The organism is Bacillus sp. NEAU-CP5 (assembly GCF_026420705.1).
In the GTDB taxonomy this organism is placed as follows: Bacteria; Bacillota; Bacilli; order Bacillales; family Bacillaceae; genus Bacillus; species Bacillus velezensis.
Window position 1 is genome coordinate 344,216 of the sequence record NZ_JAPMOV010000001.1, and the last position, 757,790, is coordinate 1,102,005.

The window sequence follows — 757,790 nt, forward strand, 5'->3', positions numbered from 1 at the left end:
GATGGAATTCATTTGATTCTACCCTGCAAATCGGTTCAGATGAGAGAACAGATCAGTTGTGAACGAAAGAATCGTCGATAGCATCCAAGGACCGAAAAAGATCAGTCCGAGCATCACCGCCACGATTTTCGGAATGAACGCAAGCGTCTGTTCCTGGATTTGAGTTGTCGCTTGAAAGATACTGACGAGCAAACCGACGATCAGCGCGATCGCAAGCAGCGGCCCGCTGATCATTAGTGTTACATATACGGCTTTTTCCGCCATGGAAATTACAAATTCTGAACTCACAATTAGCACCTACCCTAAAAGCTGTCAAGCAAAGATTTCACGATTAAATACCATCCATCGACCAAAACGAAAAGCAATATTTTAAAGGGCAGAGAGATCATAACCGGCGGTAGCATCATCATTCCCATTGACATTAAGACGCTCGCCACGACCATATCGATAATTAAAAACGGAATAAAAATCATAAAGCCCATTTGAAAAGCGGTTTTGAGTTCTGATATCGCATAAGCGGGCACCATCGTCGTCAATGGAATATCCTGAATCGATTCAGGTTTTTTCATTTTGGCATAGTTCATAAACAGCGCCAAATCCTTCTGCCTTGTATGCTTGCTCATATACTCTTTAATCGGCTTCTCGGCTTTTGTATATGCTTCATCGAGACTGATTTTATTGTCCATCAGCGGCGTTAAGGCTTCCTTATTAATCTCTGAAAAAGTCGGCGCCATAATAAAAAACGTCAAGAACAGCGCAAGGCCGATTAAAACCTGGTTGGGAGGCATGTTCTGCGTCGCCAGTGAGGTTCTTACAAAAGACAGGACGATGACGATTCTCGTAAAGCAGGTCATCAAAATCAGAATCCCCGGCGCCACTGAAAAGACAGTCAAAAGCAGCAGTAATTTAACAGTGGAGCTGACTTCGGTCGGACTGTTTGAATTAAAAAGATTAATAAATTCATTCATGATGATAAGGGCCTTTCTTCTTTCCTTCAGAACGGCTTTGTTTCAGCTCGTTCAGCTGTTCTTTCAGCGCTTTCGAAAACGACGGAAGCATCGTTTGCGGCTTTTTTTCTCCATCCTTACGCGGATTTACGAGCTTGGTCCATTCCACTTTTGAAGACATCGACTCTTCGTATTGGCTCAGAATCGCCTCGCGCTCTTTTTCATCTTCAATTTCTTTTAAAAGCTGTATCGTTTCGCCCACACCGACTACGAGAACGCTGTTTCCCACTTTAATCAGCTGCACGGAACGGTTTTGGCCGACTGACGTTCCGCCGATATTTTCTACATATTGAAACGGCTTCAGCAGACGGTTTCTTCTATTCATCAGTTTGACAAATCCATAGATCAGCAGAATGACGAATAATAACGCCCCAATCATCTTTACAAAATCAAAAGCGGAGACAGAAGATGCAGAAGCATCCCCTATCTCTTGATCAGCCGTTTGTTTCGATGTATCGCTTTTTTTCTCTGTTTTGTTTGTTGATTGTTTGTCAAACCATTCCTTGACGGTGGAATTGTCAGACTCCGCCGCAAAAGCAGGGAACGGATGTACATTGAGTAAAACGAAACAACAAATCAAAGCTAGTAAACCATGACTCTTTTTCAACAGTCGTACACCCTTTAGCTTAATGTTTTATTAATAGCTTCAAGCACGCGGTCCGCTTGGAACGGTTTCACGATAAAGTCTTTTGCGCCGGCTTGAATCGCGTCAATAACCATTGACTGCTGGCCCATAGCCGAACACATGATGATTTTCGCCTGCGGATCGATTTGTTTAATTTCCTTTAAAGCTGTAATCCCGTCCATTTCAGGCATTGTAATATCCATTGTCACAAGGTCGGGGGAATGTTCTTTGAATTTTTCGATTGCCTGCGCTCCGTCTGAAGCTTCAGCTACAACGTCAAAACCGTTCTTCACTAAAATATCCTTGATCATCATTCTCATAAATGCTGCATCGTCTACAATTAAAATTCTGTGTGCCATAATCTGTTTCTCTCCTCTATGTTCGCTTATTTTAAATTGTTAAGGCGGTCTGCCTGACTTAAAATATCAGTGACTCTCACGCCGAAGTTTTCTTCTATGACAACGACCTCGCCCTTTGCCACGATCCGCTGGTTGACCAGGATGTCAACAGGTTCACCAGCCAGCTTGTCAAGCTCAATAATGCTTCCCGCAGAAAGTTCAAGGATTTCTTTGACGCTTCTCTTCGTTCTGCCGAGCTCAACCGTAACGGAAAGCGGAATATCCATCAGCATATCAAGGTTATTCCTTGATCCTTGCGCCGCTTCGTTATGATCAAACGCCTGGAATTCTACCGGAGCGACTTGAACAGGAGCAGCTTTTTTTGCGGTTCCCTGTCTCTTCGGAAGCTCGGGTTTTGCCTGCGGCTCCGGCTGCATGGCAGGTTCCGGCTGCGGCGTTTCGTATGTTTGCTGAGGTTCTGATACGGTTTCTGCGGCCTCTGACTCATGCTGGTCTGCAGTCATCAGGTCTGCGATCAGATCTTTCGCAAACGTAATCGGATAAAGCTGCATGATGCTCGAATCGATTAATTCGCCGACTTTCAGACGGAATGACACTTTTACGAGCAGGTCATCCTCAGGTATTCTGTCGGTCCCTTTTTCTTCCGTCACATCCAGAAGTTCAACCCTTGGCGGAGAAATGTCAATCTTTTTACTGAACACGGTCGACATTGACGTAGCAGCCGAGCCCATCATTTGATTCATTGCTTCCTGCACGGCGCTCAGGTGGATTTCACCGAGTGACGGATCGGCGCCCCGGCCGTCCCCTCCGATCATCAAATCCGCGATGATGGCCGCGTCGCTTTGTTCGACGACGAGCAAATTGCTGCCGTCAAAGCCTTCTGTGTAGTTCACTTCAATGGCAACATACGGATGAGGAAATTCATCACTGATTTTGCTTTTTGAAATGACGGTCACACTCGGCGTCGTAATGTCCACTTTTTGATTTAAAAGAGTGGACAGCGCCGTAGCCGAGCTGCCGAACGAAATATTCCCGATTTCTCCGATCGCATCGCGCTCAAGTTCAGACAAGTTCGCCCCTTGAGGCTGTTCTGTATCCTCTGAGTGACTGTTTGTGCCGTTAAGAAGAGCATCGATTTCATCTTGAGATAATCTATTGTTCATCTTGTTCACCTCTTATGTCGTGATCTAAAATTTGCACTGCCTGTCTTCGATTCACCCGGCCGGCCTGCCCTAAAAACTTCGGTTTGTTTCCGACCAATACAGTAAGAGGATCAGTCACTGATTTGTCCAGAGTTATACAGTCCCCGACTTCCAAACTTAAAAATTCTTCTATTGTCAGTTCAGAAGCGCCCAAGAGAGCCACAACGGGAATTTGAGCCGTCATGATGCGCTTTTCAAGCAACTTCGTTTCTTCGGGCTTCGCTTCATTCCGGTCTGATTGCATCCAATAATGTACGGAAAGCTTAGGGATAATCGGCTCAAGTACGACATGGGGAATACAAAGATTAATGACACCGCTGATTTCACCTATCTGTGTATTGAGAGAAATGACAACGACTGTTTCATTTGGGGAAACCATCTGTACAAACTGAGGATTCACTTCAAATTCAGTCATTTCAGGGTCAATATCAGCAATCGATTGCCAAGCTTCTTTGTAGTTGCCCAGTGCATTTTCAAATAAGTTAGAAATAATATTCGTTTCAATTTCCGTAAGGCTGTCAGCTTTGTTATGAGTGATGCCGATGCCTCCCATGACGCGGTCAAGCATTGCGTATGCGATGGTGGGATTAACCTCCATCATGATTCTGCCTTCCATCGGATGAACATCGAATAAATTTAAAATCGTCATGTTCGGTATGGAACGGATAAATTCTTCATACGGCACCTGGTCAACTGAGCTGACGGATATATGAATATACGTTCTGAGCTTGGCGGAAAAGTGTGTTGTGAGAAGCCTCGCAAAGTTATCATGTATCCGGGTTAAACTGCGTATCTGATCTTTCGAGAATCTGAGAGCCCGTTTAAAATCATATACCTTTACTTTTTTCTCTTTAACTTCTTTTTTCAGCTCTTCCGCATCCGCCTCACCCGTGGAAATGGCGGAAAGCAGTGCGTCTATTTCATTTTGGGAGAGAACTTCTCCTGACATTTTCTTCACCTCCGTATTCTGTCAAATTTGTTTTTATTGCAGATTAAAGGAGGTAATGTATACTTTCTGAACTTTTCCTTCTTGGAGATAGCTGTTTACTTTCTCTTTTAATGATTGTTTAAACGCTTCTCTTCCTTTATCTCCCTCAATCTCTCCGGCGCTTGTGTCGGCTAAAATGGAAATGATGTTGTCTTTCACCTGAAAATCGCGTTTTTCAAGTTCTTCCTTCGCTTTAGCCGAGTCGGTTTCAAGCTTGATGCCGATACGGATGATGCTGTCAGACTTTAAGTTTGTCGTAATATCGTCGACAGACACAGTGGCTGCAACGACTTCGTCAATTGTCGGCTTTTTGTCTTTGCCGGAATTTCCGCTGACGACAAAATATGCTGCCGTTCCGAGGCCGGCGATGACAATTAAAATAATCAGCAAAATGATGACTAATTTTTTCTTCATTCTTCTTCCTCTATTCCCTGATCCAGTGAAAATATTTGTATGCTATGGTAAAACGATATGACTTTTTTGAGAACTGCTTCTTCCGGTTCTTTCACTACGAACTTTTTGCCGTTGGACAGTGTAATCGTCGTGTCGGGGAAGCACTCAATCTGTTCGATAAACAGCGCGTTCAGCGTAAAAGGCTGGCCGTTTAAACGGGTGACTTGAATCATGCAATCCGGAGAAGCGGCCTAACCGCCTCTCCTCCCTCCTTACCGTTTCAGATTAACCAGCTCCTGAAGGATTTCATCTGAAGTCGTAATGATTTTTGAATTTGATTGGAAACCGCGCTGAGCAACGATCATTTCGGTAAATTCATCTGTCAGATCTACGTTTGACATTTCAAGATAGCCTGCCAAAAGCTTACCCGTTCCGTTTTCGCCCGGAGTGGTGACTGCGCTCGCAGCTCCTGAACTTAATGATTCTCTGTAAAGGTTGCCTCCGATTTTTTCCAGACCGGCGCTGTTAGGGAACGTGACCAGACCGATTTGTCCGGCATCATGAACCTCATCCCCTGCATCAGTGTATGTAACCGTTCCGTCTGCACCGATGCTGTAATCTTTCGCATCAGTCGGAATATTGATTTTGCCGCCGCCGATTTTTTCAAGGTAGTACCCGTCAGTCGTAACAAGGTTCCCTTGATTGTCCTTTCCGAAATTCCCCGCACGTGTGTAAACAATTCCCGCGCCTGTATTAATCTGAAAGTAGCCGTCTCCGTCAATGGCTAGGTCGGTTTTATTCTGTGTAGCCTGCGGGGCGCCGGTTGAATGAACGACATCAATGGAAGAAGTCGCGGCACCTAAGCCGATTTGTTTTGAATTGGTCACGTTTGAACCGCCGGCGACTGTCTGGCTGATCATATCTTTAAATGTAACGCGGCTTTTCTTAAATCCTACTGTGTTGACGTTGGCGATGTTATTGCCGATTACATCTAGTTTTGTCTGAAAGTTTTTCATGCCGCTGATACCGGAATATAATGAACGTAACATGTTAAATTCCCCCTGGGTTTCTTTTTATTTAGATGTTTCGCTGACGGCCGTGACATTCCACGGACTGACCTCTTTGCCATTTTCAAGCACGAGCACGTAATTGCCGTTTGAATGCTTGACTGAATTGACTGGGCTTGTCTGATCCTTCCCGTCGCTGTCGCTGAATGTGACATTTTTACCGATCCAGTTCACATACATCGTAAACGGATCTTGATTTTCTACAAATTTAGTCATCGTCGTATTCATATTCATCATTTGCTCCAATGAAGAAAATGTCGCCATCTGGCTGATGAATTCTTTGTCATCAATCGGATTGAGCGGGTCCTGGTTTTGAACCTGTGTCATTAAGATCTTCAGAAATTCGTCTTTCCCTAAATTCGTGCTGCTGTTTACTGCGGAGGTGCTCTTCGCGCTTGAAGTGGTTGAAGCGCCCGCCGCGGCATAATCCGAGTTTACTGATGTCAACTATTCTTCCTCCATTTCATTGAGAGAAAGCTCCTCCAGCATATCTCCGAAATCGCCTGACTGCTGCTGGTTCTTCTGCTCTCTCTGTCCCTGATGCTGCTGTTTATTGTGATCGGCCGTCTGCCCGTAAACAGGCTGCTGATCCCCGCTTTGAAGCGGGACTGTAAAACGGTCGACTTGGACCGACATATTCGGAAGCGACTGTTTCAGCTGAGGAAGATGCTGTTCCAGCAGCTCTTTCGCGGACTGGCTGGATGCAATTATTTTGCTTTGAAACATCCCGTTTTCGTTTGTCACCTTAATTGTGACAAATCCGAGGTTCTCGGGATTAAGACGAATCGTAAAGCTTCCGGTTGTTTTCCCGAAAGGCGTGTATTTCATCTGTTTCCAGCCGCTGATGACCTGATCCGTTAACGGTTTATTTTCTGCCGGCTGCTGTTCAGCTCCTGCGGGCGTTTGCTGAATGCCGGCAAGGCTTCTCGTTCCCGAAAACAGGATATGTGCAGACAATTTGCTGTCAGGCGCCTTTGCGTGAGAAACCGTGCCGCCGTTTTGCTGTTCTGTTTTCCCGGCTGACTCTTGGGATGATTCAGATGATTGAGATAACACAAAAGCTTTCAGCTCAGTTTCAGCCATATCCCATTCCTTTGTTCCCTTTTGAGAAAGGCCCGCAAGCTGCTCCGCGACGCTTTGAAAGCTCTTCAGCTCAGCGGCTGTCATGGAGTAAAGTTTAGATGCAGATTCGTTTTTCGGAAAAAATGTCTGCCGCAGGTCTTGAATCACGCGGTCCGGAACGCCTTGTTTTTTCAATGCCTCTAATAAACGGGCGCCTTCCTGGTAAACCGCCTTTGCCTTCGCGCTGTCAGGCAGTTCCTGCTGAGATGTGAAGAGCTGGGATACGGCTTCTTGAATGAAAAGCAGACCCTTCTCAAGCGCATCCTTGACGGAATCCCCGTCTTTTGCGGAAGAATCCGGCTCATCCGTTTCAGGCTTCGCCCCATGCTGTTTGCCCGCTAACATGTCTTCAACAGATTCGGCAAGCTGTTTCAATAAAGGAAGAGCTGTTTCAGCCGTCTGCTTTCCTTCAAGAGCTTTTACCGCCTCAAGCAGCTGTTTTAGCTGCAATTCTTTATCTTCCGGGCCGGCTTTCAGCCAATCACCGATTTTCGATAGAGCATCATTCAGCTCTGCGTCACTTGTTTTTGTTTCATCTCCGGGCTGCCGGGGAGAAGTGATTTCCGACAGGAGCCAGTTCTGAAATAGACCTAAGCTGTTCACATTCATCTTCACATTGCTGTTTTGCGCAGTCTGCGTACGATTACCAGTTAATTCAAGCAGCTTCAACTTACATCACTCCTTATTTCCGTCAGCGGATAGTTTTTCTGTATATTTAGCCGCTTGTTCAGGAGTCATTTTCGTCAAGATTTCAGCAAGCTGCTTTTTACTTAATCCGTTTAAAATATCGAGGGCTTCTTTTTCTTTCAGCTTTACGATAATGCTTGCCGCTTTACCGCTGTCCATACTTTTATAGATGTTGATCATTTTATCTTTTCCGGCTGATTCCGAAGCGTCTTTTTTCATTTCATCCGTCTTCGTTTTCTGCTGCTGTTCAGCTTCCTGTTTCAGTGAACGGATTTTCTGATTCAGATCATCGATTTCGGACTTGCTTGTGTCTAAATCTTTATTCAAAATGTTAATTTCACTTTTTTGTTCCTTTATGGTCTTTTCAAGAGAAGCCGTTCTGTCTTCCTTCTGCTTTTCCGCCGCGCTTTTCATTTCTTTCGTTTCGGGAACCAATTCTTTTAAAACAGGCGTTTTAGCGGCTGTTTCCTGAATCGGCTTCATCACATCAACGCCGGCAGCCCAAAGGATGATGCTTGCGACGATGATCAGAAAAATCAGCGGGATCATGATAAAAAGCAGGATTGAACCGAACTTTCCAGATCTCTTTTCTTTATCGGCCATTTCATTCGCTCCTAATGCCCCTGAATCATAAACTGCTTGATTGAAATGTCGTCCATTTCCCTCATCTCTGCAGCTTTGTTTTCAAGTGCGAACATATTAAATTGTTTTTCCCGCATTTTTTCAAATTTCTTTACTTCAATGTTTTTTTCGGTGAGCTGTTCCTGCTTCTCATTCATTTCATTTCGTTTCATGATGACAAGCTTTTGATAATGATAGATGGTGTTCTCAAGATTGGAAACGAAGTGCTGATAATGTCTCATTTCCTGAACGCTCATCCCGCATTTCAGCTTTGATTCTTTGTCTTTTTCGAGCAATTCTTTTTTGCTCATATTTTCATATAGTTTTTCAGCCACTGTCTCAAATTCAGAAACCGATTGTCTGTATTCAGTCAATGTTTGGTCTTTTTCATTTTCTTTTAATTCCAGCAGCTTTTGAAATCTGAATTGGTATGCCACGATGTTTATTCCTCTTTTCCTGTCAGACTCGTCAATGCCGCAATGCTGTCTTCCAATTGAGCAGGTTCTTCCGTTCCTTGTTTTAAAAATTGAATAAGCTGCGGATAAAACTGAATCGCTTCATCAATTTCTCTTGATGATCCTCTTTTGTAAGCTCCGATATTAATGAGATCTTCAGAGTTTTGATAAGTTGACAAAAGATCGCGGAATTTGTTGGCCGCCTCTATATGCGATGTGTCTGAAATATTAGACATGACCCTGCTGATGCTTTTCAGGATGTTCACGGCCGGGAACTGCCCTTTGTTGGCAAGCGCCCGATCGAGAACGATATGGCCGTCTAATATTCCGCGCACCGTATCGGCAATCGGTTCGTTCATGTCATCTCCGTCAACGAGAACCGTATAAAAAGCGGTTATCGTTCCTTGTTCATTCGCGCCCGTTCTTTCCAGCAAACGGGGCAAAATAGCGAACACAGAAGGTGTATATCCTTTTGTTGTCGGCGGTTCTCCCGCTGCCAGGCCGATTTCCCGCTGAGCCATCGCGACCCTCGTGACAGAGTCCATCATGAACATCACATTCCGGCCTTTATCGCGGAAGTACTCTGCAATGGCGGTGGCCGTATACGCCGCTTTCAAACGCATTAAGGCAGGCTGATCAGAGGTCGCGACTACGACTATCGAGCGTTTCAGGCCTTCTTCGCCTAAATCCTTCTCGATGAATTCACGCACCTCGCGCCCCCGTTCACCGACGAGTGCGATAATGTTTAAATCAGCTTCAGTCTGCTTCGCGATCATTCCCATCAGGGTGCTTTTTCCGACTCCGCTTCCGGCAAAAATCCCGATTCTCTGCCCTTTTCCTACCGTCAGCAGACTGTCAATCGATCTGACGCCGACACCCATCTTTTCCCGTATCGGCGGGCGTTTCATCGGGTTTGGCGGCGGCTGCTCCGTCGAAACGGGGGACAAACCTTTCGGAAGCGCCCGGCCGTCAAGAGGTTCGCCGAACGCGTCGACAACCTGTCCGATTAAACCCGCGCCTACTTTGATGCGGAGCGACTCGCCAGTGGCCTCCACAATGCTGCCCGGCGCGATGCTGGCCGCTTCCAGATAAGGCATTAGCAGAATGTTTTCATCCTGGAAGCCTACAACCTCAGCTTTAATCGCTTTTTTCGCATGGCCTTTCGGATAAATGAGACAAACATCTCCGATTGAGCTTTCGGGCCCTTTTGATTCAATCATCAGCCCGATGACCCGTTTAACCTTGCCGTAGCGTTTGTACGGATCCGCTGTTTCAATTGAGTCTATTAAATACTGTGTCTTCATTGCTCCGCTCCCGCCTCAAGCGCCGTTAAAAGTTTTTGCTTTAATTGCATCAGCTGGGTGTCTACGCCTGCATCGACACGTCCGAACGGAGTTTCTATCGAGCACGTTCCCTTCGCGGCTTTTTCATCGGCATATAAGCTTAATCTGCATTCTTTGTATAACAGCTGCTGAATTTCGTCCATATGCTGATGAACCGTCTCATAATATTCAGGGTCCACATAGATGGAGATGTCATCATAATCTTTTACTTCGGCTACTACCTGTTTGACCAGCAGAAGGAAAGCCTCTTTATCATCACTTTTTTGCCGCCATACTTTTTTAGCGAGCGCAACGGAAAGCTCAATAATTTCTTCCTCAGCGCTTTCCAGTTTTTCCTCGACTGACTGTCTCGCCATTTCCATAACGGCATTGGCCCGGCTGATGAGATTAGCGTATTCAGCTTGAGCCTCGGCTTTTCCCAATGCCATGCCTTCTTCATATCCTTCTGCCTTTGCTTCTTCTATCAATCTTTGTTTTTCTTCCGCCCAGCGGTTTTTCTCTTCTTCAATCTGCTGAAGAGTGTGCTCAAATTGATTTTTCGCTTCTTCAGACACCCTGTCGGCTTCTGCTTTGGCAAAAGCCATGAGAGCCTCTGGATTTTCGGGTTCCTCCCGGTCTGGCTGGGAATGTGTTTTCCTGACTTCCTGCAAGGAAAGCTTGCGCCGTTTTTGTTCAGGAGAAAATGATGATTGCTGTTTAATGATATTAGACAATAATATCGTCTCCTCCGCCTCGCGCGATTACAATTTCACCGGCTTCTTCCAGCTTGCGGACGACGCCCACGATTCTTGATTGCGCCTCTTCCACATCACGCAAACGCACAGGCCCCATAATTTCCATTTCCTCTTTAAACGTTTCAACCATACGCTGTGACATATTGCTGAAGACGATTTCTTTGACTTCCTCGCTCGCAACCTTCAATGAAAGCAGGAGGTCGTCGTTTTCAACGTCTCTGATCACGCGCTGAATCGCACGGTTATCAAGGGTGACAATATCTTCAAAGACAAACATCCGTTTTTTGATTTCATCCGCCAATTCTGGATCTTGGATTTCTAATGAATCAAGGATCGTTTTTTCCGTTCCTCTGTCTACGCCGTTTAACACTTCAACAACGGCTTCTATGCCGCCGGTCTGCGTATAATCCTGCGTAAAGGAGGAGGACAGCTTTTGTTCAAGGACCCGCTCCACTTCATTTATGATTTCTGGAGACGTTCTGTCCATAACCGCAATCCTTCTTGCCACCTCAGCCTGAACGTCCGGGTTCAGCTCAGACAAAATCTGTCCGGCCTGCACCGGGTCAAGGTAGGATAAAATCAGCGCCATCGTTTGCGGATGTTCCTGCTGAATGAAATTTAAAATCTGTTCGGGCTCCGCTTTTCTCGCAAAATCAAACGGCTTTACCTGCAAAGAAGAGGTGAGCCTGTTTAAAATGCTTACCGCTTTGTCTTCTCCGAGCGCTTTTTCAAGCACTTGGCGGGCGTAATTTAAACCGCCTTGTGAAATATAGTCCTGAGCGATTGCGATATTATGAAATTCTTCAATGATTTCATCTTTTCTTTGATGATCGACGCTTCTGACTCCCGAAATCTCGAGTGTCAATCTTTCAATTTCTTCTTCAGACAAATGCTTGTATACAGAAGCTGATACATCAAGGCCTAAGGAAATCATGAGGATGGCTGCTTTTTGTTTTCCTGTAAGCTTGTTCTGATCACGTTTCGCCATTTTCCATTCCCCCCTAATCCTCGTCCAGCCAGCTTCGAAGCAATTTAGCAAAGTCTTCCGGTTTTTCTTTAGCCATTTTTTCAAGCTGTTTTCGTCTGACTGTTTCTTCCGTTTCAATTTTCTCTTCGTTGATATCAGGCAATCGAACCGGCTCCGGCGGTGTTTCATATTCATATTCTTCGTATTCATCCTCTTGTGAGCGTTTCTTTCTGATGAGGAGAATAATAAGCAGAATAATGGCCGCAAGCAGTACGCCGCCTGTAATGTATACCCAGATCGGAAGACCTGAAGATTGTGCCGAATCTGTGTTCAGGCTTGTTTTTCCGTCAAACGGCTGAACGGATACAACGATTTTATTGTTGATATCATTGTCTGTCAGGTTTTGATTTTGCGTTTCGTTTTTATCAAGAGACGTTCTGACGACCGTTCCTAAAATCTTCTGTATATCAGCCTGTCTCTGTGCTGATAAGGAAGCGGCATTTTTCGGATTAGGCGGCTCCACCATGACCTGAATGCCTAAATCACGCACTTTATACGGGCTTTCAGCGATTTCTTTATGAATGCGGTTGACTTCATAGTTGATTTTATTGCTGCTTTTTTCGTAGTCCCCGCTGTTTGAACCGCCGTTTGTCTCGGCATAGTTCGCGGTGTCATTGCTTCCAGTTCCGGCCGTGCCGCCGTTGGCCGCGCCGTCGCCTTTATACGTTTCCGCAACTTTTTCGGCGCTTACCGCTATGCCTTCCATGTTATCTTTATCGACAGGTTCGACAGTGTCTTCAGTGCGTTTTTCCTTCGTGAAGTCAATATCCGCCGTTACGGAAACAACGACCTTATCCTGCCCCATCATTGTGCCGAGCAGTGACTGAACATGTTTTTGAACATCCTTTTCGACCTGCGACTTAATACCTTGCTGAGAAGCATAACTGTCAGAAACGGACCCTGCACCGCTGTCACTTTTGTCATAATATGTAGAATTTTGATCCATTATGACGATATTATCTTCTTTTAAGTTCGGAACACTTTTAGAAACGAGATGGTACAGCCCGTTGATCTGGTTTTGATCAAGCGAGTAGCCCGGTTTAATCTGCAAAACGATTGAAGCGGATGCTGCCGGCTGATCTTCACCGACGAACACGGCTTCTTTCGGCATATTGATCATGACCTTCGAGCTTTTAATACCGTCCATTTCATTTATCAGGTTTGACAATTCGGTCTGAGTCGCCTCAACCTTTAAAACGTCAAACTCATTATCTGTCAGGCCGAAGCCCGCATTTTGTCCGAAGAACGAATAATCAATTGATCCCGTTTTCGGCAGGCCTTCTGCGGCAAGCTGGACTTTAAGCGAATCCACTTGGCTCTCAGGAACCTTAATGACCGTGCCGCCATCAGCAAGTTCAGAAGACACCTTTTTCGTATCGAGCTCTTCTTTAATCTTCCCCGCTTCTTCCGCGGACAAATCTTTATAAAGAGGCACCATCTTTTCAGACGAAGTAAAAATAATAACGACGATGAGTAAAATAATGAATGCGGCCAAGCCGCTTACCATGAGTATCTTCTGTGTTTTTGATCTGTTGTTCCAAAACGCTGCCGTTTTGGTTTTCATTTGCATTAGAGTACGATTCATGTTAACCCCCGGTCATTCCAGTCATTCTCTTCAATCTGACCACTACATCTGCATTCTCATGATTTCCTGATAGGCTTCCACGGCTTTATTGCGGAATTCGGTAGCGGCCGTCAGAGAAATATTTGCTTTTTGGGCAGCGATCATGACCTCGTCAAGGTTTACATCCTTTCCTGCAGCCAGTTCGTTCGTTATTTGGTCAGATTTTACTTGTGACTCATTTAACGAATCAATAGAGTTTTTTAAAAGCTCCGAAAAGCTTGTTTGGTTTGAAGAATCAGTTTTTTGAGTTTGGTTTAATTGATTCGTTACGTTTTGAGTGTTTTGGATTTGTTGAAGCTGAAAAGGAGTAATAGCGTTAACCACTTACATCACCTTACTTTCCGATTTCTAAAGCCTTCAAAAGCATGCCTTTGGAGGCGTTTAATGCAGTTACGTTTGCTTCATATGATCTCGAGCTGCTGACAAGATCCACCATTTCCTTTAATGGATCTACATTTGGTTTTTGTACATATCCGTCTTTATTCGCATCAGGATTCTCCGGATCATAAACGAGATTAAAAGCGGACGGGTCTTCCGTAACACCAGATACCTTTACGCCACTTCCCGCGCTTCCTGTTCCGTTCATCTTGGAATGTAAAAGGGACGAAAATGATTCGCCTCCGGATTGGAGAGATACCAACTTTCTTCTGTAAGGCACCCATTCGCCATTTACCTGCTTCGCTCTCGTTGTATCCATATTGGCCAGGTTGGACGATACGACGTCCATCCGGACACGCTGTGCAGTTAAAGCGGAACCCGAAATATTTAAGCTTTGAAAGCCACTCATTATTTTCCTCCTGTCAAGACGGTTTTCAGAGAATTGAATTTGCCGCTCATTCTTTCAACCAAAGCCTGATAATTAATTTGGTTTTCGGCTAAATCTGTCATTTCTTTGTCGATATCGACATTGTTTCCGTTTTGCTGGTACGATGTATCACTGCTGGACACGATAGAATAATCGTCCCCCGAACCCGTAAAGTCAACGTGCCGATAGTCGGTTTTTACAGCCTCAAGATTGGATGTTTCCTGATCTAACAAATTTCGGAAAGAGACTTTTTTTGCCTTGTAGTTCGGTGTATCTATATTGGCGATATTATTAGTTAAGACTTTTTGCTTAATGTCCGCTCTCCCCAAGGCATTCTCAAGATTTTGTATAGTTCCAGAAAATAAGTCCAAATCCACTTACCTCCATTTCAGATATTTTTCTCCTAAAAATCCTTGTCGAGAATTGTAAAACCATATGCTTATTGTAAGAAATAACAGGCTTAAAGTCTATGAAGTTAGGCTAAAAAAAAGTGCTCAATTATATCTATTTTGTATGTAGGTATTAAGTCCTAGAATATTTGTACTACAAGGATTTGTTTAATATTAGACTGAAAATAGCAGAATTTCTGTATCTTCCTCCTTTTTTCACACAGCAAGATGGATTATCTCAGATCAGATTCCAATAAGCAACTTTAAACTGCAACTTTTCACCTATTGTCCATAAAAAAAGCAGGACGCCCATTTTTAGGGATCCTGCTTTTGTCTTAATGAGATTTAAGGTTTTCCAATTCAATAAGGAATTTGTTGTTCAGAACTTTAATGTACGTCCCCTTCATTCCCAGTGATCTGGATTCAATGACGCCTGCGCTTTCCAGCTTTCTCAGCGCGTTAACGATTACTGAACGCGTAATGCCGACACGGTCCGCAATCTTACTTGCCACAAGCAAGCCTTCGTTTCCGTCAAGCTCTTCAAAGATATGCTCAATCGCTTCAAGTTCACTGTAAGACAGAGAACTGATCGCCATTTGAACAACCGCTTTGCTTCGCGCCTCTTCTTCGATTTCTTCCGCTTTTTCTCTTAAAATCTCCATTCCTACAACGGTTGCTCCGTATTCAGCAAGAATGAGATCATCATCTTCAAATTGATCCTGCAGACGGGACAGAATGAGCGTGCCCAGTCTCTCTCCTCCGCCGATGATCGGCACGATCGTTGTTAAGCCTGCTTGGAACAGGTCTCTGTTTTCTACAGGAAACGCCGTGTATTCGCTGTTGATATCAAGGTTTGAAGACGTCTCCGGAACATTGAACAGATTTCTCGTGTACTCTTCCGGGAACTGGCGGTCTTCAAGCATTTTTTTCATGCGGTCATTTTCAATCTGCTGATTAATAGAGTAGCCCAAAAGCTTTCCTCTGCGGCTGACGACGAAAATATTAGAATCAATGACGTCACGAAGCGTTTCAGCCATTTCTTTAAAGTTTACGGGTTTGCCTGCCGCAGCCTGCAGCATGCTGTTAATAATTCGTGTTTTTTGTAGTAAAGCCATGATAAATAATCCTCCTAGAATTCCTCTTATTAAATTTTCACAATATAAATTGACTTAGATCTTTGTTGTTTGCAATCGTTCCGAGCTTTTCTTCAACGTATTGCGGCGTGATAGCGACTTTTTCCATCGTCACGTCCGGCGCTTCAAACGACAGGTCTTCCAAGAGACGTTCCAATATCGTGTGAAGCCTTCTCGCTCCGATGTTGTCCGTATCCTGATTCACATGATAAGCTACTTCGGCGATCTTACGAATAGCTTCGTCAGAAAATTCAAGAGATATACCTTCTGTCTGCAATAAAGCCTGATATTGTTTTAACAGCGCGTTATCGGGTTCGACGAGAATCTTCACAAAATCATCTACTGTCAGCTTGCTCAATTCTACACGAATCGGAAAGCGGCCCTGCAGCTCCGGAATCAGATCAGACGGTTTGGCCATATGGAATGCCCCGGCTGCGATAAACAGCACGTGATCTGTTTTGACGGAGCCGTATTTCGTGACGACGGTAGATCCTTCGACAATCGGAAGGATATCTCTTTGAACGCCTTCTCTCGATACATCTGCTGAGGAAGAAGCCCCTCCGTTTTTTGCGATTTTATCTATTTCGTCAATAAAGATAATGCCGCCCTCTTCAGCTCTTAACACGGCCTCTTGGCCGACTTCATCCATATCGATTAATTTGCCTGCCTCTTCATTGGTCAGAACCTTCCTTGCTTCTCTGACCGTCATTTTGCGGCGTTTTTTCTTTTTTGGCACCAGATTGCTCAGCGCATCCTGCATATTCATGCCCATCTGCTCCATCCCGGAGCCTTGCAGCATGTCAAACATCGACGGCTGCTGCTCTTCCACCTCTACGGAGACGTAATGGTCTTCGAGCTCTCCCAATGCGAGCTGATGCGCCATGCGCTTTCTTTTCTCTTCAAGGCTTGCTTCTTCCTGCTGGTCGGCTTCATCATCATTTGCCGCCTGGCTTCCTCCGAAAAGCATTTCAAACGGATTTTTCACTCCCGCTTGTTTTTTCTTTCCCGGAACGAGAAGCCGCACTATACGTTTGTTTGCATTTTCTTCAGCCTGTTCTTTCACTTCGCTGATTTTTTCTTCTTTAATGAGCCGCACGGATGTCTCAACGAGGTCTCTGACCATTGATTCGACATCTCTGCCTACATAGCCGACTTCTGTAAATTTTGTCGCTTCAATTTTTATAAATGGCGCACCGGTAAGCTTGGCGATCCGTCTGGCGATCTCTGTTTTCCCCACCCCGGTCGGGCCCATCATCAGGATGTTTTTGGGAACGATCTCGTCTCTCAGTTTTTCATCAAGAAGACTTCTGCGATAGCGGTTTCTTAATGCCACGGCGACAGCTTTTTTTGCATCCTGCTGTCCTACAATGTATTGATCCAACCGATCTACGATTTGTCTCGGTGTTAACGGTTTGTTTTCCATGCGCCTCAAGTCCTTTCTATTCAAGTTCTTCCAAAATGATCTGATCGTTTGTGTACACACAAATCTCGCCCGCGATTTTCAAAGCGGCTTTTGCAATATCTTTGGCGGACAGATTCTCTCCGGCATAGGTTTTCAGCGCTCTTCCTGCTGACAGGGCGTAGTTTCCGCCGGAGCCGATTGCCAAAATGCCGTCATCCGGCTCAATCACTTCACCTGTTCCCGATACGAGAAGCAAGGTATCCTGGTTCATGACAATCAGCATGGCTTCCAGCTTGCGCAGCACTTTATCGCTGCGCCATTCTTTCGCAAGCTCAACCGACGCACGTTTTAAATTGCCGTTGTATTCTTCAAGCTTCGCCTCAAACATTTCAAAAAGTGTGAAAGCGTCTGCAACAGATCCTGCAAATCCGGCCAGAACCTTTCCATTAAACAGTTTTCTCACTTTTCTCGCGGTATGTTTCATGACTACAGCCTGACCGAATGTGACCTGGCCGTCTCCTGACATAGCGCTTTTCCCGTTATGCTGGACGGCAAAAATCGTTGTCGCATGAAAAGATGACATGAGAAGGGCCTCCTTTTAATTTTCTTTAAAAGCTCTCGGGTGGTGGGACATATATGTGTTTCTCAGCATTTCCTTCGATACATGCGTGTATATCTGCGTAGAAGACAGATTGGAATGGCCCAAAAGCTCCTGGACGCTTCTTAAATCAGCCCCTTCATTCAGCAGATGAGTCGCAAACGTGTGCCGAAGCATATGCGGGTGTATATGTAAAGTGCCGGATGCTTTTTTTACAAGCCCGCTTAAAATATACCGGATTCCTCTGGCGGTCAGCGGGCCGCCTCTTTGATTGACAAACAGCACATCATGAGGCTCTTTTGCTTTTTCAAGCAGGCACTGCCTTCCGCTGTTAATATACAGCTCCAGCGCATCACGGGCATATGAGCCGAACGGGATATAGCGCTGCTTCTTGCCTTTCCCGTGAACGAGCACCGTATCCATGAACAGGTCAAGATCGCCGACAGTGAGCGTACAGCACTCACTGACCCTCATTCCGGTCGCATAAAGAAGCTCAAGCAGGGCCTGATCGCGCATCCCTGACGGCTGACTTCTGTCTGAAACAGCGAATAGTTCCTCAAGTTCTTTTTCATAAAGAAACTTCGGAATCCGTTTCTCTTGTTTCGGCAGATGAACAAGCTGAAACGGATTCTCTTCAACAAGCTTTTCCCTCATTAAAAATTTATAGAAGCTTCTCAAAGCTGAAATTTTCTTGCTGATTGTTTTTCTTGACAGGCCTTTTTCATAAGCCTCTGTCAAAAATATTCTCACATCATGATATGCAGCTTCTTTCATTCCATTTATATTTTGAGCATGCAGAAACATCCCAAATTCTTCAATCGAATTAACATAATTCACAATAGTATATTGTGAATAATTTTTTTCAATTTGTAAATATTCAACGAATAACTTTAAAAAAAAGTTAACATTCTCAGTCATTATGAAGACCTCCCTCTCCGAAGGGCTTTTAAATGGTATCATATAATGCATCGAAGTTGCAATGAAAAGCTATATCGTTTTCGAAATAGTTTGAATAGTTTCAATTGCGCGTTTAGCGTATTCTTCATTTCTTTCTTTTTTGTTTTTAATTTTTACAGGCAATTCTTTTAAGAGGCCGAAGTTTGCATTCATCGGCTGGAAGTTCTTCTGATTTGTCGTCGTAATGTAGTGAGCCATGCTTCCGATTGCCGTCTCCTGCGGGAATGTCACAAGATCCTGACCGAGCACAAGTTTGGCGGCATTGATTCCCGCTACAAGACCTGAAGCGGCAGATTCAACATAACCCTCTACGCCGGTCATTTGGCCCGCGAAAAACAGATCGTTCCGCTGTTTAAATTGATATGTCGGGTTCAAAAGGCTCGGTGAGTTGATAAATGTGTTTCTGTGCATGACGCCGTATCTGACGATATCAACATTTTCAAGGCCGGGGATCAGTTTAAGCACTTCTTTTTGGTCTCCCCATTTTAAATGTGTCTGAAAACCTACAATATTATAAAGCGTTCCCGCCGCATCATCCTGTCTGAGCTGAACGACTGCATAAGGGCGCTTGCCTGTTTTCGGATCTTCCAGTCCGACCGGTTTCATCGGTCCGAACAGCATCGTTTTCTTGCCTCTTTTCGCCATGACTTCAATCGGCATGCAGCCTTCAAAGAAGATTTCTTTTTCGAATTCTTTTAAAGGTACCGTCTCAGCCGTCGTCAATGCTTCATAGAAACGGTCGAACTCTTCCTCTGTCATCGGGCAGTTTAAGTACGCCGCTTCTCCCTTGTCATAACGGGATTTTAAGTACACTTTCTCCATATCAAGGCTGTCTTTTTCGACAATCGGCGCAGCCGCGTCATAAAAATACAGATACTCTTCTCCCGTGAGCTCTTTCAGCTGCTGTGAAAGCGATTCTGACGTAAGCGGTCCGGTCGCGATAACAGTCGGGCCTTCCGGAATCTCTGTTACTTCCTCAGTAAGAACCGTTACGTTCGGATGGTTTTTCACAAGATCCGTCACGCTTTGCGCAAATTCATGACGGTCAACGGCAAGCGCTCCTCCGGCCGGAACCGAGCATTTATCAGCAGATTGAATGATTGCCGAGTCAAGCGCCCGCATTTCTTCCTTTAATACCCCTACCGCATTGGCGAGTGTATTTGAACGGAGGGAGTTGCTGCATACCAGTTCGGCGAATTTATCAGTATGATGGGCTGCCGTCTGCCTGACGGGCCGCATTTCATATAGTTTCACTTGAATTCCTCGTTTTGCAAGCTGCCATGCCGCTTCACTTCCGGCAAGGCCTGCTCCGATTACATTAACTGTTTGCTGGTTCATTTCTTTTCATCTCCTGTTGTTTGTCCCTTCCACACAAAGAAGGTGAGCAAGGCTCTGCTCACCGCTACTTCTGTGGTTCTTCCTTATAATCGCATTCGACGCATTGGACTTGTATGCCTTTTTTAAGCTTTTTCTCTACGAGCATATTTTCACATTTCGGGCATTTTCGTTCAATCGGTTTGTCCCAAGATACGAAGTCGCATTCAGGATAACGGTCACAGCCGTAAAAGATGCGTTTCTTTTTTGATTTTCGTTCGACAATGTTTCCTTCATGGCACTTAGGGCATTTTACGCCGATTTGTTTGACAATCGGTTTTGTATTCCGGCAGTCAGGGAAGTTGGAGCACGCCATAAATTTGCCGTATCGGCCCATTTTATAAACCATCCGGGAGCCGCATAACTCACAATCTTCATCGGCGTATTCAGGTTCAATTTCCACTTCTTTCATTTCGGCTTCCGCTTTTTTCACGCGTTTTTCGAAATCAGTATAGAAGCTGTCAATGATTTGAACCCATTCTGTCTGGCCATCTTCAACATGGTCAAGGTCTCTTTCCATTTTAGCCGTGAATTCAACGTTAATGATTTCCGGGAAAAACTCCATGATAAGATCCAGCACGATCTGCCCAAGCTCAGTCGGCACAAACCGTTTATTGTCTAATCCCACGTAACCGCGGCGCTGGATGGTGTCAAGAGTCGGCGCATATGTCGAAGGACGGCCGATCCCCAGTTCTTCAAGCGTTTTAACCAGGCGCGCCTCTGTATAACGCGGAGGCGGCTGAGTAAAGTGCTGCTCAGGCTCAATATCTTTCGATAAAACCGTGTCTCCCTCTTTAAGGTCCGGAAGCATGCGGTCTTTTTCTTCCAGCTGATCGTCTTTACCCTCTACATAGACTTTCATGAAGCCGGCGAATTTGACTTTACTTCCGTTTGCCCGGAATGTCAATCCGTTATTGCTGAGATCGACGCTCATCGTATCAAGGACGGCAGGCGCCATCTGGCTTGCAACAAAGCGCTCCCAAATCAGCTTGTATAATCTGAGCTGGTCTCTTCCAAGCACCGCTTTTAAGTCGGCAGGTTTTCTGAGCACCGAAGTCGGACGGATCGCTTCGTGGGCATCTTGAGCGTTTTCATTTTTCTTTGCCGGTTTCCGTTTTCCCGCTAAGTACTCTTTTCCGTACGCCTGATCAATAAAAGCTGACGCTTCTTCAACGGCTGTATTGGAAATCCGCGTTGAGTCCGTTCTCATATACGTGATGAGCCCGACTGTCCCTTCTTTGCCGAGATCAATTCCTTCATATAATTGCTGCGCGATCATCATCGTTTTCTTCGCTCTGAAATTCAGCTTTCTTGCAGCCTCCTGCTGCAGAGTGGACGTTGTAAACGGCAGAGCGGGATTTCGTTTGCGCTCTTTTTTCGTAACCTTGTCAACTGTATACTTATTGCCTTTCAGCTGAGCAAGGATGGCTTTTACGTCTTCTTCGCTTTTTAAAGGAAGCTTTTTGCCGTTTTTTCCGAAAAATCCGGCTTCAAACGTCTCTTTTCCCTTTAAAAATGAGCCGGTAATCGTCCAGTACTCTTCAGGTTTAAAGTCATTGATTTCCTTTTCCCGGTCGATGATCAGCCGGAGCGCAACGGATTGCACACGGCCCGCACTGAGGCCTTTTTTTACTTTTTTCCAAAGAATCGGGCTGATTTTGTATCCGACGAGTCTGTCTAGTATGCGGCGCGCCTGCTGCGCATCGACAAGATCCATATTAATCATGCGCGGATGTTTAAATGATTCTTTAATGGCGTCTTTCGTTATTTCATTAAAGACGACCCGGCAGTCCGAGCTGAGATCCAGATCAAGGCTGTGTGCGAGATGCCATGCAATCGCTTCCCCTTCTCTGTCGGGGTCGGCCGCGAGATAGACTTTTTTTGCTTTCTTTGCCGCTGTTTTTAATTCTTTTAAAACAGGGCCTTTTCCGCGGATCGTAATATATTTCGGTTCAAAGTTCTGTTCGATGTCAACTCCCATTTGACTTTTCGGAAGATCCCGGACATGTCCCATTGAAGCTTTGACTTTATATTTCTTCCCTAAATAACGTTCAATCGTTTTCGCCTTTGCCGGCGATTCCACGATGACTAGATAATCAGACATTTTCATCCCCCTCAAGAGGTGTTCTCTCTCTTTTCAAGTATCAATTCATTTTAGAGCTGCCTTTTTATGGCTTTCAACATTTCATTCTTTATGATGAACGTCATTTTATACATGAAAATAATGTGCAACTTTAAATCCTCACTATTATTAAATATTACAATACCGTTTGTCAAACGATATTTCAAAAGGGTTCCGTATACTGAACGCATCGGGCGGTCAGCTCTCCGTCAATATCCTCTGCGCATAATACAGCTTTCGCCCCTTCTTGAATGAGTTTTATAGGTCCTCCGGAATATGGATTAAATATGGAACCCGGAACGGCAAATACCTCTCTGCCTTGATCGAGAGCCTGGTAAGCTGTGATTAATGAACCGCTTTTTTCTTTTCCCTGCACGACCACAATTCCTTCACTTAGTCCGCTGATTATGCGGTTTCTCATCGGAAAGTGCCATTTTTTCGGCTTTGTTTCAGGAGGATGTTCTGAGAGTAGGAGATGGTGTTCAGCCATGTATTCTGCTAACAGGAGATTTTCCCGGGGATAGATGTGATGGAATCCGCCGGCTATCACGCCGATCGTAAGCCCTTTTGCCCTGATGCTCGCCTTATGAGACAATCCGTCTATACCGGATGCAAGCCCGCTTACAATGACCCAGCCTTTTTTTGAGAGTTCGGCGGAAAGATGCCCAACCGCTTTTATTCCGTCTTCCGTCGGTTTCCGCGTTCCTACAATCCCGATTTTTCTGCCTTTTTCAAGAAGCAGCGTGTTCCCTTTTGCATACAAGACAGCCGGCGGATCATAAATCGCTTTAAGCCATGTTGGATAACGGCTTGATGAAATCGGAATGACAGTAATGCCTTTGCGGCGGTAATCGGACAGAACTTCATCAAGTTCCGGATCCTTGCGCTCTATTTCCCGAAAAATTGCTTCCGGGGCTGTTTTCCCTTCTGATAAAACAGTTAATGGATGCGGATCCGGTAAAAAAGACAGAGAGTGATCAGCTTTCCACCATTTTAATAGAAGAGACGGGGAAATGATTTGATTAATACTGCAGACCATTAAACAGCGCGATGCTTGATCCAAATCTGGCAACCTCCTCTTTTTTTCAGCAAAAACAGGAACAGCCGTTACGGCTGCCCCTGCTTCGATCAGTGCGTTTTGCACGTTTCAAATAAGCCTTTTTCTTTTAACACCTTAATCAGCGTTTCACCCATTACAGAAGGGGTTTCCGCGACTTCAATTCCGCAGGCGTTCATCGTTTTGACTTTTTCTTCTGCCGTGCCTTTTCCTCCGGAGATGATGGCGCCCGCATGGCCCATGCGTTTTCCCGGAGGCGCGGTTTTACCGCCGATAAAGCCGACAACAGGCTTCGTCATGTTCGCTTTCACCCACTCAGCCGCTTCTTCTTCAGCTGTGCCGCCGATTTCTCCGATCATGATGACGGCATGTGTTTCTGGATCTTCATTGAACGCTTTTAACACGTCAATAAAGTTCGTGCCGTTGACCGGATCGCCGCCGATCCCTACAGCGGTAGATTGGCCTACGCCGGCTTCTGAAAGCTGATGGACGGCCTCGTATGTCAATGTTCCTGAACGGGATACAACGCCTACATGACCCTTTTTATGAATGTATCCCGGCATAATGCCGATCTTGCATTCTTCAGGTGTAATAACACCCGGGCAGTTCGGCCCTATTAATCTCGTTTTCTTGCCTTCCATAAAGCGCTTCACTTTCACCATGTCCAAAACCGGAATGTGCTCAGTGATACAAATGACAAGATCAATTTCCGCGTCAACCGCTTCCATAATTGCGTCCGCCGCAAACGGAGCCGGCACGTAAATAACTGACGCATCAGCGCCCGTTGTATGAACCGCTTCTGCGACCGTATTGAATACCGGTACGCCTTCCGCTTCCGTTCCGCCTTTTCCAGGTGTTACACCGCCAACGATATTCGTGCCGTATTCCAGCATCTGCTTTGTATGAAATAAAGCGGTAGAACCTGTAATCCCCTGTACAACAACTCTTGTATCTTTATTGATAAAAACACTCATTATCTGGTCCCCTGCCTTTCATTCTTTCCTAAACTAAGGATACGATTTTCTGTGCGCCGTCTGCCATTGATTCCGCAGATGTGATGTTTAAGCCTGATTCATTCAGGATTTTCTTTCCTAAATCTACGTTTGTCCCTTCAAGGCGCACGACCAGCGGCAATGTCAATCCGACTTGTCTCGTCGCTTCAACAACGCCCTCGGCGATGACATCACACTTCATGATGCCTCCGAAAATATTAACGAAAATTCCTTTTACGTTTTGATCGGAAAGAATGATTTTAAAAGCTTCCGTAACTTTTTCTGCGGTTGCGCCGCCCCCGACATCAAGGAAGTTTGCAGGTTCTCCGCCGTAGTGTTTAATGATATCCATTGTAGACATTGCAAGACCCGCGCCGTTTACCATGCAGCCGATATTTCCATCAAGGGAAATGTAGCTTAAATCGTATTTTGACGCTTCGATTTCTTTCGGATCTTCTTCATCTAAATCTCTGTATTCCATAATGTCTTTTTGTCTGTATAACGCATTGCTGTCGAAGTTCAGCTTAGCATCCAGCGCCATGACGTTTCCGTCCCCCGTAACGACGAGAGGGTTGATCTCGGCGATGGAGCAGTCCTTCTCAACAAATGCTTTATATAAGCCGAGCATAAATTTAGCGGCTTTGCCGACAAGCTCTTTCGGGATGTTAATTGCGAATGCAATTTCCCTTGCCTGATAGCCCTGAAGGCCGACAGCCGGATCAATTACCGCTTTTTTAATTTTTTCAGGTGTTTTTTCCGCTACTTCTTCAATCTCCGTTCCGCCTTCTTCAGACGCCATTAAAACGATTCTTGAAGTAGCGCGGTCAAGTACAAGCCCGACATAGTATTCCTTTTTAATATCGCAGCCTTCTTCAATAAGTAAGCGTTTTATTACTTGTCCGTCCGGACCCGTTTGATGTGTGACGAGCGTCTTGCCTAACAGTTCTTCGGCATACTCTTTCACTTCATCTTTTGTTTTTGCAATCTTTACCCCACCAGCTTTGCCGCGGCCGCCAGCATGGATTTGCGCCTTTACGACATAAACCGAGCTTGACAGGCTCTCTGCTTTTTCAACTGCTTCCTCTGCTGTAAAAGCCACTTTACCTTCAGGAACAGACACCCCGTATTTTCTGAGGACTTCTTTTCCCTGGTACTCATGGATATTCATTTCCCATCCTCCTAACTTATGTAGCAAAACTAAAAATAGACTGCGCTTTCATTCTATATAATACTGGAAGAATTGTCTAGGGTTCAAAACAAAATCTTTATATCCTTCCAAACATTCTAACTTTTATTTTATTGAAAATATAAATTTAAACGGAGTCTGGGAAATGAATGGTCCTTATTTTTCGTTTTTCAGGGTTTCGTCCAGTCTGTAAACAAATGAAAAAATTTCGGCAACGGTTTCATAAAGCGCCTCCGGTATCTGATCGTCAACCGTCAAATGGCGCATTAATTCGACAAGGGTTCTGTCTTCCTGAATAGGGACCCCAGCCTTCTCAGCTTCTTTTATAATATTTTCCGCCACGTGCCCCCTGCCTGTTGCGACAACCTTCGGGGCTTGGTCTTTCTGCCGGTCGTAATGCAGGGCGACAGCTCTTCTTAACGGCGTTTGCTCTTTCATATTTTCACATCCACTTTTCTTCCGCCGTCTTTTTCTATAAACTCTTCCACAAGAGCGCTCTGGTCTTTCGGGCGCCGTTTTTTAGACGTGACGCCTGACAGGCTGAAGCCCGTTTCTTTTACGGCTTCTTTTAAAGCCGGTACGAGAGGGTCGATGGCCGCCTGAAGCTCAAAATCAGTCTCAACCGTAATGGTCATTACATTTTGCTGAATCATGCAGTCCACAACGGTTTCTTGCAGTGTTTCAAGATGCAGCAAAAACAGGAGCCTGCAATGTGACGGATCGAGTTTTCCGTCCGGCTTCTTCCGTCCTTTAAAGAGAACTGTGATGTCATTCTCATACGCGGACGCTCCCAGCGGAAATGACAGCACCATCTGCGTAAAAGAAGGGTTATGCTGCTCAATAAACAGCTGGCCGTTTAATTTATGAATAAGCGGTTCCGCCTCTTGTTTAACGGATTGGGGCGCTTCTTGAAGCGTCCGGACGGCTTGGAGGGCTGTTTTCAGCGCTTGTTTCTCCGGCTGCGGAGACACGCCTTTTTCAAGCGCTGTAATGAATGATAATTCATCACGGGTGCCCAGTCCTTTTTTGATTTTCTGCAAAAGGCTTAATACATCATGTTTTTCCGCATATTTCAATTCGGTGAGCTGAACGGCTTTTTCGAAAACAGCCGCCTCCTGTTCTGTCAGATGTGCGTTTTGAAGAACAGGTGCTGTTTTTAATGTTCTTTCTTGAGAAATGAAAGCCTTAATGATCTCCGCCGTTACTTTTACGGGACGGTTTTCAGTTTTTTCTGCCGATGTCATTAATTTCTCTATAATCTGTTTTGCCGTTTTTTCAGGCAGTTCCGTATCTGTCCGTGCACTCGGAGGAGAAGGTTGGCTTGAGACTGCCTTTCCGTTTTCACGAGTCTCTCGGACAAATGGTGATTGTTTTGATTCCGTCCGTTCTCCTTCATTCATCAGCCCGGTTTCTGAAATCGGCATGCGTGCAGCCTCGGCAAGCTTCTTCAAGAGACGTTCTGCATGAAGATCCGTTTCCGCGTTTAACACGTCAGAAACCGCCTCTTTGAGCACAGACAGCTCTTTTGCCGATTGCGGAGCCTGATTGATTGCCTGAAGCAGTCCTGAGAGGAGGCGACGGGTCGGAACCGGATATTTAACGGCATGAATGGCTGACAAGACTTCCGGATGTGCGGGCAGTTCCCGTTTCAGCGCAAATACGATTGTTTCCGCCGCTTTTTTCAATTCGACCGCCGGAAGTGATTCAGCCCAGCGGATGCAGGCTTTGAGGCTGTTTTCCGTCATCGGCAGCTTCTGCTGCATAAATGTTTCGGCAATCTGCAGAGACACAGGACCTGATTTGACGGAAAGAGCGTTTAACAGTCTTCCCGCAGCTTCCTGAACGGTTTTCGGGCTTCCTTCGAATTGGTCGATGACATGAAGCCGGCCCGTTTTTTCCGCCGGCTGTTTGTCATAAGAAAACCAGTAATACGCCTGCGGACGAAGGGCGGTTTCAAGTTTTCCCTGCATCGTCCGGCCGCCGATTTGGATAAGAGCGCTTTGATCGTCCAGCAAACGGAGAACCTTCCCTAACAGCAGCCTTTGAGCGCCGCTGTCTTTACCGCCGTCTTGCCGGTCCGGAGGGATTTCCGCCGTCAGCTGTCTGAAAGCCGCTTGGATTTCGCCGCTTATGTTCATGTCTTAAGCCTCTTTTCTAACAATAAGATTGAACGGGAGCGAACGTTTTTCGGTGAATAGTTGTCGGTCCGTATGCCTGAAGAGCTTCAAGATGTTCTTTCGTTCCGTAGCCTTTATTTTTTTCAAAGCCGTACATGGGATAGGTTTTGGCGTACTCAGCCATGAGACGGTCCCGCGTTACTTTTGCTATGCAGGCTCCGGCGGCAATTGACACGCTTTTGGCATCCCCTTTTATAACTGATGACTGCGGAATGTCAAGCGGAAGGGTCATGGCATCAACAAGCAGATAATCAGGTGTTTCCGTTAAAGCATTGACGGCTTTTACCATCGCCAGTCTCGCGGCCTCATAAATGTTGATCCGGTCAATGACGTCCGCATGGACAATGCCGACTCCTACAGCGGCCGCTTCTTCCGTGATCCGGCTGTAATACTCCTCGAGCTTCTTTTCCGACAATTTCTTCGAGTCCGTGAGACCGAGAATCTCGCATTCTGCCGGCAAAATGACGGCGCCGGCGACAACCGGTCCGGCAAGCGGCCCTCTTCCGGCTTCGTCAACACCCGCAATCAGGCGAAAGCCCTTTTTGGATGACAGTCTTTCGTATGCCGTCATGTTCAGCCATTGCTCTTTAAGAGCTTTTTCCTTCGCGTGCTTTTTCAGCCATTGCTCTAAAAGCGTCTGTACGCTTTTTCTCGGGTCTTTCTCACATTGGGCAAGGAAGGGGTCGCTTTCGTCCCTGACCTCTTGCAGGCGTTCTTTTACGCTTTTTACGGTTAATGTATTCACGTTCTCTTCTCCCTTACATTATGTATATCGGTATTCTGCGGAAAAAATAAAGACCCGCATCGCTGCGCGTCTTTATTCTGATGGTGTTTCAAATGAAAGCCTGCCGAATTTTTCTGTCCGGATGTCCCGAATGATGACTTCCGTTGTTTTATCATAGTCAACCATTCCGCCGCCCATCAAACAGCCGCGTTTTTCACCGATCGCGTCGAAAAGAGCGGCGATATCCTCAGGGATTTCCTGAAGTTCGTAGCGCTCCTTCAAGCGGTCGGGATAATGCTCTTCCAGAAAGCGCAGCCCGAAGACGGCCACATCCTGCAGGTTGATAATCGTATCTTTAATCGCCCCGGTGATCGCCAGGCGCAAGCCGACAAGCTCATCTTCAAATTTAGGCCATAAAATTCCCGGTGTATCGAGCAGCTCTAATTCCTTGCCTACCTTTACCCACTGCTGTGAAGTGGTAATGCCGGGCCTGTCTCCCGTCTTGGCAATGTTTTTCTTGGCCAGCCGGTTAATGAGCGTAGATTTGCCGACATTCGGAATACCGATGATTAATGCGCGGATTGCTCTTGGCCTAATGCCTTTTGCTTTCATTTTATCGAACTTATCTTTCAGCAGCTCTTTTGAGGACGGCACGATTTGATGCAGTCCCTGCCCGTTAACGGAGTTTATTGAAAGAGAGGGAATGCCCTGTTCCTGAAAGTGGTCCTTCCACTGGGCAGTCACAGCCGCATCCGCCTTATCGGCTTTATTTAAAAGCATAATGCGCGGCTTATTTTTTAAAATCTCCTCAATCATCGGATTTCTCGATGACATCGGGATTCTCGCATCCACCAATTCGTATACGATATCAATTAATTTCAGTTTTTCTGTTACTTCCCGTCTCGCTTTAGCCATATGGCCTGGGAACCATTGAATGGTCATGTGACTTCGACACCTGCCTTATTTACCGGAACCGGATGTTCCGATGATCTCTTATGTATTTTACTTTGCTTGTTCTGCTTTTACAAATTTCATATAAAAAAAGAGCCTGTTACGGGTAACAAGCTCTTTTCGTTCGTTATCATTATCGTCTGATTTCTTTAATACGAGCCGCTTTTCCGCGAAGTTCACGCAGGTAGTAAAGCTTAGCGCGACGTACTTTACCGTAACGTACAACTTCGATTTTCGCGATTTTTGGTGTGTGTACAGGGAATGTACGTTCAACGCCAACACCGTAAGAAATCTTACGAACTGTGAACGTTTCGCTGATTCCACCACCACGACGCTTGATCACAACACCTTCGAAGATCTGGATACGCTCACGGTTACCCTCAACAACTTTTACGTGTACACGTAAAGTGTCACCAGGACGGAACGCAGGAAGATCAGTGCGAAGCTGTTCTTTTGTGATATCTTGAATTAGTTTTTGCATCGTTTTCAACTCCTTCCAACAGATGCTCTTGGCCACAACTGCAAGGCACAGCGGAACATCGTTTTCAAGCTTCTGAAGGATAAGCCTCCTTAAGCCACAAGTAGTATCTTATCATATCTTCATCGCCTGCGCAATAGAATCTATTCGTTTTCCCACTCGGAAATCCATTTTCTTTGCTCATCAGTGAGAGGATAGTTTTCAAGAAGATCCGGACGTCTTAAAAAGGTTCTTCTGATTGATTCTTTATTGCGCCATTCTTGTATTTTGGCATGGTTGCCGGACAGAAGGGTCTCAGGCACTTTTAAGCCTTTATAATCTGCTGGCCTCGTATAGTGAGGATGCTCTAAAAGCCCCGTGCTGAAGGAATCCTCCACGTGGGATGCTTCTTTTCCGAGGACGCCCGGCAAAAGCCTGACAACGCTGTCAGCGATCATCATGGCAGGGAGCTCTCCCCCGGTCAGCACAAAATCCCCGATGGAGATTTCATCAGTGACAAGATGTTCCCGGATCCGTTCATCATACCCTTCATAATGTCCGCAAATAAACATGAGATGTTCCTCTTCCGCCAGCTCCTCGGCTTTCTTCTGCGTATAACGCTCACCTTGCGGGCAGACGAGAATAATGCGCGGCTTGGCGTCCGTACCGGCTGTCAGCTTTTCAACCGCATCAAATACAGGCTGCGGCTTTAACACCATCCCGGCTCCCCCGCCGTACGGGTAATCATCAACCGTTTGGTGTTTATTATCCGAAAAAGCCCGGAAATTGATGACGTCAAAACGGACAGCCTCTTTTTCTTGTGCTTTTTGCAGAATGGATGAGCCGAGCACCCCTTGAAACATTTCGGGAAACAGTGTTAAAAAGTCGATTTTCATTCGTCTATTAACCCTTCCATTACATGAATCTTAATTTTCTTCTCATTTATATTAATATCCTTTACCACAGAAGCAATATACGGAATGAGCGCATCTTTTTTGCCTTTTCTTGCAACCACCCATACGTCATTAGCCCCGGGCGTCAAGATTTCCTTCACTGTGCCGATCAGTTCCCCGTCTTCTGACACAACCTCGCAGCCGATGATTTCATGAAAATAAAATTCATCTTCTTCAAGCTCTCCCAAGTCTTCTTCAGGGACTTTGATCACCATGTTTCTTAGGTGCTCGACTTCATTGAGACTCGGCATTTCTTTGAATTGCAGCAGGTGAAACTGCTTGTGAAGCCTGTGGGCGCTTACCGTTACTTTGATTGGCTCCGCAGCCCCTTCCGCAAACAAATAAAGCGTATTGCCGGGCTTGTACCGTTCTTCGGCAAAGTCCGTTTTAGAAATGACCCGCACTTCGCCTTTAATGCCGTGGGTATTTACAATTTTGCCTACATTAAACCATCTGTTTGTCATATTATCACCTCGGGCGGATTTCAATTACTACCCCGTCTTTTATGACGATGGTATTTGCCGCTGTTTTTTCATGCCAGTTATCACCGACGTTGATTGAAAGCAGCGCATCGATCTCCTTTTCCTTCACTTCGCTTCCAAGCGGGAGCGACTCTGTCTGGCTTATTTGGAAATCGATCATTTTGATTTTGTCTTGTCTTTTTTCAATGGCTTTTTTAAAAGATTCCGCTACATCGGGATTCTGCTGATCTTTTTCATGTTTTCTAAGCTGAAAATAGAGCTGGCTGCATTCTCGTTCAAGCGTTTGCTTTTTTTCTGCAAAAGAGGTCAAAAGCTTTTCCTTGCTTTGCTCGGTCAGAACCTGCATAACGGTTACCCTGTGAATAATCTGCATAGGACCAGACTCCCCACTCTTCCAACATATTTCTGTTCATTTGCCTTTTTTACGTGTAAAAAAAGGGGAGGTGCCGGCCCTCTCCCTTTTTCAGTCAAATATTTCAAATTGAACTTTCTTAGAAGACTGTGCGCCAGCTGCAAAAACGACGGTTCGAATCGCTCTTGCAGTCCGGCCTTGCTTTCCGATAATTTTACCGGTATCTGACTTATTGACAGATAAGCGCAGCGCAATCTTTTGATCAGTCTCTTCCTTTGTGACCGTTATGTCTTCCGGATGGTCGACAAGCGGAGCCACAATGCTGACAATCAAATCTTCCAAGTTCTGATCAGTCATTACTTACCTTGTTTAGCGTTGTGGAATTTTTCCATAATTCCTTGGTTTGAGAACAAGTTGCGGACTGTATCAGAAGGTTTAGCTCCTGTTTGAAGCCATTTAAGAGCAAGCTCTTCGTTGATTTTCACTTCAGCCGGCTTTGCAACCGGGTTGTATGTGCCGACTGTTTCGATGAAACGGCCGTCACGCGGTGAACGAGAATCTGCTACAACAATACGATAGAAAGGAGATTTTTTTGCTCCCATACGTTTTAAACGAATTTTTACTGCCATTTTACTAGCACCTCCGAAAATATTTCAACAAGATAGTATATTAACAATGATAAAAGTGTTTGTAAAGTGTTTTTTCTTAACAACGGTTTTATCATGTATAACCGATTACATAAAAGGTAATTTAAAGCCTTTTTTCTTCCCTTTTGTCATGTTGGTCATCTGCTTCATCATTTTTTTCATTTCCTCAAACTGCTTTAAAAGACGGTTGACTTCCTGAACGGACGTTCCGCTTCCTTTGGCAATCCGCTTCCGCCGGCTGGCGTTAATGATATCCGGCTGTTCTTTTTCAAGAACAGTCATTGATTTAATGATCGCTTCCACATGATTCAGCTGTTTTTCATCGACTTGGATGTTTTTTAAGCCTTTCATTTTGCCTGCGCCGGGCATCATTTGCAGCAGTTCGTCAAGAGGCCCCATGTTTCGGACCTGGCCGAGCTGCTCCAGAAAATCATCCAATGTGAAGCTCATCGTTCTCATTTTCTGCTCAAGCTCTTTGGCTTTGTCTTCATCAACGGTCGCCTGAGCTTTTTCAATCAGCGTCAGCACGTCACCCATTCCGAGAATCCGGGATGCCATCCGTTCAGGATGGAATGCTTCAAGAGCATCGAGCTTTTCTCCCATTCCGGCGAATTTAATCGGCGTTTCGGTGACCGCGCGGATAGAAAGCGCCGCACCTCCGCGGGTATCCCCGTCAAGCTTTGTTAAAATGACGCCCGTTAAACCGAGCTGGTCATTAAAGCTTTTGGCGACGTTCACCGCATCCTGACCGGTCATTGAGTCGACGACAAGGAAAATTTCCTCAGGATTTGCGACTTCCTTTACGCCGGAGAGCTCATCCATCAGTTCGTGATCGATGTGCAGCCGTCCGGCGGTATCTAAAATCACATAATCATGATGCTCTTCCTTCGCTTTTTCAATCGCCTGGCTGGCAATTTCCACCGGGCTGACCTGATCGCCAAGCGAAAAGACCGGCATATCAAGCTGTTTCCCCAGTGTTTCCAGCTGTTTAATCGCGGCGGGGCGGTAAATATCCGCAGCCACGAGCAGCGGTTTGCGGTTATGTTTTTTGCGCAGCAGGTTGGCAAGCTTCCCCGTGGTTGTCGTTTTACCGGCACCTTGGAGCCCGACCATCATAATAACGGTCGGGGGGCGTTTGGCGACGGCAATTTTGCTTTCTTCGCCGCCCATCAGCTCGGTAAGCTCTTCCTTTACGACTTTAATAACCTGCTGACCGGGTGTCAGACTCTGCATAACGTCCTGTCCGACAGCCCGTTCACTTACTTTTTTCACAAAATCCTTTACGACTTTAAAGTTAACGTCAGCCTCAAGAAGCGCAAGACGAACTTCACGCATCATCTCTTTTACGTCTTGTTCGCTGACTTTTCCTTTTCCGCGGATTTTTGAAATCGTCTTTTGCAGTCGGTCGGCTAATCCTTCAAATGCCATTGTTTGCCGCCTCCTAATCTAATTTCTCAAGCGCTTCAATCAGAGCCGTCATTTTTTCCTCTTCCTGCAACCCGGAAGCAAGCTCTTTCAGCTTTGTAAACATTTCTTTACGCTCCTGAAACTTTTTAAAAAGGAGCAGTTTTTCTTCATATTGTTCAAGCATCGCTTCAGTCCGTTTGATGTTATCGTAAACGGCTTGCCTTGAAACGTCATACTCTTCGGCTATTTCACCAAGGGAGAAATCGTCCAGATAATAAAGCGACATATAGCTCTTTTGTTTTGACGTCAGCAACGACTGATAGAAGTCAAATAAATAGTTCATTCTCGTCGTTTTTTCGAGCGACATTTGAGCTCTCCCCTTTGTTAAGTCAAATCCCTTTACAAAAACTTAGTTTACATGGTTTCAGAGCGTGTGTCAAGTTTTTATCTTGTCAAAGCATGATGCTCTTTTTACATAATAAGTTTTTTTAAAAAAATTCATATAGACCGTCGTTAAAATACTCGAATTCTTGTTTTGATACACGATAGCGGCAATAGCCTTCATAAAAAGCATTGAGGCATGCTTCATTTGTGATAAAATGACTGATCGCTAATGATTCATCATATCGCGGATCTCCCGCCGATATTCCCGCAGCATCGATAAACAGATAGACCTCTCCGTCTTTCACCAGCACATTATCAGTCGTGCAGTCACCGTGAATCATTGTCTGCTGAACAGGAACAGGTCTGTACCTGTCCAATTCCTTCAAAAGCTCTGCACTTCCTTCAGCCTGTCCTTTTTTGACATATACTCCGGCTCGTTTGATTTGCAGATCGAGCCAGTCTGTTTCCGGCTGTAAACCAGAGACCATTTCGGTTTCATGCAGCCGTTGCAGAAACTGGCCGAAACTTTTGATCAGCTTTTTCTTTTCAGTATCCCCTTCTGCTTTTCTTAAAGCCGAAGTCAGGGTGATTCCATCCTCAAATGACATTAGGATATGGCTGGCATGCTGTTCCTGTATCATCCCATAATAAATAGGAACAGGCAGACGACGAGTTTCCGTCAGTTTTTGTAAAACGAAGGCTTCTCTCATTAACCATTCCCGATACTTCTGTTGAAAAGAACTTTTCAGCAGAAATGCGTCTTGGCCGGTCACTATTTTTCGAACGGTTGAAGTGCCTCCCTGTTCATCCAACAGCGACATATGGTTTATCGCGCCGATCTTGCTTTCCAATTCAGCTTTCAGCCATTTGTCCAACAATTGCCCCCTCCATTCCGATCTATCAATGCGTATAAAAAAACGAGTATAAAACCGTCCATTTTATACTCGTTTTTATTCATTAATCCTCGGCTTTTTCAACTAAATCAGAAAAGAGACCGTATACGTAAGATTCTGCATCAAACCGCTGGAGATCGTCAACCTTTTCTCCGAGGCCGACCAGTTTCACGGGGATGTGAAGCTCATTGCGGATCGCCAGGACGATACCGCCTTTTGCGGTGCCGTCAAGCTTCGTTAACGCGATACCCGTCACATTCGTCGCTTTGGAGAATTCTTTCGCCTGCGCCATCGCATTTTGGCCTGTCGTCGCGTCCAGCGCAAGGAGAACCTCATGCGGAGCCTCAGGCACTTCGCGTTCGATGACGCGTTTGACTTTTTCAAGCTCTTTCATTAAGTTTACTTTATTCTGAAGGCGGCCGGCCGTATCACAAATCAGCACATCCGCTCCTCTTGCTTTAGCCGCGTGTACGGCATCATAAATAACCGCAGCAGGGTCGCTTCCGGCAGCCTGTTTAATGACAGGCACGCCTGTACGCTCCCCCCACACTTCAAGCTGTTCAATCGCCCCGGCTCTGAAGGTGTCTCCGGCAGCGAGCACAACGGATTTGCCTTCATTTTTCAGCTTATGGGCAAGTTTTCCGATCGTTGTCGTTTTTCCGACGCCGTTTACCCCGACAAGCAGAATAACGTTCAGGCGCCCGTCCTGAATATTTAATTCAGAAATCTGTTCGTCGCCGCTATTATAAATGTCGACAAGCTTTTCAGAAATGACGGACTGCACTTCCTGAGGATCCTGGATGTTTTTCAGCTTCACTTCTTTTTTGAGCTCATCAATCAGCTCCATAACGGTTGTAAAACCTACGTCAGCGCCAATCAGCACTTCCTCAAGCTCTTCGAAGAAATCCTCGTCGACTTTCCGGTAGCGGGAGACGAGTTCGTTCACTTTATTTGAGAAGGAATTTCTTGTTTTTTCAAGACCATCTTTAAATTTTTCAGAGACGGAGTCTGTCTGTTTCGTGATTTTCTCTTTTAATTTTTTAAAAAAGCTCATCTTTCAACCTCTTTCCTCGTTACTGAACGAATTCTTTTGTTTCTTCCAGTTTGACCGAAACCATTCGGGAAACGCCGGATTCCTGCATCGTAACACCGTAGAGGACATCCGCTTCTTCCATGGTGCCTTTTCTGTGGGTGATAACGATAAACTGGCTGTCCCCGCTGTATTTTTTTAAATATTGCGCAAACCTGAATACATTGGCTTCATCTAGCGCAGCTTCCACTTCATCAAGGACGCAGAACGGCACGGGCCTTACTTTCAGAATGGAGAATAAAAGGGCAATGGCAGTCAGCGCCCGTTCTCCCCCTGACAAAAGATTTAAGTTTTGCAGTTTTTTGCCCGGAGGCTGCGCGATAATGTCCACCCCGGAATTAAGAAGATCATTCGGATCAGTCAGCTTCAGTTCAGCCCGTCCTCCTCCGAATAAAGAACGGAACACGTCATTGAATTGAGAACGGATCTGGACAAACGTTTCATGGAATCGCTTCGTCATTTCAGAATCCATTTCTTCAATGACTTGAAACAGTGTGTTTTTCGCTTCCGTCAGGTCATTTTTCTGCTCTGTTAAAAACTGATACCGTTCGTTTACTCTTTCAAATTCATCGATGCTGCCGAGATTGACCGTTCCGAGCTCTTCAATTGAAAGCTTGATCAGTTTGACCCGTTTTCTCGCCTCTTCAGGCTCGAGTTCGAGCTGATATTGTTCTTTTGCCCCTTCAAAGGATAGGCTGTACTCCTCGCGTAAATACTGCAAGAGATTATCAAGCTCGACTTCCATCCGGCCGAGTTTTACCTCTTCATCTTTCAGAATGTCCGTTTTTTGCTTGTACAGACGCTTCATCTCTTTCAGCTCAAGCTCGTTCGTATCAAGCGCCCTCTGAAGCTTCACCCGCTGGTCACGCCGGCTGGCGATCAATTCGATCGTTCTCGTTTTATCGTGAAGCTTGTGATGGGCTGCTTCTTCAAGCTGCTCCTCACCGCTTGTGCTGGACGTCATCTCTGAGGTCAGGAGGCTTAAATCTTCCCGTGTTTCTTTCAGAGCGAGCTGCGTTTCTTCAAGCTCTTTTTTCAGTCTTTTGAGGTTGTCTTCCTCACTCGAGCACGCCTGTTCTTTTTTCGCAGCGGCCACTTTACATTCCGTCAGTTCATGAGAGAGCGTTTCTTTCGTTGAGGATAGGGTCTGCTTTTGTTTTGTCAGCCTTTCCATCTCTTCCTCAAGCTCTTTCAGCTGGCCGGATGCCTCACTCAGCTGTTCTTCCAGAGCTGATTTGCGCGTCTCTTTTTCCCGGCTGCTTTCCGTCAGCGATGCTTTCTCCTGATCGTAAAGCTCCAGATGGGTATTGATGTTCTTTTCAGCGACTTCGAGTTCATACAGCCTGCCTTTTACATCCTGCTGCTTTGTTCTGAAAGCTTCACCGTCTTCACGGAGACCGCTCAGCGTATGTTCAAGCTCTTGAATGGCCTGCTTCAGCGTTTTGACCTCTTTTTCAAGCAGAGCTGTTTTTTCTTCCATTTCGGCAAGCCGCGCAGTCACCGTCTCAAGCTCACGGCTTCTGCCGAGCAGAGAATTGTTTTTCTTTTTGACCGCGCCGCCTGTCATTGATCCGCCTGGATTGACGACATCACCCTCAAGCGTCACGATGCGGTAGCGGTGCCCGAGAAGCTTGGCCAGTTCATTTGCGCCTTTTAAATCTTCAGTGATCAGCACGGTGCCGAGAAGGTTTTGAATGACATTCCGATACGCGGCATCATATGTGACAAGCCCGCTCGCTGTGCCGAGGAAAGACGGATGCTTTGAAGCCGTCTGTTCATCACGGGTTTGGAGCTGGCGCGGTTTCATAACCGTAAGCGGCAGGAACGTCGCGCGGCCGAATGAATTCTGTTTTAAATATTGAATCGCTTTCCGCGCCGCCTGCTCGTCGTCTGTGACAACGTGCTGCGCCGCTGCGCCGAGTGCAATCTCGATCGCCGTTTCATATTTTTGTTCGGTGGCAATCAGTTCGAGAACGGCGCCGCGGATGCCGCCAAGCTGCTCTTTCTGCTTCAGCACTTCTTTTACGCCTTGGTAAAATCCTGAAAAATCGCCTTGCATCGTTTCAAGCATATCTTTTTTGGATCTGGCCTGCTGGACGAATTGATACGCCTGATACAGCGCAGATTCTTTCTTTTCATATTGGCGTTTTTTCTGTTCATATGCTGTCTGGACTTCGCGAAAGCGGACGACCTGATTGTGAATATCCTCTTCAACGGCGGCCAATTCTTCTTCGCACGCCGCTTTACGGACTGCAATATCGTTACGTTCTTCAAGGTATTTTTCATTGTTTGCGGTCAGTCTCGCCTGCTGGACCGCAGATTGGGACATCTGGTCATCTAAAAGCTGCAGCTCGTTGCGAATCGACGCCTGGCTGTTTAACAATTCAAAGTAATCGCTTTTTAATTGTTCAATTTTGTCTTCTACATTTTCATTATGCAGACTGAGAGCCTGCTGCTTTTCTTTCACCTGGGCGTTTAACCGCTTCACTTCCGCACGAAGTTTATCATAGACGGCAGACTGTTTTTCAATGTCCGCTTTCAGTTCGGCTTCTTTGTTCGTGTAATGTGTAACGGATTCCTCAAGCTGTTCCCGGTTTTGCGCGGCGTTTTTTTTGCGCTCTTTCAGCACTTCTTTCCGGCCTTCCAGCTTTTCCAGCTCTTCACTTGTCACGAGCAGAACCTGCTGCAGTTCGTTGACGGATTCATCAAGCGCGTGGATTTTATCTCTCGTCTCTTCTATCATCGCTTCTTTTGCGGACAGAGCCGATGATTCCGCCAATTCTTCTTCTTTAGCAGCCTGCACCTTGTCTTTTAAACCTGACCATCTGCCATGCAGTTGTTCGATGTCAAAGGCGGTAAGGGCGATTTCGACATGCTCAAGCTCTTTCTTTTTTTCTAAGTAGTCTTTGGCGATTGATGCCTGGATTTTCAGCGGTTCGACCTGATCTTCAAGCTCGTGGAGAATATCTTCCACCCTGTTTAAGTTATCCTGCGTCTCAAACAGTTTGTTTTCCGCTTTTTTCTTTCTTGTTTTATATTTCAGCACGCCGGCCGCTTCTTCAAAAATACTGCGGCGGTCTTCCGCTTTGCTGCTGAGAATCTCTTCGACTTTCCCCTGGCTGATAATAGAGAATGCTTCTTTCCCGAGCCCGGAGTCCATAAATAAGTCAATGATGTCTTTCAGGCGGCACTGCTGATTGTTGATGAGAAATTCACTTTCTCCGGAACGGTACACCCGTCTCGTCACGCTGACTTCGTGGTAATCGATCGGGAGAAAATGATCTTCATTATCAAGCGTTAACGTAACTTCGGCAAGGTTCAGCCGCTTGCGCGAATCACTTCCCGCAAAAATGATATCTTCCATTTTTCCGCCCCGAAGCGAGCGGGCTGATTGTTCGCCGAGCACCCAGCGGATGGCTTCGGTAATGTTGCTCTTTCCGCTGCCGTTCGGACCGACAACGGCCGTGACGCCTTTTACAAAGTCAACGGATATCCGTTCTGCAAATGATTTAAATCCTATAACGTCTAAACGTTTGAGGAACATCCCAGATCCTCCTTATCGTATAAGTATCTCAATATTATCATAATCACCCGCTTATATCAGGCGCAGACATACTGAAATCCCCCTAGGGAAACAGGGGGATTTTATTGTTTCGTATGATGTTTTTGCATTTTTGCAAGAGCTTCCTGTGCCGCATGCTGCTCGGCTTCTTTTTTGGAACGTCCGTTCCCGATACCGAGCGCCTCACCTTTAAGAGAGACAAGCGCCTCGAATTCCCGGTTGTGGGCAGGCCCTTTTTCATTGAGAATTTTGTACTCAAGCGATCCTTTTCCGTCCCGCTGTACAAATTCTTGAAGCTGGCTTTTGAAATCCATCACATGAGAAAAAGCACCATCGTTTATTTTAGGGAACACGTACACTTTCAGGAATTGCTGAACCGGGTCAAGGCCCTGATCCAGATACAGTGCGCCGATAAACGCTTCAAACACATCCGCTAAAAGCGCAGGACGCTTTCTGCCGCCCGTCATTTCTTCTCCTTTTCCCAAGAGAACAAGATCGCCGAATGACAATTCATGGGCAAGTGAGACGAGTGACGGCTCGCATACGATAGCGGCTCTCAGCTTCGTCAAATCTCCTTCACTCATGGCCGGATATTTGGCAAATAAGAATTGGGAGATCGTCAGTTCCAAAACAGCGTCACCTAAAAATTCAAGCCTTTCATTGTCTTCATACGGCTTTTTCCGATGCTCATTCACATAAGATGAATGTGTAAATGCTTGATACAAAAGTTTCTCGTTTTGAAAATGAACCGAAATCCGTTCTTGGAACTCTTTAAATTGCTCTATTTTTTTATAGAACTTTTTTTTATCTTTAAAATGTGAGTGTTTTGACATAGTAACCTCCATAGGCACATCAGGTTCACCGCGCTCCCCGCCGTAAACGGAATCGGCAGCGCGTACAGCGTCAGACGCCGGTAACCGAACGATTAAAGGGCTAAAGCCCCGCTGTCAGGCGGGACTTTTAGCATCAGCTTATTGCTGGTTTTGTATGTAGTTCACAGCGTCGCCGACTGTTGCAATCTTTTCAGCATCTTCGTCAGAAATCTCCATATCAAACTCGTCTTCAAGTTCCATAACAAGCTCAACTACATCTAGGGAATCAGCACCTAAGTCTTCCTTGAAAGAAGCTTCAAGTTTGACGTCAGCTTCATCAACGCCAAGGCGGTCTACGATGATTTTCGTTACACGCTCTAATGTATCTGCCATAGCAATTCACCTCCCCTCAAGTATTATAGAGGATTCGTTTTTAAAAAACTAGAGAAACTAGGATGAAATTTTAAAAACAAATCTTTACATCACCATTCCGCCGTCAATATGAAGGGTTTGGCCCGTCATATAACGCGATCCTTCAGACGCAAGGAACGTAACAACGCTGCTGATATCGGAAGGATCACCGAAACGCGCGAGCGGAATCTGCTTCAGCATTTCATCTTGGACTTCTTTAGAAAGCTTGTCCGTCATATCTGTAGAAATAAAGCCCGGAGCAATGGCATTGACCGTAATATTTCGGCTCGCAAGCTCTTTGGCTGATGACTTCGTTAAGCCGATTACACCGGCTTTTGCCGCCACATAGTTCGCCTGCCCAGGGTTTCCGCTGACGCCGACGATTGATGATACGTTGATAATCCGGCCGGAGCGCTGTTTCATCATCTGTCTTGTCACGGCTTTCGTGCAGTTGAATACACCTTTCAGGTTAATGTTAATGACATCATCCCATTCATTTTCTTTCATTCTCATCAGAAGATTGTCTTTTGTGATCCCCGCATTGTTCACGAGAATGTCGATTGAAGAAAATGCAGCGACAGCCTCTTTCATCATGTTTTGTACTTCTTCGGAATTTGATACATCGGCTTTTACCGCGATCGCGTTTTGGCCCAAAGATTTGATTTCATCTACGACTTCGTTCGCTTTCGCTTCATTCCCGGAGTAGTTGACTACTACGTTACAGCCGTTTTTCGCAAGATCAAGCGCGATCGCCCGCCCGATTCCGCGGGACGCTCCCGTTACCACTGCTGTTTTTTCATTAAGCATCCTGATTCTCCTCCTTCAGCGTTTGAATCGCCAGTTCGATGGTTTCATGGTCAGAAACCGAGATTGTTTTAAGGCGGCGGTTCACTTTTTTCACAAGGCCTGAAAGCACTTTTCCGGGCCCGATTTCAACAAACGTCGTGACGCCTTCGTCAATCAGTTTGTTAATGGTTTCTTCAAAGCGTACAGGTGAGTACAGCTGTTCGATCAATTTTTTCTTGATATCGTCTTTTTCTGTCATAACGTCAGCCGAAACGTTTGAAATCACGGGAACAGCCGCATTTTTTAACTCACAGGCGCTGAGCACCTCCTCGAGTTTTTGCGCTGCCGGCTTCATTAATTCAGAATGGAACGGTCCGCTTACTTCTAATGGGATCGCCCGTTTGGCTCCGTTGTTTTTCGCTTCTTCTGAAGCCAGCTCCACGCCTTTTGCCGTTCCGGAAATGACGATCTGGCCGGGGCAGTTCAGGTTTGCAAGCTGTACGAGATGACCGTTTTCCGTCACTTGATCCGTCACCTTTTTCAAGGACTCCGCATCCATTCCGAGAATAGCTGCCATGGCGCCTTCTCCGGCCGGCACGGCTTCATTCATGAATTCTCCCCGTTTTCTTACCGTGTAAACGGCATCTTTAAATGTCATCGCTCCCGCCGCAACAAGCGCCGAATATTCTCCGAGGCTGTGGCCGGCGGTGAAATCAGGGGTGATGCCGGATTCTTTAAACTTTTCCAATACGGCGATGCTCGTTGTCAACAGCGCGGGCTGCGCATTGTATGTAAGGGTCAATTCTTCGGCGTCACCTTCAAAAATGAGTGAGCTCAGCTTTGTTTCAAGCGTTTCATCCGCTTCATCAAAAATACGTTTTGACGCTTCTTCGCGTTCGTACAGGTCTTTTCCCATACCGATATATTGTGATCCCTGTCCGGGAAATAGAAATGCAATCTTACTCATGATGCGGTAACCTCCAGACTACTCATCTGTTTTTTCTTCTTTTACTTCTTCTTCTATAAATGCGGCCACGTTTTGGCTGACCATTTCTCTCGCCTGGCGCAGCGCATGGTAAACAGCGCGTGCGTCAGAAGAGCCGTGCGCTTTAACGACGGGCGCTTTCAAACCGAAAAGACTCGCCCCGCCGTACTCAGAATAGTCCATTTTCAATTTCATTTCCATCAGCTTCGGCTTCAGCACTCCCGCTGCGAGCTTAGAAACAAAACTTGAAGTCAGTGTATCTTTCAGCATTTTGAAAATCGATAACGCTGAACCTTCCAATGTTTTCAACGTGACGTTGCCCGTAAAGCCGTCTGTGACGATGACGTCAGCAGCGCCTTCGAGCAAGTCTCTCGCCTCTACGTTTCCGACAAAATTCACGTTTGTTTCTTTTAATAATTCAAACGTCTTTTTTGTCAGGTCGTTTCCCTTCTTTTCTTCCGTGCCGACATTTAACAAGCCGACGCGGGGCGAGCTGATTCCGAGAACCTGCCGGGCATATACAGATCCCATAATTCCGTACTGGACAAGATGCTCCGGTTTGGCATCGACATTGGCTCCCACGTCCAAAAGAAGGAAACCGTCGCCTGAAACAGTCGGAAGCGTCGGCGCAAGCGCAGGCCGGTCGATTCCTTTAATTCTGCCGACGATAAACAGTCCCGCTGTCATAAGTGCGCCTGTATTCCCCGCTGAGATGCAGGCGTCCGCTCTGTTTTCAGCCACTTCCTGCGCCATCAGCACCATAGAAGAGTTTTTCTTTCTGCGTACGGCGCGGACCGGTTCATCCGTCGGTTCAATCACTTCATCGGCGTGCAACACAGTGATGCGGTCTGATGTTGTTGGCAAGTGTGATTCTATCGTTGTCTTGTCACCGACCAGCGTAATATGGAGATCGTCAAATGCCTCAATACTCTTCATTACTCCGTCAATAACAGCTTTGGGTGCGTTGTCGCCTCCCATTGCATCTACAGCTATTCTCATGCATGCTCCACCTTTATGATTGTTTTGAACGGTACATGTCAAAGTTACCGGAGAACACGACTTCTTCTCCCACATAGCTGTTGACTTCAACTACCGTTCTGCCTTTTTCTTTTTCGACTGCCGTCACTTTGGCTTTCGCAACGACGCGCTCGCCTTCTTTCACCTGTCTTGTAAAGCGGATATTTGCGCTTGCGGTCAGCGCCAGCTCATCATCAATGACGGCTACGGCGAGTGAGTTCGCCTGCGCAAACAAATGATGCCCCCGCGCAATTTGATTGCGGCTGAAGACATGTTCGCGTCTTACTTCTAATATGGAAATGGCCTGGCCGTCAAGCTCCAGATCAATAATTTCACCGATCACTTCGTCTAAAGACAGTGATTTCACTTCATCATCAAGCGTTTGTTCTGCCACGTTTTTAATTCTTTCCCTCAGCTCCGGTATTGAGAGCTCTAAGCGGTCTAAACGGATCGTCTGAATGCTGACGCCGAATTTCCCCGCTAATTCTTCATCTGTGATGAAGGGTGTCGATTTGATCGTCTGCTGCAATAATTTTTGGCGTTCTTTTTTGCTTCTTCTCATCTGTAAACACCATCCGGACAATTAAGACTAGGTACTAATAGTAGTATATAATCTCATAGATTGGAATGCAATGATTGTTTTTTGAAAGCCGCCGAATTTTACAGAATCAGCTTAATTTCTCCCCTTCCAGGACGCCGCTTGAAAGTAATTGACCGCGCAGCATGCGGTATTCGTCATCTTTCCAAAAAGCCTCTGAAGACACCAGATTGGCCGCATCCTGGCGGGCCGTCTCCAAAGCTCTGTAGTCATGAACCATATCCGCCACCTTGAACTCGGGCATACCGCTCTGTTTTTTTCCGAAGAAATCCCCGGGGCCGCGCAGTTCAAGGTCCTTTTCAGACAGCTCAAAGCCGTCGTTTGTCTCCGACATGATTCTCATCCGTTCCTTCCCGGTTTCGGATTTCGGATCTGCCATCAAGATGCAGAAAGATTGGTGGTCTCCCCGCCCGACCCGGCCGCGGAGCTGGTGGAGCTGAGATAATCCGAAACGGTCGGCGTCATAGATGACCATAATCGTCGCATTCGGCACGTTCACCCCGACTTCTACGACGGTTGTTGACACAAGTACCTGACATTGATTGGCGCTGAATTCTCTCATCACCTGATCTTTTTCATCAGAATGGAGCTTCCCGTGCATCAGGCCGACATTCCATTTCCCGCGGTAAACGTCAGAAAGCATGTTATATACGTCAATGGCATTCTGTACATCCAGTTTATCCGACTCTTCAATGAGCGGGCAGATAATATAGGCTTGCCTTCCCTGTTTCAGCTCTTTTTCTATAAAAGCCAAAATCCGCTCCAGCATGTCGTGTTTCACCCAATACGTTTCGATTTGTTTTCGCCCCGCGGGCATTTCATCTATCACGGAAACATCCATTTCTCCGAAGACGGTAATGGCCAACGTTCTCGGAATCGGGGTGGCTGTCATAAACAGCACATCCGGATCCTGGCCTTTATTCTTGAGTTTTTTGCGCTGTTCGACTCCGAACCTGTGCTGCTCGTCCGTAATGACAAGGCTCAGTGCTTTAAATTCCACTTCGTCCTGGATTAAAGCATGGGTCCCTACTAAAATATCAATCTCTCCGAGAGCAAGCCGCTCCAAAAGCTCCCTGCGCCGCTTTCCTTTTACAGAACTCGTCAAAAGCGCGATATTCACATCTTCATTTGCAAACAACGATACGAGAGAATCTGCATGCTGTTCGGCCAGAATTTCAGTCGGCACCATTAATGCCCCCTGATACCCCGACAGAATCGCAGCGTACAAAGCGATGGCGGCGACGGCCGTTTTCCCTGAACCGACATCACCTTGCAGCAGACGGTTCATTCGGTAAGGAGATGTCATATCAGCGGTAATTTCCCGAAGCACGCGCGTCTGTGCGGTTGTGAGCGAAAACGGCAGGCTGTCTGTGAAAGCGGCGAGCTTTTCAGCAGGGAACACATGGCTGATGCCTTTTGACTGTTCCCTTTCCGCTTTACGGAACGCCTGCATTTTCAGCTGAAATAATAAGAATTCCTCGTAAACAAACCGGCGTCTTGCCTGCTGTAACGATTCCCTCGTTTCAGGCTGATGCATCGTCTGCAGGGCATGTTTGTAATCAGGCAGCTTGTAGCGGATTCTCAATTTTTCAGGAAGCGGATCGGCCGCACTGTCCAAATGATGCTGCAGCGCTTCCTTAATAAACCGTCTCATCATTTTTACGGTGACGTTTTCTTTAACGGAATAAACAGGCTCAATGCTTTTATCTTCTTGATGAGGACCGTTTTTTAATTCCTGCACGGAAACGGTCTGTCTGTGTTTATCCCATTTCCCAGATATTGTGACGACAGAACCTAACGTCAGTTTCTTTTTTAAGTAGGGACGGTTAAAGCAGACCGCGGTAATTAAATAATTGCCGACAAGCACCCTGAATGTCAGCCTGTTTCGTTTTTTGCCGTAATAGGTAAGAGAAGGTTCTGAATGAACCTTCCCTTCTACCGTCACTCTTTCTTCATGTTTTACTTCTTCTAAGTCCCTCAGCTCATAGTCGTCATAACGGTAAGGGAAATAATTCAGAAGATCAGAAATGTCATAGATACCAAGTTCGTGCAATGTTTTTTCTGTTTCCGGCCCAATGCCCTTAATCTCCGCTATACTAGTTTGCTGATGGTGTGTCACTTGATTTCAGCGCTCCTCCGAAAATTTTTTTCTCTAATTCTCTTCCCGTCGGTGTCGCGGCTAAACCGCCTTGTCCCGTTTCACGCAGTGCTGTCGGCATTGTCTGGCCGATTTTGTACATCGCGTCAATCACCTCATCGCAAGGAATGCGGCTTGTAATCCCGGCCAGCGCCATATCCGCCGCGATCATTGCGTTGGATGCTCCCATTGCGTTTCGTTTGACACACGGCACTTCTACCAATCCGGCGACCGGGTCACATACGAGACCGAGCATATTTTTCAGGGTAATCGCCATTGCTTCCGCTGATTGCTGTGGCGTTCCGCCCGCCATTTCCACAATCGCAGCCGCTGCCATGCCTGATGCTGACCCGACTTCCGCCTGACAGCCTCCTGCCGCTCCTGAAATACTCGCATTATTTGCTACGACAAAACCGAACGCGCCGGCTGTAAACAGAAAACGGATCATTTGTTCTGTCGTAGGGTTCAGCTTATGCTTTACGGCGAATAACGTTCCCGGCACAACCCCGGCAGAACCGGCGGTCGGTGTAGCGCAGATCGTTCCCATCGCCGCATTGACTTCATTTGTCGCGACAGCTTTAGAAACGGCGTCTAAAATCAGATTGCCCGACAGGCTTCTTCCCGATTGGATGTATGCCTGAAGTTTCACGGCATCTCCGCCTGTTAAACCAGTCTGACTCGTGACGCCCTTCAGCCCTTTTTCAACAGCTGCTTCCATGACGGAGAGATTGCGCTCCATTCCTTGAAAGATTTCTTCCCGCGTTTTTTGCGTCACTTCCATCTCTTGGGTGATCATCACTTCCGAAATCGGAATTTGTTTTTCTTGAGTGATTTCTATTAATTCTTTTACATTACGAAACATGTCATTTTCCTCCTGACTTTTTAGTCAGCTATCTTAGTAACCTGTATAATATTAGGAAGTGTTGAAAGCTCGTCAAGCACTTCTTCTTCAATATTCTGATCGACCTCAATCGTCATCAGCGCAAGCTGGCCGACGTCCTTACGCGCCACTTCCATATGTCCGACGTTGATGGAGAATTTCGCAAGCACATTGGCAACGCCTGCAATCGTGCCGAATTTATCATTGTGAACGACTAAAATAGCCGGATGGTTTCCGGAAAGACGCAGCTCAAAGCCGTTGAGCTCCGTGATTTCTATTTTTCCGCCGCCGATGGAAATACCGGTAAGGGCAAGCTCTCCCTCATCATCAGAAATGACGATACGCGCCGTATTCGGATGAACGGGCACGGCATCCTCTGTACGGAACTCTACATATATGCCCTTCTCTTCCGCAATTTGAATCGCTGTTTTAATCCGTTCATCAAATGTATCAAAATCAAGCAGGCCGCCGATAATCGCGACATCAGTGCCGTGACCCTTATACGTCTCCGCAAATGATCCGTAAAAAGACACAACGATCCGGCGGGGCTCCCGCCTGAATAGGCTTCTGGCCACTCTGCCGATCCGGGCGGCGCCTGCGGTATGTGAACTGGACGGACCGATCATTACCGGGCCGATAATATCAAAAACGCTTCTATACTTCATGCTGGTTTGTTCCTCCTTAACATCACTCTATTCAGCGCTTTTCTTTAGACTAATTGAACATTTCTCAATTGGCAAGCAGGCACATTGCCGCACTGCCGCAGGTAAATAAAGGCATAAGAATAGAAGGGCCTGATAAGCCCTTCTACTCTGCCGCAAATATATATGGATACAGAGGCTGTCTGCCGTTATGGATTTCAACCTCGATATCTTCACAGACGCTTGCAATATACTCAGCAAGTTTCTCAGCTTCTTCTTCCGGCGCGTCCTCTCCGTACAGGATGGTGACGATTTCATCTTCTTCCCCGATCATTTCATCCAGCAGCAATTTCGCCGCACTCATCCGATCTTCGGCGCTGCCGATAATTGAACTGTTTAAAATGCCGATAAAATCACCTTTTTTAATATCTTTACCGTCAATATGGGTGTCTCTGACTGAATATGTCACCTGTCCGCTTTTCACATTCCGGATGGCCTCAAGCATATGGGCTTCATTTACATCAGCCGGCTGGTCAGGGTTAAACGCAAGCAGGGCGGTCATGCCTTGAGGGACCGTTTTTGCCGGAATGACAATGACATTTTCTTCAGCCACGCTCGCCGCCTGATTGGCAGCCATCACAATATTGGAATTGTTCGGAAGAATGAAAACCGTCTCCGCATTGACAGACTGAACGGCTTCAACAATATCTTCCGTGCTCGGATTCATTGTCTGGCCGCCTTCGATTACGTGTGAAGCGCCGATGCTCGTAAACAATTCAGAAATGCCCTCTCCCATTGCCACAGTCACGATGCCAAAAGGCTTCCGGGCTTCTTTCATAACGCCGGCCGGCTTTTTTTCATCATGTTCTTGGCTGATGATTGAAGTATGCTGTTCCCTCATGTTTTCAATTTTAATTTTAATCAAATCGCCGTAACGCTGTGCGAGATTGAGTACGTTCCCTGGTTCTTCGGCATGAATATGGACTTTCGCCAGCGTATCATCAGCCACGACCAGCAATGAATCGCCGAAACGGCTCAGTTCGTTTCTGAACGTCTCTTCCTTGAACGTCCGTTTATCTTGATCCAGCCTTACCATCACTTCCGTACAAAATCCGAATTCAATATCTTCTGTACTCAGCATGCTCTGCGCGCTTTTATGATGCTCGGCATTCACCATATCATCGAGTGCCGGAAGAACCGCTTTTTTCGGTACGGCCTCTCCTTTTAAAGCAGACAAAAATCCTTCATATACACAAAGCAGACCTTTTCCGCCGCTGTCAACGACACCGACGTCCTTTAAAACAGGAAGCAGATCCGGCGTGCGGTTCAGCGACGCTTCCGCTTCTTCAATAACGGCCTCCATGAGAGCAATGATATCGGTTTCTTCTTTAGCCGAGGCGACCGCTTTTTTAGCCGCATCCTTGGCCACGGTTAAAATCGTTCCTTCAACCGGTTTCATGACCGCCTTATATGCCATATCCACTCCCGCTTGGAGTGCTGCGGCAAATTCTTGGGCGTCTATTTGGTTTTTGTTTTCAATGCTCTTTGTGAAACCTCTGAACAATTGGGACAAGATCACCCCTGAGTTTCCTCTCGCCCCCATAAGCAGGCCTTTTGACAGGGCGATGCCGACTTTGCCGATGTCGGGTGAGTCAATGTGCTCTACCTCTCTTGCACCGGATGACATCGATAAATTCATATTTGTTCCGGTATCGCCGTCAGGCACGGGAAACACGTTCAGCGCATCCACCGCGGATGCGTTTTGAGACAATGTCTCAGCCCCCGCCAGAATCATTGCCGCAAAAGCTCTCCCATCTAAGTTTCGTCTAGACAATACTCATCCTCCTCACTACGGGTTCGTTACTCGTACGCCTTGGACATAAATATTTACAGAATCAACTGCAAGTCCGATTGTTTGATTTACTGTGTATTTTACCTTCGTCTGAACATTGTGGGCTACTTCGGATATTTTAGTGCCGTAGCTGACAATAATGTACATGTCGATATGTATTTGTTCGGCTTCCTGACGGACATGTACGCCTTTTGCGAAGTTCTCTCTCCGGAGGATTTCAGACAAACCGTCTTTAATCTGGTTTTTTGAGGCCATCCCCACTATTCCGTAACAGTCAATGGCAGCGCCTCCGGCAACCATTGCGATGACTTCGTTGGATATATCAATCTGTCCGTATTTTGTCTTCATTTCAATGGACACACAGGTTCCTCCTTCAGGTGCATAGAGTTATCATTATTCTACTATATGTATCCCATTATGAAAAGAAAAGATACAGACAGCGGCCTTCAGCGCGGAAATGTGATTGGTTTTACATGTCAAGTGATTTTTCTTGAAAGTAAGGGAAACAATAGTTGCAAACGGTTTTTAGCTGTGGTAAATTATTTAAAGTATTGTATAACGAAAGCATCTGAGAAACTATGTTTGAAAAGATGTTTCGCGCAGTTAGGAGGGAAACAAATGGCACGTAAATGTTTTATTACAGGTAAAAAAACAAAAGCCGGAAACAACCGTTCTCACGCAATGAACGCTTCTAAGCGTACTTGGGGCGCCAACCTTCAAAAGGTCCGCATCCTTGTTGACGGCAAACCTAAAAAAGTGTATGTATCTGCCCGGGCTTTAAAATCCGGTAAAGTTGAGCGTGTATAAGCAAAAATGAACGCCTGCCCTTTTATGCGGCAGGCGTTTTTTATGCGTTCAAAGAGGGCAATTTCAGCTTCTTGGGCTTACTCTTTTCTAAATGAGCCCAGCATCGCCCGGACAATTCCTCCTAAAAACTTCGGCAATTTAATGGTATAAAATTTCATTTTGTCCCCTCCTATAAGTCCCGTATCCGCTGCGTTCATCACTTTAGGATTCATGGTTTTTTCCGCATATGGCAGAAGCCGCTTTTCTAATCCGCGCTCCTTACCATTATTAATATGCCTTTTGCAAACGAAAAAGTACCTCGTGAATGAATGAGTTCGTTACTAATACATAGTGTGGAACCCAGAGGAATATGACAATTATCAAGGGGATATTTAAAACCGTCGAGTGTCAGGCCGTCTGCCGCTTCCGTAAACGGAATGAAAGAAATATAGCGTCTGCCCGCTTTTTCTTCAATTGTATAACGGCCGGGCCCGAACATCTGAATGTCATTCTGCCGGTCGATCAGCTCGACATCGGTATTCTTATGTAAAGCTTTATACAGCAGCTGGATGTTCCCTAAAAAGTGATCGGCTCTTCCGCCCGTCACACCGAATATCCGAATGGTCTCCGGTTCTAGTTGTAAAGCCCAGTCAAGGGCGAGTTCAAGATCGGTATAATCTTTTTCCGCCTGATATACATGGAGGGCCGGCGCCGCTTTTTGAATCTGCATGAGCTCCTCTTCCGTAATGCTGTCAAAATCACCGAAAGCTTCCTGCGGAATAATTCCGGCCTCCAAAAGAGCAACCGTCCCTTTATCGACTCCGACCCATGTCGTATCTCCGTCTGTGTATTCGGATAGATCGGGAATAAGCTCCCGCGGGCCGCCCGCAACGATATTGATTGTCATCATATGTTTTCCTCTCTCTTAGACGCGAAAAGAGCCGGCGGCTTTCACCGGGCTCTTTTTCAGCATGTTTATTACACGTTTCGGATGTCAGCGATGGCTTTTTTCCGATCCGGCTGATTATATACGGCAGACCCGGCAACAAGCAGATTGGCGCCCGCTTCAGCGCATAATGGGGCTGTTTCTTTATTAACGCCTCCGTCCACCTCGATTAAAAGCTCAGACAGGCCTTTCTCCTCAGCCAGCTGTTTGACCTGACGGATTTTCGGCAGAACCGAATGAATGAAGCGCTGTCCGCCAAAACCGGGGTTAACCGTCATTAACAGCACAAGGTCAAGCTCCTCGATCACATGTTCAATCATTTGGACGGGCGTATGCGGATTGAGCACAACTCCCGCTTTTATCCCCTGCTCCTTTATCAATTGAATGGTCCGGTGAAGATGCGGACACGCTTCAGCATGAACGGAAAGGATGTCCGCACCGGCTTTTGCGAATGCCGGGATGTAGCGGTCCGGGTTTTCAATCATAAGATGGACATCCAGCGGCAGATCAGTCACCGGACGGACGGCTTCAACGATAAGCGGCCCGATTGTAATGTTAGGGACGAAATGGCCATCCATGACATCAATATGGATATAGTCCGCCCCTCCTTTTTCCACGTCTTTAATTTCCTCGCCCAGTGAAGCAAAATCGGCGGAAAGAATTGATGGCGCAACCTTAATCATATTAATACCTCGGCTTTCTCTCTTTTATTTCCTGCATAAATTCTTTGTAATGCTCATAGCGGTACGGCTGAATCTCTCCTTCTTCCACCGCTTGCTTTACCGCGCATTTCGGCTCCTTAAGATGCAGACAGCCTCTGAATTTGCAAGAGGCGCTTATTTCTCTGATCTCAGGGAACGTGCTGCCCAGCTCTTCTTCCTCAATGCCGGTAAATTCAAGCGAACTGAACCCCGGAGTATCCGCCACCAGACCGCCTGATGTATGAATGAGCTCCACATGGCGCGTCGTATGTTTTCCGCGTCCCAAATGCGCGGAAATCTCGTTTGTTTTCAGCTCAAGCTCCGGGCTGATCGCATTTAAAAGCGAAGATTTTCCGACTCCCGACTGACCGGCAAACACCGTTGTTTTGTTCTCGAAGTGTTTCACAATGCCTGTTAAACCGCTGTTTTCTTTTGATGACGTCACATATACGTCATAACCGATCCCCTGATAGTCTTTCACGTAAGAAAGTATCGCCTCTTTCGATTCCCCGTCTGCAGCTAAGTCCATTTTGGTTATGCAGATGATCGGGTGAATGCCGTTGGCTTCCACAAGGACGAGAAAACGGTCCAATAAAGACGTGCTGAACGCCGGCTGAACGGCAGAAAAGACGAGAACGGCCTGATCGACATTTGAAATCGGCGGCCTGATCAGCTCGTTTGTTCGTTCTTTGATTTCCAGCAGGTAGCCTTCTTTATCATTTTCAGCCTGATAAACGGCATAATCGCCGACCAGGGGCGTTATTTTATTTTTTCTGAAAATGCCCCGGCCCCTGCATTGAATGATCTTGTCCTGTGATTCATCCAAGACATAATAGAATCCGCTTAACGCTTTTATAATTTTGCCCTCAGGCATAGGGTCCCTCCTTGTCAGTCATTATCTTTCGGGTATTCAATCGTTTTGTAGCTGACGACTTTATGATCGACCATCACTTGATAATACCCCTTCTGTCCCTGATCAATCTTCAGTTCAATTGTTTTTTCAGTCGGCTCTTTTATTTTAAATGAGTCATACGTATCAGAGATGCTGTGGTCCTTATCATCGATGGCGATTTGCACTTCAAGCTCGTCCCCTTCATGTTCGGGTTCGTAAGGAATGCTGATTTTTTCTTTTACCGTTTTCGCCGGTTTTTCTTCAGGTCCGAGCGAGAACGTCACTTCAACATTACTTCCCGGCTTAACCGCAGTGCCGGCTGCCGGCTCTTGCTTCATGACTTGTCCTTTTGGCACGTCATCTGAATGGGCTTGTTTTTCAACAAGCTGCAGGCCGTTATCTTCAAGATACCCTGAAGCCGCTTCTTTGCTGTAAGTCTTTAAGTCCCTCAGCGTAACGTCCGCCGGGCCGAGGCTGACCGTTAGATTGACTTCATCGTCGCTTGCGACCATGTCGGTGCCGGCTGACGGGTTCTGATCAATTACGGTGCCGGCCTCGCTGTCATCGTTCTCTTCTTTGACATTGACATGTTTGAAGCCTTTTTCCTTCAGCGCTTTTTTTGCGTCGCCGATCTGCCGTCCTTTCACGTCGATCAGCTGGGTTTTCGGTTTTCCGATGCTTTTATACAGTTTTACAGAAGAGCCTTCTTTAACGGTAGACCCCGCTTTTGGGTCCGTTTTGACCATTAATTCCTCTTCTATTTTTTCATCTTCAATGTCCGTTATATCAGGATCCGCCCGGAGTCCGTTCTTTTCAAGCAGGGCTTCCGCTTTTTCGTACTTCATGCCCCGTACGTCGGGGACGCTTACATCTTTAGGCATAAATAAAGACGGAAACACGGTGACCGCAAGAACAGCCGCCATAATGAAAATGAAACAGACGGCCAGCAAAACCCACGGCCATTTCCGTTTTTTCTTTTTGGCGGGCTGCTGTTCCTTATCGTCCGTCTCCCCCGGCGTTTCCGCCTGAGGCGCGGCTTTTGCGCCGTCAGTAATAACGGGAATGGCTTTTGTCATTTCCTCATCATCCTGCACGGAAAACTTTTGTTCATTCAGCCTGCCGGCGTCAAAAGCCGTTCTGATGTCCGCTTCCATGTCCTCGGCGCTTTCATAGCGGTGAAACGGGTCTTTAGCGGTTGCCTTCAAAATAATGTTTTCGACGCTCTGCGGAATGGAAGGGTTCCACTTTCTGGCGGAAGGCGTTTCTGTTTGCAGATGCTTTAGCGCTATGCTGACGGCTGATTCTCCGTCAAAAGGAATTTTACCTGTTAAAAGCTCAAACAGCACGATGCCGAGCGCATAAATATCTGATTTTTTCGTTGCCAGACCGCCTCTCGCCTGCTCCGGAGACAAATAATGAACCGAGCCCAGCACAGAATTCGTATGTGTGATTGTCGTAGACGTAAGCGCTGTGGCGATGCCGAAATCCGTCACCTTGATATGCCCTAAATGATCTATCAATATATTGTGCGGTTTAATATCCCGGTGCACGATATGGTTTTGATGGGCATGGGCGATGGCCGAGGCGATTTGCTCCATAATGGACAGCGCTTCTTTCGGATGGAGCGGCCCGTGTGCGTTTATGTATTCCTTTAATGTCATGCCTTCCACATATTCCATGACAATGTAATAAATATCGCCTTCCTCCCCGATATCGTAAATACTGACGATATTCGGATGATCGAGGCTTGATGCCGACTGTGCTTCTCTTCTGAAACGCCTGATAAAATCAATGTCATTCACAAAGTCAAACCGCAGAATTTTAATTGCGACTTCACGTTCGAGAATGATGTCCTCAGCTAAAAAAACGTTTGCCATTCCGCCGCCGCCAATGGGCCGGAGGATATGATAACGCCCGCTGATCCGCTTGCCGGTTAGCACTTGTCTTCACCCTCTTTTGCATCTGCGGAAAACTCAATCAACACAGCCGTGATGTTATCTTCGCCGCCGTTTTGATTCGCTTTGCTGATGAGAAGGTCTACTTTTTCCTGAGGACCAGATTCGGCTTGAAGCATTTGTTTGATCTCGTGATCTTCTATTTTATTTGACAGTCCGTCAGAGCATAAAAGCAGCTGATCGCCGTCAGACAGTTCAAAAGAACGGGCGTCAGGACTGATGGTTTCATCTGTCCCCAGCGCTCTCGTCAATACATTTTTCCGCGGATGGTGCTCGGCGTCCTCTTTCGAAATTTCCCCCGTCTTGACCAGCTCATTCACAAGCGAATGGTCCTCAGTCAGCTGAGTGAATTCCCCCTCTTGAAGCAGGTAGCACCGGCTGTCACCGATATGAGCTACAGTGACAAACTTCCCGGTGAATAAGGCGCAAACAACGGTGGTGCCCATTCCCCGGCATTGTTCATTCGCTTTAGCGTGGTCATGTACTTTGAGATTCGCCTCATGAATCCGGTCTTTCAGCCAATCCTCGCAAGCAGACGGCAGAGAAGGAACCGTTTCGGTCCGGTTCCACTGCTCTTCCATCGCCGCAACCGCCATCCTGCTCGCTACATCTCCGGCAAGATGACCGCCCATGCCGTCGGCGACAACCGCAAGCACCGCGTCTTCTTTTGTGAAAATGCCCGCCGCATCTTCATTATGCCGGCGGACTTTACCTGTATCTGTTTTCAAGGCTGTAATCAACCTCTTCACCTCGTCTCGTCTTGACGCTCCTTCGCGCGAAGCTGACCGCAGGCCGCGTCAATGTCATGGCCTTGCTCTCTTCTGATCGTGACATTTACACCGCGGGATTTTAACGTTTTTTCAAATGCGAAAATCTGATCTCTCGGTGTGCGGACGTAATCCCGTTCAGGCACATAGTTTACCGGAATTAAATTGACATGGCATTTCACGTCTTTTAACAGTTCTGCAAGCTCTTCTGCATGTTCAACCTGATCATTTACGCCGCCGAACAGCCCGTATTCAAAGCTGATCCGTCTGCCTGTTTTCTCGATGTAATATTTGACGGCCTCCATAAGGTCAGGAAGCTTATAGGCTTTGTTAATCGGCATCAGACGGCTTCTGATTTCTGTATTCGGAGCATGCAGAGAAATCGCGAAATTGATCTGCATTTTTTGATCGGCGAAATCGTAAATCTTCGGAATGATTCCGCTGGTGGAAACTGTGATATGACGCGCTCCGATGTTCAGCCCTTTATCATGGTTAATGATTTTTAAGAAAGCGAGCATTTCATTGAAATTATCAAACGGCTCTCCGATTCCCATGATGACGACTGAGCTGACGCGTTCATCCGTTTCATCAAGCGCCTTTTGCACTTTCACGACTTGAGCGACGATTTCTCCCGCTTCAAGATTCCGTTTCAGTCCGCCGAGCGTTGACGCGCAAAATGTGCAGCCGATCCGGCAGCCGACCTGTGTCGTTACACATACAGAATTACCATACTCGTGTCTCATTAAAACCGTTTCGATCGTATAACCGTCATGAAGCTCAAATAAAAATTTCATCGTGCCGTCTTGAGATGTCTGTTTTACAGCCGTTTTCAGCGTTGTCAGCACAAAATTGCTCTCGAGTTTTTCACGCAGGCTTTTTGAGAGGTTTGTCATTTCATCAAATGAAGAAACCCGCTTTTCATAGAGCCATTCAAAAATCTGTGCCGCGCGGAACGGCTTTTCGCCATTCTCGGTCAGCCATTGTTTGATTTCATCTAATTCAAAAGAGTAAATGGACGGCTGCTCAGTCCGCAGCTCTTTCCGTACGCTTGTCTTTTTTAATTGTGTCATTTTTTATCCCTTCTTTCTCATGCTGCTAATAAAGAAACCGTCTGTTCCGAAATAATGCGGAAGAATTTGAAGGCTTCCATCCTGAACAAAGGGTCTCGCCTTTTCAGGCAGCCGCTTTTCAAGAGACAAATCGGGTTCAAACTCAGGGTGTTCTTGTATAAACGCATGCATAACTTCTTCATTTTCTGTCCGGTCCATTGTACACGTACTGTATACGAGTGTGCCACCTTTTTTTACTAATGGGGCGATTTCCCTTAAAATGCCGAGCTGGATTTCTGACAGCCGTCTGCTGTCCTCCGGCGTCTTCGTATATTTCATATCGGGTTTTCTTCTGATGACGCCGAAACCTGAGCAAGGGGCATCAACGAGAATACGGTCAAACCGTTCTGCGCCAAAGGCCTCTCCCGCTTTTCGCGCATCCATCGTTTGGGCGTCGATGATCGTAAGCCCGAGCCGTTCGGCGCCCTCTGTAATCAGCTTCACTTTATGGCGGTGAAGATCAAGCGATGTGAGGCTCCCCTCGTTCTCCATCAGTTCCGCAATGTGAGCCGACTTTCCGCCCGGTGCGGCGCATGCGTCTAAAACGGTTTCGCCCGGCTTCGGGTCCAGCGCCCGCGCGACAAGCATTGAGCTTTCATCCTGTATGGATACCCGGCCGTTTTGGAAAAATGCCGTGTTCGCGATGCTTCCTTTTAAAAGCTTAATCGCATCAGGAGAAAGGTCTCCGGCTTCTGCTTCCAGACCGGCATTCTCCATCTCATTCAGCACCGTTTCCCTCTCGCTCTTTATGTGATTGACACGGAGCGTCTGCTTCGGCGGAATGAGATGAATCCGGCAGATCTTTTCAGCTGCCTCAAAGCCGTACGCCTCGACCCACTCTTTTACGAGCCATTCGGGATGGCTTGTCTCTGTGGAAAGACGGAGAACCGGGTCTTCAATTTCAGCGAATGACGGCGCCCCTTCACGCTGCAGGGAGCGGAGGATGCCGTTGACAAAGGACGCAATGCCTTTATGCCCGCGTTTTTTGGCGATCTCAACCGCTTCATGAATGGCGGCGCGATCCGGTATTTTTTCTAAATACTCCATTTGATACGCGGACAGACGAAGCAGCTGAATCACCCACGGTTTCACTTTATTCGGCTTGCGGATAAAAGGCTTCAGCATATAGTCTAAGGCGATTTTATTTTGCAGCGTTCCGTAGACAAGCTCTGTCAGCAGTCCTCTGTCCTGATCGCTAAGCGTGTTCGTTTTGATAACCGATGTAAGAAGCAGGTTGCTGTATGCCTGATTTTGCTCAAGCTTCTCAAGCGCTTCAAGGGCGAGCTCCCGGACATTAATTTTCTTCATTTGCTTCTCCTAACACGTCACCGGTCTGCACATTTTTGCCTCTTACAAAATCTTCGCCCTTCATCCGTTTTTTTCCCGCCGGCTGCAGCTCTGTGATTAAAAGGGCGGTGCTGTTTCCTGCTGCGACGACAATGCCGTTTTGCTCCGTGCGGATGACTGTTCCGGGCGCAGCTTCAGTTTTTGCCGCAACTTTTTCAGAAGCCCATACTTTAATATTTTGACCGTTCAAAGTTGTATAGGCGACAGGCCAAGGGTTTAAACCTCTGATCTGGTTGTAAATTTCTTCTCCGGACTTTGCCCAATCAATCCGCTCCTGCTCACGCTTAATGTTAGGCGCGTAAGTCGCTTTTGATTCGTCCTGTTTGATCGGTTTAATATTTCCGGAAATGACGTTCGGGACGGTCTCTGACAAAAGCTTTGCCCCCGCCATGCTTAATTTGTCGTGTAGCGTGCCGACGTTATCCGTTTCATCAATTTCCACTTCGATTTTAGAAATCATATCGCCCGCATCAAGCTTTTCAACCATATACATGATCGTCACGCCCGTTTTCTTCTTCCCTTGGAGAATCGAATAATGTATCGGCGCTCCGCCTCTTAATTCAGGCAATAGTGACGCGTGTACGTTGATACAGCCGTATTTCGGGCCGTCCAGCAGCTGCTTGGGCAGGATCTGTCCGAATGCCGCCGTAACAATCAGGTCCGGCTTCAGGCTGAGCACTTTTTCTATTTCTTCTTCGAGCCTTACTTTTTCGGGCTGAAGCACGGGAATGCCGTGACGTTCAGCTTCAGCCTTTACAGGAGGGGGCGTCATGATTTTTTTTCTGCCTTTCGGGCGGTCAGGCTGCGTAACGACACCAACTACTTCATACCCGTCTTCAATAAGCGTGCGCAGGACGGGAACTGAAAAGTCGGGCGTTCCCATAAAAACGATCCTTGTCATCCAATCATCCTTCCATTTCTGCCAGTTCTTCTTCAGTGTAGTAAGCCGTAATTTTTGATGTGAATAAAATGCCGTCTAAATGATCCATTTCATGCTGAACGGCTCTGGCCAAAAAACCCTCCGCTTCTAAAATAAACGGTTTTCCTTTACGGTCGTGGGCTTTTACCTTTACGTAATCCGGGCGGGTGACATCGCCGTAAACCCCGGGAAAGCTTAAGCAGCCCTCGACTCCGGTCTGTTCACCGCTCTTTTCAAGAATAACCGGATTTACAAGGTCGATCCGGCCGCTTTCTTCACCGATGTCCACGACGGCCGCTCTTTTTAAAATACCGATTTGCGGCGCGGCGAGGCCGACGCCATCCATTTCAAGCATCGTATCGTACATATCGTCAAGCAGTTTTTTTAATTTTTTATCAAACACTGTCACTTCATCGGCAGGTGTTTCCAGAACCTCCGCCGGGTGTGTGACGATTTTTTTCACAGCCAAAATTTTGCCCTCCAAAAACTAATGTTACATCAGCATGTACGGATTCATATCGATTGAAATCATTACATGCTTTTGCGCAATGTCGCGTTTATAGTGCTCCAGTATCTTTTTCAACTGAATCTGCAACTCGTTTTCCTGTCTGTATTTTATCACGCATTGATAGCGATATCTATCTTTGATCCTGGCGATCGGGGAAGCCGCCGGCCCGAGAATTTTCGTATCAGGCCCGCATCCCGCTCTTAAATAGTTTGTAATCTTTTCTGCGGTGACCGCGGCTTTTGGCGCTTCTTCATGAGAAACAGTCACCAGCGCCACGTAATAATAAGGCGGGTATGACTGGGCCCGTCTGTGCGCCATTTCCTGCTGAAAAAAAGTTTCATAGTCGTGCGTTTTCGTCAGCTGAATGCTGTAATGAGACGGTGTATACGTTTGAATGACCACCGTTCCCGGCTTTTCATGCCGCCCGGCCCGTCCGCTTACCTGTGTCAGCAGCTGGAATGTCTTCTCCGCGGCCCTGAAATCAGGGATGTGAAGCGTCGTATCTGCGCTTAATACTCCGACGAGCGTCACGTTCGGAAAATCAAGCCCTTTTGCGATCATTTGCGTACCGAGCAGGATATCCGCCTTCCCTTCACCGAACGCTGACAACAGTTTTTCATGGGCGCCTTTTCTTGAAGTGGTGTCCACATCCATCCTGATTACGCGCGCCTGAGGCAGCACTTTGGTTAGCTCCTCCTCCACACGCTGCGTTCCCGTGCCGAAAAAGCGGATATGTTCGCTGCCGCATTCCGGGCATGTTCCCGGTACAGGTTCCTCATGGCCGCAGTAATGACATTTCAGCCTTTGTCCGTAGCGGTGATAAGTCATTGAAATGTCGCAATGCGGACATTGCGGCACATAACCGCAGTCCCGGCACATCACAAACGAGGAATACCCCCGTTTATTCAGAAAAAGGACGGCCTGCTCTTTTTTTGCAAGCTTCTCTTCCAGCTGTTCCATCAGCTCTCTTGAAAACATTGATCTGTTGCCGTTTCTCAGTTCTTCTCTCATATCAACGAGAGAAACGTCAGGCATGAGCTGGCGATTTACGCGATGTTTTAACGGAAGCAGCTCATAAACGCCTTTTTTCGCCCGCGCAAATGATTCCAATGTCGGCGTGGCGCTCCCGAGGACGACCGGACAGCTGTGATGCTCGGCCCGGCGGATGGCTACGTCCTTTGCATGATACCGCGGCATTTCCTCCTGCTTATAGGAAGATTCGTGCTCTTCATCAATAATGATCATGCCGAGATTTTCAAACGGGGCAAAGATGGCCGATCTGGCTCCGACGACAAGCCGGACTTCCTTGCGCTGAATCTTCCGCCATTCATCGTATTTTTCACCTGTGGATAATCCGCTGTGCATGACCGCAACCTGTGAGCCGAAGCGGCCTTTAAAACGGTTGACCATTTGCGGTGTCAACGAGATTTCCGGAACGAGCACGATGGCTTCTTGTCCTTTTGCCAGCACTTTTTCAATGGATTGCAGGTAAATTTCCGTCTTGCCGCTTCCCGTGACGCCGTGAAGCAGAAAGACGTGATGGACATGGTCGGCTACAGCTTGTTTAATCGGCTCAAAAGCGGCCCGCTGCTCTTCTGTAAGAGAGAGCGGCTCTGTTTTTTTGAACATTCTGTCCTGATAAGGATCGCGGTAAACCTCCTCAAAGCTTTCCGTAAGAAGCCCCTTTTTAAGAAGCGTTTTCAGCGTCGCTGAACTGGAATCGGTCTTTTTGCAAAGTTCGGCCGCGGAAATCTTTGCTCCCCCGCCGATAAAATAAGTAAGCACGGCGAGCTGTTTAGAAGCCTGCTTTGTCAATGAATCTGCGTGCCGGGCGAGTTCTTCTTTGTCTGCCCCCGCTTCGATCATGCGGATCATTTTTTTATTCGTTTTTTGGGCGACTTTATATGTGACATCAATGCTTCCTTTGCGCACGAATTTTTGAAGTGACGAAAGAATGCTTTCATCGGTAATATCCGAGTACAGAAGACTTTTTTGATTCCTGAAAAGCTGTTTGATGTCCGGTGTCAGCGCTTCTTCGTCAACGACTTTCAGCTCTTTCTCGTACTTCGCCTTCAGTGCGGCGGGCAGCATTGCCTGAAGCGCCGTGATTTTAAACGACAGCGTTTTGTCAGAAAGCCATGAAGACAGCTGCATCAGTTCCTCAGTCAGAACGGGCGTCAAATCAAGAAGCTTCTCGACTTCCTTCATTGAGCCGCCGTTTAATTCAGACGAATCTTTCAAACCGGTCACAAATCCTTGAAGCTTGCGCGGGCCAAACGGGACAATCACCCGCATGCCGACTTCGATCATCCCTTTTAAATGATCGGGAATTTTGTAATCAAAGGGTCTGTCAATGTTTTTGGAGCTTACATCGACAATGACTTCTGCTACATTCATACGGGTTTTCGGTCCTCGGTTTTCAAAGCGGTCATTTCCTTCAGCATTTCAAAGGAAACGTCAAGTTTAGACATAAGCGCAAGCTCCCGTTTTCTTCCGTCCCGGAAATAGAAGGTGACGACATTCGTATCCGTGCCAAATCCGGCCCCTTCTGCTTTCACATCATTCGCAACGATCATATCAAGGTTTTTCTGTTCGAGTTTTCTGCGCGCATAGCGTTCGACGTCTTGCGTTTCAGCCGCAAATCCGACCAGCAGCTGGTGTGTTTTCCGTTCGCCGAGTTCTTTCAGTATGTCTGCCGTACGGTTGAATTCGATCACGAGCGAACCGTCTTTCTTCTTCATTTTGTGATCAGAAACAGCCGCCGGCGTAAAATCGGCCACGGCCGCCGTCTTAATCACCATGTCGCATGAATCAAACACAGAAAGCACGGCTTCTCTCATATCGGCTGCCGATTGCACAGGAAGAAACTGATACAGCCCGACTGGCGGCTCTATTGACACCGGGCCTGAAATCAGCGTCACCCGCGCCCCGAGACGGACGGCGGCTTCAGCAGCGGCGTAGCCCATTTTGCCGGTGGATTTATTTGTGAAGAAGCGGACAGGGTCCACGGCTTCGCGCGTCGGACCGGCCGTAATGACAATATGTTTTCCTTTCAGCGGCGCATCGTCTTCAGGCTCCTTAAAATGCTCTCTGACACGCTCAACAATAAGCTCCGGCTCCTCCAGCCTTCCTTTGCCGACATATCCGCATGCCAAATAGCCTTCACTCGGCTCGATAAAGCGGACCCCGTCCTGATAAAGCACAGAAATGTTCCGTTTCACCGCCGGATGATCATACATATGGACATTCATCGCAGGCGCCACCCAGACCGGGGCCTCAGCCGCCAGCACCGTCGTTGTGAGCATATCGTCAGCAATTCCGTTGGCAAGCTTGCCGATGATATTTGCCGTAGCGGGCGCGACAATAATTAAATCCGCCCAGTCAGCGGCATCAATATGAGAAATCACCTTCGGATTTTGTTCATTAAATGTATCTGTATACACTTCATTCCGGCTCAGCGCCTGAAATGTCAGCGGAGAAACAAACTCACGCGCGGACTCAGTCATAATCACTTTGACGTTTGCGCCGGCCTGAACCAGCTTGCTCGTGAGTGCGGAAGCTTTATAAACGGCAATTCCTCCGCTTACGCATAGCAAAATGTTTCGGTTTTTCATGAAGTCTTCTCCCCTTTATGAAAGCATTGGACAAATCCCAAACGGAAAAAAATAACAACCTATGTAGAGATAGGTTGCTACGTGTGCTTGTTATTCGCTGTCTTCTCTTTCAAACGAAAGCAGGCCCGCGTCAATTTCTTCTAAAGCTTTGCCTACATATTTGTGAGAAATGGTATGTTCAATCTGCTGGTCTTTTTTGATCTGCATTTCACGCGCGCGTCTTGCAGACACGGTCACCAGCGTATATTTAGAATCTAATTTATTCATTAAAGAGTCAATTGACGGATCTAACATAAGTTATTCTACCTCCAGCATTTTCTTATATCTCGGAGCGACGCGTTCACGTTTTAAGTGCTCGGCGAGAACGATTGCGTTAATCTTATCACAAGCCGTTTGGATATCGTCGTTTTCAACGACATAATCATACGCGTCCATCATTTCGATTTCAGCTTTTGCGGCATTCATTCTGTTTTCGATTAAATCGTCGGTTTCAGTCCCTCTTGTCACGATTCTGTTTTTCAGCTCAGAAAGACTCGGCGGCGCTAAGAAGATAAACAGGCCTTCCGGAAATGCATTCCGCACTTGGAGCGCGCCCTGCACTTCAATCTCTAAGAAGACGTCTTTTCCTTCTTGAAGCGTCTGTTCGACATAATCAACGGGCGTTCCGTAATAGTTGCCGACATATTCCGCCCACTCAAGCAGTTTGTTGTTTTCAATCATGCGTTCGAATTCATCTCTAGATTTAAAGAAATAATCGACGCCGTCGACCTCGCCCTCTCTCGGGTTTCTCGTCGTGACTGAAATTGAGTATTCAAATTTCGTGTCCTGTTGTGAAAATATTGCTTGCCGAACCGTTCCTTTTCCAACTCCGGAGGGACCTGAGAGAACGATTAATAACCCTCTTTCTTTCATGCGGCAATTACCCCTGCCCTTCATCCATAATTTCTTCTTTCACAGAAAGTCTGTGTGCAACTGTCTCAGGCTGGACGGCAGATAAGATAATGTGATCACTATCCATGACGACAACTGCACGGGTTCTTCGTCCGTATGTAGCGTCTATTAGCATTCCGCGGTCTCTTGCATCCTGGATCATTCGCTTTATTGGCGCAGACTCCGGGCTGACAATCGAAATCATCCGATTGGCGGAGATGATATTGCCAAATCCGATATTAATCAGTTTAATCGTCATCTTCTACGTTCCCCCTGTAAAATAGACGTCTCTAGTGTAACCTGAAGAGACCGTCTGTAAACAATACGCACAGTCGCTATTCTATATTTTGCACTTGTTCCTTCAATTTTTCAATAGAACTTTTCATTTCAACGACAAGCTTTGTGATTTGATGATCATTGGCTTTTGAGCCGATCGTGTTCGCTTCCCGGTTAAGCTCCTGAACAAGGAAATCAAGTTTGCGGCCGACTGCCCCGCCTTCTTTTAATATATCACGGAATTGAACAAAATGGCTCTTCAATCTGGTAATTTCTTCCGTGATATCAGAACGGTCGGCGAAAATGGCGCATTCCGTGATCAGCCTGCTTTCGTCGAGCGCGTCCTCCGTCCATTCCTTCATTCGGGCGTAAAGACGCTCGCGATATTGAATAACAACGGCCGAAGCGCGCTCTTTCACCTGTTCGGACAGCGTCTCAAGCCGCTCAATGTGCAGAAAGCAGTCTTCCGCCAAAAGCCGTCCTTCTTTTTCCCTCATGTCACAAAGTTCCTTTACAGCCAGCTCAGCGGCTTCCCTGATGACTTCTTCAAGCTTGTCATCACGCATCTGTTCCTCGTGTATCTGCGCAATATGTTCAAATTTAAAGAAATCCATTGCATCGGGTTCTGCGGCCAGGCTGTAGCGCTCTTTCATGACGCGTGCGGCGCTCACATATTCATCAAGGAGCTCCCAATCGATGTTCAGGCTTCTTTTTATGAGCGCGTCACTGTTTACAGTGAGAAACAGCTCTACTCTTCCGCGCTGTATATGCTGCAATATCGTTTGTTTCAGCTTATCCTCTACATATAGCAAAGGCCGTGGCAGGCGGGCGTTCACTTCTTTGAACCGGTAATTGACGGATTTCAATTCAACGGTTGCCGAGAGATCGCCTTTTGTGCTGCTTGCGCTGCCGAAGCCTGTCATACTCCGTATCATATGAAACACCCAATTCTTTCCCGTTATCAAAATAAAAGGGCAATAGACATGCTATTACCCCTAAGATTATATCATATGGAATTATTTTTTTCTTGTCAAAAGTGAACCCGCCAGCAAAAAAGTAGGTATGCCCGACATACCGATAATCAGCATCCAATCGCCCGGCGTAATCGGCACTGTTTTGAAAATCGGCTGCAGCGGCGGATAATAGATGACGATGACCATCAGGAAGATAGAAGAAATGATGGCGCCGAGCAGATAGATATTTTCAAACGGATTCCGGGAGAAAACAGACGTTTCGCTCCGGCAGTCAAACACGTGTATAAGCTGAGCCAGGACAAGAGTCGCGAATGCAACGGTCTGTGCGTAGGGCAGATTTTCAGGATTGCGGTGATAGACGATGATAAACGCTAAAATGGTTGCGGCTCCGATTAAAAACCCTCTTGATACGACTTTCCAGCCCAGTTTTCTCGCAAACACTCCTTCTTTCGGATGCCGCGGCTTCCGCCTCATCAGATCTCCTTCCGGCTGATCCATACCGAGGGCCATCGCCGGCAGCCCGTCAGTGACTAAGTTCACCCACAATATCTGAATCGGAACGAGCGGCAGCGGCAGAGCGAGAAGCATCGCAAACAGCATCACTAAAATTTCACCGACGTTGGAGGCGAGCAAATACCGGACGAATTTTCTTATATTTTCATAGATATTCCGTCCCTCTTTTATGGCTGATTTAATCGTAGCAAAGTTATCATCTACCAGAATGAGAGAAGAGGCTTCCTTTGCCACATCCGTTCCCGTCACGCCCATGGCAACACCGATATCTGCCTGCTTTATGGCCGGCGCGTCATTAACCCCGTCTCCCGTCATGGCGACGACGTGTCCGTTTTCCTGGAACGCTTTGACGATTTTCAATTTATGTTCAGGCGACACGCGTGCGAAGACGTAGACATCATCGACCGTTTCGATAAGTTCTTTCTCCGTAAGCTCATTCAGCGTCTTGCCGTCCATCACACGCCCCTTTTTCGGAAGAAGACGCAAATCTTTCGCAATGGCCTTTGCCGTTTCAACGTGATCCCCTGTGATCATAACCGTTTTAATGCCGGCTTCACGGCATTCTTTAATCGCCTGTCTGACCTCCGGACGGGGCGGATCAATTATGCCTGACAAGCCGAGCATCGTCAGATTTTTTTCCGCCTGCTCCATTGTCGGCTTTTCTCCGGGCTTAAGCGGTTTATAAGCAATCGCGATCGTACGCAAAGCTTGCGACGCCAGCTCTTTCAGAACCGCTTCCGTTTCTGCTTTCTTTTCTCCTGAAAATGGCGCGCTTCTTGCGTCGTACATCAGATGTGACGAGCGGTCAATCAGCACATCGGGCGCTCCTTTAGTGATGACGAACTGCTTTTTTTCCTGATCCTCTACAATGACGGTCATCATTTTGCGGACGGAGTCAAACGGAAACTCGGCAACCACGCGGTATTGCCCGCTGAGCCAATCGTTTGAATAGCCGCCCTTTCTTGCAGCCGTCAGCAGCGCTCCTTCTGTCGGATCACCGTCGAGTACATAATGGCCGTCTTTCAGTGCGATTTCGGATGTGTTGCACAACGCGCCGAAAACCAGCATTTGTTCAAGAATCTTTTCATCTTTCGGCTTGATTTCCCGCTCATCTCGGGTGAAAACGCCCTCCGGCTCATAGCCGATGCCTGACACTTTAAATGTTTTTCCCCCTGACCACATATGGGTGACGGTCATTTTGTTTTGTGTCAGCGTGCCGGTTTTATCAGAACAAATGACAGAGGCGCACCCCAATGTTTCAACCGCCGGGAGCTTTCTGACAATTGATTTTTGTTTGATCATGCGCTGGACGCCGATTGATAATGCCACCGTAACAATGGCGGGAAGCCCTTCCGGAATCGCGGCGACGGCCAATGACACCCCGGCCAAAAACATGCTGTAAAGCTCATGTCCCTGTAAGACGCCGACTGCAACGACCAATACCGTTAAAAGGAGCGCGACGATAATTAAAATTTTGCCGAGCTCTTCAAGTCTTCGCTGCAGCGGTGTTGAAAGGCTGCCGGCGGATTCGAGCATATCGGCGATTTTCCCCATTGCCGTATTCATTCCTGTACCGACGACGACGCCGACACCGCTGCCGCGCGTTACGATCGTACCCATAAACGCCATATTGCTGATGTCGCCTAACGAAACATCCGGCTTTCTCAGTTTATCAGCTTGTTTAACCACCGGAATTGATTCCCCGGTCAGCGCCGATTCCTCAATTTCAAGGCTTTTCGCTTCAACGATCCGCACATCCGCGCCAATCCGGTCGCCGCTTGAAAATTTCATGATATCGCCGGGAACGAGCTCCTTGGACTGAATTTTCTTCCAGCTCCCGTCCCGCAACGCTGACACATACGGCGTTGACAGCTCTTTTAATGCATGTAAAGACTTTTCCGCACGCCGCTCTTGAAAAAAACCGAGAACCCCATTGACAAATACAATCGCCATAATCGCTACGGCATCTACATATTCGCCTAAAAACCCGGATATTAAGGTTGCCGCCAGCAGCACGAGCACCATAAAATCTTTAAATTGGGCGAAAAACACGGCGATCGCCGGTGTCCTCTTGCCCTCCTGAAGCTCGTTCGGTCCGTGCTTTTCAAGGCGTTTTTTCACCTCTTTTTCGGTCAACCCCTGTTTAATGGACGTATTTGTTGCTTTCAGCAAATCGGTTTGTCCCATTTCATGAAACTTCATTCTTCTCGTCCACTCCCCTGCCTCGCTTTAGAGATGTCACTCTGTAAACAAGCTTATTCTGACTCGTCCCTTTTCATGCTATAATTATCGAATGCAGGAAGAAGGAAAGGGTGTTTTATATGTCTTTTGATGGCATGTTTACATACGGAATGACACATGAATTAAACAGCCGGATCGCCGGAGGCCGGATTACGAGAGTCCATCAGCCTTTTAAGCACGATGTGATATTCCATATCCGCGCTAACGGAAAAAACCATAAATTATTATTATCGGCGCATCCGAGCTATTCACGGGTGCACACGACGAATCAGGCTTATGAAAATCCGAGCGAGCCGCCGATGTTTTGTATGCTGCTCAGAAAGCATATAGAAGGCGGATTTATTGAGAAAATAGAACAGGCCGGATTAGACCGGATTATGATATTCCGCATAAAAAGCAGAAATGAAATCGGCGACGAAACCGTCAGAACGCTGTATGTTGAAATTATGGGGCGGCACAGCAATATTATTCTGACTGACGGAGAAGGAGCCATCATCGACGGGCTGAAGCATTTATCTCCGTCGATGAACAGCTACCGGACCGTTCTGCCGGGCTATGATTACAAGCTTCCTCCCGCTCAGGAAAAAATTTCGCCGCTTGCCGCGGATGAAGAGGACGTTTTGCGTTATCTCAGTTTTCAGGAAGGACGGCTTGACCAGCAGATCGTCAGACATTTCTCCGGTGTTTCTCCTCTGTTTGCAAAAGAAGCCGTGCACAGAGCGGGTCTCGCTAACAAAATAACGCTGCCGAAGACGCTGATTGAAATGTTCCATGCTGTGAAAGATTGCAGGTTTACACCGAACATTACGACAGCCGGCGGAAAGGAATACTTTTATCTCCTGTCTCTCACACATGTAAACGGAGAGGAGCGCACCTTTCACTCACTGAGTGAGCTGTTGGACCGGTTTTATTTCGGCAAGGCGGAACGCGACCGCGTCAAACAGCAGGCTCAGGATCTCGAGCGGTTTGTCGCAAATGAACGGAAAAAGAACGCCAATAAGATAAAAAAGCTGGAAAAGACGCTCGACTACTCAGAGAATGCGAAGGAATTCCAGCTATACGGCGAACTGCTGACGGCGAATTTGTATATGCTGAAAAAAGGTGACAAAGAAGCGGAAGTCATCAATTATTATGATGAAGAAAGTAAGACAGTGACCATCCCTTTAAATCCGAACAAAACACCGTCAGAAAACGCGCAGATGTATTTTACAAAGTATCAAAAGGCGAAGAATTCCGTCGAGGTGGTAAAAGAACAGATCCGTCTGGCCGAGGAGGAAATCGCTTATTTCGATCAGCTGATCCAGCAGCTCTCCTCCGCGTCCACAAAGGATATTCACGAAATAAGGGAAGAGCTTGTGGAAGGCAAATATCTGCGACCGAAACAGCAGCGGGGACAGAAAAAACAGAAGCAGCACGTTCCTGTTTTGGAGCAATATGAATCTTCACGGGGATTGACGATTCTTGTCGGCAAAAACAATAAACAAAATGAGTACTTAACGACAAAAGCTGCCGCAAGGGATGATTTATGGTTCCACACGAAAGACATTCCGGGTTCCCACGTTGTGATTAAAAGCAGCGATCCGGATGAACAATCCATACTGGAGGCGGCTGCGATCGCCGCTTATTTTTCCAAAGCGAAAGATTCCGGCTCTGTTCCGGTTGATTATACAAAAATCAGACACGTGAAAAAGCCAAACGGCGCAAAGCCCGGATTTGTCACCTATGACAGCCAGCATACCGTATTTGTCACACCTGATGCCGACCTTGTCATACGGCTGAAAAAATAAACGCACCTCCAAGCTGAAACCCGCACTCAGCTTGGAGGTGTTTTTTATTACGGAGACGAAACTCCCCCAGCCGTCAGAACCGATCTTTACAGTATCTGATCAGTTTCCCGTCATGTCTGCCTGATCCGCCGGGGCCGCCTGTGATTAAAGCGGTCACACCTGATTTGGCGGCGGATGCTGTCAACTTCCCTCGCCGCACCTGAGCACATCCGGGCGGGTCTCTGGCCTTTCCTTTGTATGCGGGCGGAATCCAGGCGGAATTGGGATCAGATACATATTCCGCATCACTTCGCAACCCTGACCGCTTGTCGGCATATACCGTTCAAACTGCCCGCTTTCGTTTTGAATTGTTCACATTCGACGGACTGTCAGGACAGTATAAAAAACACCCTGCCCGATGACAGACAAGGTGTTTTTTATGGTCTTCTTCTTTTCTCAAATAATCGATCCACTTCTTCAGTCAAATCAGCAGTAATGAGAGGCTCTATGTCCTCAGCCAGTCTTTTCGTATGTGCCGGGCTTGCGCCGCTTGTTGATACGGATACTTGAATGCGCCCTTTGCGGATGATCTTCGGCATATACACGCTGCCCTGTTCAGCATCGCTTACACAATTGACCAGCTGCGTTTCAGAAGCGCTCGCGGCTATCTCCTGATTCACGCTGCGTTCATTTGTCGCGGCAATGATGAAAAAAGCGGGCGCGAGATCCTTCATTTCAATTTTACGGGAAACCCAGCGGATACGTCCTTCATCCGCCAGCTGTTTAATTTCAGGCAGGGCATCGGGACTGATTACAGTTATATCCGCGCCTTCCGGAAGCACCGTTTTGAGCCTTCTTAAGGCAACATTGCCTCCGCCCGCGATGATAATTCTTTTTCCGCTTAAATTAATGTGCAGAGGCAGCATACTGTCCCCCCTTAAAATCAAACTGACCGCCGGGGTTTCGAACAGCTTCTGACACACGGTTCAAAAACGCCTGCTTAATATGAGGGTGAAAACCTAAGTATGAAGCGAGATGAACATTTTGATTGATCGTTTGAAGCTTTTGAACTTCCCGTTCAATCTCAGTCATTAAAAGCCCGGTAAACAGAAGATATGGAACGATAAAAACGGGTGCTCCGTCATCCTCTTCAAGGCCGGCAAACACTTCTTTATAGTGCGGGTCACATGCTGTTAAAAAACAAGGGATGACTTCTTTAACAGGTGTAATCGCCTCAAGTTTTCCGGCAATCTCACCGACTGCGTTTTTAACTGCCGGATCTGTGCTTCCTCTTCCGATCAGCACCACTTTCGCCTGCTCAATGGGCACTCCGGTATCTTCAATGCGATGATGCACCGCTTTTACGACTTCATCGTCCACTCCGATCGGAACACCATATGTCACTTTTATATCGGGATGCAGGGCCGTCGCACGGGCGATTTCAGCCGGAATATCATGTTTTGCGTGGGCAGCGGTCAACAGCAGTAAAGGCACGGCCGCAATATGAGTGGCGCCTTGTCTGACACATGCTTCAAATCCCGCTTCAATAGACGGTTCCTGCAGTTCTAAAAAACAAATTTCCTGAATGGGAGCGTCAGCGTGCGGCATGCACCCTTTTAAAAACGCCTCCGACTCTGTCTGCGCTTTTTTCAGCCTGCTTCCGTGCCCGATGTATAAAATCGCCTGCTTCATTTACAACGCCTCGCTCAAATCCAGATTTTTCTGATCAGATGCATACCAGTCCAGTTTGCAGTGATAATTGACGACATCACCGATAACAATTAAGCTCGGGTTTTTGATTTCTTCTTTTATCACGGTGTCTGAAAGCGTGCCGACGGTGCAGACGACTGTTTTTTGCCTGGCCGTCGTTCCCCAATGAATAAAGGCTGCCGGGGTGCCGGCGTCTCTGCCGTTTTCCAGCAGCATTCTTTCAATCTGCCGGATATTTTTAATTCCCATATAAATCACCAGCGTATCAATGCCCGTCGCCAGCGCTTTCCATTTTTCTTCAAAGTCGTCTTCTTGTTTATAATGCCCCGTAACGAATGCGACATTGGAGCTCGCCTCTCTATGCGTCACGGGAATGCCGGCATAAGCAGCAGCCGCGATTCCTGATGTAATGCCGGGAACGATCTCAAACGGAATGGCGTTTTGCGCGAGAGCCTCCGCTTCTTCGCCTCCGCGGCCGAAAACAAACGGGTCGCCTCCCTTGAGCCTTACAACGGTTTTCCCTTTTTTCGCATACTTCACAAGGAAACGGTTGATCGTATCCTGTTTCATAATGTGAAAATCCGGGAGCTTGCCGCAGTAAACCAGATCCGCCTCTTCTCCGGCATACTGTAAAATCTCTTTGCTTACCAATCTGTCATATAATATAACATCCGCTTTTTGTATGGCTTTCATTGCCTTCACCGTTAATAAGTCCGGATCTCCCGGACCGGCTCCAACGATAAATACTTTCCCCATAGCATGTCTCCCCGATCCGTTTTGAAATCTTCCCAGAACAGCCGCGAGGCCGCACTTCAGCTATTTTACCATATCCCGCCATTGCGGGGGATATCCGGCTGATTGCGCGGCCTTTTTGGACCTATTATGCTAAGCTGTTTTTCACAAAGTCAACCAGTCTTCCGGTGCATTCTTCGCGTTCACATTTGCCTGAATCAAGTACGAGCTCAGGCGCTTTCGGCTCTTCATACGGTGAGTCGATCCCCGTAAAGAACGGAATTTCACCATTTCTTGCTTTTTTATATAAACCTTTCGGATCGCGCTTTTCACATATATCGAGGTCGCATTTAACATAGATTTCATTAAATTCGCCCTCTGCCACAAGCTCTCTCACCTGATCTCTGTCCTCACGGAACGGAGAAATAAAAGCCGTGATGACGATGGTTCCCTGCTGAACGAAAAGCTTCGCCACTTCCCCGATGCGGCGTATATTTTCCTTGCGGTCATCATCGGAAAAACCTAAGTCCTTGTTTAAGCCGTGGCGGATGTTATCACCATCAAGCACGATGACTTGATAGCCTTGTTCAAACAGCTCGCGCGCTGCGGCGTTTGCAATCGTGGATTTCCCTGAACCGCTTAACCCCGTCAGCCAGAGGATAGAGCTTTTATGCTTGTTTTTCTGCTGGTATTCTTCTTTCGTTATTGAGGCTTCATGCCACACGATATCACGATTTGTCACTCTATTTTCCTCCTTAAGAAACGCCTGCTTCTTCTTTCGTTTTCAGCCCTTTAATCAACACCTCGACAACTTCAGGACGGCTGAATTCCGCCGGCGGCATGACGCCGCTTCGCAGCATTTCTCTGACCTTTGTTCCTGACAGAATGACGTGGTCTTCTCTTTCATGCGGGCATGTTTTGGCCGTTCCCATGTTGCCGCATTTCTGGCAGAAGAAGCTGTGCTCGAATTTCATCGGTGTAATCCCGAGTTCATCCGCTGTAAATTGATCAAACAGCTCTTGCGCTTCATATGTGCCGTAGTAATCACCGACGCCGGCATGATCGCGGCCGACGATGAAATGCGTGCAGCCGTAGTTTTTGCGGACAAGCGCGTGGAAAATGGCTTCTCTCGGCCCCGCATACCGCATAGCCGCCAAAAATACGCCGAGGAAAACGCGGTCTTTCGGATAATAATGATCGAGCAGCACCTGGTAGCTTTCCATTCTGACATCCGCCGGAATATCATCTGATTTTGTTTCACCGACGAGCGGGTTCAAAAACAGGCCGTCTACCGTCTCAAGCGCGGTTTTTTGGATATATTCGTGGGCGCGGTGAACCGGATTTCTCGTTTGGAAACCGACGATGGTTTTCCAGCCCTTTTCTTCGAAGCTTCGTCTTGTATCGGCAGGTTCAAATGTAAACTCGGGAAACTGCTTTGACGCTTTTTTAATTAATGTGATCGGCCCGCCGACATACGTATCGCCGCGTGAAAATAATTTTTTCACGCCCGGATGCGCGGCATCATCGGTTTTATATACGTGAACGGCTTCTTTTTGTTTATCCGGCGTATAAATATCTTCGATGTCGACTACGCCGTATGTTTCTCCGCCGTAAGTCAGTTTCACCGTGTCGCCGACGGCAAGCTCAGCAGCTTTTTCTGAATCGACCGGAAGCGTGATCGGCAGGGACCAGACAACCCCGGATGCCAGACGCATATTTTCAACGACTGACACGTAATCTTTTTCTGTGAAAAATCCTTCAATCGGGCTGTATCCCCCGATCCCGATCAGCTCTAAATCAGCGAACGAAATCAAATCAAGCTCAATTTCTTTTTGGACGGATGTAAGATCATACTGCTCATTCACCCGGTTAATTAATGTTCCTCCGTGCGGTGCTAAACTCATAATACATGATTCCTCCCAGTTAACAGATAAATAAACTCAGATTAATAGTTAAATGCCTCCGCCTTGTTCATGGACAGAGCGTTTCTCTTTTCGGATGGCTTTCATCAGACTGGCGGCTCCGCCAGCTGCCAAAAGCACGCTGGCCATCATAAAGATGGAATAGTAATCTCCTTTTAACAGCAGGGAGACAAGCAGATACGAAATCGACAGTGACAAAAACGGCGAAACGACCCATACTTTGAGCATCGTTTTCACGACTTCTTTATGAAAAACGTTCGGCCCGTTTTTGGCCATTCCGATGCCGATAATTGATGATGATGTGACTTGCGCCAATGGGACCGGCAGACCGAAGACGGAACTGATAATGACAAGCCCCGCGCCGGTTCCTGAAAGCAGTATGCCTTCTCCGGCTGAAAATCTCGTAATCTTTTTCCCGTTGGTTTCAAGCACTTTACGCCCTAAAAGCAGAGCGCCGAGAGCGACAAAGATGCCTCCGTACAGCGTTCCTTTGGACACGCTGAGCACGCCCGCAGCAACCAAAGGGCCCACCGCATTTGCGACATTATTCATTCCGGCTGAAAAAGCTTCCCAAAACCCCGCAATCAGCAGCACAATCCCTAAAATCTTCTGTTTCCGACTCGAAATGACTCGAATATTCAGAGAACTGAATACCTTCGAGACGAGAAACGTGAAACAGAACGCGACGAACGGTACGAGCACCCAAAAACTCACGATGACCAAAAGATGCTGTAAAAACAATACTTTGTACGCGACGCCGACACCGACAATCGCCCCGACAGTGACCTCACTCGTCGACAGCGGAATGCCGAGCACATTCGCCGTGAATAGCGATAGCGCCGCCGATCCGATAATAATGCAGACAATGGTGAGCGTAATGGTTTGTTCGGGAATGATTCCGCCGCTGATCGTCTTAACGACTTCACCGCCGCCGATAACCGCCCCTGACAGGACTCCGGCCGCACAGATGATCAGCGCATACGTTTTCTTTTTAACGGCGCCGGACCCGTAAGCGACTCCCATTGATGCCGCGGCCCCGCTGGCTCCGATATTCATGGCAAAAAACAGGCAGAATAAAATAGCGGCTAATTCCATCGTGCAGCTCCTTTATTCATGCAGTCCGCATTCTGTTTTCGCCATGCCGTTCCATCTGCCGCTCCGCAAATCTTCCGCGGTAAACGCCGGTGAAGTGCACGGTTCACAGCCTATGCTCGGATACCCCTGATCATGGAGGATATTGTAATCCAGCTCATGCTTGGAAGTATATCTCCAGATGTCTTTCCATGTCCAATGGATCAGCGGGCATACTTTAATCGATTGAAACTTGTCGTCTTTATTCAGGAAATTCGTATTCGCCCGGCTCGGTCCTTGATCCCGGCGAAGGCCGGACAGCCATGCCGGATGCCCTGCGAGCGCTTCTCTTAACGGCAGAATTTTTCTGATGTAGCAGCACTGGTTCGGTTCTCTTTCCCACAGTTTATCTCCGTGAGCCTCGGCTTGTTCTTCAAGAGTAAGGCTTGGTTTTTTCAAGATAATGTTCAGTCCCGGGTAACGCTCTTTCACTTTTTCGATCGTTTCATATGTTTCTTTAAAGTGAAGACCCGTATCGAGAAACACGATTTCCGCGTCTTTCTTTACTTTAGAAATTAAATCGATCAGGACGATGCCTTCAATCCCGAAGCTGCACGCGTAAACAAGCTGGTCTCCGTAGTGGCCGTATGCCCATTTTAAAACGGACAGCGCGCCTTTATAGGAATCGTCTTCCGGAAATGTAATCGCCGGCTCTTCCCATGTGTCATACGTTAGCATTTTTCCTTTCCTCCTCCCGGAGACAATCAAACAGCTGTTGTTTTCTGCCGGTTGTCTTATCCCTCAATCTTTTTTTCATATAAAAAACTTTCAATCCAGCGGAATGAAAGACAGTGACCCGGTATAGCCCTTATCTTCAAAATGCTGTGCATTTTTCTGGATGCGGCACCTTGCATGACACGCAGGTTGCCGGGCGTCATCGGTCCAGTCCCTCAGCCGCTCTTGATAAGCTTTTTAGATTTGTACTAAATTTTAGCACAATTCTAACAGAAGTCAACCCGAGTTTTTTGATAGGAATAATAAAACAGGCCCTGAGGCCTGTTTTTATTGTCATTATTTTTTAAACCAATCTTTTGACTCGGGATTCTGTTTCCATGATTTCAGTTTTTCAATGTCAGCTGAATGAATCGTTCCGTTTTCAAGCGCGACTTCAATCAGCGTGTCATAATCCGTTAACGAGTAATAAGGAAGACCCGCTTTTTTAAAGGCTTCTTTTGCTTTCGGCAGTCCGTATGTAAAAATGGAAATGACGCCGAGGACTTCCGCGCCCTCTCTTTGAAGGGCCGCCGCAGCTTCAAGCACGCTGCCCCCGGTAGAAATCAAGTCTTCAATCACGACTGTTTTTTGTCCTTTCTTAATGGCGCCTTCTATTTGATTTCCTTTGCCGTGCGCTTTCGGTTTGCTTCTGACGTAGCACATCGGCGCGCCTGTACGATCTGCGAGAAGCGCAGCATGCGGAATGCCCGCCGTTGCAGTGCCCGCGATCATCTCCGCCTCGGGAAAATGCTCTTTCAGCAGTTTGCCGAGCCCTTCCGCCACATCATTTCTCACTTTTGGATACGACAATGTCAGACGGTTGTCACAATAGATCGGTGATAAAATGCCGCTCGCCCACGTAAACGGCTCATTCGGGCGTAAAAAGACAGCTTCAATGTGTAATAGATGTTTTGCGATAGCCTGTTTCATCGGCGAACGCCCTCCCATTCCAGTTTAATTGCTTCATATGCTTCAACGGGGTTTTCCGCTTTTGTAATTGAGCGGCCCACGACGATCGCTGACGAACCGTTTTCTTTCGCAAATGACGGAGTCGCCGTCCGGACTTGATCGTCAGCTGCGTCACTGGCCGTGCGGATGCCCGGCGTGACTGTCAGAAATGCAGGCCGGACCGCTTCATAAATGGCTTTTGTTTCATGTACCGAACATACCACTCCGTCCAGCCCGCACTCTTCCGCCATTTTGCCGTAATGCACAACCGTTTCTAACAGCGGCTTATGCAGCAGAAGCTCTTCCTTCGCCACCTGCTCTGAAGTGCTGGTCAGCTGCGTCACCGCGATTAGAGACGGGCGTTTTCTGCCTGCCGGCGTGCCTTCTTCAAGCCCCTCAAGGGCCGCGCGCATCATGCGTGCGCCCCCTGCCGCATGCACATTGACGAGATCAACGCCGAGTCCGGCCAGCCGCTTCATCGCTTTATTGACCGTAGTCGGGATATCATGAAGCTTTAAATCTAAAAATATATCACAGTTCCGTTCTTTTAATTGGTGAATGATGGCGGGGCCTTCCTGATAAAAAAGTTCCATCCCCGTTTTGACAAAAAGCCTTTCCTTTTCAAACAAGTCTAAAAACGTTAAAGTCTCTTCCCCTGATGCAAAATCAAGCGCGATGATGGGCAGGTTGTTTTTCATGTTTCCAGCTCCTTCCGATGCATTCACTTACAGATTGAAAGCCGTGTTGGCGCAGCACACGGGGAAGCTGTTCTATGATTTCCGGGCAGACGAACGGATTGACGAAGTTTGCCGTGCCGACGGCAACCGCACTTGCTCCCGCAAGAAGAAATTCTAATGCATCCTCTGCGGTCTGAACGCCGCCCATCCCGATAATCGGGATTTGAACGGCCTGGCTGACTTCGTATACCATCCGGATGGCGACCGGTTTGATCGCCGGGCCTGACAGTCCGCCCGTTTTATTTGCTAAGATCGGCCGGCCCGTCTTGAGATCGAGCCTCATCCCGATGAGAGTATTAATCATCGTCAGACCGTCAGCACCGGCCGCTTCAATCGCTTTGGCAATTTCGGTTATGTTTGCGACATTAGGCGAAAGCTTCACATACACAGGCACTGCGGAAACTTCTTTCACCGCTTTTGTCAGTTCGGCCGCCATGACGGGATCAGTACCAAAAGCAATCCCCCCCGTTTTGACATTCGGACATGAAATGTTAAGCTCAAGCGCATGCACATTCGGCGCTTGGCTGATGTGCTCGGCCACTTCTTTATAGTCGTCCACCTGAGAACCGGCGACATTTGCGATAATCGGCGTGTCAAATTGTTCGAGCCAAGGCAGCTCATGATTGAGCACATGCTCAAGGCCGGGATTTTGCAGTCCGATGGCATTCAGCATTCCCGCGCTTGTCTCCGCCACTCTCGGCGTCGGATTTCCGAAGCGGGCTTCGTTCGTCGTTGCTTTAATCATAATGCCTCCGAGGCATGATAAATCGTAAAATCCGGCATATTCTTTCCCGAAACCGAAACATCCGGAAGCGGGGATGATCGGGTTTTTCAATTGGAGACCCGGCAGATTCACCTCTAACATTACAGCGCCACCTCCTCAGCTTTAAATACCGGCCCGTCAAGGCAGACCTTTACATAGGATGTATCGCTTTCACCCGTGCGGCACACGCAGGCGAAGCAGGCACCGATGCCGCAGCCCATCCGCTCTTCCATCGAAAGATAAACCTCTTTATGGCCGTACTGCTGCTTCAGAGCTTTCAGCATCGGTGTCGGTCCGCAGCTTAGCAGGACATCGAATTCGAGCTGCTTTTCACGGATGACATCGGTGACAAACCCTTTCTCTCCATATGTTCCGTCAGCCGTCGCCACATAGGTGTCTCCGTACGCACGACATTCCTGTTCGTAAAAAACATCCTTTGCTGATTGAAATCCAAGCACATGAATGACGTTTACGCCTTTTTCCGTCAGGCGCTTTGACAGTTCCTGCAAAGGCGGAACCCCGACTCCGCCTCCGACTAACAGCGCGGTTTTGCCGGGTTCAATCCGCCGGACGGGGAACCCGTTGCCGAGAGGGCCGAGAACGTCTATCCTGCCGCCCTCTTTTTTCTCGGACAAAAGACGCGTTCCCTCACCGTCAGCTCTGTAGATAACGGATACTTCATTCGCAGCGAAATTGACGTCCGCAATGCTGAGCGGTCTTCTTAATAGCGGCGTGACCGCGTCACTCACCTTCAGATGAAGAAATTGACCCGGCTCGGTAAGGTGCCGGACAAGCTCTCCTTTCAGCACCATCTTATAAATCCGATCAGCAATTTCTAAGTTGGATTGAACAGTCAAATGCGCTTTTTTCATATCGTGACTGCCGCCTTTTGATTGGTTTCGGATGCAGGCATATGATCCGCCCGGAATGTCATGCTTTCCAATACCCGCAAAATGGCTTCGGCCGTATCTAAAGATGTCAGGCAGGCGACTCCGTTTTCAACAGATTCGCGGCGGATTCTGAAGCCGTCTCTGGCCGGCTGTTTGCCCTTTGTCAGCGTATTGATGACAAATTGCGCTTCGCCGTTTCTGATGACATCGAGCAGATTTTTCCCTTCTTCGCCGATCTTTCCGACGACCTGAGCCGGAATCTGAGCGTCTTTCAAATAAGCCGCCGTTCCTTCCGTCGCCAAGATTTTATAGCCGATGGCGTGGAACCGCTTGGCGATCAGCAGTCCTTCTTCTTTATCTTTATCGGCAACGGTCAACAGCACTGAGCCGTAGTTCGGAATTTGAATGCCAGAAGCAATCAGCGCTTTATAGAGCGCTTTTTCCAGGGTTGAATCTTTGCCCATGACCTCTCCCGTCGACTTCATTTCAGGGCCTAACGTGATATCCACTCTTCTCAGCTTCGCGAATGAGAAGACAGGCGCTTTCACGAATACCCCCTGCTGCTCAGGCTGCAGCCCCTCTTGATAGCCGAAATCAGCAAGCTTTTGACCGAGAATGACCTTTGTCGCCAGGTTCGCCATTGGGATTTTTGTGATTTTGCTTAAGAACGGCACGGTTCTGCTTGACCGCGGATTTACCTCAAGCACATACACCTCACCTTGCGACAGTACGAACTGGATGTTCAGCAACCCGATGATGTTAAGGCCTTTTGCCAAGGCTACAGTGTATTGTTCGATTTTTTTCTTAATGTCTTCGCTTAAAGTCTGAGGCGGATAGACGGCGATTGAATCCCCTGAATGGACGCCGGCCCGCTCGATATGCTCCATAATTCCCGGAATAACGACTGTTTCACCGTCAGATACAGCATCGACTTCGATTTCTTTCCCTGTCAGATAACGGTCGATTAACACGGGATGCTGCGGGTTGATTTTGACCGCATTTTTCATATAGTGAAGCAGCTCTTCTTCGTGATAGACGATTTCCATCGCCCGGCCGCCGAGCACATACGAAGGGCGGACAAGTACCGGATAACCGATGGATGCGGCGATTTTGACAGCTTCGTTCACCGACACGGCGGTTTTCCCGAGCGGCTGCGGCACATTCAGCGCCTCAAGCGCCTGCTCGAACTTATCCCGGTCTTCCGCACGGTCTAAATCTTCAAGTGATGTGCCGAGAATTTTGACGCCGCGGGCGCTCAATTCTTCCGCAAGGTTGATCGCCGTCTGGCCGCCGAATTGGACAACAACGCCTTCCGGCTGTTCCAAATCAATGATGTGCATGACATCTTCTACCGTCAGCGGTTCAAAATACAGTTTGTCTGATATGCTGAAATCAGTGGACACCGTCTCAGGGTTGTTGTTGATAATAATCGCTTCATAGCCTGCCTGCTTGATCGCCCAGACAGAATGAACGGTCGCATAGTCAAATTCGACTCCCTGTCCGATACGGATCGGCCCGGAACCGAGGACGACGACGCTTTTTCTTGATGTAACCTCAGACTCGTTCTCTTCCTCATATGTGCTGTAGAAGTACGGGGTTTCTGATTCGAATTCCGCCGCGCATGTATCCACCATTTTATATACAGGCTTGATGTCTGCTTCTTTTCGCATTTGATACAGCTCTTGTTCCGGCATATTCCATTCCCGGCTGATATATTTGTCGGAGAAACCGAGTTCCTTCGCTGTCTGAAGGACGGCGAGGCTGCCTTTTTCCGCTTTCAGCTCTGTTTCAAAAGCGACCAGCTTACAGAGCTTGTGCAAAAAGAATACGTCAATTGCGGAAAACTCATGAAGCTGCTCCACTGTGTAGCCTCTTCTGAACGCTTCAGCAAGATAAAACAGGCGTTCATCCCCGGCTTTTCTGATCCGTTTTTCCAAAAGTCCGTCAGAAATCTCTTCCGCATCCTTCAGTTCCAGGTGATAGACATCGGCTTCAAGTGAGCGGACCGCCTTTAACAGCGATTCTTCAAGGGTGCGTCCGATAGCCATGACCTCTCCGGTAGCTTTCATTTGCGTCCCGAGCCTGCGGTTTGCCGACTCAAATTTGTCGAACGGCCAGCGCGGGATTTTAGAAACGACATAGTCAAGTGCGGGCTCAAAAGCCGCATATGTTTTTCCCGTTACGGGATTCATCATTTCATCAAGAGAAAGCCCGACTGCGATTTTCGCCGCAAGCTTTGCGATCGGGTAACCCGTCGCTTTTGAGGCGAGGGCAGATGAGCGGCTCACCCGCGGATTCACTTCGATAATGTAATATTGGAAGCTATCGGGATCGAGTGCGAGCTGAACATTACAGCCGCCTTCAATGCCGAGCGCGCGGATCAGCTTTAATGAAACATTGCGCAAAAGCTGGTATTCCCGGTCGCTCAAAGTCTGGCTCGGGGCAACGACGATGCTGTCACCCGTATGGATGCCGACCGGATCGATATTTTCCATGTTGCAGACGACGATCGCGTGATCTCTGCTGTCTCTCATGACTTCATATTCGATCTCTTTGTAACCGGCAATGCTTTTTTCCAGAAGGCACTGATGGACGGGGCTGAGTTTTAATCCGTTTTCGACGATCTCTTTCAGTTCCGCTTCATTCGAGCAGATGCCGCCGCCCGTTCCGCCTAATGTGTAAGCAGGGCGCACGATAACCGGAAACCCGATCCGGCCGACAAATTCCTCGGCTTCCTGTAAAGTGCGGATGATCTCACTTTCCGGCACCGGTTCATTCAGCTCATTCATCAGCGTACGGAATAAGTCGCGGTCTTCCGCCTGCTGGATGGCGGACAGCTTTGTGCCGAGCACTTCCACTCCGCATTCCTCAAGAACCCCGAGTTCAGACAGCTCGACGGCAAGATTCAGTCCGGTCTGTCCTCCCAGAGTCGGCAGGATGGCGTCCGGCCGTTCTTTTCTGATAATACGCGTGAGAAACTCCGGCGTCAGCGGTTCTATGTATACCCGATCAGCCATTTCCGTATCCGTCATAATCGTTGCCGGATTCGAGTTGACGAGAATGACTTCATAGCCTTCTTCCTTTAAAGCGAGACACGCCTGTGTGCCCGCATAATCAAATTCCGCCGCCTGTCCGATAATAATCGGGCCTGATCCGATCACTAAAATCTTTTTAATATCTACGCGTTTTGGCATACCGCTTCCCCTTCTTTCTCAGTTGTTTCGATCAAGTCAATGAATCTGTCAAATAAATGATTGGCGTCTTCCGGCCCCGGTGAAGCTTCAGGGTGGTACTGAACCGTAAATGCCGGCAATGTTTTATGCTTGAGTCCTTCGATCGTTTGATCATTGATCGCAATGTGCGTCACTTCAAGCTCTGTATCATCTATTGAAGAAACTGTATATCCGTGGTTTTGGGCGGTTAAAGCGACTTTCCCTGTCGCAAGCTCTTTAACCGGATGATTGGAACCCCTGTGTCCGAATTTCATTTTTTCCGTTTCCGCTCCGGATGCCAGCGCAAATAATTGGTGGCCGAGGCAGATTCCGAATAACGGCACCTTCCCGAGTATGCCTTTTATCATTTCAATGGCTTCCGGCACATCTTTCGGATCTCCGGGTCCGTTAGAAAGCATGATGCCGTCCGGCTTGAGCTGAAGCACTTCTTCCGCCGTTACATTGTACGGCACAACGATGACATCGCATTTTCTTTTGTTTAACTCTCTTAAAATGCCGTGCTTCATACCGAAATCGACGAGTACGATGCGTTTGCCGCGGCCCGGACTCGGATATGCCGTTTTCGCAGATACTTGAGCGACTTGATTTCTCGGCAGTTCCGTTTCTTTCAGCCTTGCAAGAACCTCTCCGACATTCTCCTCACTTGAAGCAAACGTTCCTTTTAATGCGCCGGCCGTGCGGATCATTCTTGTGAGCTTTCTCGTGTCAATCCCTTGTAAGCCGGGGATATTTTTCATTTTCAAATACTCGTCAAGCGTGTAAGCCGAACGCCAGTTGGAAGGCAGCTCGCACAGTTCTTTTACGATCAGCCCTTTTACAAAAGGAGTGATGGATTCAAAGTCATCTCTGTTAATTCCGTAGTTGCCGATCAGAGGATACGTCAGCGTCACGATCTGCCCGCAGTAAGAAGGGTCTGATAAAATTTCCTGATAACCGGTCATTCCCGTGTTGAATACGACTTCACCCGCTGTATGTTCCAGGCTCCCGAATGCTTCACCCTCAAATACCGCTCCATTTTCCAGCACTAGTCTTCTTTTCATTTGACGAGTCTCCCTTCTTCGTATGCAAGCTTACCGGCAGCCATCGTTGCAACAGGCCAGCCGAAGCACTTCATCTTGTTGAATGGCGTATTTTTTCCTTTAGATGAAAATGTATCTTTGTCAATGGCTGCTTCTTTTTCCAGATCAATCAGGGTGATGTCAGCCGGCGCCCCCGGTGCAAGCGTTCCGTACGGAAGATCAAATGCCTCGCAAGGTTTCACCGTCATGAAATCAACCAGCTGCTTCAGCGTCCACGCCCCGTTTTTCACAAAATGTGTGTACAGAAGCGGAAAGGCAGTTTCTAAACCGACGATACCGAAAGGCGCAAGCTTCATGTCCGTGTTTTTCTCTTCTTCTGTATGCGGCGCATGGTCAGTGGCGATGAAATCAATCGTGCCGTCTAAAAGCCCTTCAATCAGCGCCTCCCTGTCCTCTTTGCTGCGAAGGGGCGGATTCATTTTAAAATTGGTATCAAGTCCCGGGATATCTTCGTCACAAAGCAGCAGGTGGTGCGGCGACACTTCCGCCGTAACGCGGATTCCCGCTTTTTTTGCGTCTCTTACGGCTCTGACGGATTCTTTCGTGCTGATATGACACACATGGTAATGGCAGCCCGCCGCTTCCGCCAGCAGCACGTCACGGGCGATATGTACCGCTTCACAAATGGAAGGTATGCCGTTCAGGCCGTTCGCTTTTGAAAAAGAACCTTCATGCACGCTTCCTCCGTAAATCAGCGAGTTATCCTCACAATGAGCGACAATCGCTTTATTTATTGAAGCCGCCCGTTTCATGGCTTCATACATCATTCCGGCAGTCTGAACGCCGACGCCGTCATCGGTGAAGGCGAATGCGCCGGCTTCATGAAGCGCCTCAAAATCTGTCATTTCTTGGCCGGTTTGTCTGATCGTAATGGATGCGTAAGGAAGAACTCTGACAGATGAGGTTTCTTTGATCCGGTTTTGCAGCCATTCCATCTGCTCTTTCGTATCCGGCACCGGTCTTGTATTCGGCATGGCTGCGACTGTGGTAAAGCCTCCCCGCGCCGCGGCTTTAGAGCCCGTCTCAATGGTTTCTTTTTTCTCGCCGCCCGGTTCTCTGAAGTGGACATGAAGGTCTACGAGTCCCGGTGAAACGAACAGTCCCCCAGCGTCGATCACCGTTTCTCCGTCTTTCGCTGTCAGAAGCCCGGTTTCCGAAATAAATTCACCCGTTACCCGGATATCCTGTGCCACTTTTTCTCCTTGTTCATTTAACATCCAGCCGTTTTTAATGAGATAAGACATAAGCCGCTTCTCCCCTTTTCACATTGGTTTGCAGTGCTCTTTTTAAGACTGCCATTCTGATATACACACCATTTTCCATTTGTTTAAAGATTCTTGATTTTCCGCATTCCACTAATGTTGTGTCAATTTCGACTCCTCTGTTCACCGGTGCGGGATGCATGATGATGGCATGCCGCTTCATGCTCTCCGCCCGCTTTGCGGTCAGCCCGTATGCTTCCAGGTAGCCTTTTTGGTCGGCTTCTGTCTGATGCCTTTCATTTTGGATGCGGAGCAGCATGACGACATCTGAAGCTTGTATGGCTTCATCCGTCTGAACACAGGTGCCGAAGGCGTTTTTCTCATCCTGCCATTGCGGCGGACCAGAAAACAGTACACGTGCGCCGAGCCTTGTCAGCACTTCGGCATTCGACCTTGCCACCCTGCTGTGTTTGATATCGCCATGAATGGAAACCGTCAGGCCCTGAAAGGTCTCAAATTCCTCTTGAATCGTCATTAAATCAAGCAACGACTGGGTAGGGTGCTGGCCGCAGCCGTCGCCGGCGTTTAAGATCGGAATATTGACTCTGCCGGTCAGATCTTTGTAATATTCATCCGTGCTGTGCCGGATGACGCAGGCGTCCGCTCCGATTGATTCCAGTGTTTTGACCGTGTCGTATAAGGACTCGCCTTTTTGAACGCTTGTGCTCGTGCCGTCTAAGCTGAGCACGTTCATCCCGAGTTTCTTTTCCGCCACTTCAAAGCTGAACCGCGTCCTCGTGCTCGGTTCAAAAAACAGATTCGCAACGAATTTTCCCGCGAGATCGGGACGGACTGTACCCTCTTTTATCGCTTTTGCCTCACGCAGCAGTTCTGCAATTTCAGCAGTGCTCAGTTCAGACATCGCCGTTAAATGATTCATGTTTTTCTCCTCCGTTTCCGCTTGAAGGCCGTAAAAAAACACCCCGGTCTATAGACTCGGGGTGCGGTTAAAGAGAGAAGCAGCGTACAGCTTCTTCCCGTTATAACCCTTCCAAGCCTCTCTGGACTTTCTTTAAAAGGTTTTACATATGATTTTGTTTTTCTGATGCCATCGCGTCTTCTTCATTTGCATGCGGCAGGATAAGGTTCAGGATGACTCCGACGATTGCCGCAAGCGCCATGCCGGATATTTGGAACCCGCCTTTTGATACTTGAATAAAAGCCCCTCCGACGCCGATCACGAGAATGACGGATGTGATAATTAAATTTCGCTTGTTTTCATAATCAATGTTGTTGTCAATCAGCATTCTTAAACCGCTGGAGGCGATAATTCCGAAGAGCAGGAAGGAAACGCCTCCCATAACTGCGGACGGAACAGAGCTGATCAGCGCTGATACTTTTCCGATAAATCCGAAGCACAGCGCAATCACTCCCGCGCCGCCGATGACAAAGACGCTGAAAACTCTCGTAATTGCCAGTACACCGATGTTTTCGCCGTATGTTGTCGTCGGCGGGCCTCCGATTAACGAAGCGATAATCGTCGCTATGCTGTCCCCCATTATGGACCGGTGCAGTCCCGGCTTTTTAATGAAATCCTGTCCGACGACTTTACTCAGCACCATTTGGTGGCCGATATGTTCTGACATGGTCACGAAAGCGACCGGCACCATCGCAGCCGCAATGCCCAATGTCACTGACGGCGTATAGTCTTTGAAAGGGATGATAAATTCAGGAACGGCGAACCACTTTGCATCAATGACCGGCTGAAAATTGACGATGCCCTGTGTCAGCGCAAACAGATATCCGCCTATAATGCCGATCAATACCGGAATCAGGCTTAAAAATCCCCGTAAAAAGATGGCGCAGATAATGGTGATTGCCAAAGTGACGCCGGCTACACTGAAATGTTTCAAGCTGTAGACGAGTTCCTTCGCATTCGGATCAGCATACATTGCCATATTGACGGCTGTGCTTGCCAGTCCGAGGCCGATGACGATGATGACCGGCCCGACGACCACCGGGGGCAGCAGCTTCATCAGCCACCCCGTTCCAAGCTGCCTGATGAGAAGCGCGATCAGGCCGTACACAATTCCCGCCAGAAAAGCGCCGACCATGGCAGCCCCCGGCCCTCCCGTCGCCTTCACCAAGATAATCGGTGATATAAAGGCGAATGATGAGCCGAGATAAGCGGGAATCTGGCCTTTTGTCACCAAGAGATAGGCGAGTGTCCCGATTCCGCTCGTGACAAGCGCCACTGCCGGGCTCATTCCGACCAGTTTCGGCACGAGTATGGTTGAACCGAACATGGCGAATAAATGCTGCAGGCTGAATGACAGCCAGGACAATGGATTGGGGACGTCCCTGACTCCCAGGTTTACTTTTTTCTTACTCATGGCGTTTTCCTCCCGGTTGACTTTCAAATGGTATAAAAAAACCTCTTTGCTTTTTGCGCAAAGAGGCATACAAAACCCGGCCGCGTCGATCCGCCCGGCTCTGTGTTTTAAAATCCTCTTTGCAAACTCTCTGGAATGCATTTAAAAAGGGTGATTATTCATTTTCGTAAATGGCGACCATATCAGTCTGATCAACTTCGCTCAGCTGAACCATCACTTTTTCAGCTTTTGAGGTCGGAATGTTTTTCCCGATATAGTCCGCTCTGATCGGCAGCTCCCGGTGCCCTCTGTCGACAAGCACGGCAAGCTGTATCGATGACGGCCGTCCGACATCAACGAGGGCATCCATCGCAGCTCTCACCGTCCGGCCGGTATAAAGCACATCATCAACCACAATGACCTTTTGGTCTGTGATATCGGCCGGAATGTCCGCGCCTTTTACAAGCGGCTCTTCATTGCTCGTTTTTTTCGTGAGATCGTCACGGTAAAGGGTGATATCAATTTCCCCGACGGTGACCGGATTTCCTTCAATCTGTTCGATCCGCTCGGCCAGCCGCTTCGCTAAATAAATGCCTCTTGTTTTAATCCCTACAAGAATGCAGTCATTCATTCCTTTATTCCGTTCGATCATTTCATGGGCTATCCTTGTCAGCGCCCGCCTGATCGCCTGTTCGTCGAGAATAACAGCTTTTTGATTCACTCGTGACACCTCTCCATTCGTATATAAGAAGAAAAAACCCCTCCTGCCAGAGCATAGAGGGGTTCCTTTCCAGGACGAAGACACATGCGTATCTCTTCTGTCCTATCCGTTATCCTTCTCAGCCTCTCTGGACTGTGTTAAAGAATCTATTCAGCTTGTTTTTATTATTTCAGAAAAGAAAGTCGCTGTCAATGGCTATTTCTTAAATCTTCAATGAGTTTTTTCATATCTTCAGGAAGGGGCGCTTCAAACTCCATGTATTCGCCCGTCCGCGGATGATCAAAACCTAATATTCCGGCATGAAGCGCCTGACCATTGAAATCAATGGTTTTTCTCGGTCCGTACTTCGGGTCGCCCGCCAAAGGAAACCCGATATATTTCATATGAACACGGATCTGATGCGTTCTTCCGGTCTCAAGCCGGCACTCTACGAGCGTGAAATCTTGAAAACGCTCAAGCACGTGGAAATGCGTGACGGCGTTTTTGCTGCTTTCTCTTGTTACGGTCATGCTTTGACGGTCTTTTTTATCTCTCCCGATCGGAGCGTCAATCGTTCCGTCATCATGTGAAATCAACCCGTGGACAACCGCTGTGTACTTTCTCGTCACGGTTTTATTGACGAGCTGATTAACGAGAGATTCATGCGCCATATCGTTTTTAGCGACCATTAACAGACCGGAAGTATCTTTATCAATCCGGTGCACGATTCCCGGACGCATGACACCGTTAATGCCGGAAAGGTCGTTGCAGTGAGCCATCAGTCCGTTTACAAGCGTCCCTGTCACATGGCCGGGCGCCGGGTGTACAACCATGCCGCGCGGTTTGTTCACAACCAAGACATCCTGGTCTTCATAGTAAATGTCCAAATCCATCGGTTCTGCAAGCACGTCTAATTCTTCCGGTTCAGGAATGGTGACGTTTACCTGATCGCCGGGCTGCATTTTATAATTCGCTTTTACGGATTTGCCGTTAACGGATACCAGTCCCTCTTTTACCCATTGCTGCACTTGAGTGCGTGACCAGTTTTCTCCCGTTGAAGCCAAAAATTTATCAATCCGTTCGCTCTTTTGTTCAGGCTGAACGGTTATCTCAAATTGATTCATGTTATTGCTCCTTCTTTTTCCCGCTGTCAAACAGCATATGAATAAATAAAAGTATTACACCGACGCACAGTGAGGAGTCCGCGATATTAAAAATCGGATAGTGATAATTCACGATGATGACATGAATAAAATCCACCACTTCCTGGCGCGCCGCCCGGTCAATAAAGTTTCCGGCCGCACCGCCCAGCATTAAACCGAGAGAAATTCCGAGTAACATCTGCCCTTTTGCATAACGCTGTATGTAATAAACGATTCCGATAATCACTGCGATGGTAATGACGTAGAAAAACCACATTTGGCCGGCTAAAATCCCCCACGCCGCTCCCGTGTTGCGATGAGATGTGATATAAAGCACCTGATCGATGACAGGTATGCTTTGTCCCAATTCCATATGGCTGACGACAAGCCATTTGGTCAATTGGTCGGCAATAATAATAAAAAGAGCGATAAGATAATAAAGCACACACGTTCCTCCAGTATACAGTTACTTTTATCCTTTATGAATTTTATCAGTAAAAGATGCCAGAGTAAAGGCAGATCATAAGCGCATGCAAACAGACGCTGTCACTCATACAGCGCCTGATCATATGCATAATCTCCGGGTTCCCAATATGGAAGGGTTTTCTTTTCAAATTGAGCGGGATAATAAAAATCATCAGCGGTTCTGGCCGTAGGCAACACCGCAAGTTTTTCAATCGGAATGGGGGCGCCTGTTTTTTCACAATAACCGTACGTATTGTTTTCAAACTTAGACAGGGCAAGAAGAACGTCCTGAAGTTCTTCTTTTATATGATAGATCAGAGTTGCTTCTTGGTCGTTCATTGAAGGTTCAACAGATGCTGACATTTGAAAGCAAGAATATTCGAATAATCTTGATTGAAGTTCTTCTTTCATCATGAGAAGCTCCGTGTGGATTGCGGTCAGTTGATCATTCATTCATCACAACTCCTGCTCTTGATGTTATAGCTTTATTGTTGCCCCCAGGGCGCCATTTGAAGCCCATAAGATTTTTCCTGTCGTTCTAATCGATGACATTGCTGGCATGTAAAAAAGCGCCCGGCTGACACCGGGCGCTTTCTCATTTATTATTTTTGATAATATTTTTCAACGATTTCCGCATTGCGCAGTGATAACGTCGGATATTTCGGATTGGCTCCGACATCTTTAGAAATGACGCGGGAACGTTCACACATCTGGCCTTCCGCTTTTTCTACGGTCATTTTTCCTGTTGTGAAGCTTTGCGCGTTTTCCGGCGCTTCACTTTCGTCTTTTACTGTCAGTTCTGAAACGATAAACAGCTGCGCGATATTTTCTTTAATGGATGACAAGAGGTCGCGGTTTTCTTTGTTCGGATACAAAGTCAGGCTCGCTTCCAATGATTTTCCGATAATTTTTTCGTTACGGGCTGTTTCCAAAGCTTTCAGCACGTCGTTTCGAAGCTCCATGAAGCGGTCGAATTTTTCTTCTGTCGCTTGACTGTCCGGAACAGCAATGGTTTCCGGCATATCTGTCAGCTGCACGCTCGCTTCTTCAACAAATGATAAGTGAGACCACATTTCATCCGCCGTGTGCGGGAGAATCGGCGCCGTCAGTTTCACTAACGCCAGCAGCGTTTCATAAAAGACGGTCTGCATGCTGCGGCGGTCCGGATGATTCGCATGCTCGATGTACACAACATCTTTTGCAAAATCAAGATAGAAGGAGCTGAGCTCGATCGTACAGAAATTGTGAATGCTGTGATAAACAACCGCAAATTCATATTCATCGTACGCTTTTTTCACCTTATCGATCAGCTTATTCAGCTTGATCAGCATATATTGATCCACTTCGCGGAGATCTTTTACATCAACGGCATTGACGCTTGGATTGAAATCGAACAGGTTGCCGTGAAGGAAGCGGAACGTGTTGCGGACTTTCCGGTATACTTCCGCGACCTGCTTCAGAATATCTTCAGAAACCGGGTGATCGGCCTGATAGTTTACGGAAGATACCCATAAACGCAGAATTTCAGCTCCAAGCTGTTTTGCGATTTTTGTCGGGTCAATCGTATTGCCGAGTGATTTACTCATTTTACGGCCGTTTGCATCAAGTGTAAATCCGTGGCTTAATACGCCTTTATACGGCGCTTTGCCGGTGACTGCAACAGCGGTGGAAAGAGATGAGTTAAACCAGCCGCGGTATTGGTCAGAGCCTTCAAGGTATAAATCAGCCGGACGGACAAGATCATCACGTTCTTCAAGAACAGCCTGATGGGAAGAACCTGAATCAAACCATACATCCATAATGTCTTGCTCTTTCGTGAAGATTCCATTCGGGCTTCCCGGATGTGTAAATCCTTCCGGCAGAAGGTCTTTTGCCTCTCTTTCAAACCAGACGTTTGAGCCGTGCTGTTTGAACAGCTCAGACACGTGTTCAATCGTTTCGTCAGTGATGACCGGCTCACCGTTTTCTGCATAAAATACCGGGATCGGAACGCCCCATACGCGCTGTCTTGAGATACACCAGTCACCGCGGTCGCGCACCATGTTGTAAAGGCGCTGTTCGCCCCACTCCGGCACCCACTTCGTTTGTTTGATGGCATCAAGCAGATCGGATCTGAAATCTTTAATTGACGCAAACCATTGCGCCGTCGCTCTGAAGATGGTCGGTTTTTTCGTTCTCCAGTCATGCGGATAGGAGTGTGTAATAAACTCGAGTTTCAAGAGCGCGCCGTTTTCTTCAAGCTTCTCCGTGATCGGTTTATTGGCTTTATCGTAAAACATTCCTTCAAAGCCCGGCGCTTCGTCGGTCATGTTTCCTTTTTCATCAACAGGGCACAGTACTTCTAAGCCGTACTTTTGGCCGACGATAAAGTCATCTTCCCCGTGGCCCGGAGCAGTATGAACACAGCCTGTTCCGGCATCGGTTGTGACGTGGTCACCGAGCATGACGAGTGAATCTCTGCCGTACAGCGGATGTTCTGCAGTGATGTATTCTAATTCTCTGCCTTTATATGATGCGACAACTTCAGGATTTTCAAAGCCGCATGCCTCCGCTACGTTTTCGATCAGTTCAGCAGCCACTACATAACGCTTGTCTCCAACCTTGATGACATTGTATTCAAGATCAGGATGAACGGAAATTCCGAGGTTGGCAGGCATCGTCCACGGCGTCGTCGTCCAGATGATGAAGCTTTCTCCGTTTTCCAGAACGCCTTTACCGTCTTTCACCTTAAACGCAACATAAATAGACGCGGAACGTTTGTCCTGATATTCAATTTCCGCTTCCGCTAAGGCAGATTCACTTGAAGGCGACCAGTTGACCGGCTTCAGACCTTTATAAATATAGCCTCTTTTCGCCATCTCGCCGAAAACGCGGATCTGCTGCGCTTCAAATTCAGGCTGAAGCGTAACATACGGGTTTTCCCAATCGCCTCTGACGCCGAGACGCTTGAATTGTTCGCGCTGTCTTTCGATCTGCTGCCATGCATAATCTTCGCAAAGCTTGCGGAAATCAGCGACGGACATTTCTTTCCGGTTTACTTTTTTGTTTTTCGTCAGCGCCGTTTCAATCGGCAGTCCGTGCGTATCCCAGCCCGGCACGTAAGGTGCGTTGTAGCCGCTCATTGATTTATAGCGGACGATGAAGTCTTTCAGGATTTTGTTCAGGGCATGGCCCATGTGGATGTCTCCGTTTGCATAAGGAGGTCCGTCATGCAGCACGAATTTCGGGCGGTCTTTCGTCCGTTCTTGAACAAGACGGTAAATGTCCTGCTCCTCCCAGTCTTTTTGCATGTCCGGCTCACGATTCGGCAGATTTCCCCGCATCGGAAAATCTGTTTTCGGCATTAACAGCGTATCTTTGTAATCCATTTTCATTCCTCCACAACATTTTTCAGAAAATAAAAAAAGCCCTCTCATCCCATAAGGGACGAGAAAGCTTATCTCGCGGTACCACCCTTTTAGAAAAAACGGATCATCCGTCTTTTCCTCTCGAACATCGTAACGTGATGGAACGTCCTATCCTACTCTCGGTTCAGAAAGGAAACTAAAGGGCTGATCTGCATGATTCCGGCCATCCCGGGCTTTCACCTTCCCCCGGGTCGCTTTATAGCCTGTTTTGAGTCATGCCGGTCCCTTTCAATCGTCTTTTCATCTGAATTTATGAACGTATTATATTCGAACGGGCCGGAGAATGTCAAGAAAATCAGAAAATTATTCTTTTTCCTCAAATACCGCGTCGACTTCGTATTCCAGCAGATGATCCCAATCATCGTTCTTCAGCAGGTCGAGCTGCGCCTCAATCAGCATTTGGAAACGTGTTCTGAAGACTTTAGACTGTTTTTTCAGCTCTTCAATTTCCATTGCGATTTTTCTTGATTTGGAAAGCGACTCATTGATGATGCGATCGGCATTTTTTTCTGCTTCACGGACGATCAGCTTCGCTTCTTTTTGCGAGTTGCGCTTTACGTCTTCTGCGGCTTCCTGGGCTACGAGAATTGATTTATTCAGCGTTTCTTCGATATTGGCAAAGTGGCCGATTTTTTCGTCCAGCTCGTTCACTTTCGCCTCAAGCTCCGTTTTTTTACGGAGTGCGATTTCGTAATCTTTTCTGACCTGCATTAAAAATTCATTTACTTCATCTTCATCATATCCGCGAAAACCTTTTGTAAACGTTTTGTTATGGATATCATTCGGCGTTAATGGCATATTGCCACCTCCATTTTTACATTTCAGTACGGTTATCTAGTTCACATTATAAAACAAATACGGCACAGATGGAGAAAAAAACTGAAAAAACGACTCATTTTTGCCGTTCAAATGTAACTTTCCATTTGTCTTTTTTCGTTTTTCCGTCAACTTTTGCCAAACTGCATCGTCCGAAGCCGCGAATCGAGAGCATGTCCCCTTCAGCAACCTGATAAGACGGATCTTCAATGGCTTTCCAATTCACCTTAACAAGCCCGTTTTTCACAAGCGCCTGCGCTTTCTGACGGGATTGCCTGCTCATTGAAGCGCAGACAGCGTCGAGACGCAATGAAGAAACCGTGTCATCCCTTATTTCGACATCTGAAGCGGGAATGTGAAGAGCGGAAAGCTCGATTTTCTCAAGCTTTACCGGCGCTTTGCCCGCCTTGGTCAGCTGAGTGCTGACAAAATCGGCGATTTCACCGGAGACGATCAGCTGCACGGCTTCCTCTGAGAAAATCAGATCGCCGTATTTCTGCCGCTTTAAGCCGATCCCCATTAATGATCCGAGAAGAGAGCGGTGGTCAATGCTGACGAATTTTTCAGCGTATTGAACGTCAAAAGCCCGAAGCTCAAAATCATCCTGTTCAGGTTCCATATATTCAGGGTATAAAATTGCGCGTTTTCGCTCAGCTCTGTCATATCCTCCGAAAAACGCAAGACCGCAGGCATCGCCGATAACGGCCTTTACAATGACCTGTTCTCTGGGATCTAAGAAATCAGTCAGCTTCATCCGATACTGGTCCAGGACAATCTGTTTCCATTCAAGCGCCTGATCAATAAAAGGCCGCTCGTCTTGTCTGAAGTGCTGGTAAATATCGCTCATGTTCTTTCCTTTCTATGTAAAGAGGCTTGGCTGGTGCCAAGCCCGTATCAAACTGTCGCATTCAAGTATACATTGCGATCATGCGGTATAGGCCCCAAAGTCCCGTCGTGGCAAACCGAAGCACGATAATCGCTACAATCGGGGATATATCCAGCATGGCAATGGGCGGAATGATCCTTCTGAACGGCTCTAAATACGGTTCGCAAATCGCTGCGAGAAACCGTCCGACCGCCGTTTCTCTCGTACTCGGCACCCATGACATAAAGATATAGATGATCAGGGCAAACGAGTAGATGTAAATTAAATAACTCAGAACGGAAAAAATTTGATAAAGAATCATCCTGCTTTACCACCTCTGATGTTCGTCTTCATTTATAAGCTCCGAAATCGTGCCGGAAACGTCGACATTATCAGGCGTGCACAGAAAAATATCTGAACCGATTCTCTGAATGTCGCCGCCGATGGCGTAGACGGTACCGCTTAAAAAGTCGACGATTCTTTTCGCCTGATCATGCTGGATGCGCTGCAGATTGACGACAACCGCACGCCTGTTCTTTAAATGATCGGCGATTTCCTGCGCTTCCGCATATACACGCGGTTCACTCAACACCACTTTAGAGGATTTCTGAACACTTTGCAAGCTTACTACGTTCTGCTTGCCCTGCGGCTTCTGAGCGTAAGCAGGCTGTTTATCTTTCTGCTGTTCATGCTCTTCCTGATGATCCTGCTCTGTTTCAATGTATTCGTACTCGTACTCCTCCTCATCCATTGAGAAAAAGTTTTTCAGTTTATTTTTCATGCTCATTTGTTTACACCCCCCGGTTCATTTCCGACTAATGAAGAGCCGATTCTGACAAAAGTTGCGCCCTCTTCAACAGCGATTTCATAATCATTTGACATGCCCATTGACAGTTCCCGGCACGGTGCGTTTGTCTGATTCAGTTTTTGCACCTGATCCCTCAGATCACGCAATTGCCGGAAGCAGGCTCTGATCGTTTCTGTATCGTCTGTCAGGGGAGCCATCGTCATCAGGCCCTCTACAGAAATGTTTCTAAACTCAGAAAGCTCTCTGATAAAGGGGATGACCTCCTCTGTTTTCAAACCGTGCTTAGACGGCTCAAGCGAAGTATTCACCTGCACAAAACAGCGAACCGTATGCTGCGCCCGTTTTTCAATCTCTTTTGCCAATGACAGTCTGTCTAAGGAATGAATATAAGATACACGGTCAACGACGGCCTTCACCTTTCTGGACTGAAGACTGCCGATAAAGTGCCACTCCGGGCTGCCTTTGATGACTTCCTGCTTATGGATAAGCTCGGCATCCCGGTTTTCTCCCAGACTTGTAATACCGGCATCAACGGCCTCTTGAGCCCTTTCGGCTGATACGTATTTTGTAACCGCGATGACGGTAACATCTTCGGGGCTTCGGCCCGATCTGTTACATGCTTCGTTTATTCTTTCGTTTATATGTCGTAATTGATCAGCAACACGCAAGATCTTACGCCTCCTTCATTCCGATAAAGGACATCATGCGTCCCGTTTTCCCTTTGTCGCGGCGGTGTGAAAAGAATAGTTCACGCTCTCGTTCGGTGCATAAACCGCTGACTGAAATGTTTTCTTCCGGAATGCCGCAATGTATCAGAAGAAGACGGTTGACCTCTTTTAAATCAAGCTGATACTGGCCTTTTTCCGTTTCGCATATAGCGGATTCAGCCGTAAAAGGCAGCGCCCGCACTTCATTGATGACGCGATCGTCGACTGTATAGCTTCCCGCACTGATGGACGGACCGATGACAGCCTGAATATCTGTTAAACGGGAGCCTTCTTCGTTTACCCAGCGTTCCGTCATGATGCGTCCGATTTGTTTGACCGTCCCCTTCCACCCGGCATGGGCAGCGCCGATAATGGATTTTACCGGGTCATAAAAATACAAGGGCACACAGTCCGCAAAACAAAGGGCCAAAAAAAGATTCGCATCTTTCGTGTAGAGCCCATCCGTCCCGCGGAATGCGGAAGAATAGTCTCTCGCTCCTTTTCCTTTATCCCCGGCTGTCACGCGCCGGACGCGGTTTTCATGTGTCTGGTCGGCGAACACCCAGGAATCCAGATCAGTACCGCATAAGGACGCTATGACTTCACGGTTTGTCACAACATCATGAGCTTCGTCCCGGACGTGCAATCCGGTATTTAATGACTCATACGGAGGATTGCTGACCCCGCCGTTTTTCGTTGTGAATCCGGCGATGACCTTTGTGTTAAGCTGATTCACACAGTTCCAGTCTTCTATCATGAGTGCCGAGGGGGTGGTAAGACTAAACGGGTGATATGTATTCATGGAGATCCAACCTTTCGACAAACATTAAAAAAGCGTAATTTCCCAATCATTTTAACACAATTTTGAGCATACGTTTAGCGGCTGATTGAAAAATGAGATAAATAAATGTGCCGGAAACATTGAGATTTCCGGCATTTTACAAGTAAAGGGAGGATTACGCTCCCCCCTTTGGTTCGTTTACACGCACTAAGATGACATCTTCCCCAATTTTAACTATATTTCGCCAAGGAATGATCATTTCCTCTTCTTTTCCGAAAAAACCGAGAACTTTTCCGCTGCCGCCTAAAATAATCGCCTGAATTTTTCCCGTTGTCACGTTAATATCAATATCACCGATGCTTCCGAGTTTTTTTCCGTTCGACACGTTTACCACATCTTTTATTTGAAATTCAGATATGCTGATCATCCATATCACGCCCTTTGCCCGTTCTTTTTCCTATTATATGAACGGCCGGGCTGAACCTTGTCACATCGGGCAATCTTTTTTGCGGCTGCACCAGCCGAGGATAAATCTCAGCATGATTTTCGTATAGTCCATAAGCTCATCAACAGACACTTCCTCGTTTACGGAGTGGGCGTTTTTTAAATCGCCGGGACCATATATGACGCTCGGAATCCCGGCATGATAAAGCCACCCTCCGTCAGTTACGGTTTGGGAAACATCAATGACGGGCTCCTGTTTTTTGACGGCTGAGTGTGATGCAGCCAAGACAGAAACTGCCGGATGGTCCGGGTCGATTTCCAGCGCCGGGAACACCTCTCCTCTGTCTTCAATCATCGAAGATCCGCCCCATTTGAACACCGGCCTGTTTTCTTTGAGCCACAGATCACTGTCAGCGACACGATTAATATAGTCTTCGATTTCTGCGGCTGCTTGTTCGTGCGTTTCGTTCGGATAAAAGTGGACGGTGATCCATAAACGGCATTCATCGGCGACAAACGCTGCGTGTCTTCCGCCTTCAATGACGGCGGGGTTGATCGTATTGGTGCCGGGCGCAAAGCCGGGATAGCTTTTCGTTACCGCCCAGTGGCGCTCCAGCTCTCCCAAGGCAGCGATGATTTTCGCCATTTTTTCGATGGCGCTCGCTCCGAATGTGCCTCCGCCCGCGTGAATCATATTGCGCCTCATGCCGTCATGAAATGTTTGTTTGCTTTTCAATTCTATCCAGCCGGTGATGACACCGCCCTGCCCTTGAATATGCAGGCTGCTCGTATCCGCGACAACCGCAAAATCCGCGTGATAGCCGCGTTTGCAGCATTCCAGCGTCCCCGCCTCACCGACTTCTTCTCCGATTACAGACTGTACAATGAGGTCGCCCGGAAGCTTAATGCCGGCATCATGGATCAGCTTCAGAGAGAAAAGAACACACGCCAAACCCCCTTTCATATCAGCGGCGCCCCTTCCGATCAGCATGCCGTCTTTTACGAGCGGCTGAAACGGGTCAGAGTGCCAGTCTTCGCCCCCGGCTTCTGCCACATCAATGTGTCCGTTTAAAATCAGGCTTTGATGCCTGCTTGAATCTGTCCCTTTTAAAACACCGACTACATTCGGATCTTCCGGATACACATCCCACATATCGACCGAGCAGCCCGTTTCTTTTAAAAAGCCGGCCACCCACTTTTGGGCTTCTGCCGTATTTCTTGCTGGCGGGGCCGGAGTGGGAAAAGCTATCAGTCTTTCAGCAATATGTATCAAGTCGTGCCGCCGTTTCTCCGCCTGATGTAACAGCATATCAATCTGATGCATTGGAAATCTCCCCTTTGGCTGTATCAAAAAACCCGTTCATTCATGAAATGAAACGGGTAAAAAACGGATCTTCCTCCGCTTTTTTCACCGCTTCCCTCCGCCGGCATGATCCGGATCAGGTCCGTTAAGGGTTGAGACAAACGTCTCTCTCAGCCGCATGGCAGCACCCCCAGGGTGAATTTATGTTATTTTACGGATGATGCCTCTTTTGCACGTGTTAAAAACGGGCGGCCATTGTTCCATAAGACATTGACAGGCATATCGAAAAACGCTGTAAGCCGCTCGTCAGAAAGCATGTCCCTGATTTTCCCGGAGGCGAACACCTCGCCCTTTTTTAAAAGCAGCGCCTGATCAAACACCGGCAGAATTTCTTCAGCGTGATGGGTGACATAAAGGATGGACGGCGCATTTTCTTTTTCGGCGATCGACGTAATCGTGTCCAGCAGCTGCTCCCTTGCCATAAAATCAAGACCCGTCACGGGTTCGTCCAAAATCAGCAGTTCCGGATCAGCCATAAGCGCCCGCGCAATCAGCGTTCTTTGTCTTTCCCCTTGTGATAATGTTTCATACCGTCTGTCGGCGTAACCGATGGCGCCCAAATCCTTCAGAAGACCGATCGCTTTTTCCCTTACCTGCTCACTCGGAGTTTCGTACAGCCCGATTGAGGCGTACGCGCCGCTGAGGGCGATTTCAAAAGCGGAGTCCGCGGCATATAATTTGTGCTGAAGACCTGCCGAAACAAGACCGATTTTCCTTCTGAGCCTGTCACCGAGCTCTGTTTTGCCGAATTGATGGCCGAGCACCTGCATCTCTCCTGAAGTGGGGAAGTAATAAGAGCATAACATATTCAGCAAAGCCGTTTTTCCGGCTCCGTTTAATCCGTACAGCACCCAATTTTCGTTTTTCTCGACGCGCCAGTTAATATCTTTCAAAATCCATTTCCCGTTTCTTTTTAATGACACACTGTCCAGCTGTAAAATCATTGCCGTTTCCCCCGTTTGCTTTGTTTAAATTTTCTAAAAACTTTTACACATTAGAATACATCACTTTTTTGCAAACGTAAACCATCGCATGAAAAAAGCCTTTAAACAAGGTTTAAAGGCTTTTTCCGTTATTGATGGATATTCTTATTCATTTGTTTAATGGCTGCTTTTTCAAGCCTTGAGACCTGAGCTTGGGATATGCCGATTTCTTCAGCGACTTCCATTTGGGTTTTCCCTTGGAAAAAGCGCTTTCGCAAAATCATTTTTTCCCGTTCGTTCAGTCTTCTCATGCCTTCTTTCAGAGCCAGCTCCTCAATCCATTGTGTATCCTTGTTGCGCTCATCGCTGATCTGGTCCATCACGTAAATCGGATCGCCGCCGTCATTATAAATCGGCTCAAACAGTGAAACCGGATCCTGGATGGCGTCAAGGGCAAACACAATTTCTTCATGGGGCACTTCAAGAACTTTGGCGATTTCCTCTGCTGTCGGCTCCCTGCTTGTCTCACTGATTAACCGCTCTCTTACTTGAAGCGCTTTATATGCGATATCGCGAAGCGACCTCGAGACGCGGATCGGATTGTTATCCCGCAAATATCTGCGGATTTCTCCGATGATCATCGGTACAGCGTATGTTGAAAACTTAACATTATGGCTTAGGTCAAAATTATCAATGGATTTCATTAGTCCGATGCAGCCGACCTGAAATAAGTCATCAACATACTCTCCTCTGTTGTTAAACCTCTGAATGACGCTTAAGACAAGGCGCAGATTGCCGTTTACAAGCTTTTCCCTCGCTGAATCATCGCCCTCATCCTGTAATTGCCTAAACAGCTTTCTCATCTCTTCATTCTTGAGCACCGGTAATTTGGAGGTATCCACCCCGCAAATTTCGACTTTATTTCTTGACACGTTTTTCCCTCCCACTAGGAGCTGCTGTACAACGTTAAGTATCTCCTCGGGTGGGAAAAATATGCACCGCCATTTTACAGAAATAAACATCCGGCTGCGGCAATCCTTGCAGCAGTAAGGGCTGTCAGATGGAAAAAATTTTACACCATTTTGTTAAACTCTTTTCTCAGTCTTTTGATAATCCGCTTTTCGAGCCGTGAGATATAAGATTGTGAAATCCCCATCATGTCGGCTACATCTTTTTGTGTTTTTTCTTCTTCTCCGACAAGCCCGAAACGCAGTTCCATAATCTGCTTTTCTCTTTCGTTTAATTGCTCAAGCGCTTTTTTCAAAAGTTTTTTATCCACATTGGCTTCAATGTCTTTTGTAATAATATCATCATCTGTGCCGAGCACATCCGAAAGCAGCAGCTCGTTTCCGTCCCAATCAATATTCAGCGGTTCATCAAAGGACACCTCTGAACGGATTTTGTTGTTTCGGCGCAAGTACATTAAAATTTCGTTTTCGATACATCGCGACGCGTAGGTGGCGAGTTTGATTTTCTTTTCCGGATTAAAAGTGTTTACCGCTTTGATCAAACCGATGGTGCCGATGCTGATTAAGTCCTCGATATTGATGCCGGTATTTTCGAATTTGCGGGCAATGTAAACGACAAGACGTAAGTTTCTCTCAATCAGAATGGCCCGCGCCGCCTGATCCCCGCTCGGCAGCTTTAATAAGAGCACCTGCTCCTCTTCTTTAGACAAAGGCGGCGGCAGCGCCTCGCTTCCTCCTATGTAATACACTTCATCGCTTTTCAGTCCGAGTTTCATCAGCCATTTATACCACAAATATGTCAGACGCAGCTTGAGTTTTTTCATCTTCCTCCCCCTTCTAAATACAACGCGTTTTGAGTATGATGAATAACAGACTTTTCGTCAGGAAACATGTTTTACAGCCTTCCCTGTCAGCATCTTCGGATGAACGATTCCGTCAAATTCACCGTCCGCGGATAATGGTTTCGTGCTGATGCCGATCAGGCATTTTTCACAAGCGATCATTTCGTCTTTTGTTAAAATCGTGACGTAATCCGGCTTTAAACAGAGTAAAAATTGATTGTCCTGGCCGACGCCCCTGTATGGAATCAGCCTCAGCTTATCCGCATGGCGGAACGAATCATCAAGCCGCTCTATCACTTCAAGCGGACTGGCGGATTTGATGAGGTCCGTTTCCTTTTCGCTGAGAATCGGAGCGAATTTGTCAATGTGAAGAATCATGACCGGCGTTTTCGTCAGCGGATCATACAGCTGATTCCCGGAATCCACCAATCCTTTCGCGCGGATTGTCTGTCCGCTGAATTCCGCCTGCACCATGACAAGTTCATCGTACTGAATGGACTTCGTCTCGATGTCTTCAATTCTCTTTTTCGAAAAAAACCATATGGCCGGAAATCCGATAACTACAAACATCCAGCTGATCGGGTCGCCGAATCCGGTCTGGCTTGTGACCATTACGCCTTGCTGCACAATTGATTCTGTCTGCAGCAGGGAATGTACGCCGATCATTCCCCCGCCGACGAGAAAAGTCGCGAAATAAAAGGCGAACAAATTTTGAAAAAAGTATCGGAACCGTTTAAAGCCAAAAGCCGCAAGCACGATGACTACTGAAAACGCCATTTTTCCCGCCGGATGCTCCACAAAGGGAGAAACAGGCGTAAACATCAGAAGCACAATGGCTGACCCGATGAAACCGCCGGCGGCCACTCTTCTTTTTTTCACCTGGCGTTTTAAAATAAAGGCGGTCAATAAAAGCAAAAGAGAATCAAAACAAAAGTTCAACAGCCAAATGACATCCAGATAGATTTTCACATCTGACCCCTTTCCTCTTTTGTCTTACATATCTGTTTCTCTCTCTTGTTTCATAAGTATAAAGCAAGCTCTGTGGGAAAGTCTGTCAATTAATGTTGAGGGTAAAGTACAATTTTTAAGGGATAACCGTTTTATTTGTCGAGGGCCGAAAGGGTTGCTTTCCTATTGTCCGCTTCAACTAAAAAAGCGCTGCCGTGATCTGGCAGCGCTCTGTTTTACTCATTGATATAAAGTTTTCCTTTAGCCGTCTGTCTCGTTTCATTTCCGTAGTCATCTCTAGCGATAACGTCAATTTTTGCTCCGCTTGCTTTGACGGAAGAAGTCACCGTCCAGTAACCCTCATATCGTCCCGGAGAAATTTCTCTCAGCGGAAGCTCTGTTGCGTTTTGGTTCCCTGCCCGGGCGTTTGTCAGAGGCAGACGGATAACGAAGGAAGCGTCTAATTTCTTTCCGCTTGAAAAAGCGATTTTCACTGATTCTCCGGCTTTTAATTCCTTATCCGCTCCGGGAACCAATCCGGAAATGACGGGAGCATTGTAATTGACATCGATCACCGTCTTTTTCGTTGTTTTGTTACCCGCTTCATCTGAGGCCGTCACCTTGATCTCATTGCTGCCGTTTTCCAGGAGGGTTCTCGCTTGATAAGAACCGTTATTTACTTCAGCTTTTTTTCCGTTCACCTTTACCCATTTTAAATGGGCGTCGTGCACTTTTCCTTTTACGGTCACTGTTTCTTTATTTGTTTTATCACCGTTTGCCGGACTGTCAATCGTCACATCCGGCTTATCCTCATCCAGTATGACCATGACAGGGCGTGACTCATCGGTTGACCCGCTGTCTGTCACAGATGCCGCCGTCAGCCGATTGGCATCTTTAGTGAGTGTGACGCCGGCCTGGAAATTGCCTTCTGCATCTGCTTTCGTTTCTGCGGCGGTTTTACCGTTATTGGTAAGACGGACAGCGGTTTTTGGTGAAGCCGTTCCTTTCACCGTGATTGACTTCTTGTTTGTAAATGACCGGTCTTCAGGCGACGTTATGTCAGGCACAGAAGCTTCGTAGTCGACCAAAGCCCTGATCATAAAGTTTCCGTCTGATTTATCGGTTTTAGACCAGCGGCCGTCGAGGTATTGCCAGTTTCTGTTCGAGTACGGACTGCCGTCATCAGATGACAGGGCAGGTGTATAAGGATCGGGTTTCGTCTGGCGGAACACAAGATAAAAATCCTTTCCGACCGCGATTCCTTTTGAGCTGAGATCCACTTTGGTCCATTCTCCGTTTCGAAGCGCTTCAGCTTGGAACGGGCCGGCAATTTTGCTGCCCGGAGCGCCGTCAGGGCCGGATGCATCATATACTTCTGCTTGAAATTCGGTACCTCCCGGATCAGGCCAGTCTGCGCCCCAAAATTTAAAAAGGCCTCCCGTCAGCATACCGTGTTCTTTTCCGTCTTTAAGCGTCATCTTAACGGCAGATTTGCTGCCGGCTTTAAAATATGACAGCGCGGCTTCTTCCGTCCCGTTATCATAGGCAATTTCCCCTTCATAACCGATATACGGCTTAAGCTTGACGTTTTTTTCAGCATCCCCTTTGATGTCAACAGAAAATTCGCTATTGTAAAAGCCTTTTGCCGCTACTTTGATTGTGTAGGAGCCTTCGTACGCCTTAAGCGAATATTCCCCTTTATCGTTTGTCACCGCCGGTTCAATTGCGGCATCCTCGGCCACATAAAGCGCAGCCCCTTTTACCGGTTTGCCTGTTGACTGATTGGTGATGGTTCCTTTTAGCGTGCCGGACGGCATTTGCTCCAGAGTAAAGTCTGCCTGTGCGGTTTTGTCTGATTGAATAGAAACTTGTTTCGAAGCGGACTTAAATCCGTAAGCCTCTGCTTTCAGCGTATAGCTTCCCGCCTTATGCGACAGGCTGTAGCTTCCGCTTGCAGGGTCGGAATATACGGATTTCCCCGTCTCGGCGACACTGATTTGCGCTCTGAGAGGCAGGAGGTTTGTTTCACGTTTTACTCTTTTTCCGGGTGATTTCACTGCCGGTTTGGCCTGTTTCGGACTGACAGCTTTTTTCTTCAGGTGGCCGGGAGGTGTTTGCCTATTGTGCTTACTTTTTTTAGCCGCCTTGCCGAGAGAGCTGCTTGAAAGCCGGACATCATCGATATACCATCCGTCTTCATTCAGTACTTCGTCTGACTGCATATTAAACATGAGCTTTATGTTTTGGCCTTTATACGCAGATAAATCTGCCTCTTCATCGTTCCATCCTGCGGAGTCACCATTGTAAACGGCCGCCTGCTCCCAATTTGATTTTCCTTCCGGAAGAACGAACACATACCCGTAATCAAAAAATTCTTCGAGCTTGTGCCAGCTTTTAAATTGCAAAAACAGCCGTCCTGTTTCCGGAACTTGAATCGGAGGCATCACCAAATTCATGTTGGCTGAATCTGCATAAGGGCCGGACAGATTCGTCGCATACACTTTATCTCCGGAAAATGCGGCGCCGGGCCCTGAACCCGGGATCCCCCATTCCCATTGGTCATGTGTCCCGTAACTGGACCAGCCCGCCGGCTGTGATTCAAAATCCTCTTTGTATCCCGCCGTAATGCTCGGTTTCACGTCAGCCCGGTACGTATCAGATTCTACAGAATGACCTCCGAAATCTTTTATGATCCATTTATAACTTATCTTGCTTCCCGTTACATCCGGAATTTCCGCCTGGTATGTTCCCTTTTTTTCATCACCGCTTTTTTGAACGGCGGCTGTCGTTTTCCGCTCTCCTTCATCAAACTGATAGGAAAGGATGACTTCAGTTACGCTTACATCGTCTTCTGCTGTAACCGTCAACGGAAGGTTTGCCCCTTTGTAAGCCACTGAGACCGGTTCATGGTGAAAGCTGGGCGGATTGTGATCTTCGCCCGCAGAAGTGACCTTGCCTTCTACGCTTCCGATTCCGTCCGTTACGGCAGAAACGGCATCAAAAGCGTTAACGAGACCGTGGCCGTAACCGTTATTCGGTGATTCCGGAAAAACGGAATCTGTCAGCTTTTCCGCGGTGCGCGTCAAAACGTCTTCCATTTCATCGACCGTAATAGAGGCGTTCGCCTGCCTTAACAAAGCCGCCGTCGCCGCCACATGCGGCCCGGCCATTGAAGTTCCGTCCCAGCCGCCTTCGTATGTTCCTCCAGGAATCGAAGAACGGATATTCACTCCCGGAGCCGAAATGTCCGGTTTTGTTTCATGATACGGTGAGGGGCCTTGAAGTGAGAAATCAGCGAGTTTCTTGTCGATGTCAGTCGCACCTGTCGCAAATGCTTCAGGATAATTGGCCGGATTTGCAATTGAACCCGGTCCTCCCGGTGTAAATAAGTCTTCATTTCCCGCAGAGAATTCCGGAAAAATCCCTGCCGCTCTCCACGCATTCACCATATCGCGGTACCACTCGTCCATTCCCGAACCGCCTGCCCAGGAATTATTAACAACATCCGGCGCCATCTCGGGATGCGGCGTGCCGTTTTTATCTTTAGGCGCGAGCACCCATTCACCGGCATCCAAAATATCGGCATCGGTTCCTCCGTCATCTGAAAATGCTTTTACTGCGATCCATTTCGCCCCCGGAGCCACACCGATTTGATTTGAGCCGTCAGGTTCTGAACCCGTCATGGTCCCTGTTACATGAGTGCCGTGTTCAAGATCATCGTAGGGAGCGTCTTTATGGGACACGGCATCATACCAGTTCATTTCATGATTCGGCGCTGCGGGATTTTCAGGATCGTAACCCCGGTATTTTTCTTTAAGCGCCGGATGATCCCACTGAACTCCCGTATCAATGGAGGCGACAACCGTGCCGGTTCCGTCGTATCCTGAGGCCCAGGCCTGCGGCGCATCAATTTGGCTGATATTCCATTCGATGCCTTCCTTTGCTTTGATCTCTTTTTGTTTTTTCTTCATTTGAAAAGGAGCTTTTGATTGTCGTTGAGTAAGCTGACGTTTTTCATTCGGAAGAACTTTTTCTACTTCAGGAAATGAGGCGGCTTTTTCCATTACCTCTTTCGAAGCAGTGACTGCCATTCCGTTGACAATATAATAGGAATGGATGTGATCAGCCTTGCCTTTCTTTTTTTGTTTTTCCAAATATGTTTTCAGATTCTGCTGCGCTTCATGAGCCGCCAGTTTTAAAGAAGAAACGACGGCTGACCGCTTTTGATATTCGGTTTTTGCTGCGGAAAGCGATTGAGACTTGGCGTTTTTTTCTGCTTCTTTGACCGCTTTTTTCGTATTGGCTTTCTCTTTAAATTTGATAAGAAACGTGACTTTATCATTTTTTTCAAAACGCTTCTTGACTGAATCGGAAATCTTATGCTGAATGCTCTTAGAGGAAGAAAGATCTTTGGTGAAAGAAACTGCCCCCGGTGTGCTGTTCGCTCCGGCTGCACCCGGAAACAACAGGGAACTGACGACAATCGCGCTTAAAACGGAGCCTGTCCATCTGTTTCTCGTTTTTTTCTTCAATCGTATCCCCCCTTATTTGGTAACGCCCTATAAAATGTGTATCCCTCCTTCATAATTGGAATCGTTTGTCATTTTCGATGCTGTACGTTAAATGTAGACAATCTTCCATCCAGATATTGTCACATTCTGTAGAAAACCGTATGAAACTAAAAAACAATCAATTCGTCATAGGTATAAAGTTGCTTTTTTCACTGTATAGATTACGGGGATAGGAAGGAAGACTGTGCACAAAAGAAAAAGGACAAAACCATGTGGTCTTGTCCTTTTTTACATCAGCCGCGTTTGTTGCGGTTTCTTAAAAATGTAGGAATGTCGAGGGCATCATCCGCCGGCTGTGATGTATGGCGGTTCACCGTGTTTTGATGCTGTGTTTCTTCTCGTTTCGGCTCACGTTTCGCAGCGTTTTGGCCTTGAGACTTCAATCCTTGGTTTAAAGTCGGACGCTGCGGTTTTGAGTCATCTTTTTCCTGTTCGATAAAACCGGTCGCAATAACGGTGACGACGATTTCATCTTTCAGATTTTCATTGATAACTGAACCGAAAATCATGTTGACATCAGGGTCAGATGCAGAAGCGACGATGTCGGCTGCTTCCTGCACTTCGTAGAGGCTCAGGTTTGTACCTCCCGTAATGTTCATCAAAACACCTTGCGCTCCGTCGATTGCCGCTTCCAGTAACGGACTGGAGATCGCCTTTTTGGCGGCTTCAGCAGCACGGCTTTCGCCCGTAGCGATCCCGATACCCATCAATGCTGAACCTTTGTTGGACATGATGGTTTTGACATCGGCAAAGTCCAAGTTGATTAAACCAGGCGTCGCGATGAGGTCAGAGATACCTTGCACCCCTTGGCGAAGCACGTTATCAGCTTCACGGAATGCTTCAAGCATCGGTGTGTTTTTATCGACAATTTCAAGAATGCGGTCATTCGGAATAACGATCAGTGTGTCAACGGCTTCTTTCATTGCCGTGATACCGCCTGCAGCCTGCAGCTGGCGTTTTCTTCCTTCAAATGTAAACGGTCTTGTTACGACACCGACAGTCAAAGCGCCTAAGTCCTTTGCGATTTGCGCGATAACCGGTGCGGCTCCCGTTCCGGTACCGCCTCCCATTCCGGCTGTAACGAACACCATGTCAGCGCCTTTCAGCGCTTCTTCGATTTGTTCCTTACTTTCTTCAGCGGCTTTTTTGCCGACTTCCGGATTCGCTCCCGCTCCGAGACCGCGGGTCAGCTTTTCCCCGATCTGCATTTTCACTTCCGCTTTTGACAGGTTAAGAGCTTGCGCGTCCGTGTTTACCGCAATGTACTCTACACCCTGTACTTCATTTTCAATCATTCGGTTGACCGCGTTATTACCGCCGCCTCCTACTCCGATTACTTTAATTGATGCTAAGCCGTCTATGTTTGTTTCGAAATCCAACATGCTAAATCCTCCTAATCTGCCGAATGACTATCAATCTATTCCCAAAACATGCTTAATAGTTTTTTCATTTTGCTCGGTTTGTTGTGTTCGGCTTGTGTTTTTTGTTTTGCTTTTGGACGCTGCTGCGCCTCTGGCCGCTGATGATGTTCTTCTTCGTGAGAGACCGCGATTTCCTGCACGGCTTCTTCCGGCATATGAAAGCCTATTTTTCTTCCCTGAATTCTGGCATTTCGGCAGGCAAATTGTATCAAGCCGACACCCGTCATATACTGAGGGTCTCTTACACCGATATAATTCGGGCTTGCGACCCTTACATTGTGCCTCAGCACTTCCTGTGCCAATGAAAGCACTCCGGGCATTGCGGCCTGTCCGCCGGTCAGCACAAAGCCGCCGGGCAGATCTGTAATTCCCATATGCTCAATTTCGGCTGCGGCAATCTCAAGAATCTCTTCCACTCTTGCTTCAATAATATTGGCAATTTCCTGCTGTGTAAAAGATTGCTTTTGATTCGTTCCTATGACGGTGACTTCAAATACTTCATCTTCTGAAGCCTCATCGTAGAATGCATGTCCGAATTGTTTTTTTACTCTTTCAGCCTCTTCGGTGGAAGTGCGCAATCCGATCGATACATCTTTCGTGATGTTTTCGCCTCCGAGCGGAATGACGGCTGTCTCCTTCAGGTGCCCCTGTTCAAATACCGCCACCGTCGTCGAGCCGCCGCCGATATCAATCATGGCGACTCCGAGGTTTTTTTCGTCTTTTGACAAAGCCGCCGAACCGGCCGCAAGCGGCTGCAGGCAGATATCAGTAATTTCAACGCCCGCTCTCTCCACACAGCGAAGTAAATTATGTAAGATCGTTTTGGAGCCGGTAATCAGCGTGCCTTCTACTTCCAGGCGCACGCCGAGCATTTTTTTCGGATCGGTAATTTCGTCTCTTCCGTCAACAATAAACTGTTTCGGAACGACGTCAACGATCAGCTGCTCATGCGGAACTGACACGACCTGTGCCGCTTCCATTACCCTGCGGACGTCTTCAACGTGAATTTCTTTGTTTTCACTGGAAACAGCGACAACGCCGTTCGTATCTTGAATATGAATATAATTTCCGTTAACGCCGACAATGGCTTTTTTCAGCGGAAAACCTACCATTCTTTCAGCTTGGTCAAACGCTTTTCTTATAGAATGAACGGTTTCATCTATATCAACGATTGAGCCTTTTTTCAACCCTTCAGACGGTACATTTCCCACTCCGATAATGTTAAGGGAATCATCTGTCATTTCTCCGACGATCACTTTTGTATTGGACGTACCGATGTCAAGACTGACGTAAAGTTCATTGTTGTTCATTCTATGGCACCTCCTCACATTTCGATCAAATTCTATTCTATTATTTGCGGAACAACAATACAATGAATGTGGCTTTACAAGTGTGTAACAAAAACAACAGCATCAACAAATTCTTATCTGATTTCTCACAATTTATGTTTAATGAAACTATTCGTTATATTCTATGTATATCCTCTTTTATATCGCATTTTTTTTATTTTTTTTAGAGACGGCCCACCTTACCGTAAGATTTCTTGTCACGGTGTCATACTGTGCAATCCAGATGCAAATATATCCGCTTTCCCTTAGTCTACACTAAGATGAACCTCCAGAAAAGCTATAGATATTGCCAGAAACATCCGAAAAAAGAAGAAACAGGAGGAAAATTCCAAATGCAATACTCACTGCAGAAGACACGCCCATTGCATTGAGAATTTTCCGCTTGTCCGGCAGCCATATCCCGCGCAAAAACAAACATAGTCATAATGATTCCGCTATCGGTTATATCGGCTGCCCCGCTGATTGTAATAGATTCTTTTGAACCGCCTTTAAATTAGTTCTTTAGAACTATTAATCATTTTCTTTTTTCTTGCCGGATTTACCTTTGTTAAATTCTTCAAAATACGTAGCGACTTCTAAGTGGATAATCCCCTTTTTCCCGCCATCCAGCTGGGAAACGATAGAAGGATAGGTCTTCATCCGGCCGGCAAACGTTTTAATAGAAGCGGTAACTACATACCCATCGTTCATATACAGCTTGATCCGGTCCTGATCCATTTTTACCGGTGTATAATAGATTTCAGAAATCGACTGCTTAAGCGAACCGGAAAGCTTATCAAGCTGCTCCGCCATTTTGACCCGCTTTTTCGCGTTTGTCCAGTCAACCAAAATCGGGCCCGCGTCATCCGGCGTGACTTCGTTCGGCAGCACAGTGCCGTTTTCGAGCACTTCATAATACACATCATGTCGCTGCAGATACGCGATCGTCTTGTATTCTTCAATGTGAATGCTGACTTTGTTAGGAAATACTTTTGAAAGTTCCGCCTTTTTCACCAGCTTATTCTGCTCAATCTTTTCTTCTGTTTGTTTCTTGTTCAGACTCCAGAACTCGGTTTGTCCGTTATGTATATCAGAAAGCGCGTTGATCTCTTTTACAGACACGTTTTCGTTTCCGGAAACGGTGACAGAAGACACTTTGCTGATCGGCATCTGCAAGTACACGATGATCAGCACCATCATAAAAAAGAGCACAATGAATGAAATCAGCCGGCGGTTTGCTTTTTGTTTCCGCTGCTCTTTGATTTTCGGAATCCGCTCTTCAATATTTACGATTTTTTCTCTTTCATGATTTGGGTTCACTGCCTGTCCACCTCACTAAGAATGAAACAGCTTGACATTCGTCTGATTGAAAAACAAACGGCATGCTGTGATGCCGTTTGACATTTGTTAAAAGTATATCACATGAGCTCATGTAATCAGAGAACCTTTTAACGATTCCCTCCGATGATTTCAACTTCTGTATGCATGTCAACATCATACTGCTCACGGATTGTCTTTTTCACATATTCAATCAGGTCGAGAACGTCCTTGGCAGTCGCTCCGCCGGCATTGACGATAAAATTCCCGTGCATTTCGGACACTTTTGCTCCGCCGATCTGATGTCCTTTTAATCCCGCTTTTTCAACGAGGTTTCCGGCATGATTCGGCAGCGGATTTCTGAATATGCTTCCGGCGCATGGGCTCGAATACGGCTGCGTATTTTTTCTGTAATCTTTGTTCTGCTGCATTTGCGCCGTAATGGCTTCCCGTTCCTTTTGCTCAAGCTGAAGAACTGCCTCGAGACAGACACCGGGGCGTTTTTTCTGTAAAACAGACGTTCTGTAGCTGAAATCCATCTCTTCGTTCGTCAGCCATTCGATTGTGCCGTCTTCAAATAAGATACGAGCTTTCACAAGAATCTCACTCATATCAGATCCGTGCGCCCCGGCATTCATATAGACGGCTCCGCCGATTGATCCGGGAATGCCCGCTGCAAATTCGAGACCGGACATTCCTTTTTTACTCATGGAAGTCGCAAGCCGGACGACCGAATAGCCGCCTCCGACCGTCACCTGATCACCGTCAATCTCCAAAAGATCCAGACCCGCGCCCAGTTTGATGACAACTCCTCTTATGCCTTCATCAAGCACGAGCAGATTTGAACCGCGGCCGATAACCGTCCATGGCAGATCATGTTTTTTCACAATATCCATAATATCTTTGACCGCTTCCACACGGTTGGGGATGATTAAAATGTCCGCCGGACCGCCGATTTTCATCGTTGTATGGTTCGCGAGCGGTTCTTGTTCCAGCACTTTGCCGACTTCGCGGTCTCTTAATTCCTGAATTACGTTCTCCATCATAAACCTCCGCATTCCATTTGCTCTATTTTTTTATGTCTTCCATGATACTGTACAGTCTGGCTGCCGCATCCGGAACACCGAGTGATTTTGTCCGCTCACTCATGTCTTTTAAGGTTTCTTCATTCATGACGATTTTGTCCAGCGCAGCGATCAGTTTTTCTCCGCTGAGCTCGGTTTCCTTCAGTACGATTGCAGCGTCATGCTGGCTGAGCGCCTTCGCATTGACTTCCTGGTGATTGGCTGTCACATACGGGCTCGGAATAAGCACGCTCGGAATGCCGAGAGCGGTGATCTCCGCAATCGTCGTCGCTCCGGCTCTTGCCACAATGACATCAATTGATTGTAAGTACTCCGGCATTTGGTGCAAAAACGGTTTTGTCACCATATTATCAGCGGCTTTTCCGCCTTTCAGCTCAGCCGTTACCTTCTCGTAATGCACTTCCCCGGTAATATAAAGGACTTGGTAAGGTCTCGTTTTCAATTCTTCCTGCATATCTATAACGGCACGGTTAATGGGAGCCGCGCCTCTGCTTCCGCCGAAAATGAGCACCGTTTTTTGATTGTCTTTCAGCCCGAACTCAGTTAATGAGCGGCCTGTCTTAATAGAGACGACTTCAGAGGCTCTCGGGTTTCCCGTAAACACAACTTTTTCAGCAGGAAAATGCGATTTTGCCTCTTCAAAGCAAATTGCCACCTTATTAACATATTTCGAGAGAAACTTATTTGTGATGCCGGGCAGGCTGTTTTGCTCATGAATGATCGTCGGAATTCCCATTTTTGCCGCCGCGTATACGACCGGACCGCATACATAGCCGCCTGTACCGATAACGGCATCTGGTTTAAACTCTTTTAAATATGATTTGCTTTTCTTCACGCCTTTTAAGAAGCGCATGACGGTTTTTACATTTTCAAAAGAAAGTTTTCGTTTGAAACCTGTAATTTCAATGGCGCGAAACGGAATATTTTCCCGTTCAACAATTTTTTTCTCAAGACCGTTCTCTGTTCCGATATACAAAAATTCCACATCCGGATGCCGGCGCTGAACTTCTTTAATAAAGGCCAGGGCCGGATAAATATGTCCTCCGGTTCCGCCTCCGCTTACTGCAATACGCATTCGTATGTCCCCCTTAATCACATAGCGATAACCCTGTTTTTTAGGACAGGGTTATTGATGTTGTCTGTTTTTTTATAGATAACGAATAAATCATGAGTGATGAGGCAAGATACAGATCAATACCTCGAGTACCGGCTGACATTTAAAAGCACGCCGACCGCTGCGAGCATCAGCGTCAGTGATGAGCCTCCGTAGCTTAAAAACGGCAGCGTAATTCCTGTTACCGGGATCAGCCCCGTCACAACGCCGATATTAATCATGACTTGAATAGCTATCATAGAAATAATACCGATGGCGACAAAGCTTCCGTATAAATCCGGCGCGCCGAGGGCAATCCTGACGCCCCGCCATAATAAAATACTGAACAGCAGCAATATAAGCGAACCGCCGATAAAGCCGAGTTCTTCAGATAAAATAGCAAAAATGAAATCGGTTTGCGGCTCCGGCAGGTAAAAAAACTTTTGCCGGCTTTGGCCGAGCCCCATCCCGAACAGTCCGCCCGGACCTACGGCATAGAGCGATTGAATGATCTGAAATCCGCTTCCAAGCGGATCCTCCCACGGGTTTAAGTAAGAGGTAATCCGTTTAATCCGATAAGGAGCGGACAGAACTAGTGCCGCAAATCCGCTTAAACCGATGAGTCCGAGGAACGCAAAATGAGCGATTCGCGCACCGGAAACAAAAATCATCACGATGCACGTGCCCACCATTACCGTCCCCGTTCCCAGATCCGGCTGGCACATAATAATAATAAATGCAGAAAACACGATTCCGAGCGCGGGAACGAATCCGCGTCTGAATGACGTAATATTCTTCTGTTTTTCAGAAAGAAATTTAGCCAGAAACGCAATCATCGCGAGTTTCATAAACTCCGAAGGCTGAATGCTGAACGCTCCCACTCCGATCCAGCTTCTTGAACCGTTCCGCACCATTCCGACTCCCGGAATCAGCACAAGCACAAGCAGAAAAAAACAAATGATCAGAAGCAGCTTCGACCATGTGCGCCATGTCCAATAATCCACATTCATAATGAAAAACATGGCAATGACGCCGATTCCCGCAAACAGCAGCTGCCGTTTCGCGAAGAAAAACGAGTCGTCAAATTTATAATCCGCCCATACCGCACTTGCACTGTAGACCATAATTAATCCTATTGTTAAAAGCAATAACGTAATGATAACTAATAACAAATCAGGCGCTGTTTTTTTAGTAGTCAAAGCAATCGACACCCCAAGCATAAGTCATTTAGGGCTGCCGATGAACAGAGACAAGCCCTTACTTAAGCATATGCACGGCATCTATAAACATGTCACCGCGTTCTTCAAATGTTTTGAACTGATCCCAGCTTGCACACGCGGGTGACAAGAGGATGACGTCTCCTTCATTTGAGAGCGCAAACGCCGCAGATACTGCTTGTTCAACATTATCGACACGTTTGACATGTTGTATTCCCAGCTCATTGCCCAGTTTTTCTATCTTCGGCGCTGTCTGTCCGAACGTCAGGACCGCTTTGACATTGTCCATATACGGTTTCAGGTCGTCAAAACCGTTGCCGCGGTCCAGTCCGCCTGCAAGCAGAATAACCGGAGCTTTGAACGCGGAGAGCGCTTTGCTTGTGGCCAAAATATTCGTCGCTTTGCTGTCATTATAAAATTTACGATTCTGGATCGCTGTTACATACTGCAGACGGTGTTTGACACCGGTAAAGCTTGTCAGCACCTTCTGAATCGCTTTATTAGACGCGCCCGCCGTTTTTGCCGCGGCTACAGCGGCTAAAATATTTTCTAAATTGTGCGCGCCCGGCAGTACGATGTCATCAACAGGCAGAATCGCTTCATCGCCGAACATCAGCATTCCGTCTTTAATGAATGCGCCGCTTGACAGTTCCTGGTGAACTGAAAACGGAACGGTGCCGGCTTTTCCGCTTTCGGCAAGCCGCACGACTGTTTCATCGCTTTGATTCACGATGGCCGTATCACTCTCAAGCTGATGAAGATACACGTTCTGCTTGGCTTTTTCATAGTTTTCACGGCTGTGATGGTAATCCAAATGAGCGTCGAACACATTTAAAATCAGGCCGATTTCAGGTCTGAACGCATGAGTCCCCATAAGCTGGAACGAAGAAAGCTCTGTGACGATCCATTCATCACCGTCAGCATGATAAGCCACTTCACTGGCGACAGTGCCGATATTCCCTGCGATCAGCGCCTTTATCGAGTCAGCTTTCAGCATTTCATAAATCAGGGTCGTCGTTGTTGTTTTCCCGTTTGAACCTGTAATGCCGATGAATTTTGCATTGGTGATATAATACGCAAGCTCGATTTCCGTCCAGACCGGGATGCCTCTTCTTTGCGCTTCCTCCACCATGATATTTTCATACGGGATTCCGGGATTTTTGATCAGAATGGTAATGTGATGCTGATCAAAAAGTGACGTCGGATGCTCACCGCAGATGACTTCAATTCCTCTTTCTGCAAGCCTTTGGGCAGGTTCGTTCTCTTCAAAGGCTTTTTGATCATTCACGACGACGTTAACGCCTTTTTCATGAAGAATCGACGCAGCCGCATATCCGCTTTTCGCCAGTCCGAGGACCAGAAAGTTTTGTTTTTGCAAAAAAAGTTCGTTTTCCACTTATAACCACACCTCGATGTAAATTCCTAAAACGGCAAGCAGCAGTCCCGCAGTCCAGAATGTGACGACAACTCTCCATTCAGACCATCCGACCAATTCGTAATGGTGGTGAAGCGGACTCATCTTAAAGATTCGTTTTCCTGTCGTTTTAAAGCTGATGACTTGTAAGATAACAGATAAGGTCTCAATAACAAATACTCCGCCGATAATGACGAGCAGAATTTCAAGCTTCGTCAAAATGGCAACGGTCACGATCGCTCCTCCGAGCGCAAGCGAACCGGTATCCCCCATAAATACCTTGGCGGGATGGGCGTTGAATACAAGAAAACCGAGAACGGCGCCGACAACGGCAACCGAGAAAATCGCAACGTCATATTGTGACTGGTTCCACGCAAGGATGGCGAAAGCGCCGAATGCGATAGCCGCGGTACCGGACAAGAGACCGTCCAGACCGTCTGTCAGGTTGACGGCATTTGAACCTCCGACAAGCATAAAGAGAACAAGGATAAAGTATCCCCAGCCGAGATCGATTGACAGATGTGTGCCCGGCACCCTGATGCCGGTTGAAAAATGGCAATAATGATATACTCCGTAAAATACAATGGCAATAATGATCTGGCCGATCAATTTCTGCTTCGACGTCAATCCGAGATTCCGTTTCATTACTACTTTAATATAGTCATCCAGAAAGCCGAGCAGGCCGTATCCGATCGTGACAAACAGCAGAAGAAACATTTCCGCGCTCAGATGCGAAAATTTCTGCGTCATGACAATCGCCGTAATGGCGATGGATACAATAATCATGACCCCGCCCATCGTCGGCGTCCCTGATTTTTTCATATGTGATTTCGGCCCCTCTTCCCTGATACTTTGGCCGAATTTTAAACGTCTTAAAAACGGGATAAGAATCGGAGATATCAGAACACTGATTAAAAATCCCATTATTATTGTAAATAAAATCACTTGCTCAAGCATTGCTCTTTTCTCCTCCCGTTTCGTTCAAACGACATACGTATTTATCATATTCACATTGTGTCCCCGTAATTCTATTCATTTCCCTCATTCTAACACTCTTTCCTGTTTTACTTTTTATTCAGCTCAACAATAGCTCTTCCCGCTACTTCGGCGTCATCAAAGTCGAATGTTTCATTGCCGATCTGCTGATAGGTTTCATGCCCTTTCCCGGCAATCAGAACCACATCTCCCTTTTTCGCGTTGGCAATGGCAAAAAAGATAGCCTGCTCGCGGTTTGCGATACTGTGATAGTAGGTGCCTTCTACCCCTCTTTCCATATCTCTTAATATGGCCAGCGGGTCCTCGCTTCTCGGGTTATCTGAAGTGAAAATCGGTTCGTCGGCAATCCGCACCGCAATTTCCGCCATTTTCGGGCGTTTCGTTTTGTCCCGGTCTCCGCCGCATCCGACGACGACGAAAAGCTTGCCCTCTGTCATGTCTTTGCATGTATTCAGAACGTTTTCCAGACTGTCAGGCGTGTGTGCGTAATCGACGACCACAGGAAACGGCTGATTGTGATTCACCAGTTCAAACCGGCCTCTGACACCTTGCAGCTCTTCAAGAGCGCTTGTGATCGTATCAAACGGCAGTCCCGCTGCGATCGCTGTCGCCGCTGCAGCCAGTACGTTATACACGTTGAAGCGGCCGACGAGTGAAACTGTGATCTGCTTTGTTCCTTTTGGCGTAACAAGTTCAAAGCTTGTGCCTTGCGCAGAGATCTCGATTTGTTTCGCCATGACATCGGCATCTTTCTCGATTCCGTATGTAAGGATGTGCGCCGCCGTCACTTTTTCAAAATAAGCACTGGCTTTGTCATCTGCGTTTAAAACGGCCCGCTTCGGCTTTTCATGGTTAAAGGAGCCGCCCAGCTGGGAAAACAGGAGGCTTTTAGCCTGTCTGTAGTCTTCCATCGTCTTGTGATAGTCTAAATGGTCCTGCGTCAGGTTCGTGAATACGGCGATATCATAATCGCAGCCGTGAACCCTGCCGAGTGACAGAGCGTGAGAAGACACTTCCATAATAGCTGTGTCAACATGCTCATCATTCATTTTCTTGAACGTTTTTTGCAGTGTGACGCTTTCGGGCGTTGTATTTTTGACCGGGAATGTCTCATCCCCGATTTTAATGTACATCGTTCCGATTAAACCGGTCTGTCTTCCCGCTTTTTTGAAAATCTCATCAACCATGTGCGTCGTTGATGTTTTGCCGTTTGTGCCGGTGATGCCGATAAGCTGAAGCTGCTTTGTCGGCTGCCCGTAAAACGCGTCAGAAAGAACGCTGAGCGCCCGCTGTGACCGGCGGACGATAATGACAGGAACATCGACGTCAAGCTCTTTCTCGGCAACGATGGCCGCCGCGCCGTTTTCTGCGGCTTTTTGGGCGAAATCATGTCCGTCTACCGTATACCCTTTTATACACACAAAAAGACTCCCTTTTCTCACTTCCCTGGAGTCCATCTCAATTGAAGTTATGTCAGGGTCATGAAAGTCATTTTGAACAGGTTCGGCCATTAAATATGTAAGCAGCTTTGTAAGTTTCATTGTATCAAACCTCTCAGAAATTCTATTCATTCTTTTATCATGATAACCGTTTATAAAAGTCAGAATGGCTTTTAAACATACAGTTCATATTTTAGCGTAAATAAAAGGATACATCCAGTTAATCTTAAAAGTTATCTTCTTTTTTTCTCTTTATGATAAGAGGCAGCCGAAAACAATCGGCTGCCTCAAAAAGACTCATTCTTCACTCAAGTAAACACGGATCTTTGAGCCTTCTTTTACTTTCGTTCCGGCTGCAGGTGATTGTTTCACAATTTTGCTTCCTTTTCCTGAGGAGTCAATATTCAAATTGACAAGCAGCGACTCAAGATCAGAGACAGACATCCCTACAACATTCGGAACCTCTATTGTTTTTGTGTCGTTCCATTGATATTTTTTCTCGATTTGATTTTTTCGCGGTTTCACGCCGAGCTCAGGCAGACTGTCTCTCATCATATTTCCGACAATCGGCGCGGCGACGGTTCCCCCGAATTGAATCGTGCCTTTCGGATTATCAACCGCGACATACACGACAAGGCTCGGGTCATCAGCCGGCGCAAAACCGATAAAGGAGACGATATGGTTGTTTTCGAGATATTTGCCGTCTTTGACCTTTTGTGCGGTACCTGTTTTTCCGCCGACGCGATACCCTTCCACAAAGGCGTTCCGCCCCGTTCCCTGAGCGACGACGCTTTCTAAAGCATATCTGATCTGCTTTGACGTTTCCTGGGAAATAACTTGCCTTTTCGCAATCGGTGATTGTTTCTTAACAGTTTTTTTCGTAACGGGATCAACCCACTCTTTGGCGATAAACGGAGTATAAAGCGTTCCGCCGTTTATTGCTGCGGAAACGGCTGCCACCTGCTGAATCGGCGTGACGGAAACCCCTTGTCCGAAAGCGGTTGTCGCCTGTTCGACCGGGCCGACTCTGTCAAGCGGGAATAAGATCCCCGTTCCTTCCCCTTGCAGATCAATGCCTGTTTTCTTTCCAAAGCCGAAGTCCTTAATATATTGAAACAGCTTTTGTTTTCCGAGCCGTTCCCCGAGCTGTACAAACCCGGGGTTGCAGGAATTTTGAACGACTTCAAGATAAGACTGCGAACCGTGGCCCCCCTTTTTCCAGCATCGGAGGCGGGCGCCGTCAACCTCGGCAAATCCTTTGTCATAAAAGTGGTCTCTTTGCAAGTTTACTTTTTGCTCTTGGAGAGCCGCCGCAAGCGTAATAATCTTAAAGGTCGAACCCGGTTCATATGTGCTCCATACCGGCAGGTTCCGGTTGTAAACGGACGGATCCACCGATTGATAGTCAGCCGGATCAAAATCAGGACGGCTTGACATGCCGAGCACTTCCCCGTTTTTCGGATTCATTGCGACCGCAATCATTCCGTCCGGGTTATATTTCGCCGCTGCATTGTCGAGCTCCCTTTCTATAATCGTCTGAACCTTGGCGTCAATCGTCAATTTCATATCAAGTCCGTCTTTCGGAGGGGTGTAATCATCCGCTTCATCAGGCATTTTCTTCCCCTTGGCATCCGTATAAAATTTCACAGATCCCTTGACACCTTTTAAGTCATCATCATAATAAGCCTCCAATCCGAGAAGGCCCTGGTTATCAATACCGGCAAAACCGAGAACATGGGACAAAAAGCTTCCGTACGGATAATGACGGATGCTGTCTTCAGCCACATAAACCCCTTTTAAGTCGAGCGCTTTGATTTCTTTCGCTTTTTTATTGGAAATTTTCCGCCCCTCGGGTGAGATTTTTTCTATGGAGGTTTTCTTAGTAATGTGTTTGTAGACCTTCTCTTCCGACATATTTAAAACTGACGCGAGAAGCTTGCCCGTTTTTATGGGATTTTGGATCTGGCGCGGTACGACAAAGACGGTCGGCGCGCTTTTATTAGTAGCCAGCTTCACGCCGTTTCGGTCAAGGATCTCTCCCCGCTCAGGCTCAAACGGCAAATTTCGGCTCCAGGAATCCTTAGCCAGTGAAGTCAGCTTTTCTCCCATCACAAATTGGACATAGCCTAATCTGCTGTCAATGATCAAAAAAATGATTACGCCAAAAAGCAAAACCAGTAATAAACGTTTTCGAACCGTTACATTTGAAACGCGCAAGGGACCGTCCACTCCTTATTTAGGCTTGTTTCAATTTATGCCTCAGCTTGGACACATAGAACGGCGGCGCATAAAAAAGAAGCCCGCGGGCATCGGCGGACTTCTCTGTCCCGTTAATCAGGATTTTTAAATTTCACCTTGATCACGGTATTTTCTTTCAGTTCTTTGCCTTTTTTCACACTTTGGCTTGAAGCGTAACCTTCACCGCTCACATCAATGTGAATGCCTGATACTTTGCTGAATTGAAGCACTTCCCGTCTCGACCATCCGGACATATCCGGCATCGTCATCTTTCCGTCTGTTTTTAAGAAGATTTTCTGATTGGTGATCACATCTTCTCCGGCTGTCGGATACTGCTCTTTTACGGCAACATCACTGCCGATGACAATCGGTGTGAGATGTTCATTTTTCGCTTCCTTCTCAGCGCTCTTGACCGTCTTATCTGTCAGGTCAGGCATCTTTTGGCTTTTCGTTTCTTCCTGACCGGAATCTGTTTTTTCCGTCGGTTCGATATTCATGTAGTGGAGGCTGTTTTTCATCGTCGGGTTAAAGATTTCCGCGACAGGATCAGAGCTGCTTTGCCCCGCTTTTAATTGCGGCTGCTGCACGGCTACATAGATGACGAGCTTAGGATCATTTTTCGGCGCCATGCCCATGAATGAAAACACATAGTTGCTCGTTCCTCTTAAATATCCGCCCGTCCCGGCAATTTGTGCGGTTCCCGTTTTACCCGCGACGTCAAATCCTTCAATTTTATAAGGTTTTCCCGTTCCGATGTCTGACGTCACGACTTCTCCGAGCAGATTCCGGACTTTTTTCGCCGTATCGGCTGAAATCGGCGTGCCTACTTGCTCTGGTTTTGTCTGCTTGACGACTTTTTTCGTATCGGGGTCGACAATATGATCAATGACGTAAGGTTTCATCATTTTGCCGTTATTGGCAATCGCCGTGACGGCCTGAAGCTGCTGGATCGGCGTTATCGCCGATGCTTGGCCGTAAGCCGTAGACGCTTTGTCAAAATCATATTTGTAGTTAATTTTACTTGATACTTCACCGGGCAGATCAATCCCTGTTTTTTGATAGAGCCCGAATTTGTGCAGGTACTCATTAAACCGGTCAAACCCCAGTTTTTCGTTGGCCAGTTTGGCAAAAGCAACATTTGAAGACCTCATAAGGCCGTCATGGAAGCTTGTCATGCCCCAGCCGGCGCCATCGTTCCAATCTTTAACAGGTCCGCCTCCCACTTTATATGTTCCTGATTTATATTTCTCGTTTGCAGAAAACACATTTTCCTGAATCGCCGCGGCAAGCGTAAAGATCTTCATCGTCGATCCCGGTTCATATGCGTACGACACTAAGTCGTTGTAATAATTGGTGACGTTTCTGATGTTCGGGTCAAAACTCGGACGCTGCCCCATCGCAAGCACTTTGCCTGTTTTCGGTTCTACGACAGCCGCCATAATTTTTTTCGGTTTATATTTTTCCGCTACTTTCGTCATGCTGTCTTCTAAAAAGGTTTGAATTTTCTGATCAATGGTTAAATATACATTGTCACCGTTTTTAGGTGCGGTGATTTTTTCGTTGCTGTTCGGAAGTTTCCAGCCGGATTTATCACTTTCGTAAGTGACGGATCCGTCGCGTTCCGTCAGATAGTTATTCAGTATTTTTTCAAGCCCTAAAGAGCCTTGTATCTCGTTTGTTTTTTCATTCACATCGGCATAGCCGAGAACATTTGACAAAAATATGCCGTTCGGATAGTAGCGCTTCGTATCTCTTAAGAAAGAGATACCCGGAAGATTCATTTTTTCGATCTTTTGTTTTTTCGCATAAGAGATATCGCGGCCGGCTGAACCGAATTCCACCTGCTTCGCGCCATCCCTGTTTAAGATGTCCAGAATCTTGCTTTTATCAAGATTGATAACGGTCGCCAGTTTTTCCGCCGTTTTCTCTTTGTCTTTGACATGCTGAGGATGCTTCGGATCACTCGTCATCTTTTTATCAAGCACGGCAATGAGCTTATATGTCGCCGTGTCCTCTGCAAGCACTTTGCCGTTCCGGTCAAGAATAGAGCCGCGGCTCGCTTCTATCGTCCGCTTTTTTTCGTGCTGCTCGGTCGCTTTTGTTGCAAGTTCTACACCGTTTGCTTTACCGGTTAATTGAATGTACGCCATTCTCCCAAGAATGACAAAGAAAAAGAGAGCGAAACAAATACTGAGTATCGCTGCTCCTCTGTTCATAAACTTATTTTTTTTCGGCATGGGTTATCATTCCTGTATGTTTTTCACTTTTTTATCTTTCAGATTCAAACCGTGCTTTTTGGCGATATCCATCAGGCGCTGCGGCTGGCTTAAGTCAGCAGCCGTCTTTTCGAGATCACCGATCTGCTTATTCTTCTCAGATACTTTCTCCTCCAGTTTTTGCACCTCAATATTGGATTGGTACGCCGCGTATGCCTTTGATACGATAAACATTGATGTGGAGAGAACGGCAATGGCAAACAGGACGAGCAGCACCTTTTCCCCGAGTGTAATGGAAGCCCTCTTTTTGACAATCACCTTTTTTTCGGGACTTATCACTGGCCGTTGTTGTTTTTCCTGCTGGTAAGCTAAGTTGCTCATAGGCTGATGACCTCCTTTAATGTTGTCATTTGCTGCCCGTTATTTTCGTTTCTCCGCAATGCGGAGCTTCGCTGACCGGGCGCGGTTATTTTCTTCAAGCTCCTCTTTTGATGCCGTAATGGGCTTTCTCGTAATCAGTTTTAATTCCGGTTCAAATTCTTCCGGTATCACGGGAAGACCCGGAGGCAGTTCGGGAAGTGATGATTTTTCCTTGAATGTCGTCTTGCACATTCTGTCTTCCAGCGAGTGAAAAGTGATCACAGACACCCTTCCGCCCGGCTTCAGCACCTCTATCGCTTGCAAGAGGGCCTCTTCAAATACTTGAAGCTCGTCGTTTACGGCGATTCGAATGGCTTGGAAAACACGTTTGGCCGGATGACCTCCGCTTCTTCTCGCCGGAGCCGGTATCGCGTCCTTTATTAGATCGACCAGTTGGCCGGTTGTTTGAATAGGCGATTTTTCTCTAGCCTCTTCAATTTTTCGGGCGATCTGCTTGCTGAATTTTTCTTCTCCGTATTTAAAGAAAATCCTCACAAGGTCCTCATACCGCCATTCATTTACGACTTCTTTCGCCGTAAGGGCGGCCGACTGGTCCATCCTCATGTCCAGCGGTGCGTCATGATGATAGCTGAATCCCCGTTCCGGTGTATCAAGCTGCGGAGAGGATACTCCTAAATCAAATAAAATTCCGTCGACACTCGTAATGCCGTGTTCATGTAAACACTCTTTTAAATAACGAAAGTTGCTTTTCACCAGAATAAGCTGTCCTTTGTATTCGGACAATGTTTTCTTTGCGTTTTCAAGTGCTGTGTCATCTTGGTCAAAGGCGATCAAGCGTCCTTTTTCCGATAATTGCTGCAATAAATATGTACTGTGCCCGGCGCCGCCAAGGGTGCAGTCCACATAGGTTCCGTCCGGTTTGATATTTAAACCGTCGACGGTTTCACGAAGAAGTACTGTCTTATGCTGAAACATTTGTGTCGGTCCCACCTTTATAAGGAATGAATTGAATTGTCAGTTGTTGTTGTGATGCACGAAGATCCATTATATATCAAATCCAATCATGTTTTCAGCAATTTCAGCGAATGAATCTTCTTGCTCTTCTGTGTATTGTTCCCATATTACCTTACTCCACAATTCAATTCGATTGGAAACCCCGATGACAACACATTCTTTTTCCAGTTTTGCGTAATTCAGAAGAGATGACGCAATATTAACCCTTCCCTGCTTGTCCAGTTCGCATTCGGTCGCACCGGAAAAAAAGAATCGGGTAAATGCGCGGGCGTCTTTTTTGGTGAGCGGCAGAGCCTTCAGCTTTTCTTCAATCAGCTTCCATTCATTCATCGGATAGCCGAAAAGGCATTGGTCCAGTCCTCTGGTCAGCACGAACTGCTCACCGAGGCCTTCTCTGAATTTTGCGGGTACGATCATGCGGCCCTTTGCATCAACAGTATGCCGGTATTCACCCATAAACATGATAAGGACCCCCACTTTCTCCCCTAAACTCACCACTATCCGCCACTTCTCTCCACAACCTCATTTTACACTGTTTACACATAAAAAAAAACCCTGAACTATTCAGGGTTCTTTAAAACTTTATTTCAAAGTTTGACAATCTGATGTTGGTTTTGAAAAGAAAATGGCAGATGTTTGAAGGTTGTGAAGAATTTTGGACCGTAGCGGTTCAGATAATACATCACATTCCAAATCCGTTCCTGCGGAGCGCCGAGCGGTCTGATGCTGTTTTGGATTCTTTCATAGTCACGCAGCACAAAGCCTTCTTTTTCTTCAATTCTTTTCGTTACCGTCCGTTCTAAAAAAAAGAGCTGATCTTGAATGAAGGCGGCATTCTTCTGTAAGAGCGGCTCAAGGCTTGAATCGACCTTCAGCGCTTCGTCCCTTGCGCGTTTATGGACAGCTTCAATCTGCGACTTCGCCTGTTCCATTACAGAAGAAAACTCTTCCGGAATCTGCTCTTCAAAATAAGTGTCTTTCAGGTGTCCGGTGCCGTGTTCAATCGCTTCCTGAAGCGGGATATTCCGTTCTGAAAGCTTCTTTTCAATATGGCGCTCAAGAATCGTAATGTTCAGTCTCGGCACTACCGGCGTCATGCGAAAGCCCATTAATGAGAAAGCCTGCTTCAGCTCACCCCAATAATTGATTTCCCCCGGCCCCGCGATAAACGCCAGAGTCGGAATGAGAAACTCCTGCATAAGCGGCCTTGTCACAACGTTATTGCTGAAACATTCCGGTTTTTCTTCCATATGAGTATGAAGCTCGTCGTTCGTCCACTTCAGGTCAAGCTCCTTAATGACAAAAACGCCGTTTTCTTTTTCAATTAAGAAACGCTCTCCCTCGTGTTCGTAAAACAGATTGGCCTGATCTTTGTCCGTTTCAATAATCGGGTGATAACCGGCTTCCCGCATAAGACTCTGCTGGTCTGACACGGCTTTGGCAAGCTCATGATTGTGTTTTAAAATCTGCTGAAACATACTCGTTTCCAGCTTTTTAATCCCCGGATCTCCCGAATTCATCAGAATAAGGCCTTCTTCTTGAAACAAGTCGGCGATCAACAGCTCAAAAAAGTCCGTGAATGTCTCTGATGAGCGTAAACATCGCTTCACGTTTTGAAGGAGTGTGTTTGTGTGATCCGTTTCCTCAAAAGCAGCGAACACTTCATCAATCCAAGCCGCGCATTTTTCCTGATCAAGCTCGGTTTTAGCCGCCGATGTTTTTTTCCAGTACGACTGCGGCAGTTTCTGTTTCACCGGACCTTTATTCTCTGCTGACGTATGCACAAAATTGATTTCTTCCAGATCGTGATCTTCACCCGCCACCCAGAAAATCGGAACAACAGGAATCTGTAACGCCTCTTCCTGCTGTCTGGCAAGTACGATAATGGAGATAATTTTATGTATGGTGTAAAGAGGCCCCGTTAAAAGACCGGCCTGCTGGCCGCCTACAACTGCTGCGCTTTTTGGATCTCTCAGTTTTTCGATGGAGGCCTGCATGGCGGCGGAGTGAAATTTTTCGTGATAGGAGGATAAATAATCCGCTAATTCCTCTCTGGCAAACGGCCGCGAAGACAAGTCATGAAGCCGCTTTTGCCATACGTCCTCTGAATGAATATCATAATCAAAAAATGAAGACATGTTTTCTCCATCTATATAGTGCTGCACAAACATATTTTGACTTTTGATGGAAAGTTCAGTTAGCTGCATCTGTCTGGAACTTCCTTTCTCCAATAAATAGTTAGGTTTCCGAAATGAGTATAGCATGTTACCGGAAAACCTCAAAAGACTTTGTTTCAGTTTCTTTCTAACGCTTTTATGCTGCGGTGTAAAAACGTGAGATGAACGGCCGGCAATCCGCGGCTTTCCGCTTCTTTTACAAGGTAGCCGATAATCGCATCGGCCTCTGTCCGCCTGCCTGCCATGATATCGACGAACATGGAAGAATGATTTTTTTCCGTCAGTCTGCACACTTCGCAAACCTTGTTCCACGCTTTTTCTCTATCGGCGAGGCCAAGTATTGTCTCCGCTTCTTCAAACACGTTTCTCATATATTTTTTGTAAGCGTCATTTGTTACCAGCTCTCCGTTTTTCACGCGCAGCAATGCAGTTAACGGGTTAATGCATACATTTATGATCAGTTTTCCCGTTAATAGCCGATACCAGTCGTTTTCATCATATACGGGAAAATCCCGGTGCATGCCGGAAAAGATGCTTTTGAGCGTTTCCGGCCGGGAAGCGCTGAATACACTCCACCTTACGGCTCCCGCTCCCGTATGTTCAACGGCATGATCTGAAATCTTTTTTGCTCCGTGCTCAACAGTGCCGGCATAAAGCGAATGATCCGTATGCCAATCTTTAATGTCGTGTATGTGTCCCATGCCGTTTTGCAAAAACAGCACATTCGTCCCTTTTATCGTCTCAAGATCCCGCAACACAGCACTTAGCTGGTGCTGTTTAACGGCTGCGATTAAGAGGTCGAATCCGGAAGTGATGCCTGTTTGCGCTCTGCATGCCGCCGTACATTCTATTCCGTCTTTCAAAAGCCGTATACCGCCTGAGTTAATCGCATCAGCCTGCTCCGTTCGCCGCGTAATGACCGTTACCTGATGGCGGGACGATAAGTAGTAAGCACATAAAAGGCCTACCGCTCCGCCGCCGATGATTCCGATTTTCACACTGTCACACCCTATATCTGCATTTTTCCATATTATCATAGCAGAAGCCGCCGCAAATTACTTCAATTTCGTTTTGAGCAAAAAGACTGGCAAGCATATTATAGTTGGAATTTTCAATTAAATCGTTTACAATAATGGTAGGACACAACAAAGGGGGAGTTTGTGTTGAAAATAGAGCGACTGCTCATCAACTTTAAGACACTCGAAGAATTTAAAAGGTTTAAGGAATACGGGATGCAGGAGCTGTCGATGCTTGAAGATCTTCAGGATAATATCATTGAAAATGACAGCACCTCGCCTTTTTACGGGATTTACTTCGGGGATAAACTAGTGGCGAGAATGAGTTTATATCAGGTAAACGGAGGCGCGAATCCGTATTTTGATCAGCGTCAGGACTTTTTGGAACTTTGGAAGCTTGAGGTTCTTCCGGGCTATCAAAACAACGGATACGGAAAAGCGCTTGTTGATTTTGCAAAATCCTTCAGAATGCCGATCAGGACAAATTCACGCATGAAATCAGCAGATTTCTGGGATAAGATGAATTTTGAGCCCGTTAAATATGATATGGCGCGTGATAAAGGAGAAAATCCTTATATCTGGCATCCCGATATGGACGGTGAAATGACAGCCGGAGAAACAGCATAATAAAAAACCGGCCGGGCGCCGCCCCCAGGCCGGTTCATTTTACAGGCTCTGCGCCGATTTTCTGTCGTCTTCTTTTGAATTGACCATTCTTCTCGCTCTGTCCATAATGTCAATTAGCGCTTTATAATCTTCTTCCGTCATCTCCAGCTTGTTTCTCAAGCTTTCATTTTCCTCACGCAGATCTTCGACTTCTTTTTGCAGCGCGGTCAGCTGTTCTGTGAGTTTTTCTTTTTCATGACGCACATCCGCTGCGGCCGGCGACTCTTTAAATTGCTGCAGAAACAAAATGACATCATCAATGGACAGCTCTTTTTCTCCTTCCGCCCTGCGGATCGGAGGCTGTTTGACGGTTCCCGGCAGATTGGCGGAATGCACCCCGATCTGCTTTCTTAATTCCTTCCGCTGTTTTTTCGCCAGTTCTATCCCTGACTGATATTGTTTTCTGACATAAGAATTCCATCTGAACCCGCAGGCGGCAGCCGTTCTCGTCAGCGCTCTGCCGACTTCTTCAAAAGCGGAAAGCTGGGTACCGCCTTCCCGAATATGCCTGAGCACCACTTCGGCCAGCAGCAAATCTTCATCTTGCGTCCACGCGTCTTGTCTCGTTATCGTCAATCGTATCTCCCTCCATATTTGCTCATTTACCTCATACATATGCCGCTGATAGATTAGATAGACTACTGGCGCTCACAATTTTTTCGGCGGAAGCAGACCGGAGGGGCAAAAAAAAAGAAAAGCGCAGGAACCGAGATTCCCGCGCTTTTCTTCATACATTAATTGCTTTTAACATTTATGTCTTTGCCGTTGTATGATCCGCATGCTTTACATACACGGTGAGACAATTTCATCTCTCCGCATGACGGGCATTCTGTCATACCAGGTACATTTAGTTTGAAATGTGTACGGCGCAATCTTTTTTTCATTTTAGAAGTTCTTCTAAAAGGTACAGCCATTATTCCCACCTCCTTAAAGAGTTAAGATTCATCATCTTGTGTTAAGAGCTTTTTCAGATCCGCAAGTCTGGGGTCGATTTGATTTTTCTTGTCTTCCTCAGAAATCACTTGCCAATCCTTCCCCACTTGGGGAGCGGCTCCTTCTTTTTGTTCAGTTTCACAAAAGACTTGCATAGGAATTTCTAAAAGAATCTCTTCTTTTATGATCGGAGTTAAGTCGACGATATCGTCTTCAGCAATATGAACGTCCTCATCTTCTATATCATCCGACTTATGAAATCTAAACAGTTCTTTTGTCGCGATTGTAAATGGATACGGCACATCAACTAAAGTTCTTGAGCACGGCAAAACCATTTCGCCTGAAATCGTAAAGTCAAACGAAACTTGCTTGGATTCAATCTCCGCGCGGCCCTTCACCCGGACGGGAGAAATGCGGCGGATGTCAGAATTCAATTTTGTCAGCTCATTTAACTCAACTGTTTCATCAAATTCAAAACTCTTTTTCGCCATTTGATGAAGCTGATAAATCGTCCATTTCATTTGTATCACCTCAGGAAAGCAACAAACATGATTATAGCTTTTCAGAATGTTTTTGTCAATATTTTTTCTTTACAGCATAATGCCGCCGTCATGCAATCGTTGACAGCCGGATAGGCTATGCATACACTAAACGAAACGGACTAAAATATGCACTTCATTTGCAAATGTACCACACGAAGCAAAACATAGCAAGAAAGGCGGGACAAATATGAAAGCAGTCGGCCTGGTTGTTGAATATAATCCCTTTCATAACGGACACCGCTATCATGCGGAACAAGCAAAAATCAAAACGGACAGCAGCGTCGCGGCGGCGGTGATGAGCGGCCCTTTTTTGCAGCGCGGGGAACCGGCCGCCGTCTCAAAGTGGGCCCGGACAAAAATGGCGCTGGAAAACGGCGTGGATATCGTCATTGAGCTCCCTTATATATATGCCGTACAAAAAGCGGAATTATTCGCGCGCGGCAGCGTTTCGCTTCTTCATCATTTAGGATGCAGCAGCTTGTTTTTCGGCAGCGAAAACGGGCGGATCGAGGCCTTTATTGAAGCGTCTGAAGCGTTCAGCCGAAAGGAAGATGACTGCAGCCTGATTCTGAAAGAGGAGCTGAAAAAGGGTCTCAGCTATCCGGCCGCCGCCTCAAAAGCTTTTTCACACATATTCAAAGGGCGGGACATGCTCGATTTGTCCAAGCCGAACAATATTCTCGGTTTTCACTACGTTAGAGCGATACACACCTCCGGTTCCGCTATGCAGCCTTATACGACAGCCAGAATCGCTTCCCAGTATCATGACGCCGAGCTTCCCGGAGATAACAGCCGGATAGCCAGCGCAACAAGCATCCGGAAAGCGCTGATAGAAAAAGGAACGGCGGCCGCAAGGAGCTTTCTCCCGGAAGCGTCTGCGCGTGAGCTGGAGGCATACAGAAATTCATCCGGCATATGGCACAGCACGGAAGACTATTTTTCATATGTAAAATACAGCCTCAGCACTCTTTCCGCTGAAGAATTGAGCCGAATCTATGAAGTGGAAGAAGGCCTTGAGCACAGAATTCTGCGCACCATCAGACAAGCCCGATCCTATCGCGAAATGATGGAACGATTGAAAACAAAACGATACACGTGGACGAGGCTGCAGCGGATGAATACGCACATTCTGACACGGACGAAAAAGGAAGACATGCATCGGCTCTTACAGCCTTCAAGCGCTCCTTATATCCGTCTTCTCGGAATGACGAAAAAAGGACAGGCGTACCTGTCAGCAAAGAAAAAAGAGCTTACCGCACCTCTCGTCAGCAAGCTCTCTTCTTTCTCTCATCCCGCTCTGGATCTGGACATACTGGCGGGACGGGTTTACAGCCTGCCGATAAACGAACCTGAACGCACATTGTTTGAGAAACAGGAATTTTCACAAGCGCCGATCCGCTATGATGAAGACGAAAAGCGTTTTTTGAATGCGTAAAAAAAGCACCTGTCTGTATCAGGTGCTTTTTACTTTCAGCTGATCCAAATAGTCAAGTGCGTCCTGCATGGTGTCAACAGGGACGATCTTCATATCGGACTTGATTGCTTTCGCCGTTTTTACCGCATTTTTGTAATCAGAATTTTCAGCTCCGTTTTGATTCGGCGCAAAGAAAATATCTTTTCCCGCTTTGTCTGCGGCGACGACTTTCTGATCGATTCCGCCGATCGGTCCGACTTTGCCGTCCACGTCGATTGTCCCCGTTCCGGCTATATTATAGCCTTTTGTTTCGTCAGGTTTTGTCAGCTGGTTGTAAATTTCTAAAGACATCATGAGACCCGCAGAAGGCCCGCCGATGTTTTCAATGCTGAAATGAAGATCCGGCTTCACTTTCACGTTCCGGTCCGTATATAATGCGACGCCGATTCCCGCTCTTTTCGGGTCGTCCGGGAATGATTTCAGCACAATGTCAACGGTCTTTTCTTTCGTGTCCCGTTCAATGTGAAACGTTACTTTTTCCCCCGCTTTTTTGCTGCTGATATAATCAATCAGCTTTTCAGCGGATTCGTATGTTTTCCCGTCCGCGCTGATGATTTTATCACCGACCTCTATTTTTCCTTTGGCCGGCATGTCAGAGACGACTGAGCTGGCATAAATGCCGTTAAATGAGTATTTCACCTGTTTCCCGGCTTTTTGATATGCGGCAATGACCGCGTTTTCTTGGGAGCTTTTCATCATTTGCAGCTGGCGCTTCATATAATCCGAGTCCGATTCGCCCTCTTCTTTTATGCTTTCATCAGAGACGATTTCATCGTAAGGATGCACTTTCGCCCAAAGATATGTATACGGATTGGCGGGGCCTACTTTGACAGTCATCAAGGAAAGGCTTCCTTTTTCAGGATAGCCTCCGTCCACCTTAATCAGCGGTCTCAGCTCTGATGCTTCTCCCGGCTGTGTGATGTAATACGGAAGCTTAATAAATGTAACAGCGATTAATAAGATCAGGATGATAAACACCCAGCGAAAATGTTTTGCTTTCATATGAGTTAGCCCTCCCAGTTCTCTATTTCTTGTTTAATCCGGCCGATCATCCGGTCTGCGGCTTCTTCGCCCGCTGTGATCATATGATCAATGTTGGCAAAAGAACTTGAGCTGAATGATTCAAGAGAAGGGCGGATCATGACGTCTGCGGCAATGGTCTGGTGACGGACCAATTCATTTTGCAGTATATCCATACTTTGCATGATTACATCAAAAATATGTGCCGCCTTTTCCGTTTTTTTCACCCGGGATACGTCAGAGGCGATAACGATATCAGCACCCATATCTTTTACGGCGGAAACCGGGATTCTGTCGACCACCGCGCCGTCGACTAACATACGTCCGTTCATTTTTTGCGGGACGAAAACGCCCGGTATGCTGATGCTCGCGCGGACGGCTTCGGATACTGAACCTTTCGTAAAAACAAGCTTTTCGCCGGTCTGAAGGTCGCAGGCCACGATGCCGAGCGGGATCCGCAGTTCTTCTATCGGCTTGCCGTACGTATAGGCATGAACGAGCTGCCTGATGCGGTCCCCTTTTAAAAATCCGAGCCTCGGCATCGTATAATCCGCGTACAGCCGCCGCTTAAATGCTTTGGCGACTTTTTTCATCGTGGCCACGTCATGCCCGGCCGCATAAAAGCTTCCGACTAATGCTCCCATGCTGCTGCCGGCAATCATATCAATTGGAATCTGATGCTTATGTAAACTGGATAACACTCCGAGATGAGCGATGCCTCTTGCCCCTCCCGAACCTAACGCTAACCCGATTGTAGGTTTGGCCAACGCGACGAACCCCCTAATAGACATCCTATACATGAATTCTATGGTCTAAATTGAACCCCTATGCTCGTATATTAGTACAGGATGACAAATAGGTACTTGCCGGGCCGCCTTTAAGGTCTGTTCTATATTTTATCATGATATAAATGTCAGTGTGCAATTTTAGCATCGGGGAGGTAAGAATGAATTTGTCTAAGTTTCATACATTTTTGATTTCATTGTTTTTCATTTTTTTGACGGCGACGGTTATTTCACACCCTCAGGCCTCATTCGAAGCCTCCAAAACCGGTCTTTCCATGTGGTGGGAGGTAGTTTTTCCTTCATTGCTTCCGTTTTTTATTCTATCTGAGCTTTTAATCGGATTCGGCATTGTCAAGTTTGTCGGCCTTTTACTCGAACCCTTTATGCGTCCCATTTTCAGAGTGCCGGGGGTCGGCGGATTTGTACTGGCTATGGGCATGGCTTCAGGCAATCCGGCCGGCGCGAAGCTGACTGCACGGCTGCGCCAGGATAAACAAATCTCCAGAGTAGAGGCTGAACGCCTCGTCTCTTTTACCAATTCATCCAATCCGTTATTTATATTCGCTGCTGTGGCGGTCGGCTTTTTTCATAACGCGTCTCTCGGCATTCTGCTGGCATCGGCTCACTATCTCGGAAACATCGCTGTCGGCCTGACGATGCGTTCATACGGACGGAAAGAAGAAGCGGCGTATACCGGTAAAAAGACGATCGCTCTTCCTTCTCTGAAGGAAGCATTTCTGGCCCTCCACAAGGCGCGGCTTTCGGAAAAGCGGCCGCTCGGAAAAATTTTGGGCGACGCCGTCACCTCTTCTGTACAAACCTTGCTGATGGTGGGCGGTTTTATTATATTGTTTTCGGTTTTCAGCCGGTTATTATCAATCGTACAAGTCATGGATGTGCTTTCTGTATTTACAAATGCGCTGCTTTCGCTTTTTCATCTTCCGGCAAATCTGGACATCCCTCTTATCAGCGGGATGTTTGAAATTACACTTGGGAGCAAGCTGGTCAGTGAAGCTGATGCCGCTTTGCTGCCGAAAGCCATGATTGTGAGTTTTATTCTCGGGTTCAGCGGCCTTTCCGTACAGGCCCAGGTAGCCGGCATTTTATCGGAAACAGATATCCGCTTTAAACCGTTTTTCGCGGCGCGTATCCTTCAGGGCATTTATGCCGCACTCTTTATTCTCTTACTGTGGAAGCCGCTTTACCTTGCGTTGGACGAACCTTACCAGTCCGTATTCCTCCCTTTCCGCGATCAGGAAGCGGGATCTGCTGCCGTCAGCGGTTGGAATACGCTTGTTGAAACCGGTCCCGCCATCACGCTGACAGCTCTCGCCGTATACGCATTGATTTATTGTTACAGGCTGTCAGTACGGACAAAAAAAGGATGAGACGCCAATCAGCGCTTCTCATCCTTTAAATTTCTGCTTCAGCGCCTGTTCAACTTCCGGAGGAACAAACTCTGAAACAGGCCCGTTATATTTTGCGACTTCTTTTACGATGCTTGAACTTAAAAAAGAGTACTGATTGTTCGTCATCATAAAAAAAGTTTCTATTGATTCGTCGAGCACGCGGTTGACGGAAGTCCCCTGCATCTCATATTCGAAGTCAGAAACGGCTCTGAGCCCCCTGATAATCGCCTTCGCCCGCTTTTTTTTCGCATAGTCGATTAACAGTCCCTGTGACGTCTCGACCGTAACATTCGGAATGTCTTTTGTCACTTCTCTTAACAGCTCACATCGTTCCTCAACTGTAAACAGCGGCTGCTTAGAAGAATTATTGAGCACGCATACGTACACCTGCTCAAACACGTTTGCCCCCCGTCTGATAATGTCCAGATGTCCGTAGGTAACGGGATCAAAACTTCCGGGACATACAGCTATACTTGCCACATCATTACCCCCTATTTCGGTATATCGTCACTCCTGTAAGCCCGTAAATTTCCCTTCTTGTTACAGAAAGCGCGCCGACGGCTTCAGGAAGCGCAACGGCTTTATCATGCTCGGCTACGACAAAACCGTCTTCATTCAGCATGTTCTGCTCATCAATCATTTCGATAAGCGCTTTCAGCTTTTGTTCCTTATACGGAGGATCTAAGAAAATTCCGTCAAAACCTTTTTCCCGTTTCGCCGCGGCATAGAGGGCCCGCTCTGCATCATTGCGGTATACTTCCGCTGAAGACAGCAGATCAAGCGCTTTGATATTCGCTTTTACCGTTTGGATGGCTTTGAAATCACGATCCACAAAGATACAGCGGTCAAATCCGCGCGACAGCGCTTCAATCCCGAGACCGCCGCTCCCCGCAAACAAATCCAGCCCCGTTCCTCCGTCAAAATAAGGGCCGATCATATTAAAAATAGACTCTTTTACTTTATCCGTCGTCGGCCTTGTTGATGTGCCCGGCACAGCCTTTAAGGCTCGTCCTTTTCTTGAACCGGAAATTACTCTCATTATTCACACCACTTTTTCTGAAAACTTTGATGTTTCTCATCGGCTGAGCCGTTATGTATAAAAACAATCCCTATCTTATCATAAAGCATTCTTTCAAACAATGAACGTGAAATCGTGTATACATATTCACATTCCTGTCAAGACTACGTGTAACAGCATCAATGAATGATGTTGTTGCCAACCGCGGAGAAGACTTACGTTTCCCCATAAGTTCTTCCTCCGGTTTCTCCTCTCCCTTTTCCTTCTCCTTAACTTGTTAAGGAATAGAAGGACCCCGCAGGTATCTGCGGGGATTTTTTTATATGCCGATTTTATAATCGTACTCTTTCGCTTTATCAAGCTTTGATTCAAATTCCAGCTTTAAAAAAGGTTTATAAGAAGGCTCTACCTTCTTCACATAAGAATAAGAAGAAATCTTTTCCATTGTTTTTTCGATTAGGTCCATATCGCAATACAGCACAACGTATTTCAGCCGCTTTGAAACATAATGAACGTTGCCGAATTTTCTCAGCATTTTGCTGTGTTTTAAGGAATGCAGATATACGATTATGCCTTGGCGCTTATTTTCCATCATGATCACCCGCCTGACTTTCTGTTCATTTTATGTAAAAGACGAGACGGCCGTCTCGTCAGGAAACTTTGCATCCGCAGCCGCCGCCGGAACCGCAGCCGCCGCCGCAGGATGACAGGCCGTCAAAATAAGGATTCCCCGTCGGCACTTTTACATGCTCCGAGACGGCCGTTCCGAGTTCAATGCTGATCTCGTCAAGCAGCGACTGAAGCTCAGTCTCCGCTTTTTTAAATTCGGCCACCTTATCGTTTAAATCCAGTTCCCGCTTCATTTCTCTCATTTTGCGGGAAATCTCTCTATAATCAGGATGGTATTTGCCAAAGCGCTGCACATCCTCATACTGCTCTTTAACGCTCATAAAAGAACGAATGATCCGCCCTGCCTCTTCATCTTCACGGAGACGCTTGTAACAATCGCGGTAATTTTCAGCCGTCTCAGACTGCAGAATCATGCCGGCAAGCTGCTCCGCTTCACTTTGAAGCTTGACGGACTCAATTGTTGCATACATAAATACGCACCTCCAGTTGCTAGTTTACCATGAAACCACCCAATTGGAAAATGCGGCGTTTAAACGCTTTTTAATCCTGTGAACGCATGGCGTGAACCATCTGCATCATCATCTGCGCCATTTGAATCCCGTTTGAGAATTGGCTTACCCGATGCGGTATCGTCTTTTCATAAAAATTCATCATGTCAAGCTGAAAGGAATTGAGATCGTCCGGTTTTCTCGCAAGTCTGCGGTACCAGACGGGGCGCTGCCGTATAAACCGTTTCCGTTCCTCATCTGCGGATATGAATTCCTGAACCTCTTTTCGCATACACGATCCCCTTCTTTAATCCTTCCTGAACGAAAAAGGATGTTGTCCGGAGCCTTGCCGGGGCTGCTTCGTGCTGCTCCCCGAAAATTGGCTTAAAAGGCTTTGCAATGATGAAATGGATTGGCTCATTTTATTGATCTGCTCATTCATTTGGTTGATATCCATCTTTTTGACGGCAGTGACCATTTTTGAAACGAAATCGTTTTTTTCAGCTGGTTCCTGTTTGGTTTCCGCGTCGGAAGAAGGCTGAACGGCCTCGTCTTTAAAAGGGGTCCATATCGGATCATCCTCGCCCAGAAGAACCCAGTTTTCATAGACTTCCTGCCAGCTTCTTTGTTCCTTGCGAACATTTTGGATCAGTTTGGGATGCTTTTTTACGAATTGTTTAAAATCATCGATTGATTGCCGTGATTGCTGATTCGCCACAATTCTCACCCCCTCCGAAAAGTTTTGCCTGCTATAATGTATCGGTTCATGCGCCTTAATGTTCGCCTAAATTGCGAAAAAAAGCAGGTATATATAAAAATTGTTTTTTTCAGCAGGACGCCGCTCGCGAAAAAACATAAAAAAACCGCAGGGGACGCGCCCCTCTGCGGTTTTTTACTGCCAAGGCTTAATGAAGTTTTGCGTATAATACTTCCGGTCCACGCCGACACCGAGGTGCGTATAATCCGGGCTTAACAGCGCCTTTCTGTGGCCTTCGCTGTTCAGCCAGCCCTCCACGGCTGCAGGACCGTCCACATAGTTGTAGGCAATATTTTCACCGGCCTCCCGGTATTTCACATCGCCTTTTTCCAAGCGATCCTTCAGAGTCCCGTATTTTTTTGAGACGTGAGAGAAATACTTGTTATCCTTCATGTCCTTGCTGTGACCGAATGCCACTTTTGCGGCGCCTTCGTCCCATTTCAGCCTTGCAAGTCCGTGTTTTACGCGGATGACATTTGTAATATCGAGAATCTGCTGCTCACTCGCTCGTTCAATGTCGTTCCATTTTTCATCAGAAACAGGTTCGGGTTCTGTCAGCTTTCCTCTATACATAACTTCATACGGCCTTTGTTTCACAAGTGTTTCCGCATCAAATGCCCTGATGCTTGACAGATTCCCGTCAAATTTGTCCATGTACAGCTGAACATACATTCCGCCTATCTTGACGGTGGGACGGGTATTGATATCTTCCTCGGAAAACTCGAAGCGATACGTGTTTCCCTTGTCAGTCACATTGACAAAAGGAGAAACCTGCGTCGTTTTAAAAACTTCGCCCGTCGATTCGCCGATCTTAAACGGTTTTGCGTTGATGCCGCTTCCCGAAGCGTATAAAGTCACGGCTTTATCATTCAAAATACCGACTTGTACGTATTGGTCTTTCCCCTGGTTGTACACCCACCACTCGTAATCGTAGGCAGAAGGATCTTTCCGAGACGGTTCCCCAAGTTTCTTTTTCACATCGGCGGCAGATTTCCCCATGAGAGAAAGCAGTCCGGATGACGGCATTTTCAGCCGTTTTCCGCTCTCTTCTTCATTGGAAACCTGAGGCTCCTCCTGATCCGTCTTTTTCTGAGGAGCCGATCCATATTGTATAAACAGAACATACGCTCCGTAAATAAGCAAAAGGATAACGAGAGCCCTTGCGATATTTTTCAACCTCTCACCCCCATATGTTCAAACCGTTCTGTTATTGTTTACTCTTATACAGTACAGCCTATTTGCATCGTCCGTGATTTATGTTTAATGGATAAACCCCTCCGGACCGCCGTCTTCAGAAATGTCAGACAGCGCCCGGCCTGCTTGCTCATTTGATTGCTCGGCCAACGAAAGATCGCCGAGCGTAACAATGCCGACCAGTTTTTTATCCTTTGTGACGGGAATTCTTCTGAGCTGATGTTCAGCCATCAAATGGAGCACCTCCTCCACAGAGGCGTCTTCTTCTGCACTGATAACCCGCTCTGTCATTGCGTCGGTTATTTTTTGAGAGTTCGGCTTTTTTGAAGCAATTCCCCGTAATACGAGATCTCTGTCTGTCACGATCCCGACAAGTGTGGCGCCGTCTTCATCCACTATCGGAATGGCGCCGACATCCGCGTCTTTCATCTTCACCGCAGCTTCATATACATTATCTAATACTGTACAATATTGCAAGTCTGACGTCATGAGCTTATTGATCTTTGTCATTGCGGAATTCCTCCTTTTTTCTGCTACTATTGTCGTCAAATTTTTCTTTTTGCATACTTTCACCGTATGAATCATTGAAAGTGTAACGCTTTCATACTATGATTGTCAGGAAAGGGCATTTTTAAAAGGAGGGGGAAGGTTTGAAGTTTGAAAACAGCGGTCTTGAAGGGGTAACAGCGGAGCTCAGCCGCTTGAATGATCTGATGGAAGGTAAAGGGCTCATTCTGGCTGGACAATGGGATTATGAAAGAGTGACTTACGACAAAAAGTTTTCAGTACCTGAGGGGACATTTTATCTGCGGATTCAAGGAACGGCAAAAGAGGGCGATGTCGGCGGCAGCCGGGCCGTGATTCAGCTGAAGGCCCCTCTTTTAGGAAAGCATTATTATCCGCACGGCGTAGAATACGGCAGCGCTGAAGAATTTCCGGAACATGTCGTCGCTGAAAGCAAAGCTTTACTGCTTGAATTGGAAGAGTCATTAAAAACAGTGCAAATGTAATAAAAAAGTACAGCATATTCTGCTGTACTTTTTTCATGAGACGGTATGCTCGATATACGGCGGCTCTGACGGCGTATCTTTTTCCCGTTCCGTTCTGACCCACTGAAAAAAGATGACAGCCAAATATGTTCCGTAGACCGCCTCTTGAATGATTTTCATCAGTACTGCCCCAAGCTGCTGATCTTCCAGAGGAGGGAGCGTGTTAAACATCTCCGGTCCGGATAAAGGGATCTCCTCCAGCAAATCTAAAGGAACGCAAAGCTTCATTGCTTCGGCCCAAGCCGCCGGATCTGTATACGTGGCATACATGGGCGCCCCGCTGAACATAATGAGCGCGCAGGCCGGCGTTAACAGAATCCCGTCTGCCATAATATACCCCAGCTTCATTAAACCGCTGAGACGGGGCAGACCGTCCACCTTATGCACAAGCGGCCACCACATAAAAAACGCCGTTACAAAGATGAGTCCGTTCATCAGCGTGTGATACAGCGAATCCGTTTTGACGAAATCAAATATAAACGGGATGTGATACAGTGAAAAAATACCGTTAAACAGCACTAATGCGATAAGCGGCATTGAAAAGAACGAAAACAGCGGCTTTACGACAGGACGGAAGATCAGTTTCTTCCATGCCCAGCCGGGAATTCCGGAAATCAACAGCGGCGGTACGACTAAAAACAGAACCGCCATCTGCGTCATATGAGCACTGAACATCACATGGCCCAATAAATCAACCGGACTTCCCGCAGCCGTGTAAAAAAATAGCGCGGAAAGCACAAACAGCACCTTCTCCTTAGCGGCCACACGTCCTTTATGCCGGCTGCACCAGTAAAAGTAAACACCTGTTATCACGGCAGTTATACAAAACAGATACGGGCTCCACATTGCGCGAAACCCGAACATTTCCAAATTAATCAAATCTCTCACTCCCCGCCGTCCCGATTACCACCAAATAATCGTGACAAATGCAAGCACGGTGATAAACGCGACAAATATTCCCGAATACAGAAATAATGACGGCGCTTCATGCCCCTTCTGGCTCATATGCATAAAGTAAAACAGCTGAAAGATGACCTGGATGACCGCAAGCAGGATCAGAAACGGCATCGTAAACCATCCGGCAATGCCGTCAGCAGCCACCGTCAAAAACGCGACAAGCGTAAGGCCGATCATCAAACCGAAGGATATGACCTGATATTTCATCTCCTCGGCATTTTTCTTTTTCCGATATTCGAGATCCGTACTGACAGTCCCTCTGTTTTTGTTATCGTCCATCGTTATCCCACCATCCCCATCAAATATACAACGGTAAAGATAAAGACCCACACGACATCGATAAAATGCCAATATAAGCTGGCCACATAATATTTCGGCGCATTATAAAGGCTGAGCCCTCTTTTCGCATTCCGAATCATAAGCGCGCTGATCCACAACAGCCCGAACGCCACGTGTGCTCCGTGTGTGCCGACGAGCGTGTAAAACGCTGAGCCGAGCGCAGAGCTTGTAATGGTAAAGCCGAATTCGTGAGTGTAATGCATAAATTCATAGATTTCCACCCCTAAAAATCCTGCTCCCAATAAAACGGTAACCAAAAGCCACACCTGCATTTTTTTAAAGGAGAAATTCTTCATATGATACATCGCATACACACTCGTTAAGCTGCTCGTTAAAAGAAGCATCGTCGCGATAAATACGATCGGCAGCTCAAACATCTCAGCCGTTGACGGCCCTCCGGCTTTAGATTCCCGTAAAGCAAGGAATGTTGCAAATAGCGAGGCGAACAGAACCGTTTCCCCGCCGAGAAACAGCCAAAATCCCAAAAACTTATTTTTCCCTTCCAGCGTTGCTTTTTCAGGAGAAGCCGGAAAGGTTTCAGCCGTCATTTTTTCCTGCAGCTGCATTACGCCTTCACCCCTTTATCATCATTCGGCAGATCTTCTTTGTGAATATGATAGCCGTAATCATCGACCACAGAGCGAAGCAGCATGGTAAAGAATGTGATGCCGAGCCCTATGAAGATAACCGGAAGCCCCCATGAATAATCGGAGTGGTATAGAAACCCGAACGCTGCGACAAACAGCCCGAAAGATATGATAAACGGCATGATGGATCCGTTCGGCATATGAATGTCCTCTACAGGCTCTGCAGGCGCCATCCCTTCATTTCCGGCCTGCTTTTCAATCCACAGCGGGTCAAGTCCCCGGACAAACGGAAGCTGTTTAAAATTATATTCCGGCGGCGGCGAAGAGACCGCCCATTCAAGCGTACGACCGTCCAGCCACGGGTCGTTCCCGACGTATTTCCCCTTTATTGAGGTATAAATAATATTGACGACGAGTAAAGCAGCCGCGCCCGCCATGAAAAACGCGCCGATTGAACTGATCAGGTTGCCGGTATCAAGCCCCTGGCCGGGCAGATATGTGTAAACGCGCCGCGGCATTCCCATCAAACCGAGGAAATGCTGAATGAAGAAGGTAAGATGAAACCCGATAAAAAATAAGACGAACGAAATTTTCCCCATCGTTTCATGAAGCACCTTCCCGAACATTTTCGGCCACCAGAAATGCACGCCCGCCAGGATGCCGAACACAACGCCGCCGATAATGACATAGTGGAAATGCGCTACGACAAAATAAGTATCGTGGAACTGATAATCTGCCGCTGCGGCCGCCAGCATGACACCCGTGACTCCTCCGAGTACGAAAGAAGGAATAAAGGCGACGGCATACAGCATAGGCGTCGTGAATTTGACGTTTCCTCCCCAGATGGTCAAAAGCCAGTTGAAAATTTTAATGCCGGTAGGCACCGCGATCGCCATCGTCGCAACCGCAAATATCGCATTAGCGATCGGTCCGAGTCCCGTCGTAAACATGTGGTGAACCCAAACCATGAACCCGAGAAAGCCGATCAGCACGATCGCAAAGACCATAGACGAATAACCGAACAGACGTTTCCTTGCAAATACGGGAATGATTTCTGAAAAAATCCCAAAGACGGGAAGAATTAAAATGTATACTTCCGGATGCCCGAAAATCCAAAACAGATGCTCCCAGATTATCGTATTGCCTCCCAATTCAGGATTAAAGAAATTCGTTCCGAACAAACGATCCAGCATCATCAGCGCCAAACCGACGGTGAGCGGAGGAAATGCGAATAAAATGAGTGCCGACGCCACAAATGTCGTCCACGTAAACAGCGGCAGTCTCATATACGTCAAACCCGGCGCCCTCATATTAATAATCGTGGCGAGAAAATTGATCCCCGCAATCAGTGTACCTAAGCCTGATATTTGCAGGCCGAGCACGAAAAAGTCTATGCCGTGCCCTTTCGAATTAAGCGCAAGCGACGCGTACGACGTCCAGCCTGCATCAGGAGCGCCTCCTAAAAACCAGCTCAGATTCAAAAAGATGCCTCCGAAGAAAAACAGCCAAAATCCGAGCGCATTCAAAAATGGGAATGATACGTCACGCGCCCCGATCTGCAGCGGCACAACCGCGTTCATCAGCCCGAATAACAGCGGCATCGCCGCCAGGAAGATCATTGTCGTGCCGTGCATCGTCATAATTTCATTAAATTGCTGCGCACCCATAAAATCGTTCCCCGGCCTCAAGAGCTGAATCCTGATAAGCATGGCCTCAAGTCCGCCGACGACGAAGAAAAATCCCCCGGCGATCATATATAAAATCGCGATTTTCTTATGGTCAACCGTCGTCAAATAATCCCAAAGCAAAGAGCTTTTTCTTTGCTGTACTGTAAGCGTATTCATCATTTACGACCTCCCCCCTGATATCTCCCTGTCCTCACTTGTTCTCCGCTTTCAGCCCTTTTAAATATTCATACAGCGCATCCGTTTCAGCGTCCGAGAGCTTCGGATAAGTGCCTGTCATTTTATTGCCCGGTTTAATGCTGTCCGGATTTTTCAGCCAGGCTTTTATATTCTCTTTATTCGCATCCTTAATGCCGGCCACTTTGACCCGTTCACCGAAGGTAGCGAGGTTCGGAGCCGTTCTTGCCGCTTCAGCCCGTTTATCATTGGGCTCAACCGCATGACAGCTCAGGCAGTTTTTTTCCTTAAACAGCTCTTCTCCTTGCGCGGCTAAACCGGAATCTGTTGTATGCTTATAATTTTTCATCGCTTTCGTCCATTGTTTAAATTCTTTTGACGGCAGCGGTTTCACTTTGAAATCCATCAGCGCATGTGAAGGTCCGCACAGCTCTGCGCATTTCCCGAAGAAATATTCTCCCGCTTCTTTGCTGCGTTTAGAATCGAAAGTCAGAAAGAAAGTATTATCATTATCCGTATTCGTATCGATTTTTCCCCCGGCTGACGGAATCCAGAAAGAGTGTTTCACATCTGAGGACTTCAGCTTGAAATAAACGCGTTCATCTGTGGGAACGATCAGCTCCTGACTTGTCACAAACCCGTAATCAGGATACTCGAATTCCCACCAGTATAAATTCGCCCTTACATTAATCACGAGCGCATCCTCTGCTTTACGGTTTTTCTTATCCATCGGCGACGTATCCGCCAGCGCCAATGTATCGATGACAACCGGAATGACAAGAATAATCAGAAGCAGGATCGGAATAACGGTCCAAGTGATTTCTAAAAAACGGTTCCCCTCCACCTGTTTCGGTATCGTGTCTTCCCCTATACGCGACCGTCTGAATCTCACAATGACGTAAAAGAAAATAACTGCTACGACCGCAACGACGACAACCATGATAAGTGTGCTGAGCACCGTCAGATCATATTGTTTATCAGCCACTTCGCCGGCAGGCTTGAGTGTGGACAGAAACGGTTTTCCACAGCCGCTCAATAAAAGCGGCACTAAGGCTAATAATGATAAAAGACGCCAACGCTTTAACATTTCACCCAACCCCTTTTTTGAATCAGTACGAGATGCACAAGCAGTAAAACTGCTTCCAGCCGAAATACTTCATTTCCTCATTTCTTAAAATATGAGATTTTTTACTTAAAATTCCATCTATGTATAAAAGCAAAGCCGCCTGATTAAACAAAAGGTCAAGGCGGCGTTTACTAGTTGTCATTGTTTGTTTTGGCGATCAAACAAGCTCATTATTCAATTAAAACAGCGTGAAGACCACCATCGCTACAAAATAAATGGTCATGTAATTAAGCGAATAGACAAACATAAGAGTTGCCCACTTCATGATGTTTTTCATGCGGAATCCCATCAGTCCGAGAACAAGCCATCCGACATTCAGCAAAGTGCCGAGAATGACGATCGGAAGACCGAGACTGCCGAGGAAAAACGGAAGCGGCAGCAGGCATGCGACCCAGACGATAATCTGTCTTTTCGTCACTTCAAAGCCGTGCACTACCGGAAGCATCGGAATATTCGCTGCTCTGTAATCTTCCGTCTTCTTAATCGCAAGCGCTAAAAAGTGCGGAATCTGCCAGATGAATAAAATCATGAATAAAACCCACGCGACAACACCGATGTGTCCTTCAACCGCTGTCCAGCCGATTAACGGCGGCACGGCGCCTGATACACTTCCGACAACCGTATTAATCGTATAACGGCGTTTCGTCCACATTGTATAAAGAACAACGTACGTAAACACGCCGATAAAACCGATGACTGCTGCCATCACGGTGGTCATCAAAAGCATGATAAGTCCTAAAGCAATGAGTAAAATTCCTGACCACAGCGCTTGATTCGGCTGAATCTTTCCGGTTACCGTCGGTCTTACTTTCGTGCGTTCCATTAAATGATCAATATCACGGTCATAATAGTTGTTAACCGCACAAGAACCGGCGATGATCAAAGATGATCCTATTAATGTAAGAAGCACGGTGTTTAAATTGCCTAAAAAACTCAGACCGGATATATGTAACGCAAGCCACATGCCGGTAAAAGTCGTAATTAAATTCGAATTGACGATTCCTATTTTGATAAGCGAAAGGAAATCCTTCCATGCCGTCGTCTCTTCAATCTGTCCGTCTATAGCTGTATCGTTTAAAATTCTGGAATTAGCCATAACGTAAACCTCCCTTACAAACCTAAAGCAGGTTTTTTAAGACCTGCAACTCTATCATACAAGATAATGACCTGTAAAAAAACATCCTCTTAAATATTAAACGAGAAACAGGAATTTATTTGTGAACTTTTTATGAATTTTACCATACCCGCCGGTTTCATAATAAAGCGGTTACTTTATTTCTATCAGACCCATCTGGAATAATCAACCCCATTATCTAAGAAGTCCTGATTCTATTATATTTTTGTGAACAAACAGAATTGAGAATTGCCACAAAACACATATTCGCTTACACTTGGTACGTATATCATTTTGTCCAGTTTGTTAAGAAGGTGAATGTAAAATGAATAAAGCTTTGAAAGCGCTCGGCGTACTGACGACATTCGTCATGCTCGTCGTGCTGATCGGCGGCGCTCTTGTCACAAAGACAGGATCGGGTCTCGGATGCGGACGGCAGTGGCCGCTTTGCCACGGTCGGTTTTTCCCGGAGCTTAACGCCGCTTCTATCATTGAATGGAGCCACAGACTCGCAAGCGGTGTCTCAATCGTTCTCGTGCTGAGTCTCGCTTTTTGGGCATGGAGAAAAGTCACGCCTGTTTTCCGTGAAACAACCTTTCTCGCCATTATGTCCATTATCTTTTTATTTTTACAGGCGCTTCTCGGCGCATTAGCGGTTGTTTTCGGATCAAATGCGCTCGTTATGGCGCTTCATTTCGGCATATCGCTGATTTCTTTCGCTTCTGTTCTGATTTTGACGCTGCTCATATTCGAAGCTGATAAATCAGACAAAAAGCTCGTCAAGCCGCTCAGAATCGGCAGGAAAATGCAGTTTCATATGATCGGCCTTTCGATTTACACGTATATCGTCGTTTATACGGGAGCTTATGTGCGCCATACGAAATCAAGCCTTGCCTGCCCTGACGTTCCGCTTTGCAGCAGGCTGAATCACGGGCTTCCGTCCCATTTTCAGGAATGGGTGCAGATGGGCCACAGAACGGCAGCGCTGCTTCTGTTCGTATGGATTCTTGTCGCTTTTGCGCATGCGGTGCGCTCCTACAAAGATCAAAAACAGATTCTTGGGGGCTGGATAGCAGCTCTTGCCTTTGTTGTATTACAGGCGCTCTCCGGAATCATGGTTGTTTATTCAGAAATGGCCACCGGCTTTGCACTTGCCCATTCGCTCTTTATTGCCGGCCTGTTCGGCGTCTTATGCTATTTCTTATTATTAATCGCCCGCTTCCGCTATGAATCAAAACAGCGGAACATCTGAGGCACATGAAAAGGCCGAAGCATTAGAGCTTCGGTCTTTTTACATATAAAAAACCTGATCGCACACGGGGGCGGATCAGGTTTTTTATGTTCATTTTTTACGCTTTTTCAATTTCGATCAGTAAATCGCCTGTCTGAATCGGTTCACCGTTTTTCACATGAATCTGCTGTATCGTCCCGGAGAACGGCGCCTGTACCGTCGTCTCCATTTTCATCGCTTCATTAATCATCAGATGATCGCCTTTATTCACCTTTGCCCCGGTTTCCGTTAACAATTTAATGACGGTTCCCGGCATGGATGCCGCAATGTGGCTTGGGTTTGTCCGATCTGCTTTTAATTTTTCCTGTACGGACGATTTAATGCTTTCATCTTTAATGACCACCTCGCGCGGCTGGCCGTTCAATTCGAAATAAACGACACGTGTCGCATCCGGCTGCGGTTCACCGATAGATACAAGCTTCACGATCAGCGTTTTTCCGCGCTCGATCTCCACTTCGATTTCTTCACCGAGTGTCATGCCATAGAAGAAAGTCGGTGTGTCTAATACGGAAATATCACCGAAGCGTTCTGCCGTTTTAACATATTCAGTAAACACCTTCGGATAAAGAGCATACGCGATTGCGTCCTGATCACTCAATTCCATCTGATGTGTTTCTTTCCATTCTTCTTTAATGCCTTCAAAAGATACCGGTTCAAGCAGCTCACCCGGTCTTACCGTGATCGGCGTCTGTCCTTTCAGAACGAGCTTTTGCAGTTTTTCCGGAAATCCGCCGTGCGGCTGGCCGATCTGCCCTTTAAAGAGCTCAACGACTGAATCCGGAAAATCAAGCGTTTCGCCTTTATCATAAACATCTTGTTCTGTTAAATTGTTTTGCACCATGTAAAGCGCCATATCTCCGACGACTTTGGAAGAAGGTGTTACTTTCACGACGTCGCCGAACATGCGGTTGACGACGCTGTACATGTCTTTCACCTCATTCCAGCGATCACCGAGGCCGACTCCTTTTGCCTGCTGCTGCAGATTGCTGTACTGGCCGCCCGGCATTTCATGATTATAAATCTCAGTATGCGGAGACTTCATCCCGCTTTCAAATTCACTGTAATACTGACGGACGGATTCCCAGTATTGCGACAGTCTTTCCACCTGCCGGACATCCATTTCAGGACGGCGGCTGTTTCCTTCAAGGGCATGATAAAATCCGCTTGCGCTCGGCTGTGAAGTCAGACCCGCCATTGAGCTGACGGCGACATCCACGATGTCCACACCCGCTTCAACAGCTTTGGCATAGAGAAAGACGCCATTGCCGCTCGTATCATGCGTGTGAAGATGAACGGGAATATCAATCGTTTCCTTCAGCGCTGAGATAAGTTCGTATGCGGCTTGAGGTTTCAAAAGACCGGCCATGTCTTTAATACCGAGAATGTGGGCACCAGACGCCTCAAGCTCTTTCGCCATAGAAAGATAATATTTCAAATCATATTTCGTCCGGGTCTTATCAAGAATATCTCCCGTGTAACAAATCGCAGCCTCCGCCACTTTTCCGGTTTCACGGACGGCATCGATGGCCAGCGTCATCCCTTTTACCCAGTTCAGGCTGTCAAAGATCCGGAATACGTCAATACCTGACTCCGCTGACTGCCGGACAAATTTTTGGATGACATTGTCCGGATAGTTTGTATAACCGACGGCATTTGATGAACGAAGGAGCATCTGGAACAATGTGTTCGGCACTTCTTTGCGAAGATCTTCAAGGCGTTTCCAAGGGTCTTCTTTTAAGAAACGGTACGCTACATCAAATGTCGCGCCTCCCCACATTTCAAGGCTGAACAGTTCAGGCCACAGGGCAGCCGTAGGATTCGCGATTTTTTTCAAATCATTGGATCTGATCCGGGTTGCAAGCAGAGACTGATGGGCATCCCTGAACGTTGTATCGGTCAGGAGCACGGATTTTTGCTCTTTCACCCAGTCAGCAAGCCCCTTAGCGCCTCTTTCGTCAAGGATCTGTTTCGTACCGCTTGCCGGCTTTTCTTCGATACCTAACGTAACGGTCTGAGGCTTATCAAATGCAGGTTTTTCTTTTTTCCCGATTCCCGGAAAACCGTTCACCGTGACATTGCCGATATAGGAAAGCATTTTTGTTCCGCGGTCCTTCTGTTTTGGGAAAACAAACAGCTCAGGCGTTGTGTCGATAAACGATGTGTCGTATTGGCCCGTCAGGAATTTTTCATGCTTTGCCACGTTTTCAAGAAACGGAATATTGGTCTTAATGCCTCTGATCCGGAATTCCTGCAGGTTGCGGACCATTTTTGCTGATGCCTGTTCAAACGTCAGCGCCCATGTCGACAGCTTGACGAGCAGTGAATCATAGTAAGGCGTAATGACGGCGCCCTGGAAGCTGTTTCCCGTATCAAGGCGGACGCCGAAGCCGCCGCCTGAGCGGTAAGCCATAATTTTACCCGTGTCAGGCATAAAGTCATTCAGCGGATCTTCAGTGGTCACACGTGATTGGATCGCATACCCGTTTGTAAAAATGTCTTTCTGCTCAGGGATATTGACGGCACGGCTGTGGAGTCCGTAGCCCTGCGCGACGAGGATTTGCGTCTGAACGATATCAACCCCCGTTATCATTTCCGTAATCGTATGCTCCACTTGCACGCGCGGGTTCACTTCAATAAAGTAAAATTCACCGCCCGCTACGAGAAATTCCACGGTCCCCGCGTTGATATAGCCGACATTTTTCGCAAGCGCCACAGCCGCTTCACAGATTTCGTCCCTTAATTCAGGCTGCAAAGATACACTCGGCGCCACCTCAATGACCTTTTGATGGCGTCTCTGAACGGAACAGTCCCGCTCATACAGATGGACGACATTGCCTTCTTTATCTCCGATCACCTGAACTTCAATATGCTTAGGATTTTCGATCAGTTTTTCAACATACACTTCATCGTTTCCGAATGCGGCTTTCGCTTCTGATTTGGCCCGCTCAAACGATTCTTTCAATTCGCTTTCACTTCGGACGATTCTCATTCCGCGGCCTCCGCCTCCGAGCGATGCTTTAATAATAAACGGAAATCCGTGGACTTTTGCGAATTGTTCGACATCTTTTAATGTTTCAGCCGGTCCGTCACTCCCCGGAATAACGGGGATGCCGGCTTTTTCTGCCTGCTCCCTCGCCTTTACCTTATCTCCGAACATATCCAAATGCGCTGACGTCGGTCCGATAAATACGATGCCCTCTTCTTCACAGCGTCTCGCAAATTGGATATTTTCAGAGAGAAATCCGTAGCCCGGATGAATGGCATCAACACCGTTTCTTTTTGCGATCTCAATAATCCCTTCAATATCAAGATACGCATCAATCGGTTTTTTGCCTTCTCCCACAAGATAAGCTTCATCCGCTTTATAGCGATGATAGGAGCCCGAATCTTCTTTTGAATAAACGGCTACCGTTCTGATGTTCAATTCTGTGCACGCCCGGAAAATCCGGATCGCAATTTCTCCCCTGTTTGCTACTAACACTTTTTGGATGGATTGTTGTGACAAACTTTTCTCCCCCTTGGCCTAATAAATATGTAGTTTATAATAAAGGAATATCCGTTCTGTGTATACACTTGTTTTTTAGAGATACACAGATTTTTCCGTCTGCCGTCTTTTTACCCCCTTAGACGGAACGGGCTCCCTCTTTTTCTTCTTTTCTGAGTACTTGACATGCATGCTGACATTCACCAATATACCGGCGCTCATTAATAACAACAACATTGATGAGCCCCCGTAGCTGATAAACGGCAGCGGAACACCTGTAATCGGAATTAAGCCGCTGACACCGCCGAGATTGATAAAAGTCTGAATCGCAATCATGCTGGATATCCCGATTGCCAAAAGGCTCCCGAACGGATCTTCACATTTTCTCGCAATATAAAAACCTTTTAACACGACAAAAGCCAGCAGTACAATGACAAACAGGACGCCGAAAATGCCGAGCTCCTCTGAAATAACCGCCATAATAAAGTCTGTATGCGATTCAGGCAGATAACCGTATTTTTGAATGCCTTCTCCAAGACCGAGACCGAAAAAACCGCCTGAGCCGATCGCATAATACGAATTTATAATCTGCAGGCCTGATGTGCTGGCGTATTTAAATGGATTTTCAAGGCTTTCAAACCGGCTCATACGACCGGGTGTCAAAATATCGTCCCATTTCAGATAGATGATCGGGCTGACAAGGAGCAATACGATTCCCGCCATGAGAACCAGCCTGAGCAGGGTCCTTCCGCTGAATCCCGAACACATAATGACGCAAAACGCGATCAGACCGATAATCATTGCCGTTCCGAAGTCGGGCTGAATGGCGATAAGCGCACAAATAACTACGGTGACGATCACCGGCGGAGCAACCCCCGTCAAAAGCTGATCGATGTAGCTTTGTTTCTTTGCATATACCGCGGCAAGGTACAGTATCAGGGTCAGCTTGACAAATTCCCCCGGCTGAATGGCCATTCCGCCGATTTTAAACCAGCTTTGCGCGTTTCCGGCAACATGTCCGAAAACAAACAGCGCGCAAAGCGCAGCCACTGACGCAAGCAGTATGAATTTCTGAATCTTTTGATGGGCGAACACTTTGTACGGAAAAACGGCCGCGATGATAAACAGCACAAACCCCGCGATGACGGCGAACAGCTGCCGTTTAAAGAAATAGTCGCTGCTCACGCCGTAACGCATAACGGCGGTAATCATGCTTGAGCTGTATACCATTACCAATCCGAAACAGCACAGCAGAATGATAGCGCATATCAATGAATAATCGTAAGATTTTAACATTCTTTTAAACATAACATCCTCTTTCCTGCTTAAAGCTTACGTTTAATACCTATAGCGTATTATATTTTACTATAATTCATAAACAATTTACGCAGTTTCTTTATAGTTTTTCGGATGAAATGCAGATTAAGAGACCGTCTTACGAAAAGAAGATGCAAAAAAACGGTTTACGGTTATAAAAAAACCCAAACCGTTGAATAGTTTGAGTTTGATCATTTATTTTCCTGTAAACGCGTCATGCAAAGCAGACAGTTCTCTTTCAAGTCTGTCCAGCAGCTCTTTGCCGTCGTTTTCGTCAACTAATCCCAGGCGGACAGCAAAATCGATTTCCCTCGACAGTCCGAACATCTGAGTATCCAAGACCTCTTCATACAGAGGACATTGAGGCATCGTTAAGTTATCCATTTGTACTCGGATCAGCTTCAAAATCTTCTCAGCATCTAACTTCAACAGCTCGAATGCTTTCTGCTGATGGTCAACTATAATCTCTGAAGCCAAAAGTATCCCTCCGTTCCCCAGGCGAGTACCTAATTCTTCTATTTATCATAAAGGGTATCAGGTGAAATTGCAAGAGGATTTAAGCAGATGTTATGATAAAAAATGTTTCAAAAAATACTCAGCCTGTATTTCTCAGACATGATTTCCAAAAGCTTCACACCCGCGATGCTGTTGCCTTTTTCATCAAGCGCCGGGCCGAATATACCGATCCCGAAGTTGTACGGCGAAATGCCCATGATTCCTCCCGAAACGCCGCTTTTAGCGGGAATGCCGACCTTGATTGCGAATTCCCCGCTCGCATTGTACATGCCGCATGTCACCATAAACGTCTTGCAGATTCTCGCCACATCTTTTTTAATGACCTGCTCCCCGGTTTCCGGATGCTTGCCGTCAAGGGCGAATACACAGCCGATTTTGGCTAAATCCAGACTGCTCATCTTAATCGCGCACTGTTTTGTATACAAATCCATGACCTCTTCAACATCGCCTTTAAAAATGTCATACTGCTTCATGTAATAACACATGGCCCGATTAATCATGGATGAACTGAATTCCGATTCCGCGACATGGCTGCAATATGTAATGTCCTGATTATTCGCAAGTCTTCTGATGAATCCGAGCAGGTAATCCAGGCGGTCTTTCGGCGAATGCCCTTTAATTAAGCCCGTAACGACGAGAGCCCCTGCATTAATCATCGGATTTAAAGGCTTACCCGGATTCACTGTTTCAAGCTTAATCATGGAATTAAACGGGTCGCCGGTCGGCTCCTGACCCACGCAGCTGAACACCTTTTCCTTTCCGTAATCCATCAGTACGAGCGCCAGAGAAAGCACTTTCGAAATGCTCTGCAGCGTAAATGTCCGGTCGGCGTCTCCTGCCGTCAGACATGTATTTTCCGCATGATAAATCGTGACCGAAAGGCTGTCTTGTTCAGATTCAGCCAGAGCCGGAATATAGTCTGCCACTTTGCCTTCTTCGGTTCTTTTTTTCGCTTCCTGAACTAATGCGTCCAGCTCTTGGTAATGCCGGCATACCATGTCGATCATCCTCACTTCGCTGCCGTTGTATACATCTAATTTGCGACGCAAAGTGACAATTCATGCGAAAACTTTTATACTTTAAGTAAAGGGGGGCTTCACCATGAGCGTTATTCAAGTAAAAGGCAATGTTACATACCCGATTACAATTGATCCGAGTGTCTGGATTTTCGATGACCGCAAGTTTCCGTTTGAAAAAAATCAGCCCGTTCATCCGGACGGCTCTGCAGAAACCCAGGAGCATACGCTTGATCCGGAACGGGTGATCAGAGAAGGGCGCATTTCGCCGCCGACTTTAAAAAGCGAAAAACGTTATGAAAAAGAAAGACTGATGAACGGCAGCTTCGCCATGAAGCTCGGCGCTGTTTTAGCAAATGCCGAGCCGAAAGAAAGCGCTGTCCTGTGCGCATTTATTTCAAAATCAGAAAGAACCGAAGTGCCGCTCGAAAAGGCGATGGACGCAATCGCGCATTTCAGCGATGCGGGGAAACCCCTTCAAGACGGCGGCCCGGTCCATTTTTACGTGGACGGAGACTTTGAAAAACCGATAACGGGCGTCACAGAAATCGAAGTTTTATAACAAATCGGCGGCAAGCTGTGCAAGGCCGGATCTCTCACCTTTCACAAGCTTCACGCTGCCGGAGACGGTTTGTTCTTTAAACCGTTCTACAACATAAGCAAGTCCGTTGTTTAAACTGTCTAAGTATGGGTGATCTATTTGCTCCGGATCGCCCATCAAGACAATTTTGCTGCCCTCTCCCACCCGAGTCAAAAGCGTTTTGACCTCGTGCCTCGTCAAATTCTGAGCCTCATCAATAATAATAAACTGATCCGGAATGCTTCTTCCCCGAATGTATGTCAGCGCCTCCACCTGAATCGATCCGATTCCTGCCAAAATCGCTTCAAGTTCACCCGGCTTTTTCGCATTGAATAAAAATTCAAGATTATCAAAGATCGGCTGCATCCACGGCTTGAGCTTTTCCTCTTTTTCGCCCGGCAAATATCCGATATCCTTTCCCACCGGGACGATGGGACGCGCGACGATCAGTTTTTTATAAATCCCGAGATCCTCCGTCTGCAGAAGCCCTGCCGCGAGAGCAAGCAAGGTTTTACCCGTTCCCGCTTTTCCGATCAGGGTGACAAGCGGGATATCTTCCCTCAGCAGGAGTTCAAGCGCCATTGTCTGCTGAACGTTCTTCGGCCTGATACCCCATACGTGCTCATCATCGAAAACGAGTCTTTTTACGGTCTCGCCTTTCTTATCTGTCATGCCGACCGCAGACGAAGATCCTCCTAATTCATCTTTCATCAGCACAAATTGATTCGGATAAACCTGATGCTGCTGGAGCTCCTTGACTGAAATTTGTTTGTTTTTATAAAACGAGGCAAACCGCTCTTTATTCATAAATATATCTTTGTACCCGCTATATATTTCATCATGGTCAACGACTCTGTCGTTTAAAAAGTCCTCCGCCAAAAGCCCGATGGCATCCGCCTTTACCCTGACAAGCACATCTTTGCTGACCAGGATGACGAGGCGGCCGTTTTCTTTCGTTTCCTCCTCAAGGCTTAAATTTTTTGCCACCGCCAAAATGCGGTTATCATTCGTTTTTTCGATAAAAATTTCTTGGAGCTGGTGAAACGACCGGTGGTTCAGTTCAATTCTGAGCGTTCCTCCGCTTTCAAGCGGAACTTTCTCGTGCAGCCTTCCTTTCTCCCTGAGCCCGTCTATCAGCTTAGATACGTGCCTCGCATTTCTCCCGACCTCGTCCATATACCGCTTTTTTGAATCGACCTCTTCCAGCACGACGGCGGGGATGACAACTTCGTTTTCTTCAAAGGAAAAAATGGCGTTAGGATCCTGCAAAAGTACATTCGTATCTAACACATAAATTTTACTCAAGTCTCAGCCTCCTGAAATAAGGATCAAAGCCCATCGTGTGCTTCTCTTTCCGCGAATAACGGGGATGCCTGCTAAAATATATGATTTGGTGCATAAAGATAGAAGGTTAATTCAACAATAAAATAAATGAAAGCATTCAAGGAGGAAATCTGACGTGCGAATTCTTTTCATTATTATACAAGCCTTGTTTATCCTTACCGGCTGCACTGCTGTACAGGACGGCCGCGGCCGCAATATTCAGAACGAATCAGCCGATCAGCGCGATGCAAAACCGATCCATGTGAAAAATACGGCTCCTGAGACAGCTGAAAATCCCGGCCGGACAGACATCGCTAAGCATCTCGTCGAGGTAACCGAAAAAATCCCCGGCATTTCAGATGCCACCGCGGTTGTACTCGGAAGATACTCCGTTGTCGGTATCGATGTGGATGACAATTTAGAAAGAAGCAAAGTGGAGAGCATTAAATACACGGTTGCCCAGGCGTTAAAAAACGATCCTTACGGCGCCAATGCCGTTGTCGTGGCTGATCCTGATACGGTTTCCCGTCTGAGAGGCATGGGCAGCGACATTAAGGCCGGCCGCCCCGTTTCAGGCATTTTGGACGAACTTGCCGCCATCGTCGGTCGTGTCATGCCGGAAGTCCCGAATGATGTGACCGACAATGAAAAAGAATCACCGACTCAATCGAATGATGATCAGCTGAACCAAAGAGACCAGAACAAGCTGCAGAACGAACAGAACGATCAATCGGATCATCATATGAAAAACCGCCGGTAAAAAGCAGCGCCCGCTCCAAAGGAAGGGCGCTGCTTTCTTTCCCTTTGGCAGGAGGGGCATCCATGATATAATGCTTGTCATAGTGAAAGAGGTGAAAAATCAATGAGAGTAAAATGTTCCATTTGCGACAAAATCGAACAAATTGATGATGAAACACTGACAGCCAAACGCCTCCGCAATCGTCCGATTCATACATATATGTGCCGGGAATGCCATGACCGAATCAAAGTCAAAACGGAGGCGCGGCTGAATACCGGACACTTTTCCTTTCATCCCGGACAAAAAGCGAAAAAAGATAAACTGAAAAAATAAACCGAATAAAAAATGACCCGCCGGAAGGCAAGGTCATTTTTTTATTGCGGTTTAGCTGACTGGCTTTTTTTGGACTGGTGCAGACGGATTTTGTAAACGATCAAAATCAAGGCGGCGACAACAAGCCCTTCTCCGACTGGCAGAAACACACCGAAAAAAGTCAGTACGGTGCAGCCGAGCACGAGAAAGAGATAAACTGCCGCAGCCTTCAACACCGGAAGCCGTTTGGCAAAGCCGAGTTTAAATACAATCACTGAAAGCACGACGATCGTTCCGTATAACAGCCACATTCCCGTCAGCGGATGCTCATCCACTTGGTAAAGAGCCGCAAAGAACGACAACCGTTCACTTACTTCATTCAAAAGGATCCCCCTCCCCTTTTCCGTTCGGGTTCTACCTCTTCAAATTCTGCAAGTGATTAAGACATTCCTGCTGTTTTTTTCTTTTTCGCCGCTTTTTCACGTTCGTTTTTATTCAGGATTTTCTTTCTTAAACGGATGGATTCCGGCGTTACTTCACAGTATTCATCTTCGTTTAAGTACTCGAGTGATTCTTCAAGCGACATAATGCGCGCTTTTTTAATCGTAGTCGTTTGATCCTTCGTAGCGGAACGGACGTTTGTCTGCTGTTTCATTTTGCTGACATTGACGACAAGGTCATTGTCACGGTTATGTTCGCCGACAATCATGCCTTCATATACTTCTGTTCCAGGCTCAACGAAGATGACGCCGCGGTCTTCAATACCTTGAATTCCGTAAGATGTCGCTTTTCCGTTTTCCATGGAAACGAGCACACCCTGACGTCGGCCTCCGACTTGGCCTTTTTGCATCGGCTGATAGCTGTCAAACGTGTGGTTCAGGATACCGAACCCGCGTGTCAGTGACAGAAACTCAGTAGAATAGCCGATGAGTCCGCGTGAAGGTACGGTAAAGATCAGGCGGACCTGGCCGTTTCCGTTATTAATCATATCAAGCATTTCGCCTTTTCTCGCACCCATTGATTCCATAACAGAACCGGTATGCTCTTCAGGCACGTCAATCTGTACGCGCTCAACAGGCTCGCAGCTTACGCCGTCGATTTCCTTAATGATAACTTCAGGTTTAGACACTTGAAGCTCATAGCCTTCACGGCGCATGTTTTCAATTAAAATGGACAGGTGAAGCTCACCGCGTCCTGAAACAACCCATGCGTCAGGTGATGCAGTCGGTTCGACACGAAGACTGACGTCTGTTTGAAGCTGCGCGTTCAGACGCTCTTCAATTTTGCGGGCTGTGACATATTTGCCTTCACGGCCTGCAAACGGGCTGTTGTTTACAACAAATGTCATTTGGAGCGTAGGCTCATCAATGCGCAGAACCGGCAGCGGCTCATGGTGGTCAGCCGGACAAACCGTTTCACCGACGTTGATGTCTTCCATGCCCGAAACGGCAACGAGGTCTCCCGCTCTCGCTTCTTCAATTTCCACGCGTTTCAATCCTTGGAAACCGAAGATTTTCGTTACGCGGAATGATTTTACCGTTCCATCAAGTTTCATCAATGAAACCTGCTGACCCACTTTCATCGTGCCGCGGAAAACGCGTCCGATACCGATACGGCCGACATAATCATTGTAATCAAGCAGCGCCACTTGGAATTGAAGAGGCTCTTCGGCGTTATCTACCGGGGCAGGGACATGTTCAAGAATCGTTTCATACAGTGATTCCATATTTTCGTCCTGCTTTTTCGGATCCAGACTTGCCGTTCCGTTAATCGCAGAAGCGTAGACGACAGGGAACTCAAGCTGTTGTTCGTTTGCGTCAAGCTCGATGAACAAATCAAGCACTTCATCAATGACTTCTTCCGGGCGGGCGAAATCACGGTCGATTTTGTTTACGACGACAACCGGATTTAAGTTCTGCTCAAGGGCTTTTTTCAGAACGAAACGGGTTTGCGGCATGCAGCCTTCATATGCGTCAACGACTAACAGAACGCCGTCAACCATTTTCATAATCCGTTCTACCTCTCCGCCGAAGTCGGCGTGTCCCGGAGTGTCCAAAATATTAATGCGTGTATCTTTATAGTTAATCGCAGTATTTTTCGCAAGAATTGTAATACCGCGTTCACGTTCAAGATCGTTTGAATCCATTGCGCGTTCGGCAATATTTTCGTTGGCACGGAATGTTCCGGCTTGGTGAAGCAATTGGTCTACCAAAGTCGTTTTCCCATGGTCAACGTGGGCAATAATCGCGATGTTGCGAAGATCGTTTCGAAGTTTCACATTTTCATCTCCTAAAAAAATTAGATAACTTTCATATTATACCACACATCCTCTTTAAAAGCGTTACGTTTTTCTGTAAACTGAAAGTATGACGTTAAAGGGGATGGAAATATGAAAAAATTGAATTGGCTCTTATTATTATTTGCATTCGCAGCAGTCTTCAGCATGATGCTGATCGGCGTATCAATCGCTGAGAAAAGCGCATGGGGCATCATCGGAAGCATTGTTCTCGTTATCGCCATGATGGGAAGCGGTTTCACCGTAAAGAAAAAAATGCGCGAACAGGGACTGCTTGATTAAAAGCATGACCCTTTGCAAAATTCCGTAAACATGAAAAGCACAATATCTAATGAAGCCTGAATCAAAGATTCAGGCTTTTTTACATCCTCAAAACAGGCTAAGATGTAAGGCTTATCTCCCCCGCCGCCTAGTCAGGAAGCCGGAAATGACGGCCCCCACTCTAGTTACATCAGCAGATTCCCTCAGAAAATGAAGTCTGAAATAGTCCGGCATCGTTATGCAGAAAATACCATACCTCCTATATCAATTCCATCATTGTCTTTTTATACTTGTGGCTGTAAGCAAATACACATGACAAGGAGAGAATGAAATGAAAACATCTTTTTTGAAGAAAACCGCTGTAACTGCCGCCGCAACCGCCTCAGCCGCCTTGCTTGCATTCAGTCCGCTTGATTCTGCCGGCGCAAAAACGATCCAGGCAAATGAACCGCATGTCCTGCAGGCTTCCGCAGAGAAAACACCGGAAGACGCGGTAAAACTCATTGACATCATCAGCCAATCGATTTACGAAAAAGACGGTGTCTATTATTTTGACGGTGAAAAAGCGGTTGAATTGGGATTAGATCAAGAACAAGCCCAGATCATTCAAAAGCTGTGGGACAGTTCAACCGAATTTTTAACCGTTCTTTCCCAATGTATTGAGAAAACGGACGGCGAATATACATTTAATAAAGAAAAAGCGGTGGAGCTCGGCTTTACGGAAAAAGAGGCCCTTATCGTTGATCAGCTGTTCACCGCTTTTTCCCAAAGTCTTCATATCCTTCAATCTGCGCTGATTGAAGAAGACGGTGTGTATACGTTTGATCAGGACCTTGCTGAAAAAGCAGGAGCAGGAAAAAAAGAAGCAAAGCTGTGTGCCGGATTCTTTAATTCACTGCCCCAGGAATTGCTTGAAGGCATTTATACAGCCTTTCATCCGGCTGAGTAAACGGATTAAAACGCCCGGTCATTCAGCCGGGCGTTTTTTTAAATCAGCAGTTTAAGGATCAGCATGATAAAGAAAACAGCACCGAACATACAGGCTGCTTTTATCAGCAGTTTCCCGTAATACCGTTCCTTAAACCGCCTTTCTTCTTCTGCATAACAAGCTGGCGCCTTCATCTTAGGGCTGCCGAGGTCAAGCGGCTCCTTCATCATATGATATAAACTCCCGCACTTACCGCATGATTCAAGATGGCGGGAAATAAACCGCTCCGTTTCTGTTTCACAATCGCCTTCAATATATAAAGGGAGTAAATCTCTCACTAAACAGCAAGTCATATCTGTCCGTCCTTCCTTTTTTCCGCCAAGTGCTGTTTCAGCTGCATTCTTGCCCTGTACAGGGTGCTCTTCACCTTCGAAAGACTCCAGTCCAAAACATCAGCAATCTCTTCGTAAGACAGCTCTTGAAATTCCCTTAAAATTAAAACGGTCTGCTGATCGCTTTTCAGACGCTGAATCTGCCCGGTCAGCGCATTCTGAGTGTCTGTCCGGGCGACGTAATGCTCCGGCAGTTCATATGTTGTTTGCTGAAGCCCTTCATTCAGAGTGATATCTGAAAATTGATATTTTCTATCACGTCTGTACCAATTGATGAAGGTATGATGGGCAATTGCATAGAGCCACGTTCTGATAGACGAATGGCCCTTAAACGAATCAAGCCCGTTAAATGCTTTCATAAATGTATCCTGAGCGAGGTCTTTAGCGGTCTCAGCATGATGTGTGCGTCTGTAAAGGTAATACATAATATCTTGATAATGTTCACGGTACAGCTGTTCAATTGACATCTTGTTTTTCATTTAAAAATAAAACCACACTGTCATCCAGATTGAGAGCACTATGAAGAATCCGTACAATCCATACGTCAGGCATTTCATGTATTTAATCTGGCGGATATCGCCGGACGGCGCATTCAAACCATGTTCATACTGCCCTTTTCTGTTTTCCGCCTCAGCTCCGAATAAATGCTCATGTTCTTTCATCCACTGGAGCGTGCCGCCTTCGAGTTCCCCCTCCTTATATAGGTCGTATAAATCGAAGAAGACAGCCTTTTTTTCTTTATTGTTCATAAAGGTTCACCGCCTCGTAAGTATCCGCGTTCACTACATATGCGTCATGACGGTTTGAACCGAACGGCTGAATAATGACGAGCCATGCGTTATATGTTACGCCGTCTTTCACCGCTATGACAGGCTTCACCCGCTTTTTGTAAATGATGCCGTTATAAGCTGCCGCCACTTTGTTGAAGGCTGTTTGTCCGTCTCTGTATGTATGCGGGAATGTTTTGGCACTTACCTGTCCGTAGAATGAAGCCTCTTTCATGCCTTCTTCATTCCGGAGCGTATAAACGAATGTGCCTTCAGAGTTTTCAAAAACGAGATTGCCTTCCGATTTATCAATTTGTCTAAGCTTTGAAGTATCCGCGTCCAGCAATGAAAAAAGCTTCTTCTGAAGTTTTGTTTTTGTTAAAACGGTGCTGTCAGGTGAGACTCTGATTTTCATAAGACGTCCGGATACTGCATCAAATATCAGCTCCGTTCCGTTATTCGCAGTTACGGTCAAACTGCTGCCGATCAGGCTGTTTATATTTGTATTTGTGATTTCAAATGTCTGATCAGGCATTTGCAGCGTACGAAAGGCGGCTTTTGATGCTTTCACTATGTCTTTTTCCGTCATATGCACCTGCGACAGTGACTCAAGCTGATAAATAGACGGATCTTCTGAAAAACCCATGATGGTGTCTTTTTCCCAGTAAAATACTGTGCCCGAATGTTCGTGTTTCGTCCCTTGTGTTTTCGGCGCAATCTCCACGACAAACTGTCCGTTTTCTTTTCTCACTGTTGTCTGAATCCCTTGTGTTTTTATTTTTCGGCCGTGCGCCGACAAGAAATCCAGCGACTTTTTCCGGTATTCCTCTTCTGTTAAAGTGCGGCCTTCCGGTTTTTTAAGATATTGGTAATTTGTAATCAATCGGGAAACCTCGTCCACTTCCGCTTCATAATCTTTCGTTTTAAAACGGTAAAAGTAATGGAGATCCTGATTGGTTTCTGTTAAATAAATCGGATTCTCTGCTGAAAAAAATGATGTAAGGATCCGTTCCGCTTGGTCTGAAGTGATATGTCCACCAACATCCTCAACAGTATCTTCAGCCAATGGCTTTGAAACCGCAAAAGCGGCATCTCCCGCATTGTATGCCGGATTCAAAAAGACAATAAAACCAGCGGCCGTTGCTCCCGCAAGAAAGTTTTTCGTCCGCTGTCTGATCCTGTCTGACCGATGAAATAAATGATGGGTCATCAGAAAACCGGCCATCGTTAAATACACCGTAAATGGGAGAAGTCTGCCGTAATCTTTTGTTACACCGGCCGAGGGCGCAGCGAGCACCCACACCAACAGCCCGATGACCCCAGCATAAAACACGCCGATAAAAACAGGTCTCGGTTTCCAATACATTTTAAAGAATAAAACATTCATAGAAATCAGCAGAAGTAAAACAACCGTAATAAAACATAGCATCGAAACTATATCCTCCCCCGCCATCGCATCGGGACTGATATTCCAGAAAGCGAAAAAGCTGAAGATCAGCTGAATGACCGGCAGTGTCACCACAGTGAGATCAAACGTATAAAACATGCCCTTTCCCCTCTGCTCCTGCGGCATGAGCATATAGTGAAACGCGGTGAGCAGCACATACCCATACATTAAGAGATGAACGATCGGAAGAAGCTCTCTTTCTTCCGATATCAAATAGTGCGCGCTAAAGTGAGTACTCTGCACCTGATGAACCAATTCAACTGTTATGCCCGCTAATAATACGGCCCTGAGCAGAATTCCTGAATAAAACCAAACTCTCTCACGGCTGATTTTCGGATGAAAAGTCAGCGCGTATAAAACAGCAAGGCAGACGGCTGACCACTGAATGATCAACACGCTCTGTCTGCTTAAAATGAAATACCTGTCGAAATGCTGAATAAAATGACTGAAAATCTCTGACATCTGAAACAATCCTTTTCGTTTATTAAGGCCTCACCCGTTTAGACAAACGGCTATAAAAAAAGTTTTACAGATCGGAACATTTTTCCCCTATCATTTTTCCCGACTTCATTTGTCATTTTTTTCAGAATAAATCGCATCATTCGACTCATGTCTGATTCAACACGTGCCTCTCGGCTTATCCCCCGATGCTGGCCGCCGGAAGCCTTTCCGGGACGATTCTATCAATTCATCAACGGAGTCTAGTTTTATATTGCAGAATGAGAGAATGCTGGTTTATTATAACAATATAAGTTTTCATTATTTTCAAAAAGGGGGATTTATTGTGGGTTTAGGTAAGAAATTGTCTGTTGCTGTCGCCGCTTCCTTTATGAGTTTAACCATCAGTCTTCCGGGTGTTCAGGCCGCTGAGAATCCTCAGCTTAAAGAAAACCTGACGAACTTTGTGCCGAAGCATTCTTTGGTGCAATCTGAATTGCCTTCAGTCAGTGACAAAGCAATCAAGCAATACTTGAAACAAAACGGCAAAGTCTTCAAAGGCAACCCTTCTGAGAGACTGAAGCTGATTGACCACACGACTGATGATCTCGGCTACAAGCACTTCCGTTATGTGCCTGTCGTTAACGGTGTGCCTGTGAAAGACTCGCAAGTCATTATTCACGTCGATAAATCCAACAATGTCTATGCGATTAACGGTGAATTAAACAACGATGCTTCTGCCAAAACGGCAAACAGCAAAAAATTATCTGCAAATCAGGCGCTGGATCATGCTTTTAAAGCAATCGGCAAATCACCTGAAGCCGTCTCTAACGGCAACGTTGCAAACAAAAACAAAGCTGAGCTGAAAGCAGCGGCCACAAAAGACGGTAAATACCGCCTCGCCTATGATGTAACCATCCGCTACATCGAACCGGAACCAGCTAACTGGGAAGTAACCGTTGATGCGGAAACAGGGAAAGTCCTGAAAAAGCAAAACAAAGTGGAGCATGCCGCTGCAACCGGAACAGGTACGACTCTTAAAGGAAAAACGGTCTCATTAAATATTTCTTCTGAAAGCGGCAAATACGTAATGCGTGATCTTTCTAAACCTACTGGAACGCAAATTATTACGTACGATCTGCAAAACCGACAATATAACCTGCCGGGCACGCTCGTATCAAGCACTACAAACCAGTTCACAACTTCTTCTCAGCGCGCTGCCGTTGATGCGCATTACAATCTCGGCAAAGTGTACGATTATTTCTATCAGACGTTTAAACGCAACAGCTATGACAATAAAGGCGGCAAAATCGTATCTTCCGTTCATTACGGCAGCAAATACAATAACGCGGCCTGGATCGGCGACCAAATGATTTACGGTGACGGTGACGGCTCATTCTTCTCGCCTCTTTCCGGTTCAATGGACGTAACGGCCCATGAAATGACACATGGTGTTACACAGGAAACAGCCAACCTGAACTATGAAAATCAGCCGGGCGCTTTAAACGAATCCTTCTCTGATGTATTCGGATACTTCAACGATACTGAGGACTGGGATATCGGTGAAGATATTACGGTCAGCCAGCCGGCTCTCCGCAGTTTATCCACTCCGACAAAATACGGACAGCCCGACCATTACAAAAATTATCGAAACCTTCCGAACACTGATGCCGGCGACTACGGCGGCGTGCATACAAACAGCGGAATTCCGAACAAAGCCGCTTACAACACGATTACAAAAATCGGCGTGAAAAAAGCGGAGCAGATTTACTATCGCGCACTAACGGTATATCTCACTCCGTCATCAAACTTTAAAGATGCAAAAGCAGCTTTGATTCAATCAGCGCGGGACCTTTACGGCTCTCAAGACGCTGCAAGCGTAGAAGCGGCCTGGAATGCGGTCGGTTTGTAAACAAGAAAAGAGACCGGAGAAATCCGGTCTCTTTTTTATATCTGAAACATTTCACAATGGCTTCACCATGATCATATATGTCTTTTCCCGATCGTCTTTTTCAAGCTTGAGCTGTTCAAAGCCGCATTGGCTTAAAAACAAAACCCATCCCTGCCTGTCCAGAGGAACGGCTGAAAACATTGCTTTATGCTCCCCTCTCAGCCGGCCCGCAATCTCTTCAATGACCGCGCGTCCGATTCCTTTCTCTTTTGTCTCCGGAGCGACGGCCACGGTTCCGAGCCACGGTTTTCCGTTTGAAGGGGCCCATTCCAAATGAAAACTGACGGCGGCAGGAGCGCCGTCAATCTCCCATACGAGCCACGTTCCATTGTACATGGAGTATGCAAGCATAAACTCCGCCGCATTTTTTGTTCCGAACTCTTCGTTTTTCCACACCGGGTGTGATGCCGCCAGCTGCTCCAGAAACCCGAGATCTTCTTCTACAAAATCTCTACCTGTCAGCATGTAAATAGTCGTTAAAGATAATTTTATGTATTGCCGGATTGCCCGCAAGCACGCTGTGGTTGTCTAAAAACGTAAACGGTTCGCCGTCTGTGGTCGTGTAAATGCCCCCGACTTCGTTCAGCAGCACGCAGCCGGCAGCGTAATCCCACGGTGCGAGCCTCATCGTAATGTATGCGTCAATGCGGCCGGCCGCAACACTGGCCAGCTCAAGTGCCGCCGAACCGTAGGAACGCGTTCCTCTGACCCGTTTTACGAGCGGCGCCAAAATACTCGGGTCAATCCTTCTGTTTTCCGTCACCCATGTGGCATTGATTGCAATAATGGCTTCTTCAATGGAAGCTTCTTTTAAAGGAGCAAGCGGCGTATTGTTCAGATAAGCTCCTTTTCCGCTGAATGCGTGATACAGCTCGTCCTGCATCACATCATAAATTAAGCCGATTTTGCCTTTTCCGTCTTCAAAGATGCCGATGGAGATCGCGAAATGCCGCTTTTGATGGACAAAATTCATCGTTCCGTCAATCGGATCAATGATCCAGACGATTCCGTCAAGGGAGCGGAGCTTATCTCCCTGCCCTTCTTCTCCGAGAATCCGGTGTCCGGGAAAAGTTCCCTGTATACGGTCAATGAAAAAGCGTTCCGTCTCTTTATCAATATTTGTGACTAAATCATTCGGATTTGATTTTGTTTCAATCGTCAAGCTTTCCTGCATGGATTGTCTGATTCTCGTTCCGGCTTCTTTTACCCATTTTTTTGCGATATCATCAATTTCCGTCCAATTTGTCATACCGTGTACCTCTTTTCTATGTATAGCTTATTCTATAGCATACTGATAAAGGCGATGAAAAAGCAAGGAAAATGAAAAAAATGCCTTCTCACGTAAAAACGAACCATTTCCTGCGGTTCGTTTTTACTATTCTTTATCCGTTAAGCCGAATCCATTCTTTTCTGAGACGTTCCAGTTTTCTTTTGCTGAGATCGATTTGATCTGCATTCTCTTTTTGCATGGCCTCATACAGGGTTGCCAATTCATAATCAACCTCTAGTCTCCAGACAGCTACACGGTTATTTTTTTCCTCCCTGAATCCTTCCTTCACCACTTGCCTCATTGTCTTTCGCCCCTTCCAGAGATCATTTGTTAAAAAAGCATCCCATTTTCCAATTTATTAATGATACTTCTTATATCGTATGGAAACTTATATTCGGCTGTAACAACATTCTTAAAATTGTGTGTTTACCTATTCGTTTTTTACCACCAATCCTCTCGGCTCAAACGTTCTCAATGTTTTTGCGGCCGGCGGCGGCTGTGGTAAAATATGAATACTTACGATAAGGAGGAAAAAGATGACTCAGATGCGTTTTACAAAAGAAGACTTCGATACATTTACAATAGAAGGTTTAGATCCGCGCATGGAGGTGTTAAAAGAACAAGTCCGTCCGAAGCTGACCTTGTTAGGAGAGCATTTCGCACCGACATTGTCAGCATTGACAGGAGATGAAATGTTCCCGCATGTCGCCAAGCACGCGAGAAGATCTGTCAACCCGCCGGCTGACAGCTGGGTTGCCTTTGCCAACAGCAAACGCGGGTATAAGAAACTCCCTCACTTTCAGATCGGTTTATGGGACACCCATATGTTTGTATGGTTTGCCATCATTTATGAATCTCCGATAAAAGAGGAATACGGCAGATTGCTGGAAGCGAAGCAGGAGGACATCACAAAACAGATTCCCGGTCATTTTGTATGGTCCCCGGATCATACGAAGCCAGGTGCGTACAAGCAGTCCGACATGGATCAGGAGCAGCTGAAAACATTATTTGAACGCCTGCAGACAGTGAAAAAAGCAGAGCTTTTGTGCGGCATTCAGCTGCAAAAAGAAGACGTGATCAACATGAACAACAATGAGTTCCTGCAAACCATTGAAGATGCTTTTAGGAAGCTTTCCTTTTTATACACACTGACTCAGAAAGTCTCATAACATAAAAAGCGGGCCGATTGCCGGCTCGCTTTGTCTACATTTTGATAATCGCTTGCTCTGATTGTTTCGCCTGTTTCACAGTCCGATAAGGGGAATAGGTGCTATCAGCTTCAAATTGGCTGCAGATTTTCTTTTCTTCCGCTTTCCCGGGAACGATTTCTTTAAAGCGGCGGTACGCATTCAGAAGTCTGTCTCGGTCAGCTCCTTTTTCATAGGCGTTTTCCACCTGCTGAAAAAAAGCAATAATATCCACGGCCTCCTCTGTCGTCCAGTCCTCATTCATCGGATATTGATATTCCAAATGTCTTCACTCCTTTATAATCATGCTCAAAATAAGCATCTTCCATAGATCATAAATTGTTCTTTACTTTCTTTCAAGTTCATAATATAATTCATTTGTTTTACGTTTAAAAAACGGGTAATAAAACTGAATGTAATACAAACTAATCCGTAGGTATTATGATAAAGGTGGGAAAACAATTGCCGCAACATGAAACACCCCTGTACAGCGGACTGAAAAAGCACGCGGACAGACAGCCTGTCCAATTCCACATTCCGGGCCATAAAAAAGGCGCGGGAATGGACCCGGAATTCAGACAATTTATCGGAGAAAACGCGTTAAGCATAGATTTAATTAATATCGAACCTCTGGATGATTTACATGCGCCAAAGGGCATCATTAAAGAAGCCCAGGATCTGGCCGCGGAAGCATTCGGCGCAGACCATACCTTCTTTTCCGTACAAGGGACGAGCGGCGCCATTATGACGATGGTCATGGCCGTATGCGGACCCGGAGATAAAATCATCATCCCGAGAAACGTTCATAAATCCATTATGTCGGCCATTGTATTTTCCGGAGCGGTGCCGATTTTTATACACCCGGAAATTGACGATGAGCTCGGAATTTCTCACGGCATTACGCTTGAGTCCGCAGAGCGGGCTTTGACGGAGCACCCTGACGCAAAAGGCCTGCTTGTCATAAATCCGACGTACTTCGGTGTGGCAGCGGACTTGAGCAGCATTGTAAAGCTCGCGCATTCTTTCAATGTGCCTGTGCTTGTCGATGAAGCGCACGGCGTTCATATTCATTTTCATGATAAGCTTCCTCTGTCCGCCATGCAGGCGGGCGCTGATATGGCAGCCACAAGCGTGCACAAATTGGGAGGCTCCCTGACGCAGAGCTCCATTTTAAATGTGAGAGAAGGTCTTGTTTCCAAAGAAAGAGTACAGTCGATTTTAAGCATGCTGACGACAACGTCAACATCCTATTTGCTTCTCGCTTCACTTGATGTCGCAAGAAAACGCCTCGCTACAGAAGGCCGCGATCTTCTTGAAGATACGATTCTGCTGGCGGATCAGACACGGGAACGTCTCAATCAAATCGAAGGCATCCGCTGTGTCGGCGAAGAAATCACAGGGTCTAAAGCTGCATTCAGTTATGATCCGACTAAATTAATCATTTCGGTCAAAAACCTCGGCCTGACGGGCCATGACGTTGAAAAATGGCTCCGCGAATCATATAATATCGAAGTCGAGCTGTCCGATTTGTATAATATTTTATGTATTTTCACCCCCGGAGACAGAGCGGGAGATGCCGACCGTCTTGTAAGCGCGCTTACAGACATTTCAAAGCAGGCTTCCGACAATGACTATGCTCATCAGCAAACCGAAGTTCTGCTTCCTGAAATTCCTCTGTTAGCGATGACGCCAAGAGACGCGTTTTACGCAAATACGGAAGTCATTCCGTTAAAAGAATCCGCGGGACGGATCATCGCAGAGTTTGTCATGGTGTACCCGCCGGGAATTCCGATCTTTATTCCGGGTGAGATCATTACTGAAGAAAATATCAGCTACATTTTTAAAAACTTGGACGCCGGCCTTCCTGTGCAGGGTCCCGAAGATGCAACGCTTGAAATGATCAGAGTCATCAAAGAGCAAAAAGCCATCCAATAAACATAAAGAAGCCCGAAACGAAATCGTTTCGGGCCTTTTTACGCTTTTTACTCTTCTTCAAGATGACACTGGCATTGTCCGCAGCATGTTCCGTATAACGTCGTGACCTTCTCATCCTCAAAGTAATGAATCGCTTCGTTACAGTCTTGGCAAACAATTGTACCCATCTGTCATTCCCCATTTCTCAGAATTTGAAAACGCTTAATTTTCACTTGTTGTTATTATATTATTATGTCACATTTAATATGTCAACCGATAAATTGTATAACACATTTATTTTTTTACGGTCTTTTTATAGCTCGAGGGTCAATCACAGTATATCCTTTATGACGCAATCCTTTTACAATGTCCGGCATGGCTTCCGCCGTCCATTTCCGGTCATGCATCAATATGTTGGCCCCGTCCCGCAGATAAGGACTGTTCAGTGTGATATCGGTAAGCGCTTTTTTGGATTGATATTTCTGATCCCAATCATACCCGAAGGTCCAGTTCATTTTCACCATACCTTCTTTTTTTATAAGTCTGTCACTGTAGTCTGTATTGCTTCCGAAAGGCGCCCTGAAAAATGCGGGCTTCTCTCCTATTACCTTTTCAACCGCTTTATTGACGCCAATGATTTCTTCCCGTTGTTTTTGTTCGGAAAGATCTTTTAAGTTTTGATGAGTCATTGTATGATTTCCGATCATAAAACCTAACTCATGAATATGCTTAAGCGCTTTCTTATTTTCATCTTTTTTCAAAAAATGTCCGTTCACAAAAAAGATCGCTGACGCATTGAGATCGTGCAGTTTGTCCGCAATCTCAGCGGCATGCTGATCAGGCGCGTCATCGATCGTTACCAATGCGATCGGTTTTTTCTCTTTCTGTTCATCCATTTTTTCCACAGAAAAACTTTTCGGATTGATATAGTAACGGGGCTCCGCCTTTTGTTTTTTCTGTTTTTCCTCTTTTGTATGGTGGTTTTCCCGTTTGGCGTGATTGGCCGCGGCTTGAGAATGGGGTTTGTTTGTTTGCATCTTTTCATTTGATTGGCAGCCGGCGAGTAAGCACATACACATGACGGCTGCAGCGGCTTTATACATGACAATCCCTCCTGATATGGTTTTGCCCCCAGTATAACGAAAAAACAGCGCTCTCACGAAAAACAATGTGCCTTTTTTACACATCGGCTGCGCAAGTTGTCACACGTATTATTTCTTCATTAAAAACGGTTTCAATTATATAACAATTCAGTAACAAGCCTTAGGTTTTTCACCTCTCGTGATACACTTGATATAGTCCTTATCAATGGATGAACCAATATATTATATAAAACAGAGGAGTAAGATAGATGCGCTACCGTACGGTGTTTCCCTTTTTTTTGATGCTGTTCGTTCTGTCAAGCTGTTCGGTTTCTACTGTCAGTCCATTCACAAAAAACCGGATCGACAGCATTCATCACACTCAAATCTTGTTTTTTTCCGATGAAAATCATATAGATAAAGAAGTGCCTTATTACGATGCGATCCTTGATTTAGAAAAGAAATATCCCCATCATGTCGATCAAATGAAGGTTTATGACAACAGAAAGGGATGGGAAGAGGAAATCAACACGTTCCCTGCGCTGATGGTGATCAATCATCGGCATGTGGTCATGAAGATTGAGGGATCCGTAAAGAAAAAAGAGGATATCATCAAACCTATGCAGCATGTGCTTGCACAATAAAAACAGCCCCCGCTTTTACAAACGGGGGCTGTTTCTTTGTTACATTATTATTTTACGATATGGATCGGGCTTCCGATTGCTACTTCGGCAGCTTCCATAGTGATTTCGCCCAATGTCGGGTGAGCGTGAATTGTCATTGCGATATCTTCAGCAGTCATTCCGCCTTCGATCGCCAGACTCAATTCAGAAATCATGTCAGAAGCGCTTGCGCCGGCAATTTGCGCACCGATTACAAGACCGTCTTCTTTACGAGTGATCAGCTTCATGAAGCCGTCAGTTTCGTTAAGAGACAGCGCACGTCCGTTCGCTGCAAACGGGAACTTAGCTGCAACGACTTCAATGCCTTCTTCTTTCGCCTGTGCTTCAGTGTAACCGACAGAAGCCAGTTCAGGCTCAGAGAATACAACCGCCGGAATACCGAGGTAATCGATTTCAGCCGGCTCTCCTGAAATAGCTTCCGCAGCGATTTTACCTTCGTAAGACGCTTTGTGAGCCAATGGAGGTCCGTCAATGATGTCACCGATTGCGTAGATGTTCGGTACGTTTGTGCGGCACTGCTTGTCTGTTTTAATGACACCGCGGTCAGTCATTTCGATACCAACTTGCTCAAGGCCGAGCTCATCAGTGTTCGGACGGCGTCCGACAGTGATTAATACGTAATCAGCATCAACCGTTTTTTCTTCGCCTTTTACTTCGAATGTAACTGTTACGCCGTCAGGTCTTTCCTCAACGCCTTTAGCCATGGCGCTTGTATGGATTTCAACGTTGCCTTTTTTCTTCAGTCTGCGGGTAACGAGAGAACTCATTTGTTTTTCGAAGCCAGGAAGAATTTCATCTCCGCCTTCTAAAATAACCAATTCAGTTCCGAAGTTCGCATACGCTGTTCCAAGCTCAGTACCGATATATCCGCCGCCGATAACAACGAGCTTTTTCGGAATTTCTTTAAGCGCAAGTGCGCCTGTAGAGTTCAGAACGCGTTCGCTATATTTGAAGTTTGGCAATTCGATAGGGCGAGAACCGGTAGCAATGATTGCGTTTTTAAATGTGTATGTTTGCGCAGAGTTCTCATCCATTACACGGACAGAGTTGCTGTCTACGAAATAAGCTTCCCCTTTTATAACGTCCACTTTATTTCCTTTTAAAAGACCTGCAACACCGCCGGTAAGCTTATTTACAACAGAAGCTTTCCATTCTTGGACTTTTGTAAAGTCAACCGTTACGTTCTCAGCAGTGATTCCCATGTCATCTGAATGTTTTGCATTCTCGTAACGATGGCCTGCATTGATGAGCGCTTTTGAAGGAATACAGCCGACGTTCAGACAAACGCCTCCAAGAGTTGCTTTTTCAACGACTGTTACTTTTTGTCCAAGCTGAGCAGCGCGGATGGCAGCTACATAGCCGCCGGGTCCCGCACCAATCACAAGAGTATCTGTTTCAATAGGGAAATCTCCTACTACCATAACATTACGCCTCCATTAAAATAAGTTGTGGATCGTTCAGTAAACGCTTGATGTGGTTTAACGCATTTTGTGCAGTTGCTCCGTCAATCATACGGTGGTCAAAGCTGAGAGAAAGAGCTAAGACAGGAGCAGCTACAATTTCACCGTCACGGACGATCGCTTTTTCAGCAATACGGCCGATACCGAGAATCGCAACCTCTGGGTGGTTGATAACCGGTGTGAACCATTGGCCTCCGGCAGAACCGATATTTGTGATCGTGCAAGAAGCGCCTTTCATTTCCGCAGGTGCAAGCTTGCCTTCACGCGCTTTTGTAGCAAGGCTGTTGATTTCATCAGAGATTTCGAAAACGGCTTTACGGTCGGCATTTTTCACTACCGGCACAAGCAGGCCTTTTTCGGTATCCGCTGCAATTCCGATGTTGAAGTAATGTTTTTGGATCACTTCATCTGTTTTATCATCAATAGATGTGTTTAAAACAGGGAATTTTTTCAAAGCGGATGTTAATGCTTTGACGACGTAAGGCAGATAAGTCAGCTTGATGCCTTGATCAGCAGCAACTTGTTTGAACTGTTTGCGGTGAGCAACAAGATTTGTTACGTCAACTTCATCCATAAGAGTTACGTGCGGTGCAGTATGCTTAGAGTTCACCATTGCTTTCGCGATCGCTTTACGGATACCGCTCATTTTTTCGCGTGTTTCAGGGAATTCGCCTTCAGGAGCCTGAGCCGCTGCAGGTTTAGCTGTTTCCTGAGGTGCAGCTGTTTCTTGCGGTGCCGCTTCTTGAGCCGCTCCTCCATTTGCAAAGCTGTCGATATCTTCTTTTACAACACGTCCGTTATTGCCTGAACCTGTTACTTTACGGATATCCACGCCTTTTTCACGGGCATATTTGCGTACGGAAGGCATCGCGATCACGCGTTTGTTCGGATCAGCTTCCGCTTGGTCCTGCTGTCCTGCGCCGGTTTCTTTTGCAGGCTCTTTAGGAGTCTCTTCTTTAGAGATATCCTGCCCTGCTTCAGCAGACGACTGAACTTGAGCCTCAGTTTTCGCATCTCCTGAATCATGGCTTCCTTTAAATTGAAGATCTTCGTAACCAGGTGCGTCAAACGTAATAATCGTTTGTCCAACAGTTGCAACTGTTCCCTCTTCAACTTTTAATTCTAATACTTTTCCTTTAACAGGTGAAGGAATTTCTACCACTGCTTTATCATTTTGCACTTCAGCCAGAACATCGTCTTCTTCTACCTCGTCGTTCGGCTTAACAAACCATTTTACGATTTCGCCTTCGTGGATACCTTCCCCGATATCCGGAAGTTTAAATTCAAATGCCACAGTTTTCGACCTCCTAGTTGATTAAGCAAATTTTAGTTATGCATACGCAAGCATTGAACCTAGTAAACAGACTCCTTCATAATAAGAGAAAAGGACTCTCTTTACCGTCTTTTATGATGCTTGATTAAAATTCAAGAACTTTTTTCGCAGTTTCAAGAACGTCTTTATGGTTTGGAAGCCATACGCTCTCAGCAAGCGAGAAAGGAAATACTGTATCAGGCGCCGCAACACGCAGAACCGGAGCTTCCAGGCTCAGAATCGCGCGATCATTGATTTCAGCTACAACGTTGGCAGCGATGCCGGCTTGTTTTTGAGCTTCCTGCACGACAATTGCGCGGCCTGTTTTTTCAACAGAAGCAATAATCGTATCAATATCAAGCGGACTTACAGTGCGAAGGTCGATAACTTCAGCAGAAACGCCTTCTTTTTCAAGCTCTTCAGCAGCCTTAAGCGACTCATGAACCATCGCGCCGTATGTGATGATAGAAAGGTCAGTACCTTCGCGTTTCACATCAGCTTTGCCAAGCTCGATTGTGTATTCCTCCTCAGGAACTTCCTGACGGAAAGAACGGTAAAGTTTCATATGCTCTAAGAAAACAACCGGATCATTGTCTCTGATAGAGGCAATCAGCAGTCCTTTTGCATCGTAAGGAGTGGAAGGGATAACAACTTTAATACCCGGCTGCTGAGCGATAAGGCCTTCCAAACTGTCAGCGTGAAGTTCAGGTGTATGAACCCCTCCGCCGAATGGAGAACGGATTGTCACCGGAGAAGTCCAGCGTCCGCCGGAACGGTAGCGGAGACGAGCCATTTGTCCTGAGATTGAATCCATTACTTCATATACGAATCCGAAGAATTGGATTTCCATAACAGGACGGTAATCTTGCAGGCCTAAACCGAGAGCGAGACCGCCGATACCGGATTCAGCAAGCGGCGTGTCAAATACGCGGTCCTCACCGAATTCTTTTTGAAGGCCTTCAGTTGCACGGAATACGCCTCCGGCAACGCCTACATCTTCCCCGAAAAGCAGAACGTTTTCATTGTTTTTCAGTTCTGTGCGTAACGCATCAGTGATTGCTTGAATCATTGTCATTTGCGCCATGGCTTACTTCGACTCCTTCGCTTTGTAAATTTCAAGTTGTTCTTTCAAGTTGAACGTCGGCTCTTCAAACATATTCTCAATCAGCTCTGTTACTTTCGGTTTTGATTCGCCGTCAGCCTTTTTGATAGCTTGTTTGATTTCTTCTTTGGCCTGTTCAATCACTTTGTTCTCTTCTTCTTCAGACCATAGTCCTTTGTTTTCCAAGAACTTGCGGAAACGTACGAGCGGGTCTTTTTGCTCCCATTCATTTTCTATTTCTTTCGTACGATATTTAGTCGGATCGTCACCGGACATTGTATGAGGTCCGTAACGGAATGTAAGAGTTTCAATCAGAGTCGGACCTTCACCGTTAATTGCGCGTTGGCGTGCTTCTGCGGTTGCAGCATAAACGGCTAGTGCATCCATTCCGTCTACTTGAACACCTGTAATACCGACGGCAACTGCTTTTTGGGCAATTGTCTGTGCGGATGATTGCTTTTCTACAGGAGTTGAAATCGCATAGCGGTTATTCTGAACAACGAAGATCGCTGGTGCTTTAAATGCTCCGGCAAAGTTCATTCCTTCATAGAAGTCACCTTGAGAAGCTCCGCCGTCACCAGTGTAAGTAATAGCTACCGCTTTTTTACCGCGCTTTTTAAGCCCTAAAGCTACACCTGCGGTTTGAATAATTTGAGCACCAATAATAATTTGAGGTGATAAAGCATTTACTCCCTCAGGCATCTGATTACCTTTAAAATGGCCTCTTGAGAACAGGAATGCCTGGTGTAAAGGAAGACCGTGCCAAATCAGCTGAGGAACGTCACGATAACCCGGAAGGATAAAGTCGTCCTGTTCAAGCGCGAAGTGTGATGCAATTTGAGAAGCTTCCTGGCCCGCTGTCGGTGCATAGAAACCTAAACGTCCTTGACGGGAAAGAGAAATTGAACGCTGGTCTAAAATGCGGATATACACCATTCTTCTCATTAATTCCTTTAACTGATCATCTGAAAGATCAGGCATTGCGTCTTTATTTACGACTTCTCCTTCAGCATTTAAAATTTGGAACGTTTCAAACTGCTTATGAATAGCATCAAATTGTTTTTTGCTATCAACAATTGAAGTTTTTGTCTTTGCAGCCATTTTTTAAACCACCTCTTCTTTTGATTTAACAGGGTTAGGATACCGTTTAGCCATCCGTATTAAAAACAGTCTTATCATGCTCTGCAATTCTAAAATTAATCATTCAGAAATTCACATAGCGCTTAAGCAAAGATAATGACGTTTAAACTGTACTAATAAAAAAAGATTTTTTATTAGTACAATATGATCAACAACCATAGTTTACAGTAATTAAACAAAGCCGTCAATCATTTATAACCTCATTTTGAAACCGCTTATAAAACTTAAGATCATATTGCGCCAAACTGTACTATAAAAGACTTTGAACTGTATTATAAAAATGCTCTACTGTACTATAATTAAAAAAAATTACAAAGAGTAAATTAAGTTATTTAACTTAGGGGCGGGCTTTGAAAAGATGCCGCGGGATAAAAACGGGCAGTTAGCAATCGTCCCGCCTGCCGAACAGACGGGACGATGCTTTTGTCTAATTATTCAATACCTGCCCACACGATATTCAGCGGCGTCAGCACGGCATGAGGATGAAACTCGGAAATCGGAGTGAAAAATACATACGTAAAATCTTCGGCTGGATCAGAAAACATGCCGCACCAACCCATTCCAAGATGTGAGAAGGTGCCTTCTGTCATGAAATAATGGTCACCGGCCGGCCACAAATTAATGCCTAAACCAAAGCCGCCTTCCTCTCTGGGCGCTCCGAAGAAGTAAAAAGGAAGACCCGGCTTTATTTGATTTCTCAGCATCGCCTCGACTGTTTTTCTTCCAAGCAGCTTCTTATCTTTCAATCTGCCTTTATTTCTAAACATTTCAGCCAACTTCCAAATATCTCGCAACGAAGAGTACAGACCGCTTGTCGCTTTATTCGGAAAATACGGGTGATGACTTTTTTCCAGCTGTACGCACTCGTGCTCATTGATCACACAAACTTCTTCTTTTAAAGCATCAGGCACATAAAAATACGTTCTTTCTAATCCGAGCGCTTCAATAATATGCTTTGTTACATACTGTTCGTAGGGTACGCCTGTTACTTTTGAAATAATGATGCCAAGTATAACAAAACCGGTTCTGGAATAGTTCCATGCTTCATCCGCTCCGTACTCCAAAGGCGTACTGACGAGATAGTTTATCCATTCTTCCTCATTCGTTAAGTCAATGCCTTCAGCCTTTTGAATATCCAGCTCAAAACTTAATCCCGCCGTATGAGTCAAAAGGTGCAAAATTTTAATTTCTCCGAAACCCGGTTTATCAAACGCAGGCAAAATGAGCTTGACCGGCATTTTCAGATCGAGCAAACCTTTTTCGACGAGCTGCATGACGGCTACAGCGGTAAACACTTTTGTCAAAGAACCGATTTCTCTGATTGTATCAAGCTCAAATGTTTGCTTTTCGTTTTGTCCGCCGGTAAATTCCCCTAACGACTCAGCTGCAAAAACCTTACCTCCTCTTGACATCATATAACTCGCACATTGCAGAACTCCATTGTCTATCATCGTCTGATAATGGCTGTTAAGAGCGTTAATTTGTTTCATATCAAATGCCGGATTGCTTATTGTTTGTTTCATTGTTTTCTCCCCCTGTACTGTATGTATCGTTTTCATCCCTTACTTACCGATTTCTTGATGAATTCTGACACCGCTTTATTAAATTCTTCCGGATGTGTGATGTTCGGAAGATGCCCCGCTCCCTTAATTTTCTTTAATTCTGCATTGCTCAGCAGTTTCCGCAGCCTTTTTGTTTCTTTCTGATCAACTACGCTTTCCTTCTCACCTGTAAGGATAAGCGTTCTTGTATGAATGTCTTTTAAAAAGCCGATTGTAGAATAGCCTTCTTGTTGATGTATCTTCATAAAACGTTCAATAGAAGCATTTAAGAATTGATTACTGTATAAACTTTCATATTCATGCGACTTTCCTATAGCTATAAAATCATTTTTCAGTTTTTCCTCGACACTGCTTTCGGGGTCTTCTTCGTATTCGGTGTAACTTCCGGAAAGAATGAGTGTTTTTACTTTTTCGGGGTATTCATAGGCTATCCTCTGCCCTATCATGCCTCCCCAAGAAGCTGCCGCAATGTGGATCGGCCAAGCAACCCCTATCTCGTTCAGCACTTCGATAAAAGTCTGAGCCAGCCCGCTCAGTGTAAAATCGGCGCTCCCCTCACTCAGCCCGTAACCCGGTGTGTGTATGACAATGACATTAAATTGATCTGCCCATTCCTTCATTTGTTCTTTCCACATGTAAGCAGTGGTAGCGAAACCGCAAATCAGTAAAATTGTTTCGCCCTTACCGCTCATCAATATTTCCATATGCCGGGCATTTTCTGTGTTTGCCAGAAAATGAACGGTTTCCGTTTCTTCTGCCTGGTAAAAAGCGATGAGTTTTTTTGCGGCATCGCTTTGATCGTGCTGAAGGGCTCCTTTCTTCAGTCTGCTCCAATAATGCAAATAATCGTCGAGATGACGATTGGAGGCCGTGCCGAGTATTCGGAAAGGACTTTCAGCTTCTTCCGTAACGAACGACGAAGCATCAAAATCGGCTGCAATCGCTGAATCTCTTACTAGAGGCGGTGCTGAACGGGCGGATAACGGCTTGAAATCGTTTTGTATTTTTTCTTTTTCTCCGTATAACACGATCAGCTGGTGGCCTTGGCCGAGAAGCGAGTGTTCAAACGCTTTGATTCCGGCAGTATTTTCCAATGGGTGAAGTCCGTACTCCCTTTTCATAATATCTTGAATGCCGGGATCAACTGACATGCCTCCGTCTTTCCAGAAAGGCCAATTTACAGCGATGGTTTTTCCTGATCTTCCCCCCGCCTTTCTCATACATTCCCTCCACTCGGCAAAATGCTCCAGAAAACGATTGGCGTAGGCGTAATCGGCTTGACCCAGACTTCCGATTTCTGAGGAGATGGAAGAAAACAAAACAAAAAAGTCTAAAGGCATATCTCTGAGCGCTTCATCCAAATGAATCACACCATTGACCTTTGATTGCAGCACCGCTTGAGCTTCCGCGTCTGTTTTATTCATAATGAGAGAGTCTTTTAACACGCCTGCACTGTAAATGACCCCGTTGATTTCGGAATAATCAGCATGAATTTTTTCCGCTAACTTGATGACCTGCTGCTTATCTGACATGTCAGCCTGAATATAAGAAATGCTTGCCCCGTCATAGCGGATGCTGTCTAATTTTTCTTCCATGTCTGCTGTCATTTTCGATCGTCCGGCAATGACAACGCTGGCTCCGTGATTTGCATAAAGAAACGCTGAAATAATCCAGCCGATGCCGCTTAACCCTCCGATGATGAGATACACCCCGTCTTTTGCAAACTTTGCGGCCTTTTGTCCTGTTTGCAGCGAAGCGTCTTTATATGCTGTCACCCACCTTTTTTGATCGCCGTCATATTTCACAGCCTGATGATGTCCGGCACTTAATTCATTGAGAAGCAAAGGTGCTTTTTTAATGGTTTGTCTTGAAGAAATCTCAACCGTTTTACACTTTATATTCGGCTGCTCCGCATTCAGCGTTTTAAAAAAGCCTCCAATCGCGGCGTAAACCGGATTTGTATATTGACCCTTGTCATGTACGTACAGAATGTTGATGTTTTCTTTTACTTTTTGATGGATCAAAGCTTTGCTCAAATAAAGAATTGAATAAAAGCTGTGAGTCAGATCTAACGCTGCTTCAGTATAAGCTTTTTTTGACAGGTAATGAATGATTGACGACGGAAACGCTCCGGAATTTTTCATATCTTCTAACAGTCTGGTGTAATGAGCAGACTGCTCCGGATTAAATTTATAATGCTTTTCATTTACCATTTCATATTCATCGGCGGCTTCCGCATAAATAACATTTTCACTGCCGATGTACTTTCGGATTTCATCACTCAATGAACTGTCGAAATCGAAAATCAATGTATTTTCCTTAGGTACTTCTCCGGACTTTAATGGCGATTCTATCCATTCTTTTTGTAAATACAAAGATTCAAGCATCGGCTTTTCAGACGGCTCTTTCGTTTGCGTTTTTTCTTTAAAAGCTGCGGCCGGCGTATTACGCACATCATATTTTTCTTCTAAATAAGCCGCTAAATCATGAATATTGTTATAATCAAAAAGCAATGTCGGATACAATTGTGTATCCAATCTTTCCTCGAGAATTTTCGATAAATGCAGCAGCTGTTTTGAGTCAAGACCCAGTTCGTAAAAAGATTGGTGTTTGTCCGCTTTATTTGGCGGTGTGTTTGTAACCTCTCCAATAATGGATGACAGCTCATCTGTTAATGTTTTATGACTGTCTTGGTGCAAAACTGTATCAGAGATAGAGTCTGTAATGTCGGCTCCGTATTTCTCCTGCAGATATTCCGTCAATTCACCGATTGTGGAGTAATCAAATAATAAAGTCGGGTACAGCTTTGTATCTAACATCAGTTCTAATTTTTTGGATAAGTCTAATAATTGTTTAGAATCCAAGCCCATCTCGTAAAAGGAAATATCATTCTTGACTGTTTCAGCAGGTTTTTCAATCATGCCGGCTATCTCTTGGATCAAATTATTTCTGATCATTTCTTTATTGTTCGTTGCGCTGCCGACCTCTTTAGCTTTTTGGGAATGCTCCAGCCTTTGTATTGATTTTTCATTTCTGACTCTTTTCACACCGAATCGCTCATAATAAAAAGCAAGCTCTCCATCAGGCCTGTATACTTCTATGTCCGCATATAAAATGTCTTTAGAAGGCGGCTGCGTTATACTGTTTTTATCAATATACACAAAACAAGATCCAGTTGTTTTATGCAGTGCCCGGAACGTCTCAATATATATAGGGATAAACGCATTTGTTCCTTCATCCGGCAAATCTGATGTAAGGATTCCCAACAAGCTGAGAGACCCATCCAAAAATGCGGGATGCATGTAAAAGTCATCTGTATATTCTTTTGAAAGTCCGCTTAAACTGACCTCTCCCAGAATATAATTTTCACCTTCATATACTGTACCTTCCAATTTCATAAAATCTTTATGAATCAGGCCGCCCCTGCGCAAATTACGATAGGCGGCTTCAGCCTCCGAAGTCCGGACGGCCCCTTTCATTAATGCTTCGATTGAAATTGTCTTTTCGTTTATCGCATTTTTTCTTATGATTTCCGCCTGCAAGTTGACTGACGCTTCACCTTCCGCCTTTTCAGCGACCCATTTCCTGCTTGTTGTTTCAACAAGCCAGCCGTTTTCTTGTTCCGTAAACTGGAAGCTGACTTTTTTATCAAAATGGACTGACGTCGCAACAGGTTCACGGAATAAAACATGTTTGATTTCAAAACTTTGGGGTGATATCCCTTTCTCAGCTAAAAATCGGGTTATTAAATCCAGATACGTTACGCCGGGTATCGTACGCACTTGATGAAGGACATGGTCTGAAACAATATAATCGTCATGTTTGACTAATACGCTGAACCTCATGCAACTCGACAACCTTTCTTCTTTTACAAAGTAAAGAAACAGAGCAGGTGCTACTCTGTTTCATCAATAATTTCAAGAAGCCGTTTTTTATTCTGTTTGATTTGTTTTTTCCGATTTGAATCCGGCCAGTACTCTTTTCTGACAAACTCGGCAGGCGGCAGCGGCGTTCTGACGGAATGATATGAATCATCCAGGCCGCTTACCAAAAGGTGGGCGTTTGTTCCGCCAAAACCGAAAGCGCTGATGCCCGCCCTCCGTTTTCCATCCTTCCAGCTTCTCAGTTCTGTATTCGGATAAAAAGGCGACTTTTCAAATTCAAAGCGGGGATTTGGCGTTTCACAATTCAATGTAGGCGGAATTTCCTTATGCCATATTGATAAAATCACTTTAATGAAACTTGCCGCTCCGGCAGCGCTTAATAAGTGTCCGATATTGGTTTTTACACTTCCTACTCCGCAAAATTGCGTTTTGTTTGTGTCTCTTCGGAATACTTTTGTCAGAGCCTGAAGCTCAATCGGATCTCCAATCATCGTGCCTGTGCCGTGAGTTTCGACGTAGCTGACTGATCCGGGAGTGATATCGGCTTTTTCAAATGCATCTTGAATAACCTGCTCTTGAAGCTTAGGATTCGGGGTCGTGATTCCCATTGTCGCACCGTCGTTATTAATAGCTGATGCTTCAATGATACCGTATATCCGATCTCCGTCAGCTTTCGCTTTATCCAGCGGTTTTAACAGAACAGCGCCAAAACCCTCTCCGGGTACAAAGCCGTTTGCCCTCTCATCAAAAGTAAAACACTGACCGTCCGGCGAAAGAGCTCCTCCTTCTGTTAACATCAGGTAAGGAATTTCATCCAAAAGCAGATCCGCCCCTCCTGCCAGCGCCATCTCTGAATCACCGTTTTTTATGCTTTGGCAGGCTAAATGAATGCTGACTAATGAAGAAGAACAAGCGGTATCAGAAACCATGCTTGGACCGTGAAAATTAAAGAAATGCGACACATGTGAAGCAATAAAGTTTTGACTAAGCCCGACGATGTGGCTGCTGCTTTCTTTCGGCAGTTTGTGACCGTAGCCGCCCATTCTGGAACCGACAAATACGCCGACTTTTTTTCCCGATAATTCCGTTTCTTCATAACCGGCATCCCGTACAGTCTGTACACTCGTTTCTAAGAAATGTCTTATCAGCGGGTCCGTTTGGATGGCTTTCTCCTCTTCCATGCGGAAATACTCCGGATCGAAGCTGCCGATTCCATTGATAAACCCTCCCCATTTGCTGATGCTTTTTCCCTTTTGCTGCACCGGAGAGTAATTTTCTTCTATATTCCACCGGGAATCAGGTACTTCTTTAATATGATTCTTCCCTTTTCTCAGATTGTCCCAAAATTCCTCTTTATCAGCCGCTCCAGGGAACTTACATCCGATTCCGATAACAGCTATCTTTGCAGAGGAAGCCGTCGGTTCTGTATTTCGGCTCGTCACAGACTGCATATCTTGCTGATTGCTGCTTTGAGAATCAGTCTGTTCAATTTGTTTTTTCAACGGCGGCGCCGTCTTACCGATATATTCCGCAAGACCATGAATCGTGTTGTGTTCAAGAAGCACAGTAGGGTCAATTTTTTTCTGAATCATTGCTTCTATACGATGTATAATGCTGACAAGAAGTATAGAATCTACACCGTATTCCTGAAAATCCGTATTTGGGTTAAGCTTTTCAAGGGGCATGCTCAATTCCTCGGCAAATACGGCAGAAAGTTCACTGACAAGCCCTTCTGAATGATCAAAAGTGTCGGGAGTCTCCTGTCTTCGGACTGGAACCGAAGCTCCGCCGGTTTTATTGATGTTCAGGAGACTGTCTGCATGAAACACTGTTCCTTTTTTCACGATAGGAATGATATTGGCCGATTTTCTCTCCAGTGCATGATACAAAATCGCCAGTCCTTCCCGTGTGGAAAGAGAGTCCAATCCCAATTCATCATATAAAGGACTCGTCACAGTACCCATTCCGACTTCTTTCCAGCTCGGCCAATTGATGGACGTGAAATACGTTCTCCCCTTTTGAAAATGATAAGCCGCGAAATAGTCCATATATGCGTTTGCAGACGCGTAATCAGTCATTCCTTTCGACAGTTTGGGTGACTGTGCAGCAATTGATGAAAATAGAATAAAGAAATCCAGCGGCCTATTATTAAAAATCCGCTCCAAATTCTGAAGTCCAGTGACTTTCGGCCCGTACACCGTCTTAAATTCACTCATTCTTTTATGAATAAAGGCCGGATTTCCGCCGCTGTGCAGTCCGGCACAGTGTATGACACCGCTTATATCTTTAAATTCAAGGCTTACTTGGTGAAAGAATGAACGCAGCTTCTCTTCATTTGTGAGAGAACCGCTGTAATACAGATAGTTGACACCTTTCTCTTCAAAACTTTGAAACAGTTTGATATTGCTGACTGTCTTTTCGTCCTGTCTGCCCTCTTTCAGCAAATGATCCCATTCACTTCGCAAAGGTAATGGACGCGTACCCGTCAGTACGAGTTTTTTCACTCCCCGTTTCACCAAATCTTCAGCTATTGCTCTGCCAATGCCCCCTGTCCCGCCGGTAATCACGATGGCTTTATCCGCAGGAAATGAAACAGGCCCGCCAGTATGGATTCTTTCTTCTTCAAAATACGGAACATATCTGACGCCGCCGCGGTAGCATACTTCATTCTCTCCGGTACATTGCGCCCTTTCATTCTCAAAGATTTGTTTCAGCTCATGCGTTTCTTTCATGCTGTCTATATCTATTGTTTTCACATGAACAAAGCCGTATTCCGCAGAAAGGGCTTTCAGAAAAGCCGCTGATTCTGCCCCCGTCAGCTTTGGTTTTTCCGCTTTAAATACCTGCAAGCCATTGGTGATTTGTAAAATGGATAATGGTGTTTCCTTTTTACTCCTCTTAATTATTTCTTGTATAAATAAGAATTTACCATATGGGATGCCGTTCTGATTTTCACTCTGGTTTCCGATATCTGAGAAATCAAATATATTTTCGACCTGCCGCTCACCGCCCGAGAAGATCTCACGGATAACGTCGTATGCGTGGTTTTCATCTAATAAAGAACACTCAAACATTTGATCAGAGTGTTTTATAAATGAAGAGTGATGTTTTATGACAATCAGATTCTCCTGATCTATATCCGAACAAATGGTGCGGGCAATTGATTCTGTGTCTTGATTTACAAATGCTACTGTCAGTTCGTACTCTTTTGTTTCGGATGGATTTACAAACGGATTCTCCCTCCATTTTTTTTGCAAGTGATGTTGAAAAGAATGCTGAGGGATCTCTGCCTTCTCAGTCCTGGACGGAACCCAATAACGTTCTTTCGCAAACGGATAAGTCGGAATTGAGATCCGTTTACCCGGCTGCTGTAAATGTTGATGAACGGATTTCCAGTCGATATCCGCCCCCCAAACCCATAATTGAGCCAGCTTTTCCGCTTCACCGTTCTCAATAATGGTCTTTACAAACAATTCACCTGCTCTGCCTTCCGTTAACGCCTTCATTTTTTCAGCAAATGCATCTGCTGATTGCTGATTAACATATACGCCTGGAACTTGCTTGTCACCGCGGCAAAACTCAAATAATTTATCTTTCATTTCTTTAAGAGAGGTACCGGTAATCGCTGCTCTGGCCTCCATCGCTTCTCTGCCCGATTGTGTAGTGTATGCCAGATCCCGTAAAACGACGCTTTCCGATTGGCCGGCTTCCATCACTTCATTCGGGAACATGTTTCTTATCGCTCCGGCATATTCCTTCAATAAGTATTCAGTAACCGCTTGAATGGAGGGGCAATCAGTTAATTCATACATCGTGAGTTCAATATGAAACATTTCGTTAATAAAATCCGCCATCCGGCTTAATTCCAAAGGTCCTACGCCAAATTCACTCAGGTGATCAGCAATATTAATTTCTTCCGGATGGATATGAAGCAATTCCGAAACAAACGGTTTGAGTACTTCATTCACCTTTTCTTTCATATCAGGCTGTTTATCCTTTACTTCAGAACTTAGTGAACGTTGGATAAAATCTCTCATGTTTTCGGCATACTCAAGAAGACGTTCATTGTCTTTGGCAGATAACAGGACAATATGCGGTTCATTCTCAACATGTTCTGTTGTGACGTTTGTTTCTTCATATTCTTCTATAATGATATGAACATTCGTTCCTCCCGCTCCGAATGAGCTGATCCCCGCTCTTCTCGGAACAGTTACTGTTTTTCCGTTTTCCTGCAGTTTCGGTTTCTTCCAGTCTTGCAATGACCGCTGTACATAAAAGGGAGATGCTTTAAAATCAATATTTGGATTCAACGTCTCCGCATGTATGGAAGGAAACAGTTTTTTCAGTTTCATTTGCAAAAGAACCTTTGTCAAACCGGCAATTCCCGCTGCGGCCTCAAGATGGCCGATATTTGATTTGACAGAACCGATTGAACAATATTGAGTGTGCTCCGTAAATTCCCGAAACGCTTTTGTTAACCCGGTGATCTCAATCGGGTCTCCCAGAGCAGTTCCCGTTCCGTGAGCTTCAATATAACTAATTGTACGAGGGTCAATACAAGCTTTCTCAAGCGCGTCCTGTATCAGTTCAGACTGACCATTCGGATTAGGAACCGTAAAACCGTTTGTTCTCCCTCCGTGATTGACCGCTGTCGCTTTAATCAGCGCATAAATATGATCTCCGTCCCTTACCGCTTCCGCCGCCGGCTTTAAAAGTACGGATCCCACTCCTTCTCCCGGTACATAACCGTCACCGCCCTCGCCGAATGTACGGCATCGGCCATCACTTGCAAAGAAGCGGCTTTGATTTAATAATGTATATTTATTCGGATGAAGCGTAAGATTGACCCCGCCCGCAACAGCAAGTGTGCTTTCTCCTCTTCGTATACTTTCACAGGCTAAGTGAATGGCGTTAAGAGAGGATGAACACATTGTATCAACCGCCATACTCGGCCCCTTAAAGTTAAAGAAATACGATATTCTGTTTGCTATTGCAGAAAATGGAGACCCGACGGCCAGTTCATTTCCTTTAAGTGATTCTTCAACGCCGAAAAATTGATAGCTTCCATATGTGACGCCTGCAAAAACTCCGACCTTTTTGCGGGTCAGATCTGAAGGTTTATAACCCGCATCCTCTATGGTATTGTACACTGTCTCTAAAAAGAGACGTTCCTGAGGATCAAGAAAAGCCGCTTCTTTCGGTGATATCCGGAAAAATAAAGGATCAAACCGATCTGGATTTTTCAGAAAACCTCCCCACTTATAGCAGCTTCCCTCCAGCATTTCCTTCCGGTCATCAGGAATTTCGCTTACGCAATCCTGTCCATTCATCAGCACATTTTGGAACTCCCTGATGTTTTCCGCACCCGGGTATCTGCCGCTGACACCGATAATGGCTATATCAGCAGAAAGGGGATCGGCCGCAATGTGCTCTTTTGAATCTTCTTCTTCAGAGCGTACCGGCGCTTTTGTTTCCACTGGTTTTCTTTTTTGCTTTTTTTGATATGAGACAAGTTCAGATGTGCCGGCCGGGTTCAGCAGTTTCATCATTCGTTCGCTGTGATGACTCAGGAAATATTCGGCTAACTGCGATATTGAATGATATTCAAAAAACAATGTTTTCGACAATCTGCCGATACTTTGCTCCAGCTTTTTGGTCAGACGCATGATCATCACTGAATCAATGCCGTATTTCTCCAGGTATTGTTTTTCATCTATGAGTGAGACCGGTAATTTCAATTCCTCTGACATTATATTTTTCAGATAACTGATGATATTTTGTCTTAATTCATCGTTTTTCAAATCAGCATCTTCCTGCTGGTCTGAATGTAAGCTGATTGTGCCGGTACGCTTCAGCACATCCTCAATCTTTTCTTTTCGGCCTTTCAGGGCAATCAGCTGTTCAGATGATTGACACAAGCTGTTCTCCAGGGCCTGTATTCCGTCACTGTCATCTAACGGGTCAAGACCGAGTTCCTGTTTCATGTAGGATATTCCTTCATCGTCAATACTCATCCCGCCGGAAGTCCATAGCGGCCAATTGACTGACACTACCCTTCCGGCAGACTCTTTTGCGGTCATAACTGCTGCATACTGATCCAAACAGGCATTGGCGAAAGCATAGTCACATTGGCCGGCTGAGCCGAAGACTGCCGATGTGGATGAAAACAAGACAAGTAATTCAACTTTCATTTTTCTGATTTCTTCCGCCAGCCACAGCGTGCCATAAACTTTCGAACCTGTGACTTGATCAATTTCTTCTTTTGTCTTTCTTAAGATAAAAGAGTCACGGAGTACGCCGGCACTGTGAAATACTCCATGTAAGGTGCCGAACTGCTCTTTTGCAAAAGCAAACATCCGTTCAGCATCACTTTGTTTTGAAACATCAGATCGGATATATTCAACTGTTGAACCTGAACTTCTTAAATATTCGATCTTTTTCTCCTGCTCTTCAGTTAAATCAGAGCGCCCCGTCAATATGAGATTCGCTTTCCATTTTTCCGACAGATGTTTTGCCAATATATAACCGAGACCGCCCAGGCCTCCTGTAATCAGATAATTCCCATGATGTTTCAGCGGCTGGGTTAAATCGAATGAGCCGGCTTTATTATAGCTTTTCGTAAAACGTCTGCCGTTTTCATAGCGCACTTCAAAATGGATATCCCGTTTTTCGTCACACTCTCTCTGATATATATCCGCTATTGCTGGAAGAGCGGCTCCCGCACCCTCTGATTGCGTGATATTGATAATCTGATAGTGAAAATTGGGGTGTTCCTGGTGAACGGTTTTCACCAATCCGCCGAGAGCATGATGCAGCGGCAGTTGTTCTTTATTCTCAGTTTGAAAAATATGCGTCAGCTTTATTATCTTTTTCCATTTTAGTTCAATCAGCGCCTGTGTAATATACAGAAGAGAAAACAATCCGTTTTCCAATTGTTTCTGTATACCTCCCTTACTCATGTCAGCCTGAGAATCAGACCACAAGTGAAGAATCTTTTCGGGCAGCTGATAATGATCATGAATGTACCGGAACAGCTTTAGATAATCGTCTTTTTTCACGGGATTCATACAAATCGTATCATCATGTAAAACAGCAAATTCTTTTCCGCGGATAACAAACAAGAGAGTACAGTCCTTAAACAAACCGCTCAATTCTTGTATTTGCCGTTCATTTTCTGCAAAAATCAGGAGCAATCCCGTCAAGGGTGCGCTCTTCTTATTCGGAATGAACGATTCTGTCCATTCCGGCTTGTAATAAAAAAGCGGATGGTTCGATGCCCGTGATTTTTGATTCTGAATGGATGTCACACGGGCATAGCCTTCGTCAGCCGATATCTGTCCTGATTGAATCAGATCAAGAATATCGCTGATTTGTTCACGTTTTCCGTTCATCATTCTTCCCCCATTAATTGTTTCAATACAGCCTTCTGATCAATATCATTGGTTTCCAATTGACGCAGGAGACGAATGAGTTCGTCGTCCGTCTGAACAGTGCTTTTTTCATGACCATATCTGAATCTCACATCTTTGCACTCTGCCAGAATGCTTCCGTTTTCATCTGTAAATGTCATACGACACGTTACATCACGGCTGTTCTGCCGGTTCTCTTTTTGAGTATAGACATAAAAATTTTGAGTGAGAGGCTGATAGACATCCGCCGCTCCCATTCCGATCAATTCCGGGAAGGTTTCTCCGCTGACAAAAAACGCACTGGCATGAATCGCGGACTCAAGCGCTTCAGGAGAGATCATAAAATTCTCTCTTTTTGCATAAAGCTCATCCGGCAATGAATGAAGCGACAGCATTCCGTCACTGTTTTTCGCTGATTCAATGACAAAAGGCGATTCAGCAGGATGTTCAGTCATTTCTGATTTGACTTCAGCAATATCAAGCGCTTCAGGAAGCATACCGCTTTCAGGCTTAACAATATGCGCATTTCCCCTGGCAAGACGTACTTTATTCTCATGTTTTGTGTTTGCATATATGTCAAACCGCGCAAAGTCGCGCTCAGGCGTCAGCGTAATCATCAGTTCCCGTATATCAGTCATTCCGTTCATGCTTTCGGTCCACAATAAATCAGTCAATGTATGAACTGGTTGTCCAAATGCCGCCGCTGCATTGACGATAGCCATTTCAGCCAAAGATGCATAAGGGAAAAAGGACACGTTTCCTTCAGACAGACTTAGTGCGAATGGATGATTACGGCTGATTTTTTTCGTGAAACTGAACTGATTAAAATCGGACGTGTTACTCCCCAAGAAAGGGTGAGTCGGCTTACTCACATCTGTTGAAACAAGCGTTTCCCCTTTTTCCGCTATCCAATACCGCTGTTTGATCAGCGGTTGTCCCGGAATAGAAATCCTGCGAGCATTCCGATTCACCTCAAAAGTCTCCCAATCTATCTTTCTTCCATTTACCCATTTTGATGCTGCTTCGGCGTAATCTGAACAAACGTGAGGCATTTCATTGTGAACTTCTGATTCGAATGTATTACCGGTATAGCTCAAGCTGCTTTTTTCACCCCTGATATAAGCTGAGAGCTCTTCAGCAATGACCTGCCCGGAATCTGCCACTATCGCCAGCCGTTCTTCCATATGATCGCGTCCCGTCTGAAGTGTATAGGCAATATCCTGAAGACGCAGTTTATGATTGTTATCCTTCGATTCATTTTCTGATAGAAAATCAGCCATAACCTTCGCATATTTTATCAGCCGTTGTTTGTCTTGAGCCGATAAAACAAAGATCACTCGGCCGCTTTGATGATCAAAAGCGTTTGGCGGCTCATACGCTTCCAATATAAGATGCGCGTTTGTCCCTCCTGCTCCAAAAGCGCTTACCCCGGCTCTCAAAGGATGAACAGCATTGCTGTTTTGCGGAATATTCCATTCAGCCGCTTTCCGCTGCACTTGAAAAGGAACCTGCTCAAAATCTATAAACGGATTAACAATATCGGAATGCAGAGAAGGAACAAGCTGCTTATTCTTCATTTGGAGAAGCACTTTCGTTACCGCAGCGATTCCTGCCGCAGATTCTAAATGTCCGATATTTGATTTCACCGAACCGATGGCGCAAGGATGATTCAGTTGATAGGAATCTTTCAGTCCTTGAATTTCAATCGGATCGCCTAATGACGTACCCGTTCCATGCGCTTCAATATAATTGACGGTATTCGGATCAATGTCAGCTTTACGAAGCGCTTCTGAAATGACCTCCGCCTGCGCATCCGGATTCGGTATGGAATACCCGCTCGTCTTTCCTCCGTGATTAACGGCGCTTCCCTTAATCACACCGTATATTTGATCTTGATCTTCTATTGCTTTTTTCAATGGTTTTAACAATACGGCTCCGACTCCCTCACCGGGAACATAACCGCTTCCGTCTTTTCCAAAACTCCGGCATCTGCCGTCACTTGATAGGAACTGCCCCATGCTGAGGAACTTATATTTATTCGGATGTATTGACAAATTCACTCCGCCGGCCAATGCCATATCGCTCTCTCCGCAATGTATGCTTTGGCATGCGTAATGAATAGAGGTCAGTGATGAAGAGCACATTGTATCCAGAGCCAAACTCGGACCTTTTAAATGAAAATAATAAGACACCCGATTGGCTATTGAAGAATAGACGGATGCCGGCGAGAAAGCCACTCCATTTTCTTCTCCTTCAAATAGTTGATATTGGCCCCACATTGCACCGACAAATACACCGACTTTCATCTTTTCCAGCATGTTTCTCGGGTACCCTGAGTCTTCAAAACAATTTTTGGCCGTTTCTAAAAAGAGCCTTTCCTGGGGATCCATAAGTTCTGCTTCCCTTGGGGAAATATGAAAGAAAAGCGGATCAAATTGATCGGCTCCGCTGATAAAACCTCCCCACTTGCTGTAAGACTTCCCTTTCATATCTCTGTCTTCGCTGAAGAAATCATCCATATTCCAGCGGTCAGGCGGGATTTCTGTAATACAATCTTTTCCGTTCTTTAAATTCTCCCAAAATTCAGGTAAGTCTTCAGCCATCGGATACTTCCCGCTTAATCCGATAATGGCAATGTCCTCATGCCTTGTATCAGCTGTTTCATTTATTTGGATCTCACGGCTTTCATCCTCCATGAAGGTATCTTGAAGTGCAGATTTCAATTTTTCTTTGTCACCTTCAAACACGATCAGCTGTGATGCGTTCAGAGAGAGTGAATCTTGAAAAGCTTTGATCCCATTGGTTTTACTAAGAGGAACCATACCGATTTTTTGTTTCATCCATTTTTCAGTTTGTTTATCCACTTTCATGCCGCCGTCTTCCCATAGCGGCCAGCCGATGGCTACTGAGACGCCGGAGCGTTCTTTTTTCCGCCTCATTCCTTCACGCCACTCAGCGAAAAGATCGATGAACCGGTTGGCCAATGCGTAATCCGTCTGTCCGATATTCCCGTACATTGAGGTGCTTGATGAAAACATCACAAAGAAGTCCAAAGGTTCGGTTTGCAGCAAGCTGTCCAATAAGACCGTCCCATTTATTTTCGGAGCGATCACTTCCTGGATTTCATCTTTTGATTTTTGAATCAATAAAGCGTCGTGCGTCACACCGGCACTGTGTATCACACCGTTGATTTCTCCGAATTGCCTTTTAATGGTTTTTATGATTCGCTCTGCATCGCGGCTATCTGAAAAATCACCTCTTATATATTGAACCGAAGAACCGCCTGCTTTCATTCGGCTGATTTTGTTCTTTTTGTCTTCCGTAAGTTCAGAACGGCCCGCTAAAATAATATTGGCTTTTGTTTGGGCTGCGATATGTTCTGCAAATATAAGGCCTAAGCCGCCGGACCCTCCTGTAATCATGTATACTCCGTTTTCTTTAAAGGAGAAACCTGAGTTTTGATCCGGTTCCGCTTCCCGTAAGGCACGGACCCAGCGCACATTTCCTTCATAATAAAGATCGGTTTCTCCCGGATGCGCTTCAGTTGATTCGCATCTGATGATTTCAGCTGTGAGATCCGGCAACGATGACTTGTCTGAAACTGATATCCCGATTGTCTTAAGGGCCAGTTTCGGGTTCTCAAGCAAAATAGACTGCCCTGCGCCATGGACTGAAGCGTAAAGCGGCTGATCATTTTTATGGTCCGCCGGATAAAGGAAAAGCGATACAACCTTTTTTTCCGCCTTGCTGCGCATCAATGCCCGGCTGAAAAAGAATAGCGGGTAAGCCCCTTTAGAAAGCTGTTCATTTATTTTTTCCGGGCCGGCAAATGACCCTTCCGGCCACCCGTAAACCACGGTGTCGGGCATTTGCCCCCTTTTTTTCAGATCAGCTGCAAGCCTGTCAAAGTGAGCTTCCTCCCTGTGATCTATCTCATAAACACCGTCTCCGTGATAGGAGAAACGATTCCCTGATAAAACGAGGATGATCTGTGTATTTTCGAATCCATTTTCAGCATTTTCCCGCATAAAATGAAAAAGCTCTCTGTCATATTGAAACAGCAGGCATGTTCTTTTCTTTTTATTTCCGCAATGCGGGTACCAAGCGGCCGTCTTTTGTCTCCAATGCGGCGTTAAATAGGTCAGATCCGTATGATTCTCTCCATGATGAAGAGGGCGGTCTTTGTCAACGGAGGTTTTTTCGCCGCTCTCTGCAAAATAGTTTGCAAGTTTTTGAATCGTCGGATACTCAAACAATAAAGTAGGGTACAGTTCCCTGCCTGTTTTCTCTTCCAATGCCTTTACGGCTTGCATAAGTGTTACGGAATCGAGGCCTTGTTCATAAAAACCTTTTACCACAGAGAGTGTTTCAGGGGCAGTCCCTTTGATATCTGCGATCAGCTGCTGAATGTCTCCTTCTGTTATAAGAGCGGAAAGATTTTCGTTCTTACTTTCTTTCATGTCAGGCTTTTCAGCCGGTTGATTTTGCGTTAAGAAATAACTGGAAATTCTTTGATTTTCTTTAATATACGCGGCGAGTTCCCGGATCGTTTTCTGCTCAAACAGGAGTGTAGGATACAGCTGTTCCCCTGTTTTGTTTTCAAGTTCTTTGACAATGGCAAGCAAAGAAGCTGAATCCAGGCCCTGTTCATAAAAACCAATGTCTGTCCTTATGTCACGCAGATCTATATGTGAAACCCCGGATATTAATTCTTTAAGGTGTGTCTCGATGCTTTCGCTTCGATTTATGATTGAATCTTTTCTGATCAGGCTGTCTTTTGGCTGAGAAGCCGTTTCAGTTTCCAAACGAGTCTGCTTCAGGTTTTCAATTAAATCTTTTGAGCGAATATGTTTCACAGACAGCCGCGTAAAATAAGCGATCATCTCCCCGTGTGCATCGTACAAACCGTAACTTACTTGGATGACATCCCCTGAATCATGATTTTGGTCTTGCTTCTCTATGTACACATAACACCTGTCTTCCAGGCGCTTCGTCATACGGAAAGATTCAATATGAATGGGAATATACGTTTTCATCCGGCTTGCCGGAGATCCTTGTGTAAAATATTCGGGACATGCCTGATAAAGGATCGATATGATGGTAGACGCATCAAGAAAAGTGGGATGCAATTGAAAATAGCCGGTATATTGATTGGCAATTTGGCTGAGCGTCAACTCTGCAAGTACAGAATGATCAGACGCATAAACTTTCCCCAAACTCTTCATAAATTCAAAATGCTCTATATCAACCTTTTTTAAATAGTCATAACATATCTCCATATCAGCTTCACGGGCGGAGGCATGTTTAATTTCATCAATATTGATTGAACTCATGCTTTCCGGAATTTTCGGCATGAGCCTGCAGTTCATATTCTCATCCCAGCTTTCATCCAGAATGCGGTCATCTTTTACCTTTCTGCTCTTCGCCTGAATTTCCCATCCCTGTTCCAATCCCTGAAAACGGATGCGGATTTCTCTGTCAAAGGTATCCGATGTTGCTACAGGTTCCAAATACAAAATATTCTGACACTCGAGTTCTTCAATAGGCAAACCTTTGCTCAGCGCCATACGGTATATCATATCTAAAAATGTGACACCGGGTATAATCCGGGTGCCATGCACCCGGTGATCCCTGACAATATAGTCCGTATGTTTAATTGTTAATGTGAACTGATAGTTTTGATTACTGGCCACCTGTCTCATTCCTTTTCTTTTCTTTATAATTCTTTGAAATCAAGTAAAGGAATCAGCAATTCTGACTCTTCCTTTTCTGGAGTTTCTCCATTGTCGATCCAGCATTGTTCCTTATTGAATATAATCGGAGAAAGCGGGTGTCTTTTTGTCTCTCCATATCCTAATGTGAGATGGCTGTCGCTCAATATCATATGTGCGTTCGTGCCCCCGAATCCAAAAGAGCTGATTCCGGCTCTCAAAACCCCTTTTCTGGGACGCCATTCTTTTAAAGACGTGTTCGGAAAGAATGGCGACTGATCAAATTTAAAACGCGGATTTGGCGTTTTACAATGTAATGTCGGCGGGAGCATCTGATTTTTTATGGATAAGGCAACCTTTATAATACTCGCTATCCCCGCTGCGCTCATTAAATGTCCGAAATTCGTTTTTACGCTGCCCACTCCGCAAAATTGCGTTTCTTCCGTAACCTCCCGGAACACTTCTGTCAGCGCTTTTAATTCAATCGGATCTCCTATCATCGTTCCGGTGCCATGCGTCTCGACATAACTGAGAGTATCTGCATCAATTCCGCCTTTTTTCAGGGCTTTTTTTATCACTGCGCTTTGCGCTTTCGGATTAGGTGTTGTCATTCCCATTGTCTGTCCGTCATTATTAACCGCGGATGAGTCAATTACCGCGTAAATTCTGTCACCTTCGGCAAGGGCGTCATCAAGTCTTTTCAAAAGGACTGCGCCGCATCCCTCTCCCGGTACAAATCCATCTGCCTTCTCATCAAATGTATGACACTTTCCTTCAGGTGAAAGCGCCCGAGCCTCACTCAGCATGACGTAAGGCTTTTGATCCAGCAAAATGTCAACTCCGCCCGCAATCGCCATATCTGACTCTTTTGACATCAGGCTTTGACAAGCGAGATGGACGCTGACCAATGAGGAAGAACAAGCCGTGTCTACAACCAGATTCGGTCCTTTCAGATTAAAAAAGTGTGAGATATGCGCGCCTATGAAATTTTGTCCTATACCCACGATCGTATTTTTTGAAGGGGAACCTATTTTGGACATAAACGTCCCGGTCCGCGAACCGATGAAGACGCCGACTTCTTTGTTTGATACTTCTTCTTTTGTATAGCCGCCGTCTCTCAATGTCTGGACGCTGACCTCAAGGCATTTTTTGATTAACGGATCAAGCTCTGATGCCTCACTTTTGTTCATATTAAAAAACGCGGGATCGAAAGACTCAATATCTTGAAGAAATCCGCCCCACTTACTGATACTTTTTCCCTTTTCATAGGTGTCAGAGTAGTATGAAGAAATATCCCATCGCGACGCCGGGACTTCGCGGACACTATTTTGTCCTTTCTTCAAATTTCTCCAGAACGTTTCTGTGTCCGGAGCATCCGGAAACTCACAGCCCATTCCGATAATAGCGATTTGGTTCAGACTGGTTTGTTGCATTTGAGATCCGCTGTCCCGTACTTCGGAAGCATTTTGATTTATATGTTGCTCTTTTTTCCGAATCTCAATGTTTTCTGAATCAATTTGAGGACTGATCCCCTCACTTGCAAATAATTCGTTTAAATAGACGCCCAGTTGTGAAAAACTCGGATACTCCAGAAAAGCTGATGGTTCAATTTTTATTTGAAATGCATCTTCCGCTTTTTTGACAAGCTGAACCAGTAAGATTGAATCAACTCCGTAATCCGCAAAAGACGTTTCCTGATCTAAATTCTCGTAAGGTATTTTCAGCTCCGCGGAAAAAATCTCCATTAACTTCCTGATCATAGCTTCATTGTCTCCCTGACCAGAGATCTCTTTTTCTTCAGCATCCGGCTTATTTATAGCAGCTTGAATTCTTGTCTGAAGCAGCTGCTCCAGCTTGAATTTCTCCGGATGTGTCTTTGCCGGTATAAGGCAGGGGTATCCGTTTATCGTCATCATTTCATCCAGCATGGCAATACCTGTTTCTGTTGAGTGTGAAAGTAAACCAAGTGCTTGATATGATGGACTTGTCACCTCGCCCATCCCAATGTCCCTCCAGCTCGGCCAGTTAATTGATTGATAATATGTTCTGCCGGCTGCATGCTGATACGCCGCAAAGTAATCCATAAAAGCGTTCGCTGCGGCATAGTCACTTGTTCCGGCGCCTAATAAAGGAAAGGCGCTCGCAACAGATGAAAACAAAATGAAGAAATCAAGTTTGTCATCAATAAAAATGTCATGAAGTACCTGCATCCCCTGTACCTTTGGCTCAAATACTTCTCTTATTTCTTGATCAGATTTATGAATAAAAGCCGGATTCGAATGATTGGCTGCACCAGCGCAATGAATGACCCCGCCGACTTTGCCGAACTTCAGTCTCACCTCTGAAAAGAAGCGTTGTAATGTTTCTTTTTCCGTGAGCGGCCCGGAATACACTTCCACCTGAACTCCCTTTTGATCCAACTCATGCAGCAGTTGTAATTTCGAATAAAGAGGTGACTTTTCATCGGTGTCTTTTAACATGCCGGCTATTTTATCAGATTCCGGAAGGTCGGTTACTCCCATCAACACAAGTTTTTTGACTCCCTTGCCGGCATAATGTCTGGCAAGTTCTGCTCCGATCCCTCTTGTTCCCCCTGTAATAACCAGGGTTTGATCCGTACGGCATACCGGCAGGCCGGATAGTTTCCGGTTTATTTCCGCTGCATGTAATTTCTCGACGTATGGAATATAACGTTCACCGTTCCGGTAGCAGATTTCACTATACAGCCCGTCAGCGCAAGCTTCATCTGTGATTACCTGTCTCAGTTCCGCCGCAGTCCCGACATGCCCGTCTACATCTATTGTTTTTGATTTTATCTTTTGATACTCCGCACTCAGCATTTTATATAGTCCGGCTGTTTCGGCTCCGGCTAACGACGGCTTGTCATTCAGAAATGTCTGCAGCCCTCTGGTCACATGTAAAACGAAAAGCTGTTTACGTGTCTTTATGATTTCCTGCAGCAGTGTCAGCTTCCCGATTGTGCCGGTGTGTGCCCCGTTTTGATCACTCCGCAAATCTGACAGGTCAATCATGCCGATGATTTCCGGATTTTCTTCTATGACTGCTAGAGCCGTTTTTTTGGCTTCTCCATTCGAATGATCCCAGTTATCTGCGCAAATGACAGCGGATTCAATCAGAGGTTCTGAATCAAACAATTCGAATGCAAGCCGCTCACTTTCACTATTAGCCAGGATCATCACCTGTCCTTTCGTAAAAGCGGAAGGCGCAGCCTTTTGTTTTTTCCACGATTTTTTTAATACATCAAATGATAAGTCAATCGGTGTATGGGGCAGACTTTGCGGTACACCTGTTTTTTTCTGTTTCTGTGTTGCTTTTGCGGCAGGCACCCAATATCTGTTCCGTTCAAAAGGATATACAGGAAGAGAGATAAGCTTCGGTAATTCCGCAGTGTACATCTCTTCCCATTCAACGTCTCCTCCGTTCACCCAGTGAATGGCCATATCTCTTGCATTTTCAAAGTGAGCGGCTGACAGGGCACCCTTTTGACCAGCGCCTCGGCGGGCCTTTCCCCTATATAAACCGTTTACCTTCTGATCTGACCGCAAATACATCGTCAGCTTATTGCGAAGATCGTCAATGCTGCTAACCTCAACAGCGAGCCGCTCTTCCATAGCGTTTCTCCCGGTCTGCGAAGTGTACGCAGCATCAGCTAGTGACGTTTTTGGCTCCAGTTCTTTTATATATGCATCAATCAAGAGTCTGAGCCGTTCTTCATTTTTGGCAGAAAGCAGAATAATTTGCGTCTTGTTGCTCTGTACCGTTTCCATCTTTTCTTCATTCTTATACTCTTCGATGATAATGTGAGCATTAGATCCTCCAGCGCCGAAAGAACTGATGCCTGACCTTCTGGCTTGATTTTGCGGCGTCTCCCAATCGGTCAGTTCAGACTGCACGTAAAACGGAGTTTCCCCAAAATCAATATTAGGATTTAAGTTATCGGAATGAAGGGAAGGAGCAAGCTGTTTATATTTCATTTGCATCAGCACTTTTGTGATAGAAGCAATTCCCGCCGCAGCCTCTAGGTGTCCGATATTTGACTTAACCGAACCAATTGCACAACGATAATCGCTTTTCGAGCTGTGCAAAGCTTTGGTTAAACCTGAAATTTCAATCGGGTCTCCCAAAGATGTGCCAGTGCCATGCGCTTCAATATAACTTATGCTGTCTGCATCAATCCCCGCCTTATCAAGAGTTTCAATGATGACGTTTGCCTGCTCGCCCGGATTTGGCACAGTGTATCCGTTTGTTTTTCCGCCGTGATTTACAGATGTTCCCTTAATCACACCGTAAATCCTGTCCCCGTCAGCCTTTGCGGCAGAAAGCGATTTTAAAAGAACGGCCCCGACTCCTTCTCCCGGCACATATCCGTCTCCTCCCGCTCCAAAGCTTCTGCAGCGCCCATCGCTTGAAACAAAATGGTTTTGTGAAAGCAAAGTATATTTATCCGGGTGTAAGGATAAATTCACTCCTCCGGCAATAGCGAGGGTGGATTCTCCCCTTTTTATACTTTCACATGCAAAATGAACAGCAGAAAGTGAAGAAGAACACATTGTATCAATTGCAAGGCTGGGTCCGTGCAGGTCAAAGAAATATGACACCCGGTTTGCGATAGACGAATAAGAAGACAGGAGCGCCTGACGTTCCTCATCATCTGAAGCACCGGCTGCAAATAACTGATAGTGGCTGTAGGTGACACCGACAAATACACCTGTCTTATGCCGTTTCAACTTTTTCTTTGTGTAACCCGCATCTTCAAACGTGTGCCACGCTGTCTCTAAAAATAACCGTTCCTGAGGATCAATTAACTCGGCATCACGGGGCGAAATTGAGAAGAACAGCGGATCGAATTTATCAGCGTCTTTTATAAAACCCCCCCATTTGCTGTCATGACGGGCATTGTCACCTGTGTGATAATATTTCCGAAAATCCCAGCGCTCTTTCGGTATTTCCGTTATACAATCTTTTCCGGAAGAAATATTTTCCCAAAACTGTTCCACATCCTTCGCCATCGGGTAGCGGCCGGCTATACCGATAATCGCAATATCTTCCTCGGAAGGTGCGGATGGTATGCGGGAAACGGAAAGCTTCTCTCGTTTCGCCGGCGCCGAATGATCAATTCGCTGTTCGGCTGCCGGTAAAAACGCCTTCTTCAACTCATGATGATAGTGTTCAAGAAAATACTCTGACAGCTCTTCAACACTGCTGTATTCAAAGAAAAGAGTCTTAGACACTCTTCCAAAATATTTTTCCAGACGGGAGTTAAGACCTAAAATCGTTAGAGAATCAATTCCATAACGGTCAAATGTATCCTCGGGTAAAATACTGTCCGCCTGTCTTCCCGTTTCCGCACCGACGATCTCTGTCAAAAGACGAACCGTTTGCTTTTTCAGATCTTTTTCATTTAATTGCGGCAGATTACTGTTGTTTTCAGGCACAGTCTCTATTTCTTTATGATCCGTTGAGAGTAATTCACTTATTCTATCTTTGTCTCCGCTGATAACAGCCAGCTGAGAAGCAGAGCGGCTCATACTGTCCTGAAAAGCAGCAAGTCCTGCTTGGGCGGATAAAAGTTCCAGCCCTGCATGTCTTAAAGCTTGCAGCTCTCCCGGCCCGACTGTCATATTCCCCGCATCCCATAACGGCCAATTAATAGAAAGTGTTTTCCCGGGACGTCCTTTAATGCTTCGATACTGGGTGAATCCGTCCATACATCCGTTAGCGAAGGCGTAGTCGCTTTGACCCGCATTAGGCAGAACGGACGAAAGGGACGAAAACATAACGAAGAAATCAAGAGGCTCTTCTTCAGCTGCTTTATCCAGCCAAACGGTTCCGAATACTTTAGGCGCTATAACTTCTTCTATGCTTTCTTTCGTTTTTTTTATGATAAATGAATCTTTAACAAGTCCGGCACTGTGCAAAATTCCGTTTAATTCTCCGAATGTCTGCTTAATGTGCTTAATCAAAGCGTCCGTCTCTTTTTCCTTTGAAATATCTGCCGGGACATATAAGGCTTCAGCGCCAAGATTTTCAAGAGCGCTCAATTTTTGCGCCGTTTCACGGGAGGCCGGGGAACGGCCGGTTAATACCAGCTTGACTTCTGCCTGTTTCGCCAGATATTCCGCAAACAGATACCCGAGACCGCCGGCTCCTCCCGTAATTAAATACACACCGTTCTTTTTTACACTGAAACTATGTTTCTCCCCATCTTCTTTTTTTACTCTTTGAAGCTGCCTTTTATAATAATGCCTCGGCTCATAGCAGGTAACGTGGTTCGTCTTACATTGATTGTTCCATTCAAAAGAGATGACATCTGCAATATGCTGCTTTGTAAACGGCTCGTCAAACATTGATTTCAGCTCTGCAGCCTTACATGTGAAATTCGGATTTTCGGCCTGTACGGTCTTAAGAAAACTTTCAACCGCGTTATAAATCGGCTGAACCTCGCCCTCGGTATTTTCATACAGGTACAAAATTTCTGCTTTCGGACAAAGTTTGTTCGCCATGAAGGCCTGAAACATGTGAAACAAGGAAAACAGACTTTTATTGAGCTGCTTTCTCATTGCATCTTCTGTATTTTTGAAGAGCCCGGCAGCCAAAAAATGAATAATATGACGGGGTCTTATATTTTGAGAACGCAGAACCCCGCATAACGCATCATAATCCTCATCTTTTGCAAAGTTCATTCTAAAACGACCGTTCCGGCAATCTTCGAAACGCTCGCCGGAAGTCACGTAAATGAAAGGTGCCTCATAGCCTTCAAGCTGCCTCTTCATTACGGTATACATGCTGTCGTCTTCGCAAAAAAATAAAATTGGCTCTTTCGTATGCGGGAATTTTTCACTGCCTTTAAATTCATGTCTATCCCATACCATTTCATATAGATGGGTTTTCCCCAAGCTCTTAATTAATTCCAGCCCTTCTTCAGGCGTCAGGCTGCATTCTTTCACCTTTTTCACGATTTGCTCAATTTGCATCGTTTTTTCATTCATGGAAAAGCAACTCCTCTATCAGCTCTGACGTCTCTTTCGTATTCATCTCACCTGTTTGTGCTTTTTCAAGAAGCGACATGATTTCTCCATCTGCTGTATCTTTATTTGAGTTGTGAAGCTCAGTAACCGAGAAAGCCTCAGCCTTCTGCGCTTCATCTTTATTTAAATGAATCCAATGTCTGTTCTTGCTGAAAGGATAGAGAGGAAGAGACAGTTTAACCGGTTTGAGTTCCTCCTCATACAAGTCTTCCCAGCTGATTTCACAACCGATCGTCCACAACTGAGCCAGTTTGGCCGGCTTGTTTTGCTGAATCAGTGATTGAACATATGCATGACCTTCGGGGCCGCCGAATAAAGGAGCGTACAGACTATCAAAATCCGTTACATTTCCTTCATAAACACCTTGCAGCCTGCTCCCGTGAATGTAACCGTTTAATTTTTCAAGAAGATCTCCGGTATTCGAGCAAGTGATCGCAAGGCGGCATTCAAATGGTTCCCTTCCGGTTTGCAGCGTATATGCTATTTCTTCAAGACCGATTCCGGACTTTTCTCTAAAATTGCCGTTATGCGGTTTATCAGCTGATCGATTCCGGACGCTGCTGATATAGCGGCACAGCTCGCTCAGGGTCATTAATTCCTGAAATATATCTAGTGATATTTCTGTGCCGTACATTTGGTTTATATAAGAGATTAATTCGGAATAAGCCAACGGATCAAATCCGAATTCAGAAAGAGGTGTCTTTGCATCTATATCTGCGGTATCTAAACGCAGGATACCCGCTGCCGCTTCCCGAACCGCCTCTTGCAAATCACGTTCCTGCACCTCTTGCTGACTGAATTGAACTGATAGTTCTTCATGTAAAAACGTTGTAAACTCTTTGGCTTTAACCATCAGCCTTTCCTTTGTTTTGGCCGATAGAACAATGATTTGTTCCCGCTTGGCAGTTACTGCTTTATCTTGGCCGTATTCAAATTCTTCCACGATGACATGAGCATTTGCCCCGCCGAATCCAAAGGAACTGACTCCCGCGCGGCGCGGAATTTCATTTCCTTTTCGATCTATTAATCTGGCCCACTTCATAGTTTTATTGACAATATGAAACGGCGTTCCGCTTAATTGAATGTAAGGGTTCAGTTCCTTGACATGTAGTGTGGCAGGCAGTGTTTTATACTTCATGGATAGTAATACTTTAATCAGCCCCGGCATTCCAGAGGCGGGCTCTAAATGACCGATATTCGTTTTTACTGAACCGATGCCGCAATATTGATCATGATTCTTTCCTGAATGCGGCTCAAAAGATCCAAATGCTTTTTTCAAGCCTTCAATCTCAATCGGATCTCCCAGTTCTGTCCCGGTTCCGTGTGCTTCAATATAAGATATCGTATCAACAGGAATATCGGCATTTTTGTAAACAGACGTTAACAGTTCTGCCTGAGCTTCCGGGTTCGGAGCGGTCAATGAAGCAGATCTTCCTCCGTGATTTTCTCCGGTTCCTCTCAGAACTCCGTAAATATTGTCTCTGTCATTCATTGCCGCTTGCAATGGTTTCAATAACAGAACAGCTGCACCTTCACCGCGGACATAACCGTCGGCAAGTTTATCAAACGTCTTACACCGGCCGTCCCTAGACAAAATACCGAGTTTATCAGTATACATATGCGTGACTGGATCTAAGAGCAGCGAAACCCCGCCTGCTACCGCCAGCTCACTTTCGCCATTTTGAATCGAGCGCACAGCTCTGTGGATTGCTACAAGACTGCTTGAGCAGGCTGTATCAATGGACTCACTCGGACCTCTGAAATTAAAATAGTGGGATACACGGTTGCTGATGAGCGCCTGGCTGTTTCCGGTTCCCGCAAACGCATGCGCCCCGTCCGAATGCCTCATCAGCAGCTGGCGGTAATCATTAAATTGAATGCCCGTAAACACCCCGATATTTTTGCCAGACAGCTTTGAAGCTTTGTAACCCGCATCTTCTATCGCTTTCCAGGTTTCCTGCAAATAAATTCTGTGCTGAGGATCCATGAGTTCTGCTTCCCGCGGATTAATATTGAAAAACGCCTCATCGAATTTATCGGCATCTGTGATAAAGCCGCCCCATTTCGAATGTACTTCGCTGCTTCCTTTGCCTTCGGCGTATTTTTTCCAATCCCAGCGATCCGGGGGAATTTCCTGAATCAAATCTTTTTCATTGATTAAATTGATCCAAAACTCATCTGCATTTTTTGCTCCCGGAAAAACACAACTCATCCCGATAATGGCAACTGGCTGCTTCTCTGGATGATGGTCAGCCTGTCTTGTTGTCTTTTTTTCAAACGGAAAACTTCGCGGCGGCTTTACGGTTTTCCCGGTGGTTTTCTCGGCGTGCACTTTCCTTTTTTCAGAAATGTTTTTTTCTGCATCTGTATTCCCTTTTGCAACAGTACGTAGTTCACTGTTTAGAAATTCTGAAAGAGACTTAATATGGCTGTAAGTAAAGAAAACGGCAGGTGTCAGCTTAAGCTTGTATTTTTTATTCAGTCGGACAGCTAATGTTTTCAAACTGATAGAATCAAAGCCGAGATTACCGAAATTCTCTGCCGTATCCAGCTGTTCAATGTTAATTTTCAATAATTCCGATACCATTTGCTTCAGTTCTTCCAGGACATTGTCTGCAGACACCGGTGCTGTATAAGAAATTTCCTCTTGACGAACCGGAAGCGTATTTACTTTTTGATGCGGCAGATCTTTTTTTGCTGGTGTTGTTCCGGCATCCCCGGTAACAACCGAAATTTGCGGGCAGTCACTTGCCAAAATCGTCTCAAAAGCCGCTATCCCTTCTTCCGTTTCCAAATAATCAAACCCGGATGCAGAAAGATATGCTTCTTCAGCTTCTTTGTTTAAATGCATTCCGCCTTTACGCCACAACGGCCAGTTAATCGAAATGCTCTTGCCTTGTCTCTCTTGCCGGCGGCTCTGTTCGGATCTCCAATTTATATATTGATCTTGAAAATAATTGCCCAACGCATAATTAACCTGTCCAAAATCTCCGAAGACCGAAGAAATAGAAGAAAATACGATAAAGAAATCAAGCGGCTCATCTTTCGTTAATTCATCTAAGCATACCGTTCCTTCAATTTTAGCAGTCATGCCTTCTGAAAAATCAGTCAGATTCATCTCTGTAAATAACCGATCATCGGCATGACCAGCTGAATGAATAACACCTTGAATGGAACCCCAAGTCCGTTTCGTTTCTTCTATGACCCGTCCCATCGTCTTTTGATCTGCGGCATCAGCTTGATAATATACCGCATCTCCTCCAAGTGCCTGCAGCCGGTCAATGCTATGGCGTTTATCAGCTGTTAACGGTGACCTTCCCGTCAATACTAATTTTGCTTGATACTGAGAGGCTAAATATTTTGCAAAAATCAGGCCCAGACCGCCCAAACCGCCCGTTATGAGGTAAACCCCTTTCTGTTTCAGCAGATGAGAGTGCTCTGTATGATTGAACACATACTCCTTTAATGTCTTAATATACCTCTTGTTCTTTATATATTTAACTTCTTCCGCCTGCCGTTCCATGCCTGAAACCATTTCGTTAAGGCAAAACTCAGCCATTTTTTCAATTGATATACGTTCTGAAAAGCCGATTGACTTCACATTCTCTGCGGATGGCACCAACATATTTGCCGTTTTTAAACAGCCTGCAAGAGCGCCCGTATACGGATCATTCACGCCTTCTTTAAAAGAGTGAATAAGAAGCAAAGAATGAAGATAAAGAAAGGCGTCACTGCGGGCGCTCAGGGCTTTTAATAAATAAAAAATTGATTCCAGGCCGCTGAGAAGGTGGTCACCCGCGTAAAATGTTTCTCCCGTGTGCAAGATGACATCAGGAGAACATCCCTTTTTCTCCAATTCTTCAAATAAACGAATGTAATCTGACGTCACTTCCGGGTTTACACAGAATGTCAGCAGATTTTGATCGGTCTGCCGCTGATCCGGCGTGACGAGAATGACACGGCTGTCTGATTGATTTTTCAGAGCTTCAGCTAATGCTTCATCTTTTGCAAAGACCAGAATTGTTTTTGGCTCCCTATCTTTGATTTCAATCAGAGGGTTTTTTTGATCCCACTTATGCTCATAAAAACGTACATTTTTATTAGGCTTTTCGCCAAAAACCAGCCCGCTCAGTTCCATCAAAATCCCGCCGGCATTGTCTAATACATACACATCATAAGCCGAATCGCTTTCTCCAGTTTGTTCTGCATATACATAAACGGGTTCAGTCTCATGATCAAAAATCATACATTCTTTAATGTTTTCCGGGAGCTCTCCGGCATTTTCCCCCGCAAGGTATATGACGGCTTGATATACGCTCTCAATAACTTCCGGTTTGATTATGCACCCTTTCGGCTCGGCCTTTGCTTTTATCTTTAAAAGTACCTGTCCGTTCCTGCTGACGCAGTGCTCTGCCGCTTTCAGACTGTCACTGCAGCTGTATCCGAATTCGGCAAGCCGCTGATAAAACGCTTCGTACGGTATGCGGTCTGCATGCTGAGACAGGAACGGCTCAAGATGAATATTTCCGTTCTCGTACACTCCGCCTTCTAATTCAAGCCGCCCTGAGGAATAAATGGATGAGTCGCTCTGTTTTTCTATAGAATACGATGCACCCTGATTATCCGGGGTTAATACAATCCGGATCTGCTCATTGCTTCCGCTTTGTAACATCGGTTCTCTAAAGGAGAGCTCTGTTAATTTAATAATCGGATTCCCTGAAGCCATCGCTCCGGCAGCTCTCGCCATTTCAATCTGGCTGAGAAACGGAAACATTTCCTTGTCTTGATACTTTGTTTTTATATACAAACCGGTATCGCTTACATTGATAAGAAACTTCTGTGCTTTAAAATCAGATATATTGCATGAAATGTAAGGATGCAGATCGTTATTAACGTTCATCCGGCGGCTTCCCGTATTTTGCACATCTATTCTGCATAGCTCTTTGGCAAATGGATATCCGGGTGCTGAAATCCGTCTCAAAGTGACATCTTTATAAAGTGACGGCCAATCTACTCCGTTACCGCCAACCCAGTATTCAGCAATCTTCACAAGATCCCTATTTGCGGCTGCTTCTTCAATCTCAGCTTTGTTCATCCTTTGAGCTTCTGTTGTGTCTTTGCCGCTTGTAAAAATATGATCCATCGCGTTTCCGAGAATGTAGTCTTTCAGTCCTTTAAGCAATTCATCTCTTGTGGAGGCGATAACAGCCAATCTGTGCGGCATTTCTTCTCTGCCGGTTTGTAAAGTAAATGCTGTATTTCTAAGTGTTTCTAATGGATAATCTCTGCCTGCTATATGTTCTTTTGCGCGTTTTGCATATTCTGCCAGCCTGTCGGCATTTTTTGCAGAAAAAACAAATAAAAGCTGTTCAGGTTCTTCAGCCGCGTGAGGAGAGATAGCTTCATCCGCAAATTCTTCTAAAATAACATGGGCATTAGCTCCTCCTGCCCCGAAAGAACTGATTCCGGCACGCCTGGGAACGGATGACTCCCATTTTTCGGCACTGTCCGGTACATAAAAAGGTGTTTTTTGAAACGGTATATTTTCATTCAATTCAGCAGAATGAGTCAGTGACGGAACAATCGTTTTATGTTTCATTTGAAGAATAACTTTCGTAATGCCCGCTATGCCTGCAGCAGCCTCAAGATGTCCGATATTTGATTTAATCGATCCGATCGCGCATGTTTTCTTATCGCGTTCGGCATCTGAAAATGCTCTGGTCAGACCGGTGATTTCAATCGGATCTCCTAACGCGGTGCCTGTTCCGTGAGCTTCTATATAGCTGATGCTTTTTGGATCAATAAATCCTTTTTTTAAGGCTCTCGTAATGACCTCACTTTGAGCTTTGGGATTCGGCACGGTATACCCATTCGTCTTAGCACCGTGGTTGATGGCTGTTGCCTTAATAACTGAATAAATCTGATCACCGTCCGCAATAGCCTTTTTCACAGGTTTCAGCAGCACGGCACCTGTCCCTTCTCCCGGCACATAGCCGTCTCCTCCTGAACCGAAGCTTCTGCACCGGCCATCACTGGATAAAAATCCGCCTTGGGTCAGGAGTTCATATTTATGAGGATGAATGGATAAATTGACGCCTCCTGCAATTGCAATTTCACATTCATTCCTGATTAAACTTTCACAGGCAAAATGAACAGCCGTTAATGATGAGGAACACATCGTGTCCAAAGCAATACTTGGCCCGCTGAAATTAAAGAAGTAGGATACCCGGTTGGCGATTGATGCATACGAGGAAGAAACGGCCGCTTCGTGACCAACGCTGTACAGCTGATATTGGCCGTACATAACCCCTGCAAAAACACCGACGTTTTTTCTTTCAAGCGTTTTCTTTGCGTACCCCGCATCTTCTATGGTGTGCCAAACCGTCTCTAAAAACAGTCTCTCCTGCGGATCAATTAATTCAGCTTCGGCAGGAGAAATATTAAAGAACAACGGATCAAAATGATACACATCGTCAATAAATCCCCCCCATTTGCTTTGGTTTTTTACTTCATCGCCCGCTGCGGGCTGATAGTGCAGCCCCGAATCCCACCGATCCTTAGGTATCTCAGTTATACAGTCTTTACCGTTCAATAAGTTTTCCCACAGAGTATCAAGATCATTTGCCATCGGGTAACGTCCGCTGATACCGATAATCGCGATATCATTATCATGATACTTCTCCTGCTGCACCTGATTTTTCATCTGGATTTTCTGTTTCCCGTTAACATCGGCTGTCTGTTTATTATCTTTTTTCTTCTGAGATGGGGCGCTGCTCCCGTTTTCTCCTAACCGGAGTTTATGAAGAAGAGTATCCCTGTGCTCCTCAACGAAATACTGTGACAATTCTGCCGCAGTCTGATATTCGAATAACAGCGTTTTTGAGAGCGCGCCGAAATGTTTTTCAAGCTCATTCGTCATATTGATAATCATAACGGAATCAAGTCCGTATTTTTCCAATGCCTCTTCTGCATCTATTTTGTCCGCAGGCATCCTGAATTCTGCAGCAATCATTTTTATGATGAAATCAGATGTTTCAGCTGTCAGTTTCTCTGAATCAAATGATTCGATATTTCTCCCTGTTCCTTCATCTGCCTGAATGCTGTCTTTTCGTTCATATAATTGATGAACATGATTGTCAATTTGCTCATCTCCGTAAAATACAGTAAATTGCGAAAAACCGGAGGACAATGCGACTGCAAACGCTTCTTTACCTTCTTCTTTTTCTAAAGGATAAAAACCCGCCTTTTTCATTGTCTCTACCGTTCGTTCATCCACTTGCATGCCGACTTCTTTCCACAGCGGCCAGTTCAGAGAGAGAGAAATCTTATCAGAATGCTGGGCAGAACGCATATTCATGAAATGATCCATATAACTGTTTCCGAACGCGTAATCAGATTGCCCGACATTTCCCAACACTGCGGAAGTAGAGGAGAAGCAAATGAAAAAGTCAGGATTTTCTTTCTCAACAGCATCATTCAGCCACATCGTACCCAATACTTTCGGTCTGATTACCTGATCGAATTCCTCTCGTGACTTGTTAAGAAGGAAAGAGTCACGGATGATTCCCGCGCCCTGAATGACCCCGTTTACTTTTCCATAAGAAGTTTTGGCTTTTTTGACTACATATTCGGCTTCTTCCTTATTGGTAATATCAGCCTGAACATAAACAGCTGAAGAACCGGCATCCTCTAATCGTCTCAGCTGTTTTCTTATATGATCTGAAAGCGGAGATCTCCCCGTTAAAACAAGGCAGCATTTTGTTTGAAAAGCCAAATATTCTGCAAAGGTAAATCCTAATCCGCCCGCGCCTCCTGCGATAATATATACTCCATTTTCTCTCAGCGGCACATCACCGCTTCCGGAATTTTTTTCGGGTTCATACGTTTTGAGCTGTTTGACATAACGCTGCATGTCTTTATAACGGATCTCTACATCTGAAGGCTGGAAATCACTCAGCTCATTGCGTATGATATCAGCTGCGTGAACGGCTGCTATTGACTGCTCCATTTCAATGGTTTTTGCTGAGATTAACGGATTTTCCAGCTGCAATGTCCGCAAAAATCCGCTTGCCGCCGCGTAAAGAGGCTGTTCTCCAGAAAGATGCGAAAAATATCCATATAACAGCTTGATTGGTTTGCGGCAGTTATTTTTGAAGAGCGCCTGTTGTAGTAAAAACAAAGAATAGACTCCGCTGTCGCATTGTTCACGAATCGCTCTCTCTGTCTTTTCAAACGGCATGTCTGACCACAAATGCACCGCTTCCCGTATATCTGACTTCTCTTCTTCTATAAGCCATCCTAACAGGTTTATGTAATCTCTTTCAGAGCGGGGGTCGATTTCAAATACACCGTCCCCGGTTTTTCGAAACTCCTTCCCCGGCTTAACCAAAATAACCCTTGTATCATGCAATGCAGCAAGTTCTTTACTCACATCTTCACTTTTATCAAATAATAAAAGGCTGCCCTCACGTCGGCCGCCTTTTACATGAATGCTGAGATCTGTCCGCTGCCAGACCGTCTGATAATATATCGACTGTCCGTTAACCCCTGCGGAATGAGAACCAAGCTGCTGTATCCGCTTTACTCCTTCTTCCAAAGAAATGATGCCGCTTTCTATGTCAGAAAGTACTTTTTTTCTAATATGACGGGCTTCTTTCATAAAAACCTTCATCCCCTTTACAAATGGCACTGCCGCAAAATGATAAACTAATCCTGCATACGCTCCAGCGCATAATCTGCTTCCTCCGCAGTCAGTTCGCCCGCTTTTAATTGTCTGAGGAGCTCTTTTACTCTCTCGTTCTTTCCATTGGAATCCGCTGTTGCATGATTCTGTGCCTCCGCGGAAAACGTTTCTTTTTTACGAATGGTTACATCCTTTAAACCTGCAAGTCTCTCTCCGTGTTCATTAAGCAGCTGAATATCGTAAATAAGCTCGGAGTGACCTTTTTGGCCTGTTTTACGCGCATAAGCCCAGCATTCTGCTGAAACTTTTTTCCGAATCGTAATCTCTCCTATTGAAAAAGGAACATAAACAGATGCCTCTTCTCTTCCGTCCGTAATGCCGAACAAAGATTGCAGAGCCCCATCAATTAGAGACGGATGCAATGTATAATTTTCAAGAGCATATGCGGCTTCTTTTGGCAGCAATAAGTGTGCAACCGCTTCCGTTCCGCCGCCCCATAAACGTTGAATCGGCTGAAAAGCGCGCCCATACTGGAACCCGTTTTCCCGAAAATACTCGTAACATTCATCTTGTTCACGGACAAAAGCACTTCTGTTTATCATCTCTTGTCTGTCGATGTTCTCTATATCATCACTGTAATGATGATCATAATCTAATTCCCCCGTCACAAATCCAGTCCTTACAGCAGCATCCTCGTCAGGTGACATGTTAAATAATATGCTGCCGTCTTTTACGGAAATGTGAGTGTAAATGGTCAGGCTCTCTTGCAAAAGCATGGCCGGTCTGGCAAATATCACGTTTTTTAAACGAGTGACCTTTTTCTTTCGATATGACCGCGTTCCCGCTGCGCATGCCATTTCAAGAAAAGCAGCTGCCGGGAGAATGCTCTTGTTTTTTACAATGTGGTCTTTTAACCAAATCTCTTTGTCTCTTAATGTCGTTTTAAAAAACTGCTGTTCCAGAGTAGATTCATTCGAATCCAGAAGCGGGTGCAGTGAAGACTGCTGCGGCAATATTTCCGGAAATACTGCACTTTGGCTTCCAGGCACCCAGTAAGACTCCTCAGCAAATGGATATAAAGGAAGCTTGACCTTCTGCGGGGTATATTCTTCATATAACTCTCTCCATTGAATATCAGCCCCAAAAGACCATAATTTTGCAAGAAGATTCAAGTCCTTTGTCTCCATCATCACCTCGAGGAATTTATCTTTCATCTTTTGATCATGAAAGATAAAGACTTTATCAAAATCTTTCGTAACATTGCCTTTGTATACGCCCTCTCCAATTGTTCCTTCAGTACAGAAAGTTCTCAGCTTCTCCTTAAGTTCCGGCAAATCGGAAGCTACAACAGCAAGTCTGTCTTCCATCGGTTCCCTGCATGTCTGCAATGTAAAAGCGATATCAGCTGCCGAGGCCTTTGTCTCCCGCTCTGTGAATTGCAGAAGGCGCCGGGCGTATTCTTTCAGTCTGTCTTCATTTTTGGCAGAGAGAACTGCGGCAAACGGACCGCTTATTGTTTGTGTGTCCGCATGGTTTTGATATTCTTCCACAATGACATGGGCATTTGCTCCTCCCGCTCCGAACGAACTGATTGCTGCTCTCCTGTTGGAGGCGCCTGATTCTTTCCGCCACTCTTCTTCTTTCTGCTGAACGTAAAAAGGCGTCTTTTCAAATCGGATATTTTGGTTCAGCTGTTCCGAGTGAATGGATGGCGCCAATTTCTGGTGCCTAAATTGTAAAAGAACTTTTGTAAGGGCTGCTATACCTGCGGCAGACTCCAAATGTCCGATATTAGACTTCACTGAACCTATGGCACAAAATTGTTTATCGTCCGTAAATTTCTCAAACGCTTTTGTCAATCCTGCGATCTCAATCGGATCTCCGAGCGAAGTACCCGTTCCGTGTGCTTCCAAGTAGCTGACGGATCGCGGACTGATGCCCGATTTCTTGAAATTTTCAGCAATCAGCTCAGCTTGTGCATTCGGATTCGGAACCGTAAATCCATTGGTTTTTCCGCCATGATTTACAGATGTTCCTTTAATCACTCCGTATATATGATCCTGATCAGCAATTGCTTTTTCCAGAGGTTTCAACAGGACGGCTCCCGAACCTTCTCCCGGGACATAGCCGTCTCCGCCCTCTCCGAAACTTCTGCACAATCCTTCGGTGGAAACAAAATTACCTTGACTCAGCCAAAGGTATTTGCTGGGGTGTATGGATACATTAACGCCGCCCGCAAGCGCAATTTCACTTTCCCCTCTTTTAATGCTCTCACATGCCAAGTGAATGGCCGTCAGCGATGATGAACACATCGTATCCAGTGCAATGCTCGGGCCGGAGAGATTAAAAAAGTATGAAACCCTGTTCGCAATGGATGAAAAGAAGGAACTGAGCGCAATCGGATTGCCCCGCGCAGTTTCTTCTGCGCCGAATAATTGATATTGTCCGTACATGGCTCCGACAAACACACCGGCTTTCATACCGTTAAGCTTCTCTTTTGTATATCCTGAATCTTCAAACGTATGCCAGGAGGTTTCGAGAAAAATTCGCTCCTGAGGGTCCATCAGCTCAGCTTCTTTATGAGAAATGTGGAAAAACAGCGGATCGAATTGATCAACACCGCTGATAAAACCGCCCCACTTACTGTTGATTTTCCCCTTCTCCATTCTGTCGGAACTGTAATTTGATCTGAAATCCCAACGTTCCTCGGGGATTTCAATAATACAGTTTTTCCCTCCGGCAATGTTTTCCCAGAACTCCTCAAGAGTATCGGAATTCGGATATCTTCCGCTCACACCGATAATGGCAATATCCTCACCCGGCTGAACCATGCTCGGTGCAGGTGTATCCTTCTGCTGCCGGTGCTGTTTTTTACTCGGATTTTCTCTTTTCTTCTGCACTCTTGTTACCGGAGCTGCCCCTGCGGCCTTAAGCACTTTTTCTTTAAAAGATGTTAGGAAGAAGTTTGAAAGCTCTTCAATGTTCTGATATTCAAAAAAGATTGTTTTTGGAAGATCCCCGAAAGTATCTTCAAGCTTTGAAATAAGTGACATGATCATAAGTGAGTTGATTCCGAATTTCTCAAAAGAGTCTTTCGCATTTATTTTATGAGCTTGGATTTTCAAGACACCGCTGATGATCTTGATTAAATAGTCATTGACTTTTTCTTTCGCAGCATATTCCTCTTCTTCATCGTGTTCCGCCGTGAGTGTATCTTGATCTGCTGCAGCTGTGTTTCTTTGAATCGAAAGCGCTTTTATCATTTTATCCCGCTCTCCTTCTGCAGGCATTAAGCTGGTAAATGAAGACCGCAGCATTTTCAGAAACGCTTCCAGAACAGAGGAAGTTCGCATCGGAGTCATTCCATATTTTTCTTTTATTTGGTTGATTCCATTGCTGTCGAGACTCATCCCGCCATCTTTCAATAACGGCCAATTGATTGAAAGGGTTTTTCCGTTTCGGGAGAGCTGAGATCGAAGCACTGCAAAACTGTCCATAAAATGATTTGCGTACGCATAGTCACTTTGGCCGGCATTTCCGTAAGCGGAAAAAGAAGAAAAGAGAACAAAAAAATCAAGATCTTCGTCTTTTGTCAGCTCATCCAGCCAGATTGTCCCGTAAACTTTCGGTTTCAGTACGTCCGTAAAATCACTGAGACTTTTATTTACAAGAAATGAGTCACGAAGGATGCCGGCAGCATGAATGATCCCGTTTATGCTGCCGTACCGCTGTTTAACGCCGAAAATGAATCGCTCTGCCTCTGTTCGATCTGTTATGTCCGTCCGCTGATATTCAACAATAGAGCCGCTCTCATTAAGCTTACTGATCCGTTCTTTTTGATCAGCTGTTAAAACAGAACGGCCTGTAAGTATAATCACGGCTTGGTTTTCTTTAGCGATGTGTTCCGCAAACAGCAGCCCGAGTTTTCCGGCTCCTCCGGTAATGATATATATGCCGCCTTTTTGATACGTTACAGATCCTTTATTGTGTTCCGGAATATCAATATGCTGCAGTCCTTTCACAAAACGGGTATGTGAGTCTATTAAAATCTCACATTCATCCGTTTGAATGCGCTGCATTTCACTGATTGCAGCATCCCATATCTCGGAAACCGGAGGATTTATGTCAGAATGCTCATGGCGAATCTGTATGGTTTTCGCTTTAAGCTTGGAGCTTTCCATGTTTACCGTTTTCATGAAACCTCCGACAGCTTCATGAAACGGCTGATTCAGATCCCTTGTCCAATAAATATGCAATAACGTAACAGGTTCGTTTCTCCGCATTAAAGCTTTTGATAATAAAAAGAGCGAGTTTATCCCTCTGCAAAGAGTTTCGTTAACGGATTCTTCAGTGAATTCTCTGATTTCTCCGTTCCATAAATAAAGCACGACATCAGGTGTAAATCCGTTTTCATCCAAATCAGACAGCAGCATTTCGACATGACTTTCATCAGAAGGATTGATTGTGCATCTATTCCGTTCAATTCTATAATCAGAATCGGGCGTTACGAGAATGACACGGTTATGATCTCCATTCATCATCTCGGCATGCTGAAAAAGACGGTTATCCTGATCAAAAATCAGCATATTCCCCGGTGCCTGCTGATTCGGCATATCAATGTTATTTGTCCTTACCCAATCGTTCTTAAAAAAAATGGTTGGGGACGGAGCTTGCTCCGCCTTTTTTTCCATTTGTTCTTTTCTGTAAGTGCGAATTAGCTCCAGTCCTGCATCAGGAGACATTTGCTGTTCTTCAATTAAGGAAAGTATTTGTTTGATCTGCACTATTTTCCCTCCAGCAGCTGATAAACTTGGTCAGCAGAAAGTTCACCGTTTTTCAATTGTTCTAATAAGAAGAGAATTTCCTGATCTTCATTTTTACGTCCTGCGGTTAATTCTCCCCCGGTCACTTTTCTGACAGAAAAGTCTTTCATGCTCACGGCTATTTCGCCGCTCTCGTTAATAAAATCAATGTTATACGTATAAAAACCGGTTTCTCTCACCGAAACATGGCATCGGGCAGTAAGCGCCCTCTTAATGTGAAGCTCTCTAAGTGAATATGGAACAAATAAGCCCTCTTTCTCATTATCTCTTAACAAAAATGCCGCCGCTTGAAAACCGCCGTCAATTAATGAAGGATGGAGTGTAAAATGTGAAAACCCGTTCGCTAAATGAGCCGGAAGCTCCAATTCTGCCATTAACTCCATATCACTGCGGTATACGGCTTTCAACGTTTGAAAACTGCTATGATATGTCAGGCCCATACGACTGAAGCGGTGATAACACTCTTCCCGGCTTATGACCGGCCCACTGCTGCGTTTGAACTTATCAATATCGACATACTCAGGATTGCTGTTTATGTCTCCGAATACTGTTTCACTTCGTGTGCAGATTTGCTGCACGCCATCCGGACCCTCTTTACATATCGTTACGTTCAACTTATCTTGTTTCATGTCCAAGTCGGTATAAATGTGCAGCGTTTTTCCTTTATATAATATAGGTCTGTTCCACATCACGTCTTTTATTTTATATACTTTACTTTCTCCGCTTATTTCCGCACAAACAAGAGCCATTTCAAGCGAAGCGGCTCCTGGCAGCACATAGTCTCCTGAAACAAGATGATCAGTGACGAAAAATTCAGTTCCGGAAATAACAGTTTTAAATGCTTGTTTCTTTAATGTTGAGACATTCTCGCTGATTAATGGGTGAAGACTTTTGCTATTAACCTCGCTTTTGTTCTTTTTCGGGGTAAACCAATAACTCTCTTTTGCAAACGGATAAGTTGGCAGCGGCACTCTATTCAATTTCTTATTGCCGATTGTCTTCCATTCAAACTCGGCTCCATTGGCCCACCATTGTGCGAGCAGCTCCTCTTTTCCGCTTTGAAGAGCCTCCTCAATCATATATTCAGAAACAGCTGTGCGCTCTTCAGTGTTTTCGCTTATAAATACGCCTTTTTGCACCTTGCTGTCATCAAGAAAGCTGACGTATTTATCTCTCAGCTCAGTCAGACTCGCTGCACATACGGCAATTCTTTCGTTCATTGCTTCCCGGCCGTTTTGCAATGTAAATTCCATGTCACTGGCATTAACGGTCATTTCACCGGCAATCACGCGATCCAAGTACTGACGCATAAGCCGGATATACTCAAGTAATTGATCTTTTGTTTTCGCAGATAAAACAAAAATATGTGTGTTACCGTTGTTTTCCGGCACTTCTTTTTGAGGTTCCCTATATTCCTCTAAAACAATATGCGCGTTCACACCGCCGAATCCGAATGAGCTGACACCTGCTCTCCTCGGCAGATCGTTGTTCTCTTCATCTTTTATCGGATGCCACTTTTGAGCGGTTTCTGTGATATAAAATGGCGTTTTTTCCAGTTTGATGTATGGATTGAGTTCTGAAAAATGGGCGAGTCCCGGAAGTTTGCGATATTTAAAAGCCAGTAACACTTTCATCACTCCGGCTATTCCGGCAGCGGTTTCGAGATGGCCGATGTTTGTTTTCACAGACCCGATTCCGCAGCATTTCTGTTTCGCAAAAGGAATGTCCCATTCTTGATATAACGTTTTAAATGCCTTTATGATGCTGTTTACTTCAATCGGATCGCCAAGACTTGTCCCAGTGCCATGCGCTTCTATATATCCCGCAGTGGCAGGGCTGACCCCCGCCTTCCGCCAAGCTTCGGTTAATAAGTCCGCCTGAGCGTTCGGATTCGGAGCTGTCAAAGAATTGGCGCGGCCGCCGTGATTTACAGCTGACCCTTTAATCAAACCATATATATGATCACCGTCTGCCTGTGCTTTGCTGAGCGGCTTAAGCAATACTGCAGCCGCCCCTTCACTCCTTACATAGCCGTCAGCGCTTTTATCAAACGTTTTGCACTTTCCGTCTTTGGAAAGCATACCTGCTTTATCAAAAGCTATAAACAGAGTAGGGCTTGTCATAATATGCACACCGCCTGCAATCGCCATTTCAAAATCGCCTCTTTGAATCCCCTCAGCCGCACGATGAAGCGCAACTAACGAACTTGAACAGGCAGTGTCAATCGGTTCGCTCGGACCCGTCAGATTCAGCTGATAAGAAATACGATTTGCCAATATACAATGATTTAAACCGGTTGCGGTCTGCGCCTGAACAGAGACGCCATTTTCATTCAGACGTTCAGCATAATCCGTTGTGGCGACCCCTGCAAACACCGCGGTTTTCGTCCCTGCCAAATCAGACGGCTTATAGCCCGCATCTTCTATTGTTTTCCATACAGTCTCCATAAAAATTCTTTGCTGGGGATCCATTAATTCTGCTTCGGCGGGAGAAATCCCGAAAAACAACGGATCAAAACTGTCTGCGCCTTTGATAAATCCGCCTTTTTTTATTTTTGTTCTATTGACGTCCCTGATCGGATCGCCGTCAAACTCTTTCCAGTCCCAACGGTCTTCAGGAATGTCTGTAATCATATCCCGCCCTTTTTCAATTCCTTCCCAAAAGTCTTCCAGCGTATCTGTTTGGGGGAAACGGCCGCTTATTCCCACTATTGCAACCGGCTCATTCATATGTCTTTCCTCTTGCCTGGTTTTGTTTTCAGGCTCAGGGGAATGTTCATAAGATTCCGGCGGAGGCGTGCTGTACAATGTTTTTTCGTCAGCTGCAGAAAAAGATTCTGTCTCAGCAAAAAGGATTTCTCCGTATTGCTCGATTACATAATCAGTCATTTCAGCCAGTGAATTGCATTCAAAGAAAATGGACGGCAATAATTCCGTACCATATTGTTGATTGATTTCATTTCCGAGTCTGGTAAACGTAATCGAATCAAATCCGTACTCGCCGAATGAAGTCTCTTCTTCTATTTCCTTTCTGTCAATCTTCAAAATACTTGACATCATCTTTGCGATGCCCTCAATCAGATTTTCTCTCCTGTCTTTCGCCGCAGATTCATCTGAAGAAAAAGAGCCGCAGAGATGAAGCTCCTCGGAATACTCACTCTTTAAAAACTCAAGAAGTTCATTAAAATCAGTAAGACCGAAAAAATCTGACGGCATCATTGATATTCCTAATGACTCGTTTAATTCGTTGCCCAGCATTGTAAACATAATTGAATCAAATCCGTATTCACTTATCGGCAGTTCAAAATCAAATTCCCGTTCTTCAATTTTTAATACGCCGGTGATGATGCGCGTCAAAGTGCTTTTTAAAGATTCAGTTATTGACAGCTCTTTCGGTTCTTGATTTTCGTCGGCGATTGCCGGGTCACTTTTTCCGCTGTCAATCGTTATCATTCGTTCCAGCTTTAATTCATTACCGCTAAATACCATTATTTGATGTTCACACCCTGTCATTGCTTGATCAAATGCTGCAAGGCCTTCCCGTTTTTCCAGAGGCAGCATTCCGAAACGGTCATAAAGGAACTTCTCTGAATGAATATCAATTTGCATACCGCCTTCTTTCCATAAAGGCCAATTAATCGAGACTGTTTTTCCAGGTTTATTTTCCGCCGCTCTCATTTCCGCAAAATAATCCATAAACCGGTTTGCATAAGCATAATCAGTTTGTCCGGCATTCCCGATTATTGCGCTGATAGATGAAAACATAACAAAAAAGTCCAGAGGTTCTCTGTCTGTATACCGGTCAAGCCATATCGTTCCGTAAACCTTGCTGGCCAAGACTGAATCGAGATCCTCTTCACGCTTATTGATGAGTAATGAATCTTTTATCACACCGGCGCTGTGAATAATTCCTTTAACAGGACCTAATTTGTTTTTGACGAGTTTTATCAGGTTGTCGACATTTTCCTTATCAGAAATATCGGTTCTTACATAAAAAACTTCTGATCCGTTTTTTTCGAGCTCTTTTACATTGCTTATGGCTTCCTCAGAAAGCTCTGACCTGCCGATAAGGACAAGTTTTATTCTCCCTTTTCGCACAAGATGTCTGGCGAAAATCAGTCCCAGACCGCCTGTTCCTCCTGTAATGAGGTAAACTCCCCCTTCTTTTACTTCCATCTTTTTGGGGGGCTCGGCACTTTCAATTTCTGCAGAGTGCTTTACCTGCCTGATTCCATCTCTGTATCTGATTTCTGAAGAAGTATCATCGCTGATAACTGTTTCTTTCACAAGGTTTTTTAATTCAGGCAGACCAGCGTTCAGCTGTAACTGAATTTCGTCGCTGTGTATTTCAATATTTTTACCGGACAACATTGGATGTTCTAAATGAAGTGACCTAAAAAAGCCGCTGATTGCCATTTGATAAGGTAAGATTTGATTTTCCCTTGTGAAAAATACATGTGATATCAGGATTTTATGTCTTGGGATTGTTGCTAGCAGAGCTTTCGTTACATTGAAAACCGGCAAAACAGCCTCTTCCAGCTTTTCATGAATGTTATGCTCAATTCCCGTTTCAGGGCTCATCCCGATTAAAATGACGCGGTCAATTGTCACTTGTCTTTCTTTGAGAATCGCCAGCAATTTCTTATAGCCGTCAAGTTTGACGCTGTTCAATTCAAAGGAATCAGTTTCTTTTTCTTGAAAACTGCCGCCATGGCGGACAAAGATCATATTCAAGCCGATATCTTTATATGCCTGGCGGATCAGCGGTTCTGATATATCCCGACGGAGTGAAATCACAAGGCAGCTGTTTAAACCGCTGGCTTCAGGCTGATGAAGCAGAGGGGCCCGCTTCCACATATCAGTGTAATACTTAACTGAATGCCGCTCACCCTGAGTCGGCGGTGTAGCCTTTAATGCCTTCAATGCTAAGTTTTTTATTTTAAGACTTACAGATCCGTTTTCATCCATAAATAGTATATGAAACCTTTTGACATCATCATGTTGTCTTTCATCGGCAGCTGTAATGTAAGCATAGCCGTTTGCCGAAGGTGCGTGAAGAATCTCCAGCTCACCTAATTCAAAAGGCAAATATGCGGTGTGATCCCCTTCTTGACCGGACATAAACCCGGTTGTGGATTGAAAAATGCCATCCAATAAACACGGTTCCAGCAGCGTGCCGGATTTTTTATGAATGCTCTCAGGAAGTGATATTCGTGCAAGAACAGCATTTTCATGGATAAACAGCTGTTTTATTACCTGAAAGCTGGCTCCATAGTCCAAACCGCTCTGCCGGAAGGTCCTATAACACTCAGCGCCGCTGATTAATCTCTTCTGTCCGGTTAACCAGCTGTCCAATTGAAAACGCTCTGTATGAGAGGCATCTTTATCTCCGCATGTGATAATGTTTCCTTGGCAGTGAACTGCCGCTTCAGGTTGCAGATCGGTTTTCACCACAAATCTGCCGTCTTTTTGATTCGGCAGCAGATCTATCATTATCGTCTTTTCTTTTTCAACGGTTATTGGAACCGGCCATACAACCTGACTCAGTTTTATGACTGATTTTCCGTACAGCCTCTCTCCCGCTTCTCTGGCCGCTTCGATGATTGCCGCTCCGGGCAGAACCATATTCCCATGCACAACATGATCTTTTAAATAATATTCAGAATCAGAAAGCGTTTTATAAAATCGGCACTCACCTGCAGAAAAATCAAATAAAGGAGCTGTACCGGCTGCTGATTTTGTTTGCGCCTTATTTGACACCCACAGTCTGTTTTTTAAGAAAGGGTAAGTCGGAAGCGCAATTTTTGCCGGTTTTCTGCCGGTGCGGAAATCTTCCCAGCTTAAATTGCCTCCTGATACCCAGAATTCAGCCATTTCGGCTAATGTGGTTCTGCCGGATTTGAGCGGAGAATCCGATTGCTGCTGTCTGCGTTTATGATTCGGTTTTTTCCCTCTAAATATTTCGTGATCGTCAATTCCATTATAAAAGTGATTTAATTTCAACATCAGATCATCGATATTATTTGAAATGACAGCAAGCCTTTCCGGCATGGCTTCGCGCCCTTCAAGAAGGGTATACGCAATATCAGAAAGGTGAAGCGGCTTGTTTGTTCCCGCTTGCTGCCAAAACTCGTCCTGCTTATGACGAGCCTTTTGAAGATATTCCTCCAGCTGTTTTGCCGATTCCCGTAAACTCAGTGAATGCTTGGCTGAGAGTACGATAAGTTCCTCACTTTCCTCACAATCCGTATGACAGTCAGCAGCAGACTCATACTCTTCCACAAGGATATGAGCATTTGCCCCGCCCGCTCCGAAAGAACTTAATCCCGCGCGCCGCGGATATTTGCTGTCAGAATGTTTTTCATTCGCGGGTTTTATCCAGTCGGCGGTTTCCTGCTGAAGACAAAAAGGTGTCTCTTCCAGATAAAGATCCGGATGCACCCGTTCAGCATGCAGTGTTGCGGCTATTTTTTTATACTTCATTTGTAAGATAATCTTTGTCAGGCCGGCAATACCCGCAGCCGCTTCGAGATGACCGATGTTAGATTTAATCGATCCGAGAGAGCAATATGAAACATCTTCGGTATAAGCTCTAAACGCCTTGGTCAGGCCTCGGACTTCAATCGGGTCACCCAGCGGCGTTCCCGTCCCGTGGGCTTCAATAAAGCTGACACTTCTGGCGCTCCAACCGGCCGCTTTAAGAGCTCCTTGAATTAAATCCGCCTGTGCGGCAGGATTAGGCACCGTATAGCCATTCGTCTTTCCGCCATGATTAATTGCCGTTCCTTTAATGACGGCGTACACAGTATCATTATCACGTATGGCATCTTTAAGCGGTTTAAGAATAACGGCCCCGACACCTTCCCCGGGTACGAAACCGTCGCCGCCTTCTCCAAAACTTCTGCATTTTCCCGATTTTGAAAGCATCCCCATCTGACATCGGTATAAATAGTCAGAAGGATGAAGATACAAATTTACTCCTCCCGCAACCGCAACCGAGCACTCACCCTTTGTTAAACTTTGGCAAGCCATGTGAATTGCCGTTAAGGATGAAGAGCAAGCCGTATCTACAGGGACACTGGGACCCGTAAAGTCAAATGTGTAAGACACTCTGTTCGCGAGAGACCATGGGAACGAATTTGGAAGTACATCGTTTTTATCCGTCGGTATTCTTTCGCCGAGCAGCTTGTAGGAATTGGTTGTCACTCCCGCAAATACACCGACATGTTTTTCAGTCTGCTTTCTCAACCCTTCAATGGTATATCCCGAATCTTCAAATGCTTTCCACACGGTTTCGAGGAATATTCGTTCCTGAGGATCCATCGCTTCTGCTTCTCTCGGCGATATTTGGAAAAACAAAGAATCAAATGATTCAGCATTCTTTAAAAATCCGCCCCATTTGCAATAAATTTTCCCCTCATGCGCTTTAGCGGGGTCTGGATCATAGTAGGTCTCATAATTCCATCGTTCTTTCGGAATTTCTGTGATTGCGGTTCTCTCTTTTGATAGAAGCTCCCACAATTCTTCGATATTTTCAGCCCCGGGATAACGGCCGCTGATACCGATTACCGCTATCCCGTCAAGATGTTCTTTTTCCTCCGCCGCAGGTGCAGTGATGTTTTGTTCCGGCCTGGCGGGGGTAATGCTCTGAATCTGTTTTCCTTCTTCCTCCCGTGAAAATAAACGCCCCAGCCGATCCGGATATTCCTTTACAAGATGATCTGCTAAATCTCTGATTGTATGAAATTCAAATAAAAGCGTTTTCGAAATTGCTCCCAGTGACTGCTCCAGCTTTGTGTTGCATTGATGAATCATAACCGAATCCATTCCATATTCAGCCAGATGCACATCTTGATCGATCTCTTCCCGTTCTGCACCGACCTCAGAGGAGATGATATTGGTTAAAAACAAAACTGTCTGATTCAAAATATCGCCTTGAGCCAAAGGAATGGCCCTGCCTGTCTCTGTTTCGTCCGTCAAAAATCTCTGCCGCATAAATTGTTCAAAGCGCTCATGATCACCGCAGACTGCAATATTATGCAGCTGACCCGAAGTTACAATCCGCGAAAACCATTGCGTTCCGTCTTCAGCAGGAAGTTCTTCGAGCCCGGAACCATGAAAAAGAGACGTCCGCCCTTGACCTGACAGGTTCGCTCCCATTCCGATGTCTTTCCATAAAGGCCAATTGATTGTCAGCGTGCGGCCGCTGCGCAGAGAATTTTGCCGTTTCTGTTCCCGATATTCTGCAAAATGATCTAAAAAGCCGTTTGCATATGCATAATCACACTGTCCTTCGTTCCCTGCAATAGAGACGACTGAAGAAAAAACGGCGAAAAAATCCAATTCCAGCGACTTCGTTGCATGATCAAGATTCAATGCGCCATGAACTTTTGGAGCAATCACCTCTGAAAGTTCCTGCTTTGTTTTTCGAAAAAGCAGCGAGTCTCTGATAACTCCTGCACAATGAATGACGCCATGAAGACCTGCATGCTGATCGGTAATACCGTCAATCATTTTTTTTACCGCTTCTTTATCGGATATATTCGCCTGTACATAATAAACCTTTGCTTTAAAGCTGTTCAGGTATTCTAAATGTTTCTGCTTATCTCCGTTTAAAGCAGATCGCCCCGATAGAATAATGGTGGATCTTTCAGTTTTCGCGCAATATTCAGCGACTTTACTGCCAATCCCCCCAAATCCCCCTGTAATTAAATACACTTTATCTTTTTCAGGGTATTGAATGGCCTTTCCGTTTGTTTCTCGCTGCTTTTCTAACATCCGTGCATATCTTACGCAGCCTCTGTACTTGATATAAAGATGCCGATCAGGCGCTGTGTTTATTTCTTTATGAAGAATGTCAGCCTTCTCTGAAAATGAAACGGATGCAGAATCATGTTCAAAGCAAACCGTCTTACAATGCAACTGCGGATATTCTTGTTTTACCGATTTTAAAAAACCGTTCACACCTTCAAAATACGGCAATTTTTCTTTTTGATCTGCGCTGAATGTATAAATGAACGTTACTTTGTTTATAAGGTTCTCGCTGATTAAAGCCTTAGTCAGATAAAACACGGAATAAATTCCTGATTCGAGTGTTTCTTCCAGTTCAGGCTGTTTTTCAGACCACGTATGCAAAATTGCATCAGGCGCTGCGCCTTTTTCTTTTAATAGACGAATGACACTTTGATAATCTTCGTGACGCTGCCTGTTGATCGTGAAAACACTGTCGCTTATCTGCTCTAAACGGTCACCGGGCATAATAAGATATGCGGACGTATTCTCTCTTTTTTTCAGCTCTTCAAAATAGTCTTTGTTACCGGAGAACAACAAAATAGTACAGGCTTGTCCGCTGTCCGCTTCATTCTCAAGTGCGGTTTCTTTCCATACCGGCGTATAAAGTGCCTGATTCTTCTTTTCTGAAAAAGCCGCGTCTGATTTTACCTGCTGAGGGTTTAAAGAAAATTGAGAGCGCTCAAACGGATAAGGCGGAAGCGGGGCTTTTCTTTTATGATAGTCACCCAGTTTCGCCCATTCAATCTCTTCTCCTGAAAGCCACATTTGCATAAATGAATGATAAAGAGCCTCATCAGCTGCTTTGTCCGTTTCAAAAGCAGCCGCTTTGTTTAGTTTTGCTGATGGAGGGAGCGATCCGAATTGAAAAACTGAAAAGTCAGAAATATCCACATCCGGCTCCGTTCCCTTTTCTTCCGTGTGATGCGGCATATGATCAGCTATCTCCTGAGACACGGCATCCATTTGATTGTATTCTGTCATCAACGGAAAACGAGTCTTATCATAAAAACCTGCCGGCTGCTTATTAATACAAGCAACAGCCTGTTTAATTCCGTCTTGCTTTTTCAATAACATGCTCAGAAAAAGTTCTTTAGACAAGATTCCTTCATCAAGTAAATTTAATATTTCCAGAACATAATCATTATTAAAGAATCCATCATGATCTGTTAAATCCCATCTCTTATACAGTCTTCTCATAGAGGCAAGGATAGCCATGATCGCTGCTTCCTCATCAGCCGGCAATGCATTTCTTTTAACCGCCGTGCGATTCACAATATAAGATAAAATCTCGATTTCCTGAGTCTTCCCCGCTTTATCCCACTCTTCTAAAAACCCTTTAAACGTATATTGGTGCTCAAGAAGCAGCCGTGTTTTCCCGTACAGGCGGTCTGTAAAATCAGCCGGGAAGCTCAGACCGTTCAGCAGCATCCTTACATAATCTTCATTTAATCGAACCGGCGGGTACGTTTTTGAAGTGTACGGATTGACAAATGGAATGGACGGCGGCTTACAGGATATGTGCGAAGGTTTTTCAGCGCCTGTGATTACAGAAATGGCCTTTTCAATTTTGATGATATCCGCTGCTGCAAGAGCGACGTAATATCCGTCTCCGGCGCCTGTAATGAGGCTTGGCTTAAAACCGGATGCCAGGATACTTTTTATGATTTCCGTATTGATAACTAAAGAATACAAGCGGATTTTCTCAGGTGCCCATTTTCTTTTAAATGAACTGTGCAATGTTGGTATATCTTTCAGCACCGACCTTACGTTCTTTTCTAAATCAGGGAATACCCGTTTCAAAACGGCAAATTGTTTATAACTTTCCCATTTGAAGTCACCGATGGCAAGCGCCCATTCAGAATCTTGTTTCCTCCGAAAACTTAATCCCTCTTTAAGCTGATTTTTAAATTCCTCCTTGCTGCCTGCCAATAAACCAGCCCTGTAATCAAACGATGTCCTCCCCGTTAAAAGGGTGCTGCTGATCACTTCATTTGATATTTTGCAAAATTCCTCAGAATCGTCAGCAAAGGTTCTCCAATGATGTATCATTTGTTTCATGCTTTCTTCACTTTTAGCGGAAAAAAGGAAGGGTACCCTTCCTTTTCTGTCAGATTCGTCTTTTGTATGTATAAATTCTTCGATGATGACGTGAGAGTTAACACCCCCAAAACCGAAGGAGCTGATTCCCGCCCTGAGCGGAGCCCCGTCTGCCGCCTTCCAATCACTTGAATCAAGTGCCGGCCTGAACGGTGTTTTTTCAAACTGTATAATTGGATTTACCGTATGTACATTCAGGCTTTTCGGCACCCTCCGGTGTTTCATCATCATTAGAACTTTTATCAATCCGGCCATTCCCGCCGCTGCTTCTGTATGACCGATATTTGTTTTCACACTTCCGATCCTGCAATATTGAGTATCCTCAGTATATTGCCGATACGCTTTTGTCAATGCTTCTATTTCTATCGGATCGCCCAGAGATGTACCTGTGCCATGTGCTTCTACATAAGAAACCGTCGCAGCATCGACAGCAGCGTTGTGTAAAGCTTCTGAGATGACCCGGCACTGCGCTTCTGCTCTGGGAGCGGTTATGGAACGGGATTTACCGCCATGATTAACAGCTGTCCCTTTTATGATCCCGTATATATGGTGACCGGCTTTTACTGCATCACCAAGGCGCTGCAGCAATACAACGCCTGCCCCTTCTCCGGGAACGTACCCATTCGCCGCTGCGTCAAAAGTTTTACATTTGCCGTCAGGACTCAGCATTCTAGCTTTAGAAAAAGAAATATATTTTCCGGGTTGGAAATTCAAGTTTACTCCCGATGCGATTGCATAATCGCTTTCTTTTGTCCGCAGTGACTTAACCGCTTCATGTAAAGCAACAAGCGACGATGCACAAGCGGCATTTACAGACATGCTTTTTCCGGTCAAACCGAATGTGTATGAAAGCCGGTTGGAAAGCATAGCTTCGAAACTTCCTAAACAGGCATAACTGTCGATTTCCGATTCAGCTTTACCTGTCTGCCGGTAGTCAGAATTCATAATACCCGCAAAAACAGAAGTGGTTTTACGCTGGAGATCCTGCAAAGAAACCCCGGAATCTTCGATGCACCGCCAGGTTTCTTCTAAAAGGATTCTTTGCTCAGGATCCATGTTTTTCGCTTCCCGGGGAGAGATATTAAAAAACTTATGGTCGAAATGGTCAGCTTTATGAATAAAACCTCCCCACTTGCTGATTGTTTTGTTCGGTATACTGATATCAGCTGAATAATAAAGTTCGGGATCCCACCGTTCAATCGGCACTTCCCGGATGGAATCTTTGCCGCTATTTATGTTTTCCCAGAATTCATGATAATGATCTGCATCGGGGAATCTGCAAGCAACCCCGATTATCGCGATATCCGCATTCTGTTTATTCAAATGAACCATTGGCCTCCACCCGCTCCTTCTTTAGTGTAGAAATAACGTATCCAATCTGCGCCTTAGCAGACTTTCGGTCTCATTCATCAATTTTTCACCAATGTCATCGACATGTCTGTTTCTCCATGATTCCAAATCCGTGCCCTTTACCCAATGATTAAAAGCGCCTAAAGACGGGCCGCAATGAACTTGGAAATTCACCTTTTGTTCTTCCTGCCCTTCCAAAGCAAGCAGACATCCTCTTTGCAAATACCACTTAAATAGTAACAGCATCTTATATTTTTGATTGCGCTCAGCTTTTTGGGCCAGGTTCGGCTGTTTATCTATTATGCTTTCGTAGATTTCATCAAAAGTCTTGTTAAAATAATCATTTTCGAGCTGAATCTTTGTCTTTTCATCTATCTCACTCAAAGACTCGTATTGTTGGTAGATTTGAAATAATTTATTTGCCCTGACCGGAAACAGCGTGCCCTTTTTCAGCACCTGAACCTTTGTTCCGAACTCAAACAGAGTCTCCGAAGGCGCATAAGCAGTATCGCATATTCCTGTCTCACTCAGCATTTCTTTAACAAAACCGCTTGTTTCGGCTTCAACTGTACATTGATTAATGGATCCCGTCATAATAAAATCAGCGCCCATTAAAAAAGCAGACGCCGCAGACTCGGGAGTCCCGATTCCTCCCGCAGCCCCGATCCTTATCTTCCTTGCGTATTTGTGTGTTTCCATCATCTCATCCCGCAGGTTAACAAAAAACGGCAGCATCGCCGTCAATGAGCCCTGTTCAGTATTACTTCCGCAATCTGCTTCAATAATGATATCGTCTGCTGCCGGAATACGGCTGAGCCACTCCGCCTGCTCTTCCGTCAGCATACCGTTCTGACACATTCTCTTTACGATACTTTGAGGAGGCGGACTCAGAAATGCGGCCGCAACTTCCGGCCGTGAAACTTTGGCAATGATCCGATTATGAGGTATAACCCTGCCGCTTTTGTCTATCTTCAACTGATGCGCCTTGTAATAAATTAATGGTGCGCTGACGGAAAGATACGAAGACGCTTCTATTACTCGTACGTCATGCTTGATATATAAATCGATCAATTCCTTTTCTCTATCTTGATGATCCGGCTCAAATCGCAGATTCATTCCGTAGGGCTGACCATTTTTGAGTGTCTTCTTAATAGAAATAAGGGCCTGTTCAATTTCCCTTATCGTTAAACCTGCTGTGCCAAAGAACCCAAGCATTCCTTTCTTCCCGAGGCGGATCAGCATTTCAGCAGAAGAGATCCCTCTATGCATCGCACCTGCCAAATACGCGTATGTCAAACCGTAATCTTCTTTGAAAGATTGATCACCCAATCGGGACACCGGTGAAGCTGCACCGCTCTCTATATTTTCGGCCAAGAGGCTATGCTCTTTCCCGCTTTCCGAATTGTCCTTGTTCCCTTCAGAAAAAAAGAGACTGTCTTCCGGCGCACTGATAGTAAGCGGTTCCTCATCTCTTTGTATGGTGTGAATTAATTTAGTCAGAATGTTGCCGGGACCGATCTCTTCAAACACAGTTACGCCTTGTCCCATTAGATACCTGATGCTTTCAGTCCATTTCACCGAGTTTGTTATTTGTTCAATTAAATTCCGTTTGATATCTTCTTGTTTATAAGGTCTTACCGTATAGTTAGAGATGACCGGGAAATTCAATTCAGAAAAATGAAACTCCTCGATAAATTCCGCAAATTCACGCTGTGCACTTTCCATGAAACGAGAATGAAAAGCTCCGCCGACTTGCAATACGATATAAGCTTTCGCCCCTTCTTTTTCAAAAATAGAGGCTGCCCGCTTTATCTCATCTGCAGCCCCTGCTATCACAATTTGTGAAGATGTATTGTAATTGGCGATATCTATTTGGCCGAATTCATACTTCTGAAGTATTTTTTTTATGTGATGCTCATCCAGTCCGATCACGGCAGCCATTCCGCCCTCGGAAGCCTCACTCATTAACTCGCCTCTTTTAGCAACCAGCCGGAGACCTGTTTCAAAATTAAAAACGCCGGCCGCAAAAAGCGCAGTATATTCACCCAGACTATGTCCTGCAGCAGCATCAGGGCGTGTATGACCTTCTTTTAAACCCTTTAAATATTGCAGTGCGCTCACTGTATAAATTGCAGGTTGTGTATACTTCGTATCAGTCAGCCTCTCTTTTTCATCTGAAAGGCATAAATCCTTTATGGAGTATCCTAAAATATGATCTGCCTTTTTAATGAGCTCACTGAATTCATCGAATAAGTCTCTGCCCATTCCTTTAAACTGCGCTCCCTGTCCGGGAAAGACGTAAGCAAGCATTTGTTTTCCTCCTGTTCCGTATTTCTGCCGTTTCTTTTCGTTCCGATTTGATTAACGTTTTTCACTTCAATTTTAAAATTGTCGTTTACTCTCAGCACACTTACTTAATAAGCATTACTAAGCAAAATAAAAAAACCTTTATGCCGGATAAAGGTTTAAAAGCAAAAAGCATGTACAAATATCATATTACCGCAAATATAAATAGATAGAATTTTCCGATAATTAAAATCACATTTTCATTCTGTTTTATATATATATCAATATAATAAAAACATTCCAACGTGCCGAAACAACGATTGGTTTTATGTGAATATTTCCCTAAATAAATACTATACCATGATTTACTTGTTGTCAATGGGAAACACACGTATATACCAATTCTTCAGCCGCCTTTTTACAGGCGGCTGAACTCGGTTGTTATCAGTTCATCAGCCCATGCCGATATGCCTTCACTATACTATTTACGGAATAATAGTTCTTTCTCTTTGTTGTAGTCTTTAGTAAATTGATTGAACTCATCTGCTTGTTTATGCACCTTTTCGTAAACTGAGTTTACTTTGCTGATTTGCTCTTCCAGCTGCGCTAATGTGAGCTTTTTATCTTTAATCAGTTTATAAAGGTCCTTATCAAGTGAAATGGCTTTTTCGTACTTTTTGTACAAAAGATCATAAGATGCATACCTTTTCCCCATTAAAGCGACAGCATGCCCGGCTTTTTCTTTTACTTTCTTATCCTTTATTTCTTGAGAAGTTTTTTTTGCGGATTCAAACGCTTTTTTTGAATCATCAATACTGTCTTTTTCTGCTTTCAGATGTTTTTTTCGCTGATTTGCATTGCTCAGAGCCTGATCAGACAGTGTGACAATTTTCTGGTAATCATCCATATTCAGTTTAACCGCGCTGTCGTATAGCTGATGCTCTTTTTTCTCCAATTTTTCTAATGTTTTCTGCTCTTTTTGAAACGGTTTTTCCGCTTGAACGGCTTTTTCCATCGAGTCATGAAGCGATTCAACCGGATCTTTTCCCCCGCAGCCGGCAAGCAGCATACTTGCGGCGCCGAGCGCTCCGATTCCTGCTAATACCTTTTTTTGAATCATATTCACTTAAAATCCCCCAATCTTGACAATTTCCACTATAGAAGCCCGAACGCTTTTTGACAATAGCTGAGCTGTAATTGACATGACCGGGTAAAAAGACGCTTACGGTGCTGTCAAAGAATACTTGCATAAAAAATTGAGAAAACAGGGCGGATGACCATACATCTTTTTGGCTTTTACATAGTTTATAGTAGACGCCGGCCCTGCTGACAGAGGGTCAGCGTAATTAAAAGAGGAGGTTTTTTTATGTACGGATATGGATTTGGCGGCGGATTTGGCGGCGGTTGCTGCGGCGGCGGATATGGTTATGGCGGCGGTTACGGTTACGGCTGCGGCGGCGGTTACGGCCGCACATTCGCATTAATCGTCGTATTGTTTATCTTATTAATCATCGTCGGTGCCGCTTATTTAGGCTGCGGCTGCTGACCCTATACAACATGAACATCGGCCGGCCTGCTATGGCCGGCCAATTGTTTCGTTGCGCCGCGATAAAGAAATTCGCTATAATTTACATATTAAGCTTTAGGAGTGAAGTTTCTTGATTACTATGGAAAATATTGTACGCGACGGACATCCCGCGCTCAGAGAGATCGCTGAAGAAGTTCAGCTTCCCGCTTCTGACGAAGAAAAACAGCATCTTGCTGATATGATTGAGTTTGTGAAAAACAGCCAAAATCCTGAATTAGCCGAGAAATACAAGCTTCGTCCGGGCGTCGGCCTTGCCGCTCCCCAAACAGACGTAAAAAAACGGATGATCGCCGTCCATGCAGAAGATGCGAAAGGCACTTTATACAGCTATGCTCTTTTTAACCCTAAGATCGTCAGCCACTCAGTGGAAAAAAGCTACTTGACGAGCGGAGAAGGCTGCCTGTCGGTAGACGAACCCATTCCCGGCTATGTGCCGCGCTACGCCCGCATCCGCGTAAAGGCGGTGACGCTTGAAGGAGAACAGATTGACATCCGCCTCAAAGGTTTTCCGGCCATCGTGTTTCAGCACGAAATCGATCATCTGAACGGCGTGATGTTTTACGACCATATCGATAAAGAAAATCCGTTCAAAGAACCTGAAAACGCCATTGCCATTGACCGTTAAAAATAACCGGCACTTCCCAAAGTGCCGGTTTTCTTTATTTCAAAAGGCCCAGTTCTTTGACGGCCCAGCTGATTCCCTCTTCATCCACCGGTTTTGTGACGAAATCGGCGGCACCTTTTAATTCCGGAACCGCATTTCCCATCGCCACCCCGGTGCCGACAAAACGGATCATCTCAAGGTCATTTAATCCGTCGCCGAATGCATAAGTGTCATTTACGCCGTACGGAAGCCGCTCAAGCACTCTTTTAATGCCTTCCGCTTTTGAACCGCCTTTCGGAAGCACATCCGTTGACAATTCGTGCCAGCGGACGTAATCAAACTCCGGAAAAGCGGCATATGCTTTTTCTTCATGTCCGCGGCAGAATAAAAGCAGCTGATAAATTTCTTTTCCTTTATAAAAAGTTTCATCAACTTCGGGATAAGGCGCTTTCAGACTGCCGATTCCTTCCGAGACGTGCGGATGTCCGGGGGCGGTCGTTTTCATCGTGTCTTCCGCCATAAATACGACGGGGTGCTCCCCTTCTGCCGCCTGCTTTAATAAACGCGCAACCGCATCTTCAGGAAGCGGATTTTTATAAATGACCTCACCTTCAAATACGACATACTGGCCGTTGTATGAAATAAATGATTCAATCTCAAGCTCTTCCAGAATCGGTTTTACCATAAACGGGGACCTTCCGCTGGCGATAAAAACGTGATGGCCAGCCTCTTTAAGCGCCTTCACGGCGTTTCTTGCGCTATCGGGAATATGTTTATCATGGTCATAGATCGTGCCGTCAATATCAAAAAAGATCAGTTTTGGATTCATGTCAATTTCTCCTTTTTCCCGTTTATCAGTCGTGTCTTTTTCAATATCATCATACAGAAAGTTTTTCTTCCGGAAAACCGCCTTGATGAAATTCCAGTTTTACCCACGAAAACAAATTCATTTTTTCCGCATACTACTTCTATAAAGGGCTTTAAAGGAGGTATACGATGCTGCGCCGATTACGGAAGAAACTCAGAAGACAGTGGGGCGGAATGCTCCGGAAAAAAGTCATCGCGTAGAAGGGATCTTTCGTTTTTTGAAAGTCCCTTTTTTGCTCGAGACTTTCCTTATAATCCGTTTTCGAATATAATAGAATAAGCGAGTCTAACATACGGCATTTAAGGAGAGATTTGGATGATTTATAAGGTATTTTATCAAGAGAAGGCTGACGAAGTACCTGTTCGGGAAAAAACAGATTCACTTTACATTGAGGGCGTTTCAGAACGGGACGTCAGAACGAAACTGAAAGATCAGAAATACAACATTGAATTTGTTCAGCCTGTGGACGGTGCTTTTTTAGAATATGAGAAGCAGAGCGAAAATTTTAAAGTATTGGAGTTATGAGCGGAATGAAATTTGTAAAAAATGACCAGACTGCCGTTTTCGCCCTCGGCGGATTGGGCGAGATCGGAAAAAATACGTACGGGGTGCAGTTTCAGGATGAAATTGTACTGATTGATGCGGGAATCAAGTTCCCGGAAGATGAACTTCTCGGCATTGATTACGTAATCCCCGATTACACGTATTTAGTAAAAAATGAAGATAAAATTAAAGGTCTGTTTATCACCCACGGTCACGAAGACCATATCGGCGGTATTCCGTACCTGCTCAGACAAGTAAATATTCCCGTTTACGGCGGTAAACTCGCGATCGGCTTACTTCGGAATAAACTTGAAGAGCACGGGCTGTTAAGACAGACCAAATTAAACATCATCGGTGAAGACGACATCGTGAAGTTCCGCAAGACATCTGTATCCTTCTTCAGAACGACACACAGCATTCCGGATTCATACGGAATCGTCGTCAAAACACCGCCGGGCAATATCGTACATACCGGGGACTTTAAGTTCGATTTCACACCGGTAGGCGAACCGGCAAACTTGACAAAGATGGCTGAAATCGGGAAAGAAGGCGTTCTGTGCCTGCTTTCTGACAGTACAAACAGTGAGGTTCCTGATTTCACCATGTCAGAACGCCGCGTAGGCGAAAGCATTCACGATATTTTCCGAAAAGTGGACGGCAGAATTATATTTGCGACATTTGCTTCGAATATACACCGTCTTCAGCAGGTGATTGAAGCAGCCGTTTTAAAAGGCAGAAAAGTTGCCGTATTCGGACGCAGTATGGAATCGGCTATTGAAATCGGACAAAATCTCGGCTACATTACCTGTCCTAAAAATACGTTTATTGAGCATAACGAAATCAATCGTTTGCCTGCCAATAAAGTAACAATTTTATGTACGGGAAGCCAAGGTGAACCGATGGCGGCGTTATCACGCATCGCTAACGGGACGCACCGGCAGATTTCCATTAATCCCGGAGATACGGTCGTCTTTTCTTCCTCTCCGATTCCCGGAAACACAATCAGCGTAAGCCGCACCATCAACCAGCTGTACCGTGCGGGCGCAGAAGTCATTCACGGTTCATTGAATGACATTCATACATCCGGACACGGCGGACAGGAAGAGCAGAAATTAATGCTCCGCCTGATCAAACCGAAGTTCTTTATGCCGATTCACGGTGAGTACAGAATGCAGAAAATGCACGTCAAACTCGCGACTGATTGCGGTATACCTGAAGAAAACTGCTTTATCATGGATAATGGCGAAGTGCTGGCCCTCAAAGGCGAAGAAGCCGCTGTGGCAGGCAAAATTCCGTCCGGCTCCGTTTACATTGACGGAAGCGGAATCGGTGATATCGGCAATATCGTGCTCCGCGACCGCCGCATTCTTTCAGAAGAAGGCCTTGTTATCGTTGTTGTCAGCATCAATATGGACGACTTTAAGGTTTCGGCGGGGCCTGATTTAATCTCAAGAGGTTTTGTATACATGAGAGAATCCGGTGATTTGATCAATGACGCGCAGCAACTGATTTCGAACCATTTGGAGAAAGTAATGGATCGGAAAACAACGCAGTGGTCCGAAATTAAAAACGAAATTACCGATACGCTTGCTCCGTTCCTATACGAAAAAACAAAACGCCGCCCGATGATCCTTCCGATCATTATGGAGGTCTAAAAAAAACTGCACTCATTACGAGTGCAGTTTTTTTATTGCAGCGGAATATGCTGAAAGGCTTTGACATCAAATAGACCGGCTGCTGTCATTTTAATATCCGGAATCACCGGAAGCGCTAAAAACGATAATGTGAGAAACGGATTGAAATCACCGGTGAATCCGAGCAGAGGAAGCTTCTCATGAAGCACGCCCAAGCTGTCATTGACCCATTCCGCCGACTTATCAGACAAAAGCCCGGCGATCGGAAGCGGAACGGAATGAAGCAATTCTCCGTTTTTCACGGCTGTTAATCCTCCTCCGGTGTCACGGAGCCTGTTGATTGCTTTTGCCAAATCGGCATCGTTTGTACCGATGGCGATGATATTATGGGAATCGTGAGAAATGGTTGTGGCGATGGCGCCTTCTTTTAACCCGAACCCTTGTACAATCCCGAGTCCTATCATTTTTTCGCCGCTGTGCCGCTCTGCGACGGCGATTTTTAATAAATCATTTTCTGTATCAGGACGAAACGCGTCAGCAGACGGTGCAGGCACTTCTTTTTTTCTCGTCTCCAAATGATTCGGTATCATTTCGATTACATTCATTTTCTTGCCTTCTTGAATCGGTATATGAAAATCCGATTCAGTCAGCGGCGCTTTCAGCCGCACTGTATCCAACAGCGCCTGGTCCGGCGAATAGGAACCGGCAGACTGTTCATAAACCGTGCGTCCGTTCTCGGCAACGGTCCGGCCGGCGACCATGGTCTTCGTGACGGCAGCCTCCCGTACATCTGAAATGAACAGCAGATCTGCGTCAAAACCCGGCGCTACCGCCCCTTTTGTTTCAAGGCCGTAGCACTCAGCCGCATTTAAGCTGGCGAGCTGATACGCAAGGAATGGATCAAGTCCAGCCTTTATGGCCATTTTGACTTGGTGGTTCACACTTCCTTCTGAAAGCAGATCATCTACATGCTTATCATCCGTGCAAAAGAAAAAGCGCCGCGCGTTTTTTTCATTCACCGCCGGCAGCACATTGAGCGTATTTTTCGCCACCGATCCTTCGCGCAGCATGACATACATTCCCCGTCTGATTCTGTCCAACGCTTCTTCTTTTGTCGTCACTTCATGATCATTTGACACCATTGCGGTTCTGTATATATTGATGATCTCTGAAGACAGTCCGGCTAAATGCCCGTCGATCCGTTTTCCATGACGCTTGGCATCAAGCAGTTTCTGAAGCATATCCTCTTCACCTTCCGCAACAGACACATAATCCATTACTTCCGCAAGTCCGAGCACCTCTTTCTCCTGATAAAAAGACTTTAAATCCTCGGCTTTTAATACGGCTCCCGAGCGTTCAAAGCTAGCAGCGGGAACACAGGAAGGAAGCATGAAACGGATGTTCAGCGGCGCCTTTTTTGCCTGCTCTATCATAAATGAAATGCCTTTTGCTCCGGAAACGTTCGCAATTTCGTGAGGATCAGTAATGACAGTAGTCACTCCGTGTGGGAGGACGGCTTTAGCAAATTCAATCGGAGTAACCATAGAGGACTCGATATGAACATGTCCGTCAATAAAGCCCGGAACGATCATTTGACCTTCTGCATCAATGACTTCTTCCCCTTCATATTCGCCCAGCCCGACGATCACTCCGCCCGTAATGGCGATATCTGCAGAAATCCATTCCTGGTTAAATACATCCATGATTTTTCCGTTTTTAATGACGGTATCGGCTTTTTGTCTGCCGGCTGATGCGTTCAGCCGTTCAGCCAGTGTTTCTTTGTTCAAAATGAGGCCTCCTCTTTTTCTTTATATGGTACAATATGCTATCGGATCGCCTGATCATAGTCAATAAAAATTGCAGAAAATACCGCTTACATGATAAATGTCTTTCTATTCTGACATAATAAAAGACCATCCTTTTACGGACGGCTTTTCACTTTGTATGAAGCACTCTTTTTTCAAATCGGGAAATGTCCGTAAGAGAGCCGATAACGATGAGAATATCTTCTTTTTGGATCATTTCAGTCGCCAGGGGAGATACGATCACTTCTTTTTCTCTCTTGATGGCCACGATATTAATGCCGTACTTCGCCCGGATGTCCAGATCAAGCAGTGTGTTGCCCGCAAGCCTGCTGTTGGCCACGATCTCCACAATGCTGTGTTCGTCGGACAGCTCCAAATAATCAAGCACATTATTTGATACGATGTTGTGGGCGATGCGTTTTGCCATGTCACGTTCAGGATGGACGATGTGGTCGGCCCCGATTTTCGCAAGCACTTTCTCATGATAATCGTTCTGCGCTTTAACCGTGATCGTGTTCACGCCGAGTTCCTTTAAGATCAGCGTCGTTAAAATGCTCGCCTGTATATTTTCGCCGATTGCCACAATGACGTGGTCAAAGTTGCGCAGCCCTAAGTTTTTCAGCACTGATTCATCGGTTGAATCGCCGATGACCGCGTGTGATGCGATTTTGGCGTATTCATTTACTTTATCTTCATCAATATCCATCGCCATGACCTCAAGGCCTTCTTCACTTAATGCTTTGCAAATACTTCCGCCGAAGCGTCCGAGACCGATAACAGCAAACTCTTTTCTCATAACAGTACTCCTTTAAACAATATCTCTAATAGGAATAGTATCACATTTTCGGCAATGAGTTCATATAGCGTTTAAGCTTTTCTGAAAAGGCGGGCGATAAATACAGGTCCGCTCCGCGTTCGATTTCTTCCTGATAGTGACCAGGAGGCGCAATTTCCTCAGCTTTATCAAGAACGAGAAACGTCAGGACGCCTCTGTATACACGGCCGCCGGCACACACTTCTATGAACGCGGGACGGTATGTGTGGTTATCAACACCTTCTCTTTTGTACAGATAGGTTGCCGCTTCAAACGGAAGCTTGTACAGCACGCCTTCAGTTCGTCCCCCGTCTTCAACAAGATCGGCTCTGGAACCGTCAGGACGCCTTAACGTGAATCTCGTCGAATACCCTTCAACAACCGCCCCTCCGACCGGCTCGGCAAAAAAGTGATCGACCCCCGCCTGTTTAAACCGGGCATTGTCCATACAGGAGCCGTATGCGAAATAATAAACCGGACTGTCATCCTCCCGTTTCATAAAACGGTATTCTTTCCAGTCTCCGCTTTTGATACGGCTGAATGAGGCACACTGGTCGGGCTTTACGACATATGCGAAGGCGGTTTTATTCCCGGCATCCGTCGTCACGGCAACCTCTTTCCGATCAAAATCAGCATAATACGCATCCAGCTTACGGATCATCTGATGATCTGTTTCATACAATTCCCCGTACACAAAAGCTGTTTCTGCTAAAGACGCCGCAGGCTGACCTTTATCCGTTTCGTACAGCACGGCGTTTATCGCAGCCTGCTCGCACACACACGGAGCGCCTTTCAGCAGTTCATGGTTTTCTTCACGCTTCCGTAACAAACCGTATACAAAAAGAAGCAAGTTATTTTTCCTCCTTTTGGACAGCAGCCGCTTCTAACGGCAGAATCACCTGAAACGTACTGCCTTCTCCATTTTTGCTCTTAATGTTAAGTTTACCATTATGCTCCTTCAGAATTCGTAAACAAATCGGAAGACCGAGACCCGTTCCCTGATCTTTTGTTGAGAAAAACGGTTTCCCGATGTTTTCAAGCTTTTCTTTCGACATGCCGTTTCCTTCATCCTGTATGCTGATCACCGCGTATTCTTCATCCCGTTTTGTATAAATATGAATATTCCCGCCGTCAGGCATCGCTTCAATCGCATTTTTAATAATATTGATAAATACCTGTTTCAGCTGGTTTTCGTCACCGTTGACCATACAGGACTCAGTCTGCCTGAAATCCTTCTCAATCACAGTGTTCGACAGCACCGCGTTCGTGTCAAGAAGCGTCGCCACCTGCCGTAAAATATGGTTGAGATGATGAGCGGTAAACGTCACGGTCTGCGGCTTGGCGAGCAGAAGCAGCTCCCCCAGCACGAGGTCAATTCTTTTAATCTCCGAAAAAATAATATCAAAATAATCCGTTCTTTCCGGATACTGGGCTTTCATCAGCTGGAGAAAGCCGCTGACTGACGTTAAAGGATTTCTTACTTCATGGGCGATTCCTGCCGCAAGCTCCCCGGCAATGGCCAGCTTTTGAGATTGCATGGCGAGGCGTTCGTTCGTTTCCAGAAGCTCGTCGACCGCTTTTTTCCGTTCACTGATATCAGACATCGTCCCCAGGCTTCCGACAAATTTCTGTCTGCGGTCATAATACAGCTTATAATGGACTTCTCCCCAAAAGATCGTGCCGTCTCTTTTAATATATTTGGCCGTAAACATTCCTGACGGGGACTGCTGCTTGATTTGGGAGATAATATAATCAATGATATGTTTTTCTTTTATAAAATAATCATTATACATCGTGCCCATACATTCGCTGATAGAGTGGCCCGTAATCGCCGTCCAGGCCTGATTCAAATATGTAATATTCCCTTGTGCATCCGTCTGAAAAACGATTTCCTGCAGATTGTCCATGATCCGGTTTTTCTCATCTGAAAGCGCCTTTGCTTTCTGCTCGCTGTCCTTCAGCTCCGCCAGCAGCTGCTTTTTATTATCCACATAATAAGCCAGCAGCCAGACGCTGATTAATGTGACGGCGGTAAAGGTGATGTCAACGGGCCAGTTAATCGGATTCCGTTCAATCATATAAAATAAATAATCCCAAAACATAATAAAAATCATTGCCAAGATTAAGGAAATGATACGCGCTTGATATTTTCCCATAGTCCCACCTGCCGCTAGCATTTCTACATATATTGTAACATTGTTGACTGCATTATTGACTAAAAAATGATAACTATTCCCAATTAATTGAGCAGGTTCGCTTACTTTTCCCGTGAGTTTTTGCACAAGTTCATAATAAAAGGACGGAATGATGCTCCGCCCTTTTTGCTGATTATGATCTATCTTTTAACGCTTCCTCGATTTCCTCAAGCAGCATTTTCGCTCCTTCAGGACTTAAGATAATTTTGCCGTTGCCGTACTCCTGATTTTCGGGAGTAATTTCCCCCGTCATTAAGCAAATGCCGTGCGGCTTGTATTTTTTCAAGACAATTTTGTCTCCGTCAACGAAAAATTCAATACTATCTTTAATAGCGATATCCAATGCTCTTCTCAATTCAATCGGCATGACAATACGCCCGAGTTCGTCTACTTTTCTTACTACACCAATTGATTTCATAGAAATCCCCTACTTCCTTTAATGTCTCTTCTTTATGTCCAAGGAAAATCCTTCATAAACGTAGACGAAAGGAACAGAGCAAAAGTTTCTCAGTATCCGGAACTGAATGTTTTTTTACAAAAAGAAAATCCTTTTGAAATATGGGATACAGACTTTCCCTCCTTTTTTACAAAAACATTTCATTCCCGGCGGAAACCCCCAAAAATCGTGGTTTTTCTCAGAAACTTTAAATGTAGAATCAATTAAATCAGGATAGGGATTGGGTGAAAACATGTTTCAATCAACTGAGATCGGAATCGACTTAGGAACCGCTAATATACTTGTTTACAGTAAAAATAAAGGAATTATTTTAAACGAGCCTTCCGTTGTCGCTGTAGATACAACAACGAAAGCGGTGCTTGCCATCGGAACGGATGCCAAAAACATGATCGGAAAGACGCCGGGGAAAATCGTCGCCGTACGGCCGATGAAAGACGGTGTCATTGCTGATTATGATATGACAACTGACTTATTAAAACACATTATGAAAAAAGCCGGAAAAAAAATCGGAATGACCTTCCGCAAACCGAATGTCGTCGTCTGCACGCCTTCAGGTTCAACAGCCGTTGAACGCCGCGCCATCAGTGACGCTGTCAAAAACTGCGGAGCGAAAAACGTTCACTTGATTGAAGAACCCGTAGCCGCTGCAATCGGAGCCGACCTCCCTGTTGACGAGCCGGTCGCAAACGTCGTCGTAGATATCGGAGGCGGTACGACTGAAGTCGCCATCATCTCATTCGGGGGCGTCGTATCCTGCCATTCGATCAGAATCGGCGGCGACCAGCTTGATGAAGATATCGCCTCGTTCGTCAGAAAAAAATACAACCTGCTGATCGGGGAACGTACGGCAGAACAAGTGAAAATGGAAATCGGCTTTGCATTGATCGAACATGTGCCGGAAACGATGGAAATCCGCGGGCGTGACCTTGTAACCGGTCTGCCGAAGACAATCAGACTGCAGTCTAATGAAATTCAGCAGGCGATGCGTGAATCGCTCCTGCATATTCTTGAAGCGATCAGAGCGACACTTGAAGATTGTCCGCCGGAGCTCAGCGGTGATATCGTTGACCGCGGCGTCGTGTTAACCGGCGGAGGCTCCCTTTTAAACGGGATGAAAGAATGGCTGACAGATGAAATCGTCGTTCCCGTTCATTTGGCGGCAAATCCGCTTGAATCAGTGGCTATCGGCACGGGGCGTTCATTAGACGTCATCGACAAGCTGCAAAAAGCAATTAAATAATAAGATTGTGCTTCTTTTTTCTCCAGCCGGCTCATATTGTGAGAACTGGAGAAACATTAAGGAGGAAGCATATGCTTAGAGATGTGGGAAGACGCGTAGCAGTAGCCGTCATTTTAAGCGGAATTATTTTGGGGGGGATGAGCATTTCACTGGCCAATATGCCCCATTCTCCGGCCGGCGGTACCGTAAAACTGAATCACCCGTAAAGACGCAGCAAAAGCTGTGTCTTTTGCGTTTGTACTCCTTTCTTTCCTTTATGAGGCGATATTTGATATGATGAGAAAAACCGATGAGGAGGAATGAACGATGAGTTCGTTTACTGAAAAGTTACATACATATGCTCAGCTGGCGGTAGAAGTCGGCGTCAATGTCCAAAAAGGACAGCATGTCGTAATCAATGCCTCAACTGATGTCCGGGAACTTGTCAGACTGCTTGCCAAACATTCTTATGAAAAAGGCGCAAAAAACGTCACCGTAAATTGGCAGGACGATGAACTGTCCAGATTAAAATACGAGATGGCACCTTTTGAAGCGTTTGAAGAGTATCCTGAATGGGAAGCAAAAGGCAAAGAAGAGCTCGCGAAAAAAGGGGCTGCGTTTATTTCTGTCGTCTCATCCGACCCCGACCTGTTAAAAGGCACTGACGGCAAACGGATTGCAGCGTTCCAAAAAGCCGCCGGAAAAGCATTGCATACATACAGACAATATATTCAATCAGATAAGGTCAGCTGGACGGTGATCGGAGCCGCTTCAACAGGCTGGGCGAAAAAAGTGTTCCCGGATCAGCCGGAAGAAACAGCCGTTCAGCTTTTATGGGAAGAAATTTTCAAAACGACCCGCGTAAATGAAGAAAACCCTGTGGAAGCATGGAAAAAACATGATCAAAACCTTCATGAAAAAGTGGAACACTTAAACAAAAAACATTACAGCGCCCTGCATTATCAGGCTGAAGGAACAGACTTAACCATTGAACTGCCGAAAAAACATGTATGGGCAGGCGCGGGAAGCGTGAATGAGAGCGGGCACGAATTCATGGCCAACATGCCGACAGAAGAGGTTTTCACCCTTCCGCAGCGTGACGGGGTGAACGGCATGGTTTCCAGCACGAAACCGCTGAGCTACGGCGGCAACATTATTGATAACTTCACTCTTACCTTTGAAAACGGCCGCATTGTCGATGTGAAAGCTGAAAAAGGCGAGGAGATTTTAAAAGGCATCGTCGAAACCGATGAAGGCTCACACTATCTCGGAGAAGTGGCCTTAGTGCCGTACGATTCACCGATTTCACAATCAAATATTTTATTTTACAACACACTGTACGATGAAAACGCCTCTAACCACTTGGCGATCGGCAGTGCGTATGCCTTTAATATTGAGGGCGGTAAACAAATGACACGGGAAGAGCTTGTCAAAGAGGGCTTAAATGAAAGCATTACACACGTAGATTTTATGGTCGGTTCCAAAGATATGAATATCGACGGCATTACGGCGGACGGCAAAAGAGAACCGATCTTCAGAAACGGAAACTGGGCATTTTAATAAAAAAAAAGGAGGCGATTAGGCCTCCTTTTTTTATTTCGCTTCATACATTTGCAAGTTGGCGCAGACGGTTTCCAAAACAGGTGTATCAACTGACAAGCCTTTCGCTTTCTCAAGCAAAAATCCGTGTAAATGATCACCTTCCGTCACCCTGCCCTTTTCCATATCTCTCAGCATCGACGATTTCATATGGTAAGACATGCTTGTCAATGTGCGATAACTCTCTTCTTCCAGACCAGGATCTTTCGGGATGCCGGCAGCCTTGAAAATGGCTCCGATTTCAGCAAAGAGGCGCTTTGCCGTTTTGCGGCCGCCTTCTGTTTCTAAAATCGGTCCGACCGGCTGTTGAAACAGAGTGGTCACTCCCGCCTGCGCGGCAATAAACATATATTTTTTCCAAATGTCCTTTTCAATATCCCGGCTGATGATGACATCCGCTTTCACACCTGCAAATGCGTTTTCCAGCTCATTCATACGTTCCGTGCGTTCCCCGTTCCATTCACCGAAAACAAAGCGGTGAGCAGCGCTCGTATGAAGAATGTCCCCTTTGTCGTTAAGGGCGCTCTCAATAAAGCAGAGGCCGCCCAGCACCTGCCGTTTTGAAAAAGCTTCAAACAGCTGGTTATAGTGCCTGTATCCGTTTAAAAAAGGAATAATGACCGACGAAGGTTTGACAAACGGTTTGACATCCCGAATGACGTCCTGCAAAGAATACGCTTTTGAAGCGATGATAACCGCGTCAAATGCTCCTTCTTCGCCCGCCATCATTAATTTCGGCTTGATTGAAACATCACCTTTTGCACTTTTGACGGTCAAACCCGTTTCTTGTAATTGTTCCGCCCGTTTCTTGCGGACGAGAAACGTAACGTCATTTCCCTTTTCTGCAAGACGCGCGCCGATATATCCGCCCACTCCTCCAGCTCCGACAATTAAAAACTTCATGATGCATTCCTCCGTCTCTTTTCAAATATGTATTTCATTTATTGTAACGGGAAGTCAGAAGATTGAAAACTTTTTTCATAAATAAAAAAGCAGAGTCTCCCCCTGCTTCTTTATTACGCGTATAGCTCTTCAAGCTTTTTCTGTACATCCGCGTTTTCAAGAAATTCGTCATAAGACATTTGTTTGTCAACAATGCCTTTAGGCGTTAATTCAATGATGCGGTTGGCAATTGTCTGTACAAACTGATGGTCATGAGATGAAAACAGCATAGCGCCTTTAAAGCTGATTAAGCCGTTGTTAAGCGCCGTAATGGATTCCAAATCTAAGTGGTTGGTCGGTTCATCCAGAATTAAGATATTCGCGCCGGAAAGCATCGCTTTTGAAAGCATGCAGCGCACTTTTTCTCCTCCGGAAAGGACGTTTGATTTTTTGTTGACTTCTTCTCCTGAGAACAGCATGCGTCCTAAGAAACCGCGCAGAAAGCTTTCACTTTGGTCATGCGGCGAGTATTGGCGGAGCCAGTCAACAAGGTTTGCATCGCTGCCGTCAAAATATTCGCTGTTGTCTTTAGGGAAGTACGCCTGAGAAGTGGTCACGCCCCATTTAAATGTGCCGCTGTCTGCTTCCATTTCCCCGGAAATGATTTTAAACAATGTTGTAACGGCAAGTTCGTTGCGGCCCGTAAAAGCGATTTTATCTTCTCTGTTCATAATAAAGCTGACGTTATCAAGCACCTTAACCCCGTCAATCGTTTTTGTTAAGCCTTCAACCCGCAGCACGTCATTTCCGATCTCGCGTTCCGGCGTGAAATTGACATAAGGATAACGGCGTGATGACGGTTTGATATCATCAAGCGTGATTTTATCAAGGAGTTTCTTTCTTGATGTCGCCTGCTTTGATTTAGAGGCGTTGGCGCTGAATCTGGCCACGAACTCCTGAAGCTGTTTAATCTGCTCTTCTTTTTTCTTGTTGGCTTCCTGAGAAAGCTTTAAAGCAAGCTGGCTGGATTCATACCAGAAATCATAGTTGCCGACGTACACTTGAATTTTATTAAAATCAAGATCGGCGATGTGCGTGCACACTTTATTTAAAAAGTGACGGTCATGGGATACGACGATGACTGTGTTCTCAAAGTTGATTAAAAACTCTTCCAGCCACTGAATCGCTTTCAGATCCAAGTGGTTGGTCGGTTCATCAAGCAGCAGAACGTCCGGCTTGCCGAACAGCGCCTGTGCCAAAAGCACTTTCACCTTTTCTGAACCGCCTAAGTCCGCCATTTTCTTCGTATGCAGGTCTTCAGAGATGCCGAGACCCTTTAACAAAATAGCGGCTTCACTTTCAGCTTCCCATCCGTTTAATTCCGCAAACTCTCCTTCAAGCTCAGCGGCGCGGATGCCGTCTTCATCTGAAAAATCAGGCTTCATATAAATCGCGTCTTTTTCCTGCATGACTTCGTATAAACGTTTATGTCCCATAATGACGACTTTCAGTACTTCGAACTCTTCATATTCAAAGTGGTTCTGCTTCAGAATGGCAAGACGTTCGCCCGGGCTCATATGGACATCGCCGGTCTGCGGCTCCAGCTCACCGGATAAAATTTTCAAGAATGTTGATTTTCCGGCACCGTTTGCGCCTATTAATCCGTAGCAATTGCCCGGCGTAAATTTAATATTGACATCTTCAAATAACTTGCGATCCGCAAAACGCAAGCTCACATTATTTACAGCAATCATTTATAATCCTCCATCGTGTCTAACATCAATAAAAGTATACCATGAATAAAGGGGAAGAGAAATGTTTCCCTGCGAATATAAGGGTTTTGAAAAGACGCAAGCGCCAAACCCGAAGCCCTGTGATACAATAGATATATATACATATTCATCACGGAGGAACAAGTTGAAGCTTTTAACACTCACAGAATACTGTCTTATGATTTTCTTCACCGGGGTTTTTCTGGCCGTCACAGGCTTTACGGCCCGTGACATCGGCTTGTACGTCGGAATCGCCCTCATTTATACGTTTTCGCATCTCTTTTCAAAACGGATGCTTGAAAAACGCGGCAAAGAGAAGAAGCAGGTGAACCTTTTTTTCAGCGTTCTGGCCATTGTCGGATCAGTGCTGGCCACGGTATTGTTCATCGCCGTCGCCGCCTCGTTTGCCAAATAAAAAACGCCTGCTGTCCAAATCGGGCAGCGCGGCGTTTTTATTTTGTCTGACGCATATCATGAAACGGGAAGAACACAAACTTCGAGGTGCCGACGATCCGGTTTTCGGCAATTAAACCGAGTCCGTTCCGGCTGTCCATTGAGTTCAGCCGATTGTCGCCCATGACGAAGTATTTGCCTTTCGGAACCTTTACGGGGCCGAAATCTCCCGTCAGGTTGACTCCCAGTTTTTTCGCTTCTTTTTTATTGCTCGCGAGGTACGGTTCTGCGATTTTTTTGCCGTTTATATAAAGCGTGTCATTTTTCATTTCCACCGTTTCTCCCGGTTTTCCGATGAGCCGCTTTACATAATGGACTTTCGATGTATCGCCGTTAATAATGACGATGTCCCCCCGCTCGATTTCTCCGATATAATTGACGCTTTTGTTGACAAACAGCCTTTCACCGTCATGTAATGTCGGGTACATTGATGATCCTTCCACTAAGTACGGTTCAAACAGGAAATGGCGGATTAACAGCGCAAGTGCAACCGCTATAATGATGGCCTTTCCCCATTCCCAATACGTGTTGGATTTTCTTTTTACCGATTTTTCAGAAGTAGGTTTTTGTTCTTCAGTCAACGTGGTTCCTCCTAGACGATCACTGTTACGGTTTCATGTACTATCTTTACTTTATCACAACTCATCACAAAATACATAACGCTTCTATGCGCATATGATTGAAAAAAGCGCCCGTAAAGGACGCTTTTTGCTTATTTCTCTACAACCGGTTTTTTGACGATTCCCAAGATAACCGCCGTTACAACCGCTCCGATCACGATGCTCATTAAGTAAAGCAGCGGATGGTTCGTAATGAATGCAACGAATATTCCTCCGTGCGGTGCAGGAAGCGTTACCCGGAAAAACTCTGTCAGTCCGCCCGCTACCGCAGAACCGACAACGGCTGCAGGGATGACGCGAAGCGGATCAGCCGCTGCAAACGGGATGGCGCCTTCTGTAACGAAAGCTGCTCCCATGAAGTAGCACGTAATACCGGCTTCACGGTCACGTTTAGAGAATTTGTGTTTAAAGAATGTTGTCGCCAGTGCGATTCCAAGCGGCGGAGCCATTCCGCCCGCCATGATGGCCGCATGCGGCGCATAGTTTCCGGCCCCGATCATCGCGATACCGAAAGTGAACGCCGCTTTATTGAGCGGGCCGCCCATGTCGATAGCCATCATACCGCCTAAAATAATACCCATTAAGACAAGGTTTCCAGTTCCAAGGCTTTCAAGCCAATTTGTTAAGAAATTCATAAACGCTGCGACAGGTGTGTTTATGACAAACTGCATCAGGACACCGGTGATAAAAATACCGAGCAGCGGATAAATCAGTACAGGTTTTAATCCGTCAAGAGTCTGGGGAATAAAGACAAACAGCTTTTTCAAAAGGACTACGACATAACCGGCTAAGAATCCGGCAATCAGTCCGCCCAAGAATCCGGCATTCGCCTGCGTAGCCATAAATCCGCCGACCATACCCGGCGCAAATCCCGGACGGTCCGCAATACTCATTGCGATAAATCCGGCAAGAACTGCAACAATCAGTTTTAACGCATTATCGCCGCCGATAAAGTTCAGCGCTGCGGCAAACGTGTTGTATGTCGGGTCTTTCGGATCAGCTGAATGAATTCCCCAGAAGAATGAAATCGCAACGAGAATTCCGCCGCCGACGACAAATGGCAGCATGTTGCTGACACCGCTCATTAAGTGTTTATAGAAAGTACTTCCGATACTTGTGCCTGATTTCTGTTTCGGGCCGTCTTCATCTGAAGCGGAAGATCCTCCGCCGCTGCCCTCGTAAATCGGCGCATCTTGGTTAACGGCTTTTTCAATCAGTTCCTGAGGACGTCTGATACCGGCCGTCACAGGCACTTGAAGAACATGTTTGCCTTTAAAGCGTTCCATTTCAACCTGTTTATCAGCCGCCACGATGATCGCAGGCGCGTCTTCAATTTCTTGAGCCGTCAGCTTATGTTTGATACCGCTTGAGCCGTTTGTCTCTACTTTAATGTCAACGCCGAGCTCTTTCGCTTTTTCCTTCAGTGCGTCAGCTGCCATGAACGTATGGGCGATACCTGTCGGACATGCCGTAACGGCAAGGATTTTGCCTTTTCCTGACGGCGCTGCCTGTTCTTCCTGCTCTTCTTCTTCCTCATCGTCATCTTTGTCATGCTGATTGATGATGTCAATGATCGCATCTTCTGATTCAGCTTCAAGAAGCTGTTTGCGGATCTCCTCACGCATGAGAAGCGTTGAAAGTCTTGATAATGCCTCAAGGTGCGTATTATTCGCTCCTTCGGTTGCCGCAATCATAAAGACCAGGTGTGCCGGCTGACCGTCTAATGATTCATAATCCACACCATCTTTTGAACGGCCGAATGCGATGGCCGGGTTAATGACGCTCGCCGTCTTCGCATGAGGAATGGCAATGCCTTCGCCGATTCCCGTTGAGCTTTGGCTTTCACGATTTAAAATGGCTGCTTTGTAAGCCTCTCTGTCATTTAATCTGCCGGCTTTGTCAAGCACTGTCACCATTTCATCGATAACGTTTTCTTTCTCTTTGCTTTCTATATTGAGATGAATTGTATCTCTTGTTAACAGCTCAGTTATCTTCACTTTTCTTTCCTCCTCTATAGACGTGTGACTTTAACTTCAGGAAGAAGCTGCTGTACAAACTCTTCAGTTCCGAGTTCTTCAGAAAATGCCGTCGCGCTTCCGGAAGCAACTCCTAAACGGAACGCATCTTCCAAAGGCAGCTGTTTTGAAATTCCCGCAAGGAATCCCGCGACGACGGAATCACCCGCGCCTACCGAATTGACAAGCTTTCCTTTAGGAACATTGGCGAGGAAAACCGCCTCTTTCGTAAATAAAAGCGCACCGTCGCCAGCCATCGAAACAATCGCGTGTTCAGCGCCTTGTTCAATCAATTTTTTACCGTAAGGAACGGCAGCTTCGGCTGAATCAATGACTGTATTGAACATTTCCCCAAGCTCATGATGATTCGGCTTCATCAAAAACGGTTTCATTTCTGTCGCTTTCATCAGCGCTTCACCGGAGATGTCCACCACTACCCGGGCATTCTGCTTTCTGCATGCCTCAGCAATTTTTTCATACGTGTTATGCGGCAGGGAAGATGGGATGCTTCCCGCTAAAACGACGATGTCTCCCTCTTCCAGAGCGGAGAACTGTTCTAAAAAGGTATTGAACACTTCGTCTGAAATCGTCGGGCCCTGTCCGTTAATTTCCGTTTCATCGCCCGTTTTCAGTTTTACATTTATACGCGTGTCTTCATCTACCTCAGAAAAAGCCGTTTCCAGACCTTCCTGCTGCAAAAATGACGTAATATAATTTCCGGTAAATCCGCCGACAAACCCCAATGCTTTTGACGGCACATGGTGTCTTTTCAGTAATCTCGAAACGTTGATGCCTTTTCCGCCGGGATACTTCGTGTCATAGCTGGAACGGTTTAAACCGCCTACGGCAAAATCTTCAACGTGAACGATATAGTCAACAGACGGATTGAGGGTTACAGTGTAAATCATGGTTTCACTACCTTTACGACAGTTTTTTCTTGGTAATTATCGAATGCAAGTTCTTCAGCTTCAGTGGTAATGATAGCTGCATCGCCCAAGGCGGCGAACGCTGCGAAAGAAATCTCGCCGAATTTAGAAGGATCGGCTAAAACATACGCGTTTTTCGCCTGTCTCACAGCCTTTGTCTTCAGAAGAGCCTCATCCGGATCGGGTGTTGTAAAGCCGGCTTCAATGTGCACGCCGTTCACCCCGAGGAAGCTTTTGTCAAAACGGTACTGGCTGACCGCCGTTAATGAGGCGCCGCCGATCATCGCACCTGTTCTATGCTTCACATATCCTCCGAGAAGATAAAAAGGAATCCCTTTCCTTATTAAAGCGTCGATATGCATAACTCCGTTTGTGACAACCACAATGTCCTTTGTATGATCTATAAAATCAATCATGTGCAATGTAGTTGTTCCCGCATCAAGATAAATACAGTCACCTTCTTCTAATAAAGATGCCGCTTCTTCTGCGATCTTCAGTTTATCTTGAAGGTTTTTGGAGGATTTTTCAAGCATATCGGGTTCTTGCCTGCTGTTGGAAAGTTTAGACGCCCCGCCGTGAACGCGCTTTAAAAATCCGCGCTCTTCGAGTGTTGATAAATCTCTTCTGATCGTTGATTCAGAAGCATTTGTCATGCTTATCAGCTCTTGAATCTTCACCACATCACGCTTTTCAATTTGATCAATAATCAGCTGATACCTTTCAGGAGTGAGCATATTCCGCCTCCTTTGGAAACGTATTCATTTCGGCTGCAAGATAATTGTAAACGCTTTTTTTACTTCTAGCAACTAAAATCACTCAAATTCATTCAATAACTATCAAAATCTTTCACATTTGTTCATATTAACGTATGTACATAGGGTTTGTAAACTGTAAATTCGACAAAAAGGGGGACAATTGTATGACATTTTCTTTTTATCATAAATGAAAAAAGTCTATTATATTCATTCAATCATTAAAACACAAAAAAACCCCATGCAGACTGCATGGGGTACAGGTTATTCATACCGTAACGCTTCAATCGGATCTAAGCGTGATGCTTTGTTGGCGGGCAGCATGCCGAAAATGACACCGATCAGCATACTGAACAGTACGCCGATACAAACCACCTGCCAAGAAACGAGCGACGGCCAGCCTGCGATAAGGGAAACGAGTGATGCTCCCCCGTAGCCGAGACCGATTCCGATTAAGCCGCCGATTAATGTAAGCACAACAGATTCAATTAAGAATTGTGTCAGAATCTGTCCTCTCGTGGCACCGAGCGATTTGCGGATGCCGATTTCTCTTGTCCGTTCCGTCACTGATACGAGCATAATATTCATGACCCCGATCCCGCCGACAATGAGAGAAATACCGGCGATCGAACCGATGATCGTCGTCATGACGGTCGTGACCTGACCGATTCCCGCCGCGATTTCTTCCATATTCATAACTTGATAGGCCTCTTTTGTACCGTGATTGTCATTTAAGAGACGAGCCGCTTCTTTTCCTGTTGATTTGATTTGATCAGCGGACTCCGTCTGAACGGAAACGTTGCTGTAGTCGTTAGTACCGAAAGACGTTTTCAGCATGTTGAACGGCACATACATTTCACTGAGTCCTAACGATAAAAAACCGCTCTCTTCTTTCAGTACGCCGATTACTTCTACGGGCTGTCCGCCGGCCCAGACGATTTTTCCGAGCGGAGACGTTTTCCCGAACAGCTTTTCAGCCATTTTTTTTGAGATGATTCCCGCTCTTTTCCCGGAAAGAAAATCATTGTCCGTAAATGCCCGTCCATCTTGAACGTCCAGCTTTTTTACGTCCATGTAGCCGCTGTTAATGCCGTTCAGCGTAATATCCGTGTCTTCTTCATGGTAACGGGCCGTCATGGATTTTACAGCGGAAGCGACAACCTGCTTTACGCCGTCCACTCCTTTTAATCCATTAATATCTTCTTCTGTGAAACTCGCTTCCTGTAAGGCGTTCGGATTGGCTGTTAATTCTTCATCACTCGGAAGGTAAAACAATTCAATCGTATTGCCCGGCCCGCTGATGGATTGCTTCAGCATTTGCTCTCCGCCTTGGCCGACAGCCACAACAACGATTACTGAACCGACGCCGATAATGATTCCGAGCATTGTCAGAATCGATCTCAGCTTGTGAGCTCTTACGGAACTGAGGGCCATCCGGAGATTTTCTGACAGGCTCATTCCCCCACTCTCCTCTGCTCAGCATCGCGGGAAACGATCATGCCGTCACGGACGAAAATCACTCTGTTTGTACAGTCCGCCACTTCAGGCTCATGAGTCACAAGCACCACGGTCACGCCCTCTGCATTAAGCTCTGTGAACTGCTCCATAATGGAAATGCTTGTTTTCGTATCCAGTGCGCCGGTCGGTTCATCAGCTAAAATGAGCTTCGGTTCGTTCACGATGGCTCTTGCAATCGCGACACGCTGCTTCTGGCCGCCTGACAGCTCATTCGGCATGTGACGCATCCGATCCGCCAAACCGACTTTTTCCAGTGCATACTCAGCCCGTTCCTCACGCTCTTTTTTGCCGATACCGGCGTAGATCATGGGGAGTTCGACATTTTTTCTTGCATTCAATCGCGGCAGCAGCTGAAACTGCTGAAAGACAAATCCGATTGATTTGTTCCGGACCGCCGCAAGCTCTTTTTCAGTGCATGAAGAAACATCTTCGCCCGCAAGCCTGTAACTGCCGGACGTCGGTCTGTCCAGACAGCCGATGATATTCATGATCGTAGATTTCCCCGATCCCGACGGTCCCATAATTGACACATATTCTCCTTCTTCAATCGTCAAGTCGATTGAACGAAGAACATCAAACGTCTCCTTGCCGATCTGATAGCTTTTTTTCACCTTTGAAAGCTGAATCATCTATGCTTTCACATCCGTTCCGTCAGTCAAATCGTCAGCCGGATTCAGAATGACTTTATCATCCTTTGAAAGCCCCTCTTTTATCTCCGTAAGCTGATTTGCGGTATCGCCGACTTTAACTTTCACGCGTTTGGCCTTCCCGTCTTTTACCGTAAAGACCCAGTGCTCATCTCCGTCTTTTTTGACTGCGGAGGACGGCAGCGTATCGGCTTTCCGTTTGTCTGTTTCAATGTTCATAATTAATTTAAACCCCGGCTTGCCCTCCGGAAGGTTTCCGATCAGCTTAACCTGGAACGGATACTGCACGGCCTGTTCCGTACTTTCCCCGGAAGCAGCGCTTGACTTTTGATCAGGAACGAGGCCGACAGCCGTCACTCTCCCTTTCCACGTTTTACCTGGAATGGCGTCTGAGGTAATTGTAACGCTTTGTCCCTTTTTCACTTTCAGCGTGTCGTATTCGGACAAATTGCCGGCAACGATCAGGTGTTCCGGGTCTCCTATATGTATAACCGGTTCTTGAATATCCGATTTTTTAGAAGCCGCTTCTTGATTTACCGAGATAACCGTCCCGTCCATCTCACTCTTAACATTGAGATTCGCCACTTGATTTTCAAGAGACTGCTTTTGCAAATCAGATTGCTTTAATTCGATTTCCGCCGTTTTTTGCTGAAGCTGCAGATCAGTCCGTTCGGTTTCAATTTGTTTTTTGGCTTCCGCTTCTCCCACTTGTTTTGCCAGATCTTGTTCCTTGCTGTTTAATGCTCTGAGTTTTTCTTCAACTTGTTCGATTTGCATACGTTTTGATTGTTCTGTCAACTCATTTTGTTCCTTATCAAGATTGAGCTGCTCATTTGTATACGTGACTAACGACGACCCTTTTTTTACTTTGTCGCCTTCTTTTACTTTCACTTTATCAAGAGTTCCTTTATCCGCTTCATAAAAAACATACTGTTCTTTAGAGAATTTAAGTGTTCCCGGAACCATAACCGTAGATGAGATTTCTCTGTTTTCCATGGTTCCGGTTTCGATTTTTTTCCCGGCGCTGCCGCCCGCGGGAGCGGCAGACTTATAAATATTGATACCGATGAATACTGCAACAATTACGGCGATGCCGATTCCAATCCAAATTTTTTTCATGTTATACACCTGCTGTCACTGAACTTAACAGTCCTCCGACTGCCGAAACCAAAAGCATAATAACAAACAGGACAATCGCGGAAGTCCAGGCCGCTTTTTTCGAAATGCCGCCTGTATAGCGAAGTCCCAAAGCGAGCAGAATATAGCTCCAAATGCTGAAAATGTCGAACGCGCTTAAAAAGACCGCGACGCCGTCTCCGGCCGGTATGACACTCGCCAAAGATGTAACGGCATACAGTGAGCCCGCACCGGTAAAATAAGTAACAAGACCGTTAATAACTAAGCCGATATTGGTAATAAATGCCGTAAATAGGCTGAGTGAGAGCATTTTTTTGTAAGTTGTCACGCCGCCTGAAATTTTGACGCACAGCCAATAAATGAGCGGAACGATAAACAGAGCGATAATGCCCCCGAAGATTCCTCCGAACATCGAGCCGAATTTAGCAATGGTTTTGGTCATTTCAATCTGATCATCCGACAACCCGTCAAGAGATGAGTTGTTCAGCACTTCTTCATAATTCATCCCAAGCCCGCGCAAAATACTGCCGGCCGCGATGAGAATGATGACAATCAGGAGAGGAATGCCGATGACCGGCTTCTCTTTTAATCTTTTAAACTGCACAACAGGACTTGTAATGACGCCGAAAATTGACGGCTTTTCCGTTACTGCCGTATTGCTTTTTTCCAGGTTTGGTTCCATATTGCTGATGCCTCCTATGTATTATTCTGTTTATACGTACGCTTTAGGCTGAGAGAAGTTTCAATTTTTTTGCCGTTTGCGTATTTATGCTAAATTGTAACACAAATTCTCAGCTTTACGTTCCATAATTATGTAAAAAAAAAGCATTGTCAGCCCGGTATGACGGGAGGCTCAAAGCCTTGTAAGGGTACTGTCTTCAGCCTATTCATGTAATCAAAACCGCCTCAACCACAAATCCCTTTAAATCCCATTTAGATGTTCTCTGGAATTCAGCTTCTATATACAAAAAGCCGGATGGCAATGATGCACATCCGGCTCTTTTTTCACCCTCCGCTTACAGGAGGGATAAAGGCAATGGTATCACCTTCTGTTACGATGCTGTTGTCTTTTACATATGTTTCATTGATTGCGATCATGGCATTGTCAATCGTCTGAAGGCCGTACCGTTCCTTTAGCAGCGTTTTTACAGCAGACGCCGCCGTCTCTTTTTCGTCAAGTTCAATGACCGGTGTTCCCGCCTGCTCCGCAAGCCCGGCAAACAATAATACTTTAATCATCGCGATTCCCCTTTATCCAAATCCGGTTTTCCGTTCGGATAGGGCGTTGTTTCCAGCTGATCGCCTATCCATTCTTCTCCGTCTTCCCAGATTTCTTTTTTCCATATCGGCACAATCTGTTTTATCCGTTCAATTGCATATTCATTCGCCTCATATGCCGCCTTTCTGTGCGGTGAAGACACGGCGATTACGACCGCTGCTTCTCCGATATCAAGGACGCCGACACGGTGAGTGATTGCAGCTTCGGCTCCTTCCCATTTCGCACTGATTTCATCGCCGATTTGAGAAAGCATTTGAACAGCCATCGGTTCATACGCTTCATATTCGAGCCGTACCGTCCGCCGCCCGGCAGTCCACTCTCTGACCGTGCCGATAAACGTTGTGATGGCGCCGGCTTCACGCTTTTCAACTTTTTTTACGATATTTTCCGCAATGATAGGTTCCCTTGTAATTTGAAAACGTTCCATTTAAGCAGATTCCCCTTTCAGCTGTGAAAGCACAAACATCATGGCAGCCGGATCGTCCGCATGGAATACGGGCATGCCTGCGTCTGCCGGCATATGTTCCGTATTTCTGCTGACAACTGCGATCACGCGCTCCAAATGCTTCAGCTTTTGCCAATCTTCGCTGTCTTTGATCATAATGATTTTCGGATGAGGCGCATGTTTAAATCCCTCTATGAGAAGACCGTCAATTCCCAGACATTCATACAGACTGATCAAACCCGCCAGATCCCATTTTTTTCGCGCCGTAAGCTGCAGGACGCCGTCCCCTTCCACTGCCGTAACCGCGGCTCCGGCTTTTGAAAAACGCTCCGAGTCTTTTCCGTCAGAAAAAGGCTCCGGTTCTCCGCCATGTCCGTGATGTTTTAAACATCCAATATCACACTCTTTCGGCGCCGCTTTCAGCACACGTTCAATAAACGTTGTTTTACCGCTGTTTTGAAAACCTACGATCTGGACGATCGGGAAAGAATTGACCACGGCCATTCACTTCCATTCTCATCACGGATGAGGAGCGCGTGAACCGTCCGGCCCGCTTCATACCCCCTCGTTCCTCCCGGCAGAAGGATAAACGCGTTTGCTTCGGCTAGAGATGTGACTGAGCTTGATTTGTCGAGACCGACCGGTGACGCCATCATCTTTCCGTCCTTATGATAAACAAATGCCCTCACAAATCTTGTAAACGGATTCGGTTTCGGAAAGTCGTTTGTTAACACGGCTTCCACCCATCCGGAATGAGGTTTTTCATTCAGAAGCCATGTCTGAATCATCGGTTTGACAAACAGGGTGAATCCGACATAACATGCGGACGGATTGCCTGAAAGGCCGAACAGCAGCATGTCATCGGCCCGGGCGACAGTTGTCACGCTCCCCGGGCGCATTGCCACTTTGTTAAAAAGAACTTCCGCTCCTAGCTTATTATAAATGTCTGGAAGAAAATCAAAATCGCCGACTGACACGCCGCCGGTCGTGATCAGGAAATCAACTTTTTTCATAGCTTCCTTCACCGCAGCATAGCTGTCATCAAAATCATCGGGAATTTTCCCTAAGTTCAGCGGTACCGCGCCCGCTTCAATGACCTGGGCATACACCATGGCTGCGTTGCTGTTGCGGATTTTCCCCGGCTCAAGCGGATCGCTGACATGAAGTAGCTCGGTTCCCGTTGCGATAATGCCGACAACCGGTTTTCTGACCACGGGAACGGAAGCATAGCCGAAGGTTGCTAAAAGAGCGGTTACGCCCGGCGTGATTTTCGTCCCTTTTTTTAATAGCGAGCTGCCTTTTTTCGCGTCTTCTCCTTGATATGAAATATTATCACCCGCATGAAAAGGGCGTTTCACTGACATGTAATTCGTCCCGTTTTCAGAAAACGTTTTTGTCAGCTCAAGCATCACTACGGCATCCGCACCTTTTGGAATCTGCGCCCCCGTCATAATGCGGACCGCTTCATAAGGCCCGAGTTCTTTTTCTGACACGGCGCCTGCTCCGATATGGTCAATGACTTCAAAGGTGACTGCATTGTCACGGGAAGCCGTTTTTGAATCGCTCGCCCTGATGGCAAACCCGTCATACGGGGAACGGTTAAAAGCCGGCACATCATGATCCGCCTTAACATCCTCCGCCAAATAGCGGTGGAGACTGTCCTCAAGCGCCACCCATTCGGTATCCCCCTGTTTTTTATACCGGCTCACCCGGCGGACTGCTTCGTCCACCTGAATCGGCGTTCTTTTTTCAAGCATAGCAATATCTCCCCTTCCTACAGTCCGATCACCCTGGCCAGAACTGAATTTGCTTCTTTTATATCGTTTGTACCGTGAATCAGAGCCCGTCCGTCCTGAAAAATAACGATTCTGAAGCGCTCATACGCCATGTGCAGCAGAAATTCATTTGCTTCCACTTTACCGATCTGCTTCAGACGTTTGACAAGCTCTTCTTTATCCAGCCTCTTTAAGGCTTCCGATCTGATTTGAACGGTGTCTCTTCCGCACAGCACGCTTGCTTTCGGCCTGTTTTCAGGCTGCAGATACGGATATACGGGCTCCGCGCCGCAGGAAGGGCAATGATCCCGTTTGATCTGATCCACATTTATGCTCATATTGGTGTTATTCCACACGTCAAACGTGAAAAAGCGCCGATTTACCGCCGCATGATTTCCTGTCAGCAATTTCAGCGCCTCAGCCTGCTGATAAGCGGAGACGATATGAACCGCCGGAGGTATGATGCCTGCTGTATCACATGTCGCTCCGCCCACGGGCATTTGCTCAAACAGGCAGGATAAACACGGCGTAACCCCCGGAATAATCGTCATGCACATTCCCTGACTGCTGACACAGGCACCGTAAATCCAAGGTGTTTTCGTTTTCAGCGCCAGATCATTGATGACCATCCTCGTTTCAAAATTATCTGTCGCATCCACGATGCAATCCGCTTGTTCGATCAGCGGTTCGAGCGTTTCCGCCGTACCTTCCGCCGCGTAAGCATCGATATGTATATCACTGTTTACCGCCAAAAGACGCGCCTTAGCCGCCATTGCTTTCGGCAGGCGCTGTCTCGCGTCTTCTTCTGTATACAGCTGCTGTCTTTGTAAATTGCTCCATTCCACATAATCCCGGTCAATAATCGCCATACGGCCCGCTCCGGCTCTTGCCAGGCCCTCTGCCGCGGCTGTTCCGAGGGCTCCGGCTCCGACAATCAGGACACTGCTGTCAGCCAGCGCCTGCTGCCCTTTTTCCCCTATCGGCTTAAATCTTGTCTGCCGCGAATAGCGCTCTTCCATCTGTGTTGTCCCCTTGCATTTTTATTTCCATCATACCATGTTTCTTCCCGATCAGTCTTGATTTGAAGACTCGACATGCGCCAAAAGTCTGGTGTAATCGTCCTGTGTGTTGATATTAGCGAACTCCTCCGGCCCGGCGTCGATGTCTTCAGCCTGCACATAACAGACAGACAGCCGTTTCAGCGTGTCTGTCATTTTCAGTGTGTTTTGTGTCAGCTGATCAAAAAGCACATCCTGCACCCGCTTATGATAAACCGCCAAGAGGGGCTGCTCTCTGTTTTCACAAACCGGTATGACAGCGTCCAGGTTTCCGGTCAGCTTCATTTCAAGCGCCGCCATCGTTTTTCTTGTCACGAGCGGCGTGTCACAGGATATGACCGTATATATTTCGCCTTCCGTTTGTTTCATTGCCGTATAGATGCCGGCAAGCGGGCCCATTCCCCGAAACCGCGGCTCATCGGCCAAAACATGCCGCTCCCTGTTTGATAAGAACTTTTTTATATGCTCAGGGCGGCTGATAATTACCGTTTCTCCGCCGCCGAAGGCTTTTTTCGCCTGTTCATAAAACATGCCGCCCTTCCACTTTGCAAAAGCTTTCGGTTCTCCGAATCTTCGGGAAGCTCCCCCCGCTAATATTACATTCACCCGTTTCATGTCATCTCTCTCCCATTCTATATAAAAGCATAGCAAACGCCTCAGCCGAAATACAATATTACGGTGCTTGTCTGTTTAATTAATAGGAATAGCCGTTGATCCTTTCCCATATTGTAGTGTTAACATCATGAGGGAGATGGTTCTTATGAAAATATCCGGTCCGTTTTTCCACGACACTTCTCAAGAGAACCTTTACTTGAAATCTGAACTTTCCAGATGCAGAAAATTAATTTCAGAATTTGAAGCAAGCTACTTCCATCAAAAAAATAATAAGCTTCAGGAGGAAAACGCCAATATTAAAGAGCGGCTTCACAAGCTTTCTGACGAATTGAAAGCCATGGCTCAAAAACACAAACAGACAAGTGACACGGAACGTTCTTTGCATGAAATCAGAGCCGGGCTGCTCGATAAAATCGTCATTCTGCAAGAACTGCTTCAGCAGGAAACGTTTCGGCGGAAAAATGAGATGGAAGAAAAGCACCGTCTGCATCTTACAAATGTAAAATTTGAAGAAGAAAATAAAAACTTACATACCCGCATCCGCTCACTTGAGACCGCCATTCAGACTGAACGGACTTCTCACGAAGATATGAAACAGCGTTATCATGCCGCTGCAGACGAAAATACCCGGCTCCAAACACAAATGATAGAAAAAGAATACCAGCTCAAACATATTAAAATAGAAATTAATCATATGAGAGATCGAATACTAGAAACAAAAGAACGGCTTGTAGAAATAGAAAAAACGAAAGAAAAGTTATTTCAAGAAACCATTCTTTCGTATAAACGGCAGCTGGACGAAAGTGATGCTTGGATTGCCGGCCATTTTGCTGATATTGACAGCCGCACGGCGGAACCGGCGGAACAAGCTCTGGAAATCCCTTCTATTTCCAAAGAGACTGTTCAGGCAGAAGACTTGCTTAAAGCCGTTACCGAACAAGTCATCTCCCTGCAAAAACAATTTGTACAATCAGAGTCCCGCGATCAGTCGTTTGATGAAAAACTGGATGCGTTGAAAGAACGTGCTGACGGCGAAAAGCCTTTCCAAAAATATGTCGTCAAGCTTGAAAAAAAGCCGGGAAAAGATGCGTCACTTCCGCAGAATAAGCGGGAAAACGCAAAAAAACTGCTTGAGTAACGCAAGCAGTTTTTACTGTTTTATTATTCAGCAGCCGTATCATTTGCCGTTTCTGCTGTTTCCTGAGAAATTTCTCCCTCAAGAATATATTGGCCGCGGTATGGTTTTTTCACTTCCGGATACATTTTAATTAAGCTTTGCATAAATGTTGTCATATTAGGAATTTCAAGGCCGCTTTCCTTTTCAATTTCCTTTTGCAGTTCGGAACTTTTGATCGCTGCATTGTGGCGTTTCAATGTTTTAATCGCTGCTTCGCGCAGTTTTGCCGCTTTTGATCCCGGTCTCGCCGTCCCTCTTCTTCTTCTTGTAGAACCGTCTGGAATGCCGGCGGGAAGAGACGTAATAGACTGCATCTGCGGCTGGGAGGATTGAGGCTGTGTCTGCGGCTTTTGATAGCTTCTCATTTCCTGTGCTGCAAGCTCTGCAAGCACCGGGAGAGAGTCACTTTTTTTCTCCGGACGAAACTCTTTTTTTGTATCGGACAGGCTGCCTGTATTGTCTAATTCTCTCAGTTTTGCATATATTTTATCACGTTCTATTTGATATTCACGAATGACTTTTACCTCTGCTTCGTTCAATTGTTCTAAACGTAAGCGCAGCGCTTCTCTTTCATTAAACATGTGTAAAACCCCCTGTCAAAAATTTAAACGCTTTTATTAAGATATTAGATTACAAAAGTAATTTTATCAACTATTATTTTATCATTTTACTATTTTATTTACTCTATGAAAAATTGCTTATTTTCTGAAAATGGTACTTTATATACAAAAATCCCTTATCATATAGGGGATTCTGGACAAAGTTCCAATTTATTCAACCATTTCAAAATATAACTTGAAATTACTTGTTTAATGAAAATTAGCGTAATATCTACAATTTTCGACTATAATATGTAAAAGATTATGATATGGATAAAACAAGCGGTACAGCGTGTTTACGGCTGTTTCTCTTATTTTTTAAGCCACACATGTCATATTGGAATTTTTTATCCAATAGACACAAAAAAACCCTGTTACCTAACAGCAAAGGGTTTGCGGAACCGAGACAATAGTCCGACGGAGATTGTCCCGATTACTCAGAAGCCTGCTCCGATTCTAAAAGTACTCGGCTGACGCGTTTTTCAAGCATTCTCATCCCGCTTCCTCCCGCTTGAAAATGGCGGAGCTGTCCGCTTTTATCAAAAACGTAATAAGCCGGCACATATTCATTTTCAAATGCTTCAGTCAGCGGTATGATCGCTGTCGACGTAAATCGGCTGAGAGATATCGTGTGCAGCCGCTGTTTTCTTGATTTTCTCAAGATCAAGATCGTCTTCGGAACGGGGCATGTGAACGGCCACCACATTCAGCTGATCTTTATATTTATCACGAAATTCGTTCATCTCAGGCATCGCTTCTTTACACATGCGGCAGCTGGCGGACCAGAAGTGAATCAGTGCCGGCTTTCCGCCGACCAGCTGTTCCTTCGTGACTTCTCTGTTAATCCATGCTTTAGCGCCTGTCAATTCAGACATTTGCTGACGTAATTTCATCTTATTTCCCTCCTTATCAAAAAGGTTTTTTGCCGGGGCTTTCAGTTTCGCCGGGCAACGTACTCCTGTTTTCCCTCCAAAGGATATGATTTGGCTGAATCACCATGTTAAAATGAGTGTGGCGATTTCTTAGTTCATATCTTCACAAAAATGATGATATTGAAACCGGCAATATGAACAAATCATAAATGAAATAACTGATTTCTATTAAAAGGTTTATTTTATTTTAAAAACGGGTATATCACTTTTAGCTTTTTCTGCAATAGACTTGAAAGGAAGACATCACTATGATTGATTTAAAACACTTTGATTGGGCCGGGCTTCTCACATCTGCCGGGATTTTCATCATAAAGCTGGCTCTCATTATTTTAGCGTACTTTATTTTCCGGACGGCAGGAAAAAAGCTGATCAAGCATCTGTTTCAGAAATTCGAGCAACAAAACAACCTCTCCAAAGGCCGTGCTTATACTTTGCGAAGCCTCGCGCTTAATGTATATGGATACATCCTGATTTTCGTTTTTATCGTAATGATTTTAGATTTATTTCATTACAATCCGAGCGCTCTCATTGCCGGCGCCGGCGTGGTCGGTCTCGCAGTCGGCTTCGGGGCTCAGGGGCTCGTCAGTGACATCGTCACCGGATTTTTTATCCTTTTGGAAAAACAGATCGACGTCGGCGATTATATTACGGTTGCCGGCTACAGCGGCATTGTCGAGCAGGTCGGTCTCCGTACGACGCAAATCCGGAGCTTTGACGGCACGCTTCACTATCTTCCCAACCGGGGCATTACGAATGTGAGCAACCATTCCCGCGGAACGATGCAGGCGCTTGTCGATATTAAAGTGCCGCTTGAAAAAAATCTTGATGAAACCATTCAAATCCTGCAAACCGCGTGTGACAAAGCAGCCGCTGAGCTCCCGCAGATTAAGGAAGGGCCGGACGTCATCGGGGTTCAGGATTTAAGCTCGTCAGAAATGGTGCTCAGAATCATTGCCAAAACTGAAAATATGGAGCAATGGCGGGTTGAACGCGTACTGCGGAGAGAAATAAAAATCGCGCTCGACCGTTTTAAAAACGCCGCATCCGCCGAATAGAAAAACCGAAGCGTAAGCTTCGGTTTTTTCTTTTTAATGAAATTTTTTTTCCACTTCGCTGCAGATTTCGTCGGCGGTCATTCCGGAAGCCGTAATGACGGGAGCCTGAGTTGACGTATCGGCAATTCCTTGGACATTGCTGTCAAGTCCGGTTACGACACAGCAGTCACAATTCTTCGCATCCTCAGGAGTCTTCATCATCACTACGTCATATCCTTTTTGTTTTAACGCCTGTTCTACATCCGATAAAGATTGTTCAATTCCAATTTTTTTCGTCATATTGAACACCTCCGTTATGTAGAATGCTCAATTTTTGTTAGATTATTCTTCTTTTCGGATTTAATTGGCATACTTCGAAAAATATCCGACCATGACATTGACCGCGGTTTCCATCGCATCTTCATCCGGGTTCAGCTTTGCGTGATGAAGCCCGTGGGATGAATCGGCCCCCAGCCAGAACATAAAGCCGGGATATTTTTTCAGCATGTACCCGAAATCTTCTCCGGTCATCGCTTCTTTCGCCGTTCTCACGTCAGCAAGCTGATGATCGCTGACAAATTGCATAAATTCTTCGGTCAGGCCGCTTGTATTATAAACTTGATGATAAACGGACGGATATGTAACTTTTCCTTTGCATCGGAAGCCGATTTCAATTCCTTTGACAAGCTCTTCAATCCGCTTTTTCACCATACGCATTGATTCCTCGGAAAGCGTCCGGATGGTTCCCTCCAGATGAGCATGCTCTGCGATGATATTTTGCGCCGTGCCCCCGGTAATCGTTCCGACAGTGATCACAGCGCTGTCAAGCGGATCCGTATTTCTGGATATGACCGTCTGCAGCTGCGTGACAAGCGTGCTCGCGGCGACGACCATGTCGTCTGCTGTATGCGGATATGCCGCATGCCCGCCTTTCCCCTCGAGATCGATGACGAGTTCGCTCGTATTGGCAAACAGCAAGCCGCTTTTGGTGGAGATTGTGCCTACAGGAAGCTCAGGTGCTATATGGAGAGCGGTAATCAAATCCGGCGTCCATTTTTTCAGCACATCGCTTTCAAGCATCGGTTCCGCTCCGCCCGGTCCTTCTTCAGCCGGCTGGAATAAAAAGAGCAGATCATGTTTGACGGGATGATGGACAAAATGATCAATAATGCCGAGCGCGATGGTCATGTGCATATCGTGGCCGCATGCGTGCATAAAACCGGGGTGTTCAGATGCAAACGGAAGCCCCGTCTGCTCTTCAATCGACAGAGCGTCTATATCCGCTCTGTAGGCGAGCATTTTTTCCGGAGCCGTGCCGTTGACTTTGACAAAGATGCCGGTTCTCCAAGTTTCGATTTCAATTCTTTCCTCCGGATATTGGTTCAATAGATTCAGCAGGTACTGTTGGGTTTTATATTCCTGAAAGCCGATCTCCGGAATGCGATGCAGATCTCTTCGGATGGCAATGAGCCGCTCTTTTTCCATATGTATTCCTCCTTGAGATAAGAATAAGGCGTGGATTTTATCATCCACGCCCATTCTATCAAACCATTCCTTACAGCTGGCGTAATTCCTGTTTGATTTCTGTTTTGCCTTTTGTTTTTTCATCGATATCTTTGATTTTTTTCGCAGGTGTTCCCGCTACAACGGTATATGGCTCGACGTCATTTACAACGATGGCTCCGGCAGCGACAACCGCGCCTTTACCGATTGTTACGCCTTCAAGCACAACCGCATTTGCGCCGATCACAACGTCGTCTTCCACGACAACAGGCTTAGCGCTAGGCGGCTCAATAACGCCCGCTAATACAGAACCCGCTCCGATGTGGCAGTTTTTGCCGACAGTCGCGCGTCCACCGAGAACAACGTTCATATCAATCATCGTACCTTCGCCGATGACTGAACCGATATTAATAGATGCACCCATCATGATAACGGCATTGTCGCCGATTTCGACTTGGTCGCGGATAATAGCGCCGGGCTCGATTCTCGCTTTAACATCTTTTAAATCAAGCATCGGGATCGCAGAGTTGCGGCGGTCATTTTCAATGACGTAATCCTCAATTTTGTCTTTGTTTTCTTCGATTGCGCTTTTAATTTCAGCCCACTCGCCAAAAACGACGCCGGATTGGCCGTTCAGGAATGTTTTAGCGGAATCGCCAAAGCTGATTCCTTCGAGATCGCCTTTTACATACACTTTTACAGGCGTTGATTTTGTACTATTTTGAATAAATGAAATAATTTCATTTGCATCCATCATTTTCATATGTATTGTCCTCCTCTGATTTTCTACCTCATTACTGTAACAAAGGAAGGATACAAAGACAAGAAAAAAAGGAACAAGCCTTTATTCTGCCGGCTGGCTGCACAGCGCGGCAAACTGTCTTCCGAATTCCCGGAGCTCTTCTTCCTCACTGCCCTCAGGGTTGTTTTCAATTTTGACCGACGGCAGCACCACCCGCCCGCCGCGGGCCGTGATTACTTTTTCCAATTCGTCAAGCGCTCCGCAAAAAAACTCATAGGACGTATCTCCGGAACCGAACAAAGCAAATGTTTTTCCCGTAAACTCCAGGTTTTCCATATCTTCAGCAATATCGAGCATTTCATCAGGAAGATCCCCGTCTCCCCACGTATATGTGCCTAATAAAATATACTCGTAATCATTAAAAAGTTCGGCATGAATATCCATCGCTTCATATCTGTCTACGGATGCTTGTGCTTCGATCAGCCCTTTTTCAATTAAATCCGCCATCGCCTCGGTGTTTCCTGACATTGTAGCGTAAACAAGCAATACATTCCCCATCTTCGTCTCTCCTTTATGCATAAAAACTAATGTGCGAGCCGTACCGCCTCATACGGTCTGACAAACTTACTTTCGTAAAGGCCCGCGCAAAAAAAGTTTTCTTCCCGGTTGGCCACCCGCCATCCGTGACCGCGGATCGTATCAAACCACTTTAATTCACCGGCGGCGAGATCAGCTTGATAAATACGCGAAAATCCGTTTTCGTCCTGTGACGATGTGACATAAATAACCCCGTTATCCTCAGAAACGTCGAGAAATGATTTTTCCCGTACGGCGGGCCCGGCTGTAATGGCAAACTCCTCTTGCGTCCGCACGTTTCGGACGGCAACCTCGCCCCGTTCTCCCTTTGCCGCGCCCTTTACTGCAATGAGCCAGTCATTCTGATACATCATCATTGAAGCCGTCATGCGCTGCCTTTCGCGGCTTATACGCCGGATGCGGTCTTCCGTCAGATCATACGCCCAAATGCCGCCATGATTCATATGAATCCGGGTGCCGATATAAATCGTCTGACCGTGTAAACAAAGCGAACGGATGACAGGCGGCTCCTTTAATTGTGAAAAGGGCTTAGCCACATGCCAAGTGACGCCGAAATCATCAGATAAGTAGAGGCAGTATGCGCCATGCGCACAGACAAACCCGTCATTCCGCCCGGCAACGGCCCATACGGAGGCGCTGGTCGGAAATCGGGAGGCCGTCCAAGTCTTTCCCTGATCGGCTGATCTGAGGACGGCGCCTTTTTCTCCAGCGGCGAATATGTAAGGCCCTATGTAAGTCAGCACATGAACCCTGCTTTTCACTCGGAATAGTCTTTTCCAGCCTTCTTCCGCGGAAAAATGAAAAATACCTTCGTCTTTCACTGCGACAAAATATCCTGAAGTCACTGATGCCATGACAGCCGTCGCGCCTTTATGAAACATGGCACCGGTCTCCGTGGTGAGCGGCCCATGCAAGAAAACCGCGGACAAATTCTTTGCAGCATTCTTGATCTTCAGCCGTCTCGGGCGCCAGCTCGATTTTCAGTGTTTCCGGATATAAATTGGCTCCGGCCTGTTCAAACGCATCGTAAAACAGCGTGACCGCTTCGCAAAACTTCGGGTAGGCGTGATCGCCTGAACCGAAACAGGCCGTTTTCAGTCCGTTGAGCTGGCTGTGCAGAATATCTTCGTAAAAATCTTCCGCTTCGTAAGGAAGATCACCGTCCCCCCATGTGTACGTGCCGACAAAAACATAATCATATGCTTCGAGAGAATCCGCACCTGCTTCGTCCATGTCGAGACAGTCAACTGCTATCTGATGCCCGCTCAGTGTTTCTTTTATAATGCCGGCAATATCCTCTGTATTTCCCGACATGCTTGCATATATCATTAATGCTTTCTGCATATGATCACCTCGTAATTGATAATGATTTTCATTAACATATATAACACTTTAAATGATAATGATTTTCATTGTCAATAAAAAATAAAAAAAGACAGCATGATTGCTGTCTTTCTAAAATGGGCGTTCCTGCTTCAGCATATCTTTAATAACAGAAACAAAAGCCTGCACCTGTTTTAATTCAAATGCCGGCTCATATCCGAGCAGCCATGTGTCACGGCCGATCGGATGGTCCTTTGTATCAAGCAGGGGCATTTTATTTACTTTATCTTCCTCTTCTAAGGTGACTGACGGCAGAATGGCATAACCGATCCCGTGCAGCGCCATCTGCTTGCACGTTTCAATCTGATCGACGAGGATGGTCTGTTTCGGCGAGGTTTTGAATTTTTGATGCCACCAATGCTGAATTTCCTGAAAATATGTACTGTCACTTTTGAATTGGATAAACGGCCGATCGGTATGGGCTATATCATCAATACAGGAAATTTCCGTATCGACCAAATATAAATGATCGGTCATTAAATAATCTTTCCGGCCTTTCCATTCCGGATTTCCCCGGATAATGCCGATATGTACCTGGTCTTCATACAGACTTTTCAGCATTTCGCTGCTCCACCCTGTAATGAGAGAGACCTTTGCATTCGGATATCGTTCCACATATGTTTTTAACACTTTCGGAAGCCAGTGCTGCCCGATAATGGAGGCGACGGCAAGCTTTAATGTGCCGTGAATCTCACCCTCAAGTTCATCAATGTTTTCTCTGATTCTTTCTTGCCGATCCGTGACGTCATTTGCAAATTGTATGATTTTTTCTCCTGCCGGCGTTACCGTAAGTCCTTTTTGAGATCTTAGAAAGATCTTTGTTCCCCAGGCTTTTTCAATGGTCTGCAATCGCTGGGACAGAGCCGGCTGTGACACGAATAACCGTTCGGCAGCCTTCCTCATGTTTAATTCCTCAGCTAAAACTACGAGCATATGAAGCTCTTGAAGCTGCATGTCGTCCTCCTTTTCAATGCCTTTTCGTATTTCTTATCTACCATTCTAATAAAATAAAGGCTGCCGAGGCAAGCGCCACTCATATGTATGCGTTTTCTTTTTCCGGCATGCAAAAGAACAAATAGGCTGATCGTGCAAGCCTACTTATTCAATGATCTGATATGGCTGCTCAACTGTTTTAACACGACTCTTCTCGTGAAAATGCCTTCAAAGACGCCTTCATCATTTTCAACGCAGACAAAGCCGTTGTTAATGACCATGCTGAACCCTTTGATAATCGGATCATTGATGTGGAGACGGGGAATGTCTTTCAGCATGACTTCCTCAACCGTAATTTGATCCAGCTTCTCAAACTCGATCCGTTCAAGTCCGAAAATGCTGTTCATAATCATATTTGTCCCGATCAAACCGTGCAGACGGTACGAAGCGTCAAGGACGGGAATGGCGGTATAGCCGGTTTTCGTCAGCACTAATAGAGCATGCTCAAGGTTGTTTCCGACTTGAACGTGCGCCACTTTATCCGCCTCGATCATAAATTGTCCGACTGTTGCATCAAGAAGCTGATCTGATTGTAAGCTAATCATGTCACTTCGACCCCTTTACATTTTTCATCAAAGCATGTATTCCCTATATTGCAATAATATAAACATTATCATTTTTTGTCGAAAAGTTTCCGTCAATAAAAAAGATACTCTTTGCAATCGAGTATCAATTTATAGGCCGCTGATTAATTTTCATTCCGAAAACGGTCATAGAGCGTTACGAGTTTTTTATAAGTGGTTCCATCAACGCTTTTTGACCCTGCTTCTATATCGTTGATTTCGCTGGTCAAAAGCTCAATGGCATATTCTTGATTGATCAGGATATTCAGCAGAAGTTTCTGTTCTTCTTCCGTAAATCGTTCACTGATAAGACTCATACGTAATCAGGCCCCCTATTTTTAACTGAATACCTCTGAAAGCAATGTGAAATTTGCTTTCAGCTCTACCGCTAGAATAAGTAAACAGAAAAAAATCGTCAACCGCATAATTCGACATTTTGCGGATTCTGTATGAAATATTATTTTGTGTAACGATTGGCATAACTGAATGCTGTGCAGGAATCAGGCTTGATTTTCGCTTCAATGCCCATCGAGGTAATGCGGCCGGTCATTTCTTGTATCAATTCTTTTGTCAGCCCTTTTTGACCGATATCCAGATGCACTTCAAATGAAAGATCCGCCCCTTCATCCGTAAAAGGCAAGAGCAAATCTGTCAGTTCCATAAGACGGCCGTCGAGGATATGCGCTGCCATCTCCTGGCTGAACGCGGTTTCCAGCGAAATTTTTTCGCGAAGGCTATGTATCGGTCTTGCAAGATCATGATTTTTCAAACAGCCCCAAGCTCCCTTGCCTGTACGGTGCAAGTGTATAGCCGTAATAAACTTTGTGAAGTCGCGGTAAACTTGTGAATCAGTCCCTACAGACAGCACGTATGCTGAACGGGGGTCTTTATTGACAAAGCGTTTCAGCCGCTCCGTCACGTCTTGAAAGGTCATCTGTGCCTCAGAAAGATTATAAAACAGAAAAGAATCAGCCATGTACGGACACTCCTCTTTCCAGAGTCTACAACCAAACGAACAAGCACGTTCCTTTGCATAATTTAATAAAGCTCCGCTTGCGGAAGACCGGAAGCTTGGTCAGCCTGAAAAATCAAATCAAATTACTGAAGGAGCTCAAAAATTTCAATAGAAATCATGTCAATGTTATCAAACGGATATGTGTTAGGTTTTTCACCTTTTTGGAAAACCGTCAGTTCAAACGTTTGATTTTTTTCGAAATATTTAACACTGCAAATTTTTTCGCCGTTAACTTCAAAATAACGCTGCATCGGCTCGTTAGCCGCTTCCGCTGTTTCTTGCAGACTTTGCAGCCGCGTGATGATACCCATTAATTGTGACATTCTAAAAAAAGACTCCTTTCAAAAAACAACTTCAAATCAACAAGTATTTATTATAATACAAGTTCTACAGAGCATCATACCATAAAGTAGACCGGGATGGCATTTTCCCGCTGGATTTTCAAAAAGAAATAAACGGGAAAACCGTGTTTTCGAATAGTTTGAAGCTTTTTTCGGAATGTCATACACCTTTCAAAAATAATTTTTCGCTTTTTGAGCCGCCATTGTCAGATGTATGTGAGGAGAAGCCCTTTTATGAGGAAACAGCATAAAAAAACTTGGCGGGGGTAGCGCCAAGTTTTTTCGGATCTTGATCTGATAGAGGGGTTGGGGAACAGAGAGTAACTTCTCTCTATAACCAAATGATAATGATTATCAGTATCATTGTCAAACGTTTTTTAAAACTTTTTTCAAATGAACAAAAAAAGCGGCATACAGCAGCCGCTTTAAAGTAATCCGTCCTGTTCATATAAATAAGAGTAAGGCAGATCGATAAATAAATACATATTGTCATCCATCGGGTATGAAAAGGTTCTGATCATCTCACCTGTCTCAATATCACTGTACAGGTCACTGAAAAAGCCTTTTCTTGAATTCCGCATCTTCATGATGTTTTCTAAAAAGTACGGACGCCAGCTCCAGTTTTTCTCCATGTATTCAGGCTGATAAAGCCATTCGCCGGACTGCTTGAACACATTTCCCGTCAGCTGATAGCCTTCTTCATCACACATATAAATTCTGAAGCAGCAGTCGGACAGGTTTTCCGCCAGTTTTTTAATAAACTCATCGTCCGCCTGATGGGTTTTCTTCAGCTCGGAAACTGCCTGATTGACCCGCTTATAAAAATTCTCAGAGTGTTCATAGACCGTTTCCAGCTTCTTTTTTTCTCTCGTGATAAATTGCTGAAACTCCGTTTTCAAGCGTGCTTTTAACAGGCTCCGGTCTATAAAATCGCCGCTCGGCGCCTGCAGATAATAGCCTTGAAAAAATCGGCCTCCGTTTCTCCATGCGTACTGGAGCTGGAAATCAGCTTCTATATCTTCATACAGCAGCGCGGCGCCGATTTTTCTCGCCAGCAATGAAATGCTGTACAGCACATGCTCATATGATGGTGACGGCTGAGATACCTTCAGCGCCTGCAAATCTATTTTCAGAAGGTCCGGTGAAAGGAGCGCGATTCTGTCCAGGTTGCTGCTCTCCTTACCTATATTGTCCACCGCGATTTTAATGCCGTATGTACGATAGTAGGCAAGCATATGGTACAGCTGTTCAATGTCGCCTTCGAAATTGTGCTCGGTGATCTCAAGCACAATACGGTTCAATTCAATGCCCTGCTCTTCGTATTCTTTCAAAAGCTCAAGAAAGCTTTCGCCGTGGTCAAGCATCAATACATTCGCATCCTGATTGATAAAAATCAACAGATCACGATCAGCTTCTTTAAACCGCTCCAGCGCCTGCCTGATGACTCTGTCATCGACCTCAAGCTTATATTCTTCCGGAATGCCGGAATCTAAGAAAAACGGCCCAAGGCTCTCAATCTCCGCATCTGCCAAAATCCGGCCAAGCACTTCGTAGCCTACGACTCTTTGTTCCTCAGCGTTAAAAATCGCTTGGTAATACGGAATGACATCTTCAATATTCGTCAGTATATCAAGTGGGTCCAACATGTTATCACCTGCTTCTCTATCTTTGTCTGATTATACACAATTATATCAGCACCACAAATGTTTAGATTAGGGGAAAAGGAGGCAGTATGGCAGCAGCTTAAAATAAAAGGGGAAAACTTTTTAAGATACTCTTCCGGTTAATTAAGGACGTTATTCATTTGTTTCACAATCACAAATAAAAGTATAAATATAAGAGCATTATAACCGGCAGCTGTCCAAAAATAATGGCTCCAATCAATTCTGTTATATATCCAATCATCCTCATGTTCCAACTGAAAGAAAGTTCCTTTTTTATCTAAAGTGCCAAATGTAAGAGTTGTTAACCCGCCAACACTCTTGGAAACGTCAACTCCATACATTGAACCGGCATGATCAGTATGATTTATTGGCATATACGTATAATCAGATAAAATTGTTTCCGCCAGCTTAGTTGGCAGAGACACATATAATACAGCCGATGTATCGCCTCCGAGCCCACTCAAATACTCCCTGGCTTTAATAAATTTCGTTTCATCAGGAAAATCTATGTGATATAGCTTTTCAAATCTGATTATTTCATCAGATGTAAGATTGGTATTTTGATAATACTCCGGAGTAAAAGCGCAAATGATAAAGTACCAAATATTAAAGATGATAACGAAACTGCTTACAAATAGTACAACGAACCATTTTAATAATTTCCAATTAATCGCCCCTTAATCTTTCAAAATTATATCATAATTTTGAATAGAAAATAAAACAAGCGAGCGGCGGCTTTAACGTTCGCTTGTTTTGCAAAATAATCAATATATGAAAAATTAAAACGGATAAGGATTCAGCCATTGCCCCCCGTCCATTGTGATACAGTCCCCGTTTATGTAGGACGCTTCATCAGATAGCAAAAACGCTGCCAACGCGGCGATTTCTTCCGGTGTGCCCAGCCGGCCGAGCGGCACACTGTTCATAGTGCGGGACACCGCTTTTTCCGATTCAAACAGCTTCTCCGCACCGCCTGTCCGTTCAATCGGGCCGGGGGCTATCGCGTTTGTGCGGATGCCGTATTTGCTCCCCCATTCAACGGCCAGCGTTCTTGTCAGTGACAATACCCCCGCTTTGGCTGCAGCGGAATGAACGACACCCGCTCCCGCTCCCCATGCGTATGTAGCGGCCATATTTAAGATGACGCCCTTCTGCTCCTGCTCGATCCAATGCCTTGCCGCGGCTTGGCTGCAGAAAAATGTGCCGTTTAAAACAATCTCAATAACAGCTTTCCATCCATTGGGCGTCAGCTTCTCTGCCGGGCAAATAAAGTTGCCGGCCGCATTGTTAATCAGCGCATCAAGCCGGCCAAAGACTTTTTTCGCTTCTGTAATCATGTCTGAAGCGGCGGAATCAGAACGGACATCCATTTGAAAACAGGCGACCTGCCCCTCAAAGGTCTCAATTTCTTTTTTTGTTTCCTCAAGTGCTTCATGGTTCCTCCCTGTCACCATGACGTGCCATCCTAATTCAGCCTGTTTTTTCGCCATTGCTTTTCCCATGCCGCTTGAACCGCCTGTAATGATTACCGCTTTCTTATCCATAACAAACCCACCCCTTTTATTGAATGAATAATCATTCATAATTTTATCACAGATGTCTTTCCGCGTCATTACATGCTGAGAAGGGATTTTTCAGCCCGGCTGATGATATAATAGAACAACTCTGACAAAGGTTGGTTTTACATATGGAGAAAATGACCAGAAGAACATTTTTAAAAAGAGGATTCGGCATTTTGGGTGCAGCTCTCGCAATGGCTTGCGGAGGTTACGGCTATGCCCGGTATATTGAACCGCGCATGATTGAGGTCACCCGGCATACAATCACCAACCGTCTGATCCCCCGCGGCTTTGACAATTTTAAAATCGTTCAATTCAGCGATACGCACCTCAGTGATGTGTTTACATCCGGTGACATGAATAAAGCAGCGGAAAAGATCAATCAGCTGAAACCCGATTTGCTCATCTTTACGGGAGATTTAATTGATAAGCCGCATTTATTTAATGATCACCAGCATGCACTCGCCGTGCTGCAAAATCTTGAAGCTCCCTTCGGCAAACTTTGTGTTTACGGAAACCATGACCACGGAGGCTACGGTACGAACACGTACAAGGCTCTGATGGAAGCGGCTGATTTTCAAGTGTTTCGAAACGGCTATCGTCAGGTGCAGCTGACAGACGGAAGCCGGATTGAACTCGCGTTTTTGGATGATGTAATGCTCGGAAAACCCGATTATGAAGGCACCCTGTCCCGCCTTTCCGAAGATGCGTTTTCCATTTTAATCGTCCACGAGCCTGATGCCGCTCTCAAGATAGGCGAATATCCCGTAAACCTCCAGCTGTCGGGACACACTCACGGCGGCCAGGTCCAGCTCCCGTTTTTCGGCCCTCTCATTACGCCCCCTTACGGAAAAACGTATACCGACGGCATGTATACGCTGCATGACACAGCCGTTTACGTCAATCGCGGGCTCGGTACGACAAGACTGCCGTATCGATTTTTAGCCAGACCGGAAATCACGCTGTTCACATTGAAAACCGAACAAAAATAAGACTTTTATCCTGATGCACAGACACCCCCTCCGTAATATGTATATGGAAAAGAGCAAAAAGGAGGGTGATGAAACTGCTGACATATCAAGTGAAACAAGGAGAAACCATCTCAAGCATTGCGCAAGACTTCAGAATAAGCACTGCTGCTCTCCTTCAGGCAAATCCCTCAATCCAATCGGTCATATACGCGGGACAGCATATTATCATACCGAATCTTCCCGATCCATCCACCATTCCCTACTCCATCATCGTGTATATCGGAGCGAAAAAACTGGAGTTATACCGCCTTGGCAGGCTCATCCGTACGTACCCCATCGCAGTCGGAAAAATATTGACGACCACGCCGACCGGAGAATTTTACATCGTGAACCGCCAGCCTAAGCCCGGCGGCCCGTTCGGCGCTTATTGGCTCAGCCTCTCTAAAATTCATTACGGCATTCACGGAACAAATAATCCTTCCTCCATCGGCAAAGCGGTATCAAAAGGATGCATCCGGATGTATAATCAGGACGTCACTGAACTTGCCGCTACCGTTCCTAATGGAACAAGAGTGACTATTATAAGATAGAAAGATCTTATTTGTTAATGGAACGAGCTGATGATAATATATTACAGTGGGACCTTTAGGGTAAGGAGCGTGTTTATGGATATATTTAAAAATCGCAATTTTGTCCGTCTCTTTTTCGCAGCACTCGCTTCTCAAATGGGAACGACTGTAGGTAATATGGCTTTCGCTTTTTACTTGCTGGACCATTTTTCAAACCAGCCGGCATACACGACTTTGGCTGAGCTGATGTATTCACTGCCGACAGTTTTCGTATTTCTGATTGTCGGTGTCGCAGCTGACCGGCTTGACAGGAAAAAGGTCGCAGAGAATTGTGACTGGATCAGAGCCGGACTGACGATCGTATTGTTTGCCGCATTATACACCGGGAGCATCCCTCTCGTGTTCTGTATTTTGTTCATCAGAAGCGCCGTGACCAAGTTCTTTTTCCCGGCGGAAGCCAGCCTTGTACAAGCTATTCTGCCTAAGGAGCATTACGCGAAAGCGGCGGGACTTAACCAGATCCTGTTCAGCATCTTCATGGTATTCGGCGTCGGTATAGGCGCGTTTATGTATAAAACGATCGGTATTCACGGAGCCATTATCCTTGATTTTGTCAGCTTTATTGTATCAGGCTTTCTGATCCGCGCCTGCCGCATTCCGAAAGAAGCCCGTCAGCCGAATGGCCCTTTTAAATGGGGAGATTCGTTTCTGAAAGACTCGGTCGCTGATTTTAAGGAAGGGATCGTATATATTGTTAAAAACAAATTGCTTGCTTCCCTTATTTTCGGCTTTTTTATCTTTGGTTTTGTCAACGGCGGCTTTGCCGTACTGCCGATGTTTACGATGAAATACGGACTTGCGCCTGATCATTACGAATCACATACTTCCATCTTCACCGTCGCACTCGGCTTCGGCCTGCTTGCAGGAAGTGTGATCGGAACGATGATCGCAAAAAAAGTCAAACCGCATCATTTGATGTCGATTCCTATTTTGGCAGCCGGACTGCTCATTTTTGTCCTCGGCTATACGGATAAGCTGTGGATTTATTATGCGGCGGCTTTCGTCCTCGGCATGTGCATCGGCCCTGTCAATATCGCCATCGGCGGCTGGATGCCGAAAATCGTTCATCCGAAAATAATGGGCCGGGTCAGCGGCTGGCAGGATCCTTTTATGATGTTTGCCCAATCGATTACACTCGGACTGGTTGCCCTGTTATTTCCGAAATTCGTTACCAATATTGATTACCTTTATTACGGCATGGGAATCGTGATTTTAGCGGTATTTGTGTTCTATTTTATCGCTCTTCCGAAATACAGCGCCGAGGCAGCAGAGGTCGATGTGCAGCAATCATTAAAGGCTGATTCCGAAAAACATGCGAATCCTGTCTAATAAAGGAAAAAGATGCGCCCTTTTCATCAGAAAAAGGCGTATTTTTATAATCAATATTTGCATTTCAACGCTAAAAAAGTATAATCTATATATGAACTTGATCAATGCAAAGGAGAGAAATAATGGACGACCACGCTTATTCGAAAGAGCTGCAGCCAACCATCGAGAATCTTTCAAAAGCTGTTTATACTGTGAACCGCCATGCAAAAACCGCCCCCAACCCTAAATACCTTTATCTGCTGAAAAAACGGGCATTACAAAAGCTTGTGAAAGAAGGCAAAGGGAAAAAAATAGGGCTTCATTTTTCAAATAATCCCAGGTTTAGCCAACAGCAGTCAGACGTACTTATCTCTATCGGAGACTACTATTTTCACATGCCTCCAACAAAAGAAGACTTCCAGCATCTTCCGCATTTAGGTACGTTAAATCAATCGTACCGCAATCCTAAAGCACAAATGTCTTTGACAAAAGCGAAAAACGTATTGCAAAAATATGTGGGCTTAAAGGAAAAACCGCTTGCCGCCAACAGGCAGCAGCCCGCTTATCATAAACCCGTATTTAAAAAACTTGGTGAGAGTTATTTTTAATTCCGCCGCAAAAAAAGCCGATGCGTCATGCATCGGCTTTTTTCTATTCAATCACGTACGTATCCACTTTTTTAATGAGCTCGCTGATTTCAGGCTTGCTGATCTGTTCATCCGCTCCGACTACTTCGCCCCGGTGGCGCAGGTCGTCCGTAATCAGGGACGAGAAAATCATAATCGGCACATCAGAGCTTTGCGGGTTATCCTTAAGGAGCTTCGTCAAACGATGCCCGTCCATTTTCGGCATCTCAATGTCACTGATAATCATGTCAATATGGTCTGACAGGTTTTCTCCGTTATCCGTCAGTTCCACGACGTAATCATACGCTTCTTTTCCGTTTTCAAACGTAACGATTTCACTGTACCCCGCCTCAGTCAGCTCATCCGTCAAAAGACGCATCAGAAGCGGCGAATCTTCAACGATGATCAGTTTTTTACCCGCCCGTCTTTCATCAAATCCTTCCTGATGGACATGATAAGTCTCAACTCCCGATGCCGATTCAATATCGTAAATGATCTTTTCATAATCGGGCAGAAAGATCATCGTGTCTTCCAGTTTGATGATTCCCGTTAAATGCCGCTCCATGCCCTGGTTCAGGGAAGTCGGCTTTTCAATCGCCTCCCAGGACACCCTGTGGATTTGTGAAACGGAACCGACGTGAAAGACGATTTTCCGTTTGTTGAATTCCGTTACGATATATTTATCGTCTTTTGCTCCTTCGGCATCAACGCCGAAAAAGGAATACAGACTGATGACGGGAAGAATTTCGCCTCTCAGCTTAATCATCCCTTCTACGTCTTTATGAGACTGAGGCACAGATGTGACCTCTACCGGCTGAATGATTTCCCGGACTTTCATCACATTTATGCCAAATGTATTGACGCCTACTTCAAATTTGACGATTTCTAATTCGTTTGTGCCTGAATCCAATAAAATATCGTATTGTTGTAAAGACAATTCAATCCCTCGCTATCCGCATTCAGTATTGTACTGTATATATCGGCTGGAAACGGAAAAAGTGAATGTATTCGGTCCAACTGGCCATGAACTCTTTATAAAAAAATGCTTTTTTCTGATATCCCATTGACTTTTTGACATCGAGTGGTAAAATAGTCAAGGATTTTTCAGGAAGAAGGGTGTAATAAATGGGTACAGTAGTCATATTCGACCAAGATCAAATGACGGTGTTAGAAGATATCAGCAAAACGGCTTACCTGCAAATGAAAAAAGAGGCGAAAGAGCGTCCCGACAAGCCCGCTCCATACATCTTATGGCGGGAAGACGTCAGCTTTGAATACGGGTATTAATGACATTCGCCACATATCACAATAGATAGATCATGATACAATGAAGACAATCATTTCAGCTGGTTGTCTTATTTTTTTCTGAAAGAAGGTATGTTTTCACATATCGGACATATACTCGGGATAGTTCAATAAAAAGATGACAAATGCTCAGCTAGTGGTAAAATAGGATAAACTCAATATATAGTATAAGGTGATGAATTATGGAACATTTGCTTAATCCGAATGTAAAAGAAATTGAAATTTCAGGAATTCGCAAATTCTCAAATCTTGTAGCTCAGCACGACAATGTCATTTCGCTTACGATCGGTCAGCCGGATTTCTTCACGCCGCACCATGTCAAAGCGGCTGCCAAAAAGGCAATCGACGAGAACGCAACGGCATATACTCCGAATGCGGGCGGCCTTGAGCTGAGACAGGCCGTACAGCTTTATATGAAGAAAAAAGCTGATTTGAATTATGAAGCTGAAACTGAAATCATCGTCACAACCGGGGCAAGCCAAGCGATTGACGCGTCTTTGCGGACGATTTTATCTCCGGGCGATGAAGTTATTCTCCCCGGACCGATATATCCGGGCTACGAACCGATCATTCGCATGTCGGGCGCCGTTCCGGTCCATGTGGATACGACGACACACGGATTTAAGCTGACGGCGCGGCTCATTGAAGAATCGCTGACACCAAAAACAAAATGCGTCATTCTTCCTTATCCGTCAAATCCGACCGGAGTGACATTGTCTGAGGAAGAGCTGCAAAACATCGCAGCCGTCCTGAAAGGCAGAAATGTTTTTGTCCTGTCTGATGAGATTTACAGCGAATTAACCTATGACAGACCGCATTATTCGATCGCGTCTTATTTGAGAGACCAGACGATCGTTATCAACGGCCTGTCAAAATCACACAGCATGACGGGCTGGAGAATCGGTTTCATTTTCGCACCGAAAGAAATTGCCAAGCACATCTTAAAAGTTCACCAATACAGTGTGACATGCGCGTCTTCAATCTCTCAGAAAGCGGCTCTTGAAGCGGTGACAAACGGTGTTGATGATGCGCTTATTATGAGAGAACAGTATAAAAAGCGGCTTGACTATGTATATGACCGTCTAGTTTCAATGGGGCTTGACGTCGTAAAGCCGTCAGGCGCATTTTATATCTTCCCTTCCATTAAGTCATTCGGAATGTCATCGTTTGATTTTAGTATGGCTCTTTTAGAGGATGCAGGTGTGGCTCTTGTGCCCGGCAGCTCGTTTTCAAAGTTGGGTGAAGGGTATGTGAGGCTGTCATTCGCATATTCACTGGATACATTGAGAGAAGGCTTGGACCGGCTGGAAGCATTTATTTTAAAAACGAGAGAATCCATGCAGACTATTTAAACAACGGCATAACGCCGTTGTTTTTTATTGTTTCGGGAATGTAATATGAAAGGCCGTGCCTCTATCCGGTTTGCTGTCTACTTGGATGGCTCCCTGATGGTTTTTAATAAGGTTGAATGTGACCATCAGCCCCAGGCCGGTTCCTTTTTCTTTCGTTGTCAAAAACGGTTCGCCTATTCGTTTCAGCACGTTTTCCGGTATTCCGTCACCCTCGTCTTTCACCGTCACATTAACGGAATACTCATCTTCTGTCATAAGAATGTGAACCGTTCCCCCATCCGGCATCGACTCAACGGCATTTTTAATCAGATTGATAAACACCTGTTTCAGCTGATTTTGATCACCGTTAATATACATGCTGTCATGTTCATAATCCGTTTTGATAAAAATCCCTTTAAGATTTGCCTGCGTCTCTAAAAGAGCGGTCACTTCACTTATAATTTTCTTTAAGTTTACACGCTCTTTCACGGCGTTTTGCTGAGGTTTGGCAAGCATTAAAAGCTCACTTAAAATTAATTCGATTCTGCTCAGTTCAGAAAACACAATTTCAAAGTAATGTTCGTTTTCCCCCATCGTCGGCTTCATGAGCTGTAAAAATCCTTTGATCGCCGTCAGCGGATTGCGGATTTCGTGGGCGATTCCCGCCGCCAGCTGCCCTGCGATAGACAGCTTCTCCGACTTCAGCATTAATTCCTCCGTCTGCTTCCGCTCAGAAATATCACGCAGAATGACCTGCACGGCCGTTTCTCCGAAAAACGTCGTCGGAATGCAGACCATTTCCGTGTAGATCAGCCGGTTTTTAAAGGTAAACCACGATTGCTTAATAATTTCTGACTCGGTCTTTCGGTTGATAATATTTTGGATCCGCTGTTTCACGCCGTCATGATCACAGGGATGAAGCTGATCATAGACGTTTTTCCCAATTAAATCTTCATATGTTTCAGCCTCAAACAGCGAAATGCCCGACTCATTCATGAATACCCATTTATCATTGTGAATCACAGCGATCGTGTCAATTGAATTCTGAATGAGGAGCTGATAACGCTCTCTGCTTTTTTGCAGAATCGTTTGGAATTTTTTCCGTGAAGAAATATCAATCAGAAGCAGCAATTCCGCCCGCTGATTTTTATATGTCGTCGGTGCCGCCTTCACTTCTAAATGAACGGGCGTGCCGTCAAGCCTTCTCCACGTCTGTTCGATCATTCCGACTTCCATTCCTTTTTGCATCCGCACAATTCGGTTTTTCACAATGTCGTGATACTCTTCTTCAATAAACTCATAACAGCGCCTGCCGATTACCTCGTCTTTGCTTTCGGCTCCCAGCATGGCAAGCATCGCATTGTTGGTGTAGGCGATTGTGCCGTTGATGCTGACATATAAAGGATTCGGCAGCATTTCGACAAGACGCTCGAATTCGCCGTTTCCAGCCGCATCTTCCGACTGTTGTTCTGCCTTTTGCTTCTTTTGTTCATACATATAAGGCCGGCGGGGCGTCTTCTCCTCAAGCACCTTGATTTTGAGGATGATTTCCCGATCCGTCCCCTCCATTTGCGGTGTGACAATTTCCACACCCGCTTCAAGCCATACGATGGTATGATCTTTTTTAATAAGACGAAAGGTGCAAGGCATCAAATGATGCTCATTATAGAAGTAACTTTCAACCAAAAATTGATCTTCTTCATGCAGGAACGTTTTGAGAAATGACCCGATCATCTCTTCCTGAGAATAACTGAAATACGATTTGCAATTTGCAGAAATATACATAATACGCCCGTTAGACGTCAAAACGGCATGAAGATCGGTTTTCGATTGAAACTGTTTGACATGCTGAGTATCCTGTTCCACAGAATCCCTCCTTTGCATTATACTCGCACTGCAGGCTGGACACGGACTGATATAAAAAGAAATTCCACTAGATTGATTCGCTAAAAAATAAGCATTCTCCTTCTATTCTTATTGTGAACGTCAATTTTCCTGAATGAAAGAAAGGGCGCACGATATGTTCGGCCGCCCTTTCATTTGTTATTTTTTATTGTATTTCTTTTCAAGTTCTTTGTAAGCGTCAATTGCTCCTTTGGCAATGTTTTTGCTGACATGATCGTGATCATCCTGAACAGTCGGTACGACGACGCTGAATGCCACTCGTGGATGTTCTGACGGATAATAACCGACAAAGGTCAGGTTATACGTCTCTTTCCCCCACCAATTTTTGTTCGTGCCGTAATAGCGCGTCTGCGCGGTTCCCGTTTTTCCGGATACATCAGCGCCGGACCCCTGGAATGTTGAATAAGCCGTTCCTTGAGGTGAGCTTGTAACCAATTTCATCCCTTTATGAACTTGGTCAAAATCGCTCGGGCTGTTATTTACTTTGTTCAAAATTTTACTATCTCGCTGTTCAATCGCTTTTCCAATCTTGTTTTTGCTGTCCGGTTCATGAATGCTTGTGACGATCCGCGGTTGGACGCGATACCCGCCGTTTGCGATGGCTGAAATATATTGAGCCATTTGAAGCGGCGTATACGTATCAAACTGTCCGATCGCAAAGTCAAGCAGCAATCCCCCGACCATTTGCGGATTTGACTGCATGCCCGCTGATTCCTGCGGAAGATCAATCCCGGTCTTCACACCCAAACCGAATTGGGCGTAGTAGTTGCGCATTTTTTTAATATCGTCTAATCCGGCAGGCAGCGTGCCGTACGGCCTGTAGTTAATGCCGGCGATATGCATGGCCACATGAAACATATACACGTTTGAACTTCTTTGCAGCGCGGTCAGCTCAGTAATGGCTCCCATTTGTGTCCACGATTGTTTTCTCGTTTTGCCTTTAAATACAAGCGGTGCATCGACAAACGTTTTATAATGCGGGAGGCCGCTTTGGTAACCTGCGAGAACAGTCGCTCCTTTAACAGAAGAGCCCATCTCATATTGGGTCGTAAATGCTCCGATCGCAAAATCCTGTGTTTTATTTGTTTCGAGATCGATGCGTTTCCCCGCCATTGAGAGAATATCCCCGTTGTTCGGGTCCATCATGACGGCAAATCCTCTGTCAACCATATAGTTGCCTGCGGCGCGGCTTCTTCTCAGCTCTTTTTCAATGACTTTTTCGACTTTCGACTGTAATTCCATATCGAGCGAGAGTTGCAGATCGTAGCCTCTGCTGCCTTCATCGACGGGCTTTTGGCTGACGACCTCACCTTTGCTGTTTTCCACATACTCTACTTTTTCTTTATGCGCGTTTAAATAGTCCTCATACTGATATTCGATGTAGCTTTTTCCCACCCGGTCATTCAGTGAGTAGCCTCTTGTGACATAGTAATCTTTCCGTTCGCCCAACAATCCCTGTTCCGGTGTCGTCACACCGCCGAACAGAGAGTACAGCGTTTTGTCGTATGGATATTTTCGCGTCCAGTCATTGATCACGTCAATGCCGGGGAGCTCTTTCAGGTGCTCGGATACGACGGAAACTTCTTCATATGTCAGATCGCTTTTTGGTTTTTGCTTGTTGTTTTCATGCTCGTCAAGCAATGAACCGCTGTTTCCGTTTCCGTTCAGCTTATTCGGGTCCATTGATTTGACGACTTGCGGCTGATAGGCGTTGCCGCTTGAAAAACGCGTATAAATCGCCGCGATTTCCAGCTCTTTTTTATTTTGTTTGATCGCATCAATCTCCTGCTTCGGGACGCGTTCAATCTGGCGTTTGTACACTTCTTGCGGCTTCAGGCTGTTTTCTGAATCCTTCATAAGCTTTTCCGCCTTCTTCGGATGTGCGGCAAGCCAGTAATCAATGATATTTCGATCCTTCATAAATTCAGTATCAATATGAATCAGTGCGGCGAGATTTTTTGCCGTTTTCAATTTGTCCTTTGCCGAGGTTTTTGAGGTGGATACATATACAATTTCAGGCACAGCCTGGTTATCAACCGCCACCCTATTCCGCTTGTCATACATCTTTCCCCGCGGTGTTGGATAATAGGCGGTTTTTGCATTTGCCTTCTCCGCATCCTGGCGGTGTTTATCCCCTTCGACAATCTGGACGATGCCGAGTTTAAAAATCAGTGCCGTAAAGAGAAGAAAAACAATCAAAAAATAGAGATTCATTCTCAGCGCTCTGTAACGTTTCGTTTTTTTCTTTGGTTCGCGCGCAACTTCAGCCACTTTCTGTTACACCTCTCAAATCATTGAATATATTTACATAAACAGATTTTAATTGTAACATTTTTGTAAAAGTTGTTACAGCGAAAACGGGTAAAAAAAACTGTCAAGATCAAATTATCTTAAAATATATCTAACACTTCAAATAATTTGAAGAGATGTAACAGATTTTTAAAAATAAATACAGATCGTTTTTCCCGGTTTAGAGCCATTTTTCTGCGCTCAATTACAATTATGACAAGAGTTTGTTGTCAAAGGAAATGGCTGCCTGCATTATGACAAAAAAGCTGTGATAAGATTTTTCATGTAGAAAAAAACTTCTCTGGGAGGCTATTAACTTATGAAAAAAGCATTTCTCTTATCTGCCGCCGCGGCAGTCAGTTTGATTACATTCGGAGGCATTCAGCAGGCATCTGCAAAAGAGCTGTCATGCCAGCACGTCGTTACTGTGAAAAAAGGAAACACCGTACAGCATCTGACTCTTCAAGAGGCTGTTGAAAAACTACATATGAAAACGAGCGTGAAAAAGCTGAACGTTAAAAATGAGAAAGAGCTGACTCAGCTGCTGCAAAAACACGCAAAGCATTCTGACATGACAGTTAAAGACGTTCAAAAAGAAACACCGGCAAAAACGGCTCCGGCAGCTGCCGAAAAACCGAAAGCCGATCAAAACCAGACGGCTGACAATGCAAAGCAGACAGATAACACAAACAACAGCAGCGAGAAAACTCCTTCATCTGTCAGTGCGTATGAAAAGAAAGTCGTTGAATTGACAAATGCAGAGAGACAAAAGCAAGGCTTAAAACCTCTGCAGATTGATGAAAAATTAAGCAAATCAGCTCACGCAAAATCACAAGATATGAAAGACAAAAACTATTTCGATCACCAAAGCCCTACTTACGGCTCACCTTTCGATATGATGAAGTCTTTCGGAATCACTTATAAAACTGCCGGTGAAAATATCGCCAAAGGACAGCCGACTCCTGAAGCTGTCGTTAAAGCTTGGATGAACAGTGAAGGCCACAGAAAGAACATCATGAATCCTGAGTTCACTCAAATCGGTGTCGGTTACGTAGAATCAGGAAACATCTGGACACAGCAATTCATCGGAAAATAAATAATAAAAAAGATTGCCCCTGCGGGCAATCTTTTTTATTTCACCCAAAGCTTATAAATACTTTGAGTTCCGCTGTTTTCTTCACCTTGCGCGGAAAGCTTGTCGTATAATGATTTGGCAAGCGCCAATCCGGGCATTTCTTCTCCCATGAGCTCCGCTTCTTCTAGGGCAATTCCCATGTCTTTAATAAAGTGTTTCACGTAGAATCCGGGCGCAAAATCGCCTTTCAGCATACGGGGGGCGAGATTTGACAATGACCAGCTGCCAGCCGCTCCGGTTGTAATGCTTTTCAGCACTTGTTCCGGGTTCAGACCGGATTTTTCAGCGTAAGCCATCGCTTCAGCCACTCCGACCATTCCCGCTGCAATCGCGATCTGATTGCACATTTTCGTATGCTGGCCGCTGCCGGCCGGCCCTTGATACTGAATGTTTTCCCCCATAACGGAGAAAAGCGGCAGGCTTGCTTCAAACGCTTCTTTTTCTCCTCCGGCCATAATGGCAAGCGTTCCGTTCCTCGCGCCGATGTCTCCGCCGGAAACAGGTGCATCCAAGGCGTGAATGGACTTTTCTTTGGCTTTCTCCGCTATCTTCTTCGCCAGAGACGGTTTTGATGTCGTCATGTCAATGACAAACGCCCCTTCTTTTGCGTGCCGGAGAATGCCGTTTTCGCCGAGATAGATTTCCTCGACATCACTCGGGTAGCCGACCATGGTAATAATGATGTCAGCTTTCTCCGAAAGGTCTTTGACCGTCTCCTGCCAGACCGCTCCCTTATTCAGAATCTCTTCCGCTTTTTGTTTCGTCCGCGTGTAGACTAAAACAGGATAGCCCGCTTCTAAAATGTGCGATGCCATACTGTTTCCCATGACACCTAAACCGATAAATCCGACCGTTTTGTTCACTGCGCTTTCCTCCCCTGCTGCGATTCATATATACGATTTCATGTCTATATTACCATATGACAGGCTGATAGAGTCCGCGTTACAAGGTGAATTTAGAAATGGCGCTGATCAGATCTTCGCTCGCGCTCTTTAACATATCAGTCGATTGCTTCACTTTTTCAAGCGTAACGAGCTGTTCATCTGTTGAAGCGTTCACTTCTTCCGCCGCTGCCGCTGATTCTTGAGAAATGGCGGAGATGCTTTGAATCGCTTCTTGAATCGCGGCTTGTTCTTCACTCATTTTTTGAATGTCATTGTAAATATGATCTATACCTTGAACGAGAGACTGCATTTCCGTCGTAATCAGATTGAGGACCTCACCCGTTTCATGAATGGTGCTGTTTTGTTCATCATTCATTCTGCTTGCCTCAATCATCGCGTGTGACGCTTCTTTTGTCTCAGATTGAATCAGACGGACCGTCTCACTGATATGGCCGGAAGAAAGAGCTGATTGTTCAGCAAGCTTGCGGACTTCTTCCGCGACGACGGCAAAGCCCCGGCCGCTTTCTCCCGCTCTTGCGGCTTCAATGCTCGCATTCAGCGCCAAGAGGTTCGTCTGGTCTGAAATGGCGGATATTGCCGTCACGACTTCTTCTATGTTTTTCGTTTGTTCTTCCAGGTCATTCAGCATTGCCTCTACTTTTTTCGTTTCTGAATTGGCTTCGTTTGACTTCATCAGCAGCTGCCCGAGCGCGTCCAGTCCTTTGTAGCTGGCATCCTCTGAAGATTTTGAGAGTTGTTTTATGCTGCCTGCGCGATCTGCGATTCCTTTTATTTTGACCGAGAGATTTTCTGATTTTTCGTTGATTGTCTCAACCTCTGACGCTTGCTCTGTCGCTCCGGCGGCGACTTCCTCTATCGCTTTTGCGATTTGTCCGCTCGTTTCATTTGTTTCTTGTGAAATGACGGTTAGTTGGTCAGATGTATCGGACACATTTTCCGAAGAGGTCTTGACCTGTTCGACCATCTCTTTCATATTTTCAACCATTTGGTTAAAGTCTTTTGTTAACTCGCCTACTTCATCTTTTGATTTCGTCTGGGCGCGGACGGTTAAATCTCCCGCTGAGACTGAATTTGTTTTGGCGATCAGCTGCTGAATCGGCCCGGTTATCGTTTTTGCGAGGAAATAACTGAGTCCGATCGTAATCACAAGGGCGATCAGTGACATAAAAATGCTCACCGTGTTCATTTTGTCGGCTACTCCCATCAGCTGATCTTTTTCAAACTGCGTTCCGACTTTCCACCCTGTTTCTTTTACCGTTTGGTAGACGACCATGTTCCCCTGCAGCTCTTTGACACCTTCTTTATCCGCAGTGATGTCTTTTAACGTCTGATCTTCCGAAATATTTTTCCCCTGTTTTTCCGGATGCGCCAGAAGAGAGCCATTTTCATCCGCTAAAAAGGCAAATCCTTTATACGGGACCTTTTGCTCGTTGACCATGCTCTGAATGGAGGACAGCTTCAGATCTAAGCTCGCCACTCCGACGACGGTTCCGCTGTTTTGAATGGCTTTTGACGCCGTCACGATCATGTCTCCCGTCACTGCATCTTTATAAGGGTCGGTCCAGACAACCTTATCGGGTTTTTCAGCCGCCATCTTATACCACGTTCTATTTGTCGGATCATAGTCTTTGGCAAAATCGGCCTTTGGATATGTAAACATTTGTTTGTTTGCGGTTCCGACGTACGCAAGCGCGACATATTTGTCATTCTGTCCGATCTGCTTTAACTCATCGTTAAAAAGCCGCGCGGTTTCTTTCTTCCCATCTGATAGAAAAGACCGGGACAATTCACCGTCTGCTAATCTCAATAATACGGTCTCATCATTTTTCAGCTGAAGCTCAATGTTCTGACCGAGTGAATTGGTGACATTCTCTGTCGTACGTTTTGCTTCCTCCGTCATCATCGGCTTTAATGTCAAATATGAAGAAACCGTTAAAAAAACAACCGTTACGATAAGCATTGCCGAGACAAACACAGCAATTTTGATATGCATTTTTTTAAACATAACCATCCCCTCCTGAGAGTTATATCGGTCTTTCGGCCAAGAAAATGAATAAATCTTGAAATAAATATCAAACATTTCCGTCATTTGGCGCAGCAAAAAAAAGAGCCGTCCTGCCGACAGCTCCGCCTTACGTAAAATATTCGATTTTCGCTTTCGGAAAATAGGTTTCGATATAAGATTCGAGTGTTTCCCTTAAGTCATGTTCTTCGTCTTTTTGGTATATATACTTGCCGATTCCGTAGCGTCCCCATTTGTATCTGCGCTTCTCTTCATCAAGCTCAAGCTTTGTTTTCGGATAGTTCTTCTCAATCACCCGTTTGGCCGGTTTTGTAAAACGGTGCTGGATCAGTTCAAATGTGATGTCATGCCGAACGTTTTCATCAAGCGCCGCGTCAAGTTTCTCAAACAGTTCCTTATAGCCTTCCTCCCAGCCATCGTGAATATAAATCGGCGCCACGATGAAGCCGAGCGGATAGCCCGCTTTAGCGACTTTGACGGCGGCTTCTATCCGTTTGTCGAGCGGAGAAGTTCCCGGTTCAAAGTTTTTAATGACATAGTCCGCATTGATGCTGAATCTGAACCTTGTCTTTCCGTTATGCTTTGCATCAAGCAAATGATCGACGTGGTGAAATTTAGTCACGAATCTGAGCTGTCCCAATTCGCTTTGTCCGAAATGTTCAATGGCTCTTTTTAATGTATGTGTCAGATGATCGATTCCGACGATATCAGACGTACAAGAGGCTTCAAATCTTGTAAATTCCGGCGCCCGTTCTTTCATATACTCATCAGCCTGATCCAGAATCTCTTCCACATTGACATATGTCCGGATGTAAGGCTTTGACCCCATCGTCGTCTGCAGGTAGCAATAGTGGCAATGCCCCATACAGCCCGTCGCAAACGGAATGGCATATTCGGCGGACGGCTTTGAAGAATCGAATTTCAGTGTTTTCCGGACGCCGATTACCAATGTTGATTTCGCGTTCCGGTATTGCTGCAAGTGATTTTTCCCCGGAATATTCCGGACTTGATTATGCGATGTCGTTTCTCTGATCTCAAGCCCCATGTTTTCAAACTTATTCTTCAGCTCTTGTCCTAACGGGTATTCGAGCGCTCTCGGTTCAATATAAACAAGCTGGGGCACAAACGGCTTCAGCATAGACAGACACTCCCTTTACATATTCTCATATTGTTACTTTCCGTTTAAAAGAGAGTGAATATGCGTTGTAAACATTTCCTTTGATCAATGATACCGGTCTTCTTCAAAAAGCTCGCTGTAAAGCGCTTCCGCTTCCTCATATGTCGAAAAGACCGCGTCATCTTCGGCCAGCGGATGATAGGTTTCGTATAAAAACAGAGACAGTTCTCCCTCATGATACGGGTGATGGACGATCTCCGCCTCTTTAATATGGGCAACATTGGCGGCATGCGGATTGCGGTAAATCACATAGACCGTATCCCCCGCTGCAAATGATTTTGTCATGATAATCCCTCCTGTTGAAAGTTATTGTTCCCCCTTTTTTTCCGAATATGAAAAAACCAGACGGCTTACACCGTCTGGCTGTTGTATTACTTATTGAATGTTTCTTTAACGAATGCGACAACCTCTTCTGTCGTGCTCATAGACAAGATTGTTTCTTTGAATGATTCAGCTTCTTTTTTAGAAAGCTTGCTGATCTGCGTTCTTGCCGGAAGGATGGATGTAGCGCTCATCGAGAACTCATCTAAGCCTAAGCCGAGAAGAATCGGAATCGCAATTTCGTCTCCCGCCATTTCTCCGCACATGCCGACCCATTTGCCCTCTTTGTGAGCGGCTTCAATAACAAGGGTGATCAGACGGAGAATCGCCGGATTGTATGGCTGATACAGATAAGCTACGCGCTCGTTCATGCGGTCAGCAGCCATCGTGTATTGGATCAAGTCATTTGTTCCGATACTGAAGAAGTCAACTTCTGCGGCAAACTGATCTGCGATAACGGCTGTAGACGGAATCTCTACCATCATACCGACTTCAATATCGTCAGAAACCGCTACGCCGGCTTCGACGAGTTTTTCTTTTTCTTCGAGAAGAATCGCTTTCGCCTGTTTAAACTCGTTTACTGTCGCAATCATCGGGAACATGATTTTTAAGTTTCCGTATGTACTTGCACGAAGCAGCGCACGAAGCTGAGTTCTGAAGATTTCTTGCTCTTCAAGGCAAAGGCGGATGGCTCTGTAGCCTAAGAACGGGTTCATTTCTTTAGGGAGCTGCAGGTAAGGAAGCTCTTTGTCGCCGCCGATATCCAATGTCCGAACGACAACTGATTTTCCTTCCATACGCTCAAGAACCGTTTTATAAGCGTCAAACTGCTCGTCTTCCGTCGGAAGCTGGTCGCGTCCCATGTAAAGGAATTCCGTACGGTAAAGCCCTACAGCTTCTCCTCCGTTTTCAAGAACGCCTTTTACATCATCCGGGGTGCCGATGTTTGCGGCAAGCTCTACATGATGGCCGTCTTTTGAAACAGTCGGTTCATTGACGAGCTTCGCCCACTCAGCTTTTTGCGCCAGGTAAGCACTGTGCTTTTCTTCATATTTCTTTAACGTTTCACTGGAAGGATCGATGATCACATCGCCATCGATGCCGTCTACGATTACCGTAACACCGTTTTCAATTGTCCCTGTAGCCGCTTTTGTGCCGACAACAGCCGGAATTTCAAGCGAACGGGCCATGATCGCGGAGTGTGAAGTGCGTCCGCCGATATCAGTTGTAAAACCTTTTACAAACTGGCGGTTTAATTGCGCCGTATCAGACGGTGTCAAATCTTCAGCCACGATAACAACCTCTTCTGAGATCATGCTCGGATTCGGAATTTCCACGCCCAGCAGGTGCCCCGTCACACGTTTTGTTACGTCCCGGATATCCGCCGCACGCTCTTTCATGTATTCGTTATCCATTGATTCAAACATAGTAACGAACATGGAAGCTGTTTCTTTCAAAGCGAATTCAGCATTGACTGAATCTGCGCTGATTTTCTCCTTTACCGGGTTCAACAGCTCAGGATCACTCAGAACTAAAAGGTGCGCGGAGAAAATGTCAGCTTTGTCTTGTCCCAGTTCTTTTAAAGCATGCTCTTTAATTTTTTCAAGCTCTTCTTTAGAACGTACAATCGCTTCATCAAAACGGCTTACTTCAGCCGCAGCATCAGCAATGTTTTTCTTTTCAACCGTTAAGTCCGGCTCTTCAAGCCGGTATGCTTTCGCAATCGCAATTCCGGCTGAAGCGCCTATTCCTTTTAATTCTTGCATTACTCGCCGAGTCCTTCGCTTTTCATTGTTTCTTCTAAAGCGTTAAGAGCATCGTTTTCGTCAGCGCCTGAAGCGGAAATTGTGATTTCAGCGCCTTTAGCAATACCTAGAGACATAACGCCCATGATTGACTTAAGGTTTACTGTTTTGCCGTTATATTCTAAGTTTACGTCAGCATCGTATTTGCTTGCAGTCTGTACAAGAACTGTCGCAGGACGAGCGTGGATTCCGGAATCTGCTGTTACTTTAAATGTTTTTTGTGCCATGATTATCATTCTCCTTTAAATTAAAGCTATTTTACTACACAATATTATATCATACAGCCGTACTTGTCATCTGACAAGCACGGCGTATTTATATGCTTATTTTCCGATTTTCACAATATCTTTTTGTTCCCGTTTTACGGTACCTTCGGCCGAAAGGGAAATCGCTTCACCCTCGGCAAGATTTGTAAAGACAATCGGTGTCATTAATGAAGGAACATGAGGTTTAACCGCTTCAAGATCAACTTCAAGCAGCTTTTGCCCCGGTTCAACCCGGTCACCCTCAGAAACAAAAGAAGTGAATCCTTCGCCTTTCAGGCTGACTGTGTCGATTCCGAAATGAATGAGGATCTCTCTTCCGCCGTCAGACTGAAGGCCGATCGCATGTTTTGTCGGGAAAACATTCAGCACTTTTCCGCGGACAGGCGATACGACAATTCCTTCTTCAGGAAGAATCGCAAAACCGTCGCCCATCATTTTTCCTGAGAACACCTGGTCAGGCACATCGGTAATCGGATGGATTTCGCCGGTGATCGGAGAAGCGAACACTTCTTCACCCTGCTCGTTTCGGAGCGGATCTGCGATAACCTCTTCAACCTGCTGGCTGACTTCTTCTTGCGCGGATACTTTCGGTTCAGGGCGCGGCGTGCGTCCGGCGATAATATCCTGCATCTGTGTTTTTAAACCGTCAGAACGCGGGCCGAAAATGGCCTGAATGTTGTTTCCGACTTCAAGAACGCCTGAGGCGCCAAGCTGTTTCAAACGAGTCTTATCCACTTTCTTCTGGTCGTTGACCGTAACGCGGAGTCTCGTGATACAAGCGTCAAGGTGCTTAATGTTTTCCTGATCACCCATTGCCTGCAGGATTTCATAAGGAAGGTCCCCGGCTTCGCCTGAGGCGCCCGCACCTTCATCCGCAGCCTCTTCTTCACGGCCCGGCGTTTTCAGATTGAACTTTCTGATCGCAAACCGGAAACCGAAGTAGTAAATGACGGCTAATCCTAAGCCGACCGGAATGACAAGCCACCAAGCCGTCCGGTTAGGCAGAATTCCGAACAGGAAGTAGTCAATCAGACCGCCTGAGAAGGTCATACCGATTTTTACATGCAGCAGCTGCATGACCATAAAGGAAAGTCCCGCGAATACGCAGTGAATCGCAAACAGGATAGGAGCCACAAACAAGAATGAGAATTCAAGCGGCTCGGTAATTCCCGTTAAGAAACTTGTCAGAGCGGCAGAACCCATGATTCCGGCTACAAGTTTTTTCTTTTCGGGCTTCGCTTCATGATAGATTGCAAGCGCTGCCGCCGGAAGACCGAACATCATAAACGGATATTTCCCCGTCATAAATGTTCCCGCCGTCAGCTGTACGCCGTCTTTGATCTGAGCCATGAAAATCCGCTGATCTCCGCGGATGATGTCTCCGGCCGCATCTTTATAGCTGAAAAATTCATACCAGAACGGCGAGTAGAAAATGTGATGAAGACCGAACGGAATCAATGACCGCTCAATCATCCCGAAAATAAAGGCCGCCAAGGTTGGATTCGCTTCCACAAGACCCGTGGAGAAGGAATTCAGACCGTGCTGGATCGGAGGCCAGATCACTAACATAATAAGACCGAGAATTAATGCGGAAATTGATGTGATAATCGGGACGAACCGCTTACCCGCAAAGAATCCGAGGTACTGCGGAAGTTCAATTTTATAAAACTTGTTGAACAATAACGCGGCCAGAACCCCGACGATAATACCGCCGAACACGCCCGTCGCCAAAGTGGGTATCCCCAGCATGTTAATATAGGCCGGATGGTTTTCCGCAAAAAACTTTGCCCGTTCAATTTTGTCAGACGGAATACTGCCGTTTGCCATAAGCACGGCGCTCATGGATACGTTCATGACCAAGTATCCGATAATAGCCGCGATTCCGGCAACACCGTCTCCGTTGGCAAGACCGATCGCAACCCCTACTGCAAAAAGAAGCGGCAGGTTGTCAAATACGATTTGGCCGGCGCTTTCCATGACGTTCGCCACAAGCTGAACGTTATCATTGCTTAAGAAATGCATGACTTGAATCATATCTTTGTTCTGCATGGCATTCCCTAACGCAAGCAAGATCCCCGCAGCCGGTAAAATCGCAACCGGAAGCATAAGAGCACGGCCGATTTTCTGGAGAACGCCAAATAATGCTTTAAACATAAAAGATGTACCTCCTCTGTTAGCTAGTGTGACCTTACAGCGAAAATTCATGACAACGAATTCACTGGCGCAAGTCTTCAGTTTAACCGTTTACATTTGCCCTTTTACACAACAAAAAAGGCATGAGTAAAAAGGGTGTGCAAAATAACGGGATCGTTCTTCCCGTTTTTTACCCTCAATCACTCATGCCTGATCGAATCAGTGACACGTTTTTAAGGTTTCAACTGAAATTATGAAATTTTATTGGTTAATCGGTACAAATGAAGCGTTAGATAAACCGCTTCCGCCTCATGAACTGGTTTTTTCAGTATTTGCTGCAAGATTTTTATCAGTTTCCAAGCAGTATTGTAGCATAGCGGGTATTCATTTTTCAATAATAACATTAACTTTTCTGGTTCTTTTGTCTGCTCTTCCCGATTAATCCTGTCTATGGTAAATCTGATATGCCGGATCAGCCGCAAATAGTGGACGCTTTCTTTATTCACTTTCATCTGGAAAGATTCCTCAATCACCTGAACGAGCCGGGACATCAGCTGTGAATGCTGATTGACCTCTGAAAGGGGCCGATTACTCAGGGCGGAGTGGATATGCAGAGCGATAAAGCCGATCTCTCCTTCCGGAAGGCAGATTCCCGTCTTTTCATTAATCATGCCGACGACTTCACGGGCAATTTGGAATTCTTCCGGATAAAGCGTTTCGGTTTCCATGAGAAACGGGTTTTTAATGTCAAAACCCTGCTGCAGCCGCTTTACCGCAAAGGCGATATGGTCAGTCAGCGCAATATGAATGTGCTCATTTAACGGTTGGCTTGTCCGCTTCTTGATATGATAAATGACGTCATTGGAGATGTCGACAAGTGTCTCGTCCACATAACCGAGGAGCTTTTTAAATTGTTTTTGTTCTTTTTCATCCTTTAAGATGAACATCTTGTCATACCCTTTATCTTCAATGACATCCGCTTGTTTTTTTCCAAAGCCGATCCCTTTTCCGATTAAGACGACCTCATTGTATCTATCATGTGTTGCGATGAGCACATTGTTATTTAATACCTTTTCAACTGTAAAGGACCCCTTCATGATCCTCAGCTCCTTTGTCATTCAATACATCATATCGTACAAAACGAACGGAAAGCGCGTCAATTCTTTTTTTAGACGGTTGATCGTTCAATAAGGCGGTAATCAAGAACTTTCCTTGCCGGAGGCCCGCCGCTGATCCGGTTCTCAAGCATGTGAAAAGCCTGCTTTCCCATTTCTTTTGTTTGTATATCTATTGTAGAAATACCTAACATCTTGCTAATATCATGATTGTCGATGCTCAAAATCGCAAGCTCTTCCGGGATGCGTGTCCCATTTGCCTTGGCTTCAAGGTAAAGACCTGCGGATACTTGATCATTCGCCGCAAACAGCGCAGTCGGTTTGTCATCCCAGCTCTTCCATCTATGAAAAAGGGCTTTCCCGTCAAGCAGCGTCAGCGCCTTTTCCACAACCAGCTCTTCCCTGTAAGGGTGTCCGATCTTCTTGAGCGCCTCTTTGTATGCGGCGATGCGGACTTGACTGTTTTTTCCCTTTTTTCTGGCCAGGCTGATCGCTATTTTCCGGTGTCCCTTTTCTATCAGATAATCCAGACCGTGCCGAAATGCTTCCCGATGCGGATTACTGATGGAGGAAAGCCCTGCCGCATCAGTGTACTGGCAGAGGATGAGCGGTTCTTTCACGGTAAGCAGATGCTCATCAGGAATTGCTTTGGAGCAGATAATCAGGCCGTCCACTTGGCGCTCCTGTAATTGTGATAAAGCAAAACGTTCTTTTTGCTGCTGATAATCTGTCTGGTATAAAGAAAGATGCACGCCTGACGCTTCGGCAGCCTCGGCAATACCTGCAACAAGGTCTGCAAAATACGGAAGATTCACCGACGGAAGCACAACGCCGATCATATCGGAAAAACCTTTGGATAAATGCACAGCATGAATGTTGCGCGTATATCCGAGCGATTGCATCGCTTTTTTCACTCTTTCTCTTTTGTCCTTACTTACATAAGGATGATCGTTTAAAACTCTTGATACCGTTGTAACAGAAACCCCGGCAGCGCCGGCAATGTCTCTGATCGTAGCCATTGCGTCCCCCCTTTCTTTTTTCCCTTGATCTGGAATGCGTTTCATACAGTAAGCTAGAAACAGATACATCCTATTCGTTTGAAAGGAGAAGAACAGCGATGGGGATTCTTTGCTTAATCGGTTTGTGTCTGGCCATACTCGGCGGCAGTTACCTTGCCCTGCGGCCCCTGAATGAAAAGCATGAAATCAAACCATTTCAGCATTTTGATGATTTTTTCATTTAAAAGGTGATAAAAAAGGACGCTGCGTTCCAGAACCGTCCTTTTTTATCACAAAGCTTTCTATTTCAGAATCGTTAATTCTTTCGGATACTGCGTTAATGCTTCGGCGCCGTCTTTTGTGACAAACACATCGTCTTCTATGCGCACGCCGCCGACATCCGGCACGTAAATCCCCGGTTCTATCGTGTAGACCATGCCTTCTTTGAGGAGTGTGTCGTTCGCGCTGCTCATTGATGGATATTCGTGAACCGAAATCCCGAGTCCGTGGCCGAGGCGGTGCGGGAAATAGTCTCCGTATCCGGCTTTTTCAATAATGCCGCGGGCTTTTAAATCAAGGTCGCCGATTCTGACACCTGGTTTGCTTAATTGAAGCGCCGCCTGTTCAGCTTTAAGCACCGTTTCGTAAATCTCTTCCTGCTTCGGGCTGATTGATTGGTATGCGAATGTTCTCGTAATGTCTGAACAGTAGCCGTCAAGAATAACGCCCAGATCAAACAGAACGAAATCACCTTTTTTCAACCGGTCTGCACCCGGATTCCCATGGGGCTGACCTGATTTTTCCCCGAACAGCACCATCGTTGAAAATGACATGCCCTGCACACCTTTTTTCTTCAGCTCAAACTCAATCTGCGCAAGTACTTCGGTTTCACTCACACCCTCTTTAAGCGCCGCGACACCGACTTCAACTCCGTAATCCGCGAGTTTTGCCGCTTCCCTGAGAATGCTGATTTCCTTCTCATCTTTTACGAGACGGAATTGGTTGAGCGTTTCTTCTGCCGAAACAAATGCCGCGCCCCCTGAAGCTTGTTTGAGCTGTTCTGAACGGGAAAGAGAGATCGAATCCTTTTCAACCGCGATGGAATCAAGCCGCACATTTCGTTTTGTGAGCTCGGCTTTGATCAGCTCCCACGGATCTTCGTGATCGCTGTAGCCGATAATACCATGCTCCCACCCGGCGCTGCGGGCTTGTCCGGCTTCCATTCCCGGACAAACGAAAAACGGCTCCTGTTCCTGAAACAGGAACAATCCCATTAACCGCTCATGCGGATCCGTGTAAAAATCAGTTAAATAAAATACGTTTTCCTTTGTATGTATAAATGCCGCATCATGTCCTTCTTTTTTCAGCCAAGATGAAACACGTTCTAATCTGTTCATTTTTTGCTTTTCCTCCTTACCAAAGTGACTCTTTATTCATTCTATCAGTTTTCCGGCGTTTATGCTGTGAACGAACATTAAAAAAACAGCCGCCCGATGTGCGGCTGTCATGTTTATTTTAATAATCTCAGTCCGTTCAATATGACCAGAATCGTGCTCCCCTCATGCCCGATCACACCAAACGGCAGTTCCATCACCTGCAGAAAGTTAGCGCAGATCAAAAGGCAGATGACCGAGAGCGAGAAAACAATATTCTGCTTAATAATCCGGTTCATTTTCCTTGAGAGTCTGCACATTTTCACAAGCTTGTGAAGATCATTTTTCATAAGGACTAAGTCAGCCGTTTCAAGAGCCACGTCCGTTCCCCCGCCCATCGCAATACCGACGTCAGCGGTTTTCAGAGCGGGCGCGTCATTAATGCCGTCTCCCACCATGGCGATTGTGCCGTACGTTTCTTTCAGCTTCTTCACTTCCTTTGCCTTTTGGTCCGGCAGACAATCGGCAACAACCGTCGTCATGCCCGCCTCTTTTGCAATGGCAGCCGCAGTTTCAGACTGATCGCCGGTGAGCATGGCTGTTTGAATGCCCAGTGATTCAAGCTCAGCCATCACGGCTTTGGCTTCAGGTCGGATTTGATCCTTTAAGGCGAAGCAGCCCGCAATCCGGTCATCTTTTTTAACAAAGACCAGTGTAAAACCTTTATCCTTTAATTCTTTTCCCGATGTCTGCAAAAAAGCATCTGCCGCATCTTCACCTGCAAACCCCGCTTTTCCGACCATCCATTTGACGCCTTCTATTTCAGCCTGAACACCGAATCCGGACGTCTCGTCAATCGATAGATATCCTGCGGGCGCGGCGCCCCGGCTTTCGGCAAATTCAGCTATCGCTTTTGCAAGCGGGTGGCTTGATTGCTTTTCCATCGCATACACCGCCTGCATGATCTCATCTTCACTCACATGTTCCGCAGCTTGAAATGCCGCGACTGCCGGCTGTCCCTTTGTGACCGTGCCGGTTTTGTCAAAAGCGATCATCCGGACGCTTCCCAGCTGCTCTAAAAACACACTTCCTTTAACCAATAATCCGTTGCGGGCCCCATTTGAGATAAGGGAAAGCGCAGCGGGCATAATAGAAGCGACAAGCGCGCACGGGGAGGCGACCACCATAAACACCATCGCCCTGTAAAAGGTTTCACTCCAGCTCCAGCCTAAAGCGAAATGAGGAATGAATAAAAGCAAAGCCACGGCTAACAGCACGCCTTTTACATAGACACTTTCGAATCGTTCAATAAATGCCTGAGCCGGTGACACGCTGTTTTGGGCTGATTCCACCAGCCGGATGATTTTTCTGAATAAAGACTGTTCATTTGTTTTCGTCACACGGACCGTTAAGGAGCCGTTTCCGTTTACCGTTCCTGTAAACACAGAATCTCCTGCTGTTTTTTCCGCCGGCATCGCTTCACCCGTCAGCGCCGATTCATCGAGGCTCGTCACGCCAGACTCAATGATCCCGTCTGCTGCTACGCGTTCGCCCGGCTTAATGACGATCATGTCACCGATCTTAAGTTCAGCAGCCGGCACCCGCTTTTCCCGTCCGTCCGCAAGCAGTGTCGCTTCCTCCGGTTCCAGTTTCATTAAAGATGTTAAATCACGGCTGCTTTTATTCATCGTATATGTTTCGAGCGCGCCGCTTAACGAAAAAATAAAGATAAGAACAGCGCCTTCAGCCCAATAACCGATCAGGGCGGAGCCGACAGCCGCAAAAATCATCAGCAGTTCCACATTTAACGCCTTCGTCTCAATGGTATCCTCAATTCCCTCTTTCGCTTTTGCAAATCCCCCGATCAGGAAGGCAAGGATATACAAAGTGACGGACAGGCCTTTTGTTTCGGTAAAAAACCAGGCCGCAAGAATAAGGACGCCGGATACGAGCGCCGCAATGAGTTCTGCATGCTGGAGCCACTTTTTTCCGGCCCGCTCTTCTTGTATGTGCTGTTGTGAATGGGTTTGTGTCATCACTTGTTCATTCATTATGAATTCTCCTCTCTAATTGAGAACGCAAATCATCTTCAATTCCCCGATAAAAGTAAAACAGCCGCCTGACAGGCAGCATTTTCACAGTGTTATCGCAGTGTTTTCTTTATTATAGCATGCCGACGGAAGATTTCAATTATAATTGTTTTAATTTCTTTTTGATAATAATTATCAATAGTGTTTCTTCAGCTGTTCATTATATGCAAAAAAGGTGCGGGAGGAATTCCTCCCGCACCTTTTTATTTCTCTGACCATTCTTTTAATTGTGAGGCGGTCATCGGACCGACGATCTTTTTTTCGATTTCTCCTTTTTCATTCAGCAGAAATGACGTGGGAATCGTCATGACATCGTATTCCTTCATAAGCTCGCCTTTCGTGTCAAGAACAATCGGGAATGTGAGATGGTGCTGACTGACAAAGTTTTGAACGGTATTTTTATTTCGCTCGGCATTCATCAAATTTACCGTTACAAGGCTTACATCATCGGACTGATGCTGTTCAAAATACGTTTGGAACTGCGGCAGTTCTTTTTTGCACGGCGGACACCACGATGTCCAAAAATGCAAAATCGTTTTCCGCCCTTTATTCGGAATCGATATCTCGTCTCCTTCAATCGTCTTCATCAGAAACACGGCGGGAACTGCCTGTTTTTCTGATGAGGCTTTTGCTTCAGGCATCCAGACGGCGGCAGCTATCAAAAGGACTGCACATACAATTAGGCGGTTTTTATGCATATGATCTTCCTTTCACGCGTTTCGGATAGCTTGCCCTTCCTTATTGAAATGTATCAGCCTTTTCAGCTTTCGATCCGGGGCGCTGTTCTTCCGCCGCCCGTCAAAAACACGGAGACACCGAGGTCTTTGCAGATCGTCGCGTAATGTAAACTTGTCAGAAGAATCATGCCGGTATTCATGCCGAGTATAATGCCGAGCATTTGCAATTCCGGCATAGAACCGAGCACATACATCATCGAAAGCCCTACAATGCTGCTCCATACGTTATGATAAAACGCCGTTTTCACGTGGCCGATACCGATCAGACAGGCCTGAAGCGGCATCACAAACAGATGAAAAAGAAAAAACGGCCACAAAAGCTGCAAATAATACTGCGCTTCCGGAGACTGAAAAAACAAATGGGTCAGCGGGCCCGCGAACTGAAACATGACCCAGACTGCCGGAATGCCGTAGCCGAATGTAATAAAAATCGCTTGTCTGAGCCGTTTCAGCACAATATCATATTGGGACAGCGCATACGCTTCTGAAATGCTGGGAATCATGACGACCATCAGCGAATGGGCGATAAATGCGGGAAACGAACCGATTGTCATCGCTACACCGGCAAGCATGCCGTATTGATCAATCGCGGCTGTCCCGGCTGCCCCGGACGCCAGCAGCGCTCCTTTCACTAAAAAGGGTTCAATGGCGTTTGTCACCGCATGAAATATACGAAGTCCCGTTGTCGGGATGGATACGGCCAGGAGGCGTTTCCGCACGTCTTTCCCGCGAAGATGAATGTGCTGATGGCCGGAAAGCGCCCTCCGCGCCAAAATAAACTGCGTATACAAGTAAACGAACACCACGACATCGCTTGCGACCAGCACAAATAATGAAATGAGCACGGCCATATCAATTTCAAAAGAGTACCATTGAAAAAAGATAAACAGACAAAGCACTTGAATGATTTTTTTCATGACATTCGCAACCGCAATTTTTCCCATTTGCTGCACACCCATAAAATAACCTCTGGCGATGGATGTAAAAGCGACGACTGGAATCAGCCCGATGACAATCCCTTTAATAAACGGGTGATACGTATCGAATACAGGAATGAACGGCAGCGCGATGCTTGCGGCCGCGGTTGAAAACGCGGTAAAAACGGCGGTCATTCTGAAGGCATGCCGGAGCATGCTTTCATGCAGCTTCTGATTGGATTCCGCGATGAATTTTGAAATGGAGATCGGAAGCTCCAGACTGGCGATGACGATAATTAAAAAAATGGTGGGCAGAATGCTCATGTAAAGTCCCATCCCATGCTCGCCAAGCTCCCGCGCCAGTATCATATTCACGACAAATTCCAGACATTCCGCGAAAAAGGCGGCGATGGATAAAAGAATGATCCCTTTCACAAATCGATTCATGGTGTCTCTCCTTGTCTCTCGTTCTTCCATCATCATATGAGACAAGTTCTGAAAATATTTTCAATTTCTCAAAATTGAAAAAAGCATAGCCGGGATATTTTTGATCCCGCTATGCTTACATCGCAAATACGTGTCTGCCGATCCGTTCGATAATTTTTCGGGAACGAATCCAGTGGTCAGATGCCGTTTTCGGATTGTAGAAAAACAACGCGTTCGTTTCTCTGCCCGGATGGTCAAGCGCCTCATTTGCGGCGGCGATGGAATCCTTATCCGGCTTTTGATTAATGCTTCCGTTTGCTACCGGTTCAAATGCATTCCTTTGATAGATCACGCCCCGAATGGTATCCGGGAAGCCGTTTTTTTCAGTCCGGTTCAGCACTACGCTGGCTACCGCAACCTTCCCTTTATAAGACTCGCCCTTCGCTTCTGCGTGAACGAGACGCGACAGAAGTTGTCTGTCAGCGCGGGAATACGTTTTTTTCGGCGGCTGATAAGCCGTCTCTTCCGGTTTGGCTTTCTTCTCTTGGTGAGATGACAGCTTTATCGGTTGGATAGAATGCTTATGATCCGTTTTTGAAAGCTTCGGAACCGAGCTTTTTTTATTTAAATCAGCAACCAGTGTGCTGGGTTCTTGCTTTGGCTTCTTCGCAAAAGTAAACAGAGCTTCTGTATGTTCAATTTTTGATGCAGGCATAAAACATAGAAAAAAGACAGCCAAGGCAGCAAATTTTGTCGTCATACGATTTCCTCCTTAAATACTTCACTACCTTAACAAGAGCTGTGCGCAAATTCACGGTTAAAGATTTTCCAGTGCTCCCAATCAGCTTTTATAATGGAAGAAGTTCGTTAACAGCCTTGTTATTGGCAGGAAAACAGCCGTCATTTTCACAACATTAACCAAATAGCAGTAAAAGTATCCATCGGAGGGATTTTACATTTTGTTTACATCTGTTACAGCCAGATGAAATGAGAAACTGAAACCAAAAAAAAGACTCCTCAAGTGTGAGGAGCCATCAGCTTCTTGGCTGTTCTAAATACTGGAAGATAACATCTCCGCCCTGCTGTGCAATACCACGGAAATGCTTAAAATCTTCCTGCTTCGATAAAACTGCTCGAAATGCAAGAAAATGTTCTTTCTGCACCCTGAATTCTTTGATTTCACCGGTGCGCATTTGGTTGATAGATTCTGAAATTTCCTCAGGCAGCAACGAACACAGCCTCCTTTTCTCGGCTTTTTCCCGAAAATCAATATACCATCTTTCCCCCGCCGGGACAATGATTGAGCGGGCTGATACCCATATCGCTTTACTTCTTAAAGAAAATACTGCAAAATATTTTCAAACAGGATTTATGATAAAGGAGAGGAAGCTCGTGAAAATTGCTAAGGTTGGAAACGTCATTGAATTTAAAAACGGATTAACCGGTATTGTTGAAAAAGTAAATGAAAATTCCGTCATCGTTGATGTAACCATCATGGATAATTATCGTGATCTTGAATTAGATTCCCTCACTGTCGTCAACCATAAGAATTATAAAATCATCAGAGACTCCTATTAAACCCCCTCGAACAATCCGAACCATTTACATATCCCGCACAAAAGCTGCCGCCCGGCAGCTTTTTCAAATGAACTCAGATCTCCGTCATTTCTACAAAAAAATCACCGGTCTGATCTTTATTGTAAAGATTTGTGACGGATGTATGGTAGTTGGTTATTTTACCGCGGAATTCAAGCCCTCGCTCGGGCGCCTTGATGTCAAATGTTTTTTCATACAAAAGGACGGCAATATCATGATACGTTTCAGAGGTCACCTTCAATACAAATGAAATCATGCGGCCGTTTTTACCCGCACTTTCTTTACAATCATACATTTTCAGCCTTACACCGTTTAACTCTAACGGCTCCATAACGAACACTCCTTCTTTTTACAGGACATGCTATCATGCTGACCATTCCTTTACAATTGATCCGATCCGAATGAGAAAAAACAGCGCAGGCCTTTACAAACGTATGTTCCCTATTTTATAATGAAACAGACGAGCTGCCATCCAGCACCCGTCACGTATTGAAGCGGCGAGTACACTCCCCCCGGGTTTACTCGTCTTTTTCTTTTCTCCAAATGATCTCTCTTTTCCTTATAGAAGTTCTGTGCAAATATCATGCACCTTTTTGGCTGCGCGGCACAGACGAAAAATACCCCCGCTTAAAAGGCGGGGGTATTTAGGTTATATTCCGAGACCGTACTCCGTCTGAAAATTAACGGTTGTCAATCGTCTCCGGGTACATATCATAATTCATCATCCGATGTTTCATATTTTGTTCCCGGTCTGCCGTAGTTTGTATACGGGTCAATCGAGATTCCGCCTTTTGGCGTGAATTTGCCCCATACTTCAATGTAGCGGGGGTCCATTAATTCGATCAAATCATTCATGATGATGTTCATGCAGTCCTCGTGGAAGAAAAGGCAGGTCAAAGTCTTGTCCCATAAGTACTTGCTCTAGACATTAATCATGAAGTCACACCAATTTTACACCTTACCAAACGATTGATTTTAACCTTTTTTGGGGACTATTTGTCATCTCTGCGCAGTGAAATTATACCTGTGCTAGCCCGCCATCTACGAACAATTCAACACCCGTCAAGTAACTGCTTTCGTCTGAAGCAAGGAAAGATACAGCGTTTGCTACTTCTTCAGGTGTCCCAACTTTTCCAGCTGGAACAGTATTTCTGGTATTTTCCATTGCTCCTTCAAGTGCATCACCAAAAAGCTCATCGTATGCAGGTGTAAGAATAGCTCCTGGACTAACCACATTTACACGGATTTCAGTACCTTTTAGGTCAAGAATCCAGTTGCGAACTAGTGCTCTTAATGCTGCTTTAGATGCTCCATATACACTAAACGCTGGGTTGCCAATTGATCCAGCAGTAGAGCCCGTTACAATAATAGAACCTGCTTTGTCCGGGAATAGTGATAACGCTTTTTGAACAGTAAAGATGGTTCCTTTAACGTTAATGTCGAACGTTCTATCAACCTGCTCTTCAGTAATTTCACCTAATGGAAGGAAGTTGCCGATGCCTGCATTAGCAAAAAGAATGTCCAACTTACCTTTTTCCTGCTTTATCATGTCATATAGTTTGTCTAAGTCTTCAAGCTTAGAAATATCACCTTGAACACCGGTTACGTTCTTGCCAATTTGGTTAACAGCTTTATCAAGTTCGTTTTGTCTGCGTCCCGTGATATAAACATATGCACCTTCGTTTACAAATTTTTGTGCTGCAGCAAGACCAATCCCACTTGTTCCACCCGTTACAAGCGCTATTTTACCTTCAAATTTACCCATACTTAACACTCCTTTAGAATTCATTTTATTTTACGTCTAGTACCTTTAAGTACTTGAAGAACAACTTACAAGATATAGTATCCTTCAGTAAGCACATTATCGGAAGTACCCACTTTTTTGTGATATAGTAACTAAAAAGTAATAAATGTGGAATGGAGAGCTTTAGACATGAAAAAATTTAGCTGTGGGTTTGAAGTGACAAAGGAAGTTATTGGCGGAAAATGGAAAGGTATTGTATTATACTTTTTAATGAATGGACCAAAGAGAACGAGTGAATTAAAGCGCATTATCCCAAATATAACTCAGAAAATGCTGATTCAAACACTTAGAGAGCTTGAAGCCAGTGGACTTGTGAGCAGAAAGATGTATAATCAAGTACCGCCGAAGGTTGAATATTCATCCACTGAACTTGGAGAATCTCTTAAACCTATCTTGCAGGAGCTCTGTCAATGGGGAAGCCATTATGCGGAGCAAGAGTATGCAGAAGGTGAATATGAAATTGTACGTTAGGATTGATGTAGCTGCTGAAGTAAATGCTAAACAACTTCAATACCATCGCCTAACAGATGAAGAACAGTCAGAAATAAATGAGATATTCAATTTTGAAAGTGAAGTTCTAATAAGAAGTGTCATGGACTATATTCAGGAGAACTTTGATGAAATTCAAAAAAGAGCTGTTTCAAATGTTAAAGAGAAGGTTCAGAAACTTAGCCAAAAAATAAATGAAGATATTGATAATAATATTTAATGCCTATGATCTCTAGATAGGCATTTTTTCTTTCGGATAAAAAAGAAAAGACGTACAAATTGTACGCCTTAATCTGCTTCTGTACTATCAATTTTTCACTGCATAAAAGTCACAGTTCAGGTTGCACCTCAGGTCACAATTCGCTGTGACTCGGTCACAATTCCGCTGAAAATTAGCACTGAATGTTCGGATTTTACTGTGACTCCACTTCGTTTCACACTCCGTATCACACAACGGAATAATTACCGATTATCAATCGTCTCCGGATACATATCATGATTCATCATCCGATGTTCGGCCATTTTTTCATATTTTGTTCCCGGTCTGCCGTAGTTTGTATACGGGTCAATGGAGATTCCGCCTCTAGGCGTGAATTTGCCCCATACTTCAATGTAGCGGGGGTCCATTAATTCGATCAAATCATTCATGATGATGTTCATGCAGTCCTCGTGGAAATCTCCGTGGTTGCGGAAGCTGAAAAGATACAGCTTCAGCGATTTGCTTTCCACCATTTTTTCGTCCGGAATATAGCTGATGTAGATGGTTGCAAAGTCCGGCTGTCCCGTTTTCGGGCAAAGTGACGTAAATTCCGGGCAGTTGAATTTAACGAAATAATCACGGTTCACGTGTTTATTCGGAAATGATTCCAAAACCTCCGGCGCATATTCAAATAAATAGTTTGTCCCTTGATTCCCCAGGAGCGTAACTCCTTCTAATTCTGATTCTTTTCTTGTCATATAAATCTCCCTTTCTATTAAACTCCCCGTTTATTGCCCCAAAGCAGCGTATGCAGCTGAGGCAGGACTCTGACGAGATTCAGATCCGAATCGGCTGAAACCTTATCAACGAGTGATTCGTATTTTCCGAGCAGATGTGCGATCAATGCCCGGTCGTCCGTCGTATGGACGTTATCGTTTCCGACCTGAAGATAAAACGGGATATTCGGATACCGCTTGTGCACGGTTTTCGCGAATTGCAGATCTTCATCATTAAAAATGACGACCTTTAAGCTGACCGCGTTAAGCCTTTCTGCCGCATCAAGCGAAGACACAATGTGATCGAGCTTTGCAAAATCGGTTGTCATCCCCGAACTTGGCGGCTTCGGTGAAATCGTCAGGTCGTTAATCATTGTGAACCAATCCTGATAGACCGTTCCCTGCGTTTCTAAAGCGGCGCGCACCCCGTGCTCTTTCAGCAGCAGAATCAGCGCGTCAAGCTGCTTTAACAGCGCCGGGTTTCCTCCTGAGATGGTGACATGGGAAAAGGCGTCTCCGCCGATTTCTCTCAGCTCGCGGTAAATGTCTTCCGCCGTCATCCAGCGGATATCTTTTTTGGCTGAGCCGTCCCATGTAAAAGCGGAGTCGCACCAGCTGCAGGAGTAGTCGCAGCCCGCCGTGCGGACGAACATGGTTTTCTGGCCGATAACCATGCCCTCCCCTTGTATCGTCGGTCCGAAAATTTCTAATACCGGAATTCCTTTAGCCATTCCTATCACCTTTTTTCGGGCGGTATACGCAATAGCTTGTCGGGGTTTCCCTGACAAAAATCTGCACGCAGACCGGCTGATTCTCCAGTGTTTCAAGGTAGGACTGCACCTTATCGTAAATCGTTTTGGCCACGACCTCGGTCGTCGGCAGTGAATATCTGTCATCTTCAGAAAATTCGTCATGGTCATTCAGCAATGTATGATCGTAAGCGCCGTGCACCAATTTCTTCAGCACGCTGAAATTCACGAGAAAGCCTGAATCGTCCAGTTCATCCCCCGCAACTGTAATATTTACTGTATACGTGTGCCCGTGGACTCTGCTGCACGCTCCGGCGCTTTCGCGGGGAATAAAGTGCGCGGCTGAAATGTGCATATCCTTATTCAACTCAAACGAATAAGGATGCTGAACCTGCGGGTAAATTTGAGAAAGCAATTAGTTCCGCTCTCCTTTCATTTTCATATATTCATCATATCCTTTATTGCGGAGCAGGCATGCCGGGCATTCGCCGCATCCGTCCGCAATGATGCCGTTATAGCAAGTCAGTGTGTTATTCTTTACAAAATCAAGCGCGCCGAGCTCATCCGCAAGTTTCCACGTTTCTGCTTTGTTCAGCCACATAAGCGGCGTATGAATGACGAACGGCTTTTCCATCGCCAGGTTGACGGTGACGTTGCAGGATTTGACAAACTCGTCACGGCAGTCCGGGTAGCCGCTGAAATCAGTCTCGCAAACACCGGTGATAATGTGGCGCGCGCCGATTTGATATGCAAGAATCGATGCAAAGGATAAAAATACAAGGTTGCGTCCCGGTACAAAGGTTGTCGGCAGTTCCCCGTCCTTCGCTTCAATTTCGATATCATCTCTTGTCAGCGCATTCGGCGCGAGCTGATTTAAAAGAGACATATCAAGCAAGTGATTTTTGACACCGAGCTTTTCAGCAATCGATTTTGCCACATCGATTTCTTCTTGGTGACGCTGATTATAATGGAATGTAACGGTTTCCACTTCTTCAAAGTTTTGCAAAGCCCATAATAAACAAGTCGTGCTGTCTTGGCCTCCGCTGAACACCACAACTGCTTTTTCTTTTTTCATGTCTTTCTCTCCCTTATCTATCATTCCATAAAAAAAGCGCCTTTTTCGGAGAAGGCGCCCTAAAAAACATAAAAAAACCGTATCCAAGGATACAGCTCGTCCTTAGTTTTTTATAGAGGGTGTAGCTAGAACCTCTCCCGCATCAATACGGATTTTCTTCTTTTTTCACTTTTGCTATCATACCATAATGTTGTTTCCCGTGACAATAAAAAAACAGCCTGAACCCTGTGTCAGGCTGCAAAAGCGGGATTAAGCCCCGCGTTTTTTCCCGGGAAATACCATCAGCGCAATCCCGATCAGAACAAATAAAGCAGGCCAGAAAACAGAAACCGGAATGATCGGCTGATTCGTCATCATAAAAGAAAGTGCTGTCAAGGTCAGCACCGCAACCGGGATGAGCAGCGCCTTCTCTTTCCCGCCGAACAGCCACAGCTCAAATAAACCGAATGCCGTTGCAAGCAGATAAACAGGCCATGTCACACCGGAGTAGGACCAATTGGTTGCCGTTTCAAAGACAAACAAGATCCCCGTAATCAATAAGATGCCGCCCGGTACGAGAAGTCCCGCGTTTTTGACAGGTTTCGGGCCGAAAATCGGAATGTGAAAAGCGGCGCCCAGCAAAAGAATGAGAGCGGGCCAGCCGCGTTCGCTGATGACTTCATTTGCAGTGGTGAATATGGCGAAAATGCCCGCGGCGCACAGAACCGCAGCAGCAGTCAAAAGCCCTCTTTGCCTTCTGCCGAACAGCCAGGCTTCAAACAGGCCGAACGCAACGGCAAAGAGGTAGACAGGCGATGTCACATTTGCGTATGTCCAATCCGTCAGCGTTTCAAACCATAACAACCCGCCCGTCACAAGCAAAATGCCGCCCGGAATAAGAAGGCCCGATCTTTTTTTCGGCTGCATAAAGGCAGCGGCGTGAAACAAAAGCGCGGCTGCGATGATCAAAAGCGGCCACAGCCCCGTCATCAGCATACCGGCAAAGCATAGTGCTCCCACGGCTGTCAGGATGAAAGCAGGAATCAATACACCTAACTTCCTCCCGCCGAAATACCACAGCTCAAACAGACCGAGAGCAGGCGCCCATATATAAACAGGCCACGTCACGCCTGAATACGTCCATCCTGTTGCGGTCTCAAAACAAAAGAGGCAGCCCAGCACAAGAAACATACCGCCCGGAACGAGCAGTCCCGCCTGGTCAGGCGTTTTTTTCGCAAAAATAAATCCGGCGTGAAACCCTGCGGACATTATAATGAAAAGAAACGGCCACGCCGAACCTGCGGATATATGTATAACTCCCGCCTTCTGTAAAAAAAACGCAATGCCGATACAAATAAAAATAAATCCCAATAATACACGTCGAGCTTTCATCTCTTACTCCTCCCCATCATTTCCCAATTCATTATACAGAAATGCCAGGAAAAAAGAAGGGGAATTCCCAAAAAATACAGACATTTTCCTTATATCCTTATTTTTCTTTCGGGATTTTTTTGCAAATTAATGCGCCGATGAAAGCGAGGCTCACATATCCAAACACCGGATAAACGGTGGAAATCAGCTGTCCGTAGCCGATTTGGCTGATAATGAAAGCAAACGCCAAAATGCCGCCGTAAATATATGTACTTCTTATATGAAGAAAACTGTTTAATTGTTTTTCCAATCCGTATAAATTGCCGATGACCGACGTAAACACTTCCCCGAAAATAATAAACAAATAAATGATATGAAGCGAACGCGAATACGAATAGACAACTTGAGCCATCGGAATGTCAAACTCCAGCACATCCGGCAGCACCGATAATGATAAAAAGCTCGCGGCAAGCACCAGTGTCAACAGAATGCCGCCTATATAAGCCCCCCTTCTGATCACCTTCTCTGAAGACATTTCATTCGCAAGCGGCACAAGGACGGCTTGGGCGAGCGATAAATTTAACGCGCCGTAAGAGACGGCGGACAAAAGCCAATTCCACTTGTCAGGCCATACCCATTCGTCCGCGTTTCTCGTGCTTGTAAATACAAATGAATCAGCTGTCACGATAAAAGAGAAAGAAATTAAAAGCGGCACAACCAATATATTGACGCCGAACACACCTTTAACGCCGCTTGTCATGACGGCAAAGCTCAGTACGATCGTCAGAAGGATCCCCGCTTGTGCGGGCCAGCCAAGCTGTTCATGAAACAGCGCTCCCGCTCCGGACAGCATGACAGAGGTCACTCCCAGCAATATAAACATCATAAACATGTTTACGGCGCGGCCGATGGACTGGCCGAATAAATATGTGTTCAATTCCTGATAAGATGCTGCGTGAATCCGTTTGGAAATGATCATGATTTTGGCGCCTAAATATGTAAACATCAGACCGCTTAACACGATACCCAACAGACCGATCCAGCCAAACTTCAGAAAAAACTCAACGATTTCCCGTCCCGTGGCAAAACCGGCTCCTACAACTGTGCCTACGTATACAAATGCAAGCTGACTCGCAGAACCTTTTGTTTGTCCCATTTCACCCTCCGGCTAAGCGCAGATTTGTCCAGGCCTTTATATATGCTTATGAGACAAGTCGCCTGAAAAGACGAACAAATCGCTCTTCCCCTGAGAAACAGATTCAGCTCTCTCCTCCAAGCAAAAATATTGAAAGAAAAAAAGGGCCGGCGTATACTCTTCATCAAGAAAGGTCAAAGTATTTCATTTCCTTTCTGACTATATTGGTCAAAAATAATCAAACCTCACGAATATCACTTATCATGCTGTAAACATTTATTTTTCGGGGTTTGAAACAAAACACTTGAAAGTCAAAGAAGGTCAAAGTATACTATTAATCAAAGAAGGTCAAAGTTAAGACCTTATTTTCTAATCCATTTGGTCAAAGATGATCAAACATTTTTCGAGGAGGTTTTGGCAAATGCGTTGTCAACATTGTCAGAAAAACGAGGCGACGATTCGCCTGAACATGCAAGTCAATTCCATTCAAAAACAATTCGTTTTATGTGAAACATGTTATACAGAATTAACCCGAAAACCGTCTATGAGCATGGGGCCGCAATCATTCGGATTCCCGTTTGAGCAAGGTTTCGCTCCCAATCAAAATAAACAGCAGGCCGGCCCTGAAAAAGGCCTGCTCGACGAGCTCGCTCAAAACGTCACAAACGGCGCAAAAGCAGGTCTGATTGACCCTGTGATCGGCCGCGATAATGAAGTGGCGCGCGTAATTGAAATTTTGAACCGCCGGAATAAAAACAATCCGGTGCTGATCGGTGAGCCAGGCGTCGGTAAAACGGCTATTGCAGAAGGCCTCGCGCTTAAAATCGCTGAAGGCGATGTGCCGAACAAATTGAAAAACAAAGAGCTTTACCTGCTTGACGTCGCTTCTCTCGTCGCCAATACAGGGATCAGAGGCCAGTTTGAAGAAAGAATGAAACAATTAATGAACGAATTAAAAGAACGGAAAAACGTTATCTTGTTCATTGATGAGATTCACCTTCTTGTAGGCGCCGGCTCTGCCGAGGGATCAATGGATGCCGGGAACATCCTGAAACCGGCGCTTGCCAGAGGCGAGCTGCAGGTCATCGGGGCGACAACGCTGAAAGAGTACCGCCAGATTGAAAAAGATGCGGCGCTTGAAAGACGCTTCCAGCCTGTCATGGTTCACGAGCCTACAATAGAACAAGCCATCAGCATTCTGGAAGGCATTAAAGATAAATACGAGAAATACCACGGCGTCACATTCAGCAATGAAGCGATAAACGCCTGTGTTACGCTTTCATCCCGTTACATTCAGGACCGCCACCTGCCGGATAAAGCGATCGACTTATTAGATGAAGCCGGCTCTAAGGCGAACCTGGAGCTTGATACCGTAAATGAAGAAGATGCGGCTGAGAGACTCAAAGCAATTGACGCGGAGAAAACAAAAGCGCTTCATGAAGAAAATTATGAGCTTGCCGCGAAACTGCGTGATGAAGAAGCGGCGTTGGAAAAGCAGCTGGCGCATGAAACACCGGCCTCTTCACCTGAAATCGGGGCGGAGCATATTCAAGCCATCATTGAACAGAAAACAGGCATTCCGGTCGGAAAACTCCAGGCTGATGAACAAGTCAAAATGAAGGAACTTGAAGAGCATCTTCATCAGCGCGTCATCGGTCAGGAAAAAGCCGTGAAAAAAGTGGCGAAAGCGGTCAGACGAAGCCGCGCCGGCTTAAAATCCAAAAACAGACCTGTCGGCTCCTTCCTCTTTGTCGGACCGACCGGAGTCGGAAAAACCGAGTTATCAAAGACACTCGCAGATGAACTGTTCGGTACAAAAGATTCCATTATCCGTCTCGATATGAGTGAATACATGGAAAAACACGCCGTATCAAAAATTATCGGTTCACCGCCGGGATATGTCGGACACGATGAAGCCGGGCAATTAACGGAAAAAGTGCGCCGCAATCCGTACAGCATCGTGCTGCTCGATGAGATTGAAAAAGCCCACCCTGATGTCCAGCATATGTTTCTGCAGATTATGGAGGACGGCCGTCTGACAGACAGCCAGGGCAGAACGGTCAGCTTCAAAGATACCGTTTTGATTATGACAAGCAACGCTGGAACCGGCGAAAAACAGGTGAAAGTCGGATTCCAATCTGAAGAGAGCGTCCTGGAAGAACAAACGCTGATTGATTCACTGAGCGCGTTCTTCAAACCGGAGTTTTTAAACCGGTTTGACAGCATTATTGAATTCCAATCCCTGAAAAAAGAACATCTCGTGAAAATCGTCAGCCTGCTTCTCACAGAGCTTGAAGACACATTAAAAGAGCGCGGCATCAGCCTGAACGTCACAGATGATGCGAAAGAAAAAATCGCTGAAATCGGCTACCACCCAGCTTTCGGAGCACGCCCGCTCAGAAGAACCATCCAAGAATTGATCGAGGACGAAATGACAGATCTCTTATTGGATGACAACGAAATAAAAGCCTTCCATGTCGTAATGGAAGAGGACGGCATCAAAGTCCGGGCACAATAAGAAAAAAGCGGTTCCCTCCTTGCGGGGAGCCGCTTTTTTGTTTCTTTCTCCATGCCGGAAGGGAGAAACTGTGAAGAATTCGGGAACAATTTCTCAATCACCCTAAAGTTCCATGCACTGCCACCGATATTAACCATAGAAAGCTAGTATAAAGGATTTGGTGAAAACTATGGATAAAACATCGATTATCGGTATCATCCTCGCCTTGATTGCTTTAAGCGTGGGCATGGTGCTGAAAGGGGTCAGCTTAAGCGCACTCGCTAACCCGGCAGCTATTCTGATTATTTTGTTCGGTACGATTTCTGCGGTGATCATCGCATTCCCCGGAAAAGAAATCAAAAAAGTACCTGCCCTTTTTAAAGTGCTGTTTAAAGAAAACAAACAGCTGACAATTGCGCAATTAATTCCTATGTTCTCTCAATGGGCGCAAATCGCCAGACGTGAAGGTCTGCTCGCATTGGAAGCAAGCATTGAAGACGTGGATGACGCATTTTTGAAAAACGGCCTGAGCATGGCGGTTGACGGACAAAGCGCAGAATTTATCAGAGATATTATGACTGAGGAAGTTGAAGCGATGGAAGACAGACACCAGGCCGGCGCAGCCATCTTTACACAAGCCGGCACATATGCGCCGACACTCGGCGTTTTGGGTGCGGTCATCGGCCTTATCGCCGCTCTTTCCAACATGAACAATACCGAGGCGCTCGGACATGCCATCAGTGCGGCGTTTGTCGCCACCCTTCTCGGGATTTTCACAGGATATGTACTATGGCATCCCTTCGCCAACAAACTGAAACGCAAATCAAAGCAGGAAGTCAAACTGCGTGAAATCATGATCGAAGGCGTTCTGTCAGTGCTTGAAGGACAGGCCCCTAAAGTGATCGAACAAAAACTTCTCATGTATCTTCCTGCGAATGAACGCGCAAAAGTCGCTGAACAAGAAGGAGAGACAAACAATGGCGAGAAAAAAGAAGAAGAAGCATGATGACGAGCATGTGGATGAGTCTTGGCTGATCCCGTACGCGGATTTGCTCACCCTTCTTTTGGCTCTGTTCATTGTATTGTTCGCCATGAGCTCGGTCGATGCGGCGAAATTCCAAATGCTGTCTAAATCATTTAACGCCGTGTTTACCGGAGGCACGGGTGTTCTTGAATATTCAAGCGTCACCCCTCCTGAAAACGAAAAAGACGGCGTTGATCAGTTAAAAAAAGACAAGGAAAAAGATAAAGAACAGAAAAAGAAAGAAAGAGAAGCAGCCGACCGCGAAGAACTTGAAGGCGTGCAAAAGCAAGTCAATCAATTTATAAAAAATAAAAAGCTTGAAACTCAGCTGGAAACAAAGCTGACTAAAGAAGGACTCTTAATTACGATTAAAGACAGTATCTTTTTTGATTCCGGACGGGCGGATATCCGTCAGGAAGATATTCCGCTTGCCAAGGAAATCTCGAATCTCCTTGTGCTGAATCCGCCGAGGAACATTATCATCAGCGGACATACGGACAATGTGCCGATTAAAAACTCACAATATCAATCTAACTGGCATTTAAGCGTCATGCGGGCCGTCAACTTCATGGCTATTCTGACAGAAAACCCGAAACTTGACGCAAAAGTATTCAGCGCCAAAGGTTTCGGAGAGTATAAACCGGCCGTGTCAAACAAAACCGCTGAAGGTCGCAGCAAAAACAGGCGCGTCGAGGTATTGATACAGCCTAGAAACGCCGCGACTGACCAAAATCAGTAATATAAAAAAGGAAGCCTTTCAAATGGCTTCCTTTTTTATTTCTGATGAAAATGTTTTGCGTTTAACCCCACTCTTTTCAGCATTTCCGTACACATTTCTATCTCTTCATCACTCAGCACACTGATCATTTCCTTAATTTCTTCAGCATGATCAGGGAAAATATCGTCCAAAAGACGGATTCCCTTTTCAGAAATCTGCGCGAAAGTCACTCTTCTGTCAGTCGGCGAGGCTTTTCTGATGAGAAGTTCTTTTTTCTCTAATTTGTCAACAACGTATGTAATACTTCCGCTCGCTAATAAAATTTTGTCGCCGATCTGCTGAAGCGGCTGGTTGCCTTTGTGGTACAGCAGCTCAAGCACCGCAAATTCCGTCGGGTTCAGACCGTGCTTATGAATATGTTTATTCATATGGTCGTTAATAGATCGGTACGCACGTGACAGTACAATAAATAATTTCAATGAGTTTTCTGTTTTATCCGTCATACATTCAATCATCCTTTTACAAAAGAAACCGTTACAGAGAAACATTAATAAACAAAATGAAAAATGTCAACAAAAATGTTTCCAAAATTTCTCTTCTTTTTGTCTGACCTTAATAAAATAATTTGTTTTTCTATCATTTTGGTTATTTTTTCTTATTAAAGAAGTATAAAGATGATATAATACCTCTATTCAAGTGTAATGTTGGAGCGATGCAGAGTGAATACATTTAAAGGTGCCCGGGGAAAGATCAAGCTTTATCTCATATTGGTGATCATCCCGGCACTTATTATCAGCTTTTTCATTTATGAAAAAGAAAAGCAGAAAATAGCCGATAAACACATACAGGAAGCCAGTATGATGCTCAACCTTCACCGCAATAAGCTCAATTATTTAATCGGTGAAACAAAAGCCCGGATGACAACACTTGCGATCGCTGTCGATAAGCCTGTCAATGAAGAAAAGATCATTGACATTCTCGATCAGGCTTTTGAGGATGAACCTAGATTCAGCGGACTGTATATGCTGAATTCCAAAGGTGATGTCATCGCAAGCACGACTGATCTGAAATCAAAGGTGAATTTGGCCGACAGACCATATTTTACGAAGGCGAAAAAGACGAAAAAAACGGTCATCACAAATGACTACTCCAGCAGAATTACAGGCCAGCGCATCTTCACGATCTGCGTGCCGGTGTTAGACGCAAAACGGGAGGTCACGGATTATTTAGTAGCCGCCATACAAGTCGATTATTTGAGAAATATGATCAATATGCTGAGCCCTGACGTTTATGTCAAGGCAACCAATCAGAATAAAGTGATATTTGCCAGCGGACGGGCTGATCAATCAGAAGGTGTGAAACCGGTCAGCGGCTATCTGGATGATATTAATTGGAATATCAATGTTTATCCGAAACCGGTTGAGCTGAATGAGCTGACCAAAAGCGTGCTGCTGCCGATGTCCAGTATTGCCGTGCTGCTGAATATTCTGTTCATTCTCGTTCAATATTATCTGCTTAAGCGCAAGACCCAGCTGGAGCGCGCTCAAAATGAAGCGCAGAAATTGGAGCTGATCGGAACGCTTGCCGCCAGCACCGCCCATGAAATCCGCAACCCGCTTACAGGGATCAGCGGCTTCATTCAGCTTTTGCAGAAAAAATACAAATCGGAGGAAGATCAGCTGTATTTCTCAATTATTGAGCAGGAGATTAAACGGATCAATCAGATTGTCAGTGAGTTTTTAGTGCTTGGAAAACCCACTGCTGAACGGTTGGAAGTGAACTCGCTGCAGGATATTCTTGATGAGATTATGCCGATTATTTATTCTGAAGGGAATCTGTATAATGTGGAAGTGAATGTGGAGATTCTCGTCAATCGGCCGCTCAAGGTCAACTGCACGAAAGACCATATTAAACAGGTGATTTTAAATGTCGCGAAAAACGCTTTGGAATCCATGCAGGAAGGCGGCCGGCTGTCCATCTATTTAGAAGCCCGCGATCATAAAGCAGTCATTAAGGTGGCCGACAACGGAATGGGCATTTCTGAAGATATGCTTGAACACATTTTTCTTCCGTTTGTAACGTCAAAGGAAAAAGGCACCGGCCTCGGCCTTGTCGTATGTAAACGAATCATGCTGATGTACGGCGGTTCGATTGACATTCAAAGCGAAGTCGATAAGGGCACAGAGGTCACCATTACCCTCCCTGCCGCTTCTCGATGAAAAAAACACCCTAGATCGGGGTGTTTTTTAATTAAAGAAGAATATGTGTAAGAGGATATACCAGAGGAACGGCATCATAGCCGGCAGATAGTACGAGGCGCTTCGTGAGCCGTGCCAGCGGAAAAATGTGCTGACTGTACGCGGTCATCTTTCGGATGCGGCGCTTGATCAGGAAGCGCATTCAGTCTTCGTTATCTGTTTTATCATCAATCATTTGTTTGCTTCATATGCAGGCATGACGTCACCGCGGGAGAACAAGCCTATTTTCTTCACAAGGCCCTGTATTCCTTGGTGATGTGTGCGATCACGGTTTACCAGCTGCTGATACGCGTTCATCAGACAGTCCAGTTCCTGGCTGTGCCTGATCGTGTCATATCCTGTAAACCCTTGCCTGTTAGCCGCATCTATCATCATTTTTCTTTTTTTATCAATAGATACAAGCAATTTTTCTTGTTCAGAATAACTGCCCATTCACTTCACCCCTCACCGCTAAAAGAATAGGAAACAAGTTTGATTGGGTTATTGAGCATTATTACAGATTATACTTTATTTGTAAACATTTTTTTACTAAATAACTTATTTTTTCATTTCGTATTGGAATCTTTGCATGAATACGAGAATAATACCCATTCGGGTAATGATATAAACAGAATGCGGCATATTCAAGATTTAAAAAACAGCCACAGCTGACTTTACATTACAATAAAAAACCTCTCATGCCGGCGGGGGCATGAGAGGTTCGGGCGTCTATCAGTTTTGCACACTTTCATTCTCGTAAATCGGCACCCAGCCCTCAGTCGTCACGAAGATTCGGATTGCGACGACCCGGCGGTCTTCCTGAAGCGTAAAGTAGTGGCGGATGTTCTCCGGAACTGAAATCAAATCTCCCGGATTTAAACGGACGTCGAAAAATGTGCCGTCTTTGCCTTGAATGACGAAGATGCCGTGTCCGCTGACGATAAAGCGAACTTCATCATCCGTGTGGTGATGTTCTCTTTGGAAATTTTTTAATAATTCATCAAGATTCGGCGTGGTATCTGATAAAGAAATGACATCCTGAGACTGATATCCGCGCCGGGCTGAAATGTCCTGAATCTCCGTGTCAAACGCCGCGAGAATCCGTTCTTTTTCATCTTCGGTTAGATCGAATTTTTCCGAAAGCCCAGACGGAAGTTTTTCAATGTTCCACTGCTCATAGATCACCTCTTGTTCGTCTAAGAAGCGCGCTACTTCTTCCTGTTTTTCAATGAGCGTATTCTTTTCGTCATGAATTCTGATGGTCGCCATTTTCTATTCCTCCTTTTATTTTACCAGCTGCGGACGAAGTGACAGAAGCTTGAGGTGACAGCTGAATAAAAATTCATAGGCTTCCAGCACCCTTTTCGCTTCAAATGCGGTCCGCCCCCATGCCGTAATGCCGTGATTGCGGATTAACACCGCGCCTGAGCCGGCGTCCGCATGGTGCGCGAAGTTTTCGGCCAATGCCGGGATATGCGCCGGATTGTCAATGATCGGAACGGTCACGGACGCGTTTTCCTCCCATAATCCGAGCGCCTTAATCATCTCCTGCCCCTGAAAAGTGATTTGTTTTTCATCCCCGTAAAGCTCTGAGATGACATTATTATTGACGGTATGGACATGCAGACAGCAGCCGGCGTCTGTCTTTTGGTATAAGTAAGTATGGAGAAGCGTTTCCGCTGAGGGTTTTAAAGAATGGCCGGTCTCAGCGGACTTCCCGTACTCATCGATTAAGAGAAAATCTTCGTCTGTTTCTTTTCGTTTGTCTTTTCCGCTCGCCGTAACGAGAAAAGTCAGCGGCCCGTCGGATACTTTGATGGAAAGATTCCCGCTCGTTGCCGGGAACCAGTCTCTTTCGGCCAGCTCGCGTTTTACCTCGGCAAGTTCGCGCCAGCGTTCTTCTTTTGCAGCCATGCCTGCACCTCCCCGATGTTTTCAATGCCTGTTTTCACCTCATGAAAATCTTGAAAAGGCAGATGCCGGAGGCCGAGTTCTTTGCATTCAGTCAAAAGATAATCTCTCGCAAAGCACATATCGGATAACTTTGCAGCCTCGACATCCGTGACCGAATCACCGATCATAACGAGAAATTTCTGCTGATCGGATAGCTTCCGGATGACTGACGGTTTGCAGCAGCCGCATTGATTGGTACAGTCTCCGTCACAGGCGTGCGGCCAGTCTATATGAATATATTCATTGTCAAAGGATGCATGATTGCAGAAAATCCGCTCCTTTTCTACGATCCCTTCCAAAAGCGGATGCACAAAAAAGTCCATTCCCCCGCTTACGATATAAAACGGGAGGCCGTTTGACCGGACAAACGAGACAAAATCCAAAAAGCCGTCCCGTATTTTCGCATCCTTCAGGATAAAGCCGGTCAGTTCTTCTTTTAAGCTGCTCGGCAGCAGTCCGAACATCCGTCCGACTCCTTCTTGGATTGATATGCTTTTAGACAGAACACCGTCTTTTATTTCAAGCCACTCAGGAGGCGCGAATTCTTTCATCATGCTGACAATGTTGTCGTTCATGGTGACCGTTCCGTCGAAATCACAAATAATCAGCGGCGTGCGGGTCATACGGCTTCCACCCTTCCCCATTTGTCTAATGCGAGCTGAAGATCTTTGCACGACGCGGCTTTTTCTTCAATCGGCTGCGCTTCAAGCACCGCATCAATGATGGCGCGGAACGCTCTTCCGCCGCCCTCGGCTCCTTTCGGATGCCCGTGAATGCCTCCGCCGGCATTGATGATGTGATCGATGCCGAAATCGCGCATCAATAATGGCACCATACCGGGGTGAATGCCTGCTGACGGGACGGCAAACGACGGATGAAAGACATCGTCTTTTACACATTCATCATGGATTGCAAGTGCGGACTCCTTCGGAAGAGCAACGGATCCGTAAGGTGACGGAAATAAACTGAAATCAGCGCCGCAATAGCGGTTCAGCTTGCCGAGCAAAAGCGCATGCGACAAGCCGTAAACGGGAGATGATGTGAACGCGCCGCTGACTGCCGGATGCGCCATGATCGGAAGCGGGATTTCCCTGTCTTCAGCAAGGCTCTGCATCACATCTAAACCGTAAGCGAACACATTCAATAAAAGCGCGTCCGCCCCGAGTTCTGCCGCGCGCCTCGCTTTATCCCGCAATTCAGCGGTCCTTCCCGTAAGGTTTACGGCATACAGCGTTTTATGCCCCGTCTCCTCCCGGGTTTCCTTCAAGACTTGTTTTCCTTCGATAATGCGGGTTTCAAACGGAGCCAGTTCATTTTCAAAGAAAATTTCGTCATCTTTAATCAGATCCACGCCGCCGAGCGCCTGCTGTCTGAGCTGTTCTTTAATGTCGGCGAGATCCCGTCCGATCACGCCTTTAAATATGCTCATCAGAAGCGGTCTTTCAAATTCGCCCAGCAGTTTGCGGATGCCGTATATACCGAATTTCGGCCCGGGAAGGGAGCGTTTAAACCCTTCGGAAAATTCAAGATCAGTCAATTTTATTTTTCCGTCCAGTGACAGCTTTCCGAATACCGTCGTCAGGACGGCCGGAATATCTCTTGAAAAGTTCGCCTCGGGATAGGCGATGGTGATGACGGATTGTGTTTCGTTTTCTGAGGTTCCTTCTTTCTCCTCAACTTTTACGACCCGCCCTTTATGTTTTCTGAGCTGTTCCTGCTTCACCAGAGGCAGGTCAGTCCAGGAGCCTACCGTCAGCCCCGTCGCAATCTGTTCCGCCCGCTTTTCACTGTCCGTTGTGTCTGTCAGAAGATATGTTGCCAATACTTCGCTCATGCGTGAACGCCTCTCTTTCTTTCGCAAAACATAAAAAAACCTCTTCCGTATGAGCAGAAAGAGGCTTCGTGTTATGTCCGAATCTTATCTCTCAGCTCCTGCTGCAAGAATTAGCACCGTGCTTTATCAGTCGGTTGCCGGGCTTCATCGGGCTCGTCCCTCTGCCTGCTCTTGATAAGAATAATGATTTTATAAAGTATTTTGAATTATCGCATTGTTATCCTGATATGTCAATGCTTTTTCGGGTGAAAAGATTCAGTTTCCCGATCCGTTCCGCAGCTTCTTTAAGTCTTTCTTCACTTGTCAGAAGACCGACTCTTATATAGCCTTCCCCCCATTTTCCGAACCCGTTTCCGGCAGCGACCGCGACATCCGCTTTCTCGAGCAGCAGATCTGAAAACGACTGTGACGTATAACCGTCAGGCACAGGGAGCCATGCAAAAAAGGAGCCCGCCGGAGCCGTCACATCCCAGCCAATATCGCGGCAGGCTTCAATCCATGCATTGCGTCTCGATTCATATCTGTCATTTTGCGTTGCGACGCATGTCTGATCCGCTAAAAGAGCGGCTGCCGCCGCCTGCTGCGCCGCGGGAAACAGGCTGACAAACATATGATCCTGATAAAGGTTGATCGCTTCAATGACAGAAGCGTTTCCGACGGCAAATCCGACCCGCCAGCCCGCCATATTATACGTTTTGGACAAGGTATAGATTTCGATTCCCGTCTCTTTTGCGCCTTCAGTCTGCAAAAAGCTCAGCGGTTTATGACCGTCAAAGCCGACGGCTCCGTACGCGAAATCATGAACGACACAAATGCCGTTTTGCTCCGCAAAGCCGACCGTCTCCTCGAAAAACGCCTCAGTCGCCACAGCGCCGGTCGGATTATTCGGATAATTGAGATACAGCAGCTTCGCCTCGCTCCGCACCTTTTCAGGAATTACGCTGTAATCAGGGAGAAACCCTCTTTCTTCTGTCAGCGGCATCATTTCCATTTTCGCTTTCGCAAGGGCGACGCCCGACCAGTAATCAGGATATCCGGGATCAGGCACCAGAATGGTATCTCCCGGGTTTAAAAGACATTGCGGAAGCTCAACAAGTCCCGCCTTGCCTCCGAACAGCACGGCGACTTCCGTTTCCGGATCAAGCGTGACCCCGTACTCCCTTTCATAAAATGCAGCGGCTGCTTTTTTGAAGCTGTAAGCGCCCCGGAATGATGAGTATTTATGATTTTCCGGCCTTTCGACGGCGCGCTTCATTTCTTCAACGATATGCTGAGGCGTCGGCTGATCAGGGTTTCCCTGCCCTAAATTGATGACGTCTCTGCCTTCTTTCAGCTTTTGATTCACTTTTTGCACCAATGATGCGAAAAATTGTTCCGGCAGCTGTTTGAGTACATCTGAGATTTCAAAGTTCATATTTTCACCTTCTAAAAATGTCTTGAAATGATAGTCCATCATCATATATGGTTAAATAAAAAAAGTAAAGAGAAACTTGAGGTGTTAAAAAATGAAATGGACCGTTTCCTGTTTGCAATTTGATATTTCATACGGAAATCCTTCAGAAAACTTTAAAAAAGCAGAATCTTTGATTGAGCAAGAAAGCCGCCATGCGGATGTAATCGTGCTTCCTGAGTTGTGGACGACCGGCTATGATCTCACACGGCTAGACCAGCTGGCGGATGAAAACGGCAAAGTTTCGGAACAATGGCTTAGAGAAACGGCAAAAACATACAACGTACACCTCGTTGCCGGATCTTTTGCGGTCAAAGAAGGCGAAAATGTCTATAACACCATGTACATCGCCGATAACAGCGGACAGATCGTGAAGCGGTATCAGAAAGCCCATCTGTTTCAGCTGATGGATGAACACCTTTACTTGGCAGCAGGAAACAGCGACGGTTCCTTTGAGCTTGACGGTGTCAAGTGCGCCGGGCTGATCTGCTATGATATCCGTTTCCCCGAATGGATCAGAAAGCATACGTCCCAGGGCGCGAATGTCCTGTTTATCTCTGCGGAATGGCCTCTGCCCCGCCTTGATCATTGGCGAAGCCTGCTTATCGCCAGAGCAATTGAAAACCAATGTTTTGTCGCAGCCTCTAACTGCACGGGGTCCAATCCCGATAATGAATTTGCCGGCCACAGCCTGATTATTGACCCGTGGGGCCGGATTTTAGCCGAAGGAGACCGGACGGAAGGCGCAGTCCGGGCGGAAATCGATGTGTCAGAAAGCGCGGACGTGCGGGAAGCCATTCCGGTTTTCCAAGACTTGCGGCGTGATTTATATTAATTTTCAAAAAAATGTTGACAAGAATATCCGGCACCTGCTAATATTTTCATCAACTGATTAATCCGAATTGTGATACAAATCAATATATTTTTCTCTTATCGAGAGTTGGGCGAGGGATTGGCCTTTTGACCCCAACAGCAACCGACCGTAATTCCATTGTGAAATGGGGCGCGTACATTTTGCGCCGAGACGATTGTCTCATAAGGCACGGTGCTAATTCCATCAGATGTTATCTGAGAGATAAGAGGCGGACTGCACTGTTTCAGCCTCCTTCTCTTTCAGAGAAGGAGGCTTTTTTTCGGGCGTATTCTCCGTCACGATCTCTTACTGCCACTACATAATTGGAGGGTAAATCCATGTCAGCAACTAAAACAAGTCTTTATGAACAATTAACAGAAAGCTCCGCCGCCGCGTTAGCCGTCAAGCTCGGCTTGTTCCAAAGCAAAAGCACTCTGACATGCCGTGAAATCGGCGACGGCAATTTAAATTACGTCTTTCATGTTTACGATAAAGAAAACAAAAAAGGACTGATTATTAAACAGGCAATCCCTTACGCGAAAGTCGTCGGTGAAAGCTGGCCGCTTACCATTGATCGGGCGAGAATCGAAAGCAGCGCCCTCATCCGCCAGGGCGAACACGTGCCGCACCTCGTTCCGGCCGTTTACTATTCCGATACTGAAATGGCCGTCACGGTTATGGAAGACCTCTCCCATTTGCGGATTTCAAGAAAAGGGCTGCTGGAAGGGCAGCGTTATCCGAACTTATCGGTTCATATCGGTGAATTTTTAGGGAAAACGCTTTTTTACTCATCCGATTATGCGCTTGATGCGAAAGTAAAGCAGCAGCTCGCAAAGCAGTTTACAAATCCTGAGCTTTGCAATATTACAGAAAGGCTTGTGTTTACAGAACCGTTTCTCGACCATGAGACAAACGATTTTGAAGAGGAGCTGCGCCCATACGCAGAAAAAGTTTGGAACAATTCCCGGCTGAAAGAAGGCGCTGACGAATTGAAAGCCATCTTTCTGAATTCCGCGGAAACATTGGTTCACGGCGATCTGCACACGGGAAGCATCTTCGCAGATGAACATGAAACAAAGGTGATTGATCCCGAGTTTGCTTTCTTTGGACCGATCGGGTTTGACATCGGCCAATTTATCGCCAATCTGCTCTTAAACGCCCTCAGCCGCGACGGTGACGACAGACAGCCGTTATATGACCATACTGCCGCCGTATGGGATACATTTGTGAAAACATTCAGTGAAGCATGGGAGAAAGACTGCCTGCCTTCCCGCAGACACCTGCTGGAAGACACACTGAAAAACGCGTTTGAGGAAGCGGTCGGTTTTGCGGGATGCGAATTGATCCGGCGCACGATCGGACTCGCCCATGTGGCTGACTTAGATGAAATCACTCCGTTTGACAAACGAATCGAACGGAAGAAGCTGGCGCTTGACATCGGCGCCTATTATATCGAAAACAGAAAAAAACTGAAGCATATCACCGAGGTTCTGGACCAATTTAAGCTCCGTGTAAAGGAATGATGCAGCATGACCAATGAATTTGCCATCCCCCGTTCTGTAGAATGGAAAGAAACCTACATTCGCATTTTAAATCAGCAAAAGCTTCCCGACGTCACTGAATATGCGGAACTTGAAACAAAGGAAGATGTATTCGACGCGATTGTCACGCTGAAAGTAAGGGGCGCCCCGGCCATCGGTATAACCGCGGCGTTCGGACTCGCGCTCTCCGCCAAGTCGTTTGAAGCCCGCGACCTTTCAGATTTCCGACGTCAGTTCGCGGATGTCAAAGCGTATTTAAACAGTTCGAGGCCCACTGCCGTCAACCTCGCGTGGGCGCTTGACAGACTGACGGATTCCATCAGGGATGCGATCTCAATCAATGAAGCGAAGACAACGCTCGTCCATGAAGCCATTCAAATTCAGATTGAGGATGAAGAAACATGCCGTATGATCGGCCAAAATGCGCTGCACCTTTTTAAAAAAGGCGACCAGATCATGACCATCTGCAATGCGGGCTCGATCGCCACAAGCCGGTACGGTACGGCGCTTGCTCCCTTTTACTTAGCGAAACAAAAAGACCTCGGCCTTCATATCTACGCATGTGAAACAAGACCCGTTCTCCAAGGATCACGGCTGACGGCGTGGGAGCTGATGCAGGGCGGAATTGATGTCACGCTCATTACCGACAGCATGGCCGCCCATACAATGAAGGAAAAACATATTTCTGCAGTCATTGTCGGCGCTGACAGAATTGCAAAAAACGGTGATACGGCCAACAAAATCGGAACGTACGGCCTCGCTATTTTGGCAAACGCCTTTCAAATTCCGTTTTTTGTGGCCGCACCGCTTTCGACATTTGACTTGCAGATTGAAAACGGCGATCAGATTCCGATTGAAGAAAGAGATCCGGATGAAGTCAGACAGATCTCCGGCATACGCACCGCTCCCGAGGATGTTCCGGTCTTCAATCCGGCCTTTGACATCACACCGGGCAGCCTGATTTCCGGCATTATAACCGAGAAAGGAATTGTGACCGGTTCTTACACGGAAGAAATTGAACAATTATTCGCTGACTGCCAGCTGAGCTGAAAAACCGCTGATGATGTTGCCTCAGGCAATGTCAGCGGTTTTTTTGTCTGCACAATGTAATCACTTCATCTTTTTGGACGGCTGTAATGAGATGCATTTTAAAAAACAGTTCTGCATAACCGGCTATCTTTTGCGGGCGGCTCATTTTCATCAGGCTTCGTCCTCCTTTTTCATCAGACCAACTTTTTTCACTTAATAAAATGATATGTCGGACGTAAAAAAACGGAACGTGCCATACGCTTTATTTTTCTTTATAGGATATTTGTTCGATGTTCAGCAGCACCGCTTTTACATCCGTCTTCGTGCCCGCGTATCCCGTTAAGGCGCTGTTTTTGCCGATTACCCGATGGCACGGGATCAAAATCGGCAGCCGGTTTCGTTTATTGGCTTGTCCGATGGCGCGCACCGCTTTCGGTTTTCCGATCGCTTCAGCCATATCGCCGTAGCTTCGGGATTCCCCGTAAGGAATCATCGTCAGCGCGTTCCATACTCTTTCCTGAAAGGGTGTGCCTTTTTGTCTCAGAGGCAGAGAGAATTGCTTTCTTTCTCCTGAAAAATATGATGTCAGCTGCTGTTTCGCCTCCGACAGCAAAGCGGTTTCGCACGGCTTTGCGCCGGGCGCGTCTTTCCGCCATTCCTCGAAATCTTCCCCGGTGAGAAACAGGCCGGTAATAAAGCTCTCTTCCTCTGTTACGATGACGGTCCCAAACGGCGCTCTCACACTTGTAAAACAGATCATTCCCCGCTCCTTCTTTCTTCCGTATTCTGCCGGACCGGAAGCGTCAAATGAAAAACGGTGCCCTTCCCTTCTTCACTTTCCACATGAATGCGGCCCTGATGCTCTTCGATGATTTTATAACTGACCATGAGGCCGAGGCCCGTTCCCCTGTCTTTTGTCGTGTAAAATGGTTCACCCAGACGTTTTAATTTGTCTTCGGAAATGCCTGTTCCTTCATCTTGAATAGAAATCAAAATGTGGTCTTGATCAGAAGACTGAATGGTCACGTAGATATTGCCGCCGCCCGGCATGACTTCAATTGCGTTTTTTAAAATATTGATAAACACCTGTTTTAATTGATTCGGTTCACAGTAAATCGGCGGGATGTTTCCGGTCAGGTTCAGATGGATCTGCACATTGACAAGATTGGCCTGGGCATTCAAAAGATCAGCCGTGTCTTTCATAATCTGCGTCACGTCTTTTTCTTCATATAATATCGCCTGGGGTTTCGCTAAAATTAAAAATTCAGTGATGATAGACTCGATGCGTTTTAATTCTGAGGTAATGACGTTAAAGTACAGAGAATATTCACCTTCAATGCTTCCTTGAAGAAGCTGAATGAACCCTTTCAGCGCCGTCATCGGGTTTCTGATTTCGTGGGCGATGCCCGCCGCCAGCTCCCCTACAACATGAAGAGTGTCGGATTTCCGCAGCCTCTCTTCAAGCTCTTTGGCCTCTGTGACATCTTTAAAGATGGCCAGATTCATATTTTGAATGATATTTCTTTTGAAGGAGAATTCCAGTTTGCGGCTGTCGCTGCTGCTTAACAGGAAGGGGATTTCATTATCCATTCCTTCTAAATCAATCTTTCTGGCGGGAACACCCGCGTTTTCAATATCAAATAAAGAAAGAATATCTGGAACGGTGTACGCTCTCAGCTCCTCATCCGGCATACCGAGTATACGGCTTGCGAGAGGATTCGCGTCAATAATGCGGAATTGGTTGTCAAATAAGACCTTGCCGTCCATTGAGCCGTTGAATACTTTTCTGAATTTCAGCTCGCTTTCCCGCAATTCTTTTTCCATCCGCTTACGATCGCTGACATTTCTTAAAATGGTTAAATGCTGACCTTCAAGTATGGTTCGTTTTGATGTGAATTCCAGCTCTTTAAATTGGCCGTTTGCCATCTGAAACAGCATCTCTTCACGGATTTCTCCGTATTTTTCATATTTTTTCTTAATCTGCTTATATTTTTTCTGCGGATCAACGATAAACGTACATAAATTCCGCTCCACCAGCTTATCCATCGGCAGTTCGAAAATGCGGCACGCCGATTCGTTTGCTTTGGCAATCTTTCCGTCATCAGACCAAATGACAATCGCGTCCATGGCGTTTTCAAAAATTTCGCGGAATCGCTCTTCGCTTTTAAAGAGTTTCAATTCCATCAATCGTTTCTCTGTTATGTCTCTCATAATAGACATGTAGAACCCGCTGATTAAGTTGGACGTAATCGTAAATTCAAACAGCTTCTCTTCGCCGGACCGAAGCTTGACAGGCAGTTCTCCTTTGGCGTTTCCTTTTCTGCGGAGGGTTTCCCAGATTTCTTTCAGATGCTTTTTGTTTTCTCCGTCGGTAAAATGGCGGAGCGACAGATGGGACAATTCATTCTGGCCGATCTCAAAGCTTTTGCAAAAAGAGAGGTTCGCATCAATAAACCCGCCGTCCTTATCAAACAGCACGATGCCGTCGACAGCCCTGTCAAACAAATCTTTAAACAGCTGCTCGTTCATGGAGAATTCGCGCTCTAATATTTTTTTAGAGGAGATATCCCTCATCACCACAAAAAAATAATCCTCCCCAATTCCGTCTCTGGCGAGGAATTCAATGTATTTCGTCGCGCCGCTGTCAAGCTTAATCGGCACCTCTTTCCACAGATGGCCTTTTTTTAAAAACTTTTTCACGGCCTTATTCAGTTCTTCCTGAGGCACGGAATATAAAAAATCCAGGACGGAGCGGTTAATGAGGCTCTCTGCCTCAATCTGCATCATCCGGGCCGCAGCCTCGTTCGCCTGGACGATTTTCATTTCCTTACGGCATATAAAAATGGCATCAAGCGTGTTATTCATAATCACGTGATACCGGTTCAAATCACTCTTCAGGCGGTCATTTTCCTCTTTCATCCGCTTCAGCTGCTCTTTCAGCGACTCTTTTGTTTGCAAATCCAGAGTTTCAGCCATTCAGTACACTCCTTCTTCAAAAACCTATCCTTCAATATTTCTACAAAATACCTCATCTTCCTTCATTCGCCCTATACATTTCAGAAAATTTCAATGATATGACAAGTTAAAGTCTTTTTCTACGATCCTTACCTCCCCATTACATCATCCTAACAATCCCTTTTGTCCTCCTTCAATTTTTTATTTTTTATTTTAAAATGAACAACAACAGGAAATAATCATGCAGTGGATGATTTTTGAAGAGAAGGTGATGCTATGACAAAATCGCGAGACAGTTACTTTGACAACGCCAAGTTTATCTTGATTTTTCTGGTGGTGTTCGGCCATATCCTCCGGTCATTTATTAACGGAAATGAGTTTATGCTCCATCTCTACAAATTCATTTATACTTTTCATATGCCGGCCTTTATCCTGGTTTCCGGCTATTTCGCAAAAAACTTTAAGCGGAAAGGTTATGTGAAGAAGCTGGCTGTGAAGCTGATTATTCCGTACTTGATTTTTCAGGGCATTTACTCAGTTTTTTACTATTTGATTCAGGATGAAAGCATGACAAGCGTCAATCCGATTGATCCGCAGTGGTCTCTCTGGTTTTTAGTCAGCTTATTCTTTTGGAATCTGCTGCTTTATCCTTTTACAAAGCTGCCGAAGATGTGGGCGCTTGGGGCGAGCTGCGGGCTTGCCGTCATGATCGGGTATCTTGATTTTATCAGCAGCACGCTGAGTCTTTCACGGACGTTTGTCTTTCTTCCGATGTTTCTCGTCGGGTTTTATTTAAAGAAACAGCACTTTGATTTGCTTCGGGCTAAAAGAGGCAGGCAGATTGCCGCCGGCGTACTGGGGATTGTTTTCCTGTTATGCTGGTGTATTGATTTTGATTACTCGTGGCTGTTCGGATCGGAGCCTTATTCCACATTCGGCACAGTGTCGCTGTTGAGCGGTCTGTCGCGCATCGGCTGGTATGTTTTGGCCTTTGCCGCCACTTTCAGCTTTTTGGCGCTCGTTCCGCAAAAGCGTTATTTCTTTACGAAATGGGGTACGAGAACGTTTTACGTGTACCTGCTGCATGGATTCATTATAAAAACGCTGCGGCAGATCGGGCTTGAAGATCACTTGTCTGATTATCAGAATTTAGTCATGCTCTTAATTTTAACGGCCGCTCTTACGTCCATTCTCTCCAGCAACGCGGTGAAAACGGCCGCACAGCCGTTTATTGAGCTGCGGATAACCGGCTTGCTTGAAGCGGTGAAAGGAACAAGAAACGGTGCTTATTCGAAATAATGCAAAATACCTCTTAAGCGTTGCCGCCTAAGAGGTATTTTTTATTGTTTGCCGTCTTCTTTTTTCTTTGGCTTCGTCTGTTCAAGCGTTTCAATCCATTTTCCGGCGTTATAATCACCGAGCTCGCTTGCAAACTCTTCTTCAAGCAATTTAGGGTCCATCGGCTTTTTATGGTTTTGCATGTCTTTGCTGTGGCGGTTTTTTTTCGTCATGTTACTCGCCTCCTTGTTTGCCGTGTTTTGATTTGCGGTTTGCGCCTCTCAGTCCGGGATCACCGTCATATTGTGTTTTGTATGCATCTTTGTCCATGCTCTCAGTCGGTGTGTTGTTGTTGGTCAAAGCTTCATTCTTTGCTGCTTTGCGTTTCATTTGATTTCCTCCTTCTGTCAGCAAATCTGTTTTGAATTCATCAAGCATTTTTTTCAAGTCGCGCACTGTCACGTTTTTGGCCTCATCAATGAGTTCATAGCCGATCTGTCCGTTCGGCTCAAGCAGCACATATTTAAAATCTTGAATGTCTCCGAGGCCTTCCTGCCTGATCCTCATTGACAGCTGAGCTTCGGTAAAACGCATTTTTTTTAAATTTTCCGGGATGATTTTTCCGTTTCTGACAACAGCGACGGTTTTTCCTGAAAATAAAAACTCAAAAAAGCTTGATTTGATTTCTAAATATTCCATCAGGATTAATACCGCAATAAAAATCGCCGCCGCGAAAATGGTTTCCCGTAAATTATGTTCAATAAACGGCTGAATAATAATCGAGCCGATCGAAATCATGATGACTGTCTGGGTCACCGACAGCTGGCTGATTGATTTCCGTCCGGCAATCCGCAATAAAAAGGTACCGACCGCTATCATAACTACCGACTTCCAAAATACGGCAAACAATGACGTCACCTCTTTACAAGTAGAATCTCCAAAGAAACTGTTTCCACTCATCCATTTTACGGCAATAAAAAACACCGCTTTCTAAAAAGCGGTGTCAGCCGATAATCATTCTTTCCTTCGGATAGTGATAATTTGCTTCGATTTCTTTTCGGCCGATCAAATAAAGGAACGTCAAAATGCCGATCCGGCCGATAAACATGACAATCATGATCACACATTTTCCGATGTCGCTTAAATGCGGAGTAATCCCAAGCGACAGGCCGGTCGTTCCGAATGCGGAACACACTTCAAAAAGCAGTCCGAGGAGCGTCTGATTTTTCTCCGTCACGGATAGAATCAGCGTCGATCCGAACACGAGCAGAATCGCCATCATCGTGACGACCAGCGACTTCATGACATCAGCCTGATGAAGCTCGCGTTTAAAGACCTTGACCGCTTTATTCCCCCGGGCAAAATGAAACAGGGCAAGCAGGTTAAGCGCAAATGTCGTCGTACGGATTCCGCCGCCGACCGAGCTCGGTGATGCGCCGATAAACATGAGGGCACAGATGAAAAATAATGTCGGCGCCGACAGCTGGCTGATATCAATTGTCGCAAGCCCGCCGCTTCGCGTAGCGGTTGATTGAAAGAGACATAAAAATAAAACATCATGCCAGCTTTTCCCCTTCATGACATGGCTTGCTTCAAGCGCGTAAATGCCCACGGCTCCGAACAAAACGAGCATTCCGAACGTAACGGTCGTAATTTTCGTAAACAGCGTGAATGAGTATCTGCGCTGTTTTGAAAACAAAAAGTCTTTTACTTCTACGAGCACCGGAAAACCGATCGCACCGAAAATAATCAAAAGCATCGTAATAAACTGCACGAAATAGTCATGTCTGAACGGGACGAGTGAATTTCCCGTAATATCAAAACCGCCGTTTGTCGTGGCGCTGACGCTCGCAAAGAATCCGTGCAAGTACGCCTGTTCAAACGAATCATAATACGTTAAAAAATATGTTCCTAAGATGATGCCGCCTAAAAACTCGATTAATAAAATCAAAAACAGCACTTGCTTCATCAGGTTGACGATACCGGAAAACTGCGATTGATTCTGATCCACCATGATGAGCTTCCGTTCCCGCAGACCGATCCGTTTGCCCATAATGAGCCAGACGAATGTTCCGAGCGTCATGATGCCGATTCCGCCGAATTGAAGCACGAAAGCCAAAATGACAATCCCGGCCGTGCTGAATGTATCAGCCGTGTTGACGACCGTTAAACCGGTGACACTGACTGAGCTGACAGCCGTAAACAGCGCGTCTATAAACGACCAGCTGGCCCCTTGTTTGTGGGCGGCCGGCAGACTTAGCAAAATAAATGCCACCGTTACAGCAAGAAAATAATATAATGCAATCAGCTGTGCAGGCGACAAGATCTGTATGAATTTCTTCAGTTTTAATTTCATAAGATAGTTCCTTCTGCCTCTCAAATGTAGTACGTAATTATTCTAATGATATTGGGAGAATTTTTAAAGGTCTTTTAGAAAGATTTTTCATTACCTTATGTAATTTGCCGATCTTTAAACAAAAAACCTCTGAAACGATTGTCAGAGGTTTTGTTGATTATTTTGCTTCCAGCCTGCGGATGCGCTCATCGAGATCAGGGTGTGTGGAGAACAGTGACGAATGCTTTTTGCCGTTAATTTTTAACGTCTGCACCGCCGTCTGGTCCTCTTCATTCACATGTCCTGTATAAGACTTCAGCGTACGCAGGGCGTGAATCATTTTATCCTTGCCGGCAAGGTCTGCACCGCCGCGGTCAGCGTGAAACTCTCTATGGCGCGAGTAGGCGAAGACGACAAGACTGCCGAGAATGGAAAAGATAATCTGAAACACGATCATCGCGATAAAATGAACGACCGGCGCGAGGTCTTCTTTGACAAAGCGGCTTGCAACCCATGCCGCGATTCGGGAAAGGAATACGACGAACGTATTGACGATTCCCTGCAGCAGCGTCATCGTGACCATATCACCGTTTGTGATGTGTGCGACTTCATGGGCAAGAACCCCTTCCACCGCAGCATCATCCATCTGCTGCAATAAACCTGAAGAAACCGCGACAAGCGAACGGCGCTTAGAAGGTCCGGTCGCAAAAGCATTGACCTCCGGGGAATGATAAATACCGACTTCAGGCATTTTCGTCATCCCTGCGGCACGGGCCAATCTGTGCACACGGTCAACCAATTGCTGTTCTTCATAGCTGAGCGACTGTTTCTTCGGATTTAACACCCGGACGCCCATCATCGTTTTGGCCATCCATCTGGACATTCCGAGAGAAATAAAAGAACCGACAAAACCGACGACAAGACTGAACACGAGCAATGCCATCAGATCAATGCGGCCATTTTGTATATACGAGCCGACACCGGTAACGCTTGTAATAATCGTAAGCACAATTCCGATTGTCGTAATGACCAAAAGGTTCGTTAAAATAAACAGAAATATTCTTTTCGCCATAATTACCTCCGTCTTTTTTAAGATCAAAAGAACTTATTTACTTAAATTATAAATGATCTGTTTGAAAATGCAACAATTTCGACGTATGATGTTAATGTAATTCTCATTGATATTAGAAAGTAACACGTAATCAATCAGAGGTGAACCATGAACACGTTTAAACTGACCCGAACTGATATGGTCCGGCTTCTTTACGCGTTAAAAGGCCAAGGAGACGCAACCCCTCTCCAAATCTTATTGCAATCAGCGGATATGACCTTGGATGAAGCGGAAAGCCGTCTGCATATTCCTGAATTTCTGACGAGATTCGAACGAAAAAAAGAGAAAAAGGAATACGGGCTTTCAACTAACGAGATTGTCGAGCTGGGAAATCTGTGCGAGCTGACGTCTTTAAAATCAACCGCCGTCCAAAACTGGGTGAAGCGCGATATTAAAGATTTAATCGGCCACCCCTTACTCGGCAAAAAATATACAATTGAACAAGCTGTCATCCTTCTCATTGTACGTGATTTAAAATCAATTTATGACTTCGAACATATACGCGGCATATTAAAAATCGCTTTTAACACGATCACAGACAGATCAGATGACATCATCAGCCCGATCAGCTACTATGAAAGCTGCGCCCAAGTGATTGATTATCTTCATCATAAGGCAAACCCGCCGATGAAGGAAACGAGCCTGCAGGAGCTCGTCGAAGAGCAGACGGACAAGCTCAAAGGCTGCTTTAAAGAACTCGGAAGCGGACAATGGAACAATATCAGATCCATAATCGCCGTCACGGTGCTCTCCGTTTTGACTTTCCATATTCAAGCCTCAGCCTACAAAATGATCAGCCATTTATTATAATTCATAACGCTTCTTCGCCCCGGTGTCTGCGCCGGGGTTTTTTTGCTGTACAACAATTGCCAGCATAATCAATACCGTTCCGTTTGAAACTAAAATGCGAAAACACATCTTGCCAGAGAAAAGGAGATGAAAAAGATGGCGAGCAGAAATAAACTCTTAGTTCCAGGGGCTGAGCAGGCACTTGACCAATTTAAATACGAAGTGGCTCAAGAATTCGGCGTGAACCTTAGCTCTGATACAGCAGCACGCGCAAACGGCTCTGTAGGCGGGGAAATGACAAAACGTCTTGTACAGCAGGCTCAATCACAATTAAACGGGAAAAATCAATAATGCAGCTTATTCGCCGGGACTTCTCGGCGAATTTTGATATTTATCGGCATTCTCCTTTCCGTGCCGGTAGCCGTTCGGATTCCTTCGGTCTGACGAATCTTCATGATGCCGATAGGATTCCCAATGTTCATTGCGATCATGATTCCAGTAATGATTGTAATACTTTTGCTTAGGCTCTTTGTCATTTCCGTTTTCCTGAGGATTTTGTGTTGGGGGCTGCTCTGTTTCCCCATCTTGTTCCTTTTGTGTGTTTTCCTCTGATCCGGAAGCTGCATTTTTTTCGGTTTGCTGATTGCCGTCCTGACTGTCCGGCTTCGCTTCTTCCGTACCGGGCGTTGTTTCATTGTTTCCCGGCTTCTCTGCTGCCTTTTCTTCATCAGGAGCTGTCTTTTCATCAGCCGCCGGCTTTTCTGTGTCCGGCTGCTCGCTTTGATCAGCGTCTGTTTCGGTATCTTTTTGATCTGTTTCATTGCCGTCGGTTTGCTTTTCAGGCTGTTTTTCTTCTGTTTTCTTTTCGTTTCTTCTTATGTAGCTGCCTGTTGACATCCCTTCCTGTTTTGCTTTTTCTCTTGTTTCCATATCAGATTCAAGCGATTGGACCTGGTAGGTGCCCTTATATTTTTCAGTCATGTCAGCCAGCTGTTTTTTAACGCCTTTTTTATATGTATTGTCATCTGTATTTTCATAAACCGTGGAAATTAAAATCTCTTTTGATTCCTTTACATATCCATGCTTGCTGCAATCGGTAATAATATTACTGATGACTTCCTTAAAATCGCTGCTTTTCCAATCTCCAATGTCACTGATGACCTGTTTGGCGTCATGGTTCAGCGGTGTCAGTTCAATGACTTCATATTTGCTGTTTAAAGCCATTTCAATGCTGGGATTAATGTCAAGCGTCATATACGCGTAAGCTTTGTTATCAGAAAAAACCGGGAGCAAAATTAAAATAAACAAAATAATAGCAGTCATCGTAAACACTCCCAATTTAAAAGGGCGCAGTTTCAGAAAATCAAAAAAGCTGGCCCTTCTTCCCATACGCGTTTCGCCTTCGAACGTAATTTCCTCTCCGATTTCACAAGTGCGGTGATCATTTTTTGTTTTTAAAAATTGTCCGTCAGGGGTTAGCAACGTGACGAATTTTTTATTTTTCTCTACTATGATCCCTCTTCTCATGAGTGCAACACCCCTTTAAGATAATCTTTTAAATAAATATAATCACCGGTAATAATAATACTCATGGCGATGATATATTTTCGGTTCCGTTCGATCGTTTTTCTGCTGACCGACACGAGCTGCTCCAGCTGTTTGACAGGAAGCTGTTTTTTATGGTGCAAAATGGACGCCAGCTCTTCATTTTCAACAAGCGTGTAGGCTACCTTAATCGCATTCTGCCTCGCATCTGTATGCTTCGGCGATTGTTCCAGCAGCTCTTTAAAAGACAGGCCGTATTCTTTCAGCTGCTTCTGAAAAAAAAGAATTTCTTCCCGGCGCTGTTCCTGTTCTATCTGTTTGCGGTATTCATCAATGGAAAGCTCCGCTTCGATAAGGCTCTGCGAAGATTCCTGGTCGTCGCCTTCCTGCACATCCATATTGATATGCTGAGCGGTTCTTGCTTCTTTTCTGATATAGTCTATCACTTTTCTTTTTATAATCAGCTCTGCAAATGCAAGCAGCGAATTACCTTTTTCAGCCGAATACTTTTCAATAGCTTCGTTAAACGCGATCAGCCCGATGCTGAATTCGTCGTCTTTTTCATCTATATATCGTTTACAAACGGATGAAACCGTCTTCGCGATAAAAGGCTTATATTGCTGTATTAAATCGTTCTGCAGATCTTTGTCGCCTTTTTGTATTTTTTCAACAGATGTTTCAAGCGTTTGCTTCTTTTTTCCCAATTTAAACAAAAGGCTAAGCACTGGTTTCACCTCAGTTCCTCCCTATAACTACTCATAATCATAGCTAATTTAGTAGGGATTCGCAAAGGAAGAAAAAGAGAAATCGATTTCATTTGTCTCAATTATGACAAGCCAATAAGACGTACTATACATGATTTCGTGCCCCCATGCAGAATTAAGGGGGTTTTCTCTGTGTTTTTTGTAACAATGCTGTTATAAAATTGTTATCATATGTCTTAAATGTAAGCGTTTCAAACAAAAAAGGGAACCTGCTTTTTAAAAAGTCAGACTCCCTTTTTGATCATTTTACGCGTGTTCTCTTTTTTCCGATTCCGCGCCAGACTCTATTTGTTTTGCTCCTGACATAAACCATCCGCAAACCGCAATGGCAGCCAGAACCGCCCAGAAAATGATTTTCCAGGCCGCCGAATGGATGACATCTGCCGGAATTATACCGAGTTCCTCATGAGCCAATGTATAAAGAGCGAGCTTCACGCCTACCCATCCGACAATCACAAATGCCGCCGTTTCAAGGCCCGGCCTGGTTTTCAGTAAGGATACGAACATTGATGCCGCAAAACGCATAATGATTAAACCGATTACGCCGCCGGCTAAAATAACGAGAAACTGACCGCCGTCCAAGCCGCCGATGGCAGGAAGCTGTGTTCCCGGGAGCGTTACGGCAAGCGCGACCGCCGCTAAAATGGAGTCAACGGCAAAAGCGATGTCCGCGAGCTCCACTTTCAAGACAGTCTGCCAAAACCCGCTTTCTTTCTGCGTTTTCTGACCGTTGTTATCTTTAAATACATACCGCTTCAGCAAATGGCTGACCGCAATGTAAAACAGATATAAAGCGCCGACGGCCTGGACCTGCCAAACATTCACCAGAAAAGAAATGGCGAACAGCGACCCGAAACGCAAAATAAATGCGCCCGCCAATCCGTAAAATAAAGCCTTCTTCCTTTGTTTTTCAGGAAGATGCTTCACCATCACAGCCATCACCAGCGCGTTATCCGCCGCCAAAATTCCTTCCAGCCCGATTAAAACGAGAAGAACCCATCCATACTCCAATAATAATGCAAAGTCCAATCCATTCCCTCCGTTTCTTTTTTCTATCATCCGAGCTTATACCGGCGGTTTTTTACGCAAAAAAGACCTTTGCCGATATAAGGCAAAGGTCTTGCTAGACATGAATGATTGGCATGCCAACAAAGCCGATGGATATGATCCATGAATTGACGACTTTGTTTCCGGAATATCCGGACGCTACTCCCCTTTGGGATTTCAAGAAATATTTGTTTATACGCTCATGATAAAGCCTGTTTCATCATTTGTCAACGCTTAACTTTTTTAACAAATTGAGAAATTTTTTCTGTTTTGGCCCGCTGTTTTCTTCTCTTTAAAAACACCCAAAGAATGAGAAGCAACACAATGAATATACCGAGCGGCAGCATATATTGATCGAGAATGGAACCGACGCTTTTCCAATTTTCCCCGAGTTTCATTCCGAGGTATACGTAAGCAAATGTAATCGGCAGCATCGCTGCATATGTATATAGAGAGAACACCCAGACATTCATCTTCGCAATGCCGCACGGTAAAGAAATCAGCGTCCTGACCCCCGGTATAAAACGGCCGCTGAACGCGACCAAACCTCCGTGCTTCTGAAAGAAATCATCTGATTTCTGCAGGGATTCGGGTTTTATCCATATATACTTTCCATATTTCAGCAAAAACGGCCGACCGCCCAGCCTGCCGATTCCATATAAGACAAGCGGACCTGAAACACCGCCGAGCGAACCGGCAAACACGGTCCCGGCAAGCGTCATATCCCCTTTTGAGACCCAATAGCCCGCAAGCGGAAGAACAATTTCCGCCGGGATGAATTCTATACTGAGCGCCAAAAAAATCCCGGCGTAAGATAAGCTTTTAAACGCTTCAATTATTGATATGATGAAATCTTCGATGATTTATCACTCCCGACTTACGTCTATATTCTGAAACTTAAGAATGATTTTAACACAAAACCTTGAGTCTGAAATATCTTTTAGACATGCCCGTTATAAATGTGAGTCGTTTCAGATCGGTATAGCGGGAGGGAATGACATGCGCAATACAACGTCCCGCCTGTCTCCTGATTGCTTGTCTGGCGGCGGTTATATCACTTAAGTTCTCCAGAAAAATTACCCTTCGCGGTAAGCGGCGGCTGACCGCAGATTCAGTTCATATGGGAGCGGGAAATTTTCTCAGTCACTACATGGGAATGCGGGGCATTTCCCGGGGAATGATTTTCAGGGACTTCAGCGCTTTAAAGAACTTACCGATTCACTAATTGTAAATAATGAATTCATTTCCTTTTCAGCCGACCATTTCCGCCTGAGGAAATGGAACAGCCGCTCCATGAAGCGCCGCATCACCCATAAGTTGCTACACATGGAACGGACCTGTTTATCCACAATAAAGACAAAAAGGAGTTTTTATTCATGCACACGATGTGGAAGGGTTCGATCAGTTTCGGCCTCGTCAATATCCCGGTTAAGCTCTTTGCGGCCACTGAAGATAAAGATATAAAATTCCGCAGTCTTCATAAAGAAGACCATGCGCCGATTAAATACGAAAAAATCTGCACCGGATGTGAAAAGAGTCTGGAGCCTGATGAAATCGTGAAAGGCTATGAGTATGTAAAAGGGAAATACGTCATTATGACAGACGATGACTTGAAAGACGTAAAACAGGAACATGAAGAAAAGGCGGTTGAGATTGTTGACTTTGTCCAGCTGCAGGAAATTGATCCGATTTATTTTAACCGGTCGTATTATGTCGGGCCGGGAGATAACGGCACAAAAGCCTATACACTTTTACGGGAAGCGCTGAGGACGACGGGTAAAATCGGGATTGCCTCCATTACGATCCGCTCTAAACAGCAGCTTGCGATTCTTCGCGTGTATGACAACTGCATCGTGATGGAATCCATTCATTATCCGGATGAAGTCAGAAATGCCGGACATGTGCCGGGCGTTCCCGAGCAGACAGCCGTTAATGAAAAAGAGCTGCAGACGGCGATTACGTTAATTAATGAGCTGACAACCGAGTTTGACCCGGAACAATACGAAGACACATACCGGAAAGCCCTTCTCGCTAAAATTAACGATAAGCTCGAACATGAAGAAGCGGGCGTGACACCGGCTGCTGCCGGCCCGCGCGAAGATGTCATCGATCTTGTCAGCGCGCTTCAGGCAAGCATTGACCGGACGAAGCGGCCGGATCGCGAACAGGCTGCACCGGCGCGGACAAAAGACGCCGCGTCAGCAGGCGGCGGAGGCAAAAAGCAGAAGACGACCAGACAAAAAGCCGGAACGTCTTAATCATGGTGCTGACGATGCAGCCGATTTTGACCTCTGTACCGCCTGAAGGCAGTGAGTGGCGCTATGAGGTAAAGTATGACGGGTTCCGCTGTCTTCTCCGCATAGACGAAAGCGGCGTTACATTAACCAGCAGAAACGGACAGACGCTGACGAATCAATTTCCGGAAATCACGGCTTTTGCGGCCCGGTGTTTTCAGCACATGAAAGACAAGTTCCCCATTACGCTTGACGGAGAGCTTGTCTATTTAATCAATCCGTACAGAGCGGACTTTGAGCATCTTCAAATCCGCGGACGTTTAAAACGGACGGAAGCAATTGAAAGCATCGCTGATAGACGGCCGTGCCGCTTTCTGGCGTTTGATCTCCTCGTTCTGGAAGGCGCGGGCACCGTCTCATTACCGTATGTGAAACGGAAACGCGCCCTTTCCAAACTGCTTAAAGAAGCAAATCTTCCCGCCTGCCCTCATCACTTAGCGGAAGAAGCGATTCAATACATTCCGGAGCACACTGACTTTGATGCGCTTTGGGACAAGGTCGTCCGCCATGACGGAGAAGGTATCGTAGCAAAAAGGGCTTCCAGCGGCTGGGCGGAAAATAAACGCTCTCCCGACTGGCAAAAGTATAAACATATGAAAACGGCACATGTGCTATTAACCGGGTTTAACCCGAAGAACGGGTATGTAACGGCCTCTGTTTTAAAAGACGGCACCGCCGTCCCGATCGCTTCCGTTTCCCACGGCATGCAGGCGGAAGAAAAAAACGCCGTCAGAACCATTATGGAGACCCACGGGAAAAAACAAAAAAGCGGCGAGTATACACTTGAGCCTTCTATCTGCATGACCGTGCAGTATTTAACCATATTGCAGGACACGCTGCGTGAAGTATCTTTTGTGTCTTTTCAGTTTGAAATGGATTGGACGGAATGCACGTATCAGCAGCTTATCCTTCACTCTAAAACGCTGCCGCCGAAGCTGCAGTTCACAAGCCTGGATAAGATTGTTTTTAAAAAACGTGAAAAAACGAAAGCAGATTTCCTTAGTTATATGGTGAAAATGAGCGATTTTCTTATGCCCTTTCTTAAAGATCGGGCCGTCACGGTGATCCGTTATCCGCACGGCGCGCCCGGCGAATCTTTTTTTCAAAAAAACAAACCGGACTACACGCCGGACTTTGTCTCAAGCGTGTTTGACGGGAGCCACGAGCACATCGTATGCAGCAGCATACCGTCACTTTTATGGCTGGCTAATCAGCTGGCGCTTGAATTTCACGTTCCGTTTCAGACAGTGCATTCCGAAAGGCCCGCAGAGATTGTCATTGACCTTGATCCCCCGTCAAGGAATGATTTCCCTATGGCTGTGGAGGCTGCCCATGTGCTGAAACAGCTGTTTGACTCATTCAGCATTACGTCATTCCCGAAGCTCTCCGGAAATAAAGGCATTCAGCTCTACATCCCGCTTTCACCGGAAGCATTCACCTATGAAGAAACCCGTGCGTTCACAATGCTCATCGCCGATTATTGCGTCAGGACGCGCCCGGATCTTTTTACGACAGAGCGGTTTATCAAAAACCGAAACGGCAGACTCTACCTAGATTATTTGCAGCATGCCGAAGGGAAAACCATTATCGCCCCCTATTCGACCCGGGGCAACGAATTGGGAACGGTTGCGGCTCCCCTTTATTGGAGCGAAGTCAACTCCTCTTTAACACCTGATGATTATACGATCGATACAGTAGTGAACCGCGTCAGGACAGAGGGAGATCCGTTCTATGATTTTTACCGGAATCCGCAGGACGGCCCGCTTTCAATCGTGCTTGAGCAAATCAAGAGAAAGAGCTGACGCTTTTTGTCAGCTCTTTTCAGTCTGATACGTGCACATCAATTTTTCTTTGGAAATAAATAAATAGCAGGAATAAGGAATGTTTTTGAGGGTGAGCTGTTTTGCAGTAAAGTATAAAATGGGAATATGGGCCGCTTTCTTAAACAGCCTGTAGCAGCCGCTGGACGGTTTTATCACATCAAAACCGAGTCTCGCCGCTCCTTTATGAAGCATTGTAATGCCGACGACTCCCTTAATCTCGTCTTTCCGTTTATGTTGGTTAATATAATCCGCTAAATGAGGCATGGATTGATATACCTTCTGATATAGCATAATCCCCCTTCTGACCGCGCTTTCAATAGGCTGCAGCTCTTTCAGGAGTTTGACATTATGAAGATGAATCTTAACTAACACGTCGTTTTTTTTAATTCTGGTCCCGTCGCTCAGGATGACTTCTTTTCCTTTATATCTAGTCAAACGGACGCGGAATACATTCGATTGCCGTTTATCAATCAGCGTCAGCCGGGTAAAGAAGAAATAAAGCGGATCAAGTAAGTACCATATAGACAGCAGACAGCTTCTCACATGTTCACCTTCTTTATATTCAAAGCACCCTCATATTTTGGCATGGGGCATGTCACATTATGATTGGTAAATAATGATGCCGACCTGTATCAGCTTATGCAAAAACCGCTTCAGGCTCTACTGTCCGGAACAGAAAAAAAACACTCTTCGTGAAGAAGAGTGTCTGTATCCGCTTTCTTTTAACGGAAAAGCAAATGCTGGCTGTGAATTCCCGCTTTTTTCAGCAGGGCTATCAGCTGTTCCTGTTCCTCAGGCATAAGTCCTGAAAACGCTCTCGCAATTCTCAATGAATGAATCGGATAAATTTTATCCAAATACTCGTTTCCTTTATCAGTTAAATGGGCGTAAACAGAACGTTTGTCCTTCGGGTCTTGTTCTCTGACCAAAAACCCGTTTCTTTCAAGCTTGTCGATGACATAGGTGACATTCCCGCTGACAAGCAAAAGGCGCGACCCGATTTGCTGAAGCTTTTGCGGTCCTCTCGTATAGAGCAGCTCCAAAACGGCAAATTCAGTCGGATTAAAACCGTGTTCTTTACTGTCTCGGATGCTGTGTTCAGACACACTCTTGAAAGCCCTTGCAAAAACTTTGTACAAATTCATCGAACGCATCACTTCTTCTTCGTTAAATGATAATCTCATCATATCTACCCCGTATTTAAGATTTTTATAAAAAAATAATGTAAACCCTTACAATTCATAAGAGTCGTTCTTTGTTTTATATTCTATTCGTGCCGTTTTTCAGAATTCCTTCTTTTTTATATAAAAAAATACCCTTATACATCATTTAATTTGTATAAGGGTTCCGTTCTTTATAGGGAATGTTCCGAAAAAAATACGCGTATTCCTTTCTCAGCTCCGTAATTGTCATGGAATTGAGTATTTCTTTCGTATAGACTCCGATCTGCAGAAGCTTTTTGGAATAATGGTTTCTCTCTTTGTCCAATGCATTTTGAAGCAAACGACTCATGGCGGCCTCCTTTGTTTTCCGTTATTCTATGATCAGAATAACGCTTTTATATCAAAGATGTATAAAGCCATTGTAAAACTTCTGTAGATTATGATGTTTTTCGGTAAAGTCCGTTCTGGACGGCTCTGAGCAGCGGAAAAGCGTGTTCCCCGGCAAGCTGCATGAACGCCTCCAGCATTTCATCGCGTTTCATATCTAATTCAATGATTTCTTTTGCCAGCGAAACCGCTTTTTCTTTCTCCATTCCTATCCTTCCTCCTCATTGTGTCTGTACAGTAAGCATAAAACGGGGCAAAGGACCATGCATTAACCTTGTCAATTTTTCTGCCGCTTTTTTTCTAAAATTTTCTATTCCGTGTCAGAAAACCTGACAAGCGTCAGGTTTTTTCTCTTTTTTTCTTATATAATATGAGTAAAAGACATCCAGGGGTGGGGAAAATGACGACAGACGAACAATCTTACAAAGATAAAAAAGTAATCTCGATCGGCATTGTAAGCGAATTAACCGGATTGTCAGTCAGACAGATCAGATACTATGAAGAACGGAAATTAATCTACCCGCAGCGTTCATCACGGGGAACGAGAAAGTATTCCTTCGCGGACGTTGAGCGGCTGATGGATATTGCCAACAAGCGGGAAGACGGCGTGCAGACGGCTGAGATTTTAAAAGACATGCGAAAAAAAGAACAAGCTCTCAAAAACGACCCGCAGCTCCGCAAAAAAATGCTGGAAGGACAGCTTAATGCTCATTTTAAGTATAAAAACCGCTGATCAAAAAAGTCCGCCTCCTGTGAGACGGACTTTTTTTATAAAGCATGAAGAAATGCAGTTGCAATGCCGAAATAAATTAATAAGGACAAAATATCGTTCAGCGTCGTAATCAGCGGTCCTGATGCAATCGCCGGGTCAATGTTCAGTTTATGAAGAATAATAGGGACGATCGTTCCGGCCATCGTACCGATAATCAACGTTGCAAGCAGCGATGAACCGACGACAAAACCGAGCGTTAAGTCTTTCTGCCAGACGGTTGCGACAATCGTAATCGCGATCGCACAGACGATGCCGATATAGATACCGGTTCTTAGTTCACGGAAAATCAGTTTAAAGATGGTTTTTTTATTCATTTCTTCTTTAGCCAGTCCTCTGATGACGACGGCGAGTGACTGTGTGCCTGTATTACCCGTCGTTCCCGCGATCATCGGCATGAAAAACGCGAGGGCGACGACTTTTTGCAATGTATCTTCAAAATAATTCAGAATGCTTCCGGAAATCAATCCGATAAACAAAAGCAGAATGAGCCACGGCAAACGGCGGTACGCCGCAACGTACGCTTTCGTATCAAATGTAATCGCCTTACCGGAGGCTGCGAATTTTTCGTAATCTTCATCGGCTTCTTTAATCACGACGTCAATAATATCATCGACAGTGACAATACCGACAAGCACATGATTTTCTTCCACGATGGGAATGGCTAAAAAGTCATACCGCTGGATCAGCCGGGCGACTTCTTCCTGGTCTTGGAGCACCCCGGCCGAGATGACACGCGTAAACATGAGATCCTGCACTTTATCCTCAGGCTCGCCGAGAATTAAATCTCTGTATGAGAGCACTCCGACAAGCTGCTTGCTGTCATTAATCACGTACAAATAATTTATTGATTCTGCGATTTCTGCAAAGCTTTTCAGCTTCACGACCGCATCTTTTACTGTATAATGCTGCGGAATCCAGACGAAGCGGTTCGTCATCATCCGGCCCGCCGATTCTTGCGGATAGTTCATCAAAAGCTGTACGGCCTTTGATTCCTCAGCCTCCATGCTGGATAAAAGCTGTTCTTTCAGTTCTTCATCCATCTCTTCCAGCAATGCGGCGAGATCGTCGTTATCCATTTTATTCATTGCGAGAGTGGCTTTCGTTTTACCGACTTTATGCAAAACGGCAAGCTGAAATTCCCGCTCCAGCTCTCCGATCATATCGGTGATGTCATCAACCGTCATATATGACAGATAGCGGGCCCGGTGCTTTTCCGGCATTTCTTTAAACAAAAATGCCATGTCATAGGGCTGAAGCTCATCTATCATGTTTCGGAATTCTTTTATTTTTCCGTCCCGCAATAAAATGATAATGCGTAATATGAGTTCGTCATAGGTCATGTTTTGGACCATCGGGACTCGTACCTCCTTTACGGAGACGCGCCGTCCGTCAAGGGAAGTGCGGCGGTTTGTCTCCTCATCATGTCGTCACTGGTTATCTGGCTGTATATGGGTACTTCTTCTGACATACTCGAATGGGGAGAATCCATACTCCGCACCTCCTTATCATGCTCAGTCGTGTACGTTTTGAGGCATAAAAAAAACCTTCTGATATGAAGGCGAAAACAAGCACGGCAAATAAACGTGCGGGGCCTCCAATCGTAGAGCTTTAGCACTGTATGGCATAGGACAGCCATCCAGCTGCGTTAAGAATCACCTTATGTCGATGATTCCTGTTGACCCATTGGCGTCTTTGGACATTTTTGGGCAGCAGCGTATCTCCATACAGGAGCCTCACCTAACGAAGTTCTTATTTGAATTGACACACTGAGATTACAGAAAAAAAAGGAATGTGTCAACCTTAAATTTGTGATTTCAGCACATGCCTATAAAATAAACGGAATAAAGGCATAAAGCCCTTATTCCGGCAAATCGCTTTCATCCTCTTCTGAAAGGAAATGATAGGATTCATGCAGCATGAGCGCGTACTCCCCTTCTTTTGTCGGATGCGGTACATACTCAGCCTCGTTGATATACTGCTCTTCCCTTTTCTTCATATGACAGACCTCCTGTTCAATTTTAGATTGTCCAAAAGAAGACCCGTTATCATAGGAAAAAAATCACTTGCGGAGCGGGACATGCAGCTATATTTTTCGGATCGTGAAAAAGTTCCTAAGCAGCCACGGGCCCGGTTTGAAACCGAGCGTTAATTGCCACGCGCCGATCGCCTGCAGTCCGAACTCCCGAACGAGAACCATTTTTTCACTCATGCTCCGTACATCCTCAAACCACACTTCATGCGTTCTTCCATTTTCATCAGTATACCGGAAGTAAGGGGAACGCTCCTGCTGAGAATAACGGATCACTGATTGATGCTTCATGGCCGTTTCCATGGCGCGCTGATTGGAGATGGCGGATCCGATCGTTCCCGGACGGTACGGAATCACCCAATCATACCCGTACAGCGGAACACCGAGAATCACTTTTCTTCTCGGCACCCTGCTGATAGCAAAATTGATCGTTTGCCTGACCTCTGTCAAAGGCGCCACGGGTCCCGGCTCACTGCCGGCGTGGTGCCAGTCGTACGCCATAATGAACATATAATCGACGACAGCTCCGATTCCGCCGTAATCATATCCCCTCAGCCACGGCACTGCATCACTTGTTTTCGCCGGAACCGATATCGTTAACGCGAGGTGATGCTCTGAAAGCCGGGTTTTTAACTGCCGGAGAAATCCTGTGAAGAGGTCCCTGTCAGCTTCTCTGACCCGTTCAAAATCGATATTTACACCGCCGTACCCCTTTCTTACGGTTAAGGAGACGATATTGTTGACGAGATTCGTTCTTGCCGTCGGATTTTGCAGCACTTGATGGGCTAATTCCGGACTGAATCCCCCTTCTGTCAGATTCGTAATGACGGCAAGCGGGCGCACTCTGTTCTGCCATGTGGTTTCTATTGCGGTTCTGTCGTTTAAATCGTTAATGATATCTCCGTTCGGGCCAAAATGATATTCAAACAAAGAAATCGCCGAAGAATACGGCGCAAAATCATTAATTAACTCTCTATCCGCTTCAGGCGTCCGAATGACATAAAATTGCAGGGTTCCCGCAAGATAGTTAGAGATATCAGGGATCTTCACTTTCATACCCGCCCGCAGCCGGTTCGGCGGAATATCCGGGTTTGCCTGCATCAGCTGCATCTGCGGCACATAAGCCTTACCTGCGATAACGGCATACGTATCATTCGGCTGAACCGTATATTCATTAAGAGGGATTAAAAGCGCCTGCCCCGGAACGATATTCGTTTCCTCAAGCCCGTTGACGCTTCTGATGCTGTCAACAGGGTATCCGTACTTTCTGCTGATGGAAAATAACGAGTCGCCAGACTGCACTGTATGAACAAACATAGATGTCCTCCGTTTCCTTTTGATCAAAAGGGCTCTTCTTATCTTTATGAATGATCTTCCGGTCCGATTCCAAACTCTGTTCGGAGAAAGGCTGTTTACAAATCAGACATGATCAACTATGATGATGTCATTATAAAAAACTGTATAGGAAACGCACTAGGGGTGCTGTTATCGGCTGAGATAAAACATGCGGCAGGCGTGTTTTGATCCCTTATAACCCGATCTGGATAATACCAGCGTGGGGAAGTGCAGATTGACCGGAGCGCAGGGTTTTTCCCCATGCGTTTTCGTTCTGCTGCTGCATATTCCCTCGGATATGCAGTTTTTTATTTTTCATTAAAAAACGGGGGAGGACACCGCAATATGAAACTGAATATGAACCGCCTGTAAAATCAACTCTTTCATACATACGACTATCCGATAAGAAAGCAGGAGATCACAATGAAAAATTGGAAAATGAGAGAAATTGTTGTCATGTCAGTCATCAGTGTTGTATTTGCTGTCATTTATTTAGTATCAACTCATGCAAGCAATATAGCGGCAGGATTTTTCGGCCGGATGAGCTACGAACCGATTTACGGTATCTGGTTTATCGTCTCGGTAATTGCCGCGTACATTATTCAAAAACCGGGAGCGGCTCTCGTTTCTGAAATCATCGCCGCGTTTGTGGAGTGCTTACTCGGAAATCCGTCAGGACCGATGGTGATTCTGATCGGGATCGCACAGGGAATCGGTGCGGAAGCGGTCTTTTTAGCGACACGCTGGCGGATTTATACCCTGCCCGTGCTTCTTTTATCCGGTATGGGGTCTTCTGTGACAAGCTTCATTTATGACTTGTTCGTTTCCGGATACTCTGTTTTGAATCCGGGTTTATTAGCCGTCATGCTTCTCATCCGTCTGGTCTCAGGTGCGCTTCTTGCCGGCCTTCTCGGCAAAGCAATCAGTGATGCGCTGGCTTACACAGGGGTGCTGAACGGCATGGCGCTCGGAAAACAATTCAAGAAGAAAAAGAAACAGGTGAACCAAGATGCAGGCATCTGAACCCCTTCTATCGGCCGGCCGTCTTACCTTTTCTTATGATCAGAATGAAAAGCCGATTCTTCAAAACGTGTCCTTTCAGCTCCGCAAAGGAGAGCGGGCTTTATTGCTCGGGCCGAGCGGATGCGGCAAAAGCTCGCTCGCTCTCTGTTTAAACGGTCTGTACCCGGAAGCATGCGATGGGATTCAATCGGGAACCGTTTCTTTATACGGAACACCTCTTTCACATCTGACAGAACCCGCCGCCAGATCCATCGGCGTCGTGTTTCAAGATCCGGACCAGCAGTTTTGCATGCTGACGGTTGAAGATGAAATCGCCTTCGGCCTGGAAAATTTGCAATATACAAAAGAAGATATGGACGCAATCATCGATGACGTTTTAGAAAAATTAGAGATCACTCATCTGAAAACGCGAACGATCGCTTCGCTGTCAGGCGGTTCAAAACAAAAAGTGGCGCTTGCCTGTATCATTGCGATGGAACCGGAACTCATTATTTTGGACGAACCGACTGCACAGCTTGATCCATATTCCGCACGTGAATTAGTGCGGCTGATCAAAGATCTTCAAGCAAAAAAAGGCTTCGGCCTTCTCGTTATCGAACATCAGCTTGATCATTGGGCGCCGTGGATGGACAGGACGATTGTCCTTGACGAAACGGGTCAGAAGGTGATGGACGGAGAGACGGACGTTATCTTTGAAACAAAGATTGAAGAGCTGATGGAGCTCGGCATTCCGATCCCGCGTGTGATCTCATTGCAGGAGCACGTCAGCATTCCTTTTACATTGTGTAAAGAAAAGCTGTTTCACGAACCTGTACCATCTCTGCCCGAACCCCGGCCCGCCGCGCTTTCGGCAGAAGACGCGCTGAGCGTTCACGAGCTGTCATTCTCAAGAGGAGCAGACGTCATTTTTCAGGATGTGAGCTTTTCCGTAAAAAAAGGTTCAATCACCGCGATTGCCGGCCCTAACGGAACAGGAAAATCCACGCTCCTTTCTGCCGCGGCCAAGCTCATCCGTCCGCTGAGCGGAGACATCAAAATAGACGGCAGACCGATTGATGCCTATTCTGAAAAAGAGCTGCGGCGGCTGATCGGATATGTTTTCCAAAATCCTGAACACCAGTTTGTCACAGATTCCGTCATTCAAGAGCTGATGTTCGGTTTTGAAAGCAGCAGAGCCGCAAAGGAGAAAGCTCTTCAGCTGTTAACCCGATTCGGCCTGAGACGCCATGCCTCACAGCATCCGTTTTCTTTAAGCCAAGGACAAAAACGCAGGCTCAGCGTCGCGACGATGCTTATGCACAATGTGAAAGTTTTGATGCTTGATGAACCGACTTTCGGACAGGATGCCAAAACGGCGCGGGAGTGTATGCAAATGCTCCGTGAGATTCAAAAGGAAGGAACGGCTGTTTTAATGGTGACACACGATATGGAACTCGTCTCAGATTATGCCGACACGATCCTTGTGCTCTGCGGCACGAAACTGGTATTCCGGGGAACTCCCGACGCTTTGTTTTCTGATAACACCGGGATCGCCGAGCAGGCGCATTTGGCTTTGCCGCTGCGGTATGAATGGATGAAACACGACAGGAGGCGGAGAAATGAACTTGCGGCTGGAGGCTGTTAACCCGTCAATAAAGGCGGCGGCTGTATTGTTATGCGTCATTATGCTGTCGTTTATTTATAATCCGTACACCCCTGCTTTGTTTTATATCATCATTGCGGGAGGCGTCCTCTCGGCGGGGCGTGTGCCGCTGAAAAAATGGCTGCTGTTCACGATTCCGTTTGTCATTCTGGCCTTCGGTTCTTTATGGACAGCCGCCGTATTCGGAAACATCCCGACAACCGGAAGCAACCTGCTGTTTAAGCTCGGGCCGATTGCCGTCAACAGTGATAACGCGGCGCTCGGGATTTCTATCGCGTTTCGTATTTTATGTTTTTCCGCTTTGTCGATGATGTTTCTTTTCACAACCGATCCGATTCTGTTCATGCTCAGTCTGATTCAGCAGTGTAAGCTGCCGCCAAAGCTTGCATACGGCGTTATCGCGGGGTTCCAGTTTCTCCCTCTTCTGAAAGATGAAATCCTGATCATCCGGCAGGCGCACAGAATCAGGGGCGCGGCGTCTGATTCCGGGCTGAAAGGAAAGCTCTCCGCCGTCAGGCGCTTCACCATTCCGCTATTGGCAGGCGCAATCAGAAAGGCGGAACGCACGGCGATCGCGATGGAATCTAAAGGCTTTACGGGGAGCCGAAACCGCACGTTTTACAGAACTGTTACTGTGCGCCGCGCCGACTGGTGCTTTTTCCTGCTCGTGCTTCTGTTATTCGGCGCAAGCTGGCTCATTTCATTGTTGTTTGTATAAAAACAGGCCGCCGGAGTGATTCGGCAGCCTGTTTTGTTATGTATGTTATTGATGATAATTGAGAGCCTGAGCGAGATTGGACTTGATCGTAATATCTGAGAAATTAATGCCGAGCTGTACGGCGGTTTGAGCCATTTCCGGCCTGATTCCGGATAAAGTGGACGTGACGCCGATCAGGTTCAGCGCCTCAATTAATTTAAAAATCTGATGCGCCACCATCGTATCGACAACTACTACACCCGACAGGTCAATAAACAGATGTTCAATCAGCCGTTTGGCACATGTGCTCAGCGTATTTTCAAGAATGAATTTGGCGCGCTCCGTGTCAATATCGCCGACAAGCGGCAGCAGCGCCGTCCGTTTGCTCAGCGTGATAACCGGCGAGCTTAACTCCAAAATCATTTCTCTTTGCGCGTTCAGCTGCATTTTTGAGTTATGCTCGGCATGATCGACAAACGTGTAAATCGTAAAATCAAATACTTGTACAATTAAATTCTCCCATTTCTTCCTTTCTCCCTGTGCAAACGAAGATTCATGTTTATCGGCAAACGCATCATAATAACTGATGTATAGTCTCCGGTTTCTCATGAATTCACGGACCACATACTGGACGGGTGTATCCAGATGCTTCTGGTCTTTCGCGAGCTCAATCACCCACTGCTCGAACTCTTCTAAAAATTCTTTTTGCGGCATAATATACATTTTATTAATATGCCGGTAAAATTCTTTATCCTGCTCCGTCAGTTCTTCTGTGATGACAGGATTTGTCAAAGAATAAATCGAATTCGGATCCGAATCTTCCATCGTTTCGATCCACTCTTTCGCAATTTGATCCACTTGTTCTGAGAAATAGCTGTATAATGCTTCACTTATCTTCATATCTCTTCTCCTTTCCCATTTCCAATTATAGCGTCAGCAGGTCATGAATGAAAATGAAAGCTGTCAAACTATCCATATATTTGAAATTTTTTAGTACGATAGATTACGCCTTTTTTATGAAAATGCTTCAAATGACTCTTTCCGGCCGGCATGCTCTGCCATAAAATAGTAGCAACACCCTTGTATCCACTCGCAAGCATAAAAAAGGAGGGCTTTTTTATGAATGGTGAAATGCATTTGATTCCTTATGTCACGGATGAACAGATCATGGATGTGAACGAGCTTCCTGAGGGGATTAAAGTGATTAAGGCGCCAGAGTTGTGGGCAAAAGGGTTTAAAGGCAAGGATATTAAAATCGCGGTGCTTGACACAGGCTGCGACATCAATCATCCTGATTTGAAAGACCGGATTGTCGGCGGGAAAAACTTCACCGATGATGACGGAGGCAAAGAAGACGCGATTTCCGATTATAACGGACACGGGACACACGTTTCCGGAACGATTGCCGCCAATGATTCAAACGGCGGAATTTCGGGTGTCGCGCCGGAAGCAAGCCTTTTAATCGTTAAAGTTCTCGGCGGTCAAAACGGCAGCGGCAAATACGAATGGATCATTAACGGCATCAACTACGCCGTTGAACAAAAGGCCGATATCATTTCCATGTCACTCGGCGGGCCAAGCGATGTGCCTGAATTGAAAGAAGCCGTCACAAATGCGGTAAAAAGCGGTGTTCTGGTCGTTTGCGCAGCAGGAAACGAAGGCGACGGAGACGAGCGTACAGAGGAACTGTCGTATCCGGCCGCTTACAACGAAGTGATCGCAGTCGGATCAGTCTCAATCGCCCGTAAATCGTCTGAATTTTCAAACGCCAATAAAGAGATTGACCTGGTGGCTCCGGGAGAAAATATTCTCTCCACCCTTCCCAACCATAAATACGGGAAGCTGACGGGCACTTCAATGGCCGCCCCGCATGTGAGCGGAGCGCTTGCCTTAATAAAAGGGCTTGAACAGGACGCGTTTCAGCGGACGCTTTCTGAGGCTGAAATCTACGCCCAGCTCGTGCGGCGGACCCTTCCTTTGGACATCTCCAAAACATTGGCCGGGAACGGATTTCTGTATTTAGACGCGCCTGAAGTGCTGATGGAAAGAGCCGAACAGGCCCAGCTGCTGTCTTTCTGATATTTTTCTCGTATAATGATTAATCAGCTTGTCATATCACCAATTTTTAAATTGTGAGATTTTCTATTGACAGTGATCTGAATAAGCTGATAAGATAACCAACAAATGATGTAACTTTTCAAAAAAATTGAAATATTTTCTCTTATCGAGAGTTGGGCGAGGGATTGGCCTTTTGACCCCAACAGCAACCGACCGTAATTCCATTGTGAAATGGGGCGCGTGATTTTTGCGCCGAGACGATTGTCTCATAAGGCACGGTGCTAATTCCATCAGACGTGATCTGAGAGATAAGAGAGGCTTGCATTTTGAAGTTAAAGCCTCTTTCTCTCATGAGAAAGAGGCTTTTTTGTTACATCTCACTTAAAGGAGGAAACTTAATGACAACAATCAAAACTTCGAACCTCGGTTTTCCGAGAATCGGCTTGAACAGAGAATGGAAAAAAGCGCTTGAGGCTTATTGGAAAGGTAACACTGATAAAGAAACGTTTCTTAAAGAGCTTGACGGTTTATTCTTATCAGCTGTCAAAACACAGCTTGACCAACATATCGATATCGTGCCGGTCTCTGATTTCACCCATTATGACCATGTGCTTGATACAGCCGTCAGCTTTAACTGGATTCCGGAAAGATTCCGCAGCATCACGGATCCCGTTGATACATACTTTGCGATTGCCCGTGGTGTAAAAGACGCCGTTTCCAGTGAAATGACGAAATGGTTCAATACCAACTACCATTACATCGTTCCTGAATATGACGAAAGCATTGAATTCCGTCTGACGAGAAACAAACAGCTTGACGACTACCGCCGGATCAAAGAAAAATTCGGAGCGGAAACAAAACCTGTCATCGTCGGTCCGTACACATTCGTCACACTTGCGAAAGGATACGAAGAATCAGAAGCGAAAGCGATTCAAAAGCGCCTTGTTCCTCTTTATGTGCAGCTGCTGAAAGAGCTTGAAGCAGAAGGCGTCAAATGGGTTCAGATTGATGAGCCTGCCCTTGTGACAGCTTCTTCTGAAGATGTCCGCGCCGCCAAAGACCTCTATGAGGCGATCACAAAAGAGCTTTCAGGACTGAATGTCCTCCTGCAGACATACTTCGATTCGGTTGATGCATATGAAGAACTCGTTTCTTATCCTGTACAGGGAATCGGGCTTGACTTCGTACATGATAAAGGCAGAAACCTTGAGCAGCTGAAAAAGCACGGCTTCCCGAAAGATAAAGTACTGGCAGCCGGTGTGGTCGACGGCCGGAACATTTGGAAAATCGATGTTGAAGAACGCCTTGACGCGGCTTTGGATATCCTCAGCCACGCTGATGTTGAGGAGTTATGGATTCAGCCTTCAAGCAGCCTTCTGCACGTGCCGGTGGCGAAACACCCTGACGAGCATCTTGAAAAGGATTTGCTGAACGGCCTGTCATACGCTAAAGAAAAACTGGCGGAACTCGGCGTCTTAAAAGAAGGGCTTCTGTCCGGAAAAGCGGCCGTCAGTGAGCAGATCGAAGAATCAAAAGCGGCACTTAAGGCTTTAAAAGCATTCGCAACAGGAGCGAACTCAGCTCAAAAAGAAGAGCTGAATCAGCTGACGGAAAAAGATTTCTCCCGTCCGGCAAGCTTTGAAGAACGATTGGCGCTGCAGAATGAATCACTCGGTCTTCCTCTTCTGCCGACGACGACAATCGGAAGCTTCCCTCAATCTGCCGAGGTGCGGAGCGCACGGCAAAAATGGCGCAAAAAAGATTGGACTGATGAACAGTACCAAGCCTTTATTAATGCGGAAACGAAGCGCTGGGTTGACATTCAGGAAGAAATCGGCTTAGACGTGCTCGTTCACGGAGAATTTGAGCGTACGGACATGGTCGAATACTTCGGTGAAAAACTTGCCGGATTCGCCTTTACGAAATATGCATGGGTGCAGTCTTACGGTTCACGCTGCGTACGTCCGCCTGTCATTTTCGGAGATGTCGAATTTATCGAACCGATGACGGTAAAAGATACGGTCTACGCCCAATCGCTGACGGAAAAACACATGAAAGGCATGCTGACGGGACCTGTCACCATCTTAAACTGGTCATTCCCGCGTGTGGATATTTCAAGAAAAGAAATCGCCTTCCAGATCGGGCTTGCCCTCAGAAAAGAAGTAAAAGCGCTTGAAGATGCCGGTATACAGATTATCCAAGTGGATGAACCCGCGCTCCGCGAAGGACTGCCGTTAAAAACGCAGGATTGGGATGAATATTTAACTTGGGCTGCAGAAGCATTCCGGTTAACGACGTCTTCTGTGCAAAATGAGACGCAGATTCATACGCATATGTGTTACAGCAACTTTGAAGATATCGTAGATACGATCAATGATCTTGACGCGGATGTCATTACAATCGAACACAGCAGAAGCCACGGAGGATTTTTAGAATATTTGAAAGAACATCCTTACGTAAAAGGCCTCGGACTCGGTGTATACGACATTCACAGCCCGCGTGTGCCGGCAACTGAAGAAATCTATCAAATTATTGATGACGCGCTTGAAGTGTGTCCGACTGACCGCTTCTGGGTAAACCCGGACTGCGGACTGAAAACAAGACAGCAGGAAGAAACCGTTGCGGCATTAAAAAATATGGTCGACGCCGCGAAACAGGCACGAAAAAAACAAGCTCAGCTTGTATAATGAAAACAGCCATCCGCAAATCGCGGGTGGCTGTTTTTTCTGGGCGTGCTACTTATTCTTCAGCGCCTCCCCAAGTTCACTTAGTGAATCATGCTGCTTAATTTGATAGCCCCGCCCTTCTTTTTGCAAATACCCTTTTTGGCAAAATTGCGTCAGCACATGCAAGAGATGACGGTAAGATACACCCAAATAATCACAGACCGTTACGTGCTTCTCTTTATAAACCCCTTCATAAGCCGTCTGCAAAATAAAATCAGCCAGCCGGTTTTCAAGCGGGAACGCCAGACTCTGTGAATATTTCGAAGCCATAAGCGTTGCCTTAGCACTTAAAAACTTAGCCAACTCACGCAGGAATTTCGCATCCTGCAGCAATTGCGCGCGACAGCGGTAAATAGGCAGAGCAAAACAAACAGTCTTCGCTGAGGCTTGAATTCCTTTTGTGTAATACACTTCATGTAATAGTTCCATCTCTCCGATGTAATCATTTTTGTTGATAAAATTAATTAAAGAAACTTTTCCGTTTTGATGGGTTACATATATTTTCGCTTTTCCTTCAATCACGTAAAACAGGAAGTCAGGCCTCCTGCCCTCTTGAATAATCCATTCGTCCCGCTCATATTCGCGCACTTCCATAAACTCTTCAGCGGGGAAAGAGAATAAATGCGCGATTGAGTGTTTTTCTAACTGATGCCGCTTTTTCTCGCCTTTATAAAATTCCATCGTCCACCCCAAAAATATGAGATATCTCATATTGTCTTTATGTCCTTACATGATAACATGCCAATTAAAGGAGGAACGGGAATGAAAGCATATCGCTGGATGAGTCTGCATTTTTTTAGTTTTTTTATGACATGGGGTGTTTTTCTGCCCTATTGGACGGGATGGATGGTGCATATAAAAGGGGTTTCCGTATCCGAAGCCAGTTTCATTATGAGCCTGGGCTTGGCGGCAAGAGGGATTTCCACATTATTTTTCTTCCCTTATTTATCAGGAAAATTCAGCAGCAAAGCCTTATTAAACGGCGCCAGAATCGGGACGCTTCTCGCACTTTTATGTTATATTCCCGCTGATTCTTTTCAAAGCCTGCTTCTTGTCACATTAGTGCTGCATGTGTTTTACCCTGCTTTAATGCCTGCTTTAGACAGCGCTTGCGGCGTCCTTGTACAGCATAACGAATTAAAGGCTTATGGGACAAGCCGCCAGTGGGGGTCCGCGGGTTTTGTTTCAGCCGGCGTCATCCTGTCCGTCTTTACAGGTATATTCGGAGATCAAGCGATTTTATGGGCACTGCTTTTGGGCACCCTGATATTCGCATGCCTCAGCTTTATGCATGCGCCAGCTGTTCTTTCAAAACGGCCGGAAACAGACCGCGCAATAAAAGAGGGTATGTTTGCCTTATTCCGCATCAAATATTTCGGTCTGGTGCTCGCAATCGTTATCTTACTGCAGGCGGCACATGCATCTTACTACAATTACGGTTATCTCTTTTTGCAGGAAATCGATGCGCCCGCATATGCCATCGGAATCATCATCAACATCGCCGTTATCGCGGAGATTATCTTCTTTGCAATCGCTGACCGATACTTTCATCAATTTACGGCAGGCTCTTTGCTCGCTCTGGCGGCGCTTGGTGCTACCGTACGCTGGATACTCGTATTTGCCTTTCCGCATGTCATCATTTTCTGTATTGCGCAGACGCTGCATGCCTGTTCATTCGCGATGGGACACTATGCATTTATGAAATACTTAATTAAAAATATTTCACCCGCGCAAATCCCGAAAGCCCAAGGCATATATTCAGCGCTTGCGCTCAGCTGGAGCACTGCGGCATTTACTATTTTCGGAGGTTTTTTATATGAAATTGAACCCCGGTATGCCTTTATCGGAATGATTGTTTGTACGATCCCATCCATGCTACTCGCCCTTGTATACAGAAAACTTGAAATGAAAAAGAGAGTTTTTGCAGGAAACGCACAAGATATATAGCCATCGCTTTATAGACGATCACATGTCCCGCTGTCATTTTGACCGATTTGCGAATGCTGTGCGATGTATTTTCTCTATATTTAAAGTATTTCCTTCATATATGATGAAATCAAAAACAGCGGTATAGCCCGCTCAATTGGTTAATGAAGGGAATCAGAAACTTGGACAGAATCCGTGAATATAATGATACAGTACTGCTTACGCTCATTTCGGGGAACTTTGTTCGTAATAAAATGATTTTCAGCCAACTCATAAGGAGGGACATTGTGTCACAGCCTAATTTGCCCAATATCACCCCTGTCGTTACACTTTCCAGAGACGATACCATTAACCTTCTTCTTTCGTCAATTGCTATGGAAGAGCTGGGAATGGCACATATTCTGAATGCGGAAGGGGAAAAAATCCAATACGCGCTCGGAACGATTCCCGGATTAACAGGACCCCCGTCAAGTCTTGCTGATATTCTTAACCTGAATGAGAGCGTCCGGGATACGCTTGACAGCTTAATGAAACAGGAGCTTCTTCTCGGTTCAAAATTGGACAGTATCTCAAATATCCCTACACTGGCGGGACCGACTGGTGCTACGGGGCCGACCGGGGCAATAGGACCGGCCGGAGCGACGGGGCCAACCGGACCGACGGGGGTCACCGGTGCGGGCCTTCAAGGAATTGTTGCTTTTAATCCGCTGAGCGCCCCCACTTACACAACCGGACAGGTTGTCTTGTATAACGGAAGCTCTTACGTCGCAAACGTAAACAGCCCTGTGGGAACCCCTGGAGCCTCAGCTGACTATACACTTTTAGCTGCGGCGGGAAGCACCGGCACTACTGGCGGTACCGGGCCGACTGGAATCACCGGCGCTACTGGCGGTACCGGGCCGACTGGAATCACCGGCGCTACTGGCGGTACCGGACCGACCGGAATCACCGGCGCTACTGGCGGCACCGGACCGACCGGGATCACCGGCGCTACTGGCGGCACCGGACCGACCGGGATCACCGGCGCTACTGGCGGCACCGGACCGACCGGGATCACCGGCGCTACTGGCGGCACCGGACCGACCGGGATCACCGGAACAAGTCTGACAGCAACTTCCGGCTATGCGAGCAATACGGGCGGCGGTGTTGTCGCAGTTATTGCCGGCGGCACGACCATTTCCTTACCGAATGAACAAAACCTTTCGGCAGATATTACGGCTAATGCCGCAAATACCATATTTACCGTTGCTCCGGCAGGACGGTACTATATTTCCTACCATATTAATTTAACGGCCGGCCTGCTTGTAAGTTCGCGTATTTTAATCAACGGCACTCCTCCTGCAAGTTCGATTATCGCCCCGGTCGCGTCTTTGGCAAACTTTAATAACTCCTTTATTGTGACTTTGCCAGCACGCAGCACCATCCAGCTTCAGCTGTTCGGATTATTGGGTGCGGTCACATTGCTTGGAGGAAGCGCCGGTGCAGCTTTAAACATTATTCGATTATCTTAATGGAACATGCAAAAAAAGGATCAGGCGTTTGTCCGCTGATCCTTTTTTAATTGAGACAGAAGCTCTTGTGCGGGTTTAAATTGAGGATTGAACTTCACCGATTTTTTGGCGTAGGCGATGGCCGTCATATCATGGTTTAATGCAGCATGGCATTTCGCCATATAATAAAAAGCTCTGAAATCGGCGGCACCTTTTAAAATGAAGTGATCAGCGTTTTCTCCTTCAACCTGCGTTCCGTTTTCAAATGCTTTGATTGCCGCTCTGTACTTTTCCAAATGATATAATACAAGGCCTTTATAATAATGAAGATTGCTGTAATCAGGATATAGCTTGAGCACTTTTTCAATCCCTTGTTCGGCTTCTTCATACCGTTTGAGCTCAAGCAATATTGTATATTTCAAATAATACAGGAGAGACGGAGGCATTCGTTTTTCGCTTAAAAATTGAAAAATTGAGCCTTTGACAAGATGTAATGCTTTTTCATAGTCTTTTATTCTGTAGCATTCACTTGCCAAATGATAGACAAGCCACGGGTCAGGATTTTCCTCTGAAAGCTCTTCATTTAAAATGCTGATATTCCGTTTATGTTTTTGCTTGATCTTTTCTTCCTGCTCCAAGTAGCCGTAGTGATGAATCACACATGGGAGCGCGAAAAAAGCATTGTTTTCTTCCTCATTGGAAGCCGAGATATTCTCGTGAATTCTGCCTTGATACAGAAGGCCTTTATGATTGCGGAACAGTCTCGGCTGCATGCTTTCAAACGCTTCGTTTTCATCGAGCAGCTTCCCTGTATAATTGATGATTTTCAAAAGCCCCCGGCTCGGTAATCCGTCATGAAGCAGCGAAGTTAAAAAGCGGCCCGTCTCCTGATCGAGCTCTTCATCCGCGTCAAGCACTAAAATCCAATCTCCTTCGGCATGCTGCAGGGCGTAATTTCTGGCCTTTGCGAAATCATTCTCCCATTTGAAATCAAATACTCTTGCCTGAAAGCTTTTGCATATATCTTTTGTATTATCTTGTGATCCGGTGTCTGCGATGACAATCTCATCAACGATGTCTTGTACACTTGATAAACAACGGGAGATGTATCTCTCCTCGTTTTTCACAATCATGCAAAGAGTCAGTTTACATTCAGTATTTCCGCTCATTTTCTCACCTTTCCCGATTTTGGAGTTGTTGATTGAACCAAGGCCGTTCAGGAGTGCCGTTCATCGTTATAATGACAGGCCGCACCCATCTGACGGCAGGTTCGGCAGTTTCCGCATCCCATTCCTGAAGCTGCCTGACAGCCCGCTTCGTAATGGGATGCGCCCGGAATTCGCGCGGGCTTTCAAAAATGAATTTTTTCGTTCGTTCCGTAACTGTCTTCATTTCAAGAAAGTGCCGCTCATACATCTGCTTCTGCTCTTCTTCCAAGCTGATCATTAAAAACAGACGGCCGCCTGTTTCCTTCTGCCAGCGGCACAATGCGGAGAACAGCCTGATTTCTTCTTTGTAATTTGAACCCCTTCTTTTATCCACGGTCACAGATAATATATGTAACAGCGCAATCGTGAGACAATGCATGGCTTCAAAAGATGCCTGTTTCGCTTTTGAAATGCTTGGATACGGCATATGCTTCACCCGTCTCTTTTTTTATGAACGCTCCCCGCCTTTTTTCTTCCAACCGCAGTCCTCACAATCCCCACACTCACAGCAGCCAATGCGGCCGTAAAACAGGCCGTCACACGGATCTTCCGGATCACTGGGATCGTCTGGATTCCACGGGTCATCAGGATCGCCCGGATCACTCGGATTACTTGGGTCATCCGGATTCCACGGGTCATCAGGGTCGCCCGGATCACTCGGATTACTTGGGTCGTCCGGATTCCACGGGTCATCAGGATCGCCCGGATTACTCGGATTGCTTGGGTCGTCCGGGTCCATACAGGCTTCAGAATCCTGTAAGAAGATAATGTCCTCAAGCTTCGTCTGCAAAAGGAGTTGTGATTTCATGACGGTGCGCAGGAGCCGTTCAGTGCTTCTATTGATTGATGACAATTCCTCCAAAGAGGGATCGCCGGAAGCGCCGAGAAACATTTGAATCCTTTCCGCTTCCGCCTGCAGAATATGGGATAGTCCGATTTCTTCCATAGCCACGGATGAAAGAAGGAGGTTCAGGGTCTCACATCTGGAGAGTGTAATGTCGGGGGTGATGTTCGGTATGTTTGGAAGAGACATCGATATCTCCCTCTTTTCTCTTGGTGTCATTATGCAAAAGTGCTATATCGTATTCTTATTCCGGGAGAGAAGAGATCATTACTGATGTTTTCGTTAATAAAATATCCCGGATATAAAATCCGGGATATTCGTTCGTTGATTTATTTTAATTCAAGTTTGACGTCTACATTTCCTCTTGTTGCTTTTGAATACGGACAGAACTCGTGAGCAGCCTGCACAAGCTTCTCCGCCGTTTCTTTGTCAAGATCTTTTGTATCAATGACGAGCGTTACGCCGATTTTGTAACCTCCGTCACTCTCATCTTTTAAAAGGCTGACCTGTCCTTCAATTTCAGAGGTCATGTCGATTTTTTGTTTTTGGGCGGCGAGCTCAAGCGCTCCCCCGAAGCAGGCAGCATATCCTGCCGCAAAGAGCTGTTCAGGGTTTGTGCCGGTTTCTCCGTCTTTTTTTGCATTCGGCATGATGATGTCAAAATCCAGCACCCCGTCTTCGGATTTAATATGTCCTGCTCGTCCGCCGACTGCGGTCGCTTTTGAAGTAAATAATGCCATTATTATCAGCCTCCTCATTGTACTTACTGTATATATTGCCCCTGCTCATATTTTTAAACATGAGGAATAGGAAATGGGCCGTTTTTCGGCTACAATAGGGGTAACGTTAACAAACAAAGAGTTGGTGAAAGAAGTAATGGCAGAAAAAGAATTTGAACATATGAAACTGGAGAATCAGCTTTGTTTTTTGCTGTACGCAAGCTCAAGGGAAATGACGAAGCGGTACAAACCGCTGCTTGATAAGCTCAACGTAACTTATCCCCAGTATTTGGCACTGCTTTTATTATGGGAGCACGAAGAACTGAATGTGAAACGGATGGGTGAGCTTTTGTACCTGGATTCCGGAACGCTGACACCGATGCTGAAACGGATGGAGCAGCACGGAATCATCATGAGAAAGCGGTCGGCTGAAGACGAACGATCCGTGACGATCAGGCTCACAGATGAAGGGCGGGCCTTGCAGAAAACAGCGGCGGATATCCCCATTGCCATGCTGGAACAGACGGGACGGTCAAAAGAGGAATTAAAGCAGTTAAAGCAGTCGCTTTATGAGGTTTTGAATACGCTGCACGGCAAAAAATAAGGATGCCCCGAATGGGCATCCTTATTTTTATTCTGCTGCCAGAAGCTTCACTTCAATATTTCCCGCTGTCGCTTTTGAATACGGACAGACACCGTGCGCTTTTTGGATAAGGGCTTCAAGCTCCTGTTTATCAATGCCAGATGCTTTGACCTCAAGCGTAACGCCTAGTTTATATCCTTGGTCTGCTTCATCTTTCAACAGACTGACATGCGCAGTGACCTCTGTTGCAATACTCAGACGCTCTTTTCTCGCTACGAGCTGAAGAGCGCTGTCAAAGCAGGCTGAATATCCTGCGGCAAACAGCTGTTCAGGGTTTGTAGCATGCTCGAGCTTTTTTGCTCTTGGCGTTCCCGGCATGGCAACATCAAGATTCAGCACTCCGTCAGAAGACGTGACTTTCCCTTCACGTCCGCCGGCGGCTGATACGGTTGCAGTAAATAATGGTTTTGTCATGTAAATTCACCTCTATTATATTGTGTGCAATTTAATATTACACAATATAATAGAGGGCGTCAATCTTTCCTCATAAAAAAAGCCTACCCTTTTTGAAGGATAAGCTTAAAAGATTATACGCGGATTTGTCCGTTTCCTTTAATGATGTTTTTTGTAGATGTTAACGCCGGAAGCCCCATCGGCCCTCTCGCGTGAAGCTTTTGCGTGCTGATGCCGATTTCGGCTCCGTATCCGAATTCAAAACCGTCCGTAAACCGGGTTGAAGCATTATGATACACGGCGGCGGCGTCAACGGCGGTCTGGAAGTAAGCCGCATGCTCGGCGTTCTCCGTCAGAATGGCTTCTGAATGGTTTGTGCCGTACTGCTGAATGTGGCGGACCGCCTCCTGTACGTCCTGCACCGTTTTTACACTGAGAATCGGCGCCAAGTACTCCGCTCCCCAATCGGCTTCTTCTGCTTGTTTCGCTTGAGGCTCCAGCCCGCAAATCACCTGATCTCCTCGGAGCTCCACGCCTTTTTCTGTCAGCTGATTCAGCAGCTTTCGGCCGTGTTCTTCAGCCCATTTTTCATGAATCAAAAGAGATTCAATCGCGTTGCAGACCGAAGGACGCTGTGTTTTGGCGTTGATGACGACCTCGCTTGCCATAAGGGGATCTGCTGACTGATCTATGTACACGTGGCAATTGCCCGCTCCGGTTTCTAAAACGGGCACGGTTGATTCCCTGACCACAAGATCAATTAAATTTTTACCGCCGCGCGGGATCAATACATCCAGCCCGTCATTTAATGTAAAGAGCTGTTTGGCGGTTTCTTTGCTTGTATCTTCTATGAGCTGAACGACATCAATCGGAAGCTTTGACAGCCCAAGTGCGCGTTTCATCACACTGACAAGCGCTATGTTGCTGTGGATGGCGGAAGAACTTCCTCTGAGCACAACCGCGTTTCCGGTTTTCAGGCAGAGTGTGGCCGCGTCTACGGTAACGTTCGGTCTGGCCTCATAGATCATGCCCACTACTCCGAGGGGCACGCGGATTTTTTCAATGGATAATCCATTTTCTTTTTGAATGGTCTCCAGCGACTCACCGACGGGATCTTCAAGACCGATTAACAGTTCCACGGCGTCCGCGATATCGAGCAGGCGTTTTTCATCAAGAGTCAGCCTGTCAATAATGTCAGGTGTCAGTCCTCTGTTCCGTCCCGCTTCAATATCTTTCTGATTCTCTGTTAAAATCAGCCGGCGTTCATTTCTGAGTCCGTCTGCAATACATTGGAGCGCTTCGTTTTTTTCAGCCGTCGTTTTCATGACCATTTCGGCAGCCGCTTCTTTTGCCAAAGCCGCCTTTTGCAATACTTCACTCATTTCTGTTCCCCCTCGTCAAATAAATTCACCCAATCATCTCTGTGAATCACTTCCACCTGCTTCGTTCCTGAAAGCTGGTCGCTCCGCTTCCCTTTGGCTTCTAAAATTTCATCGGATGAGTACTGCGTCTGCCCTTTGCCGATAATGCCCCCGGGTCCTCTGACTTCCACTACGGCCCCTTTCGGAAAACTGCCGCAGACATCGGCGACGCCGGCCGGGAGGAGACTTGACCCGTTATGGATCATCGCCTGCTCCGCTCCCCCATCAATGATGATTTCCCCTGATATCGGAGAATGAAACATGATCCATTGCCGTGTATTATTCACTGAGGATAGGTCTTTATCACCGATATATGTGCCGTCGCCTTTTCCGTCTAAAATTCCCATCAGTTTTTCCCGTCCGGAGCCGGTTCCGATAAATACCTTCACCCCGAGCGACAATGCGGTCTGGGCGGCGAGAAGTTTTGACTTCATGCCTCCGGTGCCGACCTTTGAGCCTGCTGATCCGGCATACCCGAGCAATTCTGGTGTGATGTCATTCAGATAGTCGAACCGCTTTGCGTCCGGGTTTTCATTCGGATTGGCATCGTACAGCCCGTTAATGTCTGTGAGAATCATTAATTGGTCTGCATGAATCAAACCGCTTACAAGCGCCGACAGCATGTCGTTATCACCGAACGTCAGCTCTTCAACTGATGTGGAATCATTCTCATTAATAATCGGCACGACGCCGCGCTCCAACAGTTCCATTACAGTAGCATAAGCATTTCTGTACCGCTCTCTTTTTGAGAAATCATTTCTTGTTAATAAAATTTGTGCCGGCGTCAGACCGTATCTTTTTAAATGGTCCATATATTGCTGCATTAAAAGCGTCTGGCCGACTGCGGCAGCTGCCTGCTTTCCTTTTATCGTAACGGGTCGCGACGGATAGCCGAGAGCGGAAAAACCCGCTGCCACCGCGCCTGAGGTAATGAGGATCACTTCATGCCCGTTTTCTTTTAATAAAGAAATGGCTTCCGTATGTTCCTTGATTTTTGCTTCATCAATACTTCCGTTACTGTTGGTGAGCGAGCTGCTCCCGATTTTCACAACAATTCTTTGTTTTTTCATCGTTTCTCCTCCGTGGCAATCAATCCAAACCGGCTCTCGTCAATAAAAAAAGCCCATTCCGTCCTGAAAAATAAGGACGAAATGGGCTTTCCGTGGTACCACCTTGTTTGAACGCGTTTTTCACGCGTCCCGCTTTCCTGTAACGCCAGGTTATCGCGCCTGAGTTTTCCCCTCAGGACTCCAAGGCAGGTTCGGCAGGTTTCATGCGGCAAAATGTTTCAGCGGGCCATTTTGCTCTCTGTCACAGAAAGTTCTGCGTACTGATCCTCTTCAACGCTCAATGATTTTTTTATATTATGCAAAGAAAACAGGTTCTTGTCAAGACATTTTCATCCATAAAAAACAGTCCGCCTCCCCGGCGGACCGCCATTAATTAAATACGATCGTTTTGTTTCCGTGAACGATGACGCGGTCTTCCAGATGCCATTTTACGGCTCTTGCCAACACGCTCCGCTCAATCGTTCTGCCGATATTCTTCAGATCCTCTGCGTGATCTCTGTGATCGACGCGTTCAATATCCTGTTCAATAATCGGCCCTTCGTCAAGATCGTCCGTCACATAGTGAGAGGTCGCGCCGATTAATTTCACTCCGCGCTCATAAGCCCGTTTATACGGATTAGCGCCGATAAAGGCCGGCAGAAATGAATGGTGGATGTTAATAATCCGATTCGGATGGGCAGATACAAAATCAGACGTCAAGATCTGCATGTAGCGGGCAAGAACGATCACATCAATCTTATACCGCTCCAGCAGCTCAAGCTGGCGCCGTTCCACTTCGGCGCGGATGTCTTTGTTAGCTTTCATGTAATGGAACGGAATATTCAGCGGTTCGACCACTTCTTTGGCCTCTTCGTGGTTGCTGATGACGACCGCAATTTCGGCCATCATATTGCCGCTTTGCCATTCCCAAATCAGTTCATGAAGGCAGTGCAGCTCCTTCGATACAAAGATCGCCACTCGCTTCAACTCACTTGCCAGAGACAGGCTCCATGTCATGCCGAATGTCTGGGCGATTGAGGCGAAAGCCTGCTGTAAGTCTTCTTTTTTCTCACGAATGCCCTTGCAGTCGAATTCGATCCTAAGAAAAAATCGTCCGCCTTCAGGGTCAGTCGTGTATTGATTTGATTCAATAATGTTTGCGCCATGTTCAAACAAAAACGCCGACACGGCCGATACAATTCCCGGCTGGTCGGGGCAGCTGACGAGCAGGCGCCCTTTTTCCTCATTCCCGCGGCGGTATTCTTTCAGCCGCTGTGTCATATATGAATTCATCTGTTTTAATCCCTCGTATCTTCATAATTCGTAACTTACTAATAGATTATACTGAAGATTTGATAAAAATCAATTTACGAAAGAATTTTCAGCCCTACGGCAGCGCATAAAATAAGCGCAATGAAAAAGATGCGCTTCGCATCCTTCTGCTCGCCGTAGAAAAGAATGCCGGCTAGTGCGCCGCCCGCCGTGCCGATACCGGTCCAGATCGCATAGGCCGTGCCCATCGCGATTGTCTCCATCGCATAAGAAAGCAGGGAAAAAGAAGCCGCAAATCCGGCGATAATGAAAAGAATCCATTTGACTTTCTTTTCTTTTTGAAATTGATTCATTAAAATCACCCCGAGCATTTCACAAAGACCCGCGGCTATCAGGCTGATCCAATGCATTACGCCTTCTCCTCCTTCGTCTCAGGCTTATCCTGTGTGACCAGCTTTAACCCGATGACGCCGATCAGCAAAACGCCGATCAGCACGATTTTCACCGGATCGGCCTGTTCTTTGAAAAGCAGGATTTCACTGAGCACGGTGCCCGCTGTCCCGAGTCCGGTAAAGACTGCATATACCGTTCCTACGGGCAGGCTGTCTGTCGCCTTGATTAATAGATAAAAACTGATGATGATTCCCGTAATCGTGCCGCTCCACGCCAGTGCCGAATCAGCATGTTTCAGGCCGGTGACCCATACCACTTCAAATACGGCCGCTATGACCACTAAACCCCATTTCATGTTCTTCACCCTTTCAGTATCCGGACAATACAAAAAAGCCCGGATAGTCGTCTCTCATGAGATTGACTCTCCCGGGCTTTTTCCCCTCCGTGTGCATATGCGGAAATATGTGCGCATATGTGTTTTCTCTCGGACCAGGCCATGTATGAACATGCGGAACCCTAGAAAACATGTCTGTTCGTATCATACTACATTTCGCCGAAACGTTCAACGTCAGATGTGATGTCAAAAACCGTCAGCTGCCTCTCCCATTTGGTAACGGTCTCACCGGGCACCATACCGATTTTTTCCGCGACACGGACGGAGGCAGCGTTTTCCGGATCAATCAGCGCCGCTATACGTCCGTATTGCTGCGTGTGAAAACCGTAGTCCAGACAGGCGTTCGCCGCCTCTGTCGCATAGCCGCGGCCCCAGCGGCGGCGGGCAAACATATAGCCGATTTCCATCAAAGTGTTTCCGTTTACCGTCTGCGGAACGATTCCGCATTGACCGAGAAATGCGCCCGTCTCTTTATCCTCTGCGATCCAAAGACTGACGCCGTATCCTGCGGCCAATCGTTTGTTCCAGGCAATCCATTCCTTTGTTTCCCGTCTGCTTTTAAGAGAAGGATAATATTTCATGACCTCTCTGTCGGTAAACAGCCTGTACAAATTTTCTTCATCGTCATCCCGCATAGTCCGCAGACGGATACGCCCGGTTGTCAGGATGGTGCCGGAAGACTTATGTTTCATCATGCACGCCACGTCTCCTTTCCCTGTAATAGATTATGGATCCGGCAGGAAAAGTCCTTTCTCAGCATAAAAAAACCGCTTTTTAAAAAAGCGGTTTGACGATTACCAAGGTTTATCTGTTCCGAGCGCCTCGGCCAGGGCCTTGCTGTGTTTTAAGCGGTTTTTTCGTTCTCCGGCGCGCTGAACGGCCGTATTGTGAAGCATGACTTCTTCCTCGGTTTCCGGCACGATCCGCGGAACGGGTACCGATTTCCCGTTTGAATCAAGCGCGACAAAGGTCAGAAACGACGTTGCCGCAAGCTCGCGTTCGCCCGTCATCAGATGTTCTTTAATGACTTTGACAAACACCTCCATAGACGATGTGCCGACCCATGTGACGTAAGATTCAAGGCATACGGAATCCTGTTGGCCGATGGGGCGCAAAAAATCTACAGAATCCATTGAGGCCGTGACTGTTTCACACCGGCAGTGGCGGGCCGCGGAAATTGAAGCGATATCATCAATGTAGCTCATCAGCTTTCCGCCAAACAGCGTATTGTGATTATTCGTATCAAGCGGAAAAACCCTGCTTGTTTTAACAACCCTTGTTTCTTTGCAAAATCTTGATTCTGGCAACTTCATATTATTTAAACTCCCCTTTGGTGTCTGGTCGTTTTGACTCATTCATCTGTACCCTATTAAACAATACTTTGACCGTTTTGTCTAAAATTTTAAATATTAAGTTGGTTAGATATTCTCTCATAAATGTTTCATTATTCATCACATCCGGGAATAATAAACGCACATTGAATACCGATAGGAGGATATCACATGAACGTATCCATTCCCAAATCCACGCGGAAACCGGCTTGCCGCAGTGAGTTTGATGCTTTGCAGACAGTCATCTTATGCCGGCCGGAACACATGGCCATCAAGGATATTATTAACGGAACGCAGAAACATTTCAAACAAGAAAATATTAACATACCCGTTGCCCTCAAACAGCATAGTGAGTTTATTGACATTTTAAGATCTCATCAGATTGAAGTCGTCCTGCTGCCTGCCGATCCCGCATTGCCTGAGCAGGTATTCACCCGGGATATCGGATTTGTCTTAGGCGAGACGGCGTTTATTTCAAACATGGCGGCTTCAGTCCGGCAGGGAGAAGAAAAAGTGTTTCAAGACCTGCTTGACAATAAGAAAATCCCCTATACGCGATTGAAAAAAGCGAACATTGAAGGCGGCGACATCTTGATCGCAGACGGCACCGTTTACGCCGGGCTGAGCAAGCGCACGGATAAAGCGGCTGTCCGGGAGCTGCGGGAGGCGCTGCCGGAGATGACGGTTGTGCCGATCCCTCTCAAGGAGGATTTCTTACATTTGGACTGTGTATTTAATATGATCTCGGAAACGGAAGCGCTATACTGCAAAAATGGCTTGCGGCAGAAAGAAATTGATCTTCTCTCCGAACGTTTTGAGATGATAGAAGTGCCTGAAGAAGAGCAATTCACGCTCGGCCCGAATATCCTGTCAATCGGCAATCAGACAATTATCAGCCTGCCGCAGCACCGTCATACGAACCGCGAGCTCAGAAAAAGAGGTTATACAGTCATTGAAACCGAGTTTTCCGAAATTATTAAATCAGGCGGTTCCTTCCGCTGCTGCACCTTGCCGCTTGTCAGAACATCTTAAACATTTACAAGGCAGTTTCCTTCAAGATACGTTAATATAGAGAAGACAAGACTCTAAAGGGGGAAACCGAATGGCTAAGTACATAGGATACGCGGGAACATATACAAAAGGCGGAAGCGAAGGCATTTATTGTTTCGAACTTGATACAGAAGCGAAAAGGCTCAGCCGGCCGAAGCTGGCAGCAAAGCTCGGCAACCCGACATACGTCACTCCGAATTCTGATAACAGCATGCTGTATTCCATTGAAAAGGCAGACGGAAAAGGCGGTGTCGCAGCCTATCAGATTCATCAGAACAGCGGGGAATTAACTTTTGTGAACCACCAGCTGATTGAAGGCCCGTCTCCATGCCACGTCAGCATTGATGATAAACATGAATATGTGTTAACCGCTAATTACCACAGCGGGAAAGTGCACGCCTTTCCCGTCAATGAGGACGGAAGTCTGCAGGAGCCGGCTGCCGAAGCCGCTCATACGGGAACAGGTCCTCATGAAAGACAAGAGAAACCGCATACCCATTTCGCAGGCTATACACCTGAGCATAACTACATTGCAGCCGTCGATTTAGGGACGGATACGCTTTATACTTACCAAATGAAAAACGGTTCGCTCACAGAGGTGAAAACTCATTCTTTCACACCGGGTTCAGGGCCGCGCCACATCGTTTTCCATCCGGCGGAAAAATACGCCTATGTCATGACGGAAATCAGTAATGAAGTCATCGCGCTTGAATACAACCCGACCTTAGGTGAATTCAGAGAGCTTCAGGTCATTTCCGCTTTGCCTGAAGGCTTTACGGACAAATCGCAAGGCAGCGCGATCCGCATATCTAAAGACGGCAGATTTCTTTATGCCGCCAACCGCGGACATGACAGCATCGCCATCTTTAAGATCAACCAATATTCCGGTGAATTGTCTCTTATTGAATGGGTGCCGACAGAAGGAAACTGGCCGCGTGATTTCGCGTTTGACCCTTCCGAGACATTCCTTGTCGCGTCAAACGAAGAAACGGGAAATCTGGTTTTGTTTGAACGTGATCCGGAAACAGGCAAATTGACTCTGCTTCAATCTGACATTCCGGTTCCGTATCCGGTCTGCGTGTCATTTCTGCATCAGGTTTAATTAAAAAAGAAAGCTGACAATATAAAGTCAGCTTTCTTTTTTGTATAAATGGCAGGCGACAAAACGCCCCGCCTTCACTTCTTCAAGCTCAGGCGTTATCTTACCGCAGAGCTCCATCGCTTCAGGACACCGCGTCCTGAATACACAGCCGCTCGGCGGGTTAAGGGGGCTCGGCAGCTCCCCTTTCAGAATAATCCGTTCACGCTTGTCCTCAAGAAGCGGATCAGGAATCGGGATTGAGGATAAAAGCGCCTTCGTATAAGGGTGAAGCGGTTCCCGGTAAAGCGCAGCGCTTTCTGTAATTTCCATCATGCGGCCCAAATACATCACGCCGATCCGGTCGCTGATATGCTTGACCATTGATAAATCGTGGGCGATAAATAAAAATGTCAGCCCTTTCTCTTTCTGAAGCCTTTTTAAAAGGTTGACGACCTGAGCCTGTACCGACACATCCAGCGCGGAAATCGGCTCATCCGCCACGATAAATTCAGGATGCAGAGAGAGCGCTCTGGCAATCCCGATTCTCTGCCTCTGTCCGCCGCTGAATTCGTGGGGATACCGGCTGCCGAAATCCGGATGGAGCCCGACAGCTTCAAGCAGTTCATCCGCCATCATCAGACGGGCTTTTTTTGTATTGTAAAGATTGTGGATTTCCATCGGCTCCATAATAATTTCCCTTACGGTCAGGCGCGGATTTAACGAGGCGTAAGGGTCTTGGAAAATCATCTGCAGCTTGCGGAAGAAGACCGACCGCTGTTCTGCCGCGGCACGGTGTATATCCGTCCCTTCATATGATACCGAACCGGCCGTCGGGTCATACAGACGGAGAATAACCCTTCCGAGCGTCGATTTACCGCATCCCGATTCTCCGACAAGTCCGAATGTTTCCCCTCTTTTAATGTGAAAGCTGACACCGTCGACTGCTTTTACGGCTTTCTTTCTTCCTGCGTCAAAATGCATTTTCAGCCCGCTGACTTCAAGGAGCGGAGATGCCGTCATTTTCTATTCCCCCTTTTCACTTATACAGCGGCGTACGGTGCATAATTCTTTTTCATAGACGGTTCCTTCCAAAGACAGCACTTCGATTGTTTTTCCCGTTTTCGGGGAGTGCAGCATTCGACCGTCTCCCAGCGCCAAACCGACATGGTGGATCGCGCCTTTTCCTTCTTCATAGGCGAAAAACAAAAGGTCAGCCGGCCGGATATCGTTTACCGCCGCACTGCATCCGGCTTTTGCTTGGTCCTTTGCATCACGGGGAAGGGTATAGCCGTTTGCTTTAAATATCGAATACATAAACCCGGAACAGTCAAACCCGAAACCGCTCAGTCCTCCCCATAAATACGGAAGCCCGAGAAACATCATGCCCGTTTCGATGACATCGGCCGCCCGTCCTTCCGTATGCCGGCACTCGTCTGCGTCAGCTTCATTTACGAACCGTTCTCCGAGCGGCGTCACCACCCGGAAAAAGCCTTTCTCACGTCCTGATGCCCGAAGACGCGTTAAGAAACTTACTTCCAAGTCCGGTTTGCCATTTGTGTGATATAAAAAAGCTGTCGGTTTGGTAATCCATACAGCGGGGGAAGATGTATGAAAGCCGTCTTTTGAAAGCTGGCTTTTTTTCATCCACCCCGGATATCCGCGCACATCCTTGTTTGAAGGCTGGCCGGGAACGGCGACAAAAGCCCATTCCCCTTCCTCTTTGAGAATGATCACCTCTTCCCCGAAAAGCGCTTGCGTTTGGACAAGGTTGTCTGTGCATAATTGCAGCCGCTCTTCATATCCCATAGACGCTAACCATTTTCTGATCTGCGGCGGGTTTTCGAGCATCGGCGCATCATACGAACGGGGAGATGACGGCAGCGTCCATACATTGGCTGCCGCCGCTGTAACGGCTGCTCTCATCTTTTCGCCTCCTCTTGTATCGACACACCGGTAATGCCGAGACCCGGTTCATCGGGAATCGTAATCTGACTGCCGCTGTATGTGATGCCGCCTTGAATCAAATCATCTTTCAGCATAAGCGGCGCATCAAAATCAAACCTTGTCACATTCCGTTTGGCCGCGGCAAAATGAGCCGCGGCGGTGATGCCGAGCTTGGTCTCAATCATGCTGCCGACCATGCATTCCACGCCGCACGTTTCCGCCATCGCATTGATTGTTTCCGCCTGCTTTATGCCGCCCGCTTTCATCAGCTTAATATTAATTAAATCGGCGCTTCTCGTCTGCAGCACGTGAAAGGCCTGACGGGGGGTAAAGACGCTCTCATCCGCCATAATCGGCGTGTCTACGGCATCTGTGACCTGCTTCAGCCCGGCGATATCGTCTTTATGAACAGGCTGCTCGACAAGCTCAATGCCCAGGCCGGCGTCTTCCATCTTTCGGATCGCAGTCACGGCTTCTTTCGGCGTCCAGCCTTGGTTGGCGTCCAATCTCAGTTTGACGTTTCCGCCGACACGTGATCTGATCGCCTGAATCCGCGCAACATCGTCCGATATGTCACCTATGCCGACTTTTATTTTTAAAATATGAAATCCTTTGTTCACATAACGGTCTGCATCCCCCGCCATCTCTTCAGGAGAATTAACGCTGACGGTAAAATCTGTTTCCAGTGTATTCCGATAGCCGCCGAGAAGCCGGTAAAGCGGCTGTCCGTGCATTTGCGCCCATCCGTCATATACAGCCATATCTACCGCGGCTTTTGCGCTTTGATTTCTTTCCAACAGCCGGCTGATATCATACAGAACAGCTTCCGTGCCGGAAAGGCTCCGTCCCAAGAGAACAGGCTTCAGCACATCGTGGACGGCGCTTTCAATACCGTCCGCGCTGTCGCCTGTAATGACAACCGTCGGCGGCGCCTCCCCCCAGCCGGTCAGACCGTTGTCAAAAGTGAGCTTCACAATGACCGATTCAGCATTGTAAACCGTGCGTAAAGCGGTCTTAAACGGCTTTTTCAGCGGCACGGACATCCGTCCCGTTTGAATATCTGTAATCCTCACGCCTGATCACTCCCTTCCGGAAACCCCCGATTCAATCGTTACCGCTTTAGCCGCCGTATCCATAACCGCGCGGACTCCGATCGGAACGGCGAAGCTCGGTGAACAATGGCCGATTTTAAAACCTTTAAGCGCGGGCTTCCCTGATTTGACAATGTAATCATTCAGCACTTGCTCTAAGGTGAGGGACTTTTCTTTGTTTTTCGGTTCGCATTGGTGAAAATCACAGACCAGGATTCCGGCTGCGTCTGACAGTTTTCCGGCCATCTTTAATTGATTCAGCATTTTGTCGATTTGATACGGCTCCTCATCAATATCCTCGATAAACAGCAATTTGTCTTTCGTATCAATTTCAAACGGCGTGCCGAGCGTGGACGTAATGAGCGACAAATTTCCGCCCGCAAGCTCTCCCTCGGCCCTTCCGCCTGTCAGCACCTCAAGCGGAGAAATGTCCTCCGTATAGGTGAATTCCGTTTCTGTAAAAAGCTGATGATACGACGCTTTTGTCAGGGGATCAGCATCTTCAAGCCCGACATCCGTGCTCAGCATCGGGCCGTGAAATGTGACGAGCCCCGTATTTTGATGAATGGCGGTATGTAAAAACGTAATATCACTGTATCCCCAGAAAATTTTCGGATTGCGGCGGATTAAGCCGAAATCGATGTCGGCGGCAATGCGGCCCGTGCCGAATCCTCCGCACGCGCATATCACCGCTTTAACATTCTGATCACTAAACATGTCATGGAGATCATCGAGGCGCGCCCGGTCCTCTCCCGCCAAATAGCCGTGACGAGTCTTCAGCGCCCGGCCGAGTTTCACATGAAGGCCAAGCTCATTCTCTAAAAACAGCAGCGCGGTTTGCAGCGTCCCGCTCTCAGGCGGGCTTGCGGGCGCAATCACACCGACCGTGTCGCCTTTTTGCAATGCTTTCGGTTTATGGTTCATGACTTTTTCAATCTCCTTTCCGGATTGAAAAGTGAAACACGCCGCTCCTTTAACGGCAAAAGAGCGGCATATGTTTCCGCTGTAAGATCAGGACTTTTCCGCCCATTTCAGATCAATGTAACCGACGGGGTGCCGGACAATGCCCTTCACGCCGCTGTTCTGCAGATGCACCTGATTGTAAAAGTAAATCGGAATGATCGGAGCCTCATTCATGAGCAGCTTTTCCGCTTTATGCATGAGTGCAAAACGTTTTTTGGCATCGGCTTCCTGTTTTGCCTGCTTGATGTAGCCGTCGTATGCCGCGCTTCCCCAGCCGGTGCGGTTCATGGAATTATCCGTCTGGAAAGCCTCAAGAAAACTGATCGGATCTGCGTAATCCGGTAAAAATGAGCTTTGAGAGAACTGGAACTTCAGTCCTTTCTGCTCTTCTAAAAAGACGTTCCATTCCATATTGGCGAGCTTAACGTCTATACCGAGCACACTTTTGAGCTTCTGCTGAATCGCTTCCGCTATTTTCTTATGCTCCGGTTTTGTGCTGTATGTCAATGTAACGGCGGGCAGCTTGTCATAATGCTCTTCTGCCATGCCTTTTTCCAGCAGTTTTTTGGCTTCTGATTCATCCGGATTTAATAAACTGCCGCCCGCTTCGCGGAAATCTTTCCCGTCAGGCTGAGTAAATCCCGGGGATACAAAGGCATGTGCCGGCTTTTCACTGTTTTTGGTCACATAATCCGTGATTTCTTTCTGATCAATCGCTGCCGCGAACGCTTTTCTGATCTTTTCATTTTGAAACGGCTCCATTTTCACGTTAAAACGATAGAAATAGAGTCCGGCCTGATCCCACATGCGGACATTTTTCCCTCCCATCAGCTGCTCGCTCAGCTCTGCCGGCACAAAGGCGGTATCCAAATCCCCCGACTGAAACATCTGATAATCGGTATTCCGGTCACTGACCATCGCCCATGTGACTTTATCCAGTTTCACCGTCTTTTTATCCCAATACGTCTCGTTTTTGACCATCGTCATGCTGTCGTCATGCTTCCATTCCGTCAGTTTAAACGGCCCGTTGCCGACAAATGTTTTTGCTTCAGTGAACCATTTCGGATCAGCCTTGGCGACCTTCTCATTAATCGGGAAATACGCCGGATTGGACACGACGTTCAGAAAATAATCCTGCGGCGCCGCCAATGTGACGACAAGCGTTTTTTTATCTTTTGCCGTGACTTTCACGTCTTCGTGTTTGCCTTTTCCGCTGTTAAATTCTTCTCCGCCTTTGATCATGTAGCCGAGAAAAGCGGAAGATGCGCCCGTTTTCGGATCGAGCATCCGTTTCCAGGCGTACACGAAGTCTTCCGCCGTAACGGGATCGCCATTTGTCCATTCGGCGTTATCACGGATATTGAAGGTATATGTCAGCTTATCAGCGGACACCTTCCAGCTTTCCGCCATGGCCGGTTCGGGCTTATTATCTTTTCCGAGCCTCGTCAATCCTTCCATGATGTTATTCAGCGGCTGCCAGGAAACATTATTAAATCCGATCGGCGGATCAAGTGAGGTCGGCTCATTTTCGTTATTGAGCCGCAGCACCGTTTCACCCCCCTGTTCTTTTGCTTTGCCGGGTTCTGTCCCCGCCTGTTCATTGGCTGTACAGCCCATCAGAGCAAACGAAACAACAGCAATCACACCGATCGCCCATCTCTTTTTCATTTCAATCCCCCTTTTTCCTCTGCTGCCGTCAGCTGCTGCTTCAGCCGCTCTGCACGGTGATCCTGAAGCCAGCAGTTGACGATATGGCTTTTGGATTTCATGGTTGTTGCCGGGTATACCTTTTCACAGACGATCATCCTGTCCGGGCAGCGGGCGGCAAACGGGCAGCCCGGCGGCGGATCGAATAAATCAGGCGGCGTCCCGTCAATCGGCGAAAGCTCACTATCCTCCATATCCAGACGCGGCACTGAACGAAGCAGCCCCTTTGTGTATGGATGAGCCGGACGGTAAAAAATATCATGCCTCGTGCCGATTTCGGCGATTTTCCCCGCATACATGACGGCGACTCTGTCGGCGGTCTGAGCGACGACGCCGAGATCGTGTGTGATCAGAATAATAGACACGCCTGTTTTTCTTTGAATCTTCTTAAATAATTCAAGGATTTGTGCTTGAATCGTCACATCAAGGGCCGTTGTCGGTTCATCGGCGATCATAATTTCCGGCTCGCAGATCAGAGCCATTGCGATCACGATCCGCTGCCGCATGCCCCCGCTTAATTGGTGAGGGTACTGCTTCAGGCGGGATTTCGAGTCCGGGATACCGACCAGATCCAGCATGGCGAGAACTTCGGATTCAGCTTGTTTTCTTGTCATGGCGCGGTGTTCCAACAGCGCTTCTGAAAGCTGATTCCCTATGGTCAAAGTCGGATTGAGCGCCGTCATCGGGTCCTGAAAGATCATAGAAATATCGCGCCCCCGGATTGCCCGCATTTCCCGATCCGACATTTGGCAAAGGTCTTTCTGTTTAAATTGTATGCTTCCGGATTCAATCTTTGCCGAATGTTTCGGAAGAAGGCCCATCACGGCTTGTGACGTCACGCTTTTTCCGCAGCCAGATTCGCCGACGATCGCAAACGTTTCACCTTTATATAAATCGAAGCTGACGCCTCTGACGGCTTTTACAGTGCCTCCGTATGTTGAAAAAGTAACATGCAGATTTTGAACGGAAAGAACTTGCTGCGCCATTTTTCCTACCTCCTCAGTTTCGGGTCTAACGCGTCCTGCAAGCCGTCTCCAAGTACGTTAAACGCGTACATCGTCAAGGAAATGAAAAAAGCGGGGAAAAACAGCCGCCACCAATGGCCTGATAAAATCGCCGGCAGCCCGTCGTTTGCCATGACTCCCCAGCTTGCAAACGGCGCCTGAATGCCGAGTCCGAGAAAACTTAAAAATGATTCCGCAAAAATCGCCGCCGGCACCGTAAGCGTCATTTGGACGATAATGGCTCCCATCGTATTCGGCAGCAGATTTTTCTTAATAATCCGAAATGTTTTCGCTCCAAACGTTTTCGAAGACAATACGTGTTCATCATGCTTCATCCTCAGCACCTGCCCTCTGACAATCCGCGCCATGCCGACCCATCCCGTCACGGTCAGAGCGACGATAATGGAACTGAGCCCCGGCCCCATCAGCACCATTAACAAAATGACAACGAGCAGATACGGCAATCCGTAGAGAACCTCGATGATTCTCATCATGGCGCTGTCTGTCCGGCCCCCTTTGTAGCCGGCGACGCCTCCGTAGATAACGCCGATCAAAAAGTCGATCAGCGCCGCCATCACACCGACAAATAAAGAGATCCTCGCTCCGTACCATGTTCTTGTAAACACGTCCCGGCCAAGTTCATCGGTTCCGAACCAGTGTGAAAAAGACGGCGGAAGATTCTGCTCGGCGAGCGTCTGCCTTGTCACGCTGTGCGGTGATATCAGCGGACCGAACACAGCCGATAGAAACAGGCAGCATAAAATCACAAGCCCGGCCATCGCCAATTTGTTCTTTTTAAGCCGCCGCCACGCATCCTGAGTGTAAGACAGGCTCGGACGCTTGACCGACTCGGTTTCACCCTTTCTTTCCGCGCCCGGCTGAAACCAGTCATCAGGCACTTCTGTGTGTTTTACCGTTTCTTGCGGGAGATTCATCAGGATCACCCTTTCTTATGAAGTTTTATGCGCGGGTCTAACAGGCCGTATGCCAAATCAACCAGAAACAGCAGGACGATCAGAATCACACTGTAAAATACGGTCGTTCCCATGATGACCGGGTAATCACGCTGATTAATGCTTTCTACGAAATATTTGCCCATTCCCGGTATGGCAAAAATTTTCTCGATGACGAAACTGCCCGTTAAAATACTTGCGGCAAGCGTCCCGAGTACTGTCACAACAGGCATAAGAGCGTTTTTCAATGCGTGTTTGATCACAATTTTGACGGGAGAAAGCCCCTTTGCTTTTGCCGTGCGGATGTAATCCTGAGTCAGCACTTCGGCCATGCTTGATCTTGTCAGCCTCGCGATAATGGCCATGGGACCGACGGCAAGCGCAACAGTCGGCAGGACCATGTGAACGGGACTCGTCCAGGTAGCTGCCGGAAACCATTTCAGATGAACCGCAAATTGCTGAATCAGCAGTGTAGCCATAATAAAATTCGGAATGGAAATCCCGAGCACCGCAAGGCTCATGGCCGCGTAATCGAGAAAGCCGCCGCGCCTGAGAGCGGCCATTATGCCGAGCGCGAGCCCGGAAATAACAGCGATGATGATCGCCGTTATCCCAAGCTCAAATGAGACCGGAAACCCGCGTTCAAGCATAGCGTTTACACTGTCTGACGGTTTTTTAATTGAAGGACCGAAATCAAAGGTAAGAATGGATTTTAGATAGATGGCGTATTGAGTGATAAGAGGTTCGTTCAGATGGTAGTAGGATTCGAGATTTCGCTGGACCGCTTCGTTTGTGCCCCGCTCTTCGTTAAAAGGCGAGCCGGGTATCACTTTCATCATGACAAATGTCAGAGTGGTGATGACGAGGACGGTCATAATCATGGCGATAAAACGTTTGATAAAATACCGCAGCAATGCCGTTCACCCCTTTAACAGAATGTTGTTCTCATGGCGAGTTCTGTCATGACGAGCATGGCCTGATAGGCTTCCGGCATGTCTTTTGCCTGAAATTGAACGATTGTCGTTCCCGGGATGATTTCTGTGCCCGGCATTAAATGGGCCCATTCAGCCTGTCCGTAGTTGGCAAATTCAATGCCTAATACAGGTCTTTCAGGCGGAGTCAGCGGTTTGACCTTATCTTTATTTTTGAGCGCATAGGCTGTTTTTTCCGTCAGGAGCCGTCCGGCTTTTTGAGGGGACAGACATTTGACCGCGGTTCTTGAAATGGTTTGTTTGACGGCGGCAGTCGTCACATTCGGGATCAGCTCCTCCGCCTCTTTTGCGGCGCAATCATCTCCGGCAGCCATGATGACAGGGACATCGTAAAATCCGGCGAGATAGGCATTTAACCCCAGTTCACCGACCGGCTTATCATTTATGTAAAAGTGGCGGACGCCGAATATCATGCTGTGCGACATGACGCCCGGCATCGACGCTCTCGCATGATAGCCGATAAACATCACACCCGAATACGATTCATCAAGCCCCTGCATCATGGAAAACGGCTTGACATCCCCCGTAATCAGCTCTGCCTCAGGGTGAAGTTTTTCCGCGAGCAGATTATTCATCTTTGAGTGGCTGTCATTCACGGTCACTTCCGTGCATCCGTTATTAAACGCTTCTGCGATGCACCAGTTCGCTTCTTCGGTCATCAGAACCCTGCCGCGCTCATAATTGTGCATGCGGGAATTGACAAATGTTTCATCAGGCAGTCCGGAAATCCCTTCCATATCCACAGATAGATACAGTTTCATGTAATGCCTCCTTTTTTACTTAAAATTTCGATATTAAATTATGAATATTCTAACAAATTATATTAAAAAAGGATGAAACATGCAATATACCATTCTGCCATTATAGGAAAAAACAAACCCTTTTCACCGGGAAAAGGGTTTGCTGATAGAAAAAGTTACATACTGTTTTTGCTTATGTGATGACGCTGAAACTGTCTGACCGCACTTCTGTATTCATGATCGGGAATGACCTGATGCCTGATCGGTTCAGGAGCCTGCGGCGAAGGCTCTTCAGCCGCCTGCTTACGGACGGCATGCGGTTTATGCGCCAGCTTATGCCCCATGCCGGTCGCATTCATGACAAATGATAAACACACTAAAAGCAAACTTAAGATGAAAGCAATAAGAAACAAATCGCTGTATGTCCCCATCAGCAGGTCATGCGGCGATTGTGTGCCGCGCGCGCCCCGAAGCGTGCCGGAAGCATCTCTTTTCGTAAAATACCCTATTAAAACAGGAGCGCCCATATAAATGAACAGCCTTAAAAACTGAACTGCCGTCATGCGTTTCACCAGTTCCGGAAGCGGTCCGCCCAACGCGGCTCCCATCAGTCCGGCTGCCACAATAAGCCCTGTCCCGGCCGCCAGCATCACGAAAAGCCCCGCAAATAGAATAAGCGGTATATGATGATCTGCCGTCATCCATTGGAAATTCACGAACACCAGTATAACAGAGCCTGTTATGCCGAGCATGCCCGGACCGACTTTATCATATGCTAATGCACTGATGACAGCGGCGATGGCCACGCCTCCCAAAAGGCTCGCATATAGGAATATCAGTTGAGTTTGTGACATATGATATGCGGTCTGAAGCTCCCCGTGAAATGCCGAAAGACTGACCGCTATGGAAATACTGCCCGCAGCGATCATGAAAACACCCAGAATCGGCTTTGGAATCAGCATAAGTTTAATCGAAATCAGCGCATGTTCGTTTCTGTACTGCATGATCAGCAAGATGAGAAGAATGGCGATGCTTCCTCCAAATCCCGCCAATGTCTGCCATGATGAAAAGCCCCATTTCGGCAGATGAATAAATGTATAGGCGGTCAGCACGGCTGATACACCCGCTAACAGAAAACCGATGCCGTCAAATGGAGATTTTTCAGCATTTTTATGAGCGTCATCCCGCAGCCACATATAACTGAAAATGAGGCCGAAAAAAGACAGCAGGCTAAAAATGCCGAACAGCCAATGCCAATGGCCGGCGCTTGCCGCCGCCGTGCCTAAAACGGTCCCCATAATGACGGAACCGTAAAATCCGCCGATTAACACAAATAATGCGTAATTCCGGCGCTCAATCGGAAACGAAAGCACCAGCATGGGAATCATAATCATCAGCATAGTACCCGCCGCAGCTCCCTGTAAAAAACGGCCCGCGGCGAGCGGATAAATATCATTTGTCACAGCAGCAAGGAGCGCTCCGATGACACCCGCGGCCATCGAAATCATATAGACAGGCCGGGAGCCGAATCTTTTTCTTAAATACGGCCCCGCCGGCACGAATAAGGCAAATGCCATATTACCGATAATAATCGGATGAAAAGAGTCAAAGTTTTCCCCGCCGACCGTCTGCCGGACAAGGCTTTGGACAGCCGAAAGAGCGGTATTCGACATCAGCCCCGGCCCGACCGCCAATACAGCAAGCAGAGAAATGATCCAGTGATGTTTTTCTTTCATTTGACAGCTCCTTTCTGACTATTTGACAAAGTGAAAAAGCTAACAGATTTCCCCCATTAGCTTGACAGAATTTTCGTATCTATTCATGTGAAGGATTGAACATAATATCTCATTTATTATTTCAAATCCGATGGAAATTGTCAATATAAAGCGCCGCCGTCCGATTTCATCTTTTTCACAATTTCCCACAATCTTTTCATTATTATCCCACACTTTTTGTTTAAGATGGAGTCAGTAATAATAGGCAAATCATGCTATGATGAAATAGAGAAACGGAGTGAACATGATGGATAACTATCGTGATGAAAATCGGACAGACCAAAAAGAACAGGAAGTCCTTTTAGTAAAAGAAAACCCGCAGCCGGCCGGATATTCCGCGCCGGACGAGGACAAGAAAAAACGAAGCTTCGGCTGGTTCAGACCGCTTCTCGGCGGAGTGATCGGCGGAGGGCTCGCCCTCGGCATCTATACATTTACGCCGCTTGGAGACCATCAGACTCAAGATACTTCCAATCCGGCTCCCGCTCAGGAAACGTCATCGGTAACCGCCAAGCAGACATCTTCTGATTCCGGCAGCGGCAAATCGGCAAACAGCTCATCGGCAAATTCAAGTAGCATTTCGAATATGGTGGAAGACATTTCACCGGCGATCGTCGGGATCACCAATCTGCAGAAGCAGCAAAGCAGTTCCGATTTATTCGGTTTCGGATCAAGCTCAGATTCAAACTCAAATTCGTCGGGTGATGATGCGGAAACGGGATCGGGTTCAGGCGTTATTTTTAAGAAAGCAAACGGCAAAGCGTATATTATTACGAATAACCACGTGGTCGAAGGCGCCTCTTCCCTTAAAGTGTCATTATATGACGGCACCGATGTAACAGCTAAACTCGTCGGCAGCGACTCTCTGACAGACTTGGCCGTTTTAGAAATCAGTGATAAACACGTGACAAAAACGGCAAGCTTCGGCAGCTCATCCGCTCTCAGAACGGGTGAATCCGTCATCGCCATCGGTGATCCGCTCGGAAAAGACCTTTCCCGCACCGTCACACAGGGCATCGTGAGCGGTTTAAACAGAACCGTCTCGATTTCCACGTCAGCTGGTGAGTCAAGCATCAATGTCATCCAAACCGATGCCGCGATCAATCCTGGAAACAGCGGCGGGCCGCTCTTGAATACAGACGGCAAAATCATCGGCATCAACAGCATGAAAATCAGCGAAAGTGATGTAGAAGGCATCGGCTTTGCCATCCCGAGCAACGATGTAAAACCGATCGCCGAAGAGCTTCTCACGAAAGGACAGGTGGAGCGCCCTTATATCGGCGTGAGCATGATCGACTTGGAACAAGTGCCGCAAAACTATCAGGAAGGCACACTCGGGCTTTTCGGCAAACAGCTGAATAAAGGCGTTTATATTCGCGAAGTGGCGCAGGGCTCACCTGCAGCCAAAGCCGGATTAAAAGCAGAAGACATCATTATCAGCTTAAAAGGGAAAGAAACCGACACGGGCAGCGAACTTCGCAATATTCTCTACAAGAATACGAAAGTCGGCAGCACCGTTGACGTGAAGATTATCAGAAACGGCAAGGAAATGACGAAAAAAATGAAACTGACTCAAAAAGAAGAAACATCTTCTTAACAAAAATCCAAGGCAGCCGCCTTGGATTTTTTATATACAGATGAAACTTTAGGCCTGGATCAGCCGTATGACCTAGTGTACAAAGGAGGATACATACATATGAAACAAACCGGACTTTTGCTGGTCGTTACCGGCCTGATCTTGCTGCAGCTGAGCATTCAGCTTCCTCAGCAAAACGCTGCTTGGGGAATGACGCTTGGCGCAAGCATTTTACTGAACCTTTCGGGAACCGGACTGATCATGCGCTCTCTGCACACGCAGACCGGCCGCAGATGAATAAAAAAAGCACCCTGTCCGCTGGCCGGACAGGGTGTTTCGGTTAAGACATATGCTGGTCCCGATAAATCTTTTCGTTTTTCATGCCGTACGCTTTTTGCACGATATAGAGCGGACGGTCTTTTGCTTCGTCATAAATCCTTCCGATATATTCGCCGATCATTCCGAGCATTAATAGAACGATGCCGCTGAATAACAGCTGTATCACAATCAGAGAGGACCAGCCCGTAATGGTGCTGTTCGTAAACAGCTTCATGTATAAAACGATAAACATATAGAGAAAACCCGCTCCGGACATGATCATTCCCGCATAGCTTGCCGCCTTGAGCGGTTTATGAGAGAACGTTGTGATTCCGTCCATGGAAAGCTTCAGCATTTTTTTAAGCGGGTATTTCGTTTCCCCCGCAAGCCTCTCATCTCGTTCATATTCTACAGCAGTCTGCTTAAAGCCGACCCAGCTGACGAGTCCTCTGACAAAAGGATTTTTTTCTTTTAATCTTTTCATCTCATCACAGACTTTTCTGTCTAGCAGGCGGAAATCTCCGGTGTCGAGCGGAATATCAATATCAGTCACGCTCCGCAGCAGCCGGTAAAACATAGAGGCCGTCTGTTTCTTGAAAAAGGTTTCTCCCTTTCGTTTCGTTCTGACGGCGTACACCACATCGTAGCCTTCTTTCCACTGCTCAATCATATCAAGGATTAATTCAGGAGGGTCCTGCAAATCGGCGTCAATGACGGCGATTGCATTCCCCTCTGCATAATCCATACCCGCTGTGATCGCGATCTGATGTCCGAAGTTTCTGGAAAAATCAATAATTTTCACTCTCGGATCAATCAGACTTTGCTCTCTTAAAATCTCAATACTGCGGTCTTTGCTTCCATCATTGACAAAGATCAATTCATAATGCTCTTTTGTTTGATCCATGACTTCTTTCAGGCGCTGATAGGTTGTCTGAATGACGAGTTCCTCGTTATAAACCGGGACGACTATTGAATATTGAATATGTCTGCTCATGTTTTTTCCTCCTATTCATCAGATTGAAGTTCGTATAGTGAAGCTGACTGATTCATTCCGCCCGGCCCGCCGCTCATTCGGCTGTTTTTACCCGCGGCCTTGCTGCTTTTTGTATCAGCTGCATCATGATTTTTCGTTTTCTGATCTGTGCTTGATTGCCATTTATCTAAAGATACTTTCTTTCCGTTTTTCTCAACCCACTGCACAATATCGTTATTTCCGCCTTTGCCCATTCCGGATGTTAAGAAGTATTTTACTTTCCCTTGTTTTACGAGCTTTTTAAATTGAGTCAGCGTAATGGCCGGGTCAGACCCGCTGAATCCGCCGATCGCCATGACCGCTTTTTTCGTTTTAATAATGTAAGGCGCCGCCGTGTTGGAATCGGTTGTAGCAAATAGATAGTCCGCTCCGGCGTTGTGTTTCTCTAAATAGTTGATCAGTTTTGTATTGACAGATGCGTTATCCATTCCCATGCCTTTTCCGCTTGTTGAAGCGAGCTGAGGGCCTGTTTCAGGCAATGAGCTGTTGCCTCCGTACAGAAGCGGTGTGCTCGCCCAATAAATCGGCATGACCATCAAGACGAGAAGGGCTGCAAGTGAAACATAATAACTGAGCGGTTTTTGGCGCTGTTTGAATACGAACAGGGCGATTGCTGCCACTGCGCCGAGAACGCCTGCTCCGATGCTCCAGCCTGCGCCGATTTGATCATTGTAGTTTCTGAGGATAAACAGCTCAAATCCGGTTGTCACAAGAATAGCGGCCGGCAATAGCCAAGTTTTCCATCCCGCATGCTTGCGGTACAGATGAACGAGGGCGACCCATCCCGCACCGACAAGTGCCGCGATCGGAGGCGCCAGCATAATGAGATAATAATGGTGGAAAAATTCCGCCACACTGAAGAATCCGGCAATCGGCACAAGCCACGCTGCCCAAAAAATCGTTTCCTTCTGTTCTGCTGATAATCGTCTTCTTTCTCTTGCCCCGGCGATCAATAAACCGGCCATTCCAAAAATCGCAAACGGCAGGAGCCAGCTGATCTGATCAGATAATTCCGTTTGGAAAAGGCGCAGCGGACCAGGGGTTCCCGTACCGAACATTCCTGAACCTGATTGCATTTTCGAGCCGGTGCCTGCACCGCTTTTCCCTCCGCCGCCGGGACCGCCTCCATCTCCGCCGCTTGGAGGGCCTCCTTGACCGCCGCTTGGCATTTTCCCGTTAGATGGAGGTGCCGTCATACTGCCGTTTTGTGATTTGTCTCCGCTTGCTGAACTGCTGCTTGAAGACTGGCCAGGCGGTTTTTGCATTTGTGAAGAACCGCCGGAAGAAGTCATCTCTTTCGATGCGTTTCCGTCCGGCCCGCCCTGCCCGCCGCCGGAACTTTGCCCTGTCAGCCGCTGAATCCCGTTATATCCGAAAGCCAATTCCAATACGGAGTTTGTCTGGCTGCTTCCGACATATGGCCTTTTGCTGGCAGGAATATTGTCAACAATGAGCGGCCATGACAATGAAACGGCTGTTAAAACGGCTAACGCGCTTACCAATGAAATGATTTTTTTCTTAATCGTGGTGTTTGCCGCAATGATATAGAACAGCAAGAAGGCCGGCAAAATCATATAAGCCTGAAGCATTTTTGTGTTAAAGCCTGCTCCCACGACAAAAAATGCCGCCAAAAGCCAGATCAGTCTGCCTTTTCTGATCGCTTTAAAGAGAAGCCAAGTGGCGAACAAGAGGAAAAAGACCAGTAAAGCATCGACATTGTTCGTCCGCGCGACCGCTACTGCGATCGGTGTACACGCCATGACAAATGAGGCGATGCGCGCCGCCGTTTTTCCGAACGTCGGCTTTATTAATAAGTACATGAATAGAACTGAACCTACACCCGCCAATGCCTGAGGCAGGATGACGCTCCACCCGTGCATACCGAATATCAGCGCGCTGATCGTTTGTATCTGGTATGTAACAGGCGGTTTATCTACCGTGATAAACCCGGCTGCGTCAAATGAAGCGTAAAAGAAATTATGAAAGCTTTGAAGCATACTCGTTACCGCTGCGGTGTAATAAGGATTCACCGTATCGTCATTCCAGATGTTGTACATATTCAAGAATGCGGAAGCGAGTAAAATGAGAATTAAGACTGCGTCTATCTCGTGTTTTTTCATTTTCACCTATGTTTTCACTCCTTTTGTTTAACTTTGAACAAGTGTAACAACCAAATGTGAAAAATTTATTAATAAACAAAGACAATTATTTTGCCGTTTACAAATAGGTAAAAAGAATGACAAAACGGGTAAAAAAGCAAAAAAAAGATGCCCCCGTCAAGCCGGGAGGCATCTGTCATGATTTCTGATTTACTGAATCGGTTTCAGCCGCGCTTCTATTTCAGAACGGCGGTGTTCGAGATAAGGCGGGAGCGCAACCGTTTTGCCTAGCTCTTCAGGTTTTTCATCAACCATAAATCCCGGACCGTCCGTTGACAATTCAAACAGAATTCCGTTCGGCTCCCGGAAGTACAGCGCTTTGAAATAATAACGCTCTACAATGCCTGAGTTGCTGAAACCTTCTTTCGTAATGATGCGGTGCCATAAAGCAAGCTCCTCTTCATTCTGAACGCGGAAGGCCACATGGTGCACGCTGCCTTTTCCAGGACGCTCGCGCGGAAGATCGTTTCTTTCAATGAGATGGACTTCTGTACGCGCGCCTCCGTTTCCGGATTCGAGCACCGTAACCGTGCCCCGGTCTTCATGCGTTTCTTTCCCGATTTCAGTGAAGCCCAGCACATCGGTTAACACACGCAGGGTCGGTTCTGCATACGGGACGGTCAATTCAACGGGACCAAGACCGCGGAAAGAATATTCTTCCGGTATACCGCTTTGCTTCACCGCTTCACCGATGTCTTTTCCTTTTTCGTCAGCTGTCAGCACAAGCCGCTGTCCTTCATGATCCTGAAAAGCGAGTGTGTCCCTGCCCGCTATTTTCACGATCTCACTGTGAGAGACCTGGTGCTCTTCAAATCGTTTTTTCCAATATTGCAGCGCTTGTGCGTCAGGGACTCGCAGGCCGATTGATGAAATACTGTTTGTTCCCGCATGAAACGGCGCAATCCGCGGAATTTCGAAAAACGTCAATTCAGATCCCGGATTGGCTGTTTCATCACCGTAAAACAAATGATACATCGTCGGTTCATCTTGGTTTACGGACTTTTTCACAAGCTTCAGTCCCATGATGTTCCGATAGAAATCTAAATTTTTCTGCGCATCAGCCGTCAATGCTGATACATGGTGTATTCCATTAACTTTCATTATGTTATCCTCCAGTCAATTATCTCGATTTCGAGATATTTTATATATACAATTTATGTTATCCGGATCGTAAAGTCAACCCATCTGCTTCACAAACGGTCTGCAGACTGCCGTCCCCAAAATAACGAACCTTCTATATAAAAAAAACATTAACGTTCGTCTTTAAAACAGTATTTTTTCCTTCTCAAAAGCAGAAACCTTTATCTTTTAGGCAAAACGACAAAATCAGAAAATTTATTTTATTCGTGTTTCAGCAATTAGGGTTTACAATATGGAAAATAGTTTTTTCAGCATGACGATTTTACATCTGGAGGGAAAGGATATGCAGATTGAAGAGAACGGACTTAAAAAAGAGATCGGCCTTACCATCGCCCTCTCACTTGTTATCGGCACCATCATCGGTTCCGGCGTATTTATGAAACCAGGCGCCGTGCTTGCCTACTCCGGTGATGCGAAAACCGCGCTTATCGCGTGGCTGTTAGGAGGCATTTTGACGCTTGCCGGCGGCTTGACCGTTGCGGAAATCGGCACTCAGATCCCGAAAACGGGCGGACTTTATACATATCTCGAAGAAGTGTACGGCGAATTTTGGGGCTTTTTGTGCGGATGGGTTCAAATTATCATTTACGGCCCCGCGATTATCGGAGCAATCGGCTTGTATTTCGGCTCTTTGATGGCGCACTTGTTCAATTGGGATTCCGGCTGGTCTAAATTGATCGGGATTTCAGCCGTTTTGTTTTTAAGCATCATTAACATTATCGGAACGAAATATGGCGGCATCGTACAGGGAATTACGACTGTCGGCAAATTGATTCCGATTATCTGCATGATCGTGTTCGGCCTTTGGAAAGGCGATCAGCATATTTTTACAGCCGTTACAAGCAGCATGTCGGACATGAATTTCGGCGCTGCCATACTGGCCACCTTGTTTGCTTATGACGGATGGATTCTGCTTGCGGCACTCGGCGGCGAAATGAAAAATCCGGAAAAGCTGCTCCCGAGAGCGATGACGGGCGGACTGCTGGTCGTCACCGCCATTTATCTTTTCATTAACTTCGCACTGCTGCACATTCTTCCCGCGACCGACATTGTCAAACTCGGTGAAAATGCCACAGGCACCGCTGCCGGAATGCTGTTTGGCGACATCGGGGGAAAATTGATCAGCGTCGGGATCATCGTCAGCATTTTCGGCTGTTTAAACGGAAAGATTCTCGCCTTTCCGCGTGTCTCGTTTGCAATGGCGGAACGGAAACAGCTGCCGTTTGCCGGACAGATTTCGCGGGTGCATCCGACGTTCCGCACCCCGTGGATTGCCGTGTCATTTCAGATCGCGCTGGCCATTATTTTTATGATCGCCAGCAATCCCGATAAGCTGTCTGAAATCTCTATTTTCATGATTTATATTTTTTACGTCATGGCCTTTTTCGCCGTGTTTATCCTCAGAAAAAAAAGCGGCGGAAAACCGCGCGCCTACAGCGTGCCTCTGTATCCGGTCATTCCTGTTTTGGCCATCGCGGGTTCACTGTTTGTGCTGATCAGCACGATCATTACAGATACACTGAGCTGCGCGCTGTCCCTTTTGATCGGCCTCGCCGGGCTGCCGCTTTATTTTTGGCTGAAAAACAGCAGAAAAAACTGACAAAAACGGTTCCTTTTACGGGAGCCGTTTTTTTTCTGGCAAAATCACGTGCAAAAGTTGACAGCAAATTCACATCTTTTGTTATACTTTTTAAGCAAGATGTCTGAATTCGAAGTATGTTACGTTTTTTTGGCAAAGTGGGTAACATAAGAAAAACAGGATGAGACACGTTTTTACGAAAAAATCAAGAGGCGTTTTTTTCGACTTTATCTATTTTTTTTCGACAAAAGGCTATATAATAATTTGATGTGTGCATTGTCTCATTCAAACAATGGAGGGTTTTTAATGATAAAAAGAAAAAAAGATAAGTTCTCACTCCTTTTAACAGAAATCGCAAAAAATATAGATGAAACTGCAGAGTATTTTGTGAACTTTAAAGTCACAAACCAAACAACACTTAAAGAATTTGCAGATACGTTAAAAGAATACGAAACAAAAGGTGACAATCATGTTCATGTCATGATTAAAGAGCTTAACAAAGCATTCATCACTCCTATTGAACGCGAAGATATCCTTCAGCTGACAAACAGCCTGGATGATGTGCTTGACGGAATTGAACATTTCTCTGCCATGATGGAGATTTTCTCAATTACTTCATCAGACGAGCATATCGACAAATTCAGCGGATACATTAGAGAATGTGCGAAAGAAATTTTAATTGCAACTGAGCTGTTGGCAGAAAACCGCTTAAAGGACATTCAGCCTCACGCCATCAAAATTAAAGAGTATGAGCACAACTGTGACAACCTGCACAGAAAATCATTAAAAAATCTTTTCGGCCATGAAACAGATCCGATCAAAGTGATCCAATATCGTGAAATTTATGAAACGCTTGAAGAAATTGCTGACTCTTGCCAAAGCGTTGCCAATAATCTTGAAACCATCATTATGAAAAACGCGTAACGAGGGGTTAAAATGGATACTCTATTACTTTTAACGATATTAATTGTCATTTGCGCTTTGGTATTTGACTTCATTAACGGATTTCACGATACCGCCAACGCAATCGCCACCTCAGTTTCGACAAAAGCGCTGAAGCCGCGGCACGCGATTATCATGGCCGCCATCATGAACTTTCTCGGAGCGATGACGTTTACCGGTGTGGCGAAAACCATTACGAAAGATATTGTGAATCCTTATACATTAGACAACGGATCGGTTGTCATTCTTGCTGCTTTACTCGCCGCAATCGTCTGGAACTTGATCACATGGTATTTCGGCATTCCGAGCAGCTCTTCACATGCGATTATCGGAGCGATCGCCGGTGCGGCCATTGCAGCATCAGGTTTTGCGACGCTTAATTATAAAGGGTTCATTAAAATTATCGAAGCACTTATTTTATCACCGATCATCGCCTTTGTTCTCGGCTTTATCGTATATTCGATCGTGAAGCTGATTTTTAAAGACAGCAACCTGGCGAAAACAAATAAACGCTTCCGCAGAGTGCAGATTTTGACGGCTGCCATTCAGTCCTATACACACGGAACAAACGACGCGCAAAAAGCGATGGGTATCATTACGATGGCGCTTATGACGGCCAATTTACATAAAAGTGATACAATTCCTTTCTGGGTGCAGCTCTCCTGTGCCCTGGCAATGGGTCTCGGCACATCCATCGGCGGCTGGAAAATCATTAAAACCGTCGGCGGTAAAATTATGAAAATCCGTCCGGTAAACGGCGTATCTGCCGACTTAACCGGCGCAGCCATTATTTTCGGGGCCACGTTTATTCATCTCCCTGTCAGCACGACGCACGTCATTTCGTCTTCCATTCTCGGTGTGGGCGCTTCCCACCGCGTAAAAGGCGTAAACTGGGGAACGGCTAAACGGATGCTCATTACATGGGTCATCACCCTGCCGATTGCAGGTACACTCGGCGCCATCGCCTTTTTCATCTTAGATCTGTTTTTCTGATGACATCCGCTTCTTTACAGAAGCGGTTTTTTTTGTGACAGGAAAATGATGTCATGACATAGAATGAACATAGCAGACCATTTTTCAAATTGTGAGGGATGCTCATGCTTTTGTTTTTTCAGATCATGGTGTGGACGATGGCGGCCGCACTCATTTTATATGTGTACGCATCCTGGCGGTATGAGGCAAAGGTGAAAGAAAAAATGTTTGCCATCCGTAAAACGTGGTATTTACTATTTGTACTGGGCTCCATGGTCTATTGGACATATGATCCTGAATCGCTCTTTGCCGCATGGAGACAATATTTGATTGTTGCCGTCTGCTTTGCCCTTATTGATGCGTTTATCTTTTTGAGCGCGTATATCAAAAAGCTCGCCGGCAATGAATTAGAGACGGATACGCGGGAAATTTTAGAAGAAAATAACGAAATGCTTCACTCCTATCTTGAAAAACTGAAAACCTATCAATATCTGTTGAAAAATGAACCGATCCATGTATATTATGGAAGTACAGAAGCTTATGCGGAAGGCATCAGCAGACTGCTGGCCGCTTATGCCGAAAAAATGAATGTCACGGCTTCCTTGTGCGACTATTCCGCACAATCGGATAAGGACCGCTTGACGGAGCATATGCCTGATGCGGCAGACGTTCAGTCCCGTCTTAACCGTAAAGACGTCTACTATGATCAAAAAGGCAGGCTTGTGCTTATTCCGTTTACAGTCCAGAACCGCCATTACGTGATCAAACTCACGTCGGAAAACCTGTTGACGGAATTCGATTATTTGCTTTTCACATCGCTAACAAGCATTTATGATTTAATGCTGCCAATAGAAGAGGAAGGTGACGGTTAAATGGAGCAGGCATTTCAAAACGGGCAGCCGGAACAAAGAGCGAAACCGTTCAAAATGTTTAAAAAACGTTCAATGACAAGTATCGCAAGTTACCAGGTCAGCCCTCATACCGCCAGAATTTTCAAAGAAAACGAGCGGCTGATTGACAAGTATAAACAAAAAAAAGCTTGATTACACTAAGGACAGGAGACACGGCTCTTGTCCTTATTCCTTTTTTCCTTATCTTTCATATAATAAAACCAACAAAGAGATGCGACAGGTGATGATGTGAAGAAAATTGTCAGACGCGTAAAGTTTGTGGATTACGGACGCTTCGGGCTTTCCGCTTATTCGCTGAGGATGCGGGCGAGGAATCTCGGGCTATTGAACCGGTTAAAAAAGAAAAAAGGCTGAATCCCGCAATATGAACGGGACTCAGCCTTTTTTGTTAAAGCTGCATCAGAATTTTCGCTTTTACAGCGGGGCCGTAGACGCCGTCAGACGTCAGCCCGTTTACAGATTGGAAGCGGGCCACGGCATCTGCGGTTTTCGGACCGTAGATACCGTCAATTCCGTTATTGACAGCTCCTTTTTCAGGATAGAAATAAAGCGCGGCGAGCGCGTTTTGCACCTGGTATACCTTTTCACCGGACGTGTACGGCTCTGTCAGCTGAATCACCTCGTCCGGGAGAGAATACAGTGCTTCAACCGGCGGGCTGACGATCAGTACTTGTCCGACTTTAATCAAGTTCGGGTCAGCGATGTTATTCCATTTCTGCAGATCGGCCACGCTGACGCCGAATTTCCGCGCGATCGCCGACAGCGTATCTCCTTTTTGGACGGTATACGTCTGTCTTTCCCCAGAACCGATTCCCGCTTTAAACTCATCCCATGTATCCAACAGTCTTCTCGGACAAAGCTTTCCTGACCAATGCTTGTGCGCAACGACATTTGCAAGCGGGATGCCGTGCGACGTCATTAATGTGCGGATGAGCCATTGGGCGTTTGCCACGGCCTGTGAAAAGTTGCCGTCTGCGTTTTCACAAATTTCAATACCGATGGATTTACGGTTGCCGTCTCCGTTTCCGTCACCGGCATGCCAGCCGTTTTCATTCAGCGGAAGATGCTGATAAATTTCCGTATCATCGACTGTGAAATGCCAGCTTGTCGGTGTATCGGGATTTTTCACATAGCTTGCGTGACTTTTGGCGTTAGCTCCGACTGCAGTATTGGCTGTATTGTGCACCGTAATGTAAATCGGTGTCATTGCATAGCCTGGGCGGTTATTGTTTCCTGCCGGGATAAAATCCTGTGTGATTTTTACCATATTCTCATCTCTCCTATTTCGATAAATTGTTTATTTTTAATAAAGCCTGCTGTTTTTTCCCTTTTGCTGTAACGTAATTGTTTTTAAACCAGGCGGCGGCAGTCGTTATGATTGTAAAAACGGCCGACCCGGCGGCATACAGCGTATCTGCAAGCTGGCTGACCTGATCCTCCTGAATATTCAGCGGCGATTTGCCGAACATCAGCAAAGTTTGATTCAATAAAGCAAGCAAAAGAAGCACCGTCCTGACGACCGTGCCTTTGTCCGCGAATTTCATATCGGTTTCCCCCTTACTTTTGCAGCAGATTGTACATGATGGCGATGGCTCCGCCAATGACGCCCGTGCAGATTGCTGTCACGATCGCTCCTGTAATGGTCCGCTTAATCCATGTTGTGTTTTCGTCAATTTTGTTCAGTTTTTCATTCAGCGTCATGATTTGCTGATCCTGCCGGTCGGATACCCGCTCTAATGCGGCCACCCGCTGTTCAAGCACCTTTTGTTCACCTTTGATGCCCGCGAATTCTTTTTGCACCGCTTGTTCATCCAGAAGCACTTCCGCTCCCCCCCTCTTACATTGTTCTCACCTCCCTTCGGAAGTTTCATTCTTAAGAAAATGCCGTGCCTTTGACAGAAAGGCTCCCGCCGGAAATGCTTTTGATTTCCATGATGATTTCCTTAAAACCGGCAATATCAAATGACCACACTTCGTCTGTGCCTGATGTACCGGCTGCTGATGTTCCGTCTTCAGACCTGATTCCTCTGATCGGCACGTTTTTTCCCGAGATGGATCTCCCCCAAAACGCGACATGGCCCGACTCAGCCGTGCCGGTGATTTCGACGAGAAGTTTTTTCCAAGCGCCCGCCGAGAAGATGCTTCCCTCGCCAGCCTCTGCTGCATTTTCATGAAAAATCACGTCTGTATATGAAAACGCCATATCACCGCCCGTACCGACAGATTGGTATAAAACAAATTCGGACTGCTTTTGATTTCCATTTTCAAAACGGAATCGGTAATATCTTTTTGTCAGGCAGACCCAACCCGAAGCGGTCAGCACTCCGCCTTTGACTGCGACAGAATGTGAAGCCGTCCACGAATTGTTATCCTCGCTCTCTTCGATAAAAAGAGTTCCGCTGCGGTCCGAATAAGCCCACCCCTGTGCTCTGTCTATTAAGACGGCGCCTAAACGGTCTTGCCCGAATTGGCTGTAAACTTCAATCGCTTCTAGCGGCGTATTGGTAAGAAGCTCTGCCATTCCGGACAAATCAGCAACCGGTGTGACATAATCGTTTTTGTTACCGCGATAAGCTTTTACTGCGCCGGGTCTGCCAAGTTGATCGGCGGGAAATTCAAATGAATGCTTTTTCATCGGCCGTCCTCCTTTTCTCATTTACTAAAAATGACAAATAAAAAAAGCCGTTTGGCTTATGACACAGCATTTTTATAATTTTCGTATGTTTCACCCGTTATTTCTTGAAATTCCTCAGGCGTGATATACTTCGCGGCCACACCTTCCGCCAGATCTTCGGCAGAGCAGTCATCATAGCCCATAGCCTGTTTTACCATTTCTATTGAGGCCCACTTATAAAACAAAGCGTAAACCCAAAAGTTAAGTCTCTTCATTTTTTCATTCTCCTTTTACGTTTAATAATTCTAATTTTAAAGACGCTAATTGCCTGCCGAGTGACTGCTGCGCCTGTTCGGCTGCTTTTCTGGCCAATTTCTCATTCGCCAGCTGTCCCCCGAGGCCTGCAAGCTGGTTTGAATCGGGCGCCGTATCTTTTTTTAAGCTGTCTTTATATGCTTTGTCAGCCGTTTCCACCCATTCTTGTTTCTCTTCATCAAAAAATGGGCGCCACATGCCTTCGCCGTTTATTTCCGGCGGAACGTCCGCAGCGTTAGCCGGCATCAAATAATCTCCTGTCTCAGAATCCGGATAAAGCTCAATCGGAGTGCCTGTATAAATGTTGTCATTGTCATACGGAAATATTAATTTCATATTCTCGCTCCTTTACGTGAGTGCCAAAACAAGGTCAATATAATAGCCGTTCACATTATTTTCTATATTGGCCATAATTCCCGTCAGCTTCATATCTCCATTAGAATAAATAATAAATTTGCTGTAACCGGTGGTGCCGCTGGCTGCAACCATCGTTACAACGCCTTTGGCCGGCGCACAAGAGGATGGCACACTCCCGAATACCACTTCTCTGTCCGTAAGAACGTGTCCGTTCAGGTGAAGGGTGTTTCCCACTTTGCGGTATTGAAGCGGCCTGTCTCCTGATTTAGCGCCATTTTTATAAGGAACATTTATCCAAGGTACATTCTCAGTATCAAGTTCAGTAACGAGGCGCCGCCAGCCCTGCCAGCCCAAGTTCAAATCCAAATAGTTCGTGAACATATTATTTTTATAATCGACGGCAATGACATACCCAAACGTTCCCTTTCCCTCACTGTCAAGAGAGGTAAAATGAAACATGCCGCGGGTCGAAGCGTTGCTCGGACTGTTTGCCGCTTTGCCGGTTGAATAAAAGGTGCCGAACGCCCTGCCGTTTTTAACGATTTTTTCAAGAAAGTTATCATCATCACCAATTGTAAGAAGATAGCCGCCGTTATCGTTTGTTATTTTCGAAAGCTGTGCGCCGTTCCACATATTTTTATCCGCCTGTGTGACATGGATGTCTTTTTTATTGGCGTGAGCGTCTACTTTTGCTTGAGAGCCTGCATCTGTTTCTCTTTGGCTCCACTCCGACCAAACGCCTTTAGTGCTGAAACTTCGGACGTATATGGGATTTCCGGCGGTCGCTGTGTCTATAAACATTTGGACAAAAGTCGGCGATGCTCCGCGGGTTCTTTGCATTACAATTAATTGTCCGTATTCCGCAGGCTTATTTTCCGTATGCTGAACCGATATATAGTAGATACCGGACGTTTTTATATTGTCTAAGTTTGTTTCCGTTACCGTTTTAGCATTCCCGTCATTGTCAGTCAGATTGAATAACTGCCCTGCATTCCATTTGTCTTTGTCAGACTTGGTTACATGAAGATCTGTTTTGTCGGCATGCTCATTTATTTTTGCTTGTGCTCCGGCAGCTGTTTCAAATGGCATCCATTCCGTCCAGATGCCGTTTTTCAGCGTTTTTCTCCAAAATCCCCCGTCATCTGAGAAAGCGGCCGCCTCTCCGTTATTCTTTGAAGAATAAAGGTATATACCCTCTGACGGTTTAGGCGGGGTATTTACTCCAGTTGCAGCTGCTGAGAAAGTAAAGGTCTTATTCTGGCTGGCAGCGGTCTGATGAAAATCCTGTCCGTCAGAGATATCAATAAAAGCGGAGCCATTATCTTTTGTCATTTTAGACAATTGCCCGTTATTCCACTTCTGGCGCTCTTCCTTCGTCACATGCCGGTCCAGATCTTGATTGTGCTGATCAAAATCTTTTTTTGCTGCCTGCTGGACATTGTCCACGTTTCCGAGGCCGATTTGCGCCTTTGTCGTTTTGTGCGGGTTGTTCATGTCGTTTTTATGGGAAGCCAGATCCGCGTGGGCGTCTTTTATGCCTTTTTCCCAGCGGTTGACGTCATCTTCATTTATCGGATCGTCCGGAAGCCAGTCTGTTTTTTCTTCGTAAGCCATCGTTACACCACCTCAAAGGTAAATCTTAAATCAAGCGTTCTGTTATTGCTGAGATCTAAATTTGTTTTTCGTTCTGTGATGACGCTTCCTGTTTCGTCAAGCATCTGCACGGTTTCAATGTGTTTGATGTCTTCTTCCCTGCGTGTGAGAACGGTGACTGCGGCATCTTTTACGGAAATGTCCGCAATCGGAGTTTCTTTGCCGTTTAACAGCACTTTTGTGATCCTGTTTTTCAGATCGGCTGCGGCACGCTGTCTGTAAGCGGCTGATATCATGGTAAGACCACCTCGTTATTGTTGAGTGTGACGGAATAACCGACCTTCAGTTCACTGACTTTTCGGTATCTCCGATTGTTGAGAATGACCCGGTCTTTGATTTCCAGTGTTTCGTTTAATGCGGCTCTCAGTGTATACGCCAAATGAGCAGGTTTGATTTTTTCAAGCGTTTCAATCAGCTCGTTCATGTGCTGCAGGTCATCAAGCCCGATATCGGCATAAAAACGATACTGCCCCGGAAACATCCGAACGTAAGCTGACGGATGTTTTAAAAAACGGTTTAGCGCCTGCTCGATCGCTTGATGTGTGATGGGCGGAATATTCGACATCTTGGAAATCAGCCTGAGCCGTCTCATATCCTCCGTGTCACCTGATTCCCGCGGTATTTTTAATATTTTTTCCCAGCGGTCAAGCCCCCACGTCGCCGTCGTGATAAAGAGCTGATCTGTCAAATCGAAAATATCGTTATTCTGCCGCTCAAACTCAGGAGCTTCCGCCTCAAGCAGTTGTGCCATCTCCTTTAATCGGGTTAAAAACGGCGGGAGGTACGCCGTCATCTCATCGAGTCTGCTCAAGGATTGTCACCTCTTTGAGTTTAGGAATTTCCACGTCACTGAGCACGAGGTTTTCCGCCGCACCGTTCATTTTGATATCGGCGTAGTCACTGACGGATGCCGAGTTATAAACGATGTTGTTTATTTGTGATAAACGGACGGTGTTTTCTTCGAAGGCCATTTTCTTAAATAAATTCAGGACGCCTTTTTCAATCTCCGCTTTTACGTCATCGATCGAGCTGTTCAGCTCAGGCAGCACGGAAGCGGAGATTTCGATTTCTTTCCATACGGCGCTTTCCACCGTTACTGCCGCTCCGATCGGCGCCTGTCCTTCTCCCTGCCCTTCGTCCGGATCAATATAATCCTTTACTTTTTTGATCAGAATATCTGATGCCGGTTCCAAATTCGCATTTGTGATGACAACCTTCACCGTTCCGTCTCCGTTCCAAAGCGGAAAGATTTTTGCCCTGCCCACGCCGTCAACCTCTTCGGCCCATTGTTTATAGTGCTGTTTATTTGCGCTGACTGCCTCCCGGCGGACACGAGTAAAATAGCGCGCCCTTAAGCTGTTGTCATCTTCTTCCTCACGGCCGGGAATTAATATATCGCGCATGACTGCTTTCTCAAGCCCGGGTATCGTATCAAGCGGCAGCATGTTCTGCCCTGAAATGCCGGCATTGCCAGCTTCACCGGCTGTTTCACATTCAAGCGTTCCATCCCCCGTATATTGAAAATACAGGTTATCAACGAAGAAACGGGAGCCTGGCGGAATGGTGATGCCCGCTGTGAATTCTCCGGCTCTGACCGCTTTTGTGGCAGGTGTTCGTTCAATTCCCGCTTCAGCAGCACGCCTGTCCAGAAATTCTCCCTGAGCCGTATCGGAGAACACGAGCTCCAGCACGGTATCAAGCCAAATATAAGACTTTGCGAGCTCAGCGGCCGCAGGCGCGAGCGCATTGTAAATGACGCTGCCTTCTCTCGTATCAATATCCGCCGTAACGCGCGCCAGCATTCTGTCCATAATGTCGTCAAACGTCTGAGCTTCAAACATCCTCACCCAGCACCTCCTCTATCTCAAGCATGCCCTCATCAGTTTCAACGGTAAAAGAGACGATGAAGGCATCATCTTTTTTCTCAATCTCAAAATTGGTAACGGCCAAAATACGGTCATCATACAGCAAGGCTTCTTCTATCAGTCTTGGGATCTCCATTTTTTTATAAGCATCCGTCGTGTTCTGATCTGAAAGCACTTCCTGAAGTTCGTTTCCGATATCATGGCTGAAAACCGAATATGAATACCGTTCTGTGTGAAGAGCGATATAGACGAATTGTCTGATTGCGTCCAGTCCGTTTATCAGTTCATTGGTAATCCGGTTGTTTTCAAAATCAATTCGGTAGGTTTGTGAAGTCTCAACGGCCTCACTCGCATCCTCCAAATCTTCAAATTCGATTTCCGGTGTCAGGGCCATTGCACCCGCTCCTTTTAGATTTGTTCATGTAAAAAAGCCCTCTTCGGCAGATGAAGCGGCTTTAATAGGCTGATATTCTCGTACATCTCCGTCCGGATGCCGGTTAAATTTTGTCCAGTACAAAGAAAGACTGTCCTCCTGTTAAGGCAGCGGTCATCACCCGATCTCCCGCCTGGAGCTGATCATCTTCTCCGGATCTCAGCCGCTTCGGCACAATGAGTGCATCAGACGGAATCAAAAGTTTGTCGTGATCTTTCAGTTTCAGCTCGAGCGGCGAAACGGAGGTCACTTCGGCCGGCATCAGCTCCACCGGCGCTTCGGCGTCAACCGCTCAGACGGCTAAATGTTTAATGGCATCACTTAATCTCATCAGGATGTCCCCTCCGGAAGTGAATTTTTCTCCGTGACGTCAATCGTCATGGTATGTTTTGTTCCTTGGAATTCATGGCGGTCCGTATCTACATAATAGGTTTTCTTCAGCCCGATTTCCGGAATTGAAATATAGACCGGCAATCCGCTTTCCAACCCAGGAATACCGATCGCCTGTATATTTTTCAGCTCTTTCTTAACGCCTTTTTTCTCAGCCTGCTTCACTTTTGCGCGCTGTTTCAGCTGGGCTTCGTTAATGTCGTCAGAAACCGTTTCGGTATACTGCAAAACGCCGAATGTTTTCATGCCCGCGCTGTCTGAGGCGGAAGCCTTTATCGTTTTATTGTCTTTTTGCAGCCGCATGACGACACGGGTTGCGGTGTCATCAATTGAGGTGCTGTATTGATACCCTGTAATATTAACTCCTGTTTCCAGCACCCATATGTCAGACGGCTCCGGCCATTCACGCAAGCCGAGCCTGCCTTTTTCTGAATAGAGCTGATAATTGCGCCCCGTCTGGCTTTTTGTCTGCTTTAACGCTTTTAGCATCATATCGTAAAGGCTTGTATCATTTTTAAAAACGAGTGATTTAATGGTATGGCCTGTGTTAGCAATGGATGTGACGGGAATTTGAAAATCGCTGGCGATCCTTTTTAATATTTGATCGGCGCGCTTGTTGGAAAACACGTAAACGTCCTGGTTTTTCACAAGGTATTGAAGCATATCGTATGCGGTGAAGGCGACGGTATGCTCATCGGGCGTTCTTGCAAAAACAACGCCGCGGAACAGTTCTTTTCCGTTCCATTTGAACAAAACCGTATCCCCTTCTGATACGCCGTAATACGTCTGGCCGCCCTGCTTTACGACAATCGTCGCTTCGATGGAACGGGGCGCCTGATATCTGTGTCCTTCCAGCGTTACGCTTTCTGTGACAAGCTCGAGCCACTCCGTTTCTTTTATGACAAATAGTTCAATCATCTTTTCACCCGTTTCATTGCGGTATCTTCAGCTTCTGCCCCGGGAAGATCCAATGCCCCGGCTGCCGGATATTCCGTTTGCTGCGCTTAATCATGGCGGTTTTATTCGCGTTCCAGATTTTCCGCCACTCCGTGTGTTTTCCGTAAAACTTGCCGGCGATGTCCCAAAGCGTATCCCCTTTTTTGACGGTATATGTTTTGGGTGAAGCTTTGGACGGGCGCTTCGCTTTCGTTTTTTTCTTTTGTTTGATTTTTCTTGGCGAAGCGGTTTTATATTCTTTCAGTACGATATCAAAATTCCGGTCGCCGATTTCATTGTCACCTTCGCTGTAATTAAAGCTTTCAATGCTGCATGTGACATTGATTTTTGTCCCTGTAATCAAAAACTGAACGGGTTTTTTCGCTTTCATCCATGCTTCAATGGCTGAAATGGCTTTTTCCGGCGAAGGGATGCTTTGATATTCGGCAATCGGGCTGTACCGTTTCGGAAAAAAAGAAGAGAACGAAATTTCTTTCGCTCCCGGTTCTTCGATAAACGTCACCTCTCCAAGTCCGGTGACTTTCACGGAATCATTCTGCACGCTGTTTGCGATATCAATCGCTTCAGGGAGAATGGGAAGCCGAAGCTTGTCCTTTCCCTGAGACAGCCAAAATTCGTAAACAGATTTAGTCAAAAGCAACAGCCCCCTTTGCTCCGGTATAAATGTCTTTTTGCAGTTCATCAATCAGCGCCTGTTTGATTTTGGCGGCGAGGCCGTCGGCGTCCTGTCCGTTATGGAAATGCTGATCGCCGCTGAATTCGATTTTAATTTCTTTTGTTCCCGTTTTTTGAACGGTTTGGCCGCCGCCTTTAACGGCTGCGGAAACCGTGCCGGCTGAAAGCGCCGCCGGTTCCGTCTGGGACGGATCGGACACTTCCATGCCGAGCGCTTGAGCCGCTTTTTGCAGCAGATAACGGCCCCGGATGCCCCGCTCTTCAGGGATGATCCACTCTCGTTTGTTCCCTTCGCCGACACGGGCGATCTGCTCCTTGGTAATCAGACCCCCATTGGCATAACCGACATAAGGGCCTCCATGAGCCATACTTTTAATCCCGGGGACATTGCTGATCGAGCCGTATCGGCTTTTAATATAGCCGATAGCGGCAGCGGCGTTGTGAATTGGGTTTCTGATATCATTCATGCCCGGCGCTTTGTGATCTTCAAAGGTGCTTGGAATCGTCTGCATAAGCCCCTGTGACGGGTGTCCGGCTTTGGCGTTGCTGTCCCATAGATTAATGGAATTAGGGTTGCCGCCTGACTCATGCTGTGCGATCGTCATTAATCCCGGAAGCCAGCTGATCGGCGTATTGGTTGCTTTCATTGCGGCCAAAAGCCACTCTTTGACGCTTCCTCCCGCTGCACCCATGCCGGAAAAGGCTGCTGCAAGCGAGCCTGCCTGTTTTTCGGCGTATTTTTTCACGTCAACTGAGCTGAGCCCTTTGACGACGCCGACTGAAGCAAAGCGTCCGAGACTCATCATGACACGGGAAGGAGAGTGAATATCAAGCTCTTCCCTGAATGCGTCCTCGACTTTTTTGGCCATATCTTTGGCCGCCTGTTTGACTTCGCTTCCTTTTGCAGTCATCCCTGATACGAAGTGTCCGATCAGGCCTGACCCCCAGCCGTTCGCGGAATCTCTTGATTGCACAAACGGTTTATTGATATGTGTGCTTACGTATTGCGACGTTCCCGTATCTTTTGCATTCTGTCCGGCCGAATATCCTTTCACCGTTGCGGCGCCCCATGATGACGATTGGTTAACCGCCGATTGATAAGGTGTTTTCACCTTTGTTTTTAAAAATGAATCGGTGCCCGTCGGCGAAGTATTTTGACCTTTGGCATAGCCCGCAACGACTTGCTTTCCGTAACCGGATGAAGACGAAATGAGGGCATTGAACGGCGTTCCGATGTTTTTTTCCTTCCAGCCGTCCATATCCACCGCTTTTTTGCTGATTCCGCTGTCAAAGCCTTCAGTAAACTGTTTGCCGAGTGATGAAGCCGTCCCGGCAAATCCGGAAGAATCCACAGACGCTGCGGCCGATACAGATGCAGAAGAAGAAACACCGCCCGCTCCCGCCGGAACAGCAGAAGACTGAGCCGAAGCCGCGCCCATATCATCGACAACACGCATGCCGAGCTTAGACGCAGCTTGTGAAAGCAGCATCTTTCCGCGTCCGCGATTGTTGTCGACGGGGATGACAAATTCTTTTCCGGCTTCACCGATCCAGGAAATGGTCGGCTTTGTAATGTAGCCGCCTGTGGCGTTTTTGTCCGGTTTTTTCTTTTTATCTCCGCCGCCTCCTGTGACAAAGTTCATTATGCCTGAAATCATTTTGCCGCCGGTTTTATCCCAAATCTTTTTCACCCAGTCGAATGCTGCAGAAAAAGCATCTGATATGGCTGTTCCCACTTTTACAAGAGGTTCTTTTATATGTTTCTCAAACCAGCCGCTTAACCCTTTCCATATACCCTTTACCGTATCTAAAGCAGTCTGGAAAGCATCTGATATTCCTTTACCGACATTTTTCACCATGTCTTTCACCGGATTCCAGACAGTATCCATGAACCAGCCGGAAACCGTACTGAAAACAGATTTAATTTTATCCCAAGCTCCTGTGATTTTACTCCAAATGGACGTCGCCACTCCGACGACAGCCGATTTTACGGGCCCCCACACCGTGCTCATAAACCAGCCGGATACTGTGCTGAAGACACCTTGAATCGTCGTCCACGCATTCACGATATTTGACCAGATGCTGGTTGCCACTCCGACGACAGCCGATGAAACCGGCGTCCATACATTCTCCATGAACCAGGATGACACCGTGCTGAAAATCCCTTGAATCGTTGTCCACGCATTCACGATATTTGACCAGATGCTTGTCGCCACTCCGACGACAGCTGATGAAACCGGCGTCCATACATTTTCCATGAACCAGGATGAAACGCTTCCCCAAGTATCTTGTATTGTTGTCCAAGCACTTTGCGCCGCTTTGGAAATATCATTCCACGTGTCTTTCAAAGCTCCTGAATCAAAGGCCTCTCCCAAGCTGGAACCGCCTAAACTGCCGGCGATGCCGCCTACCGCGCCGCCGATTAATGTGCCCACTCCGGGAACAACGCTGCCGATTGCCGCTCCGGCCGCGGCTCCGGCAAGACCGCCGCCTGCTGAGCCGACCTTCTCTCCTGCATTATCTTTATTGATGCCGGCTAAATCTGTAAGTGATAACAATTCACCTATGCCGGGAATTCCTTTAGCGGCACCTTTTAACCCTTTCATACCGCCTTTTAGCGCCTTTGAATCTCCTAAGCCTTTCAAAAGCGCGCCGATGCCTTTACCTGCCCCTTTTGTTTTCGGCGTATTTACGGATGCCTGTTTGCTTCCCTTTGCGGATGAACCTCGTTTTGAAGATTTATTCCGCTCTTCGACTTTACTGCTTTTGCCCCTCGTCACTCCGGTACAGCAGCAGCAGCCCCCCAAAGCCCCGCCGGTTTTTTTGGCTGACTTTCCTGAAGATTTTGGCGCTGTTACCGTGCGTTGCGGACCCTTTGTCAGATCAGGACGCTTCGGGCTGTTGGTGCCGCCGGCAGAAAGGCCGCCCTTACTCTTTTCTTTTTTCGTGCCGCCTCCTAATAATCCGCCGATATTGAGTTTGCCTAATTTTTCAGCGATTCCTGAAAATATTTTTTCTATTAATTCCCCGGCTTTTTCGATGATTTTGTCCGGGCTGAATTTCTCAAATTTCTTTGCAATCTTGCTGACAATTTTATCAACAAATGCCTCGGCTTTTTCGATGATCGCATCAGGACTGAATTTGCCGAACTTTTTATCAATGCCTCCGAACAGTGAGGATGTAAACTGCTCCACTTTTTCCAAAATCTTATCCGGATTGAGAAAATCGAATTTCTCAGAAATTCGGTCAATCGTGTCATTTACAAATTGTTCGGCGCGGTCGATTAGCTTATCAGGACTGAATTTAACGACAACGTCGTCGACTTTCTTCATAAACGAATCAGTAAAATGATCCAGCTCTTTCAATATGTTCTCCGGACTGAATTTGCTGACAACGTCATCTATCTTTTTCATAAATGAATCAGTGAATTTATCCAGTTCTTTCAATATGGCTTCCGGACTGAATTTACTAACGACCCCGTCTACCTTTTTCATAAACGAATCAGCGAATTTATCCAGCTCTGATAATATCGTCTCCGGGCTGAACTTGCTCGCGATTTCGTCTACTTTTCCCATGAATGACGTTGTGAACTTGTCCAGTTCGGTTAAAATCGTTGCCGGGCTGAATTTGCTTGCGATTTCATCCACTTTTCCCATGAATGACGTTGTGAACTTGTCCAGTTCGGTTAATATCGTCTCAGGGCTGAATTTGCTTGCGATTTCGTCTACTTTTCCCATGAATGAGGTCGTGAACTTGTCCAGCTCTGCTAAAATCGTCTCAGGGCTGAATTTGCTCGCGATTTCGTCTACTTTTCCCATGAATGACGTTGTGAACTTGTCCAGTTCGGCTAATATCGTCTCCGGGCTGAATTTGCTCGCGATTTCGTCCACTTTTCCCATGAATGACGTTGTGAACTTGTCCAGTTCGGCTAATATCGTCTCCGGGCTGAATTTGCTCGCGATTTCGTCCACTTTTCCCATGAATGAGGTCGTGAACTTGTCCAGTTCGGCTAATATCGTTGCAGGGCTGAATTTGCTTGCGATCTCGTCCACTTTTCCCATGAATGAGCTCGTGAACTTGTCCAGCTCTGCTAAAATCGTCTCAGGACTGAATTTGCTTGCGATTTCGTCCACTTTTCCCATGAATGAGGTCGTGAACTTGTCCAGTTCGGTTAAAATCGTTGCAGGGCTGAACTTACTCGCGATTTCGTCCGCTTTCTTCATAAAGCTTGCAGCGAATTTATCCAGTTCCGCTATGATTGTTTCCGGATAAAATTTGGATGCGATGTCATTGACTTTTTTCATGAAGGTGTCTGCAATGGAGTCAAGCATTGAAAAATCGTTTTTCGGCGAAGCAGGAGCAGCAGATGCAGAAGCTTTTCCGACGTCCGGCATATTCTTTTGCATTGCAGCCAGCTGTGCTGTCACCTTTTCGTTTAACGATAATTGAATGACATTGTTTTTTCCCGTCAGCGAATCAATGCCCGCTGAAATTCGGCCGACTGTTGTCATGACGTGATCTATGACGCGTATAGTGACAGAGTACCCGTTCTTTAACGCAGATTGCATGTAGCGTTTGATACGTTCCATGGCAGGAGTCACTTCGTCTGACGCATACAGTGAAACGGTAAATCCTTTAAAACCCGCAGCCAGATCCCGCAATCTCTCAAATGCCGCTGTCGCGCTGTCTTTTGCTCCTATTTTAACGGTTAAAGACGCAGGCAGACCCGCTAATTGGGTTTGCACCTTTTGAATGACGGCACTGGCTCCGTCTTCAGCTGAAATAGAGATCATTTGTGCGCCCAGCTTTCTTTTCATAGAGCGCTGGATGCGGTCAATTGTTCTTAAAACAGATTTACTCTCTTTGCGTATATCAATTTCACTTTGGCGTTTTGTCATTTTCCTGTATTTCTCAAGCGCTCTGAAGCCATTTTGGATTTTCCTTATTTTCTTTGAAACCCGATCTTCCAATTCAAAACGGGCGGTCAGCTTTGCCATGATGTCGCTCCCCCTTTCTTCGCTTGTTTTTCAAGAATGTCCAGCTTGTAACCGATTAAACCGTACAACAGCGCCTTAAAATGTCTCGGTGCTTCATATAACTCTTTCAGTTCTGATGGAGAATAATGAAGCTCATGCATCGCGTAATAGAGATACACGGCTTCCTTATCCCCATCTTTTATCAGTTTTTTGCTTCTTGCTCCAGATCTTCTAATTCATCTTCAAAACCATTGATCTCAATCGCTTTATTCAGCCAATTTGCATACTCACCGCCGACTGAAAGCACGCGTTTTGCCACCTCGACCGGATCTGCCGTTTTGTAAGCGTCGCGGAGCTCCTTAGACCGGAAATCAGGGTAAATCGTAGATTCAACCGCGATCCGCGCATAGAAGCGCTGGCTGTCTAAGTCTTTTACGCGGCCTCTGCCCTTCACATTTTTATATGTCGTGCTTTCCTTCTCCAGTTCATCAATGCGCTCAGTCGTAATGGCTTTAAAAATAAAAGGCACGATGTTTCCTTTTTTATCGACAAAACGCTTTGAAAGCGGAACCCGAATCTCCTCAGCCTCGACTGTTTTACCCGGCATAAAGAATGATAGATCAAATACTTGTTCGTTTTTTTCGCTCATGATGAAAACTCCCTTACTCTTTTTTTATAAAAAACAGGCCTGTAAAAAGGCCTGTTTCACTCATACCGATCTTAATTAAAACGTTTCAGAAAGCTTTTCCGGCACATCGAAATCTTCAAAGGTAAACGGCACTTCTTCTTCGAGTGCTTCTGAGTCTACGTCCAGGCCGGCGATTTTTGCAGAATCAAAGTTGACGTCATACAGAGTGACGCGTTCTGTTCCGCGGCCAGATGATTTGTCATCAAGAACGGCTTGCAGCGTAAAATACGGGTCGCTGCCTTTTTTGACGTAATCCATCATAAGGACGGCGAATTTGGATGTGACCTTATAGAATGTTGCCGTGCCCGTTCCGTTGGCGCCTGTTGTTTTATGTCCCGTCATGCGGCGGCCCATGATGTTTACTTCTGATTTGTTTTTTTCCACGTTTGCTTCAAAGGTTTTAATATGCGCCATCTCTTCTCCGTCGAGAAATAAACGGCCTTCTTTTCCTGAAATCGTGTTTTGCGCTTTTAATGCCATCTTAGTTTACCTCCACGTTAAAGTAGAATTTTTCTGCCGCATCCACAGGCTGTACGGCGAGATCGATTAAAAAGCCGTCGCGGTCTTCATTCAGCCCGATTGCAATGTCTTTGTCTGAATCAAAGTTGGCGATGCCGCCCGCATCCTGAAGCGTAGTCAAATATTGAATGATCATCGTTTTAACGAATTGAAGGCCGTCATTTGTCGCAGGAAGATCGCTGCCCGTGCCTTTTTTCGATTTAATTAAGGCTTTCAGTTCACGTGTCAAATCGTTATTCACCGCATCAAGCACACGGACGATTTTGTTTTTCGCGAACTTTTTGTTTTTCTCTGCCGTAAATGTCACCAATGAGTTGATATCTTTTTCAACGCTGACTGACTTATCACGGGCATCATAAGAGAAAAGGAATTCACCTTTGGAAAGACGTTCGATTACTTCATCATGAGTCAGGCGGTGCAGCACATCGACGGCGCCTTCGTATTCAACGAATGTTAAGGATTGATTAAATGCGGCGCTGGCACTTGCGCCTGCCACCCAGGCGGTCGCATCTTCAGCTTTAATCTCGGTTCCGTCTTCCAGCAGCACACCTTCAGTCACATTGATAATACCTTCATAATCTCCGCTGTAATGGGCGGTCACCCCTTGCACTTTCTGTCCCTGCGCATCGCGAAGGCGTTTAATGAATGCGGCAAATGTCGCTTTCAGCTGATCGTTTTCCGCGACAGGAAGAGCGATGACATCGAAATTCTCCGTTTCAGCCGCAGCTAAAAAATCCGTATAGTCTGAGTTGACCGGTGCTTTATCAGTTCCGCCCGCAAGACGGATGCCTGCCTGCGGGTTTAACGTTTCCCCGGATTCTTCCTCAGTGCCTGTCAGCGGGATGGAAGCCGACAGTTCGCCCGTTCCCGTGAATGTGACATAGCCGTTTGCTTTTAATTCTTCGGCTTTTTTCACCGTTTGTTTGTCAACTTCCGCTTCATCCATGTAAGTGGTCACGTCGAAAGCGTTCTGATCAAGGACGTTTTCACTGATGCGGATGATGATGTCATTTCCTTTTGAACCGCCGTACAAAGCGGTTGCTTTAACACCTTGCGAAAGATCGGCGCTCGCTCTGATTCCCTCTGTCAGACGGTACATCAAAACGGTTTTTGCTTTCTTTTTCGCCTCACGAAGCAGAATCAGTGACGGATCTTCAATACTGAGCCCCACTTTTTTATTCAAATCTTCAATGCTTGAAATGGAAACGAATGTTTTCGCTTCCCCCCAGCTTGATGCGACGGGAAGGGCGACAATCCCGCGTTCACCGATCGATACCCGCTCCTGGGCGGTTGTTTTAAAATTAAAATAGATCCCGGCACGTTCTTTTTCTTTTCCTTGTGTAAATGTTCCGCCGTTCATTATTGCATGACCTCCTTGGTTAAAAATGCTTCAATGTAAGACTTGGCTTGCGCTTTTGTCATTTGTTTTTGCTTCACGCCGAATAAAGCCCCCTGGAGAATCTCAGGTTTTACGCCGAAAAGCTCCTTCGCGTGCTTTGTTAAATCCGCCGTGTCATAAAGAACCGCTCGTTCCGCCGCTGCGGCGTTTTTCTTTTTATGTTGTTTCACTTTTCTTTCACCCCGCTGTTAATGTCCACATCCCGCAGTGCGGGAGATGTTTGTTTCTGATAGTAGTAGCGGCTCGTCCAGCGGATTGTGATCACTGCCTCGCCTTTGTCTCCGACTCTTGTTTCGATACGGCTGATGCGGACGAAATCACCGGTGTCCTCCCCTGATTCCGTAAGCAGCGGAATCAGCTGTCTTGATTCTCTCACCGCATCGGCGATCCGGTCGGCTGCATAGAGCGCCTGCACCGAGTCGGCATGGAACAGCTTCACATTCAGACTGTATGTCTTCTTAAAGGTGGAGACTGTGTCATTCTCGTCAAAAACATACGGGGGCGGAATGTATAGTGACGGCACCTGAAATTGTTCAGGCAGTTCATTTTCATATACGGGCACGCCGCACTGCTGATACAAAAAAGCGGCGATTGAACCGGTTTCGCGATTCATCCGATATCTCCCCCTAACGTGTTAAGCCACTGATCGAAACGCTTGTCCAGCGATTCGGCGAAGAGTGTTTCATACAAAAGAAGGGCTTTGTCCCAGAACCCATTCCCGCTGATCCACTGTTTTTTGAGCGCCATTCCCGTTGAAGCTGACGGATCATAGATGAACCGGGAGCCTTGAAAATACCCGGGCACCCATCTGACATTTTCATCTGAGACGGTCCAATGTCCGTCATTTATGAATGAGGCATACTCTACATTGGTGCCGATTTCAAGGGTCAGACCCCCGTTTTCAATGATCCATACATGATCCTGCGCTCCTTTTCGGAAAGAAGACAGCAGGCCTTCTGTATCAATCCCTCCCGAATGAATAAGCTCCTCCCGTACCAAGTCGAGAAAATCCTCTCCTGACTGTTCCAGCCATTCGCCTGCCTGACGGGCAAATTCTCCGGATGATGCCTTTTGCAGCGACCGATTCCATTGTTCAAGGTTTTTTATGCTCATAGTCTGTCATCTCTCACAGCGATAACCTCCCAATGGTGCTGTCTTGCTTTCTTCGGCATTTCCAGAATATACGCCTGGCCTTCCCAAATGATTTTGTCATTGACACGCACAACGGCCTCTTTCGGAAAATGAACGAGAAACCGCTGATATACCTTATGATCAGGCTCAAGCTGAATAAGCTGCTGCTGTTTTTCAACAAACAGACACGGCACGTCTTCAGCATCCGGAACTTCCGGATAAGAAAAGACAGGCTGGAGCTTTTCGGCGGGAATCCCGAAGCGCCCGGCCTTCGGAACTGACACCGTCTCATGATAAATATCGCATCTGTCAGTGAGCAGCCGTTCGTAGCTCATAAAGGTCTCACCTTTGCGTGTGCAGAAACCGGGGAATAACCCGGCGCGATATATTCACAGAGCAGATGGTGCACCGCCGGTTTTCTGATTCCGCCTTCATCTGCCACCGTATACGAGTAGTCGCCTATCTTTTCAGATTGATAGGCGGAAGCGGCCGCTTCATTCTGGTTGATCAGCGCAAAATATTGAGTAAGCTTTAATAACGCAAGCTTAATCTTTTCGGGAAGCGGTGAGTATATAGGATCAGTGAACGAATGCCCCGCCATTCTGGCCGCTTCCGCCTCCGCCTCCAGAATGTCCTGTATAAGAAGCGGCTCCGGCCTGTTTTTGACTTGATCATAAACTGAATATGAAACAACGTCAGACGGCTGAATTAACATAACTGCCACCCCCGTCTTATTCTTTAACGTTTACGATTTTGGCGCTTGCATCTTCTTCTTCAAATTTGCTGTCAAGTTTAGCCGTCAGTACGATAATAAATTTGCGGCTGCGAATATCTTTATCTACTTCGATTCGGATATTTCGTGAAAAACCGAGAATGATATTTTTCGGGTGAGTCAGAATGATGTCAGACGCATCGTACTGGGAATCACCTTCTCCGACCGAGTAAGGCTGCAGATTGGACACTCCTTTGACCGGAACGCCGAATGCTGAAGACAAACCGCCCTGCACCGCAAGATCCCCCAGGTTGGTCTGACGGTCAGCTACACGGTCTTTCCATTCAATCTCCATGCCTTGAGATGTGTAAAATCTGAATTCCTGAGGCAGGCGCAAATATTTTGCCGGAATGGCTTTTAAGCCTTTTTTAAATGTGGCTCTGGACAGCTCTTCCCCGTTTCCGTCAATGACGTGAGATACAGTCTGCTTACGGATTCCGTCAAGCTGTGCCAAGTACGGATCAGAAGAAGATGTATCGCCGTTTACGACAAGCTCCTCAATATCGACTGCCGCCCGCTCCGCCAAAATCTGCATGATCGTCTGCTGCAGGCCGTCTTTTTCAATATTATTTTCAAGCGTGTCATAGGTGATATTAATTTCCGCAATGACTTCTTTCGTATTCAGCTGCACCGTACTTGTTGCCGGGACGGTCAGCTGATCGTCAGTTAAGGCTTTTCCTTCCTCAGCGGCACGCAGAATACGCTGGCCGAAACCGATTTTTTCAAATTTCTGCGAGTCATTTTCCATTTGAATCACACGCGATTCGCTGAAAATGGTCGGCGTGTTCTGCACCATGCGGATAAATGCTGAAGCTTGTGCGGGGTTCATTAAACCGCCGCTTTTTAAAGCGGAAAGTGACATTTCCGCCTTTCTGATAATATCTTGATTTCTCACTCTACAGTTCCTCCTTCTGACTGGGCTTAAAGCAGTCCGCTCCAAATGGATTTTTTAACAGGCTCTTGGCCGCCCGTCTCTTCTTCCGGCTGCTTTGATGCGCCTCTTACTTTTTCAAGCGCTTCAATGCGTTTAATAATCGGCGCGAGCATGTCCTCAACAAGCGTTTTCAGCTTTTCTTCATCAGACGGCGCAGCCGCCCCGTCTTTGTCTTCCGTGTTTTGGTCCAAGCTGTCAAGCCGCTTTAAAAGCGGGTGCAGCGCGTGTTCAATCGATTCTCTTACGTCTTCTTTTCTCATCTTGTTCAAGTCCTCTCCCTTGCGGTTTCTTGATTTGCGGTCACGGTCGAGAAATTGCTTGACCGCGCCGAATAAGCCGGCTTGCTTTTCTGCCGGCTCTTCGTAAACGTCAGCGGTTCCCGCCATGCTGTAGCCCGTAATGATACCGGCTTTAATCTGATCCCATACTTCATCGGAAGCTTTGGTGACAAGCACCCAAGATCCTTTCCGGATCACAGCATTCCCGATTTCAAAGTCATCCGGGGCGACGTACGACTCCACCACCTCGCCGGTCCCGCCTTCAAAATTATGATTTGTATCGATGTTGCGGGCGTCCGCCAAAAAACCGTGAGCGGCCTTTTCAATTTCTTCAGCCGTCATATAATCGCCATGGGCATCCGGGACATCCGGCTCGTAAACGATGCCGTAAACAAGCTTCTGCTCATCCGATTCGCTTTTTGTAAACACCTGCACCTTTTTTTCAAATGACGGAAGGCCTCCGGCTGATTTTGTAAAAAAGAATTCCGTTTGGTTCGCCGCCTTATCGACATAGCTCACAAAACTGATGACGGCATTTCTCAATTCTCTCGGCACGAGATGTTTTCACCCCCTTTCAGGATTGCTCCTTTTTCCCTTTCAGCACCGGCCGGCTGTAGTACTCTTCCGGCCACTCCTCAAGCGTCTTCCCGAGCACTCTTCCGGCCAGATCACGGAGGTCATTAGGAGAGACCGCGCCGGCGGAAATAAATGGCGTAAGCACCTTCGCAATTTCAAGCGGATCGCGAAAATCAGGCCCTTTTAATGTGAGCTGTACATCGTGGAGACCCAATTCTGGCAAAAATAACGTGTTGAGCTTATTAATCAGCGTTTTCCGCTCCGGCTGAAACACCTGTTCCTCCGTTATTTTCCGTGCCGTATCGGCGGTGGCTTTGTTGTATTCCTGCGCCTCGCCCGTATAAAGCGGCGGAAGACGAAACGCGGAGCGGAGTTTATTTCTGCTTTTGTCGTCATATTCAAGAAACAGCGCATCATCCTGCAGAATTTCGGCAAGTGATTTAATTTCCACAGACACGGGCGTAATGTCTTCGCCTCCGTGAAGGTCTTTTTCCTTCGCAATACCTTCCGCCTCAATCAGCAGAAACTTGTGGGCGTTTTCCACCCCTTCCAGGTCATTCATATAATCCTGGAGCTCTTTGTACGAGGTTTCTGACAGCATGCCGTTTTCAACCGTAATGGCGGCCGGCACGTGACGGCCCTGCTTGAAATACATAAAATTCAGTTCTTCCGCTTTCCGGGCGCCGTACAGATTGACGATATTGCCGACCCAGCGCGGAATTCCGTAAGTGCCGCTGCCGATTTTTAAGTGAATCGCTTCATTTGCCCGGTATTCTTCAGACAGGGTCTTTACGTATTCGCCGGTTCTCATGTCCATCATGCGGGGATCGCCGTATTCCTTAAAAAACACTTTCCGACCGTTCAGCATCTGAACATATTTACGGAACCGTTTTTGCCTTTTAATCGTTTTGGATGCGCCGTTTTCTTCATATGAAAATGTAACTTCAACGGGATCAGTCACACCGCAGACGCGCATATGTTTCACATCCAAATATTCAATCCCCGCCGGTTTTCCTGCCCCGTCCCGAAGCACTTCGAGAAAACCGTTGCCCGTTTTTTCGCGGTCTTCTATCGCATATCCGAGGACCGTCTCGGCCGATTCATCAAAATGAAGACATTTGTAAAAGCTCTCCAGCTTCATCCAGTTTTTTTCGGCCCGGGCCTTTTTTGACGGGGAGCAATCTGGGCTATTTACATCAAAGGTATATTCCACATCAAACCCAAAACCCGTAATATTGACCCGATACGCGTCAATGCACTGCTGAAGAATCGTCGAATATTCGGCGATTGTTTTCAGTTCAATGAGATTATAGGGCGGTGAAATGATGTCTTCGCCGTACAGATCGGCAAATTGATCTTCGTTCATCTGCCTTGCCTGCGGCGCGGCCATTTTTGATTTAAAGACGGTGGCTCTAACGTTTTGATAGTTCGGCAACGCCTACCTCCTCCTTTCCCGATTCGGACGTCTCCGTTTTTGTGATGCATCTTTCAAATCCGCCGCGTCATAGTCATCCAGCGCATACCAAATGGCTGAAAGTGTGTGGGGATCAATTGAAAACTCATCTTCCGACAGAACGCCGTTTTTGTTTTTTGCGTACGTTAAGTTCTGCAATTCGCGGATCGTATGTTGACAGCTGTCTGAGCAATAGATATGTTTGAACCGTTTCAGCTTTTTTGTATACTGAAGTCTTGAGCCCGGAAACTTTTTGGCCGCAACCATCCAAAAGCCCTGCCTGCGGAAATATTGGATGCTTTTCGGCTCAGCCGAATCCGCTTTGATCAGCTCTTTTTGATCCGCCAATTCCTGAAGCTCCTCAGCTGTCTGATCATCGGTCATTTTGTTTTTGTAATATTCCCAGAAAATATAAAGGTCTTTTTGATCCGGATCGACGGCAAGCCGGATGACCGCATTGTATGACTCTTCAAAACCGAAATCCATGCCCGTCCGAAACAGGGGGCGCCTGATGGAAGCAATCCGCTCCGTTACTTCGTTGTGCTCCATGACCTGAAACTGCGGAAACACGCGGATGCCATTGACGCCGAACTGTCCTTTGCGGGCGATCCGGTACAAATCAGGATCGTAATGCCGTAAGCTGTCCAGCTGCTTAATATAGCTTTTCGGCAAAAACAGATTATCGCACGCTGTGGAATGGTGGTAATACGTATCTCCCTTAACGACGGTGCCTTTTTCATACAGCGTCTGATCATCCAATACGAACCGTTTTTTTTGGTCATCACGGAAAAAATGCCGGTACGTCCAATTGGAGGTGCCGACGGGATTTGTGGTGCATATCATATGAAGCGAAAGCTCGGGATGGCGCAGACGCCCGATCAGCTCCTTAAATCCTTCATACTTCACTTCAGAGCATTCTTCAATCCAAATCAGTGAAATATGATGAATGGATTTCAATTTGGCCGGGTTGTCCATCCCTTTAAACATAATCCGGCTTCCGTTTGAAAATCTCAGCTGCATCGGCGAAGACACGGCCTTTACGGCATGTCCCAGCTCAAGCTCCCCGATAATATCTTCAAACAAGGCAAAAGTAGAATCTCTGTGCGTATCGAAAACTTCCCGCACGACAAGCGCCGTCCGCTTTTCACGAAGCAGCTTCAGGATGATTTTCAGCGCGGTATGATAGCTTTTTGACGAGCCATAGCCTCCGACGAGAAATTGGTACGTTTCATTCCAATTGAACAAATAATCTTCAAAGCGCGGGTTAACCGCTTTTTCAATCATGACCGTTCCTCTTTCCGCGTAATGACAATGTCAATCGGCTTTTGGCTGTCTTCTGTTTTTTCCATCTTCTGCTGTGCCAGCTTTAATTTTTCATTTTCGATTTTTTGTTTAAATTGATCGGGGAAAAGGTCAAAGTACAAGGACAGCTTTTCAAGAGCCTTCATCTTGTCGGCAAGCTTGATTGCAATGCCCTCTTTTCCGAGTTTTGCTTCTGTGACGATGGTTCCGTCCAGAAGGTGCGAATCTTTAACATCAACGTAGCTGATTTCCTGCATAATCGGATTATCATTTTCGTCAAAGAGCGGCCCTGATTTTCCGAAGGCCTGAACCTCTTTTTTTCCGAAGGTTACATAATCAGTAATGTCGGCGAAAGCGATTTTCACATAGACTTGAAGAACGTCCATCGCTTCGACAAACACTTTATTGACCATTTCCTTTTTCATGCGGCTGATTTCTTTGGCGACTTTTTCGTTTTTTAACAGCCTGCTTCCCGTCACATGCGCGCTTTCCGGTGAATACCCGGCTTTTATCGCAGATTGGGTGGCGTTAAAGCTTTTCACATAATAAAGACAAAACAGCCGCTGGCGTTCGTTTAACTCATCAACTTCGCCCGGGGTGTTTTTTCCGCCGCTTTCCGCGTTCTTATGGAGCGCCTCGTCCCAGCGCCCTTCTTTTTTCCATCTGCCGATCGTTCTTGCGGATACGCCTGATTTGCCGGCAAGGGCGCGATTTGTGATGCGGCCTTTATGAGACTGATAGATTGTAAATGCCTGTTCTCTTTTTGCGTTTTTCATGCTACGGCATCACCGCCACCTCCGACATGATTGTCTATAATAAAAAGCGGCTTCTAATCGGGCCGCTTTTTGTGATCGTCTATTCACTTCTAGGTGGCAAACGTATGACAACTTATGAAGCAGGCGATTGATTTCTTTGTTCCTGCTGTTTTTGAATTTTTAGAAGCGCCCGTTTGACCGTCGTCTGTACGGTTGATTTCTTTACGTTCAGCAAGGCGGCGATCCGTTCATACGAAAAGCATTCCGCTTTGTGGAGCAGCAGCATTTCTTTTTCTCTATCCGTTAAAACGGCTAATGCGTCCCGCAGTCTGATTCTGTCTTCTTCAGTCACATTTGCGGAAGGTTCAAACATCAGCGCCTGTGAATACGTTTCTATGATTCTAGGATCTTTAATCAGCATTCTCTGATAAGCGTCTCTGCGGTCTATCGCTCTTCTTATGCCGGGCTGCCGGCCTTTTTCAAGCCATTCGATGACATATTCCACATCTGTAATGATCGTTCTGATGATTTTTTTATCTTTCAGTTCTTCTGAAGTAAGCATCGTTTCATCGGCTTCCTCCAGCTGCTTGTACCACTTTTTCGTCTCTTTCAGCGTGCGTTTATATTCAAATAGTAAGTCTTCCATGTAGATCCTCCTCTTTTTCGGAACAAAAAAAGGACACCAACCAATGCGCAGCATGTGCGCGATTGATCAGTGTCCGCAGGCTTTCCGTCTTGGACGTATTCTGTTTTTAATTCAATTTAAAGCCGATTTCATATTCGACCCGGGCCAGATCCCCTTTTCGCGTTTCGACAAGCGTTTTGCCGTGCTCCGGCGCTTCGGCGAGCCATGCTTCCTTCTTCAGTCCGTCTACAATAATCACCCGAACCTTGCCTTCTTCCAGCTGGCTTTTTAATGTTGTATGTTCAATGTCAGTCAGTTTTTTAGGATTCATGTTTTACGTCCTCCGTCTTTTTCAGGATGTTTACTTCATGTATGAGGCTTCCGAGCTCATTTATGAACGCTTCTTTTTCTTCAGAACTTTCTCCCCGGAGCAGGCGGAGAGCCGTTTCGGCCGCCTCAAAAAGTTCCGGGGCTTTCGCCATCAATGCCGCGTTGATCTGCTGTGAGTATGAACTTAAGTTGAAAACGGCCGCGATGAGCCTTCCGTTTGAATAAGGGAACTTCTCTTTATCCGCTTCGCTGTAAGCGGAATAAATGTAAATGGGTTTTTCTTCTCCGCTGTTTACGGCCCGCCATGGAGCGGGGCTGTGTTTTTCTTGCAATGGTTATCCTCACTTTCCATCAGCCTCATGCCATGCTTCAATTTGCTTTTCTATCCGTTTCGCCCTGAACAGCAGGCAAAAAAGCCATTTGATATATTTATACACGTGCATCAAGCCTCGCTTTTGCGTCTTGAACCATTCGCTCAAGACGTTTAATGACCGGCGTTAAATCAGTGCCTGTTTTGCAGTTCGGGCAAGGGTGAAAGACAGCGCCGAAACCCGTTTCCGTCACAATGACCTTCTTCGGCCCGCACAGCTTACACATTATCTCGCCCCCTCTAATCTGTGGTTTACGTCAAATGAATTGCCATTAATGATGACTAAATAATCGCTGCACATCTCATAAATTCTTGTGCCTAAGGCTTCATCAACCTGCACCAGTCCGTCACAGGCCAGCTCGCTCGAGATAAGAACCGGCTTATGATTTAAATAGCGGTAATTCACGACGGCGTACATTTGTTCAATCTGCCAATCGGTCGCCCGGGGTTTTCCGTTCAGCGGTTTGAACAGATCGTCAATAAAAAGCACATCCGCCTGTTTCATACGGCCAAGCTTTTCATCAAGCAGATCAAAATCATTTTTTAAATCCGTAAAGCCCTCCACAAAAGGAAAATACAGCACCGGTGTCTGCTTCTGTCTCATGACATAATTGCTGAGAGCGGTCAAAAGATGGGTTTTTCCCGACCCCGGACGCCCTAAAAGGGCAATGCTGTTTTTCCGGCAGTTTTTAATCTTGTCGAAGTTTTCAACATATTCAAGGGCGCACTCATATGCGTCGACGACTGCCTGAGGCTTGCCCCGCGTGATAAATCCTTTGAAATCCAGCTTCCGAAAGGCGCCTGTAATCTCACTTGCGCTGAGGATGCGCTCTGCTTTTCGTTCGGCGGCGCAGCAGCACTTAACCCACACATCTATTCCAAGCTGGTTTTTGAGATAACCGCCCTGATCTTTACAGAGCGGACAGTCAAAGCGGCTTTCGTCTGATTCTTCCGGTCTGTCCGCCAGTAATGGACGTTTTCCGTTTTTCAGGTCGGCCAGTATCTGCTCGATCGTTCGTTTTGTCATGTATCGTATTCCTCTCTTTTTTTGTTGTGATTGTCCTTCCCGCAATTCGTGCATTCAAGCGGTCTTCCATATACTTGGCGCAATAGCTGAAAGCCTTGATCGTTTCAGCTGAAGAGGTGCGCCGCTGTTCAAAAGCGGTAAAGCATTCGCCGAGCCATTTGATTGCTTCTTGTGCTGACGCACCGAGGGAAACAATACGGGCGATGGCCTGATAATCCCGGGGCGACGGGTATACGCTCCGCCCCTCCTGTGCAGACCTTAATCTGATAAAATGGGCGGCAATGTCGTTAATCGCTTCTTCAGCAGTATGATTTTTTGTTATATCTATTTCTCTCCGGACATTTTTGTCCCGGTGATCCGCCGATATTGTCCGGTCTGTGACTTCCGGGCGGGTCAATGTCTTTTTCTGCGTGAATCTTTTCGAGTACTTTACGGAGACGATGAGTCCGTAAGGGGCGCGGACGGTTTTGATATATTCATGCTGTTCCAAAACCTCAAGCCACCGTCTGACGGTTTTTTCGCTGACGGCAAATACGTCGGCCATTTCTTTTGCTTTTACGGGCTTATGTCCGAGGACGATCCCCCACTTTATGCCGTCTTTTACGTGTTCCTTTGTCGTTGAGCTGATGAACCATAAAAACAGCCATATGGCGGACCCTATTTTGTCATAATGTTCTGAATTCAATAATCCGGAATAGATGAAAAACGGGTAGCTTTTACGATTCATATTGGACGTCTCCGTTTGTCTTCAGACTTATATAGCGTTCATACTGCAATCGGTTATCAAATCGGAATACCGGTAGTCCGCAAGCGGTAAAAGATATCGAACCGCCTGCTTTTCCTAAACATCTCTGATCAGCCGGATTGCTGCTGAAACGGATGATTATCGGCTGCATCTCTCACCCTCCTGATCAATTTCTTATCGTAATTTGATACATCTCGTATCCTTATGATGTTGATTATATATGATACAGTTCGTATCATCAAGACCTTTTTGATACTTTTTTTATCATCACTTTATTTTGATACATTTTGTATCTATAATCATAAGTAACTTAGGGTGTTGAAAAAAGAGAGGTCATTCGGATGATAGGCGGAAGATTAAAGAGTCTCAGAGGAAAGAAAACGCAGGAAGAAGTCGCAAATCATATCGGTGTCTCGCGCGCCAGATATTCTCATTATGAAAACGGCCGATCTGAACCCGATTACGACACGCTGCAAAAGCTTGCGGATTATTTCAAAGTGTCGACTGATTATTTGTTAACCGGAAAAGAACCTTCAGATGAAGACATGTTTGCCGATCCCGACCTGCAGATCGCATATCGGGACATGCAGGACTTTTCCCCGGAAAGCAAGCAGCAGGCCATTGAATTCATTAATTATTTAAAAGAAAAAGAGAAAAACCGCAGGCCGAAACATAAATAATCCGCTCTTTTCCTTTAAACTGCTTAACGTTCAGCCGATATAAAAGCTGAATGTTTATTTTTAAAAGAAAAGGGAATTGATTCAAAGTCCGATCAGGGCTTTTCTTTCTCGCTTAAAAAAGAACATATGTTCGAAAGGGTGTATTCAATTGGGCGATTTTTTAACACATCTTGAGGAATACGTCAAAAACTTATATTGCCGCATGGGAATGACCGCCCCTCTCCATATTGATATGCAGATGATTGCCAAGGAGCTTGACATTTGGATTCATTTTGAAGATACGCACAGTATGATGCTGAAGCGGGACGGCATGTACAGCATCGTCCTGAATCAAAAAAAGTCACCCGAAGAGCAATGGCAGGATTTTGCGCACGAACTGTGCCACGTGCTGAAGCATACCGGCAACCATTTTCATATGAACAAGCTGTTCAGGGAACTGCAGGAATTTCAGGCCAACCATTTTATGTACCACTTCTGTGTGCCGACCTTTATGCTGTTAAACATGGAGCTTCCCCAGCGGAGGAGCCACGCCGTCATTTTAATCGCAGCCGCTTTCCGGGTGACGGCATCATTTGCGGAAAAAAGGCTGGAGCTGTTTGAACGGCGTAAAGCAGGTATTCAATTTCAGAAGCGGCTCACTTGTCTGTTATCCGACAAGCGGCCGAATGGGTATTATGAAAGCGGACAGACACACTTGCATGCCGCTGAGGAAAAAACGCCGTATTTTATTGAAAATTAGCGATTCTCCGCCGGCAGAGTGTCAGCATTTTAAATCCGTGCTGCCCGCCAAGCACTTCTTGCGCCGCATAGCTCCAGTGAATGTAAGAACGGGCCCCCTGTTCATTTATCATAAAAACCGGCCTTCACGGCTTCTACATACCGAAAAAACAGATCGGTTGGCGTATATTTTTCTCCCCGGCAGCCAAAATTGCTGAACAGCGCGTGTCTCTGCGCCGTGCTCACTTCCAATTGCAGCCCCATTTTCCTTTTTGTCCGATTGACAATGTTGCCGGGATTTACACCTGCCAGCCGATCATTCTTCTCTGTCAGCTCGGCATCAAATCCCGCTTCACGCAGCAGATCACAAATCAGTCTTGCTTTTTCCAGATCCGCGCCCCCGACGAGTGTATTTGCCTTTTTCAGATCATGATACCCATGAAAAGCCAATGCGTAATGATGGGCGGTCACTTTTTCTAAAGCCAGGGGTTCGTCAAAGCGTGTGCTTGTCAAATGGAGAGAACGGTTATCGCACCGCTTCGTTCCTTCAAATAAATAAATTGAGCTTTGGTCAGAAAATACCCGCACCAGCTCACTGACTCCCGGCTCAATCCTGCCGCCGTGGGGAGCGAGGACGATACATTTACTTCCCTCTTTTTCTTCATAAATAATTCTGTATTCTGATTCAGCAGCTGAAAGGGCTGCGAAATTGTCATATCTATCTTTCATGTGTAACATGCTCTCCTTTTCCAGTCAGCACCAGTTTACTCTACTCATCTGGGAATGGAAACCTTTTTATAGTATGATTTGATAGAATACTTAACAGGGGGGATATATCATGGGGTTCATCAATGGATTGCTGGGCAATGCGTCAACAATATCGACGGCTGAAGCAAAAGCAGAACTGGCCCGTATTCTGCTGGAAGGTGAGAATGTCAACGCCGCATTTAAGCTTGTCCGAGATATCATTGTCTTTACGGATAAGCGTCTTATTCTTGTTGATAAACAGGGACTCACGGGGAAGAAAACGGAGATTCAATCCATTCCGTACAAGAGCATTTCCAGATTCAGCGTAGAAACCGCCGGCCGCTTTGACCTTGATTCAGAGCTGAAAATTTGGATTTCAGGCGCGGAACTTCCCGCTGTCTCAAAGCAGTTTAAAAAAGATGAAAGCATTTATGATATTCAAAAGGCCCTTGCCGCAGTTTGTATGTAAGAAGAAACGGAAGCCCGGGGAGCTTCCGTTTTATTGATTACAGTTTTTCTTCTATTTTCGCCTTCGTTTTCGGACCGTAAATTCCGTCTGCCGTTAATCCGCTGACGGATTGAAAACGTTTTACGGCATTTGCCGTTTTCGGGCCGTAAACGCCGTCCGCCCCATGATTTTTTGCTCCTTTATCGGGATAAAAATAAAGAGCGGATAAAGCGTTTTGCACTTGTTTTACGTTCTCCCCTTTCGTCAGCGGTTTCGTCACTTTGATCACACCGGATGGAAGCGGATAGGAAGACACAGCCTGACTTTTTGAAGAAGAACCCGTCTGAGCGAGCTTGATCACTTGTCCGACTGTAATGTGATTCGGATCGGTGATATGGTTGATGCTTTGCAGCGATTTTACGCTGACACCGTGCGATGCGGCGATTTCCGATAAGGTGTCGCCTTTTTTCACATGGTATTCAGACGCGGAAGAAGAAATAGAGGCTTTTTTCGCCGGCATACTCCCGCTTAATTTCTTTTCAATCTTCGCCTTCACTTCATCCCAGCGGCCTTCAGACAAAATGCGGTGCGGGCAGTACTTTCCGTTCCAGTCCTGATGCTTTCTGATTCTGTCAATCCCCCAGCCCCGTTCTTTCAAAAGCTGCGCCGCAAACGCAATTGCCAGTTCTTCTGCAGCTCTGTACCGTTCGCCGCCTGACTTACTGTAACAGATTTCTATAGCAATCGACTTACGGTTTCCGGTACCGTTCGTGCCGTCTCCCGAATGCCAGGCATTCCGGTCCAACGGAATTCCCTGGATCACTTCTTTGTCATCAACCGCAAAATGATAGCTCGTTGATTCGCTGTTTCCCGTCATATAGCTGATTTCATTAGCTGCGGATGCGTCGTTTGCCGTGTTATGAATGGTAATATACTCCGGTGTCATCGGATTCGGACATTTTAACGCATATTTATCAGCCGATACGAGCCGTTTTTTCACTTCAATCCCCACTCTTCATCTCTCCTTATGCCTTTTTCATCAATAGGTGGCATTCGTAGGACAGATAACTTGAGCATATAGACCCCGCATTCGGATAAAAATGGAATGGATACGCATGCAAAAAATAAGACCCTTCCAAAGAAGGGTCTTTATGTTATGTTTGGTTGCGCGCGGCAATATGGAATGTGCCGTCCGCTTGGTTTTCCAAATGGCTTTCATGGCCGATCACCTGTGTAAAGCTGAACCCGACAGCAACAAGCAGCAATCCTGACAACAGTTTAGATTTCATATAGACAATCTCCTCTCTGGATTTGTTTTTGGGCGTGCACCATTTTTTCATAAAACGTGAGCGCTTTTTCAGGCTGTCCGTGTTTCATGTAAAATTTGGCAGCGTCATGCGCCAATTCTTCCACATACGGATACAGCATGTGTTCTTCCAGAAAATCAAACGTGTGCCTGACGGATGCGTTATCCATTTCCTTGCCGTATAACGCATGTAAAAATTGGAACAGATTCACAAACAATTCATCATTGTATTCGCGGGCGATACTGAGCCCGAGGCGATATTGCTTCTCTGCTTCGGCTGTAGTGTTCTGTTTATAAAGAACCTGTGTTAATGAGTAAATAGAATGCGGAAGATTATCGAACTTTTCTGACCTGCAAATGGAAACGGATGTCTCAAAATATTCGGCTGCTTTAGAGAGGTCTCCCATTTTTTCGTAACAGTTTCCGAGATTATATAAGGCTGAACTGATAAGACGGGGATTGCCTTCTTGTTTTGCAAGATCTAAAGCAAGTTCTAAGTGGGGCAATGCTCTTTCTGGATACTGCATGTCATCATAATTCCCTGCAATAACGAATTCACATTGGATTCTGCGGACGTTGTACGTCTCATACGATTGGTACGTTTCAAGGGCTTGAACGGCATAACTCATGGAGACGTAGGTTTGTTTCAGGTTGTAAAATATCTCGGCCATTTTAAAAGCAAACTCAGCTTTCTCGATGTCATCAGAAACGAGTGCAAGGTTTTTTTCAGCCCGTTTGTAATACATCATGGCGTTTAGGAACATTTTCTGTTTAAATTCGTACATTCCTCGAAAAAAATTAAAGTAGTAATCAAGCAGTCCTGTCAGTTTATACTGGTTGCCTTCAATGTCTTCCAATAATTCTGAAAACTCAGGCTGAGAAGGGTCCTCCTTTAAGGGCTTGATGTAATCCAGCATGACACGGTGTCTGAATTCCATTAATGAATAATACAGCAGCAGATCCTGATCTTCTTCCATATCCTCGATCTCTCTCTCTACTTCACGTTTGACGCGCTCCGCCTCAAGGACGTGAAACTGCCGGATATGGGTATACCATTCATTAATTTTGAGCCCGACAAAAGAGGACGGAATAGTCTGCTTCATCCTCAATAAATCCCCCCTTTTGGAATGACCGAGATATGTCATATTTTATCATATTTGCTAGAAAAAGAAGAACGCAAAAAGACCGCAATTGTCGAATTTCGGATATCCGCAACGATTTATCTCCGTCACAAGCTTATTGCTTGTTTCTTCCGTGCCGTTGATATAGCATATCCTTGCAGCTTTTATTCTGTATTAAATGGGGGTTTTCACATGACAGCACAAAATCAATTGGTCAGCCACTTTCTGTCACATCGAAACGTGACGATTGAACTGGCGGAAAAAATCAGCCGCGAGCATTACGACTACAAACCGGCAGAGACATCAATGTCCGCTCAGGAACTTGTAAAACACATCGTTTATTCTTTTCTTATGTTTGCAAACGTCATTAACGACGGAAACGGATCAGCCATCCAGAACAAACCGAAAGAAGAAGCGGAAACAGACCTCGTCAAACTGGCGGAAGCATGTACTGAAAAAACGACAGACATCCTGTCACAGCTGACTGAAGAGCAGCTGAACCGCGAAATTGACCTGACCGCCTCTTTCGGCAGAAAAGTGACCGGCGCTGCTCTCCTTCAGCTTGCCATGGAGCATGAAATTCATCATAAAGGCAATCTTTTCGTGTATGTCAGAGAAATGGGCCACACGGAACTTCCGTTTTATCAGCAAAAATCATAATCCGGCCATCCGCCGGTCTGCGACATAACAGCAGGCTGGCGGATTTTTTGTTCTGTATAAAATTTTCCGAAAATTTAATTGATTACCGCCTCTTAATCATATATAATCTGATAAAAATAGTAGGATTATTCAGGAGGCACACAGATGACTGTAAGCATTGTGTTTATGGGTTTCTTTGTCGGAACGCTTGTCGGATTGACGGGTGTGGGAGGAGCGGCGCTTTTGACTCCTTTACTGATCGTTTTGGGGATCAACCCCTCAATCGCCGTCGGCACTGACCTTTTATATAACTCCATCACCAAACTGTTCGGTGTCGTTTCTCATTGGAAGCAGCGCACCGTTCAATTTAAACTTGTCGGCTATTTGGCGCTCGGGAGCGTTCCCAGCGCAACAGCCGCCATCGGTGTTCTTCACTTGTTTCCCGCTTTTCACCAGCATCAGGAGCAGATTATCAAACAGGCGCTCGGCTACGTGCTGACCCTTGTCGCCATTTCCATTATCGCCCGCCTTTTTTTCGATAAAAAACTGCGGCCGAACCGCTGGCAGCAAAAAACGCTTGAAGAAAAGCGGACACTCATGATACTGATCGGCGTCATTTTCGGCTTCATCGTCGGCCTGACATCTATTGGGTCCGGCTCGTTATTTGCAATCGCCATGTTATACCTGTTCAGAATGAAAACGGCAGAAGTAGTGGGAACGGATATCGCACATGCCTTTCTGCTCGTAACGGCTGCCGGTCTGTTAAACGCAAGCTTCGGAAGCGTCGATTACCTGCTTGTATTGAATCTGTTGATCGGCTCTGTGCCGGGTGTGCTTCTCGGCAGCTTCTTTTCGCCGAAATTCTCACCGCGCCCGCTGCAGTTTGTGATGGCGGCGATTATTTTAATCAGCGGAATAAAATTAATATAAAAAAGGCGGTCTGTTGTCAGATCGCCCTTTCCCTTATAACGTCACACCGGACTTGAAAATTGCAAGCTCCCGAAAATCGTTTTTTTCGTTATTGACGAATTCTCCGCTTGCAACTTTAATAATGTATTGAATAAAATCTCTTACAATGTGATCTTCTGTTGTTTGGTCTTCCGCCAATCTGCCCGCGTCGTAATCAATCCAATGAGGCTTTGATTGAAATAAATCAGTATTTGTTGATACTTTCACAGTCGGGACAAATGTGCCGAACGGCGTGCCTCTTCCGGTTGTAAACAAAACGATGTGACAGCCCGCCGCGGCGAGCGCTGAAGAAGCGATTAAATCATTGCCGGGCGCACTGAGCAGTGTCAATCCCTTTGTTTTCAGTGTTTCACCGTATGTCAGCACATCAGAAACCGGTGCAAGACCGGCTTTTTGGGTGCAGCCGAGCGACTTGTCTTCGAGCGTTGAAATGCCGCCTTCCTTATTCCCTGGTGACGGGTTTTCATAAATCGGCTGCTCGTGCTTCATAAAATATTGCTTGAAATCATTGATCAATCGGACTGTTTTATGAAACACTTCTTCACTCGCCGCACGCTGCATGAGAATCGTCTCAGCGCCGAACATCTCAGGCACCTCCGTTAAAACCGTGCTCCCTCCCTGTGCAATCAAGTAATCTGAAAATCTCCCTAATAAAGGGTTTGCCGTGATGCCGGAAAAACCGTCCGACCCGCCGCATTTCAATCCGATGCTCAATTCTGACAGCGGAATCTCCTCACGTTTATCTTCCTTTGCCGCAAGGTGTATCTCTTTAAGAAGCGCAGTCCCCGCTTCAATTTCATCTGTGACAGCCTGTGATTCGAGAAATTTCACCCGATCTCCATTCACTTCAGAAAGCGCTTTCCTAATCGCCGCCAGCTCATTATTTTCACAGCCGAGCCCTAAAACCAGCACACCGCCCGCATTTGGATGACGGATGGCGTTCATCAGCATTTGTTTCGTATTCTCATGATCATCGCCAAGCTGGGAGCAGCCGTATTGGTGCTTTAAAACCAGCACATTGTCAAAGGGCGCAATGTCTTTCGCCTCTTTTACGAAGCGCTGCAGGATTTTCTCAGCGACGCCGTTTACGCAGCCGACTGTAGGTACGATCCACAGTTCATTTCGGACGCCGGATGTACCGTTTTCTCTTCTGTAGCCTTTAAATGTCCGGTTCTCATTTGTAAAAGGATTGTCCTCGAAGCGCGGTGAATACGTGTATTCTTGCACATCGGATAAATTCGTTTGCAGATTATGGGTATGAATATGCTCGCCGGCCGAAATCCGCCTTGTTGCACGCCCGATCGAAAAACCGTATTTAATGATGCTGCCGTTTTCTTCAATGGTTTGCAGCGCGATTTTATGCCCCCGCTTTACAGAGTCCTTCACTTCAATCGTCAGTCCGTCTGTATGCAGCCGCTCCCCTTTGTTAAAATGGCGCATGGCGAGAAGCACGTTATCGTTTTTATGGATTTTTATGACCTCTTTCATTTCACTTCCCCCTTTTTTCCGCAGTATTCATGTAACGCATGCTTCATACCCCGCTTATGAATGACAGACAGAAAAAAAGCCGTTCGTTCAGTCAGCCCCGGAAGATGATTCAGATTCTCCCCCCACAATCGCTCTTCTCCTAATATGGCAGATGCCGCTTGAAACATATCATCTTTGCAACGGGACCGCGCCATTTGAAAACGGTGAAGAACCTCCTCGCCGTCAGCCGGGTTGTTCGGTCCGTTCCAGTATGAATAGATCATGGCGCTGAACGAAAATACCAGCTTCTCAGGTAGCCGGCCCTCCTGTTCGATATAAGCCTTCAGCGTCGGCAGGTTTCTTGTTTTGAATTTCACGGCAGCGTTAAGGGTAATGCTTTGCAGATAATGTTGGATATAAGGGTTTTTAAACCGCTGTAACACATCTGCCGCGTATTGGGTGACACCCTCCATTTGCAGCACAGGGAGGATTTCTTCATTGATCAGCTCTTCGATGAACCTGCCCGTCACCTCGTGCTCAGCCGCTTCCCGGACGGTTTGCAGTCCGTATAGTAAAGCCACTGGCGCCAATGCCGTATGAGCGCCGTTTAAGATTCTCACCTTTTTTGTCCTGTAAGGCGTAAGGTCAGACGTAATCAGTGCGTTCAGCCCGGCCTCAGCAAAAGGAAGCTCATTCTGAAGCTGTTCCGGCCCTTCTATCACCCACAAATAATAATGCTCACCAACCACAAGCAGACGGTCTTCGTACCCGAGAAAATTGGTAAGTTCTTCTACGGTATCAACAGGGAATCCGGGAACAATCCGATCCACGAGGGTATTGCAGAAGATGTTCGCGGCATGAATCCATTGAGTAAAATCAGGCTCCAGCTCCCACAGCCCGGCATATTGAAGCACGGCAGCCTTCAGTTTCCGTCCGTTTTCTTCGACCAGTTCACATGGAAGCACAATGCACCCTTTCTCGGCGTCACCCGCAAATGCCTTATAGCGGAAATAAAGGAACGCCGCTAATTTCCCGGGGAATGTTTTTTGAGGTCTATCCTCAAGCCGGTCGCCTTTCCCAAACGTAATTCCCGCTTCTGTCGTATTGGAAATGATAAAACGAAGCTCCTCTTGTGCTGCCAGCCGTTTAAAGGAATCATAGTCAGAAAAAAGATCAATGCCGCGGCTGATGGATTTGACGATCGTGTGTTCTTCAGCCGGTTTCCCGTCCTTTATCCCCTGCAAAAAAAGCGTAAATAAACCGTCCTGCTCGTTTAAACGTTTGATTTTCTCAGAGCCTCTCGGCTGTACGGCGACAACGCTTCCGTTAAAATCCGTCAATTGATTCAATTGATCGATCTGCCAGTCTGCGAAGGCCCGCAAAAAATTGCCTTCGCCGAACTGAAGGACTTTTTCAGGATATTGAATGTATTCGCCGCACATCTTTTTATTCAGCTGCCGCAAGCTGTCCGCCTCCTTCTGTATTTATGCACACGTTAACATTTTCCTGTACGAAAACCCGGATAATCAGACGGGCCGTTATGTGAGTTTTTTAATTGAATCTCTTATCATCACCTCGGTGTTTTCGTATATTTTTTCCGCCGCCGTATCCGGGTCGGCGATTAGCGCCAAGATCTTCTCTGCGCCGAGTATGCTGATGTTTTCAACCGGGCGTTTTACTGTCGAAAGCCTCGGCGTCATGTATTGGGAAATGCCGATGTCATCAAACCCGATAACGGATATATCTTCCGGAACGTTCAGGCCTTTGGCGAAAATGGCGTTCATCGCCCCGATCGCCATATCATCGTTTGAACAAAAAACAGCCGTAGGCGGTGATTGAAGCGCCAAGAGTTTTTCCATCGCCTGACTGCCGCTTTCCATATCATAGCGGCCTTTTACACTGTATTCATGCTTAATCGGGATAGAATGATCAATTAAAGATGTCAAATAGCCTTCTTTCCGCTGAGAAGTTGACCTGAATCCTTCCTTTCCCTCAATGATCGCGATATCTCTGTGTCCGTTTGCGATCAGGCAGTCGACCGCCTGTCTGGAGCCTTCTTTATCGTTTGACAGGATATTCGTGATGCTCCGGTCATCAATGTCCCGGTTCAGCACGACAAGCGGGATGTTTTTCTCGCGGATATGATAAATAAATGAATTATCACTGTCGCTTTGGCTCATTAAAATGATTCCGTCATATCTCATGGGCGTAATGGTTTCAAAGCTTTTCAGGTCGTCAATCGCGCGGACGAACAAATTGTATTCCTCACTGATTGTGCGGTTTACACCTTTGATGGTATCGGAAAAAAAGCTGTGTGAGGTTCCGTTTGTGATGCTTGTAAAAAACAGTCCGATCGTATGGGACTTTTGCATGGCAAGGCTTTTTGCATTTACATTCGGTGTGTAATTCAGCTGTGAAGCGAGCTCTAATATTTTCTGTTTTGTATGCTCTTTAATGTAGGGGCTGCCGTTAAGTGCCCGGGATACGGTTGTGTGGGATACGTTGGCGAGTTTTGCGATATCTTTTATGGTTACCATCGTTTTTCCTTTCTTTCTGTATGCTGTCATTTATTTCTATTGTACCATTAACGGACAGTCCATAAAATCACTAAAGTTGAGGTTTTGCATGATGTAAGTCCTGAACGAGCTCGGCATGCTGCCGGTCCGTCAGCTTATACATCAAACCGATAATCAGCATGGCGCACGCTAAAGCGAAAGCCGGGTACAGCAGCAGTAGCCCTTTAATCCCGATCAGCGTGCCTTTTGTCTGAGATGCATTCGGGATATAGCCGATAACGCTCAGCCCGATGCCTGAAAGAAAACCTGATAAAGATTGGGCGAGTTTTCTGGAGAAGTTGAAAAGCGAATATGTCGTCGCCTCCTTTCGTTCACCCGTCTTCCACTCTCCGTAATCAATAATGTCCGACACAAGCGCCCATGTAATGCCGTTTGGTATGCTGATCCCAATAAAAGCAATGCTCGCTAACGCCGTAAAGATATATACGTTTGACGGGAGACAGAAATTCAGCGCATCAGCCGCGGCGCTGACGGCAAAACCGATCATCACCGTTTGCTTTTTTCCGAAACGTTTGACGAGTTTCGGCATAAACAAAACACCTAAAAATGAAGAACCGATGATGATAAAACTCATGTAGGACATCAGCTCCGCATTGTTGAGATTGTACTGGGCGAAGTAAACAAGCATAGCGGATTTAATGTTATATGCCGATATTGAGAAAATCGTCATGAAAACGACGGTCAGAAGCGGTTTGTTGCCGATAAAGCATTTGAAAACCGACATAACGGACAGCTTTTCTTTCGGCGCTTCACGGACGATAATTCTTTCTTTGCAGTTTCGGTAGCAGATCATAAATCCCGCGATTCCGATTACGGCCATCATTCCCATGACTGCCGGGTAGCCGATGTGAACGTTATCAAAATGAACGAGAATCGGGATGACGATGACACTGGTAATGAGCAGCGCGCCGAGGGAGCCGATCTGGCGGAATGCGGAAAGCGCCGTTCTGTCCTCCGCATCCTGTGTAATGGCCGCGCCGAGGGAGCCGTACGGAATATTGACGAAAGAATAAGCGACCCCCCACAGCATGTAAGAAGCATAGGCGTACACAAGCTTCCAGGTGACGCTCACGTCCGGTGACACAAAAATCAATACGGTCATGACCGCAAGAATAATACTTCCGAATAATAAGTACGGCCTGAATTTCCCACGGGTTCCGATCTTTTTTCTGTAGTCAATGGCCGAGCCGACAATCGGATCAGTCAAAGCCGCAAACAGCTTGCTGACCAAAAAAATACTGCCGGCGAACGCTGCCGGAATGCCTGCGACATCTGTGAAAAACTTCAGCAAATAGATCTGCCCGAGATCAAACATAAATCCGTTCCCAAAATCTCCAAAACCATAGGATACTTTTTCTTTCAGACTCAGCTTATGCTCCTTCACTTTTACGGCAGGTGCTGTCACGACAGGCACATTACTCATAGGCCACCTCTTTCATTCCATTTTTTAAAAGCGGAAATATTCCTCAGCATTCCGGTAACAAATCCCCTCGACAATCTTTCCTAAAAGCTCCATATCGTAAGGCGCTTCGCCTTGTTCAGCCCAGCCGCCGATCAGCGTGCAGACAAGCCGCCTGAAGTATTCATGGCGGGGATAGGACAGGAAACTTCTTGAATCCGTCAGCATCCCGATAAAACGGCTGAACAGGCCCATATTTGATAACGCTTTCATTTGCTGGAGCATTCCATCTTTCGTGTCATTGAACCACCAGGCTGTGCCAAATTGAATTTTCCCCGGTGTTTTCCCATCCTGAAAGCTGTTGATCATGCTGGCGATAATATAGTTGTCATTCGGATTCAAAGAATACAAAATCGTTTTAGGCAATTGCCGCTTTTTTTCGGCGGAATCTAACAGCCGGGCAAGCGGTTTTGCGATACGTTCATCATTAATTGAGTCATATCCCGTATCAGGACCGAGGCTGCTGAACTTATTTGTATTGGTATTTCTTAACGCGTTAATATGGAACTGCATCGCCCAGTCCAGTTCGGCGTAAAGACCGCAAAGATATTGCAGCGTCCGTGTTTTGAATTTCTTTTCATCTTCAAAAGACACATGCTCTCCGCTTAATCCGGCTGCAAAAATCCGGGCCGCTTCCTCCTCGGTCGTCTCGGCATAAACCATTTGATCTAACGCATGATCCGACACTCTTCCCCCGGCATTGTGAAAAAAGCGGACGCGGGACTCTAACGCATCTAAATACGATTGGTAGGTGGTGACAGCCATTCCGGAAGCGCTCTCCAGCGAACGGACCCAATCGGCAAAACCCGGGCTGCTGATGTCCAGTCCTTTGTCAGGCCGAAATCCGGGCAGCACTTGAACCGGAAAATCACTTTCTTTCAACAGTTCGTGGTATGTCAGCGCATCGGCAGGATCGTCGGTTGTGCAAATGACTTTGACATTTGATTTCAGAATGAGATCCCTTGCGCCAAACCCGTCTCCCTGCAGGAGCTCATTCGTTTTTTTCCAAATGGCCGCGGCCGTTTTTTCATTCAATACGTCATAAATGCCGAACCAGCGCTGCAGCTCTAAATGCGTCCAGCTGTACAGCGGATTGCCTATCGCCATCGGCACCGTTTTTGCCCAGGCGAAAAACTTCTCTTCATCTGAAGCGTTTCCGGTAATGCAGCGCTCTTCAATGCCGTTGGCCCTCATGATCCGCCACTTATAGTGGTCACCGTAAAGCCATGCCTCCGTAATCGTTGCGAAGGTTTTATTTTCATAGATTTCCTTTGGGCTTAAGTGACAGTGATAATCAATGATCGGCATGTTTTCAGCGTATTCCCGGTACAGCTTTACGGCCGTTTTACTATCCAGTAAAAAATCATCACCCATAAAAGCTTTCACACTTTCATCCTCCCTCTTAAAAATGTTAACGTTAACAAAATGGTTCTTTTTTATTTTAGCTTCCTCTTTCTCACATATCAATCATTTTTATTTAACTTTTCAGAAAATTGTATATCCGTTAACATTTTCATACAAAAAAAGACACTGCCGAGAAAGTCCGGCAATGTCTTCTGTGTGATCTTAAGGATTAGTAAGCAAGGCTGAATAATCCTTTGATATGTGTTAAATAACGTACGTTACTTGCTTCTTTCATTAAAGATGCCGGAAGACCTTTCAGCGGAGTAGAGTTCGCTCCGATGATGGCAACCGCGTCTTTACGTCCGAGGCTTGCAAGCGTACCAGAGTTTACAGGCTTGAATGTTTCAAGCGTTTTTCCTTCTAAGTAAGCGAACAGGTTGTAACCGACAAGTTCACCCATCTGCCAAGCGATTTGCGCTGTCGGCGGGTACGGACGGCCGTCCGGCGCAAAGTATACAGCGCTGTCTCCGACAACGAATACATCTTCGTGAGAAGTAGATTGTAAGAAATCGTTAACCGTCGCACGGCCGCGGTTCACTTCAAGGCCGGATTCGCCGACTAACGGGTTGCCTTGTACGCCGCCTGTCCATACAAATGTGTTGGCAACGACTTTTGAACCGTCTTTCAGATCAATAACGTTTCCTTCAACATTTGTAACAGGAAGACCTGTTAAGAACTCAACGCCGCGTTTTTCAAGACTTTTTGTCGCGCGCTCGATAAGGTCATCAGGAAGAACAGGAAGAATTTTCGGACCTGCTTCTACTAATTTCAGTTTGATTTCTTTCGGATCTACGCCGTATTTTTTCGTAAGGTTCGGCATGATGTCAGCAAGCTCACCGACAAGCTCAACGCCTGTTAAGCCGCCGCCGCCGATAAGGATCGTTGCATCAGCTTCGTTTTTCGTTTTAGCGTATTCACGCACACGGTCTTCCACGTGTTTGTATACTTTGTTGGCATCAGCAGCAGATTTCAGCACCATGCTGTTTTCTTCAAGTCCAGGAATGCCGAAATAAGCCGTAACAGAACCAAGTCCGACAACAAGCGCGTCATAAGTCAGCTTAGAACCGTCAGAAAGGGCAACTTCTTTCTTATCAACTGAGAAAGAATTGACTTCTGCGATTTTAATGTCGACGTCTTTTCCTTTCAGAAGTTTTTCAAGCGGCATAGCAACAGCCTGTTCAGACACGTTGCCCGCTGCAAGGCGGTGCAGTTCTGTAATGATTTGGTGAGTCGGGTATTTGTTCACAACGGTTACGCGTGCTTCATCTTTACTGTAATGTTTGCGAACGGTTAAAGCAGAAAGAACTCCGCCGTAACCAGCGCCTAAAATGACAATATGTTTTGACATCGTATATCCTCCGTCCTTTATATCAATTTGAATCTGAGATTATTTTTGTTTTTCGTTCATGATTTCAAGATAGCTGTTAGCAAAACGGAACAGCTTTTGAGCTTGAGGATCTTTCAGCATGCGCAGCAGGCCGAAAAGTCCGATCGTTTCATTGCTTGCATCCGCGCGGTCTTTTGCTTCGATCGCAGTAGCCGCAACTTCTTTCGCTGTTTCTTTCACCGGCTCAAGAATTTCTGTAAGCGCACCCACTGTATCGCTCTTCAATACTTCGTCTGTCGCTACAGACTGTGCAAAATCATAAGACTTCGTTAAAATATTTACTAACTCAGTCAGTTTTGGAAGCTGATCCACTAAAACAGTCAGTGATTCTTGAACTTCAGGTTTTAGCAGCTGATCAATAAGATCGCGTTGGCCTTGGCTGACAGATGCATTTGTTTGATCGATTGTTTCTGGCATATCCGATTCTCCTTTACTATAAGCAGTATGCTGATTTTTTTGGAAAGGGTAGCCTTTCCCCCTTCATGCAAAAAAGCATGAAAAAGCAAGATTGTGAATTCATGCACAATCATTTACAAAAATAAATGTTTACTACCCAGTTTTTCACTTTGCCATATCCAGTATTATTTTTATATCAACAAAAACAATTGAATAAGTCAAAATTTCTTTTTCCTCTCTGAAAATAGCAAACATAAAAAACCCAAATTTGATTTACTCTTATATAATAACACTTTTTGAACAAAATTTGAACGTGAATTGTTTCGTTTATGAAATTATTTATATGGCGGGGGTGTAATAACGTTTCTTTCAGGCTATTTTTTTACAGACCATCCGCTTTTCCCCTGTCATTTTTCCCACAATTTTAATAGCGGGCCCGTTTTTCCCGTAAAGGGGTCGCATTCCGGGAGCGGGACACGGCTGATTTCTTCTGAAGTTCTATCATTTTTCTCCGTTTTTGTATCGTACTGCCGGCCGCCCGGATAAGCCCCGATCACGGTAAAATCAGAACTGCCCGACAGTTTTTTATGTCCGGTGCCGGCCGGAATGACCGCTGCATCCCCCGTTTGAAGAACGGCGTCTGCTCCTTGTTCTCCGCCGAACCTCAAAACCGCGGTTCCTTTTACCGCGACAAGAACTTCGTGCGTGGTGCTGTGAAAATGATGATACGGAAATACTCCGCCCGTCCAGCTGTTAGACCAATCGTGCCGGCGGAGGACGGACTCTGCTTTCTGTACCGTTTCTTCATTAAATACCGCTTTATAAATAACAAGCGGAAGATTCGGGTTATTCGGAATGCGGCCGTCATCTTCGAAATAAAGCACTTGAATATCCTCTTTCTGCATTGTGTTCACCTCCGTATATGTCTGTTTCCCATTCATCATTTATTAAAACGCTATTTTCTCATATTCCATTGCGAAGCCTGCCGGTGAATAGTATAGTATAAAAAAATATGTGTCAAAATGAGGGATTTAATGAAAGCCATCGTGATCGGAATATTGGCATCTCTGTTTTTCGCAGTCACATTTATTTTAAACAGGGCGATGGAGCTTTCCGGCGGAAGCTGGATGTGGAGCTCTTCCCTGCGTTTTCTTTTTATGATTCCGTTTTTATTTTTGATCGTTTATGCGAAAGGAAAATGGGCGCCGCTCTGGCATGAAATCCGAAAAAAACCGTTTTTTTGGCTGAAGTGGAGTTTTACCGGGTTCGTGCTTTTTTATGCCCCGATTACGTTTGCCGCGGCATATGGGCCGGGCTGGCTGATCGCGGGCACGTGGCAGATTACAATTGTCGCGGGTGTGCTTCTGTCGCCGTTTTTCTACGAAACAAAACATTCACCGGCGGGCCCGGTTTCCGCCAGACAAAAGATCCCGCTGATTTCGCTGGTTACTTCCGTCATCATTCTGATCGGAGCCGGTCTGATTCAGCTTCAGCATGCGGGTTCTCTGTCCGGCCGCACGATACTATTCAGCGTGGTGCCGGTCGTCATCGCCGCTTTTGCCTATCCGCTCGGCAACCGCAAAATGCTGGAACAATACGGCGGAAAACTCGATACATTTCAGCGGGTGCTCGGCATGACGCTCGCAAGCCTTCCGTTTTGGCTTTTGATCGCCGCTTTCGGCTGGCATAGAGACGGGCTTCCGTCAATGGGACAGACATTCCAATCCTTTATCGTCGCACTCAGCTCTGGCGTTATCGCAACAGTATTATTTTTCCGCGCCACCGATATGGTGAGGAATGAGCCGCAGAAGCTCGCTGCTGTTGAAGCGACTCAATCCGGAGAAGTTCTTTTTGCACTGATCGGCGAAATCGTCTTTTTATCCGCGGCGTTTCCGTCACTTCTTTCATTTGCCGGACTGTTCATTATTATTGCGGGAATGGTCATGCATACATTCGCTTCCCGGCAGACAGACCAGAAAACGGCTGAGCAAACGTCAGCCAATCTTACCGGTTCCTGATTTTTTTTACGAAAGGTGTCATCCTGTATGAAAGAAGAAATTCCGGCAATATCTTTTCTGTCAGCCGGCAAACGCTTTGAACAAAACAATACGTCCTTTGATGTCCTAAGCCGTGTAACCGGACATATTCAAAAAGGTTCTATCACAGCGTTGATAGGGCCTTCCGGCGCGGGAAAAAGCACATTGCTGTCGCTGTGCAATCTGATGAATACACCTGATGAAGGGGAAGTGCTTGTATTCGGAAAAGAAATAAGACACTGGGACATCAGAGAGCTCAGAAAAACCGCAGGCCTTGCATTTCAATCAGCTCCCGTCCTCGAGGGAACGGTGTGGGACAACCTTCTGCTCGCAGAAAAACTCCACGGCGCACAGCACTATACGCCTGAAGAGCTCGCAGATTTTACAGATCTTCCGCGCGGGCTTCTGGATCGGAATGCAAAAGAATTATCCGGCGGGCAGCGGCAGAAGCTCTCATTAGCGCGAACCCTCGCCGGACTGCCGTCCATCCTGCTGCTGGATGAAATCACCTCGGCGCTGGACCCGTCATCCGTTCTCATCATTGAGAAACTGATTACGAAACTCCATCGGCAAAAACAGCTGACGGTCCTGTGGATCACCCATAACCTTGAACAAGCGGAACGATTATCCGATACAGTATGGTTTATGGCTGAGGGACGGCTTTTAGAAACCGCGGAAACGAAAACGTTCTTTAAGGAACCGAAACATGAAAAGGCCCGGGCGCTTTTACAAGGGAGCGGGTGCTGATATGAATGATCTTTCTCTGTTATTGACAAGTATATTTGTCATTATCGCTTTATTCCTGTCTAAATCTTTTAAAGCCGGCGTCGAAAAGGATATGATCGTCGCAACCGTCAGGGCCGTCATTCAGCTGCTCATCATCGGCTATGTGCTGTCGCTGATTTTCCGCGGTGACCACCCGATATTTATCATATTAATGGTGCTTCTCATGCTCACGGCCGCTTCGCACAATGTCGCCAAACGGAAAAAAATGCGGATCGGCTCATTTTGGCGCGTTTTTCTGACACTGGCGATCGCGGAAACCGTGACGCAGGGACTTTTACTGACCCTTCACATCATTCCGTTCACTTCAAGATATGTCATTCCGATAAGCGGCATGGTCATCGGAAACTCCATGGTGCTCTCAAGCCTGTTTTTAAGCCGGCTCAGTTCGGAAGCAGACCTGCGGAAAGAAGAAATCCAGCTGATTCTCTCTCTCGGAGGAACGCCTAAGCAGGCCGTCCGGCAGATATTGACGTCCAGTATGAAGCTCAGTATGATCCCGACGCTTGAAAGCCAGAAAACATTGGGTCTCGTTCAGCTTCCCGGCATGATGACGGGGCAGATTTTAGCGGGGGCTGATCCGATACAGGCGGTGCGCTTTCAGCTGCTGATCGTTTTTACAACGATGGCCTCCGCTCTTCTTACATGTATCATACTCAGCGCCTTGACATATCCTTCCCTTTTCACGGAACACTGGCAATTAAAAAAATTCAGCAGGGAAGCGTAGGCTTTTTCCCTGCTGAATGATTATTTATGACAAGGTCAGAGATTCATAGTAACGGGATAATTCAATAATCATCGCTCCCATCCGCTCAATGTCCGGAGCAAGAACCCTCTTTATCCCTTCATCCCGGATCGCTTCAGCCGTCACTTTGCCGACTGCGGCGGCAAGCACTTGTTTTTCGAATGCCTGCTGCAATTCTTTTGTGAACTCTTTTTCTTTTGCATAATCAAAGAGAGAGCGCACTTGAATGGCTGTCGTAAAACATACGGCATCGACCTCTCCGTTTAACAGCTCTCCCAGCAGTTTATCGACCGTCTCCCTTTCCGGCGGAATATGCTGATACGGGAGAACAGGGAATACCTCCGCTCCGTTTTTCTCAAGGAACTCCGTTAAGACCGGCGCTTTTTCGCCATGAAGCTGTATCATGACTTTTTTATCTTTAAAGTCAAATCGTTCCAAGGAGCGGATCAGCCCTCTTGTTGTACCGTCTTCATCTGAGGCATGCGGCGTGATGCCGAGCTTTTTTAAGGCCGCATATGTTTTATAGCCTCTGCAGCCGATTTTCGCTTCATGAACGGCCGCTAAAAATTCTTCTTTCAGACCGATTTTTTCCGATACCGACAATAACGTTTCCGTACCGATGCCTGTGGTGAATATCGCCCAGTCGGCTTTTTGCCCGGCAAATGTTCTTACGTCGGGTTCAATTTGATCCTCCGCCAGGTATACGGTTCCTTGGAGGGAACGGACGACCGCCGTTCCGCCCTGCTTTTCTATTAATTTTGTGATCTCTTCTGTTTTCCGCGAACCGCCGATGGCAATCCGTTTCCCGTTCAATCCTTTTCCCATCGCTGTTTTCTTCTTCCCTTCAGATGCCGGGCGCCCTATGGCACGCCGTCATTTATTTCTATTATTGTTACGCAATCAGCCGGGAAAATCAAGCTATGCTCCCGTTGAATCCCTCGTGCAGTTGCTGTATCATTAACCGGGCAGAACGATTTGATTCGCGGAGGGATTTTCAATCATGGAAACAAAAAAAGAGTTCGAGACAAAAGGATACGATACTTCGGTCATTTATGAGTTCAATGAATATCCTGATGTTCATAGCGGCCGATGTGACAATTGCGACTACACGCTGTTTAAAAGCTCAGTGAAGGGCGGAAAATTTTTGAGGGAATGCCGGAGATGCGGCATGAAGAAAAACATATAACAAAACAGGCAGCCGTCTTCCGATGCGCTGCCTGTTTCTCAATCAATTTTCGACGGCCGCCGTTTTCAAAAATTCTTCAATGGCGCAAACAGCCTGTTTTGGGCCGCCGGTTTCTTCTATTTTCTGCTGCATGCTTTTCACGCGGCTGAGGATGTTTTTATCGCCGTATACGTTCTGGACGTCTTTTTGCAAACGGGCCACAGTGACTTCTTTCGGCGGCAGATGCACGCCAAGCCCCAATTCATCCACACGCTTTGCGGTGACCTCTTGTTCGTGCATTTGCGGAACGACAACGAGCGGGACACCCGCATTCATCGCCTCCATTGTACTGTTCATCCCGCCGTGAGATACGAACAGCTTTGCTTTCTCCAGCACATCAAGCTGAGGAACGTGCTGGCGGATGATAAAGTGTTCGGGGACATCCGAAAAACTTTCCGGATCAATTGTTGTGCCGACTGACATAATAACCCGCCAGTCCGAGTCCCGAAACGCGTCAATACACATCCGGTAAAATTCAGGCCAGGCGTTAAACGCCGTTCCCAGTGAAATGAGCATAAGCGGACGGTCATCGGCTGCATCAATTTCCAGACTTCCCGTATTTGTGCGTTCTCCAAGAGACGGACCCACAAAACAGAATCGTTCGTCAAAGGTTTCCTGTTTCGGCTGAAAGGCCCTTGGCATAAAGACAATATTCAGTTTTTCAGGCATAAAAAACTCTTCCATTGTCATCCGTTTCAATTGTTCATTTTCAATCTGCTCCTGGTATTCTTCTATCGCCTGTTTGGCCGCTTCCAGTGTTTCTTCGTCTCTTCCTAATTGAAAATACTCATTCATTGCATAGCTCGGGCAGAACTTTACGGCCGGGATGCCGCCATTATCCGCAAACAATTTTCCGGCAAGAGCTAAAAAATCAAACAGGACGATGTCAGGAAGGTCGTCTTTGTACAGCTCTTCCAGCTGCGGAAGCACTTCAACCGCTTCTTCCAGAAACATCACAAACGCGTCATTTTTGTTTACCCGTTCTTTTATCGTCTCCGGGTCCGCCTTTATGCTTGTGCGGTATAAAACGGGAATGGCGCCCGTTTTGGCAACGGAAGCTTCAAATTCCTCAGTCACAGCGAATGTCACTTTATACCCGCGATTGACAAGTTCCTCGGCTACAGGCAGCGTGGGATTGACATGACCGTGAGCGGCCACATTAATAATGGCGATGTGTGTTTTTCTCATCTTTTTTCTTCTCCCTCATTTTCGTTTATCTCCGCTTCTAAAGACTCCAGCCCGTACATGACACTGTTTCGGATCGGCTCAATCCGGACGGGCTCAAGGTGTGAAAAGGTTTTTACAATTCCTTTCAGCGCGGCTTCCGCTTCAAGTCTGGCAAGCGGAGCGCCTAAGCAGAAGTGTACGCCGAATCCGAAGGAAAGGTGCGGATTCGATTGGCGGTGAATATCAAATACGCCCGCCTTCTCAAATTTGTTTTCATCACGGTTGGCAGATGCAACGTAGCAGAGAACGATCTCCCCGCTTTTCAAGCGGCGTCCGCGCAGTTCAGTGTCGTGCCGGACCGTCCTTCTGACAAACGGAGCGGGAGCGCGAAAACGCAGCGTTTCTTCCACCGTTTGCGCGATGAGAGAAGGGTCCTGTCTCAGCTCTTCATAAAGGCCGGGCGTCTCTAATATGCTGTAAACCGCATTTGAAATGAGATTAGTCGTTGTTTCATTTCCCGCCACTAAAAGCAGGTTGCAAAACGGGATCAGATCTTCTGCCGTGAGCTTCTCTCCCTCTTCTTCCTCTTTTATCAAAATAGAAATAATGTCTTGGCCGGGCTTTTTTCGTTTGCTTTCTATTATTTCCGCAAAAAATGCCGCCAGCTCTGCCTCACATTGGTCACGTTCCTGCTGATTTTTCTCCGCCGCTTCAGGACTCGCATCTTTCGGCATGCTGACGAGAATGTCCGACCATTTTTTAAACTGATCCATACGTTCGGACGGAACGCCTAATAATTCTGAAATCACCATGACCGGCAAAGGGTAAGAGAGATCTTTAACGATATCAATCCGCCCTTTGTTCTTTGCCTGTTTTAGAAGATGATCGGTAATGTCTTTAATTCGCGGCTCCCATTCCTTCAAGACGCGGGGAGTGAAAGCGCGATTGACGGCAGATCTGATTTGGGTATGCTTCGGCGGGTCCATGTTCAGCATGGACTTTGCAATCGAGCTTTTCACATCAGTCATGAGGCTTGAGAACGTCTCTTTATCACTGATGACTTTTTTGACATCATCGTATAAAAACACACTCCAAACCTTCGTTTCTTCATCAAAGTGTATAGGGCTTTCCCGTCTCATTTTTTCGTACCAAGGAAAAGGGTTGTATACGTCCAGGCCGTTTTTTCCTTTCATCAGGGTTCTTTGGATGGCTTGTCTCGTGCTCCTCAGCTTACTCATGTTTCATCACTCCTGATTGTTTCATATTTGAATAGTTGACGTACCTTGAATTTTATCCTAGCACATATTTTCAATTTTTTTCTATTCATAACCTGAACTATTAACATAACACAACAAAAGTCATGAATCCGGAGGTGAAATTTCTCCCAAGAAAACAGCAGAAGCGCACAAAAAACCCGAGCCTTCGGCCAGGCTCGGGAGATATGTTCACTCATTCGTCTGCGGTTTCTGGTGCTGCTTTTGGTCTTCAAGAGGCTGCGTATTTCTTTCCATATCGTCCGTATCAGCGCCCATGCCTTTCAGGAAAGAAAACAGCAGAGTGACGGCCTTGTTGATTTCCGGGTCTTTTAAAGCGCGGACGATATCAAAATACCCGGTCTTCCTGCCGCTGTCTTTTTCCTCGACGGCCTTTGTGACGCCCGCATTGATTTTAACGATAAACGGCTCAAGCTGTTTTACATCGAGCATGCCGAGAACGCCGCTTAACAGCAGGAGATTTTTCAGCATATTGGCCGTTTCCGGAGTATTCGCCTTCTTCACGAGGATATCCATCACTTTGTCTCCCTGGCCGAAGAGCCCGCGCAGAAGCACCAAAACGCCGCGCTCGTTCATGTGCTGAAGAATGTGCAGAGATTCCAAAATCGCGTCTTTATTTTGTAAAAGAGCCGTCTCGATCTCTTCTAAGTCCTTTTTTCGTTTGTCTTCTTCTGTGACGGTCTGTTTTCGGATGCTGCTGATTGCTTTAGCCATTTTGCTGATTCCCCCTTTTTACCGCGTCTCCCGGAAATACATAATCTTTACGCGCCCATTTCCGATCAACCCGGACACCGATCTGCGGCTGCGGGTTTCCGTAACGGAAATTGATTTTCGGAAGCGGATTAACGCCTTCTTTTTTCAAAATCTCCATCTTCGCTGATGTTTCTTTATAAGCCGGTGTATCGGTATCCTTATCCGCATAGCTGCTTGTCAAAAGGTTAATGGCGGCGTCTTTTGAATCGTTCATCGGAAGATAGACTTGTTTGCCTTTTACCCTGTCTGTGATGACGCATTTGACTTTCACATTTCCGTACGGTGAAGTCAGACGGACAAGCGTTCCGTCTTCCAGCCCTCTTTCTTCGGCGAGTTCGGGCGAGACCTCAAGGAACACACTCGGTGTTTTTTCGGATATTCCTTTTGATCGGTAAGTCAGATTCCCTTCGTGAAAATGCTCGAGCAGCCTCCCATTATTCACATGGATATCATATTCTTCATCAAATTCTTTCGGCTCGGTCCACTGAACGGGATATAGAATCGCTTTGCCGTCTGAAAACGGGAACTTATCTGTAAATAAAAGCGGTGAATCGGTTCCGTCCGCTGCAACCGGCCATTGCAGTGAATTGTAGCCTTCGAGACGTTCGTAAGTGACGCCTGCGTAGAGCGGCGAAAGCATTGCCGCTTCTTCCATAATGTCTGCCGGATGTTCATAGTGCCAATCAGCGCCCAGACGGTTGGCGATGTCCGTAATGATCTGCCAATCAGGCTTTGAATCGCCCAGCGGTTCAAACACTTCGTAAAGGCGCTGCACCCTTCGTTCCGTATTCGTAAACGTCCCTTCTTTTTCAAGGCTCGGGCTTGCCGGAAGCACGACATCGGCGAACTCGGCCGTACGCGAAAGAAAGATGTCCTGCACAACGAAGAAATCAAGCTTTTCAAATGCGGCATGAACATGGTTAATATTGGAGTCGACAAGCCCCATTTCTTCTCCTTTTAAGTACATGGACTTCAGTTTTCCTGAGTGGATGCCTTCGATCATTTCATGATTTGTCATTCCGATTTCTTTCGGCAGGTCTGTTCCCCAGCCCTGTTCGTACTTTTTGCGGGCTTTTTCATCCGTTACTTTTTCATAGCCGGGGAAGCTGTCAGGCATACTGCCGAAATCACTGGCGCCCTGCACGTTATTATGGCCCCGAAGCGGATATGAGCCTGCGCCGGGCTTGCCGTAATTCCCGGTCACAAGAAGCATGTTGGAAATGGCTGTGCTCGTATCACTTCCTCCGATATGCTGGGTGACACCCATCGCCCACAGTGCGCACACGCTGCCGGCTTCATGAATCATCCGGGCCACTTTGATTAGGGTATCCTTGTCCACACCGGTATGTTTTTCCGCATATTCCATTGTATAAGGTTCAAGGCTTTTCACGAATTCATCTAATCCGTTCACTCTCTCCTTCAGAAATGCAGTATCCGCCAAATCGTGATCAAGCAGATATTTCGATACGGCATTCAGCCAGACAATATCTGATCCGGCACGCGGCTGGAAAAACACATCGGAGCGCTCGGCCATTTCATGTTTTCGCAAGTCAGCGACGACGAGCTTCTGTCCGTGCAGCTTATGAGAACGTTTAATACGTGTGGACAGGACGGGGTGAGACTCAGACGTATTTGAACCGATTATCAGAACGAGCTCAGCTTTTTCTATATCTGTAATCGACCCTGAATCACCGCCGTATCCGACCGTTCTGAACAATCCCGCCGTGGCGGGAGACTGGCAGTAGCGTGAGCAGTTGTCGACATTATTTGTGCCGATGACGGCTCTTGCAAGCTTCTGCATCACGTATGATTCTTCATTCGTGCATTTGGAAGATGTGATAAAGGCAAGCGCGTCCGAGCCGAAATGTTCTTTTATATCGGTAAATTTATCAGCGATCAGCTGCAGCGCTTCATCCCATTCCGCCTCCCGAAACGAGTCTCCTTCCCGGATAAGCGGTTTGGTAAGGCGCTTTTCACTATTGACGAAATCCCAGCCGAATTTCCCTTTCACACACGTCGAAATTCCATTTGCTGGCGCCTCAGCCTGAGGCTCGACCTTTAAAATGTCTCTTCCTTTCGTCCATATATCAAAACTGCAGCCGACACCGCAGTATGTGCATACGGTTTTCGTTTTTTTGATTCTTTCATCCCGCATGGCCGATTCCATGTCCGATATGGCCAAAATCGATCCGTACCCGGTTTCGACCCCTTTTGTGATGTCAATCATCGGCCGAAGCGTCTCTTGGCTGATGCCTGTTAAATACCCCGCTTCGCCTTCCATGCCTTTTTCCATCATGGCATTGCACGGACATACCGTTGAACAATGTCCGCAGGAAACACATGATGATTCATTGATCGGCACATCCTGATCCCAAATGACCCGCGGGCGTTTCCGCTCCCAATCAATGCTTAACGTTTCGGTTACCTGTACGTCCTGACAGGCTTCGACGCAGCGTCCGCACAAAATGCACTGGTCGGGATCATATCGGTAAAACGGATTTGATTCATCTTTAGGATACGGTTTTTGATCGAACGGAATGCTTTGATGATTGATTTTCATTTCCTTTACGGTATTATGTACTTCGCAGCTCCCATTGTTGTAATCACAGACCGTGCAGTACAATTCATGGTTGTGCAAAATGTTGTCCATGCCGATAATCTGCGCTTTTTTCACATCAGACGAAAGCGTATCGATGACATCTCCGTCCTTTATTTGCGCGGAACACGAACGCACCAGTTCCCCGTTAACATTGACGATACAAGTATCGCATGTTTCAATCGGCCCGAGACTCGGATGATAACACACGTGCGGCACGTCAATTGAACTATTATTCAAAAGCTGCAAAACGGTTTGACCGTCCGGCGCTTCCATTTCAACCCCATTGATTGTAACCTTCTTTGTATCAGCCATTTTCTTTTCCCCTTTCTGTACCCCTCTATACATCCTCTATGATTCCCAACCGGCCTTTCACTAAAACATCTCGTTTATCTCAGGAAACATACGGGTATGAGCGGTAAAAAGGAGGCGTTCACATATGTTGAAGAAAAAAACACTCGTCACGGGATTATCCGCCGTGATGCTCACGGGATTCGCATTCGGCGCAGAAGCATTTTCAGATACACAGCCCGTCCATGCCGCAGCCGCGTCAAAAACGGAAAACCAACGTGCACAAGAACTGGTGAACAGCCTTTACCAATCGGCGTTTAAAGGGGAAATGCCGCAACATGTGAAAGGCCTGAAAATCAACCAAAGCACAAGACAGGACGTTTACGATAAAATCGGCGAGCCGGAACAAAAAGCAGACAGCCGCAATCCATTTGATTTATACAGCTGGAACATGGGAAACCCCGGTTATGGATTTTCCTATCATAAAAACGGAAAAATCTCGGAAATTCGCTATTTCGGAACAGGGGTCGAGCGGCGCTTAAACCTCGGCAGCGTCACACCTGACGTCTTAAGCAAACAAATCGGCAGCGCTGACAAAATCCTGACAGTGCCAAAAACGGGCGAAACAGATTATATCTACCATACGGGGCAGTATGAGCTCCGCTTCGTCATCGGCAGTGACCAAAAAGCAGACCATGTCAGCTTAAAAGCAAGATAACGCGAAAAAAGCGGCCTCCCGGGCCGTTTTTTTCATAGACAGCTTCTCCGTCGTTCCTTACAATACATGGGAGTACAAAAAAAGGGGAACAGTGTGAAGTGAATAGACATCCATTGACATACGGAATATGTACCGTTTTTATCATCGCCCTCGGTTTGCTGTCCAGAACCGCATACATCACCGCCCTATTGCCCGGCATCATAAACGCTTATTTAGGAGATGCCTTGTGGGCGGCAATGATTTTTACAGGATTCGGGCTTTTATTTCGGCACATCCGGACGGAAACAGCCGCTATCCTGAGCCTATCGTTTTGCTGTCTGATTGAATGCAGCCAGCTGTATCACGCGCCGTGGATTGACGCAATCAGAAGCAGCACGCTCGGCGGGCTGATCCTCGGCTGGCAATTTGTCTGGAGTGACATTTTCGCCTATACCCTCGGGGTATGCGCTGCCGCATTTTTAGAATGGGCCGTAAAAAGAAACCGCCAGTCCCCTTCATAATCGGAGCACGCCGCCGATATGAAGGGATAAGGAGGTGGAAGCTATGGATATCCCTGCGTTATCAATCGCTATGCACCAGGCATCTCTGGCGCAGAATGTAAATATCGCTTTAACAAAAACGGTCATGCAGCATGCACAGGCTGCGGCGGAAGAAACAGTGAAAATGCTGCCGTCCCAGCACCCGACTGCCGGCCATTCAATTGATGTGAAAGTGTAAAAAAAGATGCCGGATGATAACCGGCGTCTTTTTTTTGCCCGTTGTACGTACACCATACCGGGCATACAGGAATAAGGTAAACGGAACCAACATTTGAAAAGGAGGTTTTCCTCTTGTACGATCCTTTCTATCATGAAGACACAGCCGAGAGCCACGAACGGGTGCCATATCATTATCCGCGGCCGCCTTATTATTTCCCCAGACCATATCCATACTACCCGCGGCCGCCTTATTATTTCCCCAGACCGTATCCATACTATCCGCGGCCGTATATCCCGTTCTATCCCTGGTATTAATATTTGAATAGAAATGACTGCAGACAGGAGGCTTCCCCTGTCTGCTATTCAACTTTGACCGACAGGATATACGGGAGGGCTTGAACTTTTTCCATTACCGCCGCTTTCCCGCTTTTGCTTTTCACCCTTCCCTTCACTTCAAGCACCGCCTTATTCAATTCATAGGACGTAATAAGAATTCCTTTTTCCTCAAGAGAAGTTAAAATATCATGCATGACGGCTTTCTCCTCAATCCTGAAACTGACAGACAAAGAATGCGCCGCCGGTTTAAACAGAAAATTTAACAGTTCAAGCCCGATTAACGCCAAAATCGTGCCGCTGATGCCAATGACATACATACCTGCCCCGATCGTCAGCCCGATCCCCGACGTAGCCCAAATCCCCGCGGCCGTCGTAAGCCCCCGCACGACATGCCGCTGCAAAATAATCGTGCCGGCTCCTAAAAATCCGACGCCGCTGACGACCTGCGCCGCCACCCGGCTCGGATCAAAGGACGTATGGCTGTTGGATAACAAATCAAAAAAGCCGTATTTGGAAACGATCATCATCAAGGCGCTGCCGACGGCCACTAAAAAATGCGTCCTCAAACCGGCTTCCTTCGCCCTGAATTCTCTCTCCAATCCAATAAGAGCCCCAAGCAGACCTGCAACCGCCAGACGAATCACAAAATCAAGTTCCATCCGTCTCTCTCCTTTCCTTATCTTCTTACCCGCTTTTTATCCCCCGTATCTTTTTCAATCAGCACAAGACTGCCCAGCTGAAAAAAACTGCATTTGAATATATACTTTGGTTCTTTATCATATTGTCAGTGCTCTTATTTATATGCGGAAGGTATTAAGCTGACGTTTCTAAAATAAGGAAAATAACTTATTGAGAGTATATTAAACAAGTTTATTCGTTGAAGCTACGGCCGCTTGTCTCTTCCAATCTTCTAAAAACAGAACGAATGCCGCTCCCTCATGCTCAAAAATTGCTTTCAATCCGCAAAAATATATCGTAATATGAGATATAATCTTAATAAACGATAGAAGGTGGATGATGATGTCAAACGAAATCATGCGATTAAATGACCTCTGGACAGATATTTACTACCTGCTCCGTTATCAGCACCATGAAAAAATTACTCACCAAGGTGTACGGATTCTGCAAGTCATTCAAAAAGAGAAGGCAGTCGGAATAAAAGACATTGCCGAAGCGATTCAAGTATCACATAATACCGCTTCGGAACATATAAAGCGGTTACTGCAGAAAAAGTACGTTTATAAAACCAGAAGCGTTGAGGATGAGCGGAAAGTCATTTTAAAACTTACCAGTTTGGGAGCTGATGTCCTTTACCGGCATTCCGGTCTTGATGAAGAAAAGCTTAAACAGCTTCTTTTTGACAGCATGAATAATGAAGAGAGAACACTTGTCTTAAAAGCATTCAGTTTGATGAAGGAGCGTGCTGAAGATGTTTACGATCGTTAAAATCATTGTCTCCGCTGCTATTATTGGGATTATCACTGAAATATCAAGAAGAAGCCCGAGTTATGGAGGTATTATAGCGGCTTTACCAATTGTCAGTATGCTGAGCATGGTTTGGCTGTACATCCAAGGCGAAACGAAGGAGACATTAAGTCATTTTGCATTCAGCGTGGCTTCCGGCATCCCCTCCACAGTCATTATGCTGGTCATTATCGGCATCGCCCTTCGCCATTCACTGTCTTTCATTGCCGCATCAGGACTTGGACTTACAGGATGGCTGGTTTTCTTGTATGCTCAGGATTTTATCGTAAAACATATAAACAGTCAGCAATAAGCACCTTAGCGCTTGTTTGTAAATACGAGGAATTAAAAAAAACAGGGATACCCCTGTCTTAAAAGTGACTCCGATTAAAAAGCGAAGCCCCTTTCTTCACGAAGCAGACACCGCCGAACACAAAAACATCCCGTGTTGCGAACGGAGTCCGCAGCCTGTACAGCCATATCGGCATGAAGAACCGGCTGATCTCTCAAACAGAATGTCCGGCAATCACCTCAAAAAACGAGGTGAAATCTGTCAGTATCCCGTCATCCGCCAGCTGCTTTTCTTCAAATAACGCGCGGTTTTTTCCGAGCGGGTCAATGGCCATAATCTTGCCTGCACCTGCTTTTTTCGCCGCTGTGAGCCCCGAAAAGGCATCTTCAATGACTAAGCAATCTTCAGGTCTGAGGCCTAACTTTTCCGATGCGATGAGAAAAATATCCGGCGCCGGTTTTCCGGGGAAGCTCCCGTCATCAAACGTGACTTTGTCAAAATCAAACCACCGATCCAACTGAAAGACGTCAAAGTAAAACTCGACATTTTCCTTTACCGTAGCCGTGGCGATGGTCATTGGCGTTTCTGATTTTTTCAGATGGTTCAATACGCCGGTCAGTCCTTTCGTCAGCTTTAACTCATCTTTGTTTTCAAGACATAATTCTCTGTAGTAGGCTTCTTTTTCAAAAGACAGCTTCTCGATTTCTTCATTTGTTAAATCGCCGGAAATAAAATACGTCAGGATTTCACTGTTTGTTCTCCCGTGAATGTTAACGAAAATGTCTTCATCAGAAATGGTTTTCGGCGCGTATTTTTTCACCATGAAAAACCATGCTTTTTCGTGCAGATGCGAATCTTGAAACATCGTGCCGTTGAAATCAAAAATAACCCCTTTCATCGAACCGCCCGCCTTTTTATTTTTTTGCGATTTTGACATCTACATATTGCTCGTAATGAATTTGAACATCTTTCATCACTTTATCATCCGTAATCAGATAATCCATATCGTGCAAGTTATAGAACACGTAAAAATCTTCCCGGTTGAATTTTTTATTATCCGCCAGCAAAAATTTCGTCCGCGAATTATTCAGCGCGATTTGATGAGCCTCCCCTTCTTCAATGCTGTAAGAAGAAATCTCATCATTATGTATGCCGTTGGCGCTGATGAAGGCTTTCGTAAAATTGAATTTCTGCAGATTGCCGTTCACGATGGGCCCGACGAAGGCACCGGTATTTTTTCGGAAATCGCCGCCAATCAGGATGGTATCCGCAGTGTCACCATGCTTTAAAATATCAAATACGGGATAGTTGTTTGTGATAATCCTGATTCGCTTATGCAGCAAGTGTTTGGCTAAAAGTTCAATCGTCGTGCCGGGCCCTAAAAAAACGGTATCGCCGTCATTTACATAGGAAGCTGCGAGTTCCGCGATCTTCCCCTTCTCCTCCATTTGAACACCCAGTTTTTCATTATGCGATAATTCGTGATCAATGGAATAAGAAATGCTCTGTGCGCCTCCGTGAATACGTACGATTTTTCCGGCCTTATCCAGCTCGTCCAGATCTCTTCTCACTGTCATATCAGAAACATCCAGTTCATCGATAATATCACTCACCGTAATAAACCCCCGCGAGTTTACGATATCGATGATTTTTAAAAGACGTTCTTTTTTTAACATGTTCAATCATCCCCTCAACTTTACACACAATCTAACACACCGCGGCAATCCGGTCAACAAAAACAAACACTAACAAACAACATAATCAACATATAAAACAACGAAAAACTTATAAAACCCCTATTAAAACAGATTTTATTTCTTTATGAAGCTATTGACAACAAAAATGTATGCGTTTACTATTAAACAAAAGATAACAATTACAAACATTAACAAACTTCAATTCACACATTGGCGAAGGAGGATTCAGTAATGCTCAAATTACCTCATGACTTTATTTTCGGCGGGGCGACTGCGGCATATCAAGCGGAAGGCGCCACAAAAGAAGGCGGCAAAGGGCCTGTGGCCTGGGATGAATTTCTTGAAAAACAGGGAAGATTCAGCCCTGATCCGGCAAGTGATTTTTACCGCCAGTTTCCGGAAGATATTAAACTATGTGAAAAATTCGGAATAAACGGCATCCGCCTTTCTATAGCCTGGACGAGAATTTTCCCTGACGGCACGGGCAAAATCAATCAGGAAGGTGTTGATTACTATCATCGTATTTTCTCAGAGTGCCATAAACGCAACGTCACCCCTTTTGTCACGCTGCATCATTTCGATACACCGAAAGGATTATTTGATCAGGGAGATTTCCTCAACCGCGCTGCAATAGAAGCGTTTGTCAGCTATGCGGAGTTTTGCTTTAAAGAATTCAGCGAAATCAGATATTGGAGCACGTTTAACGAAATTTATCCCACAGCCACCAACCAGTATTTACTCGGGGTTTTCCCGCCATCTATTAAAGGTGATATCACAAAAGTCATTCAATGCCTCCATCACATGATGGTAGCGCATGCGATGACCGTCAATCTTTTTAAAGACGGCGGCTATCCGGGAGAAATCGGTGTCGTCCACTCATTGGAAACAAAATATCCCGCCAGTGACTCAGAAAGAGACCGCCACGCCTGTTTTCTGGATGACGCGTTATCAGTGAGATTCCTCCTCGACGCCACCTACCTCGGCTATTATTCTGAGGAAACCATGCGGGCTCTGGATGAAATCTGTGATGCAAACGGCGCTTCATACGAGTTTTCAGACAGTGACTTTGACGTGATGAAAAAAGCTTCAACGCGCAATGATTATCTCGGCATCAATCATTATCAATGCCATTTCGTCAAAGCGTACGACGGAGAAACCGTTATTCACCATAACGGAACGGGCGATAAGGGCACTTCGGTCTATAAAGTAAAAGGAATCGGCGAAAGAATTTACAAAGAAGGCCTGAAGCGGACCGATTGGGACTGGCTCATTTATCCTGAAGGCATGTATGACATGCTGATGCGCATCAAACGGGACTATCCGCAATATAACAAAATTTACATTACCGAAAACGGCATGGGCTATAAAGATGAGTTTGAAGACGGCATCATTATGGATAAGGCAAGAATCGACTATTTAAAAGTCTATTTAGAAGCCGTCAGTAAAGCGATTACCGACGGAGTCAATGTAAAGGGGTATTTCTTATGGTCCTTAATGGATTTATTTTCATGGACCAACGGCTACAACAAACGTTACGGTCTTTTTTACGTCGACTTCGACACCCAAAAACGGTATCCGAAAGAATCGGCCTACTGGTACAAACTTGTAAGTGAAACAAAAACAATCATTTAACGATCATACATGGTGAAAAGAGTCTCTTTTCATCATGTGTGCCGTCTTTAGGAGGTTTTTTCATGACAAAGGAAGAATTGCAGATGCTCGGTTTTGAAATTGTCGCCTATGCCGGTGACGCCAGAAGCACTTTATTGAAAGTCCTGAAAGAAGTCCGTGCCGGAAACTTCGAAAACACGGAAGTAGCATTGAAAAGCGCCGATGAAAATTTAACCCTCGCCCACAATGCGCAAACGAAAATGTTAGCTGAAGAAGCTGACGGCAAGGACATGGAATTAGGGTTTATTTTCGTTCACGGTCAGGACCACTTGATGACAACCCTTTTGCTCCGTGATCTTATTCAGGATTTTATAGAACTCTACCGAAGCCGCCGATAAGGAGTGGAAAAATGAACGGTATCATCAAGCAAATCGAAAAGGGAAAACCGTTTTTTGAAAAAATCTCAAGAAACATTTATTTAGGCGCGATCCGCGACGGCTTCTTAACGGCCATGCCTGTTATTTTATTCGCCAGCATTTTTATCCTCACCGCCGCTGTGCCGGAAGTGTTGGGTTTCACTTGGCCTAAAAGTGTTTCTGAATGGCTTTGGAAAGTTTATAACTATTCAATGGGCGCCCTTGGTCTGATCGTTGCGGCAACAAGTGCGAAATGCCTGAGTGAATCAATGAACCGAAAAATGCCGAAAAACAAAGGGATCAACCCCGTTTCAGCGATGCTTGCGTCAGTCGTCGGGTTTCTCATTTTAAGTGTCACTCAAATCGACGGCGGATTCTCCACGGAATACCTCGGCACAAAAGGTCTTTTAGCCGCTTTTGTATCCGCTTTCATAACAGTGAACGTTTACAGATTCTGCGTGCTGAAAAATATTACGATTAAAATGCCTAAAGAAGTACCGGGTACCATTTCACAAACATTTAAAGATGTTTTTCCGTTCGCTTTTTCCGTTCTGGCCATGGTAATCATTGATTTATTGATCAGGAACACGCTGAACGTATCTTTTGCAGAGGCTCTCTCCTCTCTCTTATCGCCGTTTTTTACCGCCGCAGACGGTTATCTTGGGATTTGTGTCATTTGGGGAATGATGGCGCTGTTCTGGTTTGTCGGCGTTCACGGGCCTTCTATTGTGGAGCCGGCCATCGCAGCTATTATTTACGCAAATGTAGAGGCGAACCTTCAGCTTCATAATGCCGGTGAGCAGGCGTCCAACGTGCTGACCGTCGGACTCGGGAACTTCGTCGGCACAATGGGAGGAACCGGCGCAACCCTTGTTGTTCCGTTTATCTTTCTTCTTTTCGCGAAATCCAAGCAATTGAAAGCAGTCGGAAAAGCATCCGCGGTTCCGGTGTCTTTCGCAGTAAACGAACCTCTGCTCTTTGCTGCGCCGATCATTTTAAATCCTTATTTTTTCATTCCGTTTGTTGTAACGCCGATGGTGAATGTTTGTCTGTTTAAATTTTTCGTGGATGTCATCGGAATGAACAGTTTTATGTATGTTCTTCCGTGGGCCACCCCGGCGCCCGCCGGCTTGATTCTCGGAACCGGCATGGGGCTCTCGGCTTTTGTGCTGACGGCTGTATTAATCATTGTCGATTTCCTGATATACCTGCCATTCTGTAAAGCTTATGACAAAGTATTAGCGGCGAAAGAAGCCCAACACACCGAGCCTGAAAGCGCGCCGCAAACATTACAGCCCGCCATGGCCGGCGCCTCAGAAGACGCGGCCTCTGTCATCAGCACAAATTTTCAGGAATCCTCATCCGCCTTGGAACACGGCACCAATGTGTTAGTGCTGTGCGCCGGAGCGGGAACGAGCGCCATGCTTGCGAACGCACTGACAGAAGGAGCCGAAGAATACAACGTGCCGATTACCGCCTCAGCAGGCGCCTACGGATCCCATTACGACATCATGAAAGACTTCGATATGATCATTTTGGCTCCGCAGGTCGGCTCTTATTATGATGACATTAAAGAAGATGCGGACCGCCTGCATGTGAAACTCATCGCAACGAAAGGAGCGGAATATATCAGTCTCACAAGAAATTCACAAAAAGCCATTCAGTTCATACTGGAGCATACCTCAAAATAGAATCGGAGGTTTATCATGGATGCCAAACTTTTGAAATCAAGATTCGAAGACATTTTCCAGAGAAGTAACGGGGAACTGTTTTTCGCACCCGGCCGGATCAACCTGATCGGGGAACATACGGATTATATAGGCGGTCACGTTCTTCCATGCGCGATCACGATCGGAACATATGCCGTATGTGCAAAACGCGGAGATCATCAGATCCGGTTATACTCAGAAAACTTTCCTGACAGCGGCATTGTCTGTCTTGATCTTTCCGCCACAGCATACAAAAAAGAAGACGGCTGGGCCAATTATCCGAAGGGGATGATCCATTACCTTCTTAAAGCCGGCGGCCAAATAGACAGCGGAATGGATATTCTTTTTCACGGTACGATTCCAAACGGAGCCGGTTTAAGCTCCTCCGCTTCTATTGAAATGTTAACCGGTTCCATTTTAAGAAAGTTATTCAGTCTGGATGTTTCCGATACTGAACTGGCGCTTATCGGGAAAAGAGTCGAAAATGAATTTATCGGCGTGAATTCAGGCATTATGGATCAATTCGCAGTGCAAAAAGGCAAAAAGAACATGGCCATTCTGTTAAACTGCGATAAGCTTGAGCACGAAATGATTCCGGCTGCTTTTAACGGATATAAAATCGTCATTATGAATACGAACAAGCGCCGGGAGCTGGCGGCTTCAAAATATAATGAACGCCGCAGCGAATGCGACGCAGCTCTTTCAGAACTGCGGCAATATCGGAATATCGCATCACTTGCGGAATTGACGGGAGAAGAATTCAACAAACTCGAATCCCTTCTCTCCTGTGAAACTTTGCGTAAAAGAGCCCGGCACGCGGTCAATGAAAACGAGCGGACCCTCTCAGCCGCGGAGGCTCTCAAATCGAATGATTTGAAAACGTTCGGGGAGCTGATGAATGCGTCCCACCGTTCGTTACGCGATGATTATGAAGTGACCGGTGACGAATTAGACGCGCTCGCTGAAGCAGCCTGGAAAGAAGGAGCGCTCGGAGCGCGGATGACTGGCGCAGGGTTCGGAGGCTGCGCCATAGCCATTGTGGAAAGTGAAGAAACCGCCGGCTTTACCCGGGCCGTTTCATCTCACTACCGCAGCAGGACAGGACTTGAAGCTTCTTTCTACATCGCGGATATAAGCGATGGCGCGGCTGAATGGAGGAAAAAATAAATCATGGCGATTCTCGTTCTCGGCGGAGCCGGCTATATCGGTTCTCATGCAGTTGATCAATTATTAAACAAAGGATTGAAAACGATAGCTGTTGATCATCTGCAGACAGGCCACCGGAAAGCCGTTCATGAAAAAGCAGTCTTTTACTATGGAGATATCCGTGACAAACCGTTTCTTCGCTCTGTGTTTGCGAAGGAAAACGTAACAGGCGTTCTCCATTTTGCCGCTCAATCTCTTGTCGGCGAATCAATGAAAGACCCTCTTTCATATTTCAATAATAATGTGTACGGTACGCAAATTACGCTGGAGGTCATGCAGGAATTCGGAGTGAAACACATTGTGTTTTCTTCATCCGCCGCTGTATACGGCGAACCTGAAAAAGTGCCCATCACAGAAGACATGCCGGAAAAGCCGGAAAGCGCATACGGCGAATCAAAACTCATGGCAGAAAAAATGTTGAAGTGGTGCGAAACCGCCTGCGGCATAAAATATGTCTCGCTTCGGTATTTTAACGTTGCCGGCGCGAAAACGGACGGTTCCATCGGAGAAGATCATCATCCGGAAACCCACCTTATCCCTATCCTTTTACAAACCGCGCTCGGTCAGCGCGAGGAGGTTTTGATATTCGGCACTGACTATGATACAAAAGACGGCACGTGCATCCGCGATTATGTCCATGTTTCCGATTTAATCGATGCCCATATTCTCGCTCTGGAATATTTGCAAAACGGCGGAGACAGCGGCATTTTCAATTTAGGATCAAGCAGCGGGTTTTCCGTATCAGAAATGGCGGAAGCGGCCCGGCAAGTGACCGAAAGAGACATAAAAGTAAGAGCGGCCGCAAGAAGACCCGGTGATCCAAGCACTCTCATCGCTTCCAGCGATAAAGCGCGGAATATTCTGGGCTGGAATCCGAAACAAACGGACATATCGGAAATCATTGCGTCAGCATGGAATTGGCATCGGCAACATCCAAACGGATACAAGGACAAATGAAATGGAGGCGGCGGTCATTGAAGTTTTTGAATCAGTGGCAGGGTTTCTGAAAGAAAGCACTGTCTTAGGCGACATAAATGAAACGGATGTGATTTATACAAGAAACAGACTTCTCGATCTGCTCGGACTGACGGATTATGCAGAACCGAAACATATCAAGAAACAAAACAGGCTTTACTATTTGGATGAAATGGTGAAAGACGCGGTAAAACGGTCAATCATTAACGATACGCCGGCTGAAAGAGACATGCTGGGAAGCAGAATCATGGACGTGATCACACCGGCCCCTTCTCTGATCAATGCCGCATTCAGCAAATTGTTATCAGATTGTCCGAAAAAAGCAACAGATTATTTTTATAGATTGAGTCAAAACAACGACTATATTAAGACGCGGGCCATTCGAAAAAATATCGTGTACCGCTCACCAACACCTTTTGGAGAATTGGACATCACCATTAATTTATCAAAGCCCGAAAAAGATCCTAAAGACATCGCCGCGGTAAAAAACAGTCCGGAAAACCGGTATCCGACATGCCTGCTCTGTATGGAAAACGAGGGGTATCCCGGAACACCGCATCACCCTGCCCGTTCAAACCACCGCATCATCAGACTTGACTTAGCGGGAGAACAGTGGGGTTTTCAATACTCTCCTTATGCGTATTACAGCGAGCATGCCATCTTTCTTTCAAGCGTGCACAAGCCGATGAACATCAGCCGCGGCAGCTTCAGAAGGCTTCTGGCCATTACGGAAATCTTCCCGCATTATTTCGCGGGATCAAACGCAGACTTGCCGATCGTAGGAGGCTCCATTCTTTCTCACGATCATTATCAAGGCGGCGCCCATGAGTTTCCGATGGCAAAAGCGGGTTCCCTCTACCCTTTTCATATGCGTCATTTTCCAGACGTTCAGGCCGAAGCCGTGAAGTGGCCGGTATCAGTGATCCGCCTTCGCGCAAAAGATCCGGATTTGCTGACAGATGCCGCTGCGTATGTTTTTGAAAAGTGGCGGGAATATTCAGACGAAACCGTCAGCATCATCGCAAAGACAAATGAACCCCATAATACCGTCACCCCAATTGCCAGACGCAGGGGAACGGATTTCGAAATCGATCTCGCTCTCAGAAACAACCGCACCTCCGAAGATTATCCGGATGGCATTTTTCACCCGCATCAAGATGTCCATCACATCAAAAAAGAAAATATCGGTCTGATTGAAGTGATGGGGCTCGCCGTTTTACCTCCCCGCCTGAAAGATGAGCTGGCAGAAGTGAAAAAGTATTTACTGAATGAACCTCATGACATCAAAGACATTCATCTTCCGTGGGCTGAAAACATCAAAGCGGATGAAGACGTGACACCGGAAAATGCAGCCGCTGTTTTACAAAAAGAAACCGCGAATGTATTTTTACGCGCGCTGACCGATGCAGGCGTTTTTAAAATGACACCCGAAGGAATTCAGGCGTTTCAGCGTTTCACGACGTTATTGGAGAATGGCAGCTGAAACATTCAGAGTGAAATCAATCAACAATCTTTTTTATCAGGAGGTATTGTGATGTTAAAAAACCGATTGAAACGTGTATTTGTAAACGCAATCTGTCTTTCTCTCATTTTCACTGCTTTTACATTCTTTGAGAAGTCTCCTAAAGCAAAAGCGGATGCCCCGTTTGCCTATGGCGCTGATATAGGATGGCTGAAACAAATGGAGGACGAAGGTGTGCGCTGGCTGGATGACGGCGGAAAACAGAAAGATGCCTTGCAGATTCTTAAAGATCACGGAATAAATGCCGTGAGACTGAGAGTGTTTGTGAATCCGCCAAGCAGCTATTATTGGCTGAAAGACGGCACAACATGGACCATGCTCGGCTATAGTGACAAAGCGGGCGTACTTGCGGCGGCCAAAAGGGCAAAAGCGTTAGGAATGAAGGTAATGGTTGACTTCCATTACAGTGATGTGTTCGCTGATCCCGGCCACCAGATCAAGCCGAACAAATGGACCGGCTATTCAAACAGCCAGCTGCAGGCAGCCGTGTATAACCATACGTACGATGTCATGAAAGAACTTAAAAATCACGGCATCTCCCCTGATTGGGTGCAAGTAGGGAATGAAATGAATTCAGGAATTTTACTGCCCGACGGCAGCACGAACGATTTCAGCAAATTGACCGCCTTACTGAACAAAGGCTATGACGCCGTGAAATCCGTCAGCCCGGCCACCAAGGTCATCAGCCATTTGGCACACGGCACGGACAACAGCCTATTCAGATGGTGGTTTGATCAATTCTTTAAAAACGGAGGAAAAACCGACATCATCGGCGTTTCGTTCTATCCCTATTGGGAAGGTAAGCCGTACTGGGAGCTCACCAGCCATTTATCATCTAATTTGAATGACATCGCCTCACGCTACAACAAGGAAGTCATGGTGGTTGAACTGGGCGGAGATGAAAATAATCCGAAAGATTCCTACTGGACCATAAAAGACACCATAAAACTGGTGAAAGCCGTTCCGAACGGCAAAGGAATCGGCGTATTTTACTGGGAACCCGAAGCTCACTCCAGCGTTCTGTCAGACGCGTATCCATTAGGCGCAACCGCCAAAGTGTCTAAAAACGTCTTGAAATACACAACCGCAATTGACGCTTTTCATGACGCCGCAACAGGAAAATGATTGATGCGAATCTCAAGCAGGCTCATTGCGCAGCCTGCTTTTTTATAAGGCTGTAGTGTTGGCCTGTTATGAAACAGAGCAAGTAACGAATACGGAAAGAAAAATACCCGAAAACCCACGTTTCGGTTAAAAAGCCGCTTTTTAAATAGAATACTTCTTCTATCCCCCTCCTTCTTAATTTCAACGCACTATCTCTCAGTTCCTAAATAATAACTTTACGATTGTTGAAAAAGAAACAAAAATTTTATAATATTGTGTAAGCACCACCGAGCAGGAGGACGGGCCATGGACAAAAAAGAACAGCTCCTCACGAATTTCAGGGACTTTTTTAACAAGATGGTGTGGCTGAATAGGCTGAAGATGGAAGAAAGCCTTAAGGGGCATAAACCTTCTGAAGTGCATTGCATCGAATTCATCGAAAAAATTGAAGACGCCAATGTGACTAAACTTGCGGAGTCCCTTTATATGACAAGAGGCGCCATAAGTAAATTAACGAAGAAGCTTATCAATAAAGGCCTTATCGAAAGCTATCAGAAGCCGCTTAACAAGAAAGAAATCTATTTCAGGCTTACTGAGCAAGGAAAAGTCATTTATAAAATTCACGAGGAATTGCACAAAGAGTTTCAAGAACGGGACAAAATCGTGTTTGAACAAGTAACCGATGAACAATTTGACACGATGCTGAACTTCGTGGAAACATACAGCAGGCATTTGGATTCAGAAATAAAGAAACTTGGTGCAGACATGAAATCGGAATAAATATGAATAAAACCATAGGCAGCCCTTCTCCATGAAAACGGGCTGTCTTTTTATATCCCTCTTATTGTTGACAAAGAAACAAAATCACTCTATTATTTTGTTGACAAGGAAACAAAGACAACAATTTTGAGAGGAGAATAATATGTCAACACATAAAAGAAAGGAACTTCGGGTGCCAAAAGAAGTTCTCACAGCCGCCTGGGCTATTGCACTGGGAGCAATCGCTCCAATGCTTGACTCTACGATGGTAAACATCGCCATCGACAAACTGACCAAAGACTTCAACACGACATTGGATACCATTCAGTGGTCCGTTACAGGCTATGTCTTAGCACTTGCGATTGCAGTACCCGTATCCGGCTGGCTTATGAATAAATATAACGGTAAGAAAATCTTCATCGGCTCAGTCATCGCCTTTGGTGTCATTTCTGTTTTTGCGGGAATGAGCCGTGACGTTTCCAGCTTCATCTTCTTCCGTTTGCTTCAAGGATTCAGCGCCGGTATTATGACTCCGCTTATGTCAACACTCTTGGTTAAAACGGCAGGTCCGGAAAACCTGGGAAAAGTGATGGCAATCGTCAGCACCCCTATGATCTTCGGCCCGATTTTAGGACCTGTCATCGGAGGCTTCATCGTCCAAGGCGCTTCATGGCATTGGATTTTTTACATCAACGTGTTCATCGTTTTGATTGCTGCACCGCTTATGATGAAAACCATTCCAGACTTTGAACCATTCAACAAAGATCGTAAACTCGATATTTTCGGGATTATCAATTTGTCATTAATGAGCGCGGCATTGATGTACGGTATTACGAAAGCGGCGGATCATGCATCATTTAACAATAGCGACACCATTTTATGGACGGGCATCGGTCTTGTTTCAGCAGCCATTTATCTTGTATATAATCTGATCAAGAAAAACCAAACCGTGCTGCCTATGAATTTGTTTGCAAACAAGAGCTTCTTATCATCTTCGATCGGGTTGTTCTTAGCGAATGTTGCCATCATGGGGCCGATGTTAATACTTCCGCTGTTTTTTCAAAACATTCGTCATTTCACGGCAGTCGGAGCAGCACTCGCTTTAATCCCTCAAGGAGTCGGAATGCTCGTGACTCGTCCGCTGATCGGAAAATTGATTGATAAGATCGGTGCGAAATACGTGGTTACGGTCAGTCTTGTTCTTTCGCTGATCGGATCTATCCCGCTTATTTTTATCACCGATAACACAAGTATGATTTGGGTTTCCGTCGTATTATTTATCCGCGGCACCAGTTTTGGAGGAATTATGCTACCATTGATGAGTGACGCTTATACAGGCCTTGACAGCAAACAGCTTCCCGAAGCAGGTGTCGGTATTCATATGATTGAAAACCTCGGTTCCAGCTTTGGGTCAGCTGTGATCGCAACCGTTACCGCAACTGTCATACAAGGATTGCAGCCAACGATTCCGAACAGTTTAAAAGGCTACCATACCGGATTCTTAGTATCCGTCATCATCCTTGCGGCCATCTTCATTCCAAGTCTGTTCCTTACCCATAAAAAGACTGCGATATAAAGAACTTTTCAAAGTAAAAAACCCTTGCACAGCAAGGGTTTTAGTGAATGAAACTGATGATTGTTGCCGGCAGAGTCAGCCAACAACAGACAAAGCCTTTTACTCAGTCACATTGCTTTTCATTAACCATTCTACTTCCGTTAATTCTTGTTTTTGAACGTCTTTTGTATGTTTTTTCGTAAAATGGACTTTAACAGCTTCTTCGTTTTCCCAAATCTCCCAAAGCATGATTTTGCGTTCTGATGGTTCGAGCGGATAAGCATGGAACTGAATACAGCCGTCTTCTTTGTTCGTTTCTTCCTCAAGTTTTTTGAATTCCTTCATTATTTCATTAAGGTCTTTATCACTGATGATTTTTAAGCATGCCGTTATGTAATGCAACGAAATTCCCCCTCTTCCCATCTTTTTATGGCTTTACATTATAACATTTATCGAAAAACGAAACCGGCATACCGCATTCTCAACATATAAAAAACCGTCCATAAAAAATGAACGGCAATGTTTATTTAAGAGCATTAAGAGCGACTTTTGCAGTCTCAGCGATAAGAGCATTATTATAACTGGTATCTTCCGTAAACCGGTTTGACAGGATTGCCAAAACAATTGGGGCTCTGTCAGGCGGCCAAACGATCGCAATGTCGTTTCGCGTCCCGTAACTTCCGGCTCCGGATTTATCGCCGACTTCCCATCCTGCAGGAGCGCCTGCACGAATCAGTTCATCGCCGGTAGCGTTGCCCCGCATCCAATCCGTTAAGATCGTGCGCTTGTCAGTCGTGAGAGTGTTACCCAAAGCGAAAGTCTTAAGGTCAGTTGCCAGTGCTTTTGCGGTGCTTGTGTCACGACGATCCCCGGGAATCGCCGAGTTTAGATCCGTCTCGAATCGATCAGCTTTTGTTACATGATCCCCGATCTGTTTCAGTGATTTTTCGAAACCTTTAGGGCCGCCAAGCTGCTGCAGCAATAGGTTCCCGGCGGTATTATCGCTGTAACGGACAGCGGCTTCTGAGATTTCTTTCAGGCTCATGCCTGTATCCAGGTGTTTTTCTGTGATTGGAGAATATGTAACTAAATCGTCTTTGCTGTAGCGGATGATGGCATTAAGTTTTTCATTTGAGCTTTTCTTCAGAACAGCAGCTGCGGCCAGAACTTTATAGGTTGATGCGTAAGCAAACCGTTCATTCGGCCGATAAGCAATTGTCTTGTTTGAACCTGTATCAATCGCATAAACGCCGAGCCTGGCATCAAATTTTTTCTCAAGCTGAAGAAATTTTTGATTCGTTATACAGCTTGTCATTTTTGTGTTTTCTATAGACTTCGCTTCAGCATGCACTGAGCCGAATAAAGGATTGAAACCGGTAAAGCTTAAACATAAAAGTCCAATGCATATTCCAACTTGTATTCCCGCTTTATTTTTCACATTCAGGCCTCCTCATTATAATGATTTTGTATACATCTTCTAATTAACATTACAAACAGGATGAAAGTCAATATATTTCCTTTGAATGATTAAATCCTGCATTTTGATTTCCTCCCCTTATTTGCGCTTAATTGCGCCGCCCTTGCCGCGTCTGAATGTTTGCATGTCCGCTTCGTGTTCATCATCTATTTGTTATCCCTCCGTGCAAATAAAAACGGACACCAATCAGAGCACAGTGAGCTGTGCAATGATCAGTGTCCGCAGGCTTTCCGTCTTGGACCTATATACGTTTCTCTTGCAGACTATAAAAATCATAAGGTAAGTTAACAAACGCATTACCTTAATCTCGCCAGTCAAAAAATTATATCATTTTATATATTTCAATAAGATTATTATCTGGATCTCTGAAATGAGCAACTCGTGCACGCCATTCCTGACGATCATGTGGTTCATTGACGCATTTAATCCCTTGCTTGTGCAGATAGTCATACGTTTTATCAACATCTTCTACCTTAAACTGAAGCAAAAATCTTGATTGCGCATCTCCGTCTAAAGATTTTCTTTCTTCTCCAACTATTTCAGCCATATTTTCTCGAGATAAAAGCTCTATTTTCGTTTCTCCATTATCGAAAAGTGCATATTCCATTTCCTTCTCTAACCAACTTATTGGAAGTCCTAATGAATCTTTGTAAAACTCGACGCTTTTCTTAAAGTCATTAACCAATAGTCTAATTTGCAGCAACTTCATATTGAACGCCTCCTATCATTTTACTGGCCATTCATTTAATCATACAATAGGAACCTGACAGCATTATGTCAAGTTTTCATAATTTTTTTCCATACTGCACCAAAATTTCTGATGAAAGCCTTCGGAGATTCATGAAACTGCGTTTAATCAATTCACATTCTTAGTTTGAATTCTCCTCCTCTCCACCGTGGAGGCTCCGGCCATGTAAGTCGCGCATCCGTAAACATCCGGCCGCCGCTCCTGTAAGTAATACAGCTGATAGAATGATTGACTGAATAGTTTTTCACCGTCATTGCTTCCCCTGCTTTTTATATTCTGCGATTTCCTTAGGGGTAGCCTTTCGGACTCCGTCTGTGTCTGTCCTGTTTGCCACTTGAACGCCTTCCATGTTTTTTATCTCGCTGACTACTCCCAAATGCTCTAAATACACATGATCACCAATCTTGAAACGATTCAGTTTAGCCCGCTCCTCAGTCATGCTCCTGTATTCAGTCGCGGCTTTCATTTTTAATTCAGCCAGACACATTTGACAAAGTGTTACTGTTACAGAATTGCCGTTAAAATCAGTAAACGAAACCGATCTGACAGATTCCTTTTCCGGGTGCATCGTGCATGTTTTCTTCATAGGTGATGGCCGTGTAAATTCAATCATTCCGCTTCCTCCTCAAAAAAAGTCTTTTCGTCCCTCTGACATAACTCCGGATGAACGGAAGTTCCATGCACCCGCATTATAACCGTCACAATACATGGAGATTTGCCTTCCCTTCGCCGTCTGACGGATTTTCATACATCCTTCATAGCTGTAAGCTTATATTCCTTTATATTCCCAATGCTTGCCGCTCTTCCCTGTTAGGATGAAGTTTCTAAAGCTGTTGACCAGTTGCCGCATGTTGGTTCCATGCGAAAAGCCGTTTGGGCCGCCGTATCCCAATTCATACGGGTGAATTTCAGCCCTCTAATATGTGTGTATGTTTTTTAAAGGAGATGCATCACATGATGTTCTAACAACCGATTCAACCTGAAGCTAACTCTTCCCCAATTTCCGATCATAAAATAAGTAAATTTACCCAGAACAAATTAATCATTTTGCACTTTCAAAATACTTATTTGTCTTTTCCTTCATTCTTCCATGGTAATATCTTGTTGAAGTATTTCGAATGAAAGGATTATGGTCATGAAAGTTTTTGAAGCAAACAGCTTGTTGACCGCTGCCAAACAGCGTGCGAGTGAATACAAAGAACTGCGCGGCCAGATGGTCAATCTAAAAAAAGCGTTTCAAGGCATGGCTGATCTTGGTGACAATGATTTCTCCGGCCGGGGCGCAGACAACATCAAAGCTTTTTTCAAGGACCACGCCGGCGTCACAGACAGCTGGCTTGATCTGATCGACATGAAAATCGCATTTCTCACAAGCCTTCCCGGCAAGGTCGAAGACGCCGGACTTTCCGGTTCACATGTGGAGGAATCATTTCTGGAGCATGAGCTCACCCACGCCCTCAGTAAATCAAAGGCCATTATGGAAGGGCAAAAAAAGGACATGGGGTCCATCCTCAGAGAGATCGAAGACATCATCTCGCTTGATCTGTTTTCAACGGAAAGCACAGATCAGAAGCTTTCTTCAGCTGACAAAAAAAGAAGCGAAACGATACATAAACTCGGCAAGCTTGATCACGATCTAACGAAGGAATACACAGAAACCGAAGCGAACGAACAGTTCATCCAAGCAGATTTCCAGCAGCTCCAAAACGCCACGGGCAAAGGAAAAAGCGCCACGCCGCTTCACTACAACGCCAAAGCGTACCGTGAAAGCGACATCCATAAGAAAAAAGGCGAGATTGCAAGACATTCGGATGCTTATTTGACGATTAAAAAGGAAGAAGCGAAAGAGCGGGAAATCCAGGATCTTAAGAAAAAGCTGGCCGCTGGTGTCACCAATCCGGATGAATATTTGGAAATCGCGAAAAAGATCGGCTATGAAAATCTTGAACCCGCTCAGGTGCAATATGTGATGCAGCTTGAACAAGCAAAGCAGCTCGAAGAAGTCGGAGAAACAGCTTGGGATATCGTCAAAGGAATAGGCGTCGGCCTTTATGATGTGGGAAAAGACACCATAACCGGCGTCAAAGATCTGGCTGTCGGCGCATGGGATTTTTACCATCTCTCTGATGAACAAAAAGTCACTAAAACCATATCGGCTGTATTGAACACGCCCTCCTACGCAAAAATCATATGGACAAACCTGGCGGATTCATGGAATGATAAAATGGTTAACGGGGATGCGTATTCAAGATCACATTACATCACCTACGCCATCGGGAGCATCGTCGGATTAAAAGGTTCCGGCTCAGCTGTAAAAGTATCAAGCAAGCTCGCGAAAACAGGTGCAGCTAAAGTGGATAACGTCTTGGAAGCCGGAGAAAAAGCGGCTGCAAAACATGTGAAGACCGGGATTGAAAAAGGAAAAGACTATATCAATTCCGTTTCGAAAAATAAGTACCAACCCGCACTTGCCGGAATAGCACAGGATATTGAAAATACTCATAATGTGAAAAATACTCCTTTGTTGAAAAGTATTATTGAAGATCAGAAAGAGAGTATTTTCAGTAAATCTGTGTCTTCAAATTTTAGTACAGGAAAAAGCAAGTATACCGCCGGTACAATGAAACATATTTATCATGGAGAAGTTAATAAACGCGGTAAAGCAGTTGGCTACCACCATGAAAGCATGATGGGCGGGAAGATTATACCAGGTACAGAAAAGAAACCTGACAAAAATGGAGTGTATATGGCGAAAGTTGAAGTCGAGTCTGTAAAAAAGATAGCGGATTCAAGTTTCTTTCCAAGAGAATGGAACCGCGCTGATGTATTAAAAGCAATTGACGAAGCTTATCATACTAGAAAACAAGTACGTTCAAATAAGTATAGGGGAATCACTTCAACAGGAATTAAAATTGAAATGTATTTAAATAGTGACGGAACAATAGCAACAGCATATCCGTTATATCAAAAATAATCTTAAAGGTGACCGTGACACATGAAATATTCATACAGGTTTGATAAAGATCCATTTGGTGATATAAAAATAGTTCTACCAGAAGAAATCAGCATTTTCTCTGACTTCATTGAAAATATTACAACAATAGAACAAACTGATGAGTATATAGAATACATTCAGAATGTTTTAAATGGGATACATGAGGATTTTGAAATTGATTTAAATGGGATAAGTGTATTGATAAAAAAAGATGTTACCGATGTTGAAAACCCTTTTTTAATCGATGACCCTTATAAAAACTCAATAGAAACAGACCAATTTAAAAAGTTGTTATTAATATGGAGAAATAAAATTCCTGAGATATTTAAAGATTAAGTACATTCATTATTCTACGAGCCGGTATTCAAATTGCCCAGAGGACCAAAATATTAAAGCCTTTCTCATAAGAGAGGGGCTTATATAGTGCGTGAAATTTGAGTAACATGTCAGACAGCACTTGCCGAAAAGGTCGGAAAGTATAGTTCTGTTCTGAGTGATCAAAAAAACATTAGTAAAATAAAAAAAGGCTCTCTAATCCTGATAGTAGACCTCCTAATGCCTTAAACAAGTTACAGAATAAATAAAACAACACATTGAATGGCTCAAGATAAAAGAAAGCCCTTCTCTTATGAGAAGGGCTTTATCTATGTTTTAAATAGGATAGACTGTCTTCAGTCCGTAGAAAAGCACATCGAGATTGCTCGTAGTATTCCGTAAAGTACGTTCCTTTTTGACGAGTTTTCCTGTTCTATTTGCGGACATATTACCGCCTCCGTTCGGTTAAGTCACCGAAATAAAACCGCTACCTTGTCGTTGGTAGGACCGCTACCCTGCGCCTTAATACGCCTAAGTCATCGACTAAGTCAACGCAATAAAAAACGGCTAGAAACGTTGATATAACGCCTCTAACCGCCGTGGATGATTCCGACTGGGCTCGAACCAGCGACCTCTACCCTGTCAAGGTAGCGCTCTCCCAGCTGAGCTACGGAATCATGATATGTATGTGTTGCTGGGTATGTTGTTGTCTCTCTGACATTTATAATTATATATCCTGATTTCTCATTCGTCAACACTTTTTTTATCTAAAATAAAAAAAGGGCGCGTCGCAAAATTGACGGCGCCCTTTTCGTTTATGATCTCACTTGGGCGGGGGTTATTTTTTTCAATGCCTGTTCGAAGTCCCGTTCTAAATCTTCGGCGTTTTCGACTCCTACGCTCAGGCGCAGAAGGCCGTCTGTGATGCCGCGTTTCTCCCTCTCTGCTTTCGGCATGGCGGCATGCGACATGGCTGCAGGGTATGAGAGAATGGACTCGACAGCGCCGAGGCTGACGGCAAATACCGGAAGCGATACGTTTTCGACCAGCTTTTTGACGGCTTCTTTGCTTTCCAATTCAAAGGACAGGACGGCGCCCGCTCCGCTCGCTTGACGTTTATGGGTATCGGCTCCCGGGTGTCCGGCAAGGCCGGGATAGTAAACGTTTTTGACGGCGGGATGCCCGTCAAAATAGGCAGCCAGCCGCTCAGCCGTCCGGCTCGCTTTTTCCAGCCTGACCTGCAATGTTTTTAAGCCTCTCAATACGAGCCAGCAGTCCTGAACGCCGAGCACCGCTCCAAATGAGTTTTGCAGCTTATACAACTGATTGCCGAGCTCTTCATCCTTTACGGCGGCAAGGCCTGACAGCACGTCACTGTGGCCGCTTAAAAATTTCGTCGCGCTGTGAAGCACGATATCTACACCGAGATCAAGCGGACGCTGCAGAGCAGGCGTCATGAAAGTATTGTCAAGGTATGTCAGACAGCCGTGATCCTTTGCCAGTTTGACGACGCCCTTAATATCCGTGATGCCGAGCGTCGGGTTTGACGGTGTTTCCATATAAATGGCTTTCGTGTTCGGCCGGATGGCGCGGGCGACAGCTTCTGTGTCCGTCATATCGACAAAGGTATGTTCGATTCCGAAACGGGACAGAACCTCAGTCACCATGCGGAATGTTCCGCCGTACACATCCTCCGTGACGAGGACATGGTCGCCTTGGGATAAAAGCAGAAACGCCGTTGAAATCGCCGCCATTCCTGAGCTGAAAGCAAAACCTCTCGTTCCGCCTTCAAGACCTGCGATCGTTTCTTCAAGCGCTGTTCTTGTCGGTGTGCCTGAGCGGCTGTAGTCATATGTCCCGAATTCTTCAAATGAAGACTGATGGAATGTGGAAGCATGCTGGATCGGGACGCTGACGGCTCCGGTGGCTCCGTCTGTTTTAAATGGATTGTGCACGAGCTGGGTTTCCAGCGTCCAATTGTGATTACTCATATGACACGGCCCCCTCTTTTACTTGCTGTAATGCCTGCTTTACATCCCGCTTCAAATCTTCTGCATGTTCAATGCCCACTGAAAATCTCAGCAGACGGTTGCAGACACCGTTTGCGATACGGATGTCTTCCGGAATGTCCATGTGCGTCTGTGTCGCGGGGTATGTAATAAAGCTTTCCACCCCGCCGAGACTTTCTGCGAAACAGATCGTTTTCAGCGCCTTTAAAAACGGATTGACCCATTCCTCTTTTTGCAGCCGGAAAGACAGCATCCCGCCTTTTCCGGGATATAACACGTCGGCGATTTCTTCTTCCTGTTCTAAAAATTCTGCAAGTTCACGGGCGTTTTCTTCATGACGGCGCATTCTGAGTCCGAGTGTTTTCATCCCTCTCATTAAAAGCCACGAATCAAACGGCGGGAGAACCGCGCCGATCGCATTTTGGTGATTAAACATGATCTCGCCGAGCTCTTCATCCTTAACGACAGCCAGACCGGCAAGGAGATCATTGTGCCCCGCTAAATATTTTGTGGCGCTGTGAATGACGATGTCCGCTCCCAGTTCAAGCGGGCGCTGGAGCACCGGGGTATAAAACGTATTATCCACAATTAAAAGCAGGCCGGCTTCTTTCGTAATCCGGGCGATTTTTTCAATGTCCGCCTCCTGCATTAACGGGTTTGTCGGTGTTTCAACAAATACCGCTTTCGTATTTTCCGTTATTTTGGAGCGTAAACAGTCTTCATCGCTGAAATCATCGTAAATAAAGCTTAAGCCGTATTTTCTCCATTCGTTTTCAAACAAACGGTACGTGCCTCCGTATAAATCGGAGGATACAATCAATTCATCCCCGCTTTTAAATAAAGCCATAATGGTTTGAATGGCTGCCATTCCCGAGCTGAAAGCAAATCCTCTCGCACCGTTTTCCAACACGGCGATGGCGTCTTCGACGAGCTGGCGTGTCGGGTTTTTCGTGCGCACGTAATCAAAACCTGTAGATTCTCCTATTCCTCTATGGCGGTAAGCGGTGGACAGATAAATCGGCGGACTGACCGTTCCCGTTGCTTCTTCGCTTCTATTTCCGATTTGGGCTAATTTTGTATCAACATGCTGCGTCATCAGTAAGCACCATCCTTTTTCAAAAATAAAAAAGCCCCCTCTTCATAAGAAGAAGGAGCTTTTCTCTTCCTCTTATCTTCCAAGCATGTGAATCGCTTGCTGGATTTAGCACCTTGGCACTTTGCCTTCCCGCGGCAAAGCAAACCGGTTGCTGAGGTTTCAAAGGGCCAGTCCCTCCACCTCTCGTGATAAGAATATTGTTTTGTATTTTCTGATTGTTCTATATTAACGCACTATAAAATGAATTTCAATAACTTTTTATTTATCTGAACTCTCGCAAGAAGTGCATCTGAAGAAAGAAATTTCTAATAATTCATGGTACAATAGGAAAAAACCATCAAGACACTAAGCGGCCTGGAGGAATGCGATGTGGCATCAAAAAACGGAATCATTCATGAGAAAAAACTTTTCTCCCATGAGCTTGAAGAGGAAATGACCGTTTTGGTCTACCTGCCCGCCACCTTCTCCCCCCTGTATAAATATCATACGGTCATCGCTCAGGACGGCCATGATTATTTCAGATTAGGGAGAATCGGGCGGCAGGCGGAAGAGCTTATGTCAAAAGGGGAAATTGACCGTTGCATCATTATCGGCATCCCTTATAAAAATGTGCAGGAGCGAAGAAACACATACCATCCAGAAGGCTCTAAGTTCGCCTCATATAAGCGGTTTATCGCAAATGAGCTCGTTCCTTTTATCGACAAAGAATACCCGACTTATCAAGTCGGATACGGCCGCACCATGATCGGGGATTCCCTCGGCGGAACCGTTTCGCTCATGACGGCGATTGACTATCCGAACATGTTTGGAAACGTCATCATGCAGTCTCCGTATGTTGACGGTCACGTGCTGGATGCCGTCCGGCAGTCGGAGGATCTCAAACAGATTTCCGTTTATCATCAAATCGGAGAAAAAGAAACCGGCGTTCACACGACAGACGGCCAGGTTCTTGATTTCACCGCGCCGAACGAAGAGCTCAAACAGCTGCTGGAAAGCAAACAGTCTGAATACACGTATGAAACCTTCGACGGGGATCATAAATGGACCTACTGGCAGCCGCTCATCACGCCGGCGCTGAAAAAAATGCTGTAACCATTCATTTAAGGAGGGAACTTTCATGAAATACGGTATTGTTTTATTTCCATCAAAAAATTTACAGGACCTCGCAAATTCGTACCGGAAACGCTACGACCCGAGCTACGCGCTCATTCCTCCGCACCTGACGCTAAGAGATCCGTTTGAAGCGACAGAACAGGAAATCGAGCAGGTCGTATCACAGCTGAGACAGACGGCGAAAGAGTCGCATCCGCTCGTTCTGAAAATCACAAAATACAGCTCGTTTTCTCCTGTGAATAATGTGATATATATGAAAGCAGAGCCGACGGAGGAATTAAAATCTCTGAGTGAGAAATGCTACTCAGAAGCATTATCCGGCGAGCCGGAATACAGCTTCGTTCCGCATGTCACGGTCGGCCAGAAGCTGTCGTCAGATGAACATTCCGACGTACTCGGACAGCTGAAAATGCAGGACATTTCCCACGAAGAAGTCATCGACCGTTTTCACTTGCTCTATCAGCTGGATAACGGCTCATGGACTGTGTACGAAACATTTTTATTAGGCGGAGGAGAATAACTGTTTGGAATCCATCATCGCAAAAACTGAAAAACAGCTGAACGACGCTTTTTTCGTCAGAAAAGAGGTCTTCGTTAAAGAACAGCACGTTCCGGAAGAAGAAGAGATTGATCAATTCGAGGACACGTCAGAGCATATAGTCATATATGACGGCGGCCAGCCGGTCGGAGCCGGCAGATGGCGCATGAAAGACGGGCATGGAAAATTAGAGCGCATCTGCGTGATGAAAAGCCATCGTTCTTCAGGCGTCGGAGCCATCATTATGCAGGCGCTTGAAAAAGCGGCGGCAGCCAAGGGCGCCGACAGCTTTATCTTACATGCACAGACGCAGGCGGTTCCGTTTTACGAAAAACAAGGATACCGCGTCACATCCGGCGAAGAATTTCTCGATGCGGGCATCCCCCATCTGGAAATGATAAAGGAACACAAACGATAAAATCAAAAGCACTCCTGTTAATAGCAGGAGTGCTTTTTTTATGAAAATAATACTATTTCATGAATTTTATTGAATTTTATGGAAGGTTAATGTATATTAAGTATACGAAGTATTACAATTCATACAAAAAATACAATTCATATTGCGGAGGGATAAACATGACGGCACCAAAAGGAAAACACATATTCGGGACTGTTAAAGTGGGTACAAAAGGACAGATTGTCATTCCTAAAGAAGCAAGAGATGTTTTCGATATAAATCCGGGGGATTCACTGCTTATGCTTGGGGATGACCAGCAAGGTATCGCACTTGTTAAACAAGAACTCTTTTTCGAATTTGCAAAAGATATTTTAAACGCTAAGCAAATCGATGAAGATAGCGAGGATGAGTAAATGCACGCGATTGAGCTGAAGCAATTAACGAAACATTATAAAGAAACCGCCGCCGTTGACCGTCTTGAGTTCTCAGTTGAGAAAGGGGAATTTTTCGCTTTACTCGGTGAGAACGGAGCCGGAAAAACGACATTAATCAGTATGCTTTGCGGACTCCTTTCTCCGGATGACGGTGATGCATCAGTGCTTGGACACAGTATTTTGACTGATTTGGATAAAATAAAACCGAAATTGAATATGTCCCCGCAGGAAACAGCTATCGCTCCTCATCTAACCGTACGGGAAAACTTAGAGTTTATAGCCGGAGTCTACGGAATTCCAAAAAAAGAAGCAAAAAAAAGAACAGATGAGATGCTCGAATTGTTTCAATTAAAAGAGAAAGAAAGAGCAAAAACAAAAACATTATCAGGAGGAATGCAGCGCCGCCTCAGCATCGCAATGGGAATGATTACAAAACCGGATATTTATTTCTTAGATGAGCCGACATTAGGGCTGGACGTCCGTTCACGCCGCGAGTTGTGGAAAAATCTTGAGGCATTAAAGGGTGACATGACGATTATTTTAACGACACACTATTTAGAAGAGGCTGAAGCCCTGGCAGATCGTATTTGCATTTTAGAAAATGGGACTTTAAAAGCACTGGGCACGGCGGAGGCCCTGAAAAAGCAAACTCATTCAGCCACATTTGAAGATGCCTTTTTAGCGATTTGTGACGGGGAGGCGGGTCTTTATGCTTGATTTCGCCATTCGCAACCGCAAAGAAATTTTTCGTGACCCCCTGTCTATTATCCTTGGAATCGCACTGCCTGTTATTCTATTGTTTCTGTTTACGGCGATTGAAAAAAATGCGCCGCTTGATACCTTTAAAATTCAGCACTTAGCACCCGGACTCATTGTTTTCGGTTTCGCTTTCCTTACGATGTTCTCTGCATTGCTGATCGCAAAAGACAAACAGACCGCCCTTTTGACCCGTTTGTTTGCTTCCCCTTTAAAAACAGCCGATTATGTCATCGGTTATGCACTGCCGATGCTGCCGTTAGCCATTTTACAAATCGTCATTTGTTTTATCGCAGCAGCGGCTGCCGGTTTATCAGCCGAGTGGATGAATCTTCTCACAGGTATCGCTGTCTTGCTGCCGATTGCGATGATGTCCGTTTTCTTCGGTTTATGTTTAGGGGCTGTGTTTACGGACAAACAAATTTCAGGTATCGGAACGATTTATATTACACTCGTGCAATTTCTGGGCGGGGCTTGGATGGAGGTGGGCCTGCTCGGTGACACATTCAGACATATCGCTTATGCCTTACCGTTTATTCACTCGATCGAGCTGGCCCAGGAAGTCATATCCGGAGATTATTCTTCCTTTCATCAGCATATTTGGCCGATAGCGGGATATACCGTTTTGGCGCTTGCACTTGCTTTCCTCAGTTTTATGAAAATCAGGAAGAGATAAAAAAAGCCGGCACTCCGTAATGGGAGCGCCGGTCTTCTTTATTACGTTTCTTTCAGAAGGTTTATCGTATGCGGCAGCAGACGGTCATCCCCCGGGCTGCCATGGCCCGGAACGACAATACTGATGTCCTGATATCTTTTCATGACTTTGCGGACGGCGCGCGGCCACTGATCCGGATAAAAGCCCGGAGTAGGCACGATTTCCTTTGTTTCTAAAGCCTTGATTAAACATCCGCCGAATAAGAGCTTATCCTCAGGCAGCCAGACGGTCATATTGTCTTCCGTATGCCCTTTTCCCGGATAAAACGTTTCAATTTTCATATCGCCAAACTGCAGCTTTGTCACGTTTTTCAAATCTCCGAGCGGCCGGTCAAATCCCTGCTGTCGGGCGAAGTCGGCGGTCAGCTTCGTGCTGTGCACCTTTACACCGTATTTGTACAGGGTGTTCAGACCGCCGATACGATCGTCATGGGCGTGTGTCACAATGGCATCGGTCATCCTTTTGCCGGGAAACCGCTGTTTTATTTGTGTCATTAATTGCTCTGTGAGACTGTCATTCCACGGAGTATCAATCAGTACGATTCCTTTTGAAGTCTCAAGAAGCAATCCGTTCGCAGGGACGGGACTTCCGTCTGCCGTACCGGTGCTTGTATGCATCCAGACATGCGGCGCCAGCTGTGTGAGAGTGACATCTTTTGCTGCGGAGCCCTCCGCCGCGTGTGCCGGTTTCATTCCGGCAGTAAAGAGGCCGAATAGAAATAACCCCGCAATCAATAATGAAAGCTTTCTCAAATTGAATCATTCCTTTCCGCATCTTTCATATATACGACCCAAAAAAAACCCGGATATATCCGGGCTTTTTCACACGTATTGATTTATCAGCCGGCCTTTTCCCATGATTTGCGGCAGACGGGAAAGAGAGCGCTTACGTTTTTCCTCATGTACTTTCTTTTCTGCGGCTGCGGTATTTTCCTGGCGGCGCTCCACCTCTCTGTACAACCTGTCATTGGCGAGGGCGGCCGCTTTCGTAATGCCGGCGTAATCAGGCTTATAACCCGCTGCCCGGTTTGCGTATTGAGAATACTGCTGGTTTTGAATCCGTCCTGCATAAATCATATGTACCCCTCCCCTTCGCTTTTCATTTCCCTTAATCTTACTTTTTGAAACGCTGTTCTTTTGTTATGATATTCTTTGTCTATCAAATGGATGAACACCTTTTAATGGGAGGACCCCTTTTTGAAATGCGCCCGACTGAATAACCGAACGATACATTTACATACATATTCCAGAGAACATTACCAATTCCTTTTTGAAGAAGCTCAGAAAGGAAATATTTTTTGCGCACATTGTGACCAGCCCGTCTTGATGCGGCTTTCGATTTTAGAGCAGCCGGCATTTTATCACCGGCAAAAGGGAGACTTCACCGCCTGTGAAAAAGCATGCGCGGCCGAGGAACCGCAAGCGGAGAAAGAAAAAGAAGAGTATAAGGAAGCCGGCATGTTCCGCCTGCCGAAAGGAAAAGCGATTTCAGAGAATCCGAAACCGATCGTCTCAGAATGGAAAAGCCCGAAAAAAGTGCCTGCGGCCGAACCGTTTTCACCAACATCCGAGGCGGCTGATACATCTTTGTTCTCCGGCATCGGCCTGAACCGTGAACAAATGAGGGCAGTTACAGAAACGGACGGGCCTTTGTTAGTGCTTGCCGGAGCGGGAAGCGGAAAAACAAGGGTGCTGACAGCACGCGCCGCCCATATGATTGAACATCTCGGCATTTCACCCGAGAATATGCTGCTTGTGACCTTTACGACAAAAGCCGTCGCCGAAATGAAAGAGCGGATGGCGAATGAGTACGGTCTGGCCGCCGGAAAAGTCTCCCGTCTCGTGACCGGAACATTCCACAGTTTTTTCTATAAAATACTCTATCATTATGATTCTTCGAAATGGAACGGCAGCCAGCTTTTAAAAATGGAGTGGCAAAAAGAGCAATATGTGAAAAAGGCGCTCTATGAAGAAAATTTGGATGAAAAAGAGTTTCCCGTCGACCAGGCGCTTCAGCTTATCGGCTGCTGGAAAAACACGTATCTCTCCCATGAGACCATTCCGCTTGCGGACGACTGGGAGAAAAAAGTGTACAGGCTCTACGAACATTACGAGCGGCAGAAGCGGGAAAAACACCAATTTGATTTTGATGACATGGCCCAAGGCTGTTATGAACTGTTTCAAAGCCGGCCTGATATTCTCGCGCAGTACCAAAACAGATTTTCTCATATCTTGATTGATGAGTTTCAAGATATCAATCCTGTCCAGTACAACATTATGCAAATGATCGCAAGCCCAGAGAATAACCTGTGCTGCGTGGGTGATGACGACCAATCCATTTATGCGTTCCGCGGCAGCAGCCCGTCTTTCATTTTAGATTTTCAGAAAGATTATCCGGCAGCAAAGACCATTTACTTAACGGCAAATTACCGATCGCCGCATCCGATCGTCTCAAGCGCTCATACCGTCGTAAAGAAAAATAAAAAACGGTATGAAAAAACACTTTCTGCCGTCAAAGACGGCGTTCATAATCCCGTGATATTTTATCCTTACGATGAAGAAGAAGAAGCGACCATGATTGTTTCAGATATGAAAGAGAAGATTCAAAACGGGGCGAGCCCTGACGATTTTGCCGTGCTTTACCGGACAAACAGCGCCGGACGGGCCATTTATGAAAGACTGCATCAATCATCGATTCCTTATCATGCCGACCGGGGCGTGCAGACGTTCTACAGCCGCAGAATCGTACGCCAGATCCTCGCCTACTTATATGCGAGTCAGAATGAAGATGATCCGGATGCGGTGAAAGACCTGCTGCCCGCTTTATTTTTAAAGCAATCCGCCCTGCAAACGTTAAAGGCGCTGTCAATCACGGAAGATTGCACGATGATTAAGGCACTGACGAAACTGCCTGACCTGAAGCCTTTTCAAATAGGGAAGATCAAGCAGATCGTTCCGTTTTTCGCAAGCATCCGGACAATGAAGCCGGTTGAAGCCATCACCTTTGCAGAAAGCAAAATGGGTTTTTCCGAGTATTTAAAAAAACGGGGCAATGAGGGGAACAAACTGGAAAAAGGCTCTGATGATCTCAGGGATGTCAAAGTGGCCGCCAAAAAATTCAAAACCATTCCCGATTTTCTTGCGCATGTCGATCATATGCGCGCCGCTGAGAATCTGAAAACCGATGAAAACGGCGTCGAACTGCTGACCATTCATCGCTCTAAAGGTCTTGAATTCAATACGGTCTATATTTTAGGCGCGGCTGACGGCTCGATCCCTCATGACTTCGCGCTTGAGACGGCGAGACAGGGCGATCCTGCTCCGCTCGAAGAAGAAAGACGGCTTCTGTATGTCGCAATGACAAGGGCCATGCAGCATTTATATGTATCTTGTCCCTCGTACAGGCGGGGAAAAACAGCGCGCAGCTCAAGATTTCTCGAGCCCCTTCTTCGGACGGACAGACGGAGCGCACTCAGGATATAAAGAACCCGGCAGATCACTGCCGGGTTCTTCTCACATAAAAAGGCCTTTTTAGCAAGGCCGGCTGACGCCTATTTATTGTTCAGCATTTTAGAAATGGTGCCAAAATCAAGTTTCTCTTTACCGCTTGTAATAGATTGAACGATTTTGTCTTCCAATTCTTTCGGAACACGCTTGTTAGCCAGCTGGGACACCTTCTGAATGACGCCTCTCACCGTGTTTTCATCTTTGAAATTGGCATTTTGCAATGATCCTGCAAGGTTCATGACATCCTTCATGCTGACGCCTGTTTTCTTCTCAATATTTTTGAAAAATTGATTATCCATGGTGTGCCTCCTTTTGTGGAGTAATACGATATTGTATGAATAAAGAGCGGAACATGTGCCCGTAAGACAAGGAAAAAATTCCGAGTGCCCCGTCTCTATACTCCTTCATACATCAGGGAAGCACGGGACTGAACGGTCCCGCGCTTATCCAAGGTCTTGCTAAGGTTTAGCCAAAAAAGGATGCACCGACAATGATCAGAAGGATGAACAATACGACAACAAGAACAAATGTTGAGCCGTATCCGCCTCCGACATAGCCGCCTCCGTATCCGCCGCAGCCGCCATAACCGCCGTAGCCGCCGCCGAATCCGCCATATCCGAATCCCATATCTAAGCACCTCCTTTACTCTCTATACTCTATGTGAGCCGACTTGTTTGGCTTGGATAAATGCATAGGGCCGGTGCGGATTTCATTCATTTTAGTGAGAATGCTCATTTTTCTTCAGTTTTGCTTCTGTTTCGGCGGCAAACACATCTATCCATTCCTCAAAGCGCGATCCCGCTTCATCAAACTCAGACAGCTGCTTTTCAATAGATAAGATATATTTGTCATGCTCCCGCTGGTTTTGATTGTGCCGGCGGTATTTACCGTTTATGAATGATTCAAATATATTCATAACATCCCCTCCTCCTATGATCTATGCCGAACAGAGGCCGGCGTTCGGCAAAAAACAAAAAAAACCGGAAGTTCCGGTTTTTTAGAAAACGGCTATTTCGGTTTTTTCTTTTGGCCGCAGCCGCAGCCTTTTTTCTTAATTTTTTTTTCGTAAGGCTGATGCACAGTTGATTTGTATGGAGAATGTTGGGAAGGTTTGCTTGATTGATTCATGGTGATCCTTCCTTTCCTTATGTCATATATGCCAGTTTATGCCGAAAGTGACGGTAAGTTGCTGGTGGAACCGCCTTATTCCTGCAGAAGACGAGAAACCGCAGCTTCAATGATCCCGGCCGCGCCGGCTATGGCTAACAGCAAAATCAGCCATTGCGCAGCCTCGGGTACCAAAATCTGCGCCGCAATTAAAAAGGCCGCGCACCACACGCCCGTACACCAGTAGCAGCTGAGAAGTTCACCGATAAATGCCCTGATACCTTTTCCTTTTATGACAATGTAGGTTTCTGTCGTGCCGTCTGGTGCGGTTTCTGTTTTTTCCTCGTGAAAAAGGCTCCGAAGCGGCGCCATAATGGTGTCAAATACGAAAAGCCTGGCCAGCCGGAAAACGGCAAACGATAACAGAATAAATGAAAGCCAATTGATAACCACCTGTTCACTCCTTTTCAAAACTTGACCTCTTTATACATATGCGAAAACCCTGATCTTCATGAATCGCACCTTGTCCGGTAAAAAAATAGGTGCGATTTAGTTGTTTTTCTTATTCCGCTCGGCGTTTCATTTGCATTATATAAAGTATGAATGAGAAAGGAGTGAAGGTTATGTCGTTTGAAGAAAAAGTCGAAACACTGCAACCGCAAATATTCGAACAATTATCCAACGAATTCGAGCAGAAGATCGAAGTGATTGATTGCGAAAATGTCACAATAGATACAACACTTATAACGGCCGCTCTTTCAATACAAGCTTCAGTTACTACGGCGATTATCCTTGCGACACAGCTCGCGATCGCAGATGAAGACACAGCCGACCAAATGGCAACCGAACTGCTGATCCTCGATGATTGCCAAATAAAAAAGCGAACCCTCATTCAAGTCATTAACAGCCGCAATGTCAAAATCACACTGACAGCAGACGATATCATGGCCTTTGTACAAACTTTGTTTCAATTATTAAATATACTTTTTGCTGAACTAGACATCCTTTAACCTTTCTTTTCAAATATTTAAATAGAGGTGAGAACAAATGGCAGATAACGAAAAATTAAAAAAAGAACTCGAAAGTCTACCAGAAGTGGATCCGCTTTTAAAAGTGCTTGTCAGCAATGTCTTCAAAAAACACGGCGTGACAAAAGATAAAATGCGGGAAATCCCTGATGAAGAAAAAGAAATGCTGATCGCATTAGTCAAAGACATGCAGGCGAAATCAGAAGCTTTTCTTGAAAGCCAGAGACAGAAAAAAGAGCAGGAAAAAGCGCAAGAACAGCAGACAAATCCAAAAACCCGCAGAGAACAATTAATCGAACAGCTCCGGCAAAGACGCCAAAATCCCGGTCAATAACTAAAAAATAGTGATTTTTATCAGGATAGATGCCTGAGTCAAAGTAAGGGGCCGGCTCATTTAATATTAGTAAAAGAAAAGGAGGAATAGATATGGAAAGCAGACCATACTCTTGGGTTGCACTTGATCCTGAATGCGAACATCCGCGAGAAGAAAAAGAAGAAAAAGAAGGCAGAAGATGCAGTGTTTGCTGTAACGGAAACGGATTCGGCGAAGATAATGCCTTCATCGACCAGGACCTGGCTCAAGCGAATCTCAACAAACAAGTTTCTGAAGAAGCGATTATTATCAGAGACTCTTGTGATATTAACGTAACGTCAACAGACGTTCAGGCAGTCGCTTCAGTCATGACAGCTCTTAATGCAGCAGTCGTAACAGCCACTCTCACTTCAATCGCTGACGGAGTCATCGCTGAATTGGTCGCACAAGACTTATTGCAGCTAACAGCTAACAAACAAATCAACCGCCAAAAACTGCTCATCGAAAACTCCCGCGGCGTAAACGTGACAACAGTAGATGCCGATATCGCAGTGTTGATCTCAACAGCGACAAATACACTGGTTGCCATCTTAGTCATCACCCTGATCCTCTAAAAAGAAAAAGCAGAGCTAAAAATGCTCTGCTTTTTCTTATTTTCTCCGCATATGATGAATATATAGACGTTCACCCACACCAAGTGAGGCTCGCGTACATATGTTGTTAAAGACAAAAGTCAAATACCCTAAAAGAAGGAGCTGAAATCCATGAGCTGCGGAAAACACCATGGCCGAGATGAAAGTTGTGTATGCGATGCAGTCGAGAAGATTTTAGCAGAACAAGAGGCTGTTGAAGAACAATGCCCGACTGGATGCTATACCAATCTGTTAAGCCCGACGGTTACCGGTAAAGATACCATCCCGTTTCTCTTGTTTGATAAAAAAGGCGGTTTGTTCTCCACATTCGGGAACGTCGGAGGCTTTGCGGATGACAGCCAGTGCTTCGAGTCTATTTTCTTCCGGGCAGAAAGAGTTTGTGATTGCTGCGCAACGCTTTCAGTATTGCGCCCCGTAGATGTGCACGGCGACACCCTCAGCGTCTGCCATCCTTGTGACCCGGATTTCTTCGGTTTAGAAAAAACAGATTTTTGCATTGAAGTTGATCTGAGCTGCTTCAGCGCCATTCAATGCCTTTCACCGGAGCTTGTTGACCGGCCTGCGCCGCACAAAGAGAAAAAGCATCACGGATAGTCATTGATTCGCATCTTTCCTAAAGAAGAATCCCCTTCCAACCTTCTATTACAGATGCAATCATCAGCCCGCCCGGACTTCCGGGCGGCTGACTCTCCGATATCGTTTAATCCGGTATATAAAACGTGAAGTCAGGAGGGATATTATGAGCAAGCATACAACATACTGTGTGCGTGAAGCGGTAGAAAATATTGAAGACCTGCAAAATGCGGTCGAGGAAGATTGCCCGGCCGGATGCTATTCCAACCTTTTATCGCCGGGTTTTTCATTAGGCGATACAGTGCCGTTTGTGCTTTTCACTTCTAAATCATCACCGTTTACCGCATTCGGAAATGTCGGCGAGCTGGATAACGGTCCGTGTTTTAACACCGTTTTTTTCAGAGTTGAAAGGGTCTGTGACGGCTGTGCCACATTAAGCCTGCTTATTGCTTTTGACGAGCATAAGCACATTCTTGATTTTACAGATAAAGACTCTCTCTGCGATGTATTCCGTTTAGAAAAAACGAACTATTGCGTTGAAGTCGATCTCCATAGCTTCTGCGCCATCAATTGCCTGAACCCGAGACTGATCAACCGCACACATTCTTAAATCAAAAAGCATAAAAATAAGCTGCCGGATTAAAGAATTCAGGCAGCTTTTTGTATGGTTAAAATCCAAGCGGATGCAGCGAGGTAATATCGTCTATTGCGAGTTCTGCCGGCGCTCCGTTGCTTGTCGTCCGCAGGAAGATCGCATTATTTTTTCTGCCGACGATTACGCCTCTGTAGGTTTTCCCGTTGGCTTCTATCAGACAAAGGGTCCGCGGCATATTATGCGGCAGCTTCGTTAAGAAATCAATTTTTTCAAGAATGGACATTCTGCTCATCGGCTTTTTCACGCGCTTTGGCGGAACCTTTTCCTCTGGGGCGGCATTGTGAACCGCTTCAGGCTCTTTTTCAGCGGCATCAGGCTCTTTTTTAGCGGCGTCAGGCTTGGCAGTGTCCTGCTCCGCTTGCGCCGGAACTTCTTGAACGGCTTCTTCTGCGCGGCTGTGCTGTTCAGGTACTTGCTTTTCTGGTTCGACAGCCACTGCTCCTTCAGGCTGAGTTTGACATTCTTCCTCCCGCTTTCCATGCATCGGCTCTTCTTCCGGCGGCTGAGGCGCTTTCCTTTTTTTGATTAATATGTCCTGCATTGATGATTGCGTGTCTGAATAATCCGCCTGAACAATATACATGAGCGGTTTTTTTTCCGCGTTTCTGTTTTGTTTTGACATCTTCATCCCTCCGATTCTGTCATGTTTTATTTATATGACGGAATGATTAAAATCAGAAGAAAGAAAAAAAGCAATCCCTGAAAGGGACTGCTTGTTATTTAACGTGCGGTAATATGAAATCCTGAATCAACGTGAAGATTTTCGCCCGTGATGCCTCTTGACAGGTCACTGAACAAGAATGCAGCCGTGTCGCCCACTTCTTCAGGTGTTGTCGTGCGGCGCAGCGGCGCGCGCTCTTCAATTTCTTTCAGGATAGAGTTGAAATCACTGATTCCTTTTGCAGACAGCGTACGGATCGGTCCTGCTGAAATGCTGTTGACGCGGATGTTTTCTTTTCCTAGGTCAGCGGCTAAATATCTCACGCTCGCATCAAGAGACGCTTTTGCCACACCCATTACATTATAGTTTGAAACGACGCGCTCTCCGCCGAGGTAAGTGAGTGTAACGATGCTTCCGCCTTCAGTCATAATCGGACGCGCCGCTTTTGCGACCGCTGTCAGAGAGTAAGAACTGATGTTATGCGCAAGCAGGAATCCTTCGCGGTTCGTATTTAAATATTCGCCGACAAGCTCTTCTTTGTTTGCGAACGCGATGCAGTGCGCGATGCCGTGAATCACGCCGACCTGTTCTTTAATGCTTGCAAAGCAAGTTTCGATCTCAGCGTCATTTGTCACATCACACGGAAGGATGATAGAATCATTTCTTTCTAATGTAGCCGCAAGGTCATGAACTGATTTTTCCAAGCGCTCTCCCGCGTAAGTGAAAATGAGGCGCGCTCCGGCTTCATGCAGCGAACGGGCGATTCCCCATGCGATACTGCGTTTATTGGCAACGCCCATCACAACGATGTTGCGGCCTTCAAGTGAGAAATTCATATGTATAAAGCCTCCTGTAATCGTCTTAAAGACATAGTTTTAGTACCTGATCTTAATTTTTATCATATCATAACCTTGTCCAGATTGAAAGCATGGGAAAAAGACCGCGGATGTTGAAGCGGTCTCTTTTTTATCTCGTCTGCAGACTGTTCCTTTTAAAGGCAAAATGATTGGTCGGGCCGTGTCCCGCACCGATGCCGAGCGTATGTTCCACGGCTTCCCGCACAAAATTGACGGCTGTCTCAAACGCGGTCTGAATGTTTTTCCCCTTTGCCGTTTCCGCCGTCAGCGCGGCTGCGAACGTGCAGCCTGTTCCGTGGGTGTGTTTGGTGTCAATATAAGCGTGGCTGATTTGGGTAAAAGACGAACCGTCAAATAATAAATCAACGATCCTCCCCTGTTCAGGCTGATGTCCGCCTTTTATGATGACATGCTTTGCACCAAGCTTGCAAAGGCATTCGGCCGCTTTTTTCCGGTCCTCAAACGTGCGGATTTCCATTCCCGTCAATACCTCAGCTTCCGGAACATTCGGCGTCACCGCATAGCTGCGCGGAATTAACAGCTCTTTTAACGCGGCCTGAGATTCCTCACGCAGCAGGGAAGCGCCTCCTTTGGCAATCATGACGGGGTCGGTGATGACATGATCAAGCCCGTACTGATCCGTTTTTTCCGCAATTTCCGCAATCATTTCCGCGCTCCACAGCATTCCCGTTTTTACAGCGTCAGGCCGCAAATCTTCCGCCACCGCGTCAATCTGGCTGCCCAGCGCTTCCCGGGTGAGCGGATAAATGCCGTGAACACCCAAAGTGTTCTGGGCGGTTACCGCTGTAATGGCTGACATCCCGAAAACGCCGAGCTCCTGAAAGGTTTTGAGATCCGCCTGTATACCGGCGCCGCCTCCTGAATCTGATCCGGCAATCGTCAATGCTTTGCATATGCTCATGATGTTTTTCGCTCCTTTCGCATTATCCGATCCATTTATGATAAAAGGATTTCGCTCTGCTGATATCACTTGTGCCGTGTATTAATGCTCTGCCGTCACGAAACAGTACCATCTTGAAATTGTCTGTGCAAAACGAAATTAAATACGGGTTGGCTGAAACATCAAGCCCTGTCCGTCTGAGCTGTCCCGCAAGTTTTTGCAGATCAAACTGTTCGGAGATCCCCGTTCTGATCTGCACCGTGTTCCGCCCGCACAGAACCGCCGCTTTTGTCTGATTTTCATAGGATAAAAACGGAAAATCGTTTGTGCCGCAGCTTGGGCAATCAGCCGACTTAAGACTGCCGACGTTTATTTCTGACCGTTCATTTTTCCATAAATCAAAGGAACGGAGAACATGCTCGATAGATCCGCCCGTTAACAGCTTCAGCGCATCTGCTGCCTGAAAAACGGCCGTCTGCAATACAGCCGGGCTGATGATTCCCGCCGTATCGCATGTCATACCGCCTAAAGGCAATGTTTCAAGCAGACAGTGAAGGCACGGCGTGACACCGGGAATGACGGTAAAAGAGAGCCCGTAGCTGCCGACACAGGCGCCGTACAGAAAGGGAATTCCTTTCTGCACAGCCGCATCATTCACAATCAGCCTCGTTTCAAAGTTGTCGGCGGCATCCACGATGAGGGAGGCGCCACGAATCAATCCGGGTGCGTTTTCCGCAGTGACATCCATGACAAATCCCTCGACCTCTACATCACTATTTATAGATCGAAGCCGTTTTTCAGCCGCCGCGGCTTTCGGCATTTCCTGTCTGACATCGTCTTCGGTATAAAGCTGCTGGCGCTGGAGATTACTCCACTCCACATAATCTCTGTCAGCGATCGTTACCTTCCCGACCCCTGCTCTGACAAGCATCTCCGCACTTGCCGTCCCAAGCGCACCCGCGCCGATAATCACGGCATGAGACGACCGGAGCTTCTCTTGACCGGAGGGACCGATCGGCTGAAACAGCTCCTGTCTGGAATATCTGTCCGTCATACCGGAAGACCGTCTCGCGGACTGCTTGCAGTTCCGTAATCTTTCACCGGAATTCTCCCGGCTTCATAAGAAAGGCGGCCCGCTTCTACGGCAAGCTTCATCGCCCTGGCCATTTTGACCGGATCATCAGCGCCTGACACAGCGGTATTTAACAGCACACCGTCAGCCCCGAGCTCCATCGCGTAGGCGGCGTCTTTTGAAGATCCGACGCCGGCATCGACAATGACCGGCACCTTCGCCTGTTCAATGATAAAGGAAAGATTCAGCGGATTTAAAATTCCCTGACCGGAACCGATCGGCGAAGCGCCCGGCATAATGGCATGCACTCCGAGCTCCTCAAGACGTCTTGCGAGCACGACATCGTCTGACGTATACGGAAGCACGATAAATCCCTCTTCGAGCAGCTGTTCTGATGCTTTCAGCGTTTCAACCGGATCAGGCAAAAGTGACCGGCTGCATCCGATGACTTCTACTTTTATCATGTCACAAAGCCCTGAAGCTTTGGCAAGCCTTGCGATTCGGACCGCCTCTTCAGCCGTTGCGGCTCCGGCCGTATTCGGCAGAAGCGTGTATTTAGACAAATCAAGCTGTTCGAGAAAGTTAGGCTGAGACTCTTCAAAGATGTTCATCCGCCGCACCGCAAAGGTTAAAATATCTGATTCCGAGACAGCCACCGCCTCTTTCTGAATCTCAAAACTCGGATATTTTCCCGTTCCTAACAGCAATCTTGACTGAAACTGTTTTCCGCCTATTGTTAACATCCTCATCCGCCTCCTACAAAATGGACAATTTCTATGACATCGCGGTCACACAAACTCGTATTTTCATAATTCTTTTTTTCAATAATTTCTTTATTTCTCTCCACAACTACGATTCTTTGATCAAGCTGGTACGATTCAAGCAAATCCTGAACCGTCCCCTCTTTTCGATTCCAATCAATTTGTTTTCCGTTCAGCTGAAGGATCATATATGAACAGCCTCCTTGCGATCAATTCGAAACGCTTCTTCCCATTCCTGTTTAATCTGTCTTTCCATGATCATATCCCGCACCATTTCAGCCGTTGCCGGCGCCAACAGGATGCCGTTCCGAAAATGGCCGGCGGCGAAGATGATGCCGCTGTCTTCAGGATGCCGCCCGATAAACGGCTTTCCGTCTCTTGTTCCCGGCCTGAGCCCCGCCCAAAACCGGTCTATTTTCATATGTTCGATGGCGGGAAGCATGGTTTTCGCTTTTGCAATGACGGCCTCAATTCCTCCGATGTCAGGCGTATCGCTCCAGTCGCCCTGTTTCATCGTAGCGCCGATGACTAGCCGGCCGCTTTTTCTCGGGACGACATAACAATGATCATGGTAAAGGGTTTTGATCAGCGGGGTATCGTCATTCCACACGGAAAGGCATTCTCCTTTCACAGGAAAAAAAGGCTGTCCCAAGCCGAGCTGGCTGAAAAACCGGCCGCTCCATACACCGCTTGCAACTGCGACTTTGTCAGCATAAACATCCCCGCCGGACGTTGTGATGCAGTATTCTCCGTTCACCCGTTTTACGGAGGTGACTTGTGTGTGCTCATATATGTCAGCGCCATAGCGACGCGCCCCTTTTGCATACGCTTTGCAAACATAGTACGGTTCGACATGGACATCGTCTTTTATAAAACTTGCGCCGAGAATGTCTTTTGAAGCGTAAGGCTCTTTTTCAAGGGCATCTTCCGCTGAAAGCCAAGTGACGGAAGGCAGATCATCCATCTTCCGTAGACGGGCGATATCTTCTTCGGTATACGCCAGTTTAAGCATTCCGCCGTTATGGCGCCTGATGTCAATGCCGCAAGCTTCCTCAAGCTCTTGCCCCGCCGCTTCATACAGCCTTTGACTGTGCATGGCAAAATCAAAAAACGCATCCCGGTTTTCACATTCCGCATGAGCGCCCAGCATTCCGGCGGCAGCGCTTGTCGTTTTTCGGCCGACTTCTCCGGCTTCAAACAAGACAACGTTCTGCTGCGTCTTCGCCAGCTCATAAGAAATGGCGCATCCGATAATTCCGCCGCCGATCACCGCTGTATCATAGTGCTTCTTCATAATCGGCCTCCCTTACCGCGCGTGCATACCGTTTTGCCGCCTCCTCAGGATTTTCAGCTGAGAAAATACCTGACATGACGGCAATTCCGTCCGGTTTCGCCTGCTTTGTGTGTCCGATCGTCTGCAGTGTCATTCCGCCGATTGCGATGACGGGGATGGAAAGCGTGCGTTTGATCTCTGAAAGCAGGCTGATGCCTCTTGCTTCAAGTCCCTGTTTACATTCGGTTTCAAATACATGGCCGAACACCACATAATCCGCATCTTCCTTTTCAGCTTGGATGGCTTCTTTCAGCGAATGAACCGAACGTCCGATATGAAGATGGGGAAATCTGCTTCGCACCTGCTTTACGGAAAAGCTGCGGGACGGAAGCTGAACACGGTGTATATTGGCAAAAAGCGCGATATCCGCCCTGTCATTGATGATCAATTTGTCCTTATCCGCACCGCCCTTTTTCAAAAGGGACAAAAGCTGCATGATTTCTCCCGCTGTTTTATCCCGCTCACGGATATGGATAAAGCTTACTTCGCGCTGAATCGAAAGAATATCCTCGGCCAGCTCGGCAACGGGTTTGCGATTATCAGTTACCGCGTGCAGCTCCAAAAGATTCCACCTCTTTTCCGCCCTTCTCGGACCAGCCTTCTTTTTGATAGGCCATTCCCCAAAATTGATATTCATAATAGCTTGAAATCACAAAATTCTCTTTCATTTTCGCGCGGATGTCCTCTGTGCTGTTTTCAGCAATCTCATCAAAACGGCTGATCTGTTCTTCGACCTGCTGTCTGAACCAGTCTCCGCCGTATGTACCGATCCATTTTTCATAAATCGGATGCTCCGGTTTGCACTCTTTTAAGTGTTCGCCGACTTCATAATAAAGCCAATAACAGGGCAGAAGCGCAGCTAATATTTCTCCAAAATTGCCGCTCATCACCGATCTGTACATATGAGACGTATAAGAATAGGCGGTCGGTGCCGGTTTAAATGCCGCACGCTCTTCTTCCGTAATCCCTAAAAGCTCCGTAAACTCGCGGTGCAGCGCCATTTCCGCTTCATATGTCCCTTGAGCGTGGCCCGCCATCCTGCCCGTCGTAAACAAGTCTTCGGCATATGCGGCGCCGAACGCCTGAACTTTTGCAAAATGCGTCAAATAGTAGGAATCTTGCAACACGTAATAGCTGAAACGGTCTATCGGCAGGCTTCCGTCACCGATTCCCGTTACAAACGGATGAACAAAACTTCCGTCCCACCATTCGGCAGCCGCCAGTCTGCATTCTTTAGAAAATGTCATCATGTCTTCCCCCCTGTTAAAATAAAAAAACCACTTTCCCGCATCGGAAAAGTGGTTTGGAATTTAAATGGATAAAAGGAACCCCAAAAAAATACCGCTCCACTTCCCTACGCAGGTCTGAACCTGTTCAAGTTATGAGGGTCTAAAAGTCTCACTTTTATCTCAGCCCTTATGAAGGACACCCCTAGTGGTCATACGATTAATGATTTATTTGTTATGCCTTCTATATTATCACGAATTGCAATTTGGTCAAGCTTCAAGAATTTTTCTCAGTTCCGACACGTAGTTGCGCGAGCCCGTGACGATGAGACGGTCTCCTGTTTTCAGCCGCGTGTCTCCGTGCGGAACGATGCTGTCCACACCTCTGAATATCCGGACGAAAATCACATCGCCCATCAGCGGAAATTCCCGCAGAATGATGCCGTTATACGCCGGATTTTCCAGATTGATCTGATATAGCGAAGACTCCTCATTCGTCAGGAGGCTCATCACGCCCGGCGCCTCAATTAATGCGCGCAAGAGCGTCTTTGTAGACAGAAGGATAGAAAAAATACTGATGCCCTCTTCTTTCAGTTTTGTTTCATGCTCAACCGAGCCGACGCTTGCGATGATACGCTCAGTCCCTTTCTCTTTCGCTATTAAGGCGATTTCAGCGTTCACATCTTCATTTCCCGTCGCCACGACAAGAATATCCGTTTTGAAAATACCGTGCGACTCAAGCGTGCCGGGCTCGTAATCAGAAATCGTGTCAACCGAAAAAACGGATTCCGCAAGCGTTTCCCCGGCATTTTCCTGATACACATGGACGACCCGTACTTCATATTCCTCCTCAGGCAATTCCAGCGTAACCGGAAGCGTCATTTGGTTGGCGCCGATAAATGTAATGCGCTTTTTTTCCTGCGGCGCACTTTGCCGTTTGTATAATTTCTTAAAGCCGATCGGCGTGATGATGCTGGCAATAACCGCAACTAAAGTCAGCGCGCCGGACATATTGGCGCTGATAATGTGGAGCCTTTCTCCGATCGTAGCCGCCGCGATAACAAGCGACAGCGTGGACGTCAGCAAAAAGCCCGAAGCAAACACGGTTCTTTTGTCATACCATTTCTTTAAATAAAACACCGGGAACATTTTGCTGATAAACAGCGCAAGCAGAAGCAGCGGAATCATCGTTAATGTTTTCGGATCTTGGAAAAGCGTCCAAATGTCCAATTTCACCCCGACCATGACGAAAAAGATCGGAATTAAAAACCCGTAGCCGAATGAATCCAGCTGTTCCACCATTTCTTTATTCGGAGACAGAAGCGATACCAGAACGCCTGCCAAAAACGCGCCGAGAATATTTTCCGCCCCGAGAGATTCCGATAAAGCGACAAGCACGATAATCAGTGTGAAAATGGCTCTCGTGCCGATCTGCACGGTGCCTTTGGACATCGACTGCACAAATGAACGGTGTTTAAAGATCCTGCCGAAGAAATACAACACGACCCCCGCGGCAAAGAGAATCAACAGAAGCCACATATTTCCGCTGTCTTCTCCGTAAAGAGAAGAGAAAAAAGCGAGCAGAATCATCGTAGCCAAGTCCGCGATAACGGCGACAAGCAGGATGATCTGGCCGATATTGGAGTTCATGATCCGTTCTTCCTTTAAAGTCGGGACCACCACACCGAGTGATATCGTCGAAATAATAAGCGTCATTAAAAATGCGTTTTGAATAAAACCGGCTAATACAAAGGCATAGGACAGCAGCAATGATAAAATAAAGATGCCGAAAAAGATAATCAGTGCGGCTGAAAACGTGTTGGGCGCTTCCTTGCCATTCGGAAGGAATTGTTTTTTCTTCCCTTTCTCAAATGAAGAAAAATCAATTTCCAAGCCGCTTAAAAACATTAAAAAGATAAAGCCGAGAACAGACAGCGTCTCCAGCCACGTATCTCCCTGAACGACAAGATTCAGGCCGCTTTTTCCGATAATAAGCCCCATGATGATCTCCGCGACGACGACGGGGATGCTGAGCTTAAACCGATGTAAAAGGAGCGGCGTCAAAAAAGCGACGATCAGAACGACGACTAAAGATGCGACTGATGTGTGTTCCATTCGTAAATACCTCCTTAAAACAAGGGTTATAAAAGCCCGCTTAAAGCGGGCGAAACCTTACTTTTTTTTAAAAACATAACGCATATTCTAACAAGGCTGAACGCGAAAAAAAAGTGATAAGGCTTTATTTCTTTAATTCTTTTTTTAATTTGTGCAAAAACAGCGTAATTAGGTATAGGAATTAGCCCCATAATAAATAAAAAACCGTTAATAAGGAGGCTGACACGAATGGCTTATGACATCATCAGCGATATACACGGATGTTATGACGAAATGATCGCGTTAATGCAAAAGCTCGGATATGAAGTCAAAGACGGAACGCCCGTTCATTCTGAAGGCAGGACGCTTGTCTTTGCGGGGGATTTAACGGACAGAGGCCCAAAATCCGTAGAAGTGATGCGTTTTGTGGCAAAAGCATATGAAAAAGGAGCCGTCCGTTATGTCCCGGGAAATCATTGCAACAAACTGTATCGTTACTTAAAAGGAAACCCCGTAAAAGTGATGCACGGACTGGAAACGACGGCAGCCGAACTGAAAGAGCTGTCTCCCGCCGACAGAACGGAAGTCTCCAGACAATTTATCCGATTATATGAGTCAGCGCCGCTTTATGACATTTTACATAATGGCGATCTCGTTGTCGCCCACGCCGGCATAAAAGCTGACGATATCGGTAAATACTCGCGTAAGGTAAAAGAATTTGTTCTGTACGGCGATATCACGGGTGAAACGTATCCCGACGGCAGGCCCGTCAGAAGAGACTGGGCCGCCGCTTACGAAGGCAAGGCATGGATTGTTTACGGCCATACCCCGGTAAAACGCCCCCGGATCGTCAACCGTACGATCAACATTGATACAGGATGCGTCTTCGGGAATCAACTGACAGGCTTTCGTTTTCCGGAGCATGAAACCGTCTCTGTGGAAAGCTCAATGCCCTATGATGCTTCACGATTTCGCGAGGATCACGGCAGGCAGGCATGAAAAAAAGCCCGAAACCGGTAAACGGTTCGGGCTTTACATGTGTTCAATTAATGTTTTCATATCGTCAGGCACCGGAGCGTGAAAAACGAGCGTTTCTCCGGTCATGGGGTGTACGAATGAAAGCCGCTCACTGTGAAGAGCCTGCCGCGCAATTCCCTCATTTTTTCCGCCGTACAGTGTATCACCGACTAAAGGATGGCCGAGGTAGCTCATGTGCACCCGGATTTGATGCGTCCGCCCCGTTTCCAGCCGCAGGGCTGCAAGCGTAAACGCATGTCCCGCTTTTTCCGTTTGAAAATGCGTCACCGCTCGTTGTCCCTCCGGCGTTACCATCCGCTCAATAATACTGTCGTGTTTTCTTCCGATGGGCGCGTCCACCGTTCCTTCCTTCTGCAGCATGATCCCGTGTACGACAGCGAGATACCGCCTGCTGACAAGCCCCTTCTTCTGCGCTGCCGACAAAAGAGAATGGGAAAGCCGATGTTTGGCGATGAGCATCGCCCCCGATGTATCCCTGTCAAGGCGGGTGACAAGATGAACCGTTGATTGCACGCCGCTTTTTCGGTAGTGGCTGATCACTCCGTTAGCGATGCTTTCCGACGGGTGTTCTCTTGATGGAATTGAGGAGACATACGGCTGTTTATTGACCACAAGCACATGGTCATCTTCATAAAGAATATCAAGCGGAACCGGCTCAGGCAAAAGCGTTTCACTCACATGCTCCTTCGGAAATTCAATCTTAAGCACATCTCCGTCCGTTAACACGGTGCGGACGGTTACATGCTCTCCGTTCACAAGCAGGTCTCCCCCGCCGAATTTAATGTCAGCGAGAAGCCGCTTTGAAATGCCGAGCTGCGCCGTATATTCTTTTACCGTCATGCCAGCTTCCCGGGCAGTCATGTTCTTTTGGATAAAAAAGTTGTCCAATCCGTTTCCTCTTTCTATTCGCCTTTTCCGATAAAGGAATCCTGCACCCTTTTCCAAAACGGAAAAGGACGGAATCTTGCAAATCTGACTTTTTCATTTGCCACACGGCATAGAATGGACTTCACATCCTTATGCAGCAAGGTTAAATGGTCAATTGTGACTTGAAAGTCGACGTCGTTTCTCGGTTTGATGACACAGTTATGATGATCGGGAAGCAAAAGCGGCGAGCCGACAGTCCTGAACACTCTGTTGTTGATGGAGGCCATTTCCGCAAGCTGAATCGCTCTGATGGAAGGGTGGATGATTGCGCCGCCTAACGCCTTATTATAAGCCGTGCTTCCGGAAGGCGTGGACAGACATAAACCGTCTCCCCTGAACGTTTCAAACAGCTGGCCTTTAATTTCCACGTCAGCGACGAGACTGCCTTCTATGCTTTTGATCGTACATTCGTTCAAAGCCAGATACCGCTCCTCACGCTCTTCATCATGATAAGTGACAATCACCTCAAGAAGGGGATACTCCACGGTATGATACGGCGTTTTGGCAATGGCCAGAACGAGCTTTTCTATCTCCTGCGGAACCCAATCGGCATAAAAACCCAAATGCCCCGTGTGAACTCCGACAAACGCCGTTTTATCGAGACGGTCGCTGTACCTGTGAAATGCGTAAAGAAGCGTTCCGTCACCGCCGACGGAAATAACGATTTCCGGCTCTTTTTCATCCAAGGTCATATCAAAATCGAGTAAATACGCCTGTATTTTGCTTTTCAGTGTATCTGAAACCTCGTCTCCTTTTGAAGAAACGGCAAATTTCATGCCATTCCCCTCCTTTCCTACTGGTGGTCTCCCGCTTTTTTCTTTCGCGAGAACGCGGCTTGAGCTTCCTGGATTTCTCCGCGGATTTCTGACATTTCTTCATCGAGCCGTGATGCGGCTTCTGAGGCCCGCTGCAGCCTCAGCTTTACTTTTTCGGGAATGTTCCCGCTGTATTTGTAATTCAGTGAATGCTCAATGGTTGCCCAAAAGTTCATGGCAAGCGTCCGAATCTGTATTTCCACAAGAACGTGCTTTTCTCCGGACGTTGTTTGTAAAGGATATAAAACGACAAGGTGGTAAGACCGATATCCGCTTTCCTTATGCTCTGCTATGTAATCCCGCTTATCGACAACGGTAAAATCTTTTCTGGCAAACAGCATATTTTTGACGATCTGGATATCATCGACAAATTGGCACATAATACGCAGCCCCGCGATATCCTGCATCGTTTCAATCTGATGAAGCGGTATGCTTTTTCGTCTCGCTTTTTCAAGTATGCTCGCCACCGGCTTCACGCGGCCTGTCACAAACTCAATCGGTGAGTGGTCATCTTCATACTCATAAAGGGTTCTGACGCCTTTCAGCTTCACCTTTAATTCTTCAACAGCCTGGCGGTATGGCGCTAGAAGTTGCTCCCATTGTTTGTCATCCATCGTACATCCCCCAATTCCGAACCTGTTCTAAAGAAATACGCTTTTCACTTTTTCTTCCATATCTCCGTAGTTTGCATTATCTTTAATATTTTCAAGAAGATAATCGAGTTCTTCATGCAGCCCTGAAAGTTCAACCATTTTTCCGCCGGCCTCAAGGACCGCCGGTTTTCTTTGGTCTAAGGCTTTTTTCAGATCCGGCCAGATATGTTCTTTTATAATGACATATTCAAAAGAGTCAGCTGATTCAAGTATGTATACAAAAGCAAAGTGATCGGAATCAACAAGCATTTGACCTGAGGCTTTGCATTCCGCTCCGCTTAAGTCCTCTCCGCACTTCAAGCGGAGCGCGTCTTCTGTTAATGATGCATTTTGGATTTCAATTCTCTTTTGCATAATGTTCTCCTTTTTTAACAAAGTACAGCATTTATTTTATCATATCAAGGTCGATATTGATAAACGTAACCTCTAAAGAGATAATGGGAATTATACAATTTTTCGTCCTGAAAGGAAGACTGTCATGACCCAAGAAATAGAAATTGAATTCAAAAACCTGCTGACAAAATCAGAATTTCTGAAGCTGAGTGAAGCACTCTGCATGAAAGAACATGATTTTAAACAGCAGGTCAATCATTATTTCGACACGAAAGATTTTTCCCTGAAACAAAAAAAATCAGCACTCCGCATCCGAGAAAAAGACGGCGCGTTCGTTCTGACGTTAAAAGAGCCTGCCGCGGTCGGTCTGCTGGAAACCCACCAAGAGCTTGCGGCACCTGATCTTGACGTCTTCAAGATTCCGGAAGGCCCCGTCAAACGTCAGCTGGAAGGTCTCGGAATCAACTCAGAACACATTTGCTATTTCGGGACGCTGTCGACCGCACGCGCGGAAAAAGAATCAGAAAAAGGCTTAATCATTTTAGATCACAGCCGATATTTAGAGAAAGAAGACTTTGAATTGGAATTCGAGGCTGCTGACTGGGATGAAGGAAAACGGGCGTTTGAACAATTGCTCAAGCAATTCGGCATCCCAGAGCGGATCACGAAAAATAAAATCCAGCGTTTTTATGAACAGAAACAAAAAAAGGTGGAATGACACAGTGAATATAACGAATTGGGCGGCCCTTCTCCAGCTGCAATCAATGGCGCTGCAATCAATCTCTCATACAAGCACGGCTTCAGGCGGACAATCTTCAGAAAGCCCGCTTGCCAATTTCATCGCGCTTCTCAGCCAGTATACGGACACAGCCGTCCGGCAGCAGCCGGAATCAGGAATTTTAAACGGTGTGCGGACCGCTCACGCTTCATATTCACCGAGAATTCCCGTTTCATCGGGCTCCGCGGCTGCTTCACAGACCGCTTCCCCGGGCATAAAGTCTCGGGATGCGGCTTCTGATATCAGCACCGGAAACTTTTCAATAGACAGCGCCATTCAGAAAGCGGCCGAAAAATACGGAGTGGACGAAAAGCTGATCCGCGCGGTTATTAAACAGGAATCAGGCTTTAATCCGAAAGCGGTCAGCGGTGCGGGGGCAATGGGACTGATGCAGCTCATGCCTTCCACGGCAGAATCACTCGGGGTGTCAAACCCGCTTGATCCCGTCCAGAACGCTGAGGGCGGCACAAAGTACTTAAAGCAGATGCTCACGAAATACGACGGAAATGTATCTCTGGCGTTAGCCGCCTACAACGCAGGCCCCGGCAACGTAGATCGGTACGGAGGCATTCCGCCGTTTAAGGAAACACAGCAATATGTTAAAAACATAACCAAACAGTATTACGCGTAAACCAGAGAGGCTTCCTTCGCCCTCTGGTTTTTTTGCGGAGTGAAATCTTACACATGAATGAAGGCATGTGATATGATATGAAATACAAGCGCCTGACAGAAAGGCACTTTGTTTGTAGAAATAAAATGTTATTGCTAAAATATACAGTAACTGAAGATAGTAAAACTGAAAGATAAATTCGCAATGGGAATTATGATTCCTATTAGCCATATAAAGGAGTAGTCAACATGGGACAATCGTTTAACGCACCATATGAAGCGATTGGAGAGGAACTTCTATCGCAACTTGTTGATACTTTTTATGAGCGTGTCTCGTCTCATTCCTTGCTGAAGCCGATATTTCCAAGTGATTTGACTGAAACGGCCAGAAAACAAAAGCAATTTTTAACCCAGTATTTGGGCGGACCTCCTCTTTATACTGAAGAGCACGGACATCCCATGCTCAGGGCAAGGCATCTCCCCTTTCCGATTACGGACGAGAGGGCTGATGCGTGGCTAAGCTGTATGAGCAAAGCGATGGATGATGTCGGGCTGGAGGGCGATATTCGTGAATTTCTGTACGGGCGTCTGGAACTAACGGCCAGGCATATGGTAAACCAGTCAGAAGCGGAGGATCGATCATATTGACGAATTATCAGCATGAGCAATACTTCGCCCATTGCCACGGACATCCAAAAAAACCGCTCGAAATTTACATGTTTGTCGACCCTTTATGTCCTGAATGCTGGTCGCTGGAGCCCGCCATAAAAAAATTAAAAATCAAATACGGACGTTTTTTTACGCTGCGGATCATTGTTTCCGCGAGTATTACATCGCTGAATAAGCAAAAGCGGAAAAAACACCTTCTTGCCGAAGCTTGGGAAAAAATTGCGAACCGTTCCGGGATGCCCTGTGACGGAAGCCTTTGGCTTGAGCAGGATCAGCCTCTTTCATCGCCCTACCTTGCCGCACTCGCTTTAAAAGCGGCCGAACTGCAGGGAAGAAAAGCGGGCATTCTGTTTCTCCGCAGCATGCAGGAAAGCCTGTTTGTTTCCAAGCAGAATATTACGGATGAAGACGTTCTTTTAGAAATTGCCGAAAAGACGAAATTGGATGTTGAAGAATTCAAGCGTGACCTCCATTCGCAAAGCGCGGTAAAAGCGCTTCAGTGCGATATGAAAATCGCGGCGGAAATGGACGTCACCGTCAACCCGACATTGACGTTCTTTAACAGCCTGCATGATGATGAAGGGCTGAAGGTTCCCGGCAACTATTCTTATGACGTATACGAAGAGATCTTATTCGAAATGCTCGGGGATGAACCGAAGCCTTCTGAAACGCCGCCTTTGGAATGTTTCATTGAATATTTCCGGTTTGTCGCATCGAAAGAAATCGCACTCGTTTATGATTTGAGCCTAGAAGAAGTTGAAAAAGAAATGAAAAAACTGGCATTCGCCAAAAAGGTCGCCAGAGTGGAAGCAAAACACGGTCTGTTTTGGAAGTCTCTGGCCGGCACCCAGGAGGATGTCACCTGTTGTGATCATTAAAAAAAGCTGATTCCTTACGGAGCCGGCTTTTTTTGTGCAAATAAAGAAACCGCGCCGGGATAAGCGCGGTTTCATATGTCTTAACGACAACAAAGGGGATGGGAGAAATTTTTCACGGTCAAACAAAGGGGTAATGTTTGTTTGTGATCAATTTCACATCCTTATCATATCAAATCTTGTCGAGTTTTGACAAGCCATAAGATTAATGTTCATATTTTTGTCACAAAACATAACTGACTGCTTGTTTTCATAGAATATATCAATGAAAAACAAGGAGGGAAATCAATGCTCCGCACCGTATTGATCATCGGAATGATTGTGTTTTTCTTCTTTTTAAATCTGCTGGCCATGATGCACATGCTGCCGATTTACATTACATCTCCCCTGCTGTTTCTGTCCATATTGTTTGCCTTGTACCGGCTGAATCACAGAAAAACGTTTAAAGGGTTTTAGAAAAAGCCTGCGCAACTTATGCACAGGCTTTTTTAAATTACGAAGGGTTCACTTTCGAAAGAAGCTCTTCCATTTCGTTCAGCTTCTCTTCAAACATTTTGCAGGCCGCCTCGATCGGTTCAGGCGATGTCATATCGACTCCCGCTTTTTTCAGTATGTCGATCGGATATTCCGAACTTCCCGCTTTTAAGAATTCGGTATAGCGCTCCACCGCAGGCTTGCCTTCTTTTAAGATCTGGCTGCTCAGCGCTTGGGCCGCACTGTAGCCTGTCGCATATTGATACACATAATAATTGTAATAGAAATGCGGAATTCTTGACCATTCCAGACTGATTTCTTTATCAATCACCATGTTGTCACCGAAATACTTTTTATTCAGATCATAATAAAGTTCGTTCAGCAGTTCAGGCGTCAGCGGCTCGCCTTCCTGCGCTTTCGTATGAATCAGATGCTCAAATTCAGCGAACATCGTCTGTCTGAACACTGTGCCTCTGAATCCTTCAAGCATGTGGTTGAGCAGGTACAGACGCTGTTTTTCATCCTTTAAGCTGTTCAGCATATATTCACCGAGCAGCGCTTCATTAGTCGTTGAAGCGACTTCAGCGACAAAAATGCTGTAGTTACCGTACGGATACGGCTGATATTTTCTCGTATAGTAGCTGTGCACGGAATGGCCGAACTCGTGAACGAGCGTAAACAGATTATTGACATTATCATGCCAGTTCATCAAGATGTACGGATTCGTGCCGTATGTACCGGACGAATAAGCACCGCTGCGTTTTCCTTTGTTTTCGTATACATCGACCCAGCGGTTTTCAAGTCCTTCTTTTAAAATAGACGCGTATTCCTCGCCCAGCGGAGCAAGTCCTTTGAGCATATAATCTTTCGCTTCCTCATATGTGACCTTCATTCCCGAATCTTTTACAAGCGGTGTGTAAAGGTCATAAATATGGACTTCATCAAGGCCGAGAACCTTTTTCCGCAGGTCAATGTAACGGTGTAATAACGGAAGATGTTTATTGATCGTTTTAATAAGGTTATCGTAAACTTCTTCAGGGATGCTGTTATTGGATAAAGCCGCTTCCCGTGCCGATTTATACTTTTTCACACGGGCGTAAAAATTATCTTTTTTCACAGTGCCGCTGAGTGTAGTCGCCATCGTGTTTTTATACTGTCCGTATGTTTTATATACGGCTTCAAATGCGTTTTTACGGACTTCACGATTGCTGCTTTCCAGGAAATTAATAAAGTTGCCGTGTGTGATTTGAGTTTCCTTGCCGTTTTCATCTTTAATCGACGGAAACGTAATATCGGCGTTATTTAAAACGCTGAATGTATTGGAAGGCGACGACAGCGCTTCAGAGGCTTCCGCAAGCAGGGCCTCTTCTTGTTCGCTCAGCACGTGCGGACGCTGTTTTGTAATTTCTTCAATTGCATGGGAGTAAAGCTTAAGCTCCTCTTTTTCCAGAATAAACTGGTGCAGCTTGTCCTCCTGAATCGCCAGAATTTCCGGTTCAATGTAAGCAGTCGCGCTGGCAGCCTGAGAATACAGGCTTGCGGCTTTATCGTTCAGCCCTTGGTAGAAAGAATTTCCCGTATCCTGGTCTGAGCGCATATGCGCGTATGCATAAAGTTTCCCAAGGCGGTTCGTCACTTCATCCTGTGCCGTAAGCGCAGCGTATAAATTATCAGCCGAATGAGCAAGCGTGCCTTTAAAAGAAGATAAATTCGGGATTAATTCTTTAACTGCTTGAAATTCTTTATTCCAGGCCTCATCACTAGGAAAAATATCCTCTAGTCTCCATGTATGCTCTGCCTTTACTTTACTTCTGTCAGGCAGCTGTGCTGCTTTATTTTCCTCAGTCATGGTGATCCCCCTCGTTTTCTTTACTTCAAGCCAATTGAAAAAACGATTGTTTCTCCAAAAACTTGTGTTGTGATTATCTTCCGGCTTTTCACTGCCTTTTGTCAAATCATATGCGGCATATAAGACCGAGCATACCAATAATACAGTGAAAAAACGAAAACAAAATGCTTGTACGCCCCTCACATTCGCCACCACCTTGACGTTAGGGTGAACGAAATGAAGCATTCTCATTCCCCAAAAAAGAGCAGATCCCGCCGGCGCAGCTCTTCTGCCGTTTGAGGGAGCTTCCGTTGAGATGAGGGCATATATACTTCATTCTCAATTTCCCTTAAAAAATCCTGCAAGCATAAGAAATCAGCATATTGTTTTACCGCCATTCTGATAAGGCTATCTTGTGAACCATACCGCATCCGGATTTCCTTATGCCTGATTTTTTGCCGTAAATCATGAACAATGCCGGATAATCGGATCGGTGCGCCTTTTTTAGAAAGTTCCGCAAGCCGTAAGTATAAATGGCCCTGCCACACAAAAACGGGACTTGTAAACACAAAGCCCGCTGAAACGGGAATAAACACTTCGGATGGGAGAAATGGAAATGCAACCTGATGTCTTTCGTAAAAAAGACGCCGGATAAGATCGGCATCTTCTGATAAAAACCGCCCGCTTTTGTTGCGGAAGCCGGCTACGGCACGTCCCCACGAGGGAAGTCTGACGCTGTGCCGCCCTTCCGGATGACAAATGTCTTTCAGGTTTGCTTTGTGAAGAGGGATTGTGGTTAAGCCGGCATAAGAATAGCCGGTGTAAAACGGAGTGATGGAATGCAGCCTGTAAAAGGAGCGGGCGTCGGGGCAGTAAAACAGTAAGGAGGAAAATGAATTGGCTTCAAAGAACTGCCAGTGAAAAGCAGAAAGCCGGAAAAATTGCGCGGCCATCCGTTTTAACCGTTTTGCCCCGATGATCCAGACCGGCCGGTACCCGGCGTTTTTCAGGCCTGCCGTCCGGCTCTTTAAAGAGTCCGCCGAAAGGTTCGCACATTGAAATTCAAAAGCCAGCCTCTCGTCTCCGCTTTCTGCCGTCAAGTCAGGCCGCTGTCCCGCGGAAGTCAGATACGGTTCCAGGCTGACACTGCACCCTTGTGTCTTTAGCCAGAGAAAAAGCTGTCTTTTTCCTTCAAGATGGTATTCGCTTTCAGGTTCGGATTCCCCGGGACACAGCCTGCTTTTTTTATGAGCGAAGTGCGGCAGTTTCTCCCGTCCCAGTTTGATATCAAGCTCACTTTTGCAAACGGGGCAGAACCAGCGTTTCTTTCTCAGCTCCGCCGCTTTTTCCTTTGAATAGCTTCCGGCCAGCTGAATGAGCCGTCCATCGGCAGTCACAGCACTGAACATGTTGCATCTTCTCCTTTCCTGAATCTTGTTGTATTCAGCAGGAAGAAGATATAATCCTGTTTGCGGATGAGAGCCATTATACGGTTTTCAGCCGTTCATCCTGTCATTCAGAACAAAAAAAACCGATTTCTGCTGAGAGAAATCGGTTTGTTATGATGCAAAGTGTTTTTTTATTGTATATAACGCATGATCAGCGATCACCAATTTGCCGTATTCTTCAAGACGGTGAATGCTGACTGATGATTCGTGCGCGTACTCCAACAGGATGCTTAGCTGATTTTCAACCTCTTCATCAGTTTGCTCATAAAAATCTGCATATAAATAATATCGGTCTTCAAACGAATACAGGGTCGTTTTAATTCCGTTAAGATTCAATTTTGATAGCGAGATGAGATCCTCAAAATCATCGAACCGCAAAGTGAACTGAAGCTTTTGCTCCTTATCTTCCCGGCTCTCGGCCTGCTCTTCTTTCTGGAAATCATCAAGTAAAGCATCGAGATTTTCATCTGCCGGCTCTTGTTTTTTATCTTCCGGGATCGGCAGTTCGAGTTTTTGTCCGTCCTTGGAAAGCTGGGCTTTTGTTACGATTATTTCCAGTCCTTTGTCCAATGCCTGAACCTGAATCCAAAGAGGACCCTCGACAGCGAATTCCTCTTCATCATGCACTTCATCCATGACTTCCCAGAACAGTTCTTCACTGCGCTCGCGATTGTACCAGATTTCTTCTCTGTCAAAACCGCGATCTTCAATATCACCATAAGACATATAAAATTTTACAGTATGCTCATTAATTCTTTCTATTTCCATTTTGCCAACCTTCCCTTCTTTATAAGATGTTGAAGGGACATCTAAGCTCCCGATGAATAGTACTTTACTACACTTTACCCATTCCGTCCACATCTTAACCTTATAGAAGACAGCGCAAATTCTTTATATTTCTATTTTATGATAAAACAGTTATAAAAGAAATAAAAAAGCATTTTCACAGCGAAAAACAGGCTTTCTCCCGGTTCCCATCATAAATAGCGCACTGCTTCATATATTAGCTGTACAAGCAATCGATCTATAAGCGAGGTGTTACCATGCCGCACGATTACCTGCTGTCCCTTCTGCTTATTATCGGGATTGACCTTATTCTCGGCGGTGACAATGCCGTCGTCATCGCGATGGCCAGCCGGAATCTGGCCCATAAACAAAGACAGCAAGCGATCATCTTCGGAACGTTTATCGCAGTCGTCTTGAGAATCGTTCTGACGAGCGCTGCGGTCTATTTATTGAATGTTCCTTTTTTGCAATGCGCAGGCGGGGTATTTTTATTGTATCTCGGCTATCAGCTTCTGATTGAGAAGAAAGATGCGCAGCATGTGAAAAGCAGTTCTTCTCTTTGGAAAGCCATCCGCACAATCGTTCTGGCTGATATCTTTATGTCGCTTGACAATGTCATCGCAGTAGCCGGCGCTTCTCACGGTGAGCTGACACTTGTAGTGATCGGTCTCTTCATCTCGGTGCCGATTATCATTTGGGGCAGCAAGCTCGTTCATGCCGCCATGGAAAAAATGCCTTTATTGATGTATGCCGGGAGCGGTCTTCTCGCATTTACCGGCGGTGAAATGATTGCCAGAGACAGCAAGCTGTCATTTTTCATGGCTGAACACGGCATTATACAAATGATGCTGCCGATTTTGACCGTCGTATTTGTTATCCTCGCCAGTATGATTTACCAGCAGACTGAAAAATAAAAAAAGCCCAAACCGCGATGGTTTTGGGCTTTTTCCATGCTTATCGTAAGCTTATATCAGTTGGCAAGACGCTGTGCTTCTCTTAATTGGAAAGAACGCACTTTTCTTGGCAGGAATCGTCTGATTTCATCTTCGTTATAGCCGACTTGCAGACGTTTTTCATCAATGATGATCGGACGGCGGAGCAGTCCCGGATGCTCATTGATTAAAGTATATAAGTCTTGAAGCGGCATAGATTCAACATTTACGTTCAGTTTCTGGAATACTTTAGAACGGGTAGAGATAATTTCATCCGTACCGTCTTCAGTCATACGCAGAATCTGCTTGATCTCATCAATTGATAACGGCTCGGAGAAAATGTTTCTCTCTACAAAAGGAATCTCGTGCTCTTCAAGCCAAGCTCTTGCTTTTCTGCATGACGTACAGCTAGGTGATGTGTATAATGTAACCATTAATCTTCACTCCTCTAATTAGTAGGATGAACATGTTTGTATTCTCAAATTGAAATAACTTTAAAAAAGGAATCTTTATAGGTATTATACTATAAAAAAGTAAGTGTGAACAGTCTCCTGAGAAAAAAATGTGTCAATCCGGCAAATTTACGGCTGGCGGATGTTTCCCCATTCTCAATTAGCTCAGCTGATCGAAAATGTTTTTTCGTTTTTTCTCATCAATGACTTTGAGAACTTCATCCGTTTTTTCGTATGATTCTCCGTACCATTTTTCATCTTTATAAGTGTGAATGTTTTCATATGTCTGTTTCATTGCTTCAAACATTTCTTCTTCTGATTCCGTCTTAGGTGACCAGTACAGAATCTCCATTTTGTTCACTTCATTCGTAGCCAATGACCGGCGCCGATACCCGATTGACTGCGCGTGCTTGAAATGCTCTCTTTGATAAAAACGCAAGCGTTTCTGTGTATCCGTGTCATCCTCGTCAACAGGCTCCACCTCAAGCAGAATCGGCTTGTTTTTCTTTTTCAGCCTGCCGATCAGCTTGCTTCCGAGGCCTTGTCCTCTGGATTTCTTTGACACAAACAGGTAATCAATAAAGATGAAAGAGTCAAATTCCGCATACATCAGCACGTGGTACTGCCCCTCTTCTTTATGATAAACATCGCTTTGCTCCTTTAACAGAGCTTCCATATGCGCTTTTGATTTCATTTCTTCAATCGGAAAATATTCACTCAGCTTTTCGTACCAGTTCATTCATTTGCTCCTTATGGGTTCGTTGTCTTCACACTTTTAGATATACCCCATTTCCGATTGTTTAAACAATCTTACATCTATTAAGACGTGTGATCCTTTAACATGGTTTCAATTTTTTAAAAATGGTGTGTAATCGACGTTTTTGGTATAACGGTTTGCCGCGTCCCATAATAAAAATTCGTCAATTCCTTCATCATGCAGCGCTTTAACCTGGTCTTCCACCTGGCGTTTCCCGTACTTTTGATAATTTCCGCTGCCGAGATATGATGCCGTGAAGTCCTGAAGCCACGGACGCGATACAGGCGGGTGTTTCAGCTTAGACAGTTTTTTATTTTCCACCTTCGCGTATTCTTTGACGACTTTGTAAGGCTCAAGATCCGGTTTATCAATGCCGAAATAGCTTGTCCAATGGCTCGGATAAATCATGGATGAAATGACATCGACCTGTTCTGAAATTTTGCTGAAATTCTGGCCGATCCCAGGCGCTTCCGGCAGCGTGGCTGAATAGCCGAAAATATCAACCGACACATCCGCACCGTACGGCTTGAGTTTTTTCTTCGCATAACCGACAAAATCGGTGACGGCATGAACGCGTTTTTGCACATTGCTGTCTGCTGTTTTTCCGTAATCGCCGTGACCGTATGTCAGTTCGTCATCACGTTTTTCAAATCCTTCAGGAAAACGGACATAATCAAACTGAATTTCTTGAAAACCCATCTTTACGGCTTGTTTTGCAATCTTTACATTGTAATCCCATACTTCTTTCATAAACGGATTGACGAACGATTCGCCGCGGCCGTTTTTCCAGACACTTCCGTTTTTTTCTTTAAAGGACCACTCCGGCTTTTTGTTCGCGAGTTCGCTGTCTTTAAATACGACAATACGCGCGATCGGATAGATCTTTTTTTCCTCCAGCTTTTTCATCATCTTTTTTGGGTCTTTGATGTACGGCTTGGCGATTTCGGCATACTCAGAATGGCCGTCCGGCTTAAAGGTGAGGTTTCCGTTGTCATCCTTGACATCAATCACCATTGTATTGAGTTCCGTTTTGTCCACAAAGTCTGTCAGCTCCCCGAATTTGCTTCCTCCCGCTGAATGCCCTGTGACGTAAATGCCCCGCACCTTATCAGGATGTGAAAAATGCAGCCCTGACGGATAAGCGAACCGTGCATTTGATTTCGGCAGTTCTTTTTCGGCCAGCGCTATTTTTACAAGCGGCTGCTCCTCTTTCACAGTGGCGTGGGCCGGATAAGCGGCTGCACTGATAAACAGTCCCGCACAAATGGCGCACAAAATGGTTTTCATACTGATCTCCCCCTTTTTTTCCATTATAGAAAAACGGGAGCAGGCTTAATAAACTTGAATGTGCGCAAAAAAATCCTCCAAGACTGAGTCTTGGAGGTTGATAGGTTTATAGGTAGGTTTTAAATTCATCTTCAGTGCACATGACAAAATGTCCCGGTTTCACTTCTCTAAATTCCATTTTTTCTCCTTCTTGGAGTTGATGAACTGCCGGATCGTATTTCTTTCGCGTGCGATTTCTTTCATAGTCCGGATCAGGGAGCGGGATAGCGGACAGCAATGATTTCGTGTATGGGTGAAGCGGGTTTTCGTAAAGCTCATCCGCCGGCGCAAGCTCCACCAATTTTCCGAAATACATGACGCCGATGCGGTCGCTGATGTATTTGACCATTGATAAATCATGGGCTATAAACAGGTAAGTGAGCCCTTTTTCTTTCTGCAATTCTTTCATTAAATTGACGACTTGCGCCTGAATGGAGACATCAAGCGCCGAAATCGGTTCGTCCGCGATGATAAACTCCGGATCAACCGCCAGCGCTCTGGCGATTCCGATACGCTGTCTCTGTCCGCCCGAAAATTCATGCGGGTAGCGGTTGGCGTGCTCTTTATTTAAACCGACCGTTTCCAGCAGTTCGTGAACCCGCTGCATCCGCTCTTTTTTCGTTTTTGCCAGGCGGTGAATATCTATTCCCTCGGCAATAATGTCGGCGACTGTCATTCTCGGATTTAAAGATGCGTACGGATCCTGGAAAATCATCTGCATTTTCCGGTTAAACTCCAGCAGCTTCTTGCGGGATTTTTTCCCGTGCACATTTTCCCCGTTAAAGAGAACTTCCCCGTCGGTTGCCTCATACAGCCGGATAATACTGCGGCCCGTCGTTGATTTACCGCAGCCCGATTCTCCGACAAGGCCGAGCGTTTCGCCTTTATAAATATCAAATGACAAATCATCTACGGCTTTTACCGTTCCTTTTTGCGTGAAAAAATGCTGTTTTAAGTGTTTGATTTCGAGAAGCTTCTCAGTCATTTTTTTCACCTTCCTTCATTAAAACAGGATGCTGATACGTATTCGGAAGCTGACGGATTTTAGCCTTCACCGCTTCAGGCGGCTCGACCTTAGGTGCATCAGGATGCAGAAGCCACGATTTCACAAAATGCGTATCAGACACTTTATACATCGGCGGTTCCTGTTCAAAGTCGATTTTCATCGCATATGAGCTGCGGAGCGCAAATGCATCCCCTTTCGGAGGATTCGTCAGATCAGGCGGCGTGCCCGGGATGGCCGTCAGTTTTTCCTGATCGGTGCTGTCCAGGCTAGGCATTGAGGCAAGCAGTCCCCACGTATACGGATGGCGCGGATCATAAAAGATTTCATCCACCGTACCCGATTCGACGACCTGACCTGCGTACATGACGGCGACCCGGTCGGCGACATTGGCGACAACGCCGAGATCATGCGTGATAAAAATGATAGACGTATCAATTTTCTTTTGCAGATCTTTCATCAGCTCAAGGATCTGTGCCTGAATCGTCACATCAAGCGCTGTTGTCGGTTCATCGGCAATTAACAGCTTCGGATTTGCCGCAAGCGCCATCGCGATGACGACACGCTGTCTCATCCCGCCTGAAAATTCATGGGGGAATTGGCCGATCCGTTTTTCAGGCATCGGAATCCCGACGAGATCAAGCAGCTCTATGGCGCGCTTTTTCGCCGCTTCACTTGAGATTTTTTCATGTTTGAAAAGCACTTCCGTAATTTGTTTGCCGACTCTCATCGTCGGGTTCAGAGAGGTCATCGGATCTTGGAAAATCATTCCGATGTCCTTTCCTCTGATGGCCTGCATTTCTTTTTCAGACATCGGCACGATATCTCGTCCGTCAAAAAGAATCTGTCCTCTTTTAAAGTAGCCCGGCGGCATCGGGATCAGTTTCATAATCGCTTGGGAGGTCACACTTTTTCCGGAACCCGACTCCCCCACGATCGCCAGCGTCTCTCCTTTATTCAAATGGAAATTCACGCCGCGGATTGCCTGTACCTCTCCGCCGTATGTTTTAAATGAAATGGCTAAGTCTTTTACTTCTAGCAAGCGTGTCACTCATATCACTCCTTATTTGCGTAACTTAGGATCCAGCGCGTCTCTTAACCCGTCGCCGACAACGTTAAAGCCGAACATCGCCAGGCAGATAAAGCCGGCAGGGAAGAACAGACGCCAAGGGTAATAGGTTAATGCAGGCAATCCGTCTGAGGCCATCGTTCCCCAGCTCGCAAGCGGCGCAGGTACGCCGAGGCCCAAATAACTTAAAAACGCTTCTGTAAAAATCGCCGTCGGAACCGTCAGTGTCATCGTTACGAGGATAGATCCCATCGCGTTCGGGACGATATGCTTAAACAATAGCCGGCCAGTTTTGGCGCCGAGTGTCTGTGAAGCAAGCACATACTCCTGATTCTTTAATTGCAGCACCTGTCCGCGGACGATTCTCGCCATATTGATCCAGCCCGTGATCGTCATGGCGACGATAATGGTCAGCAATCCTTTCGGCAGGACAACCATCAGCAAAATAACCATTAATAATGAAGGAACAGCCCACAGAATGTCGGCGATGCGCATCATCACTTCATCTGTGCGTCCGCCGCGGAATCCGGAAATGCTGCCCCAGATTACGCCGATTAATAAATCAAGCACGGCAGCTGCGACACCGATAAATATGGAAATCCGCGCGCCTACCCATGTCCGGACGAATATATCCCTTCCAAGGTCATCCGTGCCGAACCAATGATCTTTCGACGGCGCTTTATCCGCATTTAATAGATTGGTAGTGGCATAATCATACCTTGAAAAGACAGGCGCAAAAATCGCCATCAGAATAATAAGTACGATCATTACGAACCCGACCATCGCAAGCTTATTGCTGCGGAAGCGGAGCATGGCGTCTTTCCAGAGGGAAAGGCTTTTTTTATTTATTTTTTCGGCATCGCCGGCATTAGCTGAAGCTGGTTCAAACATATTTTTAGGAATGTTCTGCATGGTCTAGGCTCCTTTCTTTGCTTTGGAAAGCTTGATTCTCGGATCGATTAATCCGTACAGCACGTCAACAATTAATACGCATAAAAGCAGGAGCACGCTGAAGAACACGGTAACTCCCATAATGACCGTATAATCACGGTTTGTAATGCTGTTTACAAAATGCGCGCCTAAACCGGGAATTCCGAAAATGGATTCAATGATGAAACTTCCCGTTAAAATGGATGCCGCCATCGGTCCCATATATGTCACGACCGGCAAAAGCGCATTTCGAAGCGCATGGCGCACGGTGACTGACGGACGGGAAAGTCCTTTAGCTTTTGCAGTCCGTATGTAATCGCTGTTTAACACTTCAATCATGCTTGAACGGGAGAGTCTGGCAATGAACGCCATCGGCATGGAAGCGAGCGCAATAGAGGGCAGAAAGGTGTATGCCCAGGATTCCCACCCTGCGACCGGGAACAGTTCTAATTTAATTGAGAAAATATATTGCAAAATCGTCGCCAATATAAAGCTCGGAACTGAGATCCCAAAGATCGTTAAAATCGCAATGGTATAATCCTGCCATTTATTATGGTACAGGGCAGCAAGCACCCCGAAAAGCACACCGAACGCTAAAGCGAGGAGAATAGCTTCTGCACCGAGAGTGAATGAGACGGGGAAGCCTGAATTGATTAAATCATTAACACTTTGGCCTTTATATTTAAAAGAAGGTCCGAAGTCCCACATCGCCACAGATTTTAAGTAGCTGGCATATTGAACGAAAAGAGGCTTGTCCAGGCCATAGTGTTCGTTTAAGTTTGCCTCAATTTCAGGCGGCAGCTTTCTTTCGCCGGAAAATGGTCCGCCCGGCGCTGCCTGCATTAAGAAGAATGTGGCGGTCACAATCACAAACAATGTGATGATCATGTAAATGAATCGTTTACCGATATATTTCAGCAAGGTGAACACCTCCATGTTTTTTACAATTTTATACTTAATCAGTAAGAAAGGTATATGGGGACATCCTCCCCATATACCTGGTCTTTTGTTTTCAGAACCGTCTTTTATTCAAAAGAAGCGTTTCTGAAGTAAACTTCGCCTGTTCCTGTCAAGATCACATTTTTGAGGTTTTTATCCTGCACCCAAGGATCCGTATAGAAATAAACTGGCGCGACCGGCATTGCGTCAATAAAGATCTTTTCTGCTTTTTTCAGCTCTTCGATACGTTTATCCGGATCCGTTTCAAGCTGAGATTGGTTCAGCAGCTTTTTAAACTCAGGATCTTCCCATCCGGTATCATTGTTTCCGCCTTCTTTATCACGGAACAATTCAAGGAAGTTGATCGGATCGTTGAAATCGCCGAGCCAGCCCATACGCGCGATTTGGTAGTTCTGGCTGTGCAGCTTGTCGATGTAAACATTCCATTCGGAGTTATCAAGCTCAACTTTGACGCCCAAGTTCTTTTTCCACATTTCCTGTACGGCCTGCGCGATTTTCGCATGCGCGTCATCCGTATTGTAGGACAGTTTGATCGCCGGAAGGTCAGAGGCATTCTTGACGCCTAATTCCTTCAGTCCTTTATTTAAGAATTCTTTAGCTGATTTGACGTCATTGTCTTTGAAATAACCTTTTGTGTTATCCTTGAATCCCTTCATTGACGGCGGCACCGCAGCCATGGCCGGGATTTGTTCGCCCTGCGTTACATTTTTCACGATGGACGAGCGGTCGATCGCATAAGCAAGGGCTTTACGGATGTTGACATTGTTCAGCGGTTTCTCTTCTGTGTTGAATTTGTACCAATACACGCCTGCGATCGGTTCAACGTGAAGAGATCCGTCTTTTTTCAATGTCGGCAGAGATTCAGTCGGAAGCTGGCCGAGCGGCATTCCTGCCCAGTCAAGCTCACCGGCCTGGAATTTTTTAAGTTCGGTATTGTTATTGTTAATCATCACCATGTTGATTTTCTTCAATTTCACAGCGTCTTTATCCCAATATTGATCGTTCTTTTCGAGCGTGATGGAACCGCTGTGTTTCCAGGCCGTCATTTTGAACGGGCCGTTTGACACATAATTTTCGCCCGCGTTTGTGTTCCAGTTTTTATGTTTTTCCGCGATTTTCTTGTTGATCGGCATATACGTATAGAATGAAGTTAATTGCGTGAAATAAGGTGTCGGGTTATTCAGTTCAACCTTTAATGTTTTGTCATTTACGGCTTTTACGCCTACATCATCAATCTTGCCTTTTCCTGTATTGGCAGCTTCAGCGCCTTTGATGTAGTAGAGCTGATAAGCGTATTGTGATTCGTTGTTCGGGTCAAGCGCCCATTTCCACGCATATTCAAAATCCTGCGCCGTCACAGGGTCGCCGTTAGACCATTTCGCACCGTCACGAATCGTAAATGTATAGGTCTTTCCGTCTTTGCTTGTTTCAATTTTAGATGCCATTCCTTCTTCAGGCTCACCTTTGGAGTTTACGCGTGTCAATCCTTCAAAAGTCTGGCGGATTACGCCTCCTGAAACGGAATCATTCGCTAAACCAGGATGCAGTGAGAACGGCTCGGTTTTAATATTGATATTAAGTGAAGTCTGTCCTTTGGTGTCTTTTTTACCGCCGCCTGATCCGCCGCTGAATCCGCCGCACGCACTTAATACAAGCGAAAAGATAAGCATCAAACCTACAATAGACCAACGCTTTTTCATGCACTAACCCCCTAATCAAATTTTTCAGCCTTTACTACTAAATACTCAGAAATATCAGACAAAATAACTTAATATTTTTCTAAACTTTAATTGTGTTCCGTCTTTTCTGATTATTTTATGTAAAGAAGCTGTAACAATAGAGTGAACAAGTTCATTATAATGAAATGAATAATTTATTGCAATACTATTTTCTCAATTTAAAATATTTAAATTTGGTCAGTTTTTCTGTCAAAAAGGTGATACACTTCTATAGTTTAAAGCATGACCTAACTAAATTTTTTTATTGCAATTTCCAGTTCATATTGCTTTTTACATATAATATTCGTTATACGAAATGTTGATATACGTTATCATTTAAGCATTTTCAGTTCTTTTTGAGGATTTCCATCCCTTAAGCAAACTGGAAATAAGCTTGTATTCCTCTGATGACATTTGGCTATAATTGATTTATAATAGATCAATCAAATACATTTGTTGTGATTGCGATGATGAAGAATAGTACACATTTTCATCCGTTTGAAGAGAGTCTGCGGTGCTGGGAGCAGGTAACGGGCAATGTGGAATGGACTTCTGAGCAGCTGACCGAACGTTAGTAGGCCCAGCCGGAGCAGCCTCCGTTACCAACGTCTCGAGCGATTCCATTGTAATGGAATAATCAGGGTGGCACCACGGTTCATTCGTCCCTTTTTTCTACGGGAAGAATGGGCTTTTTTTATTATGTTTTAAGAAATGAGGTAAGAACTATGAAGAAAACGATTTTTTCTGGCATTCAGCCGAGCGGTTCCGTTACCCTCGGCAACTACATCGGCGCAATGAAACAATTTGTCGATTTGCAGCATGACTACAACGGCTACTTCTGCATTGTCGATCAGCATGCGATAACGGTGCCGCAGGATCGGCTTGAACTGCGGAAGAACATCCGCAATCTCGCGGCTCTTTACGTGGCCGTCGGACTTGACCCCGAGAAAGCGACCCTCTTTATCCAGTCGGAGGTTCCCGCTCATGCCCAGGCGGGGTGGATGCTCCAATGCGTCGCATATATCGGCGAGCTTGAGCGGATGACGCAATTTAAAGATAAGTCAAAGGGCAAAGAAGCCGTCGTGTCAGGACTGTTAACCTATCCGCCGCTGATGGCCGGCGATATTTTACTGTACGGAACGGATCTTGTTCCGGTCGGAGAAGATCAAAAACAGCATCTTGAACTGACCCGCAACCTGGCGGAACGCTTTAATAAAAAATACAATGACATCTTCACGATTCCTGAGGTGAAAATTCCTGAATCAGGCGCGCGCATCATGTCACTGGCTGATCCTCTCAAAAAAATGAGCAAATCAGATCCGAACCAAAAGGCATACATCACGCTGCTTGATGAGCCGAAGCAGCTCGAGAAGAAAATCAAGAGCGCCGTGACTGATTCTGAAGGCATTGTAAAGTATGATAAAGAAAACAAACCGGGCGTTTCTAATCTTTTGACGATCTATTCTATTTTAGGAAACACATCAATTGAAGAATTAGAGGCTAAATATGAAGGCATAGGGTACGGTGAATTCAAAAGCGATTTAGCCGAAGTCGTTATCGGCGCATTGACACCGATCCAAGAGCGCTACCGTGAATTAATTGAGAGCGACGAGCTTGACCGCATTCTCGACGAAGGAGCGGCGCGCGCAAACAAAACGGCCGGCAAAATGGTGAAGAAAATGGAAAATGCCATGGGTCTCGGACGGAAAAGAAGATAAAGAAAAGAGGCGGGAGAATCCCCGCCTCTTTTTTTAGTTCACTTTTGATTCCTGCTCCATTTCCCAAAGCTTTTCGAAAAACGGCTGCCCTTTAATCAAATTTTCACAGAACGCAAGATGTTTATCTGACCAGCCTTCAATTGTTTCATTGTAAAGCATGTCCCAGATCTCTTCAAAGCTCATCCGTTTGATCTGCTCATACATATGCGGATTCCATTCCGTGTACCAATACACAATTTCCGCACGGTTTTTCAGCCCTTTCAGCTGGTCGAGCGCCATAAACATCAGCTGCTTGATCTGCCGCTCTTTTCTCGTCAGCCCTCTGACATGCTCCGGCGCCAATGACAAAATGTGATATTCCTTTGAAGACTCCAATTGCGCCGGCTCAAATTGAAACGATTCCGGTTCTACATCCTTTACCATTTCATAAACAAGCTGCTCCTGTCTCGGAATCAGGCGGCTTTTTCTGACCGGAATGGTATACCCGATCGTATCCACGGCAATGATGCCGATCCCGTCTGTCACGACAAAACAATACTCCAGCTTTGTCCGCTCATGATTTTTTCGCACGTATGACTTTTGGTGGACTTGGTCAAGCAGCTCTTTCGGAAGCTCTGATAAGTCGTTTTCTATGTAATGAAATAATACCGACGGCACTCTGAGCAGCGGCGTCTGATCCAAAAGCTCAACCGTGTCTTCCTTCCGCCATTCGTGAAAATGGCATACATTGTAGCCGTTTTCTTCCCCTTCAAACCAATTGACCCATACATCATGAAGAAATAACATATTCGACCCCTCACTTTATAAAAACTGTTGTCCACAGTATAGGCAAGGGATAGATAAATTATTCCATTTCGATATGAGATTTCCGCAATACGGAACTGGATTTCCGACTGCATTGCAACAAAAAAATCTCCCGTTCCGTCCGGGAGATCATTTCACATTTTTCGGATCAAGCGCATCACGCAGCCCGTCACCGACAAAGTTAAAGCACAATACGGTAAGAAGGATCAACAAACCCGGGAATAACGGGTACCACCAAGCCTGAATCATAAGCGTAAAGTTCTGTGCATCCTGAAGCATATTGCCCCAGCTTGCGATCGGCGGCTGAATCCCGAAACCGAGATAACTTAATGTAGATTCCGCCAAAATAACCGTTCCCACCTTTAATGTGGCTGAGACAATAATCGGTCCGAGCGCATTCGGCAATATATGAGAAAAGATGATGTGATGATTTTTTGTACCGATCGTCTTTGCAGCTAATACAAACTCTCTGGAACGAAGCGATAAAAACTCCCCTCGGACAAGACGTGCCGTTGTTGTCCAGCCTGTAAGGGAGAAAATTAAAATTAATTTATCCATTCCGGGCTGAAAAATCGTAACAAGTGTAATAAGCAAAAATATATCAGGTATGGATAATACGATATCAACGGTTCTCATGAGAACGGCATCGACAATCCCTTTAAAATATCCGGCAACGGCTCCGACAACTGTCCCGATTGTAATCGCGCCGATCACAGAAGCGAATCCGACAAGCAAGGAGACGCGCGCCCCGTACAGAACCCTCGTAAAGATGTCTCTTCCGAATTTATCAGTTCCCATTAGATGTTTTAAGCTCGGCGGCTTCAAACGATTGATAAGAGATTGACTCTCCGGAGAGTAAGGAGCGATTACCGAAGCGAATAAGGCTGACAAGATGATGATGGTTAATATAACGGCTCCGATTACAGCTAGTTTATTTTGAAAGAACTTTTCGAAAAAAATCTTCGCCATTGTTTCCGGTTTGGATTGAATATTTTCCTTTAATTTTACTTCGCTGGGGGGTGTGCCGGTATTTGGCTGTAACATTTGACTCTCACCTCTCTTTGTTAATATTCAATGCGGGGATCAACCAGCGCATATAAGATGTCCGCAATTAAATTCCCCACCACAACCAAAACAGCTGAAATGACCGTCATGGCCATGATAACCGGATAATCCCGCGAAAAGGCTGAATCAATAAACAATTTGCCGAGACCCGGCCAAGTAAAAATCTGTTCTACCACTACCGCTCCCCCGATAAATGACGGTATCATCAGACCAAAAATAGTGATGACAGGAAGAAGTCCGTTTCTCAAACCGTGTTTAAAAATCACTTTATTATCTCGGAATCCTTTCGCACGCGCCGTTCGTATATAATCCTGTTTTAACACATCAAGCATACTGGATCTTGTGTATCTCGTTATCCCTGCCATGTCTGCCGTGGCGAGCACAAAAGCAGGCAGAATCAAGTGATGCAATCGGTCAAATATGTTAAAGTCAGCATTCAAAGTGCTTACTCCGCCAGTGGGAAACCACCCCAGATTTACAGATAAAACCATAATTAAAATCAAACCGAACCAAAAATTCGGAATGGCAAGCCCTAAAAATGAAGTAACAGTTATCCCGTAATCCAATTTTGAATAAGGACGTTTCGCTGACAGAACACCAAATGGAATAGAAATCAGAAGAGCGACAAGGGTTGAGAAAAGCATTAGCACAATCGTATTCGGTAAACGGGATAAGATAAGTTCAGAAACTGGAGTGCCTTTCTTGACGATAGAAGTCCCGAAATCCCCTTGCAGCATATTCCCCAGCCATTTCACATATTGAACAGGTTCCGGATCATTCAACCCATATTTTTCAATGAATTTAGCCCTGTCCGCTTGACTGATTGTAGGGTCCATCATAAGTGACATCGGATCTCCCGGCGCTGCTTTCATGATGGCAAACGACAAAATTGTAATGCCTAAGAGAATCGGCAAGGACATTAATGTTCGCCGTAAAATATATGTAACCATATTCTTGTCCCCTTTTTAAATAGGATAAGAGAGGAAAGGAACCTCCTTCCCTCTCCAGGGCTTTTGCTATTTTTGATCCAGCCACCATTTTTCAATATTGTACAAGTCATTTTTAGGATGGAATACATAGCCTTGTAAATTATTCGGCATCGCTCTGTGGTAATTGTAATAGAATAAGAAGCTGTACGGCTGATCTTCAGCAATCAATTTGTATATCTCTTCATATTTCTTTTGGTATTCTTTTCTGTCTGTAATTGTCTTCGCTTCTTCAAGCAGCTTATCGACTTTCGGGTTTTTATACCAGATATTATTCAGCCCGTTTTTCGATTGGCTTGAATGGAAAATAGAGAACTGATCCGGGAACGTTGCAAGACTCCATCCGAGAAGAAGAGCGTCATAATCCCAATTAGGGGCACTTGTCTGTTCGATTAACGCACTGAATTCAACAATTCGCGGTTTAGCCTCAATTCCCACTTCTTTTAGTTGCTGCTGAACGACAACAGCTAAATCTTCACGAATTTTATTGCCTTGATTCGTTTTAATTTCAAACGAGAATTTTTTTCCGTCTTTATCAAGGTAGCCGTCACCGTCATGGTCTTCCCATCCGGCTTCTTTTAGCAGCTGCTTTGCTTTTTTCGGATTATAATCAAATGTCGGCACTTTAGACTTCGGATAATTCCATGACAGCGGACTCTCAGGAACATCCGCTACCTTACCGTCTCCGTTCAGCACTTGATCCACCATTGCCTGCCTGTCAAGAGCGTAAGTCAATGCCTGACGCACTTTTTTGTCTTTAAAGATCTCTTTTTTCTCATTCCAGCCGATATAGCTGTAGTTTAAGCCAAGGTCAGATTTGACCTTCACATTTCCAAACGTTTTAACCGTATCAAAATCTGTGCCCGGCACAACGAAGAAATCAATATCCCCCGCTTTTAACTGAGCCACGGCAGCGTTAGAATCAGGTATTGTTTTTACTGTAACTGTATCAAGGTAAGGTCTGCCGCCAAAGTAATCATCATTTGCTTCCAGTTTGACGTACTCGCCCTTTTTCCACTCAACAAACTTAAACGGACCGGAGCCGATTGGATTTTTACGGTTAAATTCATTCTCTCCCAGATCAGCAACCGGGACCTTACCCAATATATGTTTAGGCAAAATGCCGTAACTGTCGAGAACGACATTATAGAAATAGGCATCTTTTTTCTTCATTTTAAACTGAATTTCATATTTTCCTTTTTTCGTTACGGATTTAAGGGACTCAAAACCCGAGCCACGCTCACCGTTGTAATCTTTGTTAAGAGGGATGCTGTAGGTGAAAACAACATCATCGGCCGTCAGCTCTTTTCCATCATGGAATTTAACGCCTTTTTTCAGTTTTACATCATACGTTAATCCCCCGTCAGCTTCTGTTACTTTTTCAGCCAGCGACGGCTTGACGTTTAATTTCTCATCAGTTTCCAATAATGTACTGTAAAGCATTCCTTCAATATCAGAACTTGCAACATCGGTAGAATAAAGTGGATTAAAAAGTGTGGGTTCCCCGGTTGACCCGACAACCAAATCTCCGCCTTTTTGCGGTTTTCCTGCCGGTTTGGATTCGGTGCTTGTGGATTTTGAGCCGGAGCAGGCTGACAGGAAGATGGCGAGCGCCATAAAAACACTTAGCATCATCAGTGCGCTTTTACGTAATTTCATATCAATTCCCCCTTTGTGATATATATGCAGCAAACTGGTTATGTAATCCGGCATACCCCCTCTCGATGCTTGTCATTTCAGGCATATAAATGGCAGGCGACGTAATGGCCGGGAGCGGCTTCTTCAAATGCCGGGATTTGTTCCTTGCAGATCGGTTTGGCCATCGGGCACCGCGTGTGGAACACGCAGCCTTTCGGTGGGTTTGCCGGGCTTGGCAGTTCTCCTTTCAGGATGATTCGTTCCCGCTTGACGGCGTCTTTTTTTCTCGTGACGGGCACTGAAGACAAAAGCGCTTGCGTATAAGGGTGAAGCGGATTGCCGTACAGCTCGTGTTTATCGGTCAGCTCCATCATTTTTCCCAGATACATGACGCCGACTCTGTCGCTGATATGGCGGACAACACTCAAATCATGAGAAATAAACAAATAGGTCAGGTTGAATTCTTCCTGCAGTTCTTCCATCAGATTGATGACCTGGGCCTGAATGGAGACATCGAGTGCAGAAACGGGTTCATCCGCAATAATCAGCTCGGGATTCAACGTCAGAGCCCGCGCAATCCCGATCCGCTGGCGCTGCCCCCCGGAAAATTCGTGCGGATAGCGGTTTGCAAAGCTCGGATGAAGGCCGACTTTCGCCAGCAGCTCCTCCACTCGCTCGTTCCGCTCGCTCATGCTGTACATATGGTGAGTCTGGAACGGCTCTTTAATAATGGAACGCAGCGTTTTCCTCGGGTTAAGGGATGCGAAGGGATCTTGGAAGACCATCTGGATGTTTTTGCGGACGCTTTTTCTCAGCTTTTCTTCAGATAAGCCCGAGATATCCTGACCCTTAAAAAGAATCCGGCCGTCTGTCGGCTTGTATAAACGGATCATCGTCCTTCCCGCCGTTGATTTGCCGCATCCTGATTCACCGACGATGCCGAGCGTCTCCCCGCGCTTCAGTGAAAAAGAAACGCCGTCAACAGCCTTTATATCACCGACTTTCCTTTGAAAAAAACCGGAGCGGATCGGGAAATATTTTTTTACGTCTTTCAGCTCTAAAATCGTTTCTTGGCCTGCAGCTGTCATTTTGATTGGGCACCCTCTTCCTCATATAAAAAACATCTTACAGAACGGCCGCTTTCATGCGTTATCAGCTCCGGCTGCCCTGTTTTGCATTTGTCCATCGCTTTTGAACACCTCGGGGCGAATCGGCAGCCTTCCGGAAGATTATCCGGTGTCGGGACACTGCCTTTGATCGCTTTTAATGTATCAATCTCTCCATCTATCACCGGTATGGAGTTTAACAGCCCTTCGGTATACGGATGAAGAGGGTTTAAAAATAAGTCCTCCACACTCGCGCTCTCTACGACTTGTCCGCAGTACATCACGATCACCCTGTCGGCGGCTTCGGAAACCACACCTAAATCGTGAGTGATCAGCAGAATGGAAGTATCGAATTTTTTGCAGAGGTCTTTCATCAGCTCCAATACTTGGGCTTGTATCGTCACATCAAGCGCCGTCGTCGGCTCATCAGCGATCAGAAGCTTCGGATTGCAGCTGAGCGCAATGGCGATCATCACCCTCTGTCTCATCCCTCCGGAAAGACGGTGCGGATATTCTTTCATCACTTGTTCCGCTCTGGAGAATCCGACGAGCTCCAGAAGCTCAACGGCTTTTTTAGCCGCTTCTCTTTTATTCATTTTTTTATGGTATTCAAGCACCTCGGTAATTTGTTCGCCGATGGTCAGCACCGGATTCAGGGAAGTCATGGGCTCCTGAAAGATCATAGAGACGTCATTTCCGCGGATTTTGCAATATTCGTTTTCGGTGAAGGAGGCCAGGTCCCTGCCTTCAAGCTTAATCGAGCCGTCCATAATTTTTCCGCCCGAGCCTTGGACAAGTCCCATAATAGAAAGCGAGGTGATGCTTTTGCCCGAGCCGGATTCTCCTACAAGAGCGACGGTTTCGCCTTTGTTAATGTGAAAATCAACCCCGTCGACTGCGGGGATCGGCTGTTTCTTTCTGAAAAAATAGGTCTTTAAATTATTCACTTCTAATAGTGTGCTCATGATACGCCCCTTTCTCATTCCGCTGAAGCAGAGGGAAACATACGTTTCGCTATCACAAAATATAGAATAGTCGAAAAATTTTATAGTTGTATATTATTACATCATTATTACAAAAGCAAGAATTTTTTAGGATAAATGTAATATCCTTAAATAATTTCCATTCTTTTAATCTATTAATGCGTTGCCTCCAGAAAGGTTTTTGAAGGGATGGCCAATGCTTCTTTTACTGTTTTTTGATGGTCGGTTAAATATTTTTTTACTATATTGAATCCGACAGCATAGCCGAGCATTGAGGGGAAGTATCCTTTTCCGTATAACAGCTGGGAAAACATTCTGCTGTCTCTCGTTAAGCGGAGGTTCGGCTTGACTCTTTTTTCAAACAGAAAATCAAGCTGCTCAGGCGTATAGTAGGACGTCCATTCCGCCGTAAGACTTGAGCCGAACCGCTCATATACAGCATATTCTGCCAGCCCCTCCATCATGATTGTATCAAGAAATGTCTCATCTTTTTCGTCCTTTGTCACATGTTCTAACCGGCAGACGTGATTATATTCATGTGTCATAAGGGCGGATACAGCTGAATTGGAACTATCCGACGATAGAAAGAGGAACATTTTGTCCCGAAAGGCCAGACCGGATTTTGATCCGAATTCCTGACGGATTTTCCGGTTTCGTTCATCCACGGGCAAAACTACGATCGGCACGTCCGGCCCGTTCCACTTCTCCTTTAAATAGGCTTCCTCCTTTTGAATATGACTGTAGCATCCTTTTTCTTTCAGCCGTTTACTGGTCCTAACGCCATCCTTCAAATGGCGGAACATGCCGTGGTTTTGCAGCATCCCGAGTATCGGCTTCCACTCTTTCTTATCGGCCCCTGAAAAAAGCGGCAAAAGATGCGGGGCCAGATCATTTACGGATGCCGCCTTTTCCATCCATTGATATGTCTGCTTGACGCTCATACCGGTTCGCCTCCTCTTGTTGTTATCATATGCACGCACAAAAAAACCGGCCACCTTTTTCAGGCAGCCGGTCAAAACTGTACTATTGATATTTTTTAAAGATCAGAGTGGCATTATGTCCGCCGAAGCCGAGCGAGTTGCTGAGAACGACGTTGACATCCTGCTCGCGCGCTTTGTCCGGTACATAATCTAAATCACACTCTTCATCAGGTGTTTCGATGTTAATCGTCGGCGGGATAATGCCGTCTTTAATGGCCATGACGGAGAAGATTGCTTCAATTCCTCCGGCAGCGCCTAACAAATGACCCGTCATTGATTTTGTCGAACTGACGGCAAGCTTGTACGCATGATCACCGAAAACGGTCTTAATGGCTTTTGTCTCGTATTTATCATTGTAGTACGTGCTTGTCCCGTGAGCGTTGATGTAATCAATTTCTTCAGGCTTGATGCCCGCATCTTTGATTGCTTCCTGCATCGCTCTCGCACCGCCTTCCCCGTCTTGGGCAGGCGCGGTAATGTGGTAGGCGTCACCCGTTGAGCCGTAGCCGACAATTTCCCCGTAGATTTTCGCACCGCGGGCAAGGGCATGCTCCAGCTCTTCAAGCACGATGATCCCCGCGCCTTCTCCCATGACAAAGCCGTCACGGTTTTTATCAAACGGGCGGCTTGCCGTTTTCGGATCAGGATTTGTAGAAAGGGCTTTGTTTGCACTGAAGCCTGCAAATGACATTCTTGTCAGCGGCGCTTCTGTTCCGCCCGTAATCATCGCATCGGCATCGCCGCGCTGAATGACTTTAAACGCGTCACCGATAGAGTTCGTTCCCGTCGCACATGCCGTCACCGTACAGGAGTTGACTCCTTTTGCTCCGAGAGCGATTGAGATTTGGCCTGTCGCCATATCAGGAATCATCATCGGAACAAAGAACGGGCTGACCCTTCTCGGCCCTTTTGTCAGGAAGATTTCGAATTGGGATTCAAGCGTTTCAAGACCGCCGATTCCGGACCCGACCCAAACGCCGACTCTCGGCGCGATCTCGTCTGTGATGTTAAGACCGGCATCTTGAACGGCCATTTTCGCGGCTACGACAGCGTATTGCGTGAAGCGGTCCATTTTTCGCGCTTCTTTTTTATCCATGTGATTTTCAATATTGAAATCTTTCAGTTCAGCAGCTACTTTCGCCGGATACTCGTCCGATTCCACACGTGTGATCGGTCCGATTCCGGATACGCCGCCGATTGCATTTTTCCAGCTTGTTTCGGCGTCGTTTCCAAGCGGAGACAGGGCTCCAAGCCCTGTAACGACTACTCTTTTTTTACTCATCTTGTGTGCACCTCACTTTTTTTTATCGTCCCCAGCGTATTGCTATGGCGCCCCATGTCAATCCTCCGCCGAAACCGACCATGACGATGACGTCGCCGTCTTTAATTTTGCCTGCTTCCAGTTCCTCTACTAATGAAATCGGAATGGATGCTGCGGATGTGTTTCCATATTTATGGACTGTTTTAGACATCTTTTCAACCGGAAGCTCCAAACGTTCCCGTGCCGCTTCCATGATGCGGATGTTTGCTTGATGCGGAATCAAAAAGTCTACGTCCTCTTTGGAGAGGCCGGCTTTTTCAATGACATTTACACTCGATTCACCCATTTGCCGGACGGCGAATTTGAATACTTCTCTTCCATGCATGATTGTATGCCCTTTTTCATCTAAGTACAAGTGCTGACCGCCTGTACCGTCTGCTCCGAGCTCAAATGACAGTATGCCTCTGTCGTCGCTGACCGGTCCGATGACCGCCGCTCCGGCTCCGTCTCCGAACAGCACAGCCGTATTGCGGTCGTCCCAGTCGGTAATGCTTGAGAGCTTTTCCACGCCGACCACGAGGACATGTTTGTATGTTTGCGATTCAATGAATTGTTTGGCGGTTACGATACCGTACATAAAACCCGCACACGCGGCGCTGATATCCATCGCGCACGCTTTTTTGGCCCCGAGCTTCTCTTGTATCATACAGGAAACGGTCGGGAAAGACTGGTCAGGAGTAACCGTCGCCACGAGGATCATATCAAGCTCCTCAGCGGAAATGCCGGCCTGATCAAGCGCTTTTTGCGCAGCCTCAGCGGCCATGCCGGATGAATACATATCTTCCGCGGCGATTCTTCTTTCTTCTATACCTGTTCTCGTACGAATCCACTCGTCCGATGTATCTACCATTTGTTCAAGATCATGATTTGTCAGCACTTTTTCCGGGATGTAACGGCCGACGCCAAGAATTCCAGCTTTCATTGGAAAAGACTCCTTTTTTATAATGAATTTAAAACTAATTAGTTATGATCAATTATTAGTATCAGGTACTAATTCTACCCTATTTTTTTTCTGTTGGCAATATATTCGTCTAAACTATCGGACGCTGCTCCTCATAGAATAAAAGAAAGACGAAAGGAGGCTTCACTATGGATATTTTCTCCAAAATGATGTTCGGCGATTCCAGAGACCGGGATAAAGAACCGGAAGAAAACCCGGAGCAGCCTCAGGCTGAAAACGAAGAAGAAATCGATTACAACCACGTGATGAATCAGCTGGGGTCCATCATGAACTCTCTGGATCAATTAAAGCCCGTATTTAAAGACTTCGCGCCGATGGTGTCCGCTATAAAGAAAAAAATCATGTGAAAAGCCACTTCATGAAAAGTGGCTCTCTTTATTTATTCAGCTCCCCGGCATCAGATCTGCCAAGCTCATACGCTTCCGCCATGACCGATGTAAACAGGTCCATAAACGGCTGAATCATTTCCATAGACAGATCTATGCCGGATTTCTCAAGCTCCGCCTTTGCTTCCGGCAGGTATTTCATCGCGATCTGCATAAATTCAAGAGACTTTTCATGCTGCATGTGTATCCACCTCTATTCATTTGACGGCAGTTCATTTGTTCGGTTATACGTTTTTACAAGGTCTGAGATTTTGTCTTGAAATGCTTTGTCCACCAGAGGGCTGAACGTCCCCATTTCAACGACTCCTTCCCTGAAATCAAAGTTGTGATCTCCGCTCTTGAGCGTACCTTTATTATATTGCTCGGCAATTAATGTATAGGCTTTATCTACGTTTTGCACCGTGCTTGTCAGCACCGTGTTTTTGCCGAGATTCGATTGCTCGGCGACATAGCCGATGGCGTAAAGCCCGTCTTTTTTGATTTGCTGAATGACAGGAACATTATACCCGTCTCCGGCCGGATATACAACATCCGTGCCTTCCGCTTTTAACTTTTCGTAAAGATGCAGCGCTTCATTGCCGTTATCCCAGTGGTCCGTAAATTCAGTATTGACGGTGATATCGGGTTTTTCATATTTCGCCCCTTTGATAAAGCCGTCTACTTCAGGCTGCCACAAAAAGGAGGCGATGACGCCTACCTCATTGGTTTTTGACATATGGGCGGCCGTCATTCCCCCGAAAAAGCCCATTGCTTCACCCATAAGGTGAACGCTTGTGACATTATCGCTTTTCGCCGTTCCGTTTGCGACGACGAATTCCATGTCGGGATAATCCTTGCTGATCATATTGAAGATTTCCTCGTATTCATTTCCGTGCCCGTATAAAAGATTGACTCCTTTTTTATGAAAATCATCTATCGCTTTTAAAATATCTTCATCGGATCTGATATTTTCTTTATAATAAACGTCAACGTTAAATTCAGATTGTATCGCTAATAAACCTTTGTAACCTTTTGTGCCCCATACCAAGTCACTGATGGTATCGGGAAAAAGCATTCCGACCTTCTCAATTTTTCCTTTAAACGGAGTTTGTGCGCATCCGCTCAATAAAAGGAGGAGAGAAAAGATCATGACAAGCCTGGTGATCAAGCCATGTTCAACCCCTTTTCAAACTCATAACATATATAATTGATATACGTTTATTGTAGCGGTAATGCACATAACATGGAAGGTATTTCTTAAAAATTGTCGAATATTGATGAAAATTGTCTTTTCCACTCTTGAATTTTTTCTTCCGCTTCCGTTTTTTGCGTTTTTTCTTTTATTTCCAGGGTAATAATCTGATTTTCGTCTTCTGTGCCGTCAGCCTCAAGCTGATTCATCAGCCCGCAGACTGCGTCTTCTAAAAAGATCCTGCTCTCGCCATCTTCTTTTGCTTCCGTCCATGGACCGTAAAGGGGAGGAAGAATAATCGCTTTTGCCGTATCCCGCTGACCGTTTTTTTTCCAGTCTCCGTGATCCTCACTGTAAACAATCCAATAAAAAGGCTCAGCCCTTTCTTCAGGCAGACACCCGCTCCCGTATTGAACGCAGATACGATCGTATTCCTTTTCACCGATTTCATCTATTATTTGAAAAAGCCCGTTTCTCGCGAGCCACATTAAACGTTCTTCTAAATACAGCTGCCTCGTTTTGTCCTCCGGTTCTGCCAAAATGACATCGACATGCACACCCTCATCCATCAACCGTTCGCACAATGAAAGGCCGAGAAATTCATCTGCTCCAATGATCAGCGCTGTCTTCATCACATCTGCCGCCTTTCCGGTTTTTCATTCGCACACAAGCCAAACAGCCCTCTGAAAAGAGATGGCTGTTGTATTCTATTCATTACAAGTCTTTTTCATGACTGCGGAAAAACCGGCAGATGGCTCTGTACATACGCGCAGGGTTCTCAAGCAGGTGATACGTGATATCAGTCTTGCTTCCGGTCTTTTCCCGGGCTTCTTTATACGCGTTCGCATGCAGGGTGTACGGGTACGGCGCTCCGGTCGTTCTTTGCCATATATGTACCGGCACGCGGGTGCGGCAGCCGGTAATGGTCTGATAGCTCAGTGAGCTTGCCTCTTTTTCAGAAACACCGAAGCTTTGTGCCGTTTCCCTCAGAAACTGCTTATAAAAAAACTTATTTTCTTTCTCTGATTCAAAATGGGCTTGAAGATCAAGACAAGGATCTAACATTGCGGCTGAACGGATATGCTCCGGTGAAGACTGCAGCAATTGATCGGCGATAAGGGCGCCCATGCCTTCTGCGAGCAAGTGTATTTTCGGATTGAGGGTTTCTTGTTTCAGCACATAATGCATCAGTTGTCTGGCGTAAAGGACGGCTTTTTCCGAACCCCAATGCCGTCCGTATAAATTGCTGTTAAAAATGGTGTACCCTCTGTCAAGCAGCACATGTAACAGCTGCTTTCTCCCTTCATGTTCGAGCCAAAAGCTTGAGTCCCGGCTGACAAAGTGGGTTCTGTCCCCCAGAATAAAGATACAGAAGCCGTTCGGCCGATACGGCAGATGGATGACGTTCAGCTCAGATCCGAATTGGAAAAATCTTTCCGTAATCCCCATGCCTGCCCGCCTCCTTTTACTCCTAATCTCTCTATTGGCTATCATATGTAAGAAGAATGAAAACGGATCGGATAAACTCCTATTTGCTGCTATGTTTTGGCTATTATCCCAAGCACAGGAACCGAATTTTCCTTCAGACGGCGGGACAGGCGGGCACATGTCAGTTTCAGGCGCGCTTTTGATGAGAAAATGACCTTCCGCCCGCGCTTTATGTATGGTATGATACAACGTAGAATAAAATGAAGGACGAGGTGGAAACGTGCGGTTTATTATCGGTTTTATTTGGACGTTCCTTTTAACACATATGGCCTGTTATTTGGTCGCCTCCATGAACAGCGCGGCGTACAATTTCAAGCAATCATCCGTTATTGCCGTGGTTATTGCGGTGCTAGTCTTTGTTCTTGCGGAGATCATGCCTGTCAAACAGGATGCAAACCAGCATTAAATAAAAAAACCTGCTATTCAGCAGGTTTTTTTGTGTTCACGGTTTTCGTTGATACGTCCACAATCTGTTATGGTTTGAAGTTTCAGGGAACATTTCTCCCACCGTAAGCTTGATTTTTTGCGGGTTTTTGACCATGCTTCCCGTTTCGCCGATTTCAACGTACACACCGTTATTCGGCGCTTTTTGTCCCGGGCGGAATTGATGCTGCTGTCCCACGTCATTTCCTCCTTTTTCTTTTTTATGTAGTATGCGCTTGTATGCGGAGAAATATCAAAAACCGCTGAATGAGATTCAGCGGTTTTTTTGTTCATCCTGTTTGTAAAGAAGAGCTTTCAGGAGCGCTTTTTGCGCGTGAAGCCGGTTTTCCGCCTGCTGAAATACCGCAGAGTTCGGGCCGTCGATAATCTCGGACGTGACCTCTTCCTCCCGATGCGCGGGCAGGCAATGCAAAAATGTATAGTCGGGTTTGGCGAGACTGACGAGTGAGGCGTTGACTTGATACGGGGCAAACACATTCAGCCGCTGCTGCGTCTCTTCCTCCTGCCCCATGCTCGTGAAAACGTCGGAGTAAATCGCGTCTGCATCCCGCACCGCTTCCTGCGGATTTTCGGTAAGGGTGATTTTCGCTCCGGAAACAGCCGCCGCTTCTTTCGCGGCATTCACCGCCTCTTCCTCTACTTCATAGCCTTTCGGCGAAGCAACCGCAATGTCACAGCCCATTTTTGCGCAGCCGATCATAAGTGAATGCGCCACATTATTTCCGTCACCGATATAGGCAACTTTTACTCCTTTCAGTTCTCCTTTTATTTCTTGTATCGTTAACAGATCCGCGAGTGCCTGACACGGGTGATACCGGTCGGTCAGCCCGTTTATGACGGGAATGTCTGCATGCTCGGCAAGCTCTTCGACTTTTTCATGTTCAAAGGTGCGGATCATAATGGCATCAACGAATCCGGACAGCACCTTCGCCGTATCCGCGACCGTCTCCCCCCGCCCAAGCTGCAGGTCGCTGCTTGAAAGAAATAGTCCCGTTCCCCCGAGCTGGGCCATTCCCGCTTCAAAAGACACGCGTGTGCGGGTTGAAGATTTTTCAAAAATCATCGCCAATGTTTTCCCTTGGAAAATCGGCTGTATCGGATGTTGTTTTAATAATGAAGCTTCTGTCAGAAGCGCATTGATGTCTGACGGGCTGACATCTTTTAAGGAAAGAAAATCTTTGCCGTACAAATGGGTTAATGTGTGTTCCGCTTTTATTGTGTGCATGATGCCACTTCCTTTTGATAAAGATCTTTGAGCGATACAGGCTGAGGTTTGCCGGAGCCGCTTGCTAAAAATGCCTTTACGGTTTCCGGTTCAGTAAAGACCGTCACACCGTGCGTCATGGCTTCGATCCGTTGTTTACGCGCTTCTTCAGAGTGATTGAAATTGATATGGACCGCTTTATCCTTTCGCTCTGCCCATGCCGGGAACGCATCTTTGCATACGGTAAATCCCGCCTCTTGAGCCTGACGTTCCAATTCCGCATCACAGCCTTCCAGATAGATGCTGCCTTTTTTCTCCCAGACGTGCGCGTAGATTTTTTTCAGGGCGCTTTCTGCGTCAAACGCGACACACATGCCTTCTCCGGTCGACTTCATTTCCGGCCCGGGCTTTACGTCCACATCCTGAATGGCGTGCGAAGAAAAAACCGGGAATTTCACTGCCGTTCCGTGCTGGTTTTGAACCTCGGGCTTGATGTCTTTAAGGGAAGCGCCGGCCAGCAATCTGGCGGCAAGCGGGATCATCGGCACCCCCATCACCTTAGACACGACAGGAACCGTGCGGCTTGCCCGCGGGTTCACTTCAAGAACGAGAATATCCCCTTTGTCATCAATGACAAACTGAATGTTCATGATGCCTTTAAAAGCCAGTTTTACCGCGATTTTTTCGGCGGCCTCTTTTATATTCCGCTGCATATCAGGTGTGACAGACGGACCCGGAAGAATCGCAAAACTGTCGCCCGAATGGACGCCGGCGCGCTCAATGTGCTCTGTGTAAGTCGGCACGAATACGTCATGTCCGTCGGAAATCAGATCGATCTCCAATTCTTTTCCTGTAATGTACTGATCGATCAAAATCGGATACGGCATGCCCGCTTCATTTTCCAGCAGTTCTGACATTTGCGCTTCTGAATCAACGATGATCATGCCCATCCCACCGATGACATAAGACGGACGGATCAGCACGGGGTAGCCGATTCGGCTTGCTTTTTCCGTTGCTTCTTCTTTTGAATAAGCGGTTTCGCCTTTGGCATGTTTCAAGTCAAGGTCATCAAGCAGCTGATAAAACAGATCCCGATCCTCCAGCGCATCAAGGGTTTCAAAGGATGTTCCGAGCAGCGGAATGCCCGCTTTTTCCAGCGGTTCAGCGGCATTGATCGCGGTCTGTCCCCCAAACTGGACGATGGCAAAATCAATGTTTTCATGTTCCGCCACGTTTAAAATATGTTCTGTCGTCAGCGGTTCAAAATAAAGCCGGTCGGCGATTTCATAATCCGTGCTTACTGTTTCCGGATTGTTATTGATCATAATCGTTTCATACCCCAGCTTTTGCAGGGTCAGAACGCCGTGGACGGCACTGTAATCAAATTCCACTCCCTGACCGATGCGGATCGGGCCTGAGCCGATGATGAGGGCGCGTTTTTTCTCTTTTCGGCTGATATCTCCGTCGCTTTCCCCGATGTAGGTGGAGTAGAAATAATTCGTCTTGGCATCAAATTCAGCGGCGCATGTATCTACGATTTTAAACGACGGGACGATGCCTGATTTCTTTCTGAGAGCACGGATGTCTTCTTCCGTTTTTCCCGTGAGAGATGCGATCATGACATCCGTGAAGCCTTTTACCTTCGCCTGCTTTAAAAGCGGGACAGACAGATGATCCCCTTCTTCCATCAGCTTGTTTTCCAATGTGATGATATTTCGGAACACATGGAGAAAAAACGGGTCAATTTTCGTTTTGGCATGGATGTCTTCTATCGTTTCACCGCGGCTTAACAGTTCCATGACGACGAAAAATCTCCGGTCATCCGGCGTTACCGCTAATTCCCACAGCTGATTGATCGTACAGCCGCCGAGTTCAGGCAGGCGGGTGCCGATCGTTTTCAGCTCAAGGGAGGCCGCCGCTTTTTGAATGGCCGCTTCCATATTTCTTTCGATCGCCATGACCTCTCCCGTCGCTTTCATCTTCGTTCCGAGCGTGCGGTCGGCATGTTTAAATTTATCAAACGGCCAGCGCGGGAATTTGACGATGACATAATCAAGCGCCGGTTCAAAGCTTGCATAAGTAGAGCCCGTCAGCGGATTTTTCAGTTCATCAAGCGTATAGCCGACGGCAAGTTTCGCCGCCATTTTGGCAATCGGATAGCCGGTCGCTTTTGACGCGAGAGCTGAAGAGCGGCTGACACGCGGGTTCACTTCAATGACATAGTACTGTTTGCTGAACGGATCCAGCGCAAATTGAATGTTGCAGCCGCCGACTACATCCAGCGCCGAAATAATCGCCAGGCTTGCTGAACGCAGCATCTGATATTCTTCATCCGTTAACGTCTGGGACGGTGCGACGACGATGGAGTCTCCTGTATGCACGCCGACGGGATCGATGTTTTCCATATTGCAGACGGTGATGCATGTATGATTGCTGTCACGCATGACCTCATATTCGATTTCTTTAAAACCGGCGATGCTTTTTTCGACGAGGCATTGGCTGATCGGGCTTGCTAACAGCGCCTGTTTAATAAGCGTCTGAAACGATTCTTTCGTTTTCGCGATTCCGCCTCCCTTTCCGCCTAGCGTGTACGCCGGTCTCAGAATGACCGGAAACCCGATAGACTCAGCGAAACGGAGGGCGTCTTCTTCGTTGTCGACGATTTCGCTTTCCGGAACGGGCTGTTCGAGCTCTTTCATCAGGGCGCGGAACTGCTCCCGGTCTTCGCCTTTTTGAATGGTTTCCACCGATGTTCCCAAAAGCTTGACGTGATGCTTCTTCAGCACGCCTGCTTCTTCAAGCTTAACGGCTAAATTCAATGCCGTCTGGCCGCCCAAATTGGCAAGCAGACCGTCCGGTTTTTCTTTTTCAATAATGGCCTCGATGCTGTCGGTTGTGAGCGGTTCAAAATATATTTCATCGGCAAACGCCTCATCCGTCATAATCGTTGCCGGGTTGTTGTTGACTAGAATAACGCGGTATCCTTCTTCTTTCAGAGCCATGCAGCCCTGCGTTCCTGAATAATCAAATTCTGCCGCCTGGCCGATGATGATGGGGCCGGAGCCGATGACTAATATGCTGGAAATGGTTGTATCTTTAGGCATGAGCGATTTCTCTCCTTGCTGGTATCACTTTCTCTAGAAATTCATCAAATATCCACTCGCTCTCAGCCGGTCCGGGATGAGCTTCAGGGTGGAACTGGACGCTTAATACGGGAAGGCGCTTATGAATGAGCCCTTCCACTGATGTATCATTGACATGATGAAATCTGATGGACAGCTCGTTTTCGTCAATTGATGCTTCATCGACGACATAGCTGTGGTTCTGGCTTGTCATAAACACCCGTTTCGTTTTCCGGTCAATGACGGGATGGTTGGCACCCCTGTGGCCGAACGGCAGCTTATACGTATTTCCTCCGAAAGCCAGAGCAATCAGCTGATGCCCGAGGCAAATGCCGAGTGCGGGGAAATCACTGAGTAATGATGTAATCCGGTTCATGTACGGCGCAATCGCTTTCGGGTCGCCCGGGCCGTTCGAGAGCACGATTCCGTCAGGCTGAATGTCATAAACAGCGTTCATCTGCTGATACGGAATGACCGTTACTTTACAGCCGCGCTTTACAAGTGACGAGGCGATTGATTTTTTATAACCGAAATCAATCAGCGCAATATGCCGGTCTCCGTTCCCCATTGACGTGATGTCTTCAGACTGCGCCAGCTCCGCCGGGTTTTCTGTTCCGGATGCTGCGGGAATCTCTCCTGTTGTTGACACGGCAGCGTTCATCGTGCCGCCGGAGCGGATGGTTTTGACGACGGCCCGTGTGTCCACTTCGGTTAAGAGCGGGATGTTCCATTTATTTAAATACTCTCTCAAGCTTGAGACTGCTTCATGGTGAGAAAAATGTTCACACGCTTCATAGACGGCAACAGCCTTGACTTGAGGAATCTTACTTTCAAGGTCTTTTTCATTAATTCCGTAGTTTCCGATCAGCGGATACGTAAAAACGATGATCTGACCCTTATATGACGGGTCTGTAAGCACTTCCTGATAGCCCGTCATTCCGGTGAAAAAAACAGCTTCGCCAACACAGCGGGCTTCTTTTTCAAGTTCACCGCCGAATGATGTTCCGTCTTCTAATACTAAATAGCCTTTCATCTAAAGCCCACCTCTTGATGAATAATTAATTAAAAATATGAATTTTTATACTCTTATATCGAAAAAAATTACCGTTTCACTGCCGAATGCGCTTCGATCGCTGCTTTCAGCATACTGACGGCCGACAGCATTTCTTCTTCAGAAACCGTAAGCGGCGGGAGCAGCCTGATGACATTCGGTCCGGCCGGAAGCACGAGAAGCCCGCGTTCCTGCAGATCTCCGATGATGCCGGACACGGAACCTGCGCATTCAATGCCGATTAATAACCCTTTTCCGCGGATTTCTTTTACAAAAGGCCCTGTCAGTTCACGGTTCAGCTGCGCTTTTAAAAATGATCCTTTGTCTGCCGCCGCCTGGAGAAAGTCCGGCTGAAACACAATGTCCAAGGTTGCTTTCACAGCTGCCATGGCAAGCTTATTGCCGCCGAAAGTCGTACCATGCGTACCCGGCGTAAAGGCGTCGCCAAGCTTCTTTTTGCCGATCACGGCTCCGACGGGAAAACCGTTTCCAAGCCCTTTCGCAGCAGTGATGATGTCCGGAGAGATGCCGAAATGCTCATAGCCGAATGCCTTGCCCGTCCGGCCGATTCCGGTTTGAATCTCGTCTGCGATAAGCAGCGCCTGTTTGTCTTTGCAAAATGTCTGTAAGGCTTCGATGAATTCCGGATCGGCGGGATTGACTCCCCCTTCTCCCTGCACCGTCTCAAGCATGACGGCGGCGATATCATCCTCTTTTGAAAGCGTGCTGAATGCCGACGGATCATTGAACGGAAGATAGTGAAAGCCTTGAAGCATCGGTCCGAAACCGGTCTTGATTTTGTCTTGTCCGGTGGCGGCCATCCCCGCATAGGTCCGTCCGTGAAAGGATTGATGAAATGTTACGATTTTTGTCTTTCCCGTTGCTTTACGGGCAAGCTTAATGGCGCCTTCATTCGCTTCGGCTCCGCTGTTGCAGAAGAAAACGAGATCCCCCTCGCTATGTCCGGCAAGCTTTGCCGCGGCTTTTTCCTGAAGATCATTTTCAAACAGATTGGAAACGTGCCATACGCTGTCAAGCTGTTCTTTCACCGCTTCTGTGACCTCATCATGACAATGGCCGAGATTGGAAACGGCGATGCCCTGAATAAAATCGAGATACGTTTTTCCGTTTTCATCCTCTGCGATTGTCCCTTTCGCTTTTTTGATATCGATAGGCCAGCGGCTGTAGGTTTGAAATAGGCTGCTCATGACACGCTCTCCTTTTCTTTGACGATTTTTGTTCCTTGGAAGGCTTGATCGGTGAAAAACGCTCCTTTTCCGTTTACGATCATCACTTCCTCGACATCTTCACTCAGTGCCGATAATGCCGAGTTTACCTTCGGAATCATCCCTCCTGAAATCACGCCGTCATCGATGAGGGCCTGAATCTCTTGCGGCGTCAAAGTATCCAGCCTGTTCTCTCCGTCCATAATTCCTTCGACATCCGTGACAAATAAAAGTTTATCGGCGTGTAAGGCTGAAGCGACGGCCGATGCCGCGGCGTCTGCGTTGACGTTCAGCGTTTCGAAATCACTTGTCATGGAAAGCGGAGCGATAACGGGAATGATGCCTTCTTTCATTAATGCGTGAATGATTGACGGATCGGTTTTTTGTATTTCGCCGACTTCTCCGTATTTGTCTTGATTAAGGTAAGATGCTTGAAGGAGACCGCCGTCCTTTCCTGATATTCCCGCGGCTTTCAGGCCGTTTTTCGCGAGTTCGGTTACGAAAAATTTATTGATCATCCCTGACAAGACCATTTCCGCTGTTTCCAGCACCGGTTTGGTCGTTTTCCGCTGTCCATCGACAAATTCCGTTTCAATCTGCAATGTTTTCAGCATTCTTGAAATGTCCGGGCCGCCTCCATGCACGACGGCAATGTTCCAGCCCGATTGCATAAGCTCTTTTACATTTTGAAAAAAATCGGCGGATAACTCGCGGATTACGCTTCCGCCGCACTTAAAAACGATGGTTTTCTTCATGCCGCTCCCCTTTGTTATGTGCGATAGCTCGCATTGATTTTGATATAATCATAGGTTAAGTCACAGCCCCATGCCCGGCCGCTGCCGGAGCCTTCCTGCAGGCGGACTGCAATCGTAATCTCATCACCTGATAAGTACTCCTTAGCATCAGTTTCCGAAAACGGCTGAGGTTCGTTGTTTTTAAACAGACACTGGCCGCCGAGGAAAACTTCCACTTGTTCGGCCGTTACGCTTGCCGCACTGTGCCCGATTGCGCCGATGATGCGCCCCCAGTTGGCGTCTGTGCCGTAAACGGCGGTCTTCACAAGGCTTGAACCGACGATTTTTTTGGCGATAATATTCGCCTCAAGGTTATTTTTCGCGCCTTCGACTCTGGCTTCAATTAATTTCGTCGCTCCTTCACCGTCTCTGGCAATATCTTTGGCAAGGTCTTCGCATACAAGCTTTAACCCCTTTTTAAAAGCCGGCCAGTCAGGGTGATCCTCCGTCAGGCAATCATTCCCCGCGCAGCCGTTCGCCATCACAAGCACCATGTCATTCGTCGATGTTTCTCCGTCAACGGTGATTTGGTTAAATGAAACATCCGTAATCTCTCTGAGCGCGTTTTTGAGCGCCTGTTCTTCCACGGCCGCGTCCGTTGTGACAAAGCCGAGCATTGTCGCCATGTTGGGGTGGATCATGCCGGAGCCTTTCGCCGCTCCGCCGATCGTGATGATGTCTCCGCCGATCACCAGTTCATAACACGTCTGTTTCGTCACTGTATCCGTCGTCAAAATGGCCTCTTCAAATGCTCCGGACACGGACGGTGCTTGACCGAGCTGTTCGATGCCCGCTTGAATTTTTTTCATGTCTAAAAGCTCGCCGATCACCCCGGTTGACGAAACCGCAACAAGCTCCGGCTCAATGCCGAGCCGGCTCGCGAAGCCGTCCCGCATTTCATAGGCGTCCTTTAATCCTTGGTCTCCCGTACAGGCGTTGGCAATCGCGCTGTTGACAATAACCGCCTGAAGCACACCCTCTTTTTTCAAGCTGGCTTGTGTCACTTTCAAGGGCGCTGCCTGAAAATGGCTCTGCGTATATACCGCTGCACTGACTGCAGGCGCTTCGCTGATAATCGCTCCGAGATCTTTTTTTGAATAGCGCAGACCGCAGTGCACGCCCTTTGCCTCAAATCCTTTCGGCGAGGATACGCCGCCTTTTATTTTCGTGATTTCCTCACTCAGCTGAATCATATTTTCGAATCCCTCTTTCGTTCTATGGATAGACTGGCGTCATCGTAAGTCCCGTTTCTTCCTGCCAGCCATTCATGATATTTAAATTTTGAACCGCCTGCCCTGCGGCGCCTTTCATCAGATTATCTATGACAGAAACGATGGTGGCACGGTTTGTTCTTTCATCCACGGTGACACTGATATCACAAAAATTGCTGCCGTATACCTCTTTCGTCGCCGGAAATTCACCTTCCGGCCTGATTCTGACAAAATATGAATCTTTGTAGAATTCGGAATACAATTCTCTTACCTGTGCAGCAGACATACCCGGAGGAGCCTCCGTATACATCGTCGCCATAATGCCCCTTGTCATCGGCGCCAAATGTGCGGAAAACGTGATCGGGCCTGTGCCGGGCTGCCAAGCCGCTAATTGCTGTTCAATTTCCGGAGTATGCTGATGCTCATTAACCTTATAAATTTTGAAATTATCATTCAGCTCAGAATAATGAGTGCCCATGGATGCTTTTCGGCCGGCGCCGGATACGCCCGTTTTCGCATCAACAATCAGAAATGAATCTTGTAAAAGCTTATTCTTCGCCAGCGGGGCGAGCCCGAGCAGCACAGCCGTCGGAAAACATCCCGGATTGGCAATCAGCTTTGCAGTCTGAATCTCTTCTTTTTGCAGTTCAGCTAAACCGTAAACCGCGCTTTGAATCGTTCCTTTCGGAGCGGCCTTCCGCTTATACCACTTTTCATACACGGCCGGGTTTTGAATCCGCAGATCGCCGGATAGATCAATGACCGGGATACCCGCCTCCGCCAGCTTGGGCGACCACTCTCCGGAAACGCCGGGCGGCGCGGCTATGAAAATGACATCAATTTCGTTTCGGATCGTTTCTATATGAAGCGGCCGAAGTGATTGTGACGCTATATTCCTCAAATGCGGATATGAAGCGGCATATTCTTTTCCTTCGTCGCTCGATGAATATAATATACAATCTTCTGCATAAGGGTGATGGTTAAGAATCCTGACAAGTTCGGCGCCTCCATAACCAGTCGCGCCTATAATACCTATTTTCAACGGGTTCACCTTCTTGGTTTTTGTGAAATTATTTAACATTATAACATGAATAAAAATTAATTCAATTGTATATTTAATATTTTTTCATTCATTTTCCATCTGTTTTCGCTGACAAAAAACCCCCTCTCGATCGAGGGGGGGCATAAGAAAAACAGGCTGATCGGATCAGCCTGTTTTTTTCAGCATCATCAGCCCGCTTATAAAAAACAGCACGGAGCTGGCGTAAAAGATAATATAAACCGTAAAGAAATCAGCGAGAAACCCGCCGAGAATAATGGCGGCAGCTGAAAATACGGCCGTCCAGAAATGATAGCTGCCGACTTTTTTTCCCCGCTCCCCGCCGTCGGTGTAATCGGCGATCATGATTTTCTCGCCGTGTTTTTGCATCGCGCCGAACAGGCCCAAAAGCACCTGCACAACATAAACCTGGTGCACGCCGGTAATGTGCGGGAGCGTCAGAAGAAGCACCGCCATCCCCCACGAATTTGCCATAAGGAACCAGCGGGAATCCAGTCTTGCCGACAGCCGGCCGAGCAGCGGATGAATCAATGCGCCGCTCAAGCCGAACAAGCCGTATGAGAGACCGAATTGCGTGTAGCTGGAACCGATGTTTTTAATAAATAAAATATAAAACGGAAAGATCAGGCTGCCGGCAAAAAAGACACTGCTCTGTGACAGGATCAGCCATTTTAAATGGTTGTGTTTCATGATTTGTACCTCTGATAAAAATAATTCATAAACAAGTCATCCGGATCATATTTGTGTTTTTTCTGAAAGAACATATCGCTTTTCGGATATGCCTCACGCATCTGCTCTTTCGTTTGATACAGCATATACGGGAGATAATAACTGCCGCGGTGGCGCAATGCCGTATCCGTCATTTTTCTGACAATCCGCGCCGCACTCGCCTGGCTGTCTGTTGAAAACCCTTCATTGATTAAAAGAACGAGTGAAAACATGTCTTCCTTTGCGTATGACAGATCGGCTTTTTCATTTTTTTGCACGTAGCGGATCGTAATATTTACGAGGTTGAGATCTTCATGTGACAGCGTCTTGCGTAAATCATGAATGTACGGCGCAAATTCGCCGACGGGCACGAAGTATTCTTGCAGCACATCGGTGTTGTCCGTGTTTTCATATTCCAAAAATTTCGATTCTGACCGCATGACATTGTTCCTGGAGACTTTCACACCGTTTTGTCTGAGAAAATAAGACTGCTGGGTTGACCAGAACCAATTTCTTCCCCAGTCATACCGGCGGGAGAGGCCGAGCGCGAATTTCGTCAGCGCCGGATGCTCATCTTCTTTCAGTTCATTGTGCCGCTTTAATTCTTTCTGATTGTCTGAGAGTGTGTAATCAGTCACATACATATCGTGCAAAAAGCCTTTATCCCCTGTTGCGATCCGCGCGAGATGCATGCGCACGGCGGGGTTGCGCCGAACATGCTGCGCAAAATATTGACTGTATGTATCAGCGTTCATGCGTTTCGTTTTCATTTCATAAAGCTCATCATCCGTCAGCTCAATATCCGCGTCCAGGATGACGCCGAACAGGCCGTAGCCGCCGATGACGGCTGAAAACAGGTCATCTTTCGGAGTAACGGTGATGACTTTGCCGTCCGCCTTTAAAAGATGAAACGATTTGACCGTATCAATCAGCGAACCGTACCGGATATCCCGGCCGTGGGCGTTGGCGCTCAGTGAGCCGCCGATCGTAAAAATGTTTTGCGATTGCATGACTTTTACCGCGAGCCCGTACGGATTGACATAGCGCTGAATATCATTCCACGTCGCTCCCGCCTGCACCCTGATGATTTTTTTCTTTCGGTCGAGACCGAGTATTTTGTTGTAGCCCGTCATGTCGAGAACGATACCGTCTTCATAATACGTCTGGCCGCCCATTGAGTGCTGGGCGCCTGCGATTGAGATCTTCAGATGCTTTCTCTTTGCTTCCTTAATGGTTTCGACCAATGTTTCTTTCTCTTTTCCTTTGACCGTCTGCTTAATTTTCACGGGCATGAGACGGCTGACATCCGTCATTGTCCCTGCCTGCTGCACCGGCTCTTTGTGAAAAGCGGAAACAGCGAACAGCGCCGTATAAACAAGAATGCTAAGGATAATGAGAAGTAATTTTTTCTTCATGGATTCCTCCCTCGCATGCAGCCGGTCTATTATATCATGCCTCACGTCCGTTTTTTTCCTTTTTAACCCGATACCGTAAAACACACGGCATAAAAATACACAGAAATCCTTAAAATGATTTTTTGGTCAGTATATAATCGATATATATGCAGATGTATTACCAAAGGGGTTGTTTAAAACAAAGATGTTAAATGAGGTGGGGAAAATGAACATAAAAGGGATCAATCATCTTCTTTTTTCTGTTTCAAATTTGGAAAAATCAATAGAATTTTATGAGAAAGTATTTCATGCACAACTCCTGATTAAAGGGCAAAAGACAGCATATTTTGATTTGAACGGGCTTTGGCTTGCACTTAACTTAGAGGCGGATATACCAAGAAATGAAATACATAAATCCTACACACATATGGCCTTTACAATTGACCTAAAAGATTTTGATGCAATACATCAACGGCTAAAAAATCTAAATGTAAATATATTAAATGGACGTCCAAGAGATAAACAAGATCAAAAGTCAATTTATTTTACTGATCCCGATGGACATAAATTTGAATTCCACACAGGTACACTCCAAGACAGACTGTCCTATTACAAAAAAGATAAACCTCATATGAAATTTTATATATAAAGGTTTGTTTGCGATCCAAAACAAATATGCAGACAAAAGAAAAGCACCTCCAAACTTTAGGATGTACCTAAAATCCGAGGTGCATTTTCTTATTACTGAATCCCTAATGCGATTTTTGCATAGCGTGACATTTTGTCTCTCGTCCACGGCGGATTCCAGACGATGTGGACCTCCGTCTCTTTTACATCCGGAATGTCGGCGAGCGCTTTTTTCACCTCGTCGACGATGATCGGAGCGAGCGGGCACCCCATTGATGTCAGTGTCATCGTAACGTGCGTCAGGCCGTCGTCATCCATATCAACGTCGTATACAAGGCCGAGATTGACGATATCGACGCCGAGCTCAGGGTCAACAACCTGCTCCAAGGCGCCCATGATGTTTTCTTTTAATGCTTCTTCCACGTTCCATCACTCCTTTTTCCTCAGTATAACGTAAAAGCGGGTTTTGTTAACACCTTTGTGCTTTATAAATGCTTATCGAACCAGGCGACGGTTTCTAAAACGGCGTATCTCGGGACTTTATGGTCAGCCCGTTCGTCTTTCAGAAACTGAAGATGGTCAGGCCGGCTGCTGTAATGAGGTTTAATCGTTTCATAAAAGCCGCGGGTCGGTGCATACGGAACGACTTTGTCTTGAACGCCGTGCCAGAACAGCAGCGGGCGGCTCCGGAGTTTTTCCGGTTCCAGACTGAGATCAAACGGTTTGAGCCGCGCAAACAGTTCATCGACCTGTTCTTTTGTGACGTCAATGTCGATGTCCTGCTTTTGAATGTGGTCAATCTGCTGCTGAAAAAACGCCGTATAGTTCGGGCTTCCCATCAGGCTGACGCCGGCTTTGACCCAATCATACGCGGCCATCGCGCCGAATGTCGTAATTCCGCCCATTGACGTGCCCGCAAGACCGATCCGCCCGTCTTCAATCAGGCCGCGCGCTTCAAAATCCTTTTTCAGCACGTCAAGCTCCTCGATTTCATTTAATACAATGTCCCAAAAATGGACGGCGAGCTCTTCTGCTGACAGCTGTTCAGCGCGTTCACCGTGGTAAAGAGCTTCCGGCAGCACGGCTCTGAAACCCTTTTCAGCAAGCAGGTAAGCGAAATGAAGATTATGCTCCTTCGCGCTTGTAAAACCGTGAATAAAGAAAACAAGGGGAGCGGGACGGTCCCGATTTTCTTCTTTTACAATATGTAAAAACGGAATGCCTGATACGGTTTGATGATCAATAAGAATCACGTTGACTCCCTCCTTAGGATAACCATAATCATAAGTGTAACATGTAGACAATAAAGATGGTAAAAAGCTACACTGTACATAAGAGAAAAACAGCAAATTATATGACAAAAGGAGTTATTTATGGAGACAAAACCTTACCTCATCGCCTTAGATCTGGATGGAACTTTATTAAAAGATGATAAAACCATTTCCCCTGAAACGGCACGGACGATTCAGACGCTGAAAGAAGCGGGTCATCATGTCTGCATCTCAACCGGCCGCCCGTTCCGTTCCAGTTCGATGTATTATGACGAGCTCGGGCTGACAACGCCGATTGTCAATTTTAACGGGGCGTTTGTCCACCACCCGAAAGACGAGTCATGGGGACGCTACCACACGTCTTTATCTGTCGATGTGGTCAGACAGCTTGCCGAACTTACAGAGACCTATCAAATACATAATGTGCTCGCTGAGATCATTGATGATGTGTACTTCCATTATCATGATGAGCATTTAATTGAGGCGTTTCATATGAATACGGCGAATGTCACATTCGGCGATCTGCGCGAAACGGTCCAAGAGGATGTGACGTCCGTATTGATTCACGCGAAGGAAGAGGACGTCGCGGACATACGCGCGCATTTATCCGATGTGCACGCCGAGGTCATTGACCACAGAAGATGGGCGGCTCCTTGGCATGTGATTGAAATTATTAAACACGGGATGAATAAAGCGGTCGGCCTGAAGAAAATCAGCGACTATTACCAAGTGCCGAGAGAACGGATCATCGCGTTCGGCGACGAAGACAACGATCTTGAAATGCTCCGATTTGCCGGGTGCGGCGTAGCGATGGGAAATGGCACGGATGAAGTCAAACAGGCCGCCGATCGCGTCACGGGATCAAATGAAGCGGACGGAATCGCCGAATTTTTAAAATCCTATTTCTCCCTGTGAGGTTTTGCCGCTCATAACACAAAGCCTTCCGCCCATACTAAAACAGACGACTCATCTCGTCTAAATATGGAAGGGGGACATTGCAATGGGTAAACGAAACAAATCAAAACGGTTTATTCAGCAAGGCAAGGACTCTGTCAGTCTTCATGACGCAAGATTTCCATATCGGTCTACATTAGAGGAAGCACAGCATGATGCAGCAAAAGATTCGGCTGAAAGGCAGGTTGACTTTTAATGAGAAACGAACTGTTTTCTCAAGCCAAGTCATTTGTCCAGCAGGCCGTCATGATTGCTAACGGTTTCGAAGACGGCGATCAGGAAAAAGCTGTCTCACGCGCCAAAAATGCCGTATCTTCCGCGTACGCCAATTCGACAGATGCAGAACGTCAGCAGCTGCACCAATTTCAGGATCAGCTGGAGAAATTGCAATAAAAAAAGGCGCCCCGTTTAGACGAGGGCGCCGCTTTTTTATTTTACTTCAAATGTTTTTACCGTTTTCAGCCTTTTTCCGATCTGATCGGACTTCCCTAAAAACGTCACCGTCACCGTGTATGTTCCCGGACCGGGCACGTTTTTCCACACATCTGAAAAGTCATACGTTTCATTCGGCATTAAGGTCACGGTCTGAAACGCCTGAGTAAACATTTTGTCTTTTGAATAGCGGTACAGTTCTTTGTGATGTTGGTCATGTACGGTCAATTCGAATTTCTGCCCTGAGCTGAATGTGAAATCGATCGGGCTTTCGCTTTTGTTTTTTAAAGACATTTGAAATTCGATCTGCTGATCCGTCTGCACAGGGTTTACGGCTAATTCCGCTTGCTGTTCATTCATCTCTCCGGATACCTCCTCAGCGGGCTCCTTCTGCCCGGATTGACTGCTGCATCCGATCAGTAAAATGACCGGTAATAACAGGCCAAACAGCCACTTCATTCTATCCGCTCCTATCAGTCTTTCCTGAAGAAACCAAAGATCCCCGTCGTTTGCACGATGTTTGTGAAGGCTTTCGGGTCGACTTCTTTCACGATTTTCTCAAGGTCATACAATTCGTACCGCGTAATGACGATGATCATCATTTCTTTCTGTTCGTTTGTGTAAGCGCCTTTTGCCGGCACCGTCGTAATGCCGCGGACCATTTTCCCGTAAATCGCTTCTTTGATTTCATCGGCTTTTTTTGTAACGATCATGGCGGTCAGTTTCATGTGGCGGGTGTGAATGGCGTCAATCACCCTTGTTGTGACATACAGAGCGACAAGGGTATATAATGCTTTCTCCCATCCTTGCAATAATCCTGCCGTCAAAATGATAATCCCGTTCAAAATGAAGAAATATGTGCCGACCGGTTTATCCTTCCATTTGGCCAGCACCATCGACACGATATCAAGGCCGCCTGTCGAAGCGCCGAATTTCAGCGTTAAACCGATGCCGATAGCTGAGATGACTCCTCCGAATACGGTATTCAGAAGAATATCGTGCGACAGTCTCATTTCTGGGAGAATTCCCATAAAGACGGACGTCATCGCTACGCTTAATATGCTGTAAACGGTGAATGATCTGCCGACTTTCAGCCACCCTAACACACCGATGGGAATGTTTAAGAGGAACATGAGAACTCCTGTCGAAATATAAAAGGGGGCGTATTGATCAACGACGCTTGACAGCAGCTGGGCGACACCGGTAAAACCGCTGGCATATACATTCGCCGGTATCAGGAATAAATTCAGTCCCGCCGCATACAGAAACGCGCCGATGACGACGATTGCTAATTTTTTTGCTTGTTCTAGTACCATGGCTTGCTCCTCCGCTCATTTTCATTATTAGCTTTTCCCTTAAAACAAAGTTTTGAACACTATTTTGCCACATTTATATGATATAGTTGGCATCACTCTCACCAATCGGAAAGAAGGGAATTATGATGACAGTTCACCTTATTGCTGACAGCGCCTCTGACCTGCCGAAATCTTATATTGAAGAAAACCGGATCGGGTTCATTCCGCTGCACGTAACACTTGACGGAAACGAATATGAGGACACGGTCACCATTCAGGCGGATCATATCTTTCAAGCGATGCGGGACGGGAAAGTTCCGAAAACATCCCAGGCATCACCGGATACGATAAAAAAAGTATTTTTACAATACGCGGAACTGGGAGAACCGGCGATATACATCGCCTTTTCCTCAGGTCTTTCCGGCACCTATCAGACGGCCGTAATGATCGCCAATGAAGTAAAAGAGGAATTTCCCGATTTTGATTTACGGATTGTAGATTCCAAATGCGCTTCATTGGGCTGCGGCCTCGCGGTGATGCACGCGCAAACACTCTGTGTTAACGGGAATACAATACAAGAAATCGAAACGTCTGTAAAGAGCTTTTGCGCACGGATGAAACATATATTTACGGTCGATGATGTCGCTTATCTCGCGCGGGGCGGCAGAATTTCAAAAACGTCCGCTTTTGTCGGGGGGCTTTTGAACATCAAACCGATTCTGCATGTGGATGACGGCAGGCTCGTGCCGCTCGAAAAATTGCGCGGACAAAAGAAACTGTTTAAACGGATTATAGAAATGATGAAGGAAGAAGGCGGCGATTGGGCGGATCAAACCGTGGGGATCAGCTACGCAGATAACGAGGAGACGGCGCTTCGGATGAAGGAAATGATTGAAGAAGCGTTCCATCCGAAAGAGATCATTCTTCATTCAATCGGCTCTGCGATCGGCGCGCACTCCGGGCCGGGTACGCTCGCGATTTTTTTCCTGAAGCCATAATTTCAATGCGGGCGGGCATCCTAACGGACAGAAGGGAGGCTTTGCCGCATGAAAGATGATGACAAAAAACCGTTGGACAATAACGCCGTAAATCAGAAAAAGAACCGGCTTGCCGAAAAAAACCGGCAGGCGGGAAAAAACCAGAATTCCAAAAAACCGGACCATCTGTAAAAGCAAAACAGCCCTCTTGTGTATGAAGATAGAGGGCTGTTTTTTGTTCTATATGTGTCTAACATCACTTATCACAAATCCGCTTTCAGGCAATGCCGGCATTCTGGACAGGCTGAAGCTCAAATCTTGGGACGGAACATCGTACTCTATTTCATTAGCAAGAAACGCAAGGGAAGTTTTCATGACTTCCACGGTTATTCCCTCACCCGGACAGCGGTGGCCGTTAGCCGGATCACCTCCGCCCTGGGGAATGAAATCAAATTTATTTTCCTCCCGCCCCTGAAAACGTTCCGGGTGAAATTCATTCGGATTCTCCCAAAGCCGGGAATCATGGTTTGTCCCATATAGGTCAAGCATGACGGAGGCACCCTTTTTAAACTCACAGTTCTTCCATACGAAATCTTTTTTCACAACGGCTCCTAAAAACGGGGCAAACGGGTAATACCTCCGAACTTCATGTGCAAATCTTTCGGCCTCCTGATCATCTCTCGATCTCAGTTTGCCCCGATATTCAGGGTAATCATGCAATGCAAGAGCTGAAAACGTAATGAAGTAAGAAATGGCGGCAATCGGGCGCAGAACATTAATAAGCTCAACAGCAGCCATGTGAGAATTAAGTCTGTTCCCGTCAAGTTCTGTATGAAAAGCCATTTCATACAAGGCTGAGCCCTCCGGCGTTTGCAGCTTGCCGGACCGCACATCCTCAATGACCTCCTCTATCCATTTCTCCGTTTTCAGCCTCGCCCTTCTGCCTTTCCAATGACGCGGTCCGACAGCGCCGAATGCGTCTACCATATCGGTGAAATCCTCCGCCCGCTCTTTCACTTCTGAGTCTTTCAGCGGGACGCCGGCCCACTCACAGGCAGCCCGGCACAGCACTTTCTTCGCTTCATCAAAAAGGACAATTCGGTTTGAACCCTCCCACATTTCCGCAGATGCTTTCCACTGTTTTGCCACCGCTTCCGCAAGCCGTTTTTGCCGGGGCGGCGTCATCAGTGACATAAATAGAAGCTTCCTGTGCTTATGCCGTTCACCGTCCATTGCCTGGATTGCCCCTGTTCCGAATAACGTTTTCTGCACCCGTTTGGGGAGGGCCTGCTGCCGCTGAAATCGTTCTGTGTCATAAAAAAGCTTTGCGGCTTCCGCTCCGCTCATACAAATGAATGTCTTCCCTAATAAACGGGCGCGAAACACATCTGAGCGATAATTCTCCGCTCGGTTTTTCACAAATACATAACCATCGCGTAATAAAGCCAGACTATTATCAAGACCCTTTTCCTGCGGAATTTGTTCATCCATCCCGATTCCTCCCTTCTTTTTTCACCTTTCACGAAAAAGAATAAATATAAACACATGTATATTCAGTATTTGTGTTTCATTCAGAAGTTACTCATGTCAGGCTGCAAAAATCAGGGGCGGGGCAAAAGCCCGTTACAAAGTAAACCGGCGGACCTGATCGTTTAACCGCTCTGTCAGACTCACCAGATTATTGACGCTTTCCGCCATTTTATGAAAAGAAGACAGCTGCTCAAGCGCGGAGGCAGAAATCTCTTCGCTTCCCGCAGCCGTTTCCTGAACGACGGCGCTGATGCTCTCGGCATGATGCAGCACTTGCTCACCAAGCTGTTTCGATTCGATGATCCGTCCGTCCAATTGAGTAAGCTCCGCTTTAATATGGGCGGCTTTTTGTTCAATATGGGCGAATGATTCTGATGTTTTCTCCATCAGCTCCTGCTGTCTGTCCGCTAAAGCGACGCCGGTCGTGACAGCTCCGGTAATAGATGTGATGCCGTCTTCAATTTGCTTTACCATATCGAAAATCTGCGCGGTCGCTTTGGCTGATCCGTCTGCGAGCTTCCGTATCTCCTCGGCAACGACGGCAAATCCTTTTCCAGCCTCGCCTGCTCTGGCCGCCTCGATTGCGGCGTTTAATGACAGCAGATTGGTCTGGCCCGCAATGTCAGAAACGGTCTGCGCCATCATACTGATTCCTGCCGCATGCTCTATGAAGAGACCGGCGGCTTCGGAAATCTCTTTTGATGTCTCATTGCTTTTATCAATGGCTTGCTTGGTTTCGGCTAAAGCACCGCGCCCCGCAGCCACCGCCGCAATCGTCTCTTCACTGCTTCTCGTCGTTTGTTTTGAACGTTCGGCGTTCGCCTTTGAATGTTCATCCATTTGTTCAATGAATTGCACCGCATGCTGCAGATCTTCTGAAATGGTTTGGGAGCCTTGCGCCATTTCTTCCGTCGACACGGACACCTGCTCGGTCATGTCCTTCAGCGTCTGGTTTTCCTTCGTCAAACCTTCCGCGAAAGTCTCGACTTCACGGCCGACCTCTCCGATCGCCTGAATTAAGGTGCGGAGCTGTTCAGCCATCATTCCGAATGAGTCATTCAGCTCTTTCAGTTCGTCCTTCCCTTTATAATCAAGCATTTCAACAGTAAGGTTCCCTCCTGCAATAAGACGGGCATTTTCAGCCATACGGCGGATCGGCCCTGCAATTCTCTTCGTCAGCCTGATGGAAGATATGACGGTGACGGCAAGTATCACGATGGTCAGCACGGCTGCGCTGTAAACGATAAACTGAATCTGGTCAGCCGTCTGCTTCTGCATGTCTTCATAATGATCCCGGCTTTTCAGATTCAGCATATAAATATCATTCAGAAGACCGTTGATGCGGGCCGCCGTCCTTGTCGCTTCAGCCGGGCTTTTCGAATCAAGAGCAGCGTCCGCCTCCGCCTGCCATGTTTCGTATTTTTTGGCGAGTTTGTCATAAGCGGCTTTGTCCGCATCGTCCGTCATCGTTTTTTTGAGCGCCGCCAGTTTGTCTGAGCTGCTTTTCATATAGCTTCGCACATCTTCTTTCTGGGCGTCTGCGAGCGTATAGGAATAGCCGGTGATGCTTTCTTTTAACGTATTAAGGTCAGCTTTTGCTTCCTGGACGTTTAACAGCGCGTCCACTTCATCTTCATTTGAAGCCTGAATCTTCATCATGTTTACAATGGTAAAGCCGATGACGGCGGCGAAGCAAATCATCGTAACGGCTGCGTTAACGAGCAGCCTTGTCCGTAATGTCACTTCAGATCGCCTCCTTTTTCAATCAGGCTGTTTTTCATATCCGTGATCTTTTTCGTCAGCCCGCCTGCGTTTTTGACAACTCTGATCTTGGCTAAGTCCATGCCGTTTTCCTTCAGTCCGTAAACGATCTCTCCGCTTTTGATCTCCTTGTTGTCTTTTAAATCTTTCGCCAATTCATAGATGACTTGGTCGACGTTTTTCACTAAAGAAGAGATAACGGCGTGCTCGGCGGTGTAATATTGATCGCTGTCAACACCGATGGCGTATACTTTTTGCGCCTCCGCTTCTTTCAGTGCGCCGACGCCCGTGAAGCCGGCCGCCGTAAACAGGACATCGGCTTTTTTTCGGATCATGTTTTGGGCGATGCGCTTCCCGAGCTTATCATCGTCAAACGTACCGCTGATGTCCGACAGCACGCGGATATTCGGTTTGACTGATTTCGCCCCTTTCAGGTAGCCTTTCTTAAACCGTTTAATGACGTCGGCATCTGAACCGCCGATAAATCCGATCGTGCCGGTTTTGCTCGTCATGGCCGCCAGCGCTCCGGCTAAGAAGCTTCCTTCATCCTCTTTAAACGTGACGGAGGTGACATTATCCAGGTCTGATACGGAATCAATCAGCACAAACCGCTGCTTCGGATATTTTTTGGCGACCTTTTCTAAATCCGCCTGCATGCTGTAACCGAGCCCCACCACAAGATCATTGCCTTCCCGGACAAGCTGTGTCAGTCCTTTTTCGTATGTACCGGTATCTTTTATTTCCCGATAGTCAAATGTGATGCCGAGCTCGTCTCTCGCTTTCATCAAACCTTGAAAGCCTGAATCATTAAATGATTGGTCGCCGAGGCCGTTGTCTGTCAGCATGATGCCGATTGTTTTCGTTTTATCGGCCGCCGTTTCCTCAGATTTGCCGGCACATCCCGCCGTGCTGAGCGCAATCAGCAGTACAGCCGCAAATATCGCCATTTTTCTCATTGAAACTCTCCTTTTGTTTTTTTCTATAGTTATATATCGGTTCGGATGTCAGAATATTTTATTTCAATAAAATATGTATGTTCGGCAGGGTGATAAACAAATGAGGGCCATAGGAGCTTTTGAGAAAATAAAAAACATCGGTTTTGGTTCACCGATGTTTTTGCAGAAAATTTATTGTTTTTCGTATGTCCAGCCGTCTTCCTGATAGACCTTGCCGTTTTTCATCAGATGCCCGAGCGCCCGCTTAAAGGCGGCTTTGCTTAAATGAAACCGTTCGCGGATATCGTCAGGATGACTTTTGTCTCCGTATGGCATCGCGCCGTTTCTTGATCTCAGATAGGTCAGAATTTCTTCCGCGTCAACCGAAAGCGCATCCTGCTTTCTCGGCAGCAGGGACATGTTGACCGAGCCGTCTTCCTTCACCTCGATGACACGCCCTGTCACGCGGCTGCCGAGTCTCGGCTCTTCTTTTCTTTCTGAAGGGTGAATAAACGCGCGGATGCCTTCATCGGTAATCAGAAAAGAGCCTGATGCGATCAGTCTGTACACCGTACCCGTCAGGTCTTTATTCATGACGTCTTCCTCTGCATCCGTAAATAATTCACTGATGATATCTTCAGGCGCCGGCTTGGCAAACATGCGCCCGCGGCTTGTCACCTTCAGCATGCAATACAGTCTGTCTCCTTTTTGCGGCCAGACGGATTTGTACGGAGGCAGGTGCTCCGTTGCGACGAGCGCGTCTTTTGACAGACCGACGTCGACGAATACGCCCATATCTTCCACAGCGTCCGTCACTTCCACCCATCCGTAGTCATAAAAGCTGATGAGCGGCTTTTTCATCGTCGCCGCGAGTCTTTCCTGATGATCGACGTAAATAAATACGTCCACTTCATCTTTGTCTTCGATATCCTCTGTGATTTCACTGTTATGTAAAAGAACCGTATCCTCGCCGTCGGTTAAAAAATAACCGAAATCGGTTTGGTGATCTATACTAAGCGTGAGCTGCTGCCCTGGTCTCATGTTATCGTCCTTCCTGATTCGCCCGTATGAGGCTGATGTTTTTCTCATTTTTTCCAATACGCATAAATTCATGCCTTATGCTGTTGGACATTTCTCTTTATTCTACTATAATCAACTCATAAGTGAAATGTTATAGGAGGTTTTCTCATGGCAAAAGAAAGTTCTTTTGATATTGTATCGAAAGTTGAATTTCCCGAAGTGCAGAATGCGATTCAGATGACGCTGAAAGAAATCGGCACGCGCTATGACTTTAAAGGATCGAAAAGCGATGTAACTTTAGAAAAGGAAGAACTTGTCCTGATTTCTGATGACGAGTTTAAACTGAATCAGCTCAAAGATGTGCTGAGCGGCAAGCTGATCAAACGGGACGTGCCGACGAAAAACATTGAATACGGCAAAATCGAAAATGCATCGGGAGGCACGGTGCGCCAGCGCGCAAAGCTTGTACAGGGCATTGATAAAGACAGCGCCAAAAAAATCAACGCGGTGATTAAAAACTCCGGCTTGAAGGTCAAGTCGCAGATTCAGGACGACCAAGTGCGCGTCACCGGAAAAAATAAAGATGATCTGCAGCAGATTATTGCAGCCGTCCGCGGAGCAGACCTGCCGATTGACGTTCAATTTATTAATTTTAGATAAATTATGTAATTCCTATTGATTATTGTCTCTATTTTCGGTAAATTTGGAGAAAGGGATTTTCACAGTTAAGTTTTGGAAACCCATGACAATTACATGAACGTTCTTATCAAGAGAAGCCGAGGGACTGGCCCGACGACGCTTCAGCAACCGGTGTAGTGGTTTACCCAAACCATGACCAAGGTGCTAAATCCAGCAAGCTAAAAACAGCTTGGAAGATAAGAAGAGAGACAAATGATTACAAAGTCTTCTTCTTAAGAAGACTTTTTTTATTTCTCTTTTTTCCTTGCTGAATGTGACGAAGGAGGCAAACAATGGGACTATTACAAGACTTAAAAGAACGGATTTTAATCGGTGACGGCGCGATGGGCACTCTCCTCTATTCCTACGGCATTGACAGATGTTTTGAGGAACTGAACGTATCAAAGCCCGAGGAAATCAAGCGGATACATAAGGCTTACGTGGAAGCCGGGGCAGACATCATCCAGACAAATACGTACGGCGCGAATTTTATTAAGCTCTCAAGATACGGACTTGAGGATGAAACGAAAAAAATCAATCAGGAGGCGGTCAGAATCGCGCGCGCTTCCTCAGACGGCGCTTATGTATTGGGAACGATGGGCGGCATCCGCACCTTTAACAAAAACGCCTACAGCCTGGAGGAGATTAAACGCAGCTTTCGGGAGCAGCTTTATTTATTGCTGCATGAAGAGCCGGACGGTCTGCTTCTGGAAACATACTATGATTTAGAAGAGGCCCGCGAAGTGCTGAAGATAGCGAGAAAAGAAACGGAACTTCCGATTATGCTGAACGTATCCATGCACGAACAGGGCGTGCTGCAGGACGGAACGCCGCTTCGGGAAGCCCTCAGGTCCATTGCCGATCTCGGCGCTGACATAGCGGGAATCAATTGCCGGCTCGGCCCGTACCACATGATTGAAGCGCTCACCGAAGTGCCGATTTTCCGTGACGCTTATTTATCGGTCTATCCGAACAGCAGCCTTCCGTCTTTAGAAGAAGGCCGGCTTGTTTATGATACGGACGATGCCTATTTCCGGGAGAGCGCCGTACAGTTCCGCACTCAGGGCGCGCGCATTATCGGCGGCTGCTGCGGTACGACGCCAAACCATATCAGAGCCATGGCTGAAGCGGTTCGCGGCCTTTCCCCCGTCACTGAGAAAGAAGTGAAAATCAGACGGGAAGAAGAAGTCATCTCAGTCAGCAACGAACGGACCGAGCCGGGTTTAAACGAAATCGCCGCTCAAAAACGGTCAATTATCGTGGAGCTTGATCCGCCGAAAAAATTGAATTTTGAAAAATTTATGCAAGCGGCGGCTGAATTAAAAGAAACCGGCATAGAAGCGCTGACGCTCGCCGACAATTCATTGGCGACACCGCGGATCAGCAATGCCGCCTGCGGTTCATTGCTGAAAGAGCGCCTTGATATCCGTTCTCTCGTTCACATTACATGCAGAGACCGCAACATCATCGGCCTTCAGTCACATTTAATGGGGCTGGATACGCTCGGGCTCACCGACATTTTAGCCATCACGGGCGATCCTTCAAAAATCGGCGACTTTCCGGGGGCTACCTCCGTCTATGATTTAACGTCCTTTGACTTGATCAGGCTGATTAAACAATTCAACGAGGGCATTTCTTTATCAGGGAAACCGCTCGGCAAGAAAACGAACTTTTCCGTAGCCGGAGCATTTAATCCGAATGTCCGCCACCTTGATAAAGCAGTAAAACGGCTGGAGAAAAAAATCGAGTGCGGAGCTGACTACTTCGTGTCCCAGCCTGTCTACTCGGAGCAGCAGCTCATTGACATTCATCATGAAACGAAGCATCTCAAAACACCGGTGTATATCGGAATCATGCCGTTAACGAGCAGCCGCAACGCAGAGTTCATTCATCATGAAATCCCGGGCATTAAGCTGTCAGACAGCATCCGCGAAAAAATGGCGCTCGCCGGCGAAGACAAGCGAAAGCAGAAAGCCGAAGGCCTCGCCATCGCCAAATCGCTTCTCGACACGGCGTGCGAACTGTTTAACGGAATTTATTTAATCACCCCGTTTCTTCGTTCTGATTTGACGTCAGAGCTTGCAGCTTATATTAAGCAAAAGGATGAAAAGCGGGCTGGTGTATATTTGCATTGACGCGGAAGAGGCCGCCTGATATGACAGGCGGCTTTTTCATGGTACGATACAGAAAAAGAATCAAGCAAAGGAGGATTTTTTTCATGGTTGAAGTAAAACCCATTACCGCAGAAGATACGTACGCGATCAGACACAGCGTGCTGCGCCCCCACCAGACGATTGAGGATTGTAAATATGATCAGGACAGCGTCAAAGGAGCCTTTCATCTCGGAGGTTTTTACGACGGGACATTGATCAGCATCGCTTCTTTCTACCCGCAGAACCAGCAGGCTTTACAGGCAGCGCCCGCCTACCAGCTGCGCGGCATGGCGACGCTTGAGGAATACCGGACGCAAAAAGCGGGAAGCACGTTAATCGCCTATGCAGAACGGAAACTGGCAGATATGGGGGCGGCGCTTGTCTGGTGCAACGCCAGATGTCACGTAAAGGGATATTACGAGAAGCTCGGCTGGAAAAGCACGGGCAGCCCCTTTGACATACCCGGCATCGGCCCGCATGTGATCATGTATAAAGAACTCGCCTGAAACAGACTAAAGCCTTTGGGGACATGTCTCTAAGGGCATTACCTTGAAGGTCACGTCCGCTTTTATATGCGACACTATTGACGCCCTCCCGCTTTTTTAATACCCTTTGTACATTACACAACAGCAAGGATGGCAGGCAGAAAACAATATCTGTCAATTGCCGTTTTCAGCTATTAATTCAGAAAAGGAAGTATGAGATGAATACGATCCAAAAACCGAAAATCCCGAAAGAATTGCCGGTGCTTTCTTTCACAGAAGCGCTTCAGGACGACCTCATCAAAGAAGTCGTCATAGAAAACGCCGTGATAAGCGGCAAACTGGACGGCCTGCGCGCCGAAAAAGTCATTTTCAGAAACACCGTTTTTACGGATGTCTCTTTCAGACATATGGAATGTACGGATGTCCTATTTGACAAATGTGATGTCTCAAACGCTGATTTCAGCGGAAGCATCATCCATAGAACGGCGTTTCAGCATTCAAAACTTCTCGGCTTGAATCTGGCGGATTCCGCCATGCGTCATGTACGGTTTGAAGACTGCCTCGCACATTACAGCTCCTTCAGCTATTCCAATATGAAGCATGTCCGGTTTGACTCGTGCGGCCTTTCAGAAAGTGAGTGGAATGATGCCGTTCTTGAATACACAGATCTTGACGCCTGTGATTTGAACGGCTCAAATTTTATCGGCACGTCTCTTTTTAATATGGATATCAGCACGTGCACATTTGATCACCTGCACGTCTCACTTGAGAAGCTGAAAGGATGCCGCATCTCTCCGTCTCATGCCGTGACATTCGCAGAAGCGCTCGGAGCCATTGTGACGTGATCTTTTATTAAATGAAACGGCGGGCAATGTCCGCTATCGTTTGAATGCCTTTTTCCAAGTCCGGTAAGGATGCGTACGAATAGGAAAGACGCAGGCTTTGCCGGTCTTCGGGAAGATAGAGAGCTCCCGGATTGATCAGTACGCCGGCCTCCAAGGCACGGATGAAAAGCGTCTGAACAGTGAATGCTTTATGGAAGGTGACCCAAATATAAAAGCCCCCCTCCGGCACACGCCACTCCGCAATATCTCCCGCGTATCTTTCAAGAAAACGCAATGCCGCATCTCTCCTGATTTTGAGTTCCTTTCTGAGACGCAAAAGGCGCGCTTCATAGCGGCCGCTTGACAGCCATTGACATGCCGCCCATTGAGATAAACCACTGGAGCCGTAATCCGTCTGCATTTTAATATCGGCGAGCCTGTCTGCAACCGGCTCAGGGGCGACGACCCATCCGATGCGCAGACCCGGGCTTACGGTTTTTGACAGCGTGCCGATATACAGTACATTCCCCTCACCGTCCATCGATTTTAACGGAGGCGGCGGTTCTTTATCGATCCATAAATCACCGTATGCGTCATCTTCAATGACAGGCAGACGGTGATTTCTTGCGAGCGCGATGAGTTCCTGCCGCCGCTTAAGTGACATTACCGTTCCGGTCGGATTATGGAATGACGGAATGGTGTACAGCAGCCCTGCTTCGTATTGCCGACGGTAAGCGGGAAGATGATCCGTTTTGATTCCGCTCCCATCCATCGGCACTCCCTTAAGCCTGACGCCCGCTGATTGAAACACACGCAGGGAATGGAGATACGACGGGTTTTCAGTCAGCATGACGGAGTTTGGTTTTAGCAGCCCGATTGAAATAAGCTGAAGCGCCTGCAGCGCACCTGAGACGATTACGATGGATGCCGGGGACGCGTGAACCCCCTTTGTTTTCAAATGTTTCGCGACGCTTTGCCGAAGCTGCGGGCTGCCCTTCGGTTCTTCATAGCCGAGCGCAAAAATATTAGTTCCCGCTTCACGGAACAGTTCGGCCATCTCCTGCTCAGGCAGCAGCTCTTGACTCAGCTCACCCGTCCCCAGCCTGATCAGATTCAGACGCGGCTCGTTTTGATTAATGGCCTGAATCAAGGATGAATTCGGCTGATGACTCCCCGATGTAACGTATGTGCTCCAATCAAGGGGCTTAACCGCTGCCATGATGCTCCACGTATTGTTGACGACCTTTGTGCCTCCCCCTCTTTTTCCTTCCAGAAGACCTTGGGCGATTAACTCATCAACTGCTGCCGTCACTGTGCTTCGGTTGACCTGAAGCTCCTCGGCGAGCTTTCTTTGTGAGGGAATTTTCGTGCCGATGGTCCATTCGCCATGAAGTATTTTTTCTTTTATATGCAGTTCGATCTGGAGATAAAGCGGTATGTGCGACTCCCGATCCGGACGCCAGCGGTTCATACGTCATCCCTCCTTCTTTATTTATTATACATTTGGCTGGTTCAAGTACCAGCCAAATGGCCGGAGACATCAGCACACAGTGCGGCTACAATGAGATTTAGTTGACGATTGGAGGGTTTTACGAAATGAATGCCATTCTTCACGGAGTGATGCTCGCTTTCGGCCTTATTTTGCCATTGGGCGCGCAAAACGTGTTTATTTTTCAGCAGGGAGCCTGGCAAAAACATGTGTGGCAGGCGTTTCCCGCAGTGATTGCCGCCGCGGTATGCGATACGATTCTCATCAGCGCGGCCGTCGCAGGCGTGTCCATGATTATTGCAGAGATTCCCGTTTTTCAGACCGTCATGCTTATAGGCGGCTTTTTGTTTCTCAGTTTTTTAGGCTGGCAGACTTGGAGAAGCAAACCGCAGGCCGAACAGGTGAAAAAAACGGTTTTCTCGGCAAAAAAACAGGCGGTCACGGCCGCCATGGTATCCCTTTTAAACCCGCATGCGATTTTGGATACCGTCAGTGTCATCGGCACAAGCTCCTCCGCCTATCCGGGAATTGATAAATGGCTGTTTGCCGGTGCTTGTATCGCGGTTTCGTGGGTATGGTTCGCCGGACTGGCATTTGCGGGACGGCTCGTCCAAACGGCGGATACGGGCGGCCGGCTCCTCGGCATCCTGAATAAATGCTCGGCATTGGTGATGTGGGGTGCTGCTTTTTATTTTGCGGCGCTTTTGTTTCGATAAAAGGAATTCGGCCAGGTCATGTTGAATGTACCGGAAGGAAGAGGGGGGAATTGGAATGTCAGACATTTTAAAGCTGTATCACTACCACAGATGGGCAAATGAGCAAGTTATTCAGCATCTGAAGACCCTGCCCGCGGCAAGCTTACAGCAGAAACTGGATAGTGTTTTTCCGACTGTGAACGCCGTGCTTGTGCATATATACCGGGCTGATTACATTTGGCTTCACGTGCTTTACGGAGAAACTTTCGAACAAATCGTCTCGCAGTTTGATCAATTTGAAAAGCTTGACGGAGATTTTGAGGCGATTGAACATAGAATGACTGAACTGGACAAAGAATTCAGCGAATTTTTAAAAGAAATGGAGAACCCGGAAGGTCCGCTCTCTATTTCTCATCCGCGCCTGGGGACGCTTCAGACGACATATGCCGATGTGATCCGGCATGTTGTGAATCACGGCACATACCATCGCGGCAATATCACCGCGATGCTTCACCAAATGGGCTATAAAGGCGTGCCGACTGACTACATTTTTTTCTCATACGAATCATAAAAAAGCAAAGGCCTCCCGGGCCTTTGCTTTTTTACTTCGAATCTATCATAATCCGGCATAGCCGGAGGCGCCCGGGGTGAGCTTTACTGGCCTTCCGGTTTTAAAAGATTCCGTCGCGGCGATCCCGATTTCTAAGTTAATCGTGGCATCGATGTCTGTCACAATCGGCGTTTCCCCTTTTTTTACACATTCGGCAAAGTGCTCAAGCTCCAGACGGTAAGCGTCTTTAAAACGTGCTTGAAAATCCGGAATAATTTCGCAGCTGCTGCCTGACTCCGTTAAAACGGTGACATGGCTTTTCCGCAGCGTACCGACCAAGATGCTTCCCGCCGTCCCGATCACTTCGGCGCGGATAAACTGCCTCCTACTTTTTGTTCTCTGGTATTAGGTCAGTCCGTTTTCCGGCTTACGAATTTGCGGTATTCAAGCGGCGAAATGCCTTCAATCTGTTTAAACAGTTTGGAAAAATAGGTCGGGTCTTCCATACCGATGGCATCCGCGATTGTCCCCATTTTGTCATTGGTTGCGGACAAAAGACGTTTCGCCTCCGTCATTCTGACTTTGTTCGTATACTGGCCGGGCGTGACGCCGAGCACCTGCTGCATACAGCGGGTCACGTAGTCTTGGTTGTAATGAAGAGCCGATGAAAGCGCTTTGATGGTTGTTTTCTCCTGATAGTGCTCCTGCAGGTACCGGGCGGCCTCCCATGCGACTCTTTCCTTTGCGGACGGGATTTGGAACGCCTCCTTCTGAAGATGGAGCAGCAGCTCTTCAAACAGAATCTGCTTTCTGAGCGGCAGATCGGAGTTCTCTGCGCTGTCATCGGTCAGCACACTGAATTGCCCGGCCATAAACTGCGGACGTCTCACCTTCCCTTTTTGCGGCAGGGACAGGCGATAGCGGGACGGCTCTTCAAAGCTCCCTTTTTTTCGCCTCAGCTCTGACCAGTTGTTCCCGGTTGTTTCCGTCACCTCATAATCCGCTCCTTCAAAATGAAGCCACGAATAGGATGTCGTTTCTTCACTGCCTTTTGTCCCGTAATGTTCAAGGCCGGGAGAAAGCAGAATATATTCTCCGGCTTCAACGGAAAAGGCGTTTTCGTCTTCTGTAATGTAGAGGACGCCTTCTTTCACATACAGCAGATCAAACACCGGGAAGACCCGTCTCACATGGGTTTCGCCTTTTTTGAACACTCCTTCTCCCGCAGCGATAAAGACCGGGAACGGAGGAACTGTGAACTCGAGAAAGGACATATTTTCGGCCCTCCTTTTTAAGTCGGATTTTTGCAAGAAGTTTCGTTTCTCTCCCTTTTTATTATAAGAAAATGGAGGTACACTTTTAAACGTTGATTTTTTCAGGAAAGGGGTTAAAAGAAATGAAACAAGCGATTTTAAAACGGGCTGCATTCAAACAATCCTCTGATCACAAACTCTCATTATACGCGCTGACTTGGCCGATATTTATTGAGGTTTCATTATATATGTTTATGGGAAACGCCGACACTCTTATGCTTAGCCAATACTCTGACAACAGTGTGGCGGCCGTGGGTGTCAGCAATCAGATTTTAAATTTAATTATCGTGATGTTCAGCTTTATCGCAACGGGTACGACAATTGTGATTTCACAGTTTTTAGGATCTAAACAGAAAAAAGAGGCGCAGGAAGTGGCTTATGTATCAATAGGAGCGAACTTTGTCATCAGTCTCGCCATCAGCGCCGCCATATTTTTTGCGGCCGTTCCGCTGCTTCATGTGATGGGTCTTTCCAATGAATTGATGCCGGATGCCAAAGTCTTTTTGCAGGTGGTCGGCGGGCTGTCCTTCATTCAGGCTTTGATTATGACGTTCAGCGCCATTTTAAAAAGCTACGGTCATACGAAGGATACGATGTTCGTTACGATCGGGATGAATATTTTAAATATTGCCGGAAACTTTCTTGTCATTTTCGGGCCGCTCGGCCTTCCGGTGTTAGGCGTCGCCGGTGTTGCGATGTCAACGTCCTTTGCGCGGTTCATCGGGCTGATCGCGATGATTGTGATCGTCAAAAAACGCATCGGACTCGGTCTGACATGGCAAAAGATTTTTCACGTCCATAAAGAGCACTTGCGGAAACTCCTAAAAATCGGGATTCCGTCTGCCGGCGAACAGCTGTCTTACAACATTTCACAAATGGTTGTCACTTATTTTATCGCCATTATGGGCGCTCAGGCGCTTACAACAAAGGTTTATACACAAAACATCACCATGTTTATCCTGCTGTTCGGAACGGCGATCAGCCAGGGCACACAGATTTTAATCGGCAGATATATCGGCGCCAAACGGTTTGACGACGCTTATGACCGCTGCATGAAAAGTCTGTACTGGGCGCTTGGCATTGCCGCTTTGACATCCGTGATCATGACCTTGTTTTCAAAGCAGCTGATCGGAATTTTCACAAGCAGTCCTGACATTATTGCGACGGCGAGCATGCTGATCGCCATGACGATCATTCTTGAGCCCGGCCGTTCATTTAATGTCATTATCATCAACTCACTGCGGGCTGCCGGAGATGCAAAATTCCCCGTCTACATGGCGATGATTTCCATGTGGGGTATCGGACTGCCTCTCGCTTATCTGTTCGGCATCCATTTCGGATTAGGGCTTATGGGCATCTGGATTTCATTTATCGCGGATGAATGGGTCAGAGGCATTCTTATGTACAGAAGATGGCGGTCGCGGATTTGGATTCAAAAAGGGATTGCATAAACGCCCGAAGCTTCGTTATGAAGCCGGGCGTTTTTTTATGCTTGCGAAAGCTGTTTTCTCATGTCACCGAGCTCTGACCGGTAATGTGCCAGCAAACCGGTAACGGCGGGCCTTGAGTATAACGGAAACAGCTCCAGCTCTTCAGACGCCTCCTCGAAATACGCCTCGGCCTCGAATGCGATGTACTCCCATACATTCATAAAAGCTTTGTTGACGGTATGGCTCTCCAGCTCTTCTTCCGTATAGCCGAATTGCTTCATCACCTGGCGCGGGAGACGATTTTTCGCCCGCTCGTCCGTATGGCCCCCCAGAAGCACCCGGGTCAGCTGAATGGCTGCTCCTAATGAAACGGCTGCATGGCGGAGTTTCTCTTGGTTCCGGCGCGCACAAACCGGCAGCAGCAGCAGGCCGAGGGCTCCGCCTGTTTGGCCCGCGTACATCAGCAGGTCATCAAACTCTTGATAAGTTACTTTTTCTCTGTCAGAGATTTGGCCGGCGATAAACTCACGTAACGGCTCTTCTTCAAGCGCAAATTGCTGCCGCACATCGGTGAGCGCCTCCCACAAAAAGCCGTCGGCGCGTGTCCCGTTCAGAAAGTCTTGTGCCGCCTGTTCAAATCCTCCAAGTTCCTGCACATCAAGCCGATCAGCTTCGTGAAACAAAGCAAGCACCGCCCATGCGGCCCGCCTGTTTTTTGGCGGCAGGGATGAGAAAGTCCGTTTATATAAAGGAAAGTGCGCCTCGGCAAGCTGGGCGCATGTTTCGTATTCGGTCATGGTATCACTCCTCTGTTTTTTAGTGTACCATATGTTTCACAATAAAAAGACCGATATCCTTCAGCGGAAACCGGTCGCAGCACTGTTATTCTTCTATATCGATACGGTACGCCTCAAACCATGTATGGATCTGGGCAAGATGGGCGATCAGCTGCGGGCCTTTCATCAGCTGGCCGAACCACGGAACCTGAAAAGATGAACCTTCTGTCTCCAGCAGCATTTCCAGCTTCTTTCTGTCAAGCAGGGTGTGAAGCACGGAATCTTTCTGTTGTAAAATCGTTTTCAGCCATTCTGTGACCCCCTGGGTGTATTTCGGGTGATGCGTTTTCGGATAAGGGCTTTTTTTGCGGTACAAAATATCTTCAGGAAGCAGTCCTTCAAGCGCTTTCCGCAAGATGCCTTTTTCCCGGCTGCCATGCATTTTCATTTCCCAAGGAATATTCCAAACGTATTCCACAAGTCTGTGGTCGGCGAACGGCACCCGTACTTCAAGACTTGCGCCCATGCTCATGCGGTCTTTGCGGTCAAGCAGATTTGTCATAAACCAAAGCATATTTAAGTAGAACAGCTGCCGTCTCGCTTTATCTGTTCCCGTCTCACCGTCTAACAGCGGCGTTTCCGCAATGGTTTCTTCATATCTCGCATTCACGTATTCTCTAAGATTCAGCCGTTTTTGCCACTTTTCATCCAAGAGCGTGATTCTCTCCTCAGTCGATCTCATCCAAGGAAATCCGTCTTCTTCTGCCGCGGTGTGAAACCACGGATATCCGCCGAAAATTTCGTCCGCACATTCTCCGGAAAGGCTCACGACAAAATCTTTTTTAATTTCCCGGCAGAACCATAATAGCGAGGAATCAACATCAGCCATGCCCGGAAGGTCTCTGACGAGAACGGATTCCTCCAGATGTTCAACCAGCTGATCCTGCGTAATCACGCACTTATGATGCTGTGTGCCGAATGCATTTGTCATTTTATCGATCCACGGGCCGTCATCATTCGGCTGAAAGGCGCTCGCTTTAAAAAATTTGCTGTTCTCCTCATAATCAATTGAATAAGTATGAAGGGGATCTCTGCCTTGTTTCTCAAAATGAGCGGCGGCTATCGCGGTTATCGCGCTCGAATCAAGCCCCCCTGATAAAAACGTGCAAACCGGCACGTCAGATACGAGCTGGCGTGTCACTGCATCCTGAAATAAGTACCGAATGTGAGCCGCGGTTTCATCGAGGCTGTCTGTATGCTTTTCGCTCTTTACATTCCAATAACGCCATATGGACAAACCGTCCTTTGAGAAAGTGAACGCATGGGCGGGACGCACCTCGTGAATTCCTTTAAACACCCCGCAGCCCGGAGTTCTGGACGGCCCGAGTCCGAATACTTCCGCAAGTCCGCCGCTGTCTGTGCGGGCTTTCACATCAGGATGAGCAAGGATGGCTTTCAATTCCGACCCGAACAGAAAGGAAGAGCCGTGTTCTTTATAAAAAAACGGTTTGACGCCGAGCCGGTCTCTTGCCCCGAACAGCCGCTTGCGCTTTTCATCCCAGATGGCAAAAGCGAAAATACCATTCAAGCGGTCCACGCACTCCTCCCGCCACTCAATATAGCTGTGCAGCAGCACTTCTGTATCAGAGGTCCTCTCAAAACGGTGGCCCCTCGCCTGAAGCTCCTTCCGCAATTCCTCCGTGTTATACAGCTCGCCATTATAAATGATGGTGTACGTTTCCTCTTGATGCGTGCAGGCCATCGGCTGGCGGCCGCCTTCAATGTCAACGACCGAAAGTCTTTTATGTCCGAATAAAACATGGGGCTCTCCCCAGACGTTTGAATCATCAGGCCCTCGTTTTGAAAGAGTGTCTATCATATTGTTCATAATATGTTTCTCTTGGACGAGCTGCTTTTGAAAATCGACCCAACCCGCAATTCCACACATGTGATATCAGCTCCAATCCCGTTTCTGTCGGTATCAAATTCGTTTCTATCAGCACTTTACCCAGTTTATGCAAAGAAACGCAGATAGTTGATTTGTCCCACTAAGAGTTGTATGAGACAAGCCCGATTTGGAAAGAACGGAAGAGAAGAAACAAACAAAGGAGACCGGCACGGTTATGAAACGAAAACAGATTTTCTCAGAAAAAAACAAATGGGGGCGCGGCACCCTGATGATAGAGGACGGCATCTGCCTCGTCGAAAACGATGAAGGCGATATCCTGCTTGCAGACAGTCTAGGAAACGCAGACGTATTGATGAAACGCGACGGCAGATGGCAGCCGGCACGGATTTGCGGCGGCGCGGCCGAAATCGGCGCAGACACCATCCCCCTGCTCGGCGGGGAAGAAATCCGTTATGAAAAGGCGGTCAAACGGCCGCTGTTAACCTTGCTCGATTCGCTGGACGATGAAACGTTTCTGCTATTTCTCAGCCATCTTCACGGGTTCGGCCTGTCTGTATATGATTGCGTATTTTCCTACAATCAGGCGCTGTTTTCCGGTGAAGGCGTTTCGTTTTATCACTTCTCGGCGGATGACGCACAATGCGCCCTGCAGCATCACCGCGGCAGCTCGGGTAAACACGACAGATTTGAGTGGACGGCATCTGACGGGCGGCGCTCCATTATGTATTCAGCGGCAAGACAAGACGGAACCGCGTAACGAACAGGCGGCACCTTTTAAATAGGTGCCGCCTGATGTATTCAGCTTTGTTTTTCACGCTGATTGACGGCCGGCGTTTGCTTTTACCCTTTACAGCCGTAGCTTTTTCGGTAACGAGAGTGATTGACGCTTTTGGCATCCTGCAAATCTCCTTCGCCTCATCAACATCCCCCTGTCACGGTATTTCTCATTCAGCGGCACAGTTGCGCAACTAAAAAAACCCGGATGCATCCGGGTTTTTCAAGCGATTGATTAAAATACGTGAAAGCCGATCGGCAAGTGAAGGCCGAGCAGCACCGTCAGGACGAGCACGATAATAAAACCGATCCACAGTCCGCCGGTTGATTTGCCTTTTTTCTTGCGGATGACGAGCATTTCCATCAGTCCGATGGTAATGATGCCGAGCAGCATTTTTCCGGCGTACTCTCCGTTCCAATTCGCAAAACGGACGAAAAGCTCAGCTCCAGTCAGAATAATAATAATGTAGAATAAGCGCAGAATCATATGCGTAATTTTTGCGCCCTTCGCTTTTCCGGAACCGTACAGCCCGTAGCTGACAAACACCAGGATAAGCGCAACGACCCATGAAGTAATATGCCAATGTGTCATTATGTTCAATTCCCCCTATCAGATCAATCTGCCTCACTTATGGTACCACAACAAGCCGATCGGAGCATTATCAATCGTGCGAAAGACACACAATTATCCGATTTGGTTCGACAGCGTGCCGATCGGTTCAATTGTAATGTCAATGCGGTCCCCCGGCTTTAAAAATTTCGGCGGCTTAAACCCTTTTCCGACACCGGACGGCGTCCCCGTCGCTATAATGTCACCGGCTTCAAGCGTCATTCCTTTTGACAGCGTTTCGATTAATTCAGCTATCGGAAAAATCATGTCGCCCGTTGATCCTGATTGGCGCAGTTCTCCGTTCACCCGCGTTTCAACTTTCAGGCTTTGCGGATCACTGACGGCCGACTTATGTACAATGACCGGGCCCATCGGGCATGTCGTATCGAGGCTTTTGCCGATAAAAAACTGTTTATGTTTTTTCTGCAGATCGCGCGCTGTTATATCATTTACAATTGTATAGCCGAATATATGATCAAGCGCATGTTCTTTGGAGATGTGCGATCCGCTTTTTGATATGATTACCGCAAGCTCCCCTTCATAATCAAGCTGCTCCGTTACGTCCAAGTGGCTGTCCACTGTTTCTCCGTGTCCTGTAACGGCAGCGGGGGCTTTCGTAAAAACCATGGGATGCTCCGGTATATCCGCCTCACTCCCCATTTCAACGGCATGATCACGATAATTTTTCCCGATGCAGATCACGTTCTTTGAAGGTCTCGGAATAGGCGCGCAAAGCTTTACGTCAGACAGGGCATACATAAATGAACCCGACTCGTCATTCGGTTTTTTCGCCCATTCCGCAAGCTGTCCGGCATGCGCGACAAACTTATCTCCTTTTTGAATGCACTCGATCAGCGAACCCGGAATCGTCTCAAGTTCAAACAATTTTTTTTCAGCCTTTTGCAGATCTAAGATTTTGTCATCATCAATGATCAGACCGACAAATGTTCGGCTGTTCAGTTCCCCTGTCGCAAATTTCATGTTAATCCCCCATCATTTTTAAATCTGGCATTCCTTTATGTATTCTTCCTCCGGGCGGGAAATTCCTCTTTTAAACAGGCTGAAAATAAGTGTAAAAGAGTATCAAAAATTGTCACTTTTTTAGTCATATTGACGAAATAAAACCTTCGTGCACAAAATGGGTTATACTATTATCATCCTATGTTTTCCAAAATAATCGAGAATTGGAGATCACACGATGAACAAAATTGAAGAAAAAAGATTAACTTTATTCGAGACAGCGCAAAAATTCGGAATCAATGCGACGGAGACCATCAGGTGCAGCCAGGAGCTGGACAGCCTTTTAAACGGGTGCCGGGGCGGGCTCATCCAACAAACGAAAGACAGCGGGCTGAACCCGGCCGCACAAATTGAGCGCGGCCGCACCGCAGGAAAAAAAGAGGTTTTCTCATAAACGTGATATGTATATAAATCTGTATCATTTATGTATAAGACCCGGCATGCGTAAAGCGCCGGTGTTTTTACGTCTAAAGTTTTTTCCGCTCACAAAAATGTGCATTTGTCATAAGCTATTTTAGGCAGGCAGCCCAGATAAGCTCCTGGAGTGCAGTCATGAAAATCTTCACGAAAAGGATGTGCTCGTATGCCCGCAATTGTCGGAGCGTTTAAAATTAATGCCGTCGGTACGAGCGGAGTCGTTCATATAGGCGACTGCATCACCATTTCTCCAAAAGCAGAGGTTAAGACATTTGCCGGAGCGGGCAGCTTCAATACCGGAGACAATCTCACACTGACGAATTACAGGAATTCAACGAATGTGTACGATAATGATGTAATCGATCAGCCGATGGCAGGAAACGCATAAAGGAGGCGCCGTATGAATTTTTACGTCAATCAGTCGATCCATATCAATTACATGCGTGTAGAATCTGTCAGCAATTCCTCCATACTGCAAATCGGAAGCGCCGGTTCAATTAAATCTCTTTCCAATCTGTACAATACAGGGAGTTATGTTGAGCCGGCGCCGCCTGTCACCGCGGGGCAGCAGACTGTAACAACAGGGGGAGGTCCCGGCACCTCATCATTTGTACCGCTCCAGCCGCCAAGCCGGTAGTTTTAATGAAGGAAACGAGACGCGAGGTGAATGTCATGTATGATCAATCCGTTTCATCCTACCTGCAGAATTTAAATTCTTTCGTCCAGCAGCAGGCGCAGCAGATTCAGGAGCTCGAACGGCAGCTGAAAGAATTCCAAAATGAAATTTCAACGCTGAAGCAGCAGCCTTCTACAAGAATCGATCGGCTCGAGTATAAATTTGATCAGCTGAAAATTGAACGGCTGGAAGGAACGCTGAATATCGGATTGAATCCGACTGATCCGAATGCCGTGCAAAACTTCGAAGTCGGCCAGACATCTCCGCAGGTCGGAATGATGCAGCAGGAACAGGCGGGCCAGCAAATGCAGCAAATCCGCCAAAACGTCGATATGTACCTGAATGAAGAAATCCCCGCGCTTTTAGAGCAGCTCGAAACTCAGTATGAGAGCAGGCTGGACGAAACGAACAAATATCATATTATTGAAGATATCAGAAAGCAGATGGACAGCCGGATTCAGTATTATCTGTCCCATGTCCCGAAAGAAGAAAATACGGCGCCCGCGCAATATGCCGAGCAGATTGCCGAACATGTGAAGCGTGATATTGTCAGGGCCGTTGAGCACTTTATTAAGCACATACCTGGTGAAATGAAAGGTGATGATCCGTCATGATTTTTACAGTGATTAACCGGAATATTGAAGTCGGCGACATCCGGTCTACCGGTGTGTCCAGTTCTTCCTTATTATTAATCGGCGACACCGATTCCGTCTATCTGTCTTCCATCTTTGACACGCCTCCGGAATCTCTTATTATCGGGCCTTATGTGCCGCTGGCGCCGGAATAATGTTAAAGCGCATTTCACGCCTCCGGAACGCCAAAATCAATTCAGTCGGGATTGCGAGTGTCTTTCAAGCAGGCGATACGAATGAAATCAATATGCGGATCAAAGTATTGGCCGATCAGCGTACTATTGCCTTATACAGAGACGATGAAGGCTCATTTAACAAAAAAGAATACCAGATCTTTCGGCAGCCGGCTGTCATGCCGTTACCGGAAACGGGAGTCCAAAGCGCATTCTGCCATGAAAACCCTTCAATTCGGGTAAGGAATGTGAAAGTTCAAGGGGTATCGTCAGCGTCCGTGGTTCAAATCGGATCGACGTCGATCGTTCTGGGAGATTCGCGGCTGAAACATATTAGGCAGATTGTCACACCAAGCTCACAATCACAGCAGCCCTGACATATAATGACGGTGAGACTTCTATAAAGGGTGTCGTTTATGCCAGCAATTACCGGACCTATAGCTATCAATTCCATATCGGGCGGAGTCGTAAACTTTGGTGATTCCTTTTACCTTTCTCCAAAAAGCTCTTCTAAATCTGCGCTCGGTTCGGGAGCAGGCAATACCGGAGATTTCCTGTTATTAAACAACGTTGTCAATGCGACAAACTATATAGACCCCGATGTCAGCGATCAAAATGTGGTAGGAAACGCCTAAAAAGCAGCCGCTCTTTCAGAAGAGGGCTGCTTTTGGTTCAGCGTTATGTTCGTTCATTTGCTTTTTTGTTTTTACAAGCTTTTCCGGCGGCTGTTTTCTGATCCATTTCACAAACCGCGCGAGTTTCGGGTCACGCCGCAGCTCTTCTATTCCCGCGAGCCTTGCCGCAAGCTCCTGATTCGTATAGAGCGCGTGAACCTGTTTATGACAAGGGATGCAGAGCATTGCGGTCGGAAGGAATGTCCCGCCTTCTTCCTTAGGCGTTAAGTGGTGCTCCGTCAGCCGCACATGATGGCGGCCGCATAATTCACATGTGCCCTCGGCAGAATCGGCCATAATTCCTTCTCCTTTCTACATGATCTCCAATGTGACCCGGGTGCCTTTCCCGCCCGGTTCGGACGGATGAACGATTAATTTTTTCGGCAGACGCGCTCTCAGCTCCTGCACATGGCTGATCACTCCGACGGATAAGTTGTCCGATTGCAGCTTTTCAAGCGCTGTGACAACGGTGTCTAAGAGCCCTTGGTCAAGAGTCCCGAATCCTTCATCTAAGAAAAAGAATTGCAGCGGGTATTGCCCCCGCAGCTGAATCTGGGCGGACAAGGCAAGCGCAAGCGACAGCGATGTCAGAAACGTCTCCCCGCCGGAAAGGCTTGATACGGGCCGTTTGACGCCTCCGTTCGCGTCATCACGCATGACGAAACCGCCTTCTGAATCGACTAATATGGCATATCGCTGCCTTGTCAGCGCTCCGAGACGGGCAGAGGCGTCCCGAGCCACGCTTTCCAGCTGTTCTTCCGCTAAAAATTCGACGAATGTATTGCCTTTACATACAGACTGGAGCTTATCAAGCCTGTCAATCTGTGTCTGCCAGCTTTTCAGTTCGGCTTCAATCTCTTTAAAGCGCTTATGCTGTTTTTGCATAACCGCGAAGGCTTTTGCCTGTGCTCCTTTTTCCTCCATGGCGGCGCCTGACTCAGCCTCTGCCTGCTTCAGCAGAGAAACGGATGCTGTCCATTCTTCCTCCGATATCCGGCGCTCGGCTAATTTATCAGTAACACGGCTGATATTTGCCGATAGCTGTTTTGAGGTGTCCAGGAACTCATCAATTTCTTTTTTCATTTCCTCTGCACGCCCTTGCGGAAGCAGACTTTTTTTGACTTGGTCCGGGTCGGTAAACCCGGTGTCTTTTGACCTCACGCGCCAGTCGTTTTGCGCTTTCTCAAGGGAAGTCTCAGCATCCCTGAGTGACATGAGACTCCCTGATTCCCGGCCTTTTGCGTCATTCAGTGATTGCTGCGCCTGCTTCAGCGCGTCGAATAAGGACTGTTCTTTTGATTTTAACAGCTGTAATTCCTGCCGCACCGCTTCAAGCTTTGCGGAAATTGATGTTTCTTCAGCTGCTGTTCCGAGCTCTTGTTCATATCCGTCAATCACCTGCTGCAGGCGCTCAGACGCATAGTGAAGCTCGAGCCGTTCCCGTTCAAGCCGATGCTTCATCTCCTGCAGGCGTTCTTTCTCCTCTTCATGTTCCTTGAGGAATGCGATGCTTGTTTCAATGCGCTTCTCACATTCTTCTGCCTGCCTGTCCTTCTCATCTATCGAAGCCTGCCAGGCGTCAATCCGGTTTGGCGGAATATCACCGCAGACTTCGTTGTACTGATTCAATCGGCTTTCTGACAGCGATTCAAGCTCTTCTAATGAATGTCTGAGACGGTCGGCTTCTTTTTCCTCGTAGCGGATTCGTTCGGCAAGCTGCTCAGCTTGTCTCACCGTCTGCTGATGCGCGCTGATCAGTCTTGTGACCTTCTCTTTTACCGACAGCATATCCTGTTTCATTTGTTTCCATTCCAAGCGGACGGCGCTGAACGTTTCATCAAGCGGGCGTCCGCTGATGGAAGAAGCGGCTTCCAGCTCCGGAACCCGGGCGCTTTGCAGAAACGGACATTCTTCGGTAAAACGCCCCGACTGTTCTTCTAATGCAACCTTGGCTGTCAGCACTTCCTGAGAAAGAGCCGCCGCCTCAGAAAGCAGCGCTTCAACCTGCTGCAACTGTTCCTGTACAGCTGTATCAGGCGAGAATGTTTCATGAGCGGAACGCGGGCGGTCATGCTGCGTCGAGCCGCATACAGGACAAGGCTTTCCTTCGATTAGTTTTTCCGATAATTCTTTTGTTAATGCAGCCGTTCTCGCTTCCTCTGAGCGCCTGCGGAGATCGGCTTGCGTTTTGTCAGCCCGTTCGGCTGCGGCTTTCAGTGAACGCTCCGTTTCACAGACCATATGGTAAACGGTTTGAAGCGTTTGATAAGCGCGCGTAATGTCTTCCTCTTCCGTTTTCGCTTTCGCTGTGAGCGACTCGCTTTCTCCGTTCAGCTTCTCCATGTTTTTCAGCTGCGTTGTCAGATTGGCCCGTTCTTTCGTGATTTGTTCCTGTGTCTGCTGAAAGCCCGCCGCCAGCTGTGCTGCGGTCTGGCATTTTTTCCGTTCATCGGCGGTCACTTGAACTGCTTTCAGCTCTTCTTTCAGCTCATTCTGCCTGTTTTGGCCGCGGGTCAGGCGGTCTTTCACTCCGGCCAGCTGTTTCGAGGCGGCTTCGTATTCTTCCTCTTTTTTGCTGTGTTCCGCATTTGTTTTTTCCGCTTCTTTTTTCGCTTCAAGCAGTTTTTGTTCAATGGCTGAAAGTCTTTGATACAGCTCTTCTTCCTTGACAAGCTTCGGCTCCCGTTCGGCCTTATGGGCCCGCCATGCTTCATAGGCTTCATTTTGCCGGGTAAATGAAACGGTTTCCGCCTCTGATTTCCGTTTGGCCAGTTCGTGTTCCTGTTCGGCGCGCTGCTTCCGGCGGACGGCTTCTGTGTAGCGGTCTGCGTACGGCTCAAGGGCGAGAGCTGTTTCAGCCTCTTTAAGACGCTCAGTCAAATCCGTGATGTACGGGCGTCTTTCCTCAAGCTTTTTCTCCCGGCGCTCATATTCATCTCTTTCTGTCTGCAGGTTCCAAATTTCCTGGTGATTCTCAAAGCGCTCTTTTGCCCGGACCCGTTTCTTCTCAGCTGCTTCAAGCCGTTCGTTCGCTTCGTGGAACTGCTGTTCAGCCTGCTTCAGCGCATCTTCTCCTGCGTCTCCGAGGCCGGATTGTTCAGCCAGCATTTCATTTTTTTTCGCTGCCGCTTCCTGCGCCCGCCGCCGCAATTTTTTGACAAGCCTGTCCCCGTACTGTTCCAGATTAAACAGGCGCTGGAGCATATGTCTTCTTTCCGCGCCTTTAAGCGACAGAAACTCGGCAAACTTTCCTTGCGGCAGCACGACGGCTCTTGTAAAGTCGTCAATGGTCAGGCCAAGAAGCTCTTCCACCTTTTTGTTCACTTCATTCGCTTTATCGGCCAGCACCGTTTGTTCGTCTTTGATTTCAATCAGGCGGCAGAGGGCGGTTTTTACTTTCGTTTCATCCGTTCTCTTAAAAACGCGCTCGACCTTGTAGGAAACCCGGTGGCCGGATTGAAGCGCGAATGTAAATGAGACGGCGAGCTGATCTTCGGCATGATTCAGGATGCCGTGCGTATTATTTGCGGCGCGCTCCACTTTTCCGTATAAAGCGAGTGTCATGGCATCAAGGATCGACGATTTTCCGCTTCCGGTCGGCCCGAAAATCCCGAACACCCCGGCTCCTGACAGTCCGGCAAAATCAATGGTCTGTTCCTCCCTGAAGCTGTGGAGCCCTTTTATCGTTAACAGAATCGGCTTCATGTCGCATCCTCCTCATCATCTGCTGACGCAAGCTCTAAAAACAGCTTGACCATCTCCTCATCCGGCACGCCGCCGCCCGTTTGTTTTTCATAAAACTTCTTAAATCGATCCTCAATTGATGTGTGTTTCACTTCAATCCGGTCATTTTCGGTCTCTTTTTCTTCAAAAACCGGCCTGATATGGATAAAGCCGGGATGCGCCTTTCTCAGCCGATGAATTTCCTCGAGAGAAAGCTGATCCGTCAAATGGATATCAAGATCGATCCAGGCATTCCGGTCACGCCCTTCATCGAGCCAGCCGTGAACTTCGCTCAGCCCCTGCGCTTTCCATTTGACGAGCGGTTTACCGGAAGACAGGAAAATCTCTTCCCACTTCGCTTCTCCGCCGGGCTTCGCTTCTACCACCGTCACCGATTTGGCATAACCGGCTTCTGAAAAGCTGTATGCGAGCGGAGAGCCTGAATAACGGGCAGCCGTCTTGGCGCGCTTGATCGTTTGCGGACGGTGGAGATGGCCGAGAGCCACGTAAGCCGCATCAGCCGGCAGGCTGTCAGCGGCGACCGTGTAAGCGCCCCCGACTTCAATCGGACGCTCTGAATCGGTCTGATTTCCCCCCGCGACATAAATGTGGCTCGCCGCGATTTTCACGGCATCGTTCCGGCACAGTCCGCACATGTGAGCAAACGCCTCTCTGATTTTGACATCGTAATGATCGCGAAGAAGCTTTTCCTCAAACGTATCAGAAAGCACTTCGTTTAATCTCGCCTCTGACGGATATGCCAGCGCGGCTACGGCTAACAGCTCGTCCGCCGACGGCACCTCAATATGCACGGGTTCTGTCCGCGGATAGCCGATTAAATGAATGCCGCGCTCATTTGTTAACGGAGAAGCCGCCGCCAGCCTGTCGGGATTGTCATGGTTTCCGGCAATGACGACAACCGGGCGCTTTCCGCCGTCAGAAAGCGCGGAAAGACTTTCGTAATACAATTGTTCAGCGAGCGCAGGCGGGTTGACCGTATCAAATACATCCCCCGCCATAATGACCGCATCAATATTTTCTTCCTTGACAATGGTATTCAGCTCTTCCAATACCTCGGCCTGCTCGCTCAGCCGGCTTCTGCCTTCCAGCGTTTTGCCGAGGTGCCAGTCAGCTGTATGTAAAATGCGCATACCGCATTCACCTCACTTTTTGATAGAAAAAAAGATCCGCTCCAAAAAGGAGCTTCGGATCTTGTTACAGTGTAAGAACGTGACCTCCATCGAAGAAATAGAGCGCACGCCCTTTCACTTTCGTTTTTGTAATTTGTTCAACCGCTTTTGTATACAATTCGATTTGTGTTTCATACCTTTTTTGCAGAATCGGAGCCGCGCCTTCAAATCCGTTCCGGAATTTCCCCTCTATCCGATCTGTTTTATAGTCCAGCAAATAGAGACCGTCCGCAGTTTCGTAGAGGCAGTCAATAATCCCTTGCACGAGCAGCGGTTCACCGGCCGTTTCGGCATCCTTGTACACCTCGCCGGCCGGAAGCGCCATACTGAACGGCACTTCCCGGTCAATCCGCAGCGCCCCGAGAAGGTCTTTACCGATTTCAGTTCCGAAAAACTGAACAATTTCTTCTATATCAATAGCTTCCTGCTGTTCTTCTGTCAGCAGCTCTTTTTCGTAAAGCATCCGGACCGTCCGCTCCGCTTCTTCGGCAGTCGGAACGTGCGTCAGCGGTATGTGCTGCATCACCGTATGCATCGCCGTTCCTTTTTCGGCGGCTGTCAGCCCTTTTTTCATCATAAAACCGGGACGCCTGTATAAAAGCGTGTCTCCTGACGGTTTGATGAGAGAGCGGCCGCTGTATTCATCCTCGTATTCTTGCTTTCTCTTCAGCTCAGAAACTGACTGCTTCGTTCTGATAGCCGTCAGCTCTCGGTACGGATATTCCCATTCAAGCAGACGGCGCGCCTGATCATCAAATGAAAACGAATCAGGAATCGGCTCGCCCTGCTGAATCGCTTTGAGACGTTTGCTCTTTTCTTCAGCACGTTCTTTTGGATTCTCTTCCAGCAATTCACTTTGCTGCAGCATCCGGATGTGAAAACGCGACGGATCGCGCGCGATATCCTCAGGCGATGAAAGCCCCGGCGTCCTGTGCGCCTCCATGTCACGGTGGCGGATGAGCGCCGGCCCGATAAAGTCCAAATAAGATGACGCCTGATAGCGGTCGAATTCAGAAAGAAGCCAATCAGCCCGGTCTGCTTGCGCCTGCCATTTGGCCAGCTGTTTTTCCCGGTTTTTGCAGGAACCGACGAGAAACAGCTTTTCCTTCGCTCTGGTCAGCGCCACATACAATACGCGCAATTCTTCGGATAAGAGCTCTCTGCGCATCTTTTTCTTCATCGCCACAAGCGGAAGAGTCGGATAGCTGATTCTGAGTTCCGGATGAATGTACTTCGTGCCGAAACCGAGCTCTTTATCAAGCAGGTATGATTTGTTGAGATCCATCATATTAAAACTTCTGCCGAGTCCGGCGGTGAAAACGACGGGGAATTCAAGTCCTTTGCTGCTGTGGATCGTCATCAGCCGAACGACATCCTCCTGCTCGCTGAGCGCCCGGGCCGTCCCCAGATCATCGCCGCGCTCCTGCATCCGTTCAATGAACCGCAAAAAGCGGAATAACCCGCGGAACGCCGTCGCTTCGTACGAGCGCGCCCGGTCATACAAGACGCGCAGATTGGCCTGGCGCTGCTTTCCGCCAGGCATGCCGCCTGCATAGTCAAAATATCCGGTATCGCGGTATACTTCCCAAATCAGCTCTGACACCGAATGATTCGTCGAAAATGACCGCCACTTTTGCAGACTGTCATAAAAGGTTCTCAGTTTTTGATACAGGTCATCATGCCTGTCACCGTTCGCTATATATGCTTTAAGCGCTTCATAAAACGGCGCTTTTTTCTTTTCAAGGCGTATCAGCGCAAGTTCATTTTCGTCACATCCGACGATGGGCGAGCGCAGCACGGAAGCAAGCGGAATATCCTGATACGGATTATCAATCACCTTCAAGACTGAAAGCGCCGCAGCCACCTCCACGGCTTCAAAGTAACCCGACGTCAAATTGGCGTACACCGGAATGCCCTGGTTTTTCAGCTCTTCCATTAATTGCGGCGCCCACGGCATGGAGCGCAGCAAAATTACGATATCCCGGTACTGGATATTCCGGTGTGTTTTTGTTTTGCCGTCATATACCTTAAACGGAGATGAAACAAGCTTTCGGATCTCCCCGGCTATCGCTTTTGCTTCCCAGTGCACGGTTTCAAAGTCTTCGGCATCCTCGGAGCTGTCTGCGTCATCAGCGCTGTCAATGAGCAGCAGTTCCGTTTTTGCCGCTTCATTCGGCGGATACGATGCGCCGAGCTTCAATGCCGCCTGTTCATCGTAGTCCACTTCGCCGATTTTTCCGCCCATCAGTTGCTTAAACAAGAAATTCGTACTGTCCAAAATATCGGAGCGGCTGCGGAAATTTTGGTTCAGATCAATTTTCTGCCCCGCGCCTTCCCCGCTCTCTGTAAACCTTTTATATTTCCCGAGAAACAGCAGCGGCTCAGCAAGTCTGAAACGGTAGATCGATTGTTTGACGTCGCCTACCATAAACAGATTTCCCGTCTCTTCATTCCCGCTTTTAACAAGCTGCAGGATAGACTCCTGCACAAGGTTCGTATCTTGATATTCATCAACCAGAACTTCATGGAACTGGTCTTGATAATAAACGGCCGCTTCGCTCGGCACCCGCCGGCCTTCTTCATCAACCGCAGTTAAAATCGCCAGGCAGTAATGTTCCAAATCTGAGAAATCAATAATTGATTTTTCTTGTTTCGCCGCTTCAAATCGTTTTCCGTACGATATCACGAGCTGAACGAGCGTTTCGATGACAGACTTCATATCTGCTAAACTCTTTAAGTGATCTTGCGGACTTCTTGTAAAGTAATCATTCTTTAACTTTTCGATCAGTTTCTTCGCGCCGTTTCGCAAATCGGTCGCTTCGTCCAAAAGCGCTTTGTCAAATTCATCACCCTTTACCGCCTTCGCCCGCTTAAATGAGACTGCGGGAACCCGTTCATACAGCGCATCGAAGTCATGCCGGCAGCTGATCAGCTCTTCTATCTGCTGAAGGTCATCCAGAAAATTATCAGCGCGCGGCGCCGGCCCGCCGGGCGCTTTTGTCAGTTCAAGCGCCTTTTCAAGCTTTTGTTTTGCCCCGAAGAGCGCCATTTCAGCATCTTCTCTCACATATTGGTAAAACGGAAGCTCTTCCATTTTGCTTTCTTCCGTCACGTCATACAGGCGGACAAAGCTTTGCAGCCACGCTTCCGGGTCAGGATGCGACCGGGAATACTCGTACACCCGTTTGACAAGGTCTTGAAGATCCAGATCATGCCTGTCTGTCGTATATCTGTCCGCAAGCTCAAAAAACGCCTGATTCCCTTTTGCGTATTCATCTTCAAACAGCTCATCAAGCACTTCGTCTCCGAGCAATTCGCCTTCCGTCTGGTCAGCCATCCGAAAACCGGGGTCAAGATCAATCATATAATAATATTTTTTAAGCACTTGCAGACAGAAAGAGTGAAGCGTCGAAATGCTCGCCCGATTTAATAGAGAGAGCTGCCGTCTGATATGCAGAGATCCCGGATTTTTGGCGAGCTCTTTTTCTAATGCTTCCGCGATCCGATGCTTCATCTCCGCTGCTGAGGCGTTTGTAAAGGTCACCACAAGGAGCCTGTCAACATCAACCGGATCTTCCTCCGCGGTTATCTTTCTGATCATCCGTTCCACGAGCACGGCCGTTTTACCTGATCCGGCTGCGGCAGCGACCAAAATATCGCGGCCGGAAGAAACGATGGCGCTCCATTGGTCATCCGTCCATATGCTGTCTTTCGGTTTAGGAATTTGCATCATCATCCGCCTCCTTCTTCAGCCAATCCAGTATGGTGCCGTCTTTTTCCGCTTTCAGGCTGCGGTATTCATTTTCCTTAAGCGACTCATCAAACTGGCACACCGATTGAAACGCACAGTACGTACAAGGCGTCCTATCTTTCAGCTTATACGGGGTAATGGACACAAGTCCGTCCGTTATCGCTTCGCCCGCCTGTTCAAATGTCCGCCGCACATGGTCTGTCAGCAGATGAAAGTCCTGTTCGCTGACCGCGGCTGAGTCGGATCTTAAAGACCCGTCCTTTTTCAAACCGGCATTGACGATATTTGAACGCCCTTCCTCCAAAGTCGTGTCCATCAGACTGATCGCCTCCCGGTCACCGAGGAGAAGGCCTTTCATTTTAAATTTCTTGAAAATTTCCTGCTCGATTTCATCAAGCCCCATCGGCAGACTGGCCTGAATCATCGGATCATGGATATGGAAATACAAAACGCCTGCCGGGGTCGCTTTCATACCGAGCCAATCTTCGGAATGTGTAATCGATAAGTCAAGGTATGTGAGCATTTGCAGAGCGAGCCCGTAATACACCTCAGCCAGATCAAGCCCCCTGTCGCTTGATTTATAATCAACGATTCTCAGCAGCAGGCCTTTTGAACTTTCCGCTTTATCCACGCGGTCGATCCGTCCGACGAGTTCCATCGTACAGCCGTTTTTCAGCGTGAAAGTGAGCGGGGGCAGCGGCCCGCTTCCGCCGAAACCGAGTTCAAGACCGACCGGGACGAAACCGCTCGCCTTCGCATGCTCGCTTAATATGCCTGAAACACGCGTGACGATCTTCTGCAGTTTTTCCTTCACATAAAAGTGTCTGTTTGAGCTGAGCAGAATCTCTTTTTGCAGCTTTGGCGCAAGCCGTTCCACCGCTTCATAAGAGAAATTCCGGCACTGATCTTTCGTCAGATCGCGCCATTCCAGCTTCTGCTCACGAAGCCGGTCTGAAATCAGCTTCAGGCTGGAGTGAAACAGCTGGCCGATATCCGGCGCTTCCAGCTTGAAAAACTGCCGCTCTTTTAATTGAAGCCCGTGAGATGCAAAATGAGAGAACTGGCAGGCATTAAACGCCTCCATCCGGGAGACGCTTCCTTTAATATGCTCGCCGTAAAGCTGGCGCGAAACAGGCCGTTCAAGACGCTTCGCCTCATTGCGGAAAAACAAGCTTGAAAACAGCTTTTTCGCACGCCGGTGATCAGACTCTTTCATCAGCACATTGTATGCGCTCCACCATACGTCACTGATCTCGTACTCTCTTGTCCACAGCCTGAGCTGACTTGCCGTATATGTCTGAGCCACCTGTTTATTGACGAGATACTGAAGCTGCTCTTCTTCGCTTACCTGCTCGGGATCAGCCGCTGACAGCTTTTCCTGATGATCGGGAAACAGCTCGCCAAGCCTGTTTACAACGATTGACGGCAGGAGCGTTTTTCCTTCCGCATCGGCAATCGGGTATGACATATAAAGACGGTCAGACGGACTCGACAGCGCCATATAGATGAGAAAATGCTCATCAAGCAGCCGCTCACGCCCCGCGGAAGACAGCTCCACTCCGACCGCTTTCAGCCACTCCCGGTCATCATCAGACAGCACGCCGTTTTCATCCGGGCGCGCCGGAAGAACGCCGTCATTGGCTCCGATGACGAATGTGCAGGACGTGCCGTACATTCTTGAGAGATCCATATTCCCTACAAATACTTGGTCAAGCGCAGGCGGAATTAAAGAAAAATGAAGCGATTCCGTTCCCGTTTCAAGCATTTGCTGGAACAGCGCCAAAGATATTTCATCTTCACCCATCATGCCGGCAAACTCCTCGAGAAGCTGGATAACGGCATCCCAAGCCTGGCCGTGCTGCTGCGCTTCGATCATGTTTCCGGCCTCTTCGGCCCGCTGCCTTTTCCGGTCCAGCTTCAGGGGAACATCGGTATCTTCCAAAAAGAGATAAAGAGCCTCCGCCATGCTTTGAACCGTTTTCGCTTTTTTCATCCGGTTTTGAAGCCGGACGAGGGGCGCGGCTATCCACTCTCTCGTCTCATTCAGCATGTGTTCCATCTCTATTTCCTGATCCGTCTGCGCGAAATCCTCATCGAGCGATACGAAGCGCCTGTATACAAACCGCTCGCCGCTTGTCCAGCGCTCCCCTTTAATGCCGTAGGCGATACAGTAATTTTCAAGCTGATCAACCTGCTCTCTTATTTTCTGCTCCGGCTGATCAAGCGGGAATAACAGTTCGGTTTTCGCACAGCGGAACACTGCTTCATATCTCCAGTTCCCCTTCACGACATCGAGGCTTGAACGGATGAATTCAATAAGCGGGTGATGCTGCATAGAAGCTTTTCCGTCAATAAAATAAGGAAGCCCGTAATCGGCAAACACTTCCTTCAGCAAATCTTTATAATCTTCCGGCTGACGGATGAGAATCGCCATATCTTTGTACCGGTATCCTCCGTCCCGGACAAGCGATTGAATTTCCCGGGCAATACCTTCAAGCTCAGCTCTTCTGTTTTGCGCCTGCATGACGGTAAAAGCTTCCTGTCCGCCGGTATACGCCGCGGCGGGACGTACATCGTACTGCGACTCTATACAGGCAAGCTCCGGCGCATGCTGATGCCGCTTCGTGCCATGCAGTTCCTTGCAGGAAATATCAGCATTCAATTCCTTTGCCGTCTGATAAAGCTTATAGTATGTGCTTCCCGTCATTCTGAACAGATCGAGCTCATCAGGTGCCTGTTCCGCCGAAGGGCTGTCCGCCGTCAGCGAGAATGTGACATGTTCAGCATGCATGATCAGCTGCTCCAGCACCCTTAATTCCTGCGGCGTAAATTGATAGAATCCGTCGACGTAAACACGGGCGCCTTTTACAACGTCCGCCAAAGGAATCTGCTGAGCGAGCAGCGTCAAATAATCCTCTGAATGCAAATAGTGTCCGGCGAGGCTTCTTTCCATCTGCTGATATAAAATGCCTAAATCATGAAGTTTTTCAGACAGCATCCGCTCTCCGCGATATTCTGACGCCGTTCCGCTTTCCGCCATGCGGCGGACGTCTTCAGGCTCAATACAGTACCGCTTAAACTCTGTCAGCATCCGTTCCACCTGCTCAGTGAACCCGGTTTTGTCACTCGCTTTTTGATACACTTTAAACTCGTGCTTATATTCTTCAATCAGTTTCCTTAAAAGCATCTGCACACCCGTCGTCGTCACAAACGGGCGGTTCATGCCCCCGGTATGCTGAAGCACGCGCCACGCCAAACGCGAAAAACTAAACACTTGAGCGCGTATCATGCCGCCGATATCCGGCGTTTTAGCAAGCTCATATTCCATTAAAAACGTCATTTGATCCGGGACTAGAAAAATGATCGGTTTCCCGAACGGCTCCCGGCGCAGTTCATCTTGAATGCTGTCGATAATCAGCCTCGTTTTCCCACTCCCCGATCTGCCTACTAAAAACTCAACACCCAAATTAAAAGACCCCTCTCTTTTTATCTTTCTACATTTTATCGAAAGTTGACGAAAATGACCAATCTCATCTGCTGGTAAAAACGGGATGACTGTTTTAAAAAATTTCGTTTTTGACCAAAATAAAGAAAAAAGGACTAATGATGATGTCAGAATATCCCGAAGTAATTGTACGGACGGCTCTGTCGTTCAGCATTCTGTTTATCGGCGCCCGGATACTCGGTAAACAAACCATTTCACAGATGACGCTTTTTGATTTCATTGCGGCCATCTCGCTCGGCGCCATCACGGCAAATCTGTCGTTTAATACAAAGCTGCCGATTCATTATAATGTCATTGCCTACATTATTTTCGTGGCAATCATTTACCTTGTCGCATATCTTTCTATGAAAAACAGGGTCCTTAGGGGTTTCTTTGCAGGCAAACCGACCATTATCATTCAAAACGGTAAAATACTTGAGCATAATATGAAAACGATGCGTTATACCATCGACTACTTGAACCAGCAGCTGCGTGTAAATGACGTATTTGACATTTCTCAGGTTCAGACTGCCATCATTGAAACAAACGGCAGCATGTCAGTGGAGGTCAAACCGGAATTCGCGCCCGTTACAAGACAGGATCTCGGTATCTTTGCCGGACATGAAAAGAACTTTGCCGTTGAGCTGATTATGGACGGCCGGCTGGTGATGAAGAATCTGGAAGAAAACCACGTATCGGAAAAATGGCTGAGAGAAGAATTGGACAAGAGAAACCTCAAACCGGAAGACGTCGTATACGCTGTGCGCGGAAGCAACGGCCGGCTTTTTGTCGACACATACGACGACCATATTACATCGCCGCTAGATCAAGAATAAAAATGACATCCGCACATGTCACGGGCTGCCGCCGTATAATACCCTATAAACATCCGGGGGTGAGTCCAATGCACGAGAATTTTTTTCATTATACAGCCATCTGCAGTGACGATTCTGTGCTTATCAAGGATCTGGTAAAATCCATAAACGGTGAATACAGCGCTGTGATTTGCTACTCAATATTAGCCGAAAAAGCGCCGACCGCAGAAATCAGAAGACGAATCGAACATATCAGAGAGGAAGAAGTGCGCCACCTGCACGCTTTTTCTTCTCTGTATACGTCAATTACCGGAAAACAGTTGACGCCGAAACAGACGGAGCATTGTCCGCACACATACAGAGAAGGACTGAGGGCGGCGTTTTATGATGAGCAGAAAACGAATGATTTTTATTTACAGGCATCCGATAGAGCGGTGCATCCGGAAGCGAAGCAGTTATTTGCCCGCACGGCATTTGACGAGCAGCGTCATGCCGTCTGGTTTTTATACGATATGGCCCACTCTCCTTTCCACCATACAGGGGGAACGGTATCAAACGCGCCGAATACAAGCTACACCGAGGTAAATACCGGAAAATAACGGTTCAGGCAGATCACGCTCCCCCGCCGGGAGTCTTCAGACCGCAGACAAACCCCGTTCTTTCAACATGAGAGAATGGGGTTTACTTTTCGAGCCGTTTTTATACTCCCTCCAAACAATGGATAACTTCTTCATTGTATAATCAGCAAAAACCCTTTATAATAAAATAAACCAACCGGTCGGTTTTTAAGGAACCGAACCTCATTTGGCGGAAAGGATCTGTGTGAAGTGACAAATACAAAAGGCGGGGCCGGAAAGAGCGAAAAGACGAAGAACAGGCTCGTATCCGCTTCGCGTGACTTATTTGCAAAAAAAGGATATTCAGAAACATCGATTCGGGATATTTTAGAGGCGGCCGAAATCAGTAAAGGCAATCTATATCACCATTTTAAAGGAAAAGAGTTTCTGTTTCTTCATATCATGGAAGAGGATCACCGCGTGATGATCGAGACGTGGAGGAAAATGGAAGCTGATCTGAAAGATGCTGCCGAAAAGCTGGCGGGCTTTGCGGAGCTGCTCAGCCGGATGAGCATTAATTACCCGCTTATGAGAGCAAGCGAAGAGTTTTATGCGAGTGCGTTTACGTCAGAGGAGGTCGTAAAACGTCTCAATAAAATTGATATTGAATACGACGATGTGATGAGAGAGATCTTAACAGAGGGAAATCAAGACGGCAGCTGGTCCATTCATCATGTCGAATCAAAAGTGAAAATCCTGCTGTCCGTCTTTTACGGTTTAGATGTGTTATATAAAAACGATACCATTCAGCAAAGAATCGAATTGCAAAAAGAAGCCATCTCCGTGTTTATTCACGGAGTCATCAATGCTGATCAACAGAATCAAGACAGCTGACAAAGGAGAAACAACATGCAAAAACCGATCAGAGAACAAAAGGCTGTACTCATCATCTTATTAAGCAACATATTTATTGCGTTTTTAGGCATCGGATTGATCATTCCCGTTATGCCGCTGTTTATGAATGTGATGCACTTGACGGGGAGCACAATGGGATACCTTGTCGCTGCCTTCGCCGTCGCGCAATTAATTGCATCCCCCATTGCGGGGAGATGGGTTGACCGCTTCGGCAGAAAAATCATGATTCTCGCCGGACTGTTTTTATTCGCATTATCCGAACTGACCTTCGGATTGGGTACACATGTCTCCATTTTATATTTCGCAAGGGTGCTGGGGGGCATCAGTGCCGCTTTTATCATGCCCGCTGTTACAGCGTATGTCGCAGATATTACGACGGTGCAGGAAAGATCGAAGGCGATGGGCTATGTATCTGCCGCCATCAGCACAGGGTTTATCATCGGGCCCGGCATAGGAGGATTTATTGCCGATCACGGCGTTCGTATGCCGTTTTTCTTTGCGGCGGGAATTGCATTTATCGCAGTGATTTCCTCTGTCTTTATGCTGAAAGAGCCGTTAACTAAAGAAGAACGCGCAAAGCAGCTGGAAAGCGTCAAAGAATCAACCTTCTTAAAAGATTTGAAAAAGTCGATTCATCCAAACTACTTGATCGCCTTTATCATCGTTTTTGTTTTGGCATTCGGACTGTCGGCGTACGAAACGGTATTCAGCTTATTTACAAACCATAAATTCGGCTTCACACCAAAGGATATCGCCATTATTATTACGTTCAGCTCCATTGTGGCGGTCCTCATTCAAGTGCTCGCGTTCGGCAGACTTGTCAACTTCCTCGGGGAGAAAAAAGTCATCCAGCTTTGTCTGGTCAGCGGCGCTGTGCTGGCTTTCGTTTCTACGGTGATGTCAGGATTTTTGCCCGTGCTCGCTGTCACTTGCATCATTTTCCTTGCGTTTGATTTACTGCGCCCGGCACTGACTACTTATCTATCGAAAATCGCAGGAAACCAGCAAGGGTTTGTTGCCGGTATGAACTCAACATACACGAGTTTGGGCACCATTTTCGGCCCGGCTCTGGGCGGTATTTTATTTGATATGAATATTCATTTCCCGTTTCTGTTCGCAGGTGTGGTTTTATTTCTCGGTCTGGGATTGACCTTTATGTGGAAAGGAAAAGCGGGCGAGGTTTCGGAGTAGGGTGCACTCACCATCTCCGGAGCTTTTTTTATGTTTGTGATAAGAAAAATGAATGGATTATGAGAAATAATTCATTATTTATTTATCTCAAAATCTATACTATAGTAATAGTAAGGTTAACGAGCTTAACAATTTAATATGAATGTTTCAGGAAGAAGGGTTTTCATTGAAGAAAGACAAACATCTCCTTACGGATATCTGGTTTATTCTCATCAGTGCGGCAGGGGGGTTTCTTCTTTCGCTTACAGGGATGTCGATCGCCTGGATGCTCGGAACGCTGGCCGCCGGCTGCATCCTCTCCATGACGAGGCCCCGCTGGCTGTTCATGGCGCCTGACAGAAGAGGGATTCACCGCAGATGGCTTGCGGCGGGACAAATGATCCTCGGCATCGAACTCGGCCAGAAACTGAACCTGTCCGTTCTGTCGGTTTTACGGGAGCATTGGCTTCCGGTAGGCTTCATGCTGATTTTCTCTATCGTGATGGCGCTTGTTTCCGGATATGTGCTCTTTCGGTTCAGCCGGACGGACATGATGACAAGCTTTGTAGGCACGGCGCCGGGCGGTTTATCCGCCATGCCGGGTATCGCCCAGGAAGTCGGCGCAAACACCGCGATTGTAAGCCTTATTCAGCTGACGCGCGTCCTTTTGGTCGTCATGACAATACCGTTTCTCGTCATTTTCTTATTTACCAAACAAAACGGTGCGGCTCAGACATCAGCCGGAGCCGTTTCGGCAGGAGCTTCACATCCGGGCCTTATTCCCGTCTTGTTAACAGCCGGATTTATTTTGGCTGCCTGGCTTACAAGCAAAGGCGCAAAACGGCTGAAATTCCCCGCCCCTTGGCTGCTCGGCAGCATGATCGGCGTTGCTGCTGCGGAAATTGGCGTGTCCGCCTTGGCGGGCAAAGACATGCTGGCCTGGTGGCCGCCGGAAGCGAACCAGCTGTCACAAATTTTTCTCGGCGCCACAATCGGATCAAAAATGTACAAAAGCATGTTCACCGGCGTGACGAGAGTGCTGACCGTCGGATTTATTTCTTCCGTCGGATTAATCGCCGCCATGATTCTGAGCGCGGTTGCGGTTTCTAAATTAACGGGCATCTCCATGATTACATCTGTTCTCGCCTTTTCTCCCGGCGGGATCGCCGAGATGGCGGCGACTTCGATCACCCTGCACGAAGACTCGACTTTCGTCGTCGCAGTTCAGGTCATCCGGATCGTTCTCGTCATCGCCATGCTTCCGCCCTTCTATCGGCTGCTGCACCACCTTTCTCAGCTGAAACGGGCACACGGCGAAAGAGGCCGGGCAGAAAGAGGAACATGATCCGAATAAAAAACACGCATATGGATGCGTGTTTTTTATTTGAACAGCTCTCCGCAGCCATTTACAGACCGCCAGTTTGCTGAAAGATCACGGAACAGCCGTTCAGCAAATAACAGTTCTTCATCTGTATAGCGGTCTAAAAACGCCAAGAGCCGCTTTTTAATCAATTCATGATATTCACGATGAAGAGAATGCAGCTCTTTCCCGGCAGGAGTCAGCCGGAAATAGACTTCTTTTTTATTGTCGCTCAGCCGGGTTCTGCGCAGAAAGCCGGCTTCCAAAAACTTCGCGCAGCTTCTCGACACGGTCGGCTTTGTCGTCTTCATTTTTTCCGCTATTGACGTGACATTGATCGGTTCATGATCTCCGATACACGACAAAATGTGAATTTCCGTCAAGGTCAGCTGTAATTTTTTCCCGTTTTCTTCACGGAGTTCGTCCATCCGTCCGGCCAACGACGCCCTGATGTCCTCCTGACACCTCTCCTGCTCGTGAAAAATATCTGTCAGCCTTTCAAGAATCATGTGTTTTGCATGGTCTGGCTGTCTTCTGTCCAACTGCTGAGTCACCCTTCCGTATTGATTGTTTCTTTTACTATAACGTTTTGTTACACAAGAAACAATCACACAGGCGCATAAAAGGGTATCAGATGAATCCCCATCTCTCCAAACCGGCCAGAACGGCTTCTTCCGCTTCACATCCCGAGCCGCCGGCTGCCCATGCCGCGTGGCCGTCCGGCCGGATTAAAACGGAGTGGACGTCATCCCAATCGGCACGTGTTTCAGCAAGCTCCGCCTTGACAGCTGCCACACTGTCCGTATCAATACCGGCGGGAATGCTCCCTCTTAATGACAGAAGCACAAAGGCGCCCTTATGAAGAAAATCATACAGCCGGGCCGGCCGCCCGTCATGAAGGGTCAATTCGATATCCGGCAGACGTTTTCCGTTCAGGGTATGCGGCGGCAGCTCCGCATCCGGTTCATAATGCAGATCAAGCGCGGATACTTTTCCCGCCAATAAACGGTTGGACTCCTGAACATCCAGCAAAGCGGTCATCGTTTCTCTTAATGCCATCCCCGACTCGGTAAAATCCATGAGCTTTATCTGGGTTTTTATATTGTGCAACACTTCTTTTCCTGTGCTGTGCCTTTCCTGATGATAGCTGTCCAGAAGGTGAGGCGCCGCTTTCCCCTTCATTTGCGCCGCCAGCTTCCAGCCGAGGTTGAAGGCATCCTGAAGCCCCGTGTTCAGGCCTTGGCCGCCTGCGGGAAAATGAATGTGCGCCGCATCCCCGGCCACAAAAACCCGGCCGGAGCGATACTGCTCAGCCTGACGCTCGGCATTGCCGAACCGCGACATCCATACCGGATCACTTAATCCGAAATCAGCGCCGCATATCCGCCGCAGGTCTTCTTTCAGCTCATTTTCGGTGACCGGCTCTTCCTTCCGCTTTTGCGGGGCGTGCGGAGAAACGATGAGGACGCGGAAAAGTCCGTCCGTAAGAGGGATAATCACAACCGATCCCTCCAGGCGGCACGTTGAGAAAAAGGAAGATTCGGGCGGATGTTTCAAAGCGGCATCACAAAGGGTTCCTGTTAAGTCGGCATCAGTGCCCGAAAAAGCGATACCCGCCTGTTTCCTGACAATGCTCCCCGCTCCGTCTGTACCCGCGGCATATAAGCTGTGAAGAGTGCGGATCCCGCTTTCGTCCCGGAACACCGTCTCCACTCCGTCATCCGTCTGGGTGACAGCCACCGCTTCCGCCCCGCGGATGATGTCTGCGCCGAGACTTGATGCATACTCCTCCAAAATCCGCTCCGTTTCTGCCTGAGGCAGCATTAACGAATAATTCTGCTTCGTATCCAGCCGAGAAAAATCCAGCCGTGTATCCAGCATGGAAAAATGGCCGGAAGACACCTTCGTCCCTTTTTCCAAAAAGCGTTCCAGTATGCCTCTCATGGCAAAAAGCTCAAGTGTGCGCGGATGCATGATAAGCGCTTTGGAATATGGCATCGTCTTCTTCAATCGTTCAATGACAGTTGTTTTCACTCCGGCCAGCGCCAGTTCTGATGCAAGCATAAGCCCGACCGGACCTCCCCCGATAATGGCAGCCTGTGTTTTCATCTCATCAGCCCTCTTTCATATTTTTGTTACACACGTAACAAAATCACTAAAAAATAAACGCCTCTTTTTTTGTTTCACGCGTAACAATTTTCATTATAGTCTTTCCTCTGCTTTTTTACAATCATTTCCGAAAAAAAAGACGCCGTTCACTTGGCGTCTGATTCACTGATGACTCCGACAATATCTTTATCCTTAATCGGACCGAAATGACGGCTGTCGAGGCTGTATATGCGGTTGTCGCCAATAACAAAGTATTGTCCCTTCGGTATGCTTTTGCGCCCGGTCGTTTCCTTCAGCGTATAATCACCGGTCACATGGCTCCCGGCGGACAATGATGACTTTAACGGTTTTAAAAAGGGTTCTGCCACCCGTTTTCCATTCACATACAGCTGATCCTCCCTGTATGCGATTGACTCGCCGGGGAGCCCGATAACTCGTTTGATCAGCACTTTGCGGTGCGGGCCTTTAAACAGGACAATATCGAAACGGCGGATCGTTTTGTAACGATGGGAAAACTTGTTGACCAGCAGCTCATTTCCTTGTTTAAAGGTCGGATTCATGCTGATTCCTTCGACTTTATAATCAATAAAAATGGCATTCTTTAATTGTATGGCCAAAACAACGATAAGCACGCCGGCTATAAACCAAAATCGTTTTTTCAAGATTCCTGTCTCCCTCCGTCTTTCTCATGCTGACTGATTCTCGTCTGTAAACGCCGTTCGATATGCTTTCCGGCATACCACAGCACCCCGATCACCGTTATGGCGCCCGCCATCCTGAAAGGCTGTGTTATGAGTGCGTGAAGATCATACCCGATAAAGCTGATCATAAAGATCATGACCATTTTCCCCATAGCGGCTGCTGATATAAACTGCAGCGCCCCCACCCGTGACAGACCGGCAACGATATGAACCGCAGCGGACGGCGTAAAGGGGAAGCAAAGTAAAATAAACAGCGGACCGAAACCGTGCCGCTCAACCCAGAGCATCATCCGCCTTATGGTCTGATGCCTGCGGATGAAACCGAAAGCTCTTTTCTGTCCGAAACGGCGGACGGCATAAAACATCAGCATCGATCCTGCCGCAGACCCGAGCCATGACAGAAAAAAACCTTCCCACAAACCAAATGCATTCGTATTCGCCACCACAAATACAACGAGCGGCAAAAACGGAAGAAACGCTTCAATAAAAGGCAGTACAGCCGCAGCCGCCGGGCCGAAAGCTCTATAGCTTTGGAACCATTCCGTCAGCTGTTCCTCAGTCAAATATGATAAAAATTGCTCCAACGTTTATACTCCTTAACGAGTTTGTCTATCCTTATTCTACACATTATCTCCAAAAAACGAAAATGTTTACGAGATTTTCCGACTTGAAATATCGTGTAATCGAATATAAAATAGGAACAAACGTTCCCTTTTTTAAGAAAGAAGGAGTATTTATGCCTGACATCCGGAGCGGCACCCGCGATCTCATCGAAAAAGGGCTGTTTCTGCCCATGGCGGCTGCCATCCTGAACCGGGACCTCGAAGCGCTTGATTCGTGCCCGTTCAAATTAAAACAACCCTATAAACAGCTTATCGGCTGCTCTTTAAAATTAGCACAAAAGGATTTGAGTGATGTTCGAAAAGAGTTAAGAAAGCGTAAAATTAAAATATACGAAGCGGAAAGAGACGAAGCATTTACGCTTTATATATGCACCATTAACGGCTATGAAGAAAAACACCGTTATTTCAACCCGAGAATACGGGAACAGGTAACCGCCTTATTGGAATACTACCTGTCTCTTGCGACCATTTAAAAAGCAGCCGGGACTGCTTTTCCTTTTCAGTCGATAAATTTCAGACTATTCACACTATACATTCGACATGATTTTCTTTATAATCGGGACACGCTGTTTTCAATGAAAAGGAGGAATGTTATGAAACTGATTCATGTTCTCGCCGCCCTGCCCTTTTTCGGAATTCTCGCCGGCATTCCATTTGCCAACCGGGTGACGCCTTATGTTTTCGGAATGCCTTTCATTCTCGCGTATGTCGTCATCTGGGCGGTGCTGACTTCCGTACTGATGGCCGCCGTTTACAAATTGGACAAAGAAAACAAGGCGGGTGAGGCGGAATGAACGCAGCATTTCCCGTAATGGCCGCCGTGCTCCTGTTTTGTGTATATCTCGGAATCCGGGCCCGAAAAGGAAAAAATATGGACCTTGAACAATGGACGGTGGGCGGACGCGGCTTCGGCACGATGTTTGTCTTTTTATTAATGGCGGGAGAAATATACACGACCTTTACATTCCTCGGCGGAAGCGGATGGGCTTACGGAAAAGGAGGCCCCGCCTTTTATATTATCGCGTACGGCTGCCTTGCCTACATTTTGTCATATTGGCTTCTGCCAGCGGTGTGGACTTACGCCAAACAACACAAACTGATGTCGCAATCAGATTTTTTCATTTCAAAATACAACAGCCCGCTCCTCGGCATTCTCGTATCGCTCGTCGGCATCGCATCCCTCATCCCCTATCTCGTCCTGCAGCTGAAAGGACTCGGATTAATTGTTTCAGCAACGTCATACGGACAGATTCCGCCCTCAGCCGCTGTCTGGATCGGCGCTGTCTCCATCACGATTTATGTGATGATATCAGGAATCCACGGTTCAGCGTGGATATCAGTCGTTAAAGATATCATGATTTTAGGCATCGTCCTGTATTTAGGCATTTATTTGCCCATTCATTACTATGGCGGGTTTACGGAGATGTTCAAACAAATTGACGCCGCAAAACCCGGTTTTCTCACGCTGCCGGAAACCGGACAGAGCGTTTCCTGGTTCAGCTCAACGGTTTTGCTGACCGCCCTCGGCTTTTATATGTGGCCCCATACATTTGCCGCTTCCTATTCGGCGGAGCATCCGCGGGTGTTTCGGAAAAACGCAATCATCATGCCTCTTTATCAGCTCGTCCTGCTGTTTGTCATCTTTACCGGATTTGCGGCGATTCTGCAGGTGCCCGGTTTAAAAGGGGCGGACACGGATCTCGCCTTATTAAAGCTGTCTGTGAAAACCTTTGACCCCTGGTTTGTCGGACTGATCGGATCGGCGGGCATTCTGACGGCGCTTGTACCCGGTTCAATGATATTAATGGCCTCAAGCACGCTGTTCGCCAAAAATGTGTACAAAGCCATTCTGCCCGGCACGACTGACGAAAAAGTCTCACGGCTCGCAAAATACGCCGTACCCGTCATCGCGCTGATATCTGTATATTTTACGCTGAAAGGCGGAAATACCATCGTCACCTTGCTTTTAATGGGCTACAGCCTTGTCACCCAGCTTTTCCCCGCCCTCTTATTCAGCCTGCCGAAGCGGCGTTTCATCACAAGCCACGGCGCTTTTGCCGGCATAACGGCCGGGGTCGGAACGGTGGCCTTCATTACGCTGACCGAATCAACCATCGGAACCCTCTTTCCGTTTCTTCCGCAGATCGTTAAGGATATGAATACAGGCATCATCGCACTGGTTCTGAACATTGCCGTCATGTTTGCAGTCAGCGCCGCAGTCAGAAAAAAACAAATCGGCGCAGCCGAAAAGGCGGCTTAAATGGTAAGATAGCGGTAAGATACACGAAAGGGGAAAAACGCATGATCATGACAACGACCGAAACCGTCGCCGGAAAACAGATTACAGAAGTGAAAGGCTTGGTGACAAGCAGTATCGTCCAGTCCAGACACATCGGCAAAGACTTGCTTGCAGGCTTAAAATCTGTCGTCGGCGGCGAATTGAAAAGCTATACTGAAATGCTGGAAGACTCCAAAAAAGCGGTGAAAGAGCGGCTGACCAGAGAGGCGGAGCAGCTCGGAGCGAACGCCATCGTCGGCCTGCGGTTCGAACTGACCGCAGGACAGAACACATCCGAATTAATCGGATACGGAACCGCCGTCACCGCCGAATCCATTTAAAAAAACAAGCCTCTTTAAAGAGGCTTGTTTTTTTATTTCTCACATGCGATATAGTCTTTATCTCGGTCAAGTCTTTTATTTGCATTGTAAAGCGCTTTTGATACATACGGCTTGTACTTTGTTCTGCCGCCCTTGTTTTTCACTTTCGACGATTTGGCCACGCCGCCCTTATACACCTTATTCAGCGCCTTGCAGTTTTGATACGTTTTTACCTTTGTTTTCGCTTCTGCCGTCTGCCCCGCTCCGTATGAACAACCGAACACCAGACCGAAAGACAAAAGCACAGCTGCCGTCTTTTTCATTTCTATCCTATCCCCTTTCCTGAATCATGCTGTATTGCTGAACATATCATAGTTCAAATAATCTCCATTTACAAGATAAATAGGAAAATAGTTTTAATTTACGTTCGCCCGTATATCTTTTATGGAATTTTTCCCAAAACCTTTTATAATATGAATTGATAGCGCTATCTGACTATGATGATAGGAGGAGAAATGATGATGAAAAAAGGGCTTCTTGCGGGTGTTCTCACTTCAGCCGTTCTATTCGGCGCATGTACGGCGGATATTCCGGGGGTGATCAGTCCCAATACGGCGGAAGCGGCGTCCCAGCTCAGCAAAGGAATCGGCGGAAGGGCCTACCTGAACAGCACGGGCTCAGTTCTCGTCACGAAAATTCAGCTTCCAAGCTCGATTCAGGTGTCAAATGGGACAGCCTATATTTACTCAGGATTTACCGGAGGCACAGAGGCTGATATCGGACTTCAGTACAGTGACACCTATCATGTATGGAAACCGATCATGAAAGTCGGTTCAAAGGGACAAGGCCAGGTCCGGTATCTGGAAGGAGAAAGCCAATTCACCTATACGAAAGGCTTCCGGCCCGGCAGCACCGTACAGCTGACCATTTACAAAAATCTGAACGGCAATACCCGCGCGACATATTGGGGCACGAATAATGACGGATACACCGGCCGCATCATCTCAGAACTCGCCCAAACAAATGTAGGCTCTGTTTCAAAATGGAAAGCGCTCGCCACCGTCGCGGTCACATCAGAGGATCAGCGCCCTTACATCAAATCAAACTTCTCAACAGCCTTTACGAACATCACGATCGACAATAAAGCAGTCACACCTGTGATTGATACACAGGATTTTGCCAAATTGACAGTGTCAGGCAGCAGCGTCAGCATGTCTGTCGTCAAATAAAGAATGTTGAACGCACGATTTCTGACATCGTGCGTTTCGTGAGGGTCTGCCGGATACGCAAATCCCTTATTTTTCGGATGACGTTTAATAAACAAACTCTGTTACATTCAAAATGTCGATTTCTATATAACAATTAGAGGAACCTCATTTGTTGAGGTTCCCCGTTATTCTCCAACTCATGCACCGGTTAACTTCACATACTGTCAGCCGGCTCAGGGCTGTCCAATTTTAGTTAGAATATAGCTTTAACAGGTCTTGTGCCGGAAAACGATCTGCATCGTTCGCCTCAACAAAATATGCCAACTGCCATTTTTGTGTTTCGATAGCTTGTTTGCTGGTGGGATTTTCCCATTCAGGGTAAACTCTAATTGCCATTTTTCCTTTTGCAGCGGCTGTTTTAAGGATATTTTGCTTAACAAGAACTTCTTTTGGAAAAACAAATTGTCCAAAATGATGATTACTGGCAAAAGTATTGATAACCAATAAATCAGCAGCTTTTTCATATGAAAAGGCTTGGTTTTTACCATCTCCGTCTTTTTCCCAAAAAGCAACAAACTGTCCTATCTTGTTTGGCGTTATTTTTGCGACTCTGAATCGAACTGATGTTGAATTCAGTTGAAACATACCGGCCCCATACTCTGAGTTTTGAGCTTCTTCTTGAATATCATGTATCGTTAAGTGATTTGGTTCATAAAAAATTTTATTTACATATGTTAACGCCTTATAAAATTCATTCACTGCTTCGTACTCCTTATTTTTTATAGTACGTCATCCATTGCTTCTTGATTAAAATGGGCTGATCATGTGTTTCCAATAAAAAAACAGCCCTCCTCAGGGTTGTTTTTTAACATTTCTTTCATTATTTCCGCCAAAATACTGAGCAGTCCGCCTTATCCTGAATATTGAATTGAATCATGCGTTCAAGCAGCTCATAATGCACCGGTTCAGTCCATTGAATTCTGAACAAACGGGAAGTGGCGCTGTAGCCGGCACGGGCAATGTCGTCGGCAAAATGCGCAATTCCCGCTTCTTCGGGGGAAACACTTACATGATGCTTTGCTGCCGCAAAGCCGATAATAAAGGTGCCGTGATCGGTAAACATTGGCGTGTTCCACTTGATCTGCGCTTCTAAGTTCGGAAATTGGTCAGCCGTCCACGACAGGATTTCCTCCATTCGCAGACGATGATCAGGGCTGTCGATACTTGATAAATAGTCTTTGAAAACGTCCATGTCTTCCTCCTTCAACATCACGTCCGCTAGCGCCAAAACCCCGGATTTTCAGCTTTTTCCTTGATGTTAAATTCGATGATCTTCTTAAGCAGATCATAGTGCACCGGATCAGTCCATCGAATTCTGAACAGGCGCGAAGAAGCGCTGTACCCAGCCTGGGCGATGTCATCGGCAAAATGCTCCATCGTCTCTTTTTCAGGCAAAATGCTCAAATGATTTTTTGCCGCTGCAAACATAATGATATAGGTGCCGTGATCGGTAAATGTCGGTTTGTTCCACTTGATCTGCGCTTCTAAATTCGGAAATTGGCCAGCCGTCCACGACAAAATTTCCTCTGCTTTGAGACGGTGATCCGGGTTATCGATTCCTGATACATATTTTGCAAACACATCCATGCCCATCTCTCCTAAAATGAAATATCATTACTCTTTACATCATCATAGCCAACAGACGGACACGATACAACTCTGCCCGGGCATGTAAATCGAAAAAAGCCCTCCCCAAAAGGAGAGGACCCGTCCCTTCACATCACAGCTTTCTCTAATATCTCTCCCCCAGCTCCCGCAAAATAAAGTCGTAGATCATTCTTGTCCGCTCTTCTTTCGGATACAGCATGAATTCCTGCCGCTTCGGGATATGACTGCCCATCCTGTCCTGAAAAGTGGTTCTGAGATAGGCGGTTCTGTAAACCTGATTTTCAAAAGAATGATAGGATACTTCCAGTTCCATCGTTTTGCCGTTTGAGAACGTGACCGCTGTGTCATCAAATGCCGTCGGTTGAAAATCTTTAACGTGCATATGCGATATCCAGCCGCATTGAGGCCTTGCAGAAGAAAGTGTAGGGAATAAAAAGATGTGATTTGAAGGGTCCACCATAATCGGCGGCTTGTGAGAAATTTTAATCGCTTCATATGTTCCCGCTTTTCTCCCGGCATAGCTGGAGCCAAAGTAGCGGCAGCTTCTGTCGATGATGTGAATCGGCTTCATGCTGACATACAGAATGCAGTCTTTTTCAATGACCTTCGACCCCATTTTACCGTCTATTTCCTCAGGCAAAACAGCGATGGTTGAACGATTTACTTCATAGCTTTCTAAGGGTGCGTGTGTTTTCTGGCACATGATGTGCAGCCTCCAATCCTTTTCTTGAAAATTTATACTAATAATCTATCATCTGTCATTGAAAAACGACAGGTTTTTTTTGAATATAGCTAAAAATCACCTTTTAAAGATGTAATTTAGTCTTAAATTACTATTTAAATATTATTTTTCTTTTTCATTTCACCTCATTTATACAACGATCATTTTCGTTTTTTCGTCAATTTGCAGGATATGTCGATATATTTCCAAGTATTAGTTGTCTAAAGATTATAAAAATTAATTGATTTTTCCGGCCGTTATCCATATACTATAAAAAAGGCATTGGGGGGATTCTTTATGAAAGAGAAAAAGTCGTACACTGAGCTCATGAAGTCCCGCAACACGCAAAAAGCAAACGAATTCGATGTGACAATGGCCGATATTTACATTCAAATGGTGCTTGATGAATCCTTGTATAAACGCCGGATCGCCATACTGACAATGCAGATTAATAAGGCGCTTGATGATAAAAATAAAGAAGCGTTCCTCACGCTTTCAAAAGAATATGCAGCACTCAAACAGAGTGAATAAGCCAATCCATATGGATTGGCTTTTTTTACATTATCCGTTTACGATGGTGCCGCCGTTCACATGAATCGTCTGTCCAGTGACATAGGAAGAATCATCGCTTGCTAGGTACAAATAGCTCGGCGCCACTTCAACAGGCTCTCCCGGGCGCTGCATCGGTACGTCTGAGCCGAAGACTTCCACTTCCTTCGCCGAGAAGCTCGCCGGGATCAGCGGCGTCCAGATCGGCCCCGGCGCCACTGCGTTTACCCTGATGCCCTGAGTGACAAGAGATTGGGAAAGAGATCTTGTAAACGTGACGATCGCCCCTTTTGTCGCTGAATAGTCAATCAATGTTTTGTGGCCTTTATAGGCGGTAATGGAGGCCGTATTAATGATTGAACTTCCTTTTTTCAGGTGAGGGAGCGCGGCTTTCGTTAAGTAAAACATTGAAAAAATATTCGTCTGAAACGTTCTGATGAGCTGGTGGCTCGTGATTTTCTCAATCCCCGGCTGCACGTGCTGCTCACCTGCGTTGTTGACCAGGATGTCAATGGAAGGAAAGGCTTGGCCCGCCTGGCGGATGACATCGTTGCAAAAGGCTTCGTCGCCGACATCCCCTGCGATCAGCAGACACTTCGCCCCCTCTTTTTCTACATATTGCTTCGTCTCTTCGGCATCCTGATGCTCATCAAAGTAAACGATGACCACATTAGCGCCTTCCTTCGCGAATAAAACGGATACGGCGCGGCCGATCCCGCTGTCTCCGCCCGTGATGATCGCCGTTTTCCCTTCAAGTTTTTTCACCGCTTTCGGTTTGTCAAAAACGGGGCGCGGGTCCATTACATATTCAAAGCCCGGCTGCCGGTTTTGATGCTGCGGCGGCAAGGTTTTCTTCTTCTGATTAGCCATTTTGATCACTCCTTTACATTAATTACTATATTATGAGTAATTTGAGCATCTTATACGAATTTCATGTATGAATAGAGTCTTATTGGAAAAATTAAGAATATACAACAGAGGAGGTAAATCTGAATTGACTACTTTTTCAAACGAGGAACCGGCTTCCTATTGGAAAGCAACAGCTGACATTCCTACCTTTCCCGCCCTCACTGAAGATACGGAATGTGACGTTGCGGTTATCGGCGGAGGAATTACGGGCCTGACAACGGCATACGAACTGACGAAAAGAGGTTTTCGTGTCGCTGTCATTGAAGCAGACCGGATTTTAAACGGGACGACCGCGGGCACGACCGCAAAAATCACCGCCCAGCATGATTTCATCTATGCCGATCTTATTCAGCAGATCGGCCTGACCAGCGCAAGGCTGTATTTCGAAGCCCATCTCCGCGCCATGGAAGACATGAAGCAGATTATGAAGGACCTTTCGATTGAATGCAGACTGGCTGAACAAGACGCATATCTTTACACCAATACAGAATCAGGCGTCAAAAAAATCCGCAGCGAGCAGGAAGCTTATACCAAGCTCGGCATTGAACACGAGCTTGTGAAAGAACTTCCCGTCCCCGTTGATTGCAGGCTCGGTCTCGCCATGAAGAATCAGGCGCAATTCCATCCGCTTTTATATGGTGCGGCGCTCGTCAGAGAGATCGTTAAAAACGGGGCGCGGATTTTTGAACAGACGGCTGCGATCGACATAAAAAAAGAACCGCAGCCGGAAGTGGTCACGAAAAACAGACACGGCATCAAGTGCAGCTACATTGTCTGCTCTTCCCACTTTCCTTTTTATGACGGAGGCGGACTTTATGCCGCCAGAATGTATGCCAGCAGATCCTACGTACTCGCGGTAAAACCGAAACAAGCGTATCCGGACGGGATGTATCTCAGCATAGACAAGCCGTCCAGATCACTGCGATACACCGATTTGAACGGTGAAAAACTGGTTCTTGTCGGCGGCGAAAGCCACAAAACAGGCCAAGGAAAAGAAATGTCCGAGCATTACGAAGCGCTGAAACAATTTGCGGAAAACACAATCGGGGTTGAAAGCATCCCATATCATTGGTCTGCACAAGACCTTGTCACCATTGACAAAATTCCGTTCATCGGTCCCATCTCAGGCGATGAAGAACATATTTTGGCGGCGACCGGTTTTAAAAAATGGGGCATGACAAGCTCAGCGCTCGCCGCGAAGCTTTTGGCTGATCATATTCAAAACAAAAAGAACCCGTTTTCCGGCCTGTTTATTCCGTCACGCTTCCACGCAGATCCGGGACTGAAAAAACTGATTTCTTATAATGCCGACGTGGCCAAACACCTTATCTCGGGCAAACTTGAGAGGCCGGACGCTTCACCTGAGACTCTTCGGCCCGGGGAGGGAAAAATCGTAACGGTAAACGGCAAACGGGCCGGCGCCTATAAAGATGAAAAAGGCTGTCTGCATCTTGTCGATACGACATGCACCCATTTAGGCTGTGAGGTTGAATGGAATGACGGCGAACGGACGTGGGACTGTCCTTGTCACGGGTCCCGGTTCACACCCGACGGCGGGGTTGCCGAAGGTCCCGCCATCAAGCCGCTGAAACGCCTCAGCCAAGATTGACTAAACCATTCTGTACGAATGGTTTTATTTTTTTCTGCATTAAAATATTTTTATCAGATTCCTTCATTCAAGTTCCTTCCATACCGATAAAAAGAAAAAGAGAATATCTGGGGGAACTTATATTGTTATTTAAAAAAGACCGCAAAAAAGAAACAGCTTATTTTTCGGAAGCCGATGGAAAAAAACGCATCGCGCTTTCAAATCAATATGCAGATGTCCAAAAACAGCTGAAAATGGTCAGGCTTGGAAACGAAGAACTTCATGTGCTTGAAGAGCTGCAGCCGTTAATTAAAGAACATATCTCAACAATCGTCGATTCCTTTTACCGAAACCTGGATCACGAAAAATCATTAATGACGATCATTAACGACCACAGCACGGTCGAGCGCCTGAAAAAAACATTACGGCGTCATATCCATGAGATGTTTGCCGGCACGATTGATGATGAATTCATTGAAAAAAGACAGCGCATCGCTTCCATCCACTTGCGGATCGGCCTTGAACCGAAATGGTATATGGGAGCGTTTCAGGATCTGCTTCTGTCGATGATGAACATATATGAAGCAACCATTCCGGATTTGCATGAGCTTTTAAAAGCGATCAAAGCGACGACGAAAATATTGAATCTTGAACAGCAGCTCGTCCTTGAAGCATTCCAGAGCGAATATAACTGCCAGCGTGACGAACAAGAGGAAAAGAAAGCCCGCCTTCATCAAAAAATCCAGGAAACATCCGGATCACTCGCTGATTTGTTTTCAGAAACGAGCAGAGCCGTGCAAGAGCTGGTCGATAAATCCGAGGGCATTTCCGAGGCGTCAAAAGCCGGCACCGTCACTTCCGTACATGTCGAAGAAAAATCAATCGGCGGGAAAAAAGAGCTTGAAAGCCAGCAGCAGCAGATGAATAAAATCGACGCCAGTCTTCTGCAGATTGAAGAAGAAATGGACAAGCTGAATGACATCGCCCAGCAGATCGAAAAAATCTTCGGCATCGTGACGGGGATCGCCGAGCAAACGAATCTCCTGTCACTCAACGCTTCAATAGAATCCGCGAGAGCCGGGGAGCACGGCAAAGGGTTCGCCGTTGTGGCGACGGAGGTAAGAAAGCTTTCAGAGGATACGAAAAAAACCGTTTCCACCGTATCAGAGCTCGTGAACAATACCAATACACAAATCAACATCGTGTCCAAACATATTAAAGATGTAAACGGACTTGTAAGTGAAACGAAAGAAAAAATGGCGCAGATCAACCGTCTGTTTGATGACATCGTCCAAAGCATGAAAACGAGCAAAGACCAGACAGGCAAAATCGACGTTGATTTGCAGGCCTTTCTCGGCGGTCTTCAAGAAGTCAGCCGCGCCGTTTCCCACGTTGCATCATCCGTTGATTCACTTGTTATCCTTACAGAAGAATAAAGATAAACCGACCGGCCTTTTTCATAAAGGGCCGGTCTTTTTAATGTTAACTTAAAATATAATAGAGTTGACATATATAAAGACTCGCTTTATTGTATAAACATATTTTGATAAGCTGGAGGAATACATAATGAAATTGACAGAAATGATGCATATTGCCGTGTTTACCGCCATTATGGGACTTTTGGGGGTGCTCCCGCCGCTTTTCTTATCCTTTACGCCGGTTCCGATTACGCTCCAGACGATCGGTGTGCTCTTATCGGGAAGCATCCTAAAACCGAAAGCGGCGTTTTTAAGCCAATTGCTGTTCTTGCTGATTGTGGCATGCGGAGCGCCTCTCCTTTCAGGCGGCAGAGGCGGGTTCGGGGTTTTTTTCGGGCCGAGCGCCGGATATCTCATCGCATATCCGCTGGCGGCATTACTGCTGAGCCTCAGCATCCAAGGCCTTCGCTCAGCTGCTGTCCCCCATTTGTTTATCAGACAGTTCTTGTTCGGCGTGCTGTTTTTGTATGTCATCGGCATTCCCGTTCAGGCTTTTATGATGCACATTGATATCTTGACTGCCGTAAAGCTCAGCCTCATCTATGTGCCCGGAGATCTGCTTAAAGCGGCCGCAGCCTCATTCGCAGCCGTAAGAATCAGAAAAACTCTTCAAGCAAGCCGGCTTTTGCCGACGAAAGGAAGCTGATTTTAGTCATCATGATTACATCATCATATTCAGATACAGCCGGACAAGCGCCGGAACAGATCGCAATTCAGACAGAAACAGAACAGATCACCTATCAAACTTGGAACAGGCTAGTAAACCAAACCGCAAACTGGCTTGGCAGCCTTTCAGGTAAGCCGGAAAACATTGCAATATTACTGCCGAACGGCATCCCTTTTTTACAACTTTTCGCAGGGGCGGCGCATGCCGGCTGCACGGCGGTTCCGTTAGATCCCCGCTCGGCAGCGGCGGAACTCGCGGATCAGCTGAACATCAGCAAAACCGACCTCGTCATCTGTGACCGCCGGCTGAGCGGCAGACTGGACGGCGTCAAAACGCCTGTCATCCTGTGGGATGAATGCAGGCCTTTGATCGAGGCGGAAAAAACGGAAGGCGCTTTGATCAAAAACGCCGGCCTGCCCTTTTATACCGGATTCACCTCGGGATCGACCGGTAAGCCGAAAGCCTTCACCCGCTCTCACCGTTCGTGGCTGGAGAGCTTTTCTTGTACGAAACGTGAATTCGGCATTTCCCCTGATGACAAAGTGCTGGTACCGGGCACGCTTCGCTCGTCACACTTTTTATACGGCGCCGTCAGCACTTTGTTTATCGGCGGAACCGTCATCCTTCAAAGAAAATTCAATCCGGCCGGAATGAAAGACCGGCTCAGACAAGCTGACGTTCTATATACCGTTCCGACAATGACGGACGCCCTGCTCTCACTAGAGGCGTTTCCGGATACACCGCTCAAGGTGATTTCTTCCGGTGCAGACTGGCCCGCTTCGTCAAAACAAGCGCTGTCAGAGCGCTATCCCCATTTGCGGTTGTACGATTTTTACGGAACGTCTGAGCTGAGTTTCGTGGCGTTCTTATCGCCTGAAGACAGCGCCCAAAAGCCTGACGCCGCGGGCCGTCCGTTTGAAAATGTTACAATCGAAATCCGCCGCCCCGGAGGAGAACGCTGCATGCCGGGCGAAACGGGGAAGATTTTTGTGAACAGCCCGATGAAATTTTCCGGATACATCAACGGCGCAAAACCTGATGATTCCGGCTGGATAACGGTTGATGACATGGGATATATCGATCGTGAAGGCTATCTTTATATCGAAGGACGTGAAAACGGGATGATCGTATCAGGCGGCCTGAATGTATTCCCGGAAGAGATAGAACGTGTGCTCAACCGCTGTCCGGGCGTCAGAAAAGCGGCCGTCATCGGCATTCCTGATGATTATTGGGGCAGTATCGCCGTTGCGGTGATCGACGGACATGCAAATGTAAAGGAACTGAAGAAACAGTGCCGCGAGCAGCTGGCGGCATATAAAATCCCGAAAAAATGGCTGTTTTCAGAAATACCGGAAACAGCCGGCGGAAAGATCGCCCGTGCCGCCGTACAAAAGCTGGCAAAGGACATGATGGAATGGAAGCTGTAATTACGGATGCGAAACGGACGATTTTCGCCCGGGAAAACGGCCTGTTAAAAGACTGTCTCCCAGAAGATTTGGCAGCTCCGCTGATCCGCCATTTGAGCCGGAACATGCCCGAAGACATTGATGAAGTCCTGATCGGAAACGCGACGGGCCGCGGCGGGAATCTCGCCCGGCTGTCAGCCTTGGCCGCCGGACTTCCTTTGAGCGTGTCCGGTACGACCATCGACAGGCAGTGCGGCTCCGGACTGGACGCCGTGAGGGTCGCGTGCCACTTTGTCAAAGCCGGCGCGGGAAGCACGTACATCGCGGGAGGAGCGGAGAGCAGCAGCCGTTCCCCTTTCTCATCCCGGGCGCGCTTTTCTCCTGAACACATCGGCGATCCTGATATGGGCATAGCAGCCGAGTATACGGCACAGGCTTACGGCGTAACGAGAAAGATGCAGGATGAATATGCCCTTCTCAGCTATGAACGGAGCGTCAAAGCGCACGAAGACGGCTTGTACCGCCGGGAAATTCTTCCCTGTCACGGATTCGCCGCTGACGAAAACATGCTGAAAAAGCGGAACATGGAGCCTCTCATCTCCCGTGCCAAACCCGTCTTTCAGTCCGGAGGCTCTGTCACCGCCGCCAACAGCTGCGGAATTTCTGACGGGGCGGCGGCAGTTTGTGTGATGGAAGAACAAAAAGCGCAGTCTCTCGGTTTAAAGCCGGGATTGCGTTTTATCGGAAGCGCGGTAAGCGGCGTCCATCCGCATTATCCGTCAGCAGCTCCGGTATATGCCGTCAAAAAGCTTTTGAAGGAACGGGACCTGTCACCGGATGATATTGATATATACGAAATCAACGAGGCGTTTGCCGTCAAAATATGCGTTTTTTCACAGCAGCTTCAAGTGCCGTATTCTAAAATAAATGTCCGGGGCGGCGCTCTGGCGGTCGGGCATCCGTACGGGGCTTCCGGGGCAGCGCTTGTCACCCGGCTTTTTTATGAAGCAAAAAGACGCCCGGATGCCCGCTACGCAGCAGCAGCAATCGGCAGCGGAGGGGGAGTCGGACTGGCGCTTCTCTTTGAAGTGTTAACGTAACGGCAGTATAATAGATGATATCGATAAAAAATTGATCGGAGTGGAGACTTTATGACTGCCGTTTGTTTAGTAAGACATGGAGAGACTGATTGGAATGCCCAAAAGAAGCTTCAAGGCAAATCGGATATTCCGTTAAATGCGACGGGAGAGCGTCAGGCGAAAGAAACTGGAGAGTACTTAAAGGGGTCCGAATGGGATGTCATCGTCTCAAGCCCGATGAAACGGGCCAGAAAAACAGCTGACATTATTAACGGGTTTTTGAATCTTCCCATTGTCGTCATGGAAGATTTTAGAGAACGGAGCTACGGTGATGCGGAAGGAATGTCTTTACCGGAACGGTCGAAGCGCTACCCGGATAAAAACTACCCGAACATGGAGACCGCAGAAGAGCTGACAGACAGAATGCTTGCCGGTTTAGTGAAAGTTCAGGAGCGGTTTCCTGAGCAAAAAGTACTGATCGTCGCTCACGGCGCAGCCATTCACGCCCTCTTGTCCGCCATTTCTGACGGTGATACCGACATACAAAACGCTAAGCTTGTCAATGCGTGCCTGAGCAATATCGAACGAATTGAAAATAAGTGGCGCGTCAAAGATTACAATGTAAGCAGCCACCTATCAGAATCATAACAAAAAGGCCCGAATTCAGTTTTGGGCCTTTTTGGCGAGCATTTTTTTCTGAAGATCATGTAATATGGCGTCCGCCCCGTCAATGCTCCGGCGCTCCGTCCATACCGCCCTGTCCGCGCGGTAAACGTGTCCGTTTTTTACGGCCGTCAGCTGTTTCCAGAGGTGATTTTTTTCGGGTTCTTTCTCACCATCCAGCAGCACGATGTAATCAGGATCGATATGCAAAAGCTGCCCGGGCGTCATTTTGATAGAGTCTGATTTCCCGCCGAAATCCGTCTGGACCGCATATGTAAACCCTGCGAGCGTCAAAAGCCGGGATGTGAAAAACCGATCATCCTTTACGGAAATGCTGTCATTTGCAGCGTCAATTAATAAAATCGTGCCGCCTTCTGCATCCAGCTTTCTTTTGATGTCATTCAGCTTTTCTTCCTGAGCCGACAATTGTTTCTCTATGATGCCCTCTTTACCGACCGCCTTTTCAATAGTAAGGGCAGCGTCAACCGCATCCTGATAATCCGCAGCTTCATTTTTCAAAGCGATTGTCGGAGCGATCTTTGTCAGTTTTCGGTATATCCCCCTGTGAAGGCTTGAGTCTGCAATGATGAGATCGGGTTTTAACGAAGTGATCTTTTTCAAATCGGGATGTGACGGGGGCCCGACGGACGGACTGCCGTCGTTTCGCTCCGTCCGGTTATCCGCCGCGGCCGCCGGCTTTATGCCGAGATCATGGAGGGTGTCAATAAAGCCCTCATTCAATACGGCGATGCGCTGCGGGTGCGCAGTCACATGCGCGGTCCCCAGATCGTGCCTGACGGCGGTTTCATGTTCCTGTTCTGAGCATGCCGTTATGAAGAGAACGGATAAGATCATCAGCATACTGAAAATTGGTTTCATCTGTTCCTCCTCTTTCGTTTTTCCGCAATTATATCATTGACAATATAAGTATCAATGATATTCATTATCATTATTTTTATAAAATGGTTTCACAGCTTTTCTCCGTCAAGAAAGCCGAAGACTGATTCATGCCGGCCGCTTTATTTCATTCCGCTTTCGTTTCCATCAGACTTCTGCATTCAACAAAAGGTGACATTTATCCTGTTTTTGCCTCAGCTTCCAAAAATGGAATCAAACCGTTCGACCCAGCAAACAAGAGAGCGATTGCGGCTGTGTACAAATACTCATGTCCTTCCATCGGTTTTTTCCATTAAAATTTAAATATTTCGGGTTCCTATTAAACGAAAGAGAGATGATATACCTAAATAGAAATAAAACAAACTGAAAAAAATTGGGTCTACTAAAATATTATTCCATGCTATACAATTAATCCACAGAATAATCTGTCTATTGGTTGTTCTGCAAATGAAAAAAGGAGTGGATAAAGAGTGAGAGGCAAAAAGGTATGGATCAGTTTGCTGTTTGCTTTAGCGTTAATCTTTACGATGGCGTTCGGCAGCACGTCTCCTGCCCAGGCGGCAGGGAAATCAAACGGGGAAAAGAAATACATTGTCGGATTTAAACAGACAATGAGCACGATGAGCGCCGCTAAGAAAAAAGATGTCATTTCTGAAAAAGGCGGGAAAGTGCAAAAGCAATTCAAATATGTAGACGCAGCTTCCGCTACATTAAATGAAAAAGCTGTAAAAGAGCTGAAAAAAGACCCTAGCGTCGCTTACGTTGAAGAAGATCACGTTGCAAAAGCGTACGCGCAGTCCGTGCCTTACGGCGTATCACAAATTAAAGCCCCTGCTCTGCACTCTCAAGGCTTCACCGGATCAAATGTTAAAGTAGCGGTTATCGACAGCGGTATCGATTCTTCTCATTCTGATTTAAAGGTAGCAGGCGGAGCCAGCATGGTACCTTCTGAAACAAATCCTTTCCAAGACAACAACTCCCACGGAACTCACGTTGCCGGTACAGTTGCGGCTCTTAATAACTCAATCGGTGTATTAGGCGTTGCGCCAAGCGCATCTCTTTACGCTGTAAAAGTTCTCGGCGCTGACGGTTCCGGCCAGTACAGCTGGATCATTAACGGAATTGAGTGGGCGATCGCAAACAATATGGACGTTATTAACATGAGCCTCGGCGGACCTTCTGGTTCTGCAGCGTTAAAAGCGGCAGTTGACAAAGCCGTTGCTTCCGGCGTCGTAGTGGTTGCGGCAGCCGGTAACGAAGGCACTTCCGGCGGCTCAAGCACAGTGGGCTACCCTGGTAAATATCCTTCTGTCATCGCGGTAGGCGCTGTTAACAGCAGCAACCAAAGAGCATCTTTCTCAAGCGTAGGTTCTGAGCTTGATGTCATGGCACCAGGCGTCTCTATCCAAAGCACGCTTCCTGGAAACAAATACGGCGCGTACAATGGTACGTCAATGGCATCTCCGCACGTTGCCGGAGCGGCTGCTTTGATTCTTTCTAAGCACCCGAACTGGACAAACACTCAAGTCCGCAGCAGTTTAGAAAACACCACTACAAAACTTGGTGATGCTTTCTACTACGGAAAAGGGCTGATCAACGTACAGGCGGCAGCTCAGTAAAACATAAAAAAACCGGCGTCGGGCATGGCCCCGCCGGTTTTTTTATTATTTTTCTTCCTCCGCATGTTCAATCCGCTCCATGATCGATGGGTGGCTCCCTCTGAAAATTTTGACGAGAAACGGCGGGTTGACCCGGCTCAGTCCCGTATCGGCCAAGTCCTGAAACGTCTCAATCGCCGCTTCCCGGTTTCCGGTCAGCTCGATGCCGTAGCGGTCGGCGGCGTTTTCCTGATACCTGGAGACGGCATTCGTAATCGGATCAGAAGCAAAACTGAGAACGGATATGAGCAGCAATAACAGCGGGAGGGCGGCCAGATCTTCAGGCCCCTTTATATGAAGCATTCGGCCGAAGAATTTGGACAGCCGCTTATAAAGCTTGTCAATAATATAGAACCCGGCTAATGACAGCAGCAGATACCCGGCCAGTCCGATGTACACGTGCTTCATCACATAGTGCCCCATCTCATGCCCCATAATGAACAAAATTTCCCGATCCTTCAGTTTGTTAAGCGTCGTATCCCACAAAACGATTCGCTTATTCGAACCGATTCCCGTCACATACGCATTCAGCGCATTCGTTTTCTCCGACATATTGACTTCATAAACATGGCTGGCCGGAATGTCGGCCTTGTCGGCAAGCGACAAAATTTTGCTTTCCAGCTCCTTGTCTTTCAGCGGATAAAAATCATTGTATAAAGGATCAATCACGACCGGCTGCAGGAAAAACAAAAACAGGGTAAACGGCACAGTAAGACACCAAGCGTAAAACCACCATTTTTTTGTATGCTTTGTGATCAGCCAGTAAAACACAAGCACACACACGGCAAACAGCGGAAAACTGATCCAGAAATCAATGACATGGTCTCTTATCCAGCTTGCTGTTGTCTGCGTCGAAATATGATACGCAAGCGAAACCCGATATCCGATCCACTCAAGCGGAAGCGAAGCCGCCGTAACGATGAGTGAAATCACAAATACGAAGCTTACAATTTGCAGCACCCGAAAGCGCACCGCTGTTTCGAGCCAATGCTTTATTTTTTTGGCAAGCCCCGTAATGAGTAGCAGAAAAAATAAAAACCAATCTAACGGCGCTCCGATGAAAAATAAAAAATCTTTTACATTTGAAAAGTTTTCAGCGGCTGCCAGGCGGCCCGGGTCCATAAACGAGGACGGATCGGCTTTCGTTCCCTTTACGGCCTCCGGGACGGCGGAGTCTCCTGTCATAAAGAAATACCAATAGAAAAAAAGGCCGTACAGCACATAGGCAAGTCCCGCTGCCGCTATCCATTTGCGCATGGAAGTCTCCCTCCTTAGCCTTATGACTTACTCCTATTGTAAGCATAAATGCAAATAAATAGAACCAAGCCTCCGAAACGGATGTTAATCTTTTCACAACAGAAAAGAATGGAACAACAGGAAGCGGGAAAGACTAAAAGACGGAGTGATGAATATGAAAAAAATAATCGCGTTTATTGTAGTAATCGCCCTTTTGGTTATTGCTTTCTTCTATGTATACAGCCGGACCGGCGATGTGTTTCCATCAAGCAACGCAGATCTGATTATTCTGTCAGAGCACGGAAAAAAAGAAATCAAAATTAAAGACAGGCAGAATGTAAAAGATATGCTCGATATCTTGAACCAAGGAAAACAAGTCAAACTGACCAAAAGCGTGTCTCCCGATTACGACGGAACGGTCAAATACCATGAAGACCGTTTTGATTCATTCAGCATGTGGCTCGAAGGCGGCAATTATATGATGTACAAGTATAAAAACACGTATTACAAACTGACCCGGCATGATACGAAGCTTGTGCAAAGCATCATTAAGGAAGAATCACAGAGCTGACCGGATCAGCATGTAAAAGCGAAGCCCCCCGGCTTCGCTTTTCGTCCGTCATTTCGGAAGCATGTCCCGGACCGCCCGTCTCAGCAGCTTCCCGGTCGCGTTCTTCGGAATCTCATCAAGAAAAACCACTTCCGCCGGCCGTTTATATTTTGCCAAATGTGTTTCACAGTAATCAAAAACCGCCTGCTCTGTCAGCTCACCGTCCCCAGGCACTATATAAGCATGCACCGCTTCCCCCGTTTTGGCGTCAGGAACGCCGATGACCACGGCTTCTTTAATGCCCTCATGGCTGTAGAGCACTTCTTCTACTTCGCGCGGATAGACGTTGTATCCGCCGACGAGAATCATATCTTTTTTTCTGTCGACGATATAAAAATAACCGTCTTCATCGCGCTTCGCCAAATCACCCGTGTACAGCCAGCCGTCTTTCAACGCGTGCTCCGTCTCCTCGGGCATCTTGTAATAGCCTTTCATTACATTCGGCCCTTTCACGATCAATTCTCCCACTTGATGGTCGGGCAATTCGCGTCCGAGTGTATCGACGACTTTATTTTCGACATGTAAAATATTCGTCCCGATCGAGCCGGGCTTTCTCCCCCGGTCAAACGGATTAAAACAAGTAACCGGAGACGCTTCAGAAAGTCCGTACCCCTCCAGAATGGTGACGTCAAAGGTTTGTTCAAACGTCTGCAACAGAGCGACCGGCATGGAGGCCCCGCCTGAAATGCACAGTCTGACGGACGCAAAATCCTCCGCCTTGCCGTGCTCGTATTGATACAGATAGTTATACATCGTCGGTACGCCGGCAAAAATGGTTGCCTGACGGCTTTTAATCAGTTTAAACACAGAAGCCGGGCTGAATTGCGGCTCGATTAAGACACACGCTCCGCTCATCAGAGGCGCATTCATACAAACGGTTAAACAAAAAACGTGAAACATCGGCAATGCCGCCACAATTTTGTCTTTCTCATTCATTCCTAAGTATCCGGCGACATCATTTGCATTGGAGAAAAGATTCTGATGGGTGAGCATGGCGCCTTTCGGTTTTCCAGTCGTCCCTGAGGTGTATAAAATGACGGCAGTATCATCTTTGGACAATGTCGGATAAGTTCTGCTGCGCTCCGCCGGGCAGAACATTTTTGCAAACGTTGTCATTTTTAAGCGCAATTGAGGGTCTTCTGTCGATGGAGCGTTCTCTGCTGTCTGGCTGATAATGATATGCTCCAGCAGCGGCAGCGAGCCGTGCAGGCTTTCAAATACGGGAATTAAAAGGTCGATTCCTGCGATCGCTTTGACATCGCCGTTTTTCAGCATGTATGCGATTTCTGAAGGTGTATATGCCGGATTAACAGGTATGACGACAATTCCCGCTTTTAACGCGCCGAAAAACGCAATAACAAAATCAGGCGTATTTCCGAGCAGCAGTGCGAGATGATCCCCTTTTTTCAGTCCCCTGTCCTCCAAGCCGTTTGCAAATGCTTTGATTTTACCTGCCAGCTCCTCATACGTCATGTACTGATCTTGAAACAGACAAGCTGGTTTTTCCGGTTTCTGCGATGCCGTTTCTTCCAATTTGGAAACCAGATTCATTTTCCCACCCCTTTAAAAAAGTAATGAATGAATAGTCATTCATTTATCCGGAATAAACGTTCACTTTTATTATAGAAAAATATAGAAAAACACTCAAGGGCAAAAAGCCCCGAGTGCCGTAAAACCGGAAACTATAATTGTTTCAGCGCTTCACTGACCGGCGTGCCGCCCGCTGTCAGATCGAACGCTTTTTCATACGTATTCGGTTCATCAAGGGATGCGATAACGGTCTTGGCGACATCGTCTCTTGAAATGGAGCCTCTTTCTAAATCGGCCGCGGCTTTGATATTTCCCGTGCCGGGATCATTTAATAACCCGCCCGGCCGGATAATCGTATACGTCAGACCGCTCGCTTCAAGAATTTTGTCCGCATAATGCTTTGCGACGTAATACGGCTTCAGCGCTTCATTCCAATTGCCGCGGTTATGAGCCTGCAGGGCGCTTACCATAATGAACCGCTTGATGCCGGCTTTCTTTGCCGCTTCTATCGCTTTCGCGGCTCCGTCAAGATCAATCAAAAGCGTCTTATCGTATCCGGTGCTTCCCCCTGATCCGGCGGTAAACACAATCGCGTCACAGCCTTCAGCGGCTTTCGCGATGTCTTCCGTGCTTCCTTCCAAATCTGCAAGAACGGCTTCTGTTCCCGCGGCTTGAAGTGCTTCTTTCTGCTCTTGTTTCCGGACCATCGCCCGCAGCGTATGCGTGCCGTCTTTTTGAAACAGTCCGGTCAGCCGCTGTCCGATCTGTCCGTTTGCTCCGATGAGAAATACTTTCATCATGATCCCTCCCCATTCATTATGGTTCTATCATTTCACAAAAACGGGCGCTGATTCAAATCATGCGTTCGGCAGATGTTCTAATAAATCAGCTCGAGGAAATCTTCCATCTCTATTTTGCCGAAATACTGTTTCAGATCGATTCCGGCCAGCGCCTCCTTGATAGCGGTTCTGTCATACTGTTTTCCGGTCAGCGCCTGTTCGACTTCACTCACATCTTTCGCACCGAAGAAATCACCGAAAATTTTGCAGTCCTGAATGATTCCTTTTTTCACTTCAAGACGCAGATCAATCGATCCGACCGGATAACGTTTCGAATGCTGAAGGTTAAATGCGGGCGACCTGCCGAAATTCCAGTCCCAGTTTTGATAGCGCTCTTCGGAAATCTTCCGGATCGCTTTCCAGTCTTCATCGGTCAGTTTATATTCCGGCACTTCGGAAAGATCATTTGTATTAAAAATATGGTGAAGCAGATGCTTTTTGAATTCGTCCGCCGTCATTTTGTCATCAAGAAACTCGCTGATGTTGGCGACACGGCTTCTGATTGACTTAATGCCTTTTGATTCGATTTTGTCTTTTTTCACTTTCAAGGCTGACACAACATGATCAATGGCGGAATCCAGCATTAATGTTCCGTGGCTGAAAATACGGCCTTTCGTCGAAAATTGAGCGTTGCCGGAAATTTTTCTGCCGTCCGCGACGATGTCGTTTCGGCCGCTTAATTCAGCTTCCACACCGAGCTGACGCAGCGCCTGAATAACGGGTTCGGTGAATTTTTTGAAATTGTGAAAGCTGTCGCCGTCATCCTTGGTGATAAAACTGAAATTCAGATTCCCGAGGTCATGGTAAACCGCACCGCCTCCTGACAGCCTGCGGACGACGATGATTCCGTTATCTTCTACGTATTTCGTATTGATTTCTTCTATTGTGTTTTGGTTCTTCCCGATGATAATCGACGGCTGATTGACATAAAACAGCAGGTATGTCTGTTCAGGGTCGAGATGCTTCACGCAATATTCCTCGATCGCGAGGTTGATCCTCGGATCGGTTATGTTTTGGTTGTCGATAAATAACATGGTGCTCCTCCTTTATTTCTCCCACTTCAATCCGGAAGCGGCGATTGTCACTTCGCCCCCGAACACGGATTCCGCTTCTTCTTTCAGCTTCCGGTGCTCGCCGAAATGAGGCAGATGCGTGAGAATCAGCTCCCCCGCTCCGGCCTCCTTCGCGATACGTCCGGCTTCCAAACTGTTCATATGGCCGGCTGACGTGCCGTCCTGGTCTGCGTAAAAATTGCACTCGCAGATCAGCAGATCGGCATTTTCCGCAAACGGGATAAACGCGTCCTGGTAGCTTGAATCAGCCGTATACACAACAGAAGCTGAACCGTCAGTAATCCGCATCGCATAACAAGTGACCGGATGCACCGTTTTCAGAAAGGTAATGGTGAACGGCCCGGCAGAAAGCGGGCGGTCCGGCTGATAGGCCACTCCTTTTGTATGCGTTTTATATGTAAGACGCTCAAACTGTTCTATATCAGCATCATGCCCGTAAATCGGCAGTGCATGCGTCCCTTTTCCGAGAAAGGAGCCGACCTGTTTGGCAAATTGAAGCGGCCCGATATCAGCGATGTGATCATGGTGATAATGGGACAAAATGACGGCATCAAGCTCTTCTGCCGGAACATAGGCAAACAGCTTTGATAATACGGCGCTTCCGCAATCGACGAGCAGAGAATAGCCGCCGGACTGAAACAGATAGCCTGAAGTTGCTTCGTTTGCGGCCGGAAACCCGCCGCAGCATCCAATGACTGTAATTTTCATATGGTCCTCCGAATGTTTATGATAAAAAGATCCTTTCCTCCAATATACCTATTTTTCGTACAAATTGCATGTTTTAAACATTGTGCCAAAACAGCCGTTGATTTTCCAAAACTGTTATAATACAATATAGAGACAAAACAATGAAAGAGGGATGGGTATGTTGGAAAAGATGTCGGATTTTTTCAGAAATTTACCCGGTAAGAAATGCGAAGAATGCGGAAATGAGATTGTTGAGCAGTATGAGTGTCACATTAATTTGTGCAATGACTGCTTGAAAATTAAGGATATGTGACAATAGGGCGCCGCACAATTCTAAGTTGTGCGGCGCCCGTTTTTTTCGGCCCTCATCATACTTTCTGAATAGGGCGTTATTCACCATTATTAGCAATTATCTGTACGTTTTAAAAGATTCAGTATTTTCAATCTATATTTTTCTATAGACGGATTGTTTTCTTTTCTATTATAATTTGTTCTAATAGCTATCTTTTTAGATACTTATTGCACTTTTTTCTTCGGGAGGTAATCTATGAAAAAATTACGCTTTGGACTAGCGACGCAAATTTTCGTCGGACTCATACTAGGGGTTGTAGTCGGTGTCATCTGGTACGGCAATCCTGCCATTCCAACATATTTACAGCCTATCGGCGATTTGTTTTTACGCTTAATCAAAATGATAGTGATTCCAATTGTCGTCTCCAGCTTAATCATCGGCGTTGCCGGTGCGGGAAGCGGAAAACAAGTCGGAAAATTAGGCTTCAGAACGATTTTGTATTTTGAGATCATTACCACTTTTGCCATTATTCTCGGACTGGCTTTGGCGAATCTTTTTCAGCCGGGAGCAGGCGTTAATATACATGAAGCTCAAAAGACAGATATCAGTCAATATGTTGAAACAGAAAAAGAACAAAGCGGCAAATCCGTTGCGGACACATTCCTGCATATCGTACCGACAAACTTCTTCCAATCATTGGCCGAAGGAGATCTGCTTGCCATCATCTGCTTTACCGTGCTGTTTGCACTCGGCATCTCGGCAATCGGTGAAAAAGGAAAGCCTGTCTTGGCCTTCTTTGAAGGTGTTTCTCATGCGATGTTCCATGTTGTGAACCTCGTCATGAAAGTTGCGCCGTTTGGTGTTTTTGCATTGATTGGTGTTACCGTTTCCAAATTTGGGCTCAGTTCCCTGCTTTCACTCGGTAAACTGGTCGGTTTAGTATATGTAGCTTTGGCTTTCTTTCTCATTGTTGTATTCGGAATCGTCGGAAAGCTTGCCGGTTTAAACATTTTCAAATTCCTCGCCTATATGAAGGATGAAATTTTATTGGCGTTCAGTACGTCAAGCTCCGAAACCGTACTCCCCCGCATCATGGAGAAGATGGAGAAAATCGGCTGTCCGAAAGGTATTGTTTCCTTTGTTGTGCCGATCGGATATACCTTTAACTTAGACGGATCTGTGCTGTACCAATCAATCGCCGCTTTATTCCTCGCTCAGGTATACCACATTGACTTGACCATTTGGCAGCAGATTACCCTTGTGCTTGTCTTGATGGTCACTTCCAAAGGAATGGCTGCCGTGCCCGGGACTTCTTTCGTCGTCCTGCTTGCTACACTCGGCACAATCGGCGTTCCTGCAGAAGGCCTTGCATTCATCGCCGGTGTTGACCGGATTATGGACATGGCCCGTACGGTCGTCAATCTGACCGGAAACGCGCTGGCATCCGTTGTGATGTCAAAATGGGAAGGCCAGTATGATCCCGTTAAAGGCGCGAAGGTCATGAGCCTCGCCAAAACAGAACAAAACACAACCATCTCAGGTTAAAATGAAAACCCTGCACGGAATGATTTCCGCGCAGGGTTTTTTATGCCATCGGCGATAGAACATACCGGTGCAAAAGCTTCGCCGTATTAAGAAGCGATAATTCATGCGTGCGTTCAAAAGCGTGTGAAGCGTCAATTCCCGGGCCGATCAGCCCGTGGACGATGTCATGGCCCGAACGGATGGCTGCTGAGGCATCAGAACCGTAATACGGATAAATATCAAGCTGATAATCAATGCCATAGCGCTCCGCAAGCCCGGCCAGATGTTTTCTGAGCTGATAATGGTACGGGCCGCTCGCATCCTTCACGCAAATGGAGACGGTATATTCATCCGTAGACTGGCCGTCGCCGATCGCTCCCATATCAACAGCCAAGTATTCGACGGTCTCAGGAGGAATGTTGGAATTGCCGCCGTAGCCGATTTCTTCATTATTAGAAATCAGAAAATGCGTCGTATACGGAAGTTCGATTTTCTCTTCCGTGATGCGGCGGATTAAATTCAAGAGCAGAGCCACGCTCGCTTTGTCATCAAGATGCCGGGACTTAATAAAGCCGCTCGGCGTAATCTGCACGCGCGGGTCAAATGAGATGAAATCGCCGACCCTGATGCCGAGATCGGACGTCTCTTCCTTCGTCCGGACAGGCTCATCAAGGCGGACTTCCATATTCTCCTGATTCCGCTCTGCCTTGCCGGCGTCCTTGTAGACGTGCACTGAAGTCTGATGCATTAAGATGGTGCCTGTATAGGTTTTGCCGGAAGAAGTTTGGATCTCGCAATATTCCCCTTCAATCGAGTGATATCGGAAGCCGCCGATCAAGTCAATCTTCAGCCGGCCGTCCGCCTTTATCTCCTTTACCATCGCGCCGAGCGTATCGACATGCGCCGTCAGCAATCTGTGTTTCTTGTCATCACGGCCGGGAATTGTGACAAAAAGACCGCCTTTGCGGTTTCTGTAAGAGGAGACGCCCCATTCTTTTAAAAGACTTTCTGTATAGGCGATAACCTCGTATGTATTGCCCGTCGGACTCGGAATCGACACCAATTCTTTAATCAGTTCCATCGTATGTTTCATATTTTCCACAGGTCATTCCTCCTATCAATTTTATTCTTCTTAAAATATACTCTTTTGATCCACAACCCGTCCAATCTTTTCCTTCTCTTTTTTCATAGAATAAAGGGAGCATGAGCATAGGAGGGAAATGTATGATCAGCCGTAAACCGCACAAGCGGAAAAGATTTCATAATGATTGGTTTGAGGATTGGTTTGAGGATGATTGGTCTGGTGCAGCCTTCTGGGGCTGTAAAAAAGAAAAAGATCACTGTAAAAAGAAAAAAGAAGACCCTTGCAAAAAGAAGAAAGACAAAAAGAAGAAAGAAAAAAAGAAGCATCATCATTCATGCCGCCGCTGCTGCCGTCATTGGTAATCGTTCACACAAGCCCGTTTTACAAATAGATTCTCATGCTCCCCAAACAGCGGATGCTGCTTGGGTTTTTTTATTAAAATTAGTACCAAGTAATAATATCAGGTGTTATAATCTGATATAAAGGAGTGATTTTTTCATGTCAAAATCTAAAATTACAGCAATCGGTACATATGCTCCGGCACGCCGATTAACAAACGCGGATTTGGAGCGCATCGTCGATACATCTGATGAATGGATCGTCCAGCGCACCGGTATGAAGGAAAGACGCATTGCCGGCGAACATGAATTCACATCGGATTTGTGTGTGGAAGCGGTGAAAAACCTTGCAGAACGATACAGCGGAACTCTTGATGATGTCGATATGATCCTTGTCGCCACAACGACGGCGGACTATGCGTTTCCAAGCACCGCGGCACGCGTGCAGGCTTACTTCGGCTGGCCGCACACAGGGGCGCTTGATATTAACGCCACATGCGCCGGACTCACTTACGGCCTTCAGCTCGCAGACGCATTAATTACTGCCGGTTCCCATCAAAAAGTGATTGTCATTGCCGGCGAAACATTATCAAAGGTAACGGATTATACTGACCGGACGACCTGCGTTCTTTTCGGAGACGCTGCTGGCGCCCTATTGGTGGAACGCGACGAATCAGCGCCGGGCTTTTTGGCAGCCGTGCAAGGAACAGCGGGAGGCAGCGCGGACGTGCTGTATCGCACGGGACTGAGCGCAGAATTAAACGGCGAGCCGCTTAAAGGCGGAGGAAATATGGTGCAAAACGGGCGCGAAGTATATAAATGGGCGGCCAGAACCGTGCCTGAGGAATGCAATGCCCTTTTAGAAAAAGCCGGCTTTTCAAAAGACGATCTGGATTGGTTCGTTCCTCACAGCGCCAACATGCGGATGATCGAATCCATCTGTGAAAAACTGCCCTTCCCGCTTGAACGGACATTGACAAGCGTTGAATATTACGGCAACACTTCATCGGTTTCTATTATTCTCGCATTGGATGAAGCTGTGAAAGCGAAAAAACTGTCGGAAGGCCAGACGCTGGTATTATTCGGATTCGGCGGCGGATTGACGTATACCGGACTGTTGGTAAGATGGGGATTTTAATGGTACGACGATCGAAATCTAAAAAAAGAGGCCCTGAGCATCTGCTCAGGAGCCTCTTTTTCTTATGCTGTTATTTCTTCTTCCGTTTTGTGTTCTTTTTTGCTTTGCACCGTAAAATACACGATGGTCAGCGCGATCATGACAACGGCGATGCCCAACAGAATGGATGCCTGCTGCCACATATAGCCGTAATCGCCATTTGAAATGACGGCGCGGAACCCGTTGATGCTGTAAGTCATCGGCAGTGCCCCGTGAATCACTTGATAGAATCCCGGCAGGAGTTCAAGCGGGAAGGTTCCTCCGCTTGCCCCGAGCTGGAGCACCAGAATGATGACAGCGATAAAGCGTCCCGGATTCCCCATCGTTGTCGCCAATAATTGAATCATGGACAGGAACGCGATGCTGGTAATCATCGTAAAGAGATAGAATCTCCAAGTGCTCTCCACATCAAGCCCGATTCCTTTTAACAGAACCGTGGCGACAATTACGGATTGAATCAGTCCGACGAGCAGAATGACGCTGAATTTGCTGAGGAACCATTCAAAACCGTTTCTCGGACGCCCTGAAGCTTCACTCAGAGGGAATACGACCGTCAGCATCAATCCGCCGACATACAAGCCCATAGAGAGAATATAAGGCGTCAGTCCGGTACCGTAGTTAGGCACGGAATGAATCGCGTTATCGTCCGTTTTTACCGGATCGGCAAACATGCTGTACGTTTTGTCATCTGTCTTAATGTCCCCGGTTTGATCGGCCGCATCTTTCAGCTGGCTGGACAATTGTCCGGTGCCGTCTAAAAGTTTGCTTAAACCGGTGCCGAGAGACGCTTGACCCTGCTCAATTTTGGACGAGCCGTCATGGATTTTGTTTTGCGCGTCCAGCAGTTTCGTTAAGCCGCCTGATACCTGGCCGCTCCCTGACACTAACGCTTCTGATCCTGATTTGAGCTGTCCGAACTTGCTGTTGTATTCGCCGATACCGGCTGTCAATTTGTTTTGGCTTTCAAAAACGGTTTGCGCTCCGCTGTATAATTTATCAGTTCCAGCCGTCAGCTGGTTAATCGCGTCTTGTACCGCCGCTGCGCCGTTATACAGTTTCGATGTGGACTGAGGCAGTGCTTTCAGCTGATCAGCCTTCGCTTTTACATCTTTGAGCGCGCTTTTTATGACTGACATATCCGGAAGCTGAATATCTCCGCCGGACGGAAGCTGGCTGACGATATTGTCTAAATCCGGAAGGTCGGCCTTCGGAAGCTTCTCATTCAGAAGCTGAACAAGTTTCGCTTTTTGCTCATCCGTTAAGAAATCACTGTCCTTAATCACCTTTTTGACCGCGTCATCCCGGGCATCCAGGTTGTTTTTCAGATCAGAAAGCTTCTTCTTAAACTGCTGCAGGTCCTTTTCAGTCTGCTCGAGCTGCCCAACCGCGTTTTCAATGTCTGACAGGTTGACTGAATTGATCGCATCTTCAAATGCCGCCGCTTTTTGCGACACTTCCTGCGCCTTGCTGTTTAACGCGCTTAATCCATTCGTTAAATCCGGAAGCTTTTGCTGGAGCTGCTTTTGTGCGTCAAGGCTCGTTTTCAGCCCGCTGGCCACTTGGCCTCCTCCTGAAGCAATCTGTCCTGATTTATCTTGAATTTCGGCGCTTGCGCTCTGAAGTTTTGCGATAGAGCTGTCAAGCGTTTGAATTCCGCTTGTCACTTTCGCCGCTCCGTCTGCAAGCTGCTGCGTTTTATCGCTGATGGTAGCGGTGCTTTCAGTAAGCTTCGCTAAATTTTCCTTCAGCTTGGCGCTGCCGTCTTTCGCGTTTTTCGTGCCGTCGTCTATTTTCTTGGCTCCGCTGCTGGCTTTGCCGAGCCCTTTGGCAATATCTTTAAAGTTATCAAAAATGACTTTTGCGTATTGCTCCGTCACTTCTTTCGACACGGAGGCTTTCAGTTTGTCGATCGCCTTTTCCCCGATTGTCGCGCCGACATAGTTTGATCCGGCATTCGTATGATATTTCAGATCCAGCTTCTTCGGATTTTTATCCATTACCGTGCTGGCGTTTTTAGAAAAATCTTCAGGAATCTCGACCAATAAATAATATTTAGCATTTAATAAGTCCTTTAACGATTGATCAAGATCGCTTGAAAAATGCCAATCAAAATTATCATTTTTCTTTAACTCTTTCACAAGATCGTCACCGATCTGAAGATGTTTCCCTTCGTAGTCCGCCCCTTTATCCTGGTTGACAACGACAACCGGCAGCTGATCCACCGTGCCGTACGGGTCCCAGTACGCCTTCAAAAACACTCCGCTGTAAATCAGCGGAACGAATAATATGGCAATGATGGGGATTAACAGTTTCTTGTTCGTTACAATGTCTTTCCACTGGCTTTTTATTGTATTCAACCCTGTTGCCTCCTTCCGCAAACTGACTCATTTGACAAAACGGTCACGGCACCTAAAAAGTGAAGGATCATCTATTATTTAGATAATCCTTGACCAACATACATTTCCAGCAATTCAGCGATCGTCTCTTTTTCAAGAGGCGGATGGTTTTTTTCCCAGTCAAATATCAGTGCGATGTAGAGCTTGAGCATCACAAAAGCGGTCAGTTCCGGATCACACGGTTTAATGCTTCCGTTTTCAATGGCTGTTTCTATCTTTTCTTTAATGTATGACAGAATGGCCCGCTCCATTTTCACAATGACATCCTGAACGGCTATTGTACCAATCTCGGCGTTCTCCTGAAAAATTTTAATAGTCAGCTGGTGTGTTTTTCTGAATTCCAAAATCGCGACAAGCGCCCGGTGGACATTTTCGTGAAATGAAAGCTCCGGTTTCATCGCTTCGTCTGCGTGTTCCTTCATTTCTCTTAAAATAGTGGTGAAAATATCATCAAACAGTTCTTCTTTGTTTTTGAAAAACGTGTAGATGGTTCCCTTTCCCACATTTGCAAGCTTTGCCACCAGATCCATTGTCGTTGCTTTGTAGCCGAATTGTGTAAAAGACTTCGTTGCCGCTTCCAGAATGAGCTTTTTCCGATCGACGGACATGTTTCCCACCTCGTTAAATTGACCGTTTGAACGTTTTAGTCATTTTGTACATAAGATAACTTATCACAGTCGCAAAGAAGATTCAAATGTTTTTTCTCTTTATTGGTGTTCCCTTTACAGAACGGGAACATGCAAAAAAACCTCCGTTTTACGATAACGGAGGCTGGTACGTTTCAAATATATAAGCCAGTGAATCATATACGGCGGCTTTTCCCTGGTCGATACAGTCGGGGATGCCCACCCCTTCGAAAGACGCGCCCGTCGCGTATACGCCCGGATAGGAAGCTTTCAGCGCATCTCTGAACTCTTTGATGCGCTCCTTATGGCCGACATGGTATTGCGGCATGCTTTCGTTCCAGCGGGTCACACAGGTCATTTCCGGTTCGCCATTTATTTTCATTACTTTTTTCAAATCTTCCATTACGATTTTAATGATCTCGTTATCTGAAAGATCTACGATGGATTCATCTCCGGCCTTTCCGACGTACGCTCTGAGAAGCGTTTTGCCCTCCGGCGCCGCGTGCGGCCATTTTTTATTCGTCCATGTGCAGGCCGTGATGGAGAAGTCGCTGTTTCTTGAGATAACGAATCCCGTACCTTCATGCTCCATCTTGACGGCACCCTCAGGAAAACCTAAGGCGACGTTGGCAACGGACGTAGAATGCATGTCTTTGAGACATGAAACCGCCGGCAGATCAGAAAGCATTTTCGCCGCGGCTTTATGCGGGGCTGTCACTATGCATCCTTCCGCATAGAGCACTTTGCCGTTATCAAGCGTCACGGAGTATCCCTTCTCCTCGCGGCCGATATGGGTGACTTTCGTGCCTTTCATCACTTTTGTCAGCGTAAGCTGCTTTTCCAGCTCCTCCACCAACGTTTGAAGCCCTGTCGTCAGCGTTAAAAACTGGCCCTGCTTTTTGGCCGTCAGCTGCTGTCCCGAAGGCTGCGGACGCGATTTTTTCATGCCGAGAATCAGGCTTCTGTGCTTCTGCTCAGTCTGATAAAATTGCGGAAACGTGGACATGAGGCTCAGCTTATCAATATCTCCGGCATAAATCCCTGATAATAGCGGTTCTATTAAATTCTCAACGACTTCGTCACCGACGCGTCTGCGGAAAAATTCACCCAGAGACTGATCTTCCTTCGGTTTGCTCGCAGGCAGGACAAAGTCAAGCGCCGCCCGCGCTTTTCCGGGAACAGAAAATAAACCGGTGGAGATGAACGGAGCGATTTTGGTCGGAATGCCCATCACCGCGCCCTTCGGCATCGGATGAAGCGTCTCGTTGACGAGCACGTAAGACTGGCCGGTCGCATTGTTGACGAGCAGATGCTCAAGCCCCAAATCCTTGACGAGCTGCGGCGCGCTTTTTTTCCTTTCCAAAAAAGAATCCGGGCCCCGCTCAATGATGTAGCCGTCTTTATGCGCCGTCTGAATTTTGCCGCCGGCTCTCGGGCCTGCTTCGATCAGGGTGACCTCAAGCGGCAGCTGTTTTTCTTTGATTTCTTTTTCCATGTAGAAGGCGGCGGCTAATCCCGTTATGCCGCCGCCGATGATGACCAGATGTTTTTTATCGCCACTCATTTTTATCGCCTTCTTTACCGTTTAATTCTACTTGTCCAGCTCTTTCAGCACGACCGCTGCAAGCGCGTCGATAAATTCAGGCTGTGCGTTCGGCATAGCCGGACGATAGTAGCTTGCGCCGACTTCTTCGGTCACAGCTTTGCATTCATAATCATTATCGTAAAGCACCTCTAAATGATCGGCAACGAAGCCTGCGGGCACGTATACAAATGCTTTATAAGGATGCTTTTGATACAGCTCGCGCGTGAGATCCTGCACATCCGGCCCGAGCCACGGATCAGGGGTGTTCCCTTCGCTTTGCCAGCCGACTGCGTAATCGGTAATTCCGGCGCCTTCGGCAATCAGTTTTGCGGATTCCTCCAGCTGGTCAGGATACGGATCGCCGTATTCTTTTATTTTTTCAGGAAGGCTGTGCGCTGAGACGATCAGCATCGCGTCATCCCGTTCTTCTTTCGGCATTGATTCATACGTTTTCTTCACCTGGCCGACCCAATAATCAACGAATTTCGGTTCATCATACCAGCTTTCAACAGACTTGATGGTCAAGCCGCCGAGCTTCTCCGCTTCTTCTTTCGCGCGTTTGTTGTATGACTGAACGCTGAATGTTGAAAAATGAGGGGCGAGCACAAGGCTGACAGCTTCTGTAATGCCGTCTTTATGCATGTCCGCCACCGCGTCTTCAATAAACGGTTCAATATGTTTTAATCCGATGTACACTTTGAATGTTACGTCATCCTGGATTTCATTTAAACGCTGTGCGAGCTTCTCCGCCTGCTCCTGCGTAATTTTTGCAAGCGGCGAAATGCCTCCGATCGCTTCATATCTGTCTTTTAAATCTTGAAGCATATGAGGCTCCGGCTTTCTTCCGCGTCTGATATGCGTATAATAACGTTCTATGTCCTCTTCTTTGTAAGGCGTTCCGTAAGCCATGACAAGAAGTCCCATTTTCTTTTTGCTGCTCATTTTGTTAAACACCTCTTTTGATGGTCTGTCTACCTTGATTTTGACAGGAAAATCTTCTTATAACCAACGATCTGCTCAGGAAGATTGTTCCGTTTTTTTGGCCGCGGAATATTCATGTACAAACGCCGTCAGCTTTTTCAGCGTTGCCGGCTTGACATCAGGGAATACGCCATGCCCTAAATTGAAAATAAACCCGTCCGTTTTCATGCCTTGATCAAGTATCGCTTTCGCTTTTTTCTCGATGACTTCCCAAGGCGCAAGAAGAAGCGACGGATCAAGATTGCCCTGAACCGTTTTTGTAATGCCTTGTTTTCTGGCGTCATCTATGCCGAGTCTCCAATCAAGACCGACGACATCAAGAGGAAGGTCATGCCAATCCCCGGCCAGGTGGCTTGCCCCTACGCCGAACATGATCAGCGGAACTTGCTCTGCTGAAAGCTCCCGGAAAATTCTGTCCATCACCGGTTTTATAAACTGCCGGTAATCTTCGCGGTTCAGCGCGCCGACCCATGAATCAAAGATCTGAATGGCTTTTGCGCCGGCGTTAATCTGTGCTTTCGCATAAACGATAATCATGTCCGCGAGCTTGTCCATCAGCATTTGCCACGCTTGCGGCATACTGTGCATAAACGCTTTTGTTTTGTTGTAATTTTTAGAAGGCCCGCCTTCAATCATATAACTGGCCAGCGTAAAAGGCGCTCCCGAAAAACCGATGAGCGGAACATTCAGCTGTTCGTTTACGAGTAATCGGATCGTTTCCAGCACGTAAGGAACATCCTGTTCGGGATTCAGTTCGCCGAGCTTTTCAATATCCGCAGCAGAGCGCACCGGCTGATCGATCACCGGGCCGATTCCGTTTTTTATTTCAACATCCACTCCGATATAAGGAAGCGGCGTCATAATGTCTTTATATAAAATGGCAGCGTCCACTCCGTACTGCTCGACCGGAAGCCTCGTCACATACGCGCACAGCTCGGGCTGATGCGTAATTTCGACTAAGCCGTACTTTTCCTTCAGCTTGCGGTATTCCGGCTGAGACCTCCCCGCCTGTCTCATGTACCAGACAGGGACGTGATTTGTTTTTTCTCCCCGTGCCGCTTTTAAAAACGTATCATTAAACGCTTCTCGTTTACTCATCTGAATTTCCACCTTTCCTCCTGCAACCATACGTTCGTGTTCTTCGCCCATTACACTATACCTTGTTTTTTCAAAAGCGTATAGAATTGAGGCTTAATGTTCAAAAAATCGCCGAATTCATGATTAAGAAGAAAAAAGCTTCGGCTGAACGTATTCCGTTCCCTCTCCTTCTTGATCCGTCTGTGAATTATATGGAACGACTTTGTATGAAGCCCCTGAAAACAGATTGGCGTACGGTATGTCAAAGCTGCCTTTTCCTTTCACAGAATCCAGAAGCTTGTCTTTTCCGTCTTTCTTCTCATATATTCGGTAAACAACCCGATCATCCTTTTGAATATCCCATTTTAATTGAACCGTAATCAGTCCCATCGCCTTAAATGTATAACGGGCCGACAGGGACTTTACCGCCTCCAGCTCAATCGGGCTGCCCAGTTCCTTCACATTTTCAGGCTTTTTGAATGTCCGGCCGTTTTCCCCCGCTTTTGTGACGATATCTTTAAAGAGTCTGACCGGGTATTGGCTTCCGCCTTTCAGGTAATGGGTTTTATCCGTTTTGTCATAGCCCATCCAGACGGCTCCCGTCAGTCCGGGAGTGTATCCCGCAAACCAGGCGTCCTTTGTCGCGCCGGGGACGCCGGGAAATGTGGTCGTGCCGGTTTTCCCCGCCAGGTCACCTTGATAGCTGCCTTGTGAAGCGGTTCCTTCTTTTACGACCTGCTGAAGCATTCTCGTCATATTCCATGCCGTCTGTCCGCTGAAGACGCGCGTTTTGCCGTTTTTAGGCCCGGACAACGTTTCTCCGTCTTCGTCCGTGATGTTCTCTATAAAAAATGGCTTCGTATACATTCCGTTTGCCGCAAAGGTATGATAAGCTCCGGCAAGCTGAAGCGGAGTAACGCCTTCAGACAGACCGCCAAGCGCAATCGCGAGTCCGTTGTCAGAAACGTTCATGCCGTTTTTCTCAAGATACGATTTTCCCGTATCTACGCCGATCTGCTTCAATGTCCAGACAGCGGGCGCATTTATGCTGTAAGTGATCGCATCCTGCATCGTCACTTCCCCCTTGTACTGTCCGTCATAATTTTTCGGTTCATACCCGTCGTAGGACGTGAGTTTGTCTTGGAGAAGCGAATACGGTTTGAACTTGTCTTCCTGCATGGCGGGCCCGTATACGGCAATCGGCTTAAACGTTGAGCCCGGCTGACGCTTCGCCGTAACCCTGTTGTATCCTTTTGTCACGTAGTCGCGTCCGCCGACCGCCGCGCGCACGCCTCCGGTTTTATTATCAATAAAGACGGCGCTTCCCTCTGCCGCTTGATCCGTCCCCGGAAAATAGCCGCTTTCCTTCATGAGGGTGTATGCTGTTTTCTGCAGCTTGGAATCAAGTGACGTCCGGATCGTATAGCCGCCTTGAAGCAGCTGTTCACCTGACATCGAATAACGGTCTTCCGCCTCCTTGATGACAAGATCAATATAACTGTCAAACCAAGGCGTTTCTGATGTTTTCTTGACATGAAGCCCCAATGTCCGGCCCTGGGCTCTGACGGCTTCCTTGGCGCTGATATAGCCTTGGTCGTTCATCATTGCAAGAATCGTATCGCGGCGTTCTTTATTTTTATCCGGATGCTGAATCGGCGAATAAAGAGATGGCGCCTTCGGAATCGCTGCCAGAACGGCTCCTTCCGCAACGGTTAAATCTTTTACTTCTTTATTAAAGTAGTAGTGGGACGCGGCTTGAATGCCGTAAACGCCATGGCCGAAATAAAGCTGGTTCAGGTACATTTCAAGCAGCTTGTCCTTGCTGTAATCACGCTCAAGATTGATGGCGATAATGACTTCCTTCGTCTTGCGCAAAAATGTTTTATCATGAGTCAGAAAAATGTTTTTCGCCAGCTGCTGGGTGATCGTGCTTCCGCCCTCCACCTTGCCGCCTGCTAAAACATCCCGGAACACCGCCCGGCCGACAGACTTTACATCAATGCCGTGATGTTCGTAAAACCGTTTATCTTCAACGGCGATAAAGGCATCTCTCACATCTTCCGGAACCTGCTGAATGGATACCGGCTCGCGATTTTCCGTATAGAGGCTCGCGATTTCATCACCGTTTTGATCGACGATTTTTGAAGATGCGTGCAGTATTAATTTCTTTTCATCGATGACATAATGGCCGAGAAATATAATGATAATGTATCCGATTAACGCGAGAAAAGCGGTTGCCGCCGCAATTACAGCCGGAATAAAGAATCTTTTTTTCTTTTTCAGCATAAGTCACCTCGCCTTTCTTAACTTGTAGTATGGGAAATATTGTTTCGAATTATGTCAGAATGAGTCGCCAATAGAAACTTATACCACTCTTTTGATATACTAGCAAGCAGGAGGTGGCTGATATGAAGGTTTATATTACATACGGGACAGCCGATTTTTTAAAGACGATTGCAAAGAAACACCCGAGTGAGAATATGGTGCTGATGCAAGGGGAGGAAAATGCGGTCTTAATTCATGAAACAAATGGAGAAACCGTTTTTCAGGCGCCCCATTCATATGAGAGCATCGACAGCGTCGGGGAAATCAAAAAGCCGGGCTACGCCGTCCTCAACAACATCGCCGTTACCCAGGAAGGCCGTCCGCTGTTTGAAAACCGGTTTAAAAACCGCGCCGGAAAGGTGGAAAATGAACCCGGTTTTCAAGCCATCCGCGTATTAAGACCGCTCGAAGGCGATACGTATGTCATTTTGACCCTGTGGGAAGAGGAAAAAGCCTTTCAGGATTGGCAGCAGTCAAACTCTTATCAGGAAGCTCATAAAAAACGCGGAACATCTGCCGGCATCGACACGACGTCTATTTTCTCCCGGCCGTCTTATGTAACCGCTTATTACGCAATAGACTGAAAACCGCCGGAGATTCTCCGGCTTTTTTGATGTCCCGATTTTTCGCATCCTTCTTTGCACCTTCCGCCCGCCTATGAATAACCTGTAGCAATCCTATTTATAAACGGAGTGGTTCAATTGGGGATCGGCGTCTACTCGGTACATCTGCTTTATGTTGCTTTTATCGCGGCCATTATCGTTTTTATGCTTCTCAGAAAAGATACAACCTTTATTTCACTTGCCGGCATTTTTGTGATTGCGCTATGGACGACGCATTCATTCTCCGCTTCGGTCAGCAGCCTGTTTCACAGCTTCACGTATGCCGCCGGAGAATTACTGCCGACGATTTTTATCATTTGTTTTATCGTGGCGATGAGCGGCCTTTTGACCGAAACCGGTATTAATGAAGCGATGATTTCTCCGTTTGCAAAGCTGATGAAAGGGCCGGCTGTCGCGTATTGGGTTATCGGCTGTCTGATGTTTGCCATCTCTCTTTTTTTCTGGCCGTCACCAGGGGTGGCGCTGATCGGCGCTGTGCTGCTTCCCGCAGCGATCCGGGCGGGCCTTTCTCCGATCGCCGCGGCTATGGCGATGAACCTGTTCGGCCACGGATTCGCTTTATCGGGGGATTACGTCATTCAGGCGGCTCCGAAATTAACGGCCGATGCCGCGGGCATTCCCGTGAGCGATGTCATGCAGGCAAGTATTCCGCTCGTTTTGATCATGGGGTTAACGACGACAATCACCGCTTTCTTCCTCATCATGCGGGATCGAAAAAAAACGAAGGCCCCCCTCTCCTTGGACAGCTCCGGTTCTTTGGACACAAGTATGTATCTGCCGAAAAAACTCAGGGTGATCCTGGCGGTTTTCATTCCGCTTGTTTTTCTCGCCGATATTATCTGCATGATCGTATACCGTCTGCAAGGAAACGATGCGACGGCACTCGTCGGAGGAACCGCGATCGGCATTCTCCTGATCATTCATTTCATTGTATATAAAGAGCGGCATTTAGAAAAGATCACCGAGTATTTTATCGGCGGTTTTCAATTCGGCTTTAAAGTATTCGGCCCCGTCATTCCGATCGCGGCCTTCTTTTATCTCGGTGACGCGGGGTTTAAAAGTATTTTGAACACCCCGCTGCCGAAAGGATCTGCGGGGATCGTCAATGACCTCGGATTGGCCCTGTCCCATTCTTTTCCGATGTCCGGAGAATTCGCCGGCATCGCCCTGACCGCAGTCGGTGCGATTACCGGGCTCGACGGGTCAGGGTTTTCCGGTATATCTCTTGCAGGCTCGATGGCAAAGCTGTTTTCCGCCGCGCTTCATACGGACCCGGCCGTTTTAACAGCGCTGGGACAGATTTCAGCGATCTGGGTCGGGGGCGGAACATTGGTCCCTTGGGCACTGATTCCCGCTGCGGCTATTTGTAAAGTTGATCCGTTTGAGCTTGCCAGGAAAAACTTTATCCCGGTTGCGGCCGGGCTAGTCGTCACAACGATCGCCGCCATCATCATTCTTCCGTAGCAAAAGGATTGAAATCTTCTGACATTTTCTATACAATCATGGGAAAAGCAGACGAGGGGGCATCGCTTTTGACGTTAACGACACTTCAAAAAAGCTTAAACGCTCAGCTTGACGGGCTGTATGAGGAAATGGTTGAAATCAGGCGTCACCTTCACATGAATCCCGAGCCATCCTTTAAGGAGAAAAAAACACCGGCGTCCATCGCCTCATTTTATGAAAAGCTCGGCGTTCCCATCCGGACGAATGTCGGGGGCAACGGTGTCACAGCCTATATTGAAGGGAGTGAACCGGGACCGGTCGTGGCACTCAGAGCTGATTTTGACGCTTTGCCGATACAGGATGAAAAAGATGTGCCCTATGCTTCACAAATTCCCGGCGTCATGCACGCCTGCGGGCACGACGGCCATACGGCGGCTCTGCTTGCGGTCGGAAAAGTGCTGTACCGCAACCGGGAAAAACTGAAAGGGTCATTTGTGATGATCCACCAGCACGCCGAGGAATTATCTCCCGGCGGAGCAAAAGCAATGATTGAGGATGGCTGCCTCGAACATGTCAATGCCATTTTCGGCACACACCTATGGGCGACTGAACCCGTCGGAACGGTCTTATGCCGCCCGGGCGCAGTGATGGCCGCCGCTGACGGCTTTACGATTAAAGTCATCGGCAAAGGCGGCCACGGCGCGATTCCTCACGATACGAAGGACGCCGTTTTAATCGGCTCACAAATCGTCACGGCTCTTCAGCATATCGTCAGCCGGCGGGTAAATCCGGTGCAGCCGGCCGTCATCTCAGCCGGCTCGTTCATCGCTGAAAATCCGTTTAATGCGATTGCCGATCAGGCAGTTATATCAGGCACCGTCCGCTCGTTTGACGAAAGTGTGCGCAGCCTGCTCGAAGCAGAAATAGAAGCCGTCGTAAAAGGAATCTGTTCCATGCACTCCGCTTCCTATGAATATCGTTTCAAGCGCGGTTATCCCGCCGTCGTTAATCATCCTGAGGAAGCAGCGCACGCGGCGGCAGCCGCAGCGGAAACAGAGGGCGTCTCGAAGGTCATTGAAGGAGAGCCGCAGATGGCCGGAGAAGATTTTTCTTATTATCTGCAGCATACAAAAGGCGCATTTTTCTTTACGGGGGCCGCTTTAGAAAACGCGGAAACCATTTATCCTCATCATCATCCGAAATTTGATTTTAATGAAAAAGCGATGCTGACGGCCGCCAAGGTGCTTATCGGTGCCGCGGTGAGCTACCCCCGCTGACATAAAAAAAAACAGCCGGTACATTACGTACCGGCTGCTGTGATTCTTAAATGAAAAACGTGTCTTGCCGTCTCACCGAGCTGTGACAGCAGTTTATAATTGGCCGCTCCGCCCACGGCGGCTCCGACGACCGGCAAAAGCTGAAACAACTTCACCACGTCCAGATAATCGCGGTATTCCTGCTGAAAAACTCTCCAATCGACATCATGCTTTTTCGAATCCCATTGTTCAATCATTGAGTATATGCGTTTCCGCTGTTCACCGCTTGAGAAAGCCAGCTGAAAAATAAACAGCAAAAACAATCGCTCATCCCTGTCTTTGACATCATAGCCGTAAATGGAGGCAAGATCGAACAGACATTTCATTTTAATGGATAGCAGCAAAGGAAAATCAGCCATCCCTAAAAAAATTCCGCCGGCCCCCGTACCGATACCTTCGGCTGCCGCGACCTTTTGGTACGATGCGATGGTTTGTCTGGCGAGGGCATCTTTTTCAGCAAGCGTCATACCGTGTGTATCCCGCTTGCTTTTCACCAGATTTGAACCCGCCATTGTTGCTTCGGTCATTTTTTTTATGCTTTCTGTGATAACGGCATGAATTTTATCGGGAATCCGCTCATTTATTTTCGCCTGCATTCCTTTAGAAAAACGTTCAAGCATAGAATCTTTGCGCAAAAAACGCGCTTTCCATTGCAGTGCTTCCTGTATCAGCTGCTGATCGTCGGTCATCTGTGTCTCCTTCTTTCATTGAGGTTTCAAAAACCCGATAGATTACAGCTTGCCGTACTTTTTCAATCTTCCGCCCATATACGAAGGCATGATCACAAAAATCAGAACGGCTGAAGCAACAGCCGCATACAGCGCCCCGCTGACTCCCGCGGCATAGGCTGACGCTGCACAGAACAGCAGCGCCTGCACGGTTAACGCCGATTTCATCAGCGAAAAGAAACTTTGCAGCTTCGCTTTCTGATTGACCGGGTAAAGCTCCTGCAGAGAAAGATGATGAAAATGCCCGAACAGCGGCAGAAGCTGTATTCCCGTAATAAAGACGGTAAATACGGTTAACGCCGCCGTTATCCACGGATTTGCGGAAACGAGCATAATAATCAGGATAAAAATAATCGTGAGCCTGACCTGAATGCCAAGATAATCATTTGAACGCAGAAAGGCCCGCGCATACATATAGGAGAACGTTTTCCGCTGTTCAAACGGAATCATTCTGAGCAAAAAGTCGAGATACGCCCGGCGTTTTGCCTGTTTTTTCAGGTGAGGCACATCGGTAAACAGATTGGCGATTCTGTAAAACCGCTGCTTCCTTCTTAATTCATATTCAATATGGGCTTCCCATTTTAATGATTTATGTTTTGCGGCCGATGTAAAATACACATAAAGGCCGGCCATCACAATGTAGACGGCGGCAGCGTACACATAAAACGACTGTAAGACGAAGTATAAAAGCAGCATATTGCAGATAAAGCGTATGACCGCATCCATCATTTTCATGCTTCTGTCATTCATAAACGTCATCCGCCACTCCATGGCCTGATTCCACGCTTTTACCGCCAGCATCTGAATAAATACGGCGGCATACGACGCAAGCGACGCCCCCGGACTTACAGCGAAAAACAGGGGCATGCATACAACCGACAGGGCAATAAGCGGAAACAGCTGTGACAGATAGCTGTACTTAAATGAATTCTTAAAGTATGTCCCCATTTTCGGTTCAAGCGGCAGCAGAAACACGAGGTCCGCTTCCTTTAACAGCGTCCGGACGTATGAACCGGTCAGCACAAATGAAAAGAGCACCGCCATCACCCAAAATGACGGAAAATGAACGGGAATGTCTTTGACCCACTTGCTGTACCAGCTTGCCGCGCCGGCAATAAAAAAGATCAGCACAATGACGAGATGATCATTGAGCATATATTTCATATACATTCTGGTTTCCTTTATATGCTCTTCAAGCCGGGACTGCCAAATCGTAGACATATTATTCATGGCCGGCGTCTTCCTTCGTCAGTTCAATATACAAGTCATCAAGAGCTGCGTCTTCCATGCCGAACTGCTCTCTCAGTTCTTCCAGTGTGCCGCTTGCCCGCACTTCGCCGTTATGTAAAATAATGAAAGCGTCACAGTAGCGCTCTGCCGTAGCCAGGATATGCGTTGACATCAGCACGCTTGATCCGGCTTTTTTTGCGGCGTCCATCCGCTCCAGCAATGCATTGATCGCAAGCGGGTCAAGGCCGAGAAACGGCTCGTCAATGATATAAAGCGAAGGCTCCGCGAGAAACGCGCACATGATCATGACCTTCTGCTTCATCCCTTTGGAAAAGTGAGCGGGAAACCATTTCAGCCTTTTTTCCATTCTGAATTCTTTCAGAAGCGGAGGAAGCCTTTTTTCAAGCGTTTCTTTGGAAAGGCCGTACGCCATGGCCGTCAGCTCCAAATGCTCCTTGAGCGTCAGTTCTTCATACAGCACCGGCGTTTCTGGGATGTACGTAAATTGCGAGCGGTAGCTTTCCTTATCCTCCGAAAACGTCTTGCCGTTCAGCTCAATCGAGCCTTTATGCGGGTCCATTAATCCGATAATATGCCGGATCGTCGTGCTTTTGCCCGCGCCGTTTAATCCGATGAGTCCGACAATCTGGTTCGGCTCAAGGGTGAATGAAACATTTTTTAAGACCGGGTTTCTCGTATAACCGCCGGTTAAGTCTTTTACCGATAGCAGAGACATAATTTCTCCCCTTCTGATTCGTTTTTCTTCATAGTACCAAAAATAAAGTCTGATTTGAAACGATTCCCTTTTTTTCTCACGTGAAAAGTGTGCATAGTTATCGTTTTGGCGGACATCATAATGTATGTAGAAGGAAACAGCTTTAATCAACTGAAAATGAGGTGTTTATAAAAGACGTCTTAGAACAGTTGGATGAAAATCAACATGTCCTGTGCTTACAATTTCTTCACACACTGCTTTGATGATGTTCTTCATTCATGATGAAATAATCAAATGAGGTGTTTGTCCCAGGAATGATTAAGCAGACCCATAAGTCTTCATTTTAAAAACAAATGAGGTGCTTACAAAAGGCATATTCAATTTTCTGTGATAAAGCTCGTACTTCTGCATCAGGGTGAACGCGCAGCCGTTCATCCTGTTTTTTGTTTTGGCCGTTTTTGTGGTACGATGAGAATATACATATATTTCTTTTCAGGGAGGAAACCCATCTATGCACAAAGCGGACGATTGTATTTTCTGCAAAATCATTGCCGGTGACATTCCGTCTTCAAAAGTATACGAAAATGAACACGTCGTGGCGTTTCTTGATATCAGCCAGGTCACAAAAGGCCATACGCTCGTGATTCCGAAAACACATATCGAAAACGTGTACGAGTTTACGCCTGAGCTTTCTAAAGAATATTTTGAAGCGGTGCCGAAAATCGCACGCGCCATCCGCGATGAATTCGAGCCGATCGGGCTGAATATTCTCAATAACAACGGTGAAAAAGCGGGCCAATCGGTGTTCCATTTTCACATGCATATCATTCCGCGTTACGGAAAAGGCGACGGTTTCGGGGCTGTCTGGAAGACCCACGCCGATGACTATACGCCTGACGATCTTCAGGAGATCGCTTCAACCGTCAGAAAACGGCTTGCCTCATCTTAAAGATGAGGTTTTTTTGCGTCCGGAAACACAAAAAACATAAATTATATATTTTTATATCAAAAAAATCAAAAAATTGTGATAGGATAATTGTATTATTTCTTACACTAAAGCGGAAAACAGGGAGAGATCGTAAACATGGAACGTACAACGAATTTCAATGCAGGACCCGCAGCCCTTCCACTGGATGTGCTGCAAAAAGCACAAAAAGAATTTGTCAACTTCAATGATACCGGCATGTCCGTCATGGAGCTGTCCCACCGGAGCAAAGAATATGACGCGGTGCACCAAAAAGCCAAAAACCTTCTGAAAGAACTGATGGATATTCCCGACGATTATGATATTTTATTTCTTCAAGGCGGCGCAAGCCTTCAATTCTCCATGCTGCCGATGAACTTTTTAACGCCGGAAAAAACGGCGCACTTCATCGTAACGGGCGCATGGTCTGAAAAAGCACTCGCCGAGGCGAAACTGTTCGGAAACACATCCGTCACGGCAACAAGCGCAGATTCAAACCACAACCACATACCGGAAGCGGACCTCTCAGGAATCAAAGACGGCGCCTACTTGCATATTACGTCAAACAACACGATTTTCGGAACGCAGTGGAAAGAGTTCCCGAATTCACCGATCCCGCTCGTAGCCGACATGTCAAGCGACATCCTGAGCAGAAAAATTGATGTCAAAACGTTTGATGTCATCTATGGCGGAGCCCAAAAAAACCTCGGGCCGTCCGGCGTCACGGTCGTCATCATGAAAAAATCATGGCTTGAAAACGAAAACGCCAACGTCCCTAAAATTTTGAAATACTCCACTCACACAAAAGCCGATTCACTGTATAATACGCCGCCTACATTTGCGATTTATATGCTGAGCCTCGTCCTTGAATGGCTGGCTGAAAACGGCGGTGTCGAAGCGGCTGAACGGCGCAATCAGGAAAAGGCCGATGTCCTGTACGGCACAATCGACGCAAGCGGCGGGTTTTACGCGGGGCATGCCGCAAAAGACAGCCGTTCTCACATGAACGTCACGTTCACCCTCCGCGACAGCAGTCTTACGAAAAAATTCGTTGAAGAAGCGAAAGCGGCTAAAATGACCGGACTCGGCGGCCACCGCTCAGTCGGAGGCTGCAGGGCGTCTATCTACAACGCCGTCAGCCTGGCTGATTGTGAAAAACTGGCTCAGTTTATGAGAAAGTTCCAGCAGGAAAACGAATAAATTTCTTCTAACATAACGGTTCCTTTGATATACTGTTTGCATATCAATTTTTCCGGCCATCGCAATAAATGACGAGCATATTATTGGATGGCGAAAAAGCTTAGCAGAGGAGAGCTTAGTATGAAAACAAAAGAATTAGTCATTATGGCCCTGTTTGCGGCAATCGGAGCGGTGCTTCATTCCATTATGCCGCCGGTATTATTCGGAATGAAACCCGATATGATGCTTGTGATGATGTTTATGGGTATTCTGTTATTCCCCCGTGTGCAGAACGTGCTGATGATCGGGATTGTTACGGGAATCATTTCCGCACTCACGACATCTTTTCCGGGCGGACAGCTTCCGAATATCATTGAAAAACCGGTAACGGCGTTTCTGTTTCTCGCGCTGGCGCTTTTGGTGAAGAAGAGCGTGAAAACAGCGGCCGCCGCCGTCATTACGATAGCCGGCACCTTCATCTCCGGTTTGCTCTTTTTGGCGCTGGCCCTTCTGATTGTCGGCCTGCCGGGCGGATTCACCGCATTGGTGCTCGCGGTCGTCCTTCCGGCGGCTGCGCTGAATACGATCGCCATTATCATTATGCATCCGATTGTGCAGACGATCTTAAAACGGTCCAATATGATTGAAACGGTGTAATAACCGCATACCGAAACCTCTTCCGGCCGGAAGAGGTTTTTTAATGTGTTTCAGCATGTTTTATACGAGAAGTTTTGTGAAAAAGATAAGGAACAATGCGAGGGCGGTTCCTGCTGAGCAGACAATGGCCTTCTGGCGGACGACCCGCTTCGGCGGATAAGAAGCGGCCTGGCCGAGCAGTTTCAGGTAATAAACGGCGCCCGCCGCAAAGACAAGAGCCATACAAGATAAAACAATCATAAAGACAGACAACCTTCTCCCTCCTTTTCCCTTAAAAAATATGCTAAAATAAAGCAAGCTATGTATAGAAGTTTATTCTTCTGAACAAAAATGATAAAAGTTATGAGAAAAAAAACGGGGTGATTTCAAATGGCTGACGGACGTTCCCTTTTAACAGGCCTTTTCGTAGGCGGATTGATCGGAGGCGCAGCGGTGTTACTCTCGGCTCCTTCATCCGGAAAAGAGCTGCGGGGCAAAATCAAAGCGAATTGCAATTCAATTGAGGACACAATCAAACGGTTAAAAAAAGACGGAATGGCGCTTAAGGATCAGCTTGTCCAAACGGCGAAAGAAAGCGCAGAAGTCATTAAAGACGTAGGCGGAGAGCTTCAGACCAGCATTAAAAGGTGGCAGGAGGAAATCAAGCCGCACCAGCAGGATCTCCAAAAGGAAATCGCTGATATCGAAGAGAAAATCAGACAGCTGGAGAAAACCTTACAAAACTAATATCCTATACAACCAAAAAAAGTGCGGACATATTGCGTTCCGCACTTTTTTTTGCGGTTTAAAGCCTTTCCCAGCAACGGATTAAGAATTTATTATAAAATTCTTAAATTTTCATCTTTATTAATCTTTATTTTATTGGCATAATAGAGGAAAAGAAAATGTGAAGCAGGTGATCTGTATTGAATCGTGTTGAACCGCCTTACGATCTAAAAGAAGCTTTAATCTATACCCAAAAAATGGCGCAGCTGTCCAAAGCGCTCTGGAAATCTATCGAGAAAGACTGGCAGAATTGGCTGAAGCCGTACGACCTTAATATTAATGAGCATCATATATTATGGATTGCCTATCAGCTTAAAGGAGCTTCTATTTCAGAAATCGCCAAATTCGGCGTTATGCACGTATCAACTGCATTTAACTTTTCAAAAAAGCTTGAAGAACGGGGATATCTGAAATTTTCCAAGCGGCTGAATGATAAACGGAACACGTACATTCAGTTAACAGAAGAAGGGGAAAATGTATTCGAAAGCCTGCTTGAGGAGTTTGATCCGTCGAGAAACGCTGTGTTTAAAGGCTCACAGCCGATCTACCACTTATTCGGGAAGTTTCCTGAGGTTGAAGAATTAACCTGTGTCATCCGCCACATTTACGGAGAAGATTTTATGGAGATATTCGAGAAATCATTGACAAACATAAACAATGATTTTGATAGTGAAGACGGAAGGCTGAAGAAAAAAACGGACGAATCGGCTGTCCATGAAACGGCTGAAGAGCTGGAACCGATCAACAGTTAATCAAAGTGCTTCATAATCTCAATAAATTCTTCCATCAGCGCTGTATAAAGCCCCTGCTCATACAGAGCAAAAATCGTTTCATGAACATCTAATTTTTCGTTCAGCTGTCCCGCAAAAAGCGCAAGGAGCTTGTCAAACGTCACAAAGCCTTGCGCTTTTTGCGACTCCAGCTCGTCCTCCAATTCGCGGCAGATCCGCCCGACCTCTTCTCCTTCTTCTTCGGTCAGCCCTTTTTCAATCATCATCGCATAAAAAGGGTACTTATCCATATCCACCGTTTTCACCAGCAATTGTATGTAATATTCTAAACGCCCGATACGCTGATCCATTGAATCCATCCGTTTCACTTCTTTCTATCTTTAATCTTATTTTAGCTGATAATGAACGGAGAAGAAAGGTTAAACCGTACATTTCCATGTTTCACCGAGCTCTTCTGTTCTTCTCTTTCCAGGTTTATTTTTTTCTTTAAAAAAGGATTGATTTTTTCTCCTGAAGAGAGTAAATTATTTTGAGATTGTATTCCATCTTTGTACGGAAGGATGACTCTGATGAATTGCTGGAAAACCATTAATCTGATCAAAGATTATGGTGCGGTTCGTTTATTATTGACTGCTGTAGGTTTTATGATCCTGTTTTTTATATGCAACTTCTTGGCATTCGGGCTGCTGCGTCCGAATATCAGTTTAAGTGACGGGCACGTGTTTGCTTTTTGTGTTCTGCTCGTTGTTACTTTATTTGTACATAAAGTCATACATGTCCTGCCGATGATCTGTAAAAAAAGAAAAAAGGAAATGAAAATGTACTTCTTGCGGATGCCGACATGGAAAGGCATACCAAAAACAACGATGCTGATTTCAACGATCAGCCCGTTTTTATTCATTACGCCGTTATTGTTTTATGCCGGACTGGCATTTCCGAGACACGCTCATTACTTTTATATGATTTCGAGTATTCATGCGGGGTATTGCCTGCCTGATCTTCTGTTTGCGCTCCATCTGGTCAAAGCGCCCAAATCATGTCTGATTGACCAGGAATCCGACGGTTTTGATATTTTAGTAAAAAAAGTGCCGGAGTCTTGATGTCCCGCTGATTTTTCAGGTTACATTCTATCTTTTTTAATAAATATTTGGTAATGTAATATGGGAGCAGTTCAGAGAGAGGGGGAATCTCCCATCATTTTATTCTATTTTATCGTGGCTGCCCTGTTTATTCTTTATTTCATAAACAGGCTCACAAATACATTATGCCTTGTCAGAGAGATTCCTGAAGACCGGCAGGATAAGGTATTCCGTTTTATTAATGTATCTATTTTAATTTTACTGATCTCTTCATTCGTCGAGATCTCCTTTACTGTGTAAACAGGCAAAAAATATGGCTGACGGAGGTCTGACCCCCGACAGCCATATTTTTTTCTTAATAAAGCCAAGAAGCGCCGATGATGATCAATAAGATGAACAGAACAACCAATAATGCAAAACCGCCTGCAAATACTTCACCCATCTCCAAAAGCACCTCCTACAAAACGTTTTATTTTTCCAATTACATCATATGCAATTTACTTCTGAAACGATTAGGCGCCCGGGTAAGAAAACGGACCGCTTTTAGAAAAAGCGATCCGTTTCGCTTAACAAATGTAAGCTGCACCTACGATGATAAGCAATATGAACAGTACTACGAGCAGTGCGAAACCGTTTGAATATCCTCCGCCCATGGTTCATTACCTCCTTTTCATGATCAATATATTTGTATGTATCAGGAAAAAGTTTGACTAGACGAATGCCCTTTATTTAAAATCTTTTTACAGAAAGCCACAATATGTTATGATACGCATATGCAATTTAATTTGGATGATTAGGAGTGTTTAATGGAATGAAGAAAATCGCGATAGCAGCTATTACGGCAACGAGCGTCCTGGCTCTCAGCGCTTGCAGCAGCGGCGACAACGACGTGATTGCCAAGACGGATGCCGGAAATGTAACAAAAGGCGAGCTCTACACGAACATGAAAAAAACCGCGGGCGCAAGTGTGCTGACACAGCTCGTACAAGAAAAAGTATTAGCAAAAAAATACAAAGTATCGGATAAAGAAATCGATACCAAGCTGAAAGAGTACAAAACGCAGCTCGGCGATCAGTACAGCGCCCTTAAACAGCAGTACGGCGAAGATTACCTGAAAGATCAGGTGAAGTATGAACTGCTTGCACAAAAAGCGGCGAAAGACAACATCAAAGTGACTGACTCCGATACGAAAGAATATTACGACGGCTTAAAAGGTAAGATCCGCGCGAGCCACATCCTTGTCGCTGACAAAAAGACAGCTGACGAAGTGGAGAAAAAGCTGAAAAAAGGCGAGAAGTTTGAAACGCTTGCGAAAGAATATTCAACTGACAGCTCAAAAGACAACGGCGGCGACCTTGGCTGGTTCGATAAAAAGTCAATGGATGAAACATTCAGCAAAGCTGCATTCGGCCTGAAAGTCGGACAAGTCAGCGATCCGGTCAAAACAAAATTCGGTTATCATATCATCAAAAAGACAGAAGAACGCGGCAAATATGATGACATGAAAAAAGAACTGAAAGAAGAAGTTCTTAAGCAGAAATTAAACGACAACTCAGCTGTACAGGCGGCGATTCAAAAAGTCATGAAAAAAGCTGACGTAAAAGTTGAAGACAAAGACTTAAAAGACACGTTTAACACTTCAACATCATCATCTTCTCAATCTAAATAAAAAAAACTGTGCGGGCTCTCGGCGAGCCGCACAGTTTTTTTATGCGATCGAATGATTGGAGTTTTCTTCCGCATCCCCGTTTTCACTTGCGGGCGCCGCCATACGGCGCTCGCGTTCCTGTTCCATCCGTTCAATATACACCCTTCCTTCTTTTTCAATAAACGACTGATCAAGCTTTTCCTCTTCTTTAGCTGTTGTGAAAAGCTTATAAGCGCTGAAAATAATTCCGATAATGCAAAGGTATACCCACCAAGGAAAAAATAGCACGTCGGTTTCCTCCCTTTTTCACCCAGAGTCTTTATTCTAAGCTATGCTTGATAAAGACAAGTTATGAGAGCTGAACGTAAAAAAGACCGATCATAGAGAATCGGCCTTTTTATCTTATTGATGGAAAGTCGGTTTGTAGAAAGAACGGTTTTCAAGCGCAAATACACGCTCTGTGTATTCGCCCGGCTTCACCCGTTCCAGCGCTCTGTCCATCATGATCATTTTTGCATCCAGATTATCAATGTAGTGCAGAATTTCCGCTTCTTTCACCATCGGCGGTTTCGGGCTTCCCCATTCCGCTTTTCCGTGATGGCTTAAAATCAAATGCTTCAGAATCAGCACTTCTTCAGCGTCAATCTGAAGCTCTTCGGCTGCTTTTGAAAGCTCTGTCACCATGATCGAAATGTGCCCGAGCAGATTCCCTTCCACGGTGTACGTTGTGGAGACGGGGCCCGAAAGCTCTTTTACTTTGCCGAGATCATGCAGAATGACTCCGGCATACAGTAAATCCCGGTCAAGAGACGGATACAGATCGGCAATCGCTTTTGCCAGGTTCAGCATGGACACTACATGATACGCGAGCCCGGAGACGAACTCATGGTGGTTTTTAGCCGCAGCCGGGTAATCCATAAACTCAGCCGCATATTTTTTGACCAGATGTCTCGTGATCCGCTGGATGTTTGGGTTTTTCATTTCAAAAATGTATTGAGTGACGGTTTCCATCATTTCATTTTTCGGAATCGGCGCCGTTTCCAGAAAATCATCAATGCTGACATTTTCATTTTCGCCGGCCGGCCGGATGTTTCTGAGCTTAAGCTGGTTTCGTCCGCGATAGTGATGGACATCTCCGATCACCTTCACGATCGTCTGCGCCGCGTACGTTACTTCATCAGTCGGCTTGGCATCCCACAGCTTCGCTTCGATATCTCCCGATTGGTCCTGCAGCATTAACGTCAGGAATGGTTTTCCGTTGCTTGCGATTCCCTTAGTCGAAGATTTAATCAGAAAGTATTGATCGACCTGCTCGCCGACCTCGTGCAGCATAATACCTTTTGCCATTCTATTAAAAGCTCCCTCCATATCTTACATAATACCAGTATAGCACATACCTCTTTTTTGAAAATAAACTCTTTTATGACAGGAGCCGCATGACTTGTCCGCTGTGAAAAGACCGGCTGACATGCTCATGGCAGGTGAAATAAAGTATCTGCCGCCCGCCTTCTGAAAGCTGATTCAGCACATCAAACAGCCGCTGCAGCCGCTGCCTGTCAAAATGGACAAAACTGTCATCAAGTAAAAACGGCAGTGATACCGCAGATTCCCTCTCTGACGCAAGGGCAAAACGAATCGCCGCATAAAGCTGCTCGCATGCCGCCTGTGAGAGTTCGCCTGCAGAAAACACCGTTCCGTCTTTCCGCATGACCATAATGGAATCATCAGCCTCGGAGAAATACAATTTGTGATAGCGTCCGTCCGTAAGCGGTCCGTATAAGGCACCGGCGGTTTCTAACAGACGGGGAAGCGTCACTTTTTTATGCCGCTCCATTTTTTCCCTTATAATGTGTCTGACCGTCTGTAATGCAGCCCACTCTTTTGCGGTTTTTTTCACGCGCTCCTTCTGCATTTCTGTCTGCTGTTTTAAATCGGATACAAGCCCCGAGGACTCCAGCTGCTCTTGTTTCACCGTTAATAAAGCGGTTTGCTCACGGAGCTGGGCGCTTTTTTCCTCAAGCGTTCTTTTCTCTGTTTCCTTCTGAACGACTGTATGTTCAAGTTCGGACACTGTGCGGCTCATGTACGTCTCCAGCTGTTTTCCGCCTATGCCGGACAAGTGCGTTTTGATTTCGCGCAGCTGCCGCTCTGTTTCCCGGCGGCTTTCATTCAGCCTGGCGAGTTCACAAAAGTGTTCGCGGTTTTTTGCGCCTGCCGCCATGAAAAGCTGTTTGACCTGCTGTTCGTAATAATGAACTTCTTCGTTTAATTCACGCATTTGCTCTTGTGCATGCAGCAGATCCGTTTCGAGCGCCTGTTTTCGTTTTGCTTCCTCACGGGCCCGTTCCGCCTGCGCCAGCAAAACGTGCAGTCTTTCTTTTACGGACAGCTCCCTTCCGTCTGAAGGACTCAGCTTTTTGACCCGGTCCTCAAATGCTCTTTGCAGCTTTTGCAGCCTGCCCGCTTCAATGGTCAGCTCATGCTTGTTAAGGATTTCTTTTTTGACATCTTTCATCACATGATATGCGTCAAGAAGATGGGAAGGACTTCCTGAAAACCCCAGTTCATTCATAAAAAGTTCCGCCTGTTTTTCAGACGGCGCCATTTCGGCCTCCCATTCTTCATATTGGCGGATGACTCTTTCATATGCCGCTTCTTTCTGTTCAAGCACGGCTTGATCCGCAATCAGCTGCTGCCGGTGCCGGCCGTCACGCCAAAGCTCTTCCTGCAGAAGATCAGCCGCTTCTTTGGAGATCGTGGGCTTCTTTTTCTTGTGTCCGGGTCCTCCTCTTTCTGACGGCAGCGGTTTTTGCATGCCTGACAGCATATACAGCAGCAGAGCACCGGTAAAAAGGGCGGCGGGCAGCCATTCCTTTAACATAGCGAAAATCGCAATGAACAGAATGCCCGCACCGAGAAAGAGCTTTTTTTGTTTGGCGCGCTGTTTTTCCAGATGCTGAACATGTGCCTGCCATTCGTTCCCTTCTGTATCAGCCGTTTGCTTATATGATTGTAAAGCGGCTTCTTTTTCTTTCCTGACAGCGGGGTCCAAAATGTTTTCCGCCGTCACGGCATGTTTTCGTTCGGCTTCTTCCAGCTCCAGCCGCGCTTGTTCGAAAATCGCATCAAGCTGTGTCTTTCTTTCTCTTGCCTGTCCGGCGCTCTGCACGGCTTCCTGCAGCCGCCATTCATATTCATAATCGGTGTTCAGTGAAAGAATGCCGTCTTCCTCATGTCTTCCGAGCTGCTGCAATCCTGACGAAACGCGGGCAGATGTCTGCCGGATCTGTGATTGGATGGCAGCAAGCTGTTCGCCGCGCGATTCATACATATGCTGCTCGCCGGAAAGCTCCTGCAGCTGCCGCTCTTTTTGCAGCAAGTCCTCATTTGGAGCGAGCAGATCAGCCTGCCGCCTGAGTTCAGCCGCTTTTGCCCGAAGTCCCTCAAGACGGGCCGCTTTCGGATGGAGATGCGATTCGTATTTTTCAAGCTGATGCATTCCGTCCTTCGGGAATTGCTTCAATGCTTCCGGATAAGAAGAAAGTTCGCTTTCCAAGGCTGTTTTTTTGTCTGCAAGCGGCTTTGCTTCTATCGCCGATTTTACTGTTTTGATTTCTTCAGTTATGTCTTTCAATCGTGCTTCGGCATCCTGCAAACGGCCGCCGGCGCTTTTTTTCTCTTCCAGAAGGCTGTGATAGCCCGCTTCCGCAGCTTCCGCCTGTTTCAGCTGGGCGCTGAGCCGCTTTAATGTATCCAACTCCTGATTTAAGCGGGGGTTCCGCCCGTTCGGCTTATACATCCTGTCAAGTTCTTTTGCCAGTCGCCCGTCAAGCTTTGCTGCCGCTTCCGACCCGAATAAGCTCGAATACAGGAGAAACTCGCCGATTTTGTCCCGGTTAAAAGCTTGAATCTCCTGCAGTCCGAATACATCAAACGAATAGATCGCTTCGTACAGCGCCCGGTCTGTATCGGAGAGAAGCTGTTTGAGCCATTCTCCGTCCTTGATTTCACCTGAAGCCGTATACACTCTGACTTTTTCGGCAGCGCCTTTTGTCCGTTCGATTTTGACAGCACCGTGATCGCCATGCTTCAATTCCACAGTGCCGCCGTAAACCCCGCCGTTTTTCGGTTCGTATTTTTTTGATTTCGGAAAACCGAACAGCACGCTTTTGATGAAGGACATCAATGTCGTTTTCCCCGCTTCATTTAATCCGTAGATCACTTGCACGGGAGAATCTGACAGCTGAAAACTTCGGTCAGAAAATTTTCCATATTGGTAAATATGCATCGCCGTTATTTTCATCGCTGAAGCTCCTTCATTTGGCGTCTTAAAACGGCTTGAGCCTGCCGCTTAATATCCAGTATCTCTTCATCTGTAAATGAAGCCATCTGACGCCGGTATACGGGATGACGCTCCAGGGCTTCAAATACACCGCTCATGTCCGCGCATTGTTCTATGTCCTGAAGCAGCCCTTTAAAAAACGGATCGGGCGGCACGCTGTCTGTTTCGTCCGTCCGATCCTCAAGCGCAAGCGGCCAGACGAAACATTCCTCTTCGGCCTCTTCCTCCTGTAAAGCGGAAAGAAGCTCCTCCGCGATGCCTGCGGGCGCCTCCGTCCAAAAGCGGGGCGCTGCGCCGCGAAGCACCAGCCTGACACATGCCGGGCGGCCCGCCGCGCGCAAGCCGGAGAATGTATCCGATGCGGTTTTCAGAAGTGAAGTCATATGTTCAGCTCCGGAGATATCAAGATCAATCTCCTCCCATAACACATCATGCGCTTCTTTGAATTCCCAAGACATCTCACCGTTTGCCGCCCGGACGAGAAAATATCCCTTAGGTCCGGTTTCTTTTAAATGCCGGGCTTGAATATTCCCCGGGTAAATAGCGGCGGGATGCTGGGCGGACAGAACCTGCCGTTTATGAATGTGTCCGAGCGCCCAGTAATCCATGCCGCTTTTTTCAAGGTCTTCTTTCGTAAACGGGCAGTACGGGTCATGCCCTTCCGCTCCTGATAACATGCCGTGGAGCATGCCGATATGATAAGGCGCGCCGGTCATTTTCCGGTAACGGGCCGCCTGATTGACCGTTACGCTTCTTTCCTGATAGCTGCATCCGTATATGCTTGCCGCAAGCTCCCCGTTTTTAAAGAAAGATTTTTCCTCCGGTGTATCCGAGGTGAAGATATGTACATTTTCCGGCCATTCAATCGGCGTCCACTTACCGCCCAAATGATCATGGTTGCCGAATATGACGAACACTTGGATATCCGCTTCCTGTAATCTCGCAAACTGTTTTCTCAAAAACAGCTGGGCTTTTAAACTTCTGTTGGCTTCGTCAAACAGATCCCCCGAAAGCAGCACGAAATCTGCCTGCTCCCGGAGTGCCCCGTCCGTCAGTCGGCGGACGCTGTGAAATGTGCTTTCTTTAATACGCGCATATACCGGTTCAGGCAGATTCGAAATGCCGTAAAACGGGCTGTCCAGATGCAGGTCAGCGGCATGAATAAACGTCAGATCAGCCATCTCGCCCTCCCCTTTCTGCAAATTGAATTACCCTTATTTTAGCACCGTTTTTATACGAATGCACGTTCTGCAAAATAAAAAAACAGCCCGGCTGTTCCGGGCTGTTTCACTTATTTCTTGGAGATGCGCAGCGCTTGTTTGATCGCTTTGAATCCGCTGGCGTTTCCGTAAATCAAAACGCCGCCTTTGTAAATTTTCGCGCCGACCGCCGCAAAGATCACGATAGTGAGCAGTGTCAGGGCGATTCCGGCCGCAGCCTGCCAAAACGGGATATCGAGCATCCCGACGCGTAAAAACATAATCATCGGCGTGAAAAACGGAATGTAAGATGTAACGGTAATAAAACCGGCGTCAGGATTGCCGATGCCGAACATGGCGATCATAAAACCTGCCACGACTAAAAAAACCATCGGCTGAATCGTCTGCTGTACGTCCTCTATCCGGCTGACAACACTGCCTAGAAACGCGGCAAGCGTCGCGTAAAGAAAATAGCCGAGCAAATAGAAAATGACGGCATAGACTATCGTCGAGACGGGAACATCCGTAAAATTGAGAAATGCACTGATCGGCGACGACGCATCATTTTGAGGGTTCAGCTTCAGTGAGAGATAACCCGCTGCAATCAGCACCGCAAACTGTGTGATCCCCACGAGCGCGATACCGAACAGTTTGGCAAACATCTGCTGAATCGGCGGCATGCTTGAAATTAAAATTTCCATGACGCGGGACGATTTTTCTGTCGCCACTTCCATCGCAATCATGCTTGCGTACATGATAACTGAGAAGTAGATGACAAACAGCATGATGTATACAAGCCCCATTACCTGACCGAGCTCTTCCTCAGACTTCGCCCCTTTTTCCAGCGCGTCTTTGCTGACTTCCGGCGGAGTGTAGAGGCTGCTGACTTTTTCTGCCGAAATGCCGAGCTTGGCGGTTTCAACAGCGGTTTTTGTCTGGGTTAAAGCCTGCTTGAGCAGTTTATACGCTGATTCATCAGAAATGGTCAGCGCTTTGTAGGCACCTGTTATCGTTCCTTTTTGATCTTGTCTGATGATAAACAGTCCGTCCCATTCACCGTCTTTGACACGCTTTACGGCATCTTTTTCGGACTCCTTCGTCTCCATTGCCTGCAGATCATTGTCTGTATCCGCCGCTTTAAGCTGTTTTGCAAACGCCGGGTACAGCCCGCCCGTTTCATCAATCACCGCGATTTGCTGCTTGCCGTCATCCGATTGAAACACGGATATAATCGATTGCAGGTTGGTCACCGCTAATACTAATAAAACGGTAATGGCGGTCGAAATAATGAATGACTTTGTCGTGATTTTGTTTTTATATGTATGAAACAGCATAATCCAAAATTTATTCATAAATGGCCCCCACCTTTTCTATAAAAATATCATGCAGTGACGGCTCTTCCAATTCGAACTTCCGTATAAAACCTTTCCCTTGCAGCGCCCGGAAAATATCCTGAGAAACCGGTTCATTCGCGACCTGCAGTCTGATCCCGTCATTTGTTTCCTTCCATTTCACGACGCCTTCATGCGTTTTTAAAAAGCTGAGGTCATCATCTGAATGAACGGTGACATTTTTTTTGCCGAAAGACCGCTTAATGTCTTTCAGATTGCCTTGAACGACGGGTTTTCCCTTCTGGAGAATGCACAAATTCTCGCAAAGCTCTTCCACATGCTCCATTCGGTGGCTTGAAAAAACGATAGAAACGCCGCTGTTTTTCAAAGAAATAACCGCTTCTTTCAGCAGCTCGACATTCACCGGATCAAGACCGCTGAAAGGTTCATCGAGAATCAGCAGTTCAGGCTTATGCAGGACGGCCGAAATGAACTGGATTTTCTGCTGGTTTCCTTTCGACAGCTCTTCGACTTTCTTATTCTTGTAATCTGTAATGCCGAACCGCTCGAGCCATGTCATGAGCTCTTTTTCCGCCTCTTTTTTGCCCATTCCTTTTAATCTCGCCAGATAGACAAGCTGGTCACTCACCTTCACTTTCGGGTACAGCCCCCGCTCTTCCGGGAGATAGCCGATTTTTTCACTGATGGAATAATTGACCGGCTGCCCTTTCCAGGTGATATGCCCGTCAGTCAGGCTTAAAAGACCTAAAATCATCCGAAAGGTCGTCGTTTTTCCCGCGCCGTTTGCGCCGAGCAGCCCGAACATTTCCCTTTCAGGTATTTGCAGATTCAAATTGTCAACAGCGGTAAAGCTGCCGAATGTTTTCGTTACGTTTTCAATTGTAAGCACGAATCCAACTCCTCCCTTGACCCATTATATACTAATAATGGGTAAAAATTAATGGAGGATTTTAAATTCTTTATTAGAATATCATTCTATAAAGGGGGTGACATGATGGGACAATATGTATTGACCGCATTCCATGCGTCGGGAGAAACGCTGCTGAATGAACGGATCGAAGCAGATAATGAGGCGGAGGCGAAGGCCGCCGGAGAGGCTTTGTTAAAGGAAAAAAAGCTTGAGAACAGTACTCATCGCTTGGTAAATGAAGCCGGAAAGCTGATTTTATTCCACAGATAACAGAAGCTTTCCGGCTTCTGTATTTTACCGGTTAAATTGCGGCGTCCGTTTTTCTAAAAAGGCGCGGATGCCCTCTTTATGATCATCCGTTTTTCTCATATTTTCCTGGGCCTTTCGTTCAAGAGACAAAACGTCTTTTAACCGGCTGATATGGAGGCTCTGATAAATAGCCTTCGTTTCAATCATCGCTGACAGCGGCGCATGCAGCAATCGGTCGATATACGGTTGTGCCCCCTCCGCAGGACCGCCGCTGAACAGCCCGTCGGCCAGCTTGAGCCGCACCGCTTTTTCAGCAGGCAATTTTTCACCGCTCCAAATCAGTTTTTTCGCTTCGATCTCACCGACGCGTCTCATTAATAAATAATGGCCTCCTCCGTCGGGAACCAATCCGATGCCGATGAAATTCATCGCGAGGCGGGCGTTTTCTTCGGCGAGCACCACATCGGCGCACAGCGCGAAACTCAGCCCGAGCCCCGCCGCGGCTCCGTGGATGGCGGCAATCACAATTTTTTTCATATCATAGAGGGTCAGCGTAATGGATTCGATCATTTTCATGAGCCGTTCATATTCTCCTGAATCATGATCCGACGTCATCATCTGAATATCACCGCCCGCGGAAAATCCCCGGCCTTCCCCCCGTAAAAGCACGATAAGCGCTTCGCTGTCGGCTGCCATCACGCATGCATTTTCCAATTCCCGGAGCATTTGTTCATTCAGCGCGTTGTAACTGTCAGGCCGGTTCAACACAATCTCTGCGATCTTTCCCTTTTCTTCATAACGAATATACTGCATGTTTACATCCCCCTTGAATCCGCTTACATATTTTGTTCAAATGATATATTCCTTTCCCCGAAGCAAAACTCCTTTATTTTTCAAGGTCAACGGATACCGAAAAATGCATATCATTTGAAACTGAACATACATTTTTATATAGTGAAATTGATATACAAAACAAAAGGGGGGAAAAACACCGATAATGAAATATGTGATACTCAGCTTGTTACTGAGCTTTTTTATGGTGCTGTTCCCCCCTTCGGATGTCGCTCTTCCTTCCCAATTGGTGACAGAAACAGACAGCCATGTACAAATTTCGGTTTACCCGCAGGAAACGGAATCGGCAAAGACGCCGGTTCAAACCAAAACCGCTCCGCAAGGCCTGTCAAAAGGATACGGTGCGTTATCCCGGATGATCTCCCTGTTATCTGTCAAACCTCTTGATCAATTCATTGATTCCACAATGGAAAGGACATGCGCCATTCCGATACAATACCAGTCAAATTACCTCCGGCATCAGACCATTTCTCATTGCCAATCTGTATTTACGGTGTAAAAACAGTATATTCCGGAGGGATTTTTTATGAATATTAAAGAAAACGATCTGCCCGGCATCGGGAAAAAATTCGAAATCGAAACGAGAAATCATGAAAAAATGACGATCATCATTCATGATGACGGCAGGCGGGAAATTTACAGATTTGATGACCGCGACCCTGATGAGCTTCTGGCAAGCATTTCACTTGATGATGCGGAAGCAAGACAGATTGCCGCGATTATCGGCGGGATGGTGTACAAACCGCAGGCGCTTGAATCGATTGAAATGGCGTTCAGCGATCTGATTATCGAATGGTTTAAAGTTGAAAAAGGGGCAAAAGCGGCAGGGCGTACGCTCGGCGAACTGGATGTGCGCCAAAACTATGACGTGACGGTCATCGCCATCATTAAGCATGACCAGAAAAAGTTTTTAAACCCGGGCGCTGATTCGCTCCTTGAAACAAACGATACACTCGTCCTCTCAGGTGAAAGAAAGCATCTGAAAAAGCTGATCCAAGACTTCCTCTCCAGAGACGGAGTGTGATCTGTTTATGGACCATCTCGTATTTGAAGTCGGTACGGCGTTAGTTCTTGTGGCCATTGCGAGTGTCATCGCCAATAAAATTAAATTCTCGATCATCCCCTTCCTGATCATTTTAGGAATGCTTGTCGGGCCGCACGCGCCCCAAGCGGGCATCATTGACCTGACGTTTATCGAAAGCCGGGAAGTGATTGAATTTTTCGGGCGGATGGGCGTCCTGTTCCTCCTCTTTTACCTCGGGCTTGAATTCTCGGTCGGAAAATTAGTCAAATCCGGAGGTTCAATCGCCGCCGGCGGAACGATTTATATTCTGATTAATTTCAGTTTAGGGCTGATCTACGGCTTTATCACGGGCTTTTCCTTTTTGGAAGTGCTTGTATTGGCGGGCGTCATCACGATATCATCAAGCGCCATTGTCGCAAAGGTGCTTGTGGACTTAAAGCGCACGGCCAATCCGGAAACGGAGCTGATTCTCGGCATCATTATGTTTGAGGATATCTTTCTGGCGGTTTACTTGTCCGTCGTTTCCGGGCTTGTTCTGGGAGACGCGACGTCTGTCGGAGGCGCGCTGATGTCAATCGTGATCGCTTTCGGATATATGCTGCTGTTTTTCATTGCCGCCCGAAAATTGCCGCCTCTCCTGAACAAGCTGCTTGATATCCGTTCAAACGAGGTATTTGTCATCGTCATTTTCGCCGCGCTCTTTTTCATTGCCGGCTTTTCCGAAACGATTCATGTCGCTGAAGCGATCGGCGCGCTCTTGCTCGGACTCGTATTTTCGGAGACGGCCCATTCTGACAGGATTGAGCACCTTGTCGTGCCGTTCCGTGACTTTTTCGGAGCCATGTTTTTCTTCAGTTTCGGTCTCAGCATTGATCCGTTTTCACTCGGAGATGCGGTATGGCTCGCCCTCGGCGCCGTTCTGCTGACGATTGCCGGAAACTTTATCGCCGGCATGATCGCCGGGCGCCGGGCGGGGCTTTCTCATAAAGCATCGTCCAATATCGGGCTGACCATTGTGTCCCGCGGCGAATTCTCCATTATCGTCGCAAATCTCGGCATCGCCGGCGGCCTGTCCGCTTCACTTAAACCTTTCGCCGCCTTATATGTTCTGATACTGGCCATCTTCGGCCCTTTGCTCACGAAAGAATCGAAGCGGATATATCTCCTGTTGAACAGCGTGTTCAAATGGAAGACGCCTGAAAAGAAGCCGCAGAAATCATAAAAAAACTGACCTCTTCATAAGGGGTCAGTTTTTTTGAGCGGGAAGAAATTGCTGAAAAGCCGTTTTTTTATTAATGGAGAAATGCTCTTTTCCCAGAATGGTATTGATGATTTTTTGATTTCTGTAAACAGACAGCTTCAAATTCGTAGCGCCCGTTCCGTGAGCATGATCAAGATTCGTTAATGTGAAAAAATGATGCCGCCTGTCGTCCTTAAAGACAAGACGGGAATCTGCCGTCACTTTAAACCGTTTCTCATCCTCCCATTCGATATCGGGGGCAATTGCCGTAAACCATTCCGGAATATGAGGTTTAAAACCGGTCGCCAATATCACTTTTTCTGAATCGGCCGTAAAGGTTTCATCCATCTGCCATTGATGAAAGCTCAGTACGCAGCGCCCGTTTTGCTTTTCAATTTTTTCAAGCTCCGCCATCGGCTGAATATACACGTCAGGCGAACCTCCGCTGATCGATCTGTGATACAGGGCATCGTAAATGGCGGCAAGTGTGTCAGAATCAATGCCGTGGCGCAGTCCGTCCAGCTCAGGGAGTGTGTTCAGCCGTTCTTTAAAAGGCAGGCGGTTAAAATATTCCACATAATCAGGTGTAAACATTTCCTGCCCGAGCTTGGCGGTTTCCAATTCTCGAAATCCGGCGGAGCGTGTCACCCATTGCAGCCGGCTGCGGCGGTATTGTTCATCGTGCAATAAGTCAGAAAAGATCTCCGCGGCGCTCTGTCCGGAACCGACCACTGTAATTGATTCGGCGCCGGCGAGCTCGTCTTTCCGAAACAAATATTCCGTGCTGACCATCGTGTCCTGACGCGCTTCGTCAGCAATCTCTGCGGGAATAAGCGGCTCAGACCCCGTCCCCATGACGAAATGCTTCGTTTGATAGACACTGATGCTTCCGTCCTCAATGTTCTTGACGCTGACGTCATAATGGTCGCCGGCATTTTTCACACCGATTACCTCTGAGCCGAAACGGCATGATTTGATTTCTGAAGCCGCCCAGCTCAAATAGTCGTTAAATTCCCGTCTCGGAATATCAAATTCATTAAACGTATAAAACCGGTACAGCCGGTCATGTTCATGGAGAAAGTTTAAAAACGTGTAGCGGCTTTTCGGATCGGCGAGCGTGACCAGGTCCGCCAGAAACGCCACCTGTAAATCCGTCCCTTTAATTAATAGACCGGGATGCCACGCAAATTCTTTCTTTTTATCGAAAAAAAGAGCGTCTGTTCCGGGTATATCCTCTAACAATGCGGCAAGCCCTAAATTAAACGGCCCGATTCCCGCTCCTATGACATCATACATATTATGCACCTCTTACGAATAACAGTCTAATGGTCTTTTCCCGTTTTTGCAGACGGTTAAACATAAAAAAACGGCACGCTGATTCCGTGCCGTTTTTGATATTATAATGCAGATTTGACGAACATCTCATCTAAGTATTTGATTTTCTCTTCTGTATAATGCTCGAATCGGTCATTATATGATTTCGGGTCTTTCGGATTGGCGAAGTGCGTGATTTTTCCGGTTTCCGGATGAATGAATTTGCTTGCCGCGCCGCAGCCGATACCGATAATCGTCTGCACTTCTTCCATAATCATAATGTTGTAGATGCTTTCCTGACCAGGGAAGGAGTAGCCGACATTTTCAAGGTTTCCAAGAATGTTTTTCTGCCGGTACAAGTAGTACGGCGTATAGCCGTGCTCTTTTGTCCAGCGGACGGCGTCATCCATCATGCGGGACACTTCCTGTCTGTCGGCAACTTTATACTTATGCTTGTTTCTCGTCATTTCTGACGCCCGTTTAAAAGAAAGCGTATGAACGGTCAAAGATTCAGGCATCAGCTTTTCCGTTTCCTCAAGACTGTGCCTGAACTCAGCCGTCCCTTCTCCCGGCAGGCCGATGATCAGGTCCATGTTGATGTTATTCATGCCGTGTTTGCGGGAAAAATGGTATTTTTCGATGGTTTCTTCAACTGTATGATGTCTGCCGATGGCCTTAAGCGTTTCGTTTTCATAAGATTGCGGGTTGATGCTGATTCTGTCAATCTTATACTTATTTAAAACGGCCAGCTTTTCCTCCGTAATCGTGTCGGGACGGCCCGCTTCAACGGTAATCTCCCTGATATTCGCGACATCCGGGAAAGAGCGGACCATTTCTTCATATAAAAGATCCATTTCCTCAGCGGTAATGCTTGTCGGCGTGCCGCCGCCGAAATAAATGGTCGTCACTTTGATATCATGCCGCTTCAGCCATTCTCCGATTTTCTGCATTTCATAGTGAAGCCCCCATAAAAAGGAGCCGACTCTTCCCGCCTGTCCTTGAATGGCATAAGCCGGAAACGTGCAGTAGGCGCATTTCGTCGGGCAGAACGGGATGCCGATATATATGCTGACTTCATCTTTGACCCGGTACAGATCGGGAACCGCAGCGAGCTGGCGGTCGACGATCTCCTGCATCAGATTGATTTTTTCATCATGGATCAGATAATCTTTTTTCAGATCGGCGTGCGCCTCTTCTTTTGTCAGGCCGCTCTGCAGCTTTTTATGAAGAAGTTTAGTAGGCCTGATGCCGGTTAAGATTCCCCATTTTTGTGTCATGCCCGTATGCGATTGAAGAAGATTTAAGTAGACGTACGACAGCGTGTTTTTCACCTGTTTAAATACTTCTTTTTCGCTCCATCCGGCAAGAAGCGGTTTCGTATGATGTTCCTTTTCGCCGGTTCCTTTGATTTCTCCGGATACCGACACGCTGTCTGCATCTTGAGAAATGGCAAGTGAGATGACGAGATCAGAGGGCTCCTCCGTTTCGCCGTATGCAAGAACACACTCTTCAAAAAATAAATTCGCGATGTTTTGCAGCGGACGATGCAGCCTGTCATCCGTGATGCCGTCTATTTTTATTTGCAATGTGATCACCTTATTTTTCAGATTCAAAACTTTCTTTAGTGTACAGAAAGAACAGGCTAAAATCAATCCGCGAAAAAGCCGCAGACCGGCGGTTCGCGTCTGCGGCTCTTGATTACGGCCGTTTCATATGGAACTTATCGAGAAAGCCTTTGCGGTGCTGCATGCGGAAATATTCCTTAATCATATAGGCGACTCCCTGTTCATCATTTGACCTTGTCACCCAGTCCGCTTTTCTTTTTAATTCATTTGAGGCATTCCCCATCGCGACGCCGAGACCGGCCAGCTCGATCATCGGCAGATCATCTTCCTGATGGCCGATAGCCACAACCTCTTCCATTGAAAGCCCGAGATCAGCGGCGACCATCGAAAGTCCGCTTTCTTTTGAAACCCCTTTAGGCACGATGTTCAGTTTTTCTCCGTTGACGCGGATCACATCGACGGCCGGGAATGCTTTCATTATCGTATCCGTTATATCAGCCTGCAGGCCATCTTCGGCATGCACTTCAATGACAGGCGCTGAAACCGGCTCATCAAGGAGCAGGTCACTTAATGATTCGACAAACTGCACCGGATAAAAAATCGGGTCAGACGGGTGAATCATCGTTTTCCCGACCAGATTGGAGTTCACTTTCTTCTTGTTTCCGATCGAATATTTTTCGTGAAGAAGCCGGATATTGCATGGATAGCTTTCCAGCACCTGAACAATATTAAACGTGTGATCTTCTGATATTTTCTTTTCAAAAAACGGCTCATCTATTTTTTCAGAAATGTATGCGCCGCTGTGGGTAATCAATTTCGCATTCAGCTTTAATATTTTCGCCACTTTTTGAGCGGAGCGAAAATGGCGGTTTGTGACCAGTGTGACGTAAATTCCTTTTTTCTTGACGTATTCGATGGCATCCTTTGTCGTTTGATGAAGTTTGCCGTTGGAGCGAAGAAGCGCTCCGTCTATATTTAACGCCAGCATTTGTTTTGACACAGAGAAGTCCCCCTCCTTGATGACTGTACTTGTCATTAGGATATGACCCTGTCTCTTTGTTTAGAACAACCTTTTCTCCGCAGCAAAAAAGCCTGCCTCAAGCAGACTTTGAACTGTCGTTTTGTTGGGATACGATCGATTTGCTGCCTTCTCCCCAATGTGTATTTCTATTTACGAAATATATCAGGAACCCCTTATTTGACCGTTGATGCGCTCGTTTCACTTACTCTCTGTTGCTACCCCTTATCATACCAGGCAGTATAGGCGACCGTATCCTTAGATCATCTGTAAGTGTAAGTGTAGGCGCTTTCAGAGTTATTATCTCAATTATATTGCTAAAAAACAAGGGTTTTTTTAACTAAAAAAATTAGAGGAAATATCTGTGCTGAATGTATGATAAAGTTGAAAGGGAACATACATTCTCATATAATAAAAGAAAAAAAAGCGGTGACTGTCATGTCTCTATTAAAAGATATTTATAACGAAGAATTTGCAGAAGCACTGTTCAACAGAATCAAATCGGCGTATCCGGCTTTTGAGCGGGACAAGTGCCGGGCGCTGATGTTTCAGGAAGATTGGCCCGGACTGACGTTAAAACAGCGGATGCGCCGGATCACAGACTCTCTATATGAAACACTGCCGAAGGATTACATACGGGCGCTTGACGTCTTATACGAGATAGCTCCCCACTTCTCAGGGCTCGCCGGGATTATTTTTCCCGATTATGTCCAACAGTACGGAACGGATCACTGGGACGAATCAATGAAGGCGCTTCAGTATTTCACTCGTTTTTCCACTTCTGAATTTGCGGTCCGCCCGTATATCAGGCTTGACCGGGAGCGGATGTTCAAAGAGTTCCTTTCCTGGACGGAGCATCCGGACGAACATGTCAGAAGGCTGGCCAGCGAAGGCTCAAGACCGCGCCTGCCGTGGGGAATCTCCATTCCGGCTCTTCTTGACGATCCTTCCCCGATTCTCCCTGTTCTGGACCGCTTGATGCAGGATGACTCGCTATATGTCAGAAAAAGCGTGGCGAATAACCTGAATGACATCTCCAAAACACATCCGGATCTTCTGGCACAGATCGCAGCCGAGCGGTTCGGAAGCTGTCCGCACACGGACTGGATTTTGAAGCACGCCTGCAGGACACTGTTAAAAAGAGGAGACAAACAGGCGCTTGCGGTTTTCGGGTTTGAAGACGCCACCCGGATTTCATTGGAACGTTTTACATTGAATTCGGAAACGGCCGCCATCGGAACAAGCATACATTTTTCTTTTCAGATCCGCTCATCCGCCCGGCAAAAAGTCAGGGTTGAATACGCGATTGATTTTGTAAAGAAAAGGTGGCACCGCAGCCGCAAGGTGTTTAAGATGTCGGAGTCCGCCATGGATAACGGAGACGTAAAAGCCTTCAGCAAACATCATTCCCTTAAAGATTTAACCACCCGCAAGCATTATCGGGGAATTCACACTCTGTCTGTCATCATTAACGGTACGGTAAAAGGTTCGCTTGATTTTTCTGTTGAATAAAAAAACCCCTCCATTTCATAGATGGAGGGGTGTGGAGCTTATTCCGGGCTGCCGTAAAGCTCTTCAAGAGGTTTCATAATAATTTTGTTTAACTCGCCGATCAGCATGCTCATGCGCTGTTCCGCTTCCATCAGCTGAGAAATCAATTCATGCTGCTGTACGAGAGCAACCGTTTTTTGTGCCTGCTCTACCTCTTCCTGAGTGATTTCTTCACCTGACATCTGTTTCTGCTGCAGCTGCAGCTGTACATTGCGGAAGTTATCAAACATGCGTTTTGCGGATTCATCTGCGTTTACTTGATCATAAAGCCCTCTCAGACGGCTGTATTCATCACTGTTTCGCAAAGCTTTTTCAAGATCATATGCTGCATCATAAAAATGAACTGCCATAGTAACCGCTCCTTTCTTCCTTTCGGACATACCACTCCACTATAACAGACTGCGGAGCGACTTTCATCATCGGCGTATGTTTTCCTTAGAAAAGAATGACAAACAAAGCCTGAATTGCTCCGATTATCCCGCCGAGCAGACCGCCTAAATACGTTATCATCTTAAATTCTCTCTTGGAAATCGACAGCACCATTTCCTCCAGCCGTTCAACGGGAAACTGATCAACCTGCTCTTTGACCACTTCCTCAAGACGCAGCCGTTTCAGCACATCCTCCAAATGAGCGGCAATACTGCCGAGTGCCGCATCAAGCAGCTTCGGCGCGTACGTTCCCGTAATCTCCCCTTCATAACGGGAGATGATGTCACCGAGCCGGCATTCGAAAAAGGGCGCGGTTTGAAGTGCGGCCAAAGCCCGCTTTTTCATGCTGAACAGCAGATCTTTCGCATTCCACTTTTCATCGGCCTCATAAAGTGTATAAGATTTGAGCTTGCCCCATTCTTGAGAAAGCAGATCAGCCAGAAGCTTTTTCGTTTCCTCATTGCGCAAAAACTTTAACAGCTCAGGCAGCACACGGTCTGCCAAGCTTGAATTGCCGAGGAACATCTGCACCATGCTGCCGAGCATCCCCCGGGAATTCAAAAAGTCGTCAATCATATTTCCGAGCCTTTCTTTCCCTTCTTCGCTCTCAAAATAATCAATGCTCCGCTTCAGAATATAATCTGCGGCCAGCGGGACTTTTTCATCCAGCTTTTCCTGAAGCTCATCAGGAAGCCAGTCTTTTATGGCGCGGTGCTCATATTTCCGGTACAGTTCCGAAAGCTTTTCATCGGTAAAACGGTCAATCCAGGCATCCGTCTTTTCCTGCGGATTCCCGATGCCCGCGGCGGCCAAAGCTTCGTGCACCGTCATCTCGGAAGCGGCCATTTTTTGCGTGAATTGTTCGGCGAAAAGAAGCGCCTGGTTTTTAACGGTATCTGATAAAAGCCGCTTTTTTATTCCTTCCGGGGTTAAAAGGTGGTTCGTCACCATGAGCCCCATTTGTTTTGCCAATTCATCCCGTCTTTTCGGGATCAGCCCCGGCGTAAACGGAACCCGTTTTCCGAACAGGTAATACGGCCGGTACGGACGAAATAACATCTGAATGGCAAGATGATTCGTCACCGCGCCGATCGCGGCTCCGATCACAATCATAAATAGAAACGTTCCTGCTATGCCCATTCCTTTTCTTCTGCCTCCATCTTATGTTCTATTTTCTTGATGATATATCTATTCGTATTATAGAGGCTGGCGGGCATGCGGGCAAATGAAGAACCTGAATTGTTGTTTGTGAGGAATAAGGCAAGATGCTGTTTCGTACTCTTTACAGTAGATCATCTTTTATAACGCGCTTAGCATATTTATTGGATGGAAGGGCCGTTCCATCAGCGGCTTTTTGAATAAAGGGGGAGTAATAATATGACAACACTCGGTTTTATGTCTGTATCCCGCCGGCACGAGGAAGATTACGCCGGGGAATTGGCTGAAAGAGCGCCTCAATATAATGTGCGCTTAGCCCGCTTTACACCGTTTGATATATTTCCGGATTCTTTGCGCGTGAAAGCGCTCGTCTATCACCCGCAAAGCGGAAAGTGGAACGAAACGGAAATCGATATTCCCGAATATATTTACGACCGCTGTTTTTACGGAAAATCCGCTGAAGCGCAAAAAGCCAAACCGATCGTCGAATGGCTGAAAAAATATCCGAAAACGGAATTTATCGGCCGGGGGCTTCCTGATAAATGGACGATCACGGATGCGCTCCAAAAGCATCATCTGATCAGTCCCTATATTCCTGAAACGGCCGAAGTCAGCCGCTATGAACAGGTGCAATCATACTTAGCCAAGGAAAAAGCATGTATACTTAAGCCCGCTTTCGGCGCGGGAGGCAGAGGCATCATCCTGCTTGAAACAGGCAAAAAATCAATTACGGCCACTTACTATATCGGAAAAAACAAACAAACAAAATCATTTTCCAATCACGTGTCTTTTAAGTCTTGGTGCAAAAAAGTGCTGCAGCACCGCTATTTGCTTCAATCCTACTTAAATATCCAGGATAAAGAGCGGCATCCGTGCGACATCCGCATTTTCATGCGTAAAACTGAGTCAGGCGTTTGGGAAACGGTCGGAAAAGCGGTCAGAAGGGGCTATCAGAACGGTCTTTTATCTCATTTGCCCGGAGGATCAGAACCGATTAAGTTTGACACATGGTTTGAGGAAATTCCGAGAAAGCAGCAGGCCGTTTTATTGGATGATGTCTTTTCGATCACCCAATCCGTCCCTTATTTCCTTGACGAACGGTTCGGGCCGCTGTTTGAGCTGGGGCTCGATATTTGTTATGCCAAAGACGGACGCATCTGGCTTTTGGATGTCAATTCAAAGCCGGGACGGAAAGCTATTTTAAGCGTGGCTCCGGAGGCGAAAGAGGATTTGTATACGAATCCGCTGAGACGCTTCCGCGAGCTTCAGTCACAGGAAAGCCGGAAAGGAGTATTACCGCGTGAATCATAAAGGGATGATTGTCGGCATCGATAAAAAAAGCAAAAATACGCTGTTTCTCCCCTCCTCCATGAAACGGGAAGGGCTTTTATCCGCTGCCTTCGGGACCAAGGTTGTCAAATGCCGTGTAGCCTTTTCTCAATCACTTGAAAAAAGCGCGCTCCTTTCTGAAGATTTGTTTGAGGAGCTGCTGATACCGCATAAAAGCCGGGCTGACTTTCTCATACACGGCCAGACGGTGCACATCGGACCGCTGATCGGCGTTTTCACAGCCGGGTTCACATCATCGCCGTCCCGCCCATTAAGAGACCGTACAGCCTTCTTTTCCAAGATGCTCTCTCTTCATGAACAGGCGAACGGATATTGTTTCGTTTTCGGGGCCCATCAGATCAACTGGGAAGAAGGCACCGTCCAAGCGCTGATTTATAAAGAAAACAGCTGGAAACGGACGGCCGTCCCGCTTCCGAATGTCGTATATGACAGGCTCCCCAGCCGAAAAACAGAAGAAGTTCCGCTTTTACAGCAGACAAAACAAAGGCTGATGAATGACTATCAGATTCCGTGGTTTAATCCGCAATTCTTTAATAAGTGGGACATTCATAAGCTTCTGGAAAAAAACAGTCTCACCGCTTCACTACTGCCAAAATCTGTCCTGCACCCGAATGCGGAAGCGTTAGAGACGTTATGCAGCACGTTTGACACCGTCTATATCAAACCTGCAGACGGCGCACTCGGCACGGGGATTTACAAGGTGGAAAAAACAGATGCCGGCTTATCTGTCAAACACACGAATGAGGAAAAAACGGTGGTGACGGCAGAGTATTCAGATGCGGCATCCTTCATGACATCATTTAAAGAAAACAATGACCCGTCCGCATTTTTAATTCAGCAAGGCATTGACCTGATCCGGCTGGATGGGCGCCCCGTCGATTTCAGGGTGCACACGAATAAAAACGCCGAGGGGAAATGGACAGTGACGGCCATTGCGGCAAAAATTTCAGGTGAAAACAGCATCACGACGCATCTGGCAACCGGCGGAGAAGTCATGACGTTAGCTGAATTATACGGCGATCCGCGAGAGAGAGTCGGCATGATGCGGAAACTTTCAAAAGCCGCCTTGGCGGTCAGCCGCGTGTTAAATGAGCACATTGAAGGTTTTATCGGCGAAATCGGTTTTGACCTCGGCGTCGATCATTCAGGGAAAGTTTGGATGTTTGAAGCCAATTCCCGCCCCGGGCGCAGCATTTTTTCCCATCCGAAGCTGAGATCGGTCGATTACCTGACAAAACGGAGAAATTTTGAATACGCGTCGTATTTATCAGAACGGTCCATCACCGCCCCGGAAAAACTTTGGCGGTGAGGCTGTCTTTTTTTAGGTTTACCCGGGACAGGCAATGAACGATGAGCTACAATGAACAAGATCAACATTTCCCATAAGGAGCGTGAACGTCATGATTTCGCACTTCAGCTGGAAACCGTTATTCAAAAAAGAGAAACTGCCCGGATGGCGGATTTCATTTTACTGGCAGGGTACGCATTACGAAGGGATTTACCATAAGTCCGGAGACATTGAATGGGGACACACACATCCGGGAAAAGAAGAGCCGGCTCTCGTAAAAGAGCTGCATGAATTAATGCTTTATCACATATATGACTGAAAGCTAAAAGCTCAGCCGCACCAGGCTGGGCTTTTCTTTTTTCCTTCCGCTATTTACCACACCGTTTTCCGAATGAGATGCCGTTTGATTCACCATAATACGTAGTATAAAGCGGCAAACAGCATTGGGTGAAGCCGAGCTGGCAATGGTTTTCATTCCGAAAACCATCGGCTGGTGCAATTCCAGCAAACCCAACCATACTACTTTATAAAGGAGATCATACAAATGGCAAACAACAACTCTTCAAACCAACTAGTAGTACCCGGCGCTGCTCAAGCAATCGACCAAATGAAATACGAAATTGCTTCTGAGTTCGGCGTAAACCTTGGCGGAGAAACAACTTCTCGTGCAAACGGTTCTGTCGGAGGAGAAATCACTAAACGTTTAGTATCTTTCGCACAGCAGAACATGGGCGGCCAAGGCGTACAATAACTCAATAAATGGCTTACAGAAGGCGCGGGATACCGCGTCTTCTTTTATGCCGTCACCCTTTTTTCCTATTCCACATACCCTAGGAAAAAAGGAGGGAAAACATGTCATTCATTGCCTCAGTCAATTGGGAGCTGTTTCAGTTCGTAAGTGTTTCTTTGGTCAATGAATATGTTGCCCACCATTTCCCGTTTATCCACAGGTATTCTTTTCCCCGCTGCTTTGAATGATATAATGAGCGGCGAGGAGGTTTTTTACATGAACATCGCTTTACTCGGAGCAACGGGAAGAGTCGGACAGGCTTTTATAAAAGAATCGCAGAAACATGGACATATGGAGATATTCGCTCTTGTCAGATCAGCCGGTACAGTCCTTCCCATTCCTGAAAAACAAATCATAACAGGGAATGCGAGGCGGCGGGAAGATGTAAGCCGATTGATTTCCAAAGCGGACACAGTCGTGAGCTGTCTCGGCACGGACGGTGACGATACCCTTTCAGCCGCTATGACCCATATAATAGACAGCATGAAACGGCATCATGTTCAGCGTCTGATTACGATCGGAACCGCGGGTATCCTTCAGTCACGGCTTATGCCTGATCAATACCGTTTTGAATCGGCAGAATCAAAACGAAAATCAACAAGAGCCGCAAAGGAACACGCCCGCGTATACGAGATGCTGCTGGCAGAGGATCTTGACTGGACGATCATCTGTCCCACCTACCTTCCTGACGGAGATGCTGCCGGAGTTTACCGGTTCGAACAGGATCGCCTTCCTGAAGACGGCGCTGAAATCACCGTCGGAGACACGGCGCATTTTCTGTACCGTGAGCTGATCAGCCCGCAGTTTGTCAGAAAAAGGGTGGGACTGGCCTACTGAATGAAAAAAAGGCGAATCTTTAGATTCACCCTTTCCGATTACACCGCGGACTTCGCAGTTCCTTTCTGCAATTCATACATTTGGTGGTACTGCCCCTTTTGCGCCATTAATTCGTCATGGCTTCCCTTTTCAATAATACGGCCCTTTTCCAGCACGAGAATCTGGTCTGCGTGTCTGATCGTGGAAAGCCGATGGGCGATAATAAATGTCGTGCGCCCTTCTTGAACCACTTGCAGCGCTTTTTGAATGACTGCTTCTGTTTCGGTGTCAATGTGCGCCGTCGCCTCATCCAAAATTAAAATGGCCGGATCGAACACAAGCGCTCTTGCAAAAGAAATCAGCTGACGCTGGCCTGAGGACAGGGTGCCGCCTTTTTCGGTGACGGGCTCTCTGATGCCCTTCGGCAAAGATTGCAGAAGGCTTGCGGCGCCGACTTGGCGAAGCGCTTCTTCCGCCTGCTCCAGAGAAATACGCTGATCATCGAGCGTCACATTGGAGCCGATCGTGCCCGAGAAAAGATACGGGTCTTGCAGCACAATGCCCATATGCGACCTCAGCTCCTGCCTTGACATGCCGTATATGCTCTGACCATCCAGCAGAATATCCCCTTTTTGAGCATCATAAAAACGGAACAGAAGATTCAGGATGGAGCTTTTGCCGGACCCCGTATGGCCGACGAGGGCGACCGTCTCCCCTTTTTCAGCTGTAAAGCTGATGTGTTTCAGCACCTCTTCTCCCTTTCGATATCCAAAAGAAACATCGCGGAATTCCACAGTTCCTTTCGCCTTTCTGTCTGCGGGAGCGCCTTCTTCTTCCGTTTCCTCCTTCTGTAAAAGCTCGAATACCCTGGCGGCAGAGACACGGGCCAATTCAAGCTTTGAAAATTGGTTGACAATCCCCGTAACCGGCTGGAACAAACGGTTTAAATAATCAACAAATGCATATAAAACACCGATTGAAACAATTCCGGCCGCACTCAGACTCGCGCCCCCGAAATACCAGATCAGCCCGACAAACGCCAGATTGCGCAACACATTGACAAGACTGTGGGACATGAGGGAATTTAAGGACAGCATTTTGTTTTTGTAGCGGAAATGAGCTTCATTCAATTCTTCAAATTCCTTCATCGTTTCCTTCTCGCGGCGGAACGCCTGAATAATCGGCATCCCTTGAATGGACTCGTTCATTTTCGCATTGATGTCACTGTTAATGGAACGGATTTTTTGGTTGAAGACGGATGCGTATTTGCGGTAGACAACCGACCAGATCATTAAAATCGGAATAATCAGCAGGCAAACGGCGGCCAGCCTGACGTCAAGCATAAACAGCGCCGTAAAAATGCCGAGCATATAAACGCCGCTTGTGATAAATGTCGACAGCACCGTTACATATAAATCCCTCACCGCTTCTGTGTCATTCGTAATGCGGGCCACGACTTTTCCGGCAGGCAGATTATCAAAGTAGCGGATCGGCATTTTCTGAATGTGTGAAAATACATCCTGCCTCATGCGCTGTATGATTCGGTTCGCTCCCATCTGCAGCAGATAATGCTGGCCGTAATGAAAACATACGGAAAACATGAGCAGTCCCGCGTAAATGGCGGTCAACGTCAGCAATCCTTTTATTTCCGGACGGTAAAATTGAAAAATCTCCTGTCTTGATAACGTAATGGCGGGATATGACCTGCTTTCTTTACCGTTTGATATCGTCAGCCGGCCGTCAGACACTGAACGGTTTCCGTCAAAACTGACGGGACGGTCAACAAAATAGTAGCCCGCACCGACTTGATAAATGTGCGCCTCTCCGGTTTTGTCCGCCCCCGGTTTGAGCCGGTCCTCCCTGACATAATCATGCCCCCGGAACCTGACGGCGCCCGGATCGTCCGCAGAGGCTTTAACCCATGTTTTTTCAATGCCGAGAATGTGGTCGTCAATCATTTTTTTTCCGATAAACGGGCCGGTCAGCTCAGTGCCGACCGCAATAATGAGCAGGACGACCGCCCATATCAGCAGCTTCTTATATTGAAGCGCGTAATTCCATAATCTTCTTCCGGTCTTCATGCGCCCGTCCCCCCTTCTTCAAGAGAGGACAGCTGCTGCCTCTCATATTGTTTTCGATACCAGCCGTTCTGCGCCAATAGCTCCTGGTGCGTGCCTCTTTCAGACACCCGGCCTTCATCCATGACGAGAATGAGATCTGCGTGTTCAACTGCCGAGAGCCGATGGGTGGTGATAATCGTTGTTTTATGCCGCCGTTTTTTACGGATGCTGTCAATGATGGCGGCTTCCGTTTTCGCGTCTACGGCAGAAAGCGAATCATCTAATATGAGAATGTCAGGATCGGTCAAAAGCGCTCTCGCAATTGAGATGCGCTGCTTTTGTCCGCCAGAGAGCGCTACGCCCTTCTCGCCGACAAGCGTCTCAAGCCCGTCGGAAAGCATGCCGATATCGTTTTCAAAATGCGCATCTTTCAGCGCGCTGCCGATTTCCTCTTCGTTTGCATCCTGCCGGCCGTAAAGCAGATTCTCCTTTACAGTCTTTGAAAATAAAATATGATCCTGCGGCACATAGCCGATCCACCCGCGGAGCTCCTCGAGCGGAATCTCTTGAATCGGAACGCCTGTAAACGTGATTGCTCCCGCCCCGGGCGGATATTCACGCAACAGCTGCTTAATGATCGTCGTCTTTCCGCTTCCCGTCTTCCCGACGATGCCGAGTGTCTGCCCTTTTTCTACGGAAAAAGATACATCAGAAACCGCCGGTCCCGCTCCGCTCGGATACTTGAAAGTCACTTGTTCAAAAACAAGACGCCCGGGCTCCTTGATGCCGGCGGGGTGCTTGGGTCCTGTCACGTCAGGCTCATAGGAAAGCGTCTCATTGACACGATCCAAGGAGGCATTTCCGCGCTGCATGATATTGATTAATTCTCCGATCGCAAACATCGGCCAGATCATCATTCCGAGGTACACGTTAAACGATACCAGCTCTCCCAGCGTCAGCCGGTTTTGAAAAACGAGATAAGCGCCGTAGCCGAGACCGATGAGATAGCTGAGGCCGACGAGAAGTTTCACAGTCGGTTCAAAAAGTGAATCGATAAACGCCACCTTCATATTTTTCTCATATACATCCGCCGTCATATCACCGAACCGGCTGACATCATTTTTTTCCTGCACGAAAGCCCGGATGACCCGGACGCCGGATACCGACTCAAGCACCTTGTCATTTAATGATCCGAAAGCATCCTGCGCTTCCGTAAACCGCTCATGGATCTTTTTTCCGTACAGGCTGACCGCAGCCGCCATTATCGGCAGCGGAATAATCGCGGCAAATGTCAGCTTCCAGCTGATGAGAAGCCCCATTGTCAAAAATATCGTCAGCATATACATCGTCGAATCAACGAGCGTTAAGACCCCGAAGCCCGTCGTCATACTGACGGCCTGCAAGTCATTTGTCCCCCGCGCCATTAAATCGCCCGTTCTGTATTTCTCGTAAAACGGCGGTGACATTTGAAGAAGCCTTCCCATCAGCTTTGAACGGAGAATCTTCTCCATGACATTCGCCCCGCCGAAAAGCTGATACATCCAAAAATAAGACAGTAAATAGACGGCTGCCGTTAATGCGAGAAAAACACATATGTAAAACAGCATCCCGCTTTTTGTAAACACGCCCGCCTTCATATCGTCTATCGCGTTACCGAGAAGTTTAGGCGGAAACATTTCAATGACATTCACAATCAATAACAGAACAATCGCTGTCGTATAGCGCAGCCAATAGGCTTTAAAAAACCACGCGAGCTTTTTTAATACAGTAAACAAATACCGTCATCCCCTTTCATCAATCAGCCGCCCTCAAGCTTTTCCGGATTGTTTTTCATTGTTTTCGCTAATACCGCCACATGCATCACACCTGTCTTTCTTTCATTTTTTTGTATAAAAAAAGACATGAAGCCTCAGCTCCATGCCTCTTATTATTATAAATAAGGTACAGACCCGCCGTTTATGCGCGACTGCCCCGTTTTTAAGCAAATGTTCAGAAAACGGAAGCTGTATGGGAGTCACGCCGGTATTCAGCTGAAGATGAGTTGACAAGCTTTAGTTTTGACATGATCCATACCTCCTTTTTCCCTATATTGTTCCTTCATCATATAAACAAATCCTTTTTTTGTCAACGCAGGTTTTACATTTCTGCCATTCGGGTATTGTAAAACAAACCTTTTTTACTGAAAGGATGAGGCCGATGTTTCACGCGGACCGGTTGATAGCAGCTTTTGACGGAAGTGATGATAGTAAAAAAGCGCTCCAAAAAGCCATAGACCTTTCAAAAACATTTCACGCAGATTTAACGGTCGTACATTCCCACAATGCAAAAGATACCCGGACGATTGTTGATCCCCCGAGGCCGGGAGCCGGGGCAACGTATATCGGCGGCGGGATTGCAAGCGTTCCTGACCCGCTCCAGGCGGAAAGAATCTCCCCTGATCCGATGATTTATGAAGACCGTACGGAAGAAATCGTTGCGGAAGCGAGAATGCTGATGAACGACAGCCAGATTGACGGGGATATCGACATTTTAGAAGGTGATCCCGCTGATGCCATTATCGAGCATGCCGACCGTATATCGGCGGATTTGATCGTCATGGGGAGCCGGGACCAGAACAGGCTGAAAAAACTTTTATTCGGAAGTGTCAGTGAAAAACTGTCATCGAAATCTGATATTCCCGTGCTGATCGTAAAATAATTCTTTCTGTAAAGCAGCTTAATCAAAAGCTGCTTTTTTTACAGCTCCCGGCTGTTTCTTCTTTTTTTCGGCATCACAAAAAAACTCGCCATGATCAAAAAATCGATGCACAATACGACAGACCATCCCTTTAACAGTACGCTGAGCGCTTCGGTGCGGGAAGCGTCCTGAATGAGAAATACCGTTCCGGCTAAAAGAACGCCGCCGATGACAAATGCTAATACATGTCTTCCCCACCCTTTCGCATAATGTTTGGCATAATCCAGTCCGTACCGTTTGACCGGTTTTGCCCCTTCCTTGACCACATAATAGCGGAACCGCTCATCCGCCCATTGAATCATGCTTTTTCCGAAGGCGACAGACACTCCGATATAAATGGCCGCCACCGCATGCGCCATAGTCGCCGCCGCCCCTCTGTATAAATCAGCTGCAGCCGCCAGAAACAGTACGGCATCCAATAAAGGAATGAGAGCGAAAAAAAACATTCCGAGCTTTTGCCGCCTGAATATATAGCGCGTCGCCAATCCAAAGATGACAGCCGCCCAAAAAGCAGCCTCACAAATGACAATCAACCAAGCAATCGCGTTCAATCCGGTTCCCCCTTATCGTTTTCTAAAATGCATTGTATCACTGCTTTTTATTTAATACAACTGTATTACAAAATTGCAAGAAAAAATATTTCCTGTTACACTGGAACCATGCCTAAAATAATCGATCATGAAAAAAGAAGAAAACAAATAGCCGAAGCCACTTGGCGGACGATTTTGGAGCGGGGAATGGAAGGAGCGACAGTGAGAAACATCGCCCAGGAAGCGGGTCTTTCTTTAGGCGCGCTGAGGCACTATTTCACCACCCAGGATGAGCTTTTAGGGTATGCGATGACACTCGTAAAAGAAAAAGCGGCCGCCAGAATTAACGAAGTTGCCATGAAAGATCTGCCGCCGAAAGAAAAAGCGGTGCGTCTGATGCTTGAAATCATCCCGACAGATGAAGAAACGATGGCTGAAATGGAGGTATGGTTCGCTTTCACAGCTTATGCCAGACATAAGGGAGAAGAGTTTCAACCCCAGCAGGACGGGATCTTGGCATATATCCGCGGTCTGATTGACTGGCTGGATGAAAATAAGCTTCTGAAACCGAATCTTGATAAAGAGATCGAAGCGGAGAAAATGTACGCCATCGCCGACGGATTGGCGCTGCATGCCATGCTTGAACCTGAGCGTCTTTCAAAAGAGAAGATCTCCCGTGTGCTCGTTCAGCATATCGAATCTCTTTTTATCTGACTGAAGCAAAAAGGCCGGATGTGTTCCGGCCTTTTTTCAGCTTATGACTGAACGCCGAGCTCCTGCTGAATGTGCGACTGAAAAGCCTCCTGAATCGTTTTGGCTACAGGTCCCGGCACTCCGCTTCCGACCGGTTTTCCGTCAAGGGTTACGATCGGGATTAATTCAGCCGTCGTTGACGAGATGAAAATTTCATCCGCATCCCTGAGTTCGTCTTCGGTAAGAGCCTGCTCCCGCACCTCAATCCCGTTTTCTTTCATCAGCTCTAACAGTTTCATCCGCGTAATGCCGTTTAAAATCAGCTCATTTGCAGGATGCGTCCGGACAGTGCCGTTTATGACGGCATATACATTGGAAGAGGTTCCTTCCGTGACCGCTCCGTCCCTTATCAGCACCGCTTCATAAGCGCCTGCTTCATAGGCTTTTTGTTTAATCATCACATTATACAGTAAATTCAGACTCTTAATGTCACACCTCAGCCAGCGTTTGTCTTCCGCCGTTATGGCCTGCGCTCCGGCTTTTTGTTCATTTTCCGGTTTTTTCACTGAAAAGGTGTATGCCGTCGTCTGCGGTTCCAATCCTTCGTCATACTGGTGCTTCCGCGGCGCCTTCCCTCTCGTCGTCTGTATATAGACCCCGCCGTCAATGAGTTTGTTTTCCTGTACGAGCTTTTGCAGATCCCATTCTATGTCCTCTGCGGAGAAAGGCAGGGTGATGCCGATTTCTGCGGCGCTTCTGAAAAGACGGTCAATATGCTCGCGCAGACCGAATAAGGCGCCGTTGTACACTCTGATGACCTCATACACACCGTCACCGAATTGATATCCGCGGTCCTCAATATCAACTGCCGCTTCTTCACGATCAATCAACTGGCCGTTTACTAATGTCTTCATGTAAACCCTCCTCATCGTTATCTGCCGTGATGTGCATTCTCAGCTGTTATTGTCAACTATTCTATCATACTGAACGAGCCGGCTGCGGAGTTTATTTTTTTCTTAAAATCTTATTATTCGACATCTTTTCTATGTCTTTTCCAGTTTTGTTCCTGTATACTTGATTCGACATACATATGCTGTTAACTTATGGCACTTCGCAAGCCTCCGCTGTTATCGGCATTATGCAGAAACTTATGCTACTGGAGAGATTGTTATGCGCAACACAAAAGAAGGTGCTTCCCCTTCTCTGTTTTCATTGGCTTTTAAACTTACGAGTTTAGCAGTTTTGTGCGGACTGCTTCTGGTAATCGTCATAATGGGATATTCCGCTTCCGCCGCAAAAAACAAACAGGTCACCGTGACTGCAAACGGGCAGCTTCGGGATGAAGCAGAAAGCCTGCGGCTGAAAAATGATTCTCCTGACGTCTTAATGAAACATTTGCAGAGAGAGCGTGACCCAGGGAAAAAAACGGTATATTTAACCTTCGACGACGGGCCGTCTCCATATACTGAACAGCTGTTGAATGTATTGAAGGCAAATGGCGCAAAGGCCACTTTTTTTATGCTTGAACCGCGGATGAAAGCCTATCAGCATTCCGTGCAAAGAGCGAAGCAGGAAGGAATCGCGCTCGGCCTGCACGGCGTGACGCACGATAATCACCTGTTTTATCAAACACCGACATCACCGCTGAACGAAATGCAGCAGGGACGCGATACACTCGAGGCAATCACCGGGGTAAAAACGGATCTTGTCCGCACGCCTTACGGCAGTAAACCGTCATTGACGGATGCCCAAATTAAGAATCTTGAAAAAGGCGGATTCGTGTACTGGGACTGGACGATAGACAGTGAAGACTGGAAGTACAAAAATGCACGGTACGTGCCGGAAGTATTGAATCAGCTCGCATATTTGGAAAGCGTTCATACGAGCAGGCCGCATGTCATTTTAATGCACGATCTGCCTGCGACGGTGCACGCTTTGCCTAGCCTGATCCAAAAACTGAAAGCCCAGGGCTACTCCTTTGATGTTCTGACGGATCAAATGATTCCCGTCCATGAATAAGAAAAGCCGGATCTGTATATGATCCGGCTTTTTTATGTCGCGGCGCTGATCCGTTTTGCAAATTCACCGATCTTCTCATGGATGACAAGATCAAATAAATGGTCGCAATATGTCGGCTCAAGGTTAATGATCACCTGCTTCAAACCGGGAATCCGGGCCGCATCCTCAGGGACAAACCTTGCCGGCGCCACTTCAAGCGAAGTGCCGATCACAAGAAGAAGATCAGCTTTATCAAGCTTTTCATAAAGGGTTTCAAAATGCTGAACGAGATCACCGAACAGCACGACATCCGTTTTTAATACGGTGCCGCATACCGCATGATCACCGATTTCCGCCGTACATTCCGGCACTTCGTCCTTCAGCAGATGAGAAAGCCCGTAGCGCGCTCCGCAGCGGGGGCATGCGGCGGTCTGAATTGAACCGTGAAGCTCATAGACACTGCTGCTTCCCGCTTTCTTATGCAGCCCGTCAATATTCTGCGTGAAAATGTCTACCTGCTTTCCCCGCTTTTCAAGATCCGCCAAATACGTATGGCCGGCATTCGGCTCATAGCTTCCGCTCATTTTCATCTGAAAGAGCTGTTTGAATTTAGGCCAGAATTCACGCGGACGGCGTTCAAAGTATTCCCTGCTCATCGCTTCCATTCTGGAGGTGTCTTCGGTCCATATACCGCCCGCCGAACGAAAATCAGGAATGCCGGATTCCGTGCTCATTCCCGCCCCCGTCAGCACCACGATACGTTCCGCCTGATTGATCAATGTCATAAACGCTTCCACTCTTCCACCGCCTTTTCTTTTTATCATATCATGAAAAAAGAACGGCGCCTGTTATGCCCGTTCTTTTTCTCCGGAATGATCCTTCACATGAACCGGATCATCGTGGCTTTTCTGTTTTACGAATACATTCTGGCCCGGATAGGCGAACTCCACGCCTTCCTCAGCAAAAATATCAATAATCCGGCGGTTGATATCCTGCCGCACGTCCAGGCTTTCCGCCCAGACGATGGTCTTTGTGTAAAAGTTGAAAAACAGATTATAATAGCTGTCCGCAAACACGTCAAAGTTAACCATAATCGTATCATCATGCACGCCTTCATGTTCACGAAGCATTTCTCTGAGCCTTGTGATGCACCGCTCTAAACGATCAATCGGCGTCGCATAAGAAACACGAACGGAAAACGTGACCTGGCGCTTCGTCATCCTCGTCCAGTTTGTGATGGCTTCCATGGACAGCGTTGAATTGGGTACGGTAACAAGCGCCCCCTGCGCCGTGCGGAACCTTGTGCTTCGGAATGTGATATCTTCAACGCCCCCCGTCACAGATGACGTCTCGACCCAGTCGCCGATCGTAAACGGCTTTTCCGTAATGATGATAATGCCGCCGAAAAAATTGCTGATCGTATCTTTAGCCGCAAGCGCGAAGGCCAATCCGCCAAGTCCGAGTCCGGCCACGAACCCGTTTACATCATAATTGAATTCCTGCGCGATCACACTGACGCTGAGCGCGAGAATGACAAAGCGCAGCACCTTGGATAAAAACGGCGCCAAAATGTCATCCATATCAAGCTCAAAGCGCTGATTGACTTTATGAAATAAAAACGAAGACGCCGATGTCAGATTGCAAAGCCCCCAGGCGATCAGCGCAACGATCAGAGAGCGGTACAATTTTTTGACAATGTCCATCTGCCCGTCTAAAAACGGCGAATACTCAATCGCCAAAAACAGACCCAGCGCCGCGAAAAACCATCTGGCCGGCTTGTCAAACGCTACGGCAATCTGCTTGAATATGTCGGTTTTCGGCTTGTTCGCCAATTTGTAAATGAGCTGAAAAAAGTATTTGACAAACAGTTTTCTCAAAACGAGAAAAGCCGCTAAAATTCCGATGCTGATACTGATCTGCGAAATATGGTCAAGCGTAAAAAAGCTCTGAAATTGTGTCATCATAGCATATGCTCCTTTGTCTTGTCGAAAATCTATTATACTAAAACATTCGGACATCAGCTTCTTTTAATGTCTTTAGGCAGCCTGAAAAACCCCGGCATCAGAGCACAGCCGGGGTTTTCACACATTCGTTCATCTTTCAGCCAGATACAACAGGGTCAGGCACTATTTCTTCTTTGATTGTGTCTGTTTCAGGAGAGTCGCTTTTTGGATTTCAGCATCGGTTTCGGCCTTAATTCTTTCTTCCACTTTCAATCTCCCTTTTCCCATGATCTCGCCTCCTTTTTGCCATTATAAATCATCAATGCGGATTGTAAACCGAAAAAAGCACTATCTTTATTCCAAAAAAATACTGTTTTGCACATTCACCAGTTTGAATCGCTGTGCATATACGAATCTGATATAATAACAGAAATGCCCATGAGGGGAGCTGACAAGCTTGTATACCATCGCTCATCGCGGCGCCTCCGGTTACGCGCCCGAAAATACATTTGCGGCATTTGATATCGCTGCCGAAATGAACGCTGATTTCATTGAGCTTGACGTCCAGCTCACAAAAGACGGTCAGATTGTCGTCATCCATGATGACAAAGTCGACCGGACGACGGACGGCTCCGGTTTTGTAAAAGATTTTACGCTGAAGAAGCTACAGTCTCTGGATGCCGGCAGCTGGTATGGGGCTGAGTTTAAAGGGGAGCGGATTCCCGTGCTCGAAGAGGTTCTGAAGCGTTATCATTCTGAAATCGGATTTTTAATTGAACTGAAGGGGCACGTTTCTCAAGTCGGTCTTGAAAAAGCAGTCGGCCAGCTGTTAAGCAGGTTTTCCTTTTCCATCCACCCTATCGTTCAATCATTCAGCCTCAAGTCGATTCAGACCTTTCACGGCATGTATCCGTCCGTTCCGACTGCAATTATTGCAAGACCCAGCTTTGGGATGTTTTCCAAAAACCAGCTGAACGCCTACAAATCAGCCGTAAATTATGTCAATATTAAATATACCCGTCTGAATCGGTTCTTGATTTCCACCGCTCACAGACACGGCCTGAAAGTATTTGCCTGGACGGTCAGAAATCAAAAGACGGCCGAAAAGCTGCAAATGATGGCAGTTGACGGCATTGTAACTGATTTTCCGGATTTTATTTCTAAGGATGGCTGATATGAAACAATACATCGCAATTTTTATCGGAGGCGCGCTTGGCGCTTTGCTCCGCTTTGAAATGAGTGCGCACATTCACAGCGGTTCTTTCCCGGCGGCCACTTTCCTCGAAAACGCGGCGGGAAGCCTTTTACTTGGTCTTATTACGGGTTATTTCATCATTCGGGCTAAACGCCCTCTTATGACCGCCTTTTTAGGAACCGGTTTTTGCGGAGGTTTCACGACGATGTCAACCTTCGCAAAAGAAACCATTTTTCTGCTGCAATCGTCTCCCGCAGCGGCTTTTTGTTATGCTGCCGCGACTTTATTCGCTGGTCTTGCCCTTGCATACGCCGGCATTTTTTGGGGACGGCGGATTGCCCTTCACGCAGCGGGAAGGGGGCATGATACACCATGACGATTGTCCTGATGCTTATCGCAGCGGGTATCGGAGCGGTATTACGGTCTCTGCTGGGTAAAACAATTTCAGAAAGAACAAAAGGTTTTCCGATTCCGCTTGGAATGGCTGCGGTCAACCTGCTCGGCTCCTTCGGCCTCGGCATGTTCACCGGACTGGGCCTGGATAATCCTTCCGCCGGCATCATCATCGCGACAGGCTTTTTCGGTGCGTTTACGACCTTTTCCACGTTCAGTATTGAAGCCGTGCAGCTGATGATGAACAACCGCATAAAGGAAAGCCTGCTCTACATCGCTGTTTCAGCAGCCGGAAGCCTTTTGGGGTTCTGGTGCGGCTTCATTATCATGTCCATTTAAAAAAACCTTGAGCTTATTTTTCGCTCAAGGTTGCGTTATGAAGCATGACCGTTTCAGGCACGGGCAGCTGGCGGTTTATTGTTCCCTGACCGCCCGGGCGGCCCTGTTCTTCTTTGAATTCAAGCTGTTTAATAAACCGGCCGTCCATTTCTAATATGAGGGCAGTATATCCCCCGATTTGTATCGACTCACCCGCACGGATGTCAATATTCCGTTTCAGCACAAGACCGCCGATCGTGTCGACTTCCTCTTCAATCCCTGCGCCGAGAAGATGATTCACCTGATCAATCCGAACCTTTCCGTCCAGCACATAATGGCGTTCGGACAGCTTTTGAATCTGCGGCTGTTCGTCCTCATCAAATTCGTCTCTGATATCGCCGACGATTTCTTCAAGGATGTCTTCGGTCGTCACAAGACCGGACGTTCCGCCATATTCATCAGACAATATCGCCAAATGAATCCGTTCTCTCTGCATTTTTATCAGCAGGTCGTGTATCGGGATCGTCTCGATGACTTCAATCACCGGGCGGACGTAGGACGTGATGGATACTTCCGCTTTTTCATCTTCTGTCATAAACAGCAGATCTGAAAAGAGATGCTTCGTATTGATCATGCCGATGACACTGTCTTTGTCCCCGTCCGTTACGGGCCAGCGCGTATATTTGTCTTTCAGCATCATATCAAGCATTTCCGGCACGTCCATATCAGTGGAAACAGCCGCGATTTCTTTTCTCGGGATCATGATTTCCTTGGCGATCCGATTATCAAAATCAAAAATTTTATTCACAAACGTATATTCAGACGGATTGATTTCTCCGTTTTTTAAACTTTCTGACAGCAGGATCCGCAGCTCTTCTTCAGAGTGGGAGCCTTCATGCTCAGATGCCGGCTTTAATCCGGCCAAACCGGTCAGAATTCTCGCGGAGCCGTTCAGCACCCAAATAAACGGGAACATGAACACGTAAAATAACCGAAGCGGTCCGGCAATCCATAACGTCAGCTTTTCCGCTTTTTGAATCGCAACCGTTTTAGGCGCAAGCTCACCGACGACGACATGTAAAAACGTAATCAGACCGTACGCCGCAGCAAAAGCAATCACATGCTCAGCAGAATCCGGCAGCCCCATGCCCTGAAACACAGGATGAAGCATCCGCTCAAATGCAGGCTCTCCCAGTACGCCGAGCCCGATGGATGTGAGTGTAATGCCAAGCTGCGAGGCGGATAAATACTCATCAAGATCCGTAATGATACGCTTTGCGAGCACCGCCCGTCTGTTCCCTTCTGAGATGAGCTGATCGATTCTGGATCTTCTCACTCTGACGATCGCAAATTCACTCGCCACGAAAAATGCCGTTAACGCAATGAGCACACCGATTAAAATCAAACTGTCAATATCGTCCATTTCACCTTATCCCGAATTGAAGGATAAGGACGTCACCTCCTGATTTCATCGTTTTTTCTTAAGCGAGAGGAACGAAATGGGTGATTGACTACACAGAGGGCCCCATCCTGCCACCTCCTAAGTCAAAGCATGATTGTAATTTGTATATTTTATTGTATCACAACTCCATTCTTTCATCATTTTCAGATTTTTTTATCATATAAAAAACAGCCTTCAAAAAGAAGGCTGCCGTTATCTGCTTCGGAAATGATTTTCTAAACAAAGCGCCGTATTAATCCCCCCGAATCCCATGCTTAAGCTTAACGCATGGTGTACGGTATGGGCGCTCGGCCCGTCGGTCACCCACTGAAATGAATCGTCAATCGGCTCCGTTAAGTTTCGGATCGGATGAAGCTTGTTTTCCCGCATTTGCAAGAGAGCAGCAATGATTTCAACCGTTCCGGCCGCACTCAGACCGTGTCCGGTAATCGATTTTGTCGCATTAATCCGCGCGTGCGACAGGCCGCTTTCAGAAAGCGCCCGGCATTCAGTCTTATCACCGATCGGTGAACCGGTGCCGTGCGGGTTGATGTAATCGATCTCTTTTGCTGAAAGACCGGCCCGCTCCAGCGCCTGGCGGATCACCGTCATTTCGCCCTCTGCTGAAGGATTCGGGTTGCGGTTCGCATCGGAAGCCATCCCCCAGCCCTTTAAGCCGGCCCACGAACGTACGCCCCTCTCTTCGGCAGATTCAGCGCGTTCCAGCACAATCGCCCCGCACGCCTCTCCGAATATAAACCCGTCCGTATGCCGGTCAAACGGGCGGCAGGCGGCTTCAGGCCGTTCAGCGTATGTATCAGTGCCCATCGCTCCCAAAGAACGGAGAGCATGACACTCCATGTACGACAGATCGGCCAGCGCCCCGATCACGATACATCGGTCAAACAGGCCTCCTTTGATTCCTTGAGCAGCCTGGATAACTGCCGCCTGGCCGCTTGCCGACGCGCCGCCGACCGTAAAGGCCGGCCCTTTTATCCCGAATTGCTCCGTACAAAGCCCCGACAAATCACTATCCATAAAAGAAAGCCCGTATGTCGGATTTACAAATTGCGGCGTTTCACCGTTTTTCTCAAAGGTCTGCAGCAATTCGCGCTGCGTCATATTCGAGCCGCCGATGATCAGACCGGTGCGGCTGTGGTCAGCGCCGTCTAATTGAGCGTCATGCCACGCTTCATATAGAGCGATAAGTGCCGTCTTTCCTGATAATGCGGCCCTTCGGTACAAGCGCTTGGACAGCGCGTCCGGCGGCGTTAATTCGCTAAGCTCCGCGCCGATAAACGAACTGCCTTTCTGCCGGCCGGGCCGTTTCATCACATCAAAGGCGTGCCGCCCCTCCATAAGCGCATCGAGAAACGCCTCCTTGCATTGTCCGACCGCGGTTAAGACTCCGATTCCTGTAATGCTGATGTCTGACGTGCCATTATTTCTCCTCGACATTTGTCCGTTCTCCCATCTTTATGTATTGGAAGCTATGAAGAAAAATCTTGATACAGTGCTTTGAAAATATCGCGCGACTGTCTGATCTGTTCTGAAGGCACGCTGAAAGATAATCGGAAATAGCCGCTTTTTCCAAATCCGCTGCCGGGTACGATCAATAGTTTGTATTTCTGTGCGGCATGCATGCAGAACGCCACCTCGTCTTCAATCGGTGATTTCGGAAAGACGAAAAAGCCTCCTTTCGGCATTTCAAATTCGAAGCCGGCTTCTGTGAGGATGTCCACCATAAGGTCTCTCCGCTTTCTGTAAGGTTCAGCATCAATCGAAAGATCATCCATTTTCGCCACGGCGCGCTGCATCATGACCGGAGCGTTCACAAAGCCGAGCGTCCGGTTGCAGAAAACGAACGCATCCGTCAGAAGATCGCCCTCAGGCATTTGGGCGTCTGCCGCGATATACCCGAGCCTTTCCCCCGCAATGCCGAGATCTTTACTGAACGAACTGACTAAAATCACGCGGTGATACGCCTGAAACGGATTCGCCTGTTCTTCTCCGTAGATCAGCTGGCTGTACGGTTCATCAAATAAAATAAATATGCTTTGGCCGTTCCGCTCTTCGGCTTCTTTTAATAAGGCGCCTAATTCGTTAAGGTTTTTCTGGCTGAGCACAGTCCCCGTCGGATTATGCGGCGTATTAACGATCAGTCCTTTCGTACGGGGGGTGATCGCACCTTTAACCGCTTCAATATCAATCTCAAATGAGTCAGTCAGCGGGCAGATGACGGGTCTGCCGCGGTAATTTTCAACATACGCTTTATATTCCGCAAAATAAGGCGAAAGAAGGATGACTTCTTCCTCCGGGTTTAAAATGCTCTTCAGCGCGACATTCAGCGCCCCGCCGGCTCCGACCGTCATGACTGTATGCCTGGCGGAAATTTCTGTCTGAAACCGCTCTGACAAAAAGCGGGCAACCTTTTCTCTCGCCTCCGGAAGCCCTTGGTTTTGTATGTATCCGTGCCGCCCTGTTTCAGCCGCTTCGCAAAGCGCCTTTTTAAATGTTTCAGGCGGCTCCGCAACCGGATTTCCTATCGAAAAGTCAAATACCTTATCGGCGCCGAACTCTTTTTTCAGCTGAGCGCCTTCATCAAATAGTTTGCGTATCCATGAACCTTTCTCCAGATTCTGTGTCACTTCCCGTGATAAACCGGCCACTGTCATCTGTCCCTTCTGTCTTTTTCTGCCGTTTCTATTTACAATGATTATGAAAGATTTACATGGCGCAGTCAACGCTTTTTCAGACAGCCCGCCGCGCCATTTCAGGAGAAAGACGGAAAACAATAAACTTGTGCAAACTCCCCTTCATATATTAAACTATTCTCATAACTATAACGTGATGGTTGGGGAGGGATTTAGATGGGGCTGAGACTTATCGCATCAGTGAATTAGCAGAGCTTGCCGGTGTAACGAAACGCACGGTGGATTACTACACAAACCTCGGGCTTTTAAAGCCTGACAGGTCTTGTTCGAACTATCGTTACTACGATACACTTGCACTTAATCGGTTAAAGTTTATAGTCGCTTGTAAAAAGCAGCGATTGGCCCTGTCTGATATAAAAGATCGACTGGAGAACCAGTTTCCCTCTTCAGCCCTGCCTGACGATATTGGAAATCTGGCATCGGAAATTGATCACATGAATCAAAACATCTCCGTGATCTTGAATCGGTTTGAAAAGCTTGAACCAGAGGAGCGCGCCCAGCTGAAAAAAAGGCTGGCTCCTGAAAAGCTTGCAGTGCTTCAATCATTTATGCTGCTGTTAAGTTAAACCATTATCTTACTAACAGGAGGTGTTACCTTCATCTTCCCAAAAGAAGTGAAGGTTCTAATTGGACATTGTGAATTTGATTTTAGTCGCGGTTTTAATCGCGCTGACGGCATTTTTCGTAGCATCTGAGTTTGCGATAATCAGAATCAGAGGCTCACGGGTTGACCAGCTTATAGCAGAAGGAAATAAAGCCGCAATCGGTGTCAAAAAAGTGACCACGCATTTAGATGAGTATTTATCGGCGTGCCAGCTCGGCATAACATTGACTTCCATCGGTCTTGGTGTCTTAGGCGAATCAACGATTGAACGCTTGCTTCATCCGCTTTTCACAAAGATAAACGTACCAAGCTCATTATCGCATATTATTTCATTTATTCTCGCCTATGCGATCATTACATTCTTACACGTGGTCGTGGGAGAGTTGGCGCCGAAAACAGTCGCCATCCAGAAAGCGGAAGCCGTTTCAATGCTGTTTTCGAAACCGCTCATTTGGTTTTACCGCATCATGTTCCCGTTTATCTGGCTTCTGAACAACTCCGCCCGTCTTTTAACGAAGACGTTCGGTCTGGAGACAGTGTCTGAAAATGAGCTTGCCCACTCTGAAGAAGAGCTGCGCATCATTTTATCGGAAAGCTATAAAAGCGGTGAAATCAACCAGTCTGAATTTAAATATGTGAACAAAATCTTTGAATTTGACGACAGACTTGCAAAAGAAATCATGATTCCGCGTACGGAAATCGTCAGTCTGCCGCATGATATCAAAATTTCTGAAATGATGGACATCATTCAGATTGAAAAATATACCCGGTACCCTGTCGAAGAGGGTGACAAAGATAATATTATCGGCGTTATTAACATTAAAGAAGTGCTGACCGCCTGCATCAGCGGCGAAGTATCAGTCGACTCGCCGATTACCGATTTTGTCAATCCGATCATCCATGTGATTGAGTCGGCACCGATTCACGATCTGCTTGTAAAAATGCAGAAGGAACGGGTTCATATGGCGATTCTGTCGGATGAATACGGCGGAACCGCGGGGCTTGTCACCGTTGAAGACATTATTGAAGAAATCGTCGGGGAAATCCGTGATGAATTTGATATCGATGAAATCAATGAAATCCGCAAACTCGGCGACGGCCATTACATGCTTGACGGCAAGGTCCTGATTGATCAAGTGAACGAACTCCTCGGCATCCATTTAGAAAATGATGAGGTCGACACCATCGGCGGCTGGTTCCTTACCCAGAAATACGACGTCGAACAATACGACTCGATTATCGAAGAAGGCTGTGAATTTATCATTAATGAAATTGACGGCCACCATGTCGCATATATCGAAGTAAAAAAACTGGCGTTTGATGAACTGCTGGAAACCGCCGAACAAAAAGAAGCATAACAAAAAAGCTTGCGCGTCTGATAAAGACGGCAAGCTTTTTTTCATTTACAGTTGTTCAAGTTTTTTCTCAAGCTCTTTAATTCTGGCATTCAGCTCTTCTGTCATGGCCGCAAGCCTCTCCTTCGGCGCAAGATCGGAAAAGTCCTCCAAAAAAATCGGCTCGCCGATGATAAGCCGCATTTTTCCCTTTTTAAACAGCGCTTTTCCTGTAGACGGCCCTTTATATGCGGCCGGAACGAGCGGCGCTTTTCCCATTTGGGCGATGGTCACGGCCCCTCTTTTCAGCGGGACGTCTTCTGATGTTCTCGTACCGCTCGGAAAAATCCCGACAATCTTTCCTTCCTTCAGAAGCTTAATCGGCGTTTTAATGCTGCTCGGGCCCGGATTTTCACGGTCAACCGGGAACGCGTGAATCTTCTTCAAAAAACTACCGATCCACTTTTTCTGAAACAGCTCTTTTTTCGCCATATAATGAATCTGATGGGGCAATATCCCGACACCGAGCGTGAGGACGTCCACCCAGCCCGCATGCGTGCACGCGATAACGAATCCTTTATCAGACGGAAGATTCTCTTTATTGTACACTTTCACTCCTCCGCGCAGGGATAGAATGCATTTGATGGCATTTGCACAAAACTTATACATAACGCACTTCCTTTGTTGTAATGATCAAAAGTGTTCTCTCTCTATTATAACAATATTTTTTATTACCTGGTACTAATAATTATATTTTTCCTCCGCCGATCTCTATCTTTTATGACGGTTTTTGGGTACTATAGAGAAATGGTGTTTGATGAGGTGAAAATGAATTTAAGCCGTTTGCATGGAACGTGCAACTTTAAACCTTTCTTATGCGTGTATAACATAGAGGGGAGAAAAGGCAGTGACGATCGATGAAATTTACCAAATGTATATGAATGATGTTTACCGGTTCCTGCTCTCCATGACAAAAGACAAGCATCTCGCTGAAGATTTGCTGCAGGAAACCTTTATGAGGGCATACATACACATTCACTCCTACGACCACAGCAAAGTAAAGCCATGGCTTTTTCAAGTGGCGAGAAATGCGTTTATAGATTATGTCAGAAAACATAAAAAGGAAGTGACCATTTCCGATGACTTAATTGGGAGCCTTTTTCAGACGGCTGTTCAAAGCCCGGCTCATCAGATTGAAATCAAGGAAGTGCTGACAGGGTATATGTCCGAACTTCCCGACAATTATCGGGAGGCCTTAACACTGTATTATTTAAAAGAACTGAATTACAAAGAAGCATCCCATATTATGAATATTTCAGAGGCTAATTTTAAAAGTGTTTTATTTCGTGCCAGACAGCGGCTGAAAGCACTTTATAATAGAGGTGTTAATGATGAATGAAGAATTTAAAAAGCGTTTTTACCAATACAAAAATGGAGAAATGAGCGACCGGGAAATGGCCGCCTTTGAAGAAGAGCTGGAAAAGCTGGAAGTCTATCAGGAGTTGATTGAAAGCGAAATGCAGGACGACCGGGAATGGGACGTCGGCATCAGCCCGGAAAAACAGAAGGCCATTTTATCATACGGAAAACGCAAATCGTATTTGCGGATTTCAGTTCTCGCCGTCATTTCCACTTTGATGATTTTGCCGCTTTGCACTTTAGGAAGCTACCTCTATTACGGTCTGGGAGGAAAAGAAAGCACCGGCAATCAATTAATGGAGACCGCGGCAGTGACGGTGGCGACCACAATGCCGAACGTCCTCGTCGATACCTCCGGACTGAAAAGCCAGGTGAAGCTGTTTGGAATGAATACGGAATTTCCGCTGCAAAAGCAGATCGGCACAAAAACGAAATCCGTCGGCGGAGAACGGATTGAAATGTTTTTAGATACGGTCAAATCGCCTGCCGTTAACTACTATGATTTAGACGCGGCACAGGCAAAGCATTATTTCGCCCATCCTTCCGGCTTAAAGGAACGCACGATTGACAAAGCCGGACAGACATTAAAAAAATTGCCTGAAGGAAGCGTGGCGGAGGTCTATCTTTCTTATGACAGGGCCTACCCTTCTTCTCAAGTATATTCGACTTTTAAAAAATACGATGTGAAGTTTTTATGGAACGCGGTCGAAACGGAGAAAAATCTGAAAGACAGTCCTTATGCCGAGCCGTTAGGATTTCCCGGGAAAGATTCCAAGATGGTGTCCTCTTTCGAAACGCAAGGACAGACAGACCGTGAACAATTTATCAATGCCCTTGAATTTATGTCCCGCCATAAAAAATGGGCGCATGCAATATCGAAACGCAAAGACATGAATCTGGGCAGCCGAATCGACTATGTTGAACATCACGGAATGAACGTATACGGCTCTGTCGTGACGGGGCCGACAAAAGAAATCGAACGTCTGCTGAAAAACAAAACAGTAAAAGCAGCAAACATCGGTGAGGTGGAATTATGGAATTGGTAAGAATTTTTAAAGAGCATAATGTTTTCGGCTGGATATCAGTCGGTACCGCGATTTTGTCGCTGCTGCTTTTGAACGTGGCAATCATCAGCAATGTGACTTTCTATTCTTATCAGATGCTGCCGTTTGCGATGGCCGCCGTGCCGTTCGGCATCATTGAGCTGTTTATTAAAAAAGGACGGACGGGCCCGGGACTGCTCGGTGTCATTCTCAATCTGTTCGTCATTGTCTGTGTATATACGATCGTTGCGGTTGATACGAATCTGCAATTCGGTTTTTAAACATAAAAACAGGCCCTTTTACGGGGGCCTGTTTTTTTAAAATGAAAGAACGCCGATTAAATGCAGCAATACGACGATGATAGCCAGCGGCACGAGATATTTCAGAAGGAAATACCACACCTGAAAGAAACGATAGCCGATGGCTGAACCGCTTTTCATCTCGGCAAACAGCTCCTGCTTCGGTATTTTCAGCGGGACGAAGATTGATATTAATAAAGCGCCGAGCGGAATCAGCACATTGCTGACGGTGAAATCCGCAAGATCAAAAAACGTTTTTCCGAACAAATGAACATCACCGAGAACACCGTATGATAAACAGGACGGAATTCCGACTAAGAAAATGAGCAGACCGCTTGTCCACGACAGCTTCTTTCTTTTCGTTTCATCACCTTTCCCGACAGTCGCCACGATAATTTCCACCATCGAAAAGGCCGAAGTCAGCGCGGCGAAGAAAAAGACCGTCAGAAAGCTGATAAAAAACAGCGAGCCGAACGGCAGCCGGTCAAACACAGCCGGCAGCACGGTAAACAGCAGTGTAGGCCCTTCATCCGGTTTAAAGCCGAACGAAAAAACCGCCGGGAAAATGGCCAGTCCCGCAAACAGCGTGACGAGCACATTCATCATAACAATGGAACCCGCCGAACCCGGAAGATTTTGGGTTTTCGGCAGATACGAACTGTATGTCACCATGACCGAAACACCGAGCGTTAATGTAAAAAACGCCTGTCCTAAAGCATATAGGATGGATTCCGGCGTCAAATCTTCAAAGTGCGGAACCAATAAAAATTTAATCCCCTCAACGGCATGATCGAGCGTGACTGATCGCAGCACAAGCAATAGAAACAGCACGAATAAAATCGGCATCAGCACCGCACTGACACGTTCAATCCCTTTCTGCACGCCTTTTGCGACGACCGCCACCGTCATGATCATAAATACAAGCTGCGCAATGAGAGTCTGGATCGGATTTTCAATGACCGTCCCGAACACCGTGCCGTACTGCTCCTGAGTGAGCCCGGATAAAGAACCGGTAACGGCTTTTAACACATAAAGCAAAATCCACCCGCCGACAACACTGTAAAAAGACAAAACTAAAAAACAGGCCGCCACACCCACATAACCCGTGAGGTGCCATACCGACTTCGGCGCGGCTTGTTTGTAGGCATCAATCGCATTTGTCTGGCTCCGTCTTCCGAAAATAAATTCACCGAGCAAAAGCGGATAGCCTAAAAGCACGGTAAAGAGGACGAATACAAGAAAAAAAGCGCCTCCTCCGTTCGTACCCGCTACGTAAGGGAACTTCCAAATGGCTCCCAGGCCGATCGCCGAACCGGCAGCGGCCATAATAAATCCTATTTTTGAGGCCCATTGAACCCTTTTTTGGTCAGACACGACTTTCCACTTCCCTTCCGCCCTATATTATCCCTTATTCGCTGCGATAACTTAAGTCCATTTCAATATGTTTCATTATTCCGAAAAATAAAAAGGAGCGGCGGGTGCCGCTCCTTACAAATCCCCGTTTAATTTCGAATGCTTTCTCGAATATAAGAAATAAATCACCAGACCGATGATCAGCCAGATAAAGAAACGGAATATGGTGGTGGCGCCAAGGTTAATAATCAAAAACACGCAGAACAAAATGGACAATACCGGAATAAAGGGAACCCCCGGACATTTAAAAGCCCTTGGCAGATCAGGCTGTTTCTTTCTCAATACGATAACCGCCACGGAAATCAGGACAAACGCGGCAAGCGTGCCGATGTTCACCAGCTTCGCCAGTTCATCAAGCGGGACGAGCGAGCCGAGTAATGCCGACAGGATGCCGAATACCCATGTCACCACGTGCGGCGTTTTATGCTTCGGATGGACTTTTGAAAGCGACCCCGGCACCAAACCGTCACGGGACATGGCAAACATCACCCTCGTCTGGCCGTACAGCATGACGAGCATCACCGTTGTCATTCCCAACACTGCGCCGATATCAATAATCCCGGCCACCCAATTCTGTCCGGCCATCTGCAGGACGAGAGACACGGGATGGTCAACGCCCTCAAAGCGGGCAAACGGAACGACGCCCGTCATAATCGCCGATACGGTCACATACAGCACGGTGCAGATGATTAATGAAAAGATAATTCCTTTCGGCAGATCCTTCGCCGGATTTTTCGTTTCTTCAGCGGCGGAAGAGACGGCGTCAAAACCGATAAAAGAGAAGAAAACGAGCGCCGCGGCACTGAAAACACCGCCGAAACCCATCGGTATAAACGGCTGCCAGTTGTGAGGTTTGACATATACGGCCGCAACGGCGATAAACAATAGAACAACCAGAACCTTCAAAATGACCATGATATTATTGACCCGCTTCGATTCCCTAATGCCTAAGTAGAGGAGGAATGTAATCGCAAGCACGATAACAAATGCGGGGAGATTAAAGAATGTGACCGTGCCTTTAATGGATCCCGGCGCGGCCGTTAATGCGGTCGGAAGATGAATGCCGAAGCCCGCCAAGAATGATTGAAAATAGCCGGACCAGCCGACCGAAACCGCGCTGACGGCGAGCATATATTCCAAGATTAAATCCCATCCGATGATAAACGCGAGAAGTTCACCCAGTGTCGCATAAGTAAACGTGTAGACGGAACCTGAAACCGGGACGCTTGAAGCAAATTCAGCATATGACAGAGCCGCAAATAAACACGCAAGAGCGGCGATGACAAATGAAACGGTCAGCCCCGGCCCCGCCGTGACAGCGCCTGTTCCGGTTAATACAAAAATCCCCGTTCCGATGATGGCCCCTATCCCCAGAAGGGTCAGATCAAAGGCCCCTAACTCTCTTTTCAGCGACTTTTCCCCGCTCGTTGCGGCAAGCAGGTCCTGAATGCTTTTCTTTCTGAATACGCTCCCCTTCATCTGCTTCACTCCTTGTAAATCAATATATGTTAGAATATTCAGATAACAATAGCAATAATGACTAAATTCTTATTTTTCGCATGAAATGTTTCAGCACATCATCCCTTTCTCCTACATCATATTATAGCGAAAAATATAAAAATGAAAATAACTTTTTTGAAAATTCTATATATTATTTTTGGTTTTCATAAAGCAAAACTCAGCGGATTCTTTACTGCAAAATATTAACATTAGTGATTCTGCTGGCGACTTCCATTTTTTAAAAATCGTATTCATATGTACGTTCAAATAAAAATCCCGCACTTTTTAAAAGCGCGGGATAAAACTTGCGTATTATGTTGAAATAAATCTGCCGCCATTTACGTGAATGGTCTGCCCCGTCATATAGGAAGATTCGTCTGAAGCCAGAAGCACGTAAGCACCGGCGTGTTCCGCAGGCTGTCCCGGTCTTCCCATCGGAGTGTCCAGACCGTGCTTTTCTACCTTTTCTTCAGTAAACGTCGCCGGAATCAGAGCGGTCCAGATCGGTCCAGGGGCCACCGCATTTACTCTGATCCCCTGATCGGCCAATGACATCGCCATTGAACGCGTAAAGGAAACGATGCCGCCTTTCGTGCACGAATAGTCGATCAATGAAGTGTCTCCCTGATAAGCGGTAATAGACGTTGTATTAATGATGGCGCTCCCTCTTTTGAGATGAGGCAGCACGGCTTTTGTCATATGAAACATAGAAAACATGTTTGTACGGAATGTCTTCTCCAGCTGTTCAGCTGTAATATCAAGAATCCTGTTTTGCGGATGCTGCTCAGCCGCATTATTAACGAGAATATCTATTTTTCCATAGTGATCTAAGACTTGCCGGACCGCCTTCTGACAATGCGCCTCATCACCGACGTCTCCCGGAATTAACAGGCATTCGGCCTGGTATTCTTCCGCACGCTTTTTCGTTCTCTCGGCATCGGCATGTTCGTCTAGGTACAGGATGGCAAGATCCGCTCCCTCCTTCGCGTAAGCGATCGCAGCCGCTGCGCCGATGCCGCTGTCTCCGCCCGTGATGACGGCGACTTTTCCTTTTAATCTGCCCGACCCTTTTACATCCGGGTCCTCCAAGAGCGGTTTCGGCTCCATGTCTGACTCAATACCGGGCTGGCGCTTTTGCACCTGCGGCTTTTGTCCTTCCGTCTGTCTGTCCATCGGATTCATATTCTCACACTCCTGCAATTGGTATTACTGAGACGATACCACGCAATGCGGGGAGTTAAACGGACAAATATGCCGGTGATTAAAGCTGCTGAGCCGTTTCGGGAAAAGCGCCGGTGTATTTCGCAGACGGCCTGTAAATCATGTTGTCAGCGGACTGTTCAAGCACGTGTGCGCACCAGCCTGCCATTCTGCTTGCTGAAAAGGTCGGCGTAAATAAATCATTGTCGACATCAATGGCCTGCATCACAGCCGCTGCGTAAAACTCCACATTCGTATACAGCTTCCGTCCGGGCTTATATTGCTCTAACAGGCGGATGGCTTCCTTCTCCACATAAAGCGCCAAGTCAAGCGACGGATCATTTCCCGCCACTTCTTCAGCCTTTATGCGCAGCGCTTCCGCCCGCGGGTCTTTTGTTTTGTACACCCTATGCCCGAAGCCCATCAGGCGTTCTCCCTTCATAAGCTTCGCTGCCAAATACGCTTCTGCATTTTCTTTTTTCCCGATATCTTCAAGCATTTTCGTGACGCCTGAAGGTGCGCCTCCGTGCAGCGGCCCTTTCATCGTACCCAGTGCGGCAGTGACGGCAGACACTAAGTCCGATTCAGTCGAAACGGTGACTCTCGCTGAAAAAGTCGATGCATTCATCCCGTGCTCCATCGCCAGAATCATATACGTCTCAAGCGCTTTCTTTTGGGCTGCGGACGGCTGCCTGCCTGTCAGCATATACAAATAGTTTTCAACGTGTCCGTATCGCGCCTCAGGTGACAACGCTTCCTGCCCTTGTTTACGGCGGTATCTGTACGCAATAATCGTCGGTGTGACGGCAATCAGTTTAATCGCTTCTTCCGGCTTGGGCGGATATGTAAATGAATCTGTGCCCAAACCTGAAACAGCCGTTCTCAGCACCGCCATGTCGTCCATTTCATCCGGAAGCGTTTCCAGTAAGTCGATCAAATGTTTCGGAAGCCCGCGCTCGGCTGCAAGTTCTTCCTGAAACGCAAGCAATTGCCGCTCATCAGGAAGCGGCCCGTTCAAAATGAGATACGCCGCTTCTTCAAAACTGAATTGCAGCGCGATTTCCTTCGCGTCATAGCCGCGATATATTAAATGCCCCTTTTCTCCGTCAATATGGCTGATAGCCGTTTCTGCACAAGTAATCCCTTTCAATCCACGATAAATCAATTTCATTCCCCCTTATCCTCTTTCTGTTATTATAGTAAATATAATATTTAAAAAATAATGAATATTTTTAAGGGAATTAATTAAAACTTTTAATCAGAGGAGTGCATCTATGGATTTTAAATGGCTTCACACCTTCGTCACCGCGGCAAAATATGAGAATTTCAGAAAAACGGCGGAAACGCTTTTTTTATCTCAGCCGACCGTCACCGTTCATATAAAATTATTAGAGAAAGAAATCAGCTGCAAGCTGTTTCAGCGGAGCGGCCGGAAAATACAATTGACGGAAGAAGGAAAAGCATACGTGCCGTTTGCCATGAGGCTTTTGGAAGACTATGAAAACAGCATGGCGGAGCTGCACAGGGTGCGCCAGGGCTACTCGCACACGCTGACACTCGCTGTTTCGCCGCTTATCGCCGACACCGTTCTCCCGTCTGTCATGAAGCGTTATACAGAGGACAATAAAGAAACCGAGATGACGGTCACCATTTTCGAATCGGAAGAAATCGCCTCTCAAATCAGAAACGGCTCAGCCGATATCGGACTGAGCTGCTTAAAGGTGCAATCATCTTCCCTCACTTGCCGCCCCCTGTACAATGACCCCGTTGTCCTCGTCGCGCCGCCCGGCCGAAAACCCGGGACAGGGAAGGCGGATGAAGTGAAAGACCTGTTCGGACAATATCTGCTTTTGACCCATAACCATCCTGACTATTGGGATGATTTGCTCCGCCAGGTCAGAATACAGTTCCCTTTTGTCAGGACAATGAAGGTGACACAGACGCATATTACGAAACGATTTATTAAAGAGGGGCTGGGCGTCTCATTTCTGCCGCTGTCAGCGGTACGGTCCGAACTCGCCGCAGGCAGCATGATTGAAATTCCGTGCGAATTCGCCCAGATGCCGAGCGCGGGCGCGTACGCCATCGCCCTCTATGAAAATGAAAAAAAGAAAACCTTTTTAGATTTTTTATCACATTTTCATTTTTAGGTGAAACAAATGGAGCTCTGTCCCGTCTAAATAAAAAACCCGTTCTGATGAACGGGTTTCTATCGCTGCTAGAATCTTTTCGCGCCAAGGTAGCGAGGTTTCCAGTAGCTGTTATTCAGATCACTTGTTGTGACACCGTCAGAACCGGCATGGATGAACTTGTTGTTTCCGATGTACACACCCATGTGTGAAGGGCCGGCCTGATATGTTGTAAAGAAGACGAAGTCTCCTCTTGACGGGCTCGACACACTCTTCATTGAGCTCCAGTATCCCGCAGTGCTTGTTCTGCCGACACTCGTCTGTTTGTTTAACAGGTACCAGATAAATCCGCTGCAGTCAAAGCCGGAAGTTGTTGTTCCGCCCCATACATACGGCGTGCCGATTAAAGATTGCGCATCAGAAATCAGCTTGTTCACATTCAGGCTCGTCTGTGCAACATTATGGCTGGATGAAGGCTGCTTTGATGACGATGACGAAGATCCTGAAGACGTTGAACCGGAAGTTGATCCCTTTACTTTAAGAACTTGTCCGATGCGGATCAGATCCGTTTTTAAACCGTTTAAACTTTTTAATTGGTTTACCGTCATTTTATATTTATTCGCAATTTTCCAAAGGCTGTCGCCTTTTACGACTTTATATGTAGACGATGATGACTTGCTGCTTGAGCTTGAACCTGAGGATGATTTACCGTTAATCGAAAGCGTCTGACCGATGTAAATGATATCCGATTTTAATTTGTTCTCAGATTTAATGGAATTAATTGACGTTCCATACCGATTTGAAAGTCCCCATAATGTATCGCCTTTTTTTACCTTAATCGTTTGCGCAGATGCCGCGCCCGCAAACAAAGTCGTCCCCAAAACCACTGCCGTTGTTGCTGTAACAAGTTGCTTTTTCATATTTTCCTCCCTGAATGATTCTATCTATTTTATGTGTCTCTTTTTTAAAGTTTTTATCTGTTTCCTATTATAAGGTTCAATTTCCACTAGAAATAGACTTGACTTCCCGTGACAAATTTCTTACTAATTCGTTTTAGAAAAAAGTTTTTAAGGGTATTAAATATTTCAATTTGATTTCAAACGTGACGAAAAACGAGTCAATTTGTCATGTTTTTTTCCTGTGATCATCGTATTTTGGAAAAACAAAGCAGTTTACTTTCCAAATAACTCCTTGTTAAAAAAATCCTCATCTTTTTCAAAAAAGTGAATGGTTTTCACTCTTTCTTGAAAACATAAGTTACACCGGAATTTACATTTCTAACAATGTTTCACCTGAAATTTACAGGAGAAACAGGCGCTCTTTACAAACACCCCCTACCATTAGACATGCAGACACGATTAAAGGAGGACGAGTGAGAATGAGTCTATTTAAACAGGTTCGATCAAAACTTCTGCCGGCGGCAGCCGTATCCGTACTGACAGCCGGTCTGATTGCGGGCGCGGGGCTTCAGCACTCCGAACAGGCTGCGGCAAAAAAACAGCCTGACAAAAACGAGATCAGAAACGTCATCTTCATGGTCGGCGACGGAATGGGCGCTCCCTATATGAACGCCTACCGTTCGGTCATTAACAAAGGAAAACCTTCGGATGGTATGAAACTGACGGCATTCGATCCCAATCTCACCGGTATGATGATGACTTATCCTGACGATCCTGATTCCAATATTACCGATTCCGCGGCGGCTGGCACGGCAATGGCCACAGGCGTGAAAACGTATAACGCGGCGATCGGAGTCGATAAAAAAGGAAAGCGGGTAAAATCCGTCCTCGAAGAAGCGAAACAAAGAGGGAAATCCACCGGACTTGTCGCAACTTCGGAGATTGCGCACGCCACCCCTGCGGCATTCGGAGCCCATAACAAATCCCGAAAGAACATGGATGACATCGCAAGCAGCTACTTTGATGACCGCATCAACGGAAAACAGAAAGTCGATGTGCTCCTCGGAGGCGGCAAGTCAAACTTTATCCGTAAAGACCGCAATGTAACAAAGGATTTCAAAAAAGCGGGATACAGCTACGTGACATCAAAACAGGAGCTTAAAAAGGATCGTAATAAGAAGATTCTCGGCCTGTTTGCCGATGGCGGACTCGACAAAGCAATCGACCGCTCGAACGCCGTCCCTTCATTAGAAGACATGACAACGGCAGCGATCGACAAGCTGAACAAGAATAAAAAAGGGTTTTTCTTAATGGTCGAAGGCAGCCAAATTGACTGGGCGGGCCATGACAATGATATAGTCGGCGCAATGAGTGAAATGAAGGATTTTGAAAAAGCGTATAAAGCAGCGATCGCATTTGCCAAAAAGGACAAACATACGCTTGTCGTTGCCACGGCTGACCATACCACCGGCGGATTGACGATCGGCGCGAATGACGATAAAAACTGGCATGTTGAACCGATTCTTGCCGCAAAAAAAACCCCGGCGTTTATGGCTGACCAAATCAAAGCGGGTAAATCCGTATCTTCCGTGCTTGCGCGTTATACAGACCTGAAATGGTCAAAAGCGGAAATCAAACAGATCGAAACGGCCTCAAAACAGGATGCTGACAAGAGCGTCTACAAAGCGATCATTAAGCTCTTTAATGCGAAAACCAACAGCGGCTGGACAACCGGCGATCATACGGGCGAAGAAGTTCCCGTTTACGCATACGGTCCGGGAAGAGAGTCATTTACGGGGCTTTTAAACAACACGGATCAGGCCAAAAAGATCTTTCACATCCTGAAACACGGAAAATAAAAAAGGATGCGGGGGTTTCCCCGCATCCTTTCTTCTTTTACAGATATCTCCGGTGCACTCCTTTGCCGTCATAAGAAAACATCACTTCTCTGTCTTCAAGAACAGATTCGATGTGCACGCTCCTGCCCCACAGCTGGTACAGATACGGCAGCACTTTCTCCAAATATTTCAGATCAAGCTCAATTCCCTCATACCAATGTTTAATATAAAGCTCATTATTCTTCAGGTAATCCCCGTCATTGACGGTCAGATAAGGAAATCCCCCGTTGACCCGCATGTTCACGAGCTGATCTCGCACGGCCTTCCATTCTTTGTCGATCACTTTATAGTCCCTGCCCTGCTTTTGGAATAAATACAAATCCTCACGCATTACGAGATCTTTCGTCAAATAATTGCGGATAAATGATATATCCGATTCAATTTCCCTGACCTCAAACATTTTCTCGCGTCCGGAACCGGGCTTTACTCCTGTTTTTTTCATTTCATCTGTCGGGTTGTCATAACGCTCTTCAATGTCTTCAAAAATTTTCAGCCCTAAATAATACGGGTTGATTCCCGTTTTTGACGGCTGAACGACGCCTGCGTTCAGCTTCGCAAATTCGATGGCTTCATCTGAAGTCAGGTCAAGCTCGCGGATAATCCGCTGATGCCAATAGGATGCCCAGCCTTCGTTCATGATTTTCGTTTCCAGCTGTGGCCAGAAATACAGCATTTCTTCTCTCATCATGGTTAAAATGTCACGCTGCCACGGTTCAAGCTCCCGCGAATGTTCTTCGATAAACAGCAGAATATCTTTTTCCGGCCGGGGCGGAAACGGTTTTTTCCCTTTTTTCTTTTTCACCTGCTTCGGCTTATCCATTCCCCATAAATCATCGTAAGGCGATGGCGCGGTTTCTTCTTCGTCCTCCTCTTCGTCATCGACGCTCCACAGCAGCTTCGGCCTGACGAGCGACGGATCGATATGCTCCTGAACCGCCAGAATGGCATCTAAAAAGGACTCCACCTCTTTTATCCCGTGAATTCTTTCATAATGCTTAATCCGCTCCGCCGCAGCCGCCATACTCTCAACCATGTCCCGGTTCGTATTTTGAAAGCGGCAGTTATGTTTGAAAAAATCACAATGGGCAAGAACATGGGCTACAATTAATTTATTTTGGATCAGCGAATTGCTGTCCAGCAAAAAAGCGTAGCAAGGGTTGGAATTAATGACAAGTTCATAAATTTTGCTCAAACCGAGATCATAATGGAGTTTCATCTTATGAAATTGTTTGCCGAAACTCCAGTGGCTGAATCTCGTCGGCATGCCGTACGCGCCGAATGTATAAATAATTTCAGCCGGGCAAATTTCATATCTCATCGGGTAGAAATCAAGGCCGAAACCCTTCGCAATGTCGGTTATTTCCTCAATTGCCCGCTGTAAACCTTTTGTCTCCTCCGCGTTCAACCGAATCCCCCCTACTTGGACTTATTTATAATGTATGACCCCTCCTCTCAAAAGATGAAATAACAGACCGGTTTCCGGCTGAAAACTTTCGGCACATCCGCGCCGTTTGCTTTATATGTAAGTGGGTAAAACACACACCATACCCCAAAAAGAAAAGGAGCGATTCTACTTGAATACAGCAGACATGCTTACGACGTATCTCAGCAAACTCCCGAATCTGGTCATTGCACTGCTCGTCCTGCTTATCGGCTGGGGCATTGCCAAAATCATTGAAAAAGCCGTATACAAAGGCCTGCAAAAAACAAAAATTGACGACAGACTGTTCGCCGAAAAAAAGCCGGCGCGCTATTCCTCAGAAAAAGTCATCAGTAAAGTCATTTATTTTATCGCATTAATCATCGTTTTTATTCTATTCTTTAACATTCTGCATCTGACAACCGTGGCTTCGCCTTTTGTCAGCATGCTGTCAGCGATAACGGCGGCTGTGCCGAGCATTTTAAAAGCCGGCCTGATTCTGCTGTTGGGCTGGGCGGCCGCTTCGCTTTTCAGCTATCTCGTCAAAAAAGCGGGCATGAAACTCGCTGAAAACGGCCGGTTCAGAAAATGGACAATGGTGTCTGAAGAAGCGGAGATGAGCAGATCCGTTACGGCCGCTTCACGAATCGTTTTCTACTTCGTCTTGCTCTTGTTCCTGCCCGGCGTCTTGGCCGCTCTCCAAATCGGCGGAGTATCAGGGCCGTTTACAAATATGATCCAAAGCGTTTTGTCCTTTATACCGAAAGTATTCGCCGCGGCGCTGATTGTTCTAATCGGCTGGCTTGTTGCCCGTCTCGTCCGTGATATCGTCACAAACTTTCTGGCGAGTATCGGCACGGAAAGGCTCGCCGCACGTATGGGGCTTTCTATTTATCTGAAGGATACAAGCCTGTCGGCAATCATCGGAACGATTGTCTACGTGCTGATTTTCATTCCGGTGATCATTTCTGCGCTTGACCGGCTTGATGTGGCGGGTATTTCTGAACCGGCGTCAGCCATGCTGCACACGGTCTTCACAATGCTCCCTAATATCATCATCGGTATCGTGCTGATCATCGCCGGCATCTGGATTGGAAAATGGGTCAACAGCATTGTATCCGGGCTCTTGCACCGGGCCGGTTTCGACTCTCTTCTCGGTAAAATGGGCTTTGAACAGGCGGGTACCCCGAAGCTGACGCTTTCTCAGACGGTCGGCATGATTGTTCAGATCATCATCGTCCTGCTCTTTACGGCAGAGGCGCTGCAGCTTGTCCATCTTGAATTTCTCGTGGTTATCGCAACAGGTATTATCGCTTACCTGCCTAATGTTCTGGCCGCTGTATTTATTCTCGGAATCGGGCTTTTGGCCGGACAGCTCGTCAGCAGGCTGCTTGCCGGCATGCTGAGCGGAAAGGAATTCAGATTCCTGGCGCCGCTTGCGAAATATACCATTATCACTCTCTCAATCTTTATGGCGCTGGATCAGCTCGGTGTCGCCGACACGATCGTAAATGCCGCGTTTATTCTGATTCTGGGCGGTTTCGCGCTTGCCTTCGGACTTTCATTCGGTCTTGGCGGAAAAGAATTTGCCTCCCGTTATCTCGCAAAATTGGATCGCAAAATTGAAAAACATCAATCGGCTGACGATCGTAAGCCGCCGATGTCTTAACAAAAAAACGTGTGCTCAGAAGGAGCGCACGTTTTTTTTTGAGTTAAAGGGGCAAATTCCTTTTTTTTCATTTTAGATTCATATATGATAGACTGTAACAGAAGCAAAATCTCTTTTTCCGAGGTCATTCTATGAAATTAACGAACTATACCGATTATTCTTTACGCGTTTTGATTTTTTTGGCTTCCAAACATTCCGACGAACTTTCCAACATAAAAGAAATCGCAGATACTTATTCCATCTCTAAAAACCACCTCATGAAAGTCATTTACCGCCTCGGCCAGCTCGGGTATGTCGAAACGATCCGGGGCCGGGGAGGCGGAATCCGATTAGGAATGACACCGGAAGACATAAACATTGGAGAAGTCGTTCGAAATACAGAAGACGACTTTAACATCGTAGAATGCTTTGACTCCAAAAAAAATCTCTGTATCATATCTCCCGCCTGCAACTTAAAGAACCTTCTGAATGAAGCCCTGCAAGCTTACCTGGCCGTTTTAGACAAATATACGTTAAGGGATCTGGTCAAAAACAAAGAGGAGATTATGAGACTGCTCAGAAGCTGAAGGAATGTCCGCATTCCTTCTTTTTTTATGCCGGCATAAGAAAAAAGGACTATTTCTATTAATATGATAAACGATTGCAGACAAGTGCCGATATAAAGATTATCATTACTGATATCCTCACCTTGCGGCTGCAACGAATGGGGATAGTAAAATCATCGCAGGAAAAGGGAGATTCATTATGAAAAAAAAGGTAGCGATCGGTTTGACTGCATCTGCGATCGTCGGGTCTGCGTTAGCTGTAACACCGGCAGAAGCACAAACGATTAAGGTTAAAAGCGGAGATTCATTATGGAAGCTTGCCCAAAACTACAATACAAGCGTGGATGCCATTACATCAGCGAATCATCTAAAATCCACCGTTATTTCTATCGGGCAGACGCTCAACATTCCTAACGGCAAATCAGATTCCGGCAGCTCAAAGCCATCTTCAAAGAACAGCGGCACGACTAAAAGCGTTTATACAGTGAAAAGCGGAGACTCGCTGTGGCTGATCGCATCTGATTTTAAAATGTCCGTACAGGAACTGAAAAAATTGAACGGTCTGACAAGCGACTTAATCCGCGCCGGACAGAAGCTGCAAGTGACGGGGAAAGTTTCCTCAAGCACCGATCAGAAAAAAACCACACCGGGCAGCAGCTCAAACAGCAGCAAAAAGCAGTCATCATCTTCCGGGACGTATAAAGTCAAACTCGGCGATTCACTATGGAAGATCGCAAACAGCGTCAATATGACCATTGCGGAACTCAAAGTATTAAACAACTTAAAAACGGATACGATCTACGTAAACCAAGTCCTGAAAACAAAAGGAACGTCTTCTTCGGGAAACACGCCGTCAAAAGACAATTCAAACCAAAATAAAAACCAGACGCAAACGTCCTCTTATACAGTAAAAAGCGGAGACTCACTCTGGAAAATCGCAAACGCATACAACATGACGGTTCAGCAAATCAGAAGCATCAACAAACTGACGTCAGACATGCTTCGGGTCGGACAAGTGCTTAAGCTGACAAAAACGTCATCTTCCGGCTCTTCGACTTCACCGTCAACTCCGAACCAGTCCGGAGATACAGGGAAAACCACTACATATACCGTGAAAAGCGGGGATTCTTTATGGGTGATCGCCCAAAAGTTCAATGTGACGGCCCAGCAGATCCGCGAGAAAAACAATCTGAAAACAGATGTTCTTCAAATCGGACAAAAGCTGACGATTACCGGACAGCAGACAAACACGACACCGAATCAGTCCGGCAACACAGGCGGCACAGGTTCAACAAGCGCGAAGATTAATGTAATGATTGATGCCGCAAAAGCTCAACTGGGCGTACCGTATGTATGGGGCGGGACAACGCCGAGAGGCTTTGACTGCAGCGGTTTCATTTATTACGTTCTCAATAAGGTCACTTCTGTATCCAGACTTTCAGCCGCAGGCTACTGGAATACGATGACATCAGTCAGCCAGCCGGCGGTCGGTGACTTTGTCTTTTTCTCAACTTATAAAGCCGGACCTTCCCACGTCGGTATTTATCTCGGGAACGGCCAGTTTATTAATGCCAACGATTCGGGTGTCGTTATTTCCAGCATGAACAATTCCTATTGGAAACAGCGCTACCTCGGCGCAAAACGTTTCTTCTGATATCTGACAAGCTGTACGGCCTCAATTAAGCTGTGCAGCTTTTTTTACAGTCTGAAAATATTAATGCTGATCACATGCTTTGTCACGGGATGGAAATACACTTCAGCACGGGATGAAAATGTTTCTTTTGTTGTTTGCACCGTTACGCGAAACACATCTTTCGTCTGTTCCCGGTTCACTTTTGTACGGCCCATGTACGAATAATCAGTAAGCTCGGCCCCCTTGTATTCACGTTCAAGCTGGTTCCATGCGAGCTGCTCCCATTTTTCAACTGATGGATCAAGGTGTTCTGTATGCCCTTTTTCAGCGATCGAGGCAATGAGAATGCCGCAAAACAAGAGGGCAAGCGCAAATGGAAGGGATTTCATCTTATGTTCTCCTGAGTCGTTTTTTGTCAATCTTAGCGTGTCCAAAGAAGAGACGGATATGCGGTTTTATTTTATGTCTCCCTCATATTGCTATGCCGCAGTGATAAGGACACCAACTTTTCCCCCGTTGCATCCGGGCTTCAGCGGCATAAACTAACGGAGAACTTCTCATTGAAAGGAGAAGCGTTAGATGGATCATGCCGATTATGACAAAGCCTTGTATTACACACACCGATCTCAATGGGACAATTTGTTAATATTGATGGTTCGTACAAAAGATGATTTATTATCAAAGCGTATTGAGCACTTTCTGCACGCGTATCATTTCGAATATGATCATGCGGTGCTTGAAAAAGAGCTGTATTCTCTTCTCGGGTATATTGATCATGCGACAGAGCTCGCTTATGAAGATCAATTAGCCATGCTGACATAAAAACAATCCCGGCGTCAGACGCCGGGATTTCTTGTGTTTGTGAACATATTCAGCTCTTCGATCATCTCTTTCAGGCTGACCGCCATATCCTCAGATACGGTCCGGCGCTCCATGTCAATGTGAATCGGGTCTAAGACCAGCTGTTTCGGGATGACATTTGCATAAACGCCCCGCATGACCGTCCGCATATTCGCCAGCGCGTTCATGCCTCCTTTTCCTCCCCCCGCCGCGGCAATGATTGCCACCGGTTTGTATGCCCAGTGATCGCTGCTTAAAAAATCGATGGCGTTTTTTAAAGCGCCGCTCATGCCGCTGTGATACTCGGGAGATAATAAGACGACGGCCGCCGACTTTTTCACCTGCCGCCTTAACTCTTGCACTGAAGGCAGCTCGTTCTGTTCTTCTTCACCGTTATAAAGCGGCAGATCACTTTCGCTCAAATCAATATAATCGGTATGAAACCGATCTCTGATATAAGAAGCGGCAATTCTAGTCCGCCCGTTTTTTCTCGGTGTTCCGCTGATCACTAATATGCTCATGATTTTACCGCCTTTCCAAAAACATTATATTTTACCGCATACAATGCCGCCTGCGTCCGATCGGAAAGATTCAGCTTTGACAGCAGGTTGGACACGTGGGTCTTCACTGTTTTTTCTGAAATAAACAGTGCCGCCGCAATTTCCTTATTGCTATTTCCTTTGGCTATTTCTTGAAGAACATCTTTTTCACGAGGGGTCAGGTGATAATATTTTTCCTTATCCTGATCATCCTGAACCATATGGGTCAGCACATGAGGAACAATATCCGCCGACAGCCGGTAACGTCCGGAATATACTTCCCGGAGCGTTTTTACTAAATCATCGGGCTGGGCGTCTTTCAGCTGATACGCTTTTGCGCCGGCTTTAAGGGCGGGAATGACATGCTCCTGATCAGAATAGCTCGTCAAAACGACGATACCGATGTCCGGAAATCGTTCAGCCGCAATTTTTGCCGCTTCTATGCCGTCCATATCAGGCATTGATAAATCCATCAGAATGATGTCCGGCTCCGTCTTTTCAGCTTGCTGAAGTGCTTCAGCACCGGTGGACGCCTCACCGACAACTTCAATGTCTTCCTGAGTGGCGAAGAAATAGCGCAGTCCTTTGCGGACAACGTGATGATCATCAGCAATCACAATTTTCATCAATCAGACCTCCTGTCCCGAAACGGAAGCCGAACGGAGACAATCGTTCCGGCGCCAAGCTCGGATTGCAATGTAAAGCGGCCTCCGATTGCTTCGGCGCGCGCTTTCATGCCGGTCACGCCGAGCGATGGGAGCACAGCATGCGCATCAGCGCTGAAGCCCGCTCCACGGTCGCTAATGTGAAGCTCAGCGCAATCCGGCTTTTTAACGGCGGAAATGATAACCCGGTCCGTTCCCGCATGCTTTTTACAGTTATTCAAGGCTTCCTGGGCGATCCGCCAAAGCGCGTGTTCCTGTTCATCCGTAAGCTCCAGCTCATCCTCCATTTCACAAACGGCTTCCAGGCCGATAAGAGCGGCATAGCTTTTGATCGACGCATACAGCCCTTTCGTCAAACTTTCCGGCTTCAGCTGCCAAATAAGCGCCCTCATTTCTGTTAGCGCATCCTGAGACAGCTCTTGAATAAACGTAATCATCTGACGGAGCCGATCATCATCTGTAAAGCTCTTTGCGGCTTTTGCCGTTAAGCTGACAGAAAACAGCATCTGATTGACGGAATCATGCAGCTCTTGCGCAAGTCTGCTTCGTTCCACCAACAGGGCGTTCTGCTGCTCAAATTCGGCCAATTTCATCCGCTGGATCGCCGTTCCGATTTGAAATGCAACCGCTTCAAGAAGATGCAGTTCTTCTTCGTTGAAAAATGTCTTTTCACTTGCGGCGACGTTTAATAAACCGAACTTCCGGCCGCCGTCCTCAAGCGGTACGGTCGCATGATGGGTAATGCCCTCCGTATCGCGGCAGTTCGTCGCCTGTTCCGCAAATTCAATCCGTTTACAATTCATTGTGTTTACGGCCTTTGTCAATCCGCCATTGCTGAATTTGGTCAGACAATAGCATTCCCCGCTGCACATGAGTGCATTTTCCCGCTGACCGAGAGCCGGCGGTAAATAAGCGGCTGCGGCGAGCGTATAAGACCCGTCCGGCTCAATCAGAAAAATCCACCCTGTCTGCAGCCCGGTCAGGCTGAGCAGTTCGCGGAGCACTTTATCAAGCGCTTCCTTTAAATCGTGGCTTTGGTTTAAGGTTTCCGCAATCGCTTTTAACGTTTTTAACGTTTCTACCGTCGTTTTCGTCAATTTCCCTCACTCCGGCCAATCAGAATTATCCATATTATATCAATTCTATTCTGTATATTCCTTTGTTTTCAGCATGAATTTTCCTCATACTTTCGGATGAGACGTATAAAAAAACCGCCGGATGTCGCTTCCGGCGGTTTGTTGTTTATTTCGTTTTTTCCACTATGCCATCCACTGTTTTCATGACGGCTTCAGATAATGCGGCAAGACGCTGTTCGCTGTCTTGTAAAGAAGTTCCCTTCACGGCGAAATAGAACTTCACTTTCGGCTCCGTTCCCGATGGACGAAGACAGAACCAAGAGCCGTCTTCAAGGAAATATTTCAGGACATTTGACTTCGGCAGATCAATATCCTCTTCATGATGATCGGCAAATACAGTCCGTTTTCCCGTTGAATAGTCTTCAGCCTGCGTGATTTGTTTTCCGGCCATCTGCTTCGGCGGATCGTTTCGGAAGGAAGTCAGGATAGCGGAAATCTGCTCGGCTCCCTGTTTTCCTTTTAACGTCAATGACTTCAAGCCTTCACGGTAATATCCGTATTCTTTAAAAATGGACAGCAGTGCGTCATAAAGCGACATGCCCTGCTTTTTATAAAAGGCGCATACCTCGACGGCTAACAGCGCAGCCTGGATCGCGTCTTTGTCACGCGCGAAATCGCCGATTAAGTAGCCGTAGCTTTCTTCATACCCGAACTGGAACGTGTATTGGCCTGATTTTTCATATTCTTTGATCTTTTCACCGATAAATTTGAAGCCTGTCAGCGTGTCAACCGTATCTAATCCGAACGATGAAGCGACGGCGCGGCCCAATTCGCTCGTGACAATCGTTTTCATGACGACACCGTTTTCAGGAAGGGTGCCCTGTTTTTTCTTCTCGGAAAGCAGGTAATGCAATAAAAGCGCGCCTGTCTGGTTTCCCGTCAGCACTGTGTACTTGCCTTCGCTGTTTTTTACGGCAATGCCGAGACGGTCGGCATCCGGGTCCGTAGCGACGAGAATATCAGCGTTTTGTTCTTCTCCGAGTTTAATGGCATATTCGAATGCCGCGTGCTCTTCCGGATTCGGCGATTTGACGGTTGAAAAATCCGGGTCCGGCAGCTCTTGCTCCTTTACGACGGTGACGTTTTTGTAACCGAGTGCTTCAAGACCGCGGCGCACCGGTTTATTTGCCGTGCCGTGCAGCGGAGTGAACACGACGCTGACATCCACTTCATCCGAAAGCTCGGGATGTACGGAGATGGAAGTCAGTTCTTCAGTATACGGTTTATCAATTTCTTCACCGATTATTTTAATCAAACCTTTTTCTTTCAGTGACTGTTCATCTTCAACTTGAATCGTTAATTCATTTTCTATGGCATTCACTTCCGCAATGACGATGTCCGCTTCTTTCGGCGGCAGCTGTGCGCCGTCATCGCCATACACTTTATATCCGTTATATTCAGGCGGGTTATGGCTGGCCGTCACGACGATACCGGCATAAGCGTTCAGCTTTCTCACCGCAAAAGACAGCTCAGGCGTCGGGCGGAGCTCATCAAATACGTATGTTTGAATGCCTTGGGAAGCAAGAGTTTTTGCAGCTTCCATCGCAAACTCAGGAGATTTATGACGGGAGTCGTATGCGATCGCAACCCCTCTTTTTTTCGCGTCTTCCCCCTGTTTCGCGATATACGCCGCAAGTCCGGCGGATGCTTTGCGGACCGTGTAAATATTCATCCTGTTCGTACCCGGCCCGATTTCTCCTCTCATGCCTCCTGTTCCGAACTCAAGATTTTTGTAGAAAAAATCTTCCAGCAGCTGCTCATTTCCTTCTGCGTCCGCCAATAATTTTTTCAATTCTGAATCTAATTGTTCGGCCTGATTCCAGCGTTCGTAACTCTTACTCCAACTCATGTTCGTCCTCCTATAATTTCAGCTTATGACCATATTTTAATATGAAGCGGCTGCCCGTGTCACTTGATAACTTAACCAAATGCTTTATGTAAACAGATAAAAGAAGGGCTCATGCCTTTTCGGCACAGCCCTCCGGTTATTATTGTTCGAGCGGAACAACCGCGTCGTGCAGCAGCGTATTTAACCACTCAGTGTGTTTTTCTTTCGTTTCGTCATTCCATTGGAATCGGTCGCTCATGTAATCAATCACGGCCGTTTTATACGTTTGCACCCATTTGATGTCGAAGAACAGTCTTCCCGTTCTGCGGACGAAGAAATCGGCAGGTGTCGCAGCCATTTCTTCTTCGATGCTGTAAGCTGCTTCAGCCAAAATGTGAACCGGAATCTGGCGTTTTTCCGCTTCGTCTTTCAGACCCTCAATCCGGCTGAATACATTTTCAACGTTAGAGCCGTATCTGATGGCTAACTGCTTAGCGGTTTCCTGTGATAAACCGATTTTCAAGCCGTCTTTTGTCTTTGCTTCCACAAATGACTCGAAGTTTTTAGAGCCGCCGACATGTCCGCCGGAAATCGGCATCGTCTTCGTCTTGCAGCCGCCGAAGTCCTGGCCGCCCTCTTCTTTCAAGCGGTCGCGGACAAGATCGACAATGTGCTCAGCCATTTTACGGTAGCCCGTCAGTTTTCCTCCGGCGATCGTAATCAGGCCTGATTGAGATGTCCAGATTTCATCTTTACGGGAGATCTCAGACGGGTCTTTCCCTTCTTCGTGAATAAGCGGTCTGAGGCCGGCCCAGCTTGATTCAATATCGTCCGCCGTAATGTTCAGTTCCGGGAACATATAATTGATGGAGCTGACGACATAATCGCGATCCTGCACCGTCATGCGCGGGTGCTCAAGTTTTTGTTTGTAAACCGTATCGGTCGTACCCACGTATGTTTTTCCTTCACGCGGAATGGCGAACACCATCCGGCCGTCCGGCGTATCAAAGTACACCGCCTGTTTAAGCGGGAATACGGATTGGTCGAAAACGAGATGGACCCCTTTTGTGTGCTGAAGATGTTTTCCGCTTTTGCTGTGGTCTTTTTCTCTCAGCTCGTCGACCCACGGACCTGTCGCATTGACGATTTTTTTGGCGTAAACTTTGTATTCCTTGCCTGACAGCAGATCTTCAATTAAAACGCCGACAACTTTTCCTTTTTCATAAAGAAGTTCTTTCACTTTAGAATAGTTGACAGGCTCCGCACCGAATTTAACGGCTTCTTTCATGACTTCAATCGTCAGTCTCGCATCGTCCGTCCGGTACTCTACATAATAGCCTCCGCCTTTTAAGCCGTCTTTTTTGACGAGCGGCTCTTTTTGCAGCGTTTCTTTAGCAGACAGCATGCTTCTGCGCTCTGATTTTTTTACCCCTGCTAAATAGTCGTACACACGCAGGCCGATGGAAGTAGAGAATGAACCGAACGTGCCGCCTTTATGAAACGGCAGCAGCATCCATTCCGGCGTCGTGACGTGCGGGCCGTTTTCGTACACGATGGCACGTTCCTTACCGACTTCTGCAACCATTTTGACTTCAAATTGCTTCAGATAACGCAAACCGCCGTGGACAAGCTTTGTGGATCGGCTTGATGTGCCGGCCGCGAAATCCTGCATTTCGCTCAAAGCGACTTTCATTCCCCTTGAAGCAGCGTCAAGCGCCGTACCGGCACCCGTAATACCTCCGCCTATAATAAACAGATCGTATGTTTTTTTAGTCATGTCTTCCAGCATATGATCCCGTTCCAAACTTGAAAATTGGTGATTCATCATTACGTTTCCTCCTTGTTGTCACGGTATAGAAAAAGAGACCACAACAGCCAAAGCGCATGTCATCACTTTGGTGCTGTGGTCTCTCCTCATCTCAGGACCGTTCCTATTAACTTGTTTTCAGTATACCACATTTTTATCTTATTTAAAAGCCATAGCTGCATTTACTGCTTTTTTCCATCCGCCGTACAATTCATCGCGTTTTTCATCTTCCATTTCCGGTTTGAATTGCTTATCAAGGTTCCATTGATCAGCGATTTCAGTGCTGTCCTTCCAGTAGCCGACAGCGATTCCGGCCAAATACGCAGCACCGAGCGCCGTCGTTTCATTAATTTCCGGACGTTCGACCGGCACATCAAGCAAGTCGCTCTGGAACTGCATAAGGAAGTTATTTTTTACCGCTCCGCCGTCTACACGCAATGTTTTTAAAGAGATGCCTGAATCAGCCTCCATGGCATCAAGCACATCTTTCGCCTGATAAGCGAGAGATTCAAGCGTAGCCCGGATGAAATGCTCCTTCGTCGTTCCGCGTGTCAGGCCGAAAACTGAGCCGCGCACGTCACTGTCCCAGTACGGTGTGCCTAATCCGACGAAAGCGGGCACGACATAAACACCATCAGCGGAATCCACACGCTCTGCGTATGTCTCGCTTTCTTTCGAATCTTGGAACATCCGCATGCCGTCTCTCAGCCATTGGATGGCAGAACCTGCGACAAAGATGCTTCCTTCCAGTGCATACTCGACTTTTCCGTCTAATCCCCAGGCGATTGTCGTCAGAAGGCCGTGATCAGAAGTGATGGCTTTTTCTCCGGTATTCATCAGCATAAAGCAGCCTGTGCCGTATGTGTTTTTCCCCATGCCTTCTTCAAAGCACGCCTGGCCGAACAGCGCAGACTGCTGGTCTCCGGCCGCTCCCGCAATCGGAATGTTTTTACCGAAGAAATGATAATCAACCGTTTTCGCGTACACATGAGAAGACGGTTTCACTTCCGGCAGCATTGATTTCGGCACGCCTAAAATATCAAGCAGCTCGTCATCCCATTTTAATTCATGTATATTAAACATCAGGGTTCTTGAAGCGTTGGAATAATCCGTTACGTGCGCCGCCCCTCCGGACATTTTCCAGATGAGCCATGAATCAATCGTTCCGAACAGCAGATTTCCGTTTTCCGCTTTTTCCCGCGCGCCTTCTACATTGTCAAGAATCCATTTGACTTTCGTTCCTGAGAAATAAGGGTCGATCAAAAGTCCCGTTTTTTCTCTGAATGTATCATTATATCCTTTTTCACGAAGCTCTTCGCAAATGCCGGATGTTTGTCTCGATTGCCACACAATCGCATTGTATACCGGCTTTCCGGTATCTTTATCCCATACGACCGTCGTTTCCCTTTGGTTCGTGATGCCGATGCCGGCAATTTGATCAGCGCTGATTCCGGACTCGGAGATCACAGTCGCGATAACGGCGAGCACCGATCCCCAGATTTCGTTCGCATTGTGCTCCACCCAGCCCGGCTGAGGGAAATGCTGTGTGAATTCCTTTTGAGCGGAATGCACGATTTTTCCTTCTTTATTAAAAAGAATCGCTCTTGAACTTGTTGTGCCTTGGTCAATTGATAAAATATAGGTCTCCATGATGCCGCTCTCCTTTTTAAATATATTCAGAATTTGATAATGTTTTCTGTGATTGAGATTTCTTGGTATAAATATAGAGTATGAAAAGTACTACAACCATTATAACGCTTACAAACCAAAAGCTAGGTGTCACATTTCCTTTAAATGCGGCATTGTAAAATACGCCGCCGAACGCACCGCCCATGATCGGACCGACTACGGGAATCCAGGCATATTTCCAATTTGACGGCCCTTTTTTCGGAATCGGCAAAAAGGCGTGAGCGATTCTCGGCCCCAAATCCCGCGCAGGGTTGATCGCATATCCGGTCGTCCCTCCAAGAGAAATCCCGATGGCAACGATGAGGAATCCGACAATCAGCGGGTTCAGCCCTTTTGTAAATTCATTCGCTCCGATTGCCAAAATGCCGAGCACAAGCACAAACGTACCAATGACTTCACTTATCATATTCCCAAACGTATGAGGAATACTCGGGCCGGTCGAGAAAACGCCCAGTTTGGCGGCCGGATCATCCGTCGCCTTCCAATGCGGCAGATAATGAAGGAACACAACAACCGCACCGATCATTGCTCCGATCATCTGTCCCGCAATATAAACAGGGACCTCTTTCCAAGGAAAGCTGCCTTCAAGCGCAAGGCCTATCGTTAAAGCCGGATTCAAGTGGGCGCCGCTGATGCTGCCGACGGCATATGCCGCCATGGCTACTCCCAATCCCCAGCCGAATACAATAACAATCCATCCGGATTGGTATGAAAGCGATTTCTTTAAATTGACTCCCGCACAAACGCCGCCGCCGAAAATAACAAGCAGCATTGTACCGATTACTTCTCCCCAAAATGCTGTCATCATCATTCCTCCTAAATGACAAAATAGCAGGTTTGACAGAGTTATAGAGAATAAAAAACCCACAACAAACCGCTTTACGCTTTATTGCTTCCGTAAAGAGCTGTTGTGGGTCTCCGGATCTCCATCACATAGTATTAACCTAGGTCTATTGTAACAATGGGTGTAAGCGGTGTCAATCTTTTTTTGTCATAGAATGTTCATATTTAGCCCATAGTTCGGTGTCTGAAGTCGTCACGGCCGTGGCTCCTGCCTGCAAGGCGTTTTCAACGTCCTGCTCCGTGCGGATGAAGCCGCCGGCAAAAATAGGAATCCCCGTCATTTCTTTAATTTCTCTGATTAAAGTCGGAACAATGCCCGGGAGAACCTCGATAAAGTCAGGTTTATGCTTTCCGACGAATTCCATGCTTTTCTCCATGGCGCTCGTATCCAAGAGAAACAGACGCTGGATCGCGTATATTTTCTTTTGTTTCGCTTTGACGATGACTGATGATCTCGTCGAAATGATGCCCGCGGGCCGGATATCCTGACAAATAAACTCCGCACCGTATTCGTCATGCTTAATGCCGTGAATTAAATCGACGTGAACCATCAGAAGTTTTCCGTGTTTTTTTGCTTCATTCACGACACCTTTTAATTGACCGAGGTGGATATCTAAAATGACGCCGTATAAGAACGGACTTTCTAAAAATGCATCGAATTGCTTCATGTTCCGGATAGCCGGTAGAATCTGCTGGTTGTGAAAACTCATGTTTTACTCCTTTACATTAAAAATCAATGCTCAGCACGCTTTCCTTGACGGTCGAAATGATGAAAGAGAGCTCCTCGTCCGACAGGCAAAAAGGCGGAGACAGCTGAATGACATTATTATATCCCGCTACAGTATCACCATTTTTCCCGACAAGCAGGCCTTTTTCTCTGCACGCGGTGATGACGTGCTGCACAAGGACGGCATCAGCGGGTTCCTTCGTGACTTTGTCCTTGACGAGCTCAATGCCGGCAAGAAGGCCCTTGCCCCGTACATCTCCGACCGCCGGATGTTCTCTGAGCGGCTCAAGCTCACGGAGCAGCCTTTCTCCAAGCTCACGGGAGCGGGCGATCAGATTTTCGTCCTCCATCAATTGCAGGTTTTTCAAAGCCAGGGCGCAGGCTGCCGGATTGCCTCCGAATGTATTCACGTGCCGGAAGCGGCCGTACGGCTCACCGCCCGAATACGCCTCAAAAATCTCCCGTTTTACCGCCGTTGCCGACAGCGGCAGATAAGCGCTCGTAATGCCTTTTGCCATTGTGACGATGTCCGGTGAAACGCCGTAATGCTGAAATCCGAACGGCTCTCCCGTGCGGCCGAAACCGCAAATAACTTCATCACTGATCAGAAGCGCGCCGTGGCGGCGGCAAATGTCCTCTACCTTTGCCATATACCCGTCCGGGGGCATCAGTATCCCTCCGCCTGTAATAATCGGTTCCATAATCACGCCGGCAATCGTTTCGCTTAATTCCCACGTCATGATCCGGTCGATTTCATGCGCGCTTTCCAATGTGACGGCATCGCCGGGATTCCGATAAAGATCAGGCGGCGCCGCGTGCAAAAAACCTTGTGAGAGCGGCTCATATTTATATTTTCTCTGCGCCTGGCCGGTAGCGGCGAGCGCCCCCATCGTATTGCCGTGATAGCCTCTGTACCGGGAGATGAATTTGAAGCGGCTGTGATCGCCGTTTTCAATGTGGTATTGGCGGGCAATTTTGAACGCGGTTTCATTTGCTTCCGATCCGCTGTTGGAAAAGAAGATCACATAATCGCCGCCGAGCCATTCATTCAGTTTTTCCGCAAGCTCAATCGCGGGTTGATGGCTTTGGGTCAGCGGATAATAAGGAAGCTCCTTCAATTGGCTGTAAGCCGCATCGGCAAGCTCCTTTCTCCCGTATCCGATATTGACGCACCACAGTCCTGACATGCCGTCCAAATACCGTCTGCCGTCAATATCCGTAACCCAGGCGCCTTCCCCTTTTTGGACGATTATGCTGTCATCCGGCTCCGCCCCTTTCATCGCGTGCCAAATCAGCTCTTTATCCTTTTGTTTGAGTGACTGATTTTTTTGTACATGTTCCACACCGCTCATCTCCCTTTCAATATCATTGCACTGTATCGAAAGCTGCCCGGCTTCTGACGCCGATTCTCTTGGTGAAGTTTTCCTCTTAATAAGAATATAAAGGCGCGGCATGGGCGAGTCAATAAAGCGGCGGCAATTAAAAAAACGCTTTCTCCCAGAAAGCGAAAGGGCTACAAGAGCATATCCCGAAACCGGGGCCGGTGCAAGTGTTTTTATAAAAAAACCCGCCCCTTAAGCGGAGCGGGCGTTTTTTTATTTCAGGTGCGTAATCCGGTAAATATCTTTGCGCCGGTCTTTCAGCTGGCGCACGGTTCCGTTTTCACGCTGCCTTCTTAAGATTTCAAGGTCCACGTCCCCGATCACGACCATTTCGATATTCGGATTCGTTTCACCGACGATTCCGTCTCTGGCAAATTCAAAATCCGACGGAGCAAAAATGGCTGACTGCGCGTATTGAATATCCATATTTTCTGTTTGCGGCAGGTTTCCGACCGTACCTGAGATGACGGTGTAAATTTGGTTTTCAACCGCTCGCGCCTGAGAGCAGTACCTTACGCGCAAGTAGCCTTGGCGGTCTTCAGTACAGAACGGCGTAAAGATAATTTTCGCCCCTTGATCCGCGGCAATTCTCGCAAGCTCCGGAAATTCGATATCGTAACAGATCTGAATGGCAATCTTTCCGCAGTCCGTATCAAATACGCGCACCCTGTCTCCGGCGCTGATGCCCCACCATTTCCGCTCATTCGGCGTAATGTGAAGCTTATATTGTTTTTCAATCGTGCCGTCACGTCTGAATAAGTAGGCGATGTTATAAATTTTCCCCTCTTCTTCAACGAAGTGAGAGCCGCCGATGATGTTGACGTTATATTTCACCGCGAGATCTGTAAAGAGGCTGATATAGTCCTCGGTATATTCGGTAATCCTCTGAATGGCCAGACTCGGAGAACGCTCCTCGAGAAATGACATCAGCTGCGTCGTGAAAATTTCCGGGAACACCGCGAAATCAGATCTCGCATCGGAAGCCACATCGACATAATATTCAACCTGATTGGCAAATTCCTCGAAGGAGTAAATCTTTTTCATTTCATATTGAATGACGCAGATGCGCACCGGAAATGCCGATTTGTAATAGCGCTTCGACTGCGGCAGGTAATCGACATTGTTCCATTGCATTAATGTCGCATATTTTATGGACGCGGTGTCATCCGGGAGATAATTCGGATTGATCCGCATGAGCGTAAATCCGTTCATCAGCTGGAAAGAAAGCACCGGATCATAAATCTGATGGCGCGTCACCTGTTCGACATAGGCTCTCGCCGTCATTTCTTCCGCATACTTATGATAATTCGGAATCCGCCCGCCGATAATGATGCTTTTCAGATTCAATCGTCTCGCCAAGTCTTTTCTCGCCTCATACAGCCGGTGTCCGATTTTCATCCGTCTGTATTCCGGGTGAACCATTACCTCAATCCCGTACAGATTCAATCCGTCCGGGTTGTGGTTCGTGATATAACCGTCGTCTGTAATGTCCTGCCACGTGTGGCGGTCATCATATTCATCGAAATTGATGATCAGGCTTGAGCATGAACCGATAATTTCCCCTTCATACTCCGCACAGAACTGACCTTCCGGAAAGTGCGCGAGATGGCTGATTAAATGCTCAGGCTCCCACGGCTCCATCCCCGGAAAACAATCCTTTTGCAGCTCAATAATTTTGTTGATATCTTTCTCTTCCATATTCCGTATGACCATTTTCTTTTCAAAACGGGTCAGATCAAGTTTCTCAGACAATGCTGCTTCCCCCTGCCGGTTCGTTTTGATCGTTCAATCGCTGTAAGAGTAATTCAAGTTCCATTTCAGCCATCGATTCCAGTCTGTGATCGTACTCTTCAAATAACAGGGCGCTTGTTACCTTATTCGGGACGATGACACATTTCATGCCGGCCCGTTTGGCTGCGATTGAGCCGTTGACCGAATCCTCAAAGGCCAGACATTCAGATGGTTCAACGCCTAAATGTTCCGCAGCTTTCAGATAGAGTTCCGGATTCGGCTTCACTTCTTCTACGTCGTCAGCCGTCTGAATCACTTCAAATTCATCAAACAGGCCTAATTCCTTCAGATGACCCGACACCCATTTAAAATCTGAGCTGGAAGCGAGCCCCACCTTCAATCCTAATTCTTTTGCCGCGGCTAAATAAGCCTCCACCCCGGGGCGCGCCGTTTCCGTCTTCATCCGCTGTTCGAAGCGCCCGCGCCTGATCGCCGTCAGTTCATCATGATCGAGCTTTCTTCCCAGCTGCTCCTCTAAATATGCGAACGGCTTAAACCCCGCGGCCGTTCCGATCACCTTTCCCCAGACGGATAAAGGCAATGTTGAACCGTGTTCTTCAAACATTTCCTGCAGCACTTCATATTCATGGGTTTCTGTATCTAAAATTAACCCGTCAAAATCAAAGATTAATGCTTTTATCAATGGTTACAGCTCCTTTAGTTAAACGTACTGACCTATGTATACACTATACCGTGAATTTCTTTCGCGTTCAAAATGTAACATTCTGACGGAAAGAAGAGCCTGCATAAGTGCAAGCTCTCTTCATCGTTACTGTGTGTTTTGACTGGAAATATTGGAAAGAGCCGCTCCCGCAGACTCATTTGAACGCTGATCAACCGCTAAGTCTCCAAGCGCAACGATCCCGACCAGATGATTTTGATCGACAATGGGAAGGCGGCGGATTTGGTGTTGGGCCATCAGATGTGACGCCTCTTCAAGACTCATTTCCGGGTTTCCGGATACAACTGCAGAAGACATCACGTGTGAAACAGGTGTTTGGCCGTCGCGGCCTTGAGCCGTTGTTCTCAATGCGATATCACGGTCTGTCAGCATTCCTTTTAATTCCCCTCCGTCAACGACGGGAATTGCTCCGACATTATGCTGGTGCATCAGCGCAGCCGCTTCCTGGATCGTTTGATTGGGAGAAACGGTAGCCACGTGGGTAGTCATTGATTGTTTGATTGAACTCATTGTAAAGCACCCCTTTCGACATTTATTATGCTCGGGGATTTGTCTCAATATAAAGGGAGTTAGAGGAAAGAAATTGTGGTATCATGTCAAAGAAGCAAAAAAGAGCCTGTAAAAAGGCTCTTTACACCCGTCAGATCAGCCTTCTGCGACCGCAGGCTTCTGATCCGGCACCTGTCTCGAAATCATCATAGGTAAACGGAAAATTCATTCCGCATTCATTCAGCAAAGCGCAATTTTTATCAAACAGCGCCCGCTCTTTGACGTCATATACCGGGTGCGGCTTTGACAGCATGATATGTACCGTTTGCAGACAAGCCATAATTTGAAACGCTTCTTTTAAAGTTCCTTGGTAACGTTGGTTTTGTAATGATAATACGCCCCTTTTTTTAAAGCGCTGAATTTCCAGTTCGGAGAAATAAAGAGGAAAGACATTTTGAAACAATTCAGAGGAAAGCTCTTGTATCGCGCTTTCTTGTCCGTCAGTCGCTGCGTTCACAATTCTCACATCAATCACCTTTCTTGCCATGTGAATATCCTTAATCTTTATCAAGAATAGCATAGAAAAAAACGCGAAAGCTAAGGTAAGTGTTTCCTATTGAAACAGCCGCTTTCCGCTTGAAAAGGAGCTTTATGAAATGAAACAAAATGACCGCGGTTTGGAACTCCTGATTACGGAAAAGCACGCCGGACAATGGCTGTTTTCAGTCCTGAAATCTGAATTCCAGGCGTCAAAACCCGTAATTACGGAATGGATGAACCAAGAAAGCATCCAGGTGAATCGAACATCACCGAAAAACAACATCATACTGAAAACCGGAGATCGCTTATTCATTGATCTTCAGGAAAAAACGGGTTCTTCGGTAACTCCGGAATACGGAGAGCCGGACATTTTATTTGAGGACAATCATATGCTGATTGCAAATAAGCCGGCGGGAATGCCGACTCATCCAAATGAAGAGGGTCAGACCGGCACCCTCAGCAACCTGATCGCTTACCATTTTCAAATCAACGGCGAGCAGGCGAAAGTGCGCCACGTTCACCGTCTTGACCGTGACACGTCAGGCGCGGTCGTTTTCGCGAAACACCGCCTGGCCCATGCAATCCTTGACCGTCAGCTCGAAACCAAAACATTAAAACGCACCTATATCGCCGCGGCGGAAGGAAAAGTGACGCCTAAAAAAGGCACAGTTGACTCGCCGATCGGCCGCGACAGGTCACATTCCGTCAGACGGCGCGTCTCACCCGGCGGACAAGCCGCCGTCACCCATTACAAAGTGAAAGGCTATCATCCCGGTGCGCAGCTTACATTGGCAGAGCTTGAACTGGAAACCGGGAGAACACATCAAATCAGGGTGCATATGGCAAGCATCGGCCATCCGTTGGCGGGCGATGACCTGTACGGCGGAAGCAGGACGCTGTTTCACAGGCAGGCGCTTCACGCCAAAAAAGTCAGTGTCGTCCATCCGATCTCAGGAGAAGAAATCGTTGCCGAGGCGCCGATGCCGGCTGATCTGGCTCATTTTACGGAAACGTATTTTTCTTAAACCGGGTCGGCATATATAATATATCGTTTCGGCGCATTTCCAATGTAAGAAAACGGATAGCAAGTGGTCAGGATCAGTTCCTCCCGCTTGTGCTGAAGGGTGATGACAGATGTATCATCCCGGCTGACGATTTTTGTACGGCTGATTTTATAAGAAAACGTGCCGTAAGACAAAATCACGTTCAGTCTGTCTCCTTTTTTCAGTTCGCCGGTCCGGCGGAACACCGTGTCCCTGTGGCCGGATAACACAATTTGGCCGTGATCGCCCGGATAATAGCTGTCCTTATAATGTCCGACGCCTTTTGCTAAATCATCTGCGTCAGTCCCTTCGACGATCGGGAGCTCAGCGTCGATTTCAGGGATTTCTAAAATGCCGCTTGCCTCACCCGTTTCGGGGTGAAATTCTTTTTTGCGCTGTGTCAGCACAGCGCTTTTTGTTTTTTTCTTTTCCAAGACAGGTTCTGTTGCTTTTTTTGCTTCTTCAAGCGATTGGTTCGTTTTCATATGTGAATCAATGATCTTCCAGCTTCCGTAACATGTGATGATGATACCGACGATGATGACGAGAAGCGGAATATGTTTCAGTTTGTTCATCGTGTGCGGGTTCCCCTTTTCTTTCTGAAAAGCCAATATACGCCGGCACCCGTGATCACCAGTCCGGCCAATGCCGTCTGATGGCTGCCCGCTGAAGTATCAGGCAATGGGCGGCCTTTTGGTGTGCCGCTTTCAGTCTGTTCTGTGCTTTGTTCCAAATTTGCGGCAGACGCCGGACGGGATTCGGGAATTGGCTGCACTGTATCAGATGCTGTTTCTTCTGCGACAGGACGTTTAGGTTTTTTGGTTTGATCAGGCTGTTCTGCTGCATCCGGTTTTTTAGCGGGTTTTTCCGCTTGAGGTTTTTCTCCTTTATCAGGCCTGGTGCCGCCCGGTGTTTCCCCGCTTCCCGGCTGATTGCCGGTGTCATCAGGTGTTTCGGCGGCTGATGCCGTGCGGATGCGGCCGTCGGTCTGATAAGAAATCGGTGCGGAAAAGCTTTTGACATAGTCTACTGTCGCTTCCAAATCCTCAGGCCCCGTCACCGGATTCTTGCCGAGTTTCCCGATCGGACCGTATTTTGCCCCCGCTGCCGTCGCCATAAATTGATTGACTGTTACTGTATATCCTTTTTCGGGCTGTATGTCTGTACCGTCCGCCATTTTCATATCAACCGCTTGTCCGGTTTCCGGGTTCCATGTATAGGAAAATCCGCTGATGCTGTAATCCGGTCCGTACACCGGAGAAATTTGCGCGTTAATGATCTCCCGCAAATCTTTTCCTTTGATTTCAAGCTTCGTCAGCACATTGCCGAACGGCTGTACATTATAAAGGTCTCCCCATGTGATCGGCCCTTTTTTTAAGCCGTCCCGGATGCCTCCTCCATTCATAAGCGCAAAATCGGATTTCATCTTCGCTTTCATACCGTCGGCAATCAGATTTCCGAGCGCCGTGTCGCCGTCATTTGAATATCCGCCCGTTATATCATGGGCCGCTTCCCCGACCGTTTCGCTGATAATCGGTTTCACTTTCTCTTCATATTTGCTTAATATGCCTGCCGCAGCCGGGTCAGGCTTGATTTTACTTTGATCGATATATTGGATTTCCGCTGATTTTTTCACGATATCCTTCGACTCTTTATCAAGTTCAAGATCGGCGATTCCGATTGCTTTTCCGTATTCAAATGCCTGCACGATCAGCTTGCCGTCGATTTCTCCGTTTACGACTTTATGATTGTGCGCGGCGAAAATCACATCAATCTCTGAGTCTGTTCCGCTTGCAAGCTTTGCGGATTCTCCCGTGATGGCTGAGCCATTTTGTTCAGCAGACATATGGGCGAGCACGGCGATTGCTTTAATTCCTTTTTTCTTCAGGTTAGCGGCAGCGTCATTGACAGCCTTTACCTCATCCGTAAACGTAATATTTTTAATTCCGTCCGGGATGACCATGCCTGCCGCCGATCTGGTTACAACCCCGATAAATGCGACCGGAATTCCGGAAACGTATTTAATTTCATACGGCGGCAGAAAGGACTCCCCTGACTTCAGTTTACAGTTGGCGCAGACGAGCGGGAAATTTTGGCCGTCATAACCGCTTGTCCCCTTACCGTCCGGATGATCTCCTCCATTGATGATCCGTTTAAGCTCATTCGTTCCTTCATCGAATTCGTGATTGCCGACAGTTCCGACATCAAAACCGATGTCTTCCATCAGTTCTACTGTCGGTTCATCCTGAAAAAGGGCTGACACGGGAGAGCTGCCCCCGATCATATCGCCCGCATGTACCACGAGGGCGTGTTCTTTCTCGGCTTTCGCCTTTTTAATGTACGCTGCAGCGTAGTCCATTCGCCCGAAAGTGCCATCCGGTTTACCGTCTCCGTTTAGGTCAAGCTCATATTGCTGATCAATTTTTCCGTGCAGATCATTCATGCTGATGATTCTGAGCGGGACACGGCCGGAGTCTTCAGTCTGCCGTTCTTTATACGCTTTATCCGTTCCAGCTTCATTCAGTGATCCTGCTTGTCCGATTGCTTCCGCATCTTTCACGCTGAACATCATAAAACAAACCGTGAGCAAACAGCACGAAAGACGCATACCCCTTTTTTTCTTCATTTATTTCCCCCCTGTCTTCTAAGAAATACGTTAGCTTATTTTCTTAAAAATCACATCACTTTTTTGTAAAGATTGTCTTCGCTGGCGCAAAATAGTAAATAATCCCCACGTAACGAAACAGGTCTTGATGTATAACGGATCGGCTTTTTTCACATCTTAATGATGATTTGACATGAAGGAGGAAAACAACCAGTGGAACAGCAGCAGAATCAGCAGCAGCCGCCAGTAAATCAGGGGATCCCGGGTTCACCGCAAGTGAATCACGGAGGACATGAGCTTTTCGATATGCATGAAGTGCTGGCCGGAACAGTCGGTGTTTTGGATCAATTTATGATGCTCAGACAGTTTATACAGGATCAGCATCTGGCCGACATCCTTGACCGCCAGTATCAATTCATTCTCGGACTCTATAATCTGACGGCAGAATGCTTTAAGACCGGCCAAAAGCCTTCTCAGGAAACGTCGACATATATGATGAAGGAACAGAACCAGGCCGTCTACGGTATAAAACCGACGCAGCCGAAAAAACCGAATCAATCATTAAATAATGTCAAAGATCTCGGGATCAGCGGCCATATGCTCGGCCTGATTAAAGCTCAAGCTTCTCTCTTGACGATGAGCTCGCTTGAAATGACCAATCCCGTCACAAGAAGAGTGCTCTCCGCGCAAATTCAGCAATATGTCGAAATGGCGTTTGAAATCTTCTTATACCAAAATAAACACGGTTATTATCAGGTTCCTCAGCTCAATGCACAAGATATGCAGACCATGCTGAATTCATTTGCACCGGCCCAGGGACAGCCGCAAATGCCTCCGATTAAAGGACAAATGGGACAGCAGCAGCAAAACCTCCATTGATTAAAAAACGGCGTTGGAAACCTGACTCTCCAATGCCGTTTTCTTTTTTTCATATGCTTTTGTGAAATCATGTTCAAATTGTTTCAGGCTTTCTTTCGTAGCCGCTTCAAAGCCTTTTTCAAAATCCTGTGTTTCGGCGGTTTTGTTGATAATGGTTAAGATAATGCCTTCTCCGAATGTTTCGGTTAAGTCCTTTATCATATAGAAGCTTTGCAAATAGACATCCGTTTCATATTCCATACGCGATTTCTGCCATTTTCGGTCGGTCGTTAATTGATCAAACGGCACGACGGAAAATGCAATCGGATCAATGACTACATCATAATGCGCGACCCACTCGCTCAGCCCCTCATGAAACCAAAGCGGAAATACAGACGTATCCGTCCCCAATTGCCGCGTTTTTTGATGAAACGCGTAGTGTGTATATTCATGTATAATCAATTGCTTATACATGAAAACGGCCAGCTCATCTTTTTTCAAAAGCTGTTTTTTCTCTTCAGGCAAAAGCCCCATCATCTGCTCCTGTTCTGAATAAAAACCGACTACATTTTTCAATCCTGAATATTGCTCCATTTCAGCTTCATCCGAAAAGAAAATGAGTTCAAGTGGCGCTGCACCTTTATAGCCGACAATGATTTGATTGATACGCTTTGCGTGGTCCAGCGTAAGCTTGGTCAGATCCAAGAGCGGCTTTTCATCCGCCGTATAGTAAATCGCTGTATGTTTGTAAATTTCTTTATTCATGTGTTCAGTCACTTGTTCCTTCGTCGGAACAGAGCGGCTGTTTTGGCCTGACAGGACGTACATCATACTTACTGAAACGGCTGAACTGACAGCCAATATGACAAGGACTCCGCACAGGATCAGAGTGAATGCCGCCCGTTTCCCCATGCCGTCACGCAAACAAGCTCCCCTCCCCGATCCTTTAATTTTCATCTCATTCTTTACTTTATGCTCAGGAGCGCTGGGTCGTGACGGCAGATAAAATAAAAAAGCCGCATCAAATGCGGCTTTTCCATTCATTTATTTATTTATTGGGGTTTGGGAATACACGCTGCACCATTTGACCGAATTCATCAAACAGACCGGATACAGGATGTCCGTTTTGGATTCGTTTTCCGTAGCCTTGCATACGTTCAACGAAGTCCGGGTTCGCTGATACATATACAGTCCGGACATGTTTATCGGCCGATTTCACCTTATCGGTAATCTTATTTTTTAAATGGTTGGCGATGGCGCCTTTTTGTCCGTTTGTCAAAACAACGGCTACATAAGCGCTGTTTCCGGCAACGATCACAGTCGCATTTTTAACCTCTTTTAAATCAGTCACCTTGTCGGCGGCTTTATCAGCCACTCTCAGGTTACGATTGTCATTGTGATCGGTGTTTTGGTTATGACGGTTCACTGTATTCATATTTGTCGCACCGTCGTTAGGCGTGTTGCGGTAATTTACATTCTGGGTGCGGTTGTCATTTCGTTTTCCTTCTCCCTGGTTCCCCATACTGCACCCTGCGGTAATCAGCATCGGCAGAAGAAGGGCAGAGATAACTGCTTGCTTTTTTATCATGTGAATTCCTCCTTTCTCACTTTACGTATAGGTTTTTCTATTCGGCGGGATTTATGCACGCCGTTTGCATTCTGAGCGGTTTGGATAAATATCAGAAGGAAAGGGAAAGGTAAGCGTAATCAATTGAATGAGGAGGGATTTAACTTGTTCAGAAAAAAAAGCGGCGTCAGCCCGACAGCGCTGCTGATCGGATCATCGATTCTGATTGCAGCTTTATCACCCGAAATCCGCCGGAAAATCTCCGGAATGGTTTCAGGCCGAATGCAGCATAAAGATGGTACACACTCCATGCAGCCTGCTGACCTGATTCAACAGGCTTTCGGCGGGGAATCCGGCGGACAGCAGCACACAGACAAAGCCCGGCATTCACAAACCGGCTCCATGCAGCCTGCTGACCTGATTCAACAGGCGTTCAGCGGGGAATCCGGCGGACAGCAGCACACAGACAAAGCCCGGCATTCACAAACCGGCTCTACGCAGCCTGCCGAGCTGATCAAACAGGCGTTCGGCGGGGAATCCGGCGGACAGCAGCATGAGCAGACTTCCCGCAATCACTCCGGCTCATCCCATAAGGACGGACAGGCAGACCGCAGCCGCAGTAAAGAAACTTCGCCGAAGCCTCACTATACCGAGCCGATTCACTTCGAAGAAAGCGCGGTAAATGTTTTAAATGACAGCACCGTGATGAATATGCTGGAAGAAATTGAACCCGGAAATCATTAGAAACGAAAAAATCCTTCATTCGTTCAACGATGAAGGATTTTTTCGTTTTAGCGCTCTATCTCATATTTTTCTATAAGAGAATGAACCATTGATCTGCTTTTTTGTTAAGCTTCTTCAGTTTCAATGACGATTGAGGAATCATTGTACACCGCGGTATCGGTTTCCTTCGTCATTTTACTTGTTAACAGCCCTGCGGTCATACTGCCGCTGACATTTAAGGCGGTGCGCCCCATGTCAATTAACGGCTCAATTGAAATGAGCAGCCCGGCAAGCGCGACAGGCATGTTCAAAGCGGATAGGACGAGCAGAGCCGCAAATGTCGCGCCGCCTCCCACGCCTGCTACACCGAATGAACTGATTGCCACGATGGCGATGACGGAGATGATAAATCCCGGTTCAAACGGGTTTTGCCCTACTGTCGGCGCAATCATCATCGCGAGCATCGCCGGGTAAATGCCGGCACAGCCGTTTTGACCGATCGATAAGCCGAATGAACCGGCGAAGTTCGCAATTCCTTCCGGGACGCCCATGCTTTTTTGTGTTTTAATATTGAGCGGCAAAGCCCCTGCGCTTGAGCGGGACGTAAACGCAAACACCATGACAGGAAATGCTTTTTTCACGTATGTGATCGGATTTAAACCGCTGAACGTAATCAGCAGCAAGTGAATGATAAACATGACGATAAGCGCGGCGTATGAAGCGATCACAAACATCCCCAGTTTCGCAATGCTGTCGATGTCGCTTGTTGCGATCGTCTTTGTCATAATCGCCAATACCCCGTAAGGCGTCAGTCTTAAAATTAATGTCACGACGCGCATAATAATCGCGTATACCGCATCGACAATTCCGCTGAAAGTCGCAGCGTGCTCCGGCTGTTTCCGTTTCACGCCCAGAAAAGCGATGCCGAGGAAAGCGGCGAAAATAACGACTCCGATGGTGGAAGTCGGTCTGGCCCCCGTGAAATCAAGAAACGGATTTCCCGGCAGAAGCTCAACGATTTGCTGAGGCAGCGTTTTGGCCGTCATATCCTCAGATTTTTGCTGCAGCTCCTGGCCTCTTGATAACTCGGTGCTTCCCTGGTCGATATGAACGGCTTTCAGATCAAAGGATAGCGCCGAAGCAATTCCGACTGCCGCAGCAATTGCTGTCGTAGCGATCAAAATTCCGATGATCAGTCCGCTGATTTTCCCGATGTTATGGGTCAGTTTCAGCTTCGTAAATGCGCCGAGAATAGAAATAAAGACTAGCGGCATGACGATCATCTGAAGCAATTTGACATAACCGCCGCCGGCAATATTAAACCAATCGGCCGTTTGTGTCACGATATGTGAAGCCGGCCCGTAAATCAATTGCAGTGCAAAACCGAATACAATGCCTAGTCCGAGCGCGGTAAAGACACGTTTAGAAAAGGAAACGTGTTTCTTTTGCATGACAAACAGACCTGCTATAAGCAAAAGCATAATGAAAACATGTAAGACTATAAATAAATTCTCCAAAACAGGTAAACACTCCCTTGCTCATTATCCTTTAACACTATATTATATGAATTCCGATCGGTCAAGTAAGAATTGACAATATATGTATTTTTATAGACTTTTCTCTTTTCTTTCCACCCTTTCTCTAGTAACTTATATAAGGGTGATTGTTATGCTGAAGGAACTGTTTCTTAATTTAACGATTTTAATTACATTTAATTATCTCTTCACCCTTCTTTTTAAAGAGTCGCTTTCGTATAAAGAAGACCGTCTGATCTTTCAATTACTGAAGGGGACGGTCTGCGGGCTTTTAGGGGTTTTTCTGATTGCTTTCGGCTTTTCTTACTCCGATTCCATCATTGATCTCAGAAATATCCCCATTATCATCGCCGCTCTTTACGGAGGCTGGGTGTCTACGGCAGCCGCCTTTGCGATTATCGTCGCAGGCCGTATCTTGATCAATTTCAATACAAGCGCCATTTTTTCCATCGCCGCCGTCGGGGTTATTGCGATACTTTCTGCGGCCGTCCTCAGAGGAAAAAAGCCGGATCACAAAATGGCGTTCGTTATGCTGCTTTTTTCAAATGTTATTTTCACCCTGACGCTGCTGTTTCTTATGCCTGAACAGCCTGCCGGGGCCCTCGTTTATTATTGGCTTATTTCCACCTTGGGCGGAATGCTGTCGCTGTATATCATCAAACACGAAGCCGATGCCCGCCTTTTGTTCAAGCAATACAAGTTTCAAGCGAATTATGATTTTCTGACGGGGATTTTTAATAAGAGAAAATTCGAGGAAGTCTCGCGCGTTCTGTTCGATCGGGCGTCTCAATCCCCCTCGTCTCAGCTCGCGCTTATTTATTTGGATATTGATCACTTTAAGCAGATCAATGATCAATACGGCCATTATGAAGGGGATCGAGTACTGAAAGAACTGGGGACGCGTCTGAGGTTCTTACTCAGCAGTTCTGACCCGTCAGCCCGCATCGGCGGCGAAGAATTTGCCGTGCTTATGCCCAATTGCACGTATACAAAAGGGCTTCACCTCGCAGAAGAAATCAGGCACACGATTGACGCGAACCCGATTCTGCTGACGAGCGGAGATACAATTCCCGTGACCGTTTCCCTCGGCATCGCGCATTATCCGACAAATACATCGGATCCTCAGACATTGCCCCTGATCGCGGACCGGATGCTGTACAAAGCGAAAACATCAGGGCGCAATCAAGTGTGCAGCACTGAAAAAAAAGAATGATCGCCCGAAGAGGAAATCATTCTTTCTTTTCAGTGAGAAAGCCGCCCCTCAGGAAAACAGGAATCAGGCTGCCCTCATATTCTTTTTCAATAAACGCCGCGGTATCATCTGATTGATACAAAGACAGGAGTTTTTGCATCCGTTCATCATCTTTATCCTCAGCCCTGACGGCGATCAGATGAATATACGCTTCCTTCATTTGCGCCGATCGGATCAGCGCGTCCTTCTCCGCATGAAATCCTGCTCTTTTCGCCTCGCTTTGACTGAGAACTGCTGCGTCAGCATGTTCCGCCGCCTGATATGCGTTCTTTTTTGTTTCCGTTTTTAAGGTCAGATGCTTCGGGTTGTCCTTGATCATATCAGTTGAACCCGTACCGGTGAATCCCTTTTTCAATGTCATCAGTCCGGCCTCCTGCATGAGAAAAAGCGCCCTTCCGAAGTCCGCCGCTTCACCAGGCACGGCAATGACCGCTCCGTCCGGTATATCCTTCAGCCGTTTATGTTGCTTGGAATACACCCCCAGCGATGCCGCATATGTCGTTCCTAAAGGAGCCAGCTTCTTTTTCACATGAGGCGGCAAAGATTGAAAATAAGAAACGGATTGAAACGCATTGGCGTCGAGATCCCCGCCGGCAAGCGCCAAATCGGCCTCGGCATAATCCGAAAACGTTACCAAAGAAAGCTGCAATCCTTCCTCACCGGCTTTTTTCGCGACAAACTCCCAGATCGATTGATCAGATTCATTGATTCCGATAGTAATTGTCCGGTTCCCGTCAGGATAATGGCATGAAGTAAGTGATATGATCAAAATGAAAAGAAACAGACTGTTTATAAGCCGCAGGTTCAAGTTGACCTACTCCCTATCTATTTTTATGTACAGAGGCTGTAAAGCGGTTTTTATCAGCTGAAAATGGGCTGTTCTAGTCTCAAATCAGATTTCCGTATCAGAGCGTTCTCCTCTTAAAACATGTTATTTCGAAAAAAGTTACATTTAGCAGTTGTTTTTTCTTCGAATTACTGGTAGAGTAAAGGTAATTATTTTTGTTCGAACTATCTTTAAGAAGAAAGTTTTGTAAGAGTTTTCGTCTTGGAAGTTTGTTTTAGAGCAAGAATAGTGAATTTAAGCGTTATGTCGCTTTAGGAGGAAATTTCATGTTAGAAGGTAAAGTAAAATGGTTCAACTCTGAAAAAGGATTCGGATTCATCGAAGTAGAAGGTCAAGACGATGTATTCGTTCACTTCTCTGCTATTCAAGGCGAAGGCTTCAAAACTTTAGAAGAAGGCCAATCTGTTTCTTTCGAAATCGTTGAAGGAAACCGCGGACCACAAGCTGCTAACGTAACAAAAGCATAAATTGTTTAAAAAACCTGCCGGTGTATGCCGGCAGGTTTTTTTCATCTAAAACGAAAAGCTGTTTTGCAAAGGCAAAACAGCTTTTTTATATCAGGTGGCAATATCGCGTTTTAAGAAGACGCCGAATGCGAGCGCCAGAAAAATAACGAAGTAAATCACAAGCATCACAACCGAAAATGTCATCGTCATCCCCTCTACTAAAGGAGTCCCGTTCATATATTGCGACAAATCCGTGTTCGCAAATAAAATATATTTGGTCCATTCAAATTTCGCAGCAAGAAATACCGTCGCCGTGTTCCCCATAACCAATAGAAAAATAGAAAATCCGACCGCTAATGAGCTGTTCCGGAATACCGCAGACAGCATAAACGCCATCGTTGCAAGCATAAAAGCGGAGACAGATTCATAGACATATGTTTTAGCGAGGAAAGCGATGATATTTTGCTCAAAAACATGGCCGTCTTTGTATACGAGATGAACATCAGCCGCAGTATCTCCGCCTGTACCGAAAAAGACCAATCCCAACAGAGCGGAGCCGGCAAATAAAATCACAAGCATCAGCAGTCCGAACAGCAGCACCGTCATATATTTAGATAGCAAAATCTGAAAACGGCTGAGCGGACGGATAGCCAGCAGCTTGATCGTCCCCCAGTTGAACTCATTCGCCACGATGCCTGCGGCAATGATAATCGTAAACAGCCCGGTCAAAACAGTCATCATCGAAGAATCAGCTACGTATGACCACACTGTGTACCCTGTATCCTCGGGGATGTTATGATCCATACGGTATTGATTTATCGCGACATTCTGTTTCAGGTTATCAATGAGCGTCTGGTTTCCGGTTTCCTTCATCTGCTGTTTCATTTCTTTGTTTTCAGCCTGGAGCTCCTGTTTCCAATTCGGATTGGCTTCGCTGGAGGTGAAATGGTTTGACAGAAGCGCAAAACCGATCATCGAAACGCCTAAAATTACAATCATAGCCCACGTGCCGACGCGGCTGAAAATTTTTATCCATTCATTATAGATCAGCTTAAACATATTGAACCTCCTCTTTCGTCCCGCCGGTAATCTCCAAGAAACGGTCTTCCAAAGATTTTGTCATGATTTTCACTTCATATAAGCGGATGTTTTCACGGACGAGCAGTGATATCACATCAGGCACTTCCTGTTTTGACAGCCTGATTTCAATGCCGTCTGTCTTCTTCACACAGTCAAACTGACTCAGAACGGCAAGAGCCTCTTCTCTTTGTTCAATATGGAAGAAGTATGTATCTTTATCCTCTTTTCCTTCATCCCTTACTTTTTGAATATCGACAAGCTCCCCTTTTTGCAAAATGCCGATTCGGTCGCACATTAACTCCATTTCTGACAGCAGATGGCTTGAGACGATGACAGCCATTCCTTTTTCACGTGTCAGCTTTTTCAGATGGTCCCTGATTTCCCTGATGCCCGCGGGATCAAGGCCGTTTGTCGGTTCATCCAGAATCAGCACCTTAGGATTATGCAGCAGGCTTTGGGCAAGGCCGAGACGCTGTCTCATTCCGAGAGAGTAGGTTTTTACTTTGTCATGTATTCTGTCCTGCAACCCGACGAGCTCGATGACCTCATCTATTTTTTCTTTCGTAACGCCTTTTACCATCCTTGCGTACTGCTGTAAATTTTTATAGCCGCTCAGGAATTTGTACAGCTCCGGGTTTTCCACGATGGCCCCGACGTGCCTGACCGCTTTTGCATAGTTTTTCGTAATGGATTCTCCGCAGATTACGATGTCTCCCTGAGACAGTTTCATTAATCCGACCATCATTCTGATCGTAGTGGTTTTCCCCGCTCCATTCGGCCCTAAAAATCCAAACACTTCGCCCGCCCGGACGGAGAAGCTCAGATCATGAATAATCGTTCGTCCTTTTATCGTTTTCTTTACCTGTTGCAGTTCCAATACCGTTTCCAATTAGAATCCCCCTTCTATTTCGTGCGCCTGCATGACGCTTCTGTACCATTGCAGCACGGACATTCCTTCTTGTTCCCGAATTTCTTCGACCTCGCGCCGTTCAGCGATTTCCCCTTTTATGAAAACCATCACTTCGTCTAACAGCGTCTCAATCTCGCCGATCTCATGTGTGGCGATGACGACGATCTGGCTGTCAAAATCAATATAAGATACGAGACTGTTGACAATCGACTCTCTGACCGCCGGATCAAGACCTGAAAACGGCTCATCCAGCAGAATGACGGATGCTTTTCTCGACAGGGCCAAAACGATTTTCAGCCTGCCCCGGCTGCCTTTGGACAGCTCTTTTATCTTCTGCTTCGCTGAAAGATTCATTTCCGTTAATAGGTTATGTGCTTTTTCCAGCTGAAAATCCGGGAATTGCGAATGATAAAATGTGAGCATATCACCGACGGTCGTCCGGGCGGAAAACATATCATGTTCGGTTAAATATGCTGTACGAAACAGCATGTTCCTGCTTACTGCGCAGTCTCCCATCCGGACGGCGCCCGATGTCGGGAACGCAAGCCCGGCAAGCATTTTAAGCGTTGTTGATTTACCGCTTCCGTTCGGCCCTAACATTCCGTAGATTTTACCCGGAGACAATGAAAATGATACATCGCTGACCGCGAGCCTGCGGCCGTATTTTTTTGTTACGCGTTCAAAATCAAGATTCATCGTTTGCTTCCTCCGCATATCGTTTGATCCCGTCGAGCATTTCCTCAGGAGATAACCCCAGCTCCGCCATTTCCTGAATAAAGCGTTTGAAAACGTCTTTTGTCAGCCTGTCTTTCAGCTCCGCTTTCAGATCGGATCTTTCCGCTATAAAGGTTCCCTGTCCTCTTCTCGTCTCCACGATCCCCAGCCTTTCCATTTCACTGTACGTTCTTTGTATCGTGTTCGGGTTCACTTTCATCTGTACGGCCATCTCCCTTACGGACGGCAGTTTGTCCCCCGGTGAAAGCTCACTTCGGATCAGCCGGTAATATACACGATCGGCAATCTGCAGATAAATCGGCTTGGATGACTGAAATTCATTCTCCATCATTACACCTCAACCTTTCGATTCAGCAGCATAGAGGCCAGCGCGAGACAGAGCGCCGCAAGCACGATCACTGCCAGGAAACTGAAAAGCGAAATGTGGACGGCTTTCAGCTCCATCGTCCATCCGGTCAATTTTGTATAATGAAAATGAGAATCCGCATACACTTTTACCGGCCATATATCATATTGAGATGAAGTGAAAGGCGTAATGATTTTATCGTCAATATAGGTCCAGACAAACGCAAGCACGATGCAGATCACCCAACGGAGGACGGGAACATGTTTTAATGAGTGAAAAACAGTCCAAAATACGGCCACGATCACAGATAAGTACGCTGAACTGATCAGCAGGTAAGCATTCAGTCCGGTTAATGTGCCGGCCAGGGGAATGGTGTGTTCCAGCGCTCCTTTTGCAGAAAGCATCCGGTACATCCAAATGCCGTAGCCGGTCAGCGCCAGCTGCCCGATCAACTGATACAGCAGTGAGGCCGTCAGCTTGGAAGCCAGCAGATAAAATCCTCCATTCGGATTGTAAAGCCACAGCTGGTTTTTTCCTTCTTTATGAAGGTGATAGTACATAAACAGCGGCGCTACAAGAAATTGAAAAAACCCCATTGCCGCAAAAAAGCCGAAAATGACGAGCGGTTCTTTCTGACAGGCAGCGATGACGTGAGCTGCAAACGCCCAGCAAATCATGCCGCAAAGCCACACCGCGAGCCAAATCCATGAAACCTTCGCATCTTTTTTCAGCAAACCTAAAAACGATGTCATTCTTGCTCTCTCCATTCGGATCAAGTGTATGAGTAACATAGTACACTAGATCATCATGTATTACAATATCTTCAATAAAAAAAAGACAAATCCGCTATTACGCAGATTTGCCTTTTCAATTACTTCTTTTTGTTTTTTAAGGAGAGCAGCGCATCACGATAGCTGCTATCCTGCATTTTGCCGCCGCTATCAGGATCGTTTGGTTCCTGATCCGTCTCAGAAGTCTTAAACTTCTGAAGCGCCTGACGGTACACATCATCGCCCATTGTATTCTTTTTCTCACGGGGAGATTCAGATTTCACAACGACGGGAGCATGCTCGGTTGAGCGCTCCTCGGCCGGATCATGCTTTTCCGGCTGTTCGGCTGTAGTGCCGATCGCTTCTCTCTTTTCTTCTTTGACATTCTGTCCTGCAGAAGTGCTGCGGACATTGAATGTGATAAGAAGTGCAATCACAATGACAGCAGCAATAACCGCTATAATAATGGCCATATAACCCTCTCCTTACTGTCGTCCGGCAGTTAGATTACCTGTGACTTGGCTGACACGTCTGCCAAGCGCACGGCCTAATTGAAGGCCTTCTTCCGTCATCAGCACATCGCTGTCAACCGGGCATGTGACGCCCGCGCCGTAGTAAGAGCCGTACAGCGCGTTTTCAGGAACGTTGCCGGGAAGTCCGACAACAATCATGCCTTGGTGAAACATAGGAGTGATCAGATTGTGCATTGTCATTTCTAATCCGCCATGTGTTGTCGCCGTCGTACAGAATACGGCGCCGACTTTATCAATCAGCTCGCCTTCAGCCCACAGATAGCCGAGTCTGTCGATCCACGCTTTTAAGCCTGAACTGATGGTGCCAAAGTGTCCCGGGCATCCCCAGATAATGGCATCCATGTCTTTCAGCTTGCGGATGTCCGCTTGATCGACATGGTCGATCAGGACTTCAGCCTCAGCGTTTTCTCGTGCTCCTTCGGCAATGGCTTCAGCAAGGTGTTTTGTATGTTCGCCTTCACTATCGTACACTACGTAAATTTTCATTCAGGAAACCTCCCATTTCAGATGATTAAGATTCCTTCACTTCTTTAGGGGCCGGAAGCAATGACAGCTCCTCTTTTTTCTTCGCCCGCTGTTTGTCTTTCCGTACGTCACGCAAGAACAGGCTCAGGACTACGCCGATAACCGCAAAGATCGTCGCCCACATAAACGCGTCATTAATCCCCATAACGTTGGAATTAAGTGAAGCTGTTTTGTAGAGATATGAATAAACGGTTTGTTTCGCCGCATCAAGCGACATGTTCATGTTGACCATTAAATTCGAAACCGCGCTTTGGAACGACTGCATGAAGCTCGGATCAGCCGTGCTTGTTTTATCCGCAATCTGCGAATAGTGCATTGTCGTACGGTTCGTATAAATCGTTGTGATCAAACTTGTTCCGATTGAACCGCTGATCTGGCGGAGCGTGTTGCTCATCGCCGTGCCGTGGCTGTTCAACCGTGCCGGAAGCTGGTTCATTCCGGCTGTCATAACAGGCATCATTAACAGTGACATACCGAATGCGCGGATGGCATAGACAAGCATAATGTGCGTGTAAGGTGTGTCAATTGTCAATTTTGTGTACTGGAATGTCGTTGCGACCGTGATGACCAGCCCGATAATCGCAAGCGGTCTCGGACCGATTTTGTCAAACAGAATACCGGAAATCGGCGACATGATCAGCATGACAATCGCGCCCGGCAATAGCAAGAGACCCGATTGCAGCGCCGTAAAGCCGACTAAGTTCTGCAGGTAAATCGGAAGCAGGAACATTCCTGTGTAAAGCGCAACGGTAATAATGATGTTAATCACACTGGAAAGTGAGAAAATATCATATTTAAATACCCGGAAGTCGAGCATCGGTTTTTCAGAGCGCAATTGCTGAATGACAAACGCGGCAATCGCGATGACACCGACGATGACGGTAGACAGCACGATCGGATCTCCCCAGCCGTCGCTGCCCGCTTCACTGACTCCGTAGAGCAATGAGGCAAATCCGACAATGGATAGGATCGCACCCAAGCTGTCGAGTTTGATTTTTTGCGGTTCCACCAAGTTCTTAAAGAGGAAAAACGCTATGATAATAACGATTGCCCCGATCGGAACAAGGCCGTAGAACATAATGCGCCATGTGTAATGCTCGATGATCCAGCCGGAAAGAGTCGGTCCGACCGCCGGAGCAAACATCATCGCAAGACCGAAAATCCCCATTCCTTTCCCCCTGCTTTCAGGCGGGAAGATAAGCAGAATGGTTGTCATGACCAGCGGCTGCAGGATACCGCCGCCGACCGCTTGAATTAACCGGCCGATCAGCATGGTTGAGAAGTTAGGCGCGATTCCGCAGACTAACGTTCCCGCTGTAAAACAGAACATGGCTACGAGAAAGAGGCTTCTCTGTCCGAACCGGGTAATTAAGAACGCAGATAACGGAATCAAAACACCGTTGACCAGCATGTATCCGGTCGTAAGCCACTGAATCGTCGTCGCACTCACACCGAACTCGGTCATTAAGTGCGGCATCGCCACGTTAAGAAGCGTTTGGTTCAAGATCGCCAGGAATAACCCGGCCATAAGCACAATAAGCAATGTTTTAGGACTTTTTACTTGATTATCTGATTTAGCCACCTAAGACAACCTCCCTTCATGGTTTGATGACTGATCTGTATTATTCAGAGATTTTTACAGATGCGTTCATACCAGGAAGCACCTTGTCAGATGGGTTGCTGAGTGAAATTTTAACAGGAACTTTTTGCGTTACTTTTGTGTAGTTGCCGCTTGAGTTTGAAGAAGGCAGCATATCAAATGTTGAATTTGTCGCATAACCGATTTCTTCTACTGTTCCGTCAAATGTTGTATTAGGGTCGCCGTCAACAATTACGTCTACTTTGTTTCCTACTTCAATGTCTCTAATGTCTGTTTCTTTAATGTTTGCAGTGATGTAAAGGTGTTTCATGTCAATTTCTTGGGCAATTGTCGTACCGGCTTGCACCATTTGGCCGTTTTTCACTTCGTTTTTCACGATTGTTCCATCCATGATGGCTTTTACGTCAGCATTTTGCTGTCCTTTGATTTTTGCAACAACGTCGTTTTTGCTTACTTCTTTCCCCTCATCAAGGTTCCAGTCAGTTACTTTACCCGCAGCAGGAGCTGTGATAGCAGCCATGTCGCCGGCAACTTTTGCTTCATCGGTTTTGACATAGTGTGTGCTTTGATAATAGTAGTAAGCACCTCCGCCTATAATTGCAAGAACAACAATCAAACCGATAATGTTGGTCAGAATTAAACGTCCTCTGTTCATTTTGTTTTCTCCTTTCGTTTCTTCCTCTATCATTTTGTGGAATGATGATAAAAATATGTGGGGATTTTTTTATTTTCCGTTTTTCACTGCACAGCCGTTTGCAAGCTTCGTTAAACTTTCCGCAAGCTTGCGCAGGTACTGCAGTTCAGCGGTATTGAGCTGCCGGTATAAGACCGCCGCTTTTTCGGCATATTGAACAGCAGCTTTCTTTAGAAGTTCTTCCCCCTCTTCGGTTAACTGAATCATAACAACACGCCGGTCGTCGTGATAGTCGCTCCGAACCATTAGGCGGCGCTTATACAGAATATCGGTCATTCTCGTGACAGACGCCGGTTTCAGATCAAGCGACAAAGCCAGCCTTGAAAGCTGCGTGCTTTTGCTCTTATGTATTTTGAACATCAGCAGATACTGCAGCACTGTAATATCAAAAGGTTCAAGCACTGTCTCCAGAATCATTTTCTGCTTTTTGTAAATCGATCTGGAAGTATCAAACAGTTGTTCAAAACTGAGCAAAGCGAGCTCTGATTCAATCACCGTATTTTCACCTCATTCCCTTAATAATAGTTCACAAGATAAAATATTAATAAATGAAAGAAGGTTTGTAAAGAGAAAAGTTTCATTTTTTAAGGATTTTTTTTATGCCGTTTTTTCTCTTTATTTTTAATTTAAAAAAGCCGGGCGAAGAACCGCGGCCCACGATTCTTCACTCGGCTTTATATTTAATACGATGCTTTGCTTACACCGGCTTCCTCATTTTTAAAAAAGCTTTTCAGCGCTTGAAATACGTCTGATTTCTGTTTCAGGATGTAGTATTTAAATTTATCATCTTTGACATTTTTATAGGCGGACATGAGGGTGGAATGCCTGTTATATTGATTGACCTCACCGTAACAGAACAGATTCGATTTTTTCATGATGTCATTGACGAGCTTTACGCACCGGGCGTTATCCGAAGTCAGGTTATCTCCGTCTGAAAAATGAAACGGATAGATGTTGTAGCGGGCGGGGTCATATTTTTCATCAATTAATTCAAGAGACTTCCGGTAAACGGAGGAACAGATGGTGCCCCCGCTCTCGCCTTTCGAGAAAAAATCTTCTTCGGACACAACCTTCGCTTCCGTATGGTGGGCGATAAATTCGATATCAACCGTTTCATACTTTGTCCGTAAAAATCGTGTCATCCAAAAAAAGAAGCTCCTCGCCATATACTTTTCCCATACGCCCATCGAACCGCTTGTATCCATCATGGCTAAAACGACAGCTTTCGATTCCGGCTTCGTCACATCATTCCATGTTTTGTATTTCAGATCTTCCGGATAAATAGGGTAAAACGACGGCTTGCCTGTCATAGCGTTTCGTTTATAGGCCGACAGCATCGTCCTTTTCTTATCGATATTCCCTGTCAGCCCGGTTTTCCGGATATCATTGAACTCGATATCGGTATGGACGATATTGTCCCTTTCCTTTTGCTGCAGATTCGGCAGTTCTAATTCCTGAAACAGCGCTTCTTCCAGATCCATCAATGAAACTTCCGCTTCATAATAATCCTCGCCTGCCTGATCGCCTGCTCCCTGGCCTTTTCCGGCACCCTGCTTTTTATCTGCGCCGTCTCTTGCGACGACATCGCCGACTTCGCTGTCGCCGTCGCCTTGGCCGACATGTTTATTTTTATCATAGTTATAACGGATTTTATATTCATCAAGCGAACGAATCGGGATTTTCACGACATCTTTTCCGTTGGACATAATAATGCTTTCCTCAGTGACAAGATCCGGAAGGTTGTTTTTTATCGCTTCCTGTACTTTCTTTTGGTGGCGCTGCTGGTCGTCAAAGCCTTTGCGATGGAGGGACCAGTCTTCCTCTGAAATCAAAAAATTTCCGCTGTCATTACGGGACATGAATTCCCCTCCTTAACCGTTATGGTCGTTTTACATGTGTATTCCGGCTTGGTCCTGTTTATGAAACAAGTCCGGCGAAAAGATTTATTTTCATCTTATGCCGGACGGACTCTCCAATTGACAAACAATTGCGAAAAACAGCCAAAAGAACCCGTCCTTTTACAGACGGGCCTCTCAATGAAATCAAACATCAGCGGTTTAACAAGCTTCCGACATACCTCAGCAGTTCATTAGCGCTAGTCGAATTATAACCGTGTTCATCTATTAACCTTGCAACAACTTCATTGACCTTTTTAAGCTGCTGTTCATCCGGCGTTTTGGTTGAGGTCGTAATTTTCACCACATCTTTTAAGTCTGCGAACAGCTTTTTCTGAATCGCTTCGCGGAGTCTTTCGTGCGAATTATAGTCAAAGCGTTTTCCTTTTCTTGCATATGCGGATATGCGGATTAAAATTTCTTCGCGGAACGCTTTTTTCGCGTTTTCTGAAATGCCGATCTGCTCTTCAATGGATCTCATCAGTTTTTCGTCAGGATTCATTTCTTCTCCCGTCAGCGGATCGCGGAGCTTATTTTTATTGCAGTACGCTTCCACATTATCTAAATAATTGTCCATGAGAGTTTTAGCGGATTCTTCATATGAATAGACGAACGCCTTCTGCACTTCTTTTTTGGCGATGTCATCATACTCTTTCCTGGCGGCGGAAATAAAATTCATATACCGCTCTTTGTCCTCGGCGGAGATCGACGGATGCTGGTCAAGTCCTTCTTTTAAGGAACGCAGCACGTCAAGCGAATTGATCGATTCCATATTTTTTCGGATAATCGTTGAGGAAATGCGGTTGATGACATAGCGCGGGTCAATTCCGCTCATTCCTTCATCGTGGAATTCCTTCTTCATATCCTCCAGATCAACGGAATTGTAACCTTCAACGCTTTCTCCGTCATAGAGCCTCATTTTTTTGACGAGATCAATATCAGAACGGTTCGGTTCCTTCAGCCGGGTCAAAATAGAAAACATCGCGGCCACTTTTAATGTATGGGGGGCGATGTGTACGTCAGAAACATCACTTTCAGAAATCATTTTTTCATAAATCCGTTCTTCCTCTGACACCTTTAAATTATAAGGAACAGGCATCACGATGATCCTGGAGTGAAGGGCTTCATTTTTCTTATTGGCAATAAACGAGCGGTACTCCGTTTCGTTCGTATGCGCAACAACCAATTCGTCGGCTGAGATGAGCGCAAACCGTCCGGCTTTAAAATTCCCTTCCTGCGTGAGTGACAGAAGGTGCCACAGAAATTTTTCATCGCATTTCAGCATTTCCTGAAACTCCATCATTCCGCGGTTCGCTTTATTTAATTCACCGTCAAACCGATAAGCGCGCGGATCTGATTCTGAGCCATATTCGGCAATTGTTGAAAAATCAATACTCCCCGTCAAGTCGGCGATATCCTGTGATTTCGGATCAGACGGGCTGAAGGTTCCGATTCCGGTACGTTTATCCTCCGAGAAGAATATACGTTCAACCTTTACATCCTCAATTCTGCCGCCGTATTCTTCTTCAAGCCGCATGACATTAAGCGGAGAAAGGCTGCCCTCAATTCTGATGCCGTATTCTCTGTAGAAGTCGTCGCGCAGATGATGGGGAATGAGATGGAGAGGATCTTCATGCATCGGGCAGCCTTTAATGGCGTAAACAGCGCCGTTGTCTGTCAATGAGTAGGCTTCAAGCCCTTTTTTCAGCATGGTGACAAGAGTTGACTTTCCGCCGCTGACGGGTCCCATCAATAGTAAAATCCGTTTTCTTACATCGAGCCGCTTGGCAGCCGGGTGAAAGTATTCCTCCACGAGCCGTTCCAGAGATTCCTCAAGGCCGAACAGCTCCCGCGAGAAAAAGCTGTATGTCTTTTTACCGTCATCCTCCTCGATTCCGCTGTCTTTTATCATATTAAAAACGCGAGAATGAGCAGACTGCGCGACCAATGGATTTTCTTTTATGATCTCCAAATAATCAGCGAACGTCCCTTCCCATTTGAGACGCTGCTCTTCCTCTCTGTACTTTTCAATTTTCTTTAATATATCCATAAGAACCTCCTCTATCATGGTTGATGCACTAGAAATAAGGTACTTTGTTACAATCTATGCGGTGACGTGATAATACATGCTTTTCGTTTCTTAAAAATACAGACGTTATAAGGCCGTCATTGACAAGGGTCCGGTGCACCGTTCATAATGAAAGAAATACAGTTTCATCCAGACTCGGACATCAAATGGAAAAGCAAAGAGGAGGAGAAATGATGAAAACGATCATTTTACTTGGGGTCATTCTCACTTTTTTAGTATCCATTTTTACGGCGGGTTACGACAGCAAACCTGAAAACAAATAACGGCAAAAGGGTGCTCTTCATAAAGAGCACCCTTTCCTGTACAACATAACAATGTTTCATAGTTGAATATGTGCTTGGACAGTTGATTTTTCATGAGATTTGCAGCTTGTTTGATACTCGATTTTTCCGATTTTGCAGCCCGGGCCGATTTCCACATGCTTTCCTCTGACGATGTCTGCTTCCGTGTATTCGAGGTAAATTGCGTCTCCTTCGATCAATTCAGCAGAAAGCGTGCCGGCTTTCCGTTTAAGAAAACCGGGTTTCCGTCTGACGGTGATCGATGTGCCGCCGATTTCTTTCACGCGGCTTCGGTCATAACGCAAATGGATGTTTACGTCCCCCGCGTTTAACAATCCCGCCACATTGATATATCCTGTTACATGAAGCAGCTCCGTCTCGCAATCGCCGCCGACGGTGAGACTTCCTTTTATATGACACTGCTCTCCCGCGGCCCCGCCGCCAATTTCAGCAAGTCCTTTCAGCCTCATCGTGGCGAAACGCATGGAGCCGCCGACTTTCAATGTGCCCATCACATTTGCTGAACGTGCTGATAAATCTCCTGCAACTTCATGCTCTCCGAAAATTTTCAGCCTGTTGATCTCGGCATCTCCGAGAAAAAGTCCCGTACCGAATATCCGGCAGCGTTCGCTTTGAAGTCCTTCGCCGACAGTTCCTTCCCCTTTAATGCTTACATTTTGGTAGGAGCCGCCGGAGGCGTGTCCGGCTCCGTACATTTTTAAATGACTCAATTTTTTTGTCGTTTCCATCGCAGTTCCTCCTATCGTTTCACGACTTTGTTAACCAAAGCGGAAGGGTCACATGTAAAATCGCCGCTGTATTCCACAGTCCCAATGGTGCAGCCTGCGCCGATCCGCACATGATTTCCGCGGACTGTCTTCGCGTTCGTGTCCGCCAATTCAATGATGTCACCTTCAATCAGCTCCGCTGTCAGCACCGGGGCCGGCATCAGCTTAAAACGCGTAAGCACGCTCTTTCTGCTCATCACTTTCAAATGGCGGCAGCCGATCTCTTTCACATGGCTTTCTCCCGCCGCCAGCTTAATACTGACTTCATCGGCATTCAGCAGGCCGCCGATCTTGCATTTGCCTTCCGAACGGAACGTCTCTGTCTCGCAATCGCCTTCAAACCCGGCTTTCCCGGATATGAAAATATCATCAGCTTTCACACCGCCGCCGAAAGATGAAAATCCCGCGACGTTCAGCCGCTCTGTTTTGACATCACCTTTAATGACACCCGTTCCGTTGATACGGATGGATTCAGCTTCGGCACTGCCGGAAATTTTCCCCGAACCGCTGATCGTCAGCGTTTGCGTCTTGACATGTCCGTCGGTTTTTCCGCTGCCGTTAAACAAAAAGCTCGCGCACTCCACATCACCTGACACCGTGCCGCTTCCGTTGATCTCCACTGTATGAAAACGGCCTCCTTTTGAACTTCCTGAACCGTTGATGATTAATTTATCTGTTACTTCCATTGATGGTCCTCCTGCATCCATTTCGTTTTTAATTCTTCCGATGCCGCAGCAAGCGCCACCCGTTCAACCACTTTGACAGTCGGTTCAAATAAAATATGTTCCGCGTCTGCGATGAAGCACGTCGTTACGCCAAGCTTTCGGAGCATGACAAGCTCCGTATTTGCTTTCAGTTCGGAAGCCTCATACGTTTTCAGCACCCCTGCCGCCAATTTTCCTTCCTCAAGGCTGATATTGCCCGATCGCAAAAGTCCTTCAAGCACATATAAAGACAGCAGCGCGCGGGACGTGAATGTCACGCCGTCTTCGCCATAAACTTGCAGCGCAGCCTTTGAAATCAGTCCTTTTTGAAGCAGTTCCGCAGACGTTATATTGACATCAGTCATTTGCGGAGACAGCATTTCTCTCATTTCATCCAAAGACAGATTTTCTTTCATTTTCTGTATCTTTGAGATGCGTTTTAATATTTCCGCTCTCGGAAAAAATGTTTCCTGGCCTGTAAATGTTGATTTTCGGATAAACCATTCTTCAGGAATTAAATTTTTCCGTTTCCAGCGGTACAGCTGTCCGTATGAAATTGATGTTTCTTCCAGCAATTCTTTTTTAGAAATCAGTTGTTCCTCCATGAATCCAGCTCCTTCGATGAATGTATTGTAACATAACACTGTTACGTTGTTAAGCCTGGAAATATAAAAATGCCGTGAACCGCTGCTGTCCGTCTTTTTTATTGAATAAAAAAAACGCCCGAATGCGGGCGTTTTTTCTCACGTCAAATCTCTGTAATTTTGCTGGCGCAGCGCTTCATATACAAGAATCGCGGCCGTGTTGGACAGGTTTAATGATCTCACATGCTCGGTCATCGGCAGACGCAGGCAGCGGTCCATATTGTTTTCGATCAATTCTTTCGGAAGTCCGCTCGTTTCTCTGCCGAATACGAAGAAAAAGTCTTCCTCCGTATTTGAGTAATCAAATGATGTGTGCGGCTTTTGGCCGAATTTTGTAATGAAGAAAAACTTTCCGTTCTCATATGCCTCAAATAACTCTTCCAATGAATCATGATATACGACGTTGACGAACTCCCAATAATCGAGTCCGGCGCGCTTCAGCATTTTATCATCGGTCGAGAATCCGAGCGGGCGGATCAAATGAAGCGTTGTGTCTGTTGCCGCACAAGTACGTGCGATATTTCCCGTATTGGCCGGGATTTCGGGTTGATATAAAACGACATGTAATGCCACGATGTTCACCTCTGTTTTTTATTCCGCCCACCATTATATCATTAATTACTCTTTTGTCGTATCATCCGTAATATGAAAAAACGCATATCTGATGGAAGGAGTATACGCCGTTGAATCCTCATATGACCAATATCTCATTCTGCTGTCATACGTTTGGGCATTGACAAGCGGCATATTGCTTTTATCTTTCGCGACCACGATCGTCGTATGATTAAAACGGCCGTCTCCTTCAAAATCATAGCAAATGATATCTCCGGGCATCAGTTCTTCAGCTCTTGATACTTGCACCGCGCGAAGCCCGGCCTTGGATTGGGCCAGATACATCTTCATCGAATGCGCGACCGTCCAGCTGTAGCTCCACGAGCTTGCCTTCATCCACCAGCCTGAGCCTCTGTTCGGATGCCCCCGCATCGGCGCTTTTCCGGCATGTAAACATTGGGAAATAAAATTGGTGCAATTATCGCTGAAATTTTTATAAGCGGGATTTCGTTTATTCCAAAACTTCTCCGCGTACTGCACGGCAGCCAGACGGTCGTATTGAAACGCCCGCCCGAAATCTTCCCGTTCACTCCGCTCATATTCAATTACGCTGTTTCCGTCAGAAAATCCCGCCGGTTTTTTCTTTACTTCCCGGTCTTTAATCAACAGCTGATCATAGAGAAATGCAGTCCGTTCCTCAATCTGCTCTTCTAAGTAAAGGTGTCCGTCATGCTCCTTGCACAAATATTCGAAATGAATCGTGTACATGACGCATAACGTGCCGTCGTCCTCAAGGCTGCTTTTGACAATGACGGCTTTTGCCTTCGCTTTCACGATGTCAACTTTCCGTTTTTTAAACAGCTCTTTTTTTCTCGTCAGGACCTCAAGATCGCCGGGCTGCCCATTGTGCCTCATCTCGGTTCCGTTGATTAAATAATGAAGCCGGGCCTCCGCTAAATCTTCAATAATATGCTTCAAGCGCTCCACCCACCATACTGTTTTATAAAGAAAAAACACTTGAACTCCGGCCAAGTGCTTTTTCTCTATACATATGTCAGGACCGGCCGGTTTTAGTCTTATCAGAAACCGATAACAGCTCCAGTCCCTTTTCAATTTCCCGTATGGCTTCCTCATCCTGCTCCTTTTGAAGCGCTTTTTCTAATTCCCCCGCATAATCAGGGTCACCGATTTTCCCGATGGCCCAGGCGGCCGTCCCCCTGATGACGGGACGCGGATCTTGGTGCATCAAGGCCGTTAATTCCGGAAGAGACGAGGCATCTTTAAAATGAGCCAAAGCTAAAATCGCATTCCGCTGTATCGGCTTCTTGCCACGCCATGATCCCGATACATGTCCGAATTTTTCTTTGAATTCGCGGTTGCTTATGGTCAAAAGCGGCTTTAACAGCGGCTTTGCGATTTCCGGATCAGGCTCCATCTGCGGATGAAGATGAAAATCTTTCCCCTTATTAATCGGACAGACCGTCTGGCACGTGTCACAGCCATACAGACGGTTTCCGATTTTCGTGCGGAACTCATCCGGCAAAAATCCCTTTGTCTGGGTCAGGAACGAAATACAGCGCTGGGCGTTAAGCTGTCCGGGATTGACGAGTGCGCCGGTCGGACACGCGTCTAAACATTTTGTGCACGTACCGCACATATCTTCAATCGGCACATCCGGTTCAAAGGGCAGATTGGTGATCATTTCAGCCAGATAGACGTAAGAACCGTATTCAGGCGTGGTGATCATGCAGTTTTTGGCGCTGAAGCCGATTCCCGCCCGTTCAGCCACGGCCCTGTCAGACAATTCCCCTGTATCAACCATTGACTTTGTGCGGATATCCTCATGTTTGCTTTGGAGAAAATTCTCCAGCAGATCAAGCTTTTCGCGCAGCACGTCATGATAATCCTTCCCCCAGGAAGCTCTGCAAAAAATGCCGCGCCGCCCGTCCCTTGTGCTCCTCGGCGCATCTTTCATTTTGGAAGGATAAGCAAGGGCGATGGCGACAATCGATTTGGCTTTCGGGAGAAGCAAAGACGGAGTGACCCGTTTTTCAATATCCGGCTCTTCAAAACCGGATAAATAGCCGAGTGATTCCTGAAGAATCAGCCGGTCCCGCAGACTGTCGAACGTATCAGCCGTCGTAAACCCGATTTTGTCGACTCCGATGCTTTTGGCGTATTCGATTAATTCCTCTTTCAGTTTATGAATATTCATTTTTTGCACAGCCTCCTTTCTTTGTGATCAGGCTCCCGCACAGGTATAATAGAGTTTTATCATCCCGAAATGGAGTGAACACACTTGAACATCAGTTTAGATCCACTTATTGCTGAACGGGTGCCGGGGATCAAAGCGGCAGCCATCTTATATGAACAGATCGAAGTCGGGCCTGCTCCGCAAATGCTGAAAGGCCGCCTCCGTTTATTTCAAGAATCTCTTTACTTTGATTATGCTGACGGCGGTATAGATGAGCAGCCTTTTGTAAAAGAGTGGGCGCGTTTGATGGAACAGCTCAGTCCCGCCTTTTCAGGACAAAAAACGCCGATGGAGCTTATGCTCGGCGATATTTCCCGGGAACGATTCATTGAAAGTGTGAATTCAGCCCATGATACCATACTTTTTTTCTCCTTGAAATATTCATTGCCTATCATGGCGTATGATGCCGCAGAAATAGATGAACCAATTTCAATTACGATCGGAGAAAAAGAAAGCGTACTGTCCTTCTCCGGCCCGGACGGCGTTTTCGGCGACTTCACCGGACATATCAATACACGCCCTGTCACGCCCGGCACAAAGAAAATGCTGCAGCTGATCTTTTTCCCGCCTTCATTTCATGCCGACGCGGCGGATGAGCTGCTATCATCCTTAACAAAAATGTTTGAACAAATTCACGGAGGCACGCATACCGTCTCTTGGCTTTCATAAAAAGACACGCCTTCGTGTCTTTTTTCACATAAAAAAACGCAATACTTCGTTTATCAGAGAAACGAAACACTGCGTTAATAACGTATGTATGGAGCGGGTGATGAGAATCGAACTCACGACATCAGCTTGGAAGGCTGAGGTTTTACCACTAAACTACACCCGCATCAAAGTTCTATTTTGTCAGTAGCGATTTGATGTTTCTAATATTACATGTATATTTTTTTTTCGTCAAGGGAATGTTAAAAAATTTGTCGAAAAAAATTCTTTTTTTGTCCACATGTTAAGTTGGGTTTACATTTTGTTAAATATCTCATACAATATGAAAAAGAAGAAAACTTGAGGTACGCCTGATGATGAAAAATAAAGTAAAAGAGCTGAGAGCCAGATTCGGCTATTCTCAGGAAACGCTCGGAAAAGAAGCCGGAGCCACCAGACAGACGATTGCAGCGATTGAAAAAGGAGATTATGTGCCTTCACTTTTATTGGCGCTTAACATCTGCCGGGCTTTCTCCCTGCCGATGGAGGAAGTTTTCTGGCTGGAGGAGGAGAAAAAATGAGTTTGAAAATAAAAGCGTGTTTTCACCTTGCACTCTACGGATTGGCCTGCTGGACGCTTATTTCCTTAATGGAAGCGGCGCCGCGGATCGCTCAGTTTTTCCAAACGGAGGGGAGCGGTTCATTTGAGCTGAATATCACTCCGTTTCTGCTGTTTACCGTTTGTGCCGCATTGTATATCTATGCCGAAAAGAAAAAACGAAACGGCAAAAAGCACAGGCTTGTGCCCGATGAATTTGAGGAACAGGATGAAAGAGAACGAATGATGACGGCTAAAGCTTGCCGTTCCTCGTATATCGCCGTTTACTTCTCATTGCCGGCCGCAGCCGTTCTGCTTTTGTTTTATCCGCTGATTCAGCCGCATCTACCCTTTTTTCCAATTCTTTTGATTTTCATTCTGATGATGATTCAGCATTTGGCTTATGTTTTCACTTTTCATAAGCACGGCAAAAACTCCGGTTCATGACAGATCCGGAGTTTTTTACATTACCAGCTCGCTTTTTTCACCCCGGGAATCCGGCCTTTATGGGCCAGTTCCCTGAATGCGATTCTGGACAGTTTAAATTTTCTCATATATCCGCGGGGCCGCCCCGTCACCGTACAGCGGTTATGAAGCCTGGCCGGAGCAGAATCACGCGGCAGTTTGCTCAGCGCTTCCCAGTCTCCTTTTGCCTTTAATTCTCTTCGGATGTCCGCATATTGTTCAACAAGCTTCTGCCGCTTGAGCTCTTTGATCACTTTTGATTTTTTTGCCATTTCAGCACTCCTAACAAATCGTAATAATTACGTTTTGTATCATATCATCCATATGAGTATCGTGCAAGCTAAGCGCTTAAAAAGGCGGGTGAATACCCGCCTTCACTGCCGGCATTTCCCCGGAAATGAAACCGCAGAAAGCGCCCGCCGTCAATTATCCGCCCTGCGACGTCATCAGACTGTCGCTTTATTTCCTCTTGCAAAATGGTCGTTGCCCATTGCTTCACCCAGTCTGCGCTCAAGCTTTTTAGTCCGCTCATTCTGAAACGGCAGAAGCGGAAACACGAGTTCAGCCAGATAATAAGCTTCTTCCAGATGCGGGTAGCCTGAAAAGATAAACGACTCAATGCCGAGTGCCTGATACTCTAAAATTCGAGCAGCGACAATCTTCGGATCACCGACAAGCGCCGTGCCCGCTCCGCCTCTGACCAGTCCGATGCCGGCCCAGAGATTCGGGCTGATCTCAAGCTTCGAGCGGTCACCGTTATGGAGATCGGCCATCCGTTTTTGTCCCGATGAATCAGCGCGCCGGAGCGCAGCCTGCGCTTTCGCAATCGTCTCTTCGTCTAAGTGGCTGATTAACCGTTCAGCCGCTTCCCATGCCTCTTCTTCAGTCTCCCGGACAATCACGTGAAGTCTGATGCCAAAACGCATTGTCCTTCCTTCCTTGGCAGCCTGTTTTTTAACGGTTTCAATCTTTTCTTTTACCTGCTCCGGCGGCTCTCCCCATGTTAAATAGACATCTGTATGTTTTGCCGCAGCCTCAATTCCCGCCTGTGATGAACCGCCGAAATATAATGGCGGATGCGGAGACTGTTTTGGAGGAAACAGCAGATTGCTGTTTTCCACTTTGATATGGTCCCCTTCATATGTCACCGTTTCGCCCCGCATGAGTCCGCGCCAGACGGTTAAAAATTCTTCAGTCGCCTTATAACGTTCATCGTGGCTGATAAACATACCGTCTCCCGCCAGTTCATAAGGATCTCCGCCCGCTACGACATTTACGAGCAAACGGCCCTCTGACAGCCGATCCATTGTCGACGCCATTCTCGCGGCGACAGACGGCTGCATCAGTCCCGGACGGACCGCCACTAAAAATTTCAAGTCACTCGTTTCTCCCGCTAAAGCGGCAGCCGTCAGCCACGGGTCTTCACATGATCTCCCCGTCGGCAGCAGAACCCCCGTATACCCGAGTCTGTCCGCCGCCTGTGCCACTTGTTTAAAATAAAGATGATCCGCCGTCCTCCCTCCCGTTTGCGTCCCTAAATACCGGCCGTCACCATGCGTCGGAATAAACCAAAGAATCTCCATATGAATCTCTCCTTTTTTAATAGGTTACCCTTCATAACTGTTCCGCCATTTTAATAGTTTCCGTTCGAGCATTCTGACCAATGCATCTGTCAGCTTGCCGACAGCCGCAAAAATGATAATGCCGACAAACACCTTATTTGTCTGTGAAAATTGTCTGGCATCCATAATCATATAACCGACGCCCTCGCTCGATCCCATCAGTTCCGCCACCACGAGACCGAGCCACGCAATGCCCAGAGAGAGCCTGATGCCGAGCAGGATATTCGGCAGAGATGCCGGAAGAATTAATTTCGTCATCTGCTGATACCAGTTAAATTCCAGCACCCGCGCGACGTCAAACAGCTTCGCGTCCACACTGCGGATTCCGAGAAACGTATTAATGTACACGGGGAAAAAAGCCCCCAATGCGATCAGCAGAATTTTTGATGTCTCATCAAATCCGAACCACAAAATGAACAGAGGAGTCACGGCCAAGTGCGGAACCGTTCTGAGCATTTGCAGAGACGGATCAAGATATGCTTCCGTCCGCTTTGAAAAACCGACCAGCAGCCCGAAAACAAGCCCGAGGCCAGCGCCAAGCAGAAATCCGGCAGCCGCCCGGTATAAGCTGATCTCTAAATGACCCCAAAGTTCACCTGAAAGAAGAAGTTCCTGAAACGTCTGCAAGATGACGACAGGCGACGGGAGCACCGTGGCCGAGACGATGCCCAGACTTGCGATAAACTGCCATACTGCGATGACCGCAGCCGGGAGTACAACCCCCTTCATCCATTGGTATGAATACTTCCGGGATCTTGCCAGAGCTTTCTTTTCTGATTGGCTTATTGCGCCGGCAGCCGTTGATGCTTCTGCTTTCATTACTTGCCATCCCCCGTTTCAAGCGCTTTTTTAATAAATGAATTGTCAACAACGTCTTTTACATGAATTTTCTTATGAATCGCTTTTGTTTGATATTGAAAATCAGCGGTTTCCTGCTGGGCTTTGACAATATCATCATTGATCGGTTCATTGAGAGGCTCAGTATTGTTAAGCACGTTTCTGACGACTTTCGGATCAAGATGTTTGATTTTCGCATATAAGGAGACAGCTTCATCTTTGTGTTCCTTTTGCCATATAACTGCTTTATTGAACACTTTCAGAAAACGGACTACCTCATCCGGGTGTTCTTTGGAAAATCCCGTTCTGACTAACGTGAAACCGGGAGAATATAAATCTGTGCTTTCTCCGTTCGCCAATATTTCCGCCCCATGCTGCAGCGTTTCAATCGACAAATACGGCTCCCAAATGGACCATGCATCAACTGATTTGTTTTCAAAAGCGGAAACCGCCTCATCAGGCTGAAGCTGGATGATGGTGACGTCATCGGCGGAAAGCCCCGCTTTATCTAAAGCTTTATAGAGAAAATCAAAGCCGCTGCTGCCTTTGGCTACGGCGATTTTTTTACCTTTCAATTCTTTCAGGCTCTGAATCCCGCTGCCCTTGTTTACGAGAATGCCGTTTGCCTTTAACCCGTCCTGAGACAGCCCGATCTCTTTAAAATCAATTCCTGCCGCCTGACCGGAAATGACCGGTGAATTGCCGACCTGGGAAAAATCAAGCTTATCGGCGGCAAGACCTTCAAATTGCGGAGGACCGCTTTGGAATTCAACCCATTTTACTTTTATTCCGTCTTTTTTGAAGGCCTCTTCAAACCAGCCTTTTTCCTTGGCAATGAGAAGCGGGCTTAAACTCTGCTGGATGCCGATCCGGATTTCTTTCACCGTTTTCCCGCTCCCTCCTGTCCCGTCTGCACTGCATCCGGCTGATATCATGACTGCTGCGGCTAAAAGAATGATGATTTTTTTCACTTCGCTTCGTCCCTTCTATATCCCGGACCCATCCGCAAACCGGAGGTCTTCCGTTTTCTCAAACTCAGAAAGCACCTTCTGCCGGACGGCCTGAAAATCCGCTGACGTCCGATTGCGCGGATGCGGAAGCTGAATCGGCATCAGGCTGTGCAGCCGGCCGGGCTTTGCCCTGAGAATCGCCAGCTTATCGCCTAAATAGACGGATTCATCAATATCATGCGTGACCAGAATCATCGTCGTTTTTTTCTCGCGCCATATATCAAGCAGCACATCCTGCAAATGTTTTCTCGTAAAAGCGTCAAGCGCCCCGAACGGTTCATCTAAAAGCAGCACCTCCGGCTCGCGCAAAAGGGCTCTGGCGATGGCAACCCGCTGCGACATGCCGCCGGATAATTCGCGCGGATAAGCGTTCTCCGCTCCCTGCAGCCTGACAACCTCAATCAGATCATCCACTTTTTTCCGAACGGCCGGGTCGTTCATATTGAGATCGGCAGCGATGTTTTGTTTTACCGTCAGCCAGGGAAACAGCCGGTGCTCCTGAAAGATAAATCCCTGCCGGATGCCCGGTCCCGACACATTGCGGCCATTTATTGTGACAGAGCCTTTATAATCGGTATCAAGACCGGCAATCAATTTTAAAAGCGTGCTTTTGCCGCATCCGCTCGGCCCGATGACAGTCAAAAATTCTCCCGATGAAATTGACAGCTCAATATCATTCAGCACCGGCGTTTTCCGGCCTTCATGCTCAAAAGCTTTTTCTTGTATGCTGATGGTTAAAGCCATCTGTCTTCCCCCTCTCTTTTTGCCGCGTGCGATCGAAAAACAAAAAGGCCCCCATCTCCGATTGCTTGCAGAGATGGGAGCCTTCGGCGGTCCGATCGGCAACCCGTTTGTTTTTAAATTTGAATATCATGTTAATTCAAATTATTCCGACTTGTCAACTGTTTTTTATAAGGATTAAAATACGCCCTCCGGCATAACCCTGCCAGAGAGCGCATCGGCTGTATCACGTATTTACTTCCTTTTCTTGACGGGCGATTTTCAATAATGTCCGCGCGTTGTTACCGAAAATGTTTTCAATATCTTCTTCCCGCATATTGATTTCCCGGCAGGTCCTCACCTGCTCCTGAAGATATCTGTATACATATCCTCTCGGAAATCCGTTCGAATCCGTCCCGAAGATGATCCGTTCAGCACCGATTAATTCAGATGTCTTTCGAAACAGAATTTCCAAATCAAGCGGGTACGGCATCCACCTCATCCACTGATTTGAGCCGGACGTGTCAATATACACATTCGGGCAGCTCCAGCACAGCTGCAGCAGTTCCTGATAATATCCGGCGCCGAAATGCGGAATGATGAACGGTATATCAGCATACTCTCTCGCGACACGATAGATGGAGAGCGGGTTGATGTTGCGATGGCTGACAATGCCCCCCGCTCTTCCTAAAAGCCCAAAGTGAATTAATACAGGCAGCCTTTTGTCAGCTAAATAAGTCCACAGCTTTTTCAGCGACGGATCATGAAAATCGATGTCTGTCAGCGGCCCGAACAGTTTATATCCTTTCAGACCGAGCTCTTCTACCGCTCTTTTCAGCTCTTCATACGCATCCTCCCGCTCCAAGGGATGATATGCAAATCCGGTAAATCTCGCGGGATTGGCTTGAATAAACGCCGCCATCCGGTCATTGCTCTCTGCTGTTAAAAAATTCAGCACGTCAATGCCGTACTTATCTAATTCGTTCTCCCATCTTGTCATCAAAGCGATTTCGCCCTCATCGCCATCAACATCATGCGGACCAGGAAAGTCCCAAGTCAGATTCATTCTTTCTGACCGCTCCCGGTTATAATCGGAAAATGTCTTATCGTTTTTGCCGAAATAAAGGCTGTACGGCAGATGACCGTGAATATCGACAGGTTTAAAATGCTGTCGGAAAAGCATACAATCGCCGCCTCCCTTACCGCCTGACAATAAAAAAGGCCCTTATCCAGTGAAGAATAAGAGCCTCTTGTGTCCAAGTCAGCGGTTTCTATTTTTTCTCATCTTAAACCTATTATTCCCGTCAGTCAAGTAGGCTTTCAAAACCAAACTCTTTTTTCGATAATAAAAATAATTATTTTATAATCATTATAAAATAATATTGACTTTTTACTGATAGGTGATATTATGTTTTTATAAATCTAAAGAGGTGATCACATGAGTTCAAATAAATTGACAACCAGCTGGGGCGCTCCTGTCGGAGATAACCAAAACTCAATGACGGCCGGCGATCGCGGTCCTGCTTTAATACAAGACGTCCATCTGCTTGAGAAATTGGCGCACTTTAACAGAGAACGCGTTCCCGAGCGTGTCGTTCACGCAAAAGGCGCGGGCGCACACGGTTATTTTGAAGTCACAAATGACGTTACAAAATATACGAAAGCCGCATTTCTGTCAGAAGTCGGTAAACGCACGCCGCTCTTCATCCGTTTCTCAACCGTTGCGGGCGAACTGGGCTCTAGTGACACAGTGCGCGACCCGCGCGGATTTGCCGTTAAGTTTTATACAGAAGAAGGAAACTACGACATCGTCGGAAACAATACGCCCGTGTTCTTCATCCGCGATGCCATCAAGTTCCCTGACTTTATCCATACACAAAAAAGAGATCCGAGAACACATCTGAAAAATCCGACGGCCGTTTGGGATTTCTGGTCTCTGTCGCCAGAATCCCTGCACCAGGTAACCATTCTGATGTCAGATCGGGGCATTCCGGCGACTCTTCGCCATATGCACGGATTCGGAAGCCATACATTTAAATGGACAAATGATAAAGGCGAAGGCGTCTGGATTAAATATCACTTTAAAACAGAGCAAGGCGTGAAAAACCTTGATGTTAATACAGCCGCAAAAATCGCGGGTGAAAATCCTGATTACCATACGGAAGATTTGTTCAATGCGATTGAAAACGGCGATTTCCCCGCATGGAAATTATATGTTCAAATCATGCCGTTAGAAGACGCAAACACATATCGCTTTGATCCGTTTGACGTCACAAAAGTATGGTCTCAAAAAGATTATCCGCTCATTGAAGTCGGCCGCATGGTTCTGAACCGCAATCCGGAAAATTACTTTGCGGAAGTAGAACAGGCGACGTTCTCTCCCGGCACATTAGTCCCCGGCGTCGACGTCTCACCTGACAAAATGCTTCAAGGCCGGTTGTTCGCATACCATGACGCGCATCGCTACCGTGTCGGCGCGAACCATCAGGCGCTGCCGATCAACCGTTCCCGCAATGAAGTGAAAAACTATCAGCGTGACGGACAAATGCGTTTTGATGATAACGGCGGCCGCTCCGTCTATTACGAGCCTAACAGCTTCGGCGGCCCGACAGAGTCACCTGAAGATAAACAGGCGGCATATCCTGTATCAGGTTTCGCTGACAGTGTAAGCTATAATCATCATGATCATTACACACAAGCCGGCGACCTGTACCGCCTGATGAGCGAGGAAGAGCGCGCGCGCCTTGTCGCCAATATCGTCAGTGCGATGAAACCTGTGGAAAAAGAAGAAATTAAGCTGCGCCAGATCGGCCACTTCTACAAGGCTGATCCTGAGTACGGCAGACGCGTTGCCGAAGGACTCGGACTGCCATCACCAAAATAACATCAAAAAACCTGCCGGTCTGCCCGGCAGGTTTTTCCTGTTTATTATCAATAAAACCGTTTTTTTCTCAATTACACGAAGTGGCATGCCGCAAAATGATGAAGCCCTTTTTCTGACAGCGCCGGACTTTTCTCAGCACATATCTTCTTGGCTGCCGGGCATCTCGTTCGGAATTTACAGCCTGAAGGCGGATCAGAGGGGCTCGGTATATCACCCTTTAAAATTATCCGCTCCCTTTTCGCTCCGGGATCAGGATCAGGAACAGGCACGGCTGATAACAGCGCTTTCGTATAAGGGTGAAGCGGCCGTGAAAAGAGCTCCTCTTTTGACGCGTATTCCACAATCGTCCCTAAATACATAACGGCGACCTTCGTACATAAGTGCTCCACCACGCTTAAATCATGAGAAATGAACAAATATGACAGCCCGTGCTGTTTTTGAAGGCTGCTGAACAAATTGATCATCTGCGCCTGGATGGAGACATCTAACGCCGCCACGGGTTCATCCATAATGATAAATTGCGGCTTGAGCGCCATCGCTCTTGCAATCACGATCCGCTGCCGCTGCCCTCCGGAAAATTCATGCGGATATCGATCGATAAAGTTTGCGGAAAGTCCGCAGGCTTCAAGAACTTCCGCCGCTTTATCACGCACGTTCCGCTTCACCGCCAATTGATGCTCGATCATCGCTTCACCGATGGCTTCTCCGATCCGGCGCCGGGGATTTAAAGAACTGAACGGATCTTGAAAGATGAGCTGCGCTTCCGATCTGAAAGTTTTGAGCTCGCGCCGGCTCATCCGAAACACATCACGCCCCTGAAAAAACACCTCTCCCTCTGTTTTTTCATGAAGCCTCAAAATGGTCTTGCCGATTGATGACTTTCCGCTGCCCGATTCTCCCGCTAAGCCGAACACTTCTCCCTTTCCTATCGTAAAACTGACACCGTCGACCGCTTTTACAGGATTTTTGCGGGTCTTTCTCATCCCCCCATGCTCCTCGTAATATTTTTTCAGCCCCTTGACCTCCAGCAACACATCACTCATCTGCTTTCTCCTCTCTGTAAAGCCAGCACGCCGCCTGATGCCCCTTCCCGAATTCAGTAAAATGCGGGCTCGATTTCCGGCATATTTCCGTGCTGTGTTCACATCGCTCCGCAAAATAACAAGACGATCCCGACAGGTCCGCAAGCTCGGGGACCTGCCCCGGAATGGTGTACAGCATCTCCCTTCTTTGACCGATAACCGGCTTGGCCGCGAGCAGCCCTTTCGTATACGGATGCTTTGGATCAGAAAACAGCTTTGCAACCGGTCCTTCCTCCACAATTTTTCCCGCATACATGACAATCACATAATCAGCCATTTCAGCAACCACGCCAAGGTCATGAGTAATGAATAAAATAGACGTGCGAAATTGCTTTTTCATATCCCGCAATAAATCCAATATCTGCGCCTGAATGGTTACGTCAAGCGCTGTCGTCGGCTCGTCGGCAATGATCAATTTCGGTTCGCAGCTTAGCGCGACAGCCGTCATAATGCGCTGCAGCATGCCGCCGCTCAGCTCATGAGGATATCGGTGCATAACCTGCTCGGCATGCGGGATCTCCACTAACGTGATCAGTTCAACGGCCTTCCGCCATGCTTCTTTCTTACTCAGCAACAAATGTTCGCGAATCGGTTCGGTCAGCTGCTCACCGATCGTAAACACCGGATTCAAAGATGTCATCGGTTCCTGAAATATCATCCCGATTTCGCTGCCGCGGATTTTCTGCATGTCTTTTGGTTTCAATTCCAACAGGTTCCGTCCGGAAAAATGCACCGCTCCCCGTTCGATTCTCCCCGTCTCGGGAATAAGCTGCATAATGGACAATGACGCCATGCTTTTCCCGCAGCCGGACTCCCCTACAATACAAACCGTTTCCTCCTCATGTATCGTAAAGCTGACATCGTCCACGGCCCTTACCGCCCCCTCCTCTGTATAAAAAGCCGTTTCCAAATGCCTTACTTCTAAAAGCGGTTTTTTCATTTCATTTTCACCTGCCGTTTTACCTTAGGATCAAAAGCGTCTCTTAAACCGTCTCCAAGCAGATGAATCGCCACAACGGTCAGAAAAATGGCCGTTCCCGGCGGAATCCACAGCCACGGGCGGAGTGTAAAATCCATAAAATGATTCGCCGCTTCCATCATGTTTCCCCAAGAAGGTGTCGGCGGAGCAACGCCAAGCCCGAGAAAACTCAGCGCCGATTCACTCAGCATCGCTCCCGCCACATGCAAAGTCGCCGCTACCAGTAATAACGGCAATGTATTGGGAAGCAAATGATAGAGGATTTTCCGTTTATCACTAAGCCCCAAAACTTCCGCGGCCATCATAAACGGCTGCTCCTTCAGCGACAAAATCTGTCCGCGTACAAGCCGCGCCAAACCGGGCCATCCGATCAGGCTTAACATCATCATAATCAGGTACATTCTGTATTCAGAAGGCACTTTCCACTCCGACATCACCGCAGCCAAAATCAAAAGCAGCGGCAGGCCCGGGATGGACATGAGCATATCAGCGATGCGCATAATGATCATATCAGCGGCTCCCCGATAAAATCCGGCCGCAGCCCCGAGTAAAGAACCGATGACAAGCGACAGCACCATTGAAGCAAGCCCCACAGTCAGAGAAATCTGCCCCGCCAGCATCAGCCTCGTCAGCACATCTCTCCCGTACTGGTCGGTTCCCAGCCAATGATGGATTCCCGGCTGCTGATTGGCATTTGAAATATCCGTCCGATCTGTTATGTACGGAGAAAAAGACGGCCCGATAAAGCACAATAAAAACATAAAACATAAGAAAAGAAGACTGATGACCGTCAGCTTATGCTGCAGCAGGCGGCGGTACGTCTGCTTCCAAAGAGAAGGCGGCACCCCTTTTTGTTTTTTCATTCCGAACACCCCCTATTTCAGCCTGACCCGCGGATCAACCGCGGCATAAGCGATATCCGCCAAGAAGTTCCCCACAATCGTTAAACAAGACAAAAACAAGGTAAACGCCATCAAAACCGGATAATCACGATAATGCACAGATTCCAGCTGAATACGTCCGACACCCGGCCACCCGAAAATCTGTTCAATAATGATGGCTCCGGAAAACAGTCCCGGCAGTTCAAAAGCAAGCAGGGTGATGGCCGGAATGAGCGCGTTTTTCAACGCATGTTTCCAGATGACGGTGCGCTCTTTCAATCCCTTCGCTCTCGCCGTTCTGATATAATCCTGTCTGATCACGTCCAGCATGCCGGAGCGGAAATACCTTGTCAGCGAGCCGATGCCGAGCATAGATAAAATCACGACCGGAAGAATCATATGTCTGGCGGCTTCAAGCACGTACGAAAAACCTGTACTCGTGCTTCCGGTATCAATCATCCCGCCGGCGGGCAATATTTTCAAATCCACCCCAAACCACTTAATAAACAGAAGGCTGATAAAAAAAGACGGGAACGCCATGGAAGCAAAAACAAGAAACGTCACGATCCCATCAAACCATGAGTATTTCCTGACAGCGGATATGACACCCGTTATCATCGCGGCTGACCATGTGACAAGCAACGCCAAAAACGCGACAAAAAACGAATTCCAGACATATTTCCGAAGCAGTGACAGGACGTTCTCCTGATATTTCAAAGAAAACCCAAAATCTCCGCTAAGCACATTTCCGAGCCACGTCACATAGCGCTGCCAAATCGGCTGATCCAGCCCGTAAAGCGCTTTTAACTCCTTCGCTCTTTCCGGAGTCAGATTGACATTGGAATCAATATAGTCGCCCGGCAGCATGGCGAATAAGAAAAAAATAATAAAGGACGTACCGAATAAGATCACAAGCATTTGAATGAATCTTTCTGCGGCATACCGTTTCATAAAAAGCCCCTCCTTTCCGCTGAAAGGGCAAAATCCCCAGGATGCACCGGGTATTTTGCCCAACCGTTCTATTGAATTGAGACATTTGAGAGACTTGAACTGATTCCAGAATAATTGTCAGGCTCAAGCCCTTTTATTTTTCCGCTGACCGCCCTTGCGCTCTGACGGTAATGAATCAGAATGTAAGGCGGGTTTTCCCCGAGCTCCCGGTACAGCTGGTGATAAATCTCTTTTCTTTTGCTGATATCAAGCGTGCCGGCTCCTTTCTCTATCAGCCGGTCCGCTTTCGGATTGGAATATCCCGTTACATTATTGGGATGGCCGGAAGCCAGCTTTTCCACCGTGTCATTCGGATCAAGAATCTGCGAGGTGGAAACGGCGGCAAGGTCATATTGTTTGTCATTTATTTTCGCTACTTCCGTATTAAAATCCATCACTTCCGGTTTTAATGCGATTCCGATGTCCGCGTAATTTTCTTTCGCGATCGGGATGAAATCATCATCCGCTTTAGACGTGTAATAGCTGATTTCAAGCTTTTTTCCGTTTTTTTCACGTACACCGGCTTTGCCCGTTTTCCAGCCTGCTTTATCGAGAAGCTTTTTGGCTTTTTCAGGGTTAAACGCGTACCGATTGACACCTTTGTCATCATAAGCCCACGAAACCGGAGACACCGGAACATTTGCGACCTCTCCGTAGCGTTTAAAGCGGACATCGACGATTTTTTGACGGTCAAGTCCGTAAATAAGCGCCTGGGACACTTTCTTATCTTGAAAAGGCGGACGCTTGTGATTGACGTACACAAGCCCGTAATCATTCACGACAGATACGCTTATATTGGCAAAACCGAGACTTTTTAAGTGCTGAACCGTATCATCATCAGGTGAGAAAGAAGCGTAATCAAGGTCACCCGTTTCAAACAGCTGAAGGGAAGTTGACGGATCGATAATTTTATAAATCAGCTTTTCGGTTTTCGGTTTTCCGGCATAATAGTGTTCATTAGCCTGATAGCGTATTTCCTGTCCCGGAAGGTATTCTGTAAATTGATAAGGTCCCGCTCCGAGCGGTTTGGCATAAAGCTCTTTTAAATAGTCCAGTTTGCCGAATCGATAATTCTTTCCGTAGTAAGCTTCTGACAGCACCTGCCCGCCTAAAAGAAGCAGCGACTTCGCACTGACTTTCTCAGTCGTGATTTGAATGGTTCTGTCATCAAGGACGCGAATGCCCTCTATCGTCTTTGCCTTTCCTTCTTTGTAAGCCTTACCGCCTTTAATATAGGCCGTGGTGATATCTTCATAGCCCGCGTATGCAGGATCATGCAGCAGTGTTAAAGTGAATGCGGCATCCTTTGCGGTCAGCGGTGAACCGTCGCTGAAAACGAGACTTTTTCTTAAACGGAACGTGTATGTAAGCTGATCTTTGGAAATTTTCCAGCTTTCCGCAAGAGCCGGGGCAGGCTTCCCCGTTTTATCCAGTTTGACTAACGGTTCAAAAATAGGATCTGTCGCATTTCCGTCCCAGCCGTTTTCGTAAAAGTACGGCAGAAACACGCCGCCCGGCGCGGAAATCCCAGCAACAAAAGTGTCAGTTCTGGCTTTCGATTTAGCGGGAATCGCCGCCGGATGAGAAGCTTTAAATTCCTTTGTCTTGACATGGGCGATACGTGTTTCTTCCTTTTTATCCGCCGCAGATGACGGTTCTTCTCCAGCACTCCCTAACGCGCACCCTGATAACATGATGGATACCGACAGCCCGAGTACCGTTGTTTTTATCCTCCATTTTCTCTCCTTCATCTTTATCGAACCCCCGCATGCTTTTCATCTATCTTTATATAAATCTGCTCCATCTGTTCCTCATTTCTCATAATCTCCCGTTTGTTTTTCTCTACAAGCAGTTCGAAATTCAATGTGCGTTTTCTGTACTTTTTTCGTTTTTTGCTCTTTTTGCGCACATGTGATACCTTTTTTAACGCCACTTTTCATCCCTCCGCTTTTCATTTCATTCAATGACTTTCACGCAAAAAAGGCCCTTATCTGTTTAAAAGATAAGAGCCTTCGGTGATCCGATCAGCCATCGTTTGGAAATATGTAATGATTATGTTAATTCATACAATCCCTACCTGTCAACTATAATTTAAAATATCGTTTCCTTCCGGGGGGTTTTCCTCATACACTCTCTCATTTTTCCGCATATGCTAGAAAACATAGCAGATTACAAGTGAAAGTGAGTGAGAATGTGGAAAAGACAACATTGACCGGTCGCATCGTCAAAAAAGATGACCCGGACTATAATGCTGCGAGAACCAATATCAATTTAAGCCTGCAAAGATATCCAGACATCATTGTGTTTTGTCAAAATAAACATGACGCCCTCAATGCGCTGAGATGGGCACGTGAGAACAATGTGCCTTTCCGTATCAGAGGCGGAAGACACAGCTACGAAAATTTTTCCCTGTTAAATGACGGACTAGTCATTGATCTCAGTGAAATGAAGAAAATAAGAGTAAATGAGGATAAGCGGCTGGTCTCGATTGAAGCGGGAGCCGAATTGGGGGAAGTCTACCGGACACTCTGGCGGTACGGCTTGACCCTTCCTGCGGGAACCATTGCGAATGTGGGAATCACGGGGCTGACGCTCGGGGGAGGAATCGGATATTTAACAAGGACAGCCGGACTTACTTGCGATCGTCTCCTCCAGCTCGAAATGATCATAGCGGACGAAAAAGCGGGTGCTGAATTGATCACAGTCAACCGTTCAAAGCACTCTGATCTATTTTGGGCGTCTCAGGGAGGAGGGGGAGGCAACTTCGGCATTGTCACATCCATGATGTTTAAAGCCGTGCCGATCTCGTGCGTGTCTGTTTTTTCTGTCACTTGGGGCTGGGATGATTTTGAGGAAGTATTTAACACATGGCAGCGCTGGGCTCCATTTACAGACAACCGGCTTACCTCATCAATTCAGTTCTGGCCTAAGGAAGTCAACCGCATAGAAGCGCTCGGTCAATTTACCGGGACAAAGGATGAGCTGAAAGAACTGCTGGCCCCGTTAATGAAAGCGGGAAAACCGACAAGCGGCATGGTCAAGACAGTGCCATTTATTAAAGCGGCAGCCTTTTTTAACAGCCCGGGAGGCAATCAGCCGCAAAAGATGAAGCGGTCAGGATCCTTTATTGAAAAACCATTATCATCACGCGCGATTTCTACTTTAAAGCGCTATTTAGAGCACGCTCCGAACGAAAACGCCAGTGTCTGGCAGCAATCTCTCGGCGGGGCGGCCGGACGGATCGCTCCGGACCAAACGGCATTCTACTATCGCAACGCAATCATTGCCCAAGAATATATTACAACTTGGACATCTGCTGAAGAAGAAAGACAAAATGTCCGCTGGATCGAAGGACTGAGAACGTCCCTATCAAGAGAAACGATGGGAGATTACGTGAATTGGCCTGATAGAGAAATCAGAAACTGGCTGCAAACATATTACGGAGAAAATGTTCACCGCCTCCGTCAAGTCAAAACGAAATATGATCCGGAAAATATATTCCGCTTTGAACAGAGCATTCCTCCGCTTCGCCGTTCACCGTTTTTCTAAAAAAGATGAAGATGGGCAAACTCCATCTTCATCTTTTCTTTTATTGATATAAGCGGCTTCCCTTCTCTGCAAACTCTTTTGCTTTTTCTTTCAGCCCTTCATTGACGGCCTCGTCTTCAGTAAGTCCGTTTTCCTTCGCATAATCACGAATATCCTGAGAGATTCTCATACTGCAGAACTTCGGACCGCACATCGAACAGAAGTGAGCCGTTTTTGCGCCTTCAGCCGGCAGCGTTTCATCATGATATTCCATTGCTCTTTCAGGATCAAGAGACAAATGAAATTGATCACGCCAACGGAATTCAAACCGCGCCTTAGACAGAGCATCGTCACGGATCTGTGCACCCGGATGCCCTTTAGCAAGGTCTGCGGCATGTGCCGCGATTTTGTACGTAATGACGCCTTCTCTTACATCATCACGATTCGGCAGCCCCAAATGCTCCTTCGGCGTGACATAGCAAAGCATCGCCGTCCCGTACCAGCCGATCATCGCCGCGCCGATTGCTGAAGTAATGTGGTCATAACCCGGAGCGATATCCGTCGTTAATGGCCCGAGCGTGTAAAAAGGCGCCTCTTTACAAATTTCCAGCTGCTTGTCCATGTTTTCCTTAATTTTATGCATCGGCACATGACCCGGTCCTTCGATCATCACTTGCACATCGTGCTTCCACGCAATCTCCGTCAATTCTCCGAGAGTCTCCAATTCCGCAAATTGCGCTTCATCATTGGCATCCGCAATCGAACCGGGGCGAAGCCCGTCACCAAGTGAAAAAGCGATATCATAGGCCTTCATGATTTCACAAATTTCTTCAAAATGCGTGTACAGAAAGCTTTCCTGATGATGAGCGAGGCACCATTGCGCCATAATCGCCCCGCCGCGGGATACGATTCCCGTCGTGCGTTTGGCTGTTAACGGGACGTAACGAAGCAGTACGCCGGCATGGATGGTGAAATAATCCACGCCCTGCTCCGCCTGCTCAATCAATGTGTCACGATAAATGTCCCACGTTAAATCCTCGGCAATGCCATTAACTTTTTCAAGCGCCTGATAAATCGGTACCGTCCCCACAGGCACGGGGCAGTTGCGGATAATCCATTCACGCGTCGTATGAATGTCTTTTCCCGTTGATAAATCCATCATCGTATCGGCGCCCCAGCGAATCGCCCACGTCATTTTTTCGACTTCTTCTTCGATAGAAGATGTAACAGCCGAGTTGCCGATATTTGCATTGATTTTCACATGAAAATTCCGGCCGATAATCATCGGCTCGCTTTCCGGGTGGTTGACGTTAGAAGGAATAATCGCCCGTCCGCTCGCCACCTCTTCCCTGACAAATTCGGGAGACACATGCTCACGTATTGCGATAAACTCCATTTCCGGCGTAATGATGCCTTTTCTCGCATAATGCAATTGTGTTACATTTTTCCCCGGCTTGGCCCGAAGCGGTTTCCGCTGTAGGCCGGGGTATTCGGCAGTATGATCTTCTTTTTTATCACCGTTGTCTTCAGGCTTCACGGTCCGTCCGTTATATTCCTCTACATCTCCGCGCCCGGTAATCCACTTTGTGCGGAGCGCCCCCAGCCCTTTATGAATATCAATCTGTACATCCGGGTCTGTATACGGCCCGCTCGTATCATAAACACGGACCGGCGCATTCTCCTCTTCCCCGAATGCCCCCGTAGTCGCACTCAGACTGATTTCCCGCATCGGCACTCGTATATCGGGCGAAGAACCTTCTGCATAAACCTTTTTACTGCCGGAAAAACTCGACATAATGGAAATGTTCGCTTGCTGTACTGATTGATTTTGCATACAAATCTCTCCTTTATCATTTGAATAATAGAACCAAGCTCAGCACCAGCACAAAAAAACCGGGTTCAAAGAAGAACCCGGTTTTGCAGTCAGAAAGAAACTATTATTGTTGTCCTCAACAATAATAAAACCTCTACTTCCCCACGCTGGTACGAACCAGATCAGGTCCAAAGGGTTAAGAAGCCGCCGCTTCTCTCTCAGCCCGCTCAGACGGGCACCCCCAGTAACTATTGATTTCGCTCTCATCGTAACACAAGTTGTGTACAAAAAAAAGCATATTATCAAAATTCAGATAACGGGACAGTCATAAGCTCTGTTTCCCGAACACCTTCTTCGGTATTAAAAACCCGATAACCCTTTGCGGTTTCCCGGGAAGAGACAGCCCGGAACAGCTGACCGTCTTTATAATGAAGCGCAGCGCCGTCATCAGCGGCATAACCCTCCCTGAGTTTCTTTTCTGAAATCAGACGGTGATACACCGGCCGGCGCTCCGCTTCTCCGTCATAGTGCGGACAAAAGCTGCCCGGCAAAAATCCTAAAGCTCTTAACTCTCTCAAATCTCCAGCTGAATCTGTCAATCCTTCTTCATACCAGCAAATCGCCCCGGCGCTGAGACCCGCCAACATGATGCCGTTTTCCCAAGCCTCACGAAGAATAAGGTCAAGCCCCCACTCTTTCCATAAGACAAGCATATTGCGCGTATTTCCGCCTCCGACATATATAATATCTTTCTTCATGAGAAAGGATCTGAGATCAGAACCCGGCGGTTTAAACAACGACAAGTGATCCGGCTCACACCGCAGCTTTTGAAAGGCTTGATAAAACCTGCCGATATAATTCTCCGAATCTCCGCTTGCCGTCGGCAAAAAACAAACTTTCGGCTTTGACCGCGCCGACTGCTCTAAAATATACTGATCCAGCACAAGATGATCCGGCTCCATGGAAAAGCCTCCGCCGCCCATTGCAATAATCTGCTTCAATGTCATCACCTCTTTTTTTCTCTAGTATAACAGCTCATAAAAAGGCGTTATCCCATTTTCGGATAACGCCTTTAAAAAGTATTTGTTATCTGAAAAATGAAAACGCACCGTATAACACAACGGAGATCCCTGCGGCAATAAGCGCCGGAACAAGCTTCGAACGGGCATACTTCACAACATCGATCCCCAACACCGTACAGGTTGTCACCGTATTATCACTGAGAGGAGAAGCAAACGCTCCAAATGTTCCGCTCGCAAACACGGCCCCGATCGCTAATAATAAGCTGGTATGTGACTGAACCGCCAGCGTTACGCCGAGCGGCATTAAAAGCCCCCAAGTCCCCCAGGATGACCCGATAAAATAGGATATAACAGCCCCCAGTATAAAAAGAGACGGCGCAATAAACATATGGGGGATCCAGGACGTTAAATGAGAAGTAACATATTCCGAGAATCCAAGGTCTTCAGATACTGCTGTTACGGCCCAAATCAGCGATAACATAATAATAACGTTGACCAATTCGTTTCCGCCCTTAATAAAATGGGTAACAAGCTCGCCTGCATGAAAACGCTGAAACATAAAAAGAGCAAATGCTGCAATAACCGCTGCCAATAATGCGGTTAACATGACGCCAAGCATATCGCTTTTGACAAAAGCATTCAAAAACCCTTGTGCTTTTGAATGGCCGTCCCACCAGCTGAGAAAGAGTGTCAATAGCAAAAACAGCCCGATCGGAATGATTAAATTCCACGGCCGAATCGGTGTTTCCTTAATATAAGCACGGTGCGCCGAATCCAGCTCCTCCTGCTGGTCAGCATGCTCATCACTTTCGAACATTCCCGTATGTTCACCGTGAATATCTGAGATCGTCCCTGTTTCCATGTTGAATGAACCTGAGCCTTTTGAAAGCAACACACCGCTGTTCCGCGGAATTGGTTCCGTGTTTTTGTTATGTTTGCGAGCAAAAGTTTGTCCGCTCTTTTCTGTTTTTTCTAAGCTTTCATCCGCTTTTTGTTTCTTAAAAAAGCAGTAATAAATTCCGACTACTATAATCACAATGGAGAAAAAATTGAAGGGAATACTTTTCACATAAACCGTGTAAGCCGGCTGATCTATTCCTGACGTTTTGAGGGCCTGTCCGATAATGGAAACCATGTAGCCGACAAATGCCGTTGCTATCGGAATCAAGGCAATGACAGGGTTTGCCGTAAACTCAATGGCATACGCAATTTTCTGTTTCGACAGGTCCAGACGCTTGCTTAAAGCTTTCATGATCGGTGCAATTGTGACGATGCGAAAGTCCGGTTCACTGAACGTGCCAAATGTCGACAGCCATGCAAGCAGCATCGCACCTTTTTTGGTTTTAACTTTTTTACTGATCAAATGGACGAATCCTTTTATCCCGCCGGTCAGCTTTATAATCCCTACAAGACCGGCAAATGAATATAGAAACACAATGATTCTAATATTATTGGTGACGACAATATTACTGATTATATATTGAACCATATGTTCAATCCCGCCAAGCAAGCTGGGATGCAAAAGATAGCTTCCGACCAGCAAACCGACAAACAGACCGGATTGCACTTGCTTTGTAATGATTGAAATGGGAATGACCAGAATAAATGGGATAAGACAAGCCCAAGTCCCTTCCATAAAAAACACCTCTTTCAAAGAACTTGCTGTTAGTATCTTTGAAAAAAGCGGATTTATACAATCTGCACGCGTATCATGTTTTCACAAGCTTTGGAGGATATTTTCATACAACAAAAAAGGCTTCTACAATATGTAGAAGCCTTTGTATACCGGTGGCCGGGGTCGAACCGGCACTCCAGAAGGAACACGATTTTGAGTCGTGCGCGTCTGCCAATTCCGCCACACCGGCATGTAATGCGTCGTGTTCAACCGACGTATATAAATATAACATGTATTTCATAAAACGTCAACGATTTTAGCAAAGTTTTTTTAATGGTAATGCAGTATATACGATACAAGCAAGAAACTTATATTGATAGTCATTACGTTTTTATTATATAAAAAAAGTGATTTGCAATATGCAAATCACTCTCATATATGTTTTATAATGTGAAAACTGATGACCAATTTAACGTAGTTCGTTCAAAGTTAAATTGGTGCCGAGGGCCGGACTTGAACCGGCACGGTAGTCACCTACCGCAGGATTTTAAGTCCTGTGTGTCTGCCAATTCCACCACCCCGGCAATAGAAAGGCGACACCCGGATTCGAACCGGGGATAAAGGTTTTGCAGACCTCTGCCTTACCACTTGGCTATGCCGCCGTAATTTGGAGCGGAAGACGGGATTCGAACCCGCGACCCCCACCTTGGCAAGGTGATGTTCTACCACTGAACTACTTCCGCAACATGTAAAAGAACTTAATACATCTTATGCTGTTGTTTTTAAAAAAATGCAACTGGGCTAGCTGGATTCGAACCAACGCATGACGGAGTCAAAGTCCGTTGCCTTACCGCTTGGCTATAGCCCAATGATAAAATGGGGCGATTGATGGGAATCGAACCCACGAGTGCCAGAGCCACAATCTGGTGCGTTAACCACTTCGCCACAACCGCCATAATCTGAAGATGAATAAATAATATAGTGGCAGGGGCAGTAGGAATCGAACCCACACCGGAGGTTTTGGAGACCTCTGTTCTACCGTTAAACTATGCCCCTATTTATAAAATGGTGGAGGGGGGCAGATTCGAACTGCCGAACCCTGAGGGAGCGGATTTACAGTCCGCCGCGTTTAGCCACTTCGCTACCCCTCCATCATTTAGAGTGCCGGCCAGAGGACTTGAACCCCCAACCTACTGATTACAAGTCAGTTGCTCTACCAATTGAGCTAGACCGGCAAATGGTGGCTCGGGACGGAATCGAACCGCCGACACACGGATTTTCAGTCCGTTGCTCTACCAACTGAGCTACCGAGCCTTGTTATAAATGGCGGTCCGGACGGGACTCGAACCCGCGACCTCCTGCGTGACAGGCAGGCATTCTAACCAACTGAACTACCGGACCATTTTTTGGTTGCGGGGGCAGGATTTGAACCTGCGACCTTCGGGTTATGAGCCCGACGAGCTACCGAACTGCTCCACCCCGCGATGATAATGGTGGAGGATGACGGGCTCGAACCGCCGACCCTCTGCTTGTAAGGCAGATGCTCTCCCAGCTGAGCTAATCCTCCATCATATAAGTGACCCGTACGGGATTCGAACCCGTGTTACCGCCGTGAAAGGGCGGTGTCTTAACCGCTTGACCAACGGGCCCTGGTATTTTTTCGTTTGTTATGTATTGATAATTAGTGGCGGAGAGCAAGGGATTCGAACCCTTGAGACGGGGTTACCGCCTACACGATTTCCAATCGTGCTCCTTCGGCCACTCGGACAGCTCTCCATAAATGGCTCCGCAGGTAGGATTCGAACCTACGACCGATCGGTTAACAGCCGATAGCTCTACCACTGAGCTACTGCGGAATGAAGTCTGCCTGGCGATGTCCTACTCTCACAGGGGGAAACCCCCGACTACCATCGGCGCTGAAGAGCTTAACTTCCGTGTTCGGCATGGGAACGGGTGTGACCTCTTCGCCATCATCACCAGACGTTTTAGTGACATGTATTATTATACTATGTATTTCAGAAAAAGCAAGAGTTTTTTTGAAAAAATTCTCTCAAAACTAGATAACAATAAGCATACATTCAAATTGGTTAAGTCCTCGATCGATTAGTATCTGTCAGCTCCATGTGTCGCCACACTTCCACCTCAGACCTATCAACCTGATCATCTTTCAGGGATCTTACTTCCTTGCGGAATG

Annotated in this window: 741 protein-coding genes, 18 tRNA genes, 2 rRNA genes, 7 pseudogenes, 13 riboswitches and 2 other annotated features (1 of these 783 cut by a window edge); of the genes and pseudogenes, 210 read left to right on the top strand and 558 right to left on the bottom strand. The window is 46.6% G+C overall.

Annotation, left to right across the window (positions count from 1 at the left end; all coding sequences use genetic code 11):
• From fliR to OTK50_RS01475, 56 genes are all read right to left on the bottom strand, one after another.
• A protein-coding gene (fliR, locus tag OTK50_RS01200; RefSeq protein WP_017417780.1) for a flagellar biosynthetic protein FliR crosses the window boundary here: on the bottom strand, positions 1 to 12 show its start. 768 nt of this gene lie to the left of the window's left edge; only the first 12 of its 780 coding nucleotides appear in the window; it begins with the start codon at positions 10 to 12; the stop codon falls past the left edge of the window.
• Positions 13 to 18: 6 nt separating this feature from the next.
• On the bottom strand, positions 19 to 288 hold the full coding sequence (gene fliQ, locus OTK50_RS01205; protein WP_003154234.1) for a flagellar biosynthesis protein FliQ: 270 nt from the start codon (positions 286 to 288) through the stop codon (positions 19 to 21).
• A 14-nt stretch (positions 289 to 302) separates the two neighbouring features.
• On the bottom strand, positions 303 to 968 hold the full coding sequence (gene fliP / locus OTK50_RS01210) for a flagellar type III secretion system pore protein FliP (RefSeq protein ID WP_012117556.1): 666 nt from the start codon (positions 966 to 968) through the stop codon (positions 303 to 305).
• Complete coding sequence (fliZ, locus tag OTK50_RS01215) at positions 961 to 1,614, bottom strand: flagella biosynthesis regulatory protein FliZ (protein WP_224224262.1); 654 nt, start codon at positions 1,612 to 1,614, stop codon at positions 961 to 963. The genes fliP and fliZ overlap by 8 nt, the downstream gene beginning before the upstream one ends.
• Positions 1,615 to 1,628: 14 nt before the next feature.
• Positions 1,629 to 1,991, bottom strand: a complete 363-nt coding sequence (locus OTK50_RS01220; protein WP_224224261.1) for a response regulator — start codon at positions 1,989 to 1,991, stop codon at positions 1,629 to 1,631.
• 26 nt (positions 1,992 to 2,017) lie between these two features.
• Entirely contained in the window at positions 2,018 to 3,154 is a 1,137-nt protein-coding gene (gene fliY / locus OTK50_RS01225) for a flagellar motor switch phosphatase FliY (RefSeq protein ID WP_224224260.1), read from the bottom strand.
• Positions 3,144 to 4,142, bottom strand: a complete 999-nt coding sequence (gene fliM, locus OTK50_RS01230; RefSeq protein WP_003154240.1) for a flagellar motor switch protein FliM — start codon at positions 4,140 to 4,142, stop codon at positions 3,144 to 3,146. Before fliM ends, fliY begins: the two co-directional genes overlap by 11 nt.
• Before the next feature lie 33 nt (positions 4,143 to 4,175).
• On the bottom strand, positions 4,176 to 4,595 hold the full coding sequence (fliL, locus tag OTK50_RS01235; protein ID WP_014417773.1) for a flagellar basal body-associated protein FliL: 420 nt from the start codon (positions 4,593 to 4,595) through the stop codon (positions 4,176 to 4,178).
• Positions 4,592 to 4,807 (bottom strand): flagellar FlbD family protein, encoded by a 216-nt coding sequence (locus OTK50_RS01240; RefSeq protein WP_003154243.1) that lies wholly within the window; start codon positions 4,805 to 4,807, stop codon positions 4,592 to 4,594. The genes fliL and OTK50_RS01240 overlap by 4 nt, the downstream gene beginning before the upstream one ends.
• 39 nt (positions 4,808 to 4,846) lie before the next feature.
• Positions 4,847 to 5,623, bottom strand: coding sequence for a flagellar basal body rod protein FlgG (gene flgG, locus OTK50_RS01245; RefSeq protein ID WP_007409783.1), 777 nt, complete (start codon positions 5,621 to 5,623; stop codon positions 4,847 to 4,849).
• 24 nt (positions 5,624 to 5,647) lie between these two features.
• Positions 5,648 to 6,088, bottom strand: coding sequence for a flagellar hook assembly protein FlgD (flgD, locus tag OTK50_RS01250; protein WP_038458020.1), 441 nt, complete (start codon positions 6,086 to 6,088; stop codon positions 5,648 to 5,650).
• The gene (locus OTK50_RS01255) at positions 6,089 to 7,432 is read right to left on the bottom strand and encodes a flagellar hook-length control protein FliK (protein ID WP_038458018.1); all 1,344 of its coding nucleotides are present in this window, start codon (positions 7,430 to 7,432) and stop codon (positions 6,089 to 6,091) included.
• Between the two features lie 6 nt (positions 7,433 to 7,438).
• Positions 7,439 to 8,053, bottom strand: coding sequence for a MotE family protein (locus OTK50_RS01260; RefSeq protein WP_038458016.1), 615 nt, complete (start codon positions 8,051 to 8,053; stop codon positions 7,439 to 7,441).
• A gap of 11 nt (positions 8,054 to 8,064) precedes the next feature.
• Positions 8,065 to 8,508 (bottom strand): flagellar export protein FliJ, encoded by a 444-nt coding sequence (gene fliJ, locus OTK50_RS01265; RefSeq protein ID WP_105937726.1) that lies wholly within the window; start codon positions 8,506 to 8,508, stop codon positions 8,065 to 8,067.
• Between the two features lie 5 nt (positions 8,509 to 8,513).
• Positions 8,514 to 9,830 carry a flagellar protein export ATPase FliI gene (gene fliI, locus OTK50_RS01270; RefSeq protein WP_007611430.1) on the bottom strand — a complete coding sequence of 439 codons (1,317 nt, stop codon included), beginning with the start codon at positions 9,828 to 9,830 and terminating at the stop codon, positions 8,514 to 8,516.
• Positions 9,827 to 10,582, bottom strand: coding sequence for a flagellar assembly protein FliH (fliH, locus tag OTK50_RS01275; RefSeq protein WP_082998011.1), 756 nt, complete (start codon positions 10,580 to 10,582; stop codon positions 9,827 to 9,829). Before fliH ends, fliI begins: the two co-directional genes overlap by 4 nt.
• Entirely contained in the window at positions 10,575 to 11,591 is a 1,017-nt protein-coding gene (fliG, locus tag OTK50_RS01280) for a flagellar motor switch protein FliG (protein ID WP_003154256.1), read from the bottom strand. The genes fliH and fliG overlap by 8 nt, the downstream gene beginning before the upstream one ends.
• A 13-nt stretch (positions 11,592 to 11,604) precedes the next feature.
• On the bottom strand, positions 11,605 to 13,215 hold the full coding sequence (fliF, locus tag OTK50_RS01285) for a flagellar basal-body MS-ring/collar protein FliF (RefSeq protein ID WP_007611422.1): 1,611 nt from the start codon (positions 13,213 to 13,215) through the stop codon (positions 11,605 to 11,607).
• Positions 13,216 to 13,257: 42 nt separating this feature from the next.
• Entirely contained in the window at positions 13,258 to 13,578 is a 321-nt protein-coding gene (gene fliE / locus OTK50_RS01290) for a flagellar hook-basal body complex protein FliE (RefSeq protein ID WP_045207408.1), read from the bottom strand.
• Between the two features lie 10 nt (positions 13,579 to 13,588).
• Positions 13,589 to 14,041, bottom strand: a complete 453-nt coding sequence (flgC, locus tag OTK50_RS01295; protein ID WP_007409776.1) for a flagellar basal body rod protein FlgC — start codon at positions 14,039 to 14,041, stop codon at positions 13,589 to 13,591.
• A complete protein-coding gene (gene flgB, locus OTK50_RS01300; protein WP_003154260.1) occupies positions 14,041 to 14,430 on the bottom strand; it encodes a flagellar basal body rod protein FlgB in 390 nt (129 codons plus the stop codon). Before flgB ends, flgC begins: the two co-directional genes overlap by 1 nt.
• A gap of 353 nt (positions 14,431 to 14,783) precedes the next feature.
• The gene (codY, locus tag OTK50_RS01305) at positions 14,784 to 15,563 is read right to left on the bottom strand and encodes a GTP-sensing pleiotropic transcriptional regulator CodY (protein WP_003154263.1); all 780 of its coding nucleotides are present in this window, start codon (positions 15,561 to 15,563) and stop codon (positions 14,784 to 14,786) included.
• Between the two features lie 37 nt (positions 15,564 to 15,600).
• On the bottom strand, positions 15,601 to 17,004 hold the full coding sequence (gene hslU, locus OTK50_RS01310) for an HslU--HslV peptidase ATPase subunit (RefSeq protein ID WP_007611413.1): 1,404 nt from the start codon (positions 17,002 to 17,004) through the stop codon (positions 15,601 to 15,603).
• Between the two features lie 16 nt (positions 17,005 to 17,020).
• On the bottom strand, positions 17,021 to 17,566 hold the full coding sequence (gene hslV, locus OTK50_RS01315) for an ATP-dependent protease subunit HslV (RefSeq protein WP_003154267.1): 546 nt from the start codon (positions 17,564 to 17,566) through the stop codon (positions 17,021 to 17,023).
• Between the two features lie 15 nt (positions 17,567 to 17,581).
• Positions 17,582 to 18,499: a tyrosine recombinase XerC gene (xerC, locus tag OTK50_RS01320; protein ID WP_007409774.1), complete on the bottom strand. Its 918-nt coding sequence runs from the start codon at positions 18,497 to 18,499 to the stop codon at positions 17,582 to 17,584.
• A gap of 69 nt (positions 18,500 to 18,568) precedes the next feature.
• Entirely contained in the window at positions 18,569 to 19,876 is a 1,308-nt protein-coding gene (gene trmFO, locus OTK50_RS01325; protein ID WP_012117550.1) for an FADH(2)-oxidizing methylenetetrahydrofolate--tRNA-(uracil(54)-C(5))-methyltransferase TrmFO, read from the bottom strand.
• A 64-nt stretch (positions 19,877 to 19,940) separates the two neighbouring features.
• On the bottom strand, positions 19,941 to 22,016 hold the full coding sequence (gene topA, locus OTK50_RS01330; protein WP_007409771.1) for a type I DNA topoisomerase: 2,076 nt from the start codon (positions 22,014 to 22,016) through the stop codon (positions 19,941 to 19,943).
• Between the two features lie 181 nt (positions 22,017 to 22,197).
• Positions 22,198 to 23,097: a DNA-processing protein DprA gene (dprA, locus tag OTK50_RS01335; protein WP_029325906.1), complete on the bottom strand. Its 900-nt coding sequence runs from the start codon at positions 23,095 to 23,097 to the stop codon at positions 22,198 to 22,200.
• Between the two features lie 65 nt (positions 23,098 to 23,162).
• Positions 23,163 to 24,065: a succinate--CoA ligase subunit alpha gene (sucD, locus tag OTK50_RS01340; protein ID WP_224224259.1), complete on the bottom strand. Its 903-nt coding sequence runs from the start codon at positions 24,063 to 24,065 to the stop codon at positions 23,163 to 23,165.
• Between the two features lie 28 nt (positions 24,066 to 24,093).
• The gene (gene sucC / locus OTK50_RS01345) at positions 24,094 to 25,251 is read right to left on the bottom strand and encodes an ADP-forming succinate--CoA ligase subunit beta (protein WP_003154283.1); all 1,158 of its coding nucleotides are present in this window, start codon (positions 25,249 to 25,251) and stop codon (positions 24,094 to 24,096) included.
• A gap of 174 nt (positions 25,252 to 25,425) precedes the next feature.
• Complete coding sequence (locus tag OTK50_RS01350; RefSeq protein ID WP_007409769.1) at positions 25,426 to 25,707, bottom strand: FlhB-like flagellar biosynthesis protein; 282 nt, start codon at positions 25,705 to 25,707, stop codon at positions 25,426 to 25,428.
• Entirely contained in the window at positions 25,704 to 27,407 is a 1,704-nt protein-coding gene (locus tag OTK50_RS01355; protein ID WP_224224258.1) for a glycosyl transferase, read from the bottom strand. The genes OTK50_RS01350 and OTK50_RS01355 overlap by 4 nt, the downstream gene beginning before the upstream one ends.
• A gap of 16 nt (positions 27,408 to 27,423) precedes the next feature.
• The gene (locus OTK50_RS01360) at positions 27,424 to 28,191 is read right to left on the bottom strand and encodes a ribonuclease HII (RefSeq protein WP_007611398.1); all 768 of its coding nucleotides are present in this window, start codon (positions 28,189 to 28,191) and stop codon (positions 27,424 to 27,426) included.
• Positions 28,192 to 28,263: 72 nt separating this feature from the next.
• Positions 28,264 to 29,112 (bottom strand): ribosome biogenesis GTPase YlqF, encoded by an 849-nt coding sequence (ylqF, locus tag OTK50_RS01365; protein WP_224224257.1) that lies wholly within the window; start codon positions 29,110 to 29,112, stop codon positions 28,264 to 28,266.
• Between the two features lie 142 nt (positions 29,113 to 29,254).
• Complete coding sequence (rplS, locus tag OTK50_RS01370) at positions 29,255 to 29,602, bottom strand: 50S ribosomal protein L19 (RefSeq protein WP_003154288.1); 348 nt, start codon at positions 29,600 to 29,602, stop codon at positions 29,255 to 29,257.
• A gap of 140 nt (positions 29,603 to 29,742) precedes the next feature.
• Entirely contained in the window at positions 29,743 to 30,474 is a 732-nt protein-coding gene (trmD, locus tag OTK50_RS01375) for a tRNA (guanosine(37)-N1)-methyltransferase TrmD (RefSeq protein ID WP_003154289.1), read from the bottom strand.
• Entirely contained in the window at positions 30,471 to 30,995 is a 525-nt protein-coding gene (rimM, locus tag OTK50_RS01380) for a ribosome maturation factor RimM (protein ID WP_003154290.1), read from the bottom strand. The genes trmD and rimM overlap by 4 nt, the downstream gene beginning before the upstream one ends.
• 4 nt (positions 30,996 to 30,999) lie before the next feature.
• On the bottom strand, positions 31,000 to 31,386 hold the full coding sequence (locus tag OTK50_RS01385; protein ID WP_082998005.1) for a YlqD family protein: 387 nt from the start codon (positions 31,384 to 31,386) through the stop codon (positions 31,000 to 31,002).
• Between the two features lie 90 nt (positions 31,387 to 31,476).
• On the bottom strand, positions 31,477 to 31,722 hold the full coding sequence (locus OTK50_RS01390) for a KH domain-containing protein (RefSeq protein ID WP_007611392.1): 246 nt from the start codon (positions 31,720 to 31,722) through the stop codon (positions 31,477 to 31,479).
• The gene (rpsP, locus tag OTK50_RS01395; protein WP_007611384.1) at positions 31,722 to 31,994 is read right to left on the bottom strand and encodes a 30S ribosomal protein S16; all 273 of its coding nucleotides are present in this window, start codon (positions 31,992 to 31,994) and stop codon (positions 31,722 to 31,724) included. Before rpsP ends, OTK50_RS01390 begins: the two co-directional genes overlap by 1 nt.
• A gap of 105 nt (positions 31,995 to 32,099) precedes the next feature.
• Positions 32,100 to 33,440, bottom strand: a complete 1,341-nt coding sequence (gene ffh, locus OTK50_RS01400; protein ID WP_082998004.1) for a signal recognition particle protein — start codon at positions 33,438 to 33,440, stop codon at positions 32,100 to 32,102.
• A 13-nt stretch (positions 33,441 to 33,453) separates the two neighbouring features.
• The gene (locus OTK50_RS01405; protein WP_003154299.1) at positions 33,454 to 33,786 is read right to left on the bottom strand and encodes a putative DNA-binding protein; all 333 of its coding nucleotides are present in this window, start codon (positions 33,784 to 33,786) and stop codon (positions 33,454 to 33,456) included.
• A 121-nt stretch (positions 33,787 to 33,907) separates the two neighbouring features.
• Positions 33,908 to 34,678, bottom strand: a complete 771-nt coding sequence (locus OTK50_RS01410) for a phosphotransferase family protein (RefSeq protein ID WP_082998003.1) — start codon at positions 34,676 to 34,678, stop codon at positions 33,908 to 33,910.
• Positions 34,679 to 34,760: 82 nt separating this feature from the next.
• Positions 34,761 to 35,750, bottom strand: a complete 990-nt coding sequence (gene ftsY / locus OTK50_RS01415; protein WP_003154301.1) for a signal recognition particle-docking protein FtsY — start codon at positions 35,748 to 35,750, stop codon at positions 34,761 to 34,763.
• A gap of 19 nt (positions 35,751 to 35,769) precedes the next feature.
• The gene (smc, locus tag OTK50_RS01420; RefSeq protein ID WP_224224256.1) at positions 35,770 to 39,330 is read right to left on the bottom strand and encodes a chromosome segregation protein SMC; all 3,561 of its coding nucleotides are present in this window, start codon (positions 39,328 to 39,330) and stop codon (positions 35,770 to 35,772) included.
• A 101-nt stretch (positions 39,331 to 39,431) separates the two neighbouring features.
• Positions 39,432 to 40,181 carry a ribonuclease III gene (gene rncS / locus OTK50_RS01425; protein WP_012117543.1) on the bottom strand — a complete coding sequence of 250 codons (750 nt, stop codon included), beginning with the start codon at positions 40,179 to 40,181 and terminating at the stop codon, positions 39,432 to 39,434.
• A gap of 138 nt (positions 40,182 to 40,319) precedes the next feature.
• The gene (gene acpP / locus OTK50_RS01430; RefSeq protein ID WP_003154310.1) at positions 40,320 to 40,553 is read right to left on the bottom strand and encodes an acyl carrier protein; all 234 of its coding nucleotides are present in this window, start codon (positions 40,551 to 40,553) and stop codon (positions 40,320 to 40,322) included.
• An 84-nt stretch (positions 40,554 to 40,637) separates the two neighbouring features.
• Positions 40,638 to 41,378: a 3-oxoacyl-[acyl-carrier-protein] reductase gene (fabG, locus tag OTK50_RS01435; RefSeq protein WP_032874875.1), complete on the bottom strand. Its 741-nt coding sequence runs from the start codon at positions 41,376 to 41,378 to the stop codon at positions 40,638 to 40,640.
• Positions 41,371 to 42,324, bottom strand: a complete 954-nt coding sequence (gene fabD, locus OTK50_RS01440; protein ID WP_003154316.1) for an ACP S-malonyltransferase — start codon at positions 42,322 to 42,324, stop codon at positions 41,371 to 41,373. Before fabD (OTK50_RS01440) ends, fabG begins: the two co-directional genes overlap by 8 nt.
• Positions 42,325 to 42,342: 18 nt before the next feature.
• Entirely contained in the window at positions 42,343 to 43,341 is a 999-nt protein-coding gene (plsX, locus tag OTK50_RS01445) for a phosphate acyltransferase PlsX (protein ID WP_007409758.1), read from the bottom strand.
• Positions 43,342 to 43,354: 13 nt separating this feature from the next.
• Positions 43,355 to 43,921 (bottom strand): transcription factor FapR, encoded by a 567-nt coding sequence (fapR, locus tag OTK50_RS01450; RefSeq protein ID WP_007611377.1) that lies wholly within the window; start codon positions 43,919 to 43,921, stop codon positions 43,355 to 43,357.
• A 106-nt stretch (positions 43,922 to 44,027) separates the two neighbouring features.
• Complete coding sequence (gene recG / locus OTK50_RS01455) at positions 44,028 to 46,076, bottom strand: ATP-dependent DNA helicase RecG (protein ID WP_014417753.1); 2,049 nt, start codon at positions 46,074 to 46,076, stop codon at positions 44,028 to 44,030.
• Positions 46,054 to 46,956 carry an L-serine ammonia-lyase, iron-sulfur-dependent, subunit alpha gene (gene sdaAA, locus OTK50_RS01460; protein ID WP_003154324.1) on the bottom strand — a complete coding sequence of 301 codons (903 nt, stop codon included), beginning with the start codon at positions 46,954 to 46,956 and terminating at the stop codon, positions 46,054 to 46,056. Before sdaAA ends, recG begins: the two co-directional genes overlap by 23 nt.
• Positions 46,957 to 46,976: 20 nt before the next feature.
• Positions 46,977 to 47,639, bottom strand: coding sequence for an L-serine ammonia-lyase, iron-sulfur-dependent subunit beta (sdaAB, locus tag OTK50_RS01465; protein ID WP_003154325.1), 663 nt, complete (start codon positions 47,637 to 47,639; stop codon positions 46,977 to 46,979).
• 142 nt (positions 47,640 to 47,781) lie between these two features.
• Positions 47,782 to 49,449 (bottom strand): DAK2 domain-containing protein, encoded by a 1,668-nt coding sequence (locus OTK50_RS01470; protein ID WP_101669548.1) that lies wholly within the window; start codon positions 49,447 to 49,449, stop codon positions 47,782 to 47,784.
• A 15-nt stretch (positions 49,450 to 49,464) separates the two neighbouring features.
• Positions 49,465 to 49,827 carry an Asp23/Gls24 family envelope stress response protein gene (locus OTK50_RS01475; RefSeq protein ID WP_003154327.1) on the bottom strand — a complete coding sequence of 121 codons (363 nt, stop codon included), beginning with the start codon at positions 49,825 to 49,827 and terminating at the stop codon, positions 49,465 to 49,467.
• A gap of 258 nt (positions 49,828 to 50,085) precedes the next feature.
• Here OTK50_RS01475 and rpmB point away from each other — a divergent pair, with 258 nt between their 5' ends.
• Positions 50,086 to 50,274 carry a 50S ribosomal protein L28 gene (rpmB, locus tag OTK50_RS01480; RefSeq protein WP_003154328.1) on the top strand — a complete coding sequence of 63 codons (189 nt, stop codon included), beginning with the start codon at positions 50,086 to 50,088 and terminating at the stop codon, positions 50,272 to 50,274.
• Positions 50,275 to 50,351: 77 nt separating this feature from the next.
• On the opposite strand, the gene spoVM is transcribed toward rpmB, so the two are convergent.
• The 17 genes from spoVM to OTK50_RS01565 all read right to left on the bottom strand — a co-directional run bounded on the left by spoVM (position 50,352) and on the right by OTK50_RS01565 (position 67,906).
• Positions 50,352 to 50,432, bottom strand: coding sequence for a stage V sporulation protein SpoVM (spoVM, locus tag OTK50_RS01485; protein WP_003154329.1), 81 nt, complete (start codon positions 50,430 to 50,432; stop codon positions 50,352 to 50,354).
• Positions 50,433 to 50,518: 86 nt separating this feature from the next.
• Positions 50,519 to 51,163, bottom strand: a complete 645-nt coding sequence (locus OTK50_RS01490) for a thiamine diphosphokinase (RefSeq protein ID WP_224224255.1) — start codon at positions 51,161 to 51,163, stop codon at positions 50,519 to 50,521.
• A gap of 68 nt (positions 51,164 to 51,231) precedes the next feature.
• Positions 51,232 to 51,882: a ribulose-phosphate 3-epimerase gene (gene rpe, locus OTK50_RS01495; protein WP_224224254.1), complete on the bottom strand. Its 651-nt coding sequence runs from the start codon at positions 51,880 to 51,882 to the stop codon at positions 51,232 to 51,234.
• Between the two features lies 1 nt (position 51,883).
• Positions 51,884 to 52,774, bottom strand: coding sequence for a ribosome small subunit-dependent GTPase A (rsgA, locus tag OTK50_RS01500; RefSeq protein ID WP_007611350.1), 891 nt, complete (start codon positions 52,772 to 52,774; stop codon positions 51,884 to 51,886).
• Between the two features lie 14 nt (positions 52,775 to 52,788).
• Complete coding sequence (gene pknB / locus OTK50_RS01505; protein ID WP_224224253.1) at positions 52,789 to 54,732, bottom strand: Stk1 family PASTA domain-containing Ser/Thr kinase; 1,944 nt, start codon at positions 54,730 to 54,732, stop codon at positions 52,789 to 52,791.
• On the bottom strand, positions 54,726 to 55,487 hold the full coding sequence (locus OTK50_RS01510; RefSeq protein ID WP_224224252.1) for a Stp1/IreP family PP2C-type Ser/Thr phosphatase: 762 nt from the start codon (positions 55,485 to 55,487) through the stop codon (positions 54,726 to 54,728). Before OTK50_RS01510 ends, pknB begins: the two co-directional genes overlap by 7 nt.
• 5 nt (positions 55,488 to 55,492) lie before the next feature.
• The gene (rlmN, locus tag OTK50_RS01515) at positions 55,493 to 56,584 is read right to left on the bottom strand and encodes a 23S rRNA (adenine(2503)-C(2))-methyltransferase RlmN (RefSeq protein ID WP_003154339.1); all 1,092 of its coding nucleotides are present in this window, start codon (positions 56,582 to 56,584) and stop codon (positions 55,493 to 55,495) included.
• A 3-nt stretch (positions 56,585 to 56,587) separates the two neighbouring features.
• Entirely contained in the window at positions 56,588 to 57,931 is a 1,344-nt protein-coding gene (gene rsmB, locus OTK50_RS01520; protein WP_105937735.1) for a 16S rRNA (cytosine(967)-C(5))-methyltransferase RsmB, read from the bottom strand.
• A complete protein-coding gene (gene fmt / locus OTK50_RS01525; protein ID WP_224224251.1) occupies positions 57,918 to 58,871 on the bottom strand; it encodes a methionyl-tRNA formyltransferase in 954 nt (317 codons plus the stop codon). The genes rsmB and fmt overlap by 14 nt, the downstream gene beginning before the upstream one ends.
• 4 nt (positions 58,872 to 58,875) lie before the next feature.
• Complete coding sequence (gene def / locus OTK50_RS01530; protein ID WP_029325903.1) at positions 58,876 to 59,358, bottom strand: peptide deformylase; 483 nt, start codon at positions 59,356 to 59,358, stop codon at positions 58,876 to 58,878.
• A 24-nt stretch (positions 59,359 to 59,382) separates the two neighbouring features.
• Complete coding sequence (gene priA, locus OTK50_RS01535; protein ID WP_007611341.1) at positions 59,383 to 61,794, bottom strand: primosomal protein N'; 2,412 nt, start codon at positions 61,792 to 61,794, stop codon at positions 59,383 to 59,385.
• Positions 61,791 to 63,011 carry a bifunctional phosphopantothenoylcysteine decarboxylase/phosphopantothenate--cysteine ligase CoaBC gene (gene coaBC / locus OTK50_RS01540; RefSeq protein ID WP_044801411.1) on the bottom strand — a complete coding sequence of 407 codons (1,221 nt, stop codon included), beginning with the start codon at positions 63,009 to 63,011 and terminating at the stop codon, positions 61,791 to 61,793. The genes priA and coaBC overlap by 4 nt, the downstream gene beginning before the upstream one ends.
• A gap of 90 nt (positions 63,012 to 63,101) precedes the next feature.
• Positions 63,102 to 63,305: a DNA-directed RNA polymerase subunit omega gene (gene rpoZ / locus OTK50_RS01545; RefSeq protein ID WP_003154346.1), complete on the bottom strand. Its 204-nt coding sequence runs from the start codon at positions 63,303 to 63,305 to the stop codon at positions 63,102 to 63,104.
• 3 nt (positions 63,306 to 63,308) lie between these two features.
• Positions 63,309 to 63,923, bottom strand: coding sequence for a guanylate kinase (gene gmk, locus OTK50_RS01550; RefSeq protein ID WP_003154347.1), 615 nt, complete (start codon positions 63,921 to 63,923; stop codon positions 63,309 to 63,311).
• A gap of 7 nt (positions 63,924 to 63,930) precedes the next feature.
• Positions 63,931 to 64,200: an extracellular matrix/biofilm regulator RemA gene (remA, locus tag OTK50_RS01555; protein WP_003154355.1), complete on the bottom strand. Its 270-nt coding sequence runs from the start codon at positions 64,198 to 64,200 to the stop codon at positions 63,931 to 63,933.
• A gap of 76 nt (positions 64,201 to 64,276) precedes the next feature.
• Positions 64,277 to 65,152, bottom strand: a complete 876-nt coding sequence (locus OTK50_RS01560; protein ID WP_014417740.1) for a YicC/YloC family endoribonuclease — start codon at positions 65,150 to 65,152, stop codon at positions 64,277 to 64,279.
• Positions 65,153 to 65,233: 81 nt separating this feature from the next.
• On the bottom strand, positions 65,234 to 67,906 hold the full coding sequence (locus OTK50_RS01565) for a calcium-translocating P-type ATPase, SERCA-type (RefSeq protein ID WP_130571011.1): 2,673 nt from the start codon (positions 67,904 to 67,906) through the stop codon (positions 65,234 to 65,236).
• Positions 67,907 to 68,025: 119 nt separating this feature from the next.
• On the opposite strand from OTK50_RS01565, the gene OTK50_RS01570 reads away from it, so the two are divergent.
• Positions 68,026 to 69,732 (top strand): Rqc2 family fibronectin-binding protein, encoded by a 1,707-nt coding sequence (locus OTK50_RS01570; RefSeq protein ID WP_007611318.1) that lies wholly within the window; start codon positions 68,026 to 68,028, stop codon positions 69,730 to 69,732.
• A gap of 416 nt (positions 69,733 to 70,148) precedes the next feature.
• On the opposite strand, the gene OTK50_RS01575 is transcribed toward OTK50_RS01570, so the two are convergent.
• From OTK50_RS01575 to OTK50_RS01820, 50 genes are all read right to left on the bottom strand, one after another.
• Complete coding sequence (locus OTK50_RS01575) at positions 70,149 to 70,637, bottom strand: precorrin-2 dehydrogenase/sirohydrochlorin ferrochelatase family protein (RefSeq protein WP_224224250.1); 489 nt, start codon at positions 70,635 to 70,637, stop codon at positions 70,149 to 70,151.
• Positions 70,618 to 71,403: a sirohydrochlorin chelatase gene (locus OTK50_RS01580; protein ID WP_224224249.1), complete on the bottom strand. Its 786-nt coding sequence runs from the start codon at positions 71,401 to 71,403 to the stop codon at positions 70,618 to 70,620. Before OTK50_RS01580 ends, OTK50_RS01575 begins: the two co-directional genes overlap by 20 nt.
• The gene (gene cobA / locus OTK50_RS01585) at positions 71,404 to 72,177 is read right to left on the bottom strand and encodes a uroporphyrinogen-III C-methyltransferase (protein WP_130571013.1); all 774 of its coding nucleotides are present in this window, start codon (positions 72,175 to 72,177) and stop codon (positions 71,404 to 71,406) included.
• A 124-nt stretch (positions 72,178 to 72,301) separates the two neighbouring features.
• Positions 72,302 to 72,895, bottom strand: a complete 594-nt coding sequence (gene cysC / locus OTK50_RS01590; RefSeq protein ID WP_007611313.1) for an adenylyl-sulfate kinase — start codon at positions 72,893 to 72,895, stop codon at positions 72,302 to 72,304.
• A gap of 13 nt (positions 72,896 to 72,908) precedes the next feature.
• A complete protein-coding gene (gene sat / locus OTK50_RS01595) occupies positions 72,909 to 74,057 on the bottom strand; it encodes a sulfate adenylyltransferase (protein ID WP_082997990.1) in 1,149 nt (382 codons plus the stop codon).
• Positions 74,058 to 74,105: 48 nt separating this feature from the next.
• Positions 74,106 to 75,170, bottom strand: a complete 1,065-nt coding sequence (locus tag OTK50_RS01600) for an inorganic phosphate transporter (protein WP_045207385.1) — start codon at positions 75,168 to 75,170, stop codon at positions 74,106 to 74,108.
• 12 nt (positions 75,171 to 75,182) lie between these two features.
• Positions 75,183 to 75,884, bottom strand: coding sequence for a phosphoadenylyl-sulfate reductase (locus OTK50_RS01605; RefSeq protein ID WP_003154369.1), 702 nt, complete (start codon positions 75,882 to 75,884; stop codon positions 75,183 to 75,185).
• A gap of 127 nt (positions 75,885 to 76,011) precedes the next feature.
• A riboswitch (SAM riboswitch) is annotated at positions 76,012 to 76,116 on the bottom strand.
• A 101-nt stretch (positions 76,117 to 76,217) separates the two neighbouring features.
• A complete protein-coding gene (gene pyrE / locus OTK50_RS01610; protein WP_286280510.1) occupies positions 76,218 to 76,850 on the bottom strand; it encodes an orotate phosphoribosyltransferase in 633 nt (210 codons plus the stop codon).
• Positions 76,847 to 77,566, bottom strand: a complete 720-nt coding sequence (gene pyrF, locus OTK50_RS01615) for an orotidine-5'-phosphate decarboxylase (RefSeq protein WP_224224247.1) — start codon at positions 77,564 to 77,566, stop codon at positions 76,847 to 76,849. The genes pyrE and pyrF overlap by 4 nt, the downstream gene beginning before the upstream one ends.
• Positions 77,535 to 78,470 carry a dihydroorotate dehydrogenase gene (locus OTK50_RS01620; protein ID WP_003154377.1) on the bottom strand — a complete coding sequence of 312 codons (936 nt, stop codon included), beginning with the start codon at positions 78,468 to 78,470 and terminating at the stop codon, positions 77,535 to 77,537. Before OTK50_RS01620 ends, pyrF begins: the two co-directional genes overlap by 32 nt.
• Positions 78,470 to 79,240, bottom strand: coding sequence for a dihydroorotate dehydrogenase electron transfer subunit (locus tag OTK50_RS01625; RefSeq protein WP_014417732.1), 771 nt, complete (start codon positions 79,238 to 79,240; stop codon positions 78,470 to 78,472). Before OTK50_RS01625 ends, OTK50_RS01620 begins: the two co-directional genes overlap by 1 nt.
• Positions 79,237 to 82,452 (bottom strand): carbamoyl-phosphate synthase (glutamine-hydrolyzing) large subunit, encoded by a 3,216-nt coding sequence (carB, locus tag OTK50_RS01630; RefSeq protein WP_224224246.1) that lies wholly within the window; start codon positions 82,450 to 82,452, stop codon positions 79,237 to 79,239. Before carB ends, OTK50_RS01625 begins: the two co-directional genes overlap by 4 nt.
• A complete protein-coding gene (locus OTK50_RS01635; RefSeq protein WP_032874843.1) occupies positions 82,437 to 83,531 on the bottom strand; it encodes a carbamoyl phosphate synthase small subunit in 1,095 nt (364 codons plus the stop codon). The genes carB and OTK50_RS01635 overlap by 16 nt, the downstream gene beginning before the upstream one ends.
• Positions 83,528 to 84,814, bottom strand: a complete 1,287-nt coding sequence (locus OTK50_RS01640) for a dihydroorotase (protein WP_224224245.1) — start codon at positions 84,812 to 84,814, stop codon at positions 83,528 to 83,530. Before OTK50_RS01640 ends, OTK50_RS01635 begins: the two co-directional genes overlap by 4 nt.
• Positions 84,798 to 85,712 carry an aspartate carbamoyltransferase catalytic subunit gene (locus OTK50_RS01645; protein WP_045207377.1) on the bottom strand — a complete coding sequence of 305 codons (915 nt, stop codon included), beginning with the start codon at positions 85,710 to 85,712 and terminating at the stop codon, positions 84,798 to 84,800. Before OTK50_RS01645 ends, OTK50_RS01640 begins: the two co-directional genes overlap by 17 nt.
• Positions 85,713 to 85,854: 142 nt before the next feature.
• Positions 85,855 to 87,165: a uracil permease PyrP gene (gene pyrP / locus OTK50_RS01650; RefSeq protein ID WP_045207376.1), complete on the bottom strand. Its 1,311-nt coding sequence runs from the start codon at positions 87,163 to 87,165 to the stop codon at positions 85,855 to 85,857.
• 154 nt (positions 87,166 to 87,319) lie between these two features.
• On the bottom strand, positions 87,320 to 87,865 hold the full coding sequence (gene pyrR / locus OTK50_RS01655; protein ID WP_003154392.1) for a bifunctional pyrimidine operon transcriptional regulator/uracil phosphoribosyltransferase: 546 nt from the start codon (positions 87,863 to 87,865) through the stop codon (positions 87,320 to 87,322).
• Positions 87,866 to 88,053: 188 nt separating this feature from the next.
• A complete protein-coding gene (locus OTK50_RS01660; protein WP_224224244.1) occupies positions 88,054 to 88,968 on the bottom strand; it encodes an RluA family pseudouridine synthase in 915 nt (304 codons plus the stop codon).
• Position 88,969: 1 nt separating this feature from the next.
• Positions 88,970 to 89,431 (bottom strand): signal peptidase II, encoded by a 462-nt coding sequence (gene lspA, locus OTK50_RS01665; protein WP_016936189.1) that lies wholly within the window; start codon positions 89,429 to 89,431, stop codon positions 88,970 to 88,972.
• A gap of 101 nt (positions 89,432 to 89,532) precedes the next feature.
• Complete coding sequence (locus tag OTK50_RS01670; RefSeq protein WP_003154399.1) at positions 89,533 to 89,904, bottom strand: TraR/DksA family transcriptional regulator; 372 nt, start codon at positions 89,902 to 89,904, stop codon at positions 89,533 to 89,535.
• A gap of 149 nt (positions 89,905 to 90,053) precedes the next feature.
• Entirely contained in the window at positions 90,054 to 92,819 is a 2,766-nt protein-coding gene (ileS, locus tag OTK50_RS01675) for an isoleucine--tRNA ligase (RefSeq protein ID WP_224224243.1), read from the bottom strand.
• Positions 92,820 to 92,870: 51 nt separating this feature from the next.
• Positions 92,871 to 93,100: a binding site (T-box leader), on the bottom strand.
• Positions 93,101 to 93,161: 61 nt separating this feature from the next.
• A complete protein-coding gene (divIVA, locus tag OTK50_RS01680; RefSeq protein WP_003154406.1) occupies positions 93,162 to 93,656 on the bottom strand; it encodes a septum site-determining protein DivIVA in 495 nt (164 codons plus the stop codon).
• Positions 93,657 to 93,750: 94 nt separating this feature from the next.
• Complete coding sequence (locus OTK50_RS01685; RefSeq protein ID WP_007409722.1) at positions 93,751 to 94,521, bottom strand: RNA-binding protein; 771 nt, start codon at positions 94,519 to 94,521, stop codon at positions 93,751 to 93,753.
• 61 nt (positions 94,522 to 94,582) lie between these two features.
• Complete coding sequence (locus OTK50_RS01690; RefSeq protein ID WP_003154408.1) at positions 94,583 to 94,861, bottom strand: YggT family protein; 279 nt, start codon at positions 94,859 to 94,861, stop codon at positions 94,583 to 94,585.
• Between the two features lie 6 nt (positions 94,862 to 94,867).
• Entirely contained in the window at positions 94,868 to 95,326 is a 459-nt protein-coding gene (gene sepF / locus OTK50_RS01695) for a cell division protein SepF (protein WP_003154410.1), read from the bottom strand.
• Complete coding sequence (locus tag OTK50_RS01700) at positions 95,323 to 96,015, bottom strand: YggS family pyridoxal phosphate-dependent enzyme (RefSeq protein ID WP_038457938.1); 693 nt, start codon at positions 96,013 to 96,015, stop codon at positions 95,323 to 95,325. Before OTK50_RS01700 ends, sepF begins: the two co-directional genes overlap by 4 nt.
• A 4-nt stretch (positions 96,016 to 96,019) precedes the next feature.
• On the bottom strand, positions 96,020 to 96,856 hold the full coding sequence (gene pgeF / locus OTK50_RS01705; protein WP_014304972.1) for a peptidoglycan editing factor PgeF: 837 nt from the start codon (positions 96,854 to 96,856) through the stop codon (positions 96,020 to 96,022).
• 154 nt (positions 96,857 to 97,010) lie between these two features.
• Complete coding sequence (locus tag OTK50_RS01710; RefSeq protein WP_003154415.1) at positions 97,011 to 97,262, bottom strand: YlmC/YmxH family sporulation protein; 252 nt, start codon at positions 97,260 to 97,262, stop codon at positions 97,011 to 97,013.
• A gap of 60 nt (positions 97,263 to 97,322) precedes the next feature.
• Entirely contained in the window at positions 97,323 to 98,603 is a 1,281-nt protein-coding gene (locus tag OTK50_RS01715; protein ID WP_044801397.1) for an acetylornithine deacetylase, read from the bottom strand.
• 75 nt (positions 98,604 to 98,678) lie between these two features.
• Positions 98,679 to 98,784, bottom strand: a riboswitch (TPP riboswitch).
• 4 nt (positions 98,785 to 98,788) lie between these two features.
• A complete protein-coding gene (locus OTK50_RS01720; RefSeq protein ID WP_221664161.1) occupies positions 98,789 to 99,586 on the bottom strand; it encodes an ABC transporter ATP-binding protein in 798 nt (265 codons plus the stop codon).
• A 128-nt stretch (positions 99,587 to 99,714) separates the two neighbouring features.
• Positions 99,715 to 100,497 (bottom strand): RNA polymerase sporulation sigma factor SigG, encoded by a 783-nt coding sequence (gene sigG / locus OTK50_RS01725; protein ID WP_003154420.1) that lies wholly within the window; start codon positions 100,495 to 100,497, stop codon positions 99,715 to 99,717.
• 140 nt (positions 100,498 to 100,637) lie between these two features.
• Positions 100,638 to 101,357, bottom strand: coding sequence for an RNA polymerase sporulation sigma factor SigE (gene sigE / locus OTK50_RS01730; protein ID WP_007409714.1), 720 nt, complete (start codon positions 101,355 to 101,357; stop codon positions 100,638 to 100,640).
• A gap of 57 nt (positions 101,358 to 101,414) precedes the next feature.
• Positions 101,415 to 102,344 carry a sigma-E processing peptidase SpoIIGA gene (gene spoIIGA, locus OTK50_RS01735; protein WP_101669570.1) on the bottom strand — a complete coding sequence of 310 codons (930 nt, stop codon included), beginning with the start codon at positions 102,342 to 102,344 and terminating at the stop codon, positions 101,415 to 101,417.
• Between the two features lie 215 nt (positions 102,345 to 102,559).
• Complete coding sequence (locus OTK50_RS01740; protein ID WP_224224242.1) at positions 102,560 to 106,855, bottom strand: S8 family peptidase; 4,296 nt, start codon at positions 106,853 to 106,855, stop codon at positions 102,560 to 102,562.
• A gap of 272 nt (positions 106,856 to 107,127) precedes the next feature.
• Entirely contained in the window at positions 107,128 to 108,276 is a 1,149-nt protein-coding gene (gene ftsZ / locus OTK50_RS01745) for a cell division protein FtsZ (protein WP_044801395.1), read from the bottom strand.
• A 35-nt stretch (positions 108,277 to 108,311) separates the two neighbouring features.
• Positions 108,312 to 109,625 carry a cell division protein FtsA gene (ftsA, locus tag OTK50_RS01750; RefSeq protein ID WP_003154425.1) on the bottom strand — a complete coding sequence of 438 codons (1,314 nt, stop codon included), beginning with the start codon at positions 109,623 to 109,625 and terminating at the stop codon, positions 108,312 to 108,314.
• A gap of 549 nt (positions 109,626 to 110,174) precedes the next feature.
• Entirely contained in the window at positions 110,175 to 110,963 is a 789-nt protein-coding gene (locus OTK50_RS01755) for a cell division protein FtsQ/DivIB (RefSeq protein WP_007409710.1), read from the bottom strand.
• A gap of 128 nt (positions 110,964 to 111,091) precedes the next feature.
• Positions 111,092 to 112,003, bottom strand: coding sequence for a UDP-N-acetylmuramate dehydrogenase (gene murB, locus OTK50_RS01760; RefSeq protein WP_224224241.1), 912 nt, complete (start codon positions 112,001 to 112,003; stop codon positions 111,092 to 111,094).
• 25 nt (positions 112,004 to 112,028) lie between these two features.
• Entirely contained in the window at positions 112,029 to 113,120 is a 1,092-nt protein-coding gene (murG, locus tag OTK50_RS01765; RefSeq protein WP_003154428.1) for an undecaprenyldiphospho-muramoylpentapeptide beta-N-acetylglucosaminyltransferase, read from the bottom strand.
• 116 nt (positions 113,121 to 113,236) lie between these two features.
• The gene (gene spoVE, locus OTK50_RS01770; RefSeq protein WP_003154430.1) at positions 113,237 to 114,337 is read right to left on the bottom strand and encodes a stage V sporulation protein E; all 1,101 of its coding nucleotides are present in this window, start codon (positions 114,335 to 114,337) and stop codon (positions 113,237 to 113,239) included.
• Positions 114,338 to 114,395: 58 nt separating this feature from the next.
• A complete protein-coding gene (gene murD / locus OTK50_RS01775) occupies positions 114,396 to 115,751 on the bottom strand; it encodes a UDP-N-acetylmuramoyl-L-alanine--D-glutamate ligase (protein ID WP_025649484.1) in 1,356 nt (451 codons plus the stop codon).
• Entirely contained in the window at positions 115,752 to 116,726 is a 975-nt protein-coding gene (gene mraY, locus OTK50_RS01780) for a phospho-N-acetylmuramoyl-pentapeptide-transferase (protein ID WP_007409707.1), read from the bottom strand.
• Positions 116,727 to 116,833: 107 nt separating this feature from the next.
• Complete coding sequence (locus OTK50_RS01785) at positions 116,834 to 118,306, bottom strand: UDP-N-acetylmuramoyl-L-alanyl-D-glutamate--2,6-diaminopimelate ligase (RefSeq protein WP_130571019.1); 1,473 nt, start codon at positions 118,304 to 118,306, stop codon at positions 116,834 to 116,836.
• A 195-nt stretch (positions 118,307 to 118,501) separates the two neighbouring features.
• Positions 118,502 to 120,421 carry a stage V sporulation protein D gene (locus tag OTK50_RS01790; protein ID WP_003154438.1) on the bottom strand — a complete coding sequence of 640 codons (1,920 nt, stop codon included), beginning with the start codon at positions 120,419 to 120,421 and terminating at the stop codon, positions 118,502 to 118,504.
• Between the two features lie 113 nt (positions 120,422 to 120,534).
• Positions 120,535 to 122,679 carry a penicillin-binding protein 2B gene (gene pbpB, locus OTK50_RS01795; protein ID WP_224224240.1) on the bottom strand — a complete coding sequence of 715 codons (2,145 nt, stop codon included), beginning with the start codon at positions 122,677 to 122,679 and terminating at the stop codon, positions 120,535 to 120,537.
• A gap of 6 nt (positions 122,680 to 122,685) precedes the next feature.
• Positions 122,686 to 123,039: a cell division protein FtsL gene (ftsL, locus tag OTK50_RS01800; protein WP_003154442.1), complete on the bottom strand. Its 354-nt coding sequence runs from the start codon at positions 123,037 to 123,039 to the stop codon at positions 122,686 to 122,688.
• Positions 123,040 to 123,078: 39 nt separating this feature from the next.
• Positions 123,079 to 124,014, bottom strand: a complete 936-nt coding sequence (gene rsmH / locus OTK50_RS01805) for a 16S rRNA (cytosine(1402)-N(4))-methyltransferase RsmH (RefSeq protein ID WP_007409704.1) — start codon at positions 124,012 to 124,014, stop codon at positions 123,079 to 123,081.
• 69 nt (positions 124,015 to 124,083) lie between these two features.
• Positions 124,084 to 124,515 carry a division/cell wall cluster transcriptional repressor MraZ gene (mraZ, locus tag OTK50_RS01810; protein WP_007409703.1) on the bottom strand — a complete coding sequence of 144 codons (432 nt, stop codon included), beginning with the start codon at positions 124,513 to 124,515 and terminating at the stop codon, positions 124,084 to 124,086.
• 125 nt (positions 124,516 to 124,640) lie between these two features.
• Entirely contained in the window at positions 124,641 to 126,260 is a 1,620-nt protein-coding gene (gene bshC / locus OTK50_RS01815; protein ID WP_224224239.1) for a bacillithiol biosynthesis cysteine-adding enzyme BshC, read from the bottom strand.
• Between the two features lie 86 nt (positions 126,261 to 126,346).
• Positions 126,347 to 127,228 (bottom strand): 2-dehydropantoate 2-reductase, encoded by an 882-nt coding sequence (locus OTK50_RS01820; protein ID WP_224181672.1) that lies wholly within the window; start codon positions 127,226 to 127,228, stop codon positions 126,347 to 126,349.
• A gap of 162 nt (positions 127,229 to 127,390) precedes the next feature.
• Here OTK50_RS01820 and OTK50_RS01825 point away from each other — a divergent pair, with 162 nt between their 5' ends.
• Positions 127,391 to 127,873 (top strand): N-acetyltransferase, encoded by a 483-nt coding sequence (locus tag OTK50_RS01825; RefSeq protein WP_044801389.1) that lies wholly within the window; start codon positions 127,391 to 127,393, stop codon positions 127,871 to 127,873.
• A gap of 39 nt (positions 127,874 to 127,912) precedes the next feature.
• Here OTK50_RS01825 and gerR read toward each other — a convergent pair whose 3' ends face one another.
• The 3 genes from gerR to OTK50_RS01840 form a co-directional block, all read right to left on the bottom strand.
• Positions 127,913 to 128,488, bottom strand: coding sequence for a sporulation-specific transcriptional regulator GerR (gene gerR, locus OTK50_RS01830; RefSeq protein ID WP_003154450.1), 576 nt, complete (start codon positions 128,486 to 128,488; stop codon positions 127,913 to 127,915).
• Positions 128,489 to 128,646: 158 nt separating this feature from the next.
• Positions 128,647 to 128,826 (bottom strand): 50S ribosomal protein L32, encoded by a 180-nt coding sequence (gene rpmF, locus OTK50_RS01835; RefSeq protein WP_003154457.1) that lies wholly within the window; start codon positions 128,824 to 128,826, stop codon positions 128,647 to 128,649.
• Between the two features lie 21 nt (positions 128,827 to 128,847).
• Positions 128,848 to 129,366 (bottom strand): YceD family protein, encoded by a 519-nt coding sequence (locus OTK50_RS01840; RefSeq protein WP_007611260.1) that lies wholly within the window; start codon positions 129,364 to 129,366, stop codon positions 128,848 to 128,850.
• 208 nt (positions 129,367 to 129,574) lie between these two features.
• Here OTK50_RS01840 and OTK50_RS01845 point away from each other — a divergent pair, with 208 nt between their 5' ends.
• Positions 129,575 to 130,822, top strand: coding sequence for a nucleotidyltransferase (locus OTK50_RS01845; protein ID WP_224224238.1), 1,248 nt, complete (start codon positions 129,575 to 129,577; stop codon positions 130,820 to 130,822).
• A gap of 18 nt (positions 130,823 to 130,840) precedes the next feature.
• Here the strand turns inward: OTK50_RS01845 and OTK50_RS01850 are convergent, their stop codons facing one another.
• Both OTK50_RS01850 and OTK50_RS01855 read right to left on the bottom strand, forming a co-directional pair.
• The gene (locus OTK50_RS01850) at positions 130,841 to 131,863 is read right to left on the bottom strand and encodes a SepM family pheromone-processing serine protease (RefSeq protein WP_007611255.1); all 1,023 of its coding nucleotides are present in this window, start codon (positions 131,861 to 131,863) and stop codon (positions 130,841 to 130,843) included.
• 5 nt (positions 131,864 to 131,868) lie between these two features.
• Positions 131,869 to 132,648 carry a patatin family protein gene (locus OTK50_RS01855; protein ID WP_014304961.1) on the bottom strand — a complete coding sequence of 260 codons (780 nt, stop codon included), beginning with the start codon at positions 132,646 to 132,648 and terminating at the stop codon, positions 131,869 to 131,871.
• Positions 132,649 to 132,827: 179 nt separating this feature from the next.
• Here OTK50_RS01855 and ylbJ point away from each other — a divergent pair, with 179 nt between their 5' ends.
• Positions 132,828 to 134,054: a sporulation integral membrane protein YlbJ gene (gene ylbJ, locus OTK50_RS01860; protein ID WP_038457916.1), complete on the top strand. Its 1,227-nt coding sequence runs from the start codon at positions 132,828 to 132,830 to the stop codon at positions 134,052 to 134,054.
• A gap of 18 nt (positions 134,055 to 134,072) precedes the next feature.
• On the opposite strand, the gene coaD is transcribed toward ylbJ, so the two are convergent.
• The 8 genes from coaD to OTK50_RS01900 all read right to left on the bottom strand — a co-directional run bounded on the left by coaD (position 134,073) and on the right by OTK50_RS01900 (position 138,672).
• Positions 134,073 to 134,555 carry a pantetheine-phosphate adenylyltransferase gene (gene coaD, locus OTK50_RS01865; RefSeq protein ID WP_014417707.1) on the bottom strand — a complete coding sequence of 161 codons (483 nt, stop codon included), beginning with the start codon at positions 134,553 to 134,555 and terminating at the stop codon, positions 134,073 to 134,075.
• Positions 134,556 to 134,559: 4 nt separating this feature from the next.
• The gene (gene rsmD / locus OTK50_RS01870; RefSeq protein ID WP_007409693.1) at positions 134,560 to 135,114 is read right to left on the bottom strand and encodes a 16S rRNA (guanine(966)-N(2))-methyltransferase RsmD; all 555 of its coding nucleotides are present in this window, start codon (positions 135,112 to 135,114) and stop codon (positions 134,560 to 134,562) included.
• 298 nt (positions 135,115 to 135,412) lie between these two features.
• A complete protein-coding gene (locus OTK50_RS01875; protein WP_014417705.1) occupies positions 135,413 to 135,685 on the bottom strand; it encodes a YlbG family protein in 273 nt (90 codons plus the stop codon).
• A 58-nt stretch (positions 135,686 to 135,743) separates the two neighbouring features.
• Entirely contained in the window at positions 135,744 to 136,193 is a 450-nt protein-coding gene (locus OTK50_RS01880; protein ID WP_003154472.1) for a YlbF family regulator, read from the bottom strand.
• A gap of 70 nt (positions 136,194 to 136,263) precedes the next feature.
• A complete protein-coding gene (locus OTK50_RS01885; RefSeq protein WP_003154475.1) occupies positions 136,264 to 136,503 on the bottom strand; it encodes a YlbE-like family protein in 240 nt (79 codons plus the stop codon).
• A 15-nt stretch (positions 136,504 to 136,518) separates the two neighbouring features.
• On the bottom strand, positions 136,519 to 136,929 hold the full coding sequence (locus OTK50_RS01890; RefSeq protein ID WP_045207344.1) for a YlbD family protein: 411 nt from the start codon (positions 136,927 to 136,929) through the stop codon (positions 136,519 to 136,521).
• 174 nt (positions 136,930 to 137,103) lie between these two features.
• Positions 137,104 to 138,144, bottom strand: a complete 1,041-nt coding sequence (locus tag OTK50_RS01895; RefSeq protein ID WP_014417703.1) for a CAP domain-containing protein — start codon at positions 138,142 to 138,144, stop codon at positions 137,104 to 137,106.
• 84 nt (positions 138,145 to 138,228) lie between these two features.
• Positions 138,229 to 138,672 carry a CBS domain-containing protein gene (locus tag OTK50_RS01900; RefSeq protein ID WP_014417702.1) on the bottom strand — a complete coding sequence of 148 codons (444 nt, stop codon included), beginning with the start codon at positions 138,670 to 138,672 and terminating at the stop codon, positions 138,229 to 138,231.
• A gap of 140 nt (positions 138,673 to 138,812) precedes the next feature.
• Between OTK50_RS01900 and OTK50_RS01905 the strand changes: the two genes are divergently transcribed.
• A complete protein-coding gene (locus tag OTK50_RS01905) occupies positions 138,813 to 139,172 on the top strand; it encodes a YugN family protein (protein WP_007409688.1) in 360 nt (119 codons plus the stop codon).
• A 33-nt stretch (positions 139,173 to 139,205) separates the two neighbouring features.
• Here OTK50_RS01905 and ctaG read toward each other — a convergent pair whose 3' ends face one another.
• From ctaG to cyoE, 6 genes are all read right to left on the bottom strand, one after another.
• Complete coding sequence (ctaG, locus tag OTK50_RS01910; protein ID WP_007611233.1) at positions 139,206 to 140,090, bottom strand: cytochrome c oxidase assembly factor CtaG; 885 nt, start codon at positions 140,088 to 140,090, stop codon at positions 139,206 to 139,208.
• Positions 140,091 to 140,114: 24 nt separating this feature from the next.
• Positions 140,115 to 140,447: a cytochrome c oxidase subunit IVB gene (gene ctaF, locus OTK50_RS01915; protein WP_007409686.1), complete on the bottom strand. Its 333-nt coding sequence runs from the start codon at positions 140,445 to 140,447 to the stop codon at positions 140,115 to 140,117.
• Positions 140,448 to 140,449: 2 nt separating this feature from the next.
• Positions 140,450 to 141,073, bottom strand: coding sequence for a cytochrome c oxidase subunit III (ctaE, locus tag OTK50_RS01920; protein WP_003154482.1), 624 nt, complete (start codon positions 141,071 to 141,073; stop codon positions 140,450 to 140,452).
• Positions 141,073 to 142,941, bottom strand: coding sequence for a cytochrome c oxidase subunit I (gene ctaD / locus OTK50_RS01925; protein WP_224224237.1), 1,869 nt, complete (start codon positions 142,939 to 142,941; stop codon positions 141,073 to 141,075). Before ctaD ends, ctaE begins: the two co-directional genes overlap by 1 nt.
• A gap of 31 nt (positions 142,942 to 142,972) precedes the next feature.
• Complete coding sequence (gene coxB, locus OTK50_RS01930) at positions 142,973 to 144,043, bottom strand: cytochrome c oxidase subunit II (protein WP_003154484.1); 1,071 nt, start codon at positions 144,041 to 144,043, stop codon at positions 142,973 to 142,975.
• 217 nt (positions 144,044 to 144,260) lie between these two features.
• Entirely contained in the window at positions 144,261 to 145,178 is a 918-nt protein-coding gene (cyoE, locus tag OTK50_RS01935; protein WP_003154486.1) for a heme o synthase, read from the bottom strand.
• Between the two features lie 343 nt (positions 145,179 to 145,521).
• Between cyoE and ctaA the strand changes: the two genes are divergently transcribed.
• Positions 145,522 to 146,448: a heme A synthase CtaA gene (ctaA, locus tag OTK50_RS01940; protein ID WP_007611205.1), complete on the top strand. Its 927-nt coding sequence runs from the start codon at positions 145,522 to 145,524 to the stop codon at positions 146,446 to 146,448.
• Positions 146,449 to 146,545: 97 nt separating this feature from the next.
• Here the strand turns inward: ctaA and pyc are convergent, their stop codons facing one another.
• The 4 genes from pyc to glsA all read right to left on the bottom strand — a co-directional run bounded on the left by pyc (position 146,546) and on the right by glsA (position 152,802).
• Positions 146,546 to 149,992: a pyruvate carboxylase gene (gene pyc / locus OTK50_RS01945; RefSeq protein ID WP_038457904.1), complete on the bottom strand. Its 3,447-nt coding sequence runs from the start codon at positions 149,990 to 149,992 to the stop codon at positions 146,546 to 146,548.
• A 75-nt stretch (positions 149,993 to 150,067) separates the two neighbouring features.
• On the bottom strand, positions 150,068 to 151,279 hold the full coding sequence (locus OTK50_RS01950) for an FtsW/RodA/SpoVE family cell cycle protein (protein ID WP_015239798.1): 1,212 nt from the start codon (positions 151,277 to 151,279) through the stop codon (positions 150,068 to 150,070).
• A gap of 204 nt (positions 151,280 to 151,483) precedes the next feature.
• A complete protein-coding gene (locus tag OTK50_RS01955; protein ID WP_003154494.1) occupies positions 151,484 to 151,765 on the bottom strand; it encodes a YlaN family protein in 282 nt (93 codons plus the stop codon).
• A 107-nt stretch (positions 151,766 to 151,872) separates the two neighbouring features.
• Entirely contained in the window at positions 151,873 to 152,802 is a 930-nt protein-coding gene (glsA, locus tag OTK50_RS01960) for a glutaminase A (protein ID WP_038457903.1), read from the bottom strand.
• A gap of 103 nt (positions 152,803 to 152,905) precedes the next feature.
• On the opposite strand from glsA, the gene OTK50_RS01965 reads away from it, so the two are divergent.
• Complete coding sequence (locus tag OTK50_RS01965; RefSeq protein ID WP_007409680.1) at positions 152,906 to 153,382, top strand: hypothetical protein; 477 nt, start codon at positions 152,906 to 152,908, stop codon at positions 153,380 to 153,382.
• On the opposite strand, the gene OTK50_RS01970 is transcribed toward OTK50_RS01965, so the two are convergent.
• Positions 153,377 to 154,705, bottom strand: coding sequence for a PhoH family protein (locus tag OTK50_RS01970; RefSeq protein ID WP_007409679.1), 1,329 nt, complete (start codon positions 154,703 to 154,705; stop codon positions 153,377 to 153,379). The two genes, OTK50_RS01965 and OTK50_RS01970, sit on opposite strands and share 6 nt — an antisense overlap.
• A 154-nt stretch (positions 154,706 to 154,859) precedes the next feature.
• On the opposite strand from OTK50_RS01970, the gene OTK50_RS01975 reads away from it, so the two are divergent.
• Together OTK50_RS01975 and OTK50_RS01980 are read left to right on the top strand one after the other, a co-directional pair.
• A complete protein-coding gene (locus OTK50_RS01975; RefSeq protein WP_012117484.1) occupies positions 154,860 to 155,483 on the top strand; it encodes a YhcN/YlaJ family sporulation lipoprotein in 624 nt (207 codons plus the stop codon).
• A 102-nt stretch (positions 155,484 to 155,585) separates the two neighbouring features.
• On the top strand, positions 155,586 to 155,795 hold the full coding sequence (locus OTK50_RS01980; RefSeq protein WP_007409677.1) for a YlaI family protein: 210 nt from the start codon (positions 155,586 to 155,588) through the stop codon (positions 155,793 to 155,795).
• A gap of 41 nt (positions 155,796 to 155,836) precedes the next feature.
• On the opposite strand, the gene OTK50_RS01985 is transcribed toward OTK50_RS01980, so the two are convergent.
• Together OTK50_RS01985 and typA are read right to left on the bottom strand one after the other, a co-directional pair.
• Positions 155,837 to 156,157, bottom strand: a complete 321-nt coding sequence (locus tag OTK50_RS01985) for a YlaH-like family protein (RefSeq protein WP_007611192.1) — start codon at positions 156,155 to 156,157, stop codon at positions 155,837 to 155,839.
• Between the two features lie 56 nt (positions 156,158 to 156,213).
• Positions 156,214 to 158,052: a translational GTPase TypA gene (gene typA / locus OTK50_RS01990; protein ID WP_007409675.1), complete on the bottom strand. Its 1,839-nt coding sequence runs from the start codon at positions 158,050 to 158,052 to the stop codon at positions 156,214 to 156,216.
• 111 nt (positions 158,053 to 158,163) lie between these two features.
• On the opposite strand from typA, the gene OTK50_RS01995 reads away from it, so the two are divergent.
• Positions 158,164 to 158,352: a YlaF family protein gene (locus OTK50_RS01995; RefSeq protein WP_003154504.1), complete on the top strand. Its 189-nt coding sequence runs from the start codon at positions 158,164 to 158,166 to the stop codon at positions 158,350 to 158,352.
• A gap of 310 nt (positions 158,353 to 158,662) precedes the next feature.
• Entirely contained in the window at positions 158,663 to 159,280 is a 618-nt protein-coding gene (locus OTK50_RS02000; protein WP_045207335.1) for a hypothetical protein, read from the top strand.
• A gap of 38 nt (positions 159,281 to 159,318) precedes the next feature.
• Here OTK50_RS02000 and OTK50_RS02005 read toward each other — a convergent pair whose 3' ends face one another.
• From OTK50_RS02005 to OTK50_RS02020, 4 genes are read right to left on the bottom strand one after another with little or no spacing between them, the layout of a single operon-like run.
• Positions 159,319 to 159,612, bottom strand: a complete 294-nt coding sequence (locus OTK50_RS02005; RefSeq protein ID WP_032874797.1) for an anti-sigma factor family protein — start codon at positions 159,610 to 159,612, stop codon at positions 159,319 to 159,321.
• Positions 159,609 to 160,130: a sigma-70 family RNA polymerase sigma factor gene (locus OTK50_RS02010; protein WP_012117481.1), complete on the bottom strand. Its 522-nt coding sequence runs from the start codon at positions 160,128 to 160,130 to the stop codon at positions 159,609 to 159,611. The genes OTK50_RS02005 and OTK50_RS02010 overlap by 4 nt, the downstream gene beginning before the upstream one ends.
• A complete protein-coding gene (locus tag OTK50_RS02015) occupies positions 160,131 to 160,400 on the bottom strand; it encodes a hypothetical protein (protein ID WP_007611185.1) in 270 nt (89 codons plus the stop codon).
• Positions 160,390 to 162,327, bottom strand: a complete 1,938-nt coding sequence (locus OTK50_RS02020; protein ID WP_045207329.1) for a hypothetical protein — start codon at positions 162,325 to 162,327, stop codon at positions 160,390 to 160,392. The genes OTK50_RS02015 and OTK50_RS02020 overlap by 11 nt, the downstream gene beginning before the upstream one ends.
• 322 nt (positions 162,328 to 162,649) lie before the next feature.
• On the opposite strand from OTK50_RS02020, the gene OTK50_RS02025 reads away from it, so the two are divergent.
• Positions 162,650 to 164,215, top strand: a complete 1,566-nt coding sequence (locus tag OTK50_RS02025) for a M4 family metallopeptidase (protein WP_032874795.1) — start codon at positions 162,650 to 162,652, stop codon at positions 164,213 to 164,215.
• 51 nt (positions 164,216 to 164,266) lie between these two features.
• On the opposite strand, the gene OTK50_RS02030 is transcribed toward OTK50_RS02025, so the two are convergent.
• From OTK50_RS02030 to OTK50_RS02040, 3 genes are all read right to left on the bottom strand, one after another.
• Positions 164,267 to 164,719, bottom strand: coding sequence for a GNAT family N-acetyltransferase (locus OTK50_RS02030; protein WP_045207327.1), 453 nt, complete (start codon positions 164,717 to 164,719; stop codon positions 164,267 to 164,269).
• Positions 164,706 to 165,503 (bottom strand): inositol-1-monophosphatase, encoded by a 798-nt coding sequence (suhB, locus tag OTK50_RS02035; protein ID WP_045207326.1) that lies wholly within the window; start codon positions 165,501 to 165,503, stop codon positions 164,706 to 164,708. Before suhB ends, OTK50_RS02030 begins: the two co-directional genes overlap by 14 nt.
• Positions 165,504 to 165,636: 133 nt before the next feature.
• Positions 165,637 to 165,825: a hypothetical protein gene (locus OTK50_RS02040; protein WP_007409669.1), complete on the bottom strand. Its 189-nt coding sequence runs from the start codon at positions 165,823 to 165,825 to the stop codon at positions 165,637 to 165,639.
• 235 nt (positions 165,826 to 166,060) lie between these two features.
• Here OTK50_RS02040 and OTK50_RS02045 point away from each other — a divergent pair, with 235 nt between their 5' ends.
• Positions 166,061 to 166,693 carry a DUF1054 domain-containing protein gene (locus OTK50_RS02045; protein ID WP_007409668.1) on the top strand — a complete coding sequence of 211 codons (633 nt, stop codon included), beginning with the start codon at positions 166,061 to 166,063 and terminating at the stop codon, positions 166,691 to 166,693.
• Positions 166,694 to 166,727: 34 nt separating this feature from the next.
• On the opposite strand, the gene OTK50_RS02050 is transcribed toward OTK50_RS02045, so the two are convergent.
• Positions 166,728 to 166,994: a UPF0223 family protein gene (locus OTK50_RS02050; RefSeq protein ID WP_130571027.1), complete on the bottom strand. Its 267-nt coding sequence runs from the start codon at positions 166,992 to 166,994 to the stop codon at positions 166,728 to 166,730.
• A 179-nt stretch (positions 166,995 to 167,173) separates the two neighbouring features.
• Between OTK50_RS02050 and OTK50_RS02055 the strand changes: the two genes are divergently transcribed.
• The gene (locus tag OTK50_RS02055) at positions 167,174 to 168,646 is read left to right on the top strand and encodes an aminotransferase class I/II-fold pyridoxal phosphate-dependent enzyme (RefSeq protein WP_032874787.1); all 1,473 of its coding nucleotides are present in this window, start codon (positions 167,174 to 167,176) and stop codon (positions 168,644 to 168,646) included.
• 47 nt (positions 168,647 to 168,693) lie between these two features.
• Here OTK50_RS02055 and OTK50_RS02060 read toward each other — a convergent pair whose 3' ends face one another.
• Both OTK50_RS02060 and OTK50_RS02065 read right to left on the bottom strand, forming a co-directional pair.
• Positions 168,694 to 168,813 carry a GapA-binding peptide SR1P gene (locus tag OTK50_RS02060; protein WP_003154518.1) on the bottom strand — a complete coding sequence of 40 codons (120 nt, stop codon included), beginning with the start codon at positions 168,811 to 168,813 and terminating at the stop codon, positions 168,694 to 168,696.
• 114 nt (positions 168,814 to 168,927) lie between these two features.
• A complete protein-coding gene (locus OTK50_RS02065) occupies positions 168,928 to 169,728 on the bottom strand; it encodes a polysaccharide deacetylase family protein (protein ID WP_224224236.1) in 801 nt (266 codons plus the stop codon).
• Positions 169,729 to 169,976: 248 nt separating this feature from the next.
• Between OTK50_RS02065 and OTK50_RS02070 the strand changes: the two genes are divergently transcribed.
• Positions 169,977 to 170,351: a hypothetical protein gene (locus tag OTK50_RS02070; protein WP_038457893.1), complete on the top strand. Its 375-nt coding sequence runs from the start codon at positions 169,977 to 169,979 to the stop codon at positions 170,349 to 170,351.
• Between the two features lie 47 nt (positions 170,352 to 170,398).
• On the opposite strand, the gene lpdA is transcribed toward OTK50_RS02070, so the two are convergent.
• The 14 genes from lpdA to OTK50_RS02140 form a co-directional block, all read right to left on the bottom strand.
• Positions 170,399 to 171,811: a dihydrolipoyl dehydrogenase gene (gene lpdA, locus OTK50_RS02075; protein WP_007409663.1), complete on the bottom strand. Its 1,413-nt coding sequence runs from the start codon at positions 171,809 to 171,811 to the stop codon at positions 170,399 to 170,401.
• Between the two features lie 4 nt (positions 171,812 to 171,815).
• The gene (gene pdhC, locus OTK50_RS02080; protein WP_007611173.1) at positions 171,816 to 173,144 is read right to left on the bottom strand and encodes a pyruvate dehydrogenase complex dihydrolipoyllysine-residue acetyltransferase; all 1,329 of its coding nucleotides are present in this window, start codon (positions 173,142 to 173,144) and stop codon (positions 171,816 to 171,818) included.
• Between the two features lie 124 nt (positions 173,145 to 173,268).
• On the bottom strand, positions 173,269 to 174,246 hold the full coding sequence (pdhB, locus tag OTK50_RS02085; protein WP_003154528.1) for a pyruvate dehydrogenase complex E1 component subunit beta: 978 nt from the start codon (positions 174,244 to 174,246) through the stop codon (positions 173,269 to 173,271).
• A 3-nt stretch (positions 174,247 to 174,249) separates the two neighbouring features.
• Positions 174,250 to 175,365, bottom strand: coding sequence for a pyruvate dehydrogenase (acetyl-transferring) E1 component subunit alpha (gene pdhA / locus OTK50_RS02090; protein WP_007611171.1), 1,116 nt, complete (start codon positions 175,363 to 175,365; stop codon positions 174,250 to 174,252).
• Positions 175,366 to 175,835: 470 nt separating this feature from the next.
• Positions 175,836 to 176,927, bottom strand: a complete 1,092-nt coding sequence (locus OTK50_RS02095; protein ID WP_224224235.1) for a serine hydrolase domain-containing protein — start codon at positions 176,925 to 176,927, stop codon at positions 175,836 to 175,838.
• 32 nt (positions 176,928 to 176,959) lie between these two features.
• Positions 176,960 to 180,811, bottom strand: coding sequence for an alpha/beta fold hydrolase (locus tag OTK50_RS02100; protein WP_224224234.1), 3,852 nt, complete (start codon positions 180,809 to 180,811; stop codon positions 176,960 to 176,962).
• 50 nt (positions 180,812 to 180,861) lie between these two features.
• Positions 180,862 to 188,241, bottom strand: coding sequence for a type I polyketide synthase (locus tag OTK50_RS02105; protein WP_224224233.1), 7,380 nt, complete (start codon positions 188,239 to 188,241; stop codon positions 180,862 to 180,864).
• Entirely contained in the window at positions 188,241 to 193,952 is a 5,712-nt protein-coding gene (locus tag OTK50_RS02110) for a type I polyketide synthase (protein WP_317985575.1), read from the bottom strand. The genes OTK50_RS02105 and OTK50_RS02110 overlap by 1 nt, the downstream gene beginning before the upstream one ends.
• Positions 193,953 to 193,975: 23 nt before the next feature.
• Complete coding sequence (locus OTK50_RS02115) at positions 193,976 to 200,980, bottom strand: SDR family NAD(P)-dependent oxidoreductase (RefSeq protein WP_224224231.1); 7,005 nt, start codon at positions 200,978 to 200,980, stop codon at positions 193,976 to 193,978.
• Entirely contained in the window at positions 200,973 to 209,678 is an 8,706-nt protein-coding gene (locus OTK50_RS02120) for a type I polyketide synthase (protein WP_224224230.1), read from the bottom strand. Before OTK50_RS02120 ends, OTK50_RS02115 begins: the two co-directional genes overlap by 8 nt.
• A gap of 47 nt (positions 209,679 to 209,725) precedes the next feature.
• Positions 209,726 to 214,486, bottom strand: coding sequence for a type I polyketide synthase (locus OTK50_RS02125; RefSeq protein ID WP_130571034.1), 4,761 nt, complete (start codon positions 214,484 to 214,486; stop codon positions 209,726 to 209,728).
• Positions 214,486 to 226,746 (bottom strand): SDR family NAD(P)-dependent oxidoreductase, encoded by a 12,261-nt coding sequence (locus OTK50_RS02130; protein ID WP_224224229.1) that lies wholly within the window; start codon positions 226,744 to 226,746, stop codon positions 214,486 to 214,488. The genes OTK50_RS02125 and OTK50_RS02130 overlap by 1 nt, the downstream gene beginning before the upstream one ends.
• 21 nt (positions 226,747 to 226,767) lie before the next feature.
• Positions 226,768 to 229,074, bottom strand: coding sequence for an ACP S-malonyltransferase (fabD, locus tag OTK50_RS02135; RefSeq protein WP_224224228.1), 2,307 nt, complete (start codon positions 229,072 to 229,074; stop codon positions 226,768 to 226,770).
• A 457-nt stretch (positions 229,075 to 229,531) separates the two neighbouring features.
• Positions 229,532 to 230,170 carry a YkyA family protein gene (locus tag OTK50_RS02140; protein ID WP_032864631.1) on the bottom strand — a complete coding sequence of 213 codons (639 nt, stop codon included), beginning with the start codon at positions 230,168 to 230,170 and terminating at the stop codon, positions 229,532 to 229,534.
• A 246-nt stretch (positions 230,171 to 230,416) separates the two neighbouring features.
• Between OTK50_RS02140 and OTK50_RS02145 the strand changes: the two genes are divergently transcribed.
• On the top strand, positions 230,417 to 230,596 hold the full coding sequence (locus OTK50_RS02145; protein ID WP_007409651.1) for a YjcZ family sporulation protein: 180 nt from the start codon (positions 230,417 to 230,419) through the stop codon (positions 230,594 to 230,596).
• Between the two features lie 112 nt (positions 230,597 to 230,708).
• Positions 230,709 to 231,263 carry a peptide deformylase gene (def, locus tag OTK50_RS02150; protein WP_003154544.1) on the top strand — a complete coding sequence of 185 codons (555 nt, stop codon included), beginning with the start codon at positions 230,709 to 230,711 and terminating at the stop codon, positions 231,261 to 231,263.
• Between the two features lie 34 nt (positions 231,264 to 231,297).
• On the opposite strand, the gene OTK50_RS02155 is transcribed toward def (OTK50_RS02150), so the two are convergent.
• The gene (locus tag OTK50_RS02155) at positions 231,298 to 232,071 is read right to left on the bottom strand and encodes a Cof-type HAD-IIB family hydrolase (RefSeq protein ID WP_224224227.1); all 774 of its coding nucleotides are present in this window, start codon (positions 232,069 to 232,071) and stop codon (positions 231,298 to 231,300) included.
• Positions 232,072 to 232,425: 354 nt separating this feature from the next.
• Between OTK50_RS02155 and OTK50_RS02160 the strand changes: the two genes are divergently transcribed.
• Positions 232,426 to 232,635 carry a DNA-dependent RNA polymerase subunit epsilon gene (locus OTK50_RS02160; RefSeq protein WP_003154548.1) on the top strand — a complete coding sequence of 70 codons (210 nt, stop codon included), beginning with the start codon at positions 232,426 to 232,428 and terminating at the stop codon, positions 232,633 to 232,635.
• 5 nt (positions 232,636 to 232,640) lie between these two features.
• On the top strand, positions 232,641 to 234,308 hold the full coding sequence (rnjA, locus tag OTK50_RS02165) for a ribonuclease J1 (protein WP_007611151.1): 1,668 nt from the start codon (positions 232,641 to 232,643) through the stop codon (positions 234,306 to 234,308).
• A 32-nt stretch (positions 234,309 to 234,340) separates the two neighbouring features.
• On the opposite strand, the gene ade is transcribed toward rnjA, so the two are convergent.
• From ade to OTK50_RS02190, 5 genes are all read right to left on the bottom strand, one after another.
• The gene (ade, locus tag OTK50_RS02170; protein WP_224224226.1) at positions 234,341 to 236,074 is read right to left on the bottom strand and encodes an adenine deaminase; all 1,734 of its coding nucleotides are present in this window, start codon (positions 236,072 to 236,074) and stop codon (positions 234,341 to 234,343) included.
• Between the two features lie 148 nt (positions 236,075 to 236,222).
• Complete coding sequence (ktrC, locus tag OTK50_RS02175; protein WP_003154554.1) at positions 236,223 to 236,888, bottom strand: Ktr system potassium transporter KtrC; 666 nt, start codon at positions 236,886 to 236,888, stop codon at positions 236,223 to 236,225.
• A 40-nt stretch (positions 236,889 to 236,928) separates the two neighbouring features.
• Positions 236,929 to 237,756, bottom strand: a complete 828-nt coding sequence (locus OTK50_RS02180; protein WP_044801364.1) for a gamma-glutamylcyclotransferase — start codon at positions 237,754 to 237,756, stop codon at positions 236,929 to 236,931.
• A 1-nt stretch (position 237,757) separates the two neighbouring features.
• The gene (locus OTK50_RS02185) at positions 237,758 to 239,062 is read right to left on the bottom strand and encodes an ATP-binding protein (RefSeq protein WP_032874761.1); all 1,305 of its coding nucleotides are present in this window, start codon (positions 239,060 to 239,062) and stop codon (positions 237,758 to 237,760) included.
• A gap of 172 nt (positions 239,063 to 239,234) precedes the next feature.
• Entirely contained in the window at positions 239,235 to 239,519 is a 285-nt protein-coding gene (locus tag OTK50_RS02190) for an AbrB/MazE/SpoVT family DNA-binding domain-containing protein (RefSeq protein WP_003154557.1), read from the bottom strand.
• Between the two features lie 271 nt (positions 239,520 to 239,790).
• Between OTK50_RS02190 and mreBH the strand changes: the two genes are divergently transcribed.
• The 3 genes from mreBH to OTK50_RS02205 all read left to right on the top strand — a co-directional run bounded on the left by mreBH (position 239,791) and on the right by OTK50_RS02205 (position 242,337).
• Positions 239,791 to 240,798, top strand: coding sequence for a cell shape-determining protein MreBH (gene mreBH / locus OTK50_RS02195; protein ID WP_038460721.1), 1,008 nt, complete (start codon positions 239,791 to 239,793; stop codon positions 240,796 to 240,798).
• 71 nt (positions 240,799 to 240,869) lie between these two features.
• Positions 240,870 to 241,004: a protein YkpC gene (locus OTK50_RS02200; protein ID WP_013352107.1), complete on the top strand. Its 135-nt coding sequence runs from the start codon at positions 240,870 to 240,872 to the stop codon at positions 241,002 to 241,004.
• 100 nt (positions 241,005 to 241,104) lie between these two features.
• Positions 241,105 to 242,337: an aminopeptidase gene (locus OTK50_RS02205; RefSeq protein ID WP_045207302.1), complete on the top strand. Its 1,233-nt coding sequence runs from the start codon at positions 241,105 to 241,107 to the stop codon at positions 242,335 to 242,337.
• Positions 242,338 to 242,370: 33 nt separating this feature from the next.
• On the opposite strand, the gene OTK50_RS02210 is transcribed toward OTK50_RS02205, so the two are convergent.
• Both OTK50_RS02210 and OTK50_RS02215 read right to left on the bottom strand, forming a co-directional pair.
• Positions 242,371 to 243,279 (bottom strand): ketopantoate reductase family protein, encoded by a 909-nt coding sequence (locus OTK50_RS02210; protein WP_032874760.1) that lies wholly within the window; start codon positions 243,277 to 243,279, stop codon positions 242,371 to 242,373.
• Positions 243,280 to 243,392: 113 nt separating this feature from the next.
• Positions 243,393 to 245,012 carry an ABC-F family ATP-binding cassette domain-containing protein gene (locus OTK50_RS02215; RefSeq protein WP_007611134.1) on the bottom strand — a complete coding sequence of 540 codons (1,620 nt, stop codon included), beginning with the start codon at positions 245,010 to 245,012 and terminating at the stop codon, positions 243,393 to 243,395.
• Positions 245,013 to 245,175: 163 nt separating this feature from the next.
• Between OTK50_RS02215 and OTK50_RS02220 the strand changes: the two genes are divergently transcribed.
• Positions 245,176 to 245,445: a hypothetical protein gene (locus OTK50_RS02220; RefSeq protein ID WP_021493749.1), complete on the top strand. Its 270-nt coding sequence runs from the start codon at positions 245,176 to 245,178 to the stop codon at positions 245,443 to 245,445.
• Between the two features lie 37 nt (positions 245,446 to 245,482).
• On the opposite strand, the gene sipT is transcribed toward OTK50_RS02220, so the two are convergent.
• The 14 genes from sipT to OTK50_RS02290 all read right to left on the bottom strand — a co-directional run bounded on the left by sipT (position 245,483) and on the right by OTK50_RS02290 (position 258,270).
• Positions 245,483 to 246,064, bottom strand: a complete 582-nt coding sequence (gene sipT / locus OTK50_RS02225) for a signal peptidase I sipT (protein ID WP_003154568.1) — start codon at positions 246,062 to 246,064, stop codon at positions 245,483 to 245,485.
• 131 nt (positions 246,065 to 246,195) lie between these two features.
• Entirely contained in the window at positions 246,196 to 248,100 is a 1,905-nt protein-coding gene (locus OTK50_RS02230; RefSeq protein WP_095271792.1) for a PTS fructose transporter subunit IIABC, read from the bottom strand.
• 14 nt (positions 248,101 to 248,114) lie between these two features.
• Complete coding sequence (pfkB, locus tag OTK50_RS02235; protein ID WP_045207294.1) at positions 248,115 to 249,026, bottom strand: 1-phosphofructokinase; 912 nt, start codon at positions 249,024 to 249,026, stop codon at positions 248,115 to 248,117.
• On the bottom strand, positions 249,023 to 249,778 hold the full coding sequence (locus OTK50_RS02240; protein WP_007611128.1) for a DeoR/GlpR family DNA-binding transcription regulator: 756 nt from the start codon (positions 249,776 to 249,778) through the stop codon (positions 249,023 to 249,025). Before OTK50_RS02240 ends, pfkB begins: the two co-directional genes overlap by 4 nt.
• Before the next feature lie 282 nt (positions 249,779 to 250,060).
• Positions 250,061 to 251,254: an ABC transporter permease gene (locus OTK50_RS02245; RefSeq protein WP_239033832.1), complete on the bottom strand. Its 1,194-nt coding sequence runs from the start codon at positions 251,252 to 251,254 to the stop codon at positions 250,061 to 250,063.
• A complete protein-coding gene (locus tag OTK50_RS02250; RefSeq protein WP_007611126.1) occupies positions 251,251 to 251,943 on the bottom strand; it encodes an ABC transporter ATP-binding protein in 693 nt (230 codons plus the stop codon). The genes OTK50_RS02245 and OTK50_RS02250 overlap by 4 nt, the downstream gene beginning before the upstream one ends.
• Positions 251,944 to 253,080 carry an efflux RND transporter periplasmic adaptor subunit gene (locus OTK50_RS02255; protein ID WP_044801358.1) on the bottom strand — a complete coding sequence of 379 codons (1,137 nt, stop codon included), beginning with the start codon at positions 253,078 to 253,080 and terminating at the stop codon, positions 251,944 to 251,946.
• Position 253,081: 1 nt separating this feature from the next.
• Entirely contained in the window at positions 253,082 to 253,780 is a 699-nt protein-coding gene (locus OTK50_RS02260; protein ID WP_239033833.1) for a Yip1 family protein, read from the bottom strand.
• A 323-nt stretch (positions 253,781 to 254,103) separates the two neighbouring features.
• A complete protein-coding gene (gene moaD / locus OTK50_RS02265; protein WP_007409633.1) occupies positions 254,104 to 254,337 on the bottom strand; it encodes a molybdopterin converting factor subunit 1 in 234 nt (77 codons plus the stop codon).
• On the bottom strand, positions 254,334 to 254,804 hold the full coding sequence (locus tag OTK50_RS02270; RefSeq protein WP_007611116.1) for a molybdenum cofactor biosynthesis protein MoaE: 471 nt from the start codon (positions 254,802 to 254,804) through the stop codon (positions 254,334 to 254,336). Before OTK50_RS02270 ends, moaD begins: the two co-directional genes overlap by 4 nt.
• Positions 254,805 to 255,326 (bottom strand): molybdopterin-guanine dinucleotide biosynthesis protein B, encoded by a 522-nt coding sequence (gene mobB / locus OTK50_RS02275; protein ID WP_007409631.1) that lies wholly within the window; start codon positions 255,324 to 255,326, stop codon positions 254,805 to 254,807.
• On the bottom strand, positions 255,287 to 256,579 hold the full coding sequence (glp, locus tag OTK50_RS02280) for a gephyrin-like molybdotransferase Glp (protein ID WP_239033834.1): 1,293 nt from the start codon (positions 256,577 to 256,579) through the stop codon (positions 255,287 to 255,289). The genes mobB and glp overlap by 40 nt, the downstream gene beginning before the upstream one ends.
• A 17-nt stretch (positions 256,580 to 256,596) precedes the next feature.
• Positions 256,597 to 257,616, bottom strand: coding sequence for a molybdopterin-synthase adenylyltransferase MoeB (locus OTK50_RS02285; protein WP_007611113.1), 1,020 nt, complete (start codon positions 257,614 to 257,616; stop codon positions 256,597 to 256,599).
• A 51-nt stretch (positions 257,617 to 257,667) separates the two neighbouring features.
• Entirely contained in the window at positions 257,668 to 258,270 is a 603-nt protein-coding gene (locus OTK50_RS02290) for a molybdenum cofactor guanylyltransferase (protein ID WP_239033835.1), read from the bottom strand.
• A 145-nt stretch (positions 258,271 to 258,415) separates the two neighbouring features.
• Here OTK50_RS02290 and OTK50_RS02295 point away from each other — a divergent pair, with 145 nt between their 5' ends.
• Entirely contained in the window at positions 258,416 to 259,408 is a 993-nt protein-coding gene (locus OTK50_RS02295) for a sporulation protein (RefSeq protein ID WP_130571043.1), read from the top strand.
• Between the two features lie 23 nt (positions 259,409 to 259,431).
• On the opposite strand, the gene rok is transcribed toward OTK50_RS02295, so the two are convergent.
• Together rok and OTK50_RS02305 are read right to left on the bottom strand one after the other, a co-directional pair.
• A complete protein-coding gene (gene rok, locus OTK50_RS02300) occupies positions 259,432 to 260,028 on the bottom strand; it encodes a transcriptional regulator Rok (protein ID WP_003154591.1) in 597 nt (198 codons plus the stop codon).
• Between the two features lie 451 nt (positions 260,029 to 260,479).
• Positions 260,480 to 260,939 (bottom strand): annotated as a pseudogene (locus OTK50_RS02305) (TlpA disulfide reductase family protein).
• A gap of 287 nt (positions 260,940 to 261,226) precedes the next feature.
• Between OTK50_RS02305 and OTK50_RS02310 the strand changes: the two are divergent.
• On the top strand, positions 261,227 to 262,033 hold the full coding sequence (locus OTK50_RS02310) for a mechanosensitive ion channel family protein (protein WP_007611108.1): 807 nt from the start codon (positions 261,227 to 261,229) through the stop codon (positions 262,031 to 262,033).
• A gap of 33 nt (positions 262,034 to 262,066) precedes the next feature.
• Here OTK50_RS02310 and OTK50_RS02315 read toward each other — a convergent pair whose 3' ends face one another.
• The 14 genes from OTK50_RS02315 to fadH all read right to left on the bottom strand — a co-directional run bounded on the left by OTK50_RS02315 (position 262,067) and on the right by fadH (position 272,357).
• The gene (locus tag OTK50_RS02315; protein WP_003154596.1) at positions 262,067 to 262,312 is read right to left on the bottom strand and encodes a YkuS family protein; all 246 of its coding nucleotides are present in this window, start codon (positions 262,310 to 262,312) and stop codon (positions 262,067 to 262,069) included.
• 60 nt (positions 262,313 to 262,372) lie between these two features.
• A complete protein-coding gene (locus OTK50_RS02320) occupies positions 262,373 to 263,497 on the bottom strand; it encodes an N-acetyldiaminopimelate deacetylase (RefSeq protein WP_012117444.1) in 1,125 nt (374 codons plus the stop codon).
• Between the two features lie 70 nt (positions 263,498 to 263,567).
• Complete coding sequence (dapD, locus tag OTK50_RS02325; protein ID WP_007409623.1) at positions 263,568 to 264,278, bottom strand: 2,3,4,5-tetrahydropyridine-2,6-dicarboxylate N-acetyltransferase; 711 nt, start codon at positions 264,276 to 264,278, stop codon at positions 263,568 to 263,570.
• A gap of 81 nt (positions 264,279 to 264,359) precedes the next feature.
• Entirely contained in the window at positions 264,360 to 264,815 is a 456-nt protein-coding gene (locus tag OTK50_RS02330; protein ID WP_032874735.1) for a flavodoxin, read from the bottom strand.
• Positions 264,816 to 264,841: 26 nt separating this feature from the next.
• Positions 264,842 to 265,735, bottom strand: a complete 894-nt coding sequence (locus OTK50_RS02335; protein ID WP_224224223.1) for a WD40/YVTN/BNR-like repeat-containing protein — start codon at positions 265,733 to 265,735, stop codon at positions 264,842 to 264,844.
• Positions 265,725 to 266,198 (bottom strand): flavodoxin, encoded by a 474-nt coding sequence (locus tag OTK50_RS02340; RefSeq protein ID WP_032874731.1) that lies wholly within the window; start codon positions 266,196 to 266,198, stop codon positions 265,725 to 265,727. The genes OTK50_RS02335 and OTK50_RS02340 overlap by 11 nt, the downstream gene beginning before the upstream one ends.
• 111 nt (positions 266,199 to 266,309) lie before the next feature.
• On the bottom strand, positions 266,310 to 267,191 hold the full coding sequence (gene ccpC / locus OTK50_RS02345; protein WP_007611101.1) for a transcriptional regulator CcpC: 882 nt from the start codon (positions 267,189 to 267,191) through the stop codon (positions 266,310 to 266,312).
• A 140-nt stretch (positions 267,192 to 267,331) separates the two neighbouring features.
• On the bottom strand, positions 267,332 to 267,775 hold the full coding sequence (cbpB, locus tag OTK50_RS02350; RefSeq protein WP_003154608.1) for a cyclic-di-AMP-binding protein CbpB: 444 nt from the start codon (positions 267,773 to 267,775) through the stop codon (positions 267,332 to 267,334).
• A gap of 143 nt (positions 267,776 to 267,918) precedes the next feature.
• Entirely contained in the window at positions 267,919 to 268,110 is a 192-nt protein-coding gene (abbA, locus tag OTK50_RS02355; protein ID WP_003154609.1) for an antirepressor AbbA, read from the bottom strand.
• Positions 268,111 to 268,250: 140 nt separating this feature from the next.
• Positions 268,251 to 268,769 carry a ribonuclease H-like YkuK family protein gene (locus tag OTK50_RS02360; protein WP_007409617.1) on the bottom strand — a complete coding sequence of 173 codons (519 nt, stop codon included), beginning with the start codon at positions 268,767 to 268,769 and terminating at the stop codon, positions 268,251 to 268,253.
• Between the two features lie 122 nt (positions 268,770 to 268,891).
• Positions 268,892 to 269,131, bottom strand: a complete 240-nt coding sequence (locus tag OTK50_RS02365) for a YkuJ family protein (protein WP_003154613.1) — start codon at positions 269,129 to 269,131, stop codon at positions 268,892 to 268,894.
• Positions 269,132 to 269,574: 443 nt separating this feature from the next.
• Positions 269,575 to 270,795, bottom strand: a complete 1,221-nt coding sequence (locus OTK50_RS02370) for an EAL-associated domain-containing protein (protein ID WP_045207278.1) — start codon at positions 270,793 to 270,795, stop codon at positions 269,575 to 269,577.
• A gap of 137 nt (positions 270,796 to 270,932) precedes the next feature.
• On the bottom strand, positions 270,933 to 271,484 hold the full coding sequence (locus tag OTK50_RS02375; RefSeq protein WP_045207276.1) for a hypothetical protein: 552 nt from the start codon (positions 271,482 to 271,484) through the stop codon (positions 270,933 to 270,935).
• 108 nt (positions 271,485 to 271,592) lie between these two features.
• Positions 271,593 to 272,357, bottom strand: a complete 765-nt coding sequence (gene fadH / locus OTK50_RS02380) for a 2,4-dienoyl-CoA reductase (RefSeq protein WP_003154618.1) — start codon at positions 272,355 to 272,357, stop codon at positions 271,593 to 271,595.
• A gap of 143 nt (positions 272,358 to 272,500) precedes the next feature.
• On the opposite strand from fadH, the gene OTK50_RS02385 reads away from it, so the two are divergent.
• The 4 genes from OTK50_RS02385 to OTK50_RS02400 all read left to right on the top strand — a co-directional run bounded on the left by OTK50_RS02385 (position 272,501) and on the right by OTK50_RS02400 (position 275,888).
• A complete protein-coding gene (locus tag OTK50_RS02385) occupies positions 272,501 to 273,364 on the top strand; it encodes a metallophosphoesterase (RefSeq protein WP_045207275.1) in 864 nt (287 codons plus the stop codon).
• Positions 273,365 to 273,438: 74 nt separating this feature from the next.
• Positions 273,439 to 273,933: a L,D-transpeptidase family protein gene (locus tag OTK50_RS02390; protein WP_088462390.1), complete on the top strand. Its 495-nt coding sequence runs from the start codon at positions 273,439 to 273,441 to the stop codon at positions 273,931 to 273,933.
• 75 nt (positions 273,934 to 274,008) lie between these two features.
• Positions 274,009 to 275,301, top strand: coding sequence for an MFS transporter (locus OTK50_RS02395; protein WP_007611093.1), 1,293 nt, complete (start codon positions 274,009 to 274,011; stop codon positions 275,299 to 275,301).
• 122 nt (positions 275,302 to 275,423) lie between these two features.
• Complete coding sequence (locus OTK50_RS02400; RefSeq protein ID WP_003154622.1) at positions 275,424 to 275,888, top strand: YkyB family protein; 465 nt, start codon at positions 275,424 to 275,426, stop codon at positions 275,886 to 275,888.
• 43 nt (positions 275,889 to 275,931) lie between these two features.
• On the opposite strand, the gene cheV is transcribed toward OTK50_RS02400, so the two are convergent.
• Positions 275,932 to 276,843 carry a chemotaxis protein CheV gene (gene cheV / locus OTK50_RS02405; RefSeq protein WP_038457848.1) on the bottom strand — a complete coding sequence of 304 codons (912 nt, stop codon included), beginning with the start codon at positions 276,841 to 276,843 and terminating at the stop codon, positions 275,932 to 275,934.
• A 188-nt stretch (positions 276,844 to 277,031) separates the two neighbouring features.
• On the opposite strand from cheV, the gene OTK50_RS02410 reads away from it, so the two are divergent.
• The gene (locus OTK50_RS02410; RefSeq protein WP_007409608.1) at positions 277,032 to 277,193 is read left to right on the top strand and encodes a hypothetical protein; all 162 of its coding nucleotides are present in this window, start codon (positions 277,032 to 277,034) and stop codon (positions 277,191 to 277,193) included.
• Between the two features lie 200 nt (positions 277,194 to 277,393).
• A pseudogene (locus tag OTK50_RS02415) lies at positions 277,394 to 278,607 on the top strand (aminotransferase A).
• On the opposite strand, the gene OTK50_RS02420 reads toward OTK50_RS02415, so the two are convergent.
• Together OTK50_RS02420 and OTK50_RS02425 are read right to left on the bottom strand one after the other, a co-directional pair.
• Complete coding sequence (locus tag OTK50_RS02420) at positions 278,588 to 280,408, bottom strand: PAS domain-containing protein (RefSeq protein WP_045207272.1); 1,821 nt, start codon at positions 280,406 to 280,408, stop codon at positions 278,588 to 278,590. The pseudogene OTK50_RS02415 and the gene OTK50_RS02420 overlap by 20 nt on opposite strands.
• 177 nt (positions 280,409 to 280,585) lie before the next feature.
• Positions 280,586 to 282,718, bottom strand: a complete 2,133-nt coding sequence (locus OTK50_RS02425; RefSeq protein WP_045207270.1) for a peptidoglycan D,D-transpeptidase FtsI family protein — start codon at positions 282,716 to 282,718, stop codon at positions 280,586 to 280,588.
• A gap of 337 nt (positions 282,719 to 283,055) precedes the next feature.
• On the opposite strand from OTK50_RS02425, the gene OTK50_RS02430 reads away from it, so the two are divergent.
• Positions 283,056 to 283,832, top strand: a complete 777-nt coding sequence (locus OTK50_RS02430) for a CAP domain-containing protein (RefSeq protein WP_014417601.1) — start codon at positions 283,056 to 283,058, stop codon at positions 283,830 to 283,832.
• A 35-nt stretch (positions 283,833 to 283,867) separates the two neighbouring features.
• Here the strand turns inward: OTK50_RS02430 and OTK50_RS02435 are convergent, their stop codons facing one another.
• The 9 genes from OTK50_RS02435 to OTK50_RS02475 form a co-directional block, all read right to left on the bottom strand.
• A complete protein-coding gene (locus tag OTK50_RS02435; protein ID WP_045207267.1) occupies positions 283,868 to 284,734 on the bottom strand; it encodes an NAD(P)-dependent oxidoreductase in 867 nt (288 codons plus the stop codon).
• Between the two features lie 79 nt (positions 284,735 to 284,813).
• A complete protein-coding gene (locus tag OTK50_RS02440) occupies positions 284,814 to 286,781 on the bottom strand; it encodes a methyl-accepting chemotaxis protein (protein WP_266121821.1) in 1,968 nt (655 codons plus the stop codon).
• 127 nt (positions 286,782 to 286,908) lie between these two features.
• Entirely contained in the window at positions 286,909 to 287,937 is a 1,029-nt protein-coding gene (splB, locus tag OTK50_RS02445; RefSeq protein ID WP_045207264.1) for a spore photoproduct lyase, read from the bottom strand.
• Between the two features lie 84 nt (positions 287,938 to 288,021).
• The gene (locus OTK50_RS02450) at positions 288,022 to 288,261 is read right to left on the bottom strand and encodes a transcriptional regulator SplA domain-containing protein (protein ID WP_003154646.1); all 240 of its coding nucleotides are present in this window, start codon (positions 288,259 to 288,261) and stop codon (positions 288,022 to 288,024) included.
• 86 nt (positions 288,262 to 288,347) lie between these two features.
• Complete coding sequence (gene ptsP / locus OTK50_RS02455) at positions 288,348 to 290,063, bottom strand: phosphoenolpyruvate--protein phosphotransferase (protein WP_007611069.1); 1,716 nt, start codon at positions 290,061 to 290,063, stop codon at positions 288,348 to 288,350.
• Entirely contained in the window at positions 290,063 to 290,329 is a 267-nt protein-coding gene (locus tag OTK50_RS02460) for a phosphocarrier protein HPr (RefSeq protein WP_003154654.1), read from the bottom strand. Before OTK50_RS02460 ends, ptsP begins: the two co-directional genes overlap by 1 nt.
• A gap of 96 nt (positions 290,330 to 290,425) precedes the next feature.
• Positions 290,426 to 292,522: a glucose-specific PTS transporter subunit IIBC gene (gene ptsG / locus OTK50_RS02465; protein ID WP_003154656.1), complete on the bottom strand. Its 2,097-nt coding sequence runs from the start codon at positions 292,520 to 292,522 to the stop codon at positions 290,426 to 290,428.
• A 230-nt stretch (positions 292,523 to 292,752) separates the two neighbouring features.
• Complete coding sequence (glcT, locus tag OTK50_RS02470; RefSeq protein ID WP_007611051.1) at positions 292,753 to 293,619, bottom strand: glucose PTS transporter transcription antiterminator GlcT; 867 nt, start codon at positions 293,617 to 293,619, stop codon at positions 292,753 to 292,755.
• A gap of 50 nt (positions 293,620 to 293,669) precedes the next feature.
• On the bottom strand, positions 293,670 to 294,635 hold the full coding sequence (locus tag OTK50_RS02475) for a LacI family DNA-binding transcriptional regulator (RefSeq protein ID WP_045207262.1): 966 nt from the start codon (positions 294,633 to 294,635) through the stop codon (positions 293,670 to 293,672).
• Positions 294,636 to 294,733: 98 nt separating this feature from the next.
• Between OTK50_RS02475 and OTK50_RS02480 the strand changes: the two genes are divergently transcribed.
• Entirely contained in the window at positions 294,734 to 294,859 is a 126-nt protein-coding gene (locus tag OTK50_RS02480) for a hypothetical protein (protein WP_257720512.1), read from the top strand.
• 57 nt (positions 294,860 to 294,916) lie between these two features.
• On the opposite strand, the gene OTK50_RS02485 is transcribed toward OTK50_RS02480, so the two are convergent.
• The 6 genes from OTK50_RS02485 to OTK50_RS02510 all read right to left on the bottom strand — a co-directional run bounded on the left by OTK50_RS02485 (position 294,917) and on the right by OTK50_RS02510 (position 301,386).
• On the bottom strand, positions 294,917 to 296,011 hold the full coding sequence (locus OTK50_RS02485; protein ID WP_045207260.1) for a M24 family metallopeptidase: 1,095 nt from the start codon (positions 296,009 to 296,011) through the stop codon (positions 294,917 to 294,919).
• Between the two features lie 113 nt (positions 296,012 to 296,124).
• Positions 296,125 to 298,038 carry a heavy metal translocating P-type ATPase gene (locus OTK50_RS02490; RefSeq protein ID WP_224224220.1) on the bottom strand — a complete coding sequence of 638 codons (1,914 nt, stop codon included), beginning with the start codon at positions 298,036 to 298,038 and terminating at the stop codon, positions 296,125 to 296,127.
• A 242-nt stretch (positions 298,039 to 298,280) separates the two neighbouring features.
• A complete protein-coding gene (gene stoA / locus OTK50_RS02495) occupies positions 298,281 to 298,775 on the bottom strand; it encodes an endospore biogenesis thiol-disulfide oxidoreductase StoA (RefSeq protein WP_088462217.1) in 495 nt (164 codons plus the stop codon).
• A 62-nt stretch (positions 298,776 to 298,837) separates the two neighbouring features.
• Complete coding sequence (locus OTK50_RS02500; protein WP_007409593.1) at positions 298,838 to 300,178, bottom strand: polysaccharide biosynthesis protein; 1,341 nt, start codon at positions 300,176 to 300,178, stop codon at positions 298,838 to 298,840.
• A 115-nt stretch (positions 300,179 to 300,293) separates the two neighbouring features.
• Positions 300,294 to 300,917, bottom strand: a complete 624-nt coding sequence (locus OTK50_RS02505) for a cell wall hydrolase (protein WP_007409592.1) — start codon at positions 300,915 to 300,917, stop codon at positions 300,294 to 300,296.
• A gap of 274 nt (positions 300,918 to 301,191) precedes the next feature.
• Entirely contained in the window at positions 301,192 to 301,386 is a 195-nt protein-coding gene (locus OTK50_RS02510) for a hypothetical protein (RefSeq protein WP_029325879.1), read from the bottom strand.
• Between the two features lie 163 nt (positions 301,387 to 301,549).
• Here OTK50_RS02510 and OTK50_RS02515 point away from each other — a divergent pair, with 163 nt between their 5' ends.
• A complete protein-coding gene (locus tag OTK50_RS02515; RefSeq protein WP_003154669.1) occupies positions 301,550 to 301,735 on the top strand; it encodes a YkvS family protein in 186 nt (61 codons plus the stop codon).
• A gap of 73 nt (positions 301,736 to 301,808) precedes the next feature.
• Here OTK50_RS02515 and OTK50_RS02520 read toward each other — a convergent pair whose 3' ends face one another.
• The 3 genes and pseudogenes from OTK50_RS02520 to OTK50_RS02530 form a co-directional block, all read right to left on the bottom strand.
• Positions 301,809 to 302,084 carry a DUF3219 family protein gene (locus OTK50_RS02520; protein ID WP_032874712.1) on the bottom strand — a complete coding sequence of 92 codons (276 nt, stop codon included), beginning with the start codon at positions 302,082 to 302,084 and terminating at the stop codon, positions 301,809 to 301,811.
• Positions 302,085 to 302,433: 349 nt separating this feature from the next.
• Positions 302,434 to 302,635: pseudogene (locus OTK50_RS02525) on the bottom strand (NADPH-dependent 7-cyano-7-deazaguanine reductase QueF); the annotation flags it as partial.
• A 136-nt stretch (positions 302,636 to 302,771) separates the two neighbouring features.
• On the bottom strand, positions 302,772 to 303,518 hold the full coding sequence (locus OTK50_RS02530) for an SDR family NAD(P)-dependent oxidoreductase (protein ID WP_224224219.1): 747 nt from the start codon (positions 303,516 to 303,518) through the stop codon (positions 302,772 to 302,774).
• Positions 303,519 to 303,686: 168 nt separating this feature from the next.
• Here OTK50_RS02530 and OTK50_RS02535 point away from each other — a divergent pair, with 168 nt between their 5' ends.
• Positions 303,687 to 304,028 carry a winged helix-turn-helix transcriptional regulator gene (locus tag OTK50_RS02535; protein ID WP_088462221.1) on the top strand — a complete coding sequence of 114 codons (342 nt, stop codon included), beginning with the start codon at positions 303,687 to 303,689 and terminating at the stop codon, positions 304,026 to 304,028.
• Positions 304,012 to 304,266 (top strand): hypothetical protein, encoded by a 255-nt coding sequence (locus OTK50_RS02540; protein ID WP_088462222.1) that lies wholly within the window; start codon positions 304,012 to 304,014, stop codon positions 304,264 to 304,266. Before OTK50_RS02535 ends, OTK50_RS02540 begins: the two co-directional genes overlap by 17 nt.
• A 242-nt stretch (positions 304,267 to 304,508) precedes the next feature.
• Here the strand turns inward: OTK50_RS02540 and queF are convergent, their stop codons facing one another.
• The 6 genes from queF to OTK50_RS02570 all read right to left on the bottom strand — a co-directional run bounded on the left by queF (position 304,509) and on the right by OTK50_RS02570 (position 309,351).
• Positions 304,509 to 305,003, bottom strand: coding sequence for a preQ(1) synthase (gene queF, locus OTK50_RS02545; RefSeq protein WP_003154673.1), 495 nt, complete (start codon positions 305,001 to 305,003; stop codon positions 304,509 to 304,511).
• 17 nt (positions 305,004 to 305,020) lie between these two features.
• Positions 305,021 to 305,752, bottom strand: coding sequence for a 7-carboxy-7-deazaguanine synthase QueE (queE, locus tag OTK50_RS02550; RefSeq protein ID WP_088462223.1), 732 nt, complete (start codon positions 305,750 to 305,752; stop codon positions 305,021 to 305,023).
• Positions 305,745 to 306,185 carry a 6-carboxytetrahydropterin synthase QueD gene (gene queD / locus OTK50_RS02555; protein WP_007611020.1) on the bottom strand — a complete coding sequence of 147 codons (441 nt, stop codon included), beginning with the start codon at positions 306,183 to 306,185 and terminating at the stop codon, positions 305,745 to 305,747. The genes queE and queD overlap by 8 nt, the downstream gene beginning before the upstream one ends.
• Complete coding sequence (gene queC / locus OTK50_RS02560; RefSeq protein WP_003154679.1) at positions 306,186 to 306,845, bottom strand: 7-cyano-7-deazaguanine synthase QueC; 660 nt, start codon at positions 306,843 to 306,845, stop codon at positions 306,186 to 306,188. It abuts the gene before it with no gap.
• Positions 306,846 to 306,941: 96 nt separating this feature from the next.
• A riboswitch (PreQ1 riboswitch) is annotated at positions 306,942 to 306,986 on the bottom strand.
• A gap of 108 nt (positions 306,987 to 307,094) precedes the next feature.
• Positions 307,095 to 308,216 carry a hypothetical protein gene (locus tag OTK50_RS02565; protein WP_045207249.1) on the bottom strand — a complete coding sequence of 374 codons (1,122 nt, stop codon included), beginning with the start codon at positions 308,214 to 308,216 and terminating at the stop codon, positions 307,095 to 307,097.
• Between the two features lie 97 nt (positions 308,217 to 308,313).
• Positions 308,314 to 309,351: a hypothetical protein gene (locus OTK50_RS02570; RefSeq protein WP_088462224.1), complete on the bottom strand. Its 1,038-nt coding sequence runs from the start codon at positions 309,349 to 309,351 to the stop codon at positions 308,314 to 308,316.
• Between the two features lie 400 nt (positions 309,352 to 309,751).
• On the opposite strand from OTK50_RS02570, the gene clpE reads away from it, so the two are divergent.
• From clpE to motB, 3 genes are all read left to right on the top strand, one after another.
• Positions 309,752 to 311,848 (top strand): ATP-dependent protease ATP-binding subunit ClpE, encoded by a 2,097-nt coding sequence (gene clpE, locus OTK50_RS02575; protein ID WP_032874707.1) that lies wholly within the window; start codon positions 309,752 to 309,754, stop codon positions 311,846 to 311,848.
• A gap of 169 nt (positions 311,849 to 312,017) precedes the next feature.
• Positions 312,018 to 312,833 carry a flagellar motor stator protein MotA gene (gene motA / locus OTK50_RS02580; protein WP_007610974.1) on the top strand — a complete coding sequence of 272 codons (816 nt, stop codon included), beginning with the start codon at positions 312,018 to 312,020 and terminating at the stop codon, positions 312,831 to 312,833.
• The gene (motB, locus tag OTK50_RS02585; RefSeq protein ID WP_003154685.1) at positions 312,805 to 313,590 is read left to right on the top strand and encodes a flagellar motor protein MotB; all 786 of its coding nucleotides are present in this window, start codon (positions 312,805 to 312,807) and stop codon (positions 313,588 to 313,590) included. The genes motA and motB overlap by 29 nt, the downstream gene beginning before the upstream one ends.
• A 35-nt stretch (positions 313,591 to 313,625) precedes the next feature.
• Here motB and OTK50_RS02590 read toward each other — a convergent pair whose 3' ends face one another.
• Complete coding sequence (locus OTK50_RS02590; RefSeq protein ID WP_003154686.1) at positions 313,626 to 314,072, bottom strand: MarR family winged helix-turn-helix transcriptional regulator; 447 nt, start codon at positions 314,070 to 314,072, stop codon at positions 313,626 to 313,628.
• A gap of 198 nt (positions 314,073 to 314,270) precedes the next feature.
• Here OTK50_RS02590 and OTK50_RS02595 point away from each other — a divergent pair, with 198 nt between their 5' ends.
• The gene (locus tag OTK50_RS02595; RefSeq protein WP_046559543.1) at positions 314,271 to 315,788 is read left to right on the top strand and encodes an ATP-binding protein; all 1,518 of its coding nucleotides are present in this window, start codon (positions 314,271 to 314,273) and stop codon (positions 315,786 to 315,788) included.
• A 210-nt stretch (positions 315,789 to 315,998) separates the two neighbouring features.
• Here the strand turns inward: OTK50_RS02595 and OTK50_RS02600 are convergent, their stop codons facing one another.
• The 6 genes from OTK50_RS02600 to OTK50_RS02625 all read right to left on the bottom strand — a co-directional run bounded on the left by OTK50_RS02600 (position 315,999) and on the right by OTK50_RS02625 (position 321,007).
• Positions 315,999 to 316,259, bottom strand: a complete 261-nt coding sequence (locus OTK50_RS02600) for an aspartyl-phosphate phosphatase Spo0E family protein (protein WP_003154690.1) — start codon at positions 316,257 to 316,259, stop codon at positions 315,999 to 316,001.
• A 279-nt stretch (positions 316,260 to 316,538) separates the two neighbouring features.
• Positions 316,539 to 317,075: a 1,2-dihydroxy-3-keto-5-methylthiopentene dioxygenase gene (locus tag OTK50_RS02605; RefSeq protein ID WP_032874705.1), complete on the bottom strand. Its 537-nt coding sequence runs from the start codon at positions 317,073 to 317,075 to the stop codon at positions 316,539 to 316,541.
• Between the two features lie 15 nt (positions 317,076 to 317,090).
• A complete protein-coding gene (locus tag OTK50_RS02610) occupies positions 317,091 to 317,720 on the bottom strand; it encodes a methylthioribulose 1-phosphate dehydratase (RefSeq protein ID WP_088462225.1) in 630 nt (209 codons plus the stop codon).
• Positions 317,678 to 318,382, bottom strand: a complete 705-nt coding sequence (gene mtnX, locus OTK50_RS02615; protein WP_082997922.1) for a 2-hydroxy-3-keto-5-methylthiopentenyl-1-phosphate phosphatase — start codon at positions 318,380 to 318,382, stop codon at positions 317,678 to 317,680. Before mtnX ends, OTK50_RS02610 begins: the two co-directional genes overlap by 43 nt.
• Entirely contained in the window at positions 318,379 to 319,593 is a 1,215-nt protein-coding gene (mtnW, locus tag OTK50_RS02620) for a 2,3-diketo-5-methylthiopentyl-1-phosphate enolase (protein ID WP_045207238.1), read from the bottom strand. Before mtnW ends, mtnX begins: the two co-directional genes overlap by 4 nt.
• 81 nt (positions 319,594 to 319,674) lie before the next feature.
• Positions 319,675 to 319,774: riboswitch (SAM riboswitch) on the bottom strand.
• Positions 319,775 to 319,810: 36 nt separating this feature from the next.
• Positions 319,811 to 321,007 carry a pyridoxal phosphate-dependent aminotransferase gene (locus OTK50_RS02625; protein WP_045207236.1) on the bottom strand — a complete coding sequence of 399 codons (1,197 nt, stop codon included), beginning with the start codon at positions 321,005 to 321,007 and terminating at the stop codon, positions 319,811 to 319,813.
• A gap of 91 nt (positions 321,008 to 321,098) precedes the next feature.
• On the opposite strand from OTK50_RS02625, the gene OTK50_RS02630 reads away from it, so the two are divergent.
• From OTK50_RS02630 to mtnA, 3 genes are all read left to right on the top strand, one after another.
• Positions 321,099 to 321,878: a carbon-nitrogen family hydrolase gene (locus tag OTK50_RS02630; protein WP_045207235.1), complete on the top strand. Its 780-nt coding sequence runs from the start codon at positions 321,099 to 321,101 to the stop codon at positions 321,876 to 321,878.
• A gap of 92 nt (positions 321,879 to 321,970) precedes the next feature.
• A riboswitch (SAM riboswitch) is annotated at positions 321,971 to 322,125 on the top strand.
• Positions 322,126 to 322,234: 109 nt separating this feature from the next.
• Positions 322,235 to 323,419 (top strand): S-methyl-5-thioribose kinase, encoded by a 1,185-nt coding sequence (mtnK, locus tag OTK50_RS02635; protein WP_045207233.1) that lies wholly within the window; start codon positions 322,235 to 322,237, stop codon positions 323,417 to 323,419.
• A 6-nt stretch (positions 323,420 to 323,425) separates the two neighbouring features.
• Positions 323,426 to 324,487 carry an S-methyl-5-thioribose-1-phosphate isomerase gene (gene mtnA, locus OTK50_RS02640; RefSeq protein ID WP_007610944.1) on the top strand — a complete coding sequence of 354 codons (1,062 nt, stop codon included), beginning with the start codon at positions 323,426 to 323,428 and terminating at the stop codon, positions 324,485 to 324,487.
• Between the two features lie 241 nt (positions 324,488 to 324,728).
• Here mtnA and OTK50_RS02650 read toward each other — a convergent pair whose 3' ends face one another.
• Together OTK50_RS02650 and OTK50_RS02655 are read right to left on the bottom strand one after the other, a co-directional pair.
• Positions 324,729 to 325,226, bottom strand: a complete 498-nt coding sequence (locus OTK50_RS02650; protein ID WP_045207231.1) for a methylated-DNA--[protein]-cysteine S-methyltransferase — start codon at positions 325,224 to 325,226, stop codon at positions 324,729 to 324,731.
• Complete coding sequence (locus OTK50_RS02655; protein ID WP_032874693.1) at positions 325,223 to 327,442, bottom strand: PAS domain-containing sensor histidine kinase; 2,220 nt, start codon at positions 327,440 to 327,442, stop codon at positions 325,223 to 325,225. The genes OTK50_RS02650 and OTK50_RS02655 overlap by 4 nt, the downstream gene beginning before the upstream one ends.
• A gap of 255 nt (positions 327,443 to 327,697) precedes the next feature.
• Here OTK50_RS02655 and OTK50_RS02660 point away from each other — a divergent pair, with 255 nt between their 5' ends.
• Positions 327,698 to 328,720: an acyltransferase family protein gene (locus OTK50_RS02660; protein ID WP_045207229.1), complete on the top strand. Its 1,023-nt coding sequence runs from the start codon at positions 327,698 to 327,700 to the stop codon at positions 328,718 to 328,720.
• Between the two features lie 41 nt (positions 328,721 to 328,761).
• Here OTK50_RS02660 and OTK50_RS02665 read toward each other — a convergent pair whose 3' ends face one another.
• The 4 genes from OTK50_RS02665 to htpX all read right to left on the bottom strand — a co-directional run bounded on the left by OTK50_RS02665 (position 328,762) and on the right by htpX (position 332,106).
• The gene (locus tag OTK50_RS02665; protein WP_007610936.1) at positions 328,762 to 328,932 is read right to left on the bottom strand and encodes a hypothetical protein; all 171 of its coding nucleotides are present in this window, start codon (positions 328,930 to 328,932) and stop codon (positions 328,762 to 328,764) included.
• 1 nt (position 328,933) lies between these two features.
• Complete coding sequence (locus OTK50_RS02670; protein ID WP_038457799.1) at positions 328,934 to 329,608, bottom strand: DUF421 domain-containing protein; 675 nt, start codon at positions 329,606 to 329,608, stop codon at positions 328,934 to 328,936.
• 94 nt (positions 329,609 to 329,702) lie between these two features.
• Positions 329,703 to 331,055 (bottom strand): TrkH family potassium uptake protein, encoded by a 1,353-nt coding sequence (locus OTK50_RS02675; RefSeq protein WP_007610933.1) that lies wholly within the window; start codon positions 331,053 to 331,055, stop codon positions 329,703 to 329,705.
• Between the two features lie 157 nt (positions 331,056 to 331,212).
• Positions 331,213 to 332,106 carry a protease HtpX gene (gene htpX, locus OTK50_RS02680; protein WP_025284642.1) on the bottom strand — a complete coding sequence of 298 codons (894 nt, stop codon included), beginning with the start codon at positions 332,104 to 332,106 and terminating at the stop codon, positions 331,213 to 331,215.
• Between the two features lie 147 nt (positions 332,107 to 332,253).
• Here htpX and OTK50_RS02685 point away from each other — a divergent pair, with 147 nt between their 5' ends.
• On the top strand, positions 332,254 to 332,955 hold the full coding sequence (locus tag OTK50_RS02685) for a DUF1836 domain-containing protein (RefSeq protein WP_045207225.1): 702 nt from the start codon (positions 332,254 to 332,256) through the stop codon (positions 332,953 to 332,955).
• A gap of 135 nt (positions 332,956 to 333,090) precedes the next feature.
• On the top strand, positions 333,091 to 333,285 hold the full coding sequence (locus tag OTK50_RS02690; protein ID WP_003154717.1) for an alpha/beta-type small acid-soluble spore protein: 195 nt from the start codon (positions 333,091 to 333,093) through the stop codon (positions 333,283 to 333,285).
• Positions 333,286 to 333,291: 6 nt separating this feature from the next.
• On the opposite strand, the gene OTK50_RS02695 is transcribed toward OTK50_RS02690, so the two are convergent.
• The 4 genes from OTK50_RS02695 to OTK50_RS02710 all read right to left on the bottom strand — a co-directional run bounded on the left by OTK50_RS02695 (position 333,292) and on the right by OTK50_RS02710 (position 337,153).
• The gene (locus OTK50_RS02695) at positions 333,292 to 334,461 is read right to left on the bottom strand and encodes an anti-sigma factor domain-containing protein (protein WP_007407209.1); all 1,170 of its coding nucleotides are present in this window, start codon (positions 334,459 to 334,461) and stop codon (positions 333,292 to 333,294) included.
• Entirely contained in the window at positions 334,458 to 335,213 is a 756-nt protein-coding gene (gene sigI, locus OTK50_RS02700; RefSeq protein WP_044801321.1) for an RNA polymerase sigma factor SigI, read from the bottom strand. Before sigI ends, OTK50_RS02695 begins: the two co-directional genes overlap by 4 nt.
• Positions 335,214 to 335,489: 276 nt before the next feature.
• A complete protein-coding gene (locus OTK50_RS02705) occupies positions 335,490 to 336,272 on the bottom strand; it encodes a TerC family protein (RefSeq protein ID WP_032874684.1) in 783 nt (260 codons plus the stop codon).
• A 245-nt stretch (positions 336,273 to 336,517) separates the two neighbouring features.
• Positions 336,518 to 337,153, bottom strand: a complete 636-nt coding sequence (locus tag OTK50_RS02710) for a DedA family protein (RefSeq protein ID WP_396021784.1) — start codon at positions 337,151 to 337,153, stop codon at positions 336,518 to 336,520.
• Between the two features lie 513 nt (positions 337,154 to 337,666).
• On the opposite strand from OTK50_RS02710, the gene OTK50_RS02715 reads away from it, so the two are divergent.
• Complete coding sequence (locus tag OTK50_RS02715; protein WP_044801320.1) at positions 337,667 to 338,548, top strand: Ku protein; 882 nt, start codon at positions 337,667 to 337,669, stop codon at positions 338,546 to 338,548.
• A gap of 2 nt (positions 338,549 to 338,550) precedes the next feature.
• On the top strand, positions 338,551 to 340,386 hold the full coding sequence (locus OTK50_RS02720) for a DNA ligase D (RefSeq protein ID WP_088462228.1): 1,836 nt from the start codon (positions 338,551 to 338,553) through the stop codon (positions 340,384 to 340,386).
• A 9-nt stretch (positions 340,387 to 340,395) separates the two neighbouring features.
• Here the strand turns inward: OTK50_RS02720 and OTK50_RS02725 are convergent, their stop codons facing one another.
• From OTK50_RS02725 to OTK50_RS02740, 4 genes are all read right to left on the bottom strand, one after another.
• Positions 340,396 to 340,950 (bottom strand): YkoP family protein, encoded by a 555-nt coding sequence (locus OTK50_RS02725; protein ID WP_007407215.1) that lies wholly within the window; start codon positions 340,948 to 340,950, stop codon positions 340,396 to 340,398.
• 179 nt (positions 340,951 to 341,129) lie between these two features.
• The gene (locus OTK50_RS02730; RefSeq protein ID WP_007610911.1) at positions 341,130 to 341,594 is read right to left on the bottom strand and encodes a MarR family winged helix-turn-helix transcriptional regulator; all 465 of its coding nucleotides are present in this window, start codon (positions 341,592 to 341,594) and stop codon (positions 341,130 to 341,132) included.
• Positions 341,595 to 341,736: 142 nt separating this feature from the next.
• A complete protein-coding gene (locus OTK50_RS02735) occupies positions 341,737 to 341,919 on the bottom strand; it encodes a Fur-regulated basic protein FbpA (protein WP_003154731.1) in 183 nt (60 codons plus the stop codon).
• A gap of 88 nt (positions 341,920 to 342,007) precedes the next feature.
• Positions 342,008 to 342,163 (bottom strand): hypothetical protein, encoded by a 156-nt coding sequence (locus tag OTK50_RS02740; protein ID WP_003154733.1) that lies wholly within the window; start codon positions 342,161 to 342,163, stop codon positions 342,008 to 342,010.
• A 194-nt stretch (positions 342,164 to 342,357) separates the two neighbouring features.
• Between OTK50_RS02740 and tnrA the strand changes: the two genes are divergently transcribed.
• Positions 342,358 to 342,690: a MerR family transcriptional regulator TnrA gene (tnrA, locus tag OTK50_RS02745; protein WP_003154734.1), complete on the top strand. Its 333-nt coding sequence runs from the start codon at positions 342,358 to 342,360 to the stop codon at positions 342,688 to 342,690.
• Between the two features lie 35 nt (positions 342,691 to 342,725).
• On the opposite strand, the gene mgtE is transcribed toward tnrA, so the two are convergent.
• From mgtE to OTK50_RS02760, 3 genes are all read right to left on the bottom strand, one after another.
• A complete protein-coding gene (gene mgtE / locus OTK50_RS02750; protein WP_012117400.1) occupies positions 342,726 to 344,081 on the bottom strand; it encodes a magnesium transporter in 1,356 nt (451 codons plus the stop codon).
• 234 nt (positions 344,082 to 344,315) lie between these two features.
• A riboswitch (M-box (ykoK) riboswitch) is annotated at positions 344,316 to 344,481 on the bottom strand.
• A gap of 106 nt (positions 344,482 to 344,587) precedes the next feature.
• The gene (locus tag OTK50_RS02755; RefSeq protein WP_003154740.1) at positions 344,588 to 344,725 is read right to left on the bottom strand and encodes a transcriptional regulator SplA domain-containing protein; all 138 of its coding nucleotides are present in this window, start codon (positions 344,723 to 344,725) and stop codon (positions 344,588 to 344,590) included.
• Positions 344,726 to 344,812: 87 nt separating this feature from the next.
• Positions 344,813 to 346,075, bottom strand: coding sequence for a glycoside hydrolase family 18 protein (locus OTK50_RS02760; RefSeq protein WP_007610909.1), 1,263 nt, complete (start codon positions 346,073 to 346,075; stop codon positions 344,813 to 344,815).
• A 148-nt stretch (positions 346,076 to 346,223) separates the two neighbouring features.
• Positions 346,224 to 346,337, top strand: a riboswitch (TPP riboswitch).
• 179 nt (positions 346,338 to 346,516) lie between these two features.
• On the opposite strand from OTK50_RS02760, the gene OTK50_RS02765 reads away from it, so the two are divergent.
• Genes OTK50_RS02765 through OTK50_RS02775 form a run of 3 tightly spaced genes read left to right on the top strand, consistent with a single transcriptional unit; the run spans position 346,517 to position 349,476 of the window.
• Positions 346,517 to 347,116 (top strand): ECF transporter S component, encoded by a 600-nt coding sequence (locus OTK50_RS02765; RefSeq protein WP_032874674.1) that lies wholly within the window; start codon positions 346,517 to 346,519, stop codon positions 347,114 to 347,116.
• The gene (locus OTK50_RS02770) at positions 347,103 to 348,740 is read left to right on the top strand and encodes an ABC transporter ATP-binding protein (protein WP_045207217.1); all 1,638 of its coding nucleotides are present in this window, start codon (positions 347,103 to 347,105) and stop codon (positions 348,738 to 348,740) included. The genes OTK50_RS02765 and OTK50_RS02770 overlap by 14 nt, the downstream gene beginning before the upstream one ends.
• On the top strand, positions 348,715 to 349,476 hold the full coding sequence (locus tag OTK50_RS02775) for an energy-coupling factor transporter transmembrane component T family protein (protein WP_045207215.1): 762 nt from the start codon (positions 348,715 to 348,717) through the stop codon (positions 349,474 to 349,476). Before OTK50_RS02770 ends, OTK50_RS02775 begins: the two co-directional genes overlap by 26 nt.
• 45 nt (positions 349,477 to 349,521) lie before the next feature.
• On the opposite strand, the gene OTK50_RS02780 is transcribed toward OTK50_RS02775, so the two are convergent.
• A complete protein-coding gene (locus tag OTK50_RS02780; RefSeq protein ID WP_088462231.1) occupies positions 349,522 to 350,355 on the bottom strand; it encodes an STAS domain-containing protein in 834 nt (277 codons plus the stop codon).
• Between the two features lie 219 nt (positions 350,356 to 350,574).
• On the opposite strand from OTK50_RS02780, the gene OTK50_RS02785 reads away from it, so the two are divergent.
• Both OTK50_RS02785 and metE read left to right on the top strand, forming a co-directional pair.
• Positions 350,575 to 351,534 carry a S8 family peptidase gene (locus tag OTK50_RS02785; RefSeq protein WP_044801314.1) on the top strand — a complete coding sequence of 320 codons (960 nt, stop codon included), beginning with the start codon at positions 350,575 to 350,577 and terminating at the stop codon, positions 351,532 to 351,534.
• Between the two features lie 139 nt (positions 351,535 to 351,673).
• Positions 351,674 to 351,828, top strand: a riboswitch (SAM riboswitch).
• An 83-nt stretch (positions 351,829 to 351,911) separates the two neighbouring features.
• Positions 351,912 to 354,200, top strand: a complete 2,289-nt coding sequence (gene metE, locus OTK50_RS02790; protein ID WP_088462232.1) for a 5-methyltetrahydropteroyltriglutamate--homocysteine S-methyltransferase — start codon at positions 351,912 to 351,914, stop codon at positions 354,198 to 354,200.
• 48 nt (positions 354,201 to 354,248) lie between these two features.
• Here the strand turns inward: metE and yeiL are convergent, their stop codons facing one another.
• Positions 354,249 to 354,920, bottom strand: a complete 672-nt coding sequence (gene yeiL, locus OTK50_RS02795; protein WP_088462233.1) for a transcriptional regulator YeiL — start codon at positions 354,918 to 354,920, stop codon at positions 354,249 to 354,251.
• 81 nt (positions 354,921 to 355,001) lie between these two features.
• Between yeiL and OTK50_RS02800 the strand changes: the two genes are divergently transcribed.
• Both OTK50_RS02800 and OTK50_RS02805 read left to right on the top strand, forming a co-directional pair.
• The gene (locus OTK50_RS02800) at positions 355,002 to 356,186 is read left to right on the top strand and encodes an MFS transporter (protein ID WP_088462234.1); all 1,185 of its coding nucleotides are present in this window, start codon (positions 355,002 to 355,004) and stop codon (positions 356,184 to 356,186) included.
• Between the two features lie 266 nt (positions 356,187 to 356,452).
• Positions 356,453 to 357,676: a BclA C-terminal domain-containing protein gene (locus OTK50_RS02805; protein ID WP_239033836.1), complete on the top strand. Its 1,224-nt coding sequence runs from the start codon at positions 356,453 to 356,455 to the stop codon at positions 357,674 to 357,676.
• Between the two features lie 20 nt (positions 357,677 to 357,696).
• Here the strand turns inward: OTK50_RS02805 and OTK50_RS02810 are convergent, their stop codons facing one another.
• From OTK50_RS02810 to OTK50_RS02825, 4 genes are all read right to left on the bottom strand, one after another.
• Positions 357,697 to 358,824: a glycosyltransferase gene (locus OTK50_RS02810; protein WP_266121822.1), complete on the bottom strand. Its 1,128-nt coding sequence runs from the start codon at positions 358,822 to 358,824 to the stop codon at positions 357,697 to 357,699.
• A 4-nt stretch (positions 358,825 to 358,828) separates the two neighbouring features.
• Positions 358,829 to 359,290, bottom strand: a complete 462-nt coding sequence (locus tag OTK50_RS02815; protein WP_266121823.1) for a hypothetical protein — start codon at positions 359,288 to 359,290, stop codon at positions 358,829 to 358,831.
• A gap of 21 nt (positions 359,291 to 359,311) precedes the next feature.
• Complete coding sequence (locus OTK50_RS02820) at positions 359,312 to 359,896, bottom strand: hypothetical protein (protein WP_029325870.1); 585 nt, start codon at positions 359,894 to 359,896, stop codon at positions 359,312 to 359,314.
• A 140-nt stretch (positions 359,897 to 360,036) separates the two neighbouring features.
• Entirely contained in the window at positions 360,037 to 360,447 is a 411-nt protein-coding gene (locus OTK50_RS02825) for an organic hydroperoxide resistance protein (RefSeq protein WP_029325869.1), read from the bottom strand.
• 73 nt (positions 360,448 to 360,520) lie between these two features.
• Here OTK50_RS02825 and OTK50_RS02830 point away from each other — a divergent pair, with 73 nt between their 5' ends.
• A complete protein-coding gene (locus OTK50_RS02830) occupies positions 360,521 to 361,030 on the top strand; it encodes a MarR family winged helix-turn-helix transcriptional regulator (RefSeq protein WP_032874653.1) in 510 nt (169 codons plus the stop codon).
• 27 nt (positions 361,031 to 361,057) lie between these two features.
• Here OTK50_RS02830 and OTK50_RS02835 read toward each other — a convergent pair whose 3' ends face one another.
• The 8 genes from OTK50_RS02835 to OTK50_RS02870 all read right to left on the bottom strand — a co-directional run bounded on the left by OTK50_RS02835 (position 361,058) and on the right by OTK50_RS02870 (position 367,304).
• A complete protein-coding gene (locus OTK50_RS02835; RefSeq protein WP_045207197.1) occupies positions 361,058 to 361,483 on the bottom strand; it encodes an organic hydroperoxide resistance protein in 426 nt (141 codons plus the stop codon).
• A gap of 113 nt (positions 361,484 to 361,596) precedes the next feature.
• The gene (locus tag OTK50_RS02840; protein ID WP_266121824.1) at positions 361,597 to 362,844 is read right to left on the bottom strand and encodes a glutamate-5-semialdehyde dehydrogenase; all 1,248 of its coding nucleotides are present in this window, start codon (positions 362,842 to 362,844) and stop codon (positions 361,597 to 361,599) included.
• Positions 362,841 to 363,953: a glutamate 5-kinase gene (gene proB, locus OTK50_RS02845; protein WP_224224213.1), complete on the bottom strand. Its 1,113-nt coding sequence runs from the start codon at positions 363,951 to 363,953 to the stop codon at positions 362,841 to 362,843. Before proB ends, OTK50_RS02840 begins: the two co-directional genes overlap by 4 nt.
• 369 nt (positions 363,954 to 364,322) lie before the next feature.
• Entirely contained in the window at positions 364,323 to 365,225 is a 903-nt protein-coding gene (gene purU, locus OTK50_RS02850) for a formyltetrahydrofolate deformylase (RefSeq protein ID WP_007407234.1), read from the bottom strand.
• Between the two features lie 74 nt (positions 365,226 to 365,299).
• Complete coding sequence (locus tag OTK50_RS02855) at positions 365,300 to 365,614, bottom strand: DMT family transporter (protein WP_007407235.1); 315 nt, start codon at positions 365,612 to 365,614, stop codon at positions 365,300 to 365,302.
• Entirely contained in the window at positions 365,614 to 365,952 is a 339-nt protein-coding gene (locus OTK50_RS02860) for a DMT family transporter (RefSeq protein WP_007407236.1), read from the bottom strand. Before OTK50_RS02860 ends, OTK50_RS02855 begins: the two co-directional genes overlap by 1 nt.
• A gap of 66 nt (positions 365,953 to 366,018) precedes the next feature.
• A riboswitch (guanidine-I (ykkC/yxkD leader) is annotated at positions 366,019 to 366,128 on the bottom strand.
• A gap of 12 nt (positions 366,129 to 366,140) precedes the next feature.
• Positions 366,141 to 366,686: a GNAT family N-acetyltransferase gene (locus OTK50_RS02865; RefSeq protein WP_082997903.1), complete on the bottom strand. Its 546-nt coding sequence runs from the start codon at positions 366,684 to 366,686 to the stop codon at positions 366,141 to 366,143.
• A gap of 99 nt (positions 366,687 to 366,785) precedes the next feature.
• Positions 366,786 to 367,304, bottom strand: coding sequence for an acyl-CoA thioesterase (locus OTK50_RS02870; RefSeq protein ID WP_021493808.1), 519 nt, complete (start codon positions 367,302 to 367,304; stop codon positions 366,786 to 366,788).
• Between the two features lie 189 nt (positions 367,305 to 367,493).
• Here OTK50_RS02870 and OTK50_RS02875 point away from each other — a divergent pair, with 189 nt between their 5' ends.
• Together OTK50_RS02875 and OTK50_RS02880 are read left to right on the top strand one after the other, a co-directional pair.
• Positions 367,494 to 368,354 (top strand): dimethylarginine dimethylaminohydrolase family protein, encoded by an 861-nt coding sequence (locus OTK50_RS02875; RefSeq protein ID WP_032874643.1) that lies wholly within the window; start codon positions 367,494 to 367,496, stop codon positions 368,352 to 368,354.
• Positions 368,355 to 368,424: 70 nt separating this feature from the next.
• Entirely contained in the window at positions 368,425 to 369,474 is a 1,050-nt protein-coding gene (locus OTK50_RS02880; protein WP_224224212.1) for a lactonase family protein, read from the top strand.
• Between the two features lie 27 nt (positions 369,475 to 369,501).
• Here OTK50_RS02880 and OTK50_RS02885 read toward each other — a convergent pair whose 3' ends face one another.
• The 10 genes from OTK50_RS02885 to OTK50_RS02930 all read right to left on the bottom strand — a co-directional run bounded on the left by OTK50_RS02885 (position 369,502) and on the right by OTK50_RS02930 (position 380,583).
• Positions 369,502 to 370,473, bottom strand: a complete 972-nt coding sequence (locus OTK50_RS02885; protein ID WP_032874640.1) for an ABC transporter ATP-binding protein — start codon at positions 370,471 to 370,473, stop codon at positions 369,502 to 369,504.
• 3 nt (positions 370,474 to 370,476) lie between these two features.
• On the bottom strand, positions 370,477 to 371,376 hold the full coding sequence (locus OTK50_RS02890; RefSeq protein ID WP_239033838.1) for a C40 family peptidase: 900 nt from the start codon (positions 371,374 to 371,376) through the stop codon (positions 370,477 to 370,479).
• Positions 371,373 to 372,440, bottom strand: coding sequence for a dipeptide epimerase (locus OTK50_RS02895; RefSeq protein ID WP_410170608.1), 1,068 nt, complete (start codon positions 372,438 to 372,440; stop codon positions 371,373 to 371,375). Before OTK50_RS02895 ends, OTK50_RS02890 begins: the two co-directional genes overlap by 4 nt.
• A gap of 36 nt (positions 372,441 to 372,476) precedes the next feature.
• Positions 372,477 to 373,412: an LD-carboxypeptidase gene (locus tag OTK50_RS02900; protein ID WP_410170598.1), complete on the bottom strand. Its 936-nt coding sequence runs from the start codon at positions 373,410 to 373,412 to the stop codon at positions 372,477 to 372,479.
• An 87-nt stretch (positions 373,413 to 373,499) separates the two neighbouring features.
• A complete protein-coding gene (locus tag OTK50_RS02905) occupies positions 373,500 to 375,119 on the bottom strand; it encodes a peptide ABC transporter substrate-binding protein (RefSeq protein ID WP_239033840.1) in 1,620 nt (539 codons plus the stop codon).
• On the bottom strand, positions 375,116 to 376,144 hold the full coding sequence (locus tag OTK50_RS02910; protein WP_007610859.1) for an ABC transporter ATP-binding protein: 1,029 nt from the start codon (positions 376,142 to 376,144) through the stop codon (positions 375,116 to 375,118). The genes OTK50_RS02905 and OTK50_RS02910 overlap by 4 nt, the downstream gene beginning before the upstream one ends.
• Before the next feature lie 5 nt (positions 376,145 to 376,149).
• On the bottom strand, positions 376,150 to 377,097 hold the full coding sequence (locus tag OTK50_RS02915; protein ID WP_239033841.1) for an ABC transporter permease: 948 nt from the start codon (positions 377,095 to 377,097) through the stop codon (positions 376,150 to 376,152).
• 5 nt (positions 377,098 to 377,102) lie between these two features.
• Entirely contained in the window at positions 377,103 to 378,029 is a 927-nt protein-coding gene (locus OTK50_RS02920) for an ABC transporter permease (RefSeq protein ID WP_007610853.1), read from the bottom strand.
• 14 nt (positions 378,030 to 378,043) lie between these two features.
• Positions 378,044 to 378,868, bottom strand: a complete 825-nt coding sequence (locus OTK50_RS02925) for a M55 family metallopeptidase (protein WP_007407248.1) — start codon at positions 378,866 to 378,868, stop codon at positions 378,044 to 378,046.
• 155 nt (positions 378,869 to 379,023) lie between these two features.
• Positions 379,024 to 380,583, bottom strand: coding sequence for an MFS transporter (locus OTK50_RS02930; protein WP_032874624.1), 1,560 nt, complete (start codon positions 380,581 to 380,583; stop codon positions 379,024 to 379,026).
• A gap of 286 nt (positions 380,584 to 380,869) precedes the next feature.
• On the opposite strand from OTK50_RS02930, the gene OTK50_RS02935 reads away from it, so the two are divergent.
• Positions 380,870 to 382,219, top strand: a complete 1,350-nt coding sequence (locus tag OTK50_RS02935) for a S1C family serine protease (protein ID WP_158700715.1) — start codon at positions 380,870 to 380,872, stop codon at positions 382,217 to 382,219.
• 99 nt (positions 382,220 to 382,318) lie between these two features.
• The gene (locus tag OTK50_RS02940) at positions 382,319 to 382,495 is read left to right on the top strand and encodes a hypothetical protein (RefSeq protein ID WP_014417532.1); all 177 of its coding nucleotides are present in this window, start codon (positions 382,319 to 382,321) and stop codon (positions 382,493 to 382,495) included.
• A 43-nt stretch (positions 382,496 to 382,538) separates the two neighbouring features.
• Here OTK50_RS02940 and OTK50_RS02945 read toward each other — a convergent pair whose 3' ends face one another.
• The 3 genes from OTK50_RS02945 to OTK50_RS02955 form a co-directional block, all read right to left on the bottom strand.
• Positions 382,539 to 383,510: a glycosyltransferase family 2 protein gene (locus OTK50_RS02945; protein WP_007610846.1), complete on the bottom strand. Its 972-nt coding sequence runs from the start codon at positions 383,508 to 383,510 to the stop codon at positions 382,539 to 382,541.
• Between the two features lie 11 nt (positions 383,511 to 383,521).
• Positions 383,522 to 385,675 carry a glycosyltransferase family 39 protein gene (locus OTK50_RS02950; protein WP_224224210.1) on the bottom strand — a complete coding sequence of 718 codons (2,154 nt, stop codon included), beginning with the start codon at positions 385,673 to 385,675 and terminating at the stop codon, positions 383,522 to 383,524.
• 183 nt (positions 385,676 to 385,858) lie between these two features.
• The gene (locus OTK50_RS02955; protein ID WP_224224209.1) at positions 385,859 to 386,809 is read right to left on the bottom strand and encodes a ring-cleaving dioxygenase; all 951 of its coding nucleotides are present in this window, start codon (positions 386,807 to 386,809) and stop codon (positions 385,859 to 385,861) included.
• Positions 386,810 to 387,131: 322 nt separating this feature from the next.
• On the opposite strand from OTK50_RS02955, the gene OTK50_RS02960 reads away from it, so the two are divergent.
• The 6 genes from OTK50_RS02960 (at position 387,132) to OTK50_RS02985 (ending at position 391,606) form a co-directional block, all read left to right on the top strand.
• Positions 387,132 to 388,448, top strand: coding sequence for an APC family permease (locus tag OTK50_RS02960; RefSeq protein ID WP_224224208.1), 1,317 nt, complete (start codon positions 387,132 to 387,134; stop codon positions 388,446 to 388,448).
• Positions 388,449 to 388,733: 285 nt separating this feature from the next.
• On the top strand, positions 388,734 to 389,351 hold the full coding sequence (locus OTK50_RS02965; RefSeq protein WP_032874614.1) for a DUF47 domain-containing protein: 618 nt from the start codon (positions 388,734 to 388,736) through the stop codon (positions 389,349 to 389,351).
• A gap of 12 nt (positions 389,352 to 389,363) precedes the next feature.
• Entirely contained in the window at positions 389,364 to 390,362 is a 999-nt protein-coding gene (locus OTK50_RS02970) for an inorganic phosphate transporter (protein WP_044802872.1), read from the top strand.
• Between the two features lie 104 nt (positions 390,363 to 390,466).
• Positions 390,467 to 391,213 carry a type II toxin-antitoxin system SpoIISA family toxin gene (locus OTK50_RS02975; RefSeq protein WP_007407256.1) on the top strand — a complete coding sequence of 249 codons (747 nt, stop codon included), beginning with the start codon at positions 390,467 to 390,469 and terminating at the stop codon, positions 391,211 to 391,213.
• Positions 391,214 to 391,384 carry a type II toxin-antitoxin system SpoIISB family antitoxin gene (locus tag OTK50_RS02980; protein WP_003154807.1) on the top strand — a complete coding sequence of 57 codons (171 nt, stop codon included), beginning with the start codon at positions 391,214 to 391,216 and terminating at the stop codon, positions 391,382 to 391,384.
• A gap of 96 nt (positions 391,385 to 391,480) precedes the next feature.
• Positions 391,481 to 391,606, top strand: coding sequence for a hypothetical protein (locus OTK50_RS02985; RefSeq protein ID WP_003154809.1), 126 nt, complete (start codon positions 391,481 to 391,483; stop codon positions 391,604 to 391,606).
• Positions 391,607 to 391,640: 34 nt separating this feature from the next.
• On the opposite strand, the gene OTK50_RS02990 is transcribed toward OTK50_RS02985, so the two are convergent.
• From OTK50_RS02990 to OTK50_RS03165, 36 genes and pseudogenes are all read right to left on the bottom strand, one after another.
• On the bottom strand, positions 391,641 to 392,519 hold the full coding sequence (locus tag OTK50_RS02990) for an N-acetylmuramoyl-L-alanine amidase (RefSeq protein ID WP_007407257.1): 879 nt from the start codon (positions 392,517 to 392,519) through the stop codon (positions 391,641 to 391,643).
• A gap of 13 nt (positions 392,520 to 392,532) precedes the next feature.
• Positions 392,533 to 392,796 (bottom strand): phage holin, encoded by a 264-nt coding sequence (locus tag OTK50_RS02995; RefSeq protein ID WP_003154813.1) that lies wholly within the window; start codon positions 392,794 to 392,796, stop codon positions 392,533 to 392,535.
• A 13-nt stretch (positions 392,797 to 392,809) separates the two neighbouring features.
• Entirely contained in the window at positions 392,810 to 393,073 is a 264-nt protein-coding gene (locus OTK50_RS03000; RefSeq protein ID WP_003154815.1) for a hemolysin XhlA family protein, read from the bottom strand.
• A 52-nt stretch (positions 393,074 to 393,125) separates the two neighbouring features.
• Positions 393,126 to 393,887: a hypothetical protein gene (locus tag OTK50_RS03005; protein ID WP_045207175.1), complete on the bottom strand. Its 762-nt coding sequence runs from the start codon at positions 393,885 to 393,887 to the stop codon at positions 393,126 to 393,128.
• A gap of 56 nt (positions 393,888 to 393,943) precedes the next feature.
• Positions 393,944 to 394,141 (bottom strand): XkdX family protein, encoded by a 198-nt coding sequence (locus tag OTK50_RS03010; protein ID WP_007610833.1) that lies wholly within the window; start codon positions 394,139 to 394,141, stop codon positions 393,944 to 393,946.
• Between the two features lie 4 nt (positions 394,142 to 394,145).
• Positions 394,146 to 394,517, bottom strand: a complete 372-nt coding sequence (locus OTK50_RS03015; RefSeq protein ID WP_032874603.1) for an XkdW family protein — start codon at positions 394,515 to 394,517, stop codon at positions 394,146 to 394,148.
• A 12-nt stretch (positions 394,518 to 394,529) separates the two neighbouring features.
• Complete coding sequence (locus OTK50_RS03020; protein WP_224224207.1) at positions 394,530 to 396,152, bottom strand: pyocin knob domain-containing protein; 1,623 nt, start codon at positions 396,150 to 396,152, stop codon at positions 394,530 to 394,532.
• A gap of 2 nt (positions 396,153 to 396,154) precedes the next feature.
• Positions 396,155 to 396,427, bottom strand: coding sequence for a hypothetical protein (locus OTK50_RS03025; protein ID WP_015239690.1), 273 nt, complete (start codon positions 396,425 to 396,427; stop codon positions 396,155 to 396,157).
• Complete coding sequence (locus tag OTK50_RS03030) at positions 396,424 to 397,002, bottom strand: YmfQ family protein (protein ID WP_007407262.1); 579 nt, start codon at positions 397,000 to 397,002, stop codon at positions 396,424 to 396,426. Before OTK50_RS03030 ends, OTK50_RS03025 begins: the two co-directional genes overlap by 4 nt.
• Entirely contained in the window at positions 396,986 to 398,032 is a 1,047-nt protein-coding gene (locus OTK50_RS03035; protein WP_224224350.1) for a baseplate J/gp47 family protein, read from the bottom strand. Before OTK50_RS03035 ends, OTK50_RS03030 begins: the two co-directional genes overlap by 17 nt.
• Positions 398,025 to 398,450 carry a DUF2634 domain-containing protein gene (locus OTK50_RS03040; RefSeq protein ID WP_003154825.1) on the bottom strand — a complete coding sequence of 142 codons (426 nt, stop codon included), beginning with the start codon at positions 398,448 to 398,450 and terminating at the stop codon, positions 398,025 to 398,027. Before OTK50_RS03040 ends, OTK50_RS03035 begins: the two co-directional genes overlap by 8 nt.
• 103 nt (positions 398,451 to 398,553) lie before the next feature.
• Positions 398,554 to 398,820 (bottom strand): annotated as a pseudogene (locus OTK50_RS03045) (DUF2577 family protein).
• Positions 398,820 to 399,797, bottom strand: a complete 978-nt coding sequence (locus tag OTK50_RS03050; protein ID WP_224224205.1) for a phage portal protein — start codon at positions 399,795 to 399,797, stop codon at positions 398,820 to 398,822. Before OTK50_RS03050 ends, OTK50_RS03045 begins: the two are co-directional and overlap by 1 nt.
• A gap of 13 nt (positions 399,798 to 399,810) precedes the next feature.
• Entirely contained in the window at positions 399,811 to 400,470 is a 660-nt protein-coding gene (locus OTK50_RS03055) for a LysM peptidoglycan-binding domain-containing protein (RefSeq protein WP_224224204.1), read from the bottom strand.
• Positions 400,463 to 405,508 carry a transglycosylase SLT domain-containing protein gene (locus OTK50_RS03060; RefSeq protein WP_266121825.1) on the bottom strand — a complete coding sequence of 1,682 codons (5,046 nt, stop codon included), beginning with the start codon at positions 405,506 to 405,508 and terminating at the stop codon, positions 400,463 to 400,465. Before OTK50_RS03060 ends, OTK50_RS03055 begins: the two co-directional genes overlap by 8 nt.
• Positions 405,496 to 405,648, bottom strand: coding sequence for a hypothetical protein (locus tag OTK50_RS03065; protein ID WP_015239684.1), 153 nt, complete (start codon positions 405,646 to 405,648; stop codon positions 405,496 to 405,498). The genes OTK50_RS03060 and OTK50_RS03065 overlap by 13 nt, the downstream gene beginning before the upstream one ends.
• A 41-nt stretch (positions 405,649 to 405,689) precedes the next feature.
• The gene (locus OTK50_RS03070) at positions 405,690 to 406,136 is read right to left on the bottom strand and encodes a phage tail assembly chaperone (protein ID WP_032874591.1); all 447 of its coding nucleotides are present in this window, start codon (positions 406,134 to 406,136) and stop codon (positions 405,690 to 405,692) included.
• A gap of 75 nt (positions 406,137 to 406,211) precedes the next feature.
• Positions 406,212 to 406,655, bottom strand: a complete 444-nt coding sequence (locus OTK50_RS03075; RefSeq protein ID WP_003154837.1) for a phage tail tube protein — start codon at positions 406,653 to 406,655, stop codon at positions 406,212 to 406,214.
• 1 nt (position 406,656) lies between these two features.
• Positions 406,657 to 408,054 carry a phage tail sheath family protein gene (locus OTK50_RS03080; protein WP_224224202.1) on the bottom strand — a complete coding sequence of 466 codons (1,398 nt, stop codon included), beginning with the start codon at positions 408,052 to 408,054 and terminating at the stop codon, positions 406,657 to 406,659.
• Positions 408,054 to 408,263, bottom strand: coding sequence for a hypothetical protein (locus OTK50_RS03085; protein WP_007610809.1), 210 nt, complete (start codon positions 408,261 to 408,263; stop codon positions 408,054 to 408,056). Before OTK50_RS03085 ends, OTK50_RS03080 begins: the two co-directional genes overlap by 1 nt.
• Entirely contained in the window at positions 408,260 to 408,706 is a 447-nt protein-coding gene (locus OTK50_RS03090; RefSeq protein ID WP_007407270.1) for a hypothetical protein, read from the bottom strand. Before OTK50_RS03090 ends, OTK50_RS03085 begins: the two co-directional genes overlap by 4 nt.
• On the bottom strand, positions 408,703 to 409,206 hold the full coding sequence (locus OTK50_RS03095) for an HK97 gp10 family phage protein (protein WP_044802862.1): 504 nt from the start codon (positions 409,204 to 409,206) through the stop codon (positions 408,703 to 408,705). The genes OTK50_RS03090 and OTK50_RS03095 overlap by 4 nt, the downstream gene beginning before the upstream one ends.
• Positions 409,203 to 409,559 (bottom strand): DUF3599 family protein, encoded by a 357-nt coding sequence (locus OTK50_RS03100; protein WP_007610806.1) that lies wholly within the window; start codon positions 409,557 to 409,559, stop codon positions 409,203 to 409,205. Before OTK50_RS03100 ends, OTK50_RS03095 begins: the two co-directional genes overlap by 4 nt.
• Entirely contained in the window at positions 409,556 to 409,939 is a 384-nt protein-coding gene (locus OTK50_RS03105; protein WP_224224201.1) for a DUF3199 family protein, read from the bottom strand. The genes OTK50_RS03100 and OTK50_RS03105 overlap by 4 nt, the downstream gene beginning before the upstream one ends.
• A 16-nt stretch (positions 409,940 to 409,955) precedes the next feature.
• Positions 409,956 to 410,891 carry a phage major capsid protein gene (locus OTK50_RS03110; protein ID WP_007407274.1) on the bottom strand — a complete coding sequence of 312 codons (936 nt, stop codon included), beginning with the start codon at positions 410,889 to 410,891 and terminating at the stop codon, positions 409,956 to 409,958.
• Positions 410,892 to 410,917: 26 nt separating this feature from the next.
• Entirely contained in the window at positions 410,918 to 411,763 is an 846-nt protein-coding gene (locus OTK50_RS03115; protein ID WP_007407275.1) for an XkdF-like putative serine protease domain-containing protein, read from the bottom strand.
• A 19-nt stretch (positions 411,764 to 411,782) separates the two neighbouring features.
• Complete coding sequence (locus OTK50_RS03120; protein ID WP_088005490.1) at positions 411,783 to 413,174, bottom strand: phage portal protein; 1,392 nt, start codon at positions 413,172 to 413,174, stop codon at positions 411,783 to 411,785.
• A gap of 48 nt (positions 413,175 to 413,222) precedes the next feature.
• Positions 413,223 to 414,521, bottom strand: a complete 1,299-nt coding sequence (locus OTK50_RS03125) for a PBSX family phage terminase large subunit (protein ID WP_045207166.1) — start codon at positions 414,519 to 414,521, stop codon at positions 413,223 to 413,225.
• Entirely contained in the window at positions 414,518 to 415,315 is a 798-nt protein-coding gene (locus OTK50_RS03130; protein WP_045207165.1) for a terminase small subunit, read from the bottom strand. The genes OTK50_RS03125 and OTK50_RS03130 overlap by 4 nt, the downstream gene beginning before the upstream one ends.
• Before the next feature lie 112 nt (positions 415,316 to 415,427).
• Positions 415,428 to 415,940, bottom strand: a complete 513-nt coding sequence (locus OTK50_RS03135) for a sigma-70 family RNA polymerase sigma factor (RefSeq protein ID WP_032874577.1) — start codon at positions 415,938 to 415,940, stop codon at positions 415,428 to 415,430.
• 106 nt (positions 415,941 to 416,046) lie between these two features.
• Complete coding sequence (locus OTK50_RS03140) at positions 416,047 to 416,250, bottom strand: XtrA/YqaO family protein (protein ID WP_003154859.1); 204 nt, start codon at positions 416,248 to 416,250, stop codon at positions 416,047 to 416,049.
• Complete coding sequence (locus tag OTK50_RS03145; protein ID WP_045207164.1) at positions 416,240 to 416,581, bottom strand: hypothetical protein; 342 nt, start codon at positions 416,579 to 416,581, stop codon at positions 416,240 to 416,242. Before OTK50_RS03145 ends, OTK50_RS03140 begins: the two co-directional genes overlap by 11 nt.
• 97 nt (positions 416,582 to 416,678) lie before the next feature.
• Entirely contained in the window at positions 416,679 to 416,846 is a 168-nt protein-coding gene (locus OTK50_RS03150; protein ID WP_003154863.1) for a hypothetical protein, read from the bottom strand.
• Positions 416,846 to 417,646, bottom strand: a complete 801-nt coding sequence (locus tag OTK50_RS03155; protein WP_045207163.1) for an ATP-binding protein — start codon at positions 417,644 to 417,646, stop codon at positions 416,846 to 416,848. Before OTK50_RS03155 ends, OTK50_RS03150 begins: the two co-directional genes overlap by 1 nt.
• Positions 417,546 to 418,373: a phage portal protein gene (locus OTK50_RS03160; protein WP_224224200.1), complete on the bottom strand. Its 828-nt coding sequence runs from the start codon at positions 418,371 to 418,373 to the stop codon at positions 417,546 to 417,548. Before OTK50_RS03160 ends, OTK50_RS03155 begins: the two co-directional genes overlap by 101 nt.
• A complete protein-coding gene (locus tag OTK50_RS03165) occupies positions 418,363 to 418,542 on the bottom strand; it encodes a hypothetical protein (RefSeq protein ID WP_029325864.1) in 180 nt (59 codons plus the stop codon). Before OTK50_RS03165 ends, OTK50_RS03160 begins: the two co-directional genes overlap by 11 nt.
• 190 nt (positions 418,543 to 418,732) lie before the next feature.
• Between OTK50_RS03165 and xre the strand changes: the two genes are divergently transcribed.
• Both xre and OTK50_RS03175 read left to right on the top strand, forming a co-directional pair.
• The gene (gene xre, locus OTK50_RS03170; RefSeq protein ID WP_003154871.1) at positions 418,733 to 419,071 is read left to right on the top strand and encodes an HTH-type transcriptional regulator Xre; all 339 of its coding nucleotides are present in this window, start codon (positions 418,733 to 418,735) and stop codon (positions 419,069 to 419,071) included.
• 148 nt (positions 419,072 to 419,219) lie between these two features.
• The gene (locus OTK50_RS03175; protein ID WP_014417517.1) at positions 419,220 to 419,810 is read left to right on the top strand and encodes an ImmA/IrrE family metallo-endopeptidase; all 591 of its coding nucleotides are present in this window, start codon (positions 419,220 to 419,222) and stop codon (positions 419,808 to 419,810) included.
• On the opposite strand, the gene OTK50_RS03180 is transcribed toward OTK50_RS03175, so the two are convergent.
• Together OTK50_RS03180 and OTK50_RS03185 are read right to left on the bottom strand one after the other, a co-directional pair.
• On the bottom strand, positions 419,797 to 419,922 hold the full coding sequence (locus tag OTK50_RS03180; protein ID WP_263433484.1) for a hypothetical protein: 126 nt from the start codon (positions 419,920 to 419,922) through the stop codon (positions 419,797 to 419,799). The two genes, OTK50_RS03175 and OTK50_RS03180, sit on opposite strands and share 14 nt — an antisense overlap.
• Positions 419,912 to 420,517 carry a poly-gamma-glutamate hydrolase family protein gene (locus OTK50_RS03185; RefSeq protein ID WP_224224199.1) on the bottom strand — a complete coding sequence of 202 codons (606 nt, stop codon included), beginning with the start codon at positions 420,515 to 420,517 and terminating at the stop codon, positions 419,912 to 419,914. Before OTK50_RS03185 ends, OTK50_RS03180 begins: the two co-directional genes overlap by 11 nt.
• Before the next feature lie 109 nt (positions 420,518 to 420,626).
• Here OTK50_RS03185 and OTK50_RS03190 point away from each other — a divergent pair, with 109 nt between their 5' ends.
• Positions 420,627 to 421,004, top strand: coding sequence for a PH domain-containing protein (locus tag OTK50_RS03190; protein ID WP_007610770.1), 378 nt, complete (start codon positions 420,627 to 420,629; stop codon positions 421,002 to 421,004).
• A 37-nt stretch (positions 421,005 to 421,041) separates the two neighbouring features.
• Here the strand turns inward: OTK50_RS03190 and OTK50_RS03195 are convergent, their stop codons facing one another.
• From OTK50_RS03195 to OTK50_RS03205, 3 genes are all read right to left on the bottom strand, one after another.
• Complete coding sequence (locus OTK50_RS03195; protein ID WP_045207161.1) at positions 421,042 to 421,995, bottom strand: N-acetylmuramoyl-L-alanine amidase; 954 nt, start codon at positions 421,993 to 421,995, stop codon at positions 421,042 to 421,044.
• 142 nt (positions 421,996 to 422,137) lie between these two features.
• Positions 422,138 to 422,272 carry a PhrA family phosphatase inhibitor gene (locus tag OTK50_RS03200; protein ID WP_003154881.1) on the bottom strand — a complete coding sequence of 45 codons (135 nt, stop codon included), beginning with the start codon at positions 422,270 to 422,272 and terminating at the stop codon, positions 422,138 to 422,140.
• Positions 422,262 to 423,398, bottom strand: coding sequence for a Rap family tetratricopeptide repeat protein (locus OTK50_RS03205; protein WP_087920760.1), 1,137 nt, complete (start codon positions 423,396 to 423,398; stop codon positions 422,262 to 422,264). Before OTK50_RS03205 ends, OTK50_RS03200 begins: the two co-directional genes overlap by 11 nt.
• 204 nt (positions 423,399 to 423,602) lie before the next feature.
• Between OTK50_RS03205 and OTK50_RS03210 the strand changes: the two genes are divergently transcribed.
• Entirely contained in the window at positions 423,603 to 424,070 is a 468-nt protein-coding gene (locus OTK50_RS03210; RefSeq protein ID WP_021494037.1) for a DinB family protein, read from the top strand.
• Between the two features lie 144 nt (positions 424,071 to 424,214).
• Positions 424,215 to 424,979, top strand: coding sequence for a sulfite exporter TauE/SafE family protein (locus OTK50_RS03215; RefSeq protein WP_224224198.1), 765 nt, complete (start codon positions 424,215 to 424,217; stop codon positions 424,977 to 424,979).
• A 33-nt stretch (positions 424,980 to 425,012) separates the two neighbouring features.
• Here OTK50_RS03215 and OTK50_RS03220 read toward each other — a convergent pair whose 3' ends face one another.
• From OTK50_RS03220 to OTK50_RS03255, 8 genes are all read right to left on the bottom strand, one after another.
• Positions 425,013 to 426,506: a UxaA family hydrolase gene (locus OTK50_RS03220; protein WP_224224197.1), complete on the bottom strand. Its 1,494-nt coding sequence runs from the start codon at positions 426,504 to 426,506 to the stop codon at positions 425,013 to 425,015.
• Entirely contained in the window at positions 426,503 to 427,948 is a 1,446-nt protein-coding gene (locus OTK50_RS03225; RefSeq protein WP_224224196.1) for a tagaturonate reductase, read from the bottom strand. The genes OTK50_RS03220 and OTK50_RS03225 overlap by 4 nt, the downstream gene beginning before the upstream one ends.
• Positions 427,949 to 428,023: 75 nt before the next feature.
• A complete protein-coding gene (locus OTK50_RS03230) occupies positions 428,024 to 429,022 on the bottom strand; it encodes a LacI family DNA-binding transcriptional regulator (protein ID WP_007407297.1) in 999 nt (332 codons plus the stop codon).
• 70 nt (positions 429,023 to 429,092) lie between these two features.
• Positions 429,093 to 430,484, bottom strand: a complete 1,392-nt coding sequence (locus tag OTK50_RS03235; protein ID WP_224224195.1) for an MFS transporter — start codon at positions 430,482 to 430,484, stop codon at positions 429,093 to 429,095.
• 24 nt (positions 430,485 to 430,508) lie between these two features.
• Complete coding sequence (gene uxaC / locus OTK50_RS03240) at positions 430,509 to 431,906, bottom strand: glucuronate isomerase (RefSeq protein ID WP_132106218.1); 1,398 nt, start codon at positions 431,904 to 431,906, stop codon at positions 430,509 to 430,511.
• 187 nt (positions 431,907 to 432,093) lie between these two features.
• On the bottom strand, positions 432,094 to 433,272 hold the full coding sequence (locus OTK50_RS03245; protein WP_014417508.1) for an NAD(P)/FAD-dependent oxidoreductase: 1,179 nt from the start codon (positions 433,270 to 433,272) through the stop codon (positions 432,094 to 432,096).
• 39 nt (positions 433,273 to 433,311) lie between these two features.
• Positions 433,312 to 433,728 carry a DUF1641 domain-containing protein gene (locus tag OTK50_RS03250; protein ID WP_003154908.1) on the bottom strand — a complete coding sequence of 139 codons (417 nt, stop codon included), beginning with the start codon at positions 433,726 to 433,728 and terminating at the stop codon, positions 433,312 to 433,314.
• 386 nt (positions 433,729 to 434,114) lie between these two features.
• Positions 434,115 to 434,612 (bottom strand): cupin domain-containing protein, encoded by a 498-nt coding sequence (locus OTK50_RS03255; protein WP_015388368.1) that lies wholly within the window; start codon positions 434,610 to 434,612, stop codon positions 434,115 to 434,117.
• Between the two features lie 129 nt (positions 434,613 to 434,741).
• Here OTK50_RS03255 and OTK50_RS03260 point away from each other — a divergent pair, with 129 nt between their 5' ends.
• From OTK50_RS03260 to OTK50_RS03270, 3 genes are read left to right on the top strand one after another with little or no spacing between them, the layout of a single operon-like run.
• Positions 434,742 to 435,725, top strand: coding sequence for a multidrug resistance efflux transporter family protein (locus OTK50_RS03260; protein ID WP_029325858.1), 984 nt, complete (start codon positions 434,742 to 434,744; stop codon positions 435,723 to 435,725).
• A gap of 27 nt (positions 435,726 to 435,752) precedes the next feature.
• Positions 435,753 to 436,490, top strand: a complete 738-nt coding sequence (locus tag OTK50_RS03265; RefSeq protein WP_191974055.1) for a phosphate ABC transporter ATP-binding protein — start codon at positions 435,753 to 435,755, stop codon at positions 436,488 to 436,490.
• 1 nt (position 436,491) lies between these two features.
• The gene (locus OTK50_RS03270; RefSeq protein ID WP_003154915.1) at positions 436,492 to 437,253 is read left to right on the top strand and encodes an ABC transporter permease; all 762 of its coding nucleotides are present in this window, start codon (positions 436,492 to 436,494) and stop codon (positions 437,251 to 437,253) included.
• A gap of 24 nt (positions 437,254 to 437,277) precedes the next feature.
• On the opposite strand, the gene OTK50_RS03275 is transcribed toward OTK50_RS03270, so the two are convergent.
• A complete protein-coding gene (locus OTK50_RS03275) occupies positions 437,278 to 438,096 on the bottom strand; it encodes a uroporphyrinogen-III synthase (RefSeq protein ID WP_105937839.1) in 819 nt (272 codons plus the stop codon).
• Between the two features lie 175 nt (positions 438,097 to 438,271).
• On the opposite strand from OTK50_RS03275, the gene OTK50_RS03280 reads away from it, so the two are divergent.
• Positions 438,272 to 438,457, top strand: a complete 186-nt coding sequence (locus OTK50_RS03280) for a hypothetical protein (protein WP_003154919.1) — start codon at positions 438,272 to 438,274, stop codon at positions 438,455 to 438,457.
• Between the two features lie 42 nt (positions 438,458 to 438,499).
• On the opposite strand, the gene OTK50_RS03285 is transcribed toward OTK50_RS03280, so the two are convergent.
• The 4 genes from OTK50_RS03285 to fdhF all read right to left on the bottom strand — a co-directional run bounded on the left by OTK50_RS03285 (position 438,500) and on the right by fdhF (position 444,601).
• Positions 438,500 to 439,684 (bottom strand): macrolide family glycosyltransferase, encoded by a 1,185-nt coding sequence (locus OTK50_RS03285; protein ID WP_191974056.1) that lies wholly within the window; start codon positions 439,682 to 439,684, stop codon positions 438,500 to 438,502.
• Positions 439,681 to 440,901, bottom strand: a complete 1,221-nt coding sequence (locus OTK50_RS03290) for a cytochrome P450 (RefSeq protein ID WP_191974057.1) — start codon at positions 440,899 to 440,901, stop codon at positions 439,681 to 439,683. Before OTK50_RS03290 ends, OTK50_RS03285 begins: the two co-directional genes overlap by 4 nt.
• A 207-nt stretch (positions 440,902 to 441,108) precedes the next feature.
• A complete protein-coding gene (locus OTK50_RS03295) occupies positions 441,109 to 441,651 on the bottom strand; it encodes a DUF1641 domain-containing protein (protein ID WP_266121826.1) in 543 nt (180 codons plus the stop codon).
• Positions 441,644 to 444,601, bottom strand: coding sequence for a formate dehydrogenase subunit alpha (gene fdhF / locus OTK50_RS03300; RefSeq protein WP_266121827.1), 2,958 nt, complete (start codon positions 444,599 to 444,601; stop codon positions 441,644 to 441,646). Before fdhF ends, OTK50_RS03295 begins: the two co-directional genes overlap by 8 nt.
• A gap of 124 nt (positions 444,602 to 444,725) precedes the next feature.
• On the opposite strand from fdhF, the gene OTK50_RS03305 reads away from it, so the two are divergent.
• From OTK50_RS03305 to OTK50_RS03320, 4 genes are all read left to right on the top strand, one after another.
• Complete coding sequence (locus tag OTK50_RS03305; RefSeq protein ID WP_224224193.1) at positions 444,726 to 445,295, top strand: YjgB family protein; 570 nt, start codon at positions 444,726 to 444,728, stop codon at positions 445,293 to 445,295.
• A gap of 98 nt (positions 445,296 to 445,393) precedes the next feature.
• Complete coding sequence (locus OTK50_RS03310; RefSeq protein ID WP_029325856.1) at positions 445,394 to 445,795, top strand: DUF2809 domain-containing protein; 402 nt, start codon at positions 445,394 to 445,396, stop codon at positions 445,793 to 445,795.
• Between the two features lie 43 nt (positions 445,796 to 445,838).
• Positions 445,839 to 446,012, top strand: coding sequence for a YjfB family protein (locus tag OTK50_RS03315; RefSeq protein ID WP_012117340.1), 174 nt, complete (start codon positions 445,839 to 445,841; stop codon positions 446,010 to 446,012).
• A 113-nt stretch (positions 446,013 to 446,125) separates the two neighbouring features.
• On the top strand, positions 446,126 to 446,308 hold the full coding sequence (locus OTK50_RS03320) for a hypothetical protein (protein ID WP_074534190.1): 183 nt from the start codon (positions 446,126 to 446,128) through the stop codon (positions 446,306 to 446,308).
• 283 nt (positions 446,309 to 446,591) lie between these two features.
• Here the strand turns inward: OTK50_RS03320 and OTK50_RS19910 are convergent.
• Positions 446,592 to 446,988: pseudogene (locus OTK50_RS19910) on the bottom strand (MgtC/SapB family protein); the annotation flags it as partial.
• A 361-nt stretch (positions 446,989 to 447,349) separates the two neighbouring features.
• Here OTK50_RS19910 and OTK50_RS03330 point away from each other — a divergent pair.
• Complete coding sequence (locus OTK50_RS03330) at positions 447,350 to 447,775, top strand: MarR family winged helix-turn-helix transcriptional regulator (protein WP_105937845.1); 426 nt, start codon at positions 447,350 to 447,352, stop codon at positions 447,773 to 447,775.
• Positions 447,759 to 448,106: a DUF3147 family protein gene (locus OTK50_RS03335; RefSeq protein WP_007407319.1), complete on the top strand. Its 348-nt coding sequence runs from the start codon at positions 447,759 to 447,761 to the stop codon at positions 448,104 to 448,106. Before OTK50_RS03330 ends, OTK50_RS03335 begins: the two co-directional genes overlap by 17 nt.
• A 193-nt stretch (positions 448,107 to 448,299) precedes the next feature.
• On the opposite strand, the gene OTK50_RS03340 is transcribed toward OTK50_RS03335, so the two are convergent.
• Positions 448,300 to 448,983 (bottom strand): HAD family hydrolase, encoded by a 684-nt coding sequence (locus OTK50_RS03340; protein WP_029973099.1) that lies wholly within the window; start codon positions 448,981 to 448,983, stop codon positions 448,300 to 448,302.
• A gap of 16 nt (positions 448,984 to 448,999) precedes the next feature.
• Positions 449,000 to 449,761 carry a DeoR/GlpR family DNA-binding transcription regulator gene (locus OTK50_RS03345; RefSeq protein WP_033574547.1) on the bottom strand — a complete coding sequence of 254 codons (762 nt, stop codon included), beginning with the start codon at positions 449,759 to 449,761 and terminating at the stop codon, positions 449,000 to 449,002.
• Between the two features lie 252 nt (positions 449,762 to 450,013).
• Between OTK50_RS03345 and lacG the strand changes: the two genes are divergently transcribed.
• The 9 genes from lacG to OTK50_RS03390 all read left to right on the top strand — a co-directional run bounded on the left by lacG (position 450,014) and on the right by OTK50_RS03390 (position 460,660).
• Positions 450,014 to 451,414 carry a 6-phospho-beta-galactosidase gene (gene lacG / locus OTK50_RS03350; RefSeq protein ID WP_224224192.1) on the top strand — a complete coding sequence of 467 codons (1,401 nt, stop codon included), beginning with the start codon at positions 450,014 to 450,016 and terminating at the stop codon, positions 451,412 to 451,414.
• A 62-nt stretch (positions 451,415 to 451,476) separates the two neighbouring features.
• Positions 451,477 to 451,791, top strand: coding sequence for a PTS lactose/cellobiose transporter subunit IIA (locus tag OTK50_RS03355; RefSeq protein ID WP_224224191.1), 315 nt, complete (start codon positions 451,477 to 451,479; stop codon positions 451,789 to 451,791).
• Between the two features lie 11 nt (positions 451,792 to 451,802).
• A complete protein-coding gene (locus OTK50_RS03360; RefSeq protein WP_044802841.1) occupies positions 451,803 to 453,500 on the top strand; it encodes a PTS lactose transporter subunit IIBC in 1,698 nt (565 codons plus the stop codon).
• Positions 453,501 to 453,515: 15 nt separating this feature from the next.
• Positions 453,516 to 454,685, top strand: coding sequence for a galactokinase (locus OTK50_RS03365; protein ID WP_224224190.1), 1,170 nt, complete (start codon positions 453,516 to 453,518; stop codon positions 454,683 to 454,685).
• Between the two features lie 3 nt (positions 454,686 to 454,688).
• Complete coding sequence (gene galE, locus OTK50_RS03370) at positions 454,689 to 455,681, top strand: UDP-glucose 4-epimerase GalE (protein WP_130571107.1); 993 nt, start codon at positions 454,689 to 454,691, stop codon at positions 455,679 to 455,681.
• 1 nt (position 455,682) lies between these two features.
• Entirely contained in the window at positions 455,683 to 457,182 is a 1,500-nt protein-coding gene (galT, locus tag OTK50_RS03375) for a UDP-glucose--hexose-1-phosphate uridylyltransferase (RefSeq protein WP_266121828.1), read from the top strand.
• Positions 457,183 to 457,233: 51 nt separating this feature from the next.
• Positions 457,234 to 458,346, top strand: a complete 1,113-nt coding sequence (locus OTK50_RS03380) for a glycoside hydrolase family 53 protein (RefSeq protein ID WP_224224189.1) — start codon at positions 457,234 to 457,236, stop codon at positions 458,344 to 458,346.
• A 285-nt stretch (positions 458,347 to 458,631) separates the two neighbouring features.
• The gene (locus OTK50_RS03385; RefSeq protein ID WP_082997858.1) at positions 458,632 to 459,105 is read left to right on the top strand and encodes a MarR family transcriptional regulator; all 474 of its coding nucleotides are present in this window, start codon (positions 458,632 to 458,634) and stop codon (positions 459,103 to 459,105) included.
• Positions 459,106 to 459,247: 142 nt separating this feature from the next.
• Entirely contained in the window at positions 459,248 to 460,660 is a 1,413-nt protein-coding gene (locus OTK50_RS03390) for an MDR family MFS transporter (RefSeq protein WP_266121829.1), read from the top strand.
• A gap of 99 nt (positions 460,661 to 460,759) precedes the next feature.
• Here the strand turns inward: OTK50_RS03390 and OTK50_RS03395 are convergent, their stop codons facing one another.
• The 4 genes from OTK50_RS03395 to OTK50_RS03410 form a co-directional block, all read right to left on the bottom strand.
• Positions 460,760 to 461,062 carry a putative quinol monooxygenase gene (locus OTK50_RS03395; protein ID WP_239033844.1) on the bottom strand — a complete coding sequence of 101 codons (303 nt, stop codon included), beginning with the start codon at positions 461,060 to 461,062 and terminating at the stop codon, positions 460,760 to 460,762.
• A gap of 100 nt (positions 461,063 to 461,162) precedes the next feature.
• Positions 461,163 to 462,083 carry a class A beta-lactamase gene (bla, locus tag OTK50_RS03400; protein ID WP_224224349.1) on the bottom strand — a complete coding sequence of 307 codons (921 nt, stop codon included), beginning with the start codon at positions 462,081 to 462,083 and terminating at the stop codon, positions 461,163 to 461,165.
• Positions 462,084 to 462,438: 355 nt separating this feature from the next.
• A complete protein-coding gene (locus tag OTK50_RS03405) occupies positions 462,439 to 462,825 on the bottom strand; it encodes a VOC family protein (RefSeq protein WP_007407334.1) in 387 nt (128 codons plus the stop codon).
• A gap of 289 nt (positions 462,826 to 463,114) precedes the next feature.
• Positions 463,115 to 463,477 carry a hypothetical protein gene (locus OTK50_RS03410; RefSeq protein WP_007610709.1) on the bottom strand — a complete coding sequence of 121 codons (363 nt, stop codon included), beginning with the start codon at positions 463,475 to 463,477 and terminating at the stop codon, positions 463,115 to 463,117.
• Between the two features lie 522 nt (positions 463,478 to 463,999).
• On the opposite strand from OTK50_RS03410, the gene OTK50_RS03415 reads away from it, so the two are divergent.
• Positions 464,000 to 465,838: a T7SS effector LXG polymorphic toxin gene (locus tag OTK50_RS03415; protein WP_224224186.1), complete on the top strand. Its 1,839-nt coding sequence runs from the start codon at positions 464,000 to 464,002 to the stop codon at positions 465,836 to 465,838.
• A 21-nt stretch (positions 465,839 to 465,859) separates the two neighbouring features.
• A complete protein-coding gene (locus OTK50_RS03420; protein ID WP_224224185.1) occupies positions 465,860 to 466,195 on the top strand; it encodes a tRNA-Val4 in 336 nt (111 codons plus the stop codon).
• 583 nt (positions 466,196 to 466,778) lie between these two features.
• Here OTK50_RS03420 and OTK50_RS03425 read toward each other — a convergent pair.
• The 3 genes from OTK50_RS03425 to OTK50_RS03435 all read right to left on the bottom strand — a co-directional run bounded on the left by OTK50_RS03425 (position 466,779) and on the right by OTK50_RS03435 (position 469,279).
• A tRNA-Val gene (locus tag OTK50_RS03425) sits at positions 466,779 to 466,851 on the bottom strand.
• Between the two features lie 138 nt (positions 466,852 to 466,989).
• Positions 466,990 to 468,165, bottom strand: coding sequence for a cystathionine beta-lyase (gene metC, locus OTK50_RS03430; RefSeq protein ID WP_052827270.1), 1,176 nt, complete (start codon positions 468,163 to 468,165; stop codon positions 466,990 to 466,992).
• Positions 468,158 to 469,279, bottom strand: a complete 1,122-nt coding sequence (locus OTK50_RS03435; RefSeq protein WP_007610693.1) for a methionine biosynthesis PLP-dependent protein — start codon at positions 469,277 to 469,279, stop codon at positions 468,158 to 468,160. Before OTK50_RS03435 ends, metC begins: the two co-directional genes overlap by 8 nt.
• A gap of 69 nt (positions 469,280 to 469,348) precedes the next feature.
• Positions 469,349 to 469,474, bottom strand: a riboswitch (SAM riboswitch).
• Positions 469,475 to 469,648: 174 nt separating this feature from the next.
• Between OTK50_RS03435 and OTK50_RS03440 the strand changes: the two genes are divergently transcribed.
• From OTK50_RS03440 to OTK50_RS03465, 6 genes are all read left to right on the top strand, one after another.
• A complete protein-coding gene (locus OTK50_RS03440) occupies positions 469,649 to 470,371 on the top strand; it encodes an esterase family protein (protein ID WP_045207132.1) in 723 nt (240 codons plus the stop codon).
• A gap of 25 nt (positions 470,372 to 470,396) precedes the next feature.
• Entirely contained in the window at positions 470,397 to 470,912 is a 516-nt protein-coding gene (locus tag OTK50_RS03445; RefSeq protein WP_224224184.1) for a YjcG family protein, read from the top strand.
• 4 nt (positions 470,913 to 470,916) lie between these two features.
• Positions 470,917 to 471,348: a GNAT family N-acetyltransferase gene (locus OTK50_RS03450; RefSeq protein WP_224224183.1), complete on the top strand. Its 432-nt coding sequence runs from the start codon at positions 470,917 to 470,919 to the stop codon at positions 471,346 to 471,348.
• A gap of 158 nt (positions 471,349 to 471,506) precedes the next feature.
• Positions 471,507 to 471,740 carry an AbrB/MazE/SpoVT family DNA-binding domain-containing protein gene (locus OTK50_RS03455; protein WP_007409078.1) on the top strand — a complete coding sequence of 78 codons (234 nt, stop codon included), beginning with the start codon at positions 471,507 to 471,509 and terminating at the stop codon, positions 471,738 to 471,740.
• Positions 471,741 to 472,478, top strand: a complete 738-nt coding sequence (locus OTK50_RS03460) for an ABC transporter ATP-binding protein (RefSeq protein WP_007409079.1) — start codon at positions 471,741 to 471,743, stop codon at positions 472,476 to 472,478.
• Positions 472,471 to 473,193: an ABC transporter permease gene (locus tag OTK50_RS03465; RefSeq protein ID WP_105937859.1), complete on the top strand. Its 723-nt coding sequence runs from the start codon at positions 472,471 to 472,473 to the stop codon at positions 473,191 to 473,193. The genes OTK50_RS03460 and OTK50_RS03465 overlap by 8 nt, the downstream gene beginning before the upstream one ends.
• Before the next feature lie 41 nt (positions 473,194 to 473,234).
• On the opposite strand, the gene bla (OTK50_RS03470) is transcribed toward OTK50_RS03465, so the two are convergent.
• Together bla (OTK50_RS03470) and OTK50_RS03475 are read right to left on the bottom strand one after the other, a co-directional pair.
• Positions 473,235 to 473,984 (bottom strand): subclass B1 metallo-beta-lactamase, encoded by a 750-nt coding sequence (gene bla, locus OTK50_RS03470; RefSeq protein ID WP_088462280.1) that lies wholly within the window; start codon positions 473,982 to 473,984, stop codon positions 473,235 to 473,237.
• 69 nt (positions 473,985 to 474,053) lie between these two features.
• A complete protein-coding gene (locus OTK50_RS03475) occupies positions 474,054 to 474,308 on the bottom strand; it encodes a hypothetical protein (protein ID WP_032874485.1) in 255 nt (84 codons plus the stop codon).
• A gap of 120 nt (positions 474,309 to 474,428) precedes the next feature.
• Between OTK50_RS03475 and OTK50_RS03480 the strand changes: the two genes are divergently transcribed.
• The gene (locus OTK50_RS03480) at positions 474,429 to 476,714 is read left to right on the top strand and encodes an ATP-dependent helicase (RefSeq protein ID WP_088462281.1); all 2,286 of its coding nucleotides are present in this window, start codon (positions 474,429 to 474,431) and stop codon (positions 476,712 to 476,714) included.
• Positions 476,715 to 476,782: 68 nt separating this feature from the next.
• Here the strand turns inward: OTK50_RS03480 and OTK50_RS03485 are convergent, their stop codons facing one another.
• The 4 genes from OTK50_RS03485 to OTK50_RS03500 form a co-directional block, all read right to left on the bottom strand.
• Positions 476,783 to 477,037 (bottom strand): stage VI sporulation protein F, encoded by a 255-nt coding sequence (locus OTK50_RS03485; protein WP_003154986.1) that lies wholly within the window; start codon positions 477,035 to 477,037, stop codon positions 476,783 to 476,785.
• A gap of 166 nt (positions 477,038 to 477,203) precedes the next feature.
• A complete protein-coding gene (locus OTK50_RS03490) occupies positions 477,204 to 477,365 on the bottom strand; it encodes a YjcZ family sporulation protein (RefSeq protein ID WP_007610678.1) in 162 nt (53 codons plus the stop codon).
• 91 nt (positions 477,366 to 477,456) lie between these two features.
• The gene (locus OTK50_RS03495) at positions 477,457 to 477,654 is read right to left on the bottom strand and encodes a hypothetical protein (protein WP_012117306.1); all 198 of its coding nucleotides are present in this window, start codon (positions 477,652 to 477,654) and stop codon (positions 477,457 to 477,459) included.
• Between the two features lie 287 nt (positions 477,655 to 477,941).
• The gene (locus OTK50_RS03500; RefSeq protein WP_032875197.1) at positions 477,942 to 478,298 is read right to left on the bottom strand and encodes a DUF1360 domain-containing protein; all 357 of its coding nucleotides are present in this window, start codon (positions 478,296 to 478,298) and stop codon (positions 477,942 to 477,944) included.
• Between the two features lie 170 nt (positions 478,299 to 478,468).
• Between OTK50_RS03500 and OTK50_RS03505 the strand changes: the two genes are divergently transcribed.
• The 5 genes from OTK50_RS03505 (at position 478,469) to cotZ (ending at position 481,022) form a co-directional block, all read left to right on the top strand.
• Positions 478,469 to 478,855: a spore coat protein gene (locus tag OTK50_RS03505; RefSeq protein WP_014417436.1), complete on the top strand. Its 387-nt coding sequence runs from the start codon at positions 478,469 to 478,471 to the stop codon at positions 478,853 to 478,855.
• Between the two features lie 37 nt (positions 478,856 to 478,892).
• Complete coding sequence (locus tag OTK50_RS03510) at positions 478,893 to 479,207, top strand: hypothetical protein (RefSeq protein WP_038457653.1); 315 nt, start codon at positions 478,893 to 478,895, stop codon at positions 479,205 to 479,207.
• Positions 479,208 to 479,299: 92 nt separating this feature from the next.
• Positions 479,300 to 479,800, top strand: a complete 501-nt coding sequence (gene cotX / locus OTK50_RS03515; protein ID WP_014417434.1) for a spore coat protein CotX — start codon at positions 479,300 to 479,302, stop codon at positions 479,798 to 479,800.
• A 150-nt stretch (positions 479,801 to 479,950) separates the two neighbouring features.
• Positions 479,951 to 480,433: a CotY/CotZ family spore coat protein gene (locus OTK50_RS03520; protein ID WP_029973132.1), complete on the top strand. Its 483-nt coding sequence runs from the start codon at positions 479,951 to 479,953 to the stop codon at positions 480,431 to 480,433.
• A gap of 145 nt (positions 480,434 to 480,578) precedes the next feature.
• The gene (gene cotZ, locus OTK50_RS03525) at positions 480,579 to 481,022 is read left to right on the top strand and encodes a spore coat protein CotZ (RefSeq protein ID WP_003154997.1); all 444 of its coding nucleotides are present in this window, start codon (positions 480,579 to 480,581) and stop codon (positions 481,020 to 481,022) included.
• Between the two features lie 58 nt (positions 481,023 to 481,080).
• Here the strand turns inward: cotZ and OTK50_RS03530 are convergent, their stop codons facing one another.
• The 10 genes from OTK50_RS03530 to OTK50_RS03575 form a co-directional block, all read right to left on the bottom strand.
• Positions 481,081 to 481,689, bottom strand: a complete 609-nt coding sequence (locus tag OTK50_RS03530; RefSeq protein ID WP_007409092.1) for a CotO family spore coat protein — start codon at positions 481,687 to 481,689, stop codon at positions 481,081 to 481,083.
• Between the two features lie 98 nt (positions 481,690 to 481,787).
• Complete coding sequence (gene fabI / locus OTK50_RS03535) at positions 481,788 to 482,564, bottom strand: enoyl-ACP reductase FabI (RefSeq protein WP_003155001.1); 777 nt, start codon at positions 482,562 to 482,564, stop codon at positions 481,788 to 481,790.
• Between the two features lie 130 nt (positions 482,565 to 482,694).
• Complete coding sequence (gene thiD, locus OTK50_RS03540; RefSeq protein ID WP_045207126.1) at positions 482,695 to 483,507, bottom strand: bifunctional hydroxymethylpyrimidine kinase/phosphomethylpyrimidine kinase; 813 nt, start codon at positions 483,505 to 483,507, stop codon at positions 482,695 to 482,697.
• 22 nt (positions 483,508 to 483,529) lie between these two features.
• Positions 483,530 to 484,540 carry a thiazole biosynthesis adenylyltransferase ThiF gene (gene thiF / locus OTK50_RS03545; protein WP_266121830.1) on the bottom strand — a complete coding sequence of 337 codons (1,011 nt, stop codon included), beginning with the start codon at positions 484,538 to 484,540 and terminating at the stop codon, positions 483,530 to 483,532.
• Positions 484,537 to 485,307: a thiazole synthase gene (gene thiG, locus OTK50_RS03550; protein WP_007610655.1), complete on the bottom strand. Its 771-nt coding sequence runs from the start codon at positions 485,305 to 485,307 to the stop codon at positions 484,537 to 484,539. Before thiG ends, thiF begins: the two co-directional genes overlap by 4 nt.
• Positions 485,304 to 485,507 (bottom strand): sulfur carrier protein ThiS, encoded by a 204-nt coding sequence (gene thiS, locus OTK50_RS03555; RefSeq protein ID WP_003155008.1) that lies wholly within the window; start codon positions 485,505 to 485,507, stop codon positions 485,304 to 485,306. Before thiS ends, thiG begins: the two co-directional genes overlap by 4 nt.
• Positions 485,504 to 486,613 carry a glycine oxidase ThiO gene (thiO, locus tag OTK50_RS03560; protein ID WP_224224182.1) on the bottom strand — a complete coding sequence of 370 codons (1,110 nt, stop codon included), beginning with the start codon at positions 486,611 to 486,613 and terminating at the stop codon, positions 485,504 to 485,506. The genes thiS and thiO overlap by 4 nt, the downstream gene beginning before the upstream one ends.
• Positions 486,597 to 487,214 (bottom strand): thiazole tautomerase TenI, encoded by a 618-nt coding sequence (gene tenI, locus OTK50_RS03565; RefSeq protein ID WP_012117296.1) that lies wholly within the window; start codon positions 487,212 to 487,214, stop codon positions 486,597 to 486,599. The genes thiO and tenI overlap by 17 nt, the downstream gene beginning before the upstream one ends.
• Positions 487,192 to 487,899 (bottom strand): thiaminase II, encoded by a 708-nt coding sequence (tenA, locus tag OTK50_RS03570; RefSeq protein ID WP_224224348.1) that lies wholly within the window; start codon positions 487,897 to 487,899, stop codon positions 487,192 to 487,194. Before tenA ends, tenI begins: the two co-directional genes overlap by 23 nt.
• Positions 487,900 to 487,986: 87 nt before the next feature.
• Positions 487,987 to 488,095: riboswitch (TPP riboswitch) on the bottom strand.
• Between the two features lie 53 nt (positions 488,096 to 488,148).
• Positions 488,149 to 489,993, bottom strand: coding sequence for a monovalent cation:proton antiporter family protein (locus OTK50_RS03575; RefSeq protein ID WP_007610641.1), 1,845 nt, complete (start codon positions 489,991 to 489,993; stop codon positions 488,149 to 488,151).
• 228 nt (positions 489,994 to 490,221) lie between these two features.
• Here OTK50_RS03575 and prpE point away from each other — a divergent pair, with 228 nt between their 5' ends.
• Positions 490,222 to 490,971, top strand: coding sequence for a bis(5'-nucleosyl)-tetraphosphatase PrpE (prpE, locus tag OTK50_RS03580; RefSeq protein WP_007409101.1), 750 nt, complete (start codon positions 490,222 to 490,224; stop codon positions 490,969 to 490,971).
• A 33-nt stretch (positions 490,972 to 491,004) separates the two neighbouring features.
• On the opposite strand, the gene OTK50_RS03585 is transcribed toward prpE, so the two are convergent.
• From OTK50_RS03585 to OTK50_RS03600, 4 genes are read right to left on the bottom strand one after another with little or no spacing between them, the layout of a single operon-like run.
• Entirely contained in the window at positions 491,005 to 491,898 is an 894-nt protein-coding gene (locus OTK50_RS03585) for an RluA family pseudouridine synthase (RefSeq protein WP_038457642.1), read from the bottom strand.
• A gap of 14 nt (positions 491,899 to 491,912) precedes the next feature.
• Positions 491,913 to 492,713 carry an NAD kinase gene (locus tag OTK50_RS03590; protein WP_003155018.1) on the bottom strand — a complete coding sequence of 267 codons (801 nt, stop codon included), beginning with the start codon at positions 492,711 to 492,713 and terminating at the stop codon, positions 491,913 to 491,915.
• A gap of 17 nt (positions 492,714 to 492,730) precedes the next feature.
• Positions 492,731 to 493,366 (bottom strand): GTP pyrophosphokinase, encoded by a 636-nt coding sequence (locus tag OTK50_RS03595; RefSeq protein ID WP_224224180.1) that lies wholly within the window; start codon positions 493,364 to 493,366, stop codon positions 492,731 to 492,733.
• A gap of 27 nt (positions 493,367 to 493,393) precedes the next feature.
• Complete coding sequence (locus OTK50_RS03600; RefSeq protein ID WP_224224179.1) at positions 493,394 to 493,759, bottom strand: hypothetical protein; 366 nt, start codon at positions 493,757 to 493,759, stop codon at positions 493,394 to 493,396.
• 124 nt (positions 493,760 to 493,883) lie between these two features.
• On the opposite strand from OTK50_RS03600, the gene OTK50_RS03605 reads away from it, so the two are divergent.
• From OTK50_RS03605 to OTK50_RS03625, 5 genes are all read left to right on the top strand, one after another.
• A complete protein-coding gene (locus OTK50_RS03605; protein WP_021494986.1) occupies positions 493,884 to 494,456 on the top strand; it encodes a CYTH domain-containing protein in 573 nt (190 codons plus the stop codon).
• 4 nt (positions 494,457 to 494,460) lie between these two features.
• Positions 494,461 to 495,147 carry a lytic transglycosylase domain-containing protein gene (locus tag OTK50_RS03610; protein ID WP_224224178.1) on the top strand — a complete coding sequence of 229 codons (687 nt, stop codon included), beginning with the start codon at positions 494,461 to 494,463 and terminating at the stop codon, positions 495,145 to 495,147.
• Between the two features lie 227 nt (positions 495,148 to 495,374).
• Entirely contained in the window at positions 495,375 to 495,773 is a 399-nt protein-coding gene (locus tag OTK50_RS03615) for a thiol management oxidoreductase (protein WP_221664036.1), read from the top strand.
• Positions 495,770 to 496,672 carry a protease adaptor protein SpxH gene (spxH, locus tag OTK50_RS03620; RefSeq protein ID WP_003155024.1) on the top strand — a complete coding sequence of 301 codons (903 nt, stop codon included), beginning with the start codon at positions 495,770 to 495,772 and terminating at the stop codon, positions 496,670 to 496,672. Before OTK50_RS03615 ends, spxH begins: the two co-directional genes overlap by 4 nt.
• Before the next feature lie 285 nt (positions 496,673 to 496,957).
• Complete coding sequence (locus OTK50_RS03625; RefSeq protein ID WP_003155026.1) at positions 496,958 to 497,125, top strand: hypothetical protein; 168 nt, start codon at positions 496,958 to 496,960, stop codon at positions 497,123 to 497,125.
• A 37-nt stretch (positions 497,126 to 497,162) separates the two neighbouring features.
• On the opposite strand, the gene pepF is transcribed toward OTK50_RS03625, so the two are convergent.
• The 3 genes from pepF to mecA all read right to left on the bottom strand — a co-directional run bounded on the left by pepF (position 497,163) and on the right by mecA (position 501,187).
• Positions 497,163 to 498,992, bottom strand: coding sequence for an oligoendopeptidase F (pepF, locus tag OTK50_RS03630; RefSeq protein WP_130571257.1), 1,830 nt, complete (start codon positions 498,990 to 498,992; stop codon positions 497,163 to 497,165).
• 227 nt (positions 498,993 to 499,219) lie between these two features.
• The gene (locus tag OTK50_RS03635; RefSeq protein WP_224224177.1) at positions 499,220 to 500,380 is read right to left on the bottom strand and encodes a competence protein CoiA family protein; all 1,161 of its coding nucleotides are present in this window, start codon (positions 500,378 to 500,380) and stop codon (positions 499,220 to 499,222) included.
• Between the two features lie 150 nt (positions 500,381 to 500,530).
• On the bottom strand, positions 500,531 to 501,187 hold the full coding sequence (mecA, locus tag OTK50_RS03640) for an adaptor protein MecA (protein ID WP_003155032.1): 657 nt from the start codon (positions 501,185 to 501,187) through the stop codon (positions 500,531 to 500,533).
• 275 nt (positions 501,188 to 501,462) lie between these two features.
• On the opposite strand from mecA, the gene OTK50_RS03645 reads away from it, so the two are divergent.
• Positions 501,463 to 502,119, top strand: coding sequence for a TerC family protein (locus OTK50_RS03645; protein WP_007610610.1), 657 nt, complete (start codon positions 501,463 to 501,465; stop codon positions 502,117 to 502,119).
• 56 nt (positions 502,120 to 502,175) lie between these two features.
• Here OTK50_RS03645 and spx read toward each other — a convergent pair whose 3' ends face one another.
• From spx to OTK50_RS03685, 8 genes are all read right to left on the bottom strand, one after another.
• Entirely contained in the window at positions 502,176 to 502,571 is a 396-nt protein-coding gene (gene spx / locus OTK50_RS03650; RefSeq protein WP_003155034.1) for a transcriptional regulator Spx, read from the bottom strand.
• A 178-nt stretch (positions 502,572 to 502,749) separates the two neighbouring features.
• Positions 502,750 to 503,328 carry a GNAT family N-acetyltransferase gene (locus OTK50_RS03655; RefSeq protein WP_007409110.1) on the bottom strand — a complete coding sequence of 193 codons (579 nt, stop codon included), beginning with the start codon at positions 503,326 to 503,328 and terminating at the stop codon, positions 502,750 to 502,752.
• A gap of 108 nt (positions 503,329 to 503,436) precedes the next feature.
• Positions 503,437 to 504,633, bottom strand: a complete 1,197-nt coding sequence (locus OTK50_RS03660) for a putative glycoside hydrolase (protein ID WP_266121831.1) — start codon at positions 504,631 to 504,633, stop codon at positions 503,437 to 503,439.
• Between the two features lie 106 nt (positions 504,634 to 504,739).
• On the bottom strand, positions 504,740 to 505,657 hold the full coding sequence (gene oppF / locus OTK50_RS03665; protein ID WP_266121832.1) for an oligopeptide ABC transporter ATP-binding protein OppF: 918 nt from the start codon (positions 505,655 to 505,657) through the stop codon (positions 504,740 to 504,742).
• Positions 505,650 to 506,726 (bottom strand): ABC transporter ATP-binding protein, encoded by a 1,077-nt coding sequence (locus tag OTK50_RS03670; RefSeq protein ID WP_003155039.1) that lies wholly within the window; start codon positions 506,724 to 506,726, stop codon positions 505,650 to 505,652. Before OTK50_RS03670 ends, oppF begins: the two co-directional genes overlap by 8 nt.
• A 12-nt stretch (positions 506,727 to 506,738) precedes the next feature.
• Entirely contained in the window at positions 506,739 to 507,656 is a 918-nt protein-coding gene (gene oppC / locus OTK50_RS03675) for an oligopeptide ABC transporter permease OppC (protein ID WP_130571169.1), read from the bottom strand.
• Between the two features lie 3 nt (positions 507,657 to 507,659).
• On the bottom strand, positions 507,660 to 508,595 hold the full coding sequence (locus OTK50_RS03680; RefSeq protein ID WP_014417417.1) for an ABC transporter permease: 936 nt from the start codon (positions 508,593 to 508,595) through the stop codon (positions 507,660 to 507,662).
• Between the two features lie 104 nt (positions 508,596 to 508,699).
• Positions 508,700 to 510,334 (bottom strand): peptide ABC transporter substrate-binding protein, encoded by a 1,635-nt coding sequence (locus OTK50_RS03685; RefSeq protein ID WP_069013066.1) that lies wholly within the window; start codon positions 510,332 to 510,334, stop codon positions 508,700 to 508,702.
• 476 nt (positions 510,335 to 510,810) lie between these two features.
• Positions 510,811 to 511,022, top strand: a binding site (T-box leader).
• A 55-nt stretch (positions 511,023 to 511,077) separates the two neighbouring features.
• Here OTK50_RS03685 and trpS point away from each other — a divergent pair.
• Entirely contained in the window at positions 511,078 to 512,070 is a 993-nt protein-coding gene (gene trpS / locus OTK50_RS03690; RefSeq protein ID WP_044802808.1) for a tryptophan--tRNA ligase, read from the top strand.
• 33 nt (positions 512,071 to 512,103) lie between these two features.
• On the opposite strand, the gene OTK50_RS03695 is transcribed toward trpS, so the two are convergent.
• From OTK50_RS03695 to OTK50_RS03735, 9 genes are all read right to left on the bottom strand, one after another.
• Positions 512,104 to 512,856, bottom strand: coding sequence for a YjbA family protein (locus OTK50_RS03695; protein ID WP_007409116.1), 753 nt, complete (start codon positions 512,854 to 512,856; stop codon positions 512,104 to 512,106).
• A gap of 147 nt (positions 512,857 to 513,003) precedes the next feature.
• Positions 513,004 to 513,918, bottom strand: coding sequence for an oligopeptide ABC transporter permease (gene opp4C, locus OTK50_RS03700; RefSeq protein ID WP_082997834.1), 915 nt, complete (start codon positions 513,916 to 513,918; stop codon positions 513,004 to 513,006).
• Positions 513,919 to 513,938: 20 nt separating this feature from the next.
• The gene (locus OTK50_RS03705; protein WP_003155051.1) at positions 513,939 to 514,889 is read right to left on the bottom strand and encodes an ABC transporter permease; all 951 of its coding nucleotides are present in this window, start codon (positions 514,887 to 514,889) and stop codon (positions 513,939 to 513,941) included.
• Between the two features lie 66 nt (positions 514,890 to 514,955).
• The gene (locus OTK50_RS03710) at positions 514,956 to 516,584 is read right to left on the bottom strand and encodes a peptide-binding protein (RefSeq protein ID WP_015417208.1); all 1,629 of its coding nucleotides are present in this window, start codon (positions 516,582 to 516,584) and stop codon (positions 514,956 to 514,958) included.
• A 77-nt stretch (positions 516,585 to 516,661) separates the two neighbouring features.
• Entirely contained in the window at positions 516,662 to 517,651 is a 990-nt protein-coding gene (locus OTK50_RS03715) for an ABC transporter ATP-binding protein (RefSeq protein WP_007610590.1), read from the bottom strand.
• Entirely contained in the window at positions 517,648 to 518,634 is a 987-nt protein-coding gene (locus tag OTK50_RS03720; RefSeq protein WP_029325950.1) for an ABC transporter ATP-binding protein, read from the bottom strand. The genes OTK50_RS03715 and OTK50_RS03720 overlap by 4 nt, the downstream gene beginning before the upstream one ends.
• A 173-nt stretch (positions 518,635 to 518,807) precedes the next feature.
• Entirely contained in the window at positions 518,808 to 519,593 is a 786-nt protein-coding gene (locus tag OTK50_RS03725; RefSeq protein WP_029325951.1) for a DUF2268 domain-containing protein, read from the bottom strand.
• An 82-nt stretch (positions 519,594 to 519,675) separates the two neighbouring features.
• A complete protein-coding gene (fabF, locus tag OTK50_RS03730; protein WP_007610580.1) occupies positions 519,676 to 520,914 on the bottom strand; it encodes a beta-ketoacyl-ACP synthase II in 1,239 nt (412 codons plus the stop codon).
• Between the two features lie 22 nt (positions 520,915 to 520,936).
• The gene (locus OTK50_RS03735; RefSeq protein WP_007409122.1) at positions 520,937 to 521,875 is read right to left on the bottom strand and encodes a beta-ketoacyl-ACP synthase III; all 939 of its coding nucleotides are present in this window, start codon (positions 521,873 to 521,875) and stop codon (positions 520,937 to 520,939) included.
• Between the two features lie 167 nt (positions 521,876 to 522,042).
• Here OTK50_RS03735 and OTK50_RS03740 point away from each other — a divergent pair, with 167 nt between their 5' ends.
• Positions 522,043 to 522,261 carry a hypothetical protein gene (locus OTK50_RS03740; RefSeq protein WP_007409123.1) on the top strand — a complete coding sequence of 73 codons (219 nt, stop codon included), beginning with the start codon at positions 522,043 to 522,045 and terminating at the stop codon, positions 522,259 to 522,261.
• A gap of 28 nt (positions 522,262 to 522,289) precedes the next feature.
• On the opposite strand, the gene OTK50_RS03745 is transcribed toward OTK50_RS03740, so the two are convergent.
• The 4 genes from OTK50_RS03745 to OTK50_RS03760 form a co-directional block, all read right to left on the bottom strand.
• Positions 522,290 to 522,481, bottom strand: a complete 192-nt coding sequence (locus OTK50_RS03745; protein WP_003155061.1) for a ComZ family protein — start codon at positions 522,479 to 522,481, stop codon at positions 522,290 to 522,292.
• A 12-nt stretch (positions 522,482 to 522,493) separates the two neighbouring features.
• A complete protein-coding gene (locus OTK50_RS03750; RefSeq protein ID WP_007610578.1) occupies positions 522,494 to 523,447 on the bottom strand; it encodes a BMP family ABC transporter substrate-binding protein in 954 nt (317 codons plus the stop codon).
• Positions 523,448 to 523,536: 89 nt separating this feature from the next.
• Positions 523,537 to 524,103, bottom strand: a complete 567-nt coding sequence (locus OTK50_RS03755; protein WP_224224176.1) for a hypothetical protein — start codon at positions 524,101 to 524,103, stop codon at positions 523,537 to 523,539.
• A gap of 82 nt (positions 524,104 to 524,185) precedes the next feature.
• Positions 524,186 to 524,920: a hypothetical protein gene (locus OTK50_RS03760; protein ID WP_007610576.1), complete on the bottom strand. Its 735-nt coding sequence runs from the start codon at positions 524,918 to 524,920 to the stop codon at positions 524,186 to 524,188.
• A 259-nt stretch (positions 524,921 to 525,179) separates the two neighbouring features.
• On the opposite strand from OTK50_RS03760, the gene OTK50_RS03765 reads away from it, so the two are divergent.
• Positions 525,180 to 525,365 carry a YjzD family protein gene (locus tag OTK50_RS03765; protein ID WP_003155069.1) on the top strand — a complete coding sequence of 62 codons (186 nt, stop codon included), beginning with the start codon at positions 525,180 to 525,182 and terminating at the stop codon, positions 525,363 to 525,365.
• Between the two features lie 36 nt (positions 525,366 to 525,401).
• Here the strand turns inward: OTK50_RS03765 and OTK50_RS03770 are convergent, their stop codons facing one another.
• The 10 genes from OTK50_RS03770 to OTK50_RS03815 all read right to left on the bottom strand — a co-directional run bounded on the left by OTK50_RS03770 (position 525,402) and on the right by OTK50_RS03815 (position 537,194).
• Positions 525,402 to 525,581 (bottom strand): YjzC family protein, encoded by a 180-nt coding sequence (locus tag OTK50_RS03770; RefSeq protein ID WP_003155070.1) that lies wholly within the window; start codon positions 525,579 to 525,581, stop codon positions 525,402 to 525,404.
• A 75-nt stretch (positions 525,582 to 525,656) separates the two neighbouring features.
• Positions 525,657 to 526,628, bottom strand: coding sequence for an ornithine carbamoyltransferase (argF, locus tag OTK50_RS03775; RefSeq protein ID WP_224224175.1), 972 nt, complete (start codon positions 526,626 to 526,628; stop codon positions 525,657 to 525,659).
• Positions 526,616 to 529,711 (bottom strand): carbamoyl phosphate synthase large subunit, encoded by a 3,096-nt coding sequence (locus tag OTK50_RS03780; protein WP_224224174.1) that lies wholly within the window; start codon positions 529,709 to 529,711, stop codon positions 526,616 to 526,618. The genes argF and OTK50_RS03780 overlap by 13 nt, the downstream gene beginning before the upstream one ends.
• Positions 529,704 to 530,762 (bottom strand): carbamoyl phosphate synthase small subunit, encoded by a 1,059-nt coding sequence (locus OTK50_RS03785; protein ID WP_012117273.1) that lies wholly within the window; start codon positions 530,760 to 530,762, stop codon positions 529,704 to 529,706. Before OTK50_RS03785 ends, OTK50_RS03780 begins: the two co-directional genes overlap by 8 nt.
• Before the next feature lie 68 nt (positions 530,763 to 530,830).
• The gene (locus OTK50_RS03790; RefSeq protein ID WP_224224173.1) at positions 530,831 to 531,988 is read right to left on the bottom strand and encodes an acetylornithine transaminase; all 1,158 of its coding nucleotides are present in this window, start codon (positions 531,986 to 531,988) and stop codon (positions 530,831 to 530,833) included.
• A complete protein-coding gene (argB, locus tag OTK50_RS03795; protein ID WP_101670361.1) occupies positions 531,985 to 532,761 on the bottom strand; it encodes an acetylglutamate kinase in 777 nt (258 codons plus the stop codon). The genes OTK50_RS03790 and argB overlap by 4 nt, the downstream gene beginning before the upstream one ends.
• Before the next feature lie 14 nt (positions 532,762 to 532,775).
• A complete protein-coding gene (argJ, locus tag OTK50_RS03800) occupies positions 532,776 to 533,993 on the bottom strand; it encodes a bifunctional ornithine acetyltransferase/N-acetylglutamate synthase (RefSeq protein WP_224224172.1) in 1,218 nt (405 codons plus the stop codon).
• Positions 533,994 to 534,015: 22 nt separating this feature from the next.
• Positions 534,016 to 535,053 (bottom strand): N-acetyl-gamma-glutamyl-phosphate reductase, encoded by a 1,038-nt coding sequence (gene argC, locus OTK50_RS03805; protein ID WP_007409136.1) that lies wholly within the window; start codon positions 535,051 to 535,053, stop codon positions 534,016 to 534,018.
• 165 nt (positions 535,054 to 535,218) lie between these two features.
• Positions 535,219 to 535,761: an MFS transporter gene (locus OTK50_RS03810; protein WP_012117271.1), complete on the bottom strand. Its 543-nt coding sequence runs from the start codon at positions 535,759 to 535,761 to the stop codon at positions 535,219 to 535,221.
• Positions 535,758 to 537,194 (bottom strand): FAD-binding oxidoreductase, encoded by a 1,437-nt coding sequence (locus OTK50_RS03815; protein WP_216062198.1) that lies wholly within the window; start codon positions 537,192 to 537,194, stop codon positions 535,758 to 535,760. The genes OTK50_RS03810 and OTK50_RS03815 overlap by 4 nt, the downstream gene beginning before the upstream one ends.
• Positions 537,195 to 537,399: 205 nt before the next feature.
• On the opposite strand from OTK50_RS03815, the gene fosB reads away from it, so the two are divergent.
• Positions 537,400 to 537,822 (top strand): metallothiol transferase FosB, encoded by a 423-nt coding sequence (fosB, locus tag OTK50_RS03820; protein ID WP_130571258.1) that lies wholly within the window; start codon positions 537,400 to 537,402, stop codon positions 537,820 to 537,822.
• Positions 537,823 to 537,914: 92 nt separating this feature from the next.
• Here fosB and OTK50_RS03825 read toward each other — a convergent pair whose 3' ends face one another.
• Positions 537,915 to 538,223 (bottom strand): metal-sulfur cluster assembly factor, encoded by a 309-nt coding sequence (locus OTK50_RS03825; protein ID WP_003155088.1) that lies wholly within the window; start codon positions 538,221 to 538,223, stop codon positions 537,915 to 537,917.
• Positions 538,224 to 538,285: 62 nt separating this feature from the next.
• Entirely contained in the window at positions 538,286 to 539,053 is a 768-nt protein-coding gene (locus OTK50_RS03830; protein ID WP_007409140.1) for a prolyl oligopeptidase family serine peptidase, read from the bottom strand.
• Between the two features lie 120 nt (positions 539,054 to 539,173).
• Between OTK50_RS03830 and OTK50_RS03835 the strand changes: the two genes are divergently transcribed.
• The 3 genes from OTK50_RS03835 (at position 539,174) to OTK50_RS03845 (ending at position 540,418) form a co-directional block, all read left to right on the top strand.
• On the top strand, positions 539,174 to 539,986 hold the full coding sequence (locus tag OTK50_RS03835) for a Cof-type HAD-IIB family hydrolase (protein ID WP_007610550.1): 813 nt from the start codon (positions 539,174 to 539,176) through the stop codon (positions 539,984 to 539,986).
• 85 nt (positions 539,987 to 540,071) lie between these two features.
• Positions 540,072 to 540,221: a hypothetical protein gene (locus OTK50_RS03840; RefSeq protein ID WP_003155094.1), complete on the top strand. Its 150-nt coding sequence runs from the start codon at positions 540,072 to 540,074 to the stop codon at positions 540,219 to 540,221.
• Positions 540,221 to 540,418, top strand: coding sequence for a DUF3813 domain-containing protein (locus tag OTK50_RS03845; RefSeq protein WP_003155097.1), 198 nt, complete (start codon positions 540,221 to 540,223; stop codon positions 540,416 to 540,418). Before OTK50_RS03840 ends, OTK50_RS03845 begins: the two co-directional genes overlap by 1 nt.
• Positions 540,419 to 540,454: 36 nt before the next feature.
• Here OTK50_RS03845 and OTK50_RS03850 read toward each other — a convergent pair whose 3' ends face one another.
• Together OTK50_RS03850 and OTK50_RS03855 are read right to left on the bottom strand one after the other, a co-directional pair.
• On the bottom strand, positions 540,455 to 540,916 hold the full coding sequence (locus OTK50_RS03850; protein ID WP_003155099.1) for a BsuPI-related putative proteinase inhibitor: 462 nt from the start codon (positions 540,914 to 540,916) through the stop codon (positions 540,455 to 540,457).
• A gap of 14 nt (positions 540,917 to 540,930) precedes the next feature.
• Complete coding sequence (locus OTK50_RS03855; protein WP_007610547.1) at positions 540,931 to 541,773, bottom strand: YitT family protein; 843 nt, start codon at positions 541,771 to 541,773, stop codon at positions 540,931 to 540,933.
• A gap of 125 nt (positions 541,774 to 541,898) precedes the next feature.
• Between OTK50_RS03855 and OTK50_RS03860 the strand changes: the two genes are divergently transcribed.
• Both OTK50_RS03860 and OTK50_RS03865 read left to right on the top strand, forming a co-directional pair.
• Positions 541,899 to 542,750 (top strand): DegV family protein, encoded by an 852-nt coding sequence (locus tag OTK50_RS03860; RefSeq protein WP_029325952.1) that lies wholly within the window; start codon positions 541,899 to 541,901, stop codon positions 542,748 to 542,750.
• Between the two features lie 48 nt (positions 542,751 to 542,798).
• Positions 542,799 to 542,921 carry a hypothetical protein gene (locus tag OTK50_RS03865; protein ID WP_003155105.1) on the top strand — a complete coding sequence of 41 codons (123 nt, stop codon included), beginning with the start codon at positions 542,799 to 542,801 and terminating at the stop codon, positions 542,919 to 542,921.
• Between the two features lie 48 nt (positions 542,922 to 542,969).
• Here OTK50_RS03865 and OTK50_RS03870 read toward each other — a convergent pair whose 3' ends face one another.
• The 4 genes from OTK50_RS03870 to OTK50_RS03885 all read right to left on the bottom strand — a co-directional run bounded on the left by OTK50_RS03870 (position 542,970) and on the right by OTK50_RS03885 (position 548,044).
• Complete coding sequence (locus tag OTK50_RS03870; RefSeq protein ID WP_088462304.1) at positions 542,970 to 544,220, bottom strand: cytochrome P450; 1,251 nt, start codon at positions 544,218 to 544,220, stop codon at positions 542,970 to 542,972.
• Positions 544,221 to 544,352: 132 nt separating this feature from the next.
• Positions 544,353 to 546,002, bottom strand: a complete 1,650-nt coding sequence (locus tag OTK50_RS03875) for a methyl-accepting chemotaxis protein (RefSeq protein WP_224224169.1) — start codon at positions 546,000 to 546,002, stop codon at positions 544,353 to 544,355.
• The gene (locus tag OTK50_RS03880) at positions 545,999 to 546,976 is read right to left on the bottom strand and encodes a BMP family lipoprotein (RefSeq protein WP_224224168.1); all 978 of its coding nucleotides are present in this window, start codon (positions 546,974 to 546,976) and stop codon (positions 545,999 to 546,001) included. Before OTK50_RS03880 ends, OTK50_RS03875 begins: the two co-directional genes overlap by 4 nt.
• Positions 546,977 to 547,147: 171 nt before the next feature.
• Complete coding sequence (locus tag OTK50_RS03885; protein WP_170919537.1) at positions 547,148 to 548,044, bottom strand: S1 RNA-binding domain-containing protein; 897 nt, start codon at positions 548,042 to 548,044, stop codon at positions 547,148 to 547,150.
• A gap of 99 nt (positions 548,045 to 548,143) precedes the next feature.
• Here OTK50_RS03885 and OTK50_RS03890 point away from each other — a divergent pair, with 99 nt between their 5' ends.
• The 4 genes from OTK50_RS03890 to OTK50_RS03905 all read left to right on the top strand — a co-directional run bounded on the left by OTK50_RS03890 (position 548,144) and on the right by OTK50_RS03905 (position 552,136).
• The gene (locus tag OTK50_RS03890) at positions 548,144 to 548,635 is read left to right on the top strand and encodes a YajQ family cyclic di-GMP-binding protein (protein ID WP_003155112.1); all 492 of its coding nucleotides are present in this window, start codon (positions 548,144 to 548,146) and stop codon (positions 548,633 to 548,635) included.
• A gap of 100 nt (positions 548,636 to 548,735) precedes the next feature.
• Positions 548,736 to 548,857, top strand: a riboswitch (SAM riboswitch).
• 89 nt (positions 548,858 to 548,946) lie between these two features.
• Entirely contained in the window at positions 548,947 to 550,788 is a 1,842-nt protein-coding gene (locus tag OTK50_RS03895) for a bifunctional homocysteine S-methyltransferase/methylenetetrahydrofolate reductase (protein ID WP_045207098.1), read from the top strand.
• A gap of 83 nt (positions 550,789 to 550,871) precedes the next feature.
• The gene (locus OTK50_RS03900; protein ID WP_007409151.1) at positions 550,872 to 551,312 is read left to right on the top strand and encodes a GNAT family N-acetyltransferase; all 441 of its coding nucleotides are present in this window, start codon (positions 550,872 to 550,874) and stop codon (positions 551,310 to 551,312) included.
• Positions 551,313 to 551,509: 197 nt separating this feature from the next.
• Positions 551,510 to 552,136, top strand: coding sequence for a pentapeptide repeat-containing protein (locus OTK50_RS03905; protein ID WP_045207096.1), 627 nt, complete (start codon positions 551,510 to 551,512; stop codon positions 552,134 to 552,136).
• Between the two features lie 7 nt (positions 552,137 to 552,143).
• On the opposite strand, the gene OTK50_RS03910 is transcribed toward OTK50_RS03905, so the two are convergent.
• A complete protein-coding gene (locus OTK50_RS03910) occupies positions 552,144 to 553,586 on the bottom strand; it encodes a PLP-dependent aminotransferase family protein (RefSeq protein WP_266121833.1) in 1,443 nt (480 codons plus the stop codon).
• A 125-nt stretch (positions 553,587 to 553,711) separates the two neighbouring features.
• Here OTK50_RS03910 and OTK50_RS03915 point away from each other — a divergent pair, with 125 nt between their 5' ends.
• Both OTK50_RS03915 and OTK50_RS03920 read left to right on the top strand, forming a co-directional pair.
• On the top strand, positions 553,712 to 554,320 hold the full coding sequence (locus OTK50_RS03915; RefSeq protein WP_266121834.1) for a LysE/ArgO family amino acid transporter: 609 nt from the start codon (positions 553,712 to 553,714) through the stop codon (positions 554,318 to 554,320).
• A gap of 55 nt (positions 554,321 to 554,375) precedes the next feature.
• The gene (locus OTK50_RS03920) at positions 554,376 to 554,870 is read left to right on the top strand and encodes a DinB family protein (RefSeq protein WP_101670350.1); all 495 of its coding nucleotides are present in this window, start codon (positions 554,376 to 554,378) and stop codon (positions 554,868 to 554,870) included.
• A 45-nt stretch (positions 554,871 to 554,915) separates the two neighbouring features.
• Here OTK50_RS03920 and OTK50_RS03925 read toward each other — a convergent pair.
• Positions 554,916 to 555,224, bottom strand: a pseudogene (locus OTK50_RS03925) (Gfo/Idh/MocA family oxidoreductase); the annotation flags it as partial.
• Positions 555,225 to 555,259: 35 nt separating this feature from the next.
• Positions 555,260 to 556,123 (bottom strand): AraC family transcriptional regulator, encoded by an 864-nt coding sequence (locus OTK50_RS03930; protein WP_032874405.1) that lies wholly within the window; start codon positions 556,121 to 556,123, stop codon positions 555,260 to 555,262.
• Positions 556,124 to 556,245: 122 nt separating this feature from the next.
• Here OTK50_RS03930 and OTK50_RS03935 point away from each other — a divergent pair, with 122 nt between their 5' ends.
• Entirely contained in the window at positions 556,246 to 557,613 is a 1,368-nt protein-coding gene (locus tag OTK50_RS03935) for an MATE family efflux transporter (protein ID WP_032875187.1), read from the top strand.
• A 35-nt stretch (positions 557,614 to 557,648) separates the two neighbouring features.
• Here the strand turns inward: OTK50_RS03935 and OTK50_RS03940 are convergent, their stop codons facing one another.
• Both OTK50_RS03940 and asnB read right to left on the bottom strand, forming a co-directional pair.
• Positions 557,649 to 558,389 carry a squalene/phytoene synthase family protein gene (locus OTK50_RS03940; protein ID WP_224224165.1) on the bottom strand — a complete coding sequence of 247 codons (741 nt, stop codon included), beginning with the start codon at positions 558,387 to 558,389 and terminating at the stop codon, positions 557,649 to 557,651.
• An 85-nt stretch (positions 558,390 to 558,474) separates the two neighbouring features.
• Positions 558,475 to 560,316: an asparagine synthase (glutamine-hydrolyzing) gene (asnB, locus tag OTK50_RS03945; RefSeq protein ID WP_012117256.1), complete on the bottom strand. Its 1,842-nt coding sequence runs from the start codon at positions 560,314 to 560,316 to the stop codon at positions 558,475 to 558,477.
• A 175-nt stretch (positions 560,317 to 560,491) separates the two neighbouring features.
• On the opposite strand from asnB, the gene OTK50_RS03950 reads away from it, so the two are divergent.
• A complete protein-coding gene (locus OTK50_RS03950) occupies positions 560,492 to 561,034 on the top strand; it encodes a DUF2777 family protein (RefSeq protein ID WP_224224164.1) in 543 nt (180 codons plus the stop codon).
• A gap of 252 nt (positions 561,035 to 561,286) precedes the next feature.
• Here OTK50_RS03950 and OTK50_RS03955 read toward each other — a convergent pair whose 3' ends face one another.
• On the bottom strand, positions 561,287 to 561,643 hold the full coding sequence (locus tag OTK50_RS03955; protein ID WP_007409161.1) for a YisL family protein: 357 nt from the start codon (positions 561,641 to 561,643) through the stop codon (positions 561,287 to 561,289).
• Between the two features lie 93 nt (positions 561,644 to 561,736).
• A complete protein-coding gene (locus OTK50_RS03960; protein WP_031378473.1) occupies positions 561,737 to 562,642 on the bottom strand; it encodes a fumarylacetoacetate hydrolase family protein in 906 nt (301 codons plus the stop codon).
• A 217-nt stretch (positions 562,643 to 562,859) separates the two neighbouring features.
• Between OTK50_RS03960 and OTK50_RS03965 the strand changes: the two genes are divergently transcribed.
• The 7 genes from OTK50_RS03965 (at position 562,860) to OTK50_RS03995 (ending at position 565,214) form a co-directional block, all read left to right on the top strand.
• Positions 562,860 to 563,075, top strand: coding sequence for an aspartyl-phosphate phosphatase Spo0E family protein (locus OTK50_RS03965; protein WP_038457554.1), 216 nt, complete (start codon positions 562,860 to 562,862; stop codon positions 563,073 to 563,075).
• A 189-nt stretch (positions 563,076 to 563,264) separates the two neighbouring features.
• Complete coding sequence (locus OTK50_RS03970) at positions 563,265 to 563,486, top strand: spore germination protein (protein WP_003155135.1); 222 nt, start codon at positions 563,265 to 563,267, stop codon at positions 563,484 to 563,486.
• A gap of 12 nt (positions 563,487 to 563,498) precedes the next feature.
• Positions 563,499 to 563,735: a spore germination protein GerPB gene (locus tag OTK50_RS03975; RefSeq protein ID WP_007409164.1), complete on the top strand. Its 237-nt coding sequence runs from the start codon at positions 563,499 to 563,501 to the stop codon at positions 563,733 to 563,735.
• Positions 563,736 to 563,770: 35 nt separating this feature from the next.
• A complete protein-coding gene (locus OTK50_RS03980) occupies positions 563,771 to 564,388 on the top strand; it encodes a spore germination protein GerPC (protein ID WP_003155139.1) in 618 nt (205 codons plus the stop codon).
• On the top strand, positions 564,385 to 564,561 hold the full coding sequence (locus tag OTK50_RS03985) for a hypothetical protein (RefSeq protein ID WP_003155141.1): 177 nt from the start codon (positions 564,385 to 564,387) through the stop codon (positions 564,559 to 564,561). The genes OTK50_RS03980 and OTK50_RS03985 overlap by 4 nt, the downstream gene beginning before the upstream one ends.
• The gene (locus OTK50_RS03990) at positions 564,561 to 564,956 is read left to right on the top strand and encodes a spore germination protein GerPE (protein ID WP_007610514.1); all 396 of its coding nucleotides are present in this window, start codon (positions 564,561 to 564,563) and stop codon (positions 564,954 to 564,956) included. Before OTK50_RS03985 ends, OTK50_RS03990 begins: the two co-directional genes overlap by 1 nt.
• A 39-nt stretch (positions 564,957 to 564,995) precedes the next feature.
• On the top strand, positions 564,996 to 565,214 hold the full coding sequence (locus OTK50_RS03995; RefSeq protein ID WP_003155143.1) for a spore germination protein: 219 nt from the start codon (positions 564,996 to 564,998) through the stop codon (positions 565,212 to 565,214).
• Positions 565,215 to 565,229: 15 nt separating this feature from the next.
• On the opposite strand, the gene OTK50_RS04000 is transcribed toward OTK50_RS03995, so the two are convergent.
• From OTK50_RS04000 to addB, 5 genes are all read right to left on the bottom strand, one after another.
• Entirely contained in the window at positions 565,230 to 565,550 is a 321-nt protein-coding gene (locus OTK50_RS04000; RefSeq protein WP_224224163.1) for an HNH endonuclease, read from the bottom strand.
• Positions 565,551 to 565,565: 15 nt separating this feature from the next.
• On the bottom strand, positions 565,566 to 568,958 hold the full coding sequence (gene sbcC / locus OTK50_RS04005; protein WP_045207090.1) for an exonuclease subunit SbcC: 3,393 nt from the start codon (positions 568,956 to 568,958) through the stop codon (positions 565,566 to 565,568).
• Positions 568,955 to 570,127, bottom strand: coding sequence for an exonuclease subunit SbcD (gene sbcD, locus OTK50_RS04010; protein ID WP_003155146.1), 1,173 nt, complete (start codon positions 570,125 to 570,127; stop codon positions 568,955 to 568,957). Before sbcD ends, sbcC begins: the two co-directional genes overlap by 4 nt.
• Positions 570,128 to 570,191: 64 nt before the next feature.
• Positions 570,192 to 573,896 (bottom strand): helicase-exonuclease AddAB subunit AddA, encoded by a 3,705-nt coding sequence (addA, locus tag OTK50_RS04015; RefSeq protein ID WP_045207596.1) that lies wholly within the window; start codon positions 573,894 to 573,896, stop codon positions 570,192 to 570,194.
• Positions 573,883 to 577,383, bottom strand: a complete 3,501-nt coding sequence (addB, locus tag OTK50_RS04020; RefSeq protein WP_045207089.1) for a helicase-exonuclease AddAB subunit AddB — start codon at positions 577,381 to 577,383, stop codon at positions 573,883 to 573,885. The genes addA and addB overlap by 14 nt, the downstream gene beginning before the upstream one ends.
• Positions 577,384 to 577,523: 140 nt before the next feature.
• Between addB and OTK50_RS04025 the strand changes: the two genes are divergently transcribed.
• From OTK50_RS04025 to OTK50_RS04045, 5 genes are all read left to right on the top strand, one after another.
• Complete coding sequence (locus OTK50_RS04025) at positions 577,524 to 578,237, top strand: DUF421 domain-containing protein (RefSeq protein WP_079891809.1); 714 nt, start codon at positions 577,524 to 577,526, stop codon at positions 578,235 to 578,237.
• Between the two features lie 68 nt (positions 578,238 to 578,305).
• On the top strand, positions 578,306 to 578,815 hold the full coding sequence (locus tag OTK50_RS04030; RefSeq protein WP_105937895.1) for a ferritin-like domain-containing protein: 510 nt from the start codon (positions 578,306 to 578,308) through the stop codon (positions 578,813 to 578,815).
• A 228-nt stretch (positions 578,816 to 579,043) separates the two neighbouring features.
• A complete protein-coding gene (locus OTK50_RS04035) occupies positions 579,044 to 579,667 on the top strand; it encodes a TetR/AcrR family transcriptional regulator (RefSeq protein ID WP_045207087.1) in 624 nt (207 codons plus the stop codon).
• Positions 579,668 to 579,682: 15 nt separating this feature from the next.
• On the top strand, positions 579,683 to 580,879 hold the full coding sequence (locus OTK50_RS04040; protein WP_045207086.1) for an MFS transporter: 1,197 nt from the start codon (positions 579,683 to 579,685) through the stop codon (positions 580,877 to 580,879).
• A 166-nt stretch (positions 580,880 to 581,045) separates the two neighbouring features.
• Entirely contained in the window at positions 581,046 to 582,203 is a 1,158-nt protein-coding gene (locus OTK50_RS04045; RefSeq protein ID WP_045207085.1) for an AbrB family transcriptional regulator, read from the top strand.
• A gap of 35 nt (positions 582,204 to 582,238) precedes the next feature.
• Here OTK50_RS04045 and OTK50_RS04050 read toward each other — a convergent pair whose 3' ends face one another.
• The 4 genes from OTK50_RS04050 to OTK50_RS04065 all read right to left on the bottom strand — a co-directional run bounded on the left by OTK50_RS04050 (position 582,239) and on the right by OTK50_RS04065 (position 585,612).
• Positions 582,239 to 582,760 carry a MarR family transcriptional regulator gene (locus tag OTK50_RS04050; protein WP_221664040.1) on the bottom strand — a complete coding sequence of 174 codons (522 nt, stop codon included), beginning with the start codon at positions 582,758 to 582,760 and terminating at the stop codon, positions 582,239 to 582,241.
• A gap of 88 nt (positions 582,761 to 582,848) precedes the next feature.
• A complete protein-coding gene (locus OTK50_RS04055) occupies positions 582,849 to 584,327 on the bottom strand; it encodes a monooxygenase (protein WP_221664042.1) in 1,479 nt (492 codons plus the stop codon).
• A gap of 146 nt (positions 584,328 to 584,473) precedes the next feature.
• Entirely contained in the window at positions 584,474 to 584,989 is a 516-nt protein-coding gene (gene lepB, locus OTK50_RS04060; RefSeq protein WP_007610493.1) for a signal peptidase I, read from the bottom strand.
• Positions 584,986 to 585,612 carry a TVP38/TMEM64 family protein gene (locus tag OTK50_RS04065; protein WP_082997806.1) on the bottom strand — a complete coding sequence of 209 codons (627 nt, stop codon included), beginning with the start codon at positions 585,610 to 585,612 and terminating at the stop codon, positions 584,986 to 584,988. Before OTK50_RS04065 ends, lepB begins: the two co-directional genes overlap by 4 nt.
• A 152-nt stretch (positions 585,613 to 585,764) precedes the next feature.
• On the opposite strand from OTK50_RS04065, the gene OTK50_RS04070 reads away from it, so the two are divergent.
• From OTK50_RS04070 to OTK50_RS04085, 4 genes are all read left to right on the top strand, one after another.
• The gene (locus OTK50_RS04070) at positions 585,765 to 586,124 is read left to right on the top strand and encodes a hypothetical protein (RefSeq protein WP_029325958.1); all 360 of its coding nucleotides are present in this window, start codon (positions 585,765 to 585,767) and stop codon (positions 586,122 to 586,124) included.
• A gap of 120 nt (positions 586,125 to 586,244) precedes the next feature.
• The gene (locus tag OTK50_RS04075; protein WP_007409181.1) at positions 586,245 to 586,445 is read left to right on the top strand and encodes a DUF3311 domain-containing protein; all 201 of its coding nucleotides are present in this window, start codon (positions 586,245 to 586,247) and stop codon (positions 586,443 to 586,445) included.
• A complete protein-coding gene (locus OTK50_RS04080; RefSeq protein ID WP_029325959.1) occupies positions 586,442 to 587,911 on the top strand; it encodes a sodium:solute symporter family protein in 1,470 nt (489 codons plus the stop codon). The genes OTK50_RS04075 and OTK50_RS04080 overlap by 4 nt, the downstream gene beginning before the upstream one ends.
• Positions 587,912 to 587,952: 41 nt before the next feature.
• Complete coding sequence (locus OTK50_RS04085; protein WP_082997805.1) at positions 587,953 to 588,270, top strand: YbjQ family protein; 318 nt, start codon at positions 587,953 to 587,955, stop codon at positions 588,268 to 588,270.
• Between the two features lie 32 nt (positions 588,271 to 588,302).
• Here OTK50_RS04085 and OTK50_RS04090 read toward each other — a convergent pair whose 3' ends face one another.
• Positions 588,303 to 588,572: an excalibur calcium-binding domain-containing protein gene (locus OTK50_RS04090; protein ID WP_003155168.1), complete on the bottom strand. Its 270-nt coding sequence runs from the start codon at positions 588,570 to 588,572 to the stop codon at positions 588,303 to 588,305.
• A gap of 195 nt (positions 588,573 to 588,767) precedes the next feature.
• Here OTK50_RS04090 and OTK50_RS04095 point away from each other — a divergent pair, with 195 nt between their 5' ends.
• Positions 588,768 to 589,478, top strand: coding sequence for a YrpD family protein (locus tag OTK50_RS04095; protein ID WP_082997804.1), 711 nt, complete (start codon positions 588,768 to 588,770; stop codon positions 589,476 to 589,478).
• Positions 589,479 to 589,706: 228 nt separating this feature from the next.
• Here OTK50_RS04095 and OTK50_RS04100 read toward each other — a convergent pair whose 3' ends face one another.
• From OTK50_RS04100 to OTK50_RS04115, 4 genes are all read right to left on the bottom strand, one after another.
• Positions 589,707 to 590,216: a MepB family protein gene (locus OTK50_RS04100; RefSeq protein WP_130571192.1), complete on the bottom strand. Its 510-nt coding sequence runs from the start codon at positions 590,214 to 590,216 to the stop codon at positions 589,707 to 589,709.
• 121 nt (positions 590,217 to 590,337) lie between these two features.
• The gene (locus tag OTK50_RS04105; protein ID WP_044802770.1) at positions 590,338 to 590,709 is read right to left on the bottom strand and encodes an iron chaperone; all 372 of its coding nucleotides are present in this window, start codon (positions 590,707 to 590,709) and stop codon (positions 590,338 to 590,340) included.
• Between the two features lie 26 nt (positions 590,710 to 590,735).
• Positions 590,736 to 591,104 carry an iron chaperone gene (locus tag OTK50_RS04110; protein WP_012117235.1) on the bottom strand — a complete coding sequence of 123 codons (369 nt, stop codon included), beginning with the start codon at positions 591,102 to 591,104 and terminating at the stop codon, positions 590,736 to 590,738.
• Between the two features lie 145 nt (positions 591,105 to 591,249).
• Entirely contained in the window at positions 591,250 to 591,828 is a 579-nt protein-coding gene (locus OTK50_RS04115; RefSeq protein ID WP_224224160.1) for a competence protein ComK, read from the bottom strand.
• A 315-nt stretch (positions 591,829 to 592,143) separates the two neighbouring features.
• On the opposite strand from OTK50_RS04115, the gene OTK50_RS04120 reads away from it, so the two are divergent.
• A complete protein-coding gene (locus tag OTK50_RS04120; RefSeq protein ID WP_032874382.1) occupies positions 592,144 to 592,377 on the top strand; it encodes an IDEAL domain-containing protein in 234 nt (77 codons plus the stop codon).
• A 30-nt stretch (positions 592,378 to 592,407) separates the two neighbouring features.
• Here the strand turns inward: OTK50_RS04120 and OTK50_RS04125 are convergent, their stop codons facing one another.
• Complete coding sequence (locus tag OTK50_RS04125) at positions 592,408 to 593,265, bottom strand: SDR family oxidoreductase (protein ID WP_038457531.1); 858 nt, start codon at positions 593,263 to 593,265, stop codon at positions 592,408 to 592,410.
• A 124-nt stretch (positions 593,266 to 593,389) separates the two neighbouring features.
• On the opposite strand from OTK50_RS04125, the gene OTK50_RS04130 reads away from it, so the two are divergent.
• The 7 genes and pseudogenes from OTK50_RS04130 (at position 593,390) to OTK50_RS04155 (ending at position 600,170) form a co-directional block, all read left to right on the top strand.
• Positions 593,390 to 594,913, top strand: coding sequence for an FAD-dependent oxidoreductase (locus OTK50_RS04130; RefSeq protein ID WP_224224159.1), 1,524 nt, complete (start codon positions 593,390 to 593,392; stop codon positions 594,911 to 594,913).
• Positions 594,817 to 595,569 (top strand): annotated as a pseudogene (locus OTK50_RS19915) (protoglobin domain-containing protein); the annotation flags it as partial. The gene OTK50_RS04130 and the pseudogene OTK50_RS19915, both read left to right, overlap by 97 nt.
• Positions 595,570 to 595,812: 243 nt before the next feature.
• A complete protein-coding gene (locus OTK50_RS19920; protein ID WP_370529535.1) occupies positions 595,813 to 596,328 on the top strand; it encodes a methyl-accepting chemotaxis protein in 516 nt (171 codons plus the stop codon).
• A gap of 130 nt (positions 596,329 to 596,458) precedes the next feature.
• Positions 596,459 to 597,016 carry a biotin transporter BioY gene (locus tag OTK50_RS04140; RefSeq protein ID WP_020955598.1) on the top strand — a complete coding sequence of 186 codons (558 nt, stop codon included), beginning with the start codon at positions 596,459 to 596,461 and terminating at the stop codon, positions 597,014 to 597,016.
• A gap of 11 nt (positions 597,017 to 597,027) precedes the next feature.
• Positions 597,028 to 598,464 carry an acyl-CoA synthetase gene (locus OTK50_RS04145; RefSeq protein WP_224224158.1) on the top strand — a complete coding sequence of 479 codons (1,437 nt, stop codon included), beginning with the start codon at positions 597,028 to 597,030 and terminating at the stop codon, positions 598,462 to 598,464.
• Entirely contained in the window at positions 598,452 to 599,543 is a 1,092-nt protein-coding gene (locus OTK50_RS04150) for an acetyl-CoA C-acyltransferase (RefSeq protein ID WP_088462322.1), read from the top strand. The genes OTK50_RS04145 and OTK50_RS04150 overlap by 13 nt, the downstream gene beginning before the upstream one ends.
• A gap of 51 nt (positions 599,544 to 599,594) precedes the next feature.
• The gene (locus tag OTK50_RS04155) at positions 599,595 to 600,170 is read left to right on the top strand and encodes a histidine phosphatase family protein (RefSeq protein ID WP_007610462.1); all 576 of its coding nucleotides are present in this window, start codon (positions 599,595 to 599,597) and stop codon (positions 600,168 to 600,170) included.
• A gap of 15 nt (positions 600,171 to 600,185) precedes the next feature.
• Here the strand turns inward: OTK50_RS04155 and OTK50_RS04160 are convergent, their stop codons facing one another.
• Positions 600,186 to 601,064 carry an ABC transporter substrate-binding protein gene (locus tag OTK50_RS04160; protein WP_224224157.1) on the bottom strand — a complete coding sequence of 293 codons (879 nt, stop codon included), beginning with the start codon at positions 601,062 to 601,064 and terminating at the stop codon, positions 600,186 to 600,188.
• Positions 601,065 to 601,552: 488 nt separating this feature from the next.
• Here OTK50_RS04160 and OTK50_RS04165 point away from each other — a divergent pair, with 488 nt between their 5' ends.
• Complete coding sequence (locus OTK50_RS04165) at positions 601,553 to 602,701, top strand: S8 family peptidase (protein WP_224224156.1); 1,149 nt, start codon at positions 601,553 to 601,555, stop codon at positions 602,699 to 602,701.
• Between the two features lie 45 nt (positions 602,702 to 602,746).
• Here the strand turns inward: OTK50_RS04165 and OTK50_RS04170 are convergent, their stop codons facing one another.
• A complete protein-coding gene (locus OTK50_RS04170) occupies positions 602,747 to 603,997 on the bottom strand; it encodes a M48 family metallopeptidase (RefSeq protein ID WP_007610452.1) in 1,251 nt (416 codons plus the stop codon).
• Positions 603,998 to 604,151: 154 nt separating this feature from the next.
• Here OTK50_RS04170 and OTK50_RS04175 point away from each other — a divergent pair, with 154 nt between their 5' ends.
• Positions 604,152 to 604,547, top strand: a complete 396-nt coding sequence (locus tag OTK50_RS04175) for a hypothetical protein (protein ID WP_007409201.1) — start codon at positions 604,152 to 604,154, stop codon at positions 604,545 to 604,547.
• A gap of 48 nt (positions 604,548 to 604,595) precedes the next feature.
• On the opposite strand, the gene OTK50_RS04180 is transcribed toward OTK50_RS04175, so the two are convergent.
• The 4 genes from OTK50_RS04180 to OTK50_RS04195 all read right to left on the bottom strand — a co-directional run bounded on the left by OTK50_RS04180 (position 604,596) and on the right by OTK50_RS04195 (position 608,736).
• Positions 604,596 to 606,137, bottom strand: a complete 1,542-nt coding sequence (locus OTK50_RS04180) for a fatty acid--CoA ligase family protein (RefSeq protein ID WP_224224155.1) — start codon at positions 606,135 to 606,137, stop codon at positions 604,596 to 604,598.
• Positions 606,138 to 606,268: 131 nt separating this feature from the next.
• Positions 606,269 to 606,913: an SDR family oxidoreductase gene (locus OTK50_RS04185; RefSeq protein WP_038457512.1), complete on the bottom strand. Its 645-nt coding sequence runs from the start codon at positions 606,911 to 606,913 to the stop codon at positions 606,269 to 606,271.
• 80 nt (positions 606,914 to 606,993) lie between these two features.
• A complete protein-coding gene (gene lplJ, locus OTK50_RS04190; RefSeq protein WP_221664048.1) occupies positions 606,994 to 607,989 on the bottom strand; it encodes a lipoate--protein ligase LplJ in 996 nt (331 codons plus the stop codon).
• Positions 607,990 to 608,001: 12 nt separating this feature from the next.
• Entirely contained in the window at positions 608,002 to 608,736 is a 735-nt protein-coding gene (locus tag OTK50_RS04195; protein WP_007610443.1) for an MBL fold metallo-hydrolase, read from the bottom strand.
• A gap of 169 nt (positions 608,737 to 608,905) precedes the next feature.
• On the opposite strand from OTK50_RS04195, the gene yhfH reads away from it, so the two are divergent.
• Together yhfH and OTK50_RS04205 are read left to right on the top strand one after the other, a co-directional pair.
• On the top strand, positions 608,906 to 609,028 hold the full coding sequence (yhfH, locus tag OTK50_RS04200; RefSeq protein WP_370465857.1) for a protein YhfH: 123 nt from the start codon (positions 608,906 to 608,908) through the stop codon (positions 609,026 to 609,028).
• A gap of 234 nt (positions 609,029 to 609,262) precedes the next feature.
• Entirely contained in the window at positions 609,263 to 610,552 is a 1,290-nt protein-coding gene (locus OTK50_RS04205; protein WP_007610442.1) for a cation:dicarboxylate symporter family transporter, read from the top strand.
• A gap of 40 nt (positions 610,553 to 610,592) precedes the next feature.
• Here OTK50_RS04205 and OTK50_RS04210 read toward each other — a convergent pair whose 3' ends face one another.
• Complete coding sequence (locus OTK50_RS04210; RefSeq protein ID WP_007409206.1) at positions 610,593 to 611,624, bottom strand: M42 family metallopeptidase; 1,032 nt, start codon at positions 611,622 to 611,624, stop codon at positions 610,593 to 610,595.
• Positions 611,625 to 611,755: 131 nt separating this feature from the next.
• Between OTK50_RS04210 and OTK50_RS19850 the strand changes: the two genes are divergently transcribed.
• Positions 611,756 to 611,977 carry a hypothetical protein gene (locus tag OTK50_RS19850; protein ID WP_044802760.1) on the top strand — a complete coding sequence of 74 codons (222 nt, stop codon included), beginning with the start codon at positions 611,756 to 611,758 and terminating at the stop codon, positions 611,975 to 611,977.
• A 136-nt stretch (positions 611,978 to 612,113) separates the two neighbouring features.
• Positions 612,114 to 613,091, top strand: coding sequence for a beta-ketoacyl-ACP synthase III FabHB (fabHB, locus tag OTK50_RS04220; protein ID WP_003155217.1), 978 nt, complete (start codon positions 612,114 to 612,116; stop codon positions 613,089 to 613,091).
• 62 nt (positions 613,092 to 613,153) lie between these two features.
• Here fabHB and OTK50_RS04225 read toward each other — a convergent pair whose 3' ends face one another.
• From OTK50_RS04225 to OTK50_RS04250, 6 genes are all read right to left on the bottom strand, one after another.
• Positions 613,154 to 615,487 (bottom strand): YhgE/Pip domain-containing protein, encoded by a 2,334-nt coding sequence (locus OTK50_RS04225; RefSeq protein WP_021494936.1) that lies wholly within the window; start codon positions 615,485 to 615,487, stop codon positions 613,154 to 613,156.
• Between the two features lie 74 nt (positions 615,488 to 615,561).
• Positions 615,562 to 616,134, bottom strand: a complete 573-nt coding sequence (locus OTK50_RS04230) for a TetR/AcrR family transcriptional regulator (protein ID WP_007610428.1) — start codon at positions 616,132 to 616,134, stop codon at positions 615,562 to 615,564.
• 148 nt (positions 616,135 to 616,282) lie between these two features.
• The gene (hemY, locus tag OTK50_RS04235) at positions 616,283 to 617,716 is read right to left on the bottom strand and encodes a protoporphyrinogen oxidase (protein WP_007610422.1); all 1,434 of its coding nucleotides are present in this window, start codon (positions 617,714 to 617,716) and stop codon (positions 616,283 to 616,285) included.
• Positions 617,717 to 617,743: 27 nt separating this feature from the next.
• A complete protein-coding gene (hemH, locus tag OTK50_RS04240) occupies positions 617,744 to 618,679 on the bottom strand; it encodes a ferrochelatase (RefSeq protein ID WP_003155221.1) in 936 nt (311 codons plus the stop codon).
• 75 nt (positions 618,680 to 618,754) lie between these two features.
• Positions 618,755 to 619,816: a uroporphyrinogen decarboxylase gene (gene hemE / locus OTK50_RS04245; protein WP_045207591.1), complete on the bottom strand. Its 1,062-nt coding sequence runs from the start codon at positions 619,814 to 619,816 to the stop codon at positions 618,755 to 618,757.
• A 123-nt stretch (positions 619,817 to 619,939) separates the two neighbouring features.
• Positions 619,940 to 622,081 (bottom strand): transglycosylase domain-containing protein, encoded by a 2,142-nt coding sequence (locus tag OTK50_RS04250; protein WP_045207068.1) that lies wholly within the window; start codon positions 622,079 to 622,081, stop codon positions 619,940 to 619,942.
• Positions 622,082 to 622,203: 122 nt separating this feature from the next.
• On the opposite strand from OTK50_RS04250, the gene hmoB reads away from it, so the two are divergent.
• The 3 genes from hmoB to OTK50_RS04265 all read left to right on the top strand — a co-directional run bounded on the left by hmoB (position 622,204) and on the right by OTK50_RS04265 (position 625,463).
• A complete protein-coding gene (gene hmoB, locus OTK50_RS04255; protein ID WP_038457497.1) occupies positions 622,204 to 622,704 on the top strand; it encodes a heme-degrading oxygenase HmoB in 501 nt (166 codons plus the stop codon).
• 117 nt (positions 622,705 to 622,821) lie between these two features.
• A complete protein-coding gene (locus OTK50_RS04260) occupies positions 622,822 to 624,207 on the top strand; it encodes a membrane protein (protein WP_044802756.1) in 1,386 nt (461 codons plus the stop codon).
• Positions 624,208 to 624,275: 68 nt separating this feature from the next.
• Positions 624,276 to 625,463, top strand: coding sequence for a M20 family metallopeptidase (locus OTK50_RS04265; protein WP_224224154.1), 1,188 nt, complete (start codon positions 624,276 to 624,278; stop codon positions 625,461 to 625,463).
• Between the two features lie 23 nt (positions 625,464 to 625,486).
• Here the strand turns inward: OTK50_RS04265 and OTK50_RS04270 are convergent, their stop codons facing one another.
• The 3 genes from OTK50_RS04270 to OTK50_RS04280 are packed head-to-tail and all read right to left on the bottom strand — an operon-like array spanning position 625,487 to position 628,196.
• The gene (locus OTK50_RS04270) at positions 625,487 to 626,191 is read right to left on the bottom strand and encodes an EcsC family protein (protein WP_007610404.1); all 705 of its coding nucleotides are present in this window, start codon (positions 626,189 to 626,191) and stop codon (positions 625,487 to 625,489) included.
• Positions 626,192 to 626,233: 42 nt separating this feature from the next.
• Positions 626,234 to 627,460, bottom strand: coding sequence for an ABC transporter permease (locus OTK50_RS04275; RefSeq protein ID WP_045207065.1), 1,227 nt, complete (start codon positions 627,458 to 627,460; stop codon positions 626,234 to 626,236).
• Positions 627,453 to 628,196: an ABC transporter ATP-binding protein gene (locus OTK50_RS04280; RefSeq protein ID WP_025284506.1), complete on the bottom strand. Its 744-nt coding sequence runs from the start codon at positions 628,194 to 628,196 to the stop codon at positions 627,453 to 627,455. The genes OTK50_RS04275 and OTK50_RS04280 overlap by 8 nt, the downstream gene beginning before the upstream one ends.
• 490 nt (positions 628,197 to 628,686) lie before the next feature.
• Between OTK50_RS04280 and OTK50_RS04285 the strand changes: the two genes are divergently transcribed.
• From OTK50_RS04285 to OTK50_RS04295, 3 genes are all read left to right on the top strand, one after another.
• Entirely contained in the window at positions 628,687 to 629,124 is a 438-nt protein-coding gene (locus OTK50_RS04285) for an HIT family protein (protein ID WP_045207064.1), read from the top strand.
• A 135-nt stretch (positions 629,125 to 629,259) separates the two neighbouring features.
• Positions 629,260 to 630,339 (top strand): 3-phosphoserine/phosphohydroxythreonine transaminase, encoded by a 1,080-nt coding sequence (serC, locus tag OTK50_RS04290; RefSeq protein ID WP_224224153.1) that lies wholly within the window; start codon positions 629,260 to 629,262, stop codon positions 630,337 to 630,339.
• A 120-nt stretch (positions 630,340 to 630,459) separates the two neighbouring features.
• Complete coding sequence (locus OTK50_RS04295) at positions 630,460 to 630,975, top strand: tryptophan transporter (protein ID WP_029325969.1); 516 nt, start codon at positions 630,460 to 630,462, stop codon at positions 630,973 to 630,975.
• A gap of 60 nt (positions 630,976 to 631,035) precedes the next feature.
• Here OTK50_RS04295 and OTK50_RS04300 read toward each other — a convergent pair whose 3' ends face one another.
• On the bottom strand, positions 631,036 to 631,227 hold the full coding sequence (locus OTK50_RS04300) for a hypothetical protein (protein ID WP_007409223.1): 192 nt from the start codon (positions 631,225 to 631,227) through the stop codon (positions 631,036 to 631,038).
• 117 nt (positions 631,228 to 631,344) lie between these two features.
• Between OTK50_RS04300 and OTK50_RS04305 the strand changes: the two genes are divergently transcribed.
• Together OTK50_RS04305 and OTK50_RS04310 are read left to right on the top strand one after the other, a co-directional pair.
• Positions 631,345 to 631,701 carry a YtxH domain-containing protein gene (locus OTK50_RS04305; RefSeq protein ID WP_007409224.1) on the top strand — a complete coding sequence of 119 codons (357 nt, stop codon included), beginning with the start codon at positions 631,345 to 631,347 and terminating at the stop codon, positions 631,699 to 631,701.
• A gap of 179 nt (positions 631,702 to 631,880) precedes the next feature.
• Positions 631,881 to 632,492: an HTH-type transcriptional regulator Hpr gene (locus OTK50_RS04310; RefSeq protein ID WP_003155240.1), complete on the top strand. Its 612-nt coding sequence runs from the start codon at positions 631,881 to 631,883 to the stop codon at positions 632,490 to 632,492.
• Here OTK50_RS04310 and OTK50_RS04315 read toward each other — a convergent pair.
• Entirely contained in the window at positions 632,489 to 632,830 is a 342-nt protein-coding gene (locus OTK50_RS04315; RefSeq protein WP_003155243.1) for a YhaI family protein, read from the bottom strand. The two genes, OTK50_RS04310 and OTK50_RS04315, sit on opposite strands and share 4 nt — an antisense overlap.
• Before the next feature lie 210 nt (positions 632,831 to 633,040).
• On the opposite strand from OTK50_RS04315, the gene OTK50_RS04320 reads away from it, so the two are divergent.
• Both OTK50_RS04320 and OTK50_RS04325 read left to right on the top strand, forming a co-directional pair.
• Positions 633,041 to 633,571: a DUF3267 domain-containing protein gene (locus OTK50_RS04320; protein WP_007409225.1), complete on the top strand. Its 531-nt coding sequence runs from the start codon at positions 633,041 to 633,043 to the stop codon at positions 633,569 to 633,571.
• Between the two features lie 60 nt (positions 633,572 to 633,631).
• Positions 633,632 to 633,850: a hypothetical protein gene (locus OTK50_RS04325; RefSeq protein ID WP_003155245.1), complete on the top strand. Its 219-nt coding sequence runs from the start codon at positions 633,632 to 633,634 to the stop codon at positions 633,848 to 633,850.
• A gap of 55 nt (positions 633,851 to 633,905) precedes the next feature.
• Here the strand turns inward: OTK50_RS04325 and yhzE2 are convergent, their stop codons facing one another.
• Together yhzE2 and yhzE1 are read right to left on the bottom strand one after the other, a co-directional pair.
• Positions 633,906 to 633,992 carry a sporulation protein YhzE2 gene (yhzE2, locus tag OTK50_RS04330; RefSeq protein ID WP_003155248.1) on the bottom strand — a complete coding sequence of 29 codons (87 nt, stop codon included), beginning with the start codon at positions 633,990 to 633,992 and terminating at the stop codon, positions 633,906 to 633,908.
• Between the two features lie 124 nt (positions 633,993 to 634,116).
• Positions 634,117 to 634,203 (bottom strand): sporulation protein YhzE1, encoded by an 87-nt coding sequence (gene yhzE1 / locus OTK50_RS04335; protein WP_017417375.1) that lies wholly within the window; start codon positions 634,201 to 634,203, stop codon positions 634,117 to 634,119.
• 158 nt (positions 634,204 to 634,361) lie between these two features.
• Between yhzE1 and OTK50_RS04340 the strand changes: the two genes are divergently transcribed.
• Entirely contained in the window at positions 634,362 to 635,219 is an 858-nt protein-coding gene (locus tag OTK50_RS04340; protein ID WP_007610390.1) for a peptidylprolyl isomerase, read from the top strand.
• A 39-nt stretch (positions 635,220 to 635,258) separates the two neighbouring features.
• Here OTK50_RS04340 and OTK50_RS04345 read toward each other — a convergent pair whose 3' ends face one another.
• The 6 genes from OTK50_RS04345 to OTK50_RS04370 all read right to left on the bottom strand — a co-directional run bounded on the left by OTK50_RS04345 (position 635,259) and on the right by OTK50_RS04370 (position 642,980).
• The gene (locus tag OTK50_RS04345) at positions 635,259 to 635,486 is read right to left on the bottom strand and encodes a sporulation YhaL family protein (RefSeq protein WP_012117207.1); all 228 of its coding nucleotides are present in this window, start codon (positions 635,484 to 635,486) and stop codon (positions 635,259 to 635,261) included.
• Positions 635,487 to 635,600: 114 nt separating this feature from the next.
• Positions 635,601 to 636,545 (bottom strand): 3'-5' exoribonuclease YhaM, encoded by a 945-nt coding sequence (yhaM, locus tag OTK50_RS04350; RefSeq protein ID WP_003155251.1) that lies wholly within the window; start codon positions 636,543 to 636,545, stop codon positions 635,601 to 635,603.
• A 73-nt stretch (positions 636,546 to 636,618) separates the two neighbouring features.
• Positions 636,619 to 639,501 (bottom strand): ATP-binding protein, encoded by a 2,883-nt coding sequence (locus OTK50_RS04355; RefSeq protein ID WP_221664309.1) that lies wholly within the window; start codon positions 639,499 to 639,501, stop codon positions 636,619 to 636,621.
• Positions 639,498 to 640,721 (bottom strand): metallophosphoesterase family protein, encoded by a 1,224-nt coding sequence (locus OTK50_RS04360; RefSeq protein ID WP_088462338.1) that lies wholly within the window; start codon positions 640,719 to 640,721, stop codon positions 639,498 to 639,500. The genes OTK50_RS04355 and OTK50_RS04360 overlap by 4 nt, the downstream gene beginning before the upstream one ends.
• Before the next feature lie 110 nt (positions 640,722 to 640,831).
• Positions 640,832 to 642,091, bottom strand: a complete 1,260-nt coding sequence (locus tag OTK50_RS04365; RefSeq protein WP_032871100.1) for an ABC transporter permease — start codon at positions 642,089 to 642,091, stop codon at positions 640,832 to 640,834.
• The gene (locus OTK50_RS04370) at positions 642,084 to 642,980 is read right to left on the bottom strand and encodes an ABC transporter ATP-binding protein (protein ID WP_221664307.1); all 897 of its coding nucleotides are present in this window, start codon (positions 642,978 to 642,980) and stop codon (positions 642,084 to 642,086) included. Before OTK50_RS04370 ends, OTK50_RS04365 begins: the two co-directional genes overlap by 8 nt.
• A 105-nt stretch (positions 642,981 to 643,085) precedes the next feature.
• Here OTK50_RS04370 and OTK50_RS04375 point away from each other — a divergent pair, with 105 nt between their 5' ends.
• Positions 643,086 to 643,271, top strand: a complete 186-nt coding sequence (locus OTK50_RS04375; protein ID WP_015239502.1) for a YhzD family protein — start codon at positions 643,086 to 643,088, stop codon at positions 643,269 to 643,271.
• Positions 643,272 to 643,295: 24 nt separating this feature from the next.
• Here OTK50_RS04375 and OTK50_RS04380 read toward each other — a convergent pair whose 3' ends face one another.
• On the bottom strand, positions 643,296 to 644,063 hold the full coding sequence (locus OTK50_RS04380) for an enoyl-CoA hydratase (RefSeq protein WP_007409232.1): 768 nt from the start codon (positions 644,061 to 644,063) through the stop codon (positions 643,296 to 643,298).
• Positions 644,064 to 644,247: 184 nt separating this feature from the next.
• Here OTK50_RS04380 and OTK50_RS04385 point away from each other — a divergent pair, with 184 nt between their 5' ends.
• The 3 genes from OTK50_RS04385 to OTK50_RS04395 are packed head-to-tail and all read left to right on the top strand — an operon-like array spanning position 644,248 to position 646,348.
• Entirely contained in the window at positions 644,248 to 644,601 is a 354-nt protein-coding gene (locus OTK50_RS04385; protein WP_007610381.1) for a hypothetical protein, read from the top strand.
• 27 nt (positions 644,602 to 644,628) lie between these two features.
• Complete coding sequence (locus tag OTK50_RS04390) at positions 644,629 to 645,126, top strand: cation:proton antiporter regulatory subunit (RefSeq protein ID WP_032874321.1); 498 nt, start codon at positions 644,629 to 644,631, stop codon at positions 645,124 to 645,126.
• A gap of 7 nt (positions 645,127 to 645,133) precedes the next feature.
• Positions 645,134 to 646,348, top strand: coding sequence for a cation:proton antiporter (locus OTK50_RS04395; RefSeq protein ID WP_221664305.1), 1,215 nt, complete (start codon positions 645,134 to 645,136; stop codon positions 646,346 to 646,348).
• Positions 646,349 to 646,372: 24 nt separating this feature from the next.
• Here the strand turns inward: OTK50_RS04395 and OTK50_RS04400 are convergent, their stop codons facing one another.
• The 3 genes from OTK50_RS04400 to OTK50_RS04410 all read right to left on the bottom strand — a co-directional run bounded on the left by OTK50_RS04400 (position 646,373) and on the right by OTK50_RS04410 (position 650,245).
• Complete coding sequence (locus tag OTK50_RS04400; RefSeq protein ID WP_038457471.1) at positions 646,373 to 647,662, bottom strand: lysine N(6)-hydroxylase/L-ornithine N(5)-oxygenase family protein; 1,290 nt, start codon at positions 647,660 to 647,662, stop codon at positions 646,373 to 646,375.
• Between the two features lie 101 nt (positions 647,663 to 647,763).
• Entirely contained in the window at positions 647,764 to 649,266 is a 1,503-nt protein-coding gene (locus OTK50_RS04405; protein WP_221664303.1) for a coproporphyrinogen III oxidase, read from the bottom strand.
• Between the two features lie 112 nt (positions 649,267 to 649,378).
• Positions 649,379 to 650,245 (bottom strand): Cof-type HAD-IIB family hydrolase, encoded by an 867-nt coding sequence (locus OTK50_RS04410; protein WP_007409237.1) that lies wholly within the window; start codon positions 650,243 to 650,245, stop codon positions 649,379 to 649,381.
• A gap of 456 nt (positions 650,246 to 650,701) precedes the next feature.
• On the opposite strand from OTK50_RS04410, the gene OTK50_RS04415 reads away from it, so the two are divergent.
• Complete coding sequence (locus OTK50_RS04415; RefSeq protein WP_266121835.1) at positions 650,702 to 651,775, top strand: DNA alkylation repair protein; 1,074 nt, start codon at positions 650,702 to 650,704, stop codon at positions 651,773 to 651,775.
• Between the two features lie 38 nt (positions 651,776 to 651,813).
• Here OTK50_RS04415 and OTK50_RS04420 read toward each other — a convergent pair whose 3' ends face one another.
• Positions 651,814 to 652,164 carry a YlbF family regulator gene (locus OTK50_RS04420; RefSeq protein ID WP_014720937.1) on the bottom strand — a complete coding sequence of 117 codons (351 nt, stop codon included), beginning with the start codon at positions 652,162 to 652,164 and terminating at the stop codon, positions 651,814 to 651,816.
• An 85-nt stretch (positions 652,165 to 652,249) separates the two neighbouring features.
• Positions 652,250 to 653,383, bottom strand: a complete 1,134-nt coding sequence (locus tag OTK50_RS04425; RefSeq protein WP_032874319.1) for a DUF445 domain-containing protein — start codon at positions 653,381 to 653,383, stop codon at positions 652,250 to 652,252.
• A 237-nt stretch (positions 653,384 to 653,620) separates the two neighbouring features.
• Here OTK50_RS04425 and OTK50_RS04430 point away from each other — a divergent pair, with 237 nt between their 5' ends.
• The 6 genes from OTK50_RS04430 (at position 653,621) to OTK50_RS04455 (ending at position 657,666) form a co-directional block, all read left to right on the top strand.
• Positions 653,621 to 654,712 (top strand): YheC/YheD family protein, encoded by a 1,092-nt coding sequence (locus OTK50_RS04430; protein ID WP_088462343.1) that lies wholly within the window; start codon positions 653,621 to 653,623, stop codon positions 654,710 to 654,712.
• Positions 654,702 to 656,060 (top strand): YheC/YheD family protein, encoded by a 1,359-nt coding sequence (locus OTK50_RS04435; RefSeq protein WP_088462344.1) that lies wholly within the window; start codon positions 654,702 to 654,704, stop codon positions 656,058 to 656,060. Before OTK50_RS04430 ends, OTK50_RS04435 begins: the two co-directional genes overlap by 11 nt.
• Before the next feature lie 82 nt (positions 656,061 to 656,142).
• Entirely contained in the window at positions 656,143 to 656,358 is a 216-nt protein-coding gene (locus OTK50_RS04440) for a YheE family protein (protein WP_012117190.1), read from the top strand.
• Between the two features lie 225 nt (positions 656,359 to 656,583).
• A complete protein-coding gene (locus OTK50_RS04445) occupies positions 656,584 to 656,790 on the top strand; it encodes an alpha/beta-type small acid-soluble spore protein (RefSeq protein WP_007610368.1) in 207 nt (68 codons plus the stop codon).
• A 101-nt stretch (positions 656,791 to 656,891) separates the two neighbouring features.
• Entirely contained in the window at positions 656,892 to 657,017 is a 126-nt protein-coding gene (locus OTK50_RS04450; protein ID WP_007610363.1) for a hypothetical protein, read from the top strand.
• A 28-nt stretch (positions 657,018 to 657,045) separates the two neighbouring features.
• Positions 657,046 to 657,666 carry an NAD(P)-dependent oxidoreductase gene (locus OTK50_RS04455; protein WP_224224151.1) on the top strand — a complete coding sequence of 207 codons (621 nt, stop codon included), beginning with the start codon at positions 657,046 to 657,048 and terminating at the stop codon, positions 657,664 to 657,666.
• Between the two features lie 38 nt (positions 657,667 to 657,704).
• On the opposite strand, the gene OTK50_RS04460 is transcribed toward OTK50_RS04455, so the two are convergent.
• Positions 657,705 to 659,726 carry an ABC transporter ATP-binding protein gene (locus tag OTK50_RS04460; RefSeq protein WP_221664299.1) on the bottom strand — a complete coding sequence of 674 codons (2,022 nt, stop codon included), beginning with the start codon at positions 659,724 to 659,726 and terminating at the stop codon, positions 657,705 to 657,707.
• Complete coding sequence (locus tag OTK50_RS04465) at positions 659,723 to 661,480, bottom strand: ABC transporter ATP-binding protein (protein WP_221664297.1); 1,758 nt, start codon at positions 661,478 to 661,480, stop codon at positions 659,723 to 659,725. Before OTK50_RS04465 ends, OTK50_RS04460 begins: the two co-directional genes overlap by 4 nt.
• 421 nt (positions 661,481 to 661,901) lie before the next feature.
• On the opposite strand from OTK50_RS04465, the gene OTK50_RS04470 reads away from it, so the two are divergent.
• The gene (locus tag OTK50_RS04470) at positions 661,902 to 662,402 is read left to right on the top strand and encodes a universal stress protein (protein ID WP_007409250.1); all 501 of its coding nucleotides are present in this window, start codon (positions 661,902 to 661,904) and stop codon (positions 662,400 to 662,402) included.
• Positions 662,403 to 662,440: 38 nt separating this feature from the next.
• On the opposite strand, the gene OTK50_RS04475 is transcribed toward OTK50_RS04470, so the two are convergent.
• Positions 662,441 to 662,992 (bottom strand): hypothetical protein, encoded by a 552-nt coding sequence (locus OTK50_RS04475; RefSeq protein ID WP_044801675.1) that lies wholly within the window; start codon positions 662,990 to 662,992, stop codon positions 662,441 to 662,443.
• Between the two features lie 108 nt (positions 662,993 to 663,100).
• Between OTK50_RS04475 and OTK50_RS04480 the strand changes: the two genes are divergently transcribed.
• Positions 663,101 to 663,685 carry a TetR/AcrR family transcriptional regulator gene (locus OTK50_RS04480; protein WP_012117186.1) on the top strand — a complete coding sequence of 195 codons (585 nt, stop codon included), beginning with the start codon at positions 663,101 to 663,103 and terminating at the stop codon, positions 663,683 to 663,685.
• Positions 663,686 to 663,726: 41 nt separating this feature from the next.
• On the opposite strand, the gene dat is transcribed toward OTK50_RS04480, so the two are convergent.
• Positions 663,727 to 664,578, bottom strand: coding sequence for a D-amino-acid transaminase (gene dat / locus OTK50_RS04485; RefSeq protein WP_029325975.1), 852 nt, complete (start codon positions 664,576 to 664,578; stop codon positions 663,727 to 663,729).
• A 256-nt stretch (positions 664,579 to 664,834) separates the two neighbouring features.
• On the opposite strand from dat, the gene OTK50_RS04490 reads away from it, so the two are divergent.
• The gene (locus tag OTK50_RS04490) at positions 664,835 to 665,683 is read left to right on the top strand and encodes a polysaccharide deacetylase family protein (RefSeq protein ID WP_025284491.1); all 849 of its coding nucleotides are present in this window, start codon (positions 664,835 to 664,837) and stop codon (positions 665,681 to 665,683) included.
• 32 nt (positions 665,684 to 665,715) lie between these two features.
• Here the strand turns inward: OTK50_RS04490 and OTK50_RS04495 are convergent, their stop codons facing one another.
• The 3 genes from OTK50_RS04495 to OTK50_RS04505 all read right to left on the bottom strand — a co-directional run bounded on the left by OTK50_RS04495 (position 665,716) and on the right by OTK50_RS04505 (position 667,893).
• A complete protein-coding gene (locus OTK50_RS04495) occupies positions 665,716 to 666,447 on the bottom strand; it encodes an NAD-dependent protein deacylase (RefSeq protein ID WP_374761539.1) in 732 nt (243 codons plus the stop codon).
• A gap of 63 nt (positions 666,448 to 666,510) precedes the next feature.
• On the bottom strand, positions 666,511 to 667,626 hold the full coding sequence (locus OTK50_RS04500) for a mechanosensitive ion channel family protein (protein ID WP_032874303.1): 1,116 nt from the start codon (positions 667,624 to 667,626) through the stop codon (positions 666,511 to 666,513).
• A 162-nt stretch (positions 667,627 to 667,788) separates the two neighbouring features.
• Positions 667,789 to 667,893, bottom strand: coding sequence for a YhdX family protein (locus tag OTK50_RS04505; RefSeq protein WP_003155299.1), 105 nt, complete (start codon positions 667,891 to 667,893; stop codon positions 667,789 to 667,791).
• Between the two features lie 169 nt (positions 667,894 to 668,062).
• On the opposite strand from OTK50_RS04505, the gene OTK50_RS04510 reads away from it, so the two are divergent.
• Genes OTK50_RS04510 through crcB form a run of 3 tightly spaced genes read left to right on the top strand, consistent with a single transcriptional unit; the run spans position 668,063 to position 669,532 of the window.
• Complete coding sequence (locus OTK50_RS04510; RefSeq protein ID WP_224224150.1) at positions 668,063 to 668,779, top strand: glycerophosphodiester phosphodiesterase; 717 nt, start codon at positions 668,063 to 668,065, stop codon at positions 668,777 to 668,779.
• Position 668,780: 1 nt separating this feature from the next.
• Positions 668,781 to 669,176, top strand: a complete 396-nt coding sequence (locus OTK50_RS04515) for a fluoride efflux transporter FluC (RefSeq protein WP_224224149.1) — start codon at positions 668,781 to 668,783, stop codon at positions 669,174 to 669,176.
• Complete coding sequence (gene crcB / locus OTK50_RS04520; RefSeq protein ID WP_007610339.1) at positions 669,173 to 669,532, top strand: fluoride efflux transporter CrcB; 360 nt, start codon at positions 669,173 to 669,175, stop codon at positions 669,530 to 669,532. The genes OTK50_RS04515 and crcB overlap by 4 nt, the downstream gene beginning before the upstream one ends.
• Positions 669,533 to 669,545: 13 nt before the next feature.
• Here the strand turns inward: crcB and OTK50_RS04525 are convergent, their stop codons facing one another.
• The 3 genes from OTK50_RS04525 to OTK50_RS04535 all read right to left on the bottom strand — a co-directional run bounded on the left by OTK50_RS04525 (position 669,546) and on the right by OTK50_RS04535 (position 673,627).
• Positions 669,546 to 670,934, bottom strand: a complete 1,389-nt coding sequence (locus tag OTK50_RS04525; RefSeq protein ID WP_082997772.1) for a hemolysin family protein — start codon at positions 670,932 to 670,934, stop codon at positions 669,546 to 669,548.
• Positions 670,935 to 671,165: 231 nt separating this feature from the next.
• On the bottom strand, positions 671,166 to 672,410 hold the full coding sequence (locus tag OTK50_RS04530) for a beta-ketoacyl synthase N-terminal-like domain-containing protein (RefSeq protein ID WP_221664281.1): 1,245 nt from the start codon (positions 672,408 to 672,410) through the stop codon (positions 671,166 to 671,168).
• 32 nt (positions 672,411 to 672,442) lie between these two features.
• Positions 672,443 to 673,627 carry a pyridoxal phosphate-dependent aminotransferase gene (locus tag OTK50_RS04535; protein WP_045207587.1) on the bottom strand — a complete coding sequence of 395 codons (1,185 nt, stop codon included), beginning with the start codon at positions 673,625 to 673,627 and terminating at the stop codon, positions 672,443 to 672,445.
• Positions 673,628 to 673,806: 179 nt separating this feature from the next.
• Between OTK50_RS04535 and OTK50_RS04540 the strand changes: the two genes are divergently transcribed.
• Both OTK50_RS04540 and OTK50_RS04545 read left to right on the top strand, forming a co-directional pair.
• Complete coding sequence (locus OTK50_RS04540; protein WP_007409263.1) at positions 673,807 to 674,232, top strand: MerR family transcriptional regulator; 426 nt, start codon at positions 673,807 to 673,809, stop codon at positions 674,230 to 674,232.
• 61 nt (positions 674,233 to 674,293) lie between these two features.
• Entirely contained in the window at positions 674,294 to 675,628 is a 1,335-nt protein-coding gene (locus tag OTK50_RS04545) for a hemolysin family protein (RefSeq protein WP_003155308.1), read from the top strand.
• Between the two features lie 45 nt (positions 675,629 to 675,673).
• Here the strand turns inward: OTK50_RS04545 and OTK50_RS04550 are convergent, their stop codons facing one another.
• Complete coding sequence (locus tag OTK50_RS04550) at positions 675,674 to 676,273, bottom strand: lysophospholipid acyltransferase family protein (protein ID WP_007610331.1); 600 nt, start codon at positions 676,271 to 676,273, stop codon at positions 675,674 to 675,676.
• A 238-nt stretch (positions 676,274 to 676,511) separates the two neighbouring features.
• Between OTK50_RS04550 and sigM the strand changes: the two genes are divergently transcribed.
• The 3 genes from sigM to OTK50_RS04565 are packed head-to-tail and all read left to right on the top strand — an operon-like array spanning position 676,512 to position 678,347.
• Positions 676,512 to 677,003, top strand: coding sequence for an RNA polymerase sigma factor SigM (gene sigM / locus OTK50_RS04555; RefSeq protein ID WP_003155312.1), 492 nt, complete (start codon positions 676,512 to 676,514; stop codon positions 677,001 to 677,003).
• On the top strand, positions 676,993 to 678,069 hold the full coding sequence (locus tag OTK50_RS04560; protein WP_088005355.1) for an anti-sigma factor: 1,077 nt from the start codon (positions 676,993 to 676,995) through the stop codon (positions 678,067 to 678,069). The genes sigM and OTK50_RS04560 overlap by 11 nt, the downstream gene beginning before the upstream one ends.
• Positions 678,057 to 678,347 carry an anti-sigma-M factor gene (locus tag OTK50_RS04565; protein WP_003155315.1) on the top strand — a complete coding sequence of 97 codons (291 nt, stop codon included), beginning with the start codon at positions 678,057 to 678,059 and terminating at the stop codon, positions 678,345 to 678,347. Before OTK50_RS04560 ends, OTK50_RS04565 begins: the two co-directional genes overlap by 13 nt.
• 36 nt (positions 678,348 to 678,383) lie before the next feature.
• Here the strand turns inward: OTK50_RS04565 and OTK50_RS04570 are convergent, their stop codons facing one another.
• From OTK50_RS04570 to OTK50_RS04585, 4 genes are all read right to left on the bottom strand, one after another.
• A complete protein-coding gene (locus OTK50_RS04570) occupies positions 678,384 to 679,739 on the bottom strand; it encodes a sodium-dependent transporter (protein ID WP_045207049.1) in 1,356 nt (451 codons plus the stop codon).
• A 114-nt stretch (positions 679,740 to 679,853) separates the two neighbouring features.
• On the bottom strand, positions 679,854 to 681,257 hold the full coding sequence (locus tag OTK50_RS04575) for an amino acid permease (protein ID WP_101670184.1): 1,404 nt from the start codon (positions 681,255 to 681,257) through the stop codon (positions 679,854 to 679,856).
• Positions 681,258 to 681,590: 333 nt separating this feature from the next.
• A complete protein-coding gene (locus OTK50_RS04580) occupies positions 681,591 to 682,460 on the bottom strand; it encodes an SDR family oxidoreductase (protein WP_224224148.1) in 870 nt (289 codons plus the stop codon).
• A 79-nt stretch (positions 682,461 to 682,539) separates the two neighbouring features.
• The gene (locus OTK50_RS04585) at positions 682,540 to 683,643 is read right to left on the bottom strand and encodes a citrate synthase/methylcitrate synthase (protein ID WP_224224147.1); all 1,104 of its coding nucleotides are present in this window, start codon (positions 683,641 to 683,643) and stop codon (positions 682,540 to 682,542) included.
• A 109-nt stretch (positions 683,644 to 683,752) separates the two neighbouring features.
• Between OTK50_RS04585 and OTK50_RS04590 the strand changes: the two genes are divergently transcribed.
• Positions 683,753 to 684,628: a LysR family transcriptional regulator gene (locus OTK50_RS04590; protein ID WP_015239479.1), complete on the top strand. Its 876-nt coding sequence runs from the start codon at positions 683,753 to 683,755 to the stop codon at positions 684,626 to 684,628.
• A 68-nt stretch (positions 684,629 to 684,696) separates the two neighbouring features.
• Here OTK50_RS04590 and OTK50_RS04595 read toward each other — a convergent pair whose 3' ends face one another.
• Positions 684,697 to 685,527: a C40 family peptidase gene (locus tag OTK50_RS04595; RefSeq protein WP_224224146.1), complete on the bottom strand. Its 831-nt coding sequence runs from the start codon at positions 685,525 to 685,527 to the stop codon at positions 684,697 to 684,699.
• Positions 685,528 to 685,985: 458 nt separating this feature from the next.
• On the opposite strand from OTK50_RS04595, the gene OTK50_RS04600 reads away from it, so the two are divergent.
• The gene (locus OTK50_RS04600; protein ID WP_224224145.1) at positions 685,986 to 687,365 is read left to right on the top strand and encodes an alkaline phosphatase; all 1,380 of its coding nucleotides are present in this window, start codon (positions 685,986 to 685,988) and stop codon (positions 687,363 to 687,365) included.
• Positions 687,366 to 687,402: 37 nt separating this feature from the next.
• On the opposite strand, the gene OTK50_RS04605 is transcribed toward OTK50_RS04600, so the two are convergent.
• Positions 687,403 to 688,809: a SpoVR family protein gene (locus tag OTK50_RS04605; protein WP_007409274.1), complete on the bottom strand. Its 1,407-nt coding sequence runs from the start codon at positions 688,807 to 688,809 to the stop codon at positions 687,403 to 687,405.
• A gap of 169 nt (positions 688,810 to 688,978) precedes the next feature.
• On the opposite strand from OTK50_RS04605, the gene OTK50_RS04610 reads away from it, so the two are divergent.
• The 3 genes from OTK50_RS04610 (at position 688,979) to OTK50_RS04620 (ending at position 692,692) form a co-directional block, all read left to right on the top strand.
• Entirely contained in the window at positions 688,979 to 690,493 is a 1,515-nt protein-coding gene (locus tag OTK50_RS04610) for a mechanosensitive ion channel (protein WP_045207045.1), read from the top strand.
• Between the two features lie 131 nt (positions 690,494 to 690,624).
• On the top strand, positions 690,625 to 691,059 hold the full coding sequence (gene nsrR / locus OTK50_RS04615) for a nitric oxide-sensing transcriptional repressor NsrR (protein WP_032874275.1): 435 nt from the start codon (positions 690,625 to 690,627) through the stop codon (positions 691,057 to 691,059).
• Between the two features lie 178 nt (positions 691,060 to 691,237).
• Positions 691,238 to 692,692 (top strand): LysM peptidoglycan-binding domain-containing protein, encoded by a 1,455-nt coding sequence (locus OTK50_RS04620; protein WP_224224144.1) that lies wholly within the window; start codon positions 691,238 to 691,240, stop codon positions 692,690 to 692,692.
• A 44-nt stretch (positions 692,693 to 692,736) separates the two neighbouring features.
• Here the strand turns inward: OTK50_RS04620 and OTK50_RS04625 are convergent, their stop codons facing one another.
• Positions 692,737 to 693,060, bottom strand: coding sequence for a DUF3889 domain-containing protein (locus OTK50_RS04625; RefSeq protein WP_007610300.1), 324 nt, complete (start codon positions 693,058 to 693,060; stop codon positions 692,737 to 692,739).
• A 190-nt stretch (positions 693,061 to 693,250) separates the two neighbouring features.
• Between OTK50_RS04625 and OTK50_RS04630 the strand changes: the two genes are divergently transcribed.
• Positions 693,251 to 693,493, top strand: coding sequence for a YhdB family protein (locus OTK50_RS04630; protein WP_003155335.1), 243 nt, complete (start codon positions 693,251 to 693,253; stop codon positions 693,491 to 693,493).
• A gap of 14 nt (positions 693,494 to 693,507) precedes the next feature.
• Here the strand turns inward: OTK50_RS04630 and OTK50_RS04635 are convergent, their stop codons facing one another.
• The 13 genes from OTK50_RS04635 to OTK50_RS04695 all read right to left on the bottom strand — a co-directional run bounded on the left by OTK50_RS04635 (position 693,508) and on the right by OTK50_RS04695 (position 707,636).
• Positions 693,508 to 694,032, bottom strand: coding sequence for an NADPH-dependent FMN reductase (locus OTK50_RS04635; protein ID WP_032874264.1), 525 nt, complete (start codon positions 694,030 to 694,032; stop codon positions 693,508 to 693,510).
• On the bottom strand, positions 694,029 to 694,676 hold the full coding sequence (locus OTK50_RS04640; RefSeq protein WP_224224143.1) for a response regulator: 648 nt from the start codon (positions 694,674 to 694,676) through the stop codon (positions 694,029 to 694,031). Before OTK50_RS04640 ends, OTK50_RS04635 begins: the two co-directional genes overlap by 4 nt.
• The gene (locus OTK50_RS04645) at positions 694,676 to 695,812 is read right to left on the bottom strand and encodes a GAF domain-containing sensor histidine kinase (protein WP_266121836.1); all 1,137 of its coding nucleotides are present in this window, start codon (positions 695,810 to 695,812) and stop codon (positions 694,676 to 694,678) included. Before OTK50_RS04645 ends, OTK50_RS04640 begins: the two co-directional genes overlap by 1 nt.
• Before the next feature lie 145 nt (positions 695,813 to 695,957).
• The gene (locus tag OTK50_RS04650) at positions 695,958 to 697,700 is read right to left on the bottom strand and encodes a phospho-sugar mutase (protein ID WP_130571226.1); all 1,743 of its coding nucleotides are present in this window, start codon (positions 697,698 to 697,700) and stop codon (positions 695,958 to 695,960) included.
• 139 nt (positions 697,701 to 697,839) lie between these two features.
• On the bottom strand, positions 697,840 to 699,507 hold the full coding sequence (gene glpD, locus OTK50_RS04655) for a glycerol-3-phosphate dehydrogenase (protein ID WP_003155341.1): 1,668 nt from the start codon (positions 699,505 to 699,507) through the stop codon (positions 697,840 to 697,842).
• A gap of 138 nt (positions 699,508 to 699,645) precedes the next feature.
• Positions 699,646 to 701,136, bottom strand: coding sequence for a glycerol kinase GlpK (gene glpK / locus OTK50_RS04660; RefSeq protein WP_007610291.1), 1,491 nt, complete (start codon positions 701,134 to 701,136; stop codon positions 699,646 to 699,648).
• A gap of 16 nt (positions 701,137 to 701,152) precedes the next feature.
• Positions 701,153 to 701,980, bottom strand: coding sequence for an MIP/aquaporin family protein (locus tag OTK50_RS04665; RefSeq protein WP_032874243.1), 828 nt, complete (start codon positions 701,978 to 701,980; stop codon positions 701,153 to 701,155).
• 172 nt (positions 701,981 to 702,152) lie between these two features.
• Complete coding sequence (locus OTK50_RS04670) at positions 702,153 to 702,728, bottom strand: glycerol-3-phosphate responsive antiterminator (RefSeq protein ID WP_007610287.1); 576 nt, start codon at positions 702,726 to 702,728, stop codon at positions 702,153 to 702,155.
• Between the two features lie 16 nt (positions 702,729 to 702,744).
• Positions 702,745 to 704,097 (bottom strand): aspartate aminotransferase family protein, encoded by a 1,353-nt coding sequence (locus tag OTK50_RS04675; RefSeq protein WP_101670211.1) that lies wholly within the window; start codon positions 704,095 to 704,097, stop codon positions 702,745 to 702,747.
• Positions 704,098 to 704,340: 243 nt separating this feature from the next.
• A complete protein-coding gene (locus OTK50_RS04680) occupies positions 704,341 to 705,879 on the bottom strand; it encodes a bifunctional GNAT family N-acetyltransferase/carbon-nitrogen hydrolase family protein (RefSeq protein WP_007408451.1) in 1,539 nt (512 codons plus the stop codon).
• Positions 705,872 to 706,561 (bottom strand): HAD family hydrolase, encoded by a 690-nt coding sequence (locus tag OTK50_RS04685; RefSeq protein ID WP_003155347.1) that lies wholly within the window; start codon positions 706,559 to 706,561, stop codon positions 705,872 to 705,874. The genes OTK50_RS04680 and OTK50_RS04685 overlap by 8 nt, the downstream gene beginning before the upstream one ends.
• A 126-nt stretch (positions 706,562 to 706,687) precedes the next feature.
• The gene (locus tag OTK50_RS04690; protein WP_007408449.1) at positions 706,688 to 707,110 is read right to left on the bottom strand and encodes a CBS domain-containing protein; all 423 of its coding nucleotides are present in this window, start codon (positions 707,108 to 707,110) and stop codon (positions 706,688 to 706,690) included.
• A gap of 130 nt (positions 707,111 to 707,240) precedes the next feature.
• Positions 707,241 to 707,636: a DUF5365 family protein gene (locus OTK50_RS04695; protein ID WP_029325982.1), complete on the bottom strand. Its 396-nt coding sequence runs from the start codon at positions 707,634 to 707,636 to the stop codon at positions 707,241 to 707,243.
• Between the two features lie 109 nt (positions 707,637 to 707,745).
• Between OTK50_RS04695 and OTK50_RS04700 the strand changes: the two genes are divergently transcribed.
• Positions 707,746 to 708,654, top strand: a complete 909-nt coding sequence (locus OTK50_RS04700; RefSeq protein WP_007408447.1) for an RluA family pseudouridine synthase — start codon at positions 707,746 to 707,748, stop codon at positions 708,652 to 708,654.
• On the opposite strand, the gene OTK50_RS04705 is transcribed toward OTK50_RS04700, so the two are convergent.
• The gene (locus tag OTK50_RS04705; RefSeq protein ID WP_032874231.1) at positions 708,651 to 709,247 is read right to left on the bottom strand and encodes a class D sortase; all 597 of its coding nucleotides are present in this window, start codon (positions 709,245 to 709,247) and stop codon (positions 708,651 to 708,653) included. The genes OTK50_RS04700 and OTK50_RS04705 overlap by 4 nt on opposite strands.
• Positions 709,244 to 711,298 carry a bifunctional metallophosphatase/5'-nucleotidase gene (locus tag OTK50_RS04710; RefSeq protein WP_224224141.1) on the bottom strand — a complete coding sequence of 685 codons (2,055 nt, stop codon included), beginning with the start codon at positions 711,296 to 711,298 and terminating at the stop codon, positions 709,244 to 709,246. Before OTK50_RS04710 ends, OTK50_RS04705 begins: the two co-directional genes overlap by 4 nt.
• Positions 711,299 to 711,490: 192 nt before the next feature.
• Here OTK50_RS04710 and OTK50_RS04715 point away from each other — a divergent pair, with 192 nt between their 5' ends.
• Complete coding sequence (locus OTK50_RS04715; protein WP_224224140.1) at positions 711,491 to 712,156, top strand: spore coat protein; 666 nt, start codon at positions 711,491 to 711,493, stop codon at positions 712,154 to 712,156.
• On the opposite strand, the gene OTK50_RS04720 is transcribed toward OTK50_RS04715, so the two are convergent.
• On the bottom strand, positions 712,157 to 713,059 hold the full coding sequence (locus OTK50_RS04720) for a hypothetical protein (protein WP_029325983.1): 903 nt from the start codon (positions 713,057 to 713,059) through the stop codon (positions 712,157 to 712,159). It abuts the gene before it with no gap.
• 124 nt (positions 713,060 to 713,183) lie between these two features.
• On the bottom strand, positions 713,184 to 713,723 hold the full coding sequence (locus OTK50_RS04725) for a YhcN/YlaJ family sporulation lipoprotein (RefSeq protein WP_003155362.1): 540 nt from the start codon (positions 713,721 to 713,723) through the stop codon (positions 713,184 to 713,186).
• A 144-nt stretch (positions 713,724 to 713,867) separates the two neighbouring features.
• Between OTK50_RS04725 and OTK50_RS04730 the strand changes: the two genes are divergently transcribed.
• A complete protein-coding gene (locus tag OTK50_RS04730) occupies positions 713,868 to 714,446 on the top strand; it encodes a hypothetical protein (RefSeq protein WP_224224139.1) in 579 nt (192 codons plus the stop codon).
• 104 nt (positions 714,447 to 714,550) lie between these two features.
• Here the strand turns inward: OTK50_RS04730 and OTK50_RS04735 are convergent, their stop codons facing one another.
• A complete protein-coding gene (locus tag OTK50_RS04735) occupies positions 714,551 to 715,942 on the bottom strand; it encodes an L-cystine transporter (RefSeq protein ID WP_224224138.1) in 1,392 nt (463 codons plus the stop codon).
• 151 nt (positions 715,943 to 716,093) lie between these two features.
• Here OTK50_RS04735 and OTK50_RS04740 point away from each other — a divergent pair, with 151 nt between their 5' ends.
• A complete protein-coding gene (locus OTK50_RS04740; RefSeq protein WP_032874219.1) occupies positions 716,094 to 717,173 on the top strand; it encodes a GGDEF domain-containing protein in 1,080 nt (359 codons plus the stop codon).
• Positions 717,174 to 717,189: 16 nt separating this feature from the next.
• Here the strand turns inward: OTK50_RS04740 and OTK50_RS04745 are convergent, their stop codons facing one another.
• A complete protein-coding gene (locus OTK50_RS04745) occupies positions 717,190 to 718,020 on the bottom strand; it encodes a MetQ/NlpA family ABC transporter substrate-binding protein (protein WP_221664279.1) in 831 nt (276 codons plus the stop codon).
• 305 nt (positions 718,021 to 718,325) lie between these two features.
• Between OTK50_RS04745 and cspB the strand changes: the two genes are divergently transcribed.
• Complete coding sequence (gene cspB / locus OTK50_RS04750) at positions 718,326 to 718,526, top strand: cold shock-like protein CspB (protein ID WP_003155376.1); 201 nt, start codon at positions 718,326 to 718,328, stop codon at positions 718,524 to 718,526.
• A gap of 90 nt (positions 718,527 to 718,616) precedes the next feature.
• On the opposite strand, the gene OTK50_RS04755 is transcribed toward cspB, so the two are convergent.
• The 18 genes from OTK50_RS04755 to queG all read right to left on the bottom strand — a co-directional run bounded on the left by OTK50_RS04755 (position 718,617) and on the right by queG (position 734,866).
• A complete protein-coding gene (locus OTK50_RS04755; protein ID WP_003155377.1) occupies positions 718,617 to 719,564 on the bottom strand; it encodes an ABC transporter permease in 948 nt (315 codons plus the stop codon).
• A complete protein-coding gene (locus tag OTK50_RS04760; RefSeq protein ID WP_174738576.1) occupies positions 719,557 to 720,474 on the bottom strand; it encodes an ABC transporter ATP-binding protein in 918 nt (305 codons plus the stop codon). The genes OTK50_RS04755 and OTK50_RS04760 overlap by 8 nt, the downstream gene beginning before the upstream one ends.
• Positions 720,475 to 721,191: an ATP-binding cassette domain-containing protein gene (locus OTK50_RS04765; protein ID WP_221664277.1), complete on the bottom strand. Its 717-nt coding sequence runs from the start codon at positions 721,189 to 721,191 to the stop codon at positions 720,475 to 720,477.
• Complete coding sequence (locus OTK50_RS04770) at positions 721,181 to 721,558, bottom strand: GntR family transcriptional regulator (protein ID WP_031304429.1); 378 nt, start codon at positions 721,556 to 721,558, stop codon at positions 721,181 to 721,183. Before OTK50_RS04770 ends, OTK50_RS04765 begins: the two co-directional genes overlap by 11 nt.
• A gap of 2 nt (positions 721,559 to 721,560) precedes the next feature.
• A complete protein-coding gene (locus tag OTK50_RS04775) occupies positions 721,561 to 722,328 on the bottom strand; it encodes a hypothetical protein (RefSeq protein WP_221664275.1) in 768 nt (255 codons plus the stop codon).
• A 119-nt stretch (positions 722,329 to 722,447) separates the two neighbouring features.
• Complete coding sequence (locus OTK50_RS04780) at positions 722,448 to 722,819, bottom strand: hypothetical protein (protein WP_045207031.1); 372 nt, start codon at positions 722,817 to 722,819, stop codon at positions 722,448 to 722,450.
• A gap of 12 nt (positions 722,820 to 722,831) precedes the next feature.
• Positions 722,832 to 723,365, bottom strand: coding sequence for an NAD(P)H-dependent oxidoreductase (locus OTK50_RS04785; RefSeq protein WP_003155386.1), 534 nt, complete (start codon positions 723,363 to 723,365; stop codon positions 722,832 to 722,834).
• A 25-nt stretch (positions 723,366 to 723,390) separates the two neighbouring features.
• Positions 723,391 to 724,986, bottom strand: a complete 1,596-nt coding sequence (locus tag OTK50_RS04790; protein ID WP_003155387.1) for an MFS transporter — start codon at positions 724,984 to 724,986, stop codon at positions 723,391 to 723,393.
• A gap of 40 nt (positions 724,987 to 725,026) precedes the next feature.
• The gene (locus OTK50_RS04795; RefSeq protein WP_007610259.1) at positions 725,027 to 725,692 is read right to left on the bottom strand and encodes an HlyD family secretion protein; all 666 of its coding nucleotides are present in this window, start codon (positions 725,690 to 725,692) and stop codon (positions 725,027 to 725,029) included.
• A gap of 36 nt (positions 725,693 to 725,728) precedes the next feature.
• Positions 725,729 to 726,193, bottom strand: coding sequence for a MarR family transcriptional regulator (locus tag OTK50_RS04800; RefSeq protein WP_003155389.1), 465 nt, complete (start codon positions 726,191 to 726,193; stop codon positions 725,729 to 725,731).
• A 185-nt stretch (positions 726,194 to 726,378) separates the two neighbouring features.
• On the bottom strand, positions 726,379 to 727,557 hold the full coding sequence (yhbH, locus tag OTK50_RS04805) for a sporulation protein YhbH (RefSeq protein ID WP_017417325.1): 1,179 nt from the start codon (positions 727,555 to 727,557) through the stop codon (positions 726,379 to 726,381).
• Between the two features lie 190 nt (positions 727,558 to 727,747).
• Positions 727,748 to 729,643, bottom strand: a complete 1,896-nt coding sequence (gene prkA, locus OTK50_RS04810) for a serine/threonine protein kinase PrkA (RefSeq protein WP_224224137.1) — start codon at positions 729,641 to 729,643, stop codon at positions 727,748 to 727,750.
• 358 nt (positions 729,644 to 730,001) lie between these two features.
• A complete protein-coding gene (locus OTK50_RS04815; protein WP_224224136.1) occupies positions 730,002 to 730,712 on the bottom strand; it encodes a hypothetical protein in 711 nt (236 codons plus the stop codon).
• 11 nt (positions 730,713 to 730,723) lie between these two features.
• Positions 730,724 to 731,437 (bottom strand): polymer-forming cytoskeletal protein, encoded by a 714-nt coding sequence (locus OTK50_RS04820; protein ID WP_239033851.1) that lies wholly within the window; start codon positions 731,435 to 731,437, stop codon positions 730,724 to 730,726.
• A complete protein-coding gene (locus OTK50_RS04825) occupies positions 731,428 to 732,060 on the bottom strand; it encodes a YhbD family protein (protein ID WP_007408428.1) in 633 nt (210 codons plus the stop codon). Before OTK50_RS04825 ends, OTK50_RS04820 begins: the two co-directional genes overlap by 10 nt.
• A gap of 138 nt (positions 732,061 to 732,198) precedes the next feature.
• Positions 732,199 to 732,681 (bottom strand): tRNA (uridine(34)/cytosine(34)/5-carboxymethylaminomethyluridine(34)-2'-O)-methyltransferase TrmL, encoded by a 483-nt coding sequence (trmL, locus tag OTK50_RS04830; protein ID WP_007610253.1) that lies wholly within the window; start codon positions 732,679 to 732,681, stop codon positions 732,199 to 732,201.
• A gap of 36 nt (positions 732,682 to 732,717) precedes the next feature.
• Positions 732,718 to 733,629 carry an amidase domain-containing protein gene (locus OTK50_RS04835; protein WP_044801953.1) on the bottom strand — a complete coding sequence of 304 codons (912 nt, stop codon included), beginning with the start codon at positions 733,627 to 733,629 and terminating at the stop codon, positions 732,718 to 732,720.
• A gap of 76 nt (positions 733,630 to 733,705) precedes the next feature.
• Positions 733,706 to 734,866 carry a tRNA epoxyqueuosine(34) reductase QueG gene (queG, locus tag OTK50_RS04840; RefSeq protein WP_015239452.1) on the bottom strand — a complete coding sequence of 387 codons (1,161 nt, stop codon included), beginning with the start codon at positions 734,864 to 734,866 and terminating at the stop codon, positions 733,706 to 733,708.
• Between the two features lie 84 nt (positions 734,867 to 734,950).
• Between queG and OTK50_RS04845 the strand changes: the two genes are divergently transcribed.
• Positions 734,951 to 735,574, top strand: a complete 624-nt coding sequence (locus tag OTK50_RS04845; RefSeq protein ID WP_045207027.1) for a hypothetical protein — start codon at positions 734,951 to 734,953, stop codon at positions 735,572 to 735,574.
• Positions 735,575 to 735,663: 89 nt separating this feature from the next.
• Here the strand turns inward: OTK50_RS04845 and OTK50_RS04850 are convergent.
• Positions 735,664 to 735,737, bottom strand: a tRNA-Gly gene (locus OTK50_RS04850).
• Between the two features lie 190 nt (positions 735,738 to 735,927).
• On the opposite strand from OTK50_RS04850, the gene OTK50_RS04855 reads away from it, so the two are divergent.
• Both OTK50_RS04855 and OTK50_RS04860 read left to right on the top strand, forming a co-directional pair.
• Positions 735,928 to 736,131, top strand: a complete 204-nt coding sequence (locus tag OTK50_RS04855; RefSeq protein ID WP_003155407.1) for a helix-turn-helix transcriptional regulator — start codon at positions 735,928 to 735,930, stop codon at positions 736,129 to 736,131.
• Positions 736,128 to 736,595 (top strand): hypothetical protein, encoded by a 468-nt coding sequence (locus tag OTK50_RS04860; protein WP_038457397.1) that lies wholly within the window; start codon positions 736,128 to 736,130, stop codon positions 736,593 to 736,595. The genes OTK50_RS04855 and OTK50_RS04860 overlap by 4 nt, the downstream gene beginning before the upstream one ends.
• A 20-nt stretch (positions 736,596 to 736,615) precedes the next feature.
• Here the strand turns inward: OTK50_RS04860 and rpsN are convergent, their stop codons facing one another.
• From rpsN to OTK50_RS04890, 6 genes are all read right to left on the bottom strand, one after another.
• Entirely contained in the window at positions 736,616 to 736,885 is a 270-nt protein-coding gene (gene rpsN / locus OTK50_RS04865) for a 30S ribosomal protein S14 (protein WP_007610245.1), read from the bottom strand.
• 174 nt (positions 736,886 to 737,059) lie between these two features.
• Positions 737,060 to 738,196 (bottom strand): FMNH2-dependent alkanesulfonate monooxygenase, encoded by a 1,137-nt coding sequence (ssuD, locus tag OTK50_RS04870; protein WP_266121837.1) that lies wholly within the window; start codon positions 738,194 to 738,196, stop codon positions 737,060 to 737,062.
• A gap of 24 nt (positions 738,197 to 738,220) precedes the next feature.
• The gene (locus OTK50_RS04875; RefSeq protein WP_022552806.1) at positions 738,221 to 739,054 is read right to left on the bottom strand and encodes an ABC transporter permease; all 834 of its coding nucleotides are present in this window, start codon (positions 739,052 to 739,054) and stop codon (positions 738,221 to 738,223) included.
• Complete coding sequence (locus tag OTK50_RS04880; RefSeq protein ID WP_224224133.1) at positions 739,054 to 740,043, bottom strand: aliphatic sulfonate ABC transporter substrate-binding protein; 990 nt, start codon at positions 740,041 to 740,043, stop codon at positions 739,054 to 739,056. Before OTK50_RS04880 ends, OTK50_RS04875 begins: the two co-directional genes overlap by 1 nt.
• Before the next feature lie 15 nt (positions 740,044 to 740,058).
• Positions 740,059 to 740,826 carry an ABC transporter ATP-binding protein gene (locus OTK50_RS04885; RefSeq protein WP_044801707.1) on the bottom strand — a complete coding sequence of 256 codons (768 nt, stop codon included), beginning with the start codon at positions 740,824 to 740,826 and terminating at the stop codon, positions 740,059 to 740,061.
• 223 nt (positions 740,827 to 741,049) lie between these two features.
• Positions 741,050 to 741,985, bottom strand: coding sequence for an amidohydrolase family protein (locus tag OTK50_RS04890; RefSeq protein ID WP_224224132.1), 936 nt, complete (start codon positions 741,983 to 741,985; stop codon positions 741,050 to 741,052).
• Positions 741,986 to 742,240: 255 nt separating this feature from the next.
• Here OTK50_RS04890 and katA point away from each other — a divergent pair, with 255 nt between their 5' ends.
• Positions 742,241 to 743,686 (top strand): catalase KatA, encoded by a 1,446-nt coding sequence (gene katA / locus OTK50_RS04895; protein WP_045207024.1) that lies wholly within the window; start codon positions 742,241 to 742,243, stop codon positions 743,684 to 743,686.
• A 71-nt stretch (positions 743,687 to 743,757) separates the two neighbouring features.
• On the opposite strand, the gene OTK50_RS04900 is transcribed toward katA, so the two are convergent.
• The 6 genes from OTK50_RS04900 to OTK50_RS04925 all read right to left on the bottom strand — a co-directional run bounded on the left by OTK50_RS04900 (position 743,758) and on the right by OTK50_RS04925 (position 749,551).
• Positions 743,758 to 744,729 (bottom strand): ABC transporter ATP-binding protein, encoded by a 972-nt coding sequence (locus OTK50_RS04900; RefSeq protein ID WP_224224131.1) that lies wholly within the window; start codon positions 744,727 to 744,729, stop codon positions 743,758 to 743,760.
• Positions 744,722 to 745,708, bottom strand: a complete 987-nt coding sequence (locus OTK50_RS04905) for an ABC transporter ATP-binding protein (RefSeq protein ID WP_224224130.1) — start codon at positions 745,706 to 745,708, stop codon at positions 744,722 to 744,724. The genes OTK50_RS04900 and OTK50_RS04905 overlap by 8 nt, the downstream gene beginning before the upstream one ends.
• Positions 745,705 to 746,610, bottom strand: coding sequence for an oligopeptide ABC transporter permease (gene opp4C, locus OTK50_RS04910; RefSeq protein WP_014417251.1), 906 nt, complete (start codon positions 746,608 to 746,610; stop codon positions 745,705 to 745,707). The genes OTK50_RS04905 and opp4C (OTK50_RS04910) overlap by 4 nt, the downstream gene beginning before the upstream one ends.
• A gap of 12 nt (positions 746,611 to 746,622) precedes the next feature.
• On the bottom strand, positions 746,623 to 747,579 hold the full coding sequence (locus OTK50_RS04915) for an ABC transporter permease (protein WP_191974159.1): 957 nt from the start codon (positions 747,577 to 747,579) through the stop codon (positions 746,623 to 746,625).
• A gap of 68 nt (positions 747,580 to 747,647) precedes the next feature.
• On the bottom strand, positions 747,648 to 749,369 hold the full coding sequence (locus OTK50_RS04920) for an ABC transporter substrate-binding protein (protein WP_191974158.1): 1,722 nt from the start codon (positions 749,367 to 749,369) through the stop codon (positions 747,648 to 747,650).
• A gap of 2 nt (positions 749,370 to 749,371) precedes the next feature.
• Positions 749,372 to 749,551: an FbpB family small basic protein gene (locus OTK50_RS04925; RefSeq protein ID WP_072588920.1), complete on the bottom strand. Its 180-nt coding sequence runs from the start codon at positions 749,549 to 749,551 to the stop codon at positions 749,372 to 749,374.
• A gap of 260 nt (positions 749,552 to 749,811) precedes the next feature.
• Here OTK50_RS04925 and OTK50_RS04930 point away from each other — a divergent pair, with 260 nt between their 5' ends.
• On the top strand, positions 749,812 to 751,167 hold the full coding sequence (locus OTK50_RS04930) for an FAD-binding oxidoreductase (RefSeq protein ID WP_191974157.1): 1,356 nt from the start codon (positions 749,812 to 749,814) through the stop codon (positions 751,165 to 751,167).
• Between the two features lie 40 nt (positions 751,168 to 751,207).
• Here the strand turns inward: OTK50_RS04930 and thiC are convergent, their stop codons facing one another.
• The 21 genes from thiC to OTK50_RS05035 all read right to left on the bottom strand — a co-directional run.
• Positions 751,208 to 752,980, bottom strand: a complete 1,773-nt coding sequence (gene thiC / locus OTK50_RS04935; RefSeq protein ID WP_191974156.1) for a phosphomethylpyrimidine synthase ThiC — start codon at positions 752,978 to 752,980, stop codon at positions 751,208 to 751,210.
• A 121-nt stretch (positions 752,981 to 753,101) separates the two neighbouring features.
• A riboswitch (TPP riboswitch) is annotated at positions 753,102 to 753,212 on the bottom strand.
• Positions 753,213 to 753,261: 49 nt separating this feature from the next.
• Positions 753,262 to 753,960: a peptidase E gene (locus tag OTK50_RS04940; protein WP_044801715.1), complete on the bottom strand. Its 699-nt coding sequence runs from the start codon at positions 753,958 to 753,960 to the stop codon at positions 753,262 to 753,264.
• An 85-nt stretch (positions 753,961 to 754,045) separates the two neighbouring features.
• The gene (locus OTK50_RS04945) at positions 754,046 to 755,617 is read right to left on the bottom strand and encodes a Na+/H+ antiporter NhaC family protein (protein WP_224224129.1); all 1,572 of its coding nucleotides are present in this window, start codon (positions 755,615 to 755,617) and stop codon (positions 754,046 to 754,048) included.
• 147 nt (positions 755,618 to 755,764) lie between these two features.
• Positions 755,765 to 755,846, bottom strand: a tRNA-Leu gene (locus OTK50_RS04950).
• Positions 755,847 to 756,091: 245 nt separating this feature from the next.
• Positions 756,092 to 756,180: transfer RNA gene (locus OTK50_RS04955), tRNA-Leu, on the bottom strand.
• 7 nt (positions 756,181 to 756,187) lie between these two features.
• Positions 756,188 to 756,258: transfer RNA gene (locus OTK50_RS04960), tRNA-Cys, on the bottom strand.
• 6 nt (positions 756,259 to 756,264) lie between these two features.
• Positions 756,265 to 756,339 (bottom strand) — tRNA-Gly (locus OTK50_RS04965).
• Positions 756,340 to 756,392: 53 nt separating this feature from the next.
• Positions 756,393 to 756,464: transfer RNA gene (locus OTK50_RS04970), tRNA-Gln, on the bottom strand.
• Between the two features lie 9 nt (positions 756,465 to 756,473).
• Positions 756,474 to 756,549, bottom strand: a tRNA-His gene (locus tag OTK50_RS04975).
• Between the two features lie 29 nt (positions 756,550 to 756,578).
• Positions 756,579 to 756,652 (bottom strand) — tRNA-Trp (locus OTK50_RS04980).
• A gap of 10 nt (positions 756,653 to 756,662) precedes the next feature.
• A tRNA-Tyr gene (locus OTK50_RS04985) sits at positions 756,663 to 756,747 on the bottom strand.
• Positions 756,748 to 756,758: 11 nt separating this feature from the next.
• Positions 756,759 to 756,831, bottom strand: a tRNA-Thr gene (locus tag OTK50_RS04990).
• 3 nt (positions 756,832 to 756,834) lie between these two features.
• Positions 756,835 to 756,910 (bottom strand) — tRNA-Phe (locus OTK50_RS04995).
• A 10-nt stretch (positions 756,911 to 756,920) separates the two neighbouring features.
• Positions 756,921 to 756,997, bottom strand: a tRNA-Asp gene (locus OTK50_RS05000).
• A gap of 6 nt (positions 756,998 to 757,003) precedes the next feature.
• A tRNA-Met gene (locus OTK50_RS05005) sits at positions 757,004 to 757,080 on the bottom strand.
• A gap of 7 nt (positions 757,081 to 757,087) precedes the next feature.
• Positions 757,088 to 757,163, bottom strand: a tRNA-Val gene (locus OTK50_RS05010).
• A gap of 10 nt (positions 757,164 to 757,173) precedes the next feature.
• Positions 757,174 to 757,245, bottom strand: a tRNA-Glu gene (locus OTK50_RS05015).
• Positions 757,246 to 757,281: 36 nt separating this feature from the next.
• Positions 757,282 to 757,372, bottom strand: a tRNA-Ser gene (locus tag OTK50_RS05020).
• Between the two features lie 5 nt (positions 757,373 to 757,377).
• A tRNA-Asn gene (locus OTK50_RS05025) sits at positions 757,378 to 757,452 on the bottom strand.
• Positions 757,453 to 757,461: 9 nt separating this feature from the next.
• Positions 757,462 to 757,577, bottom strand: a 5S ribosomal RNA gene (gene rrf / locus OTK50_RS05030).
• Between the two features lie 102 nt (positions 757,578 to 757,679).
• Positions 757,680 to 757,790: ribosomal RNA gene (locus tag OTK50_RS05035) — 23S ribosomal RNA — on the bottom strand; the annotation flags it as partial.

What these genes read in the sequence shown, in the direction of transcription:
- OTK50_RS03065 (WP_015239684.1), bottom strand. Translation starts at nt 405,648, where the DNA reads ATGCATGAGCTTCATTATTCTCCATCAGAACTGAAAGAGTTATATGAA.
- OTK50_RS02330 (WP_032874735.1), bottom strand. Translation starts at nt 264,815, where the DNA reads ATGGGGAATGTATTGCTTGTTTACGCTACAATGTCAGGAAACACCGAG.
- OTK50_RS03705 (WP_003155051.1), bottom strand. Translation starts at nt 514,889, where the DNA reads ATGGTTACATATATTTTACGGCGAACATTAATGTCCTTGCCGATTCTC.
- OTK50_RS04270 (WP_007610404.1), bottom strand. Translation starts at nt 626,191, where the DNA reads ATGACCGACGATCAGCAGCTGATACAGGAAGCACTGCAATGGAAAGCG.
- OTK50_RS03635 (WP_224224177.1), bottom strand. Translation starts at nt 500,380, where the DNA reads ATGTTCAGTGCTGTGACTGCCGATGGACGGCTCATTCAGCTGGCCGGA.
- OTK50_RS02720 (WP_088462228.1), top strand. Translation starts at nt 338,551, where the DNA reads ATGGTGCTGACGATGCAGCCGATTTTGACCTCTGTACCGCCTGAAGGC.
- moaD (WP_007409633.1), bottom strand. Translation starts at nt 254,337, where the DNA reads ATGATTAAAGTATTATTGTTTGCCGGGCTTGCGGAGCAGGCGGGAACA.
- OTK50_RS04740 (WP_032874219.1), top strand. Translation starts at nt 716,094, where the DNA reads ATGCTGAAGGAACTGTTTCTTAATTTAACGATTTTAATTACATTTAAT.
- OTK50_RS02990 (WP_007407257.1), bottom strand. Translation starts at nt 392,519, where the DNA reads ATGGTAAAAATCACACAGGATTTTATCCCGGCAGGAAACAATAACCGC.
- OTK50_RS04670 (WP_007610287.1), bottom strand. Translation starts at nt 702,728, where the DNA reads ATGAGTTTTCACAACCAGCAGATTCTACCGGCTATCCGGAACATGAAG.
- OTK50_RS03260 (WP_029325858.1), top strand. Translation starts at nt 434,742, where the DNA reads ATGAAAGCCATCGTGATCGGAATATTGGCATCTCTGTTTTTCGCAGTC.
- mobB (WP_007409631.1), bottom strand. Translation starts at nt 255,326, where the DNA reads ATGGCCGTGGTCAATTCTTTCCCGATCGTCCAGATCGTAGGTTTTCAA.
- OTK50_RS03595 (WP_224224180.1), bottom strand. Translation starts at nt 493,366, where the DNA reads ATGGATGACAAACAATGGGAGCAACTTCTAGCGCCATACCGCCAGGCT.
- OTK50_RS02685 (WP_045207225.1), top strand. Translation starts at nt 332,254, where the DNA reads ATGAACACGTTTAAACTGACCCGAACTGATATGGTCCGGCTTCTTTAC.
- OTK50_RS02810 (WP_266121822.1), bottom strand. Translation starts at nt 358,824, where the DNA reads ATGAGCGGAAATACTGAATGTAAACTGACTCTTTGCATGATTGTGAAA.
- topA (WP_007409771.1), bottom strand. Translation starts at nt 22,016, where the DNA reads ATGTCTGATTATCTAGTCATCGTGGAATCGCCGGCAAAGGCGAAAACG.
- OTK50_RS03445 (WP_224224184.1), top strand. Translation starts at nt 470,397, where the DNA reads ATGAAATACGGTATTGTTTTATTTCCATCAAAAAATTTACAGGACCTC.
- OTK50_RS03865 (WP_003155105.1), top strand. Translation starts at nt 542,799, where the DNA reads ATGAAAGATGATGACAAAAAACCGTTGGACAATAACGCCGTAAATCAG.
- flgG (WP_007409783.1), bottom strand. Translation starts at nt 5,623, where the DNA reads ATGTTACGTTCATTATATTCCGGTATCAGCGGCATGAAAAACTTTCAG.
- galE (WP_130571107.1), top strand. Translation starts at nt 454,689, where the DNA reads ATGGCGATTCTCGTTCTCGGCGGAGCCGGCTATATCGGTTCTCATGCA.
- OTK50_RS02485 (WP_045207260.1), bottom strand. Translation starts at nt 296,011, where the DNA reads ATGAACAGATTAGAACGTGTTTCATCTTGGCTGAAAAAAGAAGGACAT.
- suhB (WP_045207326.1), bottom strand. Translation starts at nt 165,503, where the DNA reads ATGACAAATTGGACGGAAATTGATGATATCGCAAAAAAATGGGTAAAA.
- OTK50_RS03075 (WP_003154837.1), bottom strand. Translation starts at nt 406,655, where the DNA reads ATGGCATTAAAAGCGCAAAACACGATTTCAGGAAAAGAAGGCCGTTTA.
- OTK50_RS03340 (WP_029973099.1), bottom strand. Translation starts at nt 448,983, where the DNA reads ATGAAAGGGGTTATTTTTGATTTCAACGGCACGATGTTTCAAGATTCG.
- OTK50_RS03855 (WP_007610547.1), bottom strand. Translation starts at nt 541,773, where the DNA reads ATGGTACTAGAACAAGCAAAAAAATTAGCAATCGTCGTCATCGGCGCG.
- OTK50_RS03070 (WP_032874591.1), bottom strand. Translation starts at nt 406,136, where the DNA reads ATGAGCGAAAAAAACGAACAAGTATTTGATCTATCATTCTTTATGCCG.
- OTK50_RS04145 (WP_224224158.1), top strand. Translation starts at nt 597,028, where the DNA reads ATGATTACATCATCATATTCAGATACAGCCGGACAAGCGCCGGAACAG.
- OTK50_RS04180 (WP_224224155.1), bottom strand. Translation starts at nt 606,137, where the DNA reads ATGAATCTGGTTTCCAAATTGGAAGAAACGGCATCGCAGAAACCGGAA.
- sepF (WP_003154410.1), bottom strand. Translation starts at nt 95,326, where the DNA reads ATGAGCATGAAAAATAAACTGAAAAACTTTTTCTCAATGGATGAGGAG.
- hslV (WP_003154267.1), bottom strand. Translation starts at nt 17,566, where the DNA reads ATGTCATCTTTTCATGCGACAACGATTTTTGCCGTCCAGCATAACGGG.
- dat (WP_029325975.1), bottom strand. Translation starts at nt 664,578, where the DNA reads ATGAAGACATTAGTAAACGGCCAGTTGATTGATCGTGAAGAAGCGGCA.
- yhzE1 (WP_017417375.1), bottom strand. Translation starts at nt 634,203, where the DNA reads ATGGGCGGAGGATATTCAAACGGTTTCGCACTGCTCGTAGTACTGTTC.
- OTK50_RS01390 (WP_007611392.1), bottom strand. Translation starts at nt 31,722, where the DNA reads ATGACTGATCAGAACTTGGAAGATTTGATTGTCAGCATTGTGGCTCCG.
- OTK50_RS03150 (WP_003154863.1), bottom strand. Translation starts at nt 416,846, where the DNA reads ATGTGTAAGCTGTGCGGGCCGAAGAAGGTCATTGTGACGGAAACGGGT.
- OTK50_RS04320 (WP_007409225.1), top strand. Translation starts at nt 633,041, where the DNA reads ATGAATTGCTGGAAAACCATTAATCTGATCAAAGATTATGGTGCGGTT.
- OTK50_RS04385 (WP_007610381.1), top strand. Translation starts at nt 644,248, where the DNA reads ATGAAATATGTGATACTCAGCTTGTTACTGAGCTTTTTTATGGTGCTG.
- ftsA (WP_003154425.1), bottom strand. Translation starts at nt 109,625, where the DNA reads ATGAACAACAATGAACTTTACGTCAGTCTTGACATCGGTACGTCCAAT.
- OTK50_RS04205 (WP_007610442.1), top strand. Translation starts at nt 609,263, where the DNA reads ATGAAAAAATTACGCTTTGGACTAGCGACGCAAATTTTCGTCGGACTC.
- addA (WP_045207596.1), bottom strand. Translation starts at nt 573,896, where the DNA reads ATGCAAATTCCTAAACCGAAAGACAGCATATGGACGGATGACCAATGG.
- fabG (WP_032874875.1), bottom strand. Translation starts at nt 41,378, where the DNA reads ATGCTTAATGAAAAAACAGCAGTGGTAACGGGAGCGTCCCGCGGAATC.
- OTK50_RS02965 (WP_032874614.1), top strand. Translation starts at nt 388,734, where the DNA reads ATGATAAAAAGAAAAAAAGATAAGTTCTCACTCCTTTTAACAGAAATC.
- rsmD (WP_007409693.1), bottom strand. Translation starts at nt 135,114, where the DNA reads ATGAGAGTAATTTCCGGTTCAAGAAAAGGACGAGCCTTAAAGGCTGTG.
- OTK50_RS02935 (WP_158700715.1), top strand. Translation starts at nt 380,870, where the DNA reads ATGGATAACTATCGTGATGAAAATCGGACAGACCAAAAAGAACAGGAA.
- OTK50_RS03025 (WP_015239690.1), bottom strand. Translation starts at nt 396,427, where the DNA reads ATGATATCAGCCGCTTACAGACAGCGTGCCGCAGCCGATCTGAAAAAC.
- gmk (WP_003154347.1), bottom strand. Translation starts at nt 63,923, where the DNA reads ATGAAAGAAAGAGGGTTATTAATCGTTCTCTCAGGTCCCTCCGGAGTT.
- OTK50_RS03840 (WP_003155094.1), top strand. Translation starts at nt 540,072, where the DNA reads ATGGGTAAACGAAACAAATCAAAACGGTTTATTCAGCAAGGCAAGGAC.
- motA (WP_007610974.1), top strand. Translation starts at nt 312,018, where the DNA reads ATGGATAAAACATCGATTATCGGTATCATCCTCGCCTTGATTGCTTTA.
- OTK50_RS02600 (WP_003154690.1), bottom strand. Translation starts at nt 316,259, where the DNA reads ATGGGCAGTTATTCTGAACAAGAAAAATTGCTTGTATCTATTGATAAA.
- OTK50_RS04040 (WP_045207086.1), top strand. Translation starts at nt 579,683, where the DNA reads ATGCAAAAACCGATCAGAGAACAAAAGGCTGTACTCATCATCTTATTA.
- fabD (WP_003154316.1), bottom strand. Translation starts at nt 42,324, where the DNA reads ATGAGTAAGATTGCATTTCTATTTCCCGGACAGGGATCACAATATATC.
- ptsG (WP_003154656.1), bottom strand. Translation starts at nt 292,522, where the DNA reads ATGTTTAAAGCATTATTTGGCGTTCTCCAGAAAATCGGCCGTGCTCTT.
- OTK50_RS04315 (WP_003155243.1), bottom strand. Translation starts at nt 632,830, where the DNA reads ATGGATTCAATGGATCAGCGTATCGGGCGTTTAGAATATTACATACAA.
- OTK50_RS04725 (WP_003155362.1), bottom strand. Translation starts at nt 713,723, where the DNA reads ATGATAAAAAAGCAAGCAGTTATCTCTGCCCTTCTTCTGCCGATGCTG.
- hslU (WP_007611413.1), bottom strand. Translation starts at nt 17,004, where the DNA reads ATGGAAAACAAACCGTTAACACCGAGACAAATCGTAGATCGGTTGGAT.
- OTK50_RS03735 (WP_007409122.1), bottom strand. Translation starts at nt 521,875, where the DNA reads ATGAAAGCTGGAATTCTTGGCGTCGGCCGTTACATCCCGGAAAAAGTG.
- oppF (WP_266121832.1), bottom strand. Translation starts at nt 505,657, where the DNA reads ATGACTGAGAAGCTTCTCGAAATCAAACACTTAAAACAGCATTTTTTC.
- OTK50_RS02385 (WP_045207275.1), top strand. Translation starts at nt 272,501, where the DNA reads ATGGAGAAAATGACCAGAAGAACATTTTTAAAAAGAGGATTCGGCATT.
- OTK50_RS02010 (WP_012117481.1), bottom strand. Translation starts at nt 160,130, where the DNA reads ATGAAAAACAAGATGTCAATTGAACAGCTGTACCGTGAACATTATCAA.
- OTK50_RS02475 (WP_045207262.1), bottom strand. Translation starts at nt 294,635, where the DNA reads ATGGCTACGATCAGAGACATTGCCGGCGCTGCCGGGGTTTCTGTTACA.
- ylbJ (WP_038457916.1), top strand. Translation starts at nt 132,828, where the DNA reads ATGAATTTGTCTAAGTTTCATACATTTTTGATTTCATTGTTTTTCATT.
- yhzE2 (WP_003155248.1), bottom strand. Translation starts at nt 633,992, where the DNA reads ATGGGTGAAGTATTTGCAGGCGGTTTTGCATTATTGGTTGTTCTGTTC.
- fliP (WP_012117556.1), bottom strand. Translation starts at nt 968, where the DNA reads ATGAATGAATTTATTAATCTTTTTAATTCAAACAGTCCGACCGAAGTC.
- OTK50_RS03790 (WP_224224173.1), bottom strand. Translation starts at nt 531,988, where the DNA reads ATGAGCAGCCTATTTCAAACCTACAGCCGCTGGCCTATCGATATCAAA.
- OTK50_RS02250 (WP_007611126.1), bottom strand. Translation starts at nt 251,943, where the DNA reads ATGATTCAGCTTTCAAAGGTGAAAAAAAGCTATCAGATCGGCAAGGAG.
- OTK50_RS03015 (WP_032874603.1), bottom strand. Translation starts at nt 394,517, where the DNA reads ATGAAATTAATATTTCCGTATGACAATGACAACATTTATACAGGCACT.
- OTK50_RS02480 (WP_257720512.1), top strand. Translation starts at nt 294,734, where the DNA reads ATGGGGATTCTTTGCTTAATCGGTTTGTGTCTGGCCATACTCGGCGGC.
- OTK50_RS03870 (WP_088462304.1), bottom strand. Translation starts at nt 544,220, where the DNA reads ATGGATGAACAAATTCCGCAGGAAAAGGGTCTTGATAATAGTCTGGCT.
- OTK50_RS03915 (WP_266121834.1), top strand. Translation starts at nt 553,712, where the DNA reads ATGAATGCCATTCTTCACGGAGTGATGCTCGCTTTCGGCCTTATTTTG.
- sbcC (WP_045207090.1), bottom strand. Translation starts at nt 568,958, where the DNA reads ATGAAGCCGATTCTGTTAACGATAAAAGGGCTCCACAGCTTCAGGGAG.
- OTK50_RS03615 (WP_221664036.1), top strand. Translation starts at nt 495,375, where the DNA reads ATGGGACAATCGTTTAACGCACCATATGAAGCGATTGGAGAGGAACTT.
- cbpB (WP_003154608.1), bottom strand. Translation starts at nt 267,775, where the DNA reads ATGATTAGCTTACAATCAGATCAGCTTCTTGATGCAACAGTCGGACAA.
- OTK50_RS02020 (WP_045207329.1), bottom strand. Translation starts at nt 162,327, where the DNA reads ATGTCAGAGATTTTCAGTCATTTTATTCAGCATTTCGACAGGTATTTC.
- OTK50_RS02520 (WP_032874712.1), bottom strand. Translation starts at nt 302,084, where the DNA reads ATGGAGCCGTTAGAGTTAAACGGTGTAAGGCTGAAAATGTATGATTGT.
- thiG (WP_007610655.1), bottom strand. Translation starts at nt 485,307, where the DNA reads ATGAGGATGTTAACAATAGGCGGAAAACAGTTTCAGTCAAGATTGCTG.
- OTK50_RS03330 (WP_105937845.1), top strand. Translation starts at nt 447,350, where the DNA reads ATGTCAAACGAAATCATGCGATTAAATGACCTCTGGACAGATATTTAC.
- OTK50_RS01580 (WP_224224249.1), bottom strand. Translation starts at nt 71,403, where the DNA reads ATGAAGCAGGCGATTTTATACATCGGGCACGGAAGCAGGCTGAAAAAA.
- OTK50_RS04090 (WP_003155168.1), bottom strand. Translation starts at nt 588,572, where the DNA reads ATGAAAAAGACGGCAGCTGTGCTTTTGTCTTTCGGTCTGGTGTTCGGT.
- metC (WP_052827270.1), bottom strand. Translation starts at nt 468,165, where the DNA reads ATGAGTAATCACAATTGGACGCTGGAAACCCAGCTCGTGCACAATCCA.
- OTK50_RS03740 (WP_007409123.1), top strand. Translation starts at nt 522,043, where the DNA reads ATGGATATTTTCTCCAAAATGATGTTCGGCGATTCCAGAGACCGGGAT.
- OTK50_RS01850 (WP_007611255.1), bottom strand. Translation starts at nt 131,863, where the DNA reads ATGAAAGCAAAACATTTTCGCTGGGTGTTTATCATCCTGATCTTATTA.
- pyrP (WP_045207376.1), bottom strand. Translation starts at nt 87,165, where the DNA reads ATGAGTAAGAAAAAAGTAAACCTGGGAGTCAGGGACGTCCCCAATCCA.
- OTK50_RS01600 (WP_045207385.1), bottom strand. Translation starts at nt 75,170, where the DNA reads ATGGAATTAGCCGCTATTTTATTCTGCCTGTTTTTTGCCATGAATATC.
- OTK50_RS03935 (WP_032875187.1), top strand. Translation starts at nt 556,246, where the DNA reads ATGAAACAAGCGATTTTAAAACGGGCTGCATTCAAACAATCCTCTGAT.
- OTK50_RS04490 (WP_025284491.1), top strand. Translation starts at nt 664,835, where the DNA reads ATGCGCAACACAAAAGAAGGTGCTTCCCCTTCTCTGTTTTCATTGGCT.
- OTK50_RS03715 (WP_007610590.1), bottom strand. Translation starts at nt 517,651, where the DNA reads ATGACAGCTGCAGGCCAAGAAACGATTTTAGAGCTGAAAGACGTAAAA.
- OTK50_RS01220 (WP_224224261.1), bottom strand. Translation starts at nt 1,991, where the DNA reads ATGGCACACAGAATTTTAATTGTAGACGATGCAGCATTTATGAGAATG.
- glpK (WP_007610291.1), bottom strand. Translation starts at nt 701,136, where the DNA reads ATGGAGACCTATATTTTATCAATTGACCAAGGCACAACAAGTTCAAGA.
- OTK50_RS02370 (WP_045207278.1), bottom strand. Translation starts at nt 270,795, where the DNA reads ATGTTGGACCCACTTGATATACTGACGAATATTGAAGATGTCATTCCG.
- purU (WP_007407234.1), bottom strand. Translation starts at nt 365,225, where the DNA reads ATGAATTCATATATGACACAGCGGCTGAAAGAATACCGCCGCGGGAAT.
- OTK50_RS04505 (WP_003155299.1), bottom strand. Translation starts at nt 667,893, where the DNA reads ATGGGAAAAGGGAGATTGAAAGTGGAAGAAAGAATTAAGGCCGAAACC.
- rpsN (WP_007610245.1), bottom strand. Translation starts at nt 736,885, where the DNA reads ATGGCAAAAAAATCAAAAGTGATCAAAGAGCTCAAGCGGCAGAAGCTT.
- OTK50_RS02570 (WP_088462224.1), bottom strand. Translation starts at nt 309,351, where the DNA reads ATGGGACAAACAAAAGGTTCTGCGAGTCAGCTTGCATTTGTATACGTA.
- OTK50_RS03210 (WP_021494037.1), top strand. Translation starts at nt 423,603, where the DNA reads ATGACAGCACAAAATCAATTGGTCAGCCACTTTCTGTCACATCGAAAC.
- OTK50_RS03485 (WP_003154986.1), bottom strand. Translation starts at nt 477,037, where the DNA reads ATGGATAATCAATTTTTCAAAAATATTGAGAAGAAAACAGGCGTCAGC.
- ccpC (WP_007611101.1), bottom strand. Translation starts at nt 267,191, where the DNA reads ATGCAGCTTCAAGAGCTTCATATGCTCGTAGTTTTAGCTGAGGAATTA.
- coxB (WP_003154484.1), bottom strand. Translation starts at nt 144,043, where the DNA reads ATGTTAAAGCGTTGGCGTCTTTTATCATTATTAGCCTTAGTGCCGCTT.
- OTK50_RS04000 (WP_224224163.1), bottom strand. Translation starts at nt 565,550, where the DNA reads ATGGCCGATTCTGCCGAGGGCACATGTGAATTATGCGGCCGCCATCAT.
- OTK50_RS04650 (WP_130571226.1), bottom strand. Translation starts at nt 697,700, where the DNA reads ATGAGTTGGAGTAAGAGTTACGAACGCTGGAATCAGGCCGAACAATTA.
- OTK50_RS04575 (WP_101670184.1), bottom strand. Translation starts at nt 681,257, where the DNA reads ATGAAGGGGAGCGTATTCAGAAAGAAAAGCATTCAGGACCTGCTTGCC.
- OTK50_RS04125 (WP_038457531.1), bottom strand. Translation starts at nt 593,265, where the DNA reads ATGGCTAATCAGAAGAAGAAAACCTTGCCGCCGCAGCATCAAAACCGG.
- thiO (WP_224224182.1), bottom strand. Translation starts at nt 486,613, where the DNA reads ATGAAGAAGCACTATGATACAGCGGTGATCGGCGGCGGAATTATCGGA.
- OTK50_RS01965 (WP_007409680.1), top strand. Translation starts at nt 152,906, where the DNA reads ATGAGCGTTATTCAAGTAAAAGGCAATGTTACATACCCGATTACAATT.
- OTK50_RS04785 (WP_003155386.1), bottom strand. Translation starts at nt 723,365, where the DNA reads ATGAAAATTTACGTAGTGTACGATAGTGAAGGCGAACATACAAAACAC.
- OTK50_RS04885 (WP_044801707.1), bottom strand. Translation starts at nt 740,826, where the DNA reads ATGGCTTTAACCATCAGCATACAAGAAAAAGCTTTTGAGCATGAAGGC.
- flgC (WP_007409776.1), bottom strand. Translation starts at nt 14,041, where the DNA reads ATGAGTGGCTTTCAAAGCTTAAATATTTCGGGTTCCGCTTTAACTGCA.
- OTK50_RS02040 (WP_007409669.1), bottom strand. Translation starts at nt 165,825, where the DNA reads ATGAGGCAAGTGGTGAAGGAAGGATTCAGGGAGGAAAAAAATAACCGT.
- hemH (WP_003155221.1), bottom strand. Translation starts at nt 618,679, where the DNA reads ATGAGCAGCAAAAAGAAAATGGGACTTCTTGTCATGGCTTACGGAACG.
- thiC (WP_191974156.1), bottom strand. Translation starts at nt 752,980, where the DNA reads ATGCAAAATCAATCAGTACAGCAAGCGAACATTTCCATTATGTCGAGT.
- OTK50_RS04420 (WP_014720937.1), bottom strand. Translation starts at nt 652,164, where the DNA reads ATGGCAGTTCATTTTTATGATGCAGCATATGATCTTGAAAAAGCTTTG.
- OTK50_RS02825 (WP_029325869.1), bottom strand. Translation starts at nt 360,447, where the DNA reads ATGGCATTATTTACTTCAAAAGCGACCGCAGTCGGCGGACGAGCAGGA.
- OTK50_RS01785 (WP_130571019.1), bottom strand. Translation starts at nt 118,306, where the DNA reads ATGAAACTTACAAAGCTGCTTACATATTTAATGGCCGAACCTGTTCAA.
- OTK50_RS01405 (WP_003154299.1), bottom strand. Translation starts at nt 33,786, where the DNA reads ATGTCGCTCGAAAAAACGACGAGAATGAACTATTTATTTGACTTCTAT.
- OTK50_RS04780 (WP_045207031.1), bottom strand. Translation starts at nt 722,819, where the DNA reads ATGGCCATTATTATAGCGGTTATTGCTGCTGTCATTGTGATTGCACTT.
- ptsP (WP_007611069.1), bottom strand. Translation starts at nt 290,063, where the DNA reads ATGCAAGAATTAAAAGGAATAGGCGCTTCAGCCGGAATTGCGATTGCG.
- OTK50_RS03100 (WP_007610806.1), bottom strand. Translation starts at nt 409,559, where the DNA reads ATGAGCTACGAACGGCTGCTCACTGACAGATGCGATATTTATCATGAG.
- OTK50_RS03725 (WP_029325951.1), bottom strand. Translation starts at nt 519,593, where the DNA reads ATGAGCGTCAAGCAGACATATCAATGGATGGAAAAGGCGGCATCCGTA.
- priA (WP_007611341.1), bottom strand. Translation starts at nt 61,794, where the DNA reads ATGAATGTAGCAGAAGTCATTGTCGATGTAAGCTCCAAAAACATTGAC.
- OTK50_RS03685 (WP_069013066.1), bottom strand. Translation starts at nt 510,334, where the DNA reads ATGAAAAAGCGTTGGTCTATTGTAGGTTTGATGCTTATCTTTTCGCTT.
- OTK50_RS04455 (WP_224224151.1), top strand. Translation starts at nt 657,046, where the DNA reads ATGAACATCGCTTTACTCGGAGCAACGGGAAGAGTCGGACAGGCTTTT.
- OTK50_RS02500 (WP_007409593.1), bottom strand. Translation starts at nt 300,178, where the DNA reads ATGAATCGATTTGTGAAAGGGATCATTCTTTTATCCATCGCCGCCTTT.
- OTK50_RS04945 (WP_224224129.1), bottom strand. Translation starts at nt 755,617, where the DNA reads ATGGAAGGGACTTGGGCTTGTCTTATCCCATTTATTCTGGTCATTCCC.
- OTK50_RS04400 (WP_038457471.1), bottom strand. Translation starts at nt 647,662, where the DNA reads ATGTATGATGTCATAGGAGCGGGAATCGGGCCGTTTAATTTAGGGCTT.
- stoA (WP_088462217.1), bottom strand. Translation starts at nt 298,775, where the DNA reads ATGCATAAAAACCGCCTAATTGTATGTGCAGTCCTTTTGATAGCTGCC.
- fadH (WP_003154618.1), bottom strand. Translation starts at nt 272,357, where the DNA reads ATGGATAAGAAAGCGGTAATCATTACAGGCGGTTCAAGCGGCATGGGA.
- OTK50_RS02535 (WP_088462221.1), top strand. Translation starts at nt 303,687, where the DNA reads ATGAAAAAATTTAGCTGTGGGTTTGAAGTGACAAAGGAAGTTATTGGC.
- OTK50_RS02785 (WP_044801314.1), top strand. Translation starts at nt 350,575, where the DNA reads ATGAATGGTGAAATGCATTTGATTCCTTATGTCACGGATGAACAGATC.
- OTK50_RS01980 (WP_007409677.1), top strand. Translation starts at nt 155,586, where the DNA reads ATGAGAGTAAAATGTTCCATTTGCGACAAAATCGAACAAATTGATGAT.
- OTK50_RS02490 (WP_224224220.1), bottom strand. Translation starts at nt 298,038, where the DNA reads ATGAATGAACAAGTGATGACACAAACCCATTCACAACAGCACATACAA.
- rpoZ (WP_003154346.1), bottom strand. Translation starts at nt 63,305, where the DNA reads ATGTTAGATCCGTCAATTGACTCTTTAATGAATAAATTAGATTCTAAA.
- OTK50_RS02100 (WP_224224234.1), bottom strand. Translation starts at nt 180,811, where the DNA reads ATGAGGTTCAGCGTATTAGTCAAACATGACGATTATATTGTTTCAGAC.
- OTK50_RS01885 (WP_003154475.1), bottom strand. Translation starts at nt 136,503, where the DNA reads ATGCGAAAAGAGGTTCAGGAATTCATATCCGCAGATGAGGAACGGAAA.
- OTK50_RS02540 (WP_088462222.1), top strand. Translation starts at nt 304,012, where the DNA reads ATGAAATTGTACGTTAGGATTGATGTAGCTGCTGAAGTAAATGCTAAA.
- OTK50_RS03950 (WP_224224164.1), top strand. Translation starts at nt 560,492, where the DNA reads ATGAAACGAAAACAGATTTTCTCAGAAAAAAACAAATGGGGGCGCGGC.
- queG (WP_015239452.1), bottom strand. Translation starts at nt 734,866, where the DNA reads ATGAATATTCATAAACTGAAAGAGGAATTAATCGAATACGCCAAAAGC.
- thiS (WP_003155008.1), bottom strand. Translation starts at nt 485,507, where the DNA reads ATGATCCTTCAGCTGAACGGAAAACAAATTGATTGGAATCGAAAAGAG.
- rpe (WP_224224254.1), bottom strand. Translation starts at nt 51,882, where the DNA reads ATGATTAAGGTTGCGCCATCAATTCTTTCCGCCGATTTTGCTTCACTG.
- OTK50_RS04550 (WP_007610331.1), bottom strand. Translation starts at nt 676,273, where the DNA reads ATGTATAAGTTTTGTGCAAATGCCATCAAATGCATTCTATCCCTGCGC.
- lplJ (WP_221664048.1), bottom strand. Translation starts at nt 607,989, where the DNA reads ATGTTATTTATCGACAACCAAAACATAACCGATCCGAGGATCAACCTC.
- OTK50_RS02955 (WP_224224209.1), bottom strand. Translation starts at nt 386,809, where the DNA reads ATGAAAGTTAATGGAATACACCATGTATCAGCATTGACGGCTGATGCG.
- thiF (WP_266121830.1), bottom strand. Translation starts at nt 484,540, where the DNA reads ATGACGGACAGATATTCCAGACAGGAGCTGTTTCAGCCGATCGGTCCC.
- OTK50_RS03180 (WP_263433484.1), bottom strand. Translation starts at nt 419,922, where the DNA reads ATGATAAATGAACAGGGGGCCCGTTCTTACATTCACTGGAGCTATGCG.
- OTK50_RS02730 (WP_007610911.1), bottom strand. Translation starts at nt 341,594, where the DNA reads ATGATGAGATTATCATTTAACGAAGAAGAAGTGATGCGTTCGATGAAT.
- OTK50_RS04530 (WP_221664281.1), bottom strand. Translation starts at nt 672,410, where the DNA reads ATGTCGAGGAGAAATAATGGCACGTCAGACATCAGCATTACAGGAATC.
- OTK50_RS04675 (WP_101670211.1), bottom strand. Translation starts at nt 704,097, where the DNA reads ATGAGCGGTGTGGAACATGTACAAAAAAATCAGTCACTCAAACAAAAG.
- OTK50_RS01660 (WP_224224244.1), bottom strand. Translation starts at nt 88,968, where the DNA reads ATGAATCAATTTGAGATAACCGTTCAGCCTGAACAAAAGAGCGAACGG.
- spoVM (WP_003154329.1), bottom strand. Translation starts at nt 50,432, where the DNA reads ATGAAATTTTATACCATTAAATTGCCGAAGTTTTTAGGAGGAATTGTC.
- lacG (WP_224224192.1), top strand. Translation starts at nt 450,014, where the DNA reads ATGCTCAAATTACCTCATGACTTTATTTTCGGCGGGGCGACTGCGGCA.
- OTK50_RS01385 (WP_082998005.1), bottom strand. Translation starts at nt 31,386, where the DNA reads ATGCAGATTATTCACAGGGTAACCGTTATGCAGGTTCTGACCGAGCAA.
- glpD (WP_003155341.1), bottom strand. Translation starts at nt 699,507, where the DNA reads ATGATGAATCACCAATTTTCAAGTTTGGAACGGGATCATATGCTGGAA.
- smc (WP_224224256.1), bottom strand. Translation starts at nt 39,330, where the DNA reads ATGTTCCTCAAACGTTTAGACGTTATAGGATTTAAATCATTTGCAGAA.
- OTK50_RS04860 (WP_038457397.1), top strand. Translation starts at nt 736,128, where the DNA reads ATGAGTTTGAAAATAAAAGCGTGTTTTCACCTTGCACTCTACGGATTG.
- fliF (WP_007611422.1), bottom strand. Translation starts at nt 13,215, where the DNA reads ATGAATCGTACTCTAATGCAAATGAAAACCAAAACGGCAGCGTTTTGG.
- OTK50_RS04170 (WP_007610452.1), bottom strand. Translation starts at nt 603,997, where the DNA reads ATGCGCAAATGGATAGCGGCAGCGGGACTTGCCTATGTGCTGTACGGC.
- yhbH (WP_017417325.1), bottom strand. Translation starts at nt 727,557, where the DNA reads ATGTCCCGTAATGACAGCGGAAATTTTTTGATTTCAGAGGAAGACTGG.
- OTK50_RS03815 (WP_216062198.1), bottom strand. Translation starts at nt 537,194, where the DNA reads ATGAAGAAAAAATTACTTCTCATTATCCTTAGCATTCTTGTTTATACG.
- OTK50_RS03405 (WP_007407334.1), bottom strand. Translation starts at nt 462,825, where the DNA reads ATGAAGTTGCTGCAAATTAGACTATTGGTTAATGACTTTAAGAAAAGC.
- plsX (WP_007409758.1), bottom strand. Translation starts at nt 43,341, where the DNA reads ATGAGAATAGCTGTAGATGCAATGGGAGGCGACAACGCACCCAAAGCT.
- yeiL (WP_088462233.1), bottom strand. Translation starts at nt 354,920, where the DNA reads ATGGAATTTTATAAAGGCGAGAAAAAGCGGCATCAGTTAGAAAAACAC.
- OTK50_RS02840 (WP_266121824.1), bottom strand. Translation starts at nt 362,844, where the DNA reads ATGAGTGAAGTATTGCAAAAGGCGGCTTTGGCAAAAGAAGCGGCTGCC.
- OTK50_RS01995 (WP_003154504.1), top strand. Translation starts at nt 158,164, where the DNA reads ATGAAAAAATTGAATTGGCTCTTATTATTATTTGCATTCGCAGCAGTC.
- opp4C (WP_014417251.1), bottom strand. Translation starts at nt 746,610, where the DNA reads ATGAAAAAACAAAAAGGGGTGCCGCCTTCTCTTTGGAAGCAGACGTAC.
- glcT (WP_007611051.1), bottom strand. Translation starts at nt 293,619, where the DNA reads ATGACAAAGGAGCTGAGGATCATGAAGGGGTCCTTTACAGTTGAAAAG.
- fabF (WP_007610580.1), bottom strand. Translation starts at nt 520,914, where the DNA reads ATGAGTAAAAAAAGAGTAGTCGTTACAGGGCTTGGAGCCCTGTCTCCG.
- OTK50_RS02590 (WP_003154686.1), bottom strand. Translation starts at nt 314,072, where the DNA reads ATGACGGATAAAACAGAAAACTCATTGAAATTATTTATTGTACTGTCA.
- OTK50_RS02865 (WP_082997903.1), bottom strand. Translation starts at nt 366,686, where the DNA reads ATGATGAAACATAAGTCTTCCGGCACCATCCTGACAACCGGGCGTATC.
- OTK50_RS04120 (WP_032874382.1), top strand. Translation starts at nt 592,144, where the DNA reads ATGAAAGAGAAAAAGTCGTACACTGAGCTCATGAAGTCCCGCAACACG.
- OTK50_RS03270 (WP_003154915.1), top strand. Translation starts at nt 436,492, where the DNA reads ATGAATGATCTTTCTCTGTTATTGACAAGTATATTTGTCATTATCGCT.
- OTK50_RS02715 (WP_044801320.1), top strand. Translation starts at nt 337,667, where the DNA reads ATGCACACGATGTGGAAGGGTTCGATCAGTTTCGGCCTCGTCAATATC.
- OTK50_RS04155 (WP_007610462.1), top strand. Translation starts at nt 599,595, where the DNA reads ATGACTGCCGTTTGTTTAGTAAGACATGGAGAGACTGATTGGAATGCC.
- OTK50_RS03080 (WP_224224202.1), bottom strand. Translation starts at nt 408,054, where the DNA reads ATGAACGGCGGAACATTTACACAAGGAAAAGAAAAAGAACGTGCCGGG.
- OTK50_RS02335 (WP_224224223.1), bottom strand. Translation starts at nt 265,735, where the DNA reads ATGTTTCATAAAGGCGCGACGGCTGTCATGGCATCAGTGACTTCAGGA.
- OTK50_RS02675 (WP_007610933.1), bottom strand. Translation starts at nt 331,055, where the DNA reads ATGAAATTAAAACTGAAGAAATTCATACAGATCTTGTCGCCTGCACAG.
- OTK50_RS04580 (WP_224224148.1), bottom strand. Translation starts at nt 682,460, where the DNA reads ATGAATCCGATGGACAGACAGACGGAAGGACAAAAGCCGCAGGTGCAA.
- abbA (WP_003154609.1), bottom strand. Translation starts at nt 268,110, where the DNA reads ATGAGTCTTATCAGTGAACGATTTACGGAAGAAGAACAGAAACTTCTG.
- OTK50_RS04250 (WP_045207068.1), bottom strand. Translation starts at nt 622,081, where the DNA reads ATGCTGAAAAAGAAAAAAAGATTCTTTATTCCGGCTGTAATTGCGGCG.
- OTK50_RS04150 (WP_088462322.1), top strand. Translation starts at nt 598,452, where the DNA reads ATGGAAGCTGTAATTACGGATGCGAAACGGACGATTTTCGCCCGGGAA.
- OTK50_RS03995 (WP_003155143.1), top strand. Translation starts at nt 564,996, where the DNA reads ATGCCAGCAATTACCGGACCTATAGCTATCAATTCCATATCGGGCGGA.
- OTK50_RS04815 (WP_224224136.1), bottom strand. Translation starts at nt 730,712, where the DNA reads ATGGAAACGACAAAAAAATTGAGTCATTTAAAAATGTACGGAGCCGGA.
- OTK50_RS04875 (WP_022552806.1), bottom strand. Translation starts at nt 739,054, where the DNA reads ATGAAAGCAGAAGCATCAACGGCTGCCGGCGCAATAAGCCAATCAGAA.
- OTK50_RS01685 (WP_007409722.1), bottom strand. Translation starts at nt 94,521, where the DNA reads ATGAGCGATATTTACCAGCACTTCAGACAAGACGAGCGGCCTTTTATT.
- OTK50_RS04285 (WP_045207064.1), top strand. Translation starts at nt 628,687, where the DNA reads ATGCACAAAGCGGACGATTGTATTTTCTGCAAAATCATTGCCGGTGAC.
- OTK50_RS04460 (WP_221664299.1), bottom strand. Translation starts at nt 659,726, where the DNA reads ATGAAGACCGGAAGAAGATTATGGAATTACGCGCTTCAATATAAGAAG.
- codY (WP_003154263.1), bottom strand. Translation starts at nt 15,563, where the DNA reads ATGGCTTTACTACAAAAAACACGAATTATTAACAGCATGCTGCAGGCT.
- OTK50_RS02975 (WP_007407256.1), top strand. Translation starts at nt 390,467, where the DNA reads ATGCTTTTGTTTTTTCAGATCATGGTGTGGACGATGGCGGCCGCACTC.
- OTK50_RS03645 (WP_007610610.1), top strand. Translation starts at nt 501,463, where the DNA reads ATGCCGCACGATTACCTGCTGTCCCTTCTGCTTATTATCGGGATTGAC.
- OTK50_RS04110 (WP_012117235.1), bottom strand. Translation starts at nt 591,104, where the DNA reads ATGGATGTGTTTGCAAAATATGTATCAGGAATCGATAACCCGGATCAC.
- cspB (WP_003155376.1), top strand. Translation starts at nt 718,326, where the DNA reads ATGTTAGAAGGTAAAGTAAAATGGTTCAACTCTGAAAAAGGATTCGGA.
- OTK50_RS03120 (WP_088005490.1), bottom strand. Translation starts at nt 413,174, where the DNA reads ATGGCCGCGCCGCAGGCAAGGCAGATGAACGAAGATCAATTTGCCGAT.
- ctaD (WP_224224237.1), bottom strand. Translation starts at nt 142,941, where the DNA reads ATGATGAATACGCTTACAGTACAGCAAAGAAAAAGCTCTTTGCTTTGG.
- OTK50_RS02140 (WP_032864631.1), bottom strand. Translation starts at nt 230,170, where the DNA reads ATGATTCAAAAAAAGGTATTAGCAGGAATCGGAGCGCTCGGCGCCGCA.
- lpdA (WP_007409663.1), bottom strand. Translation starts at nt 171,811, where the DNA reads ATGGTAGTAGGAGATTTCCCTATTGAAACAGATACTCTTGTGATTGGT.
- OTK50_RS03420 (WP_224224185.1), top strand. Translation starts at nt 465,860, where the DNA reads ATGAAATATTCATACAGGTTTGATAAAGATCCATTTGGTGATATAAAA.
- OTK50_RS03465 (WP_105937859.1), top strand. Translation starts at nt 472,471, where the DNA reads ATGCTTGATTTCGCCATTCGCAACCGCAAAGAAATTTTTCGTGACCCC.
- OTK50_RS04445 (WP_007610368.1), top strand. Translation starts at nt 656,584, where the DNA reads ATGGCAAACAACAACTCTTCAAACCAACTAGTAGTACCCGGCGCTGCT.
- ffh (WP_082998004.1), bottom strand. Translation starts at nt 33,440, where the DNA reads ATGGCATTTGAAGGATTAGCCGACCGACTGCAAAAGACGATTTCAAAA.
- OTK50_RS02830 (WP_032874653.1), top strand. Translation starts at nt 360,521, where the DNA reads ATGGGCCGTTTTTCGGCTACAATAGGGGTAACGTTAACAAACAAAGAG.
- OTK50_RS04795 (WP_007610259.1), bottom strand. Translation starts at nt 725,692, where the DNA reads ATGATAGAGGAAGAAACGAAAGGAGAAAACAAAATGAACAGAGGACGT.
- pdhB (WP_003154528.1), bottom strand. Translation starts at nt 174,246, where the DNA reads ATGGCGCAAATGACAATGATTCAAGCAATCACTGATGCGTTACGCACA.
- fliM (WP_003154240.1), bottom strand. Translation starts at nt 4,142, where the DNA reads ATGTCAGGAGAAGTTCTCTCCCAAAATGAAATAGACGCACTGCTTTCC.
- OTK50_RS02940 (WP_014417532.1), top strand. Translation starts at nt 382,319, where the DNA reads ATGAAACAAACCGGACTTTTGCTGGTCGTTACCGGCCTGATCTTGCTG.
- OTK50_RS02185 (WP_032874761.1), bottom strand. Translation starts at nt 239,062, where the DNA reads ATGGGAAAATATCAAGCGCGTATCATTTCCTTAATCTTGGCAATGATT.
- OTK50_RS04175 (WP_007409201.1), top strand. Translation starts at nt 604,152, where the DNA reads ATGAAAAAAATAATCGCGTTTATTGTAGTAATCGCCCTTTTGGTTATT.
- OTK50_RS02915 (WP_239033841.1), bottom strand. Translation starts at nt 377,097, where the DNA reads ATGAATCTCCCGCAAGAAACGGTAAAACACACAGAAGTGCCTGATGAC.
- OTK50_RS04825 (WP_007408428.1), bottom strand. Translation starts at nt 732,060, where the DNA reads ATGGAGGAACAACTGATTTCTAAAAAAGAATTGCTGGAAGAAACATCA.
- OTK50_RS04480 (WP_012117186.1), top strand. Translation starts at nt 663,101, where the DNA reads ATGCCTAAAATAATCGATCATGAAAAAAGAAGAAAACAAATAGCCGAA.
- remA (WP_003154355.1), bottom strand. Translation starts at nt 64,200, where the DNA reads ATGACGATTAAACTGATTAATATCGGATTTGGCAATATCATCTCCGCC.
- OTK50_RS04665 (WP_032874243.1), bottom strand. Translation starts at nt 701,980, where the DNA reads ATGACAGCATTTTGGGGAGAAGTAATCGGTACAATGCTGCTTGTTATT.
- OTK50_RS03490 (WP_007610678.1), bottom strand. Translation starts at nt 477,365, where the DNA reads ATGGGATTCGGATATGGCGGATTCGGCGGCGGCTACGGCGGTTATGGC.
- fabD (WP_224224228.1), bottom strand. Translation starts at nt 229,074, where the DNA reads ATGCTTGCTTACGTCTTTCCCGGACAGGGAGCGCAGTTTAAAGGAATG.
- OTK50_RS02815 (WP_266121823.1), bottom strand. Translation starts at nt 359,290, where the DNA reads ATGCCGTATCCAAGCATTTCAAAAGCGAAACAGGCATCTTTTGAAGCC.
- OTK50_RS02870 (WP_021493808.1), bottom strand. Translation starts at nt 367,304, where the DNA reads ATGAAGTTGCCAGAATCAAGATTTTGCAAAGAAACAAGGGTTGTTAAA.
- OTK50_RS03245 (WP_014417508.1), bottom strand. Translation starts at nt 433,272, where the DNA reads ATGTCAAAACATATTGTCATTTTAGGCGCTGGTTACGGCGGAGTTCTT.
- OTK50_RS02665 (WP_007610936.1), bottom strand. Translation starts at nt 328,932, where the DNA reads ATGACGAAAAAAAACCGCCACAGCAAAGACATGCAAAACCATAAAAAG.
- OTK50_RS04030 (WP_105937895.1), top strand. Translation starts at nt 578,306, where the DNA reads ATGCACGAGAATTTTTTTCATTATACAGCCATCTGCAGTGACGATTCT.
- OTK50_RS04325 (WP_003155245.1), top strand. Translation starts at nt 633,632, where the DNA reads ATGGGAGCAGTTCAGAGAGAGGGGGAATCTCCCATCATTTTATTCTAT.
- OTK50_RS04340 (WP_007610390.1), top strand. Translation starts at nt 634,362, where the DNA reads ATGAAGAAAATCGCGATAGCAGCTATTACGGCAACGAGCGTCCTGGCT.
- OTK50_RS04915 (WP_191974159.1), bottom strand. Translation starts at nt 747,579, where the DNA reads ATGAAACGGTATGCCGCAGAAAGATTCATTCAAATGCTTGTGATCTTA.
- rpmB (WP_003154328.1), top strand. Translation starts at nt 50,086, where the DNA reads ATGGCACGTAAATGTTTTATTACAGGTAAAAAAACAAAAGCCGGAAAC.
- OTK50_RS03495 (WP_012117306.1), bottom strand. Translation starts at nt 477,654, where the DNA reads ATGAATATATTTGAATCATTCATAAACGGTAAATACCGCCGGCACAAT.
- OTK50_RS03355 (WP_224224191.1), top strand. Translation starts at nt 451,477, where the DNA reads ATGACAAAGGAAGAATTGCAGATGCTCGGTTTTGAAATTGTCGCCTAT.
- OTK50_RS01880 (WP_003154472.1), bottom strand. Translation starts at nt 136,193, where the DNA reads ATGTATGCAACAATTGAGTCCGTCAAGCTTCAAAGTGAAGCGGAGCAG.
- argB (WP_101670361.1), bottom strand. Translation starts at nt 532,761, where the DNA reads ATGAAGAAAACCATCGTTTTTAAGTGCGGCGGAAGCGTAATCCGCGAG.
- OTK50_RS04450 (WP_007610363.1), top strand. Translation starts at nt 656,892, where the DNA reads ATGTCATTCATTGCCTCAGTCAATTGGGAGCTGTTTCAGTTCGTAAGT.
- murG (WP_003154428.1), bottom strand. Translation starts at nt 113,120, where the DNA reads ATGCGTATTGCAGTAAGCGGAGGCGGAACCGGAGGACATATTTATCCG.
- OTK50_RS03900 (WP_007409151.1), top strand. Translation starts at nt 550,872, where the DNA reads ATGGTTGAAGTAAAACCCATTACCGCAGAAGATACGTACGCGATCAGA.
- OTK50_RS02320 (WP_012117444.1), bottom strand. Translation starts at nt 263,497, where the DNA reads ATGGAAAAAGAGCGGCTCATTGCCATCCGAAGAGATCTGCATCGCATT.
- OTK50_RS04525 (WP_082997772.1), bottom strand. Translation starts at nt 670,934, where the DNA reads ATGGACGATATTGACAGTTTGATTTTAATCGGTGTGCTCATTGCGTTA.
- OTK50_RS01690 (WP_003154408.1), bottom strand. Translation starts at nt 94,861, where the DNA reads ATGATTCTTTATCAAATTTTTTCCGTTCTGAGTTATTTAATTTACATC.
- rnjA (WP_007611151.1), top strand. Translation starts at nt 232,641, where the DNA reads ATGAAATTTGTAAAAAATGACCAGACTGCCGTTTTCGCCCTCGGCGGA.
- OTK50_RS02740 (WP_003154733.1), bottom strand. Translation starts at nt 342,163, where the DNA reads ATGGAGAAAGAAAAAGCGGTTTCGCTGGCAAAAGAAATCATTGAATTA.
- OTK50_RS02960 (WP_224224208.1), top strand. Translation starts at nt 387,132, where the DNA reads ATGCAGATTGAAGAGAACGGACTTAAAAAAGAGATCGGCCTTACCATC.
- OTK50_RS02895 (WP_410170608.1), bottom strand. Translation starts at nt 372,440, where the DNA reads ATGTCCGTGCCGCTGAAAAAGCCGTTTAAGACCGCTTTACGCACGGTT.
- OTK50_RS04535 (WP_045207587.1), bottom strand. Translation starts at nt 673,627, where the DNA reads ATGACAGTGGCCGGTTTATCACGGGAAGTGACACAGAATCTGGAGAAA.
- trmD (WP_003154289.1), bottom strand. Translation starts at nt 30,474, where the DNA reads ATGAAAATCGACTTTTTAACACTGTTTCCCGAAATGTTTCAAGGGGTG.
- OTK50_RS02065 (WP_224224236.1), bottom strand. Translation starts at nt 169,728, where the DNA reads ATGTATAAAGCCGCTGCAGCCGTCATGTGTATGTGCTTACTCGCCGGC.
- OTK50_RS03435 (WP_007610693.1), bottom strand. Translation starts at nt 469,279, where the DNA reads ATGACGCAGCATGTTGATACAAAATTAGCCCAAATCGGAAATAGAAGC.
- OTK50_RS01950 (WP_015239798.1), bottom strand. Translation starts at nt 151,279, where the DNA reads ATGTTTAAAAGAATGTTAAAATCTTACGATTATTCATTGATATGCGCT.
- OTK50_RS03625 (WP_003155026.1), top strand. Translation starts at nt 496,958, where the DNA reads ATGCTCCGCACCGTATTGATCATCGGAATGATTGTGTTTTTCTTCTTT.
- OTK50_RS04415 (WP_266121835.1), top strand. Translation starts at nt 650,702, where the DNA reads ATGTCTCTATTAAAAGATATTTATAACGAAGAATTTGCAGAAGCACTG.
- OTK50_RS03575 (WP_007610641.1), bottom strand. Translation starts at nt 489,993, where the DNA reads ATGGAACACACATCAGTCGCATCTTTAGTCGTCGTTCTGATCGTCGCT.
- OTK50_RS01900 (WP_014417702.1), bottom strand. Translation starts at nt 138,672, where the DNA reads ATGACAAAGATCAATAAGCTCATGACGTCAGACTTGCAATATTGTACA.
- OTK50_RS02310 (WP_007611108.1), top strand. Translation starts at nt 261,227, where the DNA reads ATGATTGATTTAAAACACTTTGATTGGGCCGGGCTTCTCACATCTGCC.
- trpS (WP_044802808.1), top strand. Translation starts at nt 511,078, where the DNA reads ATGAAGAAAACGATTTTTTCTGGCATTCAGCCGAGCGGTTCCGTTACC.
- OTK50_RS03095 (WP_044802862.1), bottom strand. Translation starts at nt 409,206, where the DNA reads ATGAGCATAAAAAACCTTGAACAATGGAATCGGTCGCTGCAAAAGGCA.
- OTK50_RS04855 (WP_003155407.1), top strand. Translation starts at nt 735,928, where the DNA reads ATGAAAAATAAAGTAAAAGAGCTGAGAGCCAGATTCGGCTATTCTCAG.
- OTK50_RS02930 (WP_032874624.1), bottom strand. Translation starts at nt 380,583, where the DNA reads ATGAAAGAAAAACATCACTGGATCATTTCTCTGCTTGCTGTATTGGCG.
- OTK50_RS01710 (WP_003154415.1), bottom strand. Translation starts at nt 97,262, where the DNA reads ATGATCAGCATATCTGAATTTCAAATAAAAGATGTGGTAAACGTGTCG.
- OTK50_RS03200 (WP_003154881.1), bottom strand. Translation starts at nt 422,272, where the DNA reads ATGAAATCTAAACTGTTGTCAGGATTGCTGCTTGTTGCTGTCGGGTTC.
- OTK50_RS03220 (WP_224224197.1), bottom strand. Translation starts at nt 426,506, where the DNA reads ATGAAAGAGGTCATAAAAATCCATAAAAACGATAACGTGCTTCTCGCC.
- OTK50_RS01605 (WP_003154369.1), bottom strand. Translation starts at nt 75,884, where the DNA reads ATGCTAACGTATGACACATGGGAAGAGCCGGCGATTACATTTCCGGAA.
- OTK50_RS04425 (WP_032874319.1), bottom strand. Translation starts at nt 653,383, where the DNA reads ATGGGCATAGCAGGAACGTTTCTATTTATGATTGTGATCGGAGCCGCG.
- OTK50_RS02130 (WP_224224229.1), bottom strand. Translation starts at nt 226,746, where the DNA reads ATGGTTCATTTGAATAAACAGAATGCGGATATCGCGATAATCGGGGTT.
- OTK50_RS04355 (WP_221664309.1), bottom strand. Translation starts at nt 639,501, where the DNA reads ATGAAAATAACGGCGATGCATATTTACCAATATGGAAAATTTTCTGAC.
- sat (WP_082997990.1), bottom strand. Translation starts at nt 74,057, where the DNA reads ATGAGTTTAGCACCGCACGGAGGAACATTAATTAACCGGGTGAATGAG.
- OTK50_RS03475 (WP_032874485.1), bottom strand. Translation starts at nt 474,308, where the DNA reads ATGATTTATGCAGGACGGATTCAAAACCAGCAGTATTCTCAATACGCA.
- OTK50_RS03745 (WP_003155061.1), bottom strand. Translation starts at nt 522,481, where the DNA reads ATGCAGCATGAAAAGTCTCTTGAATTTATGCAGATCGCGATGAAATAC.
- OTK50_RS02000 (WP_045207335.1), top strand. Translation starts at nt 158,663, where the DNA reads ATGAAAACATCTTTTTTGAAGAAAACCGCTGTAACTGCCGCCGCAACC.
- pbpB (WP_224224240.1), bottom strand. Translation starts at nt 122,679, where the DNA reads ATGCCGAAAAAAAATAAGTTTATGAACAGAGGAGCAGCGATACTCAGT.
- OTK50_RS02925 (WP_007407248.1), bottom strand. Translation starts at nt 378,868, where the DNA reads ATGAAACTGTATCTATCTGTGGATATGGAAGGGATTTCCGGACTGCCT.
- katA (WP_045207024.1), top strand. Translation starts at nt 742,241, where the DNA reads ATGAGTTCAAATAAATTGACAACCAGCTGGGGCGCTCCTGTCGGAGAT.
- OTK50_RS03235 (WP_224224195.1), bottom strand. Translation starts at nt 430,484, where the DNA reads ATGAGTAATGTGCCTGTCGTGACAGCACCTGCCGTAAAAGTGAAGGAG.
- OTK50_RS02855 (WP_007407235.1), bottom strand. Translation starts at nt 365,614, where the DNA reads ATGCATTGGATCAGCCTGATAGCCGCGGGTCTTTGTGAAATGCTCGGG.
- hemE (WP_045207591.1), bottom strand. Translation starts at nt 619,816, where the DNA reads ATGAGTAAACGAGAAGCGTTTAATGATACGTTTTTAAAAGCGGCACGG.
- rsmB (WP_105937735.1), bottom strand. Translation starts at nt 57,931, where the DNA reads ATGAAGAAAATTAATGTCCGGGAGCTCGCCCTTGAAGCGCTTGAGAAG.
- OTK50_RS02360 (WP_007409617.1), bottom strand. Translation starts at nt 268,769, where the DNA reads ATGGCTGATTCTTTTCTGTTTTATAATCTTTCTGAGGCACAGATGACC.
- OTK50_RS03285 (WP_191974056.1), bottom strand. Translation starts at nt 439,684, where the DNA reads ATGAGAAAAACACACATCGCCATTATTAATGTGGCCGCTCACGGTCAT.
- OTK50_RS04195 (WP_007610443.1), bottom strand. Translation starts at nt 608,736, where the DNA reads ATGAAAATTACAGTCATTGGATGCTGCGGCGGGTTTCCGGCCGCAAAC.
- OTK50_RS01560 (WP_014417740.1), bottom strand. Translation starts at nt 65,152, where the DNA reads ATGATACGGAGTATGACAGGCTTCGGCAGCGCAAGCAGCACAAAAGGC.
- OTK50_RS02800 (WP_088462234.1), top strand. Translation starts at nt 355,002, where the DNA reads ATGAAAGCATATCGCTGGATGAGTCTGCATTTTTTTAGTTTTTTTATG.
- ctaF (WP_007409686.1), bottom strand. Translation starts at nt 140,447, where the DNA reads ATGGACGATAACAAAAACAGAGGGACTGTCAGTACGGATCTCGAATAT.
- sigE (WP_007409714.1), bottom strand. Translation starts at nt 101,357, where the DNA reads ATGAAAAAACTCAAGCTGCGTCTGACATATTTGTGGTATAAATGGCTG.
- mtnK (WP_045207233.1), top strand. Translation starts at nt 322,235, where the DNA reads ATGTCAGCAACTAAAACAAGTCTTTATGAACAATTAACAGAAAGCTCC.
- OTK50_RS04470 (WP_007409250.1), top strand. Translation starts at nt 661,902, where the DNA reads ATGTTTCACGCGGACCGGTTGATAGCAGCTTTTGACGGAAGTGATGAT.
- OTK50_RS03155 (WP_045207163.1), bottom strand. Translation starts at nt 417,646, where the DNA reads ATGACAAAACGAACGATCGAGCAGATACTGGCCGACCTGAAAAACGGA.
- OTK50_RS04105 (WP_044802770.1), bottom strand. Translation starts at nt 590,709, where the DNA reads ATGGACGTTTTCAAAGACTATTTATCAAGTATCGACAGCCCTGATCAT.
- OTK50_RS03130 (WP_045207165.1), bottom strand. Translation starts at nt 415,315, where the DNA reads ATGAAAAACGCAAAAAGAGAACAGGCATTTACAATCTATCAGTCTCAT.
- fabHB (WP_003155217.1), top strand. Translation starts at nt 612,114, where the DNA reads ATGTCAAAATCTAAAATTACAGCAATCGGTACATATGCTCCGGCACGC.
- OTK50_RS03390 (WP_266121829.1), top strand. Translation starts at nt 459,248, where the DNA reads ATGTCAACACATAAAAGAAAGGAACTTCGGGTGCCAAAAGAAGTTCTC.
- OTK50_RS04185 (WP_038457512.1), bottom strand. Translation starts at nt 606,913, where the DNA reads ATGAAAGTATTTCTCATCGGAGCAAACGGACAGATCGGACAGCGGCTG.
- OTK50_RS04365 (WP_032871100.1), bottom strand. Translation starts at nt 642,091, where the DNA reads ATGAATAAATTTTGGATTATGCTGTTTCATACATATAAAAACAAAATC.
- rplS (WP_003154288.1), bottom strand. Translation starts at nt 29,602, where the DNA reads ATGCAAAAACTAATTCAAGATATCACAAAAGAACAGCTTCGCACTGAT.
- mraZ (WP_007409703.1), bottom strand. Translation starts at nt 124,515, where the DNA reads ATGTTTATGGGTGAATACCGGCATACTGTTGATGCAAAGGGCCGCATG.
- OTK50_RS03005 (WP_045207175.1), bottom strand. Translation starts at nt 393,887, where the DNA reads ATGAAAAAGCATTCATTTGAATTTCCCGCCGATCAACTTGGCAGACCC.
- OTK50_RS03520 (WP_029973132.1), top strand. Translation starts at nt 479,951, where the DNA reads ATGAGCTGCGGAAAACACCATGGCCGAGATGAAAGTTGTGTATGCGAT.
- OTK50_RS03380 (WP_224224189.1), top strand. Translation starts at nt 457,234, where the DNA reads ATGTTAAAAAACCGATTGAAACGTGTATTTGTAAACGCAATCTGTCTT.
- OTK50_RS03050 (WP_224224205.1), bottom strand. Translation starts at nt 399,797, where the DNA reads ATGATTGAACTATTTGTCATAAAAGAAACGGAGTGGCTCGAGCTTGTC.
- glp (WP_239033834.1), bottom strand. Translation starts at nt 256,579, where the DNA reads ATGCTTGAAAAAAGAACGCCGATTCAGGTGGACGAAGCAGTCCGCCGG.
- OTK50_RS04380 (WP_007409232.1), bottom strand. Translation starts at nt 644,063, where the DNA reads ATGCAGTATATTCGTTATGAAGAAAAGGGAAAGATCGCAGAGATTGTG.
- fliI (WP_007611430.1), bottom strand. Translation starts at nt 9,830, where the DNA reads ATGAAGACACAGTATTTAATAGACTCAATTGAAACAGCGGATCCGTAC.
- OTK50_RS01670 (WP_003154399.1), bottom strand. Translation starts at nt 89,904, where the DNA reads ATGAATGATCAACTGACCGCAATCCACACGGAGCTTCTCATGATGAAA.
- rncS (WP_012117543.1), bottom strand. Translation starts at nt 40,181, where the DNA reads ATGTCAAAACACTCACATTTTAAAGATAAAAAAAAGTTCTATAAAAAA.
- OTK50_RS03905 (WP_045207096.1), top strand. Translation starts at nt 551,510, where the DNA reads ATGAATACGATCCAAAAACCGAAAATCCCGAAAGAATTGCCGGTGCTT.
- OTK50_RS04515 (WP_224224149.1), top strand. Translation starts at nt 668,781, where the DNA reads ATGAAACAATACATCGCAATTTTTATCGGAGGCGCGCTTGGCGCTTTG.
- hemY (WP_007610422.1), bottom strand. Translation starts at nt 617,716, where the DNA reads ATGAGTGGCGATAAAAAACATCTGGTCATCATCGGCGGCGGCATAACG.
- OTK50_RS03990 (WP_007610514.1), top strand. Translation starts at nt 564,561, where the DNA reads ATGTTAAAGCGCATTTCACGCCTCCGGAACGCCAAAATCAATTCAGTC.
- OTK50_RS01625 (WP_014417732.1), bottom strand. Translation starts at nt 79,240, where the DNA reads ATGAAAAAAGCGCATTTGACTGTTCAATCCAACTTAGAAATTGCTGAT.
- OTK50_RS04595 (WP_224224146.1), bottom strand. Translation starts at nt 685,527, where the DNA reads ATGAAAAAGCAACTTGTTACAGCAACAACGGCAGTGGTTTTGGGGACG.
- rpsP (WP_007611384.1), bottom strand. Translation starts at nt 31,994, where the DNA reads ATGGCAGTAAAAATTCGTTTAAAACGTATGGGAGCAAAAAAATCTCCT.
- OTK50_RS19850 (WP_044802760.1), top strand. Translation starts at nt 611,756, where the DNA reads ATGATCAGCCGTAAACCGCACAAGCGGAAAAGATTTCATAATGATTGG.
- fliG (WP_003154256.1), bottom strand. Translation starts at nt 11,591, where the DNA reads ATGGCGAAACGTGATCAGAACAAGCTTACAGGAAAACAAAAAGCAGCC.
- OTK50_RS02395 (WP_007611093.1), top strand. Translation starts at nt 274,009, where the DNA reads ATGGATATATTTAAAAATCGCAATTTTGTCCGTCTCTTTTTCGCAGCA.
- OTK50_RS04560 (WP_088005355.1), top strand. Translation starts at nt 676,993, where the DNA reads ATGATGAATGAAGAATTTAAAAAGCGTTTTTACCAATACAAAAATGGA.
- clpE (WP_032874707.1), top strand. Translation starts at nt 309,752, where the DNA reads ATGCGTTGTCAACATTGTCAGAAAAACGAGGCGACGATTCGCCTGAAC.
- queF (WP_003154673.1), bottom strand. Translation starts at nt 305,003, where the DNA reads ATGACAAGAAAAGAATCAGAATTAGAAGGAGTTACGCTCCTGGGGAAT.
- OTK50_RS01640 (WP_224224245.1), bottom strand. Translation starts at nt 84,814, where the DNA reads ATGTCTTATCTCATTAAAAACGGCTGGATGTTAAATGAACAAGGAGAA.
- OTK50_RS01715 (WP_044801397.1), bottom strand. Translation starts at nt 98,603, where the DNA reads ATGCATCAGATTGATATGCTGTTACATCAGGCGGAGAAACGGCGGCAC.
- OTK50_RS01260 (WP_038458016.1), bottom strand. Translation starts at nt 8,053, where the DNA reads ATGGCCGATAAAGAAAAGAGATCTGGAAAGTTCGGTTCAATCCTGCTT.
- OTK50_RS02365 (WP_003154613.1), bottom strand. Translation starts at nt 269,131, where the DNA reads ATGTCACAATTAATGGGTATCATCACGCGGCTGCAAAGTCTGCAAGAA.
- OTK50_RS03930 (WP_032874405.1), bottom strand. Translation starts at nt 556,123, where the DNA reads ATGTCCTTTCTCGAGTTCACAGTTCCTCCGTTCCCGGTCTTTATCGCT.
- OTK50_RS03185 (WP_224224199.1), bottom strand. Translation starts at nt 420,517, where the DNA reads ATGAAAGATAGATATGACAATTTCGCAGCCCTTTCAGCTGCTGAATCA.
- OTK50_RS03230 (WP_007407297.1), bottom strand. Translation starts at nt 429,022, where the DNA reads ATGGTAACCATAAAAGATATCGCAAAACTCGCCAACGTATCCCACACA.
- OTK50_RS02980 (WP_003154807.1), top strand. Translation starts at nt 391,214, where the DNA reads ATGGAGCAGGCATTTCAAAACGGGCAGCCGGAACAAAGAGCGAAACCG.
- coaBC (WP_044801411.1), bottom strand. Translation starts at nt 63,011, where the DNA reads ATGAAAAACCGAAACATTTTGCTATGCGTAAGCGGAGGAATTGCCGTT.
- OTK50_RS04920 (WP_191974158.1), bottom strand. Translation starts at nt 749,369, where the DNA reads ATGAAGGAGAGAAAATGGAGGATAAAAACAACGGTACTCGGGCTGTCG.
- OTK50_RS02060 (WP_003154518.1), bottom strand. Translation starts at nt 168,813, where the DNA reads ATGGGTACAATTGTTTGCCAAGACTGTAACGAAGCGATTCATTACTTT.
- OTK50_RS04770 (WP_031304429.1), bottom strand. Translation starts at nt 721,558, where the DNA reads ATGGAGAATGAATTTCAGTCATCCAAGCCGATTTATCTGCAGATTGCC.
- OTK50_RS02245 (WP_239033832.1), bottom strand. Translation starts at nt 251,254, where the DNA reads ATGAGCCTGTCAGAAAATCTCCGGATGGCCCTCAGTTCCGTAAGAGCT.
- OTK50_RS02200 (WP_013352107.1), top strand. Translation starts at nt 240,870, where the DNA reads ATGCTTAGAGATGTGGGAAGACGCGTAGCAGTAGCCGTCATTTTAAGC.
- OTK50_RS04075 (WP_007409181.1), top strand. Translation starts at nt 586,245, where the DNA reads ATGAAACTGATTCATGTTCTCGCCGCCCTGCCCTTTTTCGGAATTCTC.
- OTK50_RS03655 (WP_007409110.1), bottom strand. Translation starts at nt 503,328, where the DNA reads ATGAACTGGTACGAAAAGCTGAGTGAATATTTTCCGATTGAAGAAATG.
- OTK50_RS02400 (WP_003154622.1), top strand. Translation starts at nt 275,424, where the DNA reads ATGGACGACCACGCTTATTCGAAAGAGCTGCAGCCAACCATCGAGAAT.
- murB (WP_224224241.1), bottom strand. Translation starts at nt 112,003, where the DNA reads ATGGAGAACGTAATTCAGGAATTAAGAGACCGCGAAGTCGGCAAAGTG.
- OTK50_RS04025 (WP_079891809.1), top strand. Translation starts at nt 577,524, where the DNA reads ATGATGTCAGAATATCCCGAAGTAATTGTACGGACGGCTCTGTCGTTC.
- cotZ (WP_003154997.1), top strand. Translation starts at nt 480,579, where the DNA reads ATGAGCAAGCATACAACATACTGTGTGCGTGAAGCGGTAGAAAATATT.
- OTK50_RS01350 (WP_007409769.1), bottom strand. Translation starts at nt 25,707, where the DNA reads ATGAAAGAGCAAACGCCGTTAAGAAGAGCTGTCGCCCTGCATTACGAC.
- OTK50_RS04390 (WP_032874321.1), top strand. Translation starts at nt 644,629, where the DNA reads ATGAATATTAAAGAAAACGATCTGCCCGGCATCGGGAAAAAATTCGAA.
- OTK50_RS04705 (WP_032874231.1), bottom strand. Translation starts at nt 709,247, where the DNA reads ATGAACAAACTGAAACATATTCCGCTTCTCGTCATCATCGTCGGTATC.
- OTK50_RS02760 (WP_007610909.1), bottom strand. Translation starts at nt 346,075, where the DNA reads ATGTTTGTTCATACAGTGCAGTCTGGCGACTCGTTATTTTCCATCAGC.
- OTK50_RS04080 (WP_029325959.1), top strand. Translation starts at nt 586,442, where the DNA reads ATGAACGCAGCATTTCCCGTAATGGCCGCCGTGCTCCTGTTTTGTGTA.
- OTK50_RS04055 (WP_221664042.1), bottom strand. Translation starts at nt 584,327, where the DNA reads ATGAAAACACAGGCTGCCATTATCGGGGGAGGTCCGGTCGGGCTTATG.
- cyoE (WP_003154486.1), bottom strand. Translation starts at nt 145,178, where the DNA reads ATGGCTAATTCCAGAATTTTAAACGATACAGCTATAGACGGACAGATT.
- OTK50_RS02270 (WP_007611116.1), bottom strand. Translation starts at nt 254,804, where the DNA reads ATGGAACGTTTTCAAATTACAAGGGAACCTATCATTGCGGAAAATATC.
- mraY (WP_007409707.1), bottom strand. Translation starts at nt 116,726, where the DNA reads ATGCTTGAGCAAGTGATTTTATTTACAATAATAATGGGATTTTTAATC.
- OTK50_RS04160 (WP_224224157.1), bottom strand. Translation starts at nt 601,064, where the DNA reads ATGAAACCAATTTTCAGTATGCTGATGATCTTATCCGTTCTCTTCATA.
- OTK50_RS03760 (WP_007610576.1), bottom strand. Translation starts at nt 524,920, where the DNA reads ATGGGGATTACGGAAAGATTTTTCCAATTCGGATCTGAGCTGAACGTC.
- OTK50_RS02630 (WP_045207235.1), top strand. Translation starts at nt 321,099, where the DNA reads ATGAAATGGACCGTTTCCTGTTTGCAATTTGATATTTCATACGGAAAT.
- OTK50_RS02735 (WP_003154731.1), bottom strand. Translation starts at nt 341,919, where the DNA reads ATGAGTCGTTTGCTTCAAAATGCATTGGACAAAGAGAGAAACCATTAT.
- rlmN (WP_003154339.1), bottom strand. Translation starts at nt 56,584, where the DNA reads ATGACACAATTAAAAAAGACAAGCGTACGGAAAGAGCTGCGGACTGAG.
- OTK50_RS04395 (WP_221664305.1), top strand. Translation starts at nt 645,134, where the DNA reads ATGGACCATCTCGTATTTGAAGTCGGTACGGCGTTAGTTCTTGTGGCC.
- OTK50_RS02910 (WP_007610859.1), bottom strand. Translation starts at nt 376,144, where the DNA reads ATGGCGCAGCAAGTTCTTTCCGTTCAAAATCTGCATGTTACTTTTTCA.
- OTK50_RS02120 (WP_224224230.1), bottom strand. Translation starts at nt 209,678, where the DNA reads ATGAAAGAAGCCCGTCATATTAGAAAAAAAGTACTTTCTGACATAGAA.
- OTK50_RS02820 (WP_029325870.1), bottom strand. Translation starts at nt 359,896, where the DNA reads ATGTCTCTTCCAAACATACCGAACATCACCCCCGACATTACACTCTCC.
- OTK50_RS02605 (WP_032874705.1), bottom strand. Translation starts at nt 317,075, where the DNA reads ATGGCGACCATCAGAATTCATGACGAAAAGAATACGCTCATTGAAAAA.
- mecA (WP_003155032.1), bottom strand. Translation starts at nt 501,187, where the DNA reads ATGGAAATAGAAAGAATTAATGAGCATACTGTAAAATTTTATATGTCT.
- OTK50_RS04305 (WP_007409224.1), top strand. Translation starts at nt 631,345, where the DNA reads ATGGCTGACGGACGTTCCCTTTTAACAGGCCTTTTCGTAGGCGGATTG.
- OTK50_RS02190 (WP_003154557.1), bottom strand. Translation starts at nt 239,519, where the DNA reads ATGAAATCAATTGGTGTAGTAAGAAAAGTAGACGAACTCGGGCGTATT.
- OTK50_RS03530 (WP_007409092.1), bottom strand. Translation starts at nt 481,689, where the DNA reads ATGTCAAAACAAAACAGAAACGCGGAAAAAAAACCGCTCATGTATATT.
- OTK50_RS04070 (WP_029325958.1), top strand. Translation starts at nt 585,765, where the DNA reads ATGCCTGACATCCGGAGCGGCACCCGCGATCTCATCGAAAAAGGGCTG.
- OTK50_RS02755 (WP_003154740.1), bottom strand. Translation starts at nt 344,725, where the DNA reads ATGAAGAAAAGGGAAGAGCAGTATATCAACGAGGCTGAGTATGTACCG.
- OTK50_RS04775 (WP_221664275.1), bottom strand. Translation starts at nt 722,328, where the DNA reads ATGACATCGTTTTTAGGTTTGCTGAAAAAAGATGCGAAGGTTTCATGG.
- OTK50_RS03960 (WP_031378473.1), bottom strand. Translation starts at nt 562,642, where the DNA reads ATGAAATTTGCGACAGGGGAACTGAACAGCCGAACATTTGTCGGTCTG.
- splB (WP_045207264.1), bottom strand. Translation starts at nt 287,937, where the DNA reads ATGCTGAAGCCGTTTGTGCCCCAGCTTGTTTATATTGAACCGAGAGCG.
- sucD (WP_224224259.1), bottom strand. Translation starts at nt 24,065, where the DNA reads ATGAGTGTTTTTATCAATAAAGATACAAGAGTTGTTGTACAGGGGATT.
- pyrE (WP_286280510.1), bottom strand. Translation starts at nt 76,850, where the DNA reads ATGAAACAGGCTATCGCAAAACATCTATTACACATTGAAGCTGTCTTT.
- OTK50_RS03510 (WP_038457653.1), top strand. Translation starts at nt 478,893, where the DNA reads ATGGCAGATAACGAAAAATTAAAAAAAGAACTCGAAAGTCTACCAGAA.
- OTK50_RS03410 (WP_007610709.1), bottom strand. Translation starts at nt 463,477, where the DNA reads ATGATTGAATTTACACGGCCATCACCTATGAAGAAAACATGCACGATG.
- OTK50_RS03345 (WP_033574547.1), bottom strand. Translation starts at nt 449,761, where the DNA reads ATGTTAAAAAAAGAACGTCTTTTAAAAATCATCGATATCGTAAACTCG.
- asnB (WP_012117256.1), bottom strand. Translation starts at nt 560,316, where the DNA reads ATGTGTGGAATTGCGGGTTGGGTCGATTTTCAAAAGCAGCTCGTCCAA.
- OTK50_RS04690 (WP_007408449.1), bottom strand. Translation starts at nt 707,110, where the DNA reads ATGAGTTCAATCAAACAATCAATGACTACCCACGTGGCTACCGTTTCT.
- sdaAB (WP_003154325.1), bottom strand. Translation starts at nt 47,639, where the DNA reads ATGAAGTATAGAAGCGTTTTTGATATTATCGGCCCGGTAATGATCGGT.
- OTK50_RS03910 (WP_266121833.1), bottom strand. Translation starts at nt 553,586, where the DNA reads ATGAACCGCTGGCGTCCGGATCGGGAGTCGCACATACCGCTTTATCTC.
- OTK50_RS02045 (WP_007409668.1), top strand. Translation starts at nt 166,061, where the DNA reads ATGACTCAGATGCGTTTTACAAAAGAAGACTTCGATACATTTACAATA.
- OTK50_RS04360 (WP_088462338.1), bottom strand. Translation starts at nt 640,721, where the DNA reads ATGGCTGATCTGACGTTTATTCATGCCGCTGACCTGCATCTGGACAGC.
- OTK50_RS04905 (WP_224224130.1), bottom strand. Translation starts at nt 745,708, where the DNA reads ATGAAAAAACCGCTTTTAGAAGTAAGGCATTTGGAAACGGCTTTTTAT.
- OTK50_RS03780 (WP_224224174.1), bottom strand. Translation starts at nt 529,711, where the DNA reads ATGCCTAAAGATACAACCATTTCCAGCATATTAGTCATCGGCTCCGGC.
- OTK50_RS02765 (WP_032874674.1), top strand. Translation starts at nt 346,517, where the DNA reads ATGAAAAATTGGAAAATGAGAGAAATTGTTGTCATGTCAGTCATCAGT.
- OTK50_RS02905 (WP_239033840.1), bottom strand. Translation starts at nt 375,119, where the DNA reads ATGAAAAAGAGATGGGCGATCGGTGTGATTGCTGTTGTTTCGTTTGCT.
- OTK50_RS03860 (WP_029325952.1), top strand. Translation starts at nt 541,899, where the DNA reads ATGACAGTTCACCTTATTGCTGACAGCGCCTCTGACCTGCCGAAATCT.
- OTK50_RS02210 (WP_032874760.1), bottom strand. Translation starts at nt 243,279, where the DNA reads ATGAAGTTTTTAATTGTCGGAGCTGGAGGAGTGGGCGGATATATCGGC.
- nsrR (WP_032874275.1), top strand. Translation starts at nt 690,625, where the DNA reads ATGAAATTAACGAACTATACCGATTATTCTTTACGCGTTTTGATTTTT.
- bshC (WP_224224239.1), bottom strand. Translation starts at nt 126,260, where the DNA reads ATGCAGCTAACTGAACTTTCCATCAAAAGTCAAAATATGTTTGTGCAG.
- OTK50_RS02155 (WP_224224227.1), bottom strand. Translation starts at nt 232,071, where the DNA reads ATGAATCCAAAACTGATCTTTTTTGATATTGACGGCACGATCTATGAC.
- divIVA (WP_003154406.1), bottom strand. Translation starts at nt 93,656, where the DNA reads ATGCCATTAACGCCGAATGATATCCATAACAAAACGTTTACAAAAGGT.
- OTK50_RS02295 (WP_130571043.1), top strand. Translation starts at nt 258,416, where the DNA reads ATGAAAATATCCGGTCCGTTTTTCCACGACACTTCTCAAGAGAACCTT.
- queE (WP_088462223.1), bottom strand. Translation starts at nt 305,752, where the DNA reads ATGGCTAAAGGAATTCCGGTATTAGAAATTTTCGGACCGACGATACAA.
- OTK50_RS02290 (WP_239033835.1), bottom strand. Translation starts at nt 258,270, where the DNA reads ATGAAACGGGTGAATGTAATATTAGCGGGGGGAGCTTCCCGAAGATTC.
- thiD (WP_045207126.1), bottom strand. Translation starts at nt 483,507, where the DNA reads ATGAGCATATGCAAAGCATTGACGATTGCCGGATCAGATTCAGGAGGC.
- queC (WP_003154679.1), bottom strand. Translation starts at nt 306,845, where the DNA reads ATGAAAAAAGAAAAAGCAGTTGTGGTGTTCAGCGGAGGCCAAGACAGC.
- OTK50_RS03160 (WP_224224200.1), bottom strand. Translation starts at nt 418,373, where the DNA reads ATGAATCGTAAAAGCTACCCGTTTTTCATCTATTCCGGATTATTGAAT.
- fdhF (WP_266121827.1), bottom strand. Translation starts at nt 444,601, where the DNA reads ATGGCTGATACAAAGAAGGTTACAATCAATGGGGTTGAAATGGAAGCG.
- OTK50_RS04095 (WP_082997804.1), top strand. Translation starts at nt 588,768, where the DNA reads ATGATGAAAAAAGGGCTTCTTGCGGGTGTTCTCACTTCAGCCGTTCTA.
- OTK50_RS02880 (WP_224224212.1), top strand. Translation starts at nt 368,425, where the DNA reads ATGGCTAAGTACATAGGATACGCGGGAACATATACAAAAGGCGGAAGC.
- oppC (WP_130571169.1), bottom strand. Translation starts at nt 507,656, where the DNA reads ATGCAGAACATTCCTAAAAATATGTTTGAACCAGCTTCAGCTAATGCC.
- glsA (WP_038457903.1), bottom strand. Translation starts at nt 152,802, where the DNA reads ATGGTATGCCGGCATTACCAAGAGCTGGACGCATTAGTTCAGGAAGCG.
- OTK50_RS03255 (WP_015388368.1), bottom strand. Translation starts at nt 434,612, where the DNA reads ATGCAGAAAGAGGATATTCAAGTGCTTTATTTCGAAGATGACGGCCGC.
- mtnW (WP_045207238.1), bottom strand. Translation starts at nt 319,593, where the DNA reads ATGAGCGAAGTATTGGCAACATATCTTCTGACAGACACAACGGACAGT.
- OTK50_RS02595 (WP_046559543.1), top strand. Translation starts at nt 314,271, where the DNA reads ATGTTGGAGCGATGCAGAGTGAATACATTTAAAGGTGCCCGGGGAAAG.
- OTK50_RS03290 (WP_191974057.1), bottom strand. Translation starts at nt 440,901, where the DNA reads ATGAGTAAGCTGAGGAGCACGAGACAAGCCATCCAAAGAACCCTGATG.
- yhaM (WP_003155251.1), bottom strand. Translation starts at nt 636,545, where the DNA reads ATGGCAAAAGGTATTATGCTGCACGAGGTCGGCGAGCAGGTCGATCAA.
- OTK50_RS03275 (WP_105937839.1), bottom strand. Translation starts at nt 438,096, where the DNA reads ATGGGAAAAGGATTGAACGGGAAACGGATTGCCATCGGCGGTTCGCGG.
- fliY (WP_224224260.1), bottom strand. Translation starts at nt 3,154, where the DNA reads ATGAACAATAGATTATCTCAAGATGAAATCGATGCTCTTCTTAACGGC.
- OTK50_RS04115 (WP_224224160.1), bottom strand. Translation starts at nt 591,828, where the DNA reads ATGTGCCAGAAAACACACGCACCCTTAGAAAGCTATGAAGTAAATCGT.
- OTK50_RS03060 (WP_266121825.1), bottom strand. Translation starts at nt 405,508, where the DNA reads ATGGCAAAGCTGACCGCCCGTTTTGAATTGGAAGATCGGGTTTCAAAG.
- OTK50_RS01875 (WP_014417705.1), bottom strand. Translation starts at nt 135,685, where the DNA reads ATGGAAAATAAGCGCCAAGGCATAATCGTATATCTGCATTCCTTAAAA.
- OTK50_RS02450 (WP_003154646.1), bottom strand. Translation starts at nt 288,261, where the DNA reads ATGACAAAATCATTTGCAGCGGGGGATACGGTCTATGTGATTTACCGC.
- OTK50_RS01240 (WP_003154243.1), bottom strand. Translation starts at nt 4,807, where the DNA reads ATGATTCAAGTCACCCGTTTAAACGGCCAGCCTTTTACGCTGAACGCG.
- OTK50_RS03660 (WP_266121831.1), bottom strand. Translation starts at nt 504,633, where the DNA reads ATGAAAACCATTTTGTGCGCCATTTGTGCGGGACTGTTTATCAGTGCA.
- OTK50_RS03785 (WP_012117273.1), bottom strand. Translation starts at nt 530,762, where the DNA reads ATGAAAGGCTATTTAGTATTAGAAGACGGAACATCATTCGGCGGTGAA.
- pgeF (WP_014304972.1), bottom strand. Translation starts at nt 96,856, where the DNA reads ATGAATACATATCACCCGTTTAGTCTTACCACCCCCTCGGCACTCATG.
- OTK50_RS04630 (WP_003155335.1), top strand. Translation starts at nt 693,251, where the DNA reads ATGGATCATGCCGATTATGACAAAGCCTTGTATTACACACACCGATCT.
- cotX (WP_014417434.1), top strand. Translation starts at nt 479,300, where the DNA reads ATGGAAAGCAGACCATACTCTTGGGTTGCACTTGATCCTGAATGCGAA.
- OTK50_RS02115 (WP_224224231.1), bottom strand. Translation starts at nt 200,980, where the DNA reads ATGAATGAAAAAACGATGCAAATTGAGCAAATCGTGAAAAAGGTGAAA.
- OTK50_RS03215 (WP_224224198.1), top strand. Translation starts at nt 424,215, where the DNA reads ATGACTGTAAGCATTGTGTTTATGGGTTTCTTTGTCGGAACGCTTGTC.
- OTK50_RS03590 (WP_003155018.1), bottom strand. Translation starts at nt 492,713, where the DNA reads ATGAAATTTGCCGTTTCTTCAAAAGGAGACGAGGTTTCAGATACACTG.
- OTK50_RS02610 (WP_088462225.1), bottom strand. Translation starts at nt 317,720, where the DNA reads ATGGCTGCAAAAGAAGAACGCTGGCGCGAACTTGCCGAGGTAAAACGC.
- OTK50_RS03315 (WP_012117340.1), top strand. Translation starts at nt 445,839, where the DNA reads ATGGATATCCCTGCGTTATCAATCGCTATGCACCAGGCATCTCTGGCG.
- OTK50_RS04710 (WP_224224141.1), bottom strand. Translation starts at nt 711,298, where the DNA reads ATGAAGAAAAAAAGGGGTATGCGTCTTTCGTGCTGTTTGCTCACGGTT.
- OTK50_RS02005 (WP_032874797.1), bottom strand. Translation starts at nt 159,612, where the DNA reads ATGACTTGCTGTTTAGTGAGAGATTTACTCCCTTTATATATTGAAGGC.
- OTK50_RS02430 (WP_014417601.1), top strand. Translation starts at nt 283,056, where the DNA reads ATGAAAAAAGCATTTCTCTTATCTGCCGCCGCGGCAGTCAGTTTGATT.
- OTK50_RS04695 (WP_029325982.1), bottom strand. Translation starts at nt 707,636, where the DNA reads ATGGCAAGAAAGGTGATTGATGTGAGAATTGTGAACGCAGCGACTGAC.
- OTK50_RS02875 (WP_032874643.1), top strand. Translation starts at nt 367,494, where the DNA reads ATGAACGTATCCATTCCCAAATCCACGCGGAAACCGGCTTGCCGCAGT.
- OTK50_RS02260 (WP_239033833.1), bottom strand. Translation starts at nt 253,780, where the DNA reads ATGGAACCAAACCTGGAAAAAAGCAATACGGCAGTAACGGAAAAGCCG.
- carB (WP_224224246.1), bottom strand. Translation starts at nt 82,452, where the DNA reads ATGCCAAAACGCGTAGATATTAAAAAGATTTTAGTGATCGGATCAGGC.
- rok (WP_003154591.1), bottom strand. Translation starts at nt 260,028, where the DNA reads ATGTTTAATGAAAGAGAAGCGCTGCGCTTACGTTTAGAACAATTGAAC.
- OTK50_RS03965 (WP_038457554.1), top strand. Translation starts at nt 562,860, where the DNA reads ATGAACAAAATTGAAGAAAAAAGATTAACTTTATTCGAGACAGCGCAA.
- OTK50_RS02030 (WP_045207327.1), bottom strand. Translation starts at nt 164,719, where the DNA reads ATGCTGACAGGTAGAGATTTTGTAGAAGAAGATCTCGGGTTTCTGGAG.
- OTK50_RS01490 (WP_224224255.1), bottom strand. Translation starts at nt 51,163, where the DNA reads ATGATGACAATCAATATCGTTGCGGGCGGCCCGCGGGAGCTTATTCCC.
- xre (WP_003154871.1), top strand. Translation starts at nt 418,733, where the DNA reads ATGATAGGCGGAAGATTAAAGAGTCTCAGAGGAAAGAAAACGCAGGAA.
- mtnA (WP_007610944.1), top strand. Translation starts at nt 323,426, where the DNA reads ATGACCAATGAATTTGCCATCCCCCGTTCTGTAGAATGGAAAGAAACC.
- OTK50_RS03280 (WP_003154919.1), top strand. Translation starts at nt 438,272, where the DNA reads ATGGAAACAAAAAAAGAGTTCGAGACAAAAGGATACGATACTTCGGTC.
- fliL (WP_014417773.1), bottom strand. Translation starts at nt 4,595, where the DNA reads ATGAAGAAAAAATTAGTCATCATTTTGCTGATTATTTTAATTGTCATC.
- OTK50_RS02650 (WP_045207231.1), bottom strand. Translation starts at nt 325,226, where the DNA reads ATGATCTGTTTTACAAGTGTGAGAGCGCCGTTTGGGACCGTCATCGTA.
- rpmF (WP_003154457.1), bottom strand. Translation starts at nt 128,826, where the DNA reads ATGGCTGTACCTTTTAGAAGAACTTCTAAAATGAAAAAAAGATTGCGC.
- OTK50_RS02530 (WP_224224219.1), bottom strand. Translation starts at nt 303,518, where the DNA reads ATGGGTAAATTTGAAGGTAAAATAGCGCTTGTAACGGGTGGAACAAGT.
- OTK50_RS04375 (WP_015239502.1), top strand. Translation starts at nt 643,086, where the DNA reads ATGGGACAATATGTATTGACCGCATTCCATGCGTCGGGAGAAACGCTG.
- dapD (WP_007409623.1), bottom strand. Translation starts at nt 264,278, where the DNA reads ATGAAAATGATGGATGCAAATGAAATTATTTCATTTATTCAAAATAGT.
- OTK50_RS04590 (WP_015239479.1), top strand. Translation starts at nt 683,753, where the DNA reads ATGGATTTTAAATGGCTTCACACCTTCGTCACCGCGGCAAAATATGAG.
- OTK50_RS02410 (WP_007409608.1), top strand. Translation starts at nt 277,032, where the DNA reads ATGGGTACAGTAGTCATATTCGACCAAGATCAAATGACGGTGTTAGAA.
- OTK50_RS02145 (WP_007409651.1), top strand. Translation starts at nt 230,417, where the DNA reads ATGTACGGATATGGATTTGGCGGCGGATTTGGCGGCGGTTGCTGCGGC.
- OTK50_RS02660 (WP_045207229.1), top strand. Translation starts at nt 327,698, where the DNA reads ATGACAAAATCGCGAGACAGTTACTTTGACAACGCCAAGTTTATCTTG.
- OTK50_RS03880 (WP_224224168.1), bottom strand. Translation starts at nt 546,976, where the DNA reads ATGAGAAAAATGGCGATATTTGCGGCTGTACTGCTGATTGCGCTCAGC.
- OTK50_RS04295 (WP_029325969.1), top strand. Translation starts at nt 630,460, where the DNA reads ATGAAAACAAAAGAATTAGTCATTATGGCCCTGTTTGCGGCAATCGGA.
- prkA (WP_224224137.1), bottom strand. Translation starts at nt 729,643, where the DNA reads ATGGATATATTAAAGAAAATTGAAAAGTACAGAGAGGAAGAGCAGCGT.
- OTK50_RS03010 (WP_007610833.1), bottom strand. Translation starts at nt 394,141, where the DNA reads ATGAAGAGACTTAACTTTTGGGTTTACGCTTTGTTTTATAAGTGGGCC.
- acpP (WP_003154310.1), bottom strand. Translation starts at nt 40,553, where the DNA reads ATGGCAGATACATTAGAGCGTGTAACGAAAATCATCGTAGACCGCCTT.
- tenA (WP_224224348.1), bottom strand. Translation starts at nt 487,899, where the DNA reads ATGACATTTTCTAAAGAATGCAGACTGGCGGCTGCCGAATGGTGGGAC.
- OTK50_RS19920 (WP_370529535.1), top strand. Translation starts at nt 595,813, where the DNA reads ATGAATAAAATCGACGCCAGTCTTCTGCAGATTGAAGAAGAAATGGAC.
- fapR (WP_007611377.1), bottom strand. Translation starts at nt 43,921, where the DNA reads ATGAGAAGAAGCAAAAAAGAACGCCAAAAATTATTGCAGCAGACGATC.
- OTK50_RS03975 (WP_007409164.1), top strand. Translation starts at nt 563,499, where the DNA reads ATGAATTTTTACGTCAATCAGTCGATCCATATCAATTACATGCGTGTA.
- OTK50_RS01845 (WP_224224238.1), top strand. Translation starts at nt 129,575, where the DNA reads ATGAAAGCAGTCGGCCTGGTTGTTGAATATAATCCCTTTCATAACGGA.
- OTK50_RS03755 (WP_224224176.1), bottom strand. Translation starts at nt 524,103, where the DNA reads ATGAAGACAGCGCTGATCATTGGAGCAGATGAATTTCTCGGCCTTTCA.
- OTK50_RS03955 (WP_007409161.1), bottom strand. Translation starts at nt 561,643, where the DNA reads ATGACACATTGGCATATTACTTCATGGGTCGTTGCGCTTATCCTGGTG.
- OTK50_RS02780 (WP_088462231.1), bottom strand. Translation starts at nt 350,355, where the DNA reads ATGAAGATAAGTGAAGCATTATACAGCTATTTCTCAGAACAAGTGGAT.
- OTK50_RS02095 (WP_224224235.1), bottom strand. Translation starts at nt 176,927, where the DNA reads ATGAAACAAACAATAAGCAATCCGGCATTTGATATGAAACAAATTAAC.
- OTK50_RS02690 (WP_003154717.1), top strand. Translation starts at nt 333,091, where the DNA reads ATGGCGAGCAGAAATAAACTCTTAGTTCCAGGGGCTGAGCAGGCACTT.
- ktrC (WP_003154554.1), bottom strand. Translation starts at nt 236,888, where the DNA reads ATGAGAAAAGAGTTTGCTGTTATCGGTCTCGGACGCTTCGGCGGAAGT.
- OTK50_RS03710 (WP_015417208.1), bottom strand. Translation starts at nt 516,584, where the DNA reads ATGAAATTACGTAAAAGCGCACTGATGATGCTAAGTGTTTTTATGGCG.
- OTK50_RS02215 (WP_007611134.1), bottom strand. Translation starts at nt 245,012, where the DNA reads ATGATTGCTGTAAATAATGTGAGCTTGCGTTTTGCGGATCGCAAGTTA.
- OTK50_RS04085 (WP_082997805.1), top strand. Translation starts at nt 587,953, where the DNA reads ATGATCATGACAACGACCGAAACCGTCGCCGGAAAACAGATTACAGAA.
- yhfH (WP_370465857.1), top strand. Translation starts at nt 608,906, where the DNA reads ATGTCGGATTTTTTCAGAAATTTACCCGGTAAGAAATGCGAAGAATGC.
- OTK50_RS02070 (WP_038457893.1), top strand. Translation starts at nt 169,977, where the DNA reads ATGCGCTACCGTACGGTGTTTCCCTTTTTTTTGATGCTGTTCGTTCTG.
- ftsL (WP_003154442.1), bottom strand. Translation starts at nt 123,039, where the DNA reads ATGAGCAACTTAGCTTACCAGCAGGAAAAACAACAACGGCCAGTGATA.
- OTK50_RS03600 (WP_224224179.1), bottom strand. Translation starts at nt 493,759, where the DNA reads ATGCAAAAGAGAATTGAAATCCAAAATGCATCATTAACAGAAGACGCG.
- OTK50_RS04890 (WP_224224132.1), bottom strand. Translation starts at nt 741,985, where the DNA reads ATGCTTTTCCGACAGCATTTTAAACCTGTCGATATTCACGGTCATCTG.
- pyrF (WP_224224247.1), bottom strand. Translation starts at nt 77,566, where the DNA reads ATGAAAAACAACCTGCCCATCATCGCGCTTGATTTTGCATCAGGGGAA.
- OTK50_RS03190 (WP_007610770.1), top strand. Translation starts at nt 420,627, where the DNA reads ATGGGGTTCATCAATGGATTGCTGGGCAATGCGTCAACAATATCGACG.
- OTK50_RS03395 (WP_239033844.1), bottom strand. Translation starts at nt 461,062, where the DNA reads ATGGGAAGAGGGGGAATTTCGTTGCATTACATAACGGCATGCTTAAAA.
- OTK50_RS03090 (WP_007407270.1), bottom strand. Translation starts at nt 408,706, where the DNA reads ATGAATCGCGAAACCGGTTCAATCGCCGCTTTTTTGTATCAGCAGTGC.
- sdaAA (WP_003154324.1), bottom strand. Translation starts at nt 46,956, where the DNA reads ATGTTTCGTAATGTAAAAGAATTAATAGAAATCACTCAAGAAAAACAA.
- OTK50_RS02775 (WP_045207215.1), top strand. Translation starts at nt 348,715, where the DNA reads ATGAACTTGCGGCTGGAGGCTGTTAACCCGTCAATAAAGGCGGCGGCT.
- pfkB (WP_045207294.1), bottom strand. Translation starts at nt 249,026, where the DNA reads ATGATTTACACTGTAACCCTCAATCCGTCTGTTGACTATATCGTTCAC.
- prpE (WP_007409101.1), top strand. Translation starts at nt 490,222, where the DNA reads ATGGCTTATGACATCATCAGCGATATACACGGATGTTATGACGAAATG.
- argJ (WP_224224172.1), bottom strand. Translation starts at nt 533,993, where the DNA reads ATGATTCAGCTGAGTGAGGAAATCACGAAAATAAAAGGCGGCGTATCC.
- OTK50_RS03125 (WP_045207166.1), bottom strand. Translation starts at nt 414,521, where the DNA reads ATGATTGAAAAAGCGGTTAACCCGCGCTTTGAAGATTATTTGTTCAAT.
- OTK50_RS03720 (WP_029325950.1), bottom strand. Translation starts at nt 518,634, where the DNA reads ATGAGCACACTATTAGAAGTGAATAATTTAAAGACCTATTTTTTCAGA.
- xerC (WP_007409774.1), bottom strand. Translation starts at nt 18,499, where the DNA reads ATGACTGAGAATGTTAACTTTTTTTTAAAGTTATTCGTTGAATATTTA.
- OTK50_RS02440 (WP_266121821.1), bottom strand. Translation starts at nt 286,781, where the DNA reads ATGTTTAAAAAAATGCATATCAAAATTGCTGTGTTTGTCTCGGCAATG.
- OTK50_RS01355 (WP_224224258.1), bottom strand. Translation starts at nt 27,407, where the DNA reads ATGAACATAAGCGGCGAAATCCAAGCGGCTTTCAGACAGCTGACGGCG.
- cobA (WP_130571013.1), bottom strand. Translation starts at nt 72,177, where the DNA reads ATGGGGAAAGTATTTATCGTTGGAGCCGGTCCGGGAGATCCGGACTTA.
- motB (WP_003154685.1), top strand. Translation starts at nt 312,805, where the DNA reads ATGGCGAGAAAAAAGAAGAAGAAGCATGATGACGAGCATGTGGATGAG.
- OTK50_RS02205 (WP_045207302.1), top strand. Translation starts at nt 241,105, where the DNA reads ATGAGTTCGTTTACTGAAAAGTTACATACATATGCTCAGCTGGCGGTA.
- opp4C (WP_082997834.1), bottom strand. Translation starts at nt 513,918, where the DNA reads ATGTTACAGCCAAATACCGGCACACCCCCCAGCGAAGTAAAATTAAAG.
- OTK50_RS02655 (WP_032874693.1), bottom strand. Translation starts at nt 327,442, where the DNA reads ATGGCTGAAACTCTGGATTTGCAAACAAAAGAGTCGCTGAAAGAGCAG.
- OTK50_RS03415 (WP_224224186.1), top strand. Translation starts at nt 464,000, where the DNA reads ATGAAAGTTTTTGAAGCAAACAGCTTGTTGACCGCTGCCAAACAGCGT.
- OTK50_RS01565 (WP_130571011.1), bottom strand. Translation starts at nt 67,906, where the DNA reads ATGAAGTTTCATGAAATGGGACAAACCGATTTGCTGAAAGCAACAAAT.
- OTK50_RS01570 (WP_007611318.1), top strand. Translation starts at nt 68,026, where the DNA reads ATGTCTTTTGATGGCATGTTTACATACGGAATGACACATGAATTAAAC.
- OTK50_RS04765 (WP_221664277.1), bottom strand. Translation starts at nt 721,191, where the DNA reads ATGAATCTTGATTTTGAACGCGTAACAAAAAAATACGGCCGCAGGCTC.
- sucC (WP_003154283.1), bottom strand. Translation starts at nt 25,251, where the DNA reads ATGAATATCCATGAGTACCAGGGAAAAGAAGTCCTCAGAAAATACGGG.
- crcB (WP_007610339.1), top strand. Translation starts at nt 669,173, where the DNA reads ATGACGATTGTCCTGATGCTTATCGCAGCGGGTATCGGAGCGGTATTA.
- OTK50_RS02900 (WP_410170598.1), bottom strand. Translation starts at nt 373,412, where the DNA reads ATGAACCATAAACCGAAAGCATTGCAAAAAGGCGACACGGTCGGTGTG.
- OTK50_RS04700 (WP_007408447.1), top strand. Translation starts at nt 707,746, where the DNA reads ATGAAACAAAATGACCGCGGTTTGGAACTCCTGATTACGGAAAAGCAC.
- OTK50_RS01720 (WP_221664161.1), bottom strand. Translation starts at nt 99,586, where the DNA reads ATGATTTTACAGCTGGACAGTGTGTCATTAAAAAGAAACGGGAAATGG.
- OTK50_RS03895 (WP_045207098.1), top strand. Translation starts at nt 548,947, where the DNA reads ATGGGACTATTACAAGACTTAAAAGAACGGATTTTAATCGGTGACGGC.
- OTK50_RS02460 (WP_003154654.1), bottom strand. Translation starts at nt 290,329, where the DNA reads ATGGCACAAAAAACATTTAAAGTAACAGCAGATTCCGGAATCCACGCT.
- trmFO (WP_012117550.1), bottom strand. Translation starts at nt 19,876, where the DNA reads ATGAACCAGCAAACAGTTAATGTAATCGGAGCAGGCCTTGCCGGAAGT.
- ylqF (WP_224224257.1), bottom strand. Translation starts at nt 29,112, where the DNA reads ATGACCATTCAATGGTTCCCAGGCCATATGGCTAAAGCGAGACGGGAA.
- fabI (WP_003155001.1), bottom strand. Translation starts at nt 482,564, where the DNA reads ATGAATTTCTCACTTGAAGGCCGCAACATCGTTGTGATGGGCGTTGCC.
- OTK50_RS03695 (WP_007409116.1), bottom strand. Translation starts at nt 512,856, where the DNA reads ATGTTATTTCTTCATGATGTATGGGTCAATTGGTTTGAAGGGGAAGAA.
- OTK50_RS04640 (WP_224224143.1), bottom strand. Translation starts at nt 694,676, where the DNA reads ATGAAAATTGTGATTGCTGATGATCATCACGTTGTCCGCAAAGGACTG.
- rsgA (WP_007611350.1), bottom strand. Translation starts at nt 52,774, where the DNA reads ATGCCTGAGGGCAAAATTATAAAAGCGTTAAGCGGATTCTATTATGTC.
- fosB (WP_130571258.1), top strand. Translation starts at nt 537,400, where the DNA reads ATGAACATAAAAGGGATCAATCATCTTCTTTTTTCTGTTTCAAATTTG.
- pdhA (WP_007611171.1), bottom strand. Translation starts at nt 175,365, where the DNA reads ATGGCTGCAAAGACAAAAACTTCAATTGTTGATAGCAAAAAACAATTT.
- OTK50_RS01620 (WP_003154377.1), bottom strand. Translation starts at nt 78,470, where the DNA reads ATGTTAGAGGTGAATCTGCCGGGTCTCCAATTGAAAAACCCGATCATC.
- OTK50_RS03020 (WP_224224207.1), bottom strand. Translation starts at nt 396,152, where the DNA reads ATGGCTTACGAAGAAAAAACAGACTGGCTTCCGGACGATCCGATAAAT.
- OTK50_RS03460 (WP_007409079.1), top strand. Translation starts at nt 471,741, where the DNA reads ATGCACGCGATTGAGCTGAAGCAATTAACGAAACATTATAAAGAAACC.
- mgtE (WP_012117400.1), bottom strand. Translation starts at nt 344,081, where the DNA reads ATGGTCCAAAACATGACCTATGACGAACTCATATTACGCATTATCATT.
- OTK50_RS02565 (WP_045207249.1), bottom strand. Translation starts at nt 308,216, where the DNA reads ATGAAAGCTCGACGTGTATTATTGGGATTTATTTTTATTTGTATCGGC.
- OTK50_RS02315 (WP_003154596.1), bottom strand. Translation starts at nt 262,312, where the DNA reads ATGACGAAAAAAATTGGAATTGAACAATCTTTATCGGATGTAGAACAG.
- ctaA (WP_007611205.1), top strand. Translation starts at nt 145,522, where the DNA reads ATGAATAAAGCTTTGAAAGCGCTCGGCGTACTGACGACATTCGTCATG.
- OTK50_RS02835 (WP_045207197.1), bottom strand. Translation starts at nt 361,483, where the DNA reads ATGACAAAACCATTATTTACTGCAACCGTATCAGCCGCCGGCGGACGT.
- OTK50_RS04565 (WP_003155315.1), top strand. Translation starts at nt 678,057, where the DNA reads ATGGAATTGGTAAGAATTTTTAAAGAGCATAATGTTTTCGGCTGGATA.
- spx (WP_003155034.1), bottom strand. Translation starts at nt 502,571, where the DNA reads ATGGTTACATTATACACATCACCTAGCTGTACGTCATGCAGAAAAGCA.
- OTK50_RS03890 (WP_003155112.1), top strand. Translation starts at nt 548,144, where the DNA reads ATGGCAAAAGAAAGTTCTTTTGATATTGTATCGAAAGTTGAATTTCCC.
- ctaE (WP_003154482.1), bottom strand. Translation starts at nt 141,073, where the DNA reads ATGCAGCTGCAGGAAAAAATGACGGCTGAAACCTTTCCGGCTTCTCCT.
- OTK50_RS04620 (WP_224224144.1), top strand. Translation starts at nt 691,238, where the DNA reads ATGAAAAAAAAGGTAGCGATCGGTTTGACTGCATCTGCGATCGTCGGG.
- OTK50_RS03980 (WP_003155139.1), top strand. Translation starts at nt 563,771, where the DNA reads ATGTATGATCAATCCGTTTCATCCTACCTGCAGAATTTAAATTCTTTC.
- mtnX (WP_082997922.1), bottom strand. Translation starts at nt 318,382, where the DNA reads ATGACCCGCACGCCGCTGATTATTTGTGATTTCGACGGAACGGTCACC.
- OTK50_RS03605 (WP_021494986.1), top strand. Translation starts at nt 493,884, where the DNA reads ATGACCCAAGAAATAGAAATTGAATTCAAAAACCTGCTGACAAAATCA.
- hmoB (WP_038457497.1), top strand. Translation starts at nt 622,204, where the DNA reads ATGAAGGTTTATATTACATACGGGACAGCCGATTTTTTAAAGACGATT.
- OTK50_RS03835 (WP_007610550.1), top strand. Translation starts at nt 539,174, where the DNA reads ATGGAGACAAAACCTTACCTCATCGCCTTAGATCTGGATGGAACTTTA.
- htpX (WP_025284642.1), bottom strand. Translation starts at nt 332,106, where the DNA reads ATGGCGAAAAGAATATTTCTGTTTATTTTAACGAACCTTTTGGTCATT.
- OTK50_RS02770 (WP_045207217.1), top strand. Translation starts at nt 347,103, where the DNA reads ATGCAGGCATCTGAACCCCTTCTATCGGCCGGCCGTCTTACCTTTTCT.
- OTK50_RS01645 (WP_045207377.1), bottom strand. Translation starts at nt 85,712, where the DNA reads ATGAATCATTTAACGGCGATGTCTGAACTGAGCACTGCTGAAATTGCA.
- OTK50_RS04635 (WP_032874264.1), bottom strand. Translation starts at nt 694,032, where the DNA reads ATGAGCATATTAGTGATCAGCGGAACACCGAGAAAAAACGGGCGGACT.
- OTK50_RS01575 (WP_224224250.1), bottom strand. Translation starts at nt 70,637, where the DNA reads ATGCTGCCTCTGCACATTAATTTAAGCGGAAAAAGAATTATCATCGCG.
- OTK50_RS03885 (WP_170919537.1), bottom strand. Translation starts at nt 548,044, where the DNA reads ATGAGAAAAACATCAGCCTCATACGGGCGAATCAGGAAGGACGATAAC.
- OTK50_RS02970 (WP_044802872.1), top strand. Translation starts at nt 389,364, where the DNA reads ATGGATACTCTATTACTTTTAACGATATTAATTGTCATTTGCGCTTTG.
- OTK50_RS04230 (WP_007610428.1), bottom strand. Translation starts at nt 616,134, where the DNA reads ATGTCCGTCGATCGGAAAAAGCTCATTCTGGAAGCGGCAACGAAGTCT.
- OTK50_RS03105 (WP_224224201.1), bottom strand. Translation starts at nt 409,939, where the DNA reads ATGTTAATTCAGCCGTCTGACGTTGTTTCATATTCAGTTTATGATCAA.
- OTK50_RS03365 (WP_224224190.1), top strand. Translation starts at nt 453,516, where the DNA reads ATGGATGCCAAACTTTTGAAATCAAGATTCGAAGACATTTTCCAGAGA.
- OTK50_RS02340 (WP_032874731.1), bottom strand. Translation starts at nt 266,198, where the DNA reads ATGCAGAAAGCATTAATGATATATGCAAGCATGTCGGGAAATACAGAG.
- OTK50_RS03810 (WP_012117271.1), bottom strand. Translation starts at nt 535,761, where the DNA reads ATGAAACACAACCATTTAAAATGGCTGATCCTGTCACAGAGCAGTGTC.
- OTK50_RS03360 (WP_044802841.1), top strand. Translation starts at nt 451,803, where the DNA reads ATGAACGGTATCATCAAGCAAATCGAAAAGGGAAAACCGTTTTTTGAA.
- proB (WP_224224213.1), bottom strand. Translation starts at nt 363,953, where the DNA reads ATGAAAAAACAAAGAATTGTTGTGAAAATCGGGAGCAGCTCGCTCACC.
- OTK50_RS04500 (WP_032874303.1), bottom strand. Translation starts at nt 667,626, where the DNA reads ATGATGACACAATTTCAGAGCTTTTTTACGCTTGACCATATTTCGCAG.
- OTK50_RS04755 (WP_003155377.1), bottom strand. Translation starts at nt 719,564, where the DNA reads ATGTTTAAGCTGATCTATAATGAATGGATAAAAATTTTCAGCCGCGTC.
- OTK50_RS03165 (WP_029325864.1), bottom strand. Translation starts at nt 418,542, where the DNA reads ATGCAGCCGATAATCATCCGTTTCAGCAGCAATCCGGCTGATCAGAGA.
- OTK50_RS04820 (WP_239033851.1), bottom strand. Translation starts at nt 731,437, where the DNA reads ATGGAAGTAACAGATAAATTAATCATCAACGGTTCAGGAAGTTCAAAA.
- OTK50_RS03845 (WP_003155097.1), top strand. Translation starts at nt 540,221, where the DNA reads ATGAGAAACGAACTGTTTTCTCAAGCCAAGTCATTTGTCCAGCAGGCC.
- mreBH (WP_038460721.1), top strand. Translation starts at nt 239,791, where the DNA reads ATGTTTCAATCAACTGAGATCGGAATCGACTTAGGAACCGCTAATATA.
- ftsZ (WP_044801395.1), bottom strand. Translation starts at nt 108,276, where the DNA reads ATGTTGGATTTCGAAACAAACATAGACGGCTTAGCATCAATTAAAGTA.
- OTK50_RS03250 (WP_003154908.1), bottom strand. Translation starts at nt 433,728, where the DNA reads ATGCCAGAAACAATCGATCAAACAAATGCATCTGTCAGCCAAGGCCAA.
- OTK50_RS03335 (WP_007407319.1), top strand. Translation starts at nt 447,759, where the DNA reads ATGTTTACGATCGTTAAAATCATTGTCTCCGCTGCTATTATTGGGATT.
- OTK50_RS04275 (WP_045207065.1), bottom strand. Translation starts at nt 627,460, where the DNA reads ATGAATAATATGTCTACGATTTGGCAGTCCCGGCTTGAAGAGCATATA.
- OTK50_RS01635 (WP_032874843.1), bottom strand. Translation starts at nt 83,531, where the DNA reads ATGAAAAGAAGACTAGTGCTGGAAAATGGAGCGGTATTTGAGGGTGAA.
- OTK50_RS02285 (WP_007611113.1), bottom strand. Translation starts at nt 257,616, where the DNA reads ATGGAAGAGCGCTATTCGCGGCAGACAAGATTTAAGCCGATAGGGGAA.
- OTK50_RS03140 (WP_003154859.1), bottom strand. Translation starts at nt 416,250, where the DNA reads ATGAATCCTAAAAAACTGACTGACATTGAACATACAACATTAAAAAGC.
- OTK50_RS04900 (WP_224224131.1), bottom strand. Translation starts at nt 744,729, where the DNA reads ATGAGTGATGTGTTGCTGGAGGTCAAGGGGCTGAAAAAATATTACGAG.
- argF (WP_224224175.1), bottom strand. Translation starts at nt 526,628, where the DNA reads ATGCACACAATAAAAGCGGAACACACATTAACCCATTTGTACGGCAAA.
- OTK50_RS03850 (WP_003155099.1), bottom strand. Translation starts at nt 540,916, where the DNA reads ATGAAGTGGCTGTTTGGCCTGTTATTACCGGTCATTTTACTGATCGGA.
- serC (WP_224224153.1), top strand. Translation starts at nt 629,260, where the DNA reads ATGGAACGTACAACGAATTTCAATGCAGGACCCGCAGCCCTTCCACTG.
- OTK50_RS02505 (WP_007409592.1), bottom strand. Translation starts at nt 300,917, where the DNA reads ATGACGACAAAATTTGCTGCCTTGGCTGTCTTTTTTCTATGTTTTATG.
- OTK50_RS03505 (WP_014417436.1), top strand. Translation starts at nt 478,469, where the DNA reads ATGTCGTTTGAAGAAAAAGTCGAAACACTGCAACCGCAAATATTCGAA.
- OTK50_RS02995 (WP_003154813.1), bottom strand. Translation starts at nt 392,796, where the DNA reads ATGAAATTCGCGGACAAAGGCACGGTCGTCAGGACGGTGCTTCTTTTG.
- OTK50_RS03455 (WP_007409078.1), top strand. Translation starts at nt 471,507, where the DNA reads ATGACGGCACCAAAAGGAAAACACATATTCGGGACTGTTAAAGTGGGT.
- OTK50_RS03385 (WP_082997858.1), top strand. Translation starts at nt 458,632, where the DNA reads ATGGACAAAAAAGAACAGCTCCTCACGAATTTCAGGGACTTTTTTAAC.
- OTK50_RS02625 (WP_045207236.1), bottom strand. Translation starts at nt 321,007, where the DNA reads ATGAACTTTGAAATCTCAGATGTACTCAAACAGCTGCCGGAACAATTT.
- OTK50_RS03920 (WP_101670350.1), top strand. Translation starts at nt 554,376, where the DNA reads ATGTCAGACATTTTAAAGCTGTATCACTACCACAGATGGGCAAATGAG.
- rimM (WP_003154290.1), bottom strand. Translation starts at nt 30,995, where the DNA reads ATGACAAACAGATGGTTTAATGTAGGCAAAATTGTAAATACCCACGGC.
- OTK50_RS04210 (WP_007409206.1), bottom strand. Translation starts at nt 611,624, where the DNA reads ATGAAACATACGATGGAACTGATTAAAGAATTGGTGTCGATTCCGAGT.
- OTK50_RS02105 (WP_224224233.1), bottom strand. Translation starts at nt 188,241, where the DNA reads ATGAACGGAAAACGTGAACAAATCAGCGATATTCTTGATCTGATTCAA.
- OTK50_RS03970 (WP_003155135.1), top strand. Translation starts at nt 563,265, where the DNA reads ATGCCCGCAATTGTCGGAGCGTTTAAAATTAATGCCGTCGGTACGAGC.
- OTK50_RS04140 (WP_020955598.1), top strand. Translation starts at nt 596,459, where the DNA reads ATGAAATTGACAGAAATGATGCATATTGCCGTGTTTACCGCCATTATG.
- OTK50_RS04600 (WP_224224145.1), top strand. Translation starts at nt 685,986, where the DNA reads ATGAGTCTATTTAAACAGGTTCGATCAAAACTTCTGCCGGCGGCAGCC.
- fmt (WP_224224251.1), bottom strand. Translation starts at nt 58,871, where the DNA reads ATGACAAGGATCGTTTTTATGGGAACGCCCGACTTTTCAGTTCCCGTC.
- OTK50_RS03035 (WP_224224350.1), bottom strand. Translation starts at nt 398,032, where the DNA reads ATGTTTGAAGCTCAGACGTTTGACGACATTATGGACAGAATGCTGGCG.
- OTK50_RS02255 (WP_044801358.1), bottom strand. Translation starts at nt 253,080, where the DNA reads ATGAAAAAAATTTGGATTGGAATCGGCATCGCCGTAATTGTTGCAGTA.
- OTK50_RS04430 (WP_088462343.1), top strand. Translation starts at nt 653,621, where the DNA reads ATGACAACACTCGGTTTTATGTCTGTATCCCGCCGGCACGAGGAAGAT.
- galT (WP_266121828.1), top strand. Translation starts at nt 455,683, where the DNA reads ATGGAGGCGGCGGTCATTGAAGTTTTTGAATCAGTGGCAGGGTTTCTG.
- OTK50_RS03265 (WP_191974055.1), top strand. Translation starts at nt 435,753, where the DNA reads ATGAAAGAAGAAATTCCGGCAATATCTTTTCTGTCAGCCGGCAAACGC.
- OTK50_RS02860 (WP_007407236.1), bottom strand. Translation starts at nt 365,952, where the DNA reads ATGAAATGGGGTTTAGTGGTCATAGCGGCCGTATTTGAAGTGGTATGG.
- OTK50_RS04495 (WP_374761539.1), bottom strand. Translation starts at nt 666,447, where the DNA reads ATGACATTGATCAATCAGGCGGAACGTATCGTGGTGCTGACGGGGGCG.
- OTK50_RS03135 (WP_032874577.1), bottom strand. Translation starts at nt 415,940, where the DNA reads ATGGAAGACTTACTATTTGAATATAAACGCACGCTGAAAGAGACGAAA.
- OTK50_RS02240 (WP_007611128.1), bottom strand. Translation starts at nt 249,778, where the DNA reads ATGCTCACTCCTGAAAGGTATCAGCTGATTATTGATCAAATTGAAAAG.
- sbcD (WP_003155146.1), bottom strand. Translation starts at nt 570,127, where the DNA reads ATGCGCATTTTACATACAGCTGACTGGCACCTCGGCAAAACGCTGGAA.
- ssuD (WP_266121837.1), bottom strand. Translation starts at nt 738,196, where the DNA reads ATGGAGATTCTTTGGTTTATTCCGACGCATGGTGACGGCCGGTATTTA.
- OTK50_RS02160 (WP_003154548.1), top strand. Translation starts at nt 232,426, where the DNA reads ATGATTTATAAGGTATTTTATCAAGAGAAGGCTGACGAAGTACCTGTT.
- rsmH (WP_007409704.1), bottom strand. Translation starts at nt 124,014, where the DNA reads ATGTTTCAGCATAAGACAGTACTTCTTCGTGAAACCGTCGACGGTTTA.
- ileS (WP_224224243.1), bottom strand. Translation starts at nt 92,819, where the DNA reads ATGGATTACAAAGATACGCTGTTAATGCCGAAAACAGATTTTCCGATG.
- OTK50_RS03940 (WP_224224165.1), bottom strand. Translation starts at nt 558,389, where the DNA reads ATGACCGAATACGAAACATGCGCCCAGCTTGCCGAGGCGCACTTTCCT.
- OTK50_RS03985 (WP_003155141.1), top strand. Translation starts at nt 564,385, where the DNA reads ATGATTTTTACAGTGATTAACCGGAATATTGAAGTCGGCGACATCCGG.
- pepF (WP_130571257.1), bottom strand. Translation starts at nt 498,992, where the DNA reads ATGACTGAGGAAAATAAAGCAGCACAGCTGCCTGACAGAAGTAAAGTA.
- OTK50_RS03295 (WP_266121826.1), bottom strand. Translation starts at nt 441,651, where the DNA reads ATGGCTAAAGCAATCAGCAGCATCCGAAAACAGACCGTCACAGAAGAA.
- ftsY (WP_003154301.1), bottom strand. Translation starts at nt 35,750, where the DNA reads ATGAGCTTTTTTAAAAAATTAAAAGAGAAAATCACGAAACAGACAGAC.
- OTK50_RS03305 (WP_224224193.1), top strand. Translation starts at nt 444,726, where the DNA reads ATGTTGAAGAAAAAAACACTCGTCACGGGATTATCCGCCGTGATGCTC.
- OTK50_RS04280 (WP_025284506.1), bottom strand. Translation starts at nt 628,196, where the DNA reads ATGTCTCTGCTATCGGTAAAAGACTTAACCGGCGGTTATACGAGAAAC.
- OTK50_RS02890 (WP_239033838.1), bottom strand. Translation starts at nt 371,376, where the DNA reads ATGAGAGCAGCCGTTACAGCGGCGGCAGCCAATGTATGGACGCTGCCG.
- OTK50_RS02695 (WP_007407209.1), bottom strand. Translation starts at nt 334,461, where the DNA reads ATGAGAAGAGGGATCATAGTAGAGAAAAATAAAAAATTCGTCACGTTG.
- OTK50_RS01840 (WP_007611260.1), bottom strand. Translation starts at nt 129,366, where the DNA reads ATGAAATGGACGATTTATCAGCTTCATCAAATGGCGAAAAAGAGTTTT.
- OTK50_RS02945 (WP_007610846.1), bottom strand. Translation starts at nt 383,510, where the DNA reads ATGAGCAGACATATTCAATATTCAATAGTCGTCCCGGTTTATAACGAG.
- OTK50_RS03040 (WP_003154825.1), bottom strand. Translation starts at nt 398,450, where the DNA reads ATGGCCCTGACACCGGAAATCGAATTTGAAGATTTGGAGGATGCGAGT.
- metE (WP_088462232.1), top strand. Translation starts at nt 351,912, where the DNA reads ATGACAACAATCAAAACTTCGAACCTCGGTTTTCCGAGAATCGGCTTG.
- OTK50_RS02015 (WP_007611185.1), bottom strand. Translation starts at nt 160,400, where the DNA reads ATGAACAATAAAGAAAAAAAGGCTGTCTTCTTCGATTTATACGACCTA.
- tnrA (WP_003154734.1), top strand. Translation starts at nt 342,358, where the DNA reads ATGACGACAGACGAACAATCTTACAAAGATAAAAAAGTAATCTCGATC.
- OTK50_RS02885 (WP_032874640.1), bottom strand. Translation starts at nt 370,473, where the DNA reads ATGACGGCATCTCCGCTCCTTGAAGTCAGCGGGCTGAAAATGCATTTT.
- OTK50_RS04625 (WP_007610300.1), bottom strand. Translation starts at nt 693,060, where the DNA reads ATGAAATCCCTTCCATTTGCGCTTGCCCTCTTGTTTTGCGGCATTCTC.